The 922,746-nt window shown below is 62.7% G+C and carries 805 protein-coding genes, 2 tRNA genes, 3 rRNA genes, 3 pseudogenes and 2 riboswitches (2 of these 815 running past the window's edge); of the genes and pseudogenes, 429 read left to right on the forward strand and 384 right to left on the reverse strand.

Annotation, left to right across the window (positions count from 1 at the left end; translation table 11 throughout):
• From KZJ38_RS28150 to KZJ38_RS28165, 4 genes are all read left to right on the forward strand, one after another.
• Positions 1-1,196 carry the 3' portion of an FdhF/YdeP family oxidoreductase gene (locus KZJ38_RS28150; protein WP_219803308.1) on the forward strand. It extends 1,111 nt beyond the left edge of the window, so 1,196 of the gene's 2,307 nt are visible here — the last part of the coding sequence; the start codon falls outside the window, past its left edge; the stop codon is at positions 1,194-1,196.
• Positions 1,197-1,373: 177 nt separating this feature from the next.
• Entirely contained in the window at positions 1,374-1,619 is a 246-nt protein-coding gene (locus KZJ38_RS28155) for a hypothetical protein (RefSeq protein ID WP_219803310.1), read from the forward strand.
• A 34-nt stretch (positions 1,620-1,653) separates the two neighbouring features.
• Positions 1,654-2,184, forward strand: coding sequence for a DUF488 domain-containing protein (locus tag KZJ38_RS28160; protein WP_219803312.1), 531 nt, complete (start codon positions 1,654-1,656; stop codon positions 2,182-2,184).
• Positions 2,185-2,343: 159 nt separating this feature from the next.
• The gene (locus tag KZJ38_RS28165) at positions 2,344-2,787 is read left to right on the forward strand and encodes a hypothetical protein (RefSeq protein ID WP_219803675.1); all 444 of its coding nucleotides are present in this window, start codon (positions 2,344-2,346) and stop codon (positions 2,785-2,787) included.
• A gap of 18 nt (positions 2,788-2,805) precedes the next feature.
• Here KZJ38_RS28165 and KZJ38_RS28170 read toward each other — a convergent pair whose 3' ends face one another.
• The 7 genes from KZJ38_RS28170 to KZJ38_RS28200 form a co-directional block, all read right to left on the reverse strand.
• The gene (locus tag KZJ38_RS28170; RefSeq protein ID WP_219803313.1) at positions 2,806-4,416 is read right to left on the reverse strand and encodes an FGGY-family carbohydrate kinase; all 1,611 of its coding nucleotides are present in this window, start codon (positions 4,414-4,416) and stop codon (positions 2,806-2,808) included.
• A gap of 58 nt (positions 4,417-4,474) precedes the next feature.
• The gene (locus tag KZJ38_RS28175; protein ID WP_219803315.1) at positions 4,475-5,206 is read right to left on the reverse strand and encodes an SDR family oxidoreductase; all 732 of its coding nucleotides are present in this window, start codon (positions 5,204-5,206) and stop codon (positions 4,475-4,477) included.
• Between the two features lie 25 nt (positions 5,207-5,231).
• Positions 5,232-6,512 carry a sugar ABC transporter permease gene (locus KZJ38_RS28180; protein WP_219803317.1) on the reverse strand — a complete coding sequence of 427 codons (1,281 nt, stop codon included), beginning with the start codon at positions 6,510-6,512 and terminating at the stop codon, positions 5,232-5,234.
• Positions 6,512-7,372 carry an ATP-binding cassette domain-containing protein gene (locus KZJ38_RS28185; protein WP_246642046.1) on the reverse strand — a complete coding sequence of 287 codons (861 nt, stop codon included), beginning with the start codon at positions 7,370-7,372 and terminating at the stop codon, positions 6,512-6,514. The genes KZJ38_RS28180 and KZJ38_RS28185 overlap by 1 nt, the downstream gene beginning before the upstream one ends.
• Before the next feature lie 118 nt (positions 7,373-7,490).
• The gene (locus KZJ38_RS28190; protein WP_219803319.1) at positions 7,491-8,549 is read right to left on the reverse strand and encodes an ABC transporter substrate-binding protein; all 1,059 of its coding nucleotides are present in this window, start codon (positions 8,547-8,549) and stop codon (positions 7,491-7,493) included.
• A gap of 182 nt (positions 8,550-8,731) precedes the next feature.
• Positions 8,732-9,706, reverse strand: a complete 975-nt coding sequence (locus tag KZJ38_RS28195) for an AraC family transcriptional regulator (RefSeq protein ID WP_219803321.1) — start codon at positions 9,704-9,706, stop codon at positions 8,732-8,734.
• A 206-nt stretch (positions 9,707-9,912) separates the two neighbouring features.
• Positions 9,913-11,247 carry an aminotransferase-like domain-containing protein gene (locus tag KZJ38_RS28200; protein ID WP_219803323.1) on the reverse strand — a complete coding sequence of 445 codons (1,335 nt, stop codon included), beginning with the start codon at positions 11,245-11,247 and terminating at the stop codon, positions 9,913-9,915.
• A 95-nt stretch (positions 11,248-11,342) separates the two neighbouring features.
• On the opposite strand from KZJ38_RS28200, the gene KZJ38_RS28205 reads away from it, so the two are divergent.
• On the forward strand, positions 11,343-11,957 hold the full coding sequence (locus tag KZJ38_RS28205; protein WP_219803325.1) for a DJ-1/PfpI family protein: 615 nt from the start codon (positions 11,343-11,345) through the stop codon (positions 11,955-11,957).
• Between the two features lie 111 nt (positions 11,958-12,068).
• Here the strand turns inward: KZJ38_RS28205 and KZJ38_RS28210 are convergent, their stop codons facing one another.
• Positions 12,069-12,923 carry an SDR family oxidoreductase gene (locus tag KZJ38_RS28210; protein WP_219803327.1) on the reverse strand — a complete coding sequence of 285 codons (855 nt, stop codon included), beginning with the start codon at positions 12,921-12,923 and terminating at the stop codon, positions 12,069-12,071.
• A 220-nt stretch (positions 12,924-13,143) separates the two neighbouring features.
• On the opposite strand from KZJ38_RS28210, the gene KZJ38_RS28215 reads away from it, so the two are divergent.
• The gene (locus KZJ38_RS28215; protein ID WP_246642047.1) at positions 13,144-15,048 is read left to right on the forward strand and encodes an FAD-binding oxidoreductase; all 1,905 of its coding nucleotides are present in this window, start codon (positions 13,144-13,146) and stop codon (positions 15,046-15,048) included.
• 85 nt (positions 15,049-15,133) lie between these two features.
• Positions 15,134-15,847, forward strand: coding sequence for a haloacid dehalogenase type II (locus tag KZJ38_RS28220; protein ID WP_219803328.1), 714 nt, complete (start codon positions 15,134-15,136; stop codon positions 15,845-15,847).
• Here KZJ38_RS28220 and KZJ38_RS28225 read toward each other — a convergent pair.
• The 3 genes from KZJ38_RS28225 to KZJ38_RS28235 all read right to left on the reverse strand — a co-directional run bounded on the left by KZJ38_RS28225 (position 15,844) and on the right by KZJ38_RS28235 (position 18,715).
• A complete protein-coding gene (locus KZJ38_RS28225; RefSeq protein WP_219803330.1) occupies positions 15,844-16,917 on the reverse strand; it encodes an aldo/keto reductase in 1,074 nt (357 codons plus the stop codon). The two genes, KZJ38_RS28220 and KZJ38_RS28225, sit on opposite strands and share 4 nt — an antisense overlap.
• A 137-nt stretch (positions 16,918-17,054) precedes the next feature.
• Positions 17,055-17,441, reverse strand: a complete 387-nt coding sequence (locus KZJ38_RS28230; protein WP_219803332.1) for a hypothetical protein — start codon at positions 17,439-17,441, stop codon at positions 17,055-17,057.
• A gap of 71 nt (positions 17,442-17,512) precedes the next feature.
• Positions 17,513-18,715 (reverse strand): porin, encoded by a 1,203-nt coding sequence (locus tag KZJ38_RS28235; RefSeq protein WP_219803334.1) that lies wholly within the window; start codon positions 18,713-18,715, stop codon positions 17,513-17,515.
• Between the two features lie 455 nt (positions 18,716-19,170).
• On the opposite strand from KZJ38_RS28235, the gene KZJ38_RS28240 reads away from it, so the two are divergent.
• From KZJ38_RS28240 to KZJ38_RS28255, 4 genes are all read left to right on the forward strand, one after another.
• The gene (locus KZJ38_RS28240; protein WP_219803336.1) at positions 19,171-20,358 is read left to right on the forward strand and encodes a helix-turn-helix transcriptional regulator; all 1,188 of its coding nucleotides are present in this window, start codon (positions 19,171-19,173) and stop codon (positions 20,356-20,358) included.
• Positions 20,359-20,472: 114 nt separating this feature from the next.
• Positions 20,473-21,699: a formamidase gene (fmdA, locus tag KZJ38_RS28245; RefSeq protein WP_219803337.1), complete on the forward strand. Its 1,227-nt coding sequence runs from the start codon at positions 20,473-20,475 to the stop codon at positions 21,697-21,699.
• Between the two features lie 38 nt (positions 21,700-21,737).
• On the forward strand, positions 21,738-22,256 hold the full coding sequence (locus tag KZJ38_RS28250) for an AmiS/UreI family transporter (RefSeq protein ID WP_219803339.1): 519 nt from the start codon (positions 21,738-21,740) through the stop codon (positions 22,254-22,256).
• Positions 22,257-22,319: 63 nt separating this feature from the next.
• Complete coding sequence (locus KZJ38_RS28255) at positions 22,320-22,661, forward strand: FmdB family zinc ribbon protein (RefSeq protein WP_219803341.1); 342 nt, start codon at positions 22,320-22,322, stop codon at positions 22,659-22,661.
• Between the two features lie 23 nt (positions 22,662-22,684).
• On the opposite strand, the gene KZJ38_RS28260 is transcribed toward KZJ38_RS28255, so the two are convergent.
• A complete protein-coding gene (locus KZJ38_RS28260) occupies positions 22,685-22,837 on the reverse strand; it encodes a hypothetical protein (protein WP_219803343.1) in 153 nt (50 codons plus the stop codon).
• A gap of 251 nt (positions 22,838-23,088) precedes the next feature.
• Here KZJ38_RS28260 and KZJ38_RS28265 point away from each other — a divergent pair, with 251 nt between their 5' ends.
• From KZJ38_RS28265 to KZJ38_RS28295, 7 genes are all read left to right on the forward strand, one after another.
• Entirely contained in the window at positions 23,089-23,535 is a 447-nt protein-coding gene (locus tag KZJ38_RS28265) for a DUF2231 domain-containing protein (RefSeq protein ID WP_219803344.1), read from the forward strand.
• Positions 23,528-24,862, forward strand: coding sequence for a PQQ-dependent sugar dehydrogenase (locus KZJ38_RS28270; RefSeq protein WP_219803346.1), 1,335 nt, complete (start codon positions 23,528-23,530; stop codon positions 24,860-24,862). The genes KZJ38_RS28265 and KZJ38_RS28270 overlap by 8 nt, the downstream gene beginning before the upstream one ends.
• A gap of 656 nt (positions 24,863-25,518) precedes the next feature.
• A complete protein-coding gene (locus KZJ38_RS28275; protein WP_219803348.1) occupies positions 25,519-26,505 on the forward strand; it encodes a helix-turn-helix domain-containing protein in 987 nt (328 codons plus the stop codon).
• A 369-nt stretch (positions 26,506-26,874) separates the two neighbouring features.
• Positions 26,875-27,135 (forward strand): hypothetical protein, encoded by a 261-nt coding sequence (locus KZJ38_RS28280; protein WP_219803350.1) that lies wholly within the window; start codon positions 26,875-26,877, stop codon positions 27,133-27,135.
• Positions 27,132-28,052 carry a pirin family protein gene (locus KZJ38_RS28285; RefSeq protein WP_219803351.1) on the forward strand — a complete coding sequence of 307 codons (921 nt, stop codon included), beginning with the start codon at positions 27,132-27,134 and terminating at the stop codon, positions 28,050-28,052. Before KZJ38_RS28280 ends, KZJ38_RS28285 begins: the two co-directional genes overlap by 4 nt.
• 277 nt (positions 28,053-28,329) lie before the next feature.
• Complete coding sequence (locus tag KZJ38_RS28290) at positions 28,330-29,604, forward strand: multidrug effflux MFS transporter (protein ID WP_219803353.1); 1,275 nt, start codon at positions 28,330-28,332, stop codon at positions 29,602-29,604.
• A gap of 150 nt (positions 29,605-29,754) precedes the next feature.
• Positions 29,755-31,155 (forward strand): amidase family protein, encoded by a 1,401-nt coding sequence (locus tag KZJ38_RS28295; protein ID WP_219803355.1) that lies wholly within the window; start codon positions 29,755-29,757, stop codon positions 31,153-31,155.
• Positions 31,156-31,163: 8 nt separating this feature from the next.
• On the opposite strand, the gene KZJ38_RS28300 is transcribed toward KZJ38_RS28295, so the two are convergent.
• Together KZJ38_RS28300 and KZJ38_RS28305 are read right to left on the reverse strand one after the other, a co-directional pair.
• Positions 31,164-32,537, reverse strand: a complete 1,374-nt coding sequence (locus KZJ38_RS28300) for a type II toxin-antitoxin system HipA family toxin (RefSeq protein ID WP_219803356.1) — start codon at positions 32,535-32,537, stop codon at positions 31,164-31,166.
• Between the two features lie 3 nt (positions 32,538-32,540).
• The gene (locus KZJ38_RS28305) at positions 32,541-32,804 is read right to left on the reverse strand and encodes a helix-turn-helix domain-containing protein (protein WP_219803358.1); all 264 of its coding nucleotides are present in this window, start codon (positions 32,802-32,804) and stop codon (positions 32,541-32,543) included.
• 301 nt (positions 32,805-33,105) lie between these two features.
• Between KZJ38_RS28305 and KZJ38_RS28310 the strand changes: the two genes are divergently transcribed.
• The 6 genes from KZJ38_RS28310 to arcC all read left to right on the forward strand — a co-directional run bounded on the left by KZJ38_RS28310 (position 33,106) and on the right by arcC (position 39,748).
• Positions 33,106-33,663, forward strand: a complete 558-nt coding sequence (locus tag KZJ38_RS28310; RefSeq protein ID WP_219803360.1) for a carboxymuconolactone decarboxylase family protein — start codon at positions 33,106-33,108, stop codon at positions 33,661-33,663.
• A 39-nt stretch (positions 33,664-33,702) separates the two neighbouring features.
• Positions 33,703-34,557, forward strand: coding sequence for a helix-turn-helix domain-containing protein (locus tag KZJ38_RS28315; RefSeq protein ID WP_219803362.1), 855 nt, complete (start codon positions 33,703-33,705; stop codon positions 34,555-34,557).
• A gap of 370 nt (positions 34,558-34,927) precedes the next feature.
• Positions 34,928-36,385, forward strand: a complete 1,458-nt coding sequence (arcD, locus tag KZJ38_RS28320; protein ID WP_219803364.1) for an arginine-ornithine antiporter — start codon at positions 34,928-34,930, stop codon at positions 36,383-36,385.
• A 21-nt stretch (positions 36,386-36,406) separates the two neighbouring features.
• A complete protein-coding gene (gene arcA / locus KZJ38_RS28325) occupies positions 36,407-37,660 on the forward strand; it encodes an arginine deiminase (RefSeq protein ID WP_219803366.1) in 1,254 nt (417 codons plus the stop codon).
• Positions 37,661-37,713: 53 nt separating this feature from the next.
• Complete coding sequence (locus KZJ38_RS28330) at positions 37,714-38,724, forward strand: ornithine carbamoyltransferase (RefSeq protein ID WP_219803367.1); 1,011 nt, start codon at positions 37,714-37,716, stop codon at positions 38,722-38,724.
• Positions 38,725-38,806: 82 nt separating this feature from the next.
• Complete coding sequence (arcC, locus tag KZJ38_RS28335) at positions 38,807-39,748, forward strand: carbamate kinase (RefSeq protein WP_219803678.1); 942 nt, start codon at positions 38,807-38,809, stop codon at positions 39,746-39,748.
• Here the strand turns inward: arcC and KZJ38_RS28340 are convergent.
• The 3 genes from KZJ38_RS28340 to KZJ38_RS28350 form a co-directional block, all read right to left on the reverse strand.
• Complete coding sequence (locus KZJ38_RS28340; RefSeq protein ID WP_246642048.1) at positions 39,745-40,629, reverse strand: hypothetical protein; 885 nt, start codon at positions 40,627-40,629, stop codon at positions 39,745-39,747. The genes arcC and KZJ38_RS28340 overlap by 4 nt on opposite strands.
• Positions 40,630-40,715: 86 nt before the next feature.
• On the reverse strand, positions 40,716-41,639 hold the full coding sequence (locus tag KZJ38_RS28345) for a DUF2950 domain-containing protein (protein WP_425518425.1): 924 nt from the start codon (positions 41,637-41,639) through the stop codon (positions 40,716-40,718).
• An 11-nt stretch (positions 41,640-41,650) separates the two neighbouring features.
• Complete coding sequence (locus tag KZJ38_RS28350) at positions 41,651-43,183, reverse strand: DUF3300 domain-containing protein (protein WP_219803369.1); 1,533 nt, start codon at positions 43,181-43,183, stop codon at positions 41,651-41,653.
• A gap of 143 nt (positions 43,184-43,326) precedes the next feature.
• On the opposite strand from KZJ38_RS28350, the gene KZJ38_RS28355 reads away from it, so the two are divergent.
• Entirely contained in the window at positions 43,327-43,584 is a 258-nt protein-coding gene (locus tag KZJ38_RS28355; protein ID WP_219803371.1) for an RNA-binding protein, read from the forward strand.
• A 39-nt stretch (positions 43,585-43,623) separates the two neighbouring features.
• Here KZJ38_RS28355 and KZJ38_RS28360 read toward each other — a convergent pair whose 3' ends face one another.
• Both KZJ38_RS28360 and KZJ38_RS28365 read right to left on the reverse strand, forming a co-directional pair.
• Positions 43,624-44,022 (reverse strand): hypothetical protein, encoded by a 399-nt coding sequence (locus KZJ38_RS28360; protein WP_246642049.1) that lies wholly within the window; start codon positions 44,020-44,022, stop codon positions 43,624-43,626.
• Positions 44,023-44,049: 27 nt separating this feature from the next.
• The gene (locus tag KZJ38_RS28365; protein ID WP_219803372.1) at positions 44,050-44,526 is read right to left on the reverse strand and encodes a glycine zipper family protein; all 477 of its coding nucleotides are present in this window, start codon (positions 44,524-44,526) and stop codon (positions 44,050-44,052) included.
• A 208-nt stretch (positions 44,527-44,734) separates the two neighbouring features.
• On the opposite strand from KZJ38_RS28365, the gene KZJ38_RS28370 reads away from it, so the two are divergent.
• The 4 genes from KZJ38_RS28370 to glgX all read left to right on the forward strand — a co-directional run bounded on the left by KZJ38_RS28370 (position 44,735) and on the right by glgX (position 52,371).
• Entirely contained in the window at positions 44,735-44,953 is a 219-nt protein-coding gene (locus KZJ38_RS28370; protein WP_219803374.1) for a DUF2964 family protein, read from the forward strand.
• Positions 44,954-45,303: 350 nt separating this feature from the next.
• Positions 45,304-47,703, forward strand: a complete 2,400-nt coding sequence (locus KZJ38_RS28375) for a phosphoketolase family protein (protein WP_219803376.1) — start codon at positions 45,304-45,306, stop codon at positions 47,701-47,703.
• Between the two features lie 71 nt (positions 47,704-47,774).
• Positions 47,775-50,276, forward strand: coding sequence for a glycogen/starch/alpha-glucan phosphorylase (locus KZJ38_RS28380; protein WP_219803377.1), 2,502 nt, complete (start codon positions 47,775-47,777; stop codon positions 50,274-50,276).
• Positions 50,260-52,371: a glycogen debranching protein GlgX gene (glgX, locus tag KZJ38_RS28385; protein WP_219803379.1), complete on the forward strand. Its 2,112-nt coding sequence runs from the start codon at positions 50,260-50,262 to the stop codon at positions 52,369-52,371. Before KZJ38_RS28380 ends, glgX begins: the two co-directional genes overlap by 17 nt.
• Before the next feature lie 65 nt (positions 52,372-52,436).
• On the opposite strand, the gene KZJ38_RS28390 is transcribed toward glgX, so the two are convergent.
• Positions 52,437-52,907, reverse strand: a complete 471-nt coding sequence (locus tag KZJ38_RS28390; protein WP_219803381.1) for a VOC family protein — start codon at positions 52,905-52,907, stop codon at positions 52,437-52,439.
• 148 nt (positions 52,908-53,055) lie between these two features.
• On the opposite strand from KZJ38_RS28390, the gene KZJ38_RS28395 reads away from it, so the two are divergent.
• The 5 genes from KZJ38_RS28395 to KZJ38_RS37225 all read left to right on the forward strand — a co-directional run bounded on the left by KZJ38_RS28395 (position 53,056) and on the right by KZJ38_RS37225 (position 58,139).
• Positions 53,056-53,964, forward strand: a complete 909-nt coding sequence (locus tag KZJ38_RS28395) for a LysR family transcriptional regulator (protein WP_219803383.1) — start codon at positions 53,056-53,058, stop codon at positions 53,962-53,964.
• 207 nt (positions 53,965-54,171) lie between these two features.
• Positions 54,172-55,206, forward strand: coding sequence for a PDR/VanB family oxidoreductase (locus KZJ38_RS28400; RefSeq protein ID WP_219803385.1), 1,035 nt, complete (start codon positions 54,172-54,174; stop codon positions 55,204-55,206).
• A 90-nt stretch (positions 55,207-55,296) separates the two neighbouring features.
• Positions 55,297-56,415 carry an aromatic ring-hydroxylating dioxygenase subunit alpha gene (locus KZJ38_RS28405; protein WP_219803387.1) on the forward strand — a complete coding sequence of 373 codons (1,119 nt, stop codon included), beginning with the start codon at positions 55,297-55,299 and terminating at the stop codon, positions 56,413-56,415.
• 128 nt (positions 56,416-56,543) lie between these two features.
• The gene (locus KZJ38_RS28410) at positions 56,544-57,983 is read left to right on the forward strand and encodes a short-chain fatty acid transporter (protein ID WP_246642050.1); all 1,440 of its coding nucleotides are present in this window, start codon (positions 56,544-56,546) and stop codon (positions 57,981-57,983) included.
• Positions 57,984-58,001: 18 nt separating this feature from the next.
• On the forward strand, positions 58,002-58,139 hold the full coding sequence (locus KZJ38_RS37225) for a hypothetical protein (protein WP_219803390.1): 138 nt from the start codon (positions 58,002-58,004) through the stop codon (positions 58,137-58,139).
• Positions 58,140-58,331: 192 nt separating this feature from the next.
• Here the strand turns inward: KZJ38_RS37225 and KZJ38_RS28420 are convergent, their stop codons facing one another.
• Positions 58,332-58,685, reverse strand: coding sequence for a hypothetical protein (locus KZJ38_RS28420; RefSeq protein WP_219803829.1), 354 nt, complete (start codon positions 58,683-58,685; stop codon positions 58,332-58,334).
• On the opposite strand from KZJ38_RS28420, the gene KZJ38_RS28425 reads away from it, so the two are divergent.
• Positions 58,585-59,802, forward strand: coding sequence for a porin (locus KZJ38_RS28425; protein WP_219803392.1), 1,218 nt, complete (start codon positions 58,585-58,587; stop codon positions 59,800-59,802). The two genes, KZJ38_RS28420 and KZJ38_RS28425, sit on opposite strands and share 101 nt — an antisense overlap.
• Positions 59,803-59,964: 162 nt before the next feature.
• On the opposite strand, the gene KZJ38_RS28430 is transcribed toward KZJ38_RS28425, so the two are convergent.
• From KZJ38_RS28430 to KZJ38_RS28445, 4 genes are all read right to left on the reverse strand, one after another.
• Positions 59,965-60,819, reverse strand: a complete 855-nt coding sequence (locus KZJ38_RS28430) for a fumarylacetoacetate hydrolase family protein (protein WP_219803394.1) — start codon at positions 60,817-60,819, stop codon at positions 59,965-59,967.
• A gap of 72 nt (positions 60,820-60,891) precedes the next feature.
• On the reverse strand, positions 60,892-61,572 hold the full coding sequence (locus tag KZJ38_RS28435) for a class I SAM-dependent methyltransferase (protein WP_219803396.1): 681 nt from the start codon (positions 61,570-61,572) through the stop codon (positions 60,892-60,894).
• 61 nt (positions 61,573-61,633) lie between these two features.
• On the reverse strand, positions 61,634-62,446 hold the full coding sequence (locus KZJ38_RS28440; RefSeq protein WP_246642051.1) for a shikimate dehydrogenase family protein: 813 nt from the start codon (positions 62,444-62,446) through the stop codon (positions 61,634-61,636).
• Entirely contained in the window at positions 62,443-64,074 is a 1,632-nt protein-coding gene (locus tag KZJ38_RS28445; protein ID WP_219803399.1) for an acyl CoA:acetate/3-ketoacid CoA transferase, read from the reverse strand. The genes KZJ38_RS28440 and KZJ38_RS28445 overlap by 4 nt, the downstream gene beginning before the upstream one ends.
• A 224-nt stretch (positions 64,075-64,298) precedes the next feature.
• Between KZJ38_RS28445 and KZJ38_RS28450 the strand changes: the two genes are divergently transcribed.
• Entirely contained in the window at positions 64,299-64,748 is a 450-nt protein-coding gene (locus KZJ38_RS28450) for a MaoC family dehydratase (protein WP_219803401.1), read from the forward strand.
• Between the two features lie 94 nt (positions 64,749-64,842).
• A complete protein-coding gene (locus KZJ38_RS28455) occupies positions 64,843-65,919 on the forward strand; it encodes a LacI family DNA-binding transcriptional regulator (RefSeq protein ID WP_219803403.1) in 1,077 nt (358 codons plus the stop codon).
• Positions 65,920-65,956: 37 nt separating this feature from the next.
• Here KZJ38_RS28455 and KZJ38_RS28460 read toward each other — a convergent pair whose 3' ends face one another.
• The gene (locus KZJ38_RS28460; RefSeq protein ID WP_219803404.1) at positions 65,957-67,231 is read right to left on the reverse strand and encodes an MFS transporter; all 1,275 of its coding nucleotides are present in this window, start codon (positions 67,229-67,231) and stop codon (positions 65,957-65,959) included.
• A gap of 505 nt (positions 67,232-67,736) precedes the next feature.
• Between KZJ38_RS28460 and KZJ38_RS28465 the strand changes: the two genes are divergently transcribed.
• From KZJ38_RS28465 to KZJ38_RS28475, 3 genes are all read left to right on the forward strand, one after another.
• The gene (locus KZJ38_RS28465) at positions 67,737-68,531 is read left to right on the forward strand and encodes a response regulator (protein WP_219803406.1); all 795 of its coding nucleotides are present in this window, start codon (positions 67,737-67,739) and stop codon (positions 68,529-68,531) included.
• A gap of 28 nt (positions 68,532-68,559) precedes the next feature.
• The gene (locus KZJ38_RS28470) at positions 68,560-68,943 is read left to right on the forward strand and encodes a DUF2946 domain-containing protein (RefSeq protein WP_219803408.1); all 384 of its coding nucleotides are present in this window, start codon (positions 68,560-68,562) and stop codon (positions 68,941-68,943) included.
• A gap of 123 nt (positions 68,944-69,066) precedes the next feature.
• Complete coding sequence (locus KZJ38_RS28475; protein ID WP_219803410.1) at positions 69,067-71,580, forward strand: TonB-dependent receptor; 2,514 nt, start codon at positions 69,067-69,069, stop codon at positions 71,578-71,580.
• Between the two features lie 55 nt (positions 71,581-71,635).
• On the opposite strand, the gene KZJ38_RS28480 is transcribed toward KZJ38_RS28475, so the two are convergent.
• Positions 71,636-73,375, reverse strand: coding sequence for an FAD-dependent oxidoreductase (locus tag KZJ38_RS28480; RefSeq protein WP_219803411.1), 1,740 nt, complete (start codon positions 73,373-73,375; stop codon positions 71,636-71,638).
• A gap of 341 nt (positions 73,376-73,716) precedes the next feature.
• On the opposite strand from KZJ38_RS28480, the gene KZJ38_RS28485 reads away from it, so the two are divergent.
• Positions 73,717-74,163 (forward strand): Ohr family peroxiredoxin, encoded by a 447-nt coding sequence (locus KZJ38_RS28485; RefSeq protein ID WP_219803412.1) that lies wholly within the window; start codon positions 73,717-73,719, stop codon positions 74,161-74,163.
• A gap of 67 nt (positions 74,164-74,230) precedes the next feature.
• On the opposite strand, the gene KZJ38_RS28490 is transcribed toward KZJ38_RS28485, so the two are convergent.
• Positions 74,231-74,710, reverse strand: coding sequence for a MarR family winged helix-turn-helix transcriptional regulator (locus tag KZJ38_RS28490; RefSeq protein WP_246642052.1), 480 nt, complete (start codon positions 74,708-74,710; stop codon positions 74,231-74,233).
• A 252-nt stretch (positions 74,711-74,962) separates the two neighbouring features.
• Here KZJ38_RS28490 and KZJ38_RS28495 point away from each other — a divergent pair, with 252 nt between their 5' ends.
• Positions 74,963-76,348, forward strand: coding sequence for an MATE family efflux transporter (locus tag KZJ38_RS28495; protein WP_219803682.1), 1,386 nt, complete (start codon positions 74,963-74,965; stop codon positions 76,346-76,348).
• Between the two features lie 76 nt (positions 76,349-76,424).
• On the opposite strand, the gene KZJ38_RS28500 is transcribed toward KZJ38_RS28495, so the two are convergent.
• From KZJ38_RS28500 to KZJ38_RS28545, 10 genes are read right to left on the reverse strand one after another with little or no spacing between them, the layout of a single operon-like run.
• A complete protein-coding gene (locus KZJ38_RS28500) occupies positions 76,425-77,495 on the reverse strand; it encodes an SDR family oxidoreductase (RefSeq protein WP_219803414.1) in 1,071 nt (356 codons plus the stop codon).
• 58 nt (positions 77,496-77,553) lie between these two features.
• Positions 77,554-78,633, reverse strand: a complete 1,080-nt coding sequence (locus KZJ38_RS28505; protein WP_219803415.1) for a maleylacetate reductase — start codon at positions 78,631-78,633, stop codon at positions 77,554-77,556.
• Positions 78,630-79,493, reverse strand: a complete 864-nt coding sequence (locus KZJ38_RS28510; RefSeq protein WP_219803416.1) for an intradiol ring-cleavage dioxygenase — start codon at positions 79,491-79,493, stop codon at positions 78,630-78,632. Before KZJ38_RS28510 ends, KZJ38_RS28505 begins: the two co-directional genes overlap by 4 nt.
• A gap of 20 nt (positions 79,494-79,513) precedes the next feature.
• Positions 79,514-79,798 (reverse strand): YciI family protein, encoded by a 285-nt coding sequence (locus KZJ38_RS28515; RefSeq protein WP_219803417.1) that lies wholly within the window; start codon positions 79,796-79,798, stop codon positions 79,514-79,516.
• Positions 79,799-79,825: 27 nt separating this feature from the next.
• Positions 79,826-80,746: an NAD(P)-dependent oxidoreductase gene (locus KZJ38_RS28520; RefSeq protein ID WP_219803418.1), complete on the reverse strand. Its 921-nt coding sequence runs from the start codon at positions 80,744-80,746 to the stop codon at positions 79,826-79,828.
• 4 nt (positions 80,747-80,750) lie between these two features.
• Positions 80,751-81,821 (reverse strand): 2,3-butanediol dehydrogenase, encoded by a 1,071-nt coding sequence (locus tag KZJ38_RS28525; protein WP_219803419.1) that lies wholly within the window; start codon positions 81,819-81,821, stop codon positions 80,751-80,753.
• A 59-nt stretch (positions 81,822-81,880) separates the two neighbouring features.
• A complete protein-coding gene (locus KZJ38_RS28530) occupies positions 81,881-82,810 on the reverse strand; it encodes an ABC transporter permease (protein ID WP_246642053.1) in 930 nt (309 codons plus the stop codon).
• Positions 82,811-82,848: 38 nt separating this feature from the next.
• Positions 82,849-83,823, reverse strand: a complete 975-nt coding sequence (locus KZJ38_RS28535; RefSeq protein ID WP_219803421.1) for an ABC transporter permease — start codon at positions 83,821-83,823, stop codon at positions 82,849-82,851.
• Complete coding sequence (locus tag KZJ38_RS28540) at positions 83,807-85,384, reverse strand: sugar ABC transporter ATP-binding protein (RefSeq protein WP_219803422.1); 1,578 nt, start codon at positions 85,382-85,384, stop codon at positions 83,807-83,809. Before KZJ38_RS28540 ends, KZJ38_RS28535 begins: the two co-directional genes overlap by 17 nt.
• Entirely contained in the window at positions 85,381-86,535 is a 1,155-nt protein-coding gene (locus KZJ38_RS28545) for an ABC transporter substrate-binding protein (RefSeq protein ID WP_219803423.1), read from the reverse strand. Before KZJ38_RS28545 ends, KZJ38_RS28540 begins: the two co-directional genes overlap by 4 nt.
• Before the next feature lie 206 nt (positions 86,536-86,741).
• Between KZJ38_RS28545 and KZJ38_RS28550 the strand changes: the two genes are divergently transcribed.
• Positions 86,742-87,662 (forward strand): helix-turn-helix transcriptional regulator, encoded by a 921-nt coding sequence (locus tag KZJ38_RS28550; RefSeq protein ID WP_219803424.1) that lies wholly within the window; start codon positions 86,742-86,744, stop codon positions 87,660-87,662.
• 29 nt (positions 87,663-87,691) lie between these two features.
• Here KZJ38_RS28550 and KZJ38_RS28555 read toward each other — a convergent pair whose 3' ends face one another.
• Entirely contained in the window at positions 87,692-88,555 is an 864-nt protein-coding gene (locus KZJ38_RS28555; RefSeq protein ID WP_219803425.1) for a DMT family transporter, read from the reverse strand.
• Positions 88,556-88,725: 170 nt separating this feature from the next.
• Here KZJ38_RS28555 and KZJ38_RS28560 point away from each other — a divergent pair, with 170 nt between their 5' ends.
• Positions 88,726-90,333, forward strand: coding sequence for a methyl-accepting chemotaxis protein (locus KZJ38_RS28560; RefSeq protein ID WP_219803426.1), 1,608 nt, complete (start codon positions 88,726-88,728; stop codon positions 90,331-90,333).
• Positions 90,334-90,421: 88 nt separating this feature from the next.
• Here KZJ38_RS28560 and KZJ38_RS28565 read toward each other — a convergent pair whose 3' ends face one another.
• Positions 90,422-91,390, reverse strand: a complete 969-nt coding sequence (locus KZJ38_RS28565) for a GlxA family transcriptional regulator (RefSeq protein WP_219803427.1) — start codon at positions 91,388-91,390, stop codon at positions 90,422-90,424.
• A 123-nt stretch (positions 91,391-91,513) separates the two neighbouring features.
• Between KZJ38_RS28565 and KZJ38_RS28570 the strand changes: the two genes are divergently transcribed.
• The 4 genes from KZJ38_RS28570 (at position 91,514) to KZJ38_RS28585 (ending at position 95,385) form a co-directional block, all read left to right on the forward strand.
• Positions 91,514-92,200, forward strand: coding sequence for a DJ-1/PfpI family protein (locus tag KZJ38_RS28570; RefSeq protein ID WP_219803428.1), 687 nt, complete (start codon positions 91,514-91,516; stop codon positions 92,198-92,200).
• 197 nt (positions 92,201-92,397) lie between these two features.
• A complete protein-coding gene (locus tag KZJ38_RS28575; RefSeq protein WP_219803429.1) occupies positions 92,398-94,323 on the forward strand; it encodes a potassium transporter Kup in 1,926 nt (641 codons plus the stop codon).
• A 183-nt stretch (positions 94,324-94,506) separates the two neighbouring features.
• Positions 94,507-95,157, forward strand: coding sequence for a LysE family translocator (locus KZJ38_RS28580; RefSeq protein WP_219803430.1), 651 nt, complete (start codon positions 94,507-94,509; stop codon positions 95,155-95,157).
• 12 nt (positions 95,158-95,169) lie between these two features.
• Positions 95,170-95,385, forward strand: coding sequence for a hypothetical protein (locus KZJ38_RS28585; RefSeq protein ID WP_219803431.1), 216 nt, complete (start codon positions 95,170-95,172; stop codon positions 95,383-95,385).
• Here KZJ38_RS28585 and KZJ38_RS28590 read toward each other — a convergent pair.
• The 14 genes from KZJ38_RS28590 to KZJ38_RS28655 all read right to left on the reverse strand — a co-directional run bounded on the left by KZJ38_RS28590 (position 95,356) and on the right by KZJ38_RS28655 (position 112,709).
• Positions 95,356-96,915 (reverse strand): efflux transporter outer membrane subunit, encoded by a 1,560-nt coding sequence (locus KZJ38_RS28590; protein ID WP_219803683.1) that lies wholly within the window; start codon positions 96,913-96,915, stop codon positions 95,356-95,358. The genes KZJ38_RS28585 and KZJ38_RS28590 overlap by 30 nt on opposite strands.
• On the reverse strand, positions 96,915-100,256 hold the full coding sequence (locus tag KZJ38_RS28595) for an efflux RND transporter permease subunit (RefSeq protein WP_219803432.1): 3,342 nt from the start codon (positions 100,254-100,256) through the stop codon (positions 96,915-96,917). Before KZJ38_RS28595 ends, KZJ38_RS28590 begins: the two co-directional genes overlap by 1 nt.
• Positions 100,253-103,372, reverse strand: a complete 3,120-nt coding sequence (locus KZJ38_RS28600) for an efflux RND transporter permease subunit (RefSeq protein ID WP_219803433.1) — start codon at positions 103,370-103,372, stop codon at positions 100,253-100,255. Before KZJ38_RS28600 ends, KZJ38_RS28595 begins: the two co-directional genes overlap by 4 nt.
• Before the next feature lie 84 nt (positions 103,373-103,456).
• Entirely contained in the window at positions 103,457-104,671 is a 1,215-nt protein-coding gene (locus KZJ38_RS28605) for an efflux RND transporter periplasmic adaptor subunit (RefSeq protein WP_219803434.1), read from the reverse strand.
• 729 nt (positions 104,672-105,400) lie between these two features.
• Positions 105,401-105,607 (reverse strand): porin family protein, encoded by a 207-nt coding sequence (locus KZJ38_RS28610; RefSeq protein ID WP_219803435.1) that lies wholly within the window; start codon positions 105,605-105,607, stop codon positions 105,401-105,403.
• Between the two features lie 126 nt (positions 105,608-105,733).
• Complete coding sequence (locus KZJ38_RS28615; protein WP_219803436.1) at positions 105,734-106,018, reverse strand: hypothetical protein; 285 nt, start codon at positions 106,016-106,018, stop codon at positions 105,734-105,736.
• Positions 106,015-106,497 carry a DUF2778 domain-containing protein gene (locus KZJ38_RS28620; RefSeq protein ID WP_219803437.1) on the reverse strand — a complete coding sequence of 161 codons (483 nt, stop codon included), beginning with the start codon at positions 106,495-106,497 and terminating at the stop codon, positions 106,015-106,017. Before KZJ38_RS28620 ends, KZJ38_RS28615 begins: the two co-directional genes overlap by 4 nt.
• Positions 106,498-106,509: 12 nt before the next feature.
• Entirely contained in the window at positions 106,510-106,992 is a 483-nt protein-coding gene (tssD, locus tag KZJ38_RS28625; protein WP_219803438.1) for a type VI secretion system tube protein TssD, read from the reverse strand.
• Positions 106,993-107,217: 225 nt separating this feature from the next.
• The gene (gene yfiB / locus KZJ38_RS28630) at positions 107,218-107,670 is read right to left on the reverse strand and encodes an outer membrane lipoprotein YfiB (protein ID WP_219803439.1); all 453 of its coding nucleotides are present in this window, start codon (positions 107,668-107,670) and stop codon (positions 107,218-107,220) included.
• 118 nt (positions 107,671-107,788) lie between these two features.
• Positions 107,789-109,054 carry a diguanylate cyclase DgcN/YfiN gene (gene dgcN, locus KZJ38_RS28635; RefSeq protein ID WP_246642054.1) on the reverse strand — a complete coding sequence of 422 codons (1,266 nt, stop codon included), beginning with the start codon at positions 109,052-109,054 and terminating at the stop codon, positions 107,789-107,791.
• Positions 109,051-109,698, reverse strand: a complete 648-nt coding sequence (yfiR, locus tag KZJ38_RS28640; RefSeq protein ID WP_246642055.1) for a regulatory sequestration protein YfiR — start codon at positions 109,696-109,698, stop codon at positions 109,051-109,053. Before yfiR ends, dgcN begins: the two co-directional genes overlap by 4 nt.
• 283 nt (positions 109,699-109,981) lie before the next feature.
• Positions 109,982-111,196, reverse strand: a complete 1,215-nt coding sequence (locus KZJ38_RS28645) for an NAD(P)/FAD-dependent oxidoreductase (RefSeq protein WP_219803440.1) — start codon at positions 111,194-111,196, stop codon at positions 109,982-109,984.
• Positions 111,197-111,255: 59 nt separating this feature from the next.
• On the reverse strand, positions 111,256-111,564 hold the full coding sequence (locus tag KZJ38_RS28650) for a non-heme iron oxygenase ferredoxin subunit (RefSeq protein WP_219803441.1): 309 nt from the start codon (positions 111,562-111,564) through the stop codon (positions 111,256-111,258).
• A 44-nt stretch (positions 111,565-111,608) separates the two neighbouring features.
• Positions 111,609-112,709: a fatty acid desaturase family protein gene (locus KZJ38_RS28655; RefSeq protein ID WP_246642056.1), complete on the reverse strand. Its 1,101-nt coding sequence runs from the start codon at positions 112,707-112,709 to the stop codon at positions 111,609-111,611.
• 161 nt (positions 112,710-112,870) lie between these two features.
• Here KZJ38_RS28655 and KZJ38_RS28660 point away from each other — a divergent pair, with 161 nt between their 5' ends.
• Entirely contained in the window at positions 112,871-113,932 is a 1,062-nt protein-coding gene (locus tag KZJ38_RS28660) for a LacI family DNA-binding transcriptional regulator (RefSeq protein WP_219803443.1), read from the forward strand.
• 116 nt (positions 113,933-114,048) lie between these two features.
• Here the strand turns inward: KZJ38_RS28660 and KZJ38_RS28665 are convergent, their stop codons facing one another.
• On the reverse strand, positions 114,049-114,375 hold the full coding sequence (locus tag KZJ38_RS28665) for an HdeA/HdeB family chaperone (protein ID WP_219803444.1): 327 nt from the start codon (positions 114,373-114,375) through the stop codon (positions 114,049-114,051).
• A gap of 283 nt (positions 114,376-114,658) precedes the next feature.
• Between KZJ38_RS28665 and KZJ38_RS28670 the strand changes: the two genes are divergently transcribed.
• The 4 genes from KZJ38_RS28670 (at position 114,659) to KZJ38_RS28685 (ending at position 118,896) form a co-directional block, all read left to right on the forward strand.
• The gene (locus tag KZJ38_RS28670; protein ID WP_219803445.1) at positions 114,659-115,132 is read left to right on the forward strand and encodes a FecR family protein; all 474 of its coding nucleotides are present in this window, start codon (positions 114,659-114,661) and stop codon (positions 115,130-115,132) included.
• 68 nt (positions 115,133-115,200) lie between these two features.
• Positions 115,201-115,755: an OmpA family protein gene (locus KZJ38_RS28675; RefSeq protein WP_246642057.1), complete on the forward strand. Its 555-nt coding sequence runs from the start codon at positions 115,201-115,203 to the stop codon at positions 115,753-115,755.
• A 121-nt stretch (positions 115,756-115,876) separates the two neighbouring features.
• Complete coding sequence (locus tag KZJ38_RS28680) at positions 115,877-117,331, forward strand: CHASE2 domain-containing protein (RefSeq protein WP_246642058.1); 1,455 nt, start codon at positions 115,877-115,879, stop codon at positions 117,329-117,331.
• A 194-nt stretch (positions 117,332-117,525) separates the two neighbouring features.
• Entirely contained in the window at positions 117,526-118,896 is a 1,371-nt protein-coding gene (locus KZJ38_RS28685; protein WP_219803447.1) for an MFS transporter, read from the forward strand.
• 45 nt (positions 118,897-118,941) lie between these two features.
• Here the strand turns inward: KZJ38_RS28685 and KZJ38_RS28690 are convergent, their stop codons facing one another.
• Positions 118,942-119,796: a DMT family transporter gene (locus tag KZJ38_RS28690; protein ID WP_219803448.1), complete on the reverse strand. Its 855-nt coding sequence runs from the start codon at positions 119,794-119,796 to the stop codon at positions 118,942-118,944.
• Between the two features lie 105 nt (positions 119,797-119,901).
• On the opposite strand from KZJ38_RS28690, the gene gcvA (KZJ38_RS28695) reads away from it, so the two are divergent.
• Positions 119,902-120,837, forward strand: a complete 936-nt coding sequence (gene gcvA, locus KZJ38_RS28695; protein WP_219803449.1) for a transcriptional regulator GcvA — start codon at positions 119,902-119,904, stop codon at positions 120,835-120,837.
• Here gcvA (KZJ38_RS28695) and KZJ38_RS28700 read toward each other — a convergent pair.
• Positions 120,789-121,739: a LysR family transcriptional regulator gene (locus KZJ38_RS28700; protein WP_219803687.1), complete on the reverse strand. Its 951-nt coding sequence runs from the start codon at positions 121,737-121,739 to the stop codon at positions 120,789-120,791. The two genes, gcvA (KZJ38_RS28695) and KZJ38_RS28700, sit on opposite strands and share 49 nt — an antisense overlap.
• Before the next feature lie 108 nt (positions 121,740-121,847).
• Here KZJ38_RS28700 and KZJ38_RS28705 point away from each other — a divergent pair, with 108 nt between their 5' ends.
• The 4 genes and pseudogenes from KZJ38_RS28705 to KZJ38_RS28720 all read left to right on the forward strand — a co-directional run bounded on the left by KZJ38_RS28705 (position 121,848) and on the right by KZJ38_RS28720 (position 128,830).
• A complete protein-coding gene (locus KZJ38_RS28705; protein WP_219803450.1) occupies positions 121,848-123,359 on the forward strand; it encodes a CoA-acylating methylmalonate-semialdehyde dehydrogenase in 1,512 nt (503 codons plus the stop codon).
• Positions 123,360-125,129: 1,770 nt separating this feature from the next.
• Positions 125,130-127,001, forward strand: coding sequence for an enterotoxin A family protein (locus KZJ38_RS28710; RefSeq protein ID WP_219803451.1), 1,872 nt, complete (start codon positions 125,130-125,132; stop codon positions 126,999-127,001).
• Between the two features lie 81 nt (positions 127,002-127,082).
• Positions 127,083-128,049, forward strand: a pseudogene (locus KZJ38_RS28715) (NAD(P)H-dependent flavin oxidoreductase).
• A 106-nt stretch (positions 128,050-128,155) separates the two neighbouring features.
• On the forward strand, positions 128,156-128,830 hold the full coding sequence (locus KZJ38_RS28720; RefSeq protein WP_219803452.1) for an MOSC domain-containing protein: 675 nt from the start codon (positions 128,156-128,158) through the stop codon (positions 128,828-128,830).
• A 25-nt stretch (positions 128,831-128,855) separates the two neighbouring features.
• Here KZJ38_RS28720 and KZJ38_RS28725 read toward each other — a convergent pair whose 3' ends face one another.
• Both KZJ38_RS28725 and KZJ38_RS28730 read right to left on the reverse strand, forming a co-directional pair.
• Entirely contained in the window at positions 128,856-129,092 is a 237-nt protein-coding gene (locus tag KZJ38_RS28725) for a tautomerase family protein (RefSeq protein WP_219803453.1), read from the reverse strand.
• A 108-nt stretch (positions 129,093-129,200) separates the two neighbouring features.
• Positions 129,201-129,911, reverse strand: coding sequence for an SDR family NAD(P)-dependent oxidoreductase (locus KZJ38_RS28730; protein WP_219803454.1), 711 nt, complete (start codon positions 129,909-129,911; stop codon positions 129,201-129,203).
• A gap of 331 nt (positions 129,912-130,242) precedes the next feature.
• Here KZJ38_RS28730 and KZJ38_RS28735 point away from each other — a divergent pair, with 331 nt between their 5' ends.
• The gene (locus KZJ38_RS28735) at positions 130,243-131,202 is read left to right on the forward strand and encodes a LysR family transcriptional regulator (protein WP_219803455.1); all 960 of its coding nucleotides are present in this window, start codon (positions 130,243-130,245) and stop codon (positions 131,200-131,202) included.
• Positions 131,203-131,212: 10 nt separating this feature from the next.
• Here the strand turns inward: KZJ38_RS28735 and KZJ38_RS28740 are convergent, their stop codons facing one another.
• Together KZJ38_RS28740 and KZJ38_RS28745 are read right to left on the reverse strand one after the other, a co-directional pair.
• Positions 131,213-132,409 (reverse strand): YbfB/YjiJ family MFS transporter, encoded by a 1,197-nt coding sequence (locus tag KZJ38_RS28740; protein ID WP_246642059.1) that lies wholly within the window; start codon positions 132,407-132,409, stop codon positions 131,213-131,215.
• A gap of 207 nt (positions 132,410-132,616) precedes the next feature.
• Positions 132,617-133,654, reverse strand: a complete 1,038-nt coding sequence (locus KZJ38_RS28745) for a TIGR03571 family LLM class oxidoreductase (protein WP_219803457.1) — start codon at positions 133,652-133,654, stop codon at positions 132,617-132,619.
• 110 nt (positions 133,655-133,764) lie between these two features.
• Between KZJ38_RS28745 and KZJ38_RS36765 the strand changes: the two genes are divergently transcribed.
• The 3 genes from KZJ38_RS36765 to KZJ38_RS28760 all read left to right on the forward strand — a co-directional run bounded on the left by KZJ38_RS36765 (position 133,765) and on the right by KZJ38_RS28760 (position 136,083).
• Positions 133,765-134,226 carry a hypothetical protein gene (locus tag KZJ38_RS36765; RefSeq protein ID WP_246642060.1) on the forward strand — a complete coding sequence of 154 codons (462 nt, stop codon included), beginning with the start codon at positions 133,765-133,767 and terminating at the stop codon, positions 134,224-134,226.
• A 260-nt stretch (positions 134,227-134,486) separates the two neighbouring features.
• Positions 134,487-135,074 (forward strand): cytochrome b, encoded by a 588-nt coding sequence (locus tag KZJ38_RS28755; RefSeq protein WP_246642061.1) that lies wholly within the window; start codon positions 134,487-134,489, stop codon positions 135,072-135,074.
• A gap of 112 nt (positions 135,075-135,186) precedes the next feature.
• Complete coding sequence (locus KZJ38_RS28760; RefSeq protein WP_246642075.1) at positions 135,187-136,083, forward strand: NAD(P)H-dependent flavin oxidoreductase; 897 nt, start codon at positions 135,187-135,189, stop codon at positions 136,081-136,083.
• On the opposite strand, the gene KZJ38_RS28765 is transcribed toward KZJ38_RS28760, so the two are convergent.
• Complete coding sequence (locus KZJ38_RS28765) at positions 136,080-137,060, reverse strand: AraC family transcriptional regulator (RefSeq protein WP_219803459.1); 981 nt, start codon at positions 137,058-137,060, stop codon at positions 136,080-136,082. The genes KZJ38_RS28760 and KZJ38_RS28765 overlap by 4 nt on opposite strands.
• 310 nt (positions 137,061-137,370) lie before the next feature.
• Between KZJ38_RS28765 and KZJ38_RS28770 the strand changes: the two genes are divergently transcribed.
• The 5 genes from KZJ38_RS28770 (at position 137,371) to KZJ38_RS28790 (ending at position 143,986) form a co-directional block, all read left to right on the forward strand.
• Entirely contained in the window at positions 137,371-138,072 is a 702-nt protein-coding gene (locus KZJ38_RS28770; protein ID WP_219803460.1) for a glutathione S-transferase family protein, read from the forward strand.
• A gap of 209 nt (positions 138,073-138,281) precedes the next feature.
• On the forward strand, positions 138,282-140,243 hold the full coding sequence (locus tag KZJ38_RS28775; protein ID WP_219803461.1) for an acid phosphatase: 1,962 nt from the start codon (positions 138,282-138,284) through the stop codon (positions 140,241-140,243).
• Between the two features lie 141 nt (positions 140,244-140,384).
• Positions 140,385-140,963 (forward strand): flavin reductase family protein, encoded by a 579-nt coding sequence (locus tag KZJ38_RS28780; RefSeq protein ID WP_219803462.1) that lies wholly within the window; start codon positions 140,385-140,387, stop codon positions 140,961-140,963.
• A gap of 189 nt (positions 140,964-141,152) precedes the next feature.
• Positions 141,153-142,016 carry an alpha/beta fold hydrolase gene (locus KZJ38_RS28785; protein ID WP_219803463.1) on the forward strand — a complete coding sequence of 288 codons (864 nt, stop codon included), beginning with the start codon at positions 141,153-141,155 and terminating at the stop codon, positions 142,014-142,016.
• Between the two features lie 224 nt (positions 142,017-142,240).
• Positions 142,241-143,986, forward strand: coding sequence for a tetratricopeptide repeat protein (locus KZJ38_RS28790; RefSeq protein ID WP_219803464.1), 1,746 nt, complete (start codon positions 142,241-142,243; stop codon positions 143,984-143,986).
• A gap of 113 nt (positions 143,987-144,099) precedes the next feature.
• Here KZJ38_RS28790 and KZJ38_RS28795 read toward each other — a convergent pair whose 3' ends face one another.
• Positions 144,100-144,993, reverse strand: coding sequence for an SDR family oxidoreductase (locus KZJ38_RS28795; protein WP_219803465.1), 894 nt, complete (start codon positions 144,991-144,993; stop codon positions 144,100-144,102).
• A gap of 81 nt (positions 144,994-145,074) precedes the next feature.
• On the opposite strand from KZJ38_RS28795, the gene KZJ38_RS28800 reads away from it, so the two are divergent.
• Entirely contained in the window at positions 145,075-145,557 is a 483-nt protein-coding gene (locus tag KZJ38_RS28800; protein ID WP_343223898.1) for a winged helix-turn-helix transcriptional regulator, read from the forward strand.
• Positions 145,558-145,598: 41 nt separating this feature from the next.
• Here KZJ38_RS28800 and KZJ38_RS28805 read toward each other — a convergent pair whose 3' ends face one another.
• Positions 145,599-146,468 carry a GNAT family N-acetyltransferase gene (locus KZJ38_RS28805; RefSeq protein WP_219803466.1) on the reverse strand — a complete coding sequence of 290 codons (870 nt, stop codon included), beginning with the start codon at positions 146,466-146,468 and terminating at the stop codon, positions 145,599-145,601.
• A gap of 150 nt (positions 146,469-146,618) precedes the next feature.
• Between KZJ38_RS28805 and KZJ38_RS28810 the strand changes: the two genes are divergently transcribed.
• From KZJ38_RS28810 to KZJ38_RS28820, 3 genes are all read left to right on the forward strand, one after another.
• Entirely contained in the window at positions 146,619-147,242 is a 624-nt protein-coding gene (locus tag KZJ38_RS28810) for a glutathione S-transferase family protein (RefSeq protein WP_219803467.1), read from the forward strand.
• 219 nt (positions 147,243-147,461) lie between these two features.
• The gene (locus KZJ38_RS28815) at positions 147,462-148,145 is read left to right on the forward strand and encodes an iron-containing redox enzyme family protein (protein ID WP_219803468.1); all 684 of its coding nucleotides are present in this window, start codon (positions 147,462-147,464) and stop codon (positions 148,143-148,145) included.
• A 9-nt stretch (positions 148,146-148,154) separates the two neighbouring features.
• A complete protein-coding gene (locus tag KZJ38_RS28820; protein ID WP_246642077.1) occupies positions 148,155-148,925 on the forward strand; it encodes an aldolase in 771 nt (256 codons plus the stop codon).
• 35 nt (positions 148,926-148,960) lie between these two features.
• Here the strand turns inward: KZJ38_RS28820 and KZJ38_RS28825 are convergent, their stop codons facing one another.
• Both KZJ38_RS28825 and KZJ38_RS28830 read right to left on the reverse strand, forming a co-directional pair.
• Complete coding sequence (locus tag KZJ38_RS28825) at positions 148,961-149,386, reverse strand: DUF934 domain-containing protein (RefSeq protein ID WP_219803470.1); 426 nt, start codon at positions 149,384-149,386, stop codon at positions 148,961-148,963.
• A complete protein-coding gene (locus tag KZJ38_RS28830; protein ID WP_219803691.1) occupies positions 149,383-151,182 on the reverse strand; it encodes a nitrite/sulfite reductase in 1,800 nt (599 codons plus the stop codon). Before KZJ38_RS28830 ends, KZJ38_RS28825 begins: the two co-directional genes overlap by 4 nt.
• 187 nt (positions 151,183-151,369) lie before the next feature.
• Here KZJ38_RS28830 and ltnD point away from each other — a divergent pair, with 187 nt between their 5' ends.
• Complete coding sequence (ltnD, locus tag KZJ38_RS28835) at positions 151,370-152,260, forward strand: L-threonate dehydrogenase (RefSeq protein ID WP_219803471.1); 891 nt, start codon at positions 151,370-151,372, stop codon at positions 152,258-152,260.
• A gap of 43 nt (positions 152,261-152,303) precedes the next feature.
• Here ltnD and bamA read toward each other — a convergent pair whose 3' ends face one another.
• The 3 genes from bamA to KZJ38_RS28850 all read right to left on the reverse strand — a co-directional run bounded on the left by bamA (position 152,304) and on the right by KZJ38_RS28850 (position 156,307).
• Complete coding sequence (bamA, locus tag KZJ38_RS28840) at positions 152,304-154,622, reverse strand: outer membrane protein assembly factor BamA (RefSeq protein ID WP_219803472.1); 2,319 nt, start codon at positions 154,620-154,622, stop codon at positions 152,304-152,306.
• Between the two features lie 87 nt (positions 154,623-154,709).
• Positions 154,710-155,108, reverse strand: coding sequence for a hypothetical protein (locus KZJ38_RS28845; protein WP_219803473.1), 399 nt, complete (start codon positions 155,106-155,108; stop codon positions 154,710-154,712).
• A 230-nt stretch (positions 155,109-155,338) separates the two neighbouring features.
• A complete protein-coding gene (locus KZJ38_RS28850; RefSeq protein WP_219803474.1) occupies positions 155,339-156,307 on the reverse strand; it encodes a D-2-hydroxyacid dehydrogenase family protein in 969 nt (322 codons plus the stop codon).
• Between the two features lie 251 nt (positions 156,308-156,558).
• Between KZJ38_RS28850 and KZJ38_RS28855 the strand changes: the two genes are divergently transcribed.
• Positions 156,559-157,905: an MFS transporter gene (locus KZJ38_RS28855; RefSeq protein WP_219803475.1), complete on the forward strand. Its 1,347-nt coding sequence runs from the start codon at positions 156,559-156,561 to the stop codon at positions 157,903-157,905.
• Positions 157,906-158,799, forward strand: coding sequence for an amidohydrolase family protein (locus tag KZJ38_RS28860; RefSeq protein ID WP_246642062.1), 894 nt, complete (start codon positions 157,906-157,908; stop codon positions 158,797-158,799).
• 21 nt (positions 158,800-158,820) lie between these two features.
• Here KZJ38_RS28860 and KZJ38_RS28865 read toward each other — a convergent pair whose 3' ends face one another.
• On the reverse strand, positions 158,821-159,102 hold the full coding sequence (locus KZJ38_RS28865; protein WP_219803476.1) for a hypothetical protein: 282 nt from the start codon (positions 159,100-159,102) through the stop codon (positions 158,821-158,823).
• Positions 159,103-159,293: 191 nt separating this feature from the next.
• Here KZJ38_RS28865 and KZJ38_RS28870 point away from each other — a divergent pair, with 191 nt between their 5' ends.
• Positions 159,294-159,932, forward strand: a complete 639-nt coding sequence (locus tag KZJ38_RS28870; RefSeq protein ID WP_219803477.1) for a TetR/AcrR family transcriptional regulator — start codon at positions 159,294-159,296, stop codon at positions 159,930-159,932.
• A gap of 59 nt (positions 159,933-159,991) precedes the next feature.
• Here KZJ38_RS28870 and KZJ38_RS28875 read toward each other — a convergent pair whose 3' ends face one another.
• Both KZJ38_RS28875 and KZJ38_RS28880 read right to left on the reverse strand, forming a co-directional pair.
• On the reverse strand, positions 159,992-160,732 hold the full coding sequence (locus tag KZJ38_RS28875) for an SDR family oxidoreductase (protein ID WP_219803478.1): 741 nt from the start codon (positions 160,730-160,732) through the stop codon (positions 159,992-159,994).
• A gap of 114 nt (positions 160,733-160,846) precedes the next feature.
• Positions 160,847-161,632, reverse strand: coding sequence for an alpha/beta fold hydrolase (locus KZJ38_RS28880; RefSeq protein ID WP_219803479.1), 786 nt, complete (start codon positions 161,630-161,632; stop codon positions 160,847-160,849).
• A 244-nt stretch (positions 161,633-161,876) separates the two neighbouring features.
• On the opposite strand from KZJ38_RS28880, the gene KZJ38_RS28885 reads away from it, so the two are divergent.
• From KZJ38_RS28885 to KZJ38_RS28910, 6 genes are all read left to right on the forward strand, one after another.
• Positions 161,877-162,578: an SDR family NAD(P)-dependent oxidoreductase gene (locus KZJ38_RS28885; protein WP_219803480.1), complete on the forward strand. Its 702-nt coding sequence runs from the start codon at positions 161,877-161,879 to the stop codon at positions 162,576-162,578.
• A 252-nt stretch (positions 162,579-162,830) separates the two neighbouring features.
• Positions 162,831-163,667, forward strand: a complete 837-nt coding sequence (locus KZJ38_RS28890; protein ID WP_219803481.1) for an ABC transporter substrate-binding protein — start codon at positions 162,831-162,833, stop codon at positions 163,665-163,667.
• 78 nt (positions 163,668-163,745) lie between these two features.
• Positions 163,746-164,462 (forward strand): amino acid ABC transporter permease, encoded by a 717-nt coding sequence (locus KZJ38_RS28895; protein WP_219803482.1) that lies wholly within the window; start codon positions 163,746-163,748, stop codon positions 164,460-164,462.
• Between the two features lie 52 nt (positions 164,463-164,514).
• Positions 164,515-165,162 carry an amino acid ABC transporter permease gene (locus KZJ38_RS28900; RefSeq protein WP_219803483.1) on the forward strand — a complete coding sequence of 216 codons (648 nt, stop codon included), beginning with the start codon at positions 164,515-164,517 and terminating at the stop codon, positions 165,160-165,162.
• The gene (locus tag KZJ38_RS28905; RefSeq protein ID WP_219803484.1) at positions 165,162-165,914 is read left to right on the forward strand and encodes an amino acid ABC transporter ATP-binding protein; all 753 of its coding nucleotides are present in this window, start codon (positions 165,162-165,164) and stop codon (positions 165,912-165,914) included. Before KZJ38_RS28900 ends, KZJ38_RS28905 begins: the two co-directional genes overlap by 1 nt.
• Before the next feature lie 185 nt (positions 165,915-166,099).
• Complete coding sequence (locus KZJ38_RS28910) at positions 166,100-166,768, forward strand: IclR family transcriptional regulator (protein WP_246642063.1); 669 nt, start codon at positions 166,100-166,102, stop codon at positions 166,766-166,768.
• A 96-nt stretch (positions 166,769-166,864) separates the two neighbouring features.
• Here KZJ38_RS28910 and KZJ38_RS28915 read toward each other — a convergent pair whose 3' ends face one another.
• Both KZJ38_RS28915 and KZJ38_RS28920 read right to left on the reverse strand, forming a co-directional pair.
• Entirely contained in the window at positions 166,865-168,580 is a 1,716-nt protein-coding gene (locus tag KZJ38_RS28915) for a c-type cytochrome (protein WP_219803485.1), read from the reverse strand.
• A gap of 358 nt (positions 168,581-168,938) precedes the next feature.
• Positions 168,939-170,006 (reverse strand): lysylphosphatidylglycerol synthase domain-containing protein, encoded by a 1,068-nt coding sequence (locus KZJ38_RS28920; RefSeq protein ID WP_219803694.1) that lies wholly within the window; start codon positions 170,004-170,006, stop codon positions 168,939-168,941.
• 529 nt (positions 170,007-170,535) lie between these two features.
• Here KZJ38_RS28920 and KZJ38_RS28925 point away from each other — a divergent pair.
• From KZJ38_RS28925 to KZJ38_RS28935, 3 genes are all read left to right on the forward strand, one after another.
• Positions 170,536-171,723, forward strand: a complete 1,188-nt coding sequence (locus KZJ38_RS28925) for an MFS transporter (protein ID WP_219803486.1) — start codon at positions 170,536-170,538, stop codon at positions 171,721-171,723.
• A 169-nt stretch (positions 171,724-171,892) separates the two neighbouring features.
• Positions 171,893-172,279, forward strand: a complete 387-nt coding sequence (locus KZJ38_RS28930; RefSeq protein ID WP_246642064.1) for a DUF427 domain-containing protein — start codon at positions 171,893-171,895, stop codon at positions 172,277-172,279.
• Positions 172,280-172,415: 136 nt separating this feature from the next.
• Positions 172,416-172,583 (forward strand): hypothetical protein, encoded by a 168-nt coding sequence (locus tag KZJ38_RS28935; protein ID WP_219803488.1) that lies wholly within the window; start codon positions 172,416-172,418, stop codon positions 172,581-172,583.
• Between the two features lie 48 nt (positions 172,584-172,631).
• On the opposite strand, the gene KZJ38_RS28940 is transcribed toward KZJ38_RS28935, so the two are convergent.
• The gene (locus KZJ38_RS28940; protein ID WP_219803489.1) at positions 172,632-172,907 is read right to left on the reverse strand and encodes a hypothetical protein; all 276 of its coding nucleotides are present in this window, start codon (positions 172,905-172,907) and stop codon (positions 172,632-172,634) included.
• 309 nt (positions 172,908-173,216) lie between these two features.
• On the opposite strand from KZJ38_RS28940, the gene KZJ38_RS28945 reads away from it, so the two are divergent.
• Entirely contained in the window at positions 173,217-174,455 is a 1,239-nt protein-coding gene (locus tag KZJ38_RS28945; RefSeq protein ID WP_219803490.1) for an MFS transporter, read from the forward strand.
• Positions 174,456-174,510: 55 nt separating this feature from the next.
• Here the strand turns inward: KZJ38_RS28945 and KZJ38_RS28950 are convergent, their stop codons facing one another.
• The 4 genes from KZJ38_RS28950 to KZJ38_RS28965 all read right to left on the reverse strand — a co-directional run bounded on the left by KZJ38_RS28950 (position 174,511) and on the right by KZJ38_RS28965 (position 177,942).
• Entirely contained in the window at positions 174,511-175,101 is a 591-nt protein-coding gene (locus tag KZJ38_RS28950; protein ID WP_219803491.1) for a TetR/AcrR family transcriptional regulator, read from the reverse strand.
• Positions 175,102-175,164: 63 nt separating this feature from the next.
• A complete protein-coding gene (locus tag KZJ38_RS28955) occupies positions 175,165-175,545 on the reverse strand; it encodes a tautomerase family protein (protein WP_219803492.1) in 381 nt (126 codons plus the stop codon).
• Positions 175,546-175,685: 140 nt separating this feature from the next.
• A complete protein-coding gene (locus KZJ38_RS28960) occupies positions 175,686-176,708 on the reverse strand; it encodes an LLM class flavin-dependent oxidoreductase (RefSeq protein ID WP_219803493.1) in 1,023 nt (340 codons plus the stop codon).
• 133 nt (positions 176,709-176,841) lie between these two features.
• Complete coding sequence (locus KZJ38_RS28965) at positions 176,842-177,942, reverse strand: MBL fold metallo-hydrolase (RefSeq protein WP_219803494.1); 1,101 nt, start codon at positions 177,940-177,942, stop codon at positions 176,842-176,844.
• A 163-nt stretch (positions 177,943-178,105) separates the two neighbouring features.
• Here KZJ38_RS28965 and KZJ38_RS28970 point away from each other — a divergent pair, with 163 nt between their 5' ends.
• From KZJ38_RS28970 to KZJ38_RS28980, 3 genes are all read left to right on the forward strand, one after another.
• Positions 178,106-178,489, forward strand: a complete 384-nt coding sequence (locus tag KZJ38_RS28970) for a GFA family protein (RefSeq protein WP_219803495.1) — start codon at positions 178,106-178,108, stop codon at positions 178,487-178,489.
• A gap of 136 nt (positions 178,490-178,625) precedes the next feature.
• Positions 178,626-179,366 (forward strand): response regulator, encoded by a 741-nt coding sequence (locus KZJ38_RS28975; RefSeq protein ID WP_219803496.1) that lies wholly within the window; start codon positions 178,626-178,628, stop codon positions 179,364-179,366.
• Positions 179,363-180,682, forward strand: a complete 1,320-nt coding sequence (locus KZJ38_RS28980) for a sensor histidine kinase (protein WP_219803497.1) — start codon at positions 179,363-179,365, stop codon at positions 180,680-180,682. Before KZJ38_RS28975 ends, KZJ38_RS28980 begins: the two co-directional genes overlap by 4 nt.
• 92 nt (positions 180,683-180,774) lie before the next feature.
• Here the strand turns inward: KZJ38_RS28980 and KZJ38_RS28985 are convergent, their stop codons facing one another.
• The 3 genes from KZJ38_RS28985 to KZJ38_RS28995 form a co-directional block, all read right to left on the reverse strand.
• The gene (locus KZJ38_RS28985; RefSeq protein WP_425518442.1) at positions 180,775-181,158 is read right to left on the reverse strand and encodes a DUF4148 domain-containing protein; all 384 of its coding nucleotides are present in this window, start codon (positions 181,156-181,158) and stop codon (positions 180,775-180,777) included.
• A 95-nt stretch (positions 181,159-181,253) separates the two neighbouring features.
• A complete protein-coding gene (locus KZJ38_RS28990; RefSeq protein WP_219803499.1) occupies positions 181,254-181,595 on the reverse strand; it encodes a DUF4148 domain-containing protein in 342 nt (113 codons plus the stop codon).
• Positions 181,596-182,035: 440 nt separating this feature from the next.
• The gene (locus KZJ38_RS28995) at positions 182,036-183,397 is read right to left on the reverse strand and encodes an NAD(P)/FAD-dependent oxidoreductase (protein ID WP_219803500.1); all 1,362 of its coding nucleotides are present in this window, start codon (positions 183,395-183,397) and stop codon (positions 182,036-182,038) included.
• Between the two features lie 251 nt (positions 183,398-183,648).
• Here KZJ38_RS28995 and KZJ38_RS29000 point away from each other — a divergent pair, with 251 nt between their 5' ends.
• Together KZJ38_RS29000 and KZJ38_RS29005 are read left to right on the forward strand one after the other, a co-directional pair.
• Positions 183,649-184,074 (forward strand): hypothetical protein, encoded by a 426-nt coding sequence (locus KZJ38_RS29000; protein WP_219803501.1) that lies wholly within the window; start codon positions 183,649-183,651, stop codon positions 184,072-184,074.
• Positions 184,075-184,194: 120 nt separating this feature from the next.
• Positions 184,195-185,217: a zinc-binding alcohol dehydrogenase family protein gene (locus KZJ38_RS29005; RefSeq protein WP_219803502.1), complete on the forward strand. Its 1,023-nt coding sequence runs from the start codon at positions 184,195-184,197 to the stop codon at positions 185,215-185,217.
• 127 nt (positions 185,218-185,344) lie between these two features.
• On the opposite strand, the gene KZJ38_RS29010 is transcribed toward KZJ38_RS29005, so the two are convergent.
• Positions 185,345-185,890, reverse strand: coding sequence for a VirK family protein (locus KZJ38_RS29010; RefSeq protein ID WP_219803503.1), 546 nt, complete (start codon positions 185,888-185,890; stop codon positions 185,345-185,347).
• A 263-nt stretch (positions 185,891-186,153) separates the two neighbouring features.
• Here KZJ38_RS29010 and KZJ38_RS36955 point away from each other — a divergent pair, with 263 nt between their 5' ends.
• The 3 genes from KZJ38_RS36955 (at position 186,154) to KZJ38_RS29020 (ending at position 188,253) form a co-directional block, all read left to right on the forward strand.
• Positions 186,154-186,279, forward strand: a complete 126-nt coding sequence (locus tag KZJ38_RS36955) for a hypothetical protein (protein WP_281425871.1) — start codon at positions 186,154-186,156, stop codon at positions 186,277-186,279.
• A gap of 94 nt (positions 186,280-186,373) precedes the next feature.
• Positions 186,374-187,294 (forward strand): transcriptional regulator GcvA, encoded by a 921-nt coding sequence (gene gcvA / locus KZJ38_RS29015; protein WP_219803504.1) that lies wholly within the window; start codon positions 186,374-186,376, stop codon positions 187,292-187,294.
• A 197-nt stretch (positions 187,295-187,491) separates the two neighbouring features.
• Complete coding sequence (locus tag KZJ38_RS29020) at positions 187,492-188,253, forward strand: hypothetical protein (RefSeq protein ID WP_425518426.1); 762 nt, start codon at positions 187,492-187,494, stop codon at positions 188,251-188,253.
• A gap of 40 nt (positions 188,254-188,293) precedes the next feature.
• Here the strand turns inward: KZJ38_RS29020 and KZJ38_RS29025 are convergent, their stop codons facing one another.
• The 3 genes from KZJ38_RS29025 to KZJ38_RS29040 form a co-directional block, all read right to left on the reverse strand.
• Positions 188,294-189,208, reverse strand: a complete 915-nt coding sequence (locus KZJ38_RS29025) for a LysR family transcriptional regulator (protein ID WP_219803505.1) — start codon at positions 189,206-189,208, stop codon at positions 188,294-188,296.
• A 154-nt stretch (positions 189,209-189,362) separates the two neighbouring features.
• Positions 189,363-190,523 (reverse strand): winged helix-turn-helix domain-containing protein, encoded by a 1,161-nt coding sequence (locus KZJ38_RS29035; protein ID WP_219803506.1) that lies wholly within the window; start codon positions 190,521-190,523, stop codon positions 189,363-189,365.
• 216 nt (positions 190,524-190,739) lie between these two features.
• Positions 190,740-191,486: an SDR family oxidoreductase gene (locus tag KZJ38_RS29040; protein ID WP_219803507.1), complete on the reverse strand. Its 747-nt coding sequence runs from the start codon at positions 191,484-191,486 to the stop codon at positions 190,740-190,742.
• A 300-nt stretch (positions 191,487-191,786) separates the two neighbouring features.
• On the opposite strand from KZJ38_RS29040, the gene KZJ38_RS29045 reads away from it, so the two are divergent.
• The 6 genes from KZJ38_RS29045 to KZJ38_RS29070 all read left to right on the forward strand — a co-directional run bounded on the left by KZJ38_RS29045 (position 191,787) and on the right by KZJ38_RS29070 (position 199,003).
• Positions 191,787-192,629, forward strand: a complete 843-nt coding sequence (locus tag KZJ38_RS29045; RefSeq protein ID WP_219803508.1) for an HTD2 family dehydratase — start codon at positions 191,787-191,789, stop codon at positions 192,627-192,629.
• A 69-nt stretch (positions 192,630-192,698) separates the two neighbouring features.
• Entirely contained in the window at positions 192,699-193,862 is a 1,164-nt protein-coding gene (locus tag KZJ38_RS29050) for an acyl-CoA dehydrogenase family protein (RefSeq protein ID WP_219803509.1), read from the forward strand.
• 10 nt (positions 193,863-193,872) lie between these two features.
• The gene (locus KZJ38_RS29055; RefSeq protein WP_219803510.1) at positions 193,873-195,051 is read left to right on the forward strand and encodes a CaiB/BaiF CoA transferase family protein; all 1,179 of its coding nucleotides are present in this window, start codon (positions 193,873-193,875) and stop codon (positions 195,049-195,051) included.
• 76 nt (positions 195,052-195,127) lie between these two features.
• A complete protein-coding gene (locus tag KZJ38_RS29060; RefSeq protein ID WP_219803696.1) occupies positions 195,128-196,579 on the forward strand; it encodes an MmgE/PrpD family protein in 1,452 nt (483 codons plus the stop codon).
• Positions 196,576-197,415, forward strand: a complete 840-nt coding sequence (locus KZJ38_RS29065; RefSeq protein ID WP_219803511.1) for an HpcH/HpaI aldolase/citrate lyase family protein — start codon at positions 196,576-196,578, stop codon at positions 197,413-197,415. The genes KZJ38_RS29060 and KZJ38_RS29065 overlap by 4 nt, the downstream gene beginning before the upstream one ends.
• 169 nt (positions 197,416-197,584) lie before the next feature.
• Entirely contained in the window at positions 197,585-199,003 is a 1,419-nt protein-coding gene (locus tag KZJ38_RS29070; RefSeq protein WP_219803512.1) for an MFS transporter, read from the forward strand.
• Between the two features lie 68 nt (positions 199,004-199,071).
• On the opposite strand, the gene KZJ38_RS29075 is transcribed toward KZJ38_RS29070, so the two are convergent.
• The 3 genes from KZJ38_RS29075 to KZJ38_RS29085 all read right to left on the reverse strand — a co-directional run bounded on the left by KZJ38_RS29075 (position 199,072) and on the right by KZJ38_RS29085 (position 203,684).
• Positions 199,072-201,567, reverse strand: a complete 2,496-nt coding sequence (locus KZJ38_RS29075; protein ID WP_246642065.1) for a hypothetical protein — start codon at positions 201,565-201,567, stop codon at positions 199,072-199,074.
• Between the two features lie 410 nt (positions 201,568-201,977).
• Positions 201,978-202,913, reverse strand: a complete 936-nt coding sequence (locus KZJ38_RS29080; RefSeq protein ID WP_219803514.1) for an electron transfer flavoprotein subunit alpha/FixB family protein — start codon at positions 202,911-202,913, stop codon at positions 201,978-201,980.
• Between the two features lie 21 nt (positions 202,914-202,934).
• Positions 202,935-203,684, reverse strand: a complete 750-nt coding sequence (locus KZJ38_RS29085; RefSeq protein ID WP_219803515.1) for an electron transfer flavoprotein subunit beta/FixA family protein — start codon at positions 203,682-203,684, stop codon at positions 202,935-202,937.
• A 159-nt stretch (positions 203,685-203,843) separates the two neighbouring features.
• Between KZJ38_RS29085 and KZJ38_RS29090 the strand changes: the two genes are divergently transcribed.
• The 4 genes from KZJ38_RS29090 (at position 203,844) to glcF (ending at position 208,971) form a co-directional block, all read left to right on the forward strand.
• A complete protein-coding gene (locus tag KZJ38_RS29090; protein ID WP_219803516.1) occupies positions 203,844-204,734 on the forward strand; it encodes a LysR family transcriptional regulator in 891 nt (296 codons plus the stop codon).
• Positions 204,735-205,032: 298 nt separating this feature from the next.
• The gene (gene glcD, locus KZJ38_RS29095) at positions 205,033-206,532 is read left to right on the forward strand and encodes a glycolate oxidase subunit GlcD (protein ID WP_219803517.1); all 1,500 of its coding nucleotides are present in this window, start codon (positions 205,033-205,035) and stop codon (positions 206,530-206,532) included.
• On the forward strand, positions 206,532-207,608 hold the full coding sequence (gene glcE, locus KZJ38_RS29100) for a glycolate oxidase subunit GlcE (protein ID WP_219803518.1): 1,077 nt from the start codon (positions 206,532-206,534) through the stop codon (positions 207,606-207,608). Before glcD ends, glcE begins: the two co-directional genes overlap by 1 nt.
• A gap of 133 nt (positions 207,609-207,741) precedes the next feature.
• Entirely contained in the window at positions 207,742-208,971 is a 1,230-nt protein-coding gene (gene glcF, locus KZJ38_RS29105) for a glycolate oxidase subunit GlcF (protein WP_219803519.1), read from the forward strand.
• Positions 208,972-209,022: 51 nt separating this feature from the next.
• On the opposite strand, the gene KZJ38_RS29110 is transcribed toward glcF, so the two are convergent.
• On the reverse strand, positions 209,023-209,757 hold the full coding sequence (locus tag KZJ38_RS29110; RefSeq protein ID WP_219803520.1) for a FadR/GntR family transcriptional regulator: 735 nt from the start codon (positions 209,755-209,757) through the stop codon (positions 209,023-209,025).
• A gap of 305 nt (positions 209,758-210,062) precedes the next feature.
• Positions 210,063-211,118 (reverse strand): LysR family transcriptional regulator, encoded by a 1,056-nt coding sequence (locus tag KZJ38_RS29115; RefSeq protein WP_219803521.1) that lies wholly within the window; start codon positions 211,116-211,118, stop codon positions 210,063-210,065.
• A gap of 312 nt (positions 211,119-211,430) precedes the next feature.
• Between KZJ38_RS29115 and KZJ38_RS29120 the strand changes: the two genes are divergently transcribed.
• From KZJ38_RS29120 to KZJ38_RS29130, 3 genes are all read left to right on the forward strand, one after another.
• Positions 211,431-211,736 carry a DUF4148 domain-containing protein gene (locus tag KZJ38_RS29120; RefSeq protein ID WP_219803522.1) on the forward strand — a complete coding sequence of 102 codons (306 nt, stop codon included), beginning with the start codon at positions 211,431-211,433 and terminating at the stop codon, positions 211,734-211,736.
• 68 nt (positions 211,737-211,804) lie between these two features.
• Positions 211,805-212,233: an ester cyclase gene (locus tag KZJ38_RS29125; protein WP_219803523.1), complete on the forward strand. Its 429-nt coding sequence runs from the start codon at positions 211,805-211,807 to the stop codon at positions 212,231-212,233.
• A gap of 380 nt (positions 212,234-212,613) precedes the next feature.
• Positions 212,614-213,138 (forward strand): hypothetical protein, encoded by a 525-nt coding sequence (locus KZJ38_RS29130; RefSeq protein WP_219803524.1) that lies wholly within the window; start codon positions 212,614-212,616, stop codon positions 213,136-213,138.
• A 4-nt stretch (positions 213,139-213,142) separates the two neighbouring features.
• Here the strand turns inward: KZJ38_RS29130 and KZJ38_RS29135 are convergent, their stop codons facing one another.
• The 4 genes from KZJ38_RS29135 to KZJ38_RS29150 all read right to left on the reverse strand — a co-directional run bounded on the left by KZJ38_RS29135 (position 213,143) and on the right by KZJ38_RS29150 (position 216,550).
• Positions 213,143-213,538 carry a hypothetical protein gene (locus KZJ38_RS29135; RefSeq protein ID WP_219803525.1) on the reverse strand — a complete coding sequence of 132 codons (396 nt, stop codon included), beginning with the start codon at positions 213,536-213,538 and terminating at the stop codon, positions 213,143-213,145.
• A gap of 233 nt (positions 213,539-213,771) precedes the next feature.
• Entirely contained in the window at positions 213,772-215,091 is a 1,320-nt protein-coding gene (locus tag KZJ38_RS29140; protein ID WP_219803526.1) for an MFS transporter, read from the reverse strand.
• Positions 215,092-215,226: 135 nt separating this feature from the next.
• Positions 215,227-216,213: a D-2-hydroxyacid dehydrogenase family protein gene (locus KZJ38_RS29145; RefSeq protein WP_219803527.1), complete on the reverse strand. Its 987-nt coding sequence runs from the start codon at positions 216,211-216,213 to the stop codon at positions 215,227-215,229.
• A 22-nt stretch (positions 216,214-216,235) separates the two neighbouring features.
• Entirely contained in the window at positions 216,236-216,550 is a 315-nt protein-coding gene (locus KZJ38_RS29150) for an NIPSNAP family protein (RefSeq protein ID WP_075160119.1), read from the reverse strand.
• Positions 216,551-216,659: 109 nt separating this feature from the next.
• On the opposite strand from KZJ38_RS29150, the gene KZJ38_RS29155 reads away from it, so the two are divergent.
• Entirely contained in the window at positions 216,660-217,670 is a 1,011-nt protein-coding gene (locus KZJ38_RS29155; RefSeq protein ID WP_219803528.1) for a LysR family transcriptional regulator, read from the forward strand.
• A 64-nt stretch (positions 217,671-217,734) separates the two neighbouring features.
• Here the strand turns inward: KZJ38_RS29155 and KZJ38_RS29160 are convergent, their stop codons facing one another.
• Positions 217,735-217,977: a hypothetical protein gene (locus KZJ38_RS29160; RefSeq protein WP_219803529.1), complete on the reverse strand. Its 243-nt coding sequence runs from the start codon at positions 217,975-217,977 to the stop codon at positions 217,735-217,737.
• Positions 217,978-218,257: 280 nt separating this feature from the next.
• On the opposite strand from KZJ38_RS29160, the gene KZJ38_RS29165 reads away from it, so the two are divergent.
• From KZJ38_RS29165 to KZJ38_RS29175, 3 genes are all read left to right on the forward strand, one after another.
• A complete protein-coding gene (locus tag KZJ38_RS29165; RefSeq protein ID WP_219803530.1) occupies positions 218,258-219,652 on the forward strand; it encodes a mercuric reductase in 1,395 nt (464 codons plus the stop codon).
• A 102-nt stretch (positions 219,653-219,754) separates the two neighbouring features.
• Complete coding sequence (locus KZJ38_RS29170; protein WP_219803531.1) at positions 219,755-220,159, forward strand: FKBP-type peptidyl-prolyl cis-trans isomerase; 405 nt, start codon at positions 219,755-219,757, stop codon at positions 220,157-220,159.
• A gap of 354 nt (positions 220,160-220,513) precedes the next feature.
• Positions 220,514-221,974, forward strand: coding sequence for a mechanosensitive ion channel family protein (locus KZJ38_RS29175; RefSeq protein ID WP_219803532.1), 1,461 nt, complete (start codon positions 220,514-220,516; stop codon positions 221,972-221,974).
• A 71-nt stretch (positions 221,975-222,045) separates the two neighbouring features.
• Here KZJ38_RS29175 and KZJ38_RS29180 read toward each other — a convergent pair whose 3' ends face one another.
• On the reverse strand, positions 222,046-224,280 hold the full coding sequence (locus tag KZJ38_RS29180; protein WP_219803533.1) for a pyridoxamine 5'-phosphate oxidase family protein: 2,235 nt from the start codon (positions 224,278-224,280) through the stop codon (positions 222,046-222,048).
• A 130-nt stretch (positions 224,281-224,410) separates the two neighbouring features.
• Complete coding sequence (locus tag KZJ38_RS29185) at positions 224,411-225,028, reverse strand: glutathione S-transferase family protein (RefSeq protein WP_219803534.1); 618 nt, start codon at positions 225,026-225,028, stop codon at positions 224,411-224,413.
• Positions 225,029-225,342: 314 nt separating this feature from the next.
• On the opposite strand from KZJ38_RS29185, the gene KZJ38_RS29190 reads away from it, so the two are divergent.
• Positions 225,343-226,188 carry a TlpA family protein disulfide reductase gene (locus KZJ38_RS29190; protein ID WP_219803535.1) on the forward strand — a complete coding sequence of 282 codons (846 nt, stop codon included), beginning with the start codon at positions 225,343-225,345 and terminating at the stop codon, positions 226,186-226,188.
• Complete coding sequence (locus tag KZJ38_RS29195; protein ID WP_246642066.1) at positions 226,185-226,694, forward strand: DUF302 domain-containing protein; 510 nt, start codon at positions 226,185-226,187, stop codon at positions 226,692-226,694. The genes KZJ38_RS29190 and KZJ38_RS29195 overlap by 4 nt, the downstream gene beginning before the upstream one ends.
• Before the next feature lie 42 nt (positions 226,695-226,736).
• On the opposite strand, the gene KZJ38_RS29200 is transcribed toward KZJ38_RS29195, so the two are convergent.
• The 3 genes from KZJ38_RS29200 to KZJ38_RS29210 form a co-directional block, all read right to left on the reverse strand.
• Positions 226,737-227,363 (reverse strand): hypothetical protein, encoded by a 627-nt coding sequence (locus tag KZJ38_RS29200; RefSeq protein ID WP_219803536.1) that lies wholly within the window; start codon positions 227,361-227,363, stop codon positions 226,737-226,739.
• A gap of 344 nt (positions 227,364-227,707) precedes the next feature.
• Positions 227,708-228,394, reverse strand: coding sequence for a hypothetical protein (locus KZJ38_RS29205; RefSeq protein WP_219803537.1), 687 nt, complete (start codon positions 228,392-228,394; stop codon positions 227,708-227,710).
• Positions 228,395-228,892: 498 nt separating this feature from the next.
• The gene (locus KZJ38_RS29210; RefSeq protein ID WP_219803538.1) at positions 228,893-229,612 is read right to left on the reverse strand and encodes a GntR family transcriptional regulator; all 720 of its coding nucleotides are present in this window, start codon (positions 229,610-229,612) and stop codon (positions 228,893-228,895) included.
• A 247-nt stretch (positions 229,613-229,859) separates the two neighbouring features.
• Here KZJ38_RS29210 and KZJ38_RS29215 point away from each other — a divergent pair, with 247 nt between their 5' ends.
• From KZJ38_RS29215 to KZJ38_RS29225, 3 genes are read left to right on the forward strand one after another with little or no spacing between them, the layout of a single operon-like run.
• Entirely contained in the window at positions 229,860-231,293 is a 1,434-nt protein-coding gene (locus KZJ38_RS29215) for an MFS transporter (RefSeq protein ID WP_219803539.1), read from the forward strand.
• On the forward strand, positions 231,290-232,645 hold the full coding sequence (locus KZJ38_RS29220; protein ID WP_219803540.1) for an MmgE/PrpD family protein: 1,356 nt from the start codon (positions 231,290-231,292) through the stop codon (positions 232,643-232,645). Before KZJ38_RS29215 ends, KZJ38_RS29220 begins: the two co-directional genes overlap by 4 nt.
• Positions 232,638-233,375 carry an MmgE/PrpD family protein gene (locus KZJ38_RS29225; RefSeq protein WP_219803541.1) on the forward strand — a complete coding sequence of 246 codons (738 nt, stop codon included), beginning with the start codon at positions 232,638-232,640 and terminating at the stop codon, positions 233,373-233,375. Before KZJ38_RS29220 ends, KZJ38_RS29225 begins: the two co-directional genes overlap by 8 nt.
• Before the next feature lie 104 nt (positions 233,376-233,479).
• On the opposite strand, the gene KZJ38_RS29230 is transcribed toward KZJ38_RS29225, so the two are convergent.
• A complete protein-coding gene (locus tag KZJ38_RS29230; protein WP_219803542.1) occupies positions 233,480-233,986 on the reverse strand; it encodes a BspC domain-containing protein in 507 nt (168 codons plus the stop codon).
• Between the two features lie 141 nt (positions 233,987-234,127).
• On the opposite strand from KZJ38_RS29230, the gene KZJ38_RS29235 reads away from it, so the two are divergent.
• Positions 234,128-234,529, forward strand: a complete 402-nt coding sequence (locus KZJ38_RS29235; RefSeq protein ID WP_219803543.1) for a hypothetical protein — start codon at positions 234,128-234,130, stop codon at positions 234,527-234,529.
• Between the two features lie 140 nt (positions 234,530-234,669).
• Entirely contained in the window at positions 234,670-236,409 is a 1,740-nt protein-coding gene (locus tag KZJ38_RS29240) for a peptidoglycan D,D-transpeptidase FtsI family protein (protein WP_246642067.1), read from the forward strand.
• Between the two features lie 262 nt (positions 236,410-236,671).
• Here the strand turns inward: KZJ38_RS29240 and KZJ38_RS36770 are convergent, their stop codons facing one another.
• Entirely contained in the window at positions 236,672-237,220 is a 549-nt protein-coding gene (locus KZJ38_RS36770) for a hypothetical protein (protein ID WP_246642068.1), read from the reverse strand.
• 1 nt (position 237,221) lies between these two features.
• On the opposite strand from KZJ38_RS36770, the gene KZJ38_RS29250 reads away from it, so the two are divergent.
• A complete protein-coding gene (locus KZJ38_RS29250; protein WP_246642069.1) occupies positions 237,222-238,028 on the forward strand; it encodes a M23 family metallopeptidase in 807 nt (268 codons plus the stop codon).
• Positions 238,029-238,117: 89 nt separating this feature from the next.
• Entirely contained in the window at positions 238,118-238,957 is an 840-nt protein-coding gene (locus KZJ38_RS29255; protein ID WP_219803545.1) for a D-alanyl-D-alanine carboxypeptidase family protein, read from the forward strand.
• Here the strand turns inward: KZJ38_RS29255 and KZJ38_RS29260 are convergent.
• On the reverse strand, positions 238,954-241,020 hold the full coding sequence (locus KZJ38_RS29260; RefSeq protein ID WP_219803546.1) for a CAP domain-containing protein: 2,067 nt from the start codon (positions 241,018-241,020) through the stop codon (positions 238,954-238,956). The two genes, KZJ38_RS29255 and KZJ38_RS29260, sit on opposite strands and share 4 nt — an antisense overlap.
• A 553-nt stretch (positions 241,021-241,573) precedes the next feature.
• Here KZJ38_RS29260 and KZJ38_RS29265 point away from each other — a divergent pair.
• The 3 genes from KZJ38_RS29265 to KZJ38_RS29275 all read left to right on the forward strand — a co-directional run bounded on the left by KZJ38_RS29265 (position 241,574) and on the right by KZJ38_RS29275 (position 244,715).
• Positions 241,574-242,125 (forward strand): cupin domain-containing protein, encoded by a 552-nt coding sequence (locus KZJ38_RS29265; RefSeq protein ID WP_219803547.1) that lies wholly within the window; start codon positions 241,574-241,576, stop codon positions 242,123-242,125.
• Positions 242,126-242,252: 127 nt separating this feature from the next.
• Positions 242,253-243,296: a sulfate ABC transporter substrate-binding protein gene (locus KZJ38_RS29270; protein ID WP_219803548.1), complete on the forward strand. Its 1,044-nt coding sequence runs from the start codon at positions 242,253-242,255 to the stop codon at positions 243,294-243,296.
• A 453-nt stretch (positions 243,297-243,749) separates the two neighbouring features.
• Positions 243,750-244,715, forward strand: a complete 966-nt coding sequence (locus KZJ38_RS29275) for a glycosyltransferase family 2 protein (protein WP_219803549.1) — start codon at positions 243,750-243,752, stop codon at positions 244,713-244,715.
• A gap of 2 nt (positions 244,716-244,717) precedes the next feature.
• Here the strand turns inward: KZJ38_RS29275 and KZJ38_RS29280 are convergent, their stop codons facing one another.
• From KZJ38_RS29280 to KZJ38_RS29295, 4 genes are read right to left on the reverse strand one after another with little or no spacing between them, the layout of a single operon-like run.
• Complete coding sequence (locus KZJ38_RS29280; RefSeq protein ID WP_219803700.1) at positions 244,718-245,521, reverse strand: amino acid ABC transporter ATP-binding protein; 804 nt, start codon at positions 245,519-245,521, stop codon at positions 244,718-244,720.
• Positions 245,522-245,556: 35 nt separating this feature from the next.
• Positions 245,557-246,216 (reverse strand): amino acid ABC transporter permease, encoded by a 660-nt coding sequence (locus KZJ38_RS29285; protein ID WP_219803550.1) that lies wholly within the window; start codon positions 246,214-246,216, stop codon positions 245,557-245,559.
• Positions 246,213-246,857, reverse strand: coding sequence for an amino acid ABC transporter permease (locus KZJ38_RS29290; protein ID WP_219803551.1), 645 nt, complete (start codon positions 246,855-246,857; stop codon positions 246,213-246,215). Before KZJ38_RS29290 ends, KZJ38_RS29285 begins: the two co-directional genes overlap by 4 nt.
• Before the next feature lie 21 nt (positions 246,858-246,878).
• On the reverse strand, positions 246,879-247,787 hold the full coding sequence (locus tag KZJ38_RS29295) for a transporter substrate-binding domain-containing protein (protein ID WP_219803552.1): 909 nt from the start codon (positions 247,785-247,787) through the stop codon (positions 246,879-246,881).
• 476 nt (positions 247,788-248,263) lie between these two features.
• Here KZJ38_RS29295 and KZJ38_RS29300 point away from each other — a divergent pair, with 476 nt between their 5' ends.
• A complete protein-coding gene (locus KZJ38_RS29300) occupies positions 248,264-248,863 on the forward strand; it encodes a MarR family winged helix-turn-helix transcriptional regulator (RefSeq protein WP_219803553.1) in 600 nt (199 codons plus the stop codon).
• 25 nt (positions 248,864-248,888) lie between these two features.
• Here the strand turns inward: KZJ38_RS29300 and KZJ38_RS29305 are convergent, their stop codons facing one another.
• The 8 genes from KZJ38_RS29305 to KZJ38_RS29340 form a co-directional block, all read right to left on the reverse strand.
• A complete protein-coding gene (locus KZJ38_RS29305) occupies positions 248,889-250,154 on the reverse strand; it encodes an amidase (protein WP_219800582.1) in 1,266 nt (421 codons plus the stop codon).
• On the reverse strand, positions 250,151-250,528 hold the full coding sequence (gene hpxZ / locus KZJ38_RS29310; protein WP_219800583.1) for an oxalurate catabolism protein HpxZ: 378 nt from the start codon (positions 250,526-250,528) through the stop codon (positions 250,151-250,153). Before hpxZ (KZJ38_RS29310) ends, KZJ38_RS29305 begins: the two co-directional genes overlap by 4 nt.
• Positions 250,529-250,617: 89 nt before the next feature.
• On the reverse strand, positions 250,618-251,832 hold the full coding sequence (locus tag KZJ38_RS29315; RefSeq protein ID WP_246641828.1) for an oxamate carbamoyltransferase subunit AllG family protein: 1,215 nt from the start codon (positions 251,830-251,832) through the stop codon (positions 250,618-250,620).
• A gap of 59 nt (positions 251,833-251,891) precedes the next feature.
• The gene (locus KZJ38_RS29320) at positions 251,892-252,728 is read right to left on the reverse strand and encodes an SRPBCC family protein (protein WP_219800585.1); all 837 of its coding nucleotides are present in this window, start codon (positions 252,726-252,728) and stop codon (positions 251,892-251,894) included.
• A 79-nt stretch (positions 252,729-252,807) separates the two neighbouring features.
• Positions 252,808-253,344: a (2Fe-2S)-binding protein gene (locus KZJ38_RS29325; protein WP_219800586.1), complete on the reverse strand. Its 537-nt coding sequence runs from the start codon at positions 253,342-253,344 to the stop codon at positions 252,808-252,810.
• A complete protein-coding gene (locus tag KZJ38_RS29330; protein WP_219800587.1) occupies positions 253,341-254,186 on the reverse strand; it encodes an FAD binding domain-containing protein in 846 nt (281 codons plus the stop codon). Before KZJ38_RS29330 ends, KZJ38_RS29325 begins: the two co-directional genes overlap by 4 nt.
• A complete protein-coding gene (locus tag KZJ38_RS29335) occupies positions 254,183-256,609 on the reverse strand; it encodes a xanthine dehydrogenase family protein molybdopterin-binding subunit (RefSeq protein WP_219800588.1) in 2,427 nt (808 codons plus the stop codon). The genes KZJ38_RS29330 and KZJ38_RS29335 overlap by 4 nt, the downstream gene beginning before the upstream one ends.
• Positions 256,610-256,670: 61 nt before the next feature.
• Positions 256,671-257,933 (reverse strand): amidohydrolase/deacetylase family metallohydrolase, encoded by a 1,263-nt coding sequence (locus tag KZJ38_RS29340; protein ID WP_219800589.1) that lies wholly within the window; start codon positions 257,931-257,933, stop codon positions 256,671-256,673.
• 40 nt (positions 257,934-257,973) lie between these two features.
• Between KZJ38_RS29340 and KZJ38_RS29345 the strand changes: the two genes are divergently transcribed.
• Both KZJ38_RS29345 and KZJ38_RS29350 read left to right on the forward strand, forming a co-directional pair.
• The gene (locus KZJ38_RS29345; protein ID WP_219800590.1) at positions 257,974-258,381 is read left to right on the forward strand and encodes a hypothetical protein; all 408 of its coding nucleotides are present in this window, start codon (positions 257,974-257,976) and stop codon (positions 258,379-258,381) included.
• Positions 258,359-258,886: a MarR family winged helix-turn-helix transcriptional regulator gene (locus KZJ38_RS29350; protein WP_219800591.1), complete on the forward strand. Its 528-nt coding sequence runs from the start codon at positions 258,359-258,361 to the stop codon at positions 258,884-258,886. The genes KZJ38_RS29345 and KZJ38_RS29350 overlap by 23 nt, the downstream gene beginning before the upstream one ends.
• 68 nt (positions 258,887-258,954) lie before the next feature.
• Here the strand turns inward: KZJ38_RS29350 and KZJ38_RS29355 are convergent, their stop codons facing one another.
• Positions 258,955-259,686 carry a DUF1989 domain-containing protein gene (locus tag KZJ38_RS29355; protein ID WP_219800592.1) on the reverse strand — a complete coding sequence of 244 codons (732 nt, stop codon included), beginning with the start codon at positions 259,684-259,686 and terminating at the stop codon, positions 258,955-258,957.
• Between the two features lie 89 nt (positions 259,687-259,775).
• Complete coding sequence (locus tag KZJ38_RS29360; protein ID WP_219800593.1) at positions 259,776-261,056, reverse strand: M20 family metallo-hydrolase; 1,281 nt, start codon at positions 261,054-261,056, stop codon at positions 259,776-259,778.
• Between the two features lie 298 nt (positions 261,057-261,354).
• Here KZJ38_RS29360 and KZJ38_RS29365 point away from each other — a divergent pair, with 298 nt between their 5' ends.
• Positions 261,355-261,996, forward strand: coding sequence for a cupin (locus KZJ38_RS29365; protein ID WP_246641829.1), 642 nt, complete (start codon positions 261,355-261,357; stop codon positions 261,994-261,996).
• A 135-nt stretch (positions 261,997-262,131) separates the two neighbouring features.
• Here the strand turns inward: KZJ38_RS29365 and KZJ38_RS29370 are convergent, their stop codons facing one another.
• The 4 genes from KZJ38_RS29370 to KZJ38_RS29385 all read right to left on the reverse strand — a co-directional run bounded on the left by KZJ38_RS29370 (position 262,132) and on the right by KZJ38_RS29385 (position 265,632).
• A complete protein-coding gene (locus KZJ38_RS29370; protein ID WP_219800594.1) occupies positions 262,132-263,121 on the reverse strand; it encodes a TIGR03571 family LLM class oxidoreductase in 990 nt (329 codons plus the stop codon).
• A gap of 206 nt (positions 263,122-263,327) precedes the next feature.
• A complete protein-coding gene (locus KZJ38_RS29375; protein ID WP_219800595.1) occupies positions 263,328-264,017 on the reverse strand; it encodes an NAD-dependent epimerase/dehydratase family protein in 690 nt (229 codons plus the stop codon).
• 58 nt (positions 264,018-264,075) lie between these two features.
• Entirely contained in the window at positions 264,076-264,645 is a 570-nt protein-coding gene (locus tag KZJ38_RS29380) for a TetR/AcrR family transcriptional regulator (RefSeq protein WP_219800596.1), read from the reverse strand.
• Between the two features lie 96 nt (positions 264,646-264,741).
• Positions 264,742-265,632: a LysR family transcriptional regulator gene (locus KZJ38_RS29385; RefSeq protein ID WP_219800597.1), complete on the reverse strand. Its 891-nt coding sequence runs from the start codon at positions 265,630-265,632 to the stop codon at positions 264,742-264,744.
• Between the two features lie 462 nt (positions 265,633-266,094).
• On the opposite strand from KZJ38_RS29385, the gene KZJ38_RS29390 reads away from it, so the two are divergent.
• Positions 266,095-266,595 (forward strand): hypothetical protein, encoded by a 501-nt coding sequence (locus KZJ38_RS29390; RefSeq protein WP_219800598.1) that lies wholly within the window; start codon positions 266,095-266,097, stop codon positions 266,593-266,595.
• Between the two features lie 162 nt (positions 266,596-266,757).
• Here the strand turns inward: KZJ38_RS29390 and KZJ38_RS29395 are convergent, their stop codons facing one another.
• Both KZJ38_RS29395 and KZJ38_RS29400 read right to left on the reverse strand, forming a co-directional pair.
• Entirely contained in the window at positions 266,758-267,153 is a 396-nt protein-coding gene (locus tag KZJ38_RS29395; protein ID WP_219800599.1) for a response regulator transcription factor, read from the reverse strand.
• 129 nt (positions 267,154-267,282) lie between these two features.
• Positions 267,283-267,969: a response regulator transcription factor gene (locus KZJ38_RS29400; protein ID WP_219800600.1), complete on the reverse strand. Its 687-nt coding sequence runs from the start codon at positions 267,967-267,969 to the stop codon at positions 267,283-267,285.
• Between the two features lie 263 nt (positions 267,970-268,232).
• On the opposite strand from KZJ38_RS29400, the gene KZJ38_RS29405 reads away from it, so the two are divergent.
• From KZJ38_RS29405 to KZJ38_RS29415, 3 genes are all read left to right on the forward strand, one after another.
• Entirely contained in the window at positions 268,233-270,584 is a 2,352-nt protein-coding gene (locus tag KZJ38_RS29405; RefSeq protein WP_246641830.1) for a sensor histidine kinase, read from the forward strand.
• Between the two features lie 146 nt (positions 270,585-270,730).
• Positions 270,731-271,726, forward strand: a complete 996-nt coding sequence (locus KZJ38_RS29410; RefSeq protein ID WP_219800601.1) for a helix-turn-helix transcriptional regulator — start codon at positions 270,731-270,733, stop codon at positions 271,724-271,726.
• A gap of 262 nt (positions 271,727-271,988) precedes the next feature.
• Positions 271,989-272,402, forward strand: coding sequence for a DUF3331 domain-containing protein (locus KZJ38_RS29415; RefSeq protein ID WP_219800602.1), 414 nt, complete (start codon positions 271,989-271,991; stop codon positions 272,400-272,402).
• A gap of 101 nt (positions 272,403-272,503) precedes the next feature.
• Here the strand turns inward: KZJ38_RS29415 and KZJ38_RS29420 are convergent, their stop codons facing one another.
• From KZJ38_RS29420 to KZJ38_RS29430, 3 genes are all read right to left on the reverse strand, one after another.
• Positions 272,504-272,956, reverse strand: coding sequence for a hypothetical protein (locus KZJ38_RS29420; protein WP_219800603.1), 453 nt, complete (start codon positions 272,954-272,956; stop codon positions 272,504-272,506).
• Positions 272,957-273,314: 358 nt separating this feature from the next.
• Complete coding sequence (locus KZJ38_RS29425; RefSeq protein ID WP_219800604.1) at positions 273,315-273,563, reverse strand: hypothetical protein; 249 nt, start codon at positions 273,561-273,563, stop codon at positions 273,315-273,317.
• A 221-nt stretch (positions 273,564-273,784) separates the two neighbouring features.
• A complete protein-coding gene (locus tag KZJ38_RS29430; RefSeq protein WP_219800605.1) occupies positions 273,785-274,003 on the reverse strand; it encodes a hypothetical protein in 219 nt (72 codons plus the stop codon).
• Positions 274,004-274,458: 455 nt separating this feature from the next.
• On the opposite strand from KZJ38_RS29430, the gene KZJ38_RS29435 reads away from it, so the two are divergent.
• Positions 274,459-274,863, forward strand: a complete 405-nt coding sequence (locus KZJ38_RS29435; protein ID WP_219800606.1) for a hypothetical protein — start codon at positions 274,459-274,461, stop codon at positions 274,861-274,863.
• Between the two features lie 73 nt (positions 274,864-274,936).
• On the opposite strand, the gene KZJ38_RS36960 is transcribed toward KZJ38_RS29435, so the two are convergent.
• On the reverse strand, positions 274,937-275,992 hold the full coding sequence (locus KZJ38_RS36960; RefSeq protein WP_219800607.1) for a cache domain-containing protein: 1,056 nt from the start codon (positions 275,990-275,992) through the stop codon (positions 274,937-274,939).
• 439 nt (positions 275,993-276,431) lie between these two features.
• Between KZJ38_RS36960 and KZJ38_RS29445 the strand changes: the two genes are divergently transcribed.
• On the forward strand, positions 276,432-277,355 hold the full coding sequence (locus tag KZJ38_RS29445) for a LysR family transcriptional regulator (RefSeq protein WP_219800608.1): 924 nt from the start codon (positions 276,432-276,434) through the stop codon (positions 277,353-277,355).
• Positions 277,356-277,482: 127 nt separating this feature from the next.
• Here KZJ38_RS29445 and KZJ38_RS29450 read toward each other — a convergent pair whose 3' ends face one another.
• From KZJ38_RS29450 to KZJ38_RS29465, 4 genes are all read right to left on the reverse strand, one after another.
• On the reverse strand, positions 277,483-278,262 hold the full coding sequence (locus KZJ38_RS29450; RefSeq protein ID WP_219800609.1) for a DUF4410 domain-containing protein: 780 nt from the start codon (positions 278,260-278,262) through the stop codon (positions 277,483-277,485).
• A 264-nt stretch (positions 278,263-278,526) separates the two neighbouring features.
• Positions 278,527-278,691 carry an FmdB family zinc ribbon protein gene (locus KZJ38_RS29455; RefSeq protein WP_219800610.1) on the reverse strand — a complete coding sequence of 55 codons (165 nt, stop codon included), beginning with the start codon at positions 278,689-278,691 and terminating at the stop codon, positions 278,527-278,529.
• A gap of 143 nt (positions 278,692-278,834) precedes the next feature.
• Positions 278,835-279,794, reverse strand: coding sequence for an amidohydrolase family protein (locus KZJ38_RS29460; protein WP_219800611.1), 960 nt, complete (start codon positions 279,792-279,794; stop codon positions 278,835-278,837).
• 210 nt (positions 279,795-280,004) lie between these two features.
• Positions 280,005-281,336 carry an MFS transporter gene (locus KZJ38_RS29465; protein ID WP_219800612.1) on the reverse strand — a complete coding sequence of 444 codons (1,332 nt, stop codon included), beginning with the start codon at positions 281,334-281,336 and terminating at the stop codon, positions 280,005-280,007.
• Between the two features lie 160 nt (positions 281,337-281,496).
• On the opposite strand from KZJ38_RS29465, the gene KZJ38_RS29470 reads away from it, so the two are divergent.
• On the forward strand, positions 281,497-282,390 hold the full coding sequence (locus KZJ38_RS29470) for a LysR family transcriptional regulator (RefSeq protein WP_219800613.1): 894 nt from the start codon (positions 281,497-281,499) through the stop codon (positions 282,388-282,390).
• 16 nt (positions 282,391-282,406) lie between these two features.
• On the opposite strand, the gene KZJ38_RS29475 is transcribed toward KZJ38_RS29470, so the two are convergent.
• The 3 genes from KZJ38_RS29475 to KZJ38_RS29485 form a co-directional block, all read right to left on the reverse strand.
• Positions 282,407-283,189: an alpha/beta fold hydrolase gene (locus KZJ38_RS29475; RefSeq protein WP_219800614.1), complete on the reverse strand. Its 783-nt coding sequence runs from the start codon at positions 283,187-283,189 to the stop codon at positions 282,407-282,409.
• Positions 283,190-283,329: 140 nt separating this feature from the next.
• On the reverse strand, positions 283,330-283,905 hold the full coding sequence (locus tag KZJ38_RS29480) for a DUF1349 domain-containing protein (protein WP_219800615.1): 576 nt from the start codon (positions 283,903-283,905) through the stop codon (positions 283,330-283,332).
• Positions 283,906-284,017: 112 nt separating this feature from the next.
• The gene (locus tag KZJ38_RS29485) at positions 284,018-284,443 is read right to left on the reverse strand and encodes a GFA family protein (protein ID WP_425518443.1); all 426 of its coding nucleotides are present in this window, start codon (positions 284,441-284,443) and stop codon (positions 284,018-284,020) included.
• Positions 284,444-284,816: 373 nt separating this feature from the next.
• On the opposite strand from KZJ38_RS29485, the gene KZJ38_RS29490 reads away from it, so the two are divergent.
• Together KZJ38_RS29490 and phaP are read left to right on the forward strand one after the other, a co-directional pair.
• Positions 284,817-285,017 carry a hypothetical protein gene (locus tag KZJ38_RS29490; RefSeq protein ID WP_219800616.1) on the forward strand — a complete coding sequence of 67 codons (201 nt, stop codon included), beginning with the start codon at positions 284,817-284,819 and terminating at the stop codon, positions 285,015-285,017.
• Between the two features lie 58 nt (positions 285,018-285,075).
• Entirely contained in the window at positions 285,076-285,633 is a 558-nt protein-coding gene (phaP, locus tag KZJ38_RS29495) for a TIGR01841 family phasin (protein WP_219800617.1), read from the forward strand.
• Positions 285,634-285,739: 106 nt separating this feature from the next.
• Here the strand turns inward: phaP and KZJ38_RS29500 are convergent, their stop codons facing one another.
• The 4 genes from KZJ38_RS29500 to KZJ38_RS29515 all read right to left on the reverse strand — a co-directional run bounded on the left by KZJ38_RS29500 (position 285,740) and on the right by KZJ38_RS29515 (position 290,094).
• A complete protein-coding gene (locus KZJ38_RS29500; protein ID WP_219800618.1) occupies positions 285,740-286,321 on the reverse strand; it encodes a TetR/AcrR family transcriptional regulator in 582 nt (193 codons plus the stop codon).
• 178 nt (positions 286,322-286,499) lie between these two features.
• Complete coding sequence (locus KZJ38_RS29505) at positions 286,500-288,251, reverse strand: ATP-dependent DNA ligase (protein WP_219800619.1); 1,752 nt, start codon at positions 288,249-288,251, stop codon at positions 286,500-286,502.
• Positions 288,248-289,366, reverse strand: a complete 1,119-nt coding sequence (locus KZJ38_RS29510) for a ligase-associated DNA damage response exonuclease (protein ID WP_219800620.1) — start codon at positions 289,364-289,366, stop codon at positions 288,248-288,250. The genes KZJ38_RS29505 and KZJ38_RS29510 overlap by 4 nt, the downstream gene beginning before the upstream one ends.
• 323 nt (positions 289,367-289,689) lie before the next feature.
• Positions 289,690-290,094, reverse strand: a complete 405-nt coding sequence (locus tag KZJ38_RS29515; RefSeq protein ID WP_219800621.1) for a hypothetical protein — start codon at positions 290,092-290,094, stop codon at positions 289,690-289,692.
• Positions 290,095-290,334: 240 nt separating this feature from the next.
• Here KZJ38_RS29515 and KZJ38_RS29520 point away from each other — a divergent pair, with 240 nt between their 5' ends.
• Together KZJ38_RS29520 and katE are read left to right on the forward strand one after the other, a co-directional pair.
• Complete coding sequence (locus KZJ38_RS29520; RefSeq protein WP_219800622.1) at positions 290,335-290,712, forward strand: DUF3022 domain-containing protein; 378 nt, start codon at positions 290,335-290,337, stop codon at positions 290,710-290,712.
• 226 nt (positions 290,713-290,938) lie between these two features.
• A complete protein-coding gene (gene katE, locus KZJ38_RS29525) occupies positions 290,939-293,050 on the forward strand; it encodes a catalase HPII (protein WP_219800623.1) in 2,112 nt (703 codons plus the stop codon).
• Positions 293,051-293,112: 62 nt separating this feature from the next.
• Here the strand turns inward: katE and KZJ38_RS29530 are convergent, their stop codons facing one another.
• Complete coding sequence (locus tag KZJ38_RS29530) at positions 293,113-293,529, reverse strand: DUF3564 family protein (protein ID WP_219800624.1); 417 nt, start codon at positions 293,527-293,529, stop codon at positions 293,113-293,115.
• A gap of 99 nt (positions 293,530-293,628) precedes the next feature.
• Positions 293,629-293,892 carry a hypothetical protein gene (locus KZJ38_RS29535; RefSeq protein WP_219800625.1) on the reverse strand — a complete coding sequence of 88 codons (264 nt, stop codon included), beginning with the start codon at positions 293,890-293,892 and terminating at the stop codon, positions 293,629-293,631.
• A gap of 167 nt (positions 293,893-294,059) precedes the next feature.
• On the opposite strand from KZJ38_RS29535, the gene KZJ38_RS29540 reads away from it, so the two are divergent.
• The 4 genes from KZJ38_RS29540 (at position 294,060) to KZJ38_RS29555 (ending at position 298,764) form a co-directional block, all read left to right on the forward strand.
• The gene (locus tag KZJ38_RS29540; RefSeq protein WP_219800626.1) at positions 294,060-295,628 is read left to right on the forward strand and encodes an alkaline phosphatase family protein; all 1,569 of its coding nucleotides are present in this window, start codon (positions 294,060-294,062) and stop codon (positions 295,626-295,628) included.
• A 149-nt stretch (positions 295,629-295,777) separates the two neighbouring features.
• Entirely contained in the window at positions 295,778-296,707 is a 930-nt protein-coding gene (locus KZJ38_RS29545) for an ABC transporter ATP-binding protein (protein ID WP_219800627.1), read from the forward strand.
• Positions 296,704-297,465, forward strand: a complete 762-nt coding sequence (locus KZJ38_RS29550; RefSeq protein ID WP_219800628.1) for an ABC transporter permease — start codon at positions 296,704-296,706, stop codon at positions 297,463-297,465. Before KZJ38_RS29545 ends, KZJ38_RS29550 begins: the two co-directional genes overlap by 4 nt.
• A gap of 81 nt (positions 297,466-297,546) precedes the next feature.
• Positions 297,547-298,764: a sensor histidine kinase gene (locus tag KZJ38_RS29555; protein WP_219800629.1), complete on the forward strand. Its 1,218-nt coding sequence runs from the start codon at positions 297,547-297,549 to the stop codon at positions 298,762-298,764.
• A gap of 102 nt (positions 298,765-298,866) precedes the next feature.
• Here KZJ38_RS29555 and KZJ38_RS29560 read toward each other — a convergent pair whose 3' ends face one another.
• Positions 298,867-298,995, reverse strand: a complete 129-nt coding sequence (locus KZJ38_RS29560) for an MFS transporter small subunit (RefSeq protein ID WP_219800630.1) — start codon at positions 298,993-298,995, stop codon at positions 298,867-298,869.
• 11 nt (positions 298,996-299,006) lie between these two features.
• Positions 299,007-300,410 (reverse strand): L-lactate MFS transporter, encoded by a 1,404-nt coding sequence (locus KZJ38_RS29565; RefSeq protein ID WP_219800631.1) that lies wholly within the window; start codon positions 300,408-300,410, stop codon positions 299,007-299,009.
• 536 nt (positions 300,411-300,946) lie between these two features.
• Here KZJ38_RS29565 and KZJ38_RS29570 point away from each other — a divergent pair.
• From KZJ38_RS29570 to KZJ38_RS29580, 3 genes are read left to right on the forward strand one after another with little or no spacing between them, the layout of a single operon-like run.
• Positions 300,947-301,171, forward strand: a complete 225-nt coding sequence (locus tag KZJ38_RS29570) for a hypothetical protein (protein ID WP_219803704.1) — start codon at positions 300,947-300,949, stop codon at positions 301,169-301,171.
• Entirely contained in the window at positions 301,149-301,871 is a 723-nt protein-coding gene (locus KZJ38_RS29575; RefSeq protein WP_219800632.1) for a GntR family transcriptional regulator, read from the forward strand. The genes KZJ38_RS29570 and KZJ38_RS29575 overlap by 23 nt, the downstream gene beginning before the upstream one ends.
• Complete coding sequence (locus tag KZJ38_RS29580) at positions 301,864-302,070, forward strand: hypothetical protein (protein ID WP_219800633.1); 207 nt, start codon at positions 301,864-301,866, stop codon at positions 302,068-302,070. Before KZJ38_RS29575 ends, KZJ38_RS29580 begins: the two co-directional genes overlap by 8 nt.
• A gap of 38 nt (positions 302,071-302,108) precedes the next feature.
• On the opposite strand, the gene sucD is transcribed toward KZJ38_RS29580, so the two are convergent.
• Both sucD and sucC read right to left on the reverse strand, forming a co-directional pair.
• Positions 302,109-302,987 carry a succinate--CoA ligase subunit alpha gene (sucD, locus tag KZJ38_RS29585; RefSeq protein ID WP_219800634.1) on the reverse strand — a complete coding sequence of 293 codons (879 nt, stop codon included), beginning with the start codon at positions 302,985-302,987 and terminating at the stop codon, positions 302,109-302,111.
• Position 302,988: 1 nt separating this feature from the next.
• On the reverse strand, positions 302,989-304,194 hold the full coding sequence (gene sucC / locus KZJ38_RS29590) for an ADP-forming succinate--CoA ligase subunit beta (RefSeq protein WP_219800635.1): 1,206 nt from the start codon (positions 304,192-304,194) through the stop codon (positions 302,989-302,991).
• A 455-nt stretch (positions 304,195-304,649) separates the two neighbouring features.
• Here sucC and frc point away from each other — a divergent pair, with 455 nt between their 5' ends.
• The 4 genes from frc (at position 304,650) to KZJ38_RS29610 (ending at position 309,964) form a co-directional block, all read left to right on the forward strand.
• The gene (gene frc, locus KZJ38_RS29595) at positions 304,650-305,897 is read left to right on the forward strand and encodes a formyl-CoA transferase (RefSeq protein ID WP_219800636.1); all 1,248 of its coding nucleotides are present in this window, start codon (positions 304,650-304,652) and stop codon (positions 305,895-305,897) included.
• Positions 305,898-306,042: 145 nt separating this feature from the next.
• Complete coding sequence (locus KZJ38_RS29600; RefSeq protein WP_219800637.1) at positions 306,043-308,235, forward strand: acetate--CoA ligase family protein; 2,193 nt, start codon at positions 306,043-306,045, stop codon at positions 308,233-308,235.
• An 86-nt stretch (positions 308,236-308,321) separates the two neighbouring features.
• On the forward strand, positions 308,322-309,137 hold the full coding sequence (locus KZJ38_RS29605) for a fumarylacetoacetate hydrolase family protein (protein WP_219800638.1): 816 nt from the start codon (positions 308,322-308,324) through the stop codon (positions 309,135-309,137).
• Between the two features lie 44 nt (positions 309,138-309,181).
• A complete protein-coding gene (locus KZJ38_RS29610; protein WP_219800639.1) occupies positions 309,182-309,964 on the forward strand; it encodes a hypothetical protein in 783 nt (260 codons plus the stop codon).
• 86 nt (positions 309,965-310,050) lie between these two features.
• Here KZJ38_RS29610 and KZJ38_RS29615 read toward each other — a convergent pair whose 3' ends face one another.
• Both KZJ38_RS29615 and KZJ38_RS29620 read right to left on the reverse strand, forming a co-directional pair.
• On the reverse strand, positions 310,051-310,353 hold the full coding sequence (locus KZJ38_RS29615) for a hypothetical protein (protein WP_219800640.1): 303 nt from the start codon (positions 310,351-310,353) through the stop codon (positions 310,051-310,053).
• Between the two features lie 99 nt (positions 310,354-310,452).
• Positions 310,453-311,397, reverse strand: coding sequence for a LysR family transcriptional regulator (locus tag KZJ38_RS29620; RefSeq protein ID WP_219800641.1), 945 nt, complete (start codon positions 311,395-311,397; stop codon positions 310,453-310,455).
• A 371-nt stretch (positions 311,398-311,768) separates the two neighbouring features.
• On the opposite strand from KZJ38_RS29620, the gene oxlT reads away from it, so the two are divergent.
• From oxlT to KZJ38_RS29635, 3 genes are all read left to right on the forward strand, one after another.
• The gene (oxlT, locus tag KZJ38_RS29625; protein ID WP_219800642.1) at positions 311,769-313,106 is read left to right on the forward strand and encodes an oxalate/formate MFS antiporter; all 1,338 of its coding nucleotides are present in this window, start codon (positions 311,769-311,771) and stop codon (positions 313,104-313,106) included.
• A 108-nt stretch (positions 313,107-313,214) separates the two neighbouring features.
• Positions 313,215-314,213, forward strand: a complete 999-nt coding sequence (locus KZJ38_RS29630) for a LysR family transcriptional regulator (protein ID WP_219800643.1) — start codon at positions 313,215-313,217, stop codon at positions 314,211-314,213.
• A gap of 54 nt (positions 314,214-314,267) precedes the next feature.
• Positions 314,268-315,719, forward strand: coding sequence for an aldehyde dehydrogenase family protein (locus KZJ38_RS29635; RefSeq protein WP_219800644.1), 1,452 nt, complete (start codon positions 314,268-314,270; stop codon positions 315,717-315,719).
• A 141-nt stretch (positions 315,720-315,860) separates the two neighbouring features.
• Here the strand turns inward: KZJ38_RS29635 and KZJ38_RS29640 are convergent, their stop codons facing one another.
• Positions 315,861-316,838, reverse strand: a complete 978-nt coding sequence (locus KZJ38_RS29640; protein WP_219800645.1) for a 2-dehydropantoate 2-reductase — start codon at positions 316,836-316,838, stop codon at positions 315,861-315,863.
• Positions 316,839-317,087: 249 nt separating this feature from the next.
• A complete protein-coding gene (locus tag KZJ38_RS29645; protein ID WP_219800646.1) occupies positions 317,088-317,717 on the reverse strand; it encodes a LysE family translocator in 630 nt (209 codons plus the stop codon).
• Between the two features lie 488 nt (positions 317,718-318,205).
• Here KZJ38_RS29645 and KZJ38_RS29650 point away from each other — a divergent pair, with 488 nt between their 5' ends.
• From KZJ38_RS29650 to KZJ38_RS29660, 3 genes are all read left to right on the forward strand, one after another.
• Positions 318,206-319,576, forward strand: a complete 1,371-nt coding sequence (locus KZJ38_RS29650) for a M23 family metallopeptidase (RefSeq protein ID WP_219800647.1) — start codon at positions 318,206-318,208, stop codon at positions 319,574-319,576.
• Between the two features lie 205 nt (positions 319,577-319,781).
• On the forward strand, positions 319,782-320,090 hold the full coding sequence (locus KZJ38_RS29655; RefSeq protein WP_219800648.1) for a hypothetical protein: 309 nt from the start codon (positions 319,782-319,784) through the stop codon (positions 320,088-320,090).
• A gap of 151 nt (positions 320,091-320,241) precedes the next feature.
• Positions 320,242-321,912, forward strand: a complete 1,671-nt coding sequence (locus tag KZJ38_RS29660; protein WP_219800649.1) for an acyl-CoA synthetase — start codon at positions 320,242-320,244, stop codon at positions 321,910-321,912.
• On the opposite strand, the gene KZJ38_RS29665 is transcribed toward KZJ38_RS29660, so the two are convergent.
• A complete protein-coding gene (locus KZJ38_RS29665; protein WP_219800650.1) occupies positions 321,887-322,525 on the reverse strand; it encodes a LysE family translocator in 639 nt (212 codons plus the stop codon). The two genes, KZJ38_RS29660 and KZJ38_RS29665, sit on opposite strands and share 26 nt — an antisense overlap.
• Positions 322,526-323,063: 538 nt before the next feature.
• On the opposite strand from KZJ38_RS29665, the gene KZJ38_RS29670 reads away from it, so the two are divergent.
• Positions 323,064-323,318, forward strand: coding sequence for an H-NS family nucleoid-associated regulatory protein (locus KZJ38_RS29670; protein ID WP_075160201.1), 255 nt, complete (start codon positions 323,064-323,066; stop codon positions 323,316-323,318).
• Between the two features lie 303 nt (positions 323,319-323,621).
• Complete coding sequence (locus tag KZJ38_RS29675) at positions 323,622-326,651, forward strand: FAD-binding and (Fe-S)-binding domain-containing protein (protein ID WP_219803705.1); 3,030 nt, start codon at positions 323,622-323,624, stop codon at positions 326,649-326,651.
• A 21-nt stretch (positions 326,652-326,672) separates the two neighbouring features.
• On the opposite strand, the gene KZJ38_RS29680 is transcribed toward KZJ38_RS29675, so the two are convergent.
• Both KZJ38_RS29680 and KZJ38_RS29685 read right to left on the reverse strand, forming a co-directional pair.
• Positions 326,673-327,305, reverse strand: coding sequence for a helix-turn-helix domain-containing protein (locus KZJ38_RS29680; protein ID WP_219800651.1), 633 nt, complete (start codon positions 327,303-327,305; stop codon positions 326,673-326,675).
• Positions 327,306-327,778: 473 nt separating this feature from the next.
• Positions 327,779-328,528, reverse strand: coding sequence for a winged helix-turn-helix transcriptional regulator (locus tag KZJ38_RS29685; protein WP_219800652.1), 750 nt, complete (start codon positions 328,526-328,528; stop codon positions 327,779-327,781).
• A 418-nt stretch (positions 328,529-328,946) separates the two neighbouring features.
• Here KZJ38_RS29685 and KZJ38_RS29690 point away from each other — a divergent pair, with 418 nt between their 5' ends.
• Positions 328,947-330,395, forward strand: coding sequence for a helix-turn-helix transcriptional regulator (locus KZJ38_RS29690; protein WP_219800653.1), 1,449 nt, complete (start codon positions 328,947-328,949; stop codon positions 330,393-330,395).
• Here the strand turns inward: KZJ38_RS29690 and KZJ38_RS29695 are convergent.
• Positions 330,392-330,580 (reverse strand): hypothetical protein, encoded by a 189-nt coding sequence (locus KZJ38_RS29695; protein ID WP_219800654.1) that lies wholly within the window; start codon positions 330,578-330,580, stop codon positions 330,392-330,394. The two genes, KZJ38_RS29690 and KZJ38_RS29695, sit on opposite strands and share 4 nt — an antisense overlap.
• An 18-nt stretch (positions 330,581-330,598) precedes the next feature.
• On the opposite strand from KZJ38_RS29695, the gene KZJ38_RS29700 reads away from it, so the two are divergent.
• Complete coding sequence (locus tag KZJ38_RS29700; protein ID WP_219800655.1) at positions 330,599-331,240, forward strand: peroxiredoxin; 642 nt, start codon at positions 330,599-330,601, stop codon at positions 331,238-331,240.
• A gap of 144 nt (positions 331,241-331,384) precedes the next feature.
• Here KZJ38_RS29700 and KZJ38_RS29705 read toward each other — a convergent pair whose 3' ends face one another.
• The 7 genes from KZJ38_RS29705 to KZJ38_RS29735 form a co-directional block, all read right to left on the reverse strand.
• Positions 331,385-332,326, reverse strand: a complete 942-nt coding sequence (locus KZJ38_RS29705; RefSeq protein ID WP_219800656.1) for an anti-sigma factor — start codon at positions 332,324-332,326, stop codon at positions 331,385-331,387.
• Positions 332,323-332,871 carry an RNA polymerase sigma factor gene (locus KZJ38_RS29710; protein ID WP_134195500.1) on the reverse strand — a complete coding sequence of 183 codons (549 nt, stop codon included), beginning with the start codon at positions 332,869-332,871 and terminating at the stop codon, positions 332,323-332,325. Before KZJ38_RS29710 ends, KZJ38_RS29705 begins: the two co-directional genes overlap by 4 nt.
• A gap of 144 nt (positions 332,872-333,015) precedes the next feature.
• The gene (locus KZJ38_RS29715; protein WP_219800657.1) at positions 333,016-334,125 is read right to left on the reverse strand and encodes a catalase family peroxidase; all 1,110 of its coding nucleotides are present in this window, start codon (positions 334,123-334,125) and stop codon (positions 333,016-333,018) included.
• Between the two features lie 425 nt (positions 334,126-334,550).
• Positions 334,551-335,342 (reverse strand): indole-3-glycerol phosphate synthase TrpC, encoded by a 792-nt coding sequence (trpC, locus tag KZJ38_RS29720; protein WP_219800658.1) that lies wholly within the window; start codon positions 335,340-335,342, stop codon positions 334,551-334,553.
• 376 nt (positions 335,343-335,718) lie between these two features.
• On the reverse strand, positions 335,719-336,546 hold the full coding sequence (locus KZJ38_RS29725) for a molybdopterin-dependent oxidoreductase (RefSeq protein WP_219800659.1): 828 nt from the start codon (positions 336,544-336,546) through the stop codon (positions 335,719-335,721).
• Complete coding sequence (locus tag KZJ38_RS29730) at positions 336,543-337,211, reverse strand: cytochrome b/b6 domain-containing protein (protein WP_219800660.1); 669 nt, start codon at positions 337,209-337,211, stop codon at positions 336,543-336,545. The genes KZJ38_RS29725 and KZJ38_RS29730 overlap by 4 nt, the downstream gene beginning before the upstream one ends.
• 175 nt (positions 337,212-337,386) lie before the next feature.
• Positions 337,387-338,022 carry a DUF5666 domain-containing protein gene (locus KZJ38_RS29735; protein ID WP_219800661.1) on the reverse strand — a complete coding sequence of 212 codons (636 nt, stop codon included), beginning with the start codon at positions 338,020-338,022 and terminating at the stop codon, positions 337,387-337,389.
• A 145-nt stretch (positions 338,023-338,167) separates the two neighbouring features.
• Here KZJ38_RS29735 and KZJ38_RS29740 point away from each other — a divergent pair, with 145 nt between their 5' ends.
• From KZJ38_RS29740 to KZJ38_RS29780, 9 genes are all read left to right on the forward strand, one after another.
• The gene (locus tag KZJ38_RS29740) at positions 338,168-338,839 is read left to right on the forward strand and encodes a heavy metal response regulator transcription factor (protein ID WP_219803706.1); all 672 of its coding nucleotides are present in this window, start codon (positions 338,168-338,170) and stop codon (positions 338,837-338,839) included.
• The gene (locus KZJ38_RS29745; protein ID WP_219800662.1) at positions 338,836-340,230 is read left to right on the forward strand and encodes a heavy metal sensor histidine kinase; all 1,395 of its coding nucleotides are present in this window, start codon (positions 338,836-338,838) and stop codon (positions 340,228-340,230) included. Before KZJ38_RS29740 ends, KZJ38_RS29745 begins: the two co-directional genes overlap by 4 nt.
• 266 nt (positions 340,231-340,496) lie before the next feature.
• Positions 340,497-341,996 carry an L-piperidine-6-carboxylate dehydrogenase gene (gene amaB, locus KZJ38_RS29750; RefSeq protein WP_219800663.1) on the forward strand — a complete coding sequence of 500 codons (1,500 nt, stop codon included), beginning with the start codon at positions 340,497-340,499 and terminating at the stop codon, positions 341,994-341,996.
• 57 nt (positions 341,997-342,053) lie between these two features.
• The gene (locus KZJ38_RS29755; protein ID WP_219800664.1) at positions 342,054-343,226 is read left to right on the forward strand and encodes an NAD(P)/FAD-dependent oxidoreductase; all 1,173 of its coding nucleotides are present in this window, start codon (positions 342,054-342,056) and stop codon (positions 343,224-343,226) included.
• A 480-nt stretch (positions 343,227-343,706) separates the two neighbouring features.
• On the forward strand, positions 343,707-346,052 hold the full coding sequence (locus KZJ38_RS29760; RefSeq protein ID WP_219800665.1) for a type VI secretion system Vgr family protein: 2,346 nt from the start codon (positions 343,707-343,709) through the stop codon (positions 346,050-346,052).
• A gap of 36 nt (positions 346,053-346,088) precedes the next feature.
• Complete coding sequence (locus tag KZJ38_RS29765; protein ID WP_219800666.1) at positions 346,089-348,893, forward strand: glycoside hydrolase family 19 protein; 2,805 nt, start codon at positions 346,089-346,091, stop codon at positions 348,891-348,893.
• Positions 348,890-349,432 carry a hypothetical protein gene (locus tag KZJ38_RS29770; RefSeq protein WP_219800667.1) on the forward strand — a complete coding sequence of 181 codons (543 nt, stop codon included), beginning with the start codon at positions 348,890-348,892 and terminating at the stop codon, positions 349,430-349,432. Before KZJ38_RS29765 ends, KZJ38_RS29770 begins: the two co-directional genes overlap by 4 nt.
• Before the next feature lie 158 nt (positions 349,433-349,590).
• Entirely contained in the window at positions 349,591-350,235 is a 645-nt protein-coding gene (locus KZJ38_RS29775) for a hypothetical protein (RefSeq protein ID WP_219800668.1), read from the forward strand.
• A gap of 29 nt (positions 350,236-350,264) precedes the next feature.
• A complete protein-coding gene (locus KZJ38_RS29780; RefSeq protein WP_219803707.1) occupies positions 350,265-350,555 on the forward strand; it encodes a PAAR domain-containing protein in 291 nt (96 codons plus the stop codon).
• A gap of 73 nt (positions 350,556-350,628) precedes the next feature.
• Here the strand turns inward: KZJ38_RS29780 and KZJ38_RS29785 are convergent, their stop codons facing one another.
• The 6 genes from KZJ38_RS29785 to KZJ38_RS29810 form a co-directional block, all read right to left on the reverse strand.
• Positions 350,629-351,144: a metal-dependent hydrolase gene (locus KZJ38_RS29785; RefSeq protein ID WP_219800669.1), complete on the reverse strand. Its 516-nt coding sequence runs from the start codon at positions 351,142-351,144 to the stop codon at positions 350,629-350,631.
• 13 nt (positions 351,145-351,157) lie between these two features.
• On the reverse strand, positions 351,158-351,493 hold the full coding sequence (locus KZJ38_RS29790; RefSeq protein WP_219800670.1) for a sugar ABC transporter ATPase: 336 nt from the start codon (positions 351,491-351,493) through the stop codon (positions 351,158-351,160).
• A gap of 234 nt (positions 351,494-351,727) precedes the next feature.
• A complete protein-coding gene (locus tag KZJ38_RS29795; RefSeq protein ID WP_219800671.1) occupies positions 351,728-352,879 on the reverse strand; it encodes a porin in 1,152 nt (383 codons plus the stop codon).
• A 672-nt stretch (positions 352,880-353,551) separates the two neighbouring features.
• Positions 353,552-353,980 (reverse strand): HIT family protein, encoded by a 429-nt coding sequence (locus KZJ38_RS29800; protein ID WP_219800672.1) that lies wholly within the window; start codon positions 353,978-353,980, stop codon positions 353,552-353,554.
• Between the two features lie 213 nt (positions 353,981-354,193).
• On the reverse strand, positions 354,194-354,637 hold the full coding sequence (locus KZJ38_RS29805) for a hypothetical protein (RefSeq protein WP_219800673.1): 444 nt from the start codon (positions 354,635-354,637) through the stop codon (positions 354,194-354,196).
• Positions 354,634-354,975, reverse strand: a complete 342-nt coding sequence (locus KZJ38_RS29810) for a hypothetical protein (RefSeq protein ID WP_219800674.1) — start codon at positions 354,973-354,975, stop codon at positions 354,634-354,636. Before KZJ38_RS29810 ends, KZJ38_RS29805 begins: the two co-directional genes overlap by 4 nt.
• Here KZJ38_RS29810 and KZJ38_RS29815 point away from each other — a divergent pair.
• The 6 genes from KZJ38_RS29815 to ehuR all read left to right on the forward strand — a co-directional run bounded on the left by KZJ38_RS29815 (position 354,887) and on the right by ehuR (position 361,387).
• Entirely contained in the window at positions 354,887-355,597 is a 711-nt protein-coding gene (locus KZJ38_RS29815) for a CDP-alcohol phosphatidyltransferase family protein (protein WP_425518380.1), read from the forward strand. The genes KZJ38_RS29810 and KZJ38_RS29815 overlap by 89 nt on opposite strands.
• On the forward strand, positions 355,594-356,454 hold the full coding sequence (locus KZJ38_RS29820) for a HalD/BesD family halogenase (protein WP_246641833.1): 861 nt from the start codon (positions 355,594-355,596) through the stop codon (positions 356,452-356,454). The genes KZJ38_RS29815 and KZJ38_RS29820 overlap by 4 nt, the downstream gene beginning before the upstream one ends.
• Complete coding sequence (locus tag KZJ38_RS29825) at positions 356,451-357,455, forward strand: flippase-like domain-containing protein (protein ID WP_219800676.1); 1,005 nt, start codon at positions 356,451-356,453, stop codon at positions 357,453-357,455. Before KZJ38_RS29820 ends, KZJ38_RS29825 begins: the two co-directional genes overlap by 4 nt.
• 44 nt (positions 357,456-357,499) lie before the next feature.
• A complete protein-coding gene (locus tag KZJ38_RS29830; RefSeq protein ID WP_219800677.1) occupies positions 357,500-358,264 on the forward strand; it encodes a phosphocholine cytidylyltransferase family protein in 765 nt (254 codons plus the stop codon).
• A gap of 129 nt (positions 358,265-358,393) precedes the next feature.
• A complete protein-coding gene (locus tag KZJ38_RS29835; RefSeq protein WP_219800678.1) occupies positions 358,394-359,797 on the forward strand; it encodes an MFS transporter in 1,404 nt (467 codons plus the stop codon).
• Positions 359,798-359,989: 192 nt separating this feature from the next.
• Positions 359,990-361,387, forward strand: a complete 1,398-nt coding sequence (gene ehuR / locus KZJ38_RS29840) for a MocR-like ectoine utilization transcription factor EhuR (protein WP_219800679.1) — start codon at positions 359,990-359,992, stop codon at positions 361,385-361,387.
• 1 nt (position 361,388) lies between these two features.
• Here the strand turns inward: ehuR and KZJ38_RS36965 are convergent, their stop codons facing one another.
• Positions 361,389-361,517, reverse strand: a complete 129-nt coding sequence (locus KZJ38_RS36965; protein ID WP_281425835.1) for a hypothetical protein — start codon at positions 361,515-361,517, stop codon at positions 361,389-361,391.
• Here KZJ38_RS36965 and eutB point away from each other — a divergent pair.
• The 10 genes from eutB to ppk2 (KZJ38_RS29890) all read left to right on the forward strand — a co-directional run bounded on the left by eutB (position 361,516) and on the right by ppk2 (KZJ38_RS29890) (position 372,962).
• Positions 361,516-362,547: a hydroxyectoine utilization dehydratase EutB gene (eutB, locus tag KZJ38_RS29845; protein WP_219800680.1), complete on the forward strand. Its 1,032-nt coding sequence runs from the start codon at positions 361,516-361,518 to the stop codon at positions 362,545-362,547. The genes KZJ38_RS36965 and eutB overlap by 2 nt on opposite strands.
• Before the next feature lie 28 nt (positions 362,548-362,575).
• On the forward strand, positions 362,576-363,589 hold the full coding sequence (locus KZJ38_RS29850; protein WP_219800681.1) for a cyclodeaminase: 1,014 nt from the start codon (positions 362,576-362,578) through the stop codon (positions 363,587-363,589).
• A gap of 9 nt (positions 363,590-363,598) precedes the next feature.
• A complete protein-coding gene (gene doeA / locus KZJ38_RS29855) occupies positions 363,599-364,819 on the forward strand; it encodes an ectoine hydrolase DoeA (protein WP_219800682.1) in 1,221 nt (406 codons plus the stop codon).
• Positions 364,820-364,822: 3 nt separating this feature from the next.
• On the forward strand, positions 364,823-365,893 hold the full coding sequence (gene doeB, locus KZJ38_RS29860) for a N(2)-acetyl-L-2,4-diaminobutanoate deacetylase DoeB (protein ID WP_219800683.1): 1,071 nt from the start codon (positions 364,823-364,825) through the stop codon (positions 365,891-365,893).
• 72 nt (positions 365,894-365,965) lie between these two features.
• On the forward strand, positions 365,966-366,460 hold the full coding sequence (locus tag KZJ38_RS29865; protein ID WP_219800684.1) for an Lrp/AsnC family transcriptional regulator: 495 nt from the start codon (positions 365,966-365,968) through the stop codon (positions 366,458-366,460).
• 154 nt (positions 366,461-366,614) lie between these two features.
• A complete protein-coding gene (locus KZJ38_RS29870) occupies positions 366,615-368,120 on the forward strand; it encodes an NAD-dependent succinate-semialdehyde dehydrogenase (protein ID WP_219800685.1) in 1,506 nt (501 codons plus the stop codon).
• Between the two features lie 96 nt (positions 368,121-368,216).
• Positions 368,217-369,617: an aspartate aminotransferase family protein gene (locus KZJ38_RS29875; protein WP_219800686.1), complete on the forward strand. Its 1,401-nt coding sequence runs from the start codon at positions 368,217-368,219 to the stop codon at positions 369,615-369,617.
• 148 nt (positions 369,618-369,765) lie between these two features.
• The gene (gene ggt, locus KZJ38_RS29880; protein WP_219800687.1) at positions 369,766-371,493 is read left to right on the forward strand and encodes a gamma-glutamyltransferase; all 1,728 of its coding nucleotides are present in this window, start codon (positions 369,766-369,768) and stop codon (positions 371,491-371,493) included.
• Positions 371,494-371,514: 21 nt separating this feature from the next.
• Positions 371,515-371,916: a VOC family protein gene (locus KZJ38_RS29885; RefSeq protein WP_219800688.1), complete on the forward strand. Its 402-nt coding sequence runs from the start codon at positions 371,515-371,517 to the stop codon at positions 371,914-371,916.
• A 122-nt stretch (positions 371,917-372,038) separates the two neighbouring features.
• The gene (gene ppk2 / locus KZJ38_RS29890) at positions 372,039-372,962 is read left to right on the forward strand and encodes a polyphosphate kinase 2 (RefSeq protein WP_219800689.1); all 924 of its coding nucleotides are present in this window, start codon (positions 372,039-372,041) and stop codon (positions 372,960-372,962) included.
• A 139-nt stretch (positions 372,963-373,101) separates the two neighbouring features.
• Here ppk2 (KZJ38_RS29890) and KZJ38_RS29895 read toward each other — a convergent pair whose 3' ends face one another.
• Complete coding sequence (locus tag KZJ38_RS29895) at positions 373,102-374,688, reverse strand: inorganic phosphate transporter (RefSeq protein ID WP_219800690.1); 1,587 nt, start codon at positions 374,686-374,688, stop codon at positions 373,102-373,104.
• Positions 374,689-375,060: 372 nt separating this feature from the next.
• Here KZJ38_RS29895 and KZJ38_RS29900 point away from each other — a divergent pair, with 372 nt between their 5' ends.
• Entirely contained in the window at positions 375,061-376,236 is a 1,176-nt protein-coding gene (locus tag KZJ38_RS29900) for a diguanylate cyclase (RefSeq protein WP_219800691.1), read from the forward strand.
• 35 nt (positions 376,237-376,271) lie between these two features.
• Here the strand turns inward: KZJ38_RS29900 and KZJ38_RS29905 are convergent, their stop codons facing one another.
• On the reverse strand, positions 376,272-377,288 hold the full coding sequence (locus KZJ38_RS29905) for a VTT domain-containing protein (protein WP_246641834.1): 1,017 nt from the start codon (positions 377,286-377,288) through the stop codon (positions 376,272-376,274).
• Positions 377,289-377,420: 132 nt separating this feature from the next.
• Positions 377,421-379,430, reverse strand: a complete 2,010-nt coding sequence (locus KZJ38_RS29910; RefSeq protein ID WP_219803708.1) for a VTT domain-containing protein — start codon at positions 379,428-379,430, stop codon at positions 377,421-377,423.
• Between the two features lie 771 nt (positions 379,431-380,201).
• Here KZJ38_RS29910 and KZJ38_RS29915 point away from each other — a divergent pair.
• Positions 380,202-380,936: an H-NS histone family protein gene (locus tag KZJ38_RS29915; protein ID WP_219800693.1), complete on the forward strand. Its 735-nt coding sequence runs from the start codon at positions 380,202-380,204 to the stop codon at positions 380,934-380,936.
• A gap of 91 nt (positions 380,937-381,027) precedes the next feature.
• On the opposite strand, the gene KZJ38_RS29920 is transcribed toward KZJ38_RS29915, so the two are convergent.
• The 4 genes from KZJ38_RS29920 to KZJ38_RS29935 all read right to left on the reverse strand — a co-directional run bounded on the left by KZJ38_RS29920 (position 381,028) and on the right by KZJ38_RS29935 (position 383,084).
• Positions 381,028-381,633 (reverse strand): IMPACT family protein, encoded by a 606-nt coding sequence (locus KZJ38_RS29920; protein WP_219800694.1) that lies wholly within the window; start codon positions 381,631-381,633, stop codon positions 381,028-381,030.
• Positions 381,634-382,035: 402 nt separating this feature from the next.
• Positions 382,036-382,269 carry a hypothetical protein gene (locus KZJ38_RS29925; protein ID WP_219800695.1) on the reverse strand — a complete coding sequence of 78 codons (234 nt, stop codon included), beginning with the start codon at positions 382,267-382,269 and terminating at the stop codon, positions 382,036-382,038.
• Between the two features lie 120 nt (positions 382,270-382,389).
• The gene (locus tag KZJ38_RS29930; RefSeq protein WP_219800696.1) at positions 382,390-382,662 is read right to left on the reverse strand and encodes a hypothetical protein; all 273 of its coding nucleotides are present in this window, start codon (positions 382,660-382,662) and stop codon (positions 382,390-382,392) included.
• Between the two features lie 152 nt (positions 382,663-382,814).
• On the reverse strand, positions 382,815-383,084 hold the full coding sequence (locus tag KZJ38_RS29935; RefSeq protein WP_219800697.1) for a hypothetical protein: 270 nt from the start codon (positions 383,082-383,084) through the stop codon (positions 382,815-382,817).
• 455 nt (positions 383,085-383,539) lie between these two features.
• Here KZJ38_RS29935 and KZJ38_RS29940 point away from each other — a divergent pair, with 455 nt between their 5' ends.
• A complete protein-coding gene (locus tag KZJ38_RS29940; protein ID WP_219800698.1) occupies positions 383,540-385,780 on the forward strand; it encodes a serine/threonine protein kinase in 2,241 nt (746 codons plus the stop codon).
• Positions 385,781-385,819: 39 nt separating this feature from the next.
• Here KZJ38_RS29940 and KZJ38_RS29945 read toward each other — a convergent pair whose 3' ends face one another.
• On the reverse strand, positions 385,820-387,739 hold the full coding sequence (locus KZJ38_RS29945; protein ID WP_219800699.1) for an SUMF1/EgtB/PvdO family nonheme iron enzyme: 1,920 nt from the start codon (positions 387,737-387,739) through the stop codon (positions 385,820-385,822).
• A gap of 189 nt (positions 387,740-387,928) precedes the next feature.
• On the opposite strand from KZJ38_RS29945, the gene KZJ38_RS29950 reads away from it, so the two are divergent.
• The 9 genes from KZJ38_RS29950 to KZJ38_RS29990 all read left to right on the forward strand — a co-directional run bounded on the left by KZJ38_RS29950 (position 387,929) and on the right by KZJ38_RS29990 (position 400,706).
• On the forward strand, positions 387,929-388,381 hold the full coding sequence (locus KZJ38_RS29950) for a DUF4399 domain-containing protein (RefSeq protein WP_246641835.1): 453 nt from the start codon (positions 387,929-387,931) through the stop codon (positions 388,379-388,381).
• 63 nt (positions 388,382-388,444) lie between these two features.
• Entirely contained in the window at positions 388,445-388,876 is a 432-nt protein-coding gene (locus KZJ38_RS29955; RefSeq protein ID WP_219800700.1) for a DUF4399 domain-containing protein, read from the forward strand.
• Positions 388,877-389,144: 268 nt separating this feature from the next.
• Positions 389,145-389,414: a hypothetical protein gene (locus KZJ38_RS29960; RefSeq protein ID WP_219800701.1), complete on the forward strand. Its 270-nt coding sequence runs from the start codon at positions 389,145-389,147 to the stop codon at positions 389,412-389,414.
• Positions 389,415-389,718: 304 nt separating this feature from the next.
• Positions 389,719-391,233 (forward strand): efflux transporter outer membrane subunit, encoded by a 1,515-nt coding sequence (locus KZJ38_RS29965; protein WP_425518381.1) that lies wholly within the window; start codon positions 389,719-389,721, stop codon positions 391,231-391,233.
• A gap of 151 nt (positions 391,234-391,384) precedes the next feature.
• Positions 391,385-394,012 carry an FHA domain-containing protein gene (locus KZJ38_RS29970; RefSeq protein ID WP_219800702.1) on the forward strand — a complete coding sequence of 876 codons (2,628 nt, stop codon included), beginning with the start codon at positions 391,385-391,387 and terminating at the stop codon, positions 394,010-394,012.
• Positions 393,990-395,363, forward strand: coding sequence for a beta-barrel domain-containing protein (locus KZJ38_RS29975; RefSeq protein WP_219800703.1), 1,374 nt, complete (start codon positions 393,990-393,992; stop codon positions 395,361-395,363). The genes KZJ38_RS29970 and KZJ38_RS29975 overlap by 23 nt, the downstream gene beginning before the upstream one ends.
• Positions 395,364-395,438: 75 nt before the next feature.
• Positions 395,439-396,191, forward strand: coding sequence for a peptidylprolyl isomerase (locus KZJ38_RS29980; protein WP_219800704.1), 753 nt, complete (start codon positions 395,439-395,441; stop codon positions 396,189-396,191).
• A gap of 64 nt (positions 396,192-396,255) precedes the next feature.
• Complete coding sequence (locus KZJ38_RS29985) at positions 396,256-399,315, forward strand: peptidase domain-containing ABC transporter (RefSeq protein WP_219800705.1); 3,060 nt, start codon at positions 396,256-396,258, stop codon at positions 399,313-399,315.
• Positions 399,312-400,706, forward strand: a complete 1,395-nt coding sequence (locus tag KZJ38_RS29990; protein WP_219800706.1) for a sigma-54 interaction domain-containing protein — start codon at positions 399,312-399,314, stop codon at positions 400,704-400,706. Before KZJ38_RS29985 ends, KZJ38_RS29990 begins: the two co-directional genes overlap by 4 nt.
• 25 nt (positions 400,707-400,731) lie before the next feature.
• Here the strand turns inward: KZJ38_RS29990 and KZJ38_RS29995 are convergent, their stop codons facing one another.
• Positions 400,732-401,511 (reverse strand): PP2C family protein-serine/threonine phosphatase, encoded by a 780-nt coding sequence (locus KZJ38_RS29995; RefSeq protein ID WP_425518382.1) that lies wholly within the window; start codon positions 401,509-401,511, stop codon positions 400,732-400,734.
• A 17-nt stretch (positions 401,512-401,528) separates the two neighbouring features.
• Positions 401,529-401,813: a hypothetical protein gene (locus KZJ38_RS30000; RefSeq protein WP_219800708.1), complete on the reverse strand. Its 285-nt coding sequence runs from the start codon at positions 401,811-401,813 to the stop codon at positions 401,529-401,531.
• A gap of 489 nt (positions 401,814-402,302) precedes the next feature.
• Between KZJ38_RS30000 and KZJ38_RS30005 the strand changes: the two genes are divergently transcribed.
• From KZJ38_RS30005 to KZJ38_RS30015, 3 genes are all read left to right on the forward strand, one after another.
• A complete protein-coding gene (locus tag KZJ38_RS30005; RefSeq protein WP_425518383.1) occupies positions 402,303-402,848 on the forward strand; it encodes a lecithin retinol acyltransferase family protein in 546 nt (181 codons plus the stop codon).
• 44 nt (positions 402,849-402,892) lie between these two features.
• The gene (locus tag KZJ38_RS30010) at positions 402,893-403,138 is read left to right on the forward strand and encodes a hypothetical protein (RefSeq protein WP_219800709.1); all 246 of its coding nucleotides are present in this window, start codon (positions 402,893-402,895) and stop codon (positions 403,136-403,138) included.
• Positions 403,139-403,574: 436 nt separating this feature from the next.
• Positions 403,575-405,965, forward strand: coding sequence for a cytotoxic necrotizing factor Rho-activating domain-containing protein (locus KZJ38_RS30015; RefSeq protein ID WP_219800710.1), 2,391 nt, complete (start codon positions 403,575-403,577; stop codon positions 405,963-405,965).
• A gap of 88 nt (positions 405,966-406,053) precedes the next feature.
• On the opposite strand, the gene KZJ38_RS30020 is transcribed toward KZJ38_RS30015, so the two are convergent.
• From KZJ38_RS30020 to KZJ38_RS30030, 3 genes are all read right to left on the reverse strand, one after another.
• The gene (locus tag KZJ38_RS30020; RefSeq protein WP_219800711.1) at positions 406,054-407,763 is read right to left on the reverse strand and encodes a peptidoglycan D,D-transpeptidase FtsI family protein; all 1,710 of its coding nucleotides are present in this window, start codon (positions 407,761-407,763) and stop codon (positions 406,054-406,056) included.
• A gap of 243 nt (positions 407,764-408,006) precedes the next feature.
• A complete protein-coding gene (aqpZ, locus tag KZJ38_RS30025) occupies positions 408,007-408,753 on the reverse strand; it encodes an aquaporin Z (protein ID WP_219800712.1) in 747 nt (248 codons plus the stop codon).
• 263 nt (positions 408,754-409,016) lie between these two features.
• Positions 409,017-410,564 (reverse strand): methyl-accepting chemotaxis protein, encoded by a 1,548-nt coding sequence (locus KZJ38_RS30030; protein ID WP_219800713.1) that lies wholly within the window; start codon positions 410,562-410,564, stop codon positions 409,017-409,019.
• A 640-nt stretch (positions 410,565-411,204) separates the two neighbouring features.
• Here KZJ38_RS30030 and aepX point away from each other — a divergent pair.
• The 8 genes from aepX to KZJ38_RS30070 all read left to right on the forward strand — a co-directional run bounded on the left by aepX (position 411,205) and on the right by KZJ38_RS30070 (position 419,546).
• Positions 411,205-412,932, forward strand: a complete 1,728-nt coding sequence (gene aepX / locus KZJ38_RS30035) for a phosphoenolpyruvate mutase (RefSeq protein WP_219800714.1) — start codon at positions 411,205-411,207, stop codon at positions 412,930-412,932.
• Positions 412,929-414,098, forward strand: coding sequence for a phosphonopyruvate decarboxylase (gene aepY, locus KZJ38_RS30040; RefSeq protein ID WP_219800715.1), 1,170 nt, complete (start codon positions 412,929-412,931; stop codon positions 414,096-414,098). The genes aepX and aepY overlap by 4 nt, the downstream gene beginning before the upstream one ends.
• A 35-nt stretch (positions 414,099-414,133) precedes the next feature.
• Positions 414,134-415,201 carry a 2-aminoethylphosphonate aminotransferase gene (locus KZJ38_RS30045; protein ID WP_219800716.1) on the forward strand — a complete coding sequence of 356 codons (1,068 nt, stop codon included), beginning with the start codon at positions 414,134-414,136 and terminating at the stop codon, positions 415,199-415,201.
• A gap of 211 nt (positions 415,202-415,412) precedes the next feature.
• The gene (locus KZJ38_RS30050; RefSeq protein ID WP_219800717.1) at positions 415,413-415,736 is read left to right on the forward strand and encodes a helix-turn-helix domain-containing protein; all 324 of its coding nucleotides are present in this window, start codon (positions 415,413-415,415) and stop codon (positions 415,734-415,736) included.
• Entirely contained in the window at positions 415,736-417,100 is a 1,365-nt protein-coding gene (locus KZJ38_RS30055; protein WP_219800718.1) for a HipA domain-containing protein, read from the forward strand. Before KZJ38_RS30050 ends, KZJ38_RS30055 begins: the two co-directional genes overlap by 1 nt.
• Positions 417,101-417,359: 259 nt before the next feature.
• Complete coding sequence (locus KZJ38_RS36780; protein WP_246641836.1) at positions 417,360-417,911, forward strand: PAAR domain-containing protein; 552 nt, start codon at positions 417,360-417,362, stop codon at positions 417,909-417,911.
• Positions 417,908-418,834: a glycine zipper family protein gene (locus tag KZJ38_RS30065; RefSeq protein WP_219800719.1), complete on the forward strand. Its 927-nt coding sequence runs from the start codon at positions 417,908-417,910 to the stop codon at positions 418,832-418,834. Before KZJ38_RS36780 ends, KZJ38_RS30065 begins: the two co-directional genes overlap by 4 nt.
• A gap of 16 nt (positions 418,835-418,850) precedes the next feature.
• Entirely contained in the window at positions 418,851-419,546 is a 696-nt protein-coding gene (locus KZJ38_RS30070) for a hypothetical protein (RefSeq protein WP_219800720.1), read from the forward strand.
• 75 nt (positions 419,547-419,621) lie between these two features.
• On the opposite strand, the gene msrA is transcribed toward KZJ38_RS30070, so the two are convergent.
• From msrA to KZJ38_RS30085, 3 genes are all read right to left on the reverse strand, one after another.
• Positions 419,622-420,380, reverse strand: a complete 759-nt coding sequence (gene msrA / locus KZJ38_RS30075) for a peptide-methionine (S)-S-oxide reductase MsrA (protein WP_219800721.1) — start codon at positions 420,378-420,380, stop codon at positions 419,622-419,624.
• 29 nt (positions 420,381-420,409) lie between these two features.
• Positions 420,410-422,269: a cytochrome c biogenesis protein DipZ gene (locus tag KZJ38_RS30080; protein ID WP_219800722.1), complete on the reverse strand. Its 1,860-nt coding sequence runs from the start codon at positions 422,267-422,269 to the stop codon at positions 420,410-420,412.
• Positions 422,270-422,547: 278 nt separating this feature from the next.
• On the reverse strand, positions 422,548-423,459 hold the full coding sequence (locus KZJ38_RS30085; RefSeq protein WP_219800723.1) for a LysR family transcriptional regulator: 912 nt from the start codon (positions 423,457-423,459) through the stop codon (positions 422,548-422,550).
• A gap of 116 nt (positions 423,460-423,575) precedes the next feature.
• On the opposite strand from KZJ38_RS30085, the gene KZJ38_RS30090 reads away from it, so the two are divergent.
• The 3 genes from KZJ38_RS30090 to KZJ38_RS30100 all read left to right on the forward strand — a co-directional run bounded on the left by KZJ38_RS30090 (position 423,576) and on the right by KZJ38_RS30100 (position 428,116).
• On the forward strand, positions 423,576-424,742 hold the full coding sequence (locus tag KZJ38_RS30090; protein WP_219800724.1) for a mandelate racemase/muconate lactonizing enzyme family protein: 1,167 nt from the start codon (positions 423,576-423,578) through the stop codon (positions 424,740-424,742).
• Positions 424,743-424,946: 204 nt separating this feature from the next.
• Positions 424,947-426,272, forward strand: a complete 1,326-nt coding sequence (locus KZJ38_RS30095; RefSeq protein ID WP_219800725.1) for a dicarboxylate/amino acid:cation symporter — start codon at positions 424,947-424,949, stop codon at positions 426,270-426,272.
• Between the two features lie 299 nt (positions 426,273-426,571).
• Positions 426,572-428,116, forward strand: coding sequence for a methyl-accepting chemotaxis protein (locus tag KZJ38_RS30100; protein ID WP_219800726.1), 1,545 nt, complete (start codon positions 426,572-426,574; stop codon positions 428,114-428,116).
• A gap of 150 nt (positions 428,117-428,266) precedes the next feature.
• On the opposite strand, the gene KZJ38_RS30105 is transcribed toward KZJ38_RS30100, so the two are convergent.
• Entirely contained in the window at positions 428,267-428,746 is a 480-nt protein-coding gene (locus tag KZJ38_RS30105; protein ID WP_219800727.1) for an outer membrane lipoprotein, read from the reverse strand.
• Between the two features lie 547 nt (positions 428,747-429,293).
• Between KZJ38_RS30105 and KZJ38_RS30110 the strand changes: the two genes are divergently transcribed.
• Positions 429,294-430,181: a MipA/OmpV family protein gene (locus KZJ38_RS30110; RefSeq protein WP_219800728.1), complete on the forward strand. Its 888-nt coding sequence runs from the start codon at positions 429,294-429,296 to the stop codon at positions 430,179-430,181.
• On the opposite strand, the gene KZJ38_RS30115 is transcribed toward KZJ38_RS30110, so the two are convergent.
• Positions 430,165-431,100 carry a hypothetical protein gene (locus KZJ38_RS30115; protein ID WP_246641837.1) on the reverse strand — a complete coding sequence of 312 codons (936 nt, stop codon included), beginning with the start codon at positions 431,098-431,100 and terminating at the stop codon, positions 430,165-430,167. The genes KZJ38_RS30110 and KZJ38_RS30115 overlap by 17 nt on opposite strands.
• 212 nt (positions 431,101-431,312) lie before the next feature.
• Here KZJ38_RS30115 and KZJ38_RS30120 point away from each other — a divergent pair, with 212 nt between their 5' ends.
• Positions 431,313-431,906, forward strand: coding sequence for a GNAT family N-acetyltransferase (locus tag KZJ38_RS30120; protein ID WP_219800729.1), 594 nt, complete (start codon positions 431,313-431,315; stop codon positions 431,904-431,906).
• 91 nt (positions 431,907-431,997) lie between these two features.
• On the opposite strand, the gene KZJ38_RS30125 is transcribed toward KZJ38_RS30120, so the two are convergent.
• From KZJ38_RS30125 to KZJ38_RS30150, 6 genes are all read right to left on the reverse strand, one after another.
• Complete coding sequence (locus tag KZJ38_RS30125) at positions 431,998-432,150, reverse strand: hypothetical protein (protein ID WP_175111667.1); 153 nt, start codon at positions 432,148-432,150, stop codon at positions 431,998-432,000.
• Positions 432,151-432,400: 250 nt separating this feature from the next.
• Positions 432,401-433,123, reverse strand: a complete 723-nt coding sequence (locus tag KZJ38_RS30130; RefSeq protein WP_219800730.1) for a PIG-L family deacetylase — start codon at positions 433,121-433,123, stop codon at positions 432,401-432,403.
• 220 nt (positions 433,124-433,343) lie between these two features.
• A complete protein-coding gene (locus KZJ38_RS30135; RefSeq protein WP_219800731.1) occupies positions 433,344-433,937 on the reverse strand; it encodes a nucleotidyltransferase family protein in 594 nt (197 codons plus the stop codon).
• A 223-nt stretch (positions 433,938-434,160) separates the two neighbouring features.
• Positions 434,161-436,392 carry a xanthine dehydrogenase family protein molybdopterin-binding subunit gene (locus KZJ38_RS30140; RefSeq protein WP_219800732.1) on the reverse strand — a complete coding sequence of 744 codons (2,232 nt, stop codon included), beginning with the start codon at positions 436,390-436,392 and terminating at the stop codon, positions 434,161-434,163.
• Positions 436,389-437,393 carry an FAD binding domain-containing protein gene (locus KZJ38_RS30145; RefSeq protein ID WP_219800733.1) on the reverse strand — a complete coding sequence of 335 codons (1,005 nt, stop codon included), beginning with the start codon at positions 437,391-437,393 and terminating at the stop codon, positions 436,389-436,391. Before KZJ38_RS30145 ends, KZJ38_RS30140 begins: the two co-directional genes overlap by 4 nt.
• Before the next feature lie 10 nt (positions 437,394-437,403).
• On the reverse strand, positions 437,404-438,249 hold the full coding sequence (locus KZJ38_RS30150) for a 2Fe-2S iron-sulfur cluster-binding protein (protein ID WP_219800734.1): 846 nt from the start codon (positions 438,247-438,249) through the stop codon (positions 437,404-437,406).
• 681 nt (positions 438,250-438,930) lie between these two features.
• Here KZJ38_RS30150 and KZJ38_RS30155 point away from each other — a divergent pair.
• Positions 438,931-439,380: a DUF4148 domain-containing protein gene (locus tag KZJ38_RS30155; RefSeq protein ID WP_219800735.1), complete on the forward strand. Its 450-nt coding sequence runs from the start codon at positions 438,931-438,933 to the stop codon at positions 439,378-439,380.
• A gap of 316 nt (positions 439,381-439,696) precedes the next feature.
• Positions 439,697-440,632 carry a LysR family transcriptional regulator gene (locus KZJ38_RS30160; protein WP_219800736.1) on the forward strand — a complete coding sequence of 312 codons (936 nt, stop codon included), beginning with the start codon at positions 439,697-439,699 and terminating at the stop codon, positions 440,630-440,632.
• Positions 440,633-440,773: 141 nt separating this feature from the next.
• Here the strand turns inward: KZJ38_RS30160 and KZJ38_RS30165 are convergent, their stop codons facing one another.
• Positions 440,774-442,072 carry an aspartate carbamoyltransferase gene (locus KZJ38_RS30165; RefSeq protein ID WP_219800737.1) on the reverse strand — a complete coding sequence of 433 codons (1,299 nt, stop codon included), beginning with the start codon at positions 442,070-442,072 and terminating at the stop codon, positions 440,774-440,776.
• Between the two features lie 177 nt (positions 442,073-442,249).
• Complete coding sequence (locus KZJ38_RS30170; protein ID WP_219800738.1) at positions 442,250-444,367, reverse strand: putative bifunctional diguanylate cyclase/phosphodiesterase; 2,118 nt, start codon at positions 444,365-444,367, stop codon at positions 442,250-442,252.
• Between the two features lie 272 nt (positions 444,368-444,639).
• Between KZJ38_RS30170 and KZJ38_RS30175 the strand changes: the two genes are divergently transcribed.
• Together KZJ38_RS30175 and KZJ38_RS30180 are read left to right on the forward strand one after the other, a co-directional pair.
• On the forward strand, positions 444,640-445,236 hold the full coding sequence (locus tag KZJ38_RS30175; protein WP_219800739.1) for a nitrogen fixation protein NifQ: 597 nt from the start codon (positions 444,640-444,642) through the stop codon (positions 445,234-445,236).
• Positions 445,237-445,321: 85 nt separating this feature from the next.
• The gene (locus tag KZJ38_RS30180; protein ID WP_219800740.1) at positions 445,322-445,744 is read left to right on the forward strand and encodes a hypothetical protein; all 423 of its coding nucleotides are present in this window, start codon (positions 445,322-445,324) and stop codon (positions 445,742-445,744) included.
• Positions 445,745-445,766: 22 nt separating this feature from the next.
• On the opposite strand, the gene KZJ38_RS30185 is transcribed toward KZJ38_RS30180, so the two are convergent.
• The 3 genes from KZJ38_RS30185 to KZJ38_RS30195 form a co-directional block, all read right to left on the reverse strand.
• Positions 445,767-446,930, reverse strand: a complete 1,164-nt coding sequence (locus KZJ38_RS30185) for an FUSC family protein (protein WP_246641838.1) — start codon at positions 446,928-446,930, stop codon at positions 445,767-445,769.
• 26 nt (positions 446,931-446,956) lie between these two features.
• Positions 446,957-447,568 carry a LysE family translocator gene (locus tag KZJ38_RS30190; RefSeq protein ID WP_219800741.1) on the reverse strand — a complete coding sequence of 204 codons (612 nt, stop codon included), beginning with the start codon at positions 447,566-447,568 and terminating at the stop codon, positions 446,957-446,959.
• Positions 447,569-447,814: 246 nt separating this feature from the next.
• Positions 447,815-448,459: a VTT domain-containing protein gene (locus KZJ38_RS30195; RefSeq protein ID WP_219800742.1), complete on the reverse strand. Its 645-nt coding sequence runs from the start codon at positions 448,457-448,459 to the stop codon at positions 447,815-447,817.
• Between the two features lie 184 nt (positions 448,460-448,643).
• Between KZJ38_RS30195 and KZJ38_RS30200 the strand changes: the two genes are divergently transcribed.
• On the forward strand, positions 448,644-449,627 hold the full coding sequence (locus KZJ38_RS30200) for a YncE family protein (protein WP_246642081.1): 984 nt from the start codon (positions 448,644-448,646) through the stop codon (positions 449,625-449,627).
• A gap of 100 nt (positions 449,628-449,727) precedes the next feature.
• Here KZJ38_RS30200 and KZJ38_RS30205 read toward each other — a convergent pair whose 3' ends face one another.
• The 4 genes from KZJ38_RS30205 to KZJ38_RS30220 all read right to left on the reverse strand — a co-directional run bounded on the left by KZJ38_RS30205 (position 449,728) and on the right by KZJ38_RS30220 (position 452,493).
• The gene (locus KZJ38_RS30205) at positions 449,728-450,786 is read right to left on the reverse strand and encodes an alkene reductase (RefSeq protein WP_219800743.1); all 1,059 of its coding nucleotides are present in this window, start codon (positions 450,784-450,786) and stop codon (positions 449,728-449,730) included.
• 89 nt (positions 450,787-450,875) lie between these two features.
• On the reverse strand, positions 450,876-451,178 hold the full coding sequence (locus KZJ38_RS30210; protein WP_219800744.1) for an ArsR/SmtB family transcription factor: 303 nt from the start codon (positions 451,176-451,178) through the stop codon (positions 450,876-450,878).
• 311 nt (positions 451,179-451,489) lie between these two features.
• Positions 451,490-451,723 (reverse strand): hypothetical protein, encoded by a 234-nt coding sequence (locus KZJ38_RS30215; RefSeq protein ID WP_219800745.1) that lies wholly within the window; start codon positions 451,721-451,723, stop codon positions 451,490-451,492.
• A gap of 305 nt (positions 451,724-452,028) precedes the next feature.
• Entirely contained in the window at positions 452,029-452,493 is a 465-nt protein-coding gene (locus KZJ38_RS30220; RefSeq protein WP_219800746.1) for an Lrp/AsnC family transcriptional regulator, read from the reverse strand.
• Positions 452,494-452,639: 146 nt separating this feature from the next.
• Here KZJ38_RS30220 and KZJ38_RS30225 point away from each other — a divergent pair, with 146 nt between their 5' ends.
• The gene (locus tag KZJ38_RS30225) at positions 452,640-453,269 is read left to right on the forward strand and encodes a LysE family translocator (protein WP_219800747.1); all 630 of its coding nucleotides are present in this window, start codon (positions 452,640-452,642) and stop codon (positions 453,267-453,269) included.
• A 40-nt stretch (positions 453,270-453,309) separates the two neighbouring features.
• Here the strand turns inward: KZJ38_RS30225 and KZJ38_RS30230 are convergent, their stop codons facing one another.
• Complete coding sequence (locus tag KZJ38_RS30230; protein WP_219803714.1) at positions 453,310-453,483, reverse strand: DUF1289 domain-containing protein; 174 nt, start codon at positions 453,481-453,483, stop codon at positions 453,310-453,312.
• Positions 453,484-453,717: 234 nt separating this feature from the next.
• On the opposite strand from KZJ38_RS30230, the gene KZJ38_RS30235 reads away from it, so the two are divergent.
• Positions 453,718-454,038 (forward strand): YnfA family protein, encoded by a 321-nt coding sequence (locus KZJ38_RS30235; protein ID WP_219800748.1) that lies wholly within the window; start codon positions 453,718-453,720, stop codon positions 454,036-454,038.
• Between the two features lie 78 nt (positions 454,039-454,116).
• Here the strand turns inward: KZJ38_RS30235 and KZJ38_RS30240 are convergent, their stop codons facing one another.
• The gene (locus KZJ38_RS30240; protein WP_219800749.1) at positions 454,117-454,632 is read right to left on the reverse strand and encodes a DUF1993 domain-containing protein; all 516 of its coding nucleotides are present in this window, start codon (positions 454,630-454,632) and stop codon (positions 454,117-454,119) included.
• Positions 454,633-454,658: 26 nt separating this feature from the next.
• The gene (locus KZJ38_RS30245) at positions 454,659-454,901 is read right to left on the reverse strand and encodes a hypothetical protein (protein WP_219800750.1); all 243 of its coding nucleotides are present in this window, start codon (positions 454,899-454,901) and stop codon (positions 454,659-454,661) included.
• A 44-nt stretch (positions 454,902-454,945) separates the two neighbouring features.
• Between KZJ38_RS30245 and KZJ38_RS30250 the strand changes: the two genes are divergently transcribed.
• The 5 genes from KZJ38_RS30250 to KZJ38_RS30270 all read left to right on the forward strand — a co-directional run bounded on the left by KZJ38_RS30250 (position 454,946) and on the right by KZJ38_RS30270 (position 459,982).
• A complete protein-coding gene (locus tag KZJ38_RS30250; RefSeq protein WP_219800751.1) occupies positions 454,946-456,508 on the forward strand; it encodes a S53 family peptidase in 1,563 nt (520 codons plus the stop codon).
• A 58-nt stretch (positions 456,509-456,566) separates the two neighbouring features.
• Entirely contained in the window at positions 456,567-458,240 is a 1,674-nt protein-coding gene (locus KZJ38_RS30255; RefSeq protein WP_219800752.1) for a S10 family peptidase, read from the forward strand.
• 165 nt (positions 458,241-458,405) lie between these two features.
• Positions 458,406-459,029 carry a hypothetical protein gene (locus KZJ38_RS30260; protein WP_219800753.1) on the forward strand — a complete coding sequence of 208 codons (624 nt, stop codon included), beginning with the start codon at positions 458,406-458,408 and terminating at the stop codon, positions 459,027-459,029.
• Between the two features lie 82 nt (positions 459,030-459,111).
• Entirely contained in the window at positions 459,112-459,435 is a 324-nt protein-coding gene (locus KZJ38_RS30265) for a hypothetical protein (RefSeq protein ID WP_246642082.1), read from the forward strand.
• A 271-nt stretch (positions 459,436-459,706) separates the two neighbouring features.
• Positions 459,707-459,982: an RNA-binding protein gene (locus KZJ38_RS30270; protein ID WP_219800754.1), complete on the forward strand. Its 276-nt coding sequence runs from the start codon at positions 459,707-459,709 to the stop codon at positions 459,980-459,982.
• Positions 459,983-460,000: 18 nt separating this feature from the next.
• Here KZJ38_RS30270 and nadE read toward each other — a convergent pair whose 3' ends face one another.
• Positions 460,001-460,867, reverse strand: a complete 867-nt coding sequence (gene nadE, locus KZJ38_RS30275) for an ammonia-dependent NAD(+) synthetase (RefSeq protein WP_219800755.1) — start codon at positions 460,865-460,867, stop codon at positions 460,001-460,003.
• Between the two features lie 612 nt (positions 460,868-461,479).
• Here nadE and KZJ38_RS30280 point away from each other — a divergent pair.
• Positions 461,480-462,553, forward strand: a complete 1,074-nt coding sequence (locus KZJ38_RS30280) for a L,D-transpeptidase (RefSeq protein ID WP_246641839.1) — start codon at positions 461,480-461,482, stop codon at positions 462,551-462,553.
• 135 nt (positions 462,554-462,688) lie between these two features.
• On the opposite strand, the gene KZJ38_RS30285 is transcribed toward KZJ38_RS30280, so the two are convergent.
• Together KZJ38_RS30285 and KZJ38_RS30290 are read right to left on the reverse strand one after the other, a co-directional pair.
• Positions 462,689-463,567 (reverse strand): DMT family transporter, encoded by an 879-nt coding sequence (locus KZJ38_RS30285; protein ID WP_219800756.1) that lies wholly within the window; start codon positions 463,565-463,567, stop codon positions 462,689-462,691.
• Positions 463,568-463,785: 218 nt separating this feature from the next.
• Positions 463,786-465,339, reverse strand: a complete 1,554-nt coding sequence (locus tag KZJ38_RS30290; protein ID WP_219800757.1) for an ABC1 kinase family protein — start codon at positions 465,337-465,339, stop codon at positions 463,786-463,788.
• 222 nt (positions 465,340-465,561) lie between these two features.
• On the opposite strand from KZJ38_RS30290, the gene KZJ38_RS30295 reads away from it, so the two are divergent.
• Entirely contained in the window at positions 465,562-466,317 is a 756-nt protein-coding gene (locus tag KZJ38_RS30295) for a DeoR/GlpR family DNA-binding transcription regulator (protein WP_219800758.1), read from the forward strand.
• A 48-nt stretch (positions 466,318-466,365) separates the two neighbouring features.
• On the opposite strand, the gene KZJ38_RS30300 is transcribed toward KZJ38_RS30295, so the two are convergent.
• Positions 466,366-467,529, reverse strand: coding sequence for a 2-aminoethylphosphonate--pyruvate transaminase (locus tag KZJ38_RS30300; RefSeq protein ID WP_425518384.1), 1,164 nt, complete (start codon positions 467,527-467,529; stop codon positions 466,366-466,368).
• A 378-nt stretch (positions 467,530-467,907) separates the two neighbouring features.
• On the opposite strand from KZJ38_RS30300, the gene phnS reads away from it, so the two are divergent.
• The 13 genes from phnS to KZJ38_RS30365 all read left to right on the forward strand — a co-directional run bounded on the left by phnS (position 467,908) and on the right by KZJ38_RS30365 (position 482,368).
• Entirely contained in the window at positions 467,908-468,996 is a 1,089-nt protein-coding gene (gene phnS / locus KZJ38_RS30305) for a 2-aminoethylphosphonate ABC transporter substrate-binding protein (protein ID WP_219800759.1), read from the forward strand.
• An 80-nt stretch (positions 468,997-469,076) separates the two neighbouring features.
• The gene (gene phnT, locus KZJ38_RS30310; RefSeq protein WP_219803718.1) at positions 469,077-470,177 is read left to right on the forward strand and encodes a 2-aminoethylphosphonate ABC transport system ATP-binding subunit PhnT; all 1,101 of its coding nucleotides are present in this window, start codon (positions 469,077-469,079) and stop codon (positions 470,175-470,177) included.
• On the forward strand, positions 470,155-471,102 hold the full coding sequence (gene phnU / locus KZJ38_RS30315) for a 2-aminoethylphosphonate ABC transporter permease subunit (protein WP_219800760.1): 948 nt from the start codon (positions 470,155-470,157) through the stop codon (positions 471,100-471,102). The genes phnT and phnU overlap by 23 nt, the downstream gene beginning before the upstream one ends.
• Complete coding sequence (gene phnV / locus KZJ38_RS30320; RefSeq protein ID WP_219800761.1) at positions 471,102-471,965, forward strand: 2-aminoethylphosphonate ABC transport system, membrane component PhnV; 864 nt, start codon at positions 471,102-471,104, stop codon at positions 471,963-471,965. Before phnU ends, phnV begins: the two co-directional genes overlap by 1 nt.
• Before the next feature lie 139 nt (positions 471,966-472,104).
• On the forward strand, positions 472,105-473,403 hold the full coding sequence (gene phnA / locus KZJ38_RS30325; RefSeq protein WP_219800762.1) for a phosphonoacetate hydrolase: 1,299 nt from the start codon (positions 472,105-472,107) through the stop codon (positions 473,401-473,403).
• Positions 473,400-474,899 (forward strand): phosphonoacetaldehyde dehydrogenase, encoded by a 1,500-nt coding sequence (phnY, locus tag KZJ38_RS30330; protein ID WP_219800763.1) that lies wholly within the window; start codon positions 473,400-473,402, stop codon positions 474,897-474,899. The genes phnA and phnY overlap by 4 nt, the downstream gene beginning before the upstream one ends.
• A 4-nt stretch (positions 474,900-474,903) precedes the next feature.
• A complete protein-coding gene (locus KZJ38_RS30335; protein ID WP_219800764.1) occupies positions 474,904-475,464 on the forward strand; it encodes a phosphonate degradation HD-domain oxygenase in 561 nt (186 codons plus the stop codon).
• 649 nt (positions 475,465-476,113) lie between these two features.
• A 16S ribosomal RNA gene (locus KZJ38_RS30340) occupies positions 476,114-477,644 on the forward strand.
• A 66-nt stretch (positions 477,645-477,710) separates the two neighbouring features.
• Positions 477,711-477,787: transfer RNA gene (locus tag KZJ38_RS30345), tRNA-Ile, on the forward strand.
• Between the two features lie 92 nt (positions 477,788-477,879).
• Positions 477,880-477,955 (forward strand) — tRNA-Ala (locus tag KZJ38_RS30350).
• A gap of 342 nt (positions 477,956-478,297) precedes the next feature.
• Positions 478,298-481,181: ribosomal RNA gene (locus KZJ38_RS30355) — 23S ribosomal RNA — on the forward strand.
• Positions 481,182-481,418: 237 nt separating this feature from the next.
• Positions 481,419-481,532 (forward strand): 5S ribosomal RNA (rrf, locus tag KZJ38_RS30360).
• Together the 16S, 23S and 5S rRNA genes with 2 tRNA genes alongside form the textbook arrangement of a ribosomal RNA operon.
• Positions 481,533-481,810: 278 nt before the next feature.
• The gene (locus tag KZJ38_RS30365) at positions 481,811-482,368 is read left to right on the forward strand and encodes a hypothetical protein (RefSeq protein ID WP_219800765.1); all 558 of its coding nucleotides are present in this window, start codon (positions 481,811-481,813) and stop codon (positions 482,366-482,368) included.
• A gap of 84 nt (positions 482,369-482,452) precedes the next feature.
• Here the strand turns inward: KZJ38_RS30365 and KZJ38_RS30370 are convergent, their stop codons facing one another.
• Positions 482,453-483,613: a metallophosphoesterase gene (locus tag KZJ38_RS30370; protein WP_219800766.1), complete on the reverse strand. Its 1,161-nt coding sequence runs from the start codon at positions 483,611-483,613 to the stop codon at positions 482,453-482,455.
• 263 nt (positions 483,614-483,876) lie between these two features.
• On the opposite strand from KZJ38_RS30370, the gene KZJ38_RS30375 reads away from it, so the two are divergent.
• The 3 genes from KZJ38_RS30375 (at position 483,877) to KZJ38_RS30385 (ending at position 485,248) form a co-directional block, all read left to right on the forward strand.
• Complete coding sequence (locus tag KZJ38_RS30375) at positions 483,877-484,485, forward strand: alpha-ketoglutarate-dependent dioxygenase AlkB family protein (RefSeq protein ID WP_219800767.1); 609 nt, start codon at positions 483,877-483,879, stop codon at positions 484,483-484,485.
• 200 nt (positions 484,486-484,685) lie between these two features.
• Complete coding sequence (locus KZJ38_RS30380; protein ID WP_219800768.1) at positions 484,686-484,934, forward strand: AbrB/MazE/SpoVT family DNA-binding domain-containing protein; 249 nt, start codon at positions 484,686-484,688, stop codon at positions 484,932-484,934.
• The gene (locus KZJ38_RS30385) at positions 484,928-485,248 is read left to right on the forward strand and encodes a type II toxin-antitoxin system PemK/MazF family toxin (RefSeq protein WP_219800769.1); all 321 of its coding nucleotides are present in this window, start codon (positions 484,928-484,930) and stop codon (positions 485,246-485,248) included. Before KZJ38_RS30380 ends, KZJ38_RS30385 begins: the two co-directional genes overlap by 7 nt.
• Before the next feature lie 176 nt (positions 485,249-485,424).
• On the opposite strand, the gene mdcH is transcribed toward KZJ38_RS30385, so the two are convergent.
• The 8 genes from mdcH to KZJ38_RS30425 form a co-directional block, all read right to left on the reverse strand.
• A complete protein-coding gene (gene mdcH, locus KZJ38_RS30390) occupies positions 485,425-486,363 on the reverse strand; it encodes a malonate decarboxylase subunit epsilon (protein WP_219800770.1) in 939 nt (312 codons plus the stop codon).
• An 18-nt stretch (positions 486,364-486,381) separates the two neighbouring features.
• On the reverse strand, positions 486,382-487,296 hold the full coding sequence (locus KZJ38_RS30395) for a malonate decarboxylase holo-ACP synthase (protein WP_219803719.1): 915 nt from the start codon (positions 487,294-487,296) through the stop codon (positions 486,382-486,384).
• Positions 487,296-488,117 carry a biotin-independent malonate decarboxylase subunit gamma gene (mdcE, locus tag KZJ38_RS30400; protein ID WP_219800771.1) on the reverse strand — a complete coding sequence of 274 codons (822 nt, stop codon included), beginning with the start codon at positions 488,115-488,117 and terminating at the stop codon, positions 487,296-487,298. The genes KZJ38_RS30395 and mdcE overlap by 1 nt, the downstream gene beginning before the upstream one ends.
• Positions 488,118-488,125: 8 nt before the next feature.
• Entirely contained in the window at positions 488,126-489,001 is an 876-nt protein-coding gene (locus tag KZJ38_RS30405; RefSeq protein WP_219800772.1) for a biotin-independent malonate decarboxylase subunit beta, read from the reverse strand.
• Positions 489,001-489,345 (reverse strand): malonate decarboxylase subunit delta, encoded by a 345-nt coding sequence (locus tag KZJ38_RS30410; protein WP_219800773.1) that lies wholly within the window; start codon positions 489,343-489,345, stop codon positions 489,001-489,003. The genes KZJ38_RS30405 and KZJ38_RS30410 overlap by 1 nt, the downstream gene beginning before the upstream one ends.
• Complete coding sequence (locus KZJ38_RS30415; RefSeq protein WP_246641840.1) at positions 489,333-490,373, reverse strand: triphosphoribosyl-dephospho-CoA synthase; 1,041 nt, start codon at positions 490,371-490,373, stop codon at positions 489,333-489,335. The genes KZJ38_RS30410 and KZJ38_RS30415 overlap by 13 nt, the downstream gene beginning before the upstream one ends.
• 73 nt (positions 490,374-490,446) lie before the next feature.
• On the reverse strand, positions 490,447-492,141 hold the full coding sequence (mdcA, locus tag KZJ38_RS30420; protein WP_219800775.1) for a malonate decarboxylase subunit alpha: 1,695 nt from the start codon (positions 492,139-492,141) through the stop codon (positions 490,447-490,449).
• Positions 492,095-492,931 carry a GntR family transcriptional regulator gene (locus KZJ38_RS30425; protein WP_219803720.1) on the reverse strand — a complete coding sequence of 279 codons (837 nt, stop codon included), beginning with the start codon at positions 492,929-492,931 and terminating at the stop codon, positions 492,095-492,097. The genes mdcA and KZJ38_RS30425 overlap by 47 nt, the downstream gene beginning before the upstream one ends.
• Before the next feature lie 228 nt (positions 492,932-493,159).
• Here KZJ38_RS30425 and KZJ38_RS30430 point away from each other — a divergent pair, with 228 nt between their 5' ends.
• From KZJ38_RS30430 to hutC, 4 genes are all read left to right on the forward strand, one after another.
• Positions 493,160-494,467 carry an MFS transporter gene (locus tag KZJ38_RS30430; protein WP_219800776.1) on the forward strand — a complete coding sequence of 436 codons (1,308 nt, stop codon included), beginning with the start codon at positions 493,160-493,162 and terminating at the stop codon, positions 494,465-494,467.
• 229 nt (positions 494,468-494,696) lie between these two features.
• Positions 494,697-495,380: a hypothetical protein gene (locus KZJ38_RS30435; protein WP_219800777.1), complete on the forward strand. Its 684-nt coding sequence runs from the start codon at positions 494,697-494,699 to the stop codon at positions 495,378-495,380.
• 69 nt (positions 495,381-495,449) lie between these two features.
• Positions 495,450-496,127 carry a methyltransferase family protein gene (locus tag KZJ38_RS30440; protein WP_219800778.1) on the forward strand — a complete coding sequence of 226 codons (678 nt, stop codon included), beginning with the start codon at positions 495,450-495,452 and terminating at the stop codon, positions 496,125-496,127.
• A gap of 286 nt (positions 496,128-496,413) precedes the next feature.
• Positions 496,414-497,169: a histidine utilization transcriptional repressor HutC gene (hutC, locus tag KZJ38_RS30445; RefSeq protein WP_219800779.1), complete on the forward strand. Its 756-nt coding sequence runs from the start codon at positions 496,414-496,416 to the stop codon at positions 497,167-497,169.
• Between the two features lie 69 nt (positions 497,170-497,238).
• On the opposite strand, the gene KZJ38_RS30450 is transcribed toward hutC, so the two are convergent.
• Positions 497,239-500,637, reverse strand: a complete 3,399-nt coding sequence (locus KZJ38_RS30450; protein WP_219800780.1) for an alpha/beta fold hydrolase — start codon at positions 500,635-500,637, stop codon at positions 497,239-497,241.
• Between the two features lie 231 nt (positions 500,638-500,868).
• On the reverse strand, positions 500,869-501,663 hold the full coding sequence (locus KZJ38_RS30455) for a hypothetical protein (protein WP_219800781.1): 795 nt from the start codon (positions 501,661-501,663) through the stop codon (positions 500,869-500,871).
• Positions 501,664-502,020: 357 nt separating this feature from the next.
• On the opposite strand from KZJ38_RS30455, the gene KZJ38_RS30460 reads away from it, so the two are divergent.
• On the forward strand, positions 502,021-503,892 hold the full coding sequence (locus KZJ38_RS30460) for an ATP-binding response regulator (RefSeq protein WP_219800782.1): 1,872 nt from the start codon (positions 502,021-502,023) through the stop codon (positions 503,890-503,892).
• A 231-nt stretch (positions 503,893-504,123) separates the two neighbouring features.
• Here the strand turns inward: KZJ38_RS30460 and KZJ38_RS30465 are convergent, their stop codons facing one another.
• The 8 genes from KZJ38_RS30465 to KZJ38_RS30500 form a co-directional block, all read right to left on the reverse strand.
• Positions 504,124-505,494: a CAP domain-containing protein gene (locus KZJ38_RS30465; protein WP_219800783.1), complete on the reverse strand. Its 1,371-nt coding sequence runs from the start codon at positions 505,492-505,494 to the stop codon at positions 504,124-504,126.
• Between the two features lie 350 nt (positions 505,495-505,844).
• Positions 505,845-506,183, reverse strand: coding sequence for a GntR family transcriptional regulator (locus tag KZJ38_RS30470; protein ID WP_219800784.1), 339 nt, complete (start codon positions 506,181-506,183; stop codon positions 505,845-505,847).
• A 1,461-nt stretch (positions 506,184-507,644) separates the two neighbouring features.
• The gene (locus tag KZJ38_RS30475) at positions 507,645-508,400 is read right to left on the reverse strand and encodes a response regulator transcription factor (protein WP_219800785.1); all 756 of its coding nucleotides are present in this window, start codon (positions 508,398-508,400) and stop codon (positions 507,645-507,647) included.
• A gap of 864 nt (positions 508,401-509,264) precedes the next feature.
• Positions 509,265-509,420 (reverse strand): hypothetical protein, encoded by a 156-nt coding sequence (locus KZJ38_RS30480; protein ID WP_219800786.1) that lies wholly within the window; start codon positions 509,418-509,420, stop codon positions 509,265-509,267.
• Complete coding sequence (gene cydB, locus KZJ38_RS30485) at positions 509,398-510,399, reverse strand: cytochrome d ubiquinol oxidase subunit II (protein ID WP_219800787.1); 1,002 nt, start codon at positions 510,397-510,399, stop codon at positions 509,398-509,400. The genes KZJ38_RS30480 and cydB overlap by 23 nt, the downstream gene beginning before the upstream one ends.
• Positions 510,400-510,487: 88 nt before the next feature.
• Complete coding sequence (locus KZJ38_RS30490; RefSeq protein ID WP_219800788.1) at positions 510,488-511,879, reverse strand: cytochrome ubiquinol oxidase subunit I; 1,392 nt, start codon at positions 511,877-511,879, stop codon at positions 510,488-510,490.
• 294 nt (positions 511,880-512,173) lie between these two features.
• Entirely contained in the window at positions 512,174-512,365 is a 192-nt protein-coding gene (locus KZJ38_RS30495; protein ID WP_219800789.1) for a 4-oxalocrotonate tautomerase, read from the reverse strand.
• 43 nt (positions 512,366-512,408) lie between these two features.
• Positions 512,409-513,185: a class II aldolase/adducin family protein gene (locus tag KZJ38_RS30500; RefSeq protein ID WP_219800790.1), complete on the reverse strand. Its 777-nt coding sequence runs from the start codon at positions 513,183-513,185 to the stop codon at positions 512,409-512,411.
• Between the two features lie 213 nt (positions 513,186-513,398).
• Between KZJ38_RS30500 and KZJ38_RS30505 the strand changes: the two genes are divergently transcribed.
• Positions 513,399-514,037 (forward strand): hypothetical protein, encoded by a 639-nt coding sequence (locus tag KZJ38_RS30505; protein ID WP_219800791.1) that lies wholly within the window; start codon positions 513,399-513,401, stop codon positions 514,035-514,037.
• A gap of 331 nt (positions 514,038-514,368) precedes the next feature.
• Here KZJ38_RS30505 and KZJ38_RS30510 read toward each other — a convergent pair whose 3' ends face one another.
• Positions 514,369-515,550, reverse strand: coding sequence for a CyaA/EF/ExoY family adenylyl cyclase toxin (locus tag KZJ38_RS30510; protein WP_219800792.1), 1,182 nt, complete (start codon positions 515,548-515,550; stop codon positions 514,369-514,371).
• A 215-nt stretch (positions 515,551-515,765) separates the two neighbouring features.
• Between KZJ38_RS30510 and KZJ38_RS30515 the strand changes: the two genes are divergently transcribed.
• The 19 genes from KZJ38_RS30515 (at position 515,766) to KZJ38_RS30605 (ending at position 544,172) form a co-directional block, all read left to right on the forward strand.
• Entirely contained in the window at positions 515,766-516,779 is a 1,014-nt protein-coding gene (locus KZJ38_RS30515; protein ID WP_219800793.1) for a TcdA/TcdB catalytic glycosyltransferase domain-containing protein, read from the forward strand.
• A 307-nt stretch (positions 516,780-517,086) separates the two neighbouring features.
• Complete coding sequence (tssB, locus tag KZJ38_RS30520) at positions 517,087-517,614, forward strand: type VI secretion system contractile sheath small subunit (protein ID WP_219800794.1); 528 nt, start codon at positions 517,087-517,089, stop codon at positions 517,612-517,614.
• A gap of 8 nt (positions 517,615-517,622) precedes the next feature.
• Complete coding sequence (gene tssC, locus KZJ38_RS30525; protein WP_219800795.1) at positions 517,623-519,116, forward strand: type VI secretion system contractile sheath large subunit; 1,494 nt, start codon at positions 517,623-517,625, stop codon at positions 519,114-519,116.
• Between the two features lie 207 nt (positions 519,117-519,323).
• Positions 519,324-519,815, forward strand: coding sequence for an Hcp family type VI secretion system effector (locus KZJ38_RS30530; protein ID WP_219800796.1), 492 nt, complete (start codon positions 519,324-519,326; stop codon positions 519,813-519,815).
• Between the two features lie 2 nt (positions 519,816-519,817).
• Positions 519,818-520,624: a type VI secretion system accessory protein TagJ gene (locus tag KZJ38_RS30535; RefSeq protein WP_246641841.1), complete on the forward strand. Its 807-nt coding sequence runs from the start codon at positions 519,818-519,820 to the stop codon at positions 520,622-520,624.
• Positions 520,625-520,638: 14 nt separating this feature from the next.
• Positions 520,639-521,142: a type VI secretion system baseplate subunit TssE gene (gene tssE, locus KZJ38_RS30540; protein ID WP_219800798.1), complete on the forward strand. Its 504-nt coding sequence runs from the start codon at positions 520,639-520,641 to the stop codon at positions 521,140-521,142.
• Positions 521,143-521,147: 5 nt separating this feature from the next.
• Entirely contained in the window at positions 521,148-523,034 is a 1,887-nt protein-coding gene (gene tssF / locus KZJ38_RS30545) for a type VI secretion system baseplate subunit TssF (RefSeq protein ID WP_219800799.1), read from the forward strand.
• A complete protein-coding gene (tssG, locus tag KZJ38_RS30550; protein ID WP_219800800.1) occupies positions 522,998-524,014 on the forward strand; it encodes a type VI secretion system baseplate subunit TssG in 1,017 nt (338 codons plus the stop codon). Before tssF (KZJ38_RS30545) ends, tssG (KZJ38_RS30550) begins: the two co-directional genes overlap by 37 nt.
• 78 nt (positions 524,015-524,092) lie before the next feature.
• Complete coding sequence (gene tssH, locus KZJ38_RS30555; RefSeq protein WP_219800801.1) at positions 524,093-526,828, forward strand: type VI secretion system ATPase TssH; 2,736 nt, start codon at positions 524,093-524,095, stop codon at positions 526,826-526,828.
• 89 nt (positions 526,829-526,917) lie between these two features.
• A complete protein-coding gene (locus tag KZJ38_RS30560) occupies positions 526,918-528,831 on the forward strand; it encodes a type VI secretion system Vgr family protein (protein ID WP_246641842.1) in 1,914 nt (637 codons plus the stop codon).
• A 10-nt stretch (positions 528,832-528,841) separates the two neighbouring features.
• Complete coding sequence (locus KZJ38_RS30565) at positions 528,842-529,402, forward strand: DUF6931 family protein (RefSeq protein WP_219800802.1); 561 nt, start codon at positions 528,842-528,844, stop codon at positions 529,400-529,402.
• A complete protein-coding gene (gene tagH, locus KZJ38_RS30570) occupies positions 529,399-531,315 on the forward strand; it encodes a type VI secretion system-associated FHA domain protein TagH (RefSeq protein ID WP_219800803.1) in 1,917 nt (638 codons plus the stop codon). The genes KZJ38_RS30565 and tagH overlap by 4 nt, the downstream gene beginning before the upstream one ends.
• Before the next feature lie 97 nt (positions 531,316-531,412).
• The gene (tssK, locus tag KZJ38_RS30575; protein ID WP_246641843.1) at positions 531,413-532,774 is read left to right on the forward strand and encodes a type VI secretion system baseplate subunit TssK; all 1,362 of its coding nucleotides are present in this window, start codon (positions 531,413-531,415) and stop codon (positions 532,772-532,774) included.
• Positions 532,771-534,234 carry a type IVB secretion system protein IcmH/DotU gene (icmH, locus tag KZJ38_RS30580; RefSeq protein ID WP_219800804.1) on the forward strand — a complete coding sequence of 488 codons (1,464 nt, stop codon included), beginning with the start codon at positions 532,771-532,773 and terminating at the stop codon, positions 534,232-534,234. The genes tssK (KZJ38_RS30575) and icmH overlap by 4 nt, the downstream gene beginning before the upstream one ends.
• A 4-nt stretch (positions 534,235-534,238) precedes the next feature.
• Complete coding sequence (tssM, locus tag KZJ38_RS30585; RefSeq protein WP_219800805.1) at positions 534,239-537,895, forward strand: type VI secretion system membrane subunit TssM; 3,657 nt, start codon at positions 534,239-534,241, stop codon at positions 537,893-537,895.
• The gene (tagF, locus tag KZJ38_RS30590; RefSeq protein ID WP_219800806.1) at positions 537,892-539,880 is read left to right on the forward strand and encodes a type VI secretion system-associated protein TagF; all 1,989 of its coding nucleotides are present in this window, start codon (positions 537,892-537,894) and stop codon (positions 539,878-539,880) included. Before tssM ends, tagF begins: the two co-directional genes overlap by 4 nt.
• Complete coding sequence (locus KZJ38_RS30595) at positions 539,877-540,599, forward strand: PP2C family protein-serine/threonine phosphatase (RefSeq protein ID WP_219800807.1); 723 nt, start codon at positions 539,877-539,879, stop codon at positions 540,597-540,599. Before tagF ends, KZJ38_RS30595 begins: the two co-directional genes overlap by 4 nt.
• 10 nt (positions 540,600-540,609) lie before the next feature.
• Positions 540,610-543,825: a serine/threonine-protein kinase gene (locus KZJ38_RS30600; RefSeq protein WP_219800808.1), complete on the forward strand. Its 3,216-nt coding sequence runs from the start codon at positions 540,610-540,612 to the stop codon at positions 543,823-543,825.
• Entirely contained in the window at positions 543,822-544,172 is a 351-nt protein-coding gene (locus tag KZJ38_RS30605; RefSeq protein WP_219800809.1) for a hypothetical protein, read from the forward strand. Before KZJ38_RS30600 ends, KZJ38_RS30605 begins: the two co-directional genes overlap by 4 nt.
• 49 nt (positions 544,173-544,221) lie before the next feature.
• Here KZJ38_RS30605 and tssA (KZJ38_RS30610) read toward each other — a convergent pair whose 3' ends face one another.
• From tssA (KZJ38_RS30610) to KZJ38_RS30640, 7 genes are all read right to left on the reverse strand, one after another.
• Positions 544,222-545,292: a type VI secretion system protein TssA gene (gene tssA, locus KZJ38_RS30610; RefSeq protein WP_219800810.1), complete on the reverse strand. Its 1,071-nt coding sequence runs from the start codon at positions 545,290-545,292 to the stop codon at positions 544,222-544,224.
• 67 nt (positions 545,293-545,359) lie between these two features.
• On the reverse strand, positions 545,360-545,911 hold the full coding sequence (locus KZJ38_RS30615; RefSeq protein WP_219800811.1) for a GNAT family N-acetyltransferase: 552 nt from the start codon (positions 545,909-545,911) through the stop codon (positions 545,360-545,362).
• A gap of 93 nt (positions 545,912-546,004) precedes the next feature.
• Positions 546,005-546,829 carry a MetQ/NlpA family lipoprotein gene (locus tag KZJ38_RS30620; protein WP_219800812.1) on the reverse strand — a complete coding sequence of 275 codons (825 nt, stop codon included), beginning with the start codon at positions 546,827-546,829 and terminating at the stop codon, positions 546,005-546,007.
• Positions 546,830-546,965: 136 nt separating this feature from the next.
• Complete coding sequence (locus KZJ38_RS30625) at positions 546,966-547,613, reverse strand: TetR family transcriptional regulator (RefSeq protein ID WP_219800813.1); 648 nt, start codon at positions 547,611-547,613, stop codon at positions 546,966-546,968.
• 5 nt (positions 547,614-547,618) lie between these two features.
• Complete coding sequence (locus tag KZJ38_RS30630; RefSeq protein ID WP_219800814.1) at positions 547,619-550,924, reverse strand: efflux RND transporter permease subunit; 3,306 nt, start codon at positions 550,922-550,924, stop codon at positions 547,619-547,621.
• Positions 550,925-550,935: 11 nt separating this feature from the next.
• The gene (locus tag KZJ38_RS30635) at positions 550,936-552,237 is read right to left on the reverse strand and encodes an efflux RND transporter periplasmic adaptor subunit (protein WP_219800815.1); all 1,302 of its coding nucleotides are present in this window, start codon (positions 552,235-552,237) and stop codon (positions 550,936-550,938) included.
• Between the two features lie 157 nt (positions 552,238-552,394).
• Positions 552,395-553,993, reverse strand: a complete 1,599-nt coding sequence (locus KZJ38_RS30640) for an efflux transporter outer membrane subunit (protein WP_246641844.1) — start codon at positions 553,991-553,993, stop codon at positions 552,395-552,397.
• 91 nt (positions 553,994-554,084) lie between these two features.
• On the opposite strand from KZJ38_RS30640, the gene KZJ38_RS30645 reads away from it, so the two are divergent.
• Positions 554,085-554,246, forward strand: a complete 162-nt coding sequence (locus KZJ38_RS30645) for a hypothetical protein (RefSeq protein ID WP_219800816.1) — start codon at positions 554,085-554,087, stop codon at positions 554,244-554,246.
• Between the two features lie 356 nt (positions 554,247-554,602).
• Here the strand turns inward: KZJ38_RS30645 and KZJ38_RS30650 are convergent, their stop codons facing one another.
• From KZJ38_RS30650 to KZJ38_RS37230, 3 genes are all read right to left on the reverse strand, one after another.
• Positions 554,603-555,715: a TAXI family TRAP transporter solute-binding subunit gene (locus tag KZJ38_RS30650; protein ID WP_219800817.1), complete on the reverse strand. Its 1,113-nt coding sequence runs from the start codon at positions 555,713-555,715 to the stop codon at positions 554,603-554,605.
• Between the two features lie 64 nt (positions 555,716-555,779).
• Positions 555,780-557,120: a hypothetical protein gene (locus KZJ38_RS30655; protein ID WP_219800818.1), complete on the reverse strand. Its 1,341-nt coding sequence runs from the start codon at positions 557,118-557,120 to the stop codon at positions 555,780-555,782.
• 346 nt (positions 557,121-557,466) lie between these two features.
• Positions 557,467-557,766: a hypothetical protein gene (locus tag KZJ38_RS37230; RefSeq protein ID WP_425518385.1), complete on the reverse strand. Its 300-nt coding sequence runs from the start codon at positions 557,764-557,766 to the stop codon at positions 557,467-557,469.
• 88 nt (positions 557,767-557,854) lie between these two features.
• On the opposite strand from KZJ38_RS37230, the gene KZJ38_RS30665 reads away from it, so the two are divergent.
• The gene (locus KZJ38_RS30665; RefSeq protein ID WP_219800819.1) at positions 557,855-558,559 is read left to right on the forward strand and encodes a hypothetical protein; all 705 of its coding nucleotides are present in this window, start codon (positions 557,855-557,857) and stop codon (positions 558,557-558,559) included.
• A gap of 63 nt (positions 558,560-558,622) precedes the next feature.
• Here the strand turns inward: KZJ38_RS30665 and kdgT are convergent, their stop codons facing one another.
• Positions 558,623-559,669, reverse strand: a complete 1,047-nt coding sequence (gene kdgT, locus KZJ38_RS30670; RefSeq protein WP_219800820.1) for a 2-keto-3-deoxygluconate transporter — start codon at positions 559,667-559,669, stop codon at positions 558,623-558,625.
• A 338-nt stretch (positions 559,670-560,007) separates the two neighbouring features.
• Here kdgT and kduI point away from each other — a divergent pair, with 338 nt between their 5' ends.
• The 4 genes from kduI (at position 560,008) to KZJ38_RS30690 (ending at position 563,397) form a co-directional block, all read left to right on the forward strand.
• Positions 560,008-560,844 carry a 5-dehydro-4-deoxy-D-glucuronate isomerase gene (gene kduI, locus KZJ38_RS30675; protein ID WP_219800821.1) on the forward strand — a complete coding sequence of 279 codons (837 nt, stop codon included), beginning with the start codon at positions 560,008-560,010 and terminating at the stop codon, positions 560,842-560,844.
• A gap of 57 nt (positions 560,845-560,901) precedes the next feature.
• The gene (kduD, locus tag KZJ38_RS30680; protein WP_425518427.1) at positions 560,902-561,699 is read left to right on the forward strand and encodes a 2-dehydro-3-deoxy-D-gluconate 5-dehydrogenase KduD; all 798 of its coding nucleotides are present in this window, start codon (positions 560,902-560,904) and stop codon (positions 561,697-561,699) included.
• An 84-nt stretch (positions 561,700-561,783) separates the two neighbouring features.
• Positions 561,784-562,656: a DNA-binding transcriptional regulator KdgR gene (kdgR, locus tag KZJ38_RS30685; RefSeq protein ID WP_219800822.1), complete on the forward strand. Its 873-nt coding sequence runs from the start codon at positions 561,784-561,786 to the stop codon at positions 562,654-562,656.
• Positions 562,657-562,938: 282 nt separating this feature from the next.
• Positions 562,939-563,397: a response regulator gene (locus KZJ38_RS30690; protein ID WP_219800823.1), complete on the forward strand. Its 459-nt coding sequence runs from the start codon at positions 562,939-562,941 to the stop codon at positions 563,395-563,397.
• A 149-nt stretch (positions 563,398-563,546) separates the two neighbouring features.
• On the opposite strand, the gene KZJ38_RS30695 is transcribed toward KZJ38_RS30690, so the two are convergent.
• From KZJ38_RS30695 to KZJ38_RS30705, 3 genes are all read right to left on the reverse strand, one after another.
• Positions 563,547-564,122 carry a Fur family transcriptional regulator gene (locus KZJ38_RS30695; RefSeq protein ID WP_219800824.1) on the reverse strand — a complete coding sequence of 192 codons (576 nt, stop codon included), beginning with the start codon at positions 564,120-564,122 and terminating at the stop codon, positions 563,547-563,549.
• A 34-nt stretch (positions 564,123-564,156) separates the two neighbouring features.
• Entirely contained in the window at positions 564,157-564,783 is a 627-nt protein-coding gene (locus tag KZJ38_RS30700) for a glutathione S-transferase family protein (RefSeq protein ID WP_219800825.1), read from the reverse strand.
• 87 nt (positions 564,784-564,870) lie between these two features.
• Entirely contained in the window at positions 564,871-565,497 is a 627-nt protein-coding gene (locus tag KZJ38_RS30705; protein ID WP_219800826.1) for a glutathione S-transferase family protein, read from the reverse strand.
• A gap of 346 nt (positions 565,498-565,843) precedes the next feature.
• On the opposite strand from KZJ38_RS30705, the gene KZJ38_RS30710 reads away from it, so the two are divergent.
• Positions 565,844-567,553: an ATP-binding domain-containing protein gene (locus KZJ38_RS30710; protein ID WP_219800827.1), complete on the forward strand. Its 1,710-nt coding sequence runs from the start codon at positions 565,844-565,846 to the stop codon at positions 567,551-567,553.
• Here KZJ38_RS30710 and KZJ38_RS30715 read toward each other — a convergent pair.
• A complete protein-coding gene (locus tag KZJ38_RS30715; protein WP_219800828.1) occupies positions 567,531-568,478 on the reverse strand; it encodes a phosphoribosyltransferase in 948 nt (315 codons plus the stop codon). The genes KZJ38_RS30710 and KZJ38_RS30715 overlap by 23 nt on opposite strands.
• Positions 568,479-568,868: 390 nt before the next feature.
• Between KZJ38_RS30715 and KZJ38_RS30720 the strand changes: the two genes are divergently transcribed.
• Positions 568,869-569,288, forward strand: a complete 420-nt coding sequence (locus tag KZJ38_RS30720) for a putative pterin-binding protein (RefSeq protein ID WP_246641845.1) — start codon at positions 568,869-568,871, stop codon at positions 569,286-569,288.
• Between the two features lie 29 nt (positions 569,289-569,317).
• On the forward strand, positions 569,318-571,207 hold the full coding sequence (locus tag KZJ38_RS30725) for an ATP-binding response regulator (protein ID WP_219803724.1): 1,890 nt from the start codon (positions 569,318-569,320) through the stop codon (positions 571,205-571,207).
• Positions 571,208-571,249: 42 nt separating this feature from the next.
• On the opposite strand, the gene KZJ38_RS30730 is transcribed toward KZJ38_RS30725, so the two are convergent.
• Positions 571,250-572,101 (reverse strand): helix-turn-helix domain-containing protein, encoded by an 852-nt coding sequence (locus tag KZJ38_RS30730; protein ID WP_219800830.1) that lies wholly within the window; start codon positions 572,099-572,101, stop codon positions 571,250-571,252.
• A 171-nt stretch (positions 572,102-572,272) separates the two neighbouring features.
• The gene (locus KZJ38_RS30735) at positions 572,273-573,007 is read right to left on the reverse strand and encodes a FadR/GntR family transcriptional regulator (RefSeq protein WP_219800831.1); all 735 of its coding nucleotides are present in this window, start codon (positions 573,005-573,007) and stop codon (positions 572,273-572,275) included.
• A 207-nt stretch (positions 573,008-573,214) separates the two neighbouring features.
• Between KZJ38_RS30735 and lhpH the strand changes: the two genes are divergently transcribed.
• From lhpH to KZJ38_RS30755, 4 genes are all read left to right on the forward strand, one after another.
• Complete coding sequence (lhpH, locus tag KZJ38_RS30740; RefSeq protein WP_219800832.1) at positions 573,215-574,222, forward strand: trans-3-hydroxy-L-proline dehydratase; 1,008 nt, start codon at positions 573,215-573,217, stop codon at positions 574,220-574,222.
• 78 nt (positions 574,223-574,300) lie between these two features.
• Positions 574,301-575,320: a bifunctional Delta(1)-pyrroline-2-carboxylate/Delta(1)-piperideine-2-carboxylate reductase gene (lhpI, locus tag KZJ38_RS30745; protein ID WP_219800833.1), complete on the forward strand. Its 1,020-nt coding sequence runs from the start codon at positions 574,301-574,303 to the stop codon at positions 575,318-575,320.
• Positions 575,321-575,625: 305 nt separating this feature from the next.
• A complete protein-coding gene (gene zwf / locus KZJ38_RS30750) occupies positions 575,626-577,110 on the forward strand; it encodes a glucose-6-phosphate dehydrogenase (RefSeq protein WP_219800834.1) in 1,485 nt (494 codons plus the stop codon).
• Between the two features lie 137 nt (positions 577,111-577,247).
• Positions 577,248-578,294 carry an STAS-like domain-containing protein gene (locus tag KZJ38_RS30755; protein ID WP_219800835.1) on the forward strand — a complete coding sequence of 349 codons (1,047 nt, stop codon included), beginning with the start codon at positions 577,248-577,250 and terminating at the stop codon, positions 578,292-578,294.
• A gap of 102 nt (positions 578,295-578,396) precedes the next feature.
• Here KZJ38_RS30755 and KZJ38_RS30760 read toward each other — a convergent pair whose 3' ends face one another.
• Complete coding sequence (locus tag KZJ38_RS30760; RefSeq protein WP_219800836.1) at positions 578,397-579,356, reverse strand: LysR family transcriptional regulator; 960 nt, start codon at positions 579,354-579,356, stop codon at positions 578,397-578,399.
• A 782-nt stretch (positions 579,357-580,138) separates the two neighbouring features.
• Between KZJ38_RS30760 and KZJ38_RS30765 the strand changes: the two genes are divergently transcribed.
• From KZJ38_RS30765 to KZJ38_RS30775, 3 genes are all read left to right on the forward strand, one after another.
• Positions 580,139-581,056, forward strand: a complete 918-nt coding sequence (locus KZJ38_RS30765) for an AraC family transcriptional regulator (RefSeq protein WP_219803725.1) — start codon at positions 580,139-580,141, stop codon at positions 581,054-581,056.
• Between the two features lie 199 nt (positions 581,057-581,255).
• Entirely contained in the window at positions 581,256-581,582 is a 327-nt protein-coding gene (locus KZJ38_RS30770) for a VOC family protein (protein WP_219800837.1), read from the forward strand.
• Positions 581,583-581,744: 162 nt separating this feature from the next.
• Positions 581,745-582,047, forward strand: coding sequence for a putative quinol monooxygenase (locus KZJ38_RS30775; RefSeq protein ID WP_219800838.1), 303 nt, complete (start codon positions 581,745-581,747; stop codon positions 582,045-582,047).
• A gap of 69 nt (positions 582,048-582,116) precedes the next feature.
• On the opposite strand, the gene KZJ38_RS30780 is transcribed toward KZJ38_RS30775, so the two are convergent.
• Positions 582,117-583,550, reverse strand: coding sequence for a sensor domain-containing diguanylate cyclase (locus KZJ38_RS30780; RefSeq protein WP_219803726.1), 1,434 nt, complete (start codon positions 583,548-583,550; stop codon positions 582,117-582,119).
• 274 nt (positions 583,551-583,824) lie between these two features.
• On the opposite strand from KZJ38_RS30780, the gene KZJ38_RS30785 reads away from it, so the two are divergent.
• A complete protein-coding gene (locus tag KZJ38_RS30785; RefSeq protein WP_219800839.1) occupies positions 583,825-584,214 on the forward strand; it encodes an MAPEG family protein in 390 nt (129 codons plus the stop codon).
• Between the two features lie 60 nt (positions 584,215-584,274).
• Complete coding sequence (locus KZJ38_RS30790) at positions 584,275-584,946, forward strand: alpha/beta hydrolase (protein WP_219803727.1); 672 nt, start codon at positions 584,275-584,277, stop codon at positions 584,944-584,946.
• Between the two features lie 159 nt (positions 584,947-585,105).
• Here the strand turns inward: KZJ38_RS30790 and KZJ38_RS30795 are convergent, their stop codons facing one another.
• Positions 585,106-586,164 carry a helix-turn-helix domain-containing protein gene (locus tag KZJ38_RS30795; RefSeq protein WP_219800840.1) on the reverse strand — a complete coding sequence of 353 codons (1,059 nt, stop codon included), beginning with the start codon at positions 586,162-586,164 and terminating at the stop codon, positions 585,106-585,108.
• Between the two features lie 487 nt (positions 586,165-586,651).
• Here KZJ38_RS30795 and KZJ38_RS30800 point away from each other — a divergent pair, with 487 nt between their 5' ends.
• From KZJ38_RS30800 to KZJ38_RS30825, 6 genes are all read left to right on the forward strand, one after another.
• Entirely contained in the window at positions 586,652-588,067 is a 1,416-nt protein-coding gene (locus KZJ38_RS30800) for a GH1 family beta-glucosidase (protein WP_425518386.1), read from the forward strand.
• 148 nt (positions 588,068-588,215) lie between these two features.
• On the forward strand, positions 588,216-589,460 hold the full coding sequence (locus KZJ38_RS30805) for an ABC transporter substrate-binding protein (protein WP_425518428.1): 1,245 nt from the start codon (positions 588,216-588,218) through the stop codon (positions 589,458-589,460).
• Positions 589,461-589,632: 172 nt separating this feature from the next.
• Positions 589,633-590,466: a carbohydrate ABC transporter permease gene (locus KZJ38_RS30810; protein WP_246642083.1), complete on the forward strand. Its 834-nt coding sequence runs from the start codon at positions 589,633-589,635 to the stop codon at positions 590,464-590,466.
• Between the two features lie 3 nt (positions 590,467-590,469).
• Positions 590,470-591,453 carry a carbohydrate ABC transporter permease gene (locus KZJ38_RS30815; RefSeq protein ID WP_219800842.1) on the forward strand — a complete coding sequence of 328 codons (984 nt, stop codon included), beginning with the start codon at positions 590,470-590,472 and terminating at the stop codon, positions 591,451-591,453.
• 77 nt (positions 591,454-591,530) lie between these two features.
• Positions 591,531-592,724: an ABC transporter ATP-binding protein gene (locus KZJ38_RS30820; protein ID WP_219800843.1), complete on the forward strand. Its 1,194-nt coding sequence runs from the start codon at positions 591,531-591,533 to the stop codon at positions 592,722-592,724.
• Between the two features lie 24 nt (positions 592,725-592,748).
• On the forward strand, positions 592,749-593,774 hold the full coding sequence (locus KZJ38_RS30825; RefSeq protein WP_219800844.1) for a substrate-binding domain-containing protein: 1,026 nt from the start codon (positions 592,749-592,751) through the stop codon (positions 593,772-593,774).
• A 76-nt stretch (positions 593,775-593,850) separates the two neighbouring features.
• Here the strand turns inward: KZJ38_RS30825 and KZJ38_RS30830 are convergent, their stop codons facing one another.
• From KZJ38_RS30830 to KZJ38_RS30840, 3 genes are all read right to left on the reverse strand, one after another.
• Positions 593,851-594,999 (reverse strand): porin, encoded by a 1,149-nt coding sequence (locus KZJ38_RS30830; RefSeq protein ID WP_219800845.1) that lies wholly within the window; start codon positions 594,997-594,999, stop codon positions 593,851-593,853.
• Positions 595,000-595,298: 299 nt separating this feature from the next.
• Positions 595,299-596,912, reverse strand: coding sequence for an AMP-binding protein (locus tag KZJ38_RS30835; protein WP_219800846.1), 1,614 nt, complete (start codon positions 596,910-596,912; stop codon positions 595,299-595,301).
• Positions 596,913-597,081: 169 nt separating this feature from the next.
• Positions 597,082-598,719, reverse strand: a complete 1,638-nt coding sequence (locus KZJ38_RS30840) for an FAD-dependent monooxygenase (RefSeq protein ID WP_219800847.1) — start codon at positions 598,717-598,719, stop codon at positions 597,082-597,084.
• Between the two features lie 471 nt (positions 598,720-599,190).
• Here KZJ38_RS30840 and KZJ38_RS30845 point away from each other — a divergent pair, with 471 nt between their 5' ends.
• Both KZJ38_RS30845 and KZJ38_RS30850 read left to right on the forward strand, forming a co-directional pair.
• Positions 599,191-600,579, forward strand: a complete 1,389-nt coding sequence (locus tag KZJ38_RS30845) for an FAD-binding oxidoreductase (RefSeq protein WP_219800848.1) — start codon at positions 599,191-599,193, stop codon at positions 600,577-600,579.
• A 116-nt stretch (positions 600,580-600,695) separates the two neighbouring features.
• Positions 600,696-601,439, forward strand: coding sequence for an amino acid ABC transporter ATP-binding protein (locus KZJ38_RS30850; protein WP_219800849.1), 744 nt, complete (start codon positions 600,696-600,698; stop codon positions 601,437-601,439).
• 22 nt (positions 601,440-601,461) lie between these two features.
• Here KZJ38_RS30850 and KZJ38_RS30855 read toward each other — a convergent pair whose 3' ends face one another.
• Complete coding sequence (locus tag KZJ38_RS30855) at positions 601,462-602,748, reverse strand: MFS transporter (protein WP_219800850.1); 1,287 nt, start codon at positions 602,746-602,748, stop codon at positions 601,462-601,464.
• A gap of 82 nt (positions 602,749-602,830) precedes the next feature.
• Positions 602,831-603,928 (reverse strand): LysR substrate-binding domain-containing protein, encoded by a 1,098-nt coding sequence (locus tag KZJ38_RS30860; protein ID WP_219800851.1) that lies wholly within the window; start codon positions 603,926-603,928, stop codon positions 602,831-602,833.
• Between the two features lie 203 nt (positions 603,929-604,131).
• Between KZJ38_RS30860 and KZJ38_RS30865 the strand changes: the two genes are divergently transcribed.
• From KZJ38_RS30865 to KZJ38_RS30880, 4 genes are all read left to right on the forward strand, one after another.
• The gene (locus KZJ38_RS30865) at positions 604,132-605,265 is read left to right on the forward strand and encodes an ABC transporter substrate-binding protein (RefSeq protein ID WP_219800852.1); all 1,134 of its coding nucleotides are present in this window, start codon (positions 604,132-604,134) and stop codon (positions 605,263-605,265) included.
• Between the two features lie 15 nt (positions 605,266-605,280).
• Positions 605,281-606,198: an ABC transporter permease gene (locus tag KZJ38_RS30870; RefSeq protein WP_219800853.1), complete on the forward strand. Its 918-nt coding sequence runs from the start codon at positions 605,281-605,283 to the stop codon at positions 606,196-606,198.
• On the forward strand, positions 606,195-607,118 hold the full coding sequence (locus tag KZJ38_RS30875) for an ABC transporter permease (RefSeq protein ID WP_219800854.1): 924 nt from the start codon (positions 606,195-606,197) through the stop codon (positions 607,116-607,118). Before KZJ38_RS30870 ends, KZJ38_RS30875 begins: the two co-directional genes overlap by 4 nt.
• A 70-nt stretch (positions 607,119-607,188) precedes the next feature.
• Positions 607,189-608,292, forward strand: a complete 1,104-nt coding sequence (locus KZJ38_RS30880) for a pyridoxal-phosphate-dependent aminotransferase family protein (protein ID WP_219800855.1) — start codon at positions 607,189-607,191, stop codon at positions 608,290-608,292.
• A gap of 80 nt (positions 608,293-608,372) precedes the next feature.
• On the opposite strand, the gene KZJ38_RS30885 is transcribed toward KZJ38_RS30880, so the two are convergent.
• Both KZJ38_RS30885 and KZJ38_RS30890 read right to left on the reverse strand, forming a co-directional pair.
• On the reverse strand, positions 608,373-608,654 hold the full coding sequence (locus tag KZJ38_RS30885) for a DUF6566 family protein (protein WP_219800856.1): 282 nt from the start codon (positions 608,652-608,654) through the stop codon (positions 608,373-608,375).
• A 145-nt stretch (positions 608,655-608,799) separates the two neighbouring features.
• Positions 608,800-609,594 (reverse strand): aspartyl/asparaginyl beta-hydroxylase domain-containing protein, encoded by a 795-nt coding sequence (locus tag KZJ38_RS30890; protein WP_219800857.1) that lies wholly within the window; start codon positions 609,592-609,594, stop codon positions 608,800-608,802.
• A 366-nt stretch (positions 609,595-609,960) separates the two neighbouring features.
• Here KZJ38_RS30890 and KZJ38_RS30895 point away from each other — a divergent pair, with 366 nt between their 5' ends.
• Positions 609,961-610,233 carry a hypothetical protein gene (locus KZJ38_RS30895; RefSeq protein ID WP_219803824.1) on the forward strand — a complete coding sequence of 91 codons (273 nt, stop codon included), beginning with the start codon at positions 609,961-609,963 and terminating at the stop codon, positions 610,231-610,233.
• A gap of 22 nt (positions 610,234-610,255) precedes the next feature.
• Here KZJ38_RS30895 and KZJ38_RS30900 read toward each other — a convergent pair whose 3' ends face one another.
• The 6 genes from KZJ38_RS30900 to KZJ38_RS30925 all read right to left on the reverse strand — a co-directional run bounded on the left by KZJ38_RS30900 (position 610,256) and on the right by KZJ38_RS30925 (position 616,109).
• Complete coding sequence (locus KZJ38_RS30900; RefSeq protein WP_219800858.1) at positions 610,256-611,551, reverse strand: amidase; 1,296 nt, start codon at positions 611,549-611,551, stop codon at positions 610,256-610,258.
• 27 nt (positions 611,552-611,578) lie between these two features.
• Entirely contained in the window at positions 611,579-612,574 is a 996-nt protein-coding gene (locus tag KZJ38_RS30905) for an ABC transporter substrate-binding protein (protein WP_219800859.1), read from the reverse strand.
• The gene (locus tag KZJ38_RS30910) at positions 612,556-613,371 is read right to left on the reverse strand and encodes an ABC transporter permease (protein WP_219800860.1); all 816 of its coding nucleotides are present in this window, start codon (positions 613,369-613,371) and stop codon (positions 612,556-612,558) included. The genes KZJ38_RS30905 and KZJ38_RS30910 overlap by 19 nt, the downstream gene beginning before the upstream one ends.
• Positions 613,368-614,285 (reverse strand): ABC transporter ATP-binding protein, encoded by a 918-nt coding sequence (locus KZJ38_RS30915; protein ID WP_219800861.1) that lies wholly within the window; start codon positions 614,283-614,285, stop codon positions 613,368-613,370. Before KZJ38_RS30915 ends, KZJ38_RS30910 begins: the two co-directional genes overlap by 4 nt.
• A gap of 457 nt (positions 614,286-614,742) precedes the next feature.
• Positions 614,743-615,108, reverse strand: coding sequence for a beta-xylosidase (locus KZJ38_RS30920; RefSeq protein WP_246641846.1), 366 nt, complete (start codon positions 615,106-615,108; stop codon positions 614,743-614,745).
• A gap of 113 nt (positions 615,109-615,221) precedes the next feature.
• Positions 615,222-616,109 (reverse strand): isocitrate lyase/PEP mutase family protein, encoded by an 888-nt coding sequence (locus KZJ38_RS30925; protein WP_219800862.1) that lies wholly within the window; start codon positions 616,107-616,109, stop codon positions 615,222-615,224.
• A 509-nt stretch (positions 616,110-616,618) separates the two neighbouring features.
• Between KZJ38_RS30925 and KZJ38_RS30930 the strand changes: the two genes are divergently transcribed.
• The 3 genes from KZJ38_RS30930 (at position 616,619) to KZJ38_RS30940 (ending at position 619,472) form a co-directional block, all read left to right on the forward strand.
• Complete coding sequence (locus tag KZJ38_RS30930) at positions 616,619-617,554, forward strand: 2-hydroxyacid dehydrogenase (RefSeq protein WP_219800863.1); 936 nt, start codon at positions 616,619-616,621, stop codon at positions 617,552-617,554.
• A gap of 110 nt (positions 617,555-617,664) precedes the next feature.
• Positions 617,665-618,861: a cytochrome P450 gene (locus KZJ38_RS30935; protein ID WP_219800864.1), complete on the forward strand. Its 1,197-nt coding sequence runs from the start codon at positions 617,665-617,667 to the stop codon at positions 618,859-618,861.
• A gap of 302 nt (positions 618,862-619,163) precedes the next feature.
• Entirely contained in the window at positions 619,164-619,472 is a 309-nt protein-coding gene (locus KZJ38_RS30940; protein ID WP_246641847.1) for a hypothetical protein, read from the forward strand.
• 89 nt (positions 619,473-619,561) lie between these two features.
• Here the strand turns inward: KZJ38_RS30940 and KZJ38_RS30945 are convergent, their stop codons facing one another.
• On the reverse strand, positions 619,562-620,197 hold the full coding sequence (locus KZJ38_RS30945) for a LysE family transporter (RefSeq protein WP_246641848.1): 636 nt from the start codon (positions 620,195-620,197) through the stop codon (positions 619,562-619,564).
• 308 nt (positions 620,198-620,505) lie between these two features.
• Here KZJ38_RS30945 and KZJ38_RS30950 point away from each other — a divergent pair, with 308 nt between their 5' ends.
• From KZJ38_RS30950 to KZJ38_RS30965, 4 genes are all read left to right on the forward strand, one after another.
• Positions 620,506-621,846: an APC family permease gene (locus KZJ38_RS30950; protein WP_219800866.1), complete on the forward strand. Its 1,341-nt coding sequence runs from the start codon at positions 620,506-620,508 to the stop codon at positions 621,844-621,846.
• A gap of 74 nt (positions 621,847-621,920) precedes the next feature.
• Positions 621,921-622,712, forward strand: a complete 792-nt coding sequence (locus KZJ38_RS30955) for a GNAT family N-acetyltransferase (protein ID WP_219800867.1) — start codon at positions 621,921-621,923, stop codon at positions 622,710-622,712.
• A 264-nt stretch (positions 622,713-622,976) separates the two neighbouring features.
• The gene (locus KZJ38_RS30960) at positions 622,977-624,545 is read left to right on the forward strand and encodes a serine hydrolase (protein ID WP_219800868.1); all 1,569 of its coding nucleotides are present in this window, start codon (positions 622,977-622,979) and stop codon (positions 624,543-624,545) included.
• Positions 624,546-624,619: 74 nt separating this feature from the next.
• On the forward strand, positions 624,620-626,668 hold the full coding sequence (locus KZJ38_RS30965; RefSeq protein ID WP_219800869.1) for a M3 family metallopeptidase: 2,049 nt from the start codon (positions 624,620-624,622) through the stop codon (positions 626,666-626,668).
• Positions 626,669-626,747: 79 nt separating this feature from the next.
• On the opposite strand, the gene KZJ38_RS30970 is transcribed toward KZJ38_RS30965, so the two are convergent.
• Positions 626,748-627,869, reverse strand: a complete 1,122-nt coding sequence (locus tag KZJ38_RS30970; RefSeq protein ID WP_219800870.1) for an aromatic ring-hydroxylating oxygenase subunit alpha — start codon at positions 627,867-627,869, stop codon at positions 626,748-626,750.
• 403 nt (positions 627,870-628,272) lie between these two features.
• Here KZJ38_RS30970 and treF point away from each other — a divergent pair, with 403 nt between their 5' ends.
• Positions 628,273-630,138 (forward strand): alpha,alpha-trehalase TreF, encoded by a 1,866-nt coding sequence (gene treF / locus KZJ38_RS30975; RefSeq protein WP_425518387.1) that lies wholly within the window; start codon positions 628,273-628,275, stop codon positions 630,136-630,138.
• 111 nt (positions 630,139-630,249) lie between these two features.
• Here the strand turns inward: treF and KZJ38_RS30980 are convergent, their stop codons facing one another.
• Positions 630,250-630,828 (reverse strand): DUF4337 domain-containing protein, encoded by a 579-nt coding sequence (locus KZJ38_RS30980; protein ID WP_219800871.1) that lies wholly within the window; start codon positions 630,826-630,828, stop codon positions 630,250-630,252.
• A 362-nt stretch (positions 630,829-631,190) separates the two neighbouring features.
• Between KZJ38_RS30980 and KZJ38_RS30985 the strand changes: the two genes are divergently transcribed.
• Positions 631,191-631,538, forward strand: coding sequence for a DUF4148 domain-containing protein (locus tag KZJ38_RS30985; protein WP_219800872.1), 348 nt, complete (start codon positions 631,191-631,193; stop codon positions 631,536-631,538).
• Between the two features lie 81 nt (positions 631,539-631,619).
• Here the strand turns inward: KZJ38_RS30985 and KZJ38_RS30990 are convergent, their stop codons facing one another.
• The 9 genes from KZJ38_RS30990 to KZJ38_RS31030 all read right to left on the reverse strand — a co-directional run bounded on the left by KZJ38_RS30990 (position 631,620) and on the right by KZJ38_RS31030 (position 643,704).
• Positions 631,620-632,636: an alpha/beta fold hydrolase gene (locus tag KZJ38_RS30990; protein WP_219800873.1), complete on the reverse strand. Its 1,017-nt coding sequence runs from the start codon at positions 632,634-632,636 to the stop codon at positions 631,620-631,622.
• Between the two features lie 72 nt (positions 632,637-632,708).
• Positions 632,709-633,647, reverse strand: a complete 939-nt coding sequence (locus KZJ38_RS30995; RefSeq protein ID WP_219800874.1) for an exodeoxyribonuclease III — start codon at positions 633,645-633,647, stop codon at positions 632,709-632,711.
• Between the two features lie 164 nt (positions 633,648-633,811).
• Entirely contained in the window at positions 633,812-634,870 is a 1,059-nt protein-coding gene (locus tag KZJ38_RS31000) for an aldo/keto reductase (protein WP_219800875.1), read from the reverse strand.
• A gap of 323 nt (positions 634,871-635,193) precedes the next feature.
• Positions 635,194-636,810 carry an EAL domain-containing protein gene (locus tag KZJ38_RS31005; RefSeq protein ID WP_219800876.1) on the reverse strand — a complete coding sequence of 539 codons (1,617 nt, stop codon included), beginning with the start codon at positions 636,808-636,810 and terminating at the stop codon, positions 635,194-635,196.
• A 190-nt stretch (positions 636,811-637,000) separates the two neighbouring features.
• Entirely contained in the window at positions 637,001-639,571 is a 2,571-nt protein-coding gene (locus KZJ38_RS31010) for an adenosylcobalamin-dependent ribonucleoside-diphosphate reductase (RefSeq protein ID WP_219800877.1), read from the reverse strand.
• A gap of 128 nt (positions 639,572-639,699) precedes the next feature.
• Complete coding sequence (locus tag KZJ38_RS31015) at positions 639,700-640,506, reverse strand: alpha/beta hydrolase (RefSeq protein ID WP_219800878.1); 807 nt, start codon at positions 640,504-640,506, stop codon at positions 639,700-639,702.
• Between the two features lie 205 nt (positions 640,507-640,711).
• Positions 640,712-641,053 carry a DUF4148 domain-containing protein gene (locus KZJ38_RS31020; protein ID WP_219800879.1) on the reverse strand — a complete coding sequence of 114 codons (342 nt, stop codon included), beginning with the start codon at positions 641,051-641,053 and terminating at the stop codon, positions 640,712-640,714.
• 448 nt (positions 641,054-641,501) lie between these two features.
• Positions 641,502-642,716 carry a sulfotransferase family protein gene (locus tag KZJ38_RS31025; RefSeq protein WP_219800880.1) on the reverse strand — a complete coding sequence of 405 codons (1,215 nt, stop codon included), beginning with the start codon at positions 642,714-642,716 and terminating at the stop codon, positions 641,502-641,504.
• 697 nt (positions 642,717-643,413) lie between these two features.
• The gene (locus KZJ38_RS31030; protein WP_075160686.1) at positions 643,414-643,704 is read right to left on the reverse strand and encodes a DUF3331 domain-containing protein; all 291 of its coding nucleotides are present in this window, start codon (positions 643,702-643,704) and stop codon (positions 643,414-643,416) included.
• A gap of 331 nt (positions 643,705-644,035) precedes the next feature.
• Here KZJ38_RS31030 and KZJ38_RS31035 point away from each other — a divergent pair, with 331 nt between their 5' ends.
• Positions 644,036-645,139 carry an AI-2E family transporter gene (locus tag KZJ38_RS31035; RefSeq protein WP_219800881.1) on the forward strand — a complete coding sequence of 368 codons (1,104 nt, stop codon included), beginning with the start codon at positions 644,036-644,038 and terminating at the stop codon, positions 645,137-645,139.
• Between the two features lie 90 nt (positions 645,140-645,229).
• Here the strand turns inward: KZJ38_RS31035 and KZJ38_RS31040 are convergent, their stop codons facing one another.
• Positions 645,230-646,027, reverse strand: a complete 798-nt coding sequence (locus KZJ38_RS31040) for an alpha/beta hydrolase (protein ID WP_246642084.1) — start codon at positions 646,025-646,027, stop codon at positions 645,230-645,232.
• Between the two features lie 198 nt (positions 646,028-646,225).
• Complete coding sequence (locus KZJ38_RS31045; RefSeq protein WP_219800883.1) at positions 646,226-647,329, reverse strand: OpgC domain-containing protein; 1,104 nt, start codon at positions 647,327-647,329, stop codon at positions 646,226-646,228.
• A 467-nt stretch (positions 647,330-647,796) separates the two neighbouring features.
• Between KZJ38_RS31045 and KZJ38_RS31050 the strand changes: the two genes are divergently transcribed.
• The 7 genes from KZJ38_RS31050 to KZJ38_RS31080 are packed head-to-tail and all read left to right on the forward strand — an operon-like array spanning position 647,797 to position 656,386.
• Positions 647,797-648,861 (forward strand): polysaccharide biosynthesis/export family protein, encoded by a 1,065-nt coding sequence (locus KZJ38_RS31050; RefSeq protein ID WP_246641850.1) that lies wholly within the window; start codon positions 647,797-647,799, stop codon positions 648,859-648,861.
• A gap of 2 nt (positions 648,862-648,863) precedes the next feature.
• Positions 648,864-649,352: a low molecular weight protein-tyrosine-phosphatase gene (locus tag KZJ38_RS31055; protein ID WP_219800885.1), complete on the forward strand. Its 489-nt coding sequence runs from the start codon at positions 648,864-648,866 to the stop codon at positions 649,350-649,352.
• A 21-nt stretch (positions 649,353-649,373) separates the two neighbouring features.
• Positions 649,374-651,653, forward strand: a complete 2,280-nt coding sequence (locus KZJ38_RS31060) for a polysaccharide biosynthesis tyrosine autokinase (RefSeq protein WP_219800886.1) — start codon at positions 649,374-649,376, stop codon at positions 651,651-651,653.
• A complete protein-coding gene (locus KZJ38_RS31065; RefSeq protein ID WP_219800887.1) occupies positions 651,653-652,873 on the forward strand; it encodes a glycosyltransferase family 4 protein in 1,221 nt (406 codons plus the stop codon). Before KZJ38_RS31060 ends, KZJ38_RS31065 begins: the two co-directional genes overlap by 1 nt.
• A complete protein-coding gene (locus tag KZJ38_RS31070) occupies positions 652,870-654,039 on the forward strand; it encodes a polysaccharide pyruvyl transferase family protein (protein ID WP_219800888.1) in 1,170 nt (389 codons plus the stop codon). Before KZJ38_RS31065 ends, KZJ38_RS31070 begins: the two co-directional genes overlap by 4 nt.
• 9 nt (positions 654,040-654,048) lie before the next feature.
• A complete protein-coding gene (locus tag KZJ38_RS31075; protein WP_219800889.1) occupies positions 654,049-655,320 on the forward strand; it encodes a phosphoribosylaminoimidazole carboxylase in 1,272 nt (423 codons plus the stop codon).
• On the forward strand, positions 655,310-656,386 hold the full coding sequence (locus tag KZJ38_RS31080) for a hypothetical protein (RefSeq protein WP_219800890.1): 1,077 nt from the start codon (positions 655,310-655,312) through the stop codon (positions 656,384-656,386). The genes KZJ38_RS31075 and KZJ38_RS31080 overlap by 11 nt, the downstream gene beginning before the upstream one ends.
• Here the strand turns inward: KZJ38_RS31080 and KZJ38_RS31085 are convergent.
• Positions 656,376-657,464: a glycoside hydrolase family protein gene (locus tag KZJ38_RS31085; RefSeq protein WP_219800891.1), complete on the reverse strand. Its 1,089-nt coding sequence runs from the start codon at positions 657,462-657,464 to the stop codon at positions 656,376-656,378. The genes KZJ38_RS31080 and KZJ38_RS31085 overlap by 11 nt on opposite strands.
• 42 nt (positions 657,465-657,506) lie before the next feature.
• Here KZJ38_RS31085 and KZJ38_RS31090 point away from each other — a divergent pair, with 42 nt between their 5' ends.
• Positions 657,507-657,656 carry a hypothetical protein gene (locus tag KZJ38_RS31090; RefSeq protein WP_219800892.1) on the forward strand — a complete coding sequence of 50 codons (150 nt, stop codon included), beginning with the start codon at positions 657,507-657,509 and terminating at the stop codon, positions 657,654-657,656.
• Between the two features lie 27 nt (positions 657,657-657,683).
• Here KZJ38_RS31090 and KZJ38_RS31095 read toward each other — a convergent pair whose 3' ends face one another.
• The 3 genes from KZJ38_RS31095 to KZJ38_RS31105 form a co-directional block, all read right to left on the reverse strand.
• Positions 657,684-659,054: an undecaprenyl-phosphate glucose phosphotransferase gene (locus KZJ38_RS31095; RefSeq protein ID WP_219800893.1), complete on the reverse strand. Its 1,371-nt coding sequence runs from the start codon at positions 659,052-659,054 to the stop codon at positions 657,684-657,686.
• A gap of 155 nt (positions 659,055-659,209) precedes the next feature.
• Positions 659,210-660,133 carry a helix-turn-helix domain-containing protein gene (locus tag KZJ38_RS31100; protein WP_219800894.1) on the reverse strand — a complete coding sequence of 308 codons (924 nt, stop codon included), beginning with the start codon at positions 660,131-660,133 and terminating at the stop codon, positions 659,210-659,212.
• Positions 660,134-660,486: 353 nt separating this feature from the next.
• Entirely contained in the window at positions 660,487-660,642 is a 156-nt protein-coding gene (locus KZJ38_RS31105; protein ID WP_219800895.1) for a hypothetical protein, read from the reverse strand.
• A 726-nt stretch (positions 660,643-661,368) separates the two neighbouring features.
• On the opposite strand from KZJ38_RS31105, the gene KZJ38_RS31110 reads away from it, so the two are divergent.
• Entirely contained in the window at positions 661,369-662,337 is a 969-nt protein-coding gene (locus KZJ38_RS31110) for a peptidoglycan DD-metalloendopeptidase family protein (protein ID WP_246641851.1), read from the forward strand.
• Between the two features lie 57 nt (positions 662,338-662,394).
• Here KZJ38_RS31110 and prpC read toward each other — a convergent pair whose 3' ends face one another.
• On the reverse strand, positions 662,395-663,579 hold the full coding sequence (prpC, locus tag KZJ38_RS31115; protein ID WP_219800897.1) for a bifunctional 2-methylcitrate synthase/citrate synthase: 1,185 nt from the start codon (positions 663,577-663,579) through the stop codon (positions 662,395-662,397).
• Positions 663,580-663,620: 41 nt separating this feature from the next.
• The gene (gene prpB, locus KZJ38_RS31120) at positions 663,621-664,550 is read right to left on the reverse strand and encodes a methylisocitrate lyase (RefSeq protein ID WP_219800898.1); all 930 of its coding nucleotides are present in this window, start codon (positions 664,548-664,550) and stop codon (positions 663,621-663,623) included.
• A 221-nt stretch (positions 664,551-664,771) separates the two neighbouring features.
• Here prpB and prpR point away from each other — a divergent pair, with 221 nt between their 5' ends.
• Positions 664,772-666,790 (forward strand): propionate catabolism operon regulatory protein PrpR, encoded by a 2,019-nt coding sequence (gene prpR / locus KZJ38_RS31125; RefSeq protein ID WP_219800899.1) that lies wholly within the window; start codon positions 664,772-664,774, stop codon positions 666,788-666,790.
• Between the two features lie 291 nt (positions 666,791-667,081).
• Here prpR and KZJ38_RS31130 read toward each other — a convergent pair whose 3' ends face one another.
• Positions 667,082-667,477 carry a hypothetical protein gene (locus tag KZJ38_RS31130; RefSeq protein ID WP_219800900.1) on the reverse strand — a complete coding sequence of 132 codons (396 nt, stop codon included), beginning with the start codon at positions 667,475-667,477 and terminating at the stop codon, positions 667,082-667,084.
• 276 nt (positions 667,478-667,753) lie between these two features.
• Here KZJ38_RS31130 and bcsD point away from each other — a divergent pair, with 276 nt between their 5' ends.
• From bcsD to KZJ38_RS31165, 7 genes are all read left to right on the forward strand, one after another.
• Positions 667,754-668,218 carry a cellulose biosynthesis protein BcsD gene (gene bcsD / locus KZJ38_RS31135; protein ID WP_219800901.1) on the forward strand — a complete coding sequence of 155 codons (465 nt, stop codon included), beginning with the start codon at positions 667,754-667,756 and terminating at the stop codon, positions 668,216-668,218.
• 160 nt (positions 668,219-668,378) lie between these two features.
• A complete protein-coding gene (gene bcsP, locus KZJ38_RS31140) occupies positions 668,379-669,491 on the forward strand; it encodes a cellulose biosynthesis protein BcsP (protein WP_219800902.1) in 1,113 nt (370 codons plus the stop codon).
• Positions 669,488-670,276 (forward strand): cellulose biosynthesis protein BcsQ, encoded by a 789-nt coding sequence (gene bcsQ, locus KZJ38_RS31145; RefSeq protein WP_219800903.1) that lies wholly within the window; start codon positions 669,488-669,490, stop codon positions 670,274-670,276. Before bcsP ends, bcsQ begins: the two co-directional genes overlap by 4 nt.
• The gene (gene bcsA / locus KZJ38_RS31150) at positions 670,273-672,504 is read left to right on the forward strand and encodes a UDP-forming cellulose synthase catalytic subunit (RefSeq protein ID WP_219800904.1); all 2,232 of its coding nucleotides are present in this window, start codon (positions 670,273-670,275) and stop codon (positions 672,502-672,504) included. Before bcsQ ends, bcsA begins: the two co-directional genes overlap by 4 nt.
• A 262-nt stretch (positions 672,505-672,766) precedes the next feature.
• A complete protein-coding gene (gene bcsB / locus KZJ38_RS31155) occupies positions 672,767-675,268 on the forward strand; it encodes a cellulose biosynthesis cyclic di-GMP-binding regulatory protein BcsB (protein ID WP_219803733.1) in 2,502 nt (833 codons plus the stop codon).
• A 1-nt stretch (position 675,269) separates the two neighbouring features.
• A complete protein-coding gene (gene bcsZ / locus KZJ38_RS31160) occupies positions 675,270-676,592 on the forward strand; it encodes a cellulose synthase complex periplasmic endoglucanase BcsZ (RefSeq protein ID WP_219800905.1) in 1,323 nt (440 codons plus the stop codon).
• Positions 676,565-681,496: a cellulose synthase subunit BcsC-related outer membrane protein gene (locus KZJ38_RS31165; RefSeq protein WP_219800906.1), complete on the forward strand. Its 4,932-nt coding sequence runs from the start codon at positions 676,565-676,567 to the stop codon at positions 681,494-681,496. The genes bcsZ and KZJ38_RS31165 overlap by 28 nt, the downstream gene beginning before the upstream one ends.
• On the opposite strand, the gene KZJ38_RS31170 is transcribed toward KZJ38_RS31165, so the two are convergent.
• Together KZJ38_RS31170 and KZJ38_RS31175 are read right to left on the reverse strand one after the other, a co-directional pair.
• On the reverse strand, positions 681,465-682,913 hold the full coding sequence (locus KZJ38_RS31170) for a tetratricopeptide repeat protein (RefSeq protein WP_219800907.1): 1,449 nt from the start codon (positions 682,911-682,913) through the stop codon (positions 681,465-681,467). The genes KZJ38_RS31165 and KZJ38_RS31170 overlap by 32 nt on opposite strands.
• Before the next feature lie 303 nt (positions 682,914-683,216).
• Complete coding sequence (locus KZJ38_RS31175) at positions 683,217-684,299, reverse strand: calcium:cation antiporter (RefSeq protein ID WP_219800908.1); 1,083 nt, start codon at positions 684,297-684,299, stop codon at positions 683,217-683,219.
• Between the two features lie 155 nt (positions 684,300-684,454).
• On the opposite strand from KZJ38_RS31175, the gene KZJ38_RS31180 reads away from it, so the two are divergent.
• Positions 684,455-685,609, forward strand: coding sequence for an acyl-CoA dehydrogenase family protein (locus tag KZJ38_RS31180; protein ID WP_219800909.1), 1,155 nt, complete (start codon positions 684,455-684,457; stop codon positions 685,607-685,609).
• Between the two features lie 104 nt (positions 685,610-685,713).
• On the opposite strand, the gene KZJ38_RS31185 is transcribed toward KZJ38_RS31180, so the two are convergent.
• On the reverse strand, positions 685,714-686,082 hold the full coding sequence (locus KZJ38_RS31185; protein ID WP_219800910.1) for a BON domain-containing protein: 369 nt from the start codon (positions 686,080-686,082) through the stop codon (positions 685,714-685,716).
• A gap of 349 nt (positions 686,083-686,431) precedes the next feature.
• Between KZJ38_RS31185 and KZJ38_RS31190 the strand changes: the two genes are divergently transcribed.
• Together KZJ38_RS31190 and KZJ38_RS31195 are read left to right on the forward strand one after the other, a co-directional pair.
• Complete coding sequence (locus tag KZJ38_RS31190) at positions 686,432-687,082, forward strand: DNA-3-methyladenine glycosylase (protein WP_219800911.1); 651 nt, start codon at positions 686,432-686,434, stop codon at positions 687,080-687,082.
• Between the two features lie 211 nt (positions 687,083-687,293).
• Positions 687,294-687,629 (forward strand): DUF4148 domain-containing protein, encoded by a 336-nt coding sequence (locus tag KZJ38_RS31195; RefSeq protein WP_219800912.1) that lies wholly within the window; start codon positions 687,294-687,296, stop codon positions 687,627-687,629.
• A 211-nt stretch (positions 687,630-687,840) separates the two neighbouring features.
• Here KZJ38_RS31195 and KZJ38_RS31200 read toward each other — a convergent pair whose 3' ends face one another.
• Positions 687,841-688,278, reverse strand: a complete 438-nt coding sequence (locus KZJ38_RS31200) for a CBS domain-containing protein (RefSeq protein ID WP_219800913.1) — start codon at positions 688,276-688,278, stop codon at positions 687,841-687,843.
• Positions 688,279-688,535: 257 nt separating this feature from the next.
• On the opposite strand from KZJ38_RS31200, the gene ribA reads away from it, so the two are divergent.
• Complete coding sequence (gene ribA, locus KZJ38_RS31205) at positions 688,536-689,183, forward strand: GTP cyclohydrolase II (protein WP_219800914.1); 648 nt, start codon at positions 688,536-688,538, stop codon at positions 689,181-689,183.
• Between the two features lie 39 nt (positions 689,184-689,222).
• On the opposite strand, the gene KZJ38_RS31210 is transcribed toward ribA, so the two are convergent.
• Genes KZJ38_RS31210 through KZJ38_RS31230 form a run of 5 tightly spaced genes read right to left on the reverse strand, consistent with a single transcriptional unit; the run spans position 689,223 to position 692,756 of the window.
• Positions 689,223-689,441: a hypothetical protein gene (locus KZJ38_RS31210; protein ID WP_219800915.1), complete on the reverse strand. Its 219-nt coding sequence runs from the start codon at positions 689,439-689,441 to the stop codon at positions 689,223-689,225.
• A gap of 57 nt (positions 689,442-689,498) precedes the next feature.
• Positions 689,499-690,188 (reverse strand): 5,6-dimethylbenzimidazole synthase, encoded by a 690-nt coding sequence (bluB, locus tag KZJ38_RS31215; RefSeq protein ID WP_219800916.1) that lies wholly within the window; start codon positions 690,186-690,188, stop codon positions 689,499-689,501.
• The gene (locus KZJ38_RS31220; RefSeq protein ID WP_219800917.1) at positions 690,172-691,671 is read right to left on the reverse strand and encodes a cobyrinic acid a,c-diamide synthase CobB; all 1,500 of its coding nucleotides are present in this window, start codon (positions 691,669-691,671) and stop codon (positions 690,172-690,174) included. The genes bluB and KZJ38_RS31220 overlap by 17 nt, the downstream gene beginning before the upstream one ends.
• Positions 691,672-691,674: 3 nt before the next feature.
• On the reverse strand, positions 691,675-692,277 hold the full coding sequence (gene cobO, locus KZJ38_RS31225; protein ID WP_219800918.1) for a cob(I)yrinic acid a,c-diamide adenosyltransferase: 603 nt from the start codon (positions 692,275-692,277) through the stop codon (positions 691,675-691,677).
• A complete protein-coding gene (locus KZJ38_RS31230) occupies positions 692,274-692,756 on the reverse strand; it encodes a cobalamin biosynthesis protein (protein ID WP_219800919.1) in 483 nt (160 codons plus the stop codon). Before KZJ38_RS31230 ends, cobO begins: the two co-directional genes overlap by 4 nt.
• Before the next feature lie 292 nt (positions 692,757-693,048).
• A riboswitch (cobalamin riboswitch) is annotated at positions 693,049-693,280 on the reverse strand.
• Between the two features lie 79 nt (positions 693,281-693,359).
• Positions 693,360-693,671, forward strand: a riboswitch (cobalamin riboswitch).
• A gap of 107 nt (positions 693,672-693,778) precedes the next feature.
• Here KZJ38_RS31230 and cobW point away from each other — a divergent pair.
• The 4 genes from cobW to KZJ38_RS31250 all read left to right on the forward strand — a co-directional run bounded on the left by cobW (position 693,779) and on the right by KZJ38_RS31250 (position 700,866).
• A complete protein-coding gene (gene cobW, locus KZJ38_RS31235) occupies positions 693,779-694,894 on the forward strand; it encodes a cobalamin biosynthesis protein CobW (protein WP_219800920.1) in 1,116 nt (371 codons plus the stop codon).
• A 67-nt stretch (positions 694,895-694,961) separates the two neighbouring features.
• Positions 694,962-698,978: a cobaltochelatase subunit CobN gene (cobN, locus tag KZJ38_RS31240; RefSeq protein ID WP_219800921.1), complete on the forward strand. Its 4,017-nt coding sequence runs from the start codon at positions 694,962-694,964 to the stop codon at positions 698,976-698,978.
• Positions 698,975-700,177, forward strand: coding sequence for a magnesium chelatase ATPase subunit I (locus KZJ38_RS31245; RefSeq protein WP_219800922.1), 1,203 nt, complete (start codon positions 698,975-698,977; stop codon positions 700,175-700,177). Before cobN ends, KZJ38_RS31245 begins: the two co-directional genes overlap by 4 nt.
• Positions 700,178-700,287: 110 nt before the next feature.
• Positions 700,288-700,866 carry a vWA domain-containing protein gene (locus KZJ38_RS31250; protein WP_219800923.1) on the forward strand — a complete coding sequence of 193 codons (579 nt, stop codon included), beginning with the start codon at positions 700,288-700,290 and terminating at the stop codon, positions 700,864-700,866.
• 348 nt (positions 700,867-701,214) lie between these two features.
• Here the strand turns inward: KZJ38_RS31250 and KZJ38_RS31255 are convergent, their stop codons facing one another.
• From KZJ38_RS31255 to cobG, 5 genes are all read right to left on the reverse strand, one after another.
• A complete protein-coding gene (locus KZJ38_RS31255) occupies positions 701,215-702,168 on the reverse strand; it encodes a flagellar brake protein (RefSeq protein ID WP_219800924.1) in 954 nt (317 codons plus the stop codon).
• 153 nt (positions 702,169-702,321) lie between these two features.
• The gene (cobJ, locus tag KZJ38_RS31260; RefSeq protein WP_219800925.1) at positions 702,322-704,133 is read right to left on the reverse strand and encodes a precorrin-3B C(17)-methyltransferase; all 1,812 of its coding nucleotides are present in this window, start codon (positions 704,131-704,133) and stop codon (positions 702,322-702,324) included.
• On the reverse strand, positions 704,121-704,903 hold the full coding sequence (locus KZJ38_RS31265) for a precorrin-2 C(20)-methyltransferase (protein ID WP_219800926.1): 783 nt from the start codon (positions 704,901-704,903) through the stop codon (positions 704,121-704,123). The genes cobJ and KZJ38_RS31265 overlap by 13 nt, the downstream gene beginning before the upstream one ends.
• Positions 704,904-704,909: 6 nt before the next feature.
• Positions 704,910-705,536: a precorrin-8X methylmutase gene (locus tag KZJ38_RS31270; RefSeq protein ID WP_219800927.1), complete on the reverse strand. Its 627-nt coding sequence runs from the start codon at positions 705,534-705,536 to the stop codon at positions 704,910-704,912.
• Positions 705,529-707,010 (reverse strand): precorrin-3B synthase, encoded by a 1,482-nt coding sequence (gene cobG / locus KZJ38_RS31275; protein WP_246641852.1) that lies wholly within the window; start codon positions 707,008-707,010, stop codon positions 705,529-705,531. Before cobG ends, KZJ38_RS31270 begins: the two co-directional genes overlap by 8 nt.
• A gap of 241 nt (positions 707,011-707,251) precedes the next feature.
• Here cobG and KZJ38_RS31280 point away from each other — a divergent pair, with 241 nt between their 5' ends.
• The 4 genes from KZJ38_RS31280 to cobM all read left to right on the forward strand — a co-directional run bounded on the left by KZJ38_RS31280 (position 707,252) and on the right by cobM (position 710,675).
• Positions 707,252-707,779: a hypothetical protein gene (locus KZJ38_RS31280; protein ID WP_219800929.1), complete on the forward strand. Its 528-nt coding sequence runs from the start codon at positions 707,252-707,254 to the stop codon at positions 707,777-707,779.
• A gap of 115 nt (positions 707,780-707,894) precedes the next feature.
• On the forward strand, positions 707,895-709,160 hold the full coding sequence (gene cbiE, locus KZJ38_RS31285) for a precorrin-6y C5,15-methyltransferase (decarboxylating) subunit CbiE (protein ID WP_219800930.1): 1,266 nt from the start codon (positions 707,895-707,897) through the stop codon (positions 709,158-709,160).
• A 31-nt stretch (positions 709,161-709,191) separates the two neighbouring features.
• Positions 709,192-709,926: a cobalt-precorrin-6A reductase gene (locus tag KZJ38_RS31290; RefSeq protein ID WP_219803734.1), complete on the forward strand. Its 735-nt coding sequence runs from the start codon at positions 709,192-709,194 to the stop codon at positions 709,924-709,926.
• Positions 709,923-710,675: a precorrin-4 C(11)-methyltransferase gene (gene cobM, locus KZJ38_RS31295; RefSeq protein WP_219800931.1), complete on the forward strand. Its 753-nt coding sequence runs from the start codon at positions 709,923-709,925 to the stop codon at positions 710,673-710,675. Before KZJ38_RS31290 ends, cobM begins: the two co-directional genes overlap by 4 nt.
• 61 nt (positions 710,676-710,736) lie before the next feature.
• Here the strand turns inward: cobM and KZJ38_RS31300 are convergent, their stop codons facing one another.
• The 3 genes from KZJ38_RS31300 to KZJ38_RS31310 form a co-directional block, all read right to left on the reverse strand.
• Positions 710,737-710,994, reverse strand: coding sequence for a hypothetical protein (locus KZJ38_RS31300; RefSeq protein ID WP_219800932.1), 258 nt, complete (start codon positions 710,992-710,994; stop codon positions 710,737-710,739).
• Positions 710,995-711,199: 205 nt separating this feature from the next.
• Positions 711,200-712,678, reverse strand: a complete 1,479-nt coding sequence (locus KZJ38_RS31305; protein ID WP_219800933.1) for a sodium:solute symporter family protein — start codon at positions 712,676-712,678, stop codon at positions 711,200-711,202.
• Entirely contained in the window at positions 712,675-712,902 is a 228-nt protein-coding gene (locus tag KZJ38_RS31310; protein WP_219800934.1) for a DUF3311 domain-containing protein, read from the reverse strand. Before KZJ38_RS31310 ends, KZJ38_RS31305 begins: the two co-directional genes overlap by 4 nt.
• Positions 712,903-713,252: 350 nt before the next feature.
• Here KZJ38_RS31310 and KZJ38_RS31315 point away from each other — a divergent pair, with 350 nt between their 5' ends.
• The 10 genes from KZJ38_RS31315 (at position 713,253) to KZJ38_RS31360 (ending at position 726,666) form a co-directional block, all read left to right on the forward strand.
• A complete protein-coding gene (locus tag KZJ38_RS31315) occupies positions 713,253-713,924 on the forward strand; it encodes a MarC family protein (protein WP_219800935.1) in 672 nt (223 codons plus the stop codon).
• 188 nt (positions 713,925-714,112) lie between these two features.
• On the forward strand, positions 714,113-716,485 hold the full coding sequence (locus KZJ38_RS31320) for a putative bifunctional diguanylate cyclase/phosphodiesterase (RefSeq protein WP_219803735.1): 2,373 nt from the start codon (positions 714,113-714,115) through the stop codon (positions 716,483-716,485).
• A gap of 39 nt (positions 716,486-716,524) precedes the next feature.
• Positions 716,525-717,448: an NUDIX domain-containing protein gene (locus KZJ38_RS31325; protein WP_219800936.1), complete on the forward strand. Its 924-nt coding sequence runs from the start codon at positions 716,525-716,527 to the stop codon at positions 717,446-717,448.
• Between the two features lie 130 nt (positions 717,449-717,578).
• Entirely contained in the window at positions 717,579-718,085 is a 507-nt protein-coding gene (locus KZJ38_RS31330) for a sugar O-acetyltransferase (protein WP_219803736.1), read from the forward strand.
• Positions 718,086-718,332: 247 nt separating this feature from the next.
• Complete coding sequence (gene kdpF / locus KZJ38_RS31335) at positions 718,333-718,467, forward strand: K(+)-transporting ATPase subunit F (RefSeq protein WP_219800937.1); 135 nt, start codon at positions 718,333-718,335, stop codon at positions 718,465-718,467.
• A 137-nt stretch (positions 718,468-718,604) separates the two neighbouring features.
• On the forward strand, positions 718,605-720,308 hold the full coding sequence (kdpA, locus tag KZJ38_RS31340) for a potassium-transporting ATPase subunit KdpA (protein ID WP_219800938.1): 1,704 nt from the start codon (positions 718,605-718,607) through the stop codon (positions 720,306-720,308).
• A gap of 76 nt (positions 720,309-720,384) precedes the next feature.
• Positions 720,385-721,041, forward strand: coding sequence for a potassium-transporting ATPase subunit KdpC (gene kdpC / locus KZJ38_RS31345; RefSeq protein ID WP_246642086.1), 657 nt, complete (start codon positions 720,385-720,387; stop codon positions 721,039-721,041).
• A gap of 22 nt (positions 721,042-721,063) precedes the next feature.
• On the forward strand, positions 721,064-723,160 hold the full coding sequence (gene kdpB, locus KZJ38_RS31350) for a potassium-transporting ATPase subunit KdpB (protein ID WP_219800940.1): 2,097 nt from the start codon (positions 721,064-721,066) through the stop codon (positions 723,158-723,160).
• 72 nt (positions 723,161-723,232) lie between these two features.
• Positions 723,233-725,968, forward strand: a complete 2,736-nt coding sequence (locus KZJ38_RS31355) for a sensor histidine kinase (protein ID WP_219800941.1) — start codon at positions 723,233-723,235, stop codon at positions 725,966-725,968.
• Positions 725,969-726,024: 56 nt separating this feature from the next.
• Complete coding sequence (locus tag KZJ38_RS31360) at positions 726,025-726,666, forward strand: winged helix-turn-helix domain-containing protein (protein ID WP_246642087.1); 642 nt, start codon at positions 726,025-726,027, stop codon at positions 726,664-726,666.
• Here the strand turns inward: KZJ38_RS31360 and KZJ38_RS31365 are convergent.
• The 4 genes from KZJ38_RS31365 to aspT form a co-directional block, all read right to left on the reverse strand.
• On the reverse strand, positions 726,639-728,453 hold the full coding sequence (locus KZJ38_RS31365; RefSeq protein ID WP_219800943.1) for a SulP family inorganic anion transporter: 1,815 nt from the start codon (positions 728,451-728,453) through the stop codon (positions 726,639-726,641). The two genes, KZJ38_RS31360 and KZJ38_RS31365, sit on opposite strands and share 28 nt — an antisense overlap.
• Positions 728,454-728,584: 131 nt before the next feature.
• A complete protein-coding gene (gene ppk2, locus KZJ38_RS31370) occupies positions 728,585-729,418 on the reverse strand; it encodes a polyphosphate kinase 2 (protein WP_219803737.1) in 834 nt (277 codons plus the stop codon).
• 243 nt (positions 729,419-729,661) lie between these two features.
• A complete protein-coding gene (gene gad, locus KZJ38_RS31375) occupies positions 729,662-731,041 on the reverse strand; it encodes a glutamate decarboxylase (RefSeq protein ID WP_219800944.1) in 1,380 nt (459 codons plus the stop codon).
• A gap of 154 nt (positions 731,042-731,195) precedes the next feature.
• Complete coding sequence (gene aspT, locus KZJ38_RS31380; protein ID WP_219800945.1) at positions 731,196-732,887, reverse strand: aspartate-alanine antiporter; 1,692 nt, start codon at positions 732,885-732,887, stop codon at positions 731,196-731,198.
• 603 nt (positions 732,888-733,490) lie between these two features.
• Here aspT and KZJ38_RS31385 point away from each other — a divergent pair.
• From KZJ38_RS31385 to KZJ38_RS31425, 9 genes are all read left to right on the forward strand, one after another.
• Positions 733,491-735,920: a DUF3141 domain-containing protein gene (locus KZJ38_RS31385; protein WP_219800946.1), complete on the forward strand. Its 2,430-nt coding sequence runs from the start codon at positions 733,491-733,493 to the stop codon at positions 735,918-735,920.
• 54 nt (positions 735,921-735,974) lie between these two features.
• Positions 735,975-736,913 (forward strand): phosphate acetyltransferase, encoded by a 939-nt coding sequence (locus KZJ38_RS31390; RefSeq protein WP_219800947.1) that lies wholly within the window; start codon positions 735,975-735,977, stop codon positions 736,911-736,913.
• A 4-nt stretch (positions 736,914-736,917) separates the two neighbouring features.
• On the forward strand, positions 736,918-738,102 hold the full coding sequence (locus tag KZJ38_RS31395; RefSeq protein ID WP_219800948.1) for an acetate/propionate family kinase: 1,185 nt from the start codon (positions 736,918-736,920) through the stop codon (positions 738,100-738,102).
• 68 nt (positions 738,103-738,170) lie between these two features.
• Positions 738,171-738,959 carry an enoyl-ACP reductase FabI gene (gene fabI, locus KZJ38_RS31400; RefSeq protein WP_219800949.1) on the forward strand — a complete coding sequence of 263 codons (789 nt, stop codon included), beginning with the start codon at positions 738,171-738,173 and terminating at the stop codon, positions 738,957-738,959.
• A 95-nt stretch (positions 738,960-739,054) separates the two neighbouring features.
• Entirely contained in the window at positions 739,055-739,312 is a 258-nt protein-coding gene (locus KZJ38_RS31405; protein WP_219800950.1) for an RNA-binding protein, read from the forward strand.
• A 31-nt stretch (positions 739,313-739,343) separates the two neighbouring features.
• Entirely contained in the window at positions 739,344-740,390 is a 1,047-nt protein-coding gene (locus tag KZJ38_RS31410; RefSeq protein ID WP_219800951.1) for a hypothetical protein, read from the forward strand.
• A gap of 233 nt (positions 740,391-740,623) precedes the next feature.
• Positions 740,624-741,475 carry an oxidoreductase gene (locus tag KZJ38_RS31415; RefSeq protein ID WP_219800952.1) on the forward strand — a complete coding sequence of 284 codons (852 nt, stop codon included), beginning with the start codon at positions 740,624-740,626 and terminating at the stop codon, positions 741,473-741,475.
• 107 nt (positions 741,476-741,582) lie between these two features.
• A complete protein-coding gene (locus KZJ38_RS31420) occupies positions 741,583-741,999 on the forward strand; it encodes a universal stress protein (protein WP_219800953.1) in 417 nt (138 codons plus the stop codon).
• Between the two features lie 121 nt (positions 742,000-742,120).
• A complete protein-coding gene (locus KZJ38_RS31425) occupies positions 742,121-743,203 on the forward strand; it encodes a PTS sugar transporter subunit IIA (RefSeq protein ID WP_219800954.1) in 1,083 nt (360 codons plus the stop codon).
• Between the two features lie 17 nt (positions 743,204-743,220).
• Here the strand turns inward: KZJ38_RS31425 and KZJ38_RS31430 are convergent, their stop codons facing one another.
• On the reverse strand, positions 743,221-743,928 hold the full coding sequence (locus KZJ38_RS31430; protein WP_219800955.1) for a glutathione S-transferase family protein: 708 nt from the start codon (positions 743,926-743,928) through the stop codon (positions 743,221-743,223).
• 166 nt (positions 743,929-744,094) lie between these two features.
• Here KZJ38_RS31430 and KZJ38_RS31435 point away from each other — a divergent pair, with 166 nt between their 5' ends.
• From KZJ38_RS31435 to KZJ38_RS31445, 3 genes are read left to right on the forward strand one after another with little or no spacing between them, the layout of a single operon-like run.
• On the forward strand, positions 744,095-744,805 hold the full coding sequence (locus tag KZJ38_RS31435; RefSeq protein ID WP_219800956.1) for a (2Fe-2S)-binding protein: 711 nt from the start codon (positions 744,095-744,097) through the stop codon (positions 744,803-744,805).
• Positions 744,805-745,788 carry an FAD binding domain-containing protein gene (locus tag KZJ38_RS31440; RefSeq protein WP_219803738.1) on the forward strand — a complete coding sequence of 328 codons (984 nt, stop codon included), beginning with the start codon at positions 744,805-744,807 and terminating at the stop codon, positions 745,786-745,788. Before KZJ38_RS31435 ends, KZJ38_RS31440 begins: the two co-directional genes overlap by 1 nt.
• Before the next feature lie 33 nt (positions 745,789-745,821).
• Complete coding sequence (locus tag KZJ38_RS31445; protein WP_219800957.1) at positions 745,822-748,053, forward strand: xanthine dehydrogenase family protein molybdopterin-binding subunit; 2,232 nt, start codon at positions 745,822-745,824, stop codon at positions 748,051-748,053.
• Between the two features lie 96 nt (positions 748,054-748,149).
• Here the strand turns inward: KZJ38_RS31445 and KZJ38_RS31450 are convergent, their stop codons facing one another.
• The 5 genes from KZJ38_RS31450 to KZJ38_RS31470 all read right to left on the reverse strand — a co-directional run bounded on the left by KZJ38_RS31450 (position 748,150) and on the right by KZJ38_RS31470 (position 753,115).
• Entirely contained in the window at positions 748,150-749,160 is a 1,011-nt protein-coding gene (locus tag KZJ38_RS31450; protein WP_246641853.1) for a LysR family transcriptional regulator, read from the reverse strand.
• 152 nt (positions 749,161-749,312) lie between these two features.
• Positions 749,313-750,014 (reverse strand): HAD hydrolase-like protein, encoded by a 702-nt coding sequence (locus tag KZJ38_RS31455; RefSeq protein ID WP_219800958.1) that lies wholly within the window; start codon positions 750,012-750,014, stop codon positions 749,313-749,315.
• A 130-nt stretch (positions 750,015-750,144) separates the two neighbouring features.
• On the reverse strand, positions 750,145-751,059 hold the full coding sequence (locus KZJ38_RS31460) for a pirin family protein (protein ID WP_219800959.1): 915 nt from the start codon (positions 751,057-751,059) through the stop codon (positions 750,145-750,147).
• Positions 751,060-751,615: 556 nt separating this feature from the next.
• On the reverse strand, positions 751,616-751,939 hold the full coding sequence (locus KZJ38_RS31465) for a DUF4148 domain-containing protein (protein ID WP_219800960.1): 324 nt from the start codon (positions 751,937-751,939) through the stop codon (positions 751,616-751,618).
• 255 nt (positions 751,940-752,194) lie between these two features.
• The gene (locus KZJ38_RS31470; RefSeq protein WP_219800961.1) at positions 752,195-753,115 is read right to left on the reverse strand and encodes a LysR family transcriptional regulator; all 921 of its coding nucleotides are present in this window, start codon (positions 753,113-753,115) and stop codon (positions 752,195-752,197) included.
• A gap of 103 nt (positions 753,116-753,218) precedes the next feature.
• On the opposite strand from KZJ38_RS31470, the gene KZJ38_RS31475 reads away from it, so the two are divergent.
• On the forward strand, positions 753,219-754,010 hold the full coding sequence (locus tag KZJ38_RS31475; RefSeq protein ID WP_219800962.1) for an SDR family oxidoreductase: 792 nt from the start codon (positions 753,219-753,221) through the stop codon (positions 754,008-754,010).
• A 45-nt stretch (positions 754,011-754,055) separates the two neighbouring features.
• On the opposite strand, the gene hpxZ (KZJ38_RS31480) is transcribed toward KZJ38_RS31475, so the two are convergent.
• On the reverse strand, positions 754,056-754,466 hold the full coding sequence (gene hpxZ / locus KZJ38_RS31480; protein ID WP_219800963.1) for an oxalurate catabolism protein HpxZ: 411 nt from the start codon (positions 754,464-754,466) through the stop codon (positions 754,056-754,058).
• 155 nt (positions 754,467-754,621) lie between these two features.
• Positions 754,622-756,061, reverse strand: a complete 1,440-nt coding sequence (locus KZJ38_RS31485) for an MFS transporter (RefSeq protein ID WP_246641854.1) — start codon at positions 756,059-756,061, stop codon at positions 754,622-754,624.
• A 317-nt stretch (positions 756,062-756,378) separates the two neighbouring features.
• Here KZJ38_RS31485 and KZJ38_RS31490 point away from each other — a divergent pair, with 317 nt between their 5' ends.
• Positions 756,379-757,134, forward strand: coding sequence for an aldolase (locus tag KZJ38_RS31490; RefSeq protein WP_219800965.1), 756 nt, complete (start codon positions 756,379-756,381; stop codon positions 757,132-757,134).
• A gap of 110 nt (positions 757,135-757,244) precedes the next feature.
• On the opposite strand, the gene KZJ38_RS31495 is transcribed toward KZJ38_RS31490, so the two are convergent.
• Entirely contained in the window at positions 757,245-758,681 is a 1,437-nt protein-coding gene (locus tag KZJ38_RS31495) for a flagellin N-terminal helical domain-containing protein (protein ID WP_219800966.1), read from the reverse strand.
• A 505-nt stretch (positions 758,682-759,186) separates the two neighbouring features.
• On the opposite strand from KZJ38_RS31495, the gene KZJ38_RS31500 reads away from it, so the two are divergent.
• Positions 759,187-760,167 (forward strand): hypothetical protein, encoded by a 981-nt coding sequence (locus tag KZJ38_RS31500; RefSeq protein WP_219800967.1) that lies wholly within the window; start codon positions 759,187-759,189, stop codon positions 760,165-760,167.
• 381 nt (positions 760,168-760,548) lie between these two features.
• Positions 760,549-761,511 (forward strand): helix-turn-helix domain-containing protein, encoded by a 963-nt coding sequence (locus KZJ38_RS31505; protein ID WP_219800968.1) that lies wholly within the window; start codon positions 760,549-760,551, stop codon positions 761,509-761,511.
• Between the two features lie 94 nt (positions 761,512-761,605).
• On the opposite strand, the gene KZJ38_RS31510 is transcribed toward KZJ38_RS31505, so the two are convergent.
• Positions 761,606-762,349, reverse strand: coding sequence for a response regulator transcription factor (locus KZJ38_RS31510; protein ID WP_219800969.1), 744 nt, complete (start codon positions 762,347-762,349; stop codon positions 761,606-761,608).
• A 285-nt stretch (positions 762,350-762,634) separates the two neighbouring features.
• Here KZJ38_RS31510 and KZJ38_RS31515 point away from each other — a divergent pair, with 285 nt between their 5' ends.
• Positions 762,635-763,351: a cupin domain-containing protein gene (locus KZJ38_RS31515; RefSeq protein WP_219800970.1), complete on the forward strand. Its 717-nt coding sequence runs from the start codon at positions 762,635-762,637 to the stop codon at positions 763,349-763,351.
• On the opposite strand, the gene KZJ38_RS31520 is transcribed toward KZJ38_RS31515, so the two are convergent.
• From KZJ38_RS31520 to KZJ38_RS31530, 3 genes are all read right to left on the reverse strand, one after another.
• Complete coding sequence (locus KZJ38_RS31520; protein ID WP_219800971.1) at positions 763,326-764,246, reverse strand: LysR family transcriptional regulator; 921 nt, start codon at positions 764,244-764,246, stop codon at positions 763,326-763,328. The two genes, KZJ38_RS31515 and KZJ38_RS31520, sit on opposite strands and share 26 nt — an antisense overlap.
• 7 nt (positions 764,247-764,253) lie before the next feature.
• Positions 764,254-765,174 carry an alpha/beta hydrolase fold domain-containing protein gene (locus KZJ38_RS31525; protein ID WP_219800972.1) on the reverse strand — a complete coding sequence of 307 codons (921 nt, stop codon included), beginning with the start codon at positions 765,172-765,174 and terminating at the stop codon, positions 764,254-764,256.
• Positions 765,175-765,262: 88 nt separating this feature from the next.
• Positions 765,263-765,877, reverse strand: a complete 615-nt coding sequence (locus tag KZJ38_RS31530; RefSeq protein ID WP_219800973.1) for an isochorismatase family protein — start codon at positions 765,875-765,877, stop codon at positions 765,263-765,265.
• A 283-nt stretch (positions 765,878-766,160) separates the two neighbouring features.
• On the opposite strand from KZJ38_RS31530, the gene KZJ38_RS31535 reads away from it, so the two are divergent.
• Positions 766,161-767,066, forward strand: coding sequence for a LysR substrate-binding domain-containing protein (locus tag KZJ38_RS31535; protein WP_219800974.1), 906 nt, complete (start codon positions 766,161-766,163; stop codon positions 767,064-767,066).
• A 293-nt stretch (positions 767,067-767,359) separates the two neighbouring features.
• Positions 767,360-768,742, forward strand: coding sequence for an FAD-binding oxidoreductase (locus tag KZJ38_RS31540; RefSeq protein ID WP_219803740.1), 1,383 nt, complete (start codon positions 767,360-767,362; stop codon positions 768,740-768,742).
• A gap of 101 nt (positions 768,743-768,843) precedes the next feature.
• Here the strand turns inward: KZJ38_RS31540 and KZJ38_RS31545 are convergent, their stop codons facing one another.
• The 3 genes from KZJ38_RS31545 to KZJ38_RS31555 all read right to left on the reverse strand — a co-directional run bounded on the left by KZJ38_RS31545 (position 768,844) and on the right by KZJ38_RS31555 (position 772,274).
• Positions 768,844-770,313: an MmgE/PrpD family protein gene (locus KZJ38_RS31545; protein WP_219800975.1), complete on the reverse strand. Its 1,470-nt coding sequence runs from the start codon at positions 770,311-770,313 to the stop codon at positions 768,844-768,846.
• On the reverse strand, positions 770,314-771,633 hold the full coding sequence (locus KZJ38_RS31550; protein WP_219800976.1) for an MFS transporter: 1,320 nt from the start codon (positions 771,631-771,633) through the stop codon (positions 770,314-770,316). It abuts the gene before it with no gap.
• A gap of 209 nt (positions 771,634-771,842) precedes the next feature.
• Positions 771,843-772,274 (reverse strand): VOC family protein, encoded by a 432-nt coding sequence (locus KZJ38_RS31555; RefSeq protein WP_219800977.1) that lies wholly within the window; start codon positions 772,272-772,274, stop codon positions 771,843-771,845.
• 328 nt (positions 772,275-772,602) lie between these two features.
• On the opposite strand from KZJ38_RS31555, the gene KZJ38_RS31560 reads away from it, so the two are divergent.
• Genes KZJ38_RS31560 through KZJ38_RS31570 form a run of 3 tightly spaced genes read left to right on the forward strand, consistent with a single transcriptional unit; the run spans position 772,603 to position 774,190 of the window.
• Positions 772,603-773,340, forward strand: a complete 738-nt coding sequence (locus KZJ38_RS31560; protein WP_219800978.1) for a GntR family transcriptional regulator — start codon at positions 772,603-772,605, stop codon at positions 773,338-773,340.
• A gap of 25 nt (positions 773,341-773,365) precedes the next feature.
• On the forward strand, positions 773,366-773,695 hold the full coding sequence (locus tag KZJ38_RS31565; protein WP_219800979.1) for an H-NS family nucleoid-associated regulatory protein: 330 nt from the start codon (positions 773,366-773,368) through the stop codon (positions 773,693-773,695).
• Positions 773,696-773,704: 9 nt separating this feature from the next.
• Positions 773,705-774,190, forward strand: a complete 486-nt coding sequence (locus KZJ38_RS31570; protein WP_219800980.1) for an NUDIX domain-containing protein — start codon at positions 773,705-773,707, stop codon at positions 774,188-774,190.
• A gap of 40 nt (positions 774,191-774,230) precedes the next feature.
• Here the strand turns inward: KZJ38_RS31570 and KZJ38_RS31575 are convergent, their stop codons facing one another.
• From KZJ38_RS31575 to KZJ38_RS31590, 4 genes are read right to left on the reverse strand one after another with little or no spacing between them, the layout of a single operon-like run.
• The gene (locus KZJ38_RS31575) at positions 774,231-775,217 is read right to left on the reverse strand and encodes an ABC transporter permease (protein ID WP_219800981.1); all 987 of its coding nucleotides are present in this window, start codon (positions 775,215-775,217) and stop codon (positions 774,231-774,233) included.
• Positions 775,214-776,194: an ABC transporter permease gene (locus KZJ38_RS31580; RefSeq protein ID WP_219800982.1), complete on the reverse strand. Its 981-nt coding sequence runs from the start codon at positions 776,192-776,194 to the stop codon at positions 775,214-775,216. Before KZJ38_RS31580 ends, KZJ38_RS31575 begins: the two co-directional genes overlap by 4 nt.
• Positions 776,191-777,777: a sugar ABC transporter ATP-binding protein gene (locus KZJ38_RS31585; protein ID WP_219800983.1), complete on the reverse strand. Its 1,587-nt coding sequence runs from the start codon at positions 777,775-777,777 to the stop codon at positions 776,191-776,193. Before KZJ38_RS31585 ends, KZJ38_RS31580 begins: the two co-directional genes overlap by 4 nt.
• A gap of 52 nt (positions 777,778-777,829) precedes the next feature.
• Positions 777,830-778,957 carry a sugar ABC transporter substrate-binding protein gene (locus tag KZJ38_RS31590; protein WP_219800984.1) on the reverse strand — a complete coding sequence of 376 codons (1,128 nt, stop codon included), beginning with the start codon at positions 778,955-778,957 and terminating at the stop codon, positions 777,830-777,832.
• Positions 778,958-779,342: 385 nt separating this feature from the next.
• Here KZJ38_RS31590 and KZJ38_RS31595 point away from each other — a divergent pair, with 385 nt between their 5' ends.
• A complete protein-coding gene (locus KZJ38_RS31595) occupies positions 779,343-781,742 on the forward strand; it encodes a DNA polymerase II (protein ID WP_219800985.1) in 2,400 nt (799 codons plus the stop codon).
• 21 nt (positions 781,743-781,763) lie between these two features.
• On the opposite strand, the gene KZJ38_RS31600 is transcribed toward KZJ38_RS31595, so the two are convergent.
• A complete protein-coding gene (locus KZJ38_RS31600) occupies positions 781,764-783,146 on the reverse strand; it encodes an Nramp family divalent metal transporter (RefSeq protein ID WP_219800986.1) in 1,383 nt (460 codons plus the stop codon).
• Between the two features lie 310 nt (positions 783,147-783,456).
• On the opposite strand from KZJ38_RS31600, the gene KZJ38_RS31605 reads away from it, so the two are divergent.
• Positions 783,457-784,149, forward strand: coding sequence for a CBS domain-containing protein (locus tag KZJ38_RS31605; RefSeq protein ID WP_219800987.1), 693 nt, complete (start codon positions 783,457-783,459; stop codon positions 784,147-784,149).
• A 119-nt stretch (positions 784,150-784,268) separates the two neighbouring features.
• On the opposite strand, the gene KZJ38_RS31610 is transcribed toward KZJ38_RS31605, so the two are convergent.
• Positions 784,269-785,345 (reverse strand): AI-2E family transporter, encoded by a 1,077-nt coding sequence (locus tag KZJ38_RS31610; protein ID WP_219800988.1) that lies wholly within the window; start codon positions 785,343-785,345, stop codon positions 784,269-784,271.
• 382 nt (positions 785,346-785,727) lie between these two features.
• Here KZJ38_RS31610 and KZJ38_RS31615 point away from each other — a divergent pair, with 382 nt between their 5' ends.
• Positions 785,728-788,559 carry an AMP-binding protein gene (locus KZJ38_RS31615; RefSeq protein WP_219800989.1) on the forward strand — a complete coding sequence of 944 codons (2,832 nt, stop codon included), beginning with the start codon at positions 785,728-785,730 and terminating at the stop codon, positions 788,557-788,559.
• Positions 788,560-788,696: 137 nt separating this feature from the next.
• Here KZJ38_RS31615 and KZJ38_RS31620 read toward each other — a convergent pair whose 3' ends face one another.
• Entirely contained in the window at positions 788,697-789,356 is a 660-nt protein-coding gene (locus KZJ38_RS31620; RefSeq protein WP_246641856.1) for a TIGR00645 family protein, read from the reverse strand.
• Between the two features lie 166 nt (positions 789,357-789,522).
• Between KZJ38_RS31620 and KZJ38_RS31625 the strand changes: the two genes are divergently transcribed.
• From KZJ38_RS31625 to KZJ38_RS31660, 8 genes and pseudogenes are all read left to right on the forward strand, one after another.
• A complete protein-coding gene (locus KZJ38_RS31625; protein ID WP_246641857.1) occupies positions 789,523-790,347 on the forward strand; it encodes an alpha/beta hydrolase in 825 nt (274 codons plus the stop codon).
• A 181-nt stretch (positions 790,348-790,528) separates the two neighbouring features.
• On the forward strand, positions 790,529-791,149 hold the full coding sequence (locus tag KZJ38_RS31630; RefSeq protein WP_246642088.1) for a LemA family protein: 621 nt from the start codon (positions 790,529-790,531) through the stop codon (positions 791,147-791,149).
• Complete coding sequence (locus tag KZJ38_RS31635; RefSeq protein WP_219800991.1) at positions 791,146-792,003, forward strand: TPM domain-containing protein; 858 nt, start codon at positions 791,146-791,148, stop codon at positions 792,001-792,003. Before KZJ38_RS31630 ends, KZJ38_RS31635 begins: the two co-directional genes overlap by 4 nt.
• A gap of 2 nt (positions 792,004-792,005) precedes the next feature.
• Positions 792,006-792,503: a TPM domain-containing protein gene (locus KZJ38_RS31640; RefSeq protein WP_219800992.1), complete on the forward strand. Its 498-nt coding sequence runs from the start codon at positions 792,006-792,008 to the stop codon at positions 792,501-792,503.
• A gap of 227 nt (positions 792,504-792,730) precedes the next feature.
• Positions 792,731-793,749: pseudogene (locus KZJ38_RS31645) on the forward strand (IS110 family RNA-guided transposase).
• A gap of 279 nt (positions 793,750-794,028) precedes the next feature.
• Positions 794,029-795,045, forward strand: a complete 1,017-nt coding sequence (locus tag KZJ38_RS31650; RefSeq protein WP_219796170.1) for an IS110 family RNA-guided transposase — start codon at positions 794,029-794,031, stop codon at positions 795,043-795,045.
• Positions 795,046-795,609: 564 nt separating this feature from the next.
• The gene (locus tag KZJ38_RS31655; RefSeq protein WP_246641858.1) at positions 795,610-796,005 is read left to right on the forward strand and encodes a VWA domain-containing protein; all 396 of its coding nucleotides are present in this window, start codon (positions 795,610-795,612) and stop codon (positions 796,003-796,005) included.
• A 273-nt stretch (positions 796,006-796,278) separates the two neighbouring features.
• The gene (locus tag KZJ38_RS31660; RefSeq protein ID WP_246642090.1) at positions 796,279-796,842 is read left to right on the forward strand and encodes an aldo/keto reductase; all 564 of its coding nucleotides are present in this window, start codon (positions 796,279-796,281) and stop codon (positions 796,840-796,842) included.
• 136 nt (positions 796,843-796,978) lie between these two features.
• Here the strand turns inward: KZJ38_RS31660 and KZJ38_RS31665 are convergent, their stop codons facing one another.
• Positions 796,979-797,887 carry an alpha/beta fold hydrolase gene (locus KZJ38_RS31665; protein ID WP_219800995.1) on the reverse strand — a complete coding sequence of 303 codons (909 nt, stop codon included), beginning with the start codon at positions 797,885-797,887 and terminating at the stop codon, positions 796,979-796,981.
• A gap of 979 nt (positions 797,888-798,866) precedes the next feature.
• Between KZJ38_RS31665 and KZJ38_RS31670 the strand changes: the two genes are divergently transcribed.
• A complete protein-coding gene (locus KZJ38_RS31670; RefSeq protein WP_246641859.1) occupies positions 798,867-799,817 on the forward strand; it encodes a universal stress protein in 951 nt (316 codons plus the stop codon).
• 893 nt (positions 799,818-800,710) lie between these two features.
• Here the strand turns inward: KZJ38_RS31670 and KZJ38_RS31675 are convergent.
• Positions 800,711-805,834 (reverse strand): trifunctional serine/threonine-protein kinase/ATP-binding protein/sensor histidine kinase, encoded by a 5,124-nt coding sequence (locus tag KZJ38_RS31675; RefSeq protein ID WP_219800996.1) that lies wholly within the window; start codon positions 805,832-805,834, stop codon positions 800,711-800,713.
• Between the two features lie 399 nt (positions 805,835-806,233).
• Here KZJ38_RS31675 and KZJ38_RS31680 point away from each other — a divergent pair, with 399 nt between their 5' ends.
• Both KZJ38_RS31680 and KZJ38_RS31685 read left to right on the forward strand, forming a co-directional pair.
• Positions 806,234-806,917 (forward strand): response regulator transcription factor, encoded by a 684-nt coding sequence (locus tag KZJ38_RS31680; protein ID WP_219800997.1) that lies wholly within the window; start codon positions 806,234-806,236, stop codon positions 806,915-806,917.
• A gap of 149 nt (positions 806,918-807,066) precedes the next feature.
• Entirely contained in the window at positions 807,067-807,441 is a 375-nt protein-coding gene (locus KZJ38_RS31685) for a BON domain-containing protein (RefSeq protein ID WP_219800998.1), read from the forward strand.
• A 78-nt stretch (positions 807,442-807,519) separates the two neighbouring features.
• On the opposite strand, the gene KZJ38_RS31690 is transcribed toward KZJ38_RS31685, so the two are convergent.
• A complete protein-coding gene (locus KZJ38_RS31690) occupies positions 807,520-808,467 on the reverse strand; it encodes an MBL fold metallo-hydrolase (protein ID WP_246641860.1) in 948 nt (315 codons plus the stop codon).
• A gap of 308 nt (positions 808,468-808,775) precedes the next feature.
• Between KZJ38_RS31690 and KZJ38_RS31695 the strand changes: the two genes are divergently transcribed.
• Together KZJ38_RS31695 and KZJ38_RS31700 are read left to right on the forward strand one after the other, a co-directional pair.
• Positions 808,776-809,300 carry a CGNR zinc finger domain-containing protein gene (locus tag KZJ38_RS31695; protein WP_219801000.1) on the forward strand — a complete coding sequence of 175 codons (525 nt, stop codon included), beginning with the start codon at positions 808,776-808,778 and terminating at the stop codon, positions 809,298-809,300.
• Entirely contained in the window at positions 809,297-810,025 is a 729-nt protein-coding gene (locus KZJ38_RS31700) for an alpha/beta fold hydrolase (RefSeq protein WP_219801001.1), read from the forward strand. Before KZJ38_RS31695 ends, KZJ38_RS31700 begins: the two co-directional genes overlap by 4 nt.
• Positions 810,026-810,373: 348 nt before the next feature.
• Here KZJ38_RS31700 and KZJ38_RS31705 read toward each other — a convergent pair whose 3' ends face one another.
• From KZJ38_RS31705 to KZJ38_RS31715, 3 genes are all read right to left on the reverse strand, one after another.
• A complete protein-coding gene (locus KZJ38_RS31705; RefSeq protein ID WP_219801002.1) occupies positions 810,374-811,519 on the reverse strand; it encodes a porin in 1,146 nt (381 codons plus the stop codon).
• Positions 811,520-812,200: 681 nt separating this feature from the next.
• Entirely contained in the window at positions 812,201-812,491 is a 291-nt protein-coding gene (locus tag KZJ38_RS31710; protein WP_219801003.1) for a hypothetical protein, read from the reverse strand.
• 418 nt (positions 812,492-812,909) lie between these two features.
• A complete protein-coding gene (locus tag KZJ38_RS31715) occupies positions 812,910-813,440 on the reverse strand; it encodes a DUF417 family protein (RefSeq protein WP_219801004.1) in 531 nt (176 codons plus the stop codon).
• 513 nt (positions 813,441-813,953) lie between these two features.
• On the opposite strand from KZJ38_RS31715, the gene KZJ38_RS31720 reads away from it, so the two are divergent.
• Positions 813,954-814,736, forward strand: coding sequence for a bestrophin-like domain (locus KZJ38_RS31720; protein WP_219801005.1), 783 nt, complete (start codon positions 813,954-813,956; stop codon positions 814,734-814,736).
• A gap of 140 nt (positions 814,737-814,876) precedes the next feature.
• Here KZJ38_RS31720 and KZJ38_RS31725 read toward each other — a convergent pair whose 3' ends face one another.
• The 6 genes from KZJ38_RS31725 to KZJ38_RS31750 all read right to left on the reverse strand — a co-directional run bounded on the left by KZJ38_RS31725 (position 814,877) and on the right by KZJ38_RS31750 (position 820,802).
• Positions 814,877-816,313 carry an MmgE/PrpD family protein gene (locus KZJ38_RS31725; RefSeq protein WP_219801006.1) on the reverse strand — a complete coding sequence of 479 codons (1,437 nt, stop codon included), beginning with the start codon at positions 816,311-816,313 and terminating at the stop codon, positions 814,877-814,879.
• 23 nt (positions 816,314-816,336) lie between these two features.
• Positions 816,337-817,215, reverse strand: coding sequence for a polysaccharide deacetylase family protein (locus tag KZJ38_RS31730; protein ID WP_219801007.1), 879 nt, complete (start codon positions 817,213-817,215; stop codon positions 816,337-816,339).
• Positions 817,208-818,596 (reverse strand): amidase family protein, encoded by a 1,389-nt coding sequence (locus KZJ38_RS31735; protein WP_219801008.1) that lies wholly within the window; start codon positions 818,594-818,596, stop codon positions 817,208-817,210. The genes KZJ38_RS31730 and KZJ38_RS31735 overlap by 8 nt, the downstream gene beginning before the upstream one ends.
• Positions 818,597-818,620: 24 nt before the next feature.
• Positions 818,621-819,157, reverse strand: coding sequence for a hypothetical protein (locus tag KZJ38_RS31740; RefSeq protein WP_219801009.1), 537 nt, complete (start codon positions 819,155-819,157; stop codon positions 818,621-818,623).
• Between the two features lie 308 nt (positions 819,158-819,465).
• The gene (locus KZJ38_RS31745; protein WP_219801010.1) at positions 819,466-820,518 is read right to left on the reverse strand and encodes a CobW family GTP-binding protein; all 1,053 of its coding nucleotides are present in this window, start codon (positions 820,516-820,518) and stop codon (positions 819,466-819,468) included.
• A complete protein-coding gene (locus KZJ38_RS31750) occupies positions 820,518-820,802 on the reverse strand; it encodes a hypothetical protein (RefSeq protein ID WP_246641861.1) in 285 nt (94 codons plus the stop codon). The genes KZJ38_RS31745 and KZJ38_RS31750 overlap by 1 nt, the downstream gene beginning before the upstream one ends.
• A 471-nt stretch (positions 820,803-821,273) precedes the next feature.
• Here KZJ38_RS31750 and KZJ38_RS31755 point away from each other — a divergent pair, with 471 nt between their 5' ends.
• Together KZJ38_RS31755 and KZJ38_RS31760 are read left to right on the forward strand one after the other, a co-directional pair.
• Positions 821,274-821,564 carry a hypothetical protein gene (locus KZJ38_RS31755; protein ID WP_219801011.1) on the forward strand — a complete coding sequence of 97 codons (291 nt, stop codon included), beginning with the start codon at positions 821,274-821,276 and terminating at the stop codon, positions 821,562-821,564.
• Positions 821,565-822,003: 439 nt separating this feature from the next.
• Complete coding sequence (locus tag KZJ38_RS31760) at positions 822,004-822,738, forward strand: NAD-dependent epimerase/dehydratase family protein (protein ID WP_343223862.1); 735 nt, start codon at positions 822,004-822,006, stop codon at positions 822,736-822,738.
• Positions 822,739-822,943: 205 nt separating this feature from the next.
• On the opposite strand, the gene KZJ38_RS31765 is transcribed toward KZJ38_RS31760, so the two are convergent.
• From KZJ38_RS31765 to KZJ38_RS31785, 5 genes are all read right to left on the reverse strand, one after another.
• Positions 822,944-823,483 (reverse strand): RrF2 family transcriptional regulator, encoded by a 540-nt coding sequence (locus KZJ38_RS31765; protein ID WP_219801013.1) that lies wholly within the window; start codon positions 823,481-823,483, stop codon positions 822,944-822,946.
• A gap of 134 nt (positions 823,484-823,617) precedes the next feature.
• Positions 823,618-826,473 carry an EAL domain-containing protein gene (locus KZJ38_RS31770; protein WP_219801014.1) on the reverse strand — a complete coding sequence of 952 codons (2,856 nt, stop codon included), beginning with the start codon at positions 826,471-826,473 and terminating at the stop codon, positions 823,618-823,620.
• A gap of 134 nt (positions 826,474-826,607) precedes the next feature.
• Positions 826,608-828,245, reverse strand: coding sequence for a methyl-accepting chemotaxis protein (locus KZJ38_RS31775; RefSeq protein WP_246641862.1), 1,638 nt, complete (start codon positions 828,243-828,245; stop codon positions 826,608-826,610).
• A 155-nt stretch (positions 828,246-828,400) separates the two neighbouring features.
• A complete protein-coding gene (locus KZJ38_RS31780; RefSeq protein ID WP_219801015.1) occupies positions 828,401-829,033 on the reverse strand; it encodes a response regulator in 633 nt (210 codons plus the stop codon).
• Positions 829,030-830,922 (reverse strand): PAS domain-containing protein, encoded by a 1,893-nt coding sequence (locus KZJ38_RS31785; protein WP_219801016.1) that lies wholly within the window; start codon positions 830,920-830,922, stop codon positions 829,030-829,032. The genes KZJ38_RS31780 and KZJ38_RS31785 overlap by 4 nt, the downstream gene beginning before the upstream one ends.
• On the opposite strand from KZJ38_RS31785, the gene KZJ38_RS31790 reads away from it, so the two are divergent.
• On the forward strand, positions 830,915-831,214 hold the full coding sequence (locus KZJ38_RS31790) for a hypothetical protein (protein ID WP_219801017.1): 300 nt from the start codon (positions 830,915-830,917) through the stop codon (positions 831,212-831,214). The two genes, KZJ38_RS31785 and KZJ38_RS31790, sit on opposite strands and share 8 nt — an antisense overlap.
• A gap of 188 nt (positions 831,215-831,402) precedes the next feature.
• Here the strand turns inward: KZJ38_RS31790 and tssA (KZJ38_RS31795) are convergent, their stop codons facing one another.
• The 5 genes from tssA (KZJ38_RS31795) to KZJ38_RS31815 form a co-directional block, all read right to left on the reverse strand.
• Positions 831,403-832,533: a type VI secretion system protein TssA gene (gene tssA / locus KZJ38_RS31795; RefSeq protein WP_219801018.1), complete on the reverse strand. Its 1,131-nt coding sequence runs from the start codon at positions 832,531-832,533 to the stop codon at positions 831,403-831,405.
• A complete protein-coding gene (locus KZJ38_RS31800; protein WP_219801019.1) occupies positions 832,491-836,450 on the reverse strand; it encodes a type VI secretion system protein in 3,960 nt (1,319 codons plus the stop codon). The genes tssA (KZJ38_RS31795) and KZJ38_RS31800 overlap by 43 nt, the downstream gene beginning before the upstream one ends.
• Positions 836,447-837,490 carry a DotU family type IV/VI secretion system protein gene (locus KZJ38_RS31805; RefSeq protein WP_219801020.1) on the reverse strand — a complete coding sequence of 348 codons (1,044 nt, stop codon included), beginning with the start codon at positions 837,488-837,490 and terminating at the stop codon, positions 836,447-836,449. The genes KZJ38_RS31800 and KZJ38_RS31805 overlap by 4 nt, the downstream gene beginning before the upstream one ends.
• Positions 837,487-838,851 carry a type VI secretion system baseplate subunit TssK gene (tssK, locus tag KZJ38_RS31810; RefSeq protein WP_219801021.1) on the reverse strand — a complete coding sequence of 455 codons (1,365 nt, stop codon included), beginning with the start codon at positions 838,849-838,851 and terminating at the stop codon, positions 837,487-837,489. Before tssK (KZJ38_RS31810) ends, KZJ38_RS31805 begins: the two co-directional genes overlap by 4 nt.
• A 73-nt stretch (positions 838,852-838,924) precedes the next feature.
• Positions 838,925-839,428, reverse strand: a complete 504-nt coding sequence (locus KZJ38_RS31815; protein WP_219801022.1) for a hypothetical protein — start codon at positions 839,426-839,428, stop codon at positions 838,925-838,927.
• A 685-nt stretch (positions 839,429-840,113) separates the two neighbouring features.
• Between KZJ38_RS31815 and tssB (KZJ38_RS31820) the strand changes: the two genes are divergently transcribed.
• The 9 genes from tssB (KZJ38_RS31820) to KZJ38_RS31860 all read left to right on the forward strand — a co-directional run bounded on the left by tssB (KZJ38_RS31820) (position 840,114) and on the right by KZJ38_RS31860 (position 851,383).
• Positions 840,114-840,686, forward strand: coding sequence for a type VI secretion system contractile sheath small subunit (tssB, locus tag KZJ38_RS31820; RefSeq protein WP_219801023.1), 573 nt, complete (start codon positions 840,114-840,116; stop codon positions 840,684-840,686).
• Between the two features lie 35 nt (positions 840,687-840,721).
• Positions 840,722-842,200, forward strand: a complete 1,479-nt coding sequence (gene tssC / locus KZJ38_RS31825; RefSeq protein WP_219801024.1) for a type VI secretion system contractile sheath large subunit — start codon at positions 840,722-840,724, stop codon at positions 842,198-842,200.
• Between the two features lie 100 nt (positions 842,201-842,300).
• Entirely contained in the window at positions 842,301-842,798 is a 498-nt protein-coding gene (locus tag KZJ38_RS31830; protein ID WP_219801025.1) for an Hcp family type VI secretion system effector, read from the forward strand.
• 27 nt (positions 842,799-842,825) lie between these two features.
• Positions 842,826-843,299: a type VI secretion system baseplate subunit TssE gene (tssE, locus tag KZJ38_RS31835; protein ID WP_219801026.1), complete on the forward strand. Its 474-nt coding sequence runs from the start codon at positions 842,826-842,828 to the stop codon at positions 843,297-843,299.
• Positions 843,283-845,070 carry a type VI secretion system baseplate subunit TssF gene (gene tssF, locus KZJ38_RS31840; protein ID WP_219801027.1) on the forward strand — a complete coding sequence of 596 codons (1,788 nt, stop codon included), beginning with the start codon at positions 843,283-843,285 and terminating at the stop codon, positions 845,068-845,070. Before tssE (KZJ38_RS31835) ends, tssF (KZJ38_RS31840) begins: the two co-directional genes overlap by 17 nt.
• On the forward strand, positions 845,034-846,137 hold the full coding sequence (gene tssG, locus KZJ38_RS31845) for a type VI secretion system baseplate subunit TssG (RefSeq protein ID WP_219801028.1): 1,104 nt from the start codon (positions 845,034-845,036) through the stop codon (positions 846,135-846,137). The genes tssF (KZJ38_RS31840) and tssG (KZJ38_RS31845) overlap by 37 nt, the downstream gene beginning before the upstream one ends.
• Positions 846,134-848,743 carry a type VI secretion system ATPase TssH gene (gene tssH / locus KZJ38_RS31850; RefSeq protein ID WP_219801029.1) on the forward strand — a complete coding sequence of 870 codons (2,610 nt, stop codon included), beginning with the start codon at positions 846,134-846,136 and terminating at the stop codon, positions 848,741-848,743. Before tssG (KZJ38_RS31845) ends, tssH (KZJ38_RS31850) begins: the two co-directional genes overlap by 4 nt.
• 74 nt (positions 848,744-848,817) lie before the next feature.
• A complete protein-coding gene (locus KZJ38_RS31855; protein WP_219801030.1) occupies positions 848,818-850,806 on the forward strand; it encodes a type VI secretion system Vgr family protein in 1,989 nt (662 codons plus the stop codon).
• A 10-nt stretch (positions 850,807-850,816) separates the two neighbouring features.
• Complete coding sequence (locus KZJ38_RS31860; RefSeq protein ID WP_219801031.1) at positions 850,817-851,383, forward strand: toxin-antitoxin system YwqK family antitoxin; 567 nt, start codon at positions 850,817-850,819, stop codon at positions 851,381-851,383.
• Between the two features lie 12 nt (positions 851,384-851,395).
• Here KZJ38_RS31860 and KZJ38_RS31865 read toward each other — a convergent pair whose 3' ends face one another.
• On the reverse strand, positions 851,396-851,791 hold the full coding sequence (locus KZJ38_RS31865) for a DUF4280 domain-containing protein (protein WP_219801032.1): 396 nt from the start codon (positions 851,789-851,791) through the stop codon (positions 851,396-851,398).
• A 298-nt stretch (positions 851,792-852,089) separates the two neighbouring features.
• Between KZJ38_RS31865 and tehA the strand changes: the two genes are divergently transcribed.
• From tehA to KZJ38_RS31890, 5 genes are all read left to right on the forward strand, one after another.
• Positions 852,090-853,049, forward strand: coding sequence for a dicarboxylate transporter/tellurite-resistance protein TehA (gene tehA / locus KZJ38_RS31870; protein ID WP_219801033.1), 960 nt, complete (start codon positions 852,090-852,092; stop codon positions 853,047-853,049).
• A gap of 64 nt (positions 853,050-853,113) precedes the next feature.
• Positions 853,114-853,578 (forward strand): porin, encoded by a 465-nt coding sequence (locus tag KZJ38_RS31875; RefSeq protein ID WP_219801034.1) that lies wholly within the window; start codon positions 853,114-853,116, stop codon positions 853,576-853,578.
• A gap of 118 nt (positions 853,579-853,696) precedes the next feature.
• The gene (locus tag KZJ38_RS31880; protein WP_219801035.1) at positions 853,697-854,893 is read left to right on the forward strand and encodes a cytochrome P450; all 1,197 of its coding nucleotides are present in this window, start codon (positions 853,697-853,699) and stop codon (positions 854,891-854,893) included.
• A gap of 465 nt (positions 854,894-855,358) precedes the next feature.
• Positions 855,359-856,336, forward strand: a complete 978-nt coding sequence (locus tag KZJ38_RS31885; protein WP_246641863.1) for a GntR family transcriptional regulator — start codon at positions 855,359-855,361, stop codon at positions 856,334-856,336.
• A 37-nt stretch (positions 856,337-856,373) separates the two neighbouring features.
• On the forward strand, positions 856,374-857,444 hold the full coding sequence (locus KZJ38_RS31890) for an Ldh family oxidoreductase (protein WP_219801036.1): 1,071 nt from the start codon (positions 856,374-856,376) through the stop codon (positions 857,442-857,444).
• Between the two features lie 117 nt (positions 857,445-857,561).
• Here the strand turns inward: KZJ38_RS31890 and KZJ38_RS31895 are convergent, their stop codons facing one another.
• Complete coding sequence (locus KZJ38_RS31895) at positions 857,562-858,848, reverse strand: MFS transporter (protein WP_246641864.1); 1,287 nt, start codon at positions 858,846-858,848, stop codon at positions 857,562-857,564.
• A 205-nt stretch (positions 858,849-859,053) separates the two neighbouring features.
• On the opposite strand from KZJ38_RS31895, the gene KZJ38_RS31900 reads away from it, so the two are divergent.
• The 4 genes and pseudogenes from KZJ38_RS31900 (at position 859,054) to KZJ38_RS31915 (ending at position 863,486) form a co-directional block, all read left to right on the forward strand.
• Positions 859,054-860,196 (forward strand): lactonase family protein, encoded by a 1,143-nt coding sequence (locus KZJ38_RS31900; protein WP_246641865.1) that lies wholly within the window; start codon positions 859,054-859,056, stop codon positions 860,194-860,196.
• Positions 860,197-860,506: 310 nt separating this feature from the next.
• Positions 860,507-860,914 carry a GlcG/HbpS family heme-binding protein gene (locus tag KZJ38_RS31905; RefSeq protein WP_219801037.1) on the forward strand — a complete coding sequence of 136 codons (408 nt, stop codon included), beginning with the start codon at positions 860,507-860,509 and terminating at the stop codon, positions 860,912-860,914.
• A gap of 46 nt (positions 860,915-860,960) precedes the next feature.
• Positions 860,961-861,964: pseudogene (locus tag KZJ38_RS31910) on the forward strand (FAD-binding oxidoreductase).
• A gap of 175 nt (positions 861,965-862,139) precedes the next feature.
• The gene (locus tag KZJ38_RS31915; protein WP_219801038.1) at positions 862,140-863,486 is read left to right on the forward strand and encodes an MFS transporter; all 1,347 of its coding nucleotides are present in this window, start codon (positions 862,140-862,142) and stop codon (positions 863,484-863,486) included.
• A 27-nt stretch (positions 863,487-863,513) separates the two neighbouring features.
• Here KZJ38_RS31915 and KZJ38_RS31920 read toward each other — a convergent pair whose 3' ends face one another.
• The 5 genes from KZJ38_RS31920 to KZJ38_RS31940 form a co-directional block, all read right to left on the reverse strand.
• A complete protein-coding gene (locus KZJ38_RS31920; protein WP_219801039.1) occupies positions 863,514-864,884 on the reverse strand; it encodes an FAD-dependent monooxygenase in 1,371 nt (456 codons plus the stop codon).
• Positions 864,885-865,223: 339 nt separating this feature from the next.
• Complete coding sequence (locus tag KZJ38_RS31925; RefSeq protein WP_219801040.1) at positions 865,224-866,165, reverse strand: ABC transporter substrate-binding protein; 942 nt, start codon at positions 866,163-866,165, stop codon at positions 865,224-865,226.
• Positions 866,166-866,209: 44 nt separating this feature from the next.
• On the reverse strand, positions 866,210-867,238 hold the full coding sequence (locus tag KZJ38_RS31930; RefSeq protein WP_219801041.1) for an ABC transporter permease: 1,029 nt from the start codon (positions 867,236-867,238) through the stop codon (positions 866,210-866,212).
• Between the two features lie 32 nt (positions 867,239-867,270).
• Complete coding sequence (locus KZJ38_RS31935; RefSeq protein WP_219801042.1) at positions 867,271-868,782, reverse strand: sugar ABC transporter ATP-binding protein; 1,512 nt, start codon at positions 868,780-868,782, stop codon at positions 867,271-867,273.
• A 6-nt stretch (positions 868,783-868,788) separates the two neighbouring features.
• Positions 868,789-869,517, reverse strand: coding sequence for a GntR family transcriptional regulator (locus KZJ38_RS31940; RefSeq protein ID WP_246641866.1), 729 nt, complete (start codon positions 869,515-869,517; stop codon positions 868,789-868,791).
• Positions 869,518-869,763: 246 nt separating this feature from the next.
• Between KZJ38_RS31940 and KZJ38_RS31945 the strand changes: the two genes are divergently transcribed.
• Positions 869,764-871,062, forward strand: coding sequence for an L-fuconate dehydratase (locus KZJ38_RS31945; protein ID WP_219801044.1), 1,299 nt, complete (start codon positions 869,764-869,766; stop codon positions 871,060-871,062).
• Between the two features lie 30 nt (positions 871,063-871,092).
• Here KZJ38_RS31945 and ampC read toward each other — a convergent pair whose 3' ends face one another.
• Positions 871,093-872,280 (reverse strand): class C beta-lactamase, encoded by a 1,188-nt coding sequence (gene ampC / locus KZJ38_RS31950; protein WP_425518429.1) that lies wholly within the window; start codon positions 872,278-872,280, stop codon positions 871,093-871,095.
• 190 nt (positions 872,281-872,470) lie between these two features.
• On the opposite strand from ampC, the gene KZJ38_RS31955 reads away from it, so the two are divergent.
• Positions 872,471-873,352 carry a LysR family transcriptional regulator gene (locus KZJ38_RS31955; RefSeq protein WP_281425843.1) on the forward strand — a complete coding sequence of 294 codons (882 nt, stop codon included), beginning with the start codon at positions 872,471-872,473 and terminating at the stop codon, positions 873,350-873,352.
• 10 nt (positions 873,353-873,362) lie between these two features.
• Here KZJ38_RS31955 and KZJ38_RS31960 read toward each other — a convergent pair whose 3' ends face one another.
• Positions 873,363-873,920, reverse strand: a complete 558-nt coding sequence (locus KZJ38_RS31960; protein ID WP_219801045.1) for a helix-turn-helix domain-containing protein — start codon at positions 873,918-873,920, stop codon at positions 873,363-873,365.
• 62 nt (positions 873,921-873,982) lie between these two features.
• Here KZJ38_RS31960 and KZJ38_RS31965 point away from each other — a divergent pair, with 62 nt between their 5' ends.
• The 5 genes from KZJ38_RS31965 to KZJ38_RS31985 all read left to right on the forward strand — a co-directional run bounded on the left by KZJ38_RS31965 (position 873,983) and on the right by KZJ38_RS31985 (position 879,866).
• Positions 873,983-874,510 carry a GNAT family N-acetyltransferase gene (locus KZJ38_RS31965; protein ID WP_219801046.1) on the forward strand — a complete coding sequence of 176 codons (528 nt, stop codon included), beginning with the start codon at positions 873,983-873,985 and terminating at the stop codon, positions 874,508-874,510.
• 556 nt (positions 874,511-875,066) lie between these two features.
• A complete protein-coding gene (locus KZJ38_RS31970) occupies positions 875,067-877,046 on the forward strand; it encodes an NHL repeat-containing protein (RefSeq protein ID WP_219801047.1) in 1,980 nt (659 codons plus the stop codon).
• 366 nt (positions 877,047-877,412) lie between these two features.
• Entirely contained in the window at positions 877,413-877,853 is a 441-nt protein-coding gene (locus KZJ38_RS31975; RefSeq protein ID WP_219801048.1) for a VOC family protein, read from the forward strand.
• A gap of 42 nt (positions 877,854-877,895) precedes the next feature.
• Positions 877,896-878,540, forward strand: coding sequence for a LysE family translocator (locus KZJ38_RS31980; protein ID WP_219801049.1), 645 nt, complete (start codon positions 877,896-877,898; stop codon positions 878,538-878,540).
• 183 nt (positions 878,541-878,723) lie between these two features.
• Positions 878,724-879,866, forward strand: a complete 1,143-nt coding sequence (locus KZJ38_RS31985; RefSeq protein ID WP_219801050.1) for a formyltransferase family protein — start codon at positions 878,724-878,726, stop codon at positions 879,864-879,866.
• An 81-nt stretch (positions 879,867-879,947) separates the two neighbouring features.
• On the opposite strand, the gene KZJ38_RS31990 is transcribed toward KZJ38_RS31985, so the two are convergent.
• From KZJ38_RS31990 to KZJ38_RS32000, 3 genes are all read right to left on the reverse strand, one after another.
• Positions 879,948-880,565 carry a hypothetical protein gene (locus KZJ38_RS31990; RefSeq protein WP_219801051.1) on the reverse strand — a complete coding sequence of 206 codons (618 nt, stop codon included), beginning with the start codon at positions 880,563-880,565 and terminating at the stop codon, positions 879,948-879,950.
• Positions 880,566-880,664: 99 nt separating this feature from the next.
• A complete protein-coding gene (locus KZJ38_RS31995; RefSeq protein WP_219801052.1) occupies positions 880,665-881,921 on the reverse strand; it encodes a cytochrome-c peroxidase in 1,257 nt (418 codons plus the stop codon).
• A gap of 103 nt (positions 881,922-882,024) precedes the next feature.
• Positions 882,025-884,025, reverse strand: coding sequence for an alkaline phosphatase family protein (locus KZJ38_RS32000; protein WP_219801053.1), 2,001 nt, complete (start codon positions 884,023-884,025; stop codon positions 882,025-882,027).
• A gap of 348 nt (positions 884,026-884,373) precedes the next feature.
• Here KZJ38_RS32000 and KZJ38_RS32005 point away from each other — a divergent pair, with 348 nt between their 5' ends.
• Entirely contained in the window at positions 884,374-885,147 is a 774-nt protein-coding gene (locus tag KZJ38_RS32005; protein WP_219801054.1) for a hypothetical protein, read from the forward strand.
• Here the strand turns inward: KZJ38_RS32005 and KZJ38_RS32010 are convergent.
• Positions 885,141-886,052 (reverse strand): 2OG-Fe(II) oxygenase, encoded by a 912-nt coding sequence (locus tag KZJ38_RS32010; RefSeq protein ID WP_246641868.1) that lies wholly within the window; start codon positions 886,050-886,052, stop codon positions 885,141-885,143. The two genes, KZJ38_RS32005 and KZJ38_RS32010, sit on opposite strands and share 7 nt — an antisense overlap.
• A gap of 126 nt (positions 886,053-886,178) precedes the next feature.
• Between KZJ38_RS32010 and KZJ38_RS32015 the strand changes: the two genes are divergently transcribed.
• The 3 genes from KZJ38_RS32015 (at position 886,179) to KZJ38_RS32025 (ending at position 888,001) form a co-directional block, all read left to right on the forward strand.
• Positions 886,179-886,724 carry a helix-turn-helix domain-containing protein gene (locus KZJ38_RS32015; protein ID WP_219801056.1) on the forward strand — a complete coding sequence of 182 codons (546 nt, stop codon included), beginning with the start codon at positions 886,179-886,181 and terminating at the stop codon, positions 886,722-886,724.
• Positions 886,721-887,131: a VOC family protein gene (locus KZJ38_RS32020; protein WP_219801057.1), complete on the forward strand. Its 411-nt coding sequence runs from the start codon at positions 886,721-886,723 to the stop codon at positions 887,129-887,131. Before KZJ38_RS32015 ends, KZJ38_RS32020 begins: the two co-directional genes overlap by 4 nt.
• Before the next feature lie 144 nt (positions 887,132-887,275).
• Positions 887,276-888,001 carry a sulfite exporter TauE/SafE family protein gene (locus KZJ38_RS32025; protein ID WP_219801058.1) on the forward strand — a complete coding sequence of 242 codons (726 nt, stop codon included), beginning with the start codon at positions 887,276-887,278 and terminating at the stop codon, positions 887,999-888,001.
• A gap of 17 nt (positions 888,002-888,018) precedes the next feature.
• On the opposite strand, the gene KZJ38_RS32030 is transcribed toward KZJ38_RS32025, so the two are convergent.
• Positions 888,019-889,362, reverse strand: a complete 1,344-nt coding sequence (locus KZJ38_RS32030) for an LLM class flavin-dependent oxidoreductase (protein WP_219801059.1) — start codon at positions 889,360-889,362, stop codon at positions 888,019-888,021.
• Positions 889,363-889,695: 333 nt separating this feature from the next.
• Here KZJ38_RS32030 and soxC point away from each other — a divergent pair, with 333 nt between their 5' ends.
• Together soxC and KZJ38_RS32040 are read left to right on the forward strand one after the other, a co-directional pair.
• A complete protein-coding gene (gene soxC, locus KZJ38_RS32035; protein ID WP_246641869.1) occupies positions 889,696-891,003 on the forward strand; it encodes a sulfite dehydrogenase in 1,308 nt (435 codons plus the stop codon).
• Positions 891,004-891,076: 73 nt separating this feature from the next.
• Entirely contained in the window at positions 891,077-891,580 is a 504-nt protein-coding gene (locus KZJ38_RS32040) for a c-type cytochrome (protein ID WP_246642091.1), read from the forward strand.
• A 61-nt stretch (positions 891,581-891,641) separates the two neighbouring features.
• Here the strand turns inward: KZJ38_RS32040 and KZJ38_RS32045 are convergent, their stop codons facing one another.
• The 7 genes from KZJ38_RS32045 to KZJ38_RS32075 all read right to left on the reverse strand — a co-directional run bounded on the left by KZJ38_RS32045 (position 891,642) and on the right by KZJ38_RS32075 (position 898,061).
• Positions 891,642-892,556 carry an ABC transporter permease gene (locus KZJ38_RS32045; RefSeq protein ID WP_219801060.1) on the reverse strand — a complete coding sequence of 305 codons (915 nt, stop codon included), beginning with the start codon at positions 892,554-892,556 and terminating at the stop codon, positions 891,642-891,644.
• Positions 892,553-893,479 (reverse strand): ABC transporter ATP-binding protein, encoded by a 927-nt coding sequence (locus KZJ38_RS32050; protein WP_246641870.1) that lies wholly within the window; start codon positions 893,477-893,479, stop codon positions 892,553-892,555. Before KZJ38_RS32050 ends, KZJ38_RS32045 begins: the two co-directional genes overlap by 4 nt.
• A 308-nt stretch (positions 893,480-893,787) precedes the next feature.
• Complete coding sequence (locus KZJ38_RS37235) at positions 893,788-894,090, reverse strand: hypothetical protein (RefSeq protein WP_425518388.1); 303 nt, start codon at positions 894,088-894,090, stop codon at positions 893,788-893,790.
• 564 nt (positions 894,091-894,654) lie between these two features.
• Positions 894,655-895,710 carry an ABC transporter substrate-binding protein gene (locus KZJ38_RS32060; RefSeq protein ID WP_219801062.1) on the reverse strand — a complete coding sequence of 352 codons (1,056 nt, stop codon included), beginning with the start codon at positions 895,708-895,710 and terminating at the stop codon, positions 894,655-894,657.
• 30 nt (positions 895,711-895,740) lie between these two features.
• On the reverse strand, positions 895,741-896,490 hold the full coding sequence (locus KZJ38_RS32065) for an amino acid ABC transporter permease (protein WP_219801063.1): 750 nt from the start codon (positions 896,488-896,490) through the stop codon (positions 895,741-895,743).
• Positions 896,487-897,218 carry an amino acid ABC transporter permease gene (locus KZJ38_RS32070; RefSeq protein ID WP_219801064.1) on the reverse strand — a complete coding sequence of 244 codons (732 nt, stop codon included), beginning with the start codon at positions 897,216-897,218 and terminating at the stop codon, positions 896,487-896,489. The genes KZJ38_RS32065 and KZJ38_RS32070 overlap by 4 nt, the downstream gene beginning before the upstream one ends.
• Before the next feature lie 27 nt (positions 897,219-897,245).
• Positions 897,246-898,061, reverse strand: coding sequence for an ABC transporter substrate-binding protein (locus KZJ38_RS32075; RefSeq protein ID WP_219801065.1), 816 nt, complete (start codon positions 898,059-898,061; stop codon positions 897,246-897,248).
• Positions 898,062-898,454: 393 nt separating this feature from the next.
• Between KZJ38_RS32075 and KZJ38_RS32080 the strand changes: the two genes are divergently transcribed.
• Positions 898,455-899,021 carry a hypothetical protein gene (locus tag KZJ38_RS32080; protein ID WP_219801066.1) on the forward strand — a complete coding sequence of 189 codons (567 nt, stop codon included), beginning with the start codon at positions 898,455-898,457 and terminating at the stop codon, positions 899,019-899,021.
• A 658-nt stretch (positions 899,022-899,679) separates the two neighbouring features.
• Here KZJ38_RS32080 and KZJ38_RS32085 read toward each other — a convergent pair.
• Together KZJ38_RS32085 and KZJ38_RS32090 are read right to left on the reverse strand one after the other, a co-directional pair.
• Positions 899,680-900,393: an SDR family NAD(P)-dependent oxidoreductase gene (locus KZJ38_RS32085; RefSeq protein WP_219801067.1), complete on the reverse strand. Its 714-nt coding sequence runs from the start codon at positions 900,391-900,393 to the stop codon at positions 899,680-899,682.
• A 164-nt stretch (positions 900,394-900,557) separates the two neighbouring features.
• Positions 900,558-902,477 carry an AAA family ATPase gene (locus tag KZJ38_RS32090; RefSeq protein ID WP_219801068.1) on the reverse strand — a complete coding sequence of 640 codons (1,920 nt, stop codon included), beginning with the start codon at positions 902,475-902,477 and terminating at the stop codon, positions 900,558-900,560.
• A 424-nt stretch (positions 902,478-902,901) separates the two neighbouring features.
• Between KZJ38_RS32090 and KZJ38_RS32095 the strand changes: the two genes are divergently transcribed.
• Positions 902,902-903,063 (forward strand): DUF1328 family protein, encoded by a 162-nt coding sequence (locus KZJ38_RS32095; RefSeq protein WP_219801069.1) that lies wholly within the window; start codon positions 902,902-902,904, stop codon positions 903,061-903,063.
• A gap of 98 nt (positions 903,064-903,161) precedes the next feature.
• Here KZJ38_RS32095 and KZJ38_RS32100 read toward each other — a convergent pair whose 3' ends face one another.
• Together KZJ38_RS32100 and KZJ38_RS32105 are read right to left on the reverse strand one after the other, a co-directional pair.
• Positions 903,162-904,208, reverse strand: coding sequence for a GGDEF domain-containing protein (locus tag KZJ38_RS32100; protein WP_219801070.1), 1,047 nt, complete (start codon positions 904,206-904,208; stop codon positions 903,162-903,164).
• A gap of 83 nt (positions 904,209-904,291) precedes the next feature.
• Positions 904,292-905,593 carry an aspartate aminotransferase family protein gene (locus KZJ38_RS32105; RefSeq protein ID WP_219801071.1) on the reverse strand — a complete coding sequence of 434 codons (1,302 nt, stop codon included), beginning with the start codon at positions 905,591-905,593 and terminating at the stop codon, positions 904,292-904,294.
• 213 nt (positions 905,594-905,806) lie between these two features.
• On the opposite strand from KZJ38_RS32105, the gene KZJ38_RS32110 reads away from it, so the two are divergent.
• A complete protein-coding gene (locus tag KZJ38_RS32110) occupies positions 905,807-906,280 on the forward strand; it encodes a hypothetical protein (RefSeq protein ID WP_219801072.1) in 474 nt (157 codons plus the stop codon).
• 26 nt (positions 906,281-906,306) lie between these two features.
• On the opposite strand, the gene KZJ38_RS32115 is transcribed toward KZJ38_RS32110, so the two are convergent.
• From KZJ38_RS32115 to KZJ38_RS32125, 3 genes are all read right to left on the reverse strand, one after another.
• A complete protein-coding gene (locus tag KZJ38_RS32115) occupies positions 906,307-906,792 on the reverse strand; it encodes a cupin domain-containing protein (RefSeq protein ID WP_219801073.1) in 486 nt (161 codons plus the stop codon).
• Positions 906,793-906,972: 180 nt separating this feature from the next.
• Entirely contained in the window at positions 906,973-907,515 is a 543-nt protein-coding gene (locus KZJ38_RS32120) for a hypothetical protein (RefSeq protein WP_219801074.1), read from the reverse strand.
• A gap of 136 nt (positions 907,516-907,651) precedes the next feature.
• Entirely contained in the window at positions 907,652-908,317 is a 666-nt protein-coding gene (locus tag KZJ38_RS32125) for a helix-turn-helix transcriptional regulator (RefSeq protein WP_219801075.1), read from the reverse strand.
• 192 nt (positions 908,318-908,509) lie between these two features.
• Here KZJ38_RS32125 and KZJ38_RS32130 point away from each other — a divergent pair, with 192 nt between their 5' ends.
• The 3 genes from KZJ38_RS32130 to KZJ38_RS32140 all read left to right on the forward strand — a co-directional run bounded on the left by KZJ38_RS32130 (position 908,510) and on the right by KZJ38_RS32140 (position 910,835).
• A complete protein-coding gene (locus KZJ38_RS32130; protein WP_425518389.1) occupies positions 908,510-909,601 on the forward strand; it encodes a DNA topoisomerase IB in 1,092 nt (363 codons plus the stop codon).
• 83 nt (positions 909,602-909,684) lie between these two features.
• Positions 909,685-910,362: a hypothetical protein gene (locus KZJ38_RS32135; protein ID WP_219801077.1), complete on the forward strand. Its 678-nt coding sequence runs from the start codon at positions 909,685-909,687 to the stop codon at positions 910,360-910,362.
• 83 nt (positions 910,363-910,445) lie between these two features.
• Complete coding sequence (locus KZJ38_RS32140) at positions 910,446-910,835, forward strand: NUDIX hydrolase (protein WP_219801078.1); 390 nt, start codon at positions 910,446-910,448, stop codon at positions 910,833-910,835.
• Between the two features lie 47 nt (positions 910,836-910,882).
• Here the strand turns inward: KZJ38_RS32140 and KZJ38_RS32145 are convergent, their stop codons facing one another.
• The 5 genes from KZJ38_RS32145 to KZJ38_RS32165 form a co-directional block, all read right to left on the reverse strand.
• Positions 910,883-911,176 (reverse strand): DUF4148 domain-containing protein, encoded by a 294-nt coding sequence (locus tag KZJ38_RS32145; protein WP_219801079.1) that lies wholly within the window; start codon positions 911,174-911,176, stop codon positions 910,883-910,885.
• Positions 911,177-911,406: 230 nt separating this feature from the next.
• Positions 911,407-912,846 carry an MFS transporter gene (locus KZJ38_RS32150; RefSeq protein ID WP_219801080.1) on the reverse strand — a complete coding sequence of 480 codons (1,440 nt, stop codon included), beginning with the start codon at positions 912,844-912,846 and terminating at the stop codon, positions 911,407-911,409.
• A gap of 46 nt (positions 912,847-912,892) precedes the next feature.
• Entirely contained in the window at positions 912,893-913,567 is a 675-nt protein-coding gene (locus KZJ38_RS32155) for an SRPBCC family protein (protein ID WP_219801081.1), read from the reverse strand.
• A gap of 30 nt (positions 913,568-913,597) precedes the next feature.
• On the reverse strand, positions 913,598-915,064 hold the full coding sequence (locus tag KZJ38_RS32160; RefSeq protein ID WP_246641872.1) for a UbiD family decarboxylase: 1,467 nt from the start codon (positions 915,062-915,064) through the stop codon (positions 913,598-913,600).
• Between the two features lie 144 nt (positions 915,065-915,208).
• Positions 915,209-915,646: a PaaI family thioesterase gene (locus KZJ38_RS32165; RefSeq protein WP_219801082.1), complete on the reverse strand. Its 438-nt coding sequence runs from the start codon at positions 915,644-915,646 to the stop codon at positions 915,209-915,211.
• Between the two features lie 225 nt (positions 915,647-915,871).
• On the opposite strand from KZJ38_RS32165, the gene KZJ38_RS32170 reads away from it, so the two are divergent.
• Genes KZJ38_RS32170 through KZJ38_RS32180 form a run of 3 tightly spaced genes read left to right on the forward strand, consistent with a single transcriptional unit; the run spans position 915,872 to position 918,755 of the window.
• Positions 915,872-916,066, forward strand: coding sequence for a hypothetical protein (locus KZJ38_RS32170; RefSeq protein WP_219801083.1), 195 nt, complete (start codon positions 915,872-915,874; stop codon positions 916,064-916,066).
• 39 nt (positions 916,067-916,105) lie between these two features.
• Positions 916,106-917,110, forward strand: a complete 1,005-nt coding sequence (locus KZJ38_RS32175; RefSeq protein ID WP_246641873.1) for a LysR substrate-binding domain-containing protein — start codon at positions 916,106-916,108, stop codon at positions 917,108-917,110.
• Between the two features lie 4 nt (positions 917,111-917,114).
• The gene (locus tag KZJ38_RS32180) at positions 917,115-918,755 is read left to right on the forward strand and encodes a class I adenylate-forming enzyme family protein (RefSeq protein ID WP_219801084.1); all 1,641 of its coding nucleotides are present in this window, start codon (positions 917,115-917,117) and stop codon (positions 918,753-918,755) included.
• Positions 918,756-918,812: 57 nt separating this feature from the next.
• Here the strand turns inward: KZJ38_RS32180 and KZJ38_RS32185 are convergent, their stop codons facing one another.
• Complete coding sequence (locus KZJ38_RS32185) at positions 918,813-919,406, reverse strand: NADPH-dependent FMN reductase (protein WP_219801085.1); 594 nt, start codon at positions 919,404-919,406, stop codon at positions 918,813-918,815.
• Between the two features lie 375 nt (positions 919,407-919,781).
• Here KZJ38_RS32185 and KZJ38_RS32190 point away from each other — a divergent pair, with 375 nt between their 5' ends.
• Positions 919,782-920,078, forward strand: a complete 297-nt coding sequence (locus tag KZJ38_RS32190; RefSeq protein ID WP_219801086.1) for a KTSC domain-containing protein — start codon at positions 919,782-919,784, stop codon at positions 920,076-920,078.
• 49 nt (positions 920,079-920,127) lie between these two features.
• On the opposite strand, the gene KZJ38_RS32195 is transcribed toward KZJ38_RS32190, so the two are convergent.
• From KZJ38_RS32195 to KZJ38_RS32205, 3 genes are all read right to left on the reverse strand, one after another.
• Positions 920,128-921,156, reverse strand: coding sequence for an XdhC family protein (locus tag KZJ38_RS32195; RefSeq protein WP_219801087.1), 1,029 nt, complete (start codon positions 921,154-921,156; stop codon positions 920,128-920,130).
• Positions 921,157-921,259: 103 nt separating this feature from the next.
• Positions 921,260-921,637: a RidA family protein gene (locus KZJ38_RS32200; protein ID WP_219801088.1), complete on the reverse strand. Its 378-nt coding sequence runs from the start codon at positions 921,635-921,637 to the stop codon at positions 921,260-921,262.
• Between the two features lie 3 nt (positions 921,638-921,640).
• Positions 921,641-922,746, reverse strand: partial view of an MFS transporter gene (locus KZJ38_RS32205; RefSeq protein WP_219801089.1) — the 3' portion only. It continues 280 nt past the right edge of the window; only the last 1,106 of its 1,386 coding nucleotides appear in the window; the start codon falls outside the window, past its right edge — the gene reads right to left on this strand; the stop codon is at positions 921,641-921,643.

Here is a 922,746-nt window from a genome sequence, read left to right on the forward strand (position 1 = left end):
CGCAGCACCGCATGGGCGTGCAGAACGTGCGGATGCTCGTCAATCTGCTCCTGCTGCGCGGCAATGTCGGCAAGCCCGGCGCGGGGCCATCGCCGGTGCGCGGCCACTCGAACGTGCAGGGCCAGCGCACGGTCGGCATTACCGAAAAACCCGAACTCGCGCCCCTCGATCAGCTTGCAAAGCAGTTCTCGTTCGAACCGCCGCGCGAGAAGGGCATGAATATCGTCGAGGCATTCGAAGCGATGCTCGACGGCAAGGTCAAAGCGGTCGTCAACCTTGGCGGCAATCTGGTGCGTTCCGTGCCGGATCGTTTGCGTACCGAGCCCGCGTGGGGCCAGCTCGATCTCACCGTGAACATCACGACGAAGCTCAATCGCAGCCATCTCGTGCACGGCAGGGACTCCTATGTGCTGCCATGCCTGAGCCGCATCGAAATCGACCGGCAGGCGGGCGGCGACCAGGCCGTGTCGATGGAAGATAGCACCGGTTGTTTCCACGGCTCGCGTGGTGTGGCGGAGCCGGCGTCGCCGTCGATACGCTCGGAGCCGTTTATTGTCGCCGGCATCGCGAAGGCAACCTTTGGCGCTCGCTCGACCGTCGACTGGGACGCATGGCGCGACGACTACGCGCGCGTGCGCGCGGAAATGGCGAAAACGTGGCCGGAAATGTTCGATGATTTCGACCGGCGCATGTGGACGCCCGGCGGCTTTCCGCGGCCCTTGCCCGCGCGCGAGCGCAAATGGCAAACAAAAAGCGGCAAGGCTGAATTCATGGCGCCCACTTCGATCTGCGAAGACCCGGATATGCCCGTGCGCGAGCCCGACTCGCTGCGGCTCATGACCTTACGCAGCGACAGCCAGTTCAACACGACGATCTATAACCACGACGATCGCTTCAGAGGCATCAAGGGCTCGCGCATGGTCATCCTGATGAACCCGTCCGATATGGCGACACGCGCGCTGTCGCACGGCGACACGATCACGTTGCAGACGATCGCGGACGATGGCGTCGAACGCCGCGTCGACGGGCTCACGATCGTGCCGTTCGATATCCCGCAGGGTTGCATTGCCGGCTATTACCCGGAGTGCAATCCGCTGCTGCCGCTGTGGCACTGCGCGAAGGAAAGCAAAGTGCCGGGGGCGAAGTCGATACCGGTGCGGGTCATGCGGGAGACGGCTCGGGAAGCGGTGCTGTGAGCAATCTGTACGAAATCGAAGATTTATGGATACGGCGGGGTACTTAACAATGCGACGCGAGGCGTTTACCCTCGAACCACACAGCCGCATGATGGAACCGGCAGTACCGGCGATCGCTCGCGGTGGCGATCGATGCGTGCTGAACACGTCTTCACTAATACAACAATGGAGGCGCATATGTTGAGTCCACACGAGTTCGCCACGCTACTGCTCGTCAAGAATGCGCCGGATCTGACCGACATCGACCGCGGCGAATTGAAGACCCTGCTCGAACAGCAACTGGTCGCGCTCGAACAGACGGTCAGCGGCATTGCATTGCCGACGCTGACACCGGGCGGTCAATCGCTGCTGCGCGCGATGGCTTCACTGATAAGCGGCGACGCGCTGCAATCGAATGACATACGCCCGGCCGAAGCGCCGTAGACGCGTTGTCGCTCAAAGCGCTTATGCTGCGCATATGGCATATACGTTCTACACAATCGGGCATGCGACGCGAACGCTCGACGAGTTTCTTTCGCTATTGAAAGGCGCGCAGATCGCGACACTCGTCGACGTTCGCCGTATTCCGCGCTCGGCCACGAACCCTCAGTTCAATGCCGATACACTGCCCGATGCGCTCGCGCCCGCAATCGGCTATCTGCACATCGCCGAGCTTGGCGGCCGGCGCAGCATGCGCAAAGACGTGTCGCCGTCGACTAACGCGTTCTGGCAAAACCGCTCGTTTCACAACTATGCGGACTACGCGATGAGCGGCGAGTTTGCCGCGGGTTTTGCGCAGCTGCTCGAACTCGGGCAGCAGGGCGCTTGCGCGATCATGTGTGCGGAGACCGTATGGTGGCGCTGCCACCGGCGCATCATTGCCGACTATCTGCTTGCGCGCGGCGAAAAGGTCGTGCATATCGTCGATGCGGACAATGCCGGCGCGGCGACGCTGACGCCGGGCGCGCGACCGCAAGCGGACGGTACGTTGACGTATCCCGAGCAATAGCAAATGCGAAGGTCGCGTGGTGACCGTTGCGCACCGAACGCCGTACCCGCGAATCTGCGATCGCTTCCGGCGCGCGGCTATAATTGCGCTCAAACTTGAGCCACGGAAGTTCGACGCGTGAAAAAAATCACATCGTTTGCCACCGCCTTCGCGATTATTATGTCCGCCGCGTTTGCGCTTGCCGCCTGCTCGTCGCCTGAAAAGGAACAGCGGGCGGAGCAGCGTCTGGAACGCAATCAGGCGGGCCTTTCAACCGCGCAACATAACGCGACGGTCGATTGCAGCGCAACCGCTCAGTGCGATTCCGCCTGGGCGCTGACGAAGCGCTATATCGAGCAGCATTCGAGCACGTCGGTCACGCGCGCCGACGCGTTCGCGATCGACACCGATGTGCCGTCCGGTTCCGGCGATCCCGCTTATTCGGCCACGCGCGTGGTGAAGGGCGGCGGCGGCGCGGCGACGCTTACGCTGTATGCGCAGTGCCGCGGCATGTACGGACCTAACGATACGAAAGCCTCGGACTATAACGAGTGCGCCGAGAAAATCATCAAGATCCAGAACGGGTATGTCGATTTTCTGCGGACGCATTTGCCGGGGCAGTAGAACGCTCGAGCGCTAGCGCTAGCGGATTTCCCTCGCCACACTTTGCAGCTTCGTGAACGCGAGATACCGCGCATCGTGCAATGAAGCGATGTCGCCGGCGGCCGGCGCGTAGGTATTCGTAATGCGCGACATGCCCGTCATCGCCGAGCGTACGTCGTTAAAAAGGCCGCCTGCCACGCTGCCGAGCATCGCGGCGCCGAGCAGCACCGGTTCTTCCGCCTGAATCGCGAGCACGGGCTTGCCCGTTGCATCGGCGAGCAGCTGACGGACAAGATCGAGCCGTCCCGCGCCGCCGCTAATCACAACCTGCTCGATCGGCGCGCCGGCCTTCGCCTGCGTTTCGATGATCTGCCGCAGCCCGTAACCGATGCTGCAAATGCCGGCGATATAAAGCGCGACGAGACTGTCGAGACCGGTTTCCATATCGAGCCCCGCGATCACCGCCCGCGCATGCGGATCGGCGAACGGCGCGCGGTTGCCAAGGAATTCGGGCACCACATGCAAGCCTTCAGCGAGTTTCACCGCGCCCGACAAATTGTCCGACTGCTGTGACGCAAGCCCCGCCAGCATCACCGGCAGAGACTGGCCGGCTTGCGCCGCGTCGGTCTGCGCGCGCAGCGTTTCAGGGTGCATCGAGAGCAGACGCTCGATGGCCGCGCCCGCCACCGACTGGCCGCCTTCGTTGAGCCATGCTTCGGGCACCATCGCCGAGAAGTACGGCCCCCAGACGCCGGGCACGAACACCGGTTTTTGCGTGGTCGTCATCGTGCACGACGAGGTGCCGAATACGTAGCCAAGCGACGATTCGGGCTTGCCCTGCGCGCCGACCGTGCCGATTCCGCCGGCGTGCGCATCGATGATGCCGGCTGCGACCGGTGTTCCTTCGCGCAGGCCCAGTTCGGCTGCGGCATGGGCCGTCAAGCCGCTGCCAAGCGGCGTACCCGGGTCGACCACCTTCTGGCCGATCCTCGCGAAGTCTTCGTCGGCGAGCACGCCGAGGCCGACCGTGCGGAAGTAGGTTTCGTCCCAGCGCTGCTCGTGCGCGAGATAAGTCCATTTGCACGTGACCGTACACGTCGATCTCGACAGATCGCCGGTTGCGCGCCAGGTCAGAAAGTCGGTCAGATCGAAGAACTGCCACGCTTTGGCGAACACCTGCGGACGATGTTCGAGCAGCCACAGCAGCTTCGGCGTCTCCATCTCGGGCGAGATCTTGCCGCCGACGAATCTCAGCACCTCATGGTTCGTCTTGTTGATCCGCTCGGCCTGCTCGAGCGCGCGGTGATCCATCCAGACGATGATGTCGCGCGCAGCGTTTTCCGACGGACCGACGGGCAACGGCTGTCCGCCTTCGCCGAGGACGACGAGCGAGCACGTCGCATCGAAGCCGATGCCGGCGATCTGTTCCGGCGACAGCGCGGCCTGCGCGAGCGCTTCCTTCACCGAATGACAGATCGCATTCCAGATCTCGCCGCTCGATTGCTCGACGATCGAGCCTGTCTCGTGGAAAACGGTGATGTCGCGTTTGGCCGATGCCACCATCAGGCCGGCCGCATCGAAGATGCCGGCGCGGGCACTGCCGGTGCCCACGTCGACGCCGATCACATAGCGCGTGTTCGCTGAGGTCATGATTCAAGGCCTCGCATAAAAGGGAGGTGTTTCAAAGTGGGCAATCGCAAGACGTGAGTTACAGGTCGACGCTGTTCGGCAGAATGACGAGGTCGCGAATCGTCACGTTGCGCGGCCGCGTCAGCATGAACACGACGGCATCGGCTACTTCCACGGGCTGCATCAAACTGCCCGACGCAAGCGCTTCGTCCATTTTCGCTTTCGGCCAGTCGTCGAGCAGCGCAGTGACGACCGGGCCCGGCGCCACCGCGCCGACGCGCACGCCGTGTTTTGCGACCTGGCGCCGCGTCGTGGCCACGAAGGCCTGCACCGCGAACTTCGACGCAGTGTAGATCGGTTCCCACACCACCGGCACCACGCCCGCAACCGAACTCGTGAAAATGATATCGCCGCTCTTTTGCGCGACCATATGCGGCAGCACCGCATGAACCGTACGGAACGCCGCGTTGATATTGAGGTTCAGCATCCGGTCCCAATCGTCGGGATTGCCGTTCACGATTTCTCCGCCGATATAGGCGCCCGCGTTCGCATGAAAAATATCGAGGCCGCCCGCGAGGTCGAGAATTTTTGGCAGCAGTTGCGTCGACACTTCCGCCGGCTTCAGCAAATCGAGCTGCAGCGGCAGCGCGTTCGGCCCCAGTTCCGCGCAACATTTCGCGAGGCGGTCCTCCGCGCGGTCCACCAGCACGACCTTCACACCCTGCTCGATGAGGGCGCGCGCGCACGCAAAGCCGATTCCCGAGGCCGCGCCCGTAATCGCGGCCACCTTTCCTTTGATCGATTCAGACATTGACTACTCCCGTTGATGGCTGAGATTACGCGCGTCCGTGCGAGACGCGGGATTGTCGCGCAAGCGAGTCGACGATCACGGCGATCGCGAGCACCGCGCCCGTGATCATGAAGCGCAGCGACGACGACAGATTCAGCAGCGTGAGGCCGCTCGCAATCGACTGGATCACGATAATGCCGAGCACGGCCGAATACGCGCTGCCGCGGCCGCCGAACAGGCTCGTGCCGCCGATCACGGCCGCCGCGATCGCATTGAGGTTGACGTCGCCGGTGCCGGCCTGCTGGCTCGCCGACGCGAGCCGCGCCGCCGTCAGCACGCCGCCGAACGCGGCGAAACTCGCGCACAAAACGAACGCGCTCGTATAGATCGCCCCGACCTTGATGCCGGCACGGCGCGCGGCTTCGCGATTGCCGCCGACCGCGTTCATCGAGCGGCCCCAGCGCGTGCGCGTCAGCGCATAGTCCATCGCGACCGCGAGGCCGAGAAATACGCCGAACATCAGCGGCACGCCGCGCCCCTGGTTCAGATAGGCGACGACGATCTCGAGAAACACCGTGATTGCCGCGCTGCGTACGATCAGGCTGCCGACGGACGGCGCGGACAGCCGCGCTGCGCGGCGCCGTTCACGCGTGCGCAGTCCGATCAGCAGGATCGTCGCGCCCGGCAGCAGCGCGAGCACGTGCGAGACGGGCGCAGGGATGATCATCAGCTGCCCGAAGTTGACCATCGTCGAGCCGTACGGCAGGTTGATCGAGCCGCTCGAGCCGAGTACGTAGAGCTGCATGCCGAGAATCGCGAGCAGGCCGGCCAGGGTCGAGACGAAGCTCGGCATGCCGAGACGGTTCAGCAGCAGCGCGTACAGCGCGCCGATCGCGGCGCCGATGGCGATCGCGACCAGGATCGCGGGAATGACCGGCCAGCCCTCGTTGACCCACAGCATGCCGACGATCGCCGACGCAAAGCCGCTCATCGAGCCGACCGACAGGTCGATCTCTCCGACCAGCAGCACGCAGACGATGCCAAGCGAAATCACGCCGACCGTCGAGCAGTCGAACAGCAGGTTGACGAGATTGTTCGCTGAGAGAAACACCGGGTTCAGACTCGTGAACACGGTCCAGATAATGATGAGCCCCGCGATGACGGGCAGCGAGCCGAGGTCACCCGACCGCACGCGGTCGACAAAGGCCGCGACGGTTTCGCGCACGCCGCTTGCATGCTTGACGCGGACGTCGCTGCGGTCGAGCAGGGTGGACGTGGCCGGTTGCGTGTCAGGCTGCGGCGCAGCGGTATCGGTTGGTTTGTTCATCACAGATCTCCCGGCTGAGGCTGAGCATCCTGTTGCACCTGGCGCCGGCCCGCGCGGCGCGAGACGGCGTTTTCGGTCGCGCCGGTGATCGCGGCCACGAGCTCTGCATTCGACGAATCGGGGTAGAACACGCCGTTGTTGCGGCCGAGGCGCAGCACGACGATGCGGTCGGCGACGGCGCGTACGTCTTCCATGTTGTGGCTGATCATGATCACCGCATGGCCGCGGTCGCGCACGCGCTCGATCAGATTCAGCACTTCGGCGGTCTGCGCGACGCCGAGCGCGGCGGTCGGTTCGTCGAGCATGATCAGTTTCGGGTCCAGCAACAGCGAGCGTGCAATCGCGACGGTCTGCCGCTGGCCGCCCGATAGCGACGCGACGACGTCACGCACGTTCGGAATGCGCGCCGACAATTCGTTGAGCAGCGTCCACGCGCGCACCTCCATCGACACCTCGTCGAGCCGCAACGGGCTCATTTCGCGGCCCAGAAAGATATTGGCGACGACATCGAGGTTTTCGCAGAGCGCGAGGTCCTGGAACACGGTCGCGATGCCGAGATCGAGCGCGGTGCCCGGGTCTGACAATGCGACCTCGCGGCCACCGAACGTGATCGTGCCGGCACTCGGTTGATGCACGCCGGCGAGAATTTTCACAAGTGTCGATTTGCCCGCGCCGTTGTCGCCGACGAGCGCGACCACTTCGCCCGCGTGCACGTCGAGTTCGATATCGGTCAGTGCCGAGACGGCGCCGAAGTGCTTCGAGACGCCGCGCAGACTCAGCACCAGCTCGCCGCGTGTGGCGCGCGGCGTCGCGCCGTGCGTCACGTCGCGTTCCGCGTGGGTCGTGGAGTTTTCAGTCATGGAAGGGGTACCTCGTTGTTACAGAAGCGACGCGGTTCGAACTACGCCGCTTCGGGATGCATCGCATCATTGGCGGGGCTGCGCGAGGCAAGGCCCGCCCGAACAGTTCATCAGCTCGTCAGTTCGTAATGCCGAGCTTCTTGCAACCTTCGGCGTAGCGGTCGGTGCACAGTTCTTTCGCATTCGCGAAACCCTTGTCGACGACTTCCGCCTTCAGATTCTTCTGCGTGATCACGGCCGGCTTGAACAACTGCGTCGGCGTGTTGAAGAGCTTCGTTTCAGCCTTCGGCGTCTGGCCCGACAGGAAGCCGACGGCGACCTTCGCCGCGGCGCCCGCGACGATCTCGCTCGGCTTCAGGATCGTGTTGTACTGGTCGCCCGCGATGATCAGCTGCAAGCCGGCGATCGTCGCGTCATTGCCTGTTACGGGCGGATTCGGATTCATGCCGGCTGCCTTGAATGCGGCGATCGTGCCGCCGGCCGTGCCGTCGTTGGCCGCGACGACGCCGACGATCTGCGCGCCGAAGCGCGTGATCTGGCCGCTTACCCATTGCTGCGCCTTCGGCGGCGCCCATTCAGGCGTGTCGTATTCGGAGAGCGTCTTGTAGCCGCTGCCTTGCAGGCCTGCGTGAATGCCCTTCTTGATGAGGCCCGCGGCTGCGTCGGTCGGCGAGCCGTTGACTTCGAGCACGCCGCCCTTGCTGGTCGGCACGTTCGTGTCCTTCAGGTGCTGGACCAGCGATTGCGCGATCGACTTGCCGATTTCCTCGTTGTCGAACGACACGTAGTAGTCGGCTGGCGTCGACGGCACGGGGCGGTCGTAGGCGATGACCTTCACGCCCTGGCCTTGCGCCATATGCACGAGCGACGCCGCGGCGGTCGAGTCGACCGGGTCGAGCACGATGACCTTCGCACCTTGGGCAATCACCGAGTTGAACTGTTGCTGCTGCTGCGACGCATCGGCGTTCGCATTCTGGTAGAGCACCTTGCAGTCGGGGCACAGCTTGCCCATTTCAGCCTTGAAGCCGGGGAAGTCGTGCTGCTCGTAACGCGTCGATGCGTGGTCGGGCATCAGGAACGCAACCGTGCCGCTCGGCGCGGCCATCGCGGCGGTGGCGCTCATCAGGCCAAGGGCGAGCGCGGATACGGCGATCAGGTGAGTGGAAGGGTGGGTCATCGAGTGTCTCCGTTTGTTAGAAGGACTTCTGTGTAGTGCTTGTGTGGTGCTTATTGGTGGTGCTGCTGCGAGGTGCTGACGTTGTGCGTGTACCGGGGGCTGCGAAACGAACGGAAAGGGTTGCCCCTTGCGCGGCCCTATGAGCGCGCCTCGTCCGGATTCTTGCCCGCCACGATGTCGAGTTATCCGATCGCTTCTTGTGTCTGTGTCCGCGGCGCCTCGGCCGATTCGTTTCTGCTCGCGGCATTGAGCTGCTGGTAAGCGCGCCATCGCGACGGCGACATCTCCTTGAGCAGCAGAAACTGGCGATTGAAATTCGAGAGGTTGTTAAAGCCGACCCGATAGCAGATATCGGTGATATTGAGTTCGCCCGACATCAGCAACTGGCACGCGAAGTTGATGCGCAGCCGGTTCACGTACTGAACGAAGGGCACACCGGTATGCCGGCGGAAATAGCGTGAAAACGCGCTGACGCTTTGGCCCGCGAGTTCGGCGAGTTCCGATTCGCGCAGTTCCTGCGACAGGTTCTTGTCGATAAACGACAGCACGTGGTTGATGCGCGTCTCGGCATAGCGTGTCGGGTCGGCGCGGTAGGCGGCGCTCGCGAGCTTGACCGGTTCGGCGCCTTGCGCGAGCAGGTCGAACAGTTCGATAAACAGCACGATGCGACGCAGCCCTTGCGCGTCGAGCATTTCGCGCATGATCGGTTCAGCGGCCGCGCCCGTTTCCGGCGAGAACAGCAGGCCCCAACGCGAGGCGTCGAGCAGCGGCTCGACACGCTTGAACTCGGGAAAGGCGGCGATTGCACGCGCGACGAAGCCGGAGTCGAATTGCAGCACGAGGCACCGTTCGTCGACCTGTTCGCCCTGCGGCACATTGCTGACCCAGTTGTGCGGCAGGTTCGAGCCCATCATCACGAGATTGCGCGGCTCGAAGTTGCCGATATGGTCGCCGACGAAAAATTTGCCGGTCGTCGCCGTGATCAGATGAATTTCGTATTCGGGGTGGAAATGCCAGCGCACGGTCCGGTACGGATAGCCATGCGACCAGACCTTGAACGATCCGTCGCGCGGCACGGCGACGAGTTCGAGATCCGGCTCGGCGATATTCGCGCGGCGGGTGTCGTGGCGGGCCGTCGCTTGCGCAAGGGCTTGCATCTGTCTTCCTCCTGCGCTGGCTTTTGCCGGCTGGGCAGCTCGCATTGTCGTGGTGGTTGCCATGATCGAAAAATAAGCCCTGTCGGGGCTGTCTCACCACTGAAATTAAAGCCGCACACTGATACTTTTTTGCATTCGGGTTAGCCCTAGGGGCGTGGAAGTCAATTTTTGTGCAAAGCAGCAGGGGCCTGAATGCGCACTTTGGGTTAATACGTGTGGTCTGCAATCACGCGTCTGACGCGCTCCAGGGCGGCTTTCAGCGTATCGAGGGCGACCGAACCCAACGCGAGACGTATCGCGTGAGGCGCTTGCGCAGTGGTCGCGAACGGCTCGGCCGTGGATACCGATACCTGTTCCTCCAGCAGCGCTTTGGCGATCCGGTCCGCGCGCGTTTCGCCAGGCAGCGGCAGCCAGACGAAGTACGACGCCGGGTGGCTGATCCGCTTTAACCTTCCGAGCGCTGTGACGGCTATCGCTTGCCTCGCCTTTGCGTCCTGGCGTTTCTCGTCTTCGAGACGGTCGACGGTGCCGTCGTCGAGCCAGCCGCAGGCGATCGACGTCATCACGCTGGGCGTATTCCATGTCGTCACTCTGATCGCGCGTTCGATCTTCGGCACGTATTCGAGCGGTGCGGCGACATAGCCGACGCGCAAACCCGTCGCGACGTTCTTCGAAAAGCCGGACACGTAGACGGTCAGCTCCGGGGCCAGTGCGGCGAGCGGCTGCGGTGCGTCTTCGGCGAGAAACGCGTAGGCGCCATCTTCGATGATGAGCAAACCGTGCGTTCGAGCGATCGACGCCAAGGCGCGGCGCCTGCCTGTTTTCATGACCCAACCGAGCGGGTTGTGAAGCGTCGGCATCGTGTAGATCGCGCGCACGCGCCGGCGTTTGCAGAGCGCTTCGAGTGCATCGAGGTCGGGACCGTCGCCCGCGCCCGGCAACGGCACGAGTTCGAGACGATGTGCCTGCGCGAGCAGCTTGAACCCGGGATACGTAAGCGCATCCACGGCAACGACGTCGCCCGGCTGCAAGAACGCCATCACCGTAGTGGCCAGACCATGTTGGGCACCGTCGACCAGCATCACCTGATCTTCCGTGACGGAAAGGCCGCGGCGCGCGAGGTGACGTGCAACCGATGCGCGCTCGTGTTTGCGGCCTCCATGCGGCTGATAGCGGAGCAGCGCTTCGAGATCGCCCGCCTGGGACAACTGCCGCAAGGCCGTTCGCAACAGGTCCGCCTGACCCGGCAGCGCCGGGTAGTTGAAGTTCAGGTCGACCATATCCGCGGCGACGGACACCTGATCGATGCCATGAGCGCGCGGAAGCAGGGCTTCCTTGACGAACGTGCCGCGACCCGTTTCGCCGCTGACGAGGCCCATGGCGCCCAGTTCCGCATAGACGCGCGTGGCCGTGACGAGCGCGAGCCCTTCTTTTGCCGCGAGTTTCCGATGCGTGGGCAGGCGCGTGCCCGGCGCAAGGCGGCCGCTGCGGATATCGGCCGCGAGCTTGTCGACCAGGTGTTTGTAGCGAGGCGTCGGCATGGTGCAATGTATCCATGACAATTTTTTGATTGTCTTTAATTTTGTCCGTAGCATCGCTGTTACGCAAGCATTCGTCGTCGCGACAGGAGCCCATCATGCACATCGCCATCCTTACTTTCGAAGGCTTCAACGAACTCGATTCGCTGATCGCGCTCGGCATTCTCAATCGGGTGAAGAAGCCGGATTGGCGCGTGTCGATTGCGTGCCCGTCGGCTGAGGTTCGTTCGATGAACGGTGTCGTGCTGAAGGCGCAAGCTTCGCTCGAAGACGCGTCGCAGGCCGACGCGGTGATCGTCGGCAGCGGTGCGCTCACGCGCGAGGTGGTCGCGGATGGCGCGCTGATGTCGCGCCTGACACTCGACCCGGCGCGTCAGCTGCTAGGCGCGCAATGCTCGGGGACGCTCGTGCTCGCCAAGCTCGGACTGCTGCAGGGCGTGCCCGCCTGCACGGATTTGACGACAAGGCCGTGGGTGGAGGCGGCCGGCGTGCAGATCGTCAATCAGCCGTTTATGGCGAACGGCAACGTCGCGACGGCGGGCGGCTGTCTCGCATCGCAGTATCTCGCCGCGTGGGTCATTGCACGTCTCGAAGGGGTCGAAGCGGCGCGCAACGCGATGCACTACGTCGCGCCCGTCGGCGAAAAAGACGATTACGTCGAGCGTGCGATGCGGAACATCATGCCGTTTCTCGAGCGCGTGGCGGTCGAATGAAGGTCCAATAAAGGCCGATTGACGATCGAATGATGGTCGAATGAAGGCCGATCGACGATCGATCGACGGCGGATGGTTCGCGCGATGCACAACGTGCGACGCCGCTTTTCTTCATGCCGCGTGATGCTTTGCCTCGTATTCGAGGCCGGTGGACATTGCCGCGTCTTCCTGCGCTTCGAGCGCCGCCAGCCGCTGCGACAGCGCGCGATGAACCACGTCGTACGCATCCGCGCCGAGTACGAGGCGCTCGGGCGCGACCTCCGCATCGGTCGATGCGATGATGGCCTGCGCGATCTTGCGCGGGTCGTTCGGGTACTTCGTGCCCTTCGCTTCGCGCGTCTTGCGGCGGAACAGACCGACGGTCGTTTGCTCATAGGCGTCGATCGGTTCCGCATGGACGGCGTTCGCGTCGAACGAAGTGCGCATGCCGCCCGGTTCGACGATCGTCAGCTGGATGCCAAATGGCGCGACTTCCTGTCTTAGCGCATCGGTAAAGCCTTCAAGCCCCCATTTCGCCGCATGATAAAGGCTTACCGTAGGGAAAGCGGCCTGACCGCCCATGCTTGAAATCTGCACGATGCGCCCGCCGCGCTGCTTGCGCATTTGCGGCAATACACAGCGCGTGACCTGGATCGGCGCAAGCAGATTGACCTCGAACTGGCGTTCGATCTGCACGTCGGACACTTCTTCCGCAGCGCCGCGCAGCACGTAACCGGCATTGTTGACCAGTACGTCGATCTTGCCCCATGCGGTCGCCGCGCTGTTCACCGCCTGCTGGATCCGGTCAGTGTTACGGATATCGAATACCTCGACCGTGAGCGCATTTCCATACTGCTGTTGCAGGTCTTCTAGCGCGCGCTCATTGCGAATCACGGCTGCGACGCGGTCGCCGCGCTCGAGTGCGAGTTCGACGAGTTGCCGGCCAAGGCCGCTCGATGCACCGGTAATCAACCATACGTTCTGCAAGACTGCCTCCTTTCGGACTGTGCGCACTGGCTGTCGAATCGACTGCCTCTGTTCGAAAGGACAGTCGACGGGCAGCGCTTATTCCATATGGGTCGCTGGCGGGGCAGTGGTGGAAAGCGCGCTGGCTTTCAGATATCGTTTTTATACTTTCGGGCGATAAGCGATCCTTATGTCCTGATTTATGTCCTACCCGGCGGCCGCATCATGGAGACATTCGAATATGGCTTCATTGAAGAGAAGAACACTAATCAACGCTGCAATCGGCATCGTCACAATGGGGTATGTGCGTCGACTGGTACCGCTGGCCGCGGAGCAGGGGCCGGCATCGGCGACGAAGCCAACCACGGGACCAACAGCGCTGCCGGCATCGGCGCCTGTGCCCGCTCAAACACTGCCCAAAACAATGCGCCGCGTGCGCCCCGCGGATCCCGACTGGCCTTCCTCAACCGAGTGGACTTCGTTAAAGGAAAAGATCGGCGGCCGCCTGCTCGACGTCTCATCGCCGCTCAACGTATGCCGGATTTCACCGCGCGATACAGCCTGTAAAAACGCGCTCGCGCAGATCAAGAACCCGTATTTTCTTGGCGACGAACCTGCCTTGACGCAATCGTCGGGCTGGGTCGATGCATGGACTTCGACGCCGAGCGTCTATGCGGTGGCGGCCGAGCAGGCGAACGACGTCGCGGAAGCGGTCAGGTTTGCGCGCGACCATCGGTTGCGGCTTGTCGTAAAGGGCGGCGGTCACAGTTACCAGGGGACATCAAACGCACCCGATTCGCTGTTGATCTGGACGCGGCGTATGCGCGGCATCCGCCTGTACGACGCGTTCGTTCCGCTCGATTGCGAAGGGGACATGCCGCCGCAGCCTGCCGCGACGGTCGGGGCGGGCGAAATCTGGATGCACGTCTACGACGTGGTGACGACGCAGGGCGGCCGCTATGTTCAAGGCGGAGGCTGTGCGACGGTCGGCGTCGCGGGACTCGTGCAAAGCGGCGGCTTCGGGAGCTTTTCGAAGAAATTCGGCACGGCGGCGAGTTCGCTGCTGCAGGCGGAAATCGTGACGGCGGACGGCATCGAACGGATCGTCAATGCACGCACCGACCCGGATCTGTTCTGGGCGATCAAGGGTGGAGGCGGCGGCAGCTTTGGTGTGGTGACGAGCCTCACGTTGAAGACGCATCCGTTGCCCGACTATGTCGGCGTTGTATCGGCAACGATCAAGGCGGCGTCGCCCGAGGCATTCCGTCGTTTGATCGACCGCTTTCTCGCATTCTGCGCGGATAGTCTTCTTAACGAGCATTGGGGCGAGACGGTATCGATGCGCCCCGACGGCACGCTGCGTATTTCGATGCTGTTTCAGGGCCTCGATCGTGAGGAAGCCACGCGCCTCTGGCAGCCGTTTTTCGATTCGGTTTCCGGTGCGGGCGACAGCCTGCGTATCGCCGAGCCGGCGCAGATTCTCGCGATCCCCGCGCGTCACCTGTGGGATCCGGCGTTCATCATGAAGAACGCGCCGCATGCGATGAAGGCAGATACGCGACCGGGCGCGCCCAAGGGCAACGTATTCTGGTCAGGCGACGAATCCGACGCCGGCCGGTTCACATACGGCTATGAATCGGTCTGGCTGCCGGCGTCGCTGCTCGACCCGTCGGCGCGAGCGTCGCTAACCGATGCGCTCTTTCAGACGAGCAGTCAGTGGAACGTGACCTTGCACTTCAACAAGGGGCTTGCCGGCGCTCCGGACGAGGCCCTCAAGGCGGCGCGCGATACCGCGATGAACCCCGATGTGCTGAACGCGTTCGCGCTGGCGATTATCTCGGGCGAAGGGCCGCCTGCATTTGCGGGCATGCCGGGCGAGCCCGTCGATGTGCCGGCGGCCCGGCGCGCGGCGACGCGCATTCACGATGCCGCGCAGAGCTTGCGTATCGTCGCACCGCGAGCGGGCAGTTACGTTTCGGAAAGCAGCTACTTTCAGCAGGACTGGCCGCGCGCCTATTGGGGCGAGCATTACCCGATGCTAAGCGACGTGAAGCGCAAGTACGACCCCGATGGACTCTTCTTCGTGCATCAGGGCGTGGGCTCGCAGGAATGGGATCGCGACGGGTTTGTGCGCTTGTCGACGTGACTCTCTGTACGTCACGATCGACATAAGGAACACCGCCACGTCTGCTATAAAACGGGAACAGCGATTCGACCGCAGGGAACCCACAATGAAAGATGTGAAAGCTTTCGTATTCGATGTTTTCGGCACGCTCGTCGACTGGCGCAGTGGCGTGGCGCGCGAAGCGGCGCCGTTTCTGCAAAGGCATGGCCGCGGCGCGCACGAAGCCGAGGCCTTTGCCGATGCGTGGCGCGCGCTATACCAGCCCGCAATGGAGAAAATCCGCAAAGGCGAGCGCCCATTCGTGAAGCTCGACCTTCTGCATCGCGAGAATCTCGAACAGGTGCTGCCTCAGTTCGGCATCGACAGCCGGCAGGTGCCGTCGTCGGAACTCGATGAGCTGAATCTCGCCTGGCATCGGCTCGATCCGTGGCCTGATACGGTCGAAGGTCTGACGCAGCTCAAATCGCGCTACATCATCGCGCCGCTTTCCAACGGCAATATCCGGCTGATGGTCGATATGGCGAAACGCGGCGGCTTGCCGTGGGACGCCATTCTCGGTGCCGAGGTCGCGCAAGCCTATAAGCCGTCGCCCGAGGCTTATCTGCGGACCGCGGAGGTGCTCGCGCTGCCGCCGGAAAGTATCTGCATGACGGCGGCTCACAACAGCGATCTGGCGGCCGCACAGAAGTGCGGCCTCAGGACCGCGTTTATCGCGCGGCCTCGTGAGCATGGCGCTGCGCAAACGACCGATCTGAAGCCCGAAGGGAAGTGGGATTGGGTGGCGAGCGATCTCGTCGATCTGGCGAGGCAGGTCGGCTAATAGCGCTCGTCGTCGCTCGCCGGTGCCAGAGGGGATGACACGGTGGCGACTCCGTTGACGGTGAGTCCGTGCTGAATGGCCGGGCGTGCCTGCGCGATGATTCGTGTAAGCGAGGTGGGTGCCGGCGTCGTCATGCGGTCGAGTTCGGCGCTTTCTTCGGGCGTCAGCGCAATATCGAGCGAGCGCAGATTGTCGTCGAGCTGCGCGAGCGTGCGCGCGCCGATAGTCACGGGCCCGACGCCGGGCTGTGCGGATAGCCACGCGAGGGCGATAGCCGCCGCCGACGCATGGTGCTTTTCACCGATCGCACGCAATGCATCGATCAATGCGTGCTCGCGCTCGCCGATCGGAAGGCCGATCGCCGTGGCGCGCCCGTTGCCGGCGTCGCGCGCGTATTTTCCGGACAGCACGCCGAATTTCAGCGGCGCCCAGGGCATGACCGCGAGTCCGAACGTCTGCGCCATCGGCACGATTTCGTGCTCGACGCTTCGTTCGAGTAGCGAATACTCGATCTGCACCGCGACAAGCGGCGCATAGCCGGCCGCCTGATTGAGCATTTGCGCGTGACAGGTTCGCCATGCAGGGGTGTTCGAGAACCCGACGTAACGGACCTTGCCCGTGCGGACGAGATGGTCCAGCGTGCGCAACGTTTCCTCGAGCGGCGTCAGTTCGTCGTAGCCATGCAGCCAGTAGACGTCGATATAGTCGGTGCGCAGCCGGCGCAGTGACTCCTCGCACGCACGGATCATTGCTTTTGCACTGGTGCCGCCGCCATTGGGGTCCCCGGGGAACAGGTTGGAACCGAACTTCGTGCCGATCACGAGCCGGTCGCGGCGCGAGCGGTCGCCGGCCAGAAAGTCGCCGATGATTTTTTCGGAATGGCCCTTCGTATAGGCGTCGGCCGTATCGATGAAGTTGCCGCCGCGCTCGATAAAGCGACCAAGTATCGCGTGAGAGTCGGCGACATTCGAACCGAAGTTCCAGTCTTCGCCGAAAGTCATGGCGCCAAGACAAAGCGGGCTGACGCGTAGGCCGGAATCGCCGAGCGTCATGTACGAATTGAGCGGCATCGAGGCATCCTCGCAAGATGGGGCAGGAGAAGCTAGCCTAGGTCAAGGCTTCCTGCCGTGCGGGGCACCCATGCGAAGCGAGGCAAGGTGAGGCGAAAATGCTGTATTGCTGTATTGCGAGCAGCGTTCAACGCGACTCACTGTTCGCACTGCACGTCCTTCTTCGGCACCGCAATGATGACCGGATACGTGCCATGTTCGAGCTCGACGCGCGCGACGACGGACACCAGATTGCTGTCGATGTTTTCGTAAATGCTGACTTTCGCATGGCTCAAGGTCGTTACGCCTGTGCATGCGGATGCGCGGCCTTCGTCGGACACCTGGCAGTGGATGTCGTTGTCCTTCAGGAAACGGTACTGGTCGAGCCGCGGCGTCGCGAGATATTCGCGCAGGCTCGGCACCGATCCTCCGACGCCCGACACGTATCCGATGTCGCACTGCAGGGCGGATGTATCGGCCATCGCAGCGGTGCTGGCGGTGATGGCAACTGCGGTGGCAACTTTTGCTGCAAGAAGATATTTCATGGCGCCATGGCGTTTATCGGATCAGGACCTCGGATTGTAGTGGCAATCGGGTCCGACGGCTTTGGCGCGGGCTAGAAGTTATGCTTGAGGCCGATCGCGACGGCCACCTGTTTGTTTCCGGTAGATGGGTTCAGCGTATAGATACCGGCGTCGAACGTCGGAATGCCACTACCGCCGCCGACGCGCTGATAGACGCCTTCAAGATACACATCAGTGCGCTTCGACAACAGGTAGTCGACTTGCGCCATGACCTGGTTCCAGTGCGGAAACGCGTTGCCGGTGTTCGAATTGAAGGTCGACATCGTGTACACGTACGATGCGCCGAGGCTCAGATCCGGTCTAACGAAATAGCGGCCGTTCACCTCGAAGTTGTCGAATTTGATGTAGTTGCCCGCGCCGTTCGACGGACCGGGCAGCGGTCCATTGCCCGTGCTGCCGCCGAACCAGAGCGCGGTCGGGCTCTCGGTCGACGTATGCGTCCATAAGAGGCCGACCGACGACTTGCCAAACATATACTGCGCGCCTACACCGTACATCCGCTGCAGACCACCGAGCGTCAACGCGTTGCCGTCGGCTGTGCTGAGTGCGCCCGTCGGGTTCAGCGAGTTCGCGTCGCGATTGATCTGCAGGTACGCGGCCGCGAGGTTGATCGGTCCGAGCGAATAACTGATGCCCGCGCTGTACGCATTGCTGTTCGAGAACCCGCCAGCCTGATTCGAGAACGCGTACATCGCGCCGACCTTGACGCCATGGAACGCCGCGCTCGCGAACTTCACCGAGTTATTCAGGCGCATGTCCGCGTTCAGGTTGTCGTTGTCGTACGGGTGCATCGCGAAGTTTCCAGCGAAGCCCGCGGAACCGGTCGCGCTGAGCGGCGTGAGGTAGGTCACCATAAAGTCGTACTGGCGCCCGAGCGTCAGCGTGCCGTATTTGCTCGCGCTCAGGCCGACCCATGCCTGGCGCCCGAACAGATCGCCGCCGTTCTTGAACGTGCCGTTCACCGAATTAAAGCCGTTCTCCAGCTGGAATACGGCACTGAGTCCGCCGCCCAGATCCTCGGATCCTCGCAAGCCGAAGCGCGGCACGTAGATACTTCCCGCGAATAGCTGCCACTGACTGGCGCTGCCGGCCGACGGGTTGGCGGCGCTCTTGCGCGCGTCGTTGCTGTAGACGATGCTCGTGTCGATGATGCCGTATAGCGTGACACTGCTTTGCGCGTGCGCGGCGCCCGCCGCGAGGAGCGATGCGGCAACGGCAATACGTGGCCATCTCATGAGATTTCTCCGTCGCCGATTCGGACGCGATTCCGCAAAGTGCTTAGTATGGTTGAATAGCGCTGATACACGGTCGCACGAGTATCAGCATACTTCAACGGTCAACAAAAAATTCGGCGTGAATAGTCAGCACTGCTCGTTGTAAGAAGAGGAGCGCCCGCAAGGCATGTGTGGCGGACCATGGTGCAAAGTGGTAAGGAATGTGTAATTGAAAGCGTTGCGCGAACGCGACCGGGCGAGCTTCGCAGCGACTTCGCCAAGGTTACGGGTCGCGTTGTATTGCATCGCGATCACGTCTGACATAACCGGCACAAAAGCAACGCCAGATACCCCTCTTCGTGCTCCATGTCCTGGCGAAACGCCCCGTTCGTTTATAGAATTCGCTGCGCAGACTTCGAATTTGCGCCTCAGCGTAAAGGGGACGCGCCCGCATCGAGTGACGACAGAACATTGCCATGGCCTGGATCCGTCCACCCGCATTCGGCAACCCGGCAGCGCCGCTGGAGACGCTGCTGTATACGATCCAGATGGCCGCGACCCATCCGGACCTGTGGCGCAGCGTGCTCGATACGTTGAATCACCATATTGGCGGCTTCTGCAGCGTGCTGGCCAAATACGATTTCCAGGCCGCGCGCGGCAAGCTGCTGACGCAGGCGCCTGCGAATATCGACGTGCGGTCGAGCTACGAGGAAATGTCGCCGACCAATCCGTATTTTCTTGCGCGGCGCGGCTATACGCCGGGCGCCGTAATCGTCGGCTCCGAGACGATCAGCGACAGCGATCTGATCCGCACCGACTACTATCGCGAACTGCTGCGCCCACATCGTCTCTTCAGACGCCTCACCGGTGTGCTGTCGGCTCGCGAAAGCGATGTGACGCTTGTATCGATCCACCGCACGCGCGAACAACCGGACTTCGACGAACGCGAACAGCAGGCGCTCGCGAAAATCCTGCCGTACATCGCGCTCGGGCTCGAAACGCAGGACGGCTTCTTCACCTTCAGAACGCAACTCGAGGCGCTGTCGCTGACGGTGCGGCAGGCACTGCCGCCGCTGATGATCGTCGACAGCGACCTCAATATCGTGTTCGAGAACTCCGAAACTGAGAGCTTGCTCGGCACCGATCTGCTGCAGCGCACGAAAGAGGGGCGGCTCGCTTCAGTCGACTCGTTCTGCGACCGTGCGCTGCGCGACGAAATCGGCCGATGCTGCGCGCTCGGCGCGAACGGCGATTGCGATACGCATCCGCTTACGTTAATGCCGGCGCGCGGAAGCCGTGCGGAACTGCGGCTCTGCTATATCGGCAAGGGGCTTGGCACGCAGACCTTGCGCAAGACGTCGCTGGTCTGCGTGATGCGTGTCGATGCGCAAGGCGAGGCGCGCGAGCGCTTCCTGCACTTCTCGCGCGAGTTCAATCTGACGCCGGCGCAGGCGCGCGTCGGCGAGCTCGTGATCGGCGGCATGCGGCCTTCGATCGTTGCGCGGACCTTGAGCGTCTCCGAAAACACCGTCAAAACGCACCTCAAACAGATCTTCAAGAAGACCGGCGTGCATAGCCAGCTCGATCTGTTTCGTCTTTATCGTGTTCCACCCGGCATTCCGCCCGCCTCAGCCGAACCGGCGGTGCATCACCCATACAGGTGAACACGGAATCACCCGCGCAAGTGATTCGATTTGCCGGCCGCGCATCTACGCTCCTTGAAGCGACGATTCGATCTGCATGAGCGATTGGATCGTATTTGTGCGAGGAGACGGATCATGGCAGATACGGCATTTCGCGTCGAATTCGACAAGGCGCCTGAAGATCAGGTGACGAAGACCCACAACCGATGGCACCCGGACATACCGATGGTGGAGTGGTTCAAACCGGGTGACGAGTTTCGCGTCGAGTGTTACGACTGGACCGGAGGACAGATCAATAACGACGACAGCGCGAACGACGTGCGCGATGTCGACCTGACACGCGTGCACTATCTAAGCGGTCCATTCGGTGTGCAAGGGGCGGAGCCCGGCGACCTGCTCGTGGTCGACCTGCTCGACGTGGGCGCGCTACCGGCATCGGCATGGGGCTTCACGGGCATCTTTGCGAAGACGAACGGCGGCGGATTTCTTGTCGAGCACTTCCCCGAGGCACGCAAGGCCTGCTGGGATTTCCACGGTATCTACACCACTTCACGGCACGTGCCGAACGTGCAATGGGCCGGCATTATCCACCCGGGTCTGATCGGCTGCCTGCCGGATCGCGCGCTGCTTGAAAAAGCGAACAAGCGCGAGGCCGCGCTATTTGCGACGAACCCGGAACGCGTGCCGCCGCTGCTGGCGCCGCCGTATGCGGACACCGCGCTGATGGGGCAGATGCAAGCTTCGGAAGCTAAAGCGGCCGCCGCGGAAGCGTGGCGCACGGTGCCGCCGCGCGAACATGGCGGCAATTGCGATATCAAGAACCTGTCGCGCGGTTCGCGCGTGTATTTCCCCGTCTATGTAAAGGGCGGCGGACTTTCGATGGGCGATATCCACTGGTCGCAAGGCGACGGTGAAATCACGTTCTGCGGCGCCATTGAAATGGCGGGCTTCCTCGATATACGCGTCGACGTGATCAAGGACGGCATCAACAAGTATGGCGTGACGAATCCGATTTTCCGGCCGAGCCCGATCGAGCCGCATTTCGACGAATACCTCGTGTTCGAAGGCATATCCGTTGATGAGCACACGGGCGAGCAACTGTATCTCGACGCACATGTCGCCTATCGCCGCGCGTGCCTGAATGCGATCGAATACCTGAAGAAGTTCGGCTATACGGGCGAACAGGCCTACATCATTCTCGGCACCGCGCCGGTCGAAGGACGCATCAGCGGCATCGTCGATATTCCGAACGCCTGCTGCACGCTCGCGATTCCAACCGCGATCTTCGATTTCGACATACGGCCGGATGCGAAAGGCCCAAGCAAGAAGGTCAACGCGGTGAAAGTTGCAACGACCAGCTAAACCAGAACCTAAACGAAAGCCTTCGCGGGAGGTGCGCCATGCTGCTCGGTCTATCGCTGCTGTACGTGGGAGCCGTGCTGTTTCTGAACGGGCTGTGGCTGCTTGGCCGCATCGGCGACAAGGAGATCTGGATCATCAACGTGTTTTCGGGCGGACTGACGCTTCTTGTGGCGCTGCGACTCGCCTTTGCTGCCGATGCCGACGCGGCATCGATCCGGGCGGCGGCGCTCACCTTGCTGTTCACGTTCACGTACTTCTGGGTCGCGATCAATCGCAACAACGCACAGGCTGACGGGCGCGGGCTCGGCTGGTTCAGTCTGTTCGTCGCGCTGACCGCGATACCGGTCGCCATCGACACGCTGGTCGGCTCGCATAGCTTCTGGGGCGTCTGGTTCGGCCTGTGCTGGGCCGCCTGGGCGATTTTGTGGTTTCTGTTTTTCGTGCTGCTCGCGCTGCAAAAGCCGATTGCGAAAATGACAGGATGGCTAACGGTGCTGGAAGGGATCTTCACCGGCTGGATACCGGGCTATCTGCTGCTTTCGGGAGCACTGAAGTAGCGCTTCGTGGTAGCGCTTATTGGTCGCGCTTTGTGCGGCAAACCTTGCGGGGTAAACACGATCATGCCTATTTACGACTATCAGTGCTCCGATTGCGGCCCGTTCCGCATGATGCGTCCGATGGCGCAGTCGAATGCGCCGACGACGTGCCCCACATGCGGCCGCGTGTCGACGAAAACAATCACGGCGCCGTTTCTCGCCGATATGGCGCCGCATAACCGGATCGGTAGCCAGCGTAACGAGAAGAGCGCACATGCGCCGCGTGTGATGTCGCGTGGCGAATTCGATCTGCACGACAGTCATAGCCATGCGCATAGTCATGCCGGGCATGCACACGGTGTGAAGACCTCGCTTGGCGAGGGCCCGTGGGTCCGTTCGCGCCATCGCAGCATGGTCGGGCATTGACGAAGGGGCCGGCGCTTTTGCCTTCAGGATTGACCGCTTGATCGACCGATAGCGGCCGAAATGCCGCTGTGGCCCGCGTTCATGCTGTCGTTGCCCGCGTCGTGCGCTTTCTTGCAGGCGCCGACACCGAATGCGAGCGCGGCAGTTGCAACGACAACGTAAGCGAAGCGTTTCATCTTTTCCTCCTCGCGTGATGCGTGTTGATGCACGTGGTCGACTGAGGCTTCGACTGAGGCCATCAATCCCCACGGCACTTCGATTCACGCAGCAGACGCTGTGCCCGGCATTAGCACAGGCATGCGTGCGCCTATGCGCGTCAGTCTATGCATGTCAATTAGCCCACTGAGCCCCTGACGGCATTCTGAATGGCTCGGGCATGGTGTGTGCGTACGCATCGGCATCTCCACCCCCTAGGACATGCCGATCCATGAGTACGATCATCCCCACTTACCGGTCGAGGTTTGCGACCGCGATCTTCGATCTGTTAAACCCCATTCCGTATGGCCTCTTTGTCGGCACGCTGATTTTCGACGTGACTTACGCAACCACCCGCAATGTGTTCTGGGGAAAGGGCGCAGCATGGCTCGTTACGGTCGGATTGTTCTTCGCGATCATTCCGCGCCTGATCAATCTTTGCCACGTGTGGTTTGCGCCGTCGCGCTTTCCGGTCACGAGCATCGAGAAGCTCGACTTCTGGCTCAACCTGCTTGGCATCGCCGCCGCCATCGTCAATGCATTCGTGCATAGCCGCGATGCCTATGCGATGGTTCCGCTCAATGTGATTCTGTCGGTCATCACGGTCGCATTGCTAAGCATCGCGCATATTGCAATCGCAGTCGATAAGGTCGGTTTGAGGGAGGTGGCGCATGAATAAGCTCACATCAAGGGGCACCTTCGCCAGGGGCGCGCTCGCTATCGCTGTAGCGGCGCTCGTCAGCGGATGCAACGACCACGCACGGTATGACGACGAGCATCAGTACGGCGCCAATCCGCCGTTGCCGGCCGAGCGGAATTTCCTGACACCGCCGATGCAGGTGCCGAAGTTCGTCGGCTGGAAGAATGGCGAGGAGCCGAAGGTCGCCCAAGGCCTGAAGATCGAGAAGATCGCGTCGGGGCTCACGCATCCGCGCCAGGTTTACACGCTGCCAAACGGCGATATTCTGGTTGCCGAATCGAATAGCCCGAATGAAGAAGCGGTGACCACGCCGAAGCAGCTGATCGCAGGCCTGATCGAAGGACGTTCCGGTAAAAAGGCCAAGGGCGCCAATCGCATCTCATTGCTGCGCGAGCGCAACGACGGCAGCGGACAGTGGGACAAATACGTGTTTATCGACAATCTGCATTCGCCGTTCGGCATGCAACTGGTCGGCGATACGCTTTACGTGGCCGATACCGATGCGATCCTCAAATTTCCGTACAAGACCGGCGAAACGCATATTGCGGAGCGCGGCGTCGAGCTTGCCGATCTTCCCGATACGATCAATCACCACTGGACCAAGGCGCTGCTTGCGAGCCCGGACGGCAAGAAGCTCTTTGTCGGTGTCGGCTCGAACAGCAATGTCGGGGAAAACGGTCTCGATGTCGAATACCGGCGCGCGGACGTGCTCGAAGTGGATATCGCGACCGGCGGCAGCCGCATCTATGCGGCGGGGATACGCAATCCGACCGGGCTGCAATGGGAACCGAAGACGGGGCAGTTGTGGGCCATTGCAAACGAGCGCGATGAAATCGGCGCGGACCTCGTTCCTGACTATCTAACGTCGGTGCAGGAGAACGCTTTCTACGGCTGGCCGTACAGCTACTATGGCCAGCACGTCGATCCGCGCGCGCAGCCGCAGCGCCCCGATCTCGTCGCCAAGGCGATCAAGCCGGACTACGCGATCGGTTCGCACGTCGCGCCGCTTGGGCTGCTGTTTTACACAGGGAACGATCTGCCCGCGCAATATCACGGCGGCGCGTTTATCGGCGAGCACGGCAGCTGGGACCGTTCGCCACTAAGCGGCTATCAGGTCGCTTATGTCGCATTCGATAACGGCAAACCTGTCGGGGATCCGAAGCCTGTCGTCACGGGCTTTGCGTCGGGCGATCAGAAGGAGCTGCGCGGTGCGCCGGTTGGACTCGCTCAAGGCAAGGACGGCGCGCTGATCATCGCGGACGATGTCGGCAACGCGGTCTGGCGCGTGACGAAAGCGGGCAGCTAGAAGGGGACGCTGGAACGGCAAAGTAAAAACGGAGGGGCGGGACCTCGATGCTCACGCGCGAGTGGCGGGCATCGGGTCTCCATCAGTCGCGGGCGAAACCGTCGCGCTTCGCGACCGGTTGCACATAAAGGCATGCGCAATTCATGCATGTTCCATTGCAACCTGATCAATTGCGAGCGTTAGTCAATTTCTGGCGATGCCCAGTCAAAAGCGAGTCGAAACGCGAGTCGTAAGAAATCGATAGCGCACTCGCGCCACACGTTATTGCACGTGCGGTTCAACGATCTGCGGTCCATACCAATGCAATCCAGAATGCTTATGCACTCTTAAAACTCTTTACCGCAAGTATCGGTATGTCACGCATGAGCTAATGGCAAAGGCTTCTCCGTTGACAGCACATCTATATGACCGCTAGTCTTCGCCCGTCAACTGCATTGCATTGACTTGCAGCCGCCTGAACGCAATCGGATCTGTTGCAGTCGCGCGAAGTTCAGGCCTGCAGGCCTTGCCGCTTGCCACGCGAATGAAATCCCATTTGCCTTATCGTCGCAGCGCGTTGACTGATTCCATCAAAATTCAGGTGTGCTGCTTCTTAAAAATGGATCGAATGCCCAATATCGCTATTAAACAGCCGTGCGTTTCTGTCGTTGAAGCACATGGAAACTGAGCGCGCCGCAATCGGCCCATTCGAGGTGAGCGGTGTCCGCACCGGCGCAGACCCTGCCGATCGCCGGCACCAGGAAGCGTTTCGCGTCGACGGCATGCTGGTTCAGTTCGGACCCGGCGGACCCGGCGACTCGACCGTGCGCAACTGGAGCCTCGGTCCGCTCGGGTTGATGCTGCTCGAAGTCGGCAATCTGTCGTTGACGCCCGATTCGACTTACACCGAACGGTTCGTGTATCTGGCCATGATCCGTTCCGGAGGGGCGACGATCGAAGCGAATGGGCAGAAGCACAGCCTCGGCGCCGACAGCATGTTGCTGGTCGATCTGGACGTGCCGCATATCCAACACTTCGATCAGCACTCCGATGCCATCGTGCTCAGAATTCCGCGCAAGGTTCTCGCGGATCGGGGCGGCTTTCGCGAACGGCGGCTTGGATTGCTGACGCCGGACATGGCCGAACCGGACGTGCGCGCGGTGTGCGAAACCGTTGCGCTGATCGGCCGGCAAAGCGGGCATACGAGTATCGAGCTGCGTCGCCGGCAAGGCGAGCATCTGCTCGACATCTTCAGCGTGATCATCGACGATCCCTACGGGCTCGCGAGCCGGCGCAGCAGCAGCGCGACGCTGCTGCGCGCGAAGCGCTTCATCTCGCAGAACATCGGCAATGTCGATCTCAGTGTGAGACTCGTTGCAACCGCGGTGGGGACTTCGGAAGCGCATCTGCATCGTCTGTTTCGCGCGGATGGCCATTCACTGATGCGCTACGTGCTGTGTCATCGTCTCGAACTCGCTGCGGAACTGCTCACACGTTCGAGCGAGCGGCGTTTGCATATCAAGGAAATTGCTTACCGCTGCGGCTTCCTGAATGCCGCGCATTTCAGCCGCGCGTTCAGGCAACGCTTCGGCGTTTCGCCGCGTGTCGCGGCGACCTCCGGCCTCAAGATCGAACGCAAGTTCGAAGATGATCCGGCCAACTGATCAAGTCATTTCTCACGCTTTTCTCATACCGTCCTTCGCAGACGATCGGCGCGCTTCGCGTACACCAGGCTAGTCCTGGAACACGCCAGAAATTTTGTAGGCAAGAGTAGAAGGAAAAAAATTAGCTTGTCCAATGATTCGGAATAGCCGTCATATGCCGCCTGTTCTGGATTCAAGTGCGCCGATCGTCTTTTACGTATTCCCTTTCCGCGCACCGGAGGGCGCGCCTGATCGAACGTCCGGTTCGATTCGGCGACAGGTTGCCTTGTCCGAATGCCGTGCGGCCCGGAAAGGCTTTCTGCTCATAAAAACTGTATAGGGCCGGCAAGGTGTTAAGCACGCCGGCTGCGTTCGAATACGGAGGTGAGTATGGAGAAGATGATCACCCGGCGCAGTGCCGATATTCCGGTCTCGCTGCATGCGGTGGTGCGGGCGGCGCCGATTGGCACGACCCCAAGGCCGGCGTCGACGAAAACGGAACTGTTTGGTTTGCAGCGCGTCCCAGCATTGCCTGAGGCTCGCCCAGTCGATTCGACAAGGTCGATGAAGCTCAAGGCAACGTGGATTCGGACCGTCGATGGTGCACTCGTTTGTCGCTGGGTCAATAGCGCGGATGTGGAGGTGTCGTGAGCGAAACAGGAGATTCACACAGTGCGCCGCGAGCGCTAACGGAGCAACAGCAGCACCAGCGCCGCAAGATCGTCACCCGCACCAAGGGCAGAACGAATGGGCCGATTACACAGTTCGTCGGCCCTTCGGATCTCGGGCAATCGATGAAACCCTTCGTCATGCTTGCACGTTACAGCGTGCCCGAAAAGGCAACCTTTAACTACCCAATGCATCCGCATTCGGGTATCGCATCGCTCGCGGTGATCGTTGAAGGCACGCTGCATTCGGTCGACAGCAAAGGCAGACCGAAAGTCCTGCAGCGTGGTTCGGTCGAGTGGCTGATGGCGGGACACGGCATCTGGCACGGCGGCCCGGTCAGCACGATTGAACCGACCTGCGGCTATCTGATGTGGTTCGCGCTGCCGCCCGAGCACGAACTTGCTCCGCCGGCCGAAGCGTTTATCGACGCACGGAACACGCCGGCCGAAGGCGCCGCACGGGTTCTTTTAGGGCGCTTTAACGGAACTGAAAGCGTATGGCCCGCGCCCGTGGCCGCCACGTGCCTTTATGTCGAACTCGGAGAAGGCGATAAGTGGCACTACGATCCTCCCGAATCCCACGACGTGTTGTGGATGATGGTCTGCGCGGGTTCGCTCGATGCCGGCGAATCCGTACGCGAAGGTGAACTCGCCGTGTTCGAGCGCGCTTCGCAAAGCGTGAACCTCGTCGCGCGCAACGCTTGCAGTTTTATTCTTGGCTCCGCGCGGTTCAGTCCGCACGATATTGTCGAGAGCCACTCGTCGGTACACACGAGCCTTGCCGCGCTGCGGCAGGCAGAAGATGAAATCGCGCGCCTTGGCGAGCAATTGAATGCGCAGGGGCGGCTCCCTGCCGAGCAATGGGAAAGCGCAATGCAGAAGATGCGAAGCCGCCGCTAGTCCAGAAAGCCAGAAAGCCAGAAAGCCAGAAAGCCAGAAAGCCAGAAAGCCAGAAAGCCAGAAAGCCAGAAAGCACCTCCCGGAAACATCCGTGAAGACACCGCGCGTCTGATTGAATGCCCTGCGCGGGCCGTGGGGACTCGGGTCCGTTTGCGAAAGCTCAGGCACAATATCGGTCTTCGACGCAAATATGCGGCTTCAATGCGCATCTGATCGTCATTTGACGCTAAGGCCGCGTGGCGCGCCGTCGCCGCGATCCGCTTCCACGATGCTTTCAATGAAAGACGACAATCCAGCCACCCATCCGTCCTCCAGTGCCTTTTCCCCGCGTTCCAAGAACTCGCAGCGCTTCCTGATCTTCCTGACGTGCCTGTTTACGTCGGCAGGCCAGCTCGCCATCGATATCTACGTGCCGGCCCTACCGGCGATGGCGCGCTATTTCCAGACCTCGCCGCAGGCGATCCAGTCGAGCGTATCCGGCTTTATGGCGGCCTACGCATTCGGTCAGCTTGTTTTCGGGCCCGTTGCCGATGCGTATGGGCGCAAGCGCGTGCTCGCGTTCGGGTTGATCGTGTACACGATCGGCTGCCTGCTGTCGCTTGCCGCGACGAATCTCGAAACCTTTGTGCTTGCACGCTGTTTACAGGGCTTCGGCATCGCCACGACGAACCTGCTTGCCAAGGCGATCACCACCGACTCGTTTTCCGGTCAGGCGCTCATGCATGCATTCACGTATCTTTCGATCGCGTGGGGGCTGGCGCCGATTATCGCGCCGGTGATCGGCGCGCATCTGCAGACGTGGTTCGGCTGGCATTCGTGCCTCGTTTTTCTGCTCGTCTATTCATTGTTGATGTGGGCGGTGTGGTGGCGTTATGAGGAGACCTTGCCGCAGCCCGTCCGTCTGGAGATGCGCACGCTCGTGGTCAACGCACGCAAGGTGCTGTCGAGCCCGGTGTTTCAGAGCTGTTTTCTCGCGCAGGGCATCTGCTACAGCATCCTGCTCGTCTTCAATATCGTCGGTCCGTTCATGGTGCAGAACACGCTGCATAAGCCGCCGACGTATTTCGGCTATCTCGCGCTCGGCATCGGCATGGCGTACTTTATCGGCGGCCTGTCGAACCGCATTCATGGCCCGCGTTTGCCGACTCCCGAGCAGCGCCTGCGCATCGGCGCGCTCGTCATGGCCGGCACGTCGGTCGTGATGTTGCTGCTGGCGTTGACGGTCGGGCTGCGCGTCTGGACACTTGCGGTACCGGTGCTCGTGATGGGCCTTTGCGCCGGCGCGATGTATCCGACGCTGATGGCCAAAGGCAACTCGCTGTTTCCGCATATCGCGGGCTTGACGGCCGCCATTCTCGGCTGCGCGCTGCTGCTCGTGTCGGCCGCGATGATGGGGCTTGCCGGTTTCGTCTCCGTGCATGTGCTGACGCCGCTCGCGCTGTTCTTCGTGATCCTTGCGTTCACGGTGGTCGTGATGGTGACGAAGCTGCTGCGGCACCTTGCGCAATTGCAGAACGAAGGCATGGGGCGCCGCAGCGGCGAGGCGGCTTAAGCGCTTCAAGTCGGCTTCGGCGGCTTGAGCGGCGTAGCGGCCAAATGGCACGTAAGAGATTTAAAGGCCCGTAAGAGATTTAAAAGAAGCGTAAGGGACGTAAGAGTCATCGATGGCGTAGCCGGTGTACCCAACATTAGGAGCGTGATCATGTCTGAACTCTGGCGTTTATCGGCAACTGAACTCGCGCGGCGCGTTCGCAGTCGCGAAGTGTCCGCGCGGGAAGCCGCTGAAGATGCACTCAAGCGGCTCGATGCGGTGAATCCACGTATCAATGCGGTGATTGCCCATCGCCCCGAATCGGTGTACGAACAGGCGGATCGCATCGATAGCGCCATTGCGCGCGGCGAAGACCCGGGCCCGCTGGCGGGCGTATTGGTCACGACGAAGATCAACGTCGATCAGGCGGGCTTCGCGACAACGAACGGCACCCGTCTGCAGGAAAACCTGGTGGCGGAATTCAACAGTCCTGTCGTCGATAACCTCGTGCGCGCGGGCGCCGTGCTGCTCGGCCGCACGAACTCGCCCACGTTTGCGCTGCGCTGGTTCACGAGCAACCAGATTCACGGTCACACCTACAATCCGCGCAACCGGTCGTTGACGCCCGGCGGATCGAGCGGCGGCGCCGCGGCAGCGGTGACGGCCGGTATCGGGCACATCGCGCTCGGCACGGACATCGGCGGTTCGGTTCGCTATCCGGCGTACGCGTGCGGCGTGCATGGCATCAAGCCCGGCATCGGGCGCGTTCCGGCGTTCAATGCGTCGTCGCCGGAGCGTCCGATCGGCGCGCAGCTGATGTCGTCCGCGGGGCCGATCGCGCGCACGGTCGACGATTTGCGGTTGGCGTTGATCGCGATGTCGGCGCCCGATCTGCGCGACCCGTGGTGGGTGCCGGTTCCTTTCGACGGCCCGAAGGTGCCGCTCACGGCGGCGCTTTGTCTACGCCCGGGCGGCATGACGATCGCGAAGGAAGTGGAAGACGCGTTGCTCGATGCCGGGCGGCGTCTGGCCGATGCCGGATGGACGGTCGAACAGATCGACGACACGCCGCTGATTCGCGATGCCGCCGAAGTACAGGAACGTATGTGGCTCGGCGACGGGTATCCGGCACTCGTCGAAGCCGTGGCGCGCGACGGCGACCCAGGCGCGCGTGCGGTGGTCGAAGGCGTGCGCGCGACGGTCGAGGCGATGCCTGCCGACGCGCTTAACCGTGCGCTCGTGCGGCGCACGACCTTGACGCGCGAGTGGCGGCGTTTCCTGTCGCGCTACCCGGTGCTGCTGCTGCCGGTATCGGGCGAACTGCCGTTTCCCGACGATCTCGACATGCAGGGCAACGCGACTTTTCAGCGCGTCTGGGAAGCACAGCTGACGATGCGCGCGCTGCCGACGATGGGGTTGCCGGGGCTCGTCGTGTCGACCGGCATGGCCGGCTCCGTGCCGGTCGGCGTGCAGATTGTCGCCGGGCATTTTCGCGAGGATTTGTGTCTGCTCGCGGGCAAGGCGATCGAGGAACGTGGTGCGCCGGTTGCTCCGGTTGATCCGGCGGAATAGGGGCGGGGTTAGCGGCGCCGTCGCGAGGCGGCGGCGATTCCGTTGGGTGGCATCGCTTCCAGGCGCGCCGCAGAGTCGCGCAGGCCTTTGAAGATGCGCGACGCCACGCGCTGCGGGAAACCGGGCGGCAGTGACGATGAAACTGACTCGATAACTCCGGGCGTGCGCTCAAGAACGCCGGTAATGAGTGGCTCGGCATCGGGCCCGTAGTGACATAGCTGAGCGGTGTGGTTGAAGTGACGGCGCACGACGTCGCGCATTCTGTAGTGCTTTCCGCTCGTGCCGCACATGGCCATTGCGAGTTTGGCTTTATGCCACGACCACTGGTTGAGCGCATCGCCTTCCACCGGCCAGATCGACATCACGTCGTAGAGCGGCGTCATTTCGAAGCGGCCGCGCGCAAGTAGCCGGATGCTGAAATTTTTTGCATGACCGTCCGGCGCGGCAAGCATCCAGAACAGGATGTGCGCGCACATGAAGGTCGCGAGGTCGTATTCGGCGCGCATGGAATGCTGCAGGATCTTTGCAATCGACCGGACTCCCGGTCCACCCTGGTCTTCGTACTTCATGTGCGGTGCGACGCCGAGCGCCTGGCAGAAGTCCTCCTGAGGCAGGCGTAGCCACGCGCGGCGGCGCTCCGAGTAGAGGCGGTCGAATCGTTCGACGCACAACACCTTCTGACGACCGAAGGTCATGATGTCGGCGTTGGCAACTGGCAGACCGAACGCGCGCAGGATCGCAAGACAGAGCCACTCGTTTTCGACTGACGTGTTGAAGTCTACCTTCCCGTTCCCGATGAATCCGATGGGAAGCTTCAGGATATGTGTAGTCGGTGTGGAGCCGTGCGGCAAAAGCCACTTATCGCCTGAGCGAAGCAACGCGGTCTTTTCCTGAGCGCCGGCAAGCGAGATACGAAAGTTGTCGTTACCATCTTCGGTCCACAGCGGGTCTGTTCCCAACGTGCGTTGAAGTATGAGTTCAATATCGTCGTCGGAGAGCGGTGTGCCGTCGACCTTGTTGACCCGCTGCGGCTCCTCGTCTTCGCCGAGCAACTGTACGGCGCCGATACAATCGCGTCCGACCGCTTTCAGAAGGTCGAACGATTCGACCGTTTCTGTCTTAAAGCGCGTGGCGATGCGTTTGCGAATCTCAGGCGTGTCGGGCAATAGATTGTCGAAATAGTTTTGAACAGGCGCACCCTTGAGCGGCCGCTCGTCTACCCCGAAGGGCAAGGAGAGGGACAGGGGACGGCCGACGGGGGAGTGCATCCAGCTGGACGCGTAGCGCAGTTCCATTTCTCCCGATGCCGGGATAACCCACAACCCGACGTGTTCCCCGTTGGCCCAGATCGAAAGCGCGCGCGAGTGAGATTTACGTGCCACGTCTTACCACTCCGTCTGTTCGGTGCCCGCGCTCGCAGGTCCTTGCGACGCACGTGACTTCACGCACAACTCGAGCCCATAGAGCGCGAAAAGTGTGAGGAGCTGGTCAAGTGAAATCGACGCGGTAGCCGTCGTTTCGAGCGATGAGAGCCGGGGCTGACCCACACGAAGTCTCGCCGCTGCCTCGGCTTGTGTCAGACCTGTTGCACGCCTGGCTGTCAGCAGGATTTCGCTCATCTGACTTGTGGTGCTTACGATGATCTTCATAAAGTATTCCTGTGAGGCATAAACCCATTATATGTGTGATAGGAATAAACAGCAAATATGCGTGTGAGAAATAATCTTGGAATATGCTTTTTAGGAATAAAGAGAAAATATTTGTATCAGGAATATTTTGGCAAATCACGTACGAACTCATTGAACGTCAATAAGTTGTTGCTACTGCTGAAAGGACGGACTTCGCCGCACCACGATTACATCCCATGTAATTGGCCTACCGAACGAGGGTCTCTACTCTCTGGCTTGTCGCGTCACCTTCCCGGTGACGCTCATCGCCAAGGAGAGGACCATGTCCCGCTATCCCGTGCACACGAACGAATCCGCGCCCGCGCAATCGAAGCCCGTGCTTGCGCAACTGCAACAGACGTTCGGCCTGATCCCGAACGTCGCTGCCGCGATGGCGGCGTCGCCGGTGCTGATCAACGGTTTTATCGGCCTGTTCGAGCGTGTGCATTCGAGCAGTCTGAGCGAGCCGCAAATCCAGACCTTGTTGCTGACCAATGCGGTCGCGAACGTGAGCGAGTGGCCCGTCGCGTTTCACACCGCACTCGCGCTGAAGCAGGGCATTTCTCGCGATGACGTCGACGCGATCCGGCGCGGCCACCTGCCTGCTGACGCGAAACTTGCCGCACTATCGGCGCTCGCGCGCATGCTGATCGAGAAGCGCGGCTGTCTTGCCGAAGCGGACCAGCAGCACTTTATCGATGCCGGCTTCAGCGCGGAGCAGATACTCGAGGTCATCGCGGTGGTGGCCGCATCGACCATCACCAATTACGCGAGCAACGTGACCCGGCCGAAACTCGAAGCGTTGTTCGAGGAGTTCGCGTGGCATGCTCCGCGCGTGTGAGTCCGCTATAGTCGTCGTTCGTCATCGAGGGGAAAACGAATGAGCGCGAGCAGCCGCGATCCGAAAGCGCCGCCGGGTGAACTCGGCAATCTGTTGCGCTATTGGCGTGACGTACGCGGCATGAGTCAGCTCGATTTGTCGCTCGAAGCCGGTGTCTCGCAGCGGCAGATTAGCTTTATCGAAAGCGGCCGCAGTGTGCCGGGCCGCGACACGCTGCTGACGCTCGCGCAAACGCTCGACGTGCCGCTGCGCGAGCGCAATGCGTTGCTGCTCGCCGCGGGCTACGCGCCGATCTATTCGGAGGCGCCATGGAACGCGCAGGAAATGCATGGCGTGATCCGCGCGCTCGAGCGTGTCGTGCGCCAGCACGAACCGTATCCCGCGATCGTGATGGACCGGCACTGGAACCTGTTGATGACGAACAACGCGGCGCCGCGCTTTTTCAACTGCTTCATCGACATGGCATCGCGCGAAGGACCGCGCAACATGCTGCATCTGATGTTCGACCCGCTCGGCATGCGTCCGTTCGTAGCCGACTGGGACACGGTTGCGCGAAGCCTGCTGCAGCGCGTGTATCGCGAATCGGTCGGCCACGTGATCGACGGCGATACGGGGCGGCTGCTCGATGAATTGCTTGCGTACCCCGATGTGCCGCGCGACTGGAGAACGTGGAACGCACCGGCCGCAGCAGCCGCGATGCCGATGATTCCGCTCGGTTTTGTCAGCGACGGCGTCGTGCTTCGCTATTTCTCGATGGTCACGAGCGTCGGCGCACCGCAAAACGTGGCCGCGCAGGAACTGCGCCTCGAATGCATGTTTCCCGCCGATGAGGAAACCGAAGCACGACATCAAGACCTGCTTGCGGCGCATGCGCTTGCCGCGCGTCGCCGGTAGCTGCGCTGAGCGTTGCACCGAAATCAATATGAAATCGAATGGCGCATCACCAGGCGAATCGGGCATATAAGGGTCCCTGAATCGCAAGCGCCTCTTTCCTGTCTCTCGCGATACGCGCTTTTGCCTGGACCTCATCTAAATTTATCGACACATTTAACGAGTTAATCCATTTTAACAGTGTCGATTTCTGCCGCTTGTAGGAGGCGAAATTGTTTCCTATAACAGCTACAGAAGTCCAAAATTTCCCTAATTAATAAAGATATCTATTAATACATCGTGCGCACCCGGATTGCGGACTCGCTATTTGCGCGGTATTTCCATACAGGGTTCGGCACAACGGCTTTATGTGTTCTCCGCGGGAGGGTGAAACATGAATGAAGCCACAGGAATCAGTCACTCGGAGCCCACCACTCACAATCTGCGACTCGGCGCATTGACTGCGCTGGTGATCGGGTCGATGGTTGGTGGCGGCATATTTTCGCTGCCTCAGAATATGGCCAATAGCGCCGATGTCGGCGCGGTATTGATCGGATGGGTCATTACAGGCATCGGCATGCTCATGCTCGCGTTTGTTTTCCAGACTCTCGCGATTCGAAAGCCCAATCTCGACGGCGGCGTTTATGCGTATGCGCAGGCCGGCTTCGGCGACTACATGGGATTTTCATCGGCATGGGGTTACTGGATTAGCGCATGGCTAGGTAATGTCGGATATTTCGTCCTGCTGTTCAGCACGCTCGGCTATTTCTTCCCCGTTTTCGGCGAGGGAAACACGGTTGCGGCAATCGTCTGTGCATCGGTTTTGTTATGGTGCGTGCATGCGCTCGTATTGCGCGGCATCAAGGAAGCCACCTTCATCAATCAGATTACGACGGTCGCGAAGATCGTCCCGATCGTGCTGTTTATCGTGATTTGCGCATTCGCATTCAGGTTGAATATTTTCACCGCGGACATATGGGGAACATCGAATCCAAAGCTTGGAAGCGTGATGGATCAGGTTCGCAACATGATGCTCGTCACGGTATGGGTATTCGTCGGTATCGAGGGCGCAAGCATTTTTTCGGCGCGCGCGGAACGACGCAGCGACGTCGGCAGCGCAACGGTGATCGGCTTTGTGACGGTGCTGCTCGTCCTGGTATTCGTCAACGTGCTGTCGCTCGGCGTGATGACGCAACCTGAACTGGCGAAGTTGCAGAATCCGTCGATGGCGGGCGTGCTCGAACGTGTAGTCGGCCATTGGGGCGCGATTCTCATCAGCGTCGGCCTCGTTATCTCTTTGGCCGGCGCGCTGCTGTCATGGGTTCTGCTGTGTGCGGAAATTCTGTTCTCTGCTGCCAAAGACAAAACGATGCCGGCGTTTCTTCGCAAGGAAAATGCGAACAAGGTGCCTGCCAACGCATTGTGGCTCACCAATGCGATGGTGCAGATCTTCCTCGTCATCACGCTGTTCTCGAAGGGCACGTATCTATCGCTGATCTACCTGTCGACATCGATGATTCTTGTGCCGTATTTCTGGTCGGTCTCGTATGCCCTGCTGCTGGCCGTACGCGGCGAGAGCTATGAACAGGCTGCCGCGCCGGCGCGCAACAAGGATCTGATCATTGCGGCGATCGCGGTGATCTATGCGCTCTGGCTGCTCTATGCGGGAGGCGTGAAGTACTTGTTGCTGTCGGCGCTGCTCTATGCGCCGGGCGCCATTCTGTTTGCAAAAGCCAAGCGTGAAAACGGGGAACCGATTTTCACCACGATTGAAAAGCTGGTTTTTGCCGCTGTCGTTCTGGCGGCGGTCGTTGCGGCATTCGGGCTTTACCGGGGGTTCCTGACGCTCTGACGCGGATATGGGAGAAATGCGATGAATACCGAGGTCAACATGCTCGGAGCGTATTCCGAGGTAGGCAAGCTACGCAAGGTCATGGTGTCTTCGCCAGGGCTCGCGCATCAACGCCTGACGCCCGGCAACTGCGACGAACTGCTGTTCGACGACGTGATCTGGGTAAGTCAGGCGAAGCGCGACCATTTCGACTTTGTAACCAAGATGCGCGAGCGCGGCGTCGAAGTACTCGATGTGCACAACCTGCTAACGCAGACGCTGAGCAATCCCGAAGCGCGCAAGTGGATGCTCGACCGGAAAATCAGCGACAACAGCATCGGCATTGGTTTGAGCAACGAAGTGCGTGCCTGGATGAACGAAATGGAACCGCGCAAACTCGCGGAGTTCCTGATCGGCGGTGTATCGATTGACGATCTCCCGGCTAGCGATGCGCCGGTCCTGAAGCTCTTTCGCGAATACGTCGGTTACTCGAGCTTCCTGATGGCGCCGCTGCCGAACATGGTGTTTACGCGCGATACCACCTGCTGGATTTATGGCGGGGTGACGCTTAATCCGATGTATTGGCCCGCACGCAGGCAGGAGACGCTGCTCGCGTCGGCCATCTACAAGTTTCACCCCAGCTTCGCCGATGCGGAATTCGAAGTCTGGTGGGGCGACCCCGATACGGATCACGGCGCGTCGACACTCGAAGGCGGCGACGTGATGCCGATCGGCAAAGGCATCGTGCTGATCGGCATGGGAGAGCGAACGTCACGCCAGGCGATCGGACAAGTGGCACGAGCATTGTTCGCCAAGGGCGCCGCCCAGCAGGTGCTCGTGGCGGGATTGCCGAAGTCGCGGGCAGCGATGCACCTCGATACGGTCTTCAGCTTCTGCGATCGCGATCTCGTCACGATCTTCCCTGAAGTGGTCAAGCAGATCGTGACCTTCTCGCTAAGACCCGAAGAGAAAAGCGCTTACGGCATGAGCATTCAGCGCGAAGACAAGCCGTTCGTGCAGGCGGTCGGCGATGCGCTTGGGCTTAAAACCCTGCGTGTCGTCGAAACAGGGGGCAACAGTTTCGCCGCGGAACGGGAGCAATGGGACGACGGCAACAACATGGTCTGCGTCGAACCGGGCGTCGTGATCGGCTACGACCGCAATACGTTCACGAACACGCTGCTGCGCAAGGCCGGGGTCGAGGTAATCACGATCACCGCCAGCGAACTGGGCCGCGGACGCGGCGGCGGCCACTGCATGACATGCCCGGTTTCGCGCGACGCCGTCGACTATTGACGCGCGCGCACGCTGCAGGCTCCGTCGCTCATCTCAACAGAGGGAGACAACTCATGGCGTTCAATTTGCGAAATCGCAGTCTTCTCAGCCTGATGAATCACAGCACGCGCGAACTGCGCTATCTGCTCGATCTGTCGCGCGATCTCAAGCGCGCGAAGTACTCGGGCACCGAGCAGCAGCACCTGCTGCGCAAGGAAATTGCGCTGATCTTCGAGAAGACCTCCACGCGCACGCGCTGCGCGTTCGAAGTGGCCGCGCACGACCAGGGTGCGAACGTCACTTATATCGATCCGGCGTCGTCCCAGATCGGACACAAGGAGAGCATGAAGGACACTGCCCGTGTGCTAGGCCGCATGTATGACGCAATCGAATACCGGGGCTTTAGCCAGGAGATCGTCGACGAACTCGCGCGCTATGCCGGGGTGCCGGTGTTCAACGGCCTGACCGACGAATACCACCCGACGCAGATGCTCGCCGACGTGCTGACGATGCGCGAGAACGCCGACAAGCCGCTGCAGGAGATCAGCTATGCGTATCTCGGAGATGCGCGCAACAACATGGGCAATTCGCTGCTGCTGATCGGCGTGAAGCTCGGCATGGACGTGCGCATCGCGGCGCCGAAATCGCTATGGCCGGCGCAGGAGCATATTTCGGCCTGCGAGCAGTTCGCGAAGGAGAGTGGCGCGCGGATGGTGTTGACCGAAGATCCGCAGGCGGCGGTCAAAGGCGTGGACTTCGTCCATACCGACGTCTGGGTGTCGATGGGCGAACCGGTCGAAGCGTGGGACGAACGGATCAAGCTGCTGCTGCCGTATCAGGTGAACCGCGCGTTGATGGAATCGACCGGCAACCCGCGCACGAAGTTCATGCACTGTCTGCCCGCCTTCCATAACAGCGAAACCAAGGTCGGCAAGCAGATCGCGGAACGCTATCCGGATCTGGCAAACGGCATCGAGGTGACGGAGGAGGTATTCGAGTCCCACTACAACATCGCATTCGAGCAGGCGGAAAACCGGATGCATACGATCAAGGCGATTCTGGTGTCCACGCTGGCCGACCTGTGATCGTCGATCGCAGCGGAGTGTAAGGCAGTGCCGGTAACCGTAGAACACGGGTTCGTCGATTGCGCGTCTTCGGGAGGGATCTATCGTGCGCCTTGTCATTGCTTTGGGTGGGAACGCGTTATTGCAGCGCGGTCAGCCGATGACGGAAAGCCAGCAGCGCGAGAACGTCAAGGTTGCCGCGGCGCAGATCGCGCGCGTCGCGGCCGGCAACGAGCTCGTGATCGCGCATGGCAACGGGCCGCAGGTCGGCCTGCTTGCGCTGCAAAGCGCGGCTTACAAGGAGGTCGCGCCGTATCCGCTGGATGTCCTCGGCGCGCAGACCGAGGGCATGATCGGCTATCTGATCGAACAGGAATTGGGCAACCTGCTGCCGTTCGAGGTCCCGTTCGCGACGATCCTGACGCAGGTCGAAGTCGATCCCGCAGACCCGGCATTCAGCCATCCGACGAAGCCGATCGGGCCCATCTATACGAAAGAGGAAGCGCTGCGGCTCGCGGAAGAAAAAGGCTGGAGCATTGCGCAGGACGGCAACAGCTATCGCCGCGTCGTGGCAAGCCCGAGGCCGCAGCGGATTTTTGAAATCCGGCCTGTGAAATGGCTGCTCGAAAAAGGGACCGTCGTGATCTGCGCGGGCGGCGGCGGCATTCCGACATGCTACGGGGACAACCGCCAGTTGCGCGGCGTGGAAGCGGTGATCGACAAAGATCTGTGCTCCGCGCTGCTGGCCGAAGAGCTGGGCGCCGATCTGCTCGTGATTGCGACCGACGTCGATGCGGCCTACGTCGACTGGGGCAAGCCGACGCAGAAGGCCATTTCGCGCGCGCATCCCGATGAACTCGAGAAACTCGGTTTCGCGTCCGGATCGATGGGGCCGAAGGTCCAGGCGGCCATCGAATTTGTTCGTAACTCCGGGAACGATGCGGTGATCGGCGCATTGCCCGATATCGTGGCGATCGTCGATGGCGCCGCCGGCACACGGGTCACGGCGCGCAACGCCGGGATGCAATTTCATTCGCCTGCCTAGCGCGGTGTCGGGCGCGGCGCACGCCCCGGCTGCGCGGATGCGGGCGAAGGCCCGACCGGTGGCGACGCGTCGCGAGCCGGCGTCTGGCTTTCGTCGATCGCGTGCATGATCGTCAGAAGCAGAATGAAGTCGCGATCGGGATCGGGCATCGACAGGATCGCATGCAAGGTCACGCGCGTCGCCCAGCATGCATCGCTCGGCGTCGCCTGGGCGGGATTGGACGTATAGCTTTCGAAGCGCGACATGCCGTATGCGTCTCCGCCCAGCTGCGCAAAGAGTGCGCGCGCGAGATGATATTGCGCCGATGCGTACTGTGCGCGCGTCGGTAATATGACGGGGCTATTCAGCGCATCGCTCACCAGCACCTTCGACAGCAGTTCGAAGTATTGCGCGACATCGGGTTCGGACATCTCGCGCAGCGAGATCCGCGCCATGACGTCGCTCAGACTGGTCAGCCCGAAGCAATTGACGGGCACCAGTTCGTCGAGAAACTTCGTCATCAAGGCAACGTAGCTGAGCCTGTCGGCAGCGGGAAGCCGCACGAGCCCGTTCGTCATGATGATTTCGCGCAGCTGCGGATCGAGAAAGATCCGGCCGACGCCCTGCGCGCCGCCCGGGATGGCCGACGTAATGAGCGGGTCTTGCCGGATCCGGTCGATCCATACGCGAACGATCTGTGCCTTGTTCGAGCCGGGGTCTATGCCTTGTGCGCGGAACAACTGATCGAAAAAGCGCTGCTCCGGTTGCGACGACAGCGTCGGAAGCGCCGCATCCTGCGGCAGCAGCACAGTGTCCCAGTTGTAGCGCAGCGCCGCGTTAACCGACGCGGGCGCAACGAGCGCGATGATTAGCAGGATGAGGCAGAGGGCGAGCCTGATCATGTGTTGCCTCCCCGAAGCGAGCGAGGCGGTGTAGGGCGTGTACGCGCGTGTGGGGGTGTAGGGGCTGTCAATGCGCGCCGTTCGCATCAGGGTGCGACTTTCTTCCAGCCAGGCCCGGGATCGAACGACTTCATCGCCTCGGCAATGGCCGCGCCGTCCGGGCCCAGGTCGCGCTCGTAGACCTGTCCCGAGTGGCTCACCATAAAGGTCTTGATGCCGGTGTCGTCGTATCGCACGGGCCACGCGACGACCGCAAAGCCGCCGAACAGCCGTCCATGCGTGAGGTAGTCGTAAGCGCCACCCGGCGCGTGCGGGCCTTGTGACGTCAAAAGCTTGTAGTGGTAGCCGTAGTACGCGCCTTTTTCGGCGCTGCGCGAGCTTGCCTTGATAAACGCCGGGCCGAGCGGGCTCGGCGGCTCGCCTTGCTGCGTCGGCCAGTACAGGCCGTCCTGCTTGCCCGGCGAACTCGACAGCTTCGACGCATACGCAAGCAAACCGTCGCCGTCGTGATCGGTCGTCGCGTATTCGCGCTGCGCATCGTAGACGGCGAGCAGTGCCTGAATGACCGCCAGTTCGTTGCGGCCGATACGTCGTTCACGCATTTCCTCGACGCCCGCGCGCGTATCGAAGTGCCAGCCTTGCGCGGAATTCACGAGCGGAACAGGGAAGGTCCAACCATCCTTGCCGACCGCAATCTGCGCACGCGTCGCATCGATCGGCTGAACGGTATGCGCGATGTGCCATTCGTCGATAAAGCGGGCGCGCACCTCGGCGCCGACCGGCGGAATCAGCTGGCGAAAGTCGCGGCCGAAGATCGATTGCAGCGCCGATTCGTTGTTGTCGATGACCGCATCGCCGAATGTGTCCATCGCCGCCTCCGGAGTACTGAAGGCTTTTTCCGCGTGAGCGGCGGATATCGTCATTGCGCTGAGCGCGCATGCGGCAGCGAACACACGAAGCGCGCCCGCAAGTCTCGCCCACAGCATGCCGAACCGTATCCGTAGCTTCATGCTGTCGTCTCCTAGCGCCTGCCACCGCCGCGGCCGCCGCCGCCGCGCATTCCGCCGCCGCCGCTCGGCCGGTTGAAACTCGAGCCTTGCATGCTCGACCGTCCGCGATCGGCGCTGCGCTGCGCGGAGCCGCCGCCTACGCCTTGAAAGGCGCTGTCGCGCCCGCTGCCGCCACCGCCACTGAACCCGCCTGCGCTGCCGGCGTGGCTGCCGCTACCGCCGACGCGATCGCTCGCCCGGTTGACGTTTCCTGTGCCCGCGCCGCCGCGGTTCGATGCGCCACTGCGATCGCCGATGCTTGAGTTGTCTGCGACCGACGCGCGGCTATTGCGTCCGCCTGACCGGTCCACGGTCGATGCGCGATTACCAGCGCCGGCACCGGCACCGCCGCGGTCAGCCGTTGCTGCGCGATTGCCGGCACCCGCCCGGTCGCCAGTTGCTGCGCGATTGCCCGCGCCCGCCCGGTCGCCAGCCGCCGCACGGTTCCCGGCGTTCGCCCGATCGGCGGCGCTTGCGCGCTGATTGGCTCCCTCGCTGCGCCCGCGGAAATCGTTGCGCGCTTCGGCGCCGGGCACATTGCCCGCGTACTTGTTGCGCGTCGTCGTGTCGCGATACGCGACGCCCTGCCGATGGCTCGCGTCGTGCTGCCAGCGGTTGCCGTTGCCTTGTACTTTTGTGCGATCGAAGTTGCGGTCGATATTCGCGGCCTTGTTAACGTTGATATTGACGTCGCCGCCGCCCCAGTTGCAGTTGCTGAAGATTGCGCCGGCGGCCGCAAGGCCGATGCCCCACGCGAATCCGGTGGCTAGCGCGGCGCCCGGGTAGTAGGCGGGCGGCGGCGGCCAGTAGTAGGGCGGATAAGTCGGATAACTCCACGCGCCGTAGACGACCGTCGGGTTATACGCGGGCACATAGATCACCTGCGGATTGGCAGGCTCGATACGCACGATGCTCTGTCCGCCGCTCGTGGCGGGAGGGTCGACGACCACATTCTGCTGTTCGGTCGACTTGAGGTTGCCCGCTTCCTTTGCACGCGCGCGCAAGCGCTGAATGGCAGCGAATACGTCCTTTTCCTGGGCGAGAAATGCGTCGCCGAGTTTCTGCGTCCAGTCGAGCTTCTCGTTCATCGGCTCGAGGATTTGCGGAAACGCAACGAGCGATTTCACGCTGACGTCCCACGGTTGATTCTCGACAGCCTTGATCGCGGCGTCGCCCTTCAGTTTAGGGTTCGCCTTGACCCAGCGCGCGGCATGCACGATCTCGAGCGGGTAAGTCGAGGCCATCAGAACCTGAGATAGTACGGAGTCCGGGTAAAGCGCGATCGGTGCGACCAGCGCTTCGATTTCTTCGGGTTTGAATGGGGCAGGCTGAGCGGGTTGTGCGTTTTGCGTCGCCTGAGCCGTCTGTTCGGGTTGAGCGAGCTGCGCCGGCAGCGGCTCTGCGGGCGAGGGCGTTTGCGCACACACGATACCCGCGGCCGACGTCAGCATGACGAACAGCCACATGTGCACGGCTTTGATCCGTCGTTCGGTATGCGAGGACATTGCCGCTCCTTGGTGGGGCGCCAACTCAATATGATGTTAGGTCATTCACGGCTGTTTTGTGATGCGTTGAAACGCGCAATACCGCCCTACAATGAAACGAGGTCCACCTGAGGGAAAGGGCCATCGTCAGAAAGGAGACCGCGATGGGTGAGCTCTGGTTATCCAATATCCAGAAGGAAACGTCCGACGACGAAATCAGGCAGTTTTTGTGCGGATACGGGTTTCCTTCGTTCGACTGGATTCAACGCATCGACGGCACCGGCACAAGTCCCGCTGCGTTGCTCGGCTTTAACGAGGTGCATGGATATGCGCTGCGTGGCCTGCAATCGCGCGTGCACAACCTGTTCTGGAAAAACCGCACGGTCACGGTTCAGGTTCTGCCGGAGCGCTACGAGTACTGATCTCCACGTGGTCATCCGCCGCGACGCACGCACACACTTTCATCCTGGCGTGCAGGCGCCGAACATCACATAGGTGTGGTCGCGGTTCGCGAGGGTCGAGGTCATTTCGCCGGTCGCCGAATCGAGCACGAGCGTCCACGCAAAGCCGAGTTCCGTGCCCTGCATCAGGATCTGGCCTGGTGTTTTCGCCATCGACTCGATCGGCGTCGTGCGCGAGGTTCCCCGAATCGTCTTTTTGACGAAGTCGATGCGCATGAATTGCGGCAAGCCGATATCGGCCGGCAAAGCGCGTTCGCAGACCTCGCCGGGATCGCACGAATGAGCGTCGACCGTCGCGCAGATAAGCGCGGTTTTTCCGTCGAAATCCGCGGCGGCGCCCGCTATCGGCGTCAACGCACAGGCGATGGTGCATGAGATTGCGGTGAGTGTTCTGTTCACGGCGGTAGCTCCCATAGCATGGCAGCACTAATTGATCGTGTAGCCTCGTCCGCTCATGCACGCGGAAATGGCGCGATTGTATGTAGCCATTTGCTGCGAGGTGTCCTGTGCGACGTACTCTTGCTGCTGTTGTGCGGCGGCCGCGTTGCGGCGCTGGCGAATGCCGCCGCCCACCGTGCCGGTGATGGCGCCGATCGCCGCGCCTTTGCCCGCGTCGCCCGCAATCGCGCCGATGGCCGCGCCCATCGCGGCCCCGCCCGCCGCGCCGCGCACGCGTTCGCCTTGCGGCCCCGGTGGCGGTGGCTGGCTAGCCGCGCGCTGAGCAAGCGCGGATGGATTCACGCCGGTATTTTGCTGGGCCCACGCTTCGCACTGGCCCATATCGCTGGCCTGCTTCTGCGGGCTTTGGCCCCTCGCGGGATAGATGATCGGTTGCTGTGCCGACGTGTGACCGCCTAGCATTATGACGGCCAGCGCCGACGCAATTCGCAACATTCGGGTCATGGATCGATCGCCCTTGATACAGTGGTGCCATGGCCGCATGGATGCTTTGCCGAAGCAGATGACGGCCGTTTGCCATGGTCGAGTATCGGACGCGGATGCGGTAAACGATATTGGACCTTGATCCAATAGCAGATGAGTGCCTCGGTGGTCTAAGCTGGATCGGCCGCTGGAAAAACCGCTTAAGGCTTAGGAAGCGTTAGAGGTATCCATGAAGAAATCCGAGAGGCGTGTAGCTATCGCGCTGGTAGGTGTTGCGATCTGGCTCGGCGGACTTTATGCGGCGATTCACGGGCTGGTCTACGACAAGACAATGGAATTCCGCTACGGGGCACTTGCTATTTTTGTCGGGGTGGCGATAGCGGTGATCGCGATGAATCTGATATCGCTTCGAAGATCGAACGAAAAGAAAGAAAAGGGCGCGCTCTAACAAAATCGTCATGGCGACACCGCACATGTGCGATAGCGTCATAGGTGTACAAAGAACCCCGTTGAACGCACTGTCTCGCGCATTCAATGCGTATCGCATGCCGACGCGGGCGCTGTTTCCTTTTGCGGTTTCATCTGATCTTGTGCCGTGCTGCGATTCGCTGCGCGAGCGTTCGCGAGGCCGCTTTTGCGCGGCCCGCCGCGTGTTCTGCAAGTGCGCACATCCAGCGGAATCGCGGCTTGAATTCCATGGACAGTAACGTATGCTGCGTTGAGACAGAGCGCCTGTGCGGCACACCGAGCGCGATCCACGCTCCTCGGGACGAGGCTGCAAGGACAGGAGGCGTCGGTATGAGCAAGCAACCTTTGGCGGGCGCGGAGCACAATGCGCTCAGCGGCGAAGAACTCCGGCTGATCGACGCCTGGTGGCGCGCATGCAACTACCTGTCGGTCGGCATGATCTACCTGCTCGACAACCCGCTCCTGCGGGAGCCGCTCAAGGCTGAGCACATCAAATACCGCCTGCTCGGGCACTGGGGCGCAAGCCCCGCGCTTTCGTTCGTCTGGGCGCATCTGAACCGCGTGATCAAACGCGACGACCTCGATGTGATTTTCATGGCCGGCCCCGGACATGGCGCGCCGGGCGTGCTCGGTCCAGCGTATCTGGAAGGCACATACTCGGAGGTGTATCCGGACAAGAGCGAGGACGCCGAGGGTCTGCAGAAATTCTTCAAGCAGTTCTCATTTCCGGGGCATATCGGCTCGCATGTCACGCCTGAAACGCCGGGCTCGATACACGAAGGCGGTGAGCTCGGCTACAGCCTGTCGCATGCCTATGGCGCCGCGCTCGACAACCCCGATCTGATCGTCGCGTGCGTGGTGGGCGATGGCGAATCGGAAACCGGCCCGCTTGCAACAGCGTGGCATTCGAACAAGTTCATCAACCCCGCGCGCGACGGCACCGTCCTGCCGATCCTGAATCTGAACGGTTACAAGATCGCCAATCCGACCATCCTTTCGCGCATCAGCCACGAAGAGCTCGAAGCGCTCTTCGTCGGCTACGGCTATCGGCCGCATTTCGTCGAAGGTTCGGACCACGCGGAAATGCACGAGAAGATGGCGCGCACGCTCGATGAGGTCATAGCGGAAATTCGCGCGATCCACGAAAAGGCGCGCTCGGGCGGCAATATCGAGCGGCCCCGTTGGCCGATGATCGTCTTGCGCACGCCGAAAGGCTGGAGCGGGCCGAAGGAGATCAATGGGCACAAAGTGGAAGGCTCGTGGCGTTCGCATCAGGTGCCGTTTGCCGATGTGCGCGGCAATCCCGCGAATCTCGACGTGCTCGAGCACTGGATGCGCGGCTACAAGCCCGAGGAGCTGTTCGATGCGAACGGACGGCTTGTCGGCGAACTGAAAGCGCTCGCGCCCGTCGGCTCGCGGCGCATGAGCGCGAATCCGCATGCGAACGGCGGCACGTTGCGCCGTGAGCCGAAACTGCCGGACATTCGCGCTTACGCCGTCAACGTCGTCGACGCGGACGCCGGTAAAGTGCTGCACGAAAACACACGGCCGCTTGGTGACTATCTGCGCGACACGATGCGCGAGAACATGCATACGTTTCGCGTGTTCGGCCCCGATGAAACGGCATCGAACCGGCTGCAGGCCATTTACGAAGTGAGCAAAAAGGCGTGGATGGCCGACATGCTGCCCGAAGACGACGACGGCGGCGAACTCTCACGCGACGGCCGCGTAATGGAAATGCTGTCCGAGCACACGCTGATGGGCTGGCTCGAAGGCTACCTGCTGTCGGGACGCCACGGATTCTTCCATACGTATGAGGCGTTCGCGCACGTCATCGATTCGATGTTCAACCAGCACGCGAAATGGCTCGATATCTGCAAGAACCATGTGCCGTGGCGTGCCTCGGTGTCGTCGCAGAACATCCTGCTTTCGTCGACCGTATGGCGGCAGGATCATAACGGCTTCTCGCATCAGGACCCAGGTTTTATCGATCTCGTCACGAACAAGAGTCCGTCGGTCACGCGCGTTTACTTGCCGCCTGACGCGAATACGCTGCTCGTGGTGGCCGATCAGTGCCTGCGCTCGACCGACTGCATTAACGTGATCGTCGCCGACAAGCAGAAACATCTGCAATTCACGACGATCGACGAGGCCATCGTGCACTGTGCGAAAGGCATCGGTGTGTGGACGCGCGCGAGTACCGACGAAAATGAAGACCCCGATGTCGTGCTCGCTTCGTGCGGCGACGTGGCGACGCAGGAGGCGCTCGCCGCGGCCGCGATTCTTCGCGAACGGCTGCCCGAACTGAAGCTCCGCTTTGTGAACGTGGTCGACCTCTTCAGGATGCAGCCCGCGAGCGAGCATCCGCATGGCTCGACCGAGCGCGAATTCGACAGCCTGTTTACGGTGGACAAACCGGTCATCTTCAATTTTCACGGTTACCCGTGGTTGATCCATAAACTGGCCTATCGCTTCCGCAATCATGAGCATCTGCATGTGCGGGGCTACAAGGAAAAGGGCAATATCAACACGCCGCTCGAACTGGCCATTCTGAATCAGGTGGACCGCTTCAACCTCGTGATCGACGTGCTCGACCGCGTGCCGCGTCTGCAAGGGCGAACCGCGCATCTGCGGGAAGACATGCGGAACGCGATTATCAGCAATCTGGAATACGCGCATACGCACGGCACCGATCGCGCCGAAATCGCCGACTGGGTCTGGCCGTACTGAGCCCGATGAGCCTTGCACTCGGGCAGCGCGCAGTAGGCAGCAGGCATGCGTAACGACGATAAGGACGGTTCATGGAAGACGCTCCCATCACGACCTCGACGCCAATAGCGGAACCGGCGCGCAGCGGTCTTGGCGTCGATGCGCTGCGCCGCGATATCGTCGACAACCTGATCTGTCTGCAGGCCCGGTATCCGGAGATCGCAACGCCGCACGACTGGTATATGGCGCTCGCCTATACCGTGCGCGACCGGATGATGACGCGCGGTGTTGCCACAGGGCATGCCTATGTGTCGCACAGCGCGAAAATTGCCTGCTATCTGTCGGCGGAATTCCTGATTGGTCCGCAGCTCGGCAACAACCTGATCGCGCTCGGGATCGAGAACAATGTGCGCAGCGCGTTGCGCTCGCTAGGCGTCGAACTCGACGCACTCATTGCGATCGAGGAAGAACCCGGACTTGGCAACGGCGGGTTAGGCCGCCTGGCCGCCTGTTATATGGATTCGCTGTCGACGCTGGAAATTCCAGCGATCGGATACGGCATCCGTTACGAGTTCGGTATCTTCGATCAGGAGATTCGCGACGGCTGGCAAGTGGAAGTAACCGACAAGTGGCTCCAGAAGGGCAATCCGTGGGAGATTGCGCGTCCCGACATCGCGTTCTACGTGAATTTCGGTGGCCGGACGGAAAGCGAAACCGACGAACAAGGGCGTCTGCGTGTGCGCTGGATTCCAGGGTACACGGTCAAGGGTGTGGCGTGCGACACGCCGTTGCCCGGTTTTCGCGTGAATACGTGCAACATGTTGCGACTCTGGAAGAGCGAAGCGATCGAATCGTTCGATCTGCAGGACTTTAACGCCGGCGACTACTACGAGGCCGTGCACGAGAAAGTGAAATCGGAAACGCTGTCGAAGGTGCTTTACCCGAACGACGAGCCCGAGTCAGGCAAGCGCCTGCGCCTCGCGCAGCAATACTTTTTCGTGTCCTGCTCGCTGCAGGACATGTTGCGGCTGCTTGCACTCAAGGGCGAACCGGTCGGCCGCTTCGCCTATCTGTTTACGGCACAGTTGAACGACACGCATCCGTCGATCGCGGTTGCCGAGTTGATGCGCCTGCTCGTCGATGAGAAGCTGCTGCCGTGGGACGAAGCGTGGGACATCACGCGGCGCGCACTCGCTTATACGAACCACACGCTATTGCCCGAGGCACTCGAAACATGGGGCTTGCCGCTGTTCCAGAGCCTGCTGCCGAGGCCGCTCGAAATCATCTACGAGATCAATCGCCGCTTTCTCGACGAAGTGCGGCATCGCTATCCCGGCGACGACGCGCGCATCGCGCGCATGTCGATGATCGACGAAAGCGGTGCGAAGCGCGTGCGCATGGCCCATCTGGCGACGATCGGCAGCCACGCGGTCAACGGTGTGGCCGCGCTGCATACGAAGCTGCTCGAAGAGACCGTGTTGCGCGATTTCGCCGAACTCTGGCCTGAACGGTTTCGCAATGTGACCAACGGCGTGACGCCGAGGCGCTTCGTGATGCTCAGCAATCCGGGCCTGGCTTCACTGCTCGGCGAGGCAGTCGGCGAGCACTGGGCGACCGATCTCGCGAAGCTGCGCAAGCTCGACGAATATGCGGACGATGCCGCATTTCAGGACCGCTGGCGGCGCGTCAAGCGCGCGAACAAGGATCTGCTCGCAGCGAATATCCGCAGCGCGACGGGCATCGCGGTCGATCCGGCCGCGCTGTTCGATATTCAGGTCAAGCGTATTCACGAATATAAGCGGCAACATCTGAACGCGCTTTACATCATCACGCTGTATGAACGCCTGCGGCTCGATCCGCATCTGGAGGTGCCGCCGCGTTGCTTCGTGTTCGGCGGTAAAGCGGCGCCGGGGTACGCAATGGCCAAGCTGATCATCCGCCTGATCACCGGCGTGGCCGAGGTCGTCAACAACGATCCGGTGGTTAACGGGCGGCTGAAAGTCGTGTTTTTCCCGGACTTCAACGTGAAGAACGCGCAGTTTATCTATCCTGCGGCGGACCTGTCGGAGCAGATTTCGACAGCCGGCAAGGAAGCGTCCGGCACGGGCAATATGAAGTTCATGATGAACGGCGCGCTGACGATCGGCACGCTCGACGGCGCGAACGTCGAGATTCGCGAGGAAGTCGGCGACGAAAACTTCTTCCTGTTCGGCTTGACGGCCGAAGCGGTGGAGCGTGTCAAACGCGAGGGCTACCGGCCCGCCGATTACGTGTGCGCCAACGACGAATTGCACGGCGTGATCGAGGCGATCGGCAGCGGGCGTTTTTCGCGCGGCGATCGCGAGATGTTCCGGCCGCTGCTTGATAACCTGCTCAACCACGATCCGTTTCTCGTGCTCGCCGATTACGCCGCGTATGTGGCTCGCCAGCAGGACGTCAGCACGGCGTGGCAAGACACACGGCGCTGGAACCGCATGTCGATCCTCAATACCGCGCGCTCCGGGAAATTTTCGTCCGACCGCGCGATTCGCGAGTATTGCGAGCAGATCTGGAAGATCGAGCCTGTGAGGATCGCCCTTGAGCGAAGGCGCTGAAACACGGCCGGCGCGTGTCTATGCGGTACGCGCCGGCTCACGCTTTCCACCGGGCGCGACCGCGCTGCCCGAGGGTGTCAATTTCTGCATTTTCAGCCGCCATTCGACGCGCGCGGAACTGCTGCTGTATGAAGCGCCCGATAGCGCCGAGCCGTTTCAGATCGTCGCGCTCGATTCGCAATCCAATCGCACGTTTTTCTACTGGCATGTGCTCGTCGAAGCACTGCCGCCGCGTACGTGCTACACGTGGCGCATCGATGGTCCGCACGACACGCAACTCACGGGCCGCGCGTTCGACGCTCAGAAAGAGTTGCTCGATCCGTTTGCGCGCGCGGTCGATAGCCGGTTGTGGATTCGCCGTCCGGTTGGCGATCAGGTCAATCGCGCGCACGCGACGAACCGGGCGCTCGTCACGGAGCCGCTCAAGCCGTTGCAGACCACGACCGCCCGACGTGCCGTGCGCACCCTCACCGACGCGGTGATCTACGAACTGCATGTAGGCGGCTTCACGCGCGATCCGTCGAGCGGCGTCGCGCACGCAGGAACCTTCGCCGGGTTGATCGAAAAAATTCCGTATCTGAAGGAACTCGGTGTGACGCATGTCGAACTCTTGCCGGTGATGGCGTTCGACGAACAGGATGTTCCGCCCATCGCGGCCGGGCGAGGGCTCGTCAATTTCTGGGGGTATAGCACGCACAGCTACTACAGTCCGCATCCGCGCTATTGCCGCGACCCGGCGCGCGCGCCGCAGGAATTCCGTGAGCTAACCGATGCGATGCACGAGGCCGGTATCGCGGTGCTCATCGACGTCGTGTTTAACCACACGGCCGAAGCGGGCGCGGCGGGGCCAGTGATTAACTTCAAGGGCCTCGCTAACGATATCTTCTATCAGCACGATGCGGGCGACCGGCGTCAGTACCTCGATTACACCGGTTGCGGTAATACGGTGAACTGCAACCATCCGCTCGTCACCGCATTCATTGTTCACTGCCTCGAATACTGGGTGGAGGAACTCGGTGTCGATGGTTTTCGGTTCGATCTCGCGAGCGTGTTCGCGCGCGGCCCGCATGGCGAGCTGATGGGCGATCCGCCACTGCCGTGGTCGCTCGAGGCGTCGCGCGTGCTGTCTCACGTGCCGTTGATCGCGGAAGCGTGGGATGCGGCAGGCCTTTATCACGTCGGCGCGTTTCCGGGCATGGCATGGGCCGAATGGAACGGCCGCTATCGCGATCTGATCCGCCGCTTCGTTCGCGGCGAATCGGGGCTCGTCGGCCAGGTCGCCACCTGCATTGCAGGCAGTTCCGATATTTATGCGGACGACGGCAGACTCCCGACCAACAGCATCAACTTTGTGACGTGCCACGACGGCTTTACGCTGCACGATCTCGTCAGCTACGACATGAAACACAACGAGGCCAACGGCGACGACAATCGCGACGGCAGCAACGACAATCTTTCGTGGAATTGCGGAACGGAGGGCGAAACGCACGATGCGGCGATCATGGCCTTGCGCCACCGTCAGGCACGCAATCTGATGGCGATTCTGCTGTTGAGCCAGGGTGTGCCGATGATTCTTGCCGGCGACGAAGCGCTGCGCAGCCAGCGCGGCAACAACAACGTCTATTGCCAGGACAACGCGCTTGCGTGGTTCGACTGGGAGCCTTCAAAAGCGGGCACGGACATGACGCGTTTCGTGCGCGAGCTGATCGCGTTGCGCAAGCGTCACGCGAATCTGCGACGAAGACGATTTCTGACCGGCGCGGCTTCGGCCGGCCGGACGCAGCCGGACGTCGTGTGGCATGGCGAGCGCCTGAACGAAGCTGCGTGGCACGATCATGGCGCACGGCTGCTCGCGTTTACGCTCGGCGGTGAAGCCGCGGGTGAACCGGCGCTGCACGTGGTCTTCAATATGAATGCGTCGCCTCGCGATGTTGCGCTACCGGTATTCGACGGGCGGTGCTGGCGGCGCATCGTCGATACCGCGCTGGAGAGTCCGCACGATATCGCGTCAGCAGAAGAGTGGATCGCGACGGAAAGCGGGCATTGCAGGGTGGAAGCCCGCAGCGTCGTGGTATTCGAAGAAGGCCCGGCGTAGATGCGAGCGCAAAAGTAGACGCAGAAAGTAGGCGCACCCATGCGTACGACTTTGCCGGCGTGCGCTCAATCGAGGCGTTTGCGCGTAGTCAATCCACTCGCCTTATCCCACTGCTCGGGCGTCATCTTTTGCACGGTGACACCGAACGTCCAGATATGTCCTTCGGGATCTCTCGCGCGATAGGTCCGGTCGCCATAGAACTGCGTGGCCGGTTCCATCACGATCATCGCGCCGGCTGCGCGTGCGTGCGCGCAATGCGCATCGATGTCCTCGCCCTCCGCCAACTGCACATGAACGGACTGCGTGTTTCTGCCGCCGACCGAGCGCGGGCTTTTATGATCGTCGCTCCATTCGCTGCCGACCATGACGACCGAATCGCCATACGACATTTCGGAATGGGCGAGATTGCCGTCGCCGTCGAGCAGGACGAAGAGCGGCTCGAACCCGAATGCGGCTTCGAGCCATCGATATGCGGCTTTCGGGTCCTGATAGGAAACCGCGCTCGAAAGGCCTTTAGTGCGGTAGAAGTCGGTCATCGTGCTCCTCCTGTTCGTTCGCGTAAGGGTATGACCTGGTAAGTATCGAATATTTATCGCAGGTTACAAGCCGTAGGGGCTTTCCATTGCAGACCCCTTTTGAGCGACTCCTTAAACTTCTACGCACAACGACCGACGTAGAGGCTCCATGACCCTTCAGCAGCTGGAGACGTTTTTCTGGACCGTCAAGCTCGGCAGCTTCGCGGCAGCGGCCGAGCGCCTGTACGCAACGCAATCGGCGGTCTCGATGCGCTTGCGCGAACTCGAACGGGCGCTCGGCGTCGAGCTGTTCGACAGAACCCATCGTGCGGCGCGTCTCACGCCGAAGGGCCGCGAACTGATGGACTACGCGAGCCGGATCCTCGATCTGTCGACCGAGCTCGAACACCGCATCGGTGCGCCCGAAGCGGTGTCGGGTGTCGTGCGTTTCGGCGTGGCGGAAGTCGTGACGACGACCTGGTTGCCGCGGCTCATCACCGTGATTGCGGAGCGGTATCCGAACGTACGGCTCGAGATCGAGGAGGCGCTGACGGCCGAACTGATGGCAAGCCTGCGCCAGGCGGAACTCGAACTCGTGCTTGCGCCGGGGCATACACGAACGCCTGAGCTGTCGACGCTGTCGCTTGGCGTCGTCGACTTTCAATGGATGGCGAGCCCCGCACTGGGCCTTGGCGACCGTACGTACAGCCCTCGCGAGCTGGCCGGGTATCCGATCATCGGTATGAAGCAGTCGTCGTTTCACTATGCCGCGCTCGAGGACTGGTTCATGAGCGAACACGCGCGTTGCCGGTATCTTGCGCGCTGCAAAAGCGTCGCGGTCGCGGCGTCGATGACGATTGCGGGCATGGGCGTGTCGTATCTGCCGGTGCGCTCGTATCTGCCGGAAATCACGCAGGGCAAGCTGACCGTGGTCCATGTCACGAATCCGCTCGAGCCCGTCGAGTTTATTGCGGCCTGCCCCGCGGGCCATTCGTATTCGCTCCCAAGGGCGATCGCGGAACTGGCGCGCGAGGTCAGCGATTTCGAGCGTATCGAGATCCAGACCGACAGCCCATGACCTGTTCGTACGACAAAAAGGTTAGACGAAGCGCGGCGGCGAAAATGCTGCGGCGCATAACGACAGTTCAACAAACTTGATGCTTCAGCGCGCGAATTACTCGTTTGAGTTCATGCTTTCGCGAGCCTAATCTTTTCCTCAAGCACAGCGCATGAGCCTCACCAAAAGGCCTCACACAGACTGGTGCTGCGAATCAAGGAGGAAGACATGGAAGCGGTCCTCGTGCGGGAGGAGGCCCCCGTTCGTGCCAGTGACGAGCGGCACGCAAAGCTTGAAGTCCGTTTGAAGTCCATCACGGCGCTTGCCGACGATATCAACGCTTTCGAATTCGTGAGCGCAAATGGCGCGTTGCTGCCTGCGTTCACGGCCGGCTCGCATATCGACGTGTATCTCGCGGGCGGCGTCATCCGCCAGTATTCGCTCTGCAACTCGTCTCTGGAACGGCATCGTTACGTGGTCGCTGTGCTGCGCGACGAGCGGGGCCGCGGCGGCTCGGTTGCCATGCACGACACCCTGCGTGCGGGCCAGAAGCTGCAGATTTCTCAGCCACGCAATCATTTCGCACTCTCGAGCGCTGCCGGCCTGCACGTGTTTATCGCCGGCGGGATCGGCATTACGCCGGTCATGGCAATGATCGACGAGGTGCGTAAACGTGGGCAGGCGTTTCATCTCTACTATTGCGCGCGCACGGCGCAACGCGCCGCGTTCCTTGACGAACTGAAGCCGCTGATCGAAAGCGGTCAAGCATCGCTTCATTTCGATAATGGCGACCCGCGTAACGGCCTCGACCTCGTATCGACACTGAGCGGTTATTCGTCCGGCACGCATCTCTACTATTGCGGTCCCGGCCCGCTGATGGACGCGATCGAAGCGGCGAGCGCGCACTGGCCAGCGGCGACGCGCCATTGCGAGCGTTTTTCCGCGGGCGCCGCGGCGAACCCCACTCGAAGCAGCAACACCGATAGCGGCAGCGAAAAAGACGCGCCGTTCGACGTCGAACTGCGCCGCTCGCAGAAAACGCTGACCGTGCAGCCGGGCGAGTCGATTGTCGACGTGCTTCGATGCAATGGCGTCGACGTCGATACGTCGTGTTGCGAGGGGTATTGCGGCACCTGCATGACGCGCTATCTTGCCGGCGAGCCGATCCATCGCGACACGGTGCTCGACGACGAAGACCGTGAGGAGTTCGTGATGATCTGCTGCGCGCGCGCGAAGAGCGCGACGCTCGTGCTCGACATCTGATTGGCCGGGAAGACCACATTTCAAGAAACAGGCCGGACCGCACTGTCCGGTTGCATCGATGTCCCCATTCTTCTGGAGAGGATGCTCGCCATGAGTACATTCGAATACGTCAAAGATTGCTGGTATCCGATCGGTTTTTCGTCGGAGTTTCCCGCGGGGCAACTGCAAGGCCACAAGATCGTCAACCGTCCGATCGTGATGTGGCGCTCGGCAGAAAGCGGCGAGGTCGTTGCATTCGATGACCGGTGCTGTCATAAGCGCTTTCCGCTGTCGCAAAGCAGGCTGCTCGACGACGGCCATCTCGAATGCGCCTACCACGGCTTGTGCTACGACACGTCAGGCCGCTGCGTGGCGATTCCGTCCGCGCCGGACAAGCCGATTCCGCCTCAGGCACGCCTCAGTGTCGTGCCGGTCTGCGAGCAGGACGGCGTGGTATGGGTCTGGCCCGGCAGTCCCGCCGGCGCCCAGCGATTCGCGCCGCCGCGTACGTCCGAAGTAACCGACGCCGGCAACCTGTCGATCGGCTCGCCCGAGCCGCTGCGCGTGCCGGCGAACTACCTGTTGCTGATCGAGAACCTGCTCGACATCACGCACTTTTATCCGTTGCACGACGGCAATATCGGTGACAAGGAAAACAGCCGGATTCCGGTCGAACTGGAAGAAGGGGACAGCGAAGGACATACGTTCGTGCGCACCACGCGCCACGTGCACGGCTACCGGCAGCCGCCGTATCTGAAGGAGTGGTTCCTGTATGACACGGTCGAACGGGTTCACACGCACTGCATGGTGACCCCGGGGCTGACGCGCGTCGTGATGCGCGTCGCGCCCGAGGGCGAACTGGGCACGGACAAGGAACGCGGCTATACGCTGCTGCATCTGCATTTGCCCGTCGACGAGCGCAACCTGGTCTGGCGCTGGAACGTGTCGTGCAAGGAGTGGCATACGACGCTTAGCGATCCGAACATGCCGACCGCGCGCAAGGTTGCCGAGATGTTCCCGGCTGTCGTCGAGCAGGATCAGTGGGCGCTCGAACGCCAGCAACGGATGATGGAATACCCGGACGACGGCTACTCGGAACTGTTCCTCAAAACCGATAAGGCCTTGCGTCGCGCGCGTCAGATTCTGATGGCGCTGCAGCGCAAGGAGCGCGAACTGCAGATTATGCCGGTTGGCGAGACGTCGGCGGCGAAGGTGTCGGAGCTGGCATAGATCGAAGCCCGACGCGTGGCTGCCGTACAGAAAAAGCCGGAGAACCGCGGTATATCAGTTTAACGAGCGGTTCAACGAGCGGTCGAACCTGGCAGCCCTGATAAAGACCCATGGTCAGGAGACACATTGTGGAAACCCATGATACTTCGCCGCTCGCGGTCCGGCCGCAGTCCGCTCCCCGTTCCGAAGGGGACCACAAGACCTTGCTGCAGCGCGCTGTTTCGTCGTGCGTGTACGTGTTCGAGCGCGTGATGCCCGACCCGTTCGTGATCGTGATCCTGCTGACGGTGCTGGTCGCGGCGCTATCGCTTGCGTTTGCGCCGAAAGGCACACCCGATACGATTCTCACCGGCTGGTACAAGGGCATCTTCGGCATCTTCACGTTCGCGTTCCAGATGGTGCTGGTTCTAGTGACCGGTTACGCACTCGCAAGTGCGCCGCTGATCAAGGCCGGCTTGCGCAGCGTGAGTCGGCTGGCGGTCGGGCCCGTATCGGCGGTGCTGCTCGTGTTCGGCGTCGGCGCCGTCGCCACGTTTCTGAACTGGGGCTTCGGGCTCGTCGTGGGCGCGCTGCTGTCGAAGCAGGTTGCCAGGCAGGTGCGCGTGGATTTCGCGTGGCTCGTCGCTGCTGCCTACAGTTCATGGGTGCTGTGGGCGTTCACGGGCATGTCGAGTTCGATTGCGCTGTCGATCGCGTCGCCCGGCAATCCGCTCAATATCGTCGAGCAGCACACGCACGCGGCGGTGCCGCTCACGCATACCGTGTTCACCGGATGGAACCTGCTTGCGGGCGTCGCGGCGATGGTCCTGATTCCGGTGGTGTTTATCCTGATGCGGCCCGCCGACAAGGATGTCATCGCCGCCGACGCCAGCCTGATCGAGGCCGAGGAGAAAAAGATCGAGCAAGCCGACGATTCACGCGCGGGAACATTCGCCGGCGTGCTCGAACGCTCGCGGATCTGCGCGCTCGTGTTCGTTCTGGCCGGCGCGGCTTATCTCGCCATGCAATGGATTCGCCACGGCGTGAACCTCGACATCAACACGGTGATCTTTATCTTTCTGCTTGCCGGGCTGTGTTTGCACGGCAGTCCGCGCCGGTACGTTGGGGCGGTGACAGAGGCCGCGAAAGTGACCGGGCCGATGCTGCTGCAATACCCGTTTTATGGCGGAATCATGGGGATCATGGGCGCGACCGGGCTCGATGAAGTGGTGGCACATGCCTATATTCATGTCGCGTCGGGCAATACGCTGCCGTTTCTCAGCTATCTGGCTTCAGGCGTGATTACGCTCTTTATTCCGAGTGGCGGCGGCCATTGGGCGGTGCAGGGGCCGTTCACGATTCCGGCTGCGATGCAGTTGGGCGCGTCGTTGCCGGGCACCTCGATGGCGATCGCCGCAGGCGAAATGGCGGGCAGTTTGCTGCAGCCGTTCTGGGCCATTCCGGTGGTGGCGATTGCCGGTCTCGGCGTGCAGCGTGTTCTGGGCTTTACGCTTGTGATTTTCCTGACGGCCGGTTCGTTGCTGGGGCTCGTCTATCTGTTCGTCGTGCCGGTGTGGGCGGGAGCGTAAGCGGCTCGACGAGATGACATGGCGCAGGCAGCGAACCTGAAATCAAGTAAAAATCGAATGCCGCCTGCGCAATTCGCCGGTCATGCCGGCCGCGATGATCGGTCCATGAAAGTGCGCGCGCAGGCTCTGCGCCGCCACGGGCGTTTGATCGCGTGAGTCGTCTTCGACATTGCCTGCGATGCGCGGCTCGATCAGATGCCTTCAGGGCGCATGACGTCGCCCAAAGTGCGCGTCTTCGTCCGATTTCCTCATCAGCATCGGGTTCCCACCTGAAGACGTAGTGCTCTCGCCGAATCACGTCATCAGATGGATGCTTTTGGTACCGGTTACAAAATATCGTTAAAAAAGTCAACGTGTCCTGAAATAGCACTTTTTGTGGCGCGTTGTTGCGCGTGTTTTTAACGATTTTTCATCCTTGTCGATCCAAAAGAAACCGGTTACATTGACGTAATCGCGGTGGCGTTCGTCCACGTGTAGCCGCGATGCGTCCAGCCAGGGCGCCCCCAGGCATTTCACCCGTAAATCGCGCATCCGCTTCGCGCATGCGCGTGGGATGGCTTTGTCTTCAATAACTGGCGCAACTAAAAGACAGGAGACGTTGATGAAGCGGTTTGCAGGAACCGGAGCGCTGATCGCGGCGGCCGGAGCGGCGATTTGCGCGACGCCGGCATGCGCGCAGAGCAGCGTGACGCTGTACGGCATTATTGACACCGGCGTCGTCTATCAGAGCAGTTCGACGTCGCTCGGCTCGACAAGCGGGGGCCACTCGGCTGTGAAGCTCGCCACCGGCATCTGGGCCGGCGATCGCATCGGATTCAAGGGTAACGAAGATCTCGGCGGCGGCAACCACGCGCTGTTCGTGCTCGAATCGGGCTATAACGGCACGACGGGCGGTGCGCAGTTCTCAGGTGCGATGTTCGGGCGGCAGGCATTCATCGGCCTTGCGAACGACAAATACGGCTCGCTCACGCTCGGCCGGCAGTACACGCCGTACTACCTGCTGCTGTCCACCTATAGCCCGACCACCTGGCTCACGGGCTTCTTCGGCGCACACCCCGGCGACCTCGATTCGCTCGATACGGTATTCCGCGCGAACAATACGGTGATGTACACATCGCCGACGCTGTACGGCCTCAAGGTCAGCGCTTCGTATTCGCTCGGCGGCGTGCCGGGCTCGTTCAACAGCGGCGCGACGTGGAGCGCGGCGGCGCTGTATCAGGCGGGCCCTGCGGGCATCGCGGTCGGCTTCATGCGCGTGAACAACTCGACGCCGGGCGGCGGGCCGTGGGGCGCGAATTCGACGCTGACCTCGGGCGGCCAGGTGGCGATTTCATCCGCGACCAACGGCTATGCGACCAACGCCGCGCAGCAGCGCGTGGCAGTGACGGCCGGGTACAACTTCACGCAGAACCTCGATCTGTCGTTGTCGTACTCGAACGTGCAGTACATTCCCGGCATTCACTCGCTGTTCACCGACCAGGCGACCTTCAATACCGAAGGCGCGGTGCTGCATCTGCGCGTCGCGCCGGCGTGGGATTTCGCGGCAGGGTACAGCTACACGCGCGCGACGAAATCGAACGGCATTAGCGATAACGCGTCGTATAGCCAGTTCAATCTGTCCGAGTACTACGCATTATCGAAGCGAACCGGCATCTATGCGCTACAGGCCTATCAGCGCGCGAACGGCAAGACGCTCGGCACGGCGGGCGGTTCGAGCATCATTGCGGCGACTGCGTCGCTGGGCGACGGGTTCAATTCGACGCCGGCTTCGGGGCGCAGCATGTTTGCGGCAGGGCTTGCGATCATTCACCGGTTCTAAATGGATCGCGAGCCGGGTTGCGAACCGGGTTGCGAATCGATCGCGAGCCGGGTTGCGAACCGATCGCGAGCATCGAAAAACAGAAAGCCGGCGTGAGCCGGCTTTCGTATTGGCGGCGCTGTTTCGCACCGCGCATTCGTTGCGTTATTTACCGCGTGTTCCTCATTGCTCGTCCCACGTGCGCACGACCTGACGCTGCACGCCGAGACCTTCGACGCTCAGTTCCATCACGTCGCCGGGCTTCAGATACTTTTCCGGCTTCATGCCGAGACCCACGCCCGGCGGCGTACCCGTTGTGATGATATCGCCCGGTTCGAGCGCGACGAACTGGCTCGTGTACGACAACAGCTTCGCGATCGGGAAGATCATGTCCGACGTGTTCGAATTCTGGATGCGCTTGCCATTCAGTTCGAGCCACAGCGGCAATTGCTGCACGTCGGCAATTTCATCGGTGGTGACGAGCCACGGTCCGATCGGACCGAACGTCGGCGCCATCTTGCCTTTGACCCACTGGCCGCCATGTTCGAGCTGAAATTCGCGCTCGGAAATATCGTTGCACACGCAAAAGCCAGCGATATACGAGAGCGCATCGCTTTGCTCGACGTAGTGCGCATGCTTGCCGATCACAAAGGCGATCTCCACTTCCCAATCGGTTTTAACCGAGTTGCGCGGCAAGCGCACGGGATCGTAAGGACCGGAAATGCACGAGGGCGCCTTGTTGAAAATGATCGGCTCTTCGGGAATCGGCGCGTTTGTTTCGATCGCGTGCTGCACGTAGTTCAGACCGATCGCGACAAAGTTGCCCGGCCGCGCGATGCACGAGCCGACGCGCGCGTTGTCCGCAACGAGCGGCAGCGAGTCGACATCAACGCCACGCAGTTTTTCGAGGCCGCCGGAGGCGAAGAACGCCGGGCCATAGTCGCCGTCGACAAGCTTCGATGCGTCGCGCAGCTTGCCGTTTGCATCGACGAGTGCCGGCTTTTCGGCGCCGGGCTGGCCGTATCTTGCGAGTTTCATCTGTTGTCCTTGGGTATCTTTGGATTGATGCCGGGTTGGTTCCGCGGTGGGTCTTTATGCCGCCTCGTTTCGTCAAGGCGATTGCGGTGCGCCGAGGCGCGTGATTTCCATCGCGTAGATATCGGCAGCAGGCGGGTTAGCGCAGAACGCGCGGAACGCCGGATGTAGAAACTGCTGCTGGGCGAATTCGGCTGCTTCCCGCGTCGCGGCTTCGACGAGCACGATGCGCGTCGGCACCGTGAATGCGCGTTCCTTCGCTTCGTTGGTCTCGATGTTGCTCGCCTGCGTATCGGCGTCGCAAAGGTGCGCGGCGAGTACGGAGGGGTGGCGGGTCAGCGCGGGGAACAGCGTGTCGCCGAGATGGCGTGCGAAGCCGTCAGCCGCGTCGGCGGCGATATCGAGGCGCGCGGCGCAGATCCATCCACCGGTGCTGATGCCGCTCGATAACGAAACCGTGCAGATCGAGCGCGCCGTATTGCGAAAGTGGCGCACTGTCGCGCGTGTTGCCGGCGTCGGATTGTTCAGGCGTTCGAGGTAGGTTTCACCGGTTAGCACCGGCAGATCGTCGGCTTCGTAGATCGTCAGCCATTCAGGGTGAGCATCGTCGCCGCGCAGGCGACGGCCCCGATTGAAGCCCGGAATCGCTAGACGCTCCGGTATGTGTTCGTTGTTGTGCCATTCATAGAACGCGTCGCGGCCTTCGTCCGTGACGTCGTTCCAGATCAGCACGACGGCTTTACCTAGCATTGGCATTGTTGTCTCCCAGGCGGATGTTGTGTGCTTCCATGGGGCAGGGCGCTACGAATCCAGCACGCTACGAGTCCGCGCGACCAAGCAGAAAAGCAAGCAGCGCTTCCGTCTGCCCCGAATGCATATCGACGCCGGTCACCGTGGCGCAGCCGCGGCTCTGTGCGAAAGCAATGAGTGGCGTAAAGCCGCTGCTCAGCACGACGTCTCCCACTGCAATGCGCGACGAGAGCCCGTCGAGCGGCGCCGGCAAGCCGTCGCCCGCGCGCATGCCGACCGTCGACGCGTTGATGACGATATCGATACCATCGGTGCCGGCCGCGCCGAGCGACATCCGGCACGACGGGCAAGCATCGCCGAGCGCGGCGACGCGCGGCAGCGCATTCGCGTGATCAGGATCGACGAAGCGGATTTCGGCGACGCCGGCGTCCGCAAGCGACACCGCAATCGCAGCGCCTGCGCCGCCGCAGCCGAACATCAGCACGCGCGCATGGCGCAGCGGCACGTCGCGTTTTCTGAGCGCCGACACGAAGCCTTCGCCGTCGAACATATCGGCATGCCATTGCCCGTCCGCAGTACGCCTGAATGCATTCACCGCGCCGACGCGCTCGCCGCGCGAGCCGACCGTGTCCGCGAATTTCAGCATCGCGACCTTGTAGGGCGCGGTGACGAGCACGCCATCGAGATTGCCGAGCGCCATCAGCCCGGCCACCGTTTGCTCGAAGCGCTCGGGCTGGACGTGGCCGGGAATCATCACCGCATTGATGCCGCGTTCCGCAAAAGCCTGCGTGTACACGAGCGGCGAGCGGACCTGCGCGATCGGGTCGCCGATGATCGCGTAGAGGCGGGTGGCGCCGGTGATGGTCGGAGCGGCCGTCAAGACTTGCTCCCGCGTTGTGAGGCGTGGCGTTCGGCGAGCCATTCGGCGAAACGCGCGCTGCGGTACTGGCGCCCGCGCCGCGTCACGTCTTCGCGCAGATTCATGAGGCCCGGATGGAACAGGCGGACATCCATTTCCTTCGCGTCGGCGGCAACGGGCGGGCGGAAATCCATATGCTGGAACACGTCGCGTTCGAGATCGATGCCCGGCGCGTACTCAGTGAGTTCGAGCCCCTGTTTGCCAATGCGAAACACGGCGCGCTCGGTGACGAACAGCACCTTCTGATTGCGTTCGCGTCCGCCTGCCGCGCTATAGCAGATCTGCTCGAGCGTATTGACGAACTTGCGATGCCGGCCTTCCTGACGAATCTGCGTCTTGCCGTTCTCCCAGCCGATATCGAGTCCGCCCGCCGTCAACGTGCCGCTGAACACGACGGTGCGCGCATTGCGGCTGATGTTGATAAAACCGCCTACGCCGATGATCTTGTCGCCGAAGCGGCTGATATTGACGTTGCCTTGCGCGTCGACTTCGGCGAACGAGAGAAACGCGAGATCGAGGCCGCCGCCGTCGTAGAAGTCGAATTGCGAAGGTTGTTCGATCATCGCGGCGAAATTTTGCGCGCCGCCCGAGTCGCGGCCTGTGATCGGCGCACCGCCGATCAAGCCCTGTTCGTTGGTGAGGATCGCATCGTCGAGCACGCCTTCTTCGGCGGCGACCGTGGAGAGGCCGGTCGAGATGCCGGCGCCGAGATTGCAGACCGCGTTCGGGTAGAGCTCCATCGCCGCGCGGCGCACGACCACCTTGCGCGGGCCGAACGGCAGCGGCTTGATCTCGTCGAGCGGCACGCGCAGTTCGCCCGAATAGCTCGGGTCGTAGGCGGTCGCATACGTCTGGCGCTGCTCCGGTTCGACCACGATGAAATCCACCAGAATGCCTGGAATTTTCACGTGCTTCGGCGGCAGCGTACCGCGCCGCGCGATCCGTTTGACCTGCACGATCACAAGACCGCCCTGGCGGCGGGTTGCCTGCGCCATGGCGAGCATTTCGCCGAATACCGCTTCCTGTTCCATCGTCACGTTGCCGTCTTCGTCGGCAGTGGTGCCGCGCAGGAAGGCGACATCGATCGGAAACGGCTTGAAGCGCAGCCATTCCTCGCCGTCGAGTTCCATCACTTCGACAAGGTCTTCGTGCGTGCGCGGGCTTTGCTTTGCGCCTTGCTGGCGCGGGTCGACAAAGGTGCCGAGGCCCGTTTTCGTGATGAGGCCGGGGCGGCCCGCGGCCATGTCGCGCATCAGTTGCGACAGCACGCCTTGCGGCAGCGTGTAGGCCTCGATCTTGTCCTCGGCGGCGAGCGTGACGAGGCCCGGCGAATCGACGAGCGCGCTCGTAATCGCGCGCTTGAGCAGGCCTTCGCGCGCGAGATGCGTGGCGCCGAGCGCCGCGCGGTCGCCGATGCCGACCACGCTGATCGACGTGAGGGCCGTGGGCTGCTGCTCCGTTTCAAAACGGCGGCCGACGGCGGCCAGCAGTTCCTCCGGTACCGAATGCCCGCCGCCCGAGCCGCTGATCAGCACCGAGTCTCCGGATTTCAGAAGCCTTGCGGCTTCGTCGCTTGTAATTCGTTCCATCGCTTTTTCCTGTCACTTTGGCTTAACAGATATCGCTAATGTAACCGGATACATTAGCAAGGGCAAGTCGTCGCGTTACATCGCTGCATGGCTTTGAGTAGCTTGCAAAGGGTGGCATTCCGTAGCCGTTTACGGATGGTTGTGTAACCGGTACCATTGTCGACAGGCGATGGACGTGTCCGCGCGGCGCGGACGCAATCGGCTCATCTCAAACGGAGGCAATAGTGGCAATCAAGGGCGTGGAAATCGGACAGGTGTTCAAGTTTTCGAAAACGGTCGGCGAGACGGACGTCACGCTGTTCGCCGGGCTGACCGGCGACTTCAGCGATACGCATATCAACGAGCAGTACATGCAGGAGAAGTCGAGCATCGGCACGCGCATCGCGCATGGCGCGCTGATCGTCGGCTATATGTCGACCGCATCGACGATCAGCATCGCGCATGTGATTCACCGCGACGATCTCGACGAATTCCCGGTGTCCGCCGGTTACGACCGGATCCGCTTCATCAAGCCGGTCCTGCTCGGCGATACGGTGACGGTCATCTACCGGGTCGCCGAAATCGACGAGGAAAAGCGCCGCAGCATGGCCGAAATGGAAGTGATCAACCAGCGCGGCGAAGTCGTCGCGGCGGGCCGTCATCTGATGAAGTGGGCGAAGAAGCTGAAGAACTGATGGCCGTGATGGTTGTGCGGCAGCCTGAACCGGGTGCGGCTTGCGCGCTCACCCTGTCGCTATAATGGGCGCATTGAATCGGTGCCCCCAAAACATGGCAAGAGCAGAAAACTCCGGCGACGAGGTATCGAGCGAGCCGCCGCCGCGACGTGCTCGCGGCGGTTCGGTCACGTTGCGCGACGTGGCGAGATTTGCGGGCGTATCGTCCGCCACCGTGTCGCGCGTGATGAATAACCCCGAGGCGGTGTCCGAACAGCTGCGCGCGCGCATCGAAGTGGCGATCAAGCATCTGGGCTGGGTGCCGAGCGCCGCGGCCCGCGCGCTTGCCACGCAGCGCACCGGCACGATCGGCGCGATCTTTCCGACGGTCGCGAACGAGCACTATGCGAGTGCCATCCAGTCCTTGCAGGAGGCTTTCGAACAGCAGGGCTATACGTTGCTGCTCGGGTGCTCCGAATACGAAACCGACCGTGAGCTGCGCCAGGTGCGCAAGATGCTCGAGCGTGGCGTCGACGCCTTCGTCGTGGTCGGCGATACCCATCGGCCCGAACTCTATCCGCTGCTCGAGCAGCGCGAAACGCCGGTCGTCAGTACGTTCAACTATTCGGCGAAGAGCCACGTGCCTTGCGTGGGCGTCGATAACTATCGCGCGTTCTTCGATCTCACCACCTATCTGCTCGAACTCGGGCATCGCAGCTTCGGCATGCTTGCGCAATCGGCCGACAGCAACGACCGCGCGCGTGCGCGCCGCGAAGGCGTGCGCGATGCGCTGGCGGTGCAGGGGCTCGGCATGAATCCGGCGCACTTCGTCGAAGGATTCTGGAGCGTCAACGAGGGGCGGCGCCTGTTCCGGCAGGTTGTCGATTCCCCGAAGCGGCCGACCGCGATGATTTGCGGCAACGGTTCGTTTGCGATGGGTGCGATGCTCGAAGCGATGTCGTGCGGTATCGATGTGCCGCGCGAGATGACGATTGCGGGCTTCGACGATTTCGAACTGATGGCCGAACTGCCGATTCCGATTACGACAGTACGTGTGCCGAGCGTGGAAATCGGTCGCAAGGCGGCCGAAATGATTATTGCGCAGCTCGACGGCAAGCAGGTGGAAAGCCTTGAATTCCGTGCCGAGCTGATCGTGCGCGCTTCTTCGGCGCCGCCGCCGAAGAAGCGGTAAGCGGCGTTCGCAAACCGCCGCGCCGCGCTGCGCTCAGTCAGGACTTGTCGATATCCTGCAACCGCAGGCCCTTCGTTTCACGCACGAACTTCAGCACGATGAGCGCCGCGACCGCGGCGCCCACCGAAAACGCGGCAATGCCGATCGCGAGCGTCGTGTTCACGCGATGAATGGTGGACAGCACGATAAACGGCGCCATGCCGCCGCCGATCACGCCGACGTTGTAGAGCAGGCCGACGCCCGACGCGCGCACGTCGCGCGGCAGGTTCTCGGTGAGCACGGTGCCCCAGATACCCGACGAGCCGACGAGAAAGAAGCCTGCCAGAAACGCGAGCGGCAATGCGATGCCGAAGCTCGATGCGCTGAACACGAGCGCCGCGACGAACAGCGATCCGATGGCCAGCATGCCACCGAGCGCGAGGCGCCGGCCGATGCGTTCCGCGATAAAGCCCGACGCGAAGAAGCCGCACACCTGGCCGATCGCCGATGCGCTCGTGATCCAGCTGATCGCGCCGGGCGCCATCTGCAGCGACTTCAGGTAAGTGGGCAGCAAACCCTGGAACGGCCACGAGCCGAAGCACAGCACGAGCATCAGCAGCCCGAGATAGGCGACCCGCCGCGGATAACGCGCGAATAGCACGACGGCCGGATTGTCGCGCCACGACATGATCGGCTCGCGCTTCGCTTCTTTCCACGCTTGCGCCTCGGGCACCATGAAGACGATGAAGAGGCCGAGCAAGATCGCAGGCGGAATGCCGATAAAGAACATGCCGCGCCAGCCGAACGCCGGGTACACCCAGTTGTAGGCCATGGCCGCGCCAATTGCGCCGAGGCCCCAGCCGGTATCGAGGATGCCGATGCCGATCGCGCGATGCTTTTCAGGCCACGCTTCAGCGACCATCGTCGCGCCGAGCGAGAAACCCGGCGCCATGCCGAAGCCGAGAAACAGCCGGAATGCCGCGAGCAGCGCAAAGGTGGGCGCGGCGCCGGTCAGTGCCGCACCGACGGTGAACCATGTCAGCGTGATCAGCAGCGGAATCTTGCGGCCGATCCGGTCGCTCAGGCTGCCGAACAGCAGGCCGCCGATCCAGCGTACGCCGTAGGTGGCGAGCAGCAGCAGCGATGCGGTGTCGAGCGTGACGTTGAAGGTCGTCGCGATGTCGCGCAATACGAAGGTGATCGCGAGAAAGTCGACTGCATCCATCACCCAAACGCCCCATGCGGCAATCAGCACCTTCCACTGAGCCCATGTGATGTCGTGATACCAGCGCCGCGTCTTGTCTGTCTCTGAGCTGATCGCTCTCGTCTTCATGTGCATCCTCTGATTTCTGGCCACCCTTGCTCGGGTCGCGGATCTTGTCTTGTCGCCACGCATATCGCAATGTAACCGGTCTCATTGCAGTGGCAAACTTATATTGAAAGCGCATCGGGCGAACTTCGGGATTACCCTGATTATCGATGTATACGGTGTGGGATGGCGATCAGCAGTGTGACGCTCAGGCACAATGGCTCGCGGTAATGACCCTTGGGCAGTGCAAGCCAAATAGCAATATTGGAGTTTTTTAGATACCGGTTACATTGTAAATTGATGCGTGACGACGGCGCCGCTGCGTGAGCGGGTCGCTTGTCGAAAAGAAGGACAGACAGGCACGGTGCGCGCCATGGCCGCAACTGCATATGCCATACCCACTTTCACCGGTGGACTTGCCGGCCGCGCGCGAAGCTGCGTGCATAACAAGGGCGGGAATGGCCGATGCTCGAAAACAGCAGTACACGGTAAATGCAGCAGTTGGGCAGTCGGGCAAAGGGAGGGAGCCATGACACGCGTGCTTCTGGTTGATGACGATGTAAATCTGCGCGAGGCGCTCGAATCGGCAATGACCGCGGCGGGTCACGACGTGACGGTCGCAAACAATGGTCTCGAAGCGCTGACGACCGCGGTAACGGCTTCGCCGCAAGTAATCGTGACGGATGTGAATATGCCGGTGCTCGAAGGCCCGGACATGGTCCGGATGTTGCGGGCGATTCCGCGTCTTTCACGTGTGCCGGTCATTCTGATGTCGGGTGTCGATACCCAGGCGGATATTCCGGTCGAGCGTCATTTGAGAAAGCCGTTTGACCCGACGGCGTTGGTCGATTCGGTGTCTCGCGTCGCGGCAGGCGTTGTGAATGCCCCAGCAACGGAGAAAAAAAATCGCACGTGCGAAGGCGTTGCCGCGCGCGAGCAAATAGATGATGCGCAGGAGGATTACGGGCAGGAATCCGCCGCGGCGGACGGCGTGTCGAGATACATTCGTCGCGGCCTCGAACTGGTCTATGAACAGCAAGCGCGCATGCAGACGCTGCGCAGGCTCGGCGCCGACGTGGATCTCGCCGAACAGTTGCACGAGGCGCTGGTTTCGAGCGTCGCCGCATTGTCGGAGATCGATAGGTCAGGCGGCGTCATGCCGCTGCTCGCGTCGCTGCACGAATCGCCGCAGTACGGACCGCATCCAGCCGGCAACCGGATGGAGTCGTGTGTGCGCGAATGCTCGCGCATGCATGCGCTCGGCTACTTCCTCGAGCACGCGAAGCGGGTCACGTCAGTTTCGCCTGCGCGGAAGAGGTGCTAAACTCGCACCGCTTATCCGCTTCGACACCATGATCCCTCGCGCACATAAACGGCTTACCGCATGGCTTGGCATTTTCGCCATGTGCCTTGTCGTGTTCGTGCCGCTTGTGAGTCAACTGGCCATGGCGGCGCATGCGAACGAGCCCAATGCGGCGCTCTGTTCCGCGTTCGACACGAGTGTCGATCATTCGCAAGCGCATTCGATGAGCGGCGACTCGCTCGCCGCCTGCGCTTACTGCGATCTGCTGGCGAATCATGTTGCCGTGACCGCGGTGCCGCCCGTCATGCCGGTGCTGATCCTGCTGATCGCCATCGCAGCGGCGCCCGTGCTGTCCACGCGTTTCACGCCGCTTGGCGCATTTCCCTCGGGCCGTCCACGCGCCCCTCCTGCTTCCCTCGCATCGAGCCTGTAAAAGAATCGCGGCGCTTTGGCCTTTAAAGCTTTAGAAGCTTTTAGGCCTTTGAAGCGTGCATCGCGACCCTGCCGCGCCTTTATCCGGGAATGCGGCCAGCTTTGCTTTGAGGGGAAGTTTCACATGTCCAATCCGCATCTTGCGGGCGTGGCGCGCAGCGCGCCGCGTGTGCCTGCTCGCGTGCTGTGGCTGTTTGCCGCAGCGGGTCTGAGCCTGGCGAATGGCGTCGCTGTCGCGGCGAGTGGTGATATCAATGCGGACACCCATGCGTCCGCACCTGCATCGGCTTCAGCCGAAGCTGCTGCGGCATCGGCAGAGGCCGCGGCCAATGAAGACCCATCCACGTCCGACGAAAACACCGCAGCCGGCAAATCCGGCGACAACACGAAGTCCTTGCCGGCCGTCCAGATCACGGGCTCGCGCTCGTACGCGGAAAAGAACCAGCTGCCGCAGACCACCGAAAGCATCACCGCGAAGCAGGTCAGCGAGACGATCAATGCGACGGACGCGTCCGACGCACTGAAATACATGCCCGACGTGCTCGTGCGCAAGCGCTATATCGGCGACACGAACGCGCCGATGTCCACGCGCACGACCGGCATCAACGCGAGCGCGCGCAGCCTGATCTATGCGGACGGCGTGTTGCTCAGCACGCTGATCAACAACAATAACCAGAACGGCTCGCCGCAGTGGTTCATGGTGTCGCCGCAGCAGATCGAACGCGTCGACGTGCTGTACGGGCCGTTTGCCGCGCAATTCCCCGGCAACTCGTATGGCGCCGTGACCGAAATCACGACACGCATGCCGAAGCAGTTCGAAGCGAGCGTCGACGTGCTCGGTTCGATCCAGCACTTCGGCCTCTACAACACGCACGAAAACGAGCCGGCGCAGCAGTACAGCGCGACGCTCGGAGACAGGGCCGGCAAGTTGTCGTGGTTCCTCACGGCGAGCCACCTCGATAGCTTCAGCCAGCCGATCACGATCGGCGAGGTCACGCAGTCGACCACGCGCGCGGCCGCCAACCTGCCCGTTGTGACCGGCGCGATTGCCGACCGGAACCGCACCGGGCAACCGGTGCAGGTGATCGGCGCGGGCAACTTCGTCCATACGATTCAGGACAACGCGACGCTCAAGCTCGCCTACGATTTCACGCCGACCTTGAGCGCGACGTACGCGCTCGGCTACTGGCAGAACAGTCAGAAGGCGCGCGCGCAGACCTATCTGCAGACCGCGAACGGCACGCCGTTTTACGGCGCGACCACCGGCAATGTGAATATCGGCGGCTATTCATACAGCGCGGCGACGATCGCGGGGCAGTTCACCGCGAACAACGTCGAGCAGGAACACCTGATGCAAAGCCTGACCCTCGATAGCCACACGAACGGGCCGTTCGACTGGCAACTGGTGGTCAGCAACTTCTATTACCTGCAGGACCTGAGCGGTCTATCCACCGGCGTTTATCCGGCCGCGCTGGCGGGCGGTCCGGGACGGACGACCGATATGGGCGGCACGGGCTGGACCACGGTGGACCTGAAAGGCACGTGGCGGCCGCAAGGCGTTGCCGGCGCGAATATCGCGAGCTTCGGCGCGCATTTCGATCAGTTCAAGCTCGTGAGCCCCACGTACAACACATCGAGTTGGGCTTCCGAGGGCGAGGACGGCTCGCTGTTCAGCAACTCGCTCGGCAAGACGCAGACGTTCGCGTTGTGGGCGCAGGACGTCTGGCGTATTTCGCCTTCGCTGCAGGCCACGCTCGGCGGGCGCTACGAGATGTGGCGCGCCTATGACGGCTTTAACTTCGCGACCGGCAGCAATGGCATCGGCGTGTCGATCAACCAGCCGGGTCTCGATCGCAATGCCTTTTCACCGAAGGCATCGCTGCGCTGGGATCTTTCGGATATCTGGTCGATTACCGGTTCGTTCGGCAAGGCCGTGCGTTTCCCGACCGTCGGCGAGCTCTATCAGACCGTGCAGACCGGTTCGACCTTCGTGCAGGCGAACCCGTTTCTGAAGCCCGAAAGCGTGCTGTCCGGCGAGCTCGCGCTCGAGCGCGATGTTAGCGACGGCAAGCTGCGCCTGTCTGTGTTCGACGAATATGTGTCGAATGCGCTGATCTCGCAGACGTCGACGGTGCCCGGTTTCGCGACGCCGGTGTCGGTCACGCAGAACGTCGGCCGGACGCGCGAGACGGGTGCTGAAATCGCGGGGACGCAGGACAATGTGCTGATCAAGGGCCTCACGCTGTCCGGCAACCTCACGTACGTGAACGCGCGCATTCTGGAGGACGACGGTTTTGTGTCGGCCACGGGCAGTACCGCGGTCGGCAAGCAGGTGCCCTACGTGCCGACGTGGCGCGCCACGCTGGCGGCGACCTATCGGCCTGATAACCGATGGGCGTATACGCTGGCCGCGCGGTACAGCACGCGGCTTTTTGCGACCGTCGATAACAGCGACAGCAATCCGGCCACGTATCAGGGTTTCCAGAGCTTCTTCGTGATGGATGCGCGCGTGCATCTGCAAGTCGACAAGCACTGGGGCGCGGCGCTCGGCGTCGACAATCTGAATAACCGCAAGTACTACCTGTTCCATCCGTTTCCGCAGCGCACGTTCTACGCGGAGCTGAAATACGATCTTTGATGTTAGACGGCGGTGACCAGAATGGGCGGCGGCTGTCGTGCAAGGCCGCAAGACGCTACCGCGCGGCCGCCAGATAACTGTGAATCTGCGCGACGACCGCCGCGCCTTCGCCGACTGCCGACGCCACACGCTTCGTCGACCCCGAGCGCACATCGCCGATCGAGAACACCCCTTCGACGCTCGTTTGCAACGGCATCGACGGCACGCCGGCTTCGGCCAGATCGGTGCCGGTCAGCACGAAGCCGTTGCTATCGCGTAGCACACCGCATTGGCTCAACCAGCTCGTATTCGGCTGCGCGCCGATAAACACGAATAGATGATGCGTGGTCATGCTGCCTTCGATGCCGCCTGCGCCGCGGTAATGCACGCGCTCGAGACGCGCGCCGCCTTCGAGCGCGGTCAGCTCGATACGCGTGTGCACGGTCACGTTCGGCAACGACGTCACGCGCTCGGCCAGATAGTGCGACATGCTCTTCGCGAGACTCGCGCCGCGGATAAACACATGAATGTGCTCGGCATGCGCGGCGAGAAAGACGATCGCCTGGCCAGCCGAATTGCCGCCGCCTACCAGCAGCACGGGTTCCTTGCGGCACAGCCTCGCTTCGATCGGCGTGGCCCAGTAATAGACGCCACTGCGCTCGAAGCGCCCGAGGTCATCGACGGCGGGGCGCCGGTATTCGGCGCCGCTTGCGATGACGACGGTGCGCGCCGTGATGCGGCGGCCGTCCGCCAGTTCGACGACGGGCGGCTGCCTGTCGCAATGCAAGGCCGTGACTTCGCACGGAATGCCGATGTGCGCGCCGAACTTCTGCGCCTGGAAAAAGGCGCGATCCGCGAGCGCCTGGCCCGTGATGCCGGTTGGAAAGCCCAGATAGTTCTCGATGCGCGAACTCGTGCCCGCCTGGCCACCGGGGGCGCGACAGTCGAGTGCGGCAACCGAAAGTCCTTCGGAAGCCGCATACACGGCCGCCGCGAGCCCGGCCGGTCCGGCGCCGATAATGGCGACGTCGTAGACGTGCGTCGGATCGAACTCCGGAATCAGGCCCAGACACGAGGCGAGCTGGCCTTCATCGGGGTTGCGCAACACGGCGCCGTTCGGGCACACGACGAGCGGAAAATCGTCGGGCTGAGGCGTCAGGCGCTCCAGCAGCGCGATGGCTTCGGCGTCCTGAGCGGCATCGAGCGTCAAATTCGGAAATGCGTTGCGTCGCAGGAAGTTCTGCAACGCGAGCAGTCGCGCATCGCTCGACGAGCCGACCAGCACGACGCCGTGGCCGCGCTCGATCACGAGCATGCGCCGCAGGATCAGCGCGCGCATGATTTTTTCGCCGATGTCGGCCTCGCTGATCATCATGTTGCTGAGACCGTCGGTTCGCAGCAGGACCGCCTCGACGTCCTCGATCACATGCGCGTCGACGACGGCGGGCTTGTTCGATAGCTGCGTCACGTCCGACGTGAAATCGCCGCGATGCGTATAGGTATGAATAATCCGCTCGTGCCCGAGGCCATCGCGGCCGACAATCCGCACCTTGCCCGCAAGCAGAACGAACATACCGGGGCACAGGCTGCCCGCACGATAGAGCAGTTCGCCTTTGCTAAAGCGGGAAAGGCTACCGAAGCGGCGCACGCGTTCCACTTCCGCCTCGGCGAGCACCGGAAACATTTGCGCGAAGCGCGGATGGGCAACGACCGACGGGTCTTCGACGATCGATTGATCGTCGAGTCCGGCCGCGTCGTCGACCGGCTGGTCGGGGTTGAAAGCACTGCCTGGTGTCGAGCTTGACTCGTTGCTCATCGCGAATCGTCCTCCGGCGGCGAGTCGGCGCCGCTATTGATAGGAGCACTAGGGGGCACTGAATGGGCACTGTATGGACACGGCGCGGGCGCTGAATGGGCACTGCGGCGCCCTCGCTGGTTTTCAGCTTGCCTTCAAGAGCGTAGACGAATTGATGCGGTGCAGGCGGAAATTCACGCTGGCGCTTGCTGGGCGGGGCACGACCCGTCATGGCTATGGATCTTTACGAACGATTAAATCGCATGCGATTGACTTTTCGCCGCGTGTCGACCATTATTCCGTTCGCGCAATTAGATCGCATGCGACTTAAAAGCCTGAAACCTGTCTCCAAGGAGTTGACCATGAGCAAGATCGAAACTGTCCTGACCACCGGCAAGACCCACACGACCGTTCACCACGACAGCGCATCGCGCAGCCGGGAAGAGCGCCTCGACATCAAGCTGACGGCGCCGCGTAATCGCGCACTGCCCGAATATGCGTTCCCCGCCATTCAGGCGCATCCGACGGCGGAGCAGCTGTTTGCGGGCGCGTGGTCGGCCTGTCTGATTTCGGCGATCGGTCTCGCGGCGAAGGAGAAAGACGTGGCGCTGCCGCATGATCTCGCGCTCGATATCGAAGTCGATCTCGGCAAAACCGGCAATGCGTACTTCCTGCAAGCGCGCATCGATGTCAGCTTGCCCGGCATCGCACGCGATGTTGCCGAGGCCATCGTGCATGCCGCCGATGAAATGTGTCCGTATTCGAAGGCGACGCGCGGCAATATCGACGTGGCGATCAACGTGATCTGACGCGAAGCGCTGGCCGCTAGCCGAATGACGCGAGGCGCGCGCTGGAACAAGGCGCGCGCTTTTCTTTTTACGCTCGCGGCGCGTCTTCGTTTGCTCCGACAAACGCGTCGGCGAACTCATCGGAATAGAGTTCGGCGAGCGCGACGCGCAGCGCTGCCGCGCGCTTTGCACCGTAGACCTCTTCGAAGCGGCCCTGTGCTTTGCGCCATAGGCGGTTTGCCTGCGTCAGTTTTGCTTTGCCTTCCGCGGTGAGCTCGACGCGCTTGCTGCGGCCGTCGACTTCATCCGGAACCTGCACCAGAAGACCGGCGCGCTCGAGCGGCTTGATATTGCGCGCAAGCGCCGAACGGTCCAGCACCATGGCGTACGCGAGCTCGCTCATCGTCGGACTGTGCGCGCGGTCGATGTGCACCAGCATTGACCGCTGCGACACGTTGAGCCCGCATGGCAGCAGGAACGCGTCGTAGAGCTGGCTGATGCGCCGCGTTGCCTTGCGCAGCGCGGCGTTATTGCAGACAAGCGGATCTTTTGGAACGGACGGCGGCACAGGCTTGGCTCCTTGCAGGCAGACGCGATGCACAACGATGGCGCACGTGCGCTGCCGATTTGATTCATGCGACTCGCGATTCATGTGACTCGCGGCAAGTGTACTGCAGCTTGACCGATATCGGCATATGCAAGTAAATTGCGATGATCGATTTGCTTGCATATGCCAATACTTTTTCGTGAGTTGTCATCCTTGAGCAGCCATTCCACTTCGCCTGGCGCGCCGCGCGCCGATAATCCACGCCTGCGTTCGATGCTCGCTGCGCCGATCGCGCCGACGCTGATTCGCATGGCGTGGCCGAACATGCTGATGATGCTCGCGCAATCCTCGACGGGCCTCGTCGAAACCTGGTTTCTCGCGAAGCTCGGCACCAACGTGCTCGCGGGCGTTGCCGTCGTTGTGCCGGTGCTGATGCTGATGCAGAACATGTCGCAGGGCGCGATGGGCGGTGGTATTTCGTCGGCGGTTGCGCGTGCGCTCGGCGCGGGGGATGCATCGCTTGTCGACCGGTTGCCGCGTCATGCGGTCGCAATGAATGCGGCGCTCGGCATCGTGTTTTCAGCCGTGCTCGTATCGATTGCGCGGCCGCTGTTTGCGTTGCTCGGCGCGCGCGGCGCCGCGCTCGATGCAGCCACCACCTATGGCCATGTGCTCTTCGCGGGTCTCGTGTTCATGTGGATCATGAATGCGCTCGCCAGCGTGATTCGCGGCACCGGCAACATGATGGTGCCGGGCGTGGTGATCTGCGGCGGCGCCGTGCTGCTGATTCCGTTGTCGCCATGCCTGATTTTCGGCATCGGTCCGGCTCCGCGCCTCGGCGTGGCCGGAGGGGCATATGCGCTCGTCGCTTATTACGCGGCGGGCACGGCGATTCTCGCGTGGTACTGCGTGAGCGGCCGCAACGCGGCGCGTTTGATGCGCGGTTCGTTCGAATGGGCGACGCTACGCAATATCCTGACCGTCGGCGGTCTTGCATGCGTGAACCCGATTCTCACCAATGCGCTGATTGCGGCGACGACCGCAGCCGTCGGTGCGCATGCGGGGACCGCCGCGCTTGCCGGTTACGCGACCGGCGCGCGCCTCGAATATCTGCTGATGCCGATCGCGTTCGGTCTTGGCGCGCCGATGGTCGCGCTGGTCGGTGCGAATATCGGCGCCGGCCAGATAGACCGCGCACGCAATATCGCGCTGACGGGCGGCATGATTGCGTTTGCGATCTCGGAAGCCATCGGTGTCGCGGCGGCGCTCTGGCCGCACGCGTGGCTGCGTCTGTTCGGCGGGGACGAGCGTCTGCTCGAGACCGGCACGCTGTATCTGCACATCGTCGGCCCGTTCTACGGATTCTTTGCGCTTGGGTTTTCGCTGTACTTCGCGTCGCAGGGCGCCGGCCGGCTCGTGTGGCCGTTGACGGCCGGCGCTCTGCGGCTTGCGCTGTTTGCGGGCGTGGGCTCGCTGGTGCTCGCGATCACATCGTCGCTGACGGTGTTCTTCGCGATCGGCGCGTGCGCGATGACGCTTTACGGCGCATGCGTGACATGGTCCGTTGCGTCGGGACGCTGGTTACCGCCACGCATGCGTCCCGCACGAGGAGCGCCGGCCACGATCGGCAGCGCGGGGGAGGGGGAAGAAATTCGATGAAGCGACAACGCGCACATAGTGTGAGCATCGGGTCGCGGCACTTGCCGCGACACACACGTACCGCGCGATTGCATCGTCAGGCCGGAATGATCTTCTCCGCCTTCAACCGGTCGAACAACGCGAAGAACGCATCGGGCGTGCTCTGATAGTCGAGAAAACCCGCCTTACGGCTTTTGCTCATATCCGTCAGCACTTCCATCGGCCGGCCCAGATCGGCATCCGTGTGCCACCACGAAACCAGTGCATCGACATTGGGCTCTTTCAGCTGATGGCGCGCCGCGATCTCTTTCCACTGCTTGCCGGCGTCCTGCATGCGGCTTTCGAGCGGCCGCGTCTGACCATCGAACGGTGCCGGCTCGAGGCCAAAATATTCCGCAATGCGCGACCACATCCATTTCCAGCGGAACACATCGCCATTGACGACGTTGAAGTCTTCGTTGCGTGCGTTCGGCGACGTGGCCGCCCATTCGAGCTGCCGCGCGAGCAACCGCGCGTCGGTCATATCCGTGAGGCTTTCCCATTGCGCCTTGGAGCCGGGGAAGATGAACGGCTGGCCGGTCTGCTTGCACAGCGTTGCATAGACGGCGAGCGTGACGCCCATATTCATCGCATTGCCGAGCGCAAAGCCGATAATCGTATGCGGGCGATGCACGCTCCATCCGAAGTCATATTGCTTCGCTGCTTCGAATACGCGGTCTTCCTGCTCGTAGTAGAAGTTATCGACTGGCTGCCGGCCCTGTTCCTCGCGAAACGGCGTCATCGGCACATTGCCTTGCGCGTACGCTTCGAAAGGCCCGAGATAGTGCTTGAGCCCCGTGACGAGCGCCGCATGCTTGAGTTGCCCGGTCGGGCCGAGCGCATCGAGCACATGCTTGACCATCGCGCCGTTGACGCGAATATTCTCGCGCTCGGTGGCCTGCCGCGACCACGCGGTAAAGAACACATGACTGAACTGGCGGCCGCGCAATGCATTCGCGACCGATTCCGGCGCAGTGAGATCCGCGGTGACGGAGTCGATGCCGACTTGCAGTGGCGTGCGTCCGCGAGAAAGGCCCGTTACGTGCCAGCCGCCGCACGCGAGCAGATGCTGCGCGAGATTGCCGCCGACAATACCCGTCGCGCCAATAATGAGTGCCTGTTTTTCCATGGAATAGAGAAATTCAAAAGTGCCCAACTGCCTGGGGAGTGTTACGACTCTATAGCGGTTACATCGCTACGAAGGTCCGGCAATCCGAGCGGATGCCTTCGAGAGCGAACTGCAGCAAGCGGTGGACCGCTTCGTACGACATCGGTCGCGGATTGTAATAGGGCGCGCGCATCGCGGCAGCGGCGGCCGCGTCGAGATCCGCCGCACGAAAACCGAGCTCGGCAAGCGAGGCCGGCGTGCCGAGCGCGCGTCCGAGGTCGTGCAATGCGCCGGCCGGATCATCGGTATCGAGCGCACTGCGCAGGCGCTGCATCGCGGCCGGCGCCGCGGGCAGGTTGAACGCCATCGAGTAGGGCAGGATCACCGCGTGCGTTTCGGCGTGCGGCAGATTGAACATGCCGCCGAGCGTATGGCACAGCTTGTGATGCAAGGCCATGCCGACATTGCCGAGCACGGTTCCGCACAGCCACGCGCCGTATTGGGCGGCTTCGCGCGCTTCGACCTCGTCGGGCTGCGCGACCACGCGCGGCAACGCGCGCGCAAGGCTGCGTATGCCTTCTTCGGCGAACAGCGACATCACCGGGTTTGCGTCCTCCGCATATAAACCTTCGGCAGCATGCGCGATCGCATTCAGACCGCTCGTGGCGGAAAGCGCGGCCGGCAAGGTCAGCGTCAGGCAAGCGTCGTAAATCACCGTACGCGGCAGCACGCGATAGCTCTTGCCGGTCTTCTTTTCGCTGCCCGATGTCAAACCGTAGATCGGCGTCACCTCCGAGCCGGCGTAGGTCGTCGGAATCGCGACGATCGGCAGCGAGGTTTCAAGCGCGATTGCTTTCGCGAGGCCGAGCGTCGAGCCGCCGCCCGCTGCGACGAGTCCGTCCGCGTGCGCCGCGTGCGCGGCCGCGACGCCGGCCTGGGCGATCTCGACCGGCACATGCATGACAGCCTGGTCAAAGATGTCCGCGCAACGCTCGCCCGCGAGCTTGCGTACGCGATCGGCGAGAAAGCGCTGCTCCGGCGTGCACAGGACGAGCGCGCGGCGGATGCCCAGTTCGTCGAGCTCGGCTGCGAGCTGGTCGATCGAGCCCGTGCCGAAAACGATGCGGCCGGGACGGCTGGTATACGTGAATGAGATCATGATGACCGGTTCAAGACGAAATCGAACTCGAGTGTGCTGAAGGGCGTGGCCATTACGGTGCCGTCGGGCGCGGTGCCGCTCGCATGATGGTGCCACGGCGCGATCAGCGATGAGCGCACGCCGAACACGGCATCCGAGTCGAGGTAGCGGTCGCCTTCGCGAAACACATGGGTGACGAGCCGCTCGTAGCCGGGCGCCGTAATCATGAAATGCAGATGCGCGGGGCGCCACGGGTGACGTCCGAGCGCGTCGAGCATGCGTCCGACCGGACCGTCATGCGGAATCGGATACGGCTCGGCGACGATCGAACGGAAATGATAGCGCCCATCCGGCAGGCTGTGCAGCACGCCGCGCGCGCGATGGTTTTCTACATCGCTGTACTGCACGTCATAGAAGCCGGCCGCGTCGGCCTGCCAGACTTCGATGCGCGCGCCGGCCACCGGTTCGCCGCGAGACCCGCGCACGACGCCCGATACGAAACACGGCTCGCCTTGCGCGCCGTTGGCGACGTCGCCGCCGTTGTCGTAGGCGGGTGCGTCATCGACGAAGAACGGACCGAACACCGTCGCTTCGGTGCAGCCCTCGGGCTTGCGATGCGCCATCGCGGTCACGAGCATCGAGAGGCCGAGCGTGTCCGACAGCAGAATGAATTCCTGGCGGCGCGCATCGGTCATGTGGCCGACTTCGGTCAGAAAGCGGATGCCGGCTTCCCATTCCGCTTCGGTCAGGTTCACTTCGCGTGCAAAGGCATGCAGGTGCCGCACGAGGCTCGTGACAATGTCCTTGAGGCGCGCATCGGTCGCGTTGGCATGACGCGCGAGCACGGCATCGGTGATCGTGTTCTCGTCGAGATTTCGCATGAGTCGAATCCGTTTGTGTTTTACCGGTTATCGACGCGCTTGAGAAACGGCCGGATATCGACCGTGCGCCAGATGCCTGCCTTGTTGAACGGGTCGTTGCTGTTAAAGCGCATCACGTCGCCGATATCGTCGGCTTCGTACAGAAAGAAGCTGCCGATCATGGTTTTTTCGTCGCCTGCCAGCAGCGGCCCCGACATCACCATTTTGACGGGCGACGTCGCAAGATATGCCTTGTGGTCTTCGTAATGTTCAAGCCTGCGCTCGACCATGTTGTCGTGATCGAGGCAATAGACGGTGTAGTGCATTTACGGCTCCAGAAGGTGAGGAAAGAATCAGCGCGAGATGCCGGCTTGCGCTTCGATCGCGCGGACGATCGAAAAGAAGTCGAGCTGCGCGCCGTCGCCGCGCGCGTAGCTGGCGAACTGATCGCGCACAAGCGTGGCCGCGGCCATCGGCACGCCGGCTTCGTCGCCCGCGGCGACGACGAGCGACATGTCCTTCAGCATTTGTATGGACGAGAACGCCGGTGCGAAGTTGCGCTGTTTGAGCGGCTCGAGCTTGTATTTGACGAGCGGCGATGCGGCTACGCTATCACCGATCACGTTGAGCATGTCGGACCAGTCGAGCCCGCCTTTCGTGCCGAGCGTCAACGCTTCGGCGAGCAGCACCGCGGTGGAGCCGACCAGATGATTGATCGCGAGCTTCAGATAGCGTGCCTGCTGATCGCCGCCGACGTAGTACTGGCGTGCCGAAATCGCCTGAAACACGGGCAGGACCTGTGCGTAGGCGCTATCGGGTCCCGATGCGAAGACGGTCAATTGCGCTTTTTCAGCGAGCACGGTGCTGCCCGACACCGGCGCGCAGATGTAGCCGATGCCACGCTTGCGCGCTGCGTCGCGCACTTCGCCGGAAGCGGTCGGCGACACGGTGCTCATATCGACCAACACCATGCCGTTGCCGGCGTTGTCGATCACGCCGTTTTCGCCCAACGCGATGTTGCGCAGCACGCTGTCGTCGGGAATGATCGACAAGACGAAGGGCGCCGCGCGGGCCAGGCCGCCGATATCGTCGGCACGATGCGCGCCGTGTTGCACGGCTTCGTCCACGCGCTGCGGATCGACGTCGTAGACGGTGACATCGAAGCCCGCGCCGAGCAGATTGCGCACGATCGGCGTGCCCATCTTGCCGAGGCCGATCCAGCCGATCTTGCGGGCGTCGGCCCCATTCTGTTCCTGCGATTGAGATTGCGCCATAGCGTCACCGTGTCTGGGGATTGATCAGAATCTTCATCTTGTCGCTGCCTTTGTCGCTCAGCACGTCGAAGCCTTTTTCGACGACGTCGTCGGCGTCGATCAGATCGTGAATCAGCTTTTCGACCGGAAACTTGCCGTTCGCGATCATGCCGATGATGCGCGGCCAGATCGTGACCGGGTAGCACCAGGTGCCTTCGATGCGGATGTCCTTGAGCGACCACTTCATCGGATCGACCTGCGCGTTGCCGACATGCAGGCCTGCTTGCACGACGGCGCCCGCCGAGCGCACCGTATCGACGCACGCGTTGAGCGCATGCTGGTTGCCCGCGCATTCGATGGCCACGTCGACACCCACACCCTCGGTCAAATCGCGGATCTTTTGCGCCAGTTCTCCGTCGGACGGATCGAAAATTTCGGTCGCGACGCCGAAGCCCGCCATCTTCGCGGCGCGCGCCGCATTCGGTTCGCTGACGAAGATTTTCGTCGCGCCGGCCGCGTGGCAGGCAAGTGCGGCCAGCACGCCGATCGGCCCCGCACCGGTGATCAGCACCGTCGAACCCGCAGTGACGCCGCCGCGGTCCACTGCGTACAGCGCGACGGCGGCCGGTTCGATCAGCGCGCCTTGCTTGTCGCTGACGGTGTCGGGCAGGCGGTTCGCGTGATAGTCGTTGATCACCGTGTATTCGGCCATCCCGCCGCCGTCCCAGCTCAAACCGACGCAGCCCATCTTCGTGCACAGATGGCGCATGCCGCGCGCGCAGTAGTAGCACTGGCCGCAGGAGGCGAGCGGCATGACCGAGATCCGGTCGCCGCGCTGCACGTTCTTCACATCCTTGCCCACCTCGACCACTTCGGCGCTGAATTCGTGGCCGAGCACTTGCGGTGCTTTCGCGCCCGTCAGCGCGTGCGGCTCGGTCGGCACCACGATGGGCCCGGCCTGGTATTCGTGCAGATCGGTGCCGCAGATGCCGCACCATAGCGGCTTGACGATCATCTGGTTCGCGCCCATTCCGTCCGGGTCCGGTACGTTCTCGACGCGGATATCGTGTGCACAGTGAAAACGCACTGCTCTCATCTCTTTGCTCCTCTGATTTGGCGGGCCATTGCGCATGGCCTCATGTCACCTGAAGTTTTTTAGCGTCGCCGGCGGCTCACGTAACACGCCGATGCGCCGATGATGATTGCGCCTTTCACGATGATTTGCGCCTGCACCGGCATGCCGATCAGCAACACGATGTTGAATACGACGACAAGAATGGCTGCGCCCGCGAGGCCGCCCCATAGCGAACCGCGACCACCCGTGAGCGCGAGTCCGCCCATCACGGCCGCCACGATCGAATCGAGTTCGAAGCCGCGCCCGACCCAGTTGTCGACGATGCCCACGTAACCGGACAGAATCAGCCCCGCGAGCCCGGCCAGCAGCGCGCTGATCACGTAGCACGCAATCCGTATGACGTCGGGACTCACACCGACCAGCTTTGCCGCAACCGCGTTGCCGCCCACCATGTAGACGCGCCGGCCGAACGTCGACAGATGCAGCAGCGTGCCGAACACGAGCGCGCATAGCGCGAGCAGCAGTACATTCACGGGAATGCCGGCGACGGCGCCCGTTCCCATCGCATGAAACAGCGGTGGCACGTTGCCCGAAGGCGCGCCCTGCGTGTAGGCAAAGCGCAGGCCGTCGAGCACGACGGCCGTGGCGAACGTTGCGAGAAACGGCGAGACCTGACGCTTCGTGACGAGCAAGCCATTGAGCAGGCCTGCGGCAGCGCATAGCACCAGCGTCGTGCCGAAGATTTCGGGTGCGGAATGGTTCGTGCCGTCGAACGCGGTCGCAATCACCGCCGCGGTCGCCATGACCGACGCGACTGAGAGATCGAGGCCGCCCACGAGAATCACAAAGATCTGCCCGATCACGACAATGCCGAGCGGTGCAAACTGCACGAGCATATTGAGCACATTGTCGGTATGCAGAAACGTCGGCGACCATGCACCGGAAAGCGCGATCAGCAGCACGAGGAAGATATAGATGCCGTAACGCCGCGCGACATCGAGAGAAAGCATGCGCGCAGGGGCACTGTCACGACGAGGAGCAACCGAATTCATGCGATCCCCCGTTTCTGCTGAACGTTGATGCACACGGCGGCGATAATCGCGACGCCTTGCACGATAAGCTGATACTGCGAAGGCACACCGGCGAAGTTGATCAGGTTGTTGAGCATGCTGAGCAGATACACGCCGAGCAGCGTGCCGATCACGCCGCCGCGTCCGCCGCTCAGGATCGTGCCGCCCACGACAACCGGCGTGATCGATGCGAGCGTGTAGTTAAAGCCGAGATACGGCTGACCCGAGCCGAACTGGGCAGCGAGATAGATGCCGGTCAGGCCCGCGCACAGCGAGGAAAACGTGTAGACGAACACGATCACGCGTTTGCGAGGAATGCCCGATAGCGTCGCGGCGTGCTCGTCGTCGCCGACGAGGTATACGTAGCGGCCGAGGCGCGCATTGCGCATGAAGTACGACACGGCGAGATAAAGCAGCAGCACGATCGTTGCGGTGACCGGCACGTTTGCGTATCGGCCGTATGCGAGCGCGTCGAAACCGTCGGGCACGCTGCCCGCGGGGCCATTCGCGTAGTACAGGATGCCGCCCTGCAGCACCGCGCCCATGCCGAGCGTGACGATCAGCGGATGCACACGCAGCCACAGCACGAGCAGGCCGTTCAGCAGGCCGACCGCGAGCGAGACGGCGAGCGCAGCCGCGATGGCGATTTGCCATCCGCCTTGCGTGCTTTCGGAAAGACCGGACGTGAGCGTTGCCGTCACGCTGATCAGCGATCCGACCGACAGATCGATGCCTCCCGTCAGCACGGCGAGCGTCTGGCCCAGCGCAACCAGCGCGAGCCCGGTCGACTGCTGATGGATGTTGAGCACGTTGGAGAGCGTCGAAAAGCGGTCGTTGACGGTTGCGCCCGCAACGAACAACGCGAGGATCAGGGCGAGCACGATATAGCCTGCGCCGTTCGGCGCGACATGACGCCTGAAAAAGCCGGATCGGTTTTCAGTGAGCGAGTGCATGCGCACCTCCCATGTGTGCGGAACGCGAGCCGGTGGCGAGCGCCATGATGTCTTGCTCGGTCATCTGTTCGCCGCTGACTTCTCCGGCGATCCGGCCTTCGCGCATCACGAGCACGCGGTCGGACATGCCGAGCACTTCCTGCAGTTCCGAGCTGATCATCAGGATGCCGAGGCCGCGGCCCGTCAACTCGCGCATCAGGCGATAGATTTCCGCCTTCGCGCCGATATCGACGCCGCGTGTCGGTTCATCGAGAATCAGCACGCTGGTGCACACGCGAACCCAGCGGCTGATCAGCACCTTCTGCTGATTGCCGCCCGACAGCGTGGCGACGCTGCCCGTGGGCGTCGCGCCCGCGATGCCGTATTCGCGAATCGAGGCCGCGCCGGCCGCGCGCTCGGCTTTCGCGCGCAGCAGTCCGCCGCGGGAAAAGCGTGGCAGCGTCGAGGCGGTGACGTTCTGCGCGACATTCAGGTACATCAGCAGGCCCTCGGATTTGCGATCTTCGGTGACGAAGCCGAGGCCGAGCCGGATGGCGGTGGCGGGCGTCATGCGCGTGTGACGCGCGCCGTGTACTTCGACGGTGCCGCGTGCGGGCAGCGCACCGAAAATGCCCGAGGCCAGTTCGGTGCGCCCTGAGCCCACCATGCCCGCCAGACCGACGATTTCGCCCGCGCGCACCGATAGCGACGCGTCGAATACGCGGTTGCCGACATGCAGGCCTTCGACCTTCATCAGTACCTTGCGGCCTGCATCGGCACGCGTTTTCGGCGGATAAATGTCCTTCATTTCGCGGCCCACCATCATCCGCACGAGCTCGTCGTGCGAGGTGCGCGCGACCTCCTGCGTGCCGATCTTGCAGCCGTCTTTCATGACCGTCACGCGATCGCAGAGCTCGAATATTTCGTCGAGGCGATGCGAGATATAGACGATTGCCACACCGCGCTCGCGCAGCAAACGCAAGCGCCGGAACAGCAACTGCACTTCCTTGCCCGCGATCACGGCGGTCGGCTCGTCGAGGATCAGCACGCGCACGTCACTTGCCATCGCCTTCGCGATTTCGACCATCTGCTGGCTCGCCACCGAAAGCGCGCCGACCCGTTCGCGCGGATCGAGCGCGACGCCGAGTTCGAGCAGCAGCGCCGCCGCGCGCTCGTTCATCGCGCGATGGTCGATCGTGCCGAGGCGCGTGCGCGGCTCGATGCCCGCGAAGATGTTCTGCGCGACGCTCGATTGCGGAAACAGCACGAGTTCCTGATAGATGATGTGAATGCCGCGTGCTTTCGCTTCGGCCGGCGACTTCCATGCGACCGGATGGCCGTCGAAGCGCAGGTCGCCTTCGTCTGCCGTGTAGGCGCCGACCAGCACTTTCATCAGCGTCGATTTGCCTGCGCCGTTTTCGCCGACGAGCGCATGGATCTCACCGCCGCGCACGCCGAAGCTCACCGCGTCGAGGCTTTTGACGCCGGGAAACTGCTTCGTAATGCCGATGGCCTCGATCGCGTCGGGCTTTGTCGATGCGTTATCCGCCGCGTCAGCCGGCGTGGAGTCGGGCCCGTTCATTTCTCACCCGGCAGCTTGACCTTGAACGTCGTCGGGTTGTAGCCCGGTCCCATGCCGCTGTCGATGATTTCGTCGGGTGGTCCTTTGGCATCCACGACCTGATCGATGTACTGGTCCGGATGCGGTACCGACGCGGTTTCGTCGCCACGCGTCAGCGCGATTTGCGGGCTGATTTCATAGATCTTCGGCAGTGGCTGGCCTTGCAAGACCTTGAGCGCGACGTCGAGCGACGTGCCGCCCATCGAAGGCGGATAGCCGATTTCAAGCATCGGAATCTTGTACTTCAGCGCGAGTTGCAGCGGACCGTTGAGATCGGCTGTCGTATGCGGCGGAATTTCGCCAGGCTTGAAGCCGGCCGCGACGAATGCGTCGATCGAGCCCGCGACGGGCAGGCCGTGTGCGCACCAGACGGCGTTGATGCTGTGGCCATACTTCGCGATCATCGCCTGCATCTGCTGTCTCGCCTTCACCGGGCTCCAGTCGGAGTAGACCGTATCGAGCACCTTGATGCCCGGATACTGCGAAAACACCTGATGCGCGGCCGCTTCGCGATCGGCGCTGACGCTCGAACCGGCCTGGCCCGCGAGCATGATCACGTTGCCTTTGCCATGCAGCTTCTCGACAATCCACTGCGCCCACAGCCGGCCCATCATCGCGTCCGAACCCGTGACGAACGACACGAAGTTATCGGAGGAAATGCGCCGGTCGACCATCACCACGGGAATACCCTGCTTCATTGCACGCGTGACGACCGGATCGAGCGCTTTCTGCGTATTCGCGCTGACGATCAGAAGATCGACGCCGCGCGAGATCAGGTCCTGAATGTCGGCGGCCTGCTTCGCGTCGTCCATGTTGCCGTTCGTGATCAGCAACTGCTTGATGAGGTCGGAGTGTTCCGAGGCGGCTTTCATCAGCGATTGCTGCATCACGACACGCCAGCTGTCGCCGAGGCCCGCATTCGAAAAGCCGATTACATAAGGCGGCTTTTTCTTGAACTTGGCGGTGTCGGAGAACGGAATCTGCACCGTCGGGTTGAAGAGAAACGTGCGGGGCGCGCCGGTGTAATCCGCGCGCGCGGCCAATGGAGCCGCCAGAGTGAAAGCCGCGGCGGCGAGTACGATCGCACGCTGAAAACGGGTCGAACGACGCATGAATGTCTCCGTGAATGTTTTGGTATGCGTCGGGAGATTCAACCGCTTGCCGCGGTCGTGTGTGCCGATAACGCGATCTATAATCTGGCGCTACCTGTACGCGACATCAGCATCCCGACGGCGCAAATGTGGCATGGTTGACGGGGTGCATCTAGCAATTGGTATTACTAGTAATGGCAGTAACAGGGAACGCGAGGAGACGGGACATGGAGAAGCAGCAGCGCCTGAATGAACTGGCCGATTTCCTGAAGACGCGCCGCGCGCGCCTTCGGCCTGAAGACGTCGATTTTCCTTGCGGCAGCCGGCGCAAAACGCCGGGGCTGCGTCGCGAGGAAGTCGCGGAGCGTGCGGGAATCAGCGTGACCTGGTATGCGTGGCTTGAACAGGGCCGGGAAGTGAATGTCTCGTTCAAGACAATCGAAAGCCTGGCGAACGCACTGAAGCTATCGCCGCATGAGAGAACACATCTGTTCGAACTGGCCAATCACTACACGCCGCCGGGGCCATACCCGATCGCGCAGAACGTGACCGATACCGTGCGCCGCATGCTCGACCAGCTCGGCAACATGCCCGCGTACGTGGTTGACGGCAACTGGAACTATGTGACGTGGAACGAGGCGGCGGTCAGGGTGTTCACCGATTTCCGCAAGTTGCCGGCGGGGCGTTGCAATCTGCTGTGGTTCACGTTTCAGCAGGACGGCGCGCGTGTGTTGTTCCGCGGCTGGGATGCCTACGCGAAGTGCGTGCTTGCGCAGTTTCGCGGAGATTACATCCTGAGGCCATCCGGCGAGGTGTTTCTGCGCGATCTCGTCGAAGAACTGAACGATACCGATGCCGATTTTTGCCGCTGGTGGGCCGAGCACGAAGTGCTCAAGCGCAGCGACTGGCGCAAGGTCATCGAGCACCCCGTTGCGGGTTTACTCGAACTCGATGCGTTGTCGCTCGAAGTGCCCGACGCGCCGGGCATGCGCATCATGGTCTATACGCCGGCGCCGTCAACCGACACCGCGCAGCGTATCGATGCGTTGATGAAGAGCACGAAAACCGTGAATGGGCCGTTTGAGGCGGCAACGGTGCTCGACACGTTTCGCAAGGCGCGAGCGTCGGGCAGCGGGTTCGTAGGGTGACAGCGCTCACCTGACGATGGGCCGCTTGATCAGCGTCGTCTGAACGATGCGAGCACGACTGCGCCGCAGATCAGCACGCCGCCGAGCGCGGTCCGTAAAGCCGGCGTTTCACCGATCAGCAGCCATGCCAGCGCGATGCCGTACACGGGCTCGAGGCCGAACACGACACTCGTCGTTTGCGCGTTGAGGTGCTTGAGGCTCGCCACGACGAGCCCTTGCCCAAGCGCCGTAAAAACGACGCCGAGCACGATCAGATACAGCCAGTCGGTTCCCGATATCGGGTTTTGCGCGTGCAATGCGAAAGGCACGATGCATAGCGCCGCCACGGCCTGCTGATAGAAGGACACGCACGCCGACGGGTAACGCGCCGTGTATTGGCGGCTCAATAGCGCGAGCACCGCATAAGCGAGCGCGGACACGATGCCCCACAGCACGCCTTGCGTAAGGTGATTGCTGAAATCGAGACTCGGTGTGACGAGCGCAAGGCCTAGCGTGACGACGAACGCCGTCACCATGTCCTCGCGGCGGATTCGTTCGCCGAACACAAGGGGCTCGAGAAACGTCGTGAATAGCGGAAAAGTCGAAAACGACAGCAAGCCGATTGCGACCGTGGAAACCTGGATGGAATGGAAAAAGCTGAACCAGTGCAGCGCCAGAATAACGCCCGAAAGCGCCAGGGCAGCGGCGTCTTTACGCGTCGCGAGCCGCAGGCTTTTTCCTGTAATCAATGCGAACGCCAGTAAAGCCATGCTTCCGAAGACGGTGCGCCCGGCCGTCAATTGCGCGGCGCTGACAGTCAGTAATTTGGCGAAAAGGCCGGCGCAGCCCGCCAGCAATACGGCGAAATGAATCTGAGCAAGACCGAGCGTGTGATTTCTTTCGTATTTATGCATCGGCCAAGGATACCGCAGTTAGCCGTTCTCAAACGCGCCGGTAATCGGGTCATTCCGGATTGGGTTTCGCCTGAATTGCTTATTGGCGCAATATTCTGTCTAATATGCGCCGCGAAGGAGTCTGATTTATTTTGGTTTTATAACCCGAACAACAGCCCTCGATAACAACGATGAACCCACTGCTACCGCTCAAAGTCCAGGTGAGCCGCCATGCGCGCATGCTTGCCGGATATTTTCCCGCCACGTTTGCACGCGATGAATCGGATGGTGTCGATATTCGCGGCGTCATTACGCCGAGGCTGTTGAACGGCAACGCGGTGCTCAATCTTAATTACGGCGACGTCGACCGATTTACGTCAAATACCGGCTCGACCGCGACGCTTTTCGTCACGAGAGGCGAAGACCTTGTGCGCGTCACGACGTCGGTCAAACAGCAAAACGGCGAGCGTGCCGTGGGCACCGTGCTCGATCGCTCGCATCCCGCTTATCGGCTGTTGCGTGGCGGGCAGTCCTATATCGGTTATGCGACCTTGTTCGGCAAGCAATACATGACGCGGTATGAGCCGATCACGAATAGCGCGGGGCAGGTGATCGGCGCGCTGTACGTGGGCTTCGACGTCAGCAACGCATGGACGTTATCGATGGGGGCCAAGCTCGCGCTGCTGACCTTCGTTGCCGCTACCGTGGTTCTGTCGGGCTATGGGTGGCTTGTGCGTGCGGTTGTTCTACCCGGCGACCATTCCAGCGCCGACGGAGCGCGTGCATTGAGTTCGTCGCAATGGGGCGAAATCGTCGGCCTGGCGCTGATCGGCGCGCTGCTTGTCAGCGTGCTGGTTTACGTCGCGATGCGGCGCGGCCTCGGCGTGTCATTGCGCGAAGCGAAAGCCGCCGCGGAAAAACTGGCTGCCGGCGACCTCACGGCGCAGGTCCATGTCAGCCGGCGCGACGACCTCGGGCAACTGATGCAGGCGATCAACGGCATCAGTGTCGGCCTCGCATCGGTGGTCGGCAATGTGCGGCGTGCGTCCGATACGATCGCGCTCGCCGCGCGCGAAATCGCAGCCGGCAATGCGGATCTCTCCGCGCGTACTGAGGCGCAGGCCGGTTCGCTCGAAGAGACTGCGTCGGCGATCAGCCAATTGACGTCGATGGTTCGCACGAATGCCGAGCATGCATTGAATGCGAACGGGCATGTGGCCTCGGTATCGGGGCTCGCGGTGAAGGGCGGCGACGTGGTTGGCGAAGTGGTCAATACGATGTCGCTGATCCGCGGCAGTTCACAGAAGATCGTCGACATCATCAGCGTGATCGACGGCATTGCGTTTCAAACCAATATCCTTGCGTTGAACGCGGCCGTCGAAGCCGCCCGCGCGGGAGAAGAAGGGCGCGGCTTCGCGGTGGTGGCCGGCGAGGTGCGCGGTCTTGCGCAACGCAGTGCGGCGGCGGCGAAAGAAATCAAGGCGCTGATCGGCGATTCGGTCGGCAATGTCGATGCGGGCGGTGCGCTCGTCGACGAGGCCGGCCGCAATATGAACGAGATTGTCACGGCTGTCGAGAATGTTGTGAGCCTGATGAATGAGATTACGCGCGCGAGCAACGAACAAAGCACGGGCATCAGCGAAGTAAATCGCGCGATCGTTCAGATGGACGAAATGACGCAGCAAAACGTCGCGCTCGTCGAAGAAGCGGCGGCCGCCGCGGCCAGCATGCGCGAACAGGCGCGCGGGCTCGAAGATGCGGTGCGCGTGTTCCGCCTCGCCGGCGACGCATTGCACTGAATGCATCGGCGCGAACCGGAGACCCGGCTCATCGGCGAACCGGCGACCCGGCGAACCGGCGCGAACCGGCGCAACGCGGCCGCTTCGCTTAAGAAAACCGCTCGCGATACACCTGCGGCGCCACGCCGAGCAGACGAATAAAACTGCGCCGCATCGTCTCTTCGCTGCCGAATCCGCAGCGCGTGGCGATCCGCTTTGCGGGCCACGACGTTTCGCCGAGCATGCGCTGCGCGGCTTCGACACGCAGCTGTTCGACCGTGCGCGCGGGCGTGCGGCCCGTTTCCGCCTTGTAGTGCCGCATAAAGCTGCGTTCGCTCATATGCAGGCGCTTCGCGAGCAGCGGCACGGAAAGATCCGACGCAATATGCGACGCCATCCACGAATGCAATTCGCCGAAGCGGTCATCGGCCCGTTGCATCGACAGCATGGCGCTGAACTGCGACTGGCCGCCCGGCCGCTTCAGAAATACGACGAGTTCGCGCGCCACATCGAGCGCCATCGAACGCCCGTGATCTTCTTCGACAAGCGCGAGCGCAAGATCGATTCCCGCGGTGACGCCGGCCGACGTCCAGACATTGCCGTCGCGGATGAAAATGGGATCGGTCTCGACGCGCAAGTGCGGATAACGCTCGGCCAGTTCGTCGCAACGCGCCCAATGCGTGACGACGCGACGCCCATCGAGCAAGCCGGCCTCGGCGAGTAAAAACGCCCCCGAACAGACCGACGCAATCCGCGTTGAACGCGCTGCCTGCCGCTGTGTCCATCGGGTCAGTCGCGCGTCTTCCGACGCCGGGATCACGCCGCGTCCGCCAGGAATGATCAGCGTATGCACTGCGCCTTTCACGGAGCGGATCGAATCGGCCAGCAACGCGACGCCCGACGAAGACGTGATGGGACCGCGTTCGGCCGCCACGATTCGAGGAACGTATGGCTGGGCGAGCCCGCGTTGCGCCGCGAGTTCGTTCGCAGACGCAAACACCTGCAGCGGACCGCAGACGTCGAGCAGTTGCACATTCGCAAACGCGAGCAACAGAATGGTTCGGGCTTCGCTGGACATGGTTGGCAGAAACAGTGGGGCAAATGGCAATTTTGCCAAAGGCTACCTGCATAGAATTGAGATGTCCACCTCGCAAATTCAGCACGCGGGTGCTCGCTGTTCCACCATTCCACGAGGTATCCCATGACGCTGCAAATCGGCTTTCTGGTGTTTCCGCAAGTCCAGCAACTCGATCTGACGGGGCCGCACGAGGTGCTCGCCTCGGTGCCCGGCACCGCGACGCATCTGATCTGGAAGACACGCGAACCGGTTGTATCGAGCAACGGACTCGCGCTGACGCCGACCACCACCTATGACGAATGTCCGCCACTCGACGTGATCTGCATTCCCGGCGGTTCCGGCGTCACGCCGCTTCTACAGGACGCGGAAACGATCGCGTTTGTTCAGAAGCAGGCGGCCGGCGCGCGTTATATCACGTCGGTCTGCACCGGCTCGCTGCTGCTCGGTGCAGCCGGGTTGCTTCGCGGGCGGCGCGCCACCACGCATTGGGCGTTCCATTCGCTGCTCGAACCGCTTGGCGCGATTCCGACGCAGGGCCGCGTCGTGCGCGACGGCAATCTGATGACGGGCGGAGGCGTGACTGCGGGCATCGACTTCGGCCTGACGCTGGCCGCCGAACTGGCGGGGCTGCAGGAAGCGTATGCGATCCAGCTTGAACTCGAATATGCGCCGGCACCGCCGTTCAACGCGGGCGATCCGGAAACGGCGCCGCGCGAGGTGCTCGAGTTGATGAAGCAACGCTCGGCGCCGGGATTCGCCGCGCGAAGCCGCGCAATCGAGGAAATCGCGCGGGCCCGAGACGCACGCTGACGGGTTGCATTCCGGCGTGCGCGACGGGCCGCGATGGGTGGGCGTGGCGCCGTGCGGTGCCAGGCCGGGCCACGTAATACCCAATGTCTCTCTCCGATCACTTCCTATACTTTTCAAAACCGCAGTGCTGTAGGCGACGACCCGCGATGCCCCATGCCGCCGCCATGCTGCGATGCGAAAAACATCAGGAGGAAGACATGGGACATCCCGCATCCGCGGCGCCCGGCGCGCAGGAAATCGGCGTGCCCGGCCCGCACCGGCCCGCGCTTCCGGCCCTTTCGCTGGCGGCGCTCGGCGTGGTGTACGGCGACATCGGCACGAGTCCGCTTTATACGTTGTCCACGGTGTTCGATGCGGAGACCGGGCTGCCGCTCAATGCTTTCAATATCGTAGGCATTGTGTCGCTGATCTTCTGGTCGCTGATGATCCTCGTGTCGCTCAAGTACGTCGCGCTCGTTCTGCGTGCGCACAATCACGGCGAGGGCGGCATCATGGCGCTGCTCGCGCTGGCGGCTTCGTCGGTGGCGGGGCAGCGGCGCTTGCGCCATATGCTGCTGATCGTCGGCGTGATAGGTGCGTCGCTGTTTTTCGGCGACAGCGTGATTACACCCGCGATATCGGTGTTGAGCGCCGTTGAGGGGCTCGAGGTCGCGGCGCCGGTGCTGAAAACCTGCGTGGTTCCCGTGACGCTGGTCGCGCTCGTCGCCCTGTTTCTGCTGCAGAGGCGCGGCACGGCCGGCATCGGCGTGGTGTTCGGGCCGGTGATGGTGCTGTGGTTCGTCGTGATCGGCATTGCGGGGCTCGTCAATATCGTCGCGGCGCCGATCATTCTGGTGGCGCTTAATCCGCTGCAAGGGCTCGGCTTTTTCCTGCATCACCGCTGGCTGGCGTTTGTCGCGCTGGGCGCGGTCGTGCTGTCGCTGACGGGCGCCGAAGCGTTGTATGCCGATATGGGCCATTTCGGCAAACGGCCGATTCGCCTGACGTGGTTCGGCATCGTGTTTCCGGCGCTCGCGCTCAACTATCTGGGCCAGGGCGCGCTGCTGCTCACACATCCGGCCGCGCAACAGAATCCGTTCTATCACCTGTTTCCGGACTGGGCGCTGTTTCCGATGGTTGCGCTCGCGACGGCCGCCACGGTGATTGCTTCGCAGGCCGTCATTTCAGGCACCTATTCGATGGCGAAGCAGGCCATGCAGCTATCGTTTCTGCCGCGCATGAATGTGGTTCATACGTCCGAGCAGGAAATCGGCCAGATCTACGTGCCAGGCATCAACTGGATACTGCTGGTGGCCGTTGTGGCGGCGGTGCTCGGTTTCGGTTCGTCGACCGCGCTTGGCGCCGCATACGGCATCGCGGTGACGGGCACGATGCTGATCACGACGTTCCTCACGTTCTTCGTGGTGCGGTATGCGTGGCACTACAACTGGCTGCTGTGCGTATTCGCCACGCTGTTCTTCTTCGTGATCGATGCGACGTTCTTCGCCTCGAACCTGCTGAAAATCGCCGCGGGTGGCTGGTTTCCGCTTGTGATCGGCGCAGTGATGTTCACGATTATGGCCACCTGGGGGCGCGGCTGGGAACGCATGCTCGCCGAGGCCCGTGTGCGCGCGGGCACGACGCCGCTCAAATCGTATCTGACGACACTGCTGGCGAGCTCACCGTTGCGCGTCGAGGGCACGGCGATCTTTCTCACACCGAATCCCGATGCGGTGCCGCATGCGCTTGCCAACAATCTGCTGCACAACCATGTGCTGCACGAACGCGTGCTGTTTCTGACGGTGATCACGAAAGAGGTGCCCTATGTACCGGTCGCTGAGCGTGTGGTGGCCCGGGCGCTCGGTTCAGGCTGCTTTCAGGTCTCGGTGACCTACGGTTTCAAGGACGAGATCGATCTGCCGAGATCGCTCGTCGAGTGCAAGGTGGAAGGGATGTCGTGCGAACCGATCGCCGCGTCATGGTTCCTGAGCCGCGCGACGCTCGTGCCGAAGCCAGGTAGCGGCATGGCATTGTGGCGCGGGCGGCTCTTCGCGGTGATGCTGCACAACGTGGGCAATATCGCCGCGTTCTTCAAGCTGCCCGCTAACCGTGTGTTCGAAGTCGGTGCGCAGATCGAGCTTTAGCGGTTGGGGTCGCACTTTTAAGCGTGTGTGACATTTTCCAGTTGGTGTAACTGTTAATTAGTTAAATTAAAGGTTATAAGGAAAAAATACGATTCGTGGAATGTTCAAAGAGGTCAGGTGTTCTGATCGCAGGGGCTTGCATTTAGCGGGTGCCGTTCCTGACCATCCACGAAGGAGTATTCAATGTCTGCTGCCAGCGCGGTTATCGCGATTCTGGGCGCGGTGTTCCTCGGCGTTATCAGCCCGGGCCCGAGTTTTATTGTGGTCGCGCGCAACGCGATCGGCCTTTCACGCCGCGCGGGGCTTGCCACCGCGCTCGGCATGGGCACCGGAGGCGTGATTTTCAGCGGTCTCGCGCTGCTTGGCCTCTTCACCTTGCTCGCGCAAGTGCAGTGGCTATACATCGGCCTGAAGATCGCGGGCGGTCTGTATCTGGTCTATATCGGTTACCGGATGTGGCGCGGCGCGGCCGAGCCGCTGTCGTTCGACGATCTGCAAAACGTTGCGGTCCCAACGGCGCACACGCATAGCTTGCGCGCGTACTGGGTGGGCTTGACGACGCAACTGAGCAACCCGAAGGCTGCGATCGTCTATGCAAGCATTTTCGCGGCGCTGTTGCCGCAGCATCCGCCCGCGCGGTGCTATGCGGTGCTACCGCCGGCGCTCTTTGCAATCGAGGCGGGGTGGTACGCGGCTGTCGCCGTGCTGTTTTCGAGCGGCGGTGCACGGCAGCTCTATGGAAAAGCGAAGGCGCTGATCGACCGTGTTGCCGCAACGGCCATCACGGCGCTTGGGCTGCGGCTGATTCTGACCGCGCATCGCACGGGTATCTGATACGGAGCCGCCATGACATCGGAATCCGACCATGCCGGGTCGACGCCAATATCGACGCAAATCGCCGATCACGAGCGGTTCGGCACGCCGGACGATCGCGCCAGGATGACGGAGATGATGACCGGCTACCGGGTCACCCAGATCGTCAGCCTGGCGGCCGCGTATTCGCTGACCGAGCATATGAGCGCGACGGTGGCGCTATTGATTCGCCGCCGCGCTCGCGCTTGAGTTTGCGCTTGGCCCTGTGCTTGAACCCTCGCTTGAAGCCGCACTTGAACCCGCATTTGCATCCGGTGCCGGCAACGCTTTCTCCGGATGCAGCGGATCATGCAACACTCCCGACCATCCTCCACCCAGATCGCCGATCAACGCCGCTGCATCGAGCAACCGCTGCTGCTGCACGCTCAATGCGGTCTGCTGATCGTTGAGCTGCGTGGTTTGTGCAGTGGCTACCGTCGTGTAGTCGACGGTGCCGGCCTGGTATTCGTTCTGCGCGATCTCGGTGCCGCGGATCGCGTCCTTCACGGCGGCATCGAGTGCCTGCGCCTGGTCCGCGAGAATGCGCAAGCCGGAGAGATCGTTTTCGACGTCTTCGAATGCGAGGAGCACGGTGCCGCGATAGTTCGCGAGCGCCGCATCGTAGCCGGCCCGAGCGGCCGCTACTTGTCCGCTGCGCAGGCCACCGTCGAAGATCGTCTCGCTCGCATTCGCGCCCAGCGACCACACGTAGTTGCTGATATGCAGCAGGCCATTGAGCGGCGATTGTGTGAAGCCATCGAGCGCGGACAGCGAAATGTCCGGATAGTAAGCAGAGATGGCCACGCCGATCGACGCATTGGCGGCCGCCATCTGCCTCTCTGCGGTCGCGATATCGGGCCTGCGCTGCAGAATCGTCGACGGCACGCCCGCCGGAATATCGGGCAGCGCCGGCAGCGCGGTGCTGTGCGGGATGGTCAGTTCTCCGGGATTTTTCCCGACCAGCACCGCAATCGCATGCTGGAACTGCGCGCGCGACACGCCCAGTGCAATCAGATTCGCCTGGGCGTTTTCAAGCTGGGTGCGCGCCTGGACGAGGTTCGAAGGCGGCACGGTGCCCGCGCGATCCTGCTCGTTGACCACACGCAGAAACTCGCGGAATGCTTCGACGGTCTGCGTGAGCAGATCGACATTCGCATCGGTAATGCGAATGTCGATCACGGCATTCGCGAGCGCAATCTGCTCGGACAGCGTCGCATTGGCCAGCGTCGCTTCGCTCGCTTGCGCGGTCGCCGAATTCTGTTCGATCGTGCGGCGCACCTGGCCCCACAGATCGAGGTCCCAGCTTGCGCTGCCCTGCAGCGATCCGCCGTTGTTGATGCGTGCGCCGCCCGCTTGCGGAAGGAATGCCGAACTGCCGAACGTGCTGGTCGGACTGCGCTCGCGAGTGAACGAGCCTTGCGCGGCGAGCGTCGGGAACAGCCCCGCGCGCGCGATGCGCACTTCGGCGATCGCCTGCTGATAGTTCGCGTAACTCTGGCGCACGGTCTGGTTCGACACCGCGACCTGCGGTTCGAGTTCGTTGAGCAGCGGATCGTTGAACGCGGTCCACCAGTCGCCTTTCGGGCCCTCGGCGGCGGTGGGTTGCGCCTGCGTCCAGCCCGGCAATTCGGACCACGTCGCCGGCACGGCCACCTGGGGCCGCTTGTAGTCGGGACCGACCATACAGCCGCTCGTCAACGCGACGAGCGAGAGCGCGAGTAGCGTGCGGGTCATGTTCATCATTGCGCGCCCGTATCCGGTGCGTCCGGGGTGTCGGTTATGGGAGGCTGGCGGTTCCACGGCAGCCGCGCGGACCAGCGCGCCACCTTCGAACGCAGGCGGTCGAGATAGAGGTAAATCACGGGCGTCGTGTACAGCGTGAAGACCTGGCTCAGCACGAGGCCACCCATCACGGTGACGCCGAGCGGCTGTCGCAGCGACGCACCCTGGCCGATGCCGATCGCGAGCGGCAGCGCGCCGAGCACCGCGGCGGCGGTCGTCATCATGATCGGACGCAGACGCACGACGGCGGCTTCGTGAATCGCCGCGCGCGCATCCATTTTCTCGTGGCGCTGCAACTGGATCGCAACGTCGACCATCATGATGCCGTTCTTCTTGACGATACCGATCAGCAGAATAATGCCGATCATCGCGATGACCGAGAACGGCGTGCCGAAAATCAGCAGCGCGAGCGTTGCGCCGATGCCGGCCGACGGCAAGGTCGAAAGAATCGTGAGCGGGTGGATCGTGTTCTCGTACAGCACGCCGAGCACGATATACACGACGAGCAACGCGGCAAGAATCAGCAGCGGCACCGTGCCCATCGACTGCGCGTACGCTTGCGCGGCGCCCGCGAATGCGCCGTGCACAGACGCCGGAATGCCGATTTCGCGCGACGCCTGCTCGATCGCGGCATCGGCCGCGCTCAGCGAACCGCCGGCCGGCAGGTTGAACGAAATCGTGCCGGCCACGAGGCCGCCCTGGTGGTTGACCTGCGTCGCGGTATGGCTGCTGGTCCAGTTGATCATGGCCGAGAGCGGCACCATCGTTTCGGCGGCCGTACTATCGGCGCTGCCGGTGGAACTGCCGCCTTTGCTGTTGGCAATGCTGTTGGTCTGCGCGTTGGCCTGCGCATTCGAATTGAGCGCATTGGTGGCGGCGGCAGCGGTGGCTGCCGCGGCGATCGCAACCGGCTGCGTGACGCCGGAGACGGTCGCGCCTTGCATCTGCGTCTGCTGCGTGCCGCTCGCGTTGCCGGCAGCGGTGCTCAGATAGATGCCGCTCAGCGACTGCGGGTACTGCCAATACTCGGGGGCGACCTCCATCACGACAAAGTACTGGTTCAGCGGATTGAAAATCGTCGATACCGTGCGTTGTCCAAATGCGTCGTAAAGCACGTTGTCGATCTGGTTCGCGACAAAGCCGTAACGCATCGCGGTGCTGCGGCTTATGTTCACGTAGGCCTGCAGGCCGTTTTGCTGCAGGTCCGAATTGACGTCGACGATCTGGCTCCGATGTTTGCCAAGCGCGGTGACAAGCCTCGGAACCCATTTGAACAGCGCGTCCGGGTCGTCGCTGGTCAGCGTGTACTGGTATTCGGCTGCCGATTGCCGTCCGCCGATGCGCAAGTCCTGCTGCGCCTGCAGGAACAGCTGCGCGCCGGACACCGCACTGAGCTTCGGACGCAGCCGGTTCACTATTTGCGTGGCGGAAAGATGCCGTTGCGCAAGCGGCTTGAGCTCGATAAACACATTGGCCGTATTCAACGCGCGGCCGCCGGTGAAGCCTGCTACCGATTGCACGGCCGGGTCTTTTTGCACGATGGCCTGCAATTGCGCGAGCTTCTTTTGCATCGCGTTGAACGAGATGCTCTGGTCGGCGATGATCTGGCCGATCAGAATGCCGGTGTCCTGCTCGGGGAAAAACGTCGCTGAGAGAAAGCGGAACAGGAACACATTCGCGACGAGCAGCGCGATCAGCGAAAGGCCGATCAGCAGTGCATGATCCAGCACGAGATTGAGTGAGCGGCTATAGGCGTTGCGAAAACGGGTGAAGCCATTGTCGATCCACTGTGCGATACGCCACTTCTGATGGCCCGCCTGTTCGCGCTTTAACACATACGCGCACATCGTCGGCGTGATGGTCAGCGAGATAACGAGCGACAGCAGAATCGCAATGGACAGCGTCACCGCGAACTCATGGAACAGCAGGCCGACAATGCCCGGCATCAGCAGAATCGGCAGAAAGACGGCGATTAGCGAGAGGCTCATCGATATGACGGTGAAGCCGACTTCGCCGGCGCCGCGTATCGCCGCTTCTTTCGGGTCGAGCCCGGCCTCGATATGGCGCACGATGTTTTCGAGCACCACCACCGCATCGTCGACGACGAAGCCCGTGCCGATTGTCAGCGCCATCAGCGACAGATTGTCGATGCTATAGCCGAGCAGATACATCGGGCCGAATGTACCGACAATCGAAAGCGGCAGCGCAACGGCCGGAATCAACGTCGCGCGTGGCGACAGCAGGAAGATAAACACCACGCCGACCACGAGCAGCACCGCGATAAACAGCGTGCGCTCGGTGTCCGATGTCGATGCGCGCACCGACTCCGAGCGGTCGATCGCGACGTTGATATGAATCGAACTCGGCATGGCCGCTTCGATCGCGGGCAGCCGCGCCTGAATCTGGCTGACCGTCTTCACGACATTGCTGCCCGGCAGCGGATAGACGATCACGAGCACCGCGGATTTGCCGTTATAAAGGCCCGCGTTGCGGATGTTCTCGTTCGAATCGATCACGCTCGCGACGTCGCGCAAGAACACCGGTGCGCCTTGCCGGTACGCGATCACGATGTCGCGATACGGCGCCGCGTTGCTGATCTGATCGTTCGACAGGATCTCGAAGCGCTGGCCGTTCTGGTCGATATGACCTTTCGCGCTATCGGCATTGGCCGCGCTGACGGCGGCGCGCACGTCCTCGAGGCCGATGCCATAGCTGTTGAGCTTGCCCGGCTGCAGTTCGACGCGCACCGACGGCAGCGCGCCGCCGCCGAGCGTGATCTGGCCGACGCCGTCCACTTGCGACAACTGCTGCTGAATGACCGAATCGGCGGAATCGTAGAGCTGCGCTTTAGTGAGCGTGTCGGACGTTAGCGCGAGCACCATGACCGGCGCGCTCGCGGGGTTGTACTGCCGGTAAGTCGGATTCGCGCGCAAGGTGGTCGGCAGATCGGCGCGCGCGGCCTGAATCGCCGCCTCGACATCGCGCGCGGCGCCGTTGATATCGCGATTCAGGCCGAACACGACGACGATCATCGAGGTGCCGACATAGCTCGTCGACGTCAGTTCGGCGACGTCGGCGATCGTGCCCAGGCGCCGCTCGAGCGGCTCGGCGACGGTCGAAGCCATCGTCTCGGGGCTCGCGCCGGCCATCTGTGCCTGCACGACGATCACCGGATACGCGACATTCGGCAGCGGCGCGACCGGCAGCTGGAAATACGCAAGAAAACCCGCCAGCAGAATCGCGACCGCTAACAGACTGGTCGCGACAGGCCGCCGGATAAACAGCGCCGGGATGTTCACGGCGTGCTCCGCGGCGCGTTGCCTTCATCGCGCTCGCGGCGCTTGCGCGAGAAGCGCTGCGCGAGGCGGTCGAAGAACAGATAGATGACGGGCGTCGTGAATAGCGTGAGCACCTGGCTTAACGTCAGACCGCCGATAATCGCAAGGCCGAGCGGCCGGCGCAGTTCGGAGCCCGTGCCGGTGCCGAGCAGCATCGGCAGGGCGCCCAGCATGGCGGCGAGCGTCGTCATCAGGATCGGGCGGAAGCGCAGCAGCGAGGCCTCGAAAATCGCTTCGCGTGGCGACTTGCCGTGCACGCGCTCGGCTTCGAGCGCGAAGTCGACCATCATGATCGCGTTCTTCTTCACGATGCCGATCAGCAGCACGATGCCGATAATGCCGATCACGTCGAGGTCGCTGCCCGCGATCATCAGCGCGAGCAGTGCGCCGATGCCGGCCGATGGCAGCGTCGACAGAATCGTGACCGGGTGGATATAGCTTTCGTACAGCACACCGAGCACGATATAGACGGCCGCCAGCGCGGCGATCAGCAGATACACCTCGCTCGAAAGCGAATCTTCGAATGCCTGTGCGGCGCCCTGGAACGTCGACGTGATCGACGGCGGCAGGTTCACCGCGCTTTCCGCGTCGCGAATCGCGCGCACGGCGGCGCTTAGCGAGGCGTCTTTCGCGAGATTGAAGGAGATCGTCACCGACGGGAACTGCGCGAGGTGGCTCACCACGAGCGGCGTGCGCACGATGCGCAGCTTCGCGATGCCCGAGAGCTGCACCTGACCGCTGCTGCCCGTCTGGCTCGGCAGATACAGGTTGCCGAGCGATTGCACGTCCGCCATCGCTTCGGGCTTAGCGACAAGAATGACGCGGTACTGGTCCGACTGCTGGAAGATCGTCGATACGATACGCTGGCCAAGGGCGTCGTAAAGCGCGTTGTCGATCGTCGCCGCGGTGATGCCGTAGCGCGCCGCGAGCTGACGGTTCACGTCGACGTAAATGCCGAGCCCGTCCACATTGAGGTCGCTTGCGACGTCGGTGATCGATGGAATCTTCTTCATGCGATCGATCAGCGTCGGCACGTATTGCTGGAAGGCCTGCTCGTTCGGACCGCGCAGCACGAAGTTGTACTGGTTCTTCGTGACGGTCGTATCGAGCGTCAGATCCTGCTCGGGCTGCAGATAGAGCCGGATGCCCGGCACTTTCTCCGTTTCTTCCTGAATGCGGCGGCCGATTTCCTCGGCCGTTTCCGACCGGTCGTCGCGTGTGCGCAGGTTGATCAGAAAGCGCCCGTTGTTGAGCGTCGTGTTCGTGCCGTCGATGCCGATGTACGACGTGAGTGACACGACGTCCGGATCTTTGAGGATCGCCTGCGCGAGCTCGTTTTGCCGTTTGACCATCGCCGAGTACGAGACGGAGTTGTCGGCCACGCTGATGCCTTGCAGGACGCCGACGTCCTGCACCGGGAACAGACCCTTCGGTATGACGATGTAGAGAATGAGTGTGAGCGCGACGGTGCCGAGCGCGACGAAAAGCGTCAGTGTCTGGTGGTCGAGCACCCAACGCAGGCCGCGCTCGTATGCGGCCAGCGTCTTGTCGAAAAGCCCTTCGCTGATGCGTTCGAAACGGCTCGGATGCCGTTCGGCCTGGGCTCGCAGAATGCGCGCGCACATCATTGGCACGACTGTCAGCGAAACGACGGCCGACAGCACGATCGTTACCGCAAGCGTAATGGCGAACTCGCTGAAGAGCCGGCCGATCACGCCGCCCATAAACAACAGCGGAATCAGCACCGCGATCAGCGATACCGTCAGCGACAGAATCGTGAAGCCGATTTGCCCCGCGCCCTTTAACGCGGCCTCGAGCGGGCCCATCCCTTCTTCGAGGTAGCGGACGATATTCTCGATCATCACGATCGAGTCGTCGACGACGAAGCCCGTTGCGATGATCAGCGCCATCAGCGACAGATTGTCGATCGAATAGTTGAGCTGGTACATCACCGCGAGCGTGCCGATCAACGAAACCGGCACCGAGATGCTCGGGATGATCGTCGCGGGCACGTTGCGCAGGAATACGAAAATCACCCCCACGACAAGCACGATCGCGAGAATCAGCTCGAACGCGGCGTCGCGCACCGACGAGCGGATCACGCCGGTGCTGTCCGCGACCACGGTCACTTTCATGCCGGCCGGCAGCGTCGATTCGAGCTTCGGCAACTGCTGCATGATCTGGTTCACCGTGCGGATCACGTTCGCGCCCGGTTGACGCTGCACGTTGATCACGATCGCCGGCGTTTTGTTGAACCATGCGCCGCGCTCGACGTCCTGCGGCGCCTGGCTCGCGCGCGCGACGTCGCGCAGGAACACGGGCGCGCCGTTCTGATACGCGATCACCGAGTTCATATAGTCTTCGGGCGCGGTGATCTGATCGTTGCCGTTGATCGTGTAGTCGAGCTCGGGGCCGTCGAAGTTGCCTTTCGGCTGGCTCACGTTGATGTTCGCGAGCAGCGTGCGCAGATCGTCGATATTGAGGCCGTAGCCCGCGAGTTTTTGCGGATCGGCTTCGACGCGCACGGCCGGCACGTTGCCGCCCGCCGTCGTGACGAGACCGACGCCTTGCACTTCGGAAATCTTTGTCGCGAGGCGATTGTTTGCGACGTCCTGCAACTGCGTGAGCGACATCGACTTCGATGTGAGCGCGAGCGTGAGGATCGGCTGGTCCGCGGGGTTGACCTTCGCGTAGGTGGGTGGGGCGGGCAAGCCCGCCGGCAGAAAGCTGTTGGCCGCGTTGATCGCCTGTTGCACGTTCTGCTGCGCGACGTCGAGGTTCAGCGCCAGGTCGAACTGCAGCGTGATGATCGACGCGCCTTCGGAGCTGTACGAAATCATCTGCTGCAGACCCGGGATCTGGCCGAGCTGCACTTCGAGCGGCGCGGTCACCGTGGTCGCCATCACGTGCGGACTCGCGCCGGGGTAGAAGGTCTGCACCTGGATCGTCGGGTAGTCGACCGACGGCAGCGATGAGACCGGCAGGAATTTCATCGCAACGAGGCCGATGAGCACAAGCGCGATCATCAGCAGCGATGTCGCTACCGGTCTCAGGATAAACAGGCGGGAGAAATTCATCGGCGCTGGATAGGCGGCTTAGGGTCGGCTTGTGCGGTGCTGGTCGATCGCTTGTCGCTCGCTGTCGGGTCGGTCATCGGGGGCTCACGAATCCTGCGCTTCCGCGTTGGCGTCCGATGCGGCCGGCGCCGCGCTTGCGCCGCTCGCAGGCACTGGGCGTGCGGCGCTCGGCCTGATATGCGCGCCGTCCGACAAACGGTCGAGCCCGTCGGTCACGACGCGCTGACCTGCCGTGAGGCCCGATGCGATCGCGGTGTACGCCCCGTTGGTCGGCCCAACCGTGACCTTGTGCACCGACACCGTATTGTTGGCGTTCACGACATAGACGTAGTCGCCGGGTGCGCCGGTCTGCACCGCCGAGGTCGGCACGAGCACCGCGTCTTGCAGCGTGTCGACGAGCAGCGTCACATTGACGAATTCATTAGGGAACAGCGCTTCGTCGTCATTCGGCAGACTTGCGCGCAGCGTGACGGTGCCGGTGGCGGTCGCCATCTGGTTGTTGATGGTGTAGAGCTCGCCGGTTGCGAGCTTCTTCGAGTTGTCGCTGCTAAAGACTGTAACCGGCAGCTTCGCGCCCGTATTGAAGCGCCGCAGAACATGCTCGAGCGAGTTTTGCGGCACGGTGAATTCGACGGTGGTCGGTTTCATCTGCGTAATCACGGCGATGCCGGGCTGGCTCGACGCAGTGACGTAGTTGCCCGGATCGATAAGCCGCAGGCCGATGCGGCCTGAGATCGGCGCGGTGATATGGCAGTAGATCAGGTCGAGATCGAACTGCGCGATGTTCGCGAGATCCGCCTTGACGGCGGCTTCGTCCTGCTGCACGAGGAACTGCTGGTCGACGTAAGTCTGCTCGGCGATCGACTTGCGCTCGTTCAGTTGCGTAAAGCGCGCGAGGTCGGCACGGGCTTGCGCGAGCGATGCCTTGTCTTTAGCGAGTTGCGCCTGAGCTTGCTGCTTGCTGATTTCGAACTGACGCGGATCGATCTGCGCGAGGAACTGGCCTTTCTCGACATCCTGACCTTCGCGATAGCCGACGGCGGTCAGATAGCCGCTCAATTGCGGCAGCACGGTGACGGTTGCGATCGGCGTAATCGTGCCGAGTGCGCTCAGCGTTTCCGGCATCGAACCTACCGTTGCCGTTGCGACGGTTACGACTTGCGGGGCCGCCGCGCGTGCCGGCTTTTTGCCGCGCAGCACGTGTAGCACGGCGAGGGCGATCAGCACGATCACGATGACGGCGATGATCAGCAGGCCGCGGCGCCTGGGTTTCTGTTGTGGGGTCGTCACGGCGTTCATGGCTTCCTCGCGCGTATTGTTTTTAAGCCTGAGCTTGAGCCTGAGCGGGATGGCGATCGTAACCGTGACGCGAGCGTTGGCCGCTGACCGAGCCGCGGTGCGAGCGCGACGATGCGTCGGCCGATGCCGGGCGGATAGCTATGCTGCATACACCTTCTCATCGATTTGGTTTCCCCGTTCCGAAGGAGCGCCCCGTCCAACCAGGATCGAGAATTAAAACGAGCTTTCGAATCATGCGCCGCCCTGCACACAAAATGCATAGGATGCCGTGAGGTACGGCACGGACACCTTACGATTAGCTAGCAATGCGTTCGGGATCGGCAGTGACCCATCACTTTAACCGGTCAGATGAGGAAGACGCACAATTCGTGTAACGCGGCGTAAACGGAGTGTGGCGTCGGATGGGCGCGGTAAGCGTCGGTCATCAAGGTGTCAAGCAAGCGATGCAAGACGCAAAGCGCGTGCGATGCGGTTAGCGCGATGAGAGGGTGTCGCGCTTGACAGTAATGGTCAGGAATTGTGAGGCCGATGGGTGACGCCTGTATGCGGCGCAGAGATGTTCGTTGAGGACAACGTTGTGCTGGCTGATTGCTTTCAGAAAGCTTGGCATTCTGTGTGTTGTTAGTCTCAGGGTTTCTACCGTGTTGCCGTGTTGCTCGTGATTTGCCGGATCAGCGGTTACGACGCTTTTTGCCAGGATGTAAGTGTCCGGTTTAACCTGGTGCACGTTTAGAACCGGTGGCGGATGCCTGTCGCGACGAGCAGCTGATTGCGGCTGCTCGATGGATCGATCGAATTGATCACCGCGAGCGTGCCGGCCGATGCGCGCTGATAGACCGCTTCCGCGTAGACGTCGGTGCGCTTCGACAATTGATAGTCGGCTTGCAGCGCGCCCTGGTGCCAGTGTTGCGATGACGCATTGGAATACACGTACATGCCGGCCAATACAAGCGTGGGAGTAGCGAGCCAGACGGCGCTGACCTGTTCGTGACCGGCCTTCCGATGAAAAAGGTCAACGTCATGAACAAGCCGAACGCAATGTCATGATCATTGCATCACTCGTCAGGTCTTTCGACGGCTTCTTAAGCGTCGCACTGCGCGCGCGAGTTGCCATAACACGATGCCGGTGAGCGTCCACGAGATGCAGGCAACGATAATCGTTGCCATAACTTCCGCGTCGTCATTGCTGTCAACCTCGCCAAGTCCGGTGACGCGAATCGTGAACATGGTTGCGTGGTACAGCCAGCGAGGCATATCCATAGGCCAGTTCAAGTAGATGTTCGCGAGAGCACCTCCGATGAAATAGGTTGATATAACGAAGGCGCAGATGCGTACTACCCGCTTCATCGAACCTCCACGATTCCGTAGGCCTTGGCGGTTGTGCCTGGCACGGGAATATCAGGGTGGCGCGAGCGGATGTGACGTTCCAGCCTGTCAAATTCAACCGACGACTGCACAGTGATGCACCCTTGGCTAAGCTGTCGCGAACCCGCCGGATGTAAACGGAATTCGCCCCGCCTCACACCGTTAATCATGGTTGTGTCACCTGTTCGCTCGTTCCAAAGCATGAACCACTTCGAACGGTCGGTTGTTCCAATGTCGGTCTGCGAAATCATGTCGTAGAACCATCCCAAGCGCCCGCCCGATTGCCGGTCGAGCAGATAGTACTTGCCGGGCGGGATCGGCCCAATGTCTTGAAGGTCGACGGCCTGCGGGTTGTCGCGACCGTTCAACTGCCCCGAATACGCCGTCACCTCACCAAACCCCGAACACGACAGCGTCGACGTCTGCTGTTTATTCAGCCTGAAAGTGCACTGTACTGGCATCGCCGATCCCGCTCAGACCGTGCGCCACACATCGGCAAACAGCAGATTGCCGTCGTGGTAGTTCCACGAAATTTCGCCGTAGCGGAATTCGACAATCTCGAAGTGGTTCCGGTGAGCGAACTGTTGCTCCTTGATATTGAGCAGCTTCGGCGAGATCGACGCGATCTTCACGTCCTTCATCGACATCGTGAAGTAGTTCTCCTCGTTGCCCGCTTCGGTTGTCCGGTACCACCGGAGCACCGCACCCGCCAGCGTCTGTCCGCGCACAACGGCCTGATAGAGCAACGGCGACGACCGGTCGATTTCTTTTTCGATCGTCAGCGGCCGGTGCGAGTGATGTCCCAGCAGCCTGCCGGTCTGGTGATCGACTGGCGCATCCACGCCATGCGTCACGCTCAGGACTTCAATGCTTCCTTCGCGTCCCGATACTTCGCTGCCGCCGCGAATTGGTGTGTTTCCGTCGTCGGTGAGCCAGAGATGCAAGGGTGTGCCCATCGTCGTTGTTCTCCTGTTGGATATGGTTAAAGTCAGGCATGCAAACTTTTTAACATGCGACTCTTTACGCGTTGTAAAAAACTGTCGCGTCATATCCAGCAAAAACACGGACGGCACAAGGAGGAGCGTTAATTACCGATCAGGAAAATTGTCGCGCAACTTAAAGCCAACGTTGATGCGGATGCGTGTACCTCACGCATCCGCATCAAATGCAATAGCAATGATTTATTGCGTCGAAATAACGATCGCCACGCGGCGATTCTGCGCACGGCCTTCGGCGGTGCTGTTGTCCGCAACCGGATGTGACTTCCCCGCACCGATCGCGGTGAGCCCATCGCGCGCCATGCCCGCGACGACCAGCGCATCGGCCACTGCCTTCGCCCGCTGTTGCGACAACAGTTCGTTATGCGCATCGCTGCCGGTCGAATCGGTGTAGCCGTAAACGCGCACCGTTGAAATGCCGACCTTGATCAGCGTCGACGATACGCGTGTGATGACGTCATGCGCGGCCGGTTGCAGTTCGAACTTGTCTGTTTCGAACAGAACCTTGTCACTGATGCCAAACTCCCAGCCTTCGTCGGTTTCATGAAAGCCTGCTTCCTTGAGCGCCGCGATCTGTGCAGCAGTCAGACCATGTTTAGGCGGCGCGCTCTGGCACCCGGCCAATAGCGTCAGCATCAGCAACAGGCTTGCTGCAATAAGCGCCGGAAAATACCACTTCGTTAAGGTCCTGCTTGCGTTTTTTGTTCTTCCAACCGAGCATTCCACTTCAATCCCCATTTGCGTGTGTGACTGGTTAGCGTGCCATCTGCCACGCACGTTCTCCGGTGCGTTTGGCTTCGTACATCGCGCTATCGGCGGTGCGCAGCAGGCTTGCAACGTCATGCGCATGCGAAGGAAACATCGCGATGCCAATGCTCACCGACGTGGTGACTTGATGTCCACCTGGTAAGGTTATCGGCTCGAGCATCGATTCACTTAATGCCTGCGCAATGCCGATCGCGTCGTCTTCGTCTTCGAGCCCCGGCAGCAGCGCCGCGAATTCGTCGCCGCCGAGGCGCGCGACGACATCGTCCTTGCGCAGCGTTTCACGTAGCCGCGAGGCGATCGTGACGAGCACTGCATCGCCGGCATCATGGCCCAGCGTGTCGTTGATTTCCTTGAAGCGGTCGCTGTCGATGTACAGCACACCGACGGCCGTGTCCAACGCGCGCGCGTCGCGAATCGTCTGTTCGAGCCGCGCCACGAAGTGCGTGCGGTTCGGCAGGCCGGTCAGCGGATCGTGATTCGCCCGGTGACTGAGCGTCGCGTTCTGCTCGCGCAGCGAATGCTGCCAGCCCTCGAATTCGTCGAGCAAGGCGTTGAAGTCGTTTCCAAGCTCCTGCAATTCCATGATCGGCGTGGCGGCCACGCGGCGATCGAAAGCGCGGTCGCGGCGCACGGCATGCGCCACTTCGGCGAGCGCGCGCAACGGTTCGACGATATCGCGATGCATTTGCCGCGCGATAAACGTACCCGCGCCGAGAATGATGAGCAGACACGCCAGCACGCCGCCGATGCCGCCAACGAGGAAAATCGCGAACTGGTGTCCGCGTCCGCGCACGCGAATCTTTGCGAGCACCTTGCCGTTATGCATCACCGGTACGACCGCGCCGCCGGGCAGCGCGAGGTCGGCAATGCGATGCACGCTGCGCGAAAGCGGCCCGTCGCCCGTGCGTTCCCAGAACACAAACGTCGCGCCATGATTGTCGACCACGCGCACTTGGGCGATATCTTCATTGCCCGCTATTTGCGCAATCGCATCTTCCGCGGCGGGCGCGTCGTTGAATACGACGGCGGCTTCGACCGTGTAGGAGATCGAGCGCGCGAGCAGCATCAGATTGTCGTTCGCGTAGGCGCGCAGGACGGTCCATGAGACGAGCACGAGACACACGGCCGCGAGCGAAACCGCGGAAAACGCGAGGCGCACGTAGGTGCGGCGCAAGACGCGCTCGAGGGAGGGGCGTTGCATCACGGCGCTTTGCGCGCGCACGCGGTTGCGCGGTCGAACGATGCGTTTCATGGCGTGCTCCGTTTGCGCGCGAGCTCCAGCACTTTCGGGCTCACACGGACGCCGCTGCGCGCCACGCTGTCCAGGTTCATATCGAACGCCACGCGATTTTTATCGGTCGTGAGGCAAAACATCGCGCCGAGCGTACAGGTGCTGTCACTCTCGGCGATGGTGAGAACGGGATGTCCGGCACGGTTCGCGTCGACCTGCCGGCGTTCGGCATCGGACAGCCTGCCGATGTATAGCGCATCGCATGCGGTGCCGAGTGTGGGATCGTTAGCCGATGCTCTTTGGGTCGCGACTGCGGGTCCCGACGGCGAAGCAAGTTTGTCGATGCCGTCCAGCGAGAAGCGTGTGTTGCCGACGGCGCACAGATGCACAGGCGTGCGCGGTTGCGGCCAGTGCGTGAAGCTGATGATGCCGAGCACGACTTGTTGGACAGCGGTGTCCAGCGTGGCCGGTGACGCATCGGGAGCCTGCTCCTGCGCGCGGCTCGAAATCGCGAAGATGGACATAAGTATGCTGCTGACCCACACGCCGATCCTGCAACTCAGCTTCGCGCGCACGATCGTGGCTTGTTTTTCTCTCTGCACAATATCTCGTCGGGGCCATGACGCCGCATTCGCCAGGCAGCGAAACAAAAGGTCGTATTGCACGAGGAACCCTCCGGAATCCCACTAATGTACGGAGGTCAGCGTGATAACGATTCGGAACGCATGCTTTAAGGGTTAAAGCGCGATCCTGATGAATAGCGTGTTGCCGAAAGTGCCTTAGCAGCACTTCGAAAGCTAAGGACGTTCGGCAGCCGGATATCCGATCTGGATATGCAATGCGGTTACGGTCGGCGCAATTTTGCCATGCATTCGCGCATGACAAAAGCAGGCAAACTCAGAGGAGGTTGAGGGATAGGTGCGCTGGCGCACGCAAACGTTTTATCTATCAGAGAAGGCTCTTCAGCTTCACTTCGCTGTCCGCCAGCGTTTCGGGCGCAATCGTATTGCCGCTATCGACGAGCATGCGCGCGAGCCGCATCTCTCTCGCCAGGCCGCCGAGCCGACCGTAACCGCTCGCACCGACGAGGCGCAGGTTCGCGTCGAAATGGAAATGGATTTCCGCGTCGCTGTCGAGCGCGCGAGTGGTGGAACTGACGCCGAGCGCCGGCTCGCCTGCTACCTGCAATTGATGATCGTACTGATCGGACCAGAACCACGGCAGCGCGCGATACGGTTCCGCGGCGCCGAGCATATTGCGCGCGGCGACACGTGACTGCGTTTCCGCGTTATGCCACGTTTCCTGACGGATCAGCTGGGCGGTATAGCGGCTTGGAAAAAGCGCGACGTCGCCGGCGGCAAACACGCCGCGCGCCGACGTTTCGAGCGACGCATCGACGACAATGCCGCGATTCACCGCGAGGCCGGCTTCACGCGCGAGTTCGTCTGCAGGCTCGATGCCGATGCCGACGATCACCGTGTCGGCCGTTAGCACGTCGCCGTTCGTCAATGTCACCGCGAGCGCGCTGTCGTCTCGCCGATCGATCGATGAGGGCATGGTGTTCACGTGAATTTGCGCGCCGTTCTGCTCGTGCAGCGCGTGCACGCGTGCCGCGATCGAGGCAGGCACGTTGCGACCCAAAAGACGTGGCGCACCTTCGAGCACGGTCACTTCGCAGCCGCGCTTGCGCGCCGATGCGGCAACCTCGAGCCCGATAAACCCGCCGCCGACCAGCACGATGCGTGCATCGGGCACGAAGCGGCGCTCGATCGTCGCTGCGTCGTCGAGCGTGCGCAACACGATCACGCCGTCGAGTTCGGCGCCGGGTATCGTGAGGCGCCGAGGGCGGCCGCCGGTCGCCAGCAATAACGCTTCGTACGCGAACGTGCGGCCGTCGCTCATCTGTAGCGTGCGTGCTTGCGGATCGAACGATTGCACGTGGCCGACGATATGATCGATCCTGTCCTCGCGCCATGCATCGGAGGTCCGCAACTGGCACTGCACCGCTTCACGCTCGCCGGTAAGTAAGCCTTTCGAAAGCGGTGGCCGCTCATAGGGCAAATGCGTTTCGGCGCCGATCATCGCAATCGCGCCGTTCCAGCCGGCCTGACGCAGCGTTTGCGCGGCGCGCCCGCCGACATGTCCGGCACCGACGATGGCCATTAAACGTTCGGAAGTCGTTGCGGATTTCATTGCGGCTGTCATTGCTTAAGACCTCGACTTCAAACCTCGATGAATATACGTCCGCCTTCGACTTTGGCCGGATACGTCCGCAGTTTTTCGCACACCGGTGCGCATAGCGGTCGGCCATCGCGGACATCGAAACGGCCGTTGTGTTTGGGGCACTCGATCACGTGGCCCATCACGAGGCCGTCGGCCAGATGCACGTGTTCGTGCGTGCACAGGCCGTCGCTTGCGAATACGTTGTCTTCGATCCGATAGATCGCGAAGGTACGCCCTTCATGATCGAAGCGCGCGACGTCTTCGTCTTCGATATCGTTGAATGCCGCTGCGTCGAGCCACTGCGTCATGGTTTGTCTCTCAGGTTCTTTGGTCTCTATACCGCCGATTCGGTTCACGCACGCGCGGCCGTTTCGGGCACGGGCCTCGCAATCGAATACGACGGATCGCTTGTCTGGCGCACGAGCGCCGGAATGATTTCGGCGTAAGCGGCAATCGTGCTGCTGTAAGGCGGCGGCATATCGGCCTTAACCACTTCGTGCAACTGCGGTAACGCATGAAACGGCACCATCGGAAACATGTGATGCTCGACGTGATAGTTCATGTTCCAGTAGAGAAAGCGGAACACGGGGTTCATGCGCACAGTGCGGCAATTGCGACGATGATCGAGCACATTCTCGGGCATGCCCGCGTGCTGCGTCAGGCCGAAGTACAGATAGAGCCATCCGCCGTAAAGACTCGGCAGCCCGATATAAAGCAGCGGCAGCACCGAACGGAAATAAAGGCATGCGGCGATAACGACCGCATAGATCGCGAGGCTGATGCGCGCTTCGCGAATGACCTTCGGCCATTCGGACTCCGGCACGAAGGTCTTTTCTTCTTCGCCGACGCGGCCGAACGCGGCGCCGATCATTTTCGGCAATTCATGCGAGACATGCTTGATCGCGAAGATGCTAAGCGCGAGCCCAAGCCAATCGGTGGGTTTTTGTGCGGCAATCTCGGGGTCGCGCCCGACGATCAGCGTATCGGTATGGTGGCGCGCATGACTGTAGCGCCATACGGTGGCGCGCCGGAAAATCTGGAACGAAGCGATCTGATAGAGCACGTCGTTCATCCAGCGCGTCTTGAACGCGGTGCCGTGACCGCATTCATGCCAGCGCGAATCGGCCGGGCTGCAATAAAGCGTGCCGTACAGCCAGAACGCGGGAATCGCCCACCACGAATGCGCGTGCCACGCGAACCAGGCCACGATGCCGCTCGCAACGATGGCGGCGTACCAGATCGCCGTATCGCGAATCGCACGCGCGTCGCTGCGCTGCATCAATTGCTTCATCACCGGGCGTGGAACGGGGGATTTATACCAGGTCGCGTTGACAAGGCCCGCGGCACGCGCCCGTTCACCCGCGCCGCCGATCAGCCGGTAGGCGTCGTGTCGCGCTGCGCGCGAAGCTTCGTGCGAAGGCGTTTGCGGCGTCTGTGTATTGGTATTGGCCACCTGTGTCTCCTTGATCTTTATTGCACTGCACGCAAACGAGCGTGCGATGCGTGTGATCAACATAGCTGACGGCCCGCTAACGCTCAACTGGAAGGTTGACGAAATTTCGTCATTCTTCTAGCGTACGGGGAGGTTTTAGGCGGGTCGGCAAAGGAGACGGCGTGTCGATAGATACCCCACCGCGATGGCGCAAGCGTACGGCGCGTTTCGTTGAAATTGCAGAACGGGCCGGCGTCAGCACGGCGACTGTAGACCGCGTGCTGAACGAACGCGGCAGCGTGTCGGCGAAAACGCGCGAGCGCGTCGTGGCCGCGGCGCGCGAACTTGCCTTGCCGAGGCTCTTGCCCGAAACGCAGCACGGCCTTATTCATATCGACGTGCTGTTACCCGACAGCGATGCACCATTTTTCTGCCGGCTGCGCGATGCCGTGCAACGCGCGATGCAGATGCTTGACAAGCGTGTCGTGGTGCATCGCGCGCTGATGTCGACGGCGGACGAAGCGCGCTTACCGCAAACCCTCGCTCAGTCCGGTTACCGGCGCGCGGCGCTGATCGTCACGACACATGACACGCCGCAGGTGCGCGAGGCACTGGCCGCGGCGATTGCCCGCGGCGAACCGGTGGTGACGATGGTGACCGATGTCGGCGGCATCGAGCGGCTGCACTATGCGGGCATCGACAATCTTCGCGCCGGGCGCACGGCCGGCTATTTCATCGGACGGCTTGCGCGGGAGCCGGGCAGGGTGCTACTGCTGCCGGCACGCATGGACTATCGCGCGCATGTCGAGCGTATCGAAGGCTGCCGCGTGCAGCTCGCTGAGCGCTTTGCGCATCTCGCCTGCGAAATCGCCGATGAGCCGACACTCGATCAAGACGATCGCAGCTTCCGATCCGTGAGTGCCGCGTTAAAGCGCGGTGGCCTCGTCGGCATCTATAACAGCGGATACGGTTCGGCCGGCATCGATGCGGCGCTGCGCAAGTTCGGCGCGGCGGGCAGTGTCGTTTGGGTCGGCCATGAGATGCTCGATCAGCACCGCGCGCTGATCGATGCCGGCGTGATGGATATCGTGATCGATCAGGATCCGGACGGGCAGGTTATCTCAGCACTGCAGCATGTCCTGCATGCATGCGGTGTGGTCGACGAAATGCCGCACGGCGAGCCTGTCGAATTTCGCGTGTTCTGCTCGGCGAATGTGCGGGACACCGGTTATCTCGGCGGCTAAAGCATCGCGTCGCCGGCGTTGCCTTTGCAAACCCCGACGTCGCGCTATCTTCACAGGAATCCGCCGCCTTTGGCGCCCAGCCTTTACCCCTTAAAGGCGCACGCGTCCAACGCTGCTCAGTGATGCTCAAAAAGCTTGAGCTGGCCGCTCTTGTACATCGACCGCACTTTCGTATGCAGCGACGCCTTCGGCGTTTTCTGGCATTCGCCCACGAGCACGGCGATCGGCGTAGCGGTATCCACCGTCATCGTATCGGTCTCCGTAATGCCGAGCTTGTCGACGCCCGCCAGGTAATAGACGACGGCAGGCCGATAGGCTTCGTCGACTGCGAGGAAGTCCTCGCATTTCATTTTCATCGGATTGGTTTTCTGCGGGGTTTGCGCGGATGCGGGAATGGCGATAACTGCACCCAGAAGGCACGCGACCATCACTTTGCGGTTCATTTCATTCTCCGGACAGGGGGATCGTGCGAATACGTAAAGCACCGAATGAATTTGCATCGAGCAGTATCGTCCGCGGGGCAGATAAAACAATTGGACTTTGGTCTAATGTCGCGTCAGTCTTACGCGTAGCGACCCGGACGGCGTAATGCGCGCTACCGCACAGAGTGATCAGACCATGCATCCTATCCTCTCGTCGATCGGCGGAACACCGCGCCAGTAGTCGAAGCAGGGAGAGAAGCACAACGCAAAGAAAACGTTTCACTTGCCCTCACGGTGGTCGCCTATGCTCAGCAGCAGCCAAGCCATCCGATATGCGTTGTGTCTCGCGTGCCTGTGCGCGCCCGTTGCTTACGCGTGCGCGGCCGACGTGATCGGCTACGTCAAGACCGTCAAAGGCAGCGCGCACATCGAGCGCAGCGGACAAAACCTGAACGCCGCGGTTGGCCTCGAAATATATAGCGGCGATCGCATCGTGACGGGCCCCGACTCGTTTGTCGGCATCACGCTGCACGACAACACGCTGCTTTCCGAGGGCGCCAACTCGACGCTCGAACTCAGCAACTTTGCGTTCAATACGACAACCTACGAAGGCGAACTCGATGCGACCATCAAGCGAGGCTCACTCGCCGTGGTCGATGGCAAGATCGCGAAGGCCAATCCGAATGCGGTGCGCTACAGCACGCCGACCACCACACTCGGCGTGCGCGGCACGGAATTCATTATCGAAGTGGGCGGCGACGGGGAGAATGCGCGGTGAAGGCAGCGATGCGCGGTGGCCTTCGGTTCCGGCGGCTGTCCGTTGCGATATGCGCCGTATCCGTTTTATTGGCCGCATGCAGCACGCCGCGCGACAAGATCACGTTATTGCCGAACCCGGACGGCAGCGTCGGATCGGTCGTCGTGAAAAGCGCCACGCAAACTCAGGTTCTCGACAAGCCATACGCGGCCGTGGATGTCGCCCAAGGCGGCGCCATCGAACAAACGATGGACAGCCCTTCCGCGGTACAGGCACACTATGGCCAGTTGCTCGCCGCACAGCCGCCACGTCCAACCACATTCACGATCAACTTTCTGTTCGATTCGGCCACCGAACTTGCGCCGGAGTCATCGGCGACCGTCGCAAAGCTCAAGGCCACGCTTAAAGACTGGCCGGCGCCTCATCTGACCGTAGTCGGTCACACCGATCTGGTGGGTACCGACGAATTCAACGACAAGCTGTCGAAGCGGCGCGCACAAACGGTTGCGGCGTTTCTGGTCAAGGCGGGCATACCCGCCAAGCAGATAGAGACGGCAGCCCGCGGCAAGCGCGAGCCGCTCGTGCATACCGCGAACGGCGTGCCGAATCAGGCGAACCGGCGCGTCGTGATCACGATTCAATAAGCTTGCCGCTTGCGGCCATGCGTTGCATCGATATGGGTCTGCGCTCGCTGACATGAAACTCTTTCGCAACTCATGGATCAGCTCTCTAAAGAAGTTGCCAAGGGCGTACAAGGGCCGCCTGATGGCGTTCGCCGTGCTGTTTGGCCTTAGCGTGCTCAACCTTTGCAGCGAGTGGCCGCACGGTATTCCGCGCCCCGCGTTGCTGGACACCTATGACAACATCCTGCCCGATACGTTTGGAAGACCCAGGCAACTCCTCTTCGATCATTTCCAGCGCTGGTTTCCGCGCATTCCCGCAAGCGAGCCTGTGACGATCGTCGCGATCGACGACAGGACGCTTGCTGCCGTCGGCCAATGGCCATGGCCGCGTAACAAGCTGGCGGCGCTGATCGATGCGATCGCCGCGCAAAAGCCGCTCGCAATCGGACTCGACATCTATATGCCGGAGGCCGATCAGACATCGCCCGACAAAGTGGCCGACAACCTGCCGCCATCGGCCGCATCGCTTATCACGGGGTTGCGCGCATTGCCGAGCCACGAGACCGTTCTCGCGCGAGCGCTGCGCGCGGCGCCGTCCGTGCTCGGCGCGGCGGCGTCCGATCATGCAACGGCCGATACCAGCACCGATATGCGCAGCGCGCCGATTCTCGTGCATGGCGGCAGTCCGCTTGGCAGCGTTGAGCGTTTCGACTACGTGCTCGCAAGCTTGCCGGAGTTGCAGGCTGCCGCGCACGGTCAGGCGATGCTCAACGTGGCGCTCGAACAGGGCACGGTGCGGCGCATCCCGCTCATCATGGGATTGGGCAACAAACTCGTGCCCGGTTTGCCGATCGAAATGCTGCGCGTCGCGACGAGATCGCCGATGGTTGAAGTCTTCGCCGGTACATCGGGCGTGCGGGCAGTGGGCGTGGCCGACGTGCAGGTGCCCACGCAACCGGACGGCGAAATCTGGTTGCATTTCGCCTCGATCCATTCGACGCAGAACCGCTACGTATCCGCACGCGACGTACTGCAAGGCCAAGTCGCGGCCGATCGTATCCGCAACAAGCTCGTGCTGGTCGGCCTGACCGGCACGGGCCTTCCCGATGTACGCGCGACACCGCTCGGCGAGCAGGTGCCGGGCATCGAGATCCAGGCTCAGATCATCGAGACGATTTTCGACGGGCGTTTCCTGCAGCGTCCGGCGTGGATCAAGTGGGGCGAAAGCGCGTTCATCATGGCGTTCGGGCTGCTTGTTATCTGGTACCTCCCGCGCACCGATTCGCGTTTTGCGGCTTTGATTCGAAGGGTACCGAAGGCCTCGGCGATGCTCGGCATCACGTTGAACCTGCTGTCGCTGCTTGTTTGCGTGCTGTTGTTCCGGTATTTCGGTTTGCTGGTCGACGCAGCTTCGATCTTTATTATCGGGTCCGCGGTGATGGGCTCGTTCTTTTCGACGGCGATTCTCGACGACGATGCGAAAAACAAACGCGACATGGCCCACGCGCAAGCGGGCGATCGCGAGAAGAGCGGCACGGGGAAAATATTCGATGGTGCGCTTGCGCGCTGGAAACGCATACATCGAACCTCGAAGTGATTCGGCATATTTCTTCTGCGTTCCCTGGTAATTGTCCTGGTCAGACGTTCATTGGAATTCTGCCTCCTGCGAATTACAGTTCAACGAATCTTTTTTTGTCGACCACAGTCCGACACCTCGGTTGTTGCCCCAATGCCGGTTGCCTTCCTCAGGGTGCATATTGGTGTACGAACTGCCACCATTAGGGGATGTCAATGGCTGCCACGCAATCGGGGGCAACGCCCCTGTCCGATGAAGAAGCACGGCGCCAGTTGCGTCGCGCGGTAATCGCCAGCACGATCGGCACGACGATCGAGTGGTACGACTTCTTTCTCTACAGCACGGTAACGGGCCTCGTCTTCGCGAAGCTATATTTTCCGCAGTCGGACCCGCTGGTCGGCACACTCCAGGCCTTTCTGATCTATGCAGTCGGCTTTCTCGCGCGGCCGGTCGGCGCGGCGATTTTCGGGCATTACGGCGATCGCATCGGCCGGAAGGCAACCCTTGTGGTCACCTTGCTGTTGATGGGCATTGCGACCTTCCTCGTTGCCTTCGTCCCAACTTATGAGTCGATCGGCATCTGGGGGGCAGTGCTGCTCACGATACTGCGGTTCGTTCAGGGCGTCGGTGTGGGCGGAGAGTGGGGCGGCTCGGTGCTGATGTCGATGGAATGGGCGCGCACCGATTCGCATCGCGGCTTTATTGCATCGTGGCCGCAGTTCGGCGTGCCGGCTGGGCTTTTCGTCGCGAACCTCGCGGTGCTTGCGACGAGCGAGATGTCCGGCAGCAGCTTTCTCACCTGGGGATGGCGCATTCCGTTTGCGTTCAGCATCATCCTTGTCGCGATCGGCCTTTATATTCGCTTGAGCATTCTCGAAACGCCGACTTTCGCGCGGCTGCTTGCCGAGCAGAAGATCGAAAAAACGCCGACTATCGAGGTGCTGCGCCGCCAGCCGAAGGACATTCTGCTGTCCGCATTCGCCCGGATGGCTGAGCAGGCGCCGTTCTATATCTACACGGCCTTCGTGTTCACCTATGGCGTCACGACGCTTGGCATGTCGCGCAATCTTCTGCTGACGGCCGTACTCGTCGCTTCGATGTGCGAGTTCGTCACGATACCGCTTTTCGGCCATATCTCCGATCTGATCGGACGGCGCAAGATGTACATCATCGGCTCTGTCGCGGTCGGCATATACGGCTTTATTTACTTCACGCTGCTCGATACGCGCAACCCGGTGTGGACTTTTATCGCCATTGTGCTGTCGCTCGTGCCGCACGCGATGATGTACGGTCCGCAGGCCGCGTTTATCGCGGAGTCCTTTACGGGGCGATTGCGCTATAGCGGCGCGTCGCTTGGCTACCAGCTGGCGTCGATCATTGCAGGCGGCCCCGCGCCGCTGATCGCGACCGCGCTCTTTGCGTACTACCACTCCGGTATGGCGATCGCGATCTATGTGCTCGCATGCGGGGTGATCAGCGTGATCGCGGCCTCGATGCTCGGCGACTATACGAACAAGGACATTTCGCGCGAATACGACGAAGCGCCGGCGTTCGGGGAGACCGGACACGCGCCTCGGGCGAGGTGACAGCTTCGAATTACGCTAAGCTGCGATACAGGCGATCTTCGACACTCATGTCATTTTGAGCGTCACCACGCCGAGCAGGATGACGAGCGCCGCGACAGGACGGCTATAGCCGTGGCGCTCCTTCAAAACGAACATCGAAATCGCCGTGCCGAAGAGAATCGCCGATTCGCGCAGCGCGGCGACCATGGCGATCGGCGCCTTCGTCATCGCCCATAGCACCAGCGTGTACGCACCCAGCGTACAGGCGCCGCCGATCAGCATCAGATACCAGCGCTCGCGGAAATGCGCGTGCGCGGCCGCCCGATGGCGCACCAGTGCCCAGACCAGAACCGGCGGCGCGGCGAGCACGAAGATCCACATCGTGTATGAAGCGGCATGCCCCGACAGGCGCGCGCCTGTGCCGTCGACGAGCGTATAGAGCGCGATCATGACTGCGTTCAGCAGCGCGAGGCGCGTTGTGTGGCCGGAGTTGCGGCCCGAGTTGCGACCGCCGCCGCGATGGACGAGCAGCAAGCCGAGAATGCCGCCGCAAATCAGCAAAACGCCGAACCATTCGCCCACTGTGAGCCGTTCGCCGAGCAGCGGCACGCTTGCGATCGCAACGAGCAGCGGCGGCGCGCCACGCATCAACGGGTACGCGTGGCTCATATCGCCGCTGCGATACGCCGCGCCGATCAGCAAAAAATAGACGATGTGAATGATCGCGGACGCGACGATGTACGGCCAGCTGCTCGCATGGGGCAACGGAAGGAAGGGAACCACTGCAACGCAAATCAAGCCCGCGCTGCCGGTAACGAAGACGATATCGAGGATCTTGTCGGGGCTCGCTTTGACGAGCGCATTCCAGCTTGCATGGAGAAATGCCGCAAAAAGCACGACCAGCAACACACCTGTAGACATTATTTAAGCCCCCTGTATGTCTAACAGCTTATCTATCTTGAACTGGCGTGACAAACGAGATAAATTGGGTGTTTGCGTTAATAAAACTATCGTGAACGCAACGCCATGAAGCGGACCTTGCCCCCTCTCAATGCACTACGCGCCTTCGAGGCGGCCGGCAGGCTCGGCAGCTTCAAGGAGGCCGCGGCGGAATTGCACGTCACGCATGGCGCAGTAAGCCAGCACGTGCGCGCGCTCGAGGAATGGCTCGATGCGCCGCTATTCGAGCGGCGCAACCGGCGTGTCGTGCTGACTCCGGCGGCCAGGGCTTATCTCGATGAAATCGGGCCGCTCTTCGAGCAGCTCGCGCAGGCTACCTCGCGCTACGGCATTCCGGCCACCATTTCACGCACGCTGTCGGTCAATGCGGTGGCGACTTTCACGTTACGCTGGCTCGTGCCGCGACTCGCGAAATTCCATCGCGAGCATCCGGGCGTGGAAGTGAAGGTCGATACGTCGAACGAGCCGTTGGAAAGTTTGAAAGAGACGTACGACGTGATCATTCGCGGAGGCCCCGACACGTTTTACGGCTATTCGATGCGCGTGTTTCTTTCTGAGGAGCGCGTGCCCGTTTGCAGTCCGGCCATGCTCAAGCGCCTGCCGGCTCGCGTGCCCGATGATTTACGCACGCACACGCTGCTGCATACCTCGAGTTTGCCGCGGCTTTGGCCCGATTGGCTTGCCAGGGCGAACGTTCCCACGCTAAGCCCCGCTGCAACGCTTACATTCGATCATTTTTATCTGACGTTGCAGGCCGCAGTGGATGGTGTCGGCATAGCGATGGGGCCGATCGCGCTCGTCGCGGACGATCTCGCCGCGGGGCGGCTCGTCTTGCCGTTCGACGGGCCGCGTTTGCCGTCGCGCAGTTATTGCAGTTACGTGCCACAGGAAAAGGCCGCCGACGATCTCGTGAAGCTGTTCTGCGCGTGGCTCGAGCGCGAAGGGCAGCGCGCTCAGACTCGCTCCAGCGGAAAGCCGCCGGCAAACGTCTCCCTCAAATAAGCGACAAAAACCGCGACTGCACGCGGCACATTCGGCGCATACGGACGCACCACATACAGTTGCTCGGCAAACGCGCCAAGCGGGCGCCAGTCCGGCATGACGATTTCGAGCTTGCCCGCCTGCACGGCGCTTTGCGCGGTGAAATCGGGCACCAGCGCGATGCCGAGGTCGTCGAGCGCCGCATCGCGCAGCGCCTCGCTATTGTTCGCCGAAAACGCGCCGTTGACCGCCACGCTAACGGGCCCGGCCTGAGCTTTTCGCGCGGTGCGATGCTCGAACGTCCAGACGCTCGAGGCGCTGACGCGTGGATAGAACAGGCAATCGTGCGACGCGAGCTCGGCGGGCTCGGCAGGCCGGCCGCGCCGTTTCAGATAGGCGCGCGTCGCCACCAGTACCGAATGCGTTTCGCAAAGCTTCCACGCAACATGCGTTTCCGGCGCCTGCGCGCTGTGCCGTATCGCCAGATCGAAGCCTTCGGTGGCGATCGAACTGAGCCGGTCCGACACTTCGAGCTGCACTTTGACCTCGGGATTCGCGCGCAAAAAACGCGACATGCGCGGCACGAGTTGCTGGCGCACGAACGCGACGGGCGCGGTCACACGAACGAGCCCGCGCGCGACGCCGGCCATTTCACGCACCGTCGAAAACACATTCGCAATTTCGTCGTAGCGCGGCCGCGCGCTTTCGACGAGCCGCTGCCCGGCTTCCGTGAAGCGCACGCTGCGTGTGGTGCGCTGCACGAGCGGCACGCCGGCCGCGCGTTCGAGTTCGGCAATACGCTGGCTCATCGCCGCCTTGCTGACCCCGAGACGCGCGGCGGCAGCCGTGTACGACCCCTGTTCCGCCAGTACCGTCAGCCAGTGCAGGTGTACCCAGAGCCCTTCGATCTTTTGCGCGTCCATCGGCGGATTGTTCACCATAGAAAACAATAATTTCAATGTTACCGCCTTTGCTTGGGCGCCGGGCGTCCATACACTGTCCACATAGCGAATTACCGTCAAGGAGCGGACATGCAAGCGTATACAGATACAGCCGACGTCACCCACTTCATCAACGGCGAACCGGTGCGCGGCACGGGTGAGCGCACGCAACCGGTCTTCAATCCGGCGACCGGCGAGCGTCCGCGCACGCTGCGTCTCGGCGAAGCGGCCGACGTCGATGCCGCGGTCGCGAGCGCGAAAGCCGCGTTTCCGAAGTGGGGCAATACGCCCCCGATTCGCCGCGCGCGGGTCATGCTGCGTTTTCTCGAGCTGATGAACAAGCATCGCGACGAACTGGCCGCGATTATTACGGCCGAGCACGGCAAGGTGTTTTCGGACGCGCAGGGCGAAGTGGCGCGCGGCATCGACGTGATCGAATTCGCATGCGGCATCCCGCAACTGCTCAAAGGCGATTACACGGAACAGGTGTCGACCGATATCGATAACTGGACCGTGCGGCAGCCGCTCGGCGTGGTGGCCGGCATTACGCCGTTCAACTTCCCGTGCATGGTGCCGTGCTGGATGTTCCCGGTCGCGCTTGCAGCCGGCAATGCATTTATCCTGAAGCCGAGCGAGCGCGATCCGTCGGCATCGCTGTTTATGGCGAAGCTGCTTAAAGAAGCGGGCCTGCCCGATGGCGTATTCAATGTCGTGCAAGGCGACAAGGTGGTGGTCGATGCGCTGCTTTCGCACCCGGACGTCAAGGCGATCAGCTTTGTCGGTTCGACGCCGATCGCGAACTACATCTACGAAACGGGCGCGAAGCACGGCAAGCGTGTGCAGGCGCTCGGCGGCGCGAAGAATCACCTCGTGGTGATGCCCGATGCGGATCTCGACAAGACTGTCGATGCATTGATCGGCGCAGGCTACGGCTCGGCCGGCGAACGCTGCATGGCGATTTCGGTTGCAGTGCTGGTTGGCGATGTGGCCGACAAGATCATTCCGCGCCTTGCAGAACGTGCGCGCGAGTTGATTATCAAGAACGGTATGGAGCCCGATGCGGAAATGGGCCCGATCGTCACGCGCCAGGCGCTCGAGCGTATCGAAGGCTATATCGCGCTCGGCGTCGAGGAAGGCGCGAAGCTCGTGGTGGATGGCCGCGGTCTGAAGGTGAAGGGTCATGAAGAAGGCTTCTTTACCGGCGGCACGCTGTTCGATCATGTGACGCCCGAGATGCGCATCTATAAGGAAGAAATTTTCGGACCGGTGCTTGCCTGTGTGCGCGTAAAGGACTTCTCCGAAGCGGTCGATCTGATCAACGCGCATGAATTCGGTAACGGCGTGGCGTGCTTTACGCGTGATGGACATGCTGCACGCGAATTCGCACGCCGTATCGAAGTCGGTATGGTCGGCATCAACGTGCCGATTCCTGTGCCGATGGCATGGCACGGGTTTGGCGGCTGGAAGCGCAGCCTGTTCGGCGATATGCATGCCTATGGCGAAGAGGGCGTGCGTTTCTATACGAAACAGAAGTCGATCATGCAGCGCTGGCCGGAAAGCATCGAAAAGGGTGCGGAGTTTGCGATGCCGACCGCGAAGTAAAGTCTGGTTAGAAGCTGCTGATTGAAGAAGCGCCACGTGCATGCACGTGGCGTTTTTTTTATGATTACCCGCCGTTGCTCCGGTTTGGTGTTCTTTCCACTGTATTACCTCAAGCGGCATAGGTAATGCCTTAATGCGGACTCCAACAGATGTTGAGATGCTCGAACAAGGAGTCTGCCGATGTTGGTTCAAAGTGCAGGTAATAGCCCATATACGCCCGTTGATGCCGAACATGTCGAGCAGCAGCCTGCTGCGTCGGCGAAGAAGTCGGATGCGCAACCCGGGCGCAAACTTCCCGGCATTGCCGGTGGTGCACGGACAGCCGTTTCACTCACGCCTGTTGTGGTCGAGCGTACGCTGCAACAGCGCGCCGGCGGCAGTAGTAGCATCAGCGACGTAAGCGACGTAAGTAGTGCCGGCACGGAAGTGCTGTCGCGACCCAAGCGCGGGGGCGTACTGACCAAAGACAAGGGGGCGAAGCCGTTTCGCGATTTTCGCGGCGGAGACTCGCTAAGTTCATCCGCATGGTCATATTACCGCTTCGATCAGGCCGACTATGCAGCGAAAACGGGGCCGAAGGGCATTTGCCAAGGTTGGATTCGCCTTGCGTTGAGCCGGCTCGATAATCCTGAAACCGCGGACCTGACCGATGCTGTGCGGCGCATACAAAACGATGTGAACAATCGCGCCAGCTTTGTTTCCGGAGACACGATCACCCGCGCCCGTAACTTGCAACTGTCAACCGATACGCTGCGGCTGCAGCGCTACCGTCCGACCAACCTGGTGAACCTGAACGGAGCACGCGGACTGCAAATTCGCGAGTTTTTCGCGTCCGCACGCCGTTCACTGCGCGAAGGCGACGTCGCACATATTGCGTTGGGCCTGAATCCTCGGGGAACAAATACCGGTACCACGGGGCATGTATTGATGTTGCAGCGATTGCCTCGCCAGCAATATGCACTATTCGATCCGAACAACGGCGTGATGACCTATGCGAGTCGACGCGACATGGAAGCCGGACTGCGCAGGTACATGGACGAAGCCTTCGAGGATACCGGTATGCAGCTCACACCGGAATTCGTTCAGTACTACGCGCGTTCGACAACGGCGACCAGCGGGTCGAGAGCGCCTGATCGGCCGCAGACTCGGCCCGAACCACCGCTCAGCCCATCCACGCGACCCGGATCGCCAGCGCGAGATGCACTGGAAACCCATGCTAACCGGTCGAACGGTTTGTCCAGCGACATGATGGCGGGAGCGGCCGGTCGGCCGGACGCGATGTCCGGTATGGATCGCGGCCTCGCATCGGTTGCACTGCGCGATATCGCTCAAGGACATTCGTCGAATCTGACGGATGCAACGGAAAATGTCAGGCACAACCTGGCCGACCCGAGGCAAAGAGCCGTATCGTTCCATGAAGTTCTCGATACGCAGCAGAGAAATGGCGACGGGCTTGTCGAGCCCTTGCCCGGTTACGCGCGGCGACAGGGTTCAGTCGACATGACGTCTGCGGCCAATCTGATTGGTGACTTGCGCCAACATTTCGGCAGCTTGCATGTGAACAACAATGCGGCGACCGGATATCCGACGGATCTCGCCGTGGTCAATCTTGCGATGCGCGCAGGCGTTTCTGGCGATACCACCGGCAGGCAGACCGACGGCATACCGATCGTCATTCAGCGGATACGCGAGATGGACAACTTCGTGGACGACGCCTACGAACTGTACGAGCCGGGTTCGGGTGTCTACCGGTATCGCAGCTTCGCGGAGATGGCGCAGGCGCTGCGAGGCGTCTTCGATGTCGGCTTCCGCGAGCAAGGCGGCGTCGATCACGCAGACACGACCTACTATGCGAATCTGGCGGCGCCGATGGCCGCGGACGGCAGCTCGTCACACGCCGCCGCGCCGTCCGAATTCGCGAATTTCAATCTCGGCGAACTTGAGCGGAGGCTGGGCATTATCGATGCGCGCCCTGGGCTTACGCCCAGACCGGATTTGCCGCGGCCACCGGTCATTGTCGAGCCCAAGCAGGAACTGAAGCGTTCGGTTACACCGCTCACGGCGCTCAAGCCGGACGGGTTGTTCCGGCCGTCGACGTTGTCGCCAGCGGAGCTCAAGACACATGGCGGTTTCGACAGCGAACGAACGCGAGTTAGCGATATCAATCTCGGCGTCCACGACCTTGATGTCGCCGCGAACCCGCATCTTGTCGACAGTGCAGGCTACCTCGGCACTTTCCGCAAGGAGAGCACCGCGCTCGAACGGATGCCGGGTGAGTCCAAAAACGGCTTCATCTACTTTGTTGCGCCGACGCCGAACATGGTGGACGTTGCGGGGACGCTCGGCGCCCGGACGCGTGCGCGGTGGGATGGCGAAGTAGCGGCGATGGGATGGATCGACTATCCGCAGATTCGCGGATGGCGGGAAGTGAAGGATGGCGTGCCCGGCAAGTACATTCCCAATCCCGACTATCGATGGGACGTCTATGACCAGACTCGACTCGCCAAGCCGCAGCCGCAATTGTCGCGTGCGCCGATCAATGATGACATCTGGCGTAAAGCGGGCTTTATCTCCTATGTGTCGGGTGGCGACAAGGCTGGCGAAACGAGGAAATTCAATGAGGATCCGAATGTTGCACACGCGCTCTTTTACGACGCCGCGTGGGAAAAAGTTCGTGAACTGAATCGCCGCCAGGCCGACGGTCTCGACTACCGTGGGCCTTTGCGGCTTCACGCGTATGGCAGCGCGGACGGATCGAAAACCGAGATCTACGTCGATCCGAACAACAAGGTGCAAGTCAACACGCTGTACTCGTCGTATTCGACCGAAGCCGGCACTCGCCATGATTTCAGTTTTGCCGAAGATGGCCGCTTCCATTTGATTGGCGATTACAACAAGGTTCTGCGGGTGGGCTCCGATGGTTATCTCTTCCTTGGAGATATGCCGTCTGACCCGGCATCGCTGAACGGCGTATTCGAGTACGATCGAAAGCACCTGATTCACCAGGAGGACATGAAACTGCTGACCACCGGTCGGTCTGCATTTACCCCGTTCGTCGACAGCGAAAAACATGGCGAGCGCAGCGAGTGGCATTTGCGTTCGCCGGACGGAAAGGATGTCAGTCCGCCGCCTGTCAACCTCCACACGTTTCGCAATCAGGTCAGCGGCAGTGCGCAGCGGCTCCATGCGTTTTACCAGGATCCCGATACCGCATTGCCGTCCACCGCAACGCACTTCGTTACCCGCGTACCGGGCAATCAGTTTGAGGGCAAATTTCTCGATCATGTCGACCGGTTCACGGCAGAGGAGGCGCGCGACGCTGCGGCATGGTTGCGCAAGCAAAACGCCGCGTGGTTGTTTGATGATGGCTTTTACGCGGTTTCACTCGGGGCGAATGTCATGGAAGTGCGCAGGCTCGACGGTACGCCCGTCTGGCGGGCCGAAGGCGTTAATGTCGAACCGAATAAGGTGAGCCCGGTGAAGTTCTTGCCATTGGCGCCGCTTTCGTCGAGCTACCGGATCTCCGACGAAACAAAACGCCAGGTCGATGCACGCGCGGAGCGGCGCAACGGCGTGGTTTCCATGCTGACGGGGTCGATATTGATTCACGCTCCGGGATCGTCCGTCCAAACCACCGTTTAAAAGAGTTTTTACCTGCTGGATGGTTGACCCATTGCCGACGGAAAGAGATCATCGCTCATAAACCGCTTCTAAGGACATGACATGAGCACGCGTTCCGAAAACCGATCTCTTTTAAAGATGCTAAGCATCTCGAAACCAATCGTTCAGGCGCCGATGGCCGGTGTCAGTACACCGGCGCTGGCCGCCGCCGTATCGAATGCAGGCGGTCTCGGGTCGCTTGGCGTCGGCGCGATGAAAGCCGACGCGGCGCGTAAGGTCATCAGGGAAACGCGAGCGCTTACCAGGGCGCCGTTCAACGTCAATGTGTTTACGCATGAACCGGCGGTTGGCAATGCGGCCGTCGAGAAAGCCTGGCTAAACTGGCTCGCGCCGCATTTCGGCAAACATGGTGCAAATGCGCCTGAGACGCTCAGCGAAATCTATACGAGCTTCGTTGAAGATCAGGCGATGCTCGAAGTCTTCCTCGAAGAGAAGCCCGCCGTCGTGAGCTTTCACTTCGGGCTGCCTTCGCAAGAGATCATCAACGCACTTAAAGGCGCGGGCATCACGTTGTTTTCTTCGGCCACCAATCTGCAGGAAGCAGCCGCGGCCGTCGACGCCGGTGTGGACGTCCTCGTCGCGCAAGGTGTCGAAGCAGGCGGCCATCGCGGCATGTTCGATCCCGATGTGTTCGACGAAGGCCTCGGCACTTTTGCACTCACGCGGCTTCTCGTGCGGAAATTCGATCTGCCCGTGGTCGCGGCAGGCGGCATCATGGATGGCGCGGGCATTGCGGCGGCGCTCGCGCTTGGCGCGCAGCATGATGAATCGCTTCACCGAACTGGGCCGCGATGCGAGCGCGCCGGCAACGCCTGAGTATCCGATTGCTTACGATGCCGGCAAGGCTCTGCACGCCGCGGCGAAGGGAAAAGGCGAGTTCGGTTTTGGCGCGCAATGGGCTGGCCAGGCCGCCGCGCTCGCGCGTTCGCTGCCGGCTGCCGAGCTGATGGCCGTGCTCGATGCCGAGCTCAAGGAAGCGATTCGAGGTTTGCAGCAGTACGGCGGCTGATGTTCCCGCTTAAGCTTTAGCAAGATGGCGATGCGCGCGATCACACCGCGCCTGCAACAGCGCATGCTGTCGAACGCGTCGCCGACCGACGAAAGTAAAGGCTCGTATGGAAGAGCAGACAGCAGGTCTGAAAGACACGGCGCACGAACCTGGCGTCGAAGCCCGATTGCTTTCAATCAACGTCGGCCAGGCCCAGCAGTTGGACATCGGGTCGCCGGGCTCGGGATTGCAGGTCGAATCGGCGATCCGCAAGCGATCGATCAGTACGGCAAACGGGCCGTCGAACGACGCGGCGCCGGTCGAGGTCGGCAGGCTCGGACTTGCCGGCGACGAACAGGCCGATCTGAGCGTGCATGGCGGCCTCGACAAGGCCGTCTATCTTTACCCCGTCGAACACTACGAATGGTGGCGGCAACGGCGCATCGAGGCCGGCTTGCCGGAAGCGGAGGCGTCGCTGGTCTTTGGAGCGCTCGGCGAAAACCTCACCACACAGGGCGTTTTTGAAAAAGACCTCTGGATCGGCGACGTGCTCGTAATCGGCGACGTGGCGCTACGCGTCGAAGCGCCGCGCACGCCGTGTTTCAAGCTGAACGCCGTCATGGGTTATAGACGCGCGGTCCGGCATATGTTTATGAGCGGCTTTGCGGGCGTTTATCTGAGCGTGGCGAATCCGGGCTTGATCCGCGCCGGCTCGAGCATCGCACTCGTGCCGGGGCGGCGGCAGGAATCGATTAACGCAATGCTCGAGTGGCGGCGCGGCCGGGCGTTCAGAGAGCCTTGATGCAAGCCATTGACGCAATGGGCGCTTACGCGGATTTCGCTTTCTTCAGTGCGCGGTATTCATCGACCGGCAAACCGCCCCAGCCCCAGTTCGCCTTGTCGACTTCCTCGATCACGACAAAGGTGGCCTCCATCGGTTTGTTCAGCACATTCAGCAGCACTTCGCTGACGCCTTTGATCAGCCTGGCTTTTTCTTCCGCGGTGACGGCGTCTCGGCCGGGCGCGGATCCTTCGCGGGTTACCTGAATGGTGACGATAGGCATGGATATCTCCGTGATATGACGCGTGACATGCACAGATGCGCAGAAAAAGGCGCCGTTGCCGGCGCCGTGCTTGCAACTACGCGGCCAAGCGGCCGCGAGGCTGACCGTTTAATGGCCCGCGCTCTGGCCGCCGTCGACGTGCAGGATCTCGCCGGTGACGAACGGCGCGTTATCGAGGTACAGCACCGCATTGACGATATCACTCATCTCGCCCATATGGCCGACCGGATGCAGTGCGCCGAGCGCGTCGTGCGTTTCCACCGCGTGCATCGGCGACTTGATGATGCCGGGCGACACGGCATTGGCGCGGATGCCGGTCTTCGCGTATTCGATGGCAAGCGACTTGGTCGCGGCGTTCAGGCCGCCCTTGGTCAGCGAGGCGAGCACCGACGGTACGCCCGAGACCGCATGGTCGGCAAGCGTCGTCGTGATCTGAACGACGTGGCCGCTCCGGTTCTTTTCCATCTGCTCGATCGCGAACTGCGTGACATGGAAGAAGCCGCTCACGTTGACGTTCAGGACCGCCGCGTAATCTTCAGCCGTATATTGGGTGAACGGCTTCGCGATAAAGATGCCCGCGTTATTGACGAGCGTATCGACGCGTCCGAAGTTCGAGATCGCCGCATCGATTACGCGCTTTGCGACCTCGCGATCGCCGATGTCGCCGGCAATGGTCACGACGCCCGGATCATCGGAGGGCTTGATCGATCGTGCGGTTGCGACAACGGCGTAGCCTTGCTCGCGGAAGCCCTTGACGATTTCAGCACCGATACCTTGCGATGCACCTGTGACGACTGCGACTTTCTTCGGGTTGCTCATGATGTACCTCGTGAAGTTGATTGGTTTGGATCGAGCCGGCGGCATCGATTGATTGACAGAGTAGGCAATGTCATGAGGTTTGCGCATACCCGCGATGAACTAAGAGACTTAACTTCGGGGAACAAATCGGCGTTGCATCGCGCGCGCGAATCGCATGAAAACGCCGCGAGGCAGGTAAACAGGCACTGAAGCGCAAAGAAGGCCAGCATATCGAGGCATGGCGACGCATTATTGATCCGGTGTAACAACGCTTGTTACACACAGACATGCATGCGGACCGTGCACGTCACACCTGATTGAACAACGGCATCGAAAAACAGAAGGCGTTTATATGGACACGTTCCGCAATATGAAGATCTTCGTGGAGGTTGCGGAGGCCGGTAGCTTTACGGCGGCCGCTCAGCATCTCGACACGACAACGGGCTATGTGTCGAGGTCGATCTCCGAACTGGAGGCGCACCTGCGTACGCGCTTGCTGAATCGCACGACGCGCAGAATCGCGCTGACCGAGGCCGGCGAGCGCTATCTGAACCGGTGCCTCGCGATTCTCGAGTCCGTGAGCGAGGCGGAACTCGAAGCGTCGGACGCGCACGCGAGACCGGCCGGCACGTTGCGAGTGCATGCCATGTCGAGCATCGGCCAGAACTATGTCGTGCCCGCGGTCGCCGCGTTTCAGGAGCGTTTTCCGGCGGTGACGGTCGATCTCGTCCTGTCACAGAACGTGCCCGATCTGCTCGAAGAGGGATACGACGTCGCGTTGCGCGTCTCGCCTCGGGCGTTGCCCGATTCGAACTACATCTCTCATCAGCTTGGCGCGGTGCAGAGCGTGCTATGCGCGTCGCCTTCGTACCTTGAGGTGCACGGCGTTCCGGAATCGGTCGATGACCTGTCGCATCACACGTGTCTGCAAGTGGCGATTCCGATCTTTCCAGCAGACCGCTGGACGCTGATCGGCCCGGAGGGGCCGCGCGAATTTCCTCTGCCGAATATGCGCTTCAAGGTCAATCTGCCCGATGCGATGGCCATGGCGCTTCACGAAGGGATGGGAATCGGCGCGCTGCCGGCGCTGACGGTGCGTTCTGCATTTCGAAATGGCACGCTGGTGCGCGTGCTGCCCGAATACTATCTGCAGGAGCTCAATATCTACGTCGTTTATGCATCGCGCCAGTATCTCGATGCAAAGATCAAGGCGTGGGTCGACTTCGTGAAGGAGTGGGTGGCCGACGCGTTGCGCGAGGACTCGGTCGGGTCCAGAAAGTCGGCACAGGCAAGCGAGCACGACGCGGCCTGAAGCGCCGGAATCACTTGCAGGCCAGAGCGGCAGCCGCGATCAATGCGACCCCCGCTGCAATCAGCGGCTGTTCGAACGAATGCGTGCGTGCGAACAGCGCGGTCGATACCAGCGGCCCGAGAATCTGCCCGACGCCGTAGGCGGCCGTCATCGTCGCCATAATGTTGAAGCGCACAGTCGAGGCGATCTGCCTTGCGACCGGCATCGCGATGGTGACGGTGCCGACGAATGTGCCGCCGACCAGCAGCGCGCTCGCGAGAAACGTCGAGGCCGATTCGGCGAGCACCGGCAACATCACGCCCGCCGCCTGCACGAGCAGGTTCAATGCCATCGAACGGCGGCTGCCGAACCGGTGATTGAGCCAATGCCACAGGAAGCACGAGGGCACCGCGCCGAGTCCGAATGCGGCCCAGATGTGAACGGGGTTGATGCCGGGCACCGCGTCTTTAACCAGCAACGGCAGGTAGGTGGCGGTGACGATATAGCCGAAGCCGGCGAGGCCATACAGTGCGACGAGGATATATGCGTTGGGCCCTGAGCGATGGCGTGCGGCATTTTTACCGCGGGCTTCGGTGCTCGCGCTTGCGCTTGCCTCGTGCTGGTTATCGTGATCGCAATCGTTATCGGGTTCTGCGTCGTCGTCAGCGTCGCGCGCGCTTAAACGCGGCCATGCCATCGCCGACAGCAGCAGGGCCGCCGCCGCGAGCAACGCCCACAGCGCAGCGCTATTGAAGTGCTCGGCGGCGCCGATCGCGATGATTTCCGCGGAGACGACAATGCCGAGCCCCACGCCTGCAAAGAGCAGCGGCGCGCCATGATGGTGTCCGACCACATGCAGCAACCAGATCGACGCGGCGACGAGTGCAACCGCGCTCACGGCTCCCGCAACAAAGCGCACGACGGCGATCAAGGACGGTGAGAGGTGCAGCGAAAGCAGGGCAAGACATGCGATCGTGCCGATCATCGACAACTGGCACAGCCGTGCTGCGTGTCCGTGCCTGAAGCGGCTCATCAGAATCGCGCCGAGCAGATAACCCGCGTAATTCGCGGACGCCGCAACCGAACCCGCCGTCACATCGATCACGCCGTCGTGGACCATCAGCGGGTACATGCCGGTAAACGAAAAGCGGCCGAAGCCCATGCCTATCGCGAGCACCAAAGCGCCGGCAACGGCTTCGAGCGTGCGCGTGCCAGGCGCACGTCCCATTGTGTTTTCCATCGGATTGCCTTTGTCGAGTGTGAGGCTCGGGGGAGTAGCTCGCCCAGTGCGGCGCAACCGCTCACGCAAGCTAACGCGCGTGGCTTGCGCTGCAGGAGGGCACGGTTCAGCGAGCTAGCACTCTAAAAGGCATCGCGTGATTGAAACAGTATGTTCCGGGTAAAGAGATTGTTTACTGGACGAAAGCGCTTCGCACTATTCGTGAGGCGCAAAGAACGGCAACACGTCTCGTTGCAGGCTGTCGAGTATCTGGAGGTAGCTGCGCGGCGTGACCCTCGGGTTCAGCGCAACATGCTCGATGCCCGCCTCGCGCGCCTGCTCGAGAAAGCTGCGCAATGCGCGGCTGCCGATTGCAAAGCCGCCTCTGATGCGCTGGAACGCGAAGTCGGGTCGCGGATGAAGATAAAGAAAGCCGCCGAATGCCAAAGGTTTTGCGCGATTGGTGTTTTTGTCGTGTTTGCCCGTTTCGTCGGTGTCCGCTTGCGCCAGCGCGTCGTTCCATTTACGCACGAACTGCTTCAATTGCGCGGGCTCGGGAACGAAGCCCATATAGCCATCCATATGTGCGCCGATCCATTCGAGCGTCTGCTGCGAACGGCCGACTGCGAGCGTCGGCACTTTGCCGTAAAGCGGCTTGGGCAGCATGGTCAACGAACCGTCCGCCTGGCCGAACCGCGACGACGCGTAATGCGGGAAGTTCTCTTCGCTCGCGCTGCGAAACACCTGATAGACCTCTCTGAAACGCTCGCCGCGGCTGTCGAAGTCGATCCCGAAGTAGGGATACTCGGACGGCCGGTCGCCGGACGACATGCCGATCACAATGCGTCCGCCCGAGAGCTGGTCGAGCGAATTGAGCTGCTTGGCGAGCATGAGCGGCTCGCGCAACGGCAGCACGACGCCGGCCGTGCCAAGCGTCATGCGCTTTGTAGCGGCGGCAAGCTGCCCTAAGTAGATCAACGGTTCGAAGATCTGCCCGGAGTCGCCGTAGCGCGGGTCGTAGAACGGAATGTCGCGTGCCCACAAAGCGGCCACGCCGGCCTGCTCGGCGAGCTGCGCCATTCGCAAGTGTCCGGCCATGGTCGGATGCGGCGTTCGCGCGTGTGTTTCGAGCGGCAGGATCAAGCCGACCGTGAGCGCGTCGCGGCGGAATATCCGTGCATAACCTGGGTGGTTCTGCAGATCGTCGTTCGCTGCTATTTCGCGGCGATCGATAAAAGGCGTTGCCATGTCCATGAGAGGTCTCCAGCTGCAGTTGTGCTTAGCCTGATGCCTAGCTTATTGCGCTGAGCCGACTGGAAACAGACCTCGCCGCTAGTAACAGTTGATACATCGAGTCAATAGCGATGCATGAAGCTGGCGGATACGAAGGCAGGATCATTACGAAATGGAATGTCTGCCATTCAGAGTCATTCGGTAAACAAAGATGTGAAAACCTGGTTATTAATTTCACGTGCCCCGATCCCTACAATCGATTTCAAGAGTTGCGAACACGGGTTCGCAACGTTATGCGATCCAAGGGGGTCATCATGAAATCGGTTATTCGTTCACTCGTCGTTGCCGGCGCGCTCGCCATTCCCGCATTTGCGTTCGCTCAGGCAACTGACTCGGCGGCGTCGCAAGGTGCGGCGGTGAGCACGTCGCAACAGGCGGGTGGCAGCTATGGCGGTGTTGCCGACGGTTCGGCGGCGGGCGGTCAATCGGCGCCTGCTCATCATCGCTTCGACTTTCTGCGTCATGGCAACCCCAGCAAGCCGGGTGACTGTGTGGGCCCGGTCAGCTTCTGCCAGATCTATTTCGGTGGCTGATCAGCGTGTGGCGGAGGCGTTCCGATGCTTGAAAGTAAGGGTGACGAAGGAACTGACGTTTGGCGTCGCCCCGATTCATCACGGAACGCTTCCGGCCTCGCATGCAGCACTTCTTCCGTCGTGATGATATGCATCATAAAAGATCATTTTACTTGATCGATCTGCCATCCTATCGTTACGCAAAAGAGTAAGGCGAAGACCTGGCAGATCGAAAGGCAAGATTCATCGGCTGCAACATCAAAACACATAAAGGAGACATCGTGCTGGATTCCACGTCCTTTTCAGCGACGCGCCCGCGTTCGCCCTTTCACCTGCGCGATACGGGCCTCGGTTTCTCGCGAATCACCATCGCATTGCACTGGATCGTCGCGGCGATCGTGCTCGCGATTATCGCTCTCGAGATTTCCTTATCGATCGCGTATAACGCCGAACAGGCTAGCATGCTCAATCTGCTCGGCGTCGCGCTGTTCCCGATTTCGGTCTACCGCTTGTGGGCGCGCGTCACGTCGGTCCATCCGCTGCCGGTCGGCACGCCTAACCCCGTTGAAGTGATCGTGAGCCGCTCGGTGGCCGTGGCGCTCGCGCTGGCGATGGTGTTGCTGCCGATTGCCGCATGGCTCTACAAATCGGCGGTGGGCGAAATCATTGCTCTGCCGGGCGGATTCTTTGTGCCTGCGCTGATTCCGCCTCAGGCGCAGGTGGCGTCTATCGTGCATGTTCTATTCCGGATCGGCGCGATCGCATTTCTGGGTGGACTCGCCTTGCATATGTTCGGCGCATGCAAAAACCATTTCGCGCTAAAGAACGAAGCGCTGAAACGGATGCTCGGCAAACACGTGGAGCTTTAACATCATGAGCAAAACGAACAGTTCGGTTGTGCGCACGAATGAGCGCAATGCAGATGCAAATGCGGACGTCGCCGCGCTGTGCGGTGTTCAGCATCCAATCTTTCTCGCGGGCATGGCGGCGATTTCGGGGCCGTCGCTCGTGGCGGCGGTGGCCAACGCCGGCGGCATGGGAATACTGGGCGGGCTGCGCTTGCCGCCGCTTGCCGTACGGCGCTGGATCAGGGAAACGCGCGAGCTGACCGACAAGCCGTTCGGCATCAACCTCGTTCCATCGTTTGGCGGTCCCGAAGTATTCGAAGCGCAGTTTCAGGTGGTCTTGCAGGAGAAGCCGAAACTGCTGTCGCTGTTTTACGCCGAGCACTATCCGGACATGATTGCGCGTGCGAAAGAGGCGGGCATGATCGTGATGGTGCAGGTCGGCTCGGTCGAACTCGCACGCAAGGCGATCGAGCAGGGCGCCGACATCGTCGCCGCGCAGGGCAGCGAGTCCGGCGGCCATATGAACCGCGGCACGATCGGCCTGCTGTCGCTGCTTCCCGCGATTATCCGTGTGGCGGAGGGACGCCCCGTGCTTGCCGCAGGCGGAATCACGGACCGTTACGATGTCCGTATCGTGATGGATATCGGCGCGGCGGGCGTGTTGATCGGCACCGCGTTTGTTGCCTGTGAAGAGTCGAATGCGCATCCGCTTTACAAGCAGAAGATCATTGACGCGACTGTCGACGATACCGAGTACCGCACCGGCTACTCATTCGGGTGGAAATACGGCACGCCGCACCGCGTGATTCCGAATTGCGACAAGTGGAACCTGCTGCGTTTTATCGGCGGCGGCGCGCGCGTGATCGACAAGCCCAGGATGGCGGAGAAGCTTTCGCTATACGCGGGGCAGGGTGTCGGAAAGATTCATGCGGTGATTCCAGCGGCCGAGCGCATTGCCGAACTGGCTCGCGGGCTTTCAGACGGTGCCGGGTCGGTGTCCACGACGAACGAAGTGAGGGTCGCCGCTTAAGCGAACGGGCCTCGCGTCTCCTGCTCTTGCGAAGCATCGCCGAGAGAACGCTGTAGGGCATTTGGGCTCACGCCAAAGCGTTGCTTGAATGCGCGGCTAAAGTGCGCTGCGTTGGCGAAGCCGCATTGCCATGCGATTTCGCCGATACGCGCCTTTGCGCTGCCGTTCACCAGCATGGTTCTTGCGCGTTCGAGCCGCGTGTGCCACAGGTAGCGCATTGCGGTCGTGCCTTCGCTAGCGAAAAGCTTGGCGATATACCGTGACGACACGCCCGCCGCCCTTGCCACCATGTCGAGATTGAGGTCCGCGGTGCTGACGTTGCGCTCGATAAAGCGCTTGGCGCTCGCTAGCGCGACGTGGGCGCTGCGTGTTCGTCTCGGCGCGGCCGGATCTTCCGCGAGGATTTGCATCAGGTCGACCAGATGCTCGGCAACGAGGTTTGCGCTACCGGGGCGCGAGCGCTGACTATGTGCCGCCGCCGACGCGATCAACGATTTGACCATGCGAACGTCGGGCGACGTCGGATCGGGAATAAACATTTCACGGCCTGTAAAGTGCATCCCGCGCGCTTCGAGTGCCGAACGCGGAATGCGCAGCGCCATGCCGCGTGTATCGCTTTCCCCGGTTTGTACGTATTTTCGGCTCGGGTCGATCAGCAATAGCGATTCGTTTGTCAGCCGTGTCTTGACGCCCGACTGTTCGAGTTCGATCACACCGGTTTGCGTAATGAACGCAAGGATCATTTCGTTGCGCCAATTTCTGCGGCCGGGGCCGGCAAGCGGCGTCCATTGCTGTGAGGAGACATCGGCCACATCGAATTCAAGTCCGCCCATGCGCCAGCAGGTGCCTTTGAGGCTGTCCGGGTTGACGCGGTCGAAGGCGCAGTCCATCGACCAGCTACCGTTGACCATATCGTGCCAGCCGTCCACCGTTCTCACGGGTTCGTAGGCCAGCGCACTTGTGACGTCGGGTTCCATTGCTTGCTCCAGGTATAGTGCGGCTTCCTTCTCATACCGTTTAACGCATTTTCCGGAAGTTTATTCCGACGATCGCAAGGAAGCGGCTGCGCATCTGCAGTGCTTTAGTGTGCGGGCTTGATCCGACACGAACGGGAAACTTCAAGGTTCCATGTTCGTGCTTGTCGTATGCACCTTTCCAATCAACGGATCGTTCCTGCCGGTGCAAACATCGGCGCTCGTGTGTATCTACACTGGTCTCCGAAATATCTGTGCAAGGGCACACGTGTGCCTTAGGGCCAGCACCGTTCAACGAATCAAGGGGAAAGCGATGCAGATTAAACGCCTTAAGCTTTATCATTCACCGGCTTTGAGAAGCACGCGCGTCAAATGGCTATTGCATGAAATTCTCGGCGATGATTTCGATGTCGAGTCTATCGATGCGTATTCCGATCTATATACACCCGAGTTTCGCAAGCTCAATCCGAATCATGCATTGCCAGTGCTCGAGATAACGCTTGAAAACAATGAAACGGTGGTGATGATAGAAAGCGGCGCCATGCTTGTGATGCTCGCCGATTTGTTCCCGGCATCACGCCTCGCGCCACTGGCGCGACCCTTTTCGAAGGAGCGCGCCGATTATCTGCAAATGCTGCATTTCCTCTGCACGTCGATGGACATGATGCTATGGCAACTGCGCATACACGAGCACGTTCTCCCGGCGAGCGAGCGCGACGACCGAACGATACGCCGCTATCGCCGTAAGATCGCCGAAGAGGTCGAGCCGCAACTGGCAAAACGCTTGCGTGAAACGCCTTATATCTGCGGAGCCGCATTTACGGCGGCCGATTGCGTGATGGGGTACAACCTCATGTGGTCGCGAGGCGCAGGGCTATGCACGGCCCCGGTGTTCACGGACTATCTTGCGCGCATGGCGGCGCGCCCGGCCTACGTGTCGGCGTTTGCGGATCGCCACCTGTTCGTTCGGACGGTACCCGAGGACGCTCCGGTAAAAGTGCAATTCACGGGATGAGCCGCGATTAGCATGGCAAGTAAGTGTCATTACAATTATAAAAATCAAAAATTAATATTTTTATTTGATGTGAAGATTGCGGCGAGGTGCGGAGAAGTTTATAAGCGACGTTTACAGATTAAAAAGAAAAAGTAACTTGGCGGTCATGCAACGTGAATAGAATTCCGGCGGTTTTTCCTGCAACTAATAGATCCCGGAGTCGTTCACACATGCGTTCATACAGAATGCGCCTCTCGCTGCCCGCCGCGCTCGTATCCAGCGTATTTATGCTCACCGCCTGCGGCGGCGACGATGTCAATAACAACGGCAGCACGAATGCATCGGCGCCGTCGGCCCCGCCGAATCCGAGCTTCGTCGATAGCGCACCGATTCCAGACGTTCCGGCGTTCGTCGATAACATCGCAACCAATCAGCGCGGCGACGCGCGCTTCGCTACGGTGGCCACGAATGCGGGTGTGCGTCTCGTCTCGCGCTATCTTGATCTATGGATGCCGCTGACGCTGCTGGTGGACGCCGGTGTCACTGCGCCGGCCGTGGGCACGTTTCCCGAGATCGTGGCGTCGAAGTGGACCGGTTTGCCGAACGACGGTAATCCGGGCGGCACGATCCTTAATGCGCCTGTGCTTGCGCAGAACATCCAGTTCTCGGTCGACGAAACGACCAATCGCACGCAGGCTCAGGCCGACGCGGCCTATTTCGACGACCGGCGCGGCAAGGGCTTTAGCGTGACCGACGGCATGGGGCCGCTCACCGACGCATGGCGCGCCGCGGCCCAGCAGACCACGACGATCACGAGCATTCCCGCGAATGCGACGACCACGTTGTTCAACGACAACGGGAACAATATCGGCGTAGGCACCAGCGGCGGGAATACGGCCTTCGGGCACGTGGTGGACCTGCTGTCCGCGATGGGCAATAACGCATCGACCGAGCCGGCGAAGCGCTTTTACAAGTATGCACGGCCTTATCGATGGAGCACGAGCGTGATCGTCGATCCGACGCTGGTGCCGGCTGAAAGCTCGGACCCGACCACGGACGGCGGTTTTATCAGCGGCCACGAAGCGGAAGCGATGCGCGACGCGCTGACGATGGCTTACTGTTTGCCCGAGCGCGGGCCCGAGATGATCTCACGCGGCCTTGAGCTGGGCGAGAACCGTATTCTGGCAGGCATGCATTCGCCGCTCGATGTGATGGCGGGCCGCATGTTCGCGATCGCGGCGGCGGTGGCCAACCTCAACGACCCGGCAAACGCCACGCTAAAGAGCCAGGCAGTCCAGCAGGCGCATACCGCGCTCGAAGCAGCGACGAACACCACGCCCGCCAACTTCCTTGCGTTCGCGCATTCGGGAACGCCCGCTACCGATCGGTTCGCCGACTTCGCGACCAACAAGGCCAATGACATCAGACGCATGACGTTCGGCTTCCCGCAGATCGAATCGACCGATGCGCCGCCCGTGGTTCCGAAGGGTGCCGAGGTGCTGCTCGAGACGCGCTACCCGTATCTGACGGCGGACCAGCGTCGCGTGGTGATCAAGACGACGGAGTTTCCGTCCGGCTTCCCGGTGCTGGACGACCCGGAAGGGTACGGCCGTATCGACGCATTCGCGGCGTTTAACGGTTACGGCCAGTTCAACGGCAGCGTCGTGATTTCGATGGATGCGACGCAAGGCGGCTTCAGCGCGAACGACACGTGGCGCAACGATATCTCGGGTAGCGGTAAGCTGACGCTCAATGGTTCGGGCACGTTGCAGCTCGCCGGCAATAACAGCTACTCGGGCGGCACGCAGGTGTCGGGCGGCGCGATCGAAGCTGACTCGGCGACGGCGTTCGGCACCGGCGACGTGTTCGTCGGCGCGGGCTCCGCGATTGTCAGCGCGAGCGCGACGCCGGTGAAAGTGGGCGGCAAGTTCACGGTATTGCCGGGCACGACGCTCGAGATGGCCGTCGACGGTTCGGGCGGCGGGCAGTTGAATGTCGGTGGCCAGCTGACGTTCGCGGGCAGCACGCTGCATGTGACGTTCGCCAACGGCTTCACGCCGAAGGCCGGCGATACGATTCAGCTGATTACCGGCGGCGTCGGCAATCAGCAGTTCTCGACGGTGACGGTGGACGGGCACAATGCGTCGGCGGTCTATGCGAACGGGACGGTGTCGATCCGCATCAATTCGTAGGCGAAAATGTAGTGTGCAAGCCGCGCGCATCACGCATTCATCACGCGCGCGGCACGGCCGGCAACGGTCACGACGGGCAACGAGCGACTGGATCGCCAGCGCTTTACAATGCGAAAAATCCTTCGTTCCCCGTGACAACCGATGAGCCAATTCAAAGCCGTTGCACTCGAGCATGCGAGCCGCCTGATCAATCATGGGCCGACCGTGCTCGTCACAAGCAAGGATGGCGCGCGGCGCAATATCATGGCCGCCGCCTGGTCGATGCCGGTGGAATTCACGCCGCCGCGCATCGCAATCGTCATCGACAAGAATACGTACACGCGCGAACTCGTTATGGCGAGCGGCACATTCGGTGTTTGCATACCGGGCGCCGCCGCGGCCGATGTGACCTATGCGGTCGGATCATCGAGCGGGCGCGATAGCGACAAGTTTGCCGAATACGGCATTGAGCCGATTGCGGGCCCGGTGCTGGGGTTGCCGCTCGTGGAGAAGAATTGCGCGGCGTGGCTCGAATGCAGGCTGATTCGCGAGCCGCATACCGAAGATGCTTACGATACGTGCTTCGGTGAAGTGGTCGCCGCCGCATCCGACCCGCGTGTGTTCCACAACGGACACTGGATATTCGATTCGTCGAACGAGTCGCTGCATACGCTCCATCATCTGGGCGCGGGAAATTTTGCGAGCGCATCGAACATACTGCGCGCCAAGCCGCTTTCGTAGGTTTTATTCGCCGTAATCCCGCCTTTCCCGTTGCGCCATTCCGCACGTCGTTGCGGGCCGGACTAAAAACCGCACCAGGGCCCATGCAAGACTTGCAAGGGCCGGGTACGCACATCGCGCACGTCGATTTGCAGGCCGATGCGTACACCGGGCGCCGTTTTTTATGCAACCGCAAACGGGAACGGACCTATGCATACTGCTATTTCTTGCCATCGTCGCACCGTCAACGGTATCAAGCTGCATTACACGCTTGCGGGCGATGGTCCTCCGGTCGTGCTGCTGCACGGCTTTCCCGAAACGTCGCATACGTGGCGGCGGCAACTACCCGTGCTGAGCCGCCATTATCAATTGATCGTGCCGGACCTGCGAGGCTATGGCTTCTCCGATAAGCCGGTGAGCGGCTACGACAAGCGCACGATGGCGAACGACATTAAGGAACTGTTGGCGACGCTCGGTATTTCGCGTGCGGCGGTGATCGGGCATGATCGCGGCGCGCGCGTCGCGACGCGGCTCGTGAAAGATCATCCGTCGCTGGTTGCGCGCTTTGCGGCGCTCGACAATATCCCGACGCGCATGATCTTCGAGCGCATGAATGCCGATGTTGCGCAAGCGACCTGGTTTATTTTCTTCAACGGCGTGCGCGACTTGCCGGAAGCGCTCGTGCAAGGGCGCGAAGAAATGTGGCTGCGCTATATCTTTACGTCATGGCTGTACGACATCAGCGCGATCAGCGATGCGGACATCGAAATCTATCGCCGCGCGTATGCGGCGCCCGGTGGCTTGCGCGGCGCATTCGAGGACTATCGCGCATGGCGGCAAGACTTCGAGCAGGACAAGGAGGATGCGCATGTGAAGATATCGGTGCCGACGCTCGCGTTATGGGGCGCTGAATTCGACGGGGCAAAGATTGTCGATATGCGCGAGCTCTGGAGCGAGATGGCCTCGGATCTGACTTGTGCGCCGATCGCCTTGGCGGGGCACTTTCCGCATGCGGAGCGGCCGATCGAAACAAACGAGGCGCTGCTGGCCTTTCTGCGCGACTGGAAAGGGTGATGCGCGATCGATGAAATCGATTTGTTAGCGTAACGTAGGGTACGTAATGTACCCGCGCGCACTGAAAGCGTTTATCACCGGAATAGGGCGGATCAAAGCGCGTTTTTCGAGAGAATGTGCCGGACCTCGCTGCCTTAAGCTTTTAGACGCGGGGCCATCTCGGCTACCCACGTGGCGCTCGCTTCATGCAAATAGCGGCCACGGCGCATTCACATCGAACGATCATGGCCACACTTCCGACTGGCGAGCCGCGCCAGGAACAGCAACCGCAACCGCACGCCCAGCAACGTCCTGTCTGGCCTGAGGCCCCTCGCTCCGCGGGCCCGTACGCCGATGCACTCGCGAAGGTGAAGCCGCTTATCGATGCGAACGCGCCGATGAGCAATGCCGATCTCGTTCAGGCGCTCAATATCGCGGCGATCAGTTCGCTCGGGCTCAAGCAGCCCGAAGACGCGGAGCGTTACTGGCGCCGCGTGATCGACGTGCAGCCCGATTCCGTGGAGGCGTATAACAGCCTCGGCATCATGTTCAAAGGAATGGGTCGCCTCGACGAGGCGGAGGCGATCTACCGTCAGTTGTTATCGGTCCGTCCCGATTACGTGGAAGGGCACAACAATCTCGGCGCGGTGCTGTTCGATCTGAACCGTCTGCCCGAAGCGGAGGCGGCGTATCGCGAAGCATTGGCAAGGCAACCCGACTGCGCGGAGGCTTATCACAACCTCGGTAAATTGCTGCATGCGGCAAAGCGTTTTGCCGAAGCGGAAAAAGCCTATCGAAAGGCCTTGCAGCTGCAGCCGGATCTGGTGGAAAACCATGTCCATCTCGGCAATACGCTGCAGCAGCTCGACCGGCTTACCGAAGCAGACGACGCCTACCAGCGTGCGCTTGCGATTCGTATCGACATTCCCGAAGTGCATCACAACCGCGGAATCGTACTGAAGACGCTTGGCCGGTTGAGCGAATCGGAGGCGTCGTATCGTCGGGCGATCGCGTTTCGCCCGAATTTTCATCTGGCGCAGTTCTCGCTCGGGTCGCTATTGCTGAGCATCGGCCGCTACGAAGAAGCGTGGCGGCTTTACGAATCGCGCTACGAGCAGGAAGGGAACATTCATCACCATAGCGCGACGGTGTTGCGCTGCCCGCGCTGGCGCGGCGAGCCGCTTGCGGGCAAGCGGCTGCTGGTCTGGCAGGAAGACGGGCTGGGCGACATGGTCCAGTTCGGCCGTTATCTGCCGCTGCTAAAGGCGCAAGGCGTGACGCATATTACGTTTGCTTGCGCGACTGCATTGCGGCGTATGTTTAAGCGGATCGATTGCGTCGATGACGTGATGAGTCACGGTGAAGCGTTGCTGCGCTCGAACACCTATGACACGTGGACCAGTTTGATCAGCGTTCCTGCGTATCTCCGCACGACGATACGCACGATCCCTTCGGCACTTGCTGTGAACGTGGACCCAATGCTTGTGCAGCAGTGGTCCGAGCGGCTTGCGACGCTGCCCGCCGGCCGCAAGATCGGCATCGTATGGAAGGGCAATCCGAAGCATCACAACGATGCGAACCGGTCGGTGCCGTCGCTGGCGGCGTTGGCGCCGCTGTGGAGCGTGCCGGGGTTTAGCTTTGTGAGCTTGCAGAAGGGACAGGGCGAAGACGAAGCTAAAGCGCCTTCCGCTAAACAGCCGCTGCTGCATCTCGGTTCGGACGTCACGGATTTTGCCGATACCGCTGCGATCGTTGCGCAGCTCGACTTGCTGATTTGCGTCGATACGTCGACGGCACATCTGGCGGCATCGCTTGGCAAGCGCTGCTGGGTGATGCTGCCGGCGCATGACGTGGACTGGCGGTGGCTGCGGGATCGCAACGATTCGCCGTGGTATCCCGATACGGTTCGGCTCTTCAGGCAAGCCAAAGACGAAGGGTGGGGCGCGCTGATCGAGCGTGTGCGCGAGGCGTTGGGCAACGTCGAGTTCTGAAAGAGGCTGCTAGGCATTCGTCATGAAGCCGACCTAGTACCTGTTCGGCCTCGCGAGTCACAGAACGACAATAGAACGACAAACCGCGAGGCCGACCAAATCACCCGCACACGCTATCGCCCAGCTCCCGCAATCGTCGCTTCAATTGCCGAGGCAATGGTCTCTGCAAACGGCCTGGTCGGCCGCCCAATCAACTTCTTCAACTCCCCACGTTCATCGAATAACCCGCCTTCGCTGGCGCCGCGATCCGAATCAGAAAGCAGCACCGCAACCGGGTCGGGCAACCCCGCCTGAACCAGCGCCGCCTTGAATTCAGCCTCCGGCAGATTCCGATATTCCACAGCCTTTTTGGCCTGCCTGGCCACTTCCGCAGCAAACTGCGCGAGCGTAAACGCCTGATCCCCCGCAAGCTCATAAATCCGCCCCGGCTTCACATCGGCGTTACTCAACACCACCGCAGCCGCAGCCGCATAGTCAGCTCTCGCAGCCGCCGAAATCCGCCCACTACCAGCACTCCCAAGCATCACCCCATGCTCAATAGAAGCCGGAATCGTCGCCGCATAATTCTCCGTATACCACCCATTCCGCAGCACCACGAACGGCACCCCCGACTCGCGCAGCAAGTTTTCAGTCTGCACATGCTCACGAGCAAGCCCAAGCGTCGACGTATCCGCATGCAGCAAACTCGTATACGCAAGCAACCCCACACCCGCACGCTTCGCCGCGTCGATCACATTCCCATGCTGCGCGACACGCCCACCAAGATCATTCGACGAAATCAGCAGCACCCTATCGATCCCACCAAACGCTGCATCAAGCGTACGCGGCGCGTCATAATCCCCGATATGCGCCTTCACCCCAAGCGACGCCAAACCCTGCGCCGCCTTCGCATTCCGCACCAGCGCATGAACACGCTCCGCAGGCACCGTCTGCAACAACGCATCGATCACGAGCCGGCCCAATTGCCCAGCCGCGCCCGTAACCAGAACGTTCGATTCCTTCGACATATAACGCTCCTATACTGTCCTGAAGTGAGAGTGGGACTATCATAGGGACCACGTTCCGAACGCGTAAGGAGGCAGTTTTTCGTGTCCAGGTTACCTAGCAGTAACCCATCCGGCCAGCCCGATCCGGTGTCGACGAATAATGACATTGCCGGTCACTTCAGTGCGTGGCAGGAGGATGGTTTCGATGCGGTGCATTGTCCGATTCGCAACATACTCGACGTGATCGGCGACAAATGGTCGACGCTGACGTTGATGTCGCTTGCCGGCACGCCGCGCCGCTTTAGCGACATGCATCGCGTGATACCCGATATCTCAAAGCGCATGCTGACGCAGACGCTGCGCACGCTCGAGCGCGAAGGGCTCGTCACGCGTCATGTGTTTCCAACCAAACCGCCGAGCGTCGAATATCGGCTCTCGCCGCTTGGGCGTTCGGTGCTTGTGCCGCTTGGCGGGCTGATCGAATGGGCGGACGCGCGCTTCGATGAAATCGTCGCGGCAAGAAGACGGTTTGATATTGCAGCGGTGGGTACGGTCAACGTAAAACCAGGCAACAGCCGAACGTGACGCAACATCGTTGCTGACCCACGCATCGGCCAATGTCGATATTACCCAAGCTCGAACGTGGTGATACCGAACACGCGTGAAAGCGGAATCGCCGGCGCCGCCTTCGTGTACATACGTGCTGTTTCAAACACGCTCGTCATTCCATACTGTTGTGCCAGCGCGGCCGCAGCTGCATTCGGCTCCGGCACATCGAGCACGAACGTCGCGCCCTCGTGTCGTGCGATCAAATCATCGAACAGTGCTTCCGCGGTATGCGCATCATCGGCGAAAAGCGGCCCGACCTTATGGCCGTTGCAGCATTTGCGCAGTACGCCATAGCCGCGAATCTCTCCATCGTGCACCGCGGCAATCGCCGTCGCATCCGGTTGCGCGGTCCAATCCGCCAGAAACCGTTCGCGCGGCGCCGCAAAGCATGCCCGGTCATATGACATCAATTGCTCGAACGGCAACTCCCCAAGATTCTTTATCGCCATGATTTTCGATTGAGCGCGTCGTGGCCGCGCGATCCCCTGAAACCGCACGTTCCGGTGCGCGAGCTGAAAACCTGACTTGCGGTAATTGTCTTGCTGCGCGACAACGCCATCGAGTCCGATATTTCGGCCGGCCAGGTACGCCATCGCGTGTCGCCAGATCCGAAAACCAAAGCCTTTGCCGCGAAATTCCGGCTTCACGATATAAAGGCCGATAAAGCCGAAGTGCTCGCCGTATCGAACCGCGGAGATCGATCCGACCGGTTCGTCTTGCAGCGTGCCTATAAAGAAGCCATCGGGGTCCGCCGCGCGAAAGCACGCAGCGTCGTGCAGGCCGGGATTCCATCCCTCCTGTTGCGCCCACTGAATGGCGTGTTCCACTTCGTCCGACCGCATTGAACGAACGGTGAAATCGTCACTGGTATCGATGGCTGCGCTCATCTTTCCCTCCGCGTCGGTTTCGGCGTGGCCCAGTTTAAACCTCGTTCGGCACACGCGAAACTGCCACGGTCGCGGCGTTTCCAATTGTCTCTTGAGGCGTTCATGCGTCGCCACCAGAATGGGCATCGTAGACAACCAATAGAACGACACATGCTAAAAGTCCTCGGCAAGGCATCATCGATCAACGTGCGCAAGGTACTCTGGGCATGCGCGGAACTTCAAATCCCATTCGAGCGGGAAGACTGGGGCGACGGCTTCCGATCGACTCAAACGCCTGAATTTCTCGCGCTGAACCCGAATGGCCTCGTGCCCGTTATTCGCGACGGCGATTTCGTGCTCTGGGAATCGAACACAATCATTCGCTATCTGGCCATGCGCTATAACGGTGCATGGCTCTATCCGGCCGATCCTTTGGCGCGAGTGAGAGTCGATCAGTGGATGGACTGGCAAGCCACGGACCTCAATCGCTCATGGAGCTACGCGTTCCTCGGCCTCGTTAGAGAATCGCCGGCGCATCAAAACGCCGAGGAAATCGACGCGTCGCTCAAGAGTTGGACGAAGCACATGCGCATACTGAACGGCCAGCTTGAAGCAACGCGTGCGTTCATTGCAGGCAGCCAGTTCTCTCTGGCCGATGTGCCGATTGCGCTGTCCATCAATCGCTGGCTCTGTACGCCGTTCGAACATCCGCATTTTCCAGCGGTGGCGGAGTACTTCGAGCGTCTCGCAGCGCGACCTGCATTTGCGCTCTATTGCAACAACGGGCAATCGTAAACGCCACACATTGAATGTCGATATTGTCTGCATTGCGAACAGAAATGATCTGGCAGACTCAACAAATGGTTTGACGTTCGCTCACAGCTTCAAATTTTCCGATGCACCGATCGGTGTCTACATTCGAGTTGCTATACACCTATAGAACGATCGCTAGAGATCGTTTAACGCAGACAGGTGGCTTTACGACCGCCCGCAACCGGTCTATAGGAGCATTGAATGAAGATCTACCACGACGTACTCGAAAGGAAGAAGAATGAACTGATCAATCAGGTGAACGCCCACCCGTTTCTCGTTCGTTGTCGCAGTGGCGACGTGACGATGGACGAACTGCTGCGCTTTCTGGGCCAGCAAGGGCTTTATAGCCGCAACTTCACGCGGTATCTGTGCGCGCTGATGGCGAATCTGCCGCGCAACGAAGACGTGCTGCATCTTTCCGAGAATCTGTTCGAGGAACTGGGCCTCGACGAAAGCGGGGACACGCCGCATCACGAACTGTATCGCGCAATGCTGGCGCGCTTCGGCATCGATCTCGCAGAGCAAACGCTCACGCCCGGTACGTTCGGTTTGATCGATTCGATGTTTCAGCATTGCAAAGACCCGAATCCGGCTTCGGGTCTCGGTGCACTGTGTCTCGGCGCCGAGGCGCTGGTGCCCGATGTGTATACGAGCATCGTTGCAGGTTTTCGCGCGCATCAGGTGCCGGACAAGGAGATCTCCTTCTTCCTGATTCACATCGAATGCGACGACGGTCACGCGGAAACGATCCGCGACATCATGATAGACATTGCTGAAAAAGACGAACAGCAATTGAACCGGATGCTGGCCGCGGGCCAGGCGCTCGTCGATGCACGCCTGAGGTTCTTCGACGACATTCTGCAACAAGCCACCGTCTATGCATGAGGATGCATGATCATGAAGACAGCGCATCTCGACAAAGACGAGTTGATGCGACACGCGGCGAACCGAATGGATACCGAGCTTGCCGGCCATTCTCGTTCGCTGCGTGAAACGGTTGCATTGACCTGCAATATTTTGTTCCGTCATGGCCACGATTCAGGGCTGGCAGGGCAGATCACCGCGTTGCTGCCCGATGGGTCAGGCCACTATCTGACGCAACGGCTTGGTCTTGGCTTCGATGAGATCGACGTCGCGAATCTGCTGGTGGTCGATCGTGACCTCAACGTGATCGAAGGGCAGGGCATGCCGAACCCCGCCAACCGGTTTCATAGCTGGATCTACGATCGACGTCCCGACGTCAGGTGCATTGTTCATACGCACCCGCTCCATACGAGCGCGCTATCGATGCTAGGCGAACCGCTCGCTATCGCGCATATGGACAGTTGCATGCTCTATGGAGAGGTTGCCTGGTTGCCTGAATGGCCGGGCGTGCCGGTGGGCAACGACGAGGGCAAGATCATCAGCGAGGTATTGGGTGGCCGCAAGGCGGCGCTGCTTGCGCATCACGGCTTAGTCGTCGCGGGCAGCAGCGTCGAAGAGGCGTGTGTGATCGCCGTGCAGTTCGAGCGTGCCGCGCGGCTCCATCTGCTGGCGCGCGCGGCGGGGGAAATCAAAAAGATACCCGATGCGCTCGCGAAGGAAGCACATGACTGGATCTTGACGGACCGGCGCTCAAAGGCGCTATTCGACTACTATGCGCGCGGATTGATCCGATACGGGTAGCGTCGGATAGCGTTCAAACAACGTTCTGGGAACGTTCAAACAGCATCAGGTCGGCGAAACGGCGCGTCGTGCGCCGCGTCGCCTTGATAAAACGCGGCGAAGCGTTGCAACTGTCGCCGCGCATCGTCAATATTGACGTCGCTGGTGAGCACCGCGCTTGAGAAGCCGGTGCGTTCCATTTGCGTTAGCTGGTCGGCGAGCACGTCGCCGGTCGCACGCAAATCGCCGGTGAAGCCAAGTCTGCGACGTATCAGATAAGCCTGGCTGTATGCGCGTCCGTCGGTGAAACTTGGGAAATGCAGCTCTACACGCTGTGCGGCGGCTATTGCATCGCGCAGAGTGAGCGGATCGACGTCGTTAGCGAGGGTCACGACGCTTGATTCAGCACGTTTGCTGTCGGCGGCGTTTTCAGCGGCATGTTCATCAGCAGTCAAAAGCCGGATGTTGAAAGCGGTGCTCATGCGATTTCCTCTGCCAGCGTGCGCACGCGGTTAGCTGCTGCCTTGAACGGCTCAATGCCGACGCGCCGCACCGTTTCGATAAACGTCTCACGGCAAGCGCGAGCGCCGCCGCTCGCGCGCAGCGAAAGATACGTCTGCAATATCGCCTGCACGGCCTCGGTCACTTCCCCCGCGGAAAACGACGGGCCGATCACTTTGCCCGCCTGGGCAGGTCCGCTCGCTTCGGTTCCGTCCGAGCCGCCGAGCGTCACCTGATACCACTCAGAGCCATCCTTATCGACGCCGAGTATGCCGATATGGCCGCTATGGTGATGGCCGCACGAGTTGATGCAGCCGCTGATATGCAGATCGATTTCGCCGATATCTTCGAGTTCGTCCATATCCTGGTAGCGCTCGGTGATGGCCTGTGCGATCGGCAGCGAGCGCGCATTCGCCAGCGCGCAGAAATCGCCGCCGGGGCACGCGATCATATCGGTCAACAGATTGACGTTCGCGCTTGCGAGTCCCGCGGCGCGCGCCGCGTTCCATAGTGCAAGCAAGTCGTCCGCATGCACCCACGGCAGCACGATATTCTGCGTGTGCGTGACGCGCGCTTCACCTGCCGAAAAGCGGTCGACGAGATCGGCGACTACGTCGAGCTGATCGGCCGATGCATCGCCGGGCGCTTGCAACAGGCGCTTGAACGACAGCGTCACGATGCGCAGCGCAGGGTCGCGATGTGCGGCCACGTTGCGTTCGAGCCATCGCGCAAGCTGCGGTGTATGCGCGGCGGCTTCACGCAGTGCCGTGGCCGCGAGCGGATCGGGCTGCTGTTTGCGTGCAGCCAGACCCTCCGGCGATAAAAAGTAAGCGCGCACGCGTTCGAGTTCCGCATCGGGAATCGTATGCGGACCGCCATCATGCTCGATGATCTGCCGGAATTCCTCTTCGACGTCGTCGATATAGTGCTGTCCTTCCGATTTCACGAGAATCTTGATGCGCGCCTTGTACTTGTTGTCGCGCCGCCCATACTGGTTGTACACGCGCACCACGGCTTCGATGTAGTTCATCACGTGCTGCCACGGCAGGAACTCGCGCAGCACGGCGCCGATCACCGGTGTACGTCCCATGCCGCCGCCGACGGTCACGCGAAAGCCAAGGGCGCCGTGTTCGTCGTACTTGAGGCGCAACCCGACGTCGTGCCATTCGGTCGCCGCGCGGTCTTCGCTCGCGCCTGTCATTGCGATCTTGAACTTGCGAGGCAAGTAGGCGAACTCGGGATGCAAGGTGGTCCACTGCCGCATGATTTCCGCAAACGGCCGCGGGTCCGCGATTTCGTCCGGCGCCACGCCCGCGCGCTCGTCGCAGGAAATGTTGCGGATGCAATTACCGCTCGTCTGGATGCCGTGCATATTGACGGTCGCGAGCAGGTCCATCACGTCGGCCGCTTTCGCGAGCGGTATCCAGTTGAACTGCACGTTCGTGCGCGTAGTGAAGTGCGCATGATGCGTCGGCAGCCGCACGGTGCCGAGCTTGCGCTGCGCATCGAGCGCGCGGCTGTACACCTCGGCCTCGGGCTCGTCGTATTCGCGCGCGACGCGTCCGAGTACGCGCAACTGTGCGCTCGAAAGCTCGCCGTAGGGCACGGCGACGCGCAGCATCGGCGCATGCCGCTGCACATACCAGCCGTTTTGCAGCCGCAACGGGCGGAACTGGTCTTCGCTCAGCCGGCCGTCCTGCCAGCGCTCGATCTGATCGCGGAACTGCGCGGCGCGGTTGCGCAGGAATGCCTTGTCAAACTCGTTGTATTGATACATGTGGCCGATAAATGACGATTGGATGTCCAAAGACTCATCGGCCGAAATTACTCGCAACGCGCACCGGCGGACAGGGGCAGATGCGCGCAAAAATATCGCAGCAGTTGCAATGCTGGCGGCCGTTCAGGTCTACAGTACCGGTGTGTGCATCGTTTTGACCGTCAAAACTGGCTCGGGAGACAGACGCATGAAAAGGCAGGTGGGAGTGATCGGCTTGGGCGCGATGGGGCTTGGCGTCGCGCGTTCGCTGCTAAGGGCGGGGTTCCGCACCTATGCTTACGATTTACGCGGCGATGTGCTGCAGCGCTTCGCCAACGAAGGCGGCATCGCAGCTGCAAGCCCCGCGGCGCTCGGCGCGCAGTGCGATATCGTTATCACGCTGGTCGTCAATGCTCAGCAGACCGACGCGGTGCTGTTCGGCGACAACGGCGCCGCGCCTGCAATGAAACCCGGCAGTGTGGTGCTGTCGAGCGCGACCGTGCCGCCCGCATTTGCGGTAGACCTCGCGAAACGCCTCGACGCAAGCGGGCTTCTGATGCTCGATGCGCCCGTATCGGGCGGCGCCGCACGCGCGGCATCTGGCGAGATGACGATGATGACATCGGGCCCGGAAGCCGCGTACGAAGTATGCGAGGAGGTGCTCGGTGCGATCGCGGGCAAGGTCTACCGGCTAGGCGCGGAACACGGCGTGGGCTCGAAGGTGAAGATCATCAATCAGCTGCTTGCCGGCGTGCATATCGCCGCCGCGGCAGAAGCGATGGCGCTCGGGCTGCGCGAAGGCGTCGATCCGGACATGCTGTACGAGGTCATTACGCACAGCGCCGGTAATTCGTGGATGTTCGAGAATCGCGTGCCGCATATCCTGCACGGCGACTATGCACCGCTCTCCGCGGTTGACATCTTCGTCAAGGATCTCGGCCTTGTGCTCGATACCGCGCGCGCGACGAAATTTCCGCTGCCGTTATCTGCCGCAGCGCATCAGCTGTTCATGATGGCGTCGACGGCCGGCCACGGCGGTGAAGACGATTCGGCGGTCATCAAGGTGTTTCCGGGCATTGACCTGCCGAAGTCGGTTTAAGTGTTTTGGCCCGCGCGCGCGGGCCTTAGCACTGGCATCATCATCAGAACGCCGTGCCGATCTGAAACTGGAACTTCTGATACTGATCGCCCGTATGCTTGACGAGCGGGAAGCCCAAGCTTATTTTGAGCGGCCCGATCGGCGAAATCCACGCGAGGCCGAGACCATAGCCGTAGCGCAAGCCGTTCGCGCCGGTCGATGTGCCGCCCTGGCCCGGGTCGCCCCATACGTTGCCGCCGTCGAAGAACGTGAACACGCGCAACGTGCGGTCGTATCCGGTGCCGGGCAGCGGGAAGGTCAGTTCGATATTGCCGACCGCAAGACGCGAGCCGCCGATCGGATCGCCCGTGGTCGCATCGCGCGGACCGAGCGAGCTCGGTTCATAACCGCGCACCGAGCCGATACCACCGGCAAAGTAGTTCTTGAAGATCGGGAACGTCTGGCCATCGAGGCCCTTGCCGTAACCGCCCTGAAAATTCAGGCCCAGCACGAAGCCGCGCGCGAACGAGTAGTAGTACTGCGCCTGCGCATCGAGCTTCACATAGGTCGTGTTGCCGGCCGGCGTGCCGTATTCGGCGTTTGCCTGCGTGAAGTAACCGCGGCTCGGCACGAGCGCGCTGTCGCGATTGTCCCGCGACCAGCCCACCGTAACCGGCACGTTGTTCACCACGCGGCCGAATTCTTTTACGTAGTCGATATACGACTGCGGCGTTTGCCCGTCGATATCGAGCCGGTTCTGCTCGAGGCCGACGCCGAAAAACACGGTGTCCGCTTCTGAAAACGGAATGCCGAATTTCGTGTCCGCGCCGACCGTGATGATGCGGAAGCTCGAATCGGTCGAGAAAATCAACGGCTGCACGGTGCGGTAGTACGCATCGGTAATGCGCTTGATGCCGTCCACCGTGAAGTACGGATCCACCTGTGTGACGGTCAGCGTACGGAACGTCTTTGCCGTGTTCACGTTCACCGACAGGCTCGTGCCGGAGCCGAACACGTTGTCCTGCGACACGCCGGCCGATAACACCACCTTGTCCGTCGACGAAAAGCCGGCGCCCAGCGTAATCGCGCCGGTCGGCTTTTCGGTCACATCGACATTGACGTCGACCTGGTCATCGGTGCCTTCCACGGGCACCGTGGTGACCTCGACATTGGTGAAATAGCCGAGCCGGTTGATGCGGTCTTTCGATAGCGCCAGCTTGCTCGAATCGAACCACGAACTTTCGAGCTGGCGCATTTCCCGGCGCACCACTTCATCGCGCGTGCGCGTATTGCCGGTTACGTTGATGTGTCGTACGTACACGCGCTTACCGGGGTCCACCTGCAGCGTCAGATCGACCTTGTGATGCTCCTGATCGATTTGCGGCACGGCGTTGACGGTGGCGAACGCGTAACCATATTCGCCGAGCTTGTCGACAATCGCTTTGGTGGTCGCCTGCAGTTTTTCGGCGGAAAAACGCTCGTGCGGCTTGACCGTGACCACCTTCTGCAGTTCCGCTTCGCGGTCGAGCAGATTGCCCGCTAGCTTGATGCTCGAAATGGTGTACGGCTCGCCCTCATGCAGCGTGACCGTCAGATACATGTCCTTCCGGTCCGGCGTGATCTGCACCTGAGTCGACTCGATATTGAACTCGAGATAGCCGCGATTCAGGTAGTACGAGCGGATATGTTCGAGGTCGCCGGTCAGCTTTTCCTTCGAATACAGGTCGTTTTTCGTGTACCAGGAAAACCAGTTCGGCGTCGACATTTCCATTTCATCGCGCAACGTGCCCGTACTGAACACCTTGTTGCCGATGAAGTTGATCTGGCGGATCTTCGCGCTGGGCCCTTCGATAACCGAAAACAGCAGTCCGACGCGGTTACGGTCGATCGGGGAAATGGTGGTCGTGACTTCCGCCGCGTAGTAGCCGCGTGTCAGGTACTGGCGCTTCAGCTCCTGTTCGGCCCGGTCGACGAGCGCCTTGTCGTAATAGCGTCCAAGCGAGAGGCCCACCGCATTGAGCGCCTTCAGCAGGTTGTCTTTCTCGAACTCGTGGATACCCGCGAAATCGATCGTGCCGATGGCAGGACGTTCGGCTACCGTCACGATCACGACGTTGCCTTCGGCGGAAATCTTCACGTCGTTGAAAAAGCCCGTTGCATAGAGCGCGCGGATTGCCTCGGAAGCTTTATCGTCGGTGAACGTATCGCCTTTCTTGATCGGCAGATACGAGAACACAGTGCCCGGTTCGACCCGTTGCAATCCGTCGATGCGGATGTCCTGTACCACGAAAGAATCGGCAGCGTGTGCAGATACCGCCGTCACGCTTAAGCCAACCCAGGTGAAAGACTGCGCGCAGCGGGATAGTAATAGTCGTGACTTCATGCAGCTTGCTGTGTTTAAGCTCGTTGTACGGAGCTTGTTGTAATTAGGCTCGACGGCCTGGTGATCCGCTCAACGCTGTTGTTGCGGCTATTGCAGTCGCAGTCCTGAAAGGTCACGGTTTTTGGCAAGACCGGTAGCCAGCGCAAGCACCTCGGTCATATGGGCCGCTTGCGAGCGGTGCAACTGAAAGGACAACTCCGCGCCTCCAGGCAGCCGGAACGTAAAAATCAGGTAGGGCTTTCCGTCAGCATCCTTGCCGAGCGCCCACGCTTCGCAAGGCATGGCGAACTTGACGCTCTTTTTCTTATGGCGGATGCGTTCGGACGAACCGATCGCGTTCGATAGCGCGGCCAGCAATTCGTGCATGACCGAGCAATGAAGCGCGATGCGATCGGGCTGGTTGCTGTTCAGGATCAGATACTGACCGTCGGCGGTCAGCTCGAAGCCTTTGAACGAATCGATCGCAACGGCAGAAGGCGGGGCCATACCTGTTTACTCGATAACAGAACCAAGCATGGAGGTTAGGTCAGATCGGCCGCGTTCATGTTACCTGCGAGTTACTGCAGATTTCTTCCGGGCGGCTGATAAAAGAGCGGGGGACAGAAGACCGATTGCAAGTGTGGCAGCAATGCGCTTGCAATCGGTGTGCGTCGTTAAGGCTTTGCTTTAGCGGTGTGCGCGTCTTACGTTTGTCCCGGACACGCGCTTGCGGATAGCTACGCTTGCAGTTCGCGAATCGGCGCGCCGGCCAGCCACGCATGAAGCGATTCGACAATCTGCGGATACGCGCGGGAATATGTGTTTTCAGTCACATAACCGATGTGCGGCGTTGCAAGCACGTTTGGCAAATAACGATATGGATGCGTAAGCGGCAAGGGCTCTTCGTCGAATACGTCGAGCGCGGCGCCTGCAATGCGCTGCGTCTGCAATGCTTCGATCAACGCGGGCTCCGATACGATCGGCCCGCGCGACGTATTGACGAGATAAGCGGTCCGTTTCATCGATGCGAGTTCGGCCGCTCCGACAAGGCCGCGCGAACGGTCGCCGAGTTTCAGGTGAATCGACACGATGTCGGCTTCGCGGAATAGCGTCGCTTTGTCGACGTATTTCGCACCGCCCTCGGCGGCGCGCTCAGGCGTGAGGTTCGGGCTCCACGCGATCACGTTCATGTCGAACGCGGCGCCGAAGCGGGCAATCTGCTTGCCGATGCTGCCGAGGCCTAGCACCCCCAGCGTTTTGCCATTGATATCGACTCCGACGCTGGTTTGCCAGCCGCCCGCGCGCACCGATGCCGACTCGCGATGCAGGTTGCGCGTAATCGCGAGAATCAGGCCCCACGTTAGTGCGGGCGTCGCGGCCGGTTCGCCCGCATTCGTGCCCGAAACGACGATGCCGCGTGCCTTCGCCGCATGCAGATCGACGGCCGCGTTCCACATGCCAACGGTCACGAGCAGCTTCAGTTTCGGGAGCCTCGCGAGCAATTCCGCGTCGAAGCGCGTGCGCTCGCGCATTAGCACAATCGCGTCGAACGGGGCGAGCCGCGCGGCAAGGGCGTCGGGGTCGGCAATATGATCGTGAAAGAAGACGGTGTTCGCTTGAGGTTGCAGGCTCGCCCAGTCGGCGAGGGTGGGGGCGACGTGCTGATAGTCGTCGAGCACGGCGATATTGATCGAAGCGGTGGTCATTGGGTAGTTGTCTCCTGGTTGAATGGGTGGCGCTAACGCCCATGCTAGTTGGTTGCTATTGCATGCGTTAGTGACCGAGAAAAATAATTGACAAGATTGACGTACATCCGCAGACTCAAGTCGTCATACAATAAGACAGCTACTAGACATACGCAACTCGACCACCCCGGGAGAGCGAATTGCTGCTTCGGCGATGAAGCAGTGGTGAACGTCGCAGCGTTTCCTGTCCGGGAAACGAAGGAGACAAGCGGATGGCGCAGTTTCAAAGCAGAGGGCATGACGCGGCGGCCGATAACAATCGCGCCGAGCGTGCAACGGTTCCCGATCATGACACGGGCCTTGCCGCGTTCTATCGCCAGATGACGCCGCCCGAGCGGCGCGCATTCTGGACCTGCTTCTTTGGCTGGGGTCTCGACGCGCTGGACTTCATGATCTATCCGCTGGTGATTGGCACGATCACGATGCTATGGCATGTCGAAGCCAGCATCGCGGGGCTTGCCGTCACTGTCACGCTGCTGACATCGGCTATCGGTGGATGGCTGGCCGGTTATCTTGCAGACCGGATCGGCCGCGTGCTGACGCTGCAGCTTACGGTTGGCTGGTTTTGTCTTTTCAGTTTGCTTTGCGCACTGGCGCAAAACTTCGACCAGTTGATGATCGCGCGCGGCCTGCTCGGTTTCGGCTTTGGCGGCGAATGGGCGGCCGGCGCAGTGCTGATCGGCGAAACGATTCGTCCCGCGTATCGTGGCCGCGCGGTCGGTTCGGTGCAGTCCGCATGGGGCGTAGGCTGGGGCGCGGCCGCGTTGTTGCAGGCGGTCATGTTTTTGCTGCTTCCGCCGCATCTCGCATGGCGCGCGATGTTTGCCGCAGGCGCCGTGCCTGCCGTGATGCTGCTATTCGCGCGACGTTATGTGCAGGAACCGCGCATCGCCAGGCGGGCGCGCGGCGACGAAAGCATGGTCGCGGCGCCAGCAGCGAAAAGCGCTAAGGCGCCTTCGTTATTCGAAATCTTCACCGGGCCGCAACTGCGCACCACGGTTCTCGGAGCGATCTTCGTGATGGGCTGCCAGGGCGGTTATTACGCGATTTCGACGTGGATCCCGACGTTTCTGAAAACCGAGCGCCATTTGAGCGTGATCAATTCGACCGGCTATCTGGGCTTTCTGATTGCGGGCAGCATCGCCGGATATCTGACCGGTGCGTGGATTTCCGACCGCTATGGGCGCAAGACATTGTTCGTGTCGTTTGCGATTATCGCGATCGTTTCGGTGCTCGCCTATACGCAGCTCGCGATCGGCAACAGCGTCATGCTGTGGCTCGGCTTTCCGCTCGGCTTCTTCGGCAGCGGTTATCTCGCCGGCGTCGGGCCGTTTCTCACTGAAATTTATCCGACGCGTTTGCGCGGCTCGGGGCAGGGGTTTTGCTATAACTTCGGCCGCGGCATGGGGGCGATTTTTCCGACGCTCGTCGGTGTGTTCGCGAAGCACTTTGGGCTTTCGACCGCGATTGCGATCTTCGCGGTGTTCGCTTATGCGTTGATGCTCGCGAGCATTGTGTTCCTGCCCGAAACGCGCGGTATCAAACTGGAGGATATCTGAGTGACTGTAGCCGAACCTGCCAGCCGCGCGCCGTTGTGCCCGGCGCCGCCTGCGCAGCAGAGCGGACCGACCGCTTTCACGATGCCTGCAAACGCGGTGGATACGCATGCGCATGTGATCGGCGAGCCGCCGCGCTACCCGTGGATGCGTGATCGTGCCTACACGCCGCCGCCTGCACCGGAAGAAGCGTATTTGCGCATGCTCGATGAAACCGGGTCGACTTATGGCGTGCTGGTTCAGGTTAGCGTGCACGGTCAGGACAACACGCTGATGCTCGATACATTGCGTGCGAATCGCGCGCGGCTAAAGGGTGTGGTCGTACCCACGCTCGGACTCGCGGACGCCGATTATCAGGCGATGGTCGACGCCGGCGCGGTCGGCATGCGGATTAACGTGCTGTTCGGTGGTGGCGGTATTTCGTTCGCGCAGCTCGACGAATACGATGCGCTTGCCTGCGATTGGGGCTGGCACATCCAGTTTTTGCTGGACGCTCGCGATCTGACCGAACTCGGGCCGCGGCTTGCAAAACTGCGATCGCCCATCGTAGTCGACCATATGGGGCATTTGCCGGCGTCGACCGGTGCGGGGTCCGATGGATTTCAGCGGCTCGTTGGACTTGTGCGCGATGGCGCATGGGTCAAGCTATCGGGCGCGTACCGCCTAAGCGGAGACGAACCGCCGTATCACGACACGATCGCGTATGCACAGGCGCTCGCCGACGCCGCGCCGACGCGTTGCGTGTGGGGATCGGACTGGCCGCACGTCGCGCAGTGGAACACGATGCCGACAGTCAGCCAGTTGCTCGATACGTTAGCGCTATGGGTGCCTGACGCGACGCTGCGCAATCAGATACTCACCACCAACGCGCACACGCTATACGGTTTCAGGCCGTAGCGGCGCTATCCAACTTTTTCCTTACTGAGCAGTGGCCGTTACCGTATCGATGGCGGGGACCTTCGTCAACACGGTAGCCGGCAGATGCTGCGCCTGTTCCTTCGATACTGCGCCGGCGAATTTCCATCCTGCAGGCAGCTTCACGAACGTGTAGCCCGTGGGCTGATCGACGAATACCGCATAGGTGGGCGCGGAGTCGTGCGACGCTGCCGGCGCGGCAGTTTGCGCGTGTGTTTGCGCGTGTGAAGCGAGCGGGCTCGCCATGAGCAAGGCGGTAGCGAGTGCGGAAAGGGTGGCTTTCATCTTGAGATTCCTGTAACTGAAAAGGCCCGCTTCGCAGATGGATGGCGAGAGCCATCTAATAAGGATTCGAATCAGGCCAATTATTTATGTAACGGTCGGCACAGATTTGACCACTCCCGCTGACCGATGTCCAGTTATTTCTGTTAAGATCGATACATAAATCGATGAGAAACCCGAACAGGAGACCTGACATGGCCGGTACAGGTACGCACCCGCACCGCGAAGCGAGGCCGCGCGGCAGGCCGCGCGAATTCGACCGCCGCGCGGCGCTGCGCCGTGCGATGGAAGTGTTTTGGGTCAGGGGGTTCGACGCGTGTTCGATCAGCGACCTTGGCGACGCAATGGGCATCAACTCGCCGAGTCTCTATGCCGCGTTCGGCAGCAAGGAAGCGCTGTTTCGTGAAGCGGTCGAGCTTTACGTGGACGGTGAAGGCGGCGCCGCGGTGCGGCAACTGCTTGCGCACGAAGCGGTCCGCGACGGCGTGCGCGCGATGTTGCGCACGAGCGCCGAGCTCTTTGCGGGCACACGGCCCGCGAAGGGCTGCATGATTTTTCTCGGTGGCATGAGCGTCGGCGCCGAGCATGAAGACTTGCGCGCCTTTCTGCGCACGCTAAGACGCAAAGCGGCGACAACCATCGCCGAACGTTTTGCGCATGCAAAAAGCACGGGAGAACTTGCCGCGAGCGCCGACCCGAAGGCGCTCGCGAGCCTGTGCATTACGGTGTTCGCGGGCCTGTCGGTCGAGGCCGTGGATGGCGTGCGCCGCGCGGTGCTGTTCGATGCAATCGATCAGTTTGTCGACGGATTGCCTTGGCGTAAGCGTATCTGAATCGTGCGGCGCAGCGGTCGCGAGGAGGCGAAGATGCTGCGACGGGCCTTGAGCTCCGCTTACGCAAACCCGCCGTTGGCCCGCAGAATCTGTCCGTTGATCCACGCGCCGTCCGGGCCGGCGAGAAACGACACGGCGCCTGCGATGTCTTCAGGTGTGCCGAGGCGCTCGAGCGGCGAGAGGTCGGCCAGCGCCTTGATCTGCTGCTCGTTCTTGCCCTTCAGAAAAAGATCGGTGCCGGTCGGGCCGGGCGCGACGCAATTGACGGTAATGCCGCGTCCGCGCATTTCATTGGCGAGTACACGCACCAGCCCTTCAACGCCGGACTTCGAGGCAATGTAAGCCCCGTAATTCGGAAACGACTTGGCGAGCACGCTGCTCGAGATCGCGATAATGCGCCCGCCATTGCCAAGCGCGTTGGCGGCGGCCGAAAACATCAGATAGCTGCCGCGCAGATTCGTCGCGATCACGCGGTCGAACGTTTCGACGTCGCCGGCGGCGATAGGGCCGAGCGGCATAATGCCGGCGCTATTTACCACGACATCGACGCGTCCGAATGTTTCATGCGTGGCGGCAAAAAGACGCGCGACGTCATCGCTTTTCGCGACGTCGGTTTTTATCGCAATTGCACGGCGTTCGAGTTTCTTCACATCTGAAACAAGCGCGTCGGCCGCGGCGGAATGGCCTGAATACGTGACGGCGATGTCGAAGCCGTCACGCGCGAGACGCGCGGCGATCGCGCCGCCGATGCCGCCCGATGCGCCCGTCACAATGGCTACACGATTGGAAGTTTCGGCCATCTGAATTCTCCTTTGCTTTGGCACATTGCTGGAAGGGTTCGTTTGATTTTAGTCATCCTGTGCAAAGCGTGTGACGGGCGTGAGGCAAGGCAGAGCCTGCAAGGCGTGAATCAGTTACGCGGTCCGCGCGGCAAGTCGCACGAGCAGGTCGGTAAGCAAATCCGGATCCAGCACCATGGCGTCGTGGCCGGACGCGAGCTCTTCCCAATGCCAGCCGTCGAGCGAACGGACCCACTCGCGGACCGGCTCGAGTACTTCGTACGACGGTTTCGCGCAATGCACATAGGTGCGAGGCAAACCGTTGCCGATGGGGTGACGCAGTTGAAGCGGCGTGCAATACGTGGCGAGCGGATGCGGCGTCATCCGGCGGAGGACCCACGCGGCGTGCGGGTGATCGTCGGGTATGCCCATCGCGCTGAGGCTCGGCAGCGGCATTTCGAGCGGCCGGCCGCTTGCCTTGATCTTCTCCAACCGTTCTTCGACGATAGGGCGCGGCAGAATATCCATCGCCGTCTTGCCGCTTTCAACAAGCAGGCTGTCGAGAAATACGAGCGAGCGGATCGCGCTCGCGCGGCGGTCGGCAACACCGGCGGCAACGAGTCCGCCGTAGCTGTGGCCGACCAGCACGACGTCTTCCAGTTCTTCCGCTTCGAGCAGGTTTTCGATGTCGGTGATCGGCACGTCGAGCGAGGTCACGGCGCTTAGCAGATGGTGGTGTTCGGCGTGGCCCGTCAGCGTCGGTGTAAAAACGCGATGTCCTTGCGCGCGTAGCGCGTCGGCCACGAAACGCCAGCACCAGCCGCCATGGGATGCGCCGTGGATCAGCACAAATGTGTGGCTGTGCGCGGGATCGCGCTGGGTGCCGGATGGCGTGCGGGACGGCGAAAGCTCGTTGCTCATCTTGTGTCTCCGTTCTTCGGCAGTTGTTATGGCGGACGGGAGGCTATCGCTACGCTGCTTCTGTCGCTGCAACTCGCGGATGCCGCTTCTTATAGTAGACACTGCAGCGGGAACTGCGATAGAGGCAGCGTGCGCGCTTCACTACGCGACCAGCTTGCCCGGCGTTATGATGCTTCGTCGGTTGCCCGCGCGCGCCATCGGATCAATCTCGCACCACAGCGTTTTGCCACAGGAGGTCACGCTCATGAACAATCTGCAAGGAACCGTCGTCGCTGTGACGGGCGCATTCGGCGCGCTCGGCCTCGTTACCGCGCGTGTATTGGCAGAGCGTGGCGCGCAAGTCGCGCTGATCGGCCGCGGTGCCGCGCCGGACGCATTACCGGTCGAACTCGCGCAGGCGTGTGTCGTCGATCACGTCGACCTGATCGATCCGCAAGCAGCGGAAGTTGCGGTTGCAACGATCGTTGGTCGCTTCGGTGCGCTCGACGCGCTTGTGAATGTCGCCGGCGGATTCCGCTGGGAGACGATTGCCGACGGCAGCGCGGATAGCTGGGACCAAATGTTCGACGTGAATGTGAAGACGGCGCTCAATGCATCGAAGGCGGTGCTTGCCCATGTGAGCGCCCGGGGCGCCGGCCGCATCGTCAATATCGGTGCAATGGCAGCGCTCAAGGCCGGTACGGGCATGGGCGCATACACGGCATCGAAATCGGCGGTGATGCGGCTGACCGAGGCGCTCGCCGACGAATTGAAGGACAAGGGCGTAACCGTTAACGCGATCCTGCCGTCGATAATCGACACGCCGCAGAACCGCGCCGATATGCCCAAAGCCGATTTCGCGCGGTGGGTGACGCCTGAGCAGATCGCCGGAGTGATCGCTTTTCTGTTATCGCAGGACGCGCAGTGCATTACGGGAGCGCTGGTTCCGGTAGCCGGGCGCGTTTGATCGCACGCAGGGTGCAACGCCCTGCGATTGCTGTTTTCCTCACACCGCTTTCGGTCTTTCTTTGACCGCCAGTCTCCGCGTTTTCCCGGTTGCGCGGAATTTATGTCCATGAAACACTCGCTGCCATCTGTTGTATCGGATTCGATTCCGATATATCGGACAGCTACGTCAAACACACGTCCGGCGTGGGCGCACCAGCAGGCACAGCGCAGCATCGTTGAACATTTCCATCTTCCGATCGGGACGCCAACAATGAGACTCGCCAAAGCAAGCGCAAAACTCTTCTGCCTGTCCGCCGTTGCTGCATTGCTGGCGCTTAGCGCCTGCACGAAAGTCGACACCCCCGCGCAAAGCGCGAGCGCGGGCGACTCCACGCTCAAACAGGTTCTGCAGCGCGGCTCATTGCGCGTCGGCGATTGCCTGAGCTTTGCGCCGTTTGGCTTCTACGATCAGGCTGGCGCGCCCGACGGCTATGATGTCGATCTCGCGAAAGAGCTCGCGAAACAGATGGGCGTAAAGCTCGAAATGGTCAATACGACGAGCGCGAACCGCATTCCGAATCTGCAGACCAGCAAGGTCGATGTGGTGTTCTGCAACTTCACGCGCAACCTCGAGCGCGCGAAGGAAATCTCGTTCACCCATCCGTATGTGGTCGCAAGCGAAGCGCTACTCGTGAAGAAGAGCAGCGGCATCAAGTCGATCAAGGACATGTCGAACCGCACGATCGCCACCGTCAAGGGCTCGACGAACGGCGACGAAGTGCGCTCGCTGAACATGCAGGTCAAGATTCAGGAGTACGACAGCTCGCAGGCTGCAATTCTTGCCGTCAAACAGGGCCAGGCCGACGCGATGATCGAGGATAACAACTTCCTCGCGTATCAGGCAAAGCTCGACCCCGAACTGACCGTGACCGACGAAGCGCTCGTGCCGCTGGAATACAACGGCTTCGGCGTCAAGCAGGGCGATCAGGTGTGGCTCGATTACCTGAACCTGTTCCTGTTCCAGATCAATGCGTCGAAGCTGAACCAGCAGCTGTACAAGAAGTGGTTCGGTGTCGACCCGCGCTATCCGTTGAATCCGCAGTTCTAGGCCGGACCGCGTCGCATCGCACTGCGCTGCCTTGCACCGGGTTGTATCGCGCGGACTGAGTCGGCGCACGGAGAAGTAATGAGCTACCAATGGATAACCCTCGCCGGTTACGCGAACGATTTCCTTCGCGCGGCGTGGCTGACGCTGCAGGTCACGCTGCTCGCATTTGCGCTTTCGATGGCGCTCGGCCTCCTGACCGCGCTTGCGGGTTCGTCGCGCGTCGCTGCGCTGCGCTGGATCGCGAGCATCTATATCGAGGCGATCCGCAATACGCCGGTGCTGCTGCAAATTTTTATCGTGTTCTTCGGTTTGCCGACGCTCGGCATTACGCTCGATGCGTTCACGGCGGGCGTGATCGCGCTTGGCGTCAATGTCGGTGCATATCTGGCTGAAGTGTTTCGCGCGGGCATTCAATCGGTGCCGCGCGGACAACTCGAAGCCGCATCGATTCTCGGCATGGAACGCGCGCAGATCTTTATCGACGTGGTGTTGCCGCAAGCGGCGCGCGCGGTCTATCCGGCGATTGTCAATAACCTGATCCAGCTGTTGCTCGGCACCTCGCTGCTGTCGGCGATCGCGTTGCCGGAGCTGAGCGGAACCGCGACCGTCATCAATTCGCGCACGCTGCTCTATGTCCAGACGTTCACCATTACGCTCATCATTTATCTGATTCTTAGCAACGCGCTTTCGTGGATTGCGGCGCAGATCGGTGCGCGCGTATTCCATCCGCCGCTCGAAATGAAGAAGCGTACGCGGCGGGCGTTTTTCCTTGCGCGCCAGGTGGACCGTACCTGATGAACGCCGCCTGAGCCATTGAGCGTCTAGACACGAGTGCAAGAGACCGGACATGTCGAGCGACCTCCTATTCAACAGTCTGTCGATCCTGCTGCAAGGGTTGTGGGCGACCTTGCTGCTATCGGTGGCGTCGATTATCGGCGGCACGCTGATCGGGCTTTTTGCCGCGGTATTGCGTACCTTCGGCCCGCCCGGCACGCGCTATATCGCGAAGCTCTATACCGAGCTGTTTCGCGGCTCGCCAGTACTGATCACCTTGCTTTTCATCTACTTCGGCGTGTCGTACTTCGGTTACGCGATCGACGTGTTCGCGGCCGGCGTGGTCGGCTTGAGCGTCTATCAAGGCGCTTATATCGCTGAGGTCTTTCGCTCCGGTATCGAGGCTGTGCCGAAAGGGCAGTGGGAAGTCTCGCAGATTCTCGGCCTGAGCAAACTGCAGACGTTCTTCTCAGTGGTGTTGCCGCAGACCGGCCGGATCGTGCTGCCGCCGCTAATCGGCCAGTATCTGTCGCTGATCAAGGATACGTCGATTGTCAGCATGATCGGTATGTCGGAACTGATGCACGGCGGACAGGCGATTGTCGACCGCGTCGGCAAGCCGGTTGAAATTTATGGGCTGGTTGCCGTGCTGTATTTCATCGTGTGCTTTCCGCTGTCGCAGTGGGTGCGCCGTCATGATCGAAGAAGGAGCGTGCTGTAATGACCACGAATGCGCAGGGCAAGCCGCTGATCAATCTGTCCGGTGTCAGCAAGTCGTTCGGCGCCACGCAGGTGTTGCGCGATGTGAACCTCGATGTGCAACCCGGTGAAGTACTCGTGCTGATCGGTGCATCGGGTTCCGGCAAGAGCACAGTGCTGCGCATTATGAGCGGGCTCGAAACGGCGGATGCGGGCGAAGTATGGGTCAATAACGTGCCATTGCACGATGCGCGGCGCGCAAAGGAAATTCGCGGGCATGTCGGCATGGTGTTCCAGCAGTTCAATCTGTTTCCGCACAAGAGCGCGCTTGGCAATGTCACGCTTGCGCTGATCAAGGCGCGCAAGATGAGTGCGGCCGATGCGCGCAAGCGCGCGATGGAAACACTTGATCGCGTCGGTCTTGCCGATCGCGCGGAACACTATCCGAGCCAGTTATCGGGCGGACAGCAGCAGCGCGTCGCGATCGCGCGCGCGCTTGCGGTCGAGCCGGGCATCATGTTTTTCGATGAAGCGACGTCGGCGTTAGATCCGGAACTCGTCGGCGAGGTAACGGAAGTCATGCGTGGCCTCGCGCGCGACGGCATGACGATGGTGGTCGTTACGCATGAAATGGGTTTTGCACGCAAGACCGCGGACCGCGTGGTGTTTATGGATAAAGGCGTGATTGCGGAGCAGGGCGCGCCCGAACAGATTTTCGTGAACCCTGCGAACGAACGCACGCGCCAGTTCCTGCACAGAGTGCTCGACCATTGAGAGCGAACCTGAATTCGAAGCCTGGGCGTCGCGATAGCGGCGGTGATGACGGCGGGCCACGTGCCGCGCCGCGCACGACCGGCGCTTCCGCAATCGCTTCTTCCAGTGAGTCGACGCGGGCGCGAGGCGTCGATCGCGTCGTTGCCCTGCTCAGGCAGTTGCATGATGCAAGGCGTCCGCTCAGCATGCGCGAGCTGATCGAATCGACGGGCGCGCCGCGCTCGAGCGTCTACGAGCTTGTGACGATTCTGACCGATGCCGGCTGGCTCGAAACGCGCCCGGACGGCAGCGTGTTTTTCGGCCGCGAGATGCATTACTACGGCGCCGACTATGCAGTGCATAACGATCTGATCAGCCGCGCGCATCAAACCATACTTTCGCTTGTGAAAGTCCACGACGAGACCGCGCAGCTTTGCATGCTCGAAGGCAACAAGTACACCGTGGTGTTATCGGAAAACAGCGCGCGGCCTTTCAATATTAGTTCCGATATCGGCGTCAGGGTGCCGATTCCGTGGACCGCGACGGGCCGGCTGCTGCTTGCGCATTTAAGCGCGGATGAAATCCGCGCGCTGATTCCCGATGAAGATTTCGTGCTCGACAACGGCACGCGCATTGTCTTCGACGATTTTCTGCACGACGTCGAGCGCGCGGCGCAACTGGGATACTGCTGCACCGAAGGTTTGTCGCAGACGTTTCGCTGCTGCATGGCCGCTCCGATTCGCGACCGCGCGGGCCATGCGGTCGCGGCGCTCTGCTTTATGACCGGGCGCGACACAGACCCATCCAAACGCGCCGCGATGCTCGACGATCTGATCCGCTCGGCTAAAGCCTTGTCGCAGACTTACGCGCGCTAAGGCTAAAGCCAAGGCCGAGGCCGAGGCAAAAGCTGGAGCAAAAGGCGCGTAAGTCTTTTCTTTAGCGCAACAGCGCGTCTTTAGTGCAACAGCACGTCAATGCGTTTGATGCCCCAACGCCCACACGTAAGCTGACACCGCTTTCAAATCATCCTGTGACAGTTGCACGCCGCCCATCGGTGGCATGACGCCGCTATGTTCCTTCGGATGCGGCACGCCATTGGCAATCGTTTGTTGAATGCCCGAGAGGCTGCCATCGCTCCACAACCATTTGCCGGCCGTCAGATCCGCGCCGATGCCTGAACCTTTAGCATCCGATCCGTGACATCCCGAGCACGTCGCGCCGCCCACCTGGCCTGCGAACACGCGCGCACCAAGCGCGACCTGCTGTGCCGATGAACCGGGCGGCACGGGCAAACCTGCCGTGACTTTACCCGCGTCCGGATGAATACCCTCGGGCGGCAGTTCTGAACTCGACGTCGACTGCGCGCCCGGCGACTTCGCGGCTGCCGCGACCTGAGCATCCGGATTGCCGCCGTGATACGTGACCCGCCAGATGCGGCCATGAATATCGTCGGAGATAAAGAGCGCGCCGTCATGCGCGACCGCTAGCCCCGAAGGACGGAACGCCGCCTGGCCCGGTTCCATGACGGCACCCGCAAAACCGTCGGCAAACACCAGGTACTTGCCCGCGGTCGCCTTGCCGTTATGGAAAGGCTGGAACACGACGTTGTAGCCTTCCTGCGGACCCGGTGCGCGATTCCATGAACCATGAAACGCGATCAATGCGCCGCCGTCGTAAGCATGCGGGAAACTGCCCGCGCCGCTCTTCGCTTCATAGAACACCATGTCATTGGGCGCCCAGTGGCCCGGGAACCATGCGACGGGCGCGGTACGTCCGCTGCAAAGACCGGCTTTCTTGCCGTCGCCGCCATACTCGGGTGCGAGCACGAGCTTCTTTTGCGTCTGGTCGAAATAGCATTCCGGCCAGCCGTAATCGGCGCCTTGCTTGAGCTCCACCACTTCTTCCGCGGGCAGTTCCTGCCCTTGCTTAGCGGTATAGAGTTCAGGCCAGTCTTCGTGAAGCTGATCGCGGCCATGCTGCGTTGAAAAGATACGGCCCGATCCGTCGAGTGCGATACCTTCGCCATTGCGAATGCCGCTCACGTAGCGCCCGGCCGCCGAGAATTTCTGGTCTGTCTTGTTTGCGTCATAACGCCAGATGCCCGCGCGCGTGTCCTTCTCGGTGCACGGCTCATTGCCCTTCGAATGCGGCGTGCGGTTTTCCTGCTCGCAAGCATTGGTTGCCGAACCGAGATCGATCAGCAGATCGCCTTTGGGCGTGATTGCGATCGGATGCATCGGATGGTCACCGGTCACGGGCAAGCCCGATACGATCACTTCGCCTTTGCCAGAAGGCGCGACATCGCCGGCTTTGAGCGTATAGCGCATGATGCGGTCATTGCTTTCCGCGTAGATCGCGTTGTTATAGAACGCGATACCGGTGCCGCCGTGACCGCCATCATTGGGGCCATCGCCAAAGCGCTGTACGACATCCGCGTGTCCGCCACCCTTCGTATCTTTTAATGCAACGACATAGCCGCCAGGCGGCGGCGTGTTGACCTTGTAGTATCTGCCGCTCCACGTATTCACGTATAGCGTGCCGTCCGGGCCTACCGTCATTTGTCGCGCGTGGCCAATGTCGTCTGCGAAGATCGTCGCGCAGAAACCCGGCGGCAGCGTAATGCCGGTCGCTTCGTTGTTGCAGGTCTGCGCGGCCTTGGCGCTTTCGGCCGCATGGGCCGGCTGCATGACATGCACATGAGGGGCGAGGGCAAGCGATATTGCGGCAAGGCCGGCTATACCGGCCAGGCGCATAACGGATCCAGCGGACGACGCATACTTGACGCGCATTGGGCGATCTCCTTGATACGGCAATCAGCAAGCGACGTGCATGCATCAAGCACACAGGCGCGCTTGCAAGACGTGTCTCCACACACTTGCATGACGGGTATGCACACGCGCGTGCATACCCCGACCGCGTGGCGTATGCCAGCGGCAGCAGCAGTGAACAAAAAGGATTGTTTAAGCCCGGGCTGAACGAGTATAGGCGATAGTTAAGCGAACGGCGAATAGCGTAATGATTTATGCGGGATCGATGACAACAATGTCAAGGTTGTAAGCTGTCGGCATCGGTACCAGCATGGGCGCCTGGTTTCGTATCGATTGAAGCGGCGTTAGCCGCGTGGTTTGTGCTTGCAGTCGTGCTTGTTTTTGCAATGCGCGATTCCGCGATTTGCCATGCGAGCATGCCGGGCACGAAGATCACGAGATCGCGCACACGCCGTGCGCCCGCAAGCGCGAGACATGTTGCCGGCTCGAGCCCGAGCATGCCGCCGATCAGCAGAAAGCCGCCTTCCTGCACGCCGAGCGCGGCCGGCACGAAAAACGCGGCGCTGGCCACCACTTGAACGAGCGAATCGATAACAAAGGCCTTGGCAAAGCTGACAGGCGTGTCGAAGAAGTAAAGCGCAAGCCAGATTTCAAGCGATGTACCCAGCGCCTGAAGCGGCTGCCAGATAAGCAGATAGCGCAAGACGATCGCTCGGCGGCGCCAGATGCGCTTGATCTTTTCGTCGATATCGGCGGACTTACCGACGAGTTCGCCAAGCTTGCCGCTGGCGATTCGATCGAGTACGCGCATGATCCGTTCGAACGGATTCGCGTGCTGGATCAGCGCGAATATCGCGAACGCGGGCGCGATCAGCAGGAGGCCCCACGCAAGGTGGCTCACGATGCGCAGTGCGTCCGATTGCACATTCGCAAACAGATAAGCGATGCCTGCCGCGGCAAACAGCAACTGACTGATCACCGTGAGCTGCATATCGGCAATCAGGCTCGCGGCGGACATCGAGGTTGCAAAGCCGCTTTTGAGAAGCAGCCGGAACGAGATGAGGTCGCCGCCGATGCGCGCGACCGGCAATAGACCATTGATCGATTCGCGAATCCAGATCAGACCGAGCAGTGTCCGGTAACGCGGCAGCGGAGGATCGAGCATCAGCGTTTGCCATGCGCGTGCGTTGGCTAGCATATGCAGCACATGCGCAAGCGCGGCGATAACGAGGCCGAGTGCCGCCGTGCGCACGAGCGACAGCACCGCATAGGGATCGTCACTCGCAATGAGCCACAGCGCGATCAGCAATCCTGCAGCGGCGGCAACACGGCCAAGGTATCGCATCGCGCGCCCACCCGGCATCGCCACACGAAAGCGGCGGCGCAGCAGATCGCCTGGCCGCGGCAACGCGCCGCCTTCGGAATGGGATCGTACTATGCGCGGTAATCGCATCGTTCGCCTCAGTTGGCCAGACCTCAAGGCACAGGAGCATGAGCGCGCGCACTGAGGTCTTCCGCTGACATCGATTGTGCGCCCGTTGCCGTGAAGTTGTTATCGACACTTTGTTCGTTTCCGCCCGCATCGAACGATCGCGCAAGGCCGATCCGTTCCCAGCCGGGAGACAACCACGCGGCACCCGCGGCCGCGACCTTCAGCTCGAAGCGGATGCGCCACACATTCAGCCTCGCGCGATGCCACGAGCGTGACGCGGGCCCGGCCCACCTTGTACGGAATTTGCACTGCCGATTGCGTAATCTGATGAATCACGGCACATTGCGTAACGTTCTTTGCAACGAGCCACATTGCGCCACACCTCGGGTGGGTCCGCCATCCGGCGGTCAGCGCACATTCGGACAATAGAGGTCTTCCGCGAATGAATCGATCGGTCTACTGGGTGATGGCGCTGGCTGCAGGCGTCGTCGTCGCGAACAACTACTACAACCAGCCCTTGCTCGTCGATTTCGCGCATACGTTCAATGTCACCGAGCGGGCGGCCGGCTCCGCGTCGGTCGCCGCACAGACGGGCTATGCGCTCGGCTTGCTGCTCTTCGTTCCGCTTGGCGACATGGTCAGGCGCACGACGCTTTTTACGGTTACGCTGCTTGCCGCGGCCGCGGCGCTTATCGCGACCGCGTTCGCGCCGACGCTTGCCTGGCTGATCGTCGCGAGTTTCGTGACAAGCCTGACAAGCGTGACGCCGCAACTGCTAACGCCGCTGGCCGCGCAACTGGCCGGACCCCAGCAGCGCGGCAGGGCGGTCGGAACGGTGATGTTCGGACTGCTGTGCGGCATCCTGCTGTCGCGCACGGTGTCGGGCCTGCTTGCCGAATCGTTCGGCTGGCGCGCGGTGTACGGCGTTGCGGCGGTCGCGATGATCGGCATCGTCGCGATGCTGCTTGCGGTCATACCGCGCACCGAGCCGACGTTTTCGGGCAGTTGGGGAAGCCTGATGGGCTCGCTGTGGACACTGCTGCGCGATGCGCCGCTCATCCGCCAGACGTCGGCGATCGCCGCGCTGCAATTCGCCGCATTCAGTGCGTTCTGGACAACGCTCGCCTTTCATCTGCATGCCATCGATCCGCGCTATGGCAGCGCGACGGCGGGTCTGTTCGGTTTAGTCGGCGTGGTCGGCGCGAGCGCATCGACGGTGTCGGGCAAATGGACCGATCGCGGCGATGCGCGCGGGGTCGTGCTCGCGGGCAGCATGGCGATGGTGATTGCGTATGGCGTGTTCGCGCTGGTCGGCAGTTCGATTGTGGGGCTCGTCGCCGGTGTGATCGTGCTCGACTTCGGCGTGCAGATCGGACACGTCGCGAATATGTCGCGCAATATGGGCATCAGCGCGGGCGCGATGAACCGCATCAATACGCTTTATATGACGATTCGTTTTGCGGGTGGCGCGCTCGGCACCGCGGTGGGCACATTCGCGTGGAGCGTCTGGGGCTGGGCCGGTGTTTGCGCGACGGGGCTCGCATTCGCGTCGGCATCGGTGGTCGTGCAACTCGTTTCAGATCGCCACGCGCGGCCGCTGTTTGCCGGCCGCGACGAAACCAAAGGCTGATGCCGCAAGCCGGTTACCGCTCTCCATATCGCGGGAAGACCTCACACATACGCAGGTTTTCGGATCGGCATATGATGGCCGCTGGCTGCGATATTGGTCGCCGCTTTGGTAACCCCATGGCCGCGTTCAGGCCGTTGCGTTGTGCTCCGCCCACTCGATGAGGTCGCATATGCAGAATACGGTGAAGACGGTGAAGATTCCCGGTCCCGATCATCCGATCACGATAACGAAAAGCCGGTCGCACATCGTGGTTGTCGTAGCCGGAAAAGTGATTGCCGATACGAGGAACGCGCTCGTGCTGCGCGAGGCTTCGTACCGGGAGGTGCTCTACATTCCGCGCGAAGATGCGGACATGGCGCAGCTCGAGCGCACGTCGCACGCAACCTATTGCCCGTACAAGGGCGACTGCAGTTACTACAGCATTCCGGCCGGCGGCGACCGCTCGGTCAACGCGGTCTGGACGTATGAAACTCCTTATGATGCGGTCAGCGAGATCAAAGGTCATCTCGCGTTCTATCCGGACCGTGTCGACGCAATGCAGATTCAGCCGGATTGATTTTTCCGGATCGCAACGTCCATTCCGTTCGGGTATCGAATTTGCTTTCGAAAAGAAAGCCTGGGCTGGGCAGCTGAGGTGGACATCGCCTCAGCGTGCCCGATTTCCGCTTTCCGATACCCGAACGGAGCCTTCGATGACGCTAGTCATTTATCTCGTGGGATGGCTGATCCTGATTGCCGGCATCGCATGGGGGCTTGTCACCCTGCATGTCTCGCAGCATACGGTCGCGATCGTTGCGGTGATCATGGCGGGCATCGCGGTGATCACGGCCGCAAAGCGGATTCGTCACCGCGACCGGTAGGCGCGCTTCGCTTCGTTTAGCGCGCTTCTGGCCTGTCGCTCATTTGGCTCATTTGGCCGTCCATTCCGGCTTCGGCAACGGCAGCACCGGCGCAAATGCGGCCGGCAACCACGGCTGCCACGTGCGCATCATTTCCGTCCACATCATCAGCGGCCCGGCGAACGCGAACCAGCCCGGCTGCAGCAGCCATCGAGCGGCGGCATCGAACGAAGGGGTGGCGGTGATGTGAATCGTCACAACCTCACCATTTTTTTCAGGCAGGTCGCGCCGGGTCATTTCCACATCGATTGTCGGAAAGTGCGCGGTCAGTTTCGTGTGATCCATCGTTCAATCTCCATCGAATGTGCGGTCGCGGTCGTGAAACGTGCCGTATTGCTTGCACTCCTGCGAATCAGTCTAACGCGATGCGATCCGCGCTGCTAGCGCGACGGTCGCATGCGGTCGGTCAGCATTTTGATGCATCGGCGAGCTTGGGCGTGCGCTTCATGCCGATGCTTTAAGGGAATAACTGCCAGTACGAGATTGTTCTGTTGTCGATGCGGCCGCGCCGGGTTTTGCCGTCAGCCGCAGGACTTCCATGCACCGCATTCCGTCTATTTTGGAAACGCGGACTTCCTATTAAAGATTCCGTCCATGACAGACAACCTCGACTCGACGAAGCCGCCGGCCGCAAGCGAACGCGTATCGCCATGGCTCGTGTTGCTGGTGGCTTTCGCTTGCGGTCTGACCGCGGGCAACATCTATTACGCGCAGCCGCTCGCCGGATTGATCGGCGCCTCGCTCGGCGTCGCAAATGGCGCGACCGGTCTTATCGTGACGATGACGCAGATCGGTACCGGCGCCGGCATGTTGCTGGTGGTGCCGCTCGGCGATCTGATCGAAAGCCGGCGCCTTGCGCTGACGCTGCTGGGCATCGCGGCGCTCGGACTGCTCGGCGCTGCGCTGTCGCAGAACGTCGCGCTGTTTCTCGTTGCCGCGTGCCTGATCGGATTAGGCAGCGTCGCGGTTCACGTGCTCGTCCCGTATGCGGCGCATCTGGCGCCGGAGCGCATACGCGGGCGCGTGGTCGGCAACGTGACGAGCGGGGTGTTGCTCGGCATCATGCTGGCGCGCCCTGCATCGAGCTTCGTCACACAGATTTCGTCGTCGTGGCACACCATCTTCTATTTGTCGGCGGCGTTGATGGCCGCCTTGATGGCGCTGCTCGCGATCGTGCTGCCGCCGCGCGAACCGCTGTCGAAGCTGCGCTATCTAGAACTTCTGGCATCGATGTGGCATCTGTTGCTCACGCAACCGGTCGTGCGGCGCCGCTCGTTTTATACCGGTTGTCTTGGGGCCGCATTCAGCCTGTTCTGGACCACCACGCCGCTGCTGCTTGCGGGGCCTGCGTTCAGGTTATCGCAAGGCGGTATCGCGTTGTTTGCGCTTGTCGGGGTGTCGGGCGCAATCGCCGCAACCCTATCGGGCAGTCTCGCGGATCGCGGCTGGACGCGGCCGGCCACCGCGGTTGCGTTGCTGGCCGTGATCGGTGCCTTGCTGCTTGCGCGATGGGTTCCACCGGGCGCGCCGCAATCGCTGACGTGCCTCGTTATCGCGGGCGTCGTGCTCGACTTCGGCGTGTCGTCGAATATCACGCTGGGGCAGCGCGCGATTTTTTCGTTGGGGCCGCAGTTCCGGTCGCGCGTCAACGGCGTCTATATGGCGACTTTTTTCGCGGGTAGTGCGCTTGGCTCCGCGTTAGGCGGCTGGTCGTACGCGCAGGGCGGCTGGCCTTTGACGTCGCTCGTCGGCCTCGCATTTCCGGTGGCCGCGCTCGTCTATTTCGTCACCGACCGCCAGCATTTCGCGAAACGCGAATCCCCGGCGGCGTAATGACGCAAGCAGCGGACGCAAGCAGCGGACGCAAGCAGCGGACGCAAGCAGCGATTTATGCAAGGTTGCCGTGCAGTGCTTCGCGCGCCGACGCGAGGATCTCATCGGACAGCGGATCGTCGCTGACCGCACGCGCCAGCGTTAGCGCGCCGATCATCATCGACAGGCGCGCGATCGCGCGCTGCCGGACTTTTTTCGACCGGCGTGCGCTCGAGAACGAAACCAGCACGTCGATCATCGAGCGCAGGCCGCGCAAATACACACTGCGTATCGGCTTGTCGGTGCTCTCGCGGCCGACGTCGGACGCGAGCCCCGCGGCCGCGCACGACATGCCCGGCCGGTCGCGCTGCGCGGGGCTCAGATAGTGCTTCGCGAGCGCATCGACGAGCGCCTGCTCGTCGGCATCGTTTCTGATTAGCGAACGCCACCGCGTAACCGATTCCTCGAACGCGTGTGCGCAAGCAATGGCAGCCAGTTCGTCCTTCGATTCGAAATGGCCATAAAAGCCGCCATGCGTGAGGCCCGCGGCCCCCATGATGTCGGCCACCGACACGCCGTTGAGCCCATGCTCCTTGAACAGACGCGCGGATGCTGCTTCGATCACGGCACGGTTTTTATCGGCTTGTTCGCGGGATACGCGCGGCATGGGGATTCCTCCAGAAAAGGTGCCGAGAGCATAACTCAGACTGCGCGGGCCTGGGTATGACGGTTACGCATATTGAGCAATGCCGTTGCCGAACGACCAGTTTTCCTTTGCAACTTCGACAAGGTTGATAAACAGGTCTTCGCGCCTGAGACCGATGCGTGCATGCAAGCCGTCCGCAAGTGCTTTGTAGAACGTACGCTTCATGTCAACGTCGCGCCCCACGTTGAGCGTGATCTGGACCATCACGCATTGCGGAGACCGTTCGATGCCCAGATAAGTCGGATCGGCCACGAAGTCGCTGGCCTTGTGCTCGCTGACCACCATGAAGCGGTCGTTGGCGGGCACGTTCAGAGCGGTGGTCATTGCCTTGTAAACCTCCTCGGTGATCGCGGTGCGGTATTCGGGAGATTGCCCTTCGACGAGGTCGATGCGTACGATCGGCATGGTGAGTTCCTTGATGTATGTGGGCGCTTTGCACACGCAAATGAGCGGTCAAATCAGCAGTCAAATGAGGGGCAATGCGCAGGTTGTGATCCACATCATAGATGACGATCGTAATTTATACAATAAATGTTGGACATAATTTATTGAAGGGCGTGCCGGCGTGCGTTGAGGCTGTCGCGCACCTTGCCGACAATTTCAAGCGAGCGGCGGCGCGCGTCGAGATCGTGGATAAACGAAAGCACCATCACTTCATCGGCGTCGGTTTCTTCGATCAACTTGGCGAGTTTCTGCTCGACTTGCTGTGGGCCGCCTGTAATAACCGCGCGCAAGGCGGCATCGAGGCGCGGGCGCTCGTCTTCGGTCGGCAGCGTGTCGAAATCGGCGATGGGCGGCTGCAGCTGCGCGAACGGCGTGCTGCGTAAGCGGCGCAGCGACAGCTGCTGCATCGACGAAAACAGATGCCGCGCCTCTTCGTCGGTTGGCGCGGCGGTCACAACGCCTGCCACCACCACATACGGTTTGTCGAGCACGGCCGAAGGCTCGAACGCGGACCGGTATGCGGCAATCGCCGGGTCGCGCGCGTCGGGCCCGATGTGCGTGGCGAACGCAAGCGGCAAGCCCAGTGCCGCGGCTTGCTGTGCCGAATACGGCGATGATGCGAGCACCCAGATCGGCACGTCGAGTCCGGCGCCCGGAACGGCGCGTAGGTTGTTTCCGGGTTCCGGCTCACGAAAGAACGATTGCAGCTCGCGCAGATCGTCGGGAAAGCGCTCACGCGCTTCCTGGCTCGAGCGCAGCGCTTTCGTGACCGCGTCGGCGCTGCCCGAAGCGCGGCCGACGCCGAGATCGATGCGGCCGGGGTACAGCGATTCGAGCGTGCCGAACTGTTCAGCGACCATAAACGGTGTGTGATTCGGCAGCATGATGCCGCCCGAGCCGACGCGTAGCGTCGACGTGTGCGCGGCAATATGCCCGATCACGACCGACGTGGCCGCGCTTGCGACCGTCTGCACACCGTGATGTTCGGCCACCCAGTAGCGCAAAAAGCCGAGCGTTTCGGCCAAACGTGCCATGTCGACTGTTTGCCGCAGCGCGTGAGCAGCCGTTTCGCCCGCGCGGATCGGCGCGAAATCGAGGACCGAAAAGGGAATTGGATTAGGCATGCGTGTTTCCACAGAGTCGCATTGGTTTGTGAGATCCGGGAGACTCTAGCCGTCATGCCGCGCCATAGGGGGTGTTTCTGCGAACTGGCCGTGCCGGGAGGCGAACTGGCGGATAGGCGAGCCGTGAACAACACTATTGTGAACAGCGATCCTCTGTATCGTCGAAATGGATCGATTGTCCGTGCCGCAGTACTGTAAACGCGTCAGGCGAGAGACGCGCATCACGCGCCGCCGCTTCGAGCAGCTTCGGCGGTTCGTCGAGCGGCTCATCACTGAGTTGAAAGGTGCCCCAGTGAATGCCGATGGCGCGTTTCGCATGCACGTCTTCGAAAATCTGCACGGCCTCCTGCGGGTCAACGTGTTGCGGCCGCATGAACCAGCGTGGTGCATACGCGCCGATCGGGATCAGCGCGAGATCGAAGCAACCGAAGGCTGCGCCGATTTTTTTGAAGTCGCCTGAGTAACCGGTGTCGCCGGCAAAGTAGAACGAAAACGGGTGAGCGGCGCCGTCGCGTGTCTTCACGACCCAGCCGCCCCAGAGCGTCTCGTCGCGATCGGTCAGCGTGCGTTTTGACCAGTGCTGGCTCGGCACGAACCAGATATCGAGGCCCGCTGCCTGCGTGTGATCGCCCCAATCGAATTCCTCTACGTTGCCGATGCGCTTGCCGGCCATCCACGCCTTGATACCGAGCGGCACGAGAAAAAGCGGTGGGCCGCCCGGTTGCCGGTTCAATGCTTCGACGCTGGCCGTGTCGAGATGATCGTAATGGCTATGCGAGACGAGCACGATGTCGATATGCGGCAGCTCGTCGAGCGCAAGCGCGGGCGGCACCTTGCGTTTGGGTCCGATAAACGAAAACGGCGACGCACGCTCGGAGAATATTGGGTCGGTCAGGATATTGACGCCGCCCACCTGCAACAGTGCGGTCGCATGACCGATCCACGTCATCGTGTCGACGCTGCGATTGGCGCTGAGCCACGCGGTGTCCGGATGATCGAGCGGAAAGCGGTAACCGTTGTCGGGCGCTTTCGGCACGCCCTCGACGAGTCTCGACCATTGCCACTTCAGGAACGACGCGCGCGCGAGCGGCCCATCGTTGTTCACGAAGCGCCCGCCATTGCGCGGCGCGTGCTGGAATGCGCCCGCGCCGGCTTCCTGCCCGGGCTCCTGGCAAAGCGCAAAGCCGGCGGCGAGGCCGGCGAAAGCAAGCAGCAGACGCAAAGGAAGGCGCATCGGTAGCCCGGATGTCGAAAGGTGCTTTATAACACCATGCACGGTACAAGGCAGGCCGCGCCGCGGCCGTACGTTCGGATACAAACCGGGTACGTTGCGACACATGGCGACATAGCATGGAGCAAGCGTCATGTGAAACTGCCATCAACCGATGGAGTACGAAATGACGACGACCACGACCACGACGACTCACGAAGGATCGTGCCACTGCGGCAAGGTCCGATTCGAGATCGATGCGCCCGTCGCGCCCGCCGTGCGCTGCAATTGCAGCCTGTGCCTGCGCCGGGGCGCATTGATGACGCCGGCTTTCAAGGAAAGCAATCTCCGTATAATCAGCGGTAGCGACGACCTCGCGGTCTACCAGTTCAATACGCACGTGGCGAAGCATTTCTTCTGCCGCCACTGCGGCGTTTATCCGTTTCATCAAACGCGGATGGACCGGGGTCTATGGCGCGCCAATATCGGCTGTCTCCACGGAGTAGATCCTTATGCCTTTGACGCGACCGTCAATGACGGTGCCAGTCTCAGTTTGGCAGGTGACGTATGAAACGCTTCTACCGGTTTTCCGCGTCGCTATGCCTTATTTTCAGCCTGACGCTGGCCGAGCTGGTTCGCCCTTTGAGCTGCGCATGTGCGTACTCCGAAACGGAGACGAAGCCGCGCAACCGGAAAGGGGCGGCTAGATGGAAAAAGTCGAGCATGTGCTGATCGTCGACGACGACCGCGAGATTCGCGAGCTGATCGGCAGTTATTTGCAGAAGAATGGCGTCAGGGCAAGCAAGGCTTCGGGCGGCCGCGAAATGTGGGCGGCGCTCGCGGACGACGCGCCGGACATGATCGTGCTGGACGTGACGTTGCCCGGTGAAAACGGGCTTGCGCTGTGCCGCGACCTGCGAGCCGGGCAGTGGCGCACCATCCCGATCCTGATGCTGACGGCGCTCGGCGATGAAACGGATCGCGTGGTCGGCCTTGAAGTGGGCGCAGACGATTATCTCGTGAAGCCGTTTGCGGTGCGCGAACTGCTCGCACGCATTCGCGCCATTTTGCGGCGCACGCGGATGGCGCCGCCGGGCTTCGAGCACACGGAGTCGCCACAGTTTCTGCTGTTCGGCGACTGGAAGCTCGATACGATCGGCCGCCATCTGATCGATAACGAAGGCACGATGGTGGCGCTAAGCGGTGCCGAATATCGGCTGTTGCGCGTGTTCGTCGATCATCCGCAGCGCGTGCTGACGCGCGACCAGTTGCTCACGCTCACGCAAGGCAGACAGACCGAACCGTTCGACCGGTCGATCGATCTGCTCGTGAGCCGCCTTCGCCAGAGGCTCAAGGACGGGGCGAAAGACCCGCGCTACATCAAGACACTGCGCAATGAAGGCTATGTGTTCTCGTCTGCGGTGACGCCGCAGGAAGGCAATCAGTGAACCTATCGAGTCTGTTCAGAGGTCCGCGCACGCTGTTCGTGCGCCTGACGCTGATCTTTTTCGCGGGCCTCGTCGTCGCGCAGCTGCTTGCGTTCTGGGCGACCGTGTCCGAGCGCAACGATGCGCAGACGTCGTTGATGCTCGACAATTTCCAGCGTGAAGTGGCGACCGCGGTCGCGCTGCTCGACCGTGTGCCGGCAGCCGAGCGCCCCGAATGGGTGCCGCGGCTTGCGCGCCGCAATTACAGCTTCCTGCTCGGGGAGGGCGTGGGCGGCACACCGCCCAATGCGAAGCTTTCGGAAGAGGTCAGCGCCGCGATCGAACGCAGCATCGGGCAGCGCTTTACGATTGCCGTCAACGAGGTGCCCGACACCAAGGAACATTTGCAGGCGCATCTGCGCTTGAGCGACGGCTCGCCGCTCACCATCGATATTCGTCCCGTTGGCTGGATGCCGCTGTCATACTGGCTGCTGGTTGTGCTCGCCGTCGAACTCGTGGTGATCGCCGTTTGCGCATGGTTCGCACTGAGCCTTGCGACGCGGCCGCTCAACCAGCTCGCGAGCGCAGCTGATACGCTGGGCCCGGATATGACCGCCACTCGCCTTCCGGAAGACGGGCCGGCCGAAGTCGCGCGCGCCGCCAAAGCGTTCAATGCGATGCAGGAACGGATTCGCCAGTATATGAAGGAGCGGATCCAGATTCTCGCGGCGATTTCGCACGATTTGCAGACGCCGATCACGCGCATGCGCATTCGCACCGACCTGCTCGACGACGAAGCCGACCGCATCAAATTCCAGCAGGACCTCGCCGAGATGGAAGTGCTCGTGCGTGAGGGTGTTGCCTATGGGCGCACGCTGCATGGCGCGGCTGAAGTGCCGCGCCGCATCGACCCTGACGCGCTGCTCGAGAGCCTGGTATCCGACTATGAGGATGCGGGCGCGAAGGTGACGCTCTCCGGATCGATCGGGGTGCCGATCGTCACGCGTCCGGTCGCGTTACGCCGCATTCTTGCGAACCTGCTCGATAACGCGGTCAAGTTCTCCGGTGCGGGCGAACTCAAAACTTATGTGTCGAATGACAGGCAGATTTCGATCAGCGTGCTCGATCGCGGGCCCGGTATTGCGCAAGACCAGCTCGAAGCGGTATTTCAGCCGTTTTACCGCGGCGACGCATCGGGCCATCAGCGCACCGGCGGCAGCGGGCTTGGGCTGGCGATTGCGAAGCAGCTTGCGCTTGCCATGAATGCGACGCTGGAGTTGAAGAACCGTGCGGGTGGCGGGCTCGAAGCGCGGCTCGTGCTCGAAAAGCCCTTCTAAAAACGATTGTTCGTCGCTGCAACTGCTTCAGTGTGACTGACATGCCTCAGTGTGGCCGCCGCTTGCGGCGCACACTGAGCTAGCGGCGCCCATCAGCTGCCAAAGTAAATATTGCAGAAGCTAACCGGGCCGACACACGCATTCATTGCGCGCGAGTGCTTCATCGGCTTACCGGAATCCGACGAGCCGTATGCGGGCATGCCGCCGACCGCGTCGTCCGTTTGCGCGGTGTTAGCCGTGCTCGCCGTATTTGCCGCGGCGTTCTGAGCGGCAACTTTTGCTTCGGCAAGCTGAATTTCCTGCGGGTAGCTGGCGTCGGCTGCGGTTTGCGGGTTGTAGCCGGCCTGTTCGAGCTGCACGAGCTCGGCGCGCACTTGCGCACGGGTCAGACCTTGATCGGTGCTTTGCGCAAAGCTCAGTACAGGAGCGGTGAGTGCAGCTGCCGTGACCAGAAGAGTGGCGATCGTTTTCATGATGGTGTTCCCAATGTCAAGCGAGTCTTAAGCGAGTCGTCTGGGGCGCGGCGCACGGCGCCGTGCCTCGGGTTCAAACCGGTGCGAGCGCGATTCGCTCAGCTGCCGGCGTACAGATTGCAGAAGCTGTTCGGGCCGACGCAGGTCGACGAACCCATCGGCGTGGCGGCAACGCGCTGACCCGACTGGCTCGTGCCGGCGGCGACGCCACCGACGCTGCTTGTGCCGTTACGTTGCTGCATTTGCGCGACTTGCTGCGCGAAGATCGGGCTCACTTCCGGATACGATGCATCGGTGACGAAGCGGGAGCCGTTGTTCTCTGCCTGGATCAGTTCGGCGCGTACTTCAGCGCGCGTCTTTTCGCCGGCCGATGCGCTATTGACGATGCCGAATGACGTGAGGGCAACGAGGGAGAGGCCGATAAGCGTTTTCGTGTTCATTTGGAAATCCTAAATAGATTGAAAAGAAGTGTCCGGTTCATCAGGGCAAACATTGCTGCTTTGTGTTTTATTCCAGCTATTTCGGCTGCATTCGCGGCGCTTGTTGCTGGATGCTACGAGATGCAAAACACCGTATCGTCTGAATTTATTCCCAACTGCATTTGCGATGCTTGACTGCGTGCTACGTAGTGACGAACAGGACCAAACCTTTCTTTATTCCCACTTTTTTCGACAAAGCGCATTCAGGGCGAAAGAAGAGGGTGAGCGGGGGAGAAGAGGGACAGAAACGCCCCGCAAACACGGGCGCTGAGCACGCCCGAAGACCGATTCCGGCGGATTCGGTTTCGGGGCGCAATTCATTGTTTCAAATCGGGCTGCGAAGCGAGGTAGACCCGAAGGCGGGCCCGAAGGCAGACCCGTGGGCAGACGCCGGCAGCCGCCTAGGAAGACGCCGCCGGGTGCTGGAGCACCGCCTGTACGCGTTGCTGGAGATCAGGCGTATGCAGCAGGTTCGCCGGCTTCACCAGATGCCGGACTTCGACCATCAGCCGGTGAACGTCCGGGTCCACGGCAGCAAGCTTCATCACGCCGGCCTGATATTCGCTTCGCTGCCGCATGTCGGCCGGCCGTTCGCCCTTCGTTTGCGGATACGCGAGATCGAGCGCGGTCGCTCCCGACCATGGCGTTTTCACGAGATCTTCCATCTCCTTCAGGAAGGCCGGTCCAATCGTTTCGAGCGAACTGGCGTGGCCGCCTGATTCGGCGAGCAGGCGGTGCAGCATCACCGCCTCTTTCGCCGCGACCGTCATGCCCTGGCCGAACACCGGATTCGTATTGCAGACGGCATCGCCCAACGGCAGCAAGCCCACCGGAAAGTCCGTGAGATCGGCGAAATGACGCCAGCGGCTTTCCGGATAGCCGAAGCGCACAATCGGCGCCTCGCGCCGGCCGCGACGCAAGGCCGTACTGATCGCCTGGTTGGGCAGGGTATCCGCGAATGCGAGAAACGCGTCGTCTTCGATGGGCGGGACGTCGCCGAGACGGCCGGCGAGCACCGCGTCCCATAGTCCGTTTTCGCGTTTCACGAGGAAGCCGGCGCGCCCCTGTTCCGGCGCCTTGCCGTGCACCCACGCCTGCTTGAAGTCTGGTTCGGCGCCGTCCGGAAACGAATAGACCGTCGTGCCATAGGTGAGATCGGTGCCGACCGTGGTTTCCGTCGGCAACGGGCGGCCCGTTGCCTTGAGGAAATCAAGTGTCGGTACGCCGCGGCCGCTTGCATCGATAACGAGTAGGGCGTCGAGTTCGTCGTGTTTGCCTTCGCGCGATTCGACGCGCACACCGGCGGCCCGGTTGTTTTCGTCCGGAACGATCTCGATGACGCGGCTCAGTTCACGCAACTGGACGTTTTCGCGTTCGCGTAACTGCTCGCGCAGCACCGCTTCGAGCAGCGGCCTCGACAATTGCCAGCTATAGATATTCAATTCGCGGCGCGGCAATTTCGGCGTGCCGGCCAGTTCAAAATTCGCATCGGCGCCCACATCGGCCAGTTGCGCGCCGGCCTCGATCAGACGCGTATGTACGCCCGGAAAGAGTTCGGCGAGTGCGGCTGCGCCGCCGGAGAGCAGAACATGAAGATGTCGGGTCTGTGCGGCGCCGGGCCGCGGGCGCACCTCGGCGGGCAACTCGTCGCGCTCGAGCACGACGACCTGCCCGAAATGGTTGGCGAGCGCAGCCGCGACGGCGAGGCCGCCGATACCGGCACCGATCACGATCGCGCGTTGTTCTGCAAAGCGTTTGTCCATTCAGGCTCCGTAATCAAAAGCGGACCGGCGATATGATGGACCGATCCGCTGAACCGGTAACACCCGGCGCGAGGAGCTTATTCCGCTTTGCGTTTAACGGTATACGGTATGGCATCCTACGTATCCCCTACCGTGCCTTTACACGAATCGGTGAACTGTTGCCGACAATGCCGATCCGATAGCTCGGATAGAATGATTTCCTTACATAGTGATTGTGATGCCGTCGGGGTCGGGTAGGAGCACGAGCGAATATGGAAGGTAACTGGAAGTTTCAACTGAGGGTGAGCGTGTCTGCACCTCTTGCCGCTGCCTTGCGCGGCGACCCTTCGTGCGCGGCGCACGCCGCGCTTCACGATGTGCTGAAGCGGCATGGGGCTTCGATGATGTGCCAATACGACGCGTTCGCCGAATACGTCGAGGAAGCGCAGCGCTTCGGGCCCGAAAAATACCCGCTCTACGAGTGGACACGCGACACGATAGAAAATCCGGAAAAAAAGACCCGATACCTCGAAACCTTTACCGTCTACGTCGGCGACGAAGCGATCTACGACCGGCAGGTTACCGATTCGCTGCAGGCGGAACTGTCGGCGCTCGTCGATCTCGAGGCCATCAGAAGCATTGCGCGCTTCGATACGAATCCGGCCAACAATCCTCAGCCGCCCGCCACCAGGCACTGACCGGCGGCATTTCCGAAGCCGTGCAACAATCCTCCCGCGCGTGCCGCGGCGCCCGACCTCGCGCCGCCGGTGGAGCATGCGCGTTCGGTGAAAGCCCCCTGAATTCCGGAGAAACAGAAAATGAAAGCTGTCGGTTACTACGAGCCCCTAGCTATTACCGATCCGAAAGCGTTGATCGATATCGATTTGCCGGAGCCGCAACCGGGCGAGCGCGATCTGATCGTCGAGGTTCGCGCGGTGTCGGTGAACCCGGTCGACACGAAAGTACGCAAGAGCCGCAAAGCCGAAGGCGACGTGCCGGTGGTGCTCGGTTGGGATGCGGCAGGCGTCGTGCGCAGCGTCGGTTCGAAGGTCACGCTGTTCAAGCCCGGCGATCGCGTCTGGTACGCGGGCACGCTGATGCGGCCCGGCACGAACAGCGAACTGCATGCGGTCGATGAGCGCATCGTCGGGCGCATGCCGGACAGCATCGATTTCGCGGCCGCCGCGTCGTTGCCGCTGACCGCGGTAACCGCGTGGGAAATGCTGTTCGACCGGCTGCGCGTGCCGACGCTTGCCGATCCGTTCGGCAACGGTGCGCTGCTGATTATTGGTGCGGCGGGCGGCGTGGGCTCGATCATGGTTCAGCTCGCGCGCAAGCTCACGGGTCTGACCGTGATCGGCACCGCATCGCGCCCGGAAACGCAGCAATGGGTGAAAGACCTCGGCGCGCATCACGTGATCGATCATTCGAAGCCGATTGCGGCTGAACTCGCGCGCGTCGGCATTCGCGAAGCGAAATACGTCGCGTCGCTCACGCATACGGACCAGCATTTCGAGCAGATCGTCGAGGCACTTGCGCCGCAAGGCCATTTCGGCCTGATCGACGACCCTGACGCGATCGATGTGCGGCTGCTCAAGCGCAAGAGCGCCTCGCTGCACTGGGAGCTGATGTACACGCGGTCGATGTTCGATACGTCCGACGTGATCCAGCAGCACGTGATTCTGAACAAGGTCGCCGACATGGTCGACAGCGGCATGCTGAAGACCACGACCGGCGAGCATTTCGGCAAGATCAACGCGGACAATCTGCGCCGCGCACATCAGTTGCTCGAGAGCCATCGTGCAAAGGGCAAGATCGTGCTCGAAGGGTTCGGGAAGTAAGCGAGGGAAATAAGCGAGGGAAATAAGCAAGTCACGCAACGCGCGTGTCACACGCGCTCGCCGCTTCGTTGCGTGTGCAACGAAGCGGCGTCATCGCCGTAACCCGCCGTAACCGCTAATCGCGAGATTAACGTGCTGCCGCTGCGATAAAGCGAATCCCTTCATTGATTGTGCAACGATACGAGCCACGCGAGCTTGCGGTATCGGCGCCGTTCGCGGCAAACGCGGTATCGATGGTGACCGTGTTGTCGGGCATCACGTGGTAGCGCACGTATTCGGTAACCGGATGATTTTTCGGGTCCAGCGTCTGGTGTTCGTCGATAAACGCGATATAGCGGCCTTCCGGAATCAGAAACGAGCCGATGCTCACGCCGCCGCGAATCGCGGGGCCGGGCTTGTTGCCTTCGGTCGACGTGCAGCGGCTCATCTCGAGCCGCACATTCACCACGCTGTGTCCGTCCATCAACGCCTGCTCGATTGCCGCGTAGCTGGCAAGCGCGCCGTCGGCCGCGGCAGGAGCGGCGTGGGCGCTCTGGCCGAACACCGCGAGCGCCGCAAGCAGCGCCGCGCCGGCGGCGCGCGCCCGCGCGGCGGTCCGACCGGACCGGTTAAACCGATTGGACCGACCGTTATTGTTCGAGCCTTGTCGTGCAGCCGTTTGACGACCGTTCATGGTTACATCCTCGAGAGTGGGGTGGGAATGAATGGGATACGATGGGTTCGACTTCGTTGAACACGTGTACCCGCAGGTTTATTCCTCCCCGACCGGCCGCGACGCAATGTGCAACCAGTGCATGAATGCCCTATACGCGGGTATGCGTTGCGTATGCGGACGAACGATTCGACGAGACTCACCGACAATGGCGGCATTCGCACAGGATGTCTAAGCTTGATTCATCGGGCCTGCTTCGGGGCCCGGCGGGTTCGGGAGCTGTCATGAATGTCCTGCATCACTGGATTTATCTCGGAAGCAACGCGTACGACGAGTACACCTTCGTGCCGTGGCTCAACAAGAATGTCTACCGGCGCACGGTCGCGCTAAGCGAGATTTGCATCCAGTAAGGGCGCGCTTCGCATGCCGCGCAACAGCGATTGACGCAGGGTAAGTGGGCTGTCAGTATGAAGCGCTTCTGCACAACGAGATTCCGTTCCACGCATGCGCGCGCCTCAACACCTGAATGCGCTGCGAGCCTTCGAAGCCGTGGCGCGCCACTTGAGCTACGTGGGCGCAGCCGAAGAATTGCACGTCACGCCGGCGGCGGTCGGCCAGCTGATACGCGGGCTCGAAGAGACGCTCGATGTCGAGCTTTTTCATCGCGCGCCTACGGGGCCATCGCGGCTCATGCTGACCGATGCGGCGCGCGCGGTGATTCCCGATCTGCAGGCGGGGTTCGATCTGCTGTCCACGGCGGTCGAGCGGCTCAAGGCAAGCAAGGCGCGCATCGCGATCACGGTGACGGTGCCGCCCGCGTTTGCGCACAAATGGTTTTTGCAGCGCGTCGAACACTTCCAGCAGCGGCATCCGTATTACGACCTGCGCATCGAGCCGAACGGTCAGCTCGCGGATTTCACCGTGGACCGCATCGACGCGGGCATCCGCTATGGCGCGGGCCACTGGCCCGATCTCGATGCGACTTTCCTGTTGCGCGACGAATACTTTCCGGTTTGCAGTCCGACGCTGCTCGACGGTGTGCATCCGCTGCGCAAGCCCGAAGACCTGCAGTTTCATCCGCTGATTCACGATACGTCGATGCGCGACGCGCCGGTGTTTCCGACCTGGCGATCGTGGCTGCGGCGCGCGGGGCTGCCGGAGCTCGTCGATTGCGATCGCGGCCTGCAGATCAACGACTCGGCGGCCGCGCTGCAGACGGCGATGTCGGGCCTCGGCGTCGCGCTTGGCCGCACGTCGCTGGTCGAGCGAGATCTCGCGGAAGGGCGGTTGGTGCGGCCGTTCGGCGACGCGCAGAGCTGCGAGCTTGCCTACTATGTGGTGCACCGGAAGGAAACCGCGCAAACGCCGCCGATCGTCGCGTTCAAGGAATGGTTGATCGAGGAAGCGGGCTCCCCTCAACGCTAGTGCGAATTCAGGCCGGCGAGCCGCCGCACCTGTGCTGCAAATGCGCTACGCTTCCAATAGACTGTGCGCTGCGCGCAAAGCGCCCACTGGGCGCCGGGCCGCGTGCCACGCGGCAGAACGCTCGGCGCATCGTACGCCGCACTGCACGCCGTTGGCGCCTTTTCTGTCATAACTATCGAATCAAAGCGGGGGACGCGTTGCAAAGGGTGATCCATTTCCGGCTATCGGCTGGCGTCGCGATGCTTGCGCTGACGCTATTGCTGCACGCGAGTAGCGCGGCTGCGCAACAGGCGCCGAACACATCGGGCATGCCGTTCCATAGCGACGACCCGGCGGCCGTACGCGCGGCGCTGGCCGGCAAGCCGGACGAAGGCGGCAAACGGACCTTGCGCAGCCGTCTGCACGACCTCGTCGCGGCGATTCCGCACGGCGCGTCGCATGGCGCGGCCGCGTCGAGCGCCGACCCCGCGCAGCGTAGTTTCATATTTGTCGTGAACGCGCCGCTCGGCATTCTTTACCGCGCGAAAACCCGCTTGCTGACCGTGGACGTGCCGCTCGCCGACGACGACCGGCCCGGCTATATTGTCCTGAAGAAAACCGTCACCGGGAAAAGCGGCCGCCGCCTTGTGATTGCGCCCGACGCGAAAGCGAAAGGCTACGTGCAGAATATCGACCGCATCGACCTCGCAACAACGGGCAAGCGGACCATCGCGCGCGGCCGGCTGCGACTTTCCCAAACCGCGTTCAATGCAGCGAACGGCGATTTCGCCGTGGCGATTTTATGTCACCTCGTGCCGCCGTATATGACCGACGTGCACGAGCATCAGGACCCGACCGACGAGGAACCGACCGACATCACGACGCGCACCTCGACCTTGCATGCCGACGTCGATGAAGTGTGGCTGATCGATGTCAGCGACGGCACCGTGCTGACCACCAAGCTGAGTCTGGCGAAGTAGAAGGTGGAACGTCGAACGTAGAGAACGCGGACGCGCGTAACTAGCGCCCCGCGAGCTTCTCGACCAGAAAGTCGACCAGCGCGCGCACGCGCGAAGACAGATGCCGCGCATGCGGATACAGCAGAATGAACGGCCGCGAGCGCCCGCCTTTATCTTTTAGTACTTCGACGAGCCGTCCCGCGCGCAAGTCCTCTTCGACGACGAACCGGTACGTCTGGAACAGCCCCGCATCGTGGCGCGCAAGCGTCGCACCGGCCAGCACGTCGCCCGATGCGCCGTAGCCGCCGTGCGGCACGAGTTCGATTTCTTCGCCGTTGTCGTTGAAAATCCATGGTACCGGGCGGCCGCTGCTCGGCAGTTCGAACGCGATGCAATCGTGCCGCTGCAATTCGTCGATCGATTGCGGTGTGCCCGCGCGCTTCAGATACGCGGGCGAGGCGACGATCACGAGCTCAGCATCTTCGAGCTTGCGTGCGATCAGGCTCGAATCGGCCGGCGCGCGGCCGCGAATCGCGAGGTCGAACGCTTCGTCGGCGAAATCGATGTTGCGATTCGACAGGTGCGATTCGACCTGCACATTCGGAAAGCGCTCGCGAAACTCGGCGAGAATCGGCAGCACCCGGTAGTGACCGTACGGCGTCGGCATGCTGATGCGCAACAGGCCGCTCGGCGTGGTCTGCTGTCCCGTGACTTCGCGCTCGGCGTCGACGAGCTGGCTCAGCGCCGAGCGGCACTGTTCGAAGTAATGGCGGCCCGCATCGGTCAGGCGGATCTGGCGTGTTGTGCGCACGAAGAGCCGCACGCCAAGCCGTTCCTCGAGCCGCGCGATCGAACGGCTGACGGCCGCCGGCGTGACGCTCGCGGCCGTTGCCGCGAGCGTGAAGCTGCCGAGCTCCGCGGCAAGGCAGAAAAGTTCGATGCTGCCCAGCAGGAGGTCGTCGAATTGTCGTTGCATGAAGAGTGGGCCGTCGGGGCCTTCGGCAAGGGTGCATTGCACACCGGGTAGCCGAGCTTACCACTTGCCCGCCGTCGCGCCGCCGTCCACCGCTAACCCCGCGCCGGTCGTGAATTGCGCGCCGGTCAGATACAGCGTCGCGTTACCGTGCGCTTCACGACGCAAACTGGAATTGTTCGAAGCCGTGCAGCCTCGTTTCGATCGCGGCCTTCAGCGGCGCCCGCTTGCGCGTGCCGATCCAGTTCCATTGCTGGATTTGCAGTGCGCGGCGCTCGCGGTCGGCCTTCAGGTCGATTGCCGCGACGATCTCGTCGTCGACCAGCACCGGCAACGCAAAGTAGCCGTACACGCGCTTTTCTTTCGGCACATACGCTTCGAAGCGGTGGTCGTAGCCGAACAGCAGATTGAGCCGCTTGCGCTGGATAATCAGCGGATCGAACGGCGACAGGATATGCACGCCCTCCACATGCTCGGGAATTCCGGCCAGCGTTTGCGGCGTCGCCCAATGCTCGAGCTTGCCCACGCCTTCTATCTTTACCGGCACGAGCAAGCCCTGCCGCACGCGCAGATCGATGGCGGCGCGCATCAGCGGCTTGCGTTTCGCGTTCAGGTGGCAGACCGAGTCGAGACTGACCACGCCTTGCGAGCGTAACGCGCGCTCGAGCAGATAGTGGGTAATTTCTTTTTCGGTCGCGCGCTTCGGCGGCCGTTCCCAGTTGAAATGCCGCTCCATCAGCTCATAGGTTTTCAGCATGCCCGAGCGCTCGCTGATGGTCAGCTTGCCGGTGTAGAACGCGAGTTGCAACGCGCGCTTCGACGGCTTGCGGCTGGCCCACGGGTGGTCTTTTTCGACGGGAATATCGTCGTCGATATCGCGAATAGACAACGCGCCGTTCTTGCGAATGCGCGCGATCACCTTGCGCAGGTCGGAAGGCGTCACGGAATCGAACCACGTTTTCGGCGCGATCTGATGCAGCTTCATGTCCGCGAGGTAGTACTTGAGGTCGCGGGTCGGCACATACGAAAGCGCGTGCGTCCAGTATTCGAACACGGTCTTGTCGACGCTTTGCGCCTGGCGCAGATGCTCGCGCTGATACGCGGGAATGCGGCTCCACAGGATATGGTGGTGGCAGCGCTCGATCACGTTGATCGTATCGATCTGCACGTAGCCGAGATGCTCGATCGCGGCGAGCGTTGCGCTCGCGTCGGCGCCGAACGGTTCTGCTGTATCGAGCCGCTGCGCGCGCAGCCAGATGCGCCGGGCCTCGGCTTGGGTGATCGAGGCGGGGGCGGGCGTAGCGGACGTGCGCGGCATGATTGTGGGTGGGCGATTCGGGTTGGCCTGGGTTCGAGCGGATTCGATCGGGCCTGCTGATTTTATGCGAAACACCGCCGGCGCGCGCAAGGTACGCGTGCCGGCGGTGTTGCAGTGCGGCGTGGATGCCGCGTGGGTGCAATGCTAGCGGTATGCGGCTGCCGCGTGAGTGCCGAGCGCCGCACAGCGGCGGCGCTCGTTGCGTGCGCAACCGCATCAGATTTGCGTCAAGCCACCATCGACAACCAGTTCGGCGCCCGTCACATACGACGCATCGTCGCTCGCGAGGAACAGCGCCGCCTTCGCGACTTCAGACGCTTGACCGAGACGCTTCAACGGTACGCTCGCTTGCAGACCCGAAGCGGCTTCTTCCACCTGTTCCGCCGACAAACCGAGCTTGCCGTGGAACGGCGTGGCGATCGGGCCCGGGCTCACCGCATTCACGCGGATGCCGCGCGGCGCGAGTTCGGCGCCAAGCGAGCGGACCAGCGAGCGCACGGCAGCCTTCGTCGCCGACAAAATCGACAGGCCCGGCGCGCCGACTTCATTGAGGAACGACGTGGTCACCACGATCGAGCTGCCTGCGCTCAGATACGGTGCGGCCTTCTGTACCGTGAAGAAAAGCCCCTTGAAATTGAGCGCGAACTGCTCGTCGATCTGTTCGCTCGTCACTTCGTCGAACGGTGCGGCAGTGGCGGCGCCCGCATTCGCGTACACGATGTCGATACGGCCGAACTTCGCGATCGTTTCCTTGATGGCCGCGTCGATGTCGGCCGGATGGCGCAAGTCCGCACGAATCGCGAGCACGTCGCCGCCGAGTTCGCTTGCGGCACTCGTCAGCCGAGCGGGGTTCGTGCCGATGACAACGACATGCGCGCCTTCATCGCGAAACAGTCGGGCAGCTTCGAAACCGATGCCTGAGGTGCCGCCGGTGATCAGAACGACTTTGTCTTTCAGCTTCATTTTGCTTCTCCATTTCGGTGGGTGAATCGGGTGAGTGACATGCGCTTGCGATGGAGAGAACTATCGTTTTTCTGGCCCAAAGTCACAAACGAGAAGAAATCCGTCGCCGGAATAGAAAAGCTTTTGCGGGGAACGCGAGGCCTGGGATGGGCGTCTCAGGCTGGAAAGACGGGCGATTGACCGGCACCCGACCCGTATTAACAAAATCGGAACGCGATCTTAAGAAATAACAACTTCGTAAAGCGGGGCGCGCGGTGCATAGTGGTCGGCAAACCAGCAATATTGGCCGGAGACACAGCAATGCCAGAATCGAATCCCCCGCTGGACGCCTGGGTGGGCCGCAGCGAATCCCAGGACGACTACGTGTCCGCGTTTCCTGTCACGGCGCTTGCAGCCACGCTCGAGCGCGAGGTGTCCCCGAACACCGTGCCGCCGCTATGGCACTGGTTGTACTTTCTGCCGGTCGCGCCACTTTCCGGCGTCGGCCCCGACGGCCACCCGAAGCGCGGCGGTTTTTTGCCGCCGGTCGAATTGCCGCGGCGCATGTGGGCGGGCGGACGCCTGACGTTTCTTACACCGCTCGAAGTCGGCGATACAGCCACGCGCACGTCGACGATCGAAAAAGTCAACGAAAAAGCCGGCCGCACCGGCAGGCTCGTATTCGTGACCGTTGCGCATCGCATCGCGCAGGCGGGGCGCGTCGCGATCGAGGAAGAGCAGGATATCGTCTACCGCGATCCGCCGTCGCCGTCCGAAGCGAGCAAGGAACCCGAGCGCGCGCCCGGCGGCGAACGCTGGAGCCGCGAGATCCATCCTGATCCGGTGATGCTGTTCCGCTACTCGGCGCTCACGTTCAACGGCCACCGCATTCACTACGACTACCCGTATGTCACGCGGGAAGAAGGTTATCCAGACCTCGTCGTGCATGGTCCGCTGATCGCGACCTGCCTGATCGACCTCGTGCATCGCGAAGCGCCCGACGCCGTGGTGCGCCGCTTCGAGTTCCGCGCGCAGCGGCCGACTTTCGCGAATCGCCCGTTCAAGGTATGCGGCGTGCCTTCGGCCGACGGCAAGAGCGTCGAGCTATGGGCCCAGGACCACGAAGGCTATCTGACGATGCGCGCGACCGCGCATCTCGCGTAAGCGCGCGGCTGAGCGACTGGCTCAGCCACTGCCTGCGTCACACATAGAAACCGATTGACCCGATCCATCATGCAGACCACACATTCAGATTCCTTCACCGACATCCGCGAAGCGGTACGCGACCTGTGCTCGCAATTTCCGGCCGAATACTTCCGTAAGATCGACGAGGAGCGCGGCTACCCCGAAGCCTTCGTTGAAGCGCTGACGAAAGCCGGCTGGCTCGCCGCGCTGATTCCGCAGGAATACGGCGGTTCGGGCCTCGGCCTGACCGAAGCGTCGGTGATCATGGAGGAGATCAACCGCGCGGGCGGCAACTCGGGTGCGTGCCACGGCCAGATGTACAACATGGGCACGCTGCTGCGGCACGGCTCGCAGGAACAGAAGGAACGCTATCTGCCGAAGATCGCCAACGGCGAATTGCGCCTGCAATCGATGGGCGTGACCGAGCCGACCACCGGCACCGATACGACGAAGATCAAGACGACGGCCGTGCGGCGCGGCGACCGTTACGTAGTGAACGGCCAGAAAGTATGGATTTCGCGCGTCCAGCATTCGGACCTGATGATTCTGCTCGCGCGCACCACGCCGCTTTCGGATGTGCAGCGTAAGTCTGAGGGCATGTCGATCTTTATCGTCGATCTGCGCGAAGCAATCGGTCATGGCCTGTCGGTGCAGCCGATCATGAATATGGTCAATCATGAGACCAACGAACTGTTTTTCGACAACCTCGAAATTCCCGCGGAAAACCTGATCGGCGAGGAAGGCAAGGGCTTCAAGTACATCCTTGACGGCCTGAACGCCGAGCGCACGCTGATCGCGGCCGAATGCATCGGCGACGGCTACTGGTTCGTCGACAAGGTGTCGCAGTACGCGAAGGAACGCATCGTGTTCGGCCGGCCGATCGGGCAGAACCAGGGCGTGCAGTTTCCGATCGCGCGCTCGTTCGTCAATGTCGAAGCCGCGAGCCTGATGCGTTTCGAGGCGGCACGCCGCTTCGATGCAAACGAGCCGTGCGGCGCGCAGGCGAATATGGCGAAGCTGCTGGCTGCCGACGCATCGTGGGAAGCGGCGAACGCGTGCCTGCAATTTCACGGCGGCTTCGGCTTCGCATCCGAATACGACGTCGAACGCAAATTCCGGGAAACGCGCCTGTATCAGGTCGCGCCGATCTCGACAAACCTGATCCTGTCGTACGTGGCCGAGCATATCCTCGGCCTGCCGCGTTCGTTCTGAGGAGCTGGACATGCGACCTCTCGATGGCATCAAGGTGGTCACGCTCGAGCATGCGATTGCCGCGCCGTTCTGCACGCGGCAGCTCGCGGATCTCGGCGCGCGCGTGATCAAGGTGGAACGTCCCGGCGCAGGCGATTTCGCGCGCGGCTACGATGAACGCGTGAACGGCATTTCCTCGCATTTCGTATGGACCAACCGCTCGAAGGAAAGCCTCACGCTCGATGTGAAAAACCCGGAAGCGGCAGCGATTCTCGCGGCCTTGCTCGCCGATGCCGACGTGCTCGTGCAAAACCTCGCGCCGGGTGCGGCCGAGCGTTTGGGCCTCGGCTATGACACGCTATCGGCTGAGCATCCGCGGCTGATTGTTTGCAATATCTCCGGGTACGGCGAGGATGGCCCGTATCGCGACAAGAAAGCGTACGACCTGTTGATCCAGAGCGAAGCGGGCTTTCTATCGGTGACGGGCTCGCCCGATGCGCCCGCGAAAGCCGGCTGTTCAATCGCCGATATCGCGGCGGGCATGTATGCGTACACGAATATCCTGAGCGCGCTGCTGCTGCGCGGCCGAACCGGTAAGGGCTGCCGCATCGACGTGTCGATGCTCGAGAGCATGGTCGAGTGGATGGGATACCCGATGTACTACGCGTTCGAAGGGCAAACGCCGCCCGCGTTGTCGGGCGCCTCGCACGCGACGATCTATCCGTATGGGCCTTTTATGGCCGGCGACGGCCGCACCGTGATGATGGGCCTGCAAAACGAGCGTGAATGGCGGCTCTTTTGCGAAGACGTGCTGGGCCGGCCGGAACTCGCCACCGACGAGCGCTTTTCGTCGAACTCGAAACGCAGCGCGGCGCGCGATGCATTGCGCGACATCATCGTGCAGGCGTTTTCGGGCATGAGCGCGGCGCAGGTCATGGAGCGGCTCGACAAGGCCGGCATCGCCAATGCGCAGATGAACTCGATGCAGGACGTCTGGGCGCATCCGCAATTGAAAGCGCGGGAACGCTGGACCTCGGTCAGCACCTCCGCGGGTGTCGTGCCGGCGTTGCTGCCGCCGGGGCTCGGCGAAAACTTCGCGCCGCGCATGGACGCGGTGCCTGCGCTTGGCGAGCATACCGATGCGATTTTGCGCGAGCTCGGTTACGACGCCGCGCGGATTGCCTCATTGCGCAGCGCAAAAGCGGTTTGAATCCGGCGCGGGCGCATTGCGCCACGCACACTGAACGCCGCATATCGAATACTGGATTGAATACCGGAGACTCATGATGACGTCCACCTCGTCGACCGCTGCAGCGGGCGATCACAGCAACCCGAGCAACCAGGGCAACCCGAGCGAAGTACTCGCCACCTTCGCCGCGAATCTCGCCTTCGAGGGCATTCCGCATGAGGTGATCGAGCGCACCGTCAATCTCTACGTCGACTGGGTCGGCTCCGCGCTTGCAGGCAAGGGCGCGCGGCCCGTCGAAAGCATCGCGAAGTTTGCCCGCGCGACAGGCCCGTCGGACGGTCCCGCCGAAGTGTTGATCGACGGCAGCCGCACGTCGCCGTTCTTCGCCGCGATGGTCAACGGCGCCGCATCGCATTTCGTCGAACAGGACGATGTTCATAACGGCTCGGTGTTTCATCCGGCCGCGGTTGTATTCCCGGTCGCGCTCGCGCTGGCGCAGCAGCTCGGCGCATCGGGCCGCGAGATGATCACGGCGGCCGTGGCCGGCTACGAAGTCGGCATCCGCATTGGCGAATTTCTCGGCCGTTCGCACTACAAGGTGTTTCATACGACAGGCACGGCGGGCACCGTCGCGGCCGCTGCGACGGCGGGGCGCCTGCTCAAGCTGTCGCCGGCCGCGATGCTCGACGCGTTCGGCTCCGCTGGCACGCAGGCTGCGGGCCTGTGGGAATTCCTGCGCGACGCCGCCGATTCGAAACAGCTGCATACGGCAATGGCCGCCGCGAACGGCCTGATGGCCGCGCAGCTCGCGGCCGACGGCTTCAAAGGCGCAAAACGCATCCTGGAAGGCGCGAAAGGAATGGCGGCCGGCATGTCGACCGATGCCGATCCCGCGAAGCTCGTCGACCGGCTCGGCGAGCGCTGGGCCACCGTCGAAACCTCGTTCAAGTATCACGCTGCATGCCGCCATACGCATCCGGCCGCCGACGCGTTGCTCGACGTCGTTGTCAAGAATAAGCTGAAGCCGCAGGAGATCGAACGCGTGGTCGCGCATGTCCATCAGGGCGCGATTGACGTGCTCGGCGCAGTCGTCAAGCCGCAGACCGTGCACCAGGCGAAGTTCAATATGGGCACCGTGCTCGCGATCGTCAGCCATTACGGTTATGCGGGCGTCAATGAGTTCGAGCAGCATTTTCTCGCGGACCCGGTCGTCGCGTTTCGCGGCAAGGTCGAGATGGTCTACGACGAAGAGGTGGACGGCGCGTATCCGGCGCGCTGGATCGGCAAGGTCAGCGTGTATCTGACCGATGGCCGCGTGCTGCGTGGGCGCGTGGACGAGCCGAAGGGCGACCCGGGAAATACGCTGTCGCGCGACGAAATCTCGACAAAGTTGAGGCAACTGGTGAAGTTTTCCGGTGCGCTTGCCGAGGCGGACGTCGATGCACTGCTCGAAGCAGCATGGTGCATTGTCGACGAGCCGCGCCTCGGGGACATCGTCGGGCAGCTTGCGACGGCGCGTCACGCCAACCCTGCGGCGGCCGCAGCATGAGCGCCCCGTGCTCGTATCTGTTCGTGCCGGGCAACCGGCCCGATCGCTTCATCAAAGCGCGCAACGCAGGCGCCGATGCGGTGATCTTCGATCTCGAAGACGCGGTGCAGCCCGCTGAAAAAGGGCTCGCGCGCGACGCGGTGGTGAATGGGCTCGATGCTGCGGGAGCGCCTGCCGATGCACCGCATCATCCTCCCATTTACGTGCGCATCAACGGCGCGCAAACCGAATGGTTCGCCGACGACGTTGCCGCACTGGCCGCGCATCCCACTCTGGCAGGTCTCATTCTGCCGAAGGCCGAAGACCGCGAATCGATCGCGGCGATCCGCAAGCGCGCGCACGCGGCGCTGACTATATCGCCGATCATCGAATCGGCGCGCGGTTATGCGCGGCTCGACGAAGTATGCGGCGCCGTGTCGGTTGACCGCCTGATGTTCGGCACGCTCGACTTTCAGCTCGATCTTGGCATGGAAGCGAACGACGACGAACTGATCGTGTTCCGTTCCGGCATCGTGCTCGCCTCGCGTGTGGCCGGTCTTGCCGCGCCTGTCGACGGTGTATCGACCTCGATCGACGATCCGCAGTCGGTCGAAGCCGACGCGCGCCGCGGGAGACGTCTCGGTTTCGGCGGCAAGCTGTGCATTCACCCGAAGCAGCTCGCTGCCGTGCATCGTGCCTATGCATGGAGCGAAGCCGAGTACGAATGGGCGAAGCGCGTGCTGCACGCGGTCGAAGCCAGCGGTGGCGCCGCGGTGGCCGTGGACGGCAGGATGGTCGACATGCCCGTCATTCTGAAAGCGCAGCGCATCGCAGCCACCCCGCGCCGCAACGAATAGCATTCGGTTTTGCTGAAGGCGGCCTTTGAAAAAAGCAAATTGCGTGGCCGCGCGACAGACGGCACTCTTCCCAGATAGCAGAAATGCATCGCCATTCGCCCGGTGCATGCAAGTGCTCGTCCAGAAGCACGGCGAAAGGTTTTGAACACAACCAATAACGGAGACGGATTTGGCTATCGTCAATTCGGGCGCTCGCCTCGATCGCCTGCCCATTACGTCGTTTCACTGGAAGATCCTGTTCCTGATCGGAGCAGGCGCCTTCCTCGACGCTTTCGATATCTACCTTGCAAACGGCGCGTTGGCCGCGATGGTGAAGACCGGGTTTACCGATCTGCACGTCGGCTCGTTTTTTATTTCGGCGACCTTTCTCGGCATGATGATCGGCGCCGGGCTGTCCGGCTATCTCGGCGACCGCTTCGGCCGGCGCTATTCGTATCAGGCGAATCTGGCGATTTTCGGGCTCGCGTCGATTGCGGCGGCGTTTGCGCCGAATATCTACTGGCTTATTTTTCTACGTCTTCTGATGGGCATCGGTCTGGGCGCCGAACTCGTCGTGGCGGCCGGCACGCTTAGCGAATTCGTGCCTCCCGGTACGCGCGGCCGCTGGATTTCGCTGCTTGCGCTGATTACGAACTCGGGGCTGCTCGGTGCGACCGCGATTGGCTACTGGGTGATTCCGCATCTCGGCTGGCGCTATATGTTCGCGATCGCGGGCGTCGGCGCGATGATCGTCTGGGTGCTGCGTCACCGGATGCCGGAATCGCCGCGCTGGCTCGAAACGGTCGGGCGTCTCGACGAAGCGGAAGCGACGGTCGCGGGAATCGAGCGTGAAGTCGCGGCGAAGGTCGGAAAGTTGCCGCCGGTCGCGCATGTGTTCAATCACGAAGCGCCGCGCGCGCCGTTTTCGGCGCTGTTCGAACGCGGCGTGATCGGCCGCACGCTGGTTGCGGCGCTGACGTGCATGGCGATCAATATGTCGTTGTACGGATTTGTCGCATGGCTGCCGACATTTTTTGTCAAGGAAGGCCTGACCATCGTGCAATCGCTCGGCTTCGTGCTGCTGATGTCGTTCGGCGCGCCGATGGGTGCGGTGGTCGGCTACTTTATCGCGGACCGGTGGGGGCGGCGTAACGGGCTCGTGCTGTTTTCGGTGCTGACGGTCGTGCTTGGATACGTCTATGTGCAGATGCGCGATCCGGCGGCGATTTCGGTGGTCGGCTTCGCACTCGTGACGACGATCTATACGGTCTGCACGCTGGGGCTGTTCGGCTATATCCCCGAGCTGTTTCCGACCACGCATCGGTTGCGCGGCACGGGTGTAGCGGGAACGTGCGGGCGCGCGGCGTCGATGAGCACGCCTTATGTCGCAATCGTGCTGTACACGCATTTCGGTGTGACGGGCGTGGTGTCGATGGTGAGCGCGGTGCTGGTGCTGATGAGCGTCGCGATTCTCGTGCTGCGTATTGAAACAAGCCAGCAGACGCTGGAAGCGATTGCGCCGGAGATCGCGCCCGAAAACGGGGCAAATGAAGGCGCGGTGGACGGTATGGACGTGGTGGCGAACCGGTCGACGCAACGCGTGATGTGAATGGCGCGTGAACGGCGCTCCGCAAGCAGGCCGCTTGCGCTTGCGGAGCGCTCAGGAAGAAACCCGGTTCAGTGAACCAGCGGCGAAGGGCGTCTGCGCTTGCGGCGCGGTGCCGCGCTCTGCTGACTATCGAACCGGATCGGGTTATCCATATACGCATTCAGCTTGTTGCGTGTCCACGGTTCCGGATTGCCGACGGTCGAAATAATGCCCGTGGTGGAGCCGCCACCGAGCAACACTGCAAAGATGCCGCGTAACGGGAAGTCGCAGTAGGCCGGGTTGCTGATGTCGAATGGTTCCGAGCGAATGAACATATCCTCGGCCGTGGCGCCCATGTCGGGGAAGGCGGACGAAAACGGCAACGCAAGGATGGTCGGATTGACGTTGTGATAGTCGGAGCCGATTGCCGGGTCGCCCATCAGGTAGCTGCCGCCCGTGCCCCAGTGCTGACTGTCGAAGTCAGCGGCGACCGCATCGGTCGTGTTCGGCGTGCGGCTCGCCGGAATTTGCCACGGCATGACGGGCAGCTTCAGTGCACGGCTCATGCCTGTGCAGAAATCGAAGTAGCGGCCCCATTCGCGCGGCCCGTAGCAATAGCCGTTCACATACGCGCGCTGTGTGAAATCGTCCGCTTCGTAGCGGTCGATCGCGAGAAAGTGCGGCTTCCAGTCGCCGCTATACACGCCAAGGTTGTCGATATAGGTCGCGGTTTGCTGCGCGTAAGTGAGCGGGTCGCTATCGTCGTAGATCCATTCGGAGCGCCCGACGCCCCACAGGTTGATCTGCCAGCCGAACACGACATGCGGCGCGACCGCGTCAATCAGCCAGTTCACGGCGGCGACGTAGCCTTCTATGTCTTCGGTGATGCCCGGTGGAATCGTCGCGTCGACGGACCAGTGATCGAGCGCCGTTTGCAATGGCGCGCGCACCGGCATGGCATAGTTCGGCCCGAATCCGGCCTGCTGACACGCACCGAGAAAATCGGGGTTGACGATAAAGCCCGCGGGAACGGCGTGCGCGCTGTCGATCGTCGCGTTGGCGGTATTCAGCGAAAGAATGAGGTTGGCGAAGCTGTGCGCATGTTGGTCAGCATTGGCGAGCATGCCGGCCGTGTTGCCGAGCGACAGATTGCACGTGTACGAAATCATGACCGGCAACACCGGCTGTCCGCCCAACTGGGTTTCGATGCTGCGTGCGAGATTAATTGTCGTGCTTGTCGCGGTGTCGGCGCTGAGGTATGTGTTAGCGTCGCCGGCGCCGTCGTTGCCCGCGTACTTGAAGACGGAACAGGCGCGTGCGCTCGCAAAGTCGGCCTGATTGCCTGGCGTGAGATCCGCACAACCGCCGAACGACAGATAGGCGGGAAACCCCGGGACATCCAGGTTGGCTGATGCTTCGATCGAGACTTCGAGCGTCGTCGTTCCCGTGCCGCTGACGACGATTTGCGCGGGGGTATCCACCGCATAAACGACGTTTCCCGACAGGAAATCCGGGGCCGAAACGGTGTACGTATCGGGTCTGACCGGAACACCGAAGCGCGCCATCTGCGTCTCTACATCGATTGTTTGCGTATAGGTCATGCTGCCGCCGACGAGGCGCATCGTGACTTCTTGAGACAGCGTCGCTTCCGAGGTCACATCGATCGGGACGGTGACGAATCCGCTGGTGTCGACGGGGGTGCGCTGAACCAGTGAATCGCTGATCTGTACTGTCTGCAACTGATTCGCGAACACCACCTGGATGTCGCTGAAACTGTAAAACACGTTGTTGAGCGAGATGTCGTCGATCCTGATCTGTGCCGTGCCGGACGCGGGCAGCAAACGGACCGGCGTGGTCGTGTCGATTCCGCTCGAGAACGCCGCCAGCGTTTTTCCGCTCGTTGCATCGACGATGGTGACATTCAGCGTTTCGGCTTCGAGGCCTGACAGCGTGCCGATGGCGATGTCGAGTGCGCTCGAACGCTGCAGGGGGCCGAATGACACATCGACTGTGGCCGTCCCGTTCACGCCGATCGTCATCTGGTCCGGCGAGATGACGAGCGGCGCGATCACCGTTTGATCGACGGTGCTGACGCTGTTTCCCTGAATCGTGTAGTCGCCTTGTTCGAGCGTCTGACTGACCGTGGCGCCGTACTGGAGCGTGGTGGATGTGATCTCGCTGCCGCGCTTGAATTGAATGACGGGCGCGATACCATACAGCGCGCAGTCGGGCACGTTCGCGCAGGTGACCGATGCCGTGCCGGTCGTGTTCGGTGATTCATCTGCCGCGATGACGAACGAAGCAAGCCACTCGTCCGTGTTCTGTGTCAGATCGCCGTTTACGCCGATGTTGATCTGATCCTTTGCATCCATCAGATGCGGGTCGTTGAAATCGATTTTGACCGAAACGGAAAACAGGCTGGCATCGAGCTGCGTCGACTCGGCATTGGCGGTGGTGGAAACCCATGAGCCTGCGAAGCTTACGTAAACGTCGGTGCTGTTGATAGCGGCCGGCGCGCTGAACGACATCGACAGATATTCGTTGACCTCAATCGGACTTCCGTCGTCGTAGCGAAGGTTGGACACAATTATCTGGCCATACCATTGCCCCGCACCAGGCGCGAGGACTGCGTCGTAATCAATTCTCATAATGCCTCCGGAAACATCGCGTGATTGCACACCTGCACCTTCCTGATGCATATGTATTGCGGATGCCTAAATAAATGCGACGATGCAGAGCCGAGGCATCGAGGAGGTTCAGGTACGGACGATTATAGAAAGCAAGGTGAAAGAAATCCCGTTGTATTTAGGGAGACCTTGAGAAAGTGTTAACGAGGCGTGCGGATTGCGAAGGCGGGGCGGGGCGGCGCGTTCGGCCGTTTGCGATGACGAACGCGCCACATGCGGGATTGGCTATCCCGCATGTGGGGCTCGGTTTGGTGGTCGAGTCGTTGTTGCGGTTTGCGATTGACGTCGCGGATGCGAGGCAATGCGAATCAGACGAGCGCGCTGACCAATTCAGGCACTGCGGCGAAAAGGTCAGCTTCGAGCGCGTAGTCGGCGACGCTGAAGATCGGCGCTTCGGGATCCTTGTTGATCGCGACGATCACCTTCGAATCCTTCATGCCGGCGAGGTGCTGGATCGCGCCTGAGATGCCGACGGCCACATACAGTTGTGGCGCGACGATCTTGCCGGTCTGGCCGACCTGATAGTCGTTCGGCACATAGCCCGCGTCGACGGCGGCGCGCGAGGCACCCATTGCCGCGCCGAGTTTGTCCGCGAGCGGTTCGAGCACCTTCGTGTAGTTTTCGCCGCTGCCGAGACCGCGACCACCCGACACGATGATCGTCGCGCTCGTCAGTTCCGGGCGATCAAGCTTGGTCACTTCGCGGTTCACGAACTGCGAGATGCCGCGATCCGCTGCGGCTTCGATCTTTTCGACCGGCGCGCTGCCGCCTTCCGCGGCAACCGGGTCGAAGCCCGTCGCGCGCACCGTGATGACCTTGACCGGGTCTTCCGACTGCACGATCGCGATGGCGTTGCCGGCGTAGATCGGGCGTTCGAACGTATCGGGGCTATCGACAGCGGTGATGTCGCTGATCTGCGCGACATCGAGCTTTGCCGCGATGCGTGGTGCGATGTTCTTGCCGTAGGCCGTTGCGGGCGCAACGACGTGCGTGTAGTTCTTCGCGATCGCGAGAACCGTCGCTTCGATGTTTTCCGCGAGACCTTCGGCCAGTTGCGGGGCGTCGGCGAGCAGGACCTTCGTTACGCCTGCGACTTTCGACGCAGCGTCTGCCGCGCCCTGTGCGTTGTGACCTGCCACCAGCAGGTGAACGTCGCCGCCGATCTTTTGCGCAGCGGCAACGGTGTTGAGCGTCGCTGCCTTGAGCGCCGCGTTGTCATGTTCAGCAATTACCAGAGTCGTCATTTCCTGTGTCTCCGTGCGCGCTTACAGCACCTTGGCTTCGTTCTTCAGCTTCTCGACCAGCGTGGCTACATTCGGCACCTTCACGCCGGCGCTGCGGCCCGCCGGCTCGGTCACCTTCAGCGTCTTCAGACGCGGCTTGACGTCGACGCCGAGGTCTTCGGGCTTCAGCGTTTCGAGCGGCTTCTTCTTCGCCTTCATGATGTTGGGCAGCGTCACATAGCGCGGCTCGTTCAGGCGAAGATCCGTGGTCACTACCGCAGGCAGCTTAAGCGTCAGCGTTTCCGCACCGCCGTCGACTTCACGCGCGACCGTCGCCTTGCCGTCGGCGACCGTCACTTTCGAGGCGAACGTGGCCTGCGGCAGATCCGCGAGCGCGGCGAGCATCTGGCCGGTCTGGTTCGAGTCGTCGTCGATGGCCTGCTTGCCGAGGATGACGAGTTCGGGCTTTTCCCTGTCGACCAGCGCCTTGAGCAGTTTGGCCACGGCCAGTGGCTGCAGGTCTTCGCCGGACTCGATCAGGATCGCGCGATCCGCACCGATCGCCAGCGCCGTGCGCAGCGTTTCCTGGCACTGGGTCACGCCGGCCGACACCGCGATCACCTCGGTCGCGACACCGGCTTCTTTCAGACGTACCGCTTCTTCCACGGCGATTTCGTCGAACGGATTCATCGACATCTTCATGTTCGCAATGTCCACGCCCGTGTTGTCCGATTTCACGCGAACCTTCACGTTGTAATCGACCACTCGTTTGACGGCCACCAGTATTTTCAAGGCTCGGCTCCTTTGATTCGATTCGATACCGCGACTTTGACAGAACGCGTGCGCAAGAGGAATTGTCGATTGCTGAACGGGGGATTAGGCGTGGGCTAATCGGTTACCATCGAAGCTTCGCTATGCCGATCCAACGCCCACTTCAAGCCGCCAAGCCCCATGCACTTCGACTTCGTTGACCTGAGCCTGATGACCGCGCTTGCCGACACGAAGAATCTCGCGCGCGCCGCGAGCCGTTGCCATCTGTCGGCGCCGGCCGCGAGCAACCGTGTCAAGAATCTTGAGGAAGGGCTCGGTTTTCGTCTGCTCTACCGCACGAGCCAGGGCATGACGCTCACGCCCGCGGGCGAAACGTTCGTGCGTCATGCGCGCCTCGTGCTCGAAGAAACCGAGCGTCTTGCCGCCGACATGCAGGACTTCGGCGAAGGCATCAAAGGGCATGTGCGCGTCTGGGCGAACACCACGGCGATCAGCGAATTTCTGCCTGCGGTGCTCAGCCAGTTTCTTCGCGAACATCAGGACGTCAACATCGAACTGCGCGAAGTGCTGAGCGGCGAGATCGTCAAGGGCCTGACGGAAGGCGCAACCGATATCGGCATCGTTGCCGGCAATGTCGATACGGGGCACCTCGAAATGCTGCCGTATCGCGACGATCGCCTCGTCCTCGTCACCGCGCCCGATCATCCGCTCGGGCAACGCGAGGCCGTCGATTTCGCGGAGACGCTCGACGAAGACTATATTGGTCTGCCGACATCGAGCGCGATTCATTCATTTATCAATATCGCGGCCGATGCGCTCGGCCGGCGCATCAAGCTGCGTATTCAGGTCGGCAACTTCGAGGCCGCGTGCCGCATGATCGAGGCGGGCGTCGGTGTCGGCATTGTTCCCGGTTCAGTCGCGGCGCGCCATGCGAAGACGATGAACATTCGAATCGTGAACCTGAACGACGCATGGTCCGAACGCAAACTGAAAATCTGCGTACGCAGCGTCAAAGATCTGCCGCAGTTCTCGCGCGAACTGATCGATATGCTGACTTCCGAAGCGGATTAACCGCGTCAGCCCCAACCCTCTCAGACCCCACCCTCCGTTTTTCGAGCAAGGCCGCCTCCGGCCGTCAGCCGAAAGCCCGACCCACGCGCGATATAGGCACGAAGACACGGAATCTTTGACAAACCTGTACGTTTACCCGAGCGAAACGATGGCGCCCGGCGAGGGCGCCCGGCCCGAAACGCCGGCGACGCGCAGATGATGCCAGGGTTTCTACTGGTTTTCGGGTGACTGACACACCCCTAGCATTGGCAGATGGTCGGGTGGTCGACCAGTTGACCACCAGTCCGAAGGAGACGCAATGAGTTACCTGTACGACGAGAAGCTCGACGGAGCGCTCGCGTCGCACGACCGTGAAACGGTCGCGGCGGAACTGCAAAAACTGCTGCCGGACTTGCAGCTGCTGCATTCGCGCGAGGAGGTGCGTCCGTTCGAATGCGACGGGCTCTCGGCTTATCGCACGTCGCCGATGCTCGTGGCGCTGCCCGAGCGCGTCGAGCAGGTCGAGGCGCTGCTCAAGTATGCGCACGCGCGCCGCATTCCGGTCGTCGCGCGCGGAGCGGGCACAGGGCTTTCCGGCGGCGCGATGCCGCTCGAAAAGGGCATCCTGCTCGTGATGGCGCGCTTCAACAAAATTCTCGAAATCGACGCCGACGCGGGCTTTGCGCGCGTGCAGCCGGGCGTGCGCAATCTGGCGATTTCCCATGCCGCGGCGCCTTACGGTCTTTACTACGCACCTGACCCTTCGTCGCAAATCGCCTGTTCGATCGGCGGTAATGTCGCGGAAAACTCGGGCGGGGTGCACTGCCTGAAATACGGGCTCACGGTACACAACATCCTGCGCGTCGAGATGATCACGATCGACGGCGAGCGGCTGACGCTCGGCTCCGACGCGCTCGATAGCCCAGGTTTCGATCTGCTTGCGTTGTTTACGGGCTCGGAAGGCATGCTCGGCGTAATCACGGAAGTGACCGTGAAGCTGCTCACCAAGCCGCAAAGCGCGAAGGTATTGCTTGCGAGCTTCGACGATGTCGGCAATGCCGGCGGCGCGGTGGCGAAAATCATCGGCGCGGGCGTGATTCCGGGCGGCCTCGAAATGATGGACAACCTCGCGATTCGCGCGACAGAAGACTTTATCAAGGCCGGTTACCCGGTCGACGCCGAAGCGATCCTGCTCTGCGAGCTCGACGGCGCGGAGTCCGACGTCGATGAAGAGATCGCCTGCGTCGACGCGATCCTGCGCGAATCGGGCGCGACCGATGTGCGGCTTGCGCAAAACGAAGGCGAGCGCCAGCGCTTCTGGGCGGGCCGCAAGAATGCGTTCCCGGCGGTCGGCCGCATTTCTCCCGATTACTACTGCATCGACGGCACGATTCCGCGCCGCGAATTGCCGGGTGTGCTCAAAGGCATTGCCGATCTTTCGATCGAATACGGTTTGCGCGTGGCGAACGTGTTTCACGCGGGCGACGGCAATATGCATCCGCTGATTCTGTTCGATGCGAACGTGCCCGGCGAAATGGAGCGCACCGAAGCGCTTGGCGGGCGCATTCTCGAGCTGTGCGTGGCAGTAGGCGGCAGCATTACCGGCGAGCACGGCGTGGGCCGCGAGAAGATCAATCAGATGTGCTCGCAGTTCAACAGCGACGAATTGACCGTGTTTCATGCGGTAAAAGCCGCGTTCGACGAACAGGGTCTGCTGAACCCCGGCAAGGCTATCCCGACGCTGCATCGCTGCGCCGAGTTTGGCGCGATGCACGTGCATCACGGTGCGCTGCCTTTTCCTGAACTGGAGCGTTTCTGATGCGCCGCGAACCTCAATCTTTTCAATCCGCCGACGACAGCATCCGGCTGATCGACCAGGTGAGCTCCGCGGCCGCGCGGCGTGTGCCGCTGCGCATTCGCGGCGGCGACACGAAGGCGTCGCTGGGCCGGCCCGTGGAAGGCGAGGCGCTCGATATGCGCAGCCATTGCGGCGTCGTCAGCTACGACCCGACCGAACTCGTGGTTACCGTGCGTGCCGGCACGCCGGTCGCGCAACTGAACGCCGTGCTCGACGAGGCAGGCCAGATGCTGCCGTGCGAGCCGCCCGAATTCGGCGGCGAGGCGACCGTCGGCGGCGCGGTTGCAAGCGGGCTGTCGGGGCCGCGCCGTCCGTGGGTCGGCGCGCTGCGCGACTTCGTGCTCGGCTGCCGGCTCATTACGAGCGAAGGCAAGTATGTGCGGTTCGGTGGCGAGGTCATGAAGAACGTCGCCGGCTACGACCTGTCGCGGCTCATGGCGGGCAGTTTCGGCTGCCTCGGCGTGATTGCCGACGTGTCGCTGAAGGTGCTGCCGAAACCGCGCGCGGCGCATTGCCTGCGCGTCGACATGAGCGCGGCCGATGCGCTCGACCGGATCGTCGAATGGCGTCGCGCCGGTTTACCGGTTACCGGCGCGTGTCATATCGGCGATACGCTTTATCTGCGGCTTGAAGGCGGCACGGCATCGGTGCAGTCCGCGGCGCAGCGCATCGGCGGCGCCGCGATCGATCCTGCGTTCTGGGCCGATTTGCGCGAGCAGCGGCTACCGTTTTTCGCGGGCCCCGAATGCCTGTGGCGCCTTTCCTTGCCCAATCATGTCGGCGTCGAAGCGCTGCCCGGCGAAGCGGCGTTGGACTGGGGCGGCGCGCAACGCTGGCTCAAAAGCAATGCGCCAGCGGCGAGCATCCGGCGCATCGCCGAATCCGCGGGCGGACACGCAACGTGCTTCACGCCGGCCGCGGGCGTCGAACCGTTTCAGCCGCTGCCGGCGCCGTTGCTGCGTTTTCACCGGCAGCTGAAGCAGAAGCTCGATCCGCACGGTATTTTCAATCCGGGGCGGATGTACGCCGACCTGTAAGTTCGAATGCGCGTTCAAGCTGGCGAGCGCGCATTCATGAGATGAGCCCATCTTTCAGGGGCCGCCATTCGAGGCAGCAATCCAGGGCCGCCATTCAAGGGCAACCATTAAGGGCCGCCATTCAAGGGACCGCATGCAGACGAACCTTTCCGATCGCGCGCGCAGCTTGCCGCATGCCGACGAAGCCGATGAAATCCTGCGCTCGTGCGTGCATTGCGGCTTCTGTAACGCAACGTGCCCGACGTATCAGCTTCTCGGCAACGAACTCGACGGGCCGCGCGGCCGCATCTATCTGATCAAGCAATTGCTCGAAGGCGAAGCGTCGACCGAAAAAACGCAAACGCATCTCGATCGCTGCCTCACGTGCCGTAATTGCGAAACGACGTGCCCATCGGGCGTGCGCTATCACTCGCTGCTCGATATCGGCCGCGCCGAACTCGAGCGACGCATCGAACGGCCGCTGCGCGAGCGCGCTTTGCGCGCGGGCCTGCGTCACGTGATTCCGCGCCCCGGTGTGTTCAACACGCTGCTGAAAGCGGGCCGCGCGGTGCGGCCGATGCTGCCCAAAGCGCTCGGCGACAAGATTCCGGCGCAGCAGATCGCGGCGAAGGCGCGCCCGCCGCGGCGCCACGCGCGCCGGATGCTGATGCTCGAAGGCTGCGTGCAGCCGTCACTGTCGCCGAATACGAACGCGGCAACCGCGCGCGTGCTCGACCAGCTCGGCATCAGCATCGACAACGCGCCACAGGCGGGCTGCTGCGGCTCGACCGACTACCATCTGAACGCGCAGCAGGCAGGCCTCGATCGCGCGCGCCGCAATATCGACGCGTGGTGGCCGGCTATCGAGGCGGGCCGCGTCGAAGCAATCATTCAGACCGCGAGCGGCTGCGGCGCCTTCGTCAAGGAGTACGGACATCTGCTGCGCGACGATCCGCGCTACGCGGAAAAAGCCCGGCGGGTGAGTGAACTCACGCGCGACCTCGTCGAAGTGCTGGCGGCGGAAAATCTCGATGCGCTGCGTTTGACCGAAGCGGCGCGCCGCATTGCGTTCCATTGCCCGTGCACGCTCCAGCATGCACAGAAACTGGGCGGCGCGGTGGAGGGCGTACTGCAGCGGCTCGGCTTCGAATTGTCCGCGGTGCCCGACGCGCATCTATGCTGCGGCTCGGCCGGCACGTACTCGTTTACGCAGCCCGAGTTGTCGAAGCAGTTGCGCGACAACAAGCTCGATGCGCTCGAAAGCGGCAAGCCGGATCTGATCGCGACGGCGAATATCGGCTGCCAGGCGCATCTTGCGGGCGCGGGCAGAACGCCGGTGCGGCACTGGATCGAGATTGTCGAGGAGGCGCTTGCGGATGCGTGAGCGGATGCATGAGCGGATGCATGAGCGCCTGCGTTCGCGCGCGCAGCACGGCTAACGCGAGGCGTTCTCGCGGATAAATTCGAGGTGGGTGCCGAGCGCCGCGCGTGCGGCGCTTGGGTCGTGCTTGCGGATCGCTTCGTAAATCGTGCGGTGCTGCTGCACGAGATAAAAAAGATCGGCGTTGCGCTTCTTGAAGGTCGCGTACGTTTCTTCGATCGACTTCTGCACGAGGTTATGAATGCCGTGCATCACATGCACGAGCACGATATTGTGCGTGGCGTCCGCAATCCTCAAATGGAACGCCGCATCGAGCTGCGGCAAGCTCACTTCGCCATCTTCCACGTCGTAGGGTTGATCTTTGCCGAACGCGGTTTCGAGTTCGGCGAGCGCTTCCTTGATGTTCTGGATGTCTGTCTTGGTGGCACGCACCGCCGCGAGCTCGACCGCGACGGCTTCGAGCCCTTCGCGCATCTCGAGAATATCGCCGGCTGCCTTGCGATGGCGCGCCATCAGATGCGCGAGCGGGTCCGCGATCAGCGGCGCGGTGGAGTTCGCGACGACGTAGCCGCCGCCCGTCTTCGACTGGATCAGCTTGCTGCCTTCGAGCCGCAATAGCGCCTCGCGCAGCGACGGGCGCGAGACATTGAGCTTCTGTGCCAGATCGCGCTCGGACGGCAGCGCTTCGCCGGCCCGCAGCGTTCCGTCGACGATCAACTGCTCGAGCTGGTCGCAGACCGCGTCGGAGAGCCGGAATCGCGGTGGCGGAACGATAGGGGTGTAGGACATCGGTGCCTTCAATTGATGGACTGTGCGCCTGGGTTTGCGTCTGAAACTGTGGTTGACCCGTAAAAACACGATGGTTTTTCAACGGGCAACTGTAGCCAGTAACAGGAGTCCGGTCAATTGCGGCTGATACGCGGAGGTGCGGTGAATCAGGCGATGAGCCGAAACCGCCGGATCGCGCCGGTGAGGCGCGTCGGGCGGATTGGTCGGATCATCGTCTGGTGAATCGCTTGATCAGTCGGCTCAATGAGCCGGCTTAATGAGTCGGCTTAATGAGTCGGTTTAGTGAGTCAGCTCATTGAGTCAGCTCAATGAATCGTTTCCACCGTCGCGGAGGGCACGGGCGACTCCTTGGCGGCCAGTGCGAGCGCGCCGTTTTTGAGCCCCGCGTTGCGCGGCCCACGCGTTTGGGTTTGCACGAGACCGCGCGTCGCGAACGATTCGACTTCATGTTCGAGGCGTGCGAGTTCAGGCGTGACCCACTTGCGCAGAAAGTCGATCAGCGTGCGCGTTTTTGCATCCATATAGCGGCGCGACACGTAAAGCGCGTAGACATTGAACGGTCGCAGGCGCATTTGCGGCAGCACGCGCACGAGGGCGCCGCTGCGCAAATCGTCGAGCACGTTATACGCGCACATCATGCCGATGCCGGCGCCGGTGACCAGTGCGTGACGCAGCGCATCGGGCGAACTGGTTTGAAACGGCGACGACTTCACCGTGACCAGCATCGAGCCGTCGGCGCCCTCGAGATGCCATTCGTCGGCGGGTGCGAGCGGACTCGATAGACGCAGCAGCGTATGTTGCGCGAGGTCTTCGACGCTTGCCGGCGTGCCGTGCCTGTCGAGATAGTCGGGAGACGCGGTCAGAATGCCGTGACTCGTGCCGAGCGTCTGCGCGATGTACGCGGAATCGGCCAATTGCGTGGTGCTGGCGAGCGAGATGTCGTAGCCGTCCTCGACGAGGTTCGGAATGCGCTGTTCGATATCGAGATCCAGCGAAACGTCGGGGTGCTCGGCCTGATACGCGAGCAGCGCCGAGGTGACCGCGCCGCGCGCGAGACCTGGCGTCGCATGCACGCGAATGCGCCCTTGCGGATGCGACATTGCATTGCGTGCCTCGACATTTGCATTGTCCAGTTCCGCGAGAATCAGTTTTGCGCGTTCGAAGTACTTTGCACCTGCTTCGGTTACCGAAAGATGTCGCGTGGTGCGGTGAAGCAGCAGCGTTTGCAGTTCATCTTCGAGCAGCGATACCGCGCGCGACACCTGCGCGGTGGTCGTGTCGGTCTCTCGCGCAACGGCCGTGAACGTGCCGGCCTCCACGACGCGCACGAAAATGCGCATGCTATGAACCATGTCAACCATGACGAACCTCTCTTGTGGCAGATCCGCACCACATCGAATGGAATCGATGCTGTCATAGTTAGACACAAGTGTCAAGAATGGCGCTGGTGGGGCTGGTGGCGCGGATGGTGCGGATGGGGCCGGAAGCGCTGCTCACCGCTGCATGCCGGAGGTGTGGGTCCGCATCGATTACTGCGTTGCGCGTAAACATAGTCTGTCGGTATTTACCCTTAAACGAAGGGCGCGCGATGACTAGACTTCAGCCAACGACGAAATGCAAGTTCGCATCCGATCGTCGAAGGTCACTCTCTAATCGTTGTGAGGCTAATCATCATGAAGATCCGACAAGCTTTTCTGGCATCCCTTGTTGCTTCCGCGCTTGTTGTGCCGGCTGCGGCATTCGCGCAGCAATCGACCATCACCCGTGCGCAAGTGAAAAATGAACTCGCCCAACTGCGTGCTGCAGGCTATCAGGGCGATACCGAAGCTTCATATCCGGTTGAGATTCAGGCTGCGGAAGCACGCGTGGCCGCGAAGCGGGCGCAGGGGGCATCCGGCTATGGTCCGGGCACGGCGGGGACGTCGGCAGCGGGCGCGGGCGCTACGCCGGCTCAGCAGCCTGGCCAATCCGGTCAGTAATCCGATGTTTGGCATGCCGCGAGCATGCACGTATTGCACGTTTGAGTTTGAGTGGGTGGAAGAGACAAATGGACGGGCGCAATTCAGTGCGGATTGTTGAGAATTTCTGGCGGCAGGTCTGGCAGGCCGGCAATCCGGACGCGGTAGACAAACTGGTTGCCGAGGACTTCGAGATCACGACTGGCGGTGTGACGATCGGTTCGCGCGATGCGTTCAAGTCGTGGGTGGCGGCGTTTCTTGCCAGCATCGACGACTTTGAATTTCACATCGTCGAGATGTTTTCGAGCGCGAGCGGCGATCGCGTCGTGACGCGCTGGCGCGTGACGGGCAAGAACAACGGCTTTATGGGTTTCGAGGCCGATGGCGCGCCGATCGATATGACCGGTACCGCGGTGTTCGAAGTGCGCGAAGACGGGTTGCTGCAGCACAACTGGGTGGAGCGTAACGCGCTGGAAGTGGAGCGGAATATGGAGAAGTTCAGGGCGCGTGCCGCGTGATGGCTGACGCTACGAATCAGGTAATTGCCGCAAGCAGATGATCTTCATTTGTCGCGCATAACGACATACGGTTTGACAATTCTTTACCAAACGCTTTTCACAAAACTCCTGCATTCGAGTCAAATGTCGTTCGCAAAACGAACGAATGGGGAGCGAAGGTGGAGTGCGTTGACGAAATGCGTGTGCAGCGATGCAACGGGTCGCGATTGGCCGCGTCTACTGTCGTGGGGAAGGGGCGCGCCGATGCGTAAGGCGGCGGTACGGAATGGTGATCCGACCTCCGACAAGATTTCCAGATGAGTCGATTCGGAGGGGCGTTAATCGCCGCTGCCCTGTTCGCATTCACATATGGATGCCCGGCGGCTTATCGAACCTTGGATATGACCGCGCAATTTCCACCGGGCGCTCAAGACCCGCATCTTCCTCATCCGGGCACGATCAAGGCCAAGTTCGATTGGAATGGATCAACCGAGCAATGGAACGCCTCCGATTTTCCAGAAAGTTTTGTTTTTCGGTGTTTCGATGCGAAGGGAGAACTCACCGCGCGAGCAAGCGCTGCGTGGTGCATTCCGGTCGTTGAGATCGAGACCGTCCCTGTCGATGAAAATGGGAAGGCGGTCGCGCCAAGCGAAGCGGACTCGATATCAAATACGGTGTATGGACCCGGTCACACATTCATTGAGCACACGTCGTCTGCGCCTAACCTCAAGCGTCAGCGGGAACTGGATCAGCGGCGGCAGCCGGGAACGAATGGAACCCCATTGCAGAAAGACGCATTCCGGGAGCCGCCCGAGCCTCAGTCGTTGTATCGCGAACAGGGCGATATCTCACGACAAGATCGTGCCGCGCACGGAAGCAAACCCGGACTTTGGGCGCGATTGAAGGTCTGGCTAGGGCGTGCCTGACCGCTCACAACGCCGCATCAACCAGCAACGACGCCTTCAGCTGACGTATCCGCTGATCGACAAAATACCCACCGCCTTCCACGTAACGCAAATAGCTTCTCCCGCACACCGTGCACTCCGACACCGTGCAGCGGTTATACGGGAAATAGCGCGGCGCGATCGGCGCATCGGCGGACCAGTAGCGCGTGCCGTCCGGATGATATTCGGCGAAGGTTGCGTCGTCCTGGTGCTGTTCGGCGAGCGTGCCCGCTACGTGCAATTGCGCCTCGGGCATCGACAGCGGCAGCGTTTGCCAGCCGTCGGTCGGCGTTGCGTTGCAAGCGCACGCAACAGTCACGGCTTCCGAGCGCGAGGCGAGTTCAGTCAGTGCGGCGAAGTCGAGAAGGGCAGGTGAGGTCATCAGTTCGTGAATGGCGTGCTGATCGGGCAGAAGCAGGGGCGGAAGCCGCGGCCGAAGATGGCCCATGGGTGGGCGCATGAGCGGGCGCATGAAATTGCCCGCAAGCATCGCACATTTGAGCGTCGTTTGCGCGCGCCGGATGCACAGTTGAAGTGCAACGCGGCGCCCGTTTCCAACGTGAGTTCAATCCCGTGACTCTAATGCGGCAGCTTCAACGCGGCCGCAGCAAACCCTCACTGCAACGCGCTCGACTCCGACAGCGCCCCGCTTTCCTCATTCACCGTCGCCCGCTCGGGCAGCAGGAACGCGATCAACGAGGCAAGGAACGCGGCCACCGCGAGCGCGATCAGGGCCGCACCGAAGTGCCCCGTGAAGTCCTTGATGATGCCGACGAGCCACGGCCCGAGCAGCCCGCCGAACTGGCCGATCGTATTGATCAGCGCAATGCCGATCGCGACGGCCGCGCCCGTCAGGAATTCGCCGGTGAGCGTCCAGAACACCGCGAGGCAGCCCCAGATGCCAGCCGCAGCAATACACAGCAGAATCAAACCGATCAGCGGTTGCGACACGAATGCGCATGCAAGCAGCGCAAGACCGCCGATCGCCATGCAGATCACGATATGCATGCGGCGCTCGCCGACGCGGTCCGAATGGCGCGCAACCAGATACATCGACACGGCCGCGCAGCAGAACGGCAGCGCGCTCACGAAGCCGACCTGCAGATCAGTCAGCGAGCCCATGTTCTTGACGATCTGCGGCAGCCACAGCAGCACGCCGTAAAACGCGGTCAGGAAGCAGACGAACAGCAGCGACAGGCTCCACACGCGGCCCATCACGGCGATTTTCATAAACGGCAGGCTCGCCGTTTTCGTGAGCTTCGACGCTTCAGTTTCAAGCTCGTTGACGAGCCACGCACGCTGATCGTCGCGCAGCCACGTCGCGCGTTGCGGGCGGTCGGTCAACCAGAACAGTACAAAGAAGCCGAGAATCACCGCCGGAACGGCTTCGAGCAGCAGCATCCAGCGCCATCCGGAATAGCCGTGCACGCCATCCAGCGCATGCATCAGGACGCCCGACAGCGGCGAGCCGATCGCCGATGCGACCGCCGTGGCCATAATCACGCCCGCGTTCGCGCGCGAGCGGTAGCGCACCGGAAACCAGTAAGCGAGGTAAGCGACCACGCCCGGAATAAAGCCCGCTTCCGCGACGCCGAGCAGAAAGCGCAGCACGTAGAACGAGGTCTGCGAATGCACGAATGCGAGGCCTGCCGAAACCAGTCCCCATGTGATCATGATCCGCGAAATCCACATGCGCGCGCCGAAGCGATGCAAGGCAATATTGCTCGGTACTTCGAACAGTGCGTAGCCGATAAAGAAGATGCCGGCGCCGAGCCCGAACACCGAGGCGCTGAAGCCGAGTTCATGGTTCATGCGCAGCGCGGCGAAGCCGACGTTGACGCGGTCCATGTAATTGATAATGAGCAGCACGAACAGCAAAGGCACGAGGCGCCGGTAGACGCGGCTGATCGTCGATGCTTCAAGGGTGTGGTCCAAAATCTGTCTCCATCTGTACGCGCGGCCTCCGTACGGCCGCGCAATCTTGAGTTTCTAGCGCATTCGGCTTACATCTTCCCTAAAGCCACGCGCAATGTGCATCGGCAAGGCGCAAGCCCATCCGATGCGTGCCGCTCACCCCGCCGAAGCGCCCTCGACGGCCTGCGGATTGAGCACATTGATCGGCTTGCCCTCGCGCCACGCGAGCACCTGATCGATCGCAATGCCGAAGTAGTGCTCGTACGTGTCCTTCTCGACATAGCCGATATGCGGCGTCGCGAGCACGTTGTCGAGCTTGATCAACGGATGATCCGCGCCATAAATCGGCTCGTGCTCGTAGACGTCCACTGCGGCGAAGCCGGGCCGGCCCGCCTTCAGCGCCGTTTCGAGCACGCCCGGCGCGATCACTTCGCTGCGGCTCGTGTTGACGAAAAGCGCGGTCGGCTTCATCGCCGACAGATCCTGCAGCGTGATCGAGCCGCGCGTGGCCGGCAGCAGGCGCAAATGGCAGCACACCACGTCGGCCTGCGCGAAAAACTTCTGGCGGTCGCTTTCGCTTTCGACGCCGTCGGCAAGCGCCGCGGCGCGCGAGGTCTCATGATCGTCGAGCGCGACGACTCGCATGCCGAACGCGCGCCCATAGCCGCCGACCACGCTGCCGATCTTGCCGTAGCCGGCGATGCCGAGCGTGCGGCCTTTGAGTCCGATGCCGAGATGCCCTTGCCATAGGCCCGCTTTCAGCCGGTTCGCTTCGACATGCACCTTGCGCATCGACGCCATCACGAGCGCCCACGTCAGTTCGGCCGCAGCCGTCGTTGCCGAGCCTTCCGCCGAAACAGGAATGCCGCGCGCCGTGCAAGCGGCGAGATCGACGTGGTTCGCCGCGCGGCCGGTCTGGCTGATGAACTTCAGCTTCGGCAGGCGCGCGAGCAGTTCGGCCGTCACCGGCGTGCGCTCGCGGATCAGCAGCAGCGCGTCCGCATCGGCGAAGCGCTTCGCCTGTTCGTCGATGGATTCGAGCGTGTCGTTATGAATTTCGACGTCGAATTGCGTAGCGAGCTTCGTATAGCAATCGAGCGTGCGCACGCAGTCCTGGTAGTCGTCGGAAATGATCACTTTCATCGGTGGTCTCGGTACTGTTCTTTTAGATCTTCGACCACGGGGCCGACATCACGAGCTGATTTTCCTGGCGCTCGATATAGCCCTGTGCGGTCATCTTTTTGTATTCGGCCCAGTCCGGGTCCGCTTCCATCGCGGCGCGGCGCCGCTGACGGTCTTCAAAACTTTCGTAGCCCCACAGGTGCACGACCTGGTTCAGCGTGCCCACTTCGGAAATGAAATAGCCGAGCGGGTCGCCCACGTGCCGGCGTTGCACCGGCAGGCCGTACTTCTCGTACAGCGCCAGATAGGCCTTCAGCTGGCCCGGCACGATCGTGTAGCGGCGCAGATCCACCAACATCCGTATGTCTCCTTCAATCAGTCATGCTTAATCGATCATGCGGCGAGTCTAGTGGTGTCAGATGTGGTAATACAATCGATTAATTTCGCTTGATTCACGAGAAAAATAGATGAATGACAAGTCGCTGAATGCGCCTTCCAAACGCCTTTCGATTCGCCATATCCGTGCGTTCGTCGCGGTCGCGATGCATCGCAGCCTCACGCGCGCGGCGGAGTCGCTGTTCGTCACGCAGTCGGCGTTGAGCCTCACGATCCAGCATCTCGAAGACGACCTGGGCATCGCGCTGTTCGACCGCTCGACACGCCGTATCGATCTGACGCAGGCAGGCCGCGAGTTTTTGCCTTCGGCTGAAAGGCTGTTGCAGGATTTCGATTCGTCGATCCGCACCATGCGCGCGCTCGGCAAACGCGAGCGCGGCAAGGTGGGGGTGGCGGCGGTGCCGTCGGTGATGGCGTTGCTGCTGCCGGAGGCGGTCGCGGCTTATATCGACGCGTACCCGAATATCGACATCTATCTGCGCGAAGACAATTCCGAAACGGTGCAGCAGCGCATTATCAACGGCGACGTCGACTTCGGCATTTGCAGCCCCTGGGAGCACGACCCCGAACTCGTGTTCGAGCCGCTTTTCGAAGACAGTTTCGGCGTGGTGTTCGCGCCCCACCATGCGCTGGCCGAAAAGGAGGGCGAACTGTCGTGGCAGGACATCGACGGCTACCGGATTATCGGTTTCAGTCCCGACCTCGGCATGCAGCATCAGTTGAGCCGCACAGTGGGCTTAAGTGTCGAGGTGCGGGAGCCGCGCTATCGCGTATCGAATACGTCGACGATCGAAACGCTGGTGGCGCGCGGCGTGGGCGTATCGATCATGTCGGCGCTGGCCGCGCAGCGCGCGCCGCTCGATACGCTGAAGCTGCGTCTGTTGTCGCAGCCGGTGTTGACGCGCACGGTCGGCGTATTGCGCCGCGAGGGCAAATCGTTATCGCCGGCTGCGGCGACGATGCTGCAATACGTGCGCGCCGCGGTGCCGCAGCTCGCGCGCTTTCCGGGCGTGCGCGTCGACCCGGCGCTTATCGACGAAACCGCCGCACTCCCGCCCGACGTTACGCCGCGCAAGGCTTAGCGGAGCGCGCGCCACGGCATCGCGCCGTCATAGCGCGTTTGCCGGTTTGCGGTCGGCCAGCCGCTTAATCCGCGATCTTCGCGGTAGCGACGCCCATCGCGACCCGGCGCAGTGCTGCGCGGCCCAACTCCCATGCTCGTTGCGCATCGCGTTCCTTGCGCGCGACGCGCGCGGCGATCGCTTTCTCACACGAGCGTTGAGCAATGCGCGCATCGATGCGCTCGATGGCGATTGCCAGCACCGTCGACAACACGCCGACTGTGACGCCCAGTCCAATGAATAACGACAGCGAAGGGGTAAAGCTCATTTTCTACTCCTCAATGCGACGACGATTCGCGACGACGATTCGTCTGAACCATCCGCTTCGCGTGTGACGGCGATTCCGGATGTTGAGGAGCGTAATCCCGCTGAATGAGCGCAGAGTGATGACCCGCGATCCGGAATCCGGAAATCCGCAGGAACCCGAAAGGTGCGATCTCGCTAACATGGCGCGTTTTGTACAGAATCCCCGCTAACGGACCGCGACAATGAACTGCCCGTTCTCAAATCGCACGGGCTATTTCATGAAGTCACGACGGAGAAGAGGAATGTCCAAACTGGAACAGGTCGACACGCTGATCCTCGGAAGCGGTCAGGGTGGCAAGCTGCTCGCGTGGCACCTCGGCAACGCGGGCCAGCGTGTCGCGGTGGTCGAGCGTCAATGGGTCGGCGGCTCGTGCCCGGCGGTCGCGTGTCTGCCGAGCAAGAACGAAATATGGAGCGCGCGGGTTGCACATCTCGCGCATCATGCGGCCGATTTCGGCACGATAACGGGCGCCGTGAAAACCGATCTCGCGAAGGTCCGGCAGCGCAAGCGCGACATGATCGCGCGCGAAAACGCCGCGCATCTCGCGTTCTATGAATCGAGCGGCGCGCAACTGATCATGGGCCGCGGCCAGTTTACCGCACCGAAGACCATCGAAGTGACGCTCAACGACGGCGGCACGCGCACGCTAAGCGGCAATCAGGTCGTGATCAACGTGGGCTCGCATGCGGCGATTCCCGATATCCCGGGGCTTGCCGATGCGCAACCGCTCACGCATATCGAAGCGCTCGAACTCGATCAGTTGCCCGAACATCTGCTTGTGCTCGGCGGCGGCTATATCGGCATCGAAATGGCGCAGGCGTTGCGGCGTTTCGGCAGCCGCGTCACGATCATCGATCACAACCCGCACCTCATGCATCGCGAAGACGCCGATATTGCCGCGGAAGTGCAGAACATCCTGCGCGGCGAAGGCATCGAACTGCTGCTCGATGCGCAGACCACGAAAGTGGCCGGGCAGTCGGGCAAGGACGTGCGCGTCACGGTGCGCGCGGGCGGCAGCGAAAGAACCGTTGAAGGCACGCATCTGCTGGTCGCGACCGGGCGCATTCCGAACACGGCCGGCATCGGCCTCGAGAAGCTTGGCGTCGAACTCGACGAGCGCGGCTATATCCGCGTGAACGAGCGTCTGCAGACCAGCGCGCCGGACGTCTGGGCGATCGGCGAATGCGCGGGCAGCCCGCACTTCACGCATGTCTCGGTCGACGATTTCCGCATCGTGCGCGACAACATGGCGGGCGGCCAGCGCAGCACGCAGGACCGGCTCGTGCCGTACTGCATGTTCACCGATCCGCCGCTTGCGCATGTCGGCCTCAACGAACGCGAAGCGGAGCGCCAGAAAGTGCCGGTGCGCGTCGGCAAGCTGCCGATGGCCCACGTGCTGCGCGGCGAAGCGACCGACGAGACGCTCGGCTTCATGAAGGTGCTGGTCGGCAACGACGATCGCATCGTCGGCTTCACGATGCTCGGTGCGGAATCCGGCGAAGTGATGGCCGCGATGCAGACCGCCATGCTCGCCGGCCTGCCGTATCCGAAGCTGCGCGACGCGGTGATCGCGCACCTGACGTACGCGGAAGGGCTGGGCCGGTTACTCGGCAACGTGCCGGCGCGTGCGGGCTGAGCGTTCATCATCGCTTAACCGGGCGCGTGCAAGCTCCGCGTGATTCAAACCGGCCGGACCCGATTCGCTACAATAGCGCCGGCCATTCACGAGGAGAATCTGATGAAATTTGCATTGTGCGCGCTGACCGCCGCTGTTTTCGCCACCGCTGCCGGCAGCGCCTTCGCGGCCCAGACCGAGAAGCTGCCGTCCGGCGTGACGGTCGAACATCTGACGCCGGGCAACGGCCCGCAGCCGACCGCTTCCGACGTCGTGCGGGTCAACTACCGCGGCACGCTGACGAACGGCACCGAGTTCGACAGCTCGGCCAAGCATGGCGGCCCGGCCGAATTCCCGCTCGCCCGCGTGATCCCGTGCTGGACGCAAGGCGTCGCGACGATGAAAGTCGGCGAGAAAGCGAAGCTCACGTGCCCGGCTGCGACCGCGTACGGTTCGCGCGGCGTCGGCGTGATTCCGCCGAACAGCGACCTGATCTTCGAAGTCGAGCTGGTCGGCATCGTCAAGTAAGCAGGGCGCGTTTTACAGGGTCGCGCTTCGGCGCGTCCCTTATCTTCCGGTATTCCCGCAGTCGAATTCCGCAGGCCGCATCGGCGTTGTGCAACGCAATGCCCATGCGGCCTTTTTGCGTCCATCGTTCGACGCATTCGTCAACACATTCGCTCACACATTCGCTCACACATTCGTTCGGCTCCCCCTTGCTGCGTTCCCTCCCGGGCAACACGGCGTGCGACGGGGCATACAGCGAAAAACGCGTATCGCGTGTTACTGTGAGCAGTCGCGCGCCCGCGCGGCAGCCTGCCGCCGCGGTGAGGGTCGGGCGGGCTGCGGCAGGCGCCATTGCACCCATCGCATGGAGGCGCCTTGGACCATCCTTTGATCATCGGCTACGCGATCCTTGTGGTCGACCTCGCCGTATGGCGATTCCGTCTGCCGGCCCAGGAAGTGCCGCGGCTGTTCGCCCGGCTGCTGCTATTCGCGGCGCTCAGCTATGTGCTCTTCGCGTCGGGCCTGAGCCCGTTTTCGCAAGCGCCCGGCTTCGGCTCGATGCCGCAGCATGTGCTGGGGCAGGTCCTTGAAATCATCTGGTGGTTGATGGGTGCGCGCCTGCTCGGTCAGGCGCTCGACACGCTGCTGCTGCCGAGCGCATGGCGCCGTCAGCGGCTCTTTCAGGACGTATTCGGCGCGCTCGTTTTTCTTGCCGCGATCGTCGCGTCGCTCGGCTTCGTGCTCGAGCTGCCGATACGCGGGCTCGTCGCCACCTCGGGCGCGTTGGCCATCGTGCTCGGTCTCGCGATTCAAAGCACCTTGAGCGATGTGTTCGCGGGCATCGTGCTCAATACGACCGAGCCGTATCAGATCGGCGACTGGGTGTCGGTCGACGACGTCGAAGGCCGGGTGGTCGAAATGAACTGGCGCGCCACGCATCTGCTGACCTCGCAAGGCAATGTTGTGATCGTGCCGAACGCGGTGGCCGCCAAAACGAAGATCACGAATAACAGCCGGCCGGGCGCGCTGCACGGCGTGAAGGTCAGCCTCGAAATTTCGCCGCAGGAGCGGCCCGCGACGGTGATCAGCGCGCTCGAGCGGGCGGTGAAAAGCGTCACGTCGCTGATGTCGGACCCCGCGCCGTATGTGACCGCGAAGCACAGCACGGTGAACTCGGTGCTGTACGAAGTGGCCGGCTTCGTCAACGACATGGGCAAGAAGACGTCGGTGACCAACGAGCTATTCGATCTGTGCTACCGGCATCTCGCTTCGGCCGGCGTCGATCTGCGGCCGCTCAGCGTGCCGGCCGCGCCGGCCAAGCTCGACGATCCGCGCGAGGCGCTGCTGCGGCGTGTCGAACTGTTTGTGACATTGAGCCGCGACGAACTGCACGATCTTGCGCCGCTGTTGACGCGCAAGGAATACGAGGTCGACGACGTGCTGGTCACGAAGGAGGTCGTGCCCGAGTGCATGACGATCGTCGAATCGGGCATTCTGAGCGTGACGCTCGACGAAGCGGACGGCGGCAAGATCGAAGTGTCGCGGCTCGGCCCCGGCGATACGATGGGCGAACAGGGTCTGCTCGCGGGCATGCCGGTGCGCGTCACGGTGACGGCATTGAGCCGCGTGGTGGTCTACCGGTTGGAGAAGGAAGACCTGACGCCGCTGCTCAAGCGCAACCCCGATGTCGCGCGGGAAATGTGCGAACTGCTGTCGCGGCGGCAGGACAAGCTAAGCCGCATTTCATCGTCCGCGGCGCCGGTCGCGCATACCGAGCAGGGCGTGTTTCAGTGGCTGCTCGACGGGATGCGCAAGCTGCATGATCTGACGTTTTAAGGGCGGCGCGGGCGTGCATAACGGCGCGCGTTGGCTCACGACGGCGCACACGCATGACACCCGCACACCCGCTACAGGTCCAGCACCAGCGGTTCGCCGCCACCGGCCTGATCGGTGCGCGCCGGCACCGCACAGCAAATCAGCGCTTCATTTTCACCAACCGGGAATTCCGGCGGGCTCGCATAAGCGACTGCGCCATCCACAATCCTTGTGCGGCAACTTCCGCAAGTGCCGCCCCGGCAGCTGAATTCCGGCGACAGTCCTTGAGCTTCGGCCAATTCCAGCAGCGAACCGCTTGCCGGATTCCATTGCGCTTCCTTGCCGGACTTTGCGAACACGACCGGCGTGGGTTGCGCCGCAGGCACGTGTTGCACGGCAGGTGCAGACGGCGCGGACGGTGCGGCAGCTGCCGCAGTTGCGCTAACTGCCGCAGCCGTGTCCGTTAGCTTGCCTTCACGTGTCCGCTTGAGCCCCGACGGCCCGAACGCTTCCGCATGAATCCGCTCGTCGGCGATATTGAGCTTGCGCAAGCCGTCGTATAGCGATTGCATGAACCCGGCCGGCCCGCATAGATAAAAATCGTAATCGTCGAGCGGCAGCGTTTCGCGCAGCAGCGCGATGTCGAGCCGTCCCGATTGATCGAAGTCTTTGCCGCGGCGTGCCCCCTGCGGGTCCGAAAGCGTGCGCACGACCTCGACCGCGCCGCCCGAAACACTCGCGAGATAGTCGACTTCATCGGTGAACGCGCGTTCGTGCGGCGTGCGCGCCGACTGGAACAGCCAGGTCGGCCGCATGTGCCGCGTGCGCAGCCCTTCGTAGACGATATGCCGCAGCATCGCGATCATCGGCGTGATGCCGACACCGGCTGCGAGCAGCACGGCGGGGCGTTCTTCCTGCGCATCGATCGTGAAGCGGCCGGCGGGCGCACGCGCTTCGATCACGCTGCAGACGCGCAGCGTGTCGTGCAGATAGCGCGAGACGACGCCTTCGCGCTTGACGCTGATGCGGTAGCCGCCGTCCGCAGGCCCCGATGAAATCGTGTAGGTTCGGCGCACCGTCTTCACTGCACCCGGCGCACCCGTTTCATCGGGCAACGCCACGCGAATCGGCAAATGCTGTCCCGCTTCATGCGGAATCACGCCGGCGCCATCGGCGGGTTCGAGATGAAACGAGCGGATCGTCGTGCTTTCGTCGACGATTTGCGCGACCTTGAACGGCCGCCATGCATCGGCAAGCGCGGCCGCTTGCAGACGGTGTTCGGCCTCGGTCCAGTTGCCGGTCATCAGCGAGTTCAGCGACCAGCCGTCTTCGTTGAATACCCAGCGCAGCGGCAGCGCGCGCGGCCTGTAGACAACACGGCGCGGCTTGACGCGCCACAGCCGCTCGGCGCCCTGAAACGCGGCGACTTCCGGCGAATCGGTATCGACCGATGCGTCGCCTGTAATCTGCAGCAGATCGCCGGTCGCGAAATCGACGAACACGAGGCCCGCGCGGCCGTTCACGAAGATATTGCCGAGCGTCGCAAAGAACAGGTTGCCCGCAAAGTCGGGAATGGTCAGCACGCCGTCCGCGCCGATACGCACGAAGCCCGTGTTGCCGCCGCGATGCGAGACGTCGACTTCGCGGCGCAAAGCGGCAGGGGCGTGACCGTCCACATTGTCCGCGTTGCCGTTTGCGCTGTCGTTCGCGCCGCTGTTGGCATTGGCGCCACGGTCCGCATACGACGCAACAAAAAACGTATCGGCCGCCGCAATGATTTCGCGCGCACGCCCGGTCAATTCACTGCTGATGACCGGCGCGGCATCCGACGTCACCGACGGCTCGCGCGTGAACGTGAAGTTACGGATCTGGATGTACTGCGGGCAGTTGCCGAAGCTTTGCCCGACATCGACCGCAAAGCCACCCGCACCCAGCTCACGCACGATGCCGTTCATGCGGTTGCGCCGGCGCGTATGCAATTCGATGCCGAGCAGCGCGACGGCGGCGCCTTCCCGCACGCCGGCCGCCGCCGGGTCGCGCGGCTCGGGCATCGCATTGACGCGCAGCCGGTGCGGATCGGGCGATTGCACAAAGCCCGGCTTGCCCGCCACCAGCGTCGCCCATGCGTCGCCGTCAGCGTCCACGGAACCGAGCGCGACAAACGGCAGTTGGGCGAAGAACGCCCGATGCTGGTCGGGCATATAGTCGCGCACCACACGCCGCCCGAGATCCTTCATCCGGTCGGCGACGCCCGCTTGCCGCTGCAATGCGACTTCGCCGGCGTGCCACGTCGAACCAGGTTCATCGAGCATAACGGGTGTGGACATGTCCATCATTGCGCTCCTTCGAAACTTGCCGAAGCACCGGCCGGGCCGGCGCCTTGATCCTGCATCGTGCTGCACGTTGCGACGCTCTTGCGCGATCGCGCGCCGGCTTGCCGCGTTGTCCGGCGCGTTCTTACTTCGTGGCCCTCAGGCCGGCCGCCGTCTTTCTGAACTCGACGAAACCCGGCAAGGCTTCGACACGCGCGAGCCATGCGAGCACCTGCGGGTAGCCCGACAGATCGACGTTGCCTTCCGGCGCGCCCGAGATATAGCTGTAGAGCGCCACGTCCGCGATCGTCGGCGTCTTGCCGGTGATGAAGTCGTGGTTGGCTAGCGCCTCATCGATCAGACCGAGAATGCGATGCGCGCGCGCAATCACCTCGTCGGCATTGAACGCACGGCCGAACACCGTGACGAGCCGCGCGGCGCAAGGCCCGTAAGCAATCTCGCCGGCCGCGACCGAGAGCCATCGTTGCACCGCGGCTTCGCCGGCGGGCGTCTGCGGCAACCAGTCGGTCTTGCCGGACTTGCGTGCCGCGTAGACGAGAATCGCGTTCGAATCGGCAATCACCGTTTCGCCGTCGATCAGTACCGGAATCTGCCCGAACGGGTTCAGCTTCAGGAACTCGGGCGATTTATGCTCGGCGGCCGCGAGATCCACTTCGACCACGTCATGCGGAATGTCAAGTAGCGACAGGCCCAGATGAGCGCGGTGCGAATGGCCGGACAACGGATGGAAATACAGTTTCATGGCGCGGGTCTCTTGTCTGATGGAGGGCACGGACGATCCGGGCCGCACGTATGCAGTGTAGGAATGGGCCGCGCGATTCTGAATACGCCGTGCACTCAAAGCATCTTTCTCGTTACGAGAAAGATCGGCGGGAAGCCCGTGCGACGGCCCTCGGCAGGCCTCGGAAAGCGCGTGGAAAGCGCGGGCGGCACACGGCCGCGCCGTGTCTGAGCCGCACAAGCATGTCGATGATCCGTTCGGGCATGCCGGCTCGCGGCGCGCGCGGCTACACTCCAAGCGGGCGTTTTCCTGTTCCGCGGCGAGGCGCGGCATCGATGAATCTCGGATTTATTTCACTACCGGTCGGACCGTTAATCCTGTTCGCGAGCGTGATCGTGGCGCTGGTGGCGGGTCGCTTCGCGGCGCGACGCAGGCGCGACGGCGAAGCCGCCGCGGCGAATATCGACCAGTCGATCTTCAACACGCTGATCGTCGGACTTATCGTGGCGCGGCTCGTGTTCGTCGGACGGTACTTGCCTGGGTATGAAGGCAGCATCGGGAAGATGCTCGATTTCCGCGATCGCGGCTTCGACCTGTTCGCGGGCGCCGCGGCCGGCGCTTGCGTGGTCGCGTGGATCATGCTGCGCCGCCGCGCGTTGCGGAAGCCGCTCTTCGTTGCCGTGGCTGCCGGTGTGGCGACATGGAGCGTGGCGAGCGCGGCCGCTCAGTTCGCGCAGGCGCCGCAGACCGTGCCGCAGGTATCGGTGATCGACAGCAGCGGCCAGCCGCGGCCGCTCGCGCGCAACGACGGCAAGCCGCTCGTCGTCAATCTGTGGGCGACATGGTGCCCGCCGTGCCAGGCCGAAATGCCGGTGCTCGCGCAGGCGCAAGCCGCCAACGGGCGCGTCGATGTGGTGTTCGTGAATCAGGGTGAAGCGCGCGCGACCGTCGACGACTATCTCGACTCGCGCGGCATTCATATTGCGAACTCAATGCTCGATCCGAATCTTGCCGTCGCGCGCGCGGTCGACGCCGCCGGTTTCCCGACCACGCTGTTCTACGATGCGCGCGGCCGGCTGGTTGCGCGCCATCTCGGCCCGTTTTCGCGTGCCACCTTTGAAGCGGCGCTTGAACAGTTCTATCCGGCCGATTCCGCGCAGAAGCAGGAGGCCGCGCGATGAGCGAGCGCCGCGCGCACCGCGTCGGACCGTTGCCGCGTTTTGTCTTCGCGGCGCTGCTTGCTTTCCTCACCTACTCGATGGAGCCCGTCATGACTGCCCGAGCCGATACACCGGATACGATGCCCGCATCGCTTGTCACGTTGTCCAGCCAATACGATTTCGCGACGACGGTCACGCGTTTGCGCGACACGCTCGCGGCGCGCGGACTGACGCTATTCGCCGATATCGACCAGAGCGAGGCGGCCGCGGGCGTCGGCATGCCGTTGCGGCCCACGCGGCTTTTTCTGTTCGGCAATCCGAAGTCGGGCACGCCGGTGATGGCCGCGTATCCGCATGCGGCGCTCGAATTGCCGCTGAAGGCGGTGGTGTGGGAGGACGCGGACCGCCACGTGCATATCGACTATCAGGATGTGACGAAGACGCTCGTGGCGTATCACGTCGATGCGCCGCTGCTGGCGCCGTTGCAGCAGGTTCCGGCGTTGCTGCGCACGGTGGCAGGGCAGTAGCGCATAGCGCGCCTCGATCATGAAGGGCCGGACGCGCTTGCTTTAGCGTGGCGGCAGTTGCGCAAGGCTTCGCTCGATATCGCGCAGTTCGTTAGCCCTCGCGTATAGAAAGTCGCGAATTTCTCGCAAGGCGTTTTCCGCGCCTGACAGACGGCTTTTAGTCTGGTCGACGAGTCGTTCGTGCGGCCCGGCATCTTCGTGGCGATTTCGGACCTCGCGTAATTGATCTTCGGCGCGCTGTCTTTCCTGGTCCAGACGGTCGATCAATTGAAGCGCCTGGCGCTCGTGGACGATGTGGCTCGCGATCCCTTGTTGAATCTGGTTGCGGGCATACTCCAGACTCTGGCGCTCCGCCTCGACGCGCGGATCGTTCGGGCTTCCGCCGCGCAAGCCGACCTTCGCATGCGGACGCCAACCGGCGGCGGTCAGTTCGACTGGAATACCGGGCTTCTCCGGCTCCTGCAGTTGGACCACGCGCCACGTGTTGTTTGCCGGATCGTGGCGCACTGCATAGAAGTGGTTGCCGATCCGCACAAATCGCGCGCCCGTTTCATCGACGACCATCTGCGGGTGATGCTCATCCGATCGCAATTCGCCCTTTGGTGTTCCGATGTAAGCCTGCGATAGGAAGCCGGATCGTGTGCTGTCAGTCTGCGCCGTGGGGCGCATTTGCCGTCCGGCCGCCTGATGCCTGGTTGGCGCAGAGTCGTGCGACGTGGACTTGACGTGCCGTTGCGTCCCAGGCCTCTGCTCGTTGATCTCACGCCTCGCGCCCGGCACAGACGTTTCCGGCTCGCGAGTGTGCGTTCCCGATGAGCCTGTTCTACTTACGTCGACATGCACCTGACCGTGTAATACGGGAAATCCATTCATGGCAAACACTCCGGTAAATGGGACTAGTGAGGGTTGGCGCGCTCGCGACCCGTGCTTATGCGGGCGCCGATCGCGGCTGTCGATGCGCGAGGAGCACCGACGGTCGATTCGATGCTTCGATGCAGCGAGCCATCGCGTGGCTATTCGAAGTCGTTCAATTGCGCGGCAAGTTGCCTGATACGCTGATTCGTGCGCGGGACCGACTGCCGGATGTGTTCCAGGTCCGCGGTCATCGTATCGATACGCGAGCGCAAGGTACCGAGGTGCGTGTCGTGTTCGTCGATCATGCGCTGCAGCGCGTGCATCAAGTTTCTTTTGCGTTCGATCTGAACCCGCGCTTGCTCTAACGTGGTCTGAAACGACGGATCAGCGGCGTCGCGCCCGACTGCCGCGGTGAAATAGTCGAACATCCCTTGCCAGAAGTCGAGATCGGTTCGTACCGACTGCCGGTCGGCGCGCGTTTGCACCTGAAACGCGTCGTACCTGCGTATCAGGTCTTGTGTATCGTGAATGCGCCTGTACACATCGAAACGTCGGTCAAGGAGGTGTACCAGGGTGGCTTGCGTTTGACGAAGATCGTTCTCGATCTGCGCGCGTGTCGGGAGCGCGCGTCCGCCAGCCAGTCCGACGTCGTGACGCACGCGCCATTGGCCTCCCGGGTCAAGCCCGATAGGGATGCCGGGTTTGGCAGGGTCCTGTGGCTGCACGACGCGCCACGTTCCGTTTGCCGGGTCGTTGCGAACCGCGTAGTAGTGTTTCCCTGCTGCGACGAACCGTTGTCCCGCTTCGTCCGTCAGGACACCGGCATGCTGCAGGTCCGATTGCAAGTCGCCTCGCGGCGTGCCGATGTAAGCGTCGGGCAGCGTACCGGCGATCGTGCCGGCGGCAGACGCTGGGGTCGCGCTTGCCCCAGCGGATCGCCGTCCGGCGGCGTGAGACCCAACGGCCGGGCGCAGACCGCTCGCCGCGCGTCCGGCATCTGGCGACGATGGTTTTGCTTGCGCCTGTTGGCCACTTTCCAGGCGCTGTGTATCGATTCGAGGCAGAGGCGTGTGTGATTCCGGCGAGCCTGTTCTGCCGGGCTCGACATGAACCTGAAACCGTAAGGCGGGAATCGTGATCATCGCGAACGCTCCGGGCCCACAGGGACGATGGTGTGCGCGTTGCAATCGCGCGCCGTCGGAACCGGCGCAATCGAGCGAAAGCAGCGCGTGAGCGCCATTTATTCAGAGTTTCGCGTTGCGATGTAGTGCTATGAGCGATGAGCGCGCAGGTTCGTGCCCCGCACCGGAAAGGCGGCCACGAACAGCGTGCCTGCGCATGCATCAGAACTTCTCCGGATCCTTCTCCCACGCAAGCTCGATCGCATGCAGCGCGCCGAGCACGATCGAGCGGTTCAATGCCGCCGCGAGCGTGCCGTCGCGTTCCTCGTACGCTTCGCACAGGCGCTGGTGATCGGCGCACGAGCGCTGCAAACGGCCGGGCAACGACGTGCTCAGATGGCGCAGGCGGTTCGTGCGCATCTTCAGCGTATCGAGCACTTCCTTGAAGATGTTGTTGCGCGAGACACGCAGTTCTTCGTCGCGAAACTGCACGTTTGCCCAGAAATAGCCGTCCACGTCGTCGCGCGCGGCGACATCGGCCAGACGCTTGTGCGCACGCCATAACGCGGCGATATCGTCGTCGTTGGCCTGCTCGACGATTGCGTAGGATACCTGCGCGTACAACACCGCGCGCAGCTGATAGATCTCGCGCACGTCCTTGATATTGAGTGTCGACACTCGCGGCCGGCGCCGCGGTGACCAGTCGACCAGACCCTCGCGGCTCAGCACGAAAAGCGCCTCGCGCACCGGTGTGCGGCTCACGCTGAAGCGTTTCGCCAGATCCACCGAATTGAGGTCGTCGCCGGGCCTCAGGCGTCCTTCGATAATGCCGCGCGCGACCCATTCGACGATCTCAGCCACGCGCGGCGAATCGGCTTCCTCGAGCGGCGTCGCGCTCGTGGCGAGACTCGTCGCCGCGTTCTTGTCCCCATCCCTGACCATTGTCTGTTTCCTCGCTCGACTGGCGCCGATGCATTGATGCACTGCACGGGGCCAGATTCTAACAAACCGGCAACGGCCGGCGACACGCGGTCCGGGCGTCGATCTGGCCCGTTCCGGAACTTAAAGTGTGCACACTTAAACAAGGTTTCACTTGAGTTTACTCGAAAGCAATCGCATACTGGCTTCAAGTGTCGACACTAGTTCATCTTAAAAGCACACAGTTTCGATTGGAAGACAGGAGACGTCGATGTATATGGACAAGGAGCTCGCCACCGCCGGGTACGGTCACGCGAGCGTTTCGGCGCGCCTCGACCGGCTGCCGCCCACGCGCTATTTCAGAGGGCTCGTGGCGCGCATCGCGGTCGGCGGGTGGTTCGAGTTCTATGAGCTCTTTATGGCGGCGTATGTGTCGCTGGGCCTGATTCACAGCGGGCTGTATCGCGCAACGACGGCGAGTCTGTTCGACATCAACGGCTTTGCGAGCTTTCTCGGCTCGTTCTTTGCCGGCATGTTTCTGGGCACGGTCGCGCTGGGCGGGATCACGGACCGCTACGGGCGCCGCGCGGTGTTCACAGCGGCGATGGTCATCTATTCGATTGCGACGTTCATTGCGGCCTTCCAGACTTCACCCGAACTGCTCGACGTATGGCGTTTTGTCGCGGGCGCGGGGATCGGCGTGCAACTGCTGACCGTCGATACATACATCTCGGAACTCACGCCCTATAAAACGCGCGGCCGTTACATGGCGTTCAGCATTCTCGTGATTCTCACGTCGGTGCCGGTCGTCGCGGTGCTCGCATATGGGCTCGTGCCGCGCACGGTGCTCGGTCTCGAAGGCTGGCGCTGGGTCATGATCATCGGCTCGGCCGGCGCAATCGCGATCTGGTTCGTGCGGCGCGGCCTGCCGGAGTCGCCGCGCTGGCTCGAAAGCAAGGGCCGCGATCAGGAAGCGCACGCGATCGTCGATGCGATCGAAGCGCGCGTGGTCGCCGAAACGGGCCGGCCGCTCGCCGCGCCGCAGGTTGACGCCGCCGCGAGTGCGGACCCGCACGGCCACGCATCGGGCAAGGACAAAGGTTCGTGGGGCGAGATCTGGAAGGGCCGCTATCTGCCGCGCACGATCATGCTGTCGCTCTTCAACTTCTGCCAGACCTTCGGCGTGTATGGCTTCGGCTCTTGGGTGCCGGTGCTGCTGTTTTCGAAGGGCATCACGATCACGCACTCGCTGCTCTACACGATGGTGATCGCGTTCGCGACGCCGCTCGGCGCGATCGGCGCGGTGACCTTCGCGGAACGGCTCGAGCGCAAATGGCAGCTGGTCGGCTGCGCGCTCGTCGTGGCCGCGGCGGGCCTGCTGTTCGGCCAGGCGCGCGAGCCCGCGATGATTCTGATCTGCGGCAGCGCGGTGACGATCGCGAATAACTGGCTGATCGGCATCTTCCATACGTACCAGGCCGAGCTGTATCCGACCCGCATCCGCGCCCGCGCGGTCGGCTTCGTCTTCAGCTGGAGCCGGGTCAGTTCGATTTTCGTGGGGTTCTGGGTGGCGGCCTTGCTCAAGCATTCGGGCGTGACCGCCGTATTCGTGCTGATTTCGTCAGCCATGTTAGTGATCGTCGTGATGGTCGGCTTGCTGGGCCCGAAGACCAACGGCGTTCGTCTCGAGGAGTTGTCTCAATGAGTTTTGTCGCCGCCGCATTCGCGCAGGGCCTTTATGCGCTCGCGCAGCGTCCGCTGCCCGCCGATGTCCAACGGGAGGCCCGGCGTTCGTTTATCAATGTGGTCGGAACGTCGATCGGCGCATCGCGCCATCCCGGCGTGGACGCGATTCTCGGGGCCGCCCGCGACTTGCGCGTCGCCGCGCTCGCGCCGGTGCCGGGCCGCACCGAACGCGTCGATGTGCATTTCTCGGCGCTGGCGACCGGCTTCGCCGGCCATCTCGACGATTTCGACGACACTCATCTCGCGACCGTGATTCACCCGGCCGCGTCGGTGCTGGCGGTGCTGACCGCGCTCGCGCCGGAAACGAAGCCGACCGGCGCCGCCGCGCTGACCGCGTTCGCGCTCGGCTGCGAGGCGCAGCTGCGCGTCGGCGTATCGATCTCGCCCGAGCACTACGACCGCGGCTGGCACATCACGGGCACTTGCGGCGTGATCGGCTGCGCGTTCACCGCGGGCCTGCTGCTCGGTCTCGATGAAGCGCAACTGGCGGACGCAGTCGGCCTCGCCGCTTCGATGTTCGTCGGCCATCGCGAAGCGTTCGGCACGATGACGAAGCCCTACCACCCGGGCAAGGCGGCCTCGAACGGCATCGCGGCCGCGCGTCTCGCGAAGGCGGGGCAGCGCGCGCAGGCCGATATCTTCGAGGCGCAAGGCGGCTATTCGCATTCGATGTCGACCAAGGTCGATTTCGATCTGATGATCGGTGCATTCGGTGAACGCTGGGAACTGCTTTTCAATACCTACAAGCCGTATCCGTGCGGCATCGTTGCGCATCCGGCGATCGACGGCGGCCTTGCGCTGTCGGAAAAGATTGCGAATGCGGCCGATATCGAAGCGATCACGCTGCGCTGTCATCCGCTCGTGCCCGAGCTGATGGGCAACCCGCAGCCGAAGGACGGACTGCAGGCGCGTTTCAGCGCCATTCACGGTGTGGCCGCCGCGTTGTGCGACAAGGTGGTCGGCATTGCGCAGTACGAAGACACGCGCGTCGTGCAGGAAGACGTCACGGCCGTGCGTGCGAAAACGACGCTAGCGCCGGATACGTCGGTGAACCGCGACGAGGTATTTATCGAAGCGCGGCTGAAGAATGGCACGAGCGTCAAACATCACGTCGAGCATGCACGCGGCAGTCTCGCGCGTCCGCTCACCGACGACGAACTGCTGAACAAGGTTCGTCTGCTCGTCGATCCGCTGCTGGGCAACGGCACCGCGCAGAAACTTGCGGCGGTGGTCGATGGTATCGCCGACGCCGCGAATCTCGATGGGCTTTTCGCGCTTTGCACTACGACGAAGGAATCGAATCATGCATAACCCCGCTGCTCACTCCGCCGTATCCGACGCGCTGGTCCGGTTCGCGTCGGGCTCACTTACCGAACGAGGCGCACCGGCCATCGTCGCCGCGGCGCGAGCCGTCGAGCATGCGCGCTCGAAGCTCGCTGCGCTGAACGGCGCAAGCCGGCAGACGGCCTCGCTGCTGCAGTTTCAGGGCAGCGGCCCGAACGACACGCGCGTGCAGTCGTGGGCGCTCGGCGCGACGCTGTCGAACGAAGCCCCCGCGACGGTGGCGACGCCGGTGCTGGCCGCGGTCGTCGCGACCGGCGAGCTCGTGTCCGCCGAGGCCGACGATCTTGCGGCGGCCGCCGCGGTCGGCATCGAAGCGGCGCTGCGGATTCACAACGCGGTGGACAGCGACGAGTTTCGCGCGCGCTGGAATGTTGCGTCGGCAGTCGGCGTGCTTGGCGCGGTGCTCGCGGTCGCGCGCATCCTGAAGCTCGACGAGACGCGCACACGCAACGCGCTCGGCATCGCGGCGACGCAATCAGCCGGACTCGCGCACAACGCGGGTCTGCCGCTCGCGGGGCTCGAGGTCGGCAAGGCCGCCGCCGATGCGATCGAGGCCGCGCTGATGGCGAAGCACGGCTTTACGAGCGCGCCCGCTTCGATCGACGGCCGGCGCGGTTTTGCCGCGCTGATGGCGTACCGGTTCGATGCGGCGGCGATTACCGAAGGGCTGGGCGACGAGTGGTTGTCGGTGCAGTGAGTCTCAACCGTTGCGGATGAACGCAGACGGCGCGCGGCGGGTTAATCCGGCTATCCGGGCCGCCGCCGTCCTTCAGCGCACGCGATTGACGGCGCTGCGCGCGATCAGCGCGGCGCGAACGGTTCCAGCGTGACGGACACGACGTGCGAATGCCAGAAACCGCATCTGGCGATGGCCGGCACCCACGCATGGTTGTGCTTGCGCGTTCTCGCTGAGCCGTGAATCGTCACCATCGAATCGACCTGTGTTGTGGCCGGCTCAGGCGTGCCCGTCTGCGGCGTACTTGGCGCGACGCTTTGTGCGGCGCTCTGTTCGGTGCCTGGTGCCGCACTCTGCGTGACGCCTTGCGTCGAGGAAGCCGGCGCGCTGCTGTCGACGTCGGCGATCTTCGCCTTCAGCAGGCGCACGTCGGGTGCGAGAAACGTGTCGTAGCGCGTGGCGGTGCGGATCCAGCGGTCGATTTCCGCTATGCAATTGATGACCGCCGGGCGGACGTTGATGTGGGTGAGATACGCGTAGTCCTCGGGAATCTCATCCTGGGCCTGCGATGAGGCGGCTTGAAGAAGCAGGAGAGCGCCGGTCAGGGCGATAGGAACAACAAAACCTTTCATGGTGGCTAAGAGGCGAGTAAGGCAGTTTATTGCAGCAAACACCGATTAGACGGCATGCTCTGCGTGTTGTGTGGTTTGACGCGCGTTGCACGATGTGGCCAGCTAATATGGCGAAAGTTCCGCTGCCACCGCGCATTATCCATGAGAAGCCGCCTGTCAGTTTTCAATCTGGTCGTCGCGCTGGGCCTTGTCGTGCTGATTTCGACGGCCTGTTCCAACAAGGACAGCGTGTTTTCAAGGCCGCCCGCGTTGACCATGCGCTCGCATGCATCGGTCGCGGCGGTGGCCGACTGCATCGCGGCGAGGTGGAGAGCCAGCGCGCGCCATCTGCACCGCGTGCGCCGGGACACGATCGTCACGTTGCAGGCACAATCCTTTTTCAGCGGCGTCAAGATCGGCGTGCGGCTAAGGCCGGGCTCCGGCGCGACGCTCGTTCAATTCTTCGAGCGGCGTGTCGCGGACCCGCTTTACGCGGCGATGGTGCGCGCTTGCGCGCTGCCCGCTGGAACGATCGCGCCGGCGAACGTTAAGCGAGACGGGTAGATTCCGCGCGGTGCGGCTCGCGCGGCTCGCCGTTCGTGTCTCGCAGTTCGCAGCTCGCAAGTTACGGTCTGCGGCCTTTTGGCCTTCGAGGCGGGTTTGTTACCCTATCCCGTCTTCCATCATCGTGGAGCCTCGCCGCCATGCCCGATTCCCGGAAGCGAAGCCCTTTCACGCGCACGGCAGGAGTAGGGCATGCCTACCCGAAGGGGCGCTCGGCCGTCGTGGCGGCCGCGTTCGCCCTGGCGTTCGTCGCGCTCCTGCTACGCGCGTTCTGGGTTCAATGCGTCGACTATGGCTTTTATCAATGGCAGGGCGACCTGCGGCAGGTGCGCGATTTCCAGATTCATGCGATGCGCGGGCGGCTACTCGATCGGGACGGTCACCCGCTCGCGCTAAGCTTGCCCACGCGTACGCTTTGGATCGATTCGAGCGACGTCGGCGATGTTTCGGCCGGCAAGGCCTCTGCCGTCGCTTCGTTGCTAGGTCTTGACGCCGCACGCGTTCGCTCGCTCTTCGACGCGCATCGCCCCTTTGCGTATCTGAAGCGTCAGGTGTCCGATGCCGTCGCGCAACGCGCGATGCGTCTCGATGTGCCGGGGCTCTATATGGCCCGCGACTATCGCCGCTTCTATCCCGAAGGCGGCATCGCAGCCCACGTGACCGGCTTCGCCGGCGTCGACGGCGTCGGGCAGGAAGGCATGGAGCGCGTCGATAACCGGCTTCTGACCGGCGTCGACGGCAATCGGCGCGTGCTGCGCGACGCGCACGGACGCGTCATCGATACGGTGTCGCTCGTCAAGGCGAAAGCCGGCGCAGACGTTCGGCTCTCGATCGATCAGGCGATCCAGTACGAAGCGTTCAAGGCGGTCAGAGAGGCCGTGCAGGGCAGCGGCGCGCGCGCGGGGTCGGCGATCGTGCTCGACGCGCATACCGGCGAAATTCTCGCGCTCGCGAACTGGCCGACCTACGATCCGAATCGGCGGTCCGCGCGCCACGGAGACGGGGTGCGCGACCGCGCGGTGACCGATGTGTTCGAGCCCGGGTCGGTGCTAAAGCCCTTTACGATCGCGCTCGCGCTCGAGCATGGCGTGGTCGAGCCGGGATCGATCGTGCCGACCGACGGCGGGCGTTTGCGCCTCGACGGCGCCGTGATTCACGACGACAAAAACTTCGGCACGCTGACGGTTTCTCAGGTGATCCAGAAGTCGAGCAACGTCGGCACGACGAAGATCGCGCTCCTGCTGACGCCGCGCGACATGTGGACCAATTTTCGCGCGGTCGGGCTCGGACGGCCGCCGGTTGCGGGTCTGCCCGGCGCTGCTGCGGGCAATTTGCGGGCCTATGCTCACTGGCGGCGCATCGAGCAAGCCACGATGTCGTACGGGTACGGCTTATCGGCCTCGCTGCTGCAGCTTGCGCAGGCCTACACCACGTTCGCCAACGACGGCGTGTTCGTGCCCGCCTCGATTCGGCCGGTCGGCCCCGCGCCGATACACGGCCGGCGCGTCTACCGCACGCATGTCGCGCGCGAGGTCAGGGCGATGCTCGCGACCGTGGTCTCGGATGACGGCACGGCGCCCGAGGCGTCCGTGCCCGGCTACACGGCGGCGGGGAAGACAGGCACCGCCTATCGCTGGACGCCGCGCGGATACGACCACAGCGCGTATCGCGCGTCGTTCGTCGGCATGGTGCCCGCGGACGCGCCGCGCGTCGTTATCGCAGTGTCGATCGACCGTCCGCGGCGCGGCTCGCACTTCGGCGGCGCGGTTTCGGGCCCGGTGTTCTCCGCCATCGCGGCGCGTACGATGAGCATTCTGAACGTGATGCCCGACAACCCCGGCGATCATTTCGTCTCGACCCCGCGCGAACCGGCGACGTGAGTGCGGCGCTCGGTTGACTGCCCTGCGTGACGAGCGTGCCGTCCCGCGTCGATGGCGCTGTCCGATGTGTGCACGGCAATGCTCGATTGCGCCGCACGACCCGTGCGCTGCGCTTCTTACTCTGCTCGACGTGCCGCCCATGCAATTGGGGCCGGTAGAATCGCGCGGATTTTAAGCCTCGTTTAAGTTTCACTTAAGCTTCGCACCTTACGGTTTGGCCTTCCCCGACCTCATGGCCAAGCCAGCCGTCTCCATGCCGTCGCTACCATTCAGTCGATTCGCCGCGCACGTCGTTCGTGCGTGCGTGCAGCGGGAATAGGGGCAGTGCGCTCGCCGTCACACGCCGATGCGCACCTGCCGCAAGCAGGCTCGTCGATCCCGCTCCCTGTTTTTCCGCTTTCTTCTCCATGCCTTTTCCCGTCGTGGCGGCGCTTTCGACGCGCGCCAGCAAAGTCATACTCCTCTGTGCGATCAGTTCGGCCTGCACAGCGTTGCTGATCAACGAGCCGTTTTCCGTCCCCCATACGAAGCCGCGTGCCGATAGCGACGATGCGGACGCGTTGCCCGCGCAACCGATGAGCCGCGATGCCGATGCCGATGCGTCGCGCGCCGCGCGCTCGGCTGAGGCGTCGAACCTGGCGTCGAGCGCGCCGGAGAATGCGGCCGTGGCATCGAGCCGGGCGTCGAGCGCGCCGGCGATCGCAACTGCCGCTGATGCCGCTTCAAGCGTTGCCTCCGCCGATAGCGGCGCAAACGCTGCGAGTGGCGCAAGCGGCGCCGCACCCGCGCCGCCTTCGATGACGGTGCGCACCGTGCCCTTGCAAACGAGCTTCGACGATGCGCTGAAGCGTCTGGGCGTCGACGCGCGCACGGCCTCGCTGCTCGAGCGTTCGTATGCGGGTGTGATCGACTTTCGCCGCGATTTGCGGCAGGGCGATACAGTCAGCGTGGTGCTCGCGCCGCGCGCACCCAGCGGGCCTGGTGACGCAAGAGCGGGCACCACAGCCGATGCAGCGAAACCCGTGGTGCGTGAGCCCCTCGCGGTGCGTGTGCAGCATGGCGCCGCGTCGCACGATCTGTTTCTGCATCGCAATCTGCAGGGCGAACCGTTCTATTACACGAAGCGCGGCACAACCGCCACGCCGTCGTTTGCGCGCTATCCGCTTGCGTACACGCGCGTGTCGTCGGGCTTCGCGCTGCGCCGCCTCGACCCGGTGACGCGTCGTTGGCAGAGCCACGACGGCGTCGATCTCGCGGCGCCGGCCGGTACGCCCGTGCATGCGACCGCGCGCGGCACGGTCGCGTTTATCGGCCGCGAGACCGGCTACGGCAGGATCGTCGTGCTCGACAACATGCCGCCGTATCAGACCGCGTTCGCGCATCTGTCGCGTTTCGCGAAAGGTTTGCACATCGGCAGCCACGTGCATCGCGGGCAGGTGATCGGCTATGTCGGCTCGAGCGGCTGGGCCACGGGCCCGCATCTGCATTTCGAGGTGCGCGTCAACGACGTGCCGCGCGATCCGCTCACGGTTGCCTTGCCCGGCGACGGCTCGGGGCTGCACGGCGATGAACGCAAGCGCTTCGCCGCGCAGGCGCGGCGTCTGTCGGCGCTGCTATGAGGCACGCTTTGCCGCTTTTGCTACCTGCGTTGCCAAAGCCGCCGCGGCCGCCGCGGCGCCCGGGCCTGTTTGTGCCTCGCGCGCCGCGCATGCGGCAACTCCTCACGGTGGTCGTGATCCTCGCGTGCCTCGTTCCCGCACTCGTGCTCGCGAAGCGCGCGATGCCGCGGCCGGCCGTGCTGGCCCGCGCGGCGATGGTCGTCGATCTCGCGACCGGCCGCACGCTTTACGCGAAACATGCGGACCAACGGTTGCCGATCGCGTCGCTGACCAAGCTGCTCACCGCGATGGTCGTGCTCGATTCGAAACGCTCGCTGCTGCGCCCCGCGCGCATCACGAACGACGACGTCGATCGTCTGAAGTGGTCGCGCTCGCGTCTGCCCGTGGGCTCGCTGCTGTTGCGCAAGACCATGCTGCATATCGCGCTGATGTCGTCGGAGAACCGCGCGGCGTTTGCGTTGAGCCGCGACTATGCGGGCGGGCGGGGCGGCTTCGTGCGCGCGATGAACCGTACGGCGCGGCGGTTGCATATGCGGCACAGCCATTTCGTGGACCCGACGGGGCTCTCGCCGCGCAACGTCTCGACGGCCAGCGATCTCACGCGGCTCGCGCGTGCCGCGTATCGCTACGCGACAATCCGCAAGTACTCGACGTCGGAAGGCCAGCTCGTGCTCGGCGGCGCGGGCCCGCTCATGTATCACAACACCGACCCGCTCGTGCGCCGCGCCGCGTGGCATGTCGGCCTGCAGAAGACCGGCTTCACGAACGAGGCCGGCCATTGCCTGATCATCGTCACGCAAGTGCGCGGACACGCGATGCTGTTTGTGCTGCTCGGCGACCCGACACCGACGGCGCACTTCCAGGACGCGATCGATCTGCGGCGGTGGCTGCTCAGCCGGCCGCCGACTCACGCGGCGCACACGCTTTAACGTTGGCCCATGGCGATCGGAGCCGTCGAGTCACCCGATTGATCGGTTGACGTTTGGGTCTTCGCTGAAGACGCTCCAGAAGCGTGCCTCGACGTCGTATCCGAAACATGGCCTGAAACCGATCCTGGGAACAGGATCGGGGACGGTGCATCGATCGGAGTCTTTCCCGGAATATCGATCGGCAATGTTCCCTTGATTCCCTTCTCAACGACGGGAGTCGTGGCATGAATCGGAGCCGTCCCCGGAATCTCGACCGGTAACACACCCTTGATCGAACCAGGCTTCTGCGTCCGAGCCGGAGCCGGAGCCGGAGTCGGCTTCGGTCGGTGCGTCGACGGTGTACCCGGGCGGAAAATCGGCGACGGCGCGTCGATCGGAGTCCTCCCCGGGATATCGATCGGCAATGTTCCCTTGATTCCCTTCTCAACGACCGGAGTCGTGGCATGAATCGGAGCCGTCCCCGGGATCTCGACCGGTAACACGCCCTTGATCGAACCAGGCTTCTGCGTCCGAGTCGGAGCCGGAGTCGGCTTCGGTCGGTGCGTCGACGGTGTACCCGGGCGGAAAATCGGCGACGGTGCATCGATCGGAGTCTTTCCGGGGATATCGATCGGCAATGTTCCCTTGATCCCTTTCTCAGCGACCGGAGTCGTGGCATGAATCGGAGCTGTCCCCGGGATCTCGACCGGTAACACGCCCTTGATCGAACCAGGATTTCGCGTCGGAGCCGGAGCCGGCTTCGGTTGGGACGTCGAAGGTGCACCCGGGCGGAAAATCGGCGACGGCGCGTCGATCGGAGTCTTTCCCGGGATATCGATCGGCAATGTTCCCTTGATTCCCTTCTCAACAACCGGAGTCGTGGCATGAATCGGAGCCGTCCCCGGGATCTCGACCGGTAACGCGCCCTTGATCGAATCAGGATTTTCCGTCGGAGTCGGAGCGGGAGTCGGTGTAGGTTTCGGTTGAGGCTTCGGTTGAGGCTTCGGTTGGGGTGTCGGTTGAGGATTCGTCGGATCCGGAAACGGGGTACCCGTCGCCAGATCGTTTTCCGTCGTCATCGTAAAGTTACGCGAGAATGGCGTGCCATTCACCGTGCCGTTGATTGAGACCGCATACTGAGTGCTCGGCTGTATGTTATTCAGGTCGTTCGCCGTCACATACGCGACGCTCTGGAACGGCTGGAGCAGTTTGTTCGGGTCATTTGCCGAATCGAGCAGCGTCAAGGTAAACGAGCCACCGGTTGATGAGATCATCGTTCCCGACGTCAGGACGATACGGTCCGACGCGTTACCCATGACAAGTATTTCCGGCCCGACTGTGCCAAACTCGCCCCCGCTAGCCGGGATATTCAACGACTGCGAATTCGTCATCGCCACGTTCGTGGAACCCGCGCAGGGAAACGTAATCGGCGACGAAGCGATGGGTTGAGTCGCCGTATCGAAAACATCCATGGTTACGAATGCTGTTTGTCCGGCCTGGATTGAGCTATTTCCCGCCACGCCCACCAGATTCACCGGGGTGAACAGATTCGTAGCGCTATAGACGTCTGCGAGCAGATCAAAATCAAGTGCCTCCTGTGCCACGATATCGGCATCGGCCGCGAGGATCGTCTCTTCTGAGCTTGCGCCGCCGCCGACAGCATTACTGGGGAAACCAAAGTGTTCGGCACGGGCGAGCGCCGTGGCGCCGGTGAAACCGGACTTGCCGGCCACTTCGGTGTCGGCCCCGGTCGAGTTGGCTACCTGATACTTCTGATGGGCCTCGGCGGCCTGATCCAGTAGGGTGTTTTCCTGCAGCGCCGGGAAACCACACTCATTTCTGGCCTGATTCAGATGCTGGAACAGTGCGAGTTGCACGCTGCCGGCGGGATACGCAGGCGATGACAGCGTGCCTGAAACTGCTTGTGGCATGGCAGCGGTAGCCGCAGCAAGGCTGGCGACAGGAGCCGACAGGGCGAGAGAACATGCGATGGCTATTGCGGAGTAGTTACGCTTTGCGTCTTTCATCATTTTCCCTTTAGTTATTGCGACGTGTTTTATTAATCGAATAAATTTTAACGACATGGCGATTTTTTTATCGAATCAATAGTTGTATCTAAATATTGGCGTAAGTTTTCTTGTTGAATCTATTTTTAGATGCCTATTAATTATCATCATCTTTTTAAAATTAAAATCAGACATCGACAAAAACCCGTCACATATTATTTATAATCATTTATTCCGAAAAAACCGCTCGCATAATCAAAACGGAAATATCCGGAAAGAAACCGCTCGCATAATCAAAAATTGAAATGGCGCAACGCCAGGCCCGAGCAAACCCGGTCATCCGCCCGTTCATCAAGCGGTGCGGATTGAACCGGTCACTGCTTGTGTTAGCGATTTCCAGGTCCGCCAGGTTGCGCAGGTTTCGTTAGGGTCAGTTAAGACGCTTCGTCAAACAGGCAACGCCTGGTTTCCCGTTTCGCTCCATCCGGCGGCGGCAATGCAGGGAATGAACAGTCCGTGCCAGGCGTTCCATTGATTGCGCGGTTTCGAATAACATCGGTTGGCTCGACGTCGAGCCCGATGCCGATGTTAGTCGGGCCGCCTTGTCCGCCATCAAGGAGTGAACGAAATCATGCAAGCCAACGCCGCGGCCCGTGCCCGTTTTTTCAATTCAGACCGTTTCGGCCAGTTCGACCATCCTGCTGTGCGCCAGCCGGCGCAGCGCCGCCGCGCGTTGGTGCGCGGCTCGCTCGCCGCGCTCGGCGCCGGCCTCGGCATCGCCTTCGCCGGCGCGGCCTTCGCGCAACAGCCGGCGCAGCAGGCCCCGCAGCAGGCTTCATCGGGCATCAAGGTCGAAACCCTGCTCAAAACCACCAAGTCGTGGGACGGCACGCCCTACAAGGGCTATCCGTCGGGTTCGCCGCAACTGTCGGTGCTGAAGATCGAGATTCCCGCGCATTCGGTGCTGCCATGGCATACGCATCCGATGCCGAACGCGGGCTATGTCGTGTCGGGCGAGATCACCGTCGAAAAGAAGGACGGCGAGAAACAGACGGTTAAAGCCGGGCAGGTCTTGCCCGAAACGGTGGGCAGCGTTCATCGCGGTGTAACCGGTGATAGTCCGGTTACGCTGATCGTGTTCTATGCGGGCACCGAGGGAATGCCGCTTTCTCAACATCCGTAAGCGGCTTCGCGAATAATAGCGGGCCGGCGGCTTTGATATCGGTTGCGGACGGCTGCACGCTGTGCAGCCGTCCGCGAGCATTCGCCGGTTTGTATTTGTCAATAGAGCGACCCTCAACGGAGAAAAAATGACTGGCAAGACGGCTCAAGCACGTCCGCTCGCCGCCGCGCGCTTCGCGCTTGCGGCGGCCGCGGCACTGGCACTGTGGCAAGGCGCACCGCAAGCGGCGCATGCGGATACGACGCTGCTCAACGTGTCGTACGACGTGGCGCGCGAACTCTATAAGGACATCGACCCGGCCTTCACCGCCGAATACAAGCAGAAGACCGGCGAGACCGTCAACGTGCGCCAGTCGCACGGCGCGTCGAGCGCGCAGGCGTTGTCGGTGCTGCAGGGCCTGCCGGCCGACGTCGTCACGATGAACCAGCAGAACGATATCGATCTGCTCGCGCAGCAGGGTCATCTGCTGCCCGAGAACTGGCGCACACTCTTGCCGCACGACAGCGCGCCGTATACGACGACGATGGTGTTCCTCGTGCGCAAGGGCAATCCGAAGCACATTCAGGATTGGGACGATCTCGCGAAACCCGGCGTGCAGGTCGTGATTCCGAATCCGAAGACGGCCGGCAATGGCCGCTATTCGTATCTGGCCGCGTGGGGCTACAAGAAGCTGCATGGCGCGACCGACGCGCAGGCGCTCGACTTCGAGAAAGCGATCTTCCGCAATGTGCCGGTGCTCGATACGGGCGGACGCGGCGCGACCACCACCTTCACGCAGCGCGGCATCGGCGATGTGCTCGTGACCTTCGAAAACGAGGTGTCGCTGATCGATAGCGGTGTGGGCGGCGGCGGCTTCGATGTCGTGTATCCGTCGATGAGCATTCTTGCGGCGCCGCCCGTTGCGGTGGTCGACAAGGTGGTCGACAAGCGCGGCACGCGCAAGGAGGCGCAGGCGTTCGTCGACTTCCTGTATTCGCCCGCCGGCCAGGAAATCATGGCGAAGCACCATCTGCGTCCGACCGATCCGACCGTGCTCGCTAAGCACGCCAGCGAGTTCAAGCCTATCAAGACTTTCACGATCGAGCAGGTATTCGGCAACTGGCAGAACGCGCAAAAGGTGCATTTCGCCGACGGCGGTACCTTCGACCAGATCATCGTCGACCGGAAGTAATCGCGCTGCGCGGGTGCAGGCCCGCGCGCTTCTCATCCCAAGTCATCATCGCGGGTCCCATCCCGCTTCCGCATCGCGGTTCTCATCGCGATTCAGCATCGCAATTCATCGCGTCCCTTCGCTACGCAGGCCCAGCGCTTGCGCAGCGACTTCGCGGCGACTTGTTTCCGTGTTCGGAACTAATTCGCCACGCGATCAATCACGTACTACTTTCAGGCCATCAACAGATGGCGCCTTTCCGGACATTCCGGATTTCCGGGCATTTGCGTGCGTGAATGCGCCGTGCGGTTTCGAGGCAATGCGCGGCTTCCGCCTGCAATTTCCGCTCCCGGCGAGCCGAACGCCGCAACAGGTTCGCTCGCGCGCGGTGAGTCCGGCCGTGAGTCCTCGCGTCAGATTGTTCGACAGTGAAGCGTCGGGCACGAGTGCGTCCCTACAGGAGAGTCACTTCGTATGACAACGGAAACCAAAGTCTCCATTTGCCTGCCGACGTATCAGCGTCCGGATCTTATCGTCCAGTGCCTCGATTCGTGTCTTTCGCAGACGTACCCGAATATCGAAGTGTTGATCGGCGACGATTCGAAAGACGACCGCACCAAAGCGCTGATCGAAACGCGCTATGCGAACGAGCCGCGCATCCGTTACCGGAAGCACGAGCCATCGCTGAAGCAGCCGCGCAATATCGCGAGCCTGTTCGCGCGCGCGACCGGCGACAAGATCGTACTGATTCACGACGACGACTATCTCGCACACGACTGTGTGGACCGGCTGCTGCGTGCATGGACCCTGAGCCCCGGTATCGACGTGGCGTTCGGCGATCAGTACGAGGTGGACGAGGCTGGCAAGATCGATATCGAAGGCAGCGCGCGGCTCAATGTCGCGTATTTCCGTACCGCAGCGGCGCAGGGCCTGCAACGTCTGCCGGGACGCACCGGCGTGATCCAGATGTTGCCGAATAACGGCTGGATGGCGAACGCCGATCTGGTCAAACGCATCAGCTACAAGGAGCGTTACGGTCTCGGCTGCGAGTACGTGTTCGGCACGGAAGTATGTCTCGCGGCGCGCGGCGTGTACTACCTCAAGGAGTACGTGTCGTATTACCGGAAGACCGGCGTGTCGATCACGACCGCGACGCGCGCGTCGCTCGGCGCGGCAACGATGCTGGCCTACGATTTTCTCGTGCACCTGGCGTTGCCGCCGCCGCTCGAGCCCGCGCGCCGCATCGCCTTGCGGCGCATGGTGCCGATCGTCGTGTCGATTTACTCGAAGAACGGCGCGCCGCTGCGCGCGCTGCGGGTCGCGTTGACGCATCTGTATGCCTACCGCTACGGCCTCGACCGGCGGCTTTATTTCCACCTCGCGAGGATCGCCGTCGCGTCGCTAAAGCCTAGCCACGGCGTGCCGCAGCGCGCCGATTGAGCTCAGCCTTTGTTGAAGCGCGCGAGAAACTGCTGCGCGCGCGGTGACTTCGGCGCGCCGAAAAACTGTTCGGGCGGCGCGCTCTCGACAACCTGCCCGCCGTCCATAAACACCACGCGCGTCGCGACCTGGCGCGCGAATTCCATTTCGTGCGTGACGATGATCATCGTCGCGCCTTCGGCGGCTAGCGATTTCATCACGGCCAGCACTTCGCCGACGAGTTCCGGGTCGAGTGCGCTGGTCGGTTCGTCGAACAGCAGTACGTCGGGTTTCATCGCCAGCGCCCGCGCGATGCCGACGCGCTGCTTCTGGCCGCCCGACAGCCGCGACGGAAACTGATCGCGCTTTTCGGCGAGGCCGACGCGCGCGAGCAGCGCTTCGGCTTCCGCGCGCACGCTCGCGCGGTCGCGTTTCAACACGTGGAGCGGCGCTTCCATCACATTTTCGAGCACGGTCAGATGCGGCCACAACGCGAAATGCTGGAACACCATGCCGATCTTCGCGCGCATCCCGGCGAGGTCCGCATCGCTCATCTTGATGCGCGTGTTGTCGCGCACGCCCATGCGTTTGCCGGAAATATGCACGCTGCCCGCATCGGGCGTTTCGAGCCAGTTGATGCAGCGAAGCAGGGTGGACTTGCCGCAGCCGGATGGCCCCAGCAGGCAGATCGTTTCGCCTTGCGCGACTTGCAGCGATACGTCGCGCAACACGAGATTGCTGCCGAACGACTTCGAGATGCCGCTTAGCATCACGACGGGGCGTGCGTCATCTTGCGCGGCAAGCGTGGCATCGTGCAGGGTTTGCATGGTTTTAGCGGCAGCCCACGAAGCGGTAGGGGAGTTCACGCGCGGCGTTCCTCGGCAAGTTTGTTTAATGCACCGGTGCCGGCCTCGATTGCGAGGCATACGCACCAGTAAAGCAGCACGGCCGTGACGAAGGCCGCGAACGGAATGAAGTAGGTCGACTGGATGCCGGTCATTTCATGTGTAAGTTCGTTGACGGCGATGACAGTTAGAAACGCGCTGTCCTTCACGATCTGAATAATCTGGTTGCCGATCATCGGCATCGCACGCAGGAAGATCGGCGGCAGGATGATCCGGCGCAGCAGCGTGAAACCGGAAAAGCCGTAGGCCTTGCCCGATTCGATCAGCGTGACGGGCAGTTCGTGCCATGCGCCGCGCAGCAGTTCGGCCATATAGGCCGTGTTGTACAGAATCAGCGCGATCGCGCCGGCCCACCAGTTCGACAAGCTGATGCCTAGCGTCGGCAAACCGAAATAGATCAGATAGACGAACAGCAGGAACGGGGCGCAGCGCATCGCATCGACGTAAGCCGTCGCCGCGCGCGCGATCGGCTTGCGCTTCGACATCAGCATCGGCGTCAACAGAGCGCCGAGCACGAGCGACGCGAGCGCCGACGACACCAGCAGAATCACGGTGTTCAGCAGGCCCGACAGCACGTCGGCGCGCTGCGCCCAGATGGTCGCGAAGTCGTGAATCATGCGGCTTCTCCTTGCCGCATACGTGATTCGATGCTTCGTTGCACGCGCAACAATACATAGACAATCACACCGTACAGCACGAGCGCGAACACGAAGGGCGGCAGCGGCTCGTACGTGTTCGAACCCACGCGCAGCGCCGCACGCGTGATTTCCACAATGCCGATCACAGCGACGGCCGGCGTCGATTTGATCTGCAGCGTCATCTCGTTGACGAGGCCCGGCAGGCTCGCGCGCCAGACCTGCGGCAGCACGATGCGGCGCATGCGGGTGAGCCGCGGCATCGCGAACGACAGCGCCGCGTCGTACTGATCGCGCGGAAACTCGATCAGCGCGCTGCGCCATACTTCGCAATTGAACGCGGACGTGCTGATCGTCAGCGCGACGATGGCCGCGGGCACCGGGTCGAGCGACAGACCGAACTGCGGCAGCGCGAAAAAGATCAGCAGCGTGAGCGTGACGGTCGGGCACGAGCGGACGATGCTGACGTACGAATACACCGCGCGGTCGAGCACCGGCACGCGCGCCCAGCGGATCAGCGCGAGCGCGAGGCCGAGCGGCACGCCGAGCACAATGCTCGCGAGCGACAGCGAGATTGTCGACAGCGCGCCGCGCGTGATGCTCCAATAGTCGAAGGCGGTCATCAGGCGGGCTCGTCTACGGAATCAGTTGATCGACTGCGGCATCGACTCGAAGCTCGCGCCGAACCACTTCTTCTGCATCGCGTACATTTCGCCGCTCTTGCGCAGATCGAACAACACGGCGTTGATCATCTGCAGTGCGGCCGTATTGCCTTTCTTCACGGCCCACGCAATGTAGACGGGCTGGCCGAGCGCCTGGCCGAGTGCGAAATTGTCGGGGCGCGTCTTGATCAGCGAGTTCAGATTGATCTGCGTGTTCGCGACCGCATCGAGCCGGCCCACGCCGAGATCCTGATAAGCCTCCGGATACGACTGGTATTCGACGATCTGCTTGATGCCCTGGCCGCCATGCTTCTTTTTGAGGGCTTCGTCGTAGGCCTTCAGGTCGGCCAGCATCGCGCTGCCGGTCTGCACGCCGACCACCTTGCCCACGAGGTCGTCGCCCGATTTGATGCTCGAGCCTTTCTTCGTTGCGTAGTACGTCGTCGATTCGACGAGCGGCGTCGTGAAGTCGAAGGTGTTCTTGCGCTCAGGCGTGACGAGCACCGCGGTCACCGCCATGTCGTACTTGCCCGTCGTCACGCCGGGCAGAATGCCGGGCCACGGCATGATCTGCTGGCGCACCTCGACCGGCAGCTTCTTCTTCACAAGCGCGAGCATCTCGTTGTCGTAGCCGGTCGGCTTGCCGTCGTCGACGAATTCGAACGGCTTGAAGTCGTCTTCGGTCGCGACCGTCAGATAGCCGCGTGCCTTGATGTCGTCGGCGCCGGCCGCGTGGGCGGGCTTCGCGAAGCCGAGCCCGAGACTCGAGGCGGCGAGCGCCGCGAACAGCGTCAGGACGACGGCGCGCCGGGCGGATGCGTGCGGTCGCGTGGCGATGGCGGTAACGGCGGTGAAGCTGGACGTGAAGCGGGATGTGAAGCGGGACGGCATGTCATTCCCCTTTGCGGTTTGGATGCGGCGGTCGATAAGTTGTCGCTGGGTCGTCGCTGCGTTGTCGGTACGAGACAGCGATATTTGTTTGCACACTTACGAGTTCTGTCGCGTCGATGCAAATGACATGCCAGTGATGAGTATTTCCGCGTTAGCGACGCGCGGCTGCGGCGTGCGCGTGCAAGGAGCGTCTTGACCGCGAATAGGGAAACGGCACGACGCACCAAAGCATCGCCGGAATGCACGCAGTACTACGTGTTTTGCACTTGTTTGGACGGGAAAAGCGAATGACGTTCGCTGATGGCGCGTATGCCTTCAAAAGCAAATCGGAGCAATCGCAGCACTTGCAAACGCAGCGCGACAGTCCGCAACCGGAAGCATTTCTTCCTGATACGATGTGTACTGACGAAATCGCGAACGAGAGGAGATCGGATGATGATCGAGGCGATCCACCACGGCACAAAAGGTTGCGCGCAATGACCGTTCGCGCGCCCGGCAAACGGACTGCCGCTAAACCGGCGCAAGCAGCGCGCGCCAGGGTCGCGGCGCCGGCGCATACCGACGCGGACGCCACCGATCCGTCGGAATGGCGGCACACCACGCTCGACGCGCGGCCCGGTTTTCTGATCCGCCGTTTGCATCAGATTCACGTCGCGCTGTTTATCGAGGAATGCGCGCCGGAAGGGATCACGCCGGTGCAATACAGCATCCTCACGGCGCTCGATCAGATGGGGCCATCCGAGCAGATTGCCTTGTCGAACGCGGTCGGGCTCGATCGCGCGAATACCGCCGATGTGATCGCGCGGCTTGCCGAGCGGCGCTTTATCCAGCGGCGCGGTTCGCGTACCGACAAGCGCAAGAAAGTCGCGGAGCTGACCGATGTGGGCCGCGCGCTGCTTGCGCGGCTCGAGGTTGGCGTCGAGCGCGCGCATGAACGCACGCTGGCCGCGCTGCCGCCGAAAGATCGCAAGCAGTTTATGGCGTACCTCGTGCGGCTCGTCGATACGAACAACGAACTGAGCCGCACGCCGATCAGGCGCGAGCGCAAGCATGGCGGCGCGGCAGACGATGCGTGACGGGCCCCGCGCTGAGTCTTAGGTCCTAAGCGTCCGGTTGCGCGCTCGCCAGCGCGTCATGCACGGCTTGCGCGACGGCGAGCACGCCTTCGTCGTCGCCATGCGCACCGATCACCGAGAGCCCGAGCGGCGCGCCGTCGAACGATGTCCACGGCAGGCTCACCTGCGGCAACCCGGCGAGCCCCGCGATGCACAGCATCTGCTGCGAGCGCACGCGCACTTCGTCCACTTCCGCGCCCGACGTGCCGATCAGCGGTGAGATCCATGGCAGCGTCGGCATCACGATATAGGTATCGGGTTCCTCGAAGACGCGCGCGAGTGCGCGGATCGCATCGACGCGCACGCGTTGCGCATCGTGCACCTGGGCGGGGTGGATCGTGACCGCGGCCTGCAGGCGTTGGCGGATATCGGCGCCGAAGCTGTCGAGATGTCGCATCGCCCATGCGCCATGCTGTTGCGCGATCTCGGCCGCCTGCAGCACGCGAAAGCTTTGCGCCCATGTTTCGGGTTTGAGGCTCGCCGACGAGAGCAGGCTCATTTCGAAGCGCTCCGACAAGGTGTCGAATGCGGTGGCGAATGCGGTGCGCACGCGCATATGCAGCAGCGTGACGATGTCGTCGGGCAGGCACAGCATCACGCGTTCGGGCAGGGTTTGCGTGTCGGTCTGCGCGAGCACGTTGAAGACATCGGCAAGCAATGCGCCGTCGCGTGCGAACCAGCCGACTGTATCGAAGCTGTGCGCGAGCGCGAAGCATCCATTGGCGGCGATGCGGCCGTGCGTGGGCCGGATGCCCCAGATACCGCAATAGCTGGCGGGCAGCCGGATCGAGCCGCCGCAGTCGGTGCCGAGGCCTATGTCCGCGAAACCGGCCGCGACCGCGACGGCCGAGCCCGACGACGACCCGCCCGGTATGCGCGCCGGGCTCGCCGGATTGCGCGGCGTGCCGTAGTGGACGTTGATGCCGGCGAGGCTGTAGGTGAGTTCGTCGGTGACGGTCTTGCCGACCCATTGCGCGCCTTCTTCGAGCAGCGCGCGCACGGCAAGCGCGGTTGACGTGGCGACGGGCTGTGCGTCGGCCCAGGTCGGATTGCCGCCGCCGGCGCGCAGGCCTTCGATATCGTACACATCCTTGACCGCGAGCCGCTGACCGGCGAGCGCGGCCACATGCGATGCTGGCTGCGCGGCGAGATGCACGGCGACCTCGATCGCGACGGGCGCGGGCAATGCGTTGAAGCCGTCGCGGACGAAGGCTCCGTTAAAGCCCGGTTCGAGCAGCGTGTTCTGGTTCATTTGTCCATCCAGCTGACGTGCGCGGCGACGACACGCCATTCGTGATCGATCTTCACCCAGGTCTGCGACTGTCGCCCGATGCGCGCTTCGCCTGCGCGCGTGAACGTGATGTTCGCGACAGCGTAGTCGTGCCCAAATGTCGTAATCGAACGGTCGACGACGGTGCGCATCAGATTGGCGCCTGGCCGACGCGCGCGAAATGCGCGAATTTCGTCATATCCGTGCAGATTCTCGGTTGCTCCATAACGCAGTGTATGCGGGCTGTTCCAGAACAGCGTGTCGAGCATCGCGACATCGTTGGTGGTGAGCGCGGTCTCGTACGCGTCGAACGCGGCGCTGACGGCAGCGTAGGTGGCGGGGTCGTTGATCAGCATAGGGAAAACGAGTAAGTGCGATGCGTGGTGATCCGGACGTTCAGTTTCGCAAGAAAAGACGGCACATGTATACAGCTTGCGACGCGGCGTCAGCGTGCCTGCAGCGCGGCCTTGAACAACGCGACGGGCGCCGCATACACGCCGCGGCCGATAAGGCCCGTGCGTCCGTCGGCGCCGATCATCGCGATTGCGGCCAGCGGTTCGACGCTTCGCCGCACGACGGCGGCGGCATCGAGCACGCCATGCAATCTGGCATCGAAGGCCGGATGCTGGCCGGTGAGCACGGTCGGTTGCGAATCGCGCCAGCCGGCGGGCAACCATGCGGCGAATGCGGTTGCGGGTTCGGGTGCCAGTACGAAGGCGTGCGCGCCGAAGCCGGCTGCGTCGATCACGCCGCTGTCGCCGGTCAGCGGTGCGGCGGCGATGTGCGCGGCGACCGTGTCGAGGCGCGGCCCGGCGGGTGCCGCGGCCGGACATGTAGTCCACACGTCCGGCTGACCGGCGAGGCGCACGCCGACTTCGCGGCCGTTGCCGGCCAGCGCGATGACGAGCGTTGACGCTGCGTCGGTGTCAGCGCTTTCGTTATCGCCGTGCGCTGCTGCCGACATCATCAGATGACACGCAGCCATCCACAGCGTCAGAAAAAAGAGCGGCGTATCGGCGAGCATCGCGGCAACGGACGGTTCGTCGATAAACGGCGATAGTTGCGCCCGCAACGCCGCGGTGGCCGACGTCGTGCGTGCGTGCAGGTCGTCGCCGGCTGCGAGGCCCGCGGCCGCGAGCGGGAACAGATCGATCGGACCCGCGCGCTCGAGGGCCGCGGCAAGCTCGCTTGCGAGCACGGTGTCGCGCCATGCGAGCCGCGCAAGCACTTGCGGGTTGCGGCTGCCGAAGCGGATTTGCGGGCCCGCGCCGCTGCCGGTCAGCGACCAGGCGCGGCGCGCGGTGGGCGACGCGTTTGCATCCACCACTTCGACGAGCGTCGACGATGGCGACACCACGGCGGCAAGCGGTGTCACCACGCCGAACGATTGCGCGCTGAGCAGTTTCACCTGGCCGGTTGCGATCAGTTGCTCGGCTTGCGCTTCGGTCGTCGCCCATTTTTCGTAGAGGCAGCACAGCACCGCCGATGAAAGGACCGGTGGCGCTGGATTGCAAGGGTCCGTATAGGGCGGGCCGGCATGCAGCAGCGTGAAGTCCGGCAGGCCGACGGCATCGCGCGCGCAGGCGACGGCGCGCCAATGCGGGCGCACGGCGTATAGGCGGGCGAGGGCTTGCTGCGTTGCGAGGGCGGGTGAATTCACGCGCGTGTCTGTATCTGCGTTTGCGTTTGGGTTACGAGGCGCTTCGTTGTTTATCGCGGTCATCGTGAACTCACGCCGGGACGCAGCCAGCCGCGAATGCGCGACCACAGCATTTTCCAGAACAGATTGCCGAGGTCGAGTGGGGCACTGACGGGAGGCTCGGCAGACGGAGTTGCGGCGCGAATCGAAGGCGCGGAAGCCGCTGTTGTACCCATTGCGCTCATCGTGCTCATAGCACCCGTTGTACTCGCGTTCGGCGTGTCCGCGGCCTGCATTGTGCGAGTCTCAGTGTCTCCCGATGTCCGCGCGCTGAGCGTGTCTTCGACGTGCGCCTGTTTCAATGTGGTGGGCGAGGGCGTGGTTGCATCCGGCGCTTCGTTCTGCGCTTCGTTTAGCGCCTTGCCTTGCACTTCGCTTTGCGCTTCGTTTTGTCCGACTGCATGCTGCCGTGCGTCGAGCTTCGCTTTCAGATTCTGCGCAAATGCATCCGTTAGACGCGTCGCGAGTTCCTTCACGATGCCGCCGCGAGAAAACTGCGCGAGCGTGCCGGCAATCGTGTAATCGACCTTCACGTCCACGCGCGTTTCGGCCGGCGACATCGCATGCAAGGCAAACGCGGCCACGCCTTTCACGCGCGATGCGCTCTTGCGATCGACACCGCCGCCGCTGACGCTGCCGCGCCGGCCGGTTTCGTCGAGCGTCATTTCTCCGTCGCCCGCGAAGCTCGCGACGATCGGGCCGAGCTTGACGGTCATCGCGAGCTTGAGCGCGCCGTTTTCGGGCGGTGCGGTTAGCGACGCGCCAGGCAGGCACGCGACGATGCCGGACGTGTCGTGAAACGAGGTCCACACGTCGTCAAGCGGATAGGCGACGGTAAAGCTTTGTTCGATTTCCATTGCGTCTCGCGAGCGTCAAGGATTAAAAGGCGGCTTATGTGGCGAACCGAAGCGTGGCCGCGGCGTGTCCGAGGGGCACTCAGACCGCGCCGGCCGAGGCCATCGCCGCGGCATGCGCCACCGGCTGCGCGCCCGCGGCACGGCGCGCATCGAGCACGCGCCGAATCGCGCGGACGATGCCGACATAGCCCGTGCAGCGGCACAGATTGCCCGCGAGTTCGTAACGCACGCGCGCATCGTCGGCGTCAGGCAGGCGGGTCACGATGTCGCGCGCGGTCACGAGCATGCCCGGCGTGCAATAGCCGCACTGCAGCGCATGCTCGGCGGAAAACGCGGCGCGCAGCTCGTTCATCAGGGCATCGTCGTCGAAGCCTTCGATCGTGCGCACCTGCGCCCCCGCGCAGGCGATAGCCGGCGTGATGCACGAGCGGGCCGGCGCGCCGTCGACCTGCACCGTGCAGGCGCCGCACACGCCCTGTTCGCAGCCGATATTCGTGCCGGTCAGCCCTTGCGTTTCGCGCAGGAAGTCGGCGAGATTCGTGCGCGGTTCGACGAATGCGGCGACCGGCATCTGGTTGACGGTCAGTTGCAGCGGCTTTTTGGGCGCGTCGTTCATTGCGGGTTCCTGCCTTTGCCTTGAGTGCCTTGAGTGCGGAGCGTCGCGGCCGCGCGTTCGAGCGCGACGCGATGTACCTGGTATTCGTAGCTGCCCGATTCGAGGCCCGCGTCGAGCAGATGCGGTTCGAGTGCGGTGGGCGTTGGAGCGTCGATCAAGGCGCGTGCGTCTGCGATCAGGTGAGGCGGGCCGTCGAGCGCGCCGATCACCGCGCGGCACACGCCGGCCGCCGGATCGTCGATAAAGAGCGCGATCGCTTCCGCGAATTCACCGGGCTTGCGGTTGAACTTGTAGTAGCTCCAGCGTGCGTTAGCCATCAGCTTCCGGATGCGCACGCCGGTCAGCAACTCGTCGGGTTCGAGCGCGGTCGTGAACGCGCCGGACATCCAGTCGGCGCTTTTGACGACGCGCTCGCCTTGCGCGCCCGCGACAAGGAAATCCGCATCGAGTCCGCACATCACATTGATCCAGTCCGCGGCCGGGTCGGCATGCGCGAGACTGCCGCCGAGCGTGCCGCGATTGCGCACCGCGCGATAGGCGATGCCGCGCGCAACGTGGGGCATCAGGCCTTGCGTGTAGTCGTCGACTGCGCGGTCTTCGATTTGCGCGTGCGTAATGCCCGCTCCCAGTACGCCGTGCGCGCCTTCGTCGCGGCATGCGCGCAACGCGGCAATGCCGCGCACATCGACAAGCTGCTCCGGCTGCGCGAAACGCAGGTTCATCATCGGGCCGAGCGACTGACTGCCGGCGACGAATTTCGCCATGCCGGCGCTGGCTGCAACGAGGCGTACCGCGTCGTCGTAGTCCTGCGGCTTTTCGTAGTCGAATACGGCGGCTTTCATGCGGTCACTCCTTTCGCGGCATTGTGGTGCGCTGCGCCCGCTCGCGCGATCGCTTCGAGCACGGCGCGCGGCGAGAGCGGCAGGCGCGTGACTTCGGCGCCCAGGGGTCGCAGCGCATCGTTGACCGCATTCGCCAGCGCGGCGGTCGAGCCGATTGCGCCCGATTCGCCGATGCCTTTCTGGCCGAACTCGGTATAGGGAGCCGGCGTTTCCATATGTTCGATGCGGATCGGCGGCACCTCGGTCGCGCCGGGCAGCAGATAGTCGGCGAGCGTCGATGCGAGCGGCTGGCCGTCTTCGCTGTACGGCATCGCTTCGTAGAGCGCGGTGCCGATGCCTTGCGCGGCGCCGCCGTACACCTGGCCGTCGACGACCATCGGATTGATCAGCACGCCGCCGTCTTCGACGATTACATAGTCGAGAATTTCCGTGAGCCCGAGCGCGGTATCGACCGCCACGACGACCGCATGGCACGCATAGCTGAAGGTGCCGGTATCGCGCTTCGCCTGATACGAGGTCGCGACTTCGAGTCCGCGCGGATCGACGTCGGGCGGTAGCAGTTGCGGTTTGAGGTACCACGTGTGCGCGATCTGCTCGAGCGCGCACGTTGCGCCATTGGGACTGACCACGGCGCCGTGCTGCCAGCTCACATCTTCCACCGGCGTTTTCAGCAGCCATGCGCCGATCTTCAGCAGGCGTTGCCTGAGCTCTTTCGCTGCCTGTCCGACCGCGCCGCCCGCCATCACGATCGAGCGCGAGCCCCAGGTGCCGGTCGAGTAGGGCGTGACGCCGGTGTCGCCGAGCACGATGCGCACGCGCTCCGTATCGATGCCGAGCACGTCGTGCGCGATCTGCGCGAGCGTCGTCTCCATGCTCTGGCCGTGCGAGTGGACGCCCGCGCGCACTTCGAGCACGCCGTCGGGCGTCAGGCGCAGCACGGCGGGCTCGCGGCCCGGCACCATCGGGATGCCCCAGCCGTGATAAACGGAGGTGCCGTGCGCGCCCTGTTCGCAGAACACCGCGATGCCGAAGCCGATCCGGCGCCCGTCCGCTTCGCCGCGCCGCTGCCGCGCGCGCACCGCGGGCAGATCGATGGCGGCGACCGCGCGGCGCACCGCTTCCGGATAGTCCCCGCTATCGAAATGCTTGTTCGTGATGTTGTCGAACGGCATTTCGTGCGGCTCGACGAGATTGCGCAGCCGCACTTCATGCGGCTCCAGGCCGGCGGCCACCGCGATCGTGTCCATCATCGTTTCAATCGCATAGCAGACGCCCGTGCGCGCGACACCCCGATACGGCAGAATCGGCGGCTTGTTCGTCGCGACCGACCATGTGCGGCAGCGATAGCGGTCCATCTTGTACGGGCCCGGCAGAATGCTGCCGACTTGCGCCGCTTCGAGGCACGCGGAAAACGGATACGACGAGTAGGCACCCGAATCGACGGTCGCTTCGCATTCGACGGCGATGAGACGCCCGTCGCGGTCCGCATACGCGGTGATGTCGTAGTCGTGCTCGCGGCAATTTGCGTTCGCGGTCAGTTGCTCGCGGCGATCTTCGATCCAGCGGATCGGCCGCTCGAGCTGCATCGCGAGCCAGCCGCAGCACACTTCTTCAGGCAGCAGAATGCCTTTGTAACCGAAGCCGCCGCCCACGTCGGGCGCGATGACGCGCACCTGGCCTTCGTCGAGATCGAGACACTGTGCGAGACCCGTGCGCGTGATATGCGGCATCTGCGCCGAGGTGTGGACGATCAGTTGCGCGAGCCGCCTGTCCCAGTGCGCAACGACGCCGCGGCCTTCCATCGGCGCCATGCTCTGGCGCGAGGTGCGCAGCTTGCGCTGTACGCGGATCGGCGCGGTGCGGCGGATTCCGTCGAGGTCGATCGCCGTCTCGGGGGCGGTTTTTGTGTGTGTGTCGACGAAGGTTTCGAGGAACACGTTGTCGCCCCAATGCTCGTGCACGAGCGCCGAGCCTTCGCGGCGCGCATCGAGCATATCGACGACCGCGGGCAATTCCTCGAAGTCCACGAACACCTGCGCGGCGATATCTTCGGCTTCGGCGCGCGTGGCGGCGACGCACATCGCGATCATTTCGCCTACCTGACGAACCTTGCCGTGCGCGAGAACGGGCTGCTCCGACGACTTGAAGCCCGGCAGCCCCGAGTTGGCGACAATCGGTTGCACGCCGTCGAGATCGGCATGCGTATAAACCGCGTGCTCGAAGCCCGCGGGTTTTTCGATGCCGACGATATGGCCGTGCGCAATCGGACTGCGCACGAACGCGACATCGAGCATGCCGACCATGCGGATATTGCCGACGTATTCGCCGCGCCCGTGCATGAAGCGCGCGTCTTCCTTGCGCTCGAGCGACGCGCCGATGCCTTGCGGGCGGTCGGACGGTTGCCTGACGGGTCGTTTGATCATCTGTGGTGTTCCTTGCGGCGTGATGTGTTTAAAGCCGTGTTAACGCGAAAACCGCTGGCGCTTAAGCGGCCCGGGCGAGCGGCAGGCTCGGCGAGTTCGCGTCGTAGCGCACGCCGTCGCGCACGCAGAGCACCGGTGTCAGCATCCGGTCGGTAACGATCTGCGTGCCTTCGTTGTCTTCGAGCACCCAGCGGCCGCGGCGGTCTTCGAGCACGCTGATGTCGGCCACGCCGCCCACTTTCAGGGTACCGAGCTCGCCTTCCATGCCGACCATGCGCGCCGCGTTCGACGTCACCATCCGCACGACGTGGTCGAGCGGCAGGCCGAGCGCGAGCATGCTCGTCATCGCACTGACGAGACTGAACTGCGTGCGACCGAGAAACGAGTGTTCTTCGTCCGGGTGGCTATCGGGCGTGCCCGCGGGCGCCGGCACGTGCGTGTTGTAGCCGTGCATATCGGCGCCGAGCGTGTCGGGTACGACGCCCGCGTCGAGCACGATGCGCGCGGTTTTCAAGCTGAAGTGCGAGCCGTGGCCGACGTCCACTTTCAGCCCACGCGCGATCGCTTCGGGCACGAGCGGATGCAGCTTGCCGTTTTCTTCGACGAAGCCGCCCGGATGCCGGCTGAACGGGTGCGCGAGGATATCGCCGGGCTTCAGCGTTTCGACGACCTGATTGAAGATCGAATCCGGATTGACGGGCAGGCTGCCGCTTTCAGGCTTTGGCCATAGCTGCCCGAAATGGATATACACGGGCAGTTGCGCATCGCGGCCGATCTGCGATGCGATCTTCATGACGTTGAGGCCCCAGCGCGCAAAGCCGCCTATTTCGGCGTGCGCCTTTACGCCTTTTACGAGGTCCGCGTTCGCCTGCGCGGCTTTCACGGTCGCGGACGCATCGAGACATTCGGGGCGGTAAAGCTCGGGGTAGTAGTGCCCTTCGAGCCCGCCGACGATATACGCGGAAATAAACGCGAGCACGCGCGTTTTCGACGGTTCGGCGATAAAGCTGCGAAACCCCGGAATCGTGATGCAACTCGGGCCGCCCTGATCGACGAGCGTCGTAACCCCCGAGCGCACGCCGCACATATCGGCGTTGAGCCCGAAGCGTCCGGTCACATACTGATAGACGTGCGCGTGCGTATCGATCAGGCCCGGCAGCACGAGCCGGTCCTTGCAGTCGATGATTTCGGCAATCGGCGCAGTGGCGGCGAGGTTGGGGCCGATCGCGGCAATGCGCGGGCCGTCGACAAGAATGTCGAGTGTCGCGTCGAGACCGGCTGCGGGATCGATCACTCGGCCGCCTTTCAGTAGAACCTGGGTCATAGCGGATATCGGGCTGGTTGGCTGGGTGGGGAAATGCGTGGTGTACCGCAAATACCATGCCGGTTTCCGCGAGGGACGGGAGAAGTACCTGAATAGCCGCAACGTCATGCGGTGTTCGAGGGTCCGCGCGGCATTTGCATGGAGATGCTTCGGCATGCTGCCGGCCTGCTCTCGACGCCTGCATGGTGCGGTCGCGCACCGGATCAAGGCGCTGCGCATGATTATGGTGAATTGTGTGGTGTACCCCGAGTATTTATTCGGGCGCGCGGATTCGCTAGAATGCAGCGCATCCGTGTGCCGCGTTTGCGTTGCGCGGCTGTGCGTTCGCGAGTGCGCGGGCGGCGGGTTTGCCAGTGGTTTTTCCGGCGAGTCTGTCAGTGGATTTGCCAGTGGGTTTTCCAGCGAGTTTGCCAGGACAGAAATCAATGTCGACTACGATCAACGATGAAACCGATTCGCGCTCGGTGCGCGAAGCACTTGAGGCATGGCAGGCGCGCTCGCCGCTGTTTAGCCGGCCCGGCTTTCTGATTCGCCGCATGCATCAGATTCACGGCTTTCTGTTTGCCGAGGAAACGGCGCAATTCGATGTGACGCCCGTGCAATACAGCCTGCTCACGGCGCTCGACGCGCTCGGCGAGATCGATCAGAACTCGCTCGCGATCGAAATCGGGCTCGAGCGTTCGAGCGTGGCCGAGGTCATGCCGCGTCTCGAAGGGCGCGGGCTGATCGAGCGCCGCCAGGCCGACTACGACCGGCGCGTGAAGCTGGTCAAGCTGACGCGCCAGGGCAAGCGCCTCGTCGCGAAGATGGCGCCCGCCGTGCAGCGCGCGCACGACCGCACGATCGAGCATTTGCCGCCCGACGAGCGCGATCTGTTTATGCTGCAGCTGATCCGGCTCGTCGAGGCGAACAACGCGAACAGCGTGGTGCCGTTCCGGTTGCCGCAGGATTGATTGAGTGGAAAGCACCCGCGCGGCTCAGCGATAACGCAGCCACGCGGTTAAGTGCGCACGCGGCTACGTTATGCGAGCACCGCGAATTCCACTTCCACCGGATGCAACGCGTTGATCGGCACGATATCTTGCGGACATGCGGAAAACACAAACACGCAATCCATCGCGGCCTTGATATCGACGTAGTCGCCGGCCTTCGACACGGCCGGCAGCCATTCGATCGAGTAATCGGACTTCACCGGAATATTCATCCACAGGTTGAACGGTTGCGGCACTTCGCGTGCGCGCAGGCCGATTGCCTTGAGCGCGAGCCGCATATTGTCCGCGCAATTGTCGTGATAGCCGGTTACGCCGAGGTTCTTGTAGCGGTGCAGGTCGCAGGCGGCGATCAGCGTGTCGTGCACACCCGGCGATGTGTCGGCGGTCAGTTCCGCGATCGGGCGGCGCTGGTTCGTCACAAGCGGATCGCCCACCTGCGGAATCACCTTGTCGATATAGGCGCGCGTGTGCTCGAACGACAGAAACTCGTTCAGATGCGCGGCGTTGAAGATCCACGTATCGCAGACCTGTGTGCCGTGCGTGTTCGTCACGCGGATCGTTTGGCCCGCTTTCACGCGCACCGCGCGGCCGCAGCGCGCGGGAACCGTGTAGGTGCGGCCCGGCTCGGGCGTGCCGTCGGCGGAAATCGGCTCATGCAGCGTGGCGTTTTCGCCGAGCGCCGTGCCGTTGTCGTCATGCGTGTGCGTGTGGGATTGCGCTTGCGTTGGGGTCTCGGTAGCGGTCAGGGTCGTGGTGGTCATCGCGGGTTCCTTGGTGCGGGTGGTGTCCGGTTCGAAGAGCGTGTGTGTATCAGTGAATCAGTGGGCGGCTTGTGGCGCGGGTGGTGTTATCAAGGCGCTTCGTTGCAAAGTTCGACGAGGCAATGTGCGAGCGCGCGCGTGCCCAGCACGAGGTGTTCGTCATCGGTTGCCTCGAGCGGGTTGTGACTGATGCCGTCGCGGCTCGGCACGAAGATCATCGCGGTCGCGCATTGCTTCGCCAGATGCAGCGCGTCGTGAAACGCACCGGAAACGATCGGCTGCGAGCGCACGCCTAACGCATCGCAGGCCGCGCGCACGCGCGAAATTGCGGAATCGGCGAAATGCACAGGCGGATGCTCGAATAGCGGTTCGAGATGCACGTCGGCGCCGTGCTGCGCGATGCACTCCGCGAGCGCTGCGTCAAAGCGCGCGAGCACTGCGGGCTCCGGATGACGGAAGTCGACCGTGAACGTGACCGCCGACGGAATCGTGTTGATCGAGTTCGGCTCGATATGCCAACTGCCGAAGGTGATCCGCGCCGCGTCGCCGCCGAGTTCGAGCGCGAATGCTTCGATCGCGCCGCGCACGCGCACGGCGAGCGTCATCGCGTCGCGGCGCACCGCCATCGGCGTCGTGCCCGCATGTGCGGCCGCACCGGTGCAGCGGATCGAATGCCAGCGCACGCCCTGAATACCGGTTACCACGCCAAGTGGCGTTCCAGCCATTTCGAGCAGCGGCCCCTGTTCGATGTGCAGTTCGATAAATGCGTGGACGGCGCCCGGTGCACGTGTGGCGAGCGTGGGAAACGCGCTGCGATGCGCATCGAGCGTCGCGCCGAACGTGACGCCGGCCGCGTCGCTGACCGTGCGGAAGCCCTCGAGCCGCGACGGGTCGACGAAGGTGCTCGAGCCCATCGCGCCGGGCTGAAAGCGCGAGCCTTCCTCGTTGGTCCAGATCGCGACTTCGAGCGGGCGGCGCGTGCGGATATTTGCATCGGCCAGCGCGGCGAGGCATTCGAATCCGGCCAGCACACCGTACGCGCCGTCGAGCCGGCCGCCGGTCGGTTGCGTGTCGATATGGCTGCCGGTCATCACGGGCGGCAAGTCTTCGTTGCCCGCGCGGCGGAAAAACAGGTTCGCGCAGGCGTCGGTCGAGACCGTGCAGCCGAGTGCTTGCGCGCGTTCGATCAGGCCGCGCCGCGCGCTGAAGTCGAGCGCCGAAAGCGCGGGGCGGTCGACGCCGCCGTCGCTGCGCGCACCGATCGTTGCGAGCGCATCGATCGCGTCGGTCAGGCGGGCGGGGTCGACGTGTTCGGCTGCATCGTCGGCTGCACTTCGGGCGCTTGCCGTGTCGTAGGAGAGTTGGGTCATGTCGTTTGTGTGTCGGTGCGCCGCGGGCGCGTCGCGTGGCCGATCCGCTGAACGTCGTCTGGTTGCGAGTGCTGTTGTCGCATGATGTCGAGAGGCAAAAGCGGGCAAATGCGCGGGCGAAGCGCGCGGATCGGATGCCAGTTCAAGAATAGTGAAAGCGTGCGATCGCTGTGCACGAATCGCACGAAGCGATGCTTCAAGCATGATGTATGCCGGAATGTCTGCCCGCGTGAGCGATGGCCCCGATATTTTTCGTCTAAGCTGAACCGTCCTGATCGATCATCATGGAGAGCTTCGAATGACCAACACGAAGCGCCGGCGCGTCAGCGCCGCGATCGCCGCGCGTGGGCTCGCCGGCGGTTTGTTGCCGGCTGCGTTGAGTCGCGCGGCGAGCGATGCGTCGGGCGACGCGTCTTTGTCTACGCCTCCCGTGCAGCCCGAAACGTTGAGCTTCGAACCCAACGGCTGGATTCCGAATAATCAGCGCTTGCCGGTGCTCGTTTATCGTGCGGCCGTGCCGATTTCGGGCAGCGACCCCGCGGCGTCGTTCGAGCAGGCGTTCGCGCGCAACGGCTGGCCGCCGCAATGGCGCAACGGCATTTACAGCTTTCACCATTTCCATCCGTCGACGCATGAGGTGCTCGGTTTCGCGGGCGGCAGCGCGCGGCTTGTGCTCGGCGGTCCCGACCCGATCGGGCGCGAGGTGCAAGTGAATGCGGGCGATGTCGTCGTGCTGCCGGCGGGCACCGGTCATTGCAAGCTCGAAGCGAGCGCGGATTTTCTCGTGGTCGGCGCGTATCCGCCCGATGAAGATATCGGTATCAGCCGTGTCGGTTTATCCGCGGCGCAGTTGCAGGCGATGCGGCAGGTCGTGTTTCCGGCGTCGGACCCGTTGACGGGGCGGGACGGGCCGCTGGCGAAGTTGTGGCGGACGGCGTGAGTTCTTTCAGTGCCGATCGCGTGCTTCGAATACTCGCGCGGACGTGGGCGGCCTGAGTTTCGGCGGCGAGCACTCGCCAGCGATGGTGGGGCAGACGGTTTAGCAACACCGTGGCTCGAGGCGAGTTCTCGCGCGTTAGCCTTCCGTATGAAACTCGGGCAGCACAAATTCCGCGAGTTCTTCGATTACTTCGCGCGGCGGCCGCGGCGACGAAGGCAGATTCAGCGACACATGATGTGTGCCGTGCGCGCGCATCGCGCGCAATAGCGCCGCGAGTGCATGCCGCCCCGCGCGGTAGCCGAGCGCGACCGGCGTCGCGGCTTCGTCGGGATCGTCGCTGAGTTCGAGTCGCAGCGCTGCGCCGAATGCGCGGAACTCGCCGGGCGCCGCTCGTTCGACGGCCGCGCGCCACATGCTGTGGCGTGCCTGCTGCGCGTCGGGCTCGCGATGGTAGGTCATCCAGCCGATCGAATGACGCGCGATCCAGTCGACGCTTTGCCCGCCCGAGCCGACCGCGAGCAGCGACACGGGCCGCGGCGGCTGCGGCAGCAGCATGAATTCGGGCGCGCCGTCGGGTGCCTGGTCCGGAATCACGCGCGATGCGGAGCCGACCGCGGCCGCGACCGTTTCCCAATGGCGCTTATACAATTCGCGGCGCGCGTCGCCGTCAGCACCGAATGCTGCGTATTCAGGCGGACGGTCGCCGGAGCCGAGGCCCAGAATAAAGCGGCCGCGCGATAAGGCCTGCACGGAGATCGCGCCCTTCGCGATATGCAGCGGATGACGCAGCGTCAACACGATCGCGCCGCTCACAAGCGCAATGCGGGTCGTATTTGCCGCGAGCGCGCCAAGCAGCACCCACGGGTCCAGATGTCCGACCGGGTCCGCATAGTCGGCGCTATTGAGCGGCACATCGCGGACCCACAATGCGCGATAGCCGAGGGCATCCGCATGTTGGGCGAGGGCAATCTGTTCGTTGAAGTCCGCGACGATCTGCCCGGCCGGCAGCATCGGCAGCGTCAGGCCGATCGAAAGATGGCCCGCGCGGAATACGCGCTGTTCGATCGGTTCAGGTGATGGGCTGCTGGCGCGAGTGCTGGTGGCTTCGACGGCTTGAGCGGGCATCGGATTCTATCGGTCAGGGCGGGGCGGGAGAGGCGTGCTCGATGTGGATCGATGGTAGCACCGCGCTTTGTTATGTGACGGCATGTGGCCGTGCTTGTGCTCCTGCTCTTGCTTGCGCGGGCGTTCGCATCCCGCGGGTGGTCGCACGGCTGCTCGGCGGCTGCCTGCGCCTACCTGTGTCCGCCGCCAGCTGCGAGACGACCACGCTACGCGACCACCGCCTCCACTGCGTGCCGGCTCAGCTCGCGAATATCGCGCGTCTCGAGCACGGGTTGCGGCGCGCCTTCGCGCGCCAGCGTGAGCATCGCGAGGCCGATGTCCTGCGTCGACAGCACGAGGTTCGGTAGCAGCACGCGCAACGGTGTGAGCAGCGGCGTGAGCAATGCGTAGATCGCGCGGTAGAGGCGTGTCTTCGAGCGAATTCCGTGCAAAGGCTGAATCACACCGGGGCGCATCAGATACACGGCCTTGAACGGCAAACGACGCAGCGCGTTCTCGGTGCGGCCCTTGACGCGCGCCCACATCGTGCGGCCTTGCTCGGTGCTGTCGGTGCTCGCGCCCGATACGAACACGAAGGTCATGCGCGGATTCAGGCGCGCGAGCGTTTGTGCGGCGGCCATCGTGAAGTCGTAGGTGATACGCGTATAGTCCGCTTCGCTCATGCCCACCGACGAGATGCCGAGGCAAAAGAAACACGCATCGAAGCCGCGCAGCGATCCTTCGATCGAACGGAAGTCGGTGAAGTCGCGATGCACGAGATCGTAGAGCCGCGGGTCGAGCTGGCCGGTCGGCGCGCGGCCGACGGTCTGCACATACTGCACGTCGGGTGCGCGCAGGCATTCGCGCAGCACACCCTGGCCGACCATGCCGGTCGCGCCGAATATCAGGATTCTCATGGCGGGAGTGTCAACCTCATATGAATGTGTACTCACTCAACTAAAAGTCCCAAAAAACTCACTTCGAAATCGCATTCCAGAACGCCTCGAAGCCGGCGTTGCGATAGCGTTCCGCGTGAGCGGGGTCGCGTGTCATGAATTCCATCGTGGTTTCCGCGAGCGCGCTCATGATGGCCGAAATAAACGCGGGCGGGTGATCGCGCAGCACGCCCTTCGCAATGCTTTCCTGCACGAGCAGATTGACGTCCGCGAACGCCTGCATGCCGGCCGTCTTCGCCTGTTCGGAAACGCGCTCCGACACCGACAACTGTGCGAGCGCGCGCCGCTTCGCCGGGTGCGCCACGCCCCATTCGACAAAGCGCTGCCATATATGGCGTGCGCGCGCTTGCAGGCTACCTGCCTTCGGATACTGCGCCATCATCACCTCGCGCATCTCGGCCTTCAGTTCGAGGTAAATCTGGTTGAGCAGATCGTCCTTGGTGTCGAAGTACGTAAACAGCGTGCCTTCCGCGACGCCCGCAAGCTTCGCGATACGCGAGGTGGGCGCACCGAGCCCTTGCTCAGCGATCACTTCGATCGCGGCGGCAAGAATGGCATTGCGCTTGTCTTCGCTTCTCGGTCGGGCCATGCGGAAACGCGCCGTGGGGTTAAGCAGGTTGATAAATGAGTTCGGGCTCAATAATAACGCGGTGTGCGTGCGAGCCGCAAGTGCTTTCGAACCACCTCAACGGCGGCTCGCCTCGATCACGAAATCGACGAAGCGCCGCACGCGCGCCGGCATCTGCGTACGCTGCGGGTAGTACATGAAGATGCTCAGACGCGCAGTGGATAGCTGCGGCAAAAGCGGCATCAGCGTGCCGTCTTTCAGGTCCTGCTCGATCATGTAAGTCGCGAGTTGCCCGATGCCGATTCCGTTGCGCACCGCTTCGACTTCGGTGGCGACATCGTTGAACGTCGCGACCGCGGGCACTTCCTGGTAAACGATTTCGTTGCCTTTCTGCAATTCCCATAGCATGGTCTTGCCGGTATTCGGGTGGCGAAAACCCGTGCAACGGTGCTTGAGCAATTGCGCAAGCGAAGCCGGCTTGCCGTTTGCCTCGATATACGCGGGCGATGCGCAGATCACGAGCCGCACTTCGCGCAGTTTGCGCGCGACCACGTTGCGCTCGGCCGAGGTGCCGACACGAAAGCCGACGTCGACGCGTGCTTCGACGAGGTCGGTGAAGCGATCGTCGAGCAACACATCGAAGCGCGCGGACGGGTGCTGCAGCTGATAGTCGCGAATCAGCGGCACGAGCAGCTTGCCGCCCAGCGACGGCGGCGCGACGACGCGTATCGTGCCGCCCGCCGCTTCTCGGCTCGCGTGGACCTGCTCGACGGCGTCGTCGAGCATGCGCATGCCGGGGTCGGCCAGTTCGAACAGACGCGAACCTTCGTCGGTCATGCTGAGCTTGCGTGTGGTTCGATGCAGCAGGCGCACGTTCAGATGCGCTTCGAGCTGGCGGACCGCCTTGCTCATCGCCTGCGGCGTGAGGCCGGCTTCGACCGCGGCGCGGCTGAAGCTGCCGGCGCGCACGACCGCGAGAAAGAGCGTCAGGGCACGGGTTTGGTCCACTGCGTTTTTATGTCCGATGTCCGTGTTCGATATGCCCGCCAGTCTACTCGATCAGTCCGCGTGAGCATCGCGCGGTTCGGGCTTCGTTCGCTTGCTTCGCAAGCGAAGCGACGGCAATCGTTCGGCCACCTGGAAGATTTTTCGTGTGTACGCGCCCTGAAGGTAGAAAGCGCGCCGATCATGCGCAGAAAACCACAACGAAACGGAGATTGCATGAATCGATCGGTACATCGAATCAGATCGTGGTTCAAACGCCGCGGGCGCTGCACGACTCGCGCGCATCCGGAGCGCACGTTATAGCCGGTCCAAATAACGAACCGGATACGCGTCGCTGTCCTTCTGGACAACCGACCATTCTTTCCGGCCCATCTCAACGACAAACATCGATACGCGATGCACGCTATCCAGGCGCGAGCCTGGCGCGCCTGTTTCGCGGCCGTTTGCATTTTCGGAGCACGGCGCATGTACACCTATGAGACGCTCGAATCCGCGATTAACGCTTACTTTCACGCGCAGCGCTTTGTCGGCACGATCGGTTCGATCGTCGCGCTGCTGATCTTCGTCGCGGCTGTGGCGATGCTGTGGTTCGGCGACGCGTTCATGCGCGGCCTGTCCGTCATGCTGATGGTGATCGCGCTGGCCGGCGGCGGTTCGTGCGCGACGCTTGCGGTTCGCGATACGTCAGGCGCAGGCACGATGCTGCACGTGCGCGACAGCTTCTCGGTCAAGCAGGAGGCTGCGCGTATGGAGCGCAGGATCAATCGCTATCGCTACTATCACGTTGGGCTCGCGGGCGTTGCGTGCGTCGCGGTCATGATGCTGCTCGTGACGATGGCGCCGATCTGGCAGGGCGTGGCGGTCGGCATGCTGGTGCTGGCGGGGCTCGGTCTCACGTTCGAGCATTTCGACTTGCAGCAGTCGATCGTGTATCTCGCAGCGTTAAAGCCGTCGCGCTGCGTGTAGCACGCTATAACGATACCCGACCTGTGCGACAGGCACTCATGGCAATGCAATGCTTGCGTCGATGCGAAGGCGATGTGTTTATACCAATGTATAGTGCCGGCGCGCCGCGTTAGACGTGTCGCATCTCATGCATGTCGCGCATGTGACGCCGGGCGTGCGAATCTAGTGGCCGCTGCAGCCTCGGCGATTGATTGCGCGATCGATGCACGCAAGAATCGTTTCGCCGTCGACGGGCTTCGTCAGAAAGCAGGTTGCACCATTCGCTTCGGCGACGCTGCGCAGTTCATGATCGGGAAACGCGGTGATGAACACCATCGGAATCGGCAATTGCCGCTCGCGCAACGCGGTCTGCAAGTCGATGCCGCTCATGCCGGGCATCTGCATGTCCGAGATCACGCATGCGGTGTGATCGAGGTATCCGGACGCGAGAAACGCTTCCACTGATATGAACGTGCGGCTTTGCACGCCGAACGAGCGAAGAAGATTAGCGGTGGCGAGACGAACCGATTCGTCGTCGTCGATGATCGACACCACCTGAGAGGGAAGCAAACTCGGCATTGCGAACCTGAATTACAAAAAAATGCCGTTGCTGTTGCAACGAGCCATCACAGGTTACCGGACGCGCTTCGCTTCACAACTATATATAGGTATAAGTGCAGCGCGCTGTCTGCCATGCGACGCTTCGCGTCATGCCTGCTCTTCGCGGATTTTCAATACCACTGCCTGATGCAGCAAGTCCGCGAGTGTGCGCGCGCCCATCTTCTTCATCGCCTGTCCGCGATGAACTTTCACGGTGATTTCACTCAAGCCGAGTTCGGCGGCGATCTGCTTGTTGAGCAGGCCCTTTGCGACCATGGTCATGACCTGCTGTTCACGAGCCGACAGCGACTGGAAACGCAGCTTGAGTTCGGTGAGCGATTTCTGCGACTCGCGCCGCACACGGTCGTTGCTGATCGCGCGCGTGACTGCATCGAGCAGATCCTGGTCGCGAAAAGGCTTGGTGAGGAAGTCGACCGCGCCGGCTTTCATCGCCTGCACGGTCATCGGAATATCACCATATCCGGTCATGAAGATGATCGGCAGTTCGACGCCCGCGCGGGCGAGGTCGTTTTGCACGGTGAGTCCGCTGTCCGCTTTCAGGCGCACATCGAGCACGATGCAGGCGGGCGCGTCGGGCCAGTTCGTGGTGAGCAGGTTCTGCGCGGAGGCGAATGCTTCGACGTGCATGCCGACCGAGCGCAACAGGTTCGTGAGCGCGCCGCGAAACGAATCGTCGTCGTCGACGACAAACACGACCGGATCGGGGTCGATCGGTTTGCCGTTGCCGTCGCGGGATGCGGCGCCCTTCGCGGTTGCATGGGGAAGTTGGGCCATAATTGAATTCGCGTTTGTATTCGCTCGCATGCGGCGCCGCTGGCGGACCCTGGCCGCCGTTGGCCGTCGTTTGCTCGAGAGGGCTGCGTGCAGAATGCAAGGTGCGCGACGCCCGCGTGTGCTTCGGGCCGCGCGTTGCACGAAACAAGCCGGCGCGGCGAAAACAGGCTACTGCAATATCTTCGCATGTCTGATCGTTGCGCGCATCCAGCATGCGAACGTCACGCGCCGATGCGGTCGACAATTCTGGAGACGCCGAAAAAATGTCTGATCTAAACGGCCGCCGCGCGTCGTCTTCCGGTTTGCCTGGCGCGAGCGCGCCAGGCGCTGCCCGCGCCCCGGGCACGGCGGCAGCGCAGACACAGCGACAGATGCCAGGCGGCACGCGCCTGCGCTGCCAGAGCCCCGAGCCCGATACGCCGCGCCGAATCCGCTCGCGCATCGCCATCGCGGCCGCGATCGCCGCCGCGATCTTTACGCTCGATGCGCTGACGCCGCTCGATATCGCTGTCGCGGTGCTTTATGTTGTCGTTGTCCTGATCGTCGCGCCGATCTGTTCGCGGCGCTCGATGATCGCCGTGTGCTGCGCGCTGATGTCGATGACGGTGATCGCCTTCGTGATGTCGCACGGCGGCACTTATGCGGCGGCGCCAGTCGCCCGCTGCATCGTGAGTCTCGCGGCGCTCGCGATCAGCGGTTTTCTCACGCTGAAAAACATCGCGGCGACCGACGTATTGCGCGAGCAGGTCACGCTGCTCGATCTGACGAGCGATGCGCTCGTCGTCTACGACATGAAGCGCCGCATCTGTTTCTGGAACCGCGGGGCGCATGCACTCTACGGCGTGGCCGCCGAAGACGCGATCGGCCGCGCGCCGCATGAAATCGTGCGCACGGCGTTTGAGCGGCCGCTTGCCGCGATGCTTGCCGAACTGTTGCGCACGGGCCGCTGGGAAGGCGAGCTTGCGCAGACGTGCCGCGACGGCCGCGAGCTGATCGTCGCGAGCCGCTGGACGCTGCAGCGCGATGCGCAGGGCCATCCGCTCGCGGTGCTCGTCACGAATAACGACATCACGCAGCGCAAGCGGATGGAGCTCGAGATCGAGCGGCAGCAGCAGGAAATTCGCGCGGCGATCGATGCGATTCCGGCGATGGTGTGGGTGTCGTCGGCGGACGGGCGGCCGGTGTTCGTCAACGAGCGCTGGTCGGAGTTCGGTGTGCCGCTCGACCGGATCGGCGACAGCTGGCATACGCTCGTCCATCCCGACGATCTGCCGCAGATGCAGCGCGACTGGCGCCACGCGCTGGCGACCGGCACATCGCTCGAAAACGAGTCGCGCGTGCGGCGCGGCGACGGCGCATGGCGCTGGTCGCTGCTGCGCGCTACGCCGCTGATCGACGAACTCGGCCATATCGTGCGCTGGTATGGCGTGACGACCGATATCGAGGAGCCCAAGCGCGCGGCCGAGGCGCTGGCGCGCAGCGAGTCGTTCCTCGCCGAAGCGGAGACGCTGAGCGAGACCGGCAGTATCGGTTTTTCGGTGCCGCGCTTCGAGATGTTCTGGTCGAAGCAGGCGTACCGCATTTTTGGCTACCCGGACGACGCCGAGCCGTCGCTGCAGGCGATGCTCGCGCGCGTGCATCCCGACGATCACGCACGCGTGTCGTCGCTGATGAAAACCGCGGCCACCGATCGCAATGACATCGATGCCGAGTTCCGGTTGCTGATGCCTGACGACGATGTCAAACGCGTGCATCTCGTCGCGCATGCGGTGGCGCACGTGGCCAAAACGGGCGGTGAGCAGAGCGAATATCGCGGCGCGTTGATGGACGTGACCGAAGCGCGCAACGTGCAGGATGCGCTGCATCGCTCGCTCGCGGAGCTTGCGCATGTGACGCGCATCACGACGCTCGGCGAACTGTCCGCATCGATTGCGCACGAAGTGAGTCAGCCGATCGCCGCGATCATGACGAATGGCGATGCGGGCATGCGCTGGCTCGAGCGCGACGAACCACAGCTGGATGAAGTGCGCGAAGCATTGAACAACATGCTGCGCGATGCACGGCGCGCGGGCGGCATCGTGCAGCGCATTCGCATGCTGGCAAAAAAGAGCGCGCCGAATCGCGTGCCGTTCGACCTCAATGCGCTGATCGAGGAGTCGGCGGTGCTTGTGCAGCGCGAGATCGGCGTGCATGCGATCGAGCTTCGCTTACAGCTTGCGCAAGGCGTGCTTACGATTGTCGGCGACCGTGTGCAGTTGCAGCAGGTCGTGATCAATCTGATGATGAACGCGATCCAGGCGATGGCGTCGACCACGGGGCGGCCGCGGCGTCTTGCCGTGTGTTCGTCGTGCACACAGGCAAACGAAGTGCGGGTGGATGTCGAAGACAGCGGCCCGGGCATCGCCGAAGCGGATTTGCAGCGGCTGTTTCAGCCGTTCTTCACGACGCGCGCCGAAGGGATGGGCATGGGCCTGTCGATCTGCCGTTCGATTGTCGAGTCGCACGGCGGCAAAATTCGTGCATACGCGCAACCGGGACTCGGCGCGACGATGAGTTTCGTCCTCCCGAATTCCTCTTCTCTCCTTTCAGTTGCGGTGGATGGTACCAAAGTATAGGTCGATGACACCTAAACACCGATGCAAGGAACCTTTGTACGATAGAGCGCCACGCTTTTCTCCACTACCTTTGATGCCATACAGCGGTGAGGCGATTTGCATACCGCCGCGGCATTCGATAGTTGAAGGTACCAGGAGCGTGGACCATGGAAGCATCCTCTTCGCCTGCCGGCGGTTCGCTGGCGGATTCGCTGAAATCCTACATACGTAACGAGGACGCGTGGCGGCTGCCGGCGCAGGCCGATGCCTCGGGCGCTGCTGCGTCGGGCGCGGCCTCGGCCATCTCGGCGCATCTGGCGCTTTCGCGTTGGGCGGTGGCGGGCATTGGCGCGGGCTTACCTCCGCAGGAACTGTCTGCCACGACGCCCGCGGACAGCTATACGGTCGGCGTGAATCTGCGTTCGACCGACATCACGTTCCTGCATGACGGCCGTCTCACGTACGAGGGCCGCGTGATGCCGGGCATGTTCCAGGTGACTTCTCCGGGCCATTCGGCACGTGCGGTGTTTCATGCGGCGTGCGATGTGCTGCATCTGTATGTGCCGCAAGCGGTGCTCGATGCGTGCCACCGCGAAGTGTCGGGCAACGAATCGGCCGTCAGCGTGCTGATCGACGACCCGGCGGTTTCGCACGATCCCTGCATCGAGCGGCTCGGCCAGGCGCTGCTGCTGGCCGACGAAGCGTTCACGTCGTTCGGCCAGATGTATGTCGACAGCATCAACCTCGCGCTCGTGAGCCGCCTGCTCGAGCTACGCATGCGCTCGCCGACGGGCGGCCGGCCCGGACAGCCGAAGATGCGCAAGTCCGCCTTGCCGAAATGGCGGCTGAAGCGCGCGGTCGACTATATCGACTCGCACCTTGCCGAAGCGATCGGTCTCGAAGACGTCGCGAATGCGGCGGGGCTCACTCGCATGCACTTTGCCGCGCAGTTCCGCGCGGCGACCGGTTTGCGTCCGCACGAGTATCTGCTGCGGCGGCGCATCGAGTGCGCGCAGCAACTGCTCGCTGACGAAGAGTATTCGCTGCTCGATGCGGCGCAGCTCGCGGGCTTCCGCTCGCAAGCCCACTTCACGACGGTGTTCAAGCGCATGGTGGGCTCGACACCGAAGCGCTGGAGGGACACGCAAGATGCCGGCGCGTGACTTACTGCGCTGGCTGAGCCGCGCTCGCTGCGGCGCGCTCGGCCCCTCGGCGCATGCGGGCCGCGCAGCGTTGTATGCGGCTGCCCATCGTCGGGAATCCTGTCTTGTGCGTCTCTTCGATGAGAGAAGGCGCGCTCGATGCCGCTGCGGTCCGCCAGGCCGCCGGCGCTCTGACGTCAGCCGCATCGCGGCCGGACGCCGCTGTGATGACATGTGACAAGGCAGTGCCGCGTCGCCGCGGCCGCCGCCAGGAGCCTGGAAAATGTCAGACGTTGCCCGTTGTGATCCGTGGTCCCAAACTTTGAGCCTGTTGTCTTCGCTGTCGCAAGGCACGAGCGGCTTGCCGCGCGCGCGGCGCGTCAGATGCGGCGCGCTGCGCATGTCGGACGATGTGCCGTGCACGGGCACGGCGCGGCTCGTCGAGCGGGTCGGCGAGCGGCTGCTCACGGTCAGCTGGAGCGATCCGACATCGTGCTGCTATCCCGATCAACCGTGGGTCGTGGCGATTGCACGGCGCGATGGTGTGTGCGCGCTCAGCGGCGAGCCGATCTCGTATGGTGACCCGATCTTCCGTCCGCGCGCGGCGAAGCTGATGCCGACAAACTCGCAGGCCATGATGCTGGCGAGCGCGGTGAACAAGGCCATGCCTGCGCCGCCGCCGGGGTGCTGGCTTTGAGTGTGTCGAGTTGGATCCGGATGGCTTCGAGCTCCACGAGCTGCGAGGCCTGATGGTTTTGGGCGGCCGGGCTTTGAGTTGGAACCGAGGTAACTGAGGGCTCAGGTCCAGTGCTTGAAGTCTTCGTAGCGGATCTTGCGCACCACGCCGGGCGTGCGGTCGCGCGCATCGCGGCCGGTCTCGCGCGCGCCCGATGCGTCTTTCGATTCCCAGATTCCCTGATGATGCGGCCCGTCTTGCGCCGAGCCTAATGACTGCCGGTGCGGCGTCTGCAGCGGCCGCAAGGGTGAAGCGTCGCCCGGTAAATCGCTGCTGTGCGACGGATTGCGTGCGAGTTTGCGCGCGCGGGTTTCACGATGCACGGGGGTCATCAAATCGTCATCGATTTTCACCTGCTCGACCGCTAGCGTTTCAAGCGGCGTTTGCGCATCCGCACCGACCTTGCTGAACACATCGGCCAAACCGGCCGGCATGCCGATATAGACACCGGCTGCGACGCACGCCGCACCAAACAGCAGCCCGCGGCCAAACAGGGCGAATCGGCGTGTGTCCATGATCCTTCTCCAGTCCTACTCGAGCGGCGTCGCGCTCAGGCTTCAGAACAGAAGCAGCAAGGCGTTGGAAGCGCTGCGTCAGACGTGGAATGCGCTTCTTAAGCGAAAATCTAAAGCGAATTTCTAAAGCGAATTTCTAAAGCGAACTTCTAGAGCGAATTTCTAAAGCGGGTAAGCAGGTGCCGCATGATTTGGGCAGCGGCGTATGCAGTATCGACCGCGCGTCCATGCGCGTCTTTTGGCGCTGCACGCTTGCTTTGAGATTCGCACCGATCGGTGTCCGTAGCGTGTCGCCTGCTTTAGCGTCTGTTCTGCGTGCGTTCCGCGCGCTTTCAGGCGTAGATTTCGCGTGTTTCATTTATGCCGCGAGTGCATCGATACCCAGAGACGGACGCACATCGTGCGGCGGAAAGACGCGCCAGCAGCCGTCCTGATGACGGAAGAAGAACATGCCGCGCGGTCCGGCCGGTGTCGCCGTTTCGATATAGACGAAGCGCGCGCGTTGCGCAGGCATGCGGCCTGAACGCACGACGCGCACGTGCAGGACGGTAGCCGGCGCGAGCCATTTGTCGACGAGCCTATGCAGGCATGCTTCGCGGCTCTTCATGACGAACTCCTTCTTCAGTCGCGCCGCGCAACGTCGGTGTGCGTAGCGCGCCTGCCGCATCGCATTGATTCACGGCATGACTGAAGCGTAGGGCGGCGTACCCAGGATAACAGTTAATGTTTTTCATGGATACGATAGGTTTTCGTTTATGAAAGCATAGGTGTCCGACGCGCCGTTATTCGACAGCGGGACGCCGGATCAGGCGAACGAGGCTGGCTGGCTCACGAAACCGTGTCTTCGGTCGGCGCGCAATCCTTGACGTCGCGGCTGCCCGGCGGCGCGGGCAAGTCTTCGCAGCGCACCCGCTGCTCGATGATCGCGCGCGCGAAATTGACGAGCGACGACACGGACCCATGCACGCTGTGGTACTCGGCGTTGCCGATGCGTGCGTCCAGCACGACGAGCATGCCGGACTCCTGGGCCAGTTTGAGGATATCCATGTAGGTCTCCGGGTTTGTTGCACATGCACACGCAAGAAGCGGGCCGATATGAAACGCTGTGCTCATGTTGAAACGCATGGCTCGGGCATCGTTGCGCAAATGAAGTCTGCGTTTCGCAAATGCCCGCCACCGCCGGTCGGCCGCGGCGACGGTTGCGCTGTGCTGCTTCGCGCATTCGCCATGTGTGCTCCTCTCGACCTTGTGGCGACCTTTACGCTCGACAAGACGCAAAAATCGAAATGCTGTCGTGCGAATTGTGAAGTTGCGTGACGCGTAAAAAATCACTCGGGGCATTCTCGTTCTACTGTGATATCCACGGGATCCGCAGCGAGGCTCCCGGCGGCACGCACCGCAACGCTCGTCAATCCGCTGACATGTCGGCGGAATAAAACAATGCAATGAGACGGTAAACAGGCGGCGAGCAAAGTGCGCGCAACCACCCGGAGGGGCTGTCCATGTTCCTGTCGTTGAATCATGAAAATCGTCGCAGTTTGACTGCCTTGCGCACCGTGCTTGGCGCGGTGCTGGCCTGGTCGTTGATCGAAACGCCGTTCGAACTCGCGGCGTGCGTGTCGGACACTCAGAGCGCCGCGCTCGTGTTTTCGAAATTTTTGCTCGTTATCCTGATTGCGTGTGCGGGCAGCCGTGCATCGATCGCGCCGTTCGCGAGGCTGATTGCGCTATTCGTCTGCGGCGCGAGCGTGCTCGCGATCGTGCCTGCGTTGCCGAGCGAATTCCGCTACGACCGGATCGGTTTCGTGCTGTCGACCGTCGAATGTGCGCTGAAGGCGCTCGCCATCGCGGTGCTCGTGACGCGCGATGCTGGCGTGCGGCTGTGGAGCGACTGGCAGCGGTCCTGATGTATGGCTCCTGAAGTGCGCGGTCCTGATGCGGGGTTCTGATCCGCTCAGGCGACCATATCAGGCAGCCATATCAGGCAGCCATATTCGTCTGCTGTTCGATCACGCCGTACCATCCCATGCCACGATACGTCTCATAGCCGGGTGTCAGTGCGTAACCGACGAGCGATCCGTTGCTGCTCCGATAATTACCCGTGTTGTCGCGGTTCGGCGGCAGATCGAAGCGCGCCGGCTCGCGGCCTGCTTCCTTTGAATCCGCGATGACGCGTCCGCTTGCATCGACGATCATGCAACGCGTGCGCGCGCGTTCTTCGTCGGTAAGACGCACGCTGCCGACCACCGCGGACGCCTGTTTCGCCCAGTCGAAAAACACCGCTAGCACGCCGACGATGCGGCCGTCGGCCGCGCCGTTCTCGCGGACCGCGGTCGCATAGGTCGCGACCTGCGCGCTTTGCAGCTGGGCGAGCGCATCGACGTTCGCGGTCGCGTATTCGTCGCCCGAGCGGGTGCGCAGCGCGGCGGCGAACCATTCGTGCTGCGCCGCGTTGACCGCGCCCGCAACCGGAAACTGCGCCGGCCGTCCGCTCGCCACGACATGCCCTTGCAGATCGAGCACCCAGATGTCGAGATAAACCGTGTAGCTGTCGAGAATGACCGACAGGCGCTTCGATGCATAGGCGGCCGATTCGCCGGAGCCGCTCATCGAGCAGTCGACGATAGCCGCATCGGTAGCCCACCAGCGCACGTCGCACGAGCGCTCGTAGAGATTGCGGTCGATCACGTCGATCATATTCAGCGCGAGGTCCGTGAGACGCTGTCCTTGCTGGCGTTCGAGCTCCGTCACCATGCGTTCGGAGAGGCCGTTCAGTTCCTTGCCGAGTTCGCCGGTCAGCTGGCCGATGCGGCCCGAGACGTTCTTCACCTGGTTCGCGACCACCGCGAAGCCGCGGCCCGCTTCGCCGGCGCGCGCCGCTTCGATCAGCGCGTTGATCGCGAGGTAAGTGGCTTCGCGGTTGATCAGATCGATGTCCGAAATCTTGTCTCGCGAGATCTTGCGAACTTCGCGCGAGAGTTCGGCGATCGCCGAACCTTGTGACGATTGACGACGCTTTTCCAACAGGGTGGACATAGTGGGAATCCGGTGGCGGAAGGTGGAGCGCTCAGTAACGTCTTCGGTAAAGTCTTCGATTAATTAATCGCCGTTTACGGCAAGGTAAATTGAATACTTAAGCTTCCCTGAATAAATTTCGCTTTAAAACTTTCACCGGTTTCTAGTTGCACCGGGCCTGTGCGGAGCGTGTTTCTTTTTAAGCTTTTTCAGTGCATCGATGAGCCGGAATGGGGCGCACCGCGCTGGGGCGTCGCCGTGCCTGTCCCACTTGCCGGGATGGCGGTTGGTCGCGCCTGTCCGCGCGGATCATGAGTTTTTTGTCATGCTGGCGTAAGATCTTGCTTTATAAGAGGTGAAACCGTTTCCAGCCGGACCGGCTGCGAGCGAGTTTTTACCGAAGCGTCCGGCTTTTCCGGATCAATACGCGTATAGCGCGCATCAACGATAGGGCAGATAAATGGACCGCTTGGAGGCAATGGAGATATTCACGCGCGTAGTCGAAGCGAACAGTTTTTCAAAGGTGTCGGAATCGCTCGAATTGCCTCGGGCCAAGGTCAGCCGAACCATTCAGGCGCTCGAGGAGCATGTCGGCGTGCGCCTCCTGAACCGCTCGACGCGCCAGGTGAACGTCACGGAAGACGGCGCGCTCTTTTACGACCGTTGCGTGCGCATTCTCGCGGACGTTTCCGATGCGGAATCGTCGCTGTCGAACAAGCGCGAAACGCCGGCCGGCACGATCCGCGTCGATACGTCGGGCACCCTGGCGCGCGCGCTGCTGCTGCCGGCGCTCGACGATTTCTACCGCAAGTTTCCGCAAATCGACGTGCGGCTCGGGCTTGCGGACCGCAATATCGATCTGATTCAGGACGGCGCCGATTGCGTGATCCGCATGGGCCGGCTTGAAGAATCGAGCCTTGTCGCGCGCCGTATCGGCAATGCGCGCATCGTCACGTGCGCGGCGCCCGCGTATCTCGAGAAATACGGCACGCCGAAAACGCTCGACGATCTGAACGAGCATCGGGCAGTGAATTATGTATCCGCGCGCAGCGGCAAGACCTTTCCGTTCGAATACGAAGTGGGCGGCGAGACCGTCAAGGTGCAGATGAAGGGCGTGCTCGCGGTCAACGACGGTAGTGTGTATATCGGTGCGGCCGCGCTCGGGCACGGCATCATCCAGCCGTCGCGCTTCATGGTGGCCGAACTGATCGACAAGGGTGCGTTGACGGAAATTCTCGGCGATTTCACGTGCCCGTCGACGCCGCTGTCGATCGTCTATCCGCATCGCCGCAATCTGAGTTCGCGGCTGCGGGCGTTTACGGGCTGGGTCAGCGAACTGGCGGAGCAGCATCCTGACCTGAACGGCAACGCCGCGCAGGAGTAACGCTGACTCCTGCGCGGCGCATCGGGAAGGCTGGGTTGGTTGAGACAGGGCGGCGGGTTCGCGCTTGTGCGGGTTAGCGTCGTTCGCGTTAGTTCGAGCTGGCTTGCTTTGCTGACGCGACCTGGCTTTAGCGAACCGTGCTGCCGGGCAACCAGCCTTCACTGACGCCGATATCCGCAATCTGCTTCGCGATCTTGTTGCCGAGGCGCTTTGCATCTTCGCCAACGGTGTCATGCCTCGTTTCCGACACCGCGTGCATGCCGCCGCCCATCGCTACCGACGTGGCGATATGTCCGGCCGCCGCGCCGACGCCCGCGGTTTCGGCGACGCCCGGTGCCTTGCCGCTATCCGCATTCGCATCGAAGCTCTGCACGAGCGTCGGCGTACCGCCGGCCGGCTTGTACAGCACCTGCACGGTCGTGCCGACCTCGCTTTCGCCGGCGCCCAGGCCGATCATCGTGCGGCGGCGGCGATTGCCGGCGTCGATCTTGTCGAAGCTGCCTTGCACGAGCAGCACGTTCTGATCGGCGGGCGGAGGCGCGTCGGTGCGCACCGCGTGCAAGCCCATCGATTGCAGCTTGCGCACGATTTCATCGGCGACCTGTTGCTGGACCTGAACCGCGTCGGCGGCCTGCTGCGGTTGGTCGGAGCTGCCGGACATGTGCGAGATCAGCTTGTGCGCGAGGCCGCCGCTGTCGAGCTTCACCTGTTCGGCGCTGCTTGCGAAGGAATACACATAGATGTTGTCGGGCCGCACCTGCGTTTGCGTGACGACCGGATTCGGGCTTGCGTTCGCGACGTTGGTGATACCGCTTGCGCAGCCGGTCAGCAGGATCGCGCTGAACAGCAGGGCGGACGAAGCGTGGCGGGCGGTTTTGGTGCCGATGGATTTGAGCGTCGTGAACATGATGGACTGACCTGTGAGTTGTGCGTAAAAGTGCAATGAGAGTGCGATAAGAGAGCGATGAGTGGCTTGAACTTATCGTCCGATGATTGCGGCGATGTCACCTGTTGCGTGACTTGCCTGATCGGATCTGCACTTGCGTTTTCATCAGGTCGGCCCGCGGAAGCGAGTATGGTCGACACACTTCGCTCCCGCCATCCGTCAATTATGTCGAGCCATGTCAGCGCCGCGTGAGCCTTGCGGCGCATGGCTCACGGCGATATCGGCTCAGCTCTTGCGCGAGGTCTTCACGACGAATTGTGTAGGCAGGTGCTGAACTTTTTCGCTGCCGCATTTGGGGCAGGCGGGGTGCGCGGTCGGGTGCTCGCTGATGTGCTCGGCGTGCTCGAATTTTTCGCCGCACTGTTCGCAGCGGTACTCGTAGGTCGGCATGGCAAACCTCCTGCTGAAACGGGCGGGAGAAGAAGAGCCGTGGAAAGGACGCACGGCATGCGCGCGGCGGCTGCGGCAAGCGGGAACACGCGCGTTGCGTGCGCTGCTTGCCGGGTGGTGGCCGGGCAAATTTATTCTAGTGCTCAACGCGCGTCTGCGTCGAACCGATAAAGCGTCTGCGGTGAACGCGTGAGGATCGTCTCGCGCTGCGCTGCGTCCGGCACCCAAACGTCGAGCGCCATACGCGTCGCGTCGTAGTCGACGGATTGCCGATACTCGGTATGCGGCCAGTCGCTGCCCCAGACGAGCCGCTCGGGCGTGAACGCCTTGAGCAGCGGTGCGGCGAGTCGCGCGCCGAGTTCGGTGCCGTCGCTATCGTGCCCGTTTCCAGTGGGTGTACTGACCGATTTCACACTTCGGTAAGCGCCGGAGAGTTTGACCCACACGCGCCCCGTCGACGCCACCGACAGCAGATAACGGAAACCCGGATCGTCAGCGCCAAGCTCGGGCGAGGGCCGCCCGAAATGATCGACGACCACCGTGCAGCGGTGCGCGAGCAGCGCGCCGACCAGCGCGGGAAGATCCGCCGCTGCGCGATGCACTTCGACATGCCAACCAAGCGCATTGACGTGCGCAAGCAGGTTGCGCCACTCGGGCTGCGCCAGGTCCGGAAGCGGCAGGCCGATCAGGTTCAGCCGGATGCCGGCGACACCTGCTTGCGCGAGTTCGTCGAGTTCAGCGTCCCCGGCCGAAGGCGCGACGACCGCCACGCCGCGCAAGCGGTGCGGGTAGCACCGCATGACGTCGACGAAGAAGCGGTTGTCGGTGCCGAGGAAGCTCGGTTGCACGAGCACGGCATGCGAGAGCCCATTCGGCGCCAGATAGCTCGCATACGTTTCGACTGTTGCATCGTATTCGGGCGCATGCCGGCGTTGTGCGGCAAGCGGCAGGCCGCGGACGAACACGTGTGCATGCGTGTCCACCGCGACCAGCGCCGGGTGTGTCGCGCCAAGCCAGCCGGTCGGGGCGCCGGCCGGCGCATGCGTGCCGGAGCACGCGTCCTGCAGGAAAGAGGTCGGGCATTCGATCGCTTTGCTGTTCATGGAAATCTTTGACAACGGTGTTGCGCCGCGCGTCGGTTACGCGCGATGTGACGGGGTGGCTTCTGCTTCTTTGTGCAGCGCGCGTGCGATTTGCGACATGTGTTTCCGTGCCGTGCGCTTTCGCGCCGTGCGCGTTTGCAACCTGCGCGTTTGCAACGTGAGCGTTTGCAACGTGAGCGTTTGCAACGTGAGCGTTTGCAACGTGAGCGTTTACGACGCGCGCGCTTCGTGTGCTTTTTGCGCGTCGCGCGACGCGCCTGCTACGTGCGCCGCGTCGGCCTGCCTGTTTTGCGTGCCCGGATCGCTGGATGAACGCGTTTCGGCGATCTTGCGGCCCTTCGTTTCGGGCAGCATTAATGCGGCGATCACCACGAGTCCATACGCCGCGCCGGCGTCGATGCCGAGCGCGGAGCCGATCGGCATCGAATTGCCCATATGGCCGACGAGCACCGGAAAACCCGCCGACACGATGCGGCCAAAGTTGTAGCAGAAACCGACGCCGGTGCCGCGAACGCCTTGCGGATAGAGCTCGTTGAAAAGCGCGCCGAGCGTGGCCGGAATGCCTGCCGAAAACAGACCAAGCGGGAAGCTCAGCGCAAGCATCGCGGTGTCGCCGATTGGCAGGAATACGTACAGATTGACGGTGATGGCGCAGCACAGTGCGAACAGGATCAGATTCAGGCGCCGGCCGATGCGATCCTGCAGCCATGCGCTCACGAAGCATCCGCAAATGAACGCGACGATCACGACCGCAAGGTAGCCGCCCGTGCCGAGTACCGACAGATGCCGCTGCGTTTTCAGATAGGTCGGCAGCCACGTGGTGATCGCGTGATAGCCGCCGTGCGCGCCGAGCCCGATCAGGCCGCCGACGATCGTCGTGCGGATTACCGAGCGATCGAAAATGCCCAGCACCGGCAGCTTCGCGTCGAGCTTGAGCGTGGTGGCGCTCGTGTCGCGCGGCGGCTCGGGCACGTTGCGCCGCGCATAGAGCACGAGCACCGCGGGGATCGCGCCGAGCGCGAACAGCACGCGCCAGGCCCATTGCGGCGAAACCCATGAGAACACGATGGCGTAGAGCAGCACCGCGCCGGCCCAGCCGAAGCCCCACGCGCTTTGCACGATGCCGAGCGCCTTGCCGCGATGCTTCGCGCGGATCGTTTCGCTCAGCAACACCGAGCCCGCGGTCCATTCGCCGCCGAAACCGAGCCCTTGCAGCGACTTGAGCACGAGCAACTGCTCGTAGTTCTGCGCGCAGGCGGACAGCAGCGTGAACAGCGAAAACCACAAGACGGTGATCTGCAACGCGCGCACGCGGCCGTAACGGTCCGACAGCACGCCGGCGAAGAGGCCACCCAACGCACCGGCGACGAGCGTCGCGCCGCCGATCAGACCCGCCTGACCCTTGCTGATTCCCCAGGTTGCAATCAATGCGGGAATCACGAGGCTGAATGCCTGTGTATCGACCGCGTCGAGTGCCCAACCGCCGAAGCATGTCCATAAGGTGCTCTTTTCCGTTGGCGAGATTTCCCGATACCAGTTCATCGCGTCTCCAGGCGGCGCCGACTGCAGGTTGCGGCCGGACATTGCATTGTTAGAAGAGAGGCGACCGCGCGCTGCACCACGGTGGCCCATGCCCCGCATTCTAGGGACTCGGTGGATATCGTTGTATTATGAAAACGATCAATATTCATATTGCGGCGATATGGAAACGCGTAGCCTCAAGTACTTTCTTGCGATTGCGGATGCAGGCAGCGTGACGCGTGCCGCCGATATTCTCGGCGTCGCACAGCCGGCCTTGAGCCAGGCGCTGACGCGCATGGAAAAGGAGTGGGGCGTGAAGCTGTTCGAGCGCAGCCGGCGCGGCGCAGCGCTGACGCCCGCGGGGCTCGCAATTGTCGATGACATCCGGCTCTCGGTGGCGCGTATCGACGCTGCGTCGCTGCGCGCGCATGCGATCGGCGCGGACCGCGCGGGGCGGCTGACCATCGGCTTTGCATCGGCGGCGCTGTTCGATGTGCTGCCGCGCACGATCGCGGCGTTGCGCGACGCGGTCCCCGGTGTCGAACTCGTGTTGCGCGAGATGAGCAATGCGGAGCAGGTCAACGCGCTAGAGAAGGGCGAGATCGACCTCGGGCTTTTGCATACGCCGGTGGCCGTCAGCGGCAAGATGAAGGAAAAGCTGATCGCGCGCGAACGGCTGCTGGCGGTGCTGCCCGATTCGTTTCCGCGTAACGGCGATGCGCCTTTGCTGCTGCGCGATCTCGCGGCGCACGGGTTCGTCTGGTTTCCTCACGATCAGCTGCCCGTGATTCGCGCGGGCATTCTGAGCGCGTTTCGCCAGGCCGGCTGCGAGATCGAGATCGTGCAGAACGCGAACCGGTCGCTGACCGTGCTCGCCTGCGTGGCCGCGGGCTGCGGCGTGTCGCTGTTGCCGAGGTCGGTGCGCACGCTGCAATTCAGCGGCGTGCGCCTATGCGAGATTGCCGATGGCGATGCGTTGCCGCGCTTCGAACTGAGCGCGATCTGGCCGGCGCGCGCGCGGCCGACGCTCGCGGACCGGTTCGCGGAGCTGATCAGGCCTTATGACCCGGAGTAGTGGGAGCGGTGGATGCTCACCACGCGGACAGGAATTCGCCGAGCACGGTCAGATAAAGCTCTGCTTCCTCGAGGTTCGGATAGTGGCCCGAACGCTGCATGACGATGAATTCCGAGTCCGTGATGCGGTCCGCGCAATCGCGCCCGTCCTGCACCGGGTTCAGCACGTCGTGCTTGCCCGACATCACGAGCGTGTGCGCCTTGATGGCAGGCAGCCGGGGACGCAGATCGAAATTCGTTAGCGCGCCCACCGCGGCTGCCATTTCCGTTTCACTGAGCGGCGCGCTAAACACCCTTTCCGCGGCTGCCTGCTTCACTTCCGCGCTGGCGTAGGGGCCAAACGCGCGAGCGTGCAGGAAGCGCTGCTTTTCCTCGAAGGTTTTGTTCGCGAGTTCGTCCGCGTGCTCGGCAAGCAGGCGCGCCGAGGACGACGTGGTGCCATGGCTTTTCGCCACGATCAGCGCGAGACTGCGCACGCGCTCCGGCTGCGCGGCCGCGACACCTTGCGCGACGTAGCTGCCCATCGATGTGCCGATCACGTTGATTTCGCCATAGCCGAGCGTGTCGGCAAGCGCGATCGCGTCGTCGATATGATCTTGCAGCGTGTAGCGCGCGGGCCTCGTCGAAGCGCCGTGACCGCGTGCGTCAAATGCGACGGTGGTAAAGAACGGGCTGAAATGCCGCACTTCTTCTTCCCAGCGTTGCAGGCGGTCGCCGAGGCCATGCAATAGCAGCAGCGGCGGGCCTTCTCCTTCGATCGATACGTTGAGGTCGATACCGTTGGCGTGAATGATCGGCATGCTCGAAATGGATCGGTAATCAATTGTTCAATGCGCGGCCGGCCCGTCGGAATCGATTCCGCGCGCCGGCTGCTCCCGTAGGAATAACAATCGATGCCGCGCAAAATTCCGTCCGGCGGGCGCGAAGCGGGCGAGCGGATCTAGGTCAAATCGTGAAGCGCCTTGTCAGAAGGCGCGCCGACGCTGAACGAATCGAACTCGACCACCAGCCCGCCTCGTTCGGGCGTACAGCACATCGGGCCGACGAAGTAGCTGGCCGCCTGTGGGAACGGCGCGAGGCGCAGCAGCGGCCAGTGCGCGCCGTCGACCGAGTACTGCAAGCGCAAGACGCGTTTCGCGACGCTCGCGCGCAGCCAGAAGCCGTTTGCACCATCGATACGCGTGGCGATCGCCCAATCGGACTGGCCAACCGTCAGCACGCTGCTCAATACCAATGCACCATCGGTGAATTCGACGCCGGCCTTGACCCATTGCGTCGCGTCGATGCGCACCATCAGGCCCGCCTGATCGTAGAGCGTTTCGAACTGCCCTTGTACATGAACCTGCGCGGTGAAATCGCCCGCGGTGCGCGCGCCGTAACAGTGCCCGGTGTCGCGCGTAAAGCCGTAATGGGTTTCGCGCCAGAAGTCCGTGGCGCGGTCGGTCGTGACTTGCAGGCGCTCGTTCTTGAGCGTCCAGCTCGCGGGTTCGTTTAGCCATTCGCATTGTTCGAACACGTTTGTCTCCTCGGGGTCGTTGCTCAGGGGCGTTGCTCAAGGTCATTGCGATGCGGGCAAGCGCCAGCATAAAGCAAGCGTCAGGTGTCGTGCGAGGCCTGGGGACGCGGCGTCAGTCGCGGTCTTCTACGAATTCGGTGCGCACGCCGTGCGGCAACCACGGCTCGCGATGACAGCACCAGAGTTCATACGTCGGTTCGAAGATGCCGGTGCGATCGAACGAGCCGAGCGGCAGATCGATCTCGGTCCGGTCGGTGTATTCCATGAACGCAACCGAGCCGCATACCGGGCAGAAATGACGGCGGCCCAACGCTGAACTTTCCCAGGCTCGAGTCGAGCCTGACCACTCGACATTGGCGTGCTCGTAGATCGCGTACGAGCCGAACGCCGAGCCATGAATGTGGCGGCATGTCATGCAATGACACATGCCGACGCGTTTGGGCGTGCCGTGCGCGCGAAAGCGCAAGGCGCCGCATGCGCAACTGCCTTCATGGACGACTGTCTGCGGCTGGGTGTCTGGTAGCGCTTCCACATCGATCTCCTCGTTCGTCGTAGGCGTCGAATGATCAGCAAACTATAGACCGTAAGGATTCCATCTAATTTAATCCGTCGCTCCACAGGCATATGTCTGCATCATGACAGCAGTGCTTAATGAATGCCTCTGGCGCGGCACGATTTGCCGGGTGGATATGCAGATCAATGCAAGAGTTTCCGACGCGACGATTTGGCGCAAAAAAGATGCATGAAGAGGGAGGCATACCAATTGAAATAACCGGTTTGCCGCATTAGGATGGGGTCCCCGGTGACGACCGTCCGCTATCTAAGCGTTCCGGACGACAGCGGTATCGTCAGTTTTAAATGGTTACTGTCGCAATGCCTTATGGCGAAGCAGCCATCGATAGGAGACTCGCATGCTAAGCCCCCATGAGTTTGCAACGCTCATGCTCGTCAAGCACGCCGAACAATCGATTGATTTTGATCGGGCCGACCTTCACACGCTCGTCGAACGCAAGCTTGTCGAATTCGACAGCGGCGCCTGTGCAACCGACCTGCTGCCGCGCGTGACCGACCGCGGTCACGCGTTGCTCGCGCGCTTTCACGCGCTCCGTTAAACCGATAGGGCGATGCCGTGCCCGGAAGAGCGGCGTCGCAATAATGAGGGATAGCCAGATGACTTACATTTCTCCCGAGCAATTCGCGAATGCACAGAAGGCGAATGTCGATGCGATGTATCGGTTCGCATTCGAGGCCCTCAACAGCTTCGAAAAGCTCGTGACACTGAACATGCAAACGATCAAGACCTCGCTCGATGTCAATGCGGCGCGCTGGCAAGGCGCGTTGTCGGGCAAAGGGGCGCAGGCATTCTTCGAGGTGCCGGAAGGGGCGCAACCGCTTGTCGAACGCATTGCGGCCTACAACCGTCAAGTGTTCGACATCCTGATGAATACGCATGCCGCATTGACCGAGCAGGCCGGTGCTCAATACGAACGCCAGACGCGCAAGGTGCAATCGGGCATCGACGAAGCGGCAAAGAGTGCGCCGGTCGGGTCGGAAGCGGCCGTTGCCGCGCTGAACTCCGTGATCCATGCGACCAACTCGTGGTACGACAGCCTGTTCAAGACCGCACGCCAAGCGGTTGAAACGGCGGAATCGAATATGAATGTGGTGGCGGGGGCGGCGAAGCGCGCTCAGTCGAGCGTGCCTCAAGCGGTGGCCGGCAGGAAGTAGAACAGTGTGGTAACCCGGGCGCGATCCCCGCGTCCAGGCGCTTTTCTGGCCCACCATCTGGTGGGCCATTTTTTATGCTACTTACAGGCTGTTTCGGGACTTAGGTTCAGCGGCGCGGCACGAGCGCATCGACGAGGGCCGATGCCGTTTGACGCAAGCGCTTCGGATCTTCGTAGACGCGTTCCATCACCGCGATGCCGCGCGTCATCGTGACGATCAGCGTGGCGGCCTGCTGCGGCGGCACCGCCAGTTGCGCGCGTGCTTCCTTCGTGTTCAGCACTTCGAGCAAGGTGGTTTCGAGATCGTCGAGCATGGTTTGCACTGCTTCACGCAAACGCGGCGAATCGGGGTCGATCTCGACTGCCGTTTTGGTGGACAGGCAACCGCGCGTGGGCGTGCCCTGCGAGATCGAACGGATTGCGAACGTGAAGAACGAGACGAGCGCGTCGTGCAGATCGGGCTTGTCGAGCGCCTTGCGCGCATCGGCTAGAAAGCGGCCCGTATAGCGCTCGAATACGCGGACGAAGATTTCTTCCTTGTCGCCGTATGCGTTGTATAGCGAGCCGCGCTGCACGCCGGTGGCTTCGGCGAGGTCCAGCATCGACGTCGCGCGGAAACCCTTGCGCCAGAAAACCTCGAGCGCGTCGGAGAACGCGGTGTCTTCATCGAACTGTCGGACTCCTGCCATGGCTTTCCTCTTATGACGAACGTGTACGCTCGTATTTTGACATCGATGGCGAAAATGCGCAAAGCTCATTTCGCAATGAACCTGTGCGTTTTTTGCTTCGTGCATAAGAATGTCAATTCGATAAACGCTGTGCGTGGCCGGCCTGGTTGACTCCGCCAAATTAACGGTTACTTACGGGTTATTGCGCTGCCGGATCGATGAATCCCTTGAGCATCGCTAACGTGTCGGCATCGTCGATATGCTTGTCGGTGCGCCAGCGCAGCATGCGCGGAAATCTCACGGCGACGCCGGATTTGTGCCGGCTGCTTGCCTGGATGCCTTCGAAGCCGATCTCGAAAACGAGCGTCGGCGTGACGCTGCGCACCGGTCCGAATTTTTCGACGGTGGTCCTGCGCACGATCGCATCGACTTCGCGCATTTCTTCGTCGGTCAGGCCCGAGTACGCTTTTGCGAACGGCACTAGCGTACGTATGCCGTTCGCTTCGTCCCATACTGCGAACGTGAAATCGGTATACAGGCTCGCGCGACGGCCGTGGCCGCGTTGCGCATAGACGAGCACCGCGTCGACCGCATAAGGGTCGATCTTCCATTTCCACCAGGTGCCCGCCGCTTTCGTGCGGCCGACACCGTACAGCGATTGCCGCTCCTTGAGCATCAAACCTTCGACGCCGCGCGCGCGGCTCTGTGCGCGCAGCTCGGCTAGTGCGGACCAGCTCCCCGCATCGACGAGCGGGGATACGCGCAGCAGATCGCGCGCGAGCGTGCCGGCAAGCGCATCGGCCAAGGCGTCGAGCCTCGCGCGCCGTTCGGCAAGCGGCGTCATGCGAAGGTCGGCGCCGTGCGCTTCGAGCAGGTCGTAGGCGAGAAACGCGGCGGGAGAATCGGCGAGTACCTTTTTTGTCAGGGATTTGCGTGTGATGCGCGGCTGCAGGCGCGCGAACGGCAGCGGCGCCTGCGCGCCGGGCTGCCACGCGAGTATTTCGCCGTCGATCACGAAACCCTCGGGCAAGGCGTCGCCGAGCGCGACCACTTCGGGAAAACGCTCGGTAATCAGGTCTTCGCCGCGCGACCAGATCCACACGCGGCCATCGCGTTTGACGATCTGGGCGCGTATGCCGTCCCACTTCCATTCCGCGAGCCAGTGCGCGGGGTCGCCGAGCGTTTCGGGCGCGGCCTGCAGCGGATGCGCGAGAAAAAACGGGTAGGGCAGCGCGCGTTCGGCTTCGTATGCCGCCTGTGCGGCCTGGGTGGATTGGTCTGATGCATCGTGTGTGTTGCTCTCGTGGTCCGCGTCCTGCGCTCCACCGGCACCTTGCGCGCCGGGCGACGGAGGCGACGCGGCGGGCGCGATCAGCCGCAGGTAGCGCGCCGCATCGGGCGGCTGCCGCGTATCGGTCCAGCCTACCATTCGTTGTGCGATCAACTTGTGGTCGACGCCCGCCACGTCGGCGAGCGCCCGCACGACGAGCTGCCGCGCGACGCCGACGCGAAATCCGCCGCCGATCAGTTTCGTCAGCAGGAAGCGGCCGCTCCAGTCGAGCTCGTCCCAATACTCGACAAGCCGCATGCGCAACGCGTCGGGCGATGCGCCGCGCAAGGTCAGCACGCGCTCCTCGACCCATTGCGTGAGCCCGAGTTCTGAGCTGCGCGAGGCCGGCGGCAGCACATGCGCAATGGTTTCGGCGAGGTCTCCGACGGCCTGGTATGACTCGTCGAAGAGCCATTCGGGCAAACCCGCGCGCTCGCGGGCGACTTCGGTGAGAAGCCGCGTCGGCACCGTTTGCCGCGGCTTGCCGCCGGCGAGAAAGTACGACGCCCATGCGGCGTCTTCCGGCGGCGCGGCGGAAAAATAGGTTGTGAGCGCATCGAGTTTGTCGCGAGTCGAGGTCGTCGCGTCGAGCGCTGCATAGAGCGCGGCAAAGCGCTTCATTGCGTGGGCGTCTCCGTGTCTTCGGTATCGCTTGCCGGCAGCTGGGGTAAGGCGGTTGGCAAGGACGGCGAAGCAGCGGCTGCGTCGGCGCTTGCGCCTTGCGTGTCGGCTTCGACGTTGTCGCCGCCGTATTCGGTTGCGAATGCGCCGGCGTCGAGGCCCTGTTCGCGCAGCCACCGGACCATCGGTTCCACCTGGCCATGCGTGACGATGACGCGCGTCGCGCCGGTTGCGGCAATGGCCGTCTGCAGCGAGGGCCAGTCGGCGTGGTCGGACAATACGAAGCCGCGGTCGACGCCGCGCCTTCGCCGCGTGCCGCGCAGACGCATCCAGCCCGATGCGAACGCGTCGCTATAGTCGCCGAAGCGGCGCAGCCATGCGCTGCCTTGCGCCGACGGCGGCGCGACGATCAACGCTTCGTTGAAGATGGCCTTGTCTTTCGCGGGGACTTCCGCCGCGCTGCGTGTGTCCGGCAATGCGACGCCGGCCGCGCGGTACGCGTGGTTGAGCGGTTCGACCGCGCCGTGGCAGAAGATCGGGCCGATCGCGGCGTCGACGCTCGCGAGAACGCGCTGCGCCTTGCCGAAGCTGTAGCAGAACACGACCGACGCGCGCTTTTGTGCCGCGTTGTGCCGCCACCATGCGTCGATGCCGGCGAAGATGGCTTGCGGCATATCCCATCGGTAGATCGGCAAGCCGAAGGTCGATTCCGTGATGAACGTATTACAGCGCACGGGTTCGAATGGCGCGCAGGTCGGATCGGCGTCGAGCTTGTAGTCGCCCGATGCGACCCATACCTCGCCGCGCGATTCGACGCGGACCTGCGCGGAGCCGAGCACGTGGCCGGCCGGGTGCAGCGACACATCGACGCCGTTAATCGTGACGCGTTCGCCGTAGTCGAGCGCCCGCAGGCTGATGCCCGGCAAACGCGACTGCAATACGCCGGCGCCCGCCGCCGATGCGAGGTAATGACGATGGCCGAAGCGGGCGTGATCGGAATGCGCGTGGGTAATGACCGCCCGCTCGACCGGTTGCCAGGGGTCGATATAAAAGTCGCCCGCGGCGCAATACAGGCCTTCGGGACGCGCGACGATCAGGTCTTCGGGTTTCGCCAATCGTCATCTCCGTGGTGCGCGATCTGTAATGCGTGTGTGACGAATCTAACTGCGGAACCTAACTGCGGAACCCTACCTGAGCAGTTTAACCGTGGCTGTGTGTTGGGCGATGCGACGGGACGATGCGATGATGGTTGACAGTGTTGGCAAAGTCTCCATTCGATTGTCTTCGTTCGATTCATTCGGTTAGATGCAATCGATATGGCAAGGCGCAGACATGAAGCGGCGCGCCCGCGTGAAGGCGACGCGCCGTCGATTGCATCGTTTACTGCGTGCTAATGCGGGTCTGGGCCTTATCGGCCCTCACTGACCCTCACTCGCCCTTACTGGCCATTGCGCATCGTATCGCCAGACGTGCCCGGCTGCTGCATGCCGTTGCCGGGCGCCATGCCATTGCCCGGCGCCATGCCGCGGTTCGCCGGCGCCGGCGTTGCACCTGTCCCTGTGCCTACGCCGCCGCCGGTACCGGTCGTCCCTGGGGTGCCATAGCCGCCATCCGGGGACGTCCCCCGATTCATGCCGCGATTGGGGACGGTGCCCGGTGTGGCAACGCCGCCAGCGCCGCCCGTCGTGCCGCCGCCGGCGCCGATACCCGAGCCGTTACCGGCCGAGCCGCCGCCCGACGAGCCGCCGCCTGCGCCACCGCCGGCGCCTGCTTGGGCATAGACGCCGCCGGAAAGTGCCATCACCAGCGCTGATGCAAGAATCTTCTTCACAGTGCTTTTCATCGTCGGATCCTCCGGGAAGGGTTCATGAACGCGAGCGGTTGTCGCTCGCCTCGCCTTACATCGCGCAAGCAGTGTGCCGCGTGCGAGGGTTGTTCCCGAGGGGTAGTCCCGGATGGGTAGTCCCGGATGGGTAGTCCCGGATGGGTAGTCCCGGATGGGTAGTCCCCACTCGCCGCGGGAACAGCCGTTGCGCGGCGCGCATTGCAGAACTTGCAATGCCTTCGCAACGGAGAAATGCATATGAAGCAATCGATCGATATGGAGCAGCGGCTGACCGAAATCGAACATGCGCTGTCGCGGCGCTTCGCCTCGCCGTCAACGTCGGTCACGCATCTGGCCGATTCGAAGGGACATTTGACGTTTCAGGTCTCGTGGGTCGAGTCCGCGGCGCAAATGAACATTCTCGATGCGCGCTGTGCGCTGAGTGTCGTGCTCGCGTCGCGCACGATGAACCGCTATGCGTCGATGAGTGCCGCGGATCGCGTACGCGCGCGGGAGCGGCTGTGCGGCATTGCGCGCGACAAGGCGCGCGATGCGCAACGCGAGCCGCATACGGCCGGCTGCAATACGACGCTCGATGTGAGCGAGCCGATGCTCGAGGATGCCGCGCGCGCCTAGCCCGCGTGTTGCCGCGTGCGCGTTAGCGCCAGGTCTGCGGTATGTGCTACCTGTTCGATCGCTTTGCGTCAGCGACTTTGCCCCAGCGGCTTTGACCCAGCGCGCCCGGCGTGTGTTTCGGGAACAGCGGTTGCAGCGCGACCGTAGGATGCGCGACTAGCAGGCCTCTCAGCCTCTGTGCGCCCTCGAACGCAGCATGCGTCCCGACAATAAAGGAGCACATCGAATGGCAACCAAACCCCGCAATGCCCACTCCGGTTCGTCCGGTTCCTCCGCGGCCGATCCGAAATCCCAGGCGCTCGAAGCGTCGCGCGCGCGACCTGCGAACGAGGCGCTTCGCACGAATCAGGGCGTAAAAATCGCCGACAACCAGAACACGTTACGCGCGGGTGCGCGTGGTCCGTCGCTGCTCGAAGATTTCATCATGCGTGAAAAAATCACGCACTTCGACCACGAGCGCATTCCGGAGCGCATCGTCCATGCGCGCGGTTCCGCGGCGCACGGCGTGTTTCAGGTCTACGAGCCGATGACCGAATTTACGAAGGCGGCTTTCCTGCAGGATCCCGCGGTGCAGACACCTGTGTATGTGCGCTTTTCGACCGTGCAGGGGCCGCGCGGGTCGGCGGATACGGTGCGCGACGTGCGCGGCTTTGCCGTGAAGTTTTATACGAGCGAGGGCAATTACGACCTCGTCGGCAACAATATGCCCGTGTTCTTTATTCAGGATGCGATCAAGTTTCCCGACTTCGTGCACGCGGTGAAGCCCGAGGCGCCGAACGAAATGCCGACCGGCGGTTCCGCGCACGATACGTTCTGGGATTTTGTTTCGCTGGTGCCCGAATCGACGCATATGGTGTTGTGGACGATGTCCGATCGCGCGATTCCGCGCAGCCTTCGCACGATGGAAGGCTTCGGCGTGCATACGTTCCGCTTCGTAAACGCCGAGGGCAGGGCGCGTTTTGTGAAGTTCCATTGGCGGCCGGTGCTCGGTTCGTATTCGCTGCTGTGGGACGAAGCGCAGAAGATCGCGGGTAAGGATCCGGACTTCCACCGGCGCGACTTGTGGGAAGCGATTGAGCGTGGCGACTTCCCCGAATTCGAACTCGGCGTGCAGCTGGTCGAAGAGAAAGACGAGCACACGCTCGGTTTCGATCTGCTCGATCCGACCAAGCTGATTCCTGAGGAAATCGTGCCGGTCAGAATCGTCGGCAAGATGACCTTGAACCGCAATCCGGACAATTTCTTTGCCGAGACCGAACAGGTTGCGTTTCACCCCGGGCATGTCGTGCCCGGCATCGATTTCTCGAACGATCCGCTCCTGCAAGGGCGTTTGTTCTCATACACCGATACGCAGATCAGCCGGCTCGGCGGCGCGAACTTCCATGAGATTCCGATCAACCGGCCGCTGTCGCCGAACGTGAACAATCAGCGCGACGGTATGCACCGGCAGACGATCAACGTCGGTCAGGCGTCTTACGAGCCGAATTCGTTGAATGATGCGTGGCCTAAGGAAACCGATCCGGCGCCGCGCGATGGCGGCTTCGAGAGTTATCCGGAAGCTGTCGAGGGAACGAAGATTCGGGTGCGCAGCGAGTCGTTCGCCGATCATTTTTCACAAGCGGCGCTGTTCTATCAGAGCATGAGCGACGTCGAGAAGGAGCATATCGTTGCCGCCTATCAGTTCGAGCTCGGCAAGGTGACGCGGCCGGAGATTCGCGCGCGCGTCGTCAACGAGATCCTCGCCAACTACGACCTCGATCTGGCGAAGAAGGTAGCGGAAGGGCTCGGTCTTCCCGCGCCTAAAAAGGGCGCTAAAGCGGTCGGTCAACAGCAGTCTTCGCCGGCGTTGAGCCTGCTTAATCGCGTCAAGCCGGGCATCAGGACGCGCAAGATTGCGCTGCTCGCCGCGCCGGGCGTCGACGAAACGTCGTTCAAGGCGCTGCGCAAGAAGCTCGAAGACGAAGGCGCGGCACCGCTGCTGATTGCGCCCACGCTTGCGCCGGTCGCCGGTGCGCATCCCGATGCGACGATCGCGGGAATGCCGTCGATCATGTTCGACGCGGTGATCGTATGCGGCGGCGAGGCGAGTGCGAAGACGCTTGCGCAATCGGGCGACGCGCGGCACTTCGTGCTCGAAGCGTTCAAGCATCTGAAGGCGATTGCGGCGCTCGGCGCGGGCCGCGAGGTATTGAAGGCGGCGCACCTGCCTGATCAGGCCGACGGTGTTGCGACCGGCGGCGATGGCGATGTCGATACGGTGCTGAAGAAGTTTATCGAAGCGGCCGGTCAGCACCGTGTGTGGTCGCGGCGTGCGATGGCCGAGACGGTGCCGGCATAAAACGATGTGGTGGTTCAATGGCGAGCGCGCGGATGCGCTCGCCATCTCCGCGCGTCGCCACCTTAGCGGCCGCGCGGCCGGCCTGACTCGCTTGAGTGCGTGGCCGGCAGTTTGCCCGCCGGCGGCATGCGTGTTGCACCCACGGCACCCGCGGGCCGCTCGACCGCGCGCAGCCGCCAGTAGCCGTCGACCGGTCCATGCCGCACGCCTGAAGACATCCACCGTGCTCCGCCCTGCGCGGATGCGACATTGCCGCGACGGTCCACCCGCATGCCGTACAGCGTGACGAACGGTTCGTCGCAACCGTGTTCGCAGAGCGTGAGCACGCCATCGATATCGCGCATTTCGCCCGTCGCCGGCAGTTCGATGCCGCGGCGCGCGTCCACCACCCAGTCGCGGTTTGCCGTGTCAAGCCACAGCACCGCGTAGTCGTGGCCCGCCGTCGGATCGGGCGTGTTAATCAGAATGGACAGACGCATAAGGCCTCCGCGTGAAGTAAGTCGGTGGTTCGGCGGTGACGACTGTCCTGCTTGACACCGTTGCGTGTGTTGCGCTTTGCATGACCCGGCCTTGGCCCTTTAGTGGCCCTTTAAGCGGGCCTTTGCGTGCGTTTCGAGCACGTTTTCCAGAGCATTTTCAAAGTTGAGTCCAGCGCAAAAACTTAGGTCATCCATTTCAAGGCTAGTTCCGCAACCTTGTATTTCAAGCAACGGCCGTTCCAATGTGAGCGTGCAACAGGTGCGTATCAGGTGCGCAACAACGGCTTCGCGCAGCCACGCGGCAAATCGGCGCAGCGGCTCGGATTGACCTGCTGCCGTCGAATTGCCCGGTACAAACTTCAAATCACGCGTCCTTATTTACGCAGGTTGGTTCGTACACCTTTTGCAATGCGACCGGATCTGTCGGGTTTGCATGACCGGGTATGTCGAATGCTGTTTCCGCGCATCCTCAACGCGGTGCGTTTGCGTTCGCGCTTCGCACGGTCATTCCCAAATAAAAGGACTTTACGATGAGCGCATCGTCTTTCGACAAGCAGAACGAATTTGCACAAGGCGCCGGCGAACCAGATCTCGTACGCAGGCAAATCGTCGCGGCGATCGTCGGTTCGTTCGCGCTATCGGCGTGCGGCGGCGGGGGCGGCGGCGGAAGCAGCGATCCCGGCTCGGGCACGCCGCCGAACCAGAGCATTGGGCAGATTCCGCCGGACCGCGCTAATCTTCCGCGTCCGGCGCTGCCCGTGCCGGGTTCGTCGGGCATCGACCATATCGTGCTCGTCACGATGGAGAACCGTTCGTTCGATCATCTGCTCGGCTGGGTACCGAACGCGGAAGGCTTGCCGGCAGGCCGGCAATTTACCGATGCCTTCGGTGAAGCGCAGGCGCCGTTCGCGCTATCGGCGAATCCTGCGTATGGTTTCCAGGGCTGCTCGTTCGCGGACCCCGATCATGCGTACGATGCGGGCCGCGTGCATCTTGCAAACGGCGCGATGAACGGCTTCCTGCTCACCCCGAATACGAACCAGACGCGCGGCGACTTGCTGCCGATCGGCTTCTTCCAGCAGGCGGACCTCGATTTCTATCGCGGCGCGGTGCCGCTCTACACGGTCTGCGACTATTACATGAGCGGCATCCTCGCGGATACGTTCCCGAATCGCGTGTACCTGCACAGCGGCGAAACGGACCGCTTGAGCGATACGCTCGATACGTCGCAACTGCCGACCATCTGGGATCGGCTCGACGCGAAGGGCATCACGTCGACCTACTATTTCCATGACGTGCCGTTCACCGCGCTTTATGGCGCGCGTTATGTGAGCCGCTCGAAGCTCTTCAACGATTTTCTGACGGATGCGGCCGCCGGTGCGCTGCCATCGTTCTGCATGGTCGACCCGAGTTTCGGCGGCGAAGCACAGGGCATCTCGAACGACGACCATCCGCATGCGGACGTGCGCAACGGGCAGGTGCTGTTGGGGCAGATCTACGAGGCGTTGCGCACGAGCCCGACCTGGAGTTCGACGCTGATGATCGTCGTCTACGACGAGTGGGGCGGGTTTATGGAGCATGTCGCGTCGCCGGTCAAGCCGGTCTCGGCGGCAGAGCAGGCGCTCGGCAACGACGGGCGCCTCGGCTTTCGCGTGCCGTGCATGCTGCTGGGTCCGCGCGTGGGTGCGAACCAGGTCGCGCGCTATCCGTTCGACCCGAGTTCGATCCATCAACTGCTGCAATGGCGTTTCGGTCTCGATCCGCTCGGTGTGCGCGCAAGCGACCCGACTACGTTCAATCTCGCCTATGCACTCGATCTGACCCAGCCGCCGCGCACCGATGCGCCCGCGGTCGCCGTTGCGCCGGGGCCGTTCGGCACGGCGTGTGCGCTCGTGCCGCCGGGCGGCAGCGGCATCGGCTCGATCGACAACGCGCAGCAGACCGGCGCGCCGGCGTCAGGCGCCGCGGCGTCGGGTACGGCTGCATCCGGCACCCCTGCATCGGGCACGTCCGCTTCGAGCGAGCTCAAGCAGAGCGTGCCGGGCGGGCGCTTTTCCGATCTGCGCGCGAAAGCGACGGCGCTCGGCTTCCCGCAATAACGCGCATGCGCGCGCTTAGGCATATCGAGGCGCGCGCACATCGGCACACGTGGCGCCCACATGGGCAGCCACGCGCATCGTGCGCGCGACGATGAATCTTCGATGACCGCCTTGCACATGGCAGGGCCATATCTGCTATCGTCGCGGGCATGCCGCCAATCATATCGATATCCAATCTATCCAAAACCTACGCATCCGGTTTCCACGCGCTCAAAGGAATCAACCTGTCGATCGGGCGTGGGGAAATTTTCGCATTGCTCGGGCCGAACGGCGCGGGCAAAACGACGCTGATCAGCATCGTCTGCGGGATCGTCAGGGCATCCGCCGGGTCCGTCGTGGTCGACGGGCATGATATCCAGCACGACTACCGCGCCGCGCGCGAGCTGATCGGCCTCGTGCCGCAGGAGCTCACGACCGATGCGTTCGAAACCGTGTGGGCCACCGTCTCGTTTAGCCGCGGACTGTTCGGCAAGCCGAAGAATCCCGAGTACATCGAAAAGGTGCTGCGCGACCTGTCGCTGTGGGAGAAGCGCGATAACCGCATCATGACGCTGTCGGGCGGCATGAAGCGCCGCGTGCTGATCGCCAAGGCGCTGTCGCACGAGCCGCGCGTGCTGTTCCTCGACGAGCCGACCGCCGGTGTCGACGTCGAATTGCGGCGCGATATGTGGCGCCTCGTGCGCTCGCTGACCGCAAGCGGTGTGACGGTCGTGCTGACCACGCACTACATCGAGGAAGCGGAGGAGATGGCCGATCGCATCGGCGTGATCAACGGCGGCGAGATCATCATTGTCGAAGAGAAGCGCGAGCTGATCCGCAAGCTCGGCAAGAAGCAGTTGCGGCTGCATCTCGAAGCGCCGCTTACGGCCGTGCCTGCGGCGCTTGCCGACTACGGGCTCGAAATCGCCAACGGCGGCGCCGAACTCGTCTACACCTACGACTCGGAACGCGAGCGCGCCGGCATCGCCGCGCTGCTCAACGATCTGAATCATGCGGGCATCCGCTTCAAGGACCTGCAGACGTCGCAAAGCTCGCTCGAAGATATCTTCGTGAGCCTCGTGCGAGGCCAACCATCATGAACCTGCATGCGATCCGCGCGATTTACCGCTTCGAAATGGCGCGCACCGGGCGCACGCTGATGCAAAGCATCGTCGCGCCCGTCATTTCCACCTCGCTTTACTTCGTCGTGTTCGGCGCGGCGATCGGCTCGCGGATTCGCGAAGTCGAAGGCGTCAGCTATGGCTCGTTTATCGTGCCAGGGCTCATCATGCTGTCGTTGCTGTCGCAAAGCATTTCGAATGCGTCGTTCGGCATCTACTTTCCGCGCTTCACCGGCACCATTTACGAACTGCTTTCGGCGCCTGTGTCGTATCTCGAGATCGTCATCAGCTATGTCGGTGCGGCGGCAACGAAGTCGATCATTCTCGGGCTCATCATTCTCGCGACGGCGGGGCTGTTCGTGCCGCTGCAGATTCAGCATCCGCTGTGGATGGTGCTGTTTCTCGTGCTGACGTCGGTGACGTTCAGTCTGCTCGGATTCATCATAGGCATCTGGGCCGATAACTTCGAGAAGCTGCAGATCGTGCCGCTCCTGATCATCACGCCGCTCACGTTTCTCGGCGGCAGTTTCTATTCGGTCGCGATGCTGCCGCCGGGCTGGCGCATCGTGGCGCTGTTCAATCCGATCGTTTATCTGATTAGCGGCTTCCGCTGGAGCTTCTACGGGCTGGCCGATGTCAGCGTCGGCATCAGCCTCGGCATGACGGCCCTATTTCTTGCGGTGTTTCTCGTGGTGATCGCGTGGATCTTTAAAACGGGGTACCGGTTGAAGTCGTAGTAGGATGGACGTTCGTCACGGCCCGGCACAGTCGTTGCCGGTCCGTTTGCCTTCCGCCGTGCTCCGTCGCAAGGTGCTGCCATGGCTCTCAAACCATCACAACCGCTGCGTCTCTTTGCCGAGCATCTGCGCGAACAGCGCATCAATCTGACCGAGCGATGGATGAAGGCCGTGTTCAACGACGCGGACCTGACCGAGTCGGACCGGCTGACTTACGAACAGCTGGCCGACCACGTTCCCGCCATTCTCGAAGAACTCTGCAGCGCGCTCGAAGATCAGGATCTCGACCAGGTCGAGCCGTCGATCGAGCGCAACGCGAAGCTGCACGGCAGGCTGCGCTGGAAGCAGGGCTATCGCATCGACGAACTCGTGCGCGAGCTCGATTTGCTGCGTCAGGTGTTGCTGGGCGCGATTTTCGGCTATGCAGAGCAGTATCCGGCGTTCACGCGGCGGCACGAGGAACGTGCGCGCTATTTTATCGACGAGGCGATCAGCTTCGTGACGCTCACGTCGATTCGCGAGGTCATGACCGAGCGCGACCGCAAGATCGACGAATACACGGGGCGGCTCGAACGCGCGAATCACGAACTGCTGCTCAAGCAGAAGCTCGTCGGCGAATTGTATGAATCGCGGATGCAGCTCACGCGCAGCGTCGTGCACGATCTGCGCAACTTTCTCAATGTGTTTTCGATGGCGCTGCAGATGATTGCGCGCGCGCCGGCCAGGACCGATACGGCGCTCGCGCTCGCGAACCGGCAGGTCGGCGATATGAAGACGCTCGTCGACGAGCTCGTCGAATATTCGATCGTGCTCGGCGATACGAATGCGTTCGCCACCGAGGCAATCGATCTGCGTGCGCTGTTCGACGAACTGGTTGCGGCCTGTGTGCCCACGGTGGAGGCGAAAGGCTTGCGCCTCGTGCAACGTTTCGATCGCGAGCTCGGGACGGTCGTGTCGAACCGGCTCAAGCTCAAGCAGATCGCGCTCAATCTGCTGTCCAATGCGGCCAAGTACACGAAGGTGGGCGAGGTCGAGTTCGATATGCACGTGTGCGGTGAGAGCCAGTGGTGCCTGCGCGTGTCCGATACCGGCGTCGGCATCGGCGCGGCGGACCAGGAGCGCGTGTTCAAGGAGTTCGAGCGCGCGAACCATGAGGATGTGCCCGGCGTCGGGCTTGGTCTTGCGATCGTGCGCGAGCTGTGCCGCACGCTGCATGGGGACTTACGATTCGCGTCGCACGAAGGCGAGGGGACGACGTTCGAGATTATCTTTCCGCTGCGGCTCGATACGGATGGTTGATGCGGGAAGCGAAGCGCAAACGAAAAAGGCCGGGCATCGCGCCCGGCCTTACTTTTATTCGCTTCGGCGAATTTTACGAATTCAACGAAGCGAGCGTGCAGCTCAACCGAACAGCTTGACGGCCTGCAGCAGCGTATTGGTCACGCCCCATGCGAGCGGAATCAGGACGTACAGCCAGAAGATAACGAGCAGGCCCTTGTTGGACGGATGCTCCTGAGTCGTGGTGTTCATAAGGGTCCTCTTTATTTCTCGGCGGCCAGTTGGGCTTCGGTCATATGGTGCTTGTCGTCGACGCGCTTCACCAGCAGGTTGCAGATGAAACCGACCACGAGCAGCACGGCCATCAGGTGCACGGTCAGCGTGTACGCATCGGCTTTTGCGACGCCGTGCGCGACTTCATACGCACGGATGTAGTTCACGAGCACCGGACCCGCCACGCCTGCCGCGGCCCATGCGGTGAGCAGCCGGCCATGGATGCCGCCGACGAACGCGGTGCCGAACATGTCGGCGAGATACGCCGGCACGGTCGAGAAGCCGCCGCCGTACATCGACAGGATCACGCAGTACGACAGCACGAAGAGCGCGATATTGCCCGAATCCGCGAAAGTCGGCACGAAGTAGTACAGCACCGCGCCGAGCACGAAGAAGATGAAGTACGTGTTCTTGCGGCCGACCCAGTCCGACGCCGACGCCCAGATAAAGCGGCCGCCCATGTTGAACAGCGACAGCAGGCCCACGAAGCCGGCGGCGGCCGCGGCCGTCACCGTGCTCTTGAAGCTCTCCTGAATCATCACCGAGGCCTGGCCGAGAATGCCGATGCCGGCCGTCACGTTCAGGAACAGCACGAGCCAGATCAGATAGAACTGCGGCGTCTTCAGCGCCTGGTCGATATGCACGTGGTTGCGCGTGATCATCTTCGTCGTCGTGGTCGCGGGCGGCGTCCAGCCGGCCGGCTTCCAGTCCGCCGGCGGCACGCGGATCGCGAGCGAGCCGATCGTCATCGAGATGAAGTACGCGATGCCGAGCACGATGAACGTTTCAGCGACGCCGATGCTCGTGGCGCTCTTGAAGTGGTTCATCAGCGCGACCGACAGCGGCGCGGCGATCATCGCGCCGCCGCCGAAGCCCATGATCGCCATGCCGGTCGCCATGCCGCGGCGGTCCGGGAACCAGCGGATCAGCGTCGAGACCGGCGAAACGTAGCCGAGGCCCAGACCGATGCCGCCGATCACGCCGTAGCCGAGGTACAGCAACCAGATCTGGTGCGTCCACACGCCGACGGCGGAGACGAGAAAGCCGCCGCCGAAGCAGCAGGCCGCGGTAAACATCGTGCGGCGCGGACCGACGTGCTCGAGCCACTTGCCGGCGAACGCGGCCGACAGGCCGAGGAACACGATCGCGAGCGAGAAGATCCAGCCGAGGGTGGTCAGCGTCCAGTCGTCCGGTGCGGACTGCGTAATGCCGATGACCTTGGTCAGCGGTCCGTTGAACACGGAAAACGCGTAGGCCTGGCCGATACACAGGTGCACGGCGAGGGCGGCCGGCGGCACCATCCAGCGCGAGAAGCCTGGGCGGGCGACGGTAGCCTGCTTGGAAAAGAAGGAAGGCGAACCGGATTTATCGCCGGGTTTTGCAATACTGCTCATGTGGTCGGTCTCCGATGGGGTGCGTCTTGTTCGTTATCGGTCGTCAGCTCTTTAACTTGAGCTTTTCATGGACGGCCTGTTATCGGACCAAAATGCGGACCAAAAAAACTCATGACTTTCATATGCAGGTTGACTACATATGACGGCGCGATGCGAAACGCACTCGCGCCGATTTGCGAGACGATATTGCGTGCGGCCACGGTTGGCAATATGAGGTCAACAAACATATAACTGATGCGCTGAGTTCATGATGCACTGCGCAATTTGAGTGCTTCGTAACGCGATTGTCAGTGTTGTCGGGCATATGCAGGCTGGACAACGATGCTGTATCGCGGTGCAGCGAAACGATCCGCCTATCGCGACTCATCGATGCGTTTTGCCGAATTTCGCGAGCGCGGCGGCCGCTGGCATGTTAGGTTTTTCACCGAGTTCAAAAAGCAACAATGCTTGATATACTACATACAAAGTTATTGACGTGTGTGGCAGCGCAGCATATGATTGAGTCATGGTAAACACTTAATCGTATGGAGCTTGAAATGGATTTCGTCTCTCTCGCGCTGCTTGCTGTTGGTTTCGTGGGTCTCGGCGCCGCCGCGACCGTTTTGCTGACTAATATGGTTCCGCTGCATGTTGCATCGCTCGCCGCGAAGCATGGCCGGTACGCTGGCCTCGCGGGCGCTTATGGCGATGCGATCGTGCCGGCACCGGTCCGTGCATCCGTTAAGAAAGAGGCGATGAATGTCGTCGGAACTTCAAACTGAAAACGTAGTGGCCTCGCCGTTGACGCTGGCGCTGCAACCCATTAATGCAAGCGCCAGCTTGCGCGACCAGGCTTATGCGATGCTGCGTCAGGCGATTGCCGACGCGGATATCTATCAGTCGAAGGACGAAATACGGCTCGACGAGCGTTTGCTCAGCGAAACGCTCGGCGTGAGCCGCACGCCGGTGCGTGAGGCAATGACGCTGCTCGAGCAGGAAGGCTTTCTGCGCATGGTGCCCCGTCGCGGTATCTATATAGTGCGCAAGAGCAAGCGCGAAATCGTCGAGATGATCCAGATGTGGGCGGCGCTCGAAAGCATGGCCGCGCGCCTCGCTACGCTGCACGCCACGGACGAGGAAATCGCGCGGCTGCGCCATATGTTCGACAGCTTTCGCGATACGACGCCGGCCGAGCATATCGCTGAGTACTCGGACGCGAATATCGCGTTTCATCAGGCGATCGTCGAGTTGTCGAAGTCGCAGATGATCCTCGAGACGATCAAGAACGTGTTTATTCACGTGCGCGCGATTCGCCGGCTGACGATCTCGCAGAGCGACCGCGCGTCGCGCTCGATCGTCGACCATCTGCGTATTATCGAGGCGCTCGAAGAGCGCGATACGGAACTCGCGGAGCGGCTCGTGCGGCAGCATTCGCTCGACCTCGCCGACTTCGTCGAGGCGAATTGCGATTTTCTTGATTGATGAGCGATGGCTTGACGACGCTTCGTGCGTAGCATTGCTGTTGTTGCTGCCGCCGCTGTTAGACATGCTGGAAGTAAAGAAGGAAGCCAGCGGGTTTGTCGCCCGCTGGCTTTTTTTTGCATCTGCGAACCCGCTTGTTTCGTTATCTTTTTTAGAGGGCGCATTGTTTATCTTTGTGCGCCCTTGTTGCTCTGCTTGATCACACTTGCACTGCATGGCATTTGCAAGCGTCGTCGTTCAATGCCCGCGTAACGCCTGCACCATCGTTTCACCGAGCGCCGCCGGTGATTGCGCGACGTGTATCCCGGCTTCCCGCATCGCATCGATCTTCGCGCCCGCCGTTCCCTTGCCGCCCGAGATGATCGCGCCCGCGTGACCCATGCGACGCCCCGGCGGCGCGCTCGTGCCGGCGATAAAGCCGACGACCGGCTTTTTTGTGCGCGCGTCCTTGAGGAACTGCGCCGCGTCTTCCTCGGCCGAGCCGCCGATTTCGCCGATCATGATGATGCCGTGCGTGTCGTCGTCGGCGAGAAACATCTCGAGGCAGTCGATGAAATTCGTCCCGTTCACCGGATCGCCGCCGATGCCGATACAGGTGGTTTGCCCGAGACCCGCGGCGGTGGTTTGCGCGACCGCTTCGTACGTCAACGTGCCCGAGCGCGATACGACGCCGATCTTCCCGGGCCGGTGAATATGGCCGGGCATGATGCCGATCTTGCATTGCCCGGGCGTGATCACACCCGGGCAGTTGGGCCCGATCAGGCGTGTCGCCGAGCCGGCGAGCGCGCGCTTCACGCGCACCATGTCGACCACCGGAATGCCTTCCGTGATGCAGACGACCAGCGGCAATTCCGCGTCGACGGCTTCGAGAATCGCGTCGGCGGCGACCGGCGGCGGCACGTAGATGACTGACGCGTTCGCGCCGGTTGCGTCGACGGCATCGGCGACGGTATCGAATACCGGCAGCCCGAGATGCGTCGAGCCGCCTTTGCCCGGCGTGACGCCGCCGACCATCTGCGTGCCGTACGCGAGCGCCTGTTCGGAATGGAAGCTGCCTTGCGACCCGGTGAAGCCCTGGCAGATCACTTTGGTGTTGCGGTCGATCAGAACGGCCATGTCAGTGTGCTCCCGAGTGTTGGACGGTGGCGGTAACGACCTTGTCGGCCGCATCCGCGAGATGATCGGCTGACAGAATCGGCAAACCCGAGTCGCGCAGAATCTGCTTGCCCAGTTCGACGTTCGTGCCTTCGAGGCGCACCACGAGCGGCACGCGCAGATCGACTTCGCGCGCGGCGCTGACCACGCCTTCCGCAATCACGTCGCAGCGCATGATGCCGCCGAAGATATTCACGAGGATCGCTTCGACCTTCGGATCGCGCAAAATCAGGCGGAACGCGGTTGCCACGCGCTCCTTCGTCGCGCCGCCGCCGACGTCGAGAAAGTTCGCCGGCTCGCCGCCGTAGAGCTTGATGATGTCCATCGTTGCCATCGCGAGACCGGCGCCGTTGACCATGCAACCGATATTGCCGTCGAGCGTCACGTAGTTGAGTCCGTGTTTGGCGGCTTCGAGCTCGGCCGGATCTTCTTCGGCTTCGTCGCGCAGCGCTTCGATCGACGGATGGCGGAACAGGGCGTTGTCGTCGAAGTTGATCTTCGCGTCGAGCGCAACGACGTCGCCCGACGCGGTCACGACGAGCGGATTGATCTCGACGATCGACGCATCGAGTTCGACGAACGCGCGGTACGCATTGAGAATGAACTGCGTCGCCGACTTGACCTGACTGCCGGCGAGGCCGAGACCGAACGCGATTTTTCGCGCGTGGAACGGCTGCAGGCCGGTGGCTGGGTCGACCGCGACTTTCAGGATCTTTTCGGGGGTGCGTGCCGCGACTTCCTCGATTTCCATGCCGCCTTCGGTCGACGCCATGACCGTGATGCGCGACGTCGCGCGATCGATGAGCATGCCGAGATACAGCTCGCGCGCGATCGCACAGCCTTCCTCGATATAGACGCGCTTCACTTCGCGGCCGGCCGGGCCTGTCTGTTTGGTCACCAGCACCGACGACAGCATCTGCGCCGCATTTTTCGCGACGTCGTCGACAGTCTTGACCACGCGCACGCCGCCCGCGCCGTTCGGATCGTTCGCAAAGCGGCCCGCACCGCGGCCGCCCGCATGAATCTGCGATTTGACGACCCACACCGCGCCGCCGAGCTCGCGAGCCGCCGCGGCGGCTTCGTCGGGCGTGAACGCGACGCGGCCGTTCGGCACGGCAACGCCATAGCCTTTCAGCAGTTCCTTCGCCTGATATTCGTGAATGTTCACAGACTCCTCCTCACTGGATGTGTTTCGGGATCGGGGCAGTGGGGAAAGACTTCTCTTGACGGGCTGTGAAATATGGTATGTGATATATCAGAACGATTCAAGACGCAAAGGTGGTCGGTATTTTCCCTCGGTCGGACGTCAAAAGCGCCGACGAAATGAGCGAGAAGCCAAGCCAGCAAAGGACTTGACGCGTTTCGAGCTTGCGCGCCGCAGCATCAAAATACGCTTGATGCATTGTGATATATCACATACCGTATTGATCGGGGCATGCGAGATGCGCGTCGTGTACAAGGCCTGGGCAACCGGCTACGTCATCGATAACCGCCAGATAACGCATAGGAGACGACTTATGTCCGCAAAAGTTTTATCCCCCAACACCGGCACTCAAGCACGGCATCGCGCGCTGCCCGTTTCACCCGACCATGAACACGCGAAGCAAGGGAAGGAGACAAATCATGGCTAAGGCACTTGACGGTGTGCGCATTCTCGATTTCACGCATGTGCAATCCGGACCAACCTGCACGCAGTTGCTGGCCTGGTTCGGCGCCGACGTGATCAAGGTGGAGAGGGCCGGTAGCGGCGACGTGACGCGCGAACAACTGCGCGACGTCCCCGATGCGGACAGCCTTTACTTCACGATGCTCAATCACAACAAGCGGTCGGTCACGATCGACACGAAGAACCCTGAAGGCAAGAAGGTTCTCGAAACGCTGATCAAGACCTGCGACGTGCTCGTCGAAAACTTTGCGCCTGGTGCGCTCGATCGGATGGGTTTCACGTGGGCGCGCATCCAGGAGCTCAATCCGCAGATGATCGTCGCGTCCGTGAAGGGCTTCGGTCCCGGACCCTACGAGGATTGCAAGGTCTACGAGAACGTTGCGCAATGCGCGGGCGGCGCGGCGTCGACGACCGGCTTCGACGATGGCCCACCGGTCGTGACCGGTGCGCAGATCGGCGATAGCGGCACCGGCCTGCACCTCGCGCTGGGCATCGTCACGGCGCTGTTCCAGCGCACGAAGACGAACCGCGGCCAGAAGGTGCTCGCCGCGATGCAGGACGGCGTGCTGAATCTGTGCCGCGTGAAGCTGCGCGATCAGCAGCGTCTCGAGCGTACCGGCGTCATGAAGGAGTACCCACAGTATCCGAACGGCACGTTCGGCGAGGCCGTGCCGCGCGCCGGCAATGCGTCGGGCGGCGGCCAGCCGGGGTGGATCCTCAAGTGCAAGGGCTGGGAAGCGGATCCGAACGCTTACATCTACTTCATCACGCAGGCGCCCGTGTGGGCGAAGATCTGCAACGTGATCGGCAAGGAAGAGTGGGCGACCGATCCCGATTACGCGACGCCGGCCGCGCGTCTGCCGCGCCTCAAGGACATCTTCGCGGAAATCGAGCGCTGGACGATGACGAAGACGAAGTTCGAGGCGATGGACATCCTCAACAAGTACGACATTCCGTGCGGTCCGATCCTGTCGATGAAGGAGATCGCCGAAGACGAATCGCTGCGCAAGACGGGCACGATCGTCGAAGTCGATCATCCGGTGCGCGGCAAGTATCTGACCGTCGGCAATCCTATCAAGCTGTCGGATAGTCCCACGGATGTCACACGTTCGCCGCTGCTCGGCGAGCATACCGACGAAGTGATGGCCGAGCTCGGCTATTCGGCGGAACAGATCGCGGCGTTGCGTACCGCGGGTGCGATCTGAGCGGCAGCGGTTCGATTGCACGAATTGCACGAGGTTCGATGGCAGGAAGCCGACAGGCGCACGTGTTCACGTGTCGCCTGTTGGCGCTTCAACCGGCAGTTTGCAAGCCGGGCGGCTTCATAACCAGAATCGGAGACGACACGATATGGCATACGAAGACTCCCTCTCGCGGCGGGAACGCGGCAGCGCTCTCGCGGCGCATGATACGGCCGAGCCGAACAAGGCCGTCGTGCAGCACATCCTCGACAACGTGAAAGCCGAAGGCCGAACGTCGCTGACGGCGCCGGAAGGCAAGCTCGTTTGCGACGCGTACGGCATTGCAGTGCCGAAAGAAGGACTGGCGACCGACGCGCGCGAGGCCGCGCAGATCGCGGCGCAAATGGGTTTCCCAGTGGTGCTGAAGATCGTGTCGCCTGAAATCCTGCACAAGACGGAGGCCGGTGGCGTGCTGGTCGGCCTGAAGAGCGAAGCCGAAGTCGAGCGCGGCTTCGCGACGATCATGGACAACGCGAAGCGCTATAACGCGAGCGCGAACCTGCACGGCGTGCAGGTGCAGCAGATGATCGGCGGCGGACAGGAAGTGATTGTCGGCGCGGTCAGCGACCCTTCGTTCGGCAAGCTCGTTGCGTTTGGCCTCGGCGGCGTGCTTGTCGAAGTGCTCAAGGACATCACGTTCCGTCTCGCACCGGCGACGCGCGACGATGCGCGCTCGATGCTCGACAGCATCGCCGCAGCGGAAATCCTGAAGGGCGTGCGCGGCGGCGATGCCGTCGACCGCGAAGCGCTCGCGACACTGATCGAAAACGTCTCCCGCCTTGTCGCCGATTTCCCGCAGATTTCCGAACTCGACCTGAACCCGGTCTTCGCGAGCAAGGACGGTGCGATTGCCGCGGATGTGCGCATCGTGCTCGACTTCGCGCCGCCGGCGCCGCGTTATCGCCCGAGCCAGCAGGACATCGTGCGGCAGATGAACCGCATCATGCGTCCCGACCGGATTGCGGTGATCGGCGCGTCGGCCGAAGACGGCAAGATCGGCAACTCCGTGATGAAGAACCTCATCAACGGCGGTTATCAGGGCGAGATTCTGCCGATTCACCCGAAAGCCGACGAGATTCTCGGCCGCAAGGCGTACAGGAGCGTGCTCGACGTCCCCGGCGAAATCGACGTGGCGGTATTCGCGATTCCGGCGAAATTCGTCGCGGCCGCGCTGACCGAAGTCGGCAAGAAGAAGATTCCGGGCGCGGTGCTGATTCCGTCGGGCTTCGCCGAAACGGGCAATGTGGAAGGGCAGGAAGAAATCGTGCGAATTGCGCGCGAGTACGACATTCGCATGATGGGGCCGAACATCTACGGCTTCTATTACACGCCGAAGAATCTGTGCGCAACCTTCTGCACACCGTACGACGTGCAGGGGAAGGCCGCGCTATCGTCGCAATCGGGCGGAATCGGCATGGCGATCATCGGCTTCTCGCGCTCCGCGAAGATGGGCGTGTCGGCGATCGTCGGTCTCGGCAACAAATCCGATATCGATGAAGACGATCTGCTCACGTTCTTCGAACAGGACGATCACACCGAAATCATCGCGCAGCACTGCGAGGACCTGAAAGACGGCCGCGCATTCGCGGAAGCGGCGGCGCGCGTGTCGAAGAAGAAGCCGGTGGTTGTGCTGAAGGCGGGGCGCACGAGCCTCGGTGCGCGCGCGGCGAGTTCGCACACGGGTGCGCTCGCGGGCAACGATCGTATCTACGAGGACGTGTTCAAACAGTGCGGCGTGATCCGTGCGCGGTCGCTGCGCGATCTGCTCGAGTTTGCGCGCGGCATTCCGAAGCTGCCGACGCCGCAGGGCGAGAACGTCGTGATCATCACGGGCGCGGGCGGCTCGGGCGTGCTGCTCTCCGATGCTTGCGTCGATAACAATCTTTCGTTGATGACGATGCCGGCCGATCTCGACGCGGCGTTCCGCAAATTCATTCCGCCGTTCGGCGCCGCGGGCAATCCCGTCGATATCACGGGCGGCGAGCCGCCGAGCACGTATGCGAACACGATCCGGCTCGGTCTTGAGGATCCGCGCATTCACTCGATCATCCTCGGCTACTGGCACACGATCATCACGCCGCCGATGGTGTTCGCGAAGCTCGTGATCGAAGTGAAGCAGGAAATGAAGGCGAAGGGCATCGAGAAGCCGATCGTCGCGTCGCTAGCCGGCGACGTGCAGGTCGAGGAAGCAGCCGAATACTTATACGAGCATGGCGTGCCGGCCTATGCGTATTCGACTGAAATTCCGGTAGCGGTACTCGGCGCGAAGTACAAGTGGGCGCGCGGCGCAGGGAAGATCTGACGCGCGCGGGATCGTTGTGTATGCAACAAGCGGCGGCGCGGCTCTAACACTGACAGGAGCCGCGCCCGTTGCGCAACGGAGTGGGTATGGAAACCTGGATGCGTTATTTGTCGAGCGACGATCGTATTGTGTTCGGCAAGGTGGAAGGCGGCAATTTGTATGAGCACCTGAGTCTCGAGCATCCGGTGCCGACCGGTGCGGTGCTGCCGGTGCGTGCGCTTAAGCCGTTGGCGCCGTGCATGCCGAAAAAAGTGGTGGCGCTATGGAACAATTTTCACGCGCTGGCCGCGAAGCTGGAAAAGCCGGTGCCCGCGCATCCGCTGTTTCTGATCAAACCGGCTGAATCGGTGATCGGCGCCGACGAACCGATCCAGCGGCCCGCGCACTATGCCGGGAAGATCGCTTATGAAGGCGAGCTCGGTATCGTGATCGGCAAGCGCTGCCGCGATGCGAGCGTCGACGAAGCGGCCGCGTCGATCTTTGGCTACACGATCGTCAACGACGTGACTGCTGCGGAACTACTGAACGAAAATCCGCACTTTCCTCAATGGTGCAGAGCGAAAGGCTTCGATACTTTCTGTTGTATCGGGCCCGCGATCGCGACGGATTTCGACTGGCGGTCAGCGCACGTCGTGACGACACTCGAAGGTGTCGAACGTCAGAACTATCCGCTGTCGGATATGGTGTTCACGCCGGCGGAGCAAGTCAGCATGATCTCCCAGGATATGACGCTTGAGCCCGGCGATGTGATCGCCTGCGGCACGTCGCTCGGCGTCGGCTCGATCAAGGATGGCGCGTCGGTGTCGATCACGATCAACGGAATCGGCACCTTGACGAACCGGCTCGCTGTAGCGGGCGATAGCGCGCGGCAAGCGGCGCCTGCCGCTGCAAGCGCGGTTTGATACGGCATGAATAGAAGACCGGTAACACGGATCGAGGAGACAACATGCCGAATGGAGTGGCCGGTTCCGGCCAGCGTGGCATCGGTGAATTGAGCAGCAGGCGGCAGTCGATGGTTGCGCTTGCAACGATCGGCTGCTGCGGCGTGGGACTTGTATCGCTCGCCGGCGCCTTTGCGCGATATTTTTCTTCGGCGTCGATATTGACGGCGAAAGAGAGTGGGGAACGGATCGGTCTCTACGTCGCGGTATTTGCCGGCGCGTTGCTGCTGGCCGCGTCGGCAATCGCATTCTTCAGACTACGCACGATGATGCGCGACGCCGTGCATGCGCATATCAGCGCGTGTCCCGGCTGTGCCGTCGTCGACTTCGCCGCATTGCTGCTGTGTATCTGGCTTGGCTATGGCTTCGTGACCGAAGCGTCGCCGGCCATTGGGCTTGCGGTTCTGCTTGCGGCAGGCGGACTCGCGGCCGCGTTGGGCGTGCATCTCGCGATGACGGTGGATGATCGCTACGGTTTCCTGCAGGCGGTGGCCAGTGGACGCCGGCGTTCCTCGCAAGGCTCGACGAGCGCGCGCTGTGGTGTGCCACGGCGGCGCGGCGAGATGCTGTTTCGCGTCGAATGGTGCGCCGATGCGATGGATATACGGCCTGCCGACGATTTCACACAGCGCTGGACACTAACCGTTGCGTCGAATCGTGGCAGAGGAGGCGTGAACAGCATAGCGCGCGGTATGACGCGCGATCATGCTAGACGCCAACATGGGCAGCGCCATGACTCCATGCTGCGCGGCCACGCACGCTCACATAGCCGGGGACTCGCACGATGACGCGATGTCTGCGCGATCTCATCCGGCAAGAACGGGTGCGTACGATCGCGCACCCGTTGTCCGATGCTCGCGCAATACCGGCCGCATTATTCGACGGCCGCTTCGCGGTAAAACTCGGTTTTCTTCTGGAAAATCAGTTGAGCGAGAAAGTCGGCGTCGTATGCCTTCAGCAGGTGCGCATGGAACCGCTCGATATAAGCGGTGATACGTGCGAGTTCGCTATTGAACTCCTGCTTCAGCACGTCGAGCGTTTCGCTGTCCCAGCGAAAACGCAGGCCGAGATCGCTGAAAGCGCTGTTATATGCGCACAGGCTGGGATCTTCGGGGGTGTTCGCGGCGACGCGAGCAGCGGGCGAAGCGGTAAGCGTGGCAACCGAAGTGTGATTCATGACCGGACTCCTGAGCTGGCGAGTGATAAGACTCGCCTCAAGCATAGAAGCCCTGATGGATTTGCAATAGTTAAAGTTTTATTTGGATTCCATAGGGAATCATTTATGGGTGATCAGCCGCGTGACGCGCGTGATCTCCTCGATCTGGTTCGCGCCTTCTTCCATGAGGAATTGCTTGAACGCAACCGCGACGGGCGGCAGGCGCTTGTTTTTCCGGTGGACGAGGTACCAGTTCAGCATGACGGGAAAACCCTCGACGTCGAGTACCGTGAGATTGCCGACCTGCAGTTCGAGGCTGATCGTATGCGCGGAGAGGAAGGCGATACCCATGCCGGCGATCACGGCCTGTTTGATCGTCTCGGTGCTCTTGATCTCCATCGCGATCTTCAGGTTCGTCAGGCGTCCCGCGAAGCCTTCTTCCATCGAATTCCACGTGTCCGAGCCGCGCTCGCGCACGACGAACGCTTCCTCGGCGAGCTGGGCCATCTTGATGTGACGCTTGCCCGCAAGCGGGTGGCTGGGCGGCGCGACGATCACGTAAGGGTGCGGCGCGAACGCTTCGGTGATGGCATCCGTTTCGTGCGGCGGGCGAACCATTACCGCGAGATCGGTCTGGTTCGTCGCCAGTTGATGCAGCAGTTCCTCGCGGTTATGCACGGCAAGGTTGAGTTCGACGCCCGTATAGCGGCGCGTGAATTCGGCGAGCAGCCGCGGAAAGAAGTAGTCGCCGGCGCTGATCACCGCGACATTGAGCTTGCCGCCCGAGACGCCTTTCAGCTGACTCATCGCTTCGTCCACTTCGTGGAACTGCTGGATGATCGTGCGGCTGTAGTGAAGCATCTCGTTGCCGGCCGTCGTCAGATAGATTTTTTTGCCGAGCTGTTCGAAGAGCGGCAAGCCGGCATGCTCTTCGAGCTGCCTGACCTGGGTGGACACCGCGGGTTGCGTCAGATGCAGTTCTTCCGCCGCGCGGGAGAAGCTCAGATGCCGGGCGACAGTCTCGAACACCTTCAATTGGCGGAGTGTCGCGTTTCTCATCGTCATGGCCGATGTATAAGCTGGAATGAATCGACATGGTAACAAGATTTAATTATCCGTAATTCAGCAATGACCCTAGCATCAACCTGAATGGAAGCTTTTGCCTGTGCACATGCGGTTTACAGCTAGCTTGATGCTCGGGTTAACGCTTAGGCCTAAAAGTAAAGGCTAAAGCTGAAGGAGCGGTCGCCCGATGCTTTAGTCGCTGATTTGTTGGACTAACGGAATGACGCCTTGCGCTAAACCGTTTTTGTATGGCAGTGAACCGGCAATTGCCGATTTAAGACCCGGCGTATCGATCGGGGTAGAACTACAAAGTGGCATGCATGTAATCCGGCAATCCGGCCGGTTGCAGAAAACATATCGGAGACAAAGCAATGGAAGACACTTCTCGACAGGCTCCGGCCCCCGCCTTCTGGCGGAATCGCTGGAGCCAGCTCATCATCGGCATCCTGTGTATGGCGCTAGTCGCCAACCTGCAATATGCGTGGACGCTGTTCGTTGCACCGATGAATGCGCGTCATCACTGGGGCCAGGCTTCGATTCAGCTTGCGTTCTCCATCTTCATCCTGACTGAAACGTGGCTCGTTCCGCTCGAAGGGTATTTCGTCGACAGGTTCGGCCCGCGTCCGGTCGTCGCGGTCGGCGCGATTTGCGCGGGCCTTGCATGGGTGATGAATTCGTTCGCAACCACGCTTCCGGAGCTGTACATCGCCTCGGTGATCGCGGGTATCGGTGCGGGCGGTGTGTACGGCACGTGCGTCGGCAATGCGTTGAAGCTGTTTCCGGATCGTCGCGGTCTTGCAGCGGGTCTGACTGCAGCGGGCTTCGGCGCGGGTGCGGCCGTGACGGTGATTCCGATTGCGAACATGATCACGGCGCAAGGCTACGAGCACACGTTCCTGTTCTTCGGCATCTTGCAGGGCGTGGTGATCTTTATCCTTTCGATGCTGCTGAAGAAGCCCGAAGCGCACAAGGGACCGGCCATCAAGCGCAAGTTCGCGGTATCGAAGACCGATTACACGCCTGGCCAGATGATCAAGGCGCCGGTGTTCTGGGTCATCTACCTGTGCTTCGTGGCGGTTGCGGCCGGCGGCCTGATGGCCACCGCGCAACTCGGTCCGATCGCGAAGGACTTCGGTCTGGCCAAGCTGCCGATGACGATATTCGGCGCAACGCTGCCGCTGCTCACGATGACGCTGTCGATCGACAACATCTGCAATGGCTTCACGCGTCCGCTGTGCGGCTTTATCTCGGACAAGATCGGCCGTGAAAACACGATGTTCGCGATTTTCATCGGCGAAGGTCTGGCGCTTCTCGGGCTCATGGAATACGGCACGAATCCGTATGCGTTCATGACGTTCGCCGCACTGATCTTCCTGTTCTGGGGCGAGATCTTCTCGATCTTCCCGGCCATTTGCGCGGACACGTTCGGCAGCAAGTTTGCGGCGTCCAACGCGGGCACGCTGTACACCGCGAAGGGCACGGCATCGCTGCTCGTGCCGGTCGCGTCGGTGCTGGCGGCAACGGGCGGCTGGAACCTCGTGTTTATCGTGTCGGCGGTGATTACGATCGCGGCCGGCGTGTCGGCGAAGTTCGTACTTGCGCCGATGCGCGCACGCTGGATCGCGGCGAGCGACCCGCTCGTGAGTGACGCCACCAAAAGTGGTGGCCCGTCACGACTGAGCACGTGGCCCGAGCAAACGGGCGAATAACAGGCAATGCGAGAGCCGATGAGCCGGCCTGGAATCGAACCGTAATCACGGACGACGACAGCCCGGCCACCCGGCCACCTGGCCTCACAGGAGCGAAGCGGCGTACACATGAACGTTTCATTGCAGCAACTGAAGGTGTTCGTCGCTGTCGCGCGCCAGCGCAGCTTTACCCGCGCGGCGCGCGAGTTCGATCTGACGCAGTCGGCTGTGAGCCGCTGCGTCCGCGAACTTGAAGAAGCGATCTCGTTGCGACTCTTCGATCGCACGACACGCCAGGTCGAACTGACGCTGGCGGGCGCGAGCCTTGCGCGCCGCATCGGGCAACTACTCGACGAAATCGATCTGACGCTGCGTGAAGAGCGCGCGGCGCACCATGGTCATACGGGTGTCGTCACCGTCGCGAGCAATCCCGTGCTGTCGTCGAGCTGGGTGCCTGAATGTTTGGCCCGCTGCGCGACTGTTTTTCCCGGTCTTGTCGTCGATGTCAAAGATGAGCCGCAAGACGCGGTACTCGCAAGCGTCGAGCAGGGTGATGTCGACTTCGGTGTCGTGTCGGACCTCGACGCGCACAGCAACGACACCTTGCTTGTCCAACCTCTCTTTTCCACTCCCCTTTGCGCGGTGCTGCCCGACACGCATGCGCTGGCGCGCGGTACGACGCTGATGTGGAGCGCACTCGGCGATTCGTCGCTCGTCACGCTCAATGGCGATGCCGGCAGCCGCGCCGCGGTCGAGCGCGCGATCGGCGCGCATCGCGTGCACGTGCGGCGCATGCAGGAATACGGGCACGTCGCGGCCGTGATGCGTATGATCGAACTCGGGCTCGGGATCGGCGTGCTGCCGGTCGGCGCGCACTGGCCGGCGCCCTCCGCGCGGCTCGTGGCGCGCCCCTTGCTGCCCGAAGTATCGTTCACGACGATGCTCGTGCGGCACCGCAACCGGACTTTACGGCCCAACGCCGAAGCCGTGTGGTCGCTCTTCTGCGACCGCGGCCGCGGATCGGGACGCACAGCCGGTACGGCGCGTGTCGATGGGCATGCGTCGTCCGAGCCTGCCTCGGCCGCATCCGGCAACGCGGCGCAGCTGCGTACGTCCAGACAAGCCTGAAATAAATTCGACGCTTCGGTAGGCCCGGGACCTGCTTTTGCAAGGAGTACCACCATGGGCACTGAATCCGACCTTCGACAGCATGATCTGCTGATCAATGGAGAACGCGTGCCGCCGACAAGCGGCGAATACTCGGTCGACATCGATCCTGCCACCGAACAGCCGATTGCACGCGTCGCGCGCGGCAACGCCGCGGATGTCGACGCGGCGGTCCGCGCGGCGCGCACCGCGCTGCCTGTCTGGAACGGCATACGCGCGGCCGAGCGCGCGCGCATCCTCGCGCGCTTCGCCGATCTGCTGCGCGCAAACCAGCAGGACATCGCGGAGCTCGAAAGCCTCGACGGCGGCAAGCCGATCTCGGGCGTATTGCGCCAGGACATTCCCGCTGCGATCGACACGCTCGCGTATTACGCGGGCTGGTGCGACAAGATTCACGGCGAAGTCGTGCCGGTACGGCCCGACGCGCTCACTTACACGGTGCGTGAACCGGTTGGCGTAGTCGCCGCGATCGTGCCGTGGAATTTCCCGCTGATGATCGGTATGTGGAAGATCGCGCCGGCGCTCGCGTGCGGCTGCACGCTGATCGTGAAGCCCGCTGAAATCACGCCGTTATCGGCGCTGCGCGTCGCCGAACTGGCGCTCGAAGCCGGTGTGCCGCCGGGCGTATTCAACGTGGTGACCGGCAAGGGCAGTGTGGTCGGCGACGCGCTTGTCGCGCATCCGGGCGTCGACAAGGTCACGTTTACCGGATCGCCGTCGGTGGGGCGCGGCATTCTGCAAGGTGCGGCAAGCAACTTCAAGCGCGTCACGCTCGAGCTCGGCGGCAAGTCGGCGAACGTGATCTTTCCCGATGCGAATCTCGACAGCGCGGTGCGCGCGGCGGCCTCGGGCGTGTTCTTCAACACGGGGCAGGTGTGCTCGGCGGGCTCCCGCATTCTTGCGCACCGGGACGTTTATGACGATGTCGTCGAGCGGCTTTCCGCGCGTGCGAAGTCGATCAAGGTCGGCGATCCCGCTCAGCGCGAAACGGGCATGGGACCGCTGATTTCCGATGCGCAGATGAAGACCGTGCTCGGCTATATCGACATCGGCAAGAACGAAGGCGCGTCGCTCGTGACCGGCGGTACGCGAATCGGCGAACGTGGCTTTTTCGTCGAGCCGACTGTTTTCGCAAACGTCGAGCACGAGATGCGCATTTCGCAGGAAGAGATTTTCGGGCCCGTTGCGAGCGTGATCAGATTCGACGACGAGGCCGACGCAATCCGGATCGCAAACGGCACGCTATATAGCCTCGCGGCGGGCGTATGGAGCGCCGATATTGGCCGTGTGCATCGCGTTGCGCATGCGCTCAAAGCCGGCACCGTGTGGATCAATACGTATGGCTATACCGATGTGCGTTTGCCGTGGGGCGGGACGGGTGACTCGGGGTTTGGCCGCGAGCACGGCGACGTCGCGATCGACAACTTCACGGAGCCGAAGTCGATCTGGCTCGCGCTCGATCATTGACAGCCGTGATCAGGATGATGGTGCATCACTGAACGGCTGATTGCGCGCAAAATAAAACGAGGATCGAACACTATGCAGCGTTCGATCCTCGATGGTCACTCTCAGTCATCACTCGCGTCGCCGCTGGACGACGCAGTGCGATTACTCGCCGCTCAACGCCATTCTTTCGCGCATCTTGACGAGCGCGAGCACGACGTCGATGGTCGGCGTCGGCTCGCCGACGAGGCGGCCCATTTCCTGCACGACGGTCAGAAGCGGATCGATCTCCATCGGCCGGCGATGCTCGAGGTCGACGAGCGTCGACGTCTTGTGCGCGCCGACGGAACCCGCGCCGTCGATACGCCGTTCGATATCGACGCGGAAGTGCACGCCGAGCGGCTCGGCAATCCGCTGCGCTTCAGCCATCATCGTGCGACACACGTTGCGCGTACCGGGATCGCCCGCGAGCAAGTCGAGCGTCGCATGCGTCAGTGCGCTGATCGGGTTGAAGCACAGATTGCCCCACAGCTTGAGCCAGATTTCGTCGCGGATATTGTCGCGAATCGGCGCATCGAAGCCTGCCGCCTGCATCATTTCGTGCAGCGCCTGAATGCGCGGCGTGCGCTCGCCGCTCGGTTCGCCGATCGGAAACTTCTTGCCGTACACGTGCTTGATCACGCCCGGCTCGACGATCTCCGCTGCCGGATACAGCACGCAGCCGATGGCGCGTTCCGGTCCGAGCTTGTTCCATTGCGAGCCGTCCGGGTCGATGCTCGACAGCCGTGTGCCCGCGAACTTGCCGCCATGCTGATAGAAGTACCAGTATGGAATGCCGTTGACGCCCGTGATGACCGCAGTGTGCTTGCCGAGCAGCGGCTGCATCGCATCGACTACACCCGGAACCGAATGGGCCTTTAGCGTGATCAGCACATAGTCCTGCACGCCGAGCTCGCTCGGATCGGACGTGCAGCGTACGCGAGCGGACACCTCTTCGCCGTCCATTAATACACGCACGCCGTGCTCGCGCATCGCGGCGAGATGCGGACCGCGCGCAACGAAACTGACATCCGCACCAGCGCGTGCGAGTTGCACGCCCATCATCGCTCCAATCGCCCCTGCTCCAAAAACACAGATCTTCATGATGTTCGTCCCAATGACATTGAAAACCCGCTTGCCTCCTGTGCCGGCTTAATAGTGCATGCCGATGCCGACATCGTTCGGTGCTGTGCCGCGAGCGCGAAGCGCGTCGAGCGTCACGCAACCGTAACAGGCGATATTGTGAGCATAGGGGTCGGCATCGATTGAAGACAGTTAAAGTTTCTCGCCAAATGCATTAGCAATTACTTATGCGTGCCGACGACCTGCGTGAATAGCCCGTCGATGCGGACATCAGCTTTGCGCGCGCCGCACAAGCAGAAAGCTCAGGCCGATCACACCGAGGAAGATCCCGCAACAGCGATTGAACCAGCGCCGCACACCGGCGCGCGTGAGCCATTTGCCGAGATACATGCCCGCTCCGGAGTAGAGCGCGATCGCAAGCCACTCGAGCACGAGAAAGCTGGCGCCGAGCACGGCAAACTGCGGCAGCATCGGCTTCGCGATATCAACGAACTGCGGCAAAAACGCGGTGAACACAAGAATCGCTTTCGGATTGCCGGCGGCGACCAGACACTCCTGACGCGCAATGCGAAGTAGCGACGCATCTTCGTGTTCGCGTTGCGCATCGAGCGGGGCCACATCGCTGCGCCACAACTGAATGGCGAGCCAGATCAGATACGCTGCACCGGCAAGCTTGATCGCAAGGAAAAACACTTCGGATGCGTGCAGAACGACGGCGAGACCCGTCGCCGCAAGCACCAGCATCAACGCGAACGCGACGAGGCGGCCCATGCCCGCGACGAATGCGATGGTGAATCCATGGCGCGCCGCGACGTTAATCGACAACAGGTTGTTCGGTCCTGGGGCCATATTGATTGCAAAGCATGCGGGCAGGAAAAAGAGCCAGGCAGTAAAGGACATGATGACCGTACGTCGTCGTTTGAAGTTAAGAGCTGAAGAAACCGCGACGCGCGTGCTTCGTGTTTGCAGCGTGATGTGCGCGTGTCGTTTCAGTCATGAAGAGGTTTCAATTGTAGCGGCAGCATTCCCGGTTTTTAGCTGCTGCATATGTTCCGACGATAGCCGTTCGTGTGCCTGCATACCAAAATTCAGGAAATGTCCTATTCACGTAATGTGCATTCACCTCTAGACTGTGGCCTTCTTTGCCGGGCTGCGTGGCGTGATGAGGTGAACCTGAGGTGTTCGTCGTATGATCGGTTGAATTCCTTCACTTCATTCGTAGTACGTCGCGTTGATGCCGTGCGTTAATCGCACTGCCGCTCACGCCCGCAGCCTTTCTGTTTTGACTGCGAGATATCCACGTGACGGTACGCCTACGTTCTTCTCTCGCGCACGGTCAGCGTACGTCTCGCAAGGCATCGCTTCCAGCGCGTTTCAAATTCAATCCGTTGTTCACCGTCGCCGCACGCGCGGCATGTCTGATCGGCATCGCAACCAGTTGCGGGCTGCCCGCGGCTTCCGGTGCGCCGACGCTCGTCGCCGCTCACATGACCTCGCGCACGCCGTCGAATAGCGCTGCGAACATACCGCCGCGCTCGCAACAGGCCGATCAGGAAGACCAGGCCGCGGGCACCATGAACGAAGATCCGCGGCGCGAAGCGAAGGCCGTGACCGATTCGGCTGCATTGCGCGATTCCATCGATTTGTTATGGGCAAGCGGCGGCGATACGCGAGCTTCGTCCGATACGACCTTGCGCTATGGCGCACCGATTCTGGCGTCGATGTGCGGCGCGGCGCCCGCGCTATGCGTGCCTGACGAATACCTCGACGCGGTACGCACCTGGCCTCGCGGGCTGGGCGCGAATGCGTGGGCCGACAGCGGCGCCGATACCGATGCGGGCAATGACGCGACGCGCTTTCCGCTCGCTGCCGGCGCATCGCCGTGGACGCCGCCCGAGGCGAGCTACGAGCCGCGTGTCGTCGCGCGTACGGGCCAGATCGATCACGATTTGCACAGCGCGTTGGCGCAAGCCGATTTGCCGGCCGATATCGTCGCGCAACTCGAGCATCTGTTCGCAGGTCGGCTCGATGCGATGCGCGTCGCCGTGCCCGGCGATGGATTCCGTGTGATCTACGAGCGTGCCGATCTGTCGGACGCGGTCACGCGTCATCCGCGTCTGACTGCCGCGGAAGTGCGGCTCGGCGATCGAACGTACACGGCGCTCTGGTTCATTGCACCCGGCAGCACGCACGGCGAGTACTACGCGTTTGACGGCAGTCTGCTGCCCGGCGAGCCGTTCGCCATGCCAGTCAACTACGATCGGATCAGCTCGCCGTTCGGCGTGCGCATGCATCCGGTGTTCGGCGAGGAACGCTTTCATACCGGCGTCGATCTGACCGCGCGTTCGGGTGCGCCGGTACTGGCGGCAGCGGCCGGCACGGTCGAATTCGTCGGCGTGCTGAGCGGCTACGGCCGTCACGTCGTGATCAATCACGGCGACGGTTATACGACCTGCTACGCGCATCTGTCCTCATTTGCGCGCGGTTTGCGCGCAGGCATGCAGATCACACAAGGCGAGCGCATCGGCGCGGTCGGTCGCACCGGCGTCGCAACCGGACCGCACCTGCATTACGAAGTGCGAATCAACGACGAACCGGTCGACCCGATGAAGCTGACCGAGCGCGACTTCACGCCGCCGCTCACGCCGGCGCAGCGCTTTGCGTTGACGCAAGCTGCCGGTACCGCGCACGAGCAACTGGCTGCAATGTCGGACAATGGCACGCGCGTCGCTTCGACGCGGCCCGTGTCGTTGTTCTAAGCGCTTTGCGGCACGCGCGGCATGGCACGGGCATGTGCCGCCGGCGCGCGCGTTGCGGTTCTGCCAGCACCGCTTGCCACTCAATCTCTCCGTCGTCCTTAGAAGTTCTCGCGCGAGGCAAGGTCTGCACCATCGCGCCGGCAGGGGTGTTCGTTCTCTATCGTATAAGTGCTACGATGCCCTGACGACGATGATGGAGGTGGAAATGGCTACCTATGCTATCGATGCCGTACGCATTAACCCCAGTACGGACCGCGTCACCCACGTTCGCTGGGCACTCGTTAACCCGAAGACGAACGAGTGGTTGTCGCCGCAGGAGATCGTCGAGGTATCGGACGTCGTCCATGCGATCCATGCGGGAAATGCGGTCTGGTCGCTATTTACGCTCGGCGGAATGAAACTGCTCGGCCCGAAAATCAAAACGGTTTCACACACCGACGGCCTCGACGGCATCGACACCGATATTCCCGACGGCCACGTCGAGAAATTCATGGACGACCTCCCTCGGGTCTGACTCTTCTCCGGTTACCTCTATTGCGGTGCGCAACGCAGCGATCGCAATGCGCGCGGCACACCACCGTCGTTTGAAGGAAGCGCGCGTTGCGTCGCACAGCAGGGGCTCGATTGTGGCGGCGTGACAGTGCGGGCGTTCGAGGAGAGACGCGATGACGCACATGTTCGACGAAGGTCTCGGCCGCCGCGACGCGAACTACGTGCCGCTCACGCCGATCGATTTCATCTCGCGCGCAGCGGAGATTTACAGCGATTATCCGGCGATCGTATATGGCGAGGTTCGGCGCAACTGGCGCGAAACCTACGAACGCACATGCCGCCTTGCGAGCGCACTCGGGCTGGCCGGCATCGGTCGTGGCGACACGGTGGCCGTGCTGCTGCCGAATATTCCCGAGATGATCGAAGCGCACTTCGGCGTGCCGATGGCGGGCGCCGTGCTCAATACGATCAACACGCGGCTCGACATCGCATCGGTCCTTTTCATGCTGCGCCATGGCGAGGCGAAGCTGCTGATCGTCGACAGCGAATTCGCCGAACTCGCGCAGCGCGTGGCGCTCGAATTGCCGGCGCTGCGCATCATCTGCGTCAGCGATGCGTTGCCCGCCGATGCGCGCGCATTTTCCAGAGCCACCGATTACGAAGCATTCCTGCTCAACGGCGATCCGCGGTTCGCGTGGATGCCGCCCCCCGACGAATGGGACGCGATCGCGCTGAACTACACATCAGGCACGACAGGCGAACCGAAGGGCGTCGTTTATCACCATCGCGGTGCATATCTGAACGCGCTCAGCAATATTCTCGAATGGGACATGCCGAAGCACGCAGTGTATCTGTGGACGCTGCCGCTTTTCCACTGCAACGGCTGGTGTTTTCCGTGGACCATCGCGGCGCGCGCGGGCGTCAACGTCTGTTTGCGCAAGTTCGACGCGAAGACGGTGTTCGACCTGATTCGCCGCGAGCGCGTGACCCACTATTGCGGTGCGCCGATTGTGCAGAGCGCGCTCGCGAACGCGCCCACCGAATGGCGCGAAGGAATCACACATCAGGTCTCGACGATGGTCGCCGGTGCGCCGCCATCGCCCGCGGTCATCGCGCGAATGAAGGAGATCGGCTTCGACCTCACGCACGTCTACGGCTTGACCGAAGTGTATGGGCCCGCCTCGGTCTGCGCGAAACAGCAGAGCTGGAATGCGCTATGCGACGACGACCGCGCGCGCATGAATGCGCGCCAGGGCGTGCGATATCATCTGCAAGCCGCCGCAGCCGTGCTCGATCCGCAGACGCTCGAGCCGGTGCCGCGCGACGGCGAGACGCACGGCGAAGTCATGTTTCGCGGCAATATCTGCATGAAGGGCTATTTGAAAAACGAGCACGCGACGGCCGAGGCATTCCGCGGCGGCTGGTTTCACACTGGCGATATCGGCGTGCTGATGTCGGACGGCTACTTCCACATTACCGATCGCAGCAAGGACATCATCATTTCGGGCGGCGAGAATATTTCGAGCATCGAAGTGGAAGACGCGTTGTACCAGCATCCAGCGGTGTCGGTGGCCGCGGTGGTCGCGATGCCGGATGCGAAGTGGGGCGAAGTGCCGTGTGCGTTTGTCGAGCTCAAACCCGGTGCGCGCGTCACAGCCGACGAAATGATCGCCCATTGCCGCACGCTGCTTGCCGGCTACAAGGTGCCTAAAGCCGTGTTTTTTGGCGAGCTGCCGAAAACCTCCACCGGCAAGATCCAGAAGTTCGAACTGCGTGCGCGCGTGAAATCGGCACACGCAATCGATACGTTGAGCCCTGTCACAGTCCCGCGCGGTGCGCGGTAAAAATCAGCCGCAGGCCGAGTGCCGCAATCGCAGTCGCGGCAAGGCGATCGATGCCTTTCTTCGCTTTAGCGTAAAGCTCACGCGCATGCCGGCTCGAGAAAAACACCGCGACGATCGTGTACCAGCCGGCTTCGATCGCAAACACAGCGGGCGGCAGGACCGCATAACACCATGCCGGCGGATGCTGCGGCAGCAGTGCGGCGAAAATACTGCCATAGAAAATCGCAGTCTTCGGGTTACTCAATTGCGTCGACAGACCGACCCAGAATGAGCGGCGTGCATCACTGCGCACATCGGTCTCTACGCCATCGAACGTGAGTGGCGCGGCCGCGCCGCGCCAAACCTTCGACGCGATATAAATCAGATAGAGTCCGCCCGCGATCTTTAAGCTCACATAGAGCCATTCGACTGCGGCCAATACCGTATAAAGACCCAGAAGCGCAATGCCGCTAAAGAACACGCCGCCAATGCCCATGCCTAGCGCAGTGGCGAGGCCGTCGCGTCGCGACAGACCGATGGCGTTACGTGCAACGACGAGAAAGCTGGGGCCGGGACTCATTGCACCGATCAGCAGTGCGCCGAGAATCGCGGCAATGGCGGCTTGAGCGGTCATAAAAGGTCTCCTTGTGAGATTGTTTTACGGAGTCGCGATGAAGGCGCGACGGCTCGGCGAGAGAGGCTGGCACGATAGCATGTCCGTAACGTGCAGCCTCGTTACGCCGGGCAAAAGAATAAATTTTGCTCGGGACAATAAAGAGTTTATAACGGCCGAAAAACCGGTGCGCTGCCCGCAAACGTCGAGCCGGTGCGGTTCTCGCCGTTGCACTGCACGATTGCGCCATACCTGGCGCTGCGTAAAATGAGTGTAGAATCGCTAGCAAATCAGAGAAGCGACCCGCGACGCACTGGGTTCCATCAGCGAACGCTCGCCACGGCCATGCCGCATATGATTCACGCACACCACTCATCTGACGCGTACGGCAAATCGCGGGCAGGCATTCGCCTTCAATCAAGCTTGTTGGGTATGGCAGGTATTCCTGTATCGTCAGGGCCGCTTGCCGTGTCCGTCAGGTTCGTATAAAGGCTTCGCTGAAATGGCGAGGCCTTTGTGTTTATAACGCGCGCAATTCGAGCCGCGATATCGATACTTTATGAAAGAACGAGAGGAACATCGATTGTTCGACGCCGACGGTGAGGCGCGCGACCGGCTGATTGTCTGGATCAGACGCCGTATGGAAGAGTACGGTATTTCAATCGAAGCATTGGCCGCGGCGCTGACCGAAGATGCGGCGACGCCGAAATACCGCGACGCGTATGGCAACACGTGGGACGGCAAGGGCGAACGCCCGGACTGGCTCACGCGCGCAATCAACGCGGGGCAGGATATCGAGCACTTCCGCTGCTAAATGCGGGAAGACGGCGCGCGGACGAAAAAAAGCCCGCTTATGCGGGCCTGAAAAAACTGCTAGGAGTTTCGTTGCGAGATGTCTCGCAGGCGGGACTTTACCGCTGCAATATGAAAGCTGCGTGACTCTTCCGCTACTTGCAATGGTGCGGTTCAGACCCTGCATGTGGGGCGGGGTCAGGCGCAGGTGAATTTTACGGTGCGCACGGGGGTGGTGCGCCGATCGCGGACCTCGGGCCCAGGCGAACGCGTCAAGCGCCGGGATTGCCGGCGTGCCCGCATTAGCGAGGACAGTGTGAATTCAATCGAACACCAGGCGATCGACGAAACTCCCCGCGCAGCCCGCGCGCAACCCGTAGCACCGTTTAACGGCAGTGCGGCCGTGCTGCAACGGCTCGAAGCCGATTTGCGGCAGCATGTGCGCGGCGAAGTGCGCTTCGATCAGAGTTCGAAAGCGCTTTACGCCGCCGACGCCTCGAATTACCGGCAAGTGCCGATCGCGGTCGTCGTGCCGCGCGATATCGACGATCTGATCGCGACGATCGCCGCCTGCGCGCGCAACGATGTGCCGGTTCTGCCGCGCGGCGGCGGCACCTCGCAAAGCGGGCAGTGCGTAAACGTTGCGGTGGTTGCGGATGCAAGCAAATTCATGAATGGCATCGTGTCGGTCGATCCGGTCGCCCGCACGGCGATCGTCGAACCGGGCGTGGTCTGCGATTCATTGCGCGACGCCGCCGAGCAACATGGCCTGACGTTCGCGCCGGACCCGGCCACGCACAGCCGCTGCACGCTCGGCGGCATGATCGGCAACAATTCGTGCGGCGCGCATTCGGTGATGGCCGGTAAAACGGTCGAAAACATCGAAGCACTCGAAGTGCTGACCTACGATGGCGCGCGCTTCTGGGTCGGCCCGACTTCCGAAGACGAACTGGCGCGCATTATCGCGGCAGGCGGACGTCAAGGCGAAATCTATGCGGCGCTCAAGGCGCTGCGCGACCGGTACGCCGACCAGATCCGCGCAAAATTCCCGCAGATCAAGCGCCGTGTCTCGGGCTTCAACCTCGATCAACTGCTGCCCGAAAACGGCTTTAACGTCGCACGCGCGCTGGTCGGTACCGAAGGCACCTGTGCAGTCACACTGCAAGCGAAGGTGCGCCTCGTGCATAGCCCGGCGCAGCGCGTGATGCTGGTCGTCGGCTTCGACAATATCTATGTCGCGGCCGACGCCGTGCCGCATTTCATGCGCTTCAAGCCGATCGCGATCGAAGGCCTCGATCGCGTGATGATTCGCGGCTTGCAGGCGCGCGGCCTGAAAGCCGAAGAAATTTCACTGCTGCCGCCGGGCGACGCGTGGGTCGTGCTCGAATTCGGCGCCGATACGCAAGAAGCGGCAGTGCAGGCCGCGCAGGAAGCGGCGCGTTATTTCGAAGCAGGCCAGGCCGGCCCCAATGTGTCGACGAAACTCGTCGAGCCGCGCGCGCTGCAAAACAAGGTGTGGTCGATTCGCGAGACGGGCGCATCGGCGGTCGCGTTGACGATCGAGCCCGGCAGTCCCGATCCGGTAGTCGGCTGGGAAGATGCGGCCGTCGACCCGATGCGGCTCGGCGATTATCTGCGCGCCTTCCAGGCGCTGGTCGACCGTTACGGTTACCAGACGTCGCTATACGGGCATTTCGGCGACGGCTGTGTGCATGCACGCATCACGTTCGACTTGCGCACGCCGGAGAGCATCGGCCACTGGCGCAAGTTTTTGCGCGAAGCCGCGCACCTGGTCGTCGAGTTCGGCGGTTCGCTGTCGGGCGAGCACGGCGATGGCCAGGCGAAGGCGGAGTTTCTGCCGGTGATGTACGGCGACGAACTGATGCGGGCGATGGAGCAGTTCAAGGCGATCTGGGATCCTAAGCACCGGATGAACCCGGGCAAAGTCGTGCATCCTTACCGCGCCGATGAAAATCTGCGCATGGGGCCCACGTACAAGCCCGTCACGATGCAGACGAAGCTCACGTTCGCGAGCCGCGAAGGCGACGGTTTCCGGCGGGCGGTCGAGCGCTGCATCGGCATGGGCAAGTGCCGCTCGCTCGAAGGCGGCACGATGTGCCCGAGCTATCGCGCGACGCGCGAGGAAGCGTATTCGACGCGCGGCCGCGCGCATCTGTTCTGGGAGATGCTGCAAGGCGAAACCATCAAGGGCGGCTGGCAAAGCGAAGAAATCAAGGACGCGCTCGATACCTGCCTCGCGTGCAAAGGCTGCAAATCCGACTGTCCGACGCATACCGATATGGCGTCGTACAAGGCCGAGTTCTTCTCGCATTACTACGAGACGCATCGCCGACCGCGGCAAGCCCTGTTTATGGGCCGCATCAGCGAGTGGGCGCCGCTTGCCGCGCGCTTCGCGCCGCTCGCGAACCTGATGACGTCGGCGCCCGTGATCGGACCGATCGGCAAATGGGTTGCGGGTGTGGCGCAGGCGCGCAAGCTGCCCACATTCGCGCGTCGCACTTATCGGCAGATCGCCGCGCAACGGAATGCGACTTCGAATGCGGCGGGCAGGGCGGGCGACGCGCAGAGCGCGCGCGATGCATCGGCAAAGAGGGTCATTCTGTGGGTCGATACCTTTAACGATCACTTCACGCCGGAGATTGCATCGGCTGCGGCCGATGTGCTGACGCGTCTCGGTTTCGAGGTCGTCTTGCCGAAAAAGCGCCTGTGCTGCGGCCGGCCGTTATACGACTTCGGCCTGCTTGAGCGCGCGCGTGAGCTGCTCGTCAACGTGCTCGACGACCTCGCCGACGATATCGCGGCCGGCGTGCCGCTCGTTGGACTCGAGCCTGGCTGCCTGTCGGTCTTCAAGGACGAATTGCTCAAACAGTTGCCCGAGAACGACGCGGCACGACGCCTCTCCGCGCAAACTTTCCTGTTTTCCGATTTCGTCGCGAGTCAGCCGTTCGAGTGGCCGAAACTCGATGCGCAAGTCATCGTGCATGGCCATTGCCATCAGAAGTCGCTGTTCGGCATGCAAGGGGACACCGCGCTGCTCGAACGCCTCGGCGTGCAATGGAAGTTGCTCGACACCGGCTGCTGCGGCATGGCGGGCTCGTTCGGTTTTAACGAAGCACACTACGCCATGTCGGAAAAGATCGGCGAAGACAAACTGTTCCCCGCGGTACGCGCGGCTTCGCAACAGACGATCGTGCTGACTAACGGCTTCAGTTGCCGCGAGCAGATCGAACACGGAACGGGCCGGCACGCGCTGCATATCGCGCAACTTGCGCAGCGGGCGCTCGCCGAAGGTGCACCGCAGGTTCATCGGGCGGCCGCGACGACCGCAGCCTGAGAAACGGAAAACGCCGGACCGCTACTTCCTCTTCGCCGGTTCGGCGTCCGGCGGCTGCGCGAGCTCGGCGCCGGTCGCCATCCACAGCACTTCAGCGTCTTGTTCGCTCGTCGAAACGGCCGCGTGACCGGTACGGCTATCGAAATAGATGCTGTCGCCGGCATTCAGATGCGTCGGTGCGTACAGTTCGGAATAGAGGCACACGCTGCCGCTGATCACATAAAGAAACTCTTCGCCTTCGTGGCGGCCCCAGTCGTCGAACGCGTCGAGCGTATGCGCTGAAATGCGGATGCGAAACGGCAACATCGCCTTGTGTGCGAGGTCCGTCGCGAGCAATTCCATCTGATAGCCGCGATACGCGTGACGCTGCCCCTCGTCCTTGCGCGTGAGCGCGCGGCGGCCGCCCGCGGCGGGTTTCTGCGCCGCGCCGAACAGGTCGGTCAGATCGATTTCGAGGCCGAGCACGATTTTCTGCAGCACGTCGAAGGTCGGCGACATCAGGCCGTTTTCCACTTTCGATAGCGTGGAGCGCGACACGCCGCATAGGCGGCTCGCGTTTTCCAGCGTCAGATCGAGCGCGACCCGCGCGGCGCGCACGCGCCGTCCGAGGTCGGATGTCGCGGACTCGGCGGGTTTGGCGGAAGCGGTATCCATGGCGTGGCGTGACTGGGAGGCGGTTGGCTGCGGCGCGCGGTACTCACCCCGCTGTGCAAGCACAGTACCGCGGGCGTGAGTGTTTTAATCGTTGTTTCCGATCATAACATTCCGATCGCAAGCGGCCGCTCATGTACCCGACTTATTGAGGACAGGCCTTTAAGGAAAAGCCTTACCGCCAGATACATTGCGTTTCCCATCGGAAAACCATAGCCGCGCGGCAATCGCCCACGCATCGTTCACACAACTGTCATACATCTCGCGCGCTGCGATTGCCGTCTTGCCGCCCTATCAACAGGCGGCAAGCCTGACTATTCCGCCAAACAACATTAATTCATCGCGAAGGTTCGCGTCGTCGCGCGCTCCTTCGCTACTTGACTGGGGTACATGCGCCCAATGGGCTAAAAATGCACCTATGCCAGTTTGGTGCCGGAACCTGGCGGGACACGCCACCAAACTTGCATTGTGTGCAATCAGAACGGATGGGCGACGACGGCTTCGCCGATTCTCGCAGACGCGACCGTGGCGGGCCGCGTTCTGACGAGGTCGAACACGTAGCCGATCGAATAGACGGTTTTAAGCTGGAGATTGCTGTGCTCACCGAGCGACAGTTTGCTGCGGAGCTTGTAGATATGCTGCTCGATCGAACGGCTCGCGATGATCGCCTCCTTGCCCCAGACCGCGCGCGCAATCTGTTCGCGCGTGAGCAGGGTGCCGGCGTTCGCAAACAGCAGCCACGCGAGCGTCAGTTCGCGTGCGGTCAGCTTGATGTGCTGGCCGTTGATGCTGATGGCGCTCGTCGAGCGGTCGATCGTGTATTCGCCAAGCGAAATGCGGCTGTCCGAATTCGTGCCGCCGCCGTTCTTCGCGATCGTGCGGCGCGCGCGCGCCAGCACTTCCTTCGCGCTTGGCGTGCCGACCGCGATCTCGTCGACGCCGGCGTCGAGCGCCTCGATGATGCTGTCCGTGTCCCACGACTGGCCAATCATCATCACCGGCAAATCGCGGCGGAAGTGACAGGCGCGCCACGACAGTACGCCGCGGCCGGCCGCGACGCTACGGCCCGAGTCGAACAGCACGAGCGCCGCGTCGTGGCGCTCGAGAAAACGGATCAACGGAAGCTCGCTCGTAAAGCGGATGCAGCGGTAATTGCCGTCCTCTTCGAATGCCTTGTCGATCTCGCGAAACAGATGGTCGTTTTGTGTGTAAAAGGCAATCTGCATGATTTCTCCGTAACGATCGCCGCGCTTCGCAATGAAGCGCAATCCACCCCGTCGGGTCAGGTCCTTGGTCGTTGGCTACGAACGGTCGTCGCGTCGTGCTCTGTCCAACACAACACGCAATAGAGGGGGCGTATTCCCACTTCGCATCCGAAAGCTGCACATCAGATCGTGCGAAGTCCGGGTTGGCGTGCAAAACCGAAAGCCATTCGGCGAATGTACAGAAAATGAAAGAAAGTACCGTGAAGCGAACTTGCGAGGGGCGTCAATCCTCAACAATGCTCAAGTTCATTTAACGTGCGGGATTATTGAGAATCCTGGCCGACGATTTGGCTACATTGGGTTCCGTTGCGGTGTTCGGGTTTGCCCCGAGCACTCGGACGTTTGACACGTCCGTATAGAATCGCCAACGGAGCCCGCCATGCTTGCCACTTTCTACTTCCCGTACGTCTCGATGTTGACGTCGACATCGATCCCTCCCGCATTGACCGAGCTCATTTCCGAGGGCCGGATACAGGCCGCCGCCGCCCAGGCGTCGCGCCACGTCGATACCTGCGATCCCGATCTGCTACCCGGCCTGCTGCAGTTGCACGGCGACCTGCAGATGGCGGTCGGCATGGATGTCGATGCCGAGGAGTCGTATCGGGAAGCACAAAAGCTGATGCGCACGTCGAAAGAGCAGGTGCGCTTCGCGTCGTGCCGCAACGCCGGCTGGCAGGCGCTGTTCCGCTGCCGCTACGGCACCGCGATGTCGTGCTTCATGCGCCTCGTCGACCAGCCGGGCAGCGACCTGGCGCTGCGTCTGGAAGGCTACTTCGGCATGTTCGGCGTGCTGTTCGGCCTTGGCCGCCTGCGGGATGCCGACGGCGTGCTCGATGCGCTCGACGATCTGATCGACGACTCGAGCACGACGCTCAAGAACGCCCGAGGCTGGCGCGAATTGCTGACCGCCGTGCGTTTCGACGTCGCGACGCAAAGCGAGCTGCGCTCGCATCCGGAGCTGAGCGACCACGTTTACTGGCAGTCGGGCCTTGCCGGCGAAGGCGCACCGCGCATCGCGCCGATGCAGGGCACGACGCCGCGCGTGAGCACGTACACGGTGCAAACTCCGCTGCTGCGCGCACGGACCGACTATCTGAAGCAGCTGATGCAGCTCGCGAACGGCCAGCGCGACGTCGGCCATGTGCTCGGCGCGCATGCGGACTGGGCTGGCAAGCAGGGCATCGCGAGCTACCAGGGCGCGGTGCGCATCGAGATCGTCCTCGCAAGTCTCGCCGGCGGCGCGCCGGCGCTGGCCGAATCGATTCTCACGCTGCTCAATGCGGAAGTGCGGATGCCGCAAAGCCACCGGCAGCTCGAGTATCTGTACTGCTTCGCGAAGCTGCGTCATCAGCAGGAGCGCAACGCGGAATCGCTGCGCGTCTACACGCGCTACGCGCTGACGGCGATGCGCTGTATCCGCGATGAGGCGGGAGCGCTCGCGCGCTATGCGCAGCGCACCGTGCGTGTGCCGGAGCAACTCGACGATATCGGCGCACGGTTGCCCGCGCGTTATCGCCGCGCGTACCGCTATCTCGTCGATAACCTCGATCGCAAGGATCTGTCGATTCGCGAGATCGCCGGTGAAATCGGCGTGACCGAGCGTGCATTGCAAAGCGCATTCAAGAGCAGCCTTGGTTCGACGCCGAGCGAAATCGTACGCCGCCTGCGTATGGAGCGCATCCGCGCCGAGCTGCAGACGTCCGAAGGCGCGCACGAAAACGGCATCCTGGCGACGGCGAACAAGTGGGGCGTCAGCAACCGCTCGACGCTTGTGAACAGCTATCGCCGCGAGTTCAACGAAGCGCCGTCCGATACGCTGAATCGCTAAAGAGCGGCGCTTCGCCGCTCGGCGATCGCTTTAAACGGTGTTCCCATTGGTGATGACGTGAATGCGTCATCACCTTTTTTTTCGCGCCCGCGCGATTCAATCTGCTGCTCAAAGTTGAGCGCGTTCTGCTGCTTGAGTGGAAAACCGCTCGCGGTATCGTAACCGGGATACCTTTTCGCGGACATTCACACTGGAGGATGCAGATGAGCACGCTTTACCTCGGCGACACCGTGCCCGACTTCGAGCAGGACACGTCGATCGGCAGGATCCGTTTCTTCGACTGGGCAGGTGACTCGTGGGTCGTGCTGTTTTCGCACCCGGCCGACTTCACGCCCGTATGCACGACCGAATTAGGCCTTACAGGCAAACTTCAGCCGGAATTCGACAAGCGCAACGTCAAGGCGATCGCGATTTCGGTCGACGACGCCGCGTCGCATCGCGCGTGGATCGGCGATATCGAAGACACGCAAAAGACCGTGGTTGGTTTTCCGATCATCGCGGACAAGGACAGGACTGTCGCGACGCTGTTCGACATGATCCATCCGAATCAGTCGGGCATGGCGACGGTGCGGGCCGTGTTTATCATCGACCCGCAACGCAAGCTGCGCCTCACGCTCACGTATCCGATGAGTATCGGCCGCAACTTCGACGAGATCTTGCGCGTGATCGACGCGCTGCAGCTCAGCGACGCGCACGGCGTTGCCACGCCGGGCAACTGGCAAGCCGGCGACGACGTGATCATTCCACTGTCGATTCAGGACGAAGAGACGATCCGGCAGCGCTTTCCGAAGGGATATCGGGCCGAGCGCCCGTACCTGCGCTATACGCCGCAACCGGACAAGTAATTGAATTGCTTCGCGTGTCCGGTTTCATCAATCAGTTCGATTAACGAAACGAATGGCGTAACGCTATAAAGCCGCTTAGCCGAAAGCGATAAGGCTCAAGCGGCTAAGCGGTTCTGGTTTGGGCGGTTTGGGAGGAGGGCGCAATTAACCGAGCGTGCCATGCGCCGCCGAAGCGGAACTGGCCTTGCCGAACAGCTGATCGACGCCTTGTCCGGAGATCTGCTTGCCGATCGCCATCAGATCGAGGCCCCGGTTTTCTCCGCCGACGAGCGCGTAATGCAGCTCATCCTGGCGCCACGTGACGACATTCATATCGGACACCGTGGCCTGAGCGACTGCCGCGTCCGGCCGCATATCTTTCATCACACATAGCGCGACCGGCGGACCATCGGGCGGCAAATACTCGATCTGCACAAGCGGTTTGCCCTGAAAGCGCAGACGCGTAACACGCTTGAACGTGAGCCCCGCGGAGCTGAGGTCCGGCACGCGCAACGACAGTTTGTCGTCTTGACGGATCTGCGCGACCGTTTGTGCCGACGTTTCGGTATCGACCGGGCCGAACGCGACGGTTTCACGCGAATAAAGCTTCTGATAGTCGACCACTGCGCGAATCCACGGCGAAGGGCCGTTCGATGCGGTGGTGAAGGCGCCTTGTGCAGGGTTGAGACCCGGGGCGAGACGCAACACCGCGCCGAGACAGAACGCGCCTGCGACGAACGCCACCGCCAGCCATGCAGGCGCGATGCGCATTCGTGAGCGCACCGGCGTGGAGGGCGGCATGGTCGCGCCGTGTTCGATATGCGCGTCGTTCGCGCTGCGGTCGGAGGACGCGGTTGCAGAAGCGCTAGCCGTCGGCGCCGCATGGGCGCGCGCAAGCGCTTCGATTTTTTTCGTTAAGCTTTCAGGAACGGGAGGTAACTTCTGGTCGGCGAATGCGTCGTTGTAAGGCAGACGCGACGCTGAAAAGAGCGCGACGCGCTCCGCTGCTTCGGGCGAGGCCGCGATCTCCTTTTCGATTTCCTGGCGCTCGATAGGCGATAGATCACCGTCGACATACGCCATGAGTAGCATGTCGTCCAGTTTCATGAGACTTCGCCCTTGCTCTTAACCGTATTCTTCATTTTCTGGCCTTCTCGCACGCCGAAATGCGCACCTATGGCCTGGCGTGCCCGCGACAAACGGCTCATGACCGTTCCGACTGGCACCTCGAGGACTTCTGCAGCCTCGCTATAGCTCAGGCCTTCCACCGCAACTAAAAGCATAACGACGCGTTGTGCTTCCGGCAAGCGTGAGACAGCATCGATAATCTGTCCGTTCATCACATGATCTTCAGGCGAACGTGCGGCCGGATCGGCAACGGTTTCGAGCAGCGCGTCGTCCCATTGCATGCTGGAACGGCTGCGCACGCTGCGTGCCCGTAACTCGTTGATCCAGGTCGAATGCACAATCGAAAACATCCAGCTAAGCGGCGCGGTGCCGGGTCTTAACTGGTGAGCACGCTCGAGAGCGCGCACGCACGCGCGCTGTACAAGATCCTCCGCATCGTGCTGGTCACCGGTGATGCGCAGCGCGAACGCCCACAGGCGCGGCAGCATGCCCGGCAGGAGGCTGGGTAAGTCTGCGTCGGTCATCGACGGAGTTCCTCGTTTGTCCCTTGTAGTAATCGAATCGCGCCGTCCAAGTCGACGCTTGCTGCTGCCGTGGGCGGGAGCGCACGGTAACACACGAGTTTAACTTCTCGTAATAAAGTCTGCTGAGCATTGCTTGTTCTAAGGCTAACGTTTGCTTGCGTAACGAACTTCTTCCGACATGCGCCGGTAAAACGATTCCATATACGTCGCCGATCGCGCCGCCAGCAGCGGATCCGCGGACGGTTCGATACCGGCCGGCAGAATCAGCGGATCGAAATCGATGTTGCGGCACGGGCCATCGATTTGCGCCTCGGCGCGGTCGATCACCAGTGTGCCCGCATCGATGCGCTCGCGATTGCTCGTTTGCGGCCAGACCCTGGTTGCATCGTTGATCGCATCGCCCGGCTGTGCGACCGCGAGCACCAGATGCCAGCGCAACGGACCCGAACCCAGCGTCTTGACGAGCCGGTGCGCGAGAAAATCCGGATCGCGGCGTTGCATCGCTTCGACGGGCTGGTACGCAGCCTCGGGCACCATGCTCCAGCGCACGTAATGCGAAGTGCCATCCGCTTTTACGAAGCGAAATGCGCTGACGCTGTAGTAAGCGGCGTTGTCGAAGCCCGACGAAGCCGGATGCGCTCGGGTCCAGTCACGAAATGCGCGTGCTTCAGGATGCTGCTCTTCGAACGCGGCAATGCGGGCCGGGTCCGGCTTCCCGGTTCCTTTGTCCACGCGATGCGCCGCGAGTTCCGCAACAAACTCATCGGGCGTCCTGACGGAAAAGATCGGCGCCGAGTTCATGGCCATGCGCCACTCTTCGCCGTCCGGAACCGCGAGACGCAGCGCGAAGCTGCGCAAGCGCGATTCGCCGTCGCCTACGGTCGGATTCGTGCCCGGCACGGAAAAGCGCCCTACAACGGGAATCACACCCGGCGCGAACACATGCGCGCGCGAAAGTGCGGCGCCCGCGCCGTTGCTTTCGAAGCGGCCGGTGACGCAAATGCCTTTAGCGTGGTTGCGGCGAAAACCTGGGTGCGGACCGGTGACGGATTCGAAGGCATTGACGACGCGCGTGGCGGAAAGCGGCGCGCGATGCACGGGCCAGCCGACCCAGCCAGCGGAGAACGCATATGCGAACGAAATCCCGCCGATCGCAACGACGATGATCGCGTAACGCAGCAGAAGCGATGGAGAAGCCCAGCCTGCTTGCGACGCGCGCAGCACTTTGTTCAGGTAGTCGAACGTTTTTGCCATCGATGATTTCCAGCCTGGCTCGGCCTTCGGTTTCTCGCGGCGATCGCCCGACGACTCGCATCGGGCGAGAACCCGTAGAAACCTTTCAACACCCGGTCACGCTTCTAAAGCGGCGAGTGTCGTTCAGCGCGCAATCAAGCAGCGCAGTATAGCCGAGCACAGCCTTCGATGCAGCGTCTCTAGCGCATGACAGTTAAGGCTGGGATAGAAGACGGTGAATGCGATGGATGGCGAACGAATAAGTTTCTTAAAGATGCTCAGACGCTTTTGGACTTGACGCTACGCACATTCATTTCTTCCGGTTTGTTTAGTGCGGAGGCGCGCGTGTTTAGTGCCCCGGGTGTGCCGGACGGCGATGTCCGGCAGCAGTCTTTGCGTCGATTGTTTCGCAAATTGAATTAGGGATTTTTTATCGAGGCGATAAATTACGCGTTAAAGAATAGCCGCGCGAGTTCGGCGCCCGGATCCGCCGCGCGCATGAACGCTTCCCCGACGAGGAAGGTGTCGACGCCCGCATCGCGCATCCGTTCGACATCGGCGTGGCGCAGAATGCTCGACTCGGTCACGACGATGCGGTCGTCCGGAATGTCGCTCAGCATGCTGATCGTGGTGTCGAGCGTCACTTCGAAGGTGCGCAGATTGCGGTTATTGATGCCGACCAGAGGTGTTTTTAGCGTCAACGCGACATCAAGTTCTTCACGCGAATGCACCTCGACGAGCACGGCCATATTCAGCGAATGCGCGAGCGCTTCGAAGTCGCGCATCTGCGCCGGTTCGAGTGCCGCGGCGATCAACAGAATGCAGTCGGCGCCCATCGCGCGCGCTTCGTGAAACTGGTACTCGTCGACCATGAAGTCTTTGCGCAGCACGGGCAAGTTGCAGGCATTGCGCGCGGCGGTCAGATTTTCCGCGGAGCCTTGAAAGAAGTTGCGGTCCGTCAGCACGGACATGCAGGCCGCGCCATGCTGCTGATACGACGCCGAGATTTGCGCGGGGTCGAACGGATCGCGGATCAGGCCTTTGGACGGGCTCGCTTTTTTCGCTTCCGCGATCACGGCGGGCAGGCCGCTCGCATGTTTGGCGCGCAGTGCGCCGACAAAGTCGCGCACAGTTTGCGCGGCGCCTTCACGCTGCAATACCTCGATAGGCTTCGCTTGCCGGTTCGCTGCGATTTCTTCGCGCTTGACGGCAACAATTTTGGTCAGAACATCGGACATGGTGAACTCGCTGGGCTTCAAGATAAAAGTAAAACGGATCGCTCGTGCTGACACGCTGGGCACGAATGGGACGCAGATGCCGGAAGGGGGCGGTCACGGCGTGCCCGGGCACGGCAAACCGTAAGCGCAATCCGATTGGCGTGCCGTGAATCAGGATTGACCTATGCCGCTCATTCTTGACAGACGTGTCGTCTATTTGAACAGCCGTAAGCGTGCCGATATTCCAGCGAAATGAAATTGCACAAAGCGGGCCCCTTCGCAGCATGCGGTTGAATCGTTCGCGTCGATCGAACGCATGCCGTAAATGGCGCGAATGCCGCCAATGGTGTGAATCTCGCCAATGGCGCGAATCACTCCCGCATGCGCGGGCCGGACATCACGAACCGCTGTACCAGTTATAGCCCTGATCTTCCCAATAGCCGCCAGGATAGTCGTTGGTCACGAAAATCGCCGCGATATGCTTCGGGTTCTTGAAGCCCAGTTTGGTCGGTACACGCAGCTTGAGCGGGTAGCCGTACTTCGGCGGCAGCGGGTCGCTGCCGAAGTCGAGTGTGAGCTGGGTTTGCGGATGCAGCGCGGTGGCCATGTCGAGGCTCGTGTAATAGTGATCCGCGCATTTGAAGCCGACATAGCGAGCGCTCGTGTCGGCGCCGATGCGTTGCAGGAAGGTGCGAAACGGCACGCCACGCCATTCGCCGATCGCGCTCCAGCCTTCAATACAGATATGCCGCGTAATCTGCGAGGTCTGCGGCAGGCTGCGCAGACGTGCGAGATTCCAGTCGCTCTTGTCGGCGACGAGGCCTGACACTTCGAGTGCGTAGTCGGAGCCGTCGATATCGGGCACGTTGTACTCGGGGTAAAACGCGTTGAACGGAAACGGCTTCGTGATCTGGCTTGCGGAATAGGTCGGCGCGAGCCGGTTCGGGTCGAAGAGCCATGCCTGCACGCGATCGTTCCAGCGCGACATCGCCCACAACACCTTATCGACCGAATCGCCGTCCTGCATATTGCAGCCGGACAGCATCGCGAGCGCGCCCAGCGATAGCGAAGAGCGCAGGAAAAGGCGCCGTTCGACGCGTTCGATCTGCGGCTTGTGATCGGCGAGCACAATGCGCTCACGCAGCGTTTGCGCACGTGAATCGCGGGGCGCGCCATCGCGTATCACGCCAGCGTCTTTGTCGATCGGTTTGCGCGAAGAACTCATGCGTCGGTGCCTCCATGAACGACGCGGCGCGCGCGGCCGGTGACCATCGACGGCAGCGTGCGCGGAACCAGCAGCACGAGTGCGAGATGCACGACGACAAAACCGACCACGCCAGCCATCGCGGCAAAATGCACGCGCCGCGCGAAGTCATAGCCGCCGAAGAAGTTGGCGAGCCAGTCGAACTGCACTGGTTTCCAGATCGACAGCCCCGACGCAACGAGCAGCACGCCCAGCAGCAGGACGACGATGTAGAGCAACCGCTGCACCGCGTTATAGACGCCGGTTTCATGCGGCAGACGGAAGGTCGCCGCGCGCACGAAGTCGCGCAATACGTCGCGCGGATAGACCGGCAGGAAATGCCTGCGGAAATGGCGCGTCGCGAGGCCGTGCGTCAGATAAACGATGCCGTTTGCCACGAGCAGCCACATCGCGGCGAAATGCCACGCGATCGAACCGCCGAGCCAGCCGCCGACCGTTGCCCATTCGGGGAACCGGAACGGAAAAAGCGGCGACGCGTTGTAGATCGCCCAGCCGCTCATCACCATGCAGACCATCGCAAACGCGTTGACCCAATGCGTGATGCGCACGACGAGCGAATGCACGACGACGCGTTGCGTGCGCGTGGCGCGCGTGTCGCGTGTTTCTTTTGGCGCTTTTGCTGCCATCGAATGTTTCCCGCTTGAATCGATTGAACCGAGTGGTGTGTCGGCTGCGTCCGACCGATGAAATAGCGAAGCCGGCGGCCATTCCCGAGGCGAGCGGGTCCGGCGGCCGGCGTTCTTCTTCTCATGCGTTCTATTGTTGCCAGTCGCGACAGCGATGCCGCTCGCGCGGCATCGCTTACATCGGCGGCGTAACGCCGTCCTTGCCTGCGGAAATGAAATTCGCCGTCAGCGAACCGTCAGCTTCCTTGTGCGCAAACAGCACGACTTTCGCGCCCGGCACGAGCAGCGACTTGTCGCCCGGTTCGAGATCGACGATAGGCACGTCTTCCGGCACGAAGATCTTCTTCTCGCCGCCCTTGTAATTAACAGTGATCGTGCGGCCGTTGCTGACCACGACATTGCCGACCGTGCCGTTCGTCATCGAGCTGTTGGGACCGAGATCCCACGGACGGTGACCGTCGCCGCTACCGCGCATGCTTTCCGGGAACACGTGCACTTCAAGCGCCTTCAGCGTGCCGTTCGCCTGCGGAATCGCGGCCGTGCCGATGTAGCTATTCGGCTTGATCTCGTTGATCTTCGCGAGCGTGACCGCGCGGATCGGCGTGTTTTGCGAGACCTTTACGTCGAGGTCCTTGCCGTCGCGCGTATGCACCTTGAGCGCGTTGCCTGCAAACGACGTAATCGTGCCGCGCACGCCGGTCGGCTGCTGCGCATTCTGCGCGTAGGCAGCCGGGCCTGCGGCGAGAAACGCGCCGGCCACGAGCGCCGGTGCGACGATATTGCGCATGAAACCGCCTGGAACGAGCTTCATCTCTTGCCTTATCGGTTGTTGAGGATTCGTTGAGCGTAATGACCGCGGTCGCTCCGCAAGGTGACCGGTGGATGACAAAAACGTCATGAACGTTATGTGAGGGCGGCATAGAATCCTGGGAGACAAATTGATGACAGCAGGCGATATGAGCATTCTCGTGATCGAAGACGATCCGAAGACCGGCGACTATCTGAAGAAAGGGCTGCGCGAAAGCGGCTATGCGGTCGATCTCGCGCGAACCGGCAGCGATGGCCTGCATATGGCGCTCGAACAGGCCTACGACCTGGTGGTGCTCGACGTGATGCTGCCCGGTATCGACGGCTGGGAAATCATGCGGACGCTGCGCACGAAGCGCGACGTGCCGGTCATTTTCCTGACCGCGCGCGACCACGTGAGTGACCGTATTCGCGGGCTCGAACTCGGCGCGGACGATTACCTCGTCAAGCCGTTTTCGTTCACCGAACTGGTGCTGCGTATCCGTACGCTGCTGCGCCGCGGGGTGATGCGCGAGAGCGATGTGTTTCAGGTGGCCGACCTGAAGCTCGACGTGCTGCGCCGGAAGGCGACCCGCGAAGGCGTCGAGATTCCGCTCACGAACAAGGAGTTCATGCTGCTGCACCTGCTCGTGCGCCGCCAGGGCGAGGCGCTATCGCGCACCCAGATCGCATCGGAAGTGTGGGACATGAACTTCGACAGCGATACGAATGTGGTCGATGTGGCGGTCAAGCGGCTGCGCGCGAAGATCGATCACCCGTTCGAAAAGAAGCTGATTCACACGGTGCGCAGCATCGGCTACACGCTCGACGACGGCACATGACACTCTGGACGACGCGTTCGCTGATCTTCCGCACGACAGTGCTGTTCGCGCTGATCGCGTGCACGGTGATCGCCGCGCTTGGCGCGTATTTCTATCATTCGCAGCGCATCGCGCTCGAGCATCGCGCCGATATTGCACTGATGAGCCGCGCCGAGCATTTCAGCCGGCTCGCGCGGCAGATGTACACCGTCAACGAATTGAAAGCGCGGCCGCTGCTGTTCGAATCGATGCTCGGCGCCGAGCAGGACGTGCTGATTTTTCGCCGCCCCGGCGAGCCGCCGTTTATCGATGTGAATCCGGACCATGTGCCGGTGCCCAACCTCGGCGACTCCCGCGCGCATCAGCCGGGTCTTGCCGACATCACTGAAACCTCGCTGCCCGGTGGGGTGCGCGTGCACTGGACCTACGCGACGACGCTCGCGCGCGAGGATGGCGAGCCGGTTACCGTCATTGCGGGGCATCCGCTGACGAGCGAGGCGCACGTGCTCGCCGAGTATCGCGACCGGATCATTCTCGCGACGCTGGCCGGCGCACTCGCGGCAATCCTGCTTGCACACGGCGTGTTGCGGCGTGGCTTTCGCCCCGTGCAAGAGATTGCGATGCGTGCCGCGCAGATCAGCCCGACAAGCCTGTCGGTGCGCCTCGATAGCCGCCAGGCGCCGGCCGAACTGCGGCAGCTTACCGATGCGTTCAACGCAATGCTCGATCGCCTTGCCGAAGGCTATCAACGGCTCTCGCAGTTTTCGGCGGACCTCGCGCATGAGATTCGCACGCCGGTCAATGTGCTGATCGGCCAGACCCAGGTGACGCTCGCTCAAACGCGCGACGTCGACGAGTATCAGCAGACGCTCGAATCGAATCTAGAAGAGCTGAACCGGCTCGGCCATCTCGCGGAAAATATGCTGTTTCTCGCGCGCGCCGATCACGCGGCGCTCGCGATCGCGCGCGAACCGGTCGCGCTCGCCGACGAACTCACCAAGATCGCCGAGTACTTCGAAGGAATCGCGGACGAGCGTGGCATACGCTTTAACGTCGATGCGCGCGGCGCACTGTTCGCGGACCCGATGCTGTGCCGGCGCGCGATCAACAATCTCGTCGTCAATGCGGTGCGCTACGGCGCGAGCGATACGGTCGTTCGCCTGAAGGGCGAGGAGGACGAGCGCGGCTCGACGATCGTCGTCGAAAACGATGGGCAGATTCCGCCCGATCTGATGGCGCGTCTGTTCGACCGCTTTTATCGCGCCGATGCGGCGCGCAGCAGGTTGACCGAGTCCAGTGGATTGGGGCTCGCCATTGTCAAAGCCATCATGAGTCTGCATGGCGGCAGTGCATCGGTGTCGTGTCCGGCGCCGAGCGTCGTGCGCTTCGAATTGCATTTTCCACGGGCCTGACGGTGCAAAGTCTTCGTTGGGATCAGGTTCCGGAGGTGCGCATTAATTTCCTATAGGAAACGACTCTATCGCCATCTCCCCAGGTGGAGCGCAGTGCGTGCTCTGTCACGTCAAGGTCGCTCGGGAAAACCCTCATCTCCGCTAATTTGCGGTGCATCGCGCGCTCGAGCCAGCGCTGCTGTGATCCGCCTTGCCGCCATAAAACCCGGCGTGTATAGTCTTCTGACCGTCTTTTGTTTCGTATTGGAAATTCAAAAGGAGCCAAGATGAACGCCTCGACCATCCTCGCCGAACTGGGCATTGCCGACGTGGTGCAAGCGGGCGACATCGCCGTGCACTCGCCGATCACGGGCGAACTGATCGGCCGCGCGCCGAACCGCGCGGCGGCGGAAGTCGATGCGGCGCTTGCCGCCGCCAAAGAGGCGTTCGCGGTATGGCGCAATGTGCCGGCACCGCGGCGCGGCGAACTGGTGCGCCTGCTCGGGAACCGGCTACGTGAAAAGAAGCAGGCGCTGGGCAGCCTCGTGTCGCTCGAAACCGGAAAGATCCTGCAGGAAGGGCTCGGCGAGGTGCAGGAGATGATCGACATCTGCGACTTCGCGGTGGGTTTGTCGCGGCAACTGTATGGCCTGACGATCGCGTCCGAGCGGCCCGGTCACCGCATGGCCGAAACGTGGCATCCGCTGGGCACCTGCGTCGTGATTTCGGCGTTTAACTTTCCGGTGGCCGTGTGGTCGTGGAACGCGGCGCTCGCGCTCGTGTGCGGTAACGCAGTCGTGTGGAAGCCCTCGGAAAAGACGCCGCTTACCGCGATTGCGGTGAACCAGATTCTGAACGACGCTTTGCGCGAATTCGGCGATGCGCCGGCCGGCCTGACGGCGGTCGTGACGGGCGGTCGCGATGTCGGTGCGAAACTTGTGGCTGATCCGCGCGCATCGATCGTCAGCGCGACCGGCAGCACGGAAATGGGCCGTACAGTCGGCGCCGAAGTCGCGAAGCGCTTCGGCCGCTCATTGCTCGAGCTCGGCGGCAACAATGCCGGCATCGTCACGCCGAGTGCGGACCGCGAGCTCGCGCTGCGCGCAATCCTGTTTTCGGCGGTCGGCACGGCGGGGCAACGCTGCACGTCGCTGCGGCGGCTGTTCGTGCACGAAGGTGTCTATGAAAAGACCGTTGAGAGCCTGAAGCAGCTCTATGCGAAGGTGCCGATCGGCAATCCGCTCGAAAAGGGCACGCTGATGGGCCCACTGATCGACAAGGCTTCATTCGAGCGGATGCAAGCCGCGCTCGAACAGGCGCGTGCCGAAGGCGGCAAGGTCACGGGCGGCGAGCGCGTCGAAGTGAAAGGCCATGAAGGCGGTTACTACGTGCGTCCGGCGATCGTCGAAATGCCGTCGCAAACGGCCGTCGTGCTGAAGGAAACCTTTGCGCCGATTCTTTATGTGATGCGCTACAAGGAATTCGACGCGGCCGTCGACGCAAATAACGCGGCCGCGCATGGGCTTTCGTCGTGTGTGTTCACCACCGATCTGCGTGAAGCGGAACGCTTCCTGTCCGCGTCGGGCAGCGATTGCGGCATCGCGAACGTGAACATTGGGCCAAGCGGCGCGGAAATCGGCGGCGCGTTCGGCGGCGAAAAAGAAACAGGCGGCGGGCGCGAGTCCGGCTCCGACGCGTGGAAGGCGTATATGCGGCGCGCGACGAATACCGTCAACTATTCATCCGCACTGCCGCTCGCGCAAGGGATCGATTTCAATCTCGGTTGATGCGCGCGGCGCCGTCGCGATCATCTTTGTCATAGCTGTCACTGTTGGAGCACCACGGTGAGTGAGAAAGTCGTCATCGTCGGCGGGGGTGTGATCGGCAGTTCGGTCGCGTACTTTCTGCGTGTGTCCGATCCCGCCGTCGATGTGACCGTGATCGAGCGCGATCCGAGCTATGCGCGCTCGTCGTCGGCGTTGTCGGCCGCCTCGATCCGGCAGCAGTTCTCGACGCCGCTGTCGGTGCAGATGTCGCTATTTGGCATCGACTTTCTGCGCTCGATCGGCGAACGGCTTGCTGTCGACGGCACGCGGCCGTCGATCGATCTGCACGAAGGCGGGTACCTGTTTCTGGCGACGCCGGCCGGCGTCGCGACGCTACGCGACAATCACGCGCTGCAAACACGGCTTGGCGCGGATATCTGTTTGCTCGAGCGGACCGCGCTTGCCGCGCGCTTTCCATGGCTCAATACCGAAGACCTGGCGGCGGGCGCGCTGGGCGAAAGCGGCGAAGGCTGGTTCGACGGCTATGGGCTCGTGCAGGCGCTGCGCAAAAAAGCGCAGGCGCTCGGTGCACGCTACGTTGCTGACGACGTGACCGCGCTCACTCGCAACGGCCGGCGCGTGACTCAGGTGATGACCGCGAGCGGCGCCGCCTACCGATGCGATACGGTGGTCAACGCGGCCGGCGCGTGGTCGCGCCGCATCGCGGCGATGCTCGATCTCGAACTGCCCGTGCATGCGCGTCGCCGCAGTATCTTCAACGTCAGTTCGCCGGCGCGGCTCGAGCGGTGTCCGTTGCTGATCGACCCGAGCGGCGTGTACTTCCGTCCGGAAGGGCAGACCTATATTTGCGGCACGTCACCGGGCGCGGACAACGACCCCGACGATCTGCCGCTCGACGAGGTCGACCACGCGCTCTTCGACGATGTGATCTGGCCGACGCTTGCGCATCGTGTGCCGCAGTTCGAAGCCTTGCGTGTGTTGCATGCGTGGTCCGGCTACTACGAATACAACGTGTTCGATCAGAACGCGATTATCGGTTTTCATCCCGACGTCGAAAACTGCATCTTTGCGAATGGCTTCAGCGGCCATGGCTTGCAGCAGGGCCCCGCGACTGGGCGCGGCGTCAGCGAACTGATCCTGCACGGGCGATATACGACGCTCGATCTGTCGATGCTCGGCTTCGAGCGTGTACTCGCGAACCGTCCGTTCGTCGAGAAGAACGTTGTCTGAACAGCGAACGCGGCCTCGCGCCGCTAACGACACGCGACGGTCTTGCACGGTTTGCAGCGCGGAAGCTGAATGTCAATCGCATCAACGAGTTGCCGCGGTCTTGCTCAAGATGTCCACAGCCTTGTGCCCAGGAACTGTGGATAACGCGAGCCGCCGGCACGAACGCTGAAGCAACGACGTGCATTGCCGCGTTGCGAGCACGGTAACGAATCCCCGATGCGTCAAGCACTTGCGCGAGTCATGCGCAGGTTATGCACACTCTTTTCCCCGGATTCTGTTGATAACTCCGGCACTTCTCGCAACAGCCACTTAATTTCTCTGAAGCTCGACGGCTAAATTGCGCGGCTTTATCAGACGTTCTTAGGGCGGTTGTCAAATTGTGTGTGCGTCGATCAACGCACAACGAACGGACCGTATCATCCGCTTCAACCAATCAGGCGATATTTAGCTTGAAGCCAACGTTGAAGGGGAAACAGAGTCGTGAGTCCGACACCGGCCACGCTCGACGCGCTGCCGCGTCCGGGCGACCACCAGTACTACCGCCTCGATATACCGCAATCGCGCAGCTGCGCGCAGGCCGAGGTGTTTGCGTTCGAGGGCGAACGCGCGATCGGCGAGCCGACGCGTTATGTGATCCGCTTTACGCACCCGCGCCACGACCTTGCGCGCGGCGAATACCTGAACAAGCCGGCGACCTTCATTATCCAGCCGCCGCAGCAGCGGTGGGGCGACCCCGAGCCTGAGCGACGCGTGTTCGGTGTGACGACCGGGTTTGCATTGTTGAACAGCAATCGCGACGAGTCCAGCTATGAAGTGGTGCTGGAGTCGCGCATGGCGCTGCTGCGTAACAACCCCAAATGCCGGTTCTTCGTCGATAGGAGCGACCCTGAAATTATCGCGGAGATTCTGCGCGAAAACGGCTTCGACAAGCTGCTCGCGGATTTCGAATTGACGCTGTATCGCACGTATCGCAAGCGCGAGTTTGTCATGCAGTGGGGCGAGGACGACCTCGCCTTTATCACGCGGCTGTGCCGGCGCTCGGGGCTCTGGTATGTCTGCGACGAGGGCAAGCGGTGCGAGAAGGTGCGCTTTTGCGACGACCTCACACACTACCGGCGCGACCCGAAACTCAACGTGGTGTGGCAGCCGTTCAGCGGCATGCAGAGCAATGGCGTCGAATCGGTTGACTCGCTCGAGATACACGCGACGACGATCGCAACACGCTATACGGTGCGCACATTCAACACCGAGAGCCTGCTGGACAAGCCGGTGGAAGGCGCCTACGAGATCCGCGACGACCCCACCACATCGGGCGAAGCCTATATCTGGGGCACGCCGTACCTGAGCGCGGACGAGGCCGGCGACGAAGCGCGGCTTCGCGGCGAAGCATCGCGCGCCGCGCAGATCGAGTATCGCGGCACGTGCGACATGCTCGATCTCGCGCCGGGCAGCGTGTTGAAGCTGTCGAACCGCGAACTGCCCGATGCGAAACACGGCTTGCTCGCTGTGCGCGTGACATGCGGTGCGTCGCGCGGCAGAAGCTATCGCGTCGGGTTCACCGCGATGCCGGCGGACCGGTTTTACCGGCTGCCGCTGCTTGAAGAGACGTGGCCACGGGTGCAGGGCGTGGTGACCGGACGCATTGCGTCGACGGGCGGCTACACGGATCCGTATATCGACGAACAGGGGCGCTATATCGTCGACCTGCATCTCGACCGCGATCCGCGCACGCCGGGACTGAACAGTTGTCCGATGCGGCTCGCGAAACCGTTCGCGGGCGCGGGGCGCACGGGGTTCCACTTCGGGCTCGTCGAGGGAACGGTGGTGACGGTCTCATTCATGTGGGGCAATCCGGATCTGCCTTATATCAGTCAGGTGCTGCATACGGCGCAGGAGATGGATCCGATTGTCGCGGGCCGGCCATGGGATGCGCGCGACACGCTGCGTACGCGTTCGAACAACACGCTGGAATTCGAGAACTTCAAGGGCAAGGAGCACGCCAAGCTTGCGACCGAGCATGGGAAGTCGCAGTTGAATCTCGGGCATACGGTTGATCGAAATGGAAATGTTCGTGGGGCGGGGTTTGAGCTCAGGACGGATTTAAAAGGGCATGTGCGCGCCGGTGACGGCTTGCATCTGTCGGCCGACAAACAGGCCGGTGCGATTGGCGAGCAGGCCGATACCAAACTCATGACGTCGCGCTTCGAGTTGACGCAGGCCGAGGCGCAAGCACTCGCCGATGTCGCGACACTGGCGAAAGCCGAGATCGCGGACATCAAGGCAGAGAACCTCTGGCTCAAGGACGAGCTCGATGGCCTGAAGCAGGCAGTGATCGCAATGTCCGCGCCGCGCGGCATCGGCATGGCGACCGACGGACCGGTGATGGTATCGGCGCGCCGCGATGTCAGCGTCGCGACATCATCCGCGTTCAACGTCAGTGCGATCAAACAGATCGTGATTGCAGCCGGTGAAGTCTTGTCGCTATTTGCGCAAAGCCTCGGCATCAAGTTGATCGCAGCGCGAGGCAAGGTGCAGATCCAGGCGCAAGGCGACGAACTCGAGGTCGCGTCGCAGCAAGACATGCATATCCGCAGCACCGAAGGACGTGTGCTGATCGATGCCGATAAGGAAATCCTGATGCGCTGTGGTCGTACGTACTACCGGCTTACGCCTAACGGCATCACGCATGCGACACCGGGAAACTACGTCGAGCGTGCCGTTTCGTGGAGCAGGGTCGATCCGGATGGGACGGTGACTCGCGCTTCGCTGCCGCATGCGAATGAACTGGCCGACCGCGAGGGTCACGGCTCGAAATTTTCTGGTTGATCGCTTTAACGCGACGCCGCTTCTCGCATTGTCAATATGACCACTCAATTGAAATCGCATCCGCAGGGGCATTCACAGGCGCGCCCACATTCTTCCGTTGGGCAACCGGGGAAGACGGAGAAGCCGTCGACGGCGCCTGCGCTCAAGTGGTGCTATCCATTTCCATGCAAGCGCGGCGGCGAAGAGACCGATCCGCAGACGTTTTATCAGGCGCTAGGCGTGATGAACGACGGGTACTTTCCCCTCGCCGTGAATGGCTTTCCTCACGGAGGTGTGCATTTCGGTGCGGAGTCCGCCTCCAGTGTCGATCAGTCGGGCGGTGTGCGTTTGATTGCCGACGGTGAGATCGTTGCGTACAAGCTGGACCGTGCCTATCCGCATCTTCAGTACGCCAAGGGCTCGTACTGGGCGCTCTATTCGACGGGCTTCGTGCTGACGCGTCATCGGATGACGCTGCCACCTGCTCCTGGCGCCACCACGCCGCAGCCCACCGATGAGACGCTGACGTTTTTCAGTCTGGCCTTGCATATGGCGGACTGGAGCACCTATGCCGCAGATACGAAGCTCGCGCGCCCGGGCTGGTGGCCTGGCGTGGAGACATATCGGGCGACGGGCAAGGAGCGTTACGAGCAAAGTGGCGCGGCCGGAGCCTTTGTCTATACGGCGCCACAGGCTGGGGCGACGAAAGGGCACTTCACTGCGGGTACGAAAACAGCTTTCTTGCCCGAAGGGAGCGAAGTGACCATTGGCGAGAGGCGCGGCGAGTGGGGACGTGTCAAAGCGGTTACCTCAGGCAACGCAATTGCCTTGCGCATTAACGACGCACGCGCGCAACACAGTAGCAGCGGTCAGAAAAAGCAGCACGCAGCCGGTGGGGACCACGGCTGGATCAATCTGCACGCGCAGCAACCGTTACGCGAACCCGGCGGCGTGGATGGCGTAGTGATTCCGCCGCAGCCGATCGCAGTGAAGGCCGGCACGTTGCTCGGGCAGATCGGGCAGTTTCTCGACTACGAACACTCGACGCCCTTGCCGCCGAAACCGATACGGCCGCTCGTCCATATGGAAGTGTTTGCGGGCGACGAGTTCGCGGCGTTTCTCGCGAAAAGCCGGGCGCGAGCGGAGCAGTTGCCTGCGAGCGATCGCACGATTCTGATGATCGAGCCGGGCGCGAAACTGGTGACGTCGATGGAGCCGGACATTGTGGTTCAGCAGGGTGGCGAGCCGATGGAAAAGCTGATGGTCACAGCCGATAGTCCTGCGAGTGGACCGTGGATGAAGGTGCAGCCTCGATGGTATGACCGCTTCTCAGGTCTTATGGCCGATTACGGGAGACCTATCTGGATAGAGCGCAGCAATAAGGACAAGCTGGATTCGCCCAAGGGTCTTCGCGCATGGCGCCGGTTTCCGCTACAGGTGAAGTCCGCTACTGAGCCGGCGATCGAACAGTCGATGATTCTCTCGCGTGCGTATCTCGATGGCCTCTCGGACGATAGCCGCGTTGTCGACGATCAAGGCGTGCACTGGTGGGGTTTGCGGATACCTGCGGGGCACGGTGGACGCACGTGGCGATGGGTGTGCGAAAAGGACCATTCGGGTACGAAGTGGGAGAGTCCGTGGGCGTGGCCCGGCTTCGAGATTGTGGATGCGACGGGTATCAGGCTCTCCGATGCGTTCCGGCGCAATCTTGTTGTCACGGAGTCGGCGCAGGCACGCGAGCACCCGGAATACGCGCCTTCGAAGGACGCGGTCAATGCGAGCGCGCTGCTGCGAAGAGTCGCGCAGATCGTCGAACGCGTGCCCGCACTGGATGGCGGCAAGCCGGATCGCGACGCGGATGGCCGGGACAAAGTGACCGCCAAACTAATCCAGAGGGCAATGTTCCAGCGTGAGCTGGCGAGTCAGCTTGCGCATGTGATTCTGCGCTACGAAAGCGAGTGGTGCGGGAATGTTGAGCGCTGGGAAGCGCTTACGCCTCTGATGCGTAACTCAGCGGAAAACTGGGAGTGCGAACTGCAGCGAGTGAGGAAGTTGCAGTGGTGGGATCAGGTGAAGGGCAAGGTGGACGGGTTTCCCGTTAGCACTGTAGTGCATCACATTCATCCTGTTGCGCTGGTGGGGAACTTCCGTCGTAAATCGATTATTACTGTTGAGATGCTGAGGCAAATATGGCCTGAACCGTCTGTTCCGGATGAGCGACTTGCCGGAATTGCGGCGGAAATAAATGCAAACTCCGAAAAATATAAATTAAACACAGAGTTGCGGTTAAGTCATTTCTTTGCTCAGGTTATGCAAGAGGTTGGAGAAACTTGCAGGCTTGAGGAGGATTTGCGCTATTTTAAACCGGAAAGGTTGAAAAAGATTTTCAGCTATTTCAAGGTTAATCCCGCTGAGGCGGAAACTTACGGATATCACCCGCCTCTAGCTGGCGATGCTGAGGCAATCGCTAACCGGGCATATGCCGGAAAAATCGGGAACGGTGCGGTTTCAAGTGGCGACGGCTGGAAGTATCGCGGTAGAGGTTTGAAGCAAACGACGGGGCGATTCAACTATCGAGCTTTTACAAAGGACTATTCCCGTTTCTGGGCAGATGAGGCTCCAGATTTTGAACGAACCCCTGATCTACTTTCCACAACAAGCTATGGGACTCGTTCGGGAGTCTATTATTGGCTCGCACATCGGTTGTTTGAGATTGCGGACAAGACTACAGACTCGAATGTTAATGAAAAGGTCGATGGCATTACGGCACTCATAAATAAAGGCACCGACAGTTATGATGCGCGTCGCGGTAATTTCAAAAAAATAATGACATCACGTGTATTCAGGGATGTCGAAAATTGAAGAAATCGATAAATGCGGTGACGAGATGGTTGGTGATATTGAGCTTTTGTCTTTTGCCCTCCGAAGTGCTGGCGGCATCGCCTTTCGCCAACGAAGACCATCAACGCGTGGTGATCGAATTATTTTCGCCGGTTGATTCTATCGAAATTGATCAGATCCACTCAGAGCCCGCGATGATGAAAGTGGATTTCGTCGGGGAGGACGGCAAGCGAATTCCGATCACTACGTTCAGTCAAGAGGGGTCCTCGTTGCCGCGGATGGTCGGTATTTTCAAAGCTCATTTCAGATCGCGTCAGATTTTATTTTTGATCGTAAAGTGGCATTACTATCTGCCGGGTGTTAACACTGAAGCTGATTACTATGAGGTTCATGCATACAATGCGTCATTGGGGAACGCACGTATACCTTTATTCGCTCAAGACCAGTTTCTGTCAACGATATTTGGCTCCGGCCTGGACGGAAAGGAAGAAGGGAAGAACGTACACTTCAAGTTCAAGGATGTGATGTCTATCCGACGAGGATTGGATGAAATTAAATAGCAAAGTAGCGACTGCTGGTCTTTCCAGCTCAGCAACCGTGAATATTGTTGTCCCATGCTCCTGGATGATGCCAACCCGACTTGCTTGTTACCGTGAATCGGATTCAGTGAAACTTTAAAGCCAACTATAAATTATTTGTTGAGTTAATTGAGGAAAAATTGAATCAGTTGCGCAATCAGAACGGCGACCGGCAATCGACGTTTTTCTCAAATCCAGCCACGTTTGTCCTGGGCCACCAAAAAGAGAATGGCGAATGGCAGGTGGTAGCCGAAAGCACTCGGAGTGGCCCCGTTGTCACTTGTTATGTTTCCCCGATCCACGCGTTGATCCAGGCGTCTTATCTGTCGCGAGAAGGGAGACAGATCGGCGTTAAGCACGCGGGCCTGATCAGGGAGGAACTGTTTCGTACCGCCGATAGGAGCGGACTGGCCGCTGATCTGCGGTTAGCGTGGCTCGTGCATAACGGAAAGATCGCTCAAGACCCAGCTGGAAATTTTGCAGCTTTCGCCCGACATATGACGCGTAGATCTTATTCGTCGAGTCCGCCTTTGTATTTTGAGCTTAGTGAGTCTTGCGTTGATCAGATTGACAAACTATATGAGCGCGGAGGACTGTTTGCGTGGCGCGAGACCTTCCTCAACGTCACGGCGTGGAGCGAGCATCGCTTGTCAGGCGTGGTCAAGCGTGCTGTCGCGTCGATGGAACTGACGAAATGCGATATCTCGCAATGCATGGAAGCCGCGATATTCGATGCAGAGTTCGAGCAGTGGCATATCGTGCCAATCGACGATTTCATTCCTTGACGACAGGTCACGACAACAGCGAGGACAACATGACTTTCCGTCATGACATCTGCCACGGCGACACCACCACAGCTGGTGGCCGCGTATCTGCGACTGCGAATCGCGACACGCTTCAGAACCGCGCCGCCGCTTATGAAGGTGACCCGGTCCACTGCCCGAAATGCGCCAGCACAGGCCGTATCGTCTGCGCCGGAGGCGGTGCACGCGATCAGGGTCCGGAAGGTCGGAAGTCGGCCCTTAGCGGCGACCTGTGTGTTTGCAATTGCGCCGAGCATCCGCGCCTGATCGCGTCGCAAGACCGTTCAGGAACACGTGGGTGAAGTTTGCACATGATTGAGGTGCGCCGCTGGAGCGATCGCACAACGATTCTCGACATGCGAGCGACTAAAGGCCTCAACCCAATCCCAACCCCCTCAACCAATACCCCGCATGCCACCCAACCCCGCCAAACCGCGTCACCGCAAACCACGCACCCACCCAGGCCGCTCCAACCACCAATAAATCGCACCGCCCGCTATTCCACCAGTTCAACGAATGACGCGCGGCGATCCACGGAACGCCGAGCGGGTTCGGCCAATCGGCGAGCAGATGCATGACGCCGCCGCACGCAAACCCGAACAACGCAGCGGCAACCGGATAATGTCCAAGCCAATGGTAAGCAGCGACCAGCAGCGCAATCCACGCGACACCCCAATGCGTCGCCGTACGATGCGTGATCCACAGCCTGCGCGTGCGCGACCACCACGCAACCTCGAGCCAATCCGGCGCTGTACTACCGGCCACGCCTGCGGCAAACGCAAGCGCAACCCATACGTGATACGGCCCACCCGCGCGCGAATGAGCGACGATCGCGGCAGCGATCACACCAGCGGCCCACCCGGTCGCATGATGCGCAGCACTTGAAGCCATTTGGCCGCGGCGATTACGTCGTACACCGCGCGATCGCGAACCGCAGGTCCTCTTCAGGCGGATCGTCCGCCGTGCCTCGCACGACCTTCACCACCGATCCGCCGCGCGACGGCGTCAGCGTAATGAAATACGACCCGTTCGACGACGATCCTACCGTGAGCTCAGTCGAACCGTTGTTCTTCGACGTATGCACGCGTGAAAGCCGCCTGTCGAGACAATGCGCAATATCCGATGTCTGGCGCGCGGACGACACATAGACCATCGTGCCGGAGCCCGCGCTCTCGGGCCCGCGCGACGAACCGCAGGCCGCCACAAACGCAAGCGGCGCGAGTAGAAGGAGTTTTTTCATCGTTGGGTCTTTTGAATGTCTGTGCCGACGCGATTGTCACACGTGTTAAAGCGCGACGAAAAGACGGTTTACATTCAGTAACCGGTCTGCGGCATTCACACAAAAAAACGCGCGCGTCATCAAGACGCGCGCGTTCGTCGATACAGGGCAGGGTATAGCTGCCTTATTTCAAACAGCCTTCAGGCCGCTATAAAGCAAAGCCCGGCAAGCCCCGGCATCAACTCATCTGAAGCATTAGAAGCGGTGACGCAGACCGACAGCAGCCGCCACCTGGTTGCCCGTCGACGACGGCTCCAGCGTGTTGATCGTCGCGACGTTCGCACCGAAGTTGCCGAGCTGGCCCGATGCGTGCGAGTACACGCCTTCGACATACACGTCAGTACGCTTGCTCAGCGAATAGTCGGTCGTCAGCGACACCGTATGCCACTTCGGATCGCCGTTGTTCGCCGTGCCCGACACCTTGCCGTCCGTGAACGTGTACGCAGCCGCCAGGTTCAACGCCGGCGTCAACGCATATTTGCCGTTGATCTCGTAGTTGTCCATATGCAGGTTCATGCCCGTCACGCCCGGCAGCGTGAAGCCGCCGGAGGCGAGACCTTGCACGCCGTCCAGTTGCGTATGCGTATAGACGAAGTTCGCGGTAGCCGGACCGTACGTATAGCCGATACCCGCGCCATACGTGCGTTGCTGGTTGGAAGCGATATTCGCGTTGCCGTTCTGTACCGAAACCGCGCCGGTCACGTTCGAGCCCGCGTTGTTCAGTTGCAGGTACGACGCAGCGATATTCAACGGGCCGTTGTTATACGATGCGCCCGCACTCCATGCGCGGTTCTGCGAGAACTGGCCCGCCTGATTCGAGAAGCCATAGAGGCCGCCGAACGTCAAACCATAGTAGTTCGCGCTCGTGTACTTCACGGAGTTCTGAACCGAGAACGAATTGTCGAGGTTGTCGTTATCGAACGGGTGGGCCGCGAGGTTGTTGCCGTAGCCGCCGCCCGCTGCCGACAGCGGTGCGAGGAAGTCGACCATCGAATCATATTGGCGACCGAGCGTAACCGTACCGTACTGGTTGCTCTGCAAACCGACGAACGCCTGACGGTTGAACAGGTTGTTGCTCTGCGTGAACTGGCCGTTGTTCAGATTGAAGCCGCTTTCCAACGTGAAGATCGCATGCAGACCGGCGCCGAGATCTTCGTTGCCCTTCAGGCCGAAGTACGTGTTCGACACGCTGCCGCTGGATTGCTGCCAGTTGCTATGACCCCGCTGGTTGTTCGAGTAGACGAGACCAGCGTCCAGCGTGCCGTACAGCGTCACGCTACTTTGTGCATATACGGCCGGCGCGATGAATGCGCCCATGATGCTCGCAACGAAAAGGCTTTTTTTCATGGTTTGTAAACTCCGAGACAGTGCGTAGGGAATCGCGTTGAAACTGTGCATACCGCCAATCCGCGCGGCCGCCAGACGATCCGAAGCGAAGTTTATTCTGATTATTCCAAGCCCTAACTGCGTATCGCGCAACAATTCGTTCCGGAATTCGGAATAGCGCCATTAATCGCTGTAAGTACGCTTAAACAAAGGGAAAATCGTATGGCGCACTGGCGATTGACAGGCGTGTCAATACCGGGCTTGTTGTTCAGGCGCGACGTACCGTGCTTTCGCGGAAGATGAGCAATAGTTCGACAATCGGAAAGCACTCACTTTATTCGTGTGGTTTTTGGCAAAGATCTTTTCCGCGTTATGCAGTCGCGTATAGAGCCTCATGCGCATACAATCGAACTGCCCCTTGACCAAGGGTGGTCTTTTTTATCTGTACTTTCTTGCGCGGCTTTCCAGCCGCGTTTTTTTTACCTGTCGTATCCCGATTGTTTCTATATTCGCATTTATTGAGAATTTGATCGATTAATTGCGAAATAACGATTCGTATCGGAAAGCATACTGGCGGTCAAACGACAGTGCGGGCGATGGCTTATTGTCAGGGACACTTCAGAATTGAACGGGCGTTAAAGGTCTCCTAAACGCCTCTGCGGCCCTAAGCGCCCCAAGTCTCATTCGTGATTCTTAATCGTCTTCCGGCATCGCAGCCTTGATTCGCTCGGCGAACTCGCGCAGCTGCGCCATATCGGCGGGTTGCGCTGCATGCAGTTTCAACTCGAGCCCCGCATGACGCGGAATCACATGAAAGTGTACGTGTGGCACTGTCTGCCCGGCCGCACTGCCATTCAACTGCGCGATCATGACGCCTGGCGGATTGAACGCAGCTTTCACCGCGCGTGCCACTTTCTGCACGGTACGCATGCAGGCGGCCGCGCCTCCAGCGGACAGCTCGAACACTTCGGCAACCGGTTCCTTGGTGAGGATCAGTACGTGCCCATCGGCCTGCGGCATGATGTCCATCAGCGCGACCGTCACATCATCTTCGTACACGCGCAGTGAAGGCAGCTCGCCGCGCAGAATGCGGGCGAAGGGGTTCTGCGGATCGTATTTCATCAGTCGGCCTCAGTAGTGAAGGAAGTTGGGAGAGGGCGCGACGATTCTAGCGCTTGCATGCTTTGTGCGCGGCGCATAAATTCCGTTTGCTGTCGGAGACTTAGCGCTCGTGTGCGCAGGTTTTCCACATTGTTATTCAATGAAGCTGTGGACAACGCAGCCGAACCGGCGCTCGACCTCATGGGGCGTTCGCGCAGACCTTACAAGAAACGCTTATTTTCGCTTGCAGAAGATCGCCGTGATATGCGGTCCGACGTGGTGCACGATCGCGTTGCTGCCCGCTTCCGTGACGACCGCCTGCACCTTTTCCGTGTTGCCGAACACCACTGCGCCGTAGGCCGACTTCGCAAGCGGCTCGCCCTTGCCGCGTTTAAAGAGTGGATCGTCCTGTTCATAGCCGACCACCGCAAACACGCTGAAGCCGAACGCCGTGAGCCGCTCGCCGCGCGCCGGCTGGAACGCATTGATCGAATTGCTCTCGACGCGCATCGGCTCCGGGTCGATCAGCTGCTGATCCGCAAGGTCGCCGATGAACCGGTGCGCGGACTCGCCGCAAGCCAGCGCCGCGTCGAGCTCGGTCGCATGCGAAACCAGTGGGGTGGTGGCAGCAGCAGCGGCAATAAGCGCCGCGAAAAAGTGACTGAAGGTGCGTTTCATTTTTTGGTCGAATGCACGCGGTTCGCGTCGCATTGTGTGGGTTGCCAGCCGACGCCTCGCATGGCCGGTGAAATAATCAACGGCATATGAGGCCACCCGACATTTTCACAACAATTCGGCAACAAAGGCGGCACTTTAGCGGGCTTTGTCAATTCCTGCTTGCGATGCTGGGCGGTCGATCCCGCCGAAACCAACAGAATGAAGACAAATGCGGGCATGAAAATCCATTCCCGTATATATTGCCGGGTTATGACATCGAAAGAACCCCAATCGGCGGCGCCCAAAATCGTTCCGCCGCCCAGAATGTGGGACGCCAAATTGGCGCGACGGCTGATCATGCCGCTCGTCAACACTCGCGTGACACCGAACCACCTCACCACCGTCCGGCTGTTGATCGGCCTCGCGGGCGCGCTTTGTCTGGCGCGCGGTGGCTACGGATGGACCAATCTCGGTGCGTTCTTCATCATCCTGTCCAATTTCGTCGATCACACTGACGGCGAGCTGGCGCGCGTCAGCGGCAAATCAAGTCGTATCGGTCATTTTTACGATCTGGCATCGGATGCGCTCGTCACGGTCCTGTTGTTCGGTGGCATGGGCTATGGCGTGCAAGCCGCAAGCGTGCAGGGCTGGATCGGCGTCAGCGTGTCGCCGTTCCTGCTCGGGTGCGTCGCAGGCGTTGCGGTGGCGCTGATCTTTTTCCTGCGCATGCGCATCGAGGAAATGGAAGGCAAGGCCGGCACGAAGCAGGCATCGGTCGGCGGCTTCGAAACCGAAGACGTGCTGTATCTGTTGCCGCTCGTCACCTTGTTTGGCGGTGTCACGCCGTTCCTGATCGCCGCATCGATCGGCGCGCCGCTCTTTGCCGCATGGGTCGTGGTCGACCATCGGCGCGTCGTGCGCCGCAGCCGTCCATTGATGGAAGCCAAGCAGGAAGCCAGTCAGATTTGGGTTAGCCGATGAGCACGTCAGCCGAACAGCCGTACGTCGTTGTGCAAGCTTCTTCTCTCGCTGCCGGCTCGCCGCCGGCAGCGGCCGTTCCGGACCCCGATCGGGCGGTCGCAGGCCGCGTGCGCGGGTTCGACAATCCGCAGCTGCGCAAACAGTTCGCCGACCAGGGCTCGTTCCTGTACCTCGACGAATTCCTCGCGCCCGAAGTGACCGCGCAACTCGTTGTGAGCGCGCGCGGGCTGCTTGGCGAGGTCAACCGCAACTATCTGCCGGGCCACAAGCAGGGCGGCAGCGTGAGCCGCCATACGATCGACCGGCTTGCGCCGTTTATCGCCGAGCTGTACCGGTCGAAGGAACTGATCGGCTGGCTCGAACAATTGACCGGCGACAAGCTGCTCGTGTCGCCCGACGACGACCCGCATGCTTACGCGCTGTATTACTACACGCGCGCCGGCGACCATATCGGCTGGCATTACGACACGTCGTACTACGACGGTCGCCGCTACACGCTGCTGCTCGGCGTGATCGACGAATCGTCGTGCCGTCTCGACTACGAACTGCACACGAAAAATCCCGACGTGGCCGACGTGCCCGGTTCGGTGCAGATTCCGCCGGGCGGCCTCGTGTTCTTCGACGGCGATACGCTGCGCCATCGCATCTCGCCGGCCAAAGACAACGAAATGCGCGTCTCGCTGACCTTCGAATACGTGACCGATCCGAATATGCGCCCGTGGCGCCGCGTGATCTCGAACTTCAAGGACGCGATCGCGTATTTCGGCTTCCGCCAGGTATTCCGCCAGCTTGCCGGCGTTGGCAATAAGGGCGGCAACAAGGGTGGCAACAACGGCAATAACGGAGGGCGCGCGTGACTCGGGCCGCCGTGATCCTGCTGACGATCGGCGGCGCGCTGTTCGTCGCGCTGCTCGCATGGCAGGGCTTCGGCTCCGTCGCATCGACGCTGATGACCGCAGGCTGGGGGCTCGCTCTCGTTGCGGCGCTGCATCTGATACCGCTCGTGCTCGATGCGGGCGCGATTTCGGTGCTGTTCGAGAGGCGTCGCGATCGGGTCACCGAACGCGATGCGATCTTTGCGCGCTGGATCGGCGAATCGGTGAACAGCCTGTTGCCGGCCGGCCAGATCGGCGGCCCCGTGATGATGGTGCGCCAGCTCGCGCAGCGCGGCATGCCGATGCGCGATGCGGCTGCCGCGATCACGGTCAGCACGACCTTGCAAGCGATCGCACAGCTGGTTTTCGCGATGCTCGGCCTGTTTCTGTTCGGCGCTTTCGCCTCGCACGGCGCCTTCCATAACCTCGAGACCGCCGCGACCATCGCGACTGCGGTGCTCGGCGCGATGGTGGTCGGCTTCTATCTGGCTCAGCGGCGCGGTCTCTTTGGCCGGGCGCTGCGTGCGATGTCGAAGGTATTCGGCAAGCGCGACTGGTCGTCGCTGACGATGCGCGCCGACGCCGTCGACGCAGCCGTACAGGCCTTGTACAGCGAGCGCCGCCGCGTTGTCGCGAGCTTTATGCTGAGCCTTGCCGGCTGGATGGTCGGCACCGCGGAGGTGTGGCTCGCGTTGCGCTTTCTCGGCCACCCGGTCGATTGGGTCGACGCGTTGCTGCTCGAAAGCATCGGCCAGGCGATTCGCGGCGCCGCATTTGCGATTCCCGGCTCGCTCGGCGTGCAGGAAGGCGGCTATCTGCTGCTTGCACCGCTCGTTGGCCTGCCGCCCGAAGCCGCGCTCGCGCTGTCGCTCTCGAAGCGCGCACGCGAGTTGCTGCTCGGTCTGCCGGGACTGCTCTATCTGCATTTCAGCGAAAGAAGCTGGCAACGGCGGCGCACCACGCGCATGCCGGCCACTGATTGATTCATCCCCGATTCACCCGAAAACCGAAAACGGAAGGACCGCGAATGCGCGCCATCATTCTTGCCGCGGGCCTCGGCCTGCGTCTTCAGCAACAGCCCGGCGAACAATACCCGAAATGCCTGCTGCGCTTTGACGGCATGACGCTGCTCGAGCGTCATCTGCAGATGCTCGACGCGGCAGGCGTGCATGAAGTCGTGCTCGCGCTCGGCTTTCAGCCCGAATCGGTCGAAGCGGAACTGAAGCGGATCGGCTGGCATCGGCCCGTCGAAATCATGCTGAACCCGCGCTACGACCTGGGCAGCGTGCTGACCGTGCATACGGTCGCCGATGCGCTGACGCGCGGCGGCGACGTGCTGTTGATGGATGCGGACGTGCTGTACGACGAACGCATTCTGGCGCCGCTCGTGGCGGGGCAGCACACGAACCGCCTGCTGATCGATCGCGACTTCGAAACCGGCGATGAGCCGGTGAAGCTGTGTCTGAAAGACGGCGTGCCGGTCGAATTGCGCAAGCAGGTCGCAGCGAATCTCGCGTACGACACGATCGGCGAATCGATCGGTTTCTTCCGTCTGCGTGAAGAGACGGCGAAGCGTTTCGCGGAGATCGTCGCCGGTTATATCGATAGCGGCCGCGCGAATCTGCCGCACGAAGAAGCGGTGCGCGACCTGCTGCTCGAACGCAGCCACGTGTTCGAAACGGCAGACGTGACCGGCGCGCCGTGGATTGAAATCGACTTCCCGAATGATGTCGAGCGTGCGGCCGCCGAGATTCTGCCGGTGCTTCAGCCATTGGTCGGCGCATCGCGCTAAAAGCTTCGCCGCAAGCAACGCCGCACCCGGCACCGCACCGAGCATTCCGTTTGTGCCGCGGTATCGTAACCGTTAAATGGTCGTCATACCGCGGTTGCCGTACCGCGGTTTCCATTTTCAAGCCCTTGCATGCCTCTTGCATTAGGCGCCTTTATCGTTCCTTTGATCGTCGCATGCGCGATGTTCATGGAGAACGTGGACTCGACAGTCATCGTCACGTCGCTGCCGGTGATTGCGCGCGACTTCGGCAGTGACCCGATCACACTGAAACTCGCGGTTACGAGCTATGTGATCGGCCTTGGCGTGTTTATTCCGATCTGCGGCTGGGTGGCCGACCGCTTCGGCTCGCGCACGGTGTTTCGCACGGCGATCGGGATCTTCGTTGTCGGTTCGCTGATGTGCGCGGCGTCGACGTCGCTTGCCACACTCGTTGCCGCGCGTTTCGTGCAAGGCGTGGGCGGCGCGCTGATGGTGCCGGTCGGGCGCATCATCATCTTCCGTTCGATGCCGAAGTCGGAGTTCATCCGCGCGGTCAACTATCTGACGGTGCCTGCGCTGCTTGGGCCGGTCGTCGGACCGCCGATCGGCGGCTTCATCACGACGTACCTGCACTGGCGGTTGATTTTCTTCGTCAACGTGCCGATCGGTATTTTCGGCATCTGGCTCACGAACCGGCATATCCAGAATCTGCGTGAACCGCATCCGGGGCGGCTCGACTGGTTCGGCTTCCTGCTGTCGGCGAGCGGCGCGGCGCTGCTGATGCTTGGGCTGTCGCTGATCGGCACCGGGCTCGTGTCGGACACCGCGACGATCGTGATGTGTGCGCTCGGCGCCGGGCTGCTATTGGTCTACTGGTTCTATGCGAGCCGTGTCGAATCGCCGGTGCTCGATCTCAAGTTGCTGCGTATTCCTTCTTTCCATGCGAGCGTGGTCGGCGGGTCGCTGTTTCGCATCGGCCTGGGCGCGGTGCCGTTTCTGTTGCCGCTTGCGTTGCAGGAAGGACTCGGCATGACCGCGTTCAAGTCCGGGTCGATTACGTGCGCGTCGGCGTTCGGCGCGATCTTTATGAAGACGATCGCGTCGCGCGTGCTTCGACGCTTCGGCTTCCGAACCGTGCTGATCTATAACGCCGCATTCGCGGGCTGCGCGATCGCGGTCTATGGGCTGTTCTTTCCGGGCACGCCACATTGGCTGATCTGGTGTGTCGTGCTGGTCGGCGGCATTTTCCCTTCGCTGCAATTCACGTCGCTGAACTCGCTTGCGTATGCGGATATCCCGAGCCGCGACGTGGGCCGCGCGACAGGCGTGTCGAGCGTGATCCAGCAACTGTCGCTCGGTCTCGGCGTGACGATCGCCGGAATCGTGCTGCAGATATCGCACGTGCTGCAAGGGCACAAGGCGATTGTGTGGTCCGATTTCTGGCCGGCCTTTCTCGTGGTCGGTCTCTTCTCCTGCGCGTCGATTCCCGTGACCGCACATCTTCCTCAGGGCAGCGGCGACGAACTTGCGCGCGGCAAACGCGGCAGCGCTTGACGGCCGCGTTGGTCGGCGCCGCTGAGCTTACGTTGCGCGCAGACGTTGACCGTGCCATGGCACGCGGTATGCGCGCCATCGCCACAAGGCACAGCGTATAAAGCCAAAATTTTTGCCTGAATTGCTCTAGGACAATTCTTTTCCGGCGCTATTTCGTCGCACTATGGATAGGAGAAGAGCGAGGAGAACAAGTTGATCGAGCAATGGCGGGAGGCCGTGCTGGCGGTGCACGGCGTTGAATCGAAATACAAGCGGCTCGTGAAGGCGATCGCCGGCGATATCGAAAGCGAGGAGTTGTCGGCGGGCACGCGCCTGCCGCCTCAGCGCGACGTTGCGTCCGAGCTGTCGATCAGTGTGCAGACCGTCACCAATGCGTATAAGGAACTCGAACGGCAAGGGCTGATCCGCTGCGAAGTGGGGCGCGGCAGTTTCGTTGCCGAGCGGGTCACCGAGGCAATGTCGACGTATATGCTCGACACGGCCGAACGCTCGGTGGTCGACTTCTCGATTGCGCGGATCATCCACACGCCCGAACACGATGCGATGTGGCGCAAGGTCTGCGCCGCGCTCGCCGCCACCGAAGATCAACCGTGGATTCGCGCGTTCCGGCCGATCGCGGGCTTCGAACATCATCGGCAGGCGGGCATCGACTGGCTCGCGACGCTCGGCATGCCCGCATCGATCGATACGCTGCTCGTCACCAACGGCGCCGCGCATGGCATTTTCCTCGCGCTCGCGTCGCTCGTCGGTCCCGGCGATACCGTGCTTGCAGAAAGCCTGACCGACCACGGCGTGATCGGTTCGGCAAACGTGCTCGGATTTACGCTCAAAGGGCTCGAGATCGACGAGTACGGCATACACCCTGAGCACTTCGAAGAGATGTGCGACAGCGAGCGGATTACCGCGCTCGTCTGCACGCCCACGCTAAACAATCCGACCGTCGCGATGATGCCCGAATCGCGGCGCCGCGCGATTGCGCGGATTGCGGAGCGCTATGGCGTCTATGTGATCGAAGATGGCGTGTACGGTCCATTGCCGGTGAAACCGATTCCGCCGATTTCGAGCCTGATTCCCGAGCTATCGTTCTACTGCACGAGCCTGACGAAGTCCGTGCTCGCGGGCTTGCGCGTCGGCTTTATGACAACGCCACGCCGCCTCGCGCTGCGCGTCGAAAGCGTGCTGCGCGTGAGCAGCTGGATGGCGACGTCGCCGATAGCGGAAGTCGCGACACGCTGGATCAACGATGGCACCGCCGCGCGCCTCGTGCAGATCCAGCGCGAGCGGCTCGAAAAACGTCAGATCGCGCTGCAACAGGTGCTGGGCGAATACATTCTCGGTGCTCATCCGCATGCGCTGTCCGCGTGGTTGCGCGTGCCGGACCACTGGCAGGCGGACCGGCTCGTGCGCGAATTGCGCAATCGCGATATCGCGGTAACGTCGCCTGACCCGTTCCTTGTGCGCGGCGCCGATCGGCCGAATGCGGTGCGCTTGTGCGTCGGCGCGGAGATTGGGGAAGACACCTATCTCGATGCGCTTGAAACGATGCGCGACGTGTTCGAGCAATACCCGCAGGTGCACGATTTCGGCTGATTTAAGGCGCTGCATTCATGCCGCGCTCGGTGGTGTTGTCGGGCAGGCACCGCTGAAATGTACCAGGACAATAGAAATCATTTTCTGCAACATTAGACTGGGCTTCATTCAATGAAGTATCGAAGCTCATGTCTGTTCTTACGCTTGCCGACGTCTACCATGCGCGCTGCCGTCTCGAAGGCCGCGCGTACCGCTCGCCGCTGATCGAATCGGCGTCGCTGTCGGCGCTGGCGCGCACGCCGGTTTACCTGAAGCTCGAAACCGTGCAGCCGACCGGCAGCTTCAAGCTGCGCGGCGCGACGAATGCGCTCGCGCGTCTTGCGGAGCAGGGCTGCAAGCGCGTCGTGACTGCATCGACCGGCAATCACGGACGTGCGGTTGCGTATGCGGCGCGCGCACTCGGCATCGAAACTACCGTTTGCATGTCGTCGCTCGTGCCAGGCAATAAGGTCGAAGCGGTGCGCGCGCTCGGCGCGCGTGCGCATATCGTCGGCAAGAGTCAGGACGATGCGGAGGCCGAAGCATTGCGCATGACGCGCGAAGAAGGTTTTGCCTATGTGCCGCCGTTCGATCATCTCGACGTGATCGCAGGCCAGGCGACGCTCGGACTCGAAATACTGGAAGCGTTGCCCGATGTCGCGAATATCGTCGTGCCGTTGTCGGGCGGCGGACTTTTTGCGGGCGTCGCTTTTGCCGCAAAGCACATCAGCCCGGCGGTGCGCTTGACAGGCGTTTCCATGGAGCGCGGCGCTGCGATGCATGCGAGCCTCGAGGCGGGCAAGCCCGTACTCGTCGACGAACGGGAGACGCTTGCCGATTCGCTTGGCGGTGGCATCGGCCTCGAAAATCGCTACACCTTTGCGCTGACGCGCGAGCTGATCGACGACGTCATTCTGCTTGACGAAGCGTCGATTGCGCGCGGGGTCGTGCATGCCTATCGGCATGAGCGGCTGGTTGTTGAAGGCGCCGCGGCGGTCGGCATCGCCGCGCTGCTCGACGGCGCATTGCGCGACACGTTGCAGGAAGACTCGCTGCAGCGCGGTCCGCTCGTGCTGATCGTGACCGGCGCGAACATCGATATCGACCAGCATCGCCGCGTAATTAACGAAGCACTCGGCAACAAAGCACGGAGCGACGGGGCCGCGAGCAACGACGCCTGATCCACGCGACCCGAACCGGACACTCATCATGACAGCCATCACTCTGCTAAGCGAAGTCCAGCTTCGCGAATTCGTGCCGCTCGATCTTGCCGCGATCGACCAGGTCGAAGCCGCGTTCGCGTCGCTTGCCACCGAAGCGGTCGCGATGCCGCCGATTTTGCGGCTCGATCTGCCCGACCACAACGGCGAAGTCGATGTGAAAACCGCCTATCTGCCGCGCTTCGACAGCTTCGCGATCAAGGTCAGCCCGGGCTTTTTCGACAATCCGAAGCTCGGCTTGCCGAGCCTCAATGGTCTGATGCTCGTGCTGTCGGCGAAAACCGGCTTGACTGAAGCGGTGCTGCTCGACAACGGCTATCTGACCGCGGTGCGTACCGCGGCCGCCGGCGCGGTTGCCGCGCGCTGGCTCGCGAAGCGCGCTACGCCGCATGTCGCCGTGCTGGGCGCGGGTGAACAGGCACGTCTGCAATTGCAGGCTTTATCGCTGGTGCGGCCGTTCAAACGTGTAAGCGTGTGGGCACGCCGGCGCGATAGTGCCGAGCGGTTTGCAAGCGATATCGCAGCGCAGATGAACGTCACATGCGAAGTCGCGCGCGACCCGCATCATGCATTGGTTGAAGCGGATATCGCGATCACGACGACACCGAGCACCGAACCGCTGATTCAGGCGGCCGACCTGCATCCGGGTTTGCATATCACCGCGATGGGTTCGGACGCGGAGCACAAGAACGAGATCGCACCGACCGCATTGGCGGCGGTTCGCTATATCTGCGACCGCGTATCGCAAACGCGCGTGCTCGGCGAATTGCATCACGCACTCGAAGCCGGCGCAGTCGATGCGCGCGCTGCCTTCACCGAGCTTGGACAGGTCATCGCGGGCACGAGTCAAGGTCGCGCAAGCGACGATGAGATTACGCTGTGCGATTTGACCGGCACCGGCGCGCAGGACACCGCGATTGCGGCGCTCGCGCTCGCGCGTGCGCGCGCAACCGGCGCAGGAACCCTTTTCCGTAACGAAGCAACGCGCGCAGCGGCGCGCTGAGAGGAGACAATGGCGGAATCGACACAACAGAAGCAACAGGCTGCTGGGCCGGTCGTGCGGCTACCGTTCGAACGGGCCGAATACGACACGCGGATCGCAAAGACGCGCCGCGCGATGCAGATGGCGGGCATCGATCTGCTGATCGTCAGCGACCCGACCAATATGGCGTGGCTGACCGGCTACGATGGCTGGTCGTTCTATGTGCACCAGTGCGTGCTGCTCGCGCTCGAAGGCGAGCCCGTGTGGTTCGGCCGCGGCCAGGACGCGAACGGCGCATTGCGCACCGTGTTTATGCGGCGCGAAAATATCGTCGGTTATCCCGATCATTATGTGCAGTCGACCGAGCGCCATCCGATGGACTACCTCGCGCGCGAAGTGGTCGGCGCACGCGGCTGGCAAGCGAAGCGCATCGGTGTCGAAATGGATAACTACTATTTCAGCGCGGCCGCGTATGGCTCGCTCGTGCAGAACCTGCCGAACGCGAAATGGCACGACGCAACGTCGCTCGTGAACTGGCAGCGCGCGGTCAAGTCGCCGCGCGAAATCGAATATATGCGCGTGGCTGCGCGCATCGTCGAGAAGATGCATGCGCATATCGTCGAGAAGATCGAGCCGGGCATGCGCAAGAGCGATCTCGTCGCCGAGATCTATTCGACCGGTATCCGCGGTGTGGAAGGCCATGGCGGCGACTATCCGGCCATCGTGCCGCTGCTGCCGACCGGCGCCGATGCGGCCGCACCCCATCTGACGTGGGACGACACGCCGTTTGCGAAAGACGCGGGCACGTTCTTCGAAATCGCCGGCTGCTTCAGGCGTTATCACTGCCCGCAGTCGCGCACCGTGTATCTTGGCAAGCCGCCGAAGCATTTCATCGAAGGCGAGCGTGCCGTAGTTGAAGGCATCGAAGCAGGGCTTGCGATGGCGAAGCCCGGCAACACGTGCGAAGACATCGCCAACGCGTTCTTTGCGGTGCTGCGCAAGGCCGGTATCGAAAAGAACAGCCGCTGCGGTTATCCGATCGGCGCGAGCTATCCGCCGGACTGGGGCGAGCGCACGATGAGTTTGCGTCCCGGGGACAAGACGGTCCTCGAACCGGACATGACGTTTCACTTCATGCCGGGGCTATGGCTCGACGACTGGGGCCTCGAAATCACGGAAAGCATCCTGATTACCCAAACCGGCGTCGAGACGTTCTGCAACACACCGCGCAAGCTGTTCGTGAAGGAGTAGCACATGAGGGCATCGCCGATTCAGGCCACTGTCGATTTCAATGCCGAGGGCGAGCAGCACGGCTTTCTGAAGCTGCCGTATTCGCACGATGCGTCCGCGTGGGGCGCAGTGATGATTCCGATCACCGTGATCCGTCGCGGCGAAGGGCCGACCGTGCTGCTCACGGGCGGCAATCACGGCGACGAGTACGAAGGACCGATCGCGCTCGCGAAACTCGCATCGACGCTCAAGGCGAGCGACGTGAGCGGCCGTGTGATTATCGTGCCGTATATGAACTACCCGGCGTTTCGCGCGGGCACGCGCACGTCGCCGATCGATCGCGGCAATCTGAACCGCAGCTTCCCGGGCAAACCGGACGGCACGGTCACGGAAAAGATTGCCGACTACTTCCAGCGTTATCTGCTGCCGCTTGCTGACTATGTGCTCGATATCCATGCGGGCGGCCGTACGCTCGATTTCGTGCCGTTCGCCGCGATTCACGTGCTGGAAGACGCGGCGCAGCAGGCGCGCTGCGAAGCGGCGATGAACGCGTTTGGTGCGCCGTATTCGATGCGGATGCTCGAACTCGATAGCATTGGCTTGTTCGACAGCGCCGTCGAAGAAGCGGGCAAGGTGTTCGTGTCGACCGAACTGGGCGGTGGCGGCACGGCCACGGTTGAAAGCGTCGCGGTTGCGGTGCGCGGCGTATACGGATTTCTCGCGCATGCAGGCGTGCTTGCGTGGAACGCGCAGTATGCGCAGAAGACTGTTCCGCAAGCGGCGGGCGCGGACAACGCTGCCGCACGCACGACGACGCTGCTCGATATGCCCGACGGCGCCTGCTACACGACAAGCGAACACGACGGCTTGCTCGAACTGTGCAAGGACCTCGGCGAAATGGTCGAAGCGGGAGATGTAGTCGCGCGCATCTACGACGCGACGCGTACCGGCGTACCGCCCGTCGAATACCGCGCGCGCCGCGGCGGATTGCTGGCGGCGCGGCATTTTCCGGGCCTCGTGCATATCGGCGACACAGTGGCGGTGGTGGCCGATGTGGTCGAACGCGGCATTCCGGTTGCTCATGGTGCAAAGTAACCGGCCGCACCGCGAACGACTGTCCTATAGTCATCATCAACGCAAACGGGACGGCATACGCACGCGCACGACATGAAGCTCGACCGCTACGATCTCGCCATTTTGCGCATCCTCGCGCGCGACGGACGCATCACGAAATCGCGTCTCGCCGAGGAGGTGAACCTGTCGATTTCGCCGGCGTGGGAGCGCGTGCGCCGGCTCGAGGAAAGCGGTGTGATCCGTGGCTATCGCGCCGACGTCGACTGGGCGCGCGCGTTCAAGGGCAGCCGCATCATCGTCGAAGTTACGCTGGCGCGGCATACGGCACACGATATGCGCCGTTTCGAAGAGCGCGTCGCGGCCGCGCCTGAAGTGGTGCAATGCCACGCGACCGGCGGCGGCGTCGACTACGTGTTGCACGTGATGTCGCGCGATATCGACCACTACCAGCGCTTTATCGATTCGCTGCTCACCGATGAACTCGGCATCGAGCGGTATTTCACATATATCGTGACCAAAGTCGTGAAAAACATGCCGGAAGATTTGCCCGATTGGGCCGACGGCGACGCGTCAGGCGACGACGCGTAACGCGTGAAAACACGGGCAAACATCGCGCCAGAAAAACACAAACCTAACACGCGCAATACAGAAAAATCAGCAACGCGCAGGTGCCCGAACCAAAAAAATCGTGTCCCCATCCCGTCTACATTACCAGGAGATATCGAACACGGAGGAGGTCGTCATGTTGCTGGGTCATCCCGTTCTATTCAAATCGCTGTGCTACGTCGATGGACGCTGGGTGCATAGCGATAGCGCGTCCACGGTTGCCGTGCAGAACCCCGCGGACCAGGAAGTGATCGGTCATGTACCGATGCTCGAAGCGCCGCAGATCACGCAAGCCGTCGACGCCGCGCAGCGTGCGTTCGAAAGCTGGCGCTACGTTCCGGTCAATAAACGCGCAGAGCTGCTGCTGCGCTGGCACGAACTCGTGATGCGTCATCAGCACGATCTCGCCGGCATTCTGTCGATCGAGCAAGGCAAGCCGCTTGCCGAATCGCGCGGCGAAATTGCCTATGGCGCGAGTTTTATCGAATGGTTCGCGCACGAAGGCAAGCGCCTGAACGGCCGCACGATCCCGACGCATATCGATGGCGCGCATCTGGGCACGATGCTCGAACCGGTCGGCGTGGCGGCATTGATCACACCGTGGAATTTCCCGAACGCGATGATCACGCGCAAAGCCGCCGCGGCGCTGGCGGCTGGCTGCACGGTCGTCATCAAGCCCGCCCACGAAACGCCGTTTTCGGCGCTCGCACTCGCGCAGCTTGCCGAAGAAGCGGGCTTTCCGCCGGGCGTATTCAATGTCGTGCTCGGCGAGCCGCAAATGGCGATGGAAACGCTCGTGCGCGATCCGCGCGTGCGCACGGTCAGCTTCACCGGTTCGACGCGCGTCGGCGGCCTGGTGATGCAGGCCGCCGCGCAGTCGGGCATCAAGAAGACGTCGCTCGAACTCGGCGGCAATGCACCGTTTATCGTCACTGAAGACGCCAATCTCGAACAGGCGGTGCGCGTCGCCGTGGCCGCGAAGTTCCAGACGTCGGGCCAGGATTGCTGCGCGGCGAATCGCATTCTCGTCGCACGGCCGCTGTATGAGCAATTCGTCGAGCAGTACACCGAAGCGGTGCGCTTGCTGCGCGTCGGCGCCGCGTTCGATGCGAACGTCGACGTCGGCCCGCTTATGCATCAGGCCGCCTTCGATGCAACGGTCTCGCGCGTCGACGATGCGCGCACGAAAGGCGCGCGCATCACGGCAGGTGGCACGCCGCATGCACGCGGCGGATGGTTCTTCGAACCGACTGTGATCGCGGATGCAACGCCCGGCATGCGCGTTTATGACGAGGAGAACTTCGCGCCGATCTCGGCGGTGTCGCCGTTCGACACGCTCGACGAGGCGATCGAGCGCGCCAACGACACCGAATACGGACTCGCTGCGTATCTGTGTGCGACCGATCTGAACACGGTGTTTCAGGTGATTCGCCGTCTCGACTTCGCGATGGTGTCGGTCAACGGCGCGAAGTTCACCGGTGCGCCGATTCCGTTCGGCGGCATGAAGGCATCGGGTCTTGGCCGCGAAGGCGGACTCGAGGGCTTCGAGCCGTTTGTCGAGACGCGCTATTTCTGTCTGGGCCAGCTGGGCCTGCCTGTCGCTGAAGCGACGCGCGGCGCGCCGCACGCGCTCGCGAGCTAAACACGTACCGTACGGCGAACTGAGTGTTACGTCGAACGACATTCGAAAACAACGCCGTTGCACCCAACGCAACCGCACATCCAGGAAGGAGCACCCATGACTCAATCACTCGACCAGCTGTTCTCCGCGGACCGCGCGCACTTCATGCATCCGTCGACACACGCGCACGACCATGCGAGCGGCGCGCTGCCGGGCCGCATCGTGACCGGCGCCAAGGGCATTCGCATCGAAGACCATCAGGGCAAATCGTATATCGACGCGTTCGCCGGCCTTTACTGCGTGAATATCGGTTACGGTCGCACCGAAGTAGCCGACGCGATCTACGAGCAGGCGAAGAAACTCGCGTATTACCACACGTATGTCGGACATTCGACCGATACGATCATTGAGCTGTCGTCGCGCATCATTGACTGGTCGCCGGCCGGCATGAAGAAGGTTTACTACGGCATGTCGGGTTCGGACGCCAACGAAACGCAGATCAAGATTGTCTGGTACTACAACAACGTGAAAGGCCGTCCGAACAAAAAGAAGATCATCTCGCGCCAGCGCGGCTATCACGGCTCGGGTATCGTCACGGGCTCGCTAACCGGACTGCCGAGCTTTCACCAGTATTTCGATCTGCCGCTCGAACGCGTGAAGCACACCGTTTGTCCGCACTGGTACCGTCAGGCGCCCGCCGGCATGGATGAAGCGCAGTTCGTCAATTACTGTGTGGACGAGCTCGAAAAGCTCATCGCCAAGGAGGGCGCCGATACGATCGCTGCGTTTATCGGCGAGCCGGTGATGGGCACGGGCGGTATCCTGCCGCCCCCGGCCGGTTACTGGCCTGCGATTCAAAAGGTGTTGAAGAAGCACGACATCCTGCTGATCAGCGACGAAGTGGTGTGCGGCTTCGGCCGGCTCGGCTCGAAAATGGGCGCGCAGCACTATGGCATCGAGCCGGATCTGATCACCGTCGCGAAGGGCCTGACGAGCGCGTATGCGCCACTATCGGGTGTGATCGTCAGCGAGCGCGTGTGGGACGTGATCGACAGCGCGTCACAGGAGAACGGACCGATGGGACACGGCTGGACGTATTCGGGTCACCCGATCTGCGCAGCCGCGGCACTCGCGAACCTTGATATTCTGGAGCGCGAAAACATCACGGAACAGGCTGCAAAAACCGGCGCCTACCTGCTCGAGCAGATGCATGCGGCATTCGATGCGCATCCGCTCGTCGGCGAAGTGCGCGGGGCAGGCATGCTTGCTGCACTGGAGTTTATGGCTGACAAGGACGGACGTCGGCCGTTCGATCCCGCTTTGAAGGTCGGGCCGCGCGTGTCGGCCGCCGCCATGCAGCGCGGACTGATTGCGCGCGCCATGCCGCACGGCGACATTCTCGGCTTTGCGCCACCGCTCGTGGCGACGCGCGCGGACGTCGATGAGATCGTGCGTCTCACGAAGGCCGCGGTCGATGAAGTGGCGGAGCAGGTCTTGAATTCGAAGGCCGCTGCATAACGTAGACGGTTCTTATGCCGCACCGCCGCATGCGTGATTAGCGAATGCGGCGGGGTTCGCAATGGCGCGTTGGCATGTTATAAGCCCATGACAGACTTTTTACGACGACGCGTTGAGTGTCGTGTATTCGTGTCATGGAGGACAGCCAATGAAGGCCAACAATAAAGCGAAACTCTCCATCGCGAGCCTGGCGATTGCCGGGCTCGTGTCTATTTCGGCGGGTTTTCTCGAAGCGACGCCGGTTTATGCAAAGGGGCCGGCACAGCAGGCCGTATTCGCTACGTCGGCGGTGTCAGTTGCCGATCAATACGGCGCCGACGCCGCGCAACAGATCTTCAAGGAAGGCGGCAATGCGGTCGATGCCGCAGTCGCCATTGCATTCACGCTTGCGGTTACGTATCCCGAAGCCGGCAATATCGGCGGCGGCGGCTTTATGACGCTATATGTGAACGGAAAACCATACTTTATTGACTATCGCGAACGTGCGCCGCTTGCCGCGACACGCACGATGTATCTCGACGACAAGGGCGAGGTGATCAAGGGCAAGAGTCTGGTCGGTTACTACGCGGTCGGTGTGCCGGGCACGGTGGCCGGCATGTGGGAAGCGCAGCACCGCTTCGGCCGTCTGAAATGGAAGCAGGTGCTTGCGCCCGCGATCAAATATGCGCGCGACGGCTTTGTCGCCGACGAGCTGCTGGTGCAGCGACGCGATAGTGCCGCTAAAGAATTCGAAGGCAAGACGAACTTCGATACGTACTTCGGCAGTATGAAAGTGGGCGAGACGTTTAAACAACCCGATCTTGCCGCGGTGCTCACGCGCATCTCGAACAATGGCGCCAAAGAGTTCTACAACGGCAAGACCGCGGATCTGATCGCGGCGTCGATGCGCGGGCATGGGCTCATCACGAAGCGCGACCTGCACGATTACCGGGCCGTGTGGCGCCAACCGGTCGAGGCCAAATGGAACGGCTATGAAATCATCACGGCGCCGCCTCCGAGTTCGGGGGGTGTCGGCCTCGTGCAACTGCTCAAGATGAAGGCGGACCTCAAACAGGATTTCAACGGTGTCGACCTCAATTCGGCGCAATACATCCATTTGCTCGCGGAGATCGAAAAGCGCGTCTTTGCAGACCGCGCGCAATATCTCGGCGATCCGGATTTCTACAAAGTGCCCGTTGCGCAGCTGACCGACGATGCCTATCTCGCGAAGCGCGCGGCCGAAGTGAACCCGAATGCGCCATCCGATACGAAGAGCGTGGTCGCGGGGCTCGGCACGTCGATGCCTGAAAAAGCGGAGACGACGCACTTTTCGGTGGTCGACAAGTGGGGCAACGCGGTATCGAACACGTATACGCTCAATGGCTATTTTGGTTCGGGCGTGATCGCGCAAGGCACGGGCATCCTGCTCAACGACGAAATGGACGACTTCGCAGCGAAGCCGGGCGTGCCGAATATGTTTGGTGTGGTCGGCAGCGACGCGAATTCGATCGAACCGAACAAGCGCCCGCTGTCGTCGATGACGCCGACCATTCTCACGAAGGACGGCAAGGTGTCGCTCGTGACCGGCACGCCGGGAGGCTCACGGATCTTCACAACGATTTTCCAGGTGATCACCAACGTGTACGATTTCAACATGCCGTTGAAGGACGCCGTAGCCGCAATGCGTTTCCATCATCAACTGCTGCCGCCGAATACGATTTTCTGGGAACCGTATGCGCCGATCGACGGCGAGCTTGCGAAGCAGGTCGAAGCAAAGGGCTATGTGCTGAAAGCGCAGAACTTCAACGGCGACGTGCAGGCAATCAAGATCAACGGCGATACGCCGGTACCGATATCGGACCCGCGCGGACGCGGTGTGGCGCGCGTGTTCCAGTAGGAGGCTGCATGGAGGAGCGCGATGTCCGGGAGCCCGAAAAAACGCACGCCGGCCGCTGAGCAGCAGGCGCCGCGCATCGAATCGATCAATGCCGTCACGCTCGGCACGCGCGATATGGCGCGCGCCGTGCAGTTCTACGCCGCGCTCGGCTTTCCATTCGCCTATGGCGGTCCCGATGCGGACTTTACGTCATACGGGTTCGGCGGCTCGCATCTGAACCTCATTGCGGAAACGCATGGGCCGATCAACTGGTGGGGGCGCGTAGTGATCCACGTATCGGATGTCGACGCGCTCTATCAGCGCGCGCTCGAGGCGGGTCTTTCGCCTGAAAGTGCGCCCGCCGACGCGACCTGGGGCGAGCGCTATTTTCATATTCGCGACCCGGATGGCCACCAGCTGAGCTTCGCAAAGAGGCTGCGCTAAACTCTACGAGCGCCCCTTCGATTACATTGCGCTGTCAGGTAACAAAGTTGACATTTGGCGCTTCGATAATCGATCTTTCGGCGTTGCTATTCGAGTGCAACGCGCAACCGTGGAGAAACGCGATGAACGACGACCGGGACAATGACCCGACGACGCTGGCCGCACGGCAACGGCGTTTCGAAGAAGACCTCATCGATGCGTACGACGAGGAACTGGAGATGGAAGTCGACGACCGCATCCTCGACGGTGAGGGAGCGATATCCGACGAAGCGCGCGCATTGCGCAAGACCTATTTCCGCGAACTGTTCCGGTTGCAGGGTGAACTGGTCAAGCTGCAGGACTGGATCGTGCAGACCGGCCATCGTGTGGTCGTGATTTTCGAAGGACGCGACGCGGCGGGCAAGGGCGGCGCGATCAAGCGCATCACGCAGCGGCTCAACCCGCGTGTGTGCCGCGTCGCCGCGCTGCCGGCGCCGAGCAACCGCGAACGCACGCAGTGGTATTTCCAGCGCTATGTAAGTCACCTGCCGGCGGGCGGCGAAATGGTGCTGTTCGACCGCAGCTGGTACAACCGCGCGGGCGTCGAGCGTGTAATGGGCTTTTGCAACGACGCGGAGTACGAAGAATTTTTCCGTTCGGTGCCCGAGTTCGAAAAAATGCTCGTGCGTAGCGGCATCCAGATCCTCAAGTACTGGTTTTCGATTACCGACGAAGAACAGGAAATCCGCTTTCAGGCGCGCATTCAGGATCCGCTCAAGCAGTGGAAGCTAAGCCCGATGGACCTCGAAAGCCGTCGCCGCTGGGAAGCGTATACGCAGGCGAAAGAGGTGATGCTGCAGCGTTCGCATATTGCCGAGGCGCCGTGGTGGGTCGTGCAGGCCGTCGACAAGAAGCGCGCGCGCCTGAACTGCATTCACCATCTGTTGAGCCAGGTGCCGTATAAGGAAGTCGAGCACTCGAGCATCACGCTGCCCGAGCGCGTGCATCATCCCGACTATATCCGGCAGCCGGTGGCGGCCAATATGATCGTGCCTGAGCTGTATTGATGCGGTATTGACGCTGGAACGAGCGGATGCGGTTGCCCGGAAACGGGCCGCACGCTAAAGACGACGCTAAAGAAAAACGCGGCAGAATTTTTGACTCTACCGCGTTTTTATTGCTTGAGCGTTAGTGAAACGCCGCCTGTCAGAAAATATTGCGGAACAGCCAGTAGAGGCCAGCCGACAGGGCGATCGAGGCAGGCAGCGTCAGCACCCATGCGAGGATCAGGCTGCGCACCGTGCCCCATTGCAGGCCCGAGCCGTTCGCCGCCATCGTGCCGGCCACGCCAGACGACAGCACGTGCGTCGTCGATACCGGCAGGCCGTAGGCGTCCGCGGCGCCGATCGTCAGCATCGCGACCAGTTCGGCCGATGCGCCCTGGCCGTAGGTCAGATGCTGCTTGCCGATCTTTTCGCCGACCGTCACGACAATGCGCTTCCAGCCGACCATCGTGCCCAGCCCGAGTGCGATCGCGACCGCCACTTTCACCCACGTCGGAATGAACTTCGTCGCGCTGTCGATCTGCTTCTTGAAGTTATCGATTGCCTTGGCGTCGTTCGCGGAAAACGCGGGCGTCTTCGCCTTTTCCATCAGACGGATCGCTTCGGACGCGATATACATGTCGTTACGCACGTTGTTGACGTTGTCCTGCGGCACATCGGCCAGCGAGCCGGACGAGCCGACCTGCTGGCCGATGCGTTCAGCCAGCTGCTGCAGCGCGGGCAACGTGGTCGCTTGCAGCTGGTGCGTCTGCACATAGCGCTCGACGTCGCCGCGCGGCGCAACCGAAGGCGGCGCACCGTTCGTGTAGTTGCCGAGCGCGGCGGCGGCCTGCTGCGAGACCGCGAGGAAGGTCTGCGTCTGCGCGGGCGTGACGGCCTTGTTCAGCGCATAGGCGGTCGGCACGGTGCCGATCAGGATCAGCATGATGAGGCCCATGCCTTTCTGACCGTCGTTCGAGCCGTGCGCGAACGACACGCCGGTACAGGTGAGGATCAGCAGGGAGCGAATCCAGAATGGCGGCGGTTCGTTGCCGGCCGGCTCCTTATAGAGCGCCGGCACGCGAACCACTGCTTTGAGCACGAGCAGCAGCAAGCCCGACAGCAGGAAGCCGACGATCGGCGAAACCAGCAGCGACTTGCCGACGCCGAGCGCCTGGTTCCAGTCGACACCGCTTGTGCCCGATGCGCCGTGCAGAAGCTGGTTCATCAGGCCCACGCCGATGATCGAACCCACCAGCGTGTGCGAGCTCGACGACGGCAAGCCGAGGTACCACGTGCCGAGGTTCCAGATGATCGCGGCGATCAGCAGCGCGAACACCATCGCGAAGCCGGCGCTGCTGCCGACCTGCAGAATCAGCTCGACGGGCAGCAACTGTAGGATGCCGAACGCGACCGCGCCGGTGGAAGTCAGGACACCGAGGAAGTTCCATGCGCCGGACCAGACCACTGCGATATTGGGCGACAGCGAATGCGTATAGATGACGGTTGCCACTGCGTTCGCGGTGTCGTGAAAGCCGTTGACGAACTCGAAGCCAAGGGCGATCAGAAGCGCGATGCCAAGCAGCAGGTATGGCAGGAACGACGATTGCCGGACGGTCTGCAAATCGTCGATCAGATGCGTTGCGCAATAAATCGCGCCCGCGATGATGACAAGAAAAAAGATGATGAGGCCGACACTGCGGCCTTTTCCGGCTGCTGAACCCGCTTGCGGGAAGGAAAGTTCCGGCATGGCGTGTGCCTCTCAGGGTGGTCGCGTGAACCATCGATGCTGAGTGGCGAGTGTGTCGACAGGATGACAAACCCATGACTGATTTGCCCCGTAAAAAGCTGATGAATAAGCGATTCAAAGGGCATTTAAAGCCGGACCAAAGCCCGGTTTAGCCGGAATGCCGATAGATCGGGTTTCAGCGATTTAACGCGGGATTGCAAAATCGAATTCGCGGGAATGGAAAAAGCTTCGTATCGTGCGGCGCGGCATCGATAAACTGGTAGAATTTTTACCGTATTAAGCACGTCATGTTTACAGATTTATAGCGCTGCACCGTTGCGTGTGCATTTATTGGGTGTCCTTGAATCCCGTTGTTCTTTGCGCAGGTGCCAGATGGCGTCAGAAACGGATCGAACCACGGACCGAACGACGGACAAAGCAGCGGCGGATCAGGCGGCGGACAGTATGGCCGGCAAGGGCGCGCGCTTTGTCGAGCGCAACTATCGGTTACGCATTGTCGGGCTCGGCCTCGGTTTTCTGTGCGTCGGTTCGGTTCTTCTCGGCCAGCAGCGCGGCATCGCAATGTGGAGCCTCGCGGTATTTCACGGCATTGTCTGGCCGCATGTCGCGCGTCGGGCGGCGCTTGCATGCGTCGTTCCGTATCGCGGCGAGCGCCTTAACCTGATGATCGATTCGGTTTTCGGCGGTTTCTGGATTGTTGCAATGCAATTCAATGTGCTGCCGAGCGTCGTGATTCTCGTCATGCTTAGCATGGACAATATCGCTGCGGACGGCGTGCGCTTCTTTGCGCGCGGCATTGCCGCGCATCTGGCCGGCGTCGCGATCGGCGCGGCCGTGCTGGGCCTCACGTTTACCCCGATGTCGACCATGGCGACCATCGTCGCAAGTCTGCCATTGCTGATCGTTTATCCGATCTCGCTTGGCTGGGCGATGTACCGGATGTCGCAAAAGCTTGCCGCGCGCACGCGCGAATTCGAGCATCTGAGTCGCACCGACGGGCTTACCCGGCTGTGGAACCGACGCCATTGGGAAGGCCAGCTCGCGCTCGAGTTCGAGCGCTGCCGTGCCAATGGCTATGCATCGTGCCTGTTGCTGATCGACCTCGATCACTTCAAGAAGATCAACGACACGCTCGGCCACCCGGCCGGCGATGCGGTGCTCGTCGCATTCGCCGGCATGCTGCGCAGCCATTTCCGCGCGGGCGACAGCATCGGCCGCTACGGCGGCGAGGAATTCGGCGTGGTGTTGCCGGGCGCGACCTTGCGTGAGACACAGGCGATCGCAAAGGAATTGCTGCTGCGTGTGCGCGAGCAGGCGCGCGAGCCTGACGCATTGTGTCCGTGCACGATCAGCGCGGGCATCGCGCAACTGACGGTCGATATGCCCGACTATCACACGTGGCTGCTTGAAGCGGACCGCAGCCTTTATCAGGCGAAGGCGCAAGGGCGCGACCGTATCGTTGTTGCCGGGGGCGCTGGTGCGGCCGGTGCCGCCGTGGCGGCTTCGGCGGCGGGTTTCGTCAACGTAAAGGCTGGCGTCAGGCCTTGACGTCTATCGCGGCTTTCTCGCTTGCAGCCTTAAGGCTAGGCAATGCCGCGCAGCGTGACCTGACACGTCGAGTCCTCTTCAAACGATACGTCGTCCGGTTCTTCACGATACCGCCCGCGATTGGGCGGCACCGGTTCGACCGCATAGCCGCGCCGCTCCCACGCATCGAGTCCGCCCTTTACCGCACGCACGCGCTTGAAACCCTTGTCGCGCATCTGCTGCGATAACGCACGCGCGGTTTCGTGATCGGGGCACACGCAGTACACGACCGTATTGCGTTCCACCTCGTCGACTTCTTCGAGCGAATTGGCTTCGACCGTCATCACGCGCGGCAACCGATACGGTTCCTGCTGCCGCACCGGTTCGGGGCGCGCATCGAGAATGACGGGCGGCATGGACGGACGCAGCATCGCCTCGACGCGCTCGGGCGAGACAGGCGCCAGCGCAAGCGGCGGCTGAAGGCGCCAGCGCTGAATGAGGCGATAAAGCAGATAGAGCAGCGCAAGCGCGGCAAGCACATCGAGCGCGGTCCAGCCGTGCCTGCGCACTTCGACGATGAAGATCCTCAGATACCGTTCGAATAGCGCGCCGCCCAACAGCCAGAATGTGGCCCATGCGGTGACGCCGATCGCGTCCCATGCGAAGAAGATAAGGGGACGCACGCGTGTGGTGCCCATTAACGGCGGCGTGATGATGGCGAGCCCTGGAATGAACTTCGATACCGCGACGATACCGGGCCCGAAGCGAACGAAGAGGGCGCGTGCTTTTCTGACACGCTTTTCGACTGTAACCGATAAACGTGCAAGACCGTGGATAAGCCGGCGGCCGAGTATGCGGCCGGCCGTGAACCAGACGCTATCGCCGATCATCGCGCCGAGCACTGCGGCCCCGAGCACGTGCCAGAACGACAGCCGATGGTCGACGATCGCGACGCCGGCGAACAATAGCAGCGGCACAGCGGGAATCGGTACGCCGAGCCGCGCGATCAGCACATTGATGAATACCAGCGCGCTGCCCCATGTCGCGACTGCCGCAGCCGGAAACTCGATCACGTGTAGGTCTCCTTGCATGGCGCCGCGGGTTCAGGCCAAAGTCGAGCTATAAGCGGGCGGCGGCCGCTCCGGTCCCGAGCATTGTTGCATGGTTGAAAGTCGCGCGCAGCATGGGGCTTACGCTTGCGACGCTCAATGTGCAATCAGCGTGACCGGCACGCCTTTACAACCGACGCCATGCGACATTTCGAATGCCTGCCATTCCGATCGGCCCTGTTCGGAAATCATCGGATCGACTTGCCGGTCGGTGCGCAATACATTGAACGGCCAGGACGGGCGCGCCAGCCGCTCATGGACCAGCGAGCCGAGCCAGATCGGTGTCGCGGCGGCGCCTGCCTTGCGCTGCACCGCGTAACCGGTTGGCCAGAAGCGCAGCACGTCGCGCTCGTCGCGGCGCTCGCGCTGGCGCGCGAAAATCAGCGTGGACGGTTCGCCGTCGTTGAGCTTCGGCAGTACGGGCAGGTCCATCGCGGGCACATTCGGCGAGATCAGCGAAAAGAGGCTGTGCGCGGAGACGCGCGTGCCGGGCACCCAGCCGCGGCTACCGAGTTGCGCTTCGATCTGGCCGGCATCGGCGGTCCATTGCACCGTGATCGGCTCGCGGTGATCGCCCTTCAGGTCAGACCGATAGCACGGGAAAGTCTTCCATAGCGAATCGGTCCATTGCGCCTCGCTGACGACGATCGGCGGGCGCGGCGTCATCGGTGGGATCGCGAGCGAGTCGGGGCGGAACCGGTATTGCAGCACGACGCTTCCGCAAATGACGGCGAGCACGACAAGAGGCATCCAGGGGCGCTTCGGCGCAGCGTGAGGATTGCGCCAGACCGCGGTGAAAGCGATGATCGCCACCCAGACGGCGGCGAACGCGGCGCCGCCGACCGCGTCCGAGAATGCATAGCGTCCCGAGTACAGACCTGCAAATGCAATCGCGACGAGGATGACGGTGCCGACTGTCGTTACGACGATCGCGCTGAATATGCCGACCCGGCGCGTGAGGATAAAGCCAAGAAAACCATAGACGATCACGCTCGCCGCGACGTGATTGCTTGGGAATGCGTAGGCGTAATCGCTGCCGCTCCACGGTGGCGCGCGATGCACGATCAACTGGATGCAGATAATGAGAATCTGCGAAAACGCGACCGCGATAACCCAGTAGACGACGGTGCGCCAGCGGCGCTCGGCGACCATCCACAGCACGCCGGTTGCGATCAGCGCGGTTAAGGTGGGCACTGTGCCGAGCGCGGTGAAACGTGTCAGCACATCGGCGAACCACGGCGAGTGGATCGCGCGCATGAAGCGATAGACCGACGCATCTGTTTGTACAAGCGGATTGCCGTGCACGACATCCTGCAGCACGCCGAAGAAAATGCCCGCGCCGAGCAGCACGATGATCGAGATCGCAACGACGAGCACGACGCTGTGCTGCTGCGACGGATCGACGATGCGAAGCACGAAGCGGCCGGCGGCGCGCCGGCGATGCAAGCGCGCCCATAGCACGACGCTGCGCTGTGAGGTGACCGACCAGGCGCGTGCATGCGAAAGCGTGAAGCGTGCGGCGACGTAGATGAGCCACACGGCGCCGACGACGATGGCAAGTGCGGCCACGAGCCGGAACGACACGTCGCCGGCCAGCTGGATCGACGCGCCGAATACGACGCCGGGCAAGATATGCGCGGGCGCCCACAGCGCTGCGGACAGCACGTTCATCGCATAGAAGCGGCCGGGCGGCATTTGCAGCATGCCGGCGACGACCGGCACGACCGCGCGCAACGGCCCGACGAAGCGGGCGAACAGAACCGACTTTGCGCCGTGCTTTTCGAAGTACTGATGGCCGCGTTCAAGCAGTTTCGGATGGGTGCGAAACGGCCATGCGCCGGCGATTTCGTTCCGGTAGCGATGGCCGAACCAGTAGCTGATGCCGTCGCCCGCGATGGCGCCGACCACCGCGATGGCGAGCAGCCAGCCAAGATTGAGCGTGCCGGTGCCGACCAGCGCGCCCGCCATGAACAGCGCCGTGCTGCCGGGCACGAACGTGCCGATAAAGGCAACCGCTTCGAGAAAGGCGGCAAGGAAGACGACGGCCAACGTCCATCCAGAGTGCCCCGCTAGCAGGTGCAGTAACTGGACGTACGCATGCTCCATATGAATCTCCCGATGTATCGAGGTCAGCGCGTGCGTGAATGGGGCGGTCAATGCGTAGATGACTGATTGCGACAAAACGGTGCTTCCCTGCCTCGGGCGCCTTGCATGAAGTTGACAGTCTAAGGGTAACGGATAGGTTCGCGCAGCGGGGCTTGCCAAACGCGTGCGCTGCACGAGGCGTGACACGCGCGGTGACACCCGCGGTGACATGCGCGCGACGCGAAGACCATGCCTTGCGGTAAGCACGGGTTATTCAAAACGTAAGCACGGGGCGTGGCATTTGTTAGAGGCGGCAAAGCGGTTCGTCCCGGCATGGCAATACCCGATCATGGCATTGAAGACATGTTTCGACGCTACGGAACTCCGGGACTTTCAATAGACCTTAATGGGCGAGCGTCCAGGCACACTCCGATTCAATGTCCGGAATTTCCGGCTTTTATCGGTTGCATATCTGAAACCTGGTTCACGACACCGTTGCTGCCGCGTTTGTACTGGCGTTTGTACCGGCGTTTGCCGTTGCGTTTTCTGCACATCGGCAAGCTTGTTTTTCTGTTAAAGACCGCTAACGGTGCGTCGACACCCATCGGGGTGCGGACAAGAAAAAAGACCGCAAGATGCACTTGCGCATAATTCGATTAGCCTTAATTTGCTTTTTTGCGACGTTTGCTAAGGCTCAATTTGTTGTTATTACCTTACTTTACGTTCAAAACATAGCACTTCAACCTATATCCATGGCATAGTCCGCTTATGTCGTTCAACCAGGAGAGGAGTATGGCCACATTGGAGCAGATTCAGACGCGCTTGAAGAAACTGCAAGCGCAGGCCGATGCGATCATCGCAAAGCGGGCGCAAGGCGCGCTTGACCAGATCCGCGAGCTGATGATCAAGCATGGGCTTACCACGCGCGATATCGAAGCGCGTGCGAAGGCAAGACGCGAGCGCGCGCGTCTCGGTCTTGCAAATGGCACAAGCGGCAAGATGAAGAGCGTGGGTGCAACGAAAGGCAAGCTGCCGCCGAAGTACCGTGACCCGAAAACGGGCGCGACGTGGAGCGGGCATGCCCGGCCGCCGGCATGGATCAAGAACGTGAAAGACAGGAGCAAGTTCTTGATCGATGGTGGCAGCGCGGCAGCCAGCGTGAGCGTGACGCTCAGCGCCAAGCCGGCGGCAAAGAAGGCTGCGGCTAAAAAGGCGGCAACGAAAAAGACGGCCGCTAAGAAGAGCATGGGCAGAAAGTCGGCTGCCGCTAAGAACACCGCGGTGAAGAAAGCCGCTGTCAAGAAAGTTGCGGCAAAGAAAACCGCCGGTCGCAAGGCGGCTGCTAAAAAGGTCGCATCGGGCCGGGCGGCCGCCGGAAAAACGGCGGCGCGAAAGGTCACGGCGGGCAAGGTTGGGAGAAAAGCGGCCATGCACAAAACCGGGCGCGGCATTGCACGGAAGGTCACGGCGCATACCGCACCGGTTGCGGCGCCCGCAGCGGCGAATGGCGCCATCGCGCTAAGCTAGGCCAGCCATCGCTTGATCTGTCGAGCGGCACGCGTGGCGAACTTCGCCGTCGCGTAGCCGCTCGTTTCACTTTGGCGATCCGAAACGGGCTTTAGTTTCCTTGAGCGGAGTCCGGAGGAAAGATCGCGCGGCCTTGCGTGAGGTCACGCAAGGCGTCATGTGCGTCTTCAAGCGCCGTGACGGGCATGCGAATCACAAGACTTACATCCATTCCATACGTGCTGTGTTCAAGCACATAGGTCTGCTGTTCGATCCAGCGCCGCACGCGCGCTTCCTCCGGGTAGCCTATTTCCACCGTAAGCGTTGCAAGCGCAATCCGTTCGACGCGCGGTGCGTCTTGCAGGACGCTTGCAATCGCATCCGTATAGGCACGCACGAGCCCACCCGCACCGAGCTTGACGCCGCCGTAATAGCGAACGACGGCAGCCAGCACGCCATCGAGATCGTGATGGCGCAGCACTTCGAGAATCGGCCGGCCGGCGGTGCCCGATGGCTCGCCGTCGTCGGACATGCCCGACTGGCCGCCGGCGAGCAAGGCCCAGCAGACGTGCGTTGCCGCCGGATGGGTTTCGCGCAGGCGGCGTAACTCGTCCATGGCGGCGTCGCGGTCCGCCACGGGAATCGCGTATCCGATAAAGCGGCTTTTGCGGATTTCGAGTTCCGCGCTCAAAGCGTTGGGCAGGGTATAGGTTGGCACAGCGGGTTGGCACAGCGGGTTGGCACAGCGAGTAGGCACAACGGGTTGGCAAAGCGGATCGACAGGACAGCATTTTGTATTGGAACGCTGTATTGTGGGCCAATCCGGTAAGGGTGTCTTGTCAACTTGTGCAATGACGTGCGGCGCTTCGCAACGTAAGATCAGCGCGATGACGGATTTCGCTTCTGGCTGGAGCGATGCCGGACTCCTCAATCCGGCGATCCGTCATCCAGTAATCAATAGTACGGTAAGTATTGGCAGCCCCTCTCGCGCGTTAGCGCGAAGAGGGGCTTTTTGTTGTCCGTTAAGAAAAATGGCGCCGGTTGCGCGATATCCGATGCCTTCGACACGATCGTCAAGCATACGCACGTGACGTACTGCGCGGCGGAGTACAGCAACCGGTTACTTGCGCAACAGGCTTTGCGCCGGAATCCGTTCATCGACCGTGTGCCGCGTGGAGGCGAAGCCCGGCGGAAAATCCACGACGCGCGCGACGGTGCGCGATGCGGCAGGCTGATTTTCTCCGGCTGCGCCGAAAAAGCGCGCGCCGACACGCGCGCCGCCGACGATCGCGGTCATCGCCTGGCGGTCGAGTTCGACGCTGGCGGAAAGGTCTTTGATAACGAGCTTGGCCATGGCTGTTCCCGAAGCTTCAAGACGAACAACCAGTATAGGAAAAGGCGCGCGCTTCCGGTACCCGGCAGCGCGCGCTAGCGCACGGTGCGGAGGTCCCCGTTCCTCCGCTGCGGCGTGTGGTTACACGGCCGCATTCGTGCTTGCCCAAAGCTTCGGGCTGACGTTCAGATTCGGCGCCACGAAGCCCGCGCCGATCACACCGATGTTATTCAGCGCTTCGACGTTGACGAACTGCATCTGCGTGATGTTCTGATTGACGCCGATATTGACGTTGGCCACCGGGCCGAGGCCCGCGAGCCACGAATTGCCGGGTGCGCCACCGGAGACGGCGGACATCTCGCCGTGCTCGAGTGTCCGGATACCGGACAGATCGCTAATGATGATGGACGACATGATATTTCTCCAGGGAGATCGAAAGAAAACGGAAAACGGAAAAGCAGGCAAAAAACGGGCAAAAACAGCGACAGCAGCAAAACAGGCGGACTGCAATCACCGGGAGCGCGTGTGGCTCGTGCGCTCCCGGTCCCCCGTGTGAAGCGTTGTGATTAATAGACGTTGACGTTGTTCGTGCCCGTCATCGTCGGCGTGATCGTCGTGTCGAATTTCTTCGCGAACGCGTTACCGTTGTTGCTGATGTTGCTCACGTCCTGCGACTGGTTTACAAGTTGCTGCGCATTGACCGTCTTGCTGTTATCGAACTTGAGCGACAGGTCGGGGTAGTACGGGAAGGCGATATAGCCACCGCGCACGGCCTGCATGGCCTTGCTGTCGAGTTGTTCGGCCATGGCGAGGTCTTTGATGGTCAGCGATTTCATGAAAGTTCTCCTAACGAGGAATAGATGGGTCTTGCGGTTCGTTTGAGCATCTTGTCTGCTCGGGCGTCACTAACGCACAGGCTGTGCCAGTCGCTGCAACGAGCACCCGGCAGTTATGGTGCAAAAGCGATCGGGCCGTTGACAGATAAGGGGCTTACGCGTGCGCGACACACCCGGCGCGTGGCCGGGCACGATGTTCGGCGCGTCGACGGGAGCGGCCGCGGATGGTTGATGACGGGTTGAGGCCAACTGAATGCCCGATGCTGTTGGCCGGGTCGCAACACGTGGGGTTAACCTTCGGGTTAGCCGCTGAATTTGGCCGCTGAAGTTAGTGAATTCGCGTGGCCGATTCCGTTTGCGAAAGAGAATCGTGCGGGCTACTATCGAACGAGCGCATGTAATTGATTACGACAGGATCTCCTCTATCCCAACGAGCGCTGCATCGCTTCGCACCCATGGCCAACCTTGCGCATCTGATCCGGGATTACCAGAGCGGCGCGCTTTCACACGATGCGTTCGTCGCTCAGCTCGACAGCACGTTGACGACCGACGGCATGGGCTCCGCGCGGCTCTTCGATGTGCTTCGCGAAGCGCACTCGCACACGCCGTTGCCGGCGGATCTCTATGCGGAGGTTCACCGCAGAATCGAGCAATTGCCGGTGTCGAATCTCGCCGCGGCAGGCGGCGAGGAAACGCGTGTGCAGACTACGCCAGGCCATGGCGGAGCGCCCAGCGGCGCCGGGGCGGCGGGGCCTGCGCCTGTGCATCCGGTGCCGCCGCCGTCGTCATCGCCGTCGGGAACGATCGGTGCGACGCTTGCGCACGGTGCTTCATCCGGTGAAGTCAAAGGCACGGGCGACACGCTCAATAACCGTTTCGTGCTCGAGGAGTGTCTTGGCATCGGCGGCATGGGCACCGTCTATAAGGCGCTCGATCTGCGCAAGCTCGAAGCATCGGACCGTAAGCCGTATGTCGCGATCAAGGTGCTCAATGTGCAGTTTCGCGGCAACCCGAAATCGCTGATCGCACTGCAGCGCGAAGCACGCAAGGCGCAGGTACTCGCGCACCGGAATATCGTCACCGTCTACGACTTCGATCGCGACGGCGCCATCGTCTATCTGACGATGGAATATCTGTCGGGCAAGCCGCTAAGCCAGATTCTGCGTACGCCCGATTTTCATGGCATGCCTGTGAGCGCCGCGCTGCCGATCGTGCGCGGCATGTCGGCCGCGCTTGCCTATGCGCACGAACGCGGCTTTGTGCATTGCGATTTCAAGCCCGCGAACGTGTTTCTGACCGAGCATGGCGAAGTGAAGGTGATCGACTTCGGCATCGCGCGCGTGTTTCAGCGAAGCGAGGAAGAGAACGACGCGACCGTGTTCGATCCGGGCAGTCTGGGCGCGTTGACGCCTGCCTATGCGAGCCCCGAAATGCTCGAGCATCTGGAGCCCGATCCGCGCGACGACATCTATGCGCTCGGCTGCATCACGTATGAATTGCTCACGGGGCGCCATCCGTTCGACCGGATGTCCGCGACGCAGGCGCGCGCCGCGCACAAGCAGCCGCAGCGTCCCGAGCAACTCAGTACGCGGCAATGGCGCGCCTTGCGCGCGGCGCTGTCGTTCGACCGGGCATCGCGCACGCCAACGGTCGCGCAATTTGTTGAAGAGTTTTGCGTCGATGAAGCGCGCCCGGCGAACGTCAAGGCTAAACCGCTGCAAGGCGCGTTGAGGAAGGGCGGCGATACGCCCGGTGCATGGTCGGGCTGGCCGTTGAAAGCAGGCGTTGCGGCGCTTGTTGCGCTGCTTGCCGCAGGCGTGGGTGTTTATCGCTATCGTGCCGCGCCAACGGAGGCTGTCGAACAGCAAATGTCGTCGGCTTCGGAAACGCAGGCTTCGGGCACGTTGGAGGCGCCGGCTCAAACGGGCGCGATCGGCGCATCGCAAACGGCACCGGAAACCGCCAGGCAAGCTCAGAATGAAACGCCGGTGCAAACGGCGCGCGTCACACCACCGCCGGCGCCGACGCTCGCGGCGGTCTCGCCATTGCTTGCAAAACTGCCGTGTTCCGCACTTGCAGCATCGATTAGTGGTCGAGCGGTGCAATTGCGCGGCTTTGTCGCGCAACCCGACGGCATCGACAAGCTGAAGACAACGGTCGGCACGATGCCGGGCGTCGACGCACTCAATCTCGACGTGCTGCCGCTAGGCGCGGATAAATGCGAAGTGCTCGACGCGTACGCGCCTTACTGGGCGCGCAACTGGGATGCGGGCCATGCGGCGACGCTTCATACGCGCGCATCGGGCGGACAGCTGACTGAAGGCGAACCGCTTGTTGTCGACGTATCGACGCCGGGCTACGACTCGTACGTCAACGTCGACTACTACGTGCTTGACGGTAGTGTCGTGCATCTGGTGCCGGGCCCGCGCGCCAAGGATAACCAGGCGCCGCCGCATTACAAGGCGACGATCGGCGCGGGCGGCGACTGGATCGTGTCGAAGCCGTTCGGTACGGAATTGGTCGTGCTGCTGATCACGCCGGCGCCGCTTTTCGACAGCGCGCGGCCGGAAAGCGAAGCACGCGCCGATTATCTCAGGCTGCTCGATACGAGGCTCAAGCAGATAGCTGAGAAGTACGGGCAGGACAAGATCGTCGCGGACATCGCGCCGATTACCAGCAAGGCGCGCGGGCGCTGAACACTGGGCCGCGCGGCTATTTCGGCTTTATTTCAGGTCCTATTTCAGATCTTTGGCGACGCGAAAGCCGTCTTGGGATTGACGCACGCTCTGGCTGTATTTGAAGCGCGTCGACGTGAGCATATAGTCGGCGCCTTCGCGCCAGGAACCGCCGCGGATCACGCGCATATTGCAGCCCGGTGCGTCCCATACATGGCCGTCGTTCGGTGCGCCCTGGTACGAGTTGTGCCAGCAGTCGCTGACCCATTCCCATACGCTGCCGTTCATGTCGTGCAATCCATAAGGATTCGCCGCGAATGTGCCGACGCTTTCGGGGCCCTCCTTATGCCATGGGTCGCCGCAATCCTTGCAGTTTGCCTGGCCCTTGCGCATCTGTTCGCCCCACCAGTATTTCGACGTCGTGCCCGCGCGGTCCGCATATTCCCATTCGGCTTCGGTCGGCAGGCGGTAGGGTCTGCCCGTCGTTTTAGCGAGCCATTTCACGTAGAGCTGAGCGTCGTCCCAGCTTAGATCGCGTGCCGGCGCGTTCTTCACGGAATTGTTTTCCGCAGACAGGCGCGGGCACACGTTCGCATCCGCGCATGCATTCCATTGCTCGACCGTCACTTCGTATTTACCGATCGCGAAAGGTGCCGCGATCGTTACGTGATGCGGCGGTTTTTCAGACGGGTCATCGGAGTTGCTGCCCATCGTGAATGAGCCGGCGGGCAAAGAGATCATCACGGGGCACGTTGCGCAGTCCTTGCTTTCGCCGCTTGCGGCGAATGTCGTTTTTGCGGGCGGTTGCGCGGGTGTGGGTGTAGGTGCGGGTGCGGGCGCTGCAGCCGCGGGGGGACGTTGTTGCTGCGGCGCGGGTGCGGCGGGTGCGGCAGGCGTGGTTGCCTGAGGCGCCGGCGCCGTTTGCGGTTTTTGCGCACCCGCTGCAGCCTTCAAACGTTCGATGCGCGCATGCGCAAGCGTCGCGAAGCGTCCGTTCGGATAGGCCTTCAGATAGGCTTCGTAATCGCTTGCATAGTTGCTGTCCTTGATCGAGTCCCAGAAAGTCAGCTCGTATTGCTCATTGCTGTCTTTGGGCATGATGCCGCGGCGTGGCATGCGTGCGATCGCATCGTCGTCGTACGCCGAACTCGCGAGCGAGACACGTTGCGATGCATCAAAATTCCGCGTGCCATCGAGGCTGCCGTTGCGCTTGCCATTTCCGTTGGAGCCCGATGTTTCGCGCATTGTCGACGACATCCACGGCTCTTGTTGACCGTGCGTAAGTGCCGCTACTTCGTCTGCCGCATGCTGAAGCATTGGCAACATCGCATCGATGTCGTCGCCTTGCACGCTTGGCGGCGCATTTTGAATCCGGCGCAACCACGCGCCGGTCAGCAAGCCGTGTTGCTCGCCGTCCAATGCAAACGCACCGGGCTCCGCTGCATACGCAATAAACGTTTGAGCGGGCAACGCGGGCAGCGCCGCATCGAATCGGGCAGGGCGCGCGAAAGGTTGCACCAGACATGTGTCAAGCACGACCACGTTGCGCTGCTGCGACCGCGCAACCGACATCACGCGCAATACCGCCGCGAGATCGATGCCATCGCGCACCAGCGCCGCCGGCGCGCGCGTATCGCTCCCTGCGGGAAGCAGCAAGGTGGAATGCGCGGTTTGGACTCCGTGCCCGGCGAAGTAGAAAAGACCGGTACCGCCCGCCTGCAGCCGCTTACCGAATTCGGCGATTGCCTCATTCATGGCTTGCGGCGTTGCATCAGACACGCTGACCACGTCGAAGCCTAGCGACTTCAACGCGGTATCGACAGCCGCGGCATCGTGCCGTGCGTTAGCGAGCGGGTGCGCCGGATAGTCGCTATTGCCGATCACCAGCGCGACTTTGCGTTCGGCGGAAACGGTGTCGGCGCCGGCCGCATGCGCGCTGCCGAGCCCGATCATGCATACCAGCAGGAGTGTTCGCCACATATTCAAATCCTGTCCGCTAAGAACCGTCTATGGGTACGGGACGTCTCGCCGGCCTTCATCGAAAAGATAGCACGCAGTCCGAACGTCAGAACGTTAACGAGTGTCGCGTATCTTTTTGGCAAGTTCCGTCTTCCGTCCTAAGCTGAAACAGAATCGCAAAGCCCTGACCTTCCTTCGGGAGAATGCGCCATGCGAAGAACAAGAACACCAGGCGTGCTAGCCGCGCTATTCATTGCGTCGGCGGCGTGTATCGCGCTGGGCCCATCGAGCGTGCATTCCGCCCAGCAGACGCCGTCGCCGCCCGGCGCGCAGGAATACATCATCTGGCCGTACGACGGCGCAGTCATTCAGGGCGGCAAACTCTGGGTTCGCATGGGGCTGCGCAATATGGGCGTGTGCCCGAAGGGCGTCAACGTGCCCAACACCGGGCACCACCATCTGCTGATCGATACCGACCTGCCGCCGCTCGACCAGGAAATTCCGTCCGATCGCCAGCATCTGCATTTCGGTGCGGGCGAGACCGATGCGCGCATCGAATTGCCGCCGGGCAAGCACACGCTGCAACTGCTGCTCGGCGATCAGAACCACGTGCCGCATGTGCCGCCCGTGTACTCGAAGAAAATCACGATCATCGTCAAGTGATGAGCTCTTAGGGCCTTGGCGCCCTTGGAGCGCGCGAACGATGCTCGACGGAGAGCGCCAGTCATGTACAAGATTCTTGCCGCTGCGGCGCTCGCCGCATTGATGGGCGGGTTTACGGGCAATGCGTCGGCCGGCACGACGCCAGCGCCGCGCGACGCGATTGCGTATATCGGTTACCCGAACGATGGCCAGGTCGTGCAGGCCAACAAACCGTTTCGCGTATGGTTCGGGCTGCGCTATATGGGTGTCGCGCCCAAGGGCGTCAAATATCCGAACACGGGGCATCATCATCTGCTGATCGATTGCGATCTGCCGCCGATGGACCAGGAAATTCCATCGGATCGCCAGCATCTGCATTTCGGCGCGGGCGAAACCGAGACGATGATCGTATTGCCGCCGGGTAAGCACACGCTGCAATTGCTGATGGGCGACGACAAGCATGTGCCGACCGATCCGCCGATCTATTCGAAAAAGATCACGGTGATCGCGAAATGACATGCCGCAGAGGGTGTGGCCCATGAGGCAACACCCAACAGCGTGATGTTGGCCCACACCCATCTATCTTAAGCGGCAGCACGCCTGCTTCAGCACTCCAATCAGGCAGCTCATCGAGTGAAAGCCCCCGCATTTACAGGGCTTTGCGCGCTTTGAACGAGAGCGGGCTCATCACTGGCACAGCCCATGCGTTAGTAAGCCGCGAGCAGACAAGAAATGCTCGAACCTGAAAACGCAGACCTGCGTCCACCTTCTTAGGAGAACCGTGATGAAATCGCTGATGATCAAAGACCTGCACGTTACCGAACAACTCGACAGCAAGGCCATGAAGGCCGTGCGTGGCGGCTATGTCGCCTACCCGTACTTCCCGAGCCTGTCGTTCAAGTTCGACGACAGCAAGACCGTCTCCGCGCAGCAGCTCATTGACCAGTCGCAATCGGTCAACAACGTGAGCGGCAACGGCAACGCGTTCGCGAAGAACTTCAACACCACGATCACGCCGACCATGACCGCGACGAACAACGTCAACGTCTATTAATTGGCCTGACGGCTCCGCGGAGGCTGGACCGGGCCTTCCGCGGGCCGCATTGCAGTGCCGATGCAGTGTGCGCATTGCCATACCGATCGCACTCCAGCACCGTTTTCCGTTAAGCGGTCGCGCATCAAAAAGCAGATAAGCAGAATCGTCCTTTCCATACGGCCCGCCCGGCGCACTCCGCCTCGACGCACGCCTTCCAGTACACCTCGATTCACGCGGATATCGATAGAGATGCCGCGCGGGACGTGCTTTACTTGAATCGCGCGCCTTGCTGTGGCATCGCCGGGATCGTTCGGAGAATACCGTGTCCGTGTCGCCTCGTTCATTGGTTCGCCGCTTGACCGGATGGGTCCGCAACCGCATCGCGCAGCGGACCTGCGATCGCCGCACTGTCATACGCGGGTCTGCCGTCGCCGGTATCGCCATCGAGGCGCTCTTTACCTGTGCATTGCTGGGCGGCTGCATCGATGCCCACGTGCCGGACTACAAACGCCCGGACACGCCTGCCAAAGCATCATGGACTGATCACACCGACGCGTCGGTCTCGGCGTCCGACACGATCGAGCCGGACTGGTGGAAGACCTTCCAGGACCCGTACCTGAACACGCTGATCGCGAAGTCGATCGACGGCAACTTCGACATCAAGATTCTCGCCGCGCGTATCAACGTAGCCGGCGCACAGATTGCCGAAGCCAAAGCGGGCGCCTTGCCGACGATGGATCTCGGCGCCGGCGCGAATTTCGAAAAAACCACTGGCGTGCCGTTTTCCAGGCAGTACAACCTCGCGACCCAGGTGAACTGGGACATCGATATCTGGGGCAAAGTCGAGAAAGGCGTGCAGGCGCAAAAAGCCGAGTTTCGCGCGACCGAAGCCGACTGGCGCGCAGGGTACCTGGAACTGGTGTCGAACGTATCGACCACCTATTTCCAGATCCTGCAGTTCGACGATCAGATCGAACAGCAGCAGAAAATGATCGACGCAAACCGGCAAATCCTGACGATCTTCCAGGGCATGAACGCAAGCGGCCTGATACCGAAGACGCAGGTGCTGCGCGAGCAGGCCGAGATCAACCGTCTGACGAAGGATCTGCTCGATCTGCGCCGTTCGCGCGATCTCGCGAACAACGCGTTGTGCACGCTGATCGGCGTGCCGGCCGGCGAATACAAGGTGCCGCCCGGGCATTTGCAGCAGCGCGTGCAATTGCCGCCGGTGCCGGCCGGCTTGCCGTCGCAACTTTTGGCACGGCGCCCGGATATCGTCGCATCCGAATTGCGTGTGCTCGAGTCGTACGATCTGGTCGGCGAAGCGAAGCTCGCGCAATTGCCGACCGTGAGTCTTACCGCGCACGGCGGCACGGCAAGCCTCGCTTTGTCGGACTTGCTGAAAACGTTCACGTTCGGCGTGATGCCGAGCATCAACATTCCGATTCTCGACCCGGGCGTGCGCGCACATGTGAAAACGACCGAAGCGCAGGCCACGGTGGCCGAGCAGGAATACCGGCGCACGGTGATGGGTGCGTTTGAAGAAGTCGAAAGCGCGCTCGTGAATCTGAATGCGCACAAGGCGCAACGCGTGGAGTTGGTGCAGCAGGTCGAGCGCCTGCGCATCGTCGCGGATCAGGTCGATGCACAGTTGAAAGAGGGCGTTATTTCGCAGCTCGATGTGTTCGAAACGGACCGGTCGTATCTCGAAGCGCAGCTCGAGCTGGTGTTGAACCATCAGCAGATTCTGTCGGACACGGTATTGCTCTACAAGGCACTGGGCGGCGGTTGGCCGCCGGTCGATATCCAGATGCAAGTGAACGATTCAAAGAATTGACTACCGTCATGCGTGACTTAAAATCGCTGTGTGCCCGCCGCCCCCTGTTTCGGGCCGCCCGCGCGCTCTCTGCCGCGCTTTCTGACGGCATTCCTCTGACGCTTCGACCCGATGGAAGCGGCAGCGGGTATACGCTTAGTGATCCAGAAAGATGAACCCCGGCGAAGCTTCGATTGCTGAGATGCGGGCGACTCTGAACCAGGAGTTCGATGTCGTGCTTGTGCCGGTTTCAGACCCGGCACTTGGCGCGATCCGTATCAGCGAGAGTCTCTTTGCCATCGGCCGCAGCGAGGCGCCGTTCGCCGATTATCCGCATGAGCGCGTGGCCCGCCTGTCGCGGCGTCATGCACGAATCTTCTCCGAACATGGCGCGGTTTATGTCGCCGATCTCGACAGCAAGAACGGCACATCGGTCAATGGCGTTAGCGTGCGTGAATCGCCAAGCCGCGTGCGAGCCGGCGACCAGTTGTGCTTCGGCGGCGAGTTGGCCTATCGCGTCGGCATCGAGCCGCGCGCGTTCGATGCGGCTGCGGCGCTTGCCGCGCAGCAGGTGAGCGTCACGCTTGTTCCGGAACGCGCCGACCTTGGCCTCGAACCGATCGACGTGCAGGCGTTTCCGTTTCTCGTCAGCAAAACCGATCCGCTGTTCTCGCGTTACAAGGAACGCTTCCCGCATCAGGTCAACTACATTTCGCGCCGCCACGCGCATCTGTTTCTGCGTGGCGGCGAGCCGTACGTCGAGGATCTGGGCAGTACGAACGGTACGTTTGTCGGAGGAAAACGACTCGACGAATCGGCGCTCGCGCTGCATGACGGCGATGTGCTCGGATTCGGCAGCGACCATTTCGTCTATCGCGTGAAGGTGCACAAGGCGTCCGAGATCGAACCGACCGTTACGCATCTGATGGCGCGTCATGCGTCGCACGAGGCGGCGGCGGACCGCGCCGTGCCGGATGAAAAATCCTCGGCTTCGCAACCGGCGCCGGTGCCGGCACCGACGCCTGCACCCCCGATCGAGCCCGCGATCGATATGGACAAGACGACCTTTGTCGGCGCCGCGCATTCGTTCCTCGATATTTTCTATGTCGATCGCGCGGTGCAGCGCGAGGACGAAGTCAATGAAGCTGCACGGCCTGCGGCGACCAATCATGCCGCGGACGAGCCGCGTTCGCGCCGGCCGCGTAACCTCTTTAGCGCGCTTGCGGGCGAGTACGCACGCGCATTCGCGGGCGGCGACCGCAAGACGCTGCGTCGCATCGGCATCGGTTTGCTTGCGGTCGTGATAGTGATCGCGGCCGTGGCGACCGCGCTTTATATGAGGGGCGCTTCGGAGCGTGAACTCAAGCATCTGCTCGCGAGCGGCGACGACGAACAGGCGTTGTTCGTCGCTAACGCTTATCTCGCGCGCCATCCGACCGACGATGCGGTCAAGGCACTGGCGAGCGTTGCGCTGATGAAGGCGCGCGTGCCCGGCTGGCTCGACGCATTGCGTGCGGGGCAGTTCGACCGCGCGGCGGCGTTGATCGGCGGGATGAAGGCGTCGAGTGCGGGCAATACCGATACCGCGCCGTTGATCGACGAACTGCAATGGGTCGGCGAACTCGAGCGTTTTGCGGCGCGACGCCGAACCGCCGCGGCGGCCGGCAGCGGCCAGCCGGGCGGCGACGCGCCGATACAAATCTACGGCGACGAGGCGAGCATCAACCGCCTGCTCCAGCACTGGGACGACGACCCTAAAAGCCATCAGCGCACGCTCGATCGAATCGCATCGTATGTGCCGCAATTTGCAGACCCTTATGCGCTTGCCCTGAGCCATCTGCGCAAACTGCAAAGCGACGACTCGGTGTATGTCGCCGCCATCGATCGGCTCAACACAACGATCAGCACCGAACTCGCGCGCGACAAACCGGATGCGCTGACGGCCGTGTTCGACGACTATGCGCAGCGCTATCCGCGGCTTGCCGGCCTCGACAGTCTGCGTGCCGACCTGCGCCAATACATCGACCTCCTGAATGCACTGCTGGCCCGACGCCTGACACCGCTGCTCACGCAGATGAAGCAGGTTCGATTCACGACGCCGCCGTTTCAGGCGCAATACCGCCAGCTGGCCGCTTCGCGTTTGCCGTCGCCGGATGTGATTCGCCAGCACGACGATGCGATTGCCGCGTGGCAGCGCGGCGATACGCAAAAGGCGCTCGACGGCTTGCAACAGATTGCAGGCGGTGCATGGTCCCAGGAAATCGCCGCCGAATACGCGCATAAGAAGGCACTCGCCGCACAATTCGCGGATCTGCAAAGCCGTCGCGGCGGCAAAGACTATCAGCAGCGTCTGCTGTCGTTTTATGCCGGGCTCGATCCGGCCGAAGACGTGTGGTTCGTGCGCGCAGTCGCGCCGGACGTCGCGTCGCTGCGCGGCAACGCATTGGCGCAGGCCCATGCCCAGCTCGAACGCGCGCAGACATTGTGGCGCCAGTACCGCGCGAACGGTTCGATCGGCGGCACGCAGCGGCTCGAATCGGGCATTTCCGACAAGTTTCGCAGCCAGGCGCGCTTGCTGACCGACGCGCAGGCGTTCGCGCATCAGGGCATGCGCGTCTATACGCAGCTCAAAGCCGATCATCCGTCGCAGTGGGATCAGCTCGTCGAAGACATCGATGCGGAGAGCGCTTTGCAGCGCCGCTCGCTCGAAGAACTGCGCATGGTGCTCGAACCAGGCCTGCTGAAGGCCAAGCTTGCATTGATCGGAGGCGAAGACGGTGAAGCGCGATCCTCACCCTAAGCCGTTGCACGAGGCGCTCGAGGACCACAGCGTCGAGGGCATTGCGATTTTGACCGCGGAGCCGGTGCGTATCGCGCAGGCGCTCGTGCTGGCGATGGTCGCGCTCGTGGCGGCCGGTTTGCTATGGTCGTTTTTCGGCCGCGCGGATGTGATCGTTACCGCGCAAGGGACCTTATCGCCGGAATCGGAGGTGCGGCGCATCTATGCGCCGATCGACGGCGAACTCGCGGACCTCTTTATCGCCGAAGGTCAGCCGGTATCGAAAGGCGATGTGCTCGCACGGCTCAACGCACGCGGTGCGATCGAAGCCGCGACCAATGCGCTGCAGGCGCAGTTGAAACTCGACGATGCCGAGCGCGAATGGAAGCAGTTTCCCGAGAAGAAGGAACTGATGGAGCGAAAAGCCGCCGCGCTCAAGGCTCAGCTCGAAGTCGAAGAACGGCTGCACGAAAACCGCGTTTCCGAAGGCACGACTAAGCTTGCCGAAGGGCAAAAAGCGGCGCTCGAGGAAGCGCGCAGCAATCTCGACAATGCGCGCCACCTTCGTGACGCGACGCGTAGCGAGTTCGACAAATACGCGCGTCTTTTCGCGCAACCGGGCGGCGGCGGTGTCGCGGAACTGCAGGTCGAGCAGAAGCGCAACGCGTATCTGGAAGCAGAAAACGCCTATCGTGTCGCGCAATCGAAACTGACCGAGCTCGATTTCAAGCTCAGCCACGAGTTCGCCGAAGCGAATGCGCAGCTTGAAACGAGCGGCCAGCAGGCGACCAGCCTCAAGCTGCAATACGACGCGGCCGTGCGCGAGATTACGAGCACCGAAGACAAGCTGCGTCTGCAACTGCAAACTGCGCGCCTCGTATCGGATGCAGCGGCGCGCATCCGCTTCGAGAATATCGACAAGGACAACTTCCTGCTGATTCTCGCTCCGGTGTCGGGCGTGATTACCGATGTCACGTCGACGCAGACGGGCGACAAGATCCAGTCCAATGCGCCGCTTGGCGGCATCGCGCCTAAAGATGCGCGCCCGGTGCTAAAGATCGAAATCGCCGAGCGCGACCGCGCATTCCTGCATGAAGGCATGGCGGTGAAGATGAAATTCAATGCGTTTCCGTATCAGCGCTACGGGATCATCAAAGGCACGCTTGCCTATATTTCGCCGGCCACGAAACCTTCCGGACCCGACAAGCAGCCGGTATACGAAGGCCGCGTGACACTCGACAAAGACTACTACCAGGTGGCGGAAAACCGCTACCCGTTGCGTTACGGCATGACCGCGAGCGCGGAAATCGTCGTGCGCGAACGCAGGTTGATCGATCTCGGACTCGACCCGTTCCGGCAACTGGCCGGATAGCAGAAAACAAGCGCCTTTAACCGATGCATGGCACGCACGTCGGCACGCAGGCGCATAACCAAAGGAGCGAAGGAGATGACCGCGATTGTACGAATCGATGATGAAGTCGTCGACGATGCCGAGTTCATACGTTTGCTGAAACTGACGGGCCAGTTCGAAAGCCTGATCGAACAGCTCGTGCGCGACAAGCTCACGGTGCATGCGGCGAAGAAGCACGGCATTACCGTGAGCGCCGACGACATCCAGCAGCGCGCGGACCAGTTTCGCCGCGTACGTGGCCTGCATCGTGCGGCCGAAACGAACCAGTATCTCGATGCGATGGGCGTATCGCTCGATCAATTCGAATCGTTCATCACGGATGGTCTCTACCAGGAAAAGATGCTCGACAGCATCGCCGACGATCACGCGATCGAAGCCTACTTTTCGCTGAATTCGCCGAAGTTCGATGCGATCGAGGTCAGCCATATCGTGCTCGATAGCGAAGGGAAGGCGAAGGAGATGATCTCGTATCTGCACGACGATCCCGACAGCTTCGCCGATATGGCGCGCGAGCATTCCATTGCCGATACGGGCGCGGCGGGCGGCGTGATCGGCAAGGTGCTGCGCGGATCGCTGAAGCCCGATATCGAGGCGAAGATCTTCAATGCGGGCGTCGGCGATCTGCTTGGGCCGTTTGCCTCGTCGGACCGTTCGTGCTTCGAAATTTTCGCGGTCACCGCGAAGTATCCGGCCACGCTCGACGACGATGTCACATCGGAAATCCGGCGCCTGCTGCGCGAGGAATGGCTGATGGCGCGTGCGCAGGAACACATTATCGAGGCGCGCTGACGGCACGGGGCAGCTGAACCTGTTTGCCGCTGCATCGCCATGAATTCGACGAGACGCCACTGATATGGACGCTCCTCCGCAAACGTCGCCATCCACAGCCGATTTTCTCGCGTCGGTTGAAATCCTGTCGCCGTTTTCGCGCGACGAGATCGAGCGCCTCGCCGCGCAGGCGCAATCGCGCTTCTATACGTTCGGCGAAACAGTCTGCAACGCCGGAGATCCGGCCGATGGGCTGTTCGTGATCAAATCGGGCTCCGTGCGCATTTTTACTGACGAGCACGGCAAGGAAATCAGCATGGGGGTGCGCAAGCAGGGCGAGATCTTCGGCGAGATCGCCATGCTGCGTGCTTACGTGCATGAATCGTCGGTGCGCGCGTCCGCCAAAACGGAATTGCTGTTTATTCCGCATGCGGCAATCGAGCCGGTGATCGTCGCCAATCAGGCCGCGCATGCGTTTGTGGCGAGCTATGTGGCGATCAATTCCGCGGGCGGCTTTGTCGCGCAACTGTTCGATCTGCGCGGCAAGCTCAACAAGACCGAACTCGAAGAATATGTGCGCAGCGTGGGCGTTAAGCGGGTAAGCGCCGGCAAGGAAATTCTCAGGCAGGACACGCGCGACGATCGGCGCCTTTACGTGGTGCGGCAGGGGGAAGTCAAGATCGTGCGCAACGAGGACGGTCACGACTACACGATCGCGACGTTGCGCGATGGCGAGATATTCGGCGAAAAGGCCTGCTTGATGCGCCAGGAGCAAATGGCGTCTGTCGTCGCGAGCACTGATACGCGGCTGCTTGTGATTCCCGAGCGCACCGTGCATTTCATCCTCGAGCGCAATCCGAAGCTGCGCGAGGTGCTCGACGAACGCATCCGTTATGCGGACCGCGAGCTCGAGCGCCAGAAACGGCTCGAGCAGCGGCGCAAGCGTCCGCTGACGCTCGATCTGCATACGAAGCCGGAATTCGGCGAGCGCGTGATCAAGCGGTTTCCGCTCGTTGAGCAGGCGGAGGAAATGGACTGTGGCGCCGCGTGTCTTGCGATGATCTGCAAGCACTACGGCATTCCAATGACGCTTGGCAAGCTGCGCGAACTCGCCAATGTGACGACGCAGGGCGCGACCCTGGACAGCCTCGCGCGCGCGGGCGAAGCGCTCGGCTTTACCACGCATGGCGTGCAGTGCACGTTCGATTCGCTGCGCGGCTTCGAGCTGCCGTTCATCATTCACTGGGAGGGCTACCACTATGTGGTGGTGTACGGCGTATCGCATGACACGGTGTGGCTTGCGGACCCGGCGCTCGGCTTCAGGAAACTCGCTGTTGAAGATTTCGAGCGCGGCTGGAGCGGCACATGTCTGTTGTTTACGCCTGGTGCGAATCTGATCCAACTCGCCGCGTCGCGTTCGCCGTGGCTGCGTTTTATCGGTTACCTGACGCCGTATCGCAAGATTCTTGCGTACCTGTTTCTGGCGACTTTCGTGATTCAGGTGCTTGGGGTGATTCCGCCGCTGATCATCCAGAACATTCTCGATGGCGTGATCGTTCACCAGAACATCGGGCTGCTGCATCTGCTGATTATCGGGCTCATCATCTCGAATGTGTTTTCGCAGCTGATGTCGACGATACGCGCGTACCTGTCGAACTTTATGGTGCGCAACATGGACTTCGCGATGATGTCGCAGTTCTTCAAGCACACGTTGTCGTTGCCGTTTTCGTTCTTTGCGAAGCGCAAGACCGGCGATATTTTCGCGCGCTTCCAGGAGAACCAGACGATACGCGCCTTCCTCACGGAATCGACCGTGACCACCGCGCTGAACCTGCTGATGGTGTTCATCTACTTCGCGATCATGTTTTTCTACAACGTGAAGATGACACTGACGCTGATCGCGTTCGTCATTCCGATTATCGCGTTGACGGTGATTGCGACACCGAAAATCAAGGCCTATGCGCGCGAGGTGTTCGCCGCGTCGACCGATTCGAAAGCGTTCCTGATGGAGGCGCTGTCCGGCGTCGAAACGGTGAAGGGCATGGGCATCGAACGTCCTGTGCGGCTGCGCTGGGAAAAAAAGTATGCGAAGGCGCTTGAAGTGCAGTACCGCGCACATGCGTTCAACATCATGGTCGGCTTCGGCAGCCAGTTGCTCAATGCCGCGACGACCATCGCGATTCTGTGGGTCGGCGCGAACCTCGTGCTCGCGCGCGAAATGACGATCGGGCAACTGATTGCATTCAACGCGTTTATGGGCAGCGTGCTGAGTCCGCTGATGGGGCTCGTTGGCTTGTGGAGCATGCTCAACGACGCGGGCGTGGCAATGGAGCGCCTGGGCGATGTGCTCGATATCGAGCCGGAGCAGAAACCGCAGGACCTTCAATCGCGCGTGATGCTGCCCGATCTGCAAGGCGAAATCAGCCTCAATGGCGTCTATTTCCGCTATGGCGAGAGCGACGCGCCGTATGTACTCGAAAACATCAGCTTCGATATCAAGCCTGGCGAACTCGTGGCGATCGTGGGGCGCAGCGGTTCGGGCAAGACGACGCTCGCGAAGCTGCTGGTCGGCTTCTATGCTCCGAGCGAAGGCAAGATGACCGTCGACGGTTACGACCTCAATGTGGTCGACAAAGGCTATTACCGCGCGCAGATCGGCTATGTGATGCAGACCAATCTGCTGTTTTCGGGGACGATCGCCGAAAACATCGCGAGCGGCGACGATACGCCCGACCGGCGCCGCATCGAGGAAGTCGCGAAGATGGCCGACGCGCATGGGTTTATCGCCAGGATGCCGCTCGGTTACGAACAGGTGGTCGGCGAGCGCGGCATCGGGCTATCGGGTGGGCAGATCCAGCGGCTTTGCATCGCGCGAGCGCTGTATCACGACCCACGGCTGCTCGTGTTCGACGAAGCGACCTCGGCGCTCGATACGCAATCGGAGAGCAATATTCTCAGCAATATGCATGACATTCTGAAGGGCCGCACCGCGGTGATCATCGCGCACCGGTTGAGCACGATCATGCGGGCGGACAAGATCCTCGTGCTGTATGAAGGCGCGATCGTCGAGCAGGGGCGGCACGAGGAGCTCGTCAACCGGAAGGGCATGTACTACCAGCTCGTCCAGAAACAGTTGAGCGCGTGATGAAAATACTCGACCAGCCGGAAGACAACAGCCCCGCGATTTCCTATGCAGGGCTGATCGAAAAGATTGAAATTCTTCGTTCTACGCTGCGCTGGTCCTCACGGCTTGAGCGCGCGGACATCGAAAAGCTGTTGCGCCAGGCGAGCGTGCTGCGCGACGAAGTGATGCAGCTATCGCACAAGGAGCGTTTCGTGCAGGCCGCAACGGCCGAGCCGGAACGCGCGGCGGCCATTGAACAGGCCCAGACGCGCGGCGCCCGGCGCGAAGCGCTGCTGGCGCGCAGTTTTATTTTCGAGGGCACGTTCGGCGACAATCCGAAGCTGCTGGAAGCGCTGGAGATTGCCGAGAAAGCCGCGCCGACCGATTTGCCGGTGTTGATCGACGGCGAAAGCGGCACCGGCAAGGAACTGATGGCGAAGGTGATCCACGCGAACGGCAGCCGCGCGGACAAGCCGTTTATATCGGTGAACTGCGGGGCGATTCCGGACAATCTGCTCGAGTCGGAACTGTTCGGTCATCGCAAGGGCGCGTTTACCGGCGCATCGAACGATCGCAAGGGAAAGTTCGAAAGTGCGCATACGGGAACGATTTTTCTCGACGAGATCGGCGAGCTGCCGTTGCCGGGGCAGGTGAAACTGCTAAGAGTGCTCGAGGCGCACGAGATCCAGCGCGTCGGTTCCGACGAGCCGATCGCGGTCGATACGCGCATCGTCGCGGCGACCAACCGCAATTTGCGCAAGCTTAGCGAGCAGGGCACGTTTCGCGAGGATCTGTTTTACCGGCTTAGCGTGATTCATGTGACCTTGCCGCCGCTGCGCGAGCGTCGCGATGAAATCCCGCTGCTGTTCTCGTACTTCGGCGACGAAGCGGCGGGTGCGCTCAAGCGCCGGCCGGTCAGAATGACGCCGCGTCTGCGCGATTTCCTGCTGACGTACGCGTATCCGGGCAATATCCGCGAGCTGCGCAACATCCTGTATCGCGTGTCGTGCCTTGCCGGCGATATCGCCGATATCGAACACCTGCCGGTCGATGTGCGGCCCGCGGTTGGTTCACCGTCGGCCGTTGCGGCGTCGGCGGCGCTCGGAGTCGGGGCGGCGATAAACGGCGGAGGAGCCGAGGCGGGCATATCGAATCTGCTGTCGCTAAGCGATGCGAAGCGCGCCGCTAGCGACGAAGCGGAAAAGGCATTCCTGCAGCGCGGCTTGCGTGAAGTGGGCGGCACCGTGGCGGAACTCGCGAGGCGCGTCGATATGAATCGCTCGCACTTGCAGATGCTGTTGAAAAAGCACGGGCTGCATTCGAAGGACTTTCGTCATCTTCAGCCACCGCGCGGCGCATCGCAAAAGAGCCATGCGGACGACGCCGATGAGAGCGAGGCGGACATGCGCTAGGCACAGCGCGCGCTTCGCATATGCATCAGCTTGTCGGATTCAACAGCGTCTTGTCCGATGCAAGCGGATCCTCGGCCTGCGCGACGACCGCGGTAATGTTGTCGCGCCCGCCACGTGCCAGTGCCCGGTCGACGAGTTCGTCGGTAACGCGGCGGCAATCGAACGGCGACGTTGCGGCGAGCGTAGCGAGAATTTCGGCGTCGGTCAGCTCGTTCGACAGGCCGTCGCTGCACAGCAGGAACACGTCGCCGTCGGCCACTTCAAGCGTGTCTTCGTCGAGATCGAGCCGATCGGTTGCGCCGACCGCGCGCGTGATGATGTGGTGCGCCGGATGATGGCGCGCCTCGTCGTCGGTCAACTGGCCCAGCGCGCGCAGTTCCTCGACGTGGCTGTGATCGCGCGTCAGTTGCCGCAACTGGCCTTTGCGGCATAGATAGATGCGGCTGTCGCCGGCCCACAGATACCCGCAGAACCGATCGCATGCGAGCAGCACGATGACCGTGCTGCCAATTCGCTGTACCTGGCGGCGCGCCGCCTCATCGCGCAGCTGCTGGTTTGCGGTGAGCAGGTGCGCGCGCGCTTGCGCGAGACCTTGAGTGATGCCGCTCGCCGCTTGGGGCAGTTGCCGCAGCTGTTCGATCACGAGCCGGCTCGCGACGTCGCCGACCGCATGGCCGCCCATGCCGTCGGCGACCGCCCAGCATCCGCGCGCCGGCTCATCGAGGCAGGCGTCCTCGTTGATGTCGCGCACGCGCCCGGCGTCCGAGCGCGCCGACGACATCCAGCGGAAGTGGCTCGCTCCCATCACGATGTCGGCTCAGGTCAGGCGGTGTTCCTGCTGAGCGCGTCCGGCGCGACGCTGATGCTCGAATTCGGCGCGCTGTTGCGCACGTCGACGGTCTGAAACTGGTTGATCATCTGGTCCGCGTAGAAGTTGTTCTGCACTTCGTACAGATTGACGACCGGGCCCATGCTCGGCGAACTGCGTACGTAGGGCTGGATCCAGCCGAATACCCACGGTGCGCCACCGCCGCCGCGGATCGCGGTCATTGCCTTGCGGTCGAGCGCGAGGTTGTGCGAAAGGTCGTGAATAGCGATCGAAGCCATGATCGGTTCTCCGGAAGAAGCCGGCGCTGCGCGGCCATTGTGTTCAAGGATAGCTGCGGCAGAGTAGCGCAAAGGGTATGCCAGTTTGTATCTATTCAGAATACGAAATGCTAACGCCTTGATTGCGCGGCAATCTTCGCATTCCGATACGTATCGTCGCACGCCGCTCCCGGCGCTTACGTTCCGCCGCGGCCAACACCGTCTCGCGCAAAACGTTGGGACACCCAACACATCGAGCGTCGGCTTGCCTTTCGCCGGTCGGCGGACCTTTTTGTGCACCTGGCAATGCCAATGAACGGCACGCATGCGAACTGGTTGCGGACTGCCGACACCTGCACGCGAATAGTGTTGGGACGCTCCCTACAGCGGGGCGCGCCAATGCCTTTCGATTTAGCACGTTTCCCTGATAGATCAAGCACTTGCAAGCGCTGGTCCGGATGATGCAAAAACGTTCGCAACAGTGTTGGACTTCAGTGAAACGAGCGAGCCATGAACATCACCTACCAGCCAGCGAGCACCATCGAACAGCAGCCTGCGGCGCATTGCACGGCGGCTTGCATGGTGAACGATGTCACGGTTTATGGCTTCGACGACGAACCCGCGCTCGGCGCCCACCTCGTTACGCAACGCCGCGGCTATGCGCATCACGGCATCTATGTCGGCGATGGCAAGATCGTTCACTACGCAGGTTACGCCGGTTCCGCGCACCGTGGCCCGGTAGCGGAAGTCACGCTCGAACAGTTTGCCGCAGGGCACGCGATCGCCGTGCTGCCGCACCCGCTTCCGAAGTTCGCGGGCGCGGAAGCGGTGCGCCGCGCTCGCTCGCGCCTCGGCGAAAACAGCTATCGGCTGCTGACCAACAACTGCGAACACTTCTGCGCATGGTGCCTGTTCGGAGAGAGCCGTAGCGAGCAGGTCCATGCGTGCCTCACGCATCCGCGGGCGGCGTTGCGCGCACTGGTGTGCCTCGCGAGCGCGTTCGTTTCTCAAGGGTTCAGGGGCAAGGGTGGCCAGATCGCCGCTCGTGCCGCTTGAAAGCGCAGCAAACCGTATGCGATTGGCAAGCGAAGGAGACCATCATGAACAGGACTGAAAAGACATTGCACTGGGCCGTCGACAAATGGTTGGCGCCGACCCTCGCGGCGCCCGCGCGCGTCATGCGTTGCTCGCGCCCGGTGGGTGCGGGGCGCCGTTGCGTACGTGTCGAGGCCGAGCGGCCTGATGGTCCGCTGTCATTCTTCTTCTTTCGCCATGACGACGGTTCGTGGAATGTGTTTCCGCCGGCGATCGTGCGTCCCGTGTTGAATGGCTGGCGGGGCGCCTGAGCCTGGTGCGAGATGTGTTTCCGCGATCGGCTCAGCGTTTTAAGTCTCGTTTAATTCTTTACGGGGAGTATTGAACCATCCCCTGTTGAGCCGCCTGAAGTTCGGGCGGCATTTTTTTGTCCGCCATTGCCACGTGCCGTGCCGTGACGCGCCGCGAGGCGCCGGCACGATTCGCCGCCGTGTATGTACGGACATGCCATCACATTCCATGTAGCCGCAAGTCGTATCGTCTGTAAAAACATGTGCGATTCGCCTTGCGTTTCTCTGGAGAATGTCAATGGATGTGAAGGGAAGGTCTCCTTATTCGGTCATCTGCATTTCCAATCCCCCTCCACCCGTACCTGTGCGTGTGCCTGTGCCGCCCGCGCACCCTCTGATCGACAGGCGAGACAAACGTGGTGGCAATGCGTCGAGCGGCTCCGGAAGCCCGGCTCGCGTGGGCACGTCGCGCGAGCCCACAGCCGGGGCAACCGGTGCCGGCAGCCCCGCTCGCCGCGCAAATATCGACGTCGAAATGGCGCGGTATCCGGAGGCGTCCCCGCTGGCAAACCGGTTTCTGCTGTTTGACGAGCGGGTTCGCCAGATCGCCGACCGGCACGATCGCGGCGGCGAATTGTCGATCGAAGAGGGCGAGGCACTTAAATTCCACGATGCGCTGCTCGACCGTCTTGCGTTCTTGCGCGAGGACGGTACGCGCGCCGGCGATCCGGTCGCGCATGCGCGCGTCGCCGACCCCGAACCTGAACCGGATGCGCCGCCGACCGAGACGCAGAAGCCGGAGAGCTATGGGCCTTCCAACGTGCGGTATGTGGGCGGTGTGAGGATCAAAACGGACTATTCGCTAAGAGAAGTGCTCGACACCACCGCAAAGGCGGCCAAGTCGCCATTCGCATCATTTGTTGCGAGCGCGAGGGACCTGGTCAAGAAGGCAACTCAAGGGCAGGCGCTCACTGCCGACGAAGAGGAAAAGGTCTACCGCTACGCCGGGATGGTCGATGCCTTTGTGTCGCTCACGCCCGAAGGCAGCATGATGCATGTTGTGGGAACGGCGCTCGATGGGCTCAACGCGGCGATTGACGGTCGTATGCCCGATCAGGGCCAGCTCAGTGACGATTTGCTCGGGTCAATGAAGTTTGTGAAGTCCAGGGAGGGGACGTCCGTCGCGGGCGGCGAGGGTGACCAGACTGCCGGGAAAGCGCGTGAGCGTGTGCCGCACGTGACGCCCGAGCCCGTGACGCCCGAACCCGCCACGGTAGTCCCCGCTGCAGGGACATCCGTCGGACCGGATCATTCGCTATTCGATTTTCCGTTGTTCAACATTCCGTTCGGGCGGAATGAACACGAGACTTCGCCCATTTACTCGCGAACGCTGCCGATTATCCACAAGCCCGCATTCAAGCCGCCGACAGTGCTGCCGGATGGCAGGGTCGGCTACCCGTTAAGTCCGACGACGCCGCCGAAACTTCCGCCTGAGACAGGCAGCGGGGCGACTGTGGGATCCGATGGCGCCGGAGTCAGCAAGCATGCGGAACAACCGACCGCGCGGATTGACGAAACGGACGCGGCGATCGTTGCAGACGAAGACGATATCAAGCAGGACAGACCGGTCACGAATGATGACGGCAAGGCGAAAGATAAGGACTCCGCTGGAGAGACAAGCCCGGACAGAGGCAAAGGCGCTTCGAAAGGAAAAAGCACGACGAAGCAGAAAGACATCACGGGTGGCAAGCGCTCCAAAGGCGAAAACAGCACAGTGGAGCGGACAGGCAAGCCCGGTTGCTACTCGTCATGCTTGCCGTTGCCGCGATCGACGTCGGGTCCCGGCAGCGAATTCAAGCGGGTTGAGGGTCGAGGTCCGATCAGCGTGACGGTGGCCGGGTCGGCTCTGGAGGACCACGCGAGGGTGGAGCGTTTCAATTCGCAGTTCTTCTTCTATCGTAACGATCGGGACGTGAAAGACATGGATGGCCTTGCCGGCATCCGGGGCACGGATTACGAACAGCGGCGCGCCGTGCTGGCTGTTGGCGACGGCACGCAAGCCACATCGCTGAGTTCGGAATCGAAAATCCACGCGGGTGCTTTTTGGGGCCGTGGGCCCGCTACGCATTTGCAGGGTGCGGAAATTATCGAACTCGGCAACGGGCGCGATGGTGTAGGAGCGATCAAACTGCCGTTCGCCAATGTGCGAGCCGGAGCGACGGTGATCGTGACCGGCGGGGCGATGAACGGCTGCACGATGTTGTTTGGGTCCGACGGAACGTCGCTCTATGCATACCATGCCGGCTCATCAGACCCGTCATCGAAGTGGCTGACGGCTCGCGAAGGTGCGCAGAGCATCGTCGATGCGCACGTGAAGATCGGGCCTCGCGAGCAGATCAAATATCGTTGGCATGGGAACAACGACGATCTGATCACCGTCGGGCGGCAGTACAGATTTTCCGCGCTGATCTACAGCGGACGACATCTCGCGAATGTGAGTTCGCTCGTCGGATCTGCATCGGTGCTCGGTGCGGTGGCGGGCGCCCCGGAAACGGTTCCGGACTCGAATCTCAATGTGCCGCGCGTTGCTGTTGGGGGCAGTGGTGGAAAAAACTGGCACATGATGACCTTCAACTACTACGAGCACGAACCCAGCTTGCGCACGGTCGGTACCGCCGAAGCGATCGTGTCGAAGGACCTGAACGGAAAGGTCACGGTGAGCGTGCTGGCGGAGAAAGGCAAACTGGATCGCGGTTCGTCGCTCGGCGAGCGCGGCAGCCCGATCGTGTACCAGTACACGACATTGGACAAGTACATGATGTCGTATCAGCCGGCGGCGCACACGTAATTGTGCGGCCGTCTTCAGCCGTCTGTGGCCGTCTGCTTCGTCCTGCGTGACTCACCGGTTTGAGCCGGCCAGCTTCGTTCGCTTTCGCTCACGCGTCCGGCGGCACGCCAAGCAACTGCAACGCCCCGCCCGCCACTGCCGAAAAAACCGGCCCGGCGACCGTGCCGCCATAGAACGCACGGCCGGCCGGATCGTCGATCATCACCGCGACGATCAAACGTGGATCGCTCATCGGCGCCATGCCGACAAAGAGCGCGCGATAGCGGTTCGCCGCATAGGTCGCGCCGATCTGCTTGCGCGCGGTGCCCGTCTTGCCGCCGACCCGATAGCCTTCGATCGACGCGGCCTGGCCCGTGCCGCCGGGTCCGGTTGCCATTTCGAGCATGGTGCGGATGGCCGCGGCGGTTGCCGGTGTCGTCACGCGCCGTTCGGGCACGTCGAACGGCGTGTTGCGCAGCAGATGTGCCGTGCGCAAGGTACCGTCGCCCGCATACACCGTGTATATCTGCGCGAGTTGCAGCAACGACGCGGACAGCCCGTAGCCGTACGCCATCGTCGCCTGCTCGATCGGACGCCAGCGCTCGTACGGCCGCACCTTGCCGGACGCAACGCCGGGAAACGTCAGCTGCGGTGCCTGGCCGAGTCCGTATTGCTGATACGTGGTCCAGATCGTTTGCGCCGGGAGATTCAGCGCGAGCTTCGCAAGCGCGATATTGCTCGATTTTTGCAACGCTTCGGCGACCGTCATTCGACCATGATCGGACGTGTCGTGAATCACGTTCGGACCGATCCGGTACGAACCCGGCGCGGTGTCGATCATCGTGCGCGGGCTAACTTTGCCCTGATCGAGCGATAACGCGACGACCACCGGCTTGATCGTCGAGCCCGGCTCGAACGTATCGACGACCGCGCGGTTGCGCAGTTGCCGCCCGGTCAGGCGCGCGCGGTCGTTGGGATCGAAGCTCGGATAGTTCGCGAGCGCGAGGATCTCGCCGCTGTCCGCATCAAGCACGACGACGCTGCCCGCTTCAGCGCGATGCTTTGCAATCGCGGCTTTCAGTTGCGCATACGCGAGCTGCTGGATGCGGCGGTCGATGGTGAGCTGAACCGTCGCGCCGTTGCGCGCCGGCTGCAGCGGCCGCGTTTCGTAGACGACGCGGCCCAGGCGATCGCGGATCACATCGCGGCGGCCCGGCGCGCCGATCAACGCTTCGTTCACCGCGAGTTCGATGCCTTCCTGGCCGTTGTCTTCGATATCGGTGAAGCCGACTACGTGCGCGGCCGACTCGCCTTCCGGATAGAAACGCTTCGTGTCGGCGATTTGCGTGATGCCGGTCAAGCCGAGCTTGCCGATTTTCGCGGCGGTATCCGCGTCGACCTGGCGCTTGAGCAGTACGAACGACTTGTCGCCGGCCACACGCCGACGCAGTTCGGCGATCGGCAGGTCGAGCAATGCGGCGAGCGGTGCGAGCGCATCGGCGTCGATCAGGTTCGGCGAGGCCCAGATTTCATAGGTAGCGAGACTGACGGCGAGCAGCGCGCCATGACGGTCGACGATGCGCCCGCGCGTTGCATCGAGCTCGATGGTGCGCTGATAGCGCTTCTGACCTTGTTCGACATAGAAGTCGCGATTGACGACCTGTACCCAGCACGCGCGCCCGATCAGCGACGCGAAGGCGGCGAACGCGATAAACACGATGAGCTTCGAGCGCCACGCCGGCAAACGCGCCGCAAGCATCGGATGCTTCGCGTGACTCGTATAGGCGGCTCTGGATTGCGCTTTCTTTTTCAGGACCATGGTTGCGGACGAGGATAAGCACGTGACGCAGCCGCTCGAACACGTTGCGCGGCCGGCTGTTGGCTGTAGCGCGGCGCCGCACCGATTGTAATTAAAACGTAATGTGAAAGCGAGCGCGGCGCGGCGGGCGTTGCGGGAATACCAACCCGCTCGACCCGACGCGCCGCGTGATGGGCTGCCTGAAGTGCTGCCTGAAGTTCTACCTGAAGTGCTACCTGATGCTTTGCGTGATGCGTCTGCCGCTTACGCGGTGGCGCCCGAGGCACGCACTTCGCTGCTCTTCGCGCAACCCGCGACAAGCGGATACACGATGCCGGCGACCAGCGCGCCGACGATCGGCGCGACCCAGAACAGCCACAGCTGGTCGACCGCTGCGCCGCCGGCGAAGAGCGCGGGGCCCGTCGAACGCGCCGGATTCACCGACGTGTTGGTCACCGGAATCGAGATCAGGTGGATCAGCGTCAGGCACAGGCCGATTGCGATCGGCGCAAAGCCGGCCGGTGCGCGCTTATCGGTGGCTCCGAGAATCACGAACAGGAAGAAGCCCGTCATCACCGCTTCGCAAATAAACGCGGCGGCCATCGTGTAATGGCCCGGCGAGCGTTCGCCGTAACCGTTGCTGGCAAAGCCGCCCGCCACGAGATCGAAGCCGGGTTTGCCCGACGCGATCAGCGACAGCACAAAGGCGCCGAGAATCGCGCCCGCGAGTTGCACGACGATATACGGCACGACGTCGCGCACCGGAAAGCGCCCGGCGGCTGCGAGGCCGATGCTGACGGCCGGGTTCAGATGGCAGCCGGACACGTGGCCGATGGCGTAGGCCATCGTCAGCACGGTCAGGCCGAACGCGAGCGAGACGCCGACGAAGCCGATGCCGAGCCCGTGTTCGGGACCGGCGAAGCTCGCGGCGAGGACCGCGCTGCCGCAGCCGCCGAGAACGAGCCAGAAAGTGCCGAACAGTTCGGCGACAAGACGTTTGGATAAAGACATGAAGGGTGCTCCCTGGGAAGTTTCAACAAACGGGAGCGCGCGAGACCGATGCCGCGCGATAAAAAAAGGCGGCCGGTCCGCTCCCGAGCGCGGAGTTTAGTCACGCTCGGGGAAATTGACTGTCAAGATTTGTGAAGCCGACGCAGGGCGGGCGCGGAAATGTCAAAGAAGGTTACGCAAAGGGGGCGGCCGCGTTGCGGCGACCTGTTCAGGCGTACTTGCCAGGACAAGTGGCGGCGTTGCGCAACGTGGTTTTGCGCGTTTTATGCTCGCGCCGGCAGGGTGAAAGTCGAGATCGCGTCGCGCAGCCCGCTCACCTGGTCTTTCAGCGAATGCGCAGCCGCGGCCGCTTCTTCGACAAGCGCCGCGTTCTGCTGCGTGACCTGATCCATCTCGCCGACCGCGCGATTCACCTGCTCGATGCCGGCGCTCTGTTCGCGCGACGCGCGGCTGATTTCTTCGAGAATCTCGTTGACGCGCCGCACCGACTGCACGATCTCGCCCATCGTCGAGCCCGCGCTCGCGACGAGTTCGGCGCCCGCGTCGACGCTGCCCGTCGACGTTTCGATCAGCGCCTTGATTTCCTTGGCCGCGGTGGCCGAACGCTGCGCGAGGCTGCGCACTTCGGCCGCGACGACCGCGAAGCCGCGGCCCTGTTCGCCCGCGCGCGCCGCTTCGACGGCGGCGTTCAGCGCGAGGATGTTGGTCTGAAACGCAATGCCGTCGATCACGCCGATGATGTCGCCGATCTGCCGCGAGCTGTTCGTGATGTCGCCCATCGTGCGCACGACATCGCCGACCACCTGACTGCCACGCGAAGCGACATCGGCCGCCTGGCTCGCGAGTTGGGCCGCTTGCGCGGCGCTGTCCGCGTTGTGCTTCACGTTGTGCGTCATCTGATCCATGCTCGATGCCGTTTGCACGAGCGCCGCTGCCTGTTCTTCGGTGCGTTGCGACAGGTCGGTGTTGCCGGCGGCGATTTCGGTTGCGCCCACATCGATATTTTCGGTGCCGATGCGCACGCGCGAGACCGTCGCGACGAGCCCCTGCTGCATCGCATGCAAAGCATGCAGCAGGCTCGTATGGTCGCCGGCGGAGATGGGCACCGCGGTCGCGAGGTCGCCGCTTGCCATCTGCTGCGCGGCCGCGACGGCCACTTCGAGATCGCCGCCGAGCGTGCGCCGCACGCTGCGCAGCACGAGCACCATCACGATCGTGGCGAGCGCGCCGAGCGCGAACGTGATGGCGAGCCAGCGCACGAGGTTGCCGATAAATGCGCTGCGCACGTCGTCCATATACATGCCGGTGACGAGGTACCAGTCCCACGGCGCGAAGCGCAACGAAAAGCTCGTCTTCGGCACCGGCTTTTCGCTGCCGGGCTTAGACCACAAGTAATCGACGAAACCGCCGCCGTCGTGATTGCCGGCCTTGACGATATTGACGAACAGATGCGTGCCTTCGGGGTCCGCGAACCCCGCCAGATTCTTGCCGTTCAGTTCGGGCTTGATCGGATGCATGATCATGACCGGCTGCGAGTCGTTGATCGAAAAGTAGCCATCCGTGCCGTAACGCAGCGCGGTCATCGCGGCAAGCGCCTGCTTCTTCGCTTCGGCCTCGCTGATCGCATGCTGCTGCGACAGCGTATAGAAGTGGTTGACGATCGAGTTGGCTTCCTGGCCGAGCGTCATCAGTTGCGCGCGGCGCTCCGCGATCATCGATGCGCGGTTCTGCCAGGCGCCGAACGCGCCGATCAGGATCAGGCCGATCCACAGCACGGCAATCATCGAGCCGAGTTTCTTGTTGAGCGTCATGGTCTGTGTCCCGATGTCTGGATAAAACGGAGTGAATGGCAAGCGCGGTGGCCGTGCGAGGTTAAAAACGGAGATTGTGAAATAAGGTTGAAAGCCCGTTTTCACGATGAAACGCGAAGCGAAACTTCGCGACGCCTAAGCGGCGTTAACGGATGCGCGGCGGACCCTGCGCAGCAGGGGAAACCCTTATGTGGCAAGGGTTTGCGCCGACTTTCATCTGATCAATCGATGCGTGGCGAGTTTGCCGTGGCGCGACGCGTATCGAAGTCGGGCCAGCCTGATTGCGTTACACGGAGCGTTTCGCCTGACCGCCGTAAATCACACATTTTTCAAACTAATTCCACCAATTGCCATAAATGGCGCACCAATGCGGCGTGAGCGTTTTATTTCCGATATAGTCGCCACTTTTGGTCAGCCAGATGAGACCCGTGAAACGCGGGCGGCCCAAAACTGATTTGAATAACAACCGCATTGATCAATTCGATATTTCCCTAGGGGCGGAAGAGCGCACTCGCGCCCAGTGTTTCCGCACGCTTAGGCTTGCGTTCGCAAGCTCGATAACGATCGATTTTCCCAGCGACGCCGCGCGAGCGGCCGTCGACGTCTTGCCGCCATTGCAGCGGCCCGCAGGAGCCACAACATGAATGCACGCGAACCTTCTTTTTCCGCTACTTCGGTCAATTCACGCAGCGCCCGGCTGCGTCAGATGCTGGTCAGTAACGAACTCGAATTCCTGATGGAAGCGCATAACGGCCTGTCGGCGCGCATCGTGCGCGAAGCGGGCTTCAAGGCGATCTGGGGCTCGGGCCTGACGATTTCCGCGCAATTCGGCGTGCGCGACAACAATGAGGCGAGCTGGACCCAGGTGGTCGATCAGCTTGAATTCATGGCCGACGCGAGCGATCTGCCGATTCTGCTCGACGGCGATACCGGTTACGGCAACTTCAACAACGTGCGCCGCCTCGTGCGCAAGCTCGAGCAGCGCGGCATCGCCGGCGTCTGCATCGAAGACAAGCAGTTTCCGAAGACGAACAGCTTTATCAACGGCGAGCGTCAGCCGCTCGCGGACGTTGACGAGTTCTGCGGCAAGATCAAGGCTGGCAAGGATTCGCAACTCGACGAGAACTTCTCGATTGTCGCGCGCGTCGAGGCGCTGATTGCAGGCTGGGGCATGGAAGAAGCGCTGCGCCGCGCGGAAGCGTACCGGCGCGCGGGCGCCGACGCGATCCTGATGCACAGCAAGCTGTCGAAGCCCGACGAGATTCTCGAATTCGCGCGTGAATGGGCCGGCCGCTCGCCGATCGTGATCGTGCCGACCAAGTACTACAGCACGCCGACCGACGTGTTCCGCAAGGCAGGCATCAGCGCGGTGATCTGGGCGAACCATCAGCTGCGCGCGGCAGTGTCGGCGATGCAGGCCGTGGTCAAGGACATCTACGAGAACCAGACGCTCGTGAACGTGGAAGATCGCGTCGCGACCGTCAACGAGATTTTCCGCCTGCAGGACGCGGACGAATACTCGGAAGCGGAAGACCGCTACCTGTCGGCCTCGCGCGCATCGGGTTCCGCAGTCGTGCTCGCGGCGAGCCGCGGCAAGGGTCTCGAAGCGGTGACCGCCGATCGTCCGAAGGTGATGCTGCCGATCGCGGGCAAGCCGCTGTTGCGCTGGCTGGTCGATGCGTTCAAGAAGCAGGGCGTGAACGACATCACCGTGGTCGGCGGCTATCGCGCCGATGCGATCGACACGGCCGGCATCAAGCTCGTCGTCAACGAGCAGCATGAAACGACGGGCGAACTGTCGTCGCTCGCGTGCGCGCTCGACAAGCTGCAAGGCGACACCGTGATTTCGTACGGCGACCTGCTGTTCCGCAGCTATATCGTGCGCGACCTCGTCGAAAGCGAAGCGGCGTTCTGCGTCGTCGTCGATTCGTCGGATGCGTCGGAAACACATGCGGCCAACCAGAGCGTGCGCGACTTCGCATGGTGCACGGCGTCCGACGACCGCGACCTGTTCGGCAACAAGGTCACGCTGCGCCGCGTGTCGAGCGATGAAAACGACGCGCCGGCCGGCGTCACGTCGAAGGCGCCGCAAGGCCGCTGGGTCGGGCTCATGAACGTGCGCGGCGCGGGCCTCGCGCGTCTGAAGGAAGTGGTCGCGCAACTGCGCACGCGCGCGGACTTTGCGTCGCTCGATATGCCGGCGCTGCTCAACGCGCTGATCGAAGCAGGCGAAGAGGTTGAGGTGCAATACGTGCACGGCCACTGGCGCGGTGTCAACGATCTTGAAGACTTCCGCCGCGCCGGCGATTTCGCGCATGCGCAAACGCCGCTCGCACAAGGCGGCGGCGCGGACGAGGGCGCACGATGATCGAAGCAGCACAGTTCGTCGAAGCGGCGCGCGAGCGCGGCTTCGACTGGTATGCGGGCGTGCCGTGTTCGTATCTGACGCCGTTTATCAACTACGTGCTGCAGGATCCGAATCTGCATTACGTGTCGGCGGCGAACGAGGGCGATGCAGTCGCGTTCGTCGCGGGCGTGACGCTCGGCGGCAAGCGCGGCGTCACGATGATGCAGAACTCGGGGCTCGGCAATGCGGTCAGCCCGCTCACGTCGCTGACGTGGACGTTCCGGCTGCCGCAATTGCTGATCGTCACGTGGCGCGGCCAGCCCGGCGTTGCCGACGAACCGCAACATGCGCTGATGGGCCCGATCACGCCGGCGATGCTCGACACGATGGAAATTCCGTGGGAGACGTTTCCTACGGAAGCCGAAGCAATCGGTCCCGCGCTCGACCGCGCGACGAAGCATATGGACGAAACGGGCCGGCCGTATGCGCTCGTGATGCAGAAGGGCAGCGTCAAGCCCTATGAACTGAAGGCGGCCAACACGGCGCCGCGCGGTGCGGCGAAAGCGGCGGTGACGCAGGTGAGCGGCGTTGCGCCCGACGCGCTGCCGACGCGCAACGAAGCGCTGCAGCGCGTGATCGCGCATGCGCCGCTCGAATCGACGGTCGTGCTGGCGTCGACGGGTTTCTGCGGCCGCGAGCTGTACGCAATCGACGACCGCGCAAACCAGCTGTATATGGTCGGCTCGATGGGCTGCCTCACGCCGTTCGCGCTCGGCCTCGCGCTGGCGCGGCCCGATCTGCATGTGGTCGCGCTCGACGGCGACGGCGCCGCGCTGATGCGCATGGGCGTGTTCGCGACGCTGGGTGCGTACGGTACCGCGAACCTCACACACGTGCTGCTCGACAACGGCGCGCACGATTCGACCGGCGGCCAGGCGACGGTATCGCCGCAGGTGTCGTTCGCGGGCGTCGCGGCCGCGTGCGGCTACGCATCGGCGGTGGAAACCGATCAGCTGAGCGTGCTCGACGATGTGCTCGCCGCTTCGCGCGCCAATGTCGATGGCCCGCGTTTCGTGCGGCTGGCGATTCGCCGCGGCACGCCGGACGGCCTGCCGCGCCCGACGATCACGCCGCCCGATGTCAAGACACGTCTGATGCGCCATATCGGCGCAATCGCTTCGCAATAGCAAGCGGGACAGCCAGGATAGTAAGGAGAACGTCGATGTTATTGCTGAATCCCGGCCCGGTGACGCTGAGCGCACGTGTGCGCAACAGCCTGCTGCAAACCGATCTGTGCCACCGCGAAAGCGAGTTTTTCGATTTGCAGGACGAAGCGCGCGCGCGGCTGTTGCAGATCTATTCACTTGACCCGGCGCAATGGACCGCGGTGCTGATGACGGGCTCCGGCACGGCCGCGGTCGAAAGCATGGTGGCCGCGCTCGTGCCCGAGAACGGCAAGTTGCTGGTGGTTGAGAACGGCGTGTATGGCGAGCGCATTGCGGCGATCGCGACGCAATACCGGATCGCGCAGACGGTGGTAAAGCACGAGTGGATGCAGGCGCCGGACGTGGCGAGGATTGCGGCCGCACTCGACGCCGATCGTTCGATCACGCACGTCGCGGCGATTCATCACGAGACGACGACGGGCCGGCTCAACGATCTGCGCGCACTTGCCGCGGTATGCCGCGAACGTGGCGTGCGCCTGCTCGTGGATGGGGTGAGCAGCTTCGGCGCCGAAGCGATCGACTTCGCCGATTCGACGATCGCTGCGGTCGCGGCGACGGCGAACAAGTGTCTGCATGGCGTGCCGGGTGCGGCTTTCGTGATCGTGCGGCGCGATGCGCTCGAGGTGGCGGCTAGCCGTACTTACTATCTCGACCTCGGGCGGCTGGCGCGTTTGCAGGATCAGCGCAATACGCCGTTTACGCCGTCGGTGCACGCGTATTACGCGCTCGTCGAAGCGTTGCGCGAACTGGCTGATGAAGGCGGGTGGACGGCGCGTCATGCGCGCTATGCGGCGCTTGCCGAGCAGGTGCGGGCGGGGCTCGCCGCGCGTGGGATGGCGAGTGTGCTGCCGGCCGATGAGTCGTCGGTTGTGCTGCGTGCGTACCGGCTGCCGAATGGCGTGTCGTATCCGCGGTTGCATGATGCACTGAAGGCATGCGGCTTCGTTATTTACGCGGGGCAGGGCGGGCTGTCGGCGGAATTGTTCCGGATTTCGACGATGGGCGATATCCATGCTGCGGATATCGAGCGGTTGTTGCAGGGGTTTGACGGGTTGGTGAAGTAGGGATCGCACTGCGGTGTCGCGATGTTCGAAGTATTTCCGATATTCCGGAATTAACCACTATTTCACCCTCGAAAACGGCATTTTTCCGATATTCCGGAATTGCAGTGCGGTGACACTCGCCGCCGATTTTCCGTTATTTCGGAATTATGCCTGTTTTTCCGCCATTTGATGCTATAATTCCGATATTGCGGAATTTATGCTGGAGTAGCAAATGGCCCGGACCCTGCCTCGCCCGACCTCGAATGCAGATCCATTAGCGAGCAATCTTGCTGACGTCGGCGCGATCGTGCGCAACTGGCGCGCTGAAAACGGCATGCCGATCAACGACGCTGCCGACCTGTTAGGCGTCTCCAAGGATGTGATATCGAGGCTCGAAAACGGCCGGCCGATCGGATTGGACAAGCTGTTCCTGATCCTCGACGGCTTTGGGCTCAACATGCTCATCGTGTCGAAGCGGAACGCCTCGATCGCGCGCGAAGCAGTGCTGGAAAGCGCGGCCCAGTCGCCGGATGTCTCCGCGGAGGGGGCCCAGTAATGGCGGACATTCTCAATGTCTCGACGAACGGCGAACGTGTCGGGCACGTTACGTTCGAGGGAAAAGAAGCGCAGTACAGCTTCGACTACGACAAGGCCTGGCGGGCGCGCCGCGGCGCATTCCCGCTATCGCCTCATATCCCCTTCGATCAACCCGCGTCCGCGCCGGGCACCGTGCATCGCTTCCTCGAAAATCTGCTTCCGGAGGGACGCGCTCTGGACGTGGCGACGAGCTTCTATCACGTCTCGAAGAACAACACATACGGTCTGATCCGGCTGCTTGGGAAGGAGCCGGCGGGCGCACTCAGTTTTTTCACGCCTGAAGGCGACGCAGACGCGCAAGCCGCACAACCTCCCGAGGCGCTCGAGGCCGTGCGCCGGGCAATCACAAACGAAGAACTGGCCGAGCGCATTGCCAGGCGAAATGCCGTTCCGTTTGCCGTCTGGGACGGACAGGTGCGGCTCTCGGTTGCGGGTCAACAGGACAAACTGCAGGTTCTTGTCGAAGGCGAGCAGATCTCGCTGGTAGACGGAGCGCTGAGTTCGACACACCTTCTCAAACCGGAATCGCTGAACCCTCGCACGCCGTTCATGGTGGCGAACGAACACTTCTGCATGACGCTCGCCGCGCGCATGGGGCTGCCGGTGGCGCCCGTCGCGATCCGTCGCATTCCGGCTGCGATACTGCTGATCGAGCGTTTCGACCGGGACGTGATGCACGATCCGAACGACCCGGTGCGCGTCGCAGCCGTGCGGCGCAAACACATCATCGATGGCTGCCAGGCACTCGATTTGCCGTCCGCATTCAAGTACGAGCGCTATCTCGGCAATTCCGTTGACGTACAAAACATTCGCGATGGCGTCAGCTACGAAAAGCTATTCTCACTGAGACGTTATTTCGAAGAGCCGGTGAATGCGACGACTTTTCTGGTTCGATGGGCTGTTCTGCAACTGCTGATCGGAAACAGCGACGCACATGGCAAGAATGTTTCATTTTTCCTGAGCGGCGCGGGCCTGACACCCGCACCGATGTACGACCTGGTCTGCGTCGATGCCTATGGCGATGCCTTCGTGCAGGACATGGCCATGGGCTACGGCGACGCGTTCCGTCTGCACGACCTGGGCGCGTTTGCCATGGCAGACTTTGCACACCGAACCGGTACGAGGCCGGCTTTTCTCGCGCGCGAGTGCCTGCGCATGGCGCGCGCAGCAAAGGCGGCAGCCCACGAACTCGCGGCGTCGGAAGTCTATGTCGACGAGGAACGTGGGCTGGTGCGGCAGATCGCCGGCTTTGTATCAGAGCAGGCCGACCGCCTCACCGGCATCGCGCCGATGATTTCGCAGGTCGACCCGGATTTGCTTTAAGCGGCTTCCGACTACGAAGCCACCTTCACCAACACCGGCTTATCCCGATACTGCGTCGGAAACAGCTTCTTCAGTGCTCGCATTCGCGAACGTCATCGCTTTGTCAGAGGATGTATTAAAGAAGTGTGAGATTACTCTGAAAAAGATCTCAATTTGACGTTATATAACAATTTTGCACTGCATATTTTGTGTAATAACGTAGAAGTCCGGTAGATTGCCAAGCGAATAATTTCTAAACAGAAAAGAGGGCAATCCGGGAATGAAGCGGTTCTATATCTTGCAAGGAGACAAGACGACGTCTGGCGGAACGGTCGTCGATGGTCTCGACTGTGCGTTTCACCATGGCACGAAGTTCAGCTTTCTCGGAGCCAGTGTATCTTGCCCGGCCTGTGGGACAAATGGAGTGATTGTGCCAGTGGGGCCTCGCAGGAAGTCGAATTTGTTCGGCAAGCAATTTGCGCTCGAAGGCGATGTGTGCTGCTGTAGATGTCATCCGTCTCCTAAGCTCATCGCATCACAACGCAAATCAGGTGACGTCTTCGAGGCGCATGAACTTGTAGAAATGGGGTTGACGCCTCAAGGCGTGAAAGCCGCTAAAACGCCCGATATGAATTTCGATGAACGTATTCGAGTGGTGGACTCAGCCGGGTTGCCTATGGCTGGCGTTCCTTATCACATCCGTACTCGATCTGGCGCAATATATAAAGGCCTCACAAATTCAGAAGGTTACAGTGAGCGTGTCTATACGGAGAAAGAACAGCAACTGGATGTCGCTTTGGGCGGTGAAGCGCTTGCGAGGTGGAATGCATGAGTACTTACACGTATCAGATTGCCACCAACTCCCGAAAGGACTCGAGCGTCGACGTGCTAGGGCCACTCATGCCCGCGCGAATGTTCTTCTTTGTTGTTGTCGAAGAACCAGGCAGGGACGGGTTTCTCGTGCGGCACACATACGCCACTGTGGATGATCCCTTCTTGCAGGAATTGAAGCTGAGTCCGCTCGCGAATGAGCGACAGGTTTTTCCCGAAAGATATGGACTGTGGCCCAAAGGCACATTGGAATCTCCAGCGACCGTCGCAGAGCATGTATTGAAGTTCGAGTCCATTACGTCGTACGCGTCGTCAAGTACTAACTTCCCCGGTGGTGCCAAACGCTTCAGCGGCAAGACAGTTTATGTAGATATCGCTGCCGCCAAGCGCTCTGGCGCAAAGCTTGTGACCACCGAAGAAATCGTGCAGGCGATAGATCAATATAAGGCAGGTCTTAATGCGGAACAGCGGCGCAAAGCCGAGTACATCAGACGCAAGATTCTGTCGATGGACAGTGAGGTACTTGTTCAACCACGACCTAACGTTCCCGCAGCTGGTGTTTTTTCAAAGAAAAGCTTGGGCATAACGCTCGGCATCGTACGTTATGCTCGCATCGTGCAGGTTATCGGCCTTGGCTTTACCGCCTACGACCTCGGCGTGGCTGCGGATGATTCAATCAGGTTGAAAAGCGTGCGCCCTATTGGAAAGGAGGTGATACGGCAGGCGGGTGGCTGGGGTGGTGGCGTTGCCGGAGGTTGGGCAACCGCAGCTGCAGCTGCTCGCATTGGCGCATCGACGGGCTCCATTGTTGGCATCGAACTGGGTCCTGGCGCGGTGGTGACTGGTCTGATCGGTGGCATCATCTTTGGAGCTGTGGGATATTTCGGCGGCTCGTGGATCGCCGATCAAATCCCGGACATGTGACTGGAGGCGGCCGGCAGTGTTTTCGATAACAGGCAAACTGAAGCAAGCTGAGGCAAAGCACGCCGAGCGCAACGGCATCAGGGCGCTCGAACAAAGATTCGGCCAGTCGTTCGATCAACTACGAGCGCTCTTCGCTGATGGACCCGCAGATTTAGAACACGCGCGGTTGCCCTCCTATCCCGTCGCCGTCTTGAATCGCGACATCGGCATCAACGCGTTCGGCCTTGTGTACGACATCGAGTCGGCTCAGTTTCCGCGTTTTCTGAACCTCGTGCGAACAATGAGCGAGGAAGGCGACTGGCTATGTTTCCGACGCGAAATAGAAGGGCACGCAGCCACTACGCTGCTTCGTACCGAGTCCCGCTTCAGGGGCGTCTCCGTGAAGATGCTGTCCAACGATCCGGAGTTGATCCGTTCGATCGAACGGGAGCGGTTCAATCCCGCTCCGCCCTGGATCGCGATGTATGAACACGGTCCGTTCCTGTTTCTTTCGCAGGGCGAAGAGCAATACTGGCTCGACCACATATGGACTCCGTTCTGGCGAAGTCTGACGATCGAGGAGCAGGGGGAGTTCGTCAGGAATGCACGCAGCGAAACCCGGCATTACATTTCCGACGAGCAATGGCGGGATTGGCTGATCGAGTTGCGAGGACAGGACCCGAGAACGCGAAATCTCGACGACGAAGCCGTGGCCCAACTCAATTGGTCGTAGAGCATTAAGCACGAAACAGGCGCTCGTCCTTTAGCACGAGCGCCCGCCTCATTCCATCAAGAGCTCACAAGAGCCTCACGAAGCCACCTTCACCAACACCGGCTTATCCCGATACTGCGTCGGAAACAGCTTCTTCAGATCCTCGACCTTCGGAATATCGTTAAACGCGATATACGGCTGATCCGGGTGCAGCGTCAGGTAGTTCTGGTGATACTGCTCCGCCGGATAGAACGTGCGATCCGGCTCGATCGTCGTCACGATCTTGTCCGAGAACACGTGCGCGTTGCCCAGCTGCGCGATATACGCCTTCGCAATGCGCGCCTGGTCGGGCGTGGTCGGAAAGATCGTCGAGCGATACTGCGTGCCGACGTCCGGCCCTTGACGGTTCAGCTCGGTCGGATCGTGCGCCACCGAAAAGTAGATCTGCAGGATGCGTCCGTAGCTGATCTGATGCGGGTCGAACGTCACGCGCACCGATTCCGCATGGCCCGTCGTGCCCGTGCTCACCGTCTCGTACTCGGCCGCCGATTTCGCACCGCCCGTGTAACCCGAGACCGCGCTTGTCACGCCCTTCACGTGCTGGAACACGCCCTGCACGCCCCAGAAGCAGCCGCCGGCCAGCACGACGGTTTCCGATGACGGTGCATTCGCCGCCGTTTCATCGAGCGCCGGCGGCGGCACCATGTGCGCTTCGTCGGCCATCACATGCCGTTGAGTGAAACCGACGCCCGCGACGAGCGCGGCGAGCAGCGCGACGAACGGCAAGCGGCGGCGCAGACCTCGCGTGACAGCCGCGCCCTTGCGCGAGGGTTGTTGAGGGACTTCGTTTTTCATGGCCATCTATCTCCGTGATGAAGCAGGGATCAACCGAACGTGAACGCATACGCGCGCACGCCGGGGTCGAGAAAGCGGATCTCAAACGTATGGTCGGTAATCGTGCCGCTCTGACGGACCAGCTGATACAGCCGCTGACTCGTCACCGTGCCATTGCCGTTCGCGTCGGTATCGCTGCCGTGATTCGCGCCCGGCGCCTTGCCGTCGATCGTCACCTGGAAGCGCACCGGTTGTCCGTTCGCCGTCGGTCCGAGCACGAGGTGCAGATCGCGCGCATGGAAGCGGAACGCAATCGCGCCGCCCGGCTGATCGAGATCAGTATGCTCGGCGCCGAGCGTCCACGTGCCGTCGAGCGCCCAGTCGTTCAGACCGAGACCGTTTCCGAGCGTGTAGCGGTGCGGCTTGTCGAGCACCGGTTCGCCCGGCGACGCGAAATTCGTCGCGCGGTCGTAGCCGACGTAGGTTTCCGGCGACTGGATATCGGCCATCTCGGGCGCCGCTTCCGCGCCCGTGCCGGTGTCCTTCACCATGCCGTCCGGCAGGTTGTGCGCGCCGGCTTCGGTCAGCAGTTGACGGATCACCTGTTCGGAGCCCGCATAGTCGCCTTCGCCGAAGTGGTGCGCGCGAATCCGCCCTTGCGCGTCGACGAAGTAGTCGGCCGGCCAGTACTGATTGTTGAACGCGCGCCAGATCTTGTAGTTGTCGTCGATCGCAACGGGGAAGTTCACCTTCAGGTCCTTCACCGCGCGGCTCACGTTGCCGACTTCCTTTTCGAACGCGAACTCGGGCGTGTGCACGCCGATCACGACGAGACCCGCGTCCTTGTACTTGTCGGCCCACGCTTTTACGTACGGCAGCGTGCGCAGGCAGTTGATGCACGAGTAGGTCCAGAAATCGACGAGCACGACCTTGCCGCGCAATTGCGCGGCGGTCAGCGGCGGCGAATTCAGCCATTGAACGGCGCCGTCGAGCGACGGCAGCGTGCCTTCGACGGGCAACGGCGCCGGGCTGCCAGGTTGGGCGGCTTGGGCCATGGCCTGCGAGCCGCCCGCGTTTGCCGCGTTCGCCGACGACATCGAAGTCGATGCGCCCGCGCCAGCCGCGCTCCCCGAAGCCGCCGACGGCGCATTAGCCGCCATCATCGCGTCCGGCGAGCCATTCTTTGCCCCGTGGAAGCGATCCAGCACGCTCTGCTCGAGGCTATTCGTGCCCGAAAGCGAAAGATGCGTGAGAAACCCCGTATCGGCATGTGCGGCAATCGCGGCGACACCGGCAAGCACTGCCACGCCAAGCCCGCGCTTGACCCATTCGCTGATATGCAGCGTCTTTTTCATGGCCGTGAACACCTTGCCGCCGACCACGAGCGCAAGCGCCAGCGACGTCGCCGCGCCCGCCGCATACGACAGCAGTAGCAACGACGTATGCACGCTCGCGCCCTGCAGCGCGGCGCCGGTCAGAATCAGGCCCAAAATCGGGCCCGCGCACGGCGCCCACAACAGGCCCGTCGCGACGCCGAGCAACAGCGACGCCCAGATCGTCGATTTGGTGTCGGCGCCTTGCGCGGTCTCCGAGAGCCGCGCGCCGAGCGCGACGAGCGGCCGCGTCATCGTGTCGGACAGCTTCGGCAGCAGCAGCGTCAGGCCGAACAGGGCCAGCACGACGAGCGCGGCGATGCGGCCATACTGGTTCGCGGCGACTGCCCAGCCGCCGCCGACCGCGGCCAGCGCGCCGACCGCGCTAAAAGTGGCCGCCATGCCGATCAGCAGCGGCAGGCTGCTTTGCATAAACGGCTTGCCTGTGCGTGCGAACACGAACGGCAAAACCGGCAGGATGCAGGGGCTGACGATCGTCAGCACGCCCCCTAACCATGCAATCAGAAACGGAATCATCTTCGGTGACCTCAGTAAGCGATGCGCGCGCCGCATACCGGCGCTTTTCCCGTTGATGCGCAGCCATGTCAAAGACGAGGCTGCATTGATGCAATCAACAAGTTCCTTTCATCGGGCAAACACCGTTTTCCGCTAGTTATTCCCCGATACATCGCTTGGTCGCGTCACGCTCGCGAAAATGACAGTTGCGGCGGGCGCACGAATCGGCTCCGGGCGATACGCGCCTGTGAGCATTTGCCCTCTTTCTTATCTCGAAGGCCCGCTGGCCTAATATGCCGTTACCGGCCTTTTCTTGCCGGCGGCTCGAACTGCTCGACGAGGAAGTCGATAAACGCGCGCACGCGCGCCGCCTGGTTCTGCCGGCTCGGGTAGTACACGAACAGATCGGCGTCCGGTAGCACGAAATCCGGCAGCACGACGCGCAGCCGGCCGCTTTTCACATACTTTTCGAGGTCCCACTCGGAGCGGATCAGGATGCCGTGGCCGTCCAGCGCCCAGCCGAGCACGATGTCGCCGTCATTGCTCGACAGCGTGCCGTGCACCTTGACCGCTTCGCTGTGCTGATCGCGCACAAAACGCCAGATGCCGTACGCGTCGTCGTTCTGGCGGTGCACGATGCAGCGGTGGTGCGCCAGATCGGCCACCTTGTGCGGCGTGCCGTTGCGCTCCAGATACGCCGGCGACGCGCATAAAAAGCGCCGGTTCGACATGATGCGCCGCGCATTCAGGCGCTGATCGGGCAGTTCGCCGAAGCGGATTGCCAGATCGAAGGCGTTTTCGATCAGATCGATCGGCCGGTCGGTCACCTCGAACTGCACTTCGACGTCGGGATATGCCTTCGCGAACTTCGACACGACCGGCGCGATCGTGGTGCGGCCGAAGCCGAGCGAGGCGTTGACGCGCAACAGGCCGCGCGGCGCGGCGCCATGACTCGACACCGCGTCTTCCATTTCCTGCACCTGCGCGAGGATGCGCGCCGCGTGCTGCAGATAGATCTCGCCTTCCGCCGTCAGGCTGACCGTGCGGGTCGTGCGGTTGACGAGCCGCACGCCGAGTTTTTCCTCCATCTGAGCGAGGCGCCGGGTCGCCGCGGGCGGCGTCAGATCGAGCGCGCGGGCCGCCGCGGAGAGGCTTTCATGGCGCGCCAGCAAGACAAAAAATTCGAGATCGGAGTTGATGTCGGTTTTCACTGAAACTGAATTATCAATTGCGTATTGCTGAATTTTAACGCGCGACGCCGGACGTAATCTTTCGACTTTCAAACGTCGCATGCACCGCCAGCGTGCAGGATTTCCGGAGACCCCGAATGAAGATCGTCGAGATTCGCGAAAAGACATTCCCCATTAGTTCGTCGATTCGCAATGCCTATATCGACTTCAGCAAGATGACGCTGAGCTGCGTCGCCGTGATCACCGACGTGATCCGCGACGGCAAGCCGGTGGTCGGTTTCGGCTTCAACTCGAATGGCCGCTACGGTCAGGGCACGCTGATGCGCGAGCGTTTCATCCCGCGCATCATGGCGGCCGATCCCGCGTCGCTCGTCGACGACAAGGGCACGAACCTCGATCCGCACAAGATCTGGGCCACGATGTTCACGAATGAAAAGCCGGGCGGCCACGGTGAGCGCTCGGTGGCGATCGGCACGATCGATATGGCGATCTGGGATGCGGTCGCGAAGATCGAAGGCAAGCCGCTGTTCCAGCTGCTCGCGGACCGCTACGGCAACGGCGTGCCGGACCGCAAGGTGTTCGTCTACGCGGCGGGCGGCTACTACTACCCGGGCCAGGATCACGAGAAGCTGAAGGACGAGATGCGCAGCTATATCGACCGCGGCTACACGGTCGTGAAGAAGAAGATCGGCGGCGGCTCGCTCGACGAAGATCTGCGTCGTATCGATTCGATCCTGTCGGTGCTGAAGGACGGCCAGAAGCTCGCGGTCGACGCGAACGGCCGGTTCGATCTCGACACGGCAGTGCGCTATGCGAAGGCGCTCTCGCAATACGACCTGTTCTGGTACGAGGAGCCGGGCGATCCGCTCGACTTCGAACTGCAGGCGACGCTGCGTAATTACTACGACAAGCCGATGGCGACCGGCGAAGACCTGTTCTCGATGCAGGACGCACGCAACCTGATCCGCTACGGCGGCATGCGTTCGGATCGCGACTGGCTGCAATTCGACTGCGCGCTGTCGTACGGCCTCGTTGAATATCTGCGCACGCTCGACATGTTGCATGAGCACGGCTGGTCGCGTAAGCGCTGTATTCCGCACGGCGGCCACCAGATGTCGCTCAATATCGCGGCGGGTCTTGGCCTCGGCGGCAACGAGTCGTATCCGGATCTGTTCCAGCCGTTCGGCGGCTTCCCCGATGGCGTGAAGGTCGATAACGGTTACATCACGATGCCGGATCTGCCGGGTATCGGCTTCGAAGGCAAGCGCGATCTGTATCAGCAGATGCAAACCCTGCTCGCGTAATCGCGCAGGTTAAAAAGGCCGTTTGTCCGTCTGTATAAGGAGTGCAGCGGGCAAGCGGCTTCGTCGTTACAACGGGGACCACTCGGAGACAACCGGAAACACGATGGGCGCGAGCTCCCCATTGTCATGTTCCAACGGTACGCTTGCGGCTTTTTTCGGGCCGACGGCATACCCGCCGAAGCAGAAGTGAGAAGGAGACCCAGGATGCGAATCAAGCAGACCCTTTCCAAGCTCTACGTGCAGGTGCTGATCGGTATCGCGATCGGCATTCTGCTCGGGCATTTCAATCCCGATGTCGGCGCGCAGATGAAGCCGCTCGGCGATCTGTTCATCAAGCTGATCCGGATGCTGCTCGCACCGATCATCTTTGCGTCGGTGGTGGTCGGCATCGCGCGCATGAACGACATCCACGAAGCGGGACGCGTCGGCGTCAAGGCGCTGCTTTACTTTGAAATCGTCTCGACCTTCGCGCTGGCGATCGGTCTGGTGGTGGTGAACGTGATGCAGCCGGGCGCCGGCATGAACGTCGATCCGTCGCATATCGACGGCGCCGCGATTGCCACCTACACGCACGCGGCGAAAGAACATGGCGCGATCGCGTTTCTGACGGGTATCGTGCCATCGACGGTGGTCGGCTCGTTCGCGAACGGCGACATGCTGCAGATCATCTTCTTCTCGGTGCTGTTCGCCATCGCGCTCGCGCGCATGGGCAAGCGCGCCGATCCGTTCGTCGACATGCTCGATACGTTCCTGCACGGCATGTTCGGCGTCGTGCGCATCGTGATGTACGTCGCGCCGATCGGCGCCTTCGGCGGCATCGCGTTTACGGTCGGCAAGTACGGCATCGGCACGCTCAGGCAGTTCGGCGAACTGATGTTGTGCGTGTACCTGACGTCGATCGTGTTTATCGTCGTGATTCTCGGCGCAGTCATGCGCATGTGCGGGCTGTCGCTGTGGAAGTTCCTGCGCTATATCAAGGATGAAATCCTGATCACGTTCGGCACGGCGTCGACCGAAGCAGTGCTGCCGCAGATGCTCGTGAAGATGGAACAGCTCGGCTGCCGCAAGTCGGTGGTCGGCATGGTGCTGCCGACCGGTTACACGTTCAATGCGGACGGCACGTCGATCTATCTGACGATGGCGGCGATCTTCGTCGCGCAGGCGATGAATATTCATCTCTCGCTCGAAGACCAGCTGATCGTGCTCGGCGTGCTGCTGTTCACGTCGAAGGGCTCGGCGGGTGTGGCAGGCGCCGGTTTCGTCGCGCTCGCGGCGACGCTTGCATCGATGCATCAGATTCCGGTCACGGGCCTTGTCCTGCTGCTCGGCATCGACCGCTTCCTGAACGAAGCGCGCGCGGTGACGAACCTGATCGGCAATGGCGTCGCGACGCTCGCGGTGGCGCGCTGGGAAGGTGCGCTCGATCGCGTGACCGCGAAGGCCGTGCTCGATGGGCGAATCGATCCCGATAACAACGACGGTTCGCCGCAGACGGTCGGATTCGATTCGGCGACGGCGCAAGGCCGTTAATCGACGAATCGGTGCGCGCGCATTGAATGCGCAGATCGAATGCGCACCTTGAATGCGCACCTTGAATGCGCACCTTGAATGTGCGCGGCAGTTAGAAAAAGCGCAGTCCTCGCAGCAACGTGACCGTTCTTTCACAGACCGGTCACGAACCTCATCAATATGCTTCAGCGCAAACGATTTATTTCGCTGAAAGCCTCAAGTTTGGCGTTCCAGTGCCGTTGTAATCAGCGATAGACCGGCAGCAGTCTGATCATCCGATCACTTCCCGGTTCATCCAAAAACAACTCACTCGGTCAATCATGTTTTCACGCCTCTCGATTTCGGCCCGGCTTTGGGCTACTACCGCAATTCTTGGCGTTCTGATCGTTGCACTCGGTTTGCTTGCGCAATTCGGCATGCAGGATCTGAGCGGCGATCTGGATTACGCGTACTCGAACCAGCTTGCTTCGTCGATTGCGCTGGGTAAGTCGAACCTGAACCTGACGATCGCGCGCACCACGCTCGATCGCGCGATGCTGCACCCGGAAGCGCCCGATGCGCCGAAGCTCATCGACAAGGCCGCGGACTACCTCGCGACTTCGGACCAGGCATGGAAGGACTACAACGCGCTGCCGCATGAGGCCGAAGAGCAGGGTCTTGCCGATGCGGCGAACGCGGCGCGCAACGCGATCGTGCAGAACGCGCTGCAGCCGTTGATGGATGCGATGCGAAAGGGCGACAGCAAGACCGCCGACGATATCGCGATGAACGTCATCATCAAATACACGGTGCCGCTCGCGAAGTCGTGGGACGCGCTGCAGCAATGGAAGCTCGAGCGCGGCAAGCGCGCGTTCGACGATGCGCAGGGCCAGTTCCGTGTGTTGCGCATCATCGGCATCGTGCTGATCGTGGTCGGCATGGGCGCCTGCGTGCTGTGCGCGAATGGCCTGAACCGCTCGATTTCGCGGCCGCTCGTCACCGTGCTCGAGCAGTTGCGCCGCATTGCGAGCGGCGACCTGACGGGCCGCTTCGATGTGCATTCGCAGGATGAGATGGGCAAGCTCGTTGAAGGCCTGAAGACGATGCAAGGCGGCCTCACCGATACGGTCCGCCAGGTCACGCATAGCTCGGAGTCGATCTCCACCGCGACGCGCCAGATTGCAGCGGGCAACAGCGACCTGTCGCAGCGCACTGAAGAGCAGGCCGCTTCGCTCGAAGAAACGGCGGCCAGCATGGAGCAGCTGACGGCGACCGTCAAACAGAACGCCGATAACGCGCGTCAGGCCCAGGATCTGGCCGGCAAGGCAAACGTTATCGCAGGGCGAGGCGCGACGGTGGTCGGCGACGTCGTCGAAACGATGGGCAGCATCGATCGCAGCTCGCAGAAGATTGCCGATATCACGGGTGTGATCGAAGGCATCGCGTTCCAGACGAATATTCTCGCGCTCAACGCGGCGGTCGAAGCAGCGCGCGCCGGCGAAGAGGGCCGCGGCTTCGCGGTCGTCGCGGGTGAAGTGCGCAGCCTCGCGCAGCGTTCGTCGGCGGCGGCCAAGGAAATCAAGGAACTGATCGGCGACTCGGTCGAGCGCGTCAATGCAGGTGCGCGCCTCGTCGGCACCGCGGGCGAGACGATGGAAGAGCTGCGCCAGTCGATCGCGCACGTGACCGCGATCATGGACGAAATCGCGGCCGCTTCCGAAGAGCAACGCGACGGCATTGAGCAGGTCAATCGCGCGGTAACGCAGATGGATCAGGTGTCGCAGCAGAACGCGGCGCTCGTCGAAGAAGCCGCCGCGGCCGCTGCCGCGCTCGACGAGCAGGCGCATTCGCTGCGCAAAGCGGTGTCGGTGTTCCAGCTCGGCTGAATCTGAGCCGGCCTGAACCGGGGCGCGGGCGCGCAGGCGTTAGCGATACAGCGAAGCCTGCCGCCCATCGCGCGCGCGGCCCCAGATTTCGTCATCCGTGAGCGTTGTTTCGATCAGCTCGATCGGGACGCCGCCGTCTTCGACGCGAAGTCAGTCGTACGTGACGCGCGTGATGCCGTCGCTCGACAGCAGGCGCACGCGTTCACCGGGATAGAACGCGCCGCCGCTGGTGTTCTGCGTGATGGCGCGCCATGTGCCGTCGTCAAGACGCACGGTGATTTCCTGGCCGTGCTGCTGTGCCATCTTGTGCTGCACTTCGCTGCCGGCGACCGCGCCCGCGACGCCGCCGAGCACACCCATCAGCAGCGAGCCGTGTCCGCGGCCGATCGCGCTGCCTGCCACACCGCCGAGCAAACCGCCGCCGAGCGCGCCCAGCACGCCGGGCTGGCCGTTGTTCGCGTCAATCGTCACGTTGCGCACGTTTTCGACGGTGCCCATGCGGATCGTTTCTTCGCGCTGTGTCTGCGCCGCGCCGTAGATGCCGGGGGAACCGGCGGGCGCCGCGCAGCCGGAGAGCGCGAGCGCGCAGATCAGGGTCGAGGTGCCGGCGAGAACCAGTGAGCGTTTCATTTTTTTCCCCTTGTTGCGCATCGGTGCCACCCGGTTGGGCGCTTGCCCTGCGCTTGCTTGACGATTGCAGGTTAGCGGCGCTGAATGAGCCGACAATGAGGAGCCCATCGTGAGCAAATCGACCGTGCGCGCGTCGACCCGTGAGGCGTGGATGTCCCACGAAACAATGGCTGGAATGGGACTTCGCCGTGCGGATGCCGCGAAGGTGCCGTGCAGGTCGCTCGAATCCGGCCGGACGACTCACAGTGCCAAGAACAGACCGTCGCGCGCAGCGAATGCTGGAACACCGTTTGCTACCGCATGCATGGCTGCGGATTTACGCAGTAGATTTTGCGCAGTGTGTAGCAAACGGTCGTGCAGCAGATGGGCACCCAAAACACGCTGGCATGCTCGCTCACCCAATCCAGGCCGAAGTACGTGTCGCGGCCGGAACTCGACTAACCAGAAGATGGGAGGCGTTGTGGCGTCAACAAAAAGGACCGGCCGGATTTTCGCGACGGAAATGCGCGGGACAGAAACGCGTGAGACGGAAACGCGCGGGACGAAGATGCATGGGAAGACCAGGCCCGGGACCAACCGGCGCGGTCTGAACGTGGGCACGGCGGCGATCTGGGCCGCGAGCGCGGCCGCCGCCGCGCTGGCCGCGCCGGGCGCCTACGCGCAAACGCCGTCGCCGCTTGGCGAATGGCAGTACTCGGCGGGCATTCCGCTCGAGAAGATGTACGAGCCGAAGATCCCGACCTGGGAGACGCGCGTCGGCGCTGGCATGACCTTCGAGCCGCGCTATGACGGATCGTCGCGCTATCACATTCTCGCGGGCCCGAGCCTCGATATCCGGTACAAGGACATCGCGTTTCTTTCGACTGGCGAAGGCCTCGGCGTCAATCTGCTGCAGGGCCAGAACTGGCGCACGAGTATCGCCATGGTGTATGACCTCGGACGACGCGCCCACGACGATCCGCAACATCTGAACGGACTCGGCAATATCAATCCGGCGCCCGAGATCAAGATCGCCGGCGAGTACGTCATCTCGAAGGAGCTTCCGTTGACGTTCCGCACCGCGATCACGCGCAGTCTGGGCGGCTCGAATGGCTGGATTCTGGATCTCGGCGCCTATATGCCGATGCCGGGCAGTTCGGAGTCGTTTTTCTGGTTCGCGGGGCCGTCCGTGACGTTTGCCGATTCGACTTATATGAACAGCTGGTTCGGCGTGAATGCCCAGCAGTCGGCCGCGTCGGGCTTGCGCCAGTACAACGCGAGCGCGGGTCTGAAGTCCGCGGGCTTCGGCATCACGATGATCTGGTTTGTCAACAAGCACTGGTTCGTGACGGCTGACGGCGCGATCAAGCGGCTGCTCGGCAGCGCGGCGAACAGTCCGATCATCCAGACGAAGACGGGCGGCGTCACCGATATCTCGCTCAACTATCAGTTCTGACGCCGTTCCGATGCGCGGTGTCCGGTGCGGGCGAAGCGCTTGCGCGTGACTTCTTCGCGAGGCGCTTCGTCAATCCCTGCACGCAGACGGCCAGTGCGGCCGCCTGCGCAAAAGCCGCGAGTGCCGGCTCGCGCGTCAGCGCGAACGACAGAAAAAGGCAGAACGCGCCGAACGAGAAGCGGCCGGCGACCATGCCGCGCAGCAACGCGATCACGAATGCCGGGCCGTGCGCGCGATGCGACGACACCGACAGCACGACGCCCATCAGCGGGAATACGGCGAGCAAGCCGCTCCAGCCCGCGCCGAGCCGGCCCGACAAAGCGGTGACGATCAGTGTGAGCGCGATGCCGGCGAGCATGCGGCCCGCAAGGTCGACGCGCGTGAGCGGTGCGCCCTTGGCGACTGCCTGGCTCGCCGGCAAGAACGCATTGCCGAAGGCCACGCCGAGCGCGGCCGCGGCGAGCGCCCAGGCGGTTGAAGACGACCAGGCGAAAGCGCTGGAAGAGGTTGATGCGATCGCTACCGCGGACACCGTCGACGCCGTGGACGTGGCCGAGGCAAGAGACGACGGGGCAAGCGACGACGGAGCAAAAGACATAACAGGCAGCAGCGCAAGCGCATTCGCGCACACAAACCACGCTGCAAGCCCAGCCGCGACCGCAAGGCGCCAGTGCGCGACGCGGCACGTCCATGCATAGCCGAAATTGAACGCTTCCGAAGCGAGAATCGCCGCCAGCGACAGCGTGGCCGCCTGCGCGCCGAACGAAGGACCGTGCTGCAGCACGAGCAGGTAGAGAATCGGGCCGGCCACGACGGGCAGGCCGGCGAGCCATCCGGCGATCGCCGGTCCCCACCATTTGCCCGACATCGAAACGATCAGCAGGAAAGATGGAGCCAGCGTGAGCTTGAGTGCAAGCATGGCGGACGCGCGGATTGTAAAGCCGGAGTATACCTGCCGGAGATGGGTTTCCCGGCAACCGGCGTACGGTCGCCGGTGTTCGCCAGACGGTGCGCGCGTCGGCACGCAACGTGCACATGGCACGCAGATTCGACCGGCAATAGCCGGCAACGGTCGGCAACGGCCGGGCAACCACGCGAACTGACCGGAACCAACCCGCAGGCTGAACGACCATGTTTCCAGACTCTTTGCGTGTCGTGACGATCGATGCGCCCGACGATCTCGACGCGGCCACCGCGGCGATCGTGCTCGCGAATATCGAAGACCCGGTCGTGCGCTGGATTTTCGACACGCCGCTGCGCATGATGACCTATGCGACGCAACTGTTTCGCGTGCTTGTCACGCATGCATTCGATTCCGCGGCGCTGCAGCGCACCGACGACGGCCTCGCGGTCGCGTGCTGGCGGCCGCCGGGCGTGCATCACGACGACGGTGAGATCGCCGCGATCCTGCATGAGGGCTGTGCCCCGGAGAAGCTCGAGGCGTTTGGCGGCATGGCCGCGGCGCTCGAACGCTATGAGCCGAAGGGTCCGTTCTGGTATCTGTCGGCGCTCGGCGTCGATCCGATCGGCCAGAACCGCGGGCGTGGCGCGTTGCTGCTGCAGGCGCGTCTCGCGCAATGCGATGCGGCGCATCTGCCGGCGTATCTGTGGTCGTCCAACGAGCGCAATGTGCCGTTCTACGAACGGCACGGTTTCGAAGTGCAGACGAGGCTGCGCGTGAGCACCTGTCCGCCGATGATTCCGATGGTGCGCCACGCGCGGTAACCGCGGTGGGCTGCGGTCAACCGAGTGGGGTTGCGATAAGCGATATCGAGCCGCCCCGAGCTGTCGCAATCCGTCGAGAGCGCTAGCGCGGCTACACCGGATCTTTGTCGGGCGGTCCTTCGGGACGCTGCGGTTCGTCGTTGTGATGGCCGGGCGACGGCGGCGTCAGTGGGTCGCCTTCGGGGTCGCGCGTCGGGTCGGCGAGAGGTTCGGGAATCGGAGCGGTGTGGATGCGGCAAATCATGGCGTTACCTCGCGCTTGCCTTCAATCACGTAGCGAAATGCGGGCAGGAACGCGGCCGGACTGCTGATCGATGCACGACGCGCCTTCCTGCATCAGATAGCGTAGGCGATACAGATCGAGCCTGCTTGTGCTTTGCTCGAAGCCGCAAGCCCGCAAGCCCGCAAGCCCGCAAGCCCGCAAGCGGCATCGCATTGCGCGCCGCCGCTGCACACGGTGGCCTGGTACGACGGCGCGCTGCCGTACGCGTTGCTCAGCTGCCGAGGCGATGTTCGCCGGCCGAGCGCCGCACCGTATCGAGCCGCCAGTAGCGTTCGCCGGCAAACACGTCCGCGTAGCCTTCCGGGCCGAACGCGTGGAGCTGGCTCGTGTACGCGCTGATCGCTTCGCGCTTCATCAGCGCCTGACGCTCGCAATCGAGCGTATGGTCGGCGGCCGGATGCGCGGGCGTCGCGACGATGCCGCGTTTCGCGAGGTCGATCAGACGCTGCTGCACGAGCCCGGCCATCGGCCGGTAGATCGCTTCCTCGTACGCGAACCACGTCAGATGCGAGAGCCGCGGCAGGATCTCGCAGCATGCGTCGAAGACGAGCCGGTGATCGGAATGAAACAGCCCGAGCGGCATCAGCAGCGTGTTGGCCGTCGAGCCGTAGATCGTTTCCTCGAGCGCGGCGGCAAGCTTGCCGATCGACGGCGAATCGAGATACTGCGCATCGCGAAACGGCAGCCGCACCGGAATCGCATCAAGCACCGATAGCGCATGGTTGTCTTCGATCGTGCGCGCGTGAACCGATTCGTACGCGCCGGCAAAGCCGGCCTTCGTATCCCATTCGGTACACATGTCGTGCTCGGGCGGTGCGGCGAACACGGTACAGACGGCGGCATCGGGAGAGGTGGCGAGCAATGCGCCGCAACTGAACACGGCGTCGTCGAAATGCGGGGATACGACAAAGAGACGCGGATTGGTTTCGCTCATAGGTGTGTGATTGGACGGGACCTGCCGGGGGTAGTGAGGCAGGACCGTGGTGGCGGTGCACGGTCGCGGCCTTTCACCAGCTTAGATGCAAAAGCGGCGCGTTGCTGCGGGTTTTATTGCCCGACGTTTGCCGGTTCGCCGGGGAAGGGTGCAAGCGTTGTGCCCGTCGCAATGAGCGCCGGCGAGCCTCGCGCCGCGGGCGCGGCGGGTCGCCGGCCGATTATCGGGGCAGCTGGCGCAGATCGTCGGGGGTGTCGACATCGGCAAGCACACCGGCATCGTCGACATCGAGCCGCGTCACCGTATGCCGCGCAAAGAGGGCGCGGGCGCCGGTGTCGCCGTCGAGCGCGAGCAGCGCGTCGCGATGCGCGGGACCGAAGCCGGCCGGATGGCCGCGCTGCCCCTGGTAGTACGGCGCGACGATCGAGGCGCCGCCGTCGAGCGTGCGCGCGACCGCTTCGATCGTCGTCACCGCGATACGCGGCATATCGGCGAGCGCGACAATCCAGCTTTCGGCGTCGTCGCTGGCCGCGACGCCGGCGGCGAGGCTCGCGCCCATGCCGCGTTCGGCGTCCTTCGAAAACGCGACGTCGCAGCCTGCGTCGTTGAGCACGCGCGCAAGCGGATCGGAACCGGGCCGCACGACCGCGATCACGCGCGGCACGATCAGCAACAGCCGGTGCGCGGCTTCATGCGCGACCGGTGTGCCATCGGGCAGACGTGCTAACAGCTTGTTGTGGAGGCCGTCCGGATCGAAGCGCGATCCATAACCGGCGGCGAGCAGCACACCGGTAGCGAGCGACGCATAAGCCATGGGCGGCACCGGAAGAAGGAGTGAACCCGATTGTGCGGCGCAACCGGTGTGCCACGCAAGTCGCATAACCGTACCGCTTGCACACTCCGCTTGCGATGCCGACGACGTTCGCCGGCGCTGCAAGCGGCGACCTCGCGCGACGCGAAGTGCCGCTGTGTGCAGGGGACCAGTCGTTCAGGTGTCCGGGTGTCCGGGTGTCGAACGATGTTGAAACCCGCCCGCGCTAGACGAAGTGCCGCTGTGCGCCCGGCATCACCTTGTCGAGCGTGATCGGCAAATCGCGCACGCGCACGCCGCTCGCGTGATAGACCGCATTCGCGATCGCGGCCGGCACGCCGGTAATGCCGATCTCGCCGATGCCTCTCACGCCGAGCGGGCTGATATACGGATCGGCTTCATCGAGCATAACGACATCGAGCGCATTCACGTCCGCATTGACCGGCACGTGGTACTCGGCCAGATTCGCATTCGTGATGCGGCCGACTCGTGGATCGAGCGTGCTTTCTTCCTCGAGCGCCGCGCCGATGCCCCACACGATGCCGCCCATCAACTGACTTCGCGCGGTCTTCTCGTTGAGCACGCGGCCGATATCGTAGACGGCCGTGACACGCGCCACGCGAATCGTGCCGAGGTCCGCGTCGACATGCACTTCCGCGAACACGGCGCCGAACGAGTGAAACGAATAGCGCTGCCGCTCGTCGCCCGATTTCGCGCTGGCGGTCGCCTCGATCGGCTGGCCGCCCGCGCGTGCGAGCACGGCGGCGGCCGGATCGCGTTTCGACGGATCCTTGCGGCTCACCACCCAGCCTTTTTCGACGGTGACGTCGGCGAGGTCGGTGCCGAAGACCGGCGACGCCTTGTCGGCCAGCGCGAGCGCGATCAGCTTGTTGCGCACCTGCGTCGACGCGTCGCGCACGGCCGGCGACACGCTCGCGGCCGAGCGCGAGCCGCCCGAGCCCGGCGCGTTGGGCAGCGTCGAATCGCCGAGCGCGAAGCGGATGTTCTGCGTCTCGAAGCCCAGCGCGTCAGCGGCGACCTGCGTCATCACCGTGTAGGTGCCGGTGCCGATATCCTGCGTGCCGGACGCGACGAACGCGGTGCCGTCGGGCAGGATGCGCGCGATCGCCGACGCCTCGCTGCGGTTCGCCGGATACGTCGCGGTCGCCATGCCCATGCCGATCAGCGTATTGCCCGAGCGCATCGAGCGCGGCGCGCGGCTGCGGCGCGCCCAGCCGAAGCGTTGCGCGCCGACTTCGTAGCAGGTGCGCAGCGCCTTGCTCGACCACGGTTTGCCTTCCTGCGGGTCGACCTCTGCGTAGTTTTTCAGACGCAACTCGAGCGGGTCCATGTTCAGCGCGACCGCGAGTTCGTCCATCGCCGATTCGAGCGCGAACGAGCCGGTCGTTTCGCCCGGTGCGCGCATGAAGGTCGGCGTGCCGACGTTCATCTGCACGAGGCGGTGCGTCGTGACCTGATTCGGCACCGCGTACAGCATGCGCGTGACCATGCAGCAGGTCTCGGTCCAGTCTTCGATCATCGACGTGCTCGAGATGCTGTCGTGACGCATCGCGGTCAGCGTGCCGTCGGGTTTCGCGGCGAGCACGAAGTGCTGCTCGGTGCGCGGCCGCGCGCCGACCGGCCCGAACATCTGCGGCCGCTCGAGCGCGAGCCGCACGGGGCGGCCCGTCTGCTTCGCGGCCATCGCGCACAGCGTGACATGCGACCAGGACGAGCCCTTGCAGCCGAAGCCGCCGCCGATAAACGGCGAGATCACGCGCACGTTGTCGGGCGGCAGGCCGAGCGCTTTCGCGACCGCGACCTTCGCGCCGGTCACGCCTTGCGTCGAGTCGTAGAGCGTCAGATGCGGGCCGTCCCAGACGGCCATGGTCGCGTGCGGCTCCATCGGATTGTGCGTTTCCATCGGCGTCGTGTAGACCGCGTCGACACGCACCGTGCCTTCGCGCAGGCCTGCGTCGAAATCGCCGCGCTTCGTGTCGGTCTGACGGCCTTGCGGATTGTCAGGCGCATGCATGCGCGCTTTCGCCTGCGTGAAGTCGAGCGCGGCCGGCTGGTTCTGATACGCAATACGCAACTGATGCGCGGCGTCGGTCGCATGTTCGAGCGTATCCGCGACGACGACCGCGACCGGCTCGTTGCTGTAGTGCACCTGATTGTCCTGCAACAGCGAAAGGCGCCGGCCCGCGGGCGGCGCGAAGCCTGCCTGGCCTTGTTGCGGCAGGCGCGGCGCGTTCTGGTACGTCATCACGAGCAGCACACCGGGCAGCGACTGCGCGCGGCGCGTATCGATCGACGCGATCGTGCCGCTCGCAATCGTGCTCGTGACGAGCACCGCATGCGCGAGCCGTGCCTCGGGAAACTCGGCTGCATAACGCGCGCCGCCGGTGACCTTGAGCACGCCGTCGGTGCGGTCGAGCGGGTAGCCGATCATATTCATGCGACACCTCCCGCGCGGCCTGCAGCCTGGTTGACCGCGCGCACGATCGCGCGCTGCGCAAGTTCGATCTTGAACGCGTTGTCGCGCTGCGCACGCGCGTCGGCGACCGCGGCCGAGGCAGCGGTGCGCAAGTTCGCAGCGGTCAGCGGATGACCGTTCAGCACCTGTTCCGCGGCGTGCGAGCGCCACGGTTTGTGGGCCACGCCGCCAAGCGCGATGCGCGCGTCCTTGACCGTATTGCCGTCCATCTGCAGCGCGGCCGCCACCGAGACGAGCGCGAAGGCGTAGCTCGCGCGGTCGCGCACCTTCAGGTAATGCGCATGGTCGCTGAAGAGCGGCGGCGGCAGATCGACCGCCAGAATCAGCTCGCCCATCTGCAGCGTCGTATCGATGTCGGGGCGGTCGCCGGGCAGACGATGAAACTCGCCGATCGGCACGGTGCGTTCGCCGCTCGGTCCGCGTACGCGCACGACCGCATCGAGTGCCGCAAGCGCGACGCTCATATCCGACGGATTCACGGCGATGCATTGCGGACTCGCGCCGAGAATCGCGTGCGTGCGGTTCAGGCCTTCGAGCGCGGCGCAGCCGCTGCCGGGCAGGCGCTTGTTGCATTGCGCGAAGGCGGTGTCGTAGAAGTACTGGCAGCGCGTGCGCTGCATCAGATTGCCGCCGACCGTCGCCATATTGCGCAGTTGCGGCGACGCACCCGCGAGAAACGCTTGCGTGAGCAACGGGTACCGTTCGCGCACGAGCGCGTGATTGGCCGCGTCGGTGTTGCGCACGAGCGCGCCGATGCGCAGCCCGCCGTCGGGCAGCGTCGCGACCGTATCGAGGCTGCCACCGATGCGCGTGATGTCGATCAGCCGCATCGGCCGCGAGACGCCGCCTTTCATCAGGTCGAGCAGGTTCGTGCCGCCGCCGATATACATCGAGCCAGGCTCCTGCGCGGAGCGTAACGCGCCGTTCACGTCGGCAGCGCGTTCATAGGAGATCGGGTCCATGAGCGCTCCGTTATGCGTGAGTGGGGATGCGGGTGGGGGCGAAGCTGGCGGTATCGCTGCTGTCGAGGTTGCCGGCGCTGGTGTTACTGCTATTGCTACTGCTGCCATTGCCGGCATTGCTGCCGGGTGTGCCGCCGCCGTTCGCCGCGCGCACCGCGGCGACGATGTTCGCATAGGCGCCGCAGCGACAGATGTTGCCGCTCATGCGCTCGCGGATCTCGTCGTCGGTCAGTTGCGCCGGGCGGCGGCGCACGTCCGCGGTAACGGTGCTTGCCGTGCCGGCGCCGAACTCGTTGAGCATCGCGGTCGCCGAACACAGTTGGCCGGGCGTGCAGTAGCCGCATTGAAATGCATCGTGCTCGATAAACGCGTGCTGCAGCGGGCTCAGCGTGCCGCCTTGCGCCAGGCCTTCGATAGTCGTGATCTTTTCGCCTTCATGCATGACCGCAAGCGTCAGGCACGCATTGATGCGGCGCCCGTCCGCGAGCACGGTGCACGCGCCGCATTGCCCGCGATCGCAGCCTTTCTTGGTGCCCATCAGGCCCGCGTATTCGCGCAGCGCGTCGAGCAGCGTCACGCGCGGCTCGAGTTGCAGCGTGTATTCCCGGCCGTTGATGTCGAGCTTCACGGGCCGCGCGGGAACCGGCGCGAACTGCGGGGCCGGCGCGGCGCCGGGTTGAGCGGGTGGCGTGGGTTGGGTCTGGGCACGCAGATGCGGGGCGGCGCCGACGGTCGCGGCGGCCGCGGCCGATTGCAGGAAACGGCGGCGCGAGGGTTGCTCGGGGGATGATGTGCCGGAGGCGCCGGCAGCGTCGTTATGCGCATCCTCGTGGTCGAGAGCGTGATCCTTGAACATGGTGTTCTGCTTGCTCCAGGAAAGGTCGTTGCGAACTCGCGAAGGATCCGACGGGCTGCATCGAACGCGAGCACGCCACAACAGGCGATAGGCGATAGCGATAGATAACGGGACAGCAATCGGAACAGCAATTTCGATGCCCCGCGCCCGACGCGCGAGCGTGTCACAGCGTGCGCGACGCGCAAGCTGCATGAAAGCCCCGGCGGGCAACAGCGGAAGGACGAATACGGAAGCCGGAAACTGCACATGCCTCAGCACACAGCACGTTGCACTCAACAAAGTCAAAAGTAAATAGGCGCACCATAGTCTTGCGCGTTTGAAAGTCAAAGTTCACATGGAGCGCGCGTCATGACAGCCGTGTTAGACAGAGATGGAAAGAATGCACGGCCGGATGCACGGCCGAATGCACCGCTAAATGCAAAACGCGGCCTTGCATGCGGGCATTGCCAGTACGTCGCCTGTTCCGAATGCTGTATGTATGCCGCATAAGACCTTGTTGTTGCGGACCCTCTTCGAATCGGGACCGCATTCGTCGAATGCATCGGTCGCCTTCCGCTAAAACCCGTGAGCCGATCGAGCAGTTTCATGAGCCGACGCGCCATTCACGCCCATCGGGCACACCCCTAAAGTTCAACCCATGCCGTCGCAGACGGTACTGACCAAACTGAAAGGGGATTTGCGATGAATCGCTTGAACAAGGCTCTGATTATTGCTTCATTCGTTGTCCTTCCGCTTGTCGGCCATGCTGCGGACAACGCGCCGCTGACCCGCGCGCAGGTCCGCGCCGAGCTGATCGCAGCCGAGCAGAACGGGACGTATCCGACGAGCAAGGTGCACTATCCGGAGCCCGGCTGGGATCCGTCGGCGGTCTACGTCGCGAACAAGGCCGCGCAAAAGCTGGCGCGGGAGGCGGCGAACAACCAGGCAGCCAATGTGGATGCCAGCGCGAATAGCAGCGCGAATTCCGGCGCAAATAGCGGCGCGAACACCGGCGCGGATTCCACCGCGAATGCGAATGCAGCGGCGGCGTCGTATGGCGGTTCGACGGTCGGCAGCTCGCAGGCTGGCGCACGCTTCGATAGCGCCGATCTCGGGCGGGCCCATCCGGTCAACCTGTATCGCCACCACTGAGTTGGAACTACGTGCATGCCGGTGCGGGAAAATGATCTTGCGTGTCGCTTCGTGATGCGAACGAGGTGGCCGCTGACGCCCCGCACCCGCGTGATTTGCATGCGACGTGAAAGGCTTTGCTTGAAGCGCTAAGTAATATGCGCGACGGCTAAGACAGAGTGATAGGTGAATCGATGTCAACTCTGTCATGAATGGAAGCCCGATTGTTATTGCGGTTATGTTCCGTAAAATTCACGTCGCATCAGACCAGCAATCTGCTAACGATGCCGAGGCCTGCTTTATATGAGAAGGCTTTCGCCGATTTGTTGAGGACGAGATGGATTTGTCTGCCGTTGAGGCGTTTGTGCGTGCCGCTGAAGCCAGGAGTTTTACCGGCGCAGCCAAACAGATGGGGTTGACGGCTTCCGGCGTCAGCAAGGCGGTTAGCAGGCTCGAATCGCAAACCGGTGTCGTGTTGTTGCATCGCTCGACGCGAAGCGTCGGGCTCACCGCGGAAGGATCGGTGTTTTTCGACCGGTGCCGCGAGATTCTCGCCGGACTCAAGGAAGCGGAAGCGGCCTTGCAACAGTCCGCCCAGGTGCCGTCGGGCCGTTTGCGGATCGCCGCGCCGATGTCGTTCGGCCGGTCGGTTCTGATGCCCGCGCTGGTTGCTTTCAAGCGGCAGTTTCCCGGCATTACGATCGAAACGAGTTTCTCTGATGTAATGCTGGACATCATCGAGGAAGGCTTCGATATCGCGGTACGCATCGGCGATTTGCCGTCGAGCCGTCTGATTGCACGCGAGGTCGGCTTTGCGCACTGGGTGGCATGCGCGAGCCCCGAGTATCTGAACGAGCGCGGCAGGCCTCGGACTCCTGACGATCTCGGCGAGCACGATTGCGTGGCGTATATGTCGCCCGATACGCGACGCTGCCGCGACTGGCACTTCATATCGGCGAACCGCGACTGGACCGTGCGCGTCGGCGATTCGGCACGCCAGGTGGTCGATCAGTGCGATGCGCTGATCGACGCGGCGCTGGCCGACTCCGGCATCGTCTATGTGCACAGCTATGTCGCGGCCGACTATCTGCGCACGGGCAAGCTCGAGCGCGTGCTCGACGGTTACAACACGCCGCGGCGCACGGTGCACATCATCTATCCGACCCTGAGGCAGCTTTCGCCGAAGGTCCGTTCGTTCGTCGATTTCGCGCTGGAGGCGATCGCGGGTTGCAACGCGTTGTATCGGCCGAGCGAAGAACTCGACGTGGCGTGAAGCGCGCGGCAAGGCGAAGGGAGGAGGTGGCGGCTCGGCATTGGGTATGCCGCCCGCTGCCGGCCGCGTGTGCCGCGTGTGCCGTGTTGCGGGTTTGTGAACTGACGGTCGAAGCGCGCCGTGATTGCGCGCGCTCACCCGTCAATCGATGCCGTGAAACACCGCGTCGTCCGGACCGAGATACGCAGGCGGACGCCATGCCGCGTCGCGCATCGAATGCGGAACCAGCGTCTCGACGCCGAGCAACACCGCGAAAATCGCCATGCGCACCGGAATGCCGTTGTCGGTCTGCCGGAAAATCGCGAGCCGCGCATCGTGGTTGAGGTCGGTGCTAAGGTCGTTCGCCCCGGGGCGGCTGTCGCGCGGCAGCGGGTGCATGATCAGCGTGTCGGGGCCGCATGCGCTGTCGACGAGCGCCTGGTTGATCTGGAAATCGGGCGTGTAGCCTTCGAACGATTCGTCGGTGAAGCGTTCTTTCTGGATCCGCGTCGCGTAGACGACGTCCGCGCCGCGCAAGCCGCTGGTCAGGTCGTGCGTCTGCTCGATCACATGACCGTTGCGCGAGATCTGCTCGACGATATAGGCCGGCATTTCGAGCATCGGCGGCGAGATCAGCGTGAACTTGATGCCGCGGTAGAGCGCGAGCAGCTTCACGAGCGAATGCACGGTGCGCCCGTACTTGAGGTCGCCGACCAGCGCGATATGCGCGCCGTCTACAATTTTCCCGAGCCGCGAGAACTCGCGCTGGATCGTGTACAGGTCGAGCAGTGCCTGGCTCGGATGCTCGCCGGGACCGTCGCCGCCGTTGATCACCGGCACGTTGGTCGCGCGCGCGAATTCTGCCACCGAGCCTTGCTCCGGATGACGAATCACAAGCGCGTCGACATAGCCGCTCATCACGCGGCTCGTGTCGTAAATCGATTCGCCCTTGGCCATCGACGAAAACGTGAAGCCTGTCGTATCGCATACCGAACCGCCGAGCCGGCAGAACGCCGCGCCGAAGCTCACGCGCGTGCGCGTGCTCGCCTCGAAGAACAGATTGCCGAGCACCGCGCCTTCGAGCACGCGCGAGATTTTCCGGCGGCGTGCAATCGGCTGCATGATGTCCGCGACGCGAAACAGCGCCTCGACCGACTCGCGCGAAAACTGGTCGACCGACAGCAGCTGCGGCTTGCCTTCGAACAGAATCTGGCTCGCCAGCGTCGGGCGGCGCGAATCTACGCTTTGCGTATATCCTTCGGGCGCATCGCCATTCACGACGATTTCCGAGACGAAGCGCTCGACGATTTCCGGCATCGCGCGCGATTCCTGCGAGTCGTCGGGCAGGAGCCAGGTATCGAGGGCGCGGCGCGATACGCCGATGCGGCTGGCGAAGCCGTCGCGCGTCAGATTCATGCGACGCATCGCATCGCGCAGGAAGGCTTGTTGCGGAACGCTCATTCGGGCACCTCGTCCGGTCGGACCGTCGTTCAGATTTTGTCGGCGGATATACGCGATGCGTATATTAATGCGCTGACGCCCGAAGTCAAGAAAATATTAAGACGGGTTCGTCCGACCGGCGCGGCGGCCGCGGCTTCCGGCTCAGTGTCCAGCTCAGTTTCCCGCTCGGCTTGCCGCTCAGTTCAAAAGCGCCGACGCGCCGGGATTGGTCCGCATCTGCTGGTGCATCAGCGCGCCGAATGCATCGGCGGTCAGCGGCCGGCCAAGCAGGAAGCCCTGCATTTCGTCGCAATGCATGTCTTTGAGCTTGTCGTACTGCGACTCCGTTTCGACGCCTTCGGCCACCACGTCCATCTCGAGCGAATGCGCGAGCGCGATGATCGCCGACACGATCGCCTGGCCTTCGTGGCCGTTGTCGTCGAGGCCGTTCGTGAAGAAGCGGTCGATTTTCAGCTGCTTGACGCGAAACCGCTGCAGGTACGCAAGGCTCGAGTAGCCGGTGCCGAAGTCGTCGATCGAGATCTCGAAGCCGGCCTGCTGGAACTGATGGATTGTCGCGATGGTTTTCGGCGCGTCCTGCATTGCGACGCTTTCGGTGATTTCGAACATCAGTTGCTCGCACGCGACCTGTTCGGCGCGCGTGATGTCGAGAATCGTCGGGACGAGTTCGGGCTGAATCAGCTGGCGCGGCGACAGGTTGACCGCGACCTTGGTCGGCGGCAGGCCTGCCGCTTCCCAGCGCCGGATCTGACGGCACGTTTCGCGCACCACCCAGTAGCCGATCTGCACGATCTGGCCCGAACGCTCGGCGATCGGAATGAAATCGACCGGCGCAAGCTGGCCGAATTCCGGATGATCGAGCCGCAACAGCGCTTCGGCGCCCGCCACCTCGCCGTTGTCGCTGCGGAATTTCGGCTGGAAATGCAGCGAGAAATAGTTTTTGCCGAGGCCGTCGTGCAACGCACGCTGGATTTTCAGCGTGCGCATTGCGGCCTCGTTCATGCGGGCTTCGAAGAAGCGGTAGATGCCGCGTCCTTCGCGCTTCGCTTCGTACATCGCCGCGTCCGCGTGGCGCAGCAGCGCGTCGACGCTGTCGCCGTCCTGCGGGAACAGCGCCACACCGATGCTCGGCATGACCTGCAGCGGCTGGCCCTCGGCCACGATGCCGTCGCGCATGCGCGCAAGGACGCCGTCGGCCATCTGCGCGGCGTCCTGCGCGGAATTCAGGTCTTCGGCGAGAATCACGAACTCGTCGCCGCCCAGCCGCGCGACCGTATCCGACGCGCGCACGCATTGCAGGAGGCGCAGCGCGAAGGCCTTCAGCACTTCGTCGCCAAACGCGTGGCCAAGCGAATCGTTGATCGTCTTGAAGCCGTCGAGGTCCATAAACAGAATCGCGAACGGCTTTTGGCGCGCCCGCGAGAGGTCGATCGCGCGGCCGATCCGCTCGGTCAGCGAACTGCGGTTCAGCAGGCCGGTCAGCGTGTCGTAGGTCGCGAGTCGCACGATCTGATTGTTCAGCGTCGTGACGGAGCCCACCAGCAAGGTGGCGCGCGCGTCGAAGCGCGACAGCAGCAGCGTGACGACGAGAATCGCGAACGTGAACAGAATGACGGTGGTCGCCAGCCACTGCGCGTGTTCTCCCGCGTTCACGCTCGGGTTCCCGCCTTGCACGGCGCCGCAGATCGCACCCGGCGCGAAGTCGGCGGCGGCCATGCCCGTGTAGTGCATGCCGGTGATCGCGATGCCCATCACGGCGGCCGCGCCGATCCTTTTGACGATGATGCGGCGCTGGTTCGAATCGCGCAGCGTGTGCGCGATCCACAGCGCGGCGATCGACGCCGCGACCGCAATCGCCAACGAGGCGGCGAGCAGCCCGAGGCGATAGTGGATGCCCGGTTCCATGCGCATCGCGGCCATGCCCGTGTAGTGCATGCCGGCAATGCCGATGCCCATCAGCACGCCGCCGGCGATCAGCCGCGGGCGCGACAGCGTGCGCCGCGTGACGACCGCGAGCGCGAAGTACGACACGACGAAGGCGATCGCGAGCGAGGCGCCGGTGATCGGCAGGTCGTAGCCGAGCGGGATCGGCAGCGAGAACGCGAGCATGCCGATAAAGTGCATGGACCAGATGCCGACGCCCATCGCGGCGGCGCCGCCCGCGAGCCAGGCGCGGCGCTGGCGCAACACCGCCTGCAGCGTGATGCGGCCCGCGAGGTCCAGTGCCGTGTAGGACGCGAGTGTCGCGACGACGATCGACAACGCGACGAGTGCAAAGTTATACGAGCTCGGCATGGCAAATTCCGCGGTAGATGACTCCTTTACTGGTTATCGACGCTGGCTTGCAATTATTTAATGCGCATTGCGCGCCGTGCGCCCGCGTTTGCGAATCGGCGCATGGGCCGGCGCATTTTTACTGCAGGAGTCGCTGAGCCCGCATTTTCGGCGTATTGTGCTGACGAGTCGAGGCGCGGTATACGCGGAAGCGGTCATCCGTGACGCCGATTGCCGGGTACTGAAACAAAAATTGCGAGAAAAACTGCGGGAAAATGCGAGGTGTGGCGACAATGACCTTGCCCAACGATGACGCGCCTACGCCGCGCGACGCGTGCGTACAAAGCCTGCTCGATCACGCGGTCAACCGCGCGCGAGCCGACACGGTCATGTTCGCGCGGCTGATCGGCGCGAAGCTCGCCAGCGGCGAGATGCAGGACCTCGGGGTGCCGCGCGACACGCTTGGCGCGCTGACCGGGCGTCATTTCCCCGATGCGGTGTTCACGGGCGCCATGCCGCTCGAAGCGTTCCCCGAACATCCTGACGCGACGCAGCATCAGCGCTTCGTCGACGATCTGCGCACGTTGTTGCTGCGCCATGAGCGGCCGCCGGTCGCGAGCGCGATCGACGCGTGGTGTCTCGCGACGATCATCTCGACTGCGTGCCTGCGCGGTGATCACCTGTGGCGCGATCTCGGGCTCGATGGCCGTGACGACGTCACTGATGTCATGACGCGCCACTATCCGAAGCTCGTCGCGCGCAACGTCGACAATCTGCGCTGGAAGCGTTTTCTCGCGGAGCAGGTCGCGCTCGAGAAAGGGCGCACGCCGGGGCCCGCGCCAGGCTGCCCCGGTTGTGAAGACTTCGGCTTCTGCTTTCCTAAAACGTGATTAAAACGGGGCGGCAACGCACGCGCGATTCCGGTATAAAGACCGCTGCTGCAACCACCCCAATCCACGTTTCCAGGAGAAGTCGATGTACCCAGTTCGAAAGCTGATCACGACGCTCGGTCTGCTGGCTGCGGTGGCGAGCGCGGCGCCCGCGTTCGCGCAAACGGCGCCGGGCGGCGCGCCGACAGCGACGCCGGCCGGCGACGGCACCTTTCTGCTCACGGTCTTCCTCAAGCACGACCAGTCGAAGACGCTGCCCGAGATCAACAAGGAGCTCGCGAAGCAGGGGTTCTACAAGGCGTTTCCGCCGCCGGGCATCGAAGTGGTGTCGTGGTACGTGATGATGGGCATCGGCCAGGTCGTGACGCTGCGCGTGCCGGCGAACCGGCTGCGCGAGGTCAATCGCGTGCTCGAGGAAACCGCGTGGGGCGGATACCGTACCGAGTTCTATCCGACGTACGACTACAAGGCTGCGGCGGAAAAGGCGCGTGAGACGGAAGGGAAGTAGGGGACGTTGAGCGGCCTTCGCGCTACGGGCTCGCTTCGTCCGAGGACGGCAGAAACGGCACGTTCGCCGTCGCGAACATCACCGCACCGAGCGTGACGATGCCGATCAGAATGCCTTCGAGCCGCATCAGCGCCGGCAGCGGGTCCGCCGACCAGTGATGGTCCTGCACGAACACCATGATGAACGCGATGGTGAATTGCCGGCCGACATAGCTGGCGCCCGCGCTGCCGGTCTGCACATGGCAGCCGATCCAGATACCGCACGACAGCACGATGAGGCACGGAATTTCCCTGCCGTTCATCAGCGGCAGCAGCGCGATGCCGAGCGCGCCGGCGAGCAGACATCCCGCGAGGCGCTGCACCATCTTCTGCACGACCGGTTTCTGGTCGCGGCTCGTCAGCGATGCGGTGGGCAACACCATCACGGCAGCGACGGTGACAAGCGCCTGCGCGAAGCCGGGCAAATTCAGCGTGTAGGTCAGCGAGGCGATGATCGACACGGACAGCCCCGCTTGCAAACCGAGCAGCATCCGCGCGGCACGCAGCTCGCGCAATGGCGGCGTGGCGGCCGCCGCCGCGGACGCCGGCGCCGCGTCGCCGGCGCGCTTGCGTCGATACCACTGGATCGCGACGTGGAAAAGCCCCGACACGACGACACACGAGAGCGTGCCGATCAGCACCTCCGCGACGCGCAGCACCGCGAACGATGCGGTCGCCTCCATCGACCCGAGGCTGTGCGCTTCGTAGGTGACCAGCAGAAACGTGATGCCGCCGAGCAGCCACGCATAGGAAGCGACCACGCCATTGCCCCAGTACACGGCGAAGCCGCCGACTACGCCGAGCAGCGGAATGAACAGCCACGGCCGGTCGCCGATCAGCGGCCCGATGACGGTGCCGATCAGCGCGCCGACAAGCGTGCCGAGGATGCGATAGGTGCCGCGCTCGAGGCATCCGTTGAAGCTCGTCTGCATCACCGCGAAGCCGCTGATCGCGGCCCACCATGTGTAGCTCAGGTGCAGCGCGTGCGCGAGCGCCACCGAGAGCACGACCGACAGCACCGCCTCGGCGCCGAATAGCGCGCGTTCCGTCGACGGCTTCCACGCGGCGAGCTCGCGGCCGAGCGAAAACATCGCCGAGCGCGACAACTGGGCAAACGAATTGAGCGGATTCATCGGCGGCGGATTCATCGGGGCAAATTCGGGTCGCGCGCCGCTTAGCGCGTGGCGATGGCCGCGGCGGCGCCCGCCATCATCGTCGCGCTCGCGCGGTTCGCGATGCGCACGGCGCGGCGGCTTGTCAGCAGCTTGCGGGCGCGCGCGGCGGCGAGCGCCCAGCCGAGATCGACCGCGCTCAATACGACGAGCATGGTGAGCGTCAGCTCGAGCCAAGCGAGCGCGCCGATATGCGACAGATCGACGAGCGTCGGCAGAAGCGCGAGATAGAAGACCATGATTTTCGGATTGCCGAGCGTGACCGCGAGCCCCGCGCCGAACATGCGCCACGGCGATCGCTGGGTGGGCAACGGGCTTTCGCGTACGTCGGCGGGCGCGCGCCACATTTTCCAGGCGAGATAGAGCAGGTAGGCGACACCGGCGATTTTCAGCGCGACGAACACGGCCGCGAACGTATGCGCGAGTGCCACGAGACCGGCGACCGCACAACCGAGCCAGAGCGCTTCACCGAGCCACATCGCCGCGAGAAACGGCAGCACGTCGCGCAGTCCGCTGGTCATCACGCGTGCAATGAGTGCGGCAATGCTGGGTCCGGGGGAGCCGGCCGCAACGACCAGCGCCAGTGCAAAGACAAGCAAACCAGACAAAGCCATCGGGATGTCTCCGGTTGATCGTTCCTTACGACCGTCAGTGTGCGTCGGACTTTGCTTCTGACTTTGTTTCAGACGACGGGACGCATCTGCGGGATTGGGTTCTTGCTTATGCTTGTTCCGCGGCGGTAAGTCAGTTTGAGGGGCGGTTCATTATAGCGGCGGGATGCGCGTGCGATTGTGCGCTGCGCGTCGGTGACGAACCGGATGCGCGATGGTGCGCGATGGTGTACGACTGGCCCGCGCTTTTTATCCGCGCCGGTACGCGTTCACACGACGCCACAGCGCACCGACGAGCAGCGACCCGACGCCAAGTGCGATGCCCAGCAGCACGATCGAACTCATATGGTCGCGCACGAGCGGCACATTGCCGAACAGATAACCGCCCGCGACCAGCGACCCGATCCACAGCGCCGCGCCGGCCACCACGAACGACGCGAAACGCGCAAATGTCATGCGCGCGACGCCGGCGACGAATGGTGCGAACGTGCGCACCACCGCGATGAACGGCGAGAGCAGAAACGTATAGCCGCCGCGCGCCTCATAGAATGCGTGCGCGCTGCGCAGCGCGTGGCGGTCCAGCCATCGATAGTCGGCGCTGTAGACCTTTTCGCCGAGCGCGCGCCCGAGCAGATAGCAGACGATGCTGCCCGCGACCGTCGCCGCGAACAGCACCGGCACGACGAGCCGGACATCGAGTGCGCCGGTCGCGGCGAACGCGCCGCAGATAAAGATCAAGGGATCGCCGGGCAGAAAGAAGAGCGGCAGAAAGCCGATCTCGACGAACACAATTGCGAACAGCATCGCGTAGACCGCGGTGCCGTATTGCGCGATCAGCGACGGCAGATGCTGGTCGAAGTGAAGCGCGATTTGCAGGAGATGCAGCGGGTCCATCGGCGTGTCTCGGATTGAAAGCTGGCGCAAGGCCGCGTCAGGCAAAGGACATCAGTGTAACGGGGCTTGGCACGGAGGTTGGCGCTCGCGCATAGTGACGCGTTTGCCAATGGTTGGCCAGCGCGCGCATAATTTTTACCTCCTCCAATTGAAGACATTCGTGACACACATCGCCATGCTCGGTATGGCGCTATTCGCGGGCGCCGCACAGGCGATACAGAATCCGCAACCGGCATCGCAAGCGAGTCCTGACAGGGTCATCGTGCTCGACTCAGGCGAAGCGCAACTGTCGCTGATCGACGAAGCGACGCGTCAGGTGGTCGGCACCGAGAACACCGGGAAAGAGCCGCATCATCTGATGATTACGCCCGACCAGAAATCGCTGATCGTCGCCAACTCGGTATCGAACAGCCTGATGTTCGTCGACCCGGCGAACGCCGCCGTGCAACGCGTGCTGCAGGATATCGAAGACCCATATCAGCTTGGCTTTTCGCCCGACCATCGCTGGTTCGTCACGGCGGCGCTGCGGCTCGATCGCGTCGACATCTACCGGTACGACGGCCAGAACCTGACGCTCGCGAAGCGCATCGCGCTCGCGAAGACGCCGAGCCATCTGACGTTCTCGTCGGACGCGCGCACCGTCTATGTGACCTTGCAGGACTCGGGCGAACTGGCGGCGATCGATCTGGCCACGCAGTCGGTCGACTGGAAGATTCCGGTCGGGCGCGATCCCGCGGGGCTGTGGATGACGCCCGGCGATCGCGACCTGCTGGTCGGCATGACGGGCGAAGACGATGTCGTGGTGGTGGACCCGCACGCGCATGCGGTGGTGAAGCGGATTCACACGGGGCGCGGCGCGCACAACTTCCGCAATCTCGACGACGGCCATCACGTTGCGGTGACCAATCGTGTGGCCAACACCATCAGCATTCTCGACTACGCGACGCTGCAGAATGTCGGCGAAATCGACAACCTGATGCCGGGACCCGACGATATGGAACTGTCCGCGGACCGGCGCTTTCTGTGGGTGACGTTCCGCTTTTCGCGGCATGTCGGCGTGATCGATCTGCCCACGCGCAAGCTCGTTTCGACCATTGCGGTGGGACGCTCGCCGCATGGCATCTATTTTCGGAATCGCGCGCCGGTGTATCCGCCCAATCCCGATTGATGCCGATGGCTGACAAAAAAGCACGCCCGGAACGAGTCCAGGCGTGCTTTGCTTTCGAGCGCATGTGCGGCGCCGTTGCGCTCGCAGTTTGCGCTTGATCTTAAGCAGCTTCGAGCGGCGGATAGTCGGTGTAACCCTTCGGGCCTTCCGAATAGAACGTCGACGCATCCGGCTCGTTGAGCGGCGCGTTCAGTTCGAAGCGGCGCGGCAGATCCGGATTCGCGATAAACAGCTTGCCCCATGCCACCGCGTCGGCTTCGCCGGCGTCGAGCACCTGTTGCGCGGTTTCCTTCGTGAACTTCTCGTTCGCGATATACGGGCCACCGAATGCGTCTTTCAGCGTGGGTCCGATGCGGTCGTCGCCGAGCGCTTCGCGGGCTGCGATAAACGCGATCTTGCGCTTGCGAAGCTCGCGTGCGACATAGCCGAACGTCGCGACCGGGTTCGAGTCGCCCATCGTATGCGAGTCGCCGCGCGGCGCGAGATGCATGGCGACACGGTCGGCGCCCCACACGTTGATACACGCATCGACCACTTCGAGCATGAGCCGCGCGCGATTTTCGATCGGGCCGCCGTACGCGTCGGTGCGCTTGTTCGTGCTGTCCTGCAGGAACTGGTCGAGCAGATAGCCGTTCGCGCCGTGCACTTGCACGCCATCAAAGCCGGCCTTCTTCGCGTTTTCCGCGCCCCGGTGATAGGCGGCCACGATGCCCGGGATTTCGGAGATGTCGAGCGCGCGCGGCGTGACGAACGCACGCTGCGGACGCAGCAGGCTCACATGGCCTTGCGGCGCGATCGCGCTCGGCGCGACCGGCAGGTCGCCGTTCAGGAAGTGCGGATCCGACACGCGGCCCACGTGCCAAAGCTGCAGGAAGATCAGGCCGCCGGCCTTGTGCACGGCGTCGGTCACGAGCTTCCAGCCTTCCACCTGCTCGTCGGACCAGATGCCCGGCGTGTCCGCGTAGCCGACGCCTTGCGGCGTGACCGAAGTCGCCTCCGAAAGGATCAGCCCGGCGGATGCGCGCTCGGCGTAGTAGTGCGCCATCAGCGCGTTCGGCACGCGGATATCGCCGGCGCGTTGGCGCGTGAGCGGCGCCATGATGATGCGGTTCTTGAGCGTGAGATCGCCAATCTTGAGCGGATCGAAAAGCGTCGGCATGAGGGGTTCACCTTTGTCTTGTGGGCGTGAGCCCGTGGCTATGAGTTCAACTGCGGTTCAGCTGGCGTTGCGCATGCGTGCGTCTGAAGTCAGAGGCCGGTGTTCATCTGCTCGATGAACGCCTTGATGACTTCCTCGTTGCGCTTGAAGAAGATCCACTGGCCGACCCGCTTCGACGTGACGAGCCCCGCGCGCTGGAGGGCGGCGAGGTGCGCGGAAACCGTCGATTGCGAGAGGCCGCAGCACTCGTCGATCTTTCCCGCACACACGCCGAACTCGTGCGGCAGCTCCTGGTCGGGGAAGTGCCGTTCGGGGTCGCGCAGCTTCGCGAGAATTTCGCGGCGCACGGGGTTCGCGAGCGCTTTGTGGATCGCGTCGATATCGATCGTCATCGGGACTGCTTCAGGTTCATCGAGTGGGCCGTCGGACCTTATGGACTCCCGTTGTTGAGGAGAGCCCGATTTCAGTGCAACGCAGTTACATCGTCAGGTGCCGAATCTTATATCGGAATTTTGCGATATGTTTGAAAGCCATTCTGGGGAAGGGGTCTGGCTTGATTCCAGGCCAAATGGCGCAAAGGGAATTATTTCGACGACGTTTGCAACGCAACTAACTGTCTGTCGCCGTTACCGACTTGATGGCGCGCGGCTTTGCCGCGCGCTCAACGATTCATGACCAGCAGGAAAGGCGTGAGCCTATCGGCTCAGCGGTTGCCGTCAAGCAGTTCGCCGAGCATTTCGTCGAAGGCGGCTTGCGCGTCCTCGAGCTCCTGCAGCGCGGCGTCGAACGTCTGCAGGGCGATCTGCGACGGACGGCCGCTGCCGGCCGGTGGGAATTGTGACTGCAAGGCGGCGAAGTCCGTCTGCACTTGCTGCGTCGCTGCGACTACGCGTTCCATTGCGCGCGTTTCTTCGGCTCGTGCCTGTTCGGGGTTCATGATGTTCGGGGGCTCCGGGTGCTGTGGTTCGGGTGCTGTGTTGATGGGTGGTGTTGATGTGCGGCGTCGACGTACCGCGTCAATGTACTGCGTCGATGTGCCGCGTTGATGTGGTGCTTCGATGTGGTTCGTCGATGTACCGCGGCCGCTGGTGGGCCACGGCGCGGTGCGGCATCGCGCGGCGCGACGTCAGGCCACGTGACGCCCGTGACGCGGCGTTCACTATGCCACTCGCGTTGCGTGCGATCAAAGCGCCGCCTCACGCTTCACGCCTCGTGTGCTGTGCTGCTGCGTGCGCGCGCGGATCACAACAGTGGCAACGCGCCAGGCGACTTCACCTCGCGCAGCGACAGCGCCGACTCGATCGATGTCACGCCCGGCAGCGTGCGCACCTGGTCGCGCATGAACGTGCCGTAGTCGTCGAGGTCGCGCGCGACCACCTGCATGACATAGTCGGCGGTTCCCGCCACGTTGTGACAAGACAGGATGCGCGGTATCGCCTGGACCTCGCGCTCGAAGCGGTTCGCGAGCGTCTTGTCGTGCACTGCAAAGCGCACGTAGACGAACGCAAAGACGCCGAGACCCAACGCGCGGCGCGACAGCACGGCGCGATAGCGTTCGATGAAGCCGTCGTTTTCGAGCCGCTTGAGCCGCCGCGCGCACGGCGTTTCGCTCAAGCCCACAGTTTCGGCGAGCTTCGCGTTGGGCATGCGGCCATCGGTCTGCAGCGCGGCGAGCAGGGCGCGGTCGATTTTGTCGAGGTCGTCCATGATAGTGGAAGGCGCTAAAAGATGAAGTAATTTTAGGGCAAAGCACCATGCGGCGGCTAGAATTCGTTGAAAAACGCCAGAATTCCCTCGCACAACGCGGGCAATATGAAGGCCATCGATACCGCAACTTCACGATGAAGGCCGACATGATTTCCGCTCATCTGCTCGTTCTGTTTATTGCCGCGCTCGCCGTCGTCTGCGCGCTGCCGGGGCCCGATATGGCGCTGGTTCTGCAAACGACGATCGCGCGCGGCACGCGCCATGGCTTCGGTGTCGCCTGTGGTCTGGCGACAGCTCGCGCGCTGCATGTCACGCTGTCCGCGTGCGGCGTTGCCGCGCTACTGCGCAATGCGCCGTGGCTCTATGAATGCGTGCGTTACGGCGGCGCCGTCTATCTCGCCTGGGTGGCCATACAGATTTTTCGCTCGCCGGTGTTCGCGATGCCCGATGCGGACGGGCGGCTCGTGGCACATCAGAGCTTGCGGACTGCCTACGTGAAGGGCCTCTTCACGAATCTGCTGAACCCGAAGGCCTTGCTGTTCTGCTCGGTGTTGCTGCCGCAGTTCGTGCGTCCGGAAGCCGGGCCGATCTGGTCGCAGGTGATCGAGCTGGGCGTTGTGCTGGTCCTCGTATGCGCGGCCTTCGACGCGGTCTATACGATCGGCGCCGCGCGCATCTCCACGTGGGTACGCGCGCATCCGCTCGCACAAACGGTGCAGCGCTGGACGTTCTCGGCGGCGCTGATCGGCTTCGCGCTGCGCCTGTCGCTCGACTGAACGCTAGTGGCCGGCTCGGCCGTGGCCGCTTCGGCAGCGCTTACTTCTTTAGCATCGCCGCGCGCTTCGATTTTTCTTCGATGATCTTGTGGCGATGCTTGTCCTTCATCTTCTTCCAGGACTTGCATTCATCCCGTGTGCGCAAGCAACCGACGCAAAAGCCGGTCTTACCGTCGAACTTGCAGATGTCGATGCACGGTGATTTGACGCTCATGGGCAGGCCGGTAGAAAAAGGGCAGTAGAAAAAGCCGTTCAGACAAAAACGGACAGCGCTGACTGTCGCATGGCGCCGCCGCCTGCCGCAAAGTGATTGTCTTAATAAAGACGATAGACTGCGGGGCAGCGCGCGCATGCATTCGCATGCAGCTCGCGTTCCAGCCATTTGCGCGCTAATGCCGCGGCGTCAACCCTGATCGCCGCGCGGTTTTTCAATCGCCCCTTTTTCCCGATGAAGACCTTGTTGCTTTATGTCGTGACCGCGCTCGCGGAAATTCTTGGCTGCTATTTGCCATGGCGCTGGCTGAAGGACGGCGGCTCAGCGTGGCTGCTCGTGCCCGGCGCGTTGAGCCTCGCGGTGTTCGCCTGGCTGCTGACGTTTCATGGCGCGGCGGCGGGCCGCGTCTATGCGGCCTATGGCGGCGTGTATGTCGCGGTTGCGATTCTATGGCTCTGGGTGGTCGAGCAGATGCGGCCGACTGTCTGGGATTTCGCCGGCGCCGCATTGACGCTTGCCGGCATGAGCGTGATCGCGTTCCAGCCGCGCATTTGATTCGCCTTGCGGCGAGGCGCGGCGCGATCGACTCACGCCGCACCTTCCATTGACCGCCGTGCGCGGTCAGCTCAACGCTTAACTATTCGGCTTGCCGAGATAGTCCATCTTGCCGACTTCGACGCCGTTGTGACGCAGGATGTTGTACGCCGTCGTCACGTGGAAATAGAAGTTCGGCAGCACAAAGCCCGTCAGAAACTGGATGCCCGTGAACTCGACCGGGCCGCTGCGCATTTTCAGCGAGATCGGCCGCGCTTCGCTGCCATCGATCTGCTCGGGCTTGAACTCCTTCAGATACGCGATCGTTTTCTCAATGCGGGCGGCGAGTTCGTCGAACGATACTTCGACGTCGTCGTACTTCGGCGGCTCGACGCCGGCGAGGCGCGCCGCGCAGCCTTTCGCGCCGTCAGTTGCGATATGCACCTGACGGGCGAGCGGCAGCATGTCCGGAAAGAGACGCGAGCCCGGCAGCACCGACGGATCGAGCTGCTTCTCGGCCGCGTGCGCCTGACCCTTGCCAAGAATGGCCAGCAGATTGTTGAGGCCGCGAATCAGCACAGGCACTGATGCCTGATACATCGAAATGGTGGTCATGGGTATTCTCCGTGGATTTTTCTGGCTTACAGCACCGATGCTTTAACGATGAGCGATTGCATGCGCCGCGACTGCGGCGTGCTTCGCTGGTGTATCGCGGCAGCATCATAACCCTTGTGACGCAGCGCCGACAGTAGGCCATTCGGCCGATTGTTGTGCACCCCGGAACTGTGTTCGAATGGTTTTGTCGGACAGAACGGCGTGATCTCTGAAACGAATGCGGCAGCGGGCGGCGCGGCATACCGCGCGGCGCCGTGCGTGCCGGCCATCTGCAACGCGCGGTCACGAGCCGCGCATGGAGGAGAGCGACACTATGGGCAAGCATCCATTGCCGGGCAGCGAGCGGGCGGTCACGGAAGGGTCGACAGTAGTCGGCCAATGCGATCCGGCGGAAAAAATCGAAGCGGTCGTCATGCTGCGCCGCCAGGACGAACAGCAGTTCGAACAACTGGTGCGCAGGATCGCGTCGGGCGCGCCCGGCGCCACGCCGATCTCGCGCGACGAACTCGAAAAGCGCTTCGGCGCGTCGGCGGCGGACGTCGCGAAGCTGAAGGACTTTGCCGCGCAGCATGGCCTCGATGTGGTGCGTGAAGATGCCGCTGCGCGCACCGTCGTTCTGAGCGGCACCGTCGCGCAGTTCCAGGCCGCATTCGACGTCCAACTGCAGCATTACGAGCATCACTCGATCGGCCTTTACCGCGGGCGCACCGGCGCGATCAGCGTGCCCGACGACCTGCATGGCGTGGTCACGGCCGTGCTCGGCCTCGACAACCGTCCGCAGGCGCGTCCGCACTTTCGCATCCGGCCGCCGTTCAGGCCCGCGCGTGCGCAGCCCGCGGTGTCGTTCACGCCGTTGCAGCTCGCGTCGCTGTATCACTTTCCGCAAGGCGACGGCGGCGGCGAATGCATCGGCATCGTCGAGCTTGGCGGCGGCTATCGCATGTCGGACCTCAACGCCTATTTTTCGAGCCTCGGCGTGAAGGCGCCGAAAGTCGTGTCGATTGGTGTCGATCAGGCAGGCAACGATCCGACCGGCGACCCGAACGGTCCGGACGGCGAGGTGACGCTCGATATCGAAATTGCCGGCGCGATCGCACCGGGCGCGACCCTCGCCGTGTACTTCTCGCCGAACAGCGACGCGGGCTTTATCGATGCGATAAGCCGCGCGGTGCACGATACGACGCACAAGCCGTCGGTCGTCTCGATCAGCTGGGGCGCGCCGGAATCGACGTGGACCAAACAGTCGATGCAGGCGTTCAACGACGTGCTGCAGTCGGCCGCGGCAATCGGCGTGACGGTCTGCGCGGCATCGGGCGATAGCGGCTCGGGCGACGGCGTCGGCGACGGGCGCGACCATGTCGACTTCCCCGCATCGAGCCCGTATGTGCTCGCGTGCGGGGGCACGAGCGTCGAGGTGTCAGGGCAGGCCATTTCACGCGAAGTCGTCTGGAACGACGGGGCGAACGGCGGCGCGACGGGCGGCGGGGTCAGCGCGGCATTTGCGATTCCCGCGTGGCAGGAGGGTTTGTCGGCGGCCGGCTCGCACGGCGGCAAGACGCCGCTCGCGAGGCGCGGCGTGCCCGATGTCGCAGCCGTTGCATCGCCTGCGACCGGCTACGACGTGCTGATCGGCGGGCAGAACACAGTGGTCGGCGGCACCAGCGCGGTCGCGCCTTTGTGGGCCGCCCTGATCGCGCGCATCAACGCGGCGAAAGGGCAACCGGCGGGCTTTGTCAACGCGAAGCTCTACAAGGCGGCGCGTGTGTGCAACGACATCACGCAAGGCAATAACGGCAGTTATGCGGCCGTGTCGGGGTGGGACGCCTGCACAGGTCTCGGCAGTCCCGATGGGGCGAAGGTAGCAGCGGCGCTTTAGGCTCGGCCCGTGGCGCACGCGGTGTGGTTCTGACGGTAACGCATTCTATGGAGCGATCATGGCAAACAACGAATCGGCTTCCGGCGGTCTGCAGTCGCCTCATCCTTCCGACACGCCGTCTGCGGCGGCGGGTGAGAGCACACCGCACCGCGCCGGCGACCAGCCCTTTTTCGATCCCGTCGCGTACGGCAACGGTCCCGACGATTCGGTCAGCGACTCGAGCGAAAACGCGGCGATCACAAAGCATTCGATCACCATCGGCGGCAAGAAGATCAACTACACGGCGACGGCCGGACATCTGGTGACCGTCGATCCGAGCAGTTCGCAGCCGAACGCGAAGATCTTCTATGTCGCGTTCACGCAGGACGGCCAGAAAGAAGAAGCGCGTCCGCTTACGTTTTTCTATAACGGCGGGCCCGGTTCATCGTCGGTCTTCGTGCTGCTCGGCTCGTTCGCGCCGCGGCGTATCAAGACGTCGATGCCGAACTTCACGCCGCCCGCGCCGTATCAGATGGAGGACAACCCCGATAGCCTGATCGACACGAGCGACCTGATCTTTATCAATCCGGTCGGCACCGGCTATTCGGCCGCCATCGCGCCGCACCGGAACCGCGATTTCTGGGGCGTCGATCAGGACGCGGATTCGATCAAGCAGTTCATCAAACGCTATCTGACGAAGAACAATCGCTGGAACTCGCCGAAGTTTCTGTTTGGCGAATCGTATGGCACGGCGCGCAGTTGCGTGCTGGCGTACCGGCTGCACGAAGACGGTGTCGATCTGAACGGCGTCACGCTGCAGTCGTCGATTCTCGATTACACGCAAGCGGGCAATCCGGTCGGCGCGCTGCCCACCGCCGCAGCGGACGCGTGGTTTCACAAGAAGCTCGGCGTCGCGCCGAGACCCTCCGATCTCGGCGCCTTCACTGAAGAGGTCGCGCAATTTGCCCGGACCGACTATCTCGCGGCGTTACGCAAGTTCCCAACCACGGACGACGCGATCGTCGAAAGGCTGAGCGAGTACACCGGCATCGACAAAGCGACGCTGCTCGCATGGAGTCTCGATATCGCGGCCTACGATAGCCGCGGCAATTCGCTGTTCCTCACCACATTGCTGAAATCGAAAGGACTCGCGCTCGGTTCATACGACGGCCGCGTCACCGCGATCGAAACCGGCATTGCCGGGCAGATCGATCCGAACTCGGGTGGCAACGACCCGACCATGACGGCGGTCACCGGCGTCTATACGACGATGTGGAACACGTACCTGAACGAGCAGCTGAAGTTCACGTCGAATTCCGCATTCACCGATCTCAACGACCAGGCTTTCCAGAACTGGGACTTCAAACACATCGACCCGACCGGCGCGCAGAAGGGTGTCGATGACAAGGGCAACGTGGTGCTCTATACGGCGGGCGATCTTGCCGCGGTGATGGCGCTCAACATCGATCTGAAGGTGCTGTCCGCAAACGGCTTCTACGATTTTGTCACGCCGTTCTATCAAACCATCATCGACTTGCAGCGCATGCCGCTCGTGAGCCAGCAGGTGCGCGAGAATCTGGCCGCGCGCTTTTATCCGTCCGGTCATATGGTCTATCTCGACGGGGCATCGCGTACCGCGCTCAAGCATGACCTTGCGCAGATGTACGGGTCCGCGGTCAGCAACACGGCCGCGGTGGGACGCATTCGCGCATTGCAGGCGCGCAAGCTGGAGCGAACGGAGAAGCAGGTATAGAAGAGCGGTCGCGCGTCGCGAAAGGTTGCGGACACAATCGTTTCAGGCACAAGCAAGCTTGAATTCGAGGCCTTTCAGGCCGGCGAATTCGCAGCAGGGTTGCCGAGTATGTTTTAATTGGCCTGCGAATTGACCCATCCGTGCCGGTCGACGGTGCGCTGACCAATGAACGAAGGCAATGCAGACAGGCGCGGCAACGCGCACCGCATCAGTAGTCGTATCGAGTCCACCGATCATCCCGCCGCCCATGTATGCCGCGCCGCGCGAGGCGCGCGGTGCGCACGCGGCGCCGCCATCGCTGTGCTCTGCATCTCGGCGGCGCTGCATGGGCGCGCAGCTTGCGCGCAGGATGCGTCGATGCTCGACGAGCGCGTCACGCAGCAGTCGGTGGCGGACACCATCTGCAAACCCGGTTATGCAGATACCGTTTCGCCGCCGGTCGACGAAATGCTCGCGCACAAAAACCGGTTGCTTGCGCAACGAGGCATCGATGCCGACGACAGCACCGAATATGCGCTGGACCGGCGCGTGCCGATCGTGCTGGGCGGCTCGCCCGATGCGACCAGCAATTTCGATCTGCTGCCTTGGGGCGGGCATCGCGGCGAGCGCCGCAAGGAATTGCTGGCCGCGAAGTTGAAGCGTTGCGTCTGCGCCGGAAAGATGAGCCTGAGCGCTGCTCAGGCGGCGATTGCGGGCGACTGGCCCGCGCAATATGCACGCCTGCGCCGCGCGCCGTGCGAAGACGGCCATGTCGGCATGACTACCGACGGTGACGACGACGGCTCGTGATGCGCAGGTCCCGATCAGGAGAATACCTATGACGAAGCTGAAGACCAGTTTGATCGCGCTTGCCGCGGCATCCGGCTTCCTGATGTTGAACAGTGCGTTTGCATCGGCCGGCGCGCCGCTCAAATGCCGCACTGGCGACCCTCTGCACATTCGCGGCGACGCGCCCGCCGCGATCAGCTACGATGTGTACAGCCAGCTGTATCCGCTATCCGCGAAACGGCTCGCGCTGTTCGAGGCGGCGGGTACGGTGAAGCGCCTGCCGGAAGGCCTCGACGTCTGCGAGATCGCGGACGACGGCGTGGCCGACCCGTCCGCGGTGCTTGTGCGCGGCCCGCACGACAAGATGGCGTGGTGGGTCAGTGCAGACCACGTCGAGTCAAACGTGGCGAACAACGCGAACGACTGAGCAGCCGGCTGCGCGCCGCGAGTCGGGTGGCGACCTGGATCGCCACTCAGGTCGCGACGCAGGTCGGAACTCAGGTCGCAAGCCGGTCGGCGCAATCGGGGCACGGTTCTCGCACGCAGCCTGTCGCAATGCGAATGCGATAGAGGCGGCAAATGCGACAAGCGCGGCGAGAGTGTATGCGGCACTTCAAAGGAGTGTGCGACATGACGGCGTCTTACCTGCACCCGGCCGCGGCGCGATCGCCGCGCGGGTTTCGTTGCGCGGGAGCTCCATGAACCTGATCGTCTGGAATATTCCCGAGACCTGTTCCGAGCAGGACGTACGCGAGTTTCTCGAGCACGAGCTCGGTCACTACGCGAAGACCGTCACCGTGTTCGAGCAGGGTACGTCGAACGCGTATGCGAATGTCGAATTGAATGCGGAAGTGCCTTACGTCGGCGATGTCATCGCGCAGCAGGTGCACGGCAAAATGCTGTGCGGCGTGGCGTTGCAGGCGAGCGCGACGCCATTCAATGAAAATCCGGCGCCGCCCCCGAAAAGCGTGTAGCCGTGCGCCGTGGTGTTTTCACGGCCGGGGCGCAGGCGCTTCCCAGTCGAACGGCGTGTAAGGCAGCGCGCGCTTGTGACGCGTCGCCTCGTAAAAACGCATCACGGTCTGATACACCGCGTCGCTGACGGGCTTGCCTTCGAGAAAGTCATCGATGTCCTCGTAGCGGATGCCGTACGCGTCTTCGTCGGGACGTTGCGGGCGCAACATTTCGAGGTCGGCGGTCGGCACCTTGTGCGCGAGCGCGTCGGTTGCGCCGAGCGCCTGTGCGACCGCGCGCACGCGCCGCTTGAACAGGCCCGCCAGCGGCAGCACATCCGCGCCGCCATCGCCGAACTTCGTAAAGAAGCCCATCACCGATTCCGCCGCGTGATCGGTGCCGATCACGACGCCGCGGCGCGCGCTCGCCACCGCGTATTGCGCAATCATCCGGCTGCGCGCCTTGATATTGCCGTGCACGAAGTCCTGCTGCTCGTGGCTTGCGAAGCGCAACCCGCTTGCGTCGAGCGACGCGAGCATCGCGTCGGCGGCGGGCTTGACGTCGACGGTCAGCACTTCGTCCGCGCGAATAAACGCGAGCGACTGCTGCGCATCCGCTTCGTCGTGCTGCGTGCCGTATGGCAAGCGCATCGCAACGAAATGCGCCGCGTAGTTTGCCGCGCGCAGCCGTTCGACGGCCAGTTGCGCGAGACGGCCCGCGGTCGTCGAATCGACGCCGCCGCTTATACCGAGCACGTAGGTGGCGAGGCCGTTCGCGCGCAAATAGTGCGCGAGAAAATCGACGCGCCGCTCGATCTCGTGGGTGGCATCGAACGTTGCGCTGACATGCAGTTCGGCTGCGATGCGTTTCTGGCGAGCAGCGGGGTTATCGTCATGGGTGTTCATCAGCGTTCTCCTCGGTACGGAAGTTGCGCCTGGGCACAGATGCGAGCATGCGGAGAGTCTGGTTTAATGTGGACAGCCTGTCTCCGATTATGTTCGTCAGACGCTTTAATTTGCCTGACGCATTCGCGGTGCTAGTCGTGGCGCCATTCGTGGTGCATTTGCCGGCATTGCTCTGGCGTATTGCTTCGATTGCTTCGTTTCGTATTATCGCGGCCGCGCGCTGGTTCAGTTGAAACTCAATCAGTCGAAACTGAGTCAGTCGAAACAGGCGGTCGGGACGCGCAGTCAAATTGGACTGATGTTTGTCCATTCCATGCCTGATTTTCATGTTCCTGATTTCGGCGCATGACACATTGTCGTCGAAAGATCTGCAAGGGCGAGCTCCGCGCGGGTCTTCCATGTGCCGTGAGGGTCGGCGCGCAGTCAGGCCCAAGCGGGTTTGCGTACACAGCGATGAAGAACAACAAGTTCTGCCGGCTCGCGAAACGCGCGCTGGAATTCGAGAGCGGTAATAACGGACGCGATGCGATTCGTCGAATGCATTGCGTCGGTAATGTTGCGCGGCTGAATCGGGACATGGGTTTCGCCGCCCGAATTGTTTCGAAATGTACAGTGGCATGGCGACGCGTATTTGCCGCCGCGTTTTCCAATATGTTTATCGACCGGTTTGCTGGCCTGCTTGCGGGCGTGTTCGCCAGCCTGTTTGCAAGCGCGTATGCCCGCGCATTTGCCAGCATATTCGCCAGCGCCTTTGCCAGACCCGTCACGGCGCTTGCCGCATCCATCGCCATCCTGTTTGCCTTTACCTCTGTATGCGCGCCCGCATTTGCCGTCGGCGCGCCGCAGCCGCGCGCACCGGCGTCATGGTCCGCGCTCGAGTCCCAGGTCGCGGCGCGCGATGCCGTCGGCGGCGCCGATCCGCGGCAGGCGTTTCTGATGCGCGACCTGTTCGAGCATGATGTCGCGCGCCGGCTGAAAGTACCGCTTGCCGATCAGCGCGTGTATGGCATGCGGCTCGAGGCGGCGCTCGATGCGAACACGCTCGGCAACCTCTCGGGTGAGTATGTGGTGCTCGTCGATCGCAACCCGAACGTGCAGGCGCTTTTTATCTATTTTCGCGCGATACCGGCCGACGATTGGCAACTGATCGGCGCGTCGCCGGTCGCGACCGGCAGGCCGGGACAGTACGACCATTTCATCACGCCGCTCGGTGTGTTCGAGCACACGCCGGACAATATGGACTTTCGCGCGGAAGGCACGATGAACGCGAACGGCATCCGCGGCTACGGCCGGCACGATCTGCGGATTTTCGATTTCGGCTGGGCGCAGGGCGAGCGCGGCTGGGGCAAGGGCGGCATGTCGCAGATGCGCTTTCAGATGCACGCGACCGATCCCGACAAACTCGAGCCGCTGCTCGGCATCCGCCATTCGAAGGGCTGCGTGCGGATTCCGGCCGCACTCGATCGATTCCTCGATCACTACGGCATTCTCGATGCCGAGTATCAGGATCTCGTCGATTCGGGACGCTCGCTGTGGGTGCTGCACGCGGACCGGCAGATCACGCCGTGGGCGGGGCGCTTTATCGTCGTGGTCGACTCGGCGCGCAAGACGAGGCCGGCATGGTCGCCCGCGCCAAGCAGCACGCTGCGCGCGAAGATGCCGGCCGGTGCGGATACGGCCGATTGATTGGGGCCGGCGTCAGGGTTGTGGCGGTCGCGGTCTCGGTCCGTGACGTCTTCGCCGTCGCTGTTCGCAGGCCGCGCTCACCCGAGCGATGCAGTGCCTGGGGGCGAGATCAACACCGACCGCCACATCATCGGTTCACGACTTCGATCTCGCCAGCAGCACGCCGACGAGCGCGACAACAAATCCCGCGATCTGAATCGGCGTTAGCGTCTCGCCAAAGCCCACATAGCCTTCGATCGCTGCAAGCGGCGGCACGAGAAACAGCAGCGCCGTCGCGCGCGATGCATCGCCGCGTCTGACGAGCCAGACGAGCAGCGTCAGGCTGACCCCCGACAGCATCACAATGCCCCACGCAAGCGACACCCATAACGTCGGCGACGGAATCCAGCGGTGCTCGCCGAGCGCAAGCGCGAGCAGCGCGGCGACGAGCGCCGCACCGAAGTTCTGCACGGCGCTCGAACTGCGCAGATCGGCGCTTGCGAGCGAAGTCTTCTGAAACAGCGTGCCCGCGGTGATGGCCACGACCGCGAGGACCGAGACCGTGACGACGAGCCACGCGGGCGCATGTCCGTGCGTCGCGGGCAAACCGGCCGCGGTGAGTTTCGGTTCGAGCACGAGCGCGACGCCGGCGAGGCCGAGCGCCATGCCGCTCCAGCCGCGTCGCGACAGGCGTTCGCCGAACAGCGGCGCGGCGACGGCCGCGGTCAGAAGCGGTTGTAGCGCGCCGAGCAAGGCCATGACGCCGGCCGACATGCCTTGCGCAATCGCCCAGTAGCCGGCGCCGAGATAGACGCCTTGCAGCAGCGCACCCGCGACCAGATGCTTGCCGAGCGCGCGGCCGGTCGGCCAGACGGCGCGGCCGATCAGCGCCGCGCACGCGAAGAGCAGGGCGGTGCCCGAAAAGCGCGCCAGCAGAAACAGATTCGGGTCGGCGTACGGCGCGATCGCGCGCGCGACGACGAAGCCAGTCGACCACAGGACGACAAATACGACCGCATTGATTGAAGCGAGCATGACACCGACGGCAACAGGAGCTGAGAGGTTCGCAGTATCGCGAAGTGGCGTGCCGGCTGTCTTGTTCGAAGCTGCACTGCCGCCGGCCGGCGACGCTGCGCCGCCGTCAACGTTAGCGTCATCGTCAGCGTCACCGTTGCCGTCGCCGTCAGCGCTAGCGCCGCCGTCATCGTCACCGCCACCGTCGTCACACGCTGCTCGCCGCCTGCCCGTCCTCGCTACATCAACAGAATCGCCAGCGCGCCGAGCACCGCGCCGCACGCCGTGCAGGCCCACAACAACGTACGCGTGCGCCGATACTCGCGCGTGACTTCGCCGACCAGCTGCACATGTTGCCGCGCGGTCGCAACGGTGTGTTGCTGTTGAAGATAGCGAATCGCAAGCTGCGGCACGCGCGGCACCAGATGCGCGAGATGCGGCAGTTCCTGCGCGAGATGCTTCGCCCAGCCGCGATGATCGAAATCGCGCCGCGCCAGATCGGCCAGCACGTGACGCGCGATATTCCAGCTGTCGACGCCCGGATGAAGCGCATTCGCCAATTCTTCAGCCTGCTCGAACGCGCGTTGCGCGGCGACCAGACGCGGCGGCGCACAGCCGTCGAACGGAGCAACCGCATGCAGCAGATGATGGAACAGCGGGCCTGCATTCCGCTCGTGCGACGCGCCCGCAAAATGCGCTTCGGCACGCGTACGCAGTTCGGCCTCGAGCTGTTCGGTGCGCGCGTCGGACGGAACGTGACCGGCGTTGCGATGCAGATCGGCAAGGCGTCCGTAATGCTGGCCGAACAGGGCCGTTGCGCCGTGCACGAAGAACGAGCGCTCGTCGCTCGACAGATTCGACATCACGGCGAAGTCGCCGAGCACGAGCTTGCCGTGCGTCTCTTCATCGACGCTCACGCGCACGCGCCGGGCGTCGAGCGCCGCATGGAAGAAGCCGTGCTCGAACGCCTCGTGCGTGGCGACTTCGATGATGCGCGCGGCGAGCGCCGGCACGCTCACGCGATGCGCGGCGAGACCGGCGAAGTCGGTCACACGCACTGTCTCGATACGCTCGATAACGAGCGTCGCGTCGCCGCACAGATCCCAGATGACGGTCGGCACGACGACGCGCGAATCGTCGGCGAACAGGTGCGCGGTCTGGCTCTGGTTGGCCGCCTCCGCGCGCAGATCGAGACGGCGCATGATCTCCTGCGTGAAGGTCTCGGCCAGTTCGCGCACGCGCAGCTTGCGCGCCGCGCGCGAAAGCTTTTCGAGCCAGCGCGCGACCCAGCGCAGCAGCGCCGTTTCGTCGGCGATCTGCGTGCGCTGCGCGACACGCAGCAGCTTGATCTCGACTTCGCGGTGGCCGTCGATCGGCGAGGCGAGCCGCGCGAGATGGATTTGATGCGCAAAACCACTTTCAACGGCGCTCAGATCGATCGATTCGAAGAGCGTCGGTAACGGCCGGCCGAACGCGGCAGCAAGCGCCTTGCCCGCGGCGTCGGGTGGCAACGGTTCGAGCAGATGGTGGACCGAATCGAGTGCATCGTGCAGCGTGCCGGAGGCGAGCTCGGGACGCGTCGCGAGCGTTTGCACAAAGCTGCCGGCCAGAGGGCCGAGCAGCGGCAGCACGCCGTGCACGCCGGCGCGGCCGCGTTCCGACGCATGAACGCGCTCGATCAGCGAGACGATCCAGTGCACCTTGTGGTCGGCGGGCGCAGCGAGCCAGATCAGGCGTGCACCGAAACGCAGGGCGTGAAACAGCAGGAGCAGGCGGCGAAAGAAAGACGGCATCGGCTAAACGGTCGGCAGAGCGCACGGGGCAGTGCGTGGCATAAGGGGGCAAGCTTAGCAGGGATGCGCCTTCGGGCACACTGGGTGCTGAGCGATCGGTTGCCGCTGCCCCGCCACATCTGGACATGCTCGGGCCCGGCGCACCGGCCTGTGCCACGTAATACAATACGCCGGCCTCCTGAACTCACACGAGCCGACCACGAGCGGCCGCCCAAGAGAGAGATGCTCGCCGAACAACGCTATCAATACATCCTGTCGCAAGTCTCGAAGAACGGCGCATTGTCGGTGGCGGAGCTCGTGCGCGAGCTCAACGTGTCGCGCGAGACGATCCGGCGCGACCTCAATACGCTCGCCGAACGCGGCCTGATCGTGACGACGCATGGCGGCGCTTTATCGAGCGACCGGCGCGAGCCCGACGTCGATGTGCGCGAAGCGGCCAATGCGGCTGCCAAGCGCGCAATCGGCGAGCGCACCGCGCAGCTCGTGCCGGATGGCGCGTCGCTCATCATTGATTCGGGCAGCACCACGAATGCGGTTGCGCGTGCATTGATGATTCGTCATCGGCTGTCGGTCTATACGAACGACTGGCGCATCGCGCTCGTACTGGGACGTCGCAACGAGAACCGCGTGACGCTGCTCGGCGGCGAGCTGTCCGATATCGAAGACGCGGCATTCGGGCTCGATACGATTCATCAGCTGTCGCAGTATCACGCCGACTTCGCGATCGTCGGCGCGGGCGGCATCACGCCTGACGCGCATCTGTCCGACTACTCGCGCATGGCAGCCGAAGTGCGCGCGAAGATGGTCGAAGCGGGGAATATCGTGGTGGTGGTCGCCGACAATTCGAAGTTCGGGCGCGTGACGCCGGTGCGCATTCGCGGCCTCGAGCGTGCACGCTATGTGGTGACCGAGGTGGCGCCGGAACGTGCGCTGGCCAAGGCGATTACCGCGCGCGGCCCCGAGATCCTGATCGCCTGATCAGCGCGAGATCGGGCGCAGGTTCCTCCCGCGCCCGCTGCATGTCCGTTAGCGGACGCGTATCCCTAACCGTTCAAGCGTCCTGCCGATCGCCGCGACCGCATTGTGCATTTCATTGACGTCGATGGCGCCGATGCAGCCGACGCGGAACGTCTCCACCTGCGTGAGCTTTCCCGGATACAGCACATACCCCGCATCGCGCACGGCCGCATAGAACTCCGCGAAATTCCACTTCGCGTCGCGCGGCGCGTGAAACGTGACGATCACCGGCGCCTGCGCATCGGCGCACAGGAAGGTCCGGAAGCCGAGCGCCTGCATGCCGTCGATCAGCGTCGCGCAGTTGCGCGCATAGCGCGCGCCGCGCGCACGCTGTCCGCCTTCCGAGAAAAACGTATCGAGCGCGCGGCGCAGCGCGGCGACGACATGCGTGGGCGGCGTGAAGCGCCATTGCGTCGTCTTCTTCATATACGCGTACTGGTCGTACAGATCGAGCGCCAGCGACCGCGAGCGGCCTTCGCTCGCATCGAGCACGTCGCGCTTCACAATCACAAAGCCCATGCCGGGCACGCCTTCAAGACACTTGCCGCTCGCGGACACGAGCGCATCGATGCCGCCCGTGCGCAGATCGATCGGCAGCGCGCCGAACGAACTCATCGCGTCGACAATCAGGCTTTTGCCGTGCCGCTTGCAGAGCGCGGCGATCTCATCGAGCGGATTGAGCAGGCCCGCGCTTGTTTCGAGATGCACCTGCGCGACGTGCGTAATACGCGGCTCGCGCGCGAGCGCCTGTTCGAGCGCCGCGACGGTGACGGGCTCGTCCTCGCGCAACGGCAACTCGACACATGCGATCGACAGCCGCTGCAGGATCCGCACGATACGCGCGCAATACGCGCCGTTGTTCGGCACGAGCACGCAGCCGTCGCGCGGCACCAGCGTGCCGAGCGCTGCTTCGACCGCAAAGGTTCCGCTGCCTTGCAGCGGCACGCAGACATAGTCGTCACGGCCATGCGCGATATCGACGAGGTCGTTGCAGACGCTTTGCGTGATCCGGTTGAAGGCGGCGTCCCACGAGCCCCAGTCGCGCAGCATCGCTTCGCGTGTCGTGGGCGATGTGGTGAGCGGTCCTGGCGTCAGCAGGATCGGATCGTTTCCGAGAATCACAGAGGTTCCTTTCGTTAAGCGGGCGGCCGTACCGGTGCAGCGCGACTGCATTGGTATGTTGGCGTTTATTGGCAATGTGTGTCAAGTTGTGGCGTTTTTGAGAATCGTCACGGAATTGTCACGGAAACCTGTGATTCTTGCCCCTGCCTGTCGAAAGACGGCAGGCGGCGGATTCGTCAGATCAGGAGCCGCTTCCGCCGGACCGCGGTCAGCTGTGCAGTTGCCCGCAGTTGCTCACAGTTGCCCGCAGTTGCCACTGGTCAGTCAGATAGTCAGCAAGGTTGGGGTTGGCAATCTGTGTTACGCCAGGCGGACCAGATATACGCGGCGCGGCCTTGCACGTTCGCGCGCCGTACAAACAGAACAGATTCGGGCAGCCCGATGCGCCGGGTTCGGCCATGGGCATTTCGCCCCTTTGGAGAAAACGACATGAGATCGACGAATCAACCTCGCGCAACCGCCGGCATCGTCCGCAAACTGCTGCCGGCGCTTGTCGCGGCAGCGGCGTTCGGCGCGAGCCTGTCCGCGCATGCGGCCGACGCGGTCGTGCTGTACACGGCCGATGGCCTCGAGAATCTGTACAAGGACGTGCTGCCGGCCTTCGAGAAGAAGGAAGGCATCAAGGTCAATATCGTCACGGCGGGCAGCGGCGAAGTGGTCAACCGCGCAACCGTCGAAAAAGACTCGCCGAAGGCCGACGTGCTCGTCACGCTGCCGCCGTTTATCCAGCAAGCGGCGCAAACCGGTCTGTTGCAGAACTACCAGAGCGTGAACTACAAGAACGTGCCGGCCATCGCGAAGGCGTCGGATGGTGCGTGGGCGACCTTCGTCAACAACTACTTCTCGTTCGCGATCAATCCGGAAGTGGTCAAGAACCAGCCGAAGACGTTCGCCGATCTGCTGCATCCTGACTACAGCGGCAAGGTCGCGTACTCGAACCCGGCCACGGCCGGCGACGGCATGGCGGTGATCATCCTGACCACGTCGCTGATGGGCGAAGACAAGGCGTTCGACTACCTGAAGAAGCTCGAGGAGAGCGCGAAGTTCCACACGAAGGGCACGGGCTACCTCGACGTGCTGCTGTCGCGCAACGAAATCGCGGTGGCGAACGGCGACCTGCAGATGGATCTCGACGATGCGGCGAACGGCGGCCTTACGCTCAAGCCGATCTTCCTCGCGGCCGACGCCAAGGGCCAGCCGACCACGTTCCAGTTGCCGTACGCGATCGGTCTGATCAAGAACGGTCCGAACACGGCCGGCGGCAAGAAGCTGATCGACTATCTGATGTCGAGCGACGTGCAGGCCAAGGTGCCGGACATCTTCGGTATTCCGGCGCGTAGCGACGTGGCGCTCTCGGGCAAGAACGGCGCGGCGGTCAAGCAGGCGATCTCCGGCGTGAAGCTGATTCCGGTCGACTGGAACCAGGTGATGGCGAAGAAGGCCGACTGGACCGCGCGCTGGAAGAACGATGTGATCGGCAATTCGGGCAAGCAGCTTGAAGTCGTGAAGCCGAAATAAGTGGCTTGCTTTACGCTTCGCTTCGTTTCGCCTGGCCGCAGTAGCGATTGTCCATCAGTGAAAAGCGGGAGACGAACCCGGTGAATACCGCGAGTCTTGATCACGCCGGCGCGCTCGACGCCGGCCTCGAATCACCGGGTATCGCGCGCGCCAACGCTCCGGACGGCGTGCGGATCGAGCACCTGACCGTGCGCTTTGGCGCGCGCACGGTGCTCGACGATCTGTCGCTGACCATCGAGCGCGGCGAACTGCTGACCGTGCTCGGCCGCAGCGGCTGTGGCAAGACCACGCTGCTGCGCTTTATCGCCGGCTTTATCGAAGCGGACGGGTTGTCCGGCACGCTGACGGTGGCCGGTCACGACCTCACGCATGTTCCCCCGCACAAGCGCAATCTCGGGCTGCTGTTCCAGAGCTACGCGCTGTTTCCGCATTTGTCGGTATTCGACAATGTCGCGTTCGGGTTGCGCGCGCGGCGCGTGACGTCGAAGGAAATCGCGCGTCGCGTCGCCGATGCGCTGAAGCTCGTGCAGCTCGGCGATGCGGGGCATGTGATGCCCGCGCAACTGTCGGGCGGTATGCAGCAGCGCGTTGCGTTGGCGCGCGCGCTCGTGATCGAACCGGACGTGTTGCTGCTCGACGAGCCGTTGTCGGCGCTCGACGCCAATTTGCGCGCGTCGGTGCGCTCCGAACTGAAGGCGCTGCACGAGCGGCTGCCGAATCTGACGATTGTCTGCGTGACGCACGATCAGGACGATGCGCTCGTGCTGTCCGATCGCACGCTGCTGATGCGCGAAGGCCGCATCGCGCAGCTCGGCACGCCGCAGCAGTTGTACGACACGCCGGACGATGCGTTCGTCGCGCGGTATCTCGGCGCGGCGAATCTGCTGCCCGCGCATGTGGCGTTTCCGCTCGGCGATGCGCGCCATACGGAACGCGAGCGGGTTGCGTGTCTGCGGCCGGAGTCGCTGCGTATCATGCCGCTCGGGCAAGGGCAGCTGCATGGCACGATCGCGTCGGTCGAATGGTATGGCGCGGTGCTGTCGGTGTCGGTCGTGCTCGATGCGATGCCGAACGAGCATGTGCTCGTCACGATGCAGCGCGTGAGCAGCATGACGCCGGAGAAGGGCGCGCGCGTGTCCTTGCACTACGAGACTGACGATGTCGTCCTTATCAAGCCCTGACGCGCTCGGCGCGGCTGCCGGCGCCGATGGTACTGGTGGCGCCGATGCGCGCCGCGCGGCGAGCGCCGCGTTGCATGCCGCGCAGAAGCGCCGGCGGACGCGCGCGTCGCAATGGCGTCTGCTGTTTCTGGCGGTTTTCGTACTCGGGCCGCTTGTCATCTATCCGCTTGTGCGGCTCGTGTTGTTGAGTTTGTCGGGCGCGCACGGCGTCAGTCTGCAGGCGTACTCGAAGTTCTTCGGCAATCCGGAGACGAGCGGCGTGATCGGCACGACGCTGTGGATTCTCTTGCTGAGCGCGGGGCTTGCTTCGCTGCTTGGCGTCGCGCTTGCGGCATTGCTGTTTTTCCGGCCGTTTCCCGGCGCGCGGCTCGTGACGCGGTTCCTCGAACTGTTCGTCGCGTTCCCGTCGTTTCTGGTCGCGTTCACGCTGATTTTTCTGTACGGCTCGCAGGGCTCGGTCAGCATCGGGCTGCAGCGGCTCTTCCATTTGCAGGCGCCGCCGCTCGATTTCCTGTTCGGCATCGGCGGCGTGATTCTCGCGGAAGTCGTGTTCTATGCGCCGTTCGTCGTGCGGCCGACGCTCGCGTCGTTCGCGATGCTCGATATGCGCTTGATCGAAGCGGCGCGCAGCCTCGGCGCGAACAGCTGGATGGTCGCGTGGCGCGTGATCGTGCCGCTCGCGTGGCCCGGCATCGCGGCCGGCACGATTCTCTGCTTCCTGCTCACGCTCAACGAGTTCGGCATTTTGCTCGTGCTCGGCAGCGCGCGTCTGATTACGCTGCCGGTCGCCATCTATAGCTCGGCGACCGTTGATCTCGATCTGCCGACCGCGGCCGCGGGTGCGGTTGTGATGCTCGCGATGTCGTTGTCGCTCTATGCGCTATACCGCCAGGTCAACCGGCGCACCGCGGGAGGACGACGCTGATGGCGACGCCGCAAGACAAGGTTGTGCTGCCTGCGATTCGTCATCGCGCGCGTCCGGTGCAGCGCGGTCTCGCCGCGCGCATCGCGGGAGGCGCATTCCTCGCGTTCGCTGCGTTGCTGTGCTGCTGGCTGTTCGTTTTACCGGTGATCGTCGTCGCGTTGTCGAGCGTCGCGTCGCACTGGTCCGGCACAATCCTGCCCGATGGTTTCAGCATGCGCTGGTTCGAGCGCCTCGGATCGAGCGATTTCGATGCGGTCACCACGAGTCTCGAAGTCGGCTTCGGTGTGGCGATACTCGGCACGGCGCTGGGTTTGTGGCTTGCGCTGGCGCTCGAAGGGCGCGACCGGCGCGGGCTCGGCGCGCTCGTCGATACGATTGCGATGATGCCCAACGGCGTGCCGAGCGTTGTGCTGGGGCTCGCGGTGCTGATCGCGTATCACAAGCGGCCGGTGGATCTGTCGAGTTCGGCGGCGATCGTCGTGTTCGTGCAGCTCGCGCTCGTATTGCCATTCTGCTATCGCTGCGCGGCCGCGGCGCTGCGGCCCGAGCTGACGGTGCTGCGCGAAGCGGCGGCGAGCCTCGGTGCGCCGCCGTCGATGGTGCTGCGCACGGTGGTGCTGCCGCAGCTCGTGCCGGCGATCCGCGCGAGTCTCGCGCTCGGCTTCGCGCTGTCGCTCGGCGAACTCGGCGCGACGCTGACCGTTTATCCGCCGGGCTTCGCGACCGTGCCGATCGTCGTGGTCGGGCAGGTCGAGCGCGGTTATTACCTGCCGGCTTCGGCGCTGGCGCTGATTCTGCTGCTGGTTTCGCTCGCCGCGTTGCTGCTGATTGCGGCGCGCGTCCCTAAACGGCGCGCGGACTGATTCACACCGTCCGCGCAGTCGCATTCCAAAATTTTCGCGTGGTCTCGTTTTTGCTGGATTTTCGACGACTTTATATGTGGCAAAATGTGTCGAAATGACAGAAAATGTGGAAACGCACTCGCATTAATGGAAGCACGCAATGGCTAGTCAATCCGCTGAAGCGACCCACGTCCACGCTCTGACGAGCATTGAGGTGAACGGGCGGAGGTACCGGCTGCCCGACACGCCGACCGTCGTCGTGTGTGTCGACGGCTGCGAATACGACTATCTCGAAGCAGCGGCCGCGGCCGGTGTGGCGCCGTATCTTGCGCGGCTGCTGGCCGGCGGCGCGGCGTTCAAGGGCGATTGCGTGATTCCGTCGTTCACGAACCCCAACAACCTGTCGATCGTCTGCGGCGTACCGCCTTCGGTGCACGGCATCTGCGGCAATTACTTCTGGGACCCGGATGCGAACGGTGGCAAGGGCGGCGAAGTGATGATGAACGACCCCGCGTATCTGCGCGCGGGCACCTTGCTTGCCGCGGCTTCGGAAGCGGGCGCGGCGGTTGCCGTCGTGACGGCGAAGGACAAGCTGCGGCGCCTGCTCGGCTGGCAAATGAAAGGCATCTGCTTTTCGGCGGAGAAAGCCGATGCGGCGACGCTCGAAGAAAACGGCATCGATCACGTGAGTGAGCTGGTCGGCTTGCCGGTGCCGGATGTGTATAGCGCGGGCCTGTCGGAATTCGTGTTTGCGGCGGGCGTGCGGCTCGCGCAAACACGCAAGCTCGATCTGATGTATCTGTCGACGACCGATTACGTGCAGCACAAGAGCGCGCCCGGCACGCCTGACGCCAATTCGTTTTACGCGATGATGGACCGCTATCTTGCGCAGTTGCATGAGCTCGGCTGGACGATCGCGCTGACTGCCGATCACGGTATGAATGCGAAGCACGATCCGGTGACGGGCGCGCCCAATGTGATCTATCTGCAGGATGTGCTCGACGACTGGTTTGGCGCACGCACCACGCGCGTGATCTTGCCGATTACCGATCCGTATGTCGTGCACCACGGCGCGCTGGGTTCGTTTGCGACGGTTTACCTGCCTTCGTCTTCTGCGTCTTCTTCTTCGGGCGACGTCGAGGCGGTGATCGCGAGACTTGCCGCGCTGCCGGGTGTCGAAGTCGTGCTCGACAATCGCGCGGCTTGCGAGCGCTTTGAACTGCCGAACGATCGTGTCGGCGACATCGTTGTGATCAGCGAGCGCGACGTCGTGCTCGGCACGCGTCAGGCCGAACATGACCTGTCCGGCCTGACGGTGCCGTTGCGCTCGCATGGCGGCTTGTCTGAGCAGCAGGTGCCGCTCGTCTTCAACCGGCGCGTCGTGAATTGGCCCGCGAATCGACGCATGCGCAACTTCGATGTGTTCGACGTCGCGCTCAACCATCTGGTGATCTCATGAACGCTGTGCTCGCCGAACATCGGAACGAACAGGCGGTTGGTGATTCGCGTACCCGTTCGAATGATCATGCGGCTTTTCGTGAGGAAGCGTTGAGGCTCGCCGGCGCGCGAGCGCGGCGCGAACGCACGCTCGATGTGTTCGATCCGTATAGCGGGCTGCGCGTCGGCAGTGCGCCGCTTGCGTCTGTCGACGATGTGCGCGCGGCATTCGAGTATGCGTACGCGTATTCGGCGAAGCTCACGCGTTACGAACGCTCGCAGATTCTCGAGCGCGCCGCGGCCTTGCTGCGCGAACGCGCAGAGGCTGCGTCGGATCTGATCTCGCTCGAATCGGGCCTGTCGAAGCAGGATTCGCGTTATGAGATCGGTCGCGTCGCCGATGTATTCAAGTTCGCTTCGATCGAAGCGCTGCGCGACGATGGCCAGAGTTTTTCGTGCGATCTGACGCCGCATGGCAAGCGTCGTCGCGTATTCACGCAGCGCGAGCCGCTTGCGGGGGTGATTGTTGCGATCACGCCGTTCAACCATCCGATGAACCAGGTCGCGCACAAGATCGCGCCTGCGATCGCGACCAACAATCGCGTCTTGCTGAAGCCATCGGAGAAGGTGCCGCTCTCGGCGTACTTTCTGGCGGATCTGCTGTACGAAGCGGGCTTACCCGAGCCGATGCTGCAAGTGCTGACCGGCGACCCTCGCGAAATCGCCGATGAACTGATCACGCATCCGCTTGCGGAACTCGTGACGTTTACCGGCGGCGTGTCGATCGGCAAACAGATCGCGGCGCGCGCCGGCTACCGGCGCGTTGTGCTCGAACTCGGCGGTAACGATCCGTTGATCGTGCTCGAAGACGCCGATCTCGAACGCGCGGCCACGCTTGCCGTGCAGGGTTCGTACAAGAACTCGGGGCAACGGTGTACCGCAGTCAAAAGAATACTCGTGCAGCGTAGCGTGGCGGCGCGTTTTACCGAACTGGTCGTCGAGAAGACGCGTGCGTGGTCGTATGGCGATCCGTTCGATGCGTCGAACCAGATGGGCACCGTGATCGACGAGACCGCGGCGCGTCTGTTCGAAGCGCGCGTCAATGAAGCGATTGCGCAAGGCGCGCGGCTGCTGACCGGCAATCAGCGGGATGGCGCGTTGTATGCGCCGACGGTCGTCGATTGCGTCGACCCGTCGATGACGCTGATTCGCGAAGAAACATTCGGGCCGGTTTCGCCGATCGTCGCGTTCGATACGCTCGACGACGCGATTCGAATCAGCAATGGCACGCCGTACGGTTTGTCGTGCGGCGTGTGTACGAACCGGCAGGATGCGATCCTGCGTTTCATCAATGAATTGCGGGTCGGCACGGTGAATGTGTGGGAAGTGCCCGGCTATCGCGTCGAGCTCACGCCGTTTGGCGGCATTAAAGATTCGGGGCTCGGCTATAAGGAAGGCGTGCAGGAGGCGATGAAGAGCTTCACCAATCTCAAGACGTTTTCGTTACCGTGGGAGTGACATCGTGGCTTTGAGTCTTAGCGACATCCGTGAGTTGTTCGAGCATCACGGGAGTCTGAATTATGGCGGCGAGCAGGTGAGTCAGCTTGAGCATGCGTTGCAGTGCGGCGCGCTGGCAGAAAAGGAAAATGCGGGCGATGAACTTGTTGCCGCCGCGTTTCTGCATGACATCGGGCACTTGCTGAATCGCCGTGGGCCAACGCCGACTGCACGCGGCGTCGACGATCTGCATCAGTTCTTTGCGCTGCCGTTCTTGCGGCCCGTGTTGCCCGATGCGGTGCTCGAGCCGATTCGCCTGCATGTCGATGCGAAGCGCTGCTTGTGCGCGATCGACGATACGTACTTCGGCAAGCTGTCGCCGGATTCGGTGCGTAGCTTGAATCTGCAAGGTGGCATCTTTAGCGGCGAGGAAGCCAAGGCGTTCTTGAGCAAGCCGCATGCTGAAGGCGCGCTGCGGTTGCGTCGGTGGGATGATCTCGCGAAGGTGGCGAATACGGTGACGCCCGATGTCGATCACTATCTTGGCGTGGTTGAGCGGGTGATGGAGAGGCGGGCGGTGGCTTGATTTGAGCGCTTGTGTTTTTGCTTGCAGTTTTGGTTGTCGTTTTGTTTGTCGTTTTGCTTGTCTTTCTGCTTGTATCTGCGCTTTCGTTTCTTAAGGATTGAGCTGTTGCATGAGGGCCTGTGAAGTGCTACTTCACAGGCCCTCATGCTTTTGCGAAATACCGCTTGCGTCGTGTCATGCAAGTGACTAGAATTCCGGTCTTTCGCGCTTTCGACGGTCTCTTTGTGAGGCGCAGTTGAAGTAGGTGCGAAAAATTGAAGCAAGCGGGATCGCCAGTAATGGCGGGGCTTTCGCGGGGTGCAGCAGGTTGGAAGAAGTTAAAAACCTGTTGACGATGTGAGTGATAGCCTGCATAATCTCGCTTCTCTGCTGCAGCGAGCGGCAGACACGAAAGGGCGGTAGCGGCTGGGTGGTTTCAGCCGGGTTTTAAAGCCCTTTGCGTGATGCGATCTTTAACAATTCACAGCCGATAAGTGTGGGTGCTTGATGGCGACGCACGATGACCTCTCGGGGTCATTGCATAGCGAAAGTATCAAGTGTCTCACACAGTATTGAAGGGTCTCTTTAGAGAGATCCAACTGTCAGTACGTTGAGTGAGCGACCGGTTCTTTAGCAGGAAACTGCGGAACCGAAAACAGTAACAGGCATTGAACTGAAGAGTTTGATCCTGGCTCAGATTGAACGCTGGCGGCATGCCTTACACATGCAAGTCGGACGGCAGCGCGGGGGCAACCCTGGCGGCGAGTGGCGAACGGGTGAGTAATACATCGGAACGTGTCCTGGAGTGGGGGATAGCCCGGCGAAAGCCGGATTAATACCGCATACGCTCTATGGAGGAAAGCGGGGGATCTTCGGACCTCGCGCTCAAGGAGCGGCCGATGGCGGATTAGCTAGTTGGTGGGGTAAAGGCCCACCAAGGCGACGATCCGTAGCTGGTCTGAGAGGACGACCAGCCACACTGGGACTGAGACACGGCCCAGACTCCTACGGGAGGCAGCAGTGGGGAATTTTGGACAATGGGGGCAACCCTGATCCAGCAATGCCGCGTGTGTGAAGAAGGCCTTCGGGTTGTAAAGCACTTTTGTCCGGAAAGAAAACTTCGTCCCTAATATGGATGGAGGATGACGGTACCGGAAGAATAAGCACCGGCTAACTACGTGCCAGCAGCCGCGGTAATACGTAGGGTGCGAGCGTTAATCGGAATTACTGGGCGTAAAGCGTGCGCAGGCGGTGATGTAAGACCGATGTGAAATCCCCGGGCTTAACCTGGGAACTGCATTGGTGACTGCATTGCTGGAGTATGGCAGAGGGGGGTGGAATTCCACGTGTAGCAGTGAAATGCGTAGAGATGTGGAGGAACACCGATGGCGAAGGCAGCCCCCTGGGCCAATACTGACGCTCATGCACGAAAGCGTGGGGAGCAAACAGGATTAGATACCCTGGTAGTCCACGCCCTAAACGATGTCAACTGGTTGTCGGGCCTTCATTGGCTTGGTAACGTAGCTAACGCGTGAAGTTGACCGCCTGGGGAGTACGGTCGCAAGATTAAAACTCAAAGGAATTGACGGGGACCCGCACAAGCGGTGGATGATGTGGATTAATTCGATGCAACGCGAAAAACCTTACCTACCCTTGACATGTACGGAACCCTGCTGAGAGGTGGGGGTGCCCGAAAGGGAGCCGTAACACAGGTGCTGCATGGCTGTCGTCAGCTCGTGTCGTGAGATGTTGGGTTAAGTCCCGCAACGAGCGCAACCCTTGTCCCTGGTTGCTACGCAAGAGCACTCCAGGGAGACTGCCGGTGACAAACCGGAGGAAGGTGGGGATGACGTCAAGTCCTCATGGCCCTTATGGGTAGGGCTTCACACGTCATACAATGGTCGGAACAGAGGGTTGCCAAGCCGCGAGGTGGAGCCAATCCCAGAAAACCGATCGTAGTCCGGATCGCAGTCTGCAACTCGACTGCGTGAAGCTGGAATCGCTAGTAATCGCGGATCAGCATGCCGCGGTGAATACGTTCCCGGGTCTTGTACACACCGCCCGTCACACCATGGGAGTGGGTTTTACCAGAAGTGGCTAGTCTAACCGCAAGGAGGACGGTCACCACGGTAGGATTCATGACTGGGGTGAAGTCGTAACAAGGTAGCCGTATCGGAAGGTGCGGCTGGATCACCTCCTTTCCAGAGCTTTGCGTCTTAAGTTGAGCACTCACACTTGTCGGCTGTGCATTGAAGGACAGGCTGAAGGGGTCTGTAGCTCAGTCGGTTAGAGCACCGTCTTGATAAGGCGGGGGTCGCTGGTTCGAATCCAGCCAGACCCACCATGTCGGCTGCCGTTAGCGCTTCAGCGCTTACGGAAGCCCCACCCCCGAAGGGGGCGGAAGGTGGAGAGCAGATCCCTTGAAAGTTGTCGTGCGGGGGATTAGCTCAGCTGGGAGAGCACCTGCTTTGCAAGCAGGGGGTCGTCGGTTCGATCCCGTCATCCTCCACCAATCCCCAATACAGAATCTGCTGGTCAGCTGACCGGAGATTGCGTATTGGCGATTGCGCCAGTCAGTATCGAGTGCGGTAGTAGCGCATATCGGCTGTCGTTCTTTAACAATCAGGAAGAAGCAGTAGTAAGAGATCAATGAAAGCGTCTCGAGATGGACGTGAGTAGATTGATCAGGGTTGTGATTGTATCGAAGTATTTTTTAGGGTCCTCGATAAGAGGGCGCTTGGAATACGGCACAACGCGAAAACTCAGCCTGTAGCGGAATGTGTACCCCCTTCGGGGGCGAGCCCAGTGTAAGCGCTAAAGCGCTAACGCTGGCCGCGAGACACACCCGTTATAGGGTCAAGCGAACAAGTGCATGTGGTGGATGCCTTGGCGATCACAGGCGATGAAGGACGCGGTAGCCTGCGAAAAGCGGTGGGGAGCTGGCAAACGAGCTTTGATCCACCGATATCCGAATGGGGAAACCCACTCCGAATGGAGTATCCGTAGCTGAATACATAGGCTATGTGAAGCGAACGCGGCGAACTGAAACATCTAAGTAGCCGCAGGAACAGAAATCAACCGAGATTCCCAAAGTAGTGGCGAGCGAAATGGGACCAGCCTGTACTCTTTATCTGCAGTGTTAGCCAAACGCTCTGGAAAGTGCGGCCATAGCGGGTGATAGCCCCGTAGGCGAAAACAGTGTGGAAGAACTAGGTGTACGACAAGTAGGGCGGGACACGTGAAATCCTGTCTGAAGATGGGGGGACCATCCTCCAAGGCTAAATACTCGTGATCGACCGATAGTGAACCAGTACCGTGAGGGAAAGGCGAAAAGAACCCCGGGAGGGGAGTGAAACAGATCCTGAAACCGCATGCATACAAACAGTCGGAGCCTCGCAAGGGGTGACGGCGTACCTTTTGTATAATGGGTCAGCGACTTACATTCAGTGGCGAGCTTAACCGATTAGGGCAGGCGTAGCGAAAGCGAGTCCGAACAGGGCGATTTTAGTCGCTGGGTGTAGACCCGAAACCAGATGATCTATCCATGGCCAGGATGAAGGCACGGTAACACGTGCTGGAGGTCCGAACCCACTAGTGTTGAAAAACTAGGGGATGAGCTGTGGATAGGGGTGAAAGGCTAAACAAATCTGGAAATAGCTGGTTCTCTCCGAAAACTATTTAGGTAGTGCCTCGTGTCTCACCTTCGGGGGTAGAGCACTGTCATGGTTGAAGGGTCCATTGCGGATTACTTCGCCATAGCAAACTCCGAATACCGAAGAGTGCAATCACGGGAGACAGACATCGGGTGCTAACGTCCGGTGTCAAGAGGGAAACAACCCAGACCGCCAGCTAAGGTCCCCAAATATGGCTAAGTGGGAAACGAAGTGGGAAGGCTAAAACAGTCAGGAGGTTGGCTTAGAAGCAGCCACCCTTTAAAGAAAGCGTAATAGCTCACTGATCGAGTCGTCCTGCGCGGAAGATGTAACGGGGCTAAGCCATATACCGAAGCTGCGGATGCGTGCTTTGCACGCATGGTAGGAGAGCGTTCCGTAAGCCTGCGAAGGTGCACTGGAAAGTGTGCTGGAGGTATCGGAAGTGCGAATGCTGACATGAGTAGCGATAAAGGGGGTGAAAGGCCCCCTCGCCGTAAGCCCAAGGTTTCCTACGCAACGTTCATCGGCGTAGGGTGAGTCGGCCCCTAAGGCGAGGCAGAAATGCGTAGCTGATGGGAAGCAGGTCAATATTCCTGCACCAGTGTGAAATGCGATGGGGGGACGGATCGCGGAAGGTTGTCCGGGTGTTGGAAGTCCCGGTCGCTGCGTTGGAGAAGGTGCTCTGGCAAATCCGGGCACAGGATTCAAGGGCGTGGCGCGAGCTCCTTAGGGAGCGAAGCAACTGGAAGGGGTTCCAGGAAAAGCCTCTAAGCTTCAGTTTCACATTGACCGTACCGCAAACCGACACAGGTGGGCGAGATGAGTATTCTAAGGCGCTTGAGAGAACTCGGGAGAAGGAACTCGGCAAATTGGTACCGTAACTTCGGGATAAGGTACGCCCTTGTAGCTTGACTGGCCTGCGCCAGGAGGGTGAAGGGGTTGCAATAAACTGGTGGCTGCGACTGTTTAATAAAAACACAGCACTCTGCAAACACGAAAGTGGACGTATAGGGTGTGACGCCTGCCCGGTGCCGGAAGATTAAATGATGGGGTGCAAGCTCTTGATTGAAGTCCCGGTAAACGGCGGCCGTAACTATAACGGTCCTAAGGTAGCGAAATTCCTTGTCGGGTAAGTTCCGACCTGCACGAATGGCGTAACGATGGCCACACTGTCTCCTCCCGAGACTCAGCGAAGTTGAAGTGTTTGTGATGATGCAATCTCCCCGCGGCTAGACGGAAAGACCCCATGAACCTTTACTGCAGCTTTGCATTGGACTTTGAACCGGTCTGTGTAGGATAGGTGGGAGGCTATGAAGCGTGAACGCCAGTTTGCGTGGAGCCGTCCTTGAAATACCACCCTGATCTGTTTGAGGTTCTAACCTTGGACCCTGAAGCGGGTTCGGGGACAGTGCATGGCAGGCAGTTTGACTGGGGCGGTCTCCTCCCAAAGTGTAACGGAGGAGTACGAAGGTACGCTAGGTACGGTCGGAAATCGTGCTGATAGTGCAATGGCATAAGCGTGCTTGACTGCGAGACTGACAAGTCGAGCAGGTGCGAAAGCAGGTCATAGTGATCCGGTGGTTCTGTATGGAAGGGCCATCGCTCAACGGATAAAAGGTACTCTGGGGATAACAGGCTGATACCGCCCAAGAGTTCATATCGACGGCGGTGTTTGGCACCTCGATGTCGGCTCATCTCATCCTGGGGCTGTAGCCGGTCCCAAGGGTATGGCTGTTCGCCATTTAAAGAGGTACGTGAGCTGGGTTTAAAACGTCGTGAGACAGTTTGGTCCCTATCTGCCGTGGGCGCTGGATATTTGAAGGGACCTGCTCCTAGTACGAGAGGACCGGAGTGGACGAACCTCTGGTGTACCGGTTGTCACGCCAGTGGCATCGCCGGGTAGCTATGTTCGGAAGAGATAACCGCTGAAAGCATCTAAGCGGGAAACTCGCCTTGAGATGAGATATCCCCGGGGCTTCGAGCCCCTTGAAGGGTCGTTCAAGACCAGGACGTTGATAGGTCAGGTGTGGAAGCGCAGTAATGCGTTAAGCTAACTGATACTAATTGCCCGTAAGGCTTGATCCTATAACCGGTGTGTTTTACGTGACGGCTTGGCGCTTTAGCGCCTGGCCCGGAACCACCCCCGCAAGGGGGCAAGGTGACCGTTAGTGCTTCAGCACTTACGGACATCCCGCCCCCGTAGGGGGTAGCGCAAACAGACGGTTGAGTGATCAGTGTTGTGCCAGACAACACAACCTCTTACCAAAGCTTCTTCCCGATTGGTTCTGCTGCCCCAAAAACGCAGCAGAACAACCCGTCATGCCTGATGACCATAGCGAGTCGGTCCCACCCCTTCCCATCCCGAACAGGACCGTGAAACGACTCCACGCCGATGATAGTGCGGATTGCCCGTGTGAAAGTAGGTAATCGTCAGGCTCCCTCGCAAGAAACACAAACCCCGCCCACAAAGGCGGGGTTTGTGCGTTTACGGCGTCGAATTCGAATTCATCAACGCGCCGGCTCTCAAGTTTCACATGCCATGATGCGCCCTCAGGCACTAACGTCAAGCACTCGCGACAGATCCATAGCCATACGCACTCCGTCTCTACAATTTGACGTTTCTTGAAGTTAATTCGGATTCCAAACGTTGACAGGATTCATCTCGAAAAACAAACTGCTGTGCGAATCGCTGTTGATCAACACGTGAGGATCGCATGAGTCAGAAGCCCACCATCGCTGCAGTCATCGCCGGAGCCGTTATTGCTTTGGCGCCGTTAAGCCCACAGGCGGCACAGCCTGCCGCATCGGCTGCGTCGAGCGCAGCCATCGCGGGAGTCAGTGTGCTTCAGGCCGAAGGCACCGTGCAGGCAGTGGATCGCGTCGCACATACCGTCACCGTGAAAGACGCAGCGAGCGGACAGGCAACCTTCAACGTCAATCCCGATACGACAAAGCTTGCGGAGCTGAAGTCCGGAGACAAGGTGCGCGTACGGATGGTTCGCGATGCAGTCATCACGCTAACGCCACACGCTTCGCCGAACACGATGGGTCAAAACGCGGCAAACGCGGATCCGGTCGCGCAGAACAACATCACGGCAGAAGTCGTGTCGGTCGATCAGAAATCCGGTGTGCTCGCACTGCGCGGCCCTAAAGGCGCGGTATTCCATATTCAGGCGAGCAATGCTGCACAGGTCGCTCAACTGTCAGCCGGTACGCATGTCGATGTCGTCTACGCGCCGACCGCGAATGTGTCGGTGTCGGCGGCTCAATAAGCCATCTCGGGTAACCCAACCCGGTACGCCGATATCGACGCATGCGTGGCGGCAGCGCTCATCACATCGCTGCCGCCACGCCTCTCAGATGCCCGCGCTGACCAGCTTGAGTCGCGTAATTTCAGACGGGGCGCCGAGCCGTTTCGGCGGTCCCCAATAGCCGGTGCCGCGGCTCGTATAGACCCACAGCCCATTCAGGCGTGCCAGTCCCGCGGTGAATGGCTGCTGCAAGCGGACAAAGAAATTCCACGGAAAGAACTGTCCGCCGTGAGTATGGCCGGACAGTTGCAAGGTGAATCCCGCATCGGCGGCGGCCTCTGCTGTGCGCGGCTGGTGCGCGAGCAGCACCCTGATCAGTACATCGCCGGGAGCGCCGCGAAGCGCTGCCGCCGGGTCGCTGTTATGCGCAGGATCGTAGTGTCCCGCCGAATAGTCGGTTACCCCTGCAATCACCGCTTGCGCACCGTCGTGGTTCACGACCACGTGCTCGTTGAGCAACACACGCAATCCAAGTCGTTCGAATTCCGCGATCCACGCGTCGGCGCCCGAATAGTATTCGTGGTTGCCCGTGACGAGATACGCGCCATGCCGCGCAGTCAGTTTTGACAGCGGCTGCGTATGCGCGGACAACTGCGCGACGGACCCGTCGACCACATCGCCCGTCACGGCGATCAGGTCCGGCTCGAGCCGGTTCACCGCTTCGACGATTGCATCGACATAGTTGTGCTTGATGGTCGGCCCGACGTGAATATCGCTGATCTGCACGATCGTGAAGCCTTCGAGCGCGCGCGGCAAATCGTCGATCGGCACTTCGATCGTGACGACCCGCGCGCGACGCCGCGCGTTGATAAAACCAATGGCCGTGGAAATCAGCGCAAGAATCGGCACTGCTGCCGCGCTATTCGTTCGCCACTGTCCAATCGACACCGTATGGGGCCATAGCGCATCTACGGTCAATAGCGACGCAAGCACGATATCGCGCGCGAATGTCAGCACGAGCAGCGACGAAAAAAAGCCCATCGCCAGCAGCCCGACCCATGCGAACCGGTCACCGACCGATTGCTGCTCGAAGCGCCGCGCCAGCATGCCGGCTGGAATCAGCAGACACGACAGCACGAGCCACAGCACACAGAGCGCTCGCCCGGTTGAACCGATCGGCAGATCCGGAATGATCCGGAACCCTACATAGAGGTGGAACAGGATACCGATGGAGACGAGGCGAACGAAGAACGATGATAGGCGCATGGCAAAGGGTAGCGTGACGCGACGGTGCCGAAAGGCGGCAGGCAATCTCGCGGGGCAACGTCATATATAGGAACGCCGGCCAGCCATTCTACCGGCAGATTTGACGGAAGGTTGGAGGGGTAGAAGACAGTAGAGACCTCTTCGCAAAGCGCTTATCGCAACGATCGCGCACTCCGATCTCCACCGTCAACGCGGCTGCAGACGACGGTTCATACTTATCCGTATCTCCCAAGACTATCCGCGCCGCGATTGCGCTTTTTGCCATGCACGATTTGTTCGACGATTTGCCCGCGCCCGATGTGGTGTGGTTCCCTGATTGGCTTTCGCCGGCCACGGCGACGTCGATGCTCGAGCGCATCATCGACGAGGTCGCCTGGCGCCAGGACACGATGGGCACGCCGGCGGGCCGCGTGCCGTTGCCTCGCCTGACGGCCTGGCAGGGCGAGCCCGATGCCGTCTACGTTTATTCAGGTATCCGCAACGTACCGGAGGCGTGGACTGCCGCGGTCGGCGAGCTGAAAGCCGCGGCGGAAGCGGCCAGCGGCTCGCGCTTCAATAGCGTCTTGCTGAATCGCTACCGGAACGGGGCGGACAGCATGGGTTGGCACGCGGACCGGGAGCCTGAGCTCGGCAATGAGCCGGTGATTGCGTCGGTAAGCCTCGGCGCCACGCGCACCTTCGACTTGCGACATAACCGGACCGGCACCGTGCAGTCGTTTGCGTTGTCTAGCGGCAGCCTGCTCGTGATGCGCGGCAGCACGCAGGCGGAGTGGCGGCATCGCGTGCCGAAGGAGCCGCGCATACAGGGGGAGCGCATCAATCTGACGTTTCGGCATGTCATGCCGCGCGGTGCGGCCGCCGCTCGTCGTTGACGAATGGGGCGCCTATAACGTGTAAAAGATAAAAAAAGTTTATGCGCATAACGCGCGAACGGTCGACCTGCGCTTCACGCGCGCTTTGGTTGACGAAAGCATGAGATTCGCCCTATGCCATTTGGCCATGCTATGATGTAATAACTTTGTGTTTACTTTTCCCCTTGGTCCTTTTAACATTTTTCAGTCGAGGCAATGCCATGAAAACGACGATCCGCAAGATGGGTAACTCGCATGGTGTGCTCATTCCGAAACCGATTTTGGCCCAGCTGGGACTGGAGGACGAGGTGGATATGCAAGTCGAAGGAAATGCGCTGGTGCTACGTCGGCCGCAGAAGCGGGCGCGTCAGGGCTGGGCCGACGCGAGCCGATCGGTTGCGTCGGCCGGCGGCGATCGCCTCGTGATGGGCGACTTCCCGAACGCGGACGACGAGGGGTTCGTATGGTAGAGCGCGGCGAGGTCTGGCTAGTTGCGCTGGATCCGACCGTCGGCAGCGAGATTCAGAAGACGCGGCCATGCGTGGTCGTGTCACCCCCGGAGTTGAACGAACACCTGAACACGGTGATCGTCGCCCCGATGACCACCGGCAGCAGGGCGGCGCCTTTCCGCGTCGGCCTTACGTTTGCGCGCAAACGTGGGTTGATTCTGCTCGATCAGATTTGCACCGTCGATAAGGAACGGCTGGTCAAGAAAGCGGGGGCCATTTCCGATCAGGCGCTAGCCTCGACGCTATCGGGACTGCAGGAAATGTTTGTCGACTAGGGAGGCGAACGCCGTCGCTGCGGGCACAGACGCGCAGAGGCGGCCGCAACAGCGACGGCGGCCGCGCTATGTTTGTCGGCTCGCGCTCACCGGCGTGACTCTGCGCTGGGCATTCTGCGAAGCAGCCGCAGTTGCCAGCAAACGCTGCTGCGCAAGCACTACATACACAAATTCCACTAGCCGCCCGCCTCAATACGGCGCCTAACCGTCGCGACCAGCCGATCGAACGCGAGCGTGCTCGCGGGAAGCGTCACCGCATCCGGAAACTGTTCGCGCGCGATGTCCGTCAATACCTGTCCAGGCGGCGCTTCGAGCAAAACGCGCGCCCCCAGTTCGACCATCACCGTCAACGCATCGAACCACCGGACGGTATGGCGCATGTTGGTCACAAGATCGTCGCGAATTGCGTCGGCCGTATGCAGCGGCCGCCCGCCGCGATTGCCGATATATAGGCTCTGCGGTGCACGGAATGGGACGTTGCGCGCGTAGTCTGCGAGTTCGTCGGCAGCGGGTCCGAGCAGTTCGCAATGCGACGGCACGCTGACCGCTAAGCGCGTCGCCTTGCGAGCACCGGCTGCAAGTGCGATATCGATGAACGCGTCGAGCGCATCGTTCGCGCCCGCCACGACAATTTGCCGTGGCGCGTTCACATTGCCGACGAAAACGCGGGGTCGTCCGTCACGCGCGATCTGTGCGGCAAGCGTTTCGACCTGATGCTCGGTCAGTCCCGCGATGGCGGCAAGTCCGTAACCGGACGGATAAGCGGCTTCCATCAGTTCGGCGCGCTTGCGAACGAGGCGTACCGCATCGGCAAATTCGAGCGCGCCGCAACTGACGGCCGCCGGATAAGCGCCGACTGACAGCCCCGCGCTGAAGTCGGGCGTCAACTGTTGCGCGGCCAGCGCGCGCGTCACGGCCACGCCGGCGACGGTTATACCAATTTGCACAGCAACCGTGGATTGCAGGGCGGCATGACTATCAAGCGTCAGCACGTCGAAGCCAAGCACGTCGGACGCTTCGGCGAGCGTCGCGTCACTCGCAGGATGGGCCGGAAGCTGATGCAGAAAGCCTTCGGTTTGCGCACCTTGTCCGGGAAAGAGGAGTGCGAGCGTCATCGTGTCGTGGTCCCATCATCAGGTGCCAGTGGGCAGCGTCAACGCTAGTGTCGCGCTTGTCGTCGCGCCGTCCATAACCGAGGCCCACGGATCGGTCACGAGCGACGCGCCGGTGTTCGCGCGCGCCATCACGTGCGATTTTCCGGCGGCAAGCTCAGCCAGCGCAACACCACCCGACGGCGTTTCGAGTTGCGCGTCGATGCGCACGCCGCCGCGTTGCGCAAACGCGAGCAGTTCGGACAGTAAGCGTCCGGCGGTCGCGTGATCGAGCCGCTCAGGCGCACGAATCAGCAAATCGAGATCGCTTGATCCGGTGGCCGTGGGTACGCCGGTCGCCAGTTCGAAGCCGACGCTGCCGGCCGGTCCCCACACGTACTGTCCAAGCGAGCAGGGCGCTCGGCGCAGTTCGGCGAGCGCCGAAAACGCGGGTAGCAATGCGCGACCAGGCGCCGGTTCGCGTGCAACGAGCGCTTCGGGCGGCATGGCAAACTCGATGTCCGATTCTTCGACCCACGCACCGTATCGCTGAGCCCGGCTCGCGCCGCGTATGCCGACCGCGACAGCAAAGCCCGGTGCCGGCTGTGCACGCCGCACGACTGCAAAAGGCGCGCGTAGAAACGCGTCGCGAACCCATACCGGCTCGGCGTCACGGTTGGGCAGGCGATGCAGCCGCAGGATATCGTGCGGCTGCCAGCGTGCATGACTGCAATCACGGCCGTCGCTGCTGCCATGGTCACCGCGCCCAGCGCCTCCAGCGCGGTTATCGCGATCATCGCGGCGGTCGCTACTGCCATCGTCACCGGGTCCATCGCCTCCAGCGCGATCAGCGCAGCCGCCATCGCCATCGCGCCCACCGCGTCCGTCGCAGCTACGCTCGCCGCAGCCCGTCTCAGCAGGCAACAAGGGCAACAACGGCAGCGCACAAACCAGCATCACGCGGCATCCCACTGCGCCGCGAGCCGCCGCCGCACTTCAATCGACGCCGCTCGTGTCTTGTGCGCCGTCTCGGACTCGAGCCGATGCGACAACCCGCGCGACTTGTCCGCTCGCGCATCGCGCACCGAGTCCGCAAGAATGCCGCGCACGCGTTCGATGTGCGCGCCGCTCGGCGCATCCGCATCGACATCGCCGATCAGCGTATCGAGCAGCCCCAGCTTCGCAAACGAGGCGATCGAATACGACATCGGCACAATCGTTTCGCCGAGCTTATCGAGCTCGTCGACGGTGCGGCGCGTCACGCGCGCGGCCGCTTCCTTGCCCATCGCGTGGACCAGCGTGCCGGGCGCGTCGAGCGCGAGAATCCGGTTCGCCTGGTAGCCGTGCGCGAGAAACGCGCCCGACATCGCCGGCCCGACGATCAGCGCGATCACCGGATGCCCGGCATCGCGCGCCGTCGCATAGGCGTCGACGCCGGCCGCGCACGCGAGGTGCACGCCGAGCATTTCCTCGCGATAGCCATACGCCTGGCTTTTCACATCGACGATCGCGACAATTGGCCGCTTCTTCGCGGCATTCGCGTCCTGCGCGATCGCGTCGCGCACCGCGCGCCCGAGCAGCCATCCCTGTTCGAGGCCGACCACGTTGTCGGTCGCGCGCGGGAAGCGGTTGTCCGCGTCCGGCACGACGGAGACGAAACGCGCGGTCTCGTCACCGAGCGCCGCGTCGCCGCTCCAGACCGGCGCTTTCGACGTGGATTCGCCGGCCAGCGCGCGGAACCACAGCGCGCCGCGTGTCAGTTGCTGGGTATCGTTCATGGTCACGGTCACTCCTTGATCTGGGCAGAAGCGTCGGCGCCAAACACCGCGCGCATCGTGTCGGGCGTCACCGTTTGCGGGTCGATCGCGGCAAGCCGCGCGAGGTACGCGTCGACCTGCTCGCTGCGATGCGCCTTAGGCACCCCGCGCGCAAAGGCGTCGACGACGGCGGTACGCACCGCTTGCACATCGTCGTCGACGAGGCTGTCGGCCAGCCCCGTCGCCGCGCGTTGCTCGCCTCCGATCAGTTGCCAGATGCGGCGCTTATCGCTCGAATCGAGCTCGTCGATGCCTGCTTCCTGTTCGATCACCTCAGGTCCGTTCATGCCGAGCCGCCCCTGTTTCGTGACGACGAGATGCGAGCACAACGCCGCGGCCAGCGACATCCCGCCGAAACAGCCGACCATGCCCGCGATCACGCCGACCACCGGCACATACCGGCGCAGCGCGACGATCGCCGCCTGCATTTCCGCGATCACCGCAAGCCCGAGGTTCGCTTCCTGCAGCCGCACGCCGCCGGTTTCGAACAGCACGACCGGCCGCACGATCCGGCCGCGCTCGCAGTCGCGCAGCGCGAGTTCGAGTGCCCCGGCGAGCTTGCTGCCCGACACCTCGCCGATGCTGCCGCCCTGAAATGCCGACTCGAGCGCGGCCACGACCGCGGGCTCGCCGTCGATCGTGCCGCGCGCGATCACGGCGCCATCATCGGCCTGGCAGACGATGCCTTGCAGCGGCAGCCACGGCGACTCGATGCGGTCGAACGGGCCGAGCAGCTCGCGAAACGTGCCGGGGTCGAGCAGGGCGCGCACCCGTTCGCGCGCGGGCAATTCGATAAAGCTGTCCGCGAGAACCGGCGCAGCAGCCTGAAGAACGGCGGAATTCATCACGCACCTCCCTGTACACCGGAACCACCATGAGCACCACTATTTCCCGCAGCCAGATCGATCGCCTCGATCGCTTCCGCGAGCCTCAACGCAACCACCCCGGGCGTTGCGCCGAAGTCATTGATCTCGATATGGGCCGCGCCGTCGTAGCGCTGGAAAAAGCGGTCGAGCACGCTCTTCCAGATGTGGCTGTAGCCGTCGACGCTGGTGCGCACGTCGACAGTCGCCGTCATCGAGGCGGCGGGCGACAGCAGCACTTCGAGGTCGCCGGACCCGACCACGCCGACATGCGCGCGGGCCGTGAAGGCGCGTTGCGCCGGATACTCGAACGTCAGGTGTTCCATGAGGCTGTACTCCCGGTAAAGTCTTGACGAGACAGTTTGTCGAGGAAGAGGGTCGCGGCGAGCAGATCGGCCGCGCCACCCGGAGAGGCATTCAGCGCGACGAGCGCGCGATCGAGGGCCGCAAACGCGGCGCGCCCGCCGACGGTTGAGCTGCCGCCCGCCGCCAGCACACGCCGTGCGCCGCGCTGGCCCGCCTGCAGGCCGGTCAGGCCCGCGCGGTGCAGCAGACACGTGTCGTCGAGCGAGGCCATGATCGCGAGCAGCGCATCGACGCGCGCCGCGTTTTCGTCGATGCCCTGTTCGCGCGCGCGGACGAGCGCCGGCAGACCGACATCGAGTGCATGCGGGAAGCCGTCCTGCGCTTCGCGGCGCGCGCCACCGACCTGATAACGACGGCGCACGCGCTCGCCATTGCTGTCGGCGGGCGCGGTAACGCGATCGGGGAAGCAGGCGATCTGCGCGCCGAGCGAACAGACGCGAGCAGCGTCAGCAAACGCCGCATTTGTCAGAGACGGGGCAGATGCGTGCGCATCCGCCGCGATCGTCGACCTGGCGGAGGCGCTGACCGAAACCGCGGAAACCGCCGAAACCGCGCGCGACGGCAAGGCACGGTCCACTGCGCCCGAAACGGCACGCGCGGCGACTCCGCAGACATCGCTGATCGCCGCTCCGGCAATCATCAATCCGACAATCCAGATCGCGCCGCGATGCGCATTGCTGCCGCCGGTCGCGCGCATCATCGCCTGTTCGCCGCCGCGGCCGATCTGCGCCAGCTCGGCGCGCAGTGTCGCTGAAGGCGTGCGCTGCCGCGATGCGCGCGCCAGCGCTTCGAAGCACGCTTCGAGCGCGCGCGCCGAACGGCGCATGGTCGGCAGATCGAGATCGCGGTGGGCGCCGCTGCCGCGTCCGTCGACGAGCGCGGGCTTCGGCGTCAGCTCCGCTTCTTCGATCAGCGATTCGACGGCGAGCCGCGCCAGCTGCGCATCGGACAGCGCAAGCTCCGGCCCGGCGCAAGCATCATCACTCACATTGCTGCGCCTTGCGCCGCATGTTCCCGAATCCGATGCCGCCGCTATCACTGCCGCAGTCGCAGTCATCGCATCACCAGCTTCTGAAGCGTGCCGGCGGCGCATACAGGCCACCCGACCACGTCACGAGATCGTCGATGCTGCGCGCCGCGAGCAGCGAGCGTTTCGCATCGCCGCGCCGGATACCGAGATCTTCCGGATAAGCGACGATGCCGCGCCGGCGCAGCTCCGCGGTTTTCTCGGGCTTCGCGCGCAAACCGATCGGCGTCACGCCGGCCACCGCGGCAATCGCCGCACGCCGTTCGTCGATGCCCTCGGCCTTATGCAGGTGCGCAATGCCTTCTTCGGTGACCACGTGGCTCACGTCGTCGCCGTAAATCATCACGGGCGCGATCGGCATGCCGCTCTTCTTGCCGACCGCAATCGCATCGAGCTCGTCGACGAAAGTTGGCTCGCCGCCTTTCTTGTACGTCTCGGCCGTTTGCACGACGAGCTTCTGACCGCGCGCAACCGGTGCATCGCCTTTGAGCAGCTTGAGCCACGCGTCGCTCGCGTGCCGCCGGCCGCGCGGATCGTGGCCCATGTTCGGCGCGCCACCGAAACCGGCCAGACGCCCGCGCGTCACGGTCGACGAATTCGCGTCGGCGTCGATCTGCAGCGTCGAGCCGATAAAGAGGTCGACGGCGTACTGACCGGCCAGCTGACACAACACGCGGTTCGAACGCAGCGTGCCGTCGCTGCCGGTAAAGAACACATCGGGCCGCGCTTCGATATAGGCTTCCATGCCCACTTCGCTGCCGAAGCAGTGCACGCTGTCGACCCAGCCTGACTCGATCGCTGGAATCAGCGTCGGATGCGGATTCAGCGTCCAGTGGCGGCAGATCTTGCCGCGCAAGCCGAGCGATTCGCCGTACGTCGGCAGCAGCAGTTCGATAGCGGCCGTATCGAAACCGATGCCGTGATTGAGCGCCGTCACGTTGTACGGTTCGTAGATGCCGCGAATCACCATCATCGCGGTCAGCACCTGCAAGTCGCCGATATGACGCGGATCGCGCGTGAAAAGCGGCTCGACCGCAAACGGCCGGTCCGCTTCGACGACCACGTCGACCCACGAAGCCGGGATATCGACGCGCGGCAGCTGGTCGACTATCTCGTTTACCTGAACGATCACGATGCCGTGCCGGAATGCGGCCGCTTCGGCGATCGTCGGCGTGTCTTCGGTATTGGCGCCCGTGTAGAGATTGCCGTGCCGGTCCGCCTTTTCGGCGCACAGCAGCGCGACCTGCGGCGACAGGTCGACGAACATCCGCGAGTAGAGCTCCACATAGGTATGGATCGCGCCGATCTCGAGCTGCCCGTCTTCGAGCAGTTGCGCGACGCGCAGGCTTTGCGCGCCGGCGAACGCGAAATCCACCTTATGCGCGATGCCTTTTTCGAACAGCGTCAGATGCTCGGGCCGGCTGATGCTCGAGATCAGCAGATGCACGTCGTGCACTTCGGCCGGATCGACTTTCGCAAAAGAGCGCGACAGAAAGTCGGCCTGCTTCTGGTTGTCGCCTTCGAGCACGACGCGATCGCCGGAGCGGATTAACGCCTGCAACGCATCGACGATGCGCGCGGCGGGCAGCACGCCGTCTTCGAGCCACGGGGCGATTTGCGCGAGACGGCGGGCTTTCTCGTCTCGCCGCGTGGTCCACGAGCGGGCGGGCGCTGCGTTTGCGCTAGCCGTCGTCGCGCTCAGACGGTTGGGTTCGAGTCGCTGGTTCATCGGCAGGGGTACTCACGGATGCAGAGGTTGAAGGGCGCGCGCGTTTCGCGCGTGGCTTGCGCGTGCGTGCCGATTCTTCGGTCTTCACGCGTTCTGTCAGAAAACGGTAGATCAATTCCCCGGTGCCGATCAGGTGAGCGGCAACCAGCGCTTGCGCCGCCGCGACATCGCGGCGCAGCACGGCGTCGAGCAACTCGACGTGCTCATGGTCCGATTCGCCCTTGTACTCGGGAAAACCGAACTTGAGCCGCAGATAGCGTTCGCCGCGGCGGTGCAGGTTGGCGATCATCTCGCACAGCTGTGGCCGTCCAGCCGGCGCATAAAGACTCATATGAAACGCTTCGTTGCGTGCAACGTAGAGCGACGGATCGGGTTCACGTTCCGCAGCTTTGCACAATCTGGTGACTTCGCGCAGCGAGGTGGCTGTGTGCCGCGGAATAGCTAGGCCGAGCGCCAGGCTCTCCAGCGCGGAGCGGATTTCATAGATCTCGCGCGCCTCGTTGGCGGACAGCGGCGCGACCGTCGCGCCCTTATGCACCTCGACCTTCGCCCAGCCCTCGCTCTCGAGTTGCCGCAACGCCTCGCGGACCGGAATCGCGCTCACCGAAAAGTGCCGCGCGATCGCGTCCTGCCGCAGCGGTGCGCCCGGCTCGAGCGTGCCCTCGACGATGGCGGCGCGCAGCGCGTCCGCGATCATCCGCGACGCGCTCGAGCGAGGCGCGCTGGCAGTGGGCAGGAACGGCGCGGCGGGCGCGTCCTCCAGGGGAAAACCATTGGTTGCGGTCGTCATGAGGGCATATATTATATATAAAAACGCAGATTTTCCAGCCGGAAAAACCCGCGGAACGCCCGCCGCAGTAAGGCGGGCGTGCTTTTTGGAAAAACCACCGGCAAAGAAAACAAGGGGCTTGGCGCGCGTGCTGCATCGTCGTTTCAGCTTGCGCAATACCCGCGCGCATTTCAACCGCGCGCATTCAACCGCACAGTGAAACCGCAGTATCTGGAGGAGCAAGATTTGATGGATTCAGTAACCGATTCGGACCGCGCTGTCGTCGCGCGTCCGCGCAAGACGCCGCTCAACCGCTCGCAGATCGCGGGCTTCTGGGGCGCATGGGCCGGCTGGACGCTCGACGGCATGGACTCGTTCATCTACGCGCTGGTTCTGACGCCCGCGCTCACTGAACTGCTGCCGCGCTCGGGCTACGCCGCGACGCCCGCGAACGTCGGCCTTGCCGGCTCGATTCTCTTTGCGCTGTTCCTTGTCGGCTGGGGGCTGTCGTTCATCTGGGGGCCGATTGCGGACCGCTTCGGCCGCACCAAGGTGCTGGCCGCCACGATCTTCACGTTCGCGATCTTCACGGGTCTGTCGGCGACCGCGCATAACGTGTGGGAACTGGCCATCTACCGCTTTATCGCGGGTGTCGGCATCGGCGGCGAATGGGCGCTCGCGGGCACGTACGTGGCCGAGGCGTGGCCCGAGGATCGCCGCAAGATGGGCGCCGGCTATCTGCAAACCGGCTACTACGCGGGCTTTTTCCTTGCCGCCGCGCTCAACTATACGATCGGCGTGCATTTCGGCTGGCGCGCGATGTTCCTGACGGGCGCGGTGCCGGTCTTCATCGCGATCCTGATCCTCACGCGCGTGAAGGAATCGGACAAGTGGCAGAAGGCCGAGGCGAAAGCGGTGCGCACGAAGCCGATGCGCGAGATTTTCTCGCCCACGTACCGGCGCCGCACCTGGGTCGCATGCGCATTGCTGACGATCGCGATTATCGGCTTGTGGGCCGGCGCCGTGTATGAACCGTCGGCCGTGATCCAGCTCGCGACGCGTGCCGGCATGGACAAGATCGCCGCCACGAAGATCGCGTCGCTAGCCACGGGGCTGCTGTCGATCGGTACGATTATCGGCTGCCTCGCCTTGCCGCCGATGGCCGAACGCATCGGCCGCAAGATGACGCTCGCCGTGTACTTCGCGGGCATGGCCGTGACCATCGCGCTGAGCTTCGGCTGGGCGTTCTATCTGCCGAACGGGCTCGTGCCGTTTATCGCGATTCTGGTCGTGCTTGGTTTCTTCGGCGGCAACTTCGCGCTCTTCAGCCTGTGGTTGCCCGAGCAGTTTGAAACGCGCGTGCGGGCGACGGCGTTCGCGTTTTGCACGTCGATTGGCCGCTTCGTCGGCGCGGGCGTGAACTTCCTGCTCGGCGCGGCGGTACTCAACATGCATACGCTCGGTGTGCCGGTTGCGCTGACGGCGATTGCATTCGTCGTCGGCCTCTTCATCATTCCGTTCGCCCCGGAGACCAAGGGGGAAGTGCTGCCGCAATAACAGAATTGCTAGCCGGTACCTTGCAAGGGCGCGTGGCGATGAGCCACGCGCCCTTGTGCTTTTGTTATTTTGTTTTTCGTTTTCCGCTTTTGGCTTTCTCATCGCGCATTCGCCGCGCACAATGATTGACTCACTCGCCGAACGCACATTACTGCTTGTTGTCGAATTCGACGATGAAGCGGAAGCGCGATGTGCGCAACCGCGCGGCAACCCGATGAGGAGGTGCAGCATGAACCGACGCATTCTTTCCGTGGTGGTAATCGCAAGCGCAACCGCACTGGCAAGCAGTGCATCGTACGCGCAGCTCAATCTCAAGCAGTTCGGCATCGGCGGTGGCGACAGCTCGTCCGGCAATGCGGCGACCGGTGCGGCGTCGGCGGGCGGCGTATCGCAACTGCTGCAGAACTATGTCGGCGCGAACCAGCAGGTGCTGGCCGGCCAGTCGAGCCTCGCATCGGCAATGGGGTTGTCCGGCGCGGCAGGGCAAGCGCAGCAGGCAGCAGGCTTGTTGAGCGGCGGCACGCCGTCGGTCAGTCAGCTGACGCAGGTCGGCAGCACACAGCAGTCGCTGTCGCAGCAACTGACGCAGGCGTTTGCAAACGGCGGCGGTTCGTCGGCGTCGGGCGCGATCGACAAGCAGGGGTTTTCGAGCGGCCTCGAATCGCTGGGCAAAGGCGTGAGCCAGTACTCGAGCCTGCAATCGAGCCTCGGCAGCGTCGGCCAGATGAATCCGACGTCGCTGCTGCAATCGGGCCTTAATCCGCAGACCGCGCAGGCCGCGTCGTATATTGCGCAGTCGGCGCCGGGGCAATTGCAGTCGCTCGTGTCGACGCTTTCGCAAGCGGTGCAGTTTGCGACGAGCCACGGGATCAGCGTGCCGTCGATCGCCAGTTCGGCGCTAAAGGGATTCTGACGAACGCTAACGCCGGAACGCGACGTTAGCGCTCAACGCGTGCAAGGACGCTCGCCGGGGACTCACGCCATGATCATGCGGCTTTTTATACAAACGATCGTCTGGCTGATCGTGATGGGCGCGGTGCTATTCGTGTCCGCGGGCACGCTTGCGTGGCCGTTCGCATGGCTCTATCTCGTGGAAGTCGGCGTGCTCGGTCTGTGGCTCGGCGTATGGCTTGCGCGACACGATCCGGCCTTGCTGGCCGAACGCATGAGCATGTTCATGCAGCCCGCGCAAAGCCGCTGGGACAAGCTTTTCATGCTGTGTGCGGGCATCGGATGGTTCGGCTGGCTGGTGCTGATCGGTATCGATGGCGGGCGCCTGCATCTGTCGGACATGCCGCTCTGGCTCAAAGTGTGCGGCGCGATTGGCGTTTGCGTCTGTATCGTCGCGACGCGTTCGGTGTTCCGCGCGAACAGCTATGCGGCGCCCGTGGTGAAGATTCAGGCTGAACGCGGGCACAAGGTCAGCGATAGCGGACCGTATGCCTATGTGCGCCATCCGATGTACACCGCGGCGAGTCTCTATCTTGCCGGCACGCCGCTGATGCTGGGCTCGTGGTGGGGCGTCGTATGCGTGCCGTTGATGATCGTTGGACTCGGCTACCGTGCGGTGCTCGAGGAACGCACGCTGATCGACGGTCTCGATGGGTACGCCGACTATGCGGCGCGGGTTCGCTACCGGCTTGTGCCACACGTCTGGTAACCGCGAAAGGCGCGATTTACCGATCACGCAGTGCAGCGGCCGATCAATGTCGCATATGCGGTGACGCATGCAGCAGCGTGCGCGTCACGAACCTGTCATTTTCAAGCTGCGTGAAATTTGACGCCGCAATAAATCGTGGATAATGCTGCGCGAAATACGCGATCAGGGCCCGTCGCCGACCGGTGGCGGGCTCGGTCCAACATCGCGGCTCAGCCGTCGGCCGTCCGGTTTACCCACCGGATCGACGAAAGCGAGAGGCGCACAACACCCACGAGGTCGACAAACAATGAACACGAACAGTCAGGCCGAAGCTGTTTGCGCGCGCGCGGCGCACGCAAACCCGCTGCTCGCGAAAACGATGCCGGCATACGAGCAGATCAAGCGTTACGTGCTCGCGCGCATTGCCGAGGGCGCATGGAAACCCGGTGCGCCGATTCCGTCGGAAACGGAGCTCGTCAAGCAATTTGGCGTCGCGCGTATGACGGTCTCACGCGCGCTGCGCGAACTGACGCAAGAACGCGTACTCACCCGCACGCGAGGCGCGGGCACCTATGTGGCGCCGCCACGCTACGAATCGACCGTGCATGCGGTCCGCAATATCGCCGATGAAATCGCGGCGCGCGGCCATCGTCATTCCGCCCATGTGCTGATGCTCGAGGCAAGCGCCGCGCAAAGCGCGCTCGATGCGCTCGGACTTGCCGAGGGACCGGTGTTCCATTCGCGCATCGTGCATTGCGAAGAGGGCGAGCCGATCCAGTATGAAGACCGCTTCGTGAACCCGAGCGTTTTTCCCGAGTATCTCGAGCAGGACTTTACGGTCGAAACGCCAAACCAGTATATGGTGCGCGTCGCGCCGATCCAGCGCGCCGAGTTCGAGATTCACGCGCAAAAGCCCGAGGCACAGGTGCGCCGTCATCTGCAGATGGAGATGGGCGAGCCGTGCCTGATGCTGTGGCGCCGCACGTGGGTCGGCGCGGCGATCGCGACGTCGGTGCAACTGTGGCATCCGGCGTCGCGTTTCCATCTTGCGGGGGCGTTTTAAGTCAGGCTTTGAAGCGGTCAGGCTCTAAAGCGGCGCCTTGATGCACCGCTTTAAAAATTCCTGGTGCGCTCAATGCGCATTCAAATGCCGCGCAATCGTAGGGTACACATCGATCGACGCGTTCTTGCCGAAGATGCAGTCGATATGCCCATAACCATCGATCAGATGCCGCTCGTAGTTTTCAGGCCCAAAATGTTCGACAAGCATGTCAAAAGTCATCTCGGTGCTGACCGGCAGATAGCAGCGATTTTCGGCGCCGTGAATAAACGCGATCGGCAGCTTCATTCCGTCGAGATTCTGTAGATAGACGTTGTCGCCTTGCGCGTCGACGATATGCCCTTCACGCACGATGCTCGCCAGCTGAATAAAGAGCTCGATATCGTGGATGCCGAACAGTTCGTCGAGGTTCGCATGCAGCGGCTCGTTCAACTGCGCATGTTCGTAGACGAGCCCGTAGAGAAACGTCGCGCGGTGGCAAACGGCGCTATTGCATTCCTCATCGTCTTCGTTCGGGAAGAAGCGCAGCGCGTCGTCGAGCAGGTTATGCGGCCACTTTTCGTGACGCGTATAGGCCGTCAGATCGTCGACGCCGAGAAAGCGCAGGATCTGCGGCGTATGCAGTCCCGCCTTGACCCGCTGCAGCAAACCCGGCACCAGATGCGCGGAAACCTGCGAGAGCACGACCGAGCGCACGCCCTGCAGGCCCGATAGCAGCGCCATCGTCGTGACGACCGCGCCGAGGCAATGCGCAACGATCTGAATGTCTTTCGCGCCGCTGAGCTCACGCACTTTCGCAACGGCAGCAGGAAGGTCGTAGCGCGCGATCGCATCGGCCGTGGTCGGCTCCGTGGCGCTCGGCAATTCGATGCTGACGCGCAGGTCGACGAGCCAGACATCGAAGCCCGCCGCGCACAGAAATTCGACGAGGTTGGTTTCGATCAGATCGGTCGAGAAGATACGGCTCGATACGCCCGAGCCGTGCACGAGCAGCACCGGTCCCTTCGTGCCGCCGTGATAACGCGTCAGGCGCAGCGTCTTGTTATCGGGCGCGGCCGTGTTGAAGTAGGTGACCCGGGGCGCCGGCGTGCGCAATGCGCGGCGCACGCGCGGCGTGACGTCTTCGTCGGCGAACTGCAGCGGCGCGGCCACGCCGCCATATTCGGTGAACAGCACGCCGGCAAAGAACTCGCCGAATTTTTTGGTCCACTTGAGCCGCGTGGCGAGATCGGGCGCGTTCGTCACTTCGAGCGTGCGCTGCTGCTTCAGGAAGTTTTCGGGCGTGATGATCAGCGTCGCTTTGCCAAGCACGGGAGCGTCCGCTGCTTCGGATGCGCGCACTTCGAGATAAAGCGTATTGGTCTGCTCCCACAGATCGAGCAACGACGAACGCGTGATGATTTTCTGTCCGAACAGGAAGTACGTTTTGCCGTCGGTTGCGTTGAGCGTCATGCGGTAGTTCATGTTGCGGCGCTCGACATGCTGCGGGTCGACCACAAACAGATTGAAGCGGCCGTTCGAGATCTGCAGCGGTTCCGGCGATAGCGCCGCGCAGGTGAGCGTGCCGATCATGCTGGCCGTGTGTCGCGGGTTCTCGAGCATGTCGGCGAGATCGCCCGATTCGACGGTTGCCGTAAAGCTCATCGGCACGCCCTGGTCCGCGGTAGCGCCAGTCGGCACATAGGTGCCTTTCATCGTTTCGGTGAAGCGCAGGCCGATTTTCGGCGGCGGCGGCGGGGCGGCGTTGCCCGCCGCCGCGTAGTCGATCTGCCAGCCGCGTGCCGCGGCGAGTTGCGCGCAGTTGCGCTCGGCGAGCGCGGAAATGGTCAGCAGCGGGTTCACGCCGAGCGAGATCGGCATCACGGCGCCGTCCATCACATACAAGCCCGGATGCACCGCGTTGCCCGTAATGCCGGAAAACACGCGCCCGGCTTCGTCGACGACGCCATGCTCCGCGTCGTCGGCCATCGGGCAGCCACCAAGCGGATGCACGGTCACCGTGCGATTGCGGAACACGTCGGACGAGATCGGGTTGCGCACATACTCGCCACCGATCGCACTCGTCGCTGCTTCGAGCGTGTGCTCGACGACGTCGTAAATCGGCTGCTTGCCCGCATTGGGCCACGCGACGCGCGGACGTCCGCCGTCGTCGACGGTGATGCGGCCGCTTTCGTCGTCGTGCGCCATTACAAGGAAGGTCTGCGTGTTGCGCATCGCGCCGTAGTGCGGCCCGCGCAGCATGCTTTCGATCACGCGCGCCTCGTCCGCCAGCGGCGGATCGCCGTCCGGATCCGGCATCGACACGCCTTCGAGCGGCGCGGCCGCGCCGAGCACGCCGGCGAGAAAGCCACCGATCGGCGAGGCGAGCGACCCTTCCTCGATCACGAAGCCGTCGCGCACATCAGGCGTATTCCGATGATCAATGATGCCGGTGATGGTGGGTCCGACGGGCGGCAAATTGCTGCGCCATTGCGCGCCCCAACCGACGCCGTTGATGTCGTGGTCCGTATTGAACGCGAAGGCGAGCACGTCGCCGTTGCCGGTGAAGCGATGGCCGAGCTGCGTCGACACCGGCAGGCCCGCTTCGTTCGAGCGCAGCAGAATCGCGGTCGAGCCGAGCGTGCCCGCCGACAGGATCACGACATCGGCCGTGATCGACATATCGGGCGCGCCGTACAGATCGCGATCGAGCGCGACGGGCTGATAGCGAACGATCCATTTCTGCTGGTCTTTATCGCGCACCACCGAATGGACGGCGACGCCCGTAAAAATCCGCGCGCCGTGCGCGACCGCATCGGGCAGATAGTTCATATGCGTCGAATTTTTCGCGTCGTAGTTGCAGCCCGAATTGCAATCGCCGCAACCGACGCAACGACACTGATCGACGCCCGCGGCGTTCTTGCCGTCCTTGAACGTGACGGTGATGGGCGGGCGGTAGAAGCGGTCTTCCATGCCGAGCTTTTGCGCGGATAGCTCGAGCGCGGCGAGTTTGGGCAGCGGCTTCGAGTCATGCGTGAAATCGTCGGGTACTTTAGAAGGCTGCAACATCGCGGTGGCAAGTTCGTAGCCTTTGTCGCGACCGGCTTGATCGGCGCGAATCGCGGCGGGCCAGTGCGGATCGTGCCAGAGGCGCTCGTCGGGATGCAGCGCCACATTCGCGTTGATCAGCGACGTCCCGCCCAGGCCGCAGCCAACTACGACGTTCACGTCGGGATTCACGTGCACTTCGAGCAGCGCGAGCGGCGAGCCTTCCTGGCCGATGCCCGTGTTGTATTGCACCTGCGTAAGGCCTTCGAGCGGCGTCTTCGGATATTCGCCGGCCATGAATTCGCGGCCCCGTTCGAGCAGACACACGTCGCGTTTCGCGCGCGCCATGCGGCTCGCCGCGATCGCGCCACCGTAACCGGACCCGACGACCACTACCTCGTAATGCGGCTTCATTGCTTCGAGGGCGCTGGACAAGCGGTTCATTTCGACCACCTCTTATATTCGAATAGTGCAGGGCGGGGGATTCCCTGACGATGAGGACGGCTGGTGCGCTCGCAGCCTGGTTCGCAACCAGAACATCCTGGACTGCGCGGAAGAAAAAGCAAAGTAATTCGTGTGATGCCGCTATAGCGGCTGCTCGCATCGATTCAAACGGTGCTTGAGCGCACCTGTTTATTGCAGCTTCTTATGCTGAGACGCTGGTGCAGCGGCTTCTTACGCGGCCGCTTCAAACGGTTCGCCTTCGACGCTCGACTCGACCGCAAGCAGGTTCAGCACGACGAGAATCGCAGCACGGTTATCGATGTCGATATCGATACCGAGTTCCTCAGTGAGCCACTGGCCGATTTTCGTGTTGGAAAAATCGGCGGCATCGGCCGTCTTTTTCATGGTGACACCGAGCTTGACGGCGCGATAGTGATACGACGGCACGCGATGCCGCGTTGCCACCGCCGACAGGCCGCCCTTGCATTCGGAGCACCAACCGAGGGTGCCGGCGAGCACGATGCGCTCGGGCTCATCGAGGCTCGCGATAAACGCGCGGGCGGCGGCGCGCACGCGTTGCTCGTCGAGGCCGTATTGCAGCAGCACGCTTTCGATCGGATCGTCGAGTGCATGCGCGCGCAGATCGATTTCCTGCGCCATGCCTTCGTTTTCCATCGATACGTTGCGCTGATGGCTCGCGCTGCGCAGGCAGTCGATCAGATAGCGGCGGAAGTACGCGCAGATCGCATAGCTATTGGACGGCGCACTTTCGGGGCACGCGTGCGACTCCATATGACCGGGCGCGAGGCGCAGCACTTTCGTGTAGATGAACTGATGGACGAGTTCTTCCTTGTCTTCGCCGAGCGCGTGCAGTTCGAGCGGATGATAGCCGCGCAGCGCGCGCTTCACGAGGTCGTACATCGACGCCATTTCGTCGTCGGAGAGCTGCGTGCGGCGGCGCCACAGATCGGGAAGGATCGCATCGTCAAACGTGCGTGCGAATGCGTGACTCGATACCGCGCCCATAAAAGCCTCCGTCGGGTGAAAGGCAAAGGAGCGCGGTGGGGCGGATAGTCCGCCGGGGCCTTGGGGGGCAAGGTGGTGAAAAGGTCTTCGCGTGCTTCGGAAGACCGCATGCCGCGCTGTAATTGGTATGCAGTATGGTTTTTGCGCGGCGCATCGCCTATATGGATTAAGTGATAGCTGAAGGGTAAACCGTTGGGTAAACCACGGACGCGTTTTTGTGCGACGCATCATTGAAATCGCGTGCTGACGCCCAATTGGAATATGGCGGCGGTAGACTCTGCGTACACGAAAACGACAACGAGTAAGGCAGCCGTTCATCCCGCGAGCGCGCCTGCTTTACGCAAAGGAGACCGCACGATGCGGGCCGATCCGATCCAGCGTGCCATCGACGAAGACCTCGTCCGCGTGCTCTACGCGCAGGACCCGATCGCCTTTTTCTCGCACTGGTTTTCGATCGTGATGCTGGTGGCGCTGTACTGGGCAGACATGCCGTACCCGCAGCGTTTCGCTGCGTGCTTTATCTTCTACGGGCTCGCGAACTGCGCGGGTCTCGTGCTGTGGATGTGTCATCGGCGCTGGCCCGACGCGTTGCGAGCGCGCGGGTGGATCTATCTGCATGCCGTGCGCAACGCGTTGCTTTACGCGGCGCCCGGTCTGGCGATCTGGTTTGCGTTCCAGAGCTCGCATGCGAACCTGCCGCTGCTGCACACGGTGCTGATCGTTACGCTCGCTGCGGGCGTATTCATGTCGAACGGCTTCGACGTCGTCAATTTCACGACCTCGATTGCGTTTCTGCTGCTGCCCGCGATCGTGCTGCACTTTGGCGTCCATGCCTTCGACCGCACCATTCTGGCGATCGTGCTCGCGTTCTTCTTCTGCGCGATCAATGTCTATGCGCTCAGCTATCGCAAGCTATTCCAGCGCGTCGTGCAGGCGCGCGTCGATCAACAGACGCTCGCCGAATCGCTTGCCGCACAGAAGCTCGTCGCCGAAGAAGCGAGCCTCGCGAAGTCGCGGTTCTTTGCGGCTGCAAGTCATGACCTGCGTCAGCCGCTGCATGCGATCGGGCTGCTGGCGGCGTCGCTGAACGACCCGACGGCGACCCACGCGCAACACACGAAGACCGCCGACCATATCGTCAACAACGTCGAGGCGCTCAACCAGCTGTTCAACCAGGTGCTGGACCTTGCTCGACTCGAAAGTGGCGTGACCCAGGTGATCAAACTGCATTTCAAGCTATCCGAACTGTTCGATCGCGTCGGTAACCAGTATTGGCCGCAGGCCGCGGCGAAGGGTCTCGCGCTGCGCATCGCGCCGACTTCGGCCGTCGTGCACGGCGACCCTGTGCTGCTCGAGCGGATTCTTAGCAATCTGCTCTCGAACGCGGTGCGCTATACGGAAAGTGGGGCAATCTGGATGGGTTTCCGGCGCTCGGGCCGCCGCGCGGGCGGCTATATCGAGGTGCGCGACTCGGGCGTCGGTGTTCCGCCTGACGAGCAGGAACGCATCTTTGAAGAGTTCTACCAGGTTGCGAATCCGCAGCGCGATGCGCGGCAGGGGCACGGTCTCGGCTTGCCGACCGTCAGGCGGCTTGTCGACCTGCTCGGCGGCGAACTGCAGTTGCGCTCGCAGCCGGGGAGGGGCTCGGTGTTTCGCTTTACCGTTGATGCGGGTGATCCTGCGCGCATCGTCGCGGGGCTTAACGAAACCGTGAGCGGGGCGTCGGCCGCGCTTGGCCGGCATGTGTTGTGTATCGATGATGAACCGGCGATTCTCGAAGGGCTGTCGAGTCTGCTCGGGCGTTGGGGTTGTGTCGTGCGGGGCGTGCAGGATGAGGGGCAGGCTTTGCGTGCCATCGATGAAGGCTTTATGCCTGATGCGGTGCTCTGCGATTACCAGCTCGCGAATCACCGGACCGGTGCACAGGCGCTGGCCGCCGTGCGCGACGCGCTGCACCGGCGCGGTCGTGAGCAGGTCGTGACGCTGCTGATTACGGGCGATATGGCGTCGGAGGAATTGCAGGCGCTGGCGCAGGATGGCATTCCGGTGCTGCATAAGCCGGTGACGGCGGCGCGGCTGCGCCGCACGCTCGAGATGCTGTGGCAGCAGGCGGAGGTGCCGCCGGTCGTGGCGTTCGCGCAAAGAGAGGAGGGGGTTGCGGCAGTAGGTCAGGTGGCGCAGGCAGTGCAGCAGGTGATGCCGCAAGCGTTGTCTGGGAGGCGGGCGTAGGGGGCTGGCTGGTTGTGTGGGCCGAGTTTTCTCCGGAATCCGATCGAACGAGCCTTGGGAAAACCAATGAGAGCCCTACGCCATGACGGCGTAGGGCTCGGCTTGGGGTCCTGGCGCTTCCGGCGTTCCGGTTTGCCAGTTCAGAACAGGTTCAACTCCCGCTCACGACTGGCTTCAGGCAATCGGAAACTGCGCCGATATCGGGGCACCTGCCAGCTAGCATTGGTAGGCTTAGGTCGTGAATCCTGGGATGGAGACACCGGGAACGGATACGCCCGGAACCGAGACACCCGGAACCGAGACACCCGGAACCGAAACACCGGGGGCCGAGATCGGCGGGATGTTAATCGGCGGAATGTTGATCGGCGGAATGTTGATCGGGGGGATCGTGACCGGCGTCGCAGACGGGCTCGCAATCGGCGGGATTGGCGGAATCGACGGGATCGAGATCGGTGGCACCGACGGGATTGACGGGATCGAGATCGGCGGAATCGGAAGGCCCGAGATCGGCGTGACCGGCGGGTTCGAGATCGGCGTCGGTGTCGGTGTCGGTGTCGGTGTTGGTGTTGGCGTCGGTGTCGGTGTCGGTGTCGGTGTCGGCGTCGGCGTCGGTGTCGGGTTGGACGTTCCTGGCAGTGACCCCGTCGTCATCGTGAAGTTGCGCGAAAACGGCGTGCCGTTCACGGTGCCGTTGAGCGACACTGAGTACACCGTGTTTGCCTGCACCTCACCCGAGGCGAACTGCTGAAGCGTAGCGTACGCCGCGCTCTGAAACGGCCGGAGCAACTTGTTAGGATCGTTGGCCGAATCCAGCAGCGTCAGCGGAATCGAGGTGCCCGTCGATGAAGTCAGCGTGCCGGAAGTCAGGACGATGGTGTCAGTCGAGTTGCCGATCACCAGAATCTCCGGGCCCGTCACATCTGCGCCGGGTGCAGGATCGATCTGCTGCGAATTGACCAGCCCAACGTTCGTGGAGCCCTCGCACGGGAAAGTGATGGGCGACAACGAAACCGGCTGAGTGGCGGTATCGAAGACATCGATAGCCGTGAATTCGGACGGCGTCGACTGACCGTTTCCGAGGGTTCCCTGAACCGCGCCGATGCCGACCAGATCCACCGGCGTAAACAGAGCGGCCGCACCGTAAATGCCAGCGAACATGCTCTCGTCGAGGACCTGCTGCGCCTCTGTTGCCGGAGTGGACGTCGACACGTCCGCGCTCGCCCCGCCGCCGAAGACGTTGGACGGAAAACCGGCCGCCACCACGCGGGCGAGATCCGTTACGCCCGTGAAGCCCGTCTTGCCCTGGACTTCGGTGTCGGAACCAGTTCCGTTCGCCGCGTCATAGCCGGCATGATTTTTAGCCGCCTGGTCGAGGACCGTGTTTTCCTTAAGCGCCGGAAAGCCGCACTCGGTTCTCGCCTCGTTCAACTGGGTGAACAACGCCAACTGCACGCCGCCGGCAGGATACGTCGGCGACGGTAACGTGCCCGTGACCGTCGTGGTGGCAGCGGACGCGTTGTCGACCAACAACGCTGATAGCGCAAGCGAGCAACCGATTGCGATTGATGAAAGCTTCAGTATACCTAAATGTTTACGATCCATAGAGTACTTATCCTTCGAGATCAGTTACTAAACAATTCCTCGTTTTACAGCCGGACTTCACTACTGCAGCACAGCTTTCTTAACAAGACCACAGTTAAGATTCTTAAGAGCGCAAACGCGCACGAACCCGCCGTCACTTCTTAAATGAAATGACCGCATCGTCTTCGATTTGGCAACATGTTTCTTGCGGCTAGCTAACTTTTTCGCAGGACTCGGGCCAGCCCTGCCTGGTCCTGATTCAGGCCAACAACGTCTTGTCGATTGACATCATTTGCATCCGTCGATCGGGATTTTGGCATGCGCGCTGGTCTGTTCGCACATCGCCGATACCGGACAACAACTGCGCAGCTTTACGGCAGGACGATCGTGCCGCTGCCTGCGTTTGCCCGGACCAGTCCGCGACGTGCTGCCTCTTTGAATGCGGCATTGATTGTGTTGACTGAGAAACCCAGTTCATCCGCGATGATACGTAGCGAAGGCAATTTATCGCCTGGTCGAAGGATGCCCAGATGGATTGCCTCTTCGATTTGCTGGGCAATGGCGATGTAGACCTTCCCGCGAATCCTCGCAAAGTCGGGACGCCAGCCCAGTCCATGCCGCGAGCCAGCATGGCTGGGGCGATAAATTCCAGCTGCGACGCGCCGGATCTCTCCGACAGGTGCGTTCGATCGAATGCCTATATCAAACATCTAACACTCCACAGCGACAGGTGATGCGTTCATCCTGCCGACATCAAGCTTCGCCTTCGACTTTCCTTCTACACCCTGGTTGTGAGGCAGAACAACCTTGGATGTGTCTATTTCATCTTCCGAACTACGGGTTGAAATTCTGGGGGCGACTGCTGATGTCCTATTAAATTCATTACAAATCAATCGGAATGATTTTTGTAAACCAGGATTGCGCCGTCTAAGCAGAATCATTACATATTAAAAGTTTCGGGGTGATTTTAATTGTTTACCGGTAATAAAAACAATAAGCTACCCGAATAAAAAATTCCCCACATCAAAAGGTGCAACAATACAAAAAAATCCGGATGTCTGGCGCGAAACTTGGCAAAATTCATGGAATACTGAAAGCCAAAGATCTGGCAATCGTCAGAGAGATGCTTTGGCGCGGTTATGTTCATTCAGACATATCAGTGGCAATTGGTTTGTTTAGGCATACTTTGAATAAAAAAATAATTAGTTTTAGGAAGAATTCATTTCCATTGCTGTCCGGGGAGTTCCATCAACAGAGTGCGATATGCTGCTGATCGTTCAGATCAGCGATAGGGTTCGTGATACCGGCGCTCTGCCCGGCACGGAGCGAGCGGAGTGCCCCTCGATGACGCTCGTTTCTGGCGTCGCGAGAGCGCCGTATGGGTTCAATGCTGATTCTGATGCACGCCGATCTGCGACGACGCCATATTTTGAGCGTGCGGTATCAGCCTGCGTTGCACAATCATTCAGGCATCTTCACTTGATTTGTCGGCGCCTGGTCTGCCAATCCTGATGCGCGTCGAGACCTGCGAGTGCAACGCTACGTTGAGAGCGACGGCAAACAGGGAGCTTTCGCTATTTCAACTATCCTTGTTGCCTGAGTGTTTCCCGCTGCTTTCGATGCTTTGCTCACCTTGTCGCAGCGCTTCTACACTTGCGTGAACTGAGTACTCGCCGATGCACAAATCACGAGGACTGAGCGCTGCAGATCCAGGCAGGAAGCGACATCGTTCCTGCGCGACGAACTCTACACCGCGCTCTGAATGCTCAAATATCGCCAACTCGCCGGCTGATACGCGGTCGCCTGCTGTCAAAGAACCGTCGTGCACGCAGACCCGCAGGACATCATGTCCAGCGGGCGGGTTGCAGGTCCAATGTTCATTCAACGCCTGCTTAGCCGAACCCTGGCTGTCTCTTCAGGGGGCGGTTCGAGCCGCTCCAGAATCCAAGGCGCGCATTCAACGAACATCTCACCGCGTTGGCTGTTGTAGCAGCACGCCGCGGATTTGCCGAGATGGCATTCGCGGCAGTCCCATCAATTTGGTTTTTTAAGCCTCACGAACTCGTCTCCCGTCTCACGAATTCCGTGTCCCTGCATCGGAAAAGCGAAAAAGCGGGGAAACCCATTTGCGCGCCTGAACCGTTTGCAGAACGCAAAACAACAGCCCCCCTCTACAGCACTTTCCCCGTCTCCAGCCACCCATTAATCACCGCAATCGCCGTCGCCCGGTTATGCACGCCGAGCGCGCGGAAAATCACGGACAGATGCACCTTCACAGTCCCCTCAGCCACACCAAGATCGCGCGCGATCATCTTGTTGGTCCAGCCGCGGTGCACAAGCCGCATGATTTCCTGCTGGCGCGGCGACAGATTTTCGAGCAGATGCCGCTGATGCGGCTGCAGCGCCTCGACGCGAGCAATCGGCTCGGCCTCAGCCGTGCCCGCCGCGACGCCCGCACTCGAAGTCAATCCAGACGCAGCACCCGAAGCGCGGGCCGCATCAGGCAAAGCGGCCGCATCGCGTGCGCCAAGCAGGCTCAGCGCCTCCATCGGCACATACGCGCCACCGGACAGCACGAGCTCGATCGCCTTCAGCATGACGCTAGAAGGCTGCCGCTTCGGCACGAAACCGAGCGCACCGGCGGCCAGCACGGCGCGCATCTCGTCGGGCGATTCCTCGGCGGACAGCACGACGACCGGCAGCGCCGGATTCGCCTTCAGCAGGCTTTCGAGCGATGCCGCGCCGGACATGCCGGGCATATGCAGATCGACAATCGCGAGATCGTGGTTCGCGTCGGGCCGCGCGAGCGCGGCGAGCGTTTCCCAGCTGTCGGCTTCATCGAATTGCGCCGCCGGATCGAGTCCGCGTAACAGTCCCTTGACGCCCTGGCGGATCAGTTCATGGTCGTCGGCCACAAGAAACTTCATGATGTCTCCGCGAATTGGCCCTGCTGGTTCGTCCTGCCGCCGCCGTACTACCGGTACGAACGCCTAAGCGCCAAGCCTTAGGCGCCGCCGCGGCGCGTTGACCTGCCGGGAATCGAAGCGAATGGCGCGAGCCGTTGCCCGCGGCGCCGCGCCATCCGTTCGTCGGACCGCGGCACGCCGCCCCGTAGCAAAGGAGCGCGCGCCGCGGCCTGCTGCATTCCCCGGGATCCGCTGTCGACGGATCGCTGCAGCGACTGCGTATTGCATATTGCGTGAAACGTCCCGCTTGCTGCTACCGCGTACTGCCTGAAGTCTGCCGCCTGATACTTGCCTCTGGCGGCCTGCCGGCGCGGCTCGATGTCCGCGTCCGGTGGCCTGCTCTGGTTGCCGGTTGCTTATTGTTGGCGTCCTCGTCGGCGAAAGCAATCATGCCGTCGCCTGGGGTGGTCCCTCGCGCCACCGCGATTCGCTTGCCGGCCGCGCGGCCCTGTACCGGGCCGTCGCGGCAGCGGTGGTGCGCTGCGGCGTCGTGTGGCGCGACGCGTAAGCGCCGCAGCCTGCTACGTAGACGAGCACGCCGAAACGTTTTTGAAGGGAAGTCCGCCTCGCGAGGTAATAGCCGAAAGGCTTACCCGCGAAGCGGATGACGGCGGGCAGATCAGGGTACCGTCTGTTCGATGCATGCAGCGCGGATGGGCATCAGGCATCACGCCACCATGTCGGCACGCCCGGCACGCCCGGCACGCCAGCACCACGGCACGCCAGCACCACGGCACGCCACCCGCACCACGCCACCAGCACCACGCCACCAGCACCACGGCACCCGCGCGTCATGCAAGACATGCGGCGCGCAAGATCCGTGCGCTACCGGCTCACCGCAAACAGCGTCGCATTCATCAGCACCTTGAACGCGAACCCAACCGTCATCGCGCTGCCGACACCGACACACCAGAGCGCGACGAACCACACCCAGCCCGGCATACGGCGCGCAGGAGTGTCAGTGATAGTGGACTTCGCCATGACGCACCTTTCCGCGGAACACCCAGTAACCGAGCATCGTGTACGCGATGATGATGGGCAGAATCACCGAGGCGCCCACCAGCGTGAACATCTGGCTCGAGCGCGGCGCGGCCGCTTGCCAGAGCGTGACGCTCGACGGAATCGCATACGGCCAGAGGCTCACGAGCAGACCGACATAGCCGAGCAGCACGAGTGCGAGCGCGAGCATGAACGGCGTGTTGTGATGCCGCTCGCGAACGGCGCGATACATGAAGAACGCGCACAGCGCGACAAGGAACGGCACCGGCAAAAGCCGCGTGAACAGACCCGAATCGAACCAGCGCAGCGCGATGTTCGGATCCTGCAGCGGCGTCCACAAGCTGACGAGCGCGATAAACACGAGCAGCACGATCGTCAGCGGCCATACCACGCGATGCAGGCGCCGCTGCAGATCGCCTTCGGTCTTCGCGACCAGCCAGCAGCAGCCGAGCAGCGCATAAGTCGCGACCAGCCCGAGCCCGGTCAGCAACGAGAACGGCGTGAGCCAGCCGAACGCGCTGCCGGCGAAGCTGCCGTTTTCAACGGGAATGCCTTGCAGGAAAGCGCCCAGCGCGATGCCCTGGAAAAACGCGGCGCCGGTCGACCCGCCGATAAACGCGAGGTCCCACAAATGTTTGGTGCGGTTCGCCTTCGCGCGGATTTCGAACGACACGCCGCGGAAGATCAAACAGCCGAGCATAAAAACGAGCGGCAGATACAGCGCCGACAGCACGGTTGCGTACACCGTCGGGAACACGGCGAACAAACCCGCGCCGCCGAGCACGAGCCACGTTTCGTTGCCGTCCCATACCGGCGCGACGGTATTCATCATCAGGTCGCGTTCCTTCTCGTCGGGAAAGAACGGGTACACGATGCCGATGCCGAGATCGAAGCCGTCGAGCACGACATACAGCAACACGCCGAGCGCGATGATCGCGGCCCACACTACAGTGACGTCCATCTTGTTCCTCGCAAATATCTATCTGGTTCAAAGCGCAATTCAAAGCCGAACTCCAAGCGCCCAGGCAAAGCGCCCAATCAAAGCCATATCAGGAAACCGGCAGCGCATGACGGGCAGGGCGCCCGCGCACATCGTCGGGCACGCCATCGGGCGTCGTGCCGGGCAGCGCGGGACCATTGCGCATCAGCTTGAGCAGGTAATAGACACCGGTGCCGAACACGAGGAAGTAGATGACGATAAACGCCATCAGCGAGATGCCGACCTGCTGCGCGGTGAGCGGCGACACGGCATCGACGGTGCGCTTCATCCCATAGACGACCCACGGTTGGCGACCCACTTCGGTCGTGACCCAGCCGGCCAGCAGCGAAATAAAGCCGGTCGGTCCCATCGCGATCGCGAAACGCTGGAACCATTTCGCTTCATAGAGGCGATCACGGCGGCGCATCACCCACGACGTAATCGCAAACGCGATCATCAGCATGCCGAGGCCCGCCATCACACGGAAGCTCCAGAACACGACCGTCGAATTCGGGCGATCCTGTGGCGGAAAATCCTTGAGGCCGCGAATCTGGCCATCCCAGCTGTGCGTGAGAATCACGCTGCCCAGATGCGGAATGGAAACGGCGTAGCGCGTGGTTTCCGCCTGCATGTCGGGAATGCCAAACAGATTCAGCGCCGTGCCATTCGTTTCGGTGTCCCAGATACCTTCGATCGCGGCGATCTTCGCCGGCTGATATTCGCGCGTATTGAGACCGTGCTGATCGCCGACGAACGCCTGAATCGGCGCGAGAATCAGCAGCATCCACAGCGCCATCGAGAACATCTTCTTCACCGCGGCATCGCGCCGGCCTTTGAGCAGATGCCCTCCGCCGACGGCGGCAACCACGAGCGCCGTCACGATAAAGGCGGCGAGCGCCATATGCGCGAGACGGTACGGAAACGAAGGATTGAAAATGATCTTGAACCAGTCGACCGGCACGACATGGTTATCGACGATCTCGATTCCCTGCGGCGTTTGCATCCAGCTATTCGACGCGAGAATCCAGAAGGTGGAAATCAGCGTGCCGATCGCGACCATCAGCGTCGCGCCGAAGTGCGCGCGCGGGCTGACGCGCTGCCAGCCGAACAGCATGATGCCGAGGAAACCCGCTTCGAGAAAGAACGCGGTCATCACCTCGTACATCAGCAGCGGACCGGTCACGGGCCCCGCGAATGCGGAAAAGCCTGACCAGTTCGTGCCGAACTCGTAGCTCATCACCACGCCCGACACGACACCCATACCGAACGCGACGGCAAAGATCTTCGACCAGAACAGACACAGGTCCTTGTAGTACGCCTTGCCGGTTCGCAACCAGCGCCACTCGAGCACCGCGATAAAGCTTGCAAGACCGATCGAAAGCGCCGGAAAGACGATATGGAAAGAAATAGTGAAGGCGAACTGGAGTCGAGCCAGGTCGAAGGCGGAGAGGGCGGTGTGCATTTTTCGATACCGGGGATTCGGACCACGCACGGCGACCTGTGTCGGCGCGCACTGCCTTTGTGTCGGGCAGGTGAACGCAAGCGTAAGGGAGGGTAAAAAATCGTGCTGCGCTGCGACGTGCGTCGAAATTACGCAGCGAGGCGCAATGCCGCAGACGCTAAGGTCAGCGTAAATGTTTGATCGGTATCAGGAAATTTGCATCGCGCCGAAGTGCGTGGCGAAGCGGGGGCCGATGCGGCGTGCGGCAATCCACCGCGCTGCAGCATCGGCAAAAGGAGGGCGATAGCGTGGAAATCAGGTCTGCGGATCGGACCACAGGCGGCCGCCGGTCGCCCAGTTTTCGCGCGGCACGTCGACGAGAATGATGTCGACGGACGAAGGCTCGACTTTCAGCGACTCGCAAGTTGCCTTGGTGATCGCCTGGACGAATTCGCGCTTCTGCTCGACGGTGCGTCCTTCGAAAAGTTCGATGCGGAAGGTAGGCATGGGTACGTCTCCTCGTTAAGAAAAGTGTTGAAGCGGTTTTCGTTCAGTCGCGATACGAGCGGTCGACGCGATCGAGCTTGCGCAGCAAGGCCGGCCATTCGATGCCGCCTTCGACGGCGCCGCCATCGTAGAGCTGCTCGGCCGCACGCTCGGCAACCGCGGCGGAAGGCAGCACGAGATGTGTGCCGCCCGCTTGCGCCTGCAACTGGATTTCGCAGGCCTTGATCAGCGTCGCCATCAGCACATACGCTTCGGCGACTGTACGGCCGACGGTAAGCGTGCCGTGATTGCGCAGCAGCATCGCGGGCCGGTCGCCCAGATCGGAAACCAGACGCGCGCCATCGGCCGGCGAGAACGTCACGCCCTCGTAGTCGTGATACGCGAGATAGCCATGAAAGCGCAGCGCGTGCTGCGAAGCGGGCAGCAAACCGGCCGGCTGGATCGACACCGCGATGCCCGCGGTGTTGTGCAGATGCATGACACAGAACGCGTCCGCGCGCGCCGCGTGCACGGCTGCATGCAGCGCAAAACCCGTCGCATTGACCGGATGCTCGCTCGTGCCGACGATATTGCCATCGATGTCGATTTTCACGAGGTTCGATGCGCACACTTCATCGAAGCCGAAGCCGAACGGGTTGATCAGAAAGTGGCCCGGTTCGTCGGGGACGCTCGCGGAAATGTGCGTGTAGACGAGATCGTCCCAACCGTTCAACGCGGCGAGCCGGTATGCGGCGGCGAGATCGACGCGCGTGCGCTGTTCGGCCTCGGAAATCGGGCCGGACGCGGCGACGCGGCTCGCGGGGGTGTGGGCGAACGACATGGATGTCTCCTGGTGTGCTTTGCCGATTGACAAGAATCAGCACGAGGATGATAGCGGGTTATGTTGAAGCGGGGCACCTGCGCCCCAAAAGCCGCAGTCATTCGTATTCTGTGGCGAGATTTCTCTTCGCGGGAATCGTCAGCAGCCGACCTGACCTATACATCGAACATCGTCCTCCTTGCACCGCACGTCGGCACTCTCTGAGAGCACACTATGACGACCCCGAGTTCCAGGCCTTTTTCTGCCCCCACATCACCCGTGCAGTCGCCATCGGCGGAAGAAAATCCCTTTACGGCGCATACGACTTTCCTCACCGAGACCGAGGATCGTGCGCCCACGGCCTATTACGTCGCCCCTGACGGCACCAACCAACGGGCTCGTCAGCAGCACGACGCGGGCGCAAGAGTAACCGACCCCGAAATGCGAACCCACGCCTTTGTGAGTGAATTACAGTGGGCTGACCAGCTTACGACCGTTGTCAAAGACGTCTCAGCCGAGTTTGGCTTGGCACGCGACGATGCGCTTCGTTTGCAGATCCTGGACGGCCTCGCGTCGCCGCGCCTAAGGGCCGGTTATTCGCATGTCGAGGCGAGCAGAAGAAAGACGCATCTGAGCTTGGGCAGCGTGTGCTTCCCGACTCCTGGATCGCTGCTGGCAAATTTTGATGCGGTCGCGGAGAATACGCGGGCTAGAAGCACTGGCGAACCCGGAGCGCCCGCCCCGATCACAACGAGTACGACGGGCACGCTCACTCCGGCCGCACATGCATTCAATCAAACGGCAAGTGCAGAGCAGCGGGACTTTGCTTCCGCGGTTCTCCGCTCGCGCCCGCAGGATGCCGAAGACGCGTAATAGGCCGTGTAGCAGGCCGTGTAGCGAGAGGCCGTGTAGCGAGCGAATGTCCGCGATCATGGATCAAAATCACGGGTCAAAATTCGGCGCAGTGCGCGTCATCGCCCGATCGACCGAATCGATCTTGATCGTTTCACCTGCTGTGTTCGATGGAACCATTAAAGGAGGACGATTCAGTCCCTGGGCATGGGCAACGCCCTCGAGGCCTCCCGGCGGGAGCGTAAGAGATCGGCCTGCGATGAATTTCGATGGCATGAGTTACGTCCCTCGTCCGTTGTCTCGTGCAGATGCGTTCAATAATTGCGACCCGTGACTGCGGCGTCCCCCAACATCAACGCCACGGCGGCCGCACGCCATTCGCTGGGTGGAACACAACTTCCTCGCTGAATTTTTGCCGCTCGAATGCGGTCCGCTTTCCGTCTTCGTCTGGTTGCTTGATATCGAGGTGATCGACCTCGTCTTCGGTGAGCACCTTCAGCGCGCTTGATCCGCGACGTCCCGGAACCTGCAACTGACTCATTCGCGAATTGATTTGAGACTTGAACGCGACATGCCAGTGAGTGTTCGTATAGAAGTAAAACCCGCGCATCGCCAGTTCGCGGCAAAGATCCGGTAACTTGAACCGGCTGATAATCCGCGAGGTGCCTCCCGGCGTAAACATGACCAGTTCACGATCCTTCTCGGGAGACGGATTGTTGAGTTCGGTGCCATGATTGACGACGCGGCGGTGCGCGCCACCACACCTCGAATTGATACTCGAGATGATCGTTTGCTGAATCCGCGACAACAGACCTTGCTCCGCCGTTTCTCTGAAGTGCGTTGCGTTTTCCGGGGAAAAATCGGGTGCCGTGAAGTGCGGACAAATAGCAAACACATCGTAGTCTGCGGTGACCGGCAAGGTGTTGCCATTCTCGGCGTAAGCCATTACCTCGACGTCCACGCTATGTGTCGCGCCGTTCGGGAAGTAACGAACCCTGTACATCTGGTTCTGGTTGCTATCCGCTACGAATTCGAAGCGGACTGTCTTTTTGCCTGTCCGGCTGCTGGCGTTGAAGGCGATGCCCGTGCCGCTTTCCGTGAACAGATTTCTCGCGACCAGTTCCTCGATTCTTTGCCGGCTGATCGTGAGCGGAATTCGCCTTGTATTTTCTTTTTCGAGCGCACTCGTGATCGCACGTGAGTTGCGTCGTACCGCTTCCGTACCGTCATCGACTGATTTGCTCAATTCGGAATCGACGCAGACAAAACCCGCCATCGGGCCCCAGTCTGAACTCTTGGCATGCATGTCAAGCTTTTTGGTCCGGTAACCGGCTGCGATCAATCCTGTCGCGTACGGGTTCACGAACCTGAGCAGAATGAATGTCCTCTTTTCGCGTGCTACCGCTTCAATGGCATGAATGTGCTGACTGACGATCCCGCATGATGCTTCGGAAACACTCATGTTGTCCTTGCCGTCGCCGGCTTTGTTCGGACCGCCGTCGCAACGACGATCGTTTGCAGTGAGTCGCTCCATCGTAGGTTCGCGTCGCGATATCGTGCATGCGATGACGAAGGAAAAGCCCGCGTTGCGAAGTTTGTCGCGTCTGCGTGAGCGAGGTCTTTCTTGCAAGTCGGGCGCGCTGCGGAATAGAACGCGCGCGCTGGTTGTTTCTTCGGTCACGTGACCGGACCGGTTACTGGAGCGCGCTATCGAACTTCGAAAATGTTTTCTTTTTGAGGGAGTAAAAGTTGAAGGCCATTCCGAAGCAAATTCATATCATCTGGCTCGGCGGTGACATCCCACAAAGAAATCGCGATTGCATCAAATCGTTTGTGCGAGAGAATAGAAGCGATGGATGGCAGGTCAATCTGTGGATCGATGTAAATCAGATGCTGACAAACGAACGCAGCCGCATTGTGAAAGAGATGGGTGAGAGAACACCCGAACGTGCAGCGGCGGAATCGCAATGGAACGCTGTCGCGGGAGGCGGGGGCGGCGACGGAGCCACGATGCAGTATCTGACCGTGTACATGGAAAGGCGCGGGGTAGAGTGGGGAGGCATGCGCATCAAGCAGATCAACTCGATCATGGGCTTCTGCAGTTCCAATGGCATCAAGTTGCATGAAGTGCAACGCGACTTGCCTGGAAGAAGTAACTCGACTTATTACTCGGGGGAACTGGTCAAGCCCGCGGCAAACTTCGGTTCGGCCAGCGATATCCTGCGAATCGAAATTCTTCACCAGTTCGGCGGCATATACGTCGACACCGACATTGAATGCGCGAGTTCATTGGGCGAAATCATTTGTCACGAATCCTATCCGCGGTTCTCCGCGTCGGATCCCGCCTGGGCAAATGGAGTAACGGAGGCCCAGTGGTTGAGTGATGACTGGTGGAGCCAGAACGTCAAAGTCGAAGAAGTACCGAAAATCAGCAATTCGATTATCGCGAGTCATGCGAAATGCGGCGGTTTGAAATCCTATAGAAAACTTATAGAGACGAACTTCAAATCTCTGGCCACCGACAATGATCTACGCACCTTGTACCTCAATGACTTTCGCAGAGGCACGATCAGAATGACCGGGCCTACCGCGGCATCCGAGAGCAGCGGTTTCAAAAAGCTGAGCCTGGAGAGGTTACACGCTCACGCGACGGACAAAAAAGCACAGCTGGACGACAAGCTATACATGCGAGACAACTGGTACTTCCCCATGTACAAGGTCGTCGATCATTACTTCCACGACTGGCTTCCGGTTCCACACTGAATCATCTTCCGCGAGCGACACGAACCGGCGCACACGTTCGGGCATTGTTCGCGGAACCTCCGTTCATCGCCCCTTCTTCATTCCGGTCCCTGCCGTGTGATCCAGCGTCGCCTTGACGACGTGCGCGCGATTTGTGCCACGCACATCGTGCGATGTGTTGGGAGTGACGCTGCGATCAGCGGCGGAACACCATTCGTTTTCGATGGAATAAACCACTGGGCCGCATTGTTTTGCTTTCGAGCACACGCGGCATGGCAGCACTCGCCGTCTCATCCCTTGAATCGATACGAAGCCAAGGAACGACCGCATGGCAACGAAGCAGAGCAGTCAAAAGTTCATCGCGCGCAATCGTGCGCCGCGCGTGCAGATCGAGTACGACGTGGAACTGTACGGCGCACAGAAGAAAGTTCAGATTCCGTTTGTGATGGGTGTGATGTCCGATCTGTCCGGTGCAAACTCGGGCGATCTGCCGCCGATCGAAGACCGCAAGGCACTCGACATCGATGTCGATAATTTCAATAGCCGCATGCAGGCGATGAAACCGCGCGTGAACTTCAGCGTGCCGAACACGCTGACCGGCGATGGCAGTCTCGACATCGACATGACGTTCGAAAGCATCGACGACTTTTCTCCGGCCGCCATCGCGCGCAAGGTCGATTCACTCGCGAAACTGCTGGAAGCCCGCACGCAGCTCACGAACCTCGGTACCTATCTGTCCGGAAAGTCCGGCGCCGAAAAGCTTCTTGCGGAGGCGCTCGCGGATCCCGCGTTGCTGCAAGCGCTTGCTGCCGCGCCCAAGGCGACCGACGCTGAAGCTGAACCCGACAAGGAATGAGCACGGCCATGGATAACCAGAAGCAGGTCGAACACAACACTCCGTCCGGCGACGTTCAGGCCAGCGATTTTGCCGCGTTGCTCAACAAGGAATTCCGGCCGAAAAGCGAGCGCGCGAAAGAGGAAGTCGAATCGGCCGTACGCACGCTCGCGGAGCAGGTGCTGAAAGATTCGCACATCGTGTCGGACGACGTCACACAGACGATCAACGCGTACGTTGCGGAAATCGACCGCAAGCTCAGCGAACAGCTGAACCGGATCATGCACCACGCCGACTTCCAGAAGCTCGAAGGCGCATGGCGCGGCTTGCATCATCTCGTCACGAACAGCGAGACCGACGCGATGCTGAAAATCCGCGTGCTGAACGTGTCGAAGAAAGAGCTGGGCAAGTGCCTCAAGCGTTTTAAAGGCACCGCCTGGGACCAGAGCCCGGTGTTCAAGAAGGTCTACGAAGAAGAGTACGGCCAGCTTGGCGGTGAGCCTTACGGATGTCTCGTCGGCGACTATTACTTCGACAACAGCCCGCAAGACGTCGAAATGTTGCGCGGCATCTCGCAGGTCGCGGCTGCAGCGCACGCGCCGTTCATCGCAGCCGCCGACTGCGGTTTGCTCGGCATGGAAAGCTGGAAAGAACTGGCGAACCCGCGCGACCTCGGCATGATCTTCACCACGCCCGACTACGCAGGCTGGCGTTCGCTGCGCGAGATGGACGACGCCAAATATCTGGGACTCGCGATGCCGCGCACGCTCGCACGTCTGCCTTACGGCGCGAAGACCGATCCGGTCGAAGAGTTCGATTTCGAAGAGGACACCGCGGGCGGCGATTCATCGAGGTACACCTGGCAGAATGCCGCCTACGCGATGGCGGTCAATATCAACCGCTCGTTCAAGCTCTACGGCTGGTGTACGCGCATTCGCGGCGTGGAGTCGGGTGGCGCGGTCGAGAACCTGCCGGTGCATACGTTCCCGAGCGACGACGGCGGCGTGGACATGAAGTGTCCGACCGAGATTGCGATCACCGATCGTCGTGCAGCGGAACTCGACAAGATGGGCCTGATGCCGCTCGTGCATCGCAAGAATTCGGACGTTGCCGCCTTTATCGGCGCGCAGTCGGTGGCGAAGCCCGACGAATACGACGATCCGGACGCGACCGCCAACGCCAACCTCTCGGCGCGCCTGCCGTACATGTTCGCCTGCTGCCGTTTTGCGCACTACCTGAAGTGCATCGTGCGCGACAAGATCGGCTCGTTCACCTCACGCGAGGACATGGAAAGCTGGCTTTCGCGGTGGGTACTCAACTACGTCGACGGGGACCCCGCGAATTCGAACCAGGAGATCAAGGCCCGCAAGCCGCTGGCCGCCGCGGAAGTGGTGGTGGAAGAAGTCGAGGGCAATCCCGGCTTCTACACATCGAGGTTCTACCTGAAGCCGCACTACCAGCTCGAAGGCCTGACCGTGTCGCTGCGTCTCGTGTCGCGTCTGCCTTCGGCGAAGGCCGCTTAAAGAAGGCTGCCTAAGAAGGCTACCTAAGAAGGCTACCTAAGAAGGCTACCTAAGAAGGCTACCTAAGAAGGCTGCCTAAGAAGGCTACCTAAGCACGGAGACTCGCGCAGGACACGTAGCCCGCGTCTGCCGTCATGCGACCGGAGCATCGGCTCCGGTCATAGAAAACGTTCGTCATGAACATTCCAAATCAAGGAGCGCACTCTCATGGCATTCACCATGCACCTCAAATTCTCCGGTGGGACGCTGAAGGTTACCGGTGACTCGGTATTCCCCGGACACAAGAACGAGATTCAGATTCTTTCGTGGGGTTGGGGCGTAACCAACAAGGCCGATCTGCACCGCAGCGGCAACTCGTCGACGGGTAATACGGCGCAGGCCGGCGACATACAGATCCTGAAGAACGCCGATGCGGCGTCCACGGCGATCTTTCAGGGTTGTACTGACGGTTTGCGCGCGGAAGACGCCTATATCTCCATCACCAACAACATCGATTTCTTCACGGTTCACCTGTCCAATGTGGCGATCACGTCGGTGTCGACCAGCGCGAACACCGGCGGCGATCATGTGGCCGAGGAACTCTGGCTGCACTTCTCGAAGATCGAATACGCGTTCACACCGCAGGACGACCAGGGAAAAGCGAAAGGAGGCACCAAGACATTCTCGTACGACACCAAAGCGCCCAAGCAGGACTCGTGATCGTGTCGGCACCCTCTACCGCTCCCGAAGCACTGCTCAAATCGGGACAACTGCGCGACGCTTTGCTTGCGTTGACCGGACAGGTGCGCAGCCGTCCCGCCGATGCGCCGCTGAGGGTATTTCTGTTCCAGCTGCTCGCGCTTACCGGCGAGTGGGAGCGTGCGGAAAACCAGCTGAAGGTGGCGGGCGAGCTCGATGCGCAAAACGCGCCGATGGTCGCGGCTTATGCGTTCGCGTTGCGTGGCGAGCGCGAACGGGAGCGCGTGTTTGCAGGTAGCCGCGAACCGGCCATGGAGGGCGAGCTGTCGCCGTGGCAGGCGCTTCTGACGCAAGCGCTGCAGCGCGCTTGCGACGGCGATCCGCAGCAGGCGGCGCAATTGCGCGAACAGGCTTTCGCGCAGGCCGAAGCGGTGAGCGGCACGATCGATGGTGTGGGGTTCGAATGGATCGCCGACGCGGACTCACGCATCGGCCCATGCCTTGAGCTGATCATGAAAGATGGGTACAGGTGGGCGCCGTTTTCGCACATCAGCGAGTTGCGGTTCGAGGCCCCTTCCGATTTGCGCGACAAGATTTGGACTCCAGTGCAAATCACATGGGCGAGCGGTGGCTCAGCAGTGGGCTTCGTGCCGACCCGCTATAGCGGCACCGAGCGAGGGGGCGATTCCGATCTGACGCTGGCTCGCCGTACCGACTGGACCGATAGCGGCCACGAAGGATTCGTCGGCAGCGGGCAACGCATGTTTGTGACCGACGCGGGCGAGTATCCGCTGCTCGACGTGCGCACCATCACTTTTAACAAACGCTAAGCGAAACGAACACAATGGCCGAACTGACGCCGCAAGAGCGTTTGCAGCCCTCGCTGCTCGACCGCCTCACGGACCTCGCGCCGGTGCGGCGTGAGGAAAGCCGCGAGCAGCGCGTCATTACCGCGGCGCGCCTGCGCGAATGCGTGACGCGCGACATCGCGTGGCTGCTCAACTGCACGCGTCACTGGAGCAGCGAGGAATTGATGGACTGTGCGGAGGTCGATCGCTCCGTGCTGAATTTCGGCATTCCCGATCTCGCCGGCACTGCGCTGTCCGGCGTGAATGCGGAGGACCTGGAAAATCGCATACGCGTCGCACTGCTGCATTTCGAGCCGCGCCTCATTGCAAGCACCGTACAGGTCACCGTGAACGTGGACGAAAGCCGTATGGACAACCGCTCGCTTTCTTTCAGGATCGAAGCGGAGATGTGGGCGCAGCCGATGCCGCTTGCGCTCTATCTGCGCACCGACCTCGACCTGGAAACCGGCGAGTTCCGCATCGTACAGAACGCCGGTTGACCAGCATGGACCCACGTCTTCTGCGTTATTACAACCGCGAACTGCAGCATGTCCGCGAGATGGGTGCCGAGTTTGCGCGCGAGTATCCGAAGATCGCCGGCCGTCTCGGCATGGAGGGCTTCGAATGCGCGGACCCCTATGTCGAGCGTCTGCTCGAAGGCTTCGCGTTTCTCGCCGCGCGCGTGCAGTTGAAGCTCGACGCGCAGTTCCCTGTGTTCACCCAGCATCTGCTGGAAATGGTCTATCCGCATTACCTCGCGCCGATTCCGTCGATGGCGGTCGTGCAGATGCGCCCCGACACGTCCGAGGACCTGCCGCCCGCCGGCTATCCGGTCGCGCGGCATACGGTGATGCGCAGCCTGACCGGCGCGGGCGAGCGCACGCCGTGCGAATACCGCAGCGCACATGAGGTCGTGTTGTGGCCGCTCGAATTGGCCGGCGCGCGCTATTTCGACACGCCCGCCGCGCTGTCCGCGGCCGGCCTCGTCGCGCCACGCGGACGTACCGTGCGCGCCGGCGTACAACTGAAGTTCAGGACCGTCGCCGGCGTGCAGGCCAAAATGCTTACGCTCGACCAGTTGCCTGTGTATATCGCCGGCGCCGACGAATTGCCGAAGCTGCTCTACGAGCAACTGCTCGCTAACTGCGCCGGCTTTACGGTGCGCACGACGGCGCAGGACGGCACGCTCGTTGAAGAGCATCGTGAAGCCGCGGCGCTCATGCCGAAGGGTTTTGCCGAAGAAGAGGCCTTGCTGCCCTACGGCAGCCGGTCTTTTAGCGGTTACCGCCTGCTGCAGGAGTATTTCGCCTGCCCCGAGCGTTTTCTCTTTGTCGAATTCACCGGCTTGCGCACGCTGCTCGCGCGCGCCGCGGGCAACGAATTCGACATCGTCGTGTGGCTCGACCGCAGCGTCCCGCGCTTGCACAACGCGGTGGACGAAAGCAACTTCCGCCTCTTTTGCACGCCGGCGATTAATCTGTTCGAGCGCCGCTCAGACCGCATCCATCTGCAGCAAGGCAGGACCGAATACCACGTAATCGGCGACCGCACACGGCCGATGGATTTCGAGGTGCACAGCGTGCACGACGTGCAGGGCTTTGGCGACCGTCAGGAACCCGAACAGGCGTTTCTGCCTTTCTACGGCGGTAACGAACGCACATGGCACAGCGCGCATGGCGCGTACTACACGTTGCGCCGCGAGCCGCGCTTGCTGTCGGGCCGTCAGAAGCAGAACGGCGCGCGTTCGAGCTACGTGGGCAGCGAAATTTTTATCGCGCTTGTCGACGCGAATGACGCGCCGTACCCGACGTCACTGCGCCAGGTCGGACTGCGCCTGCTCTGCACGAACCGCGACTTGCCGCTGCATATGCCGGTGGGCCGCTCCTACACCGACTTCACGCTCGATACCGACGCGCCGGTCGCGTCGATCCGCTGCGTCGCGGGGCCGACCAAGCCGCGTGCGTCGACCGCGACCGGCGAGACCGCATGGCGGCTCGTCAGCCATCTGCAGCTGAACTATCTGTCGCTGCTCGACGAGGAAGGCGAACGCGGCGCGGCCGCACTGCGCGAGATGCTGACGCTCTATTGCGACGCCTACGATGCTTCCGCGCGCCGTCAGATCGAGGGCATCAAACACGTGGCCGCGCGGCCTGCCACACGCCGCGTGCCCGTGCCGGGTCCGATCACATACGGCCGCGGCCTCGAAATCACGCTGACCTGCGACGAGACCGCGTTCGAAGGCACCGGCGCGTTCTTGCTCGCTTCGGTGATGCAGCACTTCTTCGCGAGCTATGTATCGCTGAATTCCTTTACCGAGACCGTGCTGCGCACGCTCGAACGCAACGAGGTGGCGCGATGGACCGCCAGGCCCGGCAAACGTCCGATTCTGTAGCGCTCGAGGAAGCGCTGCGCGCGCGGCCGCAAGACTTCGAGTTTTTCGAAGCGATGCGGCGCTTCGAATGCGTATACCCGCAACATCCGCGTTTCGCGCATTCGACGAAGCCCGCGGACGACCCAGTTCGGCTTGCGCATGCGGCGACGCTGGAATTCCCGGCGAGCAGCATCGACCGTTTCGAGCCGCGCGACAGCGACGGGCCGGCACGGCTTTACGGGCTTTTTCTGGGGGTGTTCGGACCGAACGGGCCATTGCCGCTGCACCTGACCGAATACGCGGCGGACCGGGCGCGGCATGCAGCGGACTCGACCTTCGTCGCATTCGCGGACATCTTTCATCACCGGATGCTGAGTCTCTTTTATCGCGCGTGGGCCGACTCGCAGCCGACCGTACAGATGGACCGTCCGGACGAAGACCGGTTTCAGACCTATGTCGGCGCGTTGATCGGCATGGCCACCGCGCACCTCGACCGGCGCGACGCGCTGCCGGACCGCTACAAGCGTTTCTTCGCGGGCCGGCTCGTATCACAGGCGCGCAATGCCGAGGGACTGCAGAAACTGCTCGAGGAGTACTTCGGCGTGCCGGTGCGCGTGATCGAATTCGTCGCCGAGTGGATGCGTCTGCCGCAAGACGCGCATCTGCGCATGGGCGTGTCGATGGCGGGTCTCGGCAGCACCGCCGTGCTCGGCACGCATGTGCATGGCGCGCAGCAGCGCTTCAGACTGCGCGTCGGGCCGCTTTCGCGCGGCGAGTTCAACGGCTTTCTGCCGGGCGGCAGCTCGCTGAAGCAGCTCATCGCCGCAGTGAAGCTTTACGTGGGCGAGGAAAAGGGCTGGGACCTGCAGCTCGTTCTAAAGAAGGAAGAGGTGCCGCTCACGCAGTTGGGCAAGGCGGGTCGCATGGGATTCAACACGTGGATGGGCCACTACGCGAAAAAGACGCACGCGGACGAGGTGATATTGAAGCCCGTCGACTAGCGGTTGCGGCCGTTTCGATCTTTCCGTTCCAACCGGGTGGCCGCTCAACGGCCGCTCCAGACGTCACAGGACAAAACCATGGCCGAAATCGGTCGAAGCGCGTTGTTCGGCAAGCTCAATGCGCTTGCTTACCGCGGCATCGAAAGCGCCACCGTATTCTGCAAGCTGCGCGGCAACCCGTATGTCGAACTCGCGCACTGGATCCATCAGATTCTGCAGCTGCAAGACTCCGACTTGCATCGCATCGTCCGGCACTTCGACGTGAATCCGTCGACGCTCGCGCGCGACATCACCGAATCGCTCGACCGGCTGCCGCGCGGCTCGAACACGATCTCCGATCTGTCGGGCGACGTCGAGGAAGCGGTCGAGCGCGGCTGGGTGTTCGCGACGCTGATGTTCGGCGAGGCGCAGGTGCGCACCGGCTATCTGATCGTCGGTTTGCTGCGTACGCGGCACTTGCGCAATGCGCTCCATGCGGTTTCCGCCGAGTTTACGAAGCTGAAGCCCGAGACGCTGGCCGACGACTTCGCCGCGATCGTCGCCGGTTCTCCGGAAGACAATCAGCGTGCGACCGACGGTTTCGCGTTCGGCGGCGCACAGCCCGGTGAGGCGAGCGGCGCGCTCGCACCCGCGCAGATGGGCAAGCAGCAGGCGCTGCAGCAGTTCACCATCGACCTCACCGCGCAGGCGCGCGACGGCAAGATCGACCCGATCGTCGGCCGCGACGAGGAGATCCGGCAGGTCGTCGATATCCTGATGCGGCGCAGACAGAACAATCCGATGCTGGTCGGCGAGGCGGGCGTCGGCAAGACCGCGGTGGTCGAAGGCTTTGCGCTGCGCATCGCGCACGGCGATGTGCCGCCGCCGCTCAAGGACGTACAGGTGCGCACGCTCGACGTCGGCCTGCTGCAGGCCGGCGCAAGCATGAAGGGCGAATTCGAGAACCGCTTGCGTCAGGTGATCGACGAAGTGCAGGCGTCGGTCAAGCCGGTGATTCTTTTTATCGACGAAGCCCATACGCTCGTCGGCGCGGGCGGCAACGCGGGCACCGGCGATGCGGCGAACCTGCTCAAGCCCGCGCTCGCGCGCGGCAACCTGCGTACGATCGGCGCGACCACGTGGGCCGAGTACAAGAAACACATCGAGAAAGACCCGGCGCTCACGCGCCGCTTTCAGACCGTGCAGGTCGACGAGCCGAGCGAGGAAAAGAGCATCCTGATGATGCGCGGCGTCGCGAACGTGATGGAGCAGCATCATCGCGTGCAGATTCTCGACGAAGCGCTGGAGGCCGCGGTGAAGCTGTCGCACCGCTATATTCCTGCGCGCCAGCTGCCCGACAAGGCAGTGAGCCTGCTCGATACCGCCTGTGCGCGCGTTGCGGTGAGCCAGCACGCGGTGCCCGCGGAAGTCGACGACACGCGCAAGCGCATCGACGCGTTGCAAACGGAACTCGCCATCATCGAGCGCGAGAAGCGCGTCGGCGTCGAGGTTACCGAGCGCGAGGCGGCGGCCGACGAAAAACTTGCCGCGCAACAATTGCGCCTGCAAAGGCTCGATGCGGCGTGGGCCGAAGAGAAGACGCTCGTCGAACGGATTCTCGCGCTGCGCGCACAGTTGAGGGACGACGGCGAAGCGCTTGACGGCGACGGCGCTGCGCCCGCCGCGCAGGACTCCGCGAAGGACGCCGCGCGGGAGTCCGATGAGGCCGCACGAGCGGCTGCACTCGCCGAACTCAAGGATCTGCAGGCGAAGCTCGCCGACCTGCAAGGCGAGACACCGCTGATTCTACCGAGCGTCGACTACCAGGCCGTCGCTTCCGTGGTCGCCGACTGGACCGGCATCCCGGTGGGCCGCATGTTGCGCCGCGAACTCGAAACCGTGATGAATCTCGCGAGCCTGCTTGCGCAACGCGTGATCGGCCAGGACCACGCGATGGAGACGATCGCGAAGCGCGTGCAGACCTCGCGCGCCGGGCTCGACCATCCGCACAAGCCGATCGGCGTGTTTCTGCTGGCGGGCACGTCGGGCGTCGGCAAGACCGAAACGGCGCTCGCGCTTGCGGAGGCACTGTATGGCGGCGAACACAATCTGATCACGATCAACATGAGCGAATACCAGGAAGCGCATACGGTGTCGACGCTCAAGGGCGCGCCGCCCGGCTACGTCGGCTATGGCGAAGGCGGCGTGCTGACCGAAGCGGTGCGTCGCAAGCCCTATTCGGTAGTGCTGCTCGACGAAGTCGAAAAGGCGCACCCCGATGTGCACGAACTCTTTTTCCAGGTGTTCGACAAGGGCGTGATGGAAGACGGCGAGGGCCGCACGATCGACTTCAGAAACACGCTGATTCTGCTCACGACCAACGCCGGCACCGAACTGATTGCGGGGCTATGCAAGGATCCGGACCTCATGCCTACCGCCGACGGGATGGCAAAAGCGCTGCGCGAGCCCTTGCTCAAGGTGTTTCCGCCGGCGCTGCTCGGGCGGCTTGTGGCGATTCCGTATTACCCGCTCAGCGATGCGATGCTCGGCAAGATCGTCGTCCTGCAACTCGATCGCATCAAGCAGCGCATCGAAGAACGCTATCGCCTTCCGTTCGCCTACGACGAAGAGACAGTGCAGCTCGTGGTGAGTCGCTGCACCGAAAGCGAATCGGGCGGCCGCATGATCGATGCGATTCTGACCAACACGATGCTGCCCGAGATCAGCCGCGAATTTCTTGCACGGACGATGCGCGGCGAAGCGATCGCACGCGTCGAAGTCAGCGTGGCCGATGGTGATTTCGCTTATCGATTTGGCGAAGACACCGAGGAATAGAACCGTCGGGCCGGCTGTTGTTCTCAGCGTGAGACGAAGCATTGCAAGCAGCATCGCAACTTCCTCCCGACCGACCTTTTCCTATTCCGATGCCACGCACAACCACTCTGACGTCCGCGCTCGGCGGCACGCTGCTCTTCGCGAACATGATGGCGAAGGAGCAACTGGGCCGGCTGTTCTCATACCAGTTGCAAGCGGTCAGCAAGAACGCGGAGATCGATCTGCGCGCGCTGCTCGGCACGCCGATGACGGCGAAGTACGTGAGCCCGCAAGGCTTTACGCGCTACTTCAACGGCATCGTCTGCGAAGGCGAACAAAGCGGTTTCGTCAGTATCGAGAACGTGCGCTATGCGCTGTACGCGTTCACGCTCGTGCCCAAGCCGTGGCTGCTCACCCGTCGGCGCGACTGCCGCATCTACCGGAACCTGAGCGTGCCGCAAATCGTGAGCCAGGTGCTCCATGAAATCGGCTATGGCGATCTGAAGCAGAGCCTCACCGGAAACTATCCGGCGCGCGAGTACTGCGTGCAGTACCGCGAAAGCGACTTCGACTTTATCAGCCGGCTGATGGAGCAGGAAGGCATCTACTACTTTTTCACGCACACGGAGCACGCACACACCATGGTGCTCGCGGATTCGCTGGGCGCGCATGCCGCGGTGCCGACCTTCGAGCAGATTACGTATGCGCCGCCGATCGCGCACGGCAACCGGACGATCGTATCGGTCGGCGACTGGCGCATGGAGCACACGACAAACACCACGAAGGTGCAACTCGACGACTACGACTACCTGAAGCCGAAAGCCTCGTTGCTCGCCACCGGAGAAGTGACCGACACGACCGATGTGCACAGGATCGACGGCCTCGATATCTACGACTACGCATACGGCGCATCCGGATACAACCAGCAGATATCGGAAGGGCAGCGTTGGGCGCGCGTGCGTGCGGATGCGCTGAACGTCCCGCAAGCCATATCGACCGGCAACACGAACGCGTGCGGGCTCGCGACCGGCGCGCTCTTCACGCTCAAGGATTTTCCGCTGGCGCATGCGAACCAGGAATACCTTGTCGTCGAAACCGACATCCGGGTGTTCGAGCCCGACTACGTGTCGGGCGACGGCGATGCCGAGGCGCCGTTCCAGTGCGACTTCAAGGCGATCCGCAGCAAGCAGCCGTTCCGCACGATGCCCACCACACCACGCCCCACGATTGCGGGCCTGCAAACCGCCGTCGTATACGGCGACACGCCCGAAGACATCGCCGTCGACAAATACGGCCGTGTACAGGTCACATTTTTCTGGAGTCAGCCGGGCCGACCGAATGCGCAGAACTCCTGTCCGGTGCGCGTCGCGCAGATGTGGGCCGGCAAGCGCTGGGGCGCGCAGTTTCTGCCGCGCGTGGGCCAGGAAGTAGTCGTGAGTTTTCTCGACGGCGACCCGGACCGGCCGCTGATTATCGGCAGCGTCTACAACGCCGACAACATGCCGCCGTACAGCCTGCCCGACAGCAAGACACAAAGCGGCGTGAAAAGCCGCAGTCTGCAGGGTGGTCCCGAACAGGCCAACGAGGTCCGCTTCGAAGACAAACCCGGTGCCGAGCAGTTGCTGATCCACGCGCAAAAAGATCTGCGCGAGGAGGCGGAGAACGATCACGACGTCGACGTGACGCGTAACTACACGCTCACTGCCGGCGAGCAGATCGAACTTGTCGCGGGCCTCGCGAGCATCGTGCTGAAAAGCACCGGCGAGATCGAGATCAAAGGCACGAGCCTTGAAATCGAGGGCCTGCTCGATGTTGCGCTCAAGGCCGGACTGTCGATGGAGCTCGGCGCGAAGGGCAAGCTCAGCGTGGGCGCGCTCGGTGCGATGGAGATCGTGTCGGGACTCGAGATGCAGGTGCAATCGCAGGCATTGACGCTGGCGGGCACGCTGAGCGCGTTGCTGACCGGCATGGCGATGCTGATGCCCGGTCCGGTGCCGCCGATGCCGGTGCCGGGCGTCGCGTAGGAGGCAAGCCTTGGACACGATCGTCGAAGCCGCCCGCGAGATGCAGTTGTCGGATGCCGCGCACCGCGTGCTGGATGCGTTGAAGCCTGAGCGCGCACCGCGCGACGCGGTGCAGGCGCTGCTCGACGCCAATCTCGCCGAAGACGCGCTCGCGCTGCTGGCGCGCCTGCTGCCGCGGCGCTACGCGGTGGCCTGGCTGTGCCAGTGCGCGCGCGCCGAAGCGCTCGACGAAACCGATCGTGCCGGCGTCGCGCTCGCGGAACAGTGGGTGCGCGAGCCGGACGACGCGCGCCGCCGCGACGCGCTCGCGTTCGCGAGAGCGCAGCGCTTCGGTAACGCCGGCGCATGGGCCGCGGCCGCAGCGGGCTGGTCCGGCGGCGACCTCGCGCCGCCGGGCAGCGATACGCCTGCGCCGCCGGCCGGCTTTATGACGGCGCGCGCCGCGGCGCTTGCCATCACCTATCTTGCCGCGCGCGTGACGACGCAATTCGCCGAGCGCCGCGCCGGCTTCGTGCGAGGCGCGCTGGGTTTGCTCGGCACGCCCGGCGCAATGGACGGAGAGAGGACATGAACGGCTCACCCCATCTGACTCTGGAGGTGCAAGGTGCGCATGCAGACCGCTTTGGCAGCCGCCGCGAGCAGGTGTTCGACGAGCGCGACGGCAGCATCGGACGCTCGGAAGACTGCGACTGGGTGCTGGGCGCGGAAGGCGTATCGCGGCTGCACGCGCTGGTGCGCTACCTGAACGGCATTTACTTTATCGAAGACCGCAGCACGAACGGGATGCTGCTCAACGGCACGCCGCTTTCGCGAGGCGATCCGGCCGCGTTGAAGGACGGCGACCGGCTGCAGATCGACGAGTTCGAAATCAGCGTGCACGTGAGCGGGAACGATACCGGCGCGGATGCGGGCAACGATACTGCGCGCAAGCGCGACGGCACGGGGCGGACCACGCAACACGAGCGCGAGCGCGGAGCGACGCAGCGCGATGGTGCGGTTGCCGGCGCTGATGCTGCAGGGTCGGCGCGTTTTGTCTCTGTCGCGCATCCGCAAGCGGATTTCGCGGCGCACGGTGGTCCATTGCATTCCGCTCTGATTGCCGGATCGTCGCCTGACGCGTTGCGAGGCACGGAAGCGGGCGGCGACGTGCTGATTCCCGGCGTCACCGATATGCCGGCGTCGAGCGCCGGGCTCGATCCGCTTGCGCTGTTCGATGTGCCGCCGTCGTTTTTCGATGCGCCGGCGCCGTCCGCGGAGCCCGAGCCGAGCTGGAATCACACGCCGTCCGCAGCGGACCGCTTTCATCCGCCGCAAGCCGCGCCTGCACGCCAGGTCGCGCCGGTGCTGCCGGAGGACTGGGACGCGAGCCGCGTGGGGGCGATTGCGAAGCATGATGTGAAGCGCGATGTGAATCGCAATGTGAAGCGCGATGAAACGCGCGACGCAACGCCCGACGAAAATCGCGACGGGATTCGCGATCCGCGCCGCGATGAAGGGCGCGAGGAAGGCAGTCACGCAAGCCGCGATGCAAACGGCGACGCAAGCGGCGGCGAAGGCCTTGAACGCGATTACGACGGGCTCGACGAACGTCGTAGCGCAAGCGGTGACGAAAGTCGTAACGAAAGCCGCGACGAAAGCCGCGACGCAATTCGCGACGAAGAGCGTGGCGAGCAGCGTGACGAAGCGCATCACGAACCTGAGCTATCGCATCACACGTTGGACTCGCATCGCGAGCAAGCGCAGGACGCTGAGCCGCGACGGGCTCCTGATCGACAGCCCGAGGGCTCCGGCGCGCCGTCGTCGGCCGCCATGTCATCGCAGCAGTTGCCGCTGCAGCAACCGCAAGCCAGTCCGCAGCCGCAGTCGCAGCAGCAATCGCAAGCCCAACCGCAGTCGCAGTTGCAACCACAGCCGCCAGCGCCACCCGCCGTGCCTTCAGCACAGCCCGCTGCCGCAACAGCCGCCACCGCGGATTCACCCCATGACCTGCAGGCCATGTTCGAACTCGCGATCGATGCATTGATGGACGTGCTGCGCGCCCGCGCTGAACTGAAAAACAGCTTCCGCATGCCGGCCACGCTGATCCAGCGTTCGGAAAACAATCCGCTCAAGTTCGCGCCTGATGCCGGGGAGGCCGTCAAAAAGCTGCTCGCGCCGCCCAACAGCACGTTTCTGTCAGGCACTGCGGCGTTGAACGACGCGGTCGTCGATATTCGCAACCATCAGATGGCGATGCTCGCCGGCGTGCGTTCCGCGTTCGAGTCGCTGCTCGAGCACTTCGACCCGGCGCGTATCGAGCAGGACCCCGAGGCGAACATGCGGCGCTTGCCGATCGGCAACCGGTCGCGCCACTGGGAACGCTACAAGGAGCAGTTCGAAATATTGACGAGGAATCCCGACGAATGCTTCCGGCGCCTGTTCGGCGACGCGTTCGCGAGAGCTTACGAAGACCAGCTGTTGCGGCTGAAGAACCGGGGCAACTGAGATCGAAGCGAGGTCCTGCTAACGTCAACCCAAATCCGCCCAAGGTCCAGCCCAGGTACACGCCAGGTTCACCCCAGGTCCGCGCCGCACCACGCGCATGGATCACACACCACTCACCGACATGACCCAGAGCAACAAGGTGGTATGGAGCGAAGGCCTCTTTCTGAGGCCGCAGCACATGCAGCAGCAGGAACGCTACTTCGAGCGCTATGTCGAGCTGCGCGCCGGCGCATTGCGTCCGCATGCGTGGGGTTTCGAGGAACTCGAGCTCGAGACCGATCTGCTTGCGATCGGCAAGCTCGGCATCAGGAGCGCGCGCGGCGTGTTCCCCGACGGCACGCCGTTCTCGATGCCCGGCGACGACCCGCTGCCGCCGCCGCTCGATATCGATGCGAACTGGCGCGATCAGATCATCTATCTGACGCTGCCGTTGCGCTCGCCGACGCAGCCCGATAGCGCATGGTCCGACCGGCAGTCGGACCAGCTGTTTCGCTATCGCGTGCGCGAAGCCGAGGTGCCCGATGCGTCGGGCAGCATGCAAGGTCTGACGGTGCTCGAAGTGGGCGGCATGAGCACACACCTCACGCCCGCGTCGCGGCCGATGGAAGGGCTCGTGAAAATTCCGCTCGCGCATCTCGTCGAATGCCGTGCCGACCGGCGCGTGATTCTCGATGAAGGGTTCGTGCCGACCGCGCTTGCCACGCAAGCCGCGGACCGTCTCGTGACCTTCCTCTCCGAATTGCTCGGCCTGCTGCATCAGCGCGGCGAGGCGCTGGCCGGCCGCGTCACGCAGACGGACCGCGGCGGCGCCGCGGAGATCGCAGATTTCCTCATGCTGCAGGTAATCAATCGCTACCAGCCGCTCGTCGCGCATCTGGCCGACGCGCCGATGCTGCATCCCGAAGCGTTCTACCAGCTGCTGATCGGCATGGCCGGCGAATTCGCGACGTTCACCGCGCCGGGCAAGCGCGCGCAGGTCTTCGAACCGTATCGTCACGAGGCCTTGCGCGAGACCTTCGAGCCGGTCATCGCGGCACTGCGCGTCGAATTGAGTGCGGTGCTCGAGCAGAGCGCCGTGGCCATTCCGCTGCAGCAGCGCAAGTACGGCGTGTGGGTCGGCGTGGTGCCCGATGTCTCGCTGCTCGACAGCGCGACCTTCGTGCTGGCCGCGAAGGCCGATCTGAAATCGGAAGACATGCGGCGCCAGTTGCCGAGCCAGTCGAAAATCGGCCCCGTCGAAAAAATCCGCGACCTCGTCAATCTGCAGTTGCCGGGCATCGGCGTATCGCCGATGGCGGTGGCGCCGCGCCAGTTGCCTTACACGTCCGGCTTCCTTTATTTCGAGTGCGATAAACACTCGCCGATGTGGCGCATGCTCAAGACCTCGGGCGGCATTGCGATGCATTTCGGCAGCGGTTTTGCAGGCCTCGATCTGCAACTGTGGGCGGTGCGCGCATGAATACCGGCAACCGTCGCGACCATCGCGACAATCCGGCCGTGCAAAACGATGCGACCGTGGTGCGCCCGCAAGGCGGCGCCCACGCGAATCCGTCCGACGACGACGCGACGCGCATCGTCGCGCCGCAGGGGCCACGTTCATCGAACGCATCGAATGCATCGAACGCTTCGCAAGGGCCACAAGGTACGTACGCGGCGCACACGATGGGCGCGTCGGGCGACGCAACGGTGGTGGCCGGTTCAGCCGCGCGCCGCGAGCAACCGGCACTGCGCGCCGAACTCGGCGACTTTGTCAGCGGTGTCGCGAATCCGATCGTGCGCGCGGCCAATCCGCTGCTGCTGCTTGCCGTGCAACTGCGCCACAGCGTCGCGCCGCCGGCCGACGTCGCGCGGCTGCGCGAACAGGCGGTGGCCGAAGTGCACAGCTTCGAACGCTACGCGCAAGACGCGGGCCTCGGCACGCAGACCGTCATGGCCGCGCGCTACGTGCTGTGCACGATGCTCGACGAAGCGGTGAACAGCTCGCCGTGGGGCGAGCTCACCGGCTGGGCGCAAAAAACGCTGCTCGTGACGTTCCACGGCGAGACGTACGGCGGCATGAAGTTCTTTCAGATTCTCGAGCGCCTGTCGCTCGATTTCTCGCGCCATCTCGATCTGATCGAATTGATGTATATCTGCCTCGCGCTCGGCTTCGGCGGCCGCTATCTGGTCGAGCCGGGCGGCCTCGCGCGTCTCGCCGATATCCAGGAAGATCTCTACCGGCGCATTCGCGGTCTGCGCGAGGCGCCGGCCGCGGAGCTTGCTCCGCACTGGCGCGGCATCGAAGACCGGCGCAATCCGCTGATGCGCTACGTGCCGCTATGGGTCGTCGCAGCGGCCGCCGCCGTCGTGCTGCTCGGCGTGTTCCTGTTTTTCTATACGAAGCTCAACGCGCTCGCGGAACCGGTCGGCGCGCAACTGGCGAAGATCGGCCTCGAAGATGCGCCGCCGCCGCAGTCCGTGGCGCGGCCGCCGGCGCCGGTACGTAAAACGCTCAAGCAGCTGCTCGCGCCGCAGGAGCAGGCCGGTCAGCTCAGCATCGAAGACAAGCCTGATGGCGAAGAAACCGTGCGTCTTGCCGCCGCGGGGCTGTTCGCATCGAGCAGCGCCGATATCGCGGCGAGCGAGATCCCGCTGCTACGCCGCATTACCTGGGCATTGAACCAGGTGCACGGCCGCGCGATCGTGGTCGGCCATACCGACGACCAGCCCGTGCGCTCGCTGAAGTTCAAGGACAACTTCGCGCTCTCAGCCGCGCGTGCGCAGAACACCGAGCAGATCCTCGCGCAAGGTCTCGACGATCCGCGCCGTCTCGAGTCGAGCGGCGCCGGCTCGTCGCAGCCGGTCGCAACGCCGCCCGACACGCCCGAGAACCGCGCGCGCAACCGGCGCGTGGAAATCGTGTTTATTCCGGAGAACTGAGCCCATGGACAAGCTGAAAACCTGGGCGAAGTCGCGCTGGTTCTACACGGCCCTCGGCCTCGTGCTGATCGCGGCGCTGATCTGGCTCGGCGGCCCGTATCTCGGCATCGGCGACAGCCAGCCGCTGGCCGGCGCCGCCGCGCGCTGCGCGCTGATTCTCGCGATGGTGCTCGTCGTGCTGCTGTGCCTGATCGCTCTGCAATGGCGCGCCGCGCGCAAGACCGCGCAGTTGCCCGGAGAACTGGCCGGCCAGGATGCGCAGCTCGCCGCCGCGGCCGACGAGCGCAGCGCCGCGGAGCGCGCGCAATTGCAGCAGCGCTTCGAGGAAGCGATCCACACGTTGCGCAAGACGCGCAAGAACGGACGCAATCTGTATGCGCTGCCGTGGTACGTGGTGATCGGACCGCCCGGATCGGGCAAGAGCACCTTACTGCAGAACTCGGGCCTCGAGTTTCCGCTGGCCGGGCGCCTCGGCAAGCAGGCGCTGCGCGGCATCGGCGGCACGCGCAATTGCGACTGGTGGTTCACCGACGAAGCCGTGTTCCTCGATACGGCCGGCCGTTACATGACGCACGATTCCGACGCGGCCGCCGATGCCTCGGCGTGGGAAGCGTTTCTGAAACTGCTGCGCCGCTACCGTAAGCGCCGCCCGTTGAACGGCGTGATCGTGACGCTGAGCATGTCGGACCTGCTGACGTTCGACGTCGCTGCGCGCGAGCGGCATATTCGCGCGGTGCGCCACCGTCTCGACGAACTCGCGCAGCATCTGCGCGTGAACGTGCCCGTGTATCTGGTGTTCACCAAATGCGACCTGGTGGCGGGCTTCAGCGAATTCTTCGACGATCTCGGCCCCGATCTGCGCAGCCAGGTGTGGGGCATGACGTTTCCGATCGGTCAGACCATCGACGGGAGCGCGTCCACGCGTTTCGCCGCCGAATTCGATCTGCTGCTCGAACGCCTGAACACACGCGTGATCGAGCGCATGCATGCGGAGCGCGACCGCGGGCGGCGCGCCGCGGTGCTCAGCTTTCCGCAGCAACTCGCGGCGTTGCGCGACCTGGCGCGGCAGTTTGTCGAAGGCGTGTTCGCGGTGCATCAATACGGCGCGCCGCCGCTGTTGCGCGGCGCCTATCTGACTTCCGGCACGCAGGAAGGCGCGCCGATCGACCGCATGCTGAGCGCCGTCGCGCGCACGTTCGGCGTCGATGCCGCGCGCGTGCAGCGGGCCGGTGCGCAGCAACGCACGTATTTCGTCGAGCGGCTGCTGAAGGAAGTGTTGTTTCGCGAGTCGGGTTTCGCGGGCATCAACCCGCAACTCGAGCGCCGCAAGATTGCGCTGCAGGCCGTCGCCTACTCGGGCATCGTGCTCGTCACGGCACTGCTCGTCGCGGGTCTGGGGGCGAGCTATGCGCGCAATCGCGCCTATGTCGCGCAGGTGCAGGACTCGCTCAAGGATTTTCCCGACGCCGACAATCTCGCCGGCGCGCCCGATCTGAAAAGCTATTTCGCGCGCGCGCTCGAGCGTCTCGAAGCGGTCTCCGGCGCGCAGGAGGTGGCCGCGCAATACGACAGCCATGTGCCGCTGCTGATGCGCTTCGGGCTCTTTCAGGGCCGCGCGCTCGCGAAGCAGGTGCACGAGGCGTACCTGCGCGAACTGAACGGCACGCTGCTGCCCGGCGCCGGCGTGCGCTTTCGCGAAGGGCTCACCTTGAGCGCAAACGATCCGCAGGCGCTCTACGACTATCTGAAGGGCTATCTGATGCTGAGCGAGCCGCAGCATCTGGACGCGTCCGAGCTCGCCGCGTTGGCGCGCATCGAATGGCAGCGGCTCTTTCCGCAAGACCCGGCCATCGAGAAAGCGCTCGACCGGCATTTCACCGCGCTGCTCGACGATCCGCAGAAGCCGCGCGCGCTGCCACTCGATAACGCGCTGGTCGATCGGGCCCGCGCCACGCTGAAGACCGCCGATCTGTCGACGCTGATCTACGGCAGCCTGAAGCTCGACGCCGAACGGTCGGGCGCGCCGCCGGTGCGGCTCGATGAAACGCTCGGTCTGCTCGGCAACGTGTTTCGCCGCAAAAGCGGCGCGCCGCTGTCGCAACCGTTGCCCGCGCTTTATACGCGGCCGTATTTCGCGGCGGTGGCCGACAAGGGGCTCGACGAGTCGATCGACCGTTTCATGAAGGACAACTGGGTGTTCGGCGTGACGCGAATCGATCCGCTTGCGCGCTCGCGCTTCGAGCAGCAGGTGCTCGCGCTGTATGAGCAGGACTACATCCGCGCATGGGACGGTCTGCTTGGCGACCTGCAACTGCAACCGGTATCGAGCATTCAGGACGCGAGCGCACTGGCCGCCAAACTCTCGGGACCCAGTTCGCCGCTCAAGGCCTTGCTCAATCTCGTGCGCGACAACACGAGTGACATGCTGCGCACGAGCCCCGCGGGCAGCGGCGGCGGCGAAGCCGCGAGCGGCGCCGCGGCGCAGGTTAGCGCGGCCGGCGAGCGGGCCGCGCGGCAGCGTGCGGCGAATACGCGGCTCGCTCGCGAGCTGAAGATCGCTGGCGGTTCGCCGGCCTCGGGCGCGGCGGCCGGCGGCGCCGACGCGAGCGGAGCCGCGGGCAACGACGCGACGGCCAGCCGTCCGGGCGCCGCGATCGAAGCGCATTTCGCGGCCATCGACCAGATGAGCGCGGGCGCGCCCGGTGCGACGCCGCTCGACCAGACGATCAGCGTGCTCGATCAGCTCGGCAAGACGCTGCTGACGATGAACGATCTGAGCGACCCCGCCGCGCGCAATAGCCCCGCGCTGCTGGCGGCACGCCAGGAGGGCAGCCAGTTGCCGCCGCAGGTGGCGAGTCTCGTATCGGGGCTCACGGGCAAGAGCGCGGATCTCGTCGCGAGCGGCTCGAGCGCGGCACTCGCGGACCAGTTCCGCGCGGCCGCGGGCAACGATTGCGCGAGCTTTGTCGACGGCCGCTATCCATTCGCGGCGGGCAGCACATCGGATATTCCGTTGCAGAACTTCGCCGACCTGTTCGGCAACGGCGGGCGCTTCGACAGCTTTTTCAAGTCGACGCTCGGCAAGCTCGTCGATACGAGCGGGCACGCCTGGCGCTGGAAGGCGGGCGCGCCGCCCGGTCCCGATCAGATGCTGGGCACGGCGCAAACCGCCGACGACATCCGCCAGATGTATTTCCGCGGCGGCCCGCAGATGCAGGTCGGTTTTACGCTGCTCGCGCCGCAGCTCGATCCGGCTATCGCGAAACTGACGGTCGAGATCGATGGGCAGAAGTACGAATATCCGGCGAGCGGCCAGAGTGGGGCGAACGGCGCGAGCGCCGCGGGCAGCGGAAGCAGCGCAGGCAACGGAAGCGGCGCTTCGTCCAGCGCGCCGATGACCTGGCCTGGGCCGCAGCCTGGCCGCGTCGTGTTCAGCGCGTTCGATACGGCAGGCCAACCGATCGGTACGCCGCTGCAGTACCAGGGCGAATGGGCGCTGTTTCATGCGCTCGACGCGGCTCACCTGCAAAAGCAGGACGACTTGCACCTGATCGCGAACCTCGATTTCGGCGGGCATACCGTGCAGTTGCCGATTCAACCGGCCAGCCTCAAGAACCCGTTCCTGAACGGCGAGGTGCGGCGCTTCAGGTGTCCCAAATGAGCGGCGCGCTCGGTTTTTACGGCAAGCTGCCGGGCGCGGGCGATTTCGTGGGGCGCCGGCTGCCGTCGGGCTTCGTCGATATCTGGGACCGGCATTTCGAGCAAGCGATCGACACCGCGCGCACCGCGCTGTCCGCGCAGTGGACGGCCGCGTATCGCGACGGTCCCGCATGGCGCTTTGTCCTGCCCGCGCACGTGTGCGGCGAAAGCGCGTGGTGCGGCCTCATCGGGCCCGCCGAAGACCGCGTGGGACGCGGCTTTCCGTTGGTGCTCGCCGCACCGTGCAGCGGTGGGTGCGCGGGGCTGTTCGCCGACGGCGACTGGTTCGATGCGCTGGAACGCGTGTTCGTCGGCGCGCAATACGAGGCGCTCGGCGTCGAGGCGTTCGATGCGCGCGTCGCGGCCTTGCCGCCTCCATGCGCGCATGCGAACGATGCGAGGCCGTGGTGGCGCGACCTCGATTGGGATAGCGCGCAGTGGCGATTGCCGTCGCCGCAGGACGTGGCGGCCGGTCTTTTGCTCGACGCGGCGTGGCAACAGCTCGCGACGCGGCCAGGCTCATGGTGCCTGTGGTGGACGCGGCGCGCGGAACGGGTACTCGCGACGCGCGGTCTGCCCGCAAGCTACGCGTCGTTGCTTGAGCCGCGCGACGAGCAGGATCTGGCGTCGTTGCTTGAACCGGGTGGTGCGCACGACATCGCTTCGTTGCTTGAACCCGGCGGTGCGCAGGAGTACGCGTCGCAGCCGGAACTGCGCGGTGCGCAACGTCACGCGTCGCCGTCCGAATCGGGCGGTATGCATGGCTACGCGTCGCAGCCGGAGCTACGTGCTGCGCAACATCACGCATCGCCACCCGAATCGCGCGGTATGCATGGCTACGTGTCGCAGCCGGAATTGCGTGCGGCGCAACGTCACGCGTCGCAGCCCGAATCGCGCGGTATGCACGATCACGCGTCGCCACCCGATGTGCGCGGCCCGCGGCCCGCGGCAACTTCGCCAACGTTACCGGCATCCACTGGCGATCGGCACGATAGCTCGAACCCGTTGGGCGCAGCTGCGTCGCCGTCCGACCCGAACGCGCCAACGGTGTCGAGGGTCAGTGCGCGTCTCGGCGAGGGGCGCGAGCGTGTCGAGTGGCCGTCAGCGCACAGTGCGCGTGATGTTGCCGCGACCACGGTGCGAGATGCCGCGCACGGCGATGTTTCGCGCGGGCGCACAGGCGCGCAGACATCGGAGCGACCGAACGCATCGTCCAGCGTGCAGCCCGGCGCATTTCCCGAGCTTTCCGCTTCGCTTGCCGACGCGGCGCTGCTGTCGCTCGACCATGGCCGCACGCTGCTCGTCAGCGCGGACGACGGTCCGCCTGACCCGCGCCGCCGCGCTGCGCAGCGCATCCGTGCCGCAGCGCTTGCAAGCGCGCCCGACCTCGCGAGCCTGCGGGCGACGCTGCTCGCGCTGCACGCGCCGTTGCGAGCCGCCGCTGAAGACGCGCTCAATCCCGTGCACGAAGAAGGCGCCGCACTCGCGGCCCGCTTCGAAGCAGGCCGCATCCATCTGCTGCGGATCGGCACGGCGGCCGCCTGGCATTGGCGGCATGGCGTGTTGACGCCGCTGTTCGTCGAGCGCGCGGCCGGCGTCGGCGGCGAACTCGACGATCTGCTGTTCGGCGACGCGTGGCTCGCGATGCCGGGCCTCGGCAGTATGACCGGCCCGCATTGCGATGAAACGGGCGCCGCATTCGAGCCCGGCGACCGTCTGTTGCTCGTCGCGACACGCAACCTTACGCAACTGGCGCCGGAGGTTTTCGCCGAAGCGCTCGGCTTGCCTTCGTGCGAGGACGCGCGCATGCACATCGCCACGCGCGTGGGGCTCCATGCAACGCCGGCGACATCGGCCATGGCAGCCCTGTCGGCCAGATCGGCCGTATCGGCCAGATCGGCCACGCCGGCGCAGTGGCCGCTGGCCATCATCGAGGAGCGCGCATGACGACGCATTTCCGCTCGGCCGGCCGTACGGAAACGGGCAAGGTCCGCCGCTTCAACGAGGACGCGATTCTGGTGCGCGACGACCTCGGGTTATGGGCGGTTGCCGATGGCCTTGGCGGTCACACGGCCGGCGATTTCGCGAGCGCGCTGATCGTCGAGCGGCTCGGCGCGCTCGAACGCGCCGGCAGCGTCTTCGACTTTATCGAGACGATCGAGGACAGCCTGCAGCAGGTCAACGCCGAACTGCGCGCGGCGGCGTTCGCGCGGCACGTCGATGTGATTGCGTCGACCGTCGTGGTGCTCGTGCACGACACGAATTTCGTGCTGTGCGGCTGGGTCGGCGACAGCCGCGGCTACGTCTACGAGGAAGGCGGCCTGCGGCAGCTGACGATCGATCACGTACACGGCATGAAGTCCGATATCACGCAGTTCGGCGCGGCCGCGCGGGCGCAGCCCGGCTCGGGCGTGCTGACGCGCGCGGTCGGCGCCGAAGACACGCTCTATCTCGACTGGGCGGTGAGCGGCAGTCGCACCGGCATGCAATTTCTGCTCTGTTCGGACGGCATCAACAAGGAGCTTAGCGACGCAGAACTGGAACTCGCGTATCGCGAACGCGATGCCGCGCCGGAGGAACGGGTCACACAACTTTTCGCGCAGGCGCTCGACCGCCCCGCGCGCGACAACCTTTCCGCTGTGATCGTGCGGCTTGGCGAACCGTGAGGATTTCACCATGCAAGATCTCGAAGACCTGATCGACGCGTATCGGGCACACACCCTGGGACTCGCCGCGCTGCTCGACGCTGTCGAAGCGCGCGGCGCGCGGCCGGCGCCTGTTCATCTTGCCGAACTCGACGCGCTGCAGCGGTTGAGCGGCGACGGCGATCTGGAGCCGGCGGTGGCGCGCGCGCTGGTGCGGCGCCTGCAGGTGTCGCAAGAGGCCGATGCGCCGGACGGCGCAGCGGACGAGCCGCCCGTGGCGGACGCGACGCAGGTCAAGCCGCGCTCGCGTATGACGGGTGAAGCGGCTAGTGCTGGCAACGGCGCAGGCACCGGGACCGCTGCAGGAGCCAATGCAGGGTCCAGTGCTGGGACCAGTGCAGGGTCCAGTGCAGGAGCCAATGCAGGCACCAATGCAGGCACCGGCGCGTCGGGGCATCAGCCGGTCGATGCGGCAGCCAGTCCCGCGCCCGACGCGGCCACCATCGTGCAGCCGGCGTTCGGACGTCCGCCCGCGTCCGACGATGCCACGGTCGTGAAACCGGCGAGCCGCAGCCGCGGCGATACGGGCACCCGCGGCGGCACGGCTACCGGCACCAGCGGCACCAGCAGCACGAGAGGAACCAGCGGCACGAGCGGCAGCGACAGCAGCAGCAACCAGGCAAGCTGGCGCCGCGTGGCCGAGGCCGAAGGCGGCATATCCGCGAGCGTCGGCATGCTGCTCAAAGGCCGCTTTCTGCTCGAGCGTGAGCTAGGGCGTGGCGGCATGGGCGTCGTGTATCTGGCGCGCGACGAGCGCAAGGTCGAAGCGCGCGACCGCGACCCGTACCTGGCGATCAAGGTGCTCAACGACGAATTCCGCCGTCATCCCGATTCGCTGATCGCGCTGCAACGTGAAGCACGCCGCGCGCAGCAGCTTGCGCACGACAACATCGTGCGCGTCTACGACTTCGACAAGGACGGCACGATCGTCTTCATGACGATGGAATATATCGACGGCGTCGACCTGCGCACGCTGATTCGCGAGCGCGCGTATTCCGGCATGCCGATCGACAAGGCGTGGCCGCTCATCCAGGGCATGGCGCGCGCGCTCGAACGCGCGCATGAGAACGGCATCGTGCATTCGGACTTCAAGCCCGGCAATGTGATGGTGACGCGCGACGGCGTGCCGAAGGTGTTCGATTTCGGCATTGCGCGCGCCGGCAAATACGGCGAGCCGGGCAGCGGGTCTGGCAGCGGTCCCGGCAGCGGACTCGGCGGCGCAATGTACGGCGAAGCAGTGGTGAACGACCTGACCGTATTCGACGCCGGCACGCTTGGCGCGCTGACGCCGGCCTACGCGAGCCTCGAGATGATCGAAGGCAAGACGCCGACCGCGGGCGACGATGTGTACGCGCTCGGTTGCGTGATCGCCGAACTGCTGACGGGCCAGCATCCGTTCGACAAGCTCAGCGCGCAGGCCGCGCGTGCGGAGGGACTCAAGGCGCCGCTCGTGACCCGGCTCACGAAGCGGCAGAACAAGGCGCTGGCCGACAGCCTCGCGTTCAACGGCGTCGACCGTCTGAAAAGCGTCGGGGCGCTGATCGAAGGCCTGCGCCGCCGCAGGCTGCACGAGCGGCTCGCCCCGTACTTCGCCGGTGCGCTCGCCGTCGTGCTGCTCGCCGTGGGCGGCTGGGTGCTGCGCAACTACACGCACGAACGGCACGCCGAAAACGTGATCGCGCGCTTTTCGACAAGCGACCCGCAGCATTTCGCCAACGAAGACGACGCGGCGCGCGCGCTTGACGGTCTTGCCAAGGAACAGCGCCGGCATATCGTGCTCGACCAGGCCGCGGCCATCCAGAACTTCCTGCTCGAGCGCCTGAACGAATACTGGAATCCGGCGGCGGGGCGTTTCGACTACGCTGCCGCGCAACATGTGTTTCAGGTGCGCGACCGGCTCGAACTGTTTTCGACCGCGCTCGACGCTCGCCACCGGCAGATCGATGAAGAGCGTCGCGCGGTGCTCGACGATCTGACCACGCAACTCGACGATGCACTCGATACCGGGTCGCTATCCGAAGGGCGTCCGGCGAGGGCGCGAGAGCTGGTCGGCCGCATCCGCGCGCTTGATCCCGCGAACCCGTACCTCAAAAGCGCGCAGCTCGAACAGAAGGTCGACGCGTCGGTGCTCCATTCGATGGCGCAGGACAAGTTCGACGAAGCGCGCGCGTGGCTTGCGTTCGGCGCGCAGCTGTTTCCGGACTCCGCGCAACTGAAGCAGCGGCAAGGCCAGCTCACGGCTGCGGTGGCGGCGGTCGCCGCCGGTCTGCCGGTGCCGATTCCAGGCGCGATGAGCGTCGCCGATGCGCGCCATGCGCTGATCGATCTAGCGAGCCGCCCGGCGCCCGGCGACGACTGGCAGAACGAGGTCGCGAAGGCGATGGCGGCGCTGCAGAACGATGCATCGCCCGAGACGAAGCAGGCGATCGATGCGCTCGCCGACGGCATCGTGGTTGCGATCGGCCGTGTCAGCGACCCCGCGCGCGTGTCGCAAAGCCTCGATCTCGTGCATATCGGCCTCAAATACGACCCGCAGTCTGCCGAACTGCTCGGACAGCGCGACCGCTTGCAGGCGTTGCTGCAGCAACAGCAGATCGACCAGCAGGTCGACGACGACGAGGTCGCCTCGCGCATCGACTCGGTGCGCCGCGCGGCCGCCGCGAACGATGCGCAAAGCGCGCAGCAGTCGCTCGATCGAATCCGCGTGTTGCAGCCGGCCAATCCGTTCCTGAGCGGGGCCGGGCCGCAGCTCGTGACCAATGCGTATCTCGCCGAAGCGCGCGCGCTGTGCCGCCAGGGCAGGCTTGCGGACGCGGCAAGCATCGCCGCGCAGGGGGCGAAGGCGCTCGGCGCGCCCGCCGATCTGAGCAACGCGGCGGAGCGGTACGACCTCGCGGCGACGGTCGCCAAAGCGCGCTCGGCGCATGTCACCGACGTCGATTACGAAGGCTTGCAGGCGCGCTACGACGCGGCCGAGGCGGCGGACCCGGATGGCCTGAAACAGCTCGACAGCGATATCAAGGCGAGCCGGACCCTGCCGGGCGGCGGCTTGCGCAACTGGCTCGCGCAGGTCAAGGCGCAGGTTCAGGAGCCGTCGAGCAGCGCGGGTGCACGCGGCGGCGCGGATTCGAGTATCGGCGCCGGCGGCGTCCGGCCGCGCACGCGGCGGGTGAAGGAGCGCACATGACCGAACGCGAACAGCAGATCAATCGCGGCTTGCATGCGCTCGACGATGCGCATCGGCTTGGCCGCATTGCACGCGATGAATACCGGCTGCGGCGCCGCCATCTGCTCGCGCCGCTCAACGACGAGACGTATGAAACGGTTCGCGACACGGTGCGGCGCGCGGCGCCGGCACATGCGACGCAGAAACAGAAACAGGCGAACGGGCGGACATCGGATCGAAGCGCGCGGCCTGGGTTGTACGAGCCGCGCGCGGGTTCCGGCTGGCGGCATTTGGCCCTGTCCGTTTGCGTGCTCGGCGCGCTCGGCGTGGGGGTCGGTCTGCTGTTCTGGCTGATGCTGCGTACCTAGCGCTGTACCTGGAGACTTGACTGGTGACCCGCCATCAGCGCGATCGGCTTTACCGGTTGTCGTCGTCGTCTTCCGGTCCAACGAGGGTCTGCAAATCGGACATGGCCCCCGGCGCGATGTTCTTCAGCACGTCCGAAAAGTTCATGCCGACCAGCCGACGCGCGCGCTTGAGCAGAATCGGCACCGGGCTCGATGGTTCGTTGCGCTCGAAATACTCGCAGATCTCGTCGATGCGCAGCAGCACGTCATTGGAACTGCGAATCTTCGCCGCGAGTGCCGGCGCGCTTGCCGATGACGATCCGTCGGGGCCGCCGCCTTGCGGTTCCTGCGCGCCTTGCGCCATCTGCAGTGCGGCCATATCGGGGAAACGTCGCGCGCACTGCGCGTCGACAAACTTCTTGATCTCGACGATATCGGCAACGAGCGGCGTGAGATCGGGGCTCGCCGTGCCCAGGCGCTCGCCGAGCATCGCGTCGATGGCCCGTGCATGCGCGAGCGACGCGTCGAGCGCGGCGGCGGTGTCGCGCAACTGCTGTTCCGCGCAATCCATACAGCAGGCTTCGAGTTCGACGGCGGTCGGCTGCGGGCCGCTGCTGTTCTCCGACGACGCGACGTTCAGCGCGCCGGTGGCGATGCGCAGGTCGCGCAGCGAAAAACGGCCAAGGCGCGGCGACTCCACAAACGGCGCGGCGCGGAAATGGCTGAGCACGCTCTGCGCATCGCCGAGCGGCATCAGTGCATTCGAACGGGCGGTGGGGTCGTTGTCGTCGTCGGCATCGAGCTGCGGATGCACGCCTTCCCAAAACTCGTCGAGCAGACCGTGCACGAGGCGAAGTCCCGCATGCCAGCCGGCGAGTCCATCGCGCCGCGTGCACGCAGCCGTCAGATAGATCGCGACGCGCAGGTCCTTGGTGCGCGAGAACAGCGCTTCGGCCGCATCGGCAACCCTGTCCCAATCGGGCTCTTCGGCTGCCTTCACGTTATCGCCGATCGAGCGCTCGGACCTTGGTGTCGCGAGACGCTCGAGTTCGGCGAAGTCGGGATCGTATTCGAGGTTGGGGCCGGCCGGCGACGCATCGTCGATAGGGCGGAGCAGGCTGCTGGGATCGAATGACGGCATGGCGGTCCGGCGTGCGGGAAGTGGATAACGGCGAAGCCTCTTCCGACAAAACACCGAAGCGCGCGAGTTATTCCTGCGCGCCGCCGCCGAGCGAGCGCTGCATCAGCGTCGTATCGAGCCACCGCCCATGCTTGAAGCCGACGCCGCGCAACGTGCCGATTAGCTCGAACCCTGCTTGCCGGTGCAGCGACAGCGATCCCCCGGTGCCGCCGTCCGCGATCACCGCGATCATCTGGCGCCACGGACCGCGCTCGCACCGCCCGATCAACGCGTGCATCAAGGCCTTGCCGATGCCGCGGCCGCGCCACGCGTCGTCGATATAGATCGAGTCTTCGAGCGTATGCCGGTACGCGATGCGCGGACGATACAGCGTTGCATAGCAGTATCCGGCGACGCGGCCGTCAATGTCCGCGACGAGATACGGCAAGCCGAGCGCGAGTACCGATGCGCGGCGCGCGCGCAGATCGTCGACGGACGGCGGCGTCTCTTCGAACGATGAGACGCCGGTCAGCACGTGGTGCGCGTAGATGGCCTGAATGGCGGGCAGATCCGCATCGGTTGCGTCGCGGATCGCCGGTTCGGAAGCAGTGGAGGACGCGGGGGCGGCAGGATTGTTCATCGGCATTTGTCGTGGGGTCTCGCTCTTATGACCCTTACTATGCCCGATCAGTCATGCAAATTGAAGTGCGCCAAAAATCGGTCGATGCATGCTTCAATGCGCGGGTCCGTTCCACGCGGGCAGCGTCGCGCCGTGATAGACGCTCTGAATTTCGGCGGCGACGTTCGGCTGCTGGTAGCTCTCCACCAGCGCCTGCACCCACGGCGCTTTGGCATCTTTTTCGTTGACCGCAATGAAGTTGCGATACGGATTGCCGGGCACCTTTTCCTGCGCGATCCGTTCCTCCGGAATGCGGATGCCGCTCTTGACGGCCCAGTCGGTATTGACCACCGCGGCGTCGAGATCGCCGATCGCGCGCCCGACGATGCCCGCATCGAGTTCCTTGATATGAATGTGCTTCGGGTTCTTTGCAATGTCGCGCGCGGTCGGTAGCAGGCCGACATGATCAGACAAGGTGATCAGCCCTTGCGCCTGCAGCAGCAACAGCGAGCGGCCTTCGTTGCTGGGGTCGTTCGGCACGCCGATCGTCGCGCCGTCGGGCAGCGCTGCAACCGATTTGACCTTGCGCGAGTAGAGGCCGATCGGCTGGACATAGGTGAAGCCGACGGGCACGATCCGGTAGCCACGCGCCTTGATCTGCGCGTCGAGATACGGCTTGTGCTGGAACGAGTTTGCGTCGAGATCGTGCGACGACAAGGCCTCGTTCGGCTGCGTGTAGTCCGAGAATGTCGTCACCTTGATGGCGAGGCCATGTTTGGCCGCATTCGCAGCGACCACTTTCCACACGTCTTCGTCTTCGCCGGACATGATGCCGACGCGCAAGGTATCGTCGGCCGCGTGCGCGAATTGCAGCGGCGCGATGCCCAGGCCGAGCAGCAGGGCGCTAAAAAGGACGGTGGTGAATTTTCGGGTTTTCATCAGGATGCGCATGGTCATGTGAGCAGTTGAACATGACCGGCATCCTAAGTAACGCGTGGCGGCGCTGACAAATAACGATGTTTCGTTTGCTATGCGGCTGCGCGCATATATGGGTATCGCGTTCGGTGAACTATGGTTAGCTTGCCGCGGTTTCCTGGCGTCGCAGCGCCGGCGAATTCCGCAGCATGCCGATGCACGCGTCCGCGATCAGCTTCGCGTCGCGCGGCAGGTCGACCGAGCCGTAATCGAGCAGCCAGTCGCGCAGCACGCCGCCGAGAAACATCAGCATCAGGCCCGCGGCGCGTGCGGTATCGAGCTCGCGCGGCAGCTGGCCTTTGTCGATCGCATTGCGCAGGCCCAGTTCCATGCGTGTGCGGCCGTCGCGTGCGGCGACGCGTTGCCGCTCGAGCACCGGCGCCATTTCTTCCGTGTATTCGCACTTCGTGAACAGCACTTCGAAGACGCGGCGGCTATGCGGCTCGATCGCCGCCTTCGCGAGGCAGAACATGAACAGATCGCGGATCCGTCCGAGCGGATCCGCTTCGCGCGGGTCGAACGTCGCGGTGACGAGCATCTCCATCGGCAGCTTCACGCGCTCGGCCATCGCGCTGAACACTTCGCCCTTGTTCCTGAAGTGTCCGTAGATGGCGCCGCGCGTGAGCCCCGCATGCTCGGCGATCTGGGCGAGAGACGTATGCGCGAAGCCGTGCTCGAAGAACGTCACTTCGGCTGCATCGAGAATCTGATCGCGCGTTTTCAGCGCGTCTTCGCGTGTCCGTCTCATTGCCGTTACACGTTCGCTTCCTGCGGATCGTCGTCGTCGAGGTGATGCTGCATCCGCTTCGACGGCTGATCGAGCTTGTCGCCGAGCACGAGGCGCACGGCCACGTAGAACACCGGAATCAGCATCAGCCCGAAGAAGGTGGCGAACAGCATCCCGCCGATCACGCCCGTGCCGATCTCGTGACGCGAGGCGGCGCCGGCGCCCGTCGACAGCACGAGCGGCACCACACCGAGGATAAACGCCATCGACGTCATCAGAATCGGCCGCAGACGCAGGCGGCCCGCTTCGACGACGGCATCGTAGAGCGTCATGCCGCGCGCCTGGCCCTCGACCGCGAACTCGACGATCAGAATCGCGTTCTTCGCGGCGAGACCCACGACCGTCACCAGACCGATCTTGAAGTAGATGTCGTTCGGCACGCCGAACCACAGGCAGAACGCGAGCATGCCGAGCATCCCGAGCGGCACGACGAGCAGCACGGCGACCGGAATCGTCCAGCTTTCGTACAGCGCCGCGAGACACAGGAACACGACGAGCACCGACAGCCCGAGCAGCAGCGTGGCGGAGCTGCCGGCCAGCAGTTCCTGATACGACTGGCCGGTCCAGTCCGCCGCGAAGCCGTTCGGCAGCTTGGTGTCGACGATGTTCTGCAGCGTGTCGATCGCCTGGCCGGTCGAGTACCCGGGCGCCGAGTTACCGACAATTTCAATAGCCGAGTAACCGTTATAACGCGGCAACACGAGCGGGCCGATACCCCATTGCGTCTTCACGACGCTCGACAGCGGCACCATGTTGTACGGTGCGATGCCGGTGTTGGCAGCCGACGGATTGACCTGGGTCAGATAGCCGCTGCTATTGGCCGCGCCGGTGCTGGGCGTCGACGTGGAGGCGGTCGACGAGCCGGTCAGGGCCTCCGTGCCGCTCGTGATGCCGTTGGTGGTGTTGGCCGCCTTGGTCGGCGTGTACAGATGCTCGAACGCGTCGAGACCCATCCGGTACGGCGCATCGGCCTGGATATAGACGCGCTTGACGCGGCCGCCATACGTGAACTGATCGATATAGAACGGCGCCAGTTGCATCTGGATCGTCGCGTAGACGTCGCTGAGCGACAGCCCCATGGCTTCGGCCTGCACGCGGTCGACGGCGATGTTCAGCTGCGGCGCGGTCGGCAGCGAGTTCGGCCGGATGCCGAACAGCACAGGGCTCTTGCCGGCGTCCTGCACCAGCGTTGCGGTTGCCGCGTCGAGCTCGGACCGTGACTGGCCTTCGCGCGCCTGCAGATACATGTCGATACCGCCGAACTGGCTCAGGCCGCGAATGGTCGGGAGGTTGGTCGCGAAGATCTGCGCGTCGGGAATCGCGTGCAGGATCTGGTTCACCTCCGGTATCAGCTGCATCGCGGTCTTCGAGCGCTTGTCCCAGTCGGTCAGCTTGATAAACGCCATGCCGACGTTTTCACTGGTACCGACGAAGCTGAAGCCTTCAGGCTGGAAGATGCTCGAAATGTCCTTGCCGACCGGGCTCTTCAGCAGCGTCTCGCGCACCTCGGTCATCACGTGGTTGGTGCGCTCGATCGTCGCGCCCGGCGGCAGGTTGATCAGCGCGAGAATGAAGCCCTGATCTTCGTCCGGCACGAAGCCGGTCGGCAGCTTCGTGTACAGGAAGCCGGCCAGCACGGTGACGATCAGGAACAGCACCATCCAGATCGGCACGCGCCGCGCCGAGTGGCCGACATGGGTCACGTAATGACGTGTCAGCCACTCGAAACCGTCGTCGAACTTCTGGAAGAACCAGTTCTTCTTGACGTGAGATTCCTGCTTGAGGATCGCCGCGCACAGCGATGGCGTAAACGACATCGCGAGGAACGCCGAGAAGATCATCGACACGGCGATGGTCAGCGCGAACTGCGCGTAGATGATGCCGGTCGCGCCCGGCTGCAGCGCGGATGGCACGAACACGGCCGACAGCACCACGGTAATCGCGACGATGGCGCCTGTGATCTGCTTCATCGCCTTGATGGTCGCGGTTCGAGGGCTGGTCTTGTCCTCGGTCATGATGCGCTCGACGTTTTCGATCACGACGATCGCATCGTCAACCACAATGCCGATGGCGAGCACCATCCCGAACAGCGTCAGCTGATTGAGCGTGTAGTGGAGCGCCGACAGGCCAATGAACGTGCCTAGCAGCGCGACCGGTATCACGAGGGTTGGAATGATCGTGGCCCGGAAGTTCTGCAGGAACAGCAGCATCACGAGGAACACGAGGATGATCGCCTCGGCGAGCGTATGGACCACGTCCGCGATCGACGCGGTAATGAACGGCGTGGTGTCGTACGGCACGCTCCACGTCACGCCGTTCGGCAGGTCTTTCGCGAGCGACGTCATCTGCGCTTTCACGGCCTTCGCGACCTGCAGCGCATTAGCGCCCGGCAGCAGGAACACCGCGAGGCCGCCGGCCGGCTTGCCGTCCCAGACCGGCGCGATGCCGTAAGTCTGCGCGCCGAACGTGATGTTCGCGACGTCCTTCAGACGCACCACGGTGCCGTTGCTGTTCGCGACGACGATGATGTCTTCGAACTGCTTGCGCGTCGAGAACAGCGAATCGCCGGAGACGGTGGCGGTAAACACCTGGCCGGGCACGGCGGGGTCCGCGCCGAGCGAGCCGGCCGCGAACTGCGCATTCTGCGCGCTGATCGCGGTCTCCACCTGGGTGGTCGACAGACCGTACGACTGCAGCTTGTCCGGATTGAGCCAGATGCGCATCGCGTATTCGGAGCCGAGCAGCGTGGTATTGCCGACGCCGTTCACCCGTCCGATCTGCGGCTGAATGTCCGAGGCGAGGATGTCCGACAGGCGCCCGGCGTCGATCGCCGGATTGTCCGAGCGCAGCGCAAGGAACATCAGAATGTCCGGGCTCGCTTTCGCGACCACCACGCCTTGCTGCACGACCGCGGACGGCAGCAGCGGCTGCGCGACCGTGATCTTGTTCTGCACCTGCACCTGCGCGATGTCCGGGTTCGTGCCGGTCGCGAACGTCATGGTGATGACCGACTGGCCGTTCGAACTCGACTTCGAGCTGAAGTAGAGCAGATTGTCGATGCCGGTCAGCTGCTGCTCGATCACCTGCGTGACGGTGGTTTCCATCGTCTGCGCACTCGCGCCCGGATACGTCGACGTGATCGTCACCTGGGGCGGCGCGATGTCCGGATACGAGTCGATCCCCATCGAGCGCATCGCGAGATATCCGAACAGCGAAATCAGAATGGCGACGACCCACGCGAAGATCGGGCGTTTGATAAAGAAACTCGGCATGCCGAAAACTCCTATTGCGCGCGGCTAGCCGCGCTCGCCGTCTCGGGTGCGGACGCCGCCGCGGCGCCCGGGGTCATGGCGGCCGGGGTTGCTGCCGAGGTTGCCGCTGGCGCTGCTGCCGGTCCTGCCGCAGGGGCGCTCGCCGCCGCCGCGCCCGATGCGGCCGCCGCGGGCGGCTGCCACGCGACCGGCACCACCGGTTGGGCCTCGTGGACGCTCTGCAGTTGCGTGACCAGCACACGGTCGCCGTCGTCGAGGCCGGCCGTGACGATCCAGCTGTTCTTGTACTGGTAAGCCGCGGTGATGTCCTTGCGGACGATCTTGTTGTCCTGGCTCACCGTGTACATGTACGAACCGACCGTGTCGCGCAGCAGCGCCTGCTGCGGCACGAGGATCACGTTGTTCTGCTGGCCGAGGTTGATCGTCAGGTTCACGTACATGCCGGGCAGCAGCACCTGGTTCGGATTGGCCACGAGCGCGCGCAGATTGACCGCACCGGTGGTCGCGTTGACCGTGACGTCGGTGAAGTCGAGCGTGCCGACCTTGTCGTACAGGCTGCCGTCGGGCAGCGTGACCTCGACCGTCGTTTTGTTCTGGTTCGTCAGCGCGACCGAGCCCTTTGTCGCGGCCTGGCGCAGCGTGACCAGATCGGCGGCACTGATCGTGAAGTTCACGTACGACGGGTCGATCTGCTGGACCGTGGTGAGCAGCGTGCCCGATGCGCCGGTGTCGCTGTTGCTGCTGCCGACCACCGCGCCCGCGGTGACGAGCTGCTGGCTCGCAATGCCGCTGATCGGCGAGGTCACGCGCGTGTAGTCGAGATTGATGCGCGAGCTCTCGACGAGCGCCTGATCCGCCTTCACCTTCGCGGCCGCCGTGCGTTCGGCGGCATCGGAGTTGTCGACCGTCTGTTGCGACACCGAGCCGACCGGCAGCAGCTTGCGGTTGCGTACGGCGGTGATGTGGTTGTTGACGTAGGTCGCCTCGTCCTGCGCGAGCAGCGCGAGGTTGTTGTCGAGCTGCGCCTTGTAGAAGGTCGGGTCGATCTGGAACAGCAGCTGCCCTTCGCGCACCTGGCTGCCTTCCTTATAGACGCGCTTGAGCAGCACACCGGACACGCGCGCGGTCACGTTCGCGCTGTAGTAGGGCGAAAGCCGGCCGACCAGATCCCTCGTGAGCGGCACGTCCTGCTTGTGCACGGTCACCACCGACACATGCGGCGGCGGCGGTGGGGGCGGCTTATGTTTGCTGCAAGCGGCGAGGCCCACGAGTAACAGGCACAGCAAAGGCCCGCTTAGCGGGAATGACTTCATGAAGACTCCATTCTTGCTTGACGGCGGTGATGACGACAGCCCGAGGCGTCCGGCGCGGCATTCGTCCAATGACGAAGCCGGGAAAGCAGCCGGAACGCCGCGAGTAGCGGGGGGTTCAACCATGCAGGGTCGGCGCGGTCGGCGCGGTCGGCGCGGTTCAATGCGGCGGCGGCGGATTCGACGCCTGCTGCTGATCCGACGCCGGATTGGGCGTAGAAGCGGCCGTTGCCTTCGTCGACGCGCCGTTTCCGGCGGCCTGCATGTCCTTATAGTCCCAGCCCCCGCCGAGGTTCCTGACGAGCGCGACGCTGCTTTGCGCGAGTAGCGCCTGCGTGTCGCTCAGGTTCTGTTCGGCGAGCAGCAGCGTCAGCTGCTGGTTTAGCACGTCCTGCTGGCTGGCCGCGCCGGCGTCGAACTGTGCGTTTGAACTGGCGAACAGCTGCTGGTTGCGCTTGAGAATATCCGCGAACGACTGACTTTGCTGACGCAGGTGATTGACCGACGAGAGACTGTCTTCGACCGACTGGAATGCGGTAAGCACGGTGTTGCGGTAGAGCGCGACATTCTGGTCGTAGGTGGCGCGGGCCTGATGCACGGCGGCCGTGCGTTCGCCGCCGTCGAAAATCGTCTGGGCGATATCGGGACCGAGCGTCCAGAAGCGGTTCGGCAGCGAAAACAGATTCGCGAAGGTGTTGTGCTGGAAGCCGCCCGTGGCCGACAGCGTGACGGTCGGGAAGAACGCGGCTTCGGCCACACCGATCAATGCGTTGGACGATGCCGCCGTGCGTTCGGCGGCGACCACGTCGTAGCGGCGCTCGAGCAGTTGGGACGGCACGCCGAGCGGAATCTCGGGCTGCACGAATGCATAGTTCGGGTCCGGCGCGATCGAGAAGTCGCCGGGCGGCACGCCGACCAGCACGGCGATCGCGTGCTCGTCCTGTTCGCGGGCGATCTGCGTCGTCTGCAGATCGGCGATCACCACTTCGAGGTTGTCTTGCGCCGCGAGCACCTGGTCATTCGACGCCTGGCCCTCGCGATACGCTTCCTGCGTCATATAGAGGATGCGGCTGTCGATATCCTTTTGTTGCGTGAGCAACTGGATGTCGATGTCGGCCTGCCGCAACTGCAAATAGTCGATCGCGATGGTGGCGGCGATCGAAAGCCGCTGGCCGGCCAGTTGCGCGTCGGTTGCTTCCGCGGTGCCTCTTGCCGATTCCACCTGGCGGCGGATGGCGCCCCACAGGTCGAGCTCCCACGACGCCGTTGCGCTCGCAATGAAGTCGTTGTTCACGCCCGGTGCGATCGAGCCCGTGGCCGAGCGCGACGTGCCGCCGGCCGGCGTGCCGCTGCGCGTGCCGGACAGGTCCGCCGTGACGATCGGGAACAGCTGCGCGCGGTTGGCCTGAACGATCGCGAGCGAGGCGCGGTACGCGGCCTCGGCGGCAGCGATCGAAAAGTTCGCCTTCTGCGACTGCTCGATCAGCGCGGTGAGCTTGTCGTCGTTATACATGCGCCACCAGTCGCTCGACAGCGACGCCTGAGGGTTCGCCTGGGCGCGGTTCCAGTCGGCGCCTTCCTTGAAGCTCTGGGGCACCTGGACTTCCGGGCGCTTGAAGTCCGGGCCTAACGCGCAGGCCGCGATGGCGAGCGTGGCCGCAAGCGCGACGCCGGTCTTCAAAAGGCGCCATGCCGGCGACGGCGGCACGGCGCGCGGCGCCTTAGTTGGGGGTGGGGCAATCTGCGAAACGATTTTCACGCATCCTTCCTGTCAAGGAATCGACCGGCAAGTGAAATACAACGGGTTGCAAAAATGAACGTATAGCTTCCCTCGATAACGAACGCTCGTCGTGCATCCGGCGATTCTAGTCGGTATGAGTGAAGTTATGACTGCAGGTTTTGTTTACGGCGTGTTTCGTATGGCTGCAACAACAGCCGCCATGCAAACCAGCTATGAAAGCTTAATGAAAAAGATCCGATTGCGGGACTATGCTATCAATGCGAATTTCTAAATTCGCACGATCCTGATTGCGAAGATTGATCGCGAAATGCGAAAAGACAGTGGTCGAAAAGTCGTGGAACCGCCTGAAATCAGGCGATCCGGATTGTTTGCCGTGCAACGTTGCTTACAGAACACTTCTCGAGTGTTGTGCGGCCTGGCGGGAGTGGATTGCTGTGCACGAATGGCTGTTGCACGCTTGCAATAATGCATTGCGCTTTAAGAGGTAATCGTCGCGTCACTTCAGATGGCGCAGTGCGTTTTTTATGTCGCACTTGTCGTGCATGATTAGCGCGTATTGCCGATCGGCGAACGGTACGCAATGCGCGCCATTCGCCGCCGGTGCAATTCCGTGCAATTCCGAACAGATTACTTCCCGCACAGCAACAACAGACGCTCCTGATCCGAGCAAGGCCGCCGGTTGGTTTTCTGTGCGGCGGCGGCACGTTCGGGCGTCGCCGCCGTGCCCGTGCCGGCTGTCGCTTGCATGGCGGCGCGATGCGCGAGGCACGCCTTCAGGCGCTTCTCGACCGGCGGATAGTATTGCCAGCCCTTGCCGAGACCCGGCAGCTCGAGTTTCACCTGCTTCCACTTCGGGTGACCGTGCTCCTGCAGGTTGTCGAAGTTCTCGCATAGCGAGTCGGCGAAGCGGTTCAGGTTGCCGACCGTGTCGCGCAGATTGTAGTCATAGGTGACAAGAAACGCCTTGACGGTCCACGTCGGCACGTCTTCCTTGAGCCAGTTCGGGTAGCTCGATACGCGGATCGTCGCGGGGAAGTAGGTCTGCTTCGCCCGCGCGGTTTCGGGCGCGTTCGGATCGACGCGCAGAAAGCGGATCTGCTGCAGCAGATCGGGGTTCATATCGGTAAAGAGCTTGGCGGGCTGCCCGGCGACGATGATCGCGACGTCGATCTTCTTCACAATCAGCGCGGCGAGCGCGTCCTCGTTGCTCAGATGCTGGATGTTCTGCTCGGGAATCGGCTGGTTGAACATCAGACGGTAAAGCGTCGTGGCCGACTGCGCGGTGCCGCTGCCGATCAGCCCGACGCTGATCACCTTGTCCTTGATCTCGTTGATGTTCTTCATCGGCGAGTCGTTGCGGACGACAAAGTAGATCTCCTCGTCGTAGAGCGGCATGATGAGCCGCAGCGGGCGGATCGTCGTGCCGGCGTCCTGGTTGCCGGAGTTGGCCATGTCCACGTACGCCTGATAGACATCGGACTGCACGAGCGCGAGCTTCACCCCCGGTTCGAAGCGCATGCGCTGGACGTTTTCGGCGGAGCCTTTCGATGGAATCACTTCGAGGTCGATGCCGACCGGCTGTGCGACCCATTTCGACAGGTCCTGGCCGATCTGAATGTAGGTGCCGCGTTCGGGGCCCGTCACGATCTTGTAGTGCGCGGTGGCCGGCGCGGCGAGCGCGAGTGTCGCGAAGAGCAGCGCGATGAGTGCCGCCAGTCCCGCCAGAGTCATTTTCAGCATGGTCTCTCTCCCATTATTGGTGTCGATGTGCGGCAGATCACAATATGCTTTGGAATCCGTATGGTTAATGTGCGGTGTCCGACGGCACGGCGTGTTTCCATCCCGATTGCCTGATCGCGCGTTCCTGTGCATCGGGACTGTTGTCGCTGCTGGCCGGCGTCGCGGCGCTGGCTGCGGCGGCGGTGTTGGTGTTCGCGGCTGATGGGGCGCTGGCGGGTGCAGTGATTGAGGCGTTCGGTGGTGCGCTTGCTTGTGCGCTTGTTGGTGTGCCGGTTTGTGCGCTTGCAGGCGCGGTAATGGTCGCCGTCGCTGTTGCATTGGCGGGCGCGCTGGACATGCGCGGCAACGGCGGTGGCGGTGCCGAGGCCGTCCAGTCCTTCGATGCGGCCGACGCGGCGGCACCCCAGTCTTGCGACGACGGCAGACGCACGTTGCTTGCGCCGCGCGGCAGCGGCGCGGCGGTGGGCGCTTGCGTGCCGGTGCCCGCGGCGCCGGCCGTAGCTGGCTTGGGCGGCTTTGGCGGTGTCAAGGGCGTCCAGCCTGTCGCGAGGATCGCGCGCTCGAGCAGCGATTGAGCATGCAGGCTGCTCGAATCGATCGCGAGCGCTTCCGATGCCAGGCGCTGCACGCATCCCCATGAGCGCTCGCTTGCGCATCGGTCCGCGCCTTGCAATGCATTGTCACGGCGTTGCTCGCGCGCGGCGATGTCGCGTTGCAGGTCGCGCGCGTCGTCGTTGTCGGCTTCGCGCGCCAGCGCGGCGTTGGTCGCGGCCTTCGCGTCGGACAGATTGTTTTGCGCGAGGCTCGCGCGTGCCGCGCGCAGGCTGTCGGGCACGTCCTTGAATTGCGGCATCACGCGCGCTTTGGGCACGGTCGGTGGCGTGCGCGCATCGGCGCTCCCCGGTTGCGTCGAGTAGGGCGAAATCGAGCCGCCCGATGAACTGGCGAACTGGTCCTCGGGGGCGGGCTCCGGCTTTTTGTTTTCGCCGAGCAGCAGGTACGCGACATAACCCAGCGCGACGATGAACGCGACGAGCAGTACCCCTTTCGCGATAAACCAGTGCGTCGTGTGCCGGAACGACGACCGGCGCTCGAGCGCGACGTCGTCGCGGAAGTCGGGTTTGACGGGGGGCAGGTCGGTTGCGGCGGTGTCGCCGGCCGATAGTGAGTCTTGTGTGTCTCGTGGCGCGCGTGCCGCGTGTGCATCCGGCGGGATGGGTGAGGGCGAGCCCTGCGCGGTGGGACCAACGGCTCTTAACGTCGTATCCGCGCGCGCGTGCGCGGCCGTTTCGAGGGGACGATCGGTGCCGCAGTATGGGCAGAAATCGACATGCTGATAGAGCACACCGCCACAGCGCTTACACGGCGTGGGGAAACTCTGGTCACGAGTAATCTGAGCAGACATGCTGTCGACCCACCGGTATGGCGATGCCATTTCGGCATGCTCAGGATCGTCGTTGAAGCGATCAGCGAGGATACGCGGAACTTACGATCTACATGCGCAGGGAAGCGGCGGGGCCGGACCGAGCGCAGCCGCTTGAAGAAAATATGGGTGGTTTCCAACAGCGCGTCAATCGCCGTTGTTACCTACCGCACAGATGCGTTGTCGCACTACCAACTTAGACGATTGCACGAGGGAATTTTTACGGCGCACACATGTTTGCGTACGCCGTTTTTCTAATCATAAGAATAGCTAATCGAGTGACGATGACGCATTGGCGAACAATCAGCTGTTTCGCGGATGCGGCGCATCAGTGCTTGCGCAGCGGATGATTCTTTATGAGCCGCGCGAGCGCGTATGCAAGGATCACCACGCACGCCGCAGTGAGATATACGGTATGCAATGCGCGGGCAAACGACTGAAGATAGGCGCTGCGCAAGGCATCGGGCAGTTGGCGAATCGCAACAGGATTGAGCGAGTGCGGCAACGCGGCGCCTGCCAGCAGCGCCGCTTGCAAGCGCGCGTGCCGCTCTTCGTCGACGAAGCCGACTATGCAGGCCGCGCCGATCACGAGCACGCGTCGCGGCGAATCGTCGACGCGGCGATGCATGACCGGCTAGCACCTCACCGCTCGCCGGCGGCAGTATCGTCAGGCAGGAAAGGATGATCGATCGTCCGCTTTAGCCAAAGGGAGTGAAATGTTCAGCAACAGCACTGCGATGACAAATGCAGCGGTATCGACAGCGCCACAGGCGAGTGGGCCACGTGGTGTCGACGAGGTGATCGAACGCCTGGCCGGTCGCGCTTCTGTCGGGCAACGCAAGTGGGCGCCGGATAACACCGCAAGCAGTGATATCCGGCAACTCGGTCTGGCTGCCGACCAGATGACGGTTCAACAGAAAACCGCGGTCGAATCGAAGCTCGCGGAAGAACTCAGGCGCAAGCCCGCAAATCCACTCGATGCGCGGCTACTTCAGGATGTTGTGCACTATGTGCTTCAGTCCGGATCCAGCGGTTCGCCCGATCGATATCTCGCGCAAAAGGCGTTCGACGGACTTGCACTGCCTTCGCTGAAGCTTCGGGAAACGGGTGAAGCGGAGCCGAACTCGCGTACGTTCAATAGCACTTTGCCGTCGTTCGCTGAAAGCACGTATGACTACGGTCCGCTCGGGAGAACCTTGTTGTGGCAAGGCGCGTGTCAGCTGTTCAGCGGTCCGGCGCGCGACGAACGCAGCCGCCGGCTGGAGAAGGTCATATTCAGCTTTCCCAACCCGCCCGAGCCGGGCAAGCCGAAACTCGAAGGTCCGATGGACTTCATCACGGCAGTCGATGCGTTAAACGTGTACGAGCCGGTAGACGTTAATTCACTGCGTGATCAACAGAATGGCCGTCAGCCCACCTAGTGTGCGCTTCAGCTTAACAGGCAGGCATATCGATGCCGGTCGCGTCTTGCACGCGGCGCTCGCTCATTGCTCAAGCGGCCTGCGCTCCATCTGCGCATCGAGCGTCTGCGAATCGGCCCGCGCATCGCGCGACGCATAGGCAGCATCGCGATACTTCGCCGACAGCACACCCCAGCGACGCGCCCATAGCGACGTGACGATCGGCGTCAGCAGCGCGGTCACGACAACCGAGGTCGCAACCAGGGCCGTCGCGGCCGGCGCAACCGCCGCATAACGCGGCTCGATACCCGCGATGATCTGCGGCACCGCGACCGCGGCGCCCGCCGTCGAACACGCGCCCACGCCCGCCGTGCCGTTGCCTTTCGCGAGAAAAATATCGGCGAGCACGAGCGTCGTGCCGGTTACGAGCATGACGCAGACGCCGACCAGAATCCCAAGCAGGCCCGTGTTCGCGATCACCGCGAAATCGAGGTTGTTGCCGAGCGCGAAAGCGAAGAACGGCACCATCACGGGCACGGCCGAACCAAAGAAGCGTCGCAGTTCGGGATCGAGATTGCCGAGCGCGAAGCCGATCAGAAACGGCAGCAGCGCGCCGAACAGCGTTGCATACGGAAAGCTCGCGAGGCCCGCAATGCCGAGCGTGACCATCGTCATGAACGGCCCCGATTCGAGCGACATCAGGCAGAACGCACCGGCTTCCTCTTTGGTGCCGTATTGCTGCATCAGCGCCATATAGAGGCCGCCGTTGGTCTCGTTCATCACGCAGATCACGGTCAGCGCGGAGAGGCCCGTGAGGAATCCGGACGTGATGCCGCCCGGCGGGAGGAAGTGCGAGGCGATCACGCCGGCAAGCGCGGCGGTCGCCACTTTGGTCACGACGAGCACGCCGCTTTTGCGCAGCACGACCGGCGTCGCCTTCAGGCTGATGCTCGCGCCCATACAGAAGAACCAGACGGCGAGAATCGGCAGCGTGCCGGTGATCAGCGCATTCGAAAACGAGCCGAGATATTTGCCCGCGTGCGGCGCGAACGTGTGCACGCACGCGCCGAGCAGCAGCGGAACCAGCATCAGTCCGCCGGGAATGCGGTCGATCGCTTGCTTGATCTTCATGCGGAGTGCTCCTCCACGAAACGGGTCGTGCCCGATCGGTTGTTATGGGTTGCGCCGCCGGGCGTCGTGCGCCCTACGCGATGCTGGACTGCAATTTAGCACCGACATGAAACAGCGTTCTAAAAATATTGGCGTTCCTGCGTCATCGTTTACACCTACGTAATGGATGTCTTCGGCATACCCATATTGCATCGGGCATTCACGCGGATTGGATGTGCATAAAGTGGCGTGCTAGAGCGTGAACAATTTCGGACCGATGTTCCGAAAATAATCGATTCATGCTCTAATGCGCGGCAGACGGCGCATGCCGCGATCCTTGTTCCGGATGGAGACAACCGATGGACGTTCGCCAAAGCATCCACAGCGAGCACGCGAAAACGCTCGATACCGCGGGGCTGCGCAAACAGTTTCTCGTCGAAAATATGTTCGAGCCGGATGCGCTGAAGCTCACGTATAGCCATATCGACCGCATCATCGTCGGCGGCGCGCTGCCGGTGTCGCGGCCGGTCGAGGTGTCGGCGTCGCTCGGCAAGGCGATCGGCGTCAACACTCTGCTCGAGCGGCGCGAACTCGGCGCGATCAATATCGGCGGCGCCGGATGGGTCGAGGTGGACGGCAAGCGCTTCGAGGTCGGCAACGAAGAAGCGTTGTATATCGGGCAGGGCGCGCAGTCGGTCACGTTCGGCAGCGTCGATGCGGCGCGGCCCGCGAAGTTCTATCTGAATTGTGCGCCCGCGCACACGTCGTATCCGACCCGCCGCATCACGCTCGCCGAAGCGTCGCCGGAAACCTTGGGCGACCCGAAGACGAGCAATCGCCGCACGATTCACAAGTTCATCGTGCCCGAGGTCGTACAGACCTGCCAGCTATCGATGGGCATGACAAAGCTCGAGGAAGGCAACCTCTGGAACACGATGCCGTGTCATACGCATGACCGCCGCATGGAGGTGTACTTCTACTTCAATCTTGCGGACGACGCGGCGGTCTTTCACATGATGGGCGAGCCGCACGAAACGCGGCACATTCTCGTGCACAACGAACAGGCCGTGATTTCACCAAGCTGGTCGATTCATTCCGGTGTCGGCACGCGCGCGTACACGTTTATCTGGGGGATGGTCGGCGAGAACCTCGTGTTCAAGGACATGGACCACGTCGCGGTCGCGGACCTGCGCTAACGGCGCGGTGAACGGAAGGACACGGATATGCAGACCGCGCCGCCGGTAACGACGCAGATGAGCACGCCAATCAGCGCGCCGATGAGCACGCCCATAAGCGCCAGCCTGTTCGATCTGACCGGCAAGGTCGCGATCGTGACGGGCAGCAACACGGGCCTTGGAGCGGGCATGGCAATCGCGCTCGCGCGGGCCGGCTGCGACATCGTCGGCGTTTATCACAGCGCGCCTGGCGATACGCCGGGCGTGATACGCGAAATCGGGCGGCGCTGTGTCGATGTGCAGGCGGATCTCGGCACGATCGAACCCGTCGCGCGCATCGTGCGCGAGGCGCTCGACGCGTACGGGCGCATCGATGTGCTGATCAATAACGCGGGCACGATTCGCCGCAACGACGCGCTCGATTTCACCGAAGCAGACTGGGACGCGGTAACCGGTGTCAACCTCAAGACCGTGTTCTTTCTCGCCCAGGCCGTCGCGCGGCAGTTCGTCGTGCAGAAGAGCGGCGGCAAGATTATCAATATCGCGTCGATGCTGTCGTTTCAGGGCGGCGTGCGCGTGTCGTCGTATACGGCCGCGAAAAGCGGCGTGCTCGGTCTGACACGCCTGCTCGCGAACGAATGGGCCGAACGCGGCATCAATGTCAATGCGATCGCGCCCGGCTATATGGCCACGCGCAATACGGAGCCGCTGCGCGACGATACACGCCGCAGCGGCGAAATCCTCGCGCGCATTCCCGCGGGCCGCTGGGGCGCACCCGGCGATCTCGCCGGGCCCGTCGTGTTTCTGGCTTCTGCCGCATCGGACTACGTGCACGGCCATACGCTTGCCGTCGACGGCGGGTGGCTCGGGCGCTGATCTCTTGTATTGGCCTGAATACGTCGCGCGCGCATGCAAAAGCGCTATCCTCTCGTTCCAGGGAGAATCAACGGATGATCAAACATGCGAGTGGCAGCGAGAAAGATTAAAGCCGACGAGAAAGTCGGCGATATCGCATTGGCCGGCGGCGCGGAACTCGCCGCGGACGGCGGCGGCGAACGCGGCGAATCGGTCGCGGCCGTCAACAAGGTGTTCGCCATCCTGCAAGCGCTCGGCGCAAATAGCGAAATCGGCATCAGCGAACTGTCGCAGCGTCTCGTGATGTCGAAGAGTACCGTGCACCGCTTCCTGCAGACACTCAAGAGCCTCGGCTATGTCGCGCAGGAAGAGGACACCGACCGCTATCGTCTGACCATCAAACTGTTCGAACTCGGTTCAAAGGCGCTTGAAAGTGTCGACCTCGTGCGCGAAGCCGATGTGCAGATGCGCCGTCTTTCGCAACTGACGCGCGAAGCGATTCACCTCGGCGCATTCGACGAAAACAGCATTGTTTATATCCACAAGATCGACGCCGACTACGACCTGCGCATGCAATCGCGCATCGGGCGGCGTAATCCGCTCTACAGCACGGCGATCGGCAAGGTGCTGCTTGCGTGGATGGAACCCGACGAGGCACGCAACGTGCTAGCACAAGTGGTGTTCCGCAAGTCGACGCAGAAGACACTGGCGTCGGCCGAAGCCGTGCTGAGCATTCTGCCGCATGTGCGTGAGCAAGGTTACGGCGAGGACAACGAAGAGCAGGAAGAAGGGCTGCAATGCATCGCGGTGCCAGTGTTCGAGCGGTTCGGGCGCGTGATCGCAGGGCTTTCGATTTCGTTTCCGAGCATGCGTTGCGGCGCCGATACGAAAGCGCATTATGTCGCGTTGCTAAAAGAGGCTGGGCGTGCGATTTCGGCACAACTGGGCTATCAGGACAGTGTTCGCGCACCGGATTGAGCATTGTGCAGGGTCCGTACGGTCACGCGCGCGCCTTAAAGTTGGGCTAACGTGGCGTCGCCCGCGTCGCTGCGGTGCATTGCGCAGCAGCGTACACTTCCTTGCAACTCGTCGGACGCAGTTAGGTCAATGGACGGTAGATTGATACGAACCGCACGGCGAACAGCGAGCCGACGGTTTTGTGCAGGAACGTCGTGTAAATATGCAAGGGTGGTGAAGGTCGTACAGTCTATTCGCTGTCGGCGCTGGCGCGGTGCAAGTGCCTGACAAGACCACGTCAGAATGCATAAACAGCTGAACAACAGCTGCTTTTTAGGTAACAACGCAAAAATGAACGGTGCATTAAGGCTCGATCAGGCGACGATCGTGCTTGTGGAAGACGACCCGCAGAATCGCGAGTCGCTCAAGAGTTTGCTGGAGTCCGAAGGCGCGCATGTGGTGGCGGTGTCGGATGCGGAGGAGGGAGTCGAAGCGGCGGTGCGTGTGATGCCCGACGCTGTCGTATGCGACATCGACTTGCCTGCGATGGACGGGTTCTATCTGATCCAGCGGTTACGCGATCACGAGATTCGCGGTGATCACGCGCCCGCGGTGGCGATTGCAATTACCGGCCATACCGACGAAGCCTACCGCTTGCGCAGCATTGGCGAGGGATTCCAACATTTCATGACGAAGCCGGCCCGTCCCGAGACGCTGGTGACGCTGTTGCACGACGCGATCGGCGCGCGTGCGGCGGGTTAGCTAGCGGACCGCAAGGCGCGCGCGTTTTCCACGCATTGCCACGCGCTTGCGACGCGTTCCCCACGCGTTTTGGCGCGTGCTCGCGCGCTTATTGCGTGATTTTGTGCCTGTTTTTGTGCCTGATTTCGTGCTGCGCGGATCGGCTGGCTTCAGTTGCCGGCGGCTTGCGCTGCCTGACATGCTGCGCACAGCCCCTTCAGCTCGATCTCTTCGCCCGCGAGACGGTAGCCTGCGTGCTCGACCTGCGCGATCAGCGCTTCGCGCAACTTCGGCTGATGCAGTTCAGCGACGCTGCCGCACTGCTGACACACCACGAGCATGCCGTGCTGGCATTGCGTCAGATCGTGGCAAACCGTGAATGCGTTGATCGACTCGATGCGGTGCACAAGCCCGGCCGCGAGCAGAAAATCCAGTGCGCGATACACCGTGGGCGGCGCCGAGCCAGGGTGAATCTGCCGCATGTCGTCGAGCAGCGAATAGGCTTTGGTCGCGCGCCCCGAGTTGAGCAACAGTTCGAGCACCTTGCGGCGGATCGGCGTGAGCTTTTCGCCGCGCTCGCGGCAATATTCGTCGGCAAGCGCGAGCGCCGCTTCGGCCGAAGCGGGATGGTGATGCCCGGTGTGCGCGGTATGCCCGGCGTGCCTGGTATGGGCGCGCGCGCGGACGGGCGCCGGTTTTTCGGCGACCGGCTTGTCGGCGGTCGCTAATGCCTTTGCGGTTTTCATGTGCAGATTATAAGGGGCCGGCGCGCGCGCGGATTCAGTCGAGTTTGACATCGAAGCCGCGCTGCACGGCGGGCCGCTCAAACATCATCCGATACCAGCGGTGCACGTTCGGGTAATCGGCGAGATCGACCTTATGGCGTTCGTGGCGCCACGCCCAGCCGAGAATCGCGAAATCCGCGACCGACAGATCGCCCGCCACATATTCGGTTTTGGCGAGGCGCGTGTCGAGCACCGAATAAAGCCGTCGCGTTTCCGCGGAAAAACGCTTGAATCCGTACGCGCGGTCGCTTTCCGATTGCAGCGCGGCGAAGTGATGCACCTGCCCCGGCATCGGTCCGAAACCGCCCATCTGCCACATCAGCCATTCGAGCACCGGTACGCGGTCGCGCAGGCTCTTCGGCAGGAATTTGCCGGTCTTTTCGCCGAGATAAAGCAGGATCGCGCCCGATTCGAACACACTGATCGGCTGCCCGTCCGGACCCTGCGGATCGACGATCGCCGGAATCTTGTTGTTCGGGCTGATGCGTAGGAATTCTTCCTGGAATTGCGCCTTGTTGCCGATGTCGATCGGCTTGACCGTGTATGGCAGTTCCATTTCCTCGAGCGCGACGCTGATCTTGCGTCCGTTCGGCGTGGCCCAGGCGTAGAGCGTGATTGTCATATCGTGGTGAGGCGGAAGCGATTCGATGTGTGGCCGATATGCGCGTGCTGTTATCTCGGGCACGCGCGGCGGCGCGTCACATCGTCATCAGGTGAGGGGGAAATCGATGTATTTGCGGAAACCCGAGCGTGCCGCGAGGCGCGAGTACCAGCGTTCGAGATTCGGCAGCGACGGCCGCTCGACACCTTCGAGGCCGAACCAGCGCTTCGCGTACGAACCGATCACGATGTCGGCGAGCGTGAATTTCTCGCCTTCGATATAGAAATGCTTTTGCAATTGCGCATCGAGCATCTTCCACAGGGCGCCGACCGCGGTGACGTCAGCGGCAAGCTTCGCGGTGTCGCGCTGTTCGGCCGGCGTGCGCACCACGGTGAGAAACACGGGCCGTTCGGCGGGCACGAGCATCGCGAGTGTCCAGTCCAGCCAGCGGTCGACGCTCGCGCGCGCTTTCGGGTCGTTCGGATAGAGGCTGCTCGTTGCGCCGTATTGCATCGCAAGATAGCGAAGAATGGCATGCGATTCCCACAGCACGTAGTCGCCGTCGATGAGGGTCGGAATACGGCCAGTCGGATTCATCGCGAGATAGTCGGGCGTGTCGTTGCGCCCGAATTGCAGGCCTGCATCGATGCGGTCGTACGGCAGCACGAGCTCGTCGCAGCACCACAAAACTTTCTGAACATTGACGGAATTGCTGCGTCCCCAGATTGTAATCACCGGCAAAATCCCTCTGCATGACAGGTTGGCAAGCCGCCCACACGCGCGGCGTTCAACGGTTAACGATACACGAAGCCGAATCATCCGACCGAAGGTCAAAATGGCCCGCCGCGTGTTCACCGTCGCGTTGGCAGTGCGACGCCGCTGCGTGCGCGCAGCGCTTTTGCCATGCGCATGACGTGCCTGGGTGGGGCTTGCGCGGTGGCTGTGCGGCGCTTGTGCCGGGCCTTTCCGGCATTGTCATCATAGGCATTGCGTACAATGAGCGGTCGCTGCGAAAGCCGCATCGACAACGCTTCACTTCTTTCTTCAACCGGTACACGCGTCACTGACCACGAGGCATTGCATGGCCCGCATCGTTCCCGACGACTGGAAGCACGTTGCCGCCGCCGGCGCCGCCGCGCGCGAAATCGAAACGCTGAGGCTGCTCGAAGAGGCGCTGCCGGCCGGCTACACGGTTTATCACGGCGTGCACTGGACGCGCGTCAACCAGGGCTTTTCGGTGTTCGGCGAAGCCGACTTCGTGATCGTCGCGCCGTCGGGGCGCGTGATGATCGTCGAACAGAAAACGGGCTTCCTGCGCGAAACGCCGAAGGGGCTCGTCAAGGCGTATCTGCAGACCGAACGCAATGTGGCGATCGCGCTGGCGCGTACGATCGAAGGCTTGCATCGGCGTTTCACCGCGGCCTTCGGCGCGGGCACCTACTTCATCGAGGAATTGCTGTACTGCCCCGATCATGCGGTAAAAGATGCGGCGATTGCCGGCGTCGACCCGGCGCGTATCGTCGACGCGACGCGCAAGGACCGGCTCGCGGCGATCATCCGCGAAGCGCTGCCTGCCGACGAGCCGCGTTTGCCATGCGCGGCAAAGATCCATCATTTCCTGTCCGACGAACTGTCGCTGACGCCCGATGCGAGCGCGCTGGTCGGCCAGGCGGGCACGCTCGTCACGCGGCTCGCGGGCGGCCTCGCAACATGGGCGCGGCGGCTGGAGTTCACGCCGTTTCGTCTGCGCGTGATCGGCACGGCCGGCTCGGGCAAGACGCAGCTCGCGGTGCAGGTGATGAACGACGCGGTCGCGCGCGGCCAGCGGCCGCTTTACGTGTGCTTCAACCGGCCGCTTGCCGATCACATTGCTCGCGTCGCGCCGCCCGAGGCGAAGGTCGCGAACTATCACCAGTTATGCGACTGGATCGCGCGCGACGCGGGCCGCGCGCCGGACTTCGCCGCGCCGGACGTCTTTGCGCAACTCGAAGCGGTCTTCGCGCAGACGCCGATCGACGCGCGCTGGCAATACGATGTGCTGATCGTCGACGAAGGGCAGGACTTCCGCGAAGCGTGGGTGCCGGCGCTCGAGCGCGTGCTGCGGCCGGGCGGCGCGTGGTGGTGGCTCGAAGATCCGCTGCAGAACCTGTATATGCGCGAGCCGGTCGCGCTGCCGGGCTGGACCGTGCTGAAGGAATCGACGAATTACCGCAGTCCGCGCGACATTCTCGACTATCTTCGCGACGTGGTCGGCGCATCGGTGCCGCACGCGGCGGAGCTGACCGCCGCGAGTCCGTTCGACGGCTCCGACATCGCGCTATCGACCTACGACGAAGCGCAAGCCGCCGACAGCTGTGTCGACGCGACCAAGCGCGCGATCACCCAGGCGCTTTCGCTCGGTTTTCGCAAGCAGGACATCGTCGTGCTGTCGTTTCGCGGACGCGAAGGCTCGGTGCTCGCGTCGCTCGATCAGCTGGGGCCGCACCGCGTGCGCAGCTTTACCGGCAAATACGATCTGTTCGGCAGCCCCGAGTACCGCGATGGCGACGTGCTGCTCGAATCGATCTATCGCTTCAAGGGGCAGGCCGCGCCGTGCGTGATTCTCTCGGAAGTCGACTTCGACGCGTTCGACGAACGCAGTGCGAGAAAGCTTTTCGTCGGCGCGACGCGCGCGACCATGAAGCTGATCGTCGTCGCGTCGCAGCGTGCCGCGCGGTATCTGCAGTTAGGCGCGGGTGGAGCAGGCGAAGCCGGGGAGACGGCCGCGCTCAACCCCAGCGCGACGCATTGACGAGCGTGCCCGAACGCGTCTGCGCGTCCCACCAGATGACGCGCAAGAGCGGCGCCGCCTGCGCGATGCGCAGCGCCTGTACCGGATCGCTTTCGATGAAATGCGTGACGCCGCAGCGCAACGCGGCGGCCGCCTTGTGCGCGGCGGCGCCGAGCGGCGTTTCGTCGTGCTTGTCGGGCACCCGCATCACGAGTTCGAGATGCCCGAAGCCATGGCGTTCGAGCCACGCACGCGTGCGTTCGAGGTCCGTCTGGGGCCGGCCTGTGATGACCGCGCGGACGTGCTGCAGGTCGATGCCGGGCAGCGCCTCGTACGGTTGCAGCGCATCGCGTTCGGCCAGCGCTGCGGCCAGGTCCGCGTCGTAGCGCGTGACCGGCACATCGGGCAGCAGAATGCCGTCGAGGTCGATTGCGTAGGACGCGTACTCGTGGTCATGCGACATCGTCTTCGCGGCGCCGGCTTCGACCTGCAGCCAGTCCTCGCGATAACCCTCGGTGTACGCCTGGCGCTCCCACGGAAACAGCGCGAAATAGCCGCTCGCATCGTTCGCGAAGTCGGGGCGGATGCGGCTCAGTTCGTCGAAGGCGCCTGTCAGCGTCTTGACGACGAGTCCATGCTGTTCGAGAAAAGCGATGCAGTCGACGAGCGTAAAGCCGCGGCCCGCAATGTCTTCGCATAACAGCACTTTCGAACCGGGCGCCGGCAGCGGCAGCGACGAATCCCACGTGACGTGGCGCGCGCGGCGGTCGTAGCTGAGGAACGCGACGGGCACGCCGACACTGTGCGACGCCATCAGCGCGAGGGGCGCGCCGCCGCGCAGGATGCCGATGGCGGCTGAAAACCCTTCTGCCAGCAAGGCTGGCTGCAACGATTCGATCCAGTGGTCGAGCTTTTCGTAAGTGAGCGGAAGAACGGGCTTTTTCATGGGCTGGCGTTCGGTTACGTTCAATGGCGCGAATTGACGTTGGAAGAGGGCCGATGGGTCGATACGCGTGAGCCGCCGGCGTGACGGCTTTTTCGGGATGGAGGCGATATTATGCATGCGGTTCACCGAATGCGCGCTTCGGATCGCGCTTCGCATGGGACGAGGCGTACGGTGAATCACCACAAACAACGGAAAAGAACAGGCCAGGTCATGCGGGAACAGGAAGGGAAATTGCGCGGGATTTTGCGCGGCTCAGCGGGCAACGCGGGGTACAACGCAGAGGACAGGACAGTGCGGCATTCGCGCAGCCGGGGGTTCACTGCAATACGTCACAAGCTGACATTTGCGATACTCGGATGCTGCGCGGCCGCGGCGGCCCATGCGACGCCGATGGCGCTCGATGTCACGGGCAAGATTTCCAATACGACGGATAGCGCGCACCGCGTGTTTCACTTTTCGGAAGCGCAGATTCTCGCGATGCCCGCGCACTCGATTTCGACCTCGACCTCATGGACGCCGAAATCGACCTTCACGGGCCCGTTGCTCGCGGATATCCTGAAAGAGGTGGGTGCGTACGGCGAGCGCATCGAAGTCCACACCTACGACGACTACACGTACACGTTACCGGTGTCGGACACCGATCGTTATGGTGTGATCGTCGCGTATAGCATGAACGGCAAGCGGCTCAAAATCAGCGATTTCGGACCGCTCTTCCTCATTTATCCGCGTGACGCGTACCCGGCGGAACTGACCGGCGCGGCTACGGATGCGAAATTCGTATGGCAGATCAAGGCTTTGATCATCAAGTGACGGGGCGGCCGGAGACGCAACGGCCGTCGATGCAGCCGGACTCAGCGCAGCCGTCGCCGCAGGCGTCGACACGCCGCGCGTCGCATCCGTGGCGGCGGCGCATCGTCTATGTGCTGATCTGGCTGACGGCGCTTGCCGCGCCGACCGCCGCGATCGGCTACCTGCTCTATGCGACGCTGCTGAGCCCGCGCGTGACACAGCTCGCGGAATCGTACGACGGCGTCTACTGGGACGCCGCGCAGCTGCAGATCGCCTATGCGCGGCTCGAAAGCCAGCTGCTGCAATACGAAACCGGCATCGACGGCGACTACGCGCAATTGAGGCTGCAATACCACGTGCTGCAGTCGAAGCTGCGCGTGATGGCCGGTTCGACGCGCCAGCTCGCCGCGCGCCAGCTTGCCGGGAAGGCGGCGCACACCGAAGAACAGCAGCGTGAGATCCAGACCCTGACCGACATGCTCGCCGCGCTCGAACCGACGCTCGATGCGTTGCCGCGCGACCCGATGCTCGCCGACAAGATCGTGCTCGAGCTGCGCCGCCATTGGGAAGAGATCAACCATCTCGCGCTGTCGCGCCGTACCTCGGAGGTGGCCAACCGCACGGCACTCAATACCGATTTTGTGGCGAAGCGGCGCATGCTGTTCGCGGCCGGTCTGGTGCTGCTGTTGCTGTCGGCGGCGGCGAGCGTGCAGCTCGTGGTCAACGCGCGGCGGCGCACGAAGCTCATCAGGCAGCAGCGCGCCGCGCTCGACGCCGAGCATCAGGCCACGCGCGCCGCGCGCGAAGCAAGCCTCGCGAAGGACGCGTTTCTCGGCATGATCAGCCACGAGCTGCGCACGCCGTTGCACGCGATCGTGTCGTCGATCGAACTGCTCGGTTTCAACTTCCACTCCGAGGCCGATCGCAAGGTGATCCGCCGTCTCGAAGTGGCCGCGCGCCAGCTCGAAACGCAGATGAAGGATCTGACCGACTACGCGCGCCTCGGCGCGGGCAAGCTCGAACTGCGCGACGAGCAGTTCGATCCGCGCGACCTGCTTGCGTCGGTCGTCGACGAAAGCGAGCCGGCCGCGAACGCGCGTGGTCTTGCGTTCGCGAGCAGCGCCGGCGGGGCCGTGGGCCTCGTCGAGTCGGACCCGCACCGGATTCGCCAGATCGTCACCAATCTTGTGACGAATGCGATCCGCTACACCGAAAAGGGCACGGTGACGCTGCGTTTCGAGCAGCGCAGCGACGCGCTCGTGATCGTGGTCGGCGATACCGGGCCCGGTGTGCCGAGTGCGCAGATTCCATTGATCTTCAAGGAGTTCACGCGCCTCGATGAATCGCGCGCGCGACGCTTCGACGGCGCGGGGATGGGGCTCGCGATCGTGCAGGGGCTCGTCGATCTGTTCGGCGGCGAGCTAGTAGTCGATAGCCGCGTGGGCCTCGGCTCGACCTTTACCGTCACGATTCCGGTGAAGCCGGTCGCGCCGCCGGCCGCGGCAAGCATCGCCGCGCGTGCGCAGCGGCGCACCGCGCGACCGCGCGTGCTGGTGGTGGACGATAACCAGCTCGTGCGCGAATCGCTATGCGAGATGGTCGAGCATATGGGATACGAAGGCGCGGCGGTCGGCGGCGTGGATGCGGCCTTCGCGTGGCTCGAGACGCAGCAGTGCGAACTGATCCTGCTCGACCTGCAGATGCCGGGCAAGGACGGCTATGCGTTCATCGGTGCATTCAATGCGGACGATGCGCGTGCGCGCAGCGTGCCGGTGATCGCTGTAACCGCTTACGCGCCTGAATTGCAGACGCACGGCGCCGCCCATCTTTTCTTCGACTGTCTGACGAAGCCCGTGCACTACGATGTGCTGCACGCCGCCGTGCATCGCGCGCTCGCCGCGCAAGGCAGTACGGCGGGCGGGGCGGCCACGGTGGCGTAACGTCAGCAGTGTCAGTCTCGCCGGGCTGCGATGGCGTAACGGCTAGCGCCGCAGCCGCTTCGACAGATCGGCCACCAGAATCGCCATCCGTGCAGGCTTCTCATAGCACGCGACATCGCATGCGCGCACGATCTCGCTGATGTCGGACTCGCTGGCCTTGCCCGTCAGCAGTTCACCGGTCAGCACGAAGATCGGCGCATCCGGGTTTTCCGACGCGCGCACCGCGCGAATCGCGTTGGCCGAAGTCTGATCGCCGAACAGCCAGTCGATCACGACGCCATCGAATACTTGTGTCTGCAACGATTCGTTGAACGCCGCGAGGCCGTAGATCGCGACGGCCGCGAAGCCGTTGCGCTCGAGGTAGTCGCGCAGATTGTCCGCCGAGACGTGGTCGTCGTCGACCACCGCGATCAGCGGCTTGTCGGTCTCCGCGCGGCGCGGGTATATCTCGATCTTGTGGACTTCGAACGCGTTCTGATAAAGCGCGCCATCGCAGCGCACGACGCGCCACTGGTCGTGCTTCGACCACGCGATGAACTCGGGCCGGCTGCCCGGCTCGATCGGCGCGCCGACCCACGCGGTACACGCAATCTCGGTCGAGCCGATGCTGAAGAGCGCCTCCTGCGCCGTTGCGCCGACCATGCCCGGATCGAGCGACTGCGCGCCGAACAGCTGCGCGGCCGGCTCGTCGAACACTTCGGCGACTTTCCTGATTTGCGAGAGCGTCCACGGACTGTTGCCGCGCAGCTTGCGATGGCCCTGCGAGAAGCTCAGGTCGAGGATGCGGCACAACTCGCTGGTTTGCTGGCGCTTGGCAATGCCGTGCCGGCTCATCAGTTCGCGCACGCGTTCGGCAACGGCGAGAGAGTCAGCGGAGAGAGCGTCGTTGGACATGCTGGATGTTTGTTCAGTCGTCGAGTTATTCATTGGGCATCGTGCGTCTCTCGTATTCTAACGAGGAAGTGCATGCAAATTGCATCAGGATGACTACTGGATTGACGCATAAAGCTTTGCGCCGTTAAGACGAAGTGCTCCCTTCACTTCGTTGCAGTCATTTCGGTGCCCTCATTTCGGCGTAATGTCCCGACGCACACGCATGATGTGCTGCTCGACATAGAACGCCGCGGCTTCGCCGTCTCCGTTGACGATCGCCTCGTAGATCAACCGGTGTTCGGACACATACAGACGAACCCGGCCGATGTCGTAGATCGCGTCGTCCTTGAGGCGCTTCCACAGCGGTTGGTTCATTGCTTTCGCAACTTCATCGGCGATCTTCACGAACAGCGCGTCGCCGGTCATGATGGCGAGCTGACGGTGAAACAGCCGGTCGCTGTCGTTCCACAGCGCGCGTTGCGCGGCATCGGTGACATCGGTGAGCGAATCCATCTGCGCGAGATAGTGCTCGGCGATCTCGTCGCGCCGAGCCTGCATGGCGGCGCGCCGCGCGATGGCCGGTTCGAGCACGAGGCGTACGTCGAGCGCGGAAGTCGGGCTGAAGTCCGCGTCGGCGCCGAACGCCGCGCCGCCGCCCGGCGCCGTGGCCAGCCGCTGCAGCGCATCGGCGCAGACGTAGGTACCGGAATTGCGCCGCGTCAGGACGAGCCCTTCGTTCTGCAGCGCACCGATGGCCTCGCGCACGGCGGGCCGGCCGACGCCGAAGCGCGCCGCGAGGTCGCGTTCGGACGGCAGGCGCGACTCCGGCGCGAACTGGCCGTTGCGGATATCGACGCGCATGCGCTCGGCGACCTGCTCGTAGATCTGCTTGGGACGGAACGGATTATCGGGCGGGAGCGATGTCATGACCGGAGAACGCGCTGACTGACTGATCCGGAATTGAACCAGTTTGACGCAATTTTTTTGATATTGGTTGATACAGAACCAAAGCTGGTCTACATTCAGCGCCAGTATAGAACAGTCTGAGTCGGAGACAACAATGGTCTGCATAAAGGATCATTCGAGGGCGTTGCCTGATGAAGCAAAGCGGGCCATGCAGGGAGCCGCGAAGCCATGAAACTGAACCGCGTGATCAGCACGGTCGAAGTCCATACCGCGGGCGAGCCGTTTCGCATCGTGACCAGCGGTCTGCCGAAAATTCCGGGCAAAACCATCGTCGAGCGGCGCGCGTGGCTCAAGGAGCACGCGGACCCTCTGCGCCGCGCGCTGATCTTCGAGCCGCGCGGCCACGCCGATATGTACGGCGGGTATCTGACCGATGCGGTCAGCGAGGGCGCCGACTTCGGCATCATCTTCGTTCACAACGAGGGGTATAGCGACCATTGCGGGCACGGCGTGATTGCGCTCGCGACGGCAGCCGTATCGCTCGGCTGGGTCGAGCGGACCGAGCCGGAGACGCGCGTGGGCATCGATGCGCCGTGCGGGTTTATCGAGGCGTTCGTCAAATGGGACGGCACGCATGCGGGCAGCGTGCGCTTCGTCAATGTGCCGTCGTTTATCTGGGCGCGCGATGTCGTCGTGCAGACGCCGGGTTTCGGCGAGGTGCGCGGCGATATTGCGTTCGGCGGCGCGTTCTACTTTTACACGTCGGGCGCGCCGTTCGAGCTGGCGGTGCGCGAATCGGATATTGACCGGTTGATCCGCTTCGGCGCCGAAGTGAAGCGCGCGGCCAACGACGCGTTCAAGGTTCAGCATCCGCACATTCCCGAAATCAACCACGTGTACGGCACGATCATCGATAACGCGCCGCGCCACGCGGGCTCGACGCAGGCGAACTGCTGCGTATTCGCGGACCGCGAGGTCGACCGGTCGCCGACGGGGTCCGGCACGGCGGGGCGGGTCGCGCAACTCTATCTGCGCGGGCAGTTGAAGATGGGCGAGACGCTCGTCAACGAATCGGTGATCGGCACGATCTTTCGCGGGCGTGTGCTGCGCGAAACGAAGCTTGATCGCTTCGATGCGGTGATTCCCGAGATCGAGGGCGAGGCCTACATTTGCGGGTTCGCGAACTGGATTGTCGATGAGCGCGATCCGTTGTCGTATGGGTTTCTGGTGCGCTGAGTCGCGCGATTCGATCGCATCTCGAACCACCGACCTGAAATCGAACCGCCGACCTGACCTGACGGAGGCTTTATCGATATGCCGAACAGCCTGTCCACGCCGCTTTTCAACGGCGCCGAGACCGCGCGGCTCACGCCTTATCCGGCGCTCGTCGATGCGCTGGCCACTGCCGTGGTCGATTACACGGAGAAGCGCATCGCGAGCCCCGAGCGGCTTGTCGTGCCGCTCAACGACGGCGGCGTGCTGCTGTCGATGCCGGCGACCGCGGCGGACCTCGCGATCCACAAGCTCGTCAACGTGTGCCCGGGCAACCGCGAGCGCGGCTTGCCGACGATTCACGGCCAGGTGATGGCGATCGAGCCTGATACCGGCGAGACGCTGTTTATCCTCGATGGCCCGACGGTGACGGGCCGCCGGACCGCCGCGATGACGATGCTCGGTGTGCGCACGCTCAGCCGCGCGTCGCCGCGCGATGTGCTGCTGATCGGCACCGGCACGCAGGCGGCGAACCACCTCGAGGCGTTGCGCGAGTTGTATCCCGAGGCGCTCGTGCGCGTGCGCGGCAGCTCGCCGGCGCGAGCGCATGCGTTCTGCGACGAGCACGCCGCAAGGCTGCAGACGAAGGCGGGAGCGCAGGGATCCCGGCTGCAGCCGGTCGAAGACACGACGGTGCCCGATTCGGTCGATCTCGTCATCACGCTGACGACGAGCCGCACGGCCGTCTACAACGAAGCGCCGCGCGCGGGGCGGCTCGTGGTTGGCGTCGGCGCGTTCAAGCCCGATATGGCGGAACTCGGCGCGCGGACGCTCTCCGGCAGCGCGCTGTTTGTTGACGATCCGGCCGGCGCGAAGCATGAAGCAGGGGATCTGATTCAGGCGGGCGTGGACTGGGCGAACGTGGCGGGGATTGTCGTTGCGCTGGGAGGCGCGGCGGATCGCGCGGCGCGCATCGCCCGCGTAGCGGCGACTGATGCGCCCACGGCCGGCGCCGCTGCGACTACCGACGATGGCGCGCCGCGCGTCTTCAAGACCGTCGGCTGCGCGGCATGGGACCTGGCGGCGGGCCGCGTCGCCCGCGGGCTGCTGAAGGCGGCCTAGCGGCGCCTCGCGGCGGCCCGCCGTAGGCCTTCACGCATAGGCCTTCACTGATCCCACACCTTCGCGCACGACCGTTCACTATCCAGGCCTTGCCGCGCCCAACGTGCAAACAACACGAAAACGTTGCAACATAGGCGTCTCACGAAAAACGCCGCGGTCAGATACCGGATACGGGCGCCGAACCGCGCTCCCATCTTCCCGGTCCGCCAGACCCGCATGAAGTCAATCCGGGCACAGGTACATCCGCCGCGTTTCTCGCTGATCCAGTTCTTCGACCGCTGCTTCTTACCTGGTGCGACCGCGCTATGACGACTTCCCACGCTCCCGCTACGCCGGACCTTCCGCTCGACATGATCATTTTCGGCGGCGCCGGCGACCTGTCCGCCCGCAAGCTGCTGCCCGCGCTGTTTATGGCGCATTCGCACGGCAATCTGCCCGGCGACACGCGCATTCTCGCCATCGGCCGCCGCGACTGGACACGCGAACAGTATGTGAACTTCATGGAAGAGCACTCGAAGCCGTTTATCGAGCGCAAGGCGCTCGATGCGGCCGCGTGGGACAAGTTCCTCGCGCTCTTCGACTACGTGCGCATCGACGTCGACAACGCCGACGACTATGCGCGGCTCGCGCAGGCGTCGCGTCCGAACGCGCAGCGCATCTTTTATCTCGCGACCTCGCCCGAACTGTTCACGACGATCTGCGACAACCTCGCATCGCATTCGCTGATCGACAGCCACTCGCGCGTCGTGCTCGAAAAGCCGCTCGGCAACAATCTCGAATCGGCGCAGGCGATCAACAACGCGGTCGGCAAGCACTTCGAAGAACCGCAGATTTACCGGATCGATCACTACCTCGGCAAGGAGACCGTGCAGAACCTGATGGTGCTGCGCTTCGGCAATGCGATCTTCGGGCCGCTATGGCAGGCGCCGTATATCCGCAGCGTGCAGATCACGGTGGCCGAGACGGTCGGCGTGGGTAGCCGCGCGGGCTTCTACGACCAGACCGGCGCGATGCGTGACATGGTGCAGAACCACTTGCTGCAGCTGCTGTGCATCGTCGCGATGGAGCCGCCGGTGTCGCTCGACCCGGACGCCGTACGCGACGAAAAGCTCAAGGTGCTGCGCTCGCTGCGCCCGATGACCGCGGAAGATATTTCGCGCGACACCGTGCGCGGCCAGTACACGGCCGGCGCCGTCGGCGGCGAGCCGGTGAAGGGTTATCTCGAGGAAGATAACGTGCCGCAGGGCAGCCACGCCGAAACCTTCGTCGCCCTGCGCGCGCATATCAACAACTGGCGCTGGGCGCACGTGCCGTTCTTCCTGCGCACGGGCAAGCGGATGGCGAAGAAGGTGTCGGAGATCGTCATCGAGTTCGCGGATCTGCCGTTCTCGATCATGCCGAATAGCCCGTGTGGTCCGCGCAGCTGCGGCAACCGGCTCGTCATCCAGCTGCAGCCGGCCGAGTCGATCCAGTTGCAGATGCTCGCGAAGGAGCCGGGCAGCGGCATGCGCACGCTGCCGGTCAATCTGAACCTCGACCTCGAGCAGGCGTTCACGGGACGGCGAGCGGAAGCGTATGAGCGTCTGTTGATCGATGTCGTGCGCGGGCGCCTCACGCACTTCATGCGCCGCGACGAACTCGAAGCCGCATGGGCGTGGGCCGATCCGATCATCGAAGGCTGGAAGCTCGCGGGCGACCGGCCGCGGCCCTACACGGCCGGTACGTTCGGGCCGGGCGCGTCGACTGCGCTGGTGACGCGCGAGAATATGGCCTGGGCGGAAGAGTCTTGAGCGATTGAAAGAGAAAGGCCGAGCCCCGGTGGGCTTGGCCTGCGTGGATGACCCTTGTGACGACGCGTTCTTAAGGTTGACAATAAAATCCTTAAAGTTGACAATTAAGTCGCTTAAGGTTGTCAAAGAGGCGCGCAGTGAATACGAGAATCCGTCCACAAGGCGAGCAGGTCCGCGGTTTCCTGCTCGAACATATTGAATCGCATCAGGGCGACGTCGTCGCGCTCACCGCAGATCACTTCTCGATCAGTCGCCAGGCTGTGAACAAGCACCTGCTTGTACTGCGCGAGCAAGGCGCGATTGTCAAAGAAGGCAATACGAGGGATGCGCGCTACAGGCTTGTCCCTCTCGCCACTGAGAGCTTCCGGTTTCCGTTGACGGGTGAACTCGAAGAAAACGTGATCTGGAGCGAAGTCGTCAGGCCCTTGATCGAACCGCTTCCAGCCAACGTGCTCAATATATGGCACCACGGCTTCACGGAAATCTTTAATAACGCGATCGACCATTCAAACGGGACCACGGTTCTGGTGAAAATCACGCGAACCGCGGTATCCACGGAAATCATGGTTTCGGATGATGGTGTCGGGATCTTCAGAAAGATTCAGGCCGAATTGAATCTGCTCGACGAGCGCCATGCAATCTTCGAATTGGCAAAAGGCAAACTGACCACCGATCCCCAGAATCACTCGGGGGAGGGGATCTTTTTCACCTCGCGCATGTTCGACCAGTTCGGGATTCTCTCGGGCGCACTTTATTTCGATCACCATAAGGATTCGTCGGAAGACGTGGTAATGGAACGTGAGGTCGCTGCGGGCGGTACGTCTGTTTTTATGACGTTGAGCAATCGTGCGGCACACACAACCAAAGAAATTTTCGACGAATACACCGAAAACGAGGACTACACGTTCGACCGAACTGTCGTGCCGGTCGATCTCGCTAAATACGGCGTGGACGAATTGATTTCGCGGTCGCAGGCAAAACGATTACTTGCACGCCTCGACCTGTTTAAAAGAGTGGTGTTGGATTTCCGGAACGTCGACATGATTGGCCAAGCGTTTGCGGATCAGATCTTTCGCGTCTTCGCGAACGAGCATCCGGAAATAGAATTATTGGCGACCAATACGAGCGTGGCCGTACAGCAGATGATCTCTCGCGCTCGCGCGCAGCGCGAAGCGGCTCAGTGATGTTTGGCGCGAGGTAGCTCCGTTCGACAAACGAGGCTACCCCGCAAGACCTTCAAATCGAGCTTACGGTTTTTTAGGTCAAGCGCTTCTCACGCCCGCTGGTCACGCCGTATGCAACCCCCCACGCATCAACTCCCGCACGCGCGACATATCGGCCTCGACATGTCCCGCGTGCTCGAACAGCTCCGCAAGCCAGTCGACGAACGCGCGCACGCGCGGCGACACGCGCCGTCCCTTCACGTAAGCGATCGAGACGGTGGTCGGCACCGGTCGCCACTCCGGCAGCACCTCGCGCAGCATGCCGGCATCGAGCCACTGCTGCGCGGCGATCCGGGCCGGCTGGATCAGCCCGAGGCCTTGCAGGCCGCAGGTCAAACAGGCCTGCTCGTCGTTGACGTTGACGAAACCGTCGACCTTCACCGCGAGCGGCTTGCCGTCCACTTCGAAATCGAAGCTGGCCGAGCGCTCGCTCTGGCGCGCCGTGAAGTTCACCGCGACGTGCCGCGTGAGATCGTCGAGCGTTTCCGGCTCGCCGAAGCGTTCGAGATACGCCGGGCTTGCGCATGTCACATGCTCGAGCGTGCCAAGACGCCGCGCCGCCAGCCCCGAGTCGGGCAGCGCGCCGAGCTGGATGCTGCAATCGACGGCCTCGCCGACCAGATCCACCGCGCGGTTGCTCACGCCGATCGACAGCTCGATGTTCGGAAAGCGCGCATGGAAATCGTCGAGCGCGGGCAGCACGAGCGCGGTCGCGACCGCGCCCGGCATCTCGACGCGCAGCCGTCCGCTCGGGTTCGCGTCCGTCTGCCGCAGACTCGCCTCCATTTCGTCGATGTCCGCGAGAATCTGTGCGCAGCGCTCGTAGTACGCGGCGCCTTCCGGTGTCAGGCTCAGACGCCGCGTCGTGCGGACCAGCAACGCGGTGCCGAGCAAGGCTTCGAGGTTCTGCATGATCGTCGTGGCGGTGGCGCGCGGCATGTTCAACGACTCTGCGGCGCGCGTGAAGCTATTCGTATCGACGATCCTGATAAAAGTGCGCATGGCCTGAATACGGTCAATCACAGTGACTTCTCCTTTGTCCGGCGTACAGCCAAGAGAGCAACCTGATAAAACATGCAGCAACGACGAGCGGCCGACACGCCTCTCGAAAAGGCACGTCGGCACTGCGGGGCGAAACCAGGGTTACGCCGCTGAACTGCGCGCGGCGGTTAATTGGCGGTTAATTGGCGGTTAAGGGGCGTGATGGCGAAACTGGGTACTGCCGCCCGTCGTGGTCATGGGGATTCCTGCAAGAGAGGCCTTGCAGCCGCGGCTTTCAATTGCCGGCAGGCTTGTTTCATTCAGGTCGGGCGCGTTTCCGGCAGCGGCATCGGAGCGGGCGTAGCGGAGTACGCAATCGGCACGGTGAACGCGGCCTGACATGAATAAAAGCGTGAATGGAAGCGTGCTCTGAAGCTCCCATCAAAGGTCTCTCGTCAGGGTTCCTATAGTAAGGAGCGCCGGCATCTCAGGGAATACCTGAATGTCTTGAAGATTTGCCTATTCCTCGCGCCGTTGCACTAAACAACGCATTTGGTGCTAGATTTCAAGCCTTATTCTGTTGCGCGCGAGAGTCGTGCCGGCGGCCGGTCCGAGATTCGTGCCGGCTCGCGGTTCAGACCCGGTCCAGGCCCGGTTCGCACCCCGTCCTCGCCATTTCGCCGCAACGCCGTTTCATCTCAGGTATCACGATGACCTTCGTTCACGATCAGCCCGATGTTCTTCCCGCAGTTCTCCCTGCCGCTCTCCCGGCGGTTCCCGGTCCGCTCGCGGAGCCGCGTCCGGTCAGCCGCGCGCAGCGGCATATGGTCGAGCTGTTCGACCGCCTCGCACCGACCGACGGCTTCACGTATTCGTGTGTCAATGGCGTGAAGCTGATGCGCGCCAGCCGGCCGATGCCGCGCCATCCGGTGATGTACGAACCGAGCATTCTGATCGTCTGCCAGGGGCGCAAGCGCGGCTTTCTCGGCGGCCAGTCGTACGTGTACGACGCGCAGCAATATCTCGTGCTGTCGGTACCGCTGCCGCTGGAATGCGAAACGGAGGCGAGCGTCGAGGAGCCGTTTCTCGGCATTGCGATCAATGTCGATCTCGCCATGGTCGCCGAACTGCTGATGCTGCTCGAAGAGAGCCGCTCCGACACGCACGAAGCGCCGCGCAGCATCTATTCGACGCCGCTCGACCCGGCGCTCTGCGATGCGGTCGAGCGTCTGCTCGAAGCGCTTGCGGCGCCGCTCGACGCGCGCGTGCTCGCGCCGTCGATCGTGCGCGAGATCTGCTACCGCGTGCTGACCGGCGTGCAAGGCCATGCGATTCGCGCGGCGCTCACGCATCAGCAGCACTTCGGGCGGATCGCGAAGGCGCTGCGGCGGATTCATAGCGACTACGACCGCGCGCTCGACGTCGATACGCTCGCGCGCGAAGCGGGCATGAGTCTCGCGGTGTTTCATGCGCAGTTCAAGATCGTGACGTCGACGTCGCCGATGCAATACGTGAAGGCGACGCGTCTGCATCAGGCGCGTCTGCTGATGATGCAGGACGGCGTCAATGCGAGCGTCGCGGCCGCGCGCGTCGGCTATGAAAGCGCGTCGCAGTTCAGCCGCGAATTCAAGCGCTTTTTTGGCCTCACGCCGACCGACGAAGTACGGCGCATGCGCGGCGCGCTTGAAGCGCCGCCGGTCAGCATCGCACCGCCGCCTCGGCATCTGGTCGAGGCGCGCTGAGTTTCCAGGGAATTTACTGGGCATTGCCTGGGCGTGCGCGCGTGCATCGCGCGATGCGCCTCGCGCGCGCACAAGGCTGGACGCTTGAGGCGGGTAATCGCTATACCAGCATGTCCGCTTGACTGGCTAAGCCCGCGCGGCTTTCATACGATGGTCTCTGCAGTCCCCATCCGCGTAGAGCACGAACCGGGAGAGACCGATGAAACGCTTTCATATCGCACTGGCTGTCGCCAACCTCGAAGCCTCGATCGAAGACTACAGCCGCCGTCTCGGGCAAACGCCTGCAGCGGTCGTGCCAGGCCGCTACGCAATGTGGCGGACCGATCTGCTCAACTTCTCGATTAACGAGAACCCGCCGCGCGCGGGGCAACTGCGCCATGTCGGCTTCGAAGACGATGGCGCGGAGGGCTTTACGAGTACCGTCGATGTGAACGGTATCGAATGGGAGCAGTTTTCCGCGCGCGAACAGGATCGCCGCATTGTCGAGATGTATGGCGTACCGGTGAGATCCGAAGGCGGCGCGTAAGAAAAGCGCGGAAAACACGTCGAAACACGCGCCGAAACACGCGCAAAAGCCCGCTCATTGTGCACGCTCATTGCGCACACGTTGCCCGTCTCGCCGAAGCCGCACGCCACGCGCGACTATACTGGTTTGATCCCACGCAACGTTCTCACACAGGAGGTGCAAATGGTCAAACTCGCGCTATACGTTCGTCTCGAAGCAAAGCCCGGCAAGGAAAACGAGGTCGATCAGTTTCTACGTGGCGGCTTGCCGCTCGTCGAAGCGGAGCCGGGCACGATTGCATGGTTCGGCGTGCGGCTCGGCCCGTCGACGTTCGCGATTTTCGATGCTTTCAACGACGAAGCCGGCCGTAATGCGCATCTGTCCGGCAAGGTCGCGGCCGCGCTGATGGAACGCGCCGGCGACCTGCTCGCCGAACCGCCGAAAATCGAAAAGATCGACGTGCTCGCGGCCAAGCTGCCACATTGAAAGCGCGACAAGTAAGCGCGGCCAATAAGCGCGAGCGACCAACAAGCGTAACCGGCAAAACACCAACGCCTACGGCTTCGTTCCCTCGCGCGCCCGCGCCTCATCGTTTGCATAAAGCGCGCGTTTGTCCTCGTACATCAACAGATCCGCGCGCTGCACGCCCGCTTCGAGCCGCTCGCCGCGCTGCACCGTCGCGGCGCCCATCGAGAAGCTCAGCGGCGTGCCCGGATAGAACTGATTGTTGAGTTCCACCAGTTGCCGGATCGTGTCGATCACGGCCGCGCCGCCGCGCTCGTCGGTGCCGGGCAGCAGCACGGCGAACTCGTCGCCGCCGATGCGCGCGGCGACAAACGGTATTTCCATCGCCTTCGCGAGCACTTCGCCGGCGCGGCGCAGCAGCGCGTCGCCGGCCGCGTGGCCGAGCTGGTCGTTGACGCGTTTGAGCCCGTTGAGGTCGGCCATGATGACCGTAACCGGATACGGGCCTTTACGCTCGAGCCGGTTCAGTTCGTCGACATAGAACGAGCGGTTGCGCAGCTTGGTCAGCACATCGTGTTTGCCGAGATACTCGAGATACGCTTCGGCCTTCTTGCGCGCGGTGATGTCGGTCAGCGCGACCAGCACGAGGTCCCAGTTCTGCTCGTGGCCCGGCAGCACCGAGAATTGCAGGTGCACGTGTACCTCGTTCGCGTCGAGCGAGTAGTTGAGCACTTCGCGCTGCTGGAACAGCTTGCCGTCCCACAGGTCGATCAGCTGCTCGCGAAAATGCGGGCGCATATCGTCGCGGAACACATCGGCGAGACGTGCGAGCAGGGTATGCTTGTCAGGCGCGGCAAACATCTCGAGCGTGTGCTGATTGACGTCGAGCACATGAATTTCCTGCATGCAGCGCTCGACGAATTCCGGATGCACATCGGTAAACGTACGGAAATCGACGATGCCTTGCGCGCGCGCATCGTCGAGCAGACGTTTGACGGCGCTGAAATCCTCGACCCACAGCGACACCGGCGAATGCTCGAACAGCCCGCGCGCGTATTGCTCGGCGTGCGTGATGCGCAGGCGGGTGCGTTCGAGTTCGGTGATGTCCTCCACCGACACGAGCACGCGGTCCCATAGCAGCGCATGGCCGGGCAGCACCTGTCCCTTGAGCAGCACGTCGAGACGCCGGCCGCCGAGCGTGTAGTTGACGGTCTGACTCGTGAAATGCGCCTGTCCGGCCCACAGCTGGCACAGTTCTTCGAGGTGCGTCTTCAGCATGTCGTCGCGGAACACGGCGCCGAGGTTGCCGGTCAGCTCGCCGAAATCGGTGGCATCGAAAAGCGCAAGCGTCTTGCGGTTCACCTTGATTACGCGGATGTGGCCCGCGCATTCGGCGACGCGTGCCGGATTCGCCTGCAGGAAGGTGCGCAAGTCGGTCACGCCCTGCGCGCGCCAGTCGTCGAACAGCGCGCGCACGCCGCTGAAGTCCTCGAGCCACAGCGAGACAGGGGCGAGTTCGAACATATCGGCGTCGTCGCTCGGCGTGGCATCGGTCTGCGTAAGCGGAAGGGCGGGCGTAGGGGCGGAAGCAGGGGCAGACGGGGAATTCGGCATGGCGGCTTGGAAATCGTCGAAGCCGCTATTTTAAGATGCGCGGGGCGCGTCAGAAAGCAGGGTAAGTTTGAGTATCCGGACACCGGAATAATTTACCCAACCGCGCCACCCCGCCAAGCGACCCAACCGCACAATCATTGACCGCAGTAACCGGCCCGTTCACAGAAGCCAGGGAAAACGAAAAATGACCATCGAACTGACGCTGCTTGCGTGGACGCTCGTCCTCGCGCTGATTCAGGTGCTCCTGCCCGCGCTGCTGCGTAACCGCGAGACCGGCATTGCATACAACGCAAGCGCGCGCGATAAACCGGGCGCGCCGGTCGGCGCGATCACCGGGCGGCTCATGCGCGCGCAGAACAATCTGTTCGAGACACTGCCCGTGTTCGCCGCGGCCGTGCTGATCGCCCACGTAGCGGGCCGCGACGATGCGCAAACCGCATTGGGCGCGTGGCTCTATCTGATCGCGCGCGTGGCGTATGTGCCGCTCTACGCGGCCGGCGTGCCATATGTGCGCTCGCTGGTATGGGTGGTGTCGCTAGCGGGTATCCTGCTGGTTCTCGGCCGGCTGATCTGACGCCGGCCCCCCAACCGAGAGCGCCACGAAAGGAGCTGTCAACACATGAACGACCCGAAGATGAACGCCCCGACGTCGACGATCGAAATCGAAACCGCGCCGAACCCCGAGTTTGCGGTGATCCTGATGCATGGCCTTGGCGCCGACGCGAACGATTTCGTGCCGCTGATTCCCGAGCTGCGCCTCGCCGGTGCGCCCGGCGTGCGCTTCGTTTTTCCGAATGCGCCCGAGATTCCGGTGACCGCGAACAACGGCTATGTGATGCGCGCGTGGTACGACATCCTGTCGTTTCAGGGCATCAACCGGCAAGTCGACGAAACCGGCATCGACGCGTCGTGCACGACCGTGCGCCAACTGATCGCCGCGCAGAACGCGCGCGGCATCGCGACATCGAAGATCTTTCTCGCGGGCTTCTCGCAAGGCGGCGCGATGACGTATTCGGCGGGACTGACCCATCCGGACGCGCTTGCAGGCCTGATCGTGATGTCGGGCTATGTGCCGTCGCAGCCGTATATCGAAAGCCGCGCGAGCGAAGCGAACCGCCGCACGCCGGTGTTTGCCGCGCATGGGACACAGGACGACGTGCTGCCGGTCATTCTCGGCGAAACCGCGCGCGACTACGCGAGCGCGCGTGGCAACGAGGTCGAATGGCACGCGTATCCGATGCCGCATTCGGTTTGCGCGGAGGAGATCGTCGCGCTGCGCGCGTGGCTCGTGGCGCGTTTGAAGTAGGAGATAGAGGGCCGCCGGTCGCAAGTGATGGCGGCACACGAAGAAGGTGGCACACGTGCGAGAGCGCCTGAGAGGGGCAGGCGGGACACGTGCGAGCGCGTGTGCGAGGGGCACGAAGCGCAGGCGGCGCGCCTGCTTGCCGCCTGCGCGCCGATTCGCTTACGCCGAAGCCGCTGCCGCTGCCGCTGCCGACGCTGCTGCCGCAGTCAAACGCTCAGCCTGCGCCTGTTCAAACGCATCGCCGTCAGCCTCGCCGCCGCCAGTAGCATCGCCATGCTCCACCGCCGCTTTCCTGCTCGCAGCATAAGCCCGCGGCGTCATCCCGTAGCGTTCCTTGAACGCGCGGCTGAAGTGCGCGGCGCTTGCGAAGCCGCATCGGTACGCGATTTCCTGAATCGCGCCCTGTTGGGCACCGGCCAGCATCCGCGTCGCGTGTTCGAGCCGCAGCGACCACGCGTAGCGCATCGGCGACAGCCCGTTTGCCTTTAGCGCGCGTGTCAGGCAGCTCGTCGAAATATTGAGTTCTTCCGCGATGCGCACGACGCTCAATTCCGGATCGCCGATCCGGCGCGCGATAACCTGCTTGGCGCGCAGCATCGTCGCGACACTCGCGCGGCGCGACGCGCACGAATCGCGTTCGTTGACGAACACGTCCATCAGATCGAGACACTGGTCGCTGAGCCGCTCGAGCAGCGGTTCGCTGGCCTTGCCGGCCTGCGAGGTCAGATTCAGCAGGAACTCGCGCACCGCACCGACATCGCCCGACGCCGAGTCCGGGCGAAACACCATCGGAAAGCGATGACGCAAACCACGCTCGCGCAGCGCCGCCTTCGGAAAACGCAGGATCGCCAGCCGCGTCGGCTCGCGAAACGACTCGTTGAACATATGCAGCGGATCGAGCACGGCGATGTCGCCGGGCCCGAACTCGACGGTCTGTCCGCGCTGTTCGACCGACATCGTTCCGCTTCGGACGACCTTCACATACAGATGCTCGCCGTTCCAGAAACGCGGGCGCTGCATGATCGGCGACACGGACTGCCACGCAACTTCGATGTTCAGAATGTCGGTCTGCCCGGCGCGCGCGCCATTGACGATCGATGGGACGGAATGGCACGCGTCGATCCGGCACTGCATGCCATGCGCCGATACTGCGTCGATCCATGCGTTACGGCCCGATGGCGCGCCGTCCCAGCTGCTTTCGAAAAATCCGGTATCCACAGCCGTACCTCTCCTTTCCTGTTGGGCGCAAAGCCTTGATTGAAAACTGATGCGGCATTGCGACGAGTCGCCCGGCGGAAGTTCACGCCTCGCTTCGAGGGGCAGTGAGGCAGTGTGCAACCAGGACGGCACTCGGCACCCATGATCGATACGGAGAACAGCGGCCACGCGAAAATATTCCGTGTGCGCCACGTAAGTTGACGAATTCGGACAGGCGCGTCGTGCAGTCAAATTCGGCGACCCGTGAAGTCAATATCGCGTGCACTGCCACGCGCCGTGACCAGCTACGACGAGCGCGTCGATGCGAAGCGCATGGCAGGAATCTCGCGCTCTTTATGCGTGCCACAGCGCATCGCATTCCACTCCAGACAAACCCGGATTGCTGCGTCAAAAGCGCCGCTGATATTGTGCGCAACGGACGGATGGAAGCGCTTCCATTCCTGCTGGATCGACGACCCTGCGGTTCAACCTTGCATGAGGAGTTCCCGTGGCTCAAGACGCAGTTGAATCCCCCGATATCGCGCGCAGCGACAGAAGCAGCGACGTTGGCGGCGACCCCTTCACGCCTGCCGCCGGTTCCGCGCTCTGGCGCAAGAACTTCCTGCTCGGCGCCGCGACGGCCTCGTATCAGATCGAAGGCGCGGTCAACGAAGACGGCCGCCTGCCGTCGATCTGGGACACGTTCTCGGCCACGCCCGGCAAGGTGCTGCACGGCGATACCGGCGAGCACGCGTGCGACCATTACCACCGCTGGGAAAGCGACATCGAGTTGCTGACCTCGCTCAACTTCGAAGCGTACCGGCTGTCGATTGCCTGGCCGCGCGTGATGGATGAAGCGGGGCGGCCGAACCGCAAAGGGCTCGACTTCTACAAGCGCCTGCTCGGCAGGCTGAAAGAGAAGGGCCTGCAGACGTTCGCGACGCTCTATCACTGGGACTTGCCGCAGCATCTCGAAGACCGCGGCGGCTGGCTCAATCGCGACATCGTTTACCGCTTCGCCGACTACGCGGACCTGATGAGCCGCGAACTCGCCGGCCACGTCGACGCCTGGATGACGCTCAACGAACCCTGGTGCTCGGCCTTTCTCGGCTACGGCGACGGCCATCACGCGCCGGGGCGCACGAGCGTGCGCTATGCGGCGCAGGCGATGCATCATCTGCTGCTCGCGCATGGCGAGGCACTCGCGGTGCTGCGCGAGAACGATCCCGCGTCGAAGAAGGGCATCGTCGCGAACGTTGGCCGCGGTACCGGCAATACGTCGAGCGCGGCCGATACGCACGCCGCGCATCTGTTCGAAGTGCAGCACAACGCGTGGATTCTCGATCCGCTGTTCAAGGGCTCGTATCCGGCCGACCTGTGGACGCTGTGGCCCGGCGCGGAACCGCTCGTGCTCGACGGCGATATGCAGAAGATCAGCGCGCCGCTCGATTTTCTCGGCATCAACTATTACTTCCGCACCAACGTGCAAAGCGACGGCGCGAACGGCTATACCGAAGTGCCGCTCGCCGGTGTCGAGCGCACGCAGATGGGCTGGGAAGTCTATCCGGACGGCCTGCGCGATCTGCTGACCGGCTTTCACCGCAACTATCGGACGCTGCCGCCGATCTACATCACCGAAAACGGCATGGCCTCCGACGACCAGGTCGACAACGGCCGCATCGACGACGCGCAGCGCATCGCGTTCCTCAAGCGCCACCTCGCGGCCGTCGACGAGGCGATCGCGCAAGGCGTCGACATCCGCGGTTATTTCGTCTGGTCGCTGCTCGACAACTTCGAATGGGCGTACGGTTATGAACGCCGCTTCGGTGTTGTCCATGTCGACTACCGGACGCAGCAGCGCACCGTCAAACGCAGTGCGCAACTGATCTCGAAGTTCCTGCAGGAACGCGCCGCGCGCGCCTGATCCTGCATCTTTCGTCCTCGTTTTCATCGGGCTTGCCGGCGGCGCGCCGGCAAGCATGCATGCAGCCGACTTGCAAAAAGAAGCAGGCGCGAAGCCTGGAGGAGATGAAATGCAGAACAGAAGACCCGGAGCGCGCACCCGCATCGCCATGGCGAGCGCCTGTGCGCTCGCGCTATGCGGCGCGCTTGCGCAGATGGTTGCACCGGTCGCCGCGCATGCGGCAGAGCCGCCGCTCAAAGCGAACGTGATTCACTGGTGGACCTCGGGCGGCGAATCGGCGGCGATCCGCCAGTTCGCCGAGGCGTACGACAAGGCCGGCGGCCAGTGGGTCGACAACGCGGTGGCCGGCGCCGACCAGGCGCGCGCGACCGCGATCAACCGCATCGTCGGCGGCGATCCGCCGACCGCCGCGCAATTCAATACGTCGAAGCAGTTTCACGACCTGATCGACCAGGGCCTGCTCAATAACGTCGATACGGTCGCCACGAAAGAAAACTGGGCGGCCATTTTCCCGCAGTCGATTCTCGACAGCATCCGCGTGAACGGTCATTACTACGCGACGCCCGTCGATATCCACATGCAGGGCTGGTTCTTCTATTCGAAGCCGCTGTTCCAGAAAGCCGGCATTGCGAACGAACCGCAGAACTTCGACGAGTTCGTCGCCGATCTCGACAAGCTCAAGAAAACCGGCGTGATTCCGCTCGCGCTCGGCGGCCAGCCGTGGCAGGAAAAAATCACGTTCGACGCTATTTTCGCGGACGTCGGCGGGCAGGACCTGTATCTTAAGGTGTACCGCGATCGGGACGTCAACGCGGTGAAGTCCGATGCGTTCAAGAAGGTGCTCGCATCTTTCAAGAAGCTGCACGATTACGTCGACCCGGGTTCGCCCGGCCGTAACTGGAACGATGCCACCGCGCTCGTTATTTCCGGTAAGGCCGGCGTGCAGATCATGGGCGACTGGGCGAAGGGCGAGTTCTCGGCGGCGAAGCAGTCGGCGGGCAAGGACTTCGGCTGTTTCCCGGGCTTCGGTCCGCATTCGCCGTATCTGGTAGCCGGCGACGTGTTCGTCTTTCCGAAGACCGACAACCCGAATGCGATCAAGGCGCAGAACCTGCTTGCAACGATCATGACGTCGCCGACGGCGCAAGTGGCGTTCAGCGCGCGCAAGGGTTCGATTCCGATCCGTCCGGACGTCGATACGAGTCAGCTCGATATGTGCGCGAAAGAGGGCATTGCGATCATGAAAGACAAGTCGCGGCAGTTGCCGAATCCGGAAATGCTGATCTCGCCCGATGTGCAGGGCGCGTTGACCGACGTCATCACGAACTTCTGGAACAAGAACCAGTCGGTCGACGATGCGCAGAAGGCCTTCGCCGGCGCGCTAAAGGGTTGAGCGAACAATGGGCGCGCTGAAGTCGCAGGCTCTCGCGGATGTTGCCGGCAAGCCGCGGCATGGCGGCGCCCATGCAGGCGGAGGCGGTGAAGTCACCGCCGCGCGCCAGCGCCGGCCCTTGCGCCCGCTGCGCAAGCGCTGGCCGCTTGCCGCATGGATCGCGCTGCTGCCGATGCTGCTGACCGTAGTGTTCGCGTATCTGGGCACGATGGTCTGGACGGCGCGCGTGTCGTTCAGCAACTCGCGCACGTTTCCGTCGAACGACTTCGTCGGCTTCACGCAGTACGTGCGGCTCTTTCACAACGACCGCTGGCTCGTGTCGTTGCAGCATATCGTGCTGTACGGCGCGTGCTTTATCGTCGCGTGCATCGTGATCGGCATGCTGCTCGCGATCTTTATCGATCAGCGCGTCAGCGCGGAAGGCGTGCTGCGCACGATCTTTCTCTATCCGTACGCGATGTCGTTCGTCGCGACCGGCCTCGTCTGGCAGTGGATCCTCAATCCGTCGCTCGGCGCGCAAGCGGTGCTCAGGAAGATCGGCTTCGCGCACGCGCATTTCGACTGGATCGTCGATCAGGACTTTGTCGTTTATACGCTCGTCATTGCGACGGTGTGGCAGGCGTCGGGCCTCGTGATGGCGCTGATGCTGGCAGGCCTGCGCGGCGTCGACGACGAACTGTGGAAGGCCGCGCGCCTCGACGGCATTCCGCGTTGGCGGGTCTATGTGAGCATCGTGATTCCGATGCTCGGGCCGTCGCTTTCAACGGCGTTCGTGCTGCTGTTCGTGATGGTCGTCAAGCTCTACGACGCGGTCGTCGCGATGACGCAAGGCGGCCCCGGCACCGCGAGCGAAGTGCCCGCGAAGTTCATCATGGATTATCTGTTCGGCCGCGCGAATATCGGGCTTGCATCGGCGGCGTCGGTGGTGATGCTGCTGACGGTGCTGGCGATTCTCGCGCCGTTCTTCTATGCAAGAAGCCGCGCCGCCGCGCGAAAGGACGGGTGAACAATGAGCACGCTCGATCCCGCTGAAGGCGCTGCATCGTTGCCGCAAGGGCGCCGTCTTGCCGAGGCTGCCGCTGCAACGGCTGGTGAAGCCGCCGCAACAACGGCACGCACGCGCCGTCCCCGTCCGCGCCGCCCGCGTTTTTCTCCAGCCCGCATCGGCATCTACGCGTTCCTGATGATATGCGCGCTGTTTTTCCTGCTGCCGCTCTACGTCATGCTTGTCACGTCCGTCAAACCGATGGACGAAATCCGCCTCGGCAATCTGCTCGCGTGGCCCGTGCATCTGACGCTGCACCCGTGGGTCGACGCATGGCAGGCTGCCTGCACCGGGCTCGACTGCAACGGCATCCAGGTCGGCTTCTGGAACTCGGTGCGCATCGTCGTGCCGAGCACCGTGCTGTCGATCGCGGTCGGCGCCGTGAACGGCTACGCGTTGTCGTTCTGGCGGCCGCGCGGTGCCGGTTGGCTGTTCGGCGTGCTGCTCGTCGGCGCGTTTATTCCGTACCAGGTGATGATTTACCCGATGGTGCGCGTGCTTGCCAGCGTGCACCTGTTCAGTTCGCTGCCCGGCATCGTGGTAATTCATACGATCTTCGGCATGCCCGTGATGACGCTGCTGTTCCGCAACTACTACGCGGGCATTCCGCTCGAGCTGTTCAAGGCCGCGCGCATCGACGGCGGCGGTTTCTGGCGCATTTTCTTTCAGCTGATGCTGCCGATGTCGCTACCGATCATCGTCGTCGCGATGATCCTGCAGGTGACCAACATCTGGAACGACTACCTGCTCGGCCTCGTCTTCGCGGGCACGAAAAACCTGCCGATGACGGTGCAGCTCAACAACATCATCAATACGACGACCGGCGAGCGTCTGTACAACGTGAACATGGCCGCGACCATCCTGACGTCGCTCGTGCCGCTCGCGGTCTATTTCATTTCGGGGCGCTGGTTCGTGCGCGGCATCGCGTCTGGCGCGGTGAAAGGTTGATCGGCATCGTCAAGGTGTGAGCGTCAAGGTGTGAGTCGTAACGAAACCGTAACGAAAACGTAACCGAAGAGGTGAAGATGGCGACCGTAGCGAATTCCGCGGGCCTCGCGAATGTGGCGGTGCGCGACCTCAAGGTGCAACTGGGCGCGAATACTGTCATCGACGCGCTCGATCTCGACGTGCGCGGCGGCGAGTTTGTCGTGCTGCTCGGCCCGTCCGGTTGCGGCAAGTCGACGCTGCTGCACAGCATTGCAGGGCTGATCGATGTGAGCGACGGCAGCATCGAGATCGGCGGCGAAGATATGACGTGGGCGGACCCGAAGGACCGCCGCGTCGCGCTCGTGTTCCAGTCGTACGCGCTGTATCCGACGATGAGCGTCGAGCGCAACCTGTCGTTCGCGCTGCGCATCAACGGCACGCCGAAGGCCGAAATCGAGCGGCGCGTCTCGCGCGCGTCCGACATGCTGCAGCTGGGGCCGTTGCTCAAGCGCAAGCCCGCGCAGCTGTCGGGCGGACAGCGGCAGCGCGTCGCGATCGGCCGCGCGATCGTGCGCGAGGCCGACGTCTTCCTGTTCGATGAGCCGCTGTCGAATCTCGATGCCAAGCTGCGCACCGAACTGCGCCGCGAGCTCAAGCAACTGCACCAGCGCCTGAACGCGACGATGATCTACGTCACCCATGATCAGGTCGAGGCGATGACGCTCGCTACGCGCATGGCCGTGATGAAAAGCGGCGTGATCCAGCAGTTCGGCACGCCGGCCGAGGTGTACGCGCGGCCCGAGAACCTGTTCGTCGCCACCTTTCTCGGCTCGCCGGCGATGAATCTGATCAATGGCACGCTCGCGGTGCAAAACAACGGCGTGCGTTTCGTCGGTGCGCATTTCACGCTCGATGTATCGCGCTATCCGTTTCGCGAGACGCCCGTGGCGGGCCGGCCCTGCGTGCTCGGCGTGCGGCCCGAGGACGTGCGTGTGCAGATCGGCGGTAGCGCGGGTGGCACCGGTAGCACCGGCCGCAGTGGCGTGGAAACCGGCGGCAGTGCAAGCGAAAACCTCGGCGAAAATCTCAGCAACAACGACGGCGAGCGTGCAAAAGTGTCGCTTGTCGAACCAATGGGTAACCACCGCGTTATTTGGCTCGATTATCATGGCGCGCAGATCGCGTCGATCGATCAACAGAAAACGCCGGTCGCGGTGGGTGACACCATCGCGTATACGGTCGACGGCGCCCATATCTCGCTGTTCGACGAGGCCAGCAGCATGCGCCTCTGACCAGCACCGGCAGACGGAGGCACTGTGGCAACCCTGAAAGACGTGGCGCGGCGCGCCGGAGTCGGGCTTTCGACGGCTTCGCGCGCGATTTCCGGTAAAGGCCCGGTGTCGGCCGACGCGGCTGCACGCGTGCACGCGGCCATCGCGGAGCTGAATTTCCGGCCGTCGTCGATCGGGCGGGCGATGGCGACACGCTCGCTCGGCATCATCGGCCTCTTTGTACCGACCTTCTTCGGCTCGTACTACGGCACGATCCTCAAGGAAACCGACACGCAGCTGCGCTCCGTGCACCGTCATGTGGTGGTGGCCACCGGTTGCGGCGAGGCGTCGCCGCGCGATCAGGCGATGGAAGCGGTGCGCTTTCTGATCGGGCGCGATTGCGACGGTGTGGTAGTAATCAGCCACGATCTGCACGACGAAGACCTGCACGCGCTGCACCGCATGCATCCGCGCGTCGTATTCCTGAACCGCGCGTTCGATGCGATGCCCGACGCGTCGTTCTGCGCCGATCACCGGCGCGGCGGCGAACTCGCGGCGTCGACGCTGCTTACGCACGGTCACCGGCAGATCGCGGTCATTTCCGGGCCGTTCACCGCATCGGACAATATCGAGCGCCTCAGCGGATTCTTCGACGAACTCGCGCGCCACGGCATTGCGCGCGAAACGGTGCCGCTGATCGAATCGGACTTCTCGCCCGAAGGCGGCTATGCGGCCGCGCAAACGCTGCTCGATACGAAACGGCCGTTCACAGCGCTGTTTGTCGCGAACGACACGATGGCGATCAGCGTACTCGCGAAATTCCAGCAGGCCGGCATCGTCGTGCCGCGCGACGTTTCCGTGATCGGCTACGACGACGATTACGCCGCCGCGTACGCTGCGCCCGCGCTGACCTCGGTGCATATTCCGACCGCCGAGCTCACGCAGAACGCAGTCCGTTGGCTGATCAACCGCTGCTATCGCACGTCGTGGGATATCGAGCGCGAGTTTCCGGTGACGGTGACGATGCGCGCGTCGGTCGGGCCGGCGCCGCGCATCGCGATCAACGCATAACGGCGCGCGGCCGTCTTTCAACTACTGCGAACTATCGCGAACTACGGCGGCGAACGACGGCGGCGAACTACGGCGTTTAGAAGCGCGTTCTCAGGCCCACGGTTCCCACCACCTGATTCGCCGTCGAAGAAGCGCCGCCCGAGTTGTTGATAAACGCGACATAGCCGTGCCCGGTCACATGCTGGTACATCGCCTCGGCATAGACGTCGGTGCGCTTCGAAAACGAGTAAAGCGCCTGCACGTTGATCTGATTCCACTTGGGATCGGCGCCGAATGTGCTGGTCTTCGTTACGTGCCCATCGGTGTACGTGTAGGCGGCGCCGAGCGTGATGGCGGGCGTTAACGCGTACTTGCCGTTCAGCTCGTAGTTATCGAAGCGCAGCGTGCCGTTGTCCGAGCCGAACGCCTTGGTCCCCTGAAACTGGCTATGCGAATACACGAAGCCCACCAGCGCGGGACCGTACCCATAGTTGATACCGGCTGTCGCCGTGCGCTGCACGTTCGAGCCGAGCACGAAGCCGGCCGTGCCGTTCGCAGGCGACTCGTTGGTATCGATCACGCCCGCCGTATTCGTGCTGTTCGAGCCGTCGATCTGCAGATAGCCCGCGCCGATATTGAGTGACCGGTAGTGGTAACTGGCGCCGAAGCTATACGCGCGATTGAGCGCGAAATCGTCGTTGTTCGAGAACGCGTACAGGCCGCCGAACTTGAAGCCCGCGAAGTCGGGGCTCATGTATTTGACCGCATTGTTGATGCGAAAGCCGTGGTTCAGCTCGTCGTTGTCGAACGGGTGCGCGAAGCCCGTGTCGCCGAACGTGCCTGCAACGGCCGACAGCGGCAAGACGAAGTCGGTGTTCGAGTCGTACTGGCGGCCCAGCGTGATCGAGCCTAACCGCTCACTGGTCAAGCCGACAAATGCTTGCCGCCCGAATAGCTTGCTGTCCTGACCGAGCTTGCCGTTCTGTACGTTAAAGCCGTTCTCGAGAACGAAGATGGCCTTCAGACCGCTGCCCAGATCTTCCGAACCGCGCAGTCCGAAGCGGCTGCCATTGATTTCGCCGCTTGTTGCCTGAAATAGCGGCCCGCGTGCATTCCCTTTCGCAACGTTGTTCGTGTAGATCAGGCCCGCGTCGATGATGCCGTACAACGTCACCGAGCTTTGCGCATGAGCCGTACTCGACGCGGCGGAAACAATCGCCGCGGCAGCAACCAACTTCTTGACCATCCTGGTTCCTCTCGCAAGAGTCTGTTATTGAGGCTGGCCAGTATTGAAGACTCGTGCGGCTTAAGGAAGACAGGATCGGTAAACAGATTGTTTCTGATTCGTCGATTAATCGCAATGTTCGTGAGTGGCTAATGGCGTACGCAATCAATTCCACACTGGAAAAACAGATGTGAATGAGTTTTCGAGTGCGCGCGATTGTTAACTTGACAGACGTGACAAGATTAACGCGTGGCTTACGAGCGCGATGTCGGAAAGCTCATTGAAGCGTGAGAAAGCGGGCGTGGCATCCGCATGCATGCTCATGGTTCAGCAACGAACCGTTCCCGCAGCATGTATTTCTGGATCTTCCCCGAAGGCGTTTGCGGAAAGCTGTCGACAAAGCGCCAATGCCGCGGCGTCTTGAACGCCGCGAGATGCCGGCGGCAGTGGTCGAACAGCTGGTCTTCGCTGATCTGTGCGCCTGCCGCGGTGCGAATGAATGCGACCACCACTTCGCCCCACGTTGCGTCCGGCGCGCCGACTACGGCCGCATCGGCCACGCCGGGATAGGTCACGAGCACGTCCTCGATTTCGCGCGGGTAGATGTTTTCGCCGCCGCGAATGATCACGTCCTTCAGGCGGCCGTGAATACTGCAATAGCCGTCGGGATCGATACTGCCGAGGTCGCCTGTGCGCAACCAGCCATGCGTATCGATTGCGTGGGATGTCGCTTCCGGATTGTCGAAATAGCCGCGCATCACGGCGTAGCTGCGCACGCGGATCTCGCCGATTTCGCCGAGCGGCAAGATCGCTTCGGTGTGCGGATCGACGATTTTCACCTCGGCGTTCGGCATCGGGCGGCCCACCGTCAAGGCGCGCCGTTCGAACGGCTCGTCGGGACGCGTGTGCGTGATGTACGGCGAATGCTCGGTCAGACCGAAGCCGATCGTGACGCGCGCGGACACCGTGCGTTCGATCCGCTCGGCGAGTTCGGCTGTGACCGGCGCGCCGCCGAGCGCGGCAATCCGCCACGACGACAGGTCGCGCTGCGCGAGTGTCGGATGCTCGAGCATCGCGATCGCCATGGTCGGCACCGAAAGCGTGATCGAACCGCGCTCGGATTCGATGAGTTCGAGCATCAGGCCCGCGTCGAAGCCCGGCAGCATCACGTGTGTGCCGCCCGTTTGCAGCGCGCCGAGCGTGACGAGCCCGCAGCCGGCGGTATGAAACATCGGCAGCGGGTTGATCCAGACGTCGCGCTCGCGCGCGCCGCTCGCTCCGGCGGAAAAGCGCGCGTTATTCACGAGCCCGCGATGATGGAGCATCGCGCCTTTCGGAAAACCGGTCGTGCCGGACGTGTACTGGATTTGCGCGATATCGCCGGGTTTCACCGCGGGCAGCCGCGCAGCCGGCAATTCGTCGGCGCTGGCATACGGCAGGTCGTGCAGCGACGTGATCTCGCGCAGCGCCGGCAATTGCGCGCGCACGCCGGCCAGCGTCGCGAGCATGTCGCGGTCGCGATAGTGCGGCACGGCGAAGCAGCCGGCCGCGCGCGACTGTTTGAGCACGTACACAAGCTCCGCTTCCTTGAACGCCGGATTGACCGTGACGAGCACGAGCCCCGCGAGCGCCGCGCCGAATTCGAGCAACAGCCATTCGGGGCTGCTATTGCTCCAAACGGCGATATGTTCGCCGGGCGCAAAGCGCCGCGAGAGCCCGAGCGCGATCCGCTCGGACGCGTTCAGCAATTCGCTGTAGGTCCACGCGCGGCGCGCGTGGCGATCCGCGCTGCCTTCAACCAGGGCGATTTCGCCTGCGAATACGCGGGCGGCGCTGCGCAGCACGTCGCCGACGGTTCGTTCAATGACGGGGTTCGAGGTATCGGGCAGCCAGTGCGAATGCACGAGGCGCGGGCGGGCGGAAGACGGAGTCATCGAGCGATTCCCTTCGTTGTTTGACGGGCAGGTCCGCAGCGAGGCGTTGTCCCGTTGATGAAACAACGAAGGGCCGTTATTTATTCCGCGAAACGCAGCGAGGGGGTTAATTGATCAAGTTTGATGGATTGTTCGAGACCGCCAGTCAATTCGTTCCGCAATTCGGGCGTCAGACTATCCGTGCATGCTTCAACCACGTGCCGATGGCATTGGCCGAAGCCTGCGCGCTGCGCCAGCCGAGATAGCCGTCGGGCCGCACGATCCAGACCATGCCGCTGATGGCGCCATGCGCGCCGAACGCGGCTGCGAATGCGCCGGCCGCGTCGGTTAACAGCGTGAATGTTTCGTCGCGTGGCGGCGTGCAACCGGGCGCTGCGATCAGCAAAGCCGAAGCGGCCGAGCCGAGCGCCGCATGCAAGGCGCGATAAGCGTCGGCGAACGCCGCGACCTGCGCGGCGAGTGGTGCGCCTTGTGCATCGATATAGCCGAGCAGCGTATGTCGGCCACGCCCGATGCGCTCGTGCAGCCGCACCGGATGGCCGACGAATGCCTGTGCGAGGCCGGCCGCGTCGGGCGCGCGGTCGCCGGGGGCGGGCAGTTCGGGCGGCAGTTGCGGGCATTCATCGGCGACGATCGCGCTATCGCGATAGCCGACCAGCAACTGCGTTTCGCGCATGCCGGGCAACGCAGCCTGTTGCGCGAGCACATTATTCATCGCGCGCGTCGTCGATTCGACGACATCGAGGCCGACCGGCCGGCGCTCATCGGAATAGCTGTCGAGCAGCGTAGGCTGCGCCAGCCCGCGTGCGACGAGCGACAGCTTCCACGCGAGGTTGTGTGCGTCCTGCAGGCCCGTGTTCATGCCCTGGCCGCCGACCGGCGGATGAATATGCGCGGCGTCGCCCGCAATCAACACGCGGCCGTGGCCGTAGGACGGCACGATACGATGGCTCACGCGATAGACCGACGACCAGCGCTGATTCGACAGGCGCGTGCCGTCGGGCAGCGCGGGCAGCATCAGCGTGCGGATCTGTTCGGCATCGGGGGCTTCATTTGCGGCCGTGCCGGTGCGCGGCTCGGCAAGCCGCGAGGCGAGTTCCTCCGACGAAACGATCACCGAAAGCCGATAGCGCTGCGCCGAACCGCGCACCGGCACGGCCGCGAGCGACGACACCGCGCGTGTGGGATCGGACCAGTTGAAGCGGTACATCGGCCCGCGCGGCAGGGCCCAATCGACATCGACGTCGGCAAGCGCAAATGTCTGCGGATAGCGCGCGCCTTCGTACGGCAGATTCAGTTGCGTGCGCACCGTGCTGCGCGCGCCGTCGCAGCCGACGAGCCACTGGCAGCGCAGCGTATGCGTCTCGCCTTGCGGTCCGCGCAAAACGGCCGCTACATCGTCGGGCGTTTCGCTGAAGGCCTCGAGTGTCCAGTCATAGTCGACGTGGCCCCCGTGCCGCTGCAACGCGGTTTCAAGCAACCGCTCGGTATCGAATTGCGCAAGCGACAGCGCGCCGTACGGCAGCCCCGGCAGCAGCGACAGCTGCATGCCGCCCGCGGGCGCGCCGTCCTGCCAGGTTTCGATGCCGGTCAACCACACGCCCGCATCGATTGCGGCATCGGCGATACCGATATCGTCGAACACTTCAAGCGTGCGCGCGGTCACGCCGAGCGCCTTGCAGAAAAACGTTCGGCTCGCCTGGCGGTCGATCACGCAGGCATCGATGCCGTCGCGGCGCAATTCCGCGGCGAGCAGCAGGCCGACAGGGCCCGCGCCGACGATAAGCACCTCTGTGGCGTTCTGCATGATGCGTCGTCCTCCCGATTGTTCTGCGTTCGCATGGAAGTGTGGTGCGGAGCGACGTGCGGCAGCGCACATTCGCGCTCGGCCGCCGGCCGTCACGATGATAGGCGATCCGTCCGGGGATGACGAGCGCAGGGTGCCCGCCGAACGCGGTGGCCGCGGTGGCCGCAGTGGCCGCAGTGGCGTTAGATCGGGAAGTTAGGATCGCTAGCCGTTAATTGACTTAGCAGATTCGAGTGTTCCCAGCGGATTGTTCTGTGTTGAGACACAGGTGCAGACCGTCGCTACGTGGCCTGCGCCACGTGGCCTAATGACGCATCGCTCATGGAATAACGCATGGATCCCGGCTGTTCTGATTACATCGCCGCCGTTCTCTCCCATGTCTTCCGCTTTTGACGGCACAGCCTTTTTCAGCCCGTCCGGTCACATCCGGACCGTGAAATGACCCCTTCGACTCTTTCTGAGGAAGAAACAATGCACGCAGCCACGCTGAAGCAGCGCGACGGCAAGAACGTCGACCCTGCAGCCCTCGACACATTCCGCAGCGAATTCAAAGGAGAGGCCTTATCGCCCGGTGACGAAGGTTATGAAGCGGCACGCACGATCTGGAATGCGAGCATCGATAAACATCCGGGCCTCATAGCACGTTGCGCCAGCGCATCTGACGTGATTCGCGCAGTGAAGTTCGCGCGTGCGAACAATCTGCCCGTGTCGGTGAAGAGCGGCGGCCACAATGTCGCGGGCCGTTCGCTGTGCGACGACGGTCTCGTGATCGATCTGTCGATGATGAAGAAGGTATCGGTCGACGCCGGCACGCGCACGGTTCACGTGCAGGCCGGCGCGCTGCTCGCCGATCTCGACCGCGAGACGCACGTGCATGGGCTCGCGGTGCCGGCCGGCGTCGTGTCGAAGACCGGCGTCGCGGGGCTTACGCTCGGCGGCGGGGTCGGCTACCTCGTGCGCAAATATGGGCTGACCATCGATAACCTGCTGTCGTGTGAAGTGGTGACCGCGGACGGCGATCTCGTCACGGCAAGCGCCGATGCGAACCCCGATCTGTTCTGGGGGCTACGCGGCGGCGGAGGCAATTTCGGCGTGGTCACGTCGTTTGTGTTCCGCGCGCATCCGGTGAAGACGGTGCTCGGCGGTTTGCTGATCTATCCGCGCATCGATGCGCGCGACGTGCTGCGCCATTTCCGCGAGTTCATGGCAACGGCGCCCGAGGAACTGACCGCGTACTCGGCCTTGCTGTCGACGCCGGACGGCGTGCCGGCGGTCGGCGTACTGGTCTGCTATTGCGGCGATCTGACCGAGGGCGAGCGCGTGCTCGCGCCGCTGCGCCAGTTCGGCGCGCCGATGCTCGATGCGATCGAGGCGATGCCGTTCCCGGTCATGCAGTCGATGCTCGAGCAATCGTTCCCGGACAAGTCGTACAACTACTGGAAATCGACCTTCGTCAAATCGTTCAGCGACGATGTGATCGATCTGCTGATCGAGCATATGGAGCGTCCGAAGTCGCCGCTGACGACGGTCGTGATCGAGTACTACGGGGGCGCGCCGACGCGCGTGCCGGTCGCGGAAACCGCGTTTCCGCATCGCGACCATCTGTACTACATCAACATCATGCCGCAGTGGCTCGAACCGGCCGACAACGATCAGCATGTTGCCTGGGCGCGGGCCCTGTTCGATGCGCTACGGCCGTATTCGAACGGCGCTTATCTGCCGAATTTCTTCAGCGACGAAGTGCCCGAACAAAGCCAGGTTGCGTATGGCGATAACTATGCACGGCTCGCCGAACTGAAGTCCAAGTACGATCCGACGAACTTCTTCAGCCTCAACCAGAACATTAAACCGACCCGCTAGGCGATCCGGGTGGCGATCCCGGGTTGCGCCCGGATTGCAGCCGTTTTTGCCCTGCGATTCATCGCAGTTTTTTGCCTCGCGCGCGGTTGGGGCCCGCGCCGGGGCGGAGTTCACGCATGATTCAGATCAGTCATCTGTCGAAGTGGTATGGCGATGTGCAGGCGCTCGACGACTGCAGCCTGTCGCTGAAGAAAGGCGACGTGGCCGTGCTGTGCGGGCCGGCCGGGGCCGGCAAGTCGACCCTGATCAAAACCATCAACGGTATCGAAGGATTCCAGCGCGGCGAGATTACGGTCGGCGCGCGCACCTTGAAACCGGGGCGTCGCGTGGCATCCGAACATCGGGTGCGCGTCGGCGTCGTGCTGCAGGGCGTGCATCTGTTTTCGCATCTGACCATCCTCGAAAATCTCGATCTCGGCCAGACGCAGGTGCTGCGCCGCTCGCGCGACGAAGCGAGCTTGCGCAGCCGCGCGCTGCTCGGGCGCGTCGGGCTGCGTGCGTGCGAGGGCAAGTATCCGCATGAACTGTCGCGCGCGCAGCAGCAGTGCGCGGGCATGGCGCGCACGCTGGTGATGGACCCCGAAGTGCTGCTGATCGACGATCCGACCGCCGGAATCGAAGTGGAGCGCGCGGGCAGCGTGCTTGGCCTGATCGCGGACCTCGCGCAGGAAGGGATGACGATGCTGATCGTGACGCACGAATACGGCTTTGCGCGAGAGGTGGCCGACCGCATGCTGTTTATGGCGGGCGGACGCATTCTCGACGACCGGCCGCCCGCGCAGTTCTTCGATACGGCCGCGCGCTACGAGGACGAACGCGAGCACGCGTTTCTGGCGCGGACGCTTGTGCATTGCGGGTAGATTGGCGCGCGCGGCGCGTTATTTACGCCCGCGCTGCTTCGGCCGTTGTCAGCTTCACATCTTCGACAACGGTGTCGTCGATCGGAAAATGCAGCAGTGCCGCAAACAGGCCGGCCAGCGCGGTCGCGCCCCAGACCAGCGAATACGAGCCCGTCACATCGAATACGAAGCCGCCGAGCCACGCGCCGAGGAACGAGCCCAGCTGATGGCTCAGAAACACGACGCCGAATAGCGTCCCAAGATGGCGCGTGCCGAACACCTTTGCAACGAGTCCGCTGGTGAGCGGCACGGTGCCGAGCCACGTCAGGCCCATCACGGCGGCGAACAGCACGACCGAGACCGTCGACTTCGGCAACAGGAAGAACGCCGCAATGGCGGCGCCGCGGATCAGGTACAGCCAGCCGAGCACATATTGCTGCCGGAAGCGTCCACCGAGCCAGCCGCACGCCCAGCTGCCCGCCATGTTGAAGAGCCCGATCAGCGCGAGCGCCGTCGCACCGAGCCCGATCGGCATATGGCACAGGAAAAGATAGCCGGGCAGGTGTGTCGCGATAAATGCAAGCTGGAAGCCGCAGGTGAAAAAGCCGAGCGTGAGCAGCCGGTAGCCGCGGTGACGCGACGCATAGGCGAGCGTCGTGCGTAGTGAGGTCGGCCGTGTTTCATGCGACGTTGCGGGCGTGGTTGCGGCGCGCTGCGCATCGGAGCCTTGCGGGCGATGACGCCGATCGAGCACGATGCCGAGCGGCGCGGCAAGCAACATCACGAACGCGAGCACGAAGAGCGATGTGCTGATGCCTGAGCTAAGCCGCACAGCCTGCGCAAGCGGCACCATCAATACCTGGCCAAGCGAGCCGCCCGCGCTGGCAATGCCCATCGCGAGGCTGCGCTGTTCCGGCGATGCGACCCGTCCGACCGCGCTCAACACCACGCCGAAGCTCGTGCAACTGATACCGATACCGACCAGCACGCCCAGGCCGAGCACAAGCGTCCATCCCGACGACGAAGCCGCCGCGAGCGCGAGCCCCGCGGCGAATACCGCCGCGCCGAACGCGACCACGGGCGCCGCGCCGTGACGGTCGGCGGCCGCGCCCGCGAACGGCTGCGCAAAGCCCCAGACGAGGTTGTGCAGCGCGATCGCAAACGCGATCAGCGTGACCGGCACGCCACGATCGAACGAGAAGGGCCCGATAAAAAGGCCGAAGGTTTGTCGTATGCCCATCGCCGCGCTCATGACGAGCGCCGCCGCGATGATCACGAGCGTCAGCTGGGTTTTCAGGGGATGCGCAGGACTGCGCAGGGCCGTCGACATGGTGGGTTCCTCCTCGCGGCCATAGTGGCAGCGGTTCGGAACGGCGGCAAAGGAAAAGATTTTGACGACAGGTGAAAAATTTTCACGCCTGTTGCGGCCGATCGGAACCGGTTGTGTCCGCAACGGGTTCGACGAGTGCCGCTTCGGCGAGTAGCCACTGCCTGAAGGCGAGCATTTCGGGGCGTTCGTCGGTGGTGTGCGCGCTGACCAGCCAGTACGCGGGTTCGGCCGCGACGATGTGCGCGCTTGCGGCGACCAGCGTGTGGGCGGCAAGGTCCGCGTCGGCGAGCGGCAACCGTCCGATGGCGACGCCGAGACCGCCGGCGGCGGCCTCGAGCGCGAGCTGCACGGTGTCGAAGCGCAGACCGCCCGAGGCATCGATGTCCGCGTAGTTGGCAACGGCGCCGGCCTGCGCGCCGGCGCCGTCGATCCAGGTCTGCCAGTCGGCGCTTGCGGTATCGACATGGATCAGCGTCGCGCGGCGCAGGTCGGGCAGCGCGGCCGTGTTCTCGCCCGCGCGTCGACGTGTGCGCTTGCGCGTGGCTTTTAGCGCGTTATCAGGCGTGCCATCAGACGTGCTATCAGACGAAGACGAGCTATCAGCCGTACGTGCATCCACGCCTTCAACCAATCCGTCGCCACTGTCGATCAACATCTTCAGATACGCGGGGCTGCACACGGGCACGAGCCGCTCGCCGAACAGCCGGTCGCACGTCGCGCCCGCGATCGGCCCGCGCGAGAGACGCAGCGCGAAATCGAAGCCGTCGGCCGGGAACCCGACCAGCCGGCGCGACGTATCGACCGTCACATTGACGTTCGGCCAGCCTTCGCGAAAGCGTGCGAGGCGCGGCACGAACCAGCGCATCGCGAGCGTCGGCGCGCAGCTGACGGCGATGGTGCGGTTCGCGCGCCGGTCGGGCAAACGCTGCGTGCCGATCGCGATCAGCGCAAACGCTTCGGCGATATACGGCAGATAGAGCTTGCCTTCGCGCGTCAGCGACAGCCCGCGCGGTTCGCGCACGAACAGTTCAACGCCTAGCGCCTCTTCGAGCCCGACGATGCCGTGACTGACCGCGCTCGGCGTCACGTTGAGCTCCGCCGCGGCTCGCTTGAAGCTCTGCAGCCGCGCGGCCGCTTCGAAAAAACGAAGCGACGACAAAGGCGGTAGGCGAAGCGGCATGAAGTGTCCCCGGTGTCGGTGTGGGTCGGTAAAAGCTATCGCAGGTCTTGCCTGAGGTCTTGCCTGAGGTCTTGCCTGAGGTCTTGCCTGAGGCGATTCAACACTGAACGATATCAAATTCGGTGAAATAATCAGGTGCGAACGGGTGTTGTTTTCTGAGCATGTTCAATGCGCGTTCACTGCAAACGAGGCTTGAAACCAACGTGAAAGAACACCAACGCAAAGACTTAAGCCCGGACCTCAATCTGCAAGGAAGCATGACCGGCCACACGGGGCGCCGACGCTCGATCCTGAGGATGCTTGGCGCCGCCGCCATCATGGCGCCGTTCGCCGGCTCGCCAATCGCCCGCGCGGCGGCGGCGCGTCAACTGAATATCTACAGCTGGCCCGACTATTTCTCGACCACCGATCTGCGCGCTTATGCGCAGCAGTCCGGCGTCACGCCTGCGGTATCGACGTTCAATTCGAACGAGATGCTGTTTGCGAAACTCAATAGCCCGGCCGGTGCGGGCTTCGATATCGTGATCCCCTCATCGAGCTGGATCGCGCAGTTCGCGAAGCGTGGGCTCTTGCAGGAACTCGATCACAGCCGGCTCAATCTTGCGTCGATCGATCCGAAGCTGCTCAATCGCGAATACGATCCGGGCAACCGCTATTCGATACCGAAGGATTGGGGGCTGCTCGGCGTGCTCTACGACCCTCAGGTCACGGGCGAAATCGTCACCTGGGAAGACTTCTTCAAGGCCGGCGAAAAGCCGGGCGTATCGGGCAAGGTGCGCCTGTCGGTATCGGGCTGGGAGACGATCGGTCCTGAACTGTGGATGCGCGGGCAGGACTGGAACAAGGCGAGCGCCGATCAGATTCGCGCGGCGGCCGAACCGGTCAAACGCTTTGCGAAGCATGTGAAAACCTTCGCGACCTTGCAGCCCGATGCGGCGGCGAACGGTTCGATCGTGCTCGCGCAGACGCATCAGGCCGGCGCGCGCGCGGCGATCATGCTGAATCCGCGGCTCAAATGGGTCGTGCCGGGTCCGTTGAGCGAACTGTGGGTGGACAACTATGCGATTGCGAAGCATGCGGCGCACGTTGACGACGCCTACGGTTTTCTCGCCTATCAGCTGCGGCCGGAAGTGCAAGTGGCCGAAACGCGCTACCTCGGTTTTCCAGCGGCGATTGCGGGCTTGCGCGAAAAGATCGGGCCCGACGTGCAAGACGCCGATCTGATTTTCGGCGGCAAAGGGCTCGACTTCAGCAAGCTGACGTCGTTTGTCGTGAATCCGGAAACAATTGGCGTCTATCTGCAGATGCAGACGGAAATCCGTGCCGCTGCGGGTTGAGAGCGGGGCATAGCCATGCGAGGCTTGCACCGTTGGCACGGCGATTCATCATCCGCGTCGGCTCAAACGCCGTCGCGCGCCGTGCCGCTCGCGCTGCGCGAGGCGCCCGACCATCTGCTGGCGGCGCTGCCCGCGTCGTGGCTCACAGTGTTCTTTCTCGTGCCGCTTGCCCTGACGGCCGTGTTTTCGTTTGGACATTCGACCTTCGGCGGCGTCGAACCGGGCTTTACGCTCGATAACTATGCAGCGGCGCTAAGCGGTTTTTACGGCGCAACGCTCGCAAGAACATTGCGCTTTGCCGCAACGGCATCGCTGCTATGCGTCGGCGTCGCGTATCCGGCCGCTTATTTCATTGCGTTTCACGCGCGCCGCAAGCTGTTCGCCTTGACGCTGATTCTCGTGCCGTATTTCTCGAGCTTCCTGATTCGCGTGATGTCGCTGCGCATGGTGCTTGCCCGGCACGGTTTCGCCGAGGCGCTACTCGATGCGACCGGCCTGCATGCGGGCGCGCTCGATGTGCTCGATACGCCGGTCGCGGTGTTTATCGGCATGGTCTATGTCTATCTGCCGATTGCGATCGTGCCGCTTGCAGTTGTGCTCGAACGCATTCCGCGCGAACTGATCGACGCGAGCGAAGATCTCGGCGCGACGCGCTGGCGCACCTTCCGCTCGGTGATTCTGCCGTTGAGCCGTCCCGGTATCGCGACCGCGGTTTTGCTGACCGCCGTGCCGATGCTCGGCGAAATGGTGATTCCGACGTTGCTGGGTGGCGGCCGCGGTGTGCTGATGGGGCAGGCGATTGCCGAGCAGTATCTCGATGCGCAGAACTATGCGTTGGGCTCGGCGATGGCGATGGCCGTGCTGGTTGCCGTGGCCGTGCTGGTCGCGTTGCTGGCGCGCGTGACGGCGGGTTTTGCGGAGACCGGGCGATGAACGGGCCGCGTGCTTCGTCATCCGACCGGTTGCGCGCGCAACGGGGTGGGTTGCGATTGCAATCGCAATCGCGTCGGCGATCGGATGCGCGCCTGCGCCTCGCGGAAACGGGCCTTAAGGCCTGGTACGCGCTCGTCGTCGTGTTTCTATTCGTGCCGATTTTTGCCGGTATCGTGTACTCGTTCAATCTCGGCGTCGACAACAAGCAGACCGCGATGCTAACGGGCTGGACGCTGCAATGGTATGCGGCCGCGTGGAGCGATCTGTCGCTGCGCCATGCCGTCGAAGAAAGCGTGATCGTTGCGGCGTGGTCCGCGCTGCTATCGGTGCTGCTCGGCACGATGCTCGGGTTCGTCGTCGTGCGGCATCCGGTGCGGCGCGTGCGCCGCCTGCTCACCCTGATGACGTATCTGTTGCTGATCGTGCCCGAATCGGTGATCGGCATTTCGCTGTTGCTGTTTTATGCGGTGACGGGCGTGCCGCTCGATACGGCGACGCTCGTCGCGGGCATCACGCCGATCGGCATTGCCGTGGTCGCGCTCGTGGTACGCGCGCGCATGCTGACGCTCGACCGCGACCTCGAAGACGCCGCCGCCGATCTCGGCGGCACGCGCAGCGCGACGCTGCGCTATATCGTGCTGCCGCAACTTGCGCCGGCAGTCGCGGCGGGCGGCGTGATGGCATACACGTTCTCGTTCGACAATCTCGTGATTTCCGCCTTCCTGACGACGCCGCAAACCGGCACGCTGCCCGTGTATCTGTACGGCAGTCTGCAATATGGTCCGTCGCCGGCCGTGTATGCGGCTGCGTCGGCGGTGTTCGTATTCACGGTGGCAATGCTTGCGGTCGCGGCGCTCCTGTATCGGGCGATGCGGCGTCCGTCCTCGTACGGGCCTTCGCCGCGGCACGCTTCAGCGTGATTGCTTCCGCCCGATTACTTCCGCAAACCGCTAACGAGCGCATCCATTGCTCAAGGAAAAAGGCCGTTCGATGTCCCGCTTCGATCCTCGCTTGCTGCTCGATCCACCCCGTTATCCCGCCGACCGTTACGCGCCGCTTGCCGATCGCATCAAGCGTCTGTTCGCGACTACGCAAAGCGATGTCGTGTTCGTGCAAGCTGAGGCGATTCTCGCGCTCGAAGCGGTGGCGACCAGCATTGCACGGCCGGGTCTCGTCGCGGTCAATGTAGTGACAAGCCCGTACGGCGCGTGGTTTGGCACGTGGCTCGCGCGTGCCGGCGCAACCGTGCATCAGGTGAGCGCGGCAGCGGGGCAGCCGATCGAGGCAGCCGCGGTATCCGCGTGTCTCGATCGGCTGCCGCACGTCGATATCGTTGCGGCTGTGCATGCGGAATCGTCGAATGGCGCGCTCAATCCGCTTGGCGCATTGGCGGCGCTCGCGCGCTCGCGCGAGGCGCTGTTCGTGGTCGATGCGGTCGCGTCGGTCGGTGGCCATCCGATCGACTTTGACAGGCATGACATCGATATCGCGGTGATCGGCGCGCAAAAAGGACTGGCGGGGCCGGCTGGCGTATCGGCGGTCGCCGTCAGCGCGCGTGCGTGGGCGCATATCGATGCGCTGCCGGACTTCGCGCCATCGAGCCTGTCGCTCGCGGAACTCAAGCGGAACTGGCTCGATCGTGGCCGGCTGGCGCTGCCGGGCACGCCGCCGGCGCTCGAATTCTGGGCGCTCGATGCGGCGCTCGATCGCGTCGAAGCCGAGGGCATCGAACAGGTCATTGCGCGGCATCGGCAGGCGGCGCGTGCGAGCCGCGCGGGGTTACGCGCGCTTGGCGTCGAGCCGTGGATTGCCGCCGACGATGCGGCGTCCGCACTCGTCACTTCGGCGCCGGTACCGGAAGGCGTTCATGCGGACGCATTGATCGCGGATGTGGCGAAGCTTGGCGTTGGACTGCTGCCGGGCTTTGGGGAAATCGAAGGAAAAATCGTGCGGCTCGATCACACCGGTTTGCACGCGTCGTTCGATGCAGTGCTCGCGAATGTGACTGCGTTTGGCGCGGTGCTCGAGCGGTGGGGTGCGAGTGTCGATGTCGGCGCGGCGGTGCGGGCGGTGAGGGAAATTTACGCCCTCTGATCCGGAAGCCCGCCCATTCAAGGTTGGCGGACCGGCGTCGAAACCAGAACCGGCAAGCCGAAGGTCTGCCTGCCATGGCCTTACCAATGGCGCGCCGGGTTGCGCTCCTGCGGCAGGCCGTCACGCCTGTCGAGAAGATATCGCGCGCGTTCGACGCCCGCACGGATCGCTTCCTGCCGCGTGGTCCAGTAAGGCCCGATGCTCTCCGGTTCGTCGATATCGACGCGGCTGCCGTCGCGGCGGATATCGAGCCGCGCCTTGTAGCTTCCCAGTTCATCGCGATGCGCGATGACGCGAACCAGGTAACCGCGGTGCTCGAGTTGCTGTTCTTCGATGCGCTCGTCTTCGGAAAATTTGCTCATGGTGATCATAATGGGAACGTCGGCTAGTCGCGGATGACGTGTTCAGTGCATGCGGCGTGCCACAGCGGCGATGGTGGCGGTAGGCGGACTACGCAAGCGCCGGCGGTATGAATAGTTGTCCTGGGACGGTGGACGTCGCGTCGAGCTAGCGAAGCATGTCCCAGTTCGCATAAAACACGCGGCGTGCAAACAGAATGCCGCCGCCGATGCTCTTCACGAGTACGCGCAACAGCGGGGTCAGAGGGCTCGGCCGCAGCACATCGAGAAACACGCAATAACGTAAGCGATCCGAATCGTTGACGGACTGATGCACGAGCGTGTCGTCGAAGATAAACAGCGGGTCATGGCGCCAGTAGTGCCGTTTGCCCGCGACATCGATAAATGCCTCGGCGTGCTGGTCCGGGGCGAGATTGTAGAGGCAGCGCAGCGTCAGGCGCAGCGGCCCGTAGTGCACGGAGGTGCGCTGGCGCTGGTTGAATACCGAGCAGCCGATCGTCTGCACGTACTTGAAATCGCGGTCGAGGCCCGGTATGCAGAGCGACCCCTGCAAGCGCCGCCCGTACCAGCGCAGGAAGCACATGCCGCGCTTCTTGCCGGACATCTGACACGCCAGCGATTCAACGAGCGCGAAGTTCTCGCGGAACGCTGCGATGACCGCGCTGACTTCCTCGCGGTGGGTGTCGGGCAGATCGGATAGCCGGTAGACGCGCAGATTGCGCCGGCACAGCATATCGATCGCAAGATTGAACGGCGAGAGCAGCCAGGTGAGCGTGCCGTTACCGAGGAAGTAGCGCCGCCAGCTAACCGCGTCGAATTGCCGGCTGCGCTGGAAATCGCACAAGCCGGCCGCGATGATGCCCGCGACGACCGGAAGGGCCGTCGGCCGCGCATAGAGCAGCGCGGACAACGCGGCGAAGCACACCATGTCTTTGCTTTTCATCGCAACCTCGCGCGGGTTCGAAGTAGCGATGCCTATCGTATGCCGGCCGACAGCTTGCATGAGGTGTGATGTCAGCAAGTGTGTCAGCTACGCGACAACTTATAGGGTTCCGAATGATAGTAGGCGCAACAGTCGGCGATGTTTCCGGTAATCCTTTCTGGTAAGACGTAAGAAGTTCTCTGCTGTCCTGCGGAAAAATTCTTCCGCATCGCCTCTTGATGGAATCGCTCCGCGCAGCCGCGATGCTCGTATCGCGTTAGGGAAAAAGCGGTCCGCGCGTGCATTGCATTTCGCAAAAGCTTGTTTGGATTCCTTCCGGATAGCGACTAGATTTCAATCGAAACGATGCCCGCGATGGAGTGCGCGATGCCACATTCGACGAAGACAAGATTGTTCGGCTTGCTCAAGCCGGTCGGATTCGCGCCTCGCGACGACGGCAAGGGCAAGCGCAGGGGTGGGCGTGGCGGTGGCGACGACGGTGCAGGGGCATCGCGCGGCGCGGCGGCGCCGCGCGCGATCGACGCGCCGGAAGCGTGCGAGCGCCTCGAGCGCATCGCGATGTATGCGCGCGCCGGGTATTTCAATATGGGCTACACGCTCGACATGATGCAGGCGCCGGGAGATATCCTGCCCGAATAGTGCCGGCGCTGCGGCGCTGCGTCTATCGGAACGCCGGTAACGTCGCCTGCGCCCACGCGGCAAACTGCAAGATACTCAGGTCAGCATCACGCGCGCCGATCAGCTGAAAACCGAGCGGCAATCCATTCGCGGCGCGCCCCGACGGAATCGTCACCGCCGGCATGCCGAGAAAACTCCACGCGGCGCAAAACGTCGCGTCGCCGGTGTCGTCGAGACCGCGCGGCGCGCCGCCGGTCGCCGGCACCGATACGACCAGATCGCAGCCGCCGAGAAACGCGGCCGATTGCGCGGACAGGTCCTTTTGCAACGTGCATGCGTCGCGATACTTTGCGGCGGGCACAGCCGCGCCGTCCGCCAGCAGCGCTTTCATCTTCTCGCTGACCTTGTCCGGATGCGCTGCCGCGACCGGGCCGATGTTGCGATATGCCTCGACCTGCAGGATGGTCTGCAACGCATCGACGATGACGGGCAGGTCCACGTGCAGGTCGAGCTCGAACGTTTTGACGCCGTCTGCCTGCAGACGCGCGAGCGATGCCTCGAAATTCGCCTGCTGTTCGCTGTCCGCGCGCGACCACATCGATGTGCGGATCACGCCGATCGATTGCGGCCGGCGCGGCGCGAAATAGCCTTGCCATGCATCGAGCGACTCGACCGCGTCGGGCTTTTCGTCGACGAGGACGGCATACGCGAGCGCCACATCGTCGACATGGTTGGCAAAGAAGCCGATATGGTCGAGCGATTGCGACAGCGGATGCGCACCCGCGGTCGGCACGCGGCCATGCGTCGGCTTGTAGCCGACCACGCCGCAGTACGCAGCCGGACGGATCACCGAGCCGAGCGTTTGCGTGCCGACCGCGAGCGGCACGATGCCCGCGCCGACCGCGGCAGCCGATCCGCTCGACGAGCCGCCCGGCGTATGCAGCGCATTCCACGGGTTCACGGTCGGGCCGGGCTGGCGCCAGGCGAATTCGGTCGTCACGGTCTTGCCGAATACGATGCCGCCCTGGGCGCGGATTCGCGAGACGATCGCCGCATCTTCGGTGGGCAGGTGGTGTGCGTAGACCGGCGAGCCGTACGCGGTCGGCATGTCGGCCGTGGCGATCAGGTCCTTCACCGCGATCGGCATACCGGCAAGCGGCCGGCCGGCGGCGGGCGCGACGCCGTCGTGACGTTCGGGGCGGAACGTAAAGGCTTTCAACTGCGGGTCACGTTCGTCGGCGCGTGCGCGCGCGCGGTCGAGCCGCGATGCGCAGGCCTGCGTATCACCGCGGCTTTCGATCAGCGTGGCGACCCAGGGCTGCCGGGATTCGAAGTTCATGGGGTAGTTCCGAGTCTGTTTTCTAGCCTATTTTCCGGCGGCTGCCTTCGCGAACGAATTGTCGACGGCGCTTGCGTACGTCACCGAGCCCGGCTTGATGTTGCCGATATATTCCTGCAAGTCGAGCGCGTTGCGGAACGCCTGTTCGGAAATCTCGGGCGTTTGCGCGTAGATTTTCTGGCTGATCAGGCGTCCGACCGCATTATCGACCACTGCGGGCGAAAGCGTCGGGAACTCGGCGCGGGCCACTTCCTTCGCGGTGTCCGGCGACGACTGGATCAGCGCTTCGGCGTCGCCGATCGCTTTCACGAAGGCCGTGACCATCTGCGGCTTGTCCTTGATCGTCGACGCGAGCGTGTCGATGGTCGAGAACGCATAGCCGCCCGGATAGGCCTTCGGGAACCCATAAACGATCTTGTAGCCGGCGGCCAGCCCTTCGTCGACTTGCGGTTCGTAAAGCGTGGCGGCGTCCGCGCGGCCGGCGGTAACCGGAGAAAGTTCCGTGCCGATCTGCACGGTATTGAGCTTCACGTCGCCGATGTTTTCCTGTTTGATCAGGCGCTGCAACAGATACGTGCTGGTGGTCGGCGGCAGCGCCGTCGACACATTCTTGCCGGCGAGATCGGACTGCGTTTTGAGCGGCGAACTGGCCGGCGCGATGATCCATACCGGCACACCCGCAACGACATTCGCGACGTTGACGAGCGAGGCGCCCTTGAGGTTCGCGAGGCTTGCCGTCATCGGGTCCTGCAGCGAGAAATCCGCATGGCCGCCGATCACGGCAGCGACGCCGGCCGCGCCGCTGCCGGCCGTCACCTTCTGTACGTCGAGGCCGTGCTTCGCGAACAGGCCTTTATCGATCGCGACATAAAGCGGCAGATATTGAATGGACTGAAATGCCTGGTAGACAACCACTTTTTCAGGCGGGGCGGCATGTGCGGTCTCGAGCGCAGCCCCAAGTGCGAACCCCGTAGCGAGCGGAATGGCGAGGCGGATAAACCGCTTCATCGTTTTGTTTTCCATGCAACGATCCTTTTTTCAGCGTATTGGACGATCCACGTGAGCAGCGTGGCCATCAGCGTCAGCACGATAATGCCGAGCCAGACGGTATTGAGGTCGAACAGCGAACCGGCGACGAACACTTCGTGGCCGAGGCCCGCCTGCGACGCGATGTATTCGCCGACCACCGCGCCGATCAGCGCGAAGCCGATATTCACGCGCAGCGTCGAGAAGATCCACGGCAGCGCGCCCGGCACGATCAGCTTGCGGAAGATCATCGACGGTTTCGCGTTGAACGAACGGAACAGGTTCAACAGGTCGCGATCAACTTCGCGGGCCGCCGCACACGACGAAATCATCGCGACCGCGAAGGTGGAAATGCCGGCGAGCCATACTTTCGAGGTCATGTCGGAGCCGAACCAGATCACGATCAGCGGCCCGAGCGCGATCTTCGGAATACTGTTGAGCAGCACCGAAAAGCCTTCGGCGACGCCGGACACGCGCGGCACGAACCACAACAGAAGGCCGAGGCCGATGCCAAGCCCGCTGCCCACGACCAGGCCGACTACCGTTTCGTACAACGTGACGAGCGTGTCCGGGATCAGCGTGCCTTGCGTCAGGCCGATCTGCGTGGTCTTGTAGATGCCGGCAGGCGAGCCGAACAGCTGGCCGTTGATCCAGCCGCGCGCCGCTGCGATCTGCCACAGCGCGACGAGCGCAACCATGATCGCGGTCACGGCGGTGGTGCTCGTGAGGTTGCGCGGCTTGCGGCGCCTGGTGCGCGTTGCGACCGGCGCGCCCGTCAGGATGATTTCGCTCATGCTGCTATTCCTTTGCGCTCGTCGCGCGATTGAGTCCCCGCTGCGGCTTGTGCAACGGGTGCCACGTGTGCCGCTTGTGACCCATGGATCGCCTGTCCGCGCAGCGCACCCCAGATGCGCGCGTGCCACGTGCGAAACTCGGGCGCCTCGCGTGCGCTAATTGCATTGCGCGCGCCGTCGACGGTCAGTTCGATATCGAGTGCCTGTTCGATACGCGCGGGCCGGCCGCCGAGAATGATCACGCGGTCGCTCATCGCGATCGCTTCCTCGATGTCGTGCGTGACGAGCACGACGCTCGTGCCGTTTGTCTCGCGCAACGCCATCACGTCGTCTTCAAGTGCGAGACGCGTTTCGTAGTCGAGCGCCGAGAACGGTTCGTCGAGCAGCACAAGCGTCGGGTCGACGAGCAGCGTGCGCGTCAGCGCGACGCGCTGACGCATGCCGCCCGACAGCGAATGCGGGTACGCATCGGCGACGGCGCCCAAACCGTAACGCGCGAGCATGTGCCGCGCGCGTTCGATATCGTGCGGCGTGACCTTGCGAAAGAGTTCGATGCCGAGCACCGCGTTTTCGAGCACCGAGCGCCACGGCAACAGCAGATCTTTCTGCAGCATGTAGGCGATGCGTCCCGGCGAGCCGTCGGCGCGCGGGCCGATTTCGACGCGGCCCGATTGCGGCGGCAGAAGCCCCGAGATCAGATTGAACAGCGTGCTCTTGCCGGCGCCGCTGCGGCCGACGATCGAGACGATCTCCCCGCTGCCGACCGTGAAGTCGAGGCCGGCGAAGATCGGCACGGCCGCGCCGTCTTCGGCTTCGAACGTGTGGGTGAGGGCGGCGACATGAAGCCGTGCGGGCGGCGCGTTTGCGTCGCGTGCGGCAGTCGGCTCGGGTAAAACGGAAGCATGGGTCGGCATTGAAGTCCGGGCATCGAAAGTGTTCTTCGATTCCGCAAGCGCACAGGCGCAGGCGGCCGCGGCAGCGCGTATCCGCTATCTGGGATGGCGCGATGCACAACAGACAATGCACGGCTCAAAATAACCGGGCAAGCTGATCAAAAAAGAGAATGGGTTTGATTGCGCATGTTCGGCGCGCTTTGAAAGGCACGGTAAAACAAGCGTGAAGTGAGGTTGTAAAGCGCGGGTGTCGTGCGAGGCTGGAAAACATGGTGCAAAAGCGCGTGGCCGAACCTGTGCGCGACGCACGCTTATGAAGCGCGGCGCTAACACACGATCGATACATGAGTCGCGTTGAGCTGGACACGACCCACGCAACAGCGCGTGCTACACGCGTTCTAGCGCCGCAGACGCTTCTTCGGTGCATGACGTTCGTCGTTCCGATCGCTGCACTTCGGCAGTGCGCATTCGATGCACCTTATTTGTTGCTGCCCGAACCGGTTCCATAAAGGCCGTTGTCAAAACCGCCGGCGCCTTCCGGTTTGCTTTTCGAGCCGGCGGTTGCGCCTTTCTTCGCTCCCTTCGCATCCTTCGCCTGCGGCGCGTGCGACTCGTGCACCGCGGAACCGGATGGGTCCGGCGCCGCTTGCGCTGCAGCTGCGCCATTTTCCGGCGTGTGCGCACCGCTCGTCATCGGATGCTGCGCGTAGGCGCCCGTCGACGCGACCAGCAGCGCGCCGCACGACATGGCTGCCAGCGTGGCCGCGACCGTGCGCGTACCCGGGTTGCGAACATGCGCCGATGCAACGGCGTCCGCGTTCCTCAACAATTGAAGAATGGTCATCGCGCTCCCCTGATTCGATTGATGTGGATCGAATCAGCATCGCGCGTGCCCGTGGTGGTTGCTGCGGCCGTGCCTCGCCAGCGTGTGCCCGGCGCCGCGTTCGCGACCCTCCGCTAGCGGTAGCGCTGCTCGAGCGAATGGACCTCGCGCAGACCCACGGCATCGGTGAAATCGTCGAACGTGGGCAACTGATCGAGGCGGCCCGCCGGCGTGCCGTGTGCCTTCACGTATGCAAGATGTTCACGCAGGCCGGAGGCCATCGCGAGCACCGAGCCGATCGGGAACAGCACGAGCGCGAATTTCATCTTGCGTATGCGGTCGATATCGATCGCAGGCGTGCGGCCGCCTTCGAGCCAGTTCAGCAGCAGCGTGTGGCCGTCCAGTTCGGCTGCGATTTTCTCGAGTTCCTGTTCGGTGTCGGGCGCTTCGATCCACAACACGTCCGCGCCGGCTTGCGCATAGCGCCGCGCACGCTCGATTGCCGCATCGACGCCTTCGACGGCGAGCGCATCGGTGCGCGCGATCAGCACAAAGTCGGGATCGGTGCGCGCGTCGACGGCCGCATGCAGCTTGGCCACCATCTCTTCGACAGGAATGACGCTCTTGCCCGACATATGGCCGCAGCGTTTCGGACTGACCTGGTCCTCAAGATGAATTGCGGCGACGCCAGCCTGTTCATAATCGCGCACGGTGTGAATCACGTTGAGCGGATTGCCGTAACCGGTATCGGCATCGGCGATCACGGGCAAGCCGACCGTTTGCACGATGCGGCGCGCGTTGTCGATCATCTCGGATTCGCCGAGCAGGCCGATATCGGGCCTGCCGAGCAGCGACGCGGTGGTGGCGAAACCGCCCATATACACGGCATCGAATCCGGCCTGTTCGACGAGGCGCGCGGACAGCGCGTCGTGACTGCCGGGCGCGAGTAGGGGCCGGCTGCGATCGAGCAGTTCGCGTAGACGGCGACGCGGATTGCCCACGTTGGTGATGAGATCGGTCATGTGAACACCCATGCTGAATCGAATGACAGAATCGGGAAGCGGCGGACACGAGGTGGACTTTCCGCAATGCCTGTGCCCGAGGCTTCGATGCAAGTTTGGACAACAGCACGATGCAGCGATATCCCGATTGCGGTGGTTTTGTGAGAATCGATTGGCGACGAATTGTTACGACGGTGACGTCGGTGTGACCGTGGCTCGCTTATGCGTCTGAGAATTGCCTATGGTTAGTTCGCCACTGCCTTGCGCAGCGCTTTCGTCATGCCGTTTGGCCACGCGCGGCGTTCGCGGATGCGCTGCTACACTTCGCGTGTTCAGCATGCCCGAAAAGCCGGCACCGGTTCGTTGGCTCTTTCCGTTTGCGCATCGGGTCTTTCTTTCTGGGGCTTCCCTTTAGGTCTTTCTTTTAGGTCTTCCGTTTAGCGCTTTGTTTTGCTGTTCGCATGTCCCGCCTTTTGCCTGACCGTTTCTTTTCCATTGCACGTTTTACGCCTTCACGCTCGAACCACAACATGAATAAACCTTCGCTGCTGGTGCTGATTCCGCTCGATGACGACAGCTATTCGCAAGTCGCCGCGCATTTCGATATCGTCTACGCGGCCACGCCCGCCGAGCGCAGCGCGGCGATCGGCACACAGGGCGCCGCGATTCGCGCGGTGCTGACGAACGGCACGACCGGCCTCACGGCGGCGGAAATCGACCAGTTGCCGCAAGTGGAGTTCGTCAGCGCGCTCGGCGCGGGCTACGAGAACATCGCCATCGATCATGCGCGCGCACGCGGCATCGTGTTATGCAACGGCGCGGGCACCAACGACGATTGCGTGGCCGACCATGCGTTCGCGCTGCTGCTCGCCGCCGTGCGCGATATTGCCTATCGCGACCGCGCGACCCGCGAAGGCATATGGCGCACGCAACTGCCGATGGCGCCGACCGTATCGCGCAAACGGATGGGGATTGTGGGTCTGGGCAATATCGGCATGAAGGTCGCGCGCCGCGCGGCGGGCTTCGATATCGAAACCGGGTATCACAACCGGAAGCCGCGTACGGATGCCGCGTTTCGCTATTTCGACAGCGTTGTCGAACTTGCACGCTGGTGCGACTACCTCGTGATCGCGACACCGGGCGGTGCCGCCACGCAGCATATGGTCGAGCGTAAGGTGCTCGAGGCACTAGGCCCGCGCGGCTTCCTCGTCAACGTGTCGCGTGGCAGTGTGGTCGATTCGGCGGCGCTTGCGGACGCGCTCGCGAGCGGAACGATTGCCGGCGCGGGGCTCGATGTCTACGAAGGCGAACCGGAGCCGCCGCGAGCGCTGACCGGTTTGCGCAATGTCGTGCTGACGCCGCATGTGGCGGGTACGTCGCCCGAGGCGATTGCCGCGTCGGTCAGCAACTTTATCGACAATGCGACACGTCATTTCGCCGGCGAAGCCGTGTTGACGCCGATTTGACCCAGTCGAAAAACGAGGCACAATGCACGTGCACCGGGCCAAAGAAAAGTCAGGAATAAAGCGTTTAGCCAGGGTGTCTTTACCGTGTGTCCCATCTCGCGGAAGCCTCCATGAAACTGGCCGATCTCACCACTCCCGAGTTTCTCGACAACCCGTACCCGTTCTACGAAAAGCTGCGTGCTGAAGGGCCGCTCGTGCGTATCGGTCCCAAGGCCGTCATTACGGGGCGCTACGACGTGATCGAAGCGATCCTGCACGACAGGCGCTTCGGCAAGAACTATCCCGAAAGCATCCGCATGCGTTATGGCGATGACGCGATGCATATGCGGCTCTTTCAGGGGTTCAGCCGCATGTTCCTCGTGATGAATCCGCCGTCGCATACGCGGCAGCGCGCGCTGATCGTCAAGGCCTTCGACGCGCGGCATGTCGATGCAATGAAGGACGTCTCGCACCGGATCGCGCATGAACTGATCGGCGCATTCGAGAAGGCGGGCACGGCGAATCTGATGGCGCAGTTTGCGTTTCCGCTACCGCTGCGCATGATCGGACAGATGCTCGACATTCCTGCCGAAGATACGACGCAACTGGGCGAGGCGGTCAGCGCCATCGCCAAGGTGATCGACGTCGCGCCGATGAACGCGGACGACCTTGGGCGCGCGTGCGCGGGCTACGAGGACCTCGAGCATTATTTCCACTGTGTCGTCGAAGCGCGGCGGCGCCGTCCGGGCAACGATCTGATTTCGATGCTGCTGGCTGTCGAAGAAGAGGGTGAGACGCTGTCGCAGGACGATATCGTATCGAACACAATCCTGCTGCTGCTTGCCGGCCATGAGACGACGTCGAACATGATCGGCAATGCGCTGATTGCGCTGCATCGTCATCCGGAGCAGCTCGCGTTGCTGAAGCGCGAGCCGTCGCTTATGCCCGCGGCGGTGCTCGAGTGCATGCGCTACGATGGCTCCGCACAGACGACGATCCGTTCGGCGCTTGAAGATGTCGAAATCGCCGGTGTCGACGTGCCGTGCGGAACCTCGGTGCTCCTGATGTTCGGGTCGGCGAACCGCGATCCCGCGCAGTATGCGGACCCGGACCTCCTTGATATCGAACGCAACGAGGCTCGCCTGCAGTCGTTCGGCAGCGGTATCCATCACTGCCTCGGCTACCGGATGGCGCTGGTCCAGCTCGAGACCGCGTTGGGCGCGCTGCTCGAGCGCTTGCCGGGACTCGAGCTCACGGGGCTCGATAACCTGAACTGGAACCGGCGCGGCAATCTGCGCGGTGTCACGTCGCTCGTCGCGCGGTGGTAGCGATGCCGGTGGTAGCAATGCTGTGGTCAGCGCGCGCGGCGCGACCGTTTGTCATTCGCCTTTCACACAAGTAGACTGAACTGCACGAAAGACAAATGCGCCGGCCGCTTATGGCACGGCCTCAGATGAATGGCTCATGCCTGGGAGGCATCGTGACTGACTCTACCGCCCGACGCGCGCGGCGTGCGACTTTGGCTTGCTTCATAGCGCGATTTGCAGATCGATTCGCCGCTCCATTCGTATGTGCTGCCGCTTGCGGTTTCATTTCAATCGCCGCGTCTTCTCCGGCTGCGGCGGAACCGGTGACGACAGGACCGCTTAACATTCTCGGTTCGGCGGTTGTGCGCGGGCCCGTTACGGTGGAGGGGCCGCTTAAGGTCGGAGGAAATCTCGCGGTGCATGGACCGCTCACGGCGGAGCGCGTCGCGCAGTTGCAGCCGGACGAGGCCGAGCGCCGTGCCGGCGACAATAACTTCTATGGGCCGCTGACCGTGAAAGGGCCGCTGGTCGTGCGCGGCGACCTCGAGGTTCGCGGGCCGCTGACTGTAAAGGGGCCGGCCGGCGCGGTCGGCAAGATCGACGTCGACGGGCCGATTACAGAGCGGCCTTGAGTCGCGACGTGAGCGACGTAGGCCGCGCAAGCGATGTAAGGCGCGCTCGATCTGCCCGTTTCATCCTCATGGGCGTTTGGCCCCGCTGCTCACACCGACGGCGCGCGCCGCGCGAAAAAGAGCCCGGCGCCGAGCACCATCAGAATTCCGCCGAACACCCGGTTTTGCGTGCGGATCGCGCGCTCGCTGCGCAGCATGCGGCGGAACGCGCTCGCGCCATACGCATAGGCATGCATGACGGTCGTATCGACGACCATCATCGTGATGGTCATCGCAATCAACTGCGGCACGAGCGGCTCGTGCGCGACGATAAACTGCGGCAGCACCGCGACCATGATCACGATCGCCTTCGGATTCGTCGCATTCGTTAAAAGTCCCGTGGTAAAGCGCTTGCGCCATGACGTGGCGGGGCCGGCCTGCGAATCCGCTTCGGCAGGCGCGTGTTTCGAACGCCATTGCATGATGCCCAGATAGATCAGATACGCGGCGCCGCCGATCTTGACCGCGGAGAACGCCCACAGCGACGCGAGCAGCAGCGAACCCACGCCGGCTCCGGCGACCAGCAGAACGAATGCAAGGCCAAGTTCCTGGCCGATGATCGTCGCCGTGGTTTTTCTGCCGCCATATGACAGTCCGTGGCTCATCGAGAGCACGGCGCCCGGTCCCGGCGAGAGTGCGATCGCTATACACGTCAGCGCGTAAGTAATCCAGATATGAAGTTGCAAGGTCGTCTTCCTGCTTGGGGTTGGGGTTCGGCAAGGCGTTTGGGTCAGCCTCGTGAGTTTACCGCGAGGCATAAATCGTTGATGCGTCAATTGACGCGCCAGGCGGGCCCGCTCCGCGCTTTCGCTTCATCGTTTCGCGTAGCTGACTATTACTTCGCGTCGGCTTCACGTGGGTTTCGCATCATGCCAGATGAAAGCGCATCCCTGAGAGGCTATCCGGACAGAATGGAATAAGTGCGCGATTCGAATGTTCTGCTGAGCAAGCCGGCATGCGAGCGCATCCGGTGCAGATCCCGAGGAGGCGCCGCATGTCCAGCCGTTCCCTGCAAAACGCTCAGGAGCTCAAACGGGTTCTGTCGTTCGCCGACCTCGTGGTCTACGGCGTGGCGTTTATGATTCCGGTCGCACCGTTTGCGATTTTCGGCTACGTATACGCCGCATCGTCGGGCATGGTGGTGCTGGCTTATCTCGTCGGCATGGCCGCGATGCTGCTGACGGCGTTCAGCTACAAGTTTCTGTCCGCGGATTTTCCATTGGCGGGCTCCGTCTATGCATACGCGACGCGAGGCATCGGTGAGGTGATCGGCTTTGTCGCGGGATGGATGCTGATTCTCGACTATCTGCTGGTTCCCGCGCTCACCTATGTTGCAGGCGCCACCGCGCTGCACGACTTTGTGCCGGCCGTGTCGCGCACTATCTGGGTACTCGTGTTTCTCGCGATTGGCACCGGGACGAACTATCTCGGCGCACAGGCGACGTCGAACATGAGCCGCCTGTTTATCATTGCGCAACTGATTGTGCTCGCGTTGTTCTGCGTGGCGGGCTTTAACGCGTTGTATCACGGCGCGGGTGCGGGGCGTCTCACGCTGGCGCCGCTCTTCAAGCCGGAAGTAGTCGATCTGCGTTTCGTGTTTTCCGCCGTGTCGATCTGCGCGCTGTCGTTCCTCGGCTTCGACGCAATCTCGACACTCGCCGAGGAGGTGCGCGGCGATCGCAAGGCGCTGGTTGGGCGCGCAACGATTACGGCACTCGTGCTGGCCGGCGCGATCTTCGTCGTGCAGACATGGATTGCCGCCGACCTCGCGCAGGGTATGACCTTCACGTCGGCCGATACCGCGTTTTACGAAGTGGCAAGGCGCGCGGGCGGTCAGCCGCTTGCGTTGCTGGCCGACTGCACCACCGCGATTGTGTTCGGCGTGTCGTGCTCGATTGTCTCGCAAACGGCGATCGCGCGGCTGCTGTTTTCGATGGCGCGCGATCGCAAGCTGCCGCGGTTTTTTGCCGATCTGCATCCGCGTTACGGCAGCCCGCACAAAAGCCTGCTGGTTGTGGCTGTCGTGTCTCTCGCGATTGCAATCGGCTTTCTCGACCATCTCGACACGCTTGCCGAGTTCGTCAATTTCGGTGCACTGACGGGCTTCGTGATCCTGCACGCGACCGTCGTCGTGCATTTCTTCAGGCGCAAGCGGTCGCACGCATTCGTCCGTCATCTCGTGGTCCCGATCTGCGGTGCGGCCATTCTGCTCTATGTGCTCTATTCGATGTCCGCTCATACGTGGCTGCTCGGCGCGATATGGCTATGCATCGGAGTGGCGTACTACCGGCTGCTGAAATCGCGAAACGGTGTGAATGCGCGGCTCGACGTGTGATCGGTAAAGGGGCGCACGCTATCGGCGAACCTTCGTTGCGCGGCTGTGCGTTCCGCTTTTTTAAGGCATGTGAAATGGTGAATCCAGGCGCGGTTGAATCGAATTTCCAGTATGTGTCGATGTGGAAAGTGCTGTCCGGCGACCGGCCGGGCGTGGATCTCGTCGATCGTCCCGGCATGTCGGTCTGCTGGGCGGATAGCGCGTTTCCGTTCTGGAACGCGCTCTTTCTCACCGACCGCATCGGCAATGCCGATGATCTCTCGGCGCGTCTGCGAGAAGGCGCCGGCTATATGCGAGCGAAGCGGCAAGCGGGCCTTGTCTACGTGTGCGAAGACTTTCTGAATCCGGGCTTGCGCGGCCGCATCGATGATCTTGCGAGAGAAGCCGGACTCGAATACGCGATCGACGTGTTCGGCATGGCCGGCGATGTGCCGTGCAGCCGGCAGATGCCCGAGACACCGCTCGAATTCCACCGGGTCACCGACGAGGCCGCGTTGAAGGCTTATGGCGAGATTAACGCGCAAGGGTATGGCTTTCCTCTCGAGGCCGGCCAGGAAGCGCTGCGCGGCTCGGAGTTCTGGAAATCGACGGCGTATGCGTTTATCGGTTATGAAGCGGGGCGGGCCGTGTCGACCGCGGCGGCGATCGTCAACGAAGGGCAACTCTATCTCGCGCTCGTCGCGACGCTGCCGGATGCGCAGCGCAAAGGGTATGGATACGCGACCGTGTGTCATGCGCTGCAGGCAGCGCACGATGCCACGGGTTTGACGCGGACCACGTTGCATGCGACGCAGGCCGGCTTTCCTGTTTATCAGCGTGCGGGGTATCGGCGCACGACGCTGTTTTTGACGTACAAGCTCGCATGAGTCGACGCAAAGGCGCATCGGCCGCGCGGGGCTAACCTGCAAGGTCGACGCGTGATCGGATGCGCGCGCCTTTCGCGACGCTCCCAACGCGCCCGGCACACGCAATGTGCCGGCCGGCGTGCGATTTGCCGCGCTATGAGCGGCACTGCACTATGCACGTACGGAAGTTGTGGTCAGACTATCGTGTTCGCCTCGCCGTGAGTGGCAGGCGATAAGAAAGCCGGTACACGATAGATCGGCACGCGTGGTGCCGGGAGACGCACAATGACACGCTTCGAACAGCGGCGGCGACTGCTTGGCACAGCGCTTGGTGCATCGCTTGTTGCACCGTTCTCATCAACCGCGCGTGCCGCATCGAACGACAGCGTGCCGTGCGCGCCGGCGCGCAAACCACCGCCCATTCCATCCGCGCAGATCGACCATGCAATCGCGCAACTCGACCAGCTCGTAACGGCGCAGATGACGCGCACCGGTGTCCCAGGGCTGGCGATTGCCGTGGTCCGCGGCACGCGGACCGTCTATGCCAAGGGCTTCGGCACGCGCGAGATCGGCAGCGGCCAGCCTGTGGATGCCGATACGGTGTTTCTGCTCGCGTCGCTCTCGAAGCCGTTGGGCGCGAGCGTGGTCGCGCGGCAAGTCGGGCTTGGCAGCGTGTCGTGGGACACGACCGTGCGCAAGCATTTGCCCTGGTTCACGCTATCCGATCCCGAAGCGAGCGAGGCCGTGACGATCGCGGATCTCTATGCGCACCGCTCGGGCCTGCCCGACCATGCCGGCGATCGCCTCGAAGACATGGGCTATGGTCAGACCGAAATCCTCGAACGGTTGCGCTATCTGCCGCTGCATGGCTTTCGCAACTCGTACGCGTATACGAATTTCGGCCTGACCGCGGCTGCGATTTCGGTTGCCGCGGCGGCCAACACCGACTGGGCGACGCTTTCCGAAGAGGCCATTTACCAGCCACTCGGCATGACGAGCACGAGCTCGCGCCATGCGGATTTCGCGGCACGCGCGAATCGCGCGACCGGCCATGTGAAGCGCGGCGACCGATGGGTGGTCGGGCCCGGCAATATGCCCGATGCGCAGGCGCCGGCGGGCGGCGCGAGTTCGTCGGTCAACGATATGGCGAAGTGGCTCGCGATGATGCTCGGGCAGGGCATGTTCGACGGCAAGCGCATTGTCGATGCTGCTGCGCTGAACGCCGCCGTGTCGCAGCAGGTGCAGTCCGCGCCGCCGGGCGCCACGCATCCGGCCAGTTATTACGGGTACGGCTTCAACGTGGGCGTAACCGAATCGGGACGTGCGAGCTACAGCCACTCGGGCGCATTCGCGGTGGGGGCGGCGACCAACTTCGTGGTCGTGCCGTCGACCGGCGTCGCGATCATCGCGCTGACCAACGGCTTTCCGATGGGCGTGCCGGAGACAATCACGGCGCAGTTTTTCGATCTCGTTCAGTTTGGTGCGATCAAGCGCGACTGGGCCACGCTTTATGGAAACGCGCTCGCGCCGATGATGAAGCCCGAAGGATCGCTGGTCGGCGCTGCGCGGCCTGCATCGCCGTTGCCGCCGCGTGCGCTGTCGACCTACACGGGCGCTTTTCGCAACGACTATTTCGGGCCGCTCAAGGTGAGCGAGCAGAACGGCGCGCTGTCGCTTGCGATCGGGCCGGTGCCGATGGTGCGGCCGCTGACGCATTGGGACGGCGACGTGTTTACATTCACCCTGTACAACGAGAATGCGTCGCCGGGCACGATTTCAAAAGCGAGCTTTCTGAGCGATCGCGTCACGCTCGAGTATTACAACGAAGACGGAATGGGTACGTTTGTACGGTAAGGTTGTCTTATCATGGCGTGGAGCTGAGCCTGTACCCTGGATTGAACCAGGACTGCGCCAGGAGGCAAACCGACATGATCGCGCAAGATAATCCGCTGCTGCAGCCGTGGCAAACGCGTTACCAGCTGCCGCCGTTCGAGCAGATTCGCAGTGAACACTTCGCACCGGCGTTTGCCGTGCTGTTCGATCGGCATCTGAAAGAAATCGATGCGATTGCAACGAACGCCGATGCGCCGACGTTCGACAATACCGTCGCCGCATTCGATGCGGCCGGCGCGACGCTCGACCGCGTGCGCCTTGCGTTCGACAATCTGTGCGCATCGGAATCGCCGGCGGAACTGCAGGCGGTGGAGCGCGAGATGGCGCCGCGTCTTGCCGCGCACGACAGCCAGGTGGCGATGCACGCCCGCTTTTTCGCGAGGCTCGACGCGGTGCACCGCCAGGCCCAGTCGTTGAACCTGAGCGAGGAGCAGCAGCGGCTGCTGCAGCGCGTCCATACCGATTTCATCCGCACCGGCGCGGCGCTCGAAGGCACGGCCCGCGAACGGTTTGCGGCCATCGCGGTGCAGCTGGCGGAGCTGCAAACGCAGTTCTCGCAGAACGTGCTCGCAGACGAATCGACGTATCAGTTGCCGCTCGCATCCGAAGCGGAGCTCGCCGGCCTGCCCGATTTCCTGCGCGCGGCCGCACGCGGTGCGGCGCGCGAACGCGGCGTGGATGGCCATGTGATTACGCTCGCGCGCTCGCTCGTGCAGCCGTTCCTGACGTTTTCGACGCGCCGCGACCTGCGCGAAACCGCATGGCGCGCATGGACCACGCGCGGCGAAACGCCGGGCCGCGACAACCGGCCGCTCGCCGGGCAGATCCTTGCGTTGCGGGCCGAGCAGGCGCGTCTGCTCGGCTACGACAGTTTTGCCGACTATGCGCTGTCCGACCGGATGGCCGGCAACGCGGGCGCCGTCGATCAGCTGTTCAGCCAGGTATGGGAGCCCGCCAAAGCGAGCGCTGCGCGCGAACGCGCGGCCCTGGTGGAACACGCGGCCGCGCTTGGCGAACCGACTGACATCGAGCCGTGGGACTGGTACTACCTCGCGGAAAAAGTGCGCGTGGCGCGCTACGCACTCGACGACGCGGAAGTGAAGCCGTATTTCAGCCTCGATGCGATGCTCGAGGCGATGTTCGATTGCGCGGGGCGTCTGTTCGGTGTGCAGTTCGTCGAGCAAAGCGGCGTTGTGCTGTATCACCGGGACGTGCGCCTGTGGGAAGTGCAACGCGGCGGCGAGCGCGTGGGCGTGTTTCTCGGCGACAACTACGCGCGGCCGAACAAGCAGGGCGGCGCGTGGATGCATATCTATCGCCGGCAGATGCGCAACGGGCGGCATGGCGACGATGTGCAGCCGATCGTCGTCAATAACAACAACTTTGCGCGCAATGACGATGGGCCGACGCTGCTGAGCTTCGACGACGTGCGCACGCTGTTCCATGAATTCGGCCACGCGATGCATGGTCTGCTGTCCGATGTGACCTACGGCCGTTTATCGGGCACCAGCGTGCCGCAGGATTACGTCGAACTGCCGTCGCAGCTGATGGAGAACTGGGCGACGGTGCGCGAAGTGCTCGAGAAGCACGCGCGTCATGTGGACACGGGCGAGCCGATTCCGGCCGCGCTGATCGAGCGCATCCGCGCGTCGCAGACATTCAATCAGGGCTTCGAAACGGTGTCGTATGCGTCGTCGGCGCTGATCGATATGGCGCTGCATCGGCAGAAAGATGCGGAAAATATCGATATCGCACGCTTCGAGGAAGCGGAGCGCGCGCGTCTTGGCGTGCCGCGTGAGGTCGGGATGCGGCATCGTCTGCCGCATTTTTCGCATATCTTCAGCGGTGGCCACTATGCGGCCGGCTACTACGTGTATATGTGGGCCGAAGTGCTCGAAGCCGAAGCGTTCGATGCATTCGAGGAAGCCGGCGACGCGTTCGATCCGGTGCTCGCGGACAAGCTCAAACGCTATGTGTACAGCGCGGGCGACAGCCGCGACGAACGCGCGGCGTTTCGAGCGTTTCGCGGGCACGATCCGCAGGCGGAGCCGATGTTGCGCAAGCGCGGGTTGCTGGCTGCCTGAGTGAATACCGGCGCTTATCACGATGTGAAGCGCGACGTGAAGCACAGCGTGTAGCACGGCGTGCGCACGGCGCCGGCGGTCAATCCCCCGGCGCCACCGGCGTTTCAATCGGAATCACGCGCCGCGACGCCTGCGCGCCGCAGCGTCGCAGCAGATCGCGCAGTTCGTTGATCACCGGAAAGACTTCGTGATTCCAGTCGGCGCCCTGTTCGTCGTGCGCCTGCTGCTCGCGTTCGACGGCCCAGCGGTCTTCCTTGAAGATGCGCTCGGTGAACCAGATCAGCACCGGCCACGCGACATCGAGCAGCACGCGCATGCGCGGCCGCTTGACGGACACGAGGCCGAACGCGCGCGTCGTGCGCTGTTCGCGATCGAGCGGTACATATACGGCCCATAAGTCGAGCATCAACGCCGACTTCGGATTACGGATCTGCAGCGTCTGATACGGGTAGTCGGTGCGCACCGTCATCACGTCGTTGTCCGTCGGGCTGCCTGGCGCGCTCTGCCCGAGAGCGACGGTCTCGCCGAGCGGCCGGCTGCCGCCTTCGCGATCGAGCGTGTAATCGACCTCGACCCAGTTCTCGCCGTGGCGCCTGCCGAGCGAACGCGCGCTCATCTGTCCCATCACGCGGCGATGCAGAAACTGATGGTTCATATCCATCAGGTTTTCGTGCATGAACGAGTAGTGGCACGCCACATCGCGCGCATAGCGGCGCGTCTTGTACGCATGATTCGCGATCGATCCAAGCGAGGGCAGGGGTGTCGTTTCGGCGCGCGCCGGATTGCCCGGAAACACGAACACGAGACCTTCGAGTTCGCGGCATGGATACGCGCGTACGCCATTGGGCAGGCGCTCGCGGCCCAGATACGGAATGTTCACGCAGCGCCCCGTGCAGTCGTAGGTCCAGCCGTGATAACAGCAGCGGATCGCTTCGCCGTCGACAACGCCGTCGCGCAGCGGAATCTGCCGGTGCGCGCAACGGTCCTCAAGGGCAAACACGGTGCCGGAAGCGGTACGCACGAGCACGATCGGTTCGCCTGCAAAACGCACGCCGTGTGTGTGGCCGCGCTTCACTTCGCTCGACCATGCAAGCGGATACCAATGATCGGGATGGATCGGCACGCGCCGTAAATCGCGCGCGGCGGCCTCGTTGGCCGGGCGGACAATGCTGCTGCATTCGGATGAACCGGGCTCTTGCATGGCGCTCACCTCGACGTGCGACGTTTGCAAATTATGTCCGCATGTTCGCGAGTCGTGCAACGATCGGGCCGCGCGATAGAACTGGCGGTGTATTGCGCGGTGCGCGTACTGTCCGGCACGAAAACTGCGACGCGCGCCGCTTGCCGCGTGATCGCGCGATGTTGCGTGCGATCTCGATGATGTCGTCGCTTCGCGATCTTGCGAACGGGAAATGCGGCATTTGGGGAACATTGTTTGCTCGCCTGCGTCTTTCTTCAGCAGGAATCGAATCAACTCGATGGCAAACCCGACCACCCCGACCACCCCGACCACCCCGACCACCCCGACCACCCCGACCACCCCGACCACCACAACCACCGCAACCACCGCAACCACCCGATACCAACCGCGAGGATCCCGATCGATGTCGCAAGCCTTGTCTCGCCGCGCGCGAACTGCCGCCGCTACTTTGTGCTGTTCAGTGTGTTTGCTGGCAGGCTCCACCGTGCTCGTATTCGCGCAAAGTGCGGCGCCTGCTGTCGAGGCATCGCCGGCGGCTGTGACGACGCCGCAGGTAAACGCCAATGCGGCCAACGCGGCCAATGCGGCCAGTTCATCCGCGGCCGGTACAGCAGGCAAAACCACGCCATCGCCGGTCGTGCCCGTGCCGCCATCGGAACTCTATGGCGCGCTCTATCGCGATGTCGAACTCGCGCATCTGTTTCCTGACAGCAAGACTTTCGCGGACATGATCCCGAACGACACGCCGTCGCATCTCGTGGCGGAATATACGCAACAGAAATCTCAGGCGGGCTTCGATCTCAAGCGGTTCGTCGACGCGCACTTCACGCTGCCCGCGCGCGAAACGAAGCGCTACGTATCCGATCCGAACCAGAGCGTGACCGCGCATATCGATACGCTGTGGAATGTGCTCAAGCGCGATCCGGATCAAAGCGCGAGCCCATGGTCGTCGCTGTTGCCGCTGCCGTATCCGTATATTGTGCCCGGCGATCGCTTCGACGAGATCTACTACTGGGACTCGTTTTTCATCATGCTCGGGCTTGAGCAAAGCGGCCGCACCGATCTGCTCGGCGACGAGCTCAATAATTTCTCGACGCTGATCGATCGCTACGGGCACATCCCGAACGGCAATCGCACTTACTATCTGAGCCGCTCGCAACCGCCGTTCTTCGCGCAGATGGTGCGGCTCACGGCCGAGCGCGAAGGCGATGCGGTCTATCTGCGTTATCTGCCCGAACTGCTCGCCGAATACCGTTACTGGATGGATGGAGAAGACGATGTCGCGCGCGGCGGCGCGTACCGGCATCTCGTGAAGCTGCAGGACGGCACCGTACTCAACCGCTATTGGGACGCGCGCGATACGCCGCGCGACGAGTCGTATCGCGAAGACGTCGCGACAGCCCAGCAAACGCCGCAGCGCGAGGCGGCCGATCTGTGGCGCAATCTGCGTGCGGGCGGCGAAACGGGCTGGGATTTCAGTTCGCGCTGGTTTGCCGACGGCAAGACGCTCGGCACGGTTGAAGTGACGTCGCTCGTGCCCGTCGATCTGAACAGCCTGCTCACCGATCTCGAACGCACGATTGCACACGCGTACCGGTTGAAAGGCGATGCGGCGCAAGCGGAACGTTTCGAGAAGCGCGCGTCCGCGCGCGCGGCGGCGATTCGCCGCGTGCTGTGGGACCCGCAACTGCATGCGTTCGGCGACTACGACTTCGCCGCGCGGCGGCTCACGCACCGGCTCAGTGCGGCAACCGTTTATCCGCTTTACTTCGGCATTGCAGATAAGGCGCAGGCCGGCGAGGTCGCGTCGACGGTGCGCGCGCGGCTGCTGCGCGCAGGCGGGCTCGCCACCACCTCCGTGCAATCAGGCCAGCAATGGGATGAGCCGAACGGTTGGGCGCCGCTGCAATATCTCGCGGTGGCCGGCTTGCGGCGTTACGGTCAGTCGGCGCTGGCCGGTCAGATTGCGACGCGCTGGATTCAGACGAACGTCGCCTATTACCAGCGCACCGGCAAGCTCGTCGAAAAATACGATGTCGATGCGAAGGCCGGGTCGACCGCCGCGGGCGGCGGCGAATATCCGCTGCAGGATGGTTTCGGCTGGACCAATGGCGTGCTACGCGCGTTGATGGCGATGTATCCGGCCGCGGCGGGATCGACGCGGCCCGTCGATGTGCCGGAAGGGCCGCGCGGCGTATCGGAGGCGGCATCGTCGGCGGCGGCCGCACCGCAAACGTCGCATCGCTTGCAGGAGACGCCGGCGAAATAGGGCGCGCGGCCAGGGCGGACAAAAAAGCGGCGCGCAAGCCGAACGGCACGCGAGGGGGCGCATCGGTGTCGCAATTGCTCGCGCGACTCGCGCTGCGCTATGTCGCCCGCGTCACACGGCCAGCCATGCCGCAACAAAAAAACCGAGGCCGATCAACGCGATGGCGCCGGTCACGGTCTGCAGCCACTTCTTCTTCGTCAGCAGGGTGATCGCGGCGAGTGCGATCGAGATCTGGATCAGCGTCGTCGCTTGCGCCCAGCGATGGTGCTGATGCTGTAGCGACTCGCTCGTATCGTTGTCCTTCTTCGCTTCGGTTTCGAGCGATTCGGCTTTGGCGCGAATCGGCTCCTTGTCGGCGGCATAGCGTTTTTCGTCGGCGACGAATTTCGTGTGCGCGGCCGACGAAGGATCGCTCAACGCGGCGCCCAGTTCGGCGAGATTCTGCTTCTCGCCCTTGGCCTGGAAATACGCCCACTGGTCCGAGGCTTCGGTCTTGCGGATCGCCGCTTCGTTCTTGTAGAACAGCGCGAGGTTCTCGTTCGCGCCGCTCTGGTACGACGCGATGGCGCCGACGCTCGCGAGGATCGCCGTCATGACCGCGATGCGCGACGCGCTGGGACCGGCAGCATGGCTACCCGCGTGTTCGACCGCGTGATCGTGCGGGCCATGGACTTCGTACTCGTCGGACATCGTTCGGGTCTCGCGCAAAAGGCGCAAGCATAACGCATGCGTTAGACGTAGACGCGTGCAGTCGTTGTGGTCAGGTGCCGGGTCCGGACACGAGCATTTTCGTCACGCGTGGAAAGAATGTTCGCATCTATCGAAACACGCACGCCGCGCGGCCGGGTAACGTGTCGCCGTATGTCCGCTGAACAGCAGGCATCGAGAACCGGCCGTAAACGCTCGAATGGTCGAAATAATTGCATTCGAAAAACGCAAAGGTCCTTTCTCGTTATAAGGGTTTTCCCTATGGCTTCCCGCCGCTAGACTTGTACCCAACAGTCACAGACAAGTTATGTCGTGGCTTCGTCAACGGCTTTGGGAGGTGTTTCATGAAATCGTTTATCAGCGCAATTGCGGTTGCCGCGGTGCTTGCTACCCCTGTGGCGTCGTTCGCTCAATCGACGAACGGCCCGGTTACGCGCGCTCAGGTGCGCGCTGAACTCGCGCAAGTGCAGAAGGCGGAGCAGGGCGCACCGCTGTGGAATGCCGGCGATGCGCATTACCCGGACGGACTCGCGGCTGCGGAGTCGCAAGTGGTTGCGCAAAACGGCGCATCGCAAACGACCGGTTATGGTCCCGCCACGAATGGCACGTCGCAGTCGGGTCGTGCGCAGACTCCGCAAGCAGCGAACGGCGGCAACGACTGGTTGAAGTCGTCGGGCTACAACCATCCGTAAGCGGTTCTGACTGTGCGTGGCATGTAGATGCAGGGTGAAGTAGAAGACCGCATAGGCGTTAGCCTTGCGGTCTTTTTCGCATCAGGGCCATAGCGCGTCGACCGCGCGTCTGACCGCTTCGCGCAGTTTCGGCTCGCTGCCGAGATGGCCTGCGACGACTCGCTCGATGCGCGCTGCCGGTACCGAACGCACGAGGCGCGCCGTATTGCCGACCGGGCACACGGTATCGCGCGTGCCGTGCGCGGCCGCGATCGGCACGCCCGCTTGCGCGGCACGCCGGGCTAGCGATAAAAGCCGTGGTTCGCCAAGCCAGCATCGATGCTGCAGGTAATGCGACTGGATCTGGTACATCGCGATCTGTCTGTGCACGTCGGCAGGCTTGCGCCGCGCGGTACGCGTGCGGCGCCGGCGTCGCGCCGACGTCAGCACGGCATATTCGTAACGCGACCATGCAAGGGCGACCGCCTTTTGTGCTGCCTTGCTGCGCGAGCGAAGCAAAATGGTTGCGCACGCATCGAATAGTCGCGACGGGTGTGTGCACTGCGCGGCATGGACGAGCGCCTGCCATTCGCGCGGCGCGCGCTTGCGCGACGCGAGGAACAGTCCTTCCACTTCCCGCGCGGACGTCAAAAACATGCCGCGTAGCACGACACCAAGCACCGCTTGCGGATGCGTGCCCGCATATGCGAGCGCGAGCGCCGCTCCCCACGATCCCCCCAGCACGCCCCAGCGCTCGATGCGCAACTGCTTGCGCACCGCTTCGATGTCGCCGATCAGACTCATGGTGTTGTTGCGGCGCAAGCTGCCCGCGGGCCGCGAGGCCCCGGCGCCGCGCTGATCGATCATCACCACGCGAAAGCGCTCCGGATCAAAGAAGCCGAGCACGCTGCGGTTCGATGCGCCACCCGGGCCGCCGTGCAGCACGACGACGGGCGTGCCGTCGTCACGGCCTGCAACTGCGAAGGCGATCCGATGTCGGTCGTGCGTGCGTAGTGTGTGGCGTTTGATGGGCCACCTGGGCGGCAATCTGAGCGGCCGTTTGATGGGGCTGTCGGGCGCGGTGGTGCTGGACGTTCGGTTGGCGACGCTGGAAGTCATGAGCGTGGCGCGGGCGGGAAGGGAGGGCATCGTGCATGAATACCATATCCGCGCGTGCTTCGCGTTGGGTGCTCAGCTGGGTGTCTTGCGGCTCTTCGTTGCCGGGGACTTTGCTGTCTTCGCGGTCTTCGCGGCTTTAGCCGTCTTTGCAGCCTTTGCTGGCTGGGGCGATCGCGTTGACCTGGTTGCCGCACTTTTCGCCGCGTTCTTCACCGCTTCGTCGTTCGCTTTGCGCGTGTCGAGTTTCAGCTCGATCCATGTCGGTGCATGGTCGCTCGCATGCGCCTCGCCGCGCACCCACTTGTCGACGCCCGCATCGCGCAACGCCGGCGCCACCGACGCGCTTAGCAGCAGATGATCGATGCGCAGGCCCGAATTCGTTTCCCAATGCCGCCGGAAATAATCCCAGAACGTGAATACTTTGTCTTCAGGGAAGCGCTTGCGCAGCGCATCGGTCCAACCCTGTTCGAGCAGACGCGCATAGCACTCGCGGCTTTCGGTCTGTAGCAGCGCATCTTTCAGCCACGAGCGCGGATTGTAGATATCGAAGTCGGTCGGCACGACGTTATAGTCGCCGGCCAGCACCACGGGATGGCCGCTGTCGAAAAGCGTCTGCGCGTAAGCGATCAGGCGTTCGAACCATTCGAGTTTGTAGTCGAACTTGGGCCCGGGCTGCGGGTTGCCGTTCGGCAAGTACAGGCAGCCGACCAGCAATCCGTTGACTGCCGCTTCGATATACCGGCTGTGCGTGTCGGCGTCGCCGCCGGGCAGGCCGCGCCGCGTTTCGGTCGGCTTCGTTCCTTTCGCCAGTATCGCGACGCCGTTCCACGAGGTCTGACCATGCCAGATCGCGCCATAGCCCGCGTCTTGAAGCTCTGCTTCGGGAAATGCGCTATCGGGCGCTTTCAGTTCCTGCAGGCACGCAATATCAGGCTGCTCTTTATCGAGCCAGTTGATGAGTGACGGCAAGCGCGAGCGAATGCCGTTGATATTGAAGGTGGCGAGCTTCATAAGAGGGCAGGGTTGCAAATGCCATGCCCGTACGATGCACTCGACGGACCCGCATCGTCAATCGCGATGCGGGCTGGTGCAGGTCCACGCAGGCCGATACAGGTCCACGCAGGCCCATACACGCCGAACCCTCTGCGCGACCGGCCTGCCCGTGGCTTGCGCCCTTAAGCTTTCTGCAGATGCGGGCCGATCAGCGACAAATCGGCCGAGCCGAGCCGCTCGCTTGCCGTCCACGCCTGATGCCAGTACGGATAGAGGAGCGGCGGCAAGCTCACCTTGTCCAGACGCGCGCGCTGTTCGGCCGTGAGCTTGAGGTTTGCCGCGGCAAGGTTGTCGCGCAACTGGTCGTTGTTGCGCCCGCCGATAACGACCGACGAGACCGCCGGACGTCCGAGCAGCCACGCAAGCGCAACCTGAGCGCCCGACACATCGTGTTCAGCCGCAACCTCGACGAGCACATCGACGATATTCCACAGGCGCTCCGCGTCGCGGATCGGCGGCTCGGTCCAGCCTGCGAGCTGGCGCGTGCCTTCGGGCGTGGTGTCGCGGCGATGCTTGCCGGACAGCAGCCCGCCTGCAAGCGGACTCCACACGAGGATGCCGAGCCCTTGATCCTGCGCGATCGGCGCGAGTTCATATTCCGCTTCGCGCGCTTCGAGCGTGTAGTGGATCTGTTGGCTGATAAAGCGCGGCAGGCGGTCGCGCTCGCTGATGTGCAGCGCTTTCATCAGATGCCAGCCCGAATAGTTCGAGCATCCCACATAGCGGATCTTGCCCTGCCGCACGAGCAGATCGAGTGCTTCGAGCGTTTCTTCGAGCGGCGTGATGCCATCCCATTCATGCACCTGGTAGAGATCGATGACGTCGGTGTTCAGGCGCTTCAGGCTTGCTTCGCACGCGCGCACGAGGTGATAGCGCGACAGCCCGCGATCGTTCGGGCCGTCGCCCATCGCAAAGCGCGCCTTCGACGCGATCAGCACGCCGTTCTTGCGCTTGCCGCCGAGCGCGGCGCCGACGATCTCTTCGGATGCGCCATCGGAATAGACATCGGCGGTATCGATCAGATTGACGCCGGCATCGAGGCACATATCGATTTGCCGGCGCGCTTCGTCGAGGCCGACGTCGCCGACGCTCGCGAATTTGCCTTTGCCACCCATGGTCATCGTGCCGAGTGTGATGGTCGACACCATAAGGCCCGAGCGGCCAAGCTGACGGTATTCCATGATCTGACAGTCTCCGTGTTCAGATGGTTGATATGACAGTTTTGTGATGCGCAGTGATGCCTGACGTGATTCTTTTTGTAATGCTTGCGATGCCGAAGCAATTTGTAATATGTTGATTTGATGGTTACGCTTCGGGCTTCGTTGCCACTATAAGCGAAATGGCTTTAATTTTTATCTTGCCAATAACGCCGGTGCGGGATCACACGTCGTCTTCACGGAGGCGATGCACAGGTGAGGTAGAAGCGATGCGGAGGCAAGGCGATGCACCGTGGATCGAGCGCGAGGCCAAGCGCGGCGTCGGCCCATGTGTATGAAAGGCGGTGCTAGTGGCCGGTGGCGGCCAGTCCCGGTTCGGGCTCGACCGAAAGCGCGCCTGCATTGACCGGACGCTGATAGAGAAAGCCCTGACCGAACGGCACGCCGAGTTCGCGCAGCGCCGCGTGCTGCGCTTCGGTCTCGACGCCTTCCGCGATGACTTCCATGCCGAAGTGCTTTGCAACGGCCGCAATGGCCTTGATCAGCGCGGCGCCGCCTTTGTCGATCTGCCGCACGAACTGGCCGTCGATCTTCACGTAATCGAAAGGAAAGCGGCCGAGCAGATCGAGATTGCTGTGCTGCGTGCCGAAATCGTCGATCGCGAATCGCACGCCGCGCGCCTTCAGTACGTTGAAAATGGCTTGCGTGCGCGGCTGTCTTGCAAGCAGAAAGCGCTCGGTCACTTCGAGGATCAGCGTGACGCCTGGCGGCAGCGCGTCGTTGACCGCGATCACATCGGCTACAAAATCCTTACGTTGCAGATCCATCGGCGCGACGTTCACTGCAACGCGCAGCGGCCGGATATCGGTTTTCTGCGCGATATCGGCAGCCGCCGTGCGCAGCGCGAAGCGTGTGATACGGGCCAGCAAGGGGCTGCGTTCGACCTGCGCCATAAACACCGACGGGCTGACCGAACCCCAGCGCGGATGCGTCCAGCGAATCAGCGCTTCGACGCCGACGATGCGCCGCGTCTCGATCTCGACCACCGGCTGATAGACCACATGCAACTGCCCGAGCCGCAATCCGCGCCGGACCGCGGCGAGCAACTGGCGTTGCGGCGCCAGCGCGAGCAGCGCGATGGCGGCGATCAGCAGGTCGAAGAGGATGGCGAGCGCGCCGAACAGTAACCCGTAACGCCAGTGCATCTCGGTTGCGAGCGCCGCTGATGCGAGCACCGCGATCGAGAACGGCCATTGCGTCGAATAGACGCGTGTGCCGATCTGGTTTGGCGTCTTGATTGCCGGGACGAATTCGCCTTTATCGTTGAGCACGCCCGAGCCCGGCATCGACAGAAACACCTGTTGCGCGCCGTAGCGTATGCCGTGCGCGAGCGCATCGGCTACGTAAGCGCCTTCGATCGTGTACTGCACGCCGGCGCCGTCGCCGGTGGGTTCGTACATCGAAATAACGGGCGTGCCGGGCTGAAACGGCGTGCCGGCGAGCAGATTGATGATGGTGCCGTGTGCGCCGGGCGTGCCGCGCGGCACATAGGAGGAGAGCGGTACGCTCAACGGGCCGATCGACGACGAGCAGTAGAGCCTGTCGTTATCGACGAGATTGATCGACCGCACATATTGCACGTAGGTTTCGAGTTCGGACAGTTGCAGCGAAATCTTCGCGCAGTGTTGCCCGACCAGTTCGAGCAAGGCGTCACGGCGCCCGGTGCGCACGCTGGTCAGCATGCGGTCGAGCGACTCGACCATGTCGTGGCCGATCAGGCTTTCGCGCGCGGCGACTTCCTGGTCCGCATAGTGTTCTCCCCATAGCACGGCGCCCACTGTGACGCCGAGGCAACACGCCGCGGCAATGGCAAGCGTAAGGCGTGGCGCGACATTGCGCCTGACGCTTGCCTCATCGTGCAGTTCGGAGAATTTTCCCTCAGCGGAGTTCGACGGATCGTACATGGACGCTTGACGACTAGGCTTGGCCCGCACCGGTCGCGGCGGGATGCTGTCCGTTGAGTGGAGACGACGCGGTATTGTACCCGCGCAAGCCGACGCCAACGCGCCGATGTGCAGGTTCGGCGACATCGGGCGTTGCGTTTGAGGGACGTTCTTGTTAACGGTGCGGGCGCGCGCCGGCTTGAATCAGCAATTACCCGCATGCACCGATTTCGCCGCACGCGGTGCAAAAGTCGCAACCGTCCTTGCGGATCACCGCGTTCGCGCCGCAGATGCCGCATGTGCGTCCGTGCATCGAACGCAATACGTGCAGGGCGGTCTCGTCTTGCGGGACTTCGTCTGCTGCCGTCGCCTGATGTTGCTGCGGCTGTTGTCGTCGCTGTTGTTGTACGTTCAGGTTTGCCGAGATCGGAAGCGGCAGCGCGTGCGTATGCGGCAGGCGTGCGAGCAGCCGCGACGGCACCTGATTGCCTTCGGCATCGAGAAAGCCGCGCCGGTGCAGGATCTGCTGCAGCGCATAGGCGAGCGCCGCGACCTCGGAGTCGTGCCAGCGCGGCGAGCGTGTGCCGTCGAGACGCTGCACGTCGCCTAAACGCACCTGGCCGCGATCCCACGAAACCTTACGCAGATCCTGCAGGTTGCGCGCGACGAAACCGCCGCGCGCGGCCAGCGACAGCGAACGCATCGTCGCGGTGATCCATTGCTGCGATTCGTCGCGTTGCCCGGCCGGGATAAAGAATTCTATCGGCCGCTCGATGGTCACATCGGCGCCGCCGATGCGTCCGGTCACTTCCATAAACGACACCGCGAGGTACAGCGATTTCTTGCCCGCCTGCGTCAGGTATTCGACCTTTTCGATAATCGCAGGCATCTCGCCCTTGGGCCGATGATCGATCGCAATCCGCAGCGGGTCGAGGTCGGTGTCGGCGAGCGCGTCGGCCGGTTGCGGCGTATCGACGGACAGCACGGCGCCGAGCGTTTCGTTCGGGCGGTAGGTCGCGAGACCCTTGAGGCCGCCTTTCCAGGCATCGAAGTAAAGGCTCTCGAACGCTTCGAACGGGTAATCGGCCGGCACGTTGACGGTTTTGGAAATCGACGTGTCGATATACGGCTGCACCGCGGCCATCATGTCGAGGTGGTCGCGCGCGGACATCTCGAGCGCGCTCACGAAGTAGTCGGGCAGGCGTTCGACGTCGCCGCCGAGTTCGCGAAAGAGCCGGTAAGCGTGGTCTTCCACGGCGAACGAGGCGCGGCTGCCGTCGGCCATCACTTTCATCCGCGAATACGTCCACGAAAACGCGGGTTCGATGCCGTTCGATGCGTTGTCCGCGAACGCGAGGCTCACGGTGCCGGTCGGCGCGATCGACAGTAGATGGCTGTTGCGAATGCCGTGTGTGCGGATCGCGTCCTTCACGTCGTCGGGCAGGCGCGACGCGAACGTGCCTTCGTCGAGATATTGCGCGGCATTGAAGAGCGGAAATGCGCCGCGCTCGCGTGCGAGTTCGACCGACGCGCGATACGCTTCGTCGCGCATCAGACGCGCGGCTTTCGCCGCGAATTCGCGGCCTTCCGCGGAGTCGTAGCGCAGGCCCAGCATCACGAGCGTGTCGCCCAGGCCGGTGAAGCCGACGCCGATGCGGCGCTTCGCGCGCGACTCGGCGTATTGCTCTTCGAGCGGCCACAACGTGACGTCGAGCACGTCGTCGAGAAAACGCACCTGAATGCGCGTGCGTTCGGCCAGCGCGTCCCAGTCGAACGACGGCGTGCGGCCTTGCATCTGCGCGAACGGATCGACGACGAAGCGCGTGAGATTGAGCGGGCCGAGATTGCAGCAGCCGTACGACGGCAGCGGCTGTTCGCCGCACGGATTGGTCGCGCGGATTTTCTCGACTGCGCGCAGATTGTTGTCGTCGTTCATGCGCGACATGAACACGATGCCGGGCTCGGCGACATCGTAGGTCGAGCGCATGATCCTGTCCCAGATGTCGCGCGCGCGGCGCTCGCTGTATACCCAGAGGCCGTCGGCGCGCTGGCGCAGGTCGCCCGATGCGCGCATCGACGGCGACGGTTCCGCGCGATGCACGAGCTGCCATGGCAGATCGTTCTCGACGGCTTGCATGAATTCGTCGGTAACAGCCACCGATACGTTGAAGTTGTTCCAGCGCCCCTTCGAATGCTTCGCTTCGATAAATTCAAGCAGGTCCGGATGCGAGCAGTCGAGCACGGCCATTTGCGCACCGCGCCGCGAGCCGGCGCTTTCGACCGTGCGGCACGAGGCGTCGAACACATCGATATAGCTGCACGGGCCCGATGCGGAGGAACTGGTGGTGTGCACGCGCGCGCCGTGCGGACGGATCGCCGAGAAGTTGTAGCCGACGCCGCCGCCGCGCCGCATCGTTTCGGCTGCTTGCAGCAACGCGACGTAGATGCCGGGCAGGCCTTCGTCGTCGACGCCCTGGATGCTGTCGCCGACCGGCTGCACGAAGCAGTTGATCAGCGTGGCCGCAATGCCGGCGCCCGCCGCGCTCATGATGCGGCCCGCGCCGAGCGCGCCGTGCCGCAGGTTATCGACGAAACGCTCTTCGACCTGCGCGCGCAACGCTTCGGGTTCAGCCATTGCCACGCCGCGCGCGACGCGGCGGTAGACATCGTCCGCGCTGCGCTCGTCGCCCTTGGCGTACTTTTCGAGCAGCACGTCGAGCGAAAACTGTTGGGGCGCGATGGCGTGGTCGAGCGGGCGGATTTCGTGGTCGGTGTCGGCCATGGGCAGTCTCCAGGCGCCGTTGCGCACGGTGCGCAACGGCACGATCAGAGCCACCTTAACGCAGACGGCGGGGTACTGCAATGCGCGATCCCTCGCGCATCGCTTGCGGCGCGAAGCCGGTGCTGCGCTTACTGCTGCGCGTGCTTTGCCGCATCTTCGATGACCGCCGCCACCTGCTGCGGCCGTGATTCATAGACCGAATGGCTCGCGCCCGGAATCACCGTGGTATGACTATGCGCACGCGCGTAGTACCAGCGCTCGAGATCGGGATTGATGATCTTGTCGTTGCCGGCGACGATGCCCCAGCTCGGCTTCGTCGTCCACGCGGCCGCGGTCAGCGGCGTCGTGAACACTTGCGCGGCCGTCAGCATCTGCGAATGCGCTTCGAACTTCGCCTGCGCGATGGGCAGATCGGCTGCGAAGTCCTTCGGGAAGTCCGCGGGGTTCAGGTACGTATAGCCATCGGGCGTCTTCTCGATCGCGCCGGGTTGCTGCGCGGTATAGCTCGGCTTGCCTTTGCCGAGTGCGCCTTCGTCTTCGCCGACGGCGGGCGCATGCGCGGCCACATAGACGAGGCCGACCACATTCGGATGCACGCCCGCTTCGGTAATGATCGACCCGCCATAGCTGTGTCCAACGAGAATCGTCGGGCCGTTCTGCAGGTCGAGCACGCGCTTCGTTGCGGTCACATCGTCTGCGAGCGAGGTCAGCGGTTCCTGCACGAGCGAGACGTGGTAGCCGTCTTTCGTGAGGATGTCGTAGACCGGCTTCCAGCCCGAGCCGTCGACCCATGCGCCATGCACGAGCACGATGTTTTTGACGGGCGCGGCGGCCGGATGCGTGTCTTGTGCGAGTGCGGCCGTCGGCGCGAAGAGGCTTGCCGAAACGATCGTCGACAGTGCGAGAACCGGGGCTGCGACAGTGGAGAATTTCATGGGTGAGTCCGTTTCCTGGGGGTGAAGGGTGGTAACGCGAAAGTCATGCGGGTGCGCACGAAATCGATACGGGGCGACACATCAGGGAAGGCGGTCCTGTGCCGTGCGCGCTTGCGCAGGACCGTCATATCGAACGCCTGGTGGCTGGCCTGGTTGGTCGCTTGGCTGCCACTTAGCTGCCACTTAGCTGCCACTCAGCTGCCACTCAGCTGCCGAAATAGATGTTGCAAAAGCTGACTGGCCCGACACAGCTCGACCGCATCGGCGTATGACGGTGCGTCGTCTTCGAACCCGACGAGGACGTGCCTTGCGCCACGCCGCCGTAAGAGCTGTCGCTCTGCGCGGCAATCTTCGCATCGGCAGCCTGAATATCGGCCGGGTAGTGCACGTCTTCGCCGGCCGACGGGTCGTACCCGGCCTGTTCGACGCGGACCAGATCGGCACGCACTTCAGCGCGCGTGACCGGATCGCTGGTTTGCGCATGGGCCACGATCGGACCGGCGAGCAGGGTAGCCGCGAGCATGGCGGCAACAGTGATCTTGTTCATTAGTTGGACTCCTTAACGAGTGTATTTGAGGTAGAAAGCCAGTCATTGAGGACGGCTTCCAGCACGTAACGCGATTCAATCGAATATCGGAAGTGCGTTTCGGTTCTACCCAACAGCGCTTGCACTCGCGATGGGGGAAATTTAGTTTTGGAGCGCGCGAGCGTAAAGGGATACGATCGTCCGCCACGGCGTGACGATGGTCGGACTTTCCAATACGTTGGAATAAGCGAAGCAGGGAGGGCGATACGGTGTAGCTACGCGCCTATACGTTCGGATAACCGGCATGGCCGGAGAACTATCCGTTCGCACAAGCGGCTTGCACCATGCGACAGGCAATCAGTGTAAGTTGCCTCAGAATGCTGCGGCCTTAGACGCCGGCAGCAGCGAAGAACGGCGTACACAGCAGTGCGCGGCCTGCGGAAAACAGCGCGGCGCGTTGCCGGCAAGGTCACTGAACGGCGACTTCCTCGGCCACATCGAAGTGGGTCATATAGTCGCGATAGCGTTCGCGTTCTTCTTCGGCGCTCAAGCCGAAGTCCGCAAACCGGTAGACGTTCTTGCCGTAGCCGCCGGTCGGCTTGCGCGCGATCTGCTCTTGCAGCCGGTTGCGGAATGGCTCGGTGAACTCGAGCCCGAAGTGGTCGTAAATCTGTCGTATGGTATCGAGCGGCGCGGCGGTAAGCGCCTTGTAGTGCACGTGAAACACATGCTCGTCCGGCCACAGGCCGCGCGCGTCGGCCGCGATGATCTGTTGTGCGCCGTTGGCCCAGTCGGAACTGACCTGCTGGCCGATCGCGTCCTTATCGATGTGGCGTGCAAACGGCTTGCGCAACACTTCCGTGAGCCGCGCCACCGATGGCAGCACCTTCAGCGGATCGCGATGCGTGAAGATCACACGCGCATCGGGGTAGACCTCGCGCAGTGCTTCCATCGCGAAGACGTGGTCCGGGCACTTCAGCACGCAGCGCGTCGCGCGCGGACCCTGCAGATGCTGCAGGAAGCGCCGGTGCGTGCGATAGCCCTGCACGTGGCCCGCCTGTTGCACCCAATGCTTGTACGACGGCACGTGGTAAATCGTCTCGAAGCGCAGGCTGCGAAAACTGTGCGCGGTGAACTCGGTGCATTCTTGCGGCGTCAGCGCATCGAACGGGTGAACATTGCGCAGATCTGGCGCCAGATGATGGAAGAAATCGAACTGTCGCTGCACCTTGCGCGGCCCCGCGCGGCGCCCGGCGGCGGGATGGTCCGGATACGGGTAGATGGCCTGCCAGCAGCGCGGCGCGAAGCTTGCGTCGTCTTCGGCGAGCAGCGAGTGCAGAAACGATGATCCGCTGCGTGGCATGCCGAGCACGAAGACCGGCTGCGTAACGGGCCGCTCGAGAATGCGCGGATCGGCGAGTTCTTTATCGCGCAGAATCAGCAGGTTCGTGAGCAGCCGCAGGGTGTCCCAGTGCGTCGAAATGCGGCCGAACAGGCTCAGGTCCGCTTCCTCGTAAACCGCGGTCTGCAGCTGGTCGAGGGCGTCTTCGATCGGCTCGGGGCCGAAATCGTGCAGCCCCGTTTTTGCGCGCGCGCTCGACAGCAATTCGGCCGCGGAAAGCCGCGAGCTCGTCAATGCGAGCCGCGAGATGCTATGCGTGCTGTGTATCCATTGTTTGAACAAGGTACCCCTCCCGCATCCTGCCGGTGTGTAGCGTGAACCGCTTCGGATTCGTCTTCACTACGTGCGCGCGACTGTCGAGCGGACGGAACTCGTTTTGCGATCCTGTCGAATGGTGGAAAAACACCACACAATCCGCTAACGCCGCAGTGCCGGAATCATTCTAATTCATCGAGTCGATTCACTTCAGTATTGGGCGAAGTTCGCTTGCGCGACGCGGGCGTGCAGGGAGTGACAGGCTGCGGGGAGGGCGATCGTCCGGCGCAAGGACGGATGCGGAAATGATGTCTTCGAAGCGGTGTCGACGCGGTATCAAACGCGGTATCAAACCGCGCGCCGAAGTGGTGCGGTGGCGGACGAAGTGAGCGAAGTGGCACAAATCGCCCGAATTGAGTGCATGGGTGACTTGTCGTTGTGCTAGCACGCATCGCGCAGGGCTGAAGTGCGTTGCCGATGATCACGGCAGTCAAGTTCGTGATCCATTAAGGCAAGCCTTTCAGGAACCCGTTCGGGATAACCAGGTATCGCCAGGGATAGCCACGTCCGCCCAGGGCGACAGCACCCCCGCCGCCGGCGCCTTGCGCAAACGACGAATGCATTGCTGGAAAAACGGCCGTCGCGCTGCGCGTTTTCGCGCGCTGTCGACGATCCCGGACCGACGGCAAGCGGTCCCGTATGAAGGGTGCTACCTGCCCGCGGGCTAGATGCCGTTGATCAGGTTGGCGAGGATGTCCGCTGCGATCATTGCAGCCGCATTGAGCGGCGCGGGCCGTTCGGCCGGCTTGAACACCGCGTCGCCGCGGCGGATCTTGCGGCGCGAAACTGCGCACGTGCCTGAAGTGTGTGCCGAGCGGCGGCGCCAACGCTGTTCGCCATAGTGACATTTGCCGGGTTCGACCCAGCGGATCACCAGCGTGTTTTCGGAGCGCTCGAGAATCTCGATGCGCAAGCCGTTGGCACCGAGCAGTGGTACGCACTCTAACGTCGTCATGGTCGGCTCCGTAAATTCGGGTGTGCCCGAATGTAGTCCCGTCAGCGCGTCAGCGCCATTGTGCGGGCGTTGAAATACTGTTGCCTGATTCGCAATAATTGGGATGAAAGCTTTTGAAGTACGCGATATCGGCCTTTCCGGCGCGCGGTGCCCGATCGATCCCATTCCCGCAACAAGCTTTTGTACCCCGTGCAAGGCCCGCACAGACCGGCAGGCTGGGGATGTCCCCGTCCTTTAAGATGTGCAGACCGGCGAACTGTACGACGCGCGCCGCGCTACTCGCGCGCACGCCGAACAATCCTCGCCCCCCAATAACACATGAAGAGGCCATATGATTCCACGCCCACCCGCTGTTCCTCCTGGGCCCCCGCCGCGCGTATCGCCCGGCGCCGATACACATAGCCGCCGCAGGATGCAGCGGGCCGCTTCGGCGGCGCTGTTTACCGCACTTGTGTTACTGGCGTTATGGGTCGTGCGCGATTTCATTCCCGCTGTCGCATGGGCTTGCGTGATCGCTACCTCGCTGTGGCCGCTGTTTCGCAGGATCGAGCGGCAATCGGCCTTCAACGGCCGCACGACGATCATTGCGACATTTCTGACCGTCCTTGTCGCGCTGCTTTTCGTGCTGCCGGCCGCCATTGGTATTGCGCAGGCTGCCGCGGAGGCGCATGACGTGACGGTCTGGCTGCACTACGTCGAGCAGAACGGTATTCCGATGCCGGACTTCGTGTCGCACCTGCCGTTCGGCTCCGAGCAGGTCATGAACTGGTGGAACACGAACTTAGGACAGCCGTTGAAAGCTTCGCCGGCAATGAAAGGACTGCACGGTACCGCGGTCGTCACATTTGGCCGCCATTTCGGCGCGCGGGCCGCGCACGCGTTAATGGTGTTCGGTTTCACGCTCGTCACGCTGTTCGTAATCCTGCAGGCGGGCCCGAGCCTGTCCGGCGCGGTGCTGAAGGGCATGCGCCGCGCGTTCGGCAACGAAAGCGCGCAGCTTGCCGAGCGCATGGCGGGCGCCGTGCGCGGCACGGTGTCGGGGCTGGTGGTGGTCGGGATTGGGGAAGGCGTGCTGCTCGGCATCGCCTATGCCGTGACGGGCGTTGCGCACGCGACGCTGCTCGGCGTGGTCACCGCGATTGCCGCGATGCTGCCGTTCTGCGCGCCAATCGTGTTTTGCTGCGCGGGTTTGTGGCTTTTTCTGCAGGGCGGCACGGCCGGCGCGATCGGCGTCGTCGTGTTCGGCTTTGTGATCGTGTTTATCGCCGAGCACTTCGTGCGGCCCGTGCTGATCGGCAGCTCGACGCGGCTGCCGTTTCTGTTAGTGCTGTTCGGGATACTAGGCGGCGCGGAAACGTTCGGGCTGCTCGGCGTTTTTATCGGGCCCGCGCTGATGACGGTGCTGATGGTGCTGTGGACCGATTTCGTCCGATAGGCTCTGTTAAGGCGAATTGCGCCATGGCCGGCTTTCGGGTTGTAGGGCTGACGCCGGCCTGGTGAAAGCGACAACATCGCACATCATGCGTTACGCCGACTTTAGGCATGACAAACCATATTTAAGCGCGGTGGGCAGCAAGGCGGCCCACGTATCCCAGTTATGTCCGCCGCCGGTAATCCGCAACGCGGCCGGATTGCCCGCTTCGCGCAGATGCGTGTACAGCAGAGACGCTTCAGCCTGGATCACGAGGTCGTCGTCGCCGGCGGCGATAAACATCGGCAGCCGGTAGGGCTGGCTCATGTAGCGCTGCCAGAGCGCGGGGTAGTTCAGCGCGTGCCAGACGTCGGCATCGAAGCGGTTTTCGCCGAATACATGGACGCGGCGCGCGGCCGATTGCGGCGGTGGTTCGCCCGAATAGATGGCGGGGCTTAACAGCAGCACGCCGCAAAAGCGATCGGGCGCAAGCATCGCGTAACGCAACGCGCCGAAGCCGCCCATCGACACTCCGCCGATCGCGCGGCTTTTCCTTTCATTCGATACCGCGTAGTGCGATTCGATGTGAGGCAGCATGTCGCGGAAGAACGCGGTTTCGATCTTCTCCTTGCGATCGACGTACCAGTCGGTGCCGCCTTGCGGCATCACGATCGCGACAGGTGGGATGTCCTTGTGCGCGATCAGCGCATCGGCGACGGTTTGCAGTTGGCCGTGCGTGATCCAGCGATGCGCGTCGTCGTCGTTACCGTGCAGCAGATAGAGCACCGGGTAGCGCGGCCCGTCGGTGCGATAGCCTGGCGGCAGATAGACCACGTAGGACCAGTCGCGCTGCAGCGCATTCGAATAAAACGCGCGGGTTTCGACTGTGCTCGTGCCTGCGGCAGGCGCCATGCCGGCGACGGCAGGCGCGGACGTTCCCACCGTGGTGACCGCTGCGTTGATGCGGTTGCCCACCGCCGCAACGGCATGCGCTGCCGCAGCGAGCGCGACGAAACAGCACACGAACCCGATGGATGGCCGGAATAGTCGTCGAAGCGGTCTGCGCATGAGCGATAAAAGCGACGCGAGCAGGAACGAAGGGCTCGCGCGCTAGCTCGACGACGGGTTGTCGAGCTTCGGTGCGAAAACCCGCGAGATCGGCGCCGACGCTTTCGCAACCGCAATCAGCGCGCCGATTGCCACTGCGTCCGCCACGAGGCCGAGCGGCACGTTCAGATAACCCTCGGTTGCCTTGTACAGCAGTGAATCGACAACGAGCGAGATCACGGTGCCCGCGACGAAGCATAGCAGCCCTTTGCGTCCGACCTGACCGATCCACGGCAGCCGTTGTGCGAGCTTTTTCGCCCAGCCGGCGCGAATCATGTGCGCGGTAAGCCACGCGATCGCGAGGAAATTCGACACGCGCAGCCACGACAGATTCTGCTTGAGGCTGCCGTCCATCGGCGCGGTTTCGATGAACAGCTTGTAATACGCACCGACCGCGACGATGGTGATGGCAAGCGCGGTTACGAGCCAACCGTCGCGATGCATGCTTATGCGTTCATAGACCGGCTGGCAACGCACAAGCACGCCGAGCACGAACATCAATTGCCACGCGCACGGGTTGAAGTCCCATTGCGCGCCGTCGGCGATCGGCAGCATGCCGCCAACGGCCGGCGCGATCGCCCACAGTGCGAGGCTTCCCGCCAGCAGCAACCATGGTTTGCTGTGCGCGAGCGGCAGCACGGCCGGCACCGACAGCGCGAAGAACGCGTACATCGGCAGCACCGACGCGAGATACGGCTGGCGGCGGAACAGTAGCAGGTCGCCGAGCACGGGGGCGGGCGTGTCGAGCAGATCGTCGAGATCGGTGATCGCGAGATTCGGCGCATCGACGCGCAACGCGGTGAGTACGGCCGTGACGACGAGCATCAGCACCGCGGTAATCAGAAACGCGCGGTACAACTCGAGCGCGCGCTTCAGGAAGCGTTGCCGCGCGATCGCTTCGGTATGCCGCTCGGCGAGCGAGCGATATGCGGTCGCCGTCGCGAAGCCGCCGAGAAAAACGAATACTTCGGCGGCATCGCACATCGCGTACGTATGCAATGTGAAGCGCGACAGGATACTGCCGCCGATGTGATCGACGACGATCACGAGCAGGACGAGTCCGCGGAAGAAGTCGAGTTCGATCAGGCGGGAGGTGGGGGTTGGCATGGGGTGTATGGATAGCGCGCGTCTGTGTAAGCAGACAGGAGTGCCTGTGAGCCATGCATGCAAACATGTGGCGCATTGACAGACTCTGCGAATGACACGCGAGTTCCGGCCGCGCTCGTGCCCGATTGTTCGAAAGTGTTTCGAGGCATTACAGGTGTGCACTGCGAACGTGCGCGCGCGCCGCCGATTGCCATCGCCATCACCATCGCGAACGAAACACGAACGAAAAAGAGATAGCGTTTGGCGAAAACGGTTCGGAGGTTGGCCGAACCTGCTGGTGCTGTGTCTTTACGATGAGTGCCTCTTTGAAGCGAGGCTTGCTGGATTCGTAGCGCGCATTCGCTTTTTGTCACGCGACGACGACTGTCGTCGCTTTTTGTTTGAGCAGAAGCGAAATGCGTATCCGTTTTACCGCGTGTGCGATCGCCGCGGCTGCCGCCCTATCGGGGTGTGCAATCGCGCCGGGAATGCGAGTCGACACTCCGCACCAGGACTCCGCTCCGGGACAGCAGGGCGTGGCCGTCACAGAGATCACCCCAGAACTCGTGAGCCGTATCGGCAGCGATGCGCCGCCGATCGAGGCATCCGACGACGCAAGCGCACTGGTTGCCGCACCGCAGCCTTATCGTATTGGGGCAGCCGACGTGCTGTCGGTCATCGTATGGGACCACCCGGAACTCGTGGTGCCCAACCTGACGTACGACGTCGGCGCTACCAGCGGCGCGTTGCCCGTAAGTGTTGGTCTTGCCAGTCAATCCGTACCGGGTTTCGCTGTCGGGCATGATGGGACGATTCAGTTTCCTTATGTGCACCGTCTGCGCGTGGCCGGTCTGACTGAAACGGAAGCCCAGACGCTGCTCATCGGCCAGCTCAAGCCGTTTATTCGCGATCCTCAGATTTCTCTGCGCGTAGTCGGCTTTCGCAGCAAGAAGGTCTATGTGAACGGCGAAGTTCACGCCCCCGGACTCAAGCCCATCACCGATGTTCCGATGACGCTCGCGCAGGCGCTGCACGTGGCCGACGGCGCGTTGAGCACTGGCGATCTGAGCCGCGTCACGGTGACTCGCAAAGGCAAGCGCTATCGGATCGATGTGCCGCATCTTTCCGAGCACGGCCTCGATGCGACGCAGATCAAGCTCGTCGATGGCGACGAGGTGCGCGTGCCGCCGGCCACCGACTACAGCGTCTTCATGATGGGCGAAGTACAAAAGGCGGGTCCGCTGCCATTTCACTCGGATGGCCGTCTGACGTTGGCTCAGGCGCTCGGCGAGGCGGCCGCGAATCCGGCGACGAGCAACCCCGCGCAGGTCTTTCTGGTGCGGCCTGCGTCGGGCAAGGAGGCCATGCAAGTGTTCCATCTCAACGCCCAGACGCCGCTCACGCTGGCGATCGCGCAGCAGTTTCCGCTGCAGCCGAACGACATCGTCTATGTCGACGCGGCCGGTGTCGTGCGCTGGAACCGTGTGATCTCCCAACTGACCGGCAGCGCATCCGCGGCATACGCGGTCGAGCGCGCCGCTTTGGGGAATTGACGATGGGGGCGCTCGTACTCGTCGTGTGTCACGCGAATGTGTGCCGCAGTCCGATGGCGGAAGCGTTGCTCTCGCAGCGACTGCCCGGTTGCAGCATAGGGTCGGCGGGCGTGGCGGCGCTGGATGGTCAGCCTGCCGATCCCGCTGCGTGCGATGCGATGCGCGCCTTCGGCATCGATCTGTCCGCGCATCGCGCGCGGCGCCTCGATAAACGGCTGTGCAGCGAGGCATTGCTGGTGCTCGTGATGGAGAGTGCACAACGGCGCTATATCGAGCAGCAGTTTCCATTTGCACGCGGGCGCGTATTCAACCTTGGGCTACGCATTGACGCAGCCGGTGCGCCCGCCTATTTCGATATTGCCGATCCGTTTCGCGGCACGCGTACCGACTTCGACGCTTGTGCAGCGATTACCGCCGATGCGGTCGAGGTATGGGCCGATCGTATCGAGACGCTGGTTTCACGCGGCGGCCCGGTAATCGCGACTGTTTAAATCTGTATTCCGAATCGAATCATGATGTCCGCGCACGGGGATCGCCCCGATAATCAGACCGAGTTCGACGTCGTCGCTTTGCTCGATACGATCGTCTCGAACCGGTTCCTCATTCTGTTCGTCACCGTCAGCATTGCGTTTGCTGCTGCGGCGTGGTCGTTTCTTGCCCATCCGCTGTACCAGGCCGACATCATGGTGCAAATCGAGGATTCGCCCGGAACGAATACCCCGACGAGCATCGTCGGCGATATCGGGTCGCTGTTCGATATGAAATCGTCGGCGGCGGCCGAGACGCAAATCCTCGCGTCGCGCCTCGTGGTGTCGAACACCGTCGACACGCTGCATCTGTACGTCGATGCCACGGCGAAGCGCTTTCCGGTTGTCGGCGACTTCGTCTCCCGTTTCAATCGGGGGACGGCGAAGCCCGGCGTGTTCGGCGTGGGCGGTTACGCATGGGGACAGGAAAAGATCGACGTGAGCCAATTCGATGTTCCCTCGGACTTTGAAGATGACAAATTCTCGTTGACTGTTGAAACGGGCGGACGTTACCGGTTCAGCGGTGCAGATCTCGATCGACCGATGGACGGCCAGATCGGCGCAACGTCGACGTTCACAACCGCCTACGGTCCCATCGTGTTGACGGTCGATGCCACCAATGCACAGCCGGGCACGCGCTTCACGCTGATTCGCCACTCGCGTTTGAAAACGATCAACGATCTGCAATCCGCACTCGATGTGCAGGAAAAGGTCAAGCAGTCGGGCGTGATCATCGCCAAGCTGACGGGCGGCGACCCTGAGGCGCTACGACGCACGCTGCAGGAAATCGGCAATCAGTATGCACGCCAGAATATCGAGCGAAAGTCGGCGGATGCCGCGCAGTCGCTGTCGTTTCTGCATACGCAGCTTCCCGTGCTCAAGACACGCCTCGACGCAGCCGAAGAGCGTTACACCGCCATGCGCAACGCGAGCGGAACCGTCGATCTTCCCGAAGAAGCGAAGATCAGCCTCCAGCAATCGGCAGAAGCGAAGACCGCGTTGCTGACGTTGCAGCAAAAGCGCGCGGAGCTGGCGACCCGTTTTGGCAGCGCTCATCCGGGCATGGTCGCGATGGACCGGCAGATTGCCGCGCTTCGCCAACAGCAGGATGCGCTCGATCGCTCGCTCGCGAGGCTGCCTGATCTGCAACAGCAGACCGCGCGTCTGATGCTCGACGTCAAGGTCGATACCGATCTCTACACGACGCTTCTGAATAACGCGCAGCAACTGGAGCTGGTCAAGGCCGGCAAGGTGGGCAGCGTGCGCATCGTCGACACGCCGGTTGTGCCGGAGGAACCGGTCAAGCCAAAGCGTCCGATGGTGATCGCAGCGGGGGCGCTCGTGGGCCTGGTGATCGGCCTCGTCTGTGCGTTTGTACGCGATCTGCTATTCAGCGGCGTGACGACGGCCGACGAAATCGAGCGTGGTATCGGGCTCGACGTGCTCGCGTCGATTCCGCTGTCGGCCGCGCAGGGTGCGTTGAACCGCCATGGAAGTTCTGGGGTGAGTAGCCCGCATCTGCTTGCGGAAAAAACGCCCGGCGACGGTGCGATCGAAAGCCTGCGCAGCCTGCGTACCGCGCTGCATGTGTCCCGCTTCGACGGAAAGCCGTCTGTCGTGCTGTTGACCGGGGCTGCACCATCGGCGGGTAAATCGTTCGTCGCAGCGAACCTGGGCGCATTGCTCGCGACCGGCGGCAAGCGCGTGCTGATCATCGACGGTGATATGCGGCGTGGTCATCTCGAGCACTATCTCGGCGCGCGAGCGGCTCCTGGTCTCGCGGAACTGATCGCGGGCGGCATCGACGAGGCGACGGCAGTGCAGCGCCTCGACCATCCGAGGCTCGATTTCATCGCAGCCGGAACGCCGATGCTGCATCCCGACGAGTTGTTGATGTCCGACCGGGTCGCGAGTCTGTTCGATCGTTTTCGCATGTTGTACGACTACGTGCTGGTCGACGCGCCGCCGATGCTCGCCTGCGCGGATGCCGCGCTGCTGGGCAGGGCCGCAAGCATTGTGCTGCTGGTCGCGAAAGCGGGTGAGACGCGCATCGGCGATATGCGGGAGTCGGTCAAGCGTCTCGAGCATGCGGGCGTACGCGCCTCCGGCGTGGTGCTCAATGGCGTGGCGGCACGGACGACGCGTTGTACATACGGCAGCAAGTACGGCAGCTTCCGGTTCACGCAATACGACTACGGCGCGCCGGTCGAACGCGGTCCGCGGCGTGCCTGGTTCGATGCGCTGCGTCGGAAAAGGGGCCGTTAATGCAGCTCGACGAACAATCCGGCTCACGCTATGTGAGGCCCGACACGCGTGGCGTGGGACCGATCGGCGATGCGCAACAGCGTCCGTTGCGCGTCGCGCTCGTGGTCGAAGCAGCAGGCGGCGGTGTCGCGGTGCATCTTGTCGATCTGATCGACGGCCTCGCGGCGAACGGCGTCGAGGTTCATCTGATCGCGCCGCGCGGCCCGCGCTTCGATGCGACGATCCTCAACGCCGATGTGCTTGCGCGCTGCGCGACAGTCACGCGCGTGCCAATGCAACGCAGCGTGTCGTGGCGCGACATGGTGGCGCTGGTGCACGTATTTCGCGCGCTCACGCGGATCAAGCCGGATATCGTTCATGCGCACAGCTCGAAAGCCGGCGTGCTGGCACGACTGTGTTTCGGCGCCTGGAAGCAGGTCTATACGCCGCACGCGGTCTATACGTTGAATCCGTACCTCGCCAGAAACGCACGCCGCTTCTATGGCGCGATCGAATCGCAGCTTGGCCGGACCTTCAGCGATCGGGTCATCGCGGTGTCGGCCGACGAAGCAGAACATTTGCGGCACGAATTGCGTATCCCGAGCGAGCGAATCAGCACGATTTATAACGGCGTGCCGGAATATGCGCGGCTGCCGCGAGCGGCCGCGCGTGATGCGCTCGGCTTGCGCGCGGACGCATTCGTGGTCGGCGTGGTCGGGCGCCTGGAGTTTCAGAAGGGTATCGACAGGCTCGTCAGCCTTGCCGAGCGCTTCTCGACGGAGTCTGCTGGCCGGCTGCAGTTTGCACTGATCGGCGGGGGCGACATCCGGAAGGCCGCGGGCGTCGAAGCGAACCGGCTGCCGTCCGCGCTCCGGTACGTCGGCCGGGTCGTCGATGCGCGGCGCTACTTCAGCGCATTCGATGCGTTCGCGCTGCCGAGCCGCTATGAAGGCTTTCCTTACGTGTATCTCGAAGCGATGGCCGCACGGCTGCCGATCGTGACGACACGCGTCGCCGGCGCCGAGACCCTCGTCGCGGGGGAGGGCATCGGGTTCGTCGTCGCAAACGACGACGACATGCTCGAGTTCGAAGCCGCACTCACGATGCTTCTCGACGATCCCCGCGTGTGCAGCCGCATGGCGGCGAATTGCGCGCGTGCGGTCGAGCGTTACTCCGCGCAACGGATGATCGCCCAAACGCTGAATGTCTATCACGCCATCACTGCGGAGCCAGTGCGATGAAGCAAAGCAAACACGTCGTGCTGCTGCACGCTTATAGCCGACGCAATTCTGGTGATGGATTGCTGGTGGATCTTTCGGTCGCGTTGCTGCGGGAAGCGCTCGGCGAGCGCACCCAGGTGTCGATCGTTGCAGCCGATCCCGCATCGTTTCCCGAGTACGAGGACGTCATTGCGGCGCCGGTGATGGGCTATGCGGGCAGTGCGCGAATCGCCGAAGCGGCGGCCGCGTGCGCGCGCTGGCGCACACGCAGCGTGACGCAACTGCGCGCGCGCCTGCACGACGCCGATCTGATCGTCGGAGTGGGGGGCGGCTATTTGCGAGCCCGTACCGGTGCGGAGGCGCTCAAGCTTGAACTCGGTCATATGCTGCAGATGCGCGCGGCAAGAGCATCGGGCAAACCGGTTGTCTATCTTCCTCAGAGCATCGGGCCCACCTGCGCGGGCTCGTCGGCTAGCTCGTCCGTGTTCGGTGCGCGTCTGAAAGGCCTGCTCGGCGCCTATTCGACGGTATTCGTGCGCGACGACCGTTCGCTGTCACTGCTCGCCAGTACGGGCTGTGCGGTGCGTGCGCCGGATCTCGCGGTTCTTGAATTCGAACGAAGGCACGAGGCTGTACTCGCCAAGGCAGCGCAGCGAAGCAGTTCAGTACGGCATGTGGCGATGGTGCTGCGCGAAGCGCCGAGCTGGGATGCGGCGAAGCGGATGCATTACGCCCGGTCCGTGCAGCGCCTTGCGGAGCTGCTGTGCGGGCAGTGCCGATTGAGCTTCGCGGTACAGAGTACCGGACGTGGAAACGACGATGCCGCGTACTATCGCAGCCTCGGCATCGAAGCGACGCTGCCAGGCCTCAAGCAACTGCTTGCCGACGACACGCCCGACGTCGTCGTATCGGTACGGCTGCATGGCGCGCTGGAGTCGATCCTGCACGGCGTGCCGGCCTTCCATCTGAGCTACGAGCGCAAAGGCTTCGGCGCCTATGGCGATCTGCATATCGACGACTGGGTCGCCAATGCGGCTTCCTTCGATCCCGACGCGGTCGTGCAACGGATCTTCCGTGACGATGCGATCCCGTCGTTCTGGCACGCGGCCGCCGGTGGCCTCGATGCGGTCCGCGCAAGCCGGACCCGCATCGTCGAGACGCTGCGCCGCGCGGCGCAGCCCGACTGAGTTCGTACGATGTGGGTGCGTCTCTTTCTGCGCGTCGTCTCGCTCGGCGCGAAATTCCTGCTGACGGTGGTGATCGCGCGAACGCTCGGATTTGCCGCGGTTGCCGACTACGGTCTCGCGGTCGCGGCATCCGTTGTGGCGTCGAAGGTGCTCGGTCTCGGCTTCAGTGCCGAGTTGAACCGGCGACTGAGCGCCGCCGAGCCTGGAGCCGCAATTCATAGCGCGCGCCGCTTGCGCGGCGTCTATTGCATCGCCTATCTGGCGATCGCGGCGCTTGGCTACGCCGTCTGGCAATCAGTCCGGGTCGACGTCGAGCGCATCGGAGCGCCTGGCGTTCTGATTGCGGTGATGCTGGTGGCGTTTGCCGAGCACTATGCGCTCGAGGCGAATTCGTACCTGTTTTCACTGCATCGTACGCAGGCGGCTTCGGTCATGCTGTTTGCGCGCACAGGGGGTTGGGCCGTGCTCGCGGTGGCCGGTCTGCTCGCGGGCGTGATCGATGACATACAGCCGGTGCTGTGGCTCTGGATAGGCGCGAACGCTTGCGTGATCGTTGGCGCATGGGTTGTGATCGAGTCGATGGCGCGCGAGGCGACACCCGCTAATCGCGGCGACGCCGGCATGCGCGGCGTTTTCGCTAGCGGCGCCGCGTTCTACGTGGCAACGATTTTATTGTCTGCGACGCAATACGCGGAACGCTTCATTGCCACGCCGTATCTGAGCGCCGACACACTGGGGCGCTATGTTTTCACATGGTCGATCGCCAATGCGGTTCAGACCATCACGTACGCAGCGCTGATTGTCACCGCCGGCCCTCGTCTTGCCAAAACGGCAGCGGTTGCGCCTCAGCAGTTCCGCGCCGTACTGAGCCGTGCATTGGTTCGCACGACGCTGCTCGCACTGATCATTTCGTTCGGTATCGCCGCGCTGTGCAACGTGCTGTTCGGGCTCGCTCATCAACCGACGGATCGGCTTGGGCTCGAGACCTTGCTGATCCTTCTTGCATCGTTCGTGTTGCGCTCGGTGACCGATCTGTTGTGGGCCGCGTCGATCGCACTGCGACAGGGCATGGCCGTCGCGTTCGGTACAGCGGTGCTCCTCATGCTCAGTTCCCTGTCGACATGGTGGCTTGCCGTGCATCTGTCGATGCCCGGCCTCGCGCTCGCGCATCTTGGCACGAGCGTGTTCGTTGCTGGCTGGCTGGGGTGGGTCGTAGGGAGCCGTTTGCCCTCGACAAGCCCGGCGGCAGCGTCGCAAACGGGGGACCGATATGTTGCGTAGAGTGCTCGAGGCCGGGCCCAGGCTCAGCCGCGGCGTGGTGGGACTCGTGACGGCCGCGTCCGCGCTGCTTTATATCGCGGTATTCGCGAACGCCGGCGCGGTTTTGCCGGAATTCATCTTTCGCGATGCCGACAAGATTCAGGCGCAAATGGAAGGGTCCAGTACCTACGACGGCTCTTCGTTCGATGCGGTGGCTGGCTTCTACGGATTATTTGGCCCGACGCTGCTGAACCTGTTCATTATCGGCATCGGTGTACTGTTTATCCGCACCGTGCTAAGTGGAGCAAACCGCTTTGGACTGTGTGCGGCAGCGTTGTTGCTTAGCATGCCATGCGTGTTTTTCAACCTGTTTGTGGCGAGCAAGGACACGCTCGTCGTACTGATGTCGCTGTTGATCGTCTGGTCGGCGGGGCGGCGTCGCACGTGGATAGCGCCGATGACGGCAATCGTGCTTTACGGCGGCTATGCGTTTCTCGTGCGGCCTTATTTTGTGCTGATCATAGCGATTGCCTGCGGCATCGCCGTGTTCCGGCACGTCCCGCTTCGCTGGAAGATTCTCGCCGTCATGGTTGTGGCCGGCGGGCTGGCGTCGGCGCCTGCAACCGTCTATTTCGCGTTGCTTCATCCGCGCGATATGGCCGTCGATTATCTCGTCTATCAGTCGCCGTTCGGCGCACGCACGAGCTTTTACAACCCGCTCGAGCCGACGTCGTTCTTCGCGTTCTGCTTCGATTACCTGTATGCGAGCGCCCGGCTCAATCTCGCACCGCTGTTTTCGCCGGGACCGAAGGAAGCGGTAATGCAACTGTTCGTATTGCTCGCAGTCGCGCCGGCGCTTCGAACCGTATTGCAGCGGCGCGATGTCCAGCAACCCGTCGCGTATCAGCTTTGCGCGTGTCTCGTACTTGCGCACGTGAGCGTATCGATGCTGTTCGAGCCCGATCTCGGCAGTTACGTTCGGCATTTGTCGAGCGTCGCGTTGTTCTCGATGGCGTTGCTGCACAGCCGTCGCATGGATAAGGCGGCAATCAGGCGCGCTGTATCGACGACGCCGGTCAGCGCTTGAGCAGTACGTTGCGCACGGCCTGCAAGGCGGGTTTCGGCTGTTCCGCGGTGACGACAAGACCGTAATTGCGTTCGCGAAGGTTCGCGCCGGTCGGTGTGTCTTTCCATTCATAGATCGAAACAAGCGGCGTCTTCATGTCGGGAAGCGCAGCAAGAAAATCGCCTACGCGGCGTGTTTGCGCCGCCTGACCTCCCAACGTTCCTTTGGACGGCACGCCCCACTCGGTAATCACCGCGGGCATTCCGTAGCGCGCGCGGATCTCGCGTGACGCAGCCTCGATGGCCTCCGGCGTCATCCCGTATGCATGGTATGAGACTGCATCGATGCAGCCTGGCATGCCGCTGATGGCCGCCTGTAACAGCGCATCGGCAAGCGTCCCGCGCACAGGCGCGCGCGCCAGGCCGTATCCATACACCGGCACCTCATGCGGCCGCGCAGCAAGCTGCGAACAGACGGTGCGCATGAAAGGCCCGAACGTCGTTTCGACACTCCCCGTTGGCCAATACTTACTGAGGTCCGGTTCATTCCACAATTCTATCGCGAGGATTTGCGCGCGGAATTCGTGGGCTATGTCGAGCACTGCTGTCGCGAAGCGACGGGCGCTGGCGTCGAGCTCTGCATCCGGCGAAATATCCGGCGAAATATCCGGCGAACGCTGCAGCGCTTGCGCCGCAAGCGGACGCGTCGAGCGAAATGTGACCAGAACGGGCAACCCGGCCTTGCCGGCCGCGATGAACGCGGCTCGCATGCGTGCCTGGTAGGCCTTATCGTGAAGCGCATTGGTCCATATGCCGAGACGTACGAACGAAAAACCCGCTGCGCGGATCGCTCGCGCGTCGTCAATGGTAAAAGTCTCGAGTTTGACCTGAACGCCGACCTGCGTCGGTTGCGTGTCGGCGCGTACCGAAGGTTCCGCGGGTGCGGCAACGGTGAAGGGTGAATGGCATGCGCATGCGAACATCAGTGCGAGAATTGCGCTGCGCGTACGTCGCAGCTGATGCGACGGTTCGCCTGTGGACAATGTGGCAGTATCGGCTGTGCCGCTGTTCGGCAAGACAGGCAGGCGAGCGTGTTTCATCTGGAGAGGTGCGAATTCGATGCGTGACGACCGGACAGTGCGATGAACAAGGTAATCGCCGGGATCGGCATGGTGGCGAGACTGGCAATGGGGCTCGCCATTCTCGCTGTGGTCGTTGTCTGGAATGCGTTGACACGGGCAGGCGACGCCAGCGCGGAGTCTCGACCGCGCAAGCCCCATGACGATGACTGAAGGGGATTCCGCCATCAGCGGCGCCGCTCAATACGCGTTACTCCCCACAAACCCCTTCAAAACCGTCAACCACACGATCTTCAGATCCAACCCCAGCGTCCAGTGCTGGATGTAATGAATATCGAACATCACCCGCGCGGCCATTTTCTCGACCCGCTCGGTTTCGCCGCGATACCCATTGACCTGCGCCCACCCGGTAATACCCGGCTTGATCCGATACCGGTACATATAGTCCTGCACGAGATTCTTGTAGTACTCGTCGTGCTCGACTGCATGCGGCCGCGGCCCGACCACCGACATCTCGCCTTTCAGCACGTTGATGAACTGCGGCAGTTCATCGAGGCTCGTGCTGCGCAAAAAGCGGCCGAGACGCGTGATGCGCGCGTCGTTACGGCTCGCCTGCGTGACCGTGCCGGGCCGGTCCGCGCCTTGATACATCGTGCGGAACTTGTAGATCGAAAACACTTCGCCGTTCATGCCCTTGCGGCTTTGCCGGAAGAAAACCGGCCCCGGCGACGAGCACTTCACGGCCACCGCGATGGCCACCAGCACCGGCGCGAGCGCGAGCAGCGCGCACAACGCGAAGAGCCGGTCGAAGATCGCTTTGGGCAGCACACGCAGGCCGCGCTCGGGTGATGCAATCACATTGAGCACGGGCACACCGAGACAATCGACGATGGCCGGCTCCGGCAACAGGCGTCCTTCGAGTGCCGGCACGATGCGGATATTGACGAAGTCGTCGCGGAACGCGTCGACGATCCGTTCCACGCAGGTGGGTTCGTCGCGCGCGTCGACGATCCACAGTTCGCCGATGCGATGCGCGCGCACCAGCTGCGTAAACGAATCGAGCTCGCATACCGTGGGAATGTCGGCGACCAGCGTATCGCGCTCGAGTGCCGTATCGAAGATCAGCTCGGGTGTGAATGCGGCGTCCTGTTTTGCGGCGAGCCGTGTGGCGATCTCGCGGCCATGTTCGGCGCGCGCGACGATCGCGACCGGCGTGCGTCCATAGCCGCGGCTGCGCAGCGCGCGCAGTGCCGCGTACAGCGTATAGCGATGCAGCAACATCAGCACGGAGCTGAGCGCCGTCCAGCAGAGAATCCAGTTCATACGCTGCTCCGCGCCCGGATAGCCACCGGAAATAAGTGCTACGGCGAGTTGCGCGCCGAGCCAGCAGCAAATGGCGCGCGTAGTTGACCGCGCCGCGCTCCCGTTGCTGTCGCGCGACCGGTAGACGCCGGTCAGATGAAACGCAAGCAGTGCGAGCAGGACGCCAAGCAAGCCGAACAGATCGTCGAGATGCGAAGGGGAGGTGTCGCTGTAGGTAAACGAAAGCGCGAACAGCGCGCCAGCCACGATCATCAACAGATCGCCGATTTGTAAAGCGAGAGCAAACATGGACGCGACGCCAAAGGCGTTCAGAAGGCAAAGAGAAAAGGACGATGTGACCGGATCGTAGCGAGATGCCATTGCAAGGAGGTCATGAGCGGTCACGTGCGGGGGCGAAGCCGGGGAGACATCAGTCGGGGCCGCATGCCGCGCGGCGCCTGCGCTTACGCCGGCTCGTGACGTGCGCGGCTGCGAAATTCGCTCGGCGACAGCTGGACGACTTGCCGGAACAGCCGCGCGAGACATTCGCCGCTGGTCAGGCCGCAGCGGCGCGCAATCTTGTCGACCGGCAGGTCGCTTTGCGCGAGCAGGGTCGACGCCAGTTCGACGCGCGTGCGGCGCAGATGCTCGGATGGCTTGATGCCCATCTCCGCGCGAAAATGCCGCAAATACGAGCGCTCGCTCATACCGGCGTGCTGCGCCGCCGTCGTGATCGAAATACGCTTGTCGCAGTTGCGTGCGATCCATTGCGCACTGTCGCGGATCTTCTGCCTGATCGGTTCGTGGCTATCGAGCGCGACGGAGACCGGCTTCGGCAAGCTCGTCCAAGACAGCTGCGTGGCGACTTCGCGCGCCGCGTCGGCGCCGAGATCGCGCCGCACGGTGTCGAGTGCAATTTCCACTGCCGACACGATCGATGCACCGCGCGTCGCATCGGACGGCTGCACGCGAGCGGCGCGAAGGATCGCGTTGCCTTCGCCGATCGCGCCGACCGTTTCGGCAGTTGTGCTCGCGTCGCGCAGCCAGGGGAGCAGTCGCGGGTCGCCGGCGGCCGCGCTCGCGCCATCGCCGCCGGCGACGAACAACGCGCGAAAGCCGCGGTGAGAGGCCGCGTGTTCGGGAAGCTTCTGGGTGAGCACCGCGATGCGCAGCGAACAGTACACGTGCTCGCCGCTCGCCGAAAGATAGGTGGTTTTGTAGCGTGGCGTCGATGCATCGGCGTTCAGCCGGTTGGCCTTCTCGAAGACGTCGGCAACTTCAGCCGCATGCAACAACGAAAACTGATCGAACAGCACAATGCCGATCGCGTAGGGCGCGGTGCCCGGCAGCCGTCCCGACGGCGTAAAAACATAGTCGACCAAACTCATCTTCGGCACATCTCCACGTAGCAACGGATCCGCTGGTCAAGCCGCGCGCATTGGCGATGTGGCTTGTCGGCGGGCGGCCCGCGGGTCTTGCAGCGCGCAACTCGTTGCCCAGCGTCGAGGGGGGAAGCATAGAGAGCATGTCGCGGAGGGAATATAGGACCACTCTGATTTGATCTAGAGAAAAGTCCGAGCGACGCGATAGTTTGATAAGAGTCAACGATCGACGCACTTTTCGCGGCGCCGAATGCCTGCTTTTGACGCGATCATCTTTTCGAAACGTGAACGGACTCGCGGCACGTTGCAGCCGACCACGCCGATGCAGGCGCCGGTACCCTATGCCGCGTGTGCCTGCGTCAGTTGTCCCACGTGGTTGCGTCAACTATTTGCGGACACCCGGCGCCGAGCAACTCCGCAGTCCAGTCGATGACGATGCGCGCGTGCGGTGCGAGATGAAGTTGCTGCGGAAGCACGATCGACGCGGGCAGCGACGGCGTCTTCCAGTCCTTCACCTCGACGGCGGTGCCGGCCGAAGCGGCGGCGGGCGCGCTACAACGAGATCGGCATGAAGCATCTCGACAGCGAACAGCGCCACGCCGCGGGTTGAGCTCGTTGAATGACGCGGCGCACGATGATGCGCGCGTTGATGTCAATCCAGGCTAAACACCCACACTAGCGTTAGCGCCGACGGCCGTGCACGCTTGCCGCACGGCGTGCCGTGCCGGCAAATTCTTCCTCCTCAATGGGTGCCCGACGCTATGCGAAGCAGCTTCGTCCCGCCTTCGACAGCACGTGTTTCGCCCGCGCTCGCGGATGCTGGCCGCGTCGCTCCGCTAAACCTCGTTTCGCCCGCCAGGCCGCATGCCGCTTAAGTTTCGCGCCGATCTGCCGATAGAAAAACAAGGCGGTGGCGCGCTGGTGCCGATGCATGAGATTGCATGCTGCTGGGCGCTGAATATCGCGCGCTCGAATACAGCCTTTAAACAGTTGTATCGAAGTGTTGGGCGGCGCCTGTTTGCGACTGTGCTGCCCTTACAATTCCACTTGAATTTTCGTTGCTTATCTGGCCCTATTGACGAAGGATCGCTGCGCTTGAGCCGCGGCTTCGTCAAGCACGGCGGACATCGATGGTCACGCTGGCATCGCCGCGGACGTCGCGTCAGCCGACGAACTTGGAGCAAAAGATGTCGAATCGTTGTTTCGACAGAAGTAGAGGTACGCGGGTTGGCCGTCGTGGTGTGAGTGGCCTTGCCACCGTGAGTGGCCTGGCCGGATTGGCGCTTGCCATTGCGCTCTCCGGTTGCGTGAATGTCCAGCAGCAGGGGATGGGCGCGGATGCGGCGGCATCGGGAGTGCCGGCTGCGTCGGCACCGGCTGCCGCATCCAGCACCGCAGTCGTCTCGCAGAATGCGGCGCCTGCTGTCGCGCCGAAGGTCGTTACGCCGCCTGCGGTGGTCAAGCCGGCGACCTATAAGGTGCGGCGCGGCGATACGCTCAAACGGATCGCGCAGAAGCACGACGTCACCGTCAAACAGCTGGCTGCGTGGAACCGGATGAAGGCATCGGCGCGCGTGAAGCCGGGGCAGACGCTGATCGTGTCGTCGCCGGAAGCGGCGCCACGAAATGCAACTGCGGCAACTGCGGCAACTGCGGCTGCAGCAGCGGCTTCGGCTTCGACGTCGGCTAGTGCGCCGGCGAACGCTGCGGCCGCCGATACTGCTTCCTCGAATGTGCAGCAATCGCAGCAGTCACAGCAGCCTTCCGCTTCGAGCGCCGAGCCGATGACGGCTGATGAAGTACATCAAGTCACCACCGCGCTGGCGCGTCACGCGAATGGCGTGACACTCGCATGGCCCGCGCAGGGCAACATCGTCGAGCAGTTCCAGCCCGGCGAAACGCGCGGCATCGAAATCGGCGGCAAGCCCGGCGACCCGGTGCGCGCAGCCGCCGACGGCAAGGTGGTGTACGCGGGCACCGGTCTCAACGAATACGGCAGCCTGATCATCGTCCAGCACAACAAGGACTTTCTGACCGCCTACTCGCACAATCGCAAGCTGCTCGTGAAGATGGGCGAATTCGTCCGCAAGGGGCAGCAGATCGCGGAGATGGGCAGCGAAAATAACTCGCGCGTGTCAGTTGGGTTTGAGTTGCGGCGCGACGGTAAGCCGATCGATCCGATGCCTTATCTACCGCGCAGCCGGGGCTGATCAGATCAGCCGTAGACTTCGAGCGAAAGCCGCTGCAAGCGCAGCGGCCGCATTCCATCACCCACGCTTGCCGATCGGCACGAACTTCAAATTCTCGGGCCCGGTGTAATTCGCGCTCGGCCGGATGATCTTGTTGTCGATGCGCTGCTCGATGATGTGCGCGCTCCAGCCGCTCGTGCGGGAGACCACGAACAGCGGCGTGAACATCGCGGTCGGCACGCCCATCATGTGATACGACACCGCGCTGAACCAGTCGAGATTCGGGAACATCTTCTTCGCGTCCCACATCACCGTCTCGAGCCGCTCGGCGATATCGAAGAGCTTCGTATTGCCGGCTTCCTTCGAGAGCTTCTTCGCGACTTCCTTGATCACCTTGTTGCGCGGGTCGCCGGTCGTGTAAACCGGGTGGCCGAAGCCGATCACGACTTCCTTGCTCTCCACGCGCTTGCGGATGTCGGCTTCGGCTTCATCGGGATTCTGATAGCGCGTTTGCACTTCAAATGCGGCTTCGTTTGCGCCGCCATGCTTCGGTCCGCGCAGCGCGCCGATCGCGCCGGTGATCGCCGAGTAGATATCCGAGCCCGTGCCCGCGATCACGCGGCCCGCGAAGGTCGACGCGTTGAACTCGTGCTCCGCATAAAGATTGAGCGACACGTGCATCGCATCGACCCACGACTTCGACGGCTCCTTGCCGTGCAGCAGATGCAGGAAGTGGCCGCCAATCGAGTCGTCGTCGGTTTCGACTTCGATGCGCTTGCCGTTGTGCGAGTAGTGGTACCAGTAGAGCAGCATCGAGCCTAACGACGCCATCAGCCGGTCGGCGATATCGCGTGCGCCAGCGATGCTGTGGTCGTCCTTCTCGGGCAGCACGGTGCCGAGCGCCGAGACGCCTGTGCGCATCACGTCCATCGGGTGTGCGGCGGCCGGAATCCATTCGAGCACGGCCTTCACGTTCGCGGGCAGACCACGCATCGCCTTGAGCTTCGTCTTGTATGCATTGAGCTCGGCGACGTTCGGCAGCTTGCCGTGCACGAGCAGATACGCGATCTCTTCAAACTCGCAGGCGCCCGCGAGATCGAGAATGTCGTAGCCGCGGTAGTGCAGGTCGTTGCCGGTGCGGCCGACCGTGCACAGGGCGGTGTTGCCCGCCGTCACGCCGGACAGTGCGACGGATTTCTTCGGTTTGAATGCGCCCGCTCCAGATGGATTGGACGTGCTGGATGCGGTGTCTGCTTCACTCATCGTCATTTCCTCAGGGTGCCTGAATATTCACTGATGCCGGTTCACTTGCTGCTCGAAAACAGTTCGTCGAGCTTCTGCTCGTATGCGTAATAGCCGATGCTTTCGTACAGTTCCGCACGCGTCTGCATCGTGTCGACGACAGCCTGTTGCGTGCCGTCGCGGCGAATCGTGCGGTAGACGTTTTCGGCGGCCTTGTTCATCGCGCGGAAGGCCGACAGCGGATACAGCACGAGCGACACGTCCGCGCCGCGCAATTCGTCGACGGTGAACAGCGGCGTCGCGCCGAACTCGGTGATGTTCGCGAGCACCGGCACTTTCACGGCTTTCACGAACTGGCGGTACATGTCGAGCTCAGTCATCGCCTCGGGGAAGATCATGTCGGCGCCCGCTTCGACGCACGCCGCCGCGCGATCGATCGCGGCCTGCAGGCCATCCACCGCCAGCGCGTCGGTGCGCGCCATGATCACGAACTCGGGGTCGGTGCGCGCATCGACGGCGGCCTTGATGCGATCGACCATCTCGTCCTGCGAGACGATTGCCTTGCCAGGACGGTGGCCGCAGCGCTTCGCGCCGACCTGGTCTTCGATATGCATCGCGCCGGCGCCGGCTTTCGTGAGCGCCTTCACCGTGCGCGCGATATTGAACGCGGAAGGACCGAAGCCGGTATCGACATCGACGAGTAGCGGCAGATCGCAGACGTCGGTGATACGGCGCACGTCGGTCAGCACGTCGTCGAGTGTCGAGATGCCGAGATCGGGCAGGCCGAGCGAGCCGGCCGCGACGCCGCCGCCCGATACATAGATCGCCTTGAAGCCCGCGTGCTGCGCGAGCAGCGCGTGGTTCGCGTTGATGGCGCCGACGACCTGCAACGGCTTTTCTGTGGCGACCGCCGCGCGGAATCTGGCGCCGGCGCTTGCGTGAGCGTTAGCGTTCGCGGCGGGGTTCGGGGATGTCGGGTTGGTAGGGTTCATGTCAGTGGGCTCCGGTAACGGGTCGGTACTCCGCAAAGAATGGGCCAATCGGACGGGCGTACGCAAGCCGTTGATTTCGATCGACTTTGCGCTCAGAGCGCCCTGAGAAGATGTTTCAATAACGAAATCATGGGTTTCATAATTGAAATAAAGCGCATAATCGAAGCTTGGCCGCCTTCATCGCCCCTTGCACCTCTTTATCTGCGTCACCGCCCACGCCCATGACCCGCCTGTCCGACCCGATTTCCCGTCCGCGCATTTGGGCCGTCGGCATCAGCAAGCTGCGCGACCTGTTCCGAGACATCGCCGACGAATACGACGGCCGCGCCGATCTGCAACTCGTCTCGCTCGGCTACGAAGATGCAGTGCGCGAAATCGAAGCGGCCACCGCCTCGCAGCGGCCCGACGTGGTCGTCGCCGCCGGTTCGAACGGAACCTATCTGAAGTCGCGCGTCGACGTGCCCGTGGTGCTCGTCAATCCGACCGGCTTCGATGTGATGCACGCGCTCGCGCGCGCCCGGCGCGATGCGGCGTCGGTTGCGCTTGTCACGTACGGCGAGACGCCGCCTGAGGCGCGGCGCTTTGCGGCGGCGTATGGGCTCGATCTGCGATTCGCGTCATACCGGTCCGCGGAGGATGCGGAAGCGTGCGTGCTCGATCTGCGCGATCGCGGTGTGGACGCGGTAGTCGGCCCCGGCCTCGTCACCGATCTCGCGGCGCGTGCCGGAATGGAAGCGGTGTTTCTGTACTCGCGCGCATCGGTGCGCGCCGCGTTCGATTCGGCGCTCGACGTCGCGCACGCAACGTGGACCGAAATCACGCGGCGCCAGCGTCTCGACAACGTGCTGCAGCATCTGCGCGACGGCGTCGCGGCGCTCGATGCGCAAGGGCGCGTGGAAGCGATCAACCAGCGTCTCGCGGCGGCGCTCGGCATCGACGCGGCCGCGGCAGTCGGCCGGCCGCTCGCCGAACTCGCGCCGGGCCTGGCGGGCTTGGTGTCGGGCCTGGTATCGGGTCATGCGCAGAGTGCGCCCGAAGCCGAAGGCGAAACGCTCGAAGCCGTGCGCGGCGTCAGCTACGTCGTGCATCGCGGACCGCTTGTCGAGCGCGGCGCGACCACCGGCATGGTGCTGACGTTTCAGGAATCGCGCGCGGTCGAACGGCTTGATCGCACCTTGCGCTCGCGGCAGCGCGCGAAGCAGTTCGTCGCGCGTTACCGTCTCGACGATCTGATCGGCGAGTGCGAAGCCATCGATCGCGTGCGCAAGCTCGTGCGCCGCTACGCGAAGTCGGACGCGACCGTGCTGATTCGCGGCGAAAGCGGCACGGGCAAGGAGATGATTGCGCAGAGCCTGCATCAATTGAGTACGCGGCGCGACTTTCCGTTCGTGGCAATCAACTGCGGTGCGTTTCCGGAAGCGCTGCTCGAAAGCGAACTGTTCGGTTACGAAGAGGGGGCATTTACGGGTGCGCGCCGCGGCGGCAAGGCGGGGCTGATCGAAGCCGCGCATCGCGGCACGCTCTTTCTCGACGAGATCGGCGAGATGCCGTTGCCGCTGCAAAGCCGGCTGTTGCGTGTCTTGCAGGAGCGCGAGGTGGTGCGTCTCGGTTCGACGGAGCCGACGCGCATCGATGTACGCGTCGTGGCCGCGACGCATCGCGCGCTGACCGACGCCGTTGAGGCGGGCGAGTTTCGCGCCGATCTTTTCTATCGGCTCAATATCCTGAACGTCGCGTTGCCGCCGCTGCGCGAACGGCAGACGGACATCGCGCCGCTTGCCGCCGAGTTGCTGTATCAGGCGGCGCGGCGCGAACCGCGTCTTGGCGCGCATATCGGCAGCGCCGCGCAGGCGGCGCGCGTATTGACGGCTGTGCATGAGCCGCTAGCGAAGCACGCGTGGCCGGGCAATGTGCGCGAGTTGCAGAACGTGATCGAGCGGATTGCGGTCGAGCTGGTTGAGAGCGATGAAAGCGCGGGAAACGATCGGCGCAGTAGCAGCGACGAACGAGGCCGCGCACTGTCGCTGACCATCGGCGATCTGCGCGCAATTGCGCCCGAAGTCTTCGACGATCCGGCGCGAGCATCTCGCGCGCTAACGCTGCGTCAGCGCAGCCGTCGCGTCGAAGCGGACGAGATTCGCGCGGCGCTCGACGCGTGCGGCGGCGATCGCGACCGCGTATGCGAACTGCTCGGCATCAGCAAGACCACGTTATGGCGCAAACTGAACGCGGCGGATTAGGCATCCCGCAAAGTCTCACCTTTTACCGAAGCGAAATTCAATAGAAAGCATTGCCAGGTAATACAAGGTGGGAGCGGGCGAGCGTCGAAACCGGCCGAGGGCGCCGACGATCACTCAAGAAGCGCTGTTTACAAGGGCGAATCGTCACGGCATCGCGCAACGGGCTCATGGCGAGTTGCGTAAGCCATTGATCGATATAGGCAATCGGCCATCTCATGCATCGACAAAATCTGCGATCCATTAAGGTGAGAAAGTTCGGGACACGACGCGCATAAAACGGACTTTGACCGGTTACGCCCCGACTTGCCTCAAGACCTGCGCGACGCGCCCATGCTCATGCAGCACCTCGGGGCTCACCTGTAAAAGTTGCCGATAACGCGGCAGAAATTCCCCGCCCGGCTGCTCCTGCGAAAACAGCGCGACCACGCCTTGCGCGGCGCCGATCCGCTCTTGCGGTGTCGCCTCGACGGCGTCGAGCATTTCGTCGACGTTCGCGATGACCGTCGATAACGCACCGAGCCACCGAAAGCCCGGATTGTTGATCAGCGCCTGCAGGAACGCCGCAGGCGTCACAGCGCCGACTTCCTTCTCGTATCCGGCGCGTTCGTGCGCGAGGATCGTCTTGTGCAGCGCAAGCAGCGGCTTGCGCACGTCGGCGAGAAATTGCGTCGCTTGTTGATCGTTCATGATGAAAGGCCGCTCCCTATAGGCAAAGTCAACAACTGGCAAAGTCAGCAACAGGCAAAGTCAAGAACCGCTTACGCGCGCATCGCAAAACGTCGTTCATTACCAACGATACACAAGCCGGATGCGGTCCGCATCGATGTTTGCTTTTTTGTGCGCATCGAACGATGCTATGCTTTCGACGCCGTTGCTGGGGTGCTTGAATACCGTTCAATGCCGCGTCAATCCGGCGTCCGCCGGTACCGGTGCAGTCAACGAAACGTGAAGAAATTTCCGGACATGCGAGACGAACACACGGCCACCTTGCTCGACTATTACACGAGCCATCAGGCTTCAACACAATGGCGCGCTTTTCTGACCGCGCTTGCCCAGGAATTCGAAACCCAGCTTGAAACGTCGCAATTGCGCGAGTTAATGGCACGCATCGGTGTCAGATTTGCCGATGCGCATCCGGCCGGCGCCTGCACCACGCTCGACGATCTCGCCGCGTTCTTCAACACCACATGGTCGTCGCTTGACTGGGGCTTCGTGAATCTCGTCGAGCAGGACGACTATCTCGCGATCGAACATTTCTGCGCACCGCTTGCCGCATTCGGCCCAGCGGCCGCGACATGGACGCCGGCGTTTCTCGAAGGCGCCTATCAACGATGGCTTGACGAACTGGGTGCGGGTGGACTGGACCTGCGTCAGTTCGAAACGGGCGAGTGGCACGCATTCGAATTCAGGCTCGCGAAGACCGCATGAAGGACCGGTGCCGGTGAAGCGAGGCATGCGGCGAGATCGCATGCATGCGTCGACAGCACACGACAAAAGAAGCAACGAAAGAAGCAACGAAAGCAGTACCGAAGCAGGCAACGAGCAAGAACGAAAGAAGCAGGCCCGTCAGGGCTTGGGGGTGGCAAACATGAGCGTTTCAGACGACATCGGTAATCTCTTCCAGCGATTCGGCGGCAACCCTGATCGATATCAGGAAGTCGCGCGCGACGACGATGCGAAGCATGCGGCTTCACGTTGGCCATTGCTGTCCGCCGTCGATATCGCACAACCCGAGCAAGTGCCTGGAGCAGGGCGCCCGGCGCCGGCGATGTCGGCCGTGCAGGCGCTGTCGACTGCGCCGGCTACACGGCCCGTTGGCGGCGGCGTGTTCGACGCGGGTGTGCAGCCGGCGGCAACCGAAGCGGCAACCGAAGCGGCGGACGAAGCAAAGCCGGTGTCGAACGTCAGGTCCGCAGCGGCAGAGCTGAGCGTCGCGAACACGCCCGCCGCTGCATCAGCGGAAGACGGCAACGTTACGCTCGACCCTTTGACCTCCGCATTGCCACGTTCACCGCTTTTCGCGCGCGGCCACCGGCACGCGATGATGCCGCCGCCCGTCGATGCCGCGCGGCAAGCAGCATCGCGTTTCAGTCCGCCGCCTCAAGCCGCGGCTGCGGCAAGCGATGCGGAAGCCACGGCGCGCCAGCCCGCACAGCCGACCGCGGGCATCGCTGCGGTCGTCGCGCCGGCCAGCCCGGCCACGTTGCGCACATCTGCCACGGCGGCTGCTACAGCTGCTGCGGCGACGCCGACTGTTTTCGCTGCGCCGGCTGCATCGACCGTGTCCGCTGCCGATCCGCGCGCAGCGAACGATGCGACGCGAGAAGCAGCGCGTGAGCCGCACACAGGCTTCTTTGCAAATCGAAAGCAAACGTTTGCTCCTGCCCCGATTACGGGCGCCACTGAGACCGTGCGCGCGCCGGCACAAACCGAAGCTCAACGCACGGCGCGAACCACGGCGCAACCGCAACCGCAACCACAGCCGCAATCGCGCCCAAATCCGCTGCCGCAATCGCAGCCTCAGCCCGCACCGCAAGCATCCGCGCAACGCTCGATCCTTTCAGGCCTGTTCGCCGCGCAACCGGCGCACGAGACCGAGCCATCGCCGCAACCTGGAACACGCGATCTCACCACCGTGTTCGCCAGACTCGCCGGCGCCGCGCGCCGCGACGACAAAAACCCAGGCGGCGAGCGCTCATGAAAGTCATCGCTGTGGTGTCCGCCAAAGGCGGCGTTGGCAAGACGACGCTTGCCGCGAATCTCGCGTCGGTGCTCGGCTCGAACGGGCGTCGCGTGATCTCGGTCGACTTCGATCCGCAAAACGCCTTGCGTCTGCACTTCGGCATACCGGTCGATCACTTCGATGGGGTCGCGCGCGCGACCGTCAGCGGCGACGCGTGGCGCAGTGTGATGTTCGACGGCATCGACGGTGTGACCGTGCTGCCGCATGGCGCGCTCAACGAAGACGATCGCCGCGCCTTCGAAGCGCGTCTCGACAGCGACCCGCATCTGGTGCGCGCCGCGCTCGATTCGCTCGGCCTCGAAGCCAACGATATCGTGCTGATCGACACGCCGCCGGGCGCGACTGTCTATACGCGCGCGGCGCTGCTCGCGGCCCGTTTCGTGCTTAACGTCGTGATCGCGGATGCCGCGTCGTACGCAGCGATTCCGCATATGGAGCGGCTGATCCAGACTTACGCGGTGCCGCGCGCGGACTTTATCGGTTACGGCTACGTGATCAACCAGGTGGACATCGGACGCAATCTGACGAAGGACGTGCTCAAGGTGCTGCGCGGCGCGCTCGAGCCGCATCTGTTTCCGGGCGTCGTGCATCTCGATCAGGGCGTAAGCGAATCGCTGGCGTACGACACGACGGTGATTCACTACGACCCGCTGAGCCAGGCCGCCGCCGACCTGCGCGCGTGCGGCGACTGGCTCGACGCACGCCTGAACGGGCAGGTATCGTTGCCGAGGAGCGTCGCATGAGTGCCACGCCCGAAGACATCCTCGCCGCCGCGGACACCGAGCCGCCGCGCCGTTCGCGCTTCGACCGGCTGGCGTCCCGGCTGATCGACGGACGCATTCTCGGCAGCAAGCCGGTCAGCATCGCGCTCGTGATCTTCGCGGTGATCGTGCTGTACTTCGTGTTCACGGTGCCGCTCGCTTTCGGCGAGCAGTTGACGTTCGCGGTCTGCTGCTTCGTCTGCGCGCTGCTGTTTCGCCGCGCGGCAGGACACTTTGCGACGCTCGTGATGATCATGCTGTCGGTGATCGCGACGGGCCGCTATATGTATTGGCGCCTCACCGAAACGACGCACTGGGAACATCCGCTCGATGCGATCTGGGGCTTGCTGCTAGTGACGGCCGAGGTCTATGCGGCGCTCGTGCTGTTGCTCGGTTACTTCCAGACCGCGTGGCCGTTGAAGCGCAAGCCGATGCCGCTGCCCACCGACCGCAGCGAGTGGCCGACCGTCGATATTTTCATTCCGACGTACAACGAGCCGCTGTCGGTCGTGAAGCCGACCATCTACGCGGCGATCGCGCTCGACTATCCGAAAGACAAGCTGTCGATTCACGTGCTCGACGACGGCCGCCGCGCGGACTTCAAGGCGTTCTGCGAAGAAGTTGGCGTGGCCTGGACGATCCGCACGCACAACCGTCACGCGAAGGCCGGCAACATCAACGAGGCGTTGAAGATTACCGACGGCGAATACTTCGCGATCTTCGACTGCGACCACATTCCGACGCGCTCGTTTTTGCAGATCGGACTCGGCTGGTTCCTGCGCGACAAGCGGCTGTCGATGTTGCAAACGCCGCACCATTTCTTCTCCGCCGATCCGTTCGAAAAAAACCTCGGCACGTTCCGCAAGGTGCCGAACGAAGGCGAACTGTTTTACGGGCTCGTGCAGGACGGCAACGATTTGTGGAACGCGACGTTCTTCTGCGGCTCGTGCGCGCTGTTGCGCCGGACGATGGTCGAGGAAGTGGGCGGCATCGCAGTCGAGACGGTCACCGAAGACGCCCATACGGCGTTGAAGCTGCACCGCCGCGGCTACACGACCGCCTATCTGGCGATTCCGCAGGCCGCGGGCCTCGCGACCGAAAGCCTCGGCGGCCATATCGGCCAGCGCATCCGCTGGGCGCGCGGCATGACGCAGATTTTCCGCATCGACAATCCGCTGTTCGGGCGCGGGCTGTCGTTCGGGCAGCGGCTCTGCTATCTGAACGCGATGCTGCATTTCTTCTACGGCATTCCGCGTCTCGTGTTTCTGACGGCGCCGCTGTCGTACCTGTTTTTCAACGCGCATATCATCCAGGCCGCAGCCGGCACGATCGCGATCTTCGCGCTGCCGCATATGTTCCACGCGAACATCACGAACTCGCGCATGCAGCGGCAGTTCCGCCATTCGTTCTGGTCCGAGGTCTATGAATCGGTGCTCGCGTCGTACATCACGGCGCCGACGCTGCTCGCGCTAATCAACCCGAAGCTCGGCAAATTCAACGTGACCGCGAAGGGCGGGCGCATCGAGGAGCAGTACTTCGACTGGAGCATTTCGCGGCCGTATCTGTTCCTGCTACTGCTCAATCTGCTCGGCTTTGTCGCCGGCGGCGTGCATATCGGCTTGCACTGGCATTCACGCAGCGAAGTTCAAACGACCCTCCTCAACCTCGCGTGGACCGGCTACAACATGCTGATTCTCGGCGCGAGCGTCGCGGCCGCGCGCGAGCAGCGCCAGGTGCGCAGCACGCACCGCGTCGCGATGCGCTTTCCGGCGTCGCTGCGTTTCACCACGGGCCGCACGCTCGCCTGCGAAACCGTCGACTATGCGGAAGGCGGCGTCGCGTTACAACTGCCCGGCGCCACGCATGTGCCGCTGCATGAGAGCGTTGTCGTGTCGCTGTTTCGCGGCAACGACGAATTCGTGTTTCCGGCTGACGTCACCTATTCGGTGCCGGGCCGCGTCGGCTTGCGTTTCGCGCCGATGACGCGCGAGCAGGAACTCGACTTCGTGCAAAGCACCTTCGCGCGCGCCGATGCGTGGACCGGCTGGACCGAAGGACGCGAAGCCGATACGCCGCTGCGCAGCCTTGGCCACGTGATGAGCGTTGGCGTGAGCGGCATCTCCGGACTTTTCGAACATCTTTATGCCGATCTGCGCGCGCTCGGACGCAAGCGCAAGGCGGCCGCCAACGACTCCAAAAACGGAAAATAAACTCATGGGGAACATGCGACGTGACAAAGGCGCGCGCAGTGACTCGTTCGAATCGAATTCGCGTGGCTCGCACAATGAGGCGGCGCGCGGCTTGATCGCAGGCCGTGCGGACCGTTGTGCGTCGCCTGTGCGCGGGCGAATCGCAGGTTGCGTGAGGCGCTTCAACGGCGTGCTGGCGGTGCTGTTCGCGGCGGGCGGTTTGACGCTCGGCCTCGGCGCGGCGTTGCCTGTGGCGCACGCGGCGGGAACGGCGGGCGTCGGGATGCCGGGATCGCAACAAGCGGCGACGTCGGGGCAACGTGGAATCGGGATTCAAGTCGCTCAAGCGGACACGCAGGGCGCCGGCACATCATCATCGAGTTCATCATCGCCCACGACGCAATCCGCCACGTCTCGCGCGGCGGGCGGCAACGCATCGACGGCGCCGCTCGCGCCGGCCGACGCCGGGGGATCACCTGGATTCGCGTCTGGATTCGCATCCGGCCCCGCGCCCGGACCCGCACGCGTCCTCGACGCGCGCGCCGCGGCGCAGCCCGCGCTTGCCGATACCGTCGCGCCGACCTTTGCCGCTGTGCACGCCGGCCGCGACACGATGCCGACCACGGCCGATGCGGGCACGCTCGTTTCCGGCGGCCGGCGCCAGGTGTTCACGTTCGAGCAACTGGGCGCACTCGATCCGCTGCAGCTGCGCGGCGTCGACAGCCAGAACGGCGTGCCGTTCTCGGTGCGCGCCGACGAAGTGGTCACCGGCGCGACGCTGCATCTGATCTACAGCTATTCGCCGTCGCTGCTCGCGAACCTGTCGCATCTGAAAGTGCTGGTGAACGGCGAAGTCGCGGCGACGTTGCCGCTGCCGCGAGACCAGGCCGGCGTGCTCGTCGCGCGCGATATTCCGCTCGAGCCGCGTCTGATCACCGAGTTCAACAACCTGAACGTGCAACTGATCGGCCACTACACACAAGGCTGCGAAGACCCGGCGAGCAGCGCGTTGTGGGCGACCGTCAGCAACGCGAGCACGCTCGATCTGACGTTCGGCTCGCTCGCGACAAAGCCCGATCTCGGTGTGTTGCCGCTGCCGTTCTTCGACCGCCGCGATATCCGCCGCCTCGAGCTGCCGTTCGTGTTCGCCGAAAAACCGAGCGAAGACACACTCGAAGCGGCTGGCATCGTTGCATCGTGGTTCGGCGCGTTCGCGCGCTATCGCGGCGCGCTGTTTCCCGCCCAGCTCGACAATCCGCCGCTGTCCGGCAATGCAGTGGTGTTCGCAACCAACGACGAACACCCGGCCGGCGTGAAGCTGCCGAGAATCGACGGCCCGATGCTGGCCGTGGTCGATCGGGAGGCGCCGGCACACGGCAAGCTGCTGCTCGTGCTCGGTCGCGATACGCGCGAACTGAAGACCGCTGCCGACGCGTTAACGCTCGGCGAAGCCGCGCTCGCAGGCGCCGTGCAGACCATTACGCACGTCGACGCACCGCGCGCCCGCGAACCCTATGACGCGCCGCGCTGGCTGCCCACTGACCGCCCCGTGCGTTTCGGCGAACTGACGCCGGCCAATGAACTCTCGGTGTCGGGCTACAACCCGGATGTCGTGCGTGTGAACCTGCGCGTCGCGCCCGATCTGTTCACGTGGCGCTCGAAGGGCGTGCCGATCGATCTGCGCTACCGCTTTACGGCGCGGCCGGCGCCCGACCGCTCGACGCTCAATATCAGCGTCGACAACACGTTTGTGCAGTCGCTGCGTATTCCCGCGCAGTCGGCGTCGGCGCTCGATCTGGGCCGCTATCTGAACCAGCTGCGGCCCGATCACACGGGGCCCGCACAGCGCGAAATCTATATTCCGCCGCATCTGCTCGCTTCGCAGGCGCAGCTGCGTTTCCACTTCTACTACGACATGCCGAAGACCGGCGAATGCCAGGGGCAGGTGCTCGACAATGTGCGCGGCGAAATCGATCCGAACTCCACGATCGACCTCTCGTCGTTCCCGCACTATATGGCGCTGCCAGACCTCGCCGCGTTCGCGAACAGCGGCTTCCCGTTCACGCGCATGGCGGACCTCTCGCAGACCGCGGTGATCCTGCCGGCGCAACCGGGCCCCAGCGACTACAGCCTCTATCTGATGGTGATGGGACGCATGGGCGCATCGACGGGCTATCCGGTGACCGGCGTGACGGTCGGCGCGCCCGGCGATATCGCGCGCTACGCCGATATGGATCTGCTCGTGCTCGGCGCGCCGGGCCAGCAGCCCTTGCTGACGACGTGGGAAAAGTCGATGCCGTTTTCGTCGAACGACGACGCGCGCCGCTGGCAACTGTCGAACGCGTCGTTCCGCATTTCGACGTGGTGGTACGGCGACCGCGGCGGCGTGCGGACCGCGGGTCGCGCGGACCTGTCGCTCGTCAGCGCCTCGGGCGACGCGATGCTGACGGGCTTCCAGTCGCCGCTGCGCAAGGGCCGCAGCGTGGTCGCGCTGATCGGCGCGGCGGGCCAGTCCGATAGCGATCTGACCACCGCGATGCTCGATCCCGATCTCGTGAGCCAGATTCAGGGCGCCCTAACGGTCGTGCGCGGCCGCACGCTCGAAGTCGTGTCGAACGGCGATGTGTACTACGTCGGGCGGTTGTCGCCGGTGCAATACCTGCACTGGGTGTTGTCCGTGCATCCGTTGCTGCTGCTGGGCGGTGGGCTGATTGCGGCGCTGATTGTCGCGGCGTTCTTCTACCGGCTGCTGCGCGCGATCGCGGCGCGCCGGCTGCAGGATTGATATGCGCGCACTTCGTCATCGTTCGGCAGTGTGCGCACTGACCTTTGCCGCGCTTTCGCTCGCCGCCGCGCCCACCGCCACGGCGGCCGCCGCGCATGCAACCCAGCCCGCGAATTGCGACGACTGGACCGCATACCGCCAGTTCGTCGCGCGCTTCGTGCAGCAGGACGGCCGCGTCGTCGACTATTCGACGGCGGTTCAGCAGAGCACCTCGGAAGGGCAGTCGTACGCGATGTTTTTCGCGCTCGTCGCGAACGATCGCGCGACCTTCGACCGGCTGCTGGGCTGGACGCGCTCGAACCTGTCCGCCGGGCGCTTCGACAGCGCCAACGTGCAGTTGCCCGCGTGGCAATGGGGCCGCAAGCCGGACGGCTCGTATGGCGTGCTCGATCCGAATTCCGCGTCGGACGCGGACCTCTGGATTGCTTACGACCTGTTCGAAGCCGCGCGTCTCTGGCGCGAGCCGTCGTACTCGAAGCTCGCCTGGGCGCTTGTCACGCAGATCGAGAAGCAGGAAGTCGCGACGCTTGCCGGTCTCGGACCGATGTTGCTGCCTGGTCCGCATGGTTTTCAGACGGGCGGCACGACGCGGCTCAATCCGAGCTATCTGCCGTTGCCGGTGCTGCGCGCACTTGCCGCCGAGGCGCCGTCCGGGCCTTGGGCAAGCATCGCCGCGAACGCGTACACGCTCGTGAAAACGACGGCGCCGCGCGGCTTCTCACCCGACTGGGCGGCGTGGCGCGATGGCCGCTTTATCGTCGACCCGAAAAGCGGCGACGTCGGTAGTTACGACGCGATTCGCGTGTACCTGTGGGCGGGCCTCACGGATGCGTCCGATCCGCTTGCGAAACCGTGGCTCGACGCGGTCGGCGGGATGCGCGAGCAGATCGCGAAGACCGGTGTGCCGCCCGAGCGCGTGATGACGACGAGCGGCGTCGCACAAGGCGAAGCGCCGCTTGGCTTCTGGGGCGCGCTGCTGCCGTATCTGCGCGCGTTCAACGATGCGCGCGCGGCGAATCTCGCGCAGACGCATCTCGCGGCGCTGAACGCGACGGCCACTGCCGCCGTGACGCCTGGCGCTGCCGCTGCCAACGCAACGCCCAATGCAGCACCGAATACAACGCCGAATGCGACGCCCAATGTAGCACCCAATGCAGCGCCGCCCGACGCTTCCGCACCCGGCAACAACCCGCCCGTCTACTACGACGAGGTTCTGATGCTATTCGGCACCGGCGCCGCCGATGGCCGCTATCACTTCGACGCAACCGGCCGCCTGCTGCCGCGTTGGGAGACCCTATGCTCACCCGCCCACGCGCGCTCGTAATCGGTGTCCTGCTTGCGTTCGGCGCCGGCGCGGCGCCGATGGCCGCGCGCGCACAAGCGCAGCCGGGAGCTCAAGCGGGCACGCCAACGCCGGCAAACGATCCGCTCAAGGTGCTGATCGATCAGGGCAAATACTGGCAGGCACACAAGCGCGGCGATCTCGCCGAGCAGGCGTGGCAGAAGGTCTTGCGCATCGATCCGAAGCAGCCCGACGCGCTATACGGCATGGGCATCGTGCTCGCCGACCGCAAGGACGGCAGCGGCGCGCAGCAGTACCTCGCGCGTCTGCGCGCGGTGGCGCCGGACTACCCGTCGATCGGCGAGCTGGCGCGGCGCCTCGGCGAAGCGAGCCCGACCGATCAGGCCGTGAACGACGCGCGGCGTCTCGCGCAAAGCGGCCAGGCTGCGTCCGCCGCGCAGCAGTACCGGCAGGCGCTCGGCACGAAGCCGACCGATCCGCAGCTCGCGCTCGAGTACTACCAGACGCTCGGCGGCACGCCGCAAGGCTGGGAAGAAGCCCGGCGCGGCCTCGAGCAGCTGGCGCGCGAACATCCGGAAGACCCGCGTTTCGCGCTCGCCTACGCGCAGCAGCTCACTTACCGCGAAGCGAACCGGCGCGACGGCATCGCGCGGCTCGCGCAGCTGGCGAACGATCCGACCGTCGGCGCGCAGGCGAAAGCGAGCTGGCGTCAGGCGTTGCTGTGGCTCGGCGTGCGCGCCTCCGATGCGCCGCTTTTCCAGGCTTACCTGAACGTCGTGCCCGACGACGCGCCGGTCAAGGCACGCGCGGACTCGATCGCCGATCAGGACCGCCGTGGACGCGAACGCGCGCAACAGGATGCCACCGTCGACGCACGCGGCCGTACGATTGCCGAAGGCTTTGCCGCGCTCGACCGCGGCGATCTCGTGGTCGCGAAGGCGCGTTTTTCGTCAGTGCTTGCGAGTGCGCCGAACGATGCCGACGCGTTGGGCGGCATGGGCGTCGCATATCTGAAGCAGGAGCAGTTCAAGGAAGCGCACGACTACCTGCAGCGCGCGTCGCAGGCCGGCGGCGCCGCGCGCTGGCGCGAGGCGCTCAACAGCGCGAGCTACTGGATGTACACGAGCGAAGGGCTCGGCGAACAGAGCAACGGCAACTTTTCGCAGGCGCGCGCATCGTTCGAGCGCGCGATTCCGCTGAGCCCCAGCGATGTGACCGCGCAGACGGCACTCGGCGACTTGCTGCTGCAAACGGGCGACCCGCGCGGCGCCGAAGCAGCGTTCCGCATGGCGCTGCGGCGCCAGGCGGATAACCCCGATGCGATTCGCGGCCTGGTCGGCGCGCTCGCCGCACAGGGACGCGGCGACGAAGCGCTCGCCTTTGCCAACCAGTTGACCGATGAACAGCGCGCGAAGGTCGGCGGCGCGGACAAGCTGCGCGGCGCCGCGCAGGCGGCGCAGGCGCGCGCGGCCGAAGCGCGCGGCGATCTCGGCAGCGCGCGCACGCTGTACGAAGACGCGTTGCAGGGTAACCCCGACGATCCGTGGCTGCGTCTCGACCTCGCGCGCATTTACGCGAAGCAGGGCGCGTACGCGAACGCGAAGAGCATGATGGACGGCCTCGTCGCGCTGCATCCCGACATGCCGGACGCGCTTTACGCCAGCGCGCTGCTGGCCGCCGACATGCAGGACTGGCGTTACGGCCTGAGCCAGCTCGACCGGATTCCCGTCAACAAGCGCACGCTGCCGATGACGGTGCTGCAGCACCGCCTATGGGTTCATCAGCAGGCCGACGAAGCAACGGCGCTCGCCCGCAGCGGTCGCGCCGCGCAGGGGCGGGCGCTGTTACAGGCGGCCGAACCGGTCGCAGGTCAGGATCCCGAACTGATCGGCGTGATCGCAAACGGCTATGTGAACACGGGCGACCCGGGCCGCGCGCTGATGATCGTGCGCAACGCGCTTGCGCGTGCGCCGGGCGATGCGAACCTGCTGCTGATGGACGCGGGCATTCTGCTCAACACGGGCCAGGACGCGGAACTGGGCGAAGTGATGCGCCGCCTTGCGTCGATGCCGCTTTCCGCGCAGCAGCGGCGCGACTTCGAGCGTGTCAATGTCGCGATCGTCGTGCGGCGGACCGATGCGTTGCGGCAGTCGAACGATCTGGCAAGCGCCTATGACGTGCTGGGTCCGTGGCTTGCCGCGCGCCCCAACGACCCCGAGCTTCTCGCGGCGCTCGCACGGCTCTACACCGCGGCAAAGGACAACTCGAACGCGCTCGCGACATACCGGCTCGCGCTTGCGCAGCGGCCCGGCGACGTCGGTCTGCTGACCGCGGCGGCGGGCGCGGCGACGTCGATGCGCGATTTCGATTACGCCGAATCGGCGATCAGGCAGGCGCTTGCCGTGGCGCCGAACAATTTCGATGTGCTCGCGGCGGCGGGCCGCATGTATCGCGCGCAAGGCAAGGACACGCTTGCGGCGCAGTATCTGCGACGCGCATTGCTGGCGCAGAGCGGCGCGCTCGCGGCACCCGGCGCGCAGGGCGCGCAAGGCGCACAAAGCGGATGGAATGTGCCGCTGCGGCCGTCGGGGCCGATTCCGCCACCCGGTACCAATCCGTTTTCGAACAAGGTGACCGGGGAAGCGGGTGATGTGCCCGCGTTGCCGATGGCGGCTTTGTCTTTGTCGTCGTCTTTGTCTCAACCGTATCCGATGCCCGATATGCCTGCCTATCTACCGCCCATGCAGCCGGCCCAGGATGCGCCGTATGTCGCAGCCGCGCCCGCAATGCCGATGAATCCGATTGCGCCTGCGATGCCAGGCGCGCCAGCCGTGCCGGCGGGCCGCTCGGCGGACGCGATGGCGGCGAGTGCGCAGCTTGCCGCTGCGCCGGACACCGATGGCTACGGTCCCGATCAATACGGGTCGTCGCAATCGGGTGGCGGGCTTGCGCCGGGGCAGCCTTATCCGGCGCAGGGGGATGCGGGCGTGTCCTATTCGGCGCCGACGTATCCGGCGCCGGGCAGCTATCCGCAAGGCAACGGCTACGCGCAAGCCGCATCGATGCCGCCATCGACGTATTCGCAGCCGCAACCCTACGCGCAGCCGCAACCGTACGCGCAGCCGGCGACGGGCTACGCCCAGCCGGGCGGCTACGCGCCGCAGCCAGGCGACGGATATGTCAGCACGCCATGGCCGATGTCGCCGCAAGCCGTGCAGGCAACGCAAGCGCAAGCCAATGCCGCGGCCGGCAACTATCCGCAGGGCGGCGCCGGTACCGCGAAGCGGCGCACGTCCGGCAAGAACGCGCGCGGCACGGCGACCCGCACCACGCAGAACGCGGGTGTGCCGAACGCGTACCCGCCTGCTTATCCGCAGCAGGGTTACGGACAGCAAGGCTATCCGCAGCAGGGCTATCAACAACCGGGTTATCCGCAGCAAGGCTACGCGCAAGGGTATCCGCAACAAGACTATCCACAGCAGACCTACGGCCAGCAGCCGTACCCGCCGCAGCAACCTTATCCGCAGCAACCGCAGCAATACGCCGCACAGGCGTATCAACCGCAACCCTACGTGCCGCAGCCGGTCCCACAGGGCTACACGAACCAGGGCTACGGCCTCGTGCCCTACGTGCCGCAACCGCCTGCGCCCGCGCCGCGCATGAACGCGCCAAGCCAGTACGCGCCGTACCAGCCGCAAGCCGCCGCTGCGCAACCGCTATCGCCGGCCGCGCAACAGACGATGACCGTCGAAGAAGAACTCGCGCAGATCAACCGCGCACAGACGAGCACCGCAAGCGGCGGCATCCTGTTTCGCAACCGCAACGGCGAAGAGGGCCTGTCGAACCTGAACGACATTGAGGCGCCGCTCGAAGGCCGCATTCACGCCGGCGACGGCCACGTCGTCATTACCGCCACGCCGGTGTCGCTCGATGCCGGCACTTCCGACGCGTCGCCGAACACGCTCGCGCGCTTCGGCTCCGGCGCGTTCCTGCGCAACACGACGCCGTCCGGCTCGCAGCATGCGGCCGGCGTCGGCGTGTCGCTCGGCTACGACATCCGCGGGTTGAAAGCGGACGTCGGCGCGACGCCGTTCGGCTTTCGCGAGCAGAACGTCGTCGGCGGGCTGCAATACAGCGGCGGGCTGACCGATCAGGTGTCGTACAAGCTGACCGCGGGCCGGCGCGCCGTCACCGACAGTCTGTTGTCGTACGCCGGCACGAAGGACGATGCGACCGGGCAGGAATGGGGCGGCGTCACGCAGAACGGACTGCGCGGCGATCTCGCGTGGGACGACGGCACGAACGGCGTCTACCTGAACGGCGAGTTCCAGTATCTCGAAGGCCACAACGTGAAGAGCAACACGGCCGGCAAGGGCGGCGGCGGGTTCTACACGCGTCTCTACAAGGACGAGGACTCGACTTTCACCGCCGGCGTCAACACGACCGTGATGCACTACGCGAACAACCTGTCGTTCTTCACGCTCGGCCAGGGCGGCTACTTCAGCCCGCAGCAGTACGTGATCCTGAATGTGCCGATTCGCTGGACGGGCAAGAACGGCCGCTTTGCGTACGACTTCGGCGGCTCGCTCGGCGTACAGCACTACCGGCAGGACAGTTCGCCGTACTACCCGTTGAATTCACAGGAGCAATTGTCGGCTGCCAGCCAGAACCTCGCGCCGGATCCGGGCGCCGTCTATCCGTCGCAAAGCCACACGGGCGTGTCGTATTCGATCGACGCGGTCGGCGAATATCAGCTTGCGCCGCAGTTGACGGTGGGCGCGTCCGCGTCGTTTGGCAATGCGTACGAGTATCGCGAGTTTGTCGGCGCGGTCTACGTGCGCTACGCGTTCACGAAGCAGAGCGGCTATTCGACGACGTTCCCGCCGACGTCGCTTACGTCGCCATACTTGCGGGCGAATTATTGAGGCTTCGCGCGCCGTTTGACAGGTGTTCGCGCAGCGCGCGGCAGACCTCGGCGATCACCGCCTCCCAGTCGCCGCCACGGCGCTGCCGGAAAATGCGCACGACGTGCGGATACCACGGCGAATCGGCACGCTGCCGTAGCCAGCGCCAGCACGTGTCGTATCGGTTGAGCAGCCAAACCGGCTTGCCTGTCGACGCGGCGAGATGGACGATCGACGTATCAACGCTGATCACCAGATCGAGATGAGCGACGAACGCGGCGGTATCCGCGAAATCAGCGAATTCGCGGCTCGGATCCACGAGGCGCGTGCGCAACGGACTGTCCGCAAGCTGGGCGACTGCCGCTTCGCCCTTTTGCAGGCTGTAGAAATCGATACCGGGTATCTGAAGCAGCGGCGCATAGTGCTCGAACGGCATGCTGCGGCGCTTGTCCATTTCATGCGAAGTCGCGTTCCCAAGCCGCGGATTGCCAGCCCACGCGAGTCCGATCCGCAGTCGCCGGGCGTCGCTACAGTCGAGCCGCGCGCGCCAGCGCTCGGCTAACGCTGGATTGGCCGAGAGATAGGGCAACTGTGTCGGTATCGAATCGAGCGACGTTTTCAGCGCAAGAGGCAAACTCATCAATGGGCAATGAAAGTCGTGCGGCGGACGCGGTTGACCCTGCGTAATGACTTCATGTGGACCGTCGAGCGTCGACATCAGGCGGCGCAATTCCGGTTGAACCTCGATCACTACGCGTGCGCCGTGTGTGGCGACGGGAGCTGCAAAGCGGCAAAACTGCAACGTGTCGCCGAACCCGCCCTCCGCATGTAGCAGAATTGTTTTTCCCGCTAACGATTCATGCCCTAACCACAGACGGCCTTCGACGCTGGGCTGCAGCCCCTGAGCGTACGTGCCGGTACGCCAGCGCCACTCGTACTTCTCCCAGCCTTTCGCATAGTCGCCGATCAACAGGCGGCAGAGACTTTCGTTCCAGTGCGCGTCGGCGTCGTGCGGCATGATTCTTTGCGCATCGGCATAGGCGCGCAGTGCTTCCGCGTGGCGGCCGAGCGCCTCGAGCGCGTTGCCCCGGTTACTGTGCGCCGTGCCGCACAGCGGGTTAAGGCTTATCGCGTGGTCGAAGCTTGCGAGCGCTGCGTCATACCGGTGCAAGTCGCCCAGCACATTGCCGCGATTGTTGAACGCGTCGGCGGAGTCGGATCGGATCGCAAGCGCCGCGTCGAAGCTTGCGAGCGCTTCATGATGGCGTTTGAGCGCGCGAAGCGCGATGCCGCGATTGAACCAGGCTTCGAAGAATTGAGGCGCCAGCGCAAGCGCCTTTCCGTAGGCGGCCACCTCTTCAGGGATACGGCCGAGCTCGCGTAGCGAAATCCCGATGTTGAACCATGTAACGGGGCGTTCACCGGTCGAGCGATTCATCTCGTGTAATGCATCCAGCACGGCTTCGAAATCGCATGTTTCGAGAGGCTGCGGGCCTGCTGCGTCGCGTTGCGTGTCAGGCAGAGGAGCGCATGACGCGTTCGCTTTTTTCTTGCGACGAACTGCGGGATTCGTGGATCTTCGATTGGTAGGGGGAGGCATCGTCTTTCAACAAACTAATTGAAAGCGGCCATTCTTCGTTACGCCGCAAGACACCAGGTGGTGGCCTGCCATGACGTATCCGATACGAACCATCCTGTGCCGCAGGACATGCGGCTTTGCGCTCGATCGACGATGACGCGCTCACGGCACCACCGATAAAAACAGATACGCCGCGAACAGCGACAGATGCACGGCGCCCTGCAGAATCGTCGTGCGCCCGGTGCTAAGCGTCAGCGTGCCGACGATCAGCGTGAGGATCAGCATCACCGTGTCCTTGCCGTCGATGCCGAGCACGAGCGCCTGGCCGGTCCACAGGATCACGACCGCCACCGTCGGAATCGTGAGCCCGATACTCGCGAGCGCGGAGCCGAGCGCAAGATTCAGGCTCGTCTGCAGACGGTCCGCGCGCGCCGCGCGTACTGCGGCAAACCCTTCGGGCAGCAGCACGAGCGCCGCGATCACGATACCGACGACGGCCGGCGGCGCGCCCGCGTCGGCGACCGCGCGTTCGATCGACGGCGACAGCAGCTTCGCGAGCAGTACGACAGCCACCAGCGACACGAACAGCAGCACGAGGCTCAGCAGCGCGACCGCACCGCTTGGCGGCGCGGCATGCGCATCTTCGCCGGGCGCGTCGGCCAGAAAATAATCGCGATGGCGCACGGTCTGCACGAACACGAATACGCCATACAGCACCAGTGACGACACGCCCGCGAACGCAAGCTGCGACGGCGACAACAGGGGGCCCGGGTTGGTGCGCGTGAAGTTCGGCATCACGAGCGTGAGCACGGATAGCGAGGCGAGCACCGCGAGCGCCGCGCTCGCGCCGCGAATCTGGAAACCCTGCTCGCGATGGCGCAGCCCGCCGACCAGCAGGCAGATGCCGACAATGCCGTTGCAGACGATCATCACGGCGGCGAACACCGTGTCGCGCGCGAGCCCCGCTTTCTCGGGCCCCGACGACAACATCACGGAGACAATCAGCGCGACTTCGATCACGGTCACAGCGACCGCGAGCACGAGCGTGCCGAACGGTTCGCCCACACGATGCGCGACGACTTCCGCATGGTGGACACCCGCAAACACCGAGCCGGCGAGCGCAATGCCGACCAGCGCGAGCAGCGCGCCGTGGCCGGGCAGCGCCAGCGCGGCGCCGAACACAATCCACGCGGCGATCGGCGTAACGACGGTCCAGCGAGGCAGCACGGACGATGAAGTGGCCATTCGTTGAGTCCTTTTGTTATAGGGTGAGTTGCGTTGGAACTGCTCGCACGCAACCTCGCCCACAATTCATGTCTTAGATTAAGAATGTACTCTAATGCATTGAAATATAATAACCTTTATTGTTCTGAGAGTGGCAATTCAGGAGACGCACCGCGATGATCAGAGATCAGGAAACGCTGAAGCTGCTGCTCGACAGCATTACACGCTTCGTCCGTGAACGGCTTGTGCCGAACGAGGAAATCGTCGCTCAGACCGACCAGATTCCGGCCGGGCTGCTGCAGGAAATGAAGGACCTCGGCCTTTTCGGCCTTTGCCTACCCGAAGAATACGGCGGCTTGGGACTCACGATGGAGGAAGAAGTGCTCGTCGCGTTCGAACTTGGCAAAACATCGCCGGCGTTTCGTTCGGCAGTCGGCAGCAACAATGGCATCGGCTCGACCGGTATCGTGCTCGATGGCACGCCGGCGCAGAAGCAGACGTATCTACCGCGCCTCGCAAGCGGCGAGCTGATCGGCTCGTTCTGCCTGACTGAGCCCGAAGCCGGTTCGGACGCCGCATCGTTGCGCACCAGCGCCGTGCGCGATGGCGACCACTACGTACTCAACGGCACCAAGCGCTTCATCACGAATGCGCCCGAAGCGGGACTGTTCACCGTGATGGCGCGTACCGATGCGGCAGGCAAGGGCGCGGCTGCGATATCGGCGTTTCTCGTCGAAGCGGGCACACCTGGCCTGTCGCTTGGCAAGATTGACCAGAAAATGGGCCACAAGGGCGCGCACACCTGCGATGTGATCTTCGACAATTGCCGGGTGAGTGCCGCGAACCTGATCGGCGAGCGTGAGGGCGTCGGCTTCAAGACCGCGATGAAGGTGCTCGACAAAGGGCGTCTGCATATTGCGGCGATTGCGACCGGCGCCGCCCAGCGCATGCTCGACGACGCGCTGCGTTATGCGATCGAGCGCAAGCAGTTCGGCAAGCCGATCGTCGAATTCGAACTGATCCAGGCGATGCTTGCCGACAGCCGCGCGGAAATCTATGCGTCGCGCTGCATGATCGTCGATGCGGCGCGGCGGCGCGATAGCGGCGAACGCGTCACGATCGACGCGTCGTGCGCGAAGATGTTCGCGACGGAAATGTGCGGGCGAGTGGCGGACCGCGCGGTGCAGATCTTTGGCGGGGCGGGCTATATGGCCGACTACGGCATCGAGCGCTTTTACCGCGACGTGCGGCTCTTTCGCATCTACGAAGGCACGACGCAGATCCAGCAGATCGTGATTGCGCGCGAGATGCGGCGGGAGCTCGAAAGCTGAGCGAGAACTAAAGGGAAACCGGGGGAAGGGAATTGAACGGAAGCGGAACCGCTAGGCACCGCCCTTCACGAAGAAGAGCGGCGCGTGCTTCGATACAGGACGCCTTATTGGCCGACCGGGCGGATCGTCAGATCGTTCTTGACGTTCTTCACACCCGCTACGCCTTGCGCGACCTGCGTGGACTGGTCGACTTGCGGCTGCTCAGGCACCGAGCCTTCGAGCCACACGTCGCCGGTGCTCGCGTTAGCACGGACGATGATATTTGCGGCGCTAACGCCCTTAGCCTTTGCGAGTGCGCCGCGTACCTTGCGTGCGAGTGCACGGTCGGCTTTCTTCATTGCCTTGTGCTGCTGCTTCGCGCTCGGCTGCGTGCTCATGTCCGCGCCGGTATCGCTTGCCTGCGAATACGCGTTGAGCGACGCGAGCACGATCAGTGCGCCACCTACCACCTTGATTGCCTGGATCGCCTTCATTCACTTTCTCCTGTTGTCATGCTTAAGCGACGGTCTGCCCCGGAATGGGGGACCACTGCACTGCCAACTTCTGTACTTCTGGGATGAAAACGCGTGGAACGGTTCTGCGGTGTACGGCGAAATACGGGTGAAAACCCGAACGCGACCTGACGACAAACTGTGTTGACCCGCTGTTACGGCGGCCATGCAGGTGTCTGTCGGAGTGTAAAGATACCGCAATTGGTTCCACAGTGATCGCTTACGGAAAGCGACTGAGGTTTTGACACAACGGATTTAGCGAAGACGCGCAAACGATGTTGCTTTCGGGCACACGGCGCGGTTCGCTAAACGCGCATCGCGAGAAATACTAATGAGCGCAAAAACATGGCATATCGCGCCGCTCGGACGCACGGCATTGCCGGTCGACGCGACTGAACTCGCGCGCTATCTGGTCGGCAAGTGCCTCGTGCACGACATGCCCGAAGGGCGCATCAGCGGCCGCATCGTCGAGACCGAGGCGTATCCGGTCGGCGACTCGACCGGATACGCGTTTATCGGCCGCCGCCAGTACAACGAAGCGTTGTTTCTTTCGCCGGGGCACGCCTATGTGCGGCTCACTTACGGTGCGTCCTACATGTTGAACGTGTCTGCCGAAGAAGAGGACGTCGGCGCCGGCGTGCTGTTGCGCGCGGTCGAACCGCTCGACGGCATCGCGCAGATGCAGGCGCGCCGCCCCGGCATCAAACTGCGCGACCTCGCGCGCGGACCCGGCCGGCTCACGGTGGCGTTCGGTGTCGGGCCGTCGCTGAACGGCGTCGATCTTTGCACGGGCAAAACGCTGTGGCTTGGCGCGATGACGCACGCGAAGGCCACACCCGTTGCAGTGACGACGCGTATCGGCCTGTCGCGCGAAATGCATCGGCCGCTGCGTTTCTACGAACCCGATAGCCCATTCGTCAGCGGTCCTCGCAAGCTCTTGATGCCGGGCGGATTAGCCATCGATACCGAAAGCAAAAAGTAAGCGTCGCTTGACGCATGACCTGCCACGCGATCTGAAGCTATTCCTTCGCCATTTCCGAAGACATGTTGAAAGGCTACGAACCATTGCAAATTGCGCAATTAAGATTATTCGGGATTAGGGTTTTCCCTTAGAGAGTCACTGCCTAGAATGAAGTCACTGGCTCTTGCATGGGGCGAGAAGTCAAGCAAAAAAAATGTCGGAGGTAAGGATTATGAAATCGCTGATCAAGGCTGTTGCCATTGCTGCTGTGCTGGCTGTTCCGGTGATGTCGTTCGCGCAATCGAATCCGTCGGGTCTCACGCGTGCACAGGTTCGCGAAGAACTGATTCAGCTGGAAAAGGCCGGTTATGATCCGGCGATGTCGAATGATGCGACGTATCCGGCCGATATCCAGGCTGCGGAACGTCGCGTGCAGGCCGAGAACGCGCAAGCTGCCGCGCAGCAACCGGCTGCCGATACGGGTTATGGCCCGGCGACGGGCGGCACGTCACAAACGGGTGCACCGGCGCGCCTCGATCGGGCTAATACGGTTTATTTCGGCCATTAATGCAGTCACCGAGCAAATGACCGAGCAAGTGACTAAGGCCGTAATGAGGCAAGCCGGCGCGCGTCGAAATAAATACGCGGGCCGGCTTAAGTCGATATAGGCATTTTCGGAACGAAAACCTCCACCGCCATGATCAATGGCGGCTTCGCCCAAGCCGTTCGGATTGGGCCTCTTTTTCCGCTAACCGCTCAGCACGCGGCGTCGCGAGAAATCAACCGGCTCCCGTGATGTAGTGTTCGAGTTGCTGAATGGTGAACTGCTGTTCCGCGATGATGTTCTTCACGAGGTCGCCGATCGACACCATGCCAACCAGTTTGTCGTGATCGAGCACCGGCAGGTGGCGCATGCGGCGTTCGGTCATGAGTGCCATGCACTCGTCGGTCGTCTGCTCAGGGCGCACGAACCGGACCGCCTTGCTCATGATGTCGCGCACCGGCGTCGACTTCGACGAGCGATCCATCAGCACGATCTTGCGCGCATAGTCGCGCTCGGTGACGATCCCGGCGATCGCCTCGCCTTCCATGACCAGCAATGCGCCGATCTGCTTGTCGGCCATCAGTTTGAGAGCGTTGTAGACCGAATCCGACGCGGCGATCGTGTAGACGTTCTGGTCCGTCTTCGATTTGAGTACTTGTGCAACGCGGGTCATAAAGCGGCTCCTTTCGCAGTGCAGCACACCGGGTGGCGTGCTGTCGTCAGGGACTGGCCAATCCAGTATAGGCGGAGTCGCGCGCGAGGCGACGCCGCTTCGGTGCGTCGCGCCACGTGGGATCCCGCACGCATGCGCCCATGCATCGCGCGGCGGCGCGGTGGGCTACGGATGGGTCTTCGCGTTTAGCGGTAAACTCCAGTTCCAAACTATTCCCCCGGTCGTACTCGGGCTCTGTCAGACATTCGCTTAACGCCATGCCCACGTCTCACGATCCGTCGCTAGCTGACGATCCGCAAATCCGGGAATGCGTCGCGCTTGAAGCGCAAGCCACGCTCCCCACCCGCTACGGCACTTTTACTTCCTATGTCTTTCGCGTGACCGACGGCGATGCCGAACATGTCGCGCTCGTGATGGGCGACGTCGCCAACCGGCAATCGGTGCTGACACGCCTGCATTCCGAATGCCTGACCGGCGACGTGCTCGGTTCGTACCGCTGCGATTGCGGCGAGCAGCTGGACCTTGCGCTGCGCTATATCGCGGCCGAAGGATGCGGCGTGCTGCTGTATCTGCGCGGCCACGAGGGGCGCGGCATCGGCCTGACGAACAAGATCCGCGCCTATGCGCTGCAGGAGCAGGGGCGCGACACGGTCGAGGCGAACCTCGACCTCGGCCTGCCCGACGACTCACGCGAATACGATTCGGCCGCGGCCATTCTGCGGGTGTTGAAAGTCACGTCGGTGCGGTTGATGAGCAACAACCCGGAGAAGTTCGACACGCTCGCCAAACACGGCATTCCGATATGCGAACGCGTGGCGCTTGCCATTCCGATGCGTGAAGAGAACGAGCGGTATATCCGCACCAAGCAGGTGAAATTCGGCCACTACTTCGAAGAGAACGAATAGCCGCCTGCATGGCTTGCTGGTGAGAGCGAACGGTGCGGCCTATTTGAAACGTGGGTCGCCGCGCACGTACCAGCGAACCAGAATCGCGAAAATAATGAGCCCCATCAGCTTGCCGAAGAAAGTCGGCGGGTAAAAGCACAGCAACAGGAAGCAGACCAGCCAGACGAGTTCTCCTGTCGATATTTTCCGCGGTTCTTTCATTTTGTTTATCCGGTTCTTTCTGTTCATGGCGCCGATCGCGGGGCGGCGATGGCGCATTGTCTGGTTCTGCTCAGAGATCGCTCAACTTTGTCCTAGCTGTCTCGCCGTTGTCTCTTAGTCCGGCAAAACCTCGGGCGGTTTCGGCTTCGAGGTCGAAGACGCTGCATCCGGCCACCGGTTTTCGAATACGCAATCGGCGAGCGGCGCGCGCGTGGCCCAGCGTTCCATTTCAAGCATCGGTTCCGGATAGTATTCGTCGATCTGACCCACGCAGAGTATCGCAACCGGCTGTGCGCCGTCAGGCATGGCCAGTAACGCCCGTACTTCCTCGGGATCGAACAGCGACACCCAGCCGATGCCGATCCCTTCCGCGCGCGCCGCGAGCCACATGTTCTGGATCGCGCACGACACCGAGGCGAGGTCCATTTCGGGCAGCGTGCGCCTGCCGAAGATATGCGCCTCGCGCCCGTCCATCAACGCGACGACCAGCACTTCGGCGCAATCGCGCATGCCTTCCACCTTGAGCTTCATGAATTCGTCGCGCCGCTTGCCGAGCGCGTCGGCGGTCAGCAGCCGCTCGCGCTCGACCGCGTCGTGCAAGGCGGCGCGCAGGGCAGGATCGGTGATGCGCGCGATGCGCCACGGCTGCATATAGCCGACGCTCGGTGCGTGATGCGCGGCGTCGAGCAGGCGCTGCAGCACGGCCGGGTCGATGGGGCCGCGCACGAAGTGGCGCATGTCGCGGCGTTCGTAAATGGCGCGGTAGACCGCCGCGCGATCGGTGTCGTTAAAACGCGTTGCCATGGAAGAGTGCCGCGGTGAAGGCCGGATTCGACGGCCAGTAGCTGTGCATATAGGTCGCGACGATCGGGCCCGAGCGGTAGACCGCTTCGCCAGTGACGTCCGATTGCGGACGCGTCGCGTGCAGCACGGGCGTGAGCGGCGTGCTCACGTGCGAGTAGTGGAACGTGTGGCCCGTCATCGTGCCGAGCGGGCCGTCGAGCTGCTGCATGCCGAGCGCCGTGAAGCGCGTCCGCATATGGACGTGGCCGGGCAGCAGGCCGAGCATCGGCGTTGTGGTGCCGTCGGTGGTCGTCAGGCTTTCGAGCAGATACAGCATGCCGCCGCATTCGGCGAATACCGGTTTGCCCGCGGCGACATGCGCGCGCACCGAGTCAGCCGGGCGGGTGTTGCGTGCGAGTGTGGGCGCGTGCAATTCCGGGTAGCCGCCTGGCAGGTAGAGCGCGGTGGCGGTGTCGGGCACCGGCTCGTCGGCAAGCGGCGAGAAGAAGCTGATGCGTGCGCCTAGCGTTTCGAGCAGGGCGAGGTTCGCCGGGTAGATGAACGAGAACGCGGCGTCGCGCGCGATGGCGATGTGGGCGCCGTTGAGCAGGCGCGGCAGGGGTTCGGATTGGGCGCCGCCGTGCGGCTGCGCTGTCGACGCCGACGATGGCGCAGCGGGTGATGGCGCTGACGCCGACGATGGCGCAGCGGGTGATGGCGCTGACGCCGACGCCGACGATGCCGCTGACGTGGACGCTGGTGATGGCGATGCTGATGGCGATGACGTCGTTGCGGACGATGGCGCCACCGCCGACAAAGACGCTGGTCCCGACGCCGGAGCAAACTGCACAATAGGCGGCAATTCCGCGAGCGGCGTGGACGCCAGCGCATCGGCGGCCTTGTCCAGACGCTGATCGAGATCCTCGATCTCCGCGGCCTGATGCAAGCCGAGATGCCGATCCGGCAATTCGATCTGCGCGGCGCTCCCGATCGACCCCATCCATTTCAACCCGGCCGGCAGCGCCTCTTCAAGCATCTGCGCATGCCGCGGCGAACCGACCCGATTCGCGAACACACCGTACACCGGCACATCGTCGCGGTAGTGCGCGAGGCCGAACGCGACCGCACCGAAGGTCTGCGCCATTGCTTTCGCTGAGATCACGGCGACGACGGGCACGCCGAACGCAGCCGCGAGGTCCGCGCTGCTCGGCGTGCCGTCGTAAAGACCCATCACGCCTTCGATCAGGATCAGGTCCGCTTGCGCGGCGGCCTGCGCGAGCAGAGTGCGGCACGCGGCTTCGCCGACCATCCACAGGTCGAGCGACAGCACGGGGGCGCCGCTCGCGCGCTCGAGAATCATCGGGTCGAGAAAGTCGGGCCCGGTCTTGAATACGCGGACGCGCCGGCCTAGCCGGCGATGGTGGCGCGCCAGCGCCGCGGTGATCGTCGTCTTGCCCTGGCCGGATGCGGGTGCGCTGATAAAGAGCGCGGGGCACTGCGCCATCGTTCAGAACTCCACGCCGCGCTGCGCCTTGACGTGCTGCTCGCGGTACGGATGCTTGATCGCGCGCATCTCAGTGACGAGATCGGCCGCCTCGACGAGCGCATCGGGCGCATGCCGCCCCGTGACGACCACGTGCAGCATCTCCGGACGCGCGGTCAGTACGCCGAGCACTTCGTCGAGCGGCAGATATTCGTACTTGAGCACGGTGTTCAGTTCGTCGAGGATCACCATCTGATAATCGCCGCTTTCGATCATCCGCTTTGCTTCGGTCCAGCCTTTGCGCGCGGTCGCGATATCGGCGTCGCGGTTCTGCGTATTCCACGTGTAGCCGTCGCCCATCGTGACGAATTCGCAGTTCGGCAGGCTGCCGAGGAAATCGCGCTCGGACGTATGCAGCGCGCCCTTGATGAACTGCACGACGCCAAGGCGCATGCCGTGGCCGAGCACGCGCACGGCCATGCCGAACGCAGCGGTGCTCTTGCCTTTGCCGGTACCAGTATTGACGATCAGCAGGCCTTTTTCGATGGTCGCTTCCGCCTGTTTTTTCTCATGGCCTTCGCGACGGCGCTGGGTCATGCGCTGATGCGATTCGGGGTCAGTTTTCATTGAGCGTCCTCGTGATGTTGTTGATGTTGAGTGGGTTCGTGGTCGAACGTTGCGAGCGCAACGGAATCGGCTGTGGCATCGGCCGTAGCAATCGCGACGGTCACGCCGCCTTCGAATACGCGTTTCGGGGCGATCAGCCGGCCGGCGGCCGCGGCGAGCAGCGCGCACGGTTCGCATACGCCGTCGACGCCGAGGTGCGCGCGAACGTGAGGCGAGGGCGCAGTCATTTGTCCGGCATGGGACACCGCTGATGCCGCCGCGATCTGCTCGCGCGAAAAAACGTGCAGCGGCAGCGCATGGCGCGCGCAAAACCCGACAATGCCCGGTTCGTGAGCCTTGATGTCGATGGTGGCAATTGCGCGGACGTCGTCGATGGAGTGTGGGCCGAGCGCGCTGAGCACGGCCGCATCGATCTGTTCGACGCTCGCGCCGCGCTTGCAGCCGATGCCGACGGCGAGCCGCTTGATTGGCCGATTCATCGCGCGCCGCCGTGTGAATTGAGGAAAACCGTGGTGAAAAGTGCAGAAAAAAGCGCGAGGCAAAGCGCGCGGAAAACCGCGGGAAAACGCGCAGGACGAACCGCGGCTCGAAGCGCCGTCGTACGGAGAACCGCGCTGAGATGCGCGGAATAAAGACGTGTCATGCAATGCCACATAGCGTGCACGGCGGCGGCAAGCGGTAGCGATCAGTTGCTTGCGGTTGTATGCGATTACGCCGTGCGTGGGCGCCCGTATCCGTCCCCCGCGGAACCGGCGACTGGCGACCGTGACGTTCGCCCCCTCGCATCCGGCCGGTATCCGGGCTGACGGCCTCATGCGCATCGCCTTCCCATCGGCGGATGGCCGACAGTGGCATCGAAACGCATGCGCGGACATGAAATCCGCAGGCCGCTTACCGTTGGCGGGGACAGCACAGGTCGGGCGCCTGCCGGCGCTTCCTGTTTCCCGTTTAACCGCATATGAGCGCTACGCGCAGATGCGGCACCGGACGCGGGCATACGATAGCACATGAGCCCTTCGTCGCCGGGTGGACGAGGCGGCGTCGGCAGCCCCCAGCCTTGACGCTTCCCCCTTACCGCGCCTACACTCGCACGCACTTCTGGTGCTCGCGCGCGCCGTCCGGCGCGCGCAGTTAAACGGGAAACAGCAGGCCTGAATCCTGCCCGATGCGTTGTGCCGAATACGGCTGCCGCATCATCGCTTCAGGTCAACCTGTGCTGCCCCCGCAACGGAAGGCGAGCGCATCGCGGTGGTTGCGATGCAGAGCCGGCTTCGAGGTCCGCGCGCAAGGCCGCGCGGGCAGGCAAACCACTGCGCGAGAAACTGTTCACTCGTGTGGGAAGGTGAAGCGGCGCTCTCGCCAGCCCGGATACCGGCCAGAAGTCCAAGGGTTGACGCCGCGGGGTTGCGGCGTTCCGTCCACCATTTCGCGGCCTGATGTCGCATCTTGTCTGGCACAGGGTGTCGGCCATCGCGCCGCGATTCACATTCGCGAAGTCGCCATGCAAACCCAGATGCGCAAAATCCCGGTGACGATCGTCACGGGCTTTCTCGGCAGCGGCAAGACCACTCTGCTGCGCCATATTCTTCAGCACAGCGGCGGACTGCGGGCCGCCGTCATCGTCAATGAATTCGGCGAACTCGGCATCGACGGCGAAATCTTCAAAGGCTGCGGCATCGGCTGCGACGAAGACGGCCGCGAAATCGAAGGCCAACTGTACGAGCTCGCGAACGGTTGCCTTTGCTGCACCGTGCAGGAAGAGTTTTTTCCCGTGATGGAAAAGCTCGTCGAGCGCCGCGACCAGATCGATCACGTGCTGATCGAAACGTCGGGCCTCGCGTTGCCCAAGCCGCTCGTGCAGGCGTTCAAGTGGCCGTCGATCAAGAACAGCTTTACCGTCGATGCGGTGGTGACCGTTGTCGACGGTCCGGCTGTGGCGAGCGGCCAGTTCGCCGAAAACCCGGTCGCCGTCGATGCGCTTCGCCAGGCGGATCCGAACCTCGATCACGAATCGCCGCTGCACGAGCTGTTCGAAGACCAGCTGTCCGCCGCGGACCTCGTGATCCTCAACAAGATCGATCTGCTCGACGACGCGCGTGCGCAAGCGGTCGAAGCGACGATCCGCGAAGAGATTCCGGCGCAGGTGAAAGTGGTGCGCGCGCAGAACGGCCAGCTCGATCTGCACGCGCTGCTCGGGCTCGAGTCCGCGTCGGAGGAGACGATCCATCTGCGCCACGATCATCACGGCTCGGCCGACGACCCCGACCACGCCGACCATCACCACGACGAATTCGATTCGGTGGTCGTCAGCGCCCACGCCCCGTCGCGCGAAGCGATGATCGCCGCACTGCAGCGCGTGGTCGAGCAGCACACCGTGTATCGCGTCAAAGGCTTCGCGGCACTGCCGAACGCGCCGATGCGCCTCGTGATTCAGGGCGTCGGACGCCGCTTCGACAGCTATTTCGATCGACGCTGGCGGCCTGAGGAACTACAGGGCGAAGCAACGGCGAGCCCTCAGGCGAGCCGCTTCGTGATGATCGGCGAAGACCTCGAGCAACCGGTGTTGCAACGCGCGCTCGATGAGGCGCTGAGCACGCAGGCAGCACAACAGGCCTGATAGGCCCAGCGCGGGCGCGGCAGCTCTCCGCCACGCCCGTGCGCCACGAATACAAGGCGGCACGAACATGCATTTGCTGCGCACCACGCCGGGCGGCTTCGTCGACGATACGAAGGGCGTGATCCGGATCGATCAGCGGCCCGCGGAGATCGTTGTACTGAGCTCGGCCGATACGACGCTGTCGCTGCTCGCGAGCGTCGTGTCGCGCCTGCCGGCCGGTTTCCCGAGCGTGCGTCTGGCCAACGTGACGTACCTGCGGCAGCCGGCTTCGGTCGATTTTTACGTCGAAGACGTGTTGCAGCATGCGCGCGTGGTCGTGGTCGATCACCTCGGCGGTGAAGCGTACTGGCCGTATGGCATCGAACAGGTGGTCGCGCTCGCGGAGCGCAAGCAACAGACGCTCGCGATGTTCTCCGGCGACTTGCAGGAAGATCCGAACCTGATTGCGCGCAGCACTGCCGATGCGGCGCTGTGCCATCAGCTATGGCGCTATCTGCGCGAAGGCGGCCCGCAGAACGCCGAGGCTTTTTTGCGCTGCATCGCGTGGCGCGCGCTCGGCTTCGGGCGTGAGCCCGCCTTGCCGGTGCCGCTGCCCGCAGCCGCGCTCTACCACCCGTCGCATGACACGCCGACGGTGGCCGACTGGCAGGCCCGCTGGCGCGCCAATGCCCCTGTTGTAGCGATCCTGTTCTACAAGGCGCATCTGCAGGCCGCCAACACGGCCGTGTTCGACGCGCTGATCGATGCGCTCGAAGCGCGGCGGATGAATCCGCTGCCGATAGCGATCACGTCGCTAAAGGATGCTTTGAGCCGCGACGTCGTCGACCAGTTGTGCGCGCAACATCATGCATCGCTCGTGTTGAACACGACGGCGTTCGCCGCGAGCGCGATCGACGATCCCGCGCCGCTTGCCGTGGCCGGCGACGCGCCCGTGCTGCAAGTTATCCTGAGCGGCGGCAATCGCGAAGACTGGGTCAAGGACAATCACGGCCTGAACTCGCGAGACATCGCGATGCATATCGCACTGCCCGAAGTCGATGGCCGCATCATCACGCGCGCGATCAGCTTCAAGGGGCTCGCCTATCGTTGTCCGCACACCGAAGTGGACGTCGTACGCTATCAGCCCGATGCGGAGCGCGTCGCGTTCGTCGCGGAGCTAAGCGAGCGCTGGTGCCGCCTGCGCGCACTCGATAACGCGGACAAGAAGCTTGCGCTGATTCTCGCGAATTATCCGGTCAGCGAGGGGCGCATCGGCAATGGCGTCGGGCTCGATACGCCGGCGTCGGTGGTCGGCATTCTGACCATGCTGCGCGACGCAGGCTACCGGATTGCCGCGGACGAAGCGCTTCCCGCCGACGGCGATGCGCTGCTCGATCGGCTCACGCAAGGTGTAACGAACGATCCGGTTGTGCGCGACCTGAGGCCAGCACTGCAAAGTCTCGCGCTCGCCGATTACGAAGCGCATTTCGCGCGCTTGCCGGCCTCGCTGCGCGACGCGCTCAACGCACGCTGGGGCGCAGCGCAACACGACCCGACCGTGCGGCACGGCCGCTTCATGATCGCCGGCTGGCGCTGCGGCAACGTGTTCGTCGGTATTCAGCCGTCCCGCTCGCGCGAGCAGAACGATTACGCGAGCTATCACGACGCCGAGCTCGTGCCGCCGCATGCGTATCTCGCGTTCTATTTCTGGCTGCGCGATCAGTTCGGAATCGATGCGGTCGTGCACGTCGGCAAGCACGGCAATCTCGAATGGCTGCCGGGCAAGAGCGTCGCGCTCAGCGACGCCTGCTGGCCCGATGCGATTCTTGGGCCGATGCCGCATCTGTATCCGTTTATCGTCAACGATCCGGGCGAGGGTAGCCAGGCGAAACGGCGCGCCCAGGCGGTCATCATCGACCATCTGATGCCGCCGCTCACGCGTGCCGAAAGCTATGGGCCGCTGCAGGACCTCGAACGCCAGGTCGACGAATACTACGAAGCCCTGATGGTCGATCCGCGCCGCGCGAAGCTGCTGCGAGGCACGATTCTGTCGACCATCGTCGAACACCGGTTACACGAAGAGCTGAGCATTGCCGAGCCCAAAGGTCAGGACGCGGAGGACGCGTTGCTGACGCGCGTCGACGCGTGGCTGTGCGAGCTGAAGGAAGCGCAGATTCGCGATGGCCTGCACACCTTCGGCCAGTCGCCGCGCGGCGTGCAGCGGCGCGATACACTGCTTGCGCTCGGGCGCTATCCGATCGGCGACGGGCAGGGCGCGAACGCGGGGCTCATCGATGCGCTCGCGCGCGATCTCGGCATCGATGGTCTGTTCGATCCGCTGACGGCGGACTGGTCGGCGCCGTGGCAAGGCGAGAAGCCCGCTTTATTGCAGAAGGTCAGCGATGCGCCGTGGCGGCATAACGGTGATGCGCGCGAGCGGCTGGAATTGCTGGCCGGCGAGTTGCTCGGCGAGCTGTGTCGGAGCGATCCCGACGCAAGCGGCGTTGATAACGCCAACGCGGATGCGGCTTCGATTGCCGATGTCGGTGCGAATGCCAATGCCAATGCCAATGCCAATGTCGGTGCCGGTGCCGGTGCCGGTGCCGATGTCGACGAAGACGAAGACGAAGACGAGTCCAACAGTACGGCCGCCGTGCGCGACACCGGCCACATCAGCACCGTCGGTACGGCACCAGCACAATCCGCTCGACCCACACGCCCCGTCTTGCCCCAAACCGACCGCGTCCTGCAGCGCCTGCACGATGATGTGCTGCCGCGCCTCGACGCCTGCGGCCCGCAGGAAATGCAGCAGTTGAAACGCGGCCTCGAAGGCCGCTTCGTGCCGCCGGGCCCGAGCGGCTCGCCATCGCGCGGCCGCCCCGACGTGCTGCCGACCGGCCGCAACTTCTATTCTGTCGACACGCGCGCGATCCCGACTCAAGCCGCGTGGGCACTCGGTCTCAAATCGGCGCAGCAACTGCTCGAACGTCACCTGCAGGAACACGGCGACTACCCTCGCGCGATCGGCCTGTCGGTATGGGGCACGGCCACGATGCGCACGGGCGGCGACGATATCGCGCAGGCGCTCGCTTTGCTCGGCGTGCGTCCGAAATGGGCGCCGGGCAGCCATCGCGTGACCGACTTCGAAATCATGCCGATTGCCGCTTTCGACCGGCCGCGCATCGATGTCACGTTGCGCGTATCGGGGTTTTTCCGCGACGCGTTTCCGAATGTCATGCATCTGTTCGACGCGGCCGTTCAAGCGGTGGCGGACCTCGAAGACGAACCCGAGCATCTGAATCCGATTCGCGCGCGCGTGCTACGCGAGCGCGACGCGTGGATTGCGCGCGGCGTCGATGCGCAGGAGGCGCGCAAGCGCGCGGGCTGGCGCGTCTTCAGCTCGCGGCCCGGCGCGTACGGCGCGGGCCTGCAGGAAATGATCGACACGCGGCAGTGGCAAACCGACGGCGATCTCGCCAACGCGTATCTCGCGCACGGCGGCTACGCGTACACGCAAAAAACCTCGGGCGAAGACGCGCGCCACACATTCGGCACGCGCCTCGCGACGCTCGACGTCGTGCTGCAGAACCAGGACAACCGCGAGCATGACGTGCTCGACTCGAACGACTACTACCAGTTCCAGGGCGGCATGGCCGCGGCAGTCCGGCATCTTTCGGGCAGCCAGCCGCAGCTCTATCACGCGGATCACAGCAACCCGAACGCGCCGCGCGTGCGCACGCTGACCGAAGAGATTACGCGCGTGATCCGCTCGCGCGTCGTCAATCCGAAGTGGCTCGACGGCGTGAAGCGGCATGGCTACAAGGGCGCGGCAGAAATCGCTGCAACGGTCGACTATCTGTATGGTTATGACGCGACCGCGCGCGTGATTGCCGATCATCAATATGCACTCGTCGCCGATGCGTATCTGAACGACGCCGACACGCGCGCGTTCCTGCAGGCGCACAATCCGCATGCGCTGCACGGCATCTGCGAGCGGCTGATCGAAGCGATGCAGCGCGGCCTATGGCGGGAACCGGGCGGGTATCGCGAACAGATCGAACAGCATCTGCTTGCGAGCGAACAACAGATTGAAGGGACGCGATGAAGAACGCAACGACTCACACGGCGAACGGCGCGATCGAAGGCACGAGCGAACGTCAAAGCGAAGGCACAAGCGAAGTCAGCCGCGCGCCCGTGTTCCCATTCGCGGCGCTGCTCGGTCAAAACGAACTGCAGCAGGCGCTGCTGCTCGCCGGGGTGGACCCGGGCATCGGCGGCGTGCTCGTCAGCGGCCCGCGCGGCACCGCGAAGTCGACGGCGGCGCGCGCGCTCGCCGAACTGCTGCCCGATGGCCAGTTCGTCACGCTGCCGCTCAATGCGAGCGAAGAACGCCTGGTCGGCACACTCGATATCGAAACGGTGCTGCGCGACGGCGCCGTGCGTTTTTCGCCGGGGCTGCTCGCTAGCGCCCATCGCGGCGTGCTCTATGTCGATGAAGTGAACCTGCTGCCCGATGCGCTCGTCGATGCCTTGCTCGATGCGGCGGCCAGCGGCGTCAATACGGTCGAGCGCGATGGCGTGTCGCATAGCCACGCCGCGAGCTTCGTGCTGATCGGCACGATGAACCCGGAAGAGGGCGAATTGCGCCCGCAACTGACGGACCGCTTCGGCCTGATGGTCGGTCTGCAAAACTGTTTCGATGCGCGGATCCGTCAGCAGATCGTCAAGGCGCGGCTCGCATTCGATCTGGACCCGCAGGCATTCCGCGAGCGCCATGCGCACCAGCAGGGAGACACGATGCGCCGCATCCGCGACGCTCGCGCCGCGCTCGCGCGACTCGCGTTCGACGATGCCGTGCATGAGCATGTGAGCGCACTATGCATTGCGGCGCATGTGGATGGCATGCGAGCCGATCTCGTGATGCTGCGTGCCGCGCGTGCGCTTGCCGCACTCGAAGCAGCCGACGCGGTGACGGTCGCGCATGTCGATCGTGTCGCGCAATCGGTGTTGTTGCATCGGCGACGCATCGGCGATGTAACGCAGGGGCAGCAGTGGGACGCTCATGCGGGGGCAGGGCGCGAGCCACAAGAGCGGAGCGCCGGCGCGCAAACCAGCAGCCTGCAACGAACGCAGTCGCAGGAGCAATCCGAGTCGCAAGCCCAGTCGCAAGCGCATTCGCAAGCTGAGTCGCAAGCGCAAGCATCGCCGGCATCGCCCGAAAGCGACTGGGGTTATCTGCCGCCCCAAAGCGCCGGCACCACGCACGTAAAAGGCGTGATCCCGCTTCCGTCAAAAAAACGCTGAGCCATCGGAAGAACGCCGCCGCTGGCGTATCGCGCAGCGGTTTTCGATGGCAGACAGGCGATTCATATCGTGCTCATCGCAACGCAAAAGCGGCGAGCGATCGATCCGGCGTGCGCATCGAATGGCCGCGCACGCTCGCCGCCAAAGGTGCGCAGCGGTTGCGTGCCGATCATTTGCGGTTCGTGCGCGAGGCGCCGCCGCGCGGCGTGCTGCACTGTTTCGTGCTCGATTGCTCGGGTTCGATGCTGGTCGGCGCGCGGCTCGCGCTGGCGAAAGGTCTGCTTGCCGCGTTATTCGGGCGGGCGCGCGCCGATCGGCATGAGGCCGCGCTGATCTGTTTCGGCGGCGTAAGCGCCGATTTGCGTTTTGGACCGGCGATACCACGCGGCTGGAGCGAACGCTGGCTCGATCCGATCGGCGGTGGCGGCGGCACGCCGCTCGTGCCGGCGATCGAACGCGCGGCGCGCTTGCTGGCCGGCGCCGCGAAGCGCAAACCGGGTCAGCAGCGCTGGCTATGGGTGCTGTCGGATGGACGCAGCGGCGGCATGCCGGCGCGCCCTGAAGCCGCGGATCGCGTCGTGTTCGTCGACTTCGAAAACGACGCCGTGCGGCTTGGCCGATGCGAGCAGCTAGCACGTGCGTGGGACGGCGATTGCATCACGCCCGCCCAACTGATTGCGGCAGGCTGACGGACGCCGAAACGCCGAAACGCCGAAACGCCGAAACGCCAACACGCCGAAACGCCAACACGCCGAAACGCCAACACGCCGAAACGCCAACACGCCAACACGCCAACACGCCAACACGCCAACACGCCAACACGCCAACACGCCAACACGCCAACACGCCAACACGCCAACACGCCGATAAGCCGATAAGCCGATAAGCCGAAGAGCCGCAGCACCGATGCGTGGGCATGTGGCTGCACGCATGTCTATACCGGATCTGCGCGCGACGCGTCGCGGCGCGCTCGGGTAAACACGATGAGCGCGAGGCGTCGCAGCGCGCCCGAACCACACGTTTCGATCTTCGATCGATCACGCGGGCCGCGCCGCATTCGACCAGTGCGAAATATCGTCGATCCTGTCGAACACATACGACTTCAGCGCAAGTTGCTGAGCCGCATCGAGCTGCTCGAACTCGAGCCCGTGTGTCGCGAGCGCGTCGGTGGCCGAGGCCGGTTGCGCATTGCGCACGATCGCGGTTGTTTCGATCAGCGTGTCGCTATCCTTCGATTGCAGCCGGAACGACACGCGCAGGCGCTCGCCGACCTTGGCCACGAGCCACGGCGTGCCAAACGACATGCCGAGCGCGCTGATCGTCTGCATCACGCCGAGCCCTTCATATGCGTCGCCTTGCGGATTCACGCCGAAGCGCACCGGCAGCCGCGCGCGCACGCGAATCGACTTGCGTTCGCGCAGCCGGCGGATCACGCCGGGCTTCGACAGCACCACGTAATCGAACGGCAGATGGCAGACCGCATCGACCGTGCAGACGAAGCGGAACACTGCCTGGCTCGCGATCGCGACGATCTCGACGTTTTCGCCGATCGTCAGCGTAAGCGGGCGGCCGTCGACGTGCGGCGGCATCACGAACACCGACTGGTTCGGCGCGAAGCCGATGATGCGGCTCGGATACATCGGGCCGCTCGCGTTTTGCGGACGAATGCCGATCAGCGCGCCGATCGACAGGTGCGTGTCCTTCAGCGCGAGCGGCGTGTCTTCGTCGTCGCCGCTGTGCGCGTCGCCAGTCCCGCTCGCCGCATTCTCGGCCTCGGCCTGGACGTCGCCGCGGCGCGGCTTGAAGTGCGCAAAGAGAAAGCGGCGCTCTTCTGGACCGATCACGACCGCGCCGCGATCGAATAGCAGCGAGCCGTCGGCATCGACGACCGACCATTCGAGCGGCGTGCCGATCGGCACCGCATCGGCGTCGAGAAGTGCGGAAGGCGCATCGGCCGGATGGGTGGTTGCAACCGGTTCGTCAGTTTGCATAGGCGCGGTGAAGACACAGGAAAAGAGGGCTATCCGGTGTTATCGTCCGTCGCCCGACATCTTGAGATAGGGAGAATCCCTGATGAACGCGTCTGCAACCGGTTGGCATAGCCGCAATGTGGGATGCGGCGCGACAGGTGCCGCGCCGATGCGTTACCGATACCAGCGCGGCGTATAAACCCACTCGCGCGGCGCGCCGTCGGCCGATTGCGATCGCGTCGAAAAGACGCGCGTGGTCGACGAACCGATGATCACCATCGTGCGCATATCGACATCGGCCGAACTGAGCTTGCCGAGCGTCGTCGACACGAGCGATGCGCCGGGGCGGCCAATGTCGCGTCCGAGCACGACCGTCGTCTCCGGAGCGCGCGATTCGCGCACGATATCGAGCGCCTTGTCGAGCTGCCATGGCCGCGCGCGCGACACCGGGTTGTAGAACGCCATCACGAGATCGGCTTGCGCCGCGAGCGCCACGCGCGCCTCGATGACGGCCCACGGCTTCAGGTTGTCGGAGAGCGACAGCATGCAGAAGTCGTGGCCGAGCGGCGCGCCGGCTTGCGCGGCCGTCGCCATCGCGGCCGATACGCCCGGTACGATCTGCAGTTCGACATCGGCCCAATGCGGCGCGTCGGACGTGCTGGACGTGTCGAGCGCTTCGAGTACGGCGGAAGCCATCGCAAACACACCGGGGTCGCCCGACGACACCATCACGACACGCCGTCCGCCGCTCGCGAGCTCAAATGCATGGCGCGCGCGCTGCATTTCTTCGCGATTGTCGGTCGGATGGACGCGCTGGTCCGCGCGGAACGGGCCAGCCATTTCGACGTAGGTCGCGTAGCCGAGGATATCGGTGGCCTGCGCGAGCGCTTGCCGCGCGGCGGGCACCATCAGGTCCGCGCTGCCGGGCCCGAGGCCGATCACGGTCAGCCGGCCGCGCGCGCGGCCGATAGTGTCGGGATCGATCGGCGTGGCGGCGACGGCCAGGGCAATGCCCGGGCTCAGGTCGACGATCTCGCACTGCGCGGGCAACGCGGCTTCGAGCAACGCGCGCGGCAGCGACGAGGCAGGGCGGGCGTCGCCGACAGGTGGTGCCGAAGCGCCAGCGTCAACGCCGGCTTCAGCAAACCGCAGCGCCACACCCAACGCATCGGCCGCGTGTGCAAGCGTCGCGTCGCCTGAACATGAGATCGGCGCGACAATCGCGGCAAGCGCCAACGGCGACAGTCCGCGCGTCGCCAGCGCATCGCGCACCCGCTGCGCGGCGTTCTCATGATCGCCATCGGCCAGCGCAACGGCCACGCTGCGCGGATGAATCACCAGCTCATCGGCGTTGCCGTCCCACGCGAGCGGCGTCACTCGAATCGCCCGCCGCGCCGTGCCGGAGCGCGGCAACTGCGCATCGTCGAGCCAATGCGCAGCGCCTTCGATACGCGTGCTTTCACCGGCAAGCAGATCGGACACAAAGCGCTTGCCTTGCTCGATGCTCGCGAGCGCATACCCATGCGGCGGATTCAATACGCAGGTGCCGAAGCGCAACTCGCCGCTGGTCGTGATCGCGGGCGGCACGTCGAGCGCCTGCGCGATCTCGCGCGCCATCACGTTCACGCCCGCGAGACCGCCGAGCAGCGGCACCACCGCGCTGCCGTCTTCCGCGACCGCGAGCACCGGTGGCTCCGCGCCCTTGTTCGCGAGCAGCGGCGCAACGCAGCGGATCACGATGCCCGCCGCGCACAGCGCGATGATCGGCGTGCCGCTCGCGTAGAGTTCACGCAGATAGGCGCTCAGTTCGTCGTAGACGATATCGACGCCGTCGGCGCCTGCTTCAACATGCGCCTCGCCGGGTACTTCAAAGCGGCTGCGCAGCCCATGCACGCGCGCATCCGGATAGCAGCGCTGCAGACGGCGCGCGGTCGCCAGCGCGCCGCTGCCGAGAATCACGATTGCCGGCGGCATCAGCCTTGCCATTTTTCCCCCGGCACGACGAGCAGCGAAAAATAGGGCGACGCCATCGGATCGACTTCAGCGAGCGGCACGATCCGTTCGCTCGCCATCGTCGCGCGCTCCACGTACAGCGCGCGCTTCGCGAGCCCGAGTTCGTCGAGCACGCGGCGCACCTTGTCGAAGTTGCGGCCGAGCTTCATGATGACCGCCGCGTCCGCATCGGCGAGGCGCCGCTTCAGTTCCGCTTCGGGCAGCACGCCCGACAGCACCGATAGCGTCTGATTGCGGTAGACGAGCGGCGCGCCGAGCACGGCGGCGCCGCCGAGCATCGAACACACGCCGGGCACGACTTCGGCTTCGAAGCGCGGTGCGAGCCGGTCGGCGAGGCGATCGTGCAGATACATATACGACCCGTAGAAGAACGGATCGCCTTCGCAGATCACGGCGACGTCGCGGCCCGCGTCGAGATGGCCCGCAATCACTTCGGCCGCGGTGTCGTAAAAGTCGGCGATGATCGCTTCGTACGACAGCGGCGGCTCGAGCGCCTCGGTCGTCACGGGGTAGACGAGCGGCAGGCGCAGCTGCGCATCGGTGAGATGCGCTTCGATAATGCCGAACGCGTTGCCCTTCTTGCCCTTGGCGACGAAGTACGCCACCACGGGCGCCGACTTCAATAGACGCAGCGCCTTCACGGTAATCAGCTCAGGGTCGCCGGGGCCGACACCGAGGCCCAGCAGACGGCCGCGCGCGGCGCCCTGATTTTCGTTCTGGCGTTCGCTCTGCGGTTCGCTCATCTGCATTTATTCGACCTCCGAGGCGAGCGCATTGACCGCGGCAGCCGCCATCGCACTGCCGCCGCGCCGGCCGTCGACGACGACATAAGGTACGCCGCGGCTATCGGCGGCCAGCATCGCCTTCGATTCCGCCGCGCCGACGAAACCGACCGGGAAGCCGAGAATCAGCGCCGGTCGCGGCGCGCCGGCATCGAGCATGTCGAGCAGATAAAAGAGCGCGGTCGGCGCGTTGCCGATCGCGACGACGCTGCCCGCGAGATGCGGACGCCACAATTCAAGCGCGGCGGCCGAGCGCGTGTTGTTGATCTCGCGCGCAAGCGCCGGCACGGCCGGCTCGTTGAGCGTGCAGATCACGTCGTTGCCGGCCGGCAGACGCGCGCGCGTGATGCCCTCAGCGACCATCCGCGCGTCGCACAGAATCGGCGCGCCGGTTTTCAATGCGTCGCGTCCCGCGCGGCCCGCGCCCTCCGAAAAGCGCAGGCTGCCGGCGATGTCGACCATACCGGACGCGTGAATCACGCGCACCGCGAGTTTTTCGAGGTCGGCGGGGATGCGCGAGAGGTCCGCTTCGGCGCGTATCGTCGCGAACGACTGGCGATAGATCTCGTTGCCGTCGCGAATGTAGTCAGGCATCAGTGAAACTCCGGGGCAGCCGCTCGAGCAGATCGGCGGCGTGTTCGATGGTCAGATGGTGGGCGATGCAGTGGCCGAAGCCGGTGCTAGAGGCGTCCTCCGTCGCGCTGTCGCTGTCGCGGATGCTTCCGTCGCTGCCGTCGCTCCGGTTCGCGACATCTCGCTGATACAGGTCGTAACGGCCGGGCGCGACCGCGAGCAGCGTGAACGGCACCGGATGGGCGGCGGCGCACGAGCGCGTGCAGCCGCTCAGATGGACCTCGACGTTCGCGGGCAAACGTGTCGCGAGTGCTCGTGCATCGGCTTTCGTATCGGCGTGGCCCTTGGCGCAGCCGGACGAGCCGGTGCAGGCAATGAGCCGCGCAAACGGCTGCGCGCCGTCGCATGCGAAGCCCAGCGACGCAAGCCGTAGCAACGCAGCCGGTGCGGCTTCGGTTCGGACATCGGGCAACAGCACGCTTTGCCATGGCGTCACGCGAAGCGTGCCGTTGCCGGCGTCTTGCGCGAGCGCGGCGAGTTCGCGCAGCGTCGGCGCGTCGATGCGTCCGAGCGGCGGTGCGCCGCCGACGTACGACATGCCTGGCGTGCGCTGCGCATGCGCGCCGAAGCGCAGCGACGGCTGCGCTTGCGGACGGCGCCACGCGGCAACAGACGCGTCGTGCGGCAAAGACAAAGGAAACGCGACGCGCGCCCCGATGTGCGAAAGCACCGCGGCGGCCGGCATGCGTGCGAGCAGGTCTCGCATACGCATGTCGTCGGCGGCGGCCAGATCGAGGAACGCGTGCAAGAGCGCATCGACAAGCTCGACGACATGCTCGGGCCGCACGGCGCCGAGCGCGGGTAAATCGTCCGGTGCGAGCGGCGGACAGCCGGCTAGACCGAACGCGAAGAGCGGGCCGCTGCCGTCGACGTTTTGCAGCGCCGCGAGCCAGATATCGTGCGGATGCCCGAGCATCGCGAGTTGCTCGCCGCCGTCGAGCAGCAACGCGAACTTCGGCGACAGCGCCGCGAAGCGCGCTTCGCTTTGCAGCAAGGTGAGGATTTGCGCGGCAAGACCGGTGGTGTCGAACAGGGCGGCGCGGTCGCACCCGGCGGTGGGGCTCAGCATGACGTTGCGCACATCGTCGGCCGCCGGGTTGGCAGGAGGCGCATCGGTTGCATGACGCGCATCGTCAGCCGATGCGCGTGGCCCCAGCCCCGCCGCAAGCAGTCGCTCGATCAATGCATGCGCTTCGTCTGCGCGTACGCCGCGTATTTGCAGATTTGCGCGGTTCGTCAGTTCGATCAGACCCGACGCATGCGCTTCTGCCGCGTCGGCAATGGCACAGGCTTCGTCGTGTGAAAGCACGCCGCCGGGCAGCCTGATCCGGCAGATGCCGCCATCGCGCGCGGCGACGATGCGCAGCAGGCCTGGACATGCCGAGGCGCGCAGGGTGCCGATAGCGGTTGGGGCAGCGGATAAAGCGTGGTTCAAGTCGATGACCGGGGTGAGCGTCGCGCGATTCGTATTATGCCCTGTTTCGCATAGGGAACCGCTGCGCGGGCGCCCGCGCGACGTTACGTATGTGATGCGCGGATGTGATGCGCGGATATCGCCCGTCATGCGGGCACATCACGACAATGAACGCACTTTCACCACGTGAGGAGCGCCACCGGCAGCGATTCGATCTGTTCTTCAGTATCAGGTGTCCGTCATTCGTCGAACGATATGAACCTTGAAGGAATCGAACATGCAAACCCAAACGTTTAACATCTCCAGCAACCAGCAAGTCCAGTTTTATAACTACAACTACGGCGGCGATACCGATCGTCAAACGGGCAGTTCCACAGTCCAATCGCGACTACCGACGGGCAGCAATCAGGGCGACGGCAGCGATTCGCGGATCCTGAAAACCCCGTTGACCCCGCTTGGCTGGTATGGCGATCTGTCCGGCCAGATCGACACGCTGACCAAAGATGTGAACGCGGTGAAGGGCGATGTGAACAACGTGTCGATGAAGCTCGATGAACTCCAGAGCGGCGTGACGAACATTTCAGGGAAGTTCGCCGGCGTCGAGCGAAACATGGGTCAAATCAACAAGAACATCGATGCGCTAAAGACGCAATCGTCGCAGAGCCAAAAGGACCTGACTGCTATCAGGACGTCCCTTGGCACGCTTGGCCCGAAAGTCGACCAGATCCAGACCACGGTCGACGACATCAAGAAAAACTGCAAGACGTGCAGTAGCGGCAGCGGGCATTAAACCTCAAGCTGGCGGATAACGTCGCATGCGTGCGGGCCATGGGCCTTGCACGCACAAGGAGTCGGGCGGCGGCGCGGTATCATTAGCGTCTTACCTCCGACTCCGCTTCGTTTCGATGTCGACGAATGCATTGCAGCAACCCGAACCGGAATTGAATCCTCGCGACGCGGACAGCCGCGCGCAGCCGTGGCTCACTGTCGTCGGAATCGGCGAAGACGGATTTGGCGCGCTGGGACGCGCCGCGCGCCGCGCACTGTTCGACGCGTCGGTTGTGTACGGCGGCGAGCGTCACCTGGCCATGTTGCCGGCACGCGTACGCGCGCGCCGCGAACGGTGGCCAAGCCCCTTCGATGTCGCGCCGCTGCTCGCCGCTCGCGGGACGGCCGTCTGCGTGCTGGCAAGCGGCGACCCGATGTGGTTCGGCGTCGGCGCCACGCTCGCGCGTTACCTTGGCGCGGACGAGATGCGCATCCTGCCTGCGCCTTCATCGTTATCGCTGGTCGCGGCGCGGCTTGGCTGGCCGCTGCAAGACGTCGTGAGCGTGTCCGTGGTGGGGCGGCCGCTTGCGGCCGTGAACGCGCATCTGCACGACGGCGCGCGTCTCATCGTGCTCAGCAGCGACGGCGCAACGCCGGCCGCGCTCGCGGCGCAGATGACCGCGCAAGGTTTTGGCGAAACGAAGATAACGGTCTTCGAACACGTTGGCGGTCCGCTCGAACGGCGTATCGATGGGCTCGCGCACGCGTGGCGCGCTGCGCAATGCGCGGCGCTGAACCTGATCGCACTCGAGTGCCGCGCAAGCGGCGATGCCACGCGTCTCGCCTTGACGCCGGGCTTACCCGACGACGCCTTCATGCACGACGGCCAGCTCACGAAACGCGACGTACGCGCGCTGACGCTTGCGCGGCTCGCGCCCGCGCCGCATGAACTGCTATGGGATGTCGGCGCCGGCTGCGGGTCGATCGGCATCGAATGGATGCGCACGCATCCATCGTGCCGCGCGATCGCGGTTGAGCAGCATGCTGAGCGCCTGCGTTTTATCGAACGCAATCGCGACACGTTAGGCGTGCCGGCACTGCAAGTTGTCGCGGGCATCGCGCCCGCCGCGCTCGAAGGCCTGGCCTTGCCCGACGCAGTGTTTATCGGCGGCGGCGTCACCGTGCCCGGCGTGTTCGACGCATGCTGGAACGCGTTGAAGAGCGGCGGCAGGCTCGTGGCGAATGCGGTGACACTGGAAGGCGAGGCCGCGCTGACCGGCTACCGCCAGCGCCAGGGCGGCACGCTGACGCGTATCGCGCTTGCCGAGGCGCAGCCGCTGGGCGGGTTCGAGACGTGGCGTCCCGCGTTGCCGATCACGCTGTATGCCGCGATCAAATCGTGATGGTTGTGACACCGTGACTCGCGACGAAACGATAAAGACGCGCATCCTGCTGCTCGGCGGGACGGGCGACGCGCTGCAGATCGCCCGCGTGCTCAGCGCATCGGACGTCTACAGCGTTGCCGGAATCGGCAAAACGCCAGCCGGTCTGACCTGCATCGTGCGCACCGGCGGCTTCGGCGGCGCCCAGGGGTTGCAGGCGTATCTCGAGGCAGAGCGTATCGGTTTGCTGATTGACGCGACGCATCCGTTCGCCGCACGCATCAGCGGCAACGCGTCCATCGCGAGCCGTGCGGCGGGCGTTCCGTATTGGGCGCTGCGGCGCGCACCGTGGCAGCCGCAAAGCGGCGACGATTGGCGGTTCGTCGACGATTGGCCGCAAATCGTCGCGGCACTTGCGCCGTTCCGGCGTCCGCTTTTCACGCTTGGGCGCGAGCCGCTCGCGCATCTCGACGACATTCCCGTTCATCAATATTGGGTCGTGCGCTGTCTCGACGCGCACGCGGGGAACGCGCGCGCATCGGTGATCGGCGCGCGCGGGCCGTTTACGGTCGACGGTGAGCGCGCATTGTTCGGAATGCTCGGCATCGACGTGGTGGTCAGCAAGAACAGTGGCGGAAGCGCGACCGCGGCGAAGCTCGAGGTCGCGCGCGAGCGAGGTTTGCCGGTCGTGATGACGCGGCGCCCTGAACTGCCGGCGGCCGATCGGGAATTCGACGGCGTGTCCGAGCTCTTGAGCGCGCTAACGAAGTGGAGTTCAGATTCATGACAGTGTTTTTTATCGGCGCGGGACCGGGCGATCCCGAATTGATCACGGTGAAGGGGCAGCGCCTCGTGCGCACGTGTCCGGTCATTCTTTACGCAGGCTCGCTCGTGCCGGATGCGGTGCTGAGCGGCAATGCAGCCGACGTGGTGGTCAATACGGCGGAGCTCGACCTCGACGCGATCGTTGCGCTGCTTGCCGATGCGCATGCGAAAGGTCGCGACGTCGCGCGGGTGCATTCGGGCGATCCGTCGCTGTACGGCGCAATCGGCGAACAGATCCGCCGTCTGCGTGAACTTGGCATTCCCTACGAAATCGTGCCCGGCGTCACGGCGACCGCCGCCTGCGCGGCGACACTCGGCTGCGAACTGACGCTGCCCGACGTTTCGCAGACACTGATTCTCACGCGCTACGCACGTAAGACTTCGATGCCGGCGGGCGAACAGCTGGCCGACCTCGCGCGCCACCGGGCGACCATGGCGATTCATCTCGGCGTGCGGCATATCGCGCGCATCGTCGAAGAGCTGATTCCGCACTATGGCGAGGATTGTCCGGTGGCGGTCGTGTATCGGGCCAGCTGGCCCGATGAAGAGAAGATTGTCGGCACGCTCGCCGATATCGCCGGCAAAGTGCAGGCGACCGATATCGAGCGGACCGCGTTGATTCTGGTTGGGCGCGTACTCGATGCCGAGCATTTCGCCGACTCGACGCTCTACGCGAAAGATCGGGTAGCGCCGCCGAACAGTCGTGAATAACGGCCGCTGGTAGCGATCTCACACACCGCGATCAGTTTGAGATTTTCACGGGCGCGTCTTTTCACCGCGGACCGTAGACAGTCGTGCGCGAGTCACCGTTCCGGTCCGTTACCGTGGTCGAAAAAGTGGTGCCGTCGCGGTTGTAGTCGTGTTCAAAGCGCACGTGTCCGTCGACCGACCTGTTTTCGCTGTGAATCCTTTTTTGGTTTTCGTCGTAGTAAATGTACTCGCCGGCTTGCCCGCCTTGCTCATTCGGGATGAATTCGGACTGTTTGTTTCCGTTCGCGTAAAAGGTGTTAACGGGTGCTGTAACGTTCATGTCAATGTCCTTATGTCACTGAAGCTGAGACAGAATTAAATGCAGCAAATGAGAAAAGTCTAAATAAGCGGCAGATTCGATTAGGCGGAGCCTCCTGGTTTCTTATTGAATTGAGGGCATTCTTGATCGCTGCCAGAATCAGAAGGTCATACGCACGTACACATTGCGCATAGCAAGCGGTTAGCCGCGCGGACGTGTTAACGCGTCAACGCGTCCGCGCGCCCGATTGCTCCGCCTGCATTTGCGGCTGCGTCACCGCACTGACGATCGCCAGCACGACCACATTCAGCGTCAGCGCCACAAAGCCGATATTCACGTCCTTCAGCGTATCGGGCAAAAACGGCAGCAACTGGCCGACGCTCAGATGCATCAGCGTGGTCACCGTCACAACCAGCACGCCAACCGCGATGCCGCAGAACGCCCCTTGCTTCGTGACGCGATTGCGCGCCGCCAGGCTGCAAACGAGCGCCGGAAACAGTTGCGTGACGAAGTTGTAGCCCATCAGCAGCAGCGCGACGATCGTCTCGCCGCCATGCAGCGTGAACAGCACGGCCACCAGCGCCACCACCGGAACCATCCGGCGCGCGAGTTTCGCCACGGCCGCATCGGGCGCCTGCCGCGCCAGCGCGCCGCGATAGATGTCGTTCGCGAGTAGTGTCGAGGCGGTGGTCAGAATCATCGAGCCCGGCACCAGCGCGGTCAGAACGCCGGCCGCGCCGATCACGCCGACGAACCACGGATCGAAGCTCTGGATCGACAGCCGCAGCAGCGACAGGTCGATATCGCCGCCCTTGAGGCCCGGCACCTTCAGCGACGCCGCGAAGCCGACAAAGAACACGAACAGCAGGATCAGCTGATAGATCGGTAGCACGATCGCGTTGCGGCGGAAGATGCGCTCGCTCTTCGCGGTAAACACCGAGCCGAACGTATGCGGCCACATGAAGAAGCCGAGCGCCGTGAGCAGCACGGTCGACTGGAACCAGGTGACGCTCGAGCCCTTTTCGGGGAAGGTAAGAAAGCCTGGCCGGGCCGCGTCAATTGCGTGGAACATCTCGCCGATGCCGCCGTAGTGCCGGATCGGCAGATAGATGCCGAGAAACAGCACGATCGCGAGAATCAGCAGGTCTTTCACGACCGAGTTCCACGCCGAGCCGCGCACGCCCGATGCAATCACATAGATCGTCACCACCACGGCGCCGATCCAGATCGCCGACGAGGGCGAAACGGCGCCATACGACGCGGTCGCGACGATGATGCCGAGCCCCTTCAATTGCAGGACGAGGTATGGAATCAGCGCGGCGACGTCGACCACCGCAACGAGTACGCCGAGCGCGCGGCTATCGTATTTGCGCGCGAAAAAATGCGGCTGCGAGACGAGCCGGTGCGTTTTCGCGAAGCGCCAGACGGGCGGCAGCAGCCAGTACGACAGCACATACGCAAGCGTCGCATACGCGAGGATGTAGTAGACGGGCGCGCCTTTGCCGTAGGCATAGCCGCTGCCGCCGAGGAACGTGAACGTCGTGTAGATCTCGCCGGCCATCAGCAGGAACACGAAGGCGGTGCCGAAGCTGCGTCCGCCGACGGTCCACTGCTCGAGGTTCATGTCGTGACCGTGCCGCGCGCGCACGCCGAGATACAGCGCGAACAGCGTGACGGCGGCGATGATGATCAGTGCGCTGCTCATCGGCGGGCCTCCGTTTGCGTGGCGGGCTCACGACCGGCCGGCTCGCGGTTCGCCGGATCGAGCCGGTAGATGATCGCCATGATCACGGCGCTCAATATGACCCACAGCACGATCCACGCGAGCACGAACGGCATGCCGAGCACGAGCGGCTCGACACGGTTGACGAAGGGAACGCCGAGCAGAATGCCAATGAATGGCAGCACGGCAAGCAGACGAAAGGACATAGGCATCTCCTCGAACGATGGGCGTACGGATGGTCGATACGGTCCTACGAGTCTTATCGGTGCGACGGATGCTGCGCGTTTGAATGTAAGACGCCTGCGCCGCTTGCGCCAAGCGATCAAAAACATGAATGAAATTTGAAAGCTATGCGCGCTGATTGCGGCGCGCATACGGGATGCCTGGACGGGATGCGAAACCGGATACCGGAGCTGGACACCCGAACCGGTTACATGAACCGATGCATGAGTAGCATCCGGTAAGCGGTACACTGTGCGGCGGCGCGCCGGCATCGGTAGCGGTAACGAGCACGGCCCACCACACGCTCACCGGTTCACCGTTCGGACTGACAACAATGACAAGCAGCCTCGTCTCCGACATCCTGTTCGGCTTTACCGGATTGATTAGCATCATCAATCCGTTTGCAATCGCCTTTGTGTTTCTCGACCGCACCGAGTCGCTGACCGTCGAGGAGCGCGCGACGCTCGCCAAGCGCGTGTCGATCAATGCCTTCTTTGTGCTGATCGTGGTGTTCTTCGTCGGCACGCCGGTGCTGCATTTCTTCGGCATCTCGATCGAAGCGCTGCGTATCGGCGGCGGCCTCGCGGTCGCGGTCAGCGCGTGGAATATGCTCAATGCGCCCGAGACGCGCACCGAGGCGGCGGCCGGCAAGCCCGTCGATCCCGACAACGCGATGTCCAAAGCCTTCTTTCCGTTGACGATGCCGCTGACGACAGGCCCCGGCACGATCGCCACGGCCATTGCGCTCAATGCGAACCGCACGCACAAGCTGTCCGAGTTCGTGCAGTCGTCGATCGCGTCGATCGTGATCTCGATACTCGTCGTGCTGGTCGTCTATTTCACGTACAGTCGCTCTGCGTATATCGCGCACTTTCTCGGCAAGGAGGGCACCCGCGTCGCGTTGCGCGTATCGGCCTTCCTGTTGCTTTGCATCGGCGTCCAGATCATGTTGACCGGCTTTTCAGAATTTCTCGCGCCGCTTGCTGCGAACCGGCCGGCTTCGTGAGGTCGCGTGGTGAGGTCGCCAGTGAGCCGCTTCATGACGCGCATGTGGCGAATATTCAATTCGCATCATGCAGCAAGCGTTAGACGTGCAATCCGCATCGAATAAGCGTGGCAATACGGTGGCATTAGCGTAAACCCGGGTGTTTGAATCGCACCCGTGTGCCGTTGTCGTGTTGTGGAGCCGCAATGATGACCCGCCAGGATACCGCAGACAGGATGACCGACAGCGAGCCTCACGGCGAAACCGGCCGTGAGGTCGGCTATATGCATGGCAGCGGAGGCTATCGGCCAGCCGTCGCCGCGCAGGTGCTCGAGTCCGAGCGCGCCGTGTTGCGCCTGCTCACGCGCAGCGCACCGCTGCCCGAACTGCTGGCCGAGGTGTGCCGCCGCGCCGAGGCCTTGCTCGGCGACGGCGCCGCATGCTCGGTGCTCGTGCTCGACACCGATGGCAAACATGCACGCGTGGGTGCCGCGCCATCGCTGCCGCCGGACTTTTGCGAGGCGCTTGCCGACTTCGAGATCGGCCCGCGCGCCGGTTCGTGCGGCACCGCGATGTTCGAGCATCGCATGGTGGTGGCCGAAGATATCGAAACCGATCCGCTATGGGCCGACCACAAGCATCTCGCCATGCCGTTTGGCCTGCGCGCGTGCTGGTCGATTCCGTTCGAAGACGAGTCGGGCGGCGTGCTTGGCGCATTCGCCGTCTACTACCGCACGCCGCGCCGGCCGACCGACGTCGAGGAAACGATCCTGCGCGACATCGGCCGCAGCGTTGGCCTCGCGATTCAGCAGGATCGCATCCGCCTGCGACTTGCGCAAAGCGAGGAGCATCACCGGCTCGTGGTCGACCACCTGAATGAAGGCATCGTCGTGCAGTCGAAGAGCGGCGAAGTGCTGGCCTGCAATCCCAGCGCGATGCGCATGCTGCGCACCACGCCGGCCGTGATCGGCACCAATATCTATAGCGTGATGCTGCATGCGCGGCGCGACGACGGTTCGGTAATCGAATCGCCGGACCGGCCGACGCTGAAGGTGTTTGCCACGGGCATGCCGGTGCTCGGCGTCACGATGTCGGTCGAACTGGCGATCGGCGAAACGATCTGGATCACGGCGAACTTCGTGCCGATCATCAGGCCCGGCGAACCGGAGCCGAGCGCCGTGCTGGTGTCGTTCAACGATATCGGCCCGGTGCGGGCCGCGCAGCGGCAGCTCAAATATCTGGCGACCCGCGACCCGCTGACGGGCCTCTATAACCGCGCCTATCTGTCGGACCGCATGCGCGAACTGCTCGAACAGCGGGGCCGCGACGGCGCGGCGCCGCGCGTTGCCGTGCTATTTGTCGACCTCGACGGCTTCAAGAAGGTCAACGACACCGCCGGCCACGAAGCCGGCGACGCGCTGCTGTGCAGCGTCGCGCGGCGCCTTGCCGCATGCGTGCACAAAGGCGACACGCTCGCGCGCGCCGGCGGCGACGAGTTCGTGATTGTCGTGAGCGGCTACGAAAGCGCCGCGCATCTGACCGCGCTCGCGCGCGAGGTGCTCGAAACGGTAGCCATGCCGTTCGCCGTGGCCGACAACGAATACTACCTGGGCGCGTCGATCGGCATCAGCGTGTGCCCTGAAGACGGCCGCGATGCCGCGACGCTGATGCGCAATGCCGATTCGGCGATGTATCAGGCCAAGCAGCGCGGACGCAACGGCTTCGAATTCTTTACGAAGGAGTTGAGCCGCCAATTGCAGCGCCGCTTCGCGATCGAGCAATCGTTGCGCCGCGCGCTCGCCGCGGACGAATTGCGGCTCGTGTACCAGCCGATCGTCGATGGCGCGAGCGGCCGCACGGTTGGCGCCGAAGCGCTGATGCGCTGGCATAACGAAGAGCTCGGCGATGTCTCGCCGATCGAGTTTATTCCGGTCGCCGAAGATACCGGTCTGATCGTAACGCTCGGCCGCTGGCTGCTCGAGCGCGCGTGCGCGCAGGCAGCCGAATGGCGCAAGACGCTCGCGCCGGACCTGATGATCGCGGTGAACCTGTCGCCGCGCCAATTCAACGATGGCCTCGTGCAGGAGGTCGCGCAGTGTCTCGCCGCCGCCGGGCTCGATCCGACCGCGCTCGAGCTCGAAATTACCGAAGGCCTGCTGATGAGCGAGCGCGCGCCGGTGATGCCGATGCTGACCTCGCTGTCGAGGATGGGCGTGCGGATCTCGGTCGACGATTTCGGTACCGGCTATTCGTCGCTGTCGTATCTGAAGCGTTTTCCGCTGCATAACCTGAAGGTCGACCGCTCGTTTGTGGCGGGTTTGCCCGATCATCGCGACGCGGTGGCGATTACGCATGCGGTGGTCGCGATGGCGCATTCGCTCGGGATGAACGTGACCGCCGAAGGCGTCGAGACGTCGGCGCAATCGGCGTATTTGCGCTCGATCGGCTGTGACCGGCAGCAGGGCTATCTGTTCGGCCGGCCCGTTGCGCCCGGCGAATATACGCAGTTGCTGGCGGAAGTGGCCGGGATGGAGGGCCATGCCGGCGACGACGTGGGTACCCGCGCGCCTCGTGTGTCGTAACATCCGTACTGTTCGACTCAGACAGAAGCGGGATACGGAATGCCGTTCAAATCGCTGGATGCGGCCGCGATCGAAGCAGCGCTTCGCGGCCGGACCCGTCAGTACCTGGCCGGCGCGCTGCAACAGCCGCAGCCGCTCGCGCACGTTCACGACACCGATATCGAAGTCGGCATCTCCGACTACGTAGCCAGCGGCTTCGAGCCGGCGCACCGCCATGCGCGCGCGAAAGAGTACCAGTATGTGCTGCGCGGCATGACCGAGTACCGGGATGTCGATACGGGCGAAGTGCATCGCTTTCGTGCCGGCGACTTCTATGTGATCTATCCGGGCACAGCCTATGTGCAGCGCGTCAAGCGCGACACGCGCATTCTCTTTATCAAATACCCGGCCGGCAACGACAAGCAAATTGTGCCGATGACCGAGGCCGTCGACGCATGGGCGCGCGAGACACTGCGCGTGACGCGTCTCGACCTCAACGCACGGCAGAAAAACGAGGGCGCCGCTGCCGAAGCACCAGCCGCGCCGGTTGCGAATTCGCTGAAGCCCGCGGTCGCGGTGGCGGTATTCGATGCCACGAACCGCTTGCTGCTCGTCAAGCGCCGCGACAGCGGCTACTGGGCGATGCCGGGCGGCACGATGGAACTGACCGATTCGCTCGAAGGCTGCGCGCGCCGCGAGGTCCGCGAGGAAACCGGTATTGAAATCACGCTGATGGGCATGATCGGCACCTATACCGATCCGGCGACCCTCATCGCGTATTCGGACGGCGAAGTGCGTCGCGAATTCTCGATTCTGCTGGCGGCGTCCGCGACCAGCGAACAGCTTTCGCACGACGACGAATCGACTGATGTGCAATGGGTGAAGCCCGAAGACCTGGCACGCTTTCCGATGGTTACTGCGCAAGCAAGACGCGTGCAGGACGTGCTGGCATGGCGCGTGAATCGCGACGTGCTCATCCGGTGATGCAGAAGGACGATAACGAATGGCGAATGACGATAACGATTGCACCAAAGCTCGCACCAAAGCTCGCACCGAATCGCGCACCCATGCCCGCACCATAACCATCCCCAGCGGAACACCGGAATCGGCCGCCATGGTGGCGAACGTCAAACGGGCGATGTCGATCACCGCCAGCCTCAATCGGCTGACGTTCAACGACGCGGACGAAGTCCGGGCGCTGTTCAGCGAACTGATCGGCAAGAAGGTGGACGAGCGCTTCGTGCTGATACCGCCGTTCTACACCGCCGGCGGTGTCGATATCAGCGTTGGCCGCAATGTCTTCGTCAATCAGAACTGCACGTTTTACGACCTCGGTGGGCTCGATATCGGCGACGATGTGATGATCGGTCCGAACGTGGGCATCATTACAACGGGTCATCCGATCGAGCCTTCCCGGCGGCGCGACGGCGTCACCGCAAAGCCCATCGTGATCGAAAGAAACGTCTGGATCGGCGCCGGCGCAACGATCATCGGTGGTGTGACGGTCGGCGAGAACTCGGTGGTGGGAGCGGGTTCCGTCGTCACCCACGATGTTCCTCCGAATACGCTTGTCGGTGGAAATCCGGCGAAGGTCATTCGTTCGATCGCCGAGGAAATTTAACTCCCGCCCGAATGGTCCTTAAACGGACCGCCAATAAAGGTCTTAACCTCGGTCTTAACGCGGCCTTAACCCCGGTCTTAACCTCGTCTTTACATCGGCGTGCGAAACTCAGCACGCTTTTGACGCCGCCTTATCTAGAGTATCGCCAGATTTCCACCACTGAGTCTGTCGATATGCAGCCACCGCTACCTGTCTCCGGCCTTGCCGGCTTTCCACGCACCTGCGCGGCGTTTGCGCCGCACGCGCTGTGCGCCTTCCTTTCCGTACTCGATACGGGCTGCTCAGCATCCGGAGTGCGGTCATGATCGCGCTCGCGGGCCTGCTGGCCGCCGCATTGTTCGTCTATCTGTTCTACGCGCTGATCAAGCCGGAACGCTTCTGATAAGGCGCCACGTCGCCTCACGCTTTTTCCATCTCCCATCATGAACGACCTGATATTCGTAGTCGTATCGCTAGCCTGTTTCGCGCTGTGCGCGGGCTTCGTCGTCGGACTGAACCGGATCTGAAAAGGAGCCCACCATGTTCGACGATATTGTTCAATTTGTGCTGATGCTCGCCCTGATGACCGGCTTGACGGTCGCAATGGGCAAGTGGCTCGCACGGGTATTTACCGATGAGCGCCATCTGCGTATCGAGCGCTTTACCTATGCCGTGCTCGGCACGAACCCTGAAGAACGGATGCCGTGGACGCGCTACGCGATGGTGCTCGTCGTCAGCAACGCGGCGATGATGCTGCTCGGCTATCTGCTGCTGCGCGTGCAGGGTCTGCTGCCGTTCGATTCGTTGCAACGTGCCGCGCAAACGCCCGATCTTGCGTTCAATACCGCGTCGTCGTTTATTACGAACACGAACTGGCAGTCATATGCGGGCGAATCGAGCCTGTCCAACTTCTCGCAGATGGCCGTCATCACGTTTCTGATGATGGTCAGCGCGGTCACGGGCGTGGCGGCGTGCGGCGGCTTTATCCGCGGACTGTGCCGCAAGAGCGCACACGACATCGGCAACTACTGGGTCGATTTCACACGCGTGATGTATCGCGTGCTGTTGCCGCTGTCGTTCATCATGGCGCTCGTCTACGTCTGGCAGGGCATGCCGCAGACGCTCACGAGCGACGCGGTCGCGACCACGCTGGAAGGCATCAAGCAGCAGATCGTGATGGGTCCCGTGGCGAGCCTCGAGTCGATCAAGCACCTCGGCACGAATGGCGGCGGCTTCTTCAGCATGAACGCCGCGCATCCGTACGAGAACCCGACGCCGCTCACCAACACGCTGCATATGCTCTCGATGCTGCTGATTCCCGCCGCGCTCACGTACGCGGCCGGCAGCATGCTGATGCGCCGCCGCCAGGGCTGGGCGTTTTTCGCCGCGTTCCTCGTCATGTTTATCGGCGCGCTCGCAATCGTCTACACGGCGGAACAGCACGGCAACCCGAATTTCACGCCGCTGCATGTCGATCAGCAGCCGTCCGCGCTGCAGTCAGGCGGCAATATGGAAGGCAAGGAAACGCGCTTCGGCATCGCACAGACCAGTCTTTTTGTGGCGGTCACCACGGCGGCCACCACGGGTTCGGTCGACGCGATGCACGACTCGCTGATGCCGATGGGCGGCTTCATCACGATCGCGCAGATGATGCTCAACAACGTGTTTGGCGGCGACGGCGTCGGCTTTATCAATCTGATCACGTTCGCGATTCTGACGGTGTTTATCGTCGGCATGATGATCGGGCGCACACCGGAGTTTCTCGGCAAGAAGATCGAGGCGCGCGAAATGAAGTTCGTGATGCTCGCGGTGCTTGCGCATCCGTTCAGCATTCTCGCGTTGACGGCGCTCGCCGTGATGTGGCCCGGCACGCCCGCGAGCCTCAACAACATGGGCCCGCATGGCTTCAGCGAAGTGCTGTATGCGTATACGTCCGGCACGGCGAATAACGGCTCCGCATTTGCAGGCCTCAATGCGAACACGCCGTTCTTCAATACGACGATCGGCTTCGCGATGCTGTTCGGCCGCTATCTGACGCTGCTGCCGATGCTTGCCGCCGCCGGTTCGCTCGCCGCGAAGAAGAGCGTTCCCGAAGGACCGGGCACCTTGCCGACCGCGACGCCGCTGTTTACCGCGCTGCTCGTGTTCGTCGTGCTGCTGGTTGGCGGGCTGACGTTCTTCCCGGCGCTCGCGCTCGGTCCGATCGTCGAGCATCTGATGCTCGCCAGCGGTCAACTGTTCTGAAGGATCTCGAATCATGAGCACTATCAGCCAATCTCAATCGCAATCGCAGGACGCGCAGGCGCCGGCGGTGCCGCTGATGCGCGGGGTCGCGCGCTCGGCCATCGCATCCGCGGTGTTTTTCATGCTCGTGGCGGGGCTCGCGTATCCGCTCGTGACGACCGGCGTCGCACAGCTTGTGATGCCGTCGCAGGCTAACGGCAGTCTCGTGCAGCGCAACGGCGTGACGGTCGGTTCGCTGCTGATCGGGCAAAGCTTCGCGCAGCCGACATACTTCCATCCGCGGCCGAGCGCGACGCTCGGCACCGATCCGTCGAATCCGAACCAGACGGTTGCGCAGCCGTATAACGCCGCCAATAGCGGCGCGAGCAACCTCGGCCCGGCGAGCAAGTCGCTGATCGATCAGGTCAGTGCGCGCGCGGCCGCGTATCGCAAGGAAAACGGTCTCACGCCCGATGCGCCGGTGCCGGTCGATGCGGTCACCGCGTCCGGCTCCGGCCTCGACCCCGAAATTTCGATCGATAACGCGATGTTGCAAGCGGCACGCGTCGCGAAAGCGCGCGGCATGTCGATCGATGCCATGCGCGATCTGATCGAGCGCAACACGACGCATCGCCAGCTCGGCGTGCTCGGCGATCCGCGCATCGATGTCCTGAAACTGAATCTCGCGCTCGATGCAGCCGCTGCGCAGGGCACTGCCGCGCAGCCGGCTCCGGCGCGCAGCCACTCGCAATAGCAAGGGATACCCAAGAGGTTTTATGAACGTGCAAAACGAGTCGATCACGTCGGCCCGCACCGCCAGCCCGGCCGAGCCGGCGCCGCATGCGCCGCAACTGGCATGGCAGACCGTAGTCGCGGATTCGTTCCGCAAGCTCACGCCGCGTGCGCAATGGCAAAACCCCGTGATGTTCGTCGTCTATATCGGCAGCATCGTGACGACGCTGTTGTGGCTGCAGGCGATTTTCTCGAAAGGCGAAGCGCCCGCGGGCTTTATCTTCGCCATCGCATTGTGGCTGTGGTTTACCGTGCTGTTCGCGAACGGCGCCGAAGCGCTCGCTGAAGGGCGCGGCAAGGCGCAGGCCGCCGCACTGCGCGGCGCGCGCAAGCGTGTGTTCGCCAAGGTGCTCGACAAGCCGCACTACGGCGACCCGGTTTACCCGCTGCCGAGCGACGAACTGATCGCGGGCAAGTTCGTGCTCGTCGAAGCGGGCGACATGATTCCCGCCGACGGCGAAGTGATCGAAGGCGTCGCATCGGTCGACGAGTCGTCGATTACCGGCGAATCGGCGCCCGTGATCCGCGAATCGGGCGGCGATTTTTCGTCGGTGACGGGCGGCACGCGCGTGCTGTCCGACTGGCTCATCATGCGTGTTACCGCGAACCCGGGCGAAGCGTTTCTCGACCGCATGATCGCGATGATCGAAGGCGCGAAGCGCGGCAAGACGCCTAACGAAATCGCGCTGACCATTCTGCTGGTCGCGTTGACGATCGTGTTCCTGCTGGTCTGCGTGACGCTGCTGCCGTTTTCGGCCTTCAGCGTGATGCTGACGAAAGCCGGTCACGAAGTGAGCCTGACCGTGCTGATCGCGTTGCTTGTCTGCCTGATTCCGACGACGATCGGTGCGCTGCTGTCCGCAATCGGCGTGGCCGGTATGAGCCGCATGCTGCGCGCGAACGTGATCGCGATGTCGGGGCGCGCGATCGAAGCGGCCGGCGACGTCGATGTGCTGCTGCTCGACAAGACCGGCACGATCACGCTCGGCAATCGCCAGGCGAGCCATTTCGTGCCGGCCGAAGGCGTCGACGAACGCACGCTGGCCGATGTCGCCCAACTCGCGTCGCTCGCCGACGAAACGCCGGAAGGCCGGTCGATCGTTGTGCTCGCGAAGCAGCGTTTCAACCTGCGCGGCCGCGACCTGCACGACAGCAAGCCCGTGCCGTTCAGCGCGATGACGCGTATGAGCGGCGTCGATATCGGCACGCGGCAAATTCGCAAGGGCTCGGCGCAGGCGATTCGCGCGCATGTGCGCGACCTGGGTGGGGTCTTCCCGGCGGGCACCGAACGTGCCGTCGACGAGATCGCGCGGCGCGGCGGCACACCGCTCGTGGTCGCGGACGGCGAGCGCGTGATGGGCGTGATCGAGCTCAAAGATATCGTGAAGGGCGGCATCAACGAGCGCTTCGCGGAACTGCGCCGCATGGGCATCAAGACTGTGATGGTGACCGGCGATAACCGGTTGACCGCGGCCGCGATCGCCGCCGAAGCGGGCGTCGACGACTATCTCGCGGAAGCGACGCCGGAAGACAAGCTCACGCTGATCCGCCGCTATCAGGCCGAAGGCCGGCTCGTGGCGATGACCGGCGACGGCACCAACGACGCGCCCGCGCTGGCGCAGGCCGACGTCGCCGTCGCGATGAACAGCGGCACGCAGGCCGCGAAAGAAGCGGGCAACATGGTCGACCTCGACAGCAATCCGACCAAGCTGCTGCGCGTCGTGGAAGTGGGCAAGCAGATGATCATGACGCGCGGCGCACTGACAACGTTTAGCGTCGCCAACGATCTTGCGAAGTACTTTGCGATTATTCCCGCTGCGTTCGTCAGTACCTGGCCCGCGCTAGCCGCGCTCAACATCATGCGTCTGCATAGTCCGCAAACCGCGATTCTTTCCGCGGTGATTTTCAACGCGCTGATCATCATTGCGCTGATCCCGCTTGCGTTAAAAGGCGTACGCTATCGCGCTGAACCTGCACAGCGCCTTTTATCGCGTAACTTGCTAATCTATGGAGTGGGAGGTGTAATCGCGCCGTTTATCGGTATCAAGCTGATCGATATCGTGATTACGCTGCTTTTGTAGAGGCTTTCTTATGTGTTTTTTACGGTTCTAAGGAAAGTCTTTACAGCATCTTTATGGACCATTGTGAAGGTAATGCAAACCGCTTCCGAACCCGCTTTGGTACGTGAACCGGAACACGAAAATCGATCGACCGATATCGCACGGGGCAGGCTCAAGATTTTCTTTGGCGCCTGTCCCGGCGTCGGTAAAACATGGGCGATGCTGCAGGCCGTGCGCCGGCAGCGCGACGACGGCGTCGATGTCGCGATCGGCGAAATCGACACGCACGGCAGCGAAATGCTGCGGCGTCTCGTCGAAGGGTTGCCGGCGTTGCCGCCGAAACACGTGCATCGTCATGAACGGATGCTGCGCGAATTCGATCTCGACGGCGCGCTTGCCGCGCATCCGCGGCTGATCGCGATCGATGAACTCGCGCGCGCGAACGTGCCCGGCGGCCGTCACGCGAAACGCTGGCAGGATGTCGACGCCTTGCTCGCGGCCGGCATCGATGTCTATGCGACGCTCGACGTTGCACAACTCGAAAGCCTCGGCGATACGGTCGGCAATATGATCGGCGTACGCGTGCGCGAGACCGTGCCCGATCGCTTTTTCTTCGACGCGGCCGATGTCGTGCTGATCGATCTGCCGCCCGACGATCTGCTCGCGCGTCTGATGTCGGGCAGCGCGCGGCTCACGGCGGCGACCGAAGGCGCGCGCAGTTACCTCGTGCGCACGAATCTGCTTGCGTTACGCGAACTCGCGCTGCGCTGCGTCGCCGATCGCGCCAATGCCGACGTGCATGGACAGCGCCTTAAAGGGCGCTTGCGCACCGCGGGTGCGACGCGCGAGCGGATTCTCGTGGGCATTCGTGCCGAACCGTCGCATGAGCGGCTGATTCTCGAAGGCGCGCGCCTAGCGCAACACTTGCGCGCCGAATGGGTCGTCGTGCATGTCGATCGATCGACCGACGTGCGTGATGCGCACCAGCGCGAAACGCTGCTGACGCTCGCGAATCTCGCGGACAGTCTCGGGGCCGAATTCACGACCTTGCCCGGCGAGGAAGTGGCGAGCACGCTGGTCGGCTACGCGCATGAGCGGGGCGCAACCCGGCTCGTGCTCGGCAGCAGGCCGCCGCGCAGGCGGTGGCGCGCGTTATGGCGCGCCTTGTCGGGACCACGTATCGCCGAGCGCATCGTGCGCGCGAATCCGCGTCTTGCACTGGTCGTCGTCGGTACCTCCGACGACGATGCGCTGCCGGCGCGCGTGGTTGCGAAACGGACTGCCGAAACGGTGTGGAGCGGACTGCTGCTCGCCGTGTTCGCGTGCGCGCTGACCACGGTAATCGCGAGCGTCCTGCTGCATTTCTTTGCGACGCCGAATGTGGTGATGCTGTTCATGCTGAACGTCGTGCTGCTGTCGTTGCGGCTCGGACGCGTGGCGGGCGCATGGGCAGCGTTGCTAAGCGTGGCCAGCTTCGATTTCTTTTTCGTCGATCCGCGTTTTTCGTTTGCGGTGTCCGATACGCAATATCTGTTCACGTTCGTGCTGATGCTAACCGTTGCATTGGTCACCAGCCAGCTTGCCGCGCGGCTGCGCTACAAGGCGAAGGTCGCGACGGCCGGCGAGCGCCGTGCGACCGCCGTCGCGCGCGTCGCACGGGATCTTTCAAGCGCGATTCGCCCTGCACAGATCGCAGCCGTGTGCCGTCAAACCATCGCGCCGCTATTCGATGCACGTGTGGCGCTCGTGCTGCCGGCGCTGGTGCCCGATTCGATCGCCACGGAAAATACAGCCGGAAAATCGGCCGCCAGGGCCGAGTTGCTGCGCGACGACGCGAACGCCGACGACTTCGTCGATACCTCGGTCGCGCAATGGACTTACGACCACGCGGAAGCGGCCGGCGCCGGCACGCAGACGCTGAGCGGCGCGCGCGCGCTCTATCTGCCGCTCAAAGGCCCGATCTGCACGCGCGGCGTGCTGGCGATCTGCGCGGAAGACGGCGAACTGTCGAACGACGCGGACGACCGGCGCCTGCTCGACGCATGCTGCGTGCTGATCGCGCTCGCGCTGGAACGCACGCATTTCATCGAGATCGCGCAGGACACGCAGGTCCGCATGGAAGGCGAGCGCTTACGCAACGCGCTGCTTGCCGCCGTATCGCACGACCTGAAAACGCCGCTCACGGCGATCAGCGGGCTCGCGGAAACGCTCGAGCGCGTCGGCGATCTGCCCGACACCGAGCGTACCGCCGTGTCGCGCTCGATCCGTCTGCAAACGGAAGAATTGCACCGGCTCGTCACGAATCTGCTCGATCTCGCGCGCATGCAAAGCGAAGGCGTGCGCCTGAACAAGGAGTGGCACGCGCTCGGCGAAATTACGGGCAGTGCGCTCGGTCGCCTTGGCAACGTGCTCGACGCGCATCGCGTGCGCACCGAACTGCCGGCCGACTTGCCGCTAATCGAAATCGATGCGATCGCGTTCGAGCGCGTGCTCGTCAATCTGATCGACAACGCCGTCAAATACACGCCGGCCGGATCGACGATCCAGATTCGCGCGCGCGCGGTCGGCGACACCATGCATCTGTTTATCGAGGACGATGGCCCGGGCTTGCCGAACGTCGACCCCGAGCATTTTTTCGAGGCATTCACGCGCGGTGTGCGCGAATCGGCCATTTCGGGCGTTGGCCTCGGCCTTGCGCTGTGCCGCACGATCGTCGATGCCCATGAAGGCGCGATCGATGCGGAGCGGCGCCTGCCGCAGGGCACGCGCTTCGAGATCCGTCTGCCGCTCGGCGCGCCGCCGTTAATCGAAGAGGAGAGGGCCGCTTGAAAAAACCACGCATTCTGCTTGTCGAAGACGAGTCCGATATACGGCGCTTTATCCGTATGGCGCTCGAGCGCGACGGCTTGACCGTCTTCGAAGCGAGCACGGCCGCGCAGGCGCGTATCGAAAGCGCGAGTCGGCAGCCGGAACTGTTAATTGTCGATCTCGGCTTGCCCGACGAAGACGGCAAGGTGCTGATCCGCGATTTGCGGACATGGACGCGCGCGCCGGTGCTCGTGCTGTCCGCGCGCGATCGCGAGACCGAGAAAGTCGATGCGCTCAATATCGGCGCCGACGACTATCTGACCAAGCCGTTCGGCGTGCCCGAACTGATCGCGCGCGTACGCGCGCAACTGCGGCGCGCAAGCCTCGTCGCGAGCGATGGCCCGACCGCGTCGACGGTTCATTTCGGTGACGTCAGCGTCGATCTCGCGACCTACGAGGTGACGCGCAACGGCGCGGCCGTGCACCTGACGCCGACCGAGTTCCGCCTGCTTGCCGCGCTGATTCGCGGCTACGGCAAGGTGATCACGTACCGTCAACTGCTGCTCGATGTATGGGGACCGGGCTATGCGAATCGCCCGCAGTATCTGCGCGTGTATATGGTGACGCTGCGTCAGAAGCTCGAAGACGACCCGACGCAGCCGCGGCATTTGATGACCGAGTTGCAGGTCGGCTACCGGCTCGCCGGACTGGCCACCTGAGCGGCCTCGCCGAGTACCGTGGTGCGGTAACGCTCGACTGCCTGCTCGAGATTGTGGAACATCCGCTCGCGGCCGAGCGCCTCGCCGAGCGGCGAACGCTGCACGAGCGCGAGCACTTCCGGATTCAGCGCCGCCAGCCACAGCGTGATGCCGCGCGATCGCAGCCGTTGCTCGGCATCGGCGAACATCTTGAGCGCTGTGTATTCGATATCGAATACGCCGCTCATATCGACGATCACCGTATGCGGCGCGGCCACCGCGATCAGCTTCAGCATCTTTTCGCCGATGTGCTGGACATTGGCGAAGTAGACACGTCCTTCGGGCATCAGCAGCAGGAGGCCCGGCCACGTTTCGTCGTCGGGATGAACGCGGGAGACGGGCCGGAACACGTTGGTGTTGCGCTTGCGCGCGAGCACATAGATGGGCGGGTCGGAGAGCTGATGCGCGAGCGCCGCGAGCGACACGACGATCGCAACCAGAATGCCTTGCAGCGTGCCGACAATGACCACGCCGGCGAGCGCCACGACCGCCCAGACGAACTCCATGTGCCGCACGCGTGCGATCGCGCGAAATTCGACCGGATCGAACAGGCCGATCGAATAGACGATCACGACCGCTGCGAGCACCGACTGCGGAATCAGGGCGATCAGCGGCGACAGCAGCAGCATCGCCGCGAGCGCCACGGCGGCGGTCACCAGCGACGCGGCCTGGCTGCGCGCGCCGGCGCGGCGATTCACCGCGGTTTGCGTCGTGCCGCCGCCGCCCGGCATCGCGCCGAACAGCGCGCCGGCCAGATTGGCGAGACCGGTGGCGAACAGCTCGCGGTTCGCGCGCGGCGCGGGTTCGCCGTGATGCGCGAACGCGCGGCCGGCCGCCGTGGTTTCGGTGAAGCTCATCAGCGCCATGCCGAGCGCGATCGGCCACAACGTATGCGCGAGCGCGAAGACCGGCAGCGTCGTCGCGGGTAATCCGCCCGGCACGGCGCCGACCGTTTCGACGCCATGCGCGTGCAGGTCCAGCAGCTTCGACGCGACAATTGCGCAGGCGACGACCGCAAGCGGCGCCGGCACATGCGGGACGAAGCGCCGCAGCACGATCAGCGCGACGAGCGCGAGCGCCCCCACGACCGCGGTCGTGATCGAGGTGTGCGGCAGGCCTTCGACAATCCGCAGCACGTTCTGGAAGAACTCGCCTTTTGTAAAGTGAATGCCGAGCAGCTTCGGCAACTGGTCGACAAAGATCACGACCGCGATGCCGGCCTTGAAGCCGACCAGCACCGGCTCCGAGATAAAGTCCGCGACGAAGCCCAAGCGCAGCAGCGACGCGATCATCAGGATCAGGCCGACCAGCACGCCCAGGGTTGCCGCGGCCGCGAGCAGCTCGGCATGGCTACTGGCCGGCCCAATGCTGGCAAGCGCGGAGGTGGTGAGGATTGAGAGCGTGGTGGTCGTGCTGACGCTCAGCACGCGCGACGTGCCCGTCAGCGCGTAGACAAGCATCGGGATGAACGCGGTATAAAGGCCCGCTTCGACGGGTAGACCCGCAAGCGTCGCGTAAGCGAGCGCATTTGGAATCACAACCGCCGCCGTGGTCAGGCCCGCGATCAGATCGCCCTTGATCCAGTGCGAGCGATAGTTGAGCAGCCATTCCGGCAGCGGTATCCAGGCTGGGTGCGCGTGCCGTCGAGGCGGGGCCGTCGCAGCGCCGGAGGACGGTGCGGACGATGCGGGCGGTGAGGCTTGCGGTGCATCGGAAGATGCGTCGGACGGCGGATCGGAAGGCGGCATGGCAGAAGGCGCGAAATGCTGGAAAAGCCGCGGCAGTGAGCCGCTGATAGGCCGCGGATCAGCCGCAAAAAAGAGCCGTCGCGCAACGCGCGCGGCACCCATGCCGGAACATGCAGCGCGCGGGCGCCCGCTCAGAACTTCTCGGGCACGAACTTGAACGCGTAATCGGGCTCGCGATAGTCGCCGCGCTTCTGCCGCTTCGGCAACGTGATTTTCGCACGCGGTATCGCCTTGTACGGAATGCTGCTGAGCAAATGGCCGATGAGGTTCAGCCGCGCGCGTTTTTTGTCGTCGGAACGCACGACGTGCCACGGCGCGAGGCCCGTGTCCGTTTCGATAAACATTTCGTCGCGGGCGCGCGAGTAGTCGTACCAGCGCTCGTACGAGCGCAGATCCATCGGCGAAAGCTTCCAGATCTTGCGCGGGTCGTTGATGCGCGCTTCTAGGCGGCGCGTCTGTTCCGCTTCGGTGACTTCGAGCCAGTACTTGAGCAGGATCACGCCGGAGTCGATAATCGCGCGCTCGACGAGCGGCACGCTTTTAAGGAATTCGCGCGCCTGGTCGTGCGTGCAAAAGCCCATCACACGCTCGACGCCCGCGCGGTTGTACCAGCTGCGGTCGAACACAACGATTTCACCGGCCGCCGGCAGATGCGGCAGATAGCGCTGCAGGTACATCTGCGATTTCTCGCGGTCGGTCGGGGCGGGCAGCGCCACCACGCGAAACACACGCGGACTCACACGTTCGGTGATCGCCTTGATCGTGCCGCCCTTGCCGGCGCCGTCGCGTCCCTCGAAGACGATGCAGATCTTGGCGCCCGTTTGCACGACCCATTCCTGCAGCTTGACCAGTTCTGCGTGCAGGCGCGTGAGCTCTTTTTCGTATGCCTTGTTCGACAGCTTGCCGGACTCGCCTTTGCCGTTCGCCGCGCCGATGCCGTCCGCTTTCGCGCCTTCGCTGGCCATCTGACCGATGATCGCTTTGTGCGTTGCTTTAGCGTGCTCTTTTGAGGCCTTCCGGGTCTGATTCATGATGGGATCCTCGAACGGTCATACGGATGCGGGCGAAATGCGATCTCCCATTCCCCAACGAGTATGGTCGCGCGCCGGCGCTGCCGCAACTGGACTTTGGTCCAATGCGAAGGCGTCCGGCGGCGATTCGATCGGGCAAACTGCAACGCGTCAAAGCGTCCGCGCGCCCGTTAGAAATCAGCACTTCGCCGGCGAGGTCTTTTCATCGGCATGTGCATGCAGTTCGGGCGGTGTCGCGCTGCCGCCATGCTTCTCGAGGTACTGGCACGCACTGACGATATCGCGCCCGAGCAGGCATGCGACGTTGTGGTTGATATGCGGGCGCACGACCACGCGCAGGCTCATCACTTTCTGCGCGTCGGGCGGCATCGAGTAGGCGGACAGCACCCAGCCTTTTTCGCGCACCTTGTTCGACACGTCGAACTCGTTGAAATTCTTGACCTTGCTGTCGAGCGTCACCGCGACGACCGGAATACGCTGCATTTCGTTCATGATCGTGAAGTAGCCGCTCTCCACCAGCAGCTTGCGCAAGGTGATCGCGTTATTCAGCGTGTGCTGCATCACGCGCTTGTAGCCGTCGAAACCAAGACGCAGGAACTGGTAGTACTGCACCGCAATCTGGAAACCGTTGCGGCTGAAGTTCAGCGTCGCGGTCGGCATTTCGCCGCCCAGATAATTCACATAGAAAACGAGGTCTTCGTTGAACACCTTGCGCTCGCGGAAGATCACCCAGCCGAGTCCCGGCGGCGTGAGACCGTATTTATGGCCCGACGCGTTGATCGACTGCACGCGCGGCAACCGGAAATCCCATTTGTAATCGGGGTACAGGAACGGATTCACGAAGCCGCCGGATGCGCCGTCGATATGCATCGGAATCGAAATACCGGTGCGCCTTTCGTAGTCGTCGAGCCAGTCGTGGATTTCCTGAATGTCGTCGTCTTCGCCGGTGAAGGTTTGTCCCGCGATTGCCACCACGGCGATGGTGTTTTCGTCGACGTACCGGTCGAGCTGTTCCGCGGTAAGGCGGTAGTTGCCGGGCTTGAGCGGCACGATGCGCGGCTCGACGTCGAAATAGCGCAGAAACTTCTTCCAGACGATCTGCACGTTGCCGCCCGTCACCATATTCGGCCGGCTGGCGTCCTTGCCGTCGCGCTCGCGCTTTTGCCGCCAGTTCCATTTGTGCGCGAGCCCCGCAAGCATGCAGGCTTCCGACGAGCCGACTGTCGCCGTGCCGTACACTTCGACGCCTTGCGGCCCGTTCCACAGCTGATGCAGCCATCGCACCATCCGCGTTTCCATCGCGAATAGCTGCGGATACATATCGTGGTCGATGTAGTTCTTGAAGATATTGCGGCGCGCGGTTTCGGCCGCTTCGGGTTCCGCGAAGGTCGTGACGAACGACGACATATTGAGCATCGGATTCGTATCGGTCCATTCGTCGCTGATCACGATGGCCGCGGCGGCCCGCGCCGACAGGCCGCTTTTCGGAAATTCGTGCTCGGGCACTTCGCAATTGAACTCGTCGTACGGCGTGAGTTTTTCGATCGGGGTCTGCATGTGTCGCTCCTTTCCAGATCAAGGACCCGCAGAAACCGCCGGACGGCGAGGCTTGCCCGGCGGAACGAAAGGGCAGATAAGGCGGATCGGCGCGCCTCGAAAATCGCGGCGGCCAATCAAGGCTGCACATCGAGGCCGCTAATCAGGGCTGCGGCTAGGTCAGCAGCATCACGACGATCATCCCCCAGATGGTCAGCAGCGTATTGCCGACCGCATAGGTCACCGTATAGCCGAGGCCCGGCACCTGGCTTTTCGCCGCATCGCAAATCATGCCGAGCGCGGCCGTCGTCGTGCGCGCGCCCGCGCAGACGCCGAGCAGAATCGCCGGATGGAAGCGGAACACATACTTCGCGATAAACATGCCGAGAATCAGCGGCACCGCGGTCGCGAAGATGCCCCACAGAAAGAGGCTGATGCCGAGCTGCGCGAGTCCCGCGACGAAGCCCGGGCCCGCCGTGATACCGACCACCGCGATAAAGACGTTCAGGCCTACGGAATTCATAAACCACAGCGTCGATTCGGGAATGCGGCCGAACGTCGGGTGAATCGCGCGCAACCAGCCGAACACGATGCCGGCGATCAGCGCGCCGCCAGCCGTGGAGAGCGTGAGCGGCACCGCGCCGGCCTTGACGACGATCGCGCCGATCAGCGCCCCAAGCGTGATCGCAAAGCCGATAAAGGCCACGTCGGCGGCCGCGGACGGACGGTCGATCGTGCCGAGCACTTTCGCGGCAGCGGTCGTGTCCTGCGTGCGGCCGACAATCATCACCGTATCGCCGCGGTGCAGCTTCGTATTCGGCAGCACCGGAATCGGCGTCTCGGTCGCGCCGCGCTTGATGCGGCGAATATAAACACCGCGCGCGTTGGGCAGCTTGCCGAGCTCGTCGAGCGTTTTGTCTTCGACGGCCTTGTTCGTCACGTAGACGTCGACGCCTTCGGCGGGCACCGCGAGCAGTTCCGGGTCGTCCACTTCCGTGTGCAGCGGACCGAGCACCGAGACGAGCTGCTCGCGCGGGCCGACCACCGCGACCACGTCGCCGGGCTGCAGCACAGTGTCGATGCGTGCTTCCTCGATCTTGCCGTCGCGGCGGATGCGTTCGACGTAAAGCCGCGCACCGTCGGGCGTCAACGCTTCGGCCTGGCTAACGGTGAGGCCGATCGCGCGGCCCTCCGCCGGAATGCGATACGCGCGCAGTTCGTACTGGTGCCACGCCTGGCCTGCGCCGCCCAGCTCCTTTGCGCCGCCGAGGCTCGCCTCGTATTCCTTGCAGGCGGCGACCAGATCGATGCCGAGCAGCTTCGGCCCAAGCGTCGCGAGGATCAGCGCCGAGCCGATCGTGCCGAAGATATACGTGACCGCATATGCGGTTGGCATTGCGTCGAGCACCGCTTTGGTTTCGTCTGCAGGTAAGCCCAGGCGGTTGATCGCATCGGTGGCAAGGCCCATCGACGCGGAAATGGTTTGCGAGCCGGCGAACAGCCCCGCGGCCGAGCCGACGCCATAGCCCGCGAGTTTCGCGGCGATCACGGGCGCGGCAAGACACAGCACACATTGCACGACGGAGAAGATCGCTTGCGGAATGCCGTCTTTGGCGATGCCGCGCACGAACTGCGGCCCGACGCCGTAACCGACCGCGAACAGAAACATCAGGAAGAACACCGACTTCACATTCGCTGAGATCGTGATGCCGAACTGGCCGATCGCTATGGCCGCAAGCAGCGTCGCCGTGACCGCGCCGAGACTGAAGCCCTTATAGCTTTTGCCGCCCACCCAATATCCGATGCCGAGCGAAAGAAATACGGCGATCTCCGGGTATTGCCGAAGTATTTGCGCTAGCCAGGTCATGCTCGCTCCTCGTGATCAGACGTTGTAGAGACGTGCAGCTGAAATGGCGGTGTTCGGGCGACGCGGCGCGTGCGATCGGTGCAACGCGCTATGCATAGGGTTAAGCGTGGGCGCTAGACAAGCGGACTGTCGAATTGGGTGCCAGCGTGCGGGGCGCCCTGTTTCTTAGCCGGTTCAATAATCGAAAGGCAGTATAGGCAATGGAAATGGATTGTTCCATTTTGGAAGTGCGACGTTTAGGTCGACTGACGTACGTCAAAACATTCGTTGATATTTCAGCGTTTGCTTCCCGTGCACGCCGATAACCGTTGAAATGGGGCACGCAGGCATGAGACCTTGGTCCAATTGACCCGCGCGACGGCCGGTGCCGAGAATGATCGGGTACCTGGGACGCGCCTCGCGCGGCCTTTGCGCATGCCTGTAAAGCGTTGCCGATTGTTTCCACAGCTGTTTCCCGGTTGTTTCTCAATTGACATCGCAACGACACCCGCGTCTTATACGTTGGTATGCGCGGTCATTGTGTTTCCACGACGACGCATCGGGTCACGAGTCCGGTGTCTGTCGCCCACGGCTACGCCGTTCTTCGACTACGAGGTACACGTGATGAACGCAGGGACTCAGTTCGCGCACAGTCAACAGATTGGCGCAAAGGTCGCCCGGATTTTCCAGAAGCGCGCGCAGATCGCGCAGCAGCACTTCAACGAGCGCGTGCATGACGCACTCGATACCCGAACCGGCAACGGCGCCGCAGCCGAAACTGCGCGCACACCGTTACCCGCACCGCTCACCACTCCGTTTGCCGCAGCGGGATTCACCGCACCCTTTACCGCATTCACAGGCGCTTTCAACGCGGCATTCGATCCGCTCGCCGCATGGCGCTACGCGATCGACGCGACGCAGCGCACGGTGCTGTTTTGGGACACCTTGCGCCAGCGCGGCAATCAGTTTGTCGACCAGACCGCGCAAGGTTTGAAGCCGGTGCTGCACTTCGACTATGAAACGGTGCTCGATGGCCGTACCTTCGAACGCCCGGTCAACTATGCGCTGTTGCGCATCCGTCCGCCCGAGGGCATGACGATCGATCCGCAGAAACGCCCGTATGTGATTATCGATCCGCGCGCGGGGCACGGTCCCGGCATCGGTGGATTCAAGGACGATTCACAGGTCGGCGTCGCATTGCGCGCGGGCAGCCCCGTGTATTTCGTGGTGTTTTTCCGCGACCCCGAACCGGGCCAGACGATGCTCGACGTCTGCGCGGCGGAACAGCGCTTCGTGAAGAAGGTGCGCGAACTGCATCCGCAGAGCGACAAGCCGGCCATCGTCGGCAACTGCCAGGGCGGCTGGGCCGCGATGATGCTCGCCACCTCGGAGCCCGACGACACCGGCCCGATCGTAATCAACGGCGCGCCGATGTCGTACTGGAGCGGCGCATGGAGCGAAGGCGAGGGCGACAACCCGATGCGCTACGCGGGCGGCATGCTCGGCGGCACCTGGCTCGCCTCGCTTGCGGCGGATCTCGGCAACGGCAAGTTCGACGGCGCGCATCTGGTGCAGAACTTCGAGAACCTGAACCCCGCGAACAGCCTCTGGGACAAGTACTACCACGTGTTCGACAACGCGGACACCGAACCGCCGCGCTTCCTCGATTTCGAGCGCTGGTGGGGTGGCTACTACCTGATGAACCGCGACGAGATCGAATGGATCACGAAGAACCTGTTTGTCGGCAACAAGCTATGGGCGGGCGAAGTACGCGGCGCAGGCGGCGCCGCATTCGATCTGCGCGATATCAGGTCGCCGATCGTTCTCTTTGCGTCGCTCGGCGACAACATCACGCCGCCGCAGCAGGCGTTCAACTGGGTCGCGGATATTTACGGCAGCACCGACGAAATCAAGGCGCGCGGCCAGGTGATTATCGGGCTCATGCATCAGAGCATCGGGCATCTGGGCATTTTCGTGTCGGGCAAGGTCGCGAAGAAGGAGCATACGCAGATCGTTTCGGTACTCGAAGCAATCGAAGCGTGCCCGCCGGGCCTGTACGGCATGGAGATTACCGAGCAGAAAGGGGCGGACGGCAAGCCTGAATACGAAGTCACCCTGCAGGAGCACCGGCTCGAAGATATCGCGGCGCAATTCAACCGCTTCAAACGTGTCGACGAATTGCCGTTCAAGGCGGTGGAGCAGGTCTCCGAATTCAACCAGCGCGCGTACGAACTGTTCGCGCAACCGTTCGTGCAGGCCGTATCGAACGAAGCGACGGCAGGCCTGTTGCGCCAGTTCCATCCGTTGCGTGCGCAACGATGGATGTTTTCCGATCTGAACCCGTGGCTTGCATGGCTTGCACCCGCAGCGAACGCAGTCAGGGCGAACCGCATGAAAAGCGATGCGGACGGACCGAACCCGCTGCGTCAGGCGGAAAGGCGCGGCGCGGAACTGATCAGTGCGTCGCTCGATTATTACCGCGCGCTGCGCGATGCCGCCACCGAAGGCCTGTTTTTCAGCATTTACGGCAACCTGTTTGCCGCGCGCTCGCCCGATAAGCTCGATCTCGATGGTCCTGTCGCGACGCCGGTTGCGGATCCGCGAGACTTGCCGTTCGTCAAGGAAGCGCTGGCGTCGATCAGCGATGGCGGCTACACCGAAGCCGTGGCGCGTGCCGCGTGTCTGCTTGCGCGCCACGGCGAACCGCTGCCGCTTACGCGGCTTGCGATACGCAATGAACTGGCGGACGAATACGCGGAATACCTGCCGGAACTCGAGCACGACGAATGGCGTCGCATCCGCGGCGAGCAGGAAATCGCGGTGCGCTACGAGCCGGAACGCGCGCTCGCGTCGTTGCCCGCGCTGCTCGCCGATTCCAGCGACCGCAAGCGGTTTGTCACGCTGCTCGACAAACTCGCCGCAGACGAACGCGTTCAGGGGATGGCGCCGACCGCGGCGCAGCGCGAGATGGTCGAGCGTATTCGCGCGCTGCTGCCGTTAAAGCCGAGCCGCGCGCCGCGCGTGGCTTCATCGTCTTCGCCGTCCGTGCATTGAAGCCGTCTCGCTAACCGGTCGGCCCTTTGCCGGCCGATTGCAAGGATCCTGTTCATGGAACATCAACATGAGAAATATCGGCGTCTGATCGAAATATGCAGGTCGATGCCGCCCACGCCGACGGCCGTCGTGCACCCATGTGACCAAGGCTCGCTGCAAGGCGCGGTCGAAGCAGCGCGGATGGGGTTGATCGCACCGATTCTCGTCGGCCCCAGCGAGCGCATTGTCGCGATCGCGAAGCAGCACGAAATCGACATTGCGCCGTATCCGATCGTCGACGCGCCGTTTAGCCACGCATCGGCTGCGGCGGCGGTGCAACTGGTACGCGAAGGCCGCGCGCAGGCGCTGATGAAAGGCAGCCTGCATACCGACGAACTGATGAGCGCCGTGGTCAGCCGGGAAGCGGGGCTGCGCACCGAGCGGCGCGTGAGCCACTGTTTCGTGATGGATGTGCCGGGCCACGCGAACGCGCTGATCATCACCGACGCGGCGGTCAATATTGCACCGACGCTCGACGAGAAAGTCGATATTCTGCAGAACGCGATCGATCTCGGCCATGCGCTGAAAATGGAAGAAGTGCGCGTCGCGATTCTGTCGGCAATGGAAACAGTCAATCCGAAAGTGCCGTCCACCATCGAGGCCGCCGCGCTCTGCAAGATGGTCGATCGTCATCAGATCACGGGCGCGCTCGTCGATGGGCCGCTTGCGCTCGATAACGCAATCGACCCCGAAGCCGCGCGGATCAAGAAGATCGATTCGCCAGTAGCGGGCCGCGCAAACGTGCTGATGGTGCCCGATCTCGAAGCGGGCAATATGCTGGCCAAGAGCCTGTCGTTTCTGGCAGGCGCCGATGCGGCCGGCGTCGTGCTCGGCGCGCGCGTGCCGATCATTCTGACCAGCCGCGCCGATTCGGTGATGACGCGGCTCGCGTCTTGCGCGGTAGCTGCACTGGTCGCGCAGGCGCGCGCCCGAACGACGAAAGTGGAGGGGTAAGGCAATGACCGATGTGATTCTCGTGCTGAACGCCGGCTCGTCGAGCATCAAGTTTCGCGCGTATTACAGGGAGGGGAAGGAACTCGGCCTCGGGCTGCATGGCCAGATTGAAGGTCTGTTCAGTTCGCCGCATTTCATCGCGCACGATAAAAACAACGAAAAGGCCGGCGAAAAAAGCTGGGGCGACGGTGCAAAGCTTTCGCATGAAGACGGCATTCATTACATCTCGGCGTTTTTGACGACGCATCGCGGCGACAACCGCCTCGTGGCGGTCGGCCATCGCGTCGTGCACGGCGGCGGGAAGTTCGCGAAATCGGTGCTCGCCACGCCGGATGTGGTCGACGAACTCGACAAGCTGACGCCGCTCGCGCCGCTGCATCAGCCGCACAACCTGAAGCCGATTCGCATTATCGCGGCGTCGCGGCCGGATCTGCCGCAGGTCGCGTGCTTCGATACGGCTTTTCATCGCGCGCAAACGGAGGTTGCGCAGGCATTCGCGCTGCCCGAGTCGATTACCTCGCGCGGCGTGCGGCGCTACGGTTTTCACGGGCTCTCGTACGAATACATCGCGCAGGCGCTGCCTGAGTTTTCACCGCGCGCGGCGAACGGGCGCGCGATCGTCGCGCATCTGGGCAATGGCGCGAGCATGTGCGCCATCGAGAAAGGGCGCAGCGTGGCGAGCACCATGGGCTTTACGGCCGTCGACGGTCTGCCGATGGGCACGCGCTGCGGCAGCCTCGACCCTGGCGTGCTGCTCTATCTGCTCGAAGAACTGAAGATGGATACGCACGCGATCGAAGACCTGATTTACAAACAATCGGGTTTGCTTGGCGTATCCGGTATTTCCGGCGATATGCGCAAGCTGCTCGAAAGCGATGCGCCGCGCGCGCGCTTTGCGATCGACCTGTACGCGTACCGGATCGGACGTGAAATCGGTTCGCTGGCGGCTGCGTTGCAAGGGCTCGATGCGCTCGTCTTCACGGCGGGCATCGGCGAGAACTCCGCGGAAATTCGCCGGCGCGCGGCGCGGCACGCGGCGTGGCTCGGCATCGAAATCGACGAATCAGCGAACGAGGCCGGCGGCCCGCGTATCAGCACGCCGTCAAGCAAGGTGGAAGTGTGGGCGATTCCGACCGACGAAGAACTGATGATCGCGCGGCATACGCGCGAAGTCGTCGACGCGCAGTGACGCTCAATGACGCTCAATGCGCGCAGTGACGAGTTCAGTTCGCACACGCAAAGCCAGGGAGTTCGAGCATGACGCAAACGCAAGACAACGCGCGCCAGGTTCTGCAGGGCATGAAGGCGCTCGTCACCGGCATCGCAAACGAGCATTCGATCGCCTACGGCTGCGCGAAGGCGTTTTGCGAACTCGGCGCCGAAGTCGCGATCACATACGCCGACGACAAAGCCAGGCCGTATGTCGAACCGCTCGCGCGCGAAATGGAAGCCCCGATTTTCATGCCGCTCAACGCTTCGAAGCCCGAAGATTTCGAGGCATTGTTCGCGCGCGTCGGCAGCGAATGGGGCAAGCTCGATATCCTCGTGCATTCGATCGCATGGGCGCCGAAGGATGATCTGCAAGGCGGCTTGCTGAACTGCTCCGCGCAGGGGTTTGCGGCCGCCATGGATATCTCGTGCCATTCGTTTATCCGCATGGCGCGCCTCGCGGCGCCGCTGATGACAGACGGCGGCGCGATGTTCACGATGAGCTATCACGGCGCGAACAAGGTCGTGCCGAACTACAACGTGATGGGGCCGGTGAAGGCCGCGCTCGAAGCGAGTGCGCGATATCTCGCGTACGAGCTTGGGCCGCAGCGCATTCGCGTGCATGCGATTTCGCCCGGACCGCTGAAAACGCGCGCGGCATCGGGGCTCAAGGATTTCGATCTGCTGCTGACCGAAGCCGCCGAGCGGGCGCCGCTCGGCGAACTCGTCGACATCATGGACGTCGGCTTCACCTGCGCGTTTCTCGCGACGCCGTACGCGCGGCGATTGTCGGGCGAGACGCTCTATGTGGATGGCGGCGTGCACATCATGGCGTAGTGAGGTCGGGGTCAGGAAGTTTGCAGTCGGTCCAGCGTTGATGGTGGGGTTTGCATCTGGCTGGCTGGAGAGCAGTTGGGTTGAGGAGAGCGGCAATGGCTGACATGGTGATTGGCAATATCGAAGACGGCACCTCGGAAGAAGAGATTCAGGCGCTGCTCGTCAAATACGGCTTTCCCGTGTACGACGCGATTCAGCATGTGCCCGGCGACGGTTCGCGTCCCGCGGTGCTGCTGAGTTTCAATGGCACGGAACCGGCCGCGCTGCGAATGTTGCAGCCGCGCATTCACAATCTGTTCTGGAAGAATCGCCGGATCAATGTCGTGATCCTGCAGGAGCGCAGCGACGAGTGACCGTGCTTGCGTGCCCGGAGGAGATTCGGCTATGGGCTTCTTAAGCCGGCTATTGGGCCGCGACGCGCATCGCACCGATGCATCGGACGAGCGCGATTCGCCGCATAGCGCCGAAGAAATCGAGCAAACCATCGCGCGTATCGCACGGGCGATCCCGCAACTGAAGCTCGCGCGCCTCTATGACAAGCGCCTTGCGCCGGCGATACGCGGCACGCTCGACTACGCCCGCGCGATTGCCGCTGCGTTGCCCGCGCCGCGCGATGCCGACGCAAGCACGTGGTCGAGCGACCCGTATATTCATGCGTTCTTTGCGACGTGCGACGACGTCTATCACGCGTTCGGCCGCTCGCATGAATTACGCGACTGGTTCGACCAGCATATCGATTGCGGCGAGGTTTACGCGGTGCTGGGCATGGACATGGCCGAACGCAGCGTGCTTGGCGTCGCGCAACACGAAGGTAAAACGCGCACCGACGTGCGGCAGACCACGATCAGCTTTAGCGACCATCGCGTGCGTATCTTCGGCCGCACCGAGGCCGATCTGCACGACGAGATCGTGCGGCGCATCGTCGATCAACTCGCGCTCGAAGCGCTCGAACAGATCGCCAACGACAAGACGCGCCGCGATGCACTCGAACAGGAGCGCGCGCTGCTGAAGGCACGGCTGCAATTGCTGCAGCGGCAGGGCGCGGGGATGCATGCAGTGGCATCCGCCGCCGCGCCGGCCGATTTCGCCGAAGTTGCCCGTCTGCAGCAGCAGATCGAAGAGAACGAACGCCACCTCGGCGAACTCGGTTTCAAGACCGAAGCGATCGAACGCCAGTTCGATCTCGTGCAGCGCATCTATGCGGACCCGGCCGTGCAAACCTATGTGACGGTCAGACGGTTGCGGCTCGACAGAATGAATGTGGTCGTCGACGAAGCGGCGACGCAGCCGGCCGCCGATATCGAACTGCAGATCGCACGCATTCCCGCCAATCCGTCCGAAATGCGCGCATTCGCGATTGTGCGATTCAAGCGCGCCGATCTGCCGCCTGCCGACAGTCTGTTCGGCGATACGAGCCGCATCATTATCTGAAGCGCGCGGCGCCGCTTGCATTGCGCAATGACGTTGCTGTCCGCGTCATGCGCGACCGGCAATGCGTAACCGCATCGGCGCGCCGAATGTGAATCGGGCTACCCGCGCATGCAAGGAACGTTTTTCGCTAACCATCCCGCATAAACTTACGATTTGAGGTGCACGCGGTCTCTTATGTAATATCGCATCCTTATCGTAGTGACTGACCGTTCATTTATTTTCCGGAGACCAATATGAGTTCATCCACGACGCCCGTCTGGTTTATCACCGGCTGTTCGACGGGCTTCGGCCGCGAACTGGCGCGCGCGGTGCTCGAGCGCGGATGGCGCTGCGTCGCGACCGCGCGCAACAAGGCGTCGCTGGCCGATCTTGCCGACGGTGCGAGCGACCGGCTGCTCACGCTCGATCTCGATGTCACCGATCCGAAGCAGATCGCTGCAACCGTCGAAGCGGCATTGAAACGCTTCGGCTCGATTGACGTGCTTGTCAACAATGCGGGCTACGGCTATCAGGCGGCGATCGAAGAAGGCGTCGAAGCCGAGATTCGCGCTCAGTTCGACGTCAACGTATTCGGCCTCTTTGCGATGACGCGCGCGGTATTGCCGTCGATGCGCGCGCGCCGCAAGGGCCACGTGCTGAACATTACGTCGCTGGCGGGGTTGGCCGGTTATGCGGGCTCGGGGTACTACGCGGCGAGCAAACACGCCGTGGAGGGCTGGTCCGATTCGCTGGCGATCGAAGTCGAGCCGCTCGGCATCAAGGTCATCTGTGTGGCGCCGGGGCCGTTCCGCACCGACTGGGCCGGACGGTCGCTCAAGCAGACGCCGAACCGTATCGCCGACTACGCGGACACGGCAGGCAAGCGCATGCAGAACACCGCGCAAAGCACGGGCACGCAGCTTGGCGACCCGGTCCGCGCCGCGCAGACGATGCTGAAAATCACCGAGGTCAGCGATCCGCCGCACAATCTGCTGCTCGGCGCGGCCTCGCTCGAAGGCGGCACGAAACGGCTGCGCGACTTGCTCGACGATATCGAGAAGTGGCGCGAGACGAGTCTGGGGGCGGATTTCCCGGCAGGGACGTAAGGCCGTATTGACGTCTTTTTTACGCAGCGCCGCCCACATTTTGCTGCGTGTTGATGCGCCGCTTGCTCCAATACAGTCGTACTTCCCACCGTTGGACAAACGTTCCGATGCTACGGCTGCTGATTCCCGTGATCCATCACGAAGGCGCGCTGCAAGCGGCGCGCCATGCCGCATTCCTGCACGCCGAGCGCTGCGTGTCCGAGGTTGAAATCGTCGAAGTGGTCGAGCCGCTCGAATGGGGCCGCGCCGCGGCTTTTCATTCACGCGGCGCGCTGGCGCTTTTCGAAAAGCGCGCGCTATTCAGCCCGATGATGAACACCCGCGCGATTCTCGATGACGCCGGCGTGCCATACCGCTGGAGCCGCGCCTTCGGCCCTGTCGCCGAAACGATCGCCACGCATGCGGCATTGCAGCAGGCCGACGCGGTCATCGTCGACGCGAGCCAGCTCAGTTTTCTGACACGCTGGTGGATCATCGCGAGGCTCTGGCGGCTGACAAAGGCGCCGGTCACGATGCTGCACTAAACAGCGTTCGCCCCAGCCGTGCATGCCCTGAGGTCGTTTTTATGGTGACGAAAGCGGCTTTTACACGGCTTTTGCGCGGCGTCGGATATCCTTTCAACATGCAATGAATCGTGAGGGCGACATGGCGCATCCATTGGCGGGCCTGCGCGCGCTGCTAAGGCGCAGCAGATCGGCAAACAGCGCGGGGCAAGGTGCGGAACCCGGCGGGCGGGCGCGCCGCGACCCCGGCCGCAACGTCATGTTGCACGTAACGGTCGACGCGCAACATACGACGCCATTCCGGGAAGCGCTGATTCGCGATTGCGGCAACCAGCAATGGACGCTGCGCGTGGCGCCGTTGCGCGACAGCGGGCGCGTGCGGCTCTCGCTGTATCTGCCGAAAGCCGATGTCGGCCATGCCATCCAGCGGCTTTCGCAATTGACGCCGGACGCCGAAGTTGGACAAGTCGTCGAGATTCCCGATATGCCGAGCGATGCGTGGCGCAGCCTGATTCACGCGAACGCGCAAGGCGACGTGCCGAGACCTGTCAATACGCGCCACGCCGATACGCGCTCCCCTCGCGGCAACGGCACACATCGTGCAGACAATCGCCCGGGCTATGGCACCACGGGCAGCGCAGTCCAACGTGCGAATGAACGTGCAACTGAACGCGCAAGCGCAAAAACGGACGAAGAAGCCGCGGAGGCCGCCGTCGAAAACATCATTCCCGCGCAGCCGAGCCTCGCACAGCTGCTGCCCGCGAGCCACGTGCTGCTCGGCTTGCCCGTCACGGACCGCGAGGCGCTGTTCGCGCACTTGAGCGAATCGTTCGAAACGCTGTGCCGCGTCCCGGCGGACGTCGTGACCGCCGGGTTGACGGCGCGCGAGGCGCTCGGCTCGACGGGTCTCGGGCGCGGCATCGCGGTGCCGCACGGCCACATCGAAAACCTCGCGCAGCCGGTGGCGATCTACGCACGCCTCGCCGAACCGATCGCGTTCGATGCCCCCGACGCGCAACCGGTCGGCGATATCGTGGCGCTGCTCGTGCCGCAATGGGCGGACAGCGCGCATCTGCATCTGCTGGCGGAAGTTGCGCAATGCTTCTGCGACCATCATTTCCGCGACCGCCTGCATGAGTGCGAGGACGCGGCATCCGTCTGCCGGCTCTTCAGCGGCCGCGAGACGCTCGAGCAGGCCGCGCGCGGCGACCGGCGGCTGGTTTGAGCCGATCGGTCTGAGCACTAGCGCGCCACGCGGCTGTTTTCCACCGCCTCCCGCATCGCAACGCAATAGCGTACGAGCTGCGGCTGAGACACGACACACTGCTTGAGCGGCGTATCGATGTCGTAGAAATAGATGTTCGCGATGCACCCGTAGACAGCGGTATCGATACTGACCGGCCGGTCACCGAACAGAAAACCGCTGTCGTGAATCAGGTTCGCGATCACCTGCAGGTCCGCGACGCCGCGCGCGTACGCCTGTTCCGGCTCATAGCGGCCAATCCCCTGATAGTGATAGCGGTTGAAGTTGTACTCGCGCGCCGCTTCGAGCGATTCGGCCGCGAGGTCCGCATGCTGCGCGAGCAGCGCCGCGCGAAACGTGGGCCAGAAACGGTCGTCGCGCCAGCGCGAATACGACATCACCCAGTACAGATCGTCGAGCGTGCGACGCAGCATCAGGTCGAGGTCGCGTTGCGCGTCGGTCAGCGCGGCGTCGATCGTCAACGCGTATTGGCGCTTCAGATAAGACAGAATCGCGTCGCTATCGCCGATTGTTTGCTCTCCATCGACTAAATACGGTAATTGCCCACGTGGCGCCGCCTTCGTATCGAGCACATGCCGATGGTCGAACGCGAGGCCGCACAAGCGCAGAAACGCGAACACCTTCAGCCCATACGGATTGTTGTCTTCGAGTCCGTACAGTTCAGGATACGAATACAGGGTGATCATCGGCCGTCTCCGGTGAGGATTATTCAGTTTTTGTTCAAGCAGTATGAAGCGTGGACCAATGGTCACGTCAAATACGCTATGGCAATGTCTCGGACCATGATGCGATTCGATACGCTATCGAATCGCTTGTCGAGTCCTTACCGAACCTGAACCGGGACAATGCAAAATGACAGCGTATAAGGATTTCACCGACCCTCCCTCTGGAAAGCCCGGCGACGATGCGGCAAGCGGCAGCGGCGAGGGCACGCGAGCGGACCCGCGCGGTGTCTCGCGCCGCGGCTTTCTGAAGTCGGTCGGCGCATCGGGCATTGCCGCCGCGGGCACGACGATGATGTCGGCCGCGGTGCTCGCCGACGAAGCGCCCCCCGTCGCAAAAGCGCCGGCCGCGGCAACCGGAAGCGGCGCGTACACGGTGCAGTTCAGCGTGAACGGCGTCGCGCACAAACTCAATGTCGAACCGAACGCGGTGCTGCTCGATGTGCTGCGCGACCGTCTGCAATTGACTGGCACGAAGAAGGGCTGCGACCACGGCCAATGCGGCGCCTGCACGGTGCACGTGAACGGCGTGTCGGTTAACTCGTGCCTCTCGATTGCCGTCATGCACGACGGCGACGAGATCACCACCGTCGAAGGGCTCGCGAAAAACGGCAAGCTGCATCCGGTGCAGCAGGCGTTCTGGGAACACGACGCGTACCAGTGCGGCTATTGCACGTCCGGGCAGATGATGAGCGCGGTCGCCGTGCTGCACGACTCGCGCGTTCCCGCCGACGACCATTCGCTGCGCGAAGCGATGAGCGGCAATATCTGCCGCTGCGGCGCCTACAAGAACATCGTCGCCGCGATTCAGGACGCGCGCGGCAAGATGCGGAGGGCATGATGCGCTCGTTCGACTACACCCGCGCTTCAAGCGTCGACGCCGCGATCTCTGCGCACGCGCCGGGCACCGACACCGTATTCCTCGCCGGCGGCACGACACTGCTCGATCTGATGAAGCTCGACGTGATGCGCCCGGCGCGCGTCGTCGACATCCACAAGCTCGCGCTCACGCAAATCGAGGTGCAGGGCGACGGCCGCGTGCGCGTCGGCGCGATGGTCAGCAATACCGATCTCGCGCGCCACGAGGTGATCCGCACGCGCTACCCGGTGCTGTCGCAGGCGCTGCTGTCGGGCGCGAGCACGCAGTTGCGCAATAAGGCGACGACCGCCGGCAATGTCATGCAGCGCGTGCGCTGCGGCTACTTCCGCGATGGCGTTTCAGCGTGCAACAAGCGCGAGCCGGGCTCGGGCTGCGCGGCCATCGGCGGCCACAACCGCAATGTGCATGCGGTGCTTGGCGGCAGCGAGCAATGCATAGCCGCGCATCCGTCGGATATGTGCGTTGCGATGGCCGCGATCGGCGCGACGGTGCATGTGCAAGGGCCGAACGGCGCGCGCGATATCGATTTCCTCGACTTTCATCTGCTGCCCGGCGACACGCCGTGGAAAGAGCACGCATTGAGCGATGGCGAAATGATCACGCACGTGACGCTCGATGCGCCGCTGCCGCATAGCCGCTCCGCGTACCTGAAGCTGCGCGACCGCGCGTCGTATCAGTTCGCGCTCGCGTCGAGCGCGGTGATTGTCGTGCTCGACGGCAACACGATTCGCGATGCGCGCATCGCGATGGGCGGCGTCGGTACGAAGCCGTGGCGCGCGACGCATGCCGAAAGCGCATTGAAGGGCCAGCCCGCGACCCAGGCGACGTTCCAGCAAGCCGCGGCGATCGCGATGCAAGGCGCGCGCTCGTACGGGCAGAACGGCTTCAAGATCGCGCTGGGCCAGCAGGCTATCGTCCGCAATCTGAACACGCTCGTCGCATAAAGCGCGGCTTGTCTACGTGATTATGGGGAAGACATGAACAACGACATCATCGGCGATCCGATGCGCCGGGTGGACGGGCGCCTCAAGGTAACGGGCGCCGCGCACTACGCGGCCGACCAGAGCCTGCCCGGCATGGTCTACGCGTATGGCGTATTCAGCACGATTTCAAGCGGTCGCGTGTTGCGCATCGATACGGCCGACGCGCGCCGCACGCCTGGCGTGATCGAAATTTTCAGCCACGAGCAGTTTCCGCGTCTGTATCGCGCGCCGCGCACGATCAGTTCGTTTAACGACATCCTGACCGCGTCGGTGACCGACGAGCGCCGCCTGCCGTTCGAGGACGCGACGGTTAACTACGCGGGCCAGTTTGTCGCGCTGGTGGTGGCCGACACGTTCGAGCACGCGCGCGAAGCCGCCTACAAGGTCAATGTGACCTATGCGACAAACAAGCCGGTGACGAGCCTCGCACAAGGAGTCGAGACGGGCGGCACGCGCGACGGCGGCCGCGGTCACGCGCGCGGCGATGCGGCAACCGCATTCGATAGCGCGCCGCATCGCGTCGACGCCGTGTACCGCACGCCGGTCGAAACGCACAACCCGATGGAAATGCATGCCACGTTGGCGCATTGGGAAGGCGACGAACTGCATCTGTTCGAGGCGTCGCAAGGCGTGACCGTGCATCGCAATACGATCGCGCGCGTATTCGGGCTGTCGCCGGATCAGGTGACGGTCGAAGCGCCGTTTATCGGCTCGGGCTTCGGCAGCAAGCTGTGGATGTGGCCGCATTCGGTCGCGGCAAGCGCCGCGTCGCGCGCGGTCGGGCGACCCGTCAAGCTCGTCGTGCCGCGCGCGCAGATGTTCACGACCACCGGCCACCGGCCGGAAACGCAGCAGCATGTGCGGCTTGCCGCCGACGCGAACGGCAAGCTTCTGTCGCTGCGGCACGAGTCGGTCAATACGACGTCGTTTACCGACCAGTACGTCGAGAACTGCGGCGGCGTATCGAAGAGTCTTTACTCGTGCCCGAATGTGCTCGTGAGCCATGCGGTCACGCGCGTCAATCAGGGTTCGCCGACGTCGATGCGCGCGCCGGGCGCCGCGCCGGGGCTGTTCGCGCTCGAATCGGCGATCGACGAACTCGCGCTGCAAGCGAATATGGATCCGCGCGAATTTCGTCTGCGTAATATTTCGACGCAGGACGAAAGCGCGAACCTGCCGTGGTCGAGCAACCATCTGCACGAGGCGATCGTGCAGGCCGGCGACCGCTTCGGCTGGCAAAGGCGCACGCCGGGCATCGGCTCGATGCGCGATGGCCATGAGATCGTCGGCTACGGCATGGCCGCCTGCAACTGGGACGCGTATCGCACGCCCGCGCAGGCACGCGTCGAGTTGCGCAGCGACGGCAGCGCCTGCGTGATCTGCGCGGTGCAGGATATCGGCACGGGCACCTACACGATTGCCGCGCAGACGGTCAGCAGCCTGACCGGCGTGCCGGTCGAGCGCATCGATGTGAAGCTCGGCGATTCGTCGTTTCCGTCCGCGCCGGTGTCGGGCGGCTCGTGGGCGACCGCGAGCGTGATGCCGGCCATTGCCGAAGCGACGCGCAACGCGATCGCGCAGCTCAAGACCTTCGCGACGCAGAACGGCGCGTTTTTCGACAGCGTGAAGCCCGACACGCTGAAGTTCGAGAACGGCCGGCTCGTGAACGGCGACCGGTCCGTCGACTTCGCGACCGTGCTGAAGTCGCAGCGCCTCGCAAGCGCCGAAGGCGCGGCGCAGACGAGCGGTGCGCCTTCGGGCAAGTACTCGTTCCGCTCGTTTGGCGTGCACTACGTCGAAGTGCGCTGGGATCCGGGTATTTCGCATCTGCGCGTCGCGCGTGTGGTCAGCGCGATCGACGTGGGCCGCGTGGTGAATCCGATGACCGCGCGCAATCAGGTGGAAGGCGCGATCGTGATGGGCATCGGTATGGCGCTGTTCGAAGGCACCGAGTACGACGCGCGCACCGGCCTGCCGTCGAACAACAACTACGCGGAGTATGTGGTGCCCGTCCATGCGGACCAGCCGCAGGTCGATGTGATTCTGCTCGACTATCCGGACTATGAGTTGAACGAGTTCGGCGTGCGTGGGATCGGCGAGATCGGTATTACGGGGCTCGCGGCGGCGGTTGCCAACGCAACGTATCACGCGACCGGCCAGCGCGTGCGCGAATTGCCGATCACGATGGACAAGCTGATGGATCTGTCCGCGCCGTTCAATGCCTGATGGGCTTTGATGCGGTGCCGTGATGCGGGACCGCGATGTGATGCGGTGCCGTGACGCGGAGGGCGGCTACGGCCGCCTTTACGGCGCTCACGCGCGTTACCGCAAAATCGCCTCGGTGCGTGGCACCGGCATGCCGACTGCCTGCTCTTCCTTCAGGAAGTCGATCAGCGCGCGCAGCTTCGGCGGCACGCGGCGGCGGTCGGTGTAGTAGAGCGCGAAGCCCGGCAAGGGCGGGCTCCAGTCCGTGAGCACGCGCACGAGGCGGCCGGACTCGAGCAGCGGATCGATAAAACCATTGATCATATAAACGATGCCGATGCCGTCGAGCGCGGCCTGCACGGCGGCGGCCGAGTCGTTGACGATAAGCCTGCCATTCACCGCGAGCTCGAGCGTTTCGCCGCCTTTGGACAGCAGCCAGCGCTCGATCTGCCCGCTCGTCGCGCGCCGGAAGCATACGCAGGCGTGCGACAGCAGATCGCGCGGGTGGCGCGGCACGCCATGCGTCGCGAGATAGTTCGGCGACGCGACGATATGCGCGAAGATCGGCGGCCCGATATTGACCGCGACCATATCGCGCTCGACCATATCGCCGAAGCGGATACCCGCGTCGTAGCGCTGTCCGACAATATCGGTCAGCCCAGGCTCGATCGACACATCGAGCCGGATATCCGGAAAGCGGTCGAGAAAGCGGCGCATGATCGGCTGCAGCGTGGTCAGATAACCGGCGCGCGCCACGCTGATGCGCAGCACGCCGGCCGGCCTGTCGAGCGCCGCGCCGAGTTCTTCGGACGCGGAGGTCAGTTCGCGCACGGCCGGCAGCACGCGATCGAAGTAGGTGGCGCCGGCCTCAGTGAGGCTCACGCCGCGCGTATTGCGATTGAACAGCGCGAGGCCCACGCGCGCCTCGAGATTGCGGATCGTCTGGCTGACCGCCGACGGTGAAACACCGAGACGCACGGCGGCGGCGGAGAAGCCCTGTTCCTCCGCGACGATGATGAATGTGACGATGCCGTCGAGTTGATCCTGACGCAAACGGTGATTCCTCCAGACCTGATGCGGCAGGCCCGCCGGCGTGGCATCGGCGCGCGTGCTGCCAGCACGGATCATACCCGGTCGTGTGTCTGTCGGTTGGCGGCGGGGGTGGCCCTGGGGTGGCCCTGGGTTTGCCGTAAGTTGCCCTTGACCTGGCCGTACGCGTTTCGAAAGGGGCGGCGCGGGCCGGTGCTGCATCGACAGGCAAAGCGCCTGCGGAGTCCTGATTAAACCACGTCGTCTCTGCGCAGCAGCGTAACGGGCTCGCTTGCCGGAGACGTTAACGGCGACCAGTGCGATGTGGGCACATTGAGCTGGGCGAGATCGGCCGGCACGCGAAACGCGATATGCGGATCCTTCTGCAGCAGCGCATCGGAACTCGTATAGCCCCACGCGACCGCACCGAACTTCACGCCGACGCGTTGCGCGGCCTCGGCATCGCGTAGCTCGTCGCCGATGTAGATGGCGTGCTCGGGGTCGATCGAGGTCTGCTGGAGAATATGGCGCAGGCGGTGCGATTTGCCGAACAGCGCCGATCCGCATTCGAGCGCGGCGAACCGCTCGACGAGTTCGCGGCCCAACACCGCTTTCACGTTATCGACCGTATTCGATGTGGCGACCGCGAGCGCGATGCCGTCATCGAGCAGCGTCTCGAGCGAGGCCGTGATGCCGGGAAACGGCTGCACTTCGTCGATACGTTTGTGCAGCATTTTCCGGTAGTCGGACAGCACTGCGGGCACGCGCCAGATCGGCAGGCGCAATTCGCGCAGAATTTCGGACGCGCTCATCGAGCGCATGCGCGCCTCGTCCTCGGGCGTGACGAGCCGAAACCGGTGCTTGAGCGCAAGCGTATTGAGCGACTCGCCGAATACCGCGAACGTGTTGGCCAGCGTGCCGTCGAAATCGAAAATCGCGAGTTGGATCGTCATGGTTTTGCGCGGGCCGCGCATCGAACGTTTGGAGCGAGGCCCCGCATTATGACGGGTATCCGGTCAGGACATCCGGTCATCACTCCGGCGCTTCTGACGTCGGCTTACGACTTCACCTTTACGACTTCCCTTACGATGCGCCCGAACGCATCTTGCGTGCGACGCTCGCAGCCTGTTCCGCGTCGAGCCGGCCTTCGACGCGCAGTTGCGATGCGACGCGTGCGATTTCGAGTTCGCCGAATTGCAGCGCGGCGGCGTTTGTGTGAACCGAGTAGTAGCCTTCGACCACTTCGAACGGGCTGCGTTGCGCGGAGCCGAGCATAAAGCCGCAGTTGTCGTGCGCGACGAAGTCGACGCCGTTTTCCGATTCGCTGAAGACCACGAGCTCGCCGGCTTCGACGCGTTCCCCGGCATCGAGCGACCCGGAGTAGACGGCGATCCACAGCACGTCGTGTCCCGGCGCAGGGTCGTAACGCCAATGTTCGCCGGCGTTGAGTTCGACGTGCAGATACGTCATCGGCATCGAAACCGGCAACGGGCTTTCCACGCCGTTGAATTGTCCCAGCAGGACGCGAGCCGGTCCTTCGAGCGGTATCTGGTCCGCGGGCAGATACGCCTCAAACGGTTCAGCGAGCTCGAGTTCGGGCGGCAGCGCAACCCATAGCTGGTAGCCGCGCACCACGCCGGATGTGCTGAGCGGTCCGCCATGCCACGTGCCGCGGCCCGCCTGCATCCATTCGGTAGCGCCGGGCATTAGCGTCAGCGGCTTGCCTTTGCTGTTGACGACATGCAGGCTGCCGTCGAGCAGCGCGGTCAGCGTGGCGATACCCGAATGCGGATGGAGCGGAAAGTTGAGTGCCGTTTGCGATTCGAGCACGAAGCGGTCCAGCAGCACGAACGGCTTGATCGACTGACCGATATCCGACGGACTGACAAAACGTGTCAGCGGACCGTCAGTCCGGCCTTTCGTGCGTAAGAAGATCGGGCGAACTGCTTGTGCTTGTGTGTCTGCTTGTTGTGCCGGCGCTGTCCGTGGATCCGGCATGGCCTTTTTCGATGCTGCCCCCATAAGCCCCTCCAGTACGAAACGTTTAACCAATGGTTCCGCTCGATATCGTCGGAGATCGGGCGGCGCGATGGACTCGAGCGAGAGTCTGTTGGTATTCAGAACACTTGATCTCGGCCATCTATTCTGCGAAAACCGCAATGAAAATCGGCGAATGTGTTGAATGACATTCAGTTGCCGGATGAATGCAAATCGGCTTTCCGTGTCGCATTCTCGATGCGCGTGCGAAGCTCCGCACCTTGTGTACGAAGGCATTTGCGCTTAGGCGAAGTGTGCGGGCGCCCATCGATGCACGGCCCGTCTGAGCCGGACTCACATCAATGCATGCGTCGAGTAAGGGACAGTAAAAACGACACCTGGAGGCAACGCTTTGACATTTATAGTCAAGCGTTGAAGAGAGGAATGCCGATGCGTTTCTTGTTTGTCACTACTGCGACCGGCTTGTGACCGGCTGATTCGGTATGCCAACCACGGTGAAGAAGTAGACAGCGCGCAAACCGGCTGTCTGCATGCCGGTTTGCGCGCTCAGGTGCACTCAATGATGCTGATAGATGCCGTTGCTTTGTACGGAAATCGGCATCGCGCGGTTACCGCTTGCGGTCGTGCCGCCGGCGCCGGGGCCGTAGTCGCTGCTGGCGTTGCCACTGACCGGGCTCACGCGGTTTTCCGCGGCCTGGACGTCGGCCGGGTAGTCCTGCCGGTTGGCGTGCGGATCGTAGCCCGCCTGTTCGACACGCACGAGGTCGGCATTGACTTCGGCGCGCGTGACCGGCGAATTCGTGGTTTGAGCCTGCGACGCAAGCGGAGCGCCCAGTACAAAAAGAGCGGCAAGAAGGGTGGTTGCGCGAGCGTGTTTCATCGTCATGTTCTCCTGGGTGATTGCCCGATTAACGGTACCTGGAAGGTACGGGGAACAGATTAACGGCCGTCCCTACGTCAATCGATAGCATGAACGTCATCGCATTGATGCCGCACGAGCATGGTTCGAAATGCGGCTTGCGATGCGTTCGACTTACAGAACACCCGAAGATTGCTACGTATTCCGATGAGGCTGTTTTTTGGATTTCGCAACAATTTCGTGCACAGCGCGTTATATATCGGCCTGATTTCCGCCTTATATCGATGGATGCGGCGTCAATGACATCACGAATTCAAGGAAGGCTCGCGTCTTGGCGGGCGGATGATGCCGCGACGGATAGAGCGCATGGAGCGGGAAGCGCTCGTCAGGCCAATCGGGAAACAGATCGACGAGCCGGCCTTCCGCTAGCAGTTGCTCCGCGCTGATCTGCATGACCTGCGCAATGCCGTAGCCCGACAGGCAAACGCTCAGCATCGTTGCGACGTCGTTGACGACGAGGCGGCCGCCGGTTTCGACCTCGAGCTTCTTTCGCTTGCGATGAAACTCCCAGCCGAACGGCCGCCCGGTCTCAGGATCGCGGAACTCGATACACGCGTGCGTGCCCTTACCCAACTCCTGCGGCGTGAGCGGGCGCCCATTGCGCTTCAGGTACGACGGCGCGGCGACCGTGACGATGCGCGTGTCGAACAGCTTGCGCGCCACGAGACTCGACGTGCGCGGCTCGCCGAAGCGCACCGCGAGATCGAAACCTTCGGTGACCATATCTCCCAACTGATCGCGCGTGATCAGTTCGAGCCGCAGGTCGGGGTGATCGTCCATAAACGACTCGAGACGCGGGCCGAGAATCAGCCTTGAAAAGAACGGGTCGATATTGACGCGCAGCCGCCCGCGCACAACGGTCGCGCCGCCCGAGGCGGTCGCGGCCGCCTCTTCGAGGCCGGCGATCAACGGCGTGACCTGTTCGTAGAAGCGGCGTCCTTCGTCGGTCAGCGAGACGACGCGCGTCGTGCGATCGAACAGGCGGATGCCGAGCCGCGCTTCGAGCCGTGCAACCGCGCGGCTCACGCCCGATTGCGACATGTCGAGCTGTTCGCCCGCCGCAGCGAAACTGCCGGCGTCGACGATGGCGGTAAACACGCTCATGCCGTTCAACATGCGTTCATCGAATCCGGGCATCTATGCCACTCCGTCATTAATCCAATGACGGCGATGATATCGCGCAATGACTTGCCGATGTACAGAATGAAGCCCGTTACCGTGTTTTCGAAAGGAGCGTGCGATGAAGATTCAGGGAAGCCGTGTGTTGATCACCGGGGCGAACCGGGGGCTCGGCAAGGCGTTTGCCGAAGCGTTTCTGAAGGCGGGAGCAGCGAAGGTTTATGCGGGCGCGCGCGATATAGGCACAATGAGCGGCGCAGTGACCCGCACAATGAGCAGCGCAATGAGCGGTGCAACGAGTGGTGCGATGCACGATCGGCGCGTCACGCCGGTGCGGCTCGACGTGACCTCACCCGCCGACATCGATGCGGCTCTCGCGCAATGCGCCGATATCGACATCCTCGTCAACAACGCTGGAAGGATGCGCATGCAACCATTACTCGAGCCCGGCACGGCCGAGCTGGCGCGCGCGGAGATGGAAGTCAATTACTTCGGCACGTTATCGATGTCCCGTGCGTTCGCACCGGTGCTCGTGAAGAATGGCGGCGGCTGCATCGTCAATATGCTTTCGGTGGCGAGTTGGTACACCTATGCGTTCAACCCTGCCTATTGCGCCTCGAAGGCGGCCGCGCTTGCGGTGACCGACGGCCTGCGCACCGAGCTTGCGCCGCACGGCACGCAGGTCGTCGGTGTGTTTGCCGGGTTTATCGACACGGATATGGCCGCCAAGGTGACCGACGCGAAGGTCACGCCGCAGGAAGTGGCGCTGCGCACGCTGGTGGGCATCGAGGCGGGCTGTGACGAGGTGTTCGGCGACGATATCAGCCGCACCTTCCGCGAAACGCTCAATCGCGATGCGGCGAGCGTGCGGGCGGAAATGGCGCGGCTGTATCGCGAGTCGTTGCGGCAGTGACGGCTGTGCGCAGGGCGAGCTAAAGGGTGAGCGTCAGGGTGAAATTCAGGGCTTGTCGATCAGGCTCACATGAGCCGCGACGATGCGCCATCCGCCATGCAGGCCGGCCTCCGGTTGCGAATCGGGGCCGATCCTCGCCCACGTTTGCATCTGACGCCCGATCTGGTCGGTGTCCATGCTGATGAATTCGGTACTGACAGTCGCGAAATCGGTGCCGAAGGTCGTGACGACTGTGCGCTGCAGCCGGCGCGACCGCGGAACCGGCGTGGCGATTTTTCGGTACGCGCGGATCTGGTCGCTGCCATGCTGGATTTCGCTTATCCCATAGCGCACGGTTTGCGGGCTCTGCCAGAAGAGCATGTTGATCGTCATGTTGTCGTGATCGGCAAGCGCGCGCTCGTAGGCGGCAAAGGCGGCGGAAACTTCGGCTACGACCTGGGGAAGATTGAGTTGCATCACGAAAGTCCCTATTAACACGGAGTAAAAGCGGGCGGTGTAAAAGCGGGTGTTAGGCCCGTGCAAAAGCGGCATGCAAAGGGCGCATCGCTGCGCCCCGCTTATGCCGCGTCATGCGTAGGCCGACCTTCGTGAAGACAGTTGGCGACGTCGCTTTATTCCGAATAGGTGTGCAGCCTGCCATCGCGCTGGCTGCCTTGCGGGTGATGCGAAAGGTCCGAATCCGCGCGGCCGTGCGAAGTCGCTTCCCGATTTCCGAAATCCTCATTCTTTCGCATCAAGGCGACCGACACCAGCGCAATCAGTCCCAGCGTGCACAGGTACCACGCGAGATAGATGGGACTTCCATGCGCAAGCCTGACCAGATACGTTGCGATAACCGGTGCAAGGCCGCCGCCGATCGCACCGGACGTCTGCACCGCAAGCGAGATGCCGCTATAGCGAACCGACGCCGGAAACTGGATCGAGAAAAGATTGCCCTCCGGGCCGTATAGCAGCGCATAGACGCCCGCCAGGGCGATCAGCATCGCGAGATAGATGGACGCTGTGTTCGAAGCATTCAGCAGATCGAAGAACACAAAGGCAAATACACAGATGCCTATCGCACCGAGGGCAAACATCAGCCGATGCTGCGTTTTGTCGCCGAGCCACCCGGCTACCGGAATCGTGAATAGCGCGGCGGCCGCGCCCCAGATCATCGCGTGCAGCATCGTCGAACTGGCGATATGCAAACGCTGCGTGGCATACGACAGCGAAAACGTCGCGACTGTGTAGAACCACGTCACTTCGGCGAGGCGCGCGCCCGCGACCGTCAGCAGTTCGCGCTTGTGATGCCGCACCACGTGCAGCACCGGCGCCTTGACTTGTTCGCCGCGTTGCTTCATGCGTTCGAAGTCCGGCGACTCCGAAACCTTCAGGCGGATAAACCAGCCGACCGTCAGCAGCACGATGCTGGCCCAGAACGGCACGCGCCAACCCCAATCGAGCATGGCGTGTTCGGGTAATTTCGCAACGGCCGCCATCGCGATCGACGATAGAACAAGGCCGAATGCCACGCCCGCTTGCGGCAGACTGCCGAAAAATCCCTTCTTGCCCTTGGGCGCGTGCTCGACCGCCATCAATACGGCGCCGCCGTATTCGCCGCCAATCGCGAGCCCCTGAATCACGCTCATCAGCACGAGAATGACCGCTGCCCAATAGCCGATTTTTTCGTAGGTCGGCACGAGCCCGATCAGCACGGTCGGTGTGCCCATCATCACGACGGTTAGCAGCAGCATCGATTTTCTGCCGACCTTATCGCCGAAGTGTCCAAATACGATCGCGCCCACGGGCCGCGCGAAAAAACCCACCGCGTAGGTGCCGAACGCCGCGAGTGTGCCCGTGACCGGATCGAACGCGGGAAAGAAGATCCGGTTGAACACGAGCGCGGCGGCCGTGCCGTAGACAAAGAAGTCGTACCACTCGATGGTCGTGCCGATCAGGCTTGCGATACCGGCAATGGCATAAAGCCGCGGCGAATAGGCGGCATGCGGCGCGGCATGCGACGCGGTGTGGGCCGAAGATGCATCGGCGCCTTCAGTGCCCGACAGGGACATGTTCTCCTCCATCCGTCATGTGTTTTCCGGCGCACGCGCCGGGCGGGGGCGACAGGCCCGACGGAAGTATCGGCAGCGCAAATTCAATGAGCCATCGCGCGCGCGTCATAGCTGATATACGCGGTGTCCGTTTGATATCCGGGGCGCGGCGCCCATTCGCATGCATACCTGGTATGAGCGCGGCGTGCTGGCTTCGTCGCGCCGTTTTCCGAATACTTGAGCTAAACCACGCAATGCGCTGCATGCCGGCGTCGAGCCGAAGACCGGTGCGCGCAACCGCGTATGTCGTTTTTTGTTGGCGCAGATGGAGGCATCCGATGCAATTGAGAGAAAAGCAGTATTTCGATGAGCGCGCGACGCAGGAGATGAATCAGAACCTGAAGCCGAAGGCGCGCACGCTACAGGAAACGCTCGCGTACGCGTGCCGGATCCTCGCGATGACCGGGCAGGAAGCCGGGCTTGCCGGGCAGATCACCGCGCGCTCGGACAAGCGGCGTTGCTACTGGACGTTGCGGTTCGGTCTGGGTTTCGATGAAGCGACGCCCGACGACTTTATCGAAGTCGACGCCGATCTGAATACGATCAGCGGCAAAGGCATGGCGAATCCGGCCACGCGTTTTCATCTGTGGGTGTACGACGCGCGTCCGCAGACCAACGCGATCATTCACACGCATTCGCCCTATGTGTCGGCGCTTGTGGCCGCGCGTCAGCCGCTTGTGATTTCGCAAATGGATATGACGCCGCTCCACAACGACTGCGCGTTTCTCGCCGACTGGCCCGGCGTGCCGATCGCGGATCAGGAAGGCGTGGCGATTTCGGAAGCACTTGGCGACAAGCGGACCATTCTGCTCGCGCATCATGGGCAGTTGACGACGGGCGCCTATATCGAGGAAGCCGCGTATCTGGCCGTGTATCTCGAACGTGCGGCCCGCATGCAGGTGCGTGCGCGCGTGTTCGGTCCGATCACGCCGGTATCGGATGAACTGGCGGCGGAGGCGCACGATTATCTGCTCAAGCCGTCGATCGTGAAGGGCACCTTTGATTACTGGTGTCGTCAGGCCGACCGGATGTGAGTGCGTGAATGAGGTGGAGCCGCCGCTTGTTGAGGTTTCGAGCGGCCCGGGAAGATATTCGTAGGGAAGCGGGAGCGGAACTGGGTCCGCTCCCGTGTTGCTTTTCCAGCTTATTGCAGCAGCTTGAGGACCTTTTGGGGATCCGCATTCGCTTGCGCCAACACGGAGATATCGGCTTGCTGCAGCACTTGCGCGCGGCTCAGATCGGCTGTCGTGGAGGCGAAGTCCGTGTCCGTGATCTGCGACTGGGCGCTGGTGAGATCAGTCGATTCGTTTTGCTGCGATTGCGCGATCGCCTCGAAGCGGTTCTGCGTGGCGCCCATCGATGCCTGAATATTCGATATCGTGGCAAGCGCATTATCGATCGAGTTCAGTGCGTTGTTGGCGCCTTGCACGCTCGTAATGTCGATCTGCGATACGGCAGTCGGCTGGTTCAGCGTGTTCACGCCCGCCAGGACGCTGCCCGCGGGCTGGGCGCCCGAGGAAGCGGAACCGATCGCGCTGGTCGGCGCATTAGCGAACCCCAGATTGCCGGACGCGCCGGAGAACAGTGCCGTCTGCGCGGTCGATGAGAGCCGGTTGCCGTGCTGGTCGATGAACTTGAGGCCGCCGCTGCCGTCGGCTTCGACGGTGACGGAAGTGATCGTACCGCTGTCGCCGGCAACCGCATCGCGGCCCGTTGTCGCATTGACATTGATGCCTGAGATGACACCGAACACCGTGCCGTCGGCTGCGCCGGTACCGGCGGCAGCGGCGCTCGTAATTTCGGCCATTTCAACGGCCGGCGAGAGCGCGCTGCCGGTGCCGAGCGACAGTGTCGAGAGACCGTTGGTTGCCGTCGCGGTGAACAGGGCGGTGGACGCGGTCGAGGAGATCGCGGCGCCGTTCTGGTCGGTGAAGGTGAAGCCGCCGTTGCCGTTCGAGACGATGTTGATCGACGTGATCGCGCCCGCGCCGCTCGCTTCCGTGCCGTCCGCGTTCAGGTTCAGGCCCGTGATCGTGCCAAGCGTATTACCGGCCTGCACGAACCCACCGCCAAGCGATGCTGCCGAGACGCCCTGGCTTAGATCGAGCGAAACCGTCTGGCCGACGTTCGCGCCAACCTGCACCTGAATCACGCCTGCCGAGCCATCCATGAGGCGGATGCCGTTGAACTGCGTTTGCGAAGCGATGCGGTTCACTTCAGAGATCTGCTGCGTCACTTCCTGTTGCAACGCGGCCTGATTTTGCTCGGTCAGCGTGCCGCCCGCCGCTTCGCCGGCGAGCGCGCGGATACGCTGCAGGCTCGACGTGATCTGCGCGAGGGCCGTGTTGGTCGTTTGCACCATCGACACACCGTTGTTCGCGTTCTGCACACCCTGGGTCAGCCCGTTGATCTGGGTTTGCATCGACTCCGAAATGGCGAGGCCAGCTGCGTCATCCGCCGCACTGTTGATACGTTTGCCCGACGATAGACGCGTGATCGCCTGTTGCAACTCGCTGTTGGATGCGTTCATGTTCCCTTGAACGACCAGCGAGGGGATATTGGTGTTAATCGTGAGAGACATGTGGTTCTCCGTAGAAGGTTAAGTCGTGAATCGTCGAAACGTCGAGATCGGCGTGACACTCGTGCATGGCTGGCCGCCTCAGCCGCGTTGACGGCAGGACCGCGAATTGATTAAGGCCTGAAGACCCCGCTGGCCCGCCAGGTCAAGAGAATGTGGAATAGAAGGCAAACGCCGCTAAAGACGTTGGCACAAGATATGTCCGCCGTGACCCCCGGTAGAGGTTCAGATGAATGGCGACGGAAGCCTGCTTCAAAAAGTGGCTTTACATCAAGCCGATGCGCGTAGCGCAAGTTTTTGTGAAACGCACACGTATCGTGAATCGCATGAATTCATTGCGACACGATTCGATAAACCCGACAGCCACGATGTTCAAACTTCCTTAAGAAAATTAAGCCGTCTCGATGTTAGAGAAGCATTGCCCAAAGAGGCCTTAGCGTTTGCCGGAAGGCTTGAACTCGATCAGTCGTTACGCGATGCGCTAAGCGCGCAACAGCTGGCGGATTGTTTGCATGCGCTAGCGAAGTGGGACAAGAACGATGTTTTCCATAAGGCAGGGCTCGCGCTGTCTGCGCGCCTCGCCTATGAAGAACGGCCAGGCCTGCTGCTGGACGCGCAACGTGTCGCCCAGTGTCTCGATGCACTGGCGCGATGGGATCGCGAACCCGTGTGCCGTGCAGCGGGCGAACGGCTTGCGAGGAGGATTGCGGCCGAACCGCAGCTATGCGATGCGCTGAACCGGCACGAGGTTGTTGCCTGTCTCGGCGCGCTGGCCCGATGGCACGAAGCGTCCGCATGCGCGGAAGCCGGCATGCGTCTGGCCAGACGGATCGTCGACGACAAGGGTCTGGTCGACGGCCTTAACGGCCACGCGGTCGCCCAGTGTCTCAATGCGCTAGGCAAATGGGACAGCACGAGCATGGGTCTCGACGCCGTGAAACAACTGGCGGCACGCCTTGCAACGGACGAAGCGCTCGTGCGGCAGCTCAATGGCGCGCGCGTCGCTAACTGTCTGAGCGCGCTTGCCAGATGGTGCGATGACGATGTATGCCGCACTGCTGGAATACGGCTCGCAAGGCGTATTGCGGAAGATGGTCCGTTGCGGCATCACCTCAACGGAAGGCATGTGGCGGTCTGCCTCGGCGCGTTGGCAAGCTGGAACGACGACGACATGTGCCGCAAAGGGGCCGTACAACTGGCAAGGCGGCTCGCGTCGGACATGTCCCTTTGCGATCGGCTGACGGTGAAACACATCGTGAATTGTCTGCAGGCGCTAGGCAAACTGAGCAACGAAAGCGCGTGTCTTGCCGGTGCGATAAAGATCTCGCAGCGCGTGCTGACGGACCCAACGCTATGCGACGATCTTCATCAGGATCAGGTCGCCCGGTGCGCTGCCGCGCTCGAGGTCTGGGGATCGGAAGCGCTTCCCGCCAGGGCGAGGATGCGGCTCGGTCAACTCATGCAAGCAGGCACGGATTTTAGAAGTTAGCGCTCTAACGCCATTTGCCGTTCGCGATAAACGAAATGGTCTGCATAAAATCGTTAACTTGGTATGCCTAAGAAAAATCTCATGAAACGACTCTATCGGGGAATCCACATAGCGTCGTGGCCGCGAGCACACGTAATGGTTCCAGCGGCCATGTGAGGGTCTATGTGAGCGCGCCGCTGCGCGGCATTTTTTTAAAGCCAGCAGCAAAAGCAGCCCTCGATCGAACAGGGCGCTATCCCTTGAACGAATGAAGGTTTCGGAAAGCGAACGATCCTTTCCGACTATACATATTCGTCCTTCTACAAATCAGGCTGTTCGTGGATGATTGATCGCTGCATAAAGCCGTGGATGGGAAGTGAAAGACGAAGGCCTGTAACGAATATGATGCATTTCGCCACAGAAGCACTGAGAAACAAGCACATCCAGACCGAGGAGGAATGGCGCGATTTCGTGAGCAGGGACTGGAGCATGGAATGCGCGTTCGATTGCGGCGTGGGGCACCAGCTGCTCGCCACCTCATGGTTCATGGGTGACCTAAGATTCGAAGTAGCGGATCTGTCCGGTCAGCAGTGGACCTGGAAACCGGGGCCGGGCGTCGACAACTGGCGCAGGAATACGCTTGTCATCTTTCTGATCGAGAGCGGTGTGATCGAACTGGAGCAGGACGGCGCGGCCGCCACGCTCACCGCAGGTTCGCTGCTGCTGTTCGATCCGAGCATCAGCTATACGCAGACCTCGGGCCGCAATTCGCGTGGAATGACGTTGCGGGTGTCGAAGGCGTCGCTCGAGAAGCGCGGTAAAGTGCTATCCAGCCATCAGATGTTCGTACCGAACCCGGCGTCGCCCGACGTCACGTTGCTCAAATCGCTGCTCGCGGGCGCGACGGCATACGGCGAGCAGTGCAGCTCGTACGGCCGCACGCTGGTGGCCGAGCATCTGACCGATCTGATGGAGATCATTTCCGACGATCTGACGGCGCCCAAACGCGTGCTGAGTTCGGACGTCATGTTGCGCAAGGTCAAACGGTTTATCGAACGTAACGTCGGCAACGAGAACCTCGACCCCGACACGGTGGCCAACTCCCTCGGAATTTCGCGCCGCTATCTGACAAGGCTTTTCGAACGCGATGGGTCGTCGGTCATGCGTTACGTGTTGCAGCAACGGCTCGAGCGCGCGAAGCGGATCTTGACGAGCGGCGGCGCCGCGCTTCGTGTCAGCGACGTCGCGTGGCAGTGCGGCTTCGTCAGTGCCGCGCACTTCAGCAGAGCGTTCAAGAAGCAGTATGGACGAAGCCCGACCGACTTCCAGGGCGGCGACGCAGACGCAGCGCACCGCGCCCAATAGCGTCCCTTTGCGGCACTATTCGTTTGGTCTAACAGCGCACTGATTGAAACGGCACGTCACGCGTGCTGCGGGTTCCGCCGCTCAGCGCACGTTGCTACTCTAGCGCGCAGTCATATTCCTTCCCGTTACCGGCCTCGCACAGCAGCTTGTCGCGACCTGGCGTTGCTTTAGGCTGCGCGGTATGAATCGGAAGCCCTAAGGTCATCGCCTGATGGATCAGGTCCACGACGTTTGTGGCGCCCATCTTTTCCATCGCGTTCTTGCGGTGGATCTTGACCGTGTATTCGCTGATATCGAGCTCTTTCGCGATCTGCTTGTTCAGGAGGCCCGCCGCCACATACGCAAAAACCTCGCGCTCGCGCGGCGTCAACAGATCGTAGCGCACGCGCACCTGCTTCACGTTCTTCGCCATGTTCAAGCGCTCGCGATGGCAATTGATCGCCTGCGCGATAGCGTCGAGCATGTCTTCTTCGCGAAACGGCTTGTTCAGAAAGTCGATCGCGCCCGCCTTCATCGCCTTGACCGTCATCTTGGTGTCGGCATAGCCGGTCAGAAAGACAATCGGAATCGGGAACTCCATCCTGTTGATCTCGCTTTGCAGGTGAAAGCCGCTTTGCCCCGGAAAGCGCACATCGAGAACAATACAGCCCGGTACTTCTTCGGGGATCTCCGACTTGAGAAATTCATCAGGCGAACAGAACGATTGAACCTGAACGCCGACCGAGCGCAGCAGGGAATCGAGCGCCGTGCGCACCGAGGAATCATCGTCCACGACAAAGACCGTCGGCGATCCGCCTTCGGCATTATCGTCTTTTGCGTCTGTCGGCCATGTTTCCATTGTTGCTACTCCTTGCATCCACGCTATTCCAAAGCAGTGTTCCGAAGTCACTTCTGTGACGACCGCATGGTTAGTCCGCGCATTGGACAAAGCAAGGCTATGAATCGGGAAGCTGTGTACATGAATCTGGATGATTAGCGGATGCGCTTGCACGCGCCATCCGGACAGTAAATAGTGCCTGGCGGCAAGGATTGTCCGCGAATCGCGGATTGTGAATCGCCACTGCGTGCACTTATGTTAAAAGGCGATATTGCGGATAATCGCTCCGTGAGTGAAGGAGACATCATGCAACACGATCTGATTGAACGCGGCTGGACCGATATGAATGCGGCGTCGCCGAAAGCCGGAGCGGTCGCGCATCTCACGGATCCGGGCGATGCGCTTTGGACCGGCATCGTCGAGATCGGCGCAGCGGAAACTTACACGCTCGACGCGGGCTGGCGTCACGACCTGTATGTGCTGCGCGGCAATGTCGAGGTCAACGGTCAGCGGCTGCACTACGACGATTTTCTGGTTCAGTGCGGTGCGGGCGTCGTGCACGCAGGGCAGGGCGGCGCGCGCCTCTTCGTGTATCGGGAGGCATCGGGTTCGCACTGCAAGCCGACTGTTTCCGGCGCGGCGAGCCGCGCATGGCGCGATGGACGCAATCCGCAGATGCGTGTGGCGCCGCTATCGAATCACGGGCATATCGTCAGCATGGTGGCCTGGGAGCCCGGCGCGCGTACGATCGATCACGGCCATTCGAATGGCGAAGAGATCTTCGTATTGAGCGGAGAGCTAAGGAACGCAGTCGACCGGTATCCGGCCGGCAGCTGGTTACGCTTGCATCCGGGCGCGCGGCACGAGCCGTTCGCCGAGGTGCCCACGACAATTCTGCTGCGCAACGGCCATTTGCAGGCGGCATCGAGACCGGGCGCGGGCGAGGGCGCCGCGCGCGACGAGGGCAAACGGCCCGGCCACACGCCGACGAGTTACCTCAGGCGGCGCCAGCGCGGGTTTTGATGTGGGCTTTGAGCGAATCGACGAAGGCTCGCACTTTCGGCGGCGTGTGCTTGCCCGGCGGAAAGAGCGCATGCACCGGCAGTGCCGCGCTCGACCAGTCGTTATAGACACGCACAAGCCGCCCTGCGTCGATATCGGCCTGCACGGTGAAATCGGACAATAGCGCGATGCCGGCGCCGTTTCTGGCTGCCGCGCGGCATGCGTACATCGTGTCCGCGATCAGGCACACGTCGAAGTCGATCTCGAGCGAATCCTGCCCGGCGGTGCGAATCAGATGGTAGCGCGACGGATTCGGCAGCACCGAAAGAGCCACAAATGGCACGTTCGCCGCAGCGCCGATGTCGGCCGGCAGCGTATTGCGCCGCAGGAAATCGGGGCTGGCGACAAGCCACTTCGACACCTCGTCGATGCGCAGCGCGCGGTGGCTCGAGTCCATCAGTTCGCCCACGCGGATCGCCACGTCGACTCCTTCCGCAACGAGGTCGATATAGTGATCGCCCGACATCATTTCGATGCACAGATCCGTATGGTCGCTGCGCAGACGCGCCAGCACCGGCGCAATGACGGTCGCGCTGTATTCGACCGAAGAGGCGACCCTCAAGGTGCCGCGCAGCGCATGCGCCGCAGGACTGACGGTGGAAACGGCTTCGTCTGCGAGGCGCGTCATTTCGCGGCAGGCCTCGAAAAACAAGGCGCCCGCTTCCGTGACGCTGATGCGCCGCGTGGTTCTGACGATCAGGCTGGCGCCAAGCTCGAGTTCGAGCCGCTGGATGCTTTTGCTGACCACCGACTTGCCGACGGACAGGCGCTTCGCGGCCCGCGTCAGCGAGCCCGTTTCGATCACCGCCATGTAGACGAGGAGATGTTCGAATGTCAGATTGCGCAAGGAGAACATGGCGCGATCAACGATGGTCCATATGCTTGCTGAGGAAGGCCGCCGTGTGATCGAGCGCGTGCCTCGCCGCCTCGAGTTCCGCGACGCTTTGCTGGAAGACGTGTTGCATGCCCGACCATTCCTGCAGCGTCACGTCATGCCCTCGTGCATGCGCTTCTTTCGCGTAACGCAGCGCGTCGTCGTAGAGAATTTCTTCGGAGCCGACCTGGATGAGTAGCGGCGGCAGGCGATCCGGAATGCCGAACAACGGTGAGGCGCGCGGGTCGTCCGGCGTGGCGAACCGCAGATATCCGGCTGCCGCCGCGCGCAGCGCGTTTTCCTCGAGCAGCAGATCGCTGGAGGCGCGGTCGCGAATGCTCGCCCCGCTCAAGGAGAGATCGGTCCACGGGGAAAACACGACTGCGGCCGACGGCCTCGCGGTTTGCGCGAGGGTGGCCAGCGTGAGTCCGCCGCCCGCCGAATCGCCCACTACGCCGACTTTGCGATAAAAGAACGACAGGCGCTCGACGGCGGCGGCCGCGAGGTCGAGTGCCGCGGGCAAGGCGGTCTCCGGCGCGAGCGGATATTCGAGGATAAAGGTGGTCCGCCGCGCGCGCATGGCGATCTGGCTCGCGAAGCCGCGATAAGCGGGCGCGGTGCCCATCGTGTATGCGCCGCCATGCAGATAGAGCAGCGCCTGATCGTCGAGCCGGTCCTCGGGCACGCAAACCCAGCCGGGCACGGCAGGGTCCGTGGAAGGATGCAGCGACACGCCCCAGGCGGGCGGCGTCAGCGCGAAGAAGGCATCGTAGACGACGCGCGGCGATATGCCGGCCTGCACCCCCGCCCAGGTTCGCCGGAACGCGCGATGGACTTCGGGCGCGGCGTCGTAATCGGCCTGCGACAGGGCAAAGACGTCGATCGGAAGCGTGGTGTCGATCTGCAACATGGAGGCCTCATCGAACAGCGCGAACAGCGAATACACGACAGGCAATGGACTCGGCGAAGCGGTGCGCCGATCCTGTGGTACGCGGCGCTTATCTCGCGTAGCCCTGCGCGACCTGGCCCATCAGCGTGGCGAACGGCATGTCGAGCGCTGAGTAGACTTCGGCCGCTTTCGGATCGGCGTTGTCGGCCATGATTTCGACCATGGTGGTCGCGTAGTCGGACACCTCGATGCCCAGCGCGATCAGGCGCGCCAAGCCGGCTTCGTGCTTGTAGCTGCTGAAGGTGCCGCAGGCGTCGAGCGCCACCACGGGCTGGAAGCCTTCTTCGCGGGCCGAAATGGCGGGCAGCGACGCGCAGACTTCGAAACTGAGGCCCGCGATAATCAGATGATCGCGGCCGGCCGCCTTCACCTTGTCGACGAAGCGCGGCTCGTCCCACGCGTTGACGGTCGAGCGGTCGAGGATCGCATCGTCGCCGAGCACCGCGCGCAGTTCCGGGATCGTCGGGCCCCACATGCTGTCGCGCGCGGTCGTCACCGCGATGACGGGCAGCCCGAGCGCCCTGGCGGCTTTGGCGAGACCGACGACGTTGTGCTTGAGCTCGCCGACGCCGATATCGCGCACGCCCGTGAAAAGGCCGACCTGATGGTCGATCAGCAGGACGGCGGTATTGTCGCGGGTCATGCGGGTACGGGCCTGAGCCATGGTCGTCACCTTTCGTTCCGTGGAACACGGATGGTTGGCCGGCTCGCCGCATTAAGCAAGGTTGCCGCGCCGGAAGGTGCGTGCAGGATTCTGGAAGATCGCTGCCGGGCCGGTCTTTCGCGCTTTTCAACCGGTTAATACACTGGCCGCATAGGCGTTGAACGCAGCGTCCAATTGTCTGTACAACGATTCAGCATGAAATGACAGGTAAGATATGCATCATAAATACGCGCCATCCAGCCCGATGGACGCTTCCCTCGATGCCCACTAAGGAAAGCGATCAATGTTGGATCTGAACGACGTGTACTACTTTGTGCAGGTTGTCGACCATAAGAGCATTACCGCGGCCGCTCGCGCGCTCGCACTGCCCAAATCGACCATCAGCTACCGGATCAACCAGCTGGAAGGCCAGTTGGGAGCACGCCTCATCAACCGCACGTCGCGGCAGTTCGCGGTGACCGACATCGGCGCTGAGTTTTACCGCCGCGCCCGTCTGATGCTGCAGCAGGCGCAGGCGGCCGAGTGTGCGGTGCGGCAGCGCATGACCGTGCCCAGCGGCCTCGTGCGCATCTCGGTGGCGGTCGCCACCTCGCAATTCGTGATGAGCAAACTGCTGCCGGAGTTCGGCCGGCAGTATCCGCAGATACGCCTGTTCCAGCGTACGTCCGATGCGGAAGTCGACATCGTCGCCGAAGGCTTCGATGTTGCGGTCCGTGCGCACTCGATGCCGTTACAGGACTCGAACCTGATTCAACGGCCGCTTGCGCCTACGCCGTGGATGCTGTTTTGCAGCCCGCAGTACCTCGAAGCGTCGGACCCGATCGTGCGGCCAGACGATCTGCTGCATCGGCCGGCGCTTTTCATGATTCGCGAGGGCGTGCCGTTCCAGTGGACGCTGCGGCATCGCGAGGGCGAAATCCAGACGCTGCGGGTCGAACCGGTACTGATGACCGACTGCATGTTGACGCTGAAGGATGCGGCGGTCGGCGGTCTCGGCATTGTGGCCTTGCCGGGCTATGTCTGCCGGGCGGAACTCGAGCAAGGTCATCTTGTGCGCGTGCTGCCCGACTGGACCGCGGGCGACGCCAGTCTGACCGCGCTCGTGCCGTATGGACAGAACCAGTTGCCCTCCGTGCGCGCGCTGCTCGATTATCTCGTTGCCGAAATTCCGCGCGTGGTCGGCCAATAAGACTCAGGAAAAGACTTCAATAAAATGGCGGGATAGCTTTAACGTTTTGCTTTTATAGTTCCTAAGAACTAGCCATAACAATTTAGCATTGCAATATATATAAATAGAACGACTTGCCATCTGCCTTAATTAAAGTGCATGGCTTACCATTTTCGCCTGGGCAATGCTGCATTCGCTTGTGTGCCAGGTGAATTCAATCCTTGAACTACGATGCCATCGAAGGTTTTCGAGGATATTGCATTGCCTCGCGATGCTTTTCTCATTCAACGGGCAGTGAAAAACAGAGGGTGCACATGGCAAGTCTTAAGAAGCGCGATGGATCGAGCGTCGCTCCCGCCATCATGAGCAAATTTATCGAGGGCTTTGCCGGTAAAGTCTTTTATCCGGATACGCCCGCTTATGACGCGGCACGAGATATATGGAACAGGAGAATCTCGAAATCGCCCGGTCTTATCGTGCAGTGCTCATCGACTTACGAGATCGCTCAGGCGGTGAAGTTCGCGCGTGAAAACGACCTTGCCGTGGCGGTGAAGGGCGGCGGGCACAATGTGGCCGGCCATGCGTTGTGCGACGACGGGCTCGTGATCGACCTGTCGCCGATGAAGCAGGTGATGGTCGACGAAGACACGCCGACCGTGGTCGTGCAGGGCGGGGCCCTGCTCGAAGACCTCGATCGCGCGACGCATCGGTTCGGGCTCGCGGTGCCGACCGGCGTCGTGTCGAAGATCGGCGTCGCGGGGCTCACGCTGGGCGGCGGATGCGGCTGGCTGTCGCGTCGGTATGGTTTGGCGTGTGACAGCCTGCTGTCGTGCGAAATCGTCACAGCGCAAGGCGAGATGCTGACCGCGCATCAAACCCAGCATGCGGATCTGTTCTGGGCGATTCGAGGCGGTGCGGGAAACTTCGGGATCGTGTCTTCGCTGACTTTTCGCGCTCATCCGGTCTCGAAGGTGTACGGCGGCTTCGTTGCCTATCCGCGCGAAGACGCGGTGAAGGTGCTGCGCTCCTATCGCAACTTCATGGCGCACGCACCCGATGAACTGACCGCTTACGCGGGCCTGATGTCGACACCGGACGGCAAGCCCGCGGTCGCGTTGATGATGTGCTACTGCGGAACCGAAAGTGACGGCGAGCGCGTGACGAGACCGCTGCGCGAAATCGTCACGCCGCTCTTTTCGGCGGTGCAGTCGATGCCGTTTCCCGACATGCAGAGGCTTGCCGATCAGGCCAATCCGGAAGGCATTAACAATTACTGGCGCTCGACGTTCGTGAAGGAACTCAGCGATGACGTGATCGAGCTTATCGTCGAGCAAAGCAATCGGGCCGAGTCGCCGTTGAGCATCGTTCTGCTGCAGATTTTCGACGGCGCGGTGCGCAATATCGGCGTCGCGGATACGGCTTACCCGCACCGCGATGCGGGCTTCAACGTTGCGATCGAAGCCAAATGGATCGAACCGAAAGACAGCAATTGCAATATCAGCTGGGTGCGCGACTTTGCGAGCGCATTGCGGCCGCATTCGGCGAAGACGTGCCTCGTGAACTTTCTTGGCGATGAAAGTGCGACCGAGGTCCGGGCAGCGTTCGGCAGCAACCATGAACGGCTCGCCCAGATCAAGGCGAAATACGATCCGACGAACTTCTTCAGGCTCAATCCGAATATCGAGCCCAAGGAGTGAGCGTGGCGCGCGGTTTTGCGCAGTTACGTTTCGATGTGTCTGCCCACGCCACGCATAGCGATACTGGCTAGCTGGAACTAGCTAGCTAGCCTGATCGTTACTTAGTCGAACAGGCCTTTGAAAACCGTGCTCATGCTGTCGACGGTTTCGAGGCGCCGCACGGTGGCAATAATCCGGTCGGCCTTGCTGCTGGACAGCCCCGCAAAGTCGGTGCAGCCGTGGAACTTCTGCACGGCGTCGTCGAACGACATCGGCTTTTGCGGGCTGCCTTTGGCGAAATCGTTCTGCGCCGAGAATACGCGTCCGTCCTTAAGCTTGACGTCGACATACGACCGCATCTTGTCCGCGCCGGCCGCATCCGCCTCCGGATTGTTGTAGAAGTCCACGCGCCGGAGCATTTCCTGCAATTCAGGCAGATTGACCACTTCGTCCTCGAACTCGCCCAGTGCCGCGCGGCGCCTGACCAGAAGCACCGCCATGCAGTACTCCATGCTGAATTTGCCCTGCAGTCCGGTCTTCGGATGGTGGTGAATCAGCGTGTTGAGCATCTGCCGGTTCGTGCCGACGCGCACCTGCTCAACATCGGCCGCCTCGATCCGATGCGTCTCGATGAGTTCGAGCATGGCATCCATGGCCGGATGCGTCAGCGACCCGGTGGGGAACGGTTTGATCGACACGCCAGGCGTTAGCAGCGACCATGGTTTGCCGAACTTTCCTTCGGTTGCCTGAGGATTCCAGCCGCCGCCATAAGCCGTAAAGAAGCCGCGTTTCGCTTCCAGAATGTTCTCCGCAGCCGTCCATCCCAACGCGGCGAGGTCGGCCGCGGTGACGCCGCATTCGGCCGCATGTCCGGCTTGAAACGGCTTGGTCATCGTGCCGAAATTCTCGCGCAGGCCGGACGCCTGAGCGCCCGCAATGCCTAGCACGTTGCATAGCGTGCGCGCGTCGAAGCCGCGCATCTTGCCCGCTGCCGCCGCCGAAGCGAAGACGCCGCAGAAACCGGTCGAGTGAAAGCCGCTCTCGTACGAGCGCGGCGCAATCGCTTCGCAAATCTTGGTCTCGACTTCGAGGCCGACGTGATACGCGAGCATGAAGTCGCGTCCCGACTTGCCGAGCGCTTCGGCCATCGCGAGCGCCGCGGGCACGGCCGTGACGGTCGGATGCGTGAGCAGTCCGTAGACGCGGTCCTTGGCCACGGCCAGTTGCGTGTCGTCGAAATCGTCGGCATGAATCGCGACGCCGTTGGCGAAGGCGGCGAATCGCGGCGGCGCCTGCAGGTTTGTGCCGAACACGCTCGACGATCCTCTCAGCACGCCCAGCTCGCCCAGATACCGTTGAACCACGGGGCCGGTTTCCGCCCGCTGCCCGGCAACGGCGAGCCCCAGGGCATCGAGGATATGCATCTTGCCCAGTTCCACCAGTTCCGGTGGCAGGTCTGCGTAGGTGACGCCGGCGACGAAGCTCGCCACTTCGGCCGTGATCTTGTGCTGCTCAGCCGGGACTGACGCGGCCGATGCGCCCGATGCGTGCTGCACAGCGGATTTCGAAGTTGCAGTAGTGCTTTCCGACATTTACGTTGCGCTCCTTTGCGCTGCGAACGACCCTGAACGGGAGTCCTGCCGTTCGTCGAGCGATTCTCCGAGGTAGGGGCGATCCGGTCGTATCCAGTTCGCGGCGATCGGTCCGAGCAGAAGACAAACGATCGACAGCGCGAACACCGGTTGCCACGAATGCGTTGCATCGACAAGCCAGCCGACGATCGGCGGCGAGACGGATGCGGCTATGCCAAGGCCGGTATTCATGATGCTGCTCGAGGTCGCCGCATGATTCGGCGCGAGATCCATTGCGACGGCCCACAGCGGCGCCGTGACCAGTTCCGAGAGGAACAGGGCGGCCGCGAGCGAGAGCGCCGCGAGGTTCGGCGACGGATGCAGGAACATCGGAATGAAAAACACGATTGGGCCAAGAAAGCCGATGGTGATCATCGTCTGGCGCGCGCGGCGGATATTGCCGGTGCGCTTGAGCAGCAGGTCGCTGAGCGTGCCGCCGAGCGTTGTGCCGACCACGCCGCTCAGAAAAATGCCCGAGCTGAATAGCGCCGAATGCTTGATGTTCAAGTGGTAGTTCTGCGCGAAAAACGACGGCATCCAGTTCAGGAAGAACCACAGAATCCAGCCGTGGCAGAAGCTCACGAGCGTAGCCGGCCACAGTGCGCGCAACAGCGGTCCCCAGCGCATCGGCACGCGCACCTTGCTCGCTTTGACCGGCAGACGCGCGAGCTCGTCGGGCGTGATGGCCGGATGGTCGGCCGGATTGTCGCGGTAGTACCAGACCCAAAGCACGACCCACGCGAGGCTCGCGACACCGAGCACGACGAACGCGATGTGCCATGAAAACGCCGTGATCAGCGCGGCGACCACGATCGGCGTCGAGGCATTGCCGAGGCGGGCGCACGCGTGCGTAATACCCTGGGCGAAGCCGCGCTGATCGGGTTTCATCCATGCGGTCATGGCGCGCGCGGAGGTCGGCACGATCGGGCTTTCACCGAGTCCGACGATAAAGCGCGCGAGCAGGACCATCGTGAAGCTGCCGGCCAGACCGGTCAGCAGCGTGCCGAAGCCCCATAGCAGGCCGCAGATCGCGAGCATCTTGCGCGAGCCGAGCCGATCGGCGATCACGCCGCCCGGAATCATCGCGATCGCGTATGTCATGGCGAACGCGGCGAACACGATGCCGAGTTGCGAATTGTTGAGTTTGAGATCGTGGCGGATTGCGAGCGCCGCCGTGGAAATATTCGTGCGATCGACGTACATCAGATACGACATGATGCACAACACGATCAGGACGCCAGTGGTGGCGGAAAACCGTCTGCGCGGCTGAGCCGATGCCATTGTCTCTCTCCATGCGCGCGCCGTGCGAGTCGGCGCGGTTGCGACTGCCTGTGCCGTCGCTCGCGGGCTCGCGCCATCGGAATGGCAGCGTGCGCCGCGGCGCGACATGGGTTGCTGCAACTCTGGGGCCCCGTGGTTTTTCCGCGGGGCGGTGCGCCGGCTGCGCCGTATCGATGCTGGGAATGCGCGCGCGGGCCGGCGCGCCCGGCTTATTCCAGCACGGCGCCGTGCACGCCCGCTGCGAGCGTTTCCTTTTCCCAGCGCTTCATCGGCACGACTTCGGCGACCGGGCCATTCGGCGAGCGGAACTTGACAGGCAAATGACCGGGCGCGGTAAGGATTTCGCCGCCGTTGGCCTTGATCTGTTCGATAAACGCGTCGAGGTCTTCCACTTCCATGCCGATATGATGGATGCACGGTGCGGGACCGGCGAAGTCGGCTTCGTCCGCGTTCGACGATTCGTAATGGATCAGCGTGAGGTCCATATAGCCGTCGGTCAGGTGATGCGATACGTGATCGCCGCTTTTGCCCTTGCGCAGCACCGTGTTGACGTGCCGGTAACCGAATACGTTCTCGTAGAACGCACGCTCTTTTTCGACGTCTTCTACCTTGAAAGCAATGTGTTTGATGAAATTGGGCATGGGGTCGGCTCCTCGTAAATGGCGCGCAGGAAGCGCGCGGTGTGAGGCAGTCTAGGACGCACACCAGGCCGCGTCAATCGAATCATTCGAATGATTCGATTGTTAACGATAATTTGCGGGAAAACACCTAAAGCGGGACGCCGGTTGCGTCGTAAAAGGGCGCGTTCCTGTATCCTTTCGCAGATTCGCGGGCAAGGGCGCGGAAGTCGCCGGCCGACCATGAGTGCCGCCTTCGCACCGTCCGCGTCGATAAATCGGGCCCGCGGGTCGTGCTCAGGTCACGCTCGGGTCACAATCAGCCATTTTCAGCCGCTTTTATTTTCAACCGATGCCAGTCATTCGCAACTCGGGCGAACAGCCACTTTATGAAATCGTTCGGGCGGGGATTCTCGAACGGCTGCGCACGGGCGAATGGGCGGTGGGCGACAAGATTCCAACCGAGCCGCAGCTGGCCGAATCGTTCGGCGTGGGCATCGGCACGATCCGGCGCGCGGTCGAGGAACTGGTCGCGGAGCGGCTTTTGATCCGGCGCGCGGGGCGGGGCACCATCGTCGCGCGCTTCGGCGAAAACCATCAGTTCGACCACTTCTTTAATTTCGTCGACGAAAACGGCGACGCGGTCACGGTGTCGGCGCGTCTGCTGCGCTTTAACAAGGAACGCGCGACGGCTGAACTCGCCGAGCTATTGAAGGTCGAACGCGGCTCGCGAATCGCGAGCGTCGAGAATCTGCGGCTGCGCGACGATACGCCGCTGATGCTCGATCATTTGTGGTTCCCGCTCGACGTGTTTCCGAATCTCGACGTGCAGACTTTCGCCGCGCGGCGCGGATCGATCTATGGCTTCTATCAGGATCACTTCGGTATTTCGGTGGTGCGAGTGGTCGAAGATCTGCGCGGCGCGGTTGCCGACGAGAAAATCGCGGATGGTTTGAATATCGACGTCGGGGCGCCGGTGCTGCGCATCGAGCGCACCGCTTATACCTTCAAGGACAAGCCGGTGGAGTATCGCGTGCGGATTGTGTCGAGCGAGATTTCGTATCGCAATGTGCGCGGGTTGCAGGATTAGGGCGATCGATACAGGCAAGAGAGCTATGAAAACAAGGATTGTTGACGACGAGGCACGTGATCGCCTGATCCTCTGGCTGCGTCGTCGGATGGAAGAATTCGGCATTACCACTGAGGCATTGGCGGCTTCGATCGCGGAAGATCGCCGTTATCCGCCGCTTTACCGCGACGCGCGCGGCAACGAATGGAACGGGCAGGGCGATATGCCGAGCTGGCTGCGGGCCGCGCAGAACGCGGGCGTCGATCCGGCATTCTTCCGCATCGAATCGAAGCCTGCCGCGGTGGAGCAGGGCATCGGCGCCGAGCCAAAACCGGCGGACGCGGACGATCCGCGCCAGCTCGATCTCTTCGCGTGAGGAAAACGCATGCCGAGCCTTGAGCGAACGCGGCCCGATACGCTTGTCGACTGGATCTGGCGTGTGGTGTTGCGGGTCGGATTCCGTTGCGCTCGCGTCTGGTGGCATATCCGGCGGCCTCGCCATGAGGGCGCGCTGGTCGCGATCTACGTCGGGCGTGACGTGTTGCTGGTGAAGTCGTCGTATCGCGCCGAATGGAATTTTCCCGGCGGCAGTCTCCACCCCGGTGAAACGCCTGATGCAGCGGCGCGGCGCGAAATGGAGGAGGAGATCGGCTTGTCTTCGCCCCAGCTGATCCCCGCAGGCAACGCCAGCGGTGTATGGGATGGGCGAAGAGACCAGGTGTATTTCTTCGAACTGCACCTTGATCGCATGCCGGAATTGCGGCTCGATAATCGTGAGATTGTCGGCGCGCGCCTGGTGTCGCCGGAAGAATTGCGCGGGCTCCCGCTGACCGAGGCGGTCGCGGCATATCTGAGCGCGCGTCCGGGCTGACGCCGAAGGCTTCGAAGGCTACAACGCAAGTCCTCGGAAGCTACGCTTCCCGCTTGCTGCGTCCGTACAGCAGCAGCATCGCCGCGATCACGACGCCGTAGATAATCTGACGTCCCGCCTCGGGCATCTGCGCGACCGAGAGAATCGATTGCAGCAGCGTGATCAGAATCGCGCCGGCCACGGTGCCGAGGTACGAACCGCGGCCACCGAGAATCGACGTGCCGCCGAGCACCACGGCCGCGATCGCCGGCAGCAGATAGGCATCGCCCATCGACTGCGCCGCCTTCGACGCATAGCCCGCGAGCAGCACGCCGCCGAACGCGGCAAATCCGCTGCACACGGCGAACGCGGCGACGGTGACAAGGCGCGTATTGATGCCGGAAAGATAGGCCGCGCGCTCGGTATTGCCGATCGCGTACAGCGTGCGGCCGAAGGTCGTGCGCGACAGCAGAAACATCGTGGCACCGCCGATCACCACCCACAGCGCGACGGCGTTCGGCACGCCCGGTACGAGCCAGCCCGCCGCGAGCCAGCGCATGACCTCGGGTGCGGAATCCTGCGGCGACGATCCGCCCGTGTAGACGATCATGATGCCCTGCGCGACCGCATTGGTCGCGAGCGTGGCGATCATTGACGGAATGCGCAGCAGCGCGACGAGAATGCCGTTGACGACGCCGATCAGCACGCCGCAACCGATCCCGGCCGGAATCGCGAGGAGCCGCCCGGTGTCGCCGTGCCCCGCGACGGCGCACGCCATCATCGCTCCGACCGTAATGGTCCATGGCAGCGACAGGTCGATGTGGCCGAGCAGGATCACCATCATCAGCCCGGTCGCGATAATGCCGAGGAACGCGCCGACCTTCAGCTGCAGCAGGATGTATTCGGGTGACGTGAAGTTCCGCGAAAACATCCCGCCGACGAGCACAAGCGCCACGATGCACGCGAATGCGATGACGATCGGCCGGTCGATCTTGCGCGTGAGTCTGGACACGAACGTGTGCCGCCTCGTTGCGGAAACGTTGCTCATTGGAACCATTCCAGTCGGTTGCGCACCCTGAACAGCCCGCATGCGCCGATCGCGACCGCGAGCAGAAGAATCACGCCCTGGAACAGCGGCTGCCATAGCGCGTCGACGTTGAACACGAACAGCAGGTCGCCGATCGAGCGGAACGCGAATGCGCCGAAGATCGCGCCGATCGCGCTGCCCCGGCCACCGAGCAGGGAGACGCCGCCGATCACGACGGCGGCGATTGAAAACAGCGTGTAGGAGTTGGCGCTGCCGAGACTCGCTTCGCCCGTATCGGTGAAAAACGTGAGAAAGAGACCGCCAATCGCCGCGAGCACGCCGGCTAACGTATAGCTGACGAATTTCGCGCGCTGGATCGGCATGCCGGACAGGAAGGCCGCGGATTCGGACGAGCCGGTCGCGTACGCCGCGCGCCCGACCGTCGAACGTTTGAAAGGAATCCAGACGATCACGACCGCCGCGAGCAGGATCAGCAGACTCGCCGGTACGAGGCCGGCCACTTTGCCGGTCAGGGCGTCGGCGAGGTCCTCGTTGATCGATCCGCCGGGCACGGGACGCAGCAGCAGTGCGAGCCCGTAGTAGACGGCGCCCGTCGCGATCGTCGTCACGATCGGCTGCAAACGCCCGAAAATGATGATGACGCCGTTGAGCGCGCCGCACAGCGCGCCGGTGGCGAGCACGCCCACGATGCCAAGCGCGCTGTGCAGCGCGTCTCCGGTGACGATCCACGATCCGACGCAATTGGTCAGCACGAGCATCATGCCGATCGACAGGTCGATGCCGGCCGTGAGCACGACGAGCGCCTGGCCCATCGACACCAGCGCGAGCAGCACCGCCTTGTTCGCCGCCGTCTGGAACACGTTCGCGGATAACGTCGACGGATAGTTGAAGAGGTAAATCGCGAACATCAGCACGAACAGCGCGAACGCGAACGTCGTCCCGCGATTTTCCGCATACCAGTAACGCAGTCCGCTCATCGCGCGACTCCCGTGGAAGGCGAAACCTGTGCGACAGGCAGGTCCAGTGCGCTGGCGATCAGGTTCTGTTCGGTGATCTCGGGCCCGGCCAGTTCCTTCTTGATCCTGCCTTCGTACAGCACGAGCACGCGGTCGCAGCAACCGATCAGCTCGTCGTAGTCGGTCGAATAGAACAGGATCGCGGCGCCTTCGTCGGCGAGGCGCCGCAGCAGTTGATAGATTTCCTGCTTGGTGCCGACGTCGATGCCGCGCGTCGGATCGCTGAGGAGCAGAATGCGCGGCTGCCGGATCAGCCACTTCGCGATCACCACCTTCTGCTGGTTGCCGCCGGACAGCGAACCGACGGCCGCGTCGACGCTGAACGACTTGATCGCGAGCAGCTCCATCATGCGGTCGACCAGCGACTGCTGGCGGTCCCGATCGATCACGCCCGCGCTGGACATGCGATCGAGCGCGGCAAACGACAGGTTCTCGCGCACCGACATCGGCAGCATCAGGCCTTCGGTCTTGCGGTCCTCCGGAATCAGCGCCATGCCGACGTTGTTGGCGCGCGCGGCCACGGGGCTCGCGATCGAGACGGGTTTGCCGTCGATCTCGATCTTGCCTGCGCAACCGCGCAATACGCCGAATAGCGCGAGCAGCAGTTCGCGCTGGCCTTGCCCGTCGAGTCCGCCGAGACCGAGGATTTCGCCGCGCTTCAACGAGAAGCTGATGCCCTGCAGCGTGTCGCTCCACGTCAGATCGCGACAGACAAGCACGGGCTTGGCGGCGGAGACGCCGTTGGGGTTGTCTACCAGGTTATCGATGGGCTTATCCGCGGGTTTGGCCGGAAATGCATGCTGATACTTCCGCCCGATCATCATTTCGACGACTTCGTTGTCGGTGCGCGTGCCTGCCTCGAAGCTCATCACATGGCGACCGTTCCGGTAGACCGTGCATTCGTCCGCGAGCGCCTTCACCTCGTGCATGCGGTGCGAGATAAAGAGCAGGGCGAGCCCCTCTTCGCGCAGGCGCTTGAGCACGTCGATGACGCGCGCGACATCGGCCGCGGTCAGGGCCGAGGTGGCCTCGTCGAGGATCAGGATGCGCGGCGCGTGCGCCAGCCCCTTGGCGAGCTCGACCATCTGCTGGCGAGACAGCGGCAGGTCGCGGACTTTCGCGAGCGGATTGATGTCGGCGGCGCCCGCGCGGTCCAGCGCCGCTTCGGCCTGACGGCGCTGGGCCCGGCGGTCGATCATGCCGAAGCGGCGCGGCGGGTTCGACGCGAAGATGTTGTCCGCCACGCTGAGGTCGGGGATCAGCGACAGCTCCTGATACACGCAGACGATGCCGGACGCGTTCGCCTCGGCGGGCGAGGCGAACGAGACCGGACGGCCATCGAGGTGCATGGTTCCCTCGTCCGGCTGCACGACGCCGGACATCACCTTCAGCAGCGTCGACTTGCCCGCGCCGTTCTCGCCGAGGATCGCGTGGATGCGGCCCTTCCGCACCTCGAGGTCCGCATGATCGAGCGCAACCGCGCCGCCGTAGCTTTTGGACATGCCCGACATCTGAAAGATCGGCTGCTCCTCATGCTGCGGCATGCTTCGTCTCCCGCATGCTTCGTCTCCCGTTACTGTGCCGGCGATGGCGCGATTACTGGTTGCCCTGGCTCTGCTTCATGATCTCCTGCGCGGAGAAATTGATGCCGCAAGTCGGAAACGAATTGCCGACGAAGAAGTTGTCGGACTCTTTGGGGAAATAGTTGACGCCCGCCTTCAGCTGCGAATCGTCGGTGATGTCGAGTGGCAGCTTGATGGCCACGGGAATCGTCTGGCCGTCGAGCGCCGCCAGCGCCGTCTTGATCGCCACGGCCACCTGGGCGGGACCGCTGCCGGCCGACGTGCACTTCAGGCCCTGGCTGCCGTACTGCGCGCAGAATTTGCGAAAGCCGTTCTCCGTTTCGCCGCCGAACGGCACGAAAGGATGCTTGGCGTCGAGCATCGCGCGCACGACACCGGTGTCGCCGCCTTGCGCCGAAATCCCGTCGAAATGGCCCTGCACGGCAATCGCGTCGGCGGCGGCCTTCTGCGCGACGCCGTCGTCCCATTTGCCGTAGACCTGGACGATATTCCACTTCTTGCCGGTCTCGTCGAGCGTCTTCTGGAAGCCGTTGTGCCGGTCGGTATCGACCGACGTGCCCGCCACGCCGCGGACCTCGAGCACCTTGCCGCCGTTCGGCACATGGGTCGCGAGCCACTTGGCCCACAGCACGCCGAGCCCGTACTGGTCGACGTCGACGTTGATCGCGTCCTCGCTGTCGAGCGTATTGTCGAACGCGACCAGCACGACGCCGGCTTTCTTGGCGCGGCGTATCGCGGGGCCGAAGGAGGAGGGATTCTGTGCGTCGACGACGATCGCATCGTAGCCGGCGTCGATGAAATTGTTGACGGCCGAGATCTGCGCCGGCACGTCCTCGCCGGTCGAGACGACCTTGAATTCCTTGAGCTTCGCGGCGACGGCCGGTTGCGCCGTATAGGCCTTGGCCGTCTTGATCATCTGGATGCGCCAGGTGTTCGCGATATAGCCGTTGACGAGCGCGACGCGGTAAGGCCCGTTCTTCTTAGGATACTTGACGAACTTCGTGTCGCTCTTCCACGGAACCATGCACGTGGGATCGCTGGACGGACCGGACACGATCGATGCCTGCGCGAAAGCCGCGCTTGCGCCCAGCGCCAAGGCCGCGGTCGCCGCCGCTCGAACCACCTGGATTCCTGAAAGCATGTTGTCTCCGTTTTGTTGGATTGAACTTACCGACTGCCGGCGCACACGGTTCGTCGCAAATGGCCGACGCGGTGTGCGTAATGCAGGGAATCTTGCGGACAGGCTACAGCGGAACGGGATCGGGCTCGCCGGATTGGCGAATCGGCCAAAGCGGCCTTTTCAAAGGTGCCCTCGAAGCGAAACGGAGGGCATGCGCGACACCACCCCATCTGACAGAACGGATTGTTACTGGCATACCAGGCGGCGCGCGATAGTGGTTTACCAGTGCGCCGGGGATCGGCGGGATCGGGCCCAAAGGCGCGCCGTTTCGGGGCATCGGCAAGCGCCATGTCGCCGGTGCGGACGGTAAAATTCACGGAACATACGGCCGCATTGGAGTGGGTGTTTGACAGAGCAGAAGCAGGGCTTCATTTTGACCCGTCACTGGCGGGACACGCCGGCTGGGACGGAGGTGGTGTTCTGGCTGGCGACCGACGACGGGCCGCGTCAGATCCGTCTGCGCCCGCAGGAATCCGTTGCGTTTGTGCCGGCCGCGCAGCGCGATCGGGTCGAGCAGATTCTGCGTCGCGAATCGGCTTCGGCGTCTGCCGGAATCGAGCTGCGTCCGCTTGAGCTGTGCGATTTTCAGCATCGGCCGGTGCTGGGGCTGTACAGCCGGCAGTACCGGCAACTGACGCGGATCGAGAAGCGCCTGAAGCAAGGCGGCGCCGACGTTTACGAGGCGGACGTGTTTCCGCCCGACCGCTACATGATGGAACGCTTCATCACGGCGCCGGTATGGTTCGGCGGGCAGCCCAACGGCAGTGACGCGAGTGGTGCGAGTGGTGCGCTGGTGGAGGCCGACATGAGGCCCGCATCGGGCTATCGGCCGCAGTTGCGGATGGTGTCGCTCGACATCGAGACCAGCGCTAAAGGCGAGCTGTACTCGATTGCACTTGAAGGCTGTGGGCAGCGCCAGGTTTACATGCTCGGCCCGGCAAACGGCGACGACAGTTCAGTCGACTTCGACTTCGAGTATTGCGAGAGCCGTCCGCTGCTGCTCGAGCGGCTCAATGACTGGATGGCCCGGCATGATCCCGATGCGATCATTGGCTGGAATCTGGTGCAGTTCGATCTGCGCATTCTTCATCAGCACGCGGAGCAATATGGCGTGCCGCTGCGTCTGGGCCGTGACGGCAGTGCGATGGAGTGGCGCGAACACGGGATCACGCAGGGGCATTTCTTCGCCGGCGCCGCGGGCCGGTTGATCATCGACGGTATCGAGGCGCTGCGCTCGGCGACCTGGAGCTTCCCATCGTTCAGCCTCGAGTTCGTTTCGCAGGCCGTGCTGGGTGAGGGCAAGGCGATCGACAACGCCTACCAGCGCATGGACGAAATCCAGCGCCGCTTCGACGAGGACAAGCCGGCGCTCGCGCACTACAACCTCAAAGACTGCGAGCTGGTGACGCGCATCTTCGCGAAAACGGAGTTGCTCGCGTTTCTGCTTGAACGTGCGACGGTGACGGGGCTGCCGGCCGACCGAAGCGGAGGGTCGGTGGCGGCGTTCACGCATCGTTATATGCCGCTCATGCATCGGCTTGGGTATGTCGCGCCGAATCTCGGCGATGTCGCGGGCGCGCCGAGCCCGGGCGGCTTTGTGATGAACTCGCGGCCAGGACTGTATGACTCGGTGCTGGTGCTCGACTACAAGAGCCTGTATCCGTCGATTATCCGCAGCTTTCTGATTGATCCGGTTGGCCTCGTTGAAGGCATGCGTCATCCGGATGATGCGGACTCGGTGCCCGGTTTTCTGGGGGCGCGGTTTTCGCGTACGCGGCATGGGCTGCCGTCTGTTGTCGCGCAGATATCGGAGGCGCGCGAGGCGGCCAAGCGTGATCAGAACAAGCCGTTGTCCCAGGCGTTGAAGATCATCATGAACTCGTTTTATGGCGTGCTGGGTTCGACGGGATGCCGGTTCTTCGATCCGCGGCTAGCGTCGTCGATCACGATGCGCGGTCATGAAATCATGCGCAAGACGCGTGAACTGATCGAGGCGCAGGGCTACGAGGTGATTTACGGGGATACCGATTCGACGTTTGTCTGGCTCAATCAGGCGCGTACCGAAGAGGAGGCGGCGCAGATTGGGAGGGCGCTCGTAGGGCATATCAATCGGTGGTGGCAGACCGATCTGCGAAAACGCTTCGGGCTGGAAAGCGCGCTGGAGTTGCAGTTCGAGCGGCACTATCGGCGCTTTTTTATGCCGACTATTCGCGGCACGGAAGAGGGCAGCAAGAAGCGCTACGCGGGTCTTACGCTGCGTGAGGATGGCAGTGAGGAAGTGGTCTACAAGGGGCTGGAGACGGTGCGTACCGACTGGACGCCGCTCGCACAGCGGTTTCAGCAGGAGCTTTATCTGCGCGTGTTCAGACAGGAGCCGTATCAGGACTACGTGCGGGATTATGTGCGTCGGACGCTGAGCGGGGAGTTTGATGAACTGCTGGTGTACCGCAAGCGGTTGCGCCGGCCGCTTGCCGCGTATGAGCGTAATGTACCGCCGCATGTCCGGGCTGCACGGATGGCGGATGAATTCAACGTGAAGCAGGGCCGGCCCGTGCAGTATCAGAGCGGCGGGTGGATCAGTTATGTGATGACGAGCGCCGGGCCGGAGCCGCTTGAAACGTGGAGATCGGGGCTCGACTATGGGCACTATCTGAGCAATCAGCTTCAGCCTGTGGCCGATGCGATATTGCCGTTGTTGGGGGATGACTTCGAGACGTTGACTAGCGGACAGCAGACGCTTTTCTGACCGTCGTCCTTGTTGCTCGTATCAGCCGGTTACCGTGTCCACCAGCAGCTTCACATTGAGGCTCACGATCACGCTAGCCACGACCCACGCGAGCACCTTCACCCACCAAGGAATGACAAACGCGCCCATTTTCCGTTTGTCCGACACGAATCGCACGAGCGGGATCACGGCGAACGGCAGTTGCATCGACAGGATGACCTGGCTTAGCAGTAACAGATTCGTGGTGCCCTTGTCGCCGTAGATCGCGGTGACCACCACCACCGGTACGATGGCGATGCCGCGCGTGATAAGGCGTCTCGCCCAGGCCGGAATGCGCAGCCTCAGGAAGCCCTCCATGACGATCTGCCCCGCGAGCGTCGCCGTCACCGTCGAATTCAATCCGGACGCGAGCAGCGCCAGCGCGAACAGCGTCGAGGCGATGCCGACGCCGAGCAGCGGCGACAGCAGCCGGAACGCTTCGCCGATCTCCGTCACGTTCGTGTAGCCGGCGTCATGGAAGGTCGACGCCGCGACGATCAGGATCGCCGCATTGATGAACAGCGCGAGCATCAGCGCGAGGGTGCTGTCAATGGTGGCCCAGCGTATCGCGTCGCGGCGCCCCGCATCGCTGTGCGGATACGCGCGTGTCTGCACGATCGACGAATGCAGATAGAGATTGTGCGGCATCACCGTTGCCCCGATGATGCCGATCGCGACATAGAGGGCCTCGCGGTTGGTGACGATTTCCGGCGACGGTACGAAGCCCCGCAACACGGCGGCCAGCGGTGGAGCGGCCGCCACGATCTGTACCGTGAAGCACACGGCGATCACGATCAGCAGACTGATGACAAATGCTTCGAGGAAGCGAAAACCCTTGTTCATCAGGATCAGCAGCAAAAATGCATCGAACGCGGTAATCAGCGCGCCTGCAATCAACGGAATGCCGAACAGCAATTGCAGCGCGATGGCCGTGCCGATCACTTCCGCCAGATCGCAGGCAATGATGGCCAGTTCGCACGCGACCCATAGCGCAAAGTTCACCGGTTTCGAATAATGCGCCCGGCAGGCTTGCGCAAGGTCGAAGCCGGTGGCGATGCCAAGCCTGACCGACAACGCCTGGAGCAGAATCGCCATCAGGTTGGAAAGCAGGATCACGGCGAGCAGCGTATAGCCGAAGCGCGAGCCGCCCGCGATATCCGTTGCCCAGTTGCCCGGATCCATGTAGCCGACCGAGATCATGTAGCCGGGCCCGGCGAACGCGAGAAAACGCCTGAGCCATTTGCCTCCGTCCGGCACGTGCACGGAACGGTATACCTCCGGCAGGCTGGAATCGGACCCGTTATCGGACCCGCCATCGGCCCCGTTGCCTGCACGCGGGCTTTTCCACCCGGGACGGGAAGCAGAGTGCGGCGAAGGATCGGACATAGGCAAAGGTGGCTCCGTCAACGTCGGGTACGAGGCAACTCAAGCTACCCCACGCCGGGTTGCAACGCACGTCGCGTTATTTTGCGGTGACCTTCATCTTATGCTTTCGACGCCGCGGACGGGATGTCTCGTTCCTCGGGGAAAACCGGTCACGCAAACGTCGCTTTCTGCCTTGACAGAAGGCCGGATTCAAAATTGAATCAATTCAGCAGCCCCGGCACCGCGCGGTTCGCCGCCCGGTGTGCGTTTGCCGAAATCGCGCGACAGGTGCAACGGAGGGGATCCGTCGCGACCCGCCCGAGGAGTGACCATGCGCGCACTCGACATCATGACTCCGTCCGTCGTCACCGCCACACCGGACATGACGATCTACGACGCGGCAAAGCTTTTCGTCGACAACCATATCGGCGGAATGCCGGTCGTCAACGCGGACGGGCAGGTCGTCGGCATCATCAGCCACACCGACCTGCTGCATCGTGTGGAGAACGATACCCGCCATCAGGAACGTCCGTGGTGGCTCGAATTCCTGCTGTCATCGCCACGCGAACAGGCTGCCAGGTATGTGAAGGAGCACGGACATGTGGTCGGCGACGTGATGTGCACGCACGTCATTTCAATTTCCGACGACACGCCGCTTAAGCAGATCGCGGACCTCATGGAGCGCCGGCATCTTAAACGCGTGCCGGTGTTAAAGGACGGCAGGCTGGTCGGAATCGTGACCCGCTCGAACCTGATCCGCGCGCTCGCGAGCGTCGCACCGGCCGTGGACGCGGCGTCGTATGACGATGCCAGCCTGCGCGACGCGATCGTCGAGCAGATGCACGGGCAGCGCTGGGGGTTGCCGAAGCAGGGCGTGCTCGTCAAGGACGGTGTCGCGCACCTTTGGGGCGTGATCGAATCCGAAGAGGAAAAGCGCGCCATCCAGATTGCGGCTGCGCGCGTGCCCGGTATCAAGCGCGTCGAATTTCACCTGGAGACGCCGAGCGTGATTCCTTCGCTGTAGTGGCGCATGCGGCTCAGGGCACGGGTAAGGACTGGCGCCGTCACGGTTGCGTGCGCGGCGTCAGCGCTGGGCGCAGGCTGGATAAGCTTCGTGTCGTGAATAGGGCGTTCCGATCAGAACTACGGTTGTGTTCCGGTGTTCGCGGTGGCCTGTTCATCGAGCCATCCACGCCACACTGCGATCAGAACCGCGAGAATGACCGGTCCGATAAACAACCCGATCAGGCCAAAGGCCGCCAGTCCCCCCAGCACGCCGAATACCACCAGAAGAAACGGGATTCGCGTCGCGCTGCTGATGACGAGCGGACGGATCAGGTTATCCACCGAGCTCACGACCAGTGCGCCCCAGAGCAGGAGACCGATTCCGGCTAGTGTTTTTCCTGTGACAAGCAGCCATATGCCAATCGATCCCCAGACCAATGGCGTTCCAAACGGTATCAACGCGATCACTGCCGTAAATGCGGCGAGCGCCACCGGCGCCCGCATTCCGGCGACCCAGTAACCGAGGCCGGCTAGCGTGCCCTGTGCTAATGCCGTCAGTACGAGTCCGTATACGACCGCCTTGATGGTGCTGCCGATCGACGCGAGATAAGCGTCCAGCCGGCTACCGAGAAAGCGCCGTAACAGGCCGCGCAGCTGGCTCAGCGCGTTTTCGCCGTCCCGGTACATAAAGAACAGCGTGAGTAACGCAAACCCCAGTTTTGTCGCATTGCGCCCCACGCTGCCGAGCAACTGGCCGGCTTGGCCGGTCCATTGGCGGGCCCACTCCGCGAGTTGCGCGCGAAAAACCGTCGGATCCGCGGATATCTGATCCAGTCGCTCCTGCAGCAACTGCCCGAGCCACGGAATACGCGTAATGAATTCCGGCAGCTTTTGCGGGCCATTGGCGAGGTAGCCGGCAACGGCCTGATAGGCGGCGACCAGTTCTTCGCGCAGCAGCATGGTCAGCGAGATTAGCGGCAGAACCAGCACCGCCGCGACGATGACCGTAAGCAGTAGCGCGCTGGCGCTCGCGCGTCCACGCATTAGCGAGCGCAAGCGGCGATAGGCGGGCCAGGTCAGGTAGGCGAGGATGGCGCCCCAAGCCACGGGAACCAGGAACAGATGCAGCACGACATAGCCCAGCACGACAAGGCCGATGAGCAGTACTGCGACGATCACGTGCTTGACCAGAGACCCAGGATAGCTTGCGCCCATGAACACCCTTTTTTCTTTAGTTCGACTGCTGGAATTGCGTCCGGCGGACTTCTGCGATTCCGTGAGGCGTCCGGCGTGATCGGCGAATGCGTCAACGAAAGTGAACGATCCCGCGAAACCGATAACCAACGAGAACACAGGTAGAGCATTCGAAAGTCGCCTGGTGAAGCTGGCCAGATGACTTCAGGCACTTGGAACCTTCAAGGCGGTAGCGGTGCAATTGAAGGGTTAGTGTAATGTCTACGGTTCCGCGAGACCATGGTTTCTGCGCGAAACGCTTAACTCCGCAGCGAGACGGAGCGAAGGAATTCAAGGAACGCTCCGTCATGGTGGACGTAGGCGATCTGGAGGAGCGGACTTCAGCGAGGAGTCCGCGATTGCTATGACCGACGATATCGACGCTCAGGAAGCGGTGACGGCCTCCCGCCTGCTCGAGCTGATTGCTGCGTTCTGTATTGAGATCAACCCGTGCTCGCCCGCGCCCGAGGTCACGCGCGAGAGCCAGTTCGAAAGCGATCTGGGACTGGACAGCCTCGCTCGAAGCGAGCTGATGAGCCGCATCGAAAAGGCGTTTCATCAGTCTCTCCCAGTCGAGTCATTCAGCAGCGCCGCGACCCCCGCGGACATATTGCGGCTGCTCGCCGCGACAGAAGATGGCTCGATGAATACGCCGCGAACGCCTGCCGGTTTCGCGCCACCGGCTGACCAGCTCGATCCGCCGACGCACGCCGCGACACTCGTGGACGCATTGCGCTGGCATGCGACGCGGCGGCCATCGCAACCGCACATTGTGTTCGCCGACGGTTCGTCGAATGAAGAGACGCTGAGCTATGAAGCGCTGTACCGGTCCGCGAGCCGTGTTGCGTACGGCCTTCGCGCACTCGGTGTTGCGCCGGGCGATACGGTTGCATTGATGCTGCCGACCGGTCGCGACTATTTCGCCTGTTTCGCGGGAATTCTGCTTGCCGGGGCGATTGCGGTGCCCGTCTATCCTCCGACGCACGCGGCCCGGCTCGCCGACCACTTACGCCGGCATGTCACGATCCTCGTGAATGCGTCGGTACGCACGATGATCGTGCCGGAAGGCGTCGAGATGGCCGCGACACTCGTCCGGGCGCGGGCGCCTTTGCTGCAGCATGTCGTCGCACCGCGCGCGCTGACGGGACCCGGAATGGACGAATCGTACGAGGCGCGCGCGGCCGACGTCGCCTTGCTGCAGTACACCTCGGGCAGTACCGGCACGCCAAAGGGTGTGTTGCTGACGCATGCGAATCTGCTTGCCAATATCCGCGCGATGGGTCGCACGATCGAGGTCGGCCGGCACGATGTCATTTTGAGCTGGCTGCCGCTTTACCATGACATGGGTCTGATTGGCGCATGGCTCGCGCCCCTGTACTTCGGCGTGCCGCTTGTGCTGATGTCGCCGCTGACATTCCTCGCGCGGCCCGAACGCTGGTTGCAGGCCATCAGCCAATACCGCGCCACCATCACCGCCGCGCCGAATTTTGCGTATGCGCGATGTACGTCGCGCATTGCGCCTGACGATCTGAACGGCGTCGATCTATCGTCATTGCGTCTTGCCGTCTGCGGCGCCGAGCCGGTCAACCCGCGAACGATGCGTGCATTTGCCGAACGGTTCGCCAGCCACGGATTTGACGCGCGAGCGCTGACCCCGGTATACGGGCTCGCGGAGAATACGCTTGGCCTGACCTTCTCGCCGCCTGGGCGCGGCATGCGCGTCGATCGGGTCAGTCGCGCGACGCTGGCCGCGACGAGGCGCGCGGTACCTGCCACGGCCGGCGACGACGTGCTCGAACTGGTGTCGTGCGGCGCCGCGTTGCCTGGCAACACGCTGCGCATCGTCGATGCCGATGGCTGCGATCTGCCGGAACGGGTCGCCGGGCGCATCGAATTTCGCAGTTCGTCGGCGACCTCGGGTTATTTCCGCAATGCGGAGCAGACCGGCCGCACGATTCACGGCGGCTGGATCGACACCGGCGATATCGGGTATCTGGCAGACGGCGAACTCTACATCAATGGACGCGCCAAGGATCTCGTGATTCGCGCGGGACGCCACTTTTTCCCGTACGAACTGGAGGAGGCGGTATCGCGCCTCGCCGGTGTGCGGCAAGGTTGTGTCGCGGTGTGCGGGTTGCCCGATGAGGCGAGCGGGACCGACCAGCTGATCGTGATGGCCGAAACGCGCGAAACGAGCCCGGAGGCGCTCGCGCGAATCCGGCTCGCAATCAACGACGCCACGCTTGCTTTGCTCGGGGCGCCGCCCGAGCGGATCGCGCTGGTCCCGCCTCGCAGTATCCTGAAGACATCGAGCGGCAAGATCCGCCATGCCGATACGCTTTCGCTGTACGTGCGCAGCGCGGGTAAGTTGCGGCCCCAACCGCACTGGCGGCAATGGGCGCTGTTGCTGGCTGACAGCCTCGTGCCGATGTGCCGCCGCGCCGGGGTGCGCACGCTGGAAGTCGCATACGGTGGCGCGTGCTGGCTGCTATTTGCGTCGATCGGTGTGCCCGTGTGGATGGCGACGACGTCGCGCGGGACCGAAACCGCACGCAACTGGCGCATCGCGTCGCGCGCGTGCCGGCTTTTTCTCAGGCTCGCCGGCATGCGGCTGAGCGTGCGCGGCATCGAGTCCGGCCGGATGACGCAGAACGCCATTCTGGTCGCCAATCACGCGAGCTACCTTGACGGCCTCGTGCTGCTTGCAGGGCTGCCTGCTCCGGTATTGATCGTTGCAAAGCGGGAATTGACCGCTAACCCGATCACGCGTCTGTTCCTCAAGTCGATCGGTGTGTACTTCGTTGAGCGACACGACCATTTGCGCGGCATCGCCGCGGAGAAGGAATTGATCGCACGGGCCGCGACCGGCGAACCACTGCTCTTTTTTGCGGAGGGAACCTTCACGCGCGCGGTCGGCGTGCGCCCGTTCCGGCTTGGTGCGTTTGTCACCGCATGCGCCACGCGCCGGCCGGCGATACCGGTTGCGATTTCCGGCGCGCGCGCAATCTTGCCGGACGGCCGGTGGCTGCCACGGCGCGGCGCAATTACCGTGTCCTTGCTCGAGCCGATCGAGGCGTGCGGAGAGGGCATCGGCGCAGCAGTGCGGATGCGCGATAGCGTCCGCGCAGCCATTTCACATGCGTGCGGCGAACGCATGTTGAGCATGGTGTCGCCTGCGAGAGTGCAAGCCGGTTAGCGCCCGATTCACACATGCGCGACTCAATCGGCGCTGCGCGGCAGGCCTGAATTGCGTGAAAAGTAATCGACGGTAGGGGCGTGGCTTGCACCGAACAGGCGGTTGTCGGCGCCTCGTCCGCTGTGTCGAGGTCGGGGTCACCATGTCCGGCTGCGACGGGACTTTGCGATCACCCAATCCATGGTTGCGAGCAGCAACGCCGAAAATACGAACGTGATATGCACGGCCATTCCCCACAGGACGGTTCGCGTGCCGACCTTTTCGATCGTGAGAAATCCCTGCAACACCTCGATCGCCGAAATCGCCACGATGGATGCCATCAGTTTCAGCTTGATGTCGCTAAATCCGACGTTCCCGATCCAGTCGGGGGTGTCCTTATGCCCGTCCAGTTCGAGCTTCGAAACGAAGTTCTGGTAACCACCGAAGATAATCATCAACAACAGGTTCGCCATCAGCGAAAGATCGATAAGCGCAAGGACGCCAAGGATCACATCGTCGGAACTGCTTTCGATCAGGCCCGATGCCATGTGCCAGAACTCCTGTCCGAACTTGACGAGCAGCATCAGCAGACTGAGCGCGAGACCTGCATAGATGGGCGCCAGAATCCAGCGGCTTGCGAAAATACCTCTTTCCAGTGTGCGCTCGCCTATATTGGGGGCGCGCCCACTGGTTTGATCTGTCGGTTTCATTAGGCATTCCTCTGGAAAATCCAGCTGATAAGGAAGCGGATCGCACCCGGCCGACGTGAGGGCGAAGTGCGGTGACGAACGCGCACAGGTGTCGAATAGCAGTAACACGATGCATGCCCGAACCGCGACGGTTCACGGTGCATCTCACGGTCGTCGCGATGTCGGCCGGCATATTGGCCGGCCTGTCGTTATGATGAAACGGGCAGGTCGCATTCACGGCCCGGCTTGATCGCGTGTCGGCCGGGCAGGGGCATGATGAGTTGAATTGACGGCAATGAAACGCATTGGGTTGGTACTGATCGCCATCGTCGGATGTCTTGCCCCGTTTGCAGGGGTTGCCATGCTGCAAGATCGTTTGCTGTATTTTCCGGAGCAAGCCGCCGTCGCGGATGTCGTTTCCGACGGACTTCGGGCGTGGCCGGCACCTGAGACGTTTCGAGGGCTGGTGGCCGAGCCGCCCGGCGCAGCGCGCGGTACGGCCGTCGTTTTTCACGGCAATGCGGGACATGCCGGCCACCGTTCGTACTACGCCGCGGCACTGACACGGCTAGGACTGCGCGTGATTCTCGCCGAGTATCCGGGTTACGGGCCGCGCGACGGCGACCCCGGCGAACAACGCCTGAACGCCGATGCCGAACAAACCATCGCGCTTGCGCACCGCCAGTACGGTTCGCCGCTGCTGGTGATCGGTGAATCGCTCGGGGCGGCCGTGGCAGCTTCAGCCGCGTCTCGCGAGCGCGACATGATCACGGGTTTGCTGCTCGTCACGCCATGGGATCGCCTTGAGAACGTCGCTGCGTATCACTATCCATGGTTGCCTGTGAAGTGGCTGCTGCGTGACCAATACCTCAGCGCAACTTACCTGGGCTCGTTTGACCGTCCTGTGCTGGTCGTGATCGCGGAGCATGACAGGATCGTCCCGGCACGCTTTGGTGAAGCGCTCTACCACGCGGTGTCGGATCCAAAACGGCTGATCGTATTGAAAGAGGCCGGACACAATGACTGGATCAACTATGTCGACGACAGCTGGTGGCGCGACGCGATTGGCTTTCTGTTGGATCCTTCCGTTTGGTCTGGACCGGACAAGGACGATCGATAGTCCGTAACCCGGCTTGCCAGTCTTCGGTAGAACCTTGATTACATTGCGCGGTCAATGCCATTACCGGATGCTGTCATCCGTAACGGGCAACTTGCGCTGCCCATTGACCACTGCATCAAGGCAGCACATGCGAAGGAGCAAACCGATGCGCGGCTTGTCGATCATCGCTGTCGAAGCCCCGATGCGCGTGATGGGAAGATTGATCCTGCTGCTGGCGACGCTCGCCGTCGCCGGATGCGGCTACAACACCATCCAGAGCGAGGACGAGCAGGTCAAGGCGGGCTGGTCTGAAGTACTTAACCAATATCAGCGCCGTGCCGACCTTGTGCCTAACCTTGTGAATACGGTCAAGGGTTACGCCAACCAGGAAAAAGAGGTTCTGACACGCGTCACCGAGGCGAGGGCGCAGGTGGGGTCCGTTCGGGTGAGTCCCGAGACGCCGTCCGATCCGCAGGCATTTGCTCAATTCGAAGCGGCGCAAGGCCAGCTCACCTCGTCGCTGTCTCGACTACTGGTTGTATCGGAGAACTATCCGCAACTGAAGTCCGATGCGAATTTCAGGGATTTGCAGGCACAGCTGGAAGGAACCGAGAACCGGATAACGGTCGCGCGTACCCGTTATATCCAGGCTGTTCAGCAGTACAACTCCACGGTCCGGTCGTTTCCGAATAATTTGACGGCAAAGATTTTCGGCTATTCGGAGAAGCCGAATTTTTCCGTTGCTAACGAAACGGAAATCGCGCGACCGCCGCGTGTCGATTTTGGCGCTGCGCCAGCGGCCTCCGGTGGGGGCAGCAATTGAAGATCTTCCGCACGGTCTTTGCGCTTGTCTGCCTGGTCCTGGCTTTTGTCGCCGTTGACGCGTACGCCGACGCGTCGATACCGCCGCTGACGGCGCGAGTCGTCGACGAAACGGGGACTCTTTCGCCCGAACAGCGATCAGCGCTTGAAGCGACGCTGAAAGATTTCGAGTCGCGCAAAGGCGCCCAGATTTCACTGTTGATGGTGCCCACGACGCAACCGGAAACCATCGAGCAATACTCAATGCGTGTGGTCGAGCAATGGAAGCTTGGCCGGAAGCGGGTGGATGACGGCGCCATGCTGATCGTGGCGAAAAATGACCGCGCGCTGCGAATCGAAGTCGGATATGGCCTTGAAGGCGCGCTTAACGATGCGACCAGCAACCGGATCATCCACGACACGATCGTGCCCAGGTTCAAGCAGGGCGACTTCTACGGGGGCGTCAAGGCAGGGCTCGATAGCATGATGAGCGTGGTGAACGGCGAGCCGCTCCCGCCGCCGTCTCGCCGTACGGGCGAAACCGACGGCGTCACGGGTCTGCTGCCGGCGTTGCTTGTGATAGCGGTTGTCGCGGGCGGTGTACTACGCGCGATGTTCGGGCGCCTGCCCGGCGCCGTGTTGACTGGTGGTGTGGTCGGCGTGATTGCATGGCTGTTCTCCGGCGCTGTCGTCCTTGCCATCATTGCAGGTGCGATAGCGTTGGCGTTCACGCTGGCAGGCAGTGGCATTGGGGCATTCGCGGGCGGCCGATACCTGGGCGGAGGTTCAGGCGGATTGGGCGGCCGTTCGAGTCGCGACATTTTCCGCGGCGGTGGAGGCGGGTTCGGCGGCGGCGGTGCGTCGGGCAGGTGGTAGCGATGGACCTGATGCGCATCTTCCGACATCTTCTGATGACACGCTGGCGGGTGAGAAAAGCGTTCTCGGTGCGCGTGTTATCGACTATTGATAGCGCGATTCGGGAAAGCCATCGTAGCCACGCCGGTCAAGTCAGATTCGTCGTGGAAGGTGCACTGGACAGTTCGGATCTGTTCGACGGACTAACTGCTCGCGAGCGGGCCATCGACGTGTTTTCCCAGCTCAGGGTCTGGGACACCGAGGACAACAACGGAATTCTGATCTATCTGCTACTCGCTGACCGGGACGTGGAAATCGTCGCGGACCGCGGTATCAACGCACGGGTATCGGGCGATGAATGGGAAGCGGTCTGCCGGATGATGGAAGCCGAGTTTCGGCGAGGAAAGTATCAGCCTGGAGCCATACGAGGCATCGAGCAGGTCTCGGCGTTGCTGAAAACGCATTTTCCGACGCGCACGCCGCCACGAGAGGATTTACCGAGTTTTCCGGTGGTGATGTAAGCGTGGTGTTGGAGATGGGGACGCGTTGGGTTGCGGGTTTGGTCATAGGCGGGTTTTTGCAGGTGTTTGGTAATTTGACATAAGATAAATTATCGATAAAAAGCGTGTAACGGCCATTTAGATGGAATGGTCGCCTCCCGCCTTAACGGTCCGTCCGGCGCCGCAGTCCCGCGGCCAGCGCGTGCGACATTGCTGGTTCGGCAGTCCTGCCGCCAAGGAGAATCCAGATGGAACCGACGACCATTGCGATCGACCTGGCCAAGCGCGTTTTCCAGATTCACTATGTCGAGCCTGAGACCGGTGCGATTCACAGCAAGGTCCTCAAACGCGCCCAGCTCGTGCCGTTCTTCGCCAACCGGCCTGCGAGTCGTGTCGTCATGGAAGCCTGCGGCAGCGCGCATCACTGGGCCCGGGTGCTGGCGCGGCTGGGCCACGACGTGCGGCTCATCGCAGCCCAGTTCGTGCGTCCGTTCGTGAAGTCGAACAAGAATGATGCAGCCGACGCAGCGGCGATCTGGGAAGCGGCCCAGCGTCCTGGCATGCGGTTCGTTGCCGTCAAGACCGAAGACCAGCAGGCCATGCTCGCGCTGCATCGCATACGCCAGCAACTGGTCCGGATCGCGTCATGCAGATCAATCAGCTTCGCGGGTTGCTCTATGAGTTCGGCGTCGTGTTGCCGCAAGGCCGCCGGGCATCGATCGAGGCGGCCAAGGCCGCGCTGGCCTCGCTAGCCGAACAGTTACCAGCCATGCTGGCAGACAGCCTGCAGGATCAGGTTTCCCGGCTTCGAACGCTTGACGAGCAGATCACACGGATCGAGCAGCGCATTCTCGAATGGCGTCGCAACGATGATGCATGCAGACGCATCTCCGAAATCCCTGGCGTGGGTGTACTTACCGCGACAGCCGCCGTATCCGTCATCGGACAGGCAAAGGCGTTCCGCTCGGGGCGGGAATTCGCCGCCTATCTGGGCCTTGTGCCACGACAGAACGGCTCGGGCGGCAAGGTAAAGCTCGGTGGCATCAGCAAACGCGGCGACGTGTATCTGCGCACGCTGCTGATCCACGGCGCGAGATCGGTCATCTCGAGCTCGAAGCATTTGCCAGAGCGGTTGAAACAGATGCTGTCCCGGCGTCCAACGAACGTCGTTGCTGTTGCACTCGCAAACAAGATGGCGCGAACAATCTGGGCGCTGCTGGCCCATGGCCGAACGTATGAAACAGCACCGTCGCACAGTCACGCATGAAGGCCTTTAACCCATCCTCGGTTGCACAGGCGTATTGAACGATGGCAAGACAGGTTGGACCGCGCAAAGGCAAGCCTGAGACATTTCTCGGACTTCGAGTCCGTTATTTAGATTAGGACCTTTGCGGCGAAATCCATCGGGGCCGGCGGGCATGCCCGCGATCGAGTCCGGATATAGTGGAATGGCCTCGTCCCACCTCCGGTGAGTCAGTGAAATGACCTCCATCGAAGTGCATGGCAGTATGAACACTCCCTGACCCACCAATGAGCGGAGGCCGTCATGAGCGTCGCGTTGCTGAGCATCGATCTGGCCAAGAACACCTTCCAGCTGTACGGCGTTGACCAGAGCGGCCACCCCGTATTGAGCCGGCGTGTCACCCGCAACAAGCTCCTGGAAGCCGTCGTTTGTTTGCCGCCCTGTCGCATTGTGATGGAAGCGTGTGGTGGAGCGCATCACTGGGCTCGGCGGTTCTCCGCAATGGGGCATCAGGTTCACATCATCGCCCCGCGATTCGTCAAGCCGTTCGTCAAATCCCAGAAGAACGACCGCAACGACGCGGAGGCGATTGTTGAAGCCGCATCTCGTCCGACCATGCGTTACGTCGCTATCAACAGCGTTGAGCAGCAAGACATCCAGTCGATGCACCGCATCCGTAGTTTGCTCATGAGAGACCGCATCGCACAGATCAATCAGATTCGAGGCTTGCTGGCTGAATACGGCGTAGTTATTGCGCAAACGCCTCTAAAAGTCCGGATACAACTCCCAACGATTATCGATGACGAGCGCAACGAGCTGACAGCACTGACGCGAACAATGATGCGCGACATGTACGAGCGCCTTGCACTGCTCGACAGGCAGATCGCACGGTATGACGAGCTCATCCAGCAAGTGCACAAGGCATCGCCCACAAGCCAGCGACTGGAGAAGATCCGTGGTGTTGGACCGATGATCGCGACCGGCGTAATCGCCGCGGCCGGAAGCGCTTCCGAGTTCACAAACGGCCGGCAGTTTGCGGCCTGGCTTGGCTTGACGCCACGGCAGCACTCCTCGGGAGGCAAAGATCGTCTGTTCGGCATTACAAAGCGCGGTAACGGATACCTGCGAATGCTATTGGTACATGGCGCCCGATCGGTTGTTCAGCAAGCCGTGAGGCACACGGACAAACTCTCCCGATGGATACTCGAGGTTCAGGCGCGACGCGGAACAAATGTCGCCGTCGTAGCACTCGCGAACAAGATTGCCAGAACGATCTGGGTGGTGCTTGCACGCGGTCAGGAGTATGCACCGCCGGTATGAGCGCGATCCCGATCACATCGTGGTCGTAGCTTCATCTCTTCATTGGTTGCACAAGTGATCTGATTCAATGGCAAACAGGTCGGACCGTCGACGACAGAACCTGCGCGGACTTAGGGCTTTCGAAGCCGTGGATATATGAAGGCGTCGTCGGGCGAAATCCATTGGGGCCAGGCACAACCCTGCCATCAACAGGCCGAATGTATATATGCAATCCAGCATCTGTTCGCTGTAGACCAGATCATTTGGCAAACGGGACGAGGCCATGTATAAGTCCGCAACCACCCTCCTCGCCACTCACAAAAATGCCTTGCAAATGGGAGGCGACCATATAAGTAATGTCTGGTTTGGGCCAGTTAGAAATGTCCGGTTCGGGGCTCCGCGAGGCGCATGCTGTGGCGCGCGTACACGACGGAGTCTGTGATGAACGCGCGGATTGCTCGCTGAGGTCTCTCGCATAGTGCTTCGTAGCAAATGCGTGGACGAACACCGCGCGCCCCACAGTCGACGCAGGAACGCATCGCGGTCCATGGATTTTCATCGAATGGGCGTAAGGAGTTGCGGTATGTGCGTTTCAAGGAATTCGGCGCGCGATACGACGACGAACAGAGAGAACGGCTCGAAACCGTGCGCCCGGCCTGGTCGACCCGTTTCGGCGCTGCCCTACGTCACGCCGGCGAATGCATCGCGCAAGAAGACCGCTCGTTAAAGTTCATTATTCTGGTTACAGACGGTGAGCCGTTCGACATCGACGTGTTCGATTCGCGCTATCTGATCGAAGACGCCCGTCATGCCGTGCGTACGCTGGCCGCGCGTGGAATACGGGCTCGCTGTATCGGCGTCGAATCTGGCGAACACACAGCAATCAGAAAAATTTTCGGTCCCGCGAATGCAGTAACCGTCGTACGGAGTTCACGGCTTAAAGACACGCTATCGAAGATGCTCGAAGAGCTGGCAGCGTAGCGGTCAACCTGGTCGGACGATGAGCCGGTGGTTTGTCACCCGGCATGACGAGAGCTTGCAAGGTGTTGGAATGGTTCGCATGCGGCGGTGGCCTGAATCGCTGCAATGGTGACGCTCAAGGCATGCAAGTAACATCTGAATTGCCTCGAATTCAAGTTCAACTCATTCCAAAAGTCTGTGTTAAGTTTTTGTCCTTCATCGCGGTATCCGCACTACTTTTGACACGAGGGACTAACATGAAAACCGCTTCATCACGGACGATTCAGATTGGTCGTGCGTGCGCTCGGACGCCCCGACTACATCTACCAGCAGGTTGAACTTAGTCTGCGCAACCTTAAGGTTGAGGCGTTAGACCTTTGGCAGCTTCACGACGTCGATGCAAACGTACCGATCGAAGAAACACTCGGTGCAGCGGCGCGGCTGCAAGAACAAGGCAAGATCAAGGATATCGGGCTGAGCAATGTGACGTTGGAGCAGATCGAGCGCGCACGCAAGGTGGTCGAAATCGTCAGCGTGCAGCACATGTTCAACATCGCACATCGTCAACAGCAGCCGATCGTGGAATATTGCGAGACGCATAACCTTGCCTTCCTGCCTTACTTCCCGCTCGGTGGGGCCTGGCTGCCGATGCCGGACGAGGCGCTTGCACGGGCCGCGGCACGTCACAACGTAACGAGTGTGCAGCTCTGCATCGCCTGGCTTTTGCAATATAGTCCAGCGATCCTGCCTATTCCGGGTACGTCGTCGATCAAACACCTCGAAGAAAATATGCAGGCAGCAGAGCTGGTATTGACGCCCGAAGAATGGACTGCCGTTGAGCGGGATATCGCCGCGTAGCGCAACGTCGAGCCGCGCCCGGAATTGGGCGCGGTGCATATGCGGTCCGGGACCTCGCTGTTGCAAAAGCCGCTGCGGGGTGCGGCAGTCATGATTTATCGCGTGCCCGTGTCAGACAACGGTTCGCGATCGCGGCTCAGGTCACTGTCGATCGGAACTGTTGCAGCAGCAATGTCGCGATCGCGGATGGATCTTCATCCATCAGCCAATGCGTACGCCCCGCCAGTTGTACGAACGTGTACGGCCCGGTACAGAAAGGCGCGGTGGCGGCGGCGGCGACCTTGCCGAGGTAGGCGTCCGCGGAACCCCAGATATAGGTGGTCGGCACGGAAATGCTGCCAAGCGTCACATTGAGGTTGTCGGCACGATAGTAGTTCAAGGCAGCCGTCAGCACACCGGGTTCCTGCATCTTCTGCACATATGTCATGTAGTTGGGCACTACGCCGTTAAACGAAGCGATCATATTCGCTGCGCCGTTGGCGAGCAGGAAGTTTTCGCCGGCCGGCGCCGGCTGCGTGAATATCTGAATGTACGACGACATTGCCTGCTGTGATGCATCCGTCGCTAACGCGTACGTGAAGGCATCCTGGTGAGGCGTCGACAGGATCGATAGCGATTTCAGGGCGCTGGGGTAGTTCCTGGCGAGTACCCAGGCCACGGACCCTCCGCGATCGTGCCCAACCAGATGGAAGCGGGATGCGCCGAGCGCCTGCGCAAAGCCGAGGACATCGGAAACGAGATTTGCCGGCGAATAGTCGCTGACATCGGTCGGCCGCGCGTTGGGCGAATAACCACGCTGATCGACGGCGACCGCATGATAGCCGGCCGCACCGAGTTGAAGAATAATCGGAATCCAGGACTCCTTGAATTCCGGAAAACCCGGTAGACATATCACGAGCTCACCGCTACCTGGGCCTGCCGACAACGCGTCGAACTGAAAATTGCCTACCGTTAGGCCGATCGACTGCAATGTATTGCTCTGTGCGGCGGCCGGTCCGGCCGCCGCGAACGACGTTGCTGCCATCAGAAGTCCGGTTTGGACCATGAAGTCTCGTCTGCTTCCCATAGGATGTCCTTATGCGATGGAATGATAGGTCGTAGCGCGAAAGCCCGCCATGCGCGACGCTCTTGGAACGCGACCCTATTGCCGGGCCTCGCATAAGACACTTTGGAGTGTGAACGTATTCCTTGATTTGTTTTTCAGCCAGCAGAAAACGCGCATCGTAACCTTTTAATTTCTAATTTATAGGTTATTTCGATTGTCGAACGGGTTCAGGCCGAAAACAGTAGGTATTGCACTCATCGCCTACCTCGCGTCATTCCACCAAGCCGACCGCGAGCGGCAGTCGATACGATTTTTGGATCGATGGATTGATAGCGTGCCACATTGTGCCCCAATGCGTGGCATCCGCCATCGACTGAACGCTGATCAATTCAGATATTCCCGCCTGGACAGTGATGACTGATAGGAACAGGTAATTTCGCCGGCGAGGATCGGCATAAGCGGAGGGATGCGGGATGATCAGGAGCGTCGCGCGACGCTAGGCTCATCCAGAAGAGGTCAACAAAGATCGTCACATCTGCTGTCACCAGGCTCTTTTCCAGACGTATTCCGGATGCCTATCGATTTTTCAATATCGACATTCCTGTAAAAAATGTTCGTCAGTGCTGTCATAACTTCGCCTGCACTCCGACCAAGCACCGCTTCGCCATCACAAGCCCTAGGCCGGTAAGCGATCAAAGCCCGCTCCAGACCCACGGGCTTAAGCGCATTGCATTTATCGGCACCCGCGCGAAGCAACTTGCTGCTCCAAATCTCTTTCTATCAGGGGACATATGAAAACCAAGCTCGCCATAGCCTTGGCCGTCGCCACTATGCTTTCGGCATGCGGCGGCGACAACCATATTACTTAATATTAGTTAATATTACTGATAATCAGAATATTATCTTTCTGAAAGTCACCTATGACCGATTATCAGCATCACTTCGTATTTGGACTCCTGGTGACACGATGGAGCCAATCTTGAATCTCACCTCTTCAGGCGAGATAACATCGACGCTGCCGCGCAGGGTGTTGATCGCCGTCGATCCCTCCGCGGCATCGCGACAGGCCATCCTCTACGCGAGGAACATCCTTCCAGACGACGCGGAGGTTCGGCTCGTCAGCGTAGCCGAAAATCCGCGCTCGATTCTTCCGCTTGGCCGGTATGCCGGTCCGTTGCTGGATCTGGCTCGAGAGGAGCTGTTGCACGATGCCGCCGAAACACTTTATGACGCGAAGCAATGCATCGCCGACCGCAACTTCAAAATTGCTACGGAAATAATCGACCTGTCAAAACATGGCGGCGACGTCGTCAGTGCATTGATCGACGCGGCTCTTGCATGCAGCGCCGAGTTGCTCATTGTCGGCACCCGTCAACATCACGGGTTACAACGCTGGATCGAGGGTGCCGTGTCGGAGCCGCTGTCGAGGCAGCTGCAATGTCCCACGCTGATCGTTCCCGAGATTTGCAGCACACCGATCGACCGATTACCGGAACGCATTCTCTTCGCGGTTGACGGCAGCCCTCAGTCGGTGAGCGCCTTACGGTATGGCGTACGATTTGCGACCCACGAGACCAGTCTGCGGTCCGTCTACGTGATCGACGACGCCATACGGCCAGGCGACGTCCTCCCCGATATGCTCGAGGCCGCACTTACCGATGAGGGCAGGCGTGCACTCGCGGCTGCCCATAGCGTTTTCCCCGGTGTATCGGGTCAGCCGACCTCGGCCCTCATCAGGACAGGCCGAAACGACGATGACGTTGCGTACGCAATCGTACGCGAAGCGAACAGCTGGCACGCACAACTCGTCGTGATGGGTACGCATGGCAGACGCGGCGTGGCACGCTGGATACTCGGCAGCGTCGCGGCGCGGGTTGCGCGTATTACACGGACCCCGCTCCTGCTCGTTCACCAGAACGCGTCCGGGTGAGGTCCCGATAGCTTGCGCGAAGCGTCGCATATCCGCGCCGTTGGCGCTGAGGTGTCGGCAAATGGCCGGCGAGACTGACGGGAATCCTGTCAGGGGACGACGTGATCGCATACACGGAGAACCGCATAATGGAACGCAAGTTTGAACGCCTTGCCAATCACATCGTCATAGTAGGGTATCGGTCGCTCGGGGCAGCGCATTGCATCAAAGCCACGATGTGCGCGCTTGGCACTTGCATGGGTGCATGGCTCTTTGCATACCCCTGGCTGCGGCATTCTCCCTGGTCGGTTCGATACTTCAGGTATTTCGAATTGTTCGCCGACTGTTGAACAACAGTCAACCAGTGAGTCCGATGTTGAATGCACCGGGACGGCCACTAAAGACTTGGGCAAATTCGTCGTTAAGCCGACTTCTAGCGCTTAACACTATAGGAGTTCAGCATGCGCATTGCGGGTTCCGAATACTTCAAGACGATGGCTATGGCTGAGAAGATTGACGCGCAGACCAATCAGTCTCGTTCGGGGGGCACACCCACAACTGATCCTCTGTTGGACTCGGGATCGAGTGACCCGTTGCTCAATGCAGGATCTGGCAACCCGCTTCCCGGCCTCAGCAATTCGAACAGCGGTCGTACGGCAAAACATCCGGGGCATGCACACCCGTCGTCCGGCAGACCAAACAGCGACGAGCGGCCCCAAAACAACTCGGCCGAATCGACAGTTGACTCGTCAGGTTCCCCGCGCCGCGGTAGCCGAATTCATGAGATAGTGTAAAAGGCCGTTACGTGCACGGCACGTATACCGAGACGGCTTACTTAGCCGTTAGCCGCCTCGGAGATGTGGCCATTCTCGCTTGTCGCCAAAACAGACACCATCGGCGAGACCCTCTTCCGATCAGCTCGCGGCTGCAATCGTGAACTGAAAGCGCGTACCATGCGGCGAATTCAACGCGACCGTCAGTTCTCCGCCATGCGCGTCGATGATCGACCTGCAGATTGACAGCCCCATGCCCAAGCCGGTGTCCTTCGTAGTCACAAACGGTTCAAAAATCTTTCCCAGAACGGCCTGACTGATGCCGGGCCCTGTATCAATCACGGAAACGATAATTCGACCATTGACGCTCAACTCCGTCGATAACTGGAGGTGACGCGACTCCAATGGCGACTCGGACATCGCCTCAATCGCATTGACCACGAGATTCAGTACGACCTGCTGCAACTGGACGCGGTCGCCATAGGCGATCTGTTCGCCCGCCACGCACCGATCATCGAGATCTACTTCGTGATGCGAAATCTCCCGGTGCAGAAGTTGCAACACCTCCCGAATCGATTGATTGAGGTCGAACCGCTTCATTTCGGGCGGCGACTTCTTCGCAAGCGAAAGCAGCCCACGGACAATCGTTGCCGCGCGCGTCGTATCGGCGGTCACCCGATTCAGTGCCGCACAAGCTTCGCCAACCTCCGGCTCATCACGGCTTAACCAGCGCAGCGCGGCATTTGCACTCGTATTCACCGAAGTCAGTGGCTGGTTGATTTCATGCACGATCGAAGCAACGAGCTCCCCCATCGTCGTGAGCCGTGCCACGCGAGCAAGTTCGTCCTGCGTCGTTCGCAGACGCTCGGCGACCTGTTCGCGCGTCGCACTTTCCTGGACCAGTTTTGCATACAACCGTGCGTTTTCGAGCGAGATAGCCGCATGGGTGGAAAGTACACAGAGGACGGAACTGCGCTTAGCCGTGAAGGCACCCGCCACCAGATTATTCTCGACATACAGCAAGCCCACCAGCCGCGACTGGTTGAGCAGCGGCAGACACAACACCGAACGTGGTCGTACCGAACTTACATATGCGTCGCCTGACCACTCGCGATTTTCCCGCGCGTCATGCAGCACCAGCATTTCCCCAGTTCGCATCACAGAGCGCACGAGCGCGAGCGGCAGATCCATTGAACACGCCGCCCCGGATCTCATCTGAACGTCGATAGATTCGCCGTACACCCTCGCTTCAGCCTCCATCTGCAATACGTCGGCATGCATTGTCACAAGTACGCAGCGTTGACCTCCGGCATGTTCGAGGGTACACCTCATCAATGTCTCAACGAGACGCTCCAGTACGATTTCGCGTGACAACGCACGGGTTGCTGTGATGACTGCGCCGACATCGAGCTGGTTGACGACGCTGGAAAGGACTTCCGGTTCGTCCGGTAATGAGAGATCGGGAGAAGCTGCGTCCAGCTCGCCCACTTTTGCATCCGCGCCCCACGCCGCGTAGGCGCGCCGCGCATTGCGCAAGTAAGCACGCGCGCTTGTCGTCGAACCGAGATCCGCGTGGAACTGTGCAGCCAGCTCGCTCGCAAGCGCTTCGTCGTTGAGGAAGCCCTCCTCGCGCGCCCGGCCGATGGCTTCTTCATAGAGGCGTATTGCGTCCGGCACACGTTGTTCGATTCGCGCGACTTCAGCGGCGACGAGCGTAGCGCCGTCGCGGAAATTATTAGGCGAATGGTGTGCCCAGATATCCAGCTTCTGCTGCTGAAACCGGAGCATCTCAAAGTGCCGCGCCCGCGTCCTTCCTACGGCCGACCGGCAAGCCGCAGCATACACAAGCGCACTGAACAGCACAAATATTGCCGTTTCGTAATGTCCGGTCGACGACCAGAGCAATCGCGACGCACGCGCCTCCGCATCAACCGCTGCAACGAGATTGCCGAAAATAAGATGCGCCTGCATCCGGTGCGTCCAGTGCGAAAATACCGAGATCGGCCGGTTCGTGTTCCGGCCTGCCTCGTTGTCCGTCCACCAGGCTTCGTTCTTTGGCGCCCCACGGAGCGTATCGATGTACGTGACCTGCGCGCGGATTGCATCGATGACCAGATCGAACTTTGTACTGCGTGCATAGGCGAGCGATTCGTAAGCCAACTGCTGCGTTTCCGCAAGCGGCGCGCCGTAGGCTAGCATCGGCGAGATCAGGTTGCGGCGACAGTACGCGGCGAACGTCAGATCGCCGGCTTGCATCGCCTCAACGAACGCACGCTGAAGATATGGAAGCGCATCGCGTACCGGACGCGTCCACGATTGCGTCACGCCGAAGAGCATGTGCACGCGCGCCTTGTAACGATCGAAACCGCGCGTATCGACGAGATGCATTGCAAGTTCGCAGAATGCGTAACAAGTCTCGTAGTCGCCGTAGTGCCGGAAAACTTCACTTGCGCAGATATAGCCGTAACACGATGCGTCTGTCACACCGTGTTCAATGCTGACGTGGACCATATGCAGCGCGATCATGTGCGGAAGGTTCGCGGCTGTGAACAACGCAGGCGGAATCAGATCGGCGAGTACCTGTAACACCCCCCGCCATATCGGGTCCTGCATTTCCGGCTGATTCCTGCAGGCGTCGACGCTGCAATCGCGCAGACGTGCGACCAGACGCGCATATTCCGCCTGAAGCTCCGTTTCGCTGGGGCGCGCAGGCATGTTAATTCCAGCCTCGCGAAGGTATTGCAACCCAACTTTTACGGCGAGATCTGAACGATCGCGTGCCGTAAAGACCGCTGCGCGAAGACGCGTGATCTCCGCGCCGAAGGGCAGATCCACATTCTGCCCGGCAAGCGCCGCCAAGCGTGCCTCTGCTTCGTCCATCCGACCCGAGATGAACTCACACTCGGCGAGATGAAACGCGGCCGTTTGCAACTTCGGTTTATCGCCGTCCCCCGCTAAGGCCGCCACCGCAAAGCGCAGATAACCGAGCGCTTCGGCATAAGCCATGGCGCCCTTTGCCTGAAGGCCAGCCTCGAGATTGAGCGCGCCGACTTTCGCGCGCTCCTCGGGCAGATCGATCAGGTGAATCGCACGGTTCAGGTGGTTGACAACCTCATACACCATACTCGAACTGCCCGGGCCAGCCTCGGCCGTCACGGCGGCAAGTCGCCGGCCGATCTGAAGATGAATCCTGGCGCGTTCGTTGCCGTCGGAGAACGTGCCATATGTCGTCTCGAGGATACGATCGTGTGCGAATGCATACGCGTTCTCGAATCGTTGCACAAGCCTTGCGCCGACCGCGGCACTCAACCTGTCGTGGACGATCTTCACCTCTACGTTTGCAGCGAGCGCGATGGTGTTCGCAGTCGCGCTGCCCCCAAGGCATGAGAAGACGTGCATCAGCTCCCGGGTCTCGACTGGGAGCGACTCGATGCGCCGCAGCAGCAGGTCGACAACGTTGTTTGTATATCCTTTTGCTGCAATGCGTGTCGCGTCCCAGGCAACGCTGCCATCGCCGCGAAATCTGATGAGACCTTCTTGCGCCAGCGCGCTGATGAACTGGTTGGTGAAGAACGGGTTGCCGCCTGTTTTTTCAATAACCACGCGCGCGAGCGGAAGAATGCGGTCGACATGCTCGTGGAGCAGATCCGACAGCAATGCCGCCACATCGTCCAGGGTCAGCGGCTGCAAGGAGATGAGTTCGACGCTTTTGTCATGAGCGAGCGCATATAGAGGATCCGATGTAGCGACCTCGTCAACCCGCAAGCTCCCGATGATCAGGAGATGGGGAATTGGCGCCTGTTTCGCGATGTATTCGAGTACAGACAAGGTTCCGTCGTCACTCCATTGAAGATCGTCAATGAACAGCACAACGGGACGCGCGGCGCACGCGAACGCACCGAGCAGCTTCGCCACTGCGCGCAGAAAGCGATTTATTTCTGCCTCTCGTGGCAAACGGGGCAAGGACGGCTGATTGCCGACGATGCGTTCCAACACCGGCACTAGCGGAAACAATGCGCGTGCCTCACTGCCCAGGGCAGCCTGTAGGCGGGCACGCCAGGATTCGAAGCCGGCATTGCTCTCGCCTAACAATGGCCGCACAAGATTGTCCAGCACTTGCGAGAGGCTTCCGTACGGCACCCTATGCGTCGCAGGCTCACATTTGGATGCCGCCGACCAGCACAGATCCGCACCTGGTCTCGAGAGTTGCTCGTTGGCGAGCGACGATTTGCCGGAACCCGCAGTGCCCGATACGAACACGCACCGCGCGGCGCCCTGCTTCGCTTTCTGGAAAGCGCTGTCGAGTCGTTTGACGTTGCCTTGCTGACCGTAGAGCCGGGCAGAGTGAGCGAGACGATCCGCGATGTCGTGCAGGTTAAGCGGAAATGTCTCGAGCGGACCGCTTCGGCGACCCATTCGCCGACACCTCTCGAGGTCTGCGCGCAGACTTGCTGCCGACTGATACCGCTCGCCAGGCGCTTTCTCGAGCAGCTTCATGACGATGGCGTTGATCTGCTCCGGCACCGAAGGCCGACGGGATAGCACTGAACGCGGACGCTTCGCGGTATGCGCGTGAGCCCACCCCATCGGGTCTTTTGCTGCAAATGGCGGGCTCCCGGTCAACAATTCGTAGAACACGCAGCCGAGCGCGTAGAGATCAGCGCGGACATCGACGCACTGATGGGGCATGCCCATTTGCTCCGGAGACAGATAGGCAAACGCAGCTGCATCGGACACGGTCTGCTCATCGTCAGCCATCGCGTCACCGACGACCCACTGCGCAAAGCTAAAGCCCGTTAGCCACGCATGGAAGCGCCCTGAACCAGCCGGGCCCGACACACTATTTTTGAAACCAACTAGCAAGCTATCCGGGCTAATCCTCAGATGGATCAATCCGCTTGCATGCATTTGCGCCACCGCATCCACGACGGAAATGGACAGCGGCAAAAATTGCTCAAGTGGCGAAGGTCTGCCGCACAAGTGTCTTAGCGGTTGACCAACAGGGTCTTTCAAAGATGGGGATGGCTTTTCTTCGCGGCCGTCTCGTGACCGCGATATCGCGGCCCATTTGTGATCGAGACGGGACCGTAGCGCGCATTCGCGTTCGGTAGTTTGGTCTTGGACGGCCCGACTGTCGCCGGCGTCGGCCACAGCAACAAGCGTACCCTCTCTTTCGGGTCCCTGACTTTCATCAACCTTTCTTGAAAAGGGCTCGGCGCCGTTACGGCGCGCAGGTCGCTTGTCAGTCTTGTGGGGACCGGCCATCGGTGGCATCTCCCGTATGCGAAGGATCGGCCTGATGCAATATCGCCGGCACACGTTCACCGCGATAGTCATTCGACCGCCCTGCACTCATGCGGCTGCTTCAGATAACTAACCGTTTCAGCCGTTCGTTCCGGACAATTTTAACCCAATATGAATACGACTTATGCTGGTTCACATAGCGGCTTTGCACGGCAGCGAACGGAGATGTTGGCCCCCTTCCTGCTGCTCTGCAGCATGCACTGATGGCCGGGCCCGAGATGCAACGCGAAGCGCAGCTTCCTCAAAAGCGCCGCGATCGAATTCAATGCGAACCACGAAAAAGTGTTCATTCGGCGATGCGGTATCCCGCACCAGATGGCAATCTATGGTGCATCGGGCAGTTTCGAAAGGAGTTCGCCGATGAACGCTCCATTTGACAAACCACCGCCGGATACCACTGGCACCGCAATCGTCTACGTTGTCGACGATGAGGAATCCGTTCTGGAGTCGCTGGGCCATTTGCTACGCTCTGCCGGCTACGCCGTTGAAACCTTTTCGAGCGCAGAAGACTTTCTGGCATTCGAAAAAATCGACACGGTATCCTGCGTTCTCATGGACGTGCGGCTCAAAGGTCGAAGTGGCCTTTGCGCGCAGGAGGTTCTTAACGCGAACCGCGTACGCATGCCCGTCATATTCATGACCGCGCACGGCGACATCGAAATGTCAGTCACAGCAATGAAAAGAGGTGCGGCCGATTTTTTCTCCAAACCGTTTCGCGATCAAGACCTGCTCGATGCCGTGGCCGAAGCGCTGGACAACGATCGCAAGCAGCGCGAAGCAGAACGCTCGCATAACAGCTTGGTGCACTGCTACGAGTCGCTGACGCCACGTGAACGCGAAGTCACTGACCTGATCGTCAAAGGCTTTCGTAACAAAGAAGTCGCCACGCAAATGAACCTGAGTGAAGCGACTGTCAAGATCCATCGCAACCGCGCTATGAAGAAGATGAGATCCGGCTCCATCGCAGAGTTCGTGCTTCGGGTACGGGCGCTTGACATCAATTCCGGATCCGACGCGCCTATCGTACGCAAATCGATATCGTAGTGACACGTTCTGTGCCGTGATAGGGCTGCGGACGGCGAGCCGATTAGACGGTTTCGCGAGCCGCCCTGCAATTCACGCCAACGCCGGGTGCCCCTAAAGTTCACACACACCGTCAACGACGGAACTCACCTGAACTGAAGGGGCCACTCATGAAATGCTTGACCCGGGCGCTGGTGATCGCGCTGTTCGCCATGTCACCGCTTGCGAGCCACGCGGCCGCGAATGTGTCATTAATCGACACTCAGCCACGTGCCGACGTAGTTTCAGTCGAGGACGCACCAGAGCCGACAGACATGGACGCGCGTCACGCCGATCATCGCCTTGAGAGGAAAGTACGTCAGGCACTCTATCGAGGGAAAGTGGACGTCACTCACGTGTCAATTCTTGCCAGGAACGGCAGGGTGACGCTAATTGGCGGTGTGCCCGCTCAAGCCATGATTCAGACCGCGCCTACCATCGCCATGAACGTACCCGGTGTGCGTTCGGTCGATAGCGAACTGATACGGCGTCCAGAACAGAACTGAGTGGCAAGCGCGGCCCACTTGTCCGACCCGGCTGGCAAGACAAGTATGCAGCATCGGTCTGCGCTGCGGTCCGAGCGTTTATGACCGCTTCGGCAGATTCACTGGCTCACCCTGCATCTCCCGATAGGCATCGCGATAGGCTGCGGGAACGTTTACGAGCTTATGTGCCCAATCAAAAAGACTGTAAGAGCAGTAGTGCGGCATTGGCACAACATCGAGTATCGCCTCGACCGACCGCCCCTCGACGATAGCGTTACGCACGGTGCGATCGAGCTCGCGAAGATAAAGAAGCGGGAACTCGATATCCGCACGCCGCATCGGCCGACCGTGGCCGGGAATGACGATCGCGTCGTCCGGTAGAAAGTCATATACGCGGGCCAATGTCGCGATTGTATCCTTGTGCCGACCTTCGAGGAGCCACGGAAGAGCCGGTGATGGTGCCTGGATCATGTTGCCGACCCAGAGTACCTTGGCATCAGGCGCCCAGACGACTAAATCGCCTGGCGTCTGGGCGAAGCCAAAGTGGCGCACCTCAACAATCCGGGCACCGAGATCAACGCTGAGCATTTCCGGCACCGAGACGTCCGCGGTGCGCGACTGAACGCGCTCAATGCCCTTCCCGCTTCCCATGAGGCCGATCATGAAACTGCGGTCCTCCTCGAACTTTTCCTCCATGTAGCGCTTCGTCTCCGGGTGCTGAATCACTACGGTGCTGTCCGGGAACAGGTAGTTTCCATAGGCATGGTCGCCGTGATAGCTGGTGTTGACGAGGAAGCGAATAGGCTTGCTCGTTACTCTGCGTACAAGTCCGATGAGCTGCGAAGCCAGATCGCCGGTTAGCATCGCCTCGACAACCAGGACACTTCGCTCGCCAATCACGAAGCCGGCGGTGGTGCCGACATGATCTTTGGAAAGCACATCGTCGGGCATAACGGCGAATACGCCAGTCGCAAGTTCTTTCGATATAAGGTTGACACGTGCGGCGTCCCAAGGGGGCGTCGTTTCCTGTTCATTTGTCTGCGACACAGTACATCTCCTTTGCGTTGACCCCGTTCCCTCCAAAATATCCGCTACAGAGCAACCTCTCGCGAATTTTTGCACGTTCATCTCGTGTCAATTCGCAACCGGTCGATTTGGATATCAGCTTCCAGTTTTGATTCGTTTTCCAGAATTACATTCGATTACTAGACATGGATTATGAAATCAAGGCGATGTTTTCAAGTCGCTGACCCTGTGGATCGGCAATTTTAGTATCTTTTAAATTTGTAACTTGTCGATCCAACTATTAATGGTTACTCTTAAAAACTTGTCAAATAGTCCCAATGGATTCACTCATGGTTGCGCAATTCCCTATGCTGTCAGGCGGCACGGTACTTGATTTCCTCAACACGTCAGCTTCGGAAGACACGCCCGCATCCGAGCTTCTATCGAGCGATCAAAGCGTCGTCGAATGGATGCGAGCGAAGCATCTGCTTGATGCCGCGACGCTGCCCCGTTTCGAGAGTGGCCGTCTGGTGCGCGCAGCCCGCGCCTTAAGAGAGACGATCCGCAGAGCAGTCCTGCAACGAAAAAGCGGTGGAGATGTCGACATCGAATCCCTTAACGCTTTTCTAAACCGCGGAAGCTACAGAGTGAGCCTCTTGCGGGAATCCAATGGTCATTTGCATCTCGCATACGAGTACGAGCGCGCAACGCCCGAGCAGCTTCTGGCTCCGATCGCCAATGCGGCAGCGGAATTGCTGGCTGTCGGAAACTTCAACCTGATCCGGAAGTGCGAGTGCGAAGCGCGTTCACTCTGGTGCTACGAAAAAGCGAAATCACGCGCACCGCGTAACCCTTTTGAGGAGAATTCGCAATGAATCTCGCATCGCTTAAGCCCACTATCGTACTTGTGCATGGGGCCTTCGAAGACGCGTCGATCTGGAATGTAGTGATCCAGCGGCTTCAGCGCGTGGGCTACCCGGTTGTCGCTTTCGCCAACCCGCTACTGGGCGTCGCGGTCGACGCCGCGTACCTGCGTAGCGTGTTGAACAGAATTGAGGGATCGGTGATCCTCGTGGCCCACTCCTACGGCGGAGCCATCATCACCGAGGCCGGTGCAAACGAGCCCAAGGTCAAAGGTCTTGTCTACGCGGCTGCGGTGATGCCCGCGGCAGGAGAAGCCGCAAGCCAGTTGATCGAGCGCTTCCCCGGCAGCTCATTCCCCACGTCCGTCGATGCCGTTCCCTACAGCTTGCCCGACGGGACCAGCGGCACCTACCTCCTCTATCAGCCCGCGAAGTTTCACAGTCAGGTCGCTGCCGATGTCCCCGCGAGCGAGGTCGCTCTGATGATCGCGACGCAACGGCCGATGAATCTGGCAGCCCTGAATGAGAAGTTGACGTCAGCCGCATGGACGAGCAAGCCCAGTTGGCAAATCAGGACTCTGCAGGATCTCGCGATTCCTCTGGCCGAACAGAAATTTGAGGCCGATCGCGCCCATTCTCACGTTGTTGAGGTTGACTCTTCTCATGCCGTCACCGTCTCTAATCCGGACGTCGTGGCCGACGTCATTGAAGAAGCCGCGCGCGCAGCCCAAAAGTAGCGGGATCTGATATCAGATCGTGAACGTGGAAATTCCGTGCCAAAAAGCGATTTGTAACCTTTAATTATAAAATTTAAAGGTTTCGAAAATTTAGAAAGCCACTTCCTTGAAAGCAATATTGCATGTACTCTTATCCTCGGCATCGCAATTCTCCTTACCCGTCCAGTGATGCCCTGGATCATTTCCATTAGCCCGGCCTCGAGCCGGGCTTTTTTTGTCCTAAGCGGGACTTCGGTGCGCAACCTCTTCAACCGTTCGAAGCTCAACTCCTTGTCCAGACTGAATTTCCCTTTATTCATGTGATAGCTGCTGCATTCTTTGCTACGCTCACGCACCCAGAACTGCTCATCAGAACCGGGCCCGCATCCCCATCATGCCGACAATCTGATTGGCGCTTGATGAAGCGCCTCCGGAGTTGTAGATAAAGGCGCTAAAATTACGCCCACTCACATGTTGATAGACGCCTTCGAGATAAACATCGGTACGCTTGGAAAAGCTGTACACCGTTTGCACCCCGATCTGATTCCACTTCGGCGACGATCCGAACGTCGAGGTGTTCGTCACATGGCCGTTCGTGAAGACGTATTGGGCGCCGACCGTGAGTTGCGGCAACACAAAGTACTTGCCGTTGATCTCGAAGTTATCGAACCGCACCGTTCCGTTCTGTGAACCGAACGACGTCGAGCCCTCGAACAGCGTGTGCGTATAGACAAAACCGACCTTCGCCTTGCCGATTTCGTAGTTCACACCTGCGCCCGCGATTCGCTGCACATCGGCGCCCAGCACGAACCCGGCCGTATTATTCGCCTGCGTTTCGTTGACGTCGAGCGCGCCGGGGCTGCTGATCGTGGTGTTTTTCGTGCCGTTCAGTTGAAAGTACGCAATACCGGCATTCAACGGACCCTTGCTGTATGCGAGACCTACGCTGTACGCGCGATTCACTGCGAAGTCCACGCTATTGGAGAACGCGTACTGCGCCTCGAACTTCAACCCTTTGTAAACGGGACTCGCATATTTCACTGTGTTGCTCAACCGATATGAGTGAATCATGTCGTCGTTGTCGAACGGGTGAGCGAACGCGCTATCGCCGAAGTTGATCGAGGTGGCCGAGAGTGGAATCAGCGTGTCGGTCAGTGCATCGTATTGACGGCCGAGCGAAACCGTACCGTATTCCTTGCTGCTTAGTCCAATGTATGCCTGACGACCGAACAATCGTCCGTCCTGAGCCGACTTCCCGTTGTTGATGTTGAAACCGCCTTCAAGCACGAAGATCGAACCCAGGCCGCTGCCAAGATCTTCATTGCCTCGCATGCCAAACCGGCTACCGTTGACATTGCCACTGGTTTGTCGAAAGAGCGATCCACCACTGACAACGTTATTCGTGTATTCAAGACCTGCATCGAGCAGGCCATACAGTGTGACTGAGCTTTGCGCATGTACGATCTGCGCCGCGAGCATGCCTGAACATGCAATCAAATAACGACTACGCTTCATTTGTCCCCTCGCTCTGACTGATCAAATCGAAATAAAACGCGCAACGACAATTAGTTAGGCATACCAATTACAATGGACGTTTAGTTCCGTAAAATTCTCAACCCCGACTTGCTGTAGAGGCACAGAGTTGCAGCAACGGAACAGTCATGCCCGCCGGAGGAGTTGCTTGTCGACCCAATCCATATCGTTACGATGAGCGCAATATAGCTTTCGATTTCTTGTCCTCAAACATACGGATGCCCTCTTTTATCGAAAATGCATTTGTAATGAAGTTGGCATTTTTCGTGAGACATATTTTCTTTAAAACGCCGGGATCTTTATCGCTTAAAAGGGTGGCAATGTAGACTGGAAGTATGATGTCGATTACCCCGACACAATCAATATTCCAAAATGGGCTGCATGACCGGCATGCGCGATATGAGAAGTGCTCGATAACGCAGGTTATCCTGGCCAGATCGAGGAAGCGCCGGCGAGGGAACCATACGCTGACAAACATCGATGCATGCGCCGTCGATGACCGCTTCCGGGCGACAAGGCCGTCGCCCGGCAACCCTAAGCCGATTTGTGGAGATCAGCCCGAACGTCCCCTTAAGGCCGCGCCCGCGAAGCAGTCACTATTCTTTGGCCCCTGCCGGACCCGTTGCCGGCCAGATAAATGGCCGGGTTGACCCGACCTGAGGCTTAGTGGTGACGGTAAAGCGACGAATTCAGATCCCGTTCCGTATCGATTTGCGTAGGCGCGCGTGTGCCGGCATCACTGGTACCGCTGCGCACGCCACCGTATGCGGTCGAGTTGTCATTCCACTGGTGGCCTTCGGCGCTGAGCGTTTGCGCGCTTTGGCCACGTTGCGAAGCGGGTGCGCCCGTCAACGGATGATAAAACGGAGCGGGACCATAGCCGCTTGCAAAGGCGGGGGCTGCGAGGGCCGCGGATGCGGCGACAAGAATCGTCGCGATGATTTTCGTGTTCATAAGTACTCCAACTCGTATAGGTTAAGGATTACACCCTTGCTCGATTTGCCGTTTGTTCAAGCAATCTCGCGGTGACAGGAAAAGTGTAGGTCTTAACCGTCGAATCTTTGTACTTGCTATCCGGGAATTACTATCGCGTTCGCTGAAACAGCGGCACAGTCCAGTAAATATGCGGCTCTGCGGTATTGATCCGGCCTCGCGATTCCATTCAGTCGTTTTATGAGCCGATCGGGCATTCACGTGAGCGAAGCGATACATCGTCTGGTTGATCGTGAATTCAGGTTAATTCAGAAATGACTCATCACGCGTTAATGCCCGCATTTCGCGGGCTGCCGATACAGAGCAAGTTCTTGCAGGTGTGAGACACGCTGCTGCCGAACCCGCCGAACGTGAGTCGGCAGCGGCGTGCCTCACCCTGTTAGGCGGCCAGTTTGCGCAGGGATGTATCCCGCTGATCGACAGAGGTCCGGGCCTCGATCACTCGGGCAACGTCTTGCTTGAGCAGGTAGACAGAGACGACCAGCAAAACAAGGTCTTTCAAGAGGAACGCGGACACGATCGTCATGGCGGGAAACCCTCCCGCGGCAGGTTCCCACGCGCCCGGAGCGAATGGAAAGATCGTGAATGTAGCAATAAAGCTGAACGTGGAGCCCAAAGCACCCAGCACGCCCAATTTCTTGTTCCAGAACCCAAGGAACAGTAACGAGCAAAAGGTCCATTCTGCTGTTCCAAGCAAAATGCTGGTGCCTCCCACGCCGAGGACCGGAATCATCCAGAAGATAAGCGGGCCGTGGGTGATGAGCGGAACCAGTCCTGTGATTTCGGCGTTGAACCATTTGTCGTAGCCGAACCACGCAAAGATGACCACCATCGCGCCGCGCAGCAGGTGGTAGTCGAGGTCACGCGTCAAAAGGCCCGAACGGCCCAGTATGTTGACAAGGTAATTCATGATTTTCTCCATTGCCGCGTCTTCGACAGGTTAATGCAAAGATTTCGGTCTCCTCGCCGCGAATCGTCGCAGCGGTCCCAGCAAGCGCTGGCATCCCGAAGTTAACAACTGGCACGCCGGCGCAATCCTTACCGCTTGAAAGTCACCGTATCTCAACTCAATGTCTCATCAGTGTCTCCTCGAGTGAACGACGATCCGACGTTTCGGATTTGCCTGCGTGCAGGACATAGTCGAAGCATAAATTCGCGAGGAGACAGAATCTCGAATGTTTGCACGTCATGGTGGAATCACCTGCTATCGGTCGAATTCAACAGATGAGCGGTAACTCGAAATCGCTCACCGCGCAGATATGCGTCGCACTCATACCCGCACTGTATTGCGTGCCCTGGCGATTACGGCGCAACGTCATCGAGCGCACAGACTACCGACGGAGCTTCGTGGTCTTGTTGAGCGGTTTGGACGCCCCGACCCACCAGGAATAGCCCATTCAGACTGCGCATAGCGCAAACCACAATGATGAGTACATGGATACATGAGCTGCCGCTATGGTTGATGGCACTCGTCACTTTCGGCGTGATATTTCTCGCGAGCGCGTCAATCCACCTCGTCACCGGATGGCTCGCCGCCGGTCGACATGGGCGGTCATTCAAGGCTATTTCGCCTGGTCTGCTTTCTCCAATCGGTATCGTCTTCGGCTTATTTATCGCCTTCACGGCCGCGCAGGTCTGGAAGGATACGGAGCGCGCCAGCGCCGCGGTCGACGCTGAAGCGAGTGCGCTGCGATCGGTTATCGTCATGTCGGCCGTTTTGCCAAAAGAAGCCCAAACGGAACTGCGGAGGCTGGTCCGAGACTATATCCTCTACACCGCGACGACTGAATGGCCGCTGGTCGCCAAGGGAGCTGTCACGCTTAACGTCAGTCCTCCAACGCTGAACAAGGCACTGCAGTTCACGCTCTCCCTGCCGGTCGTTACGCCCGGGGAGCAGACGGCGCAGCGCGAGGTCGCGGCGTCCTTGCAGCATGTTCTCGAAGCGCGCCGCGAGCGTATCCTCATCAGCCGAAGCGAAGTGAATAATGTCAAATGGTTATGCTTGGGGTTTCTGGCGGTGTGCTTACTATTCGCTATCGCGTTCGTGCATTGCGAGAACCGGTTGACGTCTGCAGTGGCAATCGGTCTGTTTTCCGCGGCACTCGCCGCAACCGTTTTGCTCATCCTTTCCCACGATCGGCCCTTTACAGGAAAAGTCGCACTGACGCCGGAGCCGCTGTTGCAAGTGATGCCTGATAATCGCTGAGCGTCGTGGCGAACGAGCTCCTTTGCCGAATTCGATGTCCCGGTTTCCGACGCGCGCAGGCAATGTTCGTCACGTCCGTCAATGTTGAATTGAGAACGGACCGATCGGCAAACATCATCAGATCATTTTGTTGTTCCCGTTCAGACCGGTTCGGCTAGAAGCGTCAGCAGGTCACGCAGCGGTCGCTGGTCGAGCGCGAGTACCGCATCGAGCACCTGATCAGCCCGCGCCGGAGATAGCGTCCCGTTGACGTTCGACAAATACTTCTCCGCCACCTCGTCGTTGCTCAACGGTCTGTCAGCACCGCCACGGTTGACGTCTTCGCGATGCTCAAGGCGCCGCTCATCCGCAAACTCAACGATGACCTCGCCTGTGTGGTGACGCGGGAACGTCGAATCAGGATCGATCTCATAGTCAACCTTCGCTGCGAGTGCCAGCACCTGCGGATCGGACACGGCGTCGTCCTCAAGTTCCTGGAGCGTGAATTTTCCCTTCAGCAAACCCGTCGCCACCAGATAAGGAATGCTGAACTGGGCCTCATATGCGTTGGCGGGCCGCCGTTTCGCCTCCACCGGCTCGCAGACGGTTTTCACGACCTCCCGGGGAACCTTGACGCGTACGCGCTTCACTGCGTCGATAGCGCCCATGGCGGGCTCATCGCTTCCGCGCCGCCATGGCTCATGCAAGATCATCGCGGCATCGGTTGCGGCATGTGCGAATACGCAAGCGGGGATCGGTTTGACAGCGACTTCCATGGTCTGCCACACCTCGCCCAGCCCACTCGTCGCCAGCGAAAGGTCGACCAAGGCTCGCACTTCGCCGAGATAACTCGAAAACAGCCCGAACCTCCCTTCGTAAGGCGCCTTCGGGCCAATAAAGCCCTGCTTCGCCAGCGTGGCAGCGGTCATTCCGGCCGACGCGGCCCAACCTGGCTGGATGCGCTTCGACCACGCGCCCCCTTGCAAAAACGCCTGGCTGCCGCTCGCCATGGACAGCGCAATGCCCTGCGCCATCCAGGCCTGACGCGGCGTTAGCCCAGCCAGGCGAGAGGCCGCGACAGCGCTCGCGAACGTGCCGATTACACCGGTGGGATTGAAACCGGTTTCGTGGAAGCCGCCGTTGCCGGCCGACGTCAGGCGCGAGCCGACCTCTACGCCCGCGATATAGGCAGCGAGCAGTGCTTCACCGCTCGCCCCGTGCACCTCGGCCATACCGAGCGTACAAGGGAACAGGCTTGCCGTTGGATGAATCACGCCGCGCAAATGGGTGTCGTCGAAGTCGAGCCCATGCACGAGCAGTCCGTTCATCACCATCGCGTCTCTCGGCTGCAGGATCCGTCCGTGCCCTATCACCGTGGACGATCCGCTGCCGAGCGATTGCATGGCTGCAAGAGTGACCTTCGTGAACGGATAATTCTTCGTGGCGTAGGCAAGCCCCACCGCGTCGAGCAGCAAATATTTGGCTCGCTGCCGCACCTCGGCAGGCACTCGGTCGAGCGTCATGCCAATCGCAAAGTCCGCGAGCGCGGAAGCGATACCGTCTTCATTGGCGACGTGCCCGTTCAGCGTCAGATCCATAACATCTTCCTTCCAGCATCAAGTTATTTGCGCGGCGTTCTGCGCAGAAAATCGTCAGCGATCTGTTCGAAAGTCACGAACCGGACTCCGTCATGAGCCGCGAAGTGATCGATGAGCCGTTCGAGCATCAGCAACACCTGAGGACGACCCGATACGTCCGGGTGAATGGTGATCGGAAAAACCGCGTAGTCCATTTCCCGATGGACCCAATCGAACTGGTCGCGCCAGAATGATTCGATATCACGCGGATTGACGAAGCCATGACTGTTCGGCGCCTTTTTGATGAACATCATCGGTGGCAGATCGTCGAGATACCAACTGGCCGGAATTTCGACCAGCGTTGTTTCGTTGCCGCGCACGAGTGGTTTCATCCATGCGTCGGGATGCTTCGTAAAGTCGATCCTCGTCCACGTATCGCCAACCCGCACGAAGTAGGGTTCGAAATCCTTATGCATAAGGCTGTGATCGTATTTGATGCCTTTCTTGAGCAGAAGCTCGTGTGTGACGGGGCTCAGTTCCCACCACGGCGCGACGTAGCCGGCAGGCGGCCGGCCGGCCAGAGCCGTGGCCAGCTCGATGCTTCGATCGAGCACCGCCTCCTCCTGCTCAGGCGTCATCGCGATAGGATTCTCGTGGCTATAACCGTGTATGCCGATCTCATGACCGGCGGCGGCAACAGCCTGCATTTGCGTGGGAAATGTCTCGATCGAGTGGCCCGGAATGAACCAGGTGGTTTTGATTTTTCTTCGTTCGAACAGATTGAGAAGACGCATCGAGCCGATTTCACCGGCGAACAGACCACGCGATATGTCGTTGGGCGAGTCGTCTCCGCCATATGACCCGATCCAGCCGGCCACAGCATCGACATCCACCCCAAACGCAACCAGAATTTCCTTAGGCATCGTTTCTCTCCTCGGTTCGGGAAGTTTGCATGTGCTGCTCGACCCGCTGTGCAACGCTAAGCAGCACGTCATCGTCGTTCGAACTACGGATCAACTGTACGCCGGTCGGCAAGGAATCGCCGTCCAATCCCGACGGCATAGCCACGACCGGCGCGTCGAGAAAGCTTGCCGGCATCGTCATGGCCAGTGTTTTCATATTGACCGCCGCGAACAGGTCTGGGTCCGCCTCGAGAGGCGCAAGCAGAGGCGCTGTATGACTGACCGTCGGCACGATCAAGGTCGCGTCTTTCAATTCGCGTACGAAGACCGCTTGCAACTCGTTTCTTAGCGCCAGCAGTTCACTGCGCCGTGAGGATGGAACATGTCGTGCACGTTCAAGGCGGGCGCGAACATAAGGGTCCAGCGTGGACGCGGCATCTGAATCAAGCAAGGCGCGATGCGTTTCAAACGCCTCGAGCGCACCAATCCATCCCTGGTCCGCAATGATCCGATGAATATCCGCTAGCGCCGTGAAGGTATGTTCCTCCACGCGCGCGTCACTTTCTCGCAGGCGTTCGATGAACGCCAGGAAGTTAGACGCGACCAGCTCAGACACTGCATATCGTTCGATAAGCGAAAGGTCGATGACGAATCGATGATCGCGCGGCGTACGATTCGCCTTGCGAAAAGGCACGCCTTGCACGACGGCGTCAAACGCAGCGCAATCGGATACGGTATTTGCAATGGGGCCGATCGTGTCGAGCGTTCTCGAAAGGCTGACCATACCGGCACGCGAATAACGGCCGATGCTGGCTCTGTAACCGGTAAGGCCGTTGAATGCCGAGGGAATCCGGATTGAGCCCGCGGTATCGGTCCCGACAGAAATCGGCACAACGCCCGCTGCAACGGAAATTGCTGCACCAGACGAAGACCCGCCGGGGACGCGCAAGCCATGATCGATACGGGAGTTGGTCGGCGTACCGAAATGCGGATTCAAGCCCAATCCCGAATAGGCAAATTCGCTCAGATTTGTCTTGCCCACTGTAATCATGCCGGCACGCTCGGCCCGAGCGACCAGGGCGGCATCCGCGAGTGCCGGCACGTTCGCGGCCCGCGTGGCCGAACCCGCGGTGGTAGTGAGTCCGGCAATATCAAAGAGGTCTTTCCATGCAATCGGCACACCGTCCAGCACGCTCAGCGGGACCTTCCGGCGCCAGCGTTCGGCCGATTCTTCCGCCCGTCTCAATGCCCGGTCCGCGGCGACTACGGAAATGAAAGTCGCGCGCATGCCGCGGGCGTGGTCGAGCGCCGCGGCAGTCACGGCGACAGGATCGGCGAGCCCCTGGGCGAAGGCGCGTGCTATCGCAAGTGCGGTAGAGGATTTCACGGAAGTCCCGTTCATCGATGTCTCCTGTCAAACAGACGCTCAGATCTGGCGACTCCGTTGCGCGAGCATGGAAGCAACGTGCTGCAATGCATCGATCGCTGGCATATCCACTATCAGTTGCCCGAGCGTGCACCATGGATACGGGCGGGTTTGCGCCCATCCCAGCACGGGCGCTGCGATGTCTTTGTCCAGTACGCGCATCTCTTCAATCGTGATGCGCAGACTTTCTACGAGGCCTAAGCCGCCATGCCACTCGTACTGCCCGAACCCGATCCGTGCGGCACCAGTGGCTTTTTCCGTCATGCAGACCAGCCAGTCGCACACAAGCACGTTCGCGTCCGACGGTGGATCGCTGAGGCAGAATGTGTAGACGTTCTCGTATTGCGCGGCAAACTCACGCACGAGTACTTTCTCGATTGCCTCCCGGCCCTGCACGCTCGAAGGAAATGCAATATCCGAGGTTTTTACGAGCATCGATAGCCGGGCGTTCTGTGCGAAGGCCTCGACCATCAGATGCGGCCGGTTTCCGTCCTTGGCGCGAATGTACGTTTCGATATTCCGTTTCAGTGACATCATCTTCATCCATGCGGAAATGCGGCGGCTGTAGCCGTCGTTTGCTACTCACGTCCTAAGAACCGTTACCGCATGGTAGGTCTCACAAGCGCTTGCGAACAGACATGTGAATGTGAAGCCGCCCTATCTGTTTCGGATATAGTCGATGTCCTTCCGATATTGTGCCAACGCGCCGTCAACGATCGTTCCAGAATCGCCCGTCGCTTGCGATCAAATTGCACCGTGCTTCCAAAGCAGCTTCAACTCTGGGCTTAAAACATATTTTTAGAGGTTACACACGGGGAGCGAACTGCGAACGCGGTCAACAGCAATCAATGATCTGCTTTGACAAGATGACGTTGAAAACGGTAGTACGAGTGCTGCACTGCCTCGGCAGTGAGGTCACTGGCGATAAAAACCAGCCGGGAGACTCGCTGATCCGCCGATATCGGCCCGACGTTGTCGGGATGCAGGATCGGATGGACGAGATGTTGAATAGCATGAATCACGGCCGGCCGGTCCGAGCCTGCCAGCCACAATAGACCCTTCACGCGGAGAATCCTGTCACCGTGACGATTGAGCAGCATGGTGAACCATAGCGTAAAGACTTCCCAATCGATGGGTTCGTCGAAGGTCAGACAGAAAGACGCAATGCCGGAGGCATCAAGCGCGTTACGGTGCGTGTCCGGCTCGAGCGAGCCCGATGATGCGGCGACGCGTGCTGCGTGCCCCATGCGCCGGATCATGTTGTGCACGTCTCCCGGTTCGAACAGGGCAGCGCGCAATGCGTCGATGTTCGCGCCCGCACGCCGCACGTCGACGCTCGCGGCCGGGTTCAGCTCTGCAAGCATGGTTGAGAGTTGTTCGACGCGCGCTTCGTCGACAAGATCGGCCTTCGTGATCAACAGCCGATCGGCTGTGCTGACCTGCGCCAACCACTCGGGGTGCTTCTCGCGCTGCCAGGCGAAATTGAATGCGTCGACCACCGACAGCGTACCCGCCAACACATAGTGGCTGCGCAGAATTGGATCACCAAGCAACGTAGCGACGATGGGCGCCGGCGTCGCGAGGCCACTCGTTTCGATTACGACGCGCGAAAAAGGCGGTAACTCTCCGCGCGCACGTCGGGAAAACAGCGTGGCAAGCGCGTCCTTCAGTTCTCCTCGCATCGCGCAGCAGAGACAGCCATTGGCGAGCAGCACTGTTTGCGCATCGATCGCACCGACCAGCAGATGATCGAGCGGGACTTCGCCAAACTCATTGACCAGCACCGCACAATCACGCGAGGCCGCGCCTTCTAGCAGATCGGCGAGCAGCGTCGACTTGCCGCTGCCCAGAAATCCCGTCACAAGTGTGATCGGTATGACGTCATAGGTGAGAGTCACTATCTGCCCTCATCTTCGAACAGAGTCAGTGGATCGAGCGGTTTTCCCAGCATCTTTTCCGCTGTCTTCCAGACTTCCGTGAAATTGGCGACGACCTCCGTTGCGCCAGTCGGCGAGGAGAGGACAAACGATTGCCCGTGAAAGTCGTCGAGTCGCAAGCGGAACGACTCAAGTATGCGGTTCGCCAGCGCGACCTGCAGCAGTCTGCGTTGACGCCTGGTCGCGCCATCGTCAGGCACGCCGACATTCGACCAGTGGGTACCGCCTCCCAGCAAGCCACACATTCCGCACATTCCGGATCTCCGTTGCCTGTTACCGCTCTGGCATCTTAGCTTTTTCCACAGCCTGCTGACCGTACTGCGCGTCGACTCGCCCGCATCAAGCTCCGCGGCCTTGCATGTCGACAGTGTTGGAGTCGCGCGTCCTAACTTGTGCAATGCGAGTTGACACGCAACGGGGGGATCGGAAATTTGCTCAATCGGCTCAGAGCGCCCAATTCGAGGATCCGGAATAACGTGCTCGCCATTCATCGCGATTCCGCGTAACGCCCGATGTGCAAGGTCATGCGTCTGATCGGACAACTCCAAAGGAATGAGCCACACGCTGCCATTTCATTTTTCATGATAGTCATTTCTGGATAGCGGGCTCAATAAATGATCGATAGAGGCATAGAGTCACTCACGTCGCCGCAAGAACGTTTGCACAGTTGAGTAACGATGCGGCGCTCTCTCATCCCGAAACACATTGGAGGAAATATGAAGACGCAACTTATCGCAGCAGCAGTTCTCGTCGCCGCATCGGCCGCACTGACCGCCCCCGCTTTCGCAGGCGGCTATGGTCCTGCGCCGTTCTATCGTCCGTCCGTTGGCGCACCCGCTTCGCAGCGCGGTCAAAGCGTGCAGACACTGACGGCCGAAGCCCAGCAGTCCTATGACAGTACGACTGCGTACGGCGGCGTGCGCAATGGGAATTCGCAATCCGGTGCACGTTCGCTCACGCCGGACAACACGACGTCGGGGCGCGATTCGACGTACAGCCATCATTAACGCTTTAGGTAAAACGTCAAGCAGCCAGGCGTCGTTGACGACGCCTGGCTTTTTTTTGAATGGCACCGACGTAGCGAATGCAAGGGCGCCGTCCGGGGTGACGCTGAGCACGTCGGCACCGTTATTGCCCAGCTTGCGATTGCCCCATTAAACCCGCTGTCCTAAACTACGCTTTTTAAAATCGCAGTATAGACGCAACAAAAATAGCTTACAAAAACTCCTGAAAAAGGAACGGATCCGAACAATCGGATCTGCAGTCTTGGTCTAGTCAAATTGAAGAATCATGGCCCTGAACAGATGGGCGGTCCGCCGGTAAACTGGCCTACATTCCGCACGCGGGTTTGCGACGAACGACCATGTCAATCCGGTATGCAGTGACCATCTATCCAGCATCACAAAATAGTGACTTGATGGATCATCATTCACAGGGAGAATGGAGATGAGAATATTTCTGGCGGGCGCCGCTGGTGTAATCGGCCGCTCACTTGTCCCGCTCCTCCGCGAGGCAGGCCATCAAGTCACCGGCACGACACGCACACACGAAGGTAGAGCGCGGCTCGCAGCACTCGGCATCGATGCCGTCATCGTGGACGTCTTCGACGAAAAAGCGCTTGAACGAGCAATGACGGCGGCCGCGCCGGATGTCGTCATCCATCAACTCACGGATCTTTCCGCCGGCATCGATCAGGCGTCGCCGGAGGGAACGCTCAAGCGTAACGCCCGCCTCCGCCGCGAAGGGACGGCAAACCTCGTGCGCGCGGCACGTGCTGCGCACGTCAAACGAATGATCGCGCAGAGCATTGGATGGGCTTATATGCCGAAGGACCCACCGTACCTTGAAACCGATCCGCTCGATACTGACGCGATCGGTCCACGCGCGATCTCGGTCTGCGAAGGCGTCGTGCCGCTGGAAAATGCCGTGCTACAGCAATCCGACTTTGAGGGCATCGTGCTCCGGTATGGCAGGCTCTACGGTCCCGGCACCTGGTCTGATCAACCCGATCGTCTCCTGCCTCTGCATATAGACGCGGCCGCGTACGCAGCTCTCGTCGCCGTCGACCACGGACGTCCGGGCGCATACAACATTGCGGAAGCGAATGGCACTTTGTCGATCGACAAAGCTGTGCGCGAGTTGGGATGGCGCCCGGACTTCCGCCGTGAACCGTCCAGGTAAGCGGATGAAAACCCAACACCCGGTCGATGCCAGGCACCCTTCACTCCGACTTAACATATCGAAGATATAGTGCCTTTACGGGCCGGGCCTCATCAAGATTTCTGGTGCTGTCGCCTACGCGCCTCTCACCGCTCAGCGGAGTGCAGCGGAGTGTCGTGTTCGAAAAGAACGCCGGTGCCTATGGACGCCTTTGGGCGCATACAACTCAAGCTGAAGAAGCCCTGCCCCTCTCGCGCCGCCGGTTCGCCGCACGATCCCCGAACCACTTGACGATCTGTGGCCCGAACGTGCGCGGTGCTTTCGCCGCCATCCGCTCGGCGATATCGGCCAATGATTGCGACGCCAGAGACTCGCGCATCCGCTTTTCCGCCTGTTGCATCACCGCGTGGATCGCGCAAACACCGCTGGTCGCCCATGCGGGCGGTTCGTCGCCGAATACCGCGCATTGCTCTCGCACATCGCGACACTCGAAAAGTGCTTTATCGCCGTCGATGGCCGTCACGACTTCAAGCACGGAAATCTCCCTCGCCGGTCTAGCCAAAGTAAAACCGCCTTTCGCACCTTCAGTCGCGCTTACGATGCCAGCCTTGTGCAGCTTTGTAAAAAGCTTTGCAAGATAGTCGAGCGGAACACCCTGTAGTTCAGCCATATCCCTGACGCTTGCTTCGCGAGCGCCCGGTGCTGATTCCGTCAGATAGAGCAGGCAATGCAGCCCATACTCCACGCCTGTACTAATATGTGCCATTCGACACTCCGACCCGATATATCCTAGTCATATTACTGTCTTTTAATCGTGAGTGCAACGTCCGACACCTACGGTACATTTGATGCGCCTGCCGGATAGCCTGATACCTTTCTATCCAGGTTCGCATGCCCGCTTTACGACCCAAACACGAGTTCAAGCGCTTCAGGCCGATGCCGCAAAAACCCTTGCGCATAGTCGATACCAATCTCGCGCAGCAGCGTCTCCACCGTTTCCGATTCGACGAATTCGGCGATCGTCTTCTTCCCGGTGATTCTTGCGATATCGCGAATGCAGCGCACCGTCGCCTGATCGACGAGATCGTGCTCGAGGTTGCGGATAAACTGACCGTCGATCTTCAGGTATTCGACTGGCAGGCTTTTCAGGTATCCGAACGACGATACGCCGCTGCCGAAATCGTCGAGCGCAAAGCGCACGCCGCGCGCCTGCATCATCCGGAAGAAACAGGTCGCGTCGCCGAGGTTCGTAATCGCCGCGGTTTCGGTGATTTCAAAGCAGAGCTTTTCGTGATCGAAAGGCATCGCGTTCAGCAGGTCGAACGCGTACTGCTGGAAATCGCGATCTCCGATCGACAGGCCCGACAGATTCACGGCGACCGTACTGACGTTCGACAGCATGGCCCGGTGCTCGGTCATCCATGCGAACACTTGCTGGATCACCCAGCGGTCGATCCGCGACGTCATCTGAAAGCGTTCCGCGGACGGCAAGAACGCGCCCGGCGGAATCAGCTTGCCGTCCTCGCCGACGAGCCGCAGCAGCATTTCGCCGTGTATGCCCTCGCCGCTGTCGACAAGCGGCGTGATGTGCTGCCAGTGCAGCACGAAGCGCCCCATATCGATGGCCTGTTCGAGACGCCTGACCCATTGCATGTCTTCGCGCCGCGATTCGATCATCTGATCGGCTTCGACGTACGTATGCACGCGGTTGCGCCCCGCCTCCTTCGCCGCATAGCACGCGCTGTCCGCGGCCTGCAGCACGTTCGCGGTGGTCGGCCAGCGCCCGTCGAGCGGCACGAGGCCGATGCTCGCGCCCGTGTGCAGGCGCAGATTGCCGTGCTGGAAGCGGAAAGCGTCGATGCTGCGGCAGATCCTGTCCGCGATATCCTGCGCGGTCTGGATCGAACATCGCTCGACGATCAAGCCGAACTCGTCGCCGCCCAGGCGCGCGAACGTATCGGCCGGCTGGACCAGCTTGCGAATCACTTCCACGACCTGCCTGAGCAGGCGGTCGCCGGCCGCATGTCCGCCGGCATCGTTGACGAGCTTGAACTGATCGAGGTCGATATACATCAGCGCATGGTTCGAGCCATCGCCGCGCGTTGACGTGAGCGCGGCATGCAGCCGGCGCTCGAACTCGTCCCGGTTAAGCAAACCGGTCAGCATGTCGTGCGTGGCCCGATAGGTCATCTCCTGGCTCAAGCGATGTTGCTCCGACACATCGTGGAACACCAGCACGACGCCGAGTGTGCGGCCCGCGGTGTCCTTGATCGGCGCGGCAGAATCTTCGATGTGGTATTCGCTGCCGTCGCGGCTAATCAGAATAGTGTGATTCGCGAGGCCGACGATCCGGTCTTCCGAAAGGCAAACGGTGATCGGGTTCTTCGCCGGCGCCCGCGTGGTCTCGTTGACGATCCGGAATACCGCGCTGGACCCTTGCCCTCGCGCATCGGCATTGCTCCATCCCGTCAGTTGCTCCGCGACCGGGTTCAGATATTCGACGTGGCCGTTCGCGTCGGTAGTAATCACGCCGTCGCCGATCGAATGCAGCGTCACGCGCAGCCGTTCCAGCTGCGTCGCGAGTTCGGCCTGCGCGCGCTTGCGTTCGGTCACGTCTTCGAGCACGGTCAGATAGCGTGCCGGATAGCCATCGTGGTCCCGTTCGACGATCGACGCGACCGAGATGTCGATTACCGCGCTGCCCTTGCATCGCATCCGGTACTCGGCAGCGGCAGTCCAGCCAGGCAGCGCGTCGCACGGTAGGCCCGGGTTCATCGCGCGCCGCCTCGAATCGGGCGTCAGGAAGTCGGTCCAGAGCCGGTCTATCGCTTCTTCGCGCGTATAGCCGAGCGTTGCAAGCCACGTGTCGCTGACATGCACAAGGCGTCCGTCACAGTCGGTCGAGTGAAGCATCGCCGGCGTTGCTTCGTAGAGCGCGCGAAAGCGCTGCTCGCTCGCCTTCAGCTTGCCGAGCGACGTATTGAGCGCGTCCTTCATCCGCTTCATGCCGGCTAGCAGCGCGCCAATCTCGTCGTTACGTTCGATCACGACGGTGTCCGAAAAATTGCCCGACTCGATTCGCGCGAGCAGTTCGAGTGCGTGACGCAGCGGCCGGGCGATCGCCTTGCGCAACGCGAATGCCGCCCACAACGCCGTCACGAGGCCGACGAGCATCATGAACGCGGTCAGCTTCATCGTCCACTGCTCGGCCTGAACGGCGGACGCATACAGGTGCGCGGATTCGTCGATCTGATCGTCTTCCAGTTTCGCGACCGCCTGCGCGTAGGCGCTGTAGTCCGCATTGAGTGCGGCGAAAGACCGCGCACGCACAGCATCGCGATCGCGTGCCCGTAATGATGCGAGCAGCGGCGCAAAGCCATACGCTTTGAGCCGCTGCCGGTCCGCATCCACTTCGCTCGCGAGCAGGCGTTCATGTTCGTCGGTCAGCGTGCGCTGATACATGCGCCATTCGAGGTCCGAGCGCGCCATGAGCGCACTCGCGTCGGTTAGCGTGGCTTCGCGATCGTTCGCCGTCGGGTCGGCAATGACCCGGTCGATCTTCATGCGCGCTCGCGCGAGCCCCTGCTCCTGCCGCTCGATCGCAAGCAGTTGCGACACATTGATATAAGTCTCTTCATGCGCGCGCGTCGCGGTATCGATGCCGTACAGTCCGCTCGCGCTGACGAGCACCAGCAAGGTCTGCAGAAGAACGATCACCACGGTGATCAGCGTGCGTATCTTGATTCGCTTGAACATGATGGGCCGGGTAGGCGGTTCGCACCGTGCGACGGCCGTGTGCACCGCGGCGCGATGCGCGCCGGGATCGCGCCGCGCGCGGTTGCACGATCAGGACGTTCACGCGCATCGGGCGCGCTCAGGTATCAGGGGGCTCAGGTGGGCAGCATCTGTATGGCGGGCCGCGCGAAGGCATCGAGCCGGAACGCGTTGACGGCCGTATCGAGTCCGGTGCCCTGATCCTCGAGCGAACGCGCGGCGGCCGCCGCTTCCTCGACCAGCGCGGCGTTGCGCTGCGTGACCTCGTCCATCTGCATGATCGCGCGATTCACCTGCTCGATGCCCCGGCTCTGCTCTTCGGACGCAAGTGCGATTTCGCCGATCACGTCGGCCACCTTGCCGACCGCGGCCGTGACATGCGAGATCGCTTCGCCGGCCTCATTGGCAAGCGACGACCCCGCGTGAATCTTCTGCACCGAGAGTGCAATCAGATCCTTGATCTCTTTGGCCGCACTCGACGCGCGCTGCGCGAGGCTGCGCACTTCGCCGGCGACCACCGCGAAGCCCCGCCCCTGTTCGCCGGCGCGCGCTGCTTCCACCGCGGCGTTCAGCGCGAGAATATTGGTCTGGAACGCGATGCCCTCGATGATGCCGGTGATCTGCGCGATCCGGTCGGAGCTCTCGTCGATTTCGCTCATCGTGTCCACCACCTGCACCACCACTTCATGCCCTTTGCGCGCGAGTTGCGCCGCGCTGCCGGTCAGCGTGCTCGCTTGTTTCGAGCTGTCGGCATTGTGCTGCACCGCTGTGGTCAGCTGTTCCATGCTCGACGCCGTTTCTTCGAGCGACGCGGCCTGCTCCTCGGTGCGCGACGACAGATCGGCATTGCCCGCCGCGATCTGCGCGGCGGCCGTTCGCACCGAATGGCTCGATTCCTGCACTGCGCGCAGCACGTCCTTTACGCGCTCGATCAGCTGATTAAACGCTTCAGCGGTGCGGCCGATTTCGTCGCGGCGCTCGACCGGCGCGCGCAGCGACAGATCGAGCGAGTGGCTGACCGCACCGAGCGTCTGCTGCAGCCCGCCGAGCCCGTGGCGGACGCGATTGAACAATCGCCAGGCGAGCCCACCGGTCAATGCGAAGACGGCCAGTGCGGTCAACGCGAGCGTCCAGACGGACGCGGTGGCGGCACGCTCGCCTCGTGCGCCGAGTGCGATCGCCTGGGCGATGTTGTAGTCGGTCTGGTTCTTCAGGCCCTTGACGACGGCTGCAGTCGCCGGTGTCAGCGGCGCGAGCGCCGCGTCGAGCTGCGTATCGTCGAGCGCATGCGAGGTCTGTTCGATGAACTTCGCCTGGACCGAACGATAGTCGGCGAGATTTGCGTTATCCGCGGCGAGGAACGCCTGGTCCTTGTCGTCGACGATGTGATCGTGCGCATAACGAACCAGAATGTCATCGAGGTGCCGATGCGCGTCCGCGATGCGCTGATCCCTTTGCGCACGCAACTGCGGATTCTCGGTCATCGCGCGCGACAGCGTGGCCGCACGGAGGTCCGACATCTGCGCGGTTGCTTCGGCGAGATCGATAAGGGCCGGGATCGTATTGGCTTCGACGGACGCAAAGCGCGCTTCGGAACGGGTCAGCTGCCACAAGCCATACCCGGTGATAAAGACAAGTGCCAGTAGCGCGACTGCTAACGTCAGCGCCATATTCCTAATAATCGTCACGCCGTTCCCCGCCAGTTTCTCGAATACAGTGTTCTGTTTTTGTAAGCGCGATCGAACCTGCTCCAAACAGGCCGATGCGCAAGCGAGCAACTATCCGCGCCGCGCGTGCGCGTGAAAATCAGGCGGGACTGATTCTGCTGTAGGGCAATCCTGATACACGTGTCGACCGATGCCGACCTTGCAGGCCACGCAGCAGGCAGCGTATGCGACGACAGGCGCGCCTAGTCGATCAACTGATGCGACACCGCGTAGCGCACGAGTTGCGCGTTGTTGCGGCAGTTCAACTTCTGCATGAGGCGGGCCTTGTGCGTGCTGACGGTCTTGTTGCTGATCGCGAATTCCGCCGCGATTTCATTGACGCCGTGCCCGCGCACCAGCAGACGGAAGATCGCGAATTCGCGCGCGGACAGCCGTTCGTGCGGCGCGCCCTGCAGCGGTTCGCCCGCATCGAACACCATGTGCTCGGCCAGTTGCGGATCGATAAAGCGCCCGCCTGCCGCGACCTTGCGGATTGCCGCGAGCAGCGTCTGCGGCTGGTTGTCTTTGGTCAGATAGCCGGCCGCGCCCGCTTTGAGCGTATAGCGGACGAAATGGAGTTCGCTGTGCATGCTCAGCACGAGAATCGGCGGCGCTGCTTCGCGCGCCCGGATGTGCTCGATCAGATCGACGCCGCTGATACCGGGCATCGACATGTCGAGCAGCAGCAGATCAACCGGCGTGCGACGCAGTGCGGCGAGCACGTCGCCGCCGTTGGCCGCCTCCCCCACGACCTCGATGCCGGGCTCCAGCGCGAACAGCTGTTTGATTCCTTCACGCATGATGGCGTGGTCGTCCGCGACCAGGATGCGGATCATGATGCCTCTGACGATACGGTGGCGGGAATGCGAATGCGCAACGTCGTGCCCGCCCCCGGCGACGTAAGCAGATCGAAAGTGCCGGCAAACATCAGGACACGCTCCCGGATGCCGACCAGCCCGAACGATTTCGATTTCTTTCTCGTTGCGTCGAAGCCGACGCCGTCGTCCCGGATTTCGAGCAGCCAGCCGTCGGTTTCACGCTTGAGGAGCACGCACGCGCGCGTGGCGTGCGCATGGCGGATGATATTGCGTAATGCTTCCTGCGCGATACGGAACAAGGCCGTCGTTTCGCTTTCGCGCAACGCGATGCTCGACAGATCGGTGCTGAATTTGCATGGAATGCCCGCTTCGCCGATAAATTCCTGCACCAGCCATTCCAATGCGGACAGAACGCCCAGATCGAGCGCGACCGGGCGCAAGCTGGTTACCGCGTTGCGCACGACCTTGATCGCACCGTCCACGTGACCGACGATCAGGTTCGCCCGCTTCGTCAGCGCCGGCATATGGGCGCCGAATTCGAGGCTCAGCACGCTGAGTTGAAGCCGCACCGCGAGCAGCGACTGCGCAAGCCCGTCGTGCAGTTCGCGCGCGAGGTGCTTGCGCTCTTCCTCGCGCGCCGCTTCGCTGCGGCCCGCGAGTTGCCGGATCAATTGGCGCGATTCTTCCACACGCATTTCGGCTTCTTTCGCTTCTGTTATGTCGCGGCTGATGGCGATGGCGCTCACGATTTCGCCGTCCGCGTCGCGTTCGGCCGCAATGCGAACCGAGTTATACGTGCGCGCGCGGCCGGGCACCGTCCAGACGCCCGATACTTCGCCGGGGTCGCCCGAGGTCAGCACACGCTGGACAATCGCCTCGTAATCTTCGACAGGAATGTCACACATCCAGGCTTCCCGCAGTGGCACGTTCAGCGCCTGCTGCGCGGACAGGCGGCGGTTGCGCTCGAACGCGGGATTGACGTAGATGCGTTCGCAATGCCGGTTATACCGGACGACACTGTCCGGCAGATTTTCAGCCAGCGTCCGGAACGCTTTTTCGCTTTTGCGCAGCAAGTCTTCGGTCCGTTTGCGCGCGGTGACGTCGACCGTCGTGCCGATGTACTCGACGATGCGTCCGTCTTCGTACGACAGCGGGCGGCCGGTGCCGAACACGTAGCGGATCGCACCGTCCGCGAGAACGACCCGGTACTCGCATTCGAACGCGCTGTTGGCTTCGATCGCCCGCTGCACGACGTCGCGAACCATGTCGCGATCCCGCGGGTGAATACGCTGGCGGATCGTTTTGAAGTCCGGCGGCGTGGCGGCGGGCGGATAGCCAAAGATCCGGTAGTGCTCATCGGACCACACGAGCGTCGCCGATCGGATGTTCCAGCGCCAGCAGCCGGTTTGGCTGATCTTCTGGCCTTCGGCTAGAAACGCGCTGCTCAGTCGCAGCTGGTCGGCAACACGTAGATATTCGGCATTTTCCTTTTGCAGTGCTTCGTTCGCGCTCGTCAGCATCGAGACCGTTTGCGCGAGCCGCCGGTGTGTTTCGCGAAGCGAGCGCGCAGTGCGGTGCTGCAATGCGCCAAGGCAGCCGATAAAGGTTGCTGTAAACGAAAACAAGACCATGCGCGGCATGTCTACCGGGTCGACGCGAAACGAGTGCAACGGCAGCACGAAGCCGTAATCGAATGCGAGCAGCGACAGCACGACGGCCCAAGCGCCAGGCCCGATTCCGCCGAGCCAGGAACTTAGCACGATTGCGCACAGCGACATCGACGCGGCGGCGGAAACGAAGTGCTGCGACAGCCACTCGGCACACGCGAAGGAGACGGCCACGAAGCAGGTCGCCGCAATGTAACGCGCGGCCACCGTTCTGAACGGAGAGATTGCTTCGTTGTCCATTTCACCTTTTCCGTATGAAGAAACGAGTGTGGTGAAGCAATCGGAGACAGGCCTGATCGAACAACACGGGGCGGCGGCCAATGCCGGAAACACCGGAAATCTCTTTCGCGCTTCAGGCGATGCGATGATGTGCACGCCTCAGCTCAAGGGCACGGGACGGCAGGGGGTGGTTTCGCAGCGCGACCGCGATGATAGCCGAAACGCAGGCCGCAAGGAGTCGACGCAAGCGAAGCTTAAGCGCCGAGGGCTTGAATCTCCAACGTCCAGCTTACGTGCGCGAAGCGTGCGCTAAAGAAAGGGGATTGGATGCTTAGTTATACAAATATACAAACCAGTGCGGAAGGTTTCCGGTTTGGCTGCTTAAGATCTCTTGCGAAAATTAGCGGATTTGCACGTCCGTCGTCATTGCGATCGGCTCGTGCTTAACCCTCTTTGCCCGTCACGTCTTTGCGTCTCGTGACTACCTCGTTCGGGCGAGCTTTATTTCGATTTATCCGTCGCCGCGGGCAGCAAGCCCAGTACGGTCCAAAGCTGCTGCCCGTCCGAGCCGCCCGACATCAGTTCCTGCAACAGCACGGGCAGCGGCTTAGCGCCCCACTCGAGCGCGCGCTGAACCATGTACGGCACAGGGCTATGCGGTTCATAACGCATCAGAAAGTCGGCAATCGCCGCTAACTGCCGATACGCATCGTCACGGCTTTGCAGCGCGCCCTGCACGATCGACGGCGTCACAGCCGGTGCCGACACGCGGTCGGCGCCATCGGTCTCGCCCGATGAGGCGAGCGGCGGCGGCGGAGCAAACGGATGCATGGCGACACACTCCTTCAGTACGAGTTCGGCTTCGTCGATCGTTTTCATCAAGGTCGCGAAGCTCGGCGCTTCTTCCCCGAGCCGCGGCGTGCACCATGCGTCGACACGCCCGATCAGCACACGGGCCTGCGCAAGAGCCGCGAGCTGCTGGTGCAGCCGCTCGGGCGATGCCGCACGAGCGGCTTCGTTCAATACGGCTATCGCGTGCGCAGCGGCTTCGCGCTTCGCCGCGGGCACGTTCTGTCGCGCCTCCAGAGCAAGCGCTTCCCGATGCGCCGCGTGCCATTGCGCCAGCGTACCGCGCATGCCTTCGCGGCCCTCGAACAGTTGGGCGCGCGCCACCAGCACATCCGCATAGGCCGTCGCGAGCCACGCAAAGGGCGCCGCGCGGTAACCGGTGTCGCCGTCGCGAGGCAAAGGATGCAATTCGTCCCAGTAGCGCTCGCACAGCAGCGCGAGCAGTTCGAAACAACGCGGCAGCGCTTGCCAGCCATACAGATGCAGCCAGCTTTCGCCGAGCCAGGCAGCAAGCGTCAGGTCCTTACTGCGCTCCACCAGCAGGCGCCGGCAGCCCGCCTCCACTTCGCGCCAGTCGGCCACTTTGAGTTCCGTCTGCCAGATGCCGGCGGGCAGGCTCGCATCGTCTTCGCGACGCGCATTGCGGATTGCGTCGAACTCCGCGTCATGCAGCAGCGACACGCCACAGGGCGCGTCACCGGGCACCGGATGCAGTAGCGCTTCGATCGCGTAGTCGGGCGTCATCCGCGCCCCACTATGCTTTGCGACGTCGGCATCGGCCACGTCCGGCTCCTTGTCGTCACACCCGTTGCCCCATAGCCCGGCGCCGCGACCGGCAAATCGGGGATCGCCTGCGGCGTCTTCGCCGCGCCAACGAAACCGACGCGCAAATACATGCGCGCGGTCTTGATGTCGCCGCTGCGATCGCGCACCGGCACGGTCAGCAATAACGGCGGCGGCACCGACGACGAACCGGCCTGCGTGCCGGCAAGGTCCGCGTCGCCTTGCGTCTGATGCGCGCGCACGAAGCGCAGCAGCGCCCAGGTATCGCCGGCGGCCCACGTCGCGACGTCGCTTGCGCTCGATAGCGTCGGCTGCGCGGTATCGAGCATCGGCCGCCATGGCGAATCCTTCGCCCAGCGCAGGCTCAGCGAAACCGGCAAGCCAGGCTTCCAGTGCACAGGCACCGTGCCCAACGATGGATACGAGAGCTGGTCACCGCCGCTGGCAAGCTTCCACTCGATGACCTGATCCGCGCCCACTTCGTCCGCGCGATCGGTGCGCCACTGGACGTTCACTTCGACGCCCTGCAGCGCGCCGTCCGCACCGCGCGCAACGAGCGCGTCGAGCCACGGCTTCGCCTGCGCGAGCTGCGCGAGAAATTGCGCGCTATCGGCACGCTCGCGCCCGATCGCGGCGGCCGCCGTCATCCCGCGCTGCGCGAGCGCGAGCTGCTTGTCGAGCAACGCGGCGAATGCCGCTGTCTGACGCAGATCCGCGGCCGGCGCGGCGACATCCGCGGCAAACGGAAAACGTCCTGCCAGATAGCGTGCGAAGAAGCTGCGAATCTGCTCGTACGCCTCCATGCCGTCGCCCATCTGCAAACGGAAACATTGCTCGCGCGCTGACGCGACGAGATTCACCCCGGCGCTCGCGACGATATCGCCGCTTGCGGGCACATCGACCTGCGCGAGCGAGGCGCTGCAGTTGTCGATGTCGAGTTTGTCGAGTTGGTCGGCGATGATCGACGGCACCGCAACCATCGCGCTCGCGGGACTCTTCGCGCGGTACTGCGCGAGGTCCGCATTGAGCGCGCGCCAGCGGCTCACGAGCCGCGCATCCGCGGGCTCGAGCGACTGCTTCTGCGTGCTGAGCCAATCGAGCGCGCCTCCCGCAGTGGCCGCGATTTCCGCGACGGCCGCGGCCTGCGCGGCGAGATAGCTTTGCAGCGCCTGCGGCGTGGCCGCGCCGAATGCGCGCAGCGAGCCGCCCGGGCTGCCGTTCCAGCTCGAAAAATCGCCGCGCACCGGGCGGAACGGCGCCAGCGACTGCAATTGCGCATCGGCTGCGCGCAGCACATCAAGTGCGGAATCGCTCACGCGCAACGCGACGCTGGTCGCGAGATCGTCGCGGTTCAGTGAATCGAACGCGGCAATCAGATCGAGCGCGCTCTTGCGCAACGCGTCGAACTGCAATGCCGCATCCGCAGCCGAGCCGCTTTCGCGCTGGAGCGCCGGCGTGGCCGGCGCCGACAGCGCATTCACCATGCTGCGCACCGCGTCGTTGGCGGCCGCCGCCATCAGCGCGGCGCGGTATGCATCCGGCGCCTGCGCGAGCGGGCCGCCGACGTACTGCCGATAAGCGGGCAATACGGCGAGCGCACGCTGCGCACTGTTGGCATCGACTTCGCGGATCGACGCGCTGCCATCACCCGATGCGACCACGAATGGTTGCGCCAGCAACGTGCGCAGCGCGTCGCGCAGCGGCGGCAAGTCCGGCGCAAGTTGCAGGCCGTTGGACGACGACGCGCCCAGCACGCTCGGGAGACTGCCGTTTGCCAGCCAGCGCGCCGCGAACGCGTTCTGCTCCGCCTGCTCGTGCGCCTGCACGGACTTGACCGGTGTCTCGCCGATCAGCCGCAAATGCTGCGCGGTATCGAATAGCGAACTCAAGCCCGGCACGAGTTCCTTGCCGCGGGTGCCGGCCCAGCCGTGATTCGCGGTGTCGACCTGGGTGGCAAGCGTATCGATGCGCGTCGCCAGATCCGATAGCACGGCATTCGCGGGTGCGGCGCCGGGCGCTCGCAGATTCGTGAGCGTGGCCTGCACCTGCGCGGCGTTCAGCGTCAGCGTCGAATCCGAATACACGCGATCGAACCAGGCATCGAAGGTCTCTTCGAAGCACGCGCTGGCCTGCTGGCGCGCGGTAACCGCCTCCGGGCCCGAGAACGAAATCGCGCCGCGAGCCGCGACGGTTTCGCGAACCGCATCGTTGAGGCCGTCGCGGTCGGCAATGCGATCGGGGTCGAGCTGCACGCCGACTGCCTCGCGCATCAATTGCGAAAGCAGCGCGGCGTTGCCGCTGCCTCCCTGCACGAGTTCGTTGAAACGCGTCACGAGGTGCTCGGCTTGCGCGGCTTGCGCAACGAGGCGCGCCCCGAGCACATATTCGGGAAAGTCCTGCGGCCGCGCCGAAGTCTGCGTCGCCGGGTCCGCGCCTGAATCCGATGCAGCCGAGGCGGTGGCCGGCGCGCAATCGAGGTTGCGAAAGCGCGTGTCGAAGCGGTCGCGCAGCGGTGCAAACACGAGTGCCGCGAGCATATGCCGCTGCGAGTCGGCCAACTGCCGGTCGAGCGTCACGTAGGACAGCGGCATGAACGGCGATGTGACGCGCCAACGCGGCACATTCATCAACGAATTGGCGACCGCGGCGAGCGCCTTGCCGGTGGCCGCTTCGCCTTTGTCCGAGTCGCGGTAGGTGGCGCCCGCGAGCGTCAGCGAATCGTAGGCAGACGCGAGCGCGCTCGCATCGCGGCGCAGATGCCACCACGAAACGCCGAGCGCGACGCACCAGCACACCGCAAGCACCGCGGCAAGCGCCGTCAACGCGCGATGCCGCCGCATGCGCAGCGCGAGAACGCGCGGCACCGGCGTGGCCAGACCCTGGCCCGACAACAGCACGTCATGCCACAGGCGTGCGGCGAATGCGGGCGGCGCGCGCCGCACGCGCGCATCGGCGAGTTCGGAGGCGAGGCCGGCGAAAACACCGGCTGCGGCACCGGCTGCGCCGGATTGCGGCGCGGGCACCGCACCGACGCAATAGATACCGCGCAAGATCGGCGCCGTGCCGTCGGCCGCGCCACGCAGCGTCAGGTCGATGCGCTCGCGCAATGGCACGCGCAACTGGTCGAGCCGCTGCGGCAGCAGAAACAGCGACGCATCGAGATTGCCATCGACCGTCCCGAGCTCGGTGATCGTTTCGGCCAGTGCGGCGCGCATCGCGGCGAACGCCTCGTCGACCCATGCTTCCTCATAGGTTCGTTTCGGCGGATAAGGCGACGCCCAGCCAAGCGGCGTATTGCCGAACGATGCACGCTGCAGCACGGCCGCGAGCGCATCGAAGCCGCCCAACGCATCGCAACCGCTGATGACGATATAAAGCGGCAACATCTGGCCCAGCTGCCGCTGCAGCGCGACCAGCTTGCGCGACGATTCGAGCGCGGCCGCACTGAGTTCGCGCGGTGCGCCGCTCTGATCGACCAGCGAGTCCGCGGCGATCACCCACAACAGTGCATCGAGCGGCCGCCCGGGACGGTTACGAAGCAACGCGCGCAGCAAGCGGCGCCACGCGGACGGTTGGCGCTCCGTGGGCGGTAGCGCCAGCATGTTGTCCGGTTCGGCGATCAGCAGCCCTTCCGCATCGTTCCACACGCGTCCGAACCAGCCCTGCTCGCCGACCGGATTGAGACGCCAGCTGCGCGACAACGCATCGAGCGCGGCCGGTTCGCCGGTCGCGAGCACGCGCGGAATCGAATAGATGTCGCGCACGCCCATTGCGCTGTGCGCGGCGCGCACCGCCGCGCCGAACGTGCGCAACGGCTTCTGGTCCTGATGCCTGCGGCGCCACTGGACGACGGCGAACGCTACCAGCCCCGCCAGCAGCAGCGCGATCAGGCCGAGCAGAACCACGATCAGCGTCATCGCGCCTCTCCGTCGGCCGGCAGCACGGTGCGCACCAGCAAGGGGTTGGCTGCCGGCGCCTGCACGTTAGGCGCGGCGGGCTGTTGCGCTGGAACCTGCTGCGGCGCCGGCGCGGCAGCAGGTGCGGCAGCAGGTGCGGCAGCAGGTGCGGCAGCAGGTGCGGCAGCAGGTGCGGCAGCAGGTGCGGCAGCAGGTGCGGATGAGGGCGATCTGGCCGGCGCGCGGGGCGGCCTCAGCACGACGCCGGACACGGAGGTGCCTTCCACGGCTGCGGGTCGCAAATCGACCGTCGAGACGGCCTGGAACTGTTCGATTGCGGGACGCACGCGCGCGGTCGCCGACATCCACAACAGATGCGATACGCCGAGCAGCACGAGGAGCCCTACCACCAGCAACAACAGGAAGCGCGCGACGTCAGGAAACATCTGCGTGAGCATCACCGCGCGGCGCGGCGCCACGGCGGTGCGCTCGATCGGCGCGGCAAGACGCGCGGGCTCCGCATCGCGCTGCATCGCGAACGCAAACAGCGAGTGCCGCAACTGATCGTGCCGTAAAGCGCCCTGCTCTCCGCGCAAACGCCCCTTGAAGCCGAGCGTCAGACACGCGAGGTACACCTGCGCGAGATCGCGCTGCGCCGGCTCGCGTCGCGCGAGCAGCGTTTCGATCGCGTCGGGCAGCTGCTCGCCCGCGGCACGCGTGCCGAACACGCGCGCTTCGAGCGGCCGCGCGTCCCAGGCCGCATTGCCCGGCCAGTCGGAAAACAGCAGCAGCTCATCGAGCAATGCGACAAAGGCATACTGCGCGGCGGCGATGTCCGCTTCGCCGGCCGCACCGGTCCACGCCATCGCTTCGCGCGCGAGACGCCGTGTCGCGGCGCCGAGCTGCTCGGCAAGCGTATCCGCGTAAGCGGCCGAATCGAGCGTTTCGACCGCGCTGCGTTCGAGCGCGGCGCGCTCGTTCATCGCGTGCTCGAACGCCGCGACGAACGCCCGCATCAGCGGTGTGCGCTCGTAGCCGGGCATCGCGCCGTAGTCGCTCATTGACCCTCGCGCCCTTCATGCGCGGCGCCGTCGGCGGCGTCCGCGCCCGGCGTGAATAGTTGCACCGCCCACGGCGCCACGCCGGCACTGCCCGCCCGCACGTCGATGACGAGCGGTTCGGTCGGGTCGAACCAGGCGGCGTCGAGCACCAACGCGAACATCGCGGTGTCGTCGCCCGCGCTGTACGCGGCGCGCTCTTCGCGCGCGAGACGCCGGCGCGCCAGGCCGCGCATGCGCTGCCGCGCGAGCGTCGGCACATGCTGACGCGAAGCGATCACGGTCTGATCGAGCCACGCGCCCGCATCGCGCTCGCCGGCGTCGGCCGGCATGCGCAGGCCGATCACCAGTTCCGGTTGCGGCGTGCCGTTGTCGAACGGCGGACCGATCCAGAAGCCGCCCGCCTCTTCGCTGAACTGACGCACGCGATAGCCCTGACGCACCGTCGACAATGCGTCGTCGATCCAGTCGAGCAGCGGCTCGTACGATGCCAGCAGCTCCATGTAGTCGAACGGCGCAAAGCCCGGCACCCCGCGCTCGGGACGCAGACTCGCCAGCGACCCCGCCATGCCCGCCAGCGTACGATGCAGATCAACCGGGTGCGCCGCGCGCGACAGCAGCGCCGCCTCCACTTCGGGCAAGCGCATCCACAGCGCGCTCAGCTGGCGTTCGATCTGCGCCGCGTCGTCGAGTTCGCCCGCATGACGCGCGGCGTCGAGCCGCCCGGCAAGAAACACGCACTTCTCGCGCGCCCGCAGCACCATGCGCATCACGCGCTGGCCGAGCGGCGTATCCGGCTTGACGATCGGACACGGCGGCGCGTATTCGGTCAGCGCCACGCCGCCCCCTTGCTGGCGCAGCCGCATCAGCGGCAAGCGATCGTATTCGTGATTGCCGAGATCGGTCATCAGATGCAGACGAGGCCGCCACGTCACGACGTTCGCCGGGTCGGCGCCCGCGTTCAGGTCCGGCACGTCGGCGCTCTCATGCTGCCGGTAGCGCGCGCCGCGCCGGTCGATCTGGCCGCCGCGATAAAGCGGCGGCACGGCCAGATACACCGTAACCGTCTGATCCGGCGCGGTGAATGCCGCGCGCACATCGACCTGCAACACCGGATCGTCGGCGCTATGGCGAATCGGCAGGCCGTCCGCCAGCACCGCATCGAGCGCCGTAATGCGCACGAGCCCTTCGGCAAGCCCGGCCGGCTCGTGTTCGAGCGCCAGCACGCCCCAGAAATGCGGCCGCGCAGCACCCGCGAGCAGCGCCGCGTGACCGGCCGCATGCAGCGCCTGGGTCTGAAAATGTTGCGGCAGCAACGGCATGCCGTCGAACCAGCAGATCGGATCGGGAAACAGGTTTCGCATGTCAGTCACTCCGGCTGCCAGCCGGTGTCGTAGGGCAGCGGCCCGCCCTCGTTAGCGCCGCACGTGGCGCGACTCATCGCTCGCTCTGGCGCGACAGCAGTTGCAGATCCTGGTCGCCCAGTTGCAGCAGCGCCTTCTGCGGGCCGCCGTCGAGCCGCACGCGATGCGCGCCCGGTGTCTGGTAGCCGGCGAATACCAGGACCCCCGCCGCGCGCTGGCCATCGAAGCCGAACTTCGCGTCGATGATCTGCTGGCCCGGCACCACTTCGTAAGAAATCACGTTCAGATCCTTCGGGTAATCGCGTCGAAGCTGGTCGCGTTGCGCAAACCACTTGGCGGACGGCAAGCCAAGCAGCATGTCGAGCAATTGAGGATTGCGTACCAGTACGGCATCGAGCGGAATCGGTGTATCGAGATTCGCCTGGGTCGCGACGCTGATCGACAGGGTGTCGACGTTGACGCGGGGCATCGATCCGGAACAGCCCGCGAGACACAGTGCCGCGCAGAGCGCGACCGGACGCCGGCGAGCCAATGCGCCGGCACGCCGCAGGACGGCGAGTCGCAACGAGCTAGTCACTTGGCTACCCCCTCATACGGTGCGACGTACGCCGGCGCTCGAGCCGGCATCCCCGCCATTCGTTTCTGGTTCTAATCTTCTTGCGAGCCGACGCGCGGCCCTTGCGCCGGGCGTAGTCTACAAGTACCGCCATGCGCGATGCAATCAGCCGTTGTTGCAAGCCGCGCGTAAAAAAACATGCAATCCGTATTGCACCCGGCACCGAAAGCCGACGCAAAGCAGTCCAATAGAAAAGGCGCTATGCGTCACATAAATTTTGTTTGAATTTCGTCGTGGACTATCGTAGAGTCTTTTGCGTCAGATAATTATGCTGCCAGCGGAATTTTTCAAGTTCCTTTTCAAATTCCTATAAGGGCAGCGCTTCCGGGGCAAACTTCGAGGTACCGGGTAACGCAGTCGTCCCTACCCGCTTCGTACCTCCAGACGGGCCAACCGGCGTAGTCCTGCTGTACCTTTCGTATATGCAATTGCAATAAATCGGGCGGCTGCATGGTTGTCTCCCGCGTGGATGCCGAGCCAGTCGGCCGCGCAAAGCCGGTATGCCGCACCAAAAAGAAAATAGTGCAAAAAAGGTAAAAGTGCGTTTGTCGCGCGGGCTTGTCGCATGCGTTTGCTGCATAGGCTTGTCACGTGCATTTATCGCGTACTTTAAAGGCAATAAGATAAGACTCCCGCTGAGGTGACCATGGCCGACAGTACTCAACACTGGTTCGAAAGGAACCGCCCGCCCCGTGTACAGATCACGTACGACGTCGAAACCGGCAATGCGATCGAGAAAAAGGAATTGCCGCTCGTAGTCGGCATCCTTGCCGACCTGTCGGGCAACCCCGAACAACCGCTGCCGAAAATGACGGAGCGCCGCTTCGTCGACATCGACCGCGACAACTTCAACGACGTGATGAAATCGATCGGCCCGCGCGCGACGCTGCAGGTCGACAACACGCTCGCGGGCGACGGCAGCAAGATCAATCTCGCGCTCAAGTTCACGCATATCGACGACTTCGATCCGGTGAAGATCGTGCAGCAGATCGCGCCGCTAAAGCAGCTCTACGACGCGCGCCTGCGACTGCGCGATCTGTTGACCAAGCTCGACGGCAACGACGAGCTCGACTCACTGCTGCAGGAAGTGGTGCACAACACCCAGGGGCTGACGGAAATCAAGGCCGCCCATCCGCAGGACACACCGGTCGCGCAACTGCCGGCGCCGGAAGCCGGTGGCGGCGATGCGCCCGCCGGCGACGCGCCTGCCGCGACCTGAGCCCTGCTTAAGCCCAGCATCCCGAGGAGAAGTCCATGTCGGATATCCAAGCCGCGGCTGCGCCCGCGCAAACCGAAACGCTTAGCCTGCTCGACCGGATCGTGCAGGATGGCCGGATGGCCCATGACGCGGAGCAGCAGCAGCATGCCCGCGAACTGCTCGCCGAATTCGCGTTGCAGGTGCTCGACAAGAATATGACGGTGAGCCGCGACACGGTCGCGATGATCAACGATCACATCAAGAAGATCGACGAGCTGATCAGCGAACAGATGAACGCGGTGCTGCATCACCCGGACATGCAGTCGCTCGAAGCGTCGTGGCGAGGCCTGCATTACCTCGTGAAGAACAGCGAAACCGGCACGCGCCTCAAGCTGCGCCTGCTCGACGCATCGAAGAAAGATCTCGCGAACGACCTCGAAAAGGCCATCGACGTCGATACCAGCGCGCTGTTCAAGAAGATCTATGAAGAGGAATACGGTACGTTCGGCGGCCATCCGTTCGGCGTGCTGATCGGCGATTACTACTTCACGCGCCAGAACCCGGACCTCGGCCTGCTCGAAAAGCTCGCGCAGGTCGCCGCGGCCGCGCATGCGCCGTTTATTTCCGCCGCTCATCCGCAGCTGTTCGATATGGGCAGTTTCACCGAGCTCGGTGTGCCGCGCGATCTGTCGAAAGTGTTCGAGACGATCGATATGCACCGCTGGCGCGCATTCCGCAAGAGCGAAGACTCGCGCTATGTCGCGCTGGTGCTACCGCACGTGCTGATGCGCCGGCCTTACCATCCGGACAGCAATCCGGTGGAAGGCATGAACTTCGTCGAAAACGTCGACGGCACCGATCATTCGAAATACTTGTGGGGCAACGCGGCCTATGCGCTCGGCCAGCGCATCACGAATGCGTTTGCGAAGTACAGCTGGTGCGCGGCGATTCGAGGCGTGGAAGGCGGCGGTGCGGTCGAACAGCTGCCCGACCATATCTTCCAGACGGCCGCCGGCGACAAGGCGATGAAGTGTCCGACCGAAGTGTCGATCACGGATCGCCGCGAGAAAGAGCTCGATGCGCTCGGCTTCATTGCGCTGTGCCACAAGAAGAACGACGGGCTCGCGGTGTTCTTCGGCGGCCAGACCGCGAACCAGCCGGTGGCCTACAACACGAGCGAAGCGACCGCCAACGCGCGCATCTCCGCGATGCTGCCGTACGTGCTCGCCGCATCGCGCTTTGCGCACTACATCAAGGTGATCATGCGCGACAAGGTCGGCAGCTTCATGACGCGCGACAACGTGCGCGCGTACCTGAACACGTGGATTGCCGACTACGTGCTCGTCAACGACAACGCGCCGCAGGAAATCAAGGCGCAGTACCCGTTGCGCGAAGCGCGCGTCGACGTGACCGAAGTCGCCGGCAAGCCGGGCGCCTACCGCGCCACGGTGTTCCTGCGGCCGCACTTCCAGCTCGAGGAGCTGACCGCCTCGATCCGTCTCGTCGCGACGCTGCCGCCGCCGGCCGCCGCCTGAGTCCGAAGCCGGCCGCGCGCCGGCTTCGCCACCATCCGTTACGATCGCGCGGCGTCGCCCGACGGCACGCGCCGCGTTCACACGCTTCAGGAGCGCATTCATGGATTCGATCATTCTCGACCTCGGCACCGAGATCAAGGGCGAGTGCACGCTCGAGGGCTATACCGACAAGATCGAGTTGATGTCGTATAGCCACAACGTCGCCATGCAGGTGACCAACGACGTCAGCAACTCGGAGCGCACGTCGGGCAAGCCGCATGTCGGCGAGTTCACCGTGACGAAGTACATCGACGTCGCCACGCCGACGATTAACGAGTACTGCTGCGGCGGCAAGGCGATCCCGAGCGCCATCATCGTCGTGGGCCGCAATGCGGCGGAAAGCGACGGCAAGATCATGCCGTTCATCACCTACACGCTGAATAACGTCGTGCTGAGCAACGTCAGCGTATCGGGCGGCGCGGGCGGCAAGCCGGTCGAAACGCTGTCGCTCAACTTCACGAAGATCAAGTGGGAAATGACCACGCAGAAAGACGACGGCTCGAAGGAAGGCACAGCCGCCTCGACGTGGGATATGGCCGCGAACAAGCTGGCCAAGTAACGCACGCCGACCGCAAAGCGCAAGCCGATGCCCAACGCCACGCTTGCCGTCGCCCCGGTGCCGCTCTTCGAGCGGCTCGAGGACGACGCGCCGTTTGTCGCGCACGAACCGCAGGTGCGCCGCACGCTGACCGTCGATGAATTGCGTGCGTCGGTGCGCGCGGAACTGATGCGCCTGCTGAACACGCGGCGCGGCGCCGCGCACGATGGCCGGCCGCTCGATGTGCTGTCGTACGGGCTGCCGGACTGGACCGCGTATTCGGCCGCGCGCAGCGCGGACCGTGCCGTGCTCGCGCGCAGCGTGGTCGAAGCGGTGCGCGCATTCGAGCCGCGCCTGCTCGGGCCGCATGTGCAGATCGAAGCGGACCCGCAGGCAGCCTGGCGTTTGCAGATGCGTATCACGGGCAAGCTCGCCCACGGCAACGGCATGGCGCCGGTTGCCTATATCGCGCCGTTGCTGGACGGACAGCCGGTCGGAATCGTCGATGAACGACTCGCTTGACGATCTGCTGCTCGATTACTATCAGCGCGAGCTGACCTATCTGAGGCGCGCGAGCGAAAGCTTCGCGCAACGCTATCCGAAGATCGCGCGCCGCTTGCAGCTCGGCCCCGCGGAAAGCGCCGATCCGCACGTCGAGCGCCTGCTCGAAAGTTTCGCGGTGTTGACGGCACGTATCCAGCGCACGCTCGACGACGAGTATTCGGAACTGACGGACGGTCTGCTCGAGCAGTTCTATCCGTACGCGTCGCGGCCGCTGCCTTCAATGACGATCGTGCAGTTCAACGCGGACCCGACCCAGGGCAGCGTGGCCGAGGGGTACACCGTGCCACGCGATACGCCGCTCACGCATGTAACGGCGGACGGCACGACGCTGCGCTGGCGCACCTGCGCCGACGTTACGCTGTGGCCGGTCGAATTGCGCGACGCCCAGTTGCTCAACGCGGAAGAAGCGCAGGCGCTGGCCGGCGACGCGTCGCTGCAGGCCGCCTTGCGGCTTACCGTTTGCACGACCGGCCAGTACCGCTTCGACGCGCTGCCGATCAAGCGGTTGCGCGTGCGCCTCGCGGGCTCCCCGACGACGGCCGCCGCGCTCTACGATCTGTTGTGCGCGCACGCGACGGCGGTGTACTGGCAGACGCCCGGCGAAGCAATGCGCGTGCAGCCCGGCTGCCCCGAACCGCTCGGCTTTAGCGACGAACAAGCGCTGCTGCCGCTCGAAGACGGCGTGCATCCCGCCTGCCGTCTGCTCGTCGAATATCTGGCGTTCCCCGAGAAATTCGCGTTCTTCGATCTGCCGTTCGTGCCGCCGCAAGGCGCCGGCGATCGCGTCGACCTGCTGATCGGCTTCCGGGCGGCGCCGGGCGGGAAGCTCACGCTTCATACGCACGATTTCGCGCTCGGCTGCGCGCCCGCGATCAATCTGTTCGCTCGCACGTCGGAACCGTTGCGACCCGATGCCACGCTGCGCGAAATGCGCCTGAGCCCGGACGCGCACCGCGAAGCGAGCAGCGAAATCTACGCGGTGCGCAAGGTGCGCGCGGTAAGCGGCCGGGACGTCGTCGAAGTGCCGCCCTACTACGGCGTCGGTCACGGAAGCGGTTCGACGCTGTATTGGCACGCGCGCCGCGTGACCGGCATGCATCCGTCGCGGCCGGGCAGCGACGTCATGCTGACCTTCGTCGACACGCGTTTCGATCCCACCGTTCCCAGCGCGCGCACGCTGACCGCGGAACTGCTGTGCACCAACCGTCATCTCGCGCACGCACTCGAGCCGGGCGCGGCCCTGTCGTTCGAAGCGCCGGGGCCGGTCGCAAGCGTGCGCATCGCGCACCGACCGACGCCGCAAGTTGCCGCGGCACTCGATGGCAGTTCGCGCTGGCGGCTCGCGTCGCAATTCGTGCTGAACCATGCATCGCTCGTCAGCGGCCCGCAAGCATTGCAGACGCTGCGCGAAATGCTCGAGTTGCACAACCTCGCCGCGAGCTCCGCCGCCCAACGGCAGATCGCCGGCGTCGCGTCCGTGGGTAGCGAAGCGATCGTCGCCCACGTCGGCGAGGACCTGTGGCGCGGCTGGCGAAACGGCCTCAAGGTGCGCATCGAACTCGACCCCACGCATTTCGTCGGCACGAGCACCGTGCTGTTCTCCGGCGTGCTAGCGCATTTCTTTTCGCTGTACGCGAGCGTCAACCGTTTCGTCCACACCGCGCTCGTGCGCGATGGCAGGGAGATTCATACATGGCGGCCGAAACAGGGCAGTCCGCTCGTTCTGTAGCAGAACGCCTTTTCGACGAGCCGCATGCGTTCGAATTCGCGCAGGCCGTGCGCCTGTTCGAAGTGTTGCGGCGCGACGCGGCGCCGCTCGGCACCGGCCTCGATCCGCGCGCGGAAGCGCTCGCGCTGAGCGGCGCGCTCGCGCCGGTATTCGCGGCCAGCGCGCTGGGCCCGTTGCGCGCCACGCAGCCGCGTTCCCATGCGCTCGAACAGGACGGCAACGAAGCTTACGCGGCTTCGCAGCCGCAGCTACACCCGCAGCCGCAGCTTCAGGTGAATAGCTTCGCGCTGGGCGGCCCGGAAGGTCCGCTGCCTAATGCGTACCAGGAATGGCTGCAGGACCGTTTGCGTAACAAGGACACGTCGGCAGCCGCCTTTCTCGACCTGTTCCAGCATCGGCTGCTCGCGTTGTTTTATCGCGCGCAGCGCAAGTACCGCGTGGCCGATCCGTTCCTCGAACCCGCGCATAGTCCCGCGGAAGTGATTCTGCGTGGCATCGCCGGTCTGCAATTGCGCGCGCGCAATCATGCCGTGGCGGAGCCGGGCATCGATGCACGCGCGGTGCTGTCGCGCGCGGGCCTGTTCGCCAACCGGCGCCGTTCGCTTGCGGGCTTCGATGTGCTCGCGTGCCATCACTTCGGCGTGCAGATCCGCACCGCGCCATTCGCCGGTGGCTGGCGCACGCTTCCCGAAGCAAGCCGCACGCGCATCGGCACGAACGGCCGCAATCACTGGCTTGGCGCCGGCGCGGTCGCCGGCCGGCGCATTTGGGACGAGCACCGCGGCATGACGATCCGCATCGGCCCCCTGACGCTCGACGAATATGAAGCGTTTCTGCCCGGGGGAAAGCGGCATGGCGAATTGCGCGCGCTCGCATCCGCCTATTTCGGCACCGATCTTTATCAGCATATCGAACTGCATCTGTCGCGCGGCGAGCAGCCTGCGGCCCGTCTATCGGCGGCCCGGCCGCCGCGGCTTGGATGGACCGCATGGTCCGGTACGGACCGCACGCCGCCCGCGCGCACCACGCGCATGACCTTCGCGTTCGGCAATGGAGCGGACCGATGACGATCGATCTGAAAACGCTGGTCGGCAAGCTCGAACGTCCGGCGCGCCATGCCCTCGAACGCGCCGCCCAGGCGTGTCTGCGCCAGACGCACTTCGACGTCGAGGTCGAACACCTGCTGCTCGAACTGCTCGACATCGAAGGCGGCGATTTCGCCTGCGTGCTGCCGCATTACGGGCTCGAGCGCGACACGCTGATCGCCGAAATGCGCGCGGCGCTCGAGAAATTCAAACGCGGCAATACGCGCACGCCGTCGTTTTCGGCGAATCTCGTGATGCTGCTGCAGGACGCGCTCGTGCAATCGACCGTCGTGATGCAGCAGCCGCAGGTCCGCTCCGGCGCCCTGCTGCTCGCGCTGCTCGACAACGGCACGCTGTGCGCGCAGCTTTCGGCAAGCGCGCCGTCGATCCTGCGGATCTCGAGCGCGGCGCTGCAAACCAATTTCACCGAATGGCTGGCCGCTTCGTCGGAGCGAAACGGCACGTTCGCCGCGCACACGCCGTCGGCAGCCAATGCGCGCGACGGCGCCTCCGGCGCGCCGTCCGTCCTCGATCAGTACACCCAGGACCTCAGCGCCGATGCGCGCGCGGGACGGATCGACCCGATCGTCGGCCGTAATGCCGAAATCCGTCAGACCGTCGATATCCTGCTACGGCGCCGGCAAAACAATCCGATCCTTGTCGGCGCGCCGGGTGTCGGCAAAACCGCGATCGTCGAAGGGCTCGCGCTACGCATCGCGGCCGGCGATGTGCCGCCGCCGCTCGCCAATGTCGCGCTGCGGGTGCTCGACCTCGCGCTATTGCAGGCAGGCGCCGGCGTAAAAGGCGAATTCGAGCAGCGTCTCAAAAGCGTGATCGATGAGGTGAAACGCTCGCCGCAGCCTGTCATTCTGTTTATCGACGAAGCCCATACGATGATCGGCGCGGGCGGCGCCGAAGGCGGCAGCGATGTCGCCAATCTGTTGAAGCCCGCGCTCGCGCGCGGCGAACTGCGTACGATCGCCGCGACCACATGGCTCGAATACAAGAAGTACTTCGAAAAGGATCCGGCGCTCGCGCGGCGCTTTCAGCTTGTGCAGGTCGAAGAACCCGACGAGCCGACGGCCGTCGCAATGTTGCGCGGTGTCGCGGCCAATCTCGAACAGCATCATGGCGTCGCCGTGCTCGAAGCGGCGATCGTCGACGCGGTCAAGCTGTCGCACCGCTATATTTCGGGGCGGCAGTTGCCGGACAAGGCAATTGCCGTGCTCGACACGGCCTGCGCACGCGTCGCGCTCGCGCAGCATGACACGCCGCCGCAACTCGAAAGCGCGCGGCATCGCGAACGCGCGTTGGGCGAGGAACTGGAGCGTCTCAAACAGGAAATGGTGTTGGGCGCCAATCACTCGGCGCGCGTCGCCGCGCTCTCGGCCGACCATCAGCGCAACGCCACCCTCGTGCGCGAACTCGACGCACGCTGGCGCGAGGAAGCGGCGACCGTGCGCGAGATTCTCGCGACCCGTGCAAAACTCGCCGCGCTCGATGGCGAACTGCAAGGCACGCCGGACGCCGAACCGGGTATGCAGGGCGAACAGCGGGGCGAACAGCAAGGTGAACAGCGGGGTGAACAACTCGAAGATCTGGCCGCCGAACTCGCGCGCCTCGAAAGCGGCCTCGAGGCGATCCGCGACGACGACCAGATGGTGCCCGTCTGCGTCGACTCGAAAGCGGTCGCCGCCGTGATCGCGAGCTGGACCGGCATCCCGGTGGGCAAGATGCTGGCCGACGAAGCGCATGCGGTGCGTACGCTCAAGACGCGCCTCGCGCAGCGCATCGTTGGGCAGGACGCGGCGCTGGAACGCATCGTCAAGCGGATTCAGGCGTATCGCGCGGGACTGACCGATCCGCAGAAGCCGGTCGGCGTCTTTCTGCTGGTTGGGCCGACCGGCGTCGGCAAGACAGAAACCGCGTATGCCTTGGCCGATGCACTCTATGGCGGCGAGCGCAATCTGATTGCGATCAACCTCTCGGAGTATCAGGAGGCGCACACGGTCTCGCAACTCAAAGGCGCGCCACCGGGCTACGTCGGTTACGGCGCGGGCGGCATGCTGACCGAGGCCGTGCGCCGGCGCCCGTATAGCGTCGTACTGCTCGACGAAATCGAAAAAGCGCACCCCGATGTGCTCGAGGCGTTCTACAACGTGTTCGACAAAGGCATGATGGAAGACGGCACGGGCCTTACCGTCGATTTTCGCAATACCGTGATTCTCGCGACCAGCAATGTCGGCTCCGAACTGCTGCTCAATACGCGTGCTGCCGACCTCGCGACCGACGCCTTCGCGAAAGGCCTGCGCGATGTGCTGCTCGACGCTTTCCGCCCCGCGTTTCTGGCCCGCATGACGACCGTGCCTTACCGGATGCTCGACGACGCGATGCTGCGCGCGATTATCGAACAGAAGCTCGAACAGCTTAGAACGCGGTATCGCGAAGCGACCGGAAAGCAGTTCGCCTTCGACGCAGGCATCATCGACGCGGTCCTCGCGCGCTGCCGTTCCGCCGGCGCGCGCGAAATCGACAACGTTTTGATGAACGAACTGGTCGGCACGCTCGCGGAGTGGGCGCTCGAATGAAGTCTCGACCGATGCCTCGCGTCCGACGGGTAGCGTCACGCCTTTAAACCTTGCTTGCCGATTCGCTCGCTTTCATGTCCCGCCCTACTCCCACTGACGACACGACCCGCATCGCCATCGCCGGCGCGCCATTCGACGCGCTGTTTCCGGCCAGCTTCAGCGGCCGCGAAGCGCTGAGCGCGCTCGGCGAACTGAACCTGCGCGCAATCGGCGCGGCGCCGCCTCTGTCGCTATCGGGCTTTACCGGCCAGCATGCGACGCTCTCGCTCGAGTGGGACACGACACCGCGCCTGCTCGACGCGCTGTGCACACGCGCGGCGCAGTTGCCGTCGACCGTCGACGGCAGCCACTACGCGTTCGAACTGCGCCCCTGGCTGTGGCTGCTGACGCTCGCCTCGAACAACCGGATTTTTCAGGGCAAAACCACCCGGCAGATTATCGAAGCGGTGTTCGACGGAAACAACCTCACGGACTACTCATTCAACCTGACCGGCAGCTACGAAGCGCGCGAATACTGCGTGCAGTACGCGCAAACCGATTTCGCGTTCGTCAGCTGGCTGTGCGAAGAGGAAGGCTGGTTCTATTTTTTTGCGCACAGCGACGGCAAGCACACGCTGACGATCGCCGACAACAATGACGCTTTCACGACGCTCGCGGGCGCAGCCACGCTGTCGTGCTCGCCAGCCCAGAGCGGCGGGCGCGAAACGGCGCAGGTGCTGTACTGCGAGATCGTTGAAGAAAGCGTGACCGGCGCGTTCGCGAGTTCCGACTACGCGTACCTGACACCCGCCTCGCAACTGTATTCGCAGGCCCAGGCAGACAGCAGCGCACCGTCGATGTACGAATATCCGGGCCGCTACCAGACCAGTTCCGTAGGCTCGGCCGTCACCAAGCGCGGCATTGATGCGCGGCGCGGCGCGAAGCGGCGCCTGACCGGCGAAAGCGATTGCCGCGCGCTCGTGCCGGGCGGGCGATTTACGCTGGCCGGACACGAGTCGGCCGACGCGAACGTCGAATGGATCGTATCGAGCGTGATTCACGACGCGGACCACGGCCAGTATCGCAATCGCTTCGAGGCATTTCCGGCGGACACGAACTGGCGGCCGCCGCGCGTCACGCCACGCCCGCCGATGCCGACACAGACCGCGACCGTGGTCGGCAAGTCGGGCGAAGAACTGTGGACCGATCAATACGGGCGCGTGAAAGTGCAATTTCATTGGGACCGCGACGGCAAAAACGACGAGCAGAGTTCGTGCTGGATTCGCGTGGCGCAACCGTGGGCAAGCAAGCGCTTCGGCATGCAGTTCATGCCGCGCATCGGTGACGAAGTGGTCGTGACCTTCGTCGACGCGGATCCGGACCGGCCGCTTATAACGGGCAGCGTGTACAACGGTGCGAATCTGCCGCCGTATACGCTGCCGGACAATCAGACGCAATCAGGCATCAAGACCAGTACGTCGAAAGGCGGCGCCGGCTTCAACGAACTGCGCTTCGAAGACAAACAGGATAGCGAAGAAGTGTTTCTGCAGGCGCAGAAGGACCTGAACGCGAACGTGCTCAACGACGCAACATGGACCATCGGCCACGATGAGACGAGCACGATCAAGCACGCGCGCACGCATACGGTGAAAGAAGGCGACGATACGTTGGTCGTCGAGCAAGGCAATCGCAGCGCGACAGTCAAGACAGGCGACGAGACCGTCGATATCACGGGCGCGCGCACGGTCAAAGCGGGCGGCAACGAAACGCGCACGGTGGGCGGCAATCTCGATCAGACCATCACGGGCAACATGACGCTCACCGTGAACGGCAATCTGACCATCAAGGTCAGCGGGACACTCTCGATGCAAAGCACCGGCAACCTGAGCGCGAAAAGCGACGGCTCGATCACGAACCAGGCGGCGCTGTCGCTGACCAATCAGGCCGGCACGTCGCTGACGAACAAGTCGGACGGCACGCTTTCCAACGAGGGCCAAAGCGTGACGAACAAGGGCGCTGCCCAGCAGACCGTGGACGGCGGCGGCATGCTGATCGTCAAGGGTGGCATCGTGAAGATCAACTGATGCGGCGGCCATGACACAGGCGCAATCACGTATGCAGAACGTGTCGATCGAGCGCGGCGACGCCCGTATCGATGGCACGACGCTCGACGGCGAACTGCACGGCACCGCACGCGTGTCGGCTGACGGCGTCGTCATCGCGGTGATGAACTACTCGCAAGGCGTGCTGCATGGGCCCACTACGATGATGCGTCCGGACGGCTCGCGTGCCGCGCAACTTCATTACGCGAACGGCAAGCTCGACGGTAAAGCGATTTATTACCTGCAGGATGGCGCCGTGCAACGCGAAGCGCACTATGCGCAGGGACTGCTGCACGGCGAATGCAAAACGTGGCTGCCGGACGGCACCTTGCTTGAGCACGCGGTGTATCGGCAAGGCAAGCTGCAAGGCCTGCTGCAGCGGTTTCATCCGAATCGTAACCTCGCGGAACGGCAGGTGTTCAATGCGGGCAAGCCCGTCGCGCCCGCGGAGCGCTATGCGAGCGACGGCCGGCCGCTCGATGCGCAAGGCAAGCCGATGCCGCGCTGGAAACAATGGTGGCGCGGCGTATTTGGACCGCCGGCCGCGACATCGGGTTGATCCGACGTCGCCTTACGGCGCTAGCGTGCTGGTTTGCCCCGGCTGCGCAACTTTGATCACCCCGCCCCACATGCACATCAGCATGCCTTGCGCGTTGAGTGCGGGCATCGATCCGATCAGCAATGTCGGCGAGCCGCCGGGAACCCACGGTGTGGTGGTAGCGGGCACGCACGGCATCGGCGTGAACACGCCGAGCGCCGCTGCGGTAGCGGCAATCACCGTGGGATTGGCTGCGCTCTGGCACATCCCGAATGGCGTGATGTTGACGATCGGAATCGAATCGGCAACTGTCGCGGCCGGTACGCCGCCCACTAGCGTGCGGTTGGTCGGCAACACGTTCAGCGTTGCTGGCGCGGCGCCGAATGAGCATTGCAGCATGGCTCCGGCGCAAACTTGCGGACTTGACATGAGTCGTGTCCCGTCTGGATGGAAGATGGGATTATGACGGGGATTTACAAAGCAAGCCTGTAAAGCAAGCCATCCGAAGCGAATCGCGCGGAGATTTTTCGAGCGATGGTGCGATCGTCCAGATTCCTGCACGCAGCTTCCCGTCAATCAGCCTTGCCTAACCGCGCAATGCGGCTAACCATTGCATTCCCCCCAAAGGGTGACTGTCAAACACATCGTTCGCCGGATATTCGCAGTTTCACACGATATTCACGCGGTGGCCCGATATTCGCCCTCAAACGATTCTTTCGAACTCCGTATGTCCATTCCGGCTTCCTTTTTCGGTATCGTGCTGGGTCTTGTCGGCCTCGGCAATAACTGGCGCGGTGCGGTGCGTTTGTGGGGCATGCCGCCTGTCATCGGCGAGATCATCATGGCCGCCGCATTCGCAATCTGGGCGCTGCTCGTGATTTGCTACATCCTCAAGTGGGTCGGGCAACGCCAAGCCGCGCTCGCGGAATCGCAGCATCCGGTGCAGTGCTGCTTTATCGGCCTCATCCCCGCGACCACGGCGCTGATGGGCCTGGTTCTCGCCCCTTATAACCACGACCTCGCCAATCTCGCCTTATTGCTGGGCGGCGCGGGGCACGTTGCGTTTAGCGTATGGCGCGTCGGCGCAATGCTGCAAGGCGACCGCGAGATCGTCACCATCACGCCGGTTGCCTATCTGCCTTCCGTCGCCGGCAACTTTATCGTTGCGATAACCGCAGGCGCACTCGGTTACGCCTCGTGGGGCCTGCTGTTCTTCGGCGCAGGCCTCTTTATGTGGCTGGCGATGGAATCGATCATCGTGAACCGCTTGCTGCACGCCGCACCGTTGCAGCCGCCGCTGCGCCCGACACTCGGCATTCAGCTCGCACCGCCCGTCGTGGCAGTGACCGCCTGGCTTGCCAACACGCAAGGCGCCCCTGAAATGCTGCTGCAAGCCACCTGGGGCTATGGAATCTTTCAGTTGCTCCTGCTGATCCGGCTGCTGCCGTGGATCTTCAAACAACCGTTCGCACCGTCTTACTGGGCATTTACCTTCGGTCTGACCGCGCTTTCAGGCGGCGGTATTCAGATGACACTGCGCGGCGCGAAAGGCGCGATTACCGAACTGACGCCGGCTCTCTTCGTCTTCACCAACCTTGCGCTCGGCGCCATCATCGTCGGCACTTTAGCGCTGCTGCTGCAGCGCAAGTTGTTGCCGCAAACACAAGTCGCCGGGCCTGCACGCTAAGGAAAAAGCAAGCGCAAATGACCTCAACCCATCGGGCGCCCTCACCAACGGCGACAGCGACGCGGTGATCACCGGCGCGCGCGAACAGATCTGGGGCCTCGGCGGCAAGTATAGTTTCGGCGCCTCGTCCGTCGGTTTCGTATGGACCCATTCGGCGACCGACGATCCGACCAGCGTATTTGAGGGCGGCAATCTCGTGCCGCTGGCCGGCAGCAGTCTGCGCTTCGACAACTTCGAGATCAACGGCCGCTACTTCGTGACTCGCGCATTGAGTCTCGCCGCATCGTACACATTCACCGACGGGCATTTCGATTCCGCAAGCGCCGATCTTCATCCGAAGTGGCACGAGTCGATCGCGCAGGCGGACTATTCGTTCAGCAAGCGGACCGATGTCTATCTGGAAGGCCTCTATCAGGTCGTCACCGGCGGCGGCGCAGACGATGTATTCAACGCATCGATCTTCAATGTCCCGCCCTCCGCGGACAATCGCCAACTGTTGCTGGTCGTCGGCTTGCGACACGTGTTCTGAAGGCGGTCGATTTGCCCCGGGGAATCAAACGCCAGGCCCTTAAGGAATATGACAGCGACGCCGCGTGTTCAGATTAGTACCGTGCGCATGCACACTGACCGCCTGGAACGCCGCGACCATGGAATTCGCCGACTTTAAAACCGCGTCATTTTTCGACAACCCGTATCCCGTTTATGCCAGCCTGCGAGCGGAGGGTCCCATCGTGTCGATCGCGCCGAACATGATGATGACCGGGCACTACGACATCGTCGACGCATTGCTTCACGACCGCCGCATCGGCAAAGCGTATCTGGAGAGTGTGCGCGCACGGTATGGCGAAGCCGCCGCGGAACAGCCCGTGTTCCAGAACGTAAGCCGCACGATGTTCTCGATCAATCCCCCCGCCCATACGTCTTTGCGCAGCCTGATGATGAAGGCGTTCAACGCGCGCCAAATCGAGTCGATTCGCGAAATCGCACGCGCGACGGCGAACGAACTGATCGATGCGATAGCGAAAACCGACGGCGCGGACCTGATGGCAAGCTATGCGTCGCCGCTGCCCATCCGGATTATCTGCCGCATGCTGGACGTCCCTGTCGAAGATGCCGGGGCGCTCGCGAATGCCACCAGCGAGATGGTGCGCGTGCTCGACGCGGTACCGATTCCGCTCGATGAACTCGCGGGCCCGAACGAGGCCTGCGCGACACTCGAACGGTATTTCGCCGACGTCATCGAAGCGCGCCGCAGCAAGCCGGGCGACGATCTGATCTCGCTGTTGCTGCGCATCGAGGACAGTGGCGTAAAGATGACCGAAGAAGACATCATCGCGAACGTGATCCTGCTGTTCAATGCGGGCCATGAAACGACGTCGAATATGCTCGGAAATTCGCTGGTCGCGCTGCATCGTCATCCGGAACAACTGCATGCACTGAGGCAGCATCCCGATCGCACCGCTCAGGCCGTGTTCGAATGCGCGCGCTACGACACCTCGGTCCAGTCCACGGTCCGCACCGCGCTTGAAGACGTCGAGATCGGCGGCACGACGATTCCGCGCGGCACCATCATCATGACCATGCTCGGCTCCGCCAACCGCGACCCCGCGAAATTCAGCGATCCGGACCGGCTCGACATTAGCCGCGACGACGCGCGGCTCATCTCGTTCGGCGCGGGCATTCACCACTGCCTCGGCTATCGGCTTGCGCTGCTCCAGCTCGAAACTGCAATGAAAGTGCTGCTCGAGCGCTTGCCCCGGCTTCATCTGACGAATCTCGATAGTCTGCAGTGGCGCCGCCACGGCAATCTGCGAGGGGTCAAGGCATTGGCCGCGCACTGGTGAATTCGTGGTGCGATGTATCCGGCATGGCAGGCACGCCACATGCACGAGGCAATCCGTCTCAGGTGCGCTTCTGACGGAGGGGGCCATGCATCAGTCGTGCAAGCCGTACCGCGGATATGCGATTGAAGTGCGTGTCACGCCAAGCCATGTCATTGCGTTTAGGGGCATGCAGCGCCGCTACGCCGTGTCGTGGTCGATCTATTCAACAGACGATGGACTCGCGCCCGTGGCAAGTTTTCCGGAGCGTGTCGATTTTATTTCCCACGACGGGGCCTTCCTTTACGGCGAGAAACGCGCGCAGGCGTTTATCCACTGCATGTTTGCGTGCGAATCGAAATAGGCGCCACGCGCCGTCGGGCTTTGCTTGCTCCGGCACTGATAGTATTTTATGATCACAAAAATCACTTAACGGATTCGCGCGCTTACGCCACGGCGCGGATCGCCCGCGTGCGAAACACGTCCGGAATGAACACCGCTTCCCTTACCTCCCTGCAAGTCCGAATCGCGCGCGACATCGTCGCGCTGGTTCGTCGCGACGTCCGGCCCGTCGGCTATCACCTCGCGGAGACGCAGCTCGCGCGCGAAATCGGCACATCGCGTTCGCCGGTGAAAGCCGCGCTCGAATATCTCGCCGAACTCGGCGTCGTCACGCACGACGCGAATCGCGGCTTTTTCCTCGCCGGCGATTCGTCGTCGTTGACGGACGTTGCCGAGCAGTTCGCGTCATCGCCTGACGAGCCGCTTTACCTCAGCATCGCAAGCGACCGCCTCGCCGGCAAGCTGCCCGATGAAGTCGGCGAAGCCGAACTGATGCGCCGCTATAACGTCGCGCGCACGACACTGCGCAAGGTGCTGTCGCGCATCGCCCGCGAAGGCTGGATTGAGCAAGGCGTCGGTCATGGCTGGCGCTTTCTCGGCATGATCGATTCGCCCGACGCTTATGACGAAAGCTTCGTGTTCCGTCAATCGATCGAGGTGACGGGTCTGCTAAGTCCAGCGTTCCGCTATGACCCGAAGCATCTCGAGGAAATTCGCGCCGAACAGCAGCGCATTGTCGACGGCGGCTGGTCCACGATGACTGCCGCGGAACTGTTCGACGCGAACAGTCATTTTCATGAAGCGGTCGCCCGATGGTCGGGCAACCGCTTTATTTACGATTCGGTGCGCCGTATCAACCAGTTGCGCCGGCTCGTCGAATACAGCCAGACCACTAACCGCAAGCCGCGCAAGGGCCAGGCCGAAGAACATCTCGCGATGCTCGATGCGATCGCGCGGGCCGATCTGTTCGGCGCGGCGGCACTGATGCGCAGCCATCTCGACGGCGCCCGGCGGCTTAAGAGCCCGGGCGCGCAGGCCTTCAGCGGCGGCGGCGCGCGTACGCCCTCTCGTGCCGAGGGCGCGGCCGGCGCCGGCCGCGCTGGACGCACAAGCCGCACGCGCTAGGCGTGCCGGCATCGTTTGCACAAAGGAGCTTGCCGAAGTGAGTACGACCCCTACCCGCGAATTTCAACGCGTTGACCCCGACACGCTGTGCGACTTCGTCACCACCGTTTACCAGTCTGCCGGCGCGAGCGCCGAAGACGCGTTCGTTGCCGCCGACGCCATGGTTCAGGCCGATCTGTGGGGCCACCAGTCGCACGGCGTGCTGCGGCTCGGCTGGTACTACGCGCGGCTGCGCTCGGGCGCGATGCGCACGCAAACGAACCTGTCGTTCCCGATCGACGCCGGTGCGGTCGCGGTGATGGACGGCGGCGACAGCATCGGCCCGGTGGTCGCGAAACATGCAGCGCTTGATGCGATCCGGCGCGCGAAGGCGCATGGCATCGGCGCGGTGTCGGTGCGCTACTCGAATCACTTCGGCACTTGCATGTACTTCACGCGCATGGCCGCCGAGCAGGATTGCATCATGCTGGTCACGACCAACGGCGGCCCGAACATGGCGCCGTGGGGCGGCCTGAAAAAGATGATCGGCACCAATCCGTGGTCGGTGGCGGTGCCGGCCGGCCGCTACGCGCCGATGATTATGGACGTCGCAAATTCGGGCGTCGCGCGCGGCAAGATTTTTCTCGCGCAAACGCGACACGAAGAAATACCGATTGGCTGGGCGATCGATTCGAAAGGCCGCCCCACGACCGACCCGACCGAGGCGCTGCAGGGCTTTATCCTGCCGATGGCTGGGCACAAGGGTTACGCGATCGGCATGATCGTCGATGTGCTGTCGGGCGTGCTGTCGGGCAGCGGCTTTATGGACGAAGTGCATGGCCCTTACGATCCGGTCAATCGCAGCTGCGCCGGGCATCTGATGATCGCGCTCAACGTCAGCGCGTTTCAGCCGATCGACGAGTTTCGCGCGCGCATGGAACGCTATATCGATACGCTGAAAAAGGTGCCGCTGGCCGAAGGCGCCGACGAAGTGTTTTATCCCGGCGAGCGGGAAGCGCGCGCGCATGAGCAGCAGATTGTCGAGGGCATTCTGCTGCCCGCGGATACGTTCGGTGTGCTCGATAAGGTCGCTGCGGAAGCCGGGGTTGCGCCGGTGGCGCGCGATTGATACGCGTTGTGTGGGCGGCGTGCTTCGCCGCCCTTCCCTGGTCTTTTTAGCGCGGTGCTCCGCGCCGCGTGTTTTAGCTCCGTGTATTCAGCTCCACACGTTTCAGCTCAACGCGTTTCAACTCCGCGCCGGACGCAGCGCCACACTCCCCCGCGCCACAATCGGCTGATGCGTCATTGTCAGCGTGATCACGATACCGGTTAGCAGCAATACGCCGGCAATGGCGAAGGCCCAATCGAAGCCTCCTGTGTTCGCGATCACATAACCGGTGACGATCGGCGCAAGCAGCCCGAACACATTCCCGCCGACGATCACAAACCCCATCGCCTTAGCGATATCGCGCTGGTTCGGCAGCATATCGGAGAGCAGCGAGAAGTTGGTCGCGTTGGTCGCCGCGATGCCGGAGAGCGACACCGTCAACACTGCAACGAGCGCGACGAAGCTCGTTGCAAGCGGCACCAGCAGAATCGCCGCGCCGCACATCATCGACACCGCGATCGCGTGACGCCGCCGTCCCGACATCACGCCCGCGCGCTTCACATAGCGGTCGCTAAGGAACCCGGCCAGCACCGCGAGCACCACGGCGCCGCCATAGGGCACGCCGCTCAGCCAGCCGCTATTCGTGACCGACAGATGACGCGTCATCTGCAGATACGACGGCAGCCACGTCAGAAAAAGATACTGCGCATAGATGTTGCAACCCTCGGTGAGCGCGATGCCCCACAGCGTGCGCGACCGCAGAAGCCGCATCAAACCATCGGGCTCGCCCTCGGCCTGCGCCGGCGCGCCGTTGTTGCGCTCGCGCAGGATCATTTCGCGTTCGGCCTGCGAGAGCCAGTGCGTGCGCTCGGGCGTGTTGAACAACGCCAGCCATAGCACGAGCCATACGAAACCGATCGCTCCCGAAATGACGAACGCCCAGCGCCACCCGAATGCGGCGATCAGAAAGCCGATCAAGGCCAGACAGAACGCCGGCCCCGCGAACGAGCCCGCATTGAAAATGGCATTGGCCACGCCGCGTTCGCGCGCCGGAATCCATTGGCGCACGGTTTTTGCGCAGACCGGGTTGCTGCTCGCTTCGCCGGCGCCCATCGCGAGCCGCGATGCGAGCAGCGGCCCGAACGCGCCGGCCGCGCCCGTCAGCACGGTGGCGAGCGACCAGATACCGATGCCGAACGCGGCGACACGCCGCGTGCCGAAGCGGTCGACGAACTGGCCCATCGGAATCAGAAACACCGTATAGGTCCAGACGAACGACGAAAACAGGTAACCGAGGCTGACCGGGGACAAATGAAACTCCGCGGCAATCGGCTTCGCCGCGACCGACAGAACGACGCGATCGAGGTAGTTGATCGTCGTAAGCGAAAAGAGAAATAGCAATACCCAGCCGCGCCTGAAAGCCACTTGCCTCTCCTTGATCCGGACCGTGGCCGGCCCTGGTCTTATGTGCCCTGTCGTGGGGCAAGAAGTCGTACAATGCGTTTTATGATCACAAAAGTCAACGGCGCGCCTCACTGGCCAAGATCGCCAGGCAAGATCGCGCAGCCGGCCGATCGCGTGAAGCGGCGGCGCTGGCGCCGGCGGACGGTACGACATAGCGGAGAGGGCATTGGACGAAACGAGGAACAACGCGCGCGGCGCCGCGATCAAGCTCAATGACGGCCGCACCGGCTCCGGCTGGATCGCCTACGTGGGCAGCCGCACAACCGCGGCGCGCAACGGTAAAGGCAAGGGTCTGAGCGTGTACGCGGTCGACGCGCGATCCGGGGCGTGGACCCTGCTGCAAGTGGTCGAAGGGCTCGTCAACCCGTCGTTTCTCACCCTCAACCGCGCGCACGACCGTCTTTATGCCGTGCACGGCGATCATGCCGAGGTCAGCAGCTTCGCCGTCGATCCGGCGGACGGCACGCTGCGGTTTCTGAACTGGCAGCCGTGCGGCGGCACCAACCCCGTGCACCTCGAACTGTCGATCGACGAACGCGAACTCGTCGTCGCGAACTATGCGACGGGCACGATCGCCGTGTTGCCGGTGGCCACGGACGGATCGCTCGAACCGGTGCGTCTGCTGCTCGGACTTCCCGGTTCGCCGGGACCGCATCGCATCGAGCAGAACAGCCCGCATCCGCATCACGCGCTGCGCTTTACATCGGCGGGACGCTCTACGCCATGGCATATCGTGCCCGACAAGGGCCTCGACGCGGTATTCGCGATCCGCATCGGCGTCAGCGCAGCCGAAACGCAGATCAACCGTTTCAGAAGCCGCGAGTGCGCGGGGCCGCGGCATGCTGCATTCCACCCCGCTTTGCCGCTCGTGTACATCGGCAATGAACTCGACTCGACGGTAACGACACTCGCGTTCGACGAAGACGCTGGAACACTCCAATGCGTCGGCCATGTGTCGACCTTACCCGGCGAATACAGCGGTCCGAACCGCGTCGCGGGCATCGTCATGCATCCGTCGGGGCGCATGCTGTATGTGTCCAATCGCGGGCATGACTCGGTCGCCTGCCTGCCGCTCGACGTGAACGGACTGATTGCGCCCCTGGCTGCGACATTTGTGCCGTCGCTCGGGCACTTTCCTCGCTTTATCACGCTGACACCCGATGGGCGGCGACTGCTCGTCGCCAACGAACGCAGCCACACCATTGTGAGCCGCGCGCTCGAATCCGACAGGCTGTTGCCGCTGCGGGAAGCCGCGCTCGTCGAAACCGGCAGCCCGGTGTGCGTGGTGTTTGCAGGCCACGCCCGCTGAGTACCACGCACTGAGTACGACGCACTGATCACCACGCTTCGCGTCAACACCCTTTTCTTTCATCTGCATCCCTACGAATCGGCCTGATCGTGCGAATGGTCAGCCCAATTCGACGCCGTCCAGTCCACGCGTTACTTACATCCAGATTTCTGGACGCTGCATCTATCGATGGAGAAACCGTCTTCGCGGAATAAGCAAGGAGACAACGCGTTCTCAGAAACAGGCGCGTTGACGTCGAACGCTCATGTCGAGCGACGTCATGACGCACCGTTTCGTCGCAGACAATTTTCCCTTCTGATCGAGGTTCGAAATGCAGACCAAGCACGTGTTGACATCTGTGGAAGTGACGGCGTTGATGGCGGCGGCGCGAGCCGATGCCGCTCATAGGAAACTGGCCGTGAGCATCGCGGTCGTCGATGATGGAGGTCACCCTCTCGCGCTCGAGCGCACCGACAACGCCGCCCCCGTCACCGCATACGTTGCGATCGAAAAGGCCCGCACGGCCGCACTGTGCCGCCGGGAATCGAAGGCGTTTGAAGACATGATCAATGGTGGCCGCGTCGCGTGGCTTTCGGTGCCGATGCTAAACGGCATTCTGGAAGGCGGCGTGCCCGTGATGGTCGATGGTGCTGTTCTAGGCGCGGTTGGCGTGTCCGGCGCGAGTCCCGCCGACGATGCATCGATTGCGCAGAGCGCAGCAGACGCCCTGCGTCGCTAGGCGAATCGGCGGAACCGTTAGTCATCCGTCTTACCGGAGGAGCGCAATGCCGACGCTGTCAAAGACAGAAATCGACGATTTCAAGGCTGCCCTGCGCGGACAGTTGATCCTGCCGGACGACGCCGGCTACGACGAAGCGCGAACGGTATGGAACGCGATGATCGACCGGCGCCCCGCGATGATCGCCCGCTGCGCGGGCGTTGCGGACGTACGCGTTGCGATCGGTTTCGCGCGCGCACAGCACTTGCCGCTCGCGATCCGCGGCGGCGGCCACAATATCGCGGGCAGCGCCGTGTGCGACGACGGGCTGGTGATCGACCTGTCGCGCGCGTCGATCCGTTTGCACGCCGCGCGTTCGTCGAGCCGGGTTGCACGCTGGGCGACCTCGATCACGAAACGCAGGCATTAGGCCTGGCGGTGCCGGTCGGCATCAATTCGACGACCGGCAAGCCGATGATCGCGTTTGCGGTCTGCTACACAGGCCCGATCGAAAACGGCCCGCATGCTGTCGACGCCGTGCGCCGGTTCGGCTCGCCATCCGGCGAGCAACTCGGGTCCATGCCGTTTACAGCGTGGCAGCAGGCGTTCGACCAGCCCCTTGTGCCGGGCAACCGCAATTACTGGAAATCGCACAATCTGTCGGAACTGCCCGACGGCCTGATCGATACGCTCATCGACACATTCCGCACGCTCGATGCGACCGAGTACGAGGTCTTTTTCGGGCAGATCGGCGGCGCGACGGCGCGTGTTGCGGTGGACGCGACGGCCTACCCGGCCCGGGACACGATCTATGTGATGAACATCCATGCGCGCTGGAGCGAGCCTAAGGATGACGCGCGCTCTATCGCGTGGGCGCGCATGTTCTTCGAGAACACGAAGCCGTTCGCGCTCGGCAGCGTGTACGTCAATTTCATGACCGAAGAGGAAACCGACCGGATCGGCTCCGCTTACGGACCGAACTATCAGCGCCTCGTTGCGGTGAAGAATCGCTACGACCCGGACAACCTGTTCAGGAAAAATCAGAACATCAAACCGTCGGGCGCCACGTAGCGCATCGCGGCGGTCGCGGTATCGCGCCGGTTCATGCATTTGCACGCAGACGACGCTGCAAGCCGCCAGATTCCACGATTGATCGCGAACGCGTGAAGCACTAAAACCGTCTCGCCGTTATCATCGGAGCAAACAGAAACAACGATTTCAAATGCCCGACAACGGAGGAGACGGAATGAACGACAAGCCCACCGCCGCCAGCACGGCACCCGCATCGACGCGTATGAATTTCCGCTGGAACGTGCTGGTCTGGTTGCTGATTGGTGGTGTGATCAACTATCTCGATCGCGCGAATCTCGCGATCGCCGCGCCCGGCATGATTCAGGATCTGGGCCTTACGCGCACGCAGATCGGGCTGCTCGGCACCGTGTTCTCGTGGACTTACGCGGTCATGCAGTTGCCTGCCGGATGGATCATCGATCGCTTCGGCGCGAAAAAAGCCTACGCAATCGGCATGATCTGGTGGAGCGTCGCGACGTGGCTGACCGGCGTGGTCGGCTCGATCGGCGCGCTCATTGCCATGCGCGTACTGCTCGCGATGGGCGAAGCACCCTGCTGGCCGACCGGCGCGAAAATCACTGCGGCCTGGTTTCCGGGCAAGGAACGCGGCTTCGCGACCGGTATTTGGGATTCTTCATCGAAATGGGGACCGGCGTTTGCGCCCGCGCTGCTCGTCTCGCTGATGATCGCGTTCGGCTGGCGCTCGCTGTTTCATGTGACGGGCGCGGTCGGCATCGTGTTCGCCATTCTGTTCCTGCTGATGTACCGCAATCCGAAAGAAAGCAAGCGGCTCTCGCGCGAAGAATTCGCCTATATCGAAGCGGGCGGCGGCGGACACGAGCACTCGCTCGCGACATCGACGCTGAAGTGGCGCGCGCTGTTCACCCATCGCAGCGTCTGGGGCATGGTATTCGGCTATTTCTGCGCGATCTGGCTGTGGAATCTGTTTCTCGTGTTTCTGCCGCTTTATCTGCTCGATCGCTTCCATATCTCGCTCACGCAGCTTGGCATCTACGCGAGCATCCCCTGGTTCGGCGGCGCAATCGGCGAGATCGCCGCGGGCTGGATCGCAAGGACGATGGTCGATCGCAATGTTGCATCGCCGATGGGCGCTAAACGGATCGTGATCGTCTGCTGTTCGGTTGCCGCCGGCGTCTGCGCAATCGCGTTGCCGTTCGTGCAATCGATCGGCGCGACGATCTGCCTGATGACGTTCGGCCTCGCGTTTATTTCGGCGACCATCGGCAATGCATGGGCGCTAGCGGCCGATATCGCTCCGTCGTCGCTCGTTGCTTCGGTGAGTTCGGTGCAGAACTTCGGCGGCTATTTCGGCGGTGCGTTTTCGCCAGTCATAGCCGGCCTTATCGTGGATCGCACCGGATCGTATTCGCTAGCGTTTATTATCGGCGGCGCGATCGCGGCGAGCGCGGCACTGTTCTACTGGTTTATGGCGAAGCAGCGCCTCGAAGGCGCAGCGACCCACGACGCGAGCGATAGGCAACGATCGGGCGCGCTGCATTAATGCGCGCCGTGCGGCGCCGCGCTGGGCTCACGCTTCGAGACTATCCTTCGCCGCATCGAACTGAGTAGCGAGCCGTTTGATCTTCTCGACGACGTGCTCTTCCTTGAGCGCCGAGCCCGGCTTGAGCAACGACATGACCTCGACCACCAGCTTGTGGATGTCGGCGTCGACACAGGCCGCTCGCTGCATCATTGCGTTGAATTTCATCGCCTCGTCGAAGTTTTCGGGCCGCACGCCATGCGTCTCGCGAAACGCGAGATCGGGCATCGCGGCCAGCATCCAGATATTGTCGAGCACCGGACTCGCGGCTTTCATCAGTGCTTCGAACAGGCCGTCGAGCGGTTGCGCCGCGCTTTTGCGGCTTGAGAGCAGATCGCGCAGCAGCAGCGCTTCTTTTGCAGCCGCGGCCATCCCTTGCCCGTAAACCGGATTGAACCGGCAAATCGCGTCACCGAGCGCAATCAGTCCGCGCGGCCAGCCTGTATAGCGCTCGAAATATCGGCGGCGATTTTCCGGAAACTTGTGCCGATAGATCTTGCCGTACGGCTTCGCATGCATCAGCACGTCGTAAATCGTCGTGGTCTGCAGCGCCTTCGAGAACTCGAGAAGCTCCGGCCATTCGGACGGCGGCGCATCGTTGCCGCGCGCGCCGAACGCCGCAAAGAAGCGATCGTCTTCGCGTATCAGCAGCAGGCCCTGACGCGTGTTGCCGGGCGGCGCCGGCATGGTGCGCAGCACGTCGTACGCGGGCCGGTTCTGCGGTGCGAACTCGACGATCGCCGTCGAGTAGTTCATGTCGATGCGCATCGCCGTTTCTTCAGGCGCCGCGCGGCCCGTGGCGCGCAGAAAATCGAGCGTCGGTTCGCCTCGGCCCGAGGCATCGATCACGAGATCCGCCGCGATGGTTTCCTGCGCGCCGGCTTGCGTTTCGTAGCGCACCGCGGCGACCGCATTGCCGTCCGGTGTCGCTACCATGCCGGTGACACGGCGCCCGTCGAGTATCGCGATGCTTTTTTGCGGCTGCAACTCGCGCCGCGCAACCCATTCGATCAGTCCACGCGAGCACTTGATCACCGGAATGCCGAGGCGGCGCTCCGGCGGCGCCGCCTGCGCGGAAAATTCCAGCAGCAGCTTCTGGCCGAAGTCCGACACCTTTGCGCCCGCATCGCACAGTTTCGTCGAGAAACCATCGAACAGCGTATCGAGCGCTTCCACGCAGCCCGGCAACAGTCCATGCGGATGCCGCCCCTGCGGCACACCGGCGCGCGCGTCGGCCTGCGTCGGCAAAACGTCGCGCTCGATCAGCACGATCTGCTCAAAGCTGCCGACCAGCGCCTGCGCGGCTGCCAACCCGCCGACTCCGGCTCCGATCACCACTGCGCGTTTTCCGATAACCATGGCCTTCTCCAGATCAGTCAGGTAAAAGGCGCGCGCGGTGCTTCGAGATCAGGAGCGGAATGATCCGACGCGGACGCATGCGCCATTGCAAAACCGACAACAACCGGAGGGAGCCGATATTCCGGGCCGTGGATGATGTTGAGAATTGACGAACGCTTGCGGGCGGGAATGGAAACGCGACAACGAGGAAAGACGGACGGCAGCGTGCGCTCATGCGCAACCGCAAGGTTTCGCCGAGCTCAAACGGTAACCGCTGAATTGAGGATTAGGGAAGAAATCGAATTGGCGGAGGAAGAACGACAGTGCTTCCTCCCGCCATCGCACTTTACAAAAGCGTGCTTAATCGTAAAGCACCGCCGAAATCTTCGGGTCGTTCATATTGCTCTTGTCGTACCAGTAAAAGCCGGTGTCGACTTTCTTCGGCAGCTTCTCGCCCTTCAACGCCTTCACGGCCGAATCGACCACGCACTTGCCGATGCCGATCGGGTTTTGCGTAATCGCGCCTGCCATCAGGCCGGAATTGATGTCTTCCTTCTGTTCCTTGCCCGAGTCGTAGCCGATCAGCACGAGTTTCTTGCCCGATTCCTTGACGCCGATTGCGGCGCCTGCCGCCGAGCCTTCATTCGCGCCGAAAATGCCCTTGATATTCGGGTTCGCCTGGATCATCGCCTTGGCGATCTCGGCCGACTTCAGGTGGTCGCCACCGCCATATTGCACAGAGACGATCTTGATGCCCGGGTGCTTCGACTTCATCTCGTTCAGGAAGCCATCGCGACGATCGATACCGGTGCGGCTCGTCTGGTCGTGCACGATCACGCCGACTTCACCCGAGTTGCCGATCAGCTCGGCCATCTTGTCTGCGGCGAGCGCGGCCGCGGCGACGTTATCGGTCGCGCAGGTCGTGAGCGGAATGTTGCTGTCGACGCCGGAGTCGAACGCGATAATGGGAATCTTGTTGTTCTGGGCGCGCTTGAGCAGCGGAATGGCCGCCTTACTGTCGAGCGCGGCGATGCCGAGCGCTTGCGGCTTCTTCGCGAGCGCGGCGGACAGCATGTCGATCTGCTTGTCGACCATCGCTTCCGTTTCCGGGCCTTCGAACGTGATGCGCACATGGTTCTCTTTGGCCGACTGCTCTGCGCCCGATTTGACCGCTTGCCAGAACTGGTGCTGGAAGCCCTTCGAGATCAGCGGAATATACGGCTCATCCGCGTGAGCAAGGCCAATTGCACCAACCATCGTACTGACGCCAACCGCAACCGCTATCAGCTTTCTTTTCGACATGTCTCCTCCTAAGGTGGGCTATTGATTGACTGCTATTTGCTTTTTCAGCCTTTCCTGCGTCGCAGGATATCCGCGTAGACCGCGAGAATAATGATGAGACCCGTGACCACGATCTGCCATTCCTGAGCGACAGACATGATACGCAGGCCATTCGTCAGCACGCTCATGATGAACGCGCCGATGATCGTGCCGACTATCGTGCCCGCGCCGCCGCTTAACGACGTGCCGCCGATCACGACCGCGGCGATCGCCTCGAGTTCGTAGCCTTGCCCGAGCGCCGGCTGCGCCGAATTCAGGCGCGACGCGATCAGCAAACCAGCAATGCCGCAAATCGCCCCGCCGACGCCGTAGACCGCGATTTTCCATCTATCCGTGTTGACGCCCGAAAGCCGTACCGCTTCTTCGTTGCTGCCGAGCGCGAATGTATAGCGTCCGAGCGCCGTGCGATTGAGCGCGATCGAACTGACGATGGCGAGTACGAACAGAATCAGAACCGCATTCGGAATCGGCACGCTCGGCAGGAAGTATCCGATCAGCGAGTCCTGCGAAATCATGAAGAAGTTTTCGGTATCGGTGAAGTAAATCGGCTGATCCTTCGAGACGACCAGCGAAAGCCCCTTGAGCAGCAGCATCATGCCAAGCGTCGCGATAAACGGCGGGATTTTCATTTTCGCCGTCAGCGTGCCCGATACGGTTCCGCAAATTGCGCCCGTCGCGATGGCCGCGAGCACGCCGACCCACATCGGCAAATGCCAGTAGGTGAGAAACACGCCGCAAATCACGGCGGTAAACGTCATCAGCGTGCCGACCGACAGATCGATGCCGCCCGTGATGATCACGAATGTGCTCGCGATCGCGAGCACGCCGTTCACCGCGGTCGCCTGCAGAATGCCGAGGATATTGTCCATCTGCATAAACGCCGGCGACGCGAAGCTGAAGAAGATCAGCAGCAGAATCAGGCTTGCGAAGGCGAGCATTTTTTGCAGCGCGGTCGGCGCGAAGATGCGCGCGCGTATGCCCGACGTCGGTCGTTCCTTGGCCGGGGCTGCGATATCGGATGATTGCGGTGTCATTTAATGGAACCTCGTTTGGACTCTTGTCTTGCTTATGCCGCTTTCAGGCTCTCGCGCTGCGTCGCGAGGTGCATGATGCGTTCCTGGGTCGCCTCGCTTGCGGACAGCTCGCCGGTTATACGCCCTTCGCACATCACCACCACGCGATCGCTCATCCGCAGAATCTCGGGAAGCTCCGACGAAATCATCACGATCGCCTTACCCTCGGCCGCGAGCGCGCGCAGCAGCTTGTAGATTTCGCTTTTGGCGCCGACGTCGATGCCGCGGGTGGGTTCGTCGAAGAACAGCACGTCGCAATTGCGCTCAAGCCATTTCGCGATGACGATCTTCTGCTGGTTGCCGCCCGACAGCAGCCGGACTTCCTGAGTGGCGGACGGTGTGCGAATGGCCAGCAGCTTGATGAAATGCAGCGCTGTTTTGCGTATCTGAGCGCGCCGCAGGAACATGTTGCATGACAGGAACTTGCCGAGATTCGACATGACGATGTTCGATTCGACGTCCATGCCGGTTGCAATGCCGAAGCGCTTGCGGTCTTCCGACAGATAACCGATGCCGCGCTTGACCGCATCGCTCGGCTTCCTGATCGATGCCTTGGCGCCCTTGACGAAAATCTCGCCCGATTCGACCGGATCCGCGCCGAACACCGCGCGCGCCACCTCGGTGCGCCCCGCGCCCATCAAGCCCGCAAAGCCCAATATCTCGCCTTTGCGCAAGGTAAAGCTCACGTCCCGGACCAGCGGTCCCGCGACGAGATGCCGGACCTCGAGCGCAATATCGCCCTGCGCTTCGACATGCTCGATGCGTTCGACGTCGGCCAGTTTTCGGCCGACCATCATGCCGATAATCGCTTCGATCGTCGTGTCGTGCGCGGAAACGGTATCGACATATTCGCCGTCGCGCATCACGGTGACACGGTCGGAAATCTGCTTGATCTCGTCCATCTTGTGCGAGATATAGACGATGCCGACGCCTCGCTCCTTGAGCTGCCGGATGATGCGAAACAGTTCGGCGATCTCGGTGTCGTTGAGCGCCGACGTCGGCTCGTCCATGATCAGCACGCGCGAATCGAACGACAGCGCCTTGGCGATTTCGACCATCTGCTGGCTTGCCACCGTCAACGTGCCGACCATCGTGCGCGGATCGATATTCACATGCATGCGGGCGAGAATCTCGCGCGCTTGCGCGTTGAGCTTGTCCTCATCGAGGAAAAGCCCGAAACGCGAGCGCGGCTCGCGACCGATAAAAATATTCTGCGCGACGGTCAGATGATTCATCAGTTGGAGTTCCTGATGAATGATGCCGATGCCCAAGGCTTGCGCGTCGCGCGGGCTCGAAAATTCGACAGGCTTACCGTCGTAAAGAATCTCGCCTGTGTCTTTCGTATAGACGCCGGCGAGGATCTTCATCAGCGTCGACTTGCCGGCGCCGTTCTCGCCCATCAAGGCGTGCACTTCGCCGGGCATCACGTCGAACTGGATCTCGTGAAGCGCTCTCACGCCGGGAAAGCTTTTGCAGAGCCTGCTGACGGAAATGAGTGGATTCATGGTGATTTAAGGCTCGAATACGTCCGGTCTTACCTTGGCGGACCGGTGCAATTCCGCGACGACCTGATCCAGATGGTCGTGCATCGCTTTGGCTGCGGTGTCGGCATCGCCCGCGCGCAGCGCGTTGTAGATGCGTTCGTGTTCGTCGAAGGTATGCGCGAGGCGTTCGGGGCTCGCGAGCAATTGCCGCGCGCGGTCGAGCGCATTGCGCGATACCGCGACGATTTCTTTCACACGCGGCAGCTTGACCGCGTCCAGCAGAATTTCATGGAAGGCGAGATCGAGCACATGAAACGCGAGACGTTCTCCCGTGCCGGCAAGACTGCGCTGCTTCTCGAGATTGGCCGCCAGCGCGGCAAGTGTCCCTTCGTCATGCATGGCCGCGACGCCGCGTACCGTTTCCACTTCGAGTGCACTGCGAATAAACAGATGCTGGCGAATGTCGTCGATACCGATCGGTTTGACGCGTGTGCCGCGTTGCGGCAAAACCTCGACGAGACCCGCATGTTCGAGCCTCGCCAGAGCGGCCGACACCGGAAAGCGCGAGACGCCCATCCGTTCGCAGACCGCCATCTTGTCGATCATCATTCCCGGCTCGAGCGCGAGCGTAACGATCGCTTCTTTTAGCGCCTCTTCCACTGCATCGGTCAAGCTGCCGCGTTCGCCGCCCTTGATTTTTTGCAGTGCGACATACGGGCTATTCACGGCACTCGCTGCATCGGTTGGAGAACTCACGGCGTGCGCTTGATTTCGTAAGGACATGCTAGCATGCTAGAAAAACAGATACTGCATTGTCAACGAGTGCAAATCCCTAGCGCACCCCTAAGCAGTTATGCGCAACGATGCGCACAGCGAAGCAGATTCGCTTTTGCTATGGCGTTGAACGCGCTTAAGCCCGCCAGTCCCAAATGATGGAAATCCTGAAGCCCTAAGGCCTGAAACACCCAGGCCGTTTCCGCCACCGCCCCGGAGGATGCTCAGATGACCACGATCACCAAACTGTCCGTTCGGGACATCCGCTTTCCCACTTCGCGCTCGCTCGACGGCTCCGATGCCATGAATGCGGCGCCCGACTATTCGGCCACTTACGTCACCCTCGAAACCGATTCGCCGCAAGCGCTGACCGGCCATGGCCTCACGTTTACGATCGGACGTGGTAATGAAATTTGCGTGACGGCTGTGCACGCGCTCTCGCCGCTTATCGTCGGCAAGACGCTCGAACAGATCACCGCGAATATGGGCGCGTTCTGGCGCGCGTTCACGTCGGACAGTCAGTTACGCTGGATCGGCCCGGACAAAGGCGCGATTCATCTGGCAACGGCCGCCGTCGTGAATGCGGTGTGGGACTTGTGGGCGAAGTCGGCCGGGAAGCCGGTGTGGAAGCTGCTGGTCGATATGAGCCCCGAAGAGCTCGTGCGCTGCCTCGACTTCCGCTATGTCACCGATGCAATCACGCCGTATGAAGCGCTCGCGATACTGCATCGGCATGCAAAGACAAAAGGCGAGCGCGAAAAGGAAATGCTCGCCCAGGGTTATCCCGCCTATACGACATCGGCCGGCTGGCTCGGTTACGACGACGACAAGATTCGCCGTCTTGCGCGTGAAGGCGTGGCGCAGGGCTGGACGCATTTCAAGCAGAAAGTGGGCGGCAATCTCGAAGAAGACGTGCGTCGCGCACGCATTCTGCGCGAAGAAATCGGCGACGACCTGAAGCTGATGATGGACGCGAACCAGGTATGGGACGTCGACGAGGCGGTCGCGAATATGCGGCGCCTTGCGGAATTCAACCCGTGGTGGATCGAGGAGCCGACGAGCCCCGACGATATCCTCGGCCACGCGGCGATTCGTCAAAGGCTCGGCTCGATCGGCGTCGCAACCGGCGAGCACTGCCACAACCGCGTGATGTTCAAGCAACTGCTTCAGGCGAAGGCAATCGACTTTTGCCAGATCGACAGTTGCCGTCTTGGCGGGCTGAACGAGGTGATCGTCGTGCTGCTGATGGCCGCGAAATTCGGCGTGCCTGTGTGCCCGCATGCGGGCGGCGTCGGGTTATGCGAGTACGTCCAGCATATTTCGCTGTTCGACTATATCTGCGTGTCGGGTTCGCTCGAAAACCGCGTGCTCGAATATGTCGATCATTTGCACGAGCATTTCGTCGACTCGGTCGTGATTCGCAACGGCCGCTATATGCCTCCGCAACTGCCAGGGTACAGCATCGAGATGCACGCGGCTTCGCTCGAGAAGTACGACTTTCCTGCGGGCGAAGCGTGGCGTGCCTGACGGGCGCTTGTTTGGCCTTTACCTTTACCTTTACTGTCCGTCGCCCTCAAGCGACGTAAGAATCTTATGCGCGGCGGCAACGCGGTCGGCAATCGGATAATTGCGGTTGCCGAGAATCACAATCCCTAGCTTCTTTGCCGGCACGAATGCGACATAAGCGCCGAAACCATTCGTCGAACCGGTCTTGTTGATCCAGACGTTGTCCATCGGCGGCAGCGGCGGATCGATCGCGGTCACCGGCATCCCATTGGTGACCATCGATGGCGCATTGCCTTCGAGCAATGCGTTCAACGTGACCGGATACGGGTACTGTTCCCAGATCAGATCCTGCGTCATCGGTCCTGCCTTGAAGTAACCGGTGTGCGTGTCGATGATCGCGCGCTGGAGCGGCGCATCGACCTTGACCAGGTTCATATTGGCTTCGATAAAGCGCAGCATGTCTGCCGCCGTCGACTTGACGCCGTATGCTTCGGGCCCGAGTTCGCCGCCCTTCAACCGGATCGGTTTGCCGTCCTTCGTATAGCCTTGTGCGTAGTCGGCTGCATGCTCGACAGGAATGTCAATGAAGCTATGTTTCAAGCCAAGTGCCGGAAAGAGGCGCTGCTCGATCAGCGAAGTGAAATCCTCGTTCATGCTCTTTGCCGCAATCATACCGAGCGTGCCGATGCCCGGATTCGTATAGGTCCGGTACGTGCCCGGCGCATACTGCGGACGCCATGCCTTGAAATAGCGCATCAATTGCGCGTCGTTCTCGATTTCATCGGGCACCTGCAGCGGAAGTCCACCCGGTGTGTGCGTGCCGAGATTGAGCAGGCTCACCTTACCGAACGGGCTGCCGCGCAGCGTTGGCAGATACTTGTCGACGCTATCGGACAGCGACAATTGGCCGTTCACCTGCGCCCACGAAGTCAGCGTGGCCGTGAAAGTCTTGCTCACCGAACCGATCTCGAACAGCGTGTCGTTCGTCACGGGCTTGCGCGTTTGCGTCGACGCGACGCCGAAGTTGAACACCTGAGGCTTGCCGTCGACAACGATGCCGACCGCGACGCCCGCAATTCCGTCCTTCGCCATCATCGGGCGAATCGCTTCGTCCACCGCGCGCTCGATGCGGCTGCGCGCCGGACCGCCGCCGCTCGTGGCGCCGCCCTCCGCCGTCGCCGCAACCGCATTCGCATGGCTGACACCGGGCGCGATGCATAACGCGCCAAGCACCGACAGCACCCTGACCGCTTTCGCGCCGCCCGCCCGAGCCGCAACCCCAGCTAACCCACCACCCGATACCGTCATCGTGAATCCGCGCCGCGTAATCATTGTCGCTCCTTGAAGTGCCGCCAATATCGCGTTTTCGCCGCACGCTGACAAACGATGATAAATTGCCCGCTGCCCCAGAAAATCTAATGGCTCGATCATGCGACCGTATCTGCCTTTAAACGCGCTGCGCGCGTTCGAATCGTCGGCCCGGCATTTGAGTTTCACGCGCGCTGCGCTCGAACTGAACGTCACGCAAGCTGCGGTCAGCCAGCAGGTCCGTATGCTCGAAGAGCGGCTCGGCGCGACGCTTTTCAAACGCCTGCCGCGCGGCCTCGCGATTACCGACGAAGGGCTCGCACTGCGCCCCGTGCTCAGCGATGCCTTCGATCGCATCGAAGCCGTATTGCGGCAATTCGAGGGCGGGCATTTTCACCAGGTGTTGACGGTCGGCGCCGTCGGCACCTTCGCGGTCGGCTGGCTCATGCCGCGTCTGAAGTCGTTTCATGACGCTCATCCGTTCGTCGAACTGAGGATGATGACGAACAACAATCTCGTCGATCTGGCCGGCGAAGGCCTCGATTTCGCGGTCCGTTTCGGCGACGGCACATGGCCGGGCTCGCGCGCGTTAAAGCTGTTCGACGCGCCGCTTTCCGTGCTGTGCGCGCCCGATATCGCGCAACGTCTACGCGCCCCCGCGGACCTCGCGAGCGAAACGCTGTTGCGTTCATATCGCGCCGACGACTGGTCAAACTGGTTCGACGCGGCAGGCCTCACGCCGCGCGCGGTGCGCGGCCCCGTGTTCGATTCGTCGCGCCTGATGGTGGAAGCGGCGATGCAAGGCGCGGGCGTAGCGCTCGCGCCCGCGTCGATGTTCGAACGCGATCTTGCGATGGGCCGCCTTGCCCGGCCATTCGATATCGACGTGCAAGCGGGCAGCTACTGGCTGACGTCGCAAAAGGGCAAACCGGCCACGCCGGCGATGCGCGCGTTCAGCCAATGGATTGTGAGCGAAACGCAAGCGGAGGGCGGCGAGGCGTGAGCCAAGGCATTCAGCCGTTGCGCGCGATAACCACCGCGTATTTGCAGGTGGACGAACTTTCGTTTCTGAACACGCAATCGCTCGGCGGCCCGAGTTCGAGGCAATCTCCCGCGCTCAGTTCATGACGTTCCGCGCCTTCGATAAATACCAGCGCGCCGTCCAGAACCCAGATCAACTGCTGCTTATGCCGAAACGCGGCGGCCGGCATGGGAATCACCGCGGCCGGCGGCAGATCGATTTCCACGAGGTTGAGCGCAGACGCGGATTTCGGCGAGACATGCCGCCGCAAATAGCCGCTTTGCGGATCGACCCACAAAGGCTGGTCCGCCACACGCAGCAGGCGCCCTTCTTCGAGTTCCGCGAGCGCCATCAGCGCCGACATCGTCATGCCGAACGCGCCGGCCAGCTTGGCCAGCAACGAGGCCGTCGGACTGCTCTCGCCTCGCTCGACCTTGTGGATCATCGCCCGCGACACGCCCGACTTCTCCGCGAGCAAAGTAAGCGACCAGCCACGCGCCTCCCGTTCGGCCCGGACACGCGCGCCGATTCGTTCATCGACATCGTCCATCTACGTTATCTATTATCATGTACACTCGTACTACTATAGTGGATTAACGCGGGGAGCTGCAAATGGAGATCCGTCATGCGGGTCCGGATCACATCGAAGGTATTACGGCGATCTATAACGACGCCGTCCTAAACACCACCGCGATCTGGAATGATCTAACCGTCGACCGCGTCAACCGCGCGGCGTGGCTGTCCGCGCGCGAGAACGCCGGCTACCCGGTGCTCGTTGCGCTGGACGATCGCGGGACGGTGGTCGGCTTCGCGTCATTCGGCGACTGGCGCGCATTCGACGGCTACCGCCACACCGTGGAGCATTCGGTCTATGTGCGTCGCGACCAGCGCGGCAAAGGCGTCGGCCGTGCGTTGATGGAGAAGCTGATCGACAGCGCGCGCGCCATCGGCAAACACGTGATGGTGGCCGGCATCACGGCGAATAACGCGGAGTCGATCCGGCTGCACGAGAAGCTTGGCTTCGAGCATGTCGGCCTGCTGAAGGAAGTCGGCATGAAGTTCGGCGCGTGGCTCGATCTCGATTTCATGCAACTCAAGCTTGACGCCCGCCCCTCGCCTGACGACACCGCCGGAAAATGACGCGATTGCGTCCGTCCGCGTGCGCCGCAGAGGTGCCGCGATGACGGACGAACGCAGCCCACTCAGGCTTTAGCCTTTTCGGCGCGAACACCGCTCTATCGGTGCGTCCTGCGAAATCAATACGCAAGCAGGTATTTATTGCGCCATTTGCTATCCTGCCCGATGATTTTTTCGCGCATTTTCTAACATCATTTATCGCCTTTCACCCGATTCGCATTAGACGGCGCTTATTTTCCAAATAGCGAACGCGCGATCAATCATGAATTTCCGGGTCTTATGCGGCCGGCATTCTTTTGAATGCGAATTTCCGTAATGCTAACCGACAAAAACGGGCACATGTATTTTCGCACCGCCCAAGGCAATGGCCTGCCCGCTGCGTCCAATGCCAAATATTTTTCATTCATACGAATATTTTCAAGCGACAATAAAATCCTGAAAATATTCGAATGCCAGCGATATCGGCACTCGCATCCAGCCTGATATCTTTTCGCCCGCGCTTATTCATTGCATCGATTTCCTTATCCATCGACCGTCGGCCGTGCAGGAGTCATCCGCTATGAAACGACTCAGCTCCGTATTCATTGCAGCAACGCTCTGTATCGCAATGACTCCGCCGGGTTACGCGCAATACACGACCGACTGGGTCGCGAATACTTTCGGCACCGATAGCACCCATGTGGGCAATACCGCGCGCTCGATGTGGGTCGCCGCCGACGGCGCCCTTTATACGGCGTCTCTGTGGGACGAGGTCTATGGCGGCATATCGGTTTATCAGAACGGCAAGACTGTGGGCTCGATCGGCCTTCACAACGACTTCCAGGGCAGTTGCATCACCGGCAATAACACGTCGCTGTTCGCCGCCTTGCAGTTCAGCAGAAACTTCGGCAGCGGCTATCTCGGCCGCTATAACCGCGCAACGGGCGCCCAGGACTTCAAGATTCAGGTCAGCGCCGCGACCAACGTGGCGCGCGGCGATGTGATCACCGGCTGTGCGACCGCGAACTCGCTGCTCGTCGCCAGCGACAACCCGGGCAACCGCGTGCGCCTGTACACGACCGATGGCGTCTGGAAGCAGGACATCAGCGTGCAGGATCCGGGCGCCCTTGCGATCGATAGCGCCGGCAATATCTGGGTCGCGCAGAAGAACGAAGGCCGCATCGCCGAGTTCAGTCCGGCCGGCGCACCGATGAACACGATCCAGATGTCCGCCGGCGCGAAACCGTCCGCGCTGTTTTTCGATCTCAGGTCGAGCCGCCTGATGGTGGGCGACGAAGGGCCGGACATGAATATCAAGCTGTTTGCGGGCGTTGCCGGCAAACCGACGCAAGTCGGCACGTTCGGCGTGCAAGGCGGCTTTCTCGACGCGACGACCGCCGCCAAAGGGCAAGTCAGCGAAAAGCGCTTTACGCGTGTGGTCGGCATCGGCCGCGATGCCGCCGGCAACCTGGCTGTACTCGACAACCCATGGGGCGGCAGTTGGGACCTGGGCCGCAACGGCGCGACCAATATTCACGTGTACGACGCCGCGGGCAACCTCACCACCACCCTGCAATCGCTGAACTTCGAGGGCAACGGCGCGCCGGACCCGCTCACCGACGGTGCGCTTTTCTTCGGCGGCACGAATGTCTACGGCGGCACCGCGGGCGGCTCAACCGGCGGCACGTTGGTCGCGAACACGGTGGACCCGATCACGTACTTCGACGATCCGCGCCTGAACATCAACAACCCCGAGCGCGATACGCACTTCGCGCAGCTCGCCGCCGTGGGCCCGAACCGCATTCTCGCGGCATCGGGGCAGAACCCGGCGACGTTCTACCTTTATCACTTCAGTCCGCAGAGCGGCTATATCGCGATACCGGACGCCACGCTGCCCGGCGCCATATTCGGTACGACGCGCCCGGTCACGGGCGGCTTCAGCCTCGACAGCAAAGGCGACGTCTGGGCGGGCCTCGATCGCACGAACCAGATCTTCCACTATCCGCTGGCAGGCATCGATGCGACCGGCAAGCCGGCCTGGGGACCCGCTATCACAGCGCTCGTGCCGGTTTCGATCCGGCCGCTGACGCGCATCGTCTATCTCGCAGAAAGCGACACGATGATTCTCGGCCAAGGCGCGATCGGCAGCGCCGACTACACGTCGATGGGCAATCGCATCGAGGTCTATCACGGCTGGGCAGCGGGCAACCAGAGGACGCCGAACCCAGTCATCACGTTTCCGAGCGGCGTGGAGCCGAAGTCGATCGCGGCGGCGGGCAATTATCTGTTCGTCGGCTACATCACGTCGCCCAATATCGACGCCTACAATCTGACGTCGGGCTCGCTCGACATGACGCTCGCCAATACGAATCCGACCCAGGTGAGCCTCGGCGCCAATGTCGATTCGATGTATGGCGTGCGTGCGTATCTGCGTTCGACGGGCGAGTATGTGGTGACGAAGGACAATTACAACGACTCGAACCTCGTCATCTATCGCTGGACGCCGGGAACGGCGGCAGCGGCGGCTACGACTGCTACGCCCGCGGCGGCGACGCAGTAATGGAGCGGCGCGCTGCGGCTGGCGCTGAAAGCGGGCTACGCGCCGCCTCAATACTTCGTCGGCGTCAGCACGACCGTGTGAACGCCCGACGCATTGCGAAATACCAGCTTGACCGGCTCCGACGCCGAAGCCCCGCACGTCACATCGAGATGGGCCTGATAGCAAGCAGCTCACGTGCCCGTCTCCCTATAGATATAGACGGATCGACACGCTGAAAACCGCACTTTCGCGTGTATGTCCGAATATTCGCGCTATGCACGCCGACGGCCACCGATGCTGCGATGGTTCTTCGTTCGGGCGCGGCAAGCCGCAGATCGGGCAACGCAACGTCGCGCGAACACTCACGCTTCTCCAGGATCGTCATCGATGAACTCATCGCCATTCGCCACGAGCTACATCCACCATGTCGCGTTGACCGTACCGGACGCCGAAGCGTACAAAAACTGGCTCGCTTCGATGCTCGGCTTTCGCGTTCAACGAGAATTTCCGTTCAATGGCATGCAATTCGTCTGGATGTCGCCTGAGGGTTCCGACTCGCCGATTATCGAAGTGATCGGCGGCGGCTTGCGCGACGAAGCCGGGGAAGGCTCGCCGCTCGCGAGGCGAGGCCTCCATCATGTCTGCCTGCATGTGCACAACGTCGACGACATCATGACGAAGCTCAAGCAGCACGACGTCACCGTGCTGGTCGAAATGCCGGTCGGGCCGCCTGGCAGCGGTGTGAAACGCGCGTCGTTTGTTTCGGACCCTTGGGGAAATGTGTTCGAGTTTGCCGAGCTGGAGGGTGATGCCAGACCCAAAGGCTGACGAACTGTCCACCGTTCGACAGCCCGCGACATATCGTCGACAATGCGGCTTTCGTGCGGAGAACCGATCGTGGATCAACTCGCCACCTTGCTGACGCTTGCCGGCGTACTGCTGCTGAGCATTGCGACCCCGGGGCCGAACTTCGTCATCGTCACATCGACCGCGGTCGCATCGCGGCGCGCCGGTCTTGCCACGAGCCTCGGACTTGCCGCGGCCTCCGGTACCTGGGCGCTGATTGCTATCGCCGGGCTGAGCTTCGTCGTCACGCATGTAAGCTGGATCGAAACCGCGCTGCGGCTAGCCGGCGCCACCTATCTGATCTGGATCGGCGCGAAAATGGTCTGGACCGCGCGCCAATCCCAGCCGCTGGATGAACAGAAACAGACCGCCGCTTCCGGTTGGGCCGCGGCCAAAAAGGGCTATCTCGTCAGCATGACGAATCCCAAGGCCGTTGCGTTCTACGGCAGCATCTTTGCGGTGATGGTGCCCGCGCGTGCGCCGACGTGGTTCGACACAACCGTCGTCGCGCTCGCGATCGTCATTTCGTGCGGCTGGTATTGCGCCATGGCGCTGCTCGCTTCGCACGCCGCCGTGCGCCAGATATTGATTCGCCGCAAGGCGGCCCTCGACAGAGCGGTCGGCGTTCTGCTCGTCGCGCTCGGCGGCCGTATGCTCGTGGCCCGCTAACAAGAGCCCCGCGGCGCGCCGATCGCCTCAGGACAAAGCGCCGCGCCGCAAGCGCGCCCGTTCGACACCGCCTCCCAAATCGTCGACAATGTCCGCGATCAGCCGGACCCGATGCGGCGCATCCGCCGCGATGCGAATGCCGGCGCATCTCGCAACCAGCCAGAATGGGATGGAGACAGCTTAATGAAATGCACAATCGTGGGATCCCGCTATTTCGGCGCGTCGGTGCTCGAAGCGTTTCGCGCCGACGGCATTGAAATTGCCGGCGTAGTCGCCCCTGCCGCCGACGACCGCCTCGCTGCGGCAGGCCGTGCAGCCGGCCTGCCGACCGCGATCCACGACAACCCCAGGCTCGTCGAAGCCAGCGCGATTCCCGAAGGCACCGACCTGATCATCGCCGCCCACACGCATGCGCGCGTCAACGACGAAGCGCTGGCGCGCTCGCGCCTCGGGGGCGTCGGCTATCACCCTTCACTGCTGCCGCGCCACCGCGGTATCGCGGCGGTCGAATGGACGATACTCGAAGGCGACCCGATCGCCGGCGGTTCGATCTATCACCTCGCGCACGGCTGGGATGCGGGCGCGATCGCCGCGCAGGACTGGTGCTTCGTCAAAAAGGGCGAAACCGCGCGCGAACTCTGGGAGCGCGCGCTCGCGCCGATGGGACTCGCGCTGCTGCTGCGCGTCGTGCATCACGCGCGCGATCACGGCGAATTGCCGGCGCACACGCAGGACGAGCAATTCGCCACGCGCGCGCCGATCATTCGCCGCCGCATCGAATTGACCGAAGAACCGTCGGGGCCGCTCGCCTCGCTCGTCGTCACCGCGATCGGCGCCGACCGCCCCGGCATCGTCAACCTGCTTTCGGAGCGCGCCCGCGCGTTCGGCGCGAACTGGACCGGCAGCCGCATGGCAAGCCTGGGCAGCCAGTTCGCGGGCATGGTGCAGTTCGAAGTCGCGCAACGTCACGCCGATGCGTTGACCACCGCATTGCGCGACCTTGAAAGCGCGGGCCTGCGCCTCGTGATCGCGCGCAGCGACCTGCCGCCGCTCGGACACGGCCTGCGGCGCGTGTCGCTCGAACTGACCGCGCCCGATCGTCCCGGCATCGTGCAGGATCTGTCCGCGAGCCTGTCGGCGCACAGCATCAGCATCGAGGAACTGAGCACCGAGCTCGCGCATGCGTCGGTCGGACCGCATCAGTTCGGCGTCAAGGCCGTGCTGGCCGTGCCGGCGGCGCTGTCGATCGACGCGCTGCGTACGCTGCTCGAATCGCTCGCCGCCGAACTGATGGCCGATATGGCGCTCGACGAAGGCGGCGCCTGAGCCTGAACCACGCGTCCGTGCCGCGGCGCCACGGCGCAAAAGCGCCGCGTCATCCGGCACGCGGCGCCCGCCTCCTTAGCGTCAGCTATAGCCGATCTCGCCTACCCAGCCGTCCTTCTTCAGCACGACAACCTGCTTCAGCTGCAGCGTGCCGCCGCTGCGCACGACCATCGCCACGACCGGAAACACGCGCTGCACATCGGCGTTTTTCGTCCACGGCGCCGGATCGATCGTGTACGTGTACGTGATCACCGTGCGCTCGACGCCGTCGACCGTATGCGGCGGCTCCCAGCCGATCACCTTGTCGACGTGCAGCTTGCCGTAGCACAGGTCGCCCTCGTGCATCGTGACGGTGCCGTTCGCGGACATGCTCGGCAATTCCTTGTGCAGGTAGTACTTCTTGCCTTCGTCCGAGAGCGTATAGCGCATCGTCGAATCGGAGATCTGCTGCCGGCTGACGAGGCCGACTTTCTCGAGCACAGGCAACTGCAGCGAATTCGCGGTGTGCTCGTTGGCTTCATCTTTCGTGATATCGATCGGCCACTTCACCTTGCCGATGCACATATCGCCGTGCGCATCGAGAAACTTCGACACCGCGGACGTGAAGTTCTCTCGATTCGGCTCATCATTGTGCGTACTGCACCCGGCAAACAAAAATAACGGCAGGCAAAGCGCCGCCCATCCGTTCAGCTTCTTCATCTTCAACGCGCTGCTCCACATCAGGTTGCGCGCGCAACGAAGGCGCGCGATTCATTCGTTACCGATTTGCCGAGTCGGCTTTCCGCACTGCTATCGGCATCACTTCGCGGGCGGCTGGAAGCCGTCGGTCAGCGTGCCGAGGAACGCGACAAGGTCGTCCACGTCCTGCTCCGTCATCGACGGTGCGGCGCCGCGCGTATGCACGACCGGCACCGTCATATCGATGTTCGGCTGATACTGCGCGGGCAGGTCGTCGTAGATATTGACGCTGCCGTCCGACGCTTTCGAATAGAACAGCTCGGGGTTCGTATCGCGCTTGTTGTAGAACTCGACCACATCGCGCAGCGTATGAAACACGCCGTTGTGAAAGAACGTCTGGCGCGTGGCGACATTGCGCAGCGTCGGCGTCTTGAACATGCCGCAGAATTTCGCGGAATTGGCCGGCGTATGGCCGGTTTCCGCGGCCTGACACAAGCCCATGTCGAAGTGCGTCGCGTCGGCGTTTGCGGGAATGTCCATATTGCGCGGCACCGCGACCGCCTCGAACGAGTAGTCGGTGAACGGCGCAACGCTGCCGCCCGCCGCATTGCCGCTCAGATGGCACGCAATGCAGTTGCCCTTGTTCTCATCGTTGAAAAGCTGCAGGCCGTGCATTTCCTGAGCGGTCAGATAATTGCCGCGATTGTGGCGCAGCACATCGAACTTGCTCGTGTACGGATGAAAGTCGGGGTCTTCCTGCTGGTACTTTTGCAGCGCCGACACCGCGAGGTTGAACGCATTGGCCGGATCGTCGAACGCGTTGTTGCCGAAGGCCTGCTTGAAGAGCGCGCCGTAAGGGCCGACCTTGATCGCGTTAACCACCGCATCGGGGCTGCTGTTCGCCATCTCGAAGGTGGACAGCAGCGGAATCTTCGCCTGGTCCGCGAGCGTGCTGACGCGGCCATCCCACGTGAAGCCGCCGCCGGGCCCCGGCGGCGTGACGCCGTCCGGGTTATCGGCCAGATCGGCATACGCCGGCGTGAACTCCTTGTAGCGCAGCGACGGCACGGCGCGCACGCCGGGCGTGTTGTCGTCCACACCGCCCAGTTGCACCGCGAGCCCGTTCGGCGGGCCATAAGCAAAGTCGGGGCTGTGGCACGTCGCGCACGAAATCGCGCCCGAGCCCGACAGCGTCTTGTCGAAAAACATCTTTGCGCCAACCTGAGCGGCAAGGCTCAACGGCGGGGTGGCGTTCGGCGCCGATGCGCCGCCGGGAGCCGACGCCGATTGCGATTGACTGCTGTCGTTATCGCCGCCGCCGCACGCCGCGGCAATCAGCGCGGCGCCAACGACGCATGCGAGCAACGCTATGCGCATATCTCTTCCAGTGAATATCGCGTGCGGCCCACACGGGCCGCACGCAAGATGCCGCGCGCGAATCCTGCATCCGCGCGGACCGCTTCGTTTTCCGCCTCGCGGTTTAGCTGCCCTTCTTCAGCGAGAACACCGTCGACATCGGACGCACCGAGTCGTAGTGCGGATCGATGCTGCCCTGGAACTCAGGCATCGAAACGAGGTTCGCGGCGATAAACGACTGCGTGTACTTCGACCGGTTCATATAGCTCGTCGGCACGCCGGGGTCGGCGAGACCGAACATGTCCTGCATCGTGCGCACGAACGAGAAGTGGCTGTACTGGTCGGTGTCCTTGAGGCCCGTCGGCGCATTCGACTGGTTCGTCAACACGCCGAAAATGACCGGTCCGTTGCCCTGGTTGCCTTTGCCATAGTTCACGACCGGCTGCGTGATCGTGGCCGGCTCGCCAACCTGCGCGTTGACCGCGGTGCCCGTCGCATTCCAGCCGCAGCACGACGCGGTGCCCGGGAAATTGCCATTGCCCTCGTCGAACGTGATGACAATGCCGACCCGCTTGTTCCGGTTCGCCCACAGCGGCGACGCCTGGATCTTCTGCACGAGCGCGGCCGTGTAGTTGTCGCCGCGCACGATGTTCGCGCTGCCGCCCGAGCAGTCGGTCGCCGTCTTCGTACCGGTCACGTCCTTCGGCGTCACCGAGTGCATGTCGTCACACTGATCGGGAATGAGGTAGTTCAGGTTGCCGACATCGCCGGTCTGCAGATCGGTGCCCAGCTGATCGAAGTTCCAGCCCGACGGCGCCGTCGCGGCTGCCGCTGCGTCCCACTGACCGCCGCCCATCGTGCGCACTTCCTGCTGGAACTCGCCATCGTTGCGCGCGTCGTCGAAGGTCACCGCATTGTTGTGCTTGAGCGCGTACAGGCTGCCCGGACGCGGCAGCAGGATGGTCGGATCGTTGTTGTCCGCCGCGATGATGGTCGAACTGGACGAGCTGTTGACGCGTGCGTCCTGTCCCGGCGTCATCGATTCGTTATAGACGCGCCACGTCATGCCCGCGTTTTTCAGCGTCGTGAACATGTTGCGCGCGTTCTTGATGTTGTGGACCGTGGCGTTGTTGCACGCGTTCTGGCCGGTAGGAATGCCGTCGGTCGGCGCATCGCGCGTGTCGCCGGTCGGCATGCACCACCACGCCGAATCGTCGGTCACGCCGAAGTCGTCGGCCGAGCCGAGCGCCATATAGTTCGGCTGCGAAGGTTGCCCCGTCGAATAGTAGTTCGTCGCGCGGTTGCCTTCGTTCAGCAGCGCGGTGATCTTCGGCGCCGACGGCGAACCGTCGATCGCGCTGTTCGTGTGGTTCTCGAGAATGATCACGAACAGGTTGTCGAAACGCGGCACGTTTTCGAGGTTGAACGCGGTCTGCTCGGCTTCGGCGATCGCGATCGGCTTGCCCGTGGTCGGCGATACGTCGCCGCGCGCAACCATCGTCGATGCGAGCTGGAAGCGGTTCGTGACGATGTTCGATTCGACGGCGAGCGCCTGCTTCTTCGTCGCGTCGGCAATCGTCGACGGGTCGGCCAGCACGTCGGCCGGCGCGACACCAATGCGTGCGGCGATGTTCGCGACCGCGGTCGGTTCGTCGATATTGCTCTCGGCCATCTCGCGCACCACTTCCGTCGAAAGCGGGCTCAGCGACGTATTCGCGGCCGCGGGCGCGCGCAGCACCATCGCTTTCGCCGTGGTCTTCGAGGTATTGGTGGCCGGGTCGATAAACGGGGTGTTCGCCGGAATGATGGCGGCGATCGGCAGGTTCAGCGAACTCGTGGCCAACGTGAAGTTGCCATGCGCGTCGGTGGTCGTGGTCGACTCGTTGCTGTCGCACGCGCCGTTGTTGTTGTTGTCGCTGCAGACCGTCACGTTCGGGTACTGCGCGACCATCTTGCCCTGCACTTTCTGCGTCAGGGCCAGCGTGTTCGACGGATTCGAACCTGAATCGTCGCCGCCGCATGCGGCAAGCAGCGCGGGCGCGACAGCCATCACGAACAGCGTGGATGCGGATGCAGCGATGGCGCGCCGCCTCTGCCGCGGCTGCGTTTCAATGCGAGAGGACATTTTTTCTTTTGCTCCGTATGGATCGGGGGGATCGAGCTCGTCTACATCCGCGCCTGGCGCGATGACGTCAACCGGCGGTACATGGCCGATGGCGGGGCGGATTATCCATACATGTTGATTAATTTTTTGTGACGATTCCGACATAGCCCAGGAGAATCGTATTGTCTTGATATAGACATGTAATGGAAGCTTCTTTGTCACAAAAGAAACCTAAACTTCGGCCCGATTTAATTCCATCCCCCCAGGCAAAATCGATAGGAATTAATTAATTTTTCTTATCGATTCATATAAAAAAGGACAGCAATGCGGTCTATAAAAGCAGTAGCGGTCGTACCGGCTCTCGCGGTTATGCTTTCTCTCGCGGCATGCGGCGGCGACGATTCGCCTAGTTCGCCGGCTTCGGCGCCGGCAAGCGCCAGTACGCCGGCCGCGCCACCACCGGTTGCGCAATCGCAGATCTTCACGGCCGTACGCGATACCGATGCCGGTCTCAACGGCGTGCCGGCACTGATGACGTGGCAGCCCAAGGCGGCCACCGGCACGCTGTCGATCAACTCGGTGGACTATGCGACGTTGACGCCAGACGCGGCGAACGACGGTGCGATGACGGTGAGCGGCACGCCGACGCTGGGCGTCACGCTAGGCGTGATCACGGCGCAGCAGCCGGTGGTGTTCCCCGGGATCATCCAGGCGTGCGAGCCCGATGCGAGCGGACAGTCGAACCCGCAAGCGGCCAACCAGGTGCTCAAGTCGAAGGTCGTAGCGATTGCGGGCTCGCCGATCAAGGATGTTTCCCTGCTTCTGGGCACCACGTTCCCGACCTACTACGAGAACTGTCTGCGCGACGGTTTGCCGACGCCGCAGACGCAACACTCGGTGCTGACGATCGATGGCGCCGCCAACCTGAGCATCACCGATGTACGCAAAGGCACCACGCCGACCGTCATTTCGCCTCCGGCATCGCTGAATGAGACCGAGTCGGCGGGCGGCAACAACGGCGACTGGATCATCCCGTTCCTCTACAAGACACCGGACGGTGTACGCCATATCGCGCTGGTGCAGCACGGCACCATCGCCGGCGGCAACACGCGCGACTTCGTCGGCGTCTGGCTCGATCAGTAAGCGGGCGGGGGCTGCACCGCGCCGGGCGTGACAAAACGGCGCGGATGCAGCCACTTGGTGGCGATCCACTTTTCACCGGCGACGACCGGGGTGCCCGCATGCGCGGACGCCGTGTCGGTCTGGCCGAGCCGATTGCCGTACTGGAAGTACAGGGCATTGCCTTTACGCGGCAGCACCGAAAAGCCGCATTCGGTAAATAACGTTTCCCCGCCTGCCTCGACGTTATTCAGATACATGATCAATGTGGCAATTCTTTGACCACTGCGCTCAATTGATTTTCTATTTTTTTCAATACCCGGGAATAAAAAATCGAAATGCGGGGTATGTTGCGCACCTGGTCGATAACGCAATAACTGAATGCCCTCGCCGTTTTCGGCGGGAATTCCCGTTATGCGCTCGATGCGCTTTTCTATACGTGCGATTAACGGTGTTTCCGCGAAATGGAAAAACACGCCTTCGCTATTGCGCAGCTCGTCGATCACATCCTGGCCGCTTTGCGGGTCGACCACGCGCACCGGTTCGAGGCGCGGCGCGCCGTACGCGATCAGTTCCGCGCATTCGTCGTGGTCGAGCAGGTTACCGAGTAACGCCAGGGTCGGGCGTTCGAGACGCGCGAGCACGTCGACACGGCGATCGCCGCCGTCGAGCACGGATGCGATTCCAAGATGCAATGGTTCGGGTTGATATGGCAGCGCAGCAAACGCGGTGTCATCTATTCTTAATTGACCGGCCGGCGGGGGATCGCCGGCGGCGACCGCGCGTGCGACCGTGGTCACGAGTGCTTCCGCCAATTGCGCGGGAACGTTTTGCGCCTGCAGCTGCGCACTGATGGCCGGCGCCGGCGTGCCGCGCGCGAGTTCGGCGAGCAGCCAGTTACGCACATCGGCGGGGAAATTGACGAGCATGATACTGAGGGGGCGTGTTGCGATGCGCGCGATCATACCGGTGCATCGCAACAGTTCGGTGTCAGGGGGTGGCTGCGGGTGAGACTAAACTAGCGGCTGACCCGCCCGCCTCGCGACACTGTACTGATGCCCTCGAGCAACCACTGCACCCGGCCGCCAACCTTGCCGCCTCAAGCGCCCGACACTGACGCACTCGAGGACCCCGCCCTGCTGCGCCGTCTGCTGCGCGCGAAAGACCGCATGGACGCCGCGTCGCACGAGGCGTGGCCCGTTAAACGGCTCGCCGAGGTCAGCGGTGTTTCCGAAGCGCATTTCGCGCGCTCGTTCAAACGGGCCTTTGGACTGCCGCCGCACCGCTACCTGCTGACGCGCCGCATCGAGCAGGCCACCACCTTACTGCGCGACACCGACCTCAGCATCACCGACATCGCATTCGCCACCGGCTGGGAAAGCCTCGGCACCTTCGGCCGCATCTTCCACGACGTCACGGGCAAAAGCCCCAGCACGATGCGCGACGATGCGCGCGCCGACATGAGCCAGCTCGACCGTGTGCCGGCCTGCGTGCTGAAGGCCGCGCAGCGTCCCGACCTCACGATCGCAGTTTTGGAGAAGCGCCGCCGCGGCGCCGGCGATACCCTGCCGCCATCACTCAACAAGGAGGAAATGCCATGAACGAAGGCGTCAATGTGGTGGGCCTGTATGTCGACAACCAGGACGAAGCGCTCGCGTTTTACGTCGACAAGCTCGGGTTTCGCGTGCACACCGATGTCCGCAACGGACCGTACCGGTGGCTCACGGTCCAGCATCCGGACCAACCGTCGTTCCAGCTCGGCCTCTTCACACCGGGCCCGCCGATTCACGACGACGCGACCGCGCAAACGCTGCGCGCCATGGTCGCGAAGGGTGCGATGCCGCCGCTCGTGCTTTCTGTGTCCGACTGCCGCGCGAGCCATGCGCAGCTAAAAGCGCGCGGCGTCGAATTCACGCAGGAGCCCGTCGACCGCTACGGCAGCGTCGACGCGGGTTTTCGCGACCCCGCGGGCAATGGATGGAAGATGATCGAAGCCCCGAAGGGGTGACGTCGCCCGGGTCGCTCAGGCCTCGACCGGAAACGCGCTGGCCATACGTGAGTTTTTCTGACGCGAGGCGCCAGAAAACTTCGGTTGTATGAATCTATCGCCCCCCTCATCATACGAGGCGAATTCAAATGAAGAGGGGGACGAGTGGGTTATCTGCTGATACTCGGCGTGGGCCTGCTGGCCGGCTTGCTAAGCGGCGTAGTGGGTACAGGCTCGTCCATGCTGCTGATGCCCGTGCTCGTCATCCTCTATGGCCCGCGCGCGGCGGTGCCGATCATGGCGATCGCGGCGATCATGGGAAATCTGGGCAAGGTGCTGTCGTGGTGGCGCCAGATCGACTGGAAGGCGTGCGCCGCTTACTGCGTCACCGCGATACCCGGCGCGATGCTCGGGGTCCGCACACTGCTCTCCTTACCGCCGCGCGCCGTCGATGTCGCGCTGGGCCTCTTTTTCGTCGCGATGGTGCCGGCCCGCCGTTGGCTTTCGCGCCGTGAATCGTTCCGCTTTACCCTGCTACATCTTGCGCTGATCGGCGGCGTGGTTGGTTTTCTCACGGGCATCGTCGTCTCGACCGGGCCAATCACGGTGCCCGTCTTCGTCGGTTATGGCCTCGTAAAGGGCGCGTTTCTGGCAACCGAGGCCGCCGCATCGCTTGGCGTATACGGCACGAAAGTGGCCGTCTTCGAGCAGTTCGGCGCGCTGTCCACGCGCATTGTGGCGAACGGACTGATCACCGGAACATCCGTCATGCTGGGCACATTCGGAGCGCGCCGCATCGTTGCACGGATGTCGGCGCATCACTTCAAGGTGGTGGTAGACGGTTTGATGCTGGCGTCCGGACTGTCGCTTCTGTTCGCCGCAAGCCGATAAACGCTAACGCGCCCCGGCTAGCGGCGACCCTGCGCGGCAGCAAAAAACCGGTTCTCCGGGCGCGCCAGCCCGAGGTGCTCGCGAAACGTCGAGCCCTCATACTCGCGCCGGAAAATGCCGCGCCTCTGCAGCTCCGGTACCACCTTGTCGACGAACTCGTCCACGCCCGCCGGCAGATACGGAAACATCACATTGAACCCGTCAGAGCCCTCTTCGACGAGCCACTGCTCCATCTGATCGGCAATCATCGCCGGCGTGCCGACCATCTCGAGCCCCGAGTAGCCGCCGAGGCGCTGCGCAAGCTGCCGGATCGTCAACTGCTCCGCGCGAGCCCAGTTGACGACGCGTTCGCGCGAACTTTTGCTCGCATTCGACTCGGGAATATCGGGCAGCAAACCATCGGGATCGAAGCCCGACACATCGTGGCCGAGCGCAATCGATAGCGATGCGATGCCGCTGTCGTAGTGGACAAATGTGTCGAGCAACGCGCGCTTCTCGCGCGCCTCCTCGAGCGAATCGCCGACCACGACGAACGCGCCGGGAAGAATCTTCAGATGCTCGCGCGGCCGCCCGAGCTTGTCGAGCCGGCCCTTCACGTCCGCATAAAAACGCTTGCCCGCTTCGAGGTTCGGCTGCGCGGTGAACACCGCATCGGCGGTTTCGGCCGCGACCTGACGCCCCGCTTCCGACGAGCCCGCCTGGACCACGACAGGCCAGCCCTGCACCGGCCGCGCGATATTCAACGGCCCGCGCACGCGGAAATGCTCGCCTTTGTGATCGAGCACATGAACTTTCTCAGGGTCGACAAAGATGCCGCTTTCGACGTCGCGCACAAACGCGTCGTCGGACCAGCTATCCCACAAGCCGGTTACAACGTCGTAGAACTCTCTGGCGCGCCGATAGCGCTCGCCATGTTCGACATGCTCGTCAAGCCCGAAATTGAGCGCGGAATCCGGGTTCGCCGTCGTCACGAGATTCCACCCGGCGCGGCCGCCGCTTATATGGTCGAGCGACGCAAAGCGGCGCGCGACGTGATACGGCTCGTCGAAGGTCGTCGATGCCGTGCCCACCAGACCGATCCGCCCGGTCACCGCGGACAGCGCCGATAGTAGCGTGAAGGGCTCGAACGAGGTCACCGTGTGGCTGCGCTTTAACGCATTGACCGGCATGTTTAGCACCGCCAGATGGTCGGCCATAAAGAATGCGTCGAAGCGGCCGCGCTCGAGGGTCTGCGCGAAGCGCGCCAGATGCGCGAAGTTGAAATTGGCATCGGGATAGGCACCCGGATAACGCCACGAGCCCGTGTGAAGACTGACAGGCCGCATGAAAGCGCCAAGGTGAAGCCGGCGGGTCGATGTCATGGTGTCGAGACGCACGTGCGCCGTCAGCAATGAGAAGGTCTCTAACATACGCCGTTTTCGCCGATCGGGCGCGGCACGGCGCGGCGTGCCATGCACACGGGCGAACCGGGAATATCGTTTGAAGCAATCGTTCTTTTGCGTACAGCCGCGGTCGCCTTACGATGACCGGCTCGCACGCGCTGGTTCACGCCGCTTGTTCATTACCGGCAGCCATGCAGCAACCGCATCGCCGCCTGCGGTCGAATGCGGGTGCTTCCGGTTCGAGCGGCACGTCGTGTGCTAACCGTTTATCTTCACCACGCGAAGCGAGTCTTCTTCACGCTTGATACACCGATGAACAACGCTCCTGATTCCACTGCATCATCGCCTGAGTCGCGCATGCGCCGGCGTGCATTGAAGCGCCTCGCCGGAGGACTGGCCGGCGGCGTCGCGGCCGCCGTTCCCGTGCCTCGCGCGTGGGCCGCAACCGAAGCCGGATCCGGCGCCGCCGCAACATCGCAGCGCCCGCTCGCACCCGCCGGCTGGACGCTCGAACCGGGTGCGCCGCTCGTCGCGCCGCCCTACGGTCAGCCCGCGTCGTTCGAGCACGACGTGATCCGCCGCGTGGCGCGCGCTCCCGCCATGCCGGGCTCCGGCTCGGCCATGACACCGCTCGCGGACCTCTACGGCGGCATCACGCCGAACGGTCTTGTCTACGAACGGCATCATGCGGGCGTGCCGGCCATCGATCCGGACCAGCATCGGCTCGTCGTGCACGGGCTCGTGCGCGAGCCGCGCATCTATACGGTCGACGACGTGATGCGCTTTCCGTCCGAATCACATATCTACTTTCTCGAATGCTCGGGCAATACCGGTAGCGAATGGAAAGGGCCGAGTGGCCTGCCCGTGCAGTTTACGCATGGCTTGCTGTCGTGTTGCGAATGGACCGGCGTGCGCCTGTCGACGCTGCTCGACGAAAGCGGCATCTCGCCTTCCGCGAAATGGCTGCTTGCCGAAGGCGCCGACGGTGCGGCGCTGACGCGAAGCCTGCCGCTCGAGCGCATCCTGGAGCGCGCGCTGATCGTCTATGCGCAAAACGGCGAGCGTCTGCGGCCCGAAAACGGCTATCCGCTGCGGCTGATCGTGCCGGGTTTCGAGGGCAACACGAATATCAAATGGCTGCGGCGGCTCAAGCTGATCACGGCGCCCGAGATGACGCGCGAGGAAACGTCGAAGTACACGGGTCTGCTGCCCGACGGACTCGCGCGGCAATTCGTGTTCGAGATGGATGCGAAGTCCGTCATTACGCGACCGTCGCCCGGCCACAAGCTGACCGCGCACGGCTACTACGCGATCAGCGGGCTCGCGTGGTCGGGCCGCGGCCGGATCCGTACCGTCGACGTTTCCAGCGACGGCGGCAAGACGTGGCGCCCCGCGCGCCTCGTCGGCGCCGTGCACGACCGCGCGCTGACGCGCTTCGAAGCCGACTGGCAATGGGACGGCGGCCCCGCGCAACTGCAAAGCCGCGCAACCGATGAAACCGGCTATGTGCAGCCGACGCACGACGCGCTCGTCGCGGCGCGCGGCGTGAACTCGCAGTATCACTACAACGGCATACAGAACTGGCGCGTCGATGCGAATGGCGAGGTGCGCAATGCTTAAGACTTTCGTTGCGGTTACAACGATGTTTGCGTGCGGCGCCGTGTATGCCGATGGCCCGCCCGCCGCTGCTTCGATGTCCGCGCCCGCGTCCGCGTCCGGTTCCGGAAATTCCGGCAAATACGGTATCGGCAAACCGATCGATAACGCGGCGCTTGCCCGCTGGAATATCGATGTGAGTCCCGATGGTCACGGGCTGCCTGCGGGCTCCGGCACCGTTGCGGCGGGCGCCCATGTGTTCGCCGCCAAATGCGCGATGTGCCACGGCAAGGGCGGTGAAGGCGGTATCGGCGATCCGCTCGTCGGTGGCGCCGGAACCCTGACCAGCGCCACGCCGAAGAAAACCGTCGGCAGCTACTGGCCTTATGCGACGACGTTATTCGACTATATTCGCCGCGCGATGCCGTATAACGCGCCCGAATCGCTGAGCGCCGACGAGGTCTATTCGGTCAGCGCGTGGCTGCTGTATATGAACGGCATCGTGCCCGAGCACACGACGCTCGATGCGAAGACGCTGCCGCGCGTCAGGATGCCGAACCGCGAGGGCTTTATTCCGGATCCGCGGCCGGGCGCGTTGTAAACGCCAAGAAGCGCCGCGATCCGGCGGCGCTTCGTTTGCTTTAGAACGCGATCGACATGCCCTAGTGCTGCACGCCCCAACGCCGCACGGTCAGGCGCTCAAGCGTATCGAACACCAGGTGCTCCACGAGCAGCCCGATGATAATGACCGCAGCGAGCCCCGCAAACACGCGGTCCGTGTAAAGCTCGTTGCGGTTCTGAAAGATGTACCAGCCCAAGCCCCCCTGCCCCGCGCTCGCGCCGAACACGAGTTCCGCGGCGATCAGCGTGCGCCACGCGAACGCCCAGCCTACCCGTAAGCCCGCGACAATCGAAGGCAACGCGGCAGGCACGAGAATCAGCATCACATGCCGCAGGCCACTCAAGCCATAGTTGCGGCCGGCCATTCGCAACGTTGCGGGCACACCGAGGAAACCGGTGTACATGCTCAGCGCGAGCGGCCACAGCACCGCATGCACCAGCACGAACAGCAAACTGCCGGTGCCGAGACCGAACCACAATAGCGCGATCGGCAGCAGCGCGATCGATGGCAACGGGTTGAACATCGCGGTCAGCATCGACAGCAGATTGCGGCCGATCTGCGTCGACACGGCAAGCGACGTCAGCGCGAATGCGAGCACGACTCCGATCAGGTAACCACGCAACAGCACCGACATCGAAATCGCGGTCTTCACGAGCAGTTCGCCCGATACGATGCCCTGCACGAACGCGGAGCACGTCGCACCGAACGTCGGCAGCAACAGATCGTTTGCGATGACGCGGGCGGTGATTTCCCAGATCGCGATCAACGCGAGCGCGATCAGCGCGCGGCTGAACCCGCCGGAAGCCAGCACGCGGCGCGTGAGCGATAGCGGATGGGCCGCGTCCGCGGAGCGATTTGCGTCGCCGGAAGCGGAACGCTCGAGCGAATCCGGCGGCAACTCATATTCAGCACGGACCGGCGGTACGAGCCGCACGTTTCGGACGGGCGTACTCATGGCCGTGGCTCCCGTGCCGGCGAAGCATCGGTATCGAACAGCAACCGGTGAATGCGCGCGACGCTTTGCTGGAAATCCGCGCGGCCGAGGCTGTCCTGCGAATACTGGTGGCTGTTCAATTCCGCGCGCACACGCCCCGGATGCGGCGAAAGCAGCAGAATGCGGTTGCCGACAATCAACGCCTCCTCGATCGAGTGCGTGACGAACAGCAGCGTAAAGCGCTCGTCGTCCCAGAGCCGCAGCAGTTCCTCCTGCATCTTGCGGCGCGTCAGCGCGTCGAGTGCGGCAAACGGCTCGTCCATCAGCAGCACGCGCGGCTGCATGGCCAGCGCGCGCGCAATCGCGACGCGCTGTTTCATGCCGCCCGACAGCGTATGCGGATACGCGTCGGCAAACGCGGCAAGGCCGACTTTCTCGAGATAGTGCAGCGCACGCGCTTTCGCTTCCGCACGCGACAGCTTCTTTGCGACCCGCAATGGAAACGCGACGTTTTCGACGACCGTCTTCCACGGCGGCAGCTGATCGAACTCCTGAAACACGACGACGCGGTCGGCGCCCGGCCCGCGCACTGGATGACCATCGAGCGAGATCGAGCCGGAAACGGGCTCGATAAAGCCCGCCACCGCTTTCAGCAAGGTCGACTTGCCGCAGCCCGACGGACCGAGCAGCACGAAGCGATCGCCGCCGTAGACGTCGAAGCTGACCTGCGAAGTCGCGCGCACGAGCCGTTCGCGCGTGCGGTATTCGAGCGTCACGCGGTCGACGGCGAGCAGGCGTTCGCTGTACGCGACCGCTGTGTCTTGCTCGTCGAGCACTGTCTGTTCGAAGCCGGTCGACGAACCCGAGGCCGGCGCATGCGCATGGCCACCCACGTCGCGCAGCGCGTTCATGGGCACCCAGATATTGGGCGTGGAAACATTCACGATGGAAGACCCTGCGGACAAAGCGCCACCTTAAGGCGACGCGATGCGCAAACCAACCAATGTTTGCGCATATCCAAAACACGTGGCTGCATAAGCGGCGATTTCAGCGCCTTGGCGGCAGTGGCTCAAGCGGTATTGGACGCGCCAAGTTGCCTGATTCGTTGCCCACTTATCTACCCACACCCGCACGTATGAGCCGGATCAATTCGATCGTGCGTACATCGCATACCAGTCGCGCGGCGGCGTTTTGAAACTCCGTCACCACGGCTATGGTAAAAGCCGACAGAGAAATAACGCGCGTCGCCCGCCTACTGTGCGCGGAACTTCAGCAGCACATCCGGGTCGGTCAGATCCAGGATGCGGTTGAGCTCGTCGATCGTGTATTGGCTCTTGAACCACAGTGGATCGTTGATGTGCACCGTATTGCCGGATATCGCGCGAATCACGAAAAAATGCGTGGGCGTGGAGGCAAGCAGTGGGCCGCTGCGCTGCAGGACCTCGCGCAAAGCATCGGCCGTCAAGCCACCCTGTCTGGTCGAATGCGATAACGGAACGGAGCTCGGAATGAAGCCGCGCGATGTCATCTCCGCGATGATGTGGTCGGTCGTCATGCCAGTCGGTTGCGCAATGATCGAAGGAAGCGGTTTAATCTGATCGGGTTTGCTATAAAAATCACAAAGCATATTCATGCACGCATTTCCGCATGCGGTCAGATGGATGCCTTGCGAGTGCATCGGCACAGCATAGGAAACCTGCTGCGTAATTGCGCCGAGTTGCGCAGACGCGGTGGTCGGCAGCGCAGCGAACTGAGCGCTTGGTGGACTGCTGTTGGCGACTTGAGGCTGTGCTGGCGACCGCGCCGCGGGCGACGAGATTCTCGACGCTCCTGTCGATGGCCATCGCGCATGGCTGAATCGGGAGGGATCGGACATATGAAGAAGTTCCTCGATGAATGACAGGCGACGATGGCAACGGCGAAACAGCGCGCGCCAGGCGCCGGGCTGCGCGATCTTCGCCGCAGTTCAGATATCGATATCCCGCAGGCATCCTTGCTGGTTATCGTAAAGCAAACGCCTCTCCACGGAGACCGGCTCGCATCGATTTGAAGATTCTTGAAGGAGTGCGCAGTCAGGTCGAGATGCGGTGGGCTTTAACGAATCCCGTCCGCCCTTCGCCTAGCTGCCCCCAGCCGTTGCCGGATCGTCGAAGAAATAGTCGCGCCACGACTTCGGCTCGTTGCGAATCGCGCCGACGCGATACATGAACTGCGCAAGGCCAAGCGTGTTCTGCGGCGCAATCTTGAACTGCACCTGCGGGTCGCGCAGAATCTTCACGAGCAGCGCGCGGTCGATTTTCGAATCGTTGACACGAATGTAAATGTCGGCCGCCTGCTCCGGGTTCGCGGCAATCAGGCGCGCGGCATCGGCCAGCGCCGCGACGAACGCGTGATAGGTCTTCGGGTTTTCGTTGCGATATTTTTCGGTCGCATACAGCACCGTTGCCGAACTCGGGCCGCCAAGCACATCGTATGAATTCAGCACGATATGGGCTTTCGGATTGCCCGCGAGTTCCTGCTGCTGGAACGGCGGATTGCCGAAGTGCCCGGTAATCAGGCTGCTGTTGGCGATGATCGCCGCGGTGGCATCGGGGTGCGGAATCGCCTGCGTGAGGCTATCGAGCTTGTCGAACTGCTTGTCGCCCCACTGCTTCGCGGCCGCATATTGCAGCACGCGAGATTGCACCGAAACGCCAACGGCCGGCACCGCGATACGGTCCTTGCTCGTGAAGTCGGCAATCGTCTTCACGTTCGGGTTGTCGCTCACGAGGTAGTAAGGAAAGTTGCCGAGCGACGCGACGCCCTTCACATTCTGGCGGCCGTGCGTGCGATCCCATACGGTGAAGAGCGGCCCTGTGCCCGCGCCGGCGATATCGATCGAGCCCGACAGCAGCGCATCGTTCACAGCCGCGCCGCCTGAGAGCTTCACCCAGTCCACCTTGATGTCGAGCCCCTGTTTGCGACCTTCCTGTTCGATCAGATGCTGGTCGCGCGCCACGTTGAGCAGCAGATAGACGACGCCGAATTGCTCGGCGATGCGGATCGTCCCTTCGGCATGCGCTGCGTTCGCACCTGCAAGACCGGTGAAAGCAAGCGTGGTCGTCAGCAGGCCGGCAAGTGCGCGGCGCGCAGGCGCTGCCGCGCGCGACGTGATCGCGCGAAGTGAAATCGACATCGAGAATCCCCGAAAACAAAGAACGCGAATTTACGTTTCGCTCACATCGCGCGTCAACGAAGCAAATCGGATACCGTTATCTGCGCCCGTGCTAAAGCCGCTGCGTGCGCGCCGCGCGCGTAGCAGCCGGCTTACGCCGAACTGCAGCGCCGAACACAACAGCAGATACACGAAAGCCACGAACAGAAAGATCTGCACGGGGTAAATCATCAGGCGGTTATTCACCTGGGTCGCGAGAAACGTGAATTCGGGCACGCCGACTATGTAGGCAAGCGACGTGTCCTTGATCAGCGTGACCCACTGGTTGACGAACGAAGGGCCCATCATGCGTAAAGCCTGCGGCAACACGACGTGGCGAAGCGCCTGCGAGCGCGTCATGCCGAGCGATGCGGCGGCCTGCCACTGCCCCGCGCCGACCGCAGCCAGTCCCGCGTGCACCGAATGCGACAGATACGCGCCGCCTATGAGCGCCAGCGCGCAGATGACCGTTGCGAGACCCGGTACGTCGACGTGCAGCAGAATCGGCATCAGGAAGAACGTCCAGAATATCAGCATTAACACTGGAATCGCCCTGAAAAAGCCGACTATCGCGATCAGCAGCACACGTACGCCACTCCGGGTCATCGTGAGCGCGATGCCGCCCGCGAGCCCGAGCACGGCCGAAAGCAGCGCCGAGACGACCGACATCGCGACCGTCAACGCCGCGCCACCCAACGGGCCATCGGGAAACGTGCCGAGCAGCAGATAGCGCAGCGTCGGCAGCCAGTCGAGCGCGCTCATCTCTGCCTCCGCCCGAATGCATCGGCGCTGCGGCGCTGCCAGATCAGCAGCACGACTTCGATGACCGCGATCGTCGCGATATACAACACCGTGGCAGCGCCAAATGCCTGAAACGTCTTGAACGTTTCGGTATCGACCTGCCGCGACATATACGACAGTTCGGCGAGACCGATCGCCATCGTCAGCGAGGAATTTTTCACGATGTTCATATACTGGCCGGCCAGCGGCGGCGTCGCGATACGAAGTGCTTGCGGCAGAATCACGTAGAGAAAAGCCGCTAGCGGGGCAAGCCCGAGCGCGGCGGCCGCCTGATGCTGCGCCGCGGGCACACCGCGTATGCCCGCGCGCACTTCTTCGCCGACGAAGGTCGTCGAATAGCACGTGAGTCCCACCCATCCCGCGACGAATTCGAACGGCGGCCAGGCAAGCGAAAATGCGCCGGCGCCAAGCGCATGCGGCGCATTGAGCCACGTCATCCACGATGGTGGTAATAACATCGCCGCGCCGAAATACCAGAACAGCAGTTGCACGAGCAACGGCGAATTGCGAAACACAAGCACATAGAGAGCGGCCGCGCGCACAACCGCAGCGCGGTGCGACATGCGCGCGAGCGCGAGCACAAAACCAGTCAGCGTCGATGCGACGATCGTGCAGCCGGAAAGCACGACGGTCATCACAAAACCGTGTGCAATCCACTCGATGTATTTCGGTTGCAGCCAGCCTTCCATCTGAAATCAGCGAATGTTGTCGGGTCTTCAACTCTTCAACGGATCGCCGATGCGATAGAGGCGCGGCAGCGGCGCGCGGCTCGACGGCCCGAACCACTGATCGTAGATTTTCGCGGCGCTGCCGCTCGCTTCGAGCGACTTCAGCGTGTCGTTGACCACATCGAGCAGGCGCGTCTCGCCTTTCGGCACGCCGACGCCCTCGTAGTCGTTCGAAATCGTGAACGGCGGGATCTCGTAGTTTTGCTTGTCCGGCACGTTCGCGAGCAACGCGACGAGCTTCGGGCCGTCCTGTGTGATGGCTTGCACATTGCCCGCGCGCAAGGCCGCGAAGGCGAACGGCGTGTCGTCGTACGCGACGATCGTGGCGCCGGGGAATTGCGCACGAACCTGCTGCTCGTTCGTCGTGCCCTTGTCCGCGCCCACGCGCAGGCTATTTAATTGCTGCGGCAACCTGAGCGCGCCTTTCCTTGCGAGAAACTGCGTGCCCGAAGCGAAATACGGCACGCTGAAGTCCACTTCCTTCTTCCGCTCGTCGGTGATCGTAAAGTTCGCGAAAACCAGATCGACCTTGCCCGACTTCAGGAACGCGATACGATTAGCCGGGTTCGTCGGCTGGATCTCGAGCTTGACGCCAAGCTGTCTGGCGACAGCGCGCGCGTAGTCGACGTCGAGCCCGACAATCTGATTGCTCTTGGGGTCGACGAAACCGAACGGTGCGTTGCTGTCGAAGGTCGCGACGCGCAGCACGCCGGCCTTCTTGATGTCGTCGAGACGGTCGGCATTCGCGACCCCGGAAATGGAAAGCAGCAACCCCAGCGCTGCGGCAAACGTGCGGATTTTCATTGTTCGATTGACCTTCTCGAGAGTGACGCGAAGAGCCGCGACTTTAGCAACGCGAGGCGATCCCACGAACCAAGAAATCGTCAGGTGCTAAGCGCGGCGCGTCATATGGCAGCGGGTTAAGCCATAACCGGCTGGCTTGATCGTCGTCACAAGCATGAATGCCCGCACGCCATAACCTTATAGAAAACACATCGTTTGCCGCGAACCCGGCTCGCCCTAGAATGAAACCGTCTCCTCATGACGTCCTTCCTTTGGACATGGGATTGGCCTCGGCATCCTTAACGGATGTCGAGGCTTTTTTTCGTTTTAGCGAAAAGCCGCTTTGCCGAACACCCGAGGCCACTTGGTGAGACAATCCTGCAAAGTCTTCGTGACGCGCGCTCCCTCACCCTTATGGCAACTTTTGCAGCATCCGATATCGAGCCGTTGGTCATCCTGACCGGATCGCCGGAGGAAGCGGATCGCTTTCTCATGACGGCGCTCTGGGGCGACAGCGATACCTTCGCGTCCGTGCTCGCCGTGCTGGGCTGGGCCGATGTTCTGCGCGAACGGGGCAGCGATTTCGCGTCGCATGCGGCGGCGTGCCATTACTGGCTCTACGAGCGCACGGCAAACGTGCCGGCCGTGCTGCAAGCCTGGAAGCGCGAGCGTAACGCGCGCAACGCCACGTCCCGCGGCATCGTCACGCTCGCTCAACAACAGACGCTCGTCGACCGTCTCGTCTTTCAAGGCTCCGACGCGGTCGCCGCCACGGAGATCCTCGAACTGATGCAACAGACGTTTCGCGTGATTTGCGATATTTGGGAAGTGCACGCTAAAGCGCTGGATGGTTTGCTCGTCACGAGCGAGCTTCAGTATCGCCACCACCCTATCGTCGGTGGAATACGCCGCTATCAGACGCATGAATGGTTGCGGCCGCACCCAAACGAACCTTTAGCCGCCGATCGTAACGCCGCATAATCCGGGACTGTTTCTTGCGCTAGGCACTGGCTTACCCGTAAAACGACAATCACGATCGGAGCCAGTAGATGACTAAAGCCGAACGCTATCGGCGATGCGAAGAGGGCTACCAGCTGGAGCTGGCTCGCAGCGCGTCATATATTGCCAGCTGTATCACGGAGGAATCGACCAGCCGCTGTATCGACGAAGTCCTGCGAGGATTCGTGCGCGACCGCGGCGCGGAAGACCTGCCAATCTTTCGTCAGGTACTAGCGGATCGGCTTCAGGCACGCCGGTGCGTCAATGCGGCCAAGCTCTTGATCGAGTGGAAGCCCGTTGCGCGAACCGACCTTGCTGCAGGTTCAAGCGCTGGTTCAAGCGCTGGCTCAGGCGCTGGTAGCGTGAGCACGCTCGCGTTTTCGCCTGCACGCAATATAAGACGGGCGTTGCGAACAACCTAGGTGCTAGCAGAAACACTGTCGGGTAGCCGCATTGACTGCGAGCCGTGGGCTCGCCCGCGGCCACGAACGTTGCTACAACGCGACCGCGTAGCGATTACAACGTACCCTTTGCCACCGCGCCCGGCGTCCTGCTCTGCCCGGCGCGCTTTGCTGCGTCGACAGCGTCTGACCTGTCATTAACCGCACTAAACCGCACTAAACGGCACTAAGCGGCACGATCAGAATGTCTCGACCCAAGGCCGCACTTCGATCTCCCACGACCACGCGCTGCGATGCTGGCGCAACAGGTCAATATACGACTGTGCGACCGCATCGGGGTCGAGCGTGCTGTCCGGCCGATCGGCAGGATCGGGGCGATGCTCGGCTCGCACACTGCCATCCACGACAATGTGCGCGACATGGATGCCTTTGGGCGCGAGTTCGCGCGCGGCGCTTTGTGCCAGGCCCCGCAACGCGAACTTGCCCATCGCGAACGGCGCGGACAGCGCAAAGCCTTTGACGCCCGCGGTCGCGCCCGTCAGCAGGATCGCCCCCTTGCCGGCCGGCTCCATGCGCTTTGCCGCCTGCTGCACCGAGTAGAACGCACCGAGCGCCGAGACCGCAACGGCATCCTGAACTTCCGCGGGATCGAGCCCGGCGATCGGACCGCGCGTACGGCCACTCGCGTTGTAGACGACGATTTCCGGCGCGCCGATCCGTGCATCGGTTTCGGCGAAAAGCCGCTCGACGTGCGTGGGGTCGGTTGCATCGACGGGCAGCGCGATCGCGCCCGTCTCTTTGGCGAGCGCCGCCAGTTTGTCGGTATTGCGCGCGGCGATCACGACCGGAAGACCGGCTGCGCGCAGCAGCCGGGCCACCGAAGCGCTGATGCCCGGGCCCGTGCCGATGATCAGTGCATTGCGATAAGGGATAGCGTGAGACGTGTCGTTCATGAGGCCACCTGTCGTGTGAGCTGTCGGAAGTAGGCAAGCAAAGCGCAGCGTACATCCTCGCCGCCGATGCTGCACGGCGGCCGCTTCAGCTGACGCGGCTCATGTTCATGTGCTCGGGCGCAACCGCGGTTTTGTGTCCGTTTTCGCGGCGTGTGCGGCATACCCTAGGCCGCCACTTCCGTGACGACAGACGCCTCCAGCTTCGCGACCGCGGCCGCATGTTCACGAATCAGACGATAAACCGTCTCGCCCGGCACCGTCTCCGACTCGAGCAGTTGCTGCGCAATCGCACGCAGCACCGGCTCGTTGGCGCGCAACAGCGCAAAGCACTCGTCGTTGAGATCGCGCAGCAGCACATTCGCGTGCTCGATCGAATTCTTCAGCTGCAGCCCGGCATACTGCTGCGGCAGAGACGCAAGGCTGAACAGATTGCCGTCCGCGTTGAAGCCGTGCTTCGAGACCATATCGAGGCTGATGCGCGACGCCTCCTGCAAATCCTGCGCGGCGCCGCTCGACGCTTCGTCGAATACGAGCAGTTCCGCATTGCGCCCGCCGAGCAGCACCTGAATTTCGTTGCGCATTTCCGTTTCGCGATACAGGTACTTGTCCTGCGTCTTTGTGATGAGCGCGACGCCAAGCGCGCCGCCGCGCGGCAGAATCGTCACCTCTTCGAGCACGCCGGTATCGAGCAGCGCGGCAACCAGCCCGTGCCCTGCTTCGTGCACTGCAATGCGCGTGCGTTCGTCATCCGACAGCGCGCGCTCGGCGCCGTTGATATCGCCGATGCGCGCAATCTTGATCGCCTCGAGAAAATGCGTTGCGGCCGCCTCGCGTTCGCCCGCCTTGCGCGCGACGAGCCCCGCCTGGTTGACGATCATCGACAGCGTCGCCGGCGACAAACCCGTCGTGAGCCGCGCGAGCTGGGTGAAATCGATGTCGCCGGGCTTTGTCTTCAGCTTCGCGGCGTAAAAGCGCAGAATTTGCGCGCGGTCTTCGAGATCGGGCAACCGCACTTGCACCGTGCGGTCGAAACGACCCGGACGCCTAAGCGCTTCGTCGAGATTGTCCGGGTGGTTCGTTGCGGCTACAACGACCACGCCTTCGTTCGACTCGAATCCGTCGAGCTCCGCCAGCAACTGGTTGATGATGCGATTGCTCTCGGCTTCGACGGGGCCGCTGCCCGTATCGGTACGCTTGCCAAGACCGTCGGCTTCGTCGATGAAAATCACGGTCGGCGCGTTCTTGCGCGCGAGTTCGAACAGATGCTTGACCTTCTGGATGCCCACGCCATAGTACTTCGCGCTGAAATAGCTGCCCGTGATTGCGATAAAGTTCGCGCCGCACTCGCCGGCAAGCGCCTGCGCAAGACGCGTCTTGCCAACACCCGGACCGCCCGTCATCAGAATGCCGCAGGGCGCGCGCACGCCCATGCCGCTGAACTGCGCCGGCTCGGTGAGCCAGGCCTGCACGTCGGCAAGCGCGGCTTTCGCTTCGCCTGCGCCGATCACGTCGTGAAAGCGCAGCGTCGGCGCCTTGCTGAGCAGGCGTGCGCCGCCCATCATTTCGCGGCGCATGAACCACAGAATGCCGCCCAGCATCAGCACCGGCAGCAGCAGGCTCAGCGCATCGCGCGTGTGATCGACCACCTCGGTCCAGCGCGCGCCCGCGGTACGCACATCGGCGTCCGGCAGCCAGACGAGCTGATATGACGATGCGCTGCCCGGTTTCAGATCGCCGAGCAGCAGCGCATTCGAGAATGTGCCGTTATGGTCGGCGACATAGTATTTTTCGCCGTGCAGCGTCGACACGAGAATCGCATTGCGGCTGAGGCCAATAGCCGCGACATTGTGGTCCCGCACATCGCGCAGCATGTCCGACGCGTTCTTTTCACGGAGCGTCCAAGCCGATGAATTCGCGCGCATCTGGCTGGCGATGCCGCCCAGGGCCTGGGCCGACGCTTGCGTCAGATGCTGCTCGTGCCGCCAATGCAGGAATGTGAAGGTAGCGGCCAGCGCGGACGCAAGCACGCCAAGGGTCACGTATCGGCCGATACGCGACCAAAGTGAATTCCTTACCGGTTTCATCAGTCGATTCCTGAAAGGCCCGCTACGTGGCGGCGCCGGAGTGAGTCTGCAGAGAGGATGGCACGCGCGCGCGGCGTTCGTGCGGAGAGGTGCCGGATGCCTCGCGTGTCTGGCTCGCACGGCATTGCCCGGCTATCGAAATAAGGCAGTCTTACCGGCACCTTTACCGGCACTTTTACCAATAGAAACGAAGACTGCGAATATTCAGCAATGCGAACACGACCCTTATTAACCGCACTGCACCCTCGCTATTATGCCGGGACTCGACGATACGTAAAAATCTGAGCAAAGCGCGAATTCCGGTCAATTCGACGTTTTGCGAGCCTGCGCGTCTTCGGATTGCCGGCGGGTACGGACTTTGCAACGGCAAACACACGTCCGTGCATCGGGTCGCACGGTGTCCCCAACCGACGGAGGTCACATCATGCTGTATTACGCACTGGTCTTCTTCATCATCGCGATCATTGCGGCCGCGCTGGGCTTCGGCGGCATCGCGGCAGGCGCCGCCAGCATTGCAAAAGTGCTGTTCTTTATCTTCCTCATCATCTTCCTCGTCACGCTGGTCATGGGTGTGATGCGACGTTGACGAGGCGGGCCCCGGTAAAAGAAACGCAGCCCGGATTCACGCAGTGAGTCCGGGCTGTTCTGTTTGCGCGTTCGCAGATGAAGCGGCGGTGTGGCACCTTAGCGCGAATGCGATTTAAAGGCCTCGCCTTGCATGCCGGCGCGATCGACCGCGGCAATGCGATTGCGGCCATTTTCCTTCGCGTGATAAAGCTGCGCGTCGATCAGATTGATAAACGTGGTTTTGTCAGTGCGCGCGTGCGGCACGATCGTGCCGACGCCGAAGCTCGCCGTCACGCGTTGCTGATGCGGCGAGCGCACGTGCGCAATCGCTTCGTCCGCGATCAGCGCGCGGCAATGTTCGGCAATTTTGACAGCCGTGTCGGCTTCGGTATTGGCCAGCACGAGCACGAACTCTTCGCCGCCGAAGCGGCCAAGAAAGTGATCGGGGCCCGCGGCTTTCGACAGCACGCGCGCGACGCGCTTCAGGCATTCGTCGCCCTGCAGGTGTCCGTAATAGTCGTTGTACGACTTGAAGAAGTCGATATCGATCATGATCACCGACAACGCGCGGCCGGACTCCTGCGCCGCGGTCCATGTCCGGTCCATCACGTCGTCGAATCTGCGGCGGTTGCCCGTGCCGGTCAGGCTGTCGTGAAACGACAGATGTTCGAGCTCCCGTTGCAGCTGCGCGAGTTTCTCCTCGGTGCGCTTGCGCTCGCTGATATCGAACATAAAACCGATCAGCGCCTCGACGTCGCCCTTGTCGTTGCGCACGACATGCACGACATCCCGCAGCCAGACATAGCCGCCGTCGCGCGTAAGCGCGCGATAGTCGGCTTCGTGATCGGTGCCCGCCTTCGACTGCGCGACGCAAAAGTTCACGACGGCCTCGCGGTCGTCCGGATGCATGCGTTCCGCCCAGTCGTTGACCGTTTGCCACGTCGACGGCGCCCAGCCGAGCAGCGCTTCGATCTGCGGGCCGATATAGGCAAACTCCATCGTCGCCCAGTCGATCTTCCACGGGATGGCTTTGGTGGATTCGAGCAGCGTGCGGTAGACGGCGCTGTCGTCGTCACCGAACACGCGGTTTGGCGGCGCGAGGGATTCGTCGTGCCGCAGGAAAGCGGCCTCGAGAGAACTCTTCGAGTGTTCGTGGTCCGTCATGGTGTACTTGCCGGTGGTTGCATGCGTTGCCTGTATCTACGGAAGCAACGGGCTGCTTCTGAAGGGCAGTCGCGGGTTTTCCACTACAACGAACGCTCGATTGCCTGTTCGAGCAACGCAAGCCCGAGATCGATTTCCTCGTCGCTGACCGTCAGCGGCGGTGCGATGCGAAACACGCCACCCATGCCCGGCAACTGCACGATATTCATGCTGAGCCCCAGATTCATGCATTCGCGGGTGATCGTCGCGCCAAGTCCATCCGCGGGCTCTTTCGTGCGGCGGTCCTTCACGATCTCCATGCCTAGCAGCAAGCCACGCCCACGCACATCGCCAATGCAGTCGAAGCGCTGCATCAATTCGTGCAAGCCCCGCCTGAGCCGCTCGCCCATCACGTTCGCCCGTGCAACAAGCCCGTCGCGCTGAACCACGTCCAGTACCCGCAGGCCGACGGCGGCCGGCAGCGGATCGGACACGTGCGTCGTATAGAACAGGAAACCCAGTTCATGCGCGCGCTCCTCGATGTCCGCGGAGGTCACGAGGGCCGCGAGCGGCAGTCCCGCGCCGAGCGTTTTCGACAGCGTAAGCATGTCGGGCGTGACGCCGTCGCGCTGGCACGCGAACATCGTGCCGGTGCGCCCCACTCCGGTTTGCGCCTCATCGAGGATCAGCAGCATGCCGCGCTCTTCGCATTTGCGCTTGAGCGCCACCATATAGCCCACCGGCAAGTCGATGATGCCGCCGGAGCTCAGGATCGGTTCCGCGATAAACGCGGCGAGATTGCCGCTCGACTGGCGGTCGATCAGATCGAACGCGTAATCGAGTTCCGCCAGATAGTCGTATTGGCCATTGCGCTCGAAGCGCGGCCGGTACGGGAACGGCGCCGGAATCGCAAACGAGCCGACCGCGGCCGGCCCCACACCCTTGCGGCCCGCGCTATAGGTTGCGGACGCCGCATTGCCCGTCATCCCATGCCACGACTGTGCAAAGCCGACAATTTCATAACGGCCCGTTACCAGCTTCGCCATGCGAATCGCCGCCTCGTTCGATTCCGCGCCGGTGCTCAGCAATAGCGCACGGTCGAGTCCATCGGGCGTGATCTCGGCGAGCCGCGTGGCGAGGTCGACCACGGGACGCGACAGCATCCCGCTAAACAGATGGTCGAGCTTGCCCGCATATTCGTTGATCACCGAGACGATGTCGGGATGACTATGCCCGAGCAGCGCGCTCATCTGCCCCGACGTGAAATCGAGAATCGCGCGGCCATCGGCGTCGTAGACGAAGCTGCCCTGTGCGCGCTCGATGATCATCGGCTCGAACGTGCCGCCGTAGCGGACCAGATGCTGCTTCGCGTTATGCCAGAACGTCGCGTCGTGGTTCAGGGACATGCGGTTCCTCCGGTCGGATGGCGGGATTTCAACGCAGTCTAGCAAGCAACACGGCTGCCCCGATCGCCGCCTTGGCGGATTTCGCAGTGCGCGATGCGCGGAACCCGCTCCACCCAGGTTTGTCGCACTAAGGTTTGCGCCCCGGTAGCACGAAGTTTTTGCTTGCATGACGTGCGTGCGAGGCGCAAACCCGTTCATTTATTGGGAGCCTGCATGCGATACCTGACAATTCCCCTTGCCTTTGCTTTAACCACACTAACAGCGTGCGGTGCGTTTAGAACGCATGAAGCGCGCGACCCGCAAGGCGCGTTGATCGGCTCGAACATTCTCGATCTGGTGCAGTCGGTCGGCATTCCCGACAAGACGATGAAGCTCGTCGATACAGGCGGGCCAAGCGACCGGATGGAAGCACAATGGAATTTCGCGAACTCGGACGCAGCGCTCGATCTGAACGCGCTCGTGCTCGACCTGAAGATAGGCGGCGCCGGCAAATGCAGCATGACGGCGACGGTCGAACGCTGGGGCGGCAAAGTGCTCGCGGTTAATTTCCCGCAAGCGCATAGCGACAGCATCGGTTCCGATTACGGCGCGTGCGAACCGCTCGTCGAAGAAGCGCTCGAGCACAACCCGCACACGCCGGTCGATCAGAAGTGGGATGCTTTTTCGCTGGTCGGCGCGTCGAAATAAGCGGCAATCGAGGCAGCAAAGCGCCGTTACTCGCGGGCTCCGTCGAGCTTCGGTCCAAGCGCCTCGAGACCGTACTTCGGGCGAAGCAGGCTGTGATCGAAGCGCTCCAACCCGCCCCCTTCCGCAATTTCCAATGCCAGCTGCTCGAAACCGCCCGGCGAGAAAATGGCCAGCACACGCAGCGGCTTGTCGGACCGATTGATCCAGACCTGGGGCACTTCGCGCGGCAAGGTAGCCGATTGACCGGGATAAAGATCGATCGGCTTGCCGTCGATCACGATGTGCGCGGTACCCTCGAGCACGAAGAAATGTTCGTCCTCGTAGTGATGCCGGTGCGTGATGGAACCGATGCCGGGTTCGGCAATGCTCTCGACAATCGCATAGGCGCCGCCCGTCTCCTTCGACGACACGATCACCTTGAACACCATCCCCGGTTCGACCTGATACCAACCCGGCGCCAGGGTGTTCGGCTGCGCGGAGCCCGCATCGCCCGCATTCTTCCCGATCGTCATTTAAAGCGCTCCTCTAAGGGCAGAAAAGAAAATGAAATAGCTTCCTTAAGCTGCCTTCGAGGCTAGCACCTCGCCAAACAGGCGATAGCGCAGCAATCTTCACGGATTTGATCTTTCTCGCCACGTTGCGCGTACCCGGCCGCTTTTTCGCGGTCGAATGCGCGGCATGCGCGCGAGACGTCACGCCGTGTCGTCGACGTTCGTGCCCGTGAAATCGAATCGAAACGGTTTAAGTTTTTGGCTTGTAGTGTCGTTGTCGTTAGCGTCGCCGGTCGTCAGCTTGTGCTTCTCTTCGGCCTGCTCCGACTTCTCGGCCTGCTTTAGCAGCTGCGCATGCCGGCTACCGTTAGCGCCTTGCGACGCCGGGACGGCGTGCTTCTGCTGTCGCATCGCATCGAGACCGCTGATGTGATCGATCTGCGCCTGGATCGACGTAATCTGGGCCGTCAGCGCCCCCACCATCGCCTGTGCAGCGACCGAACCTGAACTCGCCGTGGCGATCGCCTGCTTCAGTCTCTTCGCGATGGTGTGCTCGAGCTTGCGCAAGGCCGCCACCTGGCTCGATGTATTGACCGGCCTCGTCTGCTGGTTAGGGTTTGCCGGATCGTTCGCGTTATTGGGATTGGTGGGATCGTCCGGATTCTGCGTGGCAAACGGATCCTGTGTTGGATCATTAGTGTTGTTAAAAGATGAGCCGGTCACTGAACCGATGGAAGATAGCATTGCAATTCCCCTGGCTGCCTGGCGTTGTGATTAGCGCGCAGTATAAGCCGTAAAGTGTTATTCCGCACGCGTATGCTTTATATTTCCAGATAGTGCTTGAGCGCCATTACGTTTTTGTGAATGCTCCCATGCGGGATCAGGATTCGGTAACTGAATCATTGCGATAGAGCGCCGCATAATCGCGCGGCGCCATGCCATGCTCTCTTTTAAAGCTGCGGCTGAAATGGGTAAGACTCGCAAATCCGCAATGCGCGGCCACTTCCTGAATCGTGATGCGTGATGGGTCGGCCAGCATGCGGCTCGCATGTTCAAGCCGCACCGAATTGGCAAAGCGCATCGGAGACAAACCTCGCTCCCTGAATGCACGCATCAGCGAGCTGCTCGATACATTCAGTTCGTCCGCAATCTGCGAGAGGCTAAGATCGGGGTCGCCAAAGCGGCGCGCAATAAGCTGCCTCGCGCGCAAAACCATGCCTTCCGGCGAGCGTCCATGGTACGAGGCGTCGCCGCTTTTCACGACGATATCCATCAGGTCGAGAAACTGGCGCCCGACACGCTCGCGCAGCACATCTCCCGCACTAGCCGCATGCGCGCAGAAGGTGAGAAACAGATCTCTGACCGCTGCGACTTCGGGGTTAGCGTGAACCGGATAGCAAGCCGACGAAAAGCGTACCGGAATACCGCGTTCCGACAAGACATGCGGCGGGATCTGCACGGTAGAACATAGCGCGGGCTCCTTAAAAAGCAGCGTGTGACCTCGCGCCGCATCGAGCAACACCATATCGCCCGCCTTGAGCGACACGATCTGATGCCGGTCTCGGCATCGGCCCGGCCGTCGCAAATCGTTCAGAGTGCACCAGAAACGACGGAATTACGGGTGCGAAAAGCGAAGCGACAACTCTGCACACGACATGCATTGACCGCGCCCGGGCACGCCGATTGCGCAGCGACTGACGCCCTCCATGGCACCTGCCAACCACGCGGAAGAACGCCAGTGAAGACGATGACGCACGACACGGCGCAGGCCATTGCCGCGGCCATGCCGCCCGAGATGCCTGCAGGCCTGCGACATGTGGACGACACACGGCCGGGCTACACGCGCAAGAAGATCGCGCGCGGCTTCGCCTATTTCGACACCGACGGCAAGCGCATCGAAGACGAAGCGGTCATCGCGCGCATTAACGCGCTCGTGATTCCGCCCGCCTACACAAACGTATGGATTTGCCCCGACTCGCGCGGGCACATCCAGGCCACGGGCCGCGACGCGCGCGGACGCAAGCAGTACCGCTACCATCCGCGATGGCGCGAGACGCGCGACGCCGACAAGTTCAGCCGTATGGCCGCCTTCGGACGCGCGCTGCCGCGCATCCGGGCGCGTGTGCAGCGCGATCTCGCGCGCAGCGGCATTCCGCGCGAGAAGGTGATCGCGGCGGTCGTGCATCTGCTCGATCACACGCTGGTTCGCATCGGCAGCGTCGAATACGCGCGGGAAAATCAGTCGTACGGACTGACGACCCTGCGCAAGAAGCACGTCAAAATTCAGGCTGGCGAAGTGCGCTTCCGCTTCGCGGGCAAAGGCGGCGTCGAACACGACGTGCCGATCGGCAATCCGCGCGTCAAGCGCATCGTGCGCAAGTGCGCGGAATTGCCGGGCCACGACCTCTTTCAATATATCGATGAAGACGGCACGCGCCGCACGGTCGGCTCGGCCGATATCAACGACTATCTGCGCGACGTCAGCGGCGCGGACTTCACCGCGAAGGATTACCGCACGTGGGCGGGCAGCGTCTTCGCGATGGCCGCGTTGCGCCAGCTGGTCTGCGACAACGCGACGGATGCGAAGCGCCATATCGTGGCGACGGTGAAGGAAGTCGCGACGCTGCTGCGCAATACGCCAGCCGTCTGCAGGCGCTGCTATATCCATCCCGACGTGATTGCCGCGTTCGATGCGGGCGAGCTGACGGATCTTCCGCCGCAAACGGCGAGGCGCCATATGAAAGTCGACGAGATCGCTTTTGCAACGCTGCTCGCGCAAATCGAAAAGCGCGCGAAAAAGGCTGGCCGCACAGCACGCGTACCCGCCTGAAGGGCACGTCGCTTGCGGCACAACGCAGTGCCGATCGCCTAAAAACGATCGGTTTACTGATCTACTGCCCAATGGAGGCTGTCATGCGCTATCTGGAAACTCAGGAAGGGTTGCCGCGAGTGTCGTGGGGCGCCGTTTTCACCGGCGTCACGATCGCGCTCGTCGCGTACGTGTTTATGTGCGCGCTCGGCGCAGCAATCGGAGCGACGCTGCTCAATCCGCTCGCCCAACAGGATCCGCGCGCGTTCGGATTCGGGTCCGGCGTGTGGCTGATTGTGACGACGGTCGTCGCCGTTTTTCTCGGCGGCTATTTCGCCGGCCGCTGCGCGCCGCTGCTCGGCTGGCTGCACGGCATGCTCGCATGGGCGCTGATGGTGCTCTGCGTCGTCGTCGCGATGACGTCGATCGTGAGCGGCGCCGTCTCGCTCGCGGGGCGTGTCGCCAGCGCGGGCGCCACGGCGACGATGCAGTCCGGCAACGCCGGCGATGCAGTCAACGCGCTTTCGAAGGAAGCGCAGAGCGCGCTTGCGTCGATGGCCAATGCGGCGTCGGCGCCGATGTCCGACCCGAACGTACGTCAGGCAGCCGATACCGCAACGCAGGCCGTCGCGCGCGCGAGCTGGTTTTCAGTCGCGGCGCTGTTTGTCGGCTTTGTGATTGCGGTCGGCGCGGGAAGCCTCGGGTTCCGGCATCAGCCGGTGGTCGAAACGGCCAGACGCGCACCCGCTGTGCGGGTGGAACATGCGCCGGGACGGCCGTAAGGATGCGTGCTCGCCAAGGCCGCAAGCCGGGTCCGTAGTTGAATGATCCGGGCTTGCAGAACGACCAGGAGGAGATCCCAGTCATGAAAATCCGGGCAACGGTCGTATGCGTGAAGGATTCGGCGATCCTGCTCGTGTCGAAACCACACTCGCGATGGTCGCTGCCGGGCGGCAGGATCAGGGCGAACGAGCAGCCCGCCGATGCGGCGCGCCGCGAGGTGGCCGAAGAGACCCGCATGATGGTCGACGGAATCGTGTATCTGTTTCAATTCCGTGGGTTCAGCACGTTACATCATGTGTTCCGGGCCGCGCTTCCCGAAGGCGCGGTGCCGCAGCCCGGCGAAGAAATCACGCGTTGCGGATGGTTCGCGCAGGCGGACCTCGCCACGCTGCCCACGAGCGTGCCGACGCGCGAAATCGTCAGGCTCGTGTTCGAGCCGCAAGTCGAGCTTGCTGCGATGCGCGTCGCCTGACGGCTGCTTCCGGCAGCCCGCGGCGATGGCGACGCGACGTATTGCAGTTACTGGGTATCGTCGCCCTGGTAGAACGTGCGCCCCGACCCCGTGAGCTTCGCATTGGTCGCGATGCTGCTGTACGTGCCCTCTGCTCTCATCGTGTCGAGCCGGTGTTGCGCCGCCTGAACGTTCTCCGGATACGCGGTGGAGTCCGACGTCGACGGGTTATAACCCGCGATTTGCAAGGCGACCACATCCTGCCGCACCTGTTCGCGCGTCAGAGGCGCGTTCGATTGCGCGTAGGCGCCAAGCGGCAGCAGACAGATTGCGCACAGCACTGAAGCTTTCGTGACTTTCATGGCGGTCTCCCGACGGGGTTGTAGCGTAAACCCCTATTTTACCGCCTGAAAGCGCGAACGACAGCAGCGCGCGTGGAAACCGCACGCGCGCTCGATGACAGCCGGTTACGGGACGCGTCGATTGCGTCCTGTCCGGTGCCGGTAACGCCCCTGGTTAGATCAGTTTCGGCTTCATCGTGGTTGGGACAAACTCCTATTCGTCGAACGAAAGATCGCCACCCATCAAAACGTCACGGCGCGATTTCTTCGAGGCTGCGCTCGCGCGTCTCGGTCATCTTCAGCGCGCAAATCGCGCCGACCACCGCGACGAGCGCGAACATCGAAAAGACCGAGCCGATACCCTGTTTATGCAAGAGCAAGCCCGCGAGCGACGGACCGACCGCCGAGGCGAGACGCAGCCATGAAGTCGCGAGGCCTGTGCTCGTCGCACGCATCCGCGTCGGATAGACCTCAGGCGTGTACAGATACAGCACCGCCGCAATCGAACCGACGATGCCGTAGCTGACGGTCGCGAGCACCATCACGCTCCATACGTCGTGCGCGCCGAAAAGCCTCAGGCATGCGAACAGAACCGCCGCGACGCAGAACGCAGCGACGGTCCAGTTGCGGCGGCCCACGCGATCGATCACATACGCACAGACCAGCAGCAACGCGACCTGCGCGACATTCGTCATCGACGCCGCGCGCAGCGCCGTTTGCAACGGCAAGTGATAAACGGAGCGATACAGGGTGGGCAGCCAGTTGTTGAGGCTGTTCGCGATGAAGAACGCGCTCGCCCACAGCACCCAGACGATCAGCGTGCGGCTGCGATAGAACGGCGACAACAGTTCGCGCCAGCCGGCGCGCGCATTTTTCGACACCCTGTTGCGTAAATCGGAGGCCGCGCTTGCCGACTGCACGGGCGCCGCCGATGCAAGGCGCTTGTCGGTGCTCGCCTCCATTTCCTGCACGATCGCTTCGGCTTCATCAAACCGGCCTTTCGATATCAGCCAGCGTGGCGATTCCGGCAGACGCGACACGAGCACGGCGATCAGCAGGCCCGGCACCGCGCCGATCCAGAACATGATTTTCCAGCCGACCAGCGGCACGAGCCACGCGCCGATCTGCCCGGCCCCCATCAGACCGAGCGGAAAGATCAGTTCGTAGAGCAGAAAGTACTTGCCACGGCCGTGCGCGTTCGACAGTTCGCTGATATAGGTCGCGGCGACCGGCATTTCGCCGCCGACGCCGATGCCCTGAATAAAGCGGCACGCGAGCAGCATCGGAAAGCTGCCGCTCAACGCGCAGCCGAGGCTCATCACCGACATGATCGCGATGGAAATCGTCGCGCTGCGAATGCGTCCGCGGCGCTCGGCGAACCAGCCGAATATCAGCGCGCCGATAAACTGCCCGACATAGCTCGCGCCGATCAGAATACCGATCTGCAGCGGCTCGATATGCCACAGGCCGATCAGAACCGGCAGCACGAACGCGATCGACAACGCATCGAATGCGTCGAAGAACGTCGCGCTGCCGACGATGATGCGTGCCCGCCGGTGCCATCGCGAGAACGGCACGCTTTCGATTCTGCGCACGAGCGCCGCGCTCGCGGCATCCATCGCCGTCTGCGCGACATGCGCGTCGGCATCGACGGACCTCACGGCGCGGTGCAGCGCGTTGCCCTCCTGCATGTTTGTCTCCAAGGTTTTTTGGGGCACCCCGACCGTGCCCTTGTTGTTATCGATGCAATGCGTACACCGCGATCAGCGCGACGACCACCGCCGCGCCGAATGCCCAGGCCCATGCCCTACCGTTCAGGCTCGAGCCCGAGCTGCCCTGCGGATGAGCGACCGCGGCGGCCGCGGCACTGCCCCCGGCACCGCCTCGCGGCATACCCCGCTCCGACGCGCCGCCATTCGAACCCGTCGACGCAGGCGACCCCGCCGCCTCGCCCGAGCCCGCTTCTTTTGGCCCAACCAGCGCCGCCGTGAAGCGTCCGAAAAACTCCTCGGCCATCTTGCGCGCCACACCGTCGATCAGGCGCCCGCCGACCTGTGCGAGCCGCCCGCCGACCTGCGCATGCGATCGGTACACGAGCCGCGTCGCGCCGCTGCTCTCCGACACGAGGTCGACATGCGCGCCGCCCTTGCCGAAGCCCGCCGCGCCACCCGACCCTTCGAAAGTCAGCGAATACGACTGCGGCGGCTGCAGGTCGGTCAGCACCATCTTGCCCTTGAAGCGCGCCTTGATCGGCCCGACCGTCGCGGCCATCACCATCTGAAACTGGTTGTCTTCGACGCGCTCGAACGACTCGCATCCGGGCACCGACGCCTTGAGGATCTCAGGGTCGTTCAAGGCGGCCCATACGCGTTCGCGCGGCAGCGGCAAAATCTGTTCGCCGGTCAGTTCCATGTGTCTTTCTCCTTAGCCGATCTGCTCTCGTCAACCGAGTATGTGTTCCCACTTCGCACGCGTCTTCTGCTGCAATTCCTTGCTCGCTTCCGCGACTTCCGGAAATTCCTTGAGGAAGTCGAAAGGACGGCATGCGTCGATAATCGCCTTCGAGTTGAACGGCGCCTTGTACGGATTGGCAATCGACATCGGGTCGTTTTTCGAACCCATGCCGCGTTTCACGATGTCGATATCGATGTCCGGGTCGGTACGTGTGGCGACCGCCCACATCACTTCCTGCAGGTTCGCTGGGTCGATATCGTCGTCGACGACAATCGAATAGCGCGACATATAGGCGCCGACGCCGCACTGGCTCAACATATGGGCGGCCTGGCGCGCATGGCCCGCATAGCGCTGGCGAATCGACACGACGTTGAACATGCGCGCGCCGCCGATTTCATGCGCCCACACGCCAGCGACGTCGGGCACGCCCGCGGCCTGCAGCGCGTCGACGAGCAGCGCCGAGCGCATCACAGCCTTCGAATACGAATAGTCGTTGGGCGGCTTCGCGGGCGGGCTGCCCATGATGATCGGATTGCTGCGATGGTAGATGCGCTCGATCGTCACGACCGGCGCCGTTTCGGCTTTGCCCGGGTAATAGCCGTGAAACTCGCCGAACGGACCTTCGATTTTCACGTCGCCCGGATGCGCATAGCCTTCGATCACGATCTCCGACGCGCTCGGAAACGGCAGCCCCGATAATTGCCCTTTGACCACCGAGACCGGCTTCTTCAGGATCGCGCCGATATAGTTGTACTCGCACATACCGAACGGCACTTCGATGCCTGAAATCAGATAGCCAAGCGGATCGCAGCCGATCACGATTGCCACCGGAAACGGCTTGCCGGCCTGCATATGCTTGTCGTACTGAATCGCGCCGTGCTTGCCCGGAATCATGTCGAGGCCGACGTGATTGCGGTCGTGAATCATCACGCGATACGTGCCTACGTTGACCCACTCCGAATCGAGATCTTTCGTCACGACCATGCAGCCCGTGCCGATATAGCGGCCGCCGTCTTTCTCGTGCCATAGCGGCGCGGGAAACGAAAACAGATCGACGTCGTCGCCGGATTGAACGTGCTCGAACACGGGGCCGTTGCTGACCGTCACCGGCTCGTATTCGGGCGCATGCGCTTGCCATTGCTTAGGCTTGCCGCGCAGCATTTCGACGAGTCCGCGATGCGTGTCTGCACGGCCGACACGCAGAATCGAAGACAGGCGCGCCGGGCTCGCGGTGCTGCACGTCACTACGCGATGCCCTTTCGGATAGCCGGGAATGTCGTCGAACAGCAGCGCAGAGGGTCGCGCCTTCTTCACGTTCAGTTCGCTGATTGCGCCGAGTTCGAGATTCCAGTCGGCGCCCGCGACGTCGGTCAGTTCGCCAAGCGCGCGGGCTTCTTCAAGCCATGTGCGCAGATCGAGCGCATCGGTCGTCATGTTGGGTGTCACGTCCTTCACGTCCTGTGTCTCCTGTTTGTTCTCCCCAACATTGAAGCAACGCGCACGCGCTCGCAAGCGACCATCGTTCATATCGGGGATGAGAAGGATTCATGCAGCGCACGACTCATGTGACCTCATAGCGTCGCGCTGTGCCACGCGAGATTAATCGAGTTCGCCGCGCGGCGCATTCAATGGCTCGCGGCGTCCATAGCCGCCCGCGTATTTGAACGTGCCTTGCGCGGTCGCGATCAGCGTCGTTGCGTCGATCCATGCTTCGCCGCGCGCGAAATAGATCGACCGCCCTTTGCGTTCGAGGAAGCCTTTGCCAATTAGCGTATCCCCGACACCCTTGTCAAGGAAGTTGAGCGTCAACGATAAAGTGACGCCGTGTATCGGCCGCTGCGGGTCGGCGCTATAGAGGCCCGCATAGCCGCATGCCGCGTCGAGCAGCGTCGCGACGACGCCGCCTTGCAGCACGCGCTGACGGTTCAGCATGCCGGGCTGCAAACGAAGACGGAATTCCGCGTACCCTTCATGCCATGCCATGCGTGTCATGCCGAGGCTGGCGAGGAACGGATTTTCGAGCGCGTCGATCTCCACAACCGTTCCTCCGCTCAACCACCAGACCGGCCGGTGAACCCATGGTTGAGCGGTTCAGGCCACCCGTCGGTTGCGGGCCGCGCGAAGCCTTCGTCGTGCGCGGCAACCTGCGCGCCGTTCCACACCATAGAACGCGCACCGAAATGTGTGTTCGCTTGACCTTGCCCGCGCGCGAAGCGTCGGGCCTTTTGCTTGCCGGTCGTCATTGATAGTTCCGGGTTTGTAATGATTGATTCGCGCGCGCCGATCGACGACGCTTTGCTCGACCGGCCAAGAGTGCATGAGTGCTTTCATCGCGCGCAAACTAACTTTTCTCATGCCCGCATGAAAAAGTTTCATTTCCTCGGCGCCGGCAACGGGCCGATCATCGCAGCATCCGTGCTGTCCTGTTACGTTCCCACCATTGTGAAACCCCGTTAAAATCCGCCTCACTGATCCTGCACTGCGCTGACTCATCGAATGAGACCCTACATTCCTTCTCTGCAGAGCTTGCTTGCGTTCGAAGCCGCGTCGCGGCACCTGAGCTTCACGCGCGCGGCGCAGGAACTCGAACTGACCCAAACGGCGATCAGCCATCAGATCAAGACGCTTGAAGACCGGCTCGAGGTCAAACTGTTCGTGCGGCGCCGCAATGTGCTGACGCTTACGCCCGCTGCGCGCGAGTATCTGAATTCCGTGCATGAGGCGATCAATCTGCTGTCGATCGCCACCGCGCACGCGCGCAAGAAAAAGCCGAGCACCGTCCTCACGGTCACGTGCCTGCCGACTTATGCGGTCAAATGCCTGATTCCCGCGTTGCCCGAATTTCAAAGCGCGCATCCCGAGATCACTGTGCACGTCGCGACGAGTTCGACCTTCAACGAGTTCGAGCGCAACAGCTATGACGTCGCGATCCGCTATGGTTCGGGCCGCTGGGCGTCAACGCGTTCGGACCGGCTGCATGGCGAAGAATTCTTTCCCGTGTGCTCGCCCGCGGTGCTCGAGCAAGCCGGCAAGTTCGGCTCGATCGCCGACGGCCTTGCGCGCATGCGCCAGATTCGCACCTACTTCTATTCGATGTATCAGGACGACTGGCCTGCGTGGCTCGAGGCCGCCGTGCACGGACCCGTCGAATTCGCGAGCGAATCGGTGTTTCACCTGCAGCTCACGTCTCTCGCCGCGGCCGTCGACGGTGTCGGCATCGCAATCGGCCGCACGCCGCTCGTCAACGGCGATCTCGCGAGTGGCAAGCTCGTCGCGCCGTTCGAGGTGCGCGTGCCGTCGAGCTCCGCGTATTTCGTCACATCGCCAATCGACAAGGCGAGAACGAAGAAAGTCGAGGTGTTCCGCGAATGGGCGCTCGCGCGGCTCGGTGAGCATCGCGCGCACGATGAACGCGACGGGCCCACTGCGCATGATGGGCACGCGGGTCGCCCGGCGGTGCACGCGTCGGCTGCCGTCGTAGCGGCCGGCTCGCCTTACTGAGTTCATGTCGAGCGACTGTCCACCGGTAGCCGATTCGCCCTGGCGTACCGTCGCCGCGTTGCTCGACCGGCATCGGCGCGACAAGCCGGAGAAGGATGCGATTGTCGATGTCGAGCGGCGCGTGCGCATATCGTTCGAACAGCTTGCGAATCGCGTCGACGGCATTGCGCGGCAACTCGCACAGCATGGCGTAGAAAAAGGCACGCGCGTCGTGCTTGCGAACTGCGAAGCGCCCGACAAGCTGCTGCTCTGGCTTGGCGTCTGGCGCCTCGGCGCAGTCGTATGTCCCCTCGATGTTCCTTTCGTGGGCCACGAGATCGCGCGCAAGCTGCTCGAGACGCTCGCGCCCGGTCTCGTCGTATGCCCCGATGAAAGCAGCGCAGGGCTGTCCGCCATGACAAAGGCGCCGCTCGTGCGCTTCGCCGCAGGTGGATTCGGCAGCGATACGCCGGGCCGCGCGAAAACGCAACGCGCCGGCCAACGCACGATCACGCTCGCGCCGGACGACGAACTCCGGAACAGCGACGCCCCGCCGCTGCCCGACGCCGAGACCGTCTGCGCGATCGACGATATTGCATCGCTATGCTGCACATCAGGCACGACCGGCATTCCGAAGATCGTCGTCTACGACCACGCGTGCTACTGGCTCAACGGCCTCGACAGCATCGACCTGCTCGGTCTGAACAGCGATGATCGCACGCTCGAATACCGTTCGTTCGACTGGTACTCCGCACAGATCCTGAGCCTGATGCCGTTCCTGCAACTGGGCTCGACACTTTGCATCGCACGCAAGTTTTCGCGCAGGGAGTTCGGCAACTGGGTACGCGAAAACCGCGTCACGGTCAGCGCCGGCGTGCCGACCGTGCTCAATCTGCTGCTCGAAGCGCCGCTCGATGCGCCCGCCGATACGTTCGCGTCGCTACGCGCGATGACGTGCAGCACGGCGCCGCTCTCGCCGCTTCAATGGATGCGCTTCGAAAAGCAGTACGGCATCCGCATTCTGAATCTGTACGGTTCGTCGGAAGCGGGCTGGATGTGCGGCAGCCGTTCGGAGCGCCGCAAGATTGGCACGGTCGGTTATCCGGCCGCGCATATCCGCTTCGATATTGTCGATTCCGAGGGCGTGTCGTGCGCGCCGGACACCGAAGGGCAAGTCGTGGTCGACGGCGCGAAGCTCGCGCTCGGCGTGCTGCAGGCCGATGGCTCCGTGCAGGCAATACGCGGCGCGCCGCTTTTCACGCGTGATATCGCCGCGCGCGACGCCGAGGGCTTTGTGCGCATGTCGGGCCGCATGGACGATCTGATCATTCGCGGCGGCGTGAAGATCGTGCCGCAGGAAATCGAAGACGCGCTGCGCGCGCACCCGCAGGTGCAGGACGTCGCCGCGCTTGGTGTGCCGGACGCTGTATATGGTCAGGAAACCGTATGTTTTGTCGTGGCGCAACCCGGCGCATCGGTCGATCCGCAAGCGCTGCGCGCGCACTGCAAGGCGCGCCTTGCGCGCGAGAAGGTGCCTAAAGACGTGTTCGTGATCGCATCGCTGCCGCGCAGCTCGCGCGGCAAGATTCTGCGCGATGCGCTGCGCCAGCAATGGTGGCGCATCGTCAGTATGCCGCCCGATCTGTCGGAGCCGGAGTTCGAGTAAGCGAACGGGCGGCGGTTCAACGGGCGCAGCGTCCACGCGGCGCAGCGCTCGCGAGAATTATTTGCGGCTTTGCTCGCCCTCCCGGGCGGACTTCAGCGCATGAGTCCACCAGAGCAGGTCGTCGATCAGCGCCGTCGCCTTGTCGCTGAGCGCGGCCAATTCAGACGTGACGTCCTTTCCCTGAAAGTGCTGCCACAGCGCGCTCGCGGGGATATGAACCGATGCTTGCACAGGAGCCACTTGCAACACGGCGAGCGTGGCGCGCAGATGCTCGACGCCGCGCGCGCCGCCTTCGGCTCCATAGCTCACAAAAGCCGCGGCCTTGCGGTGCCATTCCTGGTTAACCCAATCAATTGCGTTTTTGAGGACTGCCGGGCTCCCATGGTTGTATTCCGGCGTGACGATGACAAAGCCATCGGCTCGCGCGATCTCCGCAGCCCAGCGTTTGACGACCGCGTGCTCATACGGCGCCCGTCCAGGCCACGAAGGCAGAACAGCCTGATCGAAAAACGGCATCGGAAACTCCCGCAGATCGAGCCATTGGGCTTCGACACCACTGCGTGCATTCAGACGCTCGAAAATCCATCTTGCGGGCTGTTCGGAAAAGCGGCTTTCCCGCGTGCTTCCAACGATGACGGCAATCGCGACCATACAGAGTCTCCTTCATGAACGTGACGGGCTGAACAAATTTGCAATACGAAGTTGATGTTGCGTGGCTTTATTCAGCGCGCCCATTCCGATCGCGAATGACGGAATCCTGAAGCGAATCTAAAAACTGAAAGTCTCTTATGATTGGATGTTATAACTGATTTTTATCGGTTACATGAGTAACCCGAAAAAACCGATTTCCCAGGATCGTGAAAAGCAAAACTGCTTTCTCCAATGGTTCGGAATATTCAACACCCACCCGTTGTTTTAAGTGCAAGTACTGTTACCGACGTAGAAGTCCCCGTTATGCTTGCACGCCTCAGAAAGTGTCTTTATTGGTTTGGAAAAGCGTTGTCCAGAGTCTGCCGCTCTCTGGTCATGACAGAAGCCCCGGTCACGCTCTTTCCGTATATACCGTCTGAATTTACGCAGACGTACAACCTGAAGCGGCCTCATGTACGGCTACGCGGGGAACGCATTTACTCCGTGTTCTACGATGGCGAGACCAGGATACTCGAGGTGCGTTATAGCGATGGCGATCTGCGCTGGTATGCCGATGTATCGGAGCGCGCCTATGAGCGGCTGCTGTGCGCGGACGGACCCGATGACGCGCTCGCGCGCGAGGTGTTCTTGCAGAATCGTTCAGGGCAATCGACGTTCCGGAATATCTCCTAGTCGTTGCAGCGATGACGTAGCGTCGCATTCTTACGGGAGCTGACGCACGTCAGCCGGCAAGCACCGCGCACGGCTCCGATCGTTCCTCTTCGGCCTTCGCTTGCGCAACATCCAACGAGCGCGGCAGCTTTACGCCGTTCTTCGCGGCCGTCATTTCCGCCGCAATCGAAACCGCGATTTCGGGCGGCGTCTTGCTGCCGATATGAATGCCGGCAGGTCCATGCAAACGCGTGAGTTGCGCGTCGTCGAGATCGAAAAGCCGCAGGCGTTCGCGTCTTGCCGTGCTGTTGCGGCGCGAGCCGATCGCGGCCACATAAAACGCTTCCGTTTGCAGCGCATCGATCAGCGCGAGATCGTCGAGCTTCGGATCGTGGGTCAGCGCGACCACCGCACTGTGTGCGTCGAGCTGCATGTCGAGCACCGTATCGTCGGGCATCGTCCGCACGATCTGCACGCCGGCCAGGTCCCATTCGTCCGCGTATTCCGCACGCGGATCGCACACCGTCACCTGATAGCCGAGGCCGCTCGCAATCACCGCGAGAAAACGCGACAGGTCGCCCGCGCCGATAATCAGCAACCGGTAACGCGGCCCATGCACAGTGACGAGCGTCGTGCCGTTGAAACGCAGCTGCTCGTTGGCGCTCGCGCGCCGCAGCCGCGCGCGGCCGGTGGCGAGATCGAGTTCGCGCGCGATCAGATTGCCGTGCTCGCATTGATCGAGCAGTTCGACGAGCGCGGTAAGCGAGGCATCGCCCGCGAGCGGCTCGATCACGAGCTGCATCGTGCCGCCGCACGGCAGGCCGAAACGCCGCGCTTCTTCGGCGCTCACGCCATAGGTCGCGACTTCGGGCCGCTCGCCCGCGAGCAGCTGCGCGCGGGCGCGTTCCATCAGATCGTCTTCGATACAGCCGCCCGATACCGAGCCGCTCACCGCGCCGTCGTCGCGCATCGCAAGCAGCGCGCCGACCGGACGCGGACTCGAGCCCCACGTGCGCGTCACCGTCACGAGCGCGACGCGGCGGCCCGCCTTGAGCCACTGCGCGGCATTGCGCAGCACGGTCACGTCGATGCTGTCCATCGTCTCCTCCTTTGCCGTACGCTTTGTTCTACCGCGACGGCGGGCTCGCACTACACCGCGCTACCGCCTTCGACGACGCCACGCCACGCCGCGCGACGCAGCGTCAAGCCGCCCGATAAGCCACCATCTGCAACTCGACGAGAAAGCCATGATGCAATTCCGGCACCGGCACCACGGCCCGCGCGGGCTTGTGCGTGCCGAAATACTCCGCATAGAGCTTGTTGAATTCCGGCCAGTTGTTGACATCGACGATATAAGCGGTGCATTGCACGACATCGGTCAGCTTGCAGCCCGCTTCCTCGAGCACGCGCTCGCAGTGCTGCAGTGTCGCGCGCACCTGGCGCGCAAAATTCTCGGGCCCGTCGACCGCCACACCCGGCCCCGGCAACATGCCTGAAACAAACGTAAAGCCGCCCGCCTGCACAGCTTGCGAATAATGGCCGCCGGGCGCCGGCACCTTGTCGGTAAAAATAAAGTTCATGGTTCAGACCTCTTCGGGTAAGCGCTGTCCTCGCGTTTCCGGCAACCACGGCGCCAGCACGAGACCAACAAGATAAATAAAGCCGACCGTCACCGCTGCGTGGCCGTAACCGCCGAACCGGGCGATCAGCGTGCCGGCGACAAGCGGCCCGGTCCACGCCAGAAAACGCGGCACATTGAAGCACAATGCGATGGCCGTGCCGCGTACACGCGTCGGGTACAGCTCGGGCAGCCAGGTTGGCATCCACGTATATTGCCCGAGGCTGAAAAAGCCGGTCACGCAGGAAATCACGAGCAGCAGCGCGATATCGTGGGTCCACATGAAAAGCACCGGCGTCAGCACGAACGCCATCGCAAAGAACAGGCACGTAATACGCTTGCGACCGTAGGCGTCGGCAAGAAAGCCGAGGCCGATGTAGCCGGCGATCGCACCCACGTTATAAGCCATGCCGGCAAAACTCGCCCACGTTGCCGCATGCAGGCCCGCCCGCGCGGCCTCCGAGCCGATATACGGCGGCACCCACGTCGAGATGCCCCACCAGCCGAGTGTCGTCGAAAGCGACATCAGCACAGCGATGCAGGTGCGGCGGCGCAGTTTCGGGTCGCTGAGCAGATCGATCAGCGTGAAGCGCGCGAGCGCCCGCTCGTGCTCGTCGAGCGTCGCGCCCGCGCGTTTGCGTGCAAGCGACGCCTTGCGATGCGCGTTGACACGTTGCCACTGTTCGGATTCCGGAATGCCGGCGCGCATCCACAAGGTGGCCAGCCCCGGCAGCACGCCGATCACGTACATGTAGCGCCACGCATGTTCGCCCGCACCGCTCATAAAAAGCCATATGAACGACGCGACGAAAAAGCCGGTGCCGAGGCCGCATTGCATCAGGCCCGCGCCTTTGCCGCGATGCCGGTCGGGCCAGATTTCAGCGGTCATCGCGGTGCCGGTGGCCCATTCGGAGCCCATCGCGAGGCCGACGATAAAGCGCAGCGCCGCAAACGACGCCCAGTTCCACGACAACGCGCTCAAGCCCGTGGTGAGCGAATACGCGAGTATCGCGAGCATCATCATCCGCTTGCGGCCAATATAGTCGGTCAGCACGCCGCCGATCAGGCCGC

Origin of the sequence: Paraburkholderia edwinii (assembly GCF_019428685.1) — a bacterium.
In the GTDB taxonomy this organism is placed as follows: Bacteria; Pseudomonadota; Gammaproteobacteria; order Burkholderiales; family Burkholderiaceae; genus Paraburkholderia; species Paraburkholderia edwinii.

Coding starts and splice junctions, on each gene's coding strand:
- KZJ38_RS31650 (WP_219796170.1), top strand. CDS start 794,029: ATGAGCGTCGCGTTGCTGAGCATCGATCTGGCCAAGAACACCTTCCAG.
- KZJ38_RS29450 (WP_219800609.1), bottom strand. CDS start 278,262: ATGTTCACGACGCTCAAATCCATCGGCACCAAAACCGCCCGCCACGCT.
- KZJ38_RS28845 (WP_219803473.1), bottom strand. CDS start 155,108: ATGGCCCCGCCTTCTGCCGTTGCGATCGATTCGTTCAAAGGCTTCGAG.
- KZJ38_RS30135 (WP_219800731.1), bottom strand. CDS start 433,937: ATGGCTTATGCGTCGCTCGCTACCGGTGTGCTGCTCGCCGCCGGTTAT.
- KZJ38_RS29900 (WP_219800691.1), top strand. CDS start 375,061: ATGGCGTCAGAAACGGATCGAACCACGGACCGAACGACGGACAAAGCA.
- KZJ38_RS28610 (WP_219803435.1), bottom strand. CDS start 105,607: ATGTACGTGTATTCCAATGCGTCATCGCAACACTGGCACCAGGGCGCG.
- arcA (WP_219803366.1), top strand. CDS start 36,407: ATGAATACCGAGGTCAACATGCTCGGAGCGTATTCCGAGGTAGGCAAG.
- KZJ38_RS31990 (WP_219801051.1), bottom strand. CDS start 880,565: ATGAAGAAGCTGAACGGATGGGCGGCGCTTTGCCTGCCGTTATTTTTG.
- KZJ38_RS30720 (WP_246641845.1), top strand. CDS start 568,869: ATGGCGCTCGATGTCACGGGCAAGATTTCCAATACGACGGATAGCGCG.
- KZJ38_RS31385 (WP_219800946.1), top strand. CDS start 733,491: ATGAACGCAGGGACTCAGTTCGCGCACAGTCAACAGATTGGCGCAAAG.
- kdgR (WP_219800822.1), top strand. CDS start 561,784: ATGCGAGTGGCAGCGAGAAAGATTAAAGCCGACGAGAAAGTCGGCGAT.
- KZJ38_RS28735 (WP_219803455.1), top strand. CDS start 130,243: ATGGACACGTTCCGCAATATGAAGATCTTCGTGGAGGTTGCGGAGGCC.
- KZJ38_RS28505 (WP_219803415.1), bottom strand. CDS start 78,633: ATGATCTCATTCACGTATACCAGCCGTCCCGGCCGCATCGTTTTCGGC.
- bcsA (WP_219800904.1), top strand. CDS start 670,273: ATGAGTGCCACGCCCGAAGACATCCTCGCCGCCGCGGACACCGAGCCG.
- KZJ38_RS29600 (WP_219800637.1), top strand. CDS start 306,043: ATGGCATACGAAGACTCCCTCTCGCGGCGGGAACGCGGCAGCGCTCTC.
- KZJ38_RS31495 (WP_219800966.1), bottom strand. CDS start 758,681: ATGTCTCTCACGATTAACACCAATATCCCCTCGCTGGTCGTTCAAGGG.
- glcD (WP_219803517.1), top strand. CDS start 205,033: ATGAGTTACCTGTACGACGAGAAGCTCGACGGAGCGCTCGCGTCGCAC.
- KZJ38_RS30630 (WP_219800814.1), bottom strand. CDS start 550,924: ATGCCGAGTTTCTTTATCAAACGCCCGATCTTCGCGTGGGTCGTCGCC.
- ltnD (WP_219803471.1), top strand. CDS start 151,370: ATGAAAAGGCAGGTGGGAGTGATCGGCTTGGGCGCGATGGGGCTTGGC.
- KZJ38_RS29705 (WP_219800656.1), bottom strand. CDS start 332,326: ATGAAACTGGACGACATGCTACTCATGGCGTATGTCGACGGTGATCTA.
- KZJ38_RS31485 (WP_246641854.1), bottom strand. CDS start 756,061: ATGTCCCTGTCGGGCACTGAAGGCGCCGATGCATCTTCGGCCCACACC.
- KZJ38_RS28390 (WP_219803381.1), bottom strand. CDS start 52,907: ATGACCGACTTCTACCGCACTAAAGGCCTTTCGAGCGCGGTTTCCTAT.
- KZJ38_RS30230 (WP_219803714.1), bottom strand. CDS start 453,483: ATGAGCGTCAAATCACCGTGCATCGACATCTGCAAGTTCGACGGTAAG.
- tssA (WP_219800810.1), bottom strand. CDS start 545,292: ATGCCGTCATTCGATCCCAGCAGCCTGCTCCGCCCTATCGACGATGCG.
- KZJ38_RS30870 (WP_219800853.1), top strand. CDS start 605,281: ATGCGAGGCTTGCACCGTTGGCACGGCGATTCATCATCCGCGTCGGCT.
- KZJ38_RS28535 (WP_219803421.1), bottom strand. CDS start 83,823: ATGCACTCGCTCACTGAAAACCGATCCGGCTTTTTCAGGCGTCATGTC.
- KZJ38_RS30505 (WP_219800791.1), top strand. CDS start 513,399: ATGACGACCCCGAGTTCCAGGCCTTTTTCTGCCCCCACATCACCCGTG.
- tehA (WP_219801033.1), top strand. CDS start 852,090: ATGTCCATTCCGGCTTCCTTTTTCGGTATCGTGCTGGGTCTTGTCGGC.
- KZJ38_RS30970 (WP_219800870.1), bottom strand. CDS start 627,869: ATGCAAGAGCCCGGTTCATCCGAATGCAGCAGCATTGTCCGCCCGGCC.
- KZJ38_RS30730 (WP_219800830.1), bottom strand. CDS start 572,101: ATGTCCAACGACGCTCTCTCCGCTGACTCTCTCGCCGTTGCCGAACGC.
- KZJ38_RS28730 (WP_219803454.1), bottom strand. CDS start 129,911: ATGAGCAACCCGAAGAAAGTCGCAGTCGTCACAGGTGCATCGCAAGGT.
- KZJ38_RS29170 (WP_219803531.1), top strand. CDS start 219,755: ATGAAATTTGCATTGTGCGCGCTGACCGCCGCTGTTTTCGCCACCGCT.
- KZJ38_RS29780 (WP_219803707.1), top strand. CDS start 350,265: ATGACTTTCCGTCATGACATCTGCCACGGCGACACCACCACAGCTGGT.
- KZJ38_RS29540 (WP_219800626.1), top strand. CDS start 294,060: ATGAGCGCATCGTCTTTCGACAAGCAGAACGAATTTGCACAAGGCGCC.
- KZJ38_RS28975 (WP_219803496.1), top strand. CDS start 178,626: ATGGAAAAAGTCGAGCATGTGCTGATCGTCGACGACGACCGCGAGATT.
- KZJ38_RS28940 (WP_219803489.1), bottom strand. CDS start 172,907: ATGGATCACACGAAACTGACCGCGCACTTTCCGACAATCGATGTGGAA.
- KZJ38_RS28725 (WP_219803453.1), bottom strand. CDS start 129,092: ATGCCTATCGTCACCATTCAGGTAACCCGCGAAGGATCCGCGCCCGGC.
- KZJ38_RS28765 (WP_219803459.1), bottom strand. CDS start 137,060: ATGGAACCCGACGTCACAAGTGCGCTGGCCTACGAACCCGTGAGAACG.
- KZJ38_RS28960 (WP_219803493.1), bottom strand. CDS start 176,708: ATGCCTAATCCAATTCCCTTTTCGGTCCTCGATTTCGCGCCGATCCGC.
- KZJ38_RS28200 (WP_219803323.1), bottom strand. CDS start 11,247: ATGCCGACGCCTCGCTACAAACACCTGGTCGACAAGCTCGCGGCCGAT.
- KZJ38_RS28480 (WP_219803411.1), bottom strand. CDS start 73,375: ATGAGCAACGAGTCAAGCTCGACACCAGGCAGTGCTTTCAACCCCGAC.
- KZJ38_RS31720 (WP_219801005.1), top strand. CDS start 813,954: ATGATGAGTACATGGATACATGAGCTGCCGCTATGGTTGATGGCACTC.
- cobJ (WP_219800925.1), bottom strand. CDS start 704,133: ATGGCAAGGCTGATGCCGCCGGCAATCGTGATTCTCGGCAGCGGCGCG.
- KZJ38_RS32085 (WP_219801067.1), bottom strand. CDS start 900,393: ATGAACGACACGTCTCACGCTATCCCTTATCGCAATGCACTGATCATC.
- KZJ38_RS30115 (WP_246641837.1), bottom strand. CDS start 431,100: ATGCTTGCACTCAAGCTCACGCTGGCTCCATCTTTCCTGCTGATCGTT.
- KZJ38_RS31020 (WP_219800879.1), bottom strand. CDS start 641,053: ATGAACAAGATCACTGTTGCCGCCATGCTCGCGGCTACCCTGCTCGCC.
- KZJ38_RS31365 (WP_219800943.1), bottom strand. CDS start 728,453: ATGCCGCCTTCCGATCCGCCGTCCGACGCATCTTCCGATGCACCGCAA.
- zwf (WP_219800834.1), top strand. CDS start 575,626: ATGACGACTTCCCACGCTCCCGCTACGCCGGACCTTCCGCTCGACATG.
- KZJ38_RS29865 (WP_219800684.1), top strand. CDS start 365,966: ATGAAGCTCGACCGCTACGATCTCGCCATTTTGCGCATCCTCGCGCGC.
- KZJ38_RS30890 (WP_219800857.1), bottom strand. CDS start 609,594: ATGAAAAGCAAAGACATGGTGTGCTTCGCCGCGTTGTCCGCGCTGCTC.
- KZJ38_RS32020 (WP_219801057.1), top strand. CDS start 886,721: ATGAACGAAGGCGTCAATGTGGTGGGCCTGTATGTCGACAACCAGGAC.
- KZJ38_RS31195 (WP_219800912.1), top strand. CDS start 687,294: ATGAAATCGCTGATCAAGGCTGTTGCCATTGCTGCTGTGCTGGCTGTT.
- KZJ38_RS31665 (WP_219800995.1), bottom strand. CDS start 797,887: ATGGTCCAAACCGGACTTCTGATGGCAGCAACGTCGTTCGCGGCGGCC.
- ppk2 (WP_219800689.1), top strand. CDS start 372,039: ATGAACGACGACCGGGACAATGACCCGACGACGCTGGCCGCACGGCAA.
- KZJ38_RS29190 (WP_219803535.1), top strand. CDS start 225,343: ATGAATCTCGGATTTATTTCACTACCGGTCGGACCGTTAATCCTGTTC.
- aepX (WP_219800714.1), top strand. CDS start 411,205: ATGAATGCACGCGAACCTTCTTTTTCCGCTACTTCGGTCAATTCACGC.
- KZJ38_RS30715 (WP_219800828.1), bottom strand. CDS start 568,478: ATGAAAAAGCCCGTTCTTCCGCTCACTTACGAAAAGCTCGACCACTGG.
- KZJ38_RS30875 (WP_219800854.1), top strand. CDS start 606,195: ATGAACGGGCCGCGTGCTTCGTCATCCGACCGGTTGCGCGCGCAACGG.
- KZJ38_RS28745 (WP_219803457.1), bottom strand. CDS start 133,654: ATGGACATGGCAACGCCTTTTATCGATCGCCGCGAAATAGCAGCGAAC.
- KZJ38_RS28815 (WP_219803468.1), top strand. CDS start 147,462: ATGAAGATCTACCACGACGTACTCGAAAGGAAGAAGAATGAACTGATC.
- KZJ38_RS30295 (WP_219800758.1), top strand. CDS start 465,562: ATGCTCGCCGAACAACGCTATCAATACATCCTGTCGCAAGTCTCGAAG.
- KZJ38_RS31615 (WP_219800989.1), top strand. CDS start 785,728: ATGACCGACGATATCGACGCTCAGGAAGCGGTGACGGCCTCCCGCCTG.
- KZJ38_RS30810 (WP_246642083.1), top strand. CDS start 589,633: ATGCTGCTGACCGTAGTGTTCGCGTATCTGGGCACGATGGTCTGGACG.
- KZJ38_RS30170 (WP_219800738.1), bottom strand. CDS start 444,367: ATGCCGAGCTCGTATAACTTTGCACTCGTCGCGTTGTCGATCGTCGTC.
- KZJ38_RS31320 (WP_219803735.1), top strand. CDS start 714,113: ATGACCCGCCAGGATACCGCAGACAGGATGACCGACAGCGAGCCTCAC.
- icmH (WP_219800804.1), top strand. CDS start 532,771: ATGAATACCGGCAACCGTCGCGACCATCGCGACAATCCGGCCGTGCAA.
- KZJ38_RS30625 (WP_219800813.1), bottom strand. CDS start 547,613: ATGAGACGGACACGCGAAGACGCGCTGAAAACGCGCGATCAGATTCTC.
- KZJ38_RS31545 (WP_219800975.1), bottom strand. CDS start 770,313: ATGTCGGAAAGCACTACTGCAACTTCGAAATCCGCTGTGCAGCACGCA.
- KZJ38_RS30905 (WP_219800859.1), bottom strand. CDS start 612,574: ATGGAAAACAAAACGATGAAGCGGTTTATCCGCCTCGCCATTCCGCTC.
- KZJ38_RS31550 (WP_219800976.1), bottom strand. CDS start 771,633: ATGGCATCGGCTCAGCCGCGCAGACGGTTTTCCGCCACCACTGGCGTC.
- KZJ38_RS31010 (WP_219800877.1), bottom strand. CDS start 639,571: ATGGCCGACACCGACCACGAAATCCGCCCGCTCGACCACGCCATCGCG.
- lhpI (WP_219800833.1), top strand. CDS start 574,301: ATGCCGAACAGCCTGTCCACGCCGCTTTTCAACGGCGCCGAGACCGCG.
- KZJ38_RS29275 (WP_219803549.1), top strand. CDS start 243,750: ATGACAACGGAAACCAAAGTCTCCATTTGCCTGCCGACGTATCAGCGT.
- KZJ38_RS28700 (WP_219803687.1), bottom strand. CDS start 121,739: ATGGACGCGCAAAAGATCGAAGGGCTCTGGGTACACCTGCACTGGCTG.
- KZJ38_RS29695 (WP_219800654.1), bottom strand. CDS start 330,580: ATGTCCGCGAAAAGGTATCCCGGTTACGATACCGCGAGCGGTTTTCCA.
- KZJ38_RS29430 (WP_219800605.1), bottom strand. CDS start 274,003: ATGGATATCCTCAAACTGGCCCAGGAGTCCGGCATGCTCGTCGTGCTG.
- KZJ38_RS29135 (WP_219803525.1), bottom strand. CDS start 213,538: ATGACCTCACCTGCCCTTCTCGACTTCGCCGCACTGACTGAACTCGCC.
- KZJ38_RS31755 (WP_219801011.1), top strand. CDS start 821,274: ATGAAGACGCAACTTATCGCAGCAGCAGTTCTCGTCGCCGCATCGGCC.
- KZJ38_RS30605 (WP_219800809.1), top strand. CDS start 543,822: ATGACCGAACGCGAACAGCAGATCAATCGCGGCTTGCATGCGCTCGAC.
- KZJ38_RS31170 (WP_219800907.1), bottom strand. CDS start 682,913: ATGAATCGCTCGACCGGTGAACGCCCCGTTACATGGTTCAACATCGGG.
- KZJ38_RS30725 (WP_219803724.1), top strand. CDS start 569,318: ATGCAGCCGGACTCAGCGCAGCCGTCGCCGCAGGCGTCGACACGCCGC.
- KZJ38_RS31035 (WP_219800881.1), top strand. CDS start 644,036: ATGATTCCACGCCCACCCGCTGTTCCTCCTGGGCCCCCGCCGCGCGTA.
- KZJ38_RS30005 (WP_425518383.1), top strand. CDS start 402,303: ATGAACATCACCTACCAGCCAGCGAGCACCATCGAACAGCAGCCTGCG.
- cobN (WP_219800921.1), top strand. CDS start 694,962: ATGCATTTGCTGCGCACCACGCCGGGCGGCTTCGTCGACGATACGAAG.
- KZJ38_RS30770 (WP_219800837.1), top strand. CDS start 581,256: ATGAAACGCTTTCATATCGCACTGGCTGTCGCCAACCTCGAAGCCTCG.
- KZJ38_RS30930 (WP_219800863.1), top strand. CDS start 616,619: ATGAATAAACCTTCGCTGCTGGTGCTGATTCCGCTCGATGACGACAGC.
- fmdA (WP_219803337.1), top strand. CDS start 20,473: ATGGCAGATACGGCATTTCGCGTCGAATTCGACAAGGCGCCTGAAGAT.
- KZJ38_RS31055 (WP_219800885.1), top strand. CDS start 648,864: ATGGGGGCGCTCGTACTCGTCGTGTGTCACGCGAATGTGTGCCGCAGT.
- KZJ38_RS31310 (WP_219800934.1), bottom strand. CDS start 712,902: ATGTCCTTTCGTCTGCTTGCCGTGCTGCCATTCATTGGCATTCTGCTC.
- KZJ38_RS31435 (WP_219800956.1), top strand. CDS start 744,095: ATGACAGCGTATAAGGATTTCACCGACCCTCCCTCTGGAAAGCCCGGC.
- KZJ38_RS28600 (WP_219803433.1), bottom strand. CDS start 103,372: ATGAATTTCTCCCGCCTGTTTATCCTGAGACCGGTAGCGACATCGCTG.
- KZJ38_RS28865 (WP_219803476.1), bottom strand. CDS start 159,102: ATGAAAGCCACCCTTTCCGCACTCGCTACCGCCTTGCTCATGGCGAGC.
- KZJ38_RS28430 (WP_219803394.1), bottom strand. CDS start 60,819: ATGAAACTCGCAAGATACGGCCAGCCCGGCGCCGAAAAGCCGGCACTC.
- KZJ38_RS30290 (WP_219800757.1), bottom strand. CDS start 465,339: ATGCCGTCTTTCTTTCGCCGCCTGCTCCTGCTGTTTCACGCCCTGCGT.
- KZJ38_RS30200 (WP_246642081.1), top strand. CDS start 448,644: ATGGCGCTATTCGCGGGCGCCGCACAGGCGATACAGAATCCGCAACCG.
- KZJ38_RS28270 (WP_219803346.1), top strand. CDS start 23,528: ATGAATAAGCTCACATCAAGGGGCACCTTCGCCAGGGGCGCGCTCGCT.
- KZJ38_RS28230 (WP_219803332.1), bottom strand. CDS start 17,441: ATGAAATATCTTCTTGCAGCAAAAGTTGCCACCGCAGTTGCCATCACC.
- mdcH (WP_219800770.1), bottom strand. CDS start 486,363: ATGACGCTCGCACTCCTCTTTCCCGGACAAGGTGCGCAAACCGAAGGC.
- KZJ38_RS31185 (WP_219800910.1), bottom strand. CDS start 686,082: ATGAAGGCGATCCAGGCAATCAAGGTGGTAGGTGGCGCACTGATCGTG.
- KZJ38_RS30835 (WP_219800846.1), bottom strand. CDS start 596,912: ATGACTCCGTCTTCCGCCCGCCCGCGCCTCGTGCATTCGCACTGGCTG.
- KZJ38_RS29370 (WP_219800594.1), bottom strand. CDS start 263,121: ATGCCCGCTCAAGCCGTCGAAGCCACCAGCACTCGCGCCAGCAGCCCA.
- KZJ38_RS31245 (WP_219800922.1), top strand. CDS start 698,975: ATGAAGAACGCAACGACTCACACGGCGAACGGCGCGATCGAAGGCACG.
- KZJ38_RS31860 (WP_219801031.1), top strand. CDS start 850,817: ATGACACAGGCGCAATCACGTATGCAGAACGTGTCGATCGAGCGCGGC.
- KZJ38_RS31015 (WP_219800878.1), bottom strand. CDS start 640,506: ATGAAATTCTCCACTGTCGCAGCCCCGGTTCTCGCACTGTCGACGATC.
- KZJ38_RS31700 (WP_219801001.1), top strand. CDS start 809,297: ATGAATCTCGCATCGCTTAAGCCCACTATCGTACTTGTGCATGGGGCC.
- KZJ38_RS31695 (WP_219801000.1), top strand. CDS start 808,776: ATGGTTGCGCAATTCCCTATGCTGTCAGGCGGCACGGTACTTGATTTC.
- KZJ38_RS29945 (WP_219800699.1), bottom strand. CDS start 387,739: ATGTGGCGAACACTCCTGCTGGTATGCATGATCGGGCTCGGCAGCGCG.
- KZJ38_RS28255 (WP_219803341.1), top strand. CDS start 22,320: ATGCCTATTTACGACTATCAGTGCTCCGATTGCGGCCCGTTCCGCATG.
- KZJ38_RS32010 (WP_246641868.1), bottom strand. CDS start 886,052: ATGCTCGTCAATTTCCCCGCCGATGTGCGTAACTGGCTGCTCGCCGAA.
- KZJ38_RS28190 (WP_219803319.1), bottom strand. CDS start 8,549: ATGACCCACCCTTCCACTCACCTGATCGCCGTATCCGCGCTCGCCCTT.
- KZJ38_RS31585 (WP_219800983.1), bottom strand. CDS start 777,777: ATGCCGCAGCATGAGGAGCAGCCGATCTTTCAGATGTCGGGCATGTCC.
- KZJ38_RS29160 (WP_219803529.1), bottom strand. CDS start 217,977: ATGAGCTTTACCCCTTCGCTGTCGTTATTCATTGGACTGGGCGTCACA.
- KZJ38_RS29285 (WP_219803550.1), bottom strand. CDS start 246,216: ATGATTCACGACTTCGCGACCATCTGGGCGCAGCGCGCCGACGTGCTG.
- KZJ38_RS31800 (WP_219801019.1), bottom strand. CDS start 836,450: ATGACGCTGATCGTGGTTCTGCTCGGCCTGATCGCGCTGCTGCTGGCG.
- KZJ38_RS30270 (WP_219800754.1), top strand. CDS start 459,707: ATGAACCTGATCGTCTGGAATATTCCCGAGACCTGTTCCGAGCAGGAC.
- KZJ38_RS30450 (WP_219800780.1), bottom strand. CDS start 500,637: ATGAACCGCTTGTCCAGCGCCCTCGAAGCAATGAAGCCGCATTACGAG.
- KZJ38_RS28685 (WP_219803447.1), top strand. CDS start 117,526: ATGGCTGCCACGCAATCGGGGGCAACGCCCCTGTCCGATGAAGAAGCA.
- KZJ38_RS31780 (WP_219801015.1), bottom strand. CDS start 829,033: ATGATCCGCATCCTGGTCGCGGACGACCACGCCATCATGCGTGAAGGA.
- KZJ38_RS30255 (WP_219800752.1), top strand. CDS start 456,567: ATGGCAAACAACGAATCGGCTTCCGGCGGTCTGCAGTCGCCTCATCCT.
- tssK (WP_246641843.1), top strand. CDS start 531,413: ATGGATCACACACCACTCACCGACATGACCCAGAGCAACAAGGTGGTA.
- KZJ38_RS32005 (WP_219801054.1), top strand. CDS start 884,374: ATGCTTTCTCTCGCGGCATGCGGCGGCGACGATTCGCCTAGTTCGCCG.
- KZJ38_RS28885 (WP_219803480.1), top strand. CDS start 161,877: ATGAACAATCTGCAAGGAACCGTCGTCGCTGTGACGGGCGCATTCGGC.
- KZJ38_RS29415 (WP_219800602.1), top strand. CDS start 271,989: ATGTCAGACGTTGCCCGTTGTGATCCGTGGTCCCAAACTTTGAGCCTG.
- KZJ38_RS31220 (WP_219800917.1), bottom strand. CDS start 691,671: ATGGCGCAGTGCCCCGCGCTCTTTATCAGCGCACCCGCATCCGGCCAG.
- KZJ38_RS31475 (WP_219800962.1), top strand. CDS start 753,219: ATGAAGATTCAGGGAAGCCGTGTGTTGATCACCGGGGCGAACCGGGGG.
- KZJ38_RS30920 (WP_246641846.1), bottom strand. CDS start 615,108: ATGACCATTCTTCAATTGTTGAGGAACGCGGACGCCGTTGCATCGGCG.
- tssG (WP_219800800.1), top strand. CDS start 522,998: ATGGACCGCCAGGCCCGGCAAACGTCCGATTCTGTAGCGCTCGAGGAA.
- KZJ38_RS28760 (WP_246642075.1), top strand. CDS start 135,187: ATGGCGGCGATTTCGGGGCCGTCGCTCGTGGCGGCGGTGGCCAACGCC.
- KZJ38_RS28155 (WP_219803310.1), top strand. CDS start 1,374: ATGTTGAGTCCACACGAGTTCGCCACGCTACTGCTCGTCAAGAATGCG.
- KZJ38_RS29925 (WP_219800695.1), bottom strand. CDS start 382,269: ATGGCCAAGCTCGTTATCAAAGACCTTTCCGCCAGCGTCGAACTCGAC.
- KZJ38_RS28970 (WP_219803495.1), top strand. CDS start 178,106: ATGACGACGACCACGACCACGACGACTCACGAAGGATCGTGCCACTGC.
- tssE (WP_219801026.1), top strand. CDS start 842,826: ATGCCCAACGCCACGCTTGCCGTCGCCCCGGTGCCGCTCTTCGAGCGG.
- tagF (WP_219800806.1), top strand. CDS start 537,892: ATGAGCGGCGCGCTCGGTTTTTACGGCAAGCTGCCGGGCGCGGGCGAT.
- KZJ38_RS30245 (WP_219800750.1), bottom strand. CDS start 454,901: ATGGCCGGCACGCACGGCGCCGCGCGGTATGCCGCGCCGCCCGCTGCC.
- KZJ38_RS29210 (WP_219803538.1), bottom strand. CDS start 229,612: ATGGTCAGGGATGGGGACAAGAACGCGGCGACGAGTCTCGCCACGAGC.
- KZJ38_RS29640 (WP_219800645.1), bottom strand. CDS start 316,838: ATGAAGATCTGTGTTTTTGGAGCAGGGGCGATTGGAGCGATGATGGGC.
- KZJ38_RS30180 (WP_219800740.1), top strand. CDS start 445,322: ATGTACCCAGTTCGAAAGCTGATCACGACGCTCGGTCTGCTGGCTGCG.
- KZJ38_RS28935 (WP_219803488.1), top strand. CDS start 172,416: ATGACGCTAGTCATTTATCTCGTGGGATGGCTGATCCTGATTGCCGGC.
- KZJ38_RS32095 (WP_219801069.1), top strand. CDS start 902,902: ATGCTGTATTACGCACTGGTCTTCTTCATCATCGCGATCATTGCGGCC.
- tssH (WP_219801029.1), top strand. CDS start 846,134: ATGACGATCGATCTGAAAACGCTGGTCGGCAAGCTCGAACGTCCGGCG.
- KZJ38_RS29950 (WP_246641835.1), top strand. CDS start 387,929: ATGCGAAGAACAAGAACACCAGGCGTGCTAGCCGCGCTATTCATTGCG.
- glcE (WP_219803518.1), top strand. CDS start 206,532: ATGCGCCGCGAACCTCAATCTTTTCAATCCGCCGACGACAGCATCCGG.
- KZJ38_RS32030 (WP_219801059.1), bottom strand. CDS start 889,362: ATGACATCGACCCGCCGGCTTCACCTTGGCGCTTTCATGCGGCCTGTC.
- KZJ38_RS28425 (WP_219803392.1), top strand. CDS start 58,585: ATGAAGCGGTTTGCAGGAACCGGAGCGCTGATCGCGGCGGCCGGAGCG.
- KZJ38_RS28870 (WP_219803477.1), top strand. CDS start 159,294: ATGGCCGGTACAGGTACGCACCCGCACCGCGAAGCGAGGCCGCGCGGC.
- KZJ38_RS28515 (WP_219803417.1), bottom strand. CDS start 79,798: ATGCACTACACCGTCTATTGCCTCGATCACGACAACATGGTCGAGCGC.
- KZJ38_RS28240 (WP_219803336.1), top strand. CDS start 19,171: ATGGCCTGGATCCGTCCACCCGCATTCGGCAACCCGGCAGCGCCGCTG.
- KZJ38_RS28225 (WP_219803330.1), bottom strand. CDS start 16,917: ATGCCGCTCAATTCGTACATGACGCTCGGCGATTCCGGCCTACGCGTC.
- KZJ38_RS28295 (WP_219803355.1), top strand. CDS start 29,755: ATGTCTGAACTCTGGCGTTTATCGGCAACTGAACTCGCGCGGCGCGTT.
- KZJ38_RS32140 (WP_219801078.1), top strand. CDS start 910,446: ATGAAAATCCGGGCAACGGTCGTATGCGTGAAGGATTCGGCGATCCTG.
- KZJ38_RS30785 (WP_219800839.1), top strand. CDS start 583,825: ATGACCATCGAACTGACGCTGCTTGCGTGGACGCTCGTCCTCGCGCTG.
- KZJ38_RS29790 (WP_219800670.1), bottom strand. CDS start 351,493: ATGAAAAAACTCCTTCTACTCGCGCCGCTTGCGTTTGTGGCGGCCTGC.
- KZJ38_RS30385 (WP_219800769.1), top strand. CDS start 484,928: ATGGTAGAGCGCGGCGAGGTCTGGCTAGTTGCGCTGGATCCGACCGTC.
- KZJ38_RS30130 (WP_219800730.1), bottom strand. CDS start 433,123: ATGAGCGAAACCAATCCGCGTCTCTTTGTCGTATCCCCGCATTTCGAC.
- KZJ38_RS30260 (WP_219800753.1), top strand. CDS start 458,406: ATGAACGAAGGCAATGCAGACAGGCGCGGCAACGCGCACCGCATCAGT.
- KZJ38_RS31510 (WP_219800969.1), bottom strand. CDS start 762,349: ATGGAAACATGGCCGACAGACGCAAAAGACGATAATGCCGAAGGCGGA.
- KZJ38_RS28990 (WP_219803499.1), bottom strand. CDS start 181,595: ATGAACACGAAAACGCTTATCGGCCTCTCCCTCGTTGCCCTCACGTCA.
- KZJ38_RS30780 (WP_219803726.1), bottom strand. CDS start 583,550: ATGTTCGAACTCGCCCCTGTCTCGCTGTGGCTCGAGGACTTCAGCGGC.
- KZJ38_RS29335 (WP_219800588.1), bottom strand. CDS start 256,609: ATGATCAAACGACCCGTCAGGCAACCGTCCGACCGCCCGCAAGGCATC.
- KZJ38_RS28290 (WP_219803353.1), top strand. CDS start 28,330: ATGAAAGACGACAATCCAGCCACCCATCCGTCCTCCAGTGCCTTTTCC.
- KZJ38_RS28945 (WP_219803490.1), top strand. CDS start 173,217: ATGACAGACAACCTCGACTCGACGAAGCCGCCGGCCGCAAGCGAACGC.
- KZJ38_RS28445 (WP_219803399.1), bottom strand. CDS start 64,074: ATGGAACGAATTACAAGCGACGAAGCCGCAAGGCTTCTGAAATCCGGA.
- KZJ38_RS29735 (WP_219800661.1), bottom strand. CDS start 338,022: ATGAAGCTCGTTCCAGGCGGTTTCATGCGCAATATCGTCGCACCGGCG.
- KZJ38_RS29940 (WP_219800698.1), top strand. CDS start 383,540: ATGGCCAACCTTGCGCATCTGATCCGGGATTACCAGAGCGGCGCGCTT.
- KZJ38_RS30820 (WP_219800843.1), top strand. CDS start 591,531: ATGGCGACCGTAGCGAATTCCGCGGGCCTCGCGAATGTGGCGGTGCGC.
- KZJ38_RS30950 (WP_219800866.1), top strand. CDS start 620,506: ATGTCCAGCCGTTCCCTGCAAAACGCTCAGGAGCTCAAACGGGTTCTG.
- KZJ38_RS37235 (WP_425518388.1), bottom strand. CDS start 894,090: ATGACGACCGACCACATCATCGCGGAGATGACATCGCGCGGCTTCATT.
- KZJ38_RS31395 (WP_219800948.1), top strand. CDS start 736,918: ATGACCGATGTGATTCTCGTGCTGAACGCCGGCTCGTCGAGCATCAAG.
- KZJ38_RS29035 (WP_219803506.1), bottom strand. CDS start 190,523: ATGCCGCGCACGTCCGCTACGCCCGCCCCCGCCTCGATCACCCAAGCC.
- phnY (WP_219800763.1), top strand. CDS start 473,400: ATGAACGCTGTGCTCGCCGAACATCGGAACGAACAGGCGGTTGGTGAT.
- KZJ38_RS31270 (WP_219800927.1), bottom strand. CDS start 705,536: ATGCCTGACTACATTCGCGACGGCAACGAGATCTATCGCCAGTCGTTC.
- KZJ38_RS30055 (WP_219800718.1), top strand. CDS start 415,736: ATGGCGGACATTCTCAATGTCTCGACGAACGGCGAACGTGTCGGGCAC.
- KZJ38_RS28370 (WP_219803374.1), top strand. CDS start 44,735: ATGAAGAAATCCGAGAGGCGTGTAGCTATCGCGCTGGTAGGTGTTGCG.
- KZJ38_RS29420 (WP_219800603.1), bottom strand. CDS start 272,956: ATGGACACACGCCGATTCGCCCTGTTTGGCCGCGGGCTGCTGTTTGGT.
- KZJ38_RS29610 (WP_219800639.1), top strand. CDS start 309,182: ATGCCGAATGGAGTGGCCGGTTCCGGCCAGCGTGGCATCGGTGAATTG.
- KZJ38_RS30370 (WP_219800766.1), bottom strand. CDS start 483,613: ATGCGCCTATCATCGTTCTTCGTTCGCCTCGTCTCCATCGGTATCCTG.
- KZJ38_RS37225 (WP_219803390.1), top strand. CDS start 58,002: ATGGCGCAGGCAGCGAACCTGAAATCAAGTAAAAATCGAATGCCGCCT.
- KZJ38_RS29065 (WP_219803511.1), top strand. CDS start 196,576: ATGAGCGCCCCGTGCTCGTATCTGTTCGTGCCGGGCAACCGGCCCGAT.
- bluB (WP_219800916.1), bottom strand. CDS start 690,188: ATGGCAACGCGTTTTAACGACACCGATCGCGCGGCGGTCTACCGCGCC.
- KZJ38_RS29555 (WP_219800629.1), top strand. CDS start 297,547: ATGGCTCTCAAACCATCACAACCGCTGCGTCTCTTTGCCGAGCATCTG.
- KZJ38_RS28380 (WP_219803377.1), top strand. CDS start 47,775: ATGGAAGACGCTCCCATCACGACCTCGACGCCAATAGCGGAACCGGCG.
- KZJ38_RS31090 (WP_219800892.1), top strand. CDS start 657,507: ATGAACAAGGTAATCGCCGGGATCGGCATGGTGGCGAGACTGGCAATG.
- KZJ38_RS28175 (WP_219803315.1), bottom strand. CDS start 5,206: ATGTCTGAATCGATCAAAGGAAAGGTGGCCGCGATTACGGGCGCGGCC.
- ppk2 (WP_219803737.1), bottom strand. CDS start 729,418: ATGGCCAGCGAAGGCGCGAAAGCGGACGGCATCGGCGCGGCGAACGGC.
- KZJ38_RS32070 (WP_219801064.1), bottom strand. CDS start 897,218: ATGGAAGGCTGGCTGCAACCGAAATACATCGAGTGGATTGCACACGGT.
- KZJ38_RS31750 (WP_246641861.1), bottom strand. CDS start 820,802: ATGTGTGGCTTGCTGGGAGGCGGTACCCACTGGTCGAATGTCGGCGTG.
- KZJ38_RS30830 (WP_219800845.1), bottom strand. CDS start 594,999: ATGGTCAAGAAGTTGGTTGCTGCCGCGGCGATTGTTTCCGCCGCGTCG.
- KZJ38_RS29995 (WP_425518382.1), bottom strand. CDS start 401,511: ATGGGAGCGAGCCACTTCCGCTGGATGTCGTCGGCGCGCTCGGACGCC.
- KZJ38_RS28550 (WP_219803424.1), top strand. CDS start 86,742: ATGGAGAAGCAGCAGCGCCTGAATGAACTGGCCGATTTCCTGAAGACG.
- KZJ38_RS30395 (WP_219803719.1), bottom strand. CDS start 487,296: ATGCTGGTTTGTGCGCTGCCGTTGTTGCCCTTGTTGCCTGCTGAGACG.
- bcsD (WP_219800901.1), top strand. CDS start 667,754: ATGCGAGACGAACACACGGCCACCTTGCTCGACTATTACACGAGCCAT.
- tssC (WP_219800795.1), top strand. CDS start 517,623: ATGGATAACCAGAAGCAGGTCGAACACAACACTCCGTCCGGCGACGTT.
- KZJ38_RS29685 (WP_219800652.1), bottom strand. CDS start 328,528: ATGCAGATTGCCTTTTACACACAAAACGACCATCTGTTTCGCGAGATC.
- kdpB (WP_219800940.1), top strand. CDS start 721,064: ATGAACGTGCAAAACGAGTCGATCACGTCGGCCCGCACCGCCAGCCCG.
- KZJ38_RS28565 (WP_219803427.1), bottom strand. CDS start 91,390: ATGTCCAGCGAAGCCCGAACCATTCTGTTGCTCGCGTTTGCGAATGTG.
- KZJ38_RS30560 (WP_246641842.1), top strand. CDS start 526,918: ATGCCACGCACAACCACTCTGACGTCCGCGCTCGGCGGCACGCTGCTC.
- KZJ38_RS31600 (WP_219800986.1), bottom strand. CDS start 783,146: ATGTCCGATCCTTCGCCGCACTCTGCTTCCCGTCCCGGGTGGAAAAGC.
- KZJ38_RS30430 (WP_219800776.1), top strand. CDS start 493,160: ATGGATTCAGTAACCGATTCGGACCGCGCTGTCGTCGCGCGTCCGCGC.
- KZJ38_RS29380 (WP_219800596.1), bottom strand. CDS start 264,645: ATGGCCCGACCGAGAAGCGAAGACAAGCGCAATGCCATTCTTGCCGCC.
- KZJ38_RS31045 (WP_219800883.1), bottom strand. CDS start 647,329: ATGCCAACCCCCACCTCCCGCCTGATCGAACTCGACTTCTTCCGCGGA.
- cobO (WP_219800918.1), bottom strand. CDS start 692,277: ATGAAAACTGACCCCGAATCGCATCAGCGCATGACCCAGCGCCGTCGC.
- KZJ38_RS32135 (WP_219801077.1), top strand. CDS start 909,685: ATGCGCTATCTGGAAACTCAGGAAGGGTTGCCGCGAGTGTCGTGGGGC.
- tssG (WP_219801028.1), top strand. CDS start 845,034: ATGGCGGCCGAAACAGGGCAGTCCGCTCGTTCTGTAGCAGAACGCCTT.
- KZJ38_RS28850 (WP_219803474.1), bottom strand. CDS start 156,307: ATGACCACCGCTTCGATCAATATCGCCGTGCTCGACGACTATCAGCAC.
- KZJ38_RS28915 (WP_219803485.1), bottom strand. CDS start 168,580: ATGCAGCCGGCCCATGCGGCCGAAAGCGCCAAGGCCGCGCAGACCTGC.
- KZJ38_RS31520 (WP_219800971.1), bottom strand. CDS start 764,246: ATGTTCTCCTTGCGCAATCTGACATTCGAACATCTCCTCGTCTACATG.
- KZJ38_RS31885 (WP_246641863.1), top strand. CDS start 855,359: ATGAACACCGCTTCCCTTACCTCCCTGCAAGTCCGAATCGCGCGCGAC.
- KZJ38_RS30995 (WP_219800874.1), bottom strand. CDS start 633,647: ATGAAGCTCGCCACCTTCAATATCAACGGCATTCGCTCGCGCTTGCCG.
- KZJ38_RS31325 (WP_219800936.1), top strand. CDS start 716,525: ATGCCGTTCAAATCGCTGGATGCGGCCGCGATCGAAGCAGCGCTTCGC.
- KZJ38_RS31535 (WP_219800974.1), top strand. CDS start 766,161: ATGTTGGATCTGAACGACGTGTACTACTTTGTGCAGGTTGTCGACCAT.
- KZJ38_RS29410 (WP_219800601.1), top strand. CDS start 270,731: ATGGAAGCATCCTCTTCGCCTGCCGGCGGTTCGCTGGCGGATTCGCTG.
- KZJ38_RS28525 (WP_219803419.1), bottom strand. CDS start 81,821: ATGAGAGCAGTGCGTTTTCACTGTGCACACGATATCCGCGTCGAGAAC.
- KZJ38_RS29005 (WP_219803502.1), top strand. CDS start 184,195: ATGAAAGCTGTCGGTTACTACGAGCCCCTAGCTATTACCGATCCGAAA.
- KZJ38_RS28220 (WP_219803328.1), top strand. CDS start 15,134: ATGAAAGATGTGAAAGCTTTCGTATTCGATGTTTTCGGCACGCTCGTC.
- KZJ38_RS31865 (WP_219801032.1), bottom strand. CDS start 851,791: ATGTCAAGTCCGCAAGTTTGCGCCGGAGCCATGCTGCAATGCTCATTC.
- KZJ38_RS32080 (WP_219801066.1), top strand. CDS start 898,455: ATGGCAACTTTTGCAGCATCCGATATCGAGCCGTTGGTCATCCTGACC.
- KZJ38_RS29230 (WP_219803542.1), bottom strand. CDS start 233,986: ATGAAAGGTTTTGTTGTTCCTATCGCCCTGACCGGCGCTCTCCTGCTT.
- KZJ38_RS30150 (WP_219800734.1), bottom strand. CDS start 438,249: ATGTTCAAGGATCACGCTCTCGACCACGAGGATGCGCATAACGACGCT.
- KZJ38_RS30250 (WP_219800751.1), top strand. CDS start 454,946: ATGGGCAAGCATCCATTGCCGGGCAGCGAGCGGGCGGTCACGGAAGGG.
- KZJ38_RS29560 (WP_219800630.1), bottom strand. CDS start 298,995: ATGAACACCACGACTCAGGAGCATCCGTCCAACAAGGGCCTGCTCGTT.
- KZJ38_RS32120 (WP_219801074.1), bottom strand. CDS start 907,515: ATGCTATCTTCCATCGGTTCAGTGACCGGCTCATCTTTTAACAACACT.
- KZJ38_RS31420 (WP_219800953.1), top strand. CDS start 741,583: ATGCTACGGCTGCTGATTCCCGTGATCCATCACGAAGGCGCGCTGCAA.
- KZJ38_RS31710 (WP_219801003.1), bottom strand. CDS start 812,491: ATGAACACGAAAATCATCGCGACGATTCTTGTCGCCGCATCCGCGGCC.
- KZJ38_RS29605 (WP_219800638.1), top strand. CDS start 308,322: ATGGAAACCTGGATGCGTTATTTGTCGAGCGACGATCGTATTGTGTTC.
- KZJ38_RS30955 (WP_219800867.1), top strand. CDS start 621,921: ATGGTGAATCCAGGCGCGGTTGAATCGAATTTCCAGTATGTGTCGATG.
- KZJ38_RS31770 (WP_219801014.1), bottom strand. CDS start 826,473: ATGTTCAAGCGAATCAAGATACGCACGCTGATCACCGTGGTGATCGTT.
- KZJ38_RS28305 (WP_219803358.1), bottom strand. CDS start 32,804: ATGAAGATCATCGTAAGCACCACAAGTCAGATGAGCGAAATCCTGCTG.
- KZJ38_RS31640 (WP_219800992.1), top strand. CDS start 792,006: ATGGACCTGATGCGCATCTTCCGACATCTTCTGATGACACGCTGGCGG.
- KZJ38_RS31470 (WP_219800961.1), bottom strand. CDS start 753,115: ATGCCCGGATTCGATGAACGCATGTTGAACGGCATGAGCGTGTTTACC.
- KZJ38_RS28315 (WP_219803362.1), top strand. CDS start 33,703: ATGAGCGCGAGCAGCCGCGATCCGAAAGCGCCGCCGGGTGAACTCGGC.
- KZJ38_RS30815 (WP_219800842.1), top strand. CDS start 590,470: ATGAGCACGCTCGATCCCGCTGAAGGCGCTGCATCGTTGCCGCAAGGG.
- KZJ38_RS30045 (WP_219800716.1), top strand. CDS start 414,134: ATGTTATTGCTGAATCCCGGCCCGGTGACGCTGAGCGCACGTGTGCGC.
- KZJ38_RS30910 (WP_219800860.1), bottom strand. CDS start 613,371: ATGAGCGAAATCATCCTGACGGGCGCGCCGGTCGCAACGCGCACCAGG.
- tssH (WP_219800801.1), top strand. CDS start 524,093: ATGGCCGAAATCGGTCGAAGCGCGTTGTTCGGCAAGCTCAATGCGCTT.
- sucD (WP_219800634.1), bottom strand. CDS start 302,987: ATGGCCGTTCTGATCGACCGCAACACCAAAGTGATCTGCCAGGGCTTC.
- KZJ38_RS30965 (WP_219800869.1), top strand. CDS start 624,620: ATGATCGCGCAAGATAATCCGCTGCTGCAGCCGTGGCAAACGCGTTAC.
- KZJ38_RS30690 (WP_219800823.1), top strand. CDS start 562,939: ATGCATAAACAGCTGAACAACAGCTGCTTTTTAGGTAACAACGCAAAA.
- ggt (WP_219800687.1), top strand. CDS start 369,766: ATGAAGGCCAACAATAAAGCGAAACTCTCCATCGCGAGCCTGGCGATT.
- KZJ38_RS28470 (WP_219803408.1), top strand. CDS start 68,560: ATGATCCCTCGCGCACATAAACGGCTTACCGCATGGCTTGGCATTTTC.
- KZJ38_RS29295 (WP_219803552.1), bottom strand. CDS start 247,787: ATGCCGTCCCGCTTCACATCCCGCTTCACGTCCAGCTTCACCGCCGTT.
- KZJ38_RS29110 (WP_219803520.1), bottom strand. CDS start 209,757: ATGTCCTACACCCCTATCGTTCCGCCACCGCGATTCCGGCTCTCCGAC.
- KZJ38_RS30980 (WP_219800871.1), bottom strand. CDS start 630,828: ATGTCCGACGAGTACGAAGTCCATGGCCCGCACGATCACGCGGTCGAA.
- KZJ38_RS30265 (WP_246642082.1), top strand. CDS start 459,112: ATGTTGAACAGTGCGTTTGCATCGGCCGGCGCGCCGCTCAAATGCCGC.
- KZJ38_RS30530 (WP_219800796.1), top strand. CDS start 519,324: ATGGCATTCACCATGCACCTCAAATTCTCCGGTGGGACGCTGAAGGTT.
- KZJ38_RS29185 (WP_219803534.1), bottom strand. CDS start 225,028: ATGAAACTGTATTTCCATCCGTTGTCCGGCCATTCGCACCGCGCTCAT.
- KZJ38_RS29710 (WP_134195500.1), bottom strand. CDS start 332,871: ATGACCGACGCAGACTTACCCAGCCTCCTGCCGGGCATGCTGCCGCGC.
- KZJ38_RS30850 (WP_219800849.1), top strand. CDS start 600,696: ATGATTCAGATCAGTCATCTGTCGAAGTGGTATGGCGATGTGCAGGCG.
- KZJ38_RS28280 (WP_219803350.1), top strand. CDS start 26,875: ATGGAGAAGATGATCACCCGGCGCAGTGCCGATATTCCGGTCTCGCTG.
- KZJ38_RS29910 (WP_219803708.1), bottom strand. CDS start 379,430: ATGGAGCATGCGTACGTCCAGTTACTGCACCTGCTAGCGGGGCACTCT.
- oxlT (WP_219800642.1), top strand. CDS start 311,769: ATGGAAGACACTTCTCGACAGGCTCCGGCCCCCGCCTTCTGGCGGAAT.
- KZJ38_RS28605 (WP_219803434.1), bottom strand. CDS start 104,671: ATGAACGCCGTGACGACCCCACAACAGAAACCCAGGCGCCGCGGCCTG.
- tssB (WP_219800794.1), top strand. CDS start 517,087: ATGGCAACGAAGCAGAGCAGTCAAAAGTTCATCGCGCGCAATCGTGCG.
- KZJ38_RS31970 (WP_219801047.1), top strand. CDS start 875,067: ATGAAACGACTCAGCTCCGTATTCATTGCAGCAACGCTCTGTATCGCA.
- KZJ38_RS28170 (WP_219803313.1), bottom strand. CDS start 4,416: ATGACCTCAGCGAACACGCGCTATGTGATCGGCGTCGACGTGGGCACC.
- KZJ38_RS32200 (WP_219801088.1), bottom strand. CDS start 921,637: ATGAACTTTATTTTTACCGACAAGGTGCCGGCGCCCGGCGGCCATTAT.
- KZJ38_RS31390 (WP_219800947.1), top strand. CDS start 735,975: ATGGAACATCAACATGAGAAATATCGGCGTCTGATCGAAATATGCAGG.
- KZJ38_RS32000 (WP_219801053.1), bottom strand. CDS start 884,025: ATGTCCTCTCGCATTGAAACGCAGCCGCGGCAGAGGCGGCGCGCCATC.
- KZJ38_RS28910 (WP_246642063.1), top strand. CDS start 166,100: ATGCGCGAGCTGATCGAATCGACGGGCGCGCCGCGCTCGAGCGTCTAC.
- aqpZ (WP_219800712.1), bottom strand. CDS start 408,753: ATGTCTTTATCCAAACGTCTTGTCGCCGAACTGTTCGGCACTTTCTGG.
- KZJ38_RS30125 (WP_175111667.1), bottom strand. CDS start 432,150: ATGATTTGCCGCATCCACACCGCTCCGATTCCCGAACCTCTCGCCGAC.
- KZJ38_RS31065 (WP_219800887.1), top strand. CDS start 651,653: ATGCAGCTCGACGAACAATCCGGCTCACGCTATGTGAGGCCCGACACG.
- KZJ38_RS29330 (WP_219800587.1), bottom strand. CDS start 254,186: ATGAAAGCCGCCGTATTCGACTACGAAAAGCCGCAGGACTACGACGAC.
- KZJ38_RS29930 (WP_219800696.1), bottom strand. CDS start 382,662: ATGTCGTCCATCATCATTAGCGATCTGTCCGGTATCCGGACACTCGAG.
- KZJ38_RS29785 (WP_219800669.1), bottom strand. CDS start 351,144: ATGGCTTCAAGTGCTGCGCATCATGCGACCGGGTGGGCCGCTGGTGTG.
- KZJ38_RS29355 (WP_219800592.1), bottom strand. CDS start 259,686: ATGACCACCACGACCCTGACCGCTACCGAGACCCCAACGCAAGCGCAA.
- KZJ38_RS28930 (WP_246642064.1), top strand. CDS start 171,893: ATGCAGAATACGGTGAAGACGGTGAAGATTCCCGGTCCCGATCATCCG.
- KZJ38_RS29010 (WP_219803503.1), bottom strand. CDS start 185,890: ATGAACGGTCGTCAAACGGCTGCACGACAAGGCTCGAACAATAACGGT.
- KZJ38_RS28650 (WP_219803441.1), bottom strand. CDS start 111,564: ATGACGCAGTGGCTCGACGCAGCGGCATTCAACGATATCGAAGACGAA.
- KZJ38_RS30235 (WP_219800748.1), top strand. CDS start 453,718: ATGAAGACCTTGTTGCTTTATGTCGTGACCGCGCTCGCGGAAATTCTT.
- KZJ38_RS30600 (WP_219800808.1), top strand. CDS start 540,610: ATGCAAGATCTCGAAGACCTGATCGACGCGTATCGGGCACACACCCTG.
- KZJ38_RS28740 (WP_246642059.1), bottom strand. CDS start 132,409: ATGGGACGTGCGCCTGGCACGCGCACGCTCGAAGCCGTTGCCGGCGCT.
- KZJ38_RS28955 (WP_219803492.1), bottom strand. CDS start 175,545: ATGCCGATCGTACGCATCGACCTCGTCGAAGGGCAATCTCCCGAATAC.
- KZJ38_RS28185 (WP_246642046.1), bottom strand. CDS start 7,372: ATGACTGAAAACTCCACGACCCACGCGGAACGCGACGTGACGCACGGC.
- KZJ38_RS29040 (WP_219803507.1), bottom strand. CDS start 191,486: ATGAAGCTGAAAGACAAAGTCGTTCTGATCACCGGCGGCACCTCAGGC.
- KZJ38_RS28195 (WP_219803321.1), bottom strand. CDS start 9,706: ATGCAAGCCCTTGCGCAAGCGACGGCCCGCCACGACACCCGCCGCGCG.
- KZJ38_RS29000 (WP_219803501.1), top strand. CDS start 183,649: ATGGAAGGTAACTGGAAGTTTCAACTGAGGGTGAGCGTGTCTGCACCT.
- KZJ38_RS29715 (WP_219800657.1), bottom strand. CDS start 334,125: ATGGCAAAAACGTTCGACTACCTGAACAAAGTGCTGCGCGCGTCGCAA.
- KZJ38_RS31425 (WP_219800954.1), top strand. CDS start 742,121: ATGGCGCATCCATTGGCGGGCCTGCGCGCGCTGCTAAGGCGCAGCAGA.
- KZJ38_RS30080 (WP_219800722.1), bottom strand. CDS start 422,269: ATGATTCCGTTTCTGATTGCATGGTTAGGGGGCGTGCTGACGATCGTC.
- KZJ38_RS28165 (WP_219803675.1), top strand. CDS start 2,344: ATGTCCGCCGCGTTTGCGCTTGCCGCCTGCTCGTCGCCTGAAAAGGAA.
- KZJ38_RS30225 (WP_219800747.1), top strand. CDS start 452,640: ATGATTTCCGCTCATCTGCTCGTTCTGTTTATTGCCGCGCTCGCCGTC.
- KZJ38_RS29220 (WP_219803540.1), top strand. CDS start 231,290: ATGAGTTTTGTCGCCGCCGCATTCGCGCAGGGCCTTTATGCGCTCGCG.
- KZJ38_RS28340 (WP_246642048.1), bottom strand. CDS start 40,629: ATGATCAGGCTCGCCCTCTGCCTCATCCTGCTAATCATCGCGCTCGTT.
- KZJ38_RS30790 (WP_219803727.1), top strand. CDS start 584,275: ATGAACGCCCCGACGTCGACGATCGAAATCGAAACCGCGCCGAACCCC.
- KZJ38_RS29730 (WP_219800660.1), bottom strand. CDS start 337,211: ATGGCAGCAAAAGCGCCAAAAGAAACACGCGACACGCGCGCCACGCGC.
- KZJ38_RS30405 (WP_219800772.1), bottom strand. CDS start 489,001: ATGAATTCCGCCGTTCTTCAGGCTGCTGCGCCGGTTCTCGCGGACAGC.
- KZJ38_RS31855 (WP_219801030.1), top strand. CDS start 848,818: ATGTCCCGCCCTACTCCCACTGACGACACGACCCGCATCGCCATCGCC.
- phnA (WP_219800762.1), top strand. CDS start 472,105: ATGGCTAGTCAATCCGCTGAAGCGACCCACGTCCACGCTCTGACGAGC.
- KZJ38_RS29290 (WP_219803551.1), bottom strand. CDS start 246,857: ATGACCGCCTTCGACTATTGGAGCATCACGCGCGGCGCGCTGTCGACA.
- KZJ38_RS28855 (WP_219803475.1), top strand. CDS start 156,559: ATGGCGCAGTTTCAAAGCAGAGGGCATGACGCGGCGGCCGATAACAAT.
- bcsB (WP_219803733.1), top strand. CDS start 672,767: ATGCCGGGATCGCAACAAGCGGCGACGTCGGGGCAACGTGGAATCGGG.
- KZJ38_RS30455 (WP_219800781.1), bottom strand. CDS start 501,663: ATGGGCGCGGTATCGAGTCACGCATTCGCACGCACGTTTGACGATGCG.
- KZJ38_RS28530 (WP_246642053.1), bottom strand. CDS start 82,810: ATGCTTTCTCTCGATGTCGCGCGGCGTTACGGCATCTATATCTTCCTC.
- KZJ38_RS28215 (WP_246642047.1), top strand. CDS start 13,144: ATGGCTTCATTGAAGAGAAGAACACTAATCAACGCTGCAATCGGCATC.
- hpxZ (WP_219800583.1), bottom strand. CDS start 250,528: ATGCTGATCAACGACCCCGCCACCTACGCTGCCGTCAGCGCCGCGTTC.
- KZJ38_RS28275 (WP_219803348.1), top strand. CDS start 25,519: ATGGAAACTGAGCGCGCCGCAATCGGCCCATTCGAGGTGAGCGGTGTC.
- KZJ38_RS30120 (WP_219800729.1), top strand. CDS start 431,313: ATGTTTCCAGACTCTTTGCGTGTCGTGACGATCGATGCGCCCGACGAT.
- tssF (WP_219801027.1), top strand. CDS start 843,283: ATGAACGACTCGCTTGACGATCTGCTGCTCGATTACTATCAGCGCGAG.
- KZJ38_RS29280 (WP_219803700.1), bottom strand. CDS start 245,521: ATGCAAACCCTGCACGATGCCACGCTTGCCGCGCAAGATGACGCACGC.
- KZJ38_RS31530 (WP_219800973.1), bottom strand. CDS start 765,877: ATGGCTCAGGCCCGTACCCGCATGACCCGCGACAATACCGCCGTCCTG.
- KZJ38_RS31095 (WP_219800893.1), bottom strand. CDS start 659,054: ATGTTTGCTCTCGCTTTACAAATCGGCGATCTGTTGATGATCGTGGCT.
- KZJ38_RS32060 (WP_219801062.1), bottom strand. CDS start 895,710: ATGTCGATTTCACTTCGCGCGATCACGTCGCGCGCGGCAGCGCCTGCG.
- KZJ38_RS29690 (WP_219800653.1), top strand. CDS start 328,947: ATGCTTGCCACTTTCTACTTCCCGTACGTCTCGATGTTGACGTCGACA.
- KZJ38_RS30095 (WP_219800725.1), top strand. CDS start 424,947: ATGCGAATCAAGCAGACCCTTTCCAAGCTCTACGTGCAGGTGCTGATC.
- KZJ38_RS30365 (WP_219800765.1), top strand. CDS start 481,811: ATGAGTCAGAAGCCCACCATCGCTGCAGTCATCGCCGGAGCCGTTATT.
- KZJ38_RS29915 (WP_219800693.1), top strand. CDS start 380,202: ATGGCCACATTGGAGCAGATTCAGACGCGCTTGAAGAAACTGCAAGCG.
- KZJ38_RS30410 (WP_219800773.1), bottom strand. CDS start 489,345: ATGGAACACCTGACGTTCGAGTATCCGGCGCAACGCGCCTTCACGGCC.
- KZJ38_RS29425 (WP_219800604.1), bottom strand. CDS start 273,563: ATGAAGAGCCGCGAAGCATGCCTGCATAGGCTCGTCGACAAATGGCTC.
- KZJ38_RS29515 (WP_219800621.1), bottom strand. CDS start 290,094: ATGAAAAGCACTGTGAAGAAGATTCTTGCATCAGCGCTGGTGATGGCA.
- KZJ38_RS30010 (WP_219800709.1), top strand. CDS start 402,893: ATGAACAGGACTGAAAAGACATTGCACTGGGCCGTCGACAAATGGTTG.
- KZJ38_RS31355 (WP_219800941.1), top strand. CDS start 723,233: ATGCAAACCGCTTCCGAACCCGCTTTGGTACGTGAACCGGAACACGAA.
- KZJ38_RS29305 (WP_219800582.1), bottom strand. CDS start 250,154: ATGAACCAGAACACGCTGCTCGAACCGGGCTTTAACGGAGCCTTCGTC.
- KZJ38_RS28770 (WP_219803460.1), top strand. CDS start 137,371: ATGCAGATTAAACGCCTTAAGCTTTATCATTCACCGGCTTTGAGAAGC.
- KZJ38_RS30880 (WP_219800855.1), top strand. CDS start 607,189: ATGTCCCGCTTCGATCCTCGCTTGCTGCTCGATCCACCCCGTTATCCC.
- gcvA (WP_219803504.1), top strand. CDS start 186,374: ATGCGCGCGCCTCAACACCTGAATGCGCTGCGAGCCTTCGAAGCCGTG.
- yfiB (WP_219803439.1), bottom strand. CDS start 107,670: ATGCTGACGCTATTGGCCGGGTGCCAGAGCGCGCCGCCTAAACATGGT.
- KZJ38_RS28890 (WP_219803481.1), top strand. CDS start 162,831: ATGAGACTCGCCAAAGCAAGCGCAAAACTCTTCTGCCTGTCCGCCGTT.
- doeB (WP_219800683.1), top strand. CDS start 364,823: ATGAGGGCATCGCCGATTCAGGCCACTGTCGATTTCAATGCCGAGGGC.
- KZJ38_RS36780 (WP_246641836.1), top strand. CDS start 417,360: ATGAAGCGGTTCTATATCTTGCAAGGAGACAAGACGACGTCTGGCGGA.
- KZJ38_RS29895 (WP_219800690.1), bottom strand. CDS start 374,688: ATGCCGGAACTTTCCTTCCCGCAAGCGGGTTCAGCAGCCGGAAAAGGC.
- KZJ38_RS28905 (WP_219803484.1), top strand. CDS start 165,162: ATGACCACGAATGCGCAGGGCAAGCCGCTGATCAATCTGTCCGGTGTC.
- KZJ38_RS29090 (WP_219803516.1), top strand. CDS start 203,844: ATGCACTTCGACTTCGTTGACCTGAGCCTGATGACCGCGCTTGCCGAC.
- KZJ38_RS28705 (WP_219803450.1), top strand. CDS start 121,848: ATGCAAGCGTATACAGATACAGCCGACGTCACCCACTTCATCAACGGC.
- KZJ38_RS31965 (WP_219801046.1), top strand. CDS start 873,983: ATGGAGATCCGTCATGCGGGTCCGGATCACATCGAAGGTATTACGGCG.
- KZJ38_RS31685 (WP_219800998.1), top strand. CDS start 807,067: ATGAAATGCTTGACCCGGGCGCTGGTGATCGCGCTGTTCGCCATGTCA.
- KZJ38_RS28310 (WP_219803360.1), top strand. CDS start 33,106: ATGTCCCGCTATCCCGTGCACACGAACGAATCCGCGCCCGCGCAATCG.
- KZJ38_RS30765 (WP_219803725.1), top strand. CDS start 580,139: ATGGTCGAGCTGTTCGACCGCCTCGCACCGACCGACGGCTTCACGTAT.
- KZJ38_RS31440 (WP_219803738.1), top strand. CDS start 744,805: ATGCGCTCGTTCGACTACACCCGCGCTTCAAGCGTCGACGCCGCGATC.
- KZJ38_RS31915 (WP_219801038.1), top strand. CDS start 862,140: ATGAACGACAAGCCCACCGCCGCCAGCACGGCACCCGCATCGACGCGT.
- KZJ38_RS30465 (WP_219800783.1), bottom strand. CDS start 505,494: ATGGATCGTAAACATTTAGGTATACTGAAGCTTTCATCAATCGCAATC.
- KZJ38_RS29645 (WP_219800646.1), bottom strand. CDS start 317,717: ATGTCCTTTACTGCCTGGCTCTTTTTCCTGCCCGCATGCTTTGCAATC.
- KZJ38_RS31605 (WP_219800987.1), top strand. CDS start 783,457: ATGCGCGCACTCGACATCATGACTCCGTCCGTCGTCACCGCCACACCG.
- KZJ38_RS31925 (WP_219801040.1), bottom strand. CDS start 866,165: ATGTCGAAAAGAAAGCTGATAGCGGTTGCGGTTGGCGTCAGTACGATG.
- phaP (WP_219800617.1), top strand. CDS start 285,076: ATGACTTACATTTCTCCCGAGCAATTCGCGAATGCACAGAAGGCGAAT.
- KZJ38_RS28395 (WP_219803383.1), top strand. CDS start 53,056: ATGACCCTTCAGCAGCTGGAGACGTTTTTCTGGACCGTCAAGCTCGGC.
- KZJ38_RS29700 (WP_219800655.1), top strand. CDS start 330,599: ATGAGCACGCTTTACCTCGGCGACACCGTGCCCGACTTCGAGCAGGAC.
- lhpH (WP_219800832.1), top strand. CDS start 573,215: ATGAAACTGAACCGCGTGATCAGCACGGTCGAAGTCCATACCGCGGGC.
- KZJ38_RS29060 (WP_219803696.1), top strand. CDS start 195,128: ATGACGTCCACCTCGTCGACCGCTGCAGCGGGCGATCACAGCAACCCG.
- KZJ38_RS29955 (WP_219800700.1), top strand. CDS start 388,445: ATGTACAAGATTCTTGCCGCTGCGGCGCTCGCCGCATTGATGGGCGGG.
- KZJ38_RS29340 (WP_219800589.1), bottom strand. CDS start 257,933: ATGACCCAGGTTCTACTGAAAGGCGGCCGAGTGATCGATCCCGCAGCC.
- KZJ38_RS30215 (WP_219800745.1), bottom strand. CDS start 451,723: ATGAACCCCGAACAGGCACGAGCCGAAGAAACGCGCGCAATGGAACGC.
- KZJ38_RS29815 (WP_425518380.1), top strand. CDS start 354,887: ATGACATCGAAAGAACCCCAATCGGCGGCGCCCAAAATCGTTCCGCCG.
- KZJ38_RS31505 (WP_219800968.1), top strand. CDS start 760,549: ATGATGCATTTCGCCACAGAAGCACTGAGAAACAAGCACATCCAGACC.
- KZJ38_RS31005 (WP_219800876.1), bottom strand. CDS start 636,810: ATGTACGATCCGTCGAACTCCGCTGAGGGAAAATTCTCCGAACTGCAC.
- doeA (WP_219800682.1), top strand. CDS start 363,599: ATGGCGGAATCGACACAACAGAAGCAACAGGCTGCTGGGCCGGTCGTG.
- KZJ38_RS29265 (WP_219803547.1), top strand. CDS start 241,574: ATGCAAGCCAACGCCGCGGCCCGTGCCCGTTTTTTCAATTCAGACCGT.
- bamA (WP_219803472.1), bottom strand. CDS start 154,622: ATGAAGTCACGACTATTACTATCCCGCTGCGCGCAGTCTTTCACCTGG.
- KZJ38_RS28880 (WP_219803479.1), bottom strand. CDS start 161,632: ATGAGCAACGAGCTTTCGCCGTCCCGCACGCCATCCGGCACCCAGCGC.
- KZJ38_RS28780 (WP_219803462.1), top strand. CDS start 140,385: ATGAGCCAATTCAAAGCCGTTGCACTCGAGCATGCGAGCCGCCTGATC.
- KZJ38_RS28495 (WP_219803682.1), top strand. CDS start 74,963: ATGCTCGCTGCGCCGATCGCGCCGACGCTGATTCGCATGGCGTGGCCG.
- KZJ38_RS30475 (WP_219800785.1), bottom strand. CDS start 508,400: ATGAAGTTTCTTGTGGCCGACGACCATGAACTGATCCGCCAGGGCGTC.
- KZJ38_RS28710 (WP_219803451.1), top strand. CDS start 125,130: ATGGCGCAGGCGCTGCGAGGCGTCTTCGATGTCGGCTTCCGCGAGCAA.
- KZJ38_RS30710 (WP_219800827.1), top strand. CDS start 565,844: ATGGCCCGCATCGTTCCCGACGACTGGAAGCACGTTGCCGCCGCCGGC.
- KZJ38_RS30440 (WP_219800778.1), top strand. CDS start 495,450: ATGATCATGCGGCTTTTTATACAAACGATCGTCTGGCTGATCGTGATG.
- KZJ38_RS31060 (WP_219800886.1), top strand. CDS start 649,374: ATGATGTCCGCGCACGGGGATCGCCCCGATAATCAGACCGAGTTCGAC.
- KZJ38_RS30595 (WP_219800807.1), top strand. CDS start 539,877: ATGACGACGCATTTCCGCTCGGCCGGCCGTACGGAAACGGGCAAGGTC.
- prpC (WP_219800897.1), bottom strand. CDS start 663,579: ATGAGTGAAGCAGACACCGCATCCAGCACGTCCAATCCATCTGGAGCG.
- KZJ38_RS31715 (WP_219801004.1), bottom strand. CDS start 813,440: ATGAATTACCTTGTCAACATACTGGGCCGTTCGGGCCTTTTGACGCGT.
- KZJ38_RS28540 (WP_219803422.1), bottom strand. CDS start 85,384: ATGAACGGGCCCGACTCCACGCCGGCTGACGCGGCGGATAACGCATCG.
- KZJ38_RS29550 (WP_219800628.1), top strand. CDS start 296,704: ATGAACCTGCATGCGATCCGCGCGATTTACCGCTTCGAAATGGCGCGC.
- KZJ38_RS30650 (WP_219800817.1), bottom strand. CDS start 555,715: ATGCTGAAAATGACTCTGGCGGGACTGGCGGCACTCATCGCGCTGCTC.
- KZJ38_RS28475 (WP_219803410.1), top strand. CDS start 69,067: ATGTCCAATCCGCATCTTGCGGGCGTGGCGCGCAGCGCGCCGCGTGTG.
- KZJ38_RS28925 (WP_219803486.1), top strand. CDS start 170,536: ATGAATCGATCGGTCTACTGGGTGATGGCGCTGGCTGCAGGCGTCGTC.
- KZJ38_RS31920 (WP_219801039.1), bottom strand. CDS start 864,884: ATGGTTATCGGAAAACGCGCAGTGGTGATCGGAGCCGGAGTCGGCGGG.
- KZJ38_RS29455 (WP_219800610.1), bottom strand. CDS start 278,691: ATGCCGACCTACGAGTACCGCTGCGAACAGTGCGGCGAAAAATTCGAG.
- KZJ38_RS29435 (WP_219800606.1), top strand. CDS start 274,459: ATGTTCCTGTCGTTGAATCATGAAAATCGTCGCAGTTTGACTGCCTTG.
- KZJ38_RS30185 (WP_246641838.1), bottom strand. CDS start 446,930: ATGAATCCGCCGCCGATGAATCCGCTCAATTCGTTTGCCCAGTTGTCG.
- KZJ38_RS28790 (WP_219803464.1), top strand. CDS start 142,241: ATGGCCACACTTCCGACTGGCGAGCCGCGCCAGGAACAGCAACCGCAA.
- KZJ38_RS30495 (WP_219800789.1), bottom strand. CDS start 512,365: ATGCCTACCTTCCGCATCGAACTTTTCGAAGGACGCACCGTCGAGCAG.
- KZJ38_RS31075 (WP_219800889.1), top strand. CDS start 654,049: ATGTGGGTGCGTCTCTTTCTGCGCGTCGTCTCGCTCGGCGCGAAATTC.
- KZJ38_RS29980 (WP_219800704.1), top strand. CDS start 395,439: ATGACCGCGATTGTACGAATCGATGATGAAGTCGTCGACGATGCCGAG.
- KZJ38_RS28645 (WP_219803440.1), bottom strand. CDS start 111,196: ATGGCCATCGTCGGTGCCGGACATGTCGGCGGGCGCGCCGCGCAAACG.
- KZJ38_RS28775 (WP_219803461.1), top strand. CDS start 138,282: ATGCGTTCATACAGAATGCGCCTCTCGCTGCCCGCCGCGCTCGTATCC.
- KZJ38_RS29670 (WP_075160201.1), top strand. CDS start 323,064: ATGAAAGAACGAGAGGAACATCGATTGTTCGACGCCGACGGTGAGGCG.
- KZJ38_RS32185 (WP_219801085.1), bottom strand. CDS start 919,406: ATGGTCGCGATTGCCGTCATCGTTGGAAGCACGCGGGAAAGCCGCTTT.
- aspT (WP_219800945.1), bottom strand. CDS start 732,887: ATGACCTGGCTAGCGCAAATACTTCGGCAATACCCGGAGATCGCCGTA.
- KZJ38_RS29055 (WP_219803510.1), top strand. CDS start 193,873: ATGCGACCTCTCGATGGCATCAAGGTGGTCACGCTCGAGCATGCGATT.
- KZJ38_RS30175 (WP_219800739.1), top strand. CDS start 444,640: ATGACCTTGCCCAACGATGACGCGCCTACGCCGCGCGACGCGTGCGTA.
- KZJ38_RS28585 (WP_219803431.1), top strand. CDS start 95,170: ATGACATCGGAATCCGACCATGCCGGGTCGACGCCAATATCGACGCAA.
- KZJ38_RS30380 (WP_219800768.1), top strand. CDS start 484,686: ATGAAAACGACGATCCGCAAGATGGGTAACTCGCATGGTGTGCTCATT.
- KZJ38_RS30470 (WP_219800784.1), bottom strand. CDS start 506,183: ATGTTTGATATAGGCATTCGATCGAACGCACCTGTCGGAGAGATCCGG.
- mdcE (WP_219800771.1), bottom strand. CDS start 488,117: ATGAACGATACCCAGCAACTGACACGCGGCGCGCTGTGGTTCCGCGCG.
- KZJ38_RS31765 (WP_219801013.1), bottom strand. CDS start 823,483: ATGGCACATATTAGTACAGGCGTGGAGTATGGGCTGCATTGCCTGCTC.
- KZJ38_RS32040 (WP_246642091.1), top strand. CDS start 891,077: ATGTCCGCGCCCGCGTCCGCGTCCGGTTCCGGAAATTCCGGCAAATAC.
- KZJ38_RS31570 (WP_219800980.1), top strand. CDS start 773,705: ATGCCGAGCCTTGAGCGAACGCGGCCCGATACGCTTGTCGACTGGATC.
- msrA (WP_219800721.1), bottom strand. CDS start 420,380: ATGAAAAACGAAGTCCCTCAACAACCCTCGCGCAAGGGCGCGGCTGTC.
- KZJ38_RS30460 (WP_219800782.1), top strand. CDS start 502,021: ATGCGGGCCGATCCGATCCAGCGTGCCATCGACGAAGACCTCGTCCGC.
- KZJ38_RS29360 (WP_219800593.1), bottom strand. CDS start 261,056: ATGACCCAACTCTCCTACGACACGGCAAGCGCCCGAAGTGCAGCCGAC.
- KZJ38_RS31945 (WP_219801044.1), top strand. CDS start 869,764: ATGACCACGATCACCAAACTGTCCGTTCGGGACATCCGCTTTCCCACT.
- KZJ38_RS31905 (WP_219801037.1), top strand. CDS start 860,507: ATGCAGACCAAGCACGTGTTGACATCTGTGGAAGTGACGGCGTTGATG.
- KZJ38_RS29875 (WP_219800686.1), top strand. CDS start 368,217: ATGACTCAATCACTCGACCAGCTGTTCTCCGCGGACCGCGCGCACTTC.
- KZJ38_RS29830 (WP_219800677.1), top strand. CDS start 357,500: ATGCGCGCCATCATTCTTGCCGCGGGCCTCGGCCTGCGTCTTCAGCAA.
- KZJ38_RS31175 (WP_219800908.1), bottom strand. CDS start 684,299: ATGGCCACTTCATCGTCCGTGCTGCCTCGCTGGACCGTCGTTACGCCG.
- KZJ38_RS31265 (WP_219800926.1), bottom strand. CDS start 704,903: ATGAGCGAACCGCAGAGCGAACGCCAGAACGAAAATCAGGGCGCCGCG.
- KZJ38_RS29270 (WP_219803548.1), top strand. CDS start 242,253: ATGACTGGCAAGACGGCTCAAGCACGTCCGCTCGCCGCCGCGCGCTTC.
- KZJ38_RS31180 (WP_219800909.1), top strand. CDS start 684,455: ATGATCAGAGATCAGGAAACGCTGAAGCTGCTGCTCGACAGCATTACA.
- amaB (WP_219800663.1), top strand. CDS start 340,497: ATGAACGCCTCGACCATCCTCGCCGAACTGGGCATTGCCGACGTGGTG.
- cbiE (WP_219800930.1), top strand. CDS start 707,895: ATGTCGACGAATGCATTGCAGCAACCCGAACCGGAATTGAATCCTCGC.
- KZJ38_RS28830 (WP_219803691.1), bottom strand. CDS start 151,182: ATGTATCAATACAACGAGTTTGACAAGGCATTCCTGCGCAACCGCGCC.
- KZJ38_RS29725 (WP_219800659.1), bottom strand. CDS start 336,546: ATGAGTTCTTCGCGCAAACCGATCGACAAAGACGCTGGCGTGATACGC.
- KZJ38_RS28795 (WP_219803465.1), bottom strand. CDS start 144,993: ATGTCGAAGGAATCGAACGTTCTGGTTACGGGCGCGGCTGGGCAATTG.
- KZJ38_RS28575 (WP_219803429.1), top strand. CDS start 92,398: ATGGGACATCCCGCATCCGCGGCGCCCGGCGCGCAGGAAATCGGCGTG.
- KZJ38_RS36965 (WP_281425835.1), bottom strand. CDS start 361,517: ATGAGCTTCGATACTTCATTGAATGAAGCCCAGTCTAATGTTGCAGAA.
- KZJ38_RS28250 (WP_219803339.1), top strand. CDS start 21,738: ATGCTGCTCGGTCTATCGCTGCTGTACGTGGGAGCCGTGCTGTTTCTG.
- KZJ38_RS28500 (WP_219803414.1), bottom strand. CDS start 77,495: ATGGAAAAACAGGCACTCATTATTGGCGCGACGGGTATTGTCGGCGGC.
- KZJ38_RS30190 (WP_219800741.1), bottom strand. CDS start 447,568: ATGGCTTTGTCTGGTTTGCTTGTCTTTGCACTGGCGCTGGTCGTTGCG.
- KZJ38_RS31565 (WP_219800979.1), top strand. CDS start 773,366: ATGAAAACAAGGATTGTTGACGACGAGGCACGTGATCGCCTGATCCTC.
- KZJ38_RS30935 (WP_219800864.1), top strand. CDS start 617,665: ATGAAACTGGCCGATCTCACCACTCCCGAGTTTCTCGACAACCCGTAC.
- KZJ38_RS28825 (WP_219803470.1), bottom strand. CDS start 149,386: ATGAGCACCGCTTTCAACATCCGGCTTTTGACTGCTGATGAACATGCC.
- glcF (WP_219803519.1), top strand. CDS start 207,742: ATGCAGACGAACCTTTCCGATCGCGCGCGCAGCTTGCCGCATGCCGAC.
- KZJ38_RS31455 (WP_219800958.1), bottom strand. CDS start 750,014: ATGACGATCCAACTCGCGATTTTCGATTTCGACGGCACGCTGGCCAAC.
- KZJ38_RS29795 (WP_219800671.1), bottom strand. CDS start 352,879: ATGAAAAAAAGCCTTTTCGTTGCGAGCATCATGGGCGCATTCATCGCG.
- tssK (WP_219801021.1), bottom strand. CDS start 838,851: ATGCGAAACCTGTTTCCCGATCCGATCTGCTGGTTCGACGGCATGCCG.
- hutC (WP_219800779.1), top strand. CDS start 496,414: ATGAACACGAACAGTCAGGCCGAAGCTGTTTGCGCGCGCGCGGCGCAC.
- KZJ38_RS31030 (WP_075160686.1), bottom strand. CDS start 643,704: ATGACGACGTTAGAGTGCGTACCACTGCTCGGTGCCAACGGCTTGCGC.
- KZJ38_RS30775 (WP_219800838.1), top strand. CDS start 581,745: ATGGTCAAACTCGCGCTATACGTTCGTCTCGAAGCAAAGCCCGGCAAG.
- KZJ38_RS28205 (WP_219803325.1), top strand. CDS start 11,343: ATGCACATCGCCATCCTTACTTTCGAAGGCTTCAACGAACTCGATTCG.
- KZJ38_RS28805 (WP_219803466.1), bottom strand. CDS start 146,468: ATGAGCGCAGCCATCGATACCAGTGACGATTTCACCGTTCGTTCAATG.
- KZJ38_RS31625 (WP_246641857.1), top strand. CDS start 789,523: ATGAAACGCATTGGGTTGGTACTGATCGCCATCGTCGGATGTCTTGCC.
- KZJ38_RS31405 (WP_219800950.1), top strand. CDS start 739,055: ATGGCTGACATGGTGATTGGCAATATCGAAGACGGCACCTCGGAAGAA.
- KZJ38_RS29800 (WP_219800672.1), bottom strand. CDS start 353,980: ATGAAATACGATCCGCAGAACCCCTTCGCCCGCATTCTGCGCGGCGAG.
- KZJ38_RS30155 (WP_219800735.1), top strand. CDS start 438,931: ATGAATCGCTTGAACAAGGCTCTGATTATTGCTTCATTCGTTGTCCTT.
- tssB (WP_219801023.1), top strand. CDS start 840,114: ATGGCCGACAGTACTCAACACTGGTTCGAAAGGAACCGCCCGCCCCGT.
- kduD (WP_425518427.1), top strand. CDS start 560,902: ATGAGCACGCCAATCAGCGCGCCGATGAGCACGCCCATAAGCGCCAGC.
- KZJ38_RS32115 (WP_219801073.1), bottom strand. CDS start 906,792: ATGACGATCGGGAAGAATGCGGGCGATGCGGGCTCCGCGCAGCCGAAC.
- KZJ38_RS28365 (WP_219803372.1), bottom strand. CDS start 44,526: ATGACCCGAATGTTGCGAATTGCGTCGGCGCTGGCCGTCATAATGCTA.
- KZJ38_RS30285 (WP_219800756.1), bottom strand. CDS start 463,567: ATGCTCGCTTCAATCAATGCGGTCGTATTTGTCGTCCTGTGGTCGACT.
- KZJ38_RS31360 (WP_246642087.1), top strand. CDS start 726,025: ATGGCGCTCGAGCGCGACGGCTTGACCGTCTTCGAAGCGAGCACGGCC.
- KZJ38_RS29810 (WP_219800674.1), bottom strand. CDS start 354,975: ATGATCAGCCGTCGCGCCAATTTGGCGTCCCACATTCTGGGCGGCGGA.
- KZJ38_RS28435 (WP_219803396.1), bottom strand. CDS start 61,572: ATGCCAATGCTAGGTAAAGCCGTCGTGCTGATCTGGAACGACGTCACG.
- KZJ38_RS30240 (WP_219800749.1), bottom strand. CDS start 454,632: ATGACCACCATTTCGATGTATCAGGCATCAGTGCCTGTGCTGATTCGC.
- KZJ38_RS29575 (WP_219800632.1), top strand. CDS start 301,149: ATGTCGTCGGAACTTCAAACTGAAAACGTAGTGGCCTCGCCGTTGACG.
- KZJ38_RS31165 (WP_219800906.1), top strand. CDS start 676,565: ATGCTCACCCGCCCACGCGCGCTCGTAATCGGTGTCCTGCTTGCGTTC.
- KZJ38_RS28545 (WP_219803423.1), bottom strand. CDS start 86,535: ATGCGTCGTTCGACCCGTTTTCAGCGTGCGATCGTACTCGCCGCCGCG.
- KZJ38_RS30000 (WP_219800708.1), bottom strand. CDS start 401,813: ATGGCTTCGATCGCTATTCACGACCTTTCGCACAACCTCGCGCTCGAC.
- KZJ38_RS30655 (WP_219800818.1), bottom strand. CDS start 557,120: ATGTCTGCTCAGATTACTCGTGACCAGAGTTTCCCCACGCCGTGTAAG.
- KZJ38_RS28665 (WP_219803444.1), bottom strand. CDS start 114,375: ATGAACCGCAAAGTGATGGTCGCGTGCCTTCTGGGTGCAGTTATCGCC.
- KZJ38_RS29570 (WP_219803704.1), top strand. CDS start 300,947: ATGGATTTCGTCTCTCTCGCGCTGCTTGCTGTTGGTTTCGTGGGTCTC.
- KZJ38_RS28235 (WP_219803334.1), bottom strand. CDS start 18,715: ATGAGATGGCCACGTATTGCCGTTGCCGCATCGCTCCTCGCGGCGGGC.
- KZJ38_RS29505 (WP_219800619.1), bottom strand. CDS start 288,251: ATGAAGCGCTTTGCCGCGCTCTATGCAGCGCTCGACGCGACGACCTCG.
- KZJ38_RS32195 (WP_219801087.1), bottom strand. CDS start 921,156: ATGGACAGCATCGACGTGACCGTGCTGCGCAATGCCGCGCAGTGGCTC.
- KZJ38_RS28260 (WP_219803343.1), bottom strand. CDS start 22,837: ATGAAACGCTTCGCTTACGTTGTCGTTGCAACTGCCGCGCTCGCATTC.
- KZJ38_RS28620 (WP_219803437.1), bottom strand. CDS start 106,497: ATGCCAGTACAGTGCACTTTCAGGCTGAATAAACAGCAGACGTCGACG.
- KZJ38_RS29565 (WP_219800631.1), bottom strand. CDS start 300,410: ATGAGCAGTATTGCAAAACCCGGCGATAAATCCGGTTCGCCTTCCTTC.
- KZJ38_RS32110 (WP_219801072.1), top strand. CDS start 905,807: ATGCGATACCTGACAATTCCCCTTGCCTTTGCTTTAACCACACTAACA.
- treF (WP_425518387.1), top strand. CDS start 628,273: ATGTCGCAAGCCTTGTCTCGCCGCGCGCGAACTGCCGCCGCTACTTTG.
- KZJ38_RS31955 (WP_281425843.1), top strand. CDS start 872,471: ATGCGACCGTATCTGCCTTTAAACGCGCTGCGCGCGTTCGAATCGTCG.
- KZJ38_RS31540 (WP_219803740.1), top strand. CDS start 767,360: ATGGCAAGTCTTAAGAAGCGCGATGGATCGAGCGTCGCTCCCGCCATC.
- KZJ38_RS31995 (WP_219801052.1), bottom strand. CDS start 881,921: ATGCGCATAGCGTTGCTCGCATGCGTCGTTGGCGCCGCGCTGATTGCC.
- KZJ38_RS37230 (WP_425518385.1), bottom strand. CDS start 557,766: ATGCATCGCCGCGTCGACGATTCGCCGCGACGCGTGCTCGTGATCGGC.
- KZJ38_RS29885 (WP_219800688.1), top strand. CDS start 371,515: ATGTCCGGGAGCCCGAAAAAACGCACGCCGGCCGCTGAGCAGCAGGCG.
- KZJ38_RS30140 (WP_219800732.1), bottom strand. CDS start 436,392: ATGAATATGATCGGCTACCCGCTCGACCGCACCGACGGCGTGCTCAAG.
- KZJ38_RS30700 (WP_219800825.1), bottom strand. CDS start 564,783: ATGACAATCACGCTCTACGCCTGGGCCACGCCGAACGGACGCAAGATC.
- KZJ38_RS30500 (WP_219800790.1), bottom strand. CDS start 513,185: ATGTCGTTCGCCCACACCCCCGCGAGCCGCGTCGCCGCGTCCGGCCCG.
- KZJ38_RS30900 (WP_219800858.1), bottom strand. CDS start 611,551: ATGAACTTCGAATCCCGGCAGCCCTGGGTCGCCACGCTGATCGAAAGC.
- KZJ38_RS28895 (WP_219803482.1), top strand. CDS start 163,746: ATGAGCTACCAATGGATAACCCTCGCCGGTTACGCGAACGATTTCCTT.
- KZJ38_RS29445 (WP_219800608.1), top strand. CDS start 276,432: ATGGACCGCTTGGAGGCAATGGAGATATTCACGCGCGTAGTCGAAGCG.
- KZJ38_RS30050 (WP_219800717.1), top strand. CDS start 415,413: ATGGCCCGGACCCTGCCTCGCCCGACCTCGAATGCAGATCCATTAGCG.
- KZJ38_RS29960 (WP_219800701.1), top strand. CDS start 389,145: ATGAAATCGCTGATGATCAAAGACCTGCACGTTACCGAACAACTCGAC.
- KZJ38_RS28455 (WP_219803403.1), top strand. CDS start 64,843: ATGGCAAGAGCAGAAAACTCCGGCGACGAGGTATCGAGCGAGCCGCCG.
- KZJ38_RS28900 (WP_219803483.1), top strand. CDS start 164,515: ATGTCGAGCGACCTCCTATTCAACAGTCTGTCGATCCTGCTGCAAGGG.
- kduI (WP_219800821.1), top strand. CDS start 560,008: ATGGACGTTCGCCAAAGCATCCACAGCGAGCACGCGAAAACGCTCGAT.
- KZJ38_RS30110 (WP_219800728.1), top strand. CDS start 429,294: ATGCATGGGAAGACCAGGCCCGGGACCAACCGGCGCGGTCTGAACGTG.
- KZJ38_RS29850 (WP_219800681.1), top strand. CDS start 362,576: ATGACAGCCATCACTCTGCTAAGCGAAGTCCAGCTTCGCGAATTCGTG.
- KZJ38_RS32175 (WP_246641873.1), top strand. CDS start 916,106: ATGAGACCCTACATTCCTTCTCTGCAGAGCTTGCTTGCGTTCGAAGCC.
- kdpA (WP_219800938.1), top strand. CDS start 718,605: ATGTTCGACGATATTGTTCAATTTGTGCTGATGCTCGCCCTGATGACC.
- arcD (WP_219803364.1), top strand. CDS start 34,928: ATGAATGAAGCCACAGGAATCAGTCACTCGGAGCCCACCACTCACAAT.
- KZJ38_RS30425 (WP_219803720.1), bottom strand. CDS start 492,931: ATGACGACCGCAACCAATGGTTTTCCCCTGGAGGACGCGCCCGCCGCG.
- KZJ38_RS31450 (WP_246641853.1), bottom strand. CDS start 749,160: ATGATCCGTGCTGGCAGCACGCGCGCCGATGCCACGCCGGCGGGCCTG.
- KZJ38_RS31445 (WP_219800957.1), top strand. CDS start 745,822: ATGAACAACGACATCATCGGCGATCCGATGCGCCGGGTGGACGGGCGC.
- KZJ38_RS31880 (WP_219801035.1), top strand. CDS start 853,697: ATGGAATTCGCCGACTTTAAAACCGCGTCATTTTTCGACAACCCGTAT.
- KZJ38_RS28520 (WP_219803418.1), bottom strand. CDS start 80,746: ATGGCGCAATCTCAATCGCAGGAACAGAATGGGGCCGACGCCCGCAAG.
- KZJ38_RS31515 (WP_219800970.1), top strand. CDS start 762,635: ATGCAACACGATCTGATTGAACGCGGCTGGACCGATATGAATGCGGCG.
- KZJ38_RS31070 (WP_219800888.1), top strand. CDS start 652,870: ATGAAGCAAAGCAAACACGTCGTGCTGCTGCACGCTTATAGCCGACGC.
- KZJ38_RS29660 (WP_219800649.1), top strand. CDS start 320,242: ATGACGCACATGTTCGACGAAGGTCTCGGCCGCCGCGACGCGAACTAC.
- fabI (WP_219800949.1), top strand. CDS start 738,171: ATGACGCAAACGCAAGACAACGCGCGCCAGGTTCTGCAGGGCATGAAG.
- tssC (WP_219801024.1), top strand. CDS start 840,722: ATGTCGGATATCCAAGCCGCGGCTGCGCCCGCGCAAACCGAAACGCTT.
- KZJ38_RS30805 (WP_425518428.1), top strand. CDS start 588,216: ATGGCGAGCGCCTGTGCGCTCGCGCTATGCGGCGCGCTTGCGCAGATG.
- cobM (WP_219800931.1), top strand. CDS start 709,923: ATGACAGTGTTTTTTATCGGCGCGGGACCGGGCGATCCCGAATTGATC.
- KZJ38_RS30100 (WP_219800726.1), top strand. CDS start 426,572: ATGTTTTCACGCCTCTCGATTTCGGCCCGGCTTTGGGCTACTACCGCA.
- KZJ38_RS31935 (WP_219801042.1), bottom strand. CDS start 868,782: ATGAATCCACTCATTTCCGTCAGCAGGCTCTGCAAAAGCTTTCCCGGC.
- KZJ38_RS30480 (WP_219800786.1), bottom strand. CDS start 509,420: ATGGCGAAGTCCACTATCACTGACACTCCTGCGCGCCGTATGCCGGGC.
- KZJ38_RS31040 (WP_246642084.1), bottom strand. CDS start 646,027: ATGGCGCCTGCCGCAGGCACGAGCACAGTCGAAACCCGCGCGTTTTAT.
- KZJ38_RS29145 (WP_219803527.1), bottom strand. CDS start 216,213: ATGAAAGTGATCATTTCCGACGACTACCAGGACTGCGTGCGCACGCTC.
- KZJ38_RS31610 (WP_219800988.1), bottom strand. CDS start 785,345: ATGGGCGCAAGCTATCCTGGGTCTCTGGTCAAGCACGTGATCGTCGCA.
- KZJ38_RS28405 (WP_219803387.1), top strand. CDS start 55,297: ATGAGTACATTCGAATACGTCAAAGATTGCTGGTATCCGATCGGTTTT.
- KZJ38_RS29870 (WP_219800685.1), top strand. CDS start 366,615: ATGTTGCTGGGTCATCCCGTTCTATTCAAATCGCTGTGCTACGTCGAT.
- nadE (WP_219800755.1), bottom strand. CDS start 460,867: ATGAACACCCATGACGATAACCCCGCTGCTCGCCAGAAACGCATCGCA.
- KZJ38_RS29620 (WP_219800641.1), bottom strand. CDS start 311,397: ATGACGATGAGAAACGCGACACTCCGCCAATTGAAGGTGTTCGAGACT.
- KZJ38_RS28965 (WP_219803494.1), bottom strand. CDS start 177,942: ATGCGCCTTCCTTTGCGTCTGCTGCTTGCTTTCGCCGGCCTCGCCGCC.
- KZJ38_RS29500 (WP_219800618.1), bottom strand. CDS start 286,321: ATGGCAGGAGTCCGACAGTTCGATGAAGACACCGCGTTCTCCGACGCG.
- cydB (WP_219800787.1), bottom strand. CDS start 510,399: ATGGACGTCACTGTAGTGTGGGCCGCGATCATCGCGCTCGGCGTGTTG.
- KZJ38_RS30165 (WP_219800737.1), bottom strand. CDS start 442,072: ATGAGCGTTCCGCAACAAGCCTTCCTGCGCGATGCGATGCGTCGCATG.
- KZJ38_RS32155 (WP_219801081.1), bottom strand. CDS start 913,567: ATGGAACTGACCGGCGAACAGATTTTGCCGCTGCCGCGCGAACGCGTA.
- KZJ38_RS31760 (WP_343223862.1), top strand. CDS start 822,004: ATGAGAATATTTCTGGCGGGCGCCGCTGGTGTAATCGGCCGCTCACTT.
- dgcN (WP_246642054.1), bottom strand. CDS start 109,054: ATGAAACGCATCGTTCGACCGCGCAACCGCGTGCGCGCGCAAAGCGCC.
- KZJ38_RS28355 (WP_219803371.1), top strand. CDS start 43,327: ATGGGTGAGCTCTGGTTATCCAATATCCAGAAGGAAACGTCCGACGAC.
- KZJ38_RS32180 (WP_219801084.1), top strand. CDS start 917,115: ATGTCGAGCGACTGTCCACCGGTAGCCGATTCGCCCTGGCGTACCGTC.
- KZJ38_RS32170 (WP_219801083.1), top strand. CDS start 915,872: ATGATTGATTCGCGCGCGCCGATCGACGACGCTTTGCTCGACCGGCCA.
- KZJ38_RS28375 (WP_219803376.1), top strand. CDS start 45,304: ATGAGCAAGCAACCTTTGGCGGGCGCGGAGCACAATGCGCTCAGCGGC.
- KZJ38_RS29300 (WP_219803553.1), top strand. CDS start 248,264: ATGACCGTTCGCGCGCCCGGCAAACGGACTGCCGCTAAACCGGCGCAA.
- KZJ38_RS30665 (WP_219800819.1), top strand. CDS start 557,855: ATGTTCAGCAACAGCACTGCGATGACAAATGCAGCGGTATCGACAGCG.
- KZJ38_RS32075 (WP_219801065.1), bottom strand. CDS start 898,061: ATGAAAATCCGCACGTTTGCCGCAGCGCTGGGGTTGCTGCTTTCCATT.
- KZJ38_RS29805 (WP_219800673.1), bottom strand. CDS start 354,637: ATGAAACGCACCTTCAGTCACTTTTTCGCGGCGCTTATTGCCGCTGCT.
- KZJ38_RS29465 (WP_219800612.1), bottom strand. CDS start 281,336: ATGAACTGGTATCGGGAAATCTCGCCAACGGAAAAGAGCACCTTATGG.
- KZJ38_RS29120 (WP_219803522.1), top strand. CDS start 211,431: ATGAAGATCCGACAAGCTTTTCTGGCATCCCTTGTTGCTTCCGCGCTT.
- KZJ38_RS31300 (WP_219800932.1), bottom strand. CDS start 710,994: ATGAACGTTACAGCACCCGTTAACACCTTTTACGCGAACGGAAACAAA.
- kdgT (WP_219800820.1), bottom strand. CDS start 559,669: ATGAAGATCAAGCAAGCGATCGACCGCATTCCCGGCGGACTGATGCTG.
- KZJ38_RS31725 (WP_219801006.1), bottom strand. CDS start 816,313: ATGGATCTGACGCTGAACGGGCACGTCGCCAATGAAGACGGTATCGCT.
- phnV (WP_219800761.1), top strand. CDS start 471,102: ATGGCGACGCCGCAAGACAAGGTTGTGCTGCCTGCGATTCGTCATCGC.
- KZJ38_RS29115 (WP_219803521.1), bottom strand. CDS start 211,118: ATGGTTGACATGGTTCATAGCATGCGCATTTTCGTGCGCGTCGTGGAG.
- KZJ38_RS31490 (WP_219800965.1), top strand. CDS start 756,379: ATGCAATTGAGAGAAAAGCAGTATTTCGATGAGCGCGCGACGCAGGAG.
- KZJ38_RS30695 (WP_219800824.1), bottom strand. CDS start 564,122: ATGAAAACCGCAAAGGCATTAGCGACCGCCGACAAGCCGGTCGCCGAA.
- phnU (WP_219800760.1), top strand. CDS start 470,155: ATGTCGTCCTTATCAAGCCCTGACGCGCTCGGCGCGGCTGCCGGCGCC.
- KZJ38_RS30300 (WP_425518384.1), bottom strand. CDS start 467,529: ATGCAGTCGCGCTGCACCGGTACGGCCGCCCGCTTAACGAAAGGAACC.
- KZJ38_RS30020 (WP_219800711.1), bottom strand. CDS start 407,763: ATGGTCCTGAAAAAGAAAGCGCAATCCAGAGCCGCCTATACGAGTCAC.
- KZJ38_RS30960 (WP_219800868.1), top strand. CDS start 622,977: ATGACACGCTTCGAACAGCGGCGGCGACTGCTTGGCACAGCGCTTGGT.
- KZJ38_RS29255 (WP_219803545.1), top strand. CDS start 238,118: ATGCGGCAACTCCTCACGGTGGTCGTGATCCTCGCGTGCCTCGTTCCC.
- KZJ38_RS29765 (WP_219800666.1), top strand. CDS start 346,089: ATGACCACTCAATTGAAATCGCATCCGCAGGGGCATTCACAGGCGCGC.
- tssF (WP_219800799.1), top strand. CDS start 521,148: ATGGACCCACGTCTTCTGCGTTATTACAACCGCGAACTGCAGCATGTC.
- KZJ38_RS28580 (WP_219803430.1), top strand. CDS start 94,507: ATGTCTGCTGCCAGCGCGGTTATCGCGATTCTGGGCGCGGTGTTCCTC.
- bcsZ (WP_219800905.1), top strand. CDS start 675,270: ATGCGCGCACTTCGTCATCGTTCGGCAGTGTGCGCACTGACCTTTGCC.
- KZJ38_RS28460 (WP_219803404.1), bottom strand. CDS start 67,231: ATGAAGACGAGAGCGATCAGCTCAGAGACAGACAAGACGCGGCGCTGG.
- KZJ38_RS31590 (WP_219800984.1), bottom strand. CDS start 778,957: ATGCTTTCAGGAATCCAGGTGGTTCGAGCGGCGGCGACCGCGGCCTTG.
- KZJ38_RS31415 (WP_219800952.1), top strand. CDS start 740,624: ATGAGTTCATCCACGACGCCCGTCTGGTTTATCACCGGCTGTTCGACG.
- KZJ38_RS29180 (WP_219803533.1), bottom strand. CDS start 224,280: ATGTCCACACCCGTTATGCTCGATGAACCTGGTTCGACGTGGCACGCC.
- KZJ38_RS29150 (WP_075160119.1), bottom strand. CDS start 216,550: ATGTTGGTGGATCTGCGCCGCTACACGATCGTGCCGGGCCAGCTGAAG.
- KZJ38_RS28420 (WP_219803829.1), bottom strand. CDS start 58,685: ATGCCGTACAGCGTCACGCTGCTCTGCGCGCATGCCGGCGTCGCGCAA.
- KZJ38_RS30210 (WP_219800744.1), bottom strand. CDS start 451,178: ATGACGATCGATATCGACGCGATCCACAAAGCGCTCGCGAACCCCGTG.
- KZJ38_RS31465 (WP_219800960.1), bottom strand. CDS start 751,939: ATGAAACACGCTCGCGCAACCACCCTTCTTGCCGCTCTTTTTGTACTG.
- KZJ38_RS29460 (WP_219800611.1), bottom strand. CDS start 279,794: ATGAACAGCAAAGCGATCGAATGCCCGACCTCTTTCCTGCAGGACGCG.
- KZJ38_RS29400 (WP_219800600.1), bottom strand. CDS start 267,969: ATGGCCCAACTTCCCCATGCAACCGCGAAGGGCGCCGCATCCCGCGAC.
- KZJ38_RS29130 (WP_219803524.1), top strand. CDS start 212,614: ATGACCGCGCAATTTCCACCGGGCGCTCAAGACCCGCATCTTCCTCAT.
- KZJ38_RS30490 (WP_219800788.1), bottom strand. CDS start 511,879: ATGCACACCGCCCTCTCCGCCTTCGACCTGGCTCGACTCCAGTTCGCC.
- KZJ38_RS30065 (WP_219800719.1), top strand. CDS start 417,908: ATGAGTACTTACACGTATCAGATTGCCACCAACTCCCGAAAGGACTCG.
- KZJ38_RS31210 (WP_219800915.1), bottom strand. CDS start 689,441: ATGCGCCATCGCCGCCCCGCGATCGGCGCCATGAACAGAAAGAACCGG.
- KZJ38_RS29740 (WP_219803706.1), top strand. CDS start 338,168: ATGAGCATTCTCGTGATCGAAGACGATCCGAAGACCGGCGACTATCTG.
- KZJ38_RS30840 (WP_219800847.1), bottom strand. CDS start 598,719: ATGCAGAACGCCACAGAGGTGCTTATCGTCGGCGCGGGCCCTGTCGGC.
- KZJ38_RS28785 (WP_219803463.1), top strand. CDS start 141,153: ATGCATACTGCTATTTCTTGCCATCGTCGCACCGTCAACGGTATCAAG.
- ribA (WP_219800914.1), top strand. CDS start 688,536: ATGCCCACGTCTCACGATCCGTCGCTAGCTGACGATCCGCAAATCCGG.
- KZJ38_RS36955 (WP_281425871.1), top strand. CDS start 186,154: ATGAATGTCCTGCATCACTGGATTTATCTCGGAAGCAACGCGTACGAC.
- KZJ38_RS31315 (WP_219800935.1), top strand. CDS start 713,253: ATGACAAGCAGCCTCGTCTCCGACATCCTGTTCGGCTTTACCGGATTG.
- KZJ38_RS30205 (WP_219800743.1), bottom strand. CDS start 450,786: ATGCCGACGCTTTTCGATCCGCTCAAGATTGGCGATCTCACGCTCAAG.
- tssD (WP_219803438.1), bottom strand. CDS start 106,992: ATGGGCACACCCTTGCATCTCTGGCTCACCGACGACGGAAACACACCA.
- KZJ38_RS29050 (WP_219803509.1), top strand. CDS start 192,699: ATGCAGACCACACATTCAGATTCCTTCACCGACATCCGCGAAGCGGTA.
- KZJ38_RS28570 (WP_219803428.1), top strand. CDS start 91,514: ATGACGCTGCAAATCGGCTTTCTGGTGTTTCCGCAAGTCCAGCAACTC.
- KZJ38_RS28670 (WP_219803445.1), top strand. CDS start 114,659: ATGCTCAGCAGCAGCCAAGCCATCCGATATGCGTTGTGTCTCGCGTGC.
- phnS (WP_219800759.1), top strand. CDS start 467,908: ATGAGATCGACGAATCAACCTCGCGCAACCGCCGGCATCGTCCGCAAA.
- KZJ38_RS32105 (WP_219801071.1), bottom strand. CDS start 905,593: ATGTCCCTGAACCACGACGCGACGTTCTGGCATAACGCGAAGCAGCAT.
- KZJ38_RS31255 (WP_219800924.1), bottom strand. CDS start 702,168: ATGCAAACTGACGAACCGGTTGCAACCACCCATCCGGCCGATGCGCCT.
- KZJ38_RS31190 (WP_219800911.1), top strand. CDS start 686,432: ATGAGCGCAAAAACATGGCATATCGCGCCGCTCGGACGCACGGCATTG.
- KZJ38_RS30885 (WP_219800856.1), bottom strand. CDS start 608,654: ATGAGCAAATTTTCCGAAGACGAGCGCATCGAAGAACAGCAACTCGAG.
- KZJ38_RS31680 (WP_219800997.1), top strand. CDS start 806,234: ATGAACGCTCCATTTGACAAACCACCGCCGGATACCACTGGCACCGCA.
- KZJ38_RS31555 (WP_219800977.1), bottom strand. CDS start 772,274: ATGCCCAATTTCATCAAACACATTGCTTTCAAGGTAGAAGACGTCGAA.
- KZJ38_RS31675 (WP_219800996.1), bottom strand. CDS start 805,834: ATGGCCGGTCCCCACAAGACTGACAAGCGACCTGCGCGCCGTAACGGC.
- KZJ38_RS31525 (WP_219800972.1), bottom strand. CDS start 765,174: ATGTTGCAGATCGACACCACGCTTCCGATCGACGTCTTTGCCCTGTCG.
- KZJ38_RS28590 (WP_219803683.1), bottom strand. CDS start 96,915: ATGAACATGACCCGCACGCTACTCGCGCTCTCGCTCGTCGCGTTGACG.
- KZJ38_RS29155 (WP_219803528.1), top strand. CDS start 216,660: ATGAATGACAAGTCGCTGAATGCGCCTTCCAAACGCCTTTCGATTCGC.
- KZJ38_RS36960 (WP_219800607.1), bottom strand. CDS start 275,992: ATGTCCACCCTGTTGGAAAAGCGTCGTCAATCGTCACAAGGTTCGGCG.
- KZJ38_RS29260 (WP_219803546.1), bottom strand. CDS start 241,020: ATGTCGTTAAAATTTATTCGATTAATAAAACACGTCGCAATAACTAAA.
- KZJ38_RS28680 (WP_246642058.1), top strand. CDS start 115,877: ATGGCGTTCGCCGTGCTGTTTGGCCTTAGCGTGCTCAACCTTTGCAGC.
- KZJ38_RS30375 (WP_219800767.1), top strand. CDS start 483,877: ATGCACGATTTGTTCGACGATTTGCCCGCGCCCGATGTGGTGTGGTTC.
- KZJ38_RS28160 (WP_219803312.1), top strand. CDS start 1,654: ATGGCATATACGTTCTACACAATCGGGCATGCGACGCGAACGCTCGAC.
- KZJ38_RS28180 (WP_219803317.1), bottom strand. CDS start 6,512: ATGAACAAACCAACCGATACCGCTGCGCCGCAGCCTGACACGCAACCG.
- KZJ38_RS28615 (WP_219803436.1), bottom strand. CDS start 106,018: ATGAAGCGGGTAGTACGCATCTGCGCCTTCGTTATATCAACCTATTTC.
- KZJ38_RS28875 (WP_219803478.1), bottom strand. CDS start 160,732: ATGGCCGAAACTTCCAATCGTGTAGCCATTGTGACGGGCGCATCGGGC.
- prpR (WP_219800899.1), top strand. CDS start 664,772: ATGACCCGCCTGTCCGACCCGATTTCCCGTCCGCGCATTTGGGCCGTC.
- KZJ38_RS30895 (WP_219803824.1), top strand. CDS start 609,961: ATGCCACATTCGACGAAGACAAGATTGTTCGGCTTGCTCAAGCCGGTC.
- KZJ38_RS30220 (WP_219800746.1), bottom strand. CDS start 452,493: ATGGACGACCTCGACAAAATCGACCGCGCCCTGCTCGCCGCGCTGCAG.
- KZJ38_RS30145 (WP_219800733.1), bottom strand. CDS start 437,393: ATGGACCCGATCTCCTATGAACGCGCTGCCGACGTGAACGGCGCGTTA.
- KZJ38_RS31200 (WP_219800913.1), bottom strand. CDS start 688,278: ATGACCCGCGTTGCACAAGTACTCAAATCGAAGACGGACCAGAACGTC.
- KZJ38_RS31430 (WP_219800955.1), bottom strand. CDS start 743,928: ATGATCACCCTGTATTCGTATCCTGAACTGTACGGACTCGAAGACAAC.
- KZJ38_RS29125 (WP_219803523.1), top strand. CDS start 211,805: ATGGACGGGCGCAATTCAGTGCGGATTGTTGAGAATTTCTGGCGGCAG.
- KZJ38_RS32150 (WP_219801080.1), bottom strand. CDS start 912,846: ATGCAGGAGGGCAACGCGCTGCACCGCGCCGTGAGGTCCGTCGATGCC.
- KZJ38_RS29835 (WP_219800678.1), top strand. CDS start 358,394: ATGCCTCTTGCATTAGGCGCCTTTATCGTTCCTTTGATCGTCGCATGC.
- bcsQ (WP_219800903.1), top strand. CDS start 669,488: ATGAAAGTCATCGCTGTGGTGTCCGCCAAAGGCGGCGTTGGCAAGACG.
- KZJ38_RS29545 (WP_219800627.1), top strand. CDS start 295,778: ATGCCGCCAATCATATCGATATCCAATCTATCCAAAACCTACGCATCC.
- KZJ38_RS29655 (WP_219800648.1), top strand. CDS start 319,782: ATGGCTACCTATGCTATCGATGCCGTACGCATTAACCCCAGTACGGAC.
- KZJ38_RS30855 (WP_219800850.1), bottom strand. CDS start 602,748: ATGTCGACGGCCCTGCGCAGTCCTGCGCATCCCCTGAAAACCCAGCTG.
- KZJ38_RS31410 (WP_219800951.1), top strand. CDS start 739,344: ATGGGCTTCTTAAGCCGGCTATTGGGCCGCGACGCGCATCGCACCGAT.
- mdcA (WP_219800775.1), bottom strand. CDS start 492,141: ATGAACCAGCGACTCGAACCCAACCGTCTGAGCGCGACGACGGCTAGC.
- KZJ38_RS29475 (WP_219800614.1), bottom strand. CDS start 283,189: ATGCCGATCATTCACGCCAACGGTATCGACCTCAACGTATCGATCGAA.
- KZJ38_RS30925 (WP_219800862.1), bottom strand. CDS start 616,109: ATGACCGATCTCATCACCAACGTGGGCAATCCGCGTCGCCGTCTACGC.
- KZJ38_RS31960 (WP_219801045.1), bottom strand. CDS start 873,920: ATGGACGATGTCGATGAACGAATCGGCGCGCGTGTCCGGGCCGAACGG.
- tssE (WP_219800798.1), top strand. CDS start 520,639: ATGGCCGAACTGACGCCGCAAGAGCGTTTGCAGCCCTCGCTGCTCGAC.
- KZJ38_RS28465 (WP_219803406.1), top strand. CDS start 67,737: ATGACACGCGTGCTTCTGGTTGATGACGATGTAAATCTGCGCGAGGCG.
- prpB (WP_219800898.1), bottom strand. CDS start 664,550: ATGAACCCTACCAACCCGACATCCCCGAACCCCGCCGCGAACGCTAAC.
- KZJ38_RS29635 (WP_219800644.1), top strand. CDS start 314,268: ATGGGCACTGAATCCGACCTTCGACAGCATGATCTGCTGATCAATGGA.
- KZJ38_RS30030 (WP_219800713.1), bottom strand. CDS start 410,564: ATGACGCTCAACAAGAAACTCGGCTCGATGATTGCCGTGCTGTGGATC.
- KZJ38_RS28690 (WP_219803448.1), bottom strand. CDS start 119,796: ATGTCTACAGGTGTGTTGCTGGTCGTGCTTTTTGCGGCATTTCTCCAT.
- KZJ38_RS29080 (WP_219803514.1), bottom strand. CDS start 202,913: ATGACGACTCTGGTAATTGCTGAACATGACAACGCGGCGCTCAAGGCA.
- KZJ38_RS30435 (WP_219800777.1), top strand. CDS start 494,697: ATGAACCGACGCATTCTTTCCGTGGTGGTAATCGCAAGCGCAACCGCA.
- KZJ38_RS28265 (WP_219803344.1), top strand. CDS start 23,089: ATGAGTACGATCATCCCCACTTACCGGTCGAGGTTTGCGACCGCGATC.
- KZJ38_RS31050 (WP_246641850.1), top strand. CDS start 647,797: ATGCGAGTCGACACTCCGCACCAGGACTCCGCTCCGGGACAGCAGGGC.
- KZJ38_RS31580 (WP_219800982.1), bottom strand. CDS start 776,194: ATGAGCGGACTGCGTTACTGGTATGCGGAAAATCGCGGGACGACGTTC.
- trpC (WP_219800658.1), bottom strand. CDS start 335,342: ATGTCCGATGTTCTGACCAAAATTGTTGCCGTCAAGCGCGAAGAAATC.
- KZJ38_RS30160 (WP_219800736.1), top strand. CDS start 439,697: ATGGATTTGTCTGCCGTTGAGGCGTTTGTGCGTGCCGCTGAAGCCAGG.
- KZJ38_RS30105 (WP_219800727.1), bottom strand. CDS start 428,746: ATGAAACGCTCACTGGTTCTCGCCGGCACCTCGACCCTGATCTGCGCG.
- KZJ38_RS29325 (WP_219800586.1), bottom strand. CDS start 253,344: ATGAACGACGCGCCCAAAAAGCCGCTGCAACTGACCGTCAACCAGATG.
- KZJ38_RS31560 (WP_219800978.1), top strand. CDS start 772,603: ATGCCAGTCATTCGCAACTCGGGCGAACAGCCACTTTATGAAATCGTT.
- KZJ38_RS29195 (WP_246642066.1), top strand. CDS start 226,185: ATGAGCGAGCGCCGCGCGCACCGCGTCGGACCGTTGCCGCGTTTTGTC.
- soxC (WP_246641869.1), top strand. CDS start 889,696: ATGAACAACGCTCCTGATTCCACTGCATCATCGCCTGAGTCGCGCATG.
- KZJ38_RS31575 (WP_219800981.1), bottom strand. CDS start 775,217: ATGAGCAACGTTTCCGCAACGAGGCGGCACACGTTCGTGTCCAGACTC.
- frc (WP_219800636.1), top strand. CDS start 304,650: ATGGCTAAGGCACTTGACGGTGTGCGCATTCTCGATTTCACGCATGTG.
- tagH (WP_219800803.1), top strand. CDS start 529,399: ATGAACGGCTCACCCCATCTGACTCTGGAGGTGCAAGGTGCGCATGCA.
- KZJ38_RS32090 (WP_219801068.1), bottom strand. CDS start 902,477: ATGAAACCGGTAAGGAATTCACTTTGGTCGCGTATCGGCCGATACGTG.
- KZJ38_RS32145 (WP_219801079.1), bottom strand. CDS start 911,176: ATGAAAGTCACGAAAGCTTCAGTGCTGTGCGCAATCTGTCTGCTGCCG.
- kdpC (WP_246642086.1), top strand. CDS start 720,385: ATGCGCGGGGTCGCGCGCTCGGCCATCGCATCCGCGGTGTTTTTCATG.
- KZJ38_RS28810 (WP_219803467.1), top strand. CDS start 146,619: ATGCTAAAAGTCCTCGGCAAGGCATCATCGATCAACGTGCGCAAGGTA.
- KZJ38_RS29025 (WP_219803505.1), bottom strand. CDS start 189,208: ATGCAACGACAATTCGACGACCTCCTGCTGGGCAGCATCGAACTTTTC.
- KZJ38_RS31805 (WP_219801020.1), bottom strand. CDS start 837,490: ATGAGCGACTACGGCGCGATGCCCGGCTACGAGCGCACACCGCTGATG.
- KZJ38_RS29235 (WP_219803543.1), top strand. CDS start 234,128: ATGAGAAGCCGCCTGTCAGTTTTCAATCTGGTCGTCGCGCTGGGCCTT.
- KZJ38_RS28555 (WP_219803425.1), bottom strand. CDS start 88,555: ATGCATAAATACGAAAGAAATCACACGCTCGGTCTTGCTCAGATTCAT.
- KZJ38_RS31130 (WP_219800900.1), bottom strand. CDS start 667,477: ATGAACGATCAACAAGCGACGCAATTTCTCGCCGACGTGCGCAAGCCG.
- KZJ38_RS28330 (WP_219803367.1), top strand. CDS start 37,714: ATGGCGTTCAATTTGCGAAATCGCAGTCTTCTCAGCCTGATGAATCAC.
- KZJ38_RS31085 (WP_219800891.1), bottom strand. CDS start 657,464: ATGAAACACGCTCGCCTGCCTGTCTTGCCGAACAGCGGCACAGCCGAT.
- KZJ38_RS31705 (WP_219801002.1), bottom strand. CDS start 811,519: ATGAAGCGTAGTCGTTATTTGATTGCATGTTCAGGCATGCTCGCGGCG.
- KZJ38_RS29530 (WP_219800624.1), bottom strand. CDS start 293,529: ATGCGTCTGTCCATTCTGATTAACACGCCCGATCCGACGGCGGGCCAC.
- KZJ38_RS30985 (WP_219800872.1), top strand. CDS start 631,191: ATGAAATCGTTTATCAGCGCAATTGCGGTTGCCGCGGTGCTTGCTACC.
- KZJ38_RS31975 (WP_219801048.1), top strand. CDS start 877,413: ATGAACTCATCGCCATTCGCCACGAGCTACATCCACCATGTCGCGTTG.
- KZJ38_RS29680 (WP_219800651.1), bottom strand. CDS start 327,305: ATGGATACCGCTTCCGCCAAACCCGCCGAGTCCGCGACATCCGACCTC.
- KZJ38_RS32065 (WP_219801063.1), bottom strand. CDS start 896,490: ATGAGCGCGCTCGACTGGCTGCCGACGCTGCGCTATCTGCTGCTCGGC.
- KZJ38_RS30735 (WP_219800831.1), bottom strand. CDS start 573,007: ATGACATCGCTCCCGCCCGATAATCCGTTCCGTCCCAAGCAGATCTAC.
- gad (WP_219800944.1), bottom strand. CDS start 731,041: ATGCAGACCCCGATCGAAAAACTCACGCCGTACGACGAGTTCAATTGC.
- cobW (WP_219800920.1), top strand. CDS start 693,779: ATGCAAACCCAGATGCGCAAAATCCCGGTGACGATCGTCACGGGCTTT.
- KZJ38_RS29350 (WP_219800591.1), top strand. CDS start 258,359: ATGTCGACTACGATCAACGATGAAACCGATTCGCGCTCGGTGCGCGAA.
- KZJ38_RS28950 (WP_219803491.1), bottom strand. CDS start 175,101: ATGCCGCGCGTATCCCGCGAACAAGCCGATAAAAACCGTGCCGTGATC.
- KZJ38_RS31080 (WP_219800890.1), top strand. CDS start 655,310: ATGTTGCGTAGAGTGCTCGAGGCCGGGCCCAGGCTCAGCCGCGGCGTG.
- KZJ38_RS29045 (WP_219803508.1), top strand. CDS start 191,787: ATGCCAGAATCGAATCCCCCGCTGGACGCCTGGGTGGGCCGCAGCGAA.
- KZJ38_RS31735 (WP_219801008.1), bottom strand. CDS start 818,596: ATGAACGGGACTTCCGTGAAATCCTCTACCGCACTTGCGATAGCACGC.
- KZJ38_RS29375 (WP_219800595.1), bottom strand. CDS start 264,017: ATGAGAATCCTGATATTCGGCGCGACCGGCATGGTCGGCCAGGGTGTG.
- KZJ38_RS28345 (WP_425518425.1), bottom strand. CDS start 41,639: ATGAAGCTACGGATACGGTTCGGCATGCTGTGGGCGAGACTTGCGGGC.
- KZJ38_RS32045 (WP_219801060.1), bottom strand. CDS start 892,556: ATGAGTACGCCCGTCCGAAACGTGCGGCTCGTACCGCCGGTCCGTGCT.
- KZJ38_RS29215 (WP_219803539.1), top strand. CDS start 229,860: ATGTATATGGACAAGGAGCTCGCCACCGCCGGGTACGGTCACGCGAGC.
- KZJ38_RS29470 (WP_219800613.1), top strand. CDS start 281,497: ATGGAAACGCGTAGCCTCAAGTACTTTCTTGCGATTGCGGATGCAGGC.
- KZJ38_RS31330 (WP_219803736.1), top strand. CDS start 717,579: ATGGTGGCGAACGTCAAACGGGCGATGTCGATCACCGCCAGCCTCAAT.
- KZJ38_RS31630 (WP_246642088.1), top strand. CDS start 790,529: ATGCGCGTGATGGGAAGATTGATCCTGCTGCTGGCGACGCTCGCCGTC.
- KZJ38_RS31985 (WP_219801050.1), top strand. CDS start 878,724: ATGAAATGCACAATCGTGGGATCCCGCTATTTCGGCGCGTCGGTGCTC.
- tssM (WP_219800805.1), top strand. CDS start 534,239: ATGGACAAGCTGAAAACCTGGGCGAAGTCGCGCTGGTTCTACACGGCC.
- KZJ38_RS29985 (WP_219800705.1), top strand. CDS start 396,256: ATGGACGCTCCTCCGCAAACGTCGCCATCCACAGCCGATTTTCTCGCG.
- KZJ38_RS29200 (WP_219803536.1), bottom strand. CDS start 227,363: ATGCGCCCCACGGCGCAGACTGACAGCACACGATCCGGCTTCCTATCG.
- eutB (WP_219800680.1), top strand. CDS start 361,516: ATGTCTGTTCTTACGCTTGCCGACGTCTACCATGCGCGCTGCCGTCTC.
- KZJ38_RS28485 (WP_219803412.1), top strand. CDS start 73,717: ATGAGCAAGATCGAAACTGTCCTGACCACCGGCAAGACCCACACGACC.
- KZJ38_RS29665 (WP_219800650.1), bottom strand. CDS start 322,525: ATGACCGCTCAAGCCGCCATTGCCGCGATTCTCGGCGCACTGCTGATC.
- KZJ38_RS31000 (WP_219800875.1), bottom strand. CDS start 634,870: ATGGAATACCGTCAGCTTGGCCGCTCGGGCCTTATGGTGTCGACCATC.
- KZJ38_RS28400 (WP_219803385.1), top strand. CDS start 54,172: ATGGAAGCGGTCCTCGTGCGGGAGGAGGCCCCCGTTCGTGCCAGTGAC.
- KZJ38_RS30510 (WP_219800792.1), bottom strand. CDS start 515,550: ATGGAGCGACTCACTGCAAACGATCGTCGTTGCGACGGCGGTCCGAAC.
- KZJ38_RS31740 (WP_219801009.1), bottom strand. CDS start 819,157: ATGATGTCACTGAAACGGAATATCGAAACGTACATTCGCGCCAAGGAC.
- gcvA (WP_219803449.1), top strand. CDS start 119,902: ATGAAGCGGACCTTGCCCCCTCTCAATGCACTACGCGCCTTCGAGGCG.
- KZJ38_RS28920 (WP_219803694.1), bottom strand. CDS start 170,006: ATGCGATACCTTGGCCGTGTTGCCGCCGCTGCAGGATTGCTGATCGCG.
- KZJ38_RS29240 (WP_246642067.1), top strand. CDS start 234,670: ATGCCCGATTCCCGGAAGCGAAGCCCTTTCACGCGCACGGCAGGAGTA.
- KZJ38_RS28720 (WP_219803452.1), top strand. CDS start 128,156: ATGGAAGAGCAGACAGCAGGTCTGAAAGACACGGCGCACGAACCTGGC.
- hpxZ (WP_219800963.1), bottom strand. CDS start 754,466: ATGCAACTCAATCTTCCCCAGGTCGTAGCCGAAGTTTCCGCCGCCTTT.
- KZJ38_RS30990 (WP_219800873.1), bottom strand. CDS start 632,636: ATGACTTCCAGCGTCGCCAACCGAACGTCCAGCACCACCGCGCCCGAC.
- KZJ38_RS36765 (WP_246642060.1), top strand. CDS start 133,765: ATGCATGAAGCTGGCGGATACGAAGGCAGGATCATTACGAAATGGAAT.
- KZJ38_RS28350 (WP_219803369.1), bottom strand. CDS start 43,183: ATGTCCTCGCATACCGAACGACGGATCAAAGCCGTGCACATGTGGCTG.
- KZJ38_RS29405 (WP_246641830.1), top strand. CDS start 268,233: ATGTCTGATCTAAACGGCCGCCGCGCGTCGTCTTCCGGTTTGCCTGGC.
- KZJ38_RS32190 (WP_219801086.1), top strand. CDS start 919,782: ATGACAGAAGCCCCGGTCACGCTCTTTCCGTATATACCGTCTGAATTT.
- KZJ38_RS30860 (WP_219800851.1), bottom strand. CDS start 603,928: ATGCCGCTTCGCCTACCGCCTTTGTCGTCGCTTCGTTTTTTCGAAGCG.
- KZJ38_RS31305 (WP_219800933.1), bottom strand. CDS start 712,678: ATGAGCAGCGCACTGATCATCATCGCCGCCGTCACGCTGTTCGCGCTG.
- KZJ38_RS30090 (WP_219800724.1), top strand. CDS start 423,576: ATGAAGATCGTCGAGATTCGCGAAAAGACATTCCCCATTAGTTCGTCG.
- KZJ38_RS31930 (WP_219801041.1), bottom strand. CDS start 867,238: ATGACACCGCAATCATCCGATATCGCAGCCCCGGCCAAGGAACGACCG.
- KZJ38_RS29935 (WP_219800697.1), bottom strand. CDS start 383,084: ATGAAATCGCTGACCATCAAAGACCTCGCCATGGCCGAACAACTCGAC.
- KZJ38_RS31100 (WP_219800894.1), bottom strand. CDS start 660,133: ATGAGTTTGGTCGACTATGTTTTTACGCCGTCGGGACGGCTGCCGGGC.
- KZJ38_RS28995 (WP_219803500.1), bottom strand. CDS start 183,397: ATGGACAAACGCTTTGCAGAACAACGCGCGATCGTGATCGGTGCCGGT.
- KZJ38_RS29970 (WP_219800702.1), top strand. CDS start 391,385: ATGAACCCCGGCGAAGCTTCGATTGCTGAGATGCGGGCGACTCTGAAC.
- KZJ38_RS30845 (WP_219800848.1), top strand. CDS start 599,191: ATGCACGCAGCCACGCTGAAGCAGCGCGACGGCAAGAACGTCGACCCT.
- KZJ38_RS29395 (WP_219800599.1), bottom strand. CDS start 267,153: ATGCCGAGTTTGCTTCCCTCTCAGGTGGTGTCGATCATCGACGACGAC.
- KZJ38_RS29630 (WP_219800643.1), top strand. CDS start 313,215: ATGAACGTTTCATTGCAGCAACTGAAGGTGTTCGTCGCTGTCGCGCGC.
- bcsP (WP_219800902.1), top strand. CDS start 668,379: ATGAGCGTTTCAGACGACATCGGTAATCTCTTCCAGCGATTCGGCGGC.
- KZJ38_RS31730 (WP_219801007.1), bottom strand. CDS start 817,215: ATGCCTAAGGAAATTCTGGTTGCGTTTGGGGTGGATGTCGATGCTGTG.
- KZJ38_RS31980 (WP_219801049.1), top strand. CDS start 877,896: ATGCGGCTTTCGTGCGGAGAACCGATCGTGGATCAACTCGCCACCTTG.
- katE (WP_219800623.1), top strand. CDS start 290,939: ATGGCAACCAAACCCCGCAATGCCCACTCCGGTTCGTCCGGTTCCTCC.
- KZJ38_RS31785 (WP_219801016.1), bottom strand. CDS start 830,922: ATGGACAACGAAGCAATCTCTCCGTTCAGAACGGTGGCCGCGCGTTAC.
- KZJ38_RS29520 (WP_219800622.1), top strand. CDS start 290,335: ATGAAGCAATCGATCGATATGGAGCAGCGGCTGACCGAAATCGAACAT.
- KZJ38_RS28560 (WP_219803426.1), top strand. CDS start 88,726: ATGAACCCACTGCTACCGCTCAAAGTCCAGGTGAGCCGCCATGCGCGC.
- KZJ38_RS32100 (WP_219801070.1), bottom strand. CDS start 904,208: ATGACGGACCACGAACACTCGAAGAGTTCTCTCGAGGCCGCTTTCCTG.
- KZJ38_RS30620 (WP_219800812.1), bottom strand. CDS start 546,829: ATGAAAACCCGAAAATTCACCACCGTCCTTTTTAGCGCCCTGCTGCTC.
- KZJ38_RS31830 (WP_219801025.1), top strand. CDS start 842,301: ATGGATTCGATCATTCTCGACCTCGGCACCGAGATCAAGGGCGAGTGC.
- KZJ38_RS29820 (WP_246641833.1), top strand. CDS start 355,594: ATGAGCACGTCAGCCGAACAGCCGTACGTCGTTGTGCAAGCTTCTTCT.
- KZJ38_RS32015 (WP_219801056.1), top strand. CDS start 886,179: ATGCCCTCGAGCAACCACTGCACCCGGCCGCCAACCTTGCCGCCTCAA.
- aepY (WP_219800715.1), top strand. CDS start 412,929: ATGATCGAAGCAGCACAGTTCGTCGAAGCGGCGCGCGAGCGCGGCTTC.
- KZJ38_RS28510 (WP_219803416.1), bottom strand. CDS start 79,493: ATGCGAAATCTCGACGAGAACACGATCACCGATGCCGTGCTCGCGCGT.
- KZJ38_RS29165 (WP_219803530.1), top strand. CDS start 218,258: ATGTCCAAACTGGAACAGGTCGACACGCTGATCCTCGGAAGCGGTCAG.
- KZJ38_RS29365 (WP_246641829.1), top strand. CDS start 261,355: ATGACCAACACGAAGCGCCGGCGCGTCAGCGCCGCGATCGCCGCGCGT.
- KZJ38_RS30635 (WP_219800815.1), bottom strand. CDS start 552,237: ATGAAGTCATTCCCGCTAAGCGGGCCTTTGCTGTGCCTGTTACTCGTG.
- KZJ38_RS29225 (WP_219803541.1), top strand. CDS start 232,638: ATGCATAACCCCGCTGCTCACTCCGCCGTATCCGACGCGCTGGTCCGG.
- KZJ38_RS29320 (WP_219800585.1), bottom strand. CDS start 252,728: ATGGAAATCGAACAAAGCTTTACCGTCGCCTATCCGCTTGACGACGTG.
- KZJ38_RS29745 (WP_219800662.1), top strand. CDS start 338,836: ATGACACTCTGGACGACGCGTTCGCTGATCTTCCGCACGACAGTGCTG.
- KZJ38_RS30615 (WP_219800811.1), bottom strand. CDS start 545,911: ATGAACAATCCTGCCGCCCCCGCGTCCTCCACTGCTTCCGAACCGGCG.
- KZJ38_RS30195 (WP_219800742.1), bottom strand. CDS start 448,459: ATGGACCCGCTGCATCTCCTGCAAATCGCGCTTCACTTCGACCAGCAT.
- KZJ38_RS31460 (WP_219800959.1), bottom strand. CDS start 751,059: ATGCCGGATCCACGGACAGCGCCGGCACAACAAGCAGACACACAAGCA.
- KZJ38_RS30915 (WP_219800861.1), bottom strand. CDS start 614,285: ATGCCGACCCATGCTTCCGTTTTACCCGAGCCGACTGCCGCACGCGAC.
- KZJ38_RS29390 (WP_219800598.1), top strand. CDS start 266,095: ATGTACACCTATGAGACGCTCGAATCCGCGATTAACGCTTACTTTCAC.
- KZJ38_RS29615 (WP_219800640.1), bottom strand. CDS start 310,353: ATGAATCACACTTCGGTTGCCACGCTTACCGCTTCGCCCGCTGCTCGC.
- KZJ38_RS29490 (WP_219800616.1), top strand. CDS start 284,817: ATGCTAAGCCCCCATGAGTTTGCAACGCTCATGCTCGTCAAGCACGCC.
- KZJ38_RS31230 (WP_219800919.1), bottom strand. CDS start 692,756: ATGAATCGGCCAATCAAGCGGCTCGCCGTCGGCATCGGCTGCAAGCGC.